The 922,746-nt window shown below is 46.0% G+C and carries 891 protein-coding genes, 7 tRNA genes, 7 pseudogenes, 4 riboswitches and 2 other annotated features (2 of these 911 cut by a window edge); of the genes and pseudogenes, 692 read left to right on the plus strand and 213 right to left on the minus strand.

Features of this window, described 5'->3' with window-relative positions:
• The 5 genes from dptF to MKY95_RS05190 form a co-directional block, all read left to right on the plus strand.
• Positions 1–24, plus strand: partial view of a DNA phosphorothioation-dependent restriction protein DptF gene (gene dptF, locus MKY95_RS05170; RefSeq protein ID WP_339197350.1) — the end only. Its footprint begins 1,758 nt before the window's first position; the window shows 24 of its 1,782 coding nt (coding positions 1,759–1,782); its start codon lies beyond the left edge, outside the window; it ends in the stop codon at positions 22–24.
• A 4-nt stretch (positions 25–28) separates the two neighbouring features.
• Complete coding sequence (dptG, locus tag MKY95_RS05175; protein WP_339197354.1) at positions 29–1,417, plus strand: DNA phosphorothioation-dependent restriction protein DptG; 1,389 nt, start codon at positions 29–31, stop codon at positions 1,415–1,417.
• A complete protein-coding gene (dptH, locus tag MKY95_RS05180; RefSeq protein ID WP_339197357.1) occupies positions 1,398–6,626 on the plus strand; it encodes a DNA phosphorothioation-dependent restriction protein DptH in 5,229 nt (1,742 codons plus the stop codon). Before dptG ends, dptH begins: the two co-directional genes overlap by 20 nt.
• 62 nt (positions 6,627–6,688) lie before the next feature.
• Positions 6,689–8,008, plus strand: coding sequence for an ATP-binding protein (locus tag MKY95_RS05185; RefSeq protein WP_339197360.1), 1,320 nt, complete (start codon positions 6,689–6,691; stop codon positions 8,006–8,008).
• Positions 8,008–8,952 (plus strand): O-methyltransferase, encoded by a 945-nt coding sequence (locus tag MKY95_RS05190; protein WP_339197363.1) that lies wholly within the window; start codon positions 8,008–8,010, stop codon positions 8,950–8,952. Before MKY95_RS05185 ends, MKY95_RS05190 begins: the two co-directional genes overlap by 1 nt.
• 60 nt (positions 8,953–9,012) lie before the next feature.
• Here the strand turns inward: MKY95_RS05190 and MKY95_RS05195 are convergent, their stop codons facing one another.
• The 6 genes from MKY95_RS05195 to MKY95_RS05220 form a co-directional block, all read right to left on the minus strand.
• The gene (locus tag MKY95_RS05195) at positions 9,013–10,146 is read right to left on the minus strand and encodes a cysteine desulfurase family protein (RefSeq protein WP_339197365.1); all 1,134 of its coding nucleotides are present in this window, start codon (positions 10,144–10,146) and stop codon (positions 9,013–9,015) included.
• Between the two features lie 17 nt (positions 10,147–10,163).
• On the minus strand, positions 10,164–10,532 hold the full coding sequence (gene dndE / locus MKY95_RS05200) for a DNA sulfur modification protein DndE (RefSeq protein ID WP_339197368.1): 369 nt from the start codon (positions 10,530–10,532) through the stop codon (positions 10,164–10,166).
• 2 nt (positions 10,533–10,534) lie between these two features.
• Positions 10,535–12,535 carry a DNA sulfur modification protein DndD gene (gene dndD, locus MKY95_RS05205; protein ID WP_339197371.1) on the minus strand — a complete coding sequence of 667 codons (2,001 nt, stop codon included), beginning with the start codon at positions 12,533–12,535 and terminating at the stop codon, positions 10,535–10,537.
• Between the two features lie 17 nt (positions 12,536–12,552).
• Entirely contained in the window at positions 12,553–14,055 is a 1,503-nt protein-coding gene (dndC, locus tag MKY95_RS05210; protein WP_339197374.1) for a DNA phosphorothioation system sulfurtransferase DndC, read from the minus strand.
• Positions 14,048–15,142, minus strand: a complete 1,095-nt coding sequence (gene dndB / locus MKY95_RS05215; RefSeq protein WP_339197376.1) for a DNA sulfur modification protein DndB — start codon at positions 15,140–15,142, stop codon at positions 14,048–14,050. Before dndB ends, dndC begins: the two co-directional genes overlap by 8 nt.
• Before the next feature lie 194 nt (positions 15,143–15,336).
• Complete coding sequence (locus MKY95_RS05220) at positions 15,337–15,684, minus strand: helix-turn-helix transcriptional regulator (RefSeq protein WP_339197378.1); 348 nt, start codon at positions 15,682–15,684, stop codon at positions 15,337–15,339.
• A gap of 193 nt (positions 15,685–15,877) precedes the next feature.
• On the opposite strand from MKY95_RS05220, the gene MKY95_RS05225 reads away from it, so the two are divergent.
• From MKY95_RS05225 to MKY95_RS05240, 4 genes are all read left to right on the plus strand, one after another.
• Positions 15,878–16,345, plus strand: a complete 468-nt coding sequence (locus tag MKY95_RS05225; RefSeq protein WP_339197381.1) for a hypothetical protein — start codon at positions 15,878–15,880, stop codon at positions 16,343–16,345.
• A 133-nt stretch (positions 16,346–16,478) separates the two neighbouring features.
• Positions 16,479–16,697 (plus strand): hypothetical protein, encoded by a 219-nt coding sequence (locus MKY95_RS05230; protein ID WP_339197383.1) that lies wholly within the window; start codon positions 16,479–16,481, stop codon positions 16,695–16,697.
• A 61-nt stretch (positions 16,698–16,758) separates the two neighbouring features.
• Entirely contained in the window at positions 16,759–16,908 is a 150-nt protein-coding gene (locus MKY95_RS05235) for a hypothetical protein (protein ID WP_339197386.1), read from the plus strand.
• A gap of 463 nt (positions 16,909–17,371) precedes the next feature.
• The gene (locus MKY95_RS05240) at positions 17,372–17,971 is read left to right on the plus strand and encodes a hypothetical protein (protein ID WP_339197389.1); all 600 of its coding nucleotides are present in this window, start codon (positions 17,372–17,374) and stop codon (positions 17,969–17,971) included.
• Positions 17,972–18,096: 125 nt separating this feature from the next.
• Here MKY95_RS05240 and MKY95_RS05245 read toward each other — a convergent pair whose 3' ends face one another.
• The 3 genes from MKY95_RS05245 to MKY95_RS05255 are packed head-to-tail and all read right to left on the minus strand — an operon-like array spanning position 18,097 to position 21,102.
• Positions 18,097–18,885: a MerR family transcriptional regulator gene (locus MKY95_RS05245; protein ID WP_339197391.1), complete on the minus strand. Its 789-nt coding sequence runs from the start codon at positions 18,883–18,885 to the stop codon at positions 18,097–18,099.
• Positions 18,860–19,786, minus strand: a complete 927-nt coding sequence (locus MKY95_RS05250; RefSeq protein ID WP_339197394.1) for a DUF2268 domain-containing protein — start codon at positions 19,784–19,786, stop codon at positions 18,860–18,862. Before MKY95_RS05250 ends, MKY95_RS05245 begins: the two co-directional genes overlap by 26 nt.
• A 59-nt stretch (positions 19,787–19,845) precedes the next feature.
• Positions 19,846–21,102 carry an MFS transporter gene (locus MKY95_RS05255; protein ID WP_339197397.1) on the minus strand — a complete coding sequence of 419 codons (1,257 nt, stop codon included), beginning with the start codon at positions 21,100–21,102 and terminating at the stop codon, positions 19,846–19,848.
• A 275-nt stretch (positions 21,103–21,377) separates the two neighbouring features.
• Between MKY95_RS05255 and MKY95_RS05260 the strand changes: the two genes are divergently transcribed.
• Both MKY95_RS05260 and MKY95_RS05265 read left to right on the plus strand, forming a co-directional pair.
• Positions 21,378–22,676 carry a galactokinase family protein gene (locus MKY95_RS05260; protein WP_339197399.1) on the plus strand — a complete coding sequence of 433 codons (1,299 nt, stop codon included), beginning with the start codon at positions 21,378–21,380 and terminating at the stop codon, positions 22,674–22,676.
• A 229-nt stretch (positions 22,677–22,905) separates the two neighbouring features.
• Entirely contained in the window at positions 22,906–23,187 is a 282-nt protein-coding gene (locus MKY95_RS05265; RefSeq protein WP_339197401.1) for a hypothetical protein, read from the plus strand.
• Positions 23,188–23,290: 103 nt separating this feature from the next.
• Here MKY95_RS05265 and MKY95_RS05270 read toward each other — a convergent pair whose 3' ends face one another.
• On the minus strand, positions 23,291–23,827 hold the full coding sequence (locus tag MKY95_RS05270) for a hypothetical protein (RefSeq protein ID WP_339197403.1): 537 nt from the start codon (positions 23,825–23,827) through the stop codon (positions 23,291–23,293).
• Positions 23,828–24,017: 190 nt separating this feature from the next.
• Here MKY95_RS05270 and MKY95_RS05275 point away from each other — a divergent pair, with 190 nt between their 5' ends.
• The 3 genes from MKY95_RS05275 to MKY95_RS05285 all read left to right on the plus strand — a co-directional run bounded on the left by MKY95_RS05275 (position 24,018) and on the right by MKY95_RS05285 (position 25,425).
• Positions 24,018–24,380 carry a hypothetical protein gene (locus tag MKY95_RS05275; RefSeq protein ID WP_047841793.1) on the plus strand — a complete coding sequence of 121 codons (363 nt, stop codon included), beginning with the start codon at positions 24,018–24,020 and terminating at the stop codon, positions 24,378–24,380.
• A gap of 121 nt (positions 24,381–24,501) precedes the next feature.
• The gene (locus MKY95_RS05280; RefSeq protein WP_339197408.1) at positions 24,502–24,807 is read left to right on the plus strand and encodes a hypothetical protein; all 306 of its coding nucleotides are present in this window, start codon (positions 24,502–24,504) and stop codon (positions 24,805–24,807) included.
• Positions 24,808–24,849: 42 nt separating this feature from the next.
• Positions 24,850–25,425 carry a hypothetical protein gene (locus MKY95_RS05285; RefSeq protein WP_339197411.1) on the plus strand — a complete coding sequence of 192 codons (576 nt, stop codon included), beginning with the start codon at positions 24,850–24,852 and terminating at the stop codon, positions 25,423–25,425.
• A gap of 135 nt (positions 25,426–25,560) precedes the next feature.
• Here the strand turns inward: MKY95_RS05285 and MKY95_RS05290 are convergent, their stop codons facing one another.
• The 3 genes from MKY95_RS05290 to MKY95_RS05300 are packed head-to-tail and all read right to left on the minus strand — an operon-like array spanning position 25,561 to position 29,316.
• On the minus strand, positions 25,561–26,724 hold the full coding sequence (locus MKY95_RS05290; protein ID WP_339197414.1) for a Ger(x)C family spore germination protein: 1,164 nt from the start codon (positions 26,722–26,724) through the stop codon (positions 25,561–25,563).
• Positions 26,721–28,223, minus strand: a complete 1,503-nt coding sequence (locus MKY95_RS05295; protein ID WP_091034427.1) for a spore germination protein — start codon at positions 28,221–28,223, stop codon at positions 26,721–26,723. The genes MKY95_RS05290 and MKY95_RS05295 overlap by 4 nt, the downstream gene beginning before the upstream one ends.
• Positions 28,195–29,316 (minus strand): endospore germination permease, encoded by a 1,122-nt coding sequence (locus MKY95_RS05300; protein ID WP_339197420.1) that lies wholly within the window; start codon positions 29,314–29,316, stop codon positions 28,195–28,197. Before MKY95_RS05300 ends, MKY95_RS05295 begins: the two co-directional genes overlap by 29 nt.
• 196 nt (positions 29,317–29,512) lie before the next feature.
• Between MKY95_RS05300 and MKY95_RS05305 the strand changes: the two genes are divergently transcribed.
• The 21 genes from MKY95_RS05305 (at position 29,513) to MKY95_RS05405 (ending at position 52,010) form a co-directional block, all read left to right on the plus strand.
• A complete protein-coding gene (locus tag MKY95_RS05305; protein ID WP_100526557.1) occupies positions 29,513–30,406 on the plus strand; it encodes an NAD(P)-dependent oxidoreductase in 894 nt (297 codons plus the stop codon).
• A gap of 278 nt (positions 30,407–30,684) precedes the next feature.
• Positions 30,685–31,416 (plus strand): nuclease-related domain-containing protein, encoded by a 732-nt coding sequence (locus MKY95_RS05310; RefSeq protein WP_017690394.1) that lies wholly within the window; start codon positions 30,685–30,687, stop codon positions 31,414–31,416.
• A gap of 263 nt (positions 31,417–31,679) precedes the next feature.
• Complete coding sequence (locus MKY95_RS05315; protein ID WP_339197423.1) at positions 31,680–32,570, plus strand: hypothetical protein; 891 nt, start codon at positions 31,680–31,682, stop codon at positions 32,568–32,570.
• A gap of 227 nt (positions 32,571–32,797) precedes the next feature.
• Positions 32,798–34,573: a histidine kinase gene (locus MKY95_RS05320; RefSeq protein ID WP_162158948.1), complete on the plus strand. Its 1,776-nt coding sequence runs from the start codon at positions 32,798–32,800 to the stop codon at positions 34,571–34,573.
• Complete coding sequence (locus tag MKY95_RS05325; RefSeq protein WP_339197427.1) at positions 34,570–35,634, plus strand: response regulator; 1,065 nt, start codon at positions 34,570–34,572, stop codon at positions 35,632–35,634. Before MKY95_RS05320 ends, MKY95_RS05325 begins: the two co-directional genes overlap by 4 nt.
• Before the next feature lie 271 nt (positions 35,635–35,905).
• Entirely contained in the window at positions 35,906–36,823 is a 918-nt protein-coding gene (locus MKY95_RS05330) for an ABC transporter permease subunit (protein WP_076319454.1), read from the plus strand.
• 14 nt (positions 36,824–36,837) lie between these two features.
• The gene (locus MKY95_RS05335; protein ID WP_036606256.1) at positions 36,838–37,707 is read left to right on the plus strand and encodes a carbohydrate ABC transporter permease; all 870 of its coding nucleotides are present in this window, start codon (positions 36,838–36,840) and stop codon (positions 37,705–37,707) included.
• Positions 37,708–37,767: 60 nt separating this feature from the next.
• On the plus strand, positions 37,768–39,423 hold the full coding sequence (locus MKY95_RS05340; protein ID WP_083669860.1) for an extracellular solute-binding protein: 1,656 nt from the start codon (positions 37,768–37,770) through the stop codon (positions 39,421–39,423).
• 343 nt (positions 39,424–39,766) lie between these two features.
• Entirely contained in the window at positions 39,767–40,213 is a 447-nt protein-coding gene (locus MKY95_RS05345; RefSeq protein ID WP_036606259.1) for a tellurite resistance TerB family protein, read from the plus strand.
• A gap of 35 nt (positions 40,214–40,248) precedes the next feature.
• Entirely contained in the window at positions 40,249–40,842 is a 594-nt protein-coding gene (locus MKY95_RS05350; protein ID WP_036672556.1) for a TerD family protein, read from the plus strand.
• 90 nt (positions 40,843–40,932) lie between these two features.
• Positions 40,933–41,508, plus strand: a complete 576-nt coding sequence (locus MKY95_RS05355; RefSeq protein WP_036606264.1) for a TerD family protein — start codon at positions 40,933–40,935, stop codon at positions 41,506–41,508.
• A 92-nt stretch (positions 41,509–41,600) separates the two neighbouring features.
• Positions 41,601–42,182: a TerD family protein gene (locus MKY95_RS05360; RefSeq protein WP_036606267.1), complete on the plus strand. Its 582-nt coding sequence runs from the start codon at positions 41,601–41,603 to the stop codon at positions 42,180–42,182.
• A gap of 30 nt (positions 42,183–42,212) precedes the next feature.
• On the plus strand, positions 42,213–43,469 hold the full coding sequence (locus MKY95_RS05365; RefSeq protein WP_036606270.1) for a TerD family protein: 1,257 nt from the start codon (positions 42,213–42,215) through the stop codon (positions 43,467–43,469).
• A 209-nt stretch (positions 43,470–43,678) separates the two neighbouring features.
• A complete protein-coding gene (locus MKY95_RS05370) occupies positions 43,679–44,881 on the plus strand; it encodes an HpcH/HpaI aldolase/citrate lyase family protein (protein WP_051446978.1) in 1,203 nt (400 codons plus the stop codon).
• The gene (locus MKY95_RS05375; protein ID WP_081745830.1) at positions 44,811–46,244 is read left to right on the plus strand and encodes a phosphoribosyltransferase family protein; all 1,434 of its coding nucleotides are present in this window, start codon (positions 44,811–44,813) and stop codon (positions 46,242–46,244) included. The genes MKY95_RS05370 and MKY95_RS05375 overlap by 71 nt, the downstream gene beginning before the upstream one ends.
• A complete protein-coding gene (locus MKY95_RS05380) occupies positions 46,241–47,392 on the plus strand; it encodes a cysteine protease StiP family protein (protein ID WP_339197434.1) in 1,152 nt (383 codons plus the stop codon). Before MKY95_RS05375 ends, MKY95_RS05380 begins: the two co-directional genes overlap by 4 nt.
• Positions 47,392–48,240 carry a hydrolase gene (locus MKY95_RS05385; protein WP_339199910.1) on the plus strand — a complete coding sequence of 283 codons (849 nt, stop codon included), beginning with the start codon at positions 47,392–47,394 and terminating at the stop codon, positions 48,238–48,240. Before MKY95_RS05380 ends, MKY95_RS05385 begins: the two co-directional genes overlap by 1 nt.
• Positions 48,241–49,290 carry an ATP-grasp domain-containing protein gene (locus MKY95_RS05390; RefSeq protein WP_339197437.1) on the plus strand — a complete coding sequence of 350 codons (1,050 nt, stop codon included), beginning with the start codon at positions 48,241–48,243 and terminating at the stop codon, positions 49,288–49,290.
• A gap of 147 nt (positions 49,291–49,437) precedes the next feature.
• Positions 49,438–50,190, plus strand: coding sequence for a hypothetical protein (locus tag MKY95_RS05395; RefSeq protein ID WP_339197439.1), 753 nt, complete (start codon positions 49,438–49,440; stop codon positions 50,188–50,190).
• 11 nt (positions 50,191–50,201) lie between these two features.
• The gene (locus MKY95_RS05400) at positions 50,202–51,305 is read left to right on the plus strand and encodes a toxic anion resistance protein (RefSeq protein WP_036606281.1); all 1,104 of its coding nucleotides are present in this window, start codon (positions 50,202–50,204) and stop codon (positions 51,303–51,305) included.
• Between the two features lie 138 nt (positions 51,306–51,443).
• Positions 51,444–52,010 (plus strand): hypothetical protein, encoded by a 567-nt coding sequence (locus MKY95_RS05405; RefSeq protein WP_036606283.1) that lies wholly within the window; start codon positions 51,444–51,446, stop codon positions 52,008–52,010.
• Between the two features lie 64 nt (positions 52,011–52,074).
• Here MKY95_RS05405 and MKY95_RS05410 read toward each other — a convergent pair whose 3' ends face one another.
• Genes MKY95_RS05410 through MKY95_RS05425 form a run of 4 tightly spaced genes read right to left on the minus strand, consistent with a single transcriptional unit; the run spans position 52,075 to position 55,032 of the window.
• Positions 52,075–52,737, minus strand: coding sequence for a hypothetical protein (locus MKY95_RS05410; protein ID WP_036606285.1), 663 nt, complete (start codon positions 52,735–52,737; stop codon positions 52,075–52,077).
• A gap of 13 nt (positions 52,738–52,750) precedes the next feature.
• Entirely contained in the window at positions 52,751–54,097 is a 1,347-nt protein-coding gene (locus MKY95_RS05415) for an arsenic transporter (RefSeq protein WP_036606287.1), read from the minus strand.
• Complete coding sequence (locus tag MKY95_RS05420) at positions 54,098–54,235, minus strand: hypothetical protein (RefSeq protein WP_155985018.1); 138 nt, start codon at positions 54,233–54,235, stop codon at positions 54,098–54,100. It lies immediately after the preceding gene.
• Between the two features lie 53 nt (positions 54,236–54,288).
• Positions 54,289–55,032, minus strand: a complete 744-nt coding sequence (locus MKY95_RS05425; protein WP_051446979.1) for a hypothetical protein — start codon at positions 55,030–55,032, stop codon at positions 54,289–54,291.
• A gap of 338 nt (positions 55,033–55,370) precedes the next feature.
• Between MKY95_RS05425 and MKY95_RS05430 the strand changes: the two genes are divergently transcribed.
• The 4 genes from MKY95_RS05430 (at position 55,371) to MKY95_RS05445 (ending at position 60,912) form a co-directional block, all read left to right on the plus strand.
• The gene (locus MKY95_RS05430; RefSeq protein ID WP_036672549.1) at positions 55,371–56,429 is read left to right on the plus strand and encodes a CotH kinase family protein; all 1,059 of its coding nucleotides are present in this window, start codon (positions 55,371–55,373) and stop codon (positions 56,427–56,429) included.
• A gap of 245 nt (positions 56,430–56,674) precedes the next feature.
• Positions 56,675–58,483 carry an ABC transporter ATP-binding protein gene (locus tag MKY95_RS05435; RefSeq protein WP_076329414.1) on the plus strand — a complete coding sequence of 603 codons (1,809 nt, stop codon included), beginning with the start codon at positions 56,675–56,677 and terminating at the stop codon, positions 58,481–58,483.
• Positions 58,464–60,302 carry an ABC transporter ATP-binding protein gene (locus MKY95_RS05440; RefSeq protein ID WP_036606294.1) on the plus strand — a complete coding sequence of 613 codons (1,839 nt, stop codon included), beginning with the start codon at positions 58,464–58,466 and terminating at the stop codon, positions 60,300–60,302. The genes MKY95_RS05435 and MKY95_RS05440 overlap by 20 nt, the downstream gene beginning before the upstream one ends.
• A 274-nt stretch (positions 60,303–60,576) precedes the next feature.
• Positions 60,577–60,912, plus strand: a complete 336-nt coding sequence (locus MKY95_RS05445; RefSeq protein WP_036606296.1) for a hypothetical protein — start codon at positions 60,577–60,579, stop codon at positions 60,910–60,912.
• 97 nt (positions 60,913–61,009) lie between these two features.
• On the opposite strand, the gene MKY95_RS05450 is transcribed toward MKY95_RS05445, so the two are convergent.
• Positions 61,010–62,614 carry a bifunctional UDP-sugar hydrolase/5'-nucleotidase gene (locus MKY95_RS05450; protein WP_036606298.1) on the minus strand — a complete coding sequence of 535 codons (1,605 nt, stop codon included), beginning with the start codon at positions 62,612–62,614 and terminating at the stop codon, positions 61,010–61,012.
• A 273-nt stretch (positions 62,615–62,887) separates the two neighbouring features.
• Here MKY95_RS05450 and MKY95_RS05455 point away from each other — a divergent pair, with 273 nt between their 5' ends.
• The 7 genes from MKY95_RS05455 to MKY95_RS05485 all read left to right on the plus strand — a co-directional run bounded on the left by MKY95_RS05455 (position 62,888) and on the right by MKY95_RS05485 (position 68,054).
• The gene (locus MKY95_RS05455; RefSeq protein WP_036606301.1) at positions 62,888–63,871 is read left to right on the plus strand and encodes a phosphate/phosphite/phosphonate ABC transporter substrate-binding protein; all 984 of its coding nucleotides are present in this window, start codon (positions 62,888–62,890) and stop codon (positions 63,869–63,871) included.
• 177 nt (positions 63,872–64,048) lie between these two features.
• Positions 64,049–64,846 (plus strand): phosphonate ABC transporter ATP-binding protein, encoded by a 798-nt coding sequence (gene phnC, locus MKY95_RS05460; protein ID WP_036606306.1) that lies wholly within the window; start codon positions 64,049–64,051, stop codon positions 64,844–64,846.
• On the plus strand, positions 64,843–65,694 hold the full coding sequence (phnE, locus tag MKY95_RS05465; protein ID WP_036672541.1) for a phosphonate ABC transporter, permease protein PhnE: 852 nt from the start codon (positions 64,843–64,845) through the stop codon (positions 65,692–65,694). Before phnC ends, phnE (MKY95_RS05465) begins: the two co-directional genes overlap by 4 nt.
• On the plus strand, positions 65,691–66,497 hold the full coding sequence (gene phnE / locus MKY95_RS05470; RefSeq protein ID WP_100526573.1) for a phosphonate ABC transporter, permease protein PhnE: 807 nt from the start codon (positions 65,691–65,693) through the stop codon (positions 66,495–66,497). The genes phnE (MKY95_RS05465) and phnE (MKY95_RS05470) overlap by 4 nt, the downstream gene beginning before the upstream one ends.
• Before the next feature lie 319 nt (positions 66,498–66,816).
• Positions 66,817–67,077, plus strand: a complete 261-nt coding sequence (locus MKY95_RS05475; protein WP_076253377.1) for a hypothetical protein — start codon at positions 66,817–66,819, stop codon at positions 67,075–67,077.
• 439 nt (positions 67,078–67,516) lie between these two features.
• A complete protein-coding gene (locus MKY95_RS05480; RefSeq protein ID WP_076319398.1) occupies positions 67,517–67,846 on the plus strand; it encodes a hypothetical protein in 330 nt (109 codons plus the stop codon).
• Entirely contained in the window at positions 67,815–68,054 is a 240-nt protein-coding gene (locus MKY95_RS05485) for a hypothetical protein (RefSeq protein ID WP_076319399.1), read from the plus strand. The genes MKY95_RS05480 and MKY95_RS05485 overlap by 32 nt, the downstream gene beginning before the upstream one ends.
• A 77-nt stretch (positions 68,055–68,131) precedes the next feature.
• Here MKY95_RS05485 and MKY95_RS05490 read toward each other — a convergent pair whose 3' ends face one another.
• Both MKY95_RS05490 and MKY95_RS05495 read right to left on the minus strand, forming a co-directional pair.
• A complete protein-coding gene (locus MKY95_RS05490; RefSeq protein WP_339199912.1) occupies positions 68,132–70,879 on the minus strand; it encodes a DUF5689 domain-containing protein in 2,748 nt (915 codons plus the stop codon).
• 261 nt (positions 70,880–71,140) lie between these two features.
• Positions 71,141–71,617 (minus strand): RNA polymerase sigma factor, encoded by a 477-nt coding sequence (locus MKY95_RS05495; RefSeq protein ID WP_036606312.1) that lies wholly within the window; start codon positions 71,615–71,617, stop codon positions 71,141–71,143.
• A 216-nt stretch (positions 71,618–71,833) separates the two neighbouring features.
• Between MKY95_RS05495 and MKY95_RS05500 the strand changes: the two genes are divergently transcribed.
• The 8 genes from MKY95_RS05500 to MKY95_RS05535 all read left to right on the plus strand — a co-directional run bounded on the left by MKY95_RS05500 (position 71,834) and on the right by MKY95_RS05535 (position 84,932).
• Positions 71,834–72,547 (plus strand): response regulator transcription factor, encoded by a 714-nt coding sequence (locus MKY95_RS05500; protein WP_036606313.1) that lies wholly within the window; start codon positions 71,834–71,836, stop codon positions 72,545–72,547.
• On the plus strand, positions 72,544–74,010 hold the full coding sequence (locus tag MKY95_RS05505; protein WP_339197449.1) for a HAMP domain-containing sensor histidine kinase: 1,467 nt from the start codon (positions 72,544–72,546) through the stop codon (positions 74,008–74,010). The genes MKY95_RS05500 and MKY95_RS05505 overlap by 4 nt, the downstream gene beginning before the upstream one ends.
• Entirely contained in the window at positions 74,007–75,170 is a 1,164-nt protein-coding gene (locus MKY95_RS05510) for a hypothetical protein (RefSeq protein WP_339197451.1), read from the plus strand. Before MKY95_RS05505 ends, MKY95_RS05510 begins: the two co-directional genes overlap by 4 nt.
• 385 nt (positions 75,171–75,555) lie before the next feature.
• Positions 75,556–76,239 carry an ABC transporter ATP-binding protein gene (locus MKY95_RS05515; protein ID WP_076319402.1) on the plus strand — a complete coding sequence of 228 codons (684 nt, stop codon included), beginning with the start codon at positions 75,556–75,558 and terminating at the stop codon, positions 76,237–76,239.
• 18 nt (positions 76,240–76,257) lie between these two features.
• Positions 76,258–77,628, plus strand: a complete 1,371-nt coding sequence (locus MKY95_RS05520; protein WP_143781110.1) for an ABC transporter permease — start codon at positions 76,258–76,260, stop codon at positions 77,626–77,628.
• A gap of 28 nt (positions 77,629–77,656) precedes the next feature.
• Complete coding sequence (locus tag MKY95_RS05525) at positions 77,657–78,733, plus strand: efflux RND transporter periplasmic adaptor subunit (RefSeq protein ID WP_076319403.1); 1,077 nt, start codon at positions 77,657–77,659, stop codon at positions 78,731–78,733.
• 570 nt (positions 78,734–79,303) lie between these two features.
• Positions 79,304–81,748, plus strand: coding sequence for a glycoside hydrolase family 6 protein (locus MKY95_RS05530; RefSeq protein WP_179088686.1), 2,445 nt, complete (start codon positions 79,304–79,306; stop codon positions 81,746–81,748).
• 847 nt (positions 81,749–82,595) lie between these two features.
• A complete protein-coding gene (locus tag MKY95_RS05535; protein ID WP_339199914.1) occupies positions 82,596–84,932 on the plus strand; it encodes a rhamnogalacturonan lyase in 2,337 nt (778 codons plus the stop codon).
• 210 nt (positions 84,933–85,142) lie between these two features.
• On the opposite strand, the gene MKY95_RS05540 is transcribed toward MKY95_RS05535, so the two are convergent.
• Complete coding sequence (locus MKY95_RS05540) at positions 85,143–85,769, minus strand: histidine phosphatase family protein (RefSeq protein WP_339197455.1); 627 nt, start codon at positions 85,767–85,769, stop codon at positions 85,143–85,145.
• Between the two features lie 180 nt (positions 85,770–85,949).
• Between MKY95_RS05540 and MKY95_RS05545 the strand changes: the two genes are divergently transcribed.
• The 9 genes from MKY95_RS05545 (at position 85,950) to MKY95_RS05585 (ending at position 93,902) form a co-directional block, all read left to right on the plus strand.
• Positions 85,950–86,963 (plus strand): AraC family transcriptional regulator, encoded by a 1,014-nt coding sequence (locus MKY95_RS05545; RefSeq protein WP_339197457.1) that lies wholly within the window; start codon positions 85,950–85,952, stop codon positions 86,961–86,963.
• Positions 86,964–87,151: 188 nt separating this feature from the next.
• Positions 87,152–88,657 carry an alpha-glucosidase/alpha-galactosidase gene (locus tag MKY95_RS05550; protein ID WP_339197460.1) on the plus strand — a complete coding sequence of 502 codons (1,506 nt, stop codon included), beginning with the start codon at positions 87,152–87,154 and terminating at the stop codon, positions 88,655–88,657.
• 297 nt (positions 88,658–88,954) lie between these two features.
• On the plus strand, positions 88,955–89,314 hold the full coding sequence (locus tag MKY95_RS05555; protein WP_076253369.1) for a PadR family transcriptional regulator: 360 nt from the start codon (positions 88,955–88,957) through the stop codon (positions 89,312–89,314).
• Positions 89,311–90,006: a permease prefix domain 1-containing protein gene (locus MKY95_RS05560; RefSeq protein WP_339197463.1), complete on the plus strand. Its 696-nt coding sequence runs from the start codon at positions 89,311–89,313 to the stop codon at positions 90,004–90,006. The genes MKY95_RS05555 and MKY95_RS05560 overlap by 4 nt, the downstream gene beginning before the upstream one ends.
• The gene (locus MKY95_RS05565) at positions 90,003–90,560 is read left to right on the plus strand and encodes a DUF4825 domain-containing protein (protein WP_339197466.1); all 558 of its coding nucleotides are present in this window, start codon (positions 90,003–90,005) and stop codon (positions 90,558–90,560) included. The genes MKY95_RS05560 and MKY95_RS05565 overlap by 4 nt, the downstream gene beginning before the upstream one ends.
• A gap of 132 nt (positions 90,561–90,692) precedes the next feature.
• A complete protein-coding gene (locus MKY95_RS05570) occupies positions 90,693–91,463 on the plus strand; it encodes an amino acid ABC transporter substrate-binding protein (RefSeq protein WP_036606344.1) in 771 nt (256 codons plus the stop codon).
• 112 nt (positions 91,464–91,575) lie between these two features.
• The gene (locus tag MKY95_RS05575) at positions 91,576–92,235 is read left to right on the plus strand and encodes an amino acid ABC transporter permease (RefSeq protein ID WP_076319409.1); all 660 of its coding nucleotides are present in this window, start codon (positions 91,576–91,578) and stop codon (positions 92,233–92,235) included.
• 33 nt (positions 92,236–92,268) lie between these two features.
• Complete coding sequence (locus MKY95_RS05580; RefSeq protein WP_076319410.1) at positions 92,269–93,024, plus strand: amino acid ABC transporter ATP-binding protein; 756 nt, start codon at positions 92,269–92,271, stop codon at positions 93,022–93,024.
• A gap of 536 nt (positions 93,025–93,560) precedes the next feature.
• Positions 93,561–93,902, plus strand: coding sequence for a DUF4190 domain-containing protein (locus MKY95_RS05585; RefSeq protein WP_083669865.1), 342 nt, complete (start codon positions 93,561–93,563; stop codon positions 93,900–93,902).
• Positions 93,903–94,030: 128 nt separating this feature from the next.
• Here the strand turns inward: MKY95_RS05585 and MKY95_RS05590 are convergent, their stop codons facing one another.
• From MKY95_RS05590 to MKY95_RS05600, 3 genes are all read right to left on the minus strand, one after another.
• Positions 94,031–96,217, minus strand: a complete 2,187-nt coding sequence (locus MKY95_RS05590) for a YhgE/Pip domain-containing protein (RefSeq protein ID WP_076319413.1) — start codon at positions 96,215–96,217, stop codon at positions 94,031–94,033.
• A gap of 77 nt (positions 96,218–96,294) precedes the next feature.
• Entirely contained in the window at positions 96,295–96,873 is a 579-nt protein-coding gene (locus tag MKY95_RS05595) for a TetR/AcrR family transcriptional regulator (protein ID WP_076319414.1), read from the minus strand.
• A gap of 314 nt (positions 96,874–97,187) precedes the next feature.
• Positions 97,188–97,676, minus strand: coding sequence for a hypothetical protein (locus tag MKY95_RS05600; protein WP_076319415.1), 489 nt, complete (start codon positions 97,674–97,676; stop codon positions 97,188–97,190).
• 185 nt (positions 97,677–97,861) lie between these two features.
• Between MKY95_RS05600 and MKY95_RS05605 the strand changes: the two genes are divergently transcribed.
• Positions 97,862–98,374 carry a hypothetical protein gene (locus MKY95_RS05605; protein WP_076253360.1) on the plus strand — a complete coding sequence of 171 codons (513 nt, stop codon included), beginning with the start codon at positions 97,862–97,864 and terminating at the stop codon, positions 98,372–98,374.
• Positions 98,375–98,505: 131 nt separating this feature from the next.
• On the opposite strand, the gene MKY95_RS05610 is transcribed toward MKY95_RS05605, so the two are convergent.
• On the minus strand, positions 98,506–100,242 hold the full coding sequence (locus tag MKY95_RS05610) for a HAMP domain-containing methyl-accepting chemotaxis protein (protein WP_076319461.1): 1,737 nt from the start codon (positions 100,240–100,242) through the stop codon (positions 98,506–98,508).
• Between the two features lie 458 nt (positions 100,243–100,700).
• Here MKY95_RS05610 and MKY95_RS05615 point away from each other — a divergent pair, with 458 nt between their 5' ends.
• On the plus strand, positions 100,701–102,656 hold the full coding sequence (locus MKY95_RS05615) for a CotH kinase family protein (RefSeq protein WP_076319416.1): 1,956 nt from the start codon (positions 100,701–100,703) through the stop codon (positions 102,654–102,656).
• Between the two features lie 93 nt (positions 102,657–102,749).
• Here MKY95_RS05615 and MKY95_RS05620 read toward each other — a convergent pair whose 3' ends face one another.
• Positions 102,750–103,691 (minus strand): NADP-dependent oxidoreductase, encoded by a 942-nt coding sequence (locus tag MKY95_RS05620; protein WP_083669866.1) that lies wholly within the window; start codon positions 103,689–103,691, stop codon positions 102,750–102,752.
• Between the two features lie 29 nt (positions 103,692–103,720).
• The gene (locus MKY95_RS05625; protein ID WP_235431522.1) at positions 103,721–104,221 is read right to left on the minus strand and encodes a MarR family winged helix-turn-helix transcriptional regulator; all 501 of its coding nucleotides are present in this window, start codon (positions 104,219–104,221) and stop codon (positions 103,721–103,723) included.
• Positions 104,222–104,739: 518 nt separating this feature from the next.
• On the opposite strand from MKY95_RS05625, the gene MKY95_RS05630 reads away from it, so the two are divergent.
• Positions 104,740–106,419, plus strand: coding sequence for a methyl-accepting chemotaxis protein (locus tag MKY95_RS05630; protein WP_339197479.1), 1,680 nt, complete (start codon positions 104,740–104,742; stop codon positions 106,417–106,419).
• 35 nt (positions 106,420–106,454) lie between these two features.
• A complete protein-coding gene (locus MKY95_RS05635) occupies positions 106,455–107,099 on the plus strand; it encodes a Vat family streptogramin A O-acetyltransferase (protein ID WP_076319418.1) in 645 nt (214 codons plus the stop codon).
• A gap of 329 nt (positions 107,100–107,428) precedes the next feature.
• Here the strand turns inward: MKY95_RS05635 and MKY95_RS05640 are convergent, their stop codons facing one another.
• Positions 107,429–107,701 carry an HU family DNA-binding protein gene (locus tag MKY95_RS05640; RefSeq protein ID WP_036606368.1) on the minus strand — a complete coding sequence of 91 codons (273 nt, stop codon included), beginning with the start codon at positions 107,699–107,701 and terminating at the stop codon, positions 107,429–107,431.
• A gap of 104 nt (positions 107,702–107,805) precedes the next feature.
• On the minus strand, positions 107,806–108,006 hold the full coding sequence (locus MKY95_RS05645) for a cold-shock protein (RefSeq protein WP_017690333.1): 201 nt from the start codon (positions 108,004–108,006) through the stop codon (positions 107,806–107,808).
• Positions 108,007–108,174: 168 nt separating this feature from the next.
• Here MKY95_RS05645 and MKY95_RS05650 point away from each other — a divergent pair, with 168 nt between their 5' ends.
• The 7 genes from MKY95_RS05650 (at position 108,175) to mglC (ending at position 117,978) form a co-directional block, all read left to right on the plus strand.
• Positions 108,175–109,077, plus strand: a complete 903-nt coding sequence (locus MKY95_RS05650) for a tyrosine-type recombinase/integrase (protein WP_036606375.1) — start codon at positions 108,175–108,177, stop codon at positions 109,075–109,077.
• A gap of 334 nt (positions 109,078–109,411) precedes the next feature.
• Positions 109,412–111,145 carry a response regulator gene (locus tag MKY95_RS05655; protein WP_036606377.1) on the plus strand — a complete coding sequence of 578 codons (1,734 nt, stop codon included), beginning with the start codon at positions 109,412–109,414 and terminating at the stop codon, positions 111,143–111,145.
• Between the two features lie 26 nt (positions 111,146–111,171).
• Entirely contained in the window at positions 111,172–112,968 is a 1,797-nt protein-coding gene (locus tag MKY95_RS05660; protein ID WP_051446996.1) for a sensor histidine kinase, read from the plus strand.
• A complete protein-coding gene (locus tag MKY95_RS05665) occupies positions 112,946–114,118 on the plus strand; it encodes a substrate-binding domain-containing protein (RefSeq protein WP_051446983.1) in 1,173 nt (390 codons plus the stop codon). The genes MKY95_RS05660 and MKY95_RS05665 overlap by 23 nt, the downstream gene beginning before the upstream one ends.
• 183 nt (positions 114,119–114,301) lie before the next feature.
• The gene (locus MKY95_RS05670; RefSeq protein ID WP_036606548.1) at positions 114,302–115,363 is read left to right on the plus strand and encodes a galactose ABC transporter substrate-binding protein; all 1,062 of its coding nucleotides are present in this window, start codon (positions 114,302–114,304) and stop codon (positions 115,361–115,363) included.
• A 74-nt stretch (positions 115,364–115,437) separates the two neighbouring features.
• Positions 115,438–116,943, plus strand: a complete 1,506-nt coding sequence (locus MKY95_RS05675; RefSeq protein ID WP_051446984.1) for a sugar ABC transporter ATP-binding protein — start codon at positions 115,438–115,440, stop codon at positions 116,941–116,943.
• Between the two features lie 15 nt (positions 116,944–116,958).
• On the plus strand, positions 116,959–117,978 hold the full coding sequence (gene mglC, locus MKY95_RS05680) for a galactose/methyl galactoside ABC transporter permease MglC (RefSeq protein WP_036606383.1): 1,020 nt from the start codon (positions 116,959–116,961) through the stop codon (positions 117,976–117,978).
• A 276-nt stretch (positions 117,979–118,254) separates the two neighbouring features.
• Here the strand turns inward: mglC and MKY95_RS05685 are convergent, their stop codons facing one another.
• Positions 118,255–118,590: a hypothetical protein gene (locus MKY95_RS05685; RefSeq protein WP_036606384.1), complete on the minus strand. Its 336-nt coding sequence runs from the start codon at positions 118,588–118,590 to the stop codon at positions 118,255–118,257.
• 274 nt (positions 118,591–118,864) lie between these two features.
• Here MKY95_RS05685 and MKY95_RS05690 point away from each other — a divergent pair, with 274 nt between their 5' ends.
• Entirely contained in the window at positions 118,865–120,421 is a 1,557-nt protein-coding gene (locus MKY95_RS05690; protein WP_339197492.1) for an ATP-binding protein, read from the plus strand.
• Between the two features lie 679 nt (positions 120,422–121,100).
• Here MKY95_RS05690 and MKY95_RS05695 read toward each other — a convergent pair.
• From MKY95_RS05695 to MKY95_RS05725, 7 genes are all read right to left on the minus strand, one after another.
• The gene (locus MKY95_RS05695) at positions 121,101–122,933 is read right to left on the minus strand and encodes an ABC transporter ATP-binding protein (RefSeq protein WP_155985020.1); all 1,833 of its coding nucleotides are present in this window, start codon (positions 122,931–122,933) and stop codon (positions 121,101–121,103) included.
• On the minus strand, positions 122,926–124,710 hold the full coding sequence (locus MKY95_RS05700) for an ABC transporter ATP-binding protein (RefSeq protein ID WP_036606385.1): 1,785 nt from the start codon (positions 124,708–124,710) through the stop codon (positions 122,926–122,928). Before MKY95_RS05700 ends, MKY95_RS05695 begins: the two co-directional genes overlap by 8 nt.
• A gap of 83 nt (positions 124,711–124,793) precedes the next feature.
• Positions 124,794–125,228, minus strand: a complete 435-nt coding sequence (locus MKY95_RS05705; RefSeq protein ID WP_036606386.1) for a MarR family transcriptional regulator — start codon at positions 125,226–125,228, stop codon at positions 124,794–124,796.
• Between the two features lie 314 nt (positions 125,229–125,542).
• Positions 125,543–126,490 carry an iron-hydroxamate ABC transporter substrate-binding protein gene (locus tag MKY95_RS05710; RefSeq protein ID WP_036606387.1) on the minus strand — a complete coding sequence of 316 codons (948 nt, stop codon included), beginning with the start codon at positions 126,488–126,490 and terminating at the stop codon, positions 125,543–125,545.
• A gap of 61 nt (positions 126,491–126,551) precedes the next feature.
• The gene (locus tag MKY95_RS05715; protein ID WP_036606388.1) at positions 126,552–127,568 is read right to left on the minus strand and encodes an iron ABC transporter permease; all 1,017 of its coding nucleotides are present in this window, start codon (positions 127,566–127,568) and stop codon (positions 126,552–126,554) included.
• 2 nt (positions 127,569–127,570) lie between these two features.
• Entirely contained in the window at positions 127,571–128,644 is a 1,074-nt protein-coding gene (locus MKY95_RS05720) for an iron ABC transporter permease (RefSeq protein ID WP_081745833.1), read from the minus strand.
• A 99-nt stretch (positions 128,645–128,743) separates the two neighbouring features.
• A complete protein-coding gene (locus MKY95_RS05725) occupies positions 128,744–130,474 on the minus strand; it encodes an AraC family transcriptional regulator (RefSeq protein ID WP_036606389.1) in 1,731 nt (576 codons plus the stop codon).
• A gap of 475 nt (positions 130,475–130,949) precedes the next feature.
• Here MKY95_RS05725 and MKY95_RS05730 point away from each other — a divergent pair, with 475 nt between their 5' ends.
• Both MKY95_RS05730 and MKY95_RS05735 read left to right on the plus strand, forming a co-directional pair.
• Entirely contained in the window at positions 130,950–131,951 is a 1,002-nt protein-coding gene (locus tag MKY95_RS05730) for a Gfo/Idh/MocA family oxidoreductase (protein ID WP_036606390.1), read from the plus strand.
• A 21-nt stretch (positions 131,952–131,972) separates the two neighbouring features.
• On the plus strand, positions 131,973–132,596 hold the full coding sequence (locus tag MKY95_RS05735; protein WP_036606392.1) for a pyroglutamyl-peptidase I: 624 nt from the start codon (positions 131,973–131,975) through the stop codon (positions 132,594–132,596).
• 1,224 nt (positions 132,597–133,820) lie between these two features.
• Here the strand turns inward: MKY95_RS05735 and MKY95_RS05740 are convergent.
• Together MKY95_RS05740 and MKY95_RS05745 are read right to left on the minus strand one after the other, a co-directional pair.
• On the minus strand, positions 133,821–134,663 hold the full coding sequence (locus MKY95_RS05740; protein ID WP_036606394.1) for a 1,4-dihydroxy-6-naphthoate synthase: 843 nt from the start codon (positions 134,661–134,663) through the stop codon (positions 133,821–133,823).
• Positions 134,660–135,424, minus strand: a complete 765-nt coding sequence (locus MKY95_RS05745) for a futalosine hydrolase (RefSeq protein ID WP_051446997.1) — start codon at positions 135,422–135,424, stop codon at positions 134,660–134,662. Before MKY95_RS05745 ends, MKY95_RS05740 begins: the two co-directional genes overlap by 4 nt.
• A 1,357-nt stretch (positions 135,425–136,781) precedes the next feature.
• Between MKY95_RS05745 and MKY95_RS05750 the strand changes: the two genes are divergently transcribed.
• From MKY95_RS05750 to MKY95_RS05800, 11 genes are all read left to right on the plus strand, one after another.
• Positions 136,782–137,171, plus strand: coding sequence for a GntR family transcriptional regulator (locus MKY95_RS05750; RefSeq protein ID WP_036606399.1), 390 nt, complete (start codon positions 136,782–136,784; stop codon positions 137,169–137,171).
• On the plus strand, positions 137,164–138,066 hold the full coding sequence (locus MKY95_RS05755) for an ABC transporter ATP-binding protein (protein WP_076319422.1): 903 nt from the start codon (positions 137,164–137,166) through the stop codon (positions 138,064–138,066). Before MKY95_RS05750 ends, MKY95_RS05755 begins: the two co-directional genes overlap by 8 nt.
• Positions 138,041–140,068, plus strand: a complete 2,028-nt coding sequence (locus tag MKY95_RS05760) for a hypothetical protein (RefSeq protein ID WP_076319423.1) — start codon at positions 138,041–138,043, stop codon at positions 140,066–140,068. The genes MKY95_RS05755 and MKY95_RS05760 overlap by 26 nt, the downstream gene beginning before the upstream one ends.
• A 352-nt stretch (positions 140,069–140,420) precedes the next feature.
• A complete protein-coding gene (locus MKY95_RS05765; RefSeq protein ID WP_339197500.1) occupies positions 140,421–141,461 on the plus strand; it encodes a hypothetical protein in 1,041 nt (346 codons plus the stop codon).
• A 92-nt stretch (positions 141,462–141,553) separates the two neighbouring features.
• On the plus strand, positions 141,554–142,567 hold the full coding sequence (locus MKY95_RS05770; RefSeq protein ID WP_338707908.1) for an alpha/beta hydrolase: 1,014 nt from the start codon (positions 141,554–141,556) through the stop codon (positions 142,565–142,567).
• A gap of 52 nt (positions 142,568–142,619) precedes the next feature.
• Complete coding sequence (gene nikR, locus MKY95_RS05775; protein WP_338707909.1) at positions 142,620–143,156, plus strand: nickel-responsive transcriptional regulator NikR; 537 nt, start codon at positions 142,620–142,622, stop codon at positions 143,154–143,156.
• Positions 143,157–143,442: 286 nt separating this feature from the next.
• Positions 143,443–145,101 carry an ABC transporter substrate-binding protein gene (locus MKY95_RS05780; protein ID WP_339197503.1) on the plus strand — a complete coding sequence of 553 codons (1,659 nt, stop codon included), beginning with the start codon at positions 143,443–143,445 and terminating at the stop codon, positions 145,099–145,101.
• Between the two features lie 42 nt (positions 145,102–145,143).
• The gene (locus tag MKY95_RS05785; protein WP_047841855.1) at positions 145,144–146,139 is read left to right on the plus strand and encodes an ABC transporter permease; all 996 of its coding nucleotides are present in this window, start codon (positions 145,144–145,146) and stop codon (positions 146,137–146,139) included.
• Entirely contained in the window at positions 146,136–147,137 is a 1,002-nt protein-coding gene (locus tag MKY95_RS05790) for an ABC transporter permease (RefSeq protein WP_143781115.1), read from the plus strand. Before MKY95_RS05785 ends, MKY95_RS05790 begins: the two co-directional genes overlap by 4 nt.
• Positions 147,138–147,139: 2 nt before the next feature.
• Positions 147,140–148,096: an ABC transporter ATP-binding protein gene (locus MKY95_RS05795; protein ID WP_339197508.1), complete on the plus strand. Its 957-nt coding sequence runs from the start codon at positions 147,140–147,142 to the stop codon at positions 148,094–148,096.
• Positions 148,086–148,697 (plus strand): ATP-binding cassette domain-containing protein, encoded by a 612-nt coding sequence (locus tag MKY95_RS05800; protein WP_339197510.1) that lies wholly within the window; start codon positions 148,086–148,088, stop codon positions 148,695–148,697. Before MKY95_RS05795 ends, MKY95_RS05800 begins: the two co-directional genes overlap by 11 nt.
• Before the next feature lie 185 nt (positions 148,698–148,882).
• Here MKY95_RS05800 and MKY95_RS05805 read toward each other — a convergent pair whose 3' ends face one another.
• Positions 148,883–150,076: a MalY/PatB family protein gene (locus tag MKY95_RS05805; RefSeq protein ID WP_339197513.1), complete on the minus strand. Its 1,194-nt coding sequence runs from the start codon at positions 150,074–150,076 to the stop codon at positions 148,883–148,885.
• Between the two features lie 410 nt (positions 150,077–150,486).
• Here MKY95_RS05805 and MKY95_RS05810 point away from each other — a divergent pair, with 410 nt between their 5' ends.
• The gene (locus MKY95_RS05810; RefSeq protein WP_339197515.1) at positions 150,487–151,176 is read left to right on the plus strand and encodes a stalk domain-containing protein; all 690 of its coding nucleotides are present in this window, start codon (positions 150,487–150,489) and stop codon (positions 151,174–151,176) included.
• A 130-nt stretch (positions 151,177–151,306) separates the two neighbouring features.
• On the opposite strand, the gene MKY95_RS05815 is transcribed toward MKY95_RS05810, so the two are convergent.
• Entirely contained in the window at positions 151,307–153,316 is a 2,010-nt protein-coding gene (locus MKY95_RS05815) for a S9 family peptidase (protein WP_339197518.1), read from the minus strand.
• A 505-nt stretch (positions 153,317–153,821) separates the two neighbouring features.
• Between MKY95_RS05815 and MKY95_RS05820 the strand changes: the two genes are divergently transcribed.
• The 6 genes from MKY95_RS05820 (at position 153,822) to MKY95_RS05845 (ending at position 158,010) form a co-directional block, all read left to right on the plus strand.
• Positions 153,822–154,379 (plus strand): STM3941 family protein, encoded by a 558-nt coding sequence (locus MKY95_RS05820; protein ID WP_076251260.1) that lies wholly within the window; start codon positions 153,822–153,824, stop codon positions 154,377–154,379.
• Between the two features lie 44 nt (positions 154,380–154,423).
• The gene (locus tag MKY95_RS05825; RefSeq protein WP_101314174.1) at positions 154,424–155,290 is read left to right on the plus strand and encodes an aldo/keto reductase; all 867 of its coding nucleotides are present in this window, start codon (positions 154,424–154,426) and stop codon (positions 155,288–155,290) included.
• A gap of 225 nt (positions 155,291–155,515) precedes the next feature.
• Positions 155,516–155,902, plus strand: coding sequence for a GntR family transcriptional regulator (locus tag MKY95_RS05830; protein ID WP_036606428.1), 387 nt, complete (start codon positions 155,516–155,518; stop codon positions 155,900–155,902).
• Positions 155,895–156,593, plus strand: a complete 699-nt coding sequence (locus tag MKY95_RS05835; protein ID WP_017690291.1) for an ABC transporter ATP-binding protein — start codon at positions 155,895–155,897, stop codon at positions 156,591–156,593. The genes MKY95_RS05830 and MKY95_RS05835 overlap by 8 nt, the downstream gene beginning before the upstream one ends.
• On the plus strand, positions 156,590–157,330 hold the full coding sequence (locus MKY95_RS05840) for a hypothetical protein (RefSeq protein WP_339197522.1): 741 nt from the start codon (positions 156,590–156,592) through the stop codon (positions 157,328–157,330). Before MKY95_RS05835 ends, MKY95_RS05840 begins: the two co-directional genes overlap by 4 nt.
• A gap of 179 nt (positions 157,331–157,509) precedes the next feature.
• A complete protein-coding gene (locus tag MKY95_RS05845; RefSeq protein ID WP_076251264.1) occupies positions 157,510–158,010 on the plus strand; it encodes a hypothetical protein in 501 nt (166 codons plus the stop codon).
• A gap of 243 nt (positions 158,011–158,253) precedes the next feature.
• Here MKY95_RS05845 and MKY95_RS05850 read toward each other — a convergent pair whose 3' ends face one another.
• The gene (locus tag MKY95_RS05850) at positions 158,254–159,138 is read right to left on the minus strand and encodes a WYL domain-containing protein (protein WP_101314173.1); all 885 of its coding nucleotides are present in this window, start codon (positions 159,136–159,138) and stop codon (positions 158,254–158,256) included.
• A complete protein-coding gene (locus tag MKY95_RS05855) occupies positions 159,086–160,441 on the minus strand; it encodes a WYL domain-containing protein (protein WP_101314172.1) in 1,356 nt (451 codons plus the stop codon). The genes MKY95_RS05850 and MKY95_RS05855 overlap by 53 nt, the downstream gene beginning before the upstream one ends.
• Before the next feature lie 345 nt (positions 160,442–160,786).
• Between MKY95_RS05855 and MKY95_RS05860 the strand changes: the two genes are divergently transcribed.
• The 3 genes from MKY95_RS05860 to MKY95_RS05870 all read left to right on the plus strand — a co-directional run bounded on the left by MKY95_RS05860 (position 160,787) and on the right by MKY95_RS05870 (position 163,901).
• A complete protein-coding gene (locus MKY95_RS05860) occupies positions 160,787–162,280 on the plus strand; it encodes a TROVE domain-containing protein (protein WP_339197526.1) in 1,494 nt (497 codons plus the stop codon).
• Between the two features lie 26 nt (positions 162,281–162,306).
• On the plus strand, positions 162,307–163,110 hold the full coding sequence (locus MKY95_RS05865; protein ID WP_339197528.1) for a nucleotidyltransferase domain-containing protein: 804 nt from the start codon (positions 162,307–162,309) through the stop codon (positions 163,108–163,110).
• Between the two features lie 161 nt (positions 163,111–163,271).
• Entirely contained in the window at positions 163,272–163,901 is a 630-nt protein-coding gene (locus MKY95_RS05870; RefSeq protein WP_339197531.1) for a copper amine oxidase N-terminal domain-containing protein, read from the plus strand.
• Positions 163,902–164,041: 140 nt separating this feature from the next.
• Here MKY95_RS05870 and MKY95_RS05875 read toward each other — a convergent pair whose 3' ends face one another.
• Entirely contained in the window at positions 164,042–164,434 is a 393-nt protein-coding gene (locus tag MKY95_RS05875) for a RidA family protein (RefSeq protein ID WP_101314168.1), read from the minus strand.
• A 276-nt stretch (positions 164,435–164,710) separates the two neighbouring features.
• On the opposite strand from MKY95_RS05875, the gene MKY95_RS05880 reads away from it, so the two are divergent.
• Positions 164,711–164,962, plus strand: coding sequence for a hypothetical protein (locus MKY95_RS05880; protein WP_036606446.1), 252 nt, complete (start codon positions 164,711–164,713; stop codon positions 164,960–164,962).
• Between the two features lie 61 nt (positions 164,963–165,023).
• Here MKY95_RS05880 and MKY95_RS05885 read toward each other — a convergent pair whose 3' ends face one another.
• Positions 165,024–165,944, minus strand: a complete 921-nt coding sequence (locus tag MKY95_RS05885) for an AEC family transporter (RefSeq protein ID WP_339199918.1) — start codon at positions 165,942–165,944, stop codon at positions 165,024–165,026.
• 121 nt (positions 165,945–166,065) lie between these two features.
• Here MKY95_RS05885 and MKY95_RS05890 point away from each other — a divergent pair, with 121 nt between their 5' ends.
• From MKY95_RS05890 to MKY95_RS05910, 5 genes are all read left to right on the plus strand, one after another.
• Positions 166,066–166,572, plus strand: a complete 507-nt coding sequence (locus MKY95_RS05890) for a mismatch-specific DNA-glycosylase (RefSeq protein WP_339197536.1) — start codon at positions 166,066–166,068, stop codon at positions 166,570–166,572.
• A gap of 115 nt (positions 166,573–166,687) precedes the next feature.
• Positions 166,688–169,300, plus strand: coding sequence for a diadenylate cyclase (locus MKY95_RS05895; protein WP_339197538.1), 2,613 nt, complete (start codon positions 166,688–166,690; stop codon positions 169,298–169,300).
• A complete protein-coding gene (locus tag MKY95_RS05900; RefSeq protein ID WP_339197541.1) occupies positions 169,297–170,790 on the plus strand; it encodes an alpha/beta fold hydrolase in 1,494 nt (497 codons plus the stop codon). Before MKY95_RS05895 ends, MKY95_RS05900 begins: the two co-directional genes overlap by 4 nt.
• 150 nt (positions 170,791–170,940) lie before the next feature.
• Complete coding sequence (locus tag MKY95_RS05905; protein ID WP_036606450.1) at positions 170,941–171,516, plus strand: sigma-70 family RNA polymerase sigma factor; 576 nt, start codon at positions 170,941–170,943, stop codon at positions 171,514–171,516.
• A complete protein-coding gene (locus MKY95_RS05910) occupies positions 171,494–173,116 on the plus strand; it encodes a DUF4179 domain-containing protein (RefSeq protein WP_036606452.1) in 1,623 nt (540 codons plus the stop codon). The genes MKY95_RS05905 and MKY95_RS05910 overlap by 23 nt, the downstream gene beginning before the upstream one ends.
• A gap of 234 nt (positions 173,117–173,350) precedes the next feature.
• Here the strand turns inward: MKY95_RS05910 and MKY95_RS05915 are convergent, their stop codons facing one another.
• A complete protein-coding gene (locus MKY95_RS05915) occupies positions 173,351–174,412 on the minus strand; it encodes a LacI family DNA-binding transcriptional regulator (protein ID WP_339197544.1) in 1,062 nt (353 codons plus the stop codon).
• 329 nt (positions 174,413–174,741) lie between these two features.
• Here MKY95_RS05915 and MKY95_RS05920 point away from each other — a divergent pair, with 329 nt between their 5' ends.
• Complete coding sequence (locus MKY95_RS05920; protein ID WP_339197547.1) at positions 174,742–176,061, plus strand: glycoside hydrolase family 125 protein; 1,320 nt, start codon at positions 174,742–174,744, stop codon at positions 176,059–176,061.
• Between the two features lie 353 nt (positions 176,062–176,414).
• Here the strand turns inward: MKY95_RS05920 and MKY95_RS05925 are convergent, their stop codons facing one another.
• A complete protein-coding gene (locus tag MKY95_RS05925) occupies positions 176,415–177,470 on the minus strand; it encodes a Gfo/Idh/MocA family oxidoreductase (RefSeq protein WP_339197550.1) in 1,056 nt (351 codons plus the stop codon).
• Between the two features lie 48 nt (positions 177,471–177,518).
• The gene (locus MKY95_RS05930; RefSeq protein ID WP_339197553.1) at positions 177,519–178,406 is read right to left on the minus strand and encodes a sugar phosphate isomerase/epimerase; all 888 of its coding nucleotides are present in this window, start codon (positions 178,404–178,406) and stop codon (positions 177,519–177,521) included.
• Positions 178,407–178,535: 129 nt separating this feature from the next.
• Between MKY95_RS05930 and MKY95_RS05935 the strand changes: the two genes are divergently transcribed.
• From MKY95_RS05935 to sigJ, 3 genes are read left to right on the plus strand one after another with little or no spacing between them, the layout of a single operon-like run.
• Positions 178,536–179,432 (plus strand): AraC family transcriptional regulator, encoded by an 897-nt coding sequence (locus MKY95_RS05935; RefSeq protein WP_076251289.1) that lies wholly within the window; start codon positions 178,536–178,538, stop codon positions 179,430–179,432.
• 58 nt (positions 179,433–179,490) lie between these two features.
• Positions 179,491–180,810, plus strand: a complete 1,320-nt coding sequence (locus MKY95_RS05940; RefSeq protein WP_339197557.1) for an FAD-dependent oxidoreductase — start codon at positions 179,491–179,493, stop codon at positions 180,808–180,810.
• Positions 180,800–181,711 (plus strand): RNA polymerase sigma factor SigJ, encoded by a 912-nt coding sequence (sigJ, locus tag MKY95_RS05945; protein ID WP_076329466.1) that lies wholly within the window; start codon positions 180,800–180,802, stop codon positions 181,709–181,711. The genes MKY95_RS05940 and sigJ overlap by 11 nt, the downstream gene beginning before the upstream one ends.
• A 20-nt stretch (positions 181,712–181,731) precedes the next feature.
• Here sigJ and MKY95_RS05950 read toward each other — a convergent pair whose 3' ends face one another.
• Positions 181,732–182,415 carry a serine/threonine protein kinase gene (locus tag MKY95_RS05950; RefSeq protein ID WP_339197560.1) on the minus strand — a complete coding sequence of 228 codons (684 nt, stop codon included), beginning with the start codon at positions 182,413–182,415 and terminating at the stop codon, positions 181,732–181,734.
• A 513-nt stretch (positions 182,416–182,928) separates the two neighbouring features.
• Between MKY95_RS05950 and MKY95_RS05955 the strand changes: the two genes are divergently transcribed.
• Complete coding sequence (locus MKY95_RS05955) at positions 182,929–183,846, plus strand: PD-(D/E)XK nuclease family protein (protein ID WP_091034120.1); 918 nt, start codon at positions 182,929–182,931, stop codon at positions 183,844–183,846.
• A 167-nt stretch (positions 183,847–184,013) separates the two neighbouring features.
• Here the strand turns inward: MKY95_RS05955 and ald are convergent, their stop codons facing one another.
• Positions 184,014–185,147 carry an alanine dehydrogenase gene (gene ald / locus MKY95_RS05960; protein ID WP_339197565.1) on the minus strand — a complete coding sequence of 378 codons (1,134 nt, stop codon included), beginning with the start codon at positions 185,145–185,147 and terminating at the stop codon, positions 184,014–184,016.
• 204 nt (positions 185,148–185,351) lie between these two features.
• Here ald and MKY95_RS05965 point away from each other — a divergent pair, with 204 nt between their 5' ends.
• Positions 185,352–187,007, plus strand: a complete 1,656-nt coding sequence (locus MKY95_RS05965) for a PucR family transcriptional regulator ligand-binding domain-containing protein (protein ID WP_339197567.1) — start codon at positions 185,352–185,354, stop codon at positions 187,005–187,007.
• Between the two features lie 59 nt (positions 187,008–187,066).
• Here the strand turns inward: MKY95_RS05965 and MKY95_RS05970 are convergent, their stop codons facing one another.
• On the minus strand, positions 187,067–187,357 hold the full coding sequence (locus MKY95_RS05970) for a hypothetical protein (RefSeq protein WP_133120414.1): 291 nt from the start codon (positions 187,355–187,357) through the stop codon (positions 187,067–187,069).
• Positions 187,358–187,675: 318 nt separating this feature from the next.
• Here MKY95_RS05970 and MKY95_RS05975 point away from each other — a divergent pair, with 318 nt between their 5' ends.
• Positions 187,676–189,745, plus strand: a complete 2,070-nt coding sequence (locus MKY95_RS05975) for a hypothetical protein (RefSeq protein ID WP_339197570.1) — start codon at positions 187,676–187,678, stop codon at positions 189,743–189,745.
• Between the two features lie 46 nt (positions 189,746–189,791).
• Here the strand turns inward: MKY95_RS05975 and MKY95_RS05980 are convergent, their stop codons facing one another.
• Positions 189,792–191,477, minus strand: coding sequence for a sigma 54-interacting transcriptional regulator (locus MKY95_RS05980; protein WP_339197574.1), 1,686 nt, complete (start codon positions 191,475–191,477; stop codon positions 189,792–189,794).
• A 419-nt stretch (positions 191,478–191,896) separates the two neighbouring features.
• On the opposite strand from MKY95_RS05980, the gene MKY95_RS05985 reads away from it, so the two are divergent.
• A complete protein-coding gene (locus tag MKY95_RS05985) occupies positions 191,897–193,297 on the plus strand; it encodes a collagen-like protein (RefSeq protein ID WP_339197577.1) in 1,401 nt (466 codons plus the stop codon).
• Between the two features lie 368 nt (positions 193,298–193,665).
• On the opposite strand, the gene MKY95_RS05990 is transcribed toward MKY95_RS05985, so the two are convergent.
• From MKY95_RS05990 to MKY95_RS06005, 4 genes are all read right to left on the minus strand, one after another.
• Positions 193,666–194,541: an SDR family oxidoreductase gene (locus MKY95_RS05990; RefSeq protein ID WP_339197579.1), complete on the minus strand. Its 876-nt coding sequence runs from the start codon at positions 194,539–194,541 to the stop codon at positions 193,666–193,668.
• Positions 194,542–194,570: 29 nt separating this feature from the next.
• Positions 194,571–195,050, minus strand: coding sequence for a hypothetical protein (locus MKY95_RS05995; protein WP_339197583.1), 480 nt, complete (start codon positions 195,048–195,050; stop codon positions 194,571–194,573).
• A 127-nt stretch (positions 195,051–195,177) separates the two neighbouring features.
• The gene (locus MKY95_RS06000; RefSeq protein ID WP_047841886.1) at positions 195,178–195,735 is read right to left on the minus strand and encodes a MarR family transcriptional regulator; all 558 of its coding nucleotides are present in this window, start codon (positions 195,733–195,735) and stop codon (positions 195,178–195,180) included.
• 171 nt (positions 195,736–195,906) lie between these two features.
• Positions 195,907–196,830: a proline dehydrogenase family protein gene (locus MKY95_RS06005; protein ID WP_076251307.1), complete on the minus strand. Its 924-nt coding sequence runs from the start codon at positions 196,828–196,830 to the stop codon at positions 195,907–195,909.
• A gap of 318 nt (positions 196,831–197,148) precedes the next feature.
• Between MKY95_RS06005 and pruA the strand changes: the two genes are divergently transcribed.
• Both pruA and rpoN read left to right on the plus strand, forming a co-directional pair.
• Entirely contained in the window at positions 197,149–198,696 is a 1,548-nt protein-coding gene (gene pruA / locus MKY95_RS06010) for an L-glutamate gamma-semialdehyde dehydrogenase (RefSeq protein ID WP_339197586.1), read from the plus strand.
• Between the two features lie 128 nt (positions 198,697–198,824).
• Positions 198,825–200,129, plus strand: a complete 1,305-nt coding sequence (rpoN, locus tag MKY95_RS06015; protein WP_339197588.1) for an RNA polymerase factor sigma-54 — start codon at positions 198,825–198,827, stop codon at positions 200,127–200,129.
• A 120-nt stretch (positions 200,130–200,249) separates the two neighbouring features.
• Here rpoN and MKY95_RS06020 read toward each other — a convergent pair whose 3' ends face one another.
• On the minus strand, positions 200,250–201,683 hold the full coding sequence (locus MKY95_RS06020) for an aspartate ammonia-lyase (RefSeq protein ID WP_315939785.1): 1,434 nt from the start codon (positions 201,681–201,683) through the stop codon (positions 200,250–200,252).
• Positions 201,684–202,018: 335 nt separating this feature from the next.
• On the opposite strand from MKY95_RS06020, the gene MKY95_RS06025 reads away from it, so the two are divergent.
• The 3 genes from MKY95_RS06025 (at position 202,019) to MKY95_RS06035 (ending at position 205,315) form a co-directional block, all read left to right on the plus strand.
• On the plus strand, positions 202,019–203,296 hold the full coding sequence (locus MKY95_RS06025) for a methyl-accepting chemotaxis protein (RefSeq protein WP_036672371.1): 1,278 nt from the start codon (positions 202,019–202,021) through the stop codon (positions 203,294–203,296).
• Between the two features lie 198 nt (positions 203,297–203,494).
• Entirely contained in the window at positions 203,495–204,340 is an 846-nt protein-coding gene (locus tag MKY95_RS06030) for a hypothetical protein (protein ID WP_339197592.1), read from the plus strand.
• 267 nt (positions 204,341–204,607) lie between these two features.
• Positions 204,608–205,315 (plus strand): stalk domain-containing protein, encoded by a 708-nt coding sequence (locus MKY95_RS06035; RefSeq protein ID WP_036612085.1) that lies wholly within the window; start codon positions 204,608–204,610, stop codon positions 205,313–205,315.
• A gap of 149 nt (positions 205,316–205,464) precedes the next feature.
• Here MKY95_RS06035 and MKY95_RS06040 read toward each other — a convergent pair whose 3' ends face one another.
• Positions 205,465–206,439 (minus strand): ring-cleaving dioxygenase, encoded by a 975-nt coding sequence (locus MKY95_RS06040; RefSeq protein ID WP_339197597.1) that lies wholly within the window; start codon positions 206,437–206,439, stop codon positions 205,465–205,467.
• Positions 206,440–206,701: 262 nt separating this feature from the next.
• Here MKY95_RS06040 and MKY95_RS06045 point away from each other — a divergent pair, with 262 nt between their 5' ends.
• A complete protein-coding gene (locus MKY95_RS06045) occupies positions 206,702–207,463 on the plus strand; it encodes a TIGR02206 family membrane protein (RefSeq protein ID WP_076251317.1) in 762 nt (253 codons plus the stop codon).
• Positions 207,464–207,598: 135 nt separating this feature from the next.
• Here the strand turns inward: MKY95_RS06045 and MKY95_RS06050 are convergent, their stop codons facing one another.
• The 3 genes from MKY95_RS06050 to MKY95_RS06060 all read right to left on the minus strand — a co-directional run bounded on the left by MKY95_RS06050 (position 207,599) and on the right by MKY95_RS06060 (position 210,009).
• Positions 207,599–208,393, minus strand: a complete 795-nt coding sequence (locus tag MKY95_RS06050; protein ID WP_036612094.1) for an SDR family NAD(P)-dependent oxidoreductase — start codon at positions 208,391–208,393, stop codon at positions 207,599–207,601.
• Between the two features lie 208 nt (positions 208,394–208,601).
• Positions 208,602–208,865 (minus strand): YqkE family protein, encoded by a 264-nt coding sequence (locus tag MKY95_RS06055; protein ID WP_036612099.1) that lies wholly within the window; start codon positions 208,863–208,865, stop codon positions 208,602–208,604.
• Between the two features lie 493 nt (positions 208,866–209,358).
• Complete coding sequence (locus tag MKY95_RS06060; RefSeq protein ID WP_339197601.1) at positions 209,359–210,009, minus strand: peptidylprolyl isomerase; 651 nt, start codon at positions 210,007–210,009, stop codon at positions 209,359–209,361.
• Positions 210,010–210,265: 256 nt separating this feature from the next.
• Here MKY95_RS06060 and MKY95_RS06065 point away from each other — a divergent pair, with 256 nt between their 5' ends.
• Together MKY95_RS06065 and MKY95_RS06070 are read left to right on the plus strand one after the other, a co-directional pair.
• Positions 210,266–211,480: an MFS transporter gene (locus MKY95_RS06065; RefSeq protein WP_047841895.1), complete on the plus strand. Its 1,215-nt coding sequence runs from the start codon at positions 210,266–210,268 to the stop codon at positions 211,478–211,480.
• A gap of 174 nt (positions 211,481–211,654) precedes the next feature.
• On the plus strand, positions 211,655–213,115 hold the full coding sequence (locus MKY95_RS06070) for an IS1182 family transposase (protein ID WP_339194416.1): 1,461 nt from the start codon (positions 211,655–211,657) through the stop codon (positions 213,113–213,115).
• A 156-nt stretch (positions 213,116–213,271) separates the two neighbouring features.
• Here MKY95_RS06070 and MKY95_RS06075 read toward each other — a convergent pair whose 3' ends face one another.
• The 3 genes from MKY95_RS06075 to MKY95_RS06085 all read right to left on the minus strand — a co-directional run bounded on the left by MKY95_RS06075 (position 213,272) and on the right by MKY95_RS06085 (position 214,157).
• Complete coding sequence (locus MKY95_RS06075; RefSeq protein WP_036611535.1) at positions 213,272–213,463, minus strand: hypothetical protein; 192 nt, start codon at positions 213,461–213,463, stop codon at positions 213,272–213,274.
• Between the two features lie 39 nt (positions 213,464–213,502).
• Complete coding sequence (locus MKY95_RS06080) at positions 213,503–213,874, minus strand: hypothetical protein (RefSeq protein ID WP_036611534.1); 372 nt, start codon at positions 213,872–213,874, stop codon at positions 213,503–213,505.
• 121 nt (positions 213,875–213,995) lie between these two features.
• Complete coding sequence (locus MKY95_RS06085) at positions 213,996–214,157, minus strand: hypothetical protein (protein WP_017690239.1); 162 nt, start codon at positions 214,155–214,157, stop codon at positions 213,996–213,998.
• A gap of 144 nt (positions 214,158–214,301) precedes the next feature.
• On the opposite strand from MKY95_RS06085, the gene MKY95_RS06090 reads away from it, so the two are divergent.
• Both MKY95_RS06090 and MKY95_RS06095 read left to right on the plus strand, forming a co-directional pair.
• The gene (locus MKY95_RS06090) at positions 214,302–214,583 is read left to right on the plus strand and encodes a hypothetical protein (RefSeq protein WP_036611533.1); all 282 of its coding nucleotides are present in this window, start codon (positions 214,302–214,304) and stop codon (positions 214,581–214,583) included.
• Positions 214,584–214,736: 153 nt separating this feature from the next.
• Positions 214,737–216,635, plus strand: a complete 1,899-nt coding sequence (locus tag MKY95_RS06095) for a HAMP domain-containing sensor histidine kinase (RefSeq protein WP_339197604.1) — start codon at positions 214,737–214,739, stop codon at positions 216,633–216,635.
• Positions 216,636–216,712: 77 nt separating this feature from the next.
• Here the strand turns inward: MKY95_RS06095 and MKY95_RS06100 are convergent, their stop codons facing one another.
• The gene (locus MKY95_RS06100) at positions 216,713–216,973 is read right to left on the minus strand and encodes an NHLP leader peptide family RiPP precursor (protein WP_339197607.1); all 261 of its coding nucleotides are present in this window, start codon (positions 216,971–216,973) and stop codon (positions 216,713–216,715) included.
• A 36-nt stretch (positions 216,974–217,009) separates the two neighbouring features.
• Complete coding sequence (locus MKY95_RS06105) at positions 217,010–217,957, minus strand: hypothetical protein (protein ID WP_339197609.1); 948 nt, start codon at positions 217,955–217,957, stop codon at positions 217,010–217,012.
• 407 nt (positions 217,958–218,364) lie between these two features.
• Between MKY95_RS06105 and MKY95_RS06110 the strand changes: the two genes are divergently transcribed.
• Positions 218,365–219,102: a hypothetical protein gene (locus MKY95_RS06110; RefSeq protein WP_339197612.1), complete on the plus strand. Its 738-nt coding sequence runs from the start codon at positions 218,365–218,367 to the stop codon at positions 219,100–219,102.
• Positions 219,103–219,139: 37 nt separating this feature from the next.
• Here MKY95_RS06110 and MKY95_RS06115 read toward each other — a convergent pair whose 3' ends face one another.
• On the minus strand, positions 219,140–220,393 hold the full coding sequence (locus MKY95_RS06115; RefSeq protein ID WP_339197615.1) for an acyltransferase: 1,254 nt from the start codon (positions 220,391–220,393) through the stop codon (positions 219,140–219,142).
• A 139-nt stretch (positions 220,394–220,532) separates the two neighbouring features.
• Complete coding sequence (locus tag MKY95_RS06120) at positions 220,533–221,528, minus strand: LCP family protein (protein ID WP_339197619.1); 996 nt, start codon at positions 221,526–221,528, stop codon at positions 220,533–220,535.
• 184 nt (positions 221,529–221,712) lie between these two features.
• On the opposite strand from MKY95_RS06120, the gene MKY95_RS06125 reads away from it, so the two are divergent.
• The 5 genes from MKY95_RS06125 to MKY95_RS06145 all read left to right on the plus strand — a co-directional run bounded on the left by MKY95_RS06125 (position 221,713) and on the right by MKY95_RS06145 (position 232,228).
• A complete protein-coding gene (locus tag MKY95_RS06125; RefSeq protein ID WP_076327350.1) occupies positions 221,713–222,264 on the plus strand; it encodes an undecaprenyl-diphosphatase in 552 nt (183 codons plus the stop codon).
• Between the two features lie 207 nt (positions 222,265–222,471).
• Positions 222,472–224,208 (plus strand): methyl-accepting chemotaxis protein, encoded by a 1,737-nt coding sequence (locus MKY95_RS06130; RefSeq protein WP_083677324.1) that lies wholly within the window; start codon positions 222,472–222,474, stop codon positions 224,206–224,208.
• Between the two features lie 341 nt (positions 224,209–224,549).
• Positions 224,550–227,543: a glycoside hydrolase family 9 protein gene (locus MKY95_RS06135; RefSeq protein ID WP_083677336.1), complete on the plus strand. Its 2,994-nt coding sequence runs from the start codon at positions 224,550–224,552 to the stop codon at positions 227,541–227,543.
• A gap of 88 nt (positions 227,544–227,631) precedes the next feature.
• Entirely contained in the window at positions 227,632–230,907 is a 3,276-nt protein-coding gene (locus MKY95_RS06140) for a glycoside hydrolase family 48 protein (RefSeq protein ID WP_076327348.1), read from the plus strand.
• A 526-nt stretch (positions 230,908–231,433) separates the two neighbouring features.
• A complete protein-coding gene (locus tag MKY95_RS06145; protein WP_047841902.1) occupies positions 231,434–232,228 on the plus strand; it encodes an SH3 domain-containing C40 family peptidase in 795 nt (264 codons plus the stop codon).
• Positions 232,229–232,348: 120 nt separating this feature from the next.
• Here the strand turns inward: MKY95_RS06145 and MKY95_RS06150 are convergent, their stop codons facing one another.
• Entirely contained in the window at positions 232,349–233,257 is a 909-nt protein-coding gene (locus MKY95_RS06150; protein WP_082218994.1) for an ArsR family transcriptional regulator, read from the minus strand.
• 179 nt (positions 233,258–233,436) lie between these two features.
• Between MKY95_RS06150 and MKY95_RS06155 the strand changes: the two genes are divergently transcribed.
• Positions 233,437–234,942 carry an alpha-N-arabinofuranosidase gene (locus MKY95_RS06155; protein WP_076319027.1) on the plus strand — a complete coding sequence of 502 codons (1,506 nt, stop codon included), beginning with the start codon at positions 233,437–233,439 and terminating at the stop codon, positions 234,940–234,942.
• Positions 234,943–235,472: 530 nt separating this feature from the next.
• Here MKY95_RS06155 and MKY95_RS06160 read toward each other — a convergent pair.
• On the minus strand, positions 235,473–236,225 hold the full coding sequence (locus MKY95_RS06160; RefSeq protein ID WP_076327347.1) for an MBL fold metallo-hydrolase: 753 nt from the start codon (positions 236,223–236,225) through the stop codon (positions 235,473–235,475).
• 131 nt (positions 236,226–236,356) lie between these two features.
• Here MKY95_RS06160 and MKY95_RS06165 point away from each other — a divergent pair, with 131 nt between their 5' ends.
• The gene (locus tag MKY95_RS06165) at positions 236,357–236,788 is read left to right on the plus strand and encodes an Lrp/AsnC family transcriptional regulator (protein ID WP_076319029.1); all 432 of its coding nucleotides are present in this window, start codon (positions 236,357–236,359) and stop codon (positions 236,786–236,788) included.
• A 34-nt stretch (positions 236,789–236,822) separates the two neighbouring features.
• Here the strand turns inward: MKY95_RS06165 and MKY95_RS06170 are convergent, their stop codons facing one another.
• From MKY95_RS06170 to MKY95_RS06180, 3 genes are all read right to left on the minus strand, one after another.
• Positions 236,823–237,323, minus strand: coding sequence for a hypothetical protein (locus MKY95_RS06170; RefSeq protein WP_076319030.1), 501 nt, complete (start codon positions 237,321–237,323; stop codon positions 236,823–236,825).
• Positions 237,324–237,427: 104 nt separating this feature from the next.
• Complete coding sequence (locus tag MKY95_RS06175; RefSeq protein ID WP_076319031.1) at positions 237,428–239,245, minus strand: ABC transporter ATP-binding protein; 1,818 nt, start codon at positions 239,243–239,245, stop codon at positions 237,428–237,430.
• Positions 239,238–240,980, minus strand: coding sequence for an ABC transporter ATP-binding protein (locus tag MKY95_RS06180; RefSeq protein ID WP_076319032.1), 1,743 nt, complete (start codon positions 240,978–240,980; stop codon positions 239,238–239,240). Before MKY95_RS06180 ends, MKY95_RS06175 begins: the two co-directional genes overlap by 8 nt.
• A gap of 360 nt (positions 240,981–241,340) precedes the next feature.
• On the opposite strand from MKY95_RS06180, the gene MKY95_RS06185 reads away from it, so the two are divergent.
• Positions 241,341–242,264, plus strand: a complete 924-nt coding sequence (locus MKY95_RS06185; protein ID WP_076319033.1) for an S-layer homology domain-containing protein — start codon at positions 241,341–241,343, stop codon at positions 242,262–242,264.
• Between the two features lie 451 nt (positions 242,265–242,715).
• Here the strand turns inward: MKY95_RS06185 and MKY95_RS06190 are convergent, their stop codons facing one another.
• Positions 242,716–244,230, minus strand: coding sequence for a glycoside hydrolase family 43 protein (locus MKY95_RS06190; protein WP_076327346.1), 1,515 nt, complete (start codon positions 244,228–244,230; stop codon positions 242,716–242,718).
• A gap of 171 nt (positions 244,231–244,401) precedes the next feature.
• On the opposite strand from MKY95_RS06190, the gene MKY95_RS06195 reads away from it, so the two are divergent.
• Positions 244,402–245,268 (plus strand): helix-turn-helix domain-containing protein, encoded by an 867-nt coding sequence (locus MKY95_RS06195; RefSeq protein ID WP_076327345.1) that lies wholly within the window; start codon positions 244,402–244,404, stop codon positions 245,266–245,268.
• A gap of 79 nt (positions 245,269–245,347) precedes the next feature.
• Here MKY95_RS06195 and MKY95_RS06200 read toward each other — a convergent pair whose 3' ends face one another.
• The 4 genes from MKY95_RS06200 to MKY95_RS06215 all read right to left on the minus strand — a co-directional run bounded on the left by MKY95_RS06200 (position 245,348) and on the right by MKY95_RS06215 (position 248,629).
• Positions 245,348–245,917: a YdeI/OmpD-associated family protein gene (locus MKY95_RS06200; protein ID WP_076327344.1), complete on the minus strand. Its 570-nt coding sequence runs from the start codon at positions 245,915–245,917 to the stop codon at positions 245,348–245,350.
• Between the two features lie 11 nt (positions 245,918–245,928).
• Entirely contained in the window at positions 245,929–246,438 is a 510-nt protein-coding gene (locus MKY95_RS06205) for a DinB family protein (protein WP_076319037.1), read from the minus strand.
• Between the two features lie 83 nt (positions 246,439–246,521).
• Positions 246,522–247,439: a YafY family protein gene (locus MKY95_RS06210; RefSeq protein ID WP_076319038.1), complete on the minus strand. Its 918-nt coding sequence runs from the start codon at positions 247,437–247,439 to the stop codon at positions 246,522–246,524.
• Positions 247,440–247,711: 272 nt separating this feature from the next.
• Positions 247,712–248,629 carry a winged helix-turn-helix transcriptional regulator gene (locus MKY95_RS06215; protein WP_036611489.1) on the minus strand — a complete coding sequence of 306 codons (918 nt, stop codon included), beginning with the start codon at positions 248,627–248,629 and terminating at the stop codon, positions 247,712–247,714.
• Between the two features lie 396 nt (positions 248,630–249,025).
• On the opposite strand from MKY95_RS06215, the gene MKY95_RS06220 reads away from it, so the two are divergent.
• The 8 genes from MKY95_RS06220 (at position 249,026) to MKY95_RS06255 (ending at position 258,229) form a co-directional block, all read left to right on the plus strand.
• Positions 249,026–249,937, plus strand: coding sequence for a glycoside hydrolase family 43 protein (locus MKY95_RS06220; RefSeq protein ID WP_051154000.1), 912 nt, complete (start codon positions 249,026–249,028; stop codon positions 249,935–249,937).
• A 132-nt stretch (positions 249,938–250,069) separates the two neighbouring features.
• On the plus strand, positions 250,070–251,410 hold the full coding sequence (locus tag MKY95_RS06225; RefSeq protein ID WP_076319039.1) for a sugar ABC transporter substrate-binding protein: 1,341 nt from the start codon (positions 250,070–250,072) through the stop codon (positions 251,408–251,410).
• Between the two features lie 157 nt (positions 251,411–251,567).
• Complete coding sequence (locus MKY95_RS06230) at positions 251,568–252,458, plus strand: sugar ABC transporter permease (RefSeq protein ID WP_036611613.1); 891 nt, start codon at positions 251,568–251,570, stop codon at positions 252,456–252,458.
• Between the two features lie 26 nt (positions 252,459–252,484).
• Positions 252,485–253,327 (plus strand): carbohydrate ABC transporter permease, encoded by an 843-nt coding sequence (locus tag MKY95_RS06235; RefSeq protein WP_036611483.1) that lies wholly within the window; start codon positions 252,485–252,487, stop codon positions 253,325–253,327.
• A gap of 56 nt (positions 253,328–253,383) precedes the next feature.
• Positions 253,384–254,805: an arabinan endo-1,5-alpha-L-arabinosidase gene (locus MKY95_RS06240; RefSeq protein WP_076319155.1), complete on the plus strand. Its 1,422-nt coding sequence runs from the start codon at positions 253,384–253,386 to the stop codon at positions 254,803–254,805.
• A gap of 856 nt (positions 254,806–255,661) precedes the next feature.
• Positions 255,662–256,642 (plus strand): family 43 glycosylhydrolase, encoded by a 981-nt coding sequence (locus MKY95_RS06245; RefSeq protein ID WP_047841921.1) that lies wholly within the window; start codon positions 255,662–255,664, stop codon positions 256,640–256,642.
• 194 nt (positions 256,643–256,836) lie between these two features.
• Complete coding sequence (locus MKY95_RS06250; protein WP_083669829.1) at positions 256,837–257,682, plus strand: EcsC family protein; 846 nt, start codon at positions 256,837–256,839, stop codon at positions 257,680–257,682.
• Positions 257,683–257,740: 58 nt separating this feature from the next.
• Positions 257,741–258,229, plus strand: a complete 489-nt coding sequence (locus MKY95_RS06255) for a prolyl-tRNA synthetase associated domain-containing protein (RefSeq protein ID WP_076319041.1) — start codon at positions 257,741–257,743, stop codon at positions 258,227–258,229.
• Positions 258,230–258,651: 422 nt separating this feature from the next.
• On the opposite strand, the gene MKY95_RS06260 is transcribed toward MKY95_RS06255, so the two are convergent.
• Positions 258,652–259,926: an MFS transporter gene (locus MKY95_RS06260; protein WP_076319042.1), complete on the minus strand. Its 1,275-nt coding sequence runs from the start codon at positions 259,924–259,926 to the stop codon at positions 258,652–258,654.
• Positions 259,927–260,179: 253 nt separating this feature from the next.
• On the opposite strand from MKY95_RS06260, the gene MKY95_RS06265 reads away from it, so the two are divergent.
• The gene (locus tag MKY95_RS06265) at positions 260,180–260,392 is read left to right on the plus strand and encodes a hypothetical protein (protein ID WP_076319043.1); all 213 of its coding nucleotides are present in this window, start codon (positions 260,180–260,182) and stop codon (positions 260,390–260,392) included.
• A 330-nt stretch (positions 260,393–260,722) separates the two neighbouring features.
• Here the strand turns inward: MKY95_RS06265 and queF are convergent, their stop codons facing one another.
• The 6 genes from queF to MKY95_RS06295 all read right to left on the minus strand — a co-directional run bounded on the left by queF (position 260,723) and on the right by MKY95_RS06295 (position 264,862).
• Positions 260,723–261,214, minus strand: a complete 492-nt coding sequence (gene queF, locus MKY95_RS06270) for a preQ(1) synthase (protein WP_076319044.1) — start codon at positions 261,212–261,214, stop codon at positions 260,723–260,725.
• A gap of 147 nt (positions 261,215–261,361) precedes the next feature.
• Positions 261,362–262,135, minus strand: coding sequence for a 7-carboxy-7-deazaguanine synthase QueE (gene queE, locus MKY95_RS06275; RefSeq protein ID WP_076319045.1), 774 nt, complete (start codon positions 262,133–262,135; stop codon positions 261,362–261,364).
• On the minus strand, positions 262,128–262,619 hold the full coding sequence (gene queD, locus MKY95_RS06280) for a 6-carboxytetrahydropterin synthase QueD (protein ID WP_036611465.1): 492 nt from the start codon (positions 262,617–262,619) through the stop codon (positions 262,128–262,130). Before queD ends, queE begins: the two co-directional genes overlap by 8 nt.
• Entirely contained in the window at positions 262,616–263,296 is a 681-nt protein-coding gene (gene queC, locus MKY95_RS06285) for a 7-cyano-7-deazaguanine synthase QueC (protein WP_076319156.1), read from the minus strand. The genes queD and queC overlap by 4 nt, the downstream gene beginning before the upstream one ends.
• Before the next feature lie 387 nt (positions 263,297–263,683).
• Positions 263,684–264,388 carry an AIM24 family protein gene (locus MKY95_RS06290; protein ID WP_036611462.1) on the minus strand — a complete coding sequence of 235 codons (705 nt, stop codon included), beginning with the start codon at positions 264,386–264,388 and terminating at the stop codon, positions 263,684–263,686.
• Positions 264,389–264,406: 18 nt separating this feature from the next.
• Positions 264,407–264,862: a hypothetical protein gene (locus MKY95_RS06295; RefSeq protein ID WP_036611459.1), complete on the minus strand. Its 456-nt coding sequence runs from the start codon at positions 264,860–264,862 to the stop codon at positions 264,407–264,409.
• Positions 264,863–265,192: 330 nt separating this feature from the next.
• On the opposite strand from MKY95_RS06295, the gene MKY95_RS06300 reads away from it, so the two are divergent.
• From MKY95_RS06300 to MKY95_RS06310, 3 genes are all read left to right on the plus strand, one after another.
• Positions 265,193–265,360, plus strand: a complete 168-nt coding sequence (locus MKY95_RS06300; protein WP_179086441.1) for a hypothetical protein — start codon at positions 265,193–265,195, stop codon at positions 265,358–265,360.
• Between the two features lie 207 nt (positions 265,361–265,567).
• Positions 265,568–266,272, plus strand: a complete 705-nt coding sequence (locus MKY95_RS06305) for a hypothetical protein (RefSeq protein WP_017690195.1) — start codon at positions 265,568–265,570, stop codon at positions 266,270–266,272.
• A gap of 151 nt (positions 266,273–266,423) precedes the next feature.
• The gene (locus MKY95_RS06310; protein ID WP_076319157.1) at positions 266,424–267,395 is read left to right on the plus strand and encodes a WYL domain-containing protein; all 972 of its coding nucleotides are present in this window, start codon (positions 266,424–266,426) and stop codon (positions 267,393–267,395) included.
• A 57-nt stretch (positions 267,396–267,452) separates the two neighbouring features.
• On the opposite strand, the gene MKY95_RS06315 is transcribed toward MKY95_RS06310, so the two are convergent.
• Entirely contained in the window at positions 267,453–268,124 is a 672-nt protein-coding gene (locus MKY95_RS06315; RefSeq protein WP_076319046.1) for a 3'-5' exonuclease, read from the minus strand.
• A gap of 435 nt (positions 268,125–268,559) precedes the next feature.
• Here MKY95_RS06315 and MKY95_RS06320 point away from each other — a divergent pair, with 435 nt between their 5' ends.
• Positions 268,560–270,506, plus strand: a complete 1,947-nt coding sequence (locus MKY95_RS06320) for an FAD-dependent oxidoreductase (protein WP_256721309.1) — start codon at positions 268,560–268,562, stop codon at positions 270,504–270,506.
• 369 nt (positions 270,507–270,875) lie between these two features.
• Positions 270,876–272,660, plus strand: coding sequence for a proline--tRNA ligase (locus MKY95_RS06325; RefSeq protein ID WP_076319047.1), 1,785 nt, complete (start codon positions 270,876–270,878; stop codon positions 272,658–272,660).
• 596 nt (positions 272,661–273,256) lie between these two features.
• On the opposite strand, the gene MKY95_RS06330 is transcribed toward MKY95_RS06325, so the two are convergent.
• From MKY95_RS06330 to MKY95_RS06340, 3 genes are all read right to left on the minus strand, one after another.
• Complete coding sequence (locus MKY95_RS06330) at positions 273,257–275,056, minus strand: 5'-nucleotidase C-terminal domain-containing protein (protein WP_076319048.1); 1,800 nt, start codon at positions 275,054–275,056, stop codon at positions 273,257–273,259.
• A gap of 172 nt (positions 275,057–275,228) precedes the next feature.
• The gene (locus MKY95_RS06335) at positions 275,229–275,645 is read right to left on the minus strand and encodes an ImmA/IrrE family metallo-endopeptidase (protein WP_017690190.1); all 417 of its coding nucleotides are present in this window, start codon (positions 275,643–275,645) and stop codon (positions 275,229–275,231) included.
• A gap of 42 nt (positions 275,646–275,687) precedes the next feature.
• Positions 275,688–276,131 (minus strand): helix-turn-helix domain-containing protein, encoded by a 444-nt coding sequence (locus MKY95_RS06340; protein WP_082219000.1) that lies wholly within the window; start codon positions 276,129–276,131, stop codon positions 275,688–275,690.
• A gap of 742 nt (positions 276,132–276,873) precedes the next feature.
• Here MKY95_RS06340 and MKY95_RS06345 point away from each other — a divergent pair.
• The 7 genes from MKY95_RS06345 to MKY95_RS06375 all read left to right on the plus strand — a co-directional run bounded on the left by MKY95_RS06345 (position 276,874) and on the right by MKY95_RS06375 (position 282,917).
• Positions 276,874–277,356 carry an ArpU family phage packaging/lysis transcriptional regulator gene (locus MKY95_RS06345; RefSeq protein ID WP_017690187.1) on the plus strand — a complete coding sequence of 161 codons (483 nt, stop codon included), beginning with the start codon at positions 276,874–276,876 and terminating at the stop codon, positions 277,354–277,356.
• A gap of 99 nt (positions 277,357–277,455) precedes the next feature.
• On the plus strand, positions 277,456–279,123 hold the full coding sequence (locus tag MKY95_RS06350; protein WP_076251374.1) for a GAF domain-containing sensor histidine kinase: 1,668 nt from the start codon (positions 277,456–277,458) through the stop codon (positions 279,121–279,123).
• 18 nt (positions 279,124–279,141) lie between these two features.
• A complete protein-coding gene (locus MKY95_RS06355; protein WP_036611442.1) occupies positions 279,142–279,876 on the plus strand; it encodes a response regulator transcription factor in 735 nt (244 codons plus the stop codon).
• Positions 279,877–280,063: 187 nt separating this feature from the next.
• Positions 280,064–280,639 (plus strand): NAD(P)H-dependent oxidoreductase, encoded by a 576-nt coding sequence (locus tag MKY95_RS06360; RefSeq protein WP_036611439.1) that lies wholly within the window; start codon positions 280,064–280,066, stop codon positions 280,637–280,639.
• A gap of 47 nt (positions 280,640–280,686) precedes the next feature.
• Positions 280,687–281,145, plus strand: a complete 459-nt coding sequence (locus MKY95_RS06365) for a VOC family protein (RefSeq protein WP_036611437.1) — start codon at positions 280,687–280,689, stop codon at positions 281,143–281,145.
• Entirely contained in the window at positions 281,142–281,855 is a 714-nt protein-coding gene (locus MKY95_RS06370; protein WP_076251378.1) for a VOC family protein, read from the plus strand. Before MKY95_RS06365 ends, MKY95_RS06370 begins: the two co-directional genes overlap by 4 nt.
• Before the next feature lie 102 nt (positions 281,856–281,957).
• Positions 281,958–282,917, plus strand: coding sequence for a hypothetical protein (locus MKY95_RS06375; RefSeq protein ID WP_076251380.1), 960 nt, complete (start codon positions 281,958–281,960; stop codon positions 282,915–282,917).
• A 100-nt stretch (positions 282,918–283,017) separates the two neighbouring features.
• Here MKY95_RS06375 and MKY95_RS06380 read toward each other — a convergent pair whose 3' ends face one another.
• A complete protein-coding gene (locus tag MKY95_RS06380; protein WP_076251382.1) occupies positions 283,018–283,500 on the minus strand; it encodes a hypothetical protein in 483 nt (160 codons plus the stop codon).
• A 344-nt stretch (positions 283,501–283,844) separates the two neighbouring features.
• Between MKY95_RS06380 and MKY95_RS06385 the strand changes: the two genes are divergently transcribed.
• Entirely contained in the window at positions 283,845–285,695 is a 1,851-nt protein-coding gene (locus MKY95_RS06385; protein ID WP_036611433.1) for a DUF4127 family protein, read from the plus strand.
• A gap of 4 nt (positions 285,696–285,699) precedes the next feature.
• On the opposite strand, the gene MKY95_RS06390 is transcribed toward MKY95_RS06385, so the two are convergent.
• Positions 285,700–286,044, minus strand: coding sequence for a DUF3139 domain-containing protein (locus tag MKY95_RS06390; protein WP_036611431.1), 345 nt, complete (start codon positions 286,042–286,044; stop codon positions 285,700–285,702).
• Positions 286,045–286,508: 464 nt separating this feature from the next.
• Here MKY95_RS06390 and MKY95_RS06395 point away from each other — a divergent pair, with 464 nt between their 5' ends.
• From MKY95_RS06395 to MKY95_RS06620, 46 genes are all read left to right on the plus strand, one after another.
• Positions 286,509–287,402, plus strand: coding sequence for a hypothetical protein (locus MKY95_RS06395; RefSeq protein ID WP_143781077.1), 894 nt, complete (start codon positions 286,509–286,511; stop codon positions 287,400–287,402).
• Positions 287,403–287,806: 404 nt separating this feature from the next.
• Positions 287,807–287,995 (plus strand): hypothetical protein, encoded by a 189-nt coding sequence (locus MKY95_RS06400; protein ID WP_249911568.1) that lies wholly within the window; start codon positions 287,807–287,809, stop codon positions 287,993–287,995.
• A complete protein-coding gene (locus tag MKY95_RS06405; RefSeq protein ID WP_036611427.1) occupies positions 287,995–289,458 on the plus strand; it encodes a phage tail sheath subtilisin-like domain-containing protein in 1,464 nt (487 codons plus the stop codon). Before MKY95_RS06400 ends, MKY95_RS06405 begins: the two co-directional genes overlap by 1 nt.
• Before the next feature lie 49 nt (positions 289,459–289,507).
• Positions 289,508–289,915: a phage tail tube protein gene (locus MKY95_RS06410; protein WP_036611426.1), complete on the plus strand. Its 408-nt coding sequence runs from the start codon at positions 289,508–289,510 to the stop codon at positions 289,913–289,915.
• A 174-nt stretch (positions 289,916–290,089) separates the two neighbouring features.
• Positions 290,090–290,524 (plus strand): hypothetical protein, encoded by a 435-nt coding sequence (locus tag MKY95_RS06415; protein WP_017690174.1) that lies wholly within the window; start codon positions 290,090–290,092, stop codon positions 290,522–290,524.
• 14 nt (positions 290,525–290,538) lie between these two features.
• Complete coding sequence (locus MKY95_RS06420; RefSeq protein ID WP_181151033.1) at positions 290,539–290,682, plus strand: hypothetical protein; 144 nt, start codon at positions 290,539–290,541, stop codon at positions 290,680–290,682.
• 24 nt (positions 290,683–290,706) lie between these two features.
• Positions 290,707–292,446 carry a hypothetical protein gene (locus MKY95_RS06425; protein WP_036611425.1) on the plus strand — a complete coding sequence of 580 codons (1,740 nt, stop codon included), beginning with the start codon at positions 290,707–290,709 and terminating at the stop codon, positions 292,444–292,446.
• Positions 292,447–292,502: 56 nt separating this feature from the next.
• Entirely contained in the window at positions 292,503–293,135 is a 633-nt protein-coding gene (locus tag MKY95_RS06430; RefSeq protein ID WP_036611596.1) for a LysM peptidoglycan-binding domain-containing protein, read from the plus strand.
• A complete protein-coding gene (locus tag MKY95_RS06435) occupies positions 293,132–294,118 on the plus strand; it encodes a hypothetical protein (protein ID WP_036611423.1) in 987 nt (328 codons plus the stop codon). Before MKY95_RS06430 ends, MKY95_RS06435 begins: the two co-directional genes overlap by 4 nt.
• Entirely contained in the window at positions 294,111–294,521 is a 411-nt protein-coding gene (locus MKY95_RS06440; protein ID WP_036611420.1) for a hypothetical protein, read from the plus strand. The genes MKY95_RS06435 and MKY95_RS06440 overlap by 8 nt, the downstream gene beginning before the upstream one ends.
• Positions 294,514–294,969 (plus strand): DUF2634 domain-containing protein, encoded by a 456-nt coding sequence (locus MKY95_RS06445; RefSeq protein WP_036611417.1) that lies wholly within the window; start codon positions 294,514–294,516, stop codon positions 294,967–294,969. The genes MKY95_RS06440 and MKY95_RS06445 overlap by 8 nt, the downstream gene beginning before the upstream one ends.
• Before the next feature lie 4 nt (positions 294,970–294,973).
• On the plus strand, positions 294,974–296,113 hold the full coding sequence (locus MKY95_RS06450; protein WP_036611414.1) for a baseplate J/gp47 family protein: 1,140 nt from the start codon (positions 294,974–294,976) through the stop codon (positions 296,111–296,113).
• A 137-nt stretch (positions 296,114–296,250) separates the two neighbouring features.
• On the plus strand, positions 296,251–296,841 hold the full coding sequence (locus tag MKY95_RS06455) for a YmfQ family protein (protein ID WP_036611410.1): 591 nt from the start codon (positions 296,251–296,253) through the stop codon (positions 296,839–296,841).
• The gene (locus tag MKY95_RS06460; protein ID WP_036611408.1) at positions 296,841–297,794 is read left to right on the plus strand and encodes a pyocin knob domain-containing protein; all 954 of its coding nucleotides are present in this window, start codon (positions 296,841–296,843) and stop codon (positions 297,792–297,794) included. Before MKY95_RS06455 ends, MKY95_RS06460 begins: the two co-directional genes overlap by 1 nt.
• Before the next feature lie 165 nt (positions 297,795–297,959).
• A complete protein-coding gene (locus MKY95_RS06465) occupies positions 297,960–298,403 on the plus strand; it encodes a hypothetical protein (RefSeq protein WP_143781078.1) in 444 nt (147 codons plus the stop codon).
• Between the two features lie 15 nt (positions 298,404–298,418).
• Complete coding sequence (locus MKY95_RS06470) at positions 298,419–298,745, plus strand: hypothetical protein (RefSeq protein WP_036611401.1); 327 nt, start codon at positions 298,419–298,421, stop codon at positions 298,743–298,745.
• A gap of 3 nt (positions 298,746–298,748) precedes the next feature.
• Complete coding sequence (locus MKY95_RS06475) at positions 298,749–298,886, plus strand: hypothetical protein (RefSeq protein ID WP_179088673.1); 138 nt, start codon at positions 298,749–298,751, stop codon at positions 298,884–298,886.
• Positions 298,887–298,908: 22 nt separating this feature from the next.
• Positions 298,909–299,133 (plus strand): phage holin family protein, encoded by a 225-nt coding sequence (locus MKY95_RS06480; RefSeq protein WP_076319058.1) that lies wholly within the window; start codon positions 298,909–298,911, stop codon positions 299,131–299,133.
• Positions 299,134–299,214: 81 nt separating this feature from the next.
• Positions 299,215–299,646: a DUF6838 family protein gene (locus tag MKY95_RS06485; protein WP_036611398.1), complete on the plus strand. Its 432-nt coding sequence runs from the start codon at positions 299,215–299,217 to the stop codon at positions 299,644–299,646.
• A 239-nt stretch (positions 299,647–299,885) separates the two neighbouring features.
• On the plus strand, positions 299,886–300,095 hold the full coding sequence (locus MKY95_RS06490; RefSeq protein ID WP_036611395.1) for a hypothetical protein: 210 nt from the start codon (positions 299,886–299,888) through the stop codon (positions 300,093–300,095).
• A complete protein-coding gene (locus MKY95_RS06495) occupies positions 300,095–301,411 on the plus strand; it encodes a phage tail sheath family protein (RefSeq protein ID WP_036611392.1) in 1,317 nt (438 codons plus the stop codon). The genes MKY95_RS06490 and MKY95_RS06495 overlap by 1 nt, the downstream gene beginning before the upstream one ends.
• Position 301,412: 1 nt before the next feature.
• On the plus strand, positions 301,413–301,871 hold the full coding sequence (locus tag MKY95_RS06500; RefSeq protein WP_017690162.1) for a phage tail tube protein: 459 nt from the start codon (positions 301,413–301,415) through the stop codon (positions 301,869–301,871).
• Between the two features lie 171 nt (positions 301,872–302,042).
• Positions 302,043–302,465 carry a phage portal protein gene (locus MKY95_RS06505; protein WP_036611390.1) on the plus strand — a complete coding sequence of 141 codons (423 nt, stop codon included), beginning with the start codon at positions 302,043–302,045 and terminating at the stop codon, positions 302,463–302,465.
• A 201-nt stretch (positions 302,466–302,666) separates the two neighbouring features.
• Entirely contained in the window at positions 302,667–304,640 is a 1,974-nt protein-coding gene (locus MKY95_RS06510) for a hypothetical protein (RefSeq protein ID WP_036611387.1), read from the plus strand.
• Complete coding sequence (locus MKY95_RS06515; RefSeq protein WP_036611385.1) at positions 304,641–305,336, plus strand: LysM peptidoglycan-binding domain-containing protein; 696 nt, start codon at positions 304,641–304,643, stop codon at positions 305,334–305,336.
• Positions 305,337–305,349: 13 nt separating this feature from the next.
• Positions 305,350–306,360, plus strand: coding sequence for a hypothetical protein (locus MKY95_RS06520; protein WP_051447219.1), 1,011 nt, complete (start codon positions 305,350–305,352; stop codon positions 306,358–306,360).
• A gap of 6 nt (positions 306,361–306,366) precedes the next feature.
• Positions 306,367–306,624, plus strand: a complete 258-nt coding sequence (locus MKY95_RS06525) for a DUF2577 family protein (RefSeq protein ID WP_051447218.1) — start codon at positions 306,367–306,369, stop codon at positions 306,622–306,624.
• Positions 306,621–307,034 (plus strand): DUF2634 domain-containing protein, encoded by a 414-nt coding sequence (locus MKY95_RS06530; protein WP_036611382.1) that lies wholly within the window; start codon positions 306,621–306,623, stop codon positions 307,032–307,034. The genes MKY95_RS06525 and MKY95_RS06530 overlap by 4 nt, the downstream gene beginning before the upstream one ends.
• On the plus strand, positions 307,027–308,085 hold the full coding sequence (locus tag MKY95_RS06535; RefSeq protein ID WP_036611379.1) for a baseplate J/gp47 family protein: 1,059 nt from the start codon (positions 307,027–307,029) through the stop codon (positions 308,083–308,085). The genes MKY95_RS06530 and MKY95_RS06535 overlap by 8 nt, the downstream gene beginning before the upstream one ends.
• A complete protein-coding gene (locus MKY95_RS06540) occupies positions 308,082–308,627 on the plus strand; it encodes a putative phage tail protein (RefSeq protein ID WP_036611377.1) in 546 nt (181 codons plus the stop codon). Before MKY95_RS06535 ends, MKY95_RS06540 begins: the two co-directional genes overlap by 4 nt.
• Positions 308,628–310,934, plus strand: a complete 2,307-nt coding sequence (locus MKY95_RS06545; protein WP_051447217.1) for a hypothetical protein — start codon at positions 308,628–308,630, stop codon at positions 310,932–310,934.
• Complete coding sequence (locus MKY95_RS06550) at positions 310,934–311,536, plus strand: hypothetical protein (RefSeq protein ID WP_036611375.1); 603 nt, start codon at positions 310,934–310,936, stop codon at positions 311,534–311,536. The genes MKY95_RS06545 and MKY95_RS06550 overlap by 1 nt, the downstream gene beginning before the upstream one ends.
• Entirely contained in the window at positions 311,537–312,061 is a 525-nt protein-coding gene (locus tag MKY95_RS06555; protein ID WP_036611373.1) for a hypothetical protein, read from the plus strand.
• A 151-nt stretch (positions 312,062–312,212) separates the two neighbouring features.
• Positions 312,213–312,440 carry a hypothetical protein gene (locus MKY95_RS06560; protein ID WP_051447216.1) on the plus strand — a complete coding sequence of 76 codons (228 nt, stop codon included), beginning with the start codon at positions 312,213–312,215 and terminating at the stop codon, positions 312,438–312,440.
• The gene (locus tag MKY95_RS06565) at positions 312,437–312,598 is read left to right on the plus strand and encodes a hypothetical protein (protein WP_162158977.1); all 162 of its coding nucleotides are present in this window, start codon (positions 312,437–312,439) and stop codon (positions 312,596–312,598) included. The genes MKY95_RS06560 and MKY95_RS06565 overlap by 4 nt, the downstream gene beginning before the upstream one ends.
• Positions 312,599–312,918: 320 nt before the next feature.
• Positions 312,919–313,416 carry a phage holin family protein gene (locus MKY95_RS06570; RefSeq protein ID WP_036611369.1) on the plus strand — a complete coding sequence of 166 codons (498 nt, stop codon included), beginning with the start codon at positions 312,919–312,921 and terminating at the stop codon, positions 313,414–313,416.
• Between the two features lie 251 nt (positions 313,417–313,667).
• The gene (locus MKY95_RS06575; protein ID WP_036611366.1) at positions 313,668–314,615 is read left to right on the plus strand and encodes a glycoside hydrolase family 25 protein; all 948 of its coding nucleotides are present in this window, start codon (positions 313,668–313,670) and stop codon (positions 314,613–314,615) included.
• A gap of 939 nt (positions 314,616–315,554) precedes the next feature.
• Complete coding sequence (locus MKY95_RS06580) at positions 315,555–317,201, plus strand: ABC transporter substrate-binding protein (RefSeq protein ID WP_036611585.1); 1,647 nt, start codon at positions 315,555–315,557, stop codon at positions 317,199–317,201.
• A 208-nt stretch (positions 317,202–317,409) separates the two neighbouring features.
• Positions 317,410–318,414 carry an ABC transporter permease gene (locus MKY95_RS06585; RefSeq protein WP_017690144.1) on the plus strand — a complete coding sequence of 335 codons (1,005 nt, stop codon included), beginning with the start codon at positions 317,410–317,412 and terminating at the stop codon, positions 318,412–318,414.
• Positions 318,415–318,643: 229 nt separating this feature from the next.
• The gene (gene nikC, locus MKY95_RS06590) at positions 318,644–319,543 is read left to right on the plus strand and encodes a nickel transporter permease (RefSeq protein WP_036611363.1); all 900 of its coding nucleotides are present in this window, start codon (positions 318,644–318,646) and stop codon (positions 319,541–319,543) included.
• 1,318 nt (positions 319,544–320,861) lie between these two features.
• The gene (gene htpG, locus MKY95_RS06595) at positions 320,862–322,742 is read left to right on the plus strand and encodes a molecular chaperone HtpG (protein ID WP_076319059.1); all 1,881 of its coding nucleotides are present in this window, start codon (positions 320,862–320,864) and stop codon (positions 322,740–322,742) included.
• 300 nt (positions 322,743–323,042) lie between these two features.
• Positions 323,043–324,221, plus strand: coding sequence for an IS110 family transposase (locus tag MKY95_RS06600; protein ID WP_339194353.1), 1,179 nt, complete (start codon positions 323,043–323,045; stop codon positions 324,219–324,221).
• 635 nt (positions 324,222–324,856) lie between these two features.
• Positions 324,857–326,272 carry a dGTP triphosphohydrolase gene (gene dgt, locus MKY95_RS06605; RefSeq protein WP_076209597.1) on the plus strand — a complete coding sequence of 472 codons (1,416 nt, stop codon included), beginning with the start codon at positions 324,857–324,859 and terminating at the stop codon, positions 326,270–326,272.
• Positions 326,273–326,302: 30 nt separating this feature from the next.
• Complete coding sequence (locus MKY95_RS06610; protein WP_143781079.1) at positions 326,303–327,319, plus strand: MsnO8 family LLM class oxidoreductase; 1,017 nt, start codon at positions 326,303–326,305, stop codon at positions 327,317–327,319.
• 284 nt (positions 327,320–327,603) lie between these two features.
• The gene (locus MKY95_RS06615) at positions 327,604–329,316 is read left to right on the plus strand and encodes a methyl-accepting chemotaxis protein (RefSeq protein ID WP_076251419.1); all 1,713 of its coding nucleotides are present in this window, start codon (positions 327,604–327,606) and stop codon (positions 329,314–329,316) included.
• A 340-nt stretch (positions 329,317–329,656) separates the two neighbouring features.
• The gene (locus MKY95_RS06620; RefSeq protein ID WP_076319060.1) at positions 329,657–330,634 is read left to right on the plus strand and encodes a methyltransferase domain-containing protein; all 978 of its coding nucleotides are present in this window, start codon (positions 329,657–329,659) and stop codon (positions 330,632–330,634) included.
• A 130-nt stretch (positions 330,635–330,764) separates the two neighbouring features.
• Here MKY95_RS06620 and MKY95_RS06625 read toward each other — a convergent pair whose 3' ends face one another.
• A complete protein-coding gene (locus tag MKY95_RS06625) occupies positions 330,765–331,721 on the minus strand; it encodes a D-2-hydroxyacid dehydrogenase (protein ID WP_076319061.1) in 957 nt (318 codons plus the stop codon).
• A 207-nt stretch (positions 331,722–331,928) separates the two neighbouring features.
• On the opposite strand from MKY95_RS06625, the gene thpR reads away from it, so the two are divergent.
• Both thpR and MKY95_RS06635 read left to right on the plus strand, forming a co-directional pair.
• Positions 331,929–332,531 (plus strand): RNA 2',3'-cyclic phosphodiesterase, encoded by a 603-nt coding sequence (gene thpR / locus MKY95_RS06630; protein ID WP_047841961.1) that lies wholly within the window; start codon positions 331,929–331,931, stop codon positions 332,529–332,531.
• Positions 332,532–332,661: 130 nt separating this feature from the next.
• A complete protein-coding gene (locus MKY95_RS06635) occupies positions 332,662–333,519 on the plus strand; it encodes a cell wall hydrolase (protein ID WP_339197654.1) in 858 nt (285 codons plus the stop codon).
• 275 nt (positions 333,520–333,794) lie between these two features.
• On the opposite strand, the gene MKY95_RS06640 is transcribed toward MKY95_RS06635, so the two are convergent.
• Positions 333,795–335,009 (minus strand): UDP-N-acetylglucosamine--LPS N-acetylglucosamine transferase, encoded by a 1,215-nt coding sequence (locus MKY95_RS06640; RefSeq protein WP_036611351.1) that lies wholly within the window; start codon positions 335,007–335,009, stop codon positions 333,795–333,797.
• A gap of 382 nt (positions 335,010–335,391) precedes the next feature.
• Between MKY95_RS06640 and MKY95_RS06645 the strand changes: the two genes are divergently transcribed.
• The 4 genes from MKY95_RS06645 to MKY95_RS06660 all read left to right on the plus strand — a co-directional run bounded on the left by MKY95_RS06645 (position 335,392) and on the right by MKY95_RS06660 (position 344,118).
• Positions 335,392–335,973, plus strand: a complete 582-nt coding sequence (locus tag MKY95_RS06645; RefSeq protein WP_036611349.1) for a TetR/AcrR family transcriptional regulator — start codon at positions 335,392–335,394, stop codon at positions 335,971–335,973.
• 206 nt (positions 335,974–336,179) lie between these two features.
• On the plus strand, positions 336,180–338,462 hold the full coding sequence (locus MKY95_RS06650) for a YhgE/Pip domain-containing protein (protein ID WP_076319160.1): 2,283 nt from the start codon (positions 336,180–336,182) through the stop codon (positions 338,460–338,462).
• Between the two features lie 671 nt (positions 338,463–339,133).
• Entirely contained in the window at positions 339,134–343,732 is a 4,599-nt protein-coding gene (gene gltB / locus MKY95_RS06655) for a glutamate synthase large subunit (protein ID WP_076319062.1), read from the plus strand.
• Between the two features lie 230 nt (positions 343,733–343,962).
• A complete protein-coding gene (locus MKY95_RS06660; RefSeq protein ID WP_017690128.1) occupies positions 343,963–344,118 on the plus strand; it encodes a hypothetical protein in 156 nt (51 codons plus the stop codon).
• A 97-nt stretch (positions 344,119–344,215) separates the two neighbouring features.
• On the opposite strand, the gene MKY95_RS06665 is transcribed toward MKY95_RS06660, so the two are convergent.
• A complete protein-coding gene (locus MKY95_RS06665; RefSeq protein ID WP_036668894.1) occupies positions 344,216–344,584 on the minus strand; it encodes a helix-turn-helix transcriptional regulator in 369 nt (122 codons plus the stop codon).
• A gap of 378 nt (positions 344,585–344,962) precedes the next feature.
• On the opposite strand from MKY95_RS06665, the gene MKY95_RS06670 reads away from it, so the two are divergent.
• From MKY95_RS06670 to MKY95_RS06805, 28 genes are all read left to right on the plus strand, one after another.
• Positions 344,963–345,367: a hypothetical protein gene (locus MKY95_RS06670; RefSeq protein WP_143781080.1), complete on the plus strand. Its 405-nt coding sequence runs from the start codon at positions 344,963–344,965 to the stop codon at positions 345,365–345,367.
• Between the two features lie 155 nt (positions 345,368–345,522).
• The gene (locus tag MKY95_RS06675; RefSeq protein ID WP_036611338.1) at positions 345,523–346,281 is read left to right on the plus strand and encodes a CpsB/CapC family capsule biosynthesis tyrosine phosphatase; all 759 of its coding nucleotides are present in this window, start codon (positions 345,523–345,525) and stop codon (positions 346,279–346,281) included.
• Positions 346,282–346,313: 32 nt separating this feature from the next.
• Positions 346,314–347,069: a Wzz/FepE/Etk N-terminal domain-containing protein gene (locus MKY95_RS06680; protein ID WP_235193748.1), complete on the plus strand. Its 756-nt coding sequence runs from the start codon at positions 346,314–346,316 to the stop codon at positions 347,067–347,069.
• Positions 347,050–347,727: a CpsD/CapB family tyrosine-protein kinase gene (locus tag MKY95_RS06685; RefSeq protein ID WP_339197658.1), complete on the plus strand. Its 678-nt coding sequence runs from the start codon at positions 347,050–347,052 to the stop codon at positions 347,725–347,727. The genes MKY95_RS06680 and MKY95_RS06685 overlap by 20 nt, the downstream gene beginning before the upstream one ends.
• 187 nt (positions 347,728–347,914) lie before the next feature.
• Positions 347,915–348,817 (plus strand): UTP--glucose-1-phosphate uridylyltransferase GalU, encoded by a 903-nt coding sequence (gene galU / locus MKY95_RS06690; protein ID WP_036611572.1) that lies wholly within the window; start codon positions 347,915–347,917, stop codon positions 348,815–348,817.
• A gap of 35 nt (positions 348,818–348,852) precedes the next feature.
• Positions 348,853–349,512: a sugar transferase gene (locus MKY95_RS06695; RefSeq protein WP_243391516.1), complete on the plus strand. Its 660-nt coding sequence runs from the start codon at positions 348,853–348,855 to the stop codon at positions 349,510–349,512.
• A 34-nt stretch (positions 349,513–349,546) separates the two neighbouring features.
• Positions 349,547–350,923 (plus strand): O-antigen ligase family protein, encoded by a 1,377-nt coding sequence (locus MKY95_RS06700; RefSeq protein WP_076319065.1) that lies wholly within the window; start codon positions 349,547–349,549, stop codon positions 350,921–350,923.
• Positions 350,920–351,378 (plus strand): PssD/Cps14F family polysaccharide biosynthesis glycosyltransferase, encoded by a 459-nt coding sequence (pssD, locus tag MKY95_RS06705; protein WP_036611329.1) that lies wholly within the window; start codon positions 350,920–350,922, stop codon positions 351,376–351,378. The genes MKY95_RS06700 and pssD overlap by 4 nt, the downstream gene beginning before the upstream one ends.
• Positions 351,375–351,854 (plus strand): PssE/Cps14G family polysaccharide biosynthesis glycosyltransferase, encoded by a 480-nt coding sequence (gene pssE, locus MKY95_RS06710; protein ID WP_036611327.1) that lies wholly within the window; start codon positions 351,375–351,377, stop codon positions 351,852–351,854. Before pssD ends, pssE begins: the two co-directional genes overlap by 4 nt.
• Before the next feature lie 38 nt (positions 351,855–351,892).
• Positions 351,893–352,960: a glycosyltransferase family 4 protein gene (locus tag MKY95_RS06715; protein ID WP_076319066.1), complete on the plus strand. Its 1,068-nt coding sequence runs from the start codon at positions 351,893–351,895 to the stop codon at positions 352,958–352,960.
• 21 nt (positions 352,961–352,981) lie between these two features.
• Complete coding sequence (locus MKY95_RS06720) at positions 352,982–353,926, plus strand: glycosyltransferase family 2 protein (protein WP_076319067.1); 945 nt, start codon at positions 352,982–352,984, stop codon at positions 353,924–353,926.
• Positions 353,927–353,937: 11 nt separating this feature from the next.
• The gene (locus MKY95_RS06725; protein ID WP_076209611.1) at positions 353,938–354,960 is read left to right on the plus strand and encodes a glycosyltransferase; all 1,023 of its coding nucleotides are present in this window, start codon (positions 353,938–353,940) and stop codon (positions 354,958–354,960) included.
• A 43-nt stretch (positions 354,961–355,003) separates the two neighbouring features.
• Complete coding sequence (locus MKY95_RS06730; RefSeq protein ID WP_256721310.1) at positions 355,004–355,909, plus strand: glycosyltransferase; 906 nt, start codon at positions 355,004–355,006, stop codon at positions 355,907–355,909.
• An 8-nt stretch (positions 355,910–355,917) separates the two neighbouring features.
• Positions 355,918–357,294 carry an oligosaccharide flippase family protein gene (locus MKY95_RS06735; RefSeq protein WP_076319069.1) on the plus strand — a complete coding sequence of 459 codons (1,377 nt, stop codon included), beginning with the start codon at positions 355,918–355,920 and terminating at the stop codon, positions 357,292–357,294.
• Positions 357,281–358,309 (plus strand): polysaccharide pyruvyl transferase family protein, encoded by a 1,029-nt coding sequence (locus tag MKY95_RS06740; protein ID WP_047841970.1) that lies wholly within the window; start codon positions 357,281–357,283, stop codon positions 358,307–358,309. Before MKY95_RS06735 ends, MKY95_RS06740 begins: the two co-directional genes overlap by 14 nt.
• Positions 358,306–359,688, plus strand: coding sequence for a sugar phosphate nucleotidyltransferase (locus MKY95_RS06745; RefSeq protein ID WP_076319070.1), 1,383 nt, complete (start codon positions 358,306–358,308; stop codon positions 359,686–359,688). The genes MKY95_RS06740 and MKY95_RS06745 overlap by 4 nt, the downstream gene beginning before the upstream one ends.
• 32 nt (positions 359,689–359,720) lie before the next feature.
• On the plus strand, positions 359,721–361,052 hold the full coding sequence (locus tag MKY95_RS06750; RefSeq protein ID WP_076319071.1) for a UDP-glucose/GDP-mannose dehydrogenase family protein: 1,332 nt from the start codon (positions 359,721–359,723) through the stop codon (positions 361,050–361,052).
• A 13-nt stretch (positions 361,053–361,065) separates the two neighbouring features.
• Positions 361,066–361,986: an LCP family protein gene (locus MKY95_RS06755; RefSeq protein WP_036668922.1), complete on the plus strand. Its 921-nt coding sequence runs from the start codon at positions 361,066–361,068 to the stop codon at positions 361,984–361,986.
• Positions 361,987–362,025: 39 nt separating this feature from the next.
• Positions 362,026–364,167: a hypothetical protein gene (locus MKY95_RS06760; protein ID WP_143781081.1), complete on the plus strand. Its 2,142-nt coding sequence runs from the start codon at positions 362,026–362,028 to the stop codon at positions 364,165–364,167.
• Positions 364,168–364,177: 10 nt separating this feature from the next.
• Entirely contained in the window at positions 364,178–364,762 is a 585-nt protein-coding gene (locus MKY95_RS06765) for a VanZ family protein (protein WP_047841975.1), read from the plus strand.
• A gap of 84 nt (positions 364,763–364,846) precedes the next feature.
• Positions 364,847–365,368, plus strand: a complete 522-nt coding sequence (locus MKY95_RS06770; RefSeq protein ID WP_017690106.1) for a hypothetical protein — start codon at positions 364,847–364,849, stop codon at positions 365,366–365,368.
• Positions 365,369–365,664: 296 nt separating this feature from the next.
• On the plus strand, positions 365,665–365,871 hold the full coding sequence (locus MKY95_RS06775; protein ID WP_152683015.1) for a hypothetical protein: 207 nt from the start codon (positions 365,665–365,667) through the stop codon (positions 365,869–365,871).
• 32 nt (positions 365,872–365,903) lie between these two features.
• Positions 365,904–366,812, plus strand: coding sequence for an ABC transporter ATP-binding protein (locus MKY95_RS06780; protein WP_047841976.1), 909 nt, complete (start codon positions 365,904–365,906; stop codon positions 366,810–366,812).
• The gene (locus MKY95_RS06785; protein ID WP_076319075.1) at positions 366,805–367,596 is read left to right on the plus strand and encodes a DUF2705 family protein; all 792 of its coding nucleotides are present in this window, start codon (positions 366,805–366,807) and stop codon (positions 367,594–367,596) included. The genes MKY95_RS06780 and MKY95_RS06785 overlap by 8 nt, the downstream gene beginning before the upstream one ends.
• A gap of 177 nt (positions 367,597–367,773) precedes the next feature.
• A complete protein-coding gene (locus tag MKY95_RS06790; RefSeq protein WP_081745953.1) occupies positions 367,774–368,847 on the plus strand; it encodes an AI-2E family transporter in 1,074 nt (357 codons plus the stop codon).
• Positions 368,848–369,063: 216 nt separating this feature from the next.
• Positions 369,064–369,459, plus strand: a complete 396-nt coding sequence (locus MKY95_RS06795) for a GntR family transcriptional regulator (RefSeq protein ID WP_076319076.1) — start codon at positions 369,064–369,066, stop codon at positions 369,457–369,459.
• A 23-nt stretch (positions 369,460–369,482) separates the two neighbouring features.
• The gene (locus tag MKY95_RS06800; RefSeq protein WP_076319077.1) at positions 369,483–370,583 is read left to right on the plus strand and encodes a DUF5808 domain-containing protein; all 1,101 of its coding nucleotides are present in this window, start codon (positions 369,483–369,485) and stop codon (positions 370,581–370,583) included.
• A 58-nt stretch (positions 370,584–370,641) separates the two neighbouring features.
• Complete coding sequence (locus MKY95_RS06805; protein WP_339197670.1) at positions 370,642–372,231, plus strand: stalk domain-containing protein; 1,590 nt, start codon at positions 370,642–370,644, stop codon at positions 372,229–372,231.
• Between the two features lie 125 nt (positions 372,232–372,356).
• Here MKY95_RS06805 and MKY95_RS06810 read toward each other — a convergent pair whose 3' ends face one another.
• A complete protein-coding gene (locus MKY95_RS06810) occupies positions 372,357–373,715 on the minus strand; it encodes a hemolysin family protein (RefSeq protein WP_036668939.1) in 1,359 nt (452 codons plus the stop codon).
• 376 nt (positions 373,716–374,091) lie between these two features.
• On the opposite strand from MKY95_RS06810, the gene cls reads away from it, so the two are divergent.
• Both cls and MKY95_RS06820 read left to right on the plus strand, forming a co-directional pair.
• Positions 374,092–375,531 carry a cardiolipin synthase gene (cls, locus tag MKY95_RS06815; RefSeq protein WP_047841979.1) on the plus strand — a complete coding sequence of 480 codons (1,440 nt, stop codon included), beginning with the start codon at positions 374,092–374,094 and terminating at the stop codon, positions 375,529–375,531.
• A 347-nt stretch (positions 375,532–375,878) separates the two neighbouring features.
• Positions 375,879–376,790 carry a YitT family protein gene (locus MKY95_RS06820; protein WP_036668942.1) on the plus strand — a complete coding sequence of 304 codons (912 nt, stop codon included), beginning with the start codon at positions 375,879–375,881 and terminating at the stop codon, positions 376,788–376,790.
• Between the two features lie 55 nt (positions 376,791–376,845).
• On the opposite strand, the gene ligD is transcribed toward MKY95_RS06820, so the two are convergent.
• From ligD to MKY95_RS06845, 5 genes are all read right to left on the minus strand, one after another.
• Positions 376,846–377,736: a non-homologous end-joining DNA ligase gene (gene ligD / locus MKY95_RS06825; RefSeq protein WP_076251456.1), complete on the minus strand. Its 891-nt coding sequence runs from the start codon at positions 377,734–377,736 to the stop codon at positions 376,846–376,848.
• Between the two features lie 71 nt (positions 377,737–377,807).
• Positions 377,808–378,758: an RNA ligase family protein gene (locus MKY95_RS06830; protein WP_076319079.1), complete on the minus strand. Its 951-nt coding sequence runs from the start codon at positions 378,756–378,758 to the stop codon at positions 377,808–377,810.
• 35 nt (positions 378,759–378,793) lie between these two features.
• Positions 378,794–379,906: an endospore germination permease gene (locus MKY95_RS06835; protein WP_076319080.1), complete on the minus strand. Its 1,113-nt coding sequence runs from the start codon at positions 379,904–379,906 to the stop codon at positions 378,794–378,796.
• 177 nt (positions 379,907–380,083) lie between these two features.
• The gene (locus tag MKY95_RS06840; RefSeq protein ID WP_076319081.1) at positions 380,084–380,953 is read right to left on the minus strand and encodes a VOC family protein; all 870 of its coding nucleotides are present in this window, start codon (positions 380,951–380,953) and stop codon (positions 380,084–380,086) included.
• A gap of 316 nt (positions 380,954–381,269) precedes the next feature.
• Positions 381,270–382,184, minus strand: a complete 915-nt coding sequence (locus tag MKY95_RS06845) for a Ku protein (RefSeq protein WP_076251464.1) — start codon at positions 382,182–382,184, stop codon at positions 381,270–381,272.
• Between the two features lie 256 nt (positions 382,185–382,440).
• Here MKY95_RS06845 and MKY95_RS06850 point away from each other — a divergent pair, with 256 nt between their 5' ends.
• The 7 genes from MKY95_RS06850 to MKY95_RS06880 all read left to right on the plus strand — a co-directional run bounded on the left by MKY95_RS06850 (position 382,441) and on the right by MKY95_RS06880 (position 389,052).
• Positions 382,441–382,737, plus strand: coding sequence for a hypothetical protein (locus tag MKY95_RS06850; RefSeq protein WP_076209630.1), 297 nt, complete (start codon positions 382,441–382,443; stop codon positions 382,735–382,737).
• Positions 382,738–382,741: 4 nt separating this feature from the next.
• Entirely contained in the window at positions 382,742–382,918 is a 177-nt protein-coding gene (locus MKY95_RS06855) for an H-type small acid-soluble spore protein (protein WP_026081228.1), read from the plus strand.
• Positions 382,919–383,185: 267 nt separating this feature from the next.
• The gene (tsaE, locus tag MKY95_RS06860; protein ID WP_339197677.1) at positions 383,186–383,668 is read left to right on the plus strand and encodes a tRNA (adenosine(37)-N6)-threonylcarbamoyltransferase complex ATPase subunit type 1 TsaE; all 483 of its coding nucleotides are present in this window, start codon (positions 383,186–383,188) and stop codon (positions 383,666–383,668) included.
• A complete protein-coding gene (gene tsaB / locus MKY95_RS06865; RefSeq protein WP_339197680.1) occupies positions 383,665–384,519 on the plus strand; it encodes a tRNA (adenosine(37)-N6)-threonylcarbamoyltransferase complex dimerization subunit type 1 TsaB in 855 nt (284 codons plus the stop codon). Before tsaE ends, tsaB begins: the two co-directional genes overlap by 4 nt.
• 17 nt (positions 384,520–384,536) lie before the next feature.
• Positions 384,537–385,058: a ribosomal protein S18-alanine N-acetyltransferase gene (gene rimI / locus MKY95_RS06870; RefSeq protein WP_036668955.1), complete on the plus strand. Its 522-nt coding sequence runs from the start codon at positions 384,537–384,539 to the stop codon at positions 385,056–385,058.
• Positions 385,055–386,110 carry a tRNA (adenosine(37)-N6)-threonylcarbamoyltransferase complex transferase subunit TsaD gene (gene tsaD / locus MKY95_RS06875; protein WP_036611272.1) on the plus strand — a complete coding sequence of 352 codons (1,056 nt, stop codon included), beginning with the start codon at positions 385,055–385,057 and terminating at the stop codon, positions 386,108–386,110. The genes rimI and tsaD overlap by 4 nt, the downstream gene beginning before the upstream one ends.
• A gap of 284 nt (positions 386,111–386,394) precedes the next feature.
• Positions 386,395–386,753, plus strand: a binding site (T-box leader).
• Positions 386,754–386,819: 66 nt separating this feature from the next.
• Positions 386,820–387,158 (plus strand) — a binding site (T-box leader).
• A 334-nt stretch (positions 387,159–387,492) separates the two neighbouring features.
• A complete protein-coding gene (locus MKY95_RS06880) occupies positions 387,493–389,052 on the plus strand; it encodes a 2-isopropylmalate synthase (protein ID WP_076251471.1) in 1,560 nt (519 codons plus the stop codon).
• Positions 389,053–389,704: 652 nt separating this feature from the next.
• On the opposite strand, the gene abc-f (MKY95_RS06885) is transcribed toward MKY95_RS06880, so the two are convergent.
• Positions 389,705–391,663 (minus strand): ABC-F type ribosomal protection protein, encoded by a 1,959-nt coding sequence (abc-f, locus tag MKY95_RS06885; RefSeq protein ID WP_076251473.1) that lies wholly within the window; start codon positions 391,661–391,663, stop codon positions 389,705–389,707.
• A 279-nt stretch (positions 391,664–391,942) separates the two neighbouring features.
• On the opposite strand from abc-f (MKY95_RS06885), the gene MKY95_RS06890 reads away from it, so the two are divergent.
• The 11 genes from MKY95_RS06890 to MKY95_RS06940 all read left to right on the plus strand — a co-directional run bounded on the left by MKY95_RS06890 (position 391,943) and on the right by MKY95_RS06940 (position 400,642).
• On the plus strand, positions 391,943–392,581 hold the full coding sequence (locus MKY95_RS06890; protein WP_076251475.1) for a 5-formyltetrahydrofolate cyclo-ligase: 639 nt from the start codon (positions 391,943–391,945) through the stop codon (positions 392,579–392,581).
• A gap of 15 nt (positions 392,582–392,596) precedes the next feature.
• On the plus strand, positions 392,597–393,100 hold the full coding sequence (gene moaC, locus MKY95_RS06895) for a cyclic pyranopterin monophosphate synthase MoaC (RefSeq protein WP_223869015.1): 504 nt from the start codon (positions 392,597–392,599) through the stop codon (positions 393,098–393,100).
• Between the two features lie 37 nt (positions 393,101–393,137).
• On the plus strand, positions 393,138–393,623 hold the full coding sequence (locus MKY95_RS06900; protein ID WP_017690080.1) for a MogA/MoaB family molybdenum cofactor biosynthesis protein: 486 nt from the start codon (positions 393,138–393,140) through the stop codon (positions 393,621–393,623).
• Between the two features lie 208 nt (positions 393,624–393,831).
• The gene (tatA, locus tag MKY95_RS06905) at positions 393,832–394,080 is read left to right on the plus strand and encodes a twin-arginine translocase TatA/TatE family subunit (RefSeq protein WP_036611264.1); all 249 of its coding nucleotides are present in this window, start codon (positions 393,832–393,834) and stop codon (positions 394,078–394,080) included.
• Positions 394,081–394,158: 78 nt separating this feature from the next.
• Positions 394,159–394,941: a twin-arginine translocase subunit TatC gene (tatC, locus tag MKY95_RS06910; protein WP_017690078.1), complete on the plus strand. Its 783-nt coding sequence runs from the start codon at positions 394,159–394,161 to the stop codon at positions 394,939–394,941.
• A gap of 399 nt (positions 394,942–395,340) precedes the next feature.
• Positions 395,341–395,622 (plus strand): co-chaperone GroES, encoded by a 282-nt coding sequence (gene groES, locus MKY95_RS06915; protein WP_017690077.1) that lies wholly within the window; start codon positions 395,341–395,343, stop codon positions 395,620–395,622.
• Between the two features lie 73 nt (positions 395,623–395,695).
• On the plus strand, positions 395,696–397,330 hold the full coding sequence (gene groL, locus MKY95_RS06920) for a chaperonin GroEL (RefSeq protein ID WP_017690076.1): 1,635 nt from the start codon (positions 395,696–395,698) through the stop codon (positions 397,328–397,330).
• Between the two features lie 310 nt (positions 397,331–397,640).
• Positions 397,641–398,360 carry a hypothetical protein gene (locus MKY95_RS06925; protein WP_076251477.1) on the plus strand — a complete coding sequence of 240 codons (720 nt, stop codon included), beginning with the start codon at positions 397,641–397,643 and terminating at the stop codon, positions 398,358–398,360.
• 153 nt (positions 398,361–398,513) lie between these two features.
• Complete coding sequence (locus tag MKY95_RS06930) at positions 398,514–398,750, plus strand: hypothetical protein (RefSeq protein ID WP_017690072.1); 237 nt, start codon at positions 398,514–398,516, stop codon at positions 398,748–398,750.
• A gap of 219 nt (positions 398,751–398,969) precedes the next feature.
• Positions 398,970–400,028 carry an NAD(P)/FAD-dependent oxidoreductase gene (locus MKY95_RS06935; protein WP_076251479.1) on the plus strand — a complete coding sequence of 353 codons (1,059 nt, stop codon included), beginning with the start codon at positions 398,970–398,972 and terminating at the stop codon, positions 400,026–400,028.
• Positions 400,029–400,294: 266 nt separating this feature from the next.
• The gene (locus MKY95_RS06940; protein ID WP_076251481.1) at positions 400,295–400,642 is read left to right on the plus strand and encodes a hypothetical protein; all 348 of its coding nucleotides are present in this window, start codon (positions 400,295–400,297) and stop codon (positions 400,640–400,642) included.
• Positions 400,643–400,924: 282 nt separating this feature from the next.
• On the opposite strand, the gene MKY95_RS06945 is transcribed toward MKY95_RS06940, so the two are convergent.
• Together MKY95_RS06945 and MKY95_RS06950 are read right to left on the minus strand one after the other, a co-directional pair.
• The gene (locus MKY95_RS06945) at positions 400,925–401,515 is read right to left on the minus strand and encodes a hypothetical protein (protein ID WP_143781083.1); all 591 of its coding nucleotides are present in this window, start codon (positions 401,513–401,515) and stop codon (positions 400,925–400,927) included.
• Between the two features lie 247 nt (positions 401,516–401,762).
• Complete coding sequence (locus MKY95_RS06950) at positions 401,763–404,882, minus strand: glycoside hydrolase family 2 TIM barrel-domain containing protein (RefSeq protein ID WP_339197687.1); 3,120 nt, start codon at positions 404,880–404,882, stop codon at positions 401,763–401,765.
• A 93-nt stretch (positions 404,883–404,975) separates the two neighbouring features.
• On the opposite strand from MKY95_RS06950, the gene MKY95_RS06955 reads away from it, so the two are divergent.
• On the plus strand, positions 404,976–405,842 hold the full coding sequence (locus tag MKY95_RS06955) for an AraC family transcriptional regulator (RefSeq protein WP_240768260.1): 867 nt from the start codon (positions 404,976–404,978) through the stop codon (positions 405,840–405,842).
• Positions 405,843–405,847: 5 nt separating this feature from the next.
• On the opposite strand, the gene MKY95_RS06960 is transcribed toward MKY95_RS06955, so the two are convergent.
• Positions 405,848–407,902 carry a helix-turn-helix domain-containing protein gene (locus MKY95_RS06960; RefSeq protein WP_076251489.1) on the minus strand — a complete coding sequence of 685 codons (2,055 nt, stop codon included), beginning with the start codon at positions 407,900–407,902 and terminating at the stop codon, positions 405,848–405,850.
• A 459-nt stretch (positions 407,903–408,361) separates the two neighbouring features.
• Here MKY95_RS06960 and MKY95_RS06965 point away from each other — a divergent pair, with 459 nt between their 5' ends.
• From MKY95_RS06965 to MKY95_RS06995, 7 genes are all read left to right on the plus strand, one after another.
• Positions 408,362–409,582, plus strand: coding sequence for an amidohydrolase family protein (locus MKY95_RS06965; RefSeq protein ID WP_076319088.1), 1,221 nt, complete (start codon positions 408,362–408,364; stop codon positions 409,580–409,582).
• Positions 409,583–409,643: 61 nt separating this feature from the next.
• A complete protein-coding gene (locus tag MKY95_RS06970; RefSeq protein WP_036668987.1) occupies positions 409,644–410,810 on the plus strand; it encodes a hypothetical protein in 1,167 nt (388 codons plus the stop codon).
• A 256-nt stretch (positions 410,811–411,066) separates the two neighbouring features.
• Positions 411,067–412,002, plus strand: a complete 936-nt coding sequence (locus MKY95_RS06975) for a helix-turn-helix domain-containing protein (RefSeq protein WP_076319089.1) — start codon at positions 411,067–411,069, stop codon at positions 412,000–412,002.
• Positions 412,003–412,029: 27 nt separating this feature from the next.
• Positions 412,030–412,518 (plus strand): DinB family protein, encoded by a 489-nt coding sequence (locus MKY95_RS06980; protein WP_036668991.1) that lies wholly within the window; start codon positions 412,030–412,032, stop codon positions 412,516–412,518.
• Positions 412,519–412,698: 180 nt separating this feature from the next.
• Positions 412,699–412,986: a hypothetical protein gene (locus MKY95_RS06985; protein ID WP_036668993.1), complete on the plus strand. Its 288-nt coding sequence runs from the start codon at positions 412,699–412,701 to the stop codon at positions 412,984–412,986.
• Positions 412,987–413,160: 174 nt separating this feature from the next.
• Positions 413,161–413,853, plus strand: a complete 693-nt coding sequence (locus tag MKY95_RS06990) for a hypothetical protein (protein ID WP_036668996.1) — start codon at positions 413,161–413,163, stop codon at positions 413,851–413,853.
• Between the two features lie 121 nt (positions 413,854–413,974).
• Positions 413,975–414,496, plus strand: coding sequence for a GNAT family N-acetyltransferase (locus MKY95_RS06995; protein WP_081745950.1), 522 nt, complete (start codon positions 413,975–413,977; stop codon positions 414,494–414,496).
• A gap of 35 nt (positions 414,497–414,531) precedes the next feature.
• On the opposite strand, the gene MKY95_RS07000 is transcribed toward MKY95_RS06995, so the two are convergent.
• Both MKY95_RS07000 and MKY95_RS07005 read right to left on the minus strand, forming a co-directional pair.
• On the minus strand, positions 414,532–415,776 hold the full coding sequence (locus MKY95_RS07000; protein ID WP_076319090.1) for a hypothetical protein: 1,245 nt from the start codon (positions 415,774–415,776) through the stop codon (positions 414,532–414,534).
• Between the two features lie 19 nt (positions 415,777–415,795).
• Positions 415,796–416,146, minus strand: a complete 351-nt coding sequence (locus tag MKY95_RS07005) for a hypothetical protein (protein ID WP_036668998.1) — start codon at positions 416,144–416,146, stop codon at positions 415,796–415,798.
• Positions 416,147–416,585: 439 nt separating this feature from the next.
• Here MKY95_RS07005 and rhaD point away from each other — a divergent pair, with 439 nt between their 5' ends.
• From rhaD to MKY95_RS07045, 8 genes are all read left to right on the plus strand, one after another.
• Positions 416,586–417,431, plus strand: coding sequence for a rhamnulose-1-phosphate aldolase (rhaD, locus tag MKY95_RS07010; RefSeq protein ID WP_339197694.1), 846 nt, complete (start codon positions 416,586–416,588; stop codon positions 417,429–417,431).
• Positions 417,432–417,709: 278 nt separating this feature from the next.
• Positions 417,710–419,527, plus strand: coding sequence for an APC family permease (locus MKY95_RS07015; RefSeq protein ID WP_339197697.1), 1,818 nt, complete (start codon positions 417,710–417,712; stop codon positions 419,525–419,527).
• Positions 419,528–419,871: 344 nt separating this feature from the next.
• Entirely contained in the window at positions 419,872–420,834 is a 963-nt protein-coding gene (locus tag MKY95_RS07020; protein WP_076327280.1) for a sugar ABC transporter permease, read from the plus strand.
• Positions 420,831–421,652, plus strand: a complete 822-nt coding sequence (locus MKY95_RS07025; protein ID WP_036669010.1) for a carbohydrate ABC transporter permease — start codon at positions 420,831–420,833, stop codon at positions 421,650–421,652. Before MKY95_RS07020 ends, MKY95_RS07025 begins: the two co-directional genes overlap by 4 nt.
• 375 nt (positions 421,653–422,027) lie before the next feature.
• The gene (locus tag MKY95_RS07030; protein ID WP_339197700.1) at positions 422,028–423,386 is read left to right on the plus strand and encodes an ABC transporter substrate-binding protein; all 1,359 of its coding nucleotides are present in this window, start codon (positions 422,028–422,030) and stop codon (positions 423,384–423,386) included.
• A 187-nt stretch (positions 423,387–423,573) separates the two neighbouring features.
• Positions 423,574–424,728, plus strand: coding sequence for a copper amine oxidase N-terminal domain-containing protein (locus MKY95_RS07035; RefSeq protein WP_339197702.1), 1,155 nt, complete (start codon positions 423,574–423,576; stop codon positions 424,726–424,728).
• A 572-nt stretch (positions 424,729–425,300) separates the two neighbouring features.
• Complete coding sequence (locus MKY95_RS07040) at positions 425,301–430,463, plus strand: S-layer homology domain-containing protein (protein ID WP_339197705.1); 5,163 nt, start codon at positions 425,301–425,303, stop codon at positions 430,461–430,463.
• 296 nt (positions 430,464–430,759) lie between these two features.
• On the plus strand, positions 430,760–430,978 hold the full coding sequence (locus tag MKY95_RS07045; protein WP_036669013.1) for an immunity 17 family protein: 219 nt from the start codon (positions 430,760–430,762) through the stop codon (positions 430,976–430,978).
• Between the two features lie 608 nt (positions 430,979–431,586).
• On the opposite strand, the gene MKY95_RS07050 is transcribed toward MKY95_RS07045, so the two are convergent.
• Positions 431,587–434,175 carry a glycine betaine ABC transporter substrate-binding protein gene (locus MKY95_RS07050; RefSeq protein WP_036669017.1) on the minus strand — a complete coding sequence of 863 codons (2,589 nt, stop codon included), beginning with the start codon at positions 434,173–434,175 and terminating at the stop codon, positions 431,587–431,589.
• On the minus strand, positions 434,141–435,370 hold the full coding sequence (locus MKY95_RS07055; protein ID WP_036611218.1) for a glycine betaine/L-proline ABC transporter ATP-binding protein: 1,230 nt from the start codon (positions 435,368–435,370) through the stop codon (positions 434,141–434,143). Before MKY95_RS07055 ends, MKY95_RS07050 begins: the two co-directional genes overlap by 35 nt.
• A gap of 501 nt (positions 435,371–435,871) precedes the next feature.
• Between MKY95_RS07055 and MKY95_RS07060 the strand changes: the two genes are divergently transcribed.
• Complete coding sequence (locus MKY95_RS07060; RefSeq protein ID WP_036611216.1) at positions 435,872–436,447, plus strand: transcriptional regulator; 576 nt, start codon at positions 435,872–435,874, stop codon at positions 436,445–436,447.
• Between the two features lie 128 nt (positions 436,448–436,575).
• Here the strand turns inward: MKY95_RS07060 and MKY95_RS07065 are convergent, their stop codons facing one another.
• Together MKY95_RS07065 and MKY95_RS07070 are read right to left on the minus strand one after the other, a co-directional pair.
• Positions 436,576–438,207: a helix-turn-helix domain-containing protein gene (locus tag MKY95_RS07065; protein ID WP_076319094.1), complete on the minus strand. Its 1,632-nt coding sequence runs from the start codon at positions 438,205–438,207 to the stop codon at positions 436,576–436,578.
• Positions 438,208–438,394: 187 nt separating this feature from the next.
• Positions 438,395–439,681 (minus strand): hypothetical protein, encoded by a 1,287-nt coding sequence (locus tag MKY95_RS07070; RefSeq protein ID WP_036669021.1) that lies wholly within the window; start codon positions 439,679–439,681, stop codon positions 438,395–438,397.
• Positions 439,682–439,924: 243 nt separating this feature from the next.
• Here MKY95_RS07070 and MKY95_RS07075 point away from each other — a divergent pair, with 243 nt between their 5' ends.
• Both MKY95_RS07075 and MKY95_RS07080 read left to right on the plus strand, forming a co-directional pair.
• A complete protein-coding gene (locus tag MKY95_RS07075; protein WP_036611210.1) occupies positions 439,925–440,938 on the plus strand; it encodes a Gfo/Idh/MocA family oxidoreductase in 1,014 nt (337 codons plus the stop codon).
• A gap of 32 nt (positions 440,939–440,970) precedes the next feature.
• Entirely contained in the window at positions 440,971–441,957 is a 987-nt protein-coding gene (locus tag MKY95_RS07080; RefSeq protein ID WP_036611539.1) for a Gfo/Idh/MocA family oxidoreductase, read from the plus strand.
• A gap of 3 nt (positions 441,958–441,960) precedes the next feature.
• On the opposite strand, the gene MKY95_RS07085 is transcribed toward MKY95_RS07080, so the two are convergent.
• The 3 genes from MKY95_RS07085 to MKY95_RS07095 all read right to left on the minus strand — a co-directional run bounded on the left by MKY95_RS07085 (position 441,961) and on the right by MKY95_RS07095 (position 444,623).
• Positions 441,961–442,755 carry a MurR/RpiR family transcriptional regulator gene (locus MKY95_RS07085; protein ID WP_036611537.1) on the minus strand — a complete coding sequence of 265 codons (795 nt, stop codon included), beginning with the start codon at positions 442,753–442,755 and terminating at the stop codon, positions 441,961–441,963.
• Between the two features lie 136 nt (positions 442,756–442,891).
• Positions 442,892–443,725, minus strand: a complete 834-nt coding sequence (locus MKY95_RS07090; RefSeq protein WP_036611208.1) for an ABC transporter permease — start codon at positions 443,723–443,725, stop codon at positions 442,892–442,894.
• On the minus strand, positions 443,718–444,623 hold the full coding sequence (locus MKY95_RS07095; protein ID WP_036611206.1) for an ABC transporter ATP-binding protein: 906 nt from the start codon (positions 444,621–444,623) through the stop codon (positions 443,718–443,720). Before MKY95_RS07095 ends, MKY95_RS07090 begins: the two co-directional genes overlap by 8 nt.
• A gap of 446 nt (positions 444,624–445,069) precedes the next feature.
• Here MKY95_RS07095 and MKY95_RS07100 point away from each other — a divergent pair, with 446 nt between their 5' ends.
• Together MKY95_RS07100 and MKY95_RS07105 are read left to right on the plus strand one after the other, a co-directional pair.
• Positions 445,070–446,905 (plus strand): HSP90 family protein, encoded by a 1,836-nt coding sequence (locus MKY95_RS07100; RefSeq protein WP_036611204.1) that lies wholly within the window; start codon positions 445,070–445,072, stop codon positions 446,903–446,905.
• The gene (locus MKY95_RS07105) at positions 446,905–447,954 is read left to right on the plus strand and encodes a hypothetical protein (protein WP_036611202.1); all 1,050 of its coding nucleotides are present in this window, start codon (positions 446,905–446,907) and stop codon (positions 447,952–447,954) included. Before MKY95_RS07100 ends, MKY95_RS07105 begins: the two co-directional genes overlap by 1 nt.
• 153 nt (positions 447,955–448,107) lie before the next feature.
• On the opposite strand, the gene MKY95_RS07110 is transcribed toward MKY95_RS07105, so the two are convergent.
• The 4 genes from MKY95_RS07110 to MKY95_RS07125 all read right to left on the minus strand — a co-directional run bounded on the left by MKY95_RS07110 (position 448,108) and on the right by MKY95_RS07125 (position 452,802).
• Positions 448,108–450,315 carry a serine hydrolase gene (locus MKY95_RS07110; RefSeq protein ID WP_036611200.1) on the minus strand — a complete coding sequence of 736 codons (2,208 nt, stop codon included), beginning with the start codon at positions 450,313–450,315 and terminating at the stop codon, positions 448,108–448,110.
• A gap of 50 nt (positions 450,316–450,365) precedes the next feature.
• Positions 450,366–451,136, minus strand: coding sequence for a DUF3169 family protein (locus MKY95_RS07115; RefSeq protein ID WP_047842012.1), 771 nt, complete (start codon positions 451,134–451,136; stop codon positions 450,366–450,368).
• A 1-nt stretch (position 451,137) separates the two neighbouring features.
• The gene (locus MKY95_RS07120) at positions 451,138–451,347 is read right to left on the minus strand and encodes a helix-turn-helix transcriptional regulator (protein WP_017690042.1); all 210 of its coding nucleotides are present in this window, start codon (positions 451,345–451,347) and stop codon (positions 451,138–451,140) included.
• A 174-nt stretch (positions 451,348–451,521) separates the two neighbouring features.
• Complete coding sequence (locus MKY95_RS07125) at positions 451,522–452,802, minus strand: MFS transporter (RefSeq protein WP_339189115.1); 1,281 nt, start codon at positions 452,800–452,802, stop codon at positions 451,522–451,524.
• 93 nt (positions 452,803–452,895) lie between these two features.
• On the opposite strand from MKY95_RS07125, the gene MKY95_RS07130 reads away from it, so the two are divergent.
• Positions 452,896–454,779, plus strand: a complete 1,884-nt coding sequence (locus MKY95_RS07130) for an ABC transporter substrate-binding protein (RefSeq protein ID WP_339197717.1) — start codon at positions 452,896–452,898, stop codon at positions 454,777–454,779.
• Between the two features lie 243 nt (positions 454,780–455,022).
• Here the strand turns inward: MKY95_RS07130 and MKY95_RS07135 are convergent, their stop codons facing one another.
• Positions 455,023–456,516, minus strand: coding sequence for a serine hydrolase (locus MKY95_RS07135; RefSeq protein ID WP_339197720.1), 1,494 nt, complete (start codon positions 456,514–456,516; stop codon positions 455,023–455,025).
• A gap of 248 nt (positions 456,517–456,764) precedes the next feature.
• On the opposite strand from MKY95_RS07135, the gene MKY95_RS07140 reads away from it, so the two are divergent.
• The 6 genes from MKY95_RS07140 to MKY95_RS07165 all read left to right on the plus strand — a co-directional run bounded on the left by MKY95_RS07140 (position 456,765) and on the right by MKY95_RS07165 (position 465,550).
• Complete coding sequence (locus MKY95_RS07140) at positions 456,765–457,961, plus strand: outer membrane lipoprotein-sorting protein (RefSeq protein WP_076319104.1); 1,197 nt, start codon at positions 456,765–456,767, stop codon at positions 457,959–457,961.
• Between the two features lie 394 nt (positions 457,962–458,355).
• On the plus strand, positions 458,356–459,543 hold the full coding sequence (alr, locus tag MKY95_RS07145; protein WP_339197723.1) for an alanine racemase: 1,188 nt from the start codon (positions 458,356–458,358) through the stop codon (positions 459,541–459,543).
• Between the two features lie 260 nt (positions 459,544–459,803).
• A complete protein-coding gene (locus tag MKY95_RS07150) occupies positions 459,804–460,085 on the plus strand; it encodes a ribbon-helix-helix protein, CopG family (RefSeq protein ID WP_017690037.1) in 282 nt (93 codons plus the stop codon).
• Between the two features lie 3 nt (positions 460,086–460,088).
• Complete coding sequence (locus MKY95_RS07155) at positions 460,089–460,439, plus strand: type II toxin-antitoxin system PemK/MazF family toxin (RefSeq protein ID WP_024630714.1); 351 nt, start codon at positions 460,089–460,091, stop codon at positions 460,437–460,439.
• A 235-nt stretch (positions 460,440–460,674) separates the two neighbouring features.
• Positions 460,675–462,864, plus strand: coding sequence for an alpha-galactosidase (locus MKY95_RS07160; protein ID WP_339197727.1), 2,190 nt, complete (start codon positions 460,675–460,677; stop codon positions 462,862–462,864).
• 463 nt (positions 462,865–463,327) lie between these two features.
• Positions 463,328–465,550, plus strand: a complete 2,223-nt coding sequence (locus MKY95_RS07165) for a Tex family protein (protein WP_339197729.1) — start codon at positions 463,328–463,330, stop codon at positions 465,548–465,550.
• Between the two features lie 180 nt (positions 465,551–465,730).
• On the opposite strand, the gene cmpA is transcribed toward MKY95_RS07165, so the two are convergent.
• Together cmpA and MKY95_RS07175 are read right to left on the minus strand one after the other, a co-directional pair.
• Positions 465,731–465,874, minus strand: coding sequence for a cortex morphogenetic protein CmpA (cmpA, locus tag MKY95_RS07170; protein ID WP_017690033.1), 144 nt, complete (start codon positions 465,872–465,874; stop codon positions 465,731–465,733).
• Between the two features lie 182 nt (positions 465,875–466,056).
• Positions 466,057–466,413, minus strand: a complete 357-nt coding sequence (locus tag MKY95_RS07175) for a hypothetical protein (RefSeq protein WP_047842018.1) — start codon at positions 466,411–466,413, stop codon at positions 466,057–466,059.
• 119 nt (positions 466,414–466,532) lie between these two features.
• On the opposite strand from MKY95_RS07175, the gene MKY95_RS07180 reads away from it, so the two are divergent.
• The 3 genes from MKY95_RS07180 (at position 466,533) to MKY95_RS07190 (ending at position 467,258) form a co-directional block, all read left to right on the plus strand.
• Entirely contained in the window at positions 466,533–466,994 is a 462-nt protein-coding gene (locus tag MKY95_RS07180; RefSeq protein ID WP_036669054.1) for a SprT family protein, read from the plus strand.
• 93 nt (positions 466,995–467,087) lie between these two features.
• A tRNA-Asn gene (locus MKY95_RS07185) sits at positions 467,088–467,163 on the plus strand.
• Between the two features lie 6 nt (positions 467,164–467,169).
• A tRNA-Ser gene (locus MKY95_RS07190) sits at positions 467,170–467,258 on the plus strand.
• A 221-nt stretch (positions 467,259–467,479) separates the two neighbouring features.
• On the opposite strand, the gene MKY95_RS07195 is transcribed toward MKY95_RS07190, so the two are convergent.
• Positions 467,480–468,178 (minus strand): helix-turn-helix domain-containing protein, encoded by a 699-nt coding sequence (locus MKY95_RS07195; RefSeq protein WP_036610871.1) that lies wholly within the window; start codon positions 468,176–468,178, stop codon positions 467,480–467,482.
• A 107-nt stretch (positions 468,179–468,285) separates the two neighbouring features.
• Here MKY95_RS07195 and MKY95_RS07200 point away from each other — a divergent pair, with 107 nt between their 5' ends.
• Both MKY95_RS07200 and MKY95_RS07205 read left to right on the plus strand, forming a co-directional pair.
• Positions 468,286–468,945, plus strand: coding sequence for a flavin reductase family protein (locus MKY95_RS07200; RefSeq protein WP_051447187.1), 660 nt, complete (start codon positions 468,286–468,288; stop codon positions 468,943–468,945).
• A 322-nt stretch (positions 468,946–469,267) separates the two neighbouring features.
• Positions 469,268–469,939: an MgtC/SapB family protein gene (locus tag MKY95_RS07205; protein WP_017690026.1), complete on the plus strand. Its 672-nt coding sequence runs from the start codon at positions 469,268–469,270 to the stop codon at positions 469,937–469,939.
• Positions 469,940–470,003: 64 nt separating this feature from the next.
• Here MKY95_RS07205 and MKY95_RS07210 read toward each other — a convergent pair whose 3' ends face one another.
• Positions 470,004–470,900, minus strand: coding sequence for a Cof-type HAD-IIB family hydrolase (locus tag MKY95_RS07210; RefSeq protein WP_036610865.1), 897 nt, complete (start codon positions 470,898–470,900; stop codon positions 470,004–470,006).
• Positions 470,901–470,904: 4 nt separating this feature from the next.
• Complete coding sequence (locus MKY95_RS07215; RefSeq protein ID WP_047842021.1) at positions 470,905–471,681, minus strand: DeoR/GlpR family DNA-binding transcription regulator; 777 nt, start codon at positions 471,679–471,681, stop codon at positions 470,905–470,907.
• A gap of 306 nt (positions 471,682–471,987) precedes the next feature.
• On the opposite strand from MKY95_RS07215, the gene MKY95_RS07220 reads away from it, so the two are divergent.
• From MKY95_RS07220 to MKY95_RS07235, 4 genes are all read left to right on the plus strand, one after another.
• Positions 471,988–472,059, plus strand: a tRNA-Glu gene (locus tag MKY95_RS07220).
• A 106-nt stretch (positions 472,060–472,165) separates the two neighbouring features.
• Positions 472,166–472,241, plus strand: a tRNA-Lys gene (locus tag MKY95_RS07225).
• 17 nt (positions 472,242–472,258) lie between these two features.
• A tRNA-Leu gene (locus MKY95_RS07230) sits at positions 472,259–472,341 on the plus strand.
• Between the two features lie 169 nt (positions 472,342–472,510).
• Positions 472,511–472,936, plus strand: a complete 426-nt coding sequence (locus MKY95_RS07235; RefSeq protein WP_036610863.1) for a helix-turn-helix transcriptional regulator — start codon at positions 472,511–472,513, stop codon at positions 472,934–472,936.
• Between the two features lie 108 nt (positions 472,937–473,044).
• On the opposite strand, the gene MKY95_RS07240 is transcribed toward MKY95_RS07235, so the two are convergent.
• Genes MKY95_RS07240 through MKY95_RS07265 form a run of 6 tightly spaced genes read right to left on the minus strand, consistent with a single transcriptional unit; the run spans position 473,045 to position 477,828 of the window.
• Positions 473,045–474,004, minus strand: a complete 960-nt coding sequence (locus MKY95_RS07240; RefSeq protein ID WP_339197733.1) for an urease accessory protein UreD — start codon at positions 474,002–474,004, stop codon at positions 473,045–473,047.
• On the minus strand, positions 473,922–474,641 hold the full coding sequence (ureG, locus tag MKY95_RS07245) for an urease accessory protein UreG (RefSeq protein ID WP_017690021.1): 720 nt from the start codon (positions 474,639–474,641) through the stop codon (positions 473,922–473,924). Before ureG ends, MKY95_RS07240 begins: the two co-directional genes overlap by 83 nt.
• Before the next feature lie 33 nt (positions 474,642–474,674).
• Entirely contained in the window at positions 474,675–475,370 is a 696-nt protein-coding gene (locus MKY95_RS07250) for an urease accessory UreF family protein (RefSeq protein WP_339197736.1), read from the minus strand.
• A gap of 33 nt (positions 475,371–475,403) precedes the next feature.
• Positions 475,404–477,122, minus strand: coding sequence for an urease subunit alpha (gene ureC / locus MKY95_RS07255; RefSeq protein WP_076319110.1), 1,719 nt, complete (start codon positions 477,120–477,122; stop codon positions 475,404–475,406).
• A complete protein-coding gene (locus MKY95_RS07260) occupies positions 477,119–477,508 on the minus strand; it encodes an urease subunit beta (RefSeq protein WP_339197740.1) in 390 nt (129 codons plus the stop codon). Before MKY95_RS07260 ends, ureC begins: the two co-directional genes overlap by 4 nt.
• Before the next feature lie 17 nt (positions 477,509–477,525).
• Positions 477,526–477,828: an urease subunit gamma gene (locus MKY95_RS07265; RefSeq protein ID WP_036669066.1), complete on the minus strand. Its 303-nt coding sequence runs from the start codon at positions 477,826–477,828 to the stop codon at positions 477,526–477,528.
• 261 nt (positions 477,829–478,089) lie between these two features.
• Between MKY95_RS07265 and urtA the strand changes: the two genes are divergently transcribed.
• From urtA to urtE, 5 genes are all read left to right on the plus strand, one after another.
• Positions 478,090–479,340 carry an urea ABC transporter substrate-binding protein gene (gene urtA, locus MKY95_RS07270; RefSeq protein WP_339197743.1) on the plus strand — a complete coding sequence of 417 codons (1,251 nt, stop codon included), beginning with the start codon at positions 478,090–478,092 and terminating at the stop codon, positions 479,338–479,340.
• Between the two features lie 184 nt (positions 479,341–479,524).
• A complete protein-coding gene (gene urtB, locus MKY95_RS07275) occupies positions 479,525–480,430 on the plus strand; it encodes an urea ABC transporter permease subunit UrtB (protein WP_036610830.1) in 906 nt (301 codons plus the stop codon).
• Positions 480,431–480,451: 21 nt separating this feature from the next.
• Positions 480,452–481,543: an urea ABC transporter permease subunit UrtC gene (urtC, locus tag MKY95_RS07280; protein ID WP_127544208.1), complete on the plus strand. Its 1,092-nt coding sequence runs from the start codon at positions 480,452–480,454 to the stop codon at positions 481,541–481,543.
• Positions 481,506–482,315 carry an urea ABC transporter ATP-binding protein UrtD gene (gene urtD / locus MKY95_RS07285; protein ID WP_338708038.1) on the plus strand — a complete coding sequence of 270 codons (810 nt, stop codon included), beginning with the start codon at positions 481,506–481,508 and terminating at the stop codon, positions 482,313–482,315. Before urtC ends, urtD begins: the two co-directional genes overlap by 38 nt.
• The gene (urtE, locus tag MKY95_RS07290; protein ID WP_338708039.1) at positions 482,293–482,988 is read left to right on the plus strand and encodes an urea ABC transporter ATP-binding subunit UrtE; all 696 of its coding nucleotides are present in this window, start codon (positions 482,293–482,295) and stop codon (positions 482,986–482,988) included. The genes urtD and urtE overlap by 23 nt, the downstream gene beginning before the upstream one ends.
• 30 nt (positions 482,989–483,018) lie before the next feature.
• Here urtE and MKY95_RS07295 read toward each other — a convergent pair whose 3' ends face one another.
• The 3 genes from MKY95_RS07295 to MKY95_RS07305 all read right to left on the minus strand — a co-directional run bounded on the left by MKY95_RS07295 (position 483,019) and on the right by MKY95_RS07305 (position 484,853).
• Positions 483,019–483,654, minus strand: coding sequence for a hypothetical protein (locus MKY95_RS07295; RefSeq protein ID WP_053061478.1), 636 nt, complete (start codon positions 483,652–483,654; stop codon positions 483,019–483,021).
• A gap of 27 nt (positions 483,655–483,681) precedes the next feature.
• Positions 483,682–483,885: a hypothetical protein gene (locus MKY95_RS07300; RefSeq protein WP_017690011.1), complete on the minus strand. Its 204-nt coding sequence runs from the start codon at positions 483,883–483,885 to the stop codon at positions 483,682–483,684.
• 266 nt (positions 483,886–484,151) lie between these two features.
• Complete coding sequence (locus tag MKY95_RS07305) at positions 484,152–484,853, minus strand: urease accessory UreF family protein (RefSeq protein ID WP_161799427.1); 702 nt, start codon at positions 484,851–484,853, stop codon at positions 484,152–484,154.
• 444 nt (positions 484,854–485,297) lie between these two features.
• On the opposite strand from MKY95_RS07305, the gene MKY95_RS07310 reads away from it, so the two are divergent.
• Positions 485,298–485,380 (plus strand) — tRNA-Leu (locus MKY95_RS07310).
• Positions 485,381–485,526: 146 nt separating this feature from the next.
• Here the strand turns inward: MKY95_RS07310 and MKY95_RS07315 are convergent.
• Entirely contained in the window at positions 485,527–486,006 is a 480-nt protein-coding gene (locus tag MKY95_RS07315; RefSeq protein ID WP_338708041.1) for a glutathione peroxidase, read from the minus strand.
• A 371-nt stretch (positions 486,007–486,377) separates the two neighbouring features.
• Positions 486,378–486,553, plus strand: a riboswitch (cyclic di-AMP (ydaO/yuaA leader).
• A 115-nt stretch (positions 486,554–486,668) separates the two neighbouring features.
• Between MKY95_RS07315 and MKY95_RS07320 the strand changes: the two genes are divergently transcribed.
• Together MKY95_RS07320 and MKY95_RS07325 are read left to right on the plus strand one after the other, a co-directional pair.
• Positions 486,669–487,067 (plus strand): hypothetical protein, encoded by a 399-nt coding sequence (locus MKY95_RS07320; RefSeq protein WP_235193755.1) that lies wholly within the window; start codon positions 486,669–486,671, stop codon positions 487,065–487,067.
• Positions 487,068–487,241: 174 nt separating this feature from the next.
• Positions 487,242–487,925 carry an HAD family hydrolase gene (locus tag MKY95_RS07325; RefSeq protein ID WP_076319115.1) on the plus strand — a complete coding sequence of 228 codons (684 nt, stop codon included), beginning with the start codon at positions 487,242–487,244 and terminating at the stop codon, positions 487,923–487,925.
• A gap of 141 nt (positions 487,926–488,066) precedes the next feature.
• On the opposite strand, the gene MKY95_RS07330 is transcribed toward MKY95_RS07325, so the two are convergent.
• Entirely contained in the window at positions 488,067–489,362 is a 1,296-nt protein-coding gene (locus tag MKY95_RS07330) for an Nramp family divalent metal transporter (RefSeq protein ID WP_036669231.1), read from the minus strand.
• A gap of 400 nt (positions 489,363–489,762) precedes the next feature.
• Here MKY95_RS07330 and MKY95_RS07335 point away from each other — a divergent pair, with 400 nt between their 5' ends.
• The 8 genes and pseudogenes from MKY95_RS07335 to MKY95_RS07370 all read left to right on the plus strand — a co-directional run.
• Complete coding sequence (locus tag MKY95_RS07335; protein WP_036610819.1) at positions 489,763–490,182, plus strand: organic hydroperoxide resistance protein; 420 nt, start codon at positions 489,763–489,765, stop codon at positions 490,180–490,182.
• A gap of 210 nt (positions 490,183–490,392) precedes the next feature.
• Positions 490,393–490,638: a zinc ribbon domain-containing protein gene (locus MKY95_RS07340; RefSeq protein WP_036610816.1), complete on the plus strand. Its 246-nt coding sequence runs from the start codon at positions 490,393–490,395 to the stop codon at positions 490,636–490,638.
• A gap of 99 nt (positions 490,639–490,737) precedes the next feature.
• A complete protein-coding gene (locus MKY95_RS07345; RefSeq protein WP_036610814.1) occupies positions 490,738–491,016 on the plus strand; it encodes a hypothetical protein in 279 nt (92 codons plus the stop codon).
• Positions 491,017–491,204: 188 nt separating this feature from the next.
• Complete coding sequence (locus MKY95_RS07350) at positions 491,205–491,627, plus strand: thiol-disulfide oxidoreductase DCC family protein (protein WP_036610812.1); 423 nt, start codon at positions 491,205–491,207, stop codon at positions 491,625–491,627.
• 99 nt (positions 491,628–491,726) lie between these two features.
• The gene (locus MKY95_RS07355; RefSeq protein ID WP_036669080.1) at positions 491,727–492,590 is read left to right on the plus strand and encodes a DUF6612 family protein; all 864 of its coding nucleotides are present in this window, start codon (positions 491,727–491,729) and stop codon (positions 492,588–492,590) included.
• Between the two features lie 211 nt (positions 492,591–492,801).
• The gene (locus MKY95_RS07360) at positions 492,802–493,185 is read left to right on the plus strand and encodes a VOC family protein (protein ID WP_036610809.1); all 384 of its coding nucleotides are present in this window, start codon (positions 492,802–492,804) and stop codon (positions 493,183–493,185) included.
• Positions 493,186–493,345: 160 nt separating this feature from the next.
• Positions 493,346–494,563, plus strand: coding sequence for a ParA family protein (locus MKY95_RS07365; protein ID WP_339197753.1), 1,218 nt, complete (start codon positions 493,346–493,348; stop codon positions 494,561–494,563).
• Positions 494,560–495,468: pseudogene (locus MKY95_RS07370) on the plus strand (ATPase, T2SS/T4P/T4SS family); the annotation flags it as partial. The gene MKY95_RS07365 and the pseudogene MKY95_RS07370, both read left to right, overlap by 4 nt.
• A 21-nt stretch (positions 495,469–495,489) precedes the next feature.
• Here the strand turns inward: MKY95_RS07370 and MKY95_RS07375 are convergent.
• The 4 genes from MKY95_RS07375 to MKY95_RS07390 all read right to left on the minus strand — a co-directional run bounded on the left by MKY95_RS07375 (position 495,490) and on the right by MKY95_RS07390 (position 498,691).
• Positions 495,490–496,971: a recombinase family protein gene (locus MKY95_RS07375; protein WP_339197756.1), complete on the minus strand. Its 1,482-nt coding sequence runs from the start codon at positions 496,969–496,971 to the stop codon at positions 495,490–495,492.
• Positions 496,972–497,176: 205 nt separating this feature from the next.
• Positions 497,177–497,674: a hypothetical protein gene (locus MKY95_RS07380; protein WP_339197759.1), complete on the minus strand. Its 498-nt coding sequence runs from the start codon at positions 497,672–497,674 to the stop codon at positions 497,177–497,179.
• A gap of 185 nt (positions 497,675–497,859) precedes the next feature.
• Complete coding sequence (locus MKY95_RS07385; protein WP_211081013.1) at positions 497,860–498,075, minus strand: helix-turn-helix transcriptional regulator; 216 nt, start codon at positions 498,073–498,075, stop codon at positions 497,860–497,862.
• A 235-nt stretch (positions 498,076–498,310) separates the two neighbouring features.
• The gene (locus tag MKY95_RS07390) at positions 498,311–498,691 is read right to left on the minus strand and encodes a helix-turn-helix transcriptional regulator (protein ID WP_211081012.1); all 381 of its coding nucleotides are present in this window, start codon (positions 498,689–498,691) and stop codon (positions 498,311–498,313) included.
• A 166-nt stretch (positions 498,692–498,857) separates the two neighbouring features.
• Between MKY95_RS07390 and MKY95_RS07395 the strand changes: the two genes are divergently transcribed.
• The 55 genes from MKY95_RS07395 (at position 498,858) to MKY95_RS07665 (ending at position 528,878) form a co-directional block, all read left to right on the plus strand.
• Positions 498,858–499,085, plus strand: coding sequence for a helix-turn-helix transcriptional regulator (locus tag MKY95_RS07395; protein ID WP_211081011.1), 228 nt, complete (start codon positions 498,858–498,860; stop codon positions 499,083–499,085).
• A 15-nt stretch (positions 499,086–499,100) separates the two neighbouring features.
• On the plus strand, positions 499,101–499,808 hold the full coding sequence (locus tag MKY95_RS07400; protein WP_339197763.1) for an ORF6N domain-containing protein: 708 nt from the start codon (positions 499,101–499,103) through the stop codon (positions 499,806–499,808).
• A 1-nt stretch (position 499,809) separates the two neighbouring features.
• The gene (locus MKY95_RS07405) at positions 499,810–499,998 is read left to right on the plus strand and encodes a hypothetical protein (protein WP_339197766.1); all 189 of its coding nucleotides are present in this window, start codon (positions 499,810–499,812) and stop codon (positions 499,996–499,998) included.
• Between the two features lie 73 nt (positions 499,999–500,071).
• Entirely contained in the window at positions 500,072–500,203 is a 132-nt protein-coding gene (locus MKY95_RS07410; protein WP_339197769.1) for a hypothetical protein, read from the plus strand.
• A complete protein-coding gene (locus MKY95_RS07415; RefSeq protein WP_339197772.1) occupies positions 500,196–500,408 on the plus strand; it encodes a hypothetical protein in 213 nt (70 codons plus the stop codon). Before MKY95_RS07410 ends, MKY95_RS07415 begins: the two co-directional genes overlap by 8 nt.
• Positions 500,398–500,652, plus strand: a complete 255-nt coding sequence (locus MKY95_RS07420; protein WP_339197775.1) for a hypothetical protein — start codon at positions 500,398–500,400, stop codon at positions 500,650–500,652. Before MKY95_RS07415 ends, MKY95_RS07420 begins: the two co-directional genes overlap by 11 nt.
• A gap of 141 nt (positions 500,653–500,793) precedes the next feature.
• Positions 500,794–500,970 carry a hypothetical protein gene (locus MKY95_RS07425; protein ID WP_339197778.1) on the plus strand — a complete coding sequence of 59 codons (177 nt, stop codon included), beginning with the start codon at positions 500,794–500,796 and terminating at the stop codon, positions 500,968–500,970.
• Positions 500,971–501,007: 37 nt separating this feature from the next.
• Complete coding sequence (locus MKY95_RS07430) at positions 501,008–501,289, plus strand: hypothetical protein (protein ID WP_339197780.1); 282 nt, start codon at positions 501,008–501,010, stop codon at positions 501,287–501,289.
• Positions 501,231–501,983, plus strand: a complete 753-nt coding sequence (locus MKY95_RS07435) for a Rad52/Rad22 family DNA repair protein (protein WP_339197783.1) — start codon at positions 501,231–501,233, stop codon at positions 501,981–501,983. Before MKY95_RS07430 ends, MKY95_RS07435 begins: the two co-directional genes overlap by 59 nt.
• Positions 501,984–501,987: 4 nt before the next feature.
• Positions 501,988–502,263, plus strand: coding sequence for a hypothetical protein (locus tag MKY95_RS07440; RefSeq protein WP_339197785.1), 276 nt, complete (start codon positions 501,988–501,990; stop codon positions 502,261–502,263).
• Positions 502,211–502,582: a hypothetical protein gene (locus tag MKY95_RS07445; RefSeq protein WP_339197788.1), complete on the plus strand. Its 372-nt coding sequence runs from the start codon at positions 502,211–502,213 to the stop codon at positions 502,580–502,582. Before MKY95_RS07440 ends, MKY95_RS07445 begins: the two co-directional genes overlap by 53 nt.
• Positions 502,583–502,596: 14 nt before the next feature.
• Positions 502,597–502,827 carry a hypothetical protein gene (locus MKY95_RS07450; protein ID WP_211081000.1) on the plus strand — a complete coding sequence of 77 codons (231 nt, stop codon included), beginning with the start codon at positions 502,597–502,599 and terminating at the stop codon, positions 502,825–502,827.
• Positions 502,828–502,859: 32 nt separating this feature from the next.
• Complete coding sequence (locus tag MKY95_RS07455; protein ID WP_339197792.1) at positions 502,860–503,126, plus strand: hypothetical protein; 267 nt, start codon at positions 502,860–502,862, stop codon at positions 503,124–503,126.
• Between the two features lie 54 nt (positions 503,127–503,180).
• Positions 503,181–504,365 carry a phosphoadenosine phosphosulfate reductase family protein gene (locus MKY95_RS07460; RefSeq protein ID WP_339197795.1) on the plus strand — a complete coding sequence of 395 codons (1,185 nt, stop codon included), beginning with the start codon at positions 503,181–503,183 and terminating at the stop codon, positions 504,363–504,365.
• Positions 504,362–504,517: a hypothetical protein gene (locus MKY95_RS07465; RefSeq protein WP_339197798.1), complete on the plus strand. Its 156-nt coding sequence runs from the start codon at positions 504,362–504,364 to the stop codon at positions 504,515–504,517. Before MKY95_RS07460 ends, MKY95_RS07465 begins: the two co-directional genes overlap by 4 nt.
• 54 nt (positions 504,518–504,571) lie before the next feature.
• Positions 504,572–504,868 (plus strand): helix-turn-helix transcriptional regulator, encoded by a 297-nt coding sequence (locus MKY95_RS07470; protein WP_339197800.1) that lies wholly within the window; start codon positions 504,572–504,574, stop codon positions 504,866–504,868.
• Between the two features lie 42 nt (positions 504,869–504,910).
• Complete coding sequence (locus MKY95_RS07475; RefSeq protein WP_339197803.1) at positions 504,911–505,042, plus strand: hypothetical protein; 132 nt, start codon at positions 504,911–504,913, stop codon at positions 505,040–505,042.
• Between the two features lie 177 nt (positions 505,043–505,219).
• Positions 505,220–505,672, plus strand: a complete 453-nt coding sequence (locus MKY95_RS07480; RefSeq protein ID WP_339197806.1) for a hypothetical protein — start codon at positions 505,220–505,222, stop codon at positions 505,670–505,672.
• The gene (locus tag MKY95_RS07485; RefSeq protein ID WP_339197809.1) at positions 505,669–506,118 is read left to right on the plus strand and encodes an ASCH domain-containing protein; all 450 of its coding nucleotides are present in this window, start codon (positions 505,669–505,671) and stop codon (positions 506,116–506,118) included. Before MKY95_RS07480 ends, MKY95_RS07485 begins: the two co-directional genes overlap by 4 nt.
• A gap of 44 nt (positions 506,119–506,162) precedes the next feature.
• Positions 506,163–506,408, plus strand: coding sequence for a hypothetical protein (locus MKY95_RS07490; RefSeq protein WP_339197812.1), 246 nt, complete (start codon positions 506,163–506,165; stop codon positions 506,406–506,408).
• Positions 506,409–506,834: a hypothetical protein gene (locus MKY95_RS07495; protein WP_339197816.1), complete on the plus strand. Its 426-nt coding sequence runs from the start codon at positions 506,409–506,411 to the stop codon at positions 506,832–506,834. It abuts the gene before it with no gap.
• A 23-nt stretch (positions 506,835–506,857) separates the two neighbouring features.
• Positions 506,858–507,136, plus strand: a complete 279-nt coding sequence (locus MKY95_RS07500) for a DUF3850 domain-containing protein (RefSeq protein ID WP_339197818.1) — start codon at positions 506,858–506,860, stop codon at positions 507,134–507,136.
• A gap of 87 nt (positions 507,137–507,223) precedes the next feature.
• Positions 507,224–507,643 (plus strand): YopX family protein, encoded by a 420-nt coding sequence (locus MKY95_RS07505; RefSeq protein WP_339197821.1) that lies wholly within the window; start codon positions 507,224–507,226, stop codon positions 507,641–507,643.
• Positions 507,640–507,867 carry a hypothetical protein gene (locus MKY95_RS07510; protein WP_339197824.1) on the plus strand — a complete coding sequence of 76 codons (228 nt, stop codon included), beginning with the start codon at positions 507,640–507,642 and terminating at the stop codon, positions 507,865–507,867. Before MKY95_RS07505 ends, MKY95_RS07510 begins: the two co-directional genes overlap by 4 nt.
• A complete protein-coding gene (locus tag MKY95_RS07515; protein ID WP_339197826.1) occupies positions 507,864–508,331 on the plus strand; it encodes a YopX family protein in 468 nt (155 codons plus the stop codon). Before MKY95_RS07510 ends, MKY95_RS07515 begins: the two co-directional genes overlap by 4 nt.
• Positions 508,321–508,518, plus strand: coding sequence for a hypothetical protein (locus MKY95_RS07520; protein ID WP_339197828.1), 198 nt, complete (start codon positions 508,321–508,323; stop codon positions 508,516–508,518). The genes MKY95_RS07515 and MKY95_RS07520 overlap by 11 nt, the downstream gene beginning before the upstream one ends.
• Positions 508,519–508,522: 4 nt before the next feature.
• The gene (locus tag MKY95_RS07525) at positions 508,523–509,365 is read left to right on the plus strand and encodes a replication protein (protein ID WP_339197831.1); all 843 of its coding nucleotides are present in this window, start codon (positions 508,523–508,525) and stop codon (positions 509,363–509,365) included.
• Entirely contained in the window at positions 509,280–510,098 is an 819-nt protein-coding gene (locus MKY95_RS07530; protein WP_339197834.1) for an ATP-binding protein, read from the plus strand. Before MKY95_RS07525 ends, MKY95_RS07530 begins: the two co-directional genes overlap by 86 nt.
• Positions 510,099–510,206: 108 nt before the next feature.
• Positions 510,207–510,506 carry a hypothetical protein gene (locus MKY95_RS07535; RefSeq protein ID WP_076318630.1) on the plus strand — a complete coding sequence of 100 codons (300 nt, stop codon included), beginning with the start codon at positions 510,207–510,209 and terminating at the stop codon, positions 510,504–510,506.
• Positions 510,503–510,910 carry a RusA family crossover junction endodeoxyribonuclease gene (locus MKY95_RS07540; protein WP_339197836.1) on the plus strand — a complete coding sequence of 136 codons (408 nt, stop codon included), beginning with the start codon at positions 510,503–510,505 and terminating at the stop codon, positions 510,908–510,910. Before MKY95_RS07535 ends, MKY95_RS07540 begins: the two co-directional genes overlap by 4 nt.
• A 328-nt stretch (positions 510,911–511,238) precedes the next feature.
• Positions 511,239–512,303, plus strand: a complete 1,065-nt coding sequence (locus MKY95_RS07545; RefSeq protein ID WP_339197839.1) for a hypothetical protein — start codon at positions 511,239–511,241, stop codon at positions 512,301–512,303.
• Positions 512,303–512,539 (plus strand): hypothetical protein, encoded by a 237-nt coding sequence (locus tag MKY95_RS07550; RefSeq protein ID WP_339197842.1) that lies wholly within the window; start codon positions 512,303–512,305, stop codon positions 512,537–512,539. Before MKY95_RS07545 ends, MKY95_RS07550 begins: the two co-directional genes overlap by 1 nt.
• Positions 512,536–512,844 carry a hypothetical protein gene (locus MKY95_RS07555; protein WP_339197845.1) on the plus strand — a complete coding sequence of 103 codons (309 nt, stop codon included), beginning with the start codon at positions 512,536–512,538 and terminating at the stop codon, positions 512,842–512,844. The genes MKY95_RS07550 and MKY95_RS07555 overlap by 4 nt, the downstream gene beginning before the upstream one ends.
• The gene (locus tag MKY95_RS07560) at positions 512,804–513,262 is read left to right on the plus strand and encodes a sigma factor-like helix-turn-helix DNA-binding protein (RefSeq protein WP_339197847.1); all 459 of its coding nucleotides are present in this window, start codon (positions 512,804–512,806) and stop codon (positions 513,260–513,262) included. Before MKY95_RS07555 ends, MKY95_RS07560 begins: the two co-directional genes overlap by 41 nt.
• Positions 513,263–513,657: 395 nt before the next feature.
• Complete coding sequence (locus MKY95_RS07565; RefSeq protein ID WP_339197850.1) at positions 513,658–514,191, plus strand: 3'-5' exoribonuclease; 534 nt, start codon at positions 513,658–513,660, stop codon at positions 514,189–514,191.
• An 89-nt stretch (positions 514,192–514,280) separates the two neighbouring features.
• Positions 514,281–514,445, plus strand: coding sequence for a hypothetical protein (locus tag MKY95_RS07570; RefSeq protein ID WP_179088651.1), 165 nt, complete (start codon positions 514,281–514,283; stop codon positions 514,443–514,445).
• Between the two features lie 6 nt (positions 514,446–514,451).
• Entirely contained in the window at positions 514,452–514,619 is a 168-nt protein-coding gene (locus MKY95_RS07575; protein WP_076318638.1) for a DUF3797 domain-containing protein, read from the plus strand.
• Complete coding sequence (locus tag MKY95_RS07580; protein WP_339197853.1) at positions 514,616–514,978, plus strand: hypothetical protein; 363 nt, start codon at positions 514,616–514,618, stop codon at positions 514,976–514,978. Before MKY95_RS07575 ends, MKY95_RS07580 begins: the two co-directional genes overlap by 4 nt.
• Before the next feature lie 193 nt (positions 514,979–515,171).
• Positions 515,172–515,636: a terminase small subunit gene (locus MKY95_RS07585; RefSeq protein ID WP_339197856.1), complete on the plus strand. Its 465-nt coding sequence runs from the start codon at positions 515,172–515,174 to the stop codon at positions 515,634–515,636.
• Positions 515,637–515,676: 40 nt separating this feature from the next.
• A complete protein-coding gene (terL, locus tag MKY95_RS07590; protein WP_339197859.1) occupies positions 515,677–517,140 on the plus strand; it encodes a phage terminase large subunit in 1,464 nt (487 codons plus the stop codon).
• Between the two features lie 43 nt (positions 517,141–517,183).
• On the plus strand, positions 517,184–517,411 hold the full coding sequence (locus MKY95_RS07595) for a hypothetical protein (protein ID WP_339197862.1): 228 nt from the start codon (positions 517,184–517,186) through the stop codon (positions 517,409–517,411).
• On the plus strand, positions 517,408–519,573 hold the full coding sequence (locus MKY95_RS07600; RefSeq protein WP_339197865.1) for a hypothetical protein: 2,166 nt from the start codon (positions 517,408–517,410) through the stop codon (positions 519,571–519,573). The genes MKY95_RS07595 and MKY95_RS07600 overlap by 4 nt, the downstream gene beginning before the upstream one ends.
• Positions 519,574–519,631: 58 nt before the next feature.
• A complete protein-coding gene (locus MKY95_RS07605; RefSeq protein ID WP_339197868.1) occupies positions 519,632–520,600 on the plus strand; it encodes a hypothetical protein in 969 nt (322 codons plus the stop codon).
• 17 nt (positions 520,601–520,617) lie between these two features.
• On the plus strand, positions 520,618–521,037 hold the full coding sequence (locus MKY95_RS07610) for a hypothetical protein (RefSeq protein ID WP_339197871.1): 420 nt from the start codon (positions 520,618–520,620) through the stop codon (positions 521,035–521,037).
• Positions 521,038–521,057: 20 nt separating this feature from the next.
• Positions 521,058–522,020 (plus strand): Mu-like prophage major head subunit gpT family protein, encoded by a 963-nt coding sequence (locus MKY95_RS07615; protein ID WP_339197873.1) that lies wholly within the window; start codon positions 521,058–521,060, stop codon positions 522,018–522,020.
• 42 nt (positions 522,021–522,062) lie between these two features.
• Positions 522,063–522,245, plus strand: a complete 183-nt coding sequence (locus MKY95_RS07620) for a hypothetical protein (protein ID WP_339197877.1) — start codon at positions 522,063–522,065, stop codon at positions 522,243–522,245.
• Positions 522,157–522,573, plus strand: a complete 417-nt coding sequence (locus MKY95_RS07625; RefSeq protein ID WP_339197882.1) for a hypothetical protein — start codon at positions 522,157–522,159, stop codon at positions 522,571–522,573. The genes MKY95_RS07620 and MKY95_RS07625 overlap by 89 nt, the downstream gene beginning before the upstream one ends.
• A gap of 25 nt (positions 522,574–522,598) precedes the next feature.
• Complete coding sequence (locus tag MKY95_RS07630) at positions 522,599–523,201, plus strand: hypothetical protein (protein WP_339197885.1); 603 nt, start codon at positions 522,599–522,601, stop codon at positions 523,199–523,201.
• Positions 523,202–523,203: 2 nt separating this feature from the next.
• Positions 523,204–525,063: a phage tail protein gene (locus MKY95_RS07635; protein WP_339197887.1), complete on the plus strand. Its 1,860-nt coding sequence runs from the start codon at positions 523,204–523,206 to the stop codon at positions 525,061–525,063.
• An 18-nt stretch (positions 525,064–525,081) separates the two neighbouring features.
• Positions 525,082–525,462, plus strand: a complete 381-nt coding sequence (locus MKY95_RS07640) for a hypothetical protein (RefSeq protein WP_339197889.1) — start codon at positions 525,082–525,084, stop codon at positions 525,460–525,462.
• A 1-nt stretch (position 525,463) separates the two neighbouring features.
• Positions 525,464–525,604: a hypothetical protein gene (locus MKY95_RS07645; RefSeq protein WP_339197892.1), complete on the plus strand. Its 141-nt coding sequence runs from the start codon at positions 525,464–525,466 to the stop codon at positions 525,602–525,604.
• An 11-nt stretch (positions 525,605–525,615) separates the two neighbouring features.
• Positions 525,616–526,173: a hypothetical protein gene (locus MKY95_RS07650; RefSeq protein ID WP_339197895.1), complete on the plus strand. Its 558-nt coding sequence runs from the start codon at positions 525,616–525,618 to the stop codon at positions 526,171–526,173.
• Complete coding sequence (locus MKY95_RS07655) at positions 526,170–527,567, plus strand: hypothetical protein (protein ID WP_339197898.1); 1,398 nt, start codon at positions 526,170–526,172, stop codon at positions 527,565–527,567. The genes MKY95_RS07650 and MKY95_RS07655 overlap by 4 nt, the downstream gene beginning before the upstream one ends.
• 9 nt (positions 527,568–527,576) lie before the next feature.
• Positions 527,577–528,269: a hypothetical protein gene (locus tag MKY95_RS07660; protein WP_339197901.1), complete on the plus strand. Its 693-nt coding sequence runs from the start codon at positions 527,577–527,579 to the stop codon at positions 528,267–528,269.
• A 96-nt stretch (positions 528,270–528,365) separates the two neighbouring features.
• Positions 528,366–528,878: a hypothetical protein gene (locus MKY95_RS07665; RefSeq protein ID WP_339197904.1), complete on the plus strand. Its 513-nt coding sequence runs from the start codon at positions 528,366–528,368 to the stop codon at positions 528,876–528,878.
• Between the two features lie 444 nt (positions 528,879–529,322).
• Here MKY95_RS07665 and MKY95_RS07670 read toward each other — a convergent pair whose 3' ends face one another.
• Positions 529,323–529,853, minus strand: a complete 531-nt coding sequence (locus MKY95_RS07670) for a helix-turn-helix transcriptional regulator (RefSeq protein WP_339197907.1) — start codon at positions 529,851–529,853, stop codon at positions 529,323–529,325.
• 77 nt (positions 529,854–529,930) lie between these two features.
• Here MKY95_RS07670 and MKY95_RS07675 point away from each other — a divergent pair, with 77 nt between their 5' ends.
• From MKY95_RS07675 to MKY95_RS07765, 19 genes and pseudogenes are all read left to right on the plus strand, one after another.
• Complete coding sequence (locus MKY95_RS07675) at positions 529,931–530,137, plus strand: helix-turn-helix transcriptional regulator (RefSeq protein WP_339197910.1); 207 nt, start codon at positions 529,931–529,933, stop codon at positions 530,135–530,137.
• Between the two features lie 45 nt (positions 530,138–530,182).
• Positions 530,183–530,830, plus strand: coding sequence for a BRO family protein (locus tag MKY95_RS07680; RefSeq protein ID WP_339197913.1), 648 nt, complete (start codon positions 530,183–530,185; stop codon positions 530,828–530,830).
• Positions 530,831–531,272: 442 nt separating this feature from the next.
• On the plus strand, positions 531,273–531,431 hold the full coding sequence (locus MKY95_RS07685; protein WP_339197915.1) for a hypothetical protein: 159 nt from the start codon (positions 531,273–531,275) through the stop codon (positions 531,429–531,431).
• 52 nt (positions 531,432–531,483) lie between these two features.
• Complete coding sequence (locus MKY95_RS07690) at positions 531,484–533,313, plus strand: hypothetical protein (RefSeq protein ID WP_339197917.1); 1,830 nt, start codon at positions 531,484–531,486, stop codon at positions 533,311–533,313.
• Between the two features lie 35 nt (positions 533,314–533,348).
• On the plus strand, positions 533,349–533,729 hold the full coding sequence (locus tag MKY95_RS07695) for a glucosaminidase domain-containing protein (RefSeq protein ID WP_339197920.1): 381 nt from the start codon (positions 533,349–533,351) through the stop codon (positions 533,727–533,729).
• Between the two features lie 4 nt (positions 533,730–533,733).
• The gene (locus MKY95_RS07700) at positions 533,734–538,182 is read left to right on the plus strand and encodes an LPD38 domain-containing protein (RefSeq protein ID WP_339197923.1); all 4,449 of its coding nucleotides are present in this window, start codon (positions 533,734–533,736) and stop codon (positions 538,180–538,182) included.
• A 113-nt stretch (positions 538,183–538,295) separates the two neighbouring features.
• A complete protein-coding gene (locus tag MKY95_RS07705; RefSeq protein WP_339197926.1) occupies positions 538,296–538,565 on the plus strand; it encodes a hypothetical protein in 270 nt (89 codons plus the stop codon).
• Entirely contained in the window at positions 538,552–539,655 is a 1,104-nt protein-coding gene (locus MKY95_RS07710) for an N-acetylmuramoyl-L-alanine amidase (protein WP_339197929.1), read from the plus strand. The genes MKY95_RS07705 and MKY95_RS07710 overlap by 14 nt, the downstream gene beginning before the upstream one ends.
• Positions 539,656–539,669: 14 nt before the next feature.
• Positions 539,670–540,044, plus strand: a complete 375-nt coding sequence (locus tag MKY95_RS07715; RefSeq protein WP_339197932.1) for a phage holin — start codon at positions 539,670–539,672, stop codon at positions 540,042–540,044.
• Between the two features lie 61 nt (positions 540,045–540,105).
• A complete protein-coding gene (locus tag MKY95_RS07720) occupies positions 540,106–540,282 on the plus strand; it encodes a hypothetical protein (protein ID WP_339197935.1) in 177 nt (58 codons plus the stop codon).
• A gap of 59 nt (positions 540,283–540,341) precedes the next feature.
• A pseudogene (locus tag MKY95_RS07725) lies at positions 540,342–540,746 on the plus strand (CpaF family protein); the annotation flags it as partial.
• Between the two features lie 40 nt (positions 540,747–540,786).
• Entirely contained in the window at positions 540,787–541,530 is a 744-nt protein-coding gene (locus MKY95_RS07730; protein WP_339199925.1) for a type II secretion system F family protein, read from the plus strand.
• Positions 541,531–541,542: 12 nt separating this feature from the next.
• A complete protein-coding gene (locus MKY95_RS07735) occupies positions 541,543–542,412 on the plus strand; it encodes a type II secretion system F family protein (RefSeq protein ID WP_339197937.1) in 870 nt (289 codons plus the stop codon).
• Positions 542,413–542,423: 11 nt separating this feature from the next.
• Positions 542,424–542,612 carry a Flp1 family type IVb pilin gene (locus MKY95_RS07740; RefSeq protein WP_074093999.1) on the plus strand — a complete coding sequence of 63 codons (189 nt, stop codon included), beginning with the start codon at positions 542,424–542,426 and terminating at the stop codon, positions 542,610–542,612.
• Positions 542,596–543,270, plus strand: coding sequence for a TadE/TadG family type IV pilus assembly protein (locus MKY95_RS07745; RefSeq protein ID WP_339197939.1), 675 nt, complete (start codon positions 542,596–542,598; stop codon positions 543,268–543,270). Before MKY95_RS07740 ends, MKY95_RS07745 begins: the two co-directional genes overlap by 17 nt.
• Entirely contained in the window at positions 543,251–545,479 is a 2,229-nt protein-coding gene (locus tag MKY95_RS07750; RefSeq protein ID WP_339197941.1) for a hypothetical protein, read from the plus strand. The genes MKY95_RS07745 and MKY95_RS07750 overlap by 20 nt, the downstream gene beginning before the upstream one ends.
• Complete coding sequence (locus tag MKY95_RS07755; RefSeq protein WP_305955683.1) at positions 545,476–546,540, plus strand: pilus assembly protein; 1,065 nt, start codon at positions 545,476–545,478, stop codon at positions 546,538–546,540. The genes MKY95_RS07750 and MKY95_RS07755 overlap by 4 nt, the downstream gene beginning before the upstream one ends.
• Before the next feature lie 12 nt (positions 546,541–546,552).
• Complete coding sequence (locus MKY95_RS07760) at positions 546,553–547,068, plus strand: A24 family peptidase (RefSeq protein WP_047842036.1); 516 nt, start codon at positions 546,553–546,555, stop codon at positions 547,066–547,068.
• A 49-nt stretch (positions 547,069–547,117) separates the two neighbouring features.
• Complete coding sequence (locus tag MKY95_RS07765; RefSeq protein WP_339197947.1) at positions 547,118–548,890, plus strand: DUF6382 domain-containing protein; 1,773 nt, start codon at positions 547,118–547,120, stop codon at positions 548,888–548,890.
• Positions 548,891–548,902: 12 nt separating this feature from the next.
• Here MKY95_RS07765 and MKY95_RS07770 read toward each other — a convergent pair whose 3' ends face one another.
• Positions 548,903–549,814, minus strand: a complete 912-nt coding sequence (locus MKY95_RS07770) for a TIGR01777 family oxidoreductase (RefSeq protein WP_036610794.1) — start codon at positions 549,812–549,814, stop codon at positions 548,903–548,905.
• A gap of 159 nt (positions 549,815–549,973) precedes the next feature.
• Positions 549,974–550,441: a DUF2621 domain-containing protein gene (locus MKY95_RS07775; protein WP_036669093.1), complete on the minus strand. Its 468-nt coding sequence runs from the start codon at positions 550,439–550,441 to the stop codon at positions 549,974–549,976.
• Positions 550,442–550,611: 170 nt separating this feature from the next.
• Here MKY95_RS07775 and MKY95_RS07780 point away from each other — a divergent pair, with 170 nt between their 5' ends.
• Both MKY95_RS07780 and purU read left to right on the plus strand, forming a co-directional pair.
• Positions 550,612–551,718 carry a deoxyribonuclease IV gene (locus tag MKY95_RS07780; protein ID WP_036669096.1) on the plus strand — a complete coding sequence of 369 codons (1,107 nt, stop codon included), beginning with the start codon at positions 550,612–550,614 and terminating at the stop codon, positions 551,716–551,718.
• A gap of 42 nt (positions 551,719–551,760) precedes the next feature.
• Positions 551,761–552,654 (plus strand): formyltetrahydrofolate deformylase, encoded by an 894-nt coding sequence (purU, locus tag MKY95_RS07785; protein ID WP_017689986.1) that lies wholly within the window; start codon positions 551,761–551,763, stop codon positions 552,652–552,654.
• A 74-nt stretch (positions 552,655–552,728) separates the two neighbouring features.
• Here the strand turns inward: purU and MKY95_RS07790 are convergent, their stop codons facing one another.
• Positions 552,729–553,208 (minus strand): hypothetical protein, encoded by a 480-nt coding sequence (locus MKY95_RS07790; RefSeq protein WP_339197951.1) that lies wholly within the window; start codon positions 553,206–553,208, stop codon positions 552,729–552,731.
• Positions 553,209–553,645: 437 nt separating this feature from the next.
• Between MKY95_RS07790 and tkt the strand changes: the two genes are divergently transcribed.
• The 5 genes from tkt to MKY95_RS07815 all read left to right on the plus strand — a co-directional run bounded on the left by tkt (position 553,646) and on the right by MKY95_RS07815 (position 559,164).
• A complete protein-coding gene (gene tkt, locus MKY95_RS07795; RefSeq protein WP_036610788.1) occupies positions 553,646–555,688 on the plus strand; it encodes a transketolase in 2,043 nt (680 codons plus the stop codon).
• Positions 555,689–555,837: 149 nt separating this feature from the next.
• On the plus strand, positions 555,838–556,155 hold the full coding sequence (locus MKY95_RS07800) for a pyrimidine/purine nucleoside phosphorylase (protein ID WP_017689983.1): 318 nt from the start codon (positions 555,838–555,840) through the stop codon (positions 556,153–556,155).
• 236 nt (positions 556,156–556,391) lie between these two features.
• Positions 556,392–557,747, plus strand: a complete 1,356-nt coding sequence (locus tag MKY95_RS07805) for a glucose-6-phosphate isomerase (RefSeq protein ID WP_017689982.1) — start codon at positions 556,392–556,394, stop codon at positions 557,745–557,747.
• Positions 557,748–557,923: 176 nt separating this feature from the next.
• A complete protein-coding gene (locus tag MKY95_RS07810; protein ID WP_036669098.1) occupies positions 557,924–558,556 on the plus strand; it encodes a YigZ family protein in 633 nt (210 codons plus the stop codon).
• Between the two features lie 5 nt (positions 558,557–558,561).
• Entirely contained in the window at positions 558,562–559,164 is a 603-nt protein-coding gene (locus tag MKY95_RS07815) for a TetR/AcrR family transcriptional regulator (RefSeq protein WP_036669101.1), read from the plus strand.
• 190 nt (positions 559,165–559,354) lie between these two features.
• On the opposite strand, the gene MKY95_RS07820 is transcribed toward MKY95_RS07815, so the two are convergent.
• Positions 559,355–559,756 (minus strand): secondary thiamine-phosphate synthase enzyme YjbQ, encoded by a 402-nt coding sequence (locus MKY95_RS07820; RefSeq protein WP_036669103.1) that lies wholly within the window; start codon positions 559,754–559,756, stop codon positions 559,355–559,357.
• A gap of 494 nt (positions 559,757–560,250) precedes the next feature.
• Between MKY95_RS07820 and cysT the strand changes: the two genes are divergently transcribed.
• The 11 genes from cysT (at position 560,251) to MKY95_RS07875 (ending at position 569,395) form a co-directional block, all read left to right on the plus strand.
• Positions 560,251–561,066, plus strand: coding sequence for a sulfate ABC transporter permease subunit CysT (cysT, locus tag MKY95_RS07825; protein ID WP_017689978.1), 816 nt, complete (start codon positions 560,251–560,253; stop codon positions 561,064–561,066).
• Complete coding sequence (locus tag MKY95_RS07830; protein ID WP_036669105.1) at positions 561,063–561,860, plus strand: sulfate ABC transporter permease subunit; 798 nt, start codon at positions 561,063–561,065, stop codon at positions 561,858–561,860. Before cysT ends, MKY95_RS07830 begins: the two co-directional genes overlap by 4 nt.
• Before the next feature lies 1 nt (position 561,861).
• On the plus strand, positions 561,862–562,926 hold the full coding sequence (cysA, locus tag MKY95_RS07835) for a sulfate ABC transporter ATP-binding protein (RefSeq protein ID WP_036610770.1): 1,065 nt from the start codon (positions 561,862–561,864) through the stop codon (positions 562,924–562,926).
• A gap of 26 nt (positions 562,927–562,952) precedes the next feature.
• Positions 562,953–564,017 carry a sulfate ABC transporter substrate-binding protein gene (locus MKY95_RS07840; RefSeq protein WP_338708049.1) on the plus strand — a complete coding sequence of 355 codons (1,065 nt, stop codon included), beginning with the start codon at positions 562,953–562,955 and terminating at the stop codon, positions 564,015–564,017.
• A gap of 157 nt (positions 564,018–564,174) precedes the next feature.
• Complete coding sequence (locus MKY95_RS07845) at positions 564,175–564,621, plus strand: hypothetical protein (RefSeq protein WP_338708050.1); 447 nt, start codon at positions 564,175–564,177, stop codon at positions 564,619–564,621.
• A gap of 283 nt (positions 564,622–564,904) precedes the next feature.
• On the plus strand, positions 564,905–565,711 hold the full coding sequence (locus MKY95_RS07850; protein WP_339197960.1) for an MBL fold metallo-hydrolase: 807 nt from the start codon (positions 564,905–564,907) through the stop codon (positions 565,709–565,711).
• Positions 565,712–565,829: 118 nt separating this feature from the next.
• Entirely contained in the window at positions 565,830–566,702 is an 873-nt protein-coding gene (locus MKY95_RS07855) for an RNA polymerase sigma factor (RefSeq protein ID WP_083677312.1), read from the plus strand.
• Positions 566,703–566,720: 18 nt separating this feature from the next.
• A complete protein-coding gene (gene clpP / locus MKY95_RS07860; RefSeq protein WP_036610761.1) occupies positions 566,721–567,302 on the plus strand; it encodes an ATP-dependent Clp endopeptidase proteolytic subunit ClpP in 582 nt (193 codons plus the stop codon).
• A gap of 227 nt (positions 567,303–567,529) precedes the next feature.
• Positions 567,530–567,904 carry a GntR family transcriptional regulator gene (locus MKY95_RS07865; RefSeq protein ID WP_036610760.1) on the plus strand — a complete coding sequence of 125 codons (375 nt, stop codon included), beginning with the start codon at positions 567,530–567,532 and terminating at the stop codon, positions 567,902–567,904.
• Positions 567,905–567,909: 5 nt separating this feature from the next.
• A complete protein-coding gene (locus MKY95_RS07870) occupies positions 567,910–568,776 on the plus strand; it encodes an ABC transporter ATP-binding protein (protein ID WP_036610757.1) in 867 nt (288 codons plus the stop codon).
• Positions 568,769–569,395 (plus strand): ABC-2 transporter permease, encoded by a 627-nt coding sequence (locus MKY95_RS07875; protein ID WP_338708053.1) that lies wholly within the window; start codon positions 568,769–568,771, stop codon positions 569,393–569,395. The genes MKY95_RS07870 and MKY95_RS07875 overlap by 8 nt, the downstream gene beginning before the upstream one ends.
• A 141-nt stretch (positions 569,396–569,536) precedes the next feature.
• Here MKY95_RS07875 and MKY95_RS07880 read toward each other — a convergent pair whose 3' ends face one another.
• On the minus strand, positions 569,537–570,958 hold the full coding sequence (locus MKY95_RS07880) for a PLP-dependent aminotransferase family protein (protein WP_339197966.1): 1,422 nt from the start codon (positions 570,956–570,958) through the stop codon (positions 569,537–569,539).
• Between the two features lie 120 nt (positions 570,959–571,078).
• Here MKY95_RS07880 and MKY95_RS07885 point away from each other — a divergent pair, with 120 nt between their 5' ends.
• The gene (locus tag MKY95_RS07885; protein WP_036669117.1) at positions 571,079–572,017 is read left to right on the plus strand and encodes an EamA family transporter; all 939 of its coding nucleotides are present in this window, start codon (positions 571,079–571,081) and stop codon (positions 572,015–572,017) included.
• 64 nt (positions 572,018–572,081) lie between these two features.
• Here the strand turns inward: MKY95_RS07885 and MKY95_RS07890 are convergent, their stop codons facing one another.
• Together MKY95_RS07890 and MKY95_RS07895 are read right to left on the minus strand one after the other, a co-directional pair.
• Positions 572,082–572,258, minus strand: a complete 177-nt coding sequence (locus MKY95_RS07890) for a hypothetical protein (protein WP_339197969.1) — start codon at positions 572,256–572,258, stop codon at positions 572,082–572,084.
• A gap of 52 nt (positions 572,259–572,310) precedes the next feature.
• Positions 572,311–572,652, minus strand: coding sequence for a TetR/AcrR family transcriptional regulator (locus tag MKY95_RS07895; protein WP_339197972.1), 342 nt, complete (start codon positions 572,650–572,652; stop codon positions 572,311–572,313).
• A 156-nt stretch (positions 572,653–572,808) separates the two neighbouring features.
• Here MKY95_RS07895 and MKY95_RS07900 point away from each other — a divergent pair, with 156 nt between their 5' ends.
• Positions 572,809–574,335 (plus strand): FAD-dependent monooxygenase, encoded by a 1,527-nt coding sequence (locus MKY95_RS07900; RefSeq protein WP_339197975.1) that lies wholly within the window; start codon positions 572,809–572,811, stop codon positions 574,333–574,335.
• A gap of 172 nt (positions 574,336–574,507) precedes the next feature.
• Here the strand turns inward: MKY95_RS07900 and MKY95_RS07905 are convergent, their stop codons facing one another.
• The gene (locus MKY95_RS07905; RefSeq protein WP_062833159.1) at positions 574,508–575,311 is read right to left on the minus strand and encodes a Cof-type HAD-IIB family hydrolase; all 804 of its coding nucleotides are present in this window, start codon (positions 575,309–575,311) and stop codon (positions 574,508–574,510) included.
• Positions 575,312–575,590: 279 nt separating this feature from the next.
• On the minus strand, positions 575,591–576,595 hold the full coding sequence (locus tag MKY95_RS07910) for a lipoate--protein ligase (protein WP_036610740.1): 1,005 nt from the start codon (positions 576,593–576,595) through the stop codon (positions 575,591–575,593).
• 189 nt (positions 576,596–576,784) lie between these two features.
• On the opposite strand from MKY95_RS07910, the gene cobD reads away from it, so the two are divergent.
• The 11 genes from cobD (at position 576,785) to MKY95_RS07965 (ending at position 588,311) form a co-directional block, all read left to right on the plus strand.
• Positions 576,785–577,936, plus strand: a complete 1,152-nt coding sequence (gene cobD / locus MKY95_RS07915; RefSeq protein WP_339197979.1) for a threonine-phosphate decarboxylase CobD — start codon at positions 576,785–576,787, stop codon at positions 577,934–577,936.
• Entirely contained in the window at positions 577,933–578,775 is an 843-nt protein-coding gene (locus MKY95_RS07920) for an adenosylcobinamide amidohydrolase (protein WP_036610736.1), read from the plus strand. Before cobD ends, MKY95_RS07920 begins: the two co-directional genes overlap by 4 nt.
• Positions 578,776–578,812: 37 nt before the next feature.
• Positions 578,813–579,793, plus strand: a complete 981-nt coding sequence (gene cbiB, locus MKY95_RS07925) for an adenosylcobinamide-phosphate synthase CbiB (RefSeq protein ID WP_036611103.1) — start codon at positions 578,813–578,815, stop codon at positions 579,791–579,793.
• On the plus strand, positions 579,784–580,470 hold the full coding sequence (locus tag MKY95_RS07930) for a histidine phosphatase family protein (RefSeq protein WP_051447177.1): 687 nt from the start codon (positions 579,784–579,786) through the stop codon (positions 580,468–580,470). The genes cbiB and MKY95_RS07930 overlap by 10 nt, the downstream gene beginning before the upstream one ends.
• A gap of 178 nt (positions 580,471–580,648) precedes the next feature.
• A riboswitch (cobalamin riboswitch) is annotated at positions 580,649–580,767 on the plus strand.
• Between the two features lie 411 nt (positions 580,768–581,178).
• Positions 581,179–582,177 (plus strand): ABC transporter substrate-binding protein, encoded by a 999-nt coding sequence (locus tag MKY95_RS07935; RefSeq protein ID WP_036610734.1) that lies wholly within the window; start codon positions 581,179–581,181, stop codon positions 582,175–582,177.
• Positions 582,174–583,220, plus strand: a complete 1,047-nt coding sequence (locus MKY95_RS07940; protein ID WP_036610733.1) for an iron chelate uptake ABC transporter family permease subunit — start codon at positions 582,174–582,176, stop codon at positions 583,218–583,220. The genes MKY95_RS07935 and MKY95_RS07940 overlap by 4 nt, the downstream gene beginning before the upstream one ends.
• A complete protein-coding gene (locus MKY95_RS07945) occupies positions 583,217–584,029 on the plus strand; it encodes an ABC transporter ATP-binding protein (RefSeq protein WP_036610732.1) in 813 nt (270 codons plus the stop codon). The genes MKY95_RS07940 and MKY95_RS07945 overlap by 4 nt, the downstream gene beginning before the upstream one ends.
• A 45-nt stretch (positions 584,030–584,074) precedes the next feature.
• The gene (gene cobT / locus MKY95_RS07950; RefSeq protein WP_051447204.1) at positions 584,075–585,196 is read left to right on the plus strand and encodes a nicotinate-nucleotide--dimethylbenzimidazole phosphoribosyltransferase; all 1,122 of its coding nucleotides are present in this window, start codon (positions 584,075–584,077) and stop codon (positions 585,194–585,196) included.
• A complete protein-coding gene (gene cobU, locus MKY95_RS07955; RefSeq protein WP_036610730.1) occupies positions 585,193–585,753 on the plus strand; it encodes a bifunctional adenosylcobinamide kinase/adenosylcobinamide-phosphate guanylyltransferase in 561 nt (186 codons plus the stop codon). The genes cobT and cobU overlap by 4 nt, the downstream gene beginning before the upstream one ends.
• Positions 585,750–586,640, plus strand: a complete 891-nt coding sequence (cobS, locus tag MKY95_RS07960) for an adenosylcobinamide-GDP ribazoletransferase (protein ID WP_339197988.1) — start codon at positions 585,750–585,752, stop codon at positions 586,638–586,640. Before cobU ends, cobS begins: the two co-directional genes overlap by 4 nt.
• 69 nt (positions 586,641–586,709) lie before the next feature.
• A complete protein-coding gene (locus MKY95_RS07965) occupies positions 586,710–588,311 on the plus strand; it encodes a cobyric acid synthase (RefSeq protein ID WP_051449630.1) in 1,602 nt (533 codons plus the stop codon).
• 126 nt (positions 588,312–588,437) lie between these two features.
• Here the strand turns inward: MKY95_RS07965 and MKY95_RS07970 are convergent, their stop codons facing one another.
• The gene (locus MKY95_RS07970; protein ID WP_036669134.1) at positions 588,438–590,138 is read right to left on the minus strand and encodes a methyl-accepting chemotaxis protein; all 1,701 of its coding nucleotides are present in this window, start codon (positions 590,136–590,138) and stop codon (positions 588,438–588,440) included.
• Between the two features lie 352 nt (positions 590,139–590,490).
• Between MKY95_RS07970 and MKY95_RS07975 the strand changes: the two genes are divergently transcribed.
• From MKY95_RS07975 to MKY95_RS07985, 3 genes are all read left to right on the plus strand, one after another.
• Positions 590,491–591,888 (plus strand): L-cystine transporter, encoded by a 1,398-nt coding sequence (locus MKY95_RS07975; protein ID WP_036669135.1) that lies wholly within the window; start codon positions 590,491–590,493, stop codon positions 591,886–591,888.
• A 374-nt stretch (positions 591,889–592,262) separates the two neighbouring features.
• Positions 592,263–592,946, plus strand: coding sequence for a queuosine precursor transporter (locus tag MKY95_RS07980; RefSeq protein ID WP_036669137.1), 684 nt, complete (start codon positions 592,263–592,265; stop codon positions 592,944–592,946).
• Positions 592,947–593,148: 202 nt separating this feature from the next.
• Positions 593,149–593,502, plus strand: a complete 354-nt coding sequence (locus tag MKY95_RS07985) for a hypothetical protein (protein ID WP_036669139.1) — start codon at positions 593,149–593,151, stop codon at positions 593,500–593,502.
• Positions 593,503–593,792: 290 nt separating this feature from the next.
• Here the strand turns inward: MKY95_RS07985 and MKY95_RS07990 are convergent, their stop codons facing one another.
• Positions 593,793–594,881 carry a Xaa-Pro peptidase family protein gene (locus MKY95_RS07990; RefSeq protein ID WP_036669140.1) on the minus strand — a complete coding sequence of 363 codons (1,089 nt, stop codon included), beginning with the start codon at positions 594,879–594,881 and terminating at the stop codon, positions 593,793–593,795.
• 262 nt (positions 594,882–595,143) lie between these two features.
• On the opposite strand from MKY95_RS07990, the gene MKY95_RS07995 reads away from it, so the two are divergent.
• A complete protein-coding gene (locus tag MKY95_RS07995; protein ID WP_076319139.1) occupies positions 595,144–596,355 on the plus strand; it encodes a PQQ-dependent sugar dehydrogenase in 1,212 nt (403 codons plus the stop codon).
• Between the two features lie 571 nt (positions 596,356–596,926).
• Here the strand turns inward: MKY95_RS07995 and MKY95_RS08000 are convergent.
• Together MKY95_RS08000 and MKY95_RS08005 are read right to left on the minus strand one after the other, a co-directional pair.
• The gene (locus MKY95_RS08000) at positions 596,927–597,658 is read right to left on the minus strand and encodes an MBL fold metallo-hydrolase (protein ID WP_076319140.1); all 732 of its coding nucleotides are present in this window, start codon (positions 597,656–597,658) and stop codon (positions 596,927–596,929) included.
• 56 nt (positions 597,659–597,714) lie between these two features.
• Positions 597,715–598,257 (minus strand): hypothetical protein, encoded by a 543-nt coding sequence (locus MKY95_RS08005; protein ID WP_076319141.1) that lies wholly within the window; start codon positions 598,255–598,257, stop codon positions 597,715–597,717.
• Positions 598,258–598,361: 104 nt separating this feature from the next.
• On the opposite strand from MKY95_RS08005, the gene MKY95_RS08010 reads away from it, so the two are divergent.
• Complete coding sequence (locus MKY95_RS08010; protein ID WP_076319142.1) at positions 598,362–599,225, plus strand: SDR family oxidoreductase; 864 nt, start codon at positions 598,362–598,364, stop codon at positions 599,223–599,225.
• 12 nt (positions 599,226–599,237) lie between these two features.
• Here the strand turns inward: MKY95_RS08010 and thrS (MKY95_RS08015) are convergent, their stop codons facing one another.
• The 3 genes from thrS (MKY95_RS08015) to MKY95_RS08025 all read right to left on the minus strand — a co-directional run bounded on the left by thrS (MKY95_RS08015) (position 599,238) and on the right by MKY95_RS08025 (position 604,229).
• Complete coding sequence (gene thrS, locus MKY95_RS08015) at positions 599,238–601,238, minus strand: threonine--tRNA ligase (RefSeq protein ID WP_235200766.1); 2,001 nt, start codon at positions 601,236–601,238, stop codon at positions 599,238–599,240.
• A 472-nt stretch (positions 601,239–601,710) separates the two neighbouring features.
• The gene (locus MKY95_RS08020) at positions 601,711–603,471 is read right to left on the minus strand and encodes a HAMP domain-containing sensor histidine kinase (protein ID WP_036610706.1); all 1,761 of its coding nucleotides are present in this window, start codon (positions 603,469–603,471) and stop codon (positions 601,711–601,713) included.
• On the minus strand, positions 603,468–604,229 hold the full coding sequence (locus MKY95_RS08025; RefSeq protein WP_036610705.1) for a response regulator transcription factor: 762 nt from the start codon (positions 604,227–604,229) through the stop codon (positions 603,468–603,470). Before MKY95_RS08025 ends, MKY95_RS08020 begins: the two co-directional genes overlap by 4 nt.
• Positions 604,230–604,449: 220 nt before the next feature.
• Between MKY95_RS08025 and MKY95_RS08030 the strand changes: the two genes are divergently transcribed.
• Both MKY95_RS08030 and MKY95_RS08035 read left to right on the plus strand, forming a co-directional pair.
• Positions 604,450–605,550, plus strand: coding sequence for a peptidoglycan DD-metalloendopeptidase family protein (locus MKY95_RS08030; RefSeq protein ID WP_051447175.1), 1,101 nt, complete (start codon positions 604,450–604,452; stop codon positions 605,548–605,550).
• A 337-nt stretch (positions 605,551–605,887) separates the two neighbouring features.
• Entirely contained in the window at positions 605,888–606,391 is a 504-nt protein-coding gene (locus MKY95_RS08035) for a GNAT family N-acetyltransferase (protein ID WP_036610704.1), read from the plus strand.
• A gap of 116 nt (positions 606,392–606,507) precedes the next feature.
• Here MKY95_RS08035 and MKY95_RS08040 read toward each other — a convergent pair whose 3' ends face one another.
• Positions 606,508–606,999: a DinB family protein gene (locus MKY95_RS08040; protein ID WP_036610702.1), complete on the minus strand. Its 492-nt coding sequence runs from the start codon at positions 606,997–606,999 to the stop codon at positions 606,508–606,510.
• 286 nt (positions 607,000–607,285) lie between these two features.
• Between MKY95_RS08040 and MKY95_RS08045 the strand changes: the two genes are divergently transcribed.
• From MKY95_RS08045 to MKY95_RS08090, 10 genes are all read left to right on the plus strand, one after another.
• On the plus strand, positions 607,286–607,705 hold the full coding sequence (locus MKY95_RS08045) for a hypothetical protein (RefSeq protein ID WP_036610699.1): 420 nt from the start codon (positions 607,286–607,288) through the stop codon (positions 607,703–607,705).
• Positions 607,702–608,991: an ammonium transporter gene (locus tag MKY95_RS08050; protein ID WP_036610695.1), complete on the plus strand. Its 1,290-nt coding sequence runs from the start codon at positions 607,702–607,704 to the stop codon at positions 608,989–608,991. The genes MKY95_RS08045 and MKY95_RS08050 overlap by 4 nt, the downstream gene beginning before the upstream one ends.
• Before the next feature lie 149 nt (positions 608,992–609,140).
• On the plus strand, positions 609,141–610,082 hold the full coding sequence (locus MKY95_RS08055) for a YwqG family protein (RefSeq protein ID WP_036610690.1): 942 nt from the start codon (positions 609,141–609,143) through the stop codon (positions 610,080–610,082).
• A gap of 277 nt (positions 610,083–610,359) precedes the next feature.
• A complete protein-coding gene (locus MKY95_RS08060; RefSeq protein ID WP_051447174.1) occupies positions 610,360–610,818 on the plus strand; it encodes a DinB family protein in 459 nt (152 codons plus the stop codon).
• A gap of 107 nt (positions 610,819–610,925) precedes the next feature.
• Positions 610,926–611,879 (plus strand): aminoglycoside phosphotransferase family protein, encoded by a 954-nt coding sequence (locus MKY95_RS08065; RefSeq protein ID WP_339198011.1) that lies wholly within the window; start codon positions 610,926–610,928, stop codon positions 611,877–611,879.
• 29 nt (positions 611,880–611,908) lie between these two features.
• The gene (locus MKY95_RS08070) at positions 611,909–612,613 is read left to right on the plus strand and encodes a response regulator transcription factor (protein ID WP_026081203.1); all 705 of its coding nucleotides are present in this window, start codon (positions 611,909–611,911) and stop codon (positions 612,611–612,613) included.
• 55 nt (positions 612,614–612,668) lie between these two features.
• Positions 612,669–613,802, plus strand: a complete 1,134-nt coding sequence (locus tag MKY95_RS08075) for a HAMP domain-containing sensor histidine kinase (RefSeq protein ID WP_036610685.1) — start codon at positions 612,669–612,671, stop codon at positions 613,800–613,802.
• 99 nt (positions 613,803–613,901) lie between these two features.
• Positions 613,902–614,642: a hypothetical protein gene (locus tag MKY95_RS08080; protein WP_036610683.1), complete on the plus strand. Its 741-nt coding sequence runs from the start codon at positions 613,902–613,904 to the stop codon at positions 614,640–614,642.
• Complete coding sequence (locus tag MKY95_RS08085) at positions 614,636–616,504, plus strand: PBP1A family penicillin-binding protein (RefSeq protein WP_339198017.1); 1,869 nt, start codon at positions 614,636–614,638, stop codon at positions 616,502–616,504. The genes MKY95_RS08080 and MKY95_RS08085 overlap by 7 nt, the downstream gene beginning before the upstream one ends.
• 110 nt (positions 616,505–616,614) lie before the next feature.
• Entirely contained in the window at positions 616,615–617,160 is a 546-nt protein-coding gene (locus MKY95_RS08090; RefSeq protein WP_051449641.1) for a DUF2569 domain-containing protein, read from the plus strand.
• A 140-nt stretch (positions 617,161–617,300) separates the two neighbouring features.
• Here MKY95_RS08090 and MKY95_RS08095 read toward each other — a convergent pair whose 3' ends face one another.
• From MKY95_RS08095 to MKY95_RS08160, 14 genes and pseudogenes are all read right to left on the minus strand, one after another.
• On the minus strand, positions 617,301–617,759 hold the full coding sequence (locus tag MKY95_RS08095) for a threonine/serine exporter family protein (protein WP_047842069.1): 459 nt from the start codon (positions 617,757–617,759) through the stop codon (positions 617,301–617,303).
• Positions 617,760–617,777: 18 nt separating this feature from the next.
• Positions 617,778–618,539 (minus strand): threonine/serine exporter family protein, encoded by a 762-nt coding sequence (locus tag MKY95_RS08100; protein WP_036669533.1) that lies wholly within the window; start codon positions 618,537–618,539, stop codon positions 617,778–617,780.
• A 235-nt stretch (positions 618,540–618,774) separates the two neighbouring features.
• On the minus strand, positions 618,775–619,080 hold the full coding sequence (locus tag MKY95_RS08105) for a hypothetical protein (protein WP_076327230.1): 306 nt from the start codon (positions 619,078–619,080) through the stop codon (positions 618,775–618,777).
• 64 nt (positions 619,081–619,144) lie between these two features.
• Entirely contained in the window at positions 619,145–620,188 is a 1,044-nt protein-coding gene (locus tag MKY95_RS08110; protein WP_339198022.1) for a S66 peptidase family protein, read from the minus strand.
• Between the two features lie 97 nt (positions 620,189–620,285).
• Positions 620,286–621,620 (minus strand): DUF4179 domain-containing protein, encoded by a 1,335-nt coding sequence (locus tag MKY95_RS08115; RefSeq protein ID WP_339198024.1) that lies wholly within the window; start codon positions 621,618–621,620, stop codon positions 620,286–620,288.
• Positions 621,617–622,132 (minus strand): sigma-70 family RNA polymerase sigma factor, encoded by a 516-nt coding sequence (locus tag MKY95_RS08120; protein ID WP_339198027.1) that lies wholly within the window; start codon positions 622,130–622,132, stop codon positions 621,617–621,619. Before MKY95_RS08120 ends, MKY95_RS08115 begins: the two co-directional genes overlap by 4 nt.
• 173 nt (positions 622,133–622,305) lie before the next feature.
• Positions 622,306–622,833, minus strand: a complete 528-nt coding sequence (locus MKY95_RS08125; RefSeq protein ID WP_339198030.1) for an ankyrin repeat domain-containing protein — start codon at positions 622,831–622,833, stop codon at positions 622,306–622,308.
• A 68-nt stretch (positions 622,834–622,901) separates the two neighbouring features.
• The gene (locus MKY95_RS08130) at positions 622,902–623,765 is read right to left on the minus strand and encodes an AraC family transcriptional regulator (protein ID WP_339198033.1); all 864 of its coding nucleotides are present in this window, start codon (positions 623,763–623,765) and stop codon (positions 622,902–622,904) included.
• 18 nt (positions 623,766–623,783) lie between these two features.
• On the minus strand, positions 623,784–624,236 hold the full coding sequence (locus MKY95_RS08135) for an NUDIX domain-containing protein (protein WP_244988445.1): 453 nt from the start codon (positions 624,234–624,236) through the stop codon (positions 623,784–623,786).
• Between the two features lie 159 nt (positions 624,237–624,395).
• A pseudogene (locus MKY95_RS08140) lies at positions 624,396–624,884 on the minus strand (GNAT family protein); the annotation flags it as partial.
• A 148-nt stretch (positions 624,885–625,032) separates the two neighbouring features.
• Positions 625,033–625,443, minus strand: coding sequence for a flagellar basal body rod protein FlgB (gene flgB / locus MKY95_RS08145; protein ID WP_036610664.1), 411 nt, complete (start codon positions 625,441–625,443; stop codon positions 625,033–625,035).
• A gap of 182 nt (positions 625,444–625,625) precedes the next feature.
• Positions 625,626–626,441 (minus strand): adenosylmethionine decarboxylase, encoded by an 816-nt coding sequence (gene speD / locus MKY95_RS08150; RefSeq protein ID WP_036610662.1) that lies wholly within the window; start codon positions 626,439–626,441, stop codon positions 625,626–625,628.
• A gap of 157 nt (positions 626,442–626,598) precedes the next feature.
• Entirely contained in the window at positions 626,599–627,177 is a 579-nt protein-coding gene (locus MKY95_RS08155; protein WP_026081201.1) for a DUF1273 domain-containing protein, read from the minus strand.
• A 72-nt stretch (positions 627,178–627,249) separates the two neighbouring features.
• Entirely contained in the window at positions 627,250–628,398 is a 1,149-nt protein-coding gene (locus tag MKY95_RS08160) for an RluA family pseudouridine synthase (protein WP_339198036.1), read from the minus strand.
• 190 nt (positions 628,399–628,588) lie between these two features.
• On the opposite strand from MKY95_RS08160, the gene MKY95_RS08165 reads away from it, so the two are divergent.
• Entirely contained in the window at positions 628,589–628,996 is a 408-nt protein-coding gene (locus MKY95_RS08165) for a hypothetical protein (protein ID WP_036610660.1), read from the plus strand.
• 217 nt (positions 628,997–629,213) lie between these two features.
• Here MKY95_RS08165 and MKY95_RS08170 read toward each other — a convergent pair whose 3' ends face one another.
• Complete coding sequence (locus tag MKY95_RS08170; RefSeq protein WP_339198038.1) at positions 629,214–629,924, minus strand: GT-D fold domain-containing glycosyltransferase; 711 nt, start codon at positions 629,922–629,924, stop codon at positions 629,214–629,216.
• Between the two features lie 311 nt (positions 629,925–630,235).
• Here MKY95_RS08170 and MKY95_RS08175 point away from each other — a divergent pair, with 311 nt between their 5' ends.
• The 7 genes and pseudogenes from MKY95_RS08175 (at position 630,236) to MKY95_RS08205 (ending at position 636,895) form a co-directional block, all read left to right on the plus strand.
• Entirely contained in the window at positions 630,236–630,925 is a 690-nt protein-coding gene (locus MKY95_RS08175) for a glycosyltransferase (protein WP_339198041.1), read from the plus strand.
• A gap of 18 nt (positions 630,926–630,943) precedes the next feature.
• Positions 630,944–631,933 (plus strand): polysaccharide biosynthesis protein, encoded by a 990-nt coding sequence (locus MKY95_RS08180; RefSeq protein ID WP_339198043.1) that lies wholly within the window; start codon positions 630,944–630,946, stop codon positions 631,931–631,933.
• Between the two features lie 75 nt (positions 631,934–632,008).
• On the plus strand, positions 632,009–633,412 hold the full coding sequence (locus tag MKY95_RS08185; protein ID WP_339198045.1) for a nucleotide sugar dehydrogenase: 1,404 nt from the start codon (positions 632,009–632,011) through the stop codon (positions 633,410–633,412).
• Positions 633,399–634,145, plus strand: coding sequence for a methyltransferase domain-containing protein (locus MKY95_RS08190; RefSeq protein WP_339198047.1), 747 nt, complete (start codon positions 633,399–633,401; stop codon positions 634,143–634,145). Before MKY95_RS08185 ends, MKY95_RS08190 begins: the two co-directional genes overlap by 14 nt.
• Before the next feature lie 1,100 nt (positions 634,146–635,245).
• Positions 635,246–635,434 (plus strand): annotated as a pseudogene (locus MKY95_RS08195) (glycosyltransferase); the annotation flags it as partial.
• A gap of 324 nt (positions 635,435–635,758) precedes the next feature.
• Entirely contained in the window at positions 635,759–636,355 is a 597-nt protein-coding gene (locus MKY95_RS08200) for a hypothetical protein (RefSeq protein ID WP_339200079.1), read from the plus strand.
• Positions 636,356–636,502: 147 nt separating this feature from the next.
• Positions 636,503–636,895, plus strand: a complete 393-nt coding sequence (locus tag MKY95_RS08205; protein ID WP_339198050.1) for a hypothetical protein — start codon at positions 636,503–636,505, stop codon at positions 636,893–636,895.
• Positions 636,896–637,245: 350 nt separating this feature from the next.
• Here the strand turns inward: MKY95_RS08205 and MKY95_RS08210 are convergent, their stop codons facing one another.
• Both MKY95_RS08210 and MKY95_RS08215 read right to left on the minus strand, forming a co-directional pair.
• Positions 637,246–637,770, minus strand: a complete 525-nt coding sequence (locus MKY95_RS08210) for a DUF5412 family protein (protein ID WP_339198052.1) — start codon at positions 637,768–637,770, stop codon at positions 637,246–637,248.
• 23 nt (positions 637,771–637,793) lie between these two features.
• Complete coding sequence (locus MKY95_RS08215; RefSeq protein WP_339198055.1) at positions 637,794–638,687, minus strand: helix-turn-helix domain-containing protein; 894 nt, start codon at positions 638,685–638,687, stop codon at positions 637,794–637,796.
• Between the two features lie 114 nt (positions 638,688–638,801).
• Between MKY95_RS08215 and MKY95_RS08220 the strand changes: the two genes are divergently transcribed.
• From MKY95_RS08220 to MKY95_RS08250, 7 genes are all read left to right on the plus strand, one after another.
• Entirely contained in the window at positions 638,802–640,622 is a 1,821-nt protein-coding gene (locus MKY95_RS08220; protein WP_339198057.1) for an ABC transporter ATP-binding protein, read from the plus strand.
• Positions 640,615–642,561 (plus strand): ABC transporter ATP-binding protein, encoded by a 1,947-nt coding sequence (locus MKY95_RS08225; RefSeq protein WP_339198060.1) that lies wholly within the window; start codon positions 640,615–640,617, stop codon positions 642,559–642,561. Before MKY95_RS08220 ends, MKY95_RS08225 begins: the two co-directional genes overlap by 8 nt.
• The gene (locus tag MKY95_RS08230; protein ID WP_339198063.1) at positions 642,558–642,707 is read left to right on the plus strand and encodes a hypothetical protein; all 150 of its coding nucleotides are present in this window, start codon (positions 642,558–642,560) and stop codon (positions 642,705–642,707) included. The genes MKY95_RS08225 and MKY95_RS08230 overlap by 4 nt, the downstream gene beginning before the upstream one ends.
• Before the next feature lie 500 nt (positions 642,708–643,207).
• Positions 643,208–645,088 (plus strand): DNA helicase RecQ, encoded by a 1,881-nt coding sequence (gene recQ, locus MKY95_RS08235; protein WP_339198066.1) that lies wholly within the window; start codon positions 643,208–643,210, stop codon positions 645,086–645,088.
• A 410-nt stretch (positions 645,089–645,498) separates the two neighbouring features.
• The gene (locus MKY95_RS08240; protein WP_339198069.1) at positions 645,499–647,541 is read left to right on the plus strand and encodes a B12-binding domain-containing radical SAM protein; all 2,043 of its coding nucleotides are present in this window, start codon (positions 645,499–645,501) and stop codon (positions 647,539–647,541) included.
• 150 nt (positions 647,542–647,691) lie between these two features.
• Positions 647,692–648,336 (plus strand): DUF3885 domain-containing protein, encoded by a 645-nt coding sequence (locus MKY95_RS08245; protein ID WP_339198072.1) that lies wholly within the window; start codon positions 647,692–647,694, stop codon positions 648,334–648,336.
• Positions 648,337–648,489: 153 nt separating this feature from the next.
• Positions 648,490–648,969 carry a hypothetical protein gene (locus MKY95_RS08250; protein ID WP_339198075.1) on the plus strand — a complete coding sequence of 160 codons (480 nt, stop codon included), beginning with the start codon at positions 648,490–648,492 and terminating at the stop codon, positions 648,967–648,969.
• Between the two features lie 69 nt (positions 648,970–649,038).
• On the opposite strand, the gene MKY95_RS08255 is transcribed toward MKY95_RS08250, so the two are convergent.
• Positions 649,039–649,641 (minus strand): hypothetical protein, encoded by a 603-nt coding sequence (locus MKY95_RS08255; RefSeq protein WP_339198078.1) that lies wholly within the window; start codon positions 649,639–649,641, stop codon positions 649,039–649,041.
• A 230-nt stretch (positions 649,642–649,871) separates the two neighbouring features.
• On the opposite strand from MKY95_RS08255, the gene MKY95_RS08260 reads away from it, so the two are divergent.
• The 3 genes from MKY95_RS08260 (at position 649,872) to MKY95_RS08270 (ending at position 651,510) form a co-directional block, all read left to right on the plus strand.
• The gene (locus tag MKY95_RS08260; RefSeq protein ID WP_339198081.1) at positions 649,872–650,438 is read left to right on the plus strand and encodes a histidine phosphatase family protein; all 567 of its coding nucleotides are present in this window, start codon (positions 649,872–649,874) and stop codon (positions 650,436–650,438) included.
• 188 nt (positions 650,439–650,626) lie between these two features.
• Positions 650,627–650,878 carry a hypothetical protein gene (locus tag MKY95_RS08265; protein WP_339198084.1) on the plus strand — a complete coding sequence of 84 codons (252 nt, stop codon included), beginning with the start codon at positions 650,627–650,629 and terminating at the stop codon, positions 650,876–650,878.
• Positions 650,879–650,925: 47 nt separating this feature from the next.
• Positions 650,926–651,510 (plus strand): AAA family ATPase, encoded by a 585-nt coding sequence (locus MKY95_RS08270; protein WP_339198087.1) that lies wholly within the window; start codon positions 650,926–650,928, stop codon positions 651,508–651,510.
• Between the two features lie 43 nt (positions 651,511–651,553).
• Here MKY95_RS08270 and MKY95_RS08275 read toward each other — a convergent pair whose 3' ends face one another.
• Positions 651,554–651,925, minus strand: a complete 372-nt coding sequence (locus MKY95_RS08275) for a hypothetical protein (protein ID WP_339198089.1) — start codon at positions 651,923–651,925, stop codon at positions 651,554–651,556.
• A gap of 160 nt (positions 651,926–652,085) precedes the next feature.
• On the opposite strand from MKY95_RS08275, the gene MKY95_RS08280 reads away from it, so the two are divergent.
• From MKY95_RS08280 to MKY95_RS08295, 4 genes are all read left to right on the plus strand, one after another.
• Positions 652,086–652,382, plus strand: coding sequence for a hypothetical protein (locus tag MKY95_RS08280; protein ID WP_339198092.1), 297 nt, complete (start codon positions 652,086–652,088; stop codon positions 652,380–652,382).
• 136 nt (positions 652,383–652,518) lie between these two features.
• Positions 652,519–653,559, plus strand: a complete 1,041-nt coding sequence (locus MKY95_RS08285; protein ID WP_339198095.1) for an iron-siderophore ABC transporter substrate-binding protein — start codon at positions 652,519–652,521, stop codon at positions 653,557–653,559.
• A gap of 1 nt (position 653,560) precedes the next feature.
• The gene (locus MKY95_RS08290; RefSeq protein ID WP_339198098.1) at positions 653,561–654,337 is read left to right on the plus strand and encodes an IucA/IucC family C-terminal-domain containing protein; all 777 of its coding nucleotides are present in this window, start codon (positions 653,561–653,563) and stop codon (positions 654,335–654,337) included.
• Positions 654,338–654,382: 45 nt separating this feature from the next.
• Positions 654,383–656,104: a helix-turn-helix domain-containing protein gene (locus MKY95_RS08295; RefSeq protein WP_339198100.1), complete on the plus strand. Its 1,722-nt coding sequence runs from the start codon at positions 654,383–654,385 to the stop codon at positions 656,102–656,104.
• Between the two features lie 428 nt (positions 656,105–656,532).
• Here MKY95_RS08295 and MKY95_RS08300 read toward each other — a convergent pair whose 3' ends face one another.
• Positions 656,533–656,976, minus strand: a complete 444-nt coding sequence (locus MKY95_RS08300) for a hypothetical protein (RefSeq protein ID WP_339198102.1) — start codon at positions 656,974–656,976, stop codon at positions 656,533–656,535.
• 85 nt (positions 656,977–657,061) lie between these two features.
• Positions 657,062–657,895: a hypothetical protein gene (locus tag MKY95_RS08305; RefSeq protein ID WP_100527956.1), complete on the minus strand. Its 834-nt coding sequence runs from the start codon at positions 657,893–657,895 to the stop codon at positions 657,062–657,064.
• Positions 657,896–658,181: 286 nt separating this feature from the next.
• On the opposite strand from MKY95_RS08305, the gene MKY95_RS08310 reads away from it, so the two are divergent.
• From MKY95_RS08310 to MKY95_RS08370, 13 genes are all read left to right on the plus strand, one after another.
• Entirely contained in the window at positions 658,182–658,403 is a 222-nt protein-coding gene (locus MKY95_RS08310) for a hypothetical protein (RefSeq protein WP_339198106.1), read from the plus strand.
• Positions 658,404–658,414: 11 nt separating this feature from the next.
• Positions 658,415–658,807 (plus strand): hypothetical protein, encoded by a 393-nt coding sequence (locus MKY95_RS08315; RefSeq protein ID WP_339198109.1) that lies wholly within the window; start codon positions 658,415–658,417, stop codon positions 658,805–658,807.
• A 107-nt stretch (positions 658,808–658,914) separates the two neighbouring features.
• Positions 658,915–659,223 (plus strand): hypothetical protein, encoded by a 309-nt coding sequence (locus tag MKY95_RS08320; RefSeq protein ID WP_100527959.1) that lies wholly within the window; start codon positions 658,915–658,917, stop codon positions 659,221–659,223.
• 87 nt (positions 659,224–659,310) lie between these two features.
• On the plus strand, positions 659,311–659,640 hold the full coding sequence (locus tag MKY95_RS08325; RefSeq protein WP_165789919.1) for a hypothetical protein: 330 nt from the start codon (positions 659,311–659,313) through the stop codon (positions 659,638–659,640).
• Between the two features lie 358 nt (positions 659,641–659,998).
• Positions 659,999–660,511 carry a hypothetical protein gene (locus MKY95_RS08330; protein ID WP_339198112.1) on the plus strand — a complete coding sequence of 171 codons (513 nt, stop codon included), beginning with the start codon at positions 659,999–660,001 and terminating at the stop codon, positions 660,509–660,511.
• 423 nt (positions 660,512–660,934) lie between these two features.
• Complete coding sequence (locus tag MKY95_RS08335) at positions 660,935–661,327, plus strand: hypothetical protein (protein WP_339198114.1); 393 nt, start codon at positions 660,935–660,937, stop codon at positions 661,325–661,327.
• 211 nt (positions 661,328–661,538) lie between these two features.
• Positions 661,539–661,970: a DUF4279 domain-containing protein gene (locus MKY95_RS08340; RefSeq protein ID WP_339198117.1), complete on the plus strand. Its 432-nt coding sequence runs from the start codon at positions 661,539–661,541 to the stop codon at positions 661,968–661,970.
• A gap of 170 nt (positions 661,971–662,140) precedes the next feature.
• On the plus strand, positions 662,141–662,371 hold the full coding sequence (locus tag MKY95_RS08345; RefSeq protein ID WP_339198120.1) for a hypothetical protein: 231 nt from the start codon (positions 662,141–662,143) through the stop codon (positions 662,369–662,371).
• Positions 662,372–662,453: 82 nt separating this feature from the next.
• A complete protein-coding gene (locus MKY95_RS08350; protein WP_339198122.1) occupies positions 662,454–663,089 on the plus strand; it encodes an AAA family ATPase in 636 nt (211 codons plus the stop codon).
• A 104-nt stretch (positions 663,090–663,193) separates the two neighbouring features.
• Positions 663,194–663,568, plus strand: coding sequence for a hypothetical protein (locus tag MKY95_RS08355; RefSeq protein ID WP_339198125.1), 375 nt, complete (start codon positions 663,194–663,196; stop codon positions 663,566–663,568).
• 111 nt (positions 663,569–663,679) lie between these two features.
• Complete coding sequence (locus MKY95_RS08360) at positions 663,680–665,485, plus strand: serine hydrolase domain-containing protein (RefSeq protein WP_339198128.1); 1,806 nt, start codon at positions 663,680–663,682, stop codon at positions 665,483–665,485.
• A 1,316-nt stretch (positions 665,486–666,801) separates the two neighbouring features.
• Positions 666,802–669,108 carry an SIR2 family protein gene (locus MKY95_RS08365; RefSeq protein WP_339198130.1) on the plus strand — a complete coding sequence of 769 codons (2,307 nt, stop codon included), beginning with the start codon at positions 666,802–666,804 and terminating at the stop codon, positions 669,106–669,108.
• Positions 669,109–669,215: 107 nt separating this feature from the next.
• Complete coding sequence (locus MKY95_RS08370; protein WP_339198132.1) at positions 669,216–669,818, plus strand: hypothetical protein; 603 nt, start codon at positions 669,216–669,218, stop codon at positions 669,816–669,818.
• Positions 669,819–670,502: 684 nt separating this feature from the next.
• Here the strand turns inward: MKY95_RS08370 and MKY95_RS08375 are convergent.
• A complete protein-coding gene (locus tag MKY95_RS08375; protein WP_339198135.1) occupies positions 670,503–670,754 on the minus strand; it encodes a helix-turn-helix transcriptional regulator in 252 nt (83 codons plus the stop codon).
• Between the two features lie 163 nt (positions 670,755–670,917).
• Between MKY95_RS08375 and MKY95_RS08380 the strand changes: the two genes are divergently transcribed.
• The 3 genes from MKY95_RS08380 to MKY95_RS08390 all read left to right on the plus strand — a co-directional run bounded on the left by MKY95_RS08380 (position 670,918) and on the right by MKY95_RS08390 (position 672,234).
• The gene (locus MKY95_RS08380; protein WP_339198137.1) at positions 670,918–671,103 is read left to right on the plus strand and encodes an aspartyl-phosphate phosphatase Spo0E family protein; all 186 of its coding nucleotides are present in this window, start codon (positions 670,918–670,920) and stop codon (positions 671,101–671,103) included.
• A gap of 36 nt (positions 671,104–671,139) precedes the next feature.
• On the plus strand, positions 671,140–671,442 hold the full coding sequence (locus tag MKY95_RS08385) for a hypothetical protein (protein WP_339198139.1): 303 nt from the start codon (positions 671,140–671,142) through the stop codon (positions 671,440–671,442).
• Positions 671,443–671,634: 192 nt separating this feature from the next.
• Positions 671,635–672,234 carry a hypothetical protein gene (locus MKY95_RS08390; protein ID WP_339198142.1) on the plus strand — a complete coding sequence of 200 codons (600 nt, stop codon included), beginning with the start codon at positions 671,635–671,637 and terminating at the stop codon, positions 672,232–672,234.
• A 106-nt stretch (positions 672,235–672,340) separates the two neighbouring features.
• Here the strand turns inward: MKY95_RS08390 and MKY95_RS08395 are convergent, their stop codons facing one another.
• The 3 genes from MKY95_RS08395 to MKY95_RS08405 form a co-directional block, all read right to left on the minus strand.
• A complete protein-coding gene (locus MKY95_RS08395) occupies positions 672,341–674,020 on the minus strand; it encodes an ABC transporter substrate-binding protein (RefSeq protein ID WP_339198144.1) in 1,680 nt (559 codons plus the stop codon).
• A gap of 134 nt (positions 674,021–674,154) precedes the next feature.
• Positions 674,155–675,765, minus strand: coding sequence for a response regulator (locus MKY95_RS08400; RefSeq protein WP_339198147.1), 1,611 nt, complete (start codon positions 675,763–675,765; stop codon positions 674,155–674,157).
• A gap of 228 nt (positions 675,766–675,993) precedes the next feature.
• Positions 675,994–677,805, minus strand: coding sequence for a histidine kinase (locus MKY95_RS08405; RefSeq protein WP_051447170.1), 1,812 nt, complete (start codon positions 677,803–677,805; stop codon positions 675,994–675,996).
• A gap of 276 nt (positions 677,806–678,081) precedes the next feature.
• On the opposite strand from MKY95_RS08405, the gene MKY95_RS08410 reads away from it, so the two are divergent.
• The 6 genes from MKY95_RS08410 to MKY95_RS08435 all read left to right on the plus strand — a co-directional run bounded on the left by MKY95_RS08410 (position 678,082) and on the right by MKY95_RS08435 (position 683,853).
• Positions 678,082–678,939: an ABC transporter permease subunit gene (locus MKY95_RS08410; RefSeq protein ID WP_179086446.1), complete on the plus strand. Its 858-nt coding sequence runs from the start codon at positions 678,082–678,084 to the stop codon at positions 678,937–678,939.
• 16 nt (positions 678,940–678,955) lie between these two features.
• Positions 678,956–679,828 carry a carbohydrate ABC transporter permease gene (locus MKY95_RS08415; protein WP_036610522.1) on the plus strand — a complete coding sequence of 291 codons (873 nt, stop codon included), beginning with the start codon at positions 678,956–678,958 and terminating at the stop codon, positions 679,826–679,828.
• 192 nt (positions 679,829–680,020) lie between these two features.
• Positions 680,021–680,677: a hypothetical protein gene (locus tag MKY95_RS08420; protein WP_036610519.1), complete on the plus strand. Its 657-nt coding sequence runs from the start codon at positions 680,021–680,023 to the stop codon at positions 680,675–680,677.
• 42 nt (positions 680,678–680,719) lie between these two features.
• A complete protein-coding gene (locus tag MKY95_RS08425) occupies positions 680,720–681,187 on the plus strand; it encodes a GNAT family N-acetyltransferase (RefSeq protein ID WP_036610514.1) in 468 nt (155 codons plus the stop codon).
• A gap of 120 nt (positions 681,188–681,307) precedes the next feature.
• Positions 681,308–682,915: an FGGY-family carbohydrate kinase gene (locus tag MKY95_RS08430; protein ID WP_339199929.1), complete on the plus strand. Its 1,608-nt coding sequence runs from the start codon at positions 681,308–681,310 to the stop codon at positions 682,913–682,915.
• A gap of 296 nt (positions 682,916–683,211) precedes the next feature.
• Entirely contained in the window at positions 683,212–683,853 is a 642-nt protein-coding gene (locus tag MKY95_RS08435; RefSeq protein ID WP_036610511.1) for an elongation factor G-binding protein, read from the plus strand.
• Positions 683,854–683,982: 129 nt separating this feature from the next.
• Here MKY95_RS08435 and MKY95_RS08440 read toward each other — a convergent pair whose 3' ends face one another.
• Positions 683,983–684,570, minus strand: coding sequence for an NAD(P)H oxidoreductase (locus MKY95_RS08440; RefSeq protein WP_339199931.1), 588 nt, complete (start codon positions 684,568–684,570; stop codon positions 683,983–683,985).
• A 244-nt stretch (positions 684,571–684,814) separates the two neighbouring features.
• Here MKY95_RS08440 and MKY95_RS08445 point away from each other — a divergent pair, with 244 nt between their 5' ends.
• The 13 genes from MKY95_RS08445 (at position 684,815) to MKY95_RS08505 (ending at position 692,651) form a co-directional block, all read left to right on the plus strand.
• Positions 684,815–685,213: a helix-turn-helix domain-containing protein gene (locus tag MKY95_RS08445; protein ID WP_036610505.1), complete on the plus strand. Its 399-nt coding sequence runs from the start codon at positions 684,815–684,817 to the stop codon at positions 685,211–685,213.
• Positions 685,210–685,695 (plus strand): NUDIX domain-containing protein, encoded by a 486-nt coding sequence (locus tag MKY95_RS08450; RefSeq protein WP_051447169.1) that lies wholly within the window; start codon positions 685,210–685,212, stop codon positions 685,693–685,695. Before MKY95_RS08445 ends, MKY95_RS08450 begins: the two co-directional genes overlap by 4 nt.
• Positions 685,696–685,707: 12 nt before the next feature.
• A complete protein-coding gene (locus MKY95_RS08455) occupies positions 685,708–686,154 on the plus strand; it encodes a hypothetical protein (RefSeq protein WP_143781018.1) in 447 nt (148 codons plus the stop codon).
• Between the two features lie 229 nt (positions 686,155–686,383).
• Positions 686,384–687,247 (plus strand): DUF4085 family protein, encoded by an 864-nt coding sequence (locus MKY95_RS08460; RefSeq protein ID WP_036610499.1) that lies wholly within the window; start codon positions 686,384–686,386, stop codon positions 687,245–687,247.
• A gap of 14 nt (positions 687,248–687,261) precedes the next feature.
• Positions 687,262–687,555, plus strand: a complete 294-nt coding sequence (locus MKY95_RS08465) for a hypothetical protein (protein WP_143781019.1) — start codon at positions 687,262–687,264, stop codon at positions 687,553–687,555.
• Between the two features lie 10 nt (positions 687,556–687,565).
• Entirely contained in the window at positions 687,566–687,793 is a 228-nt protein-coding gene (locus MKY95_RS08470) for a hypothetical protein (RefSeq protein ID WP_155985067.1), read from the plus strand.
• Between the two features lie 46 nt (positions 687,794–687,839).
• Positions 687,840–688,385 (plus strand): HAD-IIIA family hydrolase, encoded by a 546-nt coding sequence (locus MKY95_RS08475; protein ID WP_036610494.1) that lies wholly within the window; start codon positions 687,840–687,842, stop codon positions 688,383–688,385.
• 20 nt (positions 688,386–688,405) lie between these two features.
• Positions 688,406–688,879 (plus strand): NUDIX domain-containing protein, encoded by a 474-nt coding sequence (locus MKY95_RS08480; RefSeq protein ID WP_036610491.1) that lies wholly within the window; start codon positions 688,406–688,408, stop codon positions 688,877–688,879.
• Positions 688,880–688,963: 84 nt separating this feature from the next.
• Entirely contained in the window at positions 688,964–689,827 is an 864-nt protein-coding gene (locus MKY95_RS08485; RefSeq protein WP_036610487.1) for a phosphotransferase, read from the plus strand.
• 70 nt (positions 689,828–689,897) lie between these two features.
• Positions 689,898–690,452, plus strand: a complete 555-nt coding sequence (locus MKY95_RS08490) for a MepB family protein (protein ID WP_036610484.1) — start codon at positions 689,898–689,900, stop codon at positions 690,450–690,452.
• Positions 690,453–690,778: 326 nt separating this feature from the next.
• Positions 690,779–691,819, plus strand: a complete 1,041-nt coding sequence (locus MKY95_RS08495) for a hypothetical protein (protein ID WP_036610479.1) — start codon at positions 690,779–690,781, stop codon at positions 691,817–691,819.
• Positions 691,820–691,856: 37 nt separating this feature from the next.
• On the plus strand, positions 691,857–692,291 hold the full coding sequence (locus tag MKY95_RS08500) for a hypothetical protein (RefSeq protein WP_338708115.1): 435 nt from the start codon (positions 691,857–691,859) through the stop codon (positions 692,289–692,291).
• A gap of 63 nt (positions 692,292–692,354) precedes the next feature.
• On the plus strand, positions 692,355–692,651 hold the full coding sequence (locus MKY95_RS08505) for an SHOCT domain-containing protein (protein WP_338708116.1): 297 nt from the start codon (positions 692,355–692,357) through the stop codon (positions 692,649–692,651).
• 142 nt (positions 692,652–692,793) lie between these two features.
• On the opposite strand, the gene MKY95_RS08510 is transcribed toward MKY95_RS08505, so the two are convergent.
• Positions 692,794–693,777 (minus strand): cation diffusion facilitator family transporter, encoded by a 984-nt coding sequence (locus MKY95_RS08510; RefSeq protein WP_076252671.1) that lies wholly within the window; start codon positions 693,775–693,777, stop codon positions 692,794–692,796.
• 292 nt (positions 693,778–694,069) lie between these two features.
• Here MKY95_RS08510 and MKY95_RS08515 point away from each other — a divergent pair, with 292 nt between their 5' ends.
• The 9 genes from MKY95_RS08515 (at position 694,070) to MKY95_RS08555 (ending at position 701,269) form a co-directional block, all read left to right on the plus strand.
• A complete protein-coding gene (locus tag MKY95_RS08515; protein WP_282322204.1) occupies positions 694,070–694,747 on the plus strand; it encodes a response regulator transcription factor in 678 nt (225 codons plus the stop codon).
• Positions 694,744–696,120 (plus strand): HAMP domain-containing sensor histidine kinase, encoded by a 1,377-nt coding sequence (locus tag MKY95_RS08520; protein WP_339198161.1) that lies wholly within the window; start codon positions 694,744–694,746, stop codon positions 696,118–696,120. Before MKY95_RS08515 ends, MKY95_RS08520 begins: the two co-directional genes overlap by 4 nt.
• A gap of 67 nt (positions 696,121–696,187) precedes the next feature.
• On the plus strand, positions 696,188–697,318 hold the full coding sequence (locus MKY95_RS08525; RefSeq protein ID WP_338708118.1) for an ABC transporter permease: 1,131 nt from the start codon (positions 696,188–696,190) through the stop codon (positions 697,316–697,318).
• Positions 697,315–697,992, plus strand: coding sequence for an ABC transporter ATP-binding protein (locus MKY95_RS08530; protein ID WP_338708119.1), 678 nt, complete (start codon positions 697,315–697,317; stop codon positions 697,990–697,992). The genes MKY95_RS08525 and MKY95_RS08530 overlap by 4 nt, the downstream gene beginning before the upstream one ends.
• A 164-nt stretch (positions 697,993–698,156) precedes the next feature.
• Positions 698,157–698,696 carry an NUDIX domain-containing protein gene (locus MKY95_RS08535; protein WP_339198165.1) on the plus strand — a complete coding sequence of 180 codons (540 nt, stop codon included), beginning with the start codon at positions 698,157–698,159 and terminating at the stop codon, positions 698,694–698,696.
• A gap of 45 nt (positions 698,697–698,741) precedes the next feature.
• On the plus strand, positions 698,742–699,254 hold the full coding sequence (locus MKY95_RS08540; protein ID WP_235200764.1) for a DUF4275 family protein: 513 nt from the start codon (positions 698,742–698,744) through the stop codon (positions 699,252–699,254).
• A 58-nt stretch (positions 699,255–699,312) separates the two neighbouring features.
• Complete coding sequence (locus MKY95_RS08545; protein WP_338708121.1) at positions 699,313–699,906, plus strand: DUF4304 domain-containing protein; 594 nt, start codon at positions 699,313–699,315, stop codon at positions 699,904–699,906.
• Between the two features lie 42 nt (positions 699,907–699,948).
• Complete coding sequence (locus tag MKY95_RS08550; RefSeq protein WP_339198169.1) at positions 699,949–700,956, plus strand: phosphotransferase; 1,008 nt, start codon at positions 699,949–699,951, stop codon at positions 700,954–700,956.
• Between the two features lie 19 nt (positions 700,957–700,975).
• Entirely contained in the window at positions 700,976–701,269 is a 294-nt protein-coding gene (locus tag MKY95_RS08555) for an RNA polymerase alpha subunit C-terminal domain-containing protein (protein ID WP_338708123.1), read from the plus strand.
• 19 nt (positions 701,270–701,288) lie between these two features.
• On the opposite strand, the gene MKY95_RS08560 is transcribed toward MKY95_RS08555, so the two are convergent.
• The gene (locus MKY95_RS08560; RefSeq protein ID WP_338708124.1) at positions 701,289–702,227 is read right to left on the minus strand and encodes a hypothetical protein; all 939 of its coding nucleotides are present in this window, start codon (positions 702,225–702,227) and stop codon (positions 701,289–701,291) included.
• A 365-nt stretch (positions 702,228–702,592) separates the two neighbouring features.
• On the opposite strand from MKY95_RS08560, the gene MKY95_RS08565 reads away from it, so the two are divergent.
• The 50 genes and pseudogenes from MKY95_RS08565 (at position 702,593) to MKY95_RS08810 (ending at position 738,018) form a co-directional block, all read left to right on the plus strand.
• Entirely contained in the window at positions 702,593–703,099 is a 507-nt protein-coding gene (locus MKY95_RS08565; RefSeq protein ID WP_036610454.1) for a DUF2569 domain-containing protein, read from the plus strand.
• 128 nt (positions 703,100–703,227) lie between these two features.
• Positions 703,228–703,842 carry a histidine phosphatase family protein gene (locus MKY95_RS08570; protein ID WP_036669442.1) on the plus strand — a complete coding sequence of 205 codons (615 nt, stop codon included), beginning with the start codon at positions 703,228–703,230 and terminating at the stop codon, positions 703,840–703,842.
• Positions 703,843–703,883: 41 nt separating this feature from the next.
• Positions 703,884–704,540, plus strand: a complete 657-nt coding sequence (locus MKY95_RS08575) for a pyridoxal 5'-phosphate synthase (protein ID WP_339198173.1) — start codon at positions 703,884–703,886, stop codon at positions 704,538–704,540.
• Positions 704,541–704,620: 80 nt separating this feature from the next.
• Positions 704,621–705,196 (plus strand): GNAT family protein, encoded by a 576-nt coding sequence (locus tag MKY95_RS08580; RefSeq protein WP_339198176.1) that lies wholly within the window; start codon positions 704,621–704,623, stop codon positions 705,194–705,196.
• Between the two features lie 334 nt (positions 705,197–705,530).
• The gene (locus MKY95_RS08585; RefSeq protein WP_339198180.1) at positions 705,531–706,487 is read left to right on the plus strand and encodes a radical SAM protein; all 957 of its coding nucleotides are present in this window, start codon (positions 705,531–705,533) and stop codon (positions 706,485–706,487) included.
• A 294-nt stretch (positions 706,488–706,781) separates the two neighbouring features.
• Complete coding sequence (locus MKY95_RS08590) at positions 706,782–707,795, plus strand: phosphodiester glycosidase family protein (protein WP_339198183.1); 1,014 nt, start codon at positions 706,782–706,784, stop codon at positions 707,793–707,795.
• On the plus strand, positions 707,792–708,688 hold the full coding sequence (locus tag MKY95_RS08595) for a glycosyltransferase (RefSeq protein WP_339198186.1): 897 nt from the start codon (positions 707,792–707,794) through the stop codon (positions 708,686–708,688). The genes MKY95_RS08590 and MKY95_RS08595 overlap by 4 nt, the downstream gene beginning before the upstream one ends.
• 244 nt (positions 708,689–708,932) lie before the next feature.
• Complete coding sequence (locus tag MKY95_RS08600; protein WP_339198189.1) at positions 708,933–709,193, plus strand: DUF962 domain-containing protein; 261 nt, start codon at positions 708,933–708,935, stop codon at positions 709,191–709,193.
• A gap of 21 nt (positions 709,194–709,214) precedes the next feature.
• Positions 709,215–709,925, plus strand: coding sequence for an AAA family ATPase (locus MKY95_RS08605; RefSeq protein WP_339198192.1), 711 nt, complete (start codon positions 709,215–709,217; stop codon positions 709,923–709,925).
• 66 nt (positions 709,926–709,991) lie between these two features.
• Entirely contained in the window at positions 709,992–710,486 is a 495-nt protein-coding gene (locus MKY95_RS08610) for an isochorismatase family cysteine hydrolase (RefSeq protein WP_339198195.1), read from the plus strand.
• 481 nt (positions 710,487–710,967) lie between these two features.
• Positions 710,968–711,489, plus strand: a complete 522-nt coding sequence (locus MKY95_RS08615; protein ID WP_339198198.1) for a GNAT family N-acetyltransferase — start codon at positions 710,968–710,970, stop codon at positions 711,487–711,489.
• Between the two features lie 24 nt (positions 711,490–711,513).
• Entirely contained in the window at positions 711,514–711,924 is a 411-nt protein-coding gene (locus tag MKY95_RS08620; RefSeq protein WP_339198201.1) for a hypothetical protein, read from the plus strand.
• A 305-nt stretch (positions 711,925–712,229) separates the two neighbouring features.
• On the plus strand, positions 712,230–714,944 hold the full coding sequence (locus MKY95_RS08625) for a YDG domain-containing protein (protein ID WP_339198204.1): 2,715 nt from the start codon (positions 712,230–712,232) through the stop codon (positions 714,942–714,944).
• A gap of 199 nt (positions 714,945–715,143) precedes the next feature.
• Positions 715,144–715,626: a hypothetical protein gene (locus MKY95_RS08630; protein WP_076318226.1), complete on the plus strand. Its 483-nt coding sequence runs from the start codon at positions 715,144–715,146 to the stop codon at positions 715,624–715,626.
• 47 nt (positions 715,627–715,673) lie between these two features.
• Entirely contained in the window at positions 715,674–716,330 is a 657-nt protein-coding gene (locus MKY95_RS08635; protein WP_076318227.1) for a hypothetical protein, read from the plus strand.
• A gap of 126 nt (positions 716,331–716,456) precedes the next feature.
• Positions 716,457–716,909, plus strand: coding sequence for a hypothetical protein (locus MKY95_RS08640; RefSeq protein ID WP_076327141.1), 453 nt, complete (start codon positions 716,457–716,459; stop codon positions 716,907–716,909).
• Positions 716,910–716,940: 31 nt separating this feature from the next.
• A complete protein-coding gene (locus tag MKY95_RS08645) occupies positions 716,941–717,444 on the plus strand; it encodes a DUF4188 domain-containing protein (protein ID WP_076327140.1) in 504 nt (167 codons plus the stop codon).
• Positions 717,445–717,469: 25 nt separating this feature from the next.
• On the plus strand, positions 717,470–717,970 hold the full coding sequence (locus MKY95_RS08650) for a hypothetical protein (RefSeq protein ID WP_076318230.1): 501 nt from the start codon (positions 717,470–717,472) through the stop codon (positions 717,968–717,970).
• 169 nt (positions 717,971–718,139) lie between these two features.
• Positions 718,140–718,586, plus strand: a complete 447-nt coding sequence (locus MKY95_RS08655; protein ID WP_047842163.1) for a LytTR family DNA-binding domain-containing protein — start codon at positions 718,140–718,142, stop codon at positions 718,584–718,586.
• Positions 718,583–718,993, plus strand: coding sequence for a hypothetical protein (locus MKY95_RS08660; RefSeq protein WP_076318231.1), 411 nt, complete (start codon positions 718,583–718,585; stop codon positions 718,991–718,993). Before MKY95_RS08655 ends, MKY95_RS08660 begins: the two co-directional genes overlap by 4 nt.
• Before the next feature lie 15 nt (positions 718,994–719,008).
• Positions 719,009–719,407, plus strand: coding sequence for a hypothetical protein (locus tag MKY95_RS08665; protein WP_076318232.1), 399 nt, complete (start codon positions 719,009–719,011; stop codon positions 719,405–719,407).
• Between the two features lie 33 nt (positions 719,408–719,440).
• Positions 719,441–719,833: a hypothetical protein gene (locus MKY95_RS08670; protein ID WP_036610400.1), complete on the plus strand. Its 393-nt coding sequence runs from the start codon at positions 719,441–719,443 to the stop codon at positions 719,831–719,833.
• Positions 719,834–719,838: 5 nt separating this feature from the next.
• Positions 719,839–720,186 carry a hypothetical protein gene (locus MKY95_RS08675; RefSeq protein ID WP_339198216.1) on the plus strand — a complete coding sequence of 116 codons (348 nt, stop codon included), beginning with the start codon at positions 719,839–719,841 and terminating at the stop codon, positions 720,184–720,186.
• Between the two features lie 276 nt (positions 720,187–720,462).
• Complete coding sequence (locus tag MKY95_RS08680) at positions 720,463–720,972, plus strand: hypothetical protein (protein WP_036610394.1); 510 nt, start codon at positions 720,463–720,465, stop codon at positions 720,970–720,972.
• Positions 720,973–721,143: 171 nt separating this feature from the next.
• Positions 721,144–721,878, plus strand: a pseudogene (locus MKY95_RS08685) (hypothetical protein); the annotation flags it as partial.
• Positions 721,879–722,098: 220 nt separating this feature from the next.
• The gene (locus tag MKY95_RS08690; RefSeq protein ID WP_076318233.1) at positions 722,099–722,590 is read left to right on the plus strand and encodes an NUDIX hydrolase; all 492 of its coding nucleotides are present in this window, start codon (positions 722,099–722,101) and stop codon (positions 722,588–722,590) included.
• Between the two features lie 14 nt (positions 722,591–722,604).
• Entirely contained in the window at positions 722,605–723,174 is a 570-nt protein-coding gene (locus tag MKY95_RS08695; RefSeq protein ID WP_076318234.1) for a phosphoglycerate mutase family protein, read from the plus strand.
• A gap of 95 nt (positions 723,175–723,269) precedes the next feature.
• On the plus strand, positions 723,270–723,785 hold the full coding sequence (locus tag MKY95_RS08700) for a nucleoside deaminase (protein WP_339198218.1): 516 nt from the start codon (positions 723,270–723,272) through the stop codon (positions 723,783–723,785).
• Between the two features lie 27 nt (positions 723,786–723,812).
• On the plus strand, positions 723,813–724,355 hold the full coding sequence (locus tag MKY95_RS08705; RefSeq protein WP_339198221.1) for a GNAT family N-acetyltransferase: 543 nt from the start codon (positions 723,813–723,815) through the stop codon (positions 724,353–724,355).
• 20 nt (positions 724,356–724,375) lie between these two features.
• The gene (locus tag MKY95_RS08710) at positions 724,376–725,041 is read left to right on the plus strand and encodes a Type 1 glutamine amidotransferase-like domain-containing protein (protein ID WP_076318237.1); all 666 of its coding nucleotides are present in this window, start codon (positions 724,376–724,378) and stop codon (positions 725,039–725,041) included.
• Complete coding sequence (locus tag MKY95_RS08715; protein WP_076318238.1) at positions 725,034–725,927, plus strand: PhzF family phenazine biosynthesis protein; 894 nt, start codon at positions 725,034–725,036, stop codon at positions 725,925–725,927. Before MKY95_RS08710 ends, MKY95_RS08715 begins: the two co-directional genes overlap by 8 nt.
• Positions 725,928–725,967: 40 nt before the next feature.
• Entirely contained in the window at positions 725,968–726,420 is a 453-nt protein-coding gene (locus MKY95_RS08720; RefSeq protein WP_339198225.1) for a GNAT family N-acetyltransferase, read from the plus strand.
• A 54-nt stretch (positions 726,421–726,474) separates the two neighbouring features.
• A pseudogene (locus MKY95_RS08725) lies at positions 726,475–727,314 on the plus strand (GNAT family N-acetyltransferase).
• 30 nt (positions 727,315–727,344) lie between these two features.
• Positions 727,345–727,935 (plus strand): HD domain-containing protein, encoded by a 591-nt coding sequence (locus MKY95_RS08730; protein WP_076318240.1) that lies wholly within the window; start codon positions 727,345–727,347, stop codon positions 727,933–727,935.
• A 45-nt stretch (positions 727,936–727,980) separates the two neighbouring features.
• On the plus strand, positions 727,981–728,436 hold the full coding sequence (locus tag MKY95_RS08735; RefSeq protein WP_076318241.1) for an NUDIX hydrolase: 456 nt from the start codon (positions 727,981–727,983) through the stop codon (positions 728,434–728,436).
• A 17-nt stretch (positions 728,437–728,453) separates the two neighbouring features.
• A complete protein-coding gene (locus tag MKY95_RS08740) occupies positions 728,454–728,783 on the plus strand; it encodes an HIT domain-containing protein (protein ID WP_076318242.1) in 330 nt (109 codons plus the stop codon).
• A 175-nt stretch (positions 728,784–728,958) separates the two neighbouring features.
• Positions 728,959–729,117, plus strand: coding sequence for a hypothetical protein (locus MKY95_RS08745; protein ID WP_162158967.1), 159 nt, complete (start codon positions 728,959–728,961; stop codon positions 729,115–729,117).
• 107 nt (positions 729,118–729,224) lie between these two features.
• On the plus strand, positions 729,225–730,004 hold the full coding sequence (locus tag MKY95_RS08750) for a hypothetical protein (protein WP_076318243.1): 780 nt from the start codon (positions 729,225–729,227) through the stop codon (positions 730,002–730,004).
• 137 nt (positions 730,005–730,141) lie between these two features.
• Positions 730,142–730,816 (plus strand): zinc dependent phospholipase C family protein, encoded by a 675-nt coding sequence (locus MKY95_RS08755; RefSeq protein WP_036669509.1) that lies wholly within the window; start codon positions 730,142–730,144, stop codon positions 730,814–730,816.
• A gap of 104 nt (positions 730,817–730,920) precedes the next feature.
• Positions 730,921–731,343 carry a hypothetical protein gene (locus MKY95_RS08760; RefSeq protein ID WP_036669510.1) on the plus strand — a complete coding sequence of 141 codons (423 nt, stop codon included), beginning with the start codon at positions 730,921–730,923 and terminating at the stop codon, positions 731,341–731,343.
• A 27-nt stretch (positions 731,344–731,370) separates the two neighbouring features.
• Positions 731,371–731,949, plus strand: coding sequence for a GNAT family N-acetyltransferase (locus MKY95_RS08765; RefSeq protein WP_076318244.1), 579 nt, complete (start codon positions 731,371–731,373; stop codon positions 731,947–731,949).
• Between the two features lie 336 nt (positions 731,950–732,285).
• Complete coding sequence (locus tag MKY95_RS08770) at positions 732,286–732,783, plus strand: PH domain-containing protein (protein WP_076318245.1); 498 nt, start codon at positions 732,286–732,288, stop codon at positions 732,781–732,783.
• Positions 732,780–734,342, plus strand: a complete 1,563-nt coding sequence (locus tag MKY95_RS08775) for a PH domain-containing protein (protein WP_076318246.1) — start codon at positions 732,780–732,782, stop codon at positions 734,340–734,342. The genes MKY95_RS08770 and MKY95_RS08775 overlap by 4 nt, the downstream gene beginning before the upstream one ends.
• A gap of 115 nt (positions 734,343–734,457) precedes the next feature.
• On the plus strand, positions 734,458–734,790 hold the full coding sequence (locus MKY95_RS08780) for a DUF3139 domain-containing protein (RefSeq protein ID WP_339199933.1): 333 nt from the start codon (positions 734,458–734,460) through the stop codon (positions 734,788–734,790).
• A gap of 15 nt (positions 734,791–734,805) precedes the next feature.
• A pseudogene (locus MKY95_RS08785) lies at positions 734,806–735,051 on the plus strand (HAD-IIB family hydrolase); the annotation flags it as partial.
• A gap of 152 nt (positions 735,052–735,203) precedes the next feature.
• Entirely contained in the window at positions 735,204–735,374 is a 171-nt protein-coding gene (locus MKY95_RS08790) for a YHYH domain-containing protein (RefSeq protein ID WP_094030640.1), read from the plus strand.
• Between the two features lie 94 nt (positions 735,375–735,468).
• Positions 735,469–735,930 carry a GNAT family N-acetyltransferase gene (locus MKY95_RS08795; RefSeq protein WP_076318249.1) on the plus strand — a complete coding sequence of 154 codons (462 nt, stop codon included), beginning with the start codon at positions 735,469–735,471 and terminating at the stop codon, positions 735,928–735,930.
• Positions 735,917–736,579 (plus strand): HAD family hydrolase, encoded by a 663-nt coding sequence (locus MKY95_RS08800; RefSeq protein ID WP_339198235.1) that lies wholly within the window; start codon positions 735,917–735,919, stop codon positions 736,577–736,579. The genes MKY95_RS08795 and MKY95_RS08800 overlap by 14 nt, the downstream gene beginning before the upstream one ends.
• A gap of 255 nt (positions 736,580–736,834) precedes the next feature.
• The gene (locus MKY95_RS08805) at positions 736,835–737,347 is read left to right on the plus strand and encodes an NUDIX domain-containing protein (protein ID WP_051447164.1); all 513 of its coding nucleotides are present in this window, start codon (positions 736,835–736,837) and stop codon (positions 737,345–737,347) included.
• A complete protein-coding gene (locus MKY95_RS08810; RefSeq protein WP_076318251.1) occupies positions 737,347–738,018 on the plus strand; it encodes a DUF3298 and DUF4163 domain-containing protein in 672 nt (223 codons plus the stop codon). The genes MKY95_RS08805 and MKY95_RS08810 overlap by 1 nt, the downstream gene beginning before the upstream one ends.
• Positions 738,019–738,317: 299 nt before the next feature.
• Here the strand turns inward: MKY95_RS08810 and MKY95_RS08815 are convergent, their stop codons facing one another.
• Positions 738,318–739,478 carry a glycosyltransferase family 1 protein gene (locus MKY95_RS08815; protein ID WP_256721244.1) on the minus strand — a complete coding sequence of 387 codons (1,161 nt, stop codon included), beginning with the start codon at positions 739,476–739,478 and terminating at the stop codon, positions 738,318–738,320.
• Positions 739,479–739,687: 209 nt separating this feature from the next.
• Between MKY95_RS08815 and MKY95_RS08820 the strand changes: the two genes are divergently transcribed.
• The 7 genes from MKY95_RS08820 (at position 739,688) to MKY95_RS08850 (ending at position 747,498) form a co-directional block, all read left to right on the plus strand.
• Positions 739,688–740,257, plus strand: a complete 570-nt coding sequence (locus MKY95_RS08820; RefSeq protein ID WP_339198240.1) for a hypothetical protein — start codon at positions 739,688–739,690, stop codon at positions 740,255–740,257.
• Positions 740,258–740,284: 27 nt separating this feature from the next.
• Positions 740,285–740,569: a hypothetical protein gene (locus MKY95_RS08825; protein WP_155985062.1), complete on the plus strand. Its 285-nt coding sequence runs from the start codon at positions 740,285–740,287 to the stop codon at positions 740,567–740,569.
• A gap of 235 nt (positions 740,570–740,804) precedes the next feature.
• Positions 740,805–741,260: a PTS sugar transporter subunit IIA gene (locus tag MKY95_RS08830; protein WP_076318252.1), complete on the plus strand. Its 456-nt coding sequence runs from the start codon at positions 740,805–740,807 to the stop codon at positions 741,258–741,260.
• Complete coding sequence (locus MKY95_RS08835; RefSeq protein ID WP_076318253.1) at positions 741,260–741,577, plus strand: fructose PTS transporter subunit IIB; 318 nt, start codon at positions 741,260–741,262, stop codon at positions 741,575–741,577. The genes MKY95_RS08830 and MKY95_RS08835 overlap by 1 nt, the downstream gene beginning before the upstream one ends.
• Before the next feature lie 29 nt (positions 741,578–741,606).
• Complete coding sequence (locus MKY95_RS08840) at positions 741,607–742,725, plus strand: PTS fructose transporter subunit IIC (RefSeq protein WP_036610325.1); 1,119 nt, start codon at positions 741,607–741,609, stop codon at positions 742,723–742,725.
• A 74-nt stretch (positions 742,726–742,799) separates the two neighbouring features.
• On the plus strand, positions 742,800–745,478 hold the full coding sequence (gene mngB, locus MKY95_RS08845; RefSeq protein WP_339198245.1) for a mannosylglycerate hydrolase: 2,679 nt from the start codon (positions 742,800–742,802) through the stop codon (positions 745,476–745,478).
• A 46-nt stretch (positions 745,479–745,524) separates the two neighbouring features.
• Entirely contained in the window at positions 745,525–747,498 is a 1,974-nt protein-coding gene (locus MKY95_RS08850; protein WP_339198248.1) for a BglG family transcription antiterminator, read from the plus strand.
• Between the two features lie 169 nt (positions 747,499–747,667).
• Here MKY95_RS08850 and MKY95_RS08855 read toward each other — a convergent pair whose 3' ends face one another.
• Positions 747,668–748,441, minus strand: coding sequence for a sporulation protein (locus MKY95_RS08855; RefSeq protein WP_017689745.1), 774 nt, complete (start codon positions 748,439–748,441; stop codon positions 747,668–747,670).
• Positions 748,442–748,622: 181 nt separating this feature from the next.
• Between MKY95_RS08855 and MKY95_RS08860 the strand changes: the two genes are divergently transcribed.
• The 23 genes from MKY95_RS08860 (at position 748,623) to MKY95_RS08970 (ending at position 765,368) form a co-directional block, all read left to right on the plus strand.
• Positions 748,623–749,300 (plus strand): class I SAM-dependent methyltransferase, encoded by a 678-nt coding sequence (locus tag MKY95_RS08860; RefSeq protein WP_339198253.1) that lies wholly within the window; start codon positions 748,623–748,625, stop codon positions 749,298–749,300.
• Between the two features lie 6 nt (positions 749,301–749,306).
• Positions 749,307–749,468: a hypothetical protein gene (locus tag MKY95_RS08865; RefSeq protein WP_339198256.1), complete on the plus strand. Its 162-nt coding sequence runs from the start codon at positions 749,307–749,309 to the stop codon at positions 749,466–749,468.
• Positions 749,469–749,565: 97 nt separating this feature from the next.
• Positions 749,566–750,105 carry a hypothetical protein gene (locus MKY95_RS08870; protein WP_339198259.1) on the plus strand — a complete coding sequence of 180 codons (540 nt, stop codon included), beginning with the start codon at positions 749,566–749,568 and terminating at the stop codon, positions 750,103–750,105.
• A gap of 8 nt (positions 750,106–750,113) precedes the next feature.
• Complete coding sequence (locus MKY95_RS08875; protein ID WP_339199934.1) at positions 750,114–750,653, plus strand: GNAT family N-acetyltransferase; 540 nt, start codon at positions 750,114–750,116, stop codon at positions 750,651–750,653.
• Positions 750,654–750,701: 48 nt separating this feature from the next.
• Positions 750,702–751,226, plus strand: a complete 525-nt coding sequence (locus MKY95_RS08880) for a YfiT family bacillithiol transferase (RefSeq protein WP_339198262.1) — start codon at positions 750,702–750,704, stop codon at positions 751,224–751,226.
• Positions 751,227–751,260: 34 nt separating this feature from the next.
• Positions 751,261–751,776, plus strand: coding sequence for a GNAT family N-acetyltransferase (locus MKY95_RS08885; RefSeq protein ID WP_339198265.1), 516 nt, complete (start codon positions 751,261–751,263; stop codon positions 751,774–751,776).
• A gap of 51 nt (positions 751,777–751,827) precedes the next feature.
• Positions 751,828–751,909: riboswitch (ZMP/ZTP riboswitch) on the plus strand.
• A 60-nt stretch (positions 751,910–751,969) separates the two neighbouring features.
• Positions 751,970–752,572, plus strand: coding sequence for a DJ-1/PfpI family protein (locus MKY95_RS08890; RefSeq protein WP_339198268.1), 603 nt, complete (start codon positions 751,970–751,972; stop codon positions 752,570–752,572).
• Positions 752,573–752,583: 11 nt separating this feature from the next.
• Positions 752,584–753,057 carry a GNAT family N-acetyltransferase gene (locus MKY95_RS08895; RefSeq protein WP_339198271.1) on the plus strand — a complete coding sequence of 158 codons (474 nt, stop codon included), beginning with the start codon at positions 752,584–752,586 and terminating at the stop codon, positions 753,055–753,057.
• A 175-nt stretch (positions 753,058–753,232) separates the two neighbouring features.
• The gene (locus MKY95_RS08900) at positions 753,233–753,616 is read left to right on the plus strand and encodes a VOC family protein (protein ID WP_339198274.1); all 384 of its coding nucleotides are present in this window, start codon (positions 753,233–753,235) and stop codon (positions 753,614–753,616) included.
• 193 nt (positions 753,617–753,809) lie between these two features.
• The gene (locus MKY95_RS08905; protein WP_339199936.1) at positions 753,810–754,556 is read left to right on the plus strand and encodes a class I SAM-dependent methyltransferase; all 747 of its coding nucleotides are present in this window, start codon (positions 753,810–753,812) and stop codon (positions 754,554–754,556) included.
• A gap of 48 nt (positions 754,557–754,604) precedes the next feature.
• Positions 754,605–755,369 carry an SDR family NAD(P)-dependent oxidoreductase gene (locus MKY95_RS08910; RefSeq protein ID WP_339198277.1) on the plus strand — a complete coding sequence of 255 codons (765 nt, stop codon included), beginning with the start codon at positions 754,605–754,607 and terminating at the stop codon, positions 755,367–755,369.
• Between the two features lie 184 nt (positions 755,370–755,553).
• Positions 755,554–756,243 (plus strand): response regulator transcription factor, encoded by a 690-nt coding sequence (locus MKY95_RS08915; RefSeq protein ID WP_339198280.1) that lies wholly within the window; start codon positions 755,554–755,556, stop codon positions 756,241–756,243.
• Positions 756,240–757,244, plus strand: coding sequence for a sensor histidine kinase (locus MKY95_RS08920; protein WP_339198282.1), 1,005 nt, complete (start codon positions 756,240–756,242; stop codon positions 757,242–757,244). Before MKY95_RS08915 ends, MKY95_RS08920 begins: the two co-directional genes overlap by 4 nt.
• A 116-nt stretch (positions 757,245–757,360) precedes the next feature.
• On the plus strand, positions 757,361–758,116 hold the full coding sequence (locus MKY95_RS08925) for an ABC transporter ATP-binding protein (protein ID WP_076327097.1): 756 nt from the start codon (positions 757,361–757,363) through the stop codon (positions 758,114–758,116).
• Positions 758,113–760,038 (plus strand): ABC transporter permease, encoded by a 1,926-nt coding sequence (locus MKY95_RS08930; protein ID WP_339198284.1) that lies wholly within the window; start codon positions 758,113–758,115, stop codon positions 760,036–760,038. The genes MKY95_RS08925 and MKY95_RS08930 overlap by 4 nt, the downstream gene beginning before the upstream one ends.
• A 200-nt stretch (positions 760,039–760,238) precedes the next feature.
• Entirely contained in the window at positions 760,239–760,784 is a 546-nt protein-coding gene (locus MKY95_RS08935) for a ClbS/DfsB family four-helix bundle protein (protein ID WP_339198286.1), read from the plus strand.
• Positions 760,784–761,314, plus strand: coding sequence for a CDP-diacylglycerol--glycerol-3-phosphate 3-phosphatidyltransferase (gene pgsA / locus MKY95_RS08940; RefSeq protein ID WP_036610288.1), 531 nt, complete (start codon positions 760,784–760,786; stop codon positions 761,312–761,314). Before MKY95_RS08935 ends, pgsA begins: the two co-directional genes overlap by 1 nt.
• 16 nt (positions 761,315–761,330) lie before the next feature.
• Positions 761,331–761,756, plus strand: a complete 426-nt coding sequence (locus MKY95_RS08945) for a GNAT family N-acetyltransferase (RefSeq protein ID WP_339198289.1) — start codon at positions 761,331–761,333, stop codon at positions 761,754–761,756.
• Between the two features lie 40 nt (positions 761,757–761,796).
• A complete protein-coding gene (locus MKY95_RS08950) occupies positions 761,797–762,234 on the plus strand; it encodes a GNAT family N-acetyltransferase (RefSeq protein ID WP_339198291.1) in 438 nt (145 codons plus the stop codon).
• A gap of 109 nt (positions 762,235–762,343) precedes the next feature.
• Positions 762,344–762,766 carry a hypothetical protein gene (locus MKY95_RS08955; protein ID WP_076318269.1) on the plus strand — a complete coding sequence of 141 codons (423 nt, stop codon included), beginning with the start codon at positions 762,344–762,346 and terminating at the stop codon, positions 762,764–762,766.
• 178 nt (positions 762,767–762,944) lie between these two features.
• A complete protein-coding gene (locus MKY95_RS08960) occupies positions 762,945–764,165 on the plus strand; it encodes an RtcB family protein (RefSeq protein ID WP_339198294.1) in 1,221 nt (406 codons plus the stop codon).
• Between the two features lie 14 nt (positions 764,166–764,179).
• Positions 764,180–764,866 carry a DUF4272 domain-containing protein gene (locus MKY95_RS08965; protein WP_339198297.1) on the plus strand — a complete coding sequence of 229 codons (687 nt, stop codon included), beginning with the start codon at positions 764,180–764,182 and terminating at the stop codon, positions 764,864–764,866.
• Positions 764,841–765,368: a DUF4272 domain-containing protein gene (locus MKY95_RS08970; RefSeq protein WP_339198300.1), complete on the plus strand. Its 528-nt coding sequence runs from the start codon at positions 764,841–764,843 to the stop codon at positions 765,366–765,368. Before MKY95_RS08965 ends, MKY95_RS08970 begins: the two co-directional genes overlap by 26 nt.
• A 185-nt stretch (positions 765,369–765,553) precedes the next feature.
• On the opposite strand, the gene MKY95_RS08975 is transcribed toward MKY95_RS08970, so the two are convergent.
• Positions 765,554–766,594: a LacI family DNA-binding transcriptional regulator gene (locus MKY95_RS08975; protein ID WP_235193769.1), complete on the minus strand. Its 1,041-nt coding sequence runs from the start codon at positions 766,592–766,594 to the stop codon at positions 765,554–765,556.
• Positions 766,595–767,121: 527 nt separating this feature from the next.
• Between MKY95_RS08975 and MKY95_RS08980 the strand changes: the two genes are divergently transcribed.
• The 10 genes from MKY95_RS08980 (at position 767,122) to MKY95_RS09025 (ending at position 781,012) form a co-directional block, all read left to right on the plus strand.
• A complete protein-coding gene (locus MKY95_RS08980) occupies positions 767,122–768,501 on the plus strand; it encodes an extracellular solute-binding protein (protein WP_339199938.1) in 1,380 nt (459 codons plus the stop codon).
• A 124-nt stretch (positions 768,502–768,625) separates the two neighbouring features.
• Positions 768,626–771,553, plus strand: a complete 2,928-nt coding sequence (locus MKY95_RS08985; RefSeq protein WP_339198304.1) for an extracellular solute-binding protein — start codon at positions 768,626–768,628, stop codon at positions 771,551–771,553.
• Positions 771,554–771,628: 75 nt separating this feature from the next.
• A complete protein-coding gene (locus tag MKY95_RS08990; RefSeq protein ID WP_091032984.1) occupies positions 771,629–772,540 on the plus strand; it encodes a sugar ABC transporter permease in 912 nt (303 codons plus the stop codon).
• 2 nt (positions 772,541–772,542) lie between these two features.
• Entirely contained in the window at positions 772,543–773,406 is an 864-nt protein-coding gene (locus tag MKY95_RS08995) for a carbohydrate ABC transporter permease (RefSeq protein WP_017689719.1), read from the plus strand.
• An 11-nt stretch (positions 773,407–773,417) separates the two neighbouring features.
• Positions 773,418–774,884: an NHL repeat-containing protein gene (locus MKY95_RS09000; protein WP_339198307.1), complete on the plus strand. Its 1,467-nt coding sequence runs from the start codon at positions 773,418–773,420 to the stop codon at positions 774,882–774,884.
• A complete protein-coding gene (locus MKY95_RS09005; RefSeq protein ID WP_339198309.1) occupies positions 774,865–775,485 on the plus strand; it encodes a YIP1 family protein in 621 nt (206 codons plus the stop codon). Before MKY95_RS09000 ends, MKY95_RS09005 begins: the two co-directional genes overlap by 20 nt.
• Before the next feature lie 14 nt (positions 775,486–775,499).
• On the plus strand, positions 775,500–778,085 hold the full coding sequence (locus MKY95_RS09010) for a DUF5696 domain-containing protein (RefSeq protein WP_339198312.1): 2,586 nt from the start codon (positions 775,500–775,502) through the stop codon (positions 778,083–778,085).
• Positions 778,082–778,981 carry a sugar ABC transporter permease gene (locus tag MKY95_RS09015; protein ID WP_339198316.1) on the plus strand — a complete coding sequence of 300 codons (900 nt, stop codon included), beginning with the start codon at positions 778,082–778,084 and terminating at the stop codon, positions 778,979–778,981. The genes MKY95_RS09010 and MKY95_RS09015 overlap by 4 nt, the downstream gene beginning before the upstream one ends.
• A 28-nt stretch (positions 778,982–779,009) precedes the next feature.
• Positions 779,010–780,020, plus strand: coding sequence for a carbohydrate ABC transporter permease (locus MKY95_RS09020; protein ID WP_339198319.1), 1,011 nt, complete (start codon positions 779,010–779,012; stop codon positions 780,018–780,020).
• Between the two features lie 29 nt (positions 780,021–780,049).
• The gene (locus MKY95_RS09025; RefSeq protein WP_339198321.1) at positions 780,050–781,012 is read left to right on the plus strand and encodes a glycosyl hydrolase; all 963 of its coding nucleotides are present in this window, start codon (positions 780,050–780,052) and stop codon (positions 781,010–781,012) included.
• A 146-nt stretch (positions 781,013–781,158) separates the two neighbouring features.
• On the opposite strand, the gene MKY95_RS09030 is transcribed toward MKY95_RS09025, so the two are convergent.
• Positions 781,159–781,425 carry a hypothetical protein gene (locus MKY95_RS09030; protein WP_127544537.1) on the minus strand — a complete coding sequence of 89 codons (267 nt, stop codon included), beginning with the start codon at positions 781,423–781,425 and terminating at the stop codon, positions 781,159–781,161.
• A 229-nt stretch (positions 781,426–781,654) separates the two neighbouring features.
• On the opposite strand from MKY95_RS09030, the gene MKY95_RS09035 reads away from it, so the two are divergent.
• Positions 781,655–782,263: a DUF1349 domain-containing protein gene (locus MKY95_RS09035; protein ID WP_076327084.1), complete on the plus strand. Its 609-nt coding sequence runs from the start codon at positions 781,655–781,657 to the stop codon at positions 782,261–782,263.
• A 26-nt stretch (positions 782,264–782,289) separates the two neighbouring features.
• Here MKY95_RS09035 and MKY95_RS09040 read toward each other — a convergent pair whose 3' ends face one another.
• Together MKY95_RS09040 and MKY95_RS09045 are read right to left on the minus strand one after the other, a co-directional pair.
• The gene (locus tag MKY95_RS09040) at positions 782,290–783,396 is read right to left on the minus strand and encodes an MFS transporter (protein ID WP_339198325.1); all 1,107 of its coding nucleotides are present in this window, start codon (positions 783,394–783,396) and stop codon (positions 782,290–782,292) included.
• Between the two features lie 88 nt (positions 783,397–783,484).
• The gene (locus MKY95_RS09045) at positions 783,485–784,015 is read right to left on the minus strand and encodes a TetR/AcrR family transcriptional regulator (protein WP_076327082.1); all 531 of its coding nucleotides are present in this window, start codon (positions 784,013–784,015) and stop codon (positions 783,485–783,487) included.
• A gap of 235 nt (positions 784,016–784,250) precedes the next feature.
• Here MKY95_RS09045 and MKY95_RS09050 point away from each other — a divergent pair, with 235 nt between their 5' ends.
• The 3 genes from MKY95_RS09050 (at position 784,251) to MKY95_RS09060 (ending at position 786,224) form a co-directional block, all read left to right on the plus strand.
• Complete coding sequence (locus MKY95_RS09050) at positions 784,251–785,096, plus strand: AraC family transcriptional regulator (RefSeq protein ID WP_047842219.1); 846 nt, start codon at positions 784,251–784,253, stop codon at positions 785,094–785,096.
• A 214-nt stretch (positions 785,097–785,310) separates the two neighbouring features.
• The gene (locus MKY95_RS09055) at positions 785,311–785,439 is read left to right on the plus strand and encodes a nucleotidyltransferase family protein (RefSeq protein WP_143781264.1); all 129 of its coding nucleotides are present in this window, start codon (positions 785,311–785,313) and stop codon (positions 785,437–785,439) included.
• A 50-nt stretch (positions 785,440–785,489) separates the two neighbouring features.
• Positions 785,490–786,224 carry a YdcF family protein gene (locus MKY95_RS09060; RefSeq protein ID WP_339188715.1) on the plus strand — a complete coding sequence of 245 codons (735 nt, stop codon included), beginning with the start codon at positions 785,490–785,492 and terminating at the stop codon, positions 786,222–786,224.
• A 99-nt stretch (positions 786,225–786,323) separates the two neighbouring features.
• Here the strand turns inward: MKY95_RS09060 and MKY95_RS09065 are convergent, their stop codons facing one another.
• On the minus strand, positions 786,324–787,655 hold the full coding sequence (locus tag MKY95_RS09065) for a M56 family metallopeptidase (RefSeq protein ID WP_339198332.1): 1,332 nt from the start codon (positions 787,653–787,655) through the stop codon (positions 786,324–786,326).
• Between the two features lie 6 nt (positions 787,656–787,661).
• On the minus strand, positions 787,662–788,036 hold the full coding sequence (locus tag MKY95_RS09070; RefSeq protein ID WP_017689706.1) for a BlaI/MecI/CopY family transcriptional regulator: 375 nt from the start codon (positions 788,034–788,036) through the stop codon (positions 787,662–787,664).
• A gap of 167 nt (positions 788,037–788,203) precedes the next feature.
• Here MKY95_RS09070 and MKY95_RS09075 point away from each other — a divergent pair, with 167 nt between their 5' ends.
• The 17 genes from MKY95_RS09075 (at position 788,204) to MKY95_RS09155 (ending at position 802,029) form a co-directional block, all read left to right on the plus strand.
• Complete coding sequence (locus MKY95_RS09075) at positions 788,204–788,725, plus strand: hypothetical protein (protein ID WP_339198335.1); 522 nt, start codon at positions 788,204–788,206, stop codon at positions 788,723–788,725.
• A gap of 116 nt (positions 788,726–788,841) precedes the next feature.
• On the plus strand, positions 788,842–789,732 hold the full coding sequence (locus MKY95_RS09080; protein WP_339198338.1) for a TIGR01777 family oxidoreductase: 891 nt from the start codon (positions 788,842–788,844) through the stop codon (positions 789,730–789,732).
• 152 nt (positions 789,733–789,884) lie between these two features.
• Positions 789,885–790,886 carry a beta-ketoacyl-ACP synthase III gene (locus tag MKY95_RS09085; protein ID WP_339198340.1) on the plus strand — a complete coding sequence of 334 codons (1,002 nt, stop codon included), beginning with the start codon at positions 789,885–789,887 and terminating at the stop codon, positions 790,884–790,886.
• On the plus strand, positions 790,876–792,168 hold the full coding sequence (locus MKY95_RS09090; protein ID WP_339198342.1) for an ATP-grasp domain-containing protein: 1,293 nt from the start codon (positions 790,876–790,878) through the stop codon (positions 792,166–792,168). The genes MKY95_RS09085 and MKY95_RS09090 overlap by 11 nt, the downstream gene beginning before the upstream one ends.
• A complete protein-coding gene (locus MKY95_RS09095; protein WP_076318285.1) occupies positions 792,165–793,160 on the plus strand; it encodes an NAD-dependent epimerase/dehydratase family protein in 996 nt (331 codons plus the stop codon). The genes MKY95_RS09090 and MKY95_RS09095 overlap by 4 nt, the downstream gene beginning before the upstream one ends.
• A complete protein-coding gene (locus tag MKY95_RS09100; protein ID WP_076318286.1) occupies positions 793,154–794,014 on the plus strand; it encodes an MBL fold metallo-hydrolase in 861 nt (286 codons plus the stop codon). Before MKY95_RS09095 ends, MKY95_RS09100 begins: the two co-directional genes overlap by 7 nt.
• Positions 794,011–795,339: a F390 synthetase-related protein gene (locus MKY95_RS09105; protein WP_076318287.1), complete on the plus strand. Its 1,329-nt coding sequence runs from the start codon at positions 794,011–794,013 to the stop codon at positions 795,337–795,339. Before MKY95_RS09100 ends, MKY95_RS09105 begins: the two co-directional genes overlap by 4 nt.
• Positions 795,340–795,399: 60 nt before the next feature.
• A complete protein-coding gene (locus MKY95_RS09110) occupies positions 795,400–796,320 on the plus strand; it encodes an SDR family oxidoreductase (RefSeq protein WP_256721248.1) in 921 nt (306 codons plus the stop codon).
• Between the two features lie 214 nt (positions 796,321–796,534).
• Positions 796,535–797,116 (plus strand): DJ-1/PfpI family protein, encoded by a 582-nt coding sequence (locus MKY95_RS09115; RefSeq protein ID WP_076252496.1) that lies wholly within the window; start codon positions 796,535–796,537, stop codon positions 797,114–797,116.
• Positions 797,113–797,691 carry a GNAT family N-acetyltransferase gene (locus tag MKY95_RS09120; RefSeq protein ID WP_076318288.1) on the plus strand — a complete coding sequence of 193 codons (579 nt, stop codon included), beginning with the start codon at positions 797,113–797,115 and terminating at the stop codon, positions 797,689–797,691. The genes MKY95_RS09115 and MKY95_RS09120 overlap by 4 nt, the downstream gene beginning before the upstream one ends.
• Positions 797,688–798,572: a serine/threonine-protein kinase gene (locus MKY95_RS09125; protein WP_076318289.1), complete on the plus strand. Its 885-nt coding sequence runs from the start codon at positions 797,688–797,690 to the stop codon at positions 798,570–798,572. Before MKY95_RS09120 ends, MKY95_RS09125 begins: the two co-directional genes overlap by 4 nt.
• Positions 798,573–798,819: 247 nt before the next feature.
• Positions 798,820–799,032 carry a hypothetical protein gene (locus tag MKY95_RS09130; protein ID WP_339198347.1) on the plus strand — a complete coding sequence of 71 codons (213 nt, stop codon included), beginning with the start codon at positions 798,820–798,822 and terminating at the stop codon, positions 799,030–799,032.
• Between the two features lie 2 nt (positions 799,033–799,034).
• Complete coding sequence (locus MKY95_RS09135; protein ID WP_076318291.1) at positions 799,035–799,751, plus strand: GNAT family N-acetyltransferase; 717 nt, start codon at positions 799,035–799,037, stop codon at positions 799,749–799,751.
• The gene (locus MKY95_RS09140) at positions 799,751–799,969 is read left to right on the plus strand and encodes a hypothetical protein (protein ID WP_076318292.1); all 219 of its coding nucleotides are present in this window, start codon (positions 799,751–799,753) and stop codon (positions 799,967–799,969) included. Before MKY95_RS09135 ends, MKY95_RS09140 begins: the two co-directional genes overlap by 1 nt.
• 67 nt (positions 799,970–800,036) lie before the next feature.
• Complete coding sequence (locus MKY95_RS09145; RefSeq protein ID WP_036610226.1) at positions 800,037–800,423, plus strand: hypothetical protein; 387 nt, start codon at positions 800,037–800,039, stop codon at positions 800,421–800,423.
• A gap of 247 nt (positions 800,424–800,670) precedes the next feature.
• Positions 800,671–801,453 (plus strand): glutamate racemase, encoded by a 783-nt coding sequence (gene murI / locus MKY95_RS09150; RefSeq protein ID WP_339198352.1) that lies wholly within the window; start codon positions 800,671–800,673, stop codon positions 801,451–801,453.
• Positions 801,454–801,477: 24 nt separating this feature from the next.
• Positions 801,478–802,029, plus strand: coding sequence for a histidine phosphatase family protein (locus MKY95_RS09155; RefSeq protein ID WP_076318294.1), 552 nt, complete (start codon positions 801,478–801,480; stop codon positions 802,027–802,029).
• A 68-nt stretch (positions 802,030–802,097) separates the two neighbouring features.
• Here the strand turns inward: MKY95_RS09155 and MKY95_RS09160 are convergent, their stop codons facing one another.
• Positions 802,098–802,460: a DUF423 domain-containing protein gene (locus MKY95_RS09160; protein ID WP_036610220.1), complete on the minus strand. Its 363-nt coding sequence runs from the start codon at positions 802,458–802,460 to the stop codon at positions 802,098–802,100.
• A gap of 64 nt (positions 802,461–802,524) precedes the next feature.
• The gene (gene coaA, locus MKY95_RS09165) at positions 802,525–803,454 is read right to left on the minus strand and encodes a type I pantothenate kinase (RefSeq protein ID WP_076318295.1); all 930 of its coding nucleotides are present in this window, start codon (positions 803,452–803,454) and stop codon (positions 802,525–802,527) included.
• A 195-nt stretch (positions 803,455–803,649) separates the two neighbouring features.
• On the opposite strand from coaA, the gene MKY95_RS09170 reads away from it, so the two are divergent.
• From MKY95_RS09170 to odhB, 6 genes are all read left to right on the plus strand, one after another.
• The gene (locus MKY95_RS09170; protein WP_036610214.1) at positions 803,650–804,438 is read left to right on the plus strand and encodes a DUF3891 family protein; all 789 of its coding nucleotides are present in this window, start codon (positions 803,650–803,652) and stop codon (positions 804,436–804,438) included.
• 238 nt (positions 804,439–804,676) lie between these two features.
• On the plus strand, positions 804,677–805,186 hold the full coding sequence (locus MKY95_RS09175) for an 8-oxo-dGTP diphosphatase (protein WP_076318296.1): 510 nt from the start codon (positions 804,677–804,679) through the stop codon (positions 805,184–805,186).
• A gap of 359 nt (positions 805,187–805,545) precedes the next feature.
• Positions 805,546–806,043, plus strand: a complete 498-nt coding sequence (locus tag MKY95_RS09180; protein WP_036610208.1) for a GNAT family N-acetyltransferase — start codon at positions 805,546–805,548, stop codon at positions 806,041–806,043.
• Positions 806,044–806,478, plus strand: coding sequence for an NUDIX domain-containing protein (locus MKY95_RS09185; protein WP_076318297.1), 435 nt, complete (start codon positions 806,044–806,046; stop codon positions 806,476–806,478).
• A 634-nt stretch (positions 806,479–807,112) separates the two neighbouring features.
• Positions 807,113–809,986 (plus strand): 2-oxoglutarate dehydrogenase E1 component, encoded by a 2,874-nt coding sequence (locus tag MKY95_RS09190; RefSeq protein WP_047842236.1) that lies wholly within the window; start codon positions 807,113–807,115, stop codon positions 809,984–809,986.
• Between the two features lie 5 nt (positions 809,987–809,991).
• The gene (odhB, locus tag MKY95_RS09195) at positions 809,992–811,263 is read left to right on the plus strand and encodes a 2-oxoglutarate dehydrogenase complex dihydrolipoyllysine-residue succinyltransferase (protein WP_076318298.1); all 1,272 of its coding nucleotides are present in this window, start codon (positions 809,992–809,994) and stop codon (positions 811,261–811,263) included.
• 126 nt (positions 811,264–811,389) lie between these two features.
• Here odhB and MKY95_RS09200 read toward each other — a convergent pair whose 3' ends face one another.
• The 4 genes from MKY95_RS09200 to MKY95_RS09215 all read right to left on the minus strand — a co-directional run bounded on the left by MKY95_RS09200 (position 811,390) and on the right by MKY95_RS09215 (position 815,117).
• Positions 811,390–812,370 (minus strand): alpha/beta hydrolase, encoded by a 981-nt coding sequence (locus MKY95_RS09200; protein ID WP_076318299.1) that lies wholly within the window; start codon positions 812,368–812,370, stop codon positions 811,390–811,392.
• A gap of 41 nt (positions 812,371–812,411) precedes the next feature.
• Positions 812,412–813,389 (minus strand): type I phosphomannose isomerase catalytic subunit, encoded by a 978-nt coding sequence (locus MKY95_RS09205; RefSeq protein WP_036610197.1) that lies wholly within the window; start codon positions 813,387–813,389, stop codon positions 812,412–812,414.
• Between the two features lie 189 nt (positions 813,390–813,578).
• A complete protein-coding gene (locus tag MKY95_RS09210) occupies positions 813,579–814,163 on the minus strand; it encodes a class I SAM-dependent methyltransferase (protein ID WP_076318300.1) in 585 nt (194 codons plus the stop codon).
• Positions 814,164–815,117, minus strand: a complete 954-nt coding sequence (locus MKY95_RS09215; RefSeq protein WP_036669734.1) for a TIGR01212 family radical SAM protein — start codon at positions 815,115–815,117, stop codon at positions 814,164–814,166. It abuts the gene before it with no gap.
• Between the two features lie 439 nt (positions 815,118–815,556).
• Between MKY95_RS09215 and MKY95_RS09220 the strand changes: the two genes are divergently transcribed.
• Together MKY95_RS09220 and trmB are read left to right on the plus strand one after the other, a co-directional pair.
• The gene (locus MKY95_RS09220) at positions 815,557–815,757 is read left to right on the plus strand and encodes a hypothetical protein (RefSeq protein ID WP_036610190.1); all 201 of its coding nucleotides are present in this window, start codon (positions 815,557–815,559) and stop codon (positions 815,755–815,757) included.
• A gap of 152 nt (positions 815,758–815,909) precedes the next feature.
• Positions 815,910–816,665, plus strand: a complete 756-nt coding sequence (trmB, locus tag MKY95_RS09225; protein WP_076252463.1) for a tRNA (guanosine(46)-N7)-methyltransferase TrmB — start codon at positions 815,910–815,912, stop codon at positions 816,663–816,665.
• A gap of 129 nt (positions 816,666–816,794) precedes the next feature.
• On the opposite strand, the gene MKY95_RS09230 is transcribed toward trmB, so the two are convergent.
• Positions 816,795–819,047 (minus strand): helix-turn-helix domain-containing protein, encoded by a 2,253-nt coding sequence (locus tag MKY95_RS09230; RefSeq protein WP_076318301.1) that lies wholly within the window; start codon positions 819,045–819,047, stop codon positions 816,795–816,797.
• Between the two features lie 408 nt (positions 819,048–819,455).
• Between MKY95_RS09230 and MKY95_RS09235 the strand changes: the two genes are divergently transcribed.
• From MKY95_RS09235 to MKY95_RS09245, 3 genes are all read left to right on the plus strand, one after another.
• Complete coding sequence (locus MKY95_RS09235) at positions 819,456–820,361, plus strand: ABC transporter permease subunit (protein ID WP_017689672.1); 906 nt, start codon at positions 819,456–819,458, stop codon at positions 820,359–820,361.
• A 30-nt stretch (positions 820,362–820,391) separates the two neighbouring features.
• Positions 820,392–821,321: a carbohydrate ABC transporter permease gene (locus MKY95_RS09240; protein ID WP_081745926.1), complete on the plus strand. Its 930-nt coding sequence runs from the start codon at positions 820,392–820,394 to the stop codon at positions 821,319–821,321.
• A gap of 106 nt (positions 821,322–821,427) precedes the next feature.
• Complete coding sequence (locus MKY95_RS09245) at positions 821,428–822,975, plus strand: extracellular solute-binding protein (protein WP_143781022.1); 1,548 nt, start codon at positions 821,428–821,430, stop codon at positions 822,973–822,975.
• A 140-nt stretch (positions 822,976–823,115) separates the two neighbouring features.
• Here MKY95_RS09245 and MKY95_RS09250 read toward each other — a convergent pair whose 3' ends face one another.
• On the minus strand, positions 823,116–824,267 hold the full coding sequence (locus tag MKY95_RS09250; RefSeq protein ID WP_036669745.1) for a UDP-N-acetylglucosamine--LPS N-acetylglucosamine transferase: 1,152 nt from the start codon (positions 824,265–824,267) through the stop codon (positions 823,116–823,118).
• 50 nt (positions 824,268–824,317) lie between these two features.
• Positions 824,318–824,845, minus strand: coding sequence for a phosphatase PAP2 family protein (locus tag MKY95_RS09255; RefSeq protein ID WP_017689668.1), 528 nt, complete (start codon positions 824,843–824,845; stop codon positions 824,318–824,320).
• 711 nt (positions 824,846–825,556) lie between these two features.
• Between MKY95_RS09255 and MKY95_RS09260 the strand changes: the two genes are divergently transcribed.
• The 9 genes from MKY95_RS09260 to MKY95_RS09300 all read left to right on the plus strand — a co-directional run bounded on the left by MKY95_RS09260 (position 825,557) and on the right by MKY95_RS09300 (position 834,398).
• Positions 825,557–826,795, plus strand: a complete 1,239-nt coding sequence (locus MKY95_RS09260) for a glycosyltransferase family 2 protein (protein WP_036610177.1) — start codon at positions 825,557–825,559, stop codon at positions 826,793–826,795.
• Between the two features lie 335 nt (positions 826,796–827,130).
• Positions 827,131–827,625, plus strand: a complete 495-nt coding sequence (gene infC / locus MKY95_RS09265) for a translation initiation factor IF-3 (protein WP_017689666.1) — start codon at positions 827,131–827,133, stop codon at positions 827,623–827,625.
• A 24-nt stretch (positions 827,626–827,649) separates the two neighbouring features.
• The gene (gene rpmI / locus MKY95_RS09270; protein ID WP_017689665.1) at positions 827,650–827,853 is read left to right on the plus strand and encodes a 50S ribosomal protein L35; all 204 of its coding nucleotides are present in this window, start codon (positions 827,650–827,652) and stop codon (positions 827,851–827,853) included.
• A gap of 88 nt (positions 827,854–827,941) precedes the next feature.
• Positions 827,942–828,301, plus strand: coding sequence for a 50S ribosomal protein L20 (gene rplT, locus MKY95_RS09275; RefSeq protein ID WP_017689664.1), 360 nt, complete (start codon positions 827,942–827,944; stop codon positions 828,299–828,301).
• Between the two features lie 580 nt (positions 828,302–828,881).
• A complete protein-coding gene (locus MKY95_RS09280) occupies positions 828,882–829,922 on the plus strand; it encodes a BMP family ABC transporter substrate-binding protein (RefSeq protein ID WP_076252456.1) in 1,041 nt (346 codons plus the stop codon).
• Between the two features lie 298 nt (positions 829,923–830,220).
• On the plus strand, positions 830,221–831,759 hold the full coding sequence (locus MKY95_RS09285; protein WP_036610171.1) for an ABC transporter ATP-binding protein: 1,539 nt from the start codon (positions 830,221–830,223) through the stop codon (positions 831,757–831,759).
• Positions 831,752–832,831: an ABC transporter permease gene (locus MKY95_RS09290; protein ID WP_036669750.1), complete on the plus strand. Its 1,080-nt coding sequence runs from the start codon at positions 831,752–831,754 to the stop codon at positions 832,829–832,831. The genes MKY95_RS09285 and MKY95_RS09290 overlap by 8 nt, the downstream gene beginning before the upstream one ends.
• Complete coding sequence (locus MKY95_RS09295) at positions 832,832–833,794, plus strand: ABC transporter permease (RefSeq protein WP_036610165.1); 963 nt, start codon at positions 832,832–832,834, stop codon at positions 833,792–833,794.
• A gap of 214 nt (positions 833,795–834,008) precedes the next feature.
• Positions 834,009–834,398 (plus strand): hypothetical protein, encoded by a 390-nt coding sequence (locus MKY95_RS09300; protein WP_047842246.1) that lies wholly within the window; start codon positions 834,009–834,011, stop codon positions 834,396–834,398.
• A 6-nt stretch (positions 834,399–834,404) separates the two neighbouring features.
• Here MKY95_RS09300 and MKY95_RS09305 read toward each other — a convergent pair whose 3' ends face one another.
• Positions 834,405–834,851, minus strand: a complete 447-nt coding sequence (locus MKY95_RS09305) for a GNAT family N-acetyltransferase (RefSeq protein ID WP_100529523.1) — start codon at positions 834,849–834,851, stop codon at positions 834,405–834,407.
• A gap of 600 nt (positions 834,852–835,451) precedes the next feature.
• On the opposite strand from MKY95_RS09305, the gene ilvB reads away from it, so the two are divergent.
• The 4 genes from ilvB (at position 835,452) to MKY95_RS09325 (ending at position 840,622) form a co-directional block, all read left to right on the plus strand.
• Complete coding sequence (gene ilvB, locus MKY95_RS09310; RefSeq protein WP_036610160.1) at positions 835,452–837,203, plus strand: biosynthetic-type acetolactate synthase large subunit; 1,752 nt, start codon at positions 835,452–835,454, stop codon at positions 837,201–837,203.
• Positions 837,200–837,682 (plus strand): acetolactate synthase small subunit, encoded by a 483-nt coding sequence (gene ilvN / locus MKY95_RS09315; RefSeq protein ID WP_024628317.1) that lies wholly within the window; start codon positions 837,200–837,202, stop codon positions 837,680–837,682. Before ilvB ends, ilvN begins: the two co-directional genes overlap by 4 nt.
• Before the next feature lie 266 nt (positions 837,683–837,948).
• On the plus strand, positions 837,949–838,941 hold the full coding sequence (gene ilvC / locus MKY95_RS09320; protein ID WP_036669754.1) for a ketol-acid reductoisomerase: 993 nt from the start codon (positions 837,949–837,951) through the stop codon (positions 838,939–838,941).
• Positions 838,942–839,080: 139 nt separating this feature from the next.
• Positions 839,081–840,622 (plus strand): 2-isopropylmalate synthase, encoded by a 1,542-nt coding sequence (locus tag MKY95_RS09325; RefSeq protein WP_017689653.1) that lies wholly within the window; start codon positions 839,081–839,083, stop codon positions 840,620–840,622.
• A gap of 381 nt (positions 840,623–841,003) precedes the next feature.
• Here MKY95_RS09325 and MKY95_RS09330 read toward each other — a convergent pair whose 3' ends face one another.
• Positions 841,004–841,984, minus strand: coding sequence for an aldo/keto reductase (locus MKY95_RS09330; RefSeq protein WP_036669756.1), 981 nt, complete (start codon positions 841,982–841,984; stop codon positions 841,004–841,006).
• A 233-nt stretch (positions 841,985–842,217) separates the two neighbouring features.
• Between MKY95_RS09330 and leuB the strand changes: the two genes are divergently transcribed.
• From leuB to MKY95_RS09400, 14 genes are all read left to right on the plus strand, one after another.
• Positions 842,218–843,303: a 3-isopropylmalate dehydrogenase gene (gene leuB, locus MKY95_RS09335; RefSeq protein WP_036669759.1), complete on the plus strand. Its 1,086-nt coding sequence runs from the start codon at positions 842,218–842,220 to the stop codon at positions 843,301–843,303.
• Between the two features lie 277 nt (positions 843,304–843,580).
• Positions 843,581–844,120: a peroxiredoxin gene (locus tag MKY95_RS09340; RefSeq protein ID WP_036610146.1), complete on the plus strand. Its 540-nt coding sequence runs from the start codon at positions 843,581–843,583 to the stop codon at positions 844,118–844,120.
• A 357-nt stretch (positions 844,121–844,477) separates the two neighbouring features.
• On the plus strand, positions 844,478–844,894 hold the full coding sequence (locus MKY95_RS09345; protein WP_017689649.1) for a hypothetical protein: 417 nt from the start codon (positions 844,478–844,480) through the stop codon (positions 844,892–844,894).
• A gap of 447 nt (positions 844,895–845,341) precedes the next feature.
• On the plus strand, positions 845,342–846,448 hold the full coding sequence (locus tag MKY95_RS09350) for a PAS domain-containing sensor histidine kinase (protein WP_036610143.1): 1,107 nt from the start codon (positions 845,342–845,344) through the stop codon (positions 846,446–846,448).
• Positions 846,449–846,569: 121 nt separating this feature from the next.
• A complete protein-coding gene (locus MKY95_RS09355; protein WP_339198373.1) occupies positions 846,570–847,535 on the plus strand; it encodes a MoxR family ATPase in 966 nt (321 codons plus the stop codon).
• 4 nt (positions 847,536–847,539) lie between these two features.
• Positions 847,540–848,655, plus strand: coding sequence for a DUF58 domain-containing protein (locus MKY95_RS09360; protein ID WP_339198376.1), 1,116 nt, complete (start codon positions 847,540–847,542; stop codon positions 848,653–848,655).
• Positions 848,652–849,965 (plus strand): DUF4129 domain-containing protein, encoded by a 1,314-nt coding sequence (locus MKY95_RS09365; RefSeq protein WP_339198379.1) that lies wholly within the window; start codon positions 848,652–848,654, stop codon positions 849,963–849,965. The genes MKY95_RS09360 and MKY95_RS09365 overlap by 4 nt, the downstream gene beginning before the upstream one ends.
• A gap of 83 nt (positions 849,966–850,048) precedes the next feature.
• A complete protein-coding gene (locus tag MKY95_RS09370; protein WP_339198382.1) occupies positions 850,049–851,005 on the plus strand; it encodes an aldolase catalytic domain-containing protein in 957 nt (318 codons plus the stop codon).
• 289 nt (positions 851,006–851,294) lie between these two features.
• Positions 851,295–853,421, plus strand: coding sequence for an EAL domain-containing protein (locus MKY95_RS09375; protein WP_076318305.1), 2,127 nt, complete (start codon positions 851,295–851,297; stop codon positions 853,419–853,421).
• A 160-nt stretch (positions 853,422–853,581) separates the two neighbouring features.
• Positions 853,582–853,652 (plus strand) — tRNA-Gly (locus MKY95_RS09380).
• A gap of 520 nt (positions 853,653–854,172) precedes the next feature.
• Positions 854,173–856,065, plus strand: a complete 1,893-nt coding sequence (gene abc-f, locus MKY95_RS09385) for an ABC-F type ribosomal protection protein (protein ID WP_339198384.1) — start codon at positions 854,173–854,175, stop codon at positions 856,063–856,065.
• 410 nt (positions 856,066–856,475) lie between these two features.
• Positions 856,476–857,510, plus strand: coding sequence for a phenylalanine--tRNA ligase subunit alpha (gene pheS / locus MKY95_RS09390; protein WP_047842255.1), 1,035 nt, complete (start codon positions 856,476–856,478; stop codon positions 857,508–857,510).
• Between the two features lie 82 nt (positions 857,511–857,592).
• On the plus strand, positions 857,593–860,046 hold the full coding sequence (gene pheT, locus MKY95_RS09395; protein ID WP_339198387.1) for a phenylalanine--tRNA ligase subunit beta: 2,454 nt from the start codon (positions 857,593–857,595) through the stop codon (positions 860,044–860,046).
• 138 nt (positions 860,047–860,184) lie between these two features.
• Positions 860,185–862,893 (plus strand): hypothetical protein, encoded by a 2,709-nt coding sequence (locus tag MKY95_RS09400; RefSeq protein ID WP_339198391.1) that lies wholly within the window; start codon positions 860,185–860,187, stop codon positions 862,891–862,893.
• A gap of 104 nt (positions 862,894–862,997) precedes the next feature.
• Here the strand turns inward: MKY95_RS09400 and MKY95_RS09405 are convergent, their stop codons facing one another.
• Together MKY95_RS09405 and MKY95_RS09410 are read right to left on the minus strand one after the other, a co-directional pair.
• On the minus strand, positions 862,998–863,390 hold the full coding sequence (locus MKY95_RS09405) for a cytochrome c oxidase subunit II (protein ID WP_047842258.1): 393 nt from the start codon (positions 863,388–863,390) through the stop codon (positions 862,998–863,000).
• A 220-nt stretch (positions 863,391–863,610) separates the two neighbouring features.
• Positions 863,611–863,970: a phage holin family protein gene (locus MKY95_RS09410; RefSeq protein WP_036610114.1), complete on the minus strand. Its 360-nt coding sequence runs from the start codon at positions 863,968–863,970 to the stop codon at positions 863,611–863,613.
• A 187-nt stretch (positions 863,971–864,157) separates the two neighbouring features.
• Here MKY95_RS09410 and MKY95_RS09415 point away from each other — a divergent pair, with 187 nt between their 5' ends.
• The 4 genes from MKY95_RS09415 (at position 864,158) to MKY95_RS09430 (ending at position 869,044) form a co-directional block, all read left to right on the plus strand.
• Positions 864,158–866,524: an endonuclease MutS2 gene (locus tag MKY95_RS09415; RefSeq protein WP_339198394.1), complete on the plus strand. Its 2,367-nt coding sequence runs from the start codon at positions 864,158–864,160 to the stop codon at positions 866,522–866,524.
• Between the two features lie 37 nt (positions 866,525–866,561).
• Positions 866,562–867,014 (plus strand): DUF350 domain-containing protein, encoded by a 453-nt coding sequence (locus MKY95_RS09420; RefSeq protein WP_081745925.1) that lies wholly within the window; start codon positions 866,562–866,564, stop codon positions 867,012–867,014.
• A gap of 119 nt (positions 867,015–867,133) precedes the next feature.
• A complete protein-coding gene (locus MKY95_RS09425; protein WP_036669791.1) occupies positions 867,134–867,700 on the plus strand; it encodes a hypothetical protein in 567 nt (188 codons plus the stop codon).
• A 129-nt stretch (positions 867,701–867,829) separates the two neighbouring features.
• Complete coding sequence (locus MKY95_RS09430; RefSeq protein WP_339198396.1) at positions 867,830–869,044, plus strand: MFS transporter; 1,215 nt, start codon at positions 867,830–867,832, stop codon at positions 869,042–869,044.
• 94 nt (positions 869,045–869,138) lie between these two features.
• Here the strand turns inward: MKY95_RS09430 and MKY95_RS09435 are convergent, their stop codons facing one another.
• On the minus strand, positions 869,139–870,359 hold the full coding sequence (locus MKY95_RS09435; protein WP_339198400.1) for an FAD-dependent oxidoreductase: 1,221 nt from the start codon (positions 870,357–870,359) through the stop codon (positions 869,139–869,141).
• A gap of 97 nt (positions 870,360–870,456) precedes the next feature.
• Here MKY95_RS09435 and MKY95_RS09440 point away from each other — a divergent pair, with 97 nt between their 5' ends.
• From MKY95_RS09440 to MKY95_RS09470, 7 genes are all read left to right on the plus strand, one after another.
• On the plus strand, positions 870,457–870,693 hold the full coding sequence (locus tag MKY95_RS09440) for a hypothetical protein (protein WP_036610100.1): 237 nt from the start codon (positions 870,457–870,459) through the stop codon (positions 870,691–870,693).
• Between the two features lie 31 nt (positions 870,694–870,724).
• Entirely contained in the window at positions 870,725–871,120 is a 396-nt protein-coding gene (locus MKY95_RS09445) for a spore coat protein (protein WP_017689630.1), read from the plus strand.
• 160 nt (positions 871,121–871,280) lie between these two features.
• The gene (locus MKY95_RS09450; RefSeq protein ID WP_024628343.1) at positions 871,281–871,781 is read left to right on the plus strand and encodes an Lrp/AsnC family transcriptional regulator; all 501 of its coding nucleotides are present in this window, start codon (positions 871,281–871,283) and stop codon (positions 871,779–871,781) included.
• 13 nt (positions 871,782–871,794) lie between these two features.
• Positions 871,795–873,003 (plus strand): aminotransferase class I/II-fold pyridoxal phosphate-dependent enzyme, encoded by a 1,209-nt coding sequence (locus MKY95_RS09455; RefSeq protein WP_047842264.1) that lies wholly within the window; start codon positions 871,795–871,797, stop codon positions 873,001–873,003.
• A gap of 143 nt (positions 873,004–873,146) precedes the next feature.
• Positions 873,147–873,413, plus strand: a complete 267-nt coding sequence (locus tag MKY95_RS09460; RefSeq protein ID WP_017689627.1) for an aspartyl-phosphate phosphatase Spo0E family protein — start codon at positions 873,147–873,149, stop codon at positions 873,411–873,413.
• A 176-nt stretch (positions 873,414–873,589) separates the two neighbouring features.
• Positions 873,590–874,141: a hypothetical protein gene (locus MKY95_RS09465; RefSeq protein WP_339198404.1), complete on the plus strand. Its 552-nt coding sequence runs from the start codon at positions 873,590–873,592 to the stop codon at positions 874,139–874,141.
• Positions 874,142–874,178: 37 nt separating this feature from the next.
• Positions 874,179–874,721: a bifunctional adenosylcobinamide kinase/adenosylcobinamide-phosphate guanylyltransferase gene (locus tag MKY95_RS09470; RefSeq protein ID WP_017689625.1), complete on the plus strand. Its 543-nt coding sequence runs from the start codon at positions 874,179–874,181 to the stop codon at positions 874,719–874,721.
• 85 nt (positions 874,722–874,806) lie between these two features.
• Here the strand turns inward: MKY95_RS09470 and MKY95_RS09475 are convergent, their stop codons facing one another.
• Positions 874,807–875,418: a DedA family protein gene (locus MKY95_RS09475; RefSeq protein WP_036669798.1), complete on the minus strand. Its 612-nt coding sequence runs from the start codon at positions 875,416–875,418 to the stop codon at positions 874,807–874,809.
• A 148-nt stretch (positions 875,419–875,566) separates the two neighbouring features.
• Between MKY95_RS09475 and MKY95_RS09480 the strand changes: the two genes are divergently transcribed.
• From MKY95_RS09480 to MKY95_RS09515, 8 genes are all read left to right on the plus strand, one after another.
• The gene (locus MKY95_RS09480; protein WP_036610088.1) at positions 875,567–876,142 is read left to right on the plus strand and encodes a cob(I)yrinic acid a,c-diamide adenosyltransferase; all 576 of its coding nucleotides are present in this window, start codon (positions 875,567–875,569) and stop codon (positions 876,140–876,142) included.
• Positions 876,139–877,122 carry an RluA family pseudouridine synthase gene (locus tag MKY95_RS09485; protein ID WP_339198408.1) on the plus strand — a complete coding sequence of 328 codons (984 nt, stop codon included), beginning with the start codon at positions 876,139–876,141 and terminating at the stop codon, positions 877,120–877,122. Before MKY95_RS09480 ends, MKY95_RS09485 begins: the two co-directional genes overlap by 4 nt.
• Positions 877,123–877,528: 406 nt before the next feature.
• Complete coding sequence (locus MKY95_RS09490) at positions 877,529–877,894, plus strand: arsenate reductase family protein (protein ID WP_047842267.1); 366 nt, start codon at positions 877,529–877,531, stop codon at positions 877,892–877,894.
• 138 nt (positions 877,895–878,032) lie between these two features.
• A complete protein-coding gene (locus tag MKY95_RS09495) occupies positions 878,033–878,926 on the plus strand; it encodes a 5'-3' exonuclease H3TH domain-containing protein (RefSeq protein ID WP_017689620.1) in 894 nt (297 codons plus the stop codon).
• Between the two features lie 5 nt (positions 878,927–878,931).
• Positions 878,932–880,038 carry a phosphodiester glycosidase family protein gene (locus tag MKY95_RS09500; protein ID WP_339198412.1) on the plus strand — a complete coding sequence of 369 codons (1,107 nt, stop codon included), beginning with the start codon at positions 878,932–878,934 and terminating at the stop codon, positions 880,036–880,038.
• 30 nt (positions 880,039–880,068) lie between these two features.
• Positions 880,069–880,755, plus strand: a complete 687-nt coding sequence (locus tag MKY95_RS09505) for an MOSC domain-containing protein (RefSeq protein ID WP_339198414.1) — start codon at positions 880,069–880,071, stop codon at positions 880,753–880,755.
• A gap of 72 nt (positions 880,756–880,827) precedes the next feature.
• Positions 880,828–881,706 (plus strand): ROK family protein, encoded by an 879-nt coding sequence (locus MKY95_RS09510; protein ID WP_047842269.1) that lies wholly within the window; start codon positions 880,828–880,830, stop codon positions 881,704–881,706.
• 176 nt (positions 881,707–881,882) lie between these two features.
• Positions 881,883–882,884: an HRDC domain-containing protein gene (locus MKY95_RS09515; RefSeq protein WP_339198418.1), complete on the plus strand. Its 1,002-nt coding sequence runs from the start codon at positions 881,883–881,885 to the stop codon at positions 882,882–882,884.
• Between the two features lie 70 nt (positions 882,885–882,954).
• Here MKY95_RS09515 and corA read toward each other — a convergent pair whose 3' ends face one another.
• Complete coding sequence (gene corA, locus MKY95_RS09520; protein WP_036669804.1) at positions 882,955–883,890, minus strand: magnesium/cobalt transporter CorA; 936 nt, start codon at positions 883,888–883,890, stop codon at positions 882,955–882,957.
• 451 nt (positions 883,891–884,341) lie between these two features.
• Positions 884,342–884,465: riboswitch (SAM riboswitch) on the plus strand.
• Between the two features lie 236 nt (positions 884,466–884,701).
• Here corA and metA point away from each other — a divergent pair.
• From metA to MKY95_RS09550, 6 genes are all read left to right on the plus strand, one after another.
• On the plus strand, positions 884,702–885,619 hold the full coding sequence (metA, locus tag MKY95_RS09525) for a homoserine O-succinyltransferase (RefSeq protein WP_036610071.1): 918 nt from the start codon (positions 884,702–884,704) through the stop codon (positions 885,617–885,619).
• Positions 885,620–885,643: 24 nt separating this feature from the next.
• Positions 885,644–886,831 carry a PLP-dependent transferase gene (locus tag MKY95_RS09530; RefSeq protein ID WP_076327044.1) on the plus strand — a complete coding sequence of 396 codons (1,188 nt, stop codon included), beginning with the start codon at positions 885,644–885,646 and terminating at the stop codon, positions 886,829–886,831.
• Positions 886,828–888,000, plus strand: a complete 1,173-nt coding sequence (locus MKY95_RS09535) for an aminotransferase class I/II-fold pyridoxal phosphate-dependent enzyme (RefSeq protein WP_036669808.1) — start codon at positions 886,828–886,830, stop codon at positions 887,998–888,000. Before MKY95_RS09530 ends, MKY95_RS09535 begins: the two co-directional genes overlap by 4 nt.
• Positions 888,001–888,241: 241 nt before the next feature.
• The gene (gene mqnC / locus MKY95_RS09540) at positions 888,242–889,378 is read left to right on the plus strand and encodes a cyclic dehypoxanthinyl futalosine synthase (protein WP_047844209.1); all 1,137 of its coding nucleotides are present in this window, start codon (positions 888,242–888,244) and stop codon (positions 889,376–889,378) included.
• A 233-nt stretch (positions 889,379–889,611) separates the two neighbouring features.
• Entirely contained in the window at positions 889,612–890,589 is a 978-nt protein-coding gene (locus tag MKY95_RS09545) for an aldo/keto reductase (RefSeq protein ID WP_076318312.1), read from the plus strand.
• Positions 890,586–891,599, plus strand: coding sequence for a zinc-binding alcohol dehydrogenase family protein (locus tag MKY95_RS09550; protein ID WP_076252422.1), 1,014 nt, complete (start codon positions 890,586–890,588; stop codon positions 891,597–891,599). Before MKY95_RS09545 ends, MKY95_RS09550 begins: the two co-directional genes overlap by 4 nt.
• Before the next feature lie 85 nt (positions 891,600–891,684).
• Here the strand turns inward: MKY95_RS09550 and MKY95_RS09555 are convergent, their stop codons facing one another.
• The 4 genes from MKY95_RS09555 to MKY95_RS09570 all read right to left on the minus strand — a co-directional run bounded on the left by MKY95_RS09555 (position 891,685) and on the right by MKY95_RS09570 (position 895,140).
• Positions 891,685–892,590, minus strand: a complete 906-nt coding sequence (locus MKY95_RS09555; RefSeq protein ID WP_051447155.1) for a YitT family protein — start codon at positions 892,588–892,590, stop codon at positions 891,685–891,687.
• Between the two features lie 113 nt (positions 892,591–892,703).
• On the minus strand, positions 892,704–893,942 hold the full coding sequence (locus tag MKY95_RS09560) for a cation:proton antiporter (protein ID WP_036610060.1): 1,239 nt from the start codon (positions 893,940–893,942) through the stop codon (positions 892,704–892,706).
• A 4-nt stretch (positions 893,943–893,946) separates the two neighbouring features.
• Entirely contained in the window at positions 893,947–894,441 is a 495-nt protein-coding gene (locus MKY95_RS09565; protein ID WP_036610059.1) for a cation:proton antiporter regulatory subunit, read from the minus strand.
• Positions 894,442–894,735: 294 nt separating this feature from the next.
• The gene (locus tag MKY95_RS09570) at positions 894,736–895,140 is read right to left on the minus strand and encodes a hypothetical protein (RefSeq protein WP_051447154.1); all 405 of its coding nucleotides are present in this window, start codon (positions 895,138–895,140) and stop codon (positions 894,736–894,738) included.
• A 171-nt stretch (positions 895,141–895,311) separates the two neighbouring features.
• Here MKY95_RS09570 and MKY95_RS09575 point away from each other — a divergent pair, with 171 nt between their 5' ends.
• The 17 genes from MKY95_RS09575 to MKY95_RS09655 all read left to right on the plus strand — a co-directional run bounded on the left by MKY95_RS09575 (position 895,312) and on the right by MKY95_RS09655 (position 913,639).
• Entirely contained in the window at positions 895,312–896,265 is a 954-nt protein-coding gene (locus MKY95_RS09575) for a putative sporulation protein YtxC (protein ID WP_051447153.1), read from the plus strand.
• A gap of 115 nt (positions 896,266–896,380) precedes the next feature.
• A complete protein-coding gene (locus MKY95_RS09580; RefSeq protein WP_155985060.1) occupies positions 896,381–896,521 on the plus strand; it encodes a hypothetical protein in 141 nt (46 codons plus the stop codon).
• Between the two features lie 159 nt (positions 896,522–896,680).
• Positions 896,681–898,618, plus strand: coding sequence for a threonine--tRNA ligase (thrS, locus tag MKY95_RS09585; RefSeq protein WP_076318313.1), 1,938 nt, complete (start codon positions 896,681–896,683; stop codon positions 898,616–898,618).
• A gap of 177 nt (positions 898,619–898,795) precedes the next feature.
• Entirely contained in the window at positions 898,796–899,587 is a 792-nt protein-coding gene (locus tag MKY95_RS09590) for a 3D domain-containing protein (protein WP_256721250.1), read from the plus strand.
• A 112-nt stretch (positions 899,588–899,699) separates the two neighbouring features.
• A complete protein-coding gene (locus tag MKY95_RS09595) occupies positions 899,700–899,915 on the plus strand; it encodes a hypothetical protein (protein WP_036610057.1) in 216 nt (71 codons plus the stop codon).
• 197 nt (positions 899,916–900,112) lie between these two features.
• Positions 900,113–901,141, plus strand: a complete 1,029-nt coding sequence (gene liaF / locus MKY95_RS09600; protein WP_036610055.1) for a cell wall-active antibiotics response protein LiaF — start codon at positions 900,113–900,115, stop codon at positions 901,139–901,141.
• A 3-nt stretch (positions 901,142–901,144) separates the two neighbouring features.
• Positions 901,145–902,170, plus strand: coding sequence for a sensor histidine kinase (locus MKY95_RS09605; RefSeq protein WP_036669825.1), 1,026 nt, complete (start codon positions 901,145–901,147; stop codon positions 902,168–902,170).
• An 18-nt stretch (positions 902,171–902,188) separates the two neighbouring features.
• Complete coding sequence (locus tag MKY95_RS09610) at positions 902,189–902,851, plus strand: response regulator transcription factor (protein ID WP_017689597.1); 663 nt, start codon at positions 902,189–902,191, stop codon at positions 902,849–902,851.
• A 148-nt stretch (positions 902,852–902,999) separates the two neighbouring features.
• A complete protein-coding gene (locus MKY95_RS09615) occupies positions 903,000–904,664 on the plus strand; it encodes a trypsin-like peptidase domain-containing protein (protein ID WP_076318314.1) in 1,665 nt (554 codons plus the stop codon).
• Between the two features lie 175 nt (positions 904,665–904,839).
• Positions 904,840–905,529, plus strand: coding sequence for a response regulator transcription factor (locus MKY95_RS09620; protein ID WP_036610048.1), 690 nt, complete (start codon positions 904,840–904,842; stop codon positions 905,527–905,529).
• Position 905,530: 1 nt separating this feature from the next.
• Positions 905,531–906,991, plus strand: coding sequence for a HAMP domain-containing sensor histidine kinase (locus MKY95_RS09625; protein ID WP_076318315.1), 1,461 nt, complete (start codon positions 905,531–905,533; stop codon positions 906,989–906,991).
• Positions 906,992–907,058: 67 nt separating this feature from the next.
• Positions 907,059–908,012 (plus strand): 4-hydroxy-3-methylbut-2-enyl diphosphate reductase, encoded by a 954-nt coding sequence (locus MKY95_RS09630; protein WP_036669829.1) that lies wholly within the window; start codon positions 907,059–907,061, stop codon positions 908,010–908,012.
• A gap of 286 nt (positions 908,013–908,298) precedes the next feature.
• Positions 908,299–909,363, plus strand: coding sequence for a 3-deoxy-7-phosphoheptulonate synthase (gene aroF, locus MKY95_RS09635; protein ID WP_036610039.1), 1,065 nt, complete (start codon positions 908,299–908,301; stop codon positions 909,361–909,363).
• Between the two features lie 413 nt (positions 909,364–909,776).
• The gene (gene glnA / locus MKY95_RS09640; protein ID WP_036669830.1) at positions 909,777–911,201 is read left to right on the plus strand and encodes a type I glutamate--ammonia ligase; all 1,425 of its coding nucleotides are present in this window, start codon (positions 909,777–909,779) and stop codon (positions 911,199–911,201) included.
• A 362-nt stretch (positions 911,202–911,563) separates the two neighbouring features.
• Positions 911,564–912,652, plus strand: coding sequence for a 3-phosphoserine/phosphohydroxythreonine transaminase (serC, locus tag MKY95_RS09645; protein WP_076318316.1), 1,089 nt, complete (start codon positions 911,564–911,566; stop codon positions 912,650–912,652).
• A gap of 97 nt (positions 912,653–912,749) precedes the next feature.
• On the plus strand, positions 912,750–913,217 hold the full coding sequence (gene trmL / locus MKY95_RS09650) for a tRNA (uridine(34)/cytosine(34)/5-carboxymethylaminomethyluridine(34)-2'-O)-methyltransferase TrmL (protein WP_076318317.1): 468 nt from the start codon (positions 912,750–912,752) through the stop codon (positions 913,215–913,217).
• A gap of 167 nt (positions 913,218–913,384) precedes the next feature.
• The gene (locus MKY95_RS09655; protein ID WP_036610032.1) at positions 913,385–913,639 is read left to right on the plus strand and encodes an AbrB/MazE/SpoVT family DNA-binding domain-containing protein; all 255 of its coding nucleotides are present in this window, start codon (positions 913,385–913,387) and stop codon (positions 913,637–913,639) included.
• Positions 913,640–913,740: 101 nt separating this feature from the next.
• Here the strand turns inward: MKY95_RS09655 and MKY95_RS09660 are convergent, their stop codons facing one another.
• A complete protein-coding gene (locus MKY95_RS09660; RefSeq protein WP_339198426.1) occupies positions 913,741–914,658 on the minus strand; it encodes a serine hydrolase in 918 nt (305 codons plus the stop codon).
• Between the two features lie 473 nt (positions 914,659–915,131).
• On the opposite strand from MKY95_RS09660, the gene MKY95_RS09665 reads away from it, so the two are divergent.
• The 6 genes from MKY95_RS09665 to MKY95_RS09690 all read left to right on the plus strand — a co-directional run.
• Complete coding sequence (locus MKY95_RS09665) at positions 915,132–915,896, plus strand: alpha/beta hydrolase family protein (protein ID WP_076318319.1); 765 nt, start codon at positions 915,132–915,134, stop codon at positions 915,894–915,896.
• 11 nt (positions 915,897–915,907) lie between these two features.
• A complete protein-coding gene (locus MKY95_RS09670; RefSeq protein ID WP_017689585.1) occupies positions 915,908–916,867 on the plus strand; it encodes an ABC transporter permease subunit in 960 nt (319 codons plus the stop codon).
• Positions 916,868–916,885: 18 nt separating this feature from the next.
• The gene (locus MKY95_RS09675; RefSeq protein ID WP_036610027.1) at positions 916,886–917,788 is read left to right on the plus strand and encodes a carbohydrate ABC transporter permease; all 903 of its coding nucleotides are present in this window, start codon (positions 916,886–916,888) and stop codon (positions 917,786–917,788) included.
• 52 nt (positions 917,789–917,840) lie between these two features.
• Positions 917,841–919,436 carry an ABC transporter substrate-binding protein gene (locus MKY95_RS09680; protein WP_047842284.1) on the plus strand — a complete coding sequence of 532 codons (1,596 nt, stop codon included), beginning with the start codon at positions 917,841–917,843 and terminating at the stop codon, positions 919,434–919,436.
• A 98-nt stretch (positions 919,437–919,534) separates the two neighbouring features.
• Positions 919,535–921,700 carry a beta-glucosidase BglX gene (bglX, locus tag MKY95_RS09685; RefSeq protein ID WP_076318320.1) on the plus strand — a complete coding sequence of 722 codons (2,166 nt, stop codon included), beginning with the start codon at positions 919,535–919,537 and terminating at the stop codon, positions 921,698–921,700.
• Between the two features lie 77 nt (positions 921,701–921,777).
• Positions 921,778–922,746, plus strand: the 5' portion of a protein-coding gene (locus MKY95_RS09690) for a LacI family DNA-binding transcriptional regulator (protein WP_076318321.1). Its footprint extends 48 nt past the window's final position; the window shows 969 of its 1,017 coding nt (coding positions 1–969); the start codon lies at positions 921,778–921,780; its stop codon lies beyond the right edge, outside the window.

Raw genomic sequence — 922,746 nt, forward strand, 5'->3', positions numbered from 1 at the left:
CAATATTCATATGTGGAGATGTGAAAATATGGAGTATAAGTTGGATTTAGACACCATTAAAGACAAGTTCAATTTTGATTCTTCAATTAGGCATAATCCTAAGATACCAGTTGAAATTCTACCTTATAAAGCAACATTTAAAGATGAACAGTTTAATTTTAAGGAAGTAGTAGGAGAATTTTTGCGTTTGGTAGGACAAAAAAAAATATCATCAGAGGTTAACCCCGAACAACTAGTTGAAACCGTACTAAAGTCAATTGAGTTCAGAGATATAAATCAAAAAAATGAATTCAAACAAATGATTAAAACTTTATTTATTGACGAAAATAATCAACTTTTTTTATTTCACCCTCAAACTCTTTATTATATTAATACTGTAGAGAAAGAGAATAGGAGGTTGGGTGAATTTCTTTATTCGGTTTTGTGGAATGGAAGAGCTACATGGGAGATTAGTAAAGAAGAACATCAAACAGATGATTTAATGGGGTCGTTAATATTCAAAGCTTTACCAGAATTAAAAAGTGAAGAGATACAATCGCAAAAATTTGCCGTATTACTACCAGAAATCTCTGAACTATTTGCTATAGATTTTGCATGGCTTTCCACAAAAAAAGATTTATTTACTCAACAATTTGAAAAGCTTTTAGCTTACTATTATTTTTTTTATATTACTCAAATGTCACGTAAAATTGAAACTTTGTTTGCCAAACATGAGAAAAGCATATCGCCCATCTATTTTACATTTGAAGAAGAAGAAAGACTATCAAAAACCAGAGTTAGCTATGAATATGGATGGAAAAACATTGAGAGAACAATAAATCAAATGTTTACTCATGTGAATTTTTTAAAAATGCTAAATCTAACAGTTGAACAAAGTGGAGGAATATATTTTTACCAAGACATCTCTGAAATTATTCGTACAAGTTCGAATGAGGAAATCTATGAATTAGAGCGTTCTGTGGAAAAACTGATTTTACAGTATCAGGAAGCATTAACTGATGTTAAGTGGAATCAAATGAACTTAAACTCTGAACAATACGACTCTTCCATACTTAATAAACTATTATTATTGTTCAATATGATTGACTATCAATTTAATAATTCATCCCGAAGTAGTAGGTATAAGGATTTTAAAGCATGGTTTACACATTTTTGTCAGAGAACATTCCTCAAATCCAGGGGGAGATCTGGAAAGATGTTAATTCTGGATACAGATTATTTATTATTCCTTACTAAGGTTATCATCAAAGATGATCCTAAAATAAGGTTAAAGAAATTATTTGAGCAATTCGAAATAAGAGGGATTATTTATGACAGAGATACTCAAGTTGCCATCATTGAGTATTTTGAAAAGTTGAATTTGTTAGAGAAAAAAAGCGATAGTGGGGATGCTATTTATGTCAAAGCATTTTTATAGTTATCTTGCTCACCTTGTAGACCGTTTTTTGGGCGAGGTTAACATTCAAGCAGGAGAGAAGTATCATATTCAATTTGAACGTGAAGAACAAGTTGTAAATCTAGTAAATCAGATTAAGGACATAAATCGAGTTAATCCATTTTCAATGTCAACTGAGGATGGAGTTTATCAATCACACACTGTAGATTATGATCAAACCAAGGTGTTAATCGCATCTAATATTGAGGAGATTACTCCTGATTTTCTTACAACATTAAGGAATAAAGTTGGTACAAAGGAAGAAGCATTTGAGAACTTGGCTATGCTTTTAATTCATAATTCAAACTTAGATAGTTTGGTTCAAGGAATGACTTCGTTTGCAAAAGAAGGTATGCCTTATCATATTGACTCAATTGAAAGAGATTTACAAGAAATGATGAAGCAATCAAATTTATCTTCAGAAGAGAAGCAAATTCTCAACTTCTCAATTGAGTCCATGAAAGCTCAACAGGGACTTCATGAGAGAGTAAACTTATTCGACTATGAAAATATACTTACAGTGCTGAACAATGAAAAATTGGATAAGCGTGAATATAAAAACTTTGGGCTTTTTTATGATGCTGAGCTTTTTCATACTCCTAGAACACCTAAAGAGATTAAAGAAAGATTAAAGGGAAATAATTACTTGTTTAGTGCTGTTGAAATGGCTCATCAATATGGGAATATTGAGACTAATCTTGAACGACATTTTGATGATTCGGGAGTAAAGGCTCTTTCAAAGGTAGATGAGTGGCAGGAAATTGATTTTGGTACTGTGAGAAGATCAAATGAAAAAAAACTTAAGGATAAAGTTTTAGAGTACGTTGAAGTCAGTAAAAAAGTTACTATAGAAGGTCTTGAGTATTGGGAAAGACCAGATGGCGAAACTAAAAGTAAGCAACGTAAGAGAAATATTATTGTGTTTAATCCCGCACAAATAGAAGAAGTTACATTAGAATTTCAATTCAATGACTCGATAAAAAATGCATACATTGATGTCAAAAAAATAAATCATTCTATTAAAGCAGAACAATCAGGAAAAAAAATACGAGTGAGTCTTAAACACGAATCAGGACTGACTACTTTTTATGGAGTTAAATATCAAACAGAAGTTTCTCCCGCTTTCGATTTCAGGATTGCTGTGGTAGAAACTCATGAAAAACTTCTTGAAACAATTCAAACTTCATATGCAATTAACTTATCAAAGTCAAAATCTAAAATTCCTTGCCTCTTAATTAATTCAGATGCGGAACATTGGTTTTTCAATAAAGGTGCTTCAGAAATCACCAAAGTTAATTTAGCAGAATCCCATAGAACATTTCAAATTACTAAGGAACAGGAATTAGTTATTTCTCGCAATGATGAAAATAATAGTGATGAGGAAATGATTTACTTTAACATACAGCTTCCTTACACGAGTATTCCATTTGCTGTGCAAGATTTGGTTGAACGTCCAGTTCCTATTGGTGGCTTTAGCGTTTGGAAGCTAAAGCGTGAAAAGCAAGAGCACTTCACCTATCGCATAGAGAATGAAAAGATGAAGATTGTGCAAGGAACGAGAGAGACCTTTGCTCAAGGAGAATTCAAGCGTAATTTAGAGAGGGAACGAAAACTCTTAGAAACGAATCATTTGTTCTTTTACGAAGATAACTTAGGAGAGATTGTTCCTCAAGCTATCTCAGTTTCTGAACAGTTAAAAGAGGCATACTGTGATTTGTTACGATACTTTGTAAGTAACGATTTACTCCCAAGTTTAGCATATTTCGATGAAGATTATACTGTACTGGCCCGAAAATATATAGACATATATTTACAAGAACTGGAACAATTACAAAATGGACAGTCATTAAATCAGACCCAAAGAGATCTTGTTTTAATTGGAACGATTCAAAAGAATCATATAAATCCAGAATGGCTATTTACACCTTTGCATCCTCTTCATTTGGCGTACCAATTACAATTAAATCAATTGGTTAGTGATGAGTTAATAAATGATGAGCTGTTGCATTCCATGAGACCTACAAATCTATTGCCATACGTTAGTTTTAACTCCAAACTCTACAAGGTAATTGAAATGAATGATTCTTATGAGTGGGCTTCTTACATGGATCAGAGTCTGCCAAGATTTGAGTTAACCAAAACATTTGTAAGTAAATTGGTTCAAGAAAAAGTCGAAGAATTTACTGGCCATTTCGGATATCTTTTTGAATTAGATCGTCGAGCTCCGCTTAAAATTAATACGATTAATATGGGGGACTGTCAAGAGATTCTTCAAGGTCTGTTTGAATATTACAAAAAGCAACTTAAAGATAACTTGGAAAAAGCGAATCTACTCCCCATCGAAGTTCACATATATGCTGAAAAAGGAATCAACAATGTATTTGATGAGATGTCACAATATTCAGATGCAGAAGCGATTGCTAAACAGTTCAATCTTAGATTGGAAATGGAAGGATATCATCCGGAAGAATTATTAAATGTTTTCCGAGATAAGGTGAAGTTTTACTCTAAAAGTGTGGATACGGACCGTTACGAGTACAGTCATGTTACTTTTTATCAGATGAATAAAATCGAGCAAATTGCTACAAGCAATGCCTCTGAGCTTATTACGGGAGTTTCATTAAACGGTCTAGTTTCTGGTATTCCTTCTGTTTTCATCAACGAAGACTACAAAACGGGATTTGGATTAAGATATTATCCGATACAAGAAGCCCCACTTTTGAAAATGGTACCAAAATTAAACTCTTTACTGAGAGTTGCCCGAACTCTCGATAATTACCAAGAGGATATTAATATTGTTACAGCCATCTCCGCAGATCACAAACAACAGTTAGATCAGGTGTACGACTCTGCTCATTGGGTTACCTTTATAGAGCCTAAAGTGGATCTAAGTTTTTTCAAGAATAGTGACACTCAAAAAGATTTGCTGGTTATTCACTATAGTGACCAATTCACAACATCCAGTGGTTTTGATGCAATTACAGTTACCAGACGTTCGAAACAATACCAGCGTCTAATCAAAGAATTTTTGGGCCAGCAGAAAATCCATGTTGAGGAGCAGATGTTACCTCCAATCATTAATTTCTTTAATGCTATTAATGGAAATTGGTTACTTCGTCTGTTGGCACAGAATAATTATTTTCCGAAAGAAAAGATTAGTATTCTTTCTGCGGTAAAACTATCTCTTGCTATGTTTGCGCATCGCGAAATTATATGGATCCCAATCTCAATGGAAGAAATCCTTAGAATCTCAGGTGGAACGAGCCTTAGACAATCGGAAGGTTTGTTTTCAGCAAGAAAACTAGGAAGATTCGGTTCTTATAGTGATGACTTGTTATTAATCGGGATTGAACCGCATGCAGAAAAAGTATTTGTTCATTTTTATCCGATTGAGGTCAAAATAGGTCATAACGGTGCCAAAGTGCAAGAGAAAGCTATAGACCAAGTCAAAGAAACGAAACAATTATTAATGGAGTTCTTAACAGATGACGAAAAGAGTTTTCAATCGGTACTTTATCGGAATTTTTTCATGCAATTGGCGATTGCAAGTGCGGAAAAAATGAAACTCTATTCGGTTTGGCCTGAACAAAAGTGGAATGAGATTACGGAAGACAATGTTCGCGAGCGCCTTCTTAATGATAAATATACAATTGTAAATACGTTAGATCAGCACATCGGTCAAGGTGCCGTAATTTCCTTTAAAAAGGATATTCCATTTATAGATATTAGGATTAACGATGATGTTATGATCTTTGATTATCCGGAGCAGAGTGGATACGAATTTATACTCAAGAGTGTCGAAGAGATGAAGGAACATATACAGAGCAGTAAGGGGGATTTGTCTCCTGAGCAATTGCTAAGTAATTTATATGATTCTTCTAAACAGCCTGTAATGACTCAGGTTACCGACCAGGTGTTACTTGTTGCTGAAACTCGTGAGCATTATGAAACAGGACTCGGTGAAGTAGCAGCTACTACGAACTTAGCTGATGACCAAACAGTTGAATTAGAACCTGCTGGAGATCATTATAGTTCTGTGAATCATCAAGAACCGATGAAGGCACTTGAAGTTTTGTTTGGACATAATGCAAGTTCGAATGAAGAGGTTAAATGGTTTCCCACTTCAACGGATAAAGTCATGCACACCAATACAGGAATCATTGGAACGATGGGAACGGGGAAAACACAATTCACAAAATCATTGATTACGCAGTTGAGTCGTAATAGTTATGATAATGTGAATCAAACGCCAATAGGCATATTGATCTTCGATTATAAAGGTGATTATATCAAGCCTGATTTCACTGAAAAAACAAATGCTAAGGTATATAATCTATTCCATTTGCCGTTTAATCCCTTATCTTTGTATATGGCAGAACCGATTAAACCATTGTTGCCTCTTCATACAAGTAACTCTCTTACAGACACAATTGTAAGGTCTTACAATCTTGGGCAAGTTCAAGCAATTACTTTGAAGGATTTAATGATGGAGGCATACGCTAATAAAGGCATTCTAAAAGGGGATTCTACGACTTGGAATTTACCTGCTCCAACGATGAGTGATGTATATGAACTATACGCTGGAAAAGAGAATACTAAAATTGATTCTCTCTATGCGGCACTTAAAGAGTTATATGAAACCGAAGTGTTTGAAACAGACTCGTCCAACACAATCTCATTGTTCGATATGATTGATGGGATAACCGTAATTAACTTGTCCGGATACAGTGAGAGTATTCAGAATCTTGTGGTATCCATTACCCTTGATGTTTTCTACAATCAAATGCAAATGTTAGGGCACAGTGTAATTGATGGAGCCTATCGTGAAATTACACGAATGATCTTGGTTGATGAGGCGGATAACTTCCTTAGCAAAGACTTTACATCGATTAAAAAGATTTTGAAAGAAGGACGAGAATACGGTGTCGGTACGATTTTATCTACACAGTTTCTAAGCCATTTCTCTACATCGGATAATGACTATGCCAATTATATTCTAACTTGGATTGTGCATAATGTGTCCGAAATGTCTGCTAAGGAAATTCGAATGGTGTTTAGCACCCAGAGTAAGTTAGAAGAGGATAATATAATGAGCCGGATTAAATCGCTACAAAAACATTACAGTATTGTGAAGGCTGGTTCAGGGCAACCGATTTGGATGCGGGATAAGGCATTCTGGGAACTGCAATAATAAAACAAACATATTCAGTATCGATTATTAAATGTTTCTTGAAATTTAGGAGGTATTAACAGATGAATAGTAATGAAATTAATGCTGCTCCCACGAAATCTTTTTTTATTGATATGCTAATAAAGGACATACCTTTAATTGATGCTATAGCCGACTTGGTAGATAATAGTGTAGATGCTGCTATCAACATTCGTAAAGATCATGATAACTTTGAAGGATTAGAAGTGAATTTAAACTTTAACAAAGATTACTTTGAAATCAATGATAACTGTGGAGGGTTCGATACCGAAACTGCAAAAAACTATGCATTCCGATTCGGAAGGCCGGAGCATGCTCCTAGTATAGAAAAATCTATCGGAAGATTTGGAGTGGGTATGAAAAGAGCATTGTTTAAGATGGGTAATAATATAACAATTGATTCTAAGACAAAAAACACCTATTTTGAAATGAATATCGATGTACAAAAATGGAAGGAAGATTCAGAAAAGTGGGTTTGGGAATTTACGAAAGTGAATTCAGAAGAGCAAGAAGATACATTTGGAACTAAAATAAAGGTGGAATGTCTTTATCCTGAAGTTTCTAATGTACTTTCTAAATCGACTTTCACTGATGCTTTGATAAAAGAGATACGTTTGTCACATGAGAAAGTTATTGAAAAAGGTCTGAAGATTACCATTAACGAAATTGAAATAAATCATGAACCGTCCCAGCTATATGTGTCTGAGAACATTAAACCTGCATATTTCAAAACAGAAGTTGAAGGAGTGAATGTAGAGGTAATAGCAGGTATTTCAAAAACAGGGAATCCTCGAGAAGCAGGTTGGTATATTTATTGTAATGGTCGTCTTATTGTATTTGCAGATAGAACACAATTAACAGGATGGGGGGACGGGCACCCTATGTTTCATCCAACATTTGCAATGTTTAGAGGTTATGTTTTTTTTGATTCGGATGATTCTAATAATTTGCCATGGAATACCACTAAAAATGGCATTGATCAAGATTCAAATGTATACCAAGCTATAAGACCACATCTTCTTAATATGATGAAGCCTGTTACTAACTTTCTAAAAAAATTAAAATCAGAACCATTTGGAAATGATGAGCAATTTGAAAATGAAGAATATGAGACTGAAATGGGACTGAATGATTTTGTTAGCGAAGCTTCATTAAAAGATGTTTCAAAGATTGAAAAAATCGAATTAAGTAAGAAATTTATAGCTCCTGAGGTGAAATTAGTTCGTAAACAGTCTACGCAAAAAATACAGTATAATATGCCTGTGAGTCAGATTGATAAAGTTAAAGAAGTTCTCGAAGTGACGTCCTTAAAAGAAGTAGGAGAGAAAACATTCGAGTATTTCTATAGAATGGAGTGTAGATAGTGATAGACTCTCAAGAAAGATCAAGTTATGAAAAAATAAATTATAAAATAAGACCAGCAAAATCTATTGAGAGAAAAATGCTGTGTGAATCGTTTCATAAACTCACTTATTTTACACCTATATATAACTATAGATATATAGGATTTGGATCTCCATTTTTCGCAGATTTCACATTGTTTCATAAACAATTAGGAATAGATAAGATGATTAGTATAGAAAAAGATGTTGAAAATGAACCTAGATTTACATTCAATAAACCTTACAAGTGTATTGAAATGATGTTTGGAGATTCTCAAGAGCAACTGCCAGAGATCGATTGGAATGAGAGTAAAAATATTGTTTGGCTTGATTACGATGGACATATTACAAAAAACAACCTTGAAGATATTCAAACAGTGGTCTTTAACACAACATCAGGATCGATGTTTTTAATCTCTATAAATGTAAATTTAAGAAAAGGACAAGAAGTACCATTATTAAGTAAAATGCTAGAAGATAAGATGCCAGAAGGTTTAAAAAATTCTGATTTAGAGTTTTGGAAAGCAGCTGAAGTATGTAAGGGAATAATTCGTAACAAGATTGATGAAGTACTTGAGTCTAGGAATAGAACTGAGTCTGATAACTTTTATTTTGAACAATTATATTATTTAGGATATGCTGATGGGGCTAGAATGCTTACTTATGGAGGTATCATATTTCAAGAAAGTGATAGACATTTATATGATTCCTGCAATTTTGATGATCTTCTTTTAATAAATAAAAGCAATCTTATTAATATTATTGATGTTCCAAGCCTTACCTACAAAGAGATTAGGCATTTGGATACACAATTGCCCCATGAAGTGGTATCGGAAGTTTCAGCACCTGGTGTCAAAAGAGATGATATTGAGAAATATTCTAGATTATATAAGTTGTTCCCTTCATTTTCAGAAACAGAGATATAATCTAACGTGATTATATATAAAACTACAACCACGTTAGATTGTTGAAAATAATACTAATAGTTAATTAATTGCCCGAAATAAATCCAATTCTTTTTCACTCAAATCACTAGCTAAAGTAATTCTTATTGTCTGACGAACCTCTTCCAATGTTTTCCCAGCGGCACTTAGAACGTGGCTTGGTTTACTCGAACTGCAAGCAGAACCGGAAGAAAGTGCGATGAAGCTAGATAGTTTTTTTAGCAACAACTCATTGTTTACTCCGATAAATTGAAGGCTAATTAATCCTGGAATTTTGTCGTGATCGTCGCTATTAAAAGCAATCTTGTTACCTAGATTAGTCTTAAGTATATCAACAAGATAGTTTTCTAATTGAGTTAGACGCTTGACGTTTTCCTCTAGCTTCTGTGATGCTAGCTCAGCAGCTTTTCCCAATCCAACAATATTGTGTACAGCCAGAGTTCCACTCCGATAGTTGTTTTCTTGTCCTCCTCCGTGAAGTAGGGGCGTTAAGCGAGTGAAAATCTCTTTAGATTGTTTCCGAATGATGGCGGCTCCGATTCCTTTGGGGCCGCCTATTTTGTGTGCTGACATAGAGAGGAATCGAATTCCACTATGCTTCCGCAAATTAACTGGTATTTTACCTATAACCTGAGTTGCATCAGTGTGGAAGAATAAATTATTAGCTGTAAACAATTTAGAAAGTTCACCAATCGGATTCAATGACCCAATCTCATTATTTCCCCACATAAATGAAGTAAGAAGAGGCTGGAGTTGAGTAACTGTTTCTTTGACATTTTGAAGATCCACTCTTGCAAAAGTATCGACATCAAGTAACCTCGTTTTGTACCCGCGTTCACCCAAAAATTCTACTGTTTCCAGTACAGACGGATGCTCAGCAGAAGAAGTTAGCAAATAATTAGAAGAGCTGCCTTTATGACTGTAATAATCAGCTACACCTTTAATAATCATATTGTTACTTTCAGTAGCACCACTTGTAAAGACAACCTCGTCTGGGTCACATCCTAAGAGTTGTGCAACTTGTTCTCGAGCGGTAGCCACAGCTTTCTTAGCATTCTCTGCAAGGGAATAAAATTTGCTGGAAGGATTACCGTATTCCTCTTGGAGATAAGGGAGCATTGCTTCCAAAACGTCAGGGTGAATCTTTGTTGTAGCGCTATTATCCAGATATAACATTGAGATCACTACTTTCGTTAAGATAACAAGTTACGAATAAATTTCTCATAATTGCCTGCCGTTTTATACTCTGAAGCTAACAATCGTATTCCACGTTCCAAGTGAGCGTTAAAATATGCAGGAAAAAACTCCTCATCTGTTAATTCACGACCTGCGGCCTGTGTAATCATTGCACGAAAGGCATAGTCATACTCTCCGGTAACGGTGCTACGGTTCAACACTAATCCGTCTGTGAAATCTTTAGTAACAGGCACAATCTGGGTAGTGTTTCTTAAAGATAGAGCAACAGCATAACGGATTAGAATATTAGGCGTGATTCCGGTGGAAGCATGTAGTTGCGTGAGAATCTCTTTAGCATATTTTGATGTTTTTAAAGTAAAATTCATAACTACTGTACCGCCTCTCTAATGATATCAAAGTAGCGGTCTTTTACGATTACTGCACTTTCTTGAGACGCATCGTATTCTAAGGTGTAACAGCGTGTTGTAATTTCTTCAATAACAGGAAACTGTTCCGACGTTATTTCAGAATCAGTTGTAAACATAAGAACTTGTTCTCCACAACGCGGAATAAAATGTTGAATAAGTGACTTTTTGTGGTCTTGGTCCAATCTTCCCATGAGAGTATCGAATACAAAAGGTAGCTTCCAGCCGGATACTCTAAACATAGCCAATATTACAGTGAGCATGAGCATTTCTTTTTCGCCAGCAGATAAGCGTTCTTTTGAAATTTCTTGATTTACTAAGTTATATAGTTTTAATTCGAAAGAAGTGTGGTCTATATGAATTCGTTTTATGAAATCTTTCTTACGGAAGAGTACGTCAATCATACGCACAGTTTCATTAGCAACGTCATCAAGTTTTTTACGCCATTGCCGTTCTCTGAAACGTTGACTAACTGTAAGTAATTTCTCTGTCATTTCATATGACTTTTCTGATTTATGGTACTCTCTAATCTTTTCTTCTACTTTATCTTGTTGAGAGAGTTTAGCATGTAAGCTTTCTGAAAGATTTTGAATTTCAGATCCAAGTTGCTCAATTAACATTTTCTGCTGTTCAACATGTTTTGTTTTTTGCTCTATTCGTTCAAGAAGTTCTTTAAACTCACTGGCCTGATCATTTGTTTCTAATTGAGTCCTTAATTCTTGAGATTCTTTTAACAATATAGCATTTTCATCAAAACGGTTAACATAATCGGTGATATTAAGGTCTTCGAGTTGTTTATTTAAATTATGAATTTCGCTACGTTGTTCAAACGATGCACGATGTATTAATTCCGTTTGATTCGGTTTAATTAAATCCAGAATACCTTCAAAAATAGCCTTCACTTCAAAGCTCTCAATCTCTTTGTACTCTCCAAGAGTACTAGTAAGAAGCGAAGTTAATTTATCTTGTTCAAGCGTGTTCGCAGCATATTCATATGACTCATATTGTTTTTCAGCATTTAACTGATAATCAACTTGTTGGAGCTGTTTCCTCGCTATAAAGAAGGGAAGAAGAGATGAGACGAAATGCCGTACATGTTCTGAATTCGTTTTGCGTTTGTTCTCAATGACGTTTATTCTAGAAACGACTTCTTGTCTTTTTTCCTGAAGTAAGCCACCGTGAATTTCGAAATCCTTTTTATCTTGTTTAATAGCATCATTCAGATTGTTTATCTCTTCTTCATATAAAAATGAAAGTTGATGTTTTTCTTCAATCGTTGACTTGAGTTGATTAATCTCCATCTCGAGTTTTTCATACTGGGCAACTTCTTCTGCTGCACTGGCATTTTGCTGAGCATATTGTATTCGGTATGTGTTCAGATCCTTTTCCAAATTTACGAATAGATCTAGATTAAATAGAATCTTACCTGACTCTTTCAAGTACTCTGGAATTTTTTCTTCAGAAACAATTCGCGAAATATCCTCACCATCAAAAAGGCAAAGTTCAAATAATTTTGGAGGCATTTCTTCACGTAATCGACTCTGGAAATCAGAAGTTTGTTGAGCAGATAAGAATTGATTATCACGCTTAACTGCAAAACTCTCACGAATACGATCATTTTTTATTCGCCAGCTTCTTACTAATGAATATTCATGTAATTCGAAATCCTCAGTGGAACTGTAATCAAGAGTAATCTGAAATGCGTCAGTCACATTCTCATTAATTGCTTTACGATTCAGTAATGTTCTGATTTTACGATAATAGGGTTCATTCTCAGTAACAAAACCATATGCCATAGAGCCAAATAAAACGATTCTTAAAGATTCTAGTATTGTCGTTTTACCAGCACCATTTTTCCCACCAAGTAGTATTACGTTACGGTTAGCCGTTGTACGGAAATCAAATTTATTAAGCTCTCCATGGTAAGCACCTATGTTTCGGAGAGCCAGTTTTTGAATGTGCATTGATTATTAATCCACCTTTATAAATGTAAGAAATCTTGTCTGAGTGTTTTATCAAATGCCTGGAATAGTCCTCTTCTTACTTTTACACCGGAGTATTCTTTCTCAACAGATATTAATTCTTTAAGAAGATTAAGGTTGACTCCTTCTTCTTGACAAAGAGATTCTAGATCGGTAACTTGGTCCTCTTTGAATACAGGACGATCATTTTGATGCCAATCGTAAACTATACCTGTTTCTTCTTCGACGATCAGAGGAAGTCTATCTTCCCACTGTAGGTCGTCATGCCAATATTTCCGAATCGCCTTAAGCTCTTCAAATGTGATCAATTCAACGTTAGGGTCATGCATTTGGCGAATTTCTTCTTGAGTTTGTAATAATTTGCGAAGAATTTCTTCCCGAGCTTTCATTGTGAAAGGACCGACGCCAAAACGTTTAGGAAGAGCATCTGGATTCTCATCATCAACGATCAAAATATCCAATTCCTCCACAGATGCAAGGTTAATTTTATTTTCTTCAATATAATGCTTCATTTCAGATTTGTAGATTCTCGGTTGACTCAAATCATCAGGATCTATACCGCCTAAATTTGTTGTCAGATAGACTTCGCCATTCATACGATGTTTTTGTCTTTTCGTACGATCTTCACGTATTTGAACAAGGAAATTTCTAAAATCATATAATGGACGTAACCAATCCACACCGTTATTAATAAATCCGCTCAACGCCTTATCTTCATTAACAACTGTACATGTCCAACACCCAAAACGACTGTTTCCACAAGAACCTGCACTTTCTTTTACCTCTTTGTCTACTACGAGAGGGCATTCACTACTTGAATCTTGATAGAGTTGAAGCAGTTCATTATTATCATCGCCCCAGGGTGACTCATACTGCAATAAAAATTCCCATACATCATCAAGAGTGTATGAGCGGATCGGAGCAAAGACAAATGCGTTTCGAAGTGTAGAGTGACGCATTAAATTTGAACCTTCTATAGTATGAGATTGCATTACTCCTGCTCTTGTCGAACTTTCGGAATCTCGAACTCCTAGTAACATAACCACTTCACCAAACTGATCTACTTTATCAAGAATGAAACGGTTAGCAGGCTCGATTTTCAAACGATCCGTACACCATCTGAACTTTTGACGAGGAGTAGGATAACCTTTTCCAATAATAGAGGCCCAAAAGGTTTGCTCAACTTTTGGACGTACCTTGTGTGTTTCAATAGGCAAACCTACAGCGAGTGCTTTATTTTGTATGCGTCCAAGAGTTCGCGTGATTTTGTCTATAATTAAAGGAGTTTCTACTTGAGTATCTGATGAAATGACGTACACTTTTTTCTTCAGAAGAGAAGGTTCTAGCTCGGATAAGGCTTGAAAGACTAGCTGTACAACTGCCGTTGAGTCTTTTCCCCCACTGAAACCTACGACCCAAGGCTTCTCATCTGCTAAATAGACTTCTTTGACTAGTTCTTTGGCTTCAACGAACTTGCTTCCAGTATTAAATATGTTAAACATCAGTAGATGTACCTTCTTTTAATTTATTTTCAATTTTCTGCTCGGCTTCTGTTAAGGGAAGCCCTAGTTTAAATTTTATGAGATTTGCAGTCAATTGAATGGTCTCATTTGTCTTGTTAATACGTCCGGTTTGTCCATAAGCACGGCCTAACCAATCCGCTTTATTATCGCGACTCCAGTCGATTTTGGATAGTTCTTTTACATACAATTCCCATTGATCTGCATGATAACGATAAAGATAGTGGCCGACTATACCAATAGCTTCGAGAAATACACCATGCGCTACAACCGAACCAATACGAAGATCTCTTGGCGAGGTTCGCTTATTGAGTACATCTTGCCATTCTAGTATAGAAACACAAAGAAGAGCCCAGAACTCAGACACAAATTTTTTCTCGGGTTCTGAGATTAACTCACCTTTACGCTTGCCTAACAGTTTACAGATCGTATTGAAAATGTGATTCAGAGCAAACAATTTAGGAGAATTTTTGGACAATGAGACTTTCTCACGATCCGTATATCGCTCCAATAAAGGAATCTCATTGATTAAACTTTTAGTGATCAAAGATAGTTGATCACGGTGATCGTATAGAATTCCGATTGAAGATGTGGTATTCACTGCATGACGATTCAAATCCGAAAACATTTGCTGAGAGCGTAGAAGTCCAAGGTCATGAAAGAATACTACGGATATCGTTTCATCGCCAAGTTCAGGCGAAATTTTGAGAGCTTCTTCAATAGCTGCGCGTCTATGTTGACCGTCATTAATGAGAAATTGGGCGTCTAAAGAAATATTCAAATAACCAAGATCTTTAAACTCTTCCGATTGTGGCTGGAAAATTAACTCTCCGTTTACTGATGCAGTTAACGAAGAGAAAATATAATCTTTAGGATTCTCAAGAATATAGTTCGTAATATCCGGAATTCTTGATTTATTCATTAAACGTTGTGCACGGTGGTCGGCCGGAATTTCCTCCTCATCAAAAAGGAATATCCTAGGTATTAATTTTAATGGGCACATTACTGTATAAAAATCTCTTCCAGCTTGAACTCCGCGAATAGCTGGAAAACTATAACTAAAGTTCATAGGCATCCCCCTGTTTTACGTACGTAATAACGTAGAATGTATATTGATTTTATCGTAAGACGAACAAATGTTCAATGTCTAAATTACATAATAAAGTAAATATAGTACGTAATTACGTGAATAAAAGATGAAGGAATAATGAAAATAACGAGGTAACATTCCGATCGTGTACGATCGGCATGCTCCTCGTTATTTTAGTTTTTATCATAAGTATCGAAGATTTCAGTAATTATATTAAGCACCATTAAAATGTGCTTAGGTTCATGGGTTCTTAATAGAGAAATGATCTTAGTAATATTGGAATCATCCTGCGCGAGATCTTCACGTTCCTTAACGTATGTAAACAGTTCATATACACCGACATCTAAAGCGGCAGCAATCTTTTCAAGATTTTTTAAAGATATATTTCGTTCTGCTCGTTCAATAAAACCAATGTAACTTGGATTAAACCCCGCATTTTCAGCTAATGCTTCTTGAGACAGATCTCTAGATTTTCTTAGATCTCTTATTCTCGCGCCCACTAATTCTAAAAGTTCGGACATATGAACACCTCTCTTTAATTAGAAGTGTAGAGAAAGAATCATCGTTAATTAACCGATAGATAATAAGTAATTTGTATTTAAAACTACTATGTAGTAATATTTTGTTTGTATCTTGCCCAAAAGTTAAAAAAAATATGCAGAGTGTTCAAATTTAGTGTGGATTCTAAACTAATATATTGAGGAGTTGATTACCTTGAATCACGCTTACTCCTACAAGAATCGGCAGAATGATGAATTTGTAAATGGTCTAAATGATAAATTATCATACGGGAAAAAAGATGTATTTGAATATCAAAGACATTCCCAATATCACATCAAACTTGCTACAATTATGCGTGATCATAATCACTTCAAAGCTTGTTTGATTCTCTGTGACTGGGCTCTAGCCTCTATAATCAAAGCGCTTTATATCCATAAGTATCATCCGATGCATCCACCTAAGGAACTCAGTATGAACGAAACTCTGTCTCTAGTTCATACAGACGCTGAACCTGGATTGGATATAGCTTTGTTCATCGGCACAATGCAACATTTGTCATCCTTGGAGAATTGCCCAGATTACCAATCACTAGAACTTTGCAACATCGAAAAGCTTCTTAAACGAACGGAAGAAATAGTAGACGAGTTATCCGCACGATTGATGAATGATTCAACAGAGTAGATTCAATTTTTTGAAACTATTTTTATAAACCTTAGGGTTAAACGATCACGACAACGGGGAAGGACTGCTGATCGTTGGTTCGTCGAACTTCTCGTTTACTGCACTGAAGACGGGGTATAAATGGAATCTGGCGATGAATGCGGAGGCGGACCCGTATACGTTCCAGTCGGCTTTGTATAAGTTCATGCAGAGCTTCTACCACGAGACAACCTTGCCGGTGAACCCGGATTCGATTGCGCTGTATGAGGAAGAGTACCTCAAATATCACCAGAAGAACCCGGAGATGATCCAGCGGATGATGGAGATGGAAGAAGCGGAGTTTGGTACGGGTCTACCTGAGGACAAAGAGTAAGAAACCACCGAACTATGGCTTACGCCGATCTGCGCTCTGTGATGGGAATGTGGCGTACCAGATGCGTTTTATCGAAGCGATCCGGCGAGGGTGGCGGGCGCCATTTCAATATTACGGGGTATTCGACGATACGGATTATTCGCAGATTCGCTGGACACGGGAAATATGTCTGTATCGGCTGCATACGTATTTTGAGCGAGGAAGTTATTGATAAGTAGCGAGAAGAAGTTCTTATACAGTCAGTCAAATTCAAATTTTACTTGGCAAATAAAAATTTACCAAGAAGAGAAAGCAAAAAGCGTACCAATGGAGTAGTGGTACGCTTTTTGCTTACTTGAAATTAACTTTTTTAGTTTCACTTATATTATTCGAATAGGGGAACTGTCTAATAATTGCAGAGAGATCGAACAACAAATATATCAACTTAAAAAAGATTAGATATTATTAATTTTAAAAGAGGATTTTATTATAATTTATTGAATAATATATAATATATGGAAGTGGTATCGTCATAAGGAGGTGAACTATTTAGACCTATTTTTTATTAAAAAGTAGATTGTGCCAGAAACTAGTCCAGCTAAGATAAGAAGGCTAACAACGAGAATAAGAATATTATTCCACACAATGTGCATTGTCGAAACCCCTTTCATAATAATTTTTAGGAGGTATTTAAAGTGAAGAAGATCAGTATGTTATTGACATTATTCTTGGTTTCAATATCCATTTCCGTTCTTTTTACTAATTCAGCCCACGCAAGTACAGGTGAGGAAGATACAGCCTTAAAAATACAAAATATACTAGATAAGTATGAAATGAACGAACCATTTTCTGACGAAGATACACAATATTTAAAAGAAAACTCAGCTTTAAACAATAATATAACATATATTCAAAATAAAGGGGACGTATCAGTTTTTTCGGTATCAAAGAAATTTTTCACAGGTAACAATAAAACATTAGCTTTAACTGGTTATGTAGAATACGATAACGGATTCGGTAAAAATAGCTGGAATTTCTATATGGACGCATGGGACACAGCTGGCATAAAAAGAAACATCCGAGCAGAAGTTAAAATTGATTGTGTAGGTATTGTAAATTTTGAAACTGGAGCAATAGGTAAGATCTATAACAATACAGTAAGCCAGACATCGTCTGGCAAAGTGGATTTCCTTACCTTAAATAAGTCTGATTCATTCACAGGCCTACCTATGTTTGTTTATTATTATCCAAAGGCTACATTTGACGGAGTTGATCTAGCTGGTGAGTTCAGATAAAACATTTCTAGAAATTAAAATATCCATCATCAAACCCATGGCTAAGGTGCTCTAGCCATGGGTTTATTAGGCGTTTAATTGATATTACCATTGTGCCGTATTTTTTCAGTGCGTTCTTTCGGAGGTCACCTAACATCTTTCACAGCTGATATGACCCCACCCTCCACATAGACCATAATCGCTTGATACAAAAATCTCAAAAATTCCTCATCACCAAACTGATCGAAATAACCCGCATAGCGGCGATCGGTCGTATAGGCTTCTGCGATACATCTCAGAATCTCAGCATCACAGACCATGAACTGTTCCAAGCAACTCTTCCATTCACGCACTAACGCTTGGACCTCACGAGAAGCAGGGGACCGATCCTGATGCTTCGCCAATTCCCGAAATACCTGCTCCATGTTGACCGAGAACTGCTGGTAGGCTTTTTCTTGCTCTTCCGCTGACAGTTCGCTCACATTAGCTTCAAATTCCTGATATTTCTCGGTGTCTCCATAGACAAACTTTGCCTCAGATTCATATTGTTCTTGAATGGACAGGATGGAAGAGTCGTCAAACAGATCAAGATGAGAGATATCCTTCCCATCTACATACTCGTCCAATTGGTCGATGATGGTTTCGAGCTTTTGTTTGCGTTGAACGAGTGTGCTGCGGTGCTCTCTTAGGATATCTTTTTGTTCTTCTTTGGAAAGTTGCATCATGGCTGCAATATCTTTCAATGAGAAATTCATTTCTTTGAACAGAAGAATCATCTGCAGATTCCCCAGTGCCTCTTGATCGTAATACCGATAGCCATTGTCCTCGACTTTGCTCGGTTTCAATAGATCCGTTTTATCGTAATAATGTAATGCGCGTTTGGTGATGCCAGTAATCTGAATAATATCTTTAACGGTGAAATAGGGTGTCTTCATTCCAAAAGTCCTTTGTTTCAGCAAGGATGACACTTGCCGGAGTGATGGTTGCTTCGGTAATCGGTGTACCTGTTTTGTTCAGATAATATTGGATTAAGTGATAACCGCAGGCATAGCCAGCCGCATAGGGCATACCTACGGGCGTGAAGTTTTGCATGATGGCAAGTTCATCGCCGTATAGATACGGATTAATTTGGTCAAAACCGGTGACATGCAGCTGGTCTTTCATCTTCGGTTTGATTACTTTATTCAAAGTCTCCATATCCGTTTTAGCTACCCAGGGGCCTAGCAACTCTTCTCCATACAGGGATGTCGCAAAGCTCTCGGCCAACCCCTCACTAACAACCATTTCCCCAAGCGTAATCTGTGGATTCCACTGGATATATTGATACCTTACGTTATGATTGCATTCATGGGCTAACACGGATTGCATACGAGGTAGAGTATACCTATTGGGGATCAGGTTCGCAATAATATAACCCGGGATTCCACCATCTCCGCTGATGCCTTCGTTCATGGTGAGTGAAGGACTGTTCTTGTCGCCTAATAAAATCGTATATAGGTATTCGGAGACCGATAGCTCAATCTCGTGATCTGTAAAGGTCGATAGACTCGTACGAACAGCTTTATGACACTGTTGCCAAAATGCTTCAGACGAAATCGCTGCTAAAGATTCGTTAATCTCAGGTGTGATATCTGCGGGAGCAATATTCATAAAGTTATTCATCATGATCACATCGAAGCCGTGAGGCTCTTGAGAGCGAAACGGTATCTGTTGAATGTTCCATTTGTTCATGAATGGACTCATCATTCGCTCGCGGTATAACTCCAATTTCTCATCGGGTGCAGCCTGGATGATCTCCTCATAGATTTGATCTGAACGTAACGCGGTAATTTTCATCCTTAATTTCTCCTTCATGTAAGCTTGAGATCATTATCAAGTATGACCTAACGTTACAGTCAAGCGTTGATGTTATGCTGCTGGCTCTCTGAATGATTCTGCATCTTCATTGCGAATATCAGAGCAGACAGGATATAGATCAGGCTTAACAAGAGATAAGGGAGTTGCAGCGAGAATACGCGATCAAAAGTCGTTTCACTAACCCGCACCAATAATCCGCCGAGAAGCGTACCAATGGCACTGATGCCAAAGGACAAAAAGCGAAACACACTTCCGACCCGGCCAAGCATCTCATTAGGAACGGAACGTTGCAGGATGGAGGAACGGGTAACATTGTAGACAATAATGAAAAATGCAGCACAGAAGTACAGTCCGCCTACCATATATGCATTTGTAGTTAGACCCACCACACCGTAGATGATTCCCATGCACAAAATGGAGGAGATAATCAATTGTTTTGTACTCCATTTCTTACGCATATAAGCAACAGCCTGGCTCCCTACAATGCTGCCGATTGTTGCAATGGAGATGAGGATACCAAATGCAAAAGCATCCAACTGAAGCACATCTCGTACAAAGAAAATCTGAGTAGCCAGAATGATCGAATACATCAGCGTAACGGTGACGGATAGAATGGCTAGTCCGCGGAGAAAACGATCATGATAGACATATTGAATACCGGACCACATCTCACGTTTCCAATTCTTCATCGGGCGAACTTCCTTCTTGGTTGTTTCCGTATCTCTGGGGTAGAAGTTTCCTTTCAAACTGATCAAAAAGAGCAGAGCAATAACAGCCGTTACAGCGTCTATGGCAAAAGGAAAAACAATATGCAGGGTTATGATAAACCCTCCCAGAGCAACGCCCAGAATATCACTTGTGATTAACTGTCCGGCGGTGAACTGCCCATTGGCTTTTTCCAATTTACTTTCATCTACTAGTTGAGGGATGACCGTCTGCACTGTACTGTCGAATACAACTCGGCTCAGGCCAATCCCAAACATGAACAGTGCCAGAATCGGAATGCTCACCCATCCTCCCCAGATACATACCGTCAGGACAAGCAGAAGGATCATTCGCGTAAAGCCTGCCCCAATCAGCATATGTTTGCGTGAGTATCGGTCGATGAGAACACCCACGGGCAGACTGAATAGCAGCCAGGGTAAACGAAGTGCCGTCATGGTGACAGAGGCATAGAGCGTATCGCTCGTTAGTGTTGATATGAGCCAAGGAACCGCAGCAAGCGTAAGTCCATCACCCAAAAATGTAAGAGAAAATGCACCAAATAACTTGGTATAATTCGACTTGATTTTCATCGTTCCCTCCGCCAATAAGATGTATAGCATAGTAACATTGAGGTTGGAAAATAATGTGTTTTCACTTAAACCAAATTTAAGTTATTCTAAAATGGTTTTCAATCCTATTTTTACAACTAATAACTTCACAAAACGCTTACAAACTTTCAATTCTACCCTACCTTTTCCGCTACGAAGCTGAGATAATGGGAGAGGAAGAAGGTATGAAACAGACGCGACAACCATGTTCACCAACAGTCAAAAATAAAAGCTGCATATCCATAGGAGGATTATGAATGACGACACAACCATTGAATCTGATCCAATCCACGGAGGGCCAAGCGTTGCTTGCCCAAATGTATGGACAATCACAAGTAGAGGTACAGACTGCACGTTACACAAAGCTGAACGCAACGTTCGAAGAGTACTTTGGCGCGCAAGAAGGAAGCAAGTTGTTCAGCGCATCAGGACGCAGCGAGATTGGCGGCAACCACACGGATCATAACCATGGTAAAGTGCTGGCGGGCAGCATCACGCTGGATACGATTGCAGTGGCTGCACCAACTGCGGATTCCGTTATTACGTTTTACTCAGAAGGCTATGACAAGAAATATGTAATCGATCTCACGAATCTTAAACCAAATACGGAAGACGATGGCACAACAGCATTGATTCGCGGTATGGCTGCAGGATTTGGAGAATTCGGATATAAGGTAGGCGGCTTCCAGGCGTACCTCTCCAGTAACGTGTTCTCAGCATCTGGGGTGAGTTCCTCGGCGTCATTTGAGATGCTGATCTGTACGATTTTGAATCATTTCTATAACGATGGAGCACTGGATGTTGTGACCTTGGCCAAAATCGGTCAGTATGCGGAGAATCACTATTGGAACAAACCTTCGGGTCTGCTGGATCAGATGGCTTGTGCGTACGGCGGACTCATTGCTATTGATTTTGAAAATCCTGCACAGCCTGTTATCGAGCCTGTTCAGTGGGATTTCCAACAAAACGGCTACTCATTGGTCATTGTGAATACGGGCGGTAACCACGCCGATCTGACGGAAGATTACGCTGCTGTGCCATATGAGATGAGAGCGGTTGCTCAGGCGCTCGGCAGTGAGTATGTTCGGGAAATTACAGCTGACGCAATCTACGCCAACCTCAAGAAGGTTCGTGAAGCTGCTGGCGATCGTGCCGTGTTGCGTGCGCTTCATTTCCTGGAAGAAAACAATCGTGTCGATGGTCAAGTTCAGGCATTGCGTGATGGACGTTTTGCTGATTTCTTGAAACTGATCACGGCGTCCGGTAACTCGTCATGGAAGTGGTTGCAGAATGTATATCAGAGTGGTGCTGTGAAGGAACAGGAGATTGGCATCGCGCTGGCACTGACCGAGAATTATCTGCAAAACCTGGGTGATGGCGCTTGTCGTATTCATGGTGGTGGATTCGCAGGGGTTATTCTGACGATCCTTCCGAACGAAAAAGTAGAAGAGTATATGTCATGGATGCACGACATGCTGGAAACGCCGATTATCGTCGTTAATGTGCGTGCACAGGGTGCAGTGTGTCTGAATGCATTGATCGCTAACGCGGGCTAAACGCAGTCAGATCAATAGTTCTAGCATGATTCAACGAAGTCCGGGCTATGCCCGGGCTTTTTAGATTGTCCATTTTTTTAAAAAAATTCAAACTTTGAAGGTCCGTAATGTGTTATTTATATAGTGGTTTAGTTAGGTGGGTATTTACCTAGAATACAGGCGTACTGATGATGGTCTGAATAGGTGAGAGGCTATATCTCAATATTGTTCATATGGGAGGAAGGGTCAGATGATTACACCTACAGTGGCTGGTCAGGATGAGGCTCAATTATACGAGGAGTTGCGGCGTGCGATCGATGAATTCGACGAGGGCGAGCAGCGGCAAATAGTTCTGAGTCGGATGGTCAGACAGCTCAGGTTCGCCAAATGGCGTAAAGATCGGATGCGCAAAGTCGATGCATACTGCCAAAGGATCAAACCCGCGACACTTTGGATCATCTTAGCCACAGGCGCACTTGCACCAGTCTTGCTGTTTAGCATGTTCATCTGGGTATCGTTGTGGGTGGAATGAAGCTGTAGAGAAGAGGGATAACAATATGAAGTTAATAAAAAGAACCGTTAACCATCGGATTATCGTATTCCGACTGTAACGATTCTCTGAGCTATCTTTAGGGTTAGTGGGACATTTGCGTAGATTTACCGTCTAAGGATTGCACTTGTCCCTGAATGTACTGGTGGTAATCACGGAAGCTGCTGATGTGATGCAAGGAATCAGAATTCTCGGACTGAATCTTAATTTTGCCGTCCTGAGGCAAACTTTTCATCTCAGCAATGACGGATTTGGAACCTTGGATATCACCGGACATGTCCTGGATTCGCTGTAATAATGCCGGATGTCCCTCATGCTGGAGCATTTCGGCGAGCGGTCTCATTTCCTCCAACTTTTGACTCGACCGTTCAAGTGTGGTCATCACTTTGTCTCCATCTGTACTTGCGCTAAGCGAGACCATTCGGTGAATATGGTCTTTCTCCATACGTTCAAGCGCCTCAAGATGGGAAGCTTCCAGTCGTTTGGGATCGCTCCAACTCTCCGATCGAACGGTGTTATTCTTTTGCTGTGATGCATTATTCGCAGTGCCATTGCCACAGCCCCATAACAGAGATGAGCAGGTTAACACGGCTCCAACGGCGATGATACTTTTTAACCTCATGCTGTCACTCCTTCGATAATTTCCTGAAGGTAGTATGAGCAATAATATCCAAAATCATGCTTCTTCTTTTCATTTCATTCCCAGTATGTAGTTGAATAACCTTTTAAAATCGAGAGTACATATCTTCGCAAATTTTTGTAGCCTGTATTTTCACGTGAAATTGCAACGGTACGTAGCGAGGTGGAAAATAATGAATCTGTATACTAATAACATATGGCGCTGGACCATCAATCTTCTATATCCTGCCATTATCTTTGTCTTCCAGAGCTGGGGACCGATATTGGATTCTTGGACAGGTCCTATTTTGTTCGTCGCGGTGTTCTGCTTTCTGTGGAGCGATGTGAAAGACTTGTTCCTCTCGACAGGATTGACATGGATTATTGCCATCCCGTGTTGGTGGTATTGGATTGAACGTCCGAAACCATCGTTCGGTGCAGAACATTTTGCGGCACATCTATGGTTAATTGTACTTATGTATATTGTCTTTGTGCTCATTCCTCAGACCTTAATCCTGACTACTCGGTTGCGGGTGATGCATTATTATAAGAAGTGAAAGTTAGTAGAGAATAGGCGGCCGTTGGCCGTTTTTTTAAAATAAAATGAACGCATGGGAGAGAGTTCAATTGTTGAGCAAAGATATAACAAGAAGTAAAGAAAGAAGTTTTTTATATATCATGATTTTCACCTTAATATATGGTCTGACATTACTGATCTGGCCGTTGATCGCATTTTCCATGGGAATGTCGCTCGCTGCACCCACTCCTTCTGAGTATCAGGTGGCAAGTCGTTTGGAGGGCAATATACTGATGTCATACCCACTCTGTGTTATTGCGGCCTTGGTTTCGGGATGGGTTTCTTACCATGAGAAAAGATACATCTTTCCTTACTGGATCATGCAGTTGCCATTGTTATGGATCGCTGCATGGATGCTGGTAAATTACTTCGGGGCAGCACTATCTGCCATACCATTTCTACGATAATTAATTGTTTATAGAGATTCAATTTTAAGGAGAGGTTAATCTATGCCCAAGACAAGCAACCGTAAACGCGTAGCGTACGTGTTGTTCTTTGTATTGGTCGCTCTGTTTTTGATACGCTCTTGTGGTCCGCAGGACATCGACACAATCTTAAGCGAAAAAGGTATTTCCCCAGAACAGGTAAAGCTAGTTACAACTTTTGAACCGCGAACACAATTGGTTTTATATCAGGATCTCACTACGAATAACCTGACTCCTGCTTTGATCCAGCAAAAGATGTGGTTCTCCGAACTGGCCAGAATAGGCGGTGGTCTGCAGGATAATCCGGTCGAGCCGCTTTCTTCTCATATATCAGGATACGAGGAGTCTAAAGGCAAAATGATCTATATTGTATACGGGTATCTCCACGATGCTGACATTACCCAGGTGCATATTCGCTACAAACCAAATCTGGCATCTTCACGGTTGGAAGCGGAAATCGTGAAATCGTCTTCCAATCAATCCAACGGCAGGTTGTGGTATGCGGTAATCCAGCAGCCGATTCACGAGATGATATGGGACATAAAAGGATTGAACGACGAAGGGCACGTCATCTACTCATCTCTCGATAGTGAGGATTAGGAAGCAGGCTGGCTTATGGAATGGAAAATTCACAGTCATAGTTCCGCATGATTCGAATTGCAAACGAACTACCTCCATCTACACAAACACCCCTTATCCGGCTCTAAACCGGACAAGGGGTGTTTCACATTCTTGCTACACTTTCCGTTTATATTTCCCAGTATACGGGATCGTGAGGTGGATTTTCAGATCCTTAATCGAGTCTTCCGTAAGCATCATCTTGCTCCCGTTGTTGGATAACTTACGCCAGAGCTTTGGATTTTTGCGATACAGCTTCTCCTGAAGACCGTAAATATCCACACCACGCTCAAGGCCGTGACGATAGGTCTGCATGATCTGCTCCCGCAACTTCACTTCACTAATCTGGATCATCTCTTCATACGAGGTGGGCACCAGGTATTCGTACAGGGCAGTGAGGTAGTGGGCATCAATGTTGAACGTAACGTCTTCACCCTGAATGACAGGTTTAATTTTGATCTTTGGTAATCCTACACTGAGCGCCCCGTAGATCGTTCCATCCTTCTGGACAAGTAGAGGGGCCCGCCGCATGTCTTTAATTAGCCAGTGATAACCGGGAAGCTGACTGCGTGGAAAGTATTCAAAGTCATAGCCAGTCTTCTCGAAAAAGGCCCCTTCCACCAGAAACAAATCATGTTTCTTCTCATTCTCAGCCCACTGGGTATCATTCAATGCAAGACTCGGCAGATACGTCGTGGTAGCGGGATCATTATGTGTTGCAATGAGTTTAAAGCTGAGCACAGGCGGGTACAACGATTCTTCCATGTATGTGGGGAGCGGATTGTGAAGAATGCTGTCCAGTGGCGACATATTATAGATGGACGTTGCACTCAGGATTTTCTCCAGAGGCTCTCGTGTTCCATACACCCAGGTTGTATAACGGGATTCTGGAAATCGTCCCAGCATGTCGAACACTTCTTTGATGTGTTTGCTAGTCAGCACACCTTCGGCCATAACGATGGCTGTCACATGCCCCCAAGCCATGTGTAATTGAGCTGTACGGAACAGTTCGTTCAGCGCCAGACTCATGGTTTTCCCTTCGGCATGTCCGACCCATACAGGCGGTGTATCTGCACTTTTGGTTGAACTCTCACTCTTCGCGACACTCGCAAAATCTAGTGTTTGTACATACAGGTGATACATGCCGTCCTTATAATCAATGCCAAAGGCTTTGGCGTAGTCCACCTGTTGAATCTCAAAGGCACTCCAGCATCCACTTGTCATCACGCACATCGATAGGCTTAACAGACCCAGCAAACATCGCTGTAACAAGTGTTTCATCGTCCGTTTCCTTTCTTACGCGGTTCTTGAGTCTCAAGATAGACGGGTCTTCGTTTACCTAACCCCTTAGGCAGTTTGAATAATGAAGCTATCGCTTGTTTGAAATGAAGCGGTGTTAACGGCGTGAGATACGGAATGCCAAATGATTTGAGATCGGTCAGGTAGATGAGGAACAGAATCAACGACAGGATGAACCCATAGATGCCGAGGGATGCCCCCAGGACAAAACAAAGGAACCGCAGGATCAGCACAGAACTGGTCATGACCTGATTCACAATGGTTGCACCAGCTACGACGGTAACTGCAATGATGACAATCATGAGGGGAGAGACCATGCCGGCTCGAATGGCGGAATCCCCGATGATCAAACCGCCAACGACCGTTAATGTCTGGCCGATGGCACTTGGTAAACGTACCCCCGCCTCTCGGAACAGCTCCATTAGCAGCATAATGAGAAACATCTCCACTCCCGATTCCATTGGAAGTCCCATGCGTCCAACCGATATCGTCGCGACTAGAGGAAAGGGGATCTGATCCATATGAAAGGATGTCAGCGCAATATAAAAGCCAGGCAGGAATACGGTGATCATCAGGCCAAGAAAGCGCAGCATCCGTCCTACGTTCACAGGCAAGAAGGGAAAGCTTGCATCCTCCGGTGATTTGAGCAAAAGAAACAGATTGACTGGCCCAATAATGGCGCTGGGATTACCGTCTACAATGAGGATAAAACGTCCATTCAGGAGACATTCTGCAGCAAAGTCAGGCCTGCCCGTATAATGGGTGACGGGAAACAAAGTAATCTTCGAAGGCGACAGCAATTCTTCCAGTTCATTGGCGGTCAAGATGCGTTCCGTCTCAATCTTACGCAACCGATCCTGGACGTCTTCGATCAGCTCCGGATTGGCGATATTCTTGATATACATCAATGCCACCTTGGTTGCAGAACGTGTACCGATCAGTTCGATATTACAGGCCAGTTGGTTCGTACGCAGACGGGTGCGTATCAAGGCAACATTTACGGCGAGTGGTTCAATGAATCCATCTCTTGCCCCGCGGATCGAAACTTCGGTGGTCGATTCCTCCGGTGTTCGAGTAGGGATGTTAGATATATCAATACTCCACATGGTTTGCAGGGAAGGAATACAGATCAACATATGGCCTTCAAAAACACGGAGAGACATCAGTTCAGTTCCAAATGCCGGATCTTGCAGATCCATTCGGGTCCAATCCAGGCTGATGCACTTTTCAATGTCGGATGTACGGATAAAGTGTGTATTTTCATATGTTCGTTTGAGTTCCGGGAGAATAATATCGTAGATCGCTTCACTATCTACCATACCGCTGCAATAGGTCATAAGAAGTTGCATCGGAGGTTCTCCGATCATATGACTATTGATGATGACATCATCAGATCCGGCAAAAAAGGTATTCAGGTTATGCTCGTTCATTCGGAACGGTTCAACGTCAGGATTATTCTTGGGCTGGGTTGAGATCGGCATGATCGGGAGCCTCCTTGTCCTTTTTATGGATTAATGCAGCAATGGTTAATATCACGGTAACGATTGAGACATAGGCCAGCATGACCGGGAACTGAATATGATCCACGTAATAGTCGACGTAATCAATGCGCCACCATTGCATCGCCATGAAGCTCATGATGACGGTAATGGTGAGAATCGCGATATATCGTTTCTTCGGTCTGCGGAAATTTAGCAGATCCACGATGAGATACATGGATATGGCGACCCTTGCAAAGGAACCACTGAGCCACTGATAGATGGACAGAAAATCAACGTGTTGCAGCAGCTTGCCGATATTCACAAGTTTCCATTGTTCATAGGGACTGTTTCGTTGTTTGGCTGCTTCTTCAGGACCGAATTCCACGATGGCCCCGATGGTTGGTCCGATCGCCATACTGAGCATAAACACGCCGAGGATTAGAACATACCACCAACGAATTTTGCCTTTGACTTCATGTTGGAACAACATAAGAATCCAGATTTCCATAAGTCCGGCAAGAGAGTAGATCATGCCCCGCCACACGGGACCCATACCGTTCTCCATAATCGGGAACAATAGACTGTAGTCTTTATATTTCATATTGGCGGACATTACAAAATAACCTAGCAAAATGACAAAGGGCAGCAGCAGACTGGAAGTCATCGCGATGGAGCGTATGCCTTTAGCCGCTGCCCACGCAGCAACCAGTGCTCCGCCACCTGCCAGAACATAGGGAGGTGTGAATTGAAGATACGTGGATACGGTCCAGTTGGTTGTCTCATACAACGTATGCGTGCCAAGCGTGAATAGCAGAATAGAAGCGGAGATCCGGAAGATCCAGGAAGGGACCGCCCCGAATTCTCGCGTAATCCAATCTGTTAATCGCTGTCCACGTACTCGCCGAATGATGATATACATCATACATAGAAACAACATGAAAAAAGGGGCAGCCGCCACGACAGACAACCATCCGTCTCTGCCGCCAGCTTCGAGAATTGCTGGAATGGACAAGACATGGCAGACTAGTCCGGCACTTAATAAAATGATGGAAAAGGATAACCAGATGGTAATTTGACCTTTTTCACGACTCATGCGAATCCTCCTTTCCAATGAAGGAAGTTTCCGTTAGGTTGTACAGCATACAGGAAGTTGATTCCTTTTTCAGATTTTTTCACAGAAAGCGGCAAACGAGATGGACGAGCCAGACAGAAAGCTTTAACATACAGATATAGCAATGTCCGAAGACAAGCACTGAGCGAAGTATAGAGAAATAGGGAGGAAACCGGCGATGACAAATACGACGAAGACACCTGGAGAGACAAAAGTTGGCTTTATTGGTACAGGCGTGATGGGTAAAAGCATGGCTGGGCACATCCAGCAAGCGGGATATCCGCTGCATGTGTACACACGAACTGCTGCCAAAGCGGAAGCGTTGGTGAAAGAAGGTGCCGTATGGCATGACACACCAGGCAAACTGGCAGCTGCGTGTGATGTCATCATCACAATGGTGGGGTATCCGAAAGATGTAGAGGAGATCTATCTCGGTAAGGATGGTCTCGTAGCCAATGCCAAACCGGGTTCATATCTGATTGATATGACAACATCCAGTCCGCTACTGGCTGCACGAATCTTTGAAGCTGCGGAAGCCAAAGGACTGCATGCACTGGACGCGCCTGTGTCGGGCGGTGATATCGGAGCGCAGAACGCGAAGCTGTCCATTATGGTTGGTGGTAGTTCGGAGGCCTTTGAAGCCGTGCGTCCGCTGTTTGAGCAGATGGGCACCAACATTGTGCTGCAAGGCAAGGCGGGAGCCGGGCAGCATACCAAAATGTGCAACCAGATTGCCATTGCCTCTGGCATGATGGGTGTATGCGAAGCACTTGCCTATGCCAAGACGTCTGGTCTGGACGCGGAGACCGTGCTGAAGAGCATTGCTACCGGTGCAGCCGGAAGCTGGTCGCTCAGCAATCTCGGTCCGCGCATGATCGCAGGCGATTATGAGCCTGGATTCTATGTGAAACATTTTATCAAAGACATGGGAATTGCACTGGAGTCTGCAAAAGCGATGGGCATGAAAACGCCTGGGTTGGCCCTGGCCGAGTCCCTGTATCAGGAAATAGCGAATAATGGGCTGGAAGAGAAGGGTACTCAGGTGCTCTACACCTATTATCTTCAGGCTTAACAACCAAGAGAACAGCAGCGTATTCTTTTTCTATTCAGGAAAGGGTTGCGCTGTTTTTTTTCAATTTTGCGGCTTGTTTATGCGTCTAAAGTCACGAAATTGGTTAAATGTTCATATGTACTTTGCGTATTGGAGAGATTTTGATCGTTTTCCCTTTATTTTTACCCCGCTTTATCCGACATAAGTAATAGAAGTTTACATAATGAATGTGTCAAAGGATGTTATTCCTCCTGTAATGGTCACCCGTAACCCACACTATAATAGAACGGAGCTTGCCCATGTTCAAGAAAATCCTGTCTCTGTTCAAGACACAACCAGAGCTTGCGAACCAGATTACAGCCTCCGCTTCAGCGTTGCCATCAACGACAACCATTCCCCCGCGTATGGTCCGTAGTAAGCGCAAGAAAAAGGCGGAAGGGGATTGGACACGCCAGCCGGAGGAGCCTAGTACAGCAGATCAGCTGATAGGTCTTCCAAGTCAATATAAAGTGCTGAACGACCTGCTCGTTACCAATCCGAAGTCACGCTCCGGTTATTCGCAGATTGATCATGTCGTAATCGGTCCTCGGGCAATCTTCGTGATCGAAACCCGAAATCTGACAACAGGTGAGATTCGCGGCGGAAGAAGAGAGGCCAATTGGTCAGTCAGCAGCAGTCGGGTCAAAATGTACAATCCACTCATGCAGCATCGTGCACATGTGGAAGCCATCCATGCACACCTCGGAGACTACAAAAGAGTACGTCTCGTCTCCATGGTGACCTTCACGAACCGTTGCCGCATCAGTGTTGATCCTGCTGTGAGATATGTGAATTCGGATGAACTAATCATCTATGATCATGAATTGGTGGAAACGATTCAACGCAAGACAGAACGACTTGAGACAGAGGTTCCCGAAACCGTATTTCAAGAGAAGGATATCCAGGCGATCTACGCTCTGTTATCTTCGGTCAATTCCACCGATCCTCAGATTCGGTCAGAGCATATGGAGAAGGCTAAAGGGATCAAATAATTACGCTTTACGAACACTGTTGTCCATACGGGCGGCAGTGTTTTGTGTTGCGGTGGTAGTTAATGTGCGAGTAGTAAAAGGCTTTAGACACAGGTATATCGTCGTATACAACCGATTTTTAACTTATGATAGAATGTAGACCATGTCCAATTGTGTGAATCAAGCATGTTATATGAAAGGATATTTTTGTAAGCAGGTGTTCAAGTCTTGGAGCAGAGGTTAATGGTTCTCAGGAATATACATACGATAGGGGAAGATATACGATGAAATGGAATTATACGATAAAGACGTTCACAGTTATGCTTGGTTTGACAGCGATTCTGACAGCTTGTGGTGGCGGAGCGAAAGAGACGTCATCGCCGGAGTCTGCTTCCGGTACAGAAGTTGCTTCATCAGAAACAAGCAGCTCGAATGCTGCTGTAACAGAAACCGCAGCAACCGGTTCGAATGAGAGTGAGGAGACAGGTTCAACTACAGACGAATCTTCTTCAACGGACGACGGTAAGATTGGAAAGGACTCCACATTGGAAGAGTTGAAGCAGCAGTATGCGGATAAACTCGGTTATATCCGTATTCCCCTGAATGATCATCCGGTGCGTCGGGTTAGTGAGGAAGGTTCCAAAAATATTAATGTGGCCAACTATAGTGATGCCGTTGTGGACATGAATGCAGAGGTTCCAATTCATTCCGATTCGCAGCGGTTAATTGATGATGCCTTTCCATTTTTCACAACCGTACAAGCACCTGATGAATCTTATATAACTTGGGAAGAAGCAACCAATCTGGAGCGTGCCATGGTGAAAACACTGTTTATCGCCCGTGAAGGTCTGCTAATTACTGAGGATGCGATGAAAAATAAGGATTATAGCAGTACATCATTCCAGGATTCGATGGATTTCTTCAGGGTCACAGCGAAATTTGAATCCATGGCACCTGTTGCACAGCATCCGCGTGACATTACGTTGAGTACGCTATACGACAAAGCACGCACGTCATGGGGCAAGCTTGCTGCGATGGACCCGGAGCAGGATGAAGCGGCGTTTGCCGAGATGTACAAGACGACGAGGACTGATGCCAATAATGCCATAGGGTTGCTTAATGTTCTGTTGTCTACCAATGAGGAAGAACGGATCAAAGAGATTTACGGGGAATAAAAATGCCGTGATCCAGAGTTAATCTGGATCATCCCGGTAACATGTCTGGTTCACATGCCTTCAAACTCTGACTACCGCTTGAAGCGGGGTCAGGGTTTTTCTGGTTTTTTCCAATAGGTGTATGATATGTTTTTAGGAGTAAGACATGTCCGGAATATAGGTGAGGTGTGTGAAAGATGTGGTGGATGAATTTTTGTAAACGCTTTAAATTTAAAACGAAGCTAATCTTGTTTTTATCTACCGCAACGGTCTTAATCTCCGGAATCACAGGGTTGATCACCTATCGCATCCATATCGACCTGTTCAATGAAGAGGTCAGTCGCCAGTATAGTCTTACCGCAGAGCAGATTCTTGCACGTCTGGATTCGAGGGTACACGACATGTATAAAGTCACCGATTATATCACACTGAATCCCTCCGTAAAAAATGCCATCAAAGCACAGACCTCTGGCATCTCGTCCTACGATCAGATGAAGCTGGAAGATGAACTGGATGATCAGTTGTATCAGGTAAGGCTGGATGCACCGGAGATCATGGGGCTCCGCATATATGACCTGAAGGATAACATATTTAATCTCGGCGCCTTTGCCGGCTCATTTCAACAGATGGATCCTTCCTATCTGGCAGAGATGGTTCATAGACTGGAAGGAACGGGCGGCGAATATGGTTGGAATCGTTTGGGGCCGGATGCTTTCTTGCAGGAGGAACAATCCAATTGGATTCTGGCGGGACGATTAATGCGGTCTGTTGATCTGGAGACCTATGGCGTAATGCTAATTCTGTTTAACACCTCGTTGTTCGAATCGTATCTCAAAGATCTGCGACTGAACGAGGAAGTTGCTGTCTACTTGTTTGACGCAGATGGTGGGCTTCTATATGCCTTTCATAATCAGGATGCGGATCCACCACCACTTACCGAGCTAAGCCTAGGGGCGACGGAGATCAGGGACGAGCAGGGAACAACCCAATTGTATACGAAGCAAACGTCAGACAAAGCGGGCTTCACCCTGGTCAGCAAGGTCTCACTGGCTCAGATTCAGAACAAGGGAAAGATTATTGTAAAAGTTGCTGTGTTCTCTGCGGTAGCCAGCATATTATGCTCCTGGTTCATCATTACCGTAATTAGCGGCAGACTGTTGCGTCCACTTGCGAGTCTAGTCAACGCGATGAAAAGAGTGCGTGATGGACAGTTCGATACACGGGTACGGATCGAGACACGGGATGAGCTCGGTTTCATCGGTGAACGATTCAATGCAATGGCTTCCCGGATTGATACGCTTATACATGAAGTGTACGAGCGCGAACTCAGTGAAAAAGAGGCTGAACTCAAAGCTATTCAGGCCCAGCTGAATCCCCATTTTCTGTATAACACGCTGAGCATGTTTTTCTGGAAGTTCTATATGCTTGGTGATGAGAAATCGGCTCGCCTGGTCACTGCCTTGTCCGAGATGCTGCAGTATACGCTGGAACCCGTGCAGCAACTGACGACCGTTCAGGATGAGATGAAGCAAATAGATCACTACCTGCAGATTCAGCAGGCCCGGTATCAGGAAGCCTTGTCGATTGAAATTGCCGTTCCTGCTGAATTGCTTCGCTGTCAGGTGATCCGGCTGTTGCTTCAGCCCATCGTGGAGAATGTTTTTGTTCATGCCTTCTCGGACAAAAGGAACAACCGCCATCTGGAGATTCGTGGCTCGCGGCAAAACGGGCATGAAGGAGAGCCGGATCTGCTCATCATCGAAATTTCAGATAACGGCTGCGGCATGCACGCATCGGTCATTGAACGCATTATGAAGCCAGTGGCACATGCCGATGAGGAACGTCAGCACATTGGCATGCGGAGTGTACTTCGAAGAATTGAGTTGATTCACGGTGAACCCTACGGTGTACAGATCGAGTCGACTGTGGGAGAGGGTACGCTAGTACGTCTTTGTTTGCCTTATCAGATCGGTGAGGACTTATGCCGGGAAATTCAGGTGACTGAGAGGAGTAGGTTCTGTTGAATGGACGTATGCTTGTAGTGGATGATGAAGCATTATTTCGTCAGGGTCTGATTCATCTGGTTCGCAATAACCCCCTCGGTTGGGAGGTTGTTGGGGAAGCGGCCGATGGAGAAGAAGCGATACAGGCTGTACACAGCTGCACACCTGATCTAATCATTACGGACATCAACATGCCTGTGATGGATGGTCTAGATTTGGCTGAACGCATACACGAGAGTGGACTGGACATTATGATTATCATTTTGACAGGTTATCGAGAGTTCGAATATGCACAGCGTGCCATCCGATATGGAGCAATTGAATTTTTGTTAAAGCCGTTCTCGCTCGATGAAGCATGCCAGGTGTTACAAAAGGCACATGAACGATATCGCCGAAAACAGTCCGACATTCGGATCAGGGAACAATACAGCCAGGTGGACCGTACCGAGAGACTGCGAGAGGAACTGACTTTGTTGCTGCTCCACCATCAATTCGGATCGATAATGAATCGGATCGAGATGTTGCTGGAAGAAGCGTCCGTGATGAGCTTGTCACAAGGCAAAGCGGAGATTCATATGCTTATGAAGGTCATGACGGACTTACTGGTACAACAGCTTCAGCCTCAGGAATCCAGTGGTATGGACTCAACTGCCCCAGATCCACTGCTCTGGATTCATACCATACCTGAAGTCATCGCTTGGGCCAGATGCAAGAGCGAAGAGTGGGTGGATATGCTGATGCGGCTAACTCAGGAACAGCAGGATCATGTCGTTACACGTGTTATACAGTATATTGAAATGAACTATTCCAGCACATGCACGTTGCAGGCCGTGGCTGCCCATGTTCATGTGACACCCAACTACTTGAGCCATTTGTTCAAAAAAGAAACAGGACAAGGCTTCAGCCAATATGTCAGCAAGCGCCGAATTGATAAGGCGAAGCTACTGCTGCACAGCACTCGGCAGAGCATGGCAGATATAGCGGAACTGACCGGGTTCGATAACTCCAGTTATTTTACAACCGTATTCAAACAGATGACGGGGATATCGCCCCGCGAATTTCGCAAGCAAGTAGCCAAGTGAAGTGCCGGGTAGAAATCCCCCTCGAACTGCTGCAGGGTCACAATTAAAGAGAAGCCTCCTCTTAATATCTGTTTGTTTCCAAGGGCAACCCCACCATGTGGGGTTATTTTTGCGTAGAAAATTATAAAAGGATCGTTAAATAACAAATGTTTACGCTTACATTTTTATCTAAAATACAACTATAGTACATCAACAGCAGAGAGGAGTGATGGATGTGAAGGGGGAACTGACCGCAGGTCCGCCGTCTGGATTACAACCGCCGGACAGTGAAATGAAGCAGCGGATTCGGCAGCAGCGGCTTCGACGATTCAAGATGAATATACCGTTAATCTTGATGTTTGTTCCGGTGATTATGTTCTACCTGACCTTTCGTTATGCACCCATCGGAGGGCTAGTCATGGCCTTTAAGGATTACAACTTCTATGATGGGCTGTGGAACAGTCCATGGGTGGGCTTTCAGCATTTTCAGACGCTGTTCAGTGATCCGCGCACGGTGGAGATTATTCGCAACACCTTGTTCCTCAGTCTGTTAAGCATCATTATCGGGTTTCCCATTCCGATCATTCTGGCCATTATGCTGAATGAAGTGCGAAACATGGCCTTTAAGCGAACGGTGCAGACGGTGATCTATATGCCACACTTCTTTTCCTGGGTCATCATTGCGATGATGATCATGACGGTTTTCTCTTTGGAAAATGGGATCGTCAACCGCTGGGTCGAGGCCTGGACGGGAGCACCTTATCCGTTCATGTACAACAAGGGTTCGTGGGTAGCGGTGTTTGTTGGCTCGGGGATCTGGAAGGACATGGGCTTTAATGCCATCATTTTTCTCGCGGCACTAACGACCATTGATCCGAGTCAATACGAGGCTGCACAGATGGATGGGGCCAGCAAAATGCGCCAGATCTGGCATGTTACCCTTCCGGGTATACGCTCCACCATTATTCTCCTGCTGATTCTGTCGATGGGGCGGGTGATGGAGGTGGGATTCGACCAGGTATATATGCTTCAGAATTCCAATGTCAATGAGATAGCGGATGTAATTAGTACCTATATCTACCGCACCGGTCTTCAGGGAGCACAGTTCAGCCTGACAACAGCGATGGGATTGTTCGAATCACTGGTTGCATTTATCCTCATTTTTAGTGCCAATTATATCGCGCGTCGATTTAACGAAGGTTTGTGGTAGGGAGGGAGAACAGCATGAGAAAAACCAAAGGAGAAAAAGTCTTTTATCTAATCAATTATGTATTGTTGTCATTGGTTGCCGTCAGCTGTATCCTGCCCTTACTCAACATTGTTGCTTTGTCATTTAGTGATGCGAGAGCGGTTGTTTCAGGTCAAGTGGGGTTATGGCCCGTCGATTTCACCTGGTTCTCCTATCACAGCCTAATTACGGGAACGCCGATTCTGAATGCATTCTGGAACAGTGTGGAGATCACATTGATCGGTACAGGGCTCAGCATGGCGGTGACGATTATGGCGGCATATCCGCTGTCACGTAGACATTTTTATCACCGGCGCTTCTTTACAATGGCGATGGTGTTCACGATGATTTTTAACGGTGGACTCATCCCGACTTATTTGGTCGTGCAAAATCTCGGTCTTGTGAACAGTTACGGCGCGCTCTGGCTACCGGGCCTGGTGAGCACGTACAACATGCTGATTATGCGATCTTATTTTGAAAATCTGCCGGGGGAAGTGGACGAGGCTGCGCGCATCGATGGTTGTGGTGAACTGGGGCTTTTGTTCCGAATCGTGTTGCCATTATCCAAACCTTTGCTGGCGACCATTGCTCTCTTTTACGGCGTGGGTTACTGGAATTCGTTCATGAGTGTGATGATTTATATCAATGATACGTCCAAATACAACATGACCGTGCTCGTCCAAAATATGATTATGTCCAATCTGAATGTACAGGATTTTACTGATCCAACGATGATATCGAATCTGACCCCGGAAGGCATCCGGGCAGCAGCTGTCATTGTGATGGTCATACCCATTTTGGCAGTGTATCCGTTCTTGCAGAAGTACTTCGTTAAAGGGGTCATGCTTGGATCAATTAAAGGTTAAAGCAGGCTGTGGGTTAACCCGCATGGGTTCATATTACAGGAGAGAAAGAGGGTCTTATCTATGGCGTTAACGATGAAGGCATGGATGAAGTCGGGTCTCGTTCTGGGCTTGATCGGTGGTTTGCTGGCGGGATGTACAGGAGGTAAAGGTAGCGAACAGGCGGAAGGCGAAGGCAACAGGGGGAACATTACGTCAACGATCTATGATCGGGGCGCGGTCCCAAGCGGCATGGGTACGATCGAAGATAATATGTGGTCCAAGTGGATTAACGAGAATGGCCCGGCTAATGTAAAATATACAGCAGTTCCCCGCTGGGAATCTCAGTCGAAACTTAACGTATTATTCGCTTCTGGCAGTGCACCGGATATCATTTTTGAATTCGGTACGCCCATCCGTAACACTCTGTTTAATCAAAAACAGCTGATGCCACTGGATGAGTTGATCGAGAACTCGAGTGTGGAATACAAAGCCTTGATGGAGAAATATCCCCAGCTCAAGAAGGCTGGCATCAAAAGCGATGGTAAGCTCTATGAAGTGGGACGTATGAACGAGGTGTTTCCACTAACGAGCTTTTTTATTCGGGAAGACTGGTTGGAAAAGTTGAATCTGGAGGTACCGACCAATGAGGAAGAGATGCTGGCGGTAGCCAAGGCATTCACGGAGAATGATCCCGATGGAAACGGAGCTAAGGATACATACGGCATCGGTGGATTTCAGTTCGGCGATACAGCGGGTCTGTTCCGCTATATGTACAACGCCAACTGGGTGAATGTGGAGGACGGGGAGATGGTGGTTGGTCCCAACAACATGAAAGAAGCCACGGCATTCAAACGTGCATTATATGAAGCAGGAGTGGTGGATAAGGACTTATTGACCGACAAGGACGGGGCCAAGGCAAAGCAGGATTTCCTGAATGGCAAAATCGGTATGTACGCGGCCATGACTTCGGATTATACCGGGTTTGCAGCGAAGGAACTGGATACACTGATGCAGAATGTTCCTGAAGCCAAATTAAAGGTTATCGCTCTGCCAACCACGTCCGTAGGACAGCACACGATGGTGTGGAATAACCCGGTTCAGATGACTGCAGCTGTGAATTCACGAGCCAAAAATCCGGAAGCAGTTATGCAATATATCGATTTTCTGACCAAAACAGAGTCAGGTCGAACCTTCAAAAATGGATTTGAAAACACGCATTATACGCTGAACGATCAAGGCTGTCCGCGCATCTCGGATCAGGAGAAATATAAGCAGGAGATCAGCTGGGCAGGCGATTACGCCATGTTGTACAGCCGTCTGGAGGAAGGCAAATGCGGGTACACAGAAATGCTGTTCAGCGAAGAGATCCCATCGCAGAAGGAAGGACTTCGACTATTCAAGGAAGCGCGTGAGGTATACATGACGGATCTTCCTGTAGGAGAGGGTGTTACCCATTCAGAACATATGCCGCAGCTACCCAAGGAGCTTCAGGTGAAGTTGACCAATGTGACAACAGCGATCAACGATATCTTTACCCGCTCCATCATTGGCGGAAGCAAATATACAGTCGAACAGGCTGCAACGGAAGCACAGCAGAAGTGGGAGCAAGGCGGGGGCCCGGAGATTGAAGCATGGTACAAAGACTGGTGGAGCAAGGAAAAGGATAATGTACTAGTCTGGGACGACTTCTATGAAATCTATGAACAACAACAGGCTGATTTTGAAAAATCGGAATAAATTCACGGATTCAAATCATTCATGAAATTTATAATTTTGGTGTTGATAGAAATAAGCGCTCTGATCCCCTGATCAGAGCCTTTTTATGTTTGGGCTTCAAATAGGGGAATATTTGACTGAAAAATGAAGTGAAGAGAAAGTTCTCGCATCTCGCTTGAAACTATATCCAGAACGATGCGTATCATAAGGTATTAATTGTTTTTTAATGTAGAAAATTGCCGTATTTCAGAGTATAGTTAAGGAATAATTTAACTTATATTCAACATGATGTAGACATGAAAGTTACTGAAAAATCTTGAAAAGAATGTACGGAACACCAGGTTGAAACTATTGGAGGTTGAGTATGAGTTCATTTAAAAGCTGGTTAAATTCAACAAAACAAGGACTTGAAGAGCAAGTCAAAAAGTTTAAAAATAAAGATTTTATGGATGCCGTGGTTGCAGGTTGTGCACTGGTTGCTTTTGCAGATGGTTCCATTGACGAAGCGGAAAAGAACAAGATGGCCGGTTATATCAACCTGAGTCAGGAATTGAAAGTATTTGATATGGCTGAAGTGATTACACGCTTTAATCATTATGTCGCGAACTTTGAGTTCTCTCCAGAGATCGGGAAGCAGGAAGCGCTGAAAGCCATTGGGAAATTCAAAGCCAAGCCGGATGTAGGACGCGTTATTGTGGGTGTATGCAGTGCGATTGGTTCAGCTGACGGCAACTTTGATGATCAGGAGAAAAGAGTCGTTGCCGAGATATGCATCGTACTTGGACTGAACCCGAGTGAATTCAATCTCTAAGTAGCTATTTTACATATGAAGGGAGGTGAAAATCAGTGGCAAGCATTAATTTGGTCAAAGGACAAAAGATTGATTTAACCAAAGGCAATGCAGGACTTACTGAGGTGATTGCTGGTCTCGGTTGGGACCCGGTAACTGCCAAAGGTTTCTTTGGAAGAAAAAAACAAGCGGATATCGATTGTGATGCATCGGCGATCATGTTGAATGAGGAAGGCAAGTTGGTCAAGGACTCCAACCTGGTTTGCTTCCACAACAAGCAAAGTGCATGTCGTTCGGTTATCCATTCAGGTGACAATCTAACAGGACAGGGAGACGGTGACGACGAACAGATCAAAATGGATCTGTCCCGTATTCCTGCTGATGTTCATAAAGTATTAATCGTTGTTAATATCTACGATTGTGTCAATCGCAAGCAAGATTTTGGCATGATTGAGAAGGCTTATATTCGTATTCTGGATGGTAAAAATTCCAGTGAGCTCGTGAAGTTCAATCTATCCGAAAACTACACAGGTTCAACAGCGTTGATCTGTGGTGAATTGTATCGTCATGGAGGCGAATGGAAATTCTCGGCAATTGGAGAGGGTTCCCATGCGGTACATATCAATGAACTCGCTCGCAGGTACTCCTAAGTACAAGATTTAACCTAAATCGACAATAACCCTGATATTCATATGTCACGATAACTACAATACACTTAAATAAGCGAGGATGATCATACGATGGCAATTAATCTCTCTAAAGGTCAAAAAATCGATCTGACTAAAACGAACCCAGGTTTGACAAAAATCACAGTAGGCTTGGGCTGGGATACCAATAAGTATGATGGCGGAAAAGACTTTGACCTGGATGTATCGGTATTCTGTGCCAATGCAAACGGTAAAGTAGAAGGCGAGAAAAACTTCATCTTCTTCAACAATCCACAAAATGAAAATGGTTCTGTTGTTCACACCGGTGACAACCGTACAGGAGATGGCGATGGTGATGATGAGCAGATCAATATCGACCTGCCTAACGTACCCGCGAATGTAGAGAAAATTGCATTCTCCATTACAATCTACGAAGCTACAGAACGTAGCCAGAACTTCGGACAAGTCTCCCGTGCTTATGTGCGAATCGTCAACGAAGCAAACAGCGAAGAACTGATTCGTTTCGACCTGGGAGAAGACTTCTCCATCGAAACAGGTGTAGTTGTTGGTGAATTGTATCGTCATAGCGGCGAGTGGAAGTTCAGTGCCATCGGTAGTGGTTACCAAGATGGATTGGTTGGATTGACACGCGACTACGGTTTGCAATAGGACGTACAGTACGACTTACAGGATGGGAAGAACCGTCTCCTGGACGGTTCTCCTTTTCATTTAATCACATATTTGGAAAGGTGGAAAAACAAATGACGATCAGTCTTGCCAAAGGACAACGTATTGACCTGACTAAGACGAATCCGGGCCTTACCCGTGTGGTGGTTGGTTTGGGTTGGGATACAAACAAATATAGTGGTGGAGTCGACTTTGACCTGGACGCTTCGGCTTTTTTGTTGTACGAAGATGGAAAAGCCAAAGGTACGGATGACTTTGTTTTTTACAACAATCCAAGCGGCGGTGCGGGTTCAGTGACACATACCGGTGACAATCGTACGGGTGAGGGTGACGGCGATGATGAACAAGTTGTTGTTGACTTCAGCAAAATCCCTGCGCACATTCACCGGATCGGTATTACGGTAACCATCTATGATGGAGATGGACGAGGGCAGAATTTTGGACAAGTCTCCAATGCTTTTGTTCGTGTTGTAGATGCTGCAAGTGATCGGGAAGTGCTTCGTTTCGACCTCGGAGAGGACTATTCCACAGAAACAGCTGTGGTGTTCTGTGAGTTCTACCGTGCAGGTGCGGACTGGAAATTCCAGGCGGTAGGCAGCGGCTTCACCGGTGGACTATCTGCTTTATGCAAAAATTACGGGCTGGATGCACAATAACATAACTTGGCATAGAAAGGTGATTCTGCTATGGCGATTTCTGTCGTGAAAGGCCAGAAGAGTGATCTGACCAAAACCAATCCGGGCTTGTCCCGTCTAACGGTAGGCATTGGTTGGGAGGCAGCCTCGGGTGTAGAGCTGGACACATCAGCATTCCTTCTGGGTTCAGACAATAAAGTGGCTGGAGATGAGGATTTTATCTTTTATAATCAACCCTCTACCTCGTTCATCACGTACATGGATGGTGGACAGGTTGGTGGCGAGAAGAAACAATTCGCCATTGATCTTGGCAAAATCCCTGCCCGAATTGAGAAAATCGCCTTCAGCCTGACGATTCATGACGGTGAAGCACGACGCCATCATTTTGGACAGGTTCAGCATGGTTTTCTACGGTTTGCCAATGCAGCTACAGGTCAGGAAGTAATGAGATATGATCTGGGAAGCGGTTTTACAGTGGAGACCGCGATTGTCATCGGTGAATTGTATCGTCATAACGGAGAATGGAAGTTCAATGCAATAGGATCGGGTTTTGCAGGCGGATTGAATGCACTCTGTGCTAACTTTGGTGTGGATGTGGATGGTGGAGCGGACCCTGCACCAACGACTTCAACCGTTCCTCCGACAGCTGTACCGACTCCACCACCCCCGGTGCCCGCACCAGAACCGACGCCTTCTCCTGTGAATTCGATCAATTTCAGCAAAATTGAATTGAAGAAGAAGGGCGACACCATTAACCTCAAGAAAAATGCGGGTGGACTTGGTGAAATCCTGATTAATCTGAACTGGAATCAACAGGGTAGCAAAGGGTTGTTTGGTCGCAGCAAGAGTGTGGATCTGGACTTGGGCTGTCTGTTCGAGATGAAGGATGGTACACGAGATGTGATTCAGGCATTGGGACAAACGTTTGGTTCACTGAATCGTTTCCCTTATATTGCACTAGATGGGGATGACCGGACGGGATCGGTTAAGACGGGAGAGAATCTGCGGATTAATGGTGCCCGTATCTCGGAAATTGAGCGCATCTTGGTATTTACCTATATTTATGGTGGTGTGGCCAACTGGTCTCAAGTAGACGGTGTGGTAACTATCCAGCAGAAGGATGGCCCGGATATCATTGTCCGAATGAATGAATACGGGAGCCCGCTTGGCATGTGTGGCATCGCGATGTTACGCAATGTGAACAATGAGACATTCAGTATTGAACGAATCGTGCAGTTCTATAATGGCCATCAGGCGTTGGACGAGGCTCATGATTGGGGAATGCAGTGGGTTGCGGGAAGAAAGTAATCATTTGAATTTAATCAATATATAAACGCTGTATCGGTCAGCGCCATTGCAAGGATACTGTTGACCAACGTTATCCTCGATAATAGACCATCAATCCCTCCAGACTAAGGAGGGATTGGTTTTTATGCCCCGACAGCTGGAATCAACTATTGCAGATTGGCTATTGCCAAAGGTGCGAGGAGGAGACAACCCTGAAATATTTTAACTTTTTGAGTCTGGAAGAAGAAGATACTTTATTTTTCTCTTCACCCGTCTCGTTCAATCACCGGACTTCCAAAGATCTACTGGCATATGCTGTTGGGGCTGCTTTATATATGCCCGCGACGCGCACACATATCGCGGACGACATTATGAATGGTAAACATGAAGGTCTGACGACCATTATTATTGATCTGGAGGACGCTGTGGGTGACGACCAAGTAGAGTTTGCCGAGCAGTGTCTGGTACAGCATCTAACTCAACTGATGACTTATATGGAGACAGGCATGCTGAGTCAGGATCAAATGCCTCTTCTGTTTGCTCGTGTACGTTCACCACAACAGTTGGAACGTCTCATTGATACGTTGGGAGAATTGGTGTCCATGCTGACAGGCGTGGCATTGCCCAAGTTTTGTGTGGGCAATGGAAGAGCCTATTTCGACCAGATCCGCAGTTATAATCAACGGAAACCGGATCATTATCCCGTTCTCTATGGAATGCCTATATTGGAAACGGCTTCAATTATATATCGGGAGACACGTTGGGAGACCTTACTGGGCCTTCGAAACATCCTCGATGAAAATGTTGAATATGTGCTCAATGTACGCATAGGTGCGACCGATTTCTCCAGCCTGTTTGGACTACGCCGAAGCCCGGAATTGACCATATACGATATCGCCACGATCCGTGACTGCATCTCGGATATTATCAATCTGTTTGGACGAATGGACAAGCCGTATGTGATCTCAGGTCCTGTCTGGGAATATTTCAGTCAGCGGGAGCGCGTGTTCAAACCTCAATTACGACAGACTCCATTCGAAGAAACCCTGGGCAAATCAGGGCTGCATCTGAGAATGAAATATATTACGAACACAATGGATGGATTGATGCGTGAAGTCATGATGGACAAGGAAAATGGAATTGTAGGCAAAACGATCATTCATCCTTCTCATATTAAGCCCGTACAAGCGATGTACGTTGTTACACATGAGGAATATTCCGATGCCCAAGACATCATTGCCCGTAATGACGGTAGCCTGGGTGTGTTCAAAAGTAATTACTATAACAAAATGAATGAGATTAAACCACACTTGAGCTGGGCGAATCGAATTCTAATCCGATCACAAATATATGGGGTGTTACATGAACAGCAGCATTTTGTCGGGCTCTTGCCCAAGCACGAACAACAACACAACTACGTTCCCAATTCTTGATCAATTCAGCCTGAACGTTCAGGTTACACATAACCCGCTGCAACTTCCACTAGAATCTCTATTTTCCATGGCTGCACGCATCAATAAGAAACGTTCATTTCTGTTTGTAAGCAGACTGCTGGGCAAGCACATCCCAGTTAATCCGTATACCTCGCTTCTGAGTGGCGCGGCATTGGCTGTTCTGTTATATGAGCACCTGACTGAAAAGACGGAAGAGACGAAAGTTCAGATCACCGAGTGGAAACGGGCAATGGTCGAGGGGCTGATTGATCCCCAACAAGCCCGGCAAGTGTATAACATGCTGTTGCAAGAAAGCTTGAGTTTGCCGGAAACGATTCGTTTTGTTGGTTTTGCGGAGACCGCTACAGCGCTGGGCCATAGCATGTACGAGATGTTTGCTGATCATGCTTCTTACATTCACACCACTCGCGAATATGTTCCAGCGATGCATCCGGATATTCAATTTGAAGAAGAACACTCCCACGCGATGGCTCATCGTTGTTATGCGTTGGATCATGAAGCCTTTGCAGGAGAGGGTCCGATTGTTCTGGTGGACGACGAGATTACGACGGGCAAAACGACGTTGAATATCATTCGGGATATTCAGGCCAGATATCCTAGGAAGCAATATGTGATTGCTTCGCTGTTGGACTGGCGTACGGAAGCGGATGAGAATCGATTTGCCGAGCTGGAAGCTGAACTTGGAATTACTATTACACCGTTAAGCCTGTTGAAGGGCCGTATTGAAGTAGTGGGTACTCCACAGATGGAAGCAACACAGCAAGATGAGCAGCTATCCCGTCCTGCCGTAACGCTTCAAACCTCTACCGTTGCTGATGCCTTCGATCAGCTGCACGCTACTTCGGAGGATGGTGAAGGTAAACGTAGCACAGCGAGCTACGTCCAACATACGGGCAGGTTTGGTATGCAATCCCGTCATAATGGCGAATTGCGCCAGGAGATTAGCCGGATTGCAGAACGGCTTCGGACGCAGCGTACGGGAGAACGGACTTTGGTGATGGGAACAGGGGAGTTCATGTACATTCCGATGCGTATTGCTGCCGAGATGGGAGAAGGCGTGTTGTATCAATCCACTACCCGCAGTCCAATCCATACACATCCGGCTCCAGGATATGCTGTTCGTAGTGGTGCCGGATATGCCTCACCGGAAGACGCATCCGTTCGTAACTTTATCTATAACATCGCCCCGGGTCAGTATGACGAGATTTTTGTTCTGCTGGAGAGACAGATGTCCGAAGAACGAATGGAACCGATGTTGAAGGTACTGGGGCAGTTGGGGTGCGGACACATTCATATCGTATATTGCGGCTTGCCAGAGAAGACAGGGGACAACGAGCAATGAACTTAACTACACTGGAGCTAATCAGACAACGTGAGATTCCGTCTCCCGAACCGATGGGCAGTTATGCTGCATCGGACGTTGTTTTCCTACTGAAGGATATCAGCCATGTGGATCTGGAAAAGGGAACGGGTGAACGGGAGCAGGCGATCCAATCCGGGGTTCATTATTCGGAGATGTTACCCGTGGAATACCAGCCCACAGCAGAATACATCGAGCTGTTCCATCAGACACTGGAACAATCCGCTGCAAGAATCGCGCGTCATACCGCCATTGTGGCTGAGAAGATTGTAGAGCGCAGGGGACTGAATCTTGTACTGGTATCTCTGGCTCGAGCCGGAACACCTGTGGGCATCCTGATCAAACGTTATATTGAATTGAAATACAAGGTGACGATTCCGCATTATAGCATTTCAATTATTCGTGGCAAGGGTATGGACGAGAACGCAATTTTATATATTTTACAGCAGCATGGTCTGGAAACAGCCATTCAGTTTGTAGATGGTTGGACAGGAAAAGGGGCTATTCGCAAAGTGCTGAAAGAATCCTGTGACCAAATGGAACGGACTTATGGCATAAGTCTCGATGATGATCTTGCCGTGTTGGCCGATCCGGGGCAATGCTCAGGCACCTTTGGGACAAGGGAAGATTATCTTATTCCTAGTGCTTGTCTGAATTCCACGGTATCGGGACTGGTGAGCCGTACAGTACTTCGCGATGATCTGATTGGACCGGCAGATTTTCACGGGGCCAAATGGTATCGTGAATGGTCCTCTGCGGATGTGTCGATCCAGTATGTGGATACCATCGCTCAGCATTTTCCGCAGATGATGGAACAAGTGGAGATTCGCTCGGACGACAATGCTACCAGTACTTCGGAAATCACCTGGAAAGGCTGGCAGGATATCGAGTCCATCCAGCAATCCTTTGGTATTGCGAACATCAATCTGATCAAACCTGGAATCGGAGAAACAACCCGGGTGTTACTGCGCCGTGTCCCTTGGAAGATTCTTGTGGACCGTCTGGATAATCCGGATTTGCAACATATCATGATGCTCGCCAGAGACAGAAATGTGCCGGTTGAGGTATATCCGGGATTAACCTATTCCTGTTGCGGCATTATTCAATCCCTGGGAGGTGGCGGAGAATGATGATCTACGCAAGTGATCTGGACCAGACGCTGGTGTACTCCCGTCGTGCGCTCCGTATTCCCGAAGATACACCGGGACTTGTTCCCGCAGAGTGGATTAACGGCAAGTTGTCCGCTTTTATGTCAGCATATGCACTGGAGCGGTTGCAGTCTTTGCCACAAGACATTGTATTTATGCCGGTGACGACACGTACCGTGGAGCAGTACCGGCGCATTCATATTTTTCAGAGCGAATGTATTCCGAAATATGCGGTGACGAGTAATGGTGGCAACATCATTGTTGACGGTCAGGTAGACGATGAATGGAATCTGCATATTCGTTCTTTGCTTCGTCAGCAGGCAGCTACTCCCGAAGAGATCCTGAATTTATTTGACGATGTGCTGAGCCCGGAGTGGGTAATTAATCAGCGATTGTGTGATGAGCTGTTCTTTGCATTGCTGATCGAACGTGACAAGCTTCCAATGGAGCATATTGCGGACAAGATTCGGGTGTTAGAGACGCTGGGATGGGAGAGTTCGATTCAGGGGCGGAAGCTCTATCTGGTGCCTTCGGCCGTGAACAAACGAGCTGCAGTGGAGCACATTAGGCAACGCATTGGCGATGTGCCTGTGATTGCTTCGGGCGATTCCTTGCTGGATCGCTGTTTGCTGGACTTTGCGCAGCATGCCATTGCTCCGTCCCACGGAGAATTACATGTGGAGAGACAGCGTACACCTGAGCTGGTGCCGTATCAATTTACGGAACATTTCGGTGCTTTTGCAGCAGATGAGATTCTCGATTACGTTCACCGTATTCATAACGATCAACAGACCCAGATAGACCATGCCGAGATAAAGGAGACCGTATAAATGAAAAAAATGAAGATTTACTTCAACCGTTGGTTCTCTGTAACGTATCATTATATGAATGCGATTCGGGACAATGAGGACGGTATGGAATTTGAGATCTACGGTACTCATCCTGATCCTGGACATATGGCATTACAGGGCTGTGATGTTGCAGAAGTTGAACCGCGTCTAACGGGCCGGGAGTATGTTGATTTTTGCCTCGACTTTTGCCGTCGTCATCAGATTGATGTGTTTATTCCACGCTGGAACATGCTGGACATCAGCAGACATATCTCCCTGTTCGAAGAGATCGGTACACGGGTTATCGTATGCTCGGACACGGAATTGCTGGAACAATTGATGGAGAAAGACCGGTTCTATGAATCGGTGCGTGAGAAGGGCATTATGGAGATTCCGGATTATTTCACGGTCAGTAATGCTGCACAATTCCAGCAAGCCTATGAGGCGCTACGTGCACGTGGACATGATGTATGCTTCAAACCATGTAATGGTGAGGGTGGTATGGGATTCCGAGTGATTAATAATGAACGTGATCCGTTGCAGGAGTTGTTCGGATACGCGCTTAACTCCATTTCGTATGAAGATGCCCTGCGTGCGTTCTCTTCTGCTCCGTCCTTTCAAAATGTCATGGTGATGGAGGTACTGGAAGGATATGAATACAGCATTGATTGTCTTTCGGATCGCAATGGGAAACTATTAACGGCTATTCCGCGTAGAAAAGAAAGAGGACGTTTACGCTTGCTCGAAGAAAACGAGGAATTGCTGGCGATTGCCCGCAATGTGGCAGAGGTATATCAGATTCCTTATAATTTTAATATACAGATGAAATATCGCAAGGATACACCGAAGCTACTGGAGATTAATCCGCGTATGTCTGGTGGGTTGCACATGTCTTGTCTGTCGGGCGTGAACTTCCCGTATCTGGCTGTCAAGTCTGCACTTGGCCATGATATTGGACCACTACATCCGAAGTTTGGCATATTGGGTAGTCATATCGAACAACCATTTATAATCGACGTTCAGAAGGTAAGCGGAGTACACCACGTCTAGCTGAGAATTTCCCTCAACATTGACACCTTCTGGATGGTTTTTTTACAATACGGATGAGAGGTTATTCAAAAAGTCCATCTTCTCGGTACTGAAAATCAGACTTTTTGAATATGCACTGTATGTGTTGTTAAGGCAGGAGGACAAGTAATGTTACGGAAAACGAAGATAGGTATAGGCGCATTGGTCGGTTATGGTCTCGCGGCGATCACGAGTCCCTTTCTACCGGATGTCATCACGTGGGCAATTCCGGCACTGGCAACTGTGGTCGGAGGATTGATTCCTTCACGTTCCACGCCACGTACACAGGTCCAGGGTTCGTCATCAGCCCCTGTACCCATTACAGATATCGGAAATGAACCATCCCACTTGAATGGTGGACAAGCACCGAGCACAGTGCCAACAGGGGCGCGAGAAGCTTCTCTGGCAGAGCCCCAACCGAGTTCCACTCCCGCACAGCATGCAAGCACAGAACAAGCGAAGCCTTCCCGGACTGAACCAGATCCTGTATTTGATCCGGTGATTGAATACCTGGAAGTTCTGGAGGATATGATCATCTCCGAAGGTCAGAAGAACGAGCTGGATAATGAGATCGTGGAGAAATCATTGGCGTTGTTTGCCCGTTTGCAGCGTGTGATTCCTTCCCTTCAGGAACTAAATAACGGAGATATCAACCATACGGTGCGCAGACTTATTTTGAAAGACCTGAACGGTTTTATTAATCCATTTTTACGTTTAAGTGGAGAAGCCAAACGCAACAATCGGCGTATGCTGCTGAATGGTCTTCGAGACGTGGATTCCAAGATATCGGATATTGTATCAACGATTGAACATAAAGACTTAATGGAGCTCCAGAACAAAGCGGAACTAATACATCAACGGTATAACAGCTCTGAATTATAGGAGGGATTGGCATGGCAACGGAATGGGCTCAGTTGAAGCAGGAAGATGAGCAACGGATTAACCAGGAAGCAACACAGCTTATTCAGAAAGTGTCCCAAAGTGATCCGGCTCATCTGGATACCTTAATGGATGATATCGGCAAGTTGGGCGTGAAAACACAAGAGAGAGCAGGACAGACTCTCAAGTTGCTTGATCGCCCAGTCAATGAATTGATGTCCGGGAACCGGGCAGAGGTATCAAACATGATCCTGAAGCTCCGTGATGAATGTGAGAGTTTGCAGCAGAGTAAAAATGTGAGTTTTGTCGGGAAGTTGTTACGTAAAAGCCCGCTGAAAAACTATGTATACCGTTATCAATCTGTTCGCACGAACATTGATGCGATCATTAACGGGTTGCGGGACGGCAAGGACAACCTGGAAGAAAGCATCGTAAATATGCGCCAATTGAAACGTTCCTCCATTCAGGAGATCTACAATTTGCAGACCAAAATCTCTTTTGGTAATCAATTGAAAGCATTGTTCGAAACCGAGATTGCCAAGCCTGAGAACGAGAATCGTAAAGCACATCTGGAGCGTGGGTTGCGCAAAGTGGTAACACGTACCCAATCCATGACAGAGATGATCATGCTGTACAATCAGGCAATCGCAGCTACCGACATCATTAATGATAACAATGACAAGCTGATTGATTCCGTTAATAATGCCATTGATAAAACAGCGAATCTGATCACCGTTTCGGCCATGATTGCGATGGCTCTTAATGATCAGGAGAAGGTCATTTCTGCTGTGGAAGCTACGAATAAGACGATTGAAGATCAATTCAAGGAGAACGCCAGATTGTTGAAGACAACAACAGAGAAAACAAATGAACTGTTGTCCAAACCTGCGATGTCCCTTGAAGCGGTCAATCAAGCGATGGGTGATCTGATGTCTGCACTGGATCTGTCCGAGCAGTCCAATCGCCGGATCATCGAGAGCTGTAATGACTATACCAACAAGATGACAACCCTTAACGCCAAAATGAGCGATCGACTTGGTCTGGAAGGACCGAAGGCTGCTGCCATTCCGGAGAAAAACAAACCGGATTCCAGTGCATTAGGATCTTTCCTGGATTAGGGTAGGACTCGCTGCATATCGTATCGAGATTGCTACATGGTTTTATTTTCTACGAGGGACGCCGAGTGCGTCTCTTTGTTTCATTTATTTGATAGAATGATGGTAAAATCTGGGGTTGTGCGAAGGAGCTTGCTGAACATGCTGGACTTTTCATTCGAGATTATTGATGAGACCAAGATTAATATTCAATACAAATATGGCAGTGAGTTCTTTAACTTTAACCTGTATTATGCAAACGGGGAGTGGACGCTGCATCCATTTGACGGCATACTGATCCAAAACCGTGAAATGTGCAGTCTGATTGTATCGGAGCTACTCCGTAACAAAGATTTTCATGTCATGTTGGCTAAAGAGAAAATCATCTTATCCCAATTACGCACCAGTGTTAACCTCCAGTCCAATGAGCCGGATGAATGGGTAGCAGATCGGAGAAACGCAGATTATTCCAGTCCTGATGATGAGTTGATGGATTACATAGGGAACCACAGTTTCGAAGACATATTACAGCTTGAGCAAGAACAGATTGAGGCCAGAGTGCAATTCTTCCAACAGATCATTCAGAGAATGTTTATGGAGGGGCTTGGACCGGAAGATGCTGATTTCATCAAAGTTCAGGCCGTGATTCGGATATATAAGGAGACATACGATCGTCTTGGTGAGTTGAATGATCATAATAGGGGTGATCGTGGACGCAGAAGATGGTAGGATGTAAAGGTGAAAAAAAGGTTCATCAGCCATAGGCAGATGAACCTTTTTGTTCTTCTGATATTCAAGGGAGATGAATGGTTTGGATATGATCGGTATGCATAATTAAAGAAGTCCCATCCGCTTCTACCAACGCAAGCAAGTGGTTGTCTGCATTCTTCAATAACCCTGCTCGGTAAGGCTTGCAACCGAGGTTGAGTACAACAAGTTCACCTATCATTTTATGAAGTTGCTGATCGAGTGTACGGGAGAGTGACATGGACGAAGGTTGCATAGGGAAATGTTGCTTACTAAGAGAATAGGGTGTGCTGTTAGTAGGGGAAGGAATAATATATTTCAGATGATTAATGGAAACATAGATAGAATGATATAACGGAGAGTAGAACATAAAGTAGTCATTCATAATATTTGTAATATAACCATGCAATGTTTTCCCTCCGATGGAAATTTCACTGAAACGTCCACGGGCGTTCATCAGCATTTTGCGGTAAGAGATGTTGGTGTGATCCATCTCGGGGTCGGGTGTTGGCAAAACTATACTTGAATCATCTGCCGTATTGACATGCATGGATTGAACATGATGAAGTGGAATATAAACAAATCGCTGGTTTCCGTAGACTACAATCAGATCCTGGCCTACATCAATGATCTCACCCTGGATCGGTAGTTTACAGCCAGACAGCTCCAATTCGACGGATTTACCCAGCCAATGAGTAAGAAGTTCCACAGTATTCCTCCTCTCAATAGAGAATAGATGTCCAAATATATAGTGAAATTAGGCTAACAATTAGACTTATTGGTATCACAATAAAGGTAACTTTCATATACTGTTTCCAGGAGATTCGAATATGATGGGTCTTTAATATATACATCCAAATTAACGTTGCCAAGGTGCCAATAGGCGTCAGCAAGGCTCCGATATCACTTCCCAGAATGTTGGCAAGATACGCAAGATGCAGTTGAGATTCACTTAGTGGAAGATCTGTAACAGCAAAGGTCCCAATCATGACGGAGGGCAAATTGTTGAATAGATTGGAAAGCAGAGTGAGCATTAACCCCGACACAGCAATGATGCTGGCATTTCCTCCTTCTATTATAGGTTTCATCCACTGAATGATCGATGCGGTCATGCCTGCTCGGTGAAGACTATCCACAATAACATAGATGCTGAAGGCAAAGAGTAGAATGTGCCAGGGCGTTTGTGTTATCACATCTTTGAGTCCAGTCCGGGTGCGATACCAACGCACAGCGAGCATGAGAATAACACCAGTGATTGCAACTACCTCCATACGTATACCGACTTGCTCAGCTAGAAAATATCCTGCACGGATAAATACAACGATACCAATACAGACACGGAACAGCCACCAGTCTACTTTATTCTCGGATTCAGTTGTCTGAAGCGGATGATATCCTGAACCTGATGAAGACTGCAGGGATACAGGGAAATGATGAATAACTTTGGGAATACTTCTACGAAAATAATAGAACAGTAGTACAGTCATCACCATGATCGCAAGCATGGATGGCACAAACATCATCTGAGTATAAGTATTCAGATTTAAGCCAACCATTTGCAAAGCAATCAGATTAGCCAGATTACTAAGTCCAATTGGCGCACTGGAAGCCGTGGCGATTAGCGCACCGGAGATCAGGTAGGGTAACTGTTGATGCATTTTCAGACGAAGTATAGAACAGATTCGAATAATGATCGGAGTTGTGATCAGAATACTGCCATCATTGTTGAAGAAGATGGTCATGAGAAAACAAAGTAATAGAATTAGCCAGAACAATCGAAAGCCGGAACCTCTTGCTTTCTCAATCATATTCAAAGCGATCCAGCGAAAAAAACCGATGCTATCTAAAATAATCGACATGACAATGGTAGAGAGGATTGTTACGGCTGCACCAGATACGATCCCGAAGATTCCAACTATGTGAGCATAGCTGCTCACTCCAGTTAAAATAAGAAGAAGGGCGCCAAGCGAGGTGGGTATAGATTCATTCAATCCGCCAGGACGCCACATCAGGAAAATGACAGTGATGATAAAGACCCCGAAGGTTAACCACAACTGGTAGTCAGGCATTTACTGTGATTCACCTCCCAGGGGGAGAAGTCCTGACGAAGCCTGAAGCAGATGTTCATGGGATGGAGTGGGCCTTCCGGGTGTAACGATCCAGTAAAAAGGCACACCAATCAAGACTAATGCGACGAAGATCAACATGATAATTCCCCCCTTTAAGCTGGTAGATAACTTAAGTTGTCAGTTTATTTTATTTACTTCTTTTTATTGCCGGATTTGTTACCACGGGATTGACTGCCTTGGTTGCCTTGATTGCCACGCGACTTGTTGCCACCTGATTTATTGCCTTGAGATTGGTTGCCTTGAACTCGTTGCCCCTGAGAACGATTGCCTTGATTGCTTCGAGATTTATTGCCGCCGGACTTATTCCCCTGAGCTTGGTTGCCTTGAGCTGCTTGGTTCCCTTGAGAACGATTGCCACGCGACTGGTTGCCTTGAGCCGCCTGATTACCTTGGGCTGCTTGGTTCCCTTGACTTTTATTATTACTGCTATTGTTGTTGTTGTTGTTGTTGTTCCCACCACCACGTACGAGGGATACAGATTTCACATGTTGCATCGGAATACGAACAATCTCCTGATTTTTCAAAGTCATGATCAATTGGTTCTGGTTGGCATCGGCCAGGATGCCTTCCACTTTTTCAGGTCCTCCCCGGTTAATCTGAACATGGCGGAAGCGGAGTGCTTGCATAACGCCCAAAAACGTGTTGGAAGGAATAGGGTTCCCCATGGTTGCATTTCGGTTACCACCGGAACGGCCTGTATCTGTTATGCTTTTGACATGTGATTCATTAACGTAGACAATCCCTTCTTTGCAGTTCATTGCCATGTAGTCCCAGCGTACGTCCGTAAGTGTACCTTGTATTGAATCAGGTCCTCCCCGGTTAATCTTAATCTCTCTTCCCAACAAACCTCTTATTCCTTGACCATTCATAGACATTGTGTTTGACCCCTTCCATGATATAAGTTCAGATGGACAGAAATGGTGGATGTAAATGTGATCCCTTCCATTCGTCATTCGTGTCTGTCTGTAGTTTAAGCATATGTGACATGCTTCTTGGAGGGACTAGCCAGTTAACTATATTTATACCATTTCAGCTATAATCTATGAAAATGATGTAAATTTATAGATTAATAACTCGGTTATTCCGCATTATGACAAGTGAATTGGGATGTGATAAGTATCAGGACTGTGCATTCGCCCGTACGACTTTCTGTGCATCTGCATAGGATGATGTAAGAGCCTACGGGCGAATCTTACAGGTACTCGAAAGGCGGATGGAAATGGCTCTACCTGTCTACCATATCAGCTTGTCTCCAACCGAATATCAACAGTTAACGTCCAATATATGGTCAGAGACGTTTGTGAACAGCACGATGCAGATGGACGGTAAGCCGTTTCCGATCCGGCTTCGATACCGTGGAGGACATACACGCGGTTATCCCAAAAAATCATTTGAGATTCGTACATCCAGCCGAACGTATCATTTTAATGCGGAGTATGATGATCCTTCGTTGTTGCGCAATGCACTTTCTTTTCGTTTTTTTGAGTCGATTCGTGTACCCGCACCGTCTACACAACACTGCGTACTCTATCTGAACGGGCAGCTTCTGGGTGTATACCTGAGGATCGAAGGAGTGAAATCCTTCTTTTTTCGCCAACGGAAAATCCCTGTGCGCAGTATCTTCTATGCGGTGAATGATCATGCTGGTTTTATGATAAATTCGAATTCCTCTTCAACAAGTACCGATCTATTGTCAGGGTACAGCTTAATTCGTGGTAAAGATGTGGATCGCACAAGGCTACGTAACTTTATTCAGCAGTTGAACATAAAGTCCAGGCTGGAATTGTTTCGTTTTTTACAGTCGAGGGTGGATACAGACAATTATTTACGCTGGTTAAGTGGAGCTGTGCTTACAGGGAACTTCGACGGATTTCATCAGAATTACACATGGTATGAGAAAATCAAAAGCGGTAAATATGGCATCCTGCCTTGGGATTATGAGGGTACTTGGGGGAGGAACTGTTATGGAACACGAGTTGATCCCAATCTTGTTCGTATTCAGGGGTATAACAGACTTACCGGACGATTGCTGGCATTCCGCAGTTTCCGTCAACAATATAAAAAGCTGATGCGGCAGCATCTGATGAATGCTTTTACAGAGAAGCGAATTATGCCTCTAGTCCATCGATTGCACAATGGGATTCGTGAAGATGTCAACAAAGATCCTTACATGAAATGGCCCATGGATGTATTTGCAGGTGAACCGGAAAGAATTCGCGAATATGTGCTGAAACGTCGGGAGTATCTAAGTGAAAAACTACGTCAGCTGTAAGCACTTAACTAGTGTGAGGAAGGGAGACCTTCCTTTTTTTACTGCCAAAATGAAGAGAAGTTTATTGTATTGGGAAAAGTAGGGTAATAAGAATAGAAGCGGCATTGTAAAATACGCTATAATAACCATATGTGTACATAGAAATGATTACATATTGGACGCTGTGGAGAAAACAACATGTCTAATGGAGGCTCTGAGCTGGAACGTGTTATCGGTTTAGGGTGCTCCGAGCCGGAGGAATGCTTATGATCAAGCTGTTGTACTACTTGAAGAAGTACCGAGTTGCCGCGATTGCAGCCCTGGTCATGATGTTAATTGAGCTTGCGGTGGAGCTGGCTCAGCCTTATCTGATCTCCAAGATCATTGATAATGGGATTCAGCAGGGAGACCTTTCTGTCGTCTGGTTGTGGGGCGGTGTGCTGGTTGGCAGTGCTGTTGTGGCTTTTGCTGCCGGAATTGCGAGTTCGTTCTTTGCATCCCATGCAAGTCTGGGGTTTGGATACGATCTGCGGGAGAAGCTGTATGAGAAAGTGCAAACGTTCTCTTATGCCGTCTTTAACCGGTTCGCGACGTCGTCCCTGATTACCCGATTAACGGGGGACGTGACCCAGGTTCAGGACACCGTCTTCATGAGTCTGCGATTCATGACACGTGTGCCCCTGGTGGTGATTGGTAGCATGATTATGGCAGTGATCGTGAACCCGAGGTTGGGTCTGCTGCTGGTTGTCATGGTGCCTGTACTGCTCATTGTTGTAGTGTGGATGATCAAAAAGGCAGCGCTGCTGTTCCGCAATGTGCAGCGCAGACTGGATGCCGTCAATGGAGTCATCCAGGAGAATCTGACAGGCATTCGGCTGATCCGTGTTTTCGTACGGATGGGCCATGAGATTGAACGCTTTGCCGGATTCAGCGGCAAGCTGATGAAAGGCACCATTTCCGCGCTGCGCCTGACGGAGACCACGATGCCGTTCATGCTGCTGATGATGAATGTTTGTATCATCGCCGTGTTATGGTTTGGACGAGTCGACATTGCCTCCGGTAATGCAACCGTGGGTGAAGTGGTCGCCGTCATTAACTACCTGCTTCGCACAATTGGTGCCATGTCTGCGTTGTCATGGATTCTGGTAACCTTCTCCAGAGCAAGCGCTTCGGCGCAACGGCTGAATGAAGTGTTTAATACGGAGGACACGTCGGAGACTGAACAGAATAAGGCAGAATCAACGTCTGCACCATCTGCTGGATCTATGAAATTTTCACATTTTCCGCAATCTGTATACCCAGCGAAGAAACAGCGCGCTGTGCAGGGAGCGGTTGAATTCCGCAGTGTAGGCTTCAGTTATCCGAATAGTGAAATTACAGTACTGGATAACATCACATTTACGGCAAAAGCGGGGGAGCGCATTGCCATTATGGGAGCAACAGGCTCAGGCAAATCTTCGCTCGTACAGCTTATTCCGCGGTTATACACAGAGGATCAAGGAAAGGTACGGATTGATGGTGCCGATGCATCAGAGCTGGATCTGTCCATGCTGCGTGGTGCGATTGGTTATGTGCCTCAGGAGGTTGTCCTGTTTACCGGTTCCATCCGGGAGAATATTGCCTGGGGTCAGGAAGATGCTACCTTGGATGAGATCGTGGAAGCCGCGAAACGCGCGCAGATCCATGAAACAATTGAGAATTTACCAAACGGTTATGATACATTGCTGGGTCAACGGGGAGTGAATCTCTCCGGCGGACAGAAGCAGCGACTTTCCATTGCACGAGCACTGGTACGTAGACCAAGAATTCTGATTCTGGACGATAGCACAAGTGCGCTGGATGTGGCTACAGAAGGCAGACTGCTCGATGCGCTGGAGGAATTGTCGTGTACCACGTTTATCATCACCCAGAAGATCAGTTCAACGACTTCGGCGGACCTGATTCTGCTGCTTGATGATGGACAACTCATTGGACAGGGAAAACATGAAGACCTGATGGAGTCGTCAGAGCTGTATCGTCGAATCCATGAATCACAATACGGGGAGGGTGCACAGCATGTTCAAAGCATTCATTGAGCCTTTCCGTCAGCCACCGCCTCCGATTGATCCGGAGACGTTACGGTCAGGCGGTGGTCGCAAACCCAAGGCACGGGCGAAGAACTGGTCAGGTACGCTAGGTCGTATCTGGACCTATCTGGCACGTCGCAAGGTTAAGCTGTCCATGGTACTGTTGATGGTGTTTGCCAGCTCCGCACTCGCTTTGCTTGGCCCTTACATGGTAGGGGTGGCCGTGGATGATTTCATCGCGGGGGAAGCCGGGGCAAGCTGGACTCGGTTTCTGATTGGATTAACCGCAGTGTATGTCTTGTTCTCTCTTACATCTTGGTTACAAAATATATGGATGATCGAAATTGCACAGGAAACCGTGTTCCGCATGCGGTATGATCTGTTCTCCCATCTGCACAAATTACCGATTCCATTCTTCGGTAAACGCCAGCAGGGGGAGATTATGAGCCGGGTGACCAATGATATCGAGAATGTCAGCGGTACGTTGAACAGCTCGGCGATCCAGATTTTTTCGAGTGTATTAACACTGCTCGGAACGTTTGGGGTTATGCTCTGGCTCAGTCCGCTACTGACCCTGCTTACCTTTATCGTTGTGCCTCTGATGGCCATCGGCATGCGTTGGATTACGCGCAGAACGGGACCGCTCTTCAAGGAGCGGCAGCGCAATCTCGGTGAACTTAACGGTTACATCGAAGAGACTTTATCCGGGCAGCGGATCATTAAGGCATTCTCCCAAGAGGAGCGAGTGATTCGCGGTTTTGAGGAACGGAATACCCGCATCCGGATTTCCGGTTTCTGGGCACAGACGATCTCTGGTTTTATCCCGAAACTGATGAATGGATTGAATAACCTGAGCTTTGCGATTGTTGCGGGCATCGGTGGTATTCTGGCGATTCAGGGTTCGGTTACGGTCGGGGTGATTATAATCTTTGTGGAATATGCTCGCCAATTCACTCGTCCGCTGAATGATCTGGCAAACCAGTGGAATACGTTATTGTCCGCAATTGCGGGGGCTGAGCGCGTATTTGAGGTGCTGGACGAAGATGAGGAAGCGAAGGATGAAGGGGCAGCGATATCTCTGGACAAGGTAGAGGGAGCCGTTCGCTTTGAGAAAGTATCCTTTGGATACGATGAAGGGCGTAACATTTTGCATGACATCAGCTTTGAAGCCAAACCGGGGGAGATGATTGCTCTTGTCGGTCCGACCGGAGCGGGGAAAACGACACTTATCCAGTTGTTATCCCGTTTCTATGATCCGACGGGTGGCACATTAACCGTAGATGGACGCGATATGACCACCATTCGGCGTGAGAATCTGCGGTCACATATGGCATTTGTGCTTCAGGATTCATTTCTTTTTCAGGGCACGATTCGGGAAAATATTCGTTTTGGCCGTCTGGACGCGACGGATGAAGAAGTGGAAGCAGCCTCCCGGCTGGCAAATGCCCATTCCTTCATCGTGCGTATGAAGGACGGGTACGACAAAGTGCTCCAGGCTGATGGGAGCGGCATTAGTCAGGGGCAGAAGCAATTACTCGCCATTGCCCGGGCAATCTTGGCAGATCCATCCATACTTGTACTGGACGAAGCGACGAGCAGTATTGATACTGTTACGGAGATTAAAATCCAGGAAGGGTTGCAACGCCTGATGCAAGGCCGTACCAGCTTTGTCATTGCCCACAGGCTGAACACGATCCGTCAGGCAGACCGAATTCTGGTGCTGAAGGATGGGCAGCTACTGGAGCAAGGCTCGCATGATGCATTGCTGGAACAAGGCGGTTTCTACAGCGAGCTGTATTACAGTCAGCTGCGTAAAAAGGCGCAATAGTCATTTTGGATAATATGGGACATGTATTAGAGAACTTGTAGGTATGTCAAAAGAGCAGGGATGAGGGCACGATGCTCCTCAATTCTGCTCTTTTTGCATATTCCCTTGAAGGAAAATGGAAAACGGAACTGTGATTGTATGTTAAAATAAGGATATATTGGAATAGGTCCGTTTTTGGACGGTTGCCAGCGGTTTTGAAGCATGAGAATGAATTTTTACACGTATGCCTGTAGTCAGTCATGTGATGCATTAAAAGAGAGGAGGGCAATGCGGAATGGAATTTAAATTTGGGAATGCTGCTCTTCTTTTTCCCCCTTTACACATTACGATTATCGCAATCATTATTATTTTCATTCTAGTAAGGTGGAGCAAGCAATTAGAAACAAGACGTTTTACGGTTTTCTTTTACTTTTTGATTAGTACGTTCATTACTCCAATTTATTCTCAAAGTACAACAAATGGTGTCTTTGAACTATGGATCCCGGCAGGGTTTATTTTGGTTTTCTTTTATTTGATTCGTAGCGAAAGATATCATCCATCTAAAATGAAAGCGAGTATCTTAGGATTTTCAATAGCATTATATCAGTTAATCCTTCAATATATCGGATAACGGGACGTGACAGGACGGCATAATTCAACAAGAACAAGTAAGCAATAGGTTGAAAACAAAAGAGCAGATCCTGATCACAGGACCTGCTCTTTCTCATTTAACTTCCGATAACTTTCCAGTTATTAGCCTGCTCCACCGTTAACGGCTGGTGTCTGCGGATGTAATCTTCCACCAGTGCGGCCATGTCCGTGGCACCTTCGTGCAGTACCTTTTTGCCCGGATACATTGCATAATCCCCGCCGCCAGCAGCGCGGTAGCTGTTCATCACCACAGAGTACATGCCATTCATGTCCATTGGCTGGCCTTCATGTTCCAACTTCACAACTCGACTGCCAACAGGTTGGGAGATATCTAGCTCGTATTCCATGCCAGCCCACATATCGTAATTATAATGTTGAGGTTTGGGTTCCATATAAGCCGGATTAACTGCCACCTCACCAGAAGCATTCACTTCAAAGTAACGTGCCGTTTGTTCCAGTGCCTCCCGGATATCCTGACCACTCAACTCCAGCACCGTCAGAGTATTAGGATAGATGAAGTTGGATAACACGTCCCGAACGGTGATGTGACTCCCGAAACCGCGAGCTTCTTCACTCAGCATGGCGGTATTGGAGAGCTGCGCTCCAGTCGCTTCCATCTGCACTTGATGTACAAAAGCAATGAATGGATGTGCCTTGAGTCGCAGAGCCGTAGCATTGGTGATGGATAAATCCCCAGCCACCTCGCCAATGGGTTGATCAAGCCATGCTTGTGCCTCAGTTTCCAGCTCTTCCGTCAGTTTCATGACGGTTGCATCAGGTTCAACCTCATGATGTTCATCCAGAAGTAACAACCGAGCCTGCTTATCTGTAATCTGCCATTTCCCACCTGATGATTGTTCCAACTGAATGGATACATGCCCCGCACCATTTCCACTGAAGCCCGGCTGAATGACGGTAACACCATGAATATTAGCGGTAAGCTGACGATGCTGGTGTCCGGTAAGCAACACATCGATACCTTCGATGTCCCGGCAGATGGCATAGCCTTGATTTTCTCCAGTTAACCGTTCTGCGGGCTCGCCTGTCTCCAGATCACTCTCAAATCCGCCGTGATAACTGACAACCATTACATCTGGTTGTTCATGCTGATGGATGTAGCTAACCCATTCACGAATCGTCTCCAAGGCATCAAGGAACTGTAAACCCTCAATATTTTTCGGGTGCTCCCAGTTCGGTATGTAGTGCGTAGTTGCGCCCAACAGGGCAATTTTGACACCCGTAGACAAGGTTTTGATTAGATACGGTGGACCGAAGGCAGGTACGTCTGGTTGCTCATCCTTTACAATATTGGTAGACAGCCAAGGGAAATTGGAAGCTTCAACTGCTCCGTGTAATAATGCCTGACCATAGTTAAACTCGTGATTGCCCATCACCGCAGCATCATAACCCAGTTCATTCAGTACCGTTATGAATGGATGAACTTCGTTTTTGGAAACCTGTGAAGCTGCATAGGAGGCCAAGGGTGATCCTTGCAGCAGATCCCCGTTATCCACCAGCATCAATTCAGGTGCACGTTCACGTTCCTTACGAATCAGGGAAGCCAGCAGGGCAAGCCCAGCCGGGCGGTAGGCATTGGTATTGTAATGAATGGGACGGATCGCCCCGTGCAGATCACTGGTATACAGAATATCGAAGCTTGCCGTATGGTTTGTGGATGTCATTTTACAATCTCCTCTAATATATAAGTTCAGATATATGGAATTACTATAAAACGGAGAAGAATGAATAACCTGAAGAACCGAAGTATACGCCGTTATCTCCGATGTTCTTCTTATATCTTCAACCATAATGAGCCTATTCTAACAGATACAAGTCGCGCTGACAGCCTGACAGGAAACTTTACAAAACTCCAAATTTCGTTTCACATCGCGCTAATATTTGGCAACTATAGTAGATAAGTACTGAAAAATAGAAACTCTTTGGAGGGTGTTCGTTTGAAGAAGTCTGCTTTATTTTTACCATTGTTGATTTTGGTTCTGTTTCTGAGTGCTTGTGGGTCTAGTAGTAGTACAACAGGTTCGGCTAACGGGGATAATGCGAGTTCTAATGCATCCGGTACGTCTACGGCAGAGACAGAGAAAGTTGTCGAAGGTTATGTGCCAACTGAATTGACGGTTCAATTTGTTCCTTCCCAGAACGCAGATACGCTTGAAGCCAAAGCGAAACCGCTGGAGAAGTTGCTTGGTGACAAACTGGGCATTCCGGTAAAAGTTAGCGTATCCACCGACTACAACACAATTATTGAAGCAATGGCTTCCAACAAAGTAGACGTAGGTTTCTTGCCTCCGACAGCTTATGTACTGGCTAAAGAAAAAGGCGCTGCGCAGGTTATTTTGCAAGCACAACGTTTCGGTGTAAATGATGAGACAGGTGCTCCAACCGAAGAGTTGGCGGATTCCTATAAATCCATGTTCATTGTGAAAAAAGATTCGCCGATTCAATCCATCGAGGACCTTAAAGGTAAAAAAGTCGCTTACCAAAACGTAACGTCTTCCGCAGGTTATGTATGGCCAGCAGGTCTGTTGCTGGACAGAGGCATTGATCCATTAAAAGATGTAACACCTGTAACGTTGAAAGGTCATGACCAAGGTGTTATCGCTGTATTAAACGGTGACGTTGATGCAGCAGCTATTTTCCAAGATGCCCGCAACACGGTAGCTAAAGACTATCCGACTGTATTTGAAGATACACGAGTACTGGCGTTCACTGAGCCTATTCCTAACGATACCATTGCCGTTCGTACAGACATGAATGCAGATTGGACTGCGAAGATCAAACAAGCCTTCATCGATATCGGTAAAGATACTGAAGGTCACCAGATCATCAAAGAAATCTATACGCATGAAGGTTATGTAGAGTCCGATGATAGCAAGTTTGAGATCGTTCGTCAGTATGGCGAAAAAGTGAAAGGTGAATAATTCTGATCCAAAAGTAATTCGGGATTTGTTCACTTTGTAGTAGCTTTCTTGGATGGGAACAGCTTAATCGTAGCAATGGACAGGCCAGTTCAGCGTGATCTACGCTGCGCTGGCTTGTGCCATTATAGCAAGGACTCATGTATGGTTGATCATTATGAATGAAAGAAGGATATTGTCATGATTGAGCTTCATAACGTTACCAAAACTTACGCTAACGGCACCAAGGGCCTGGATAATATTAATCTGAAATTTGAGCAGGGTGAATTCATTGCTGTTGTGGGTCTGTCCGGTGCGGGTAAATCAACGCTCTTACGCTCCATTAACCGACTGCACGACATTAGTGAGGGCGAGATTCTGATTAACGGAAGTTCCATCACGAAGGCACAAGGCAAACGGCTACGCATGATCAGACGTGACATCGGCATGATTTTCCAGAGTTTCAATCTGGTAAAACGGTCCAGTGTACTACGTAACGTACTCGCTGGACGCGTTGGATATCATTCCACCATGCGTACCATTATGGGTCGTTTTCCAAAAGAGGATATTGAACTGGCATTCACTGCGCTGGATCGTGTGAATATCTCGGAGAAAGCTTATTCCCGTGCAGATCAGTTGTCTGGTGGACAACAACAGCGTGTCGCTATTGCCCGTGTACTGGCACAGGAAGCAAAAATCATTCTGGCCGACGAACCGGTTGCTTCACTTGACCCGCTTACAACAAAACAGGTCATGGATGACCTGAAACGCATCAATCAAGACCTTGGGATTACGACCATCGTCAACCTTCACTTTATTGATCTGGCGAGAGAGTATGCGACCCGTATTGTCGGATTGCGAGCAGGCGAGGTGGTCTTCGACGGCCCGGTAGAAGAGGCAACGGATGAGCGCTTTGCAGAAATTTACGGCAGACCAATTCTGGCTGACGAATTGTTGGACAAGCAGGCTGTGCATGAGCAGGGAGAAGTTGTGGTATGAAGGGGCAGTCCAACGTTCCACTTCAGAATTCAGGCGGAGTGGGGAAGGAACCTGGTTCCAGCCCGGCTCAGGTTGTGAATCGCCCAAAACCGCCTGGGCGTACGAAACATTTGCTCACCTTAGTGATCATTCTGCTCCTTCTGTGGGCCAGTGCCAAGCAGACGGATGCCAGCTTCACGGAGTTGTTTGAAGGTTTTCCCAACATGCTGGATCTGCTGAAGGAGATGTTCCCGCCCCGGTGGAGTTACTTTGATAATATCGTGCAGGGCATGCTTGAAACGATTCGAATGGCCCTGATTGGGACAACCATTGGTGCGATTATTGCGATTCCAGTCTCGATTATCTGTGCCGGTAACCTGATGCCAAGTCGCTGGATCTACTATCCAGCGCGCTTTCTGTTGAACCTGATTCGGACCGTGCCAGATCTGTTGCTTGCTGCTTTGTTCGTTGCTGTGTTTGGTTTGGGGCCAATCCCCGGAATCTTGGCACTGGCTGTGTTCTCGATAGGTCTGATCGCGAAGCTGACGTATGAGACGCTGGAAACCATTGATCAGGGGCCGCTGGAAGCGATGACGGCTGTTGGTATGAACCGGATTCAGCTCATTGTATATGGCGTGGTGCCGCAACTGGCTGCCCAGTTCACATCCTATGTGCTGTATGCCTTCGAAATAAATATACGTGCGGCTGCCATTCTGGGACTGGTGGGAGCCGGAGGAATTGGACTTTACTATGAGGCCACACTTGGGTTCCTGGAGTATGACAAGACCAGCGTAATCATTCTGTTTACCCTCGTCATCGTTCTGGTCATTGATTATGTAAGTACTAAGCTGCGGGAGAAATTGCTATGATGAAAAATGAAACAAGCCGCATCCGGCCTAAACCACGGAAGAACCCGCTACGCTGGGTCATTGTGTTACTGTTAATCCTTGTGTATGTCTGGGCGCTTGCCGGTGTACCGTTTACTGGTTTCAAGGAAACTGCCGCTCAGATTATGAAAGCCATTGTAGCCGGAATTTTCTCACCGGACTGGGAGTTTGTATATTTGCCTGAGGGAGAAGACCTGCTGCGGGGATTGTTGGATACGCTGGCAATCTCTGTGTTGGGTACTGTAATCTCGGCCGTGCTCTGTATTCCATTTGCCTTCTGGTCTGCCCGTAACATGAGTGGGCATCGTTCCATCTCGGGTGCAGGCAAAATGGTACTCAGCTTTATTCGCACGTTCCCTGAGATTATCATGGCCTTGTTGTTCATCAAGGCAGTAGGCCCCGGATCGTTCGCAGGGGTACTCGCCCTTGGGTTGCACTCCATCGGCATGTTAGGCAAGTTGTACGCAGATGAAGTTGAAAATATCGACTACGGCCCATCCGAGGCGCTGCTTGCCTCCGGAGCCAATCGTATGCAGCAGTTGTGGTTTGCCATCCTGCCACAGGTTATGCCTGGCTTCCTGAACTATACATTGTATCGTTTTGAGATCAATGTACGTTCCGCGACTATACTGGGTGTAATTGGAGCAGGGGGTATCGGTACACCGCTGATCTTTGCGTTAAGTACTCGGAACTGGCCGCGAGTAGGTATAATCCTGCTGGGTATTATCGTGATGATCACGATTATTGACTTGATCTCAGGGTATATTCGTAAGAAGCTGGTGTAAGGGTTAATGTGGCGCTACGAATATACTAGATGATAAATTAAGATAAGTTGATAGCGTAAGAAGAGAGGGCTATTCGGTGCCGGAATATTGGCAGGGATAGTCTTTTTTTGTGTCTGTAAATAAACATCGGTGCGTTCTTGTTGCTCAGCTAACCGTCGAGGAATAAGAGGATTCCAAGAATATGCATCACAATGATTGAGTTATTTTCCAAATCCATGTAATATTAATAGGTTTCTATATAAAGGGAATTAAGGATATTAATCAATACTCCTCTTAGATACCCATACAAGAAATGAGTTTTTCGAAAGGAAGGTGACCTATGGAAATATTTTATTTTATATGGATTGTATTTATGGTATTGATATTGCTGTACAGAATGATCTTTCAGAAGTTTAAAAAACATAACAGAGAAAATATTGGGCTCAGTGCAATCCTGATCATTTTCACGGGAAGCAGTTATACGTTTACACAGATGAACTTGATTTTTGTCATTAGTGTCATCGCCGTGGCCGTTTATTGTGCTGTATGGAACAGCATTCTATTTGTTAGAAATGGCTATGAGCCAGAACGTTTGAAATGAACCCGTTCTGCATCGGCGATAAAGAATTTAAACAATGTAGCATAGCCTTGCGGGAACTGGGCTAAGGAACCTGAGAGTCCCTATTTAGCCTTATAAGGCATCACTGGAATTCTAACGAATCGTAGTGGCGCTATTTGTTGCGTTTTGCCCGATTTAACCCTTTGGCAACTGAAATGTAGTTAAATAGCGATGCTGAGGTTCGTTAGATTTTAAAATTCGGCCCAAATGGCCGAATAAGATCTGTCGGGTTCTTTAGCAGTGGCAGCTTTTTTAGATACTTTCCAGCCAAGGAATTCCTATGTAACTAGAATTGATCTGACGGGAGTGGAGAATAAAACGGTTAAAACGATTTCTCCTCTAGCTCCAATGTTTCCTTCTCAAGTAAGATAAGTGATGTGCTGATTAACTTATTGACCATTGGTGTGAACTGGAGGTTCTAATGACATATAAATCATCTATTCTGGTTATGTTGATCGTACTGCTGGTTGGCGGTGGTCTATTCGCTTATTTTTACAAGTTTCCTAAAGAAGTCAATGTTACACGTGAAGCTGTAACCTATGCACAGGTTGATCCGGAAACTACCGAATCGACTGCAATTAAGGTAGAAGGAACGATGTACCGTCCACTATTTCGTCAGTCTACGTTCGAAGGCAGAATTACAATCGAAGGTAAAGATTTTACAAACAACTGGAGATATGATGACTATCTACGTAGCGGAAAGCCAAGGAGGCATTCATATGGGAAACCTTCATTATCTAAAATCAGGTGAACCCTTGGAAACGTTATGGCATGGACTAATTTGGTTTGATTCAGCATGGGAGAATATTAATCTGAATCTTGGCAGAGCAGGACAGACGTCAGACCAGAATTTTTATGTGGTCGCTACAGCTCGCAATCAGCAAGAAGCTTACAGAGTTCAAGCGCGTATGAGTGAGCAATTTGGAGACGGATTTGCTCCTCGAAACAACATAGAATAAATAGAAAGAGGGCCTTTCTCCGTTAAACGGAGAAAGGCCCTCTTTGCGGATTATACAAGTTTAAATAATCGAAACTCTTAGCTAGCCAAAGGCAATGCTTTAGTCACTTGAACCGTAATTGTCTCGGTGCTGGTTACGCCTGCAGCGTTGATCAGCTCAGCACGGTACGTGTACGTTCCGTTAGCGCGACCCGACAATTCAGTTGTAGCACTTTGGGAAGCTGGTGTTGCCGCGTTCAACGCTTGTGTATCAATTAATACATCATTCTCATAGAGACGGTATTCGGTTGCGTTTGTACCCCACCAGAGGTTCATGGATACGTTGTAATTTCCGTCACCATCCCAGTTGTTTTGGGACAACGTAGCTTTGCCTGGAGCGGCATTGGTTACTTGTACCGTCAGCACGTCACTGCGTGTTGTGCCTTTGTCATTGGTCAGCTCAGCTACATAAGTATACGTGCCGTTGGCTTTGCCTGTAATGGCGGTTTTGGAGGACTGAGCCGATGGTGAAGCCGCAGTCAACTTCTGCGTATCGATCAGAACGCCGTTCTCATACAGTTTGTACTCAGAACCGTTTTCACCCCACCAGAGGTTCATGCTTACGTTGTACGAACCTTCGAACAGGCCAGTGGTATATCCATTATCAGAAGAAAGCACCGGTTTACCCGGTGCTCCTGCAGCTGGAGTGGAAGGCACTTCGCCGCCACCTTGCTCTTCAGCAGGTACAAAATCATTCAAGCTTCTAGGTTTCAATTGATATACATCTTTGAAAATAGCGGAAACGCCTGTGATATCGATTTTGTCACCAGCAGCATAAGGGAAGGCAGTCTCCGTCACACCTGTACGGGTGTCTACACGGATGTGTGTGCTCGTTCCATCTGCTGCTACCGCGTCGAATTCAAAAGATCCAACTGGTGTAGCACTGATGATATTCTCAATCGTTACATTTTTCAATTGAACCAGTTGACCTTGGTTCGCATCTGTAATTGCAGTAACCTCGATTGGAGCAGGTACGGAAGCCGTACCTGTTTTCTCAATCGCAACGATATCGGTAAGCTCGAACTCGCTGTTATAGATGGTTGTTGCTGCTGTTACTTTCACCTTGTCACCAGCATGGAAGCCGCTAGTGTGCTGGAATACGTAGATTCCGGCAGTTTCATCTTGAAGATAGAAGGCTTGTCCACCAAATGCACCTGGCTCTGTCGTCACAACACCTTCGATGGTTACGGTAGTGCCAGCAGCTTTGGTACGTGCTTCAGCAACGGTGATAGCCGCTGGAATCGGTCCTTCTTCTTCCGGAAGCTGTTCTGCTGGCACATTGCCAACAGTCACGGCATTGGTGATCAGGTTGCTGCCATTCAGACGCAGACGCAAGCTGGCAGCGCCAGTTGTACCTGGTTTGATCCGGACGTTCAGATCTTTGATCCCGCGACCTTGGCTGTCCGAGGTTACACTGAATGTGGAGCTATACCCGTACGAAGTTGGCCAAGTACCACTTTCATTCTGGATCATGGCGACCTGTGTTCCGCCAGTCAGATAGATACCGGCACTATAACCGGATACGGTTGTGTTTGGAGCCATATTCTCCACAACTACACGAATCTGGAAGTCTTCTGCATTTGGAAGTGTATCCTGCTTCACGAAGCTGTAAGCAGCGTTTGCACTGGATGCAGGGCCACCATAAGAACCAGCCTTGAACGTGGAACGATCGTACCACTTATATCCGGCAGCAGGTGCGGACCAAGGTTCAGCCTGTGGTTCTGTGGAAGCAGCCGGCTCTTCGAATGGCAACAGCGCTGTAGCTGTGTCCAGTTCAAGTCCGTTCACTTCAGTTAGGCTTGTGTAGTTCTCTTGTGTAGCAAGCCAGTTTACGGTGTTCACGAGCAACACGGCATCATCGGCTTCTTTAAAACCGTCATAAGTTGTTTTGCGTGTGCCTGTCTCTTCACGCAAGTATTTTGGTGATGCATCTTCTACTGGAGAGGAGTCACCGATGAAGGCAGCTTTACCTGCGCCCAGCTTGGATACAGCCACGTAAGGACCTTCTTCAATCCCGCCGCCGTTGTAGACACCTTGGTCTACCGCGTTATTCCATTTTGCGTTGGTTTTTGGCAGGTACACAATACCTTTTGCCTTTTCCGGATCGGTGATTGCAAGTGTTGAACCGGCGTGCATGGCTACAGCCGATACGCCTTCTGTGATGCCGAAGGCTTGATCTGCCGGTACAACGATATTGGCGTTGATATCGCCAAGTGCGTTATAGCGGAATCGTACGCCAAAGTTATCGGACAACCAGTCCGAGCCGGTTACATTTTGCATCGCTTCAGAATTACGCTCATCGGTGCTCATACCTTTGGCCGGATCTTCGAATGCTCCCCGACGATAGCCGTTGATGACTTCAGAGCCATCCCAGCGGTTTTTATTACGGTCTGCATTATAGTGATCTCCAACAAAGAAGATGCTGCCGCCCGTTTCAACATATTGTTTCAGTGCTGCTTGTTCGGATGTTTTGAAAGGAATTTGAGGCTCTGCAATAACGAATACGTTATACTCTTTCAGATCATCATAGGTAAATGGAGTTGTCTTGCGAAGTTCTTTGACATAGTAACCATCATTGGCGAGTGCATTCCCGAAGTCGGAGAAACCTCCATCAATGACCCAGTCTGCAGCTCCAGCCGTCTGGCCGTGAGAGTTGTCGAACAATACTTTTTTACCTGCATTTTGGTTCACAACCTTTGCCTGGATGAACGGTGCCGGGTCTGTCGGTCCTTCCGCATGAACCGATGCATCTCCGTTCCATAATCCGATCTGAAGCGGCAAAGCCATGGACAATGCCAGGAGTGATTTTAAAACTACTCCTCGCATACCTGTTAATTTACCCAACCAAATCCCTCCCAAATATTAGTTGATTCATGAGTTCGTCCATATTCTACCACATGAAAATCTCACATAGTCATAACAATTTGTAAAAATTAACTCGATATTTGTAAAATTGGGTCTTTTGACATATCCATAGGTATTTCGGTCCCGTCATAATCCATTCATTTCTGCGTGCATATTGATTTTACGCAAATAAAAAGCCATCTCTTATGAGATGACTTTGGCCCGAATTCGATTGACGGCATGGAAGACAGAGGATTTAATCATGCCTTCACTGCGATTCACCAGCTCTGCCGTTTCCTTAATGGAGTATCCATGGATGAGGCGAAGTTCTAATATTTTACGATGTTCGGTGTTGTTAATATGGGAAACAAGATCATGAACACCTTCGCTAATTTCAAGGTGGGATGTATCGACGTGATGGGTAGGTACCTCCAGACGACTGTCTCGTCTGAGTGTACGGGTTCGCCTGCGGAAGCTGTCCATCGCCAGGTTACGGGCAATGCGTTTGAGATAATAGAGAATGCGATCTTCAGGGATATCCACGGTAACGTTCATTAGTCGAATGAAACAATCCTGTGCCAAATCTTCTGCATCTTGCGGTTGTTTGACGATATGGGATAGATACCTTGTGATTTCTGATTTATAGTTGATATAAGCATCATTAATTTGTGTGCTGTTCATATGATGTGAATCCCCCTTGGATACAGATCAGGCTTGGGTCCGGTCTGGTATGAGTCTCTTTATGATCCAAGTATATCGGGTGGTTGTTTCCAAAAGGTTCAGAGTTGTATCGGAGTTGTAACATTTCGTGCTTCCCTCTATTCAAGCATACGGCTTGGGATACAAAATAAAGGCAGATGAAGGAAATTCATAGAGCAGGGAGATTACGAAAGTATCATGAGACAAAAAGAGATTTTAATCATTGAGGACGAGGAGTCCATTCGCGATATTTTGTCCTATTCGTTACGTAAGGAAGGATTTGAGATCAAGGAAGCAGCTACGGGAAAAGAGGGTCTGGATCTGCTTCGGGATTCGAAGCCGGATCTGATCCTGCTGGATCTGATGCTGCCGGATATGAGCGGTTTTGATGTGTGCAGGCAACTATCTGTGAACTCCAAGATACCTGTCATCATGATCACTGCGAAGTCGGACATGCTGGACAAGGTACTTGGCATGGAGCTTGGGGCGGATGATTATATCACGAAGCCTTTTGATATCCGTGAGGTGGTTGCGCGCATTCGGGCGATTTTTCGCCGGATTGATCTGATCAGCGAGACACTGGAGAATCAGTCCTATGAGGTGGTAAGGCTAGGCAAGCATATTGAGATCCGCAAGGATGAACGGGAAGTGTGGAAAGACGGGGAACGGGCAGGACTCACGAATAAAGAATATGATCTGTTGTTATTTCTCGTGACCCATCATCGTAAGGTGCATACACGTTCTGAACTACTGGACAAGGTATGGGGATTTGATTTTGCAGGGGACACTCGAACGGTGGATATTCACGTGCAACGGATTCGCAAGAAACTGGATAGTGGTGTGCAAGGCATTTCGATGATTGAAACGGTATTCGGTGTGGGGTACAAGCTGAATATTCAGGTACAGACATGAAGTGGACGATCCAGTTCAAAATGGTGGTGCTATTCTCGGTCATTGTCTTTATCGGATTCTCCGTCCTGCTGATTCTGTCCAATAAGGTAGCTCAGGAGAATATGTACCGGGAAGTGCATGAGGATATGGTGCAATCCAAAAGAAATCTGGACATCGCGCTGAATCAGTACTTTCTGATACATAACAAACGCATGAGCAGAGACTCGCTCGAAGCAGGGAGTCGCGAGCTCGCGGAGCAGATTGGATCAGCCGTTGGTGGGGAGATTATAGTATATCGCCCCGATGCTTCGCCATACGGATCTGTTGGCAGCGAGGTTAACGTCGCTAAGCGGTCTGACCATCCTGATGTGGAGGAAGCCATACATTCCCGAATTGCTTACACCACAGTTGTGGATAAGGGCCATGTCACAGCCAGTCTGTCCTTCCCGCTCCAGATGGATCAACAATTGATTGGAATTGTGCAGTTGGAGAAGGATTACACCGACTTGTACAAACGCAATCTCCGGTTCCAGAATACGATCAAGCTGTTTGCAGCGGTTATTTTCGTATTTGTATTTATCGCATCCATCTTTATTTCCCGGAAAATTACACAACCCATCCGTGTACTGACGAAACGTTCTGCGGAAGTGGCCCAGGGAAGTCTGAATGCGGATATTCAGATTACAACCAAGGATGAGATTGGTGAACTGGCTTCAAGCTTCACCGTCATGATTGATCGGGTTCGGGAGCAGATTGATGTGATTGAGCGAGAGCGAGACGAAGTGAAGCAAGTACAGGCGAGAAGCAAAGTCTTTTTTGACAATGTGACGCATGAATTGAAGACACCCTTAACGACGATTCTGGGATACGCCCAGATTTTACGGGATAACGGATTTACCGACCAGGACTTTTTTGACAAGGGCATGAATTATATCATCAAGGAAAGCCAGCGTCTCAACACGATGGTTGCGGATATTCTGGAGGTCTCGGTCTCCTCTGCGGTCATTCAGGCATACCGGTTCGAACGTATCGATATATCAGATATTATTCGTGAAGCTTGTGAGGACATGTCGATTAAGGCGAGCAAGTACAATATAGGCATTCACTATGAGTTGGAGGAACATCAGTATTTACAGGGAGATCGGGATAAGTTGAAGGAGGTTTTCCTCAACATCCTGGATAATTCGGTCAAGTACAGTGATGTGAACTCCATTATCGAAGTACAATCCTTCCGGTTAGGTGATTCCATTGCTATTGTGATCCGTGATCAGGGGGAAGGAATCGGTGCTGAAGCGCTCCAACATGTATTTGAACCCTTTTACCAGGATAAAGGAATCAACAGGGCCGAGAAAGGCAGTGCCGGGCTGGGTTTATCTATTGTGAAGAACATCGTTGAGCGTCATGGAGGAACAGTGGAGATGAAGAGCATCATGCGGGAAGGGACACAAGTGAATATCAGTCTTCCGGGGGAAATGAACGCATGAGACATCCTGGATTTTGGCGTAAAAACCGTGACAGATTGATGCTGTCAGGGTTGTTGATCGCATTTGTCAGCGGGATTTTTGGGATTGGGAGCCTGTTCAGTCTCGGAAATCTCAAACCAAGAACGGTGATTTTGCCAAGTGAGCAGTTCAACAACCGTCTGGCACCACCACCGAGCAGTACGATTCAGATCGAGTCGGCTACCAAGATTCCAAATGACTTTGCGATCTTTGATTTTGAAGTGTTAGACCGGAATACGATTATATTTAATCAGCCGGAATTTTCCTATTCAGGGCTCAAGTTGTCTCTCCTGCATCTGGATGATAAGGAAGTGAAGAACATTGCGGCTAATACGGATTACGGTGTAACGATCAGCCCGGATCACAAGAAAATCATTTACTCCCAGTATCGGGCAGGTCAGACGCAGAAGACAACGTATGAGTATATAATACAGAGCGGGGAACGTCGCAAGCTTCCGTACGACAACTCGTATTATCGAGTGTTTGTAGGGAACGACTCCTACATCGGTCAGGATGATCTGTTATTTAAACAAGTTGATCTGAGCCAGGGGACGAGTCATGTCATCTACACGTATGAAGAGCTGATGAGCATGTTCACAGGACCAAAACAAGGGAAAGGTTCGAGTGATACGTTTATCGTTATGGATGTGTTGCAGGTCAGTGAGGATCACCAACAGTTTTATATACTGGTGATGCTGAAAGACAAGTATGCTATCTATCGTGTATCGCTTGAGGATGAGCATGAAGTGAAGGCGTATGCTGCAATGGAAGACATCCAACAGTACAAGTTGCTGAAAAATGGTGACATGCTCATCCAGGGAACGATGAATAAGGTACAGGGGCTGTATCGGTATCACGCAGCAGAGGAGCAGTATGATCTGTTATTACAAGGTTCGATCTGGAGCTTCGATCTGGATGCAGATGAATCCCGAATAGCTTACTTTTTCCCGATGGACAGTCAGAATCAGAAGAATGAGTTGCATGTTGCCTACCTGAATGACAGCAAAATTTCGTCGGATACGGTGATCTATCGCAATATTGATAACTTCATCAGTCTGAAATGGAATGACGATGAATTATTTGCTGTAAGCAGCTCAGTGGATAAAAGTGAAATGTACCGCTTTAGTTTCAGAGCCTGGTAAGCTGCGGAAGGTATACGAATATAAGACCTTGGTCTGATGGAGCGATAGCTGCTCTGTGGACAAGGTCTTTTTTTGTTATGACATGTTACAAGTTGGATACAACTCGGGCCAGCCCGGATACATCTCCACCCTATAATGATAAGGGAATGTGCTACACGAATCTATACATACAAGTTCAAAAAAACTGGTTTTCAGTACCGAGAAGATGGGATGAAGCTAGAAATGGAGTAGCAGAGCGTAGGGAAAACTACGTGAGCAACGGACATTTCGGCTGAATTCTATATTCGATGTTGATGATGTCATTAGACATCCTTCGTAATCAAAAGCGGGCTTTTTTGAACAACCTCTGTACATATTTAGCAAGTAGAAAGGAAGACATGTAGTAATGCTTCAAGTTGAACAATTATCTCACTCGTTCCGCAATGGCCAGGGAACCGTGCCGGTGCTTCAGGATATCAACCTGACGATTGGAGAAGGCAAGATGGTAGCCCTGCTGGGCAGTTCTGGTTCGGGTAAATCCACACTGCTGAATCTGATGGCGGGGCTGATGAAACCGGATCAGGGCAAGATTCTAATTGCGGGACAAGATATTGTACGTTTCAGTGAAAATCGCCTGGCTGAGTTCAGGCGCAGTCATATCGGGTTTATTTTTCAATCCTATGAACTGCTGTCCAATCTTACGATCCGGGAAAATGTAGAGTTACCCTTGGTATTTATGGGGATAAGCCCTTCGAAACGCAAAGCAAAAGCATTGAAGCTGCTGGAACAGGTTGGACTGGGTGAAAAAGCAAAATTGTTCCCGTCCCAGTTGTCAGGCGGTCAACAACAACGTGTCAGTATTGCACGTTCGCTCATTACCGAACCCTCGGTGATCTTTGCAGATGAGCCAACGGGAAATTTGGATACCGAGACGGAGGAAGAGATTATTGCGATTTTGCAGCAGCTTAACCGGGATATGAATACAACCTTTGTCATTGTGACACATGAAGCAGAGGTCGCGGAGCAGATGCAAGTTGTGCTTACACTGCAACATGGAATATTGGTTGAAGAGGCTGTAAGGGAAGTTTGAGGCAAAAGGAGAGGAAATGTGAGAATACGGGATGTAGCACGTATGGCCTGGGGACAGATCATTCGCAGAAAAATGGTCACACTGCTGTGCATGATGGGGTTGTCCATCGGCTCTGCCGCCATGATCATTGCACTTAGCGTGGGGCAGTCCGTACAGACCTATAGCGAGAAAACATTGAACGACAATTACAAGATGGATGAAATTACGATTACGCCCAATGAAGGCATACGTACTGGGAACGGCAAGGGGAATGGTCAGACATCGAAGTTTGAACGGGGAGCATTGACGTTGGAAAAGATTCAGATTATCCAAAGACTTCCTCATGTTGTTGCCGTGGCTCCCATGTTAAAGCTGGATTCGCTGGAAATGGTGCTTCCGGATGGTCGCAGCACGTATGTTGAGGTCATTGGTACCCAGCTGGAGACCCTGGGCGGGTTTGGATACAACTATGCTGAGGGACGTGGGGCAGAGGATGGTCGTATGGCGGTAACCAGTTATGGGGCTGCATTTGGACTCGTGGACCCCAAAGTAACTCAGAAGTTATTTGAGCAGTTGAATGCTGATCCATATAACAACGAGCTTTTGGAACAGTTTACGGAAATGTCCGCCAAGCAGGATCAGCTGGTTCAGCAGCGTATTCAGTTTCGATATGAAGATTATGCGAATGCGAGCAAAACCAAAATGAGTGGTTCTATACGCGTGTCTGGAGAACTGATGAAGCCTTCCAACATGGATGAGATGAGCGCTCAAAACGATAAAAAAGTATATCTGCCGCTCGATACAGCTCGTGCATTGCAGGATGAGCTTGGATTACAGCAGGCCGACAGCAGTGCGGCCAAGCATCTTAACTCAGCTCTGGTCAAGGTTGAGGACAAACGTTATGTATCCCAGGTGGAAGAACAGATTAAAAAGCTGACGTTAAACACACAGAGTAATCTGTTCCAAGAGGAAGCGATGGCAGGTCAATTGGCGATGTACCAAAAAGCGGCATTGGGGATCGGTGGTTTTATCATGCTGCTGGCCTCATTATCCATTATTGTAGCGATGATTATGTCTACGCATCAGCGTCGTAAACAGATTGGTGTGATGAAGGTGCTGGGCGCAAATCTGTGGCAGATCCGTCAGATGTTTATTACGGAAGCAGCGATGCTTGGATTAATGGGCGGCGTGGCTGGTGTGGGGATCGCCTTTGCTGCCCTCGGCGGGGTGAACAGTCTGCTGGCGAGTCAGATGGCAGATCAGATGAATGGTCCGATGACCGTCGTTATTCAGCAGTCGGCTCTGCCACTTGGCATCGTTTTTGCTATTCTGGTTGGCATTGTATCAGGTATATATCCGGCAATCAGCGCATCTCGGACCAATGCATTAACTGTGATCAAATCAATGTAATTTTATCAGCGAAAGGGAAATTGGGCACATGAAGAAATGGATTAAAATTATCATCACCGTTGTACTTTTGGCAGGTGCAGGGTACTGGCTGTATGAAAAGTACAAGCCAAAACCGGAGGCGCCTATAGAGATTCCACCCCCGATTACCTTTGATGTGACACAGGAAACGATGACGCAAACGATACAGGTGAAAGGGAAATCCGTATACACCGATCAGACGGATATCTTCGCTCCGTATGCTTCCAACATCAAGCAGTGGCACGTGAAAAGTGGTGAGCAGGTGAGCAAAGGCGATATCCTGTTTACCCTCGATACTTCCACGTTACAAACGGAAGTAGAACAGTTGCAGAGTGATCTGGAGAAAGCTCAGCTGGAAAACAAGATGAATCAGGTTACCCTGGATCAGGCGAATATGAGTGAGACCCTTGGCGTGACGGAAGAGGAGCGCAAGAAGGCATTTGCAGATCGGGAAGGTAAACGCCTGACGAATGAATTGAATCAAAAAGCGTTGGCCCTCAAGGAGAAGGAGATACAGAAAAAGCAGGCAGTAATAAGTAAGTCTGTTGTGTATGCTTCCGCATCCGGTATATTTCAGATGAATGAAGAGGATAGCAAGACACGTGCGGTGACGGAAGGACAGCTGATCGGGTCGATTACAAACATCAGCAAACTGAAATTTATGACGATTGTTGGTGAGGAAGAAATGTTCAGGCTCAAGGTGGGCATGCCAGTTAAGGTGCGAATGACAGCGCAGAAAGACCTGCAATTCACCGGGAAGGTGAGTAAGGTGTCCAAATTCGCCCGCAAGAGTACCGATACGGACCTCAAGCAAGCTTCACAGTTTGACGTGGTCATTGATCTGAAGCCGGACGCCAGGATGTATGGAGGCGTGAGTCTGGAAGGCGATATCGAGACAATGCGGAAGGATAAAGTGACGGTAGTGTCAAGCCTCGCGATCATGCGGGATCAGACCGAGCCTTACGTACTGTTAGACAAAGGCAATGGACAGACCGAGCCGCTGACGATCCAGGCTGGAATGGAATCGGGGGACAAGACGGAAGTGGTTAGTGGCTTGAAACCGGGAGACATTGTCGTTTTGCCTTAGATGTAGGAATATAAGAACAAGACATTATATGTAGTGACTAGCTAGACGAGCGGGTTAATTCGGCATTGAAAAACACGAGGTTCATTGTGGCAGATTGCCACGATGGACCTCGTGTGTCTTTTGGAGCAAGGGATGTCCAGATTCCTGCCTGAATTATGGAAAAAAATATAATTAAATTTATATAATTCAATTTACAGTAAAATTTACATGTCGTATAATCAGAACATAAGGAGGTGACACCGAACATCATGTTTGTAGATGGATAGGCGAAGACCTTTTTTTAACCGTTTGAAGAAAGCGCTTACCCAATTTAGGATTCAGACATCCCATAAGTCATTGTTCACACTTCTTCATGTCTAACACACGTTCAACCACACCCACCATATTATACTCATTCACATGATTCGCCCTCACACACCATTTGTTTGCTCAAGATTCCAGTTATACAACCATTTCTTTTGGAGGTGATACAACCAACTCATCCGAACGTTCTCTTCGTGCTAAGCATCATAATGACACAGAGGATCAGACATGAGTACAACCCAATCTAACTAAAGGAAAGGTGGAACTATGAAGACTAAATTGAAAACCAAATCAAGAGGTAAGAAGATCCTGCGCAAAGGTGTAAAGCAAATGTTGGCAGCAACGCTGCTCGCGGCGGGGATTTTCCCTGGACTGTCTCCCGGCTTGGCTCAGGCGGCTGAAGCACATGTGGATAATCCATTTGTAGGGGCAACGGCCTATCTGAATCAGGACTATTCAGCTCTCGTGGATACATCCATTGCACTGACCAACGATGCGTCGTTGAAGGCCAAGATGGAGACCATCAAATCGTATCCAACCGCAGTATGGGTTGACCGGATTGCTGCAATCTATGGCGGTACGGACAACGCTGGTCGCAAAAGTGTAGAGCAACATCTTGATGCCGTTCTCGCTCAAAAGAAACCGGGTACACCAATAACGGCTTCATTTGTTATTTACAATCTGCCCGGACGGGATTGTCATGCACTTGCATCGAATGGTGAGCTTCCACTAACACAGGCGGCACTGCAGATCTATAAAACGGATTATATTGATGTGCTCGCAGATATCTTCGCAGATCCGAAGTATCAGGATATTCGTATTATTGCTGTCATTGAACCGGACAGTCTGCCTAACCTTGTGACCAACCTGAGTACACCAGCTTGTGGTCAAGCCAGCTCAACAGGTATCTATGAGGCGGGTGTGAAGTATGCATTGGACAAGCTGCACGCCATTCCAAATGTGTACAACTATCTGGATATCGGCCACTCCGGCTGGCTTGGATGGGATAACAACCGTTCTGCAGCAGTCGCGCTGTATACAAGTGTTGTGCAAGGAACAGCCGCAGGTCTGAGCAGTGCAGATGGCTTCATTACAAACACAGCGAACACCACACCGCTGGGGGAGCCAAACCTGTCTAACCCTGATCTCAATATCGGTGGACAACCGATTAAATCTGCCAAGTTTTATGAGTGGAATCCTTATTTTGACGAAACCGATTTCACTGCTGCGCTGTATGCCGATTTCGTACAAGCTGGCTGGCCAAGCAGCACAGGTTTCCTGATTGATACTAGCCGGAATGGGTGGGGCGGGGTAGACCGTCCAGCATCTGCTACGGGCAGCAACATCAACGATTATGTGAATTCTGGACGTGTAGATCGCCGGGAGCATCGGGGGAACTGGTGTAATGCCAGTGGTGCAGGTATTGGTGAAGCACCTAAGGCTGCACCAGGACCAGCGCATCTGGATGCTTATGTATGGGTGAAACCTCCGGGTGAATCCGATGGCTCCAGCTCCGAAATTCCGAATAACGAAGGCAAAGGTTTTGACCGGATGTGTGATCCAACCTTCACAACTCGGGATGGTGTATTAACAGGTGCATTGCCTAATGCTCCGGTATCGGGTCACTGGTTCCATGATCAATTCGTGGCACTGGTGAAAAACGCATTCCCTGTACTTCCTGCAAGTAACGGTGGAGGTAATCCTCCGGGCGGAACAACAGCTCCGGCAGCACCAGCAGCATTGACAGCTTCTGCCGGTAACGCTCAGGTCTCCTTGACGTGGACAGCTTCTACAGGGGCTACAAGTTATAGTGTGAAGCGGGCACTGAGTGCATCAGGTCCATTCACAACAGTTGCAGCTAATGTAAGTGGAACATCTTACAGCAACACCGGTCTGATCAATGGTACAACCTATTATTATGTGGTAACGGCAACAAATGCAGTAGGTGAAAGTGTTAACTCTGCAACAGCAACAGCTACACCTGTTGCAGGTGTAACGGCGCCAGCTGCACCGACTGCTCTCACAGCAACTGCAGGCAATGCGCAGGTGAGCCTGACGTGGACAGCTTCTACAGCTGCAACAAGTTATGATGTGAAACGCGCACTGAGTGCAACAGGTCCGTTCACAACGATCGCGGCGAATGTGAGTGGTACGTCCTACACCAACACTGCCCTGACGAACGGCACAACGTATCATTATGTGGTAAGTGCAGTGAATGCAGCAGGGCAAAGTGCCAATTCCGCTGTAGCTTCCGCGACACCTCAAAGTGTCGTTGTACCAACGAGTGATCTTGTCGTGCAATATCGTGCTGGAGATACCAATGCTCAAGATAGCCAGATCAAACCGTATTTCAACATCAAAAATCTGGGTAGTACTGCTGTGAATCTGAGTGATCTGAAGATCCGGTATTACTTCTCCAAAGAAGGCTCGGCTGCGATGGATTCTGCCATCGATTACGCTCAAGTTGGCGGAGCCAATATCCAGCGGACCTTCACAGACTCGTACGTTGAGCTGAGCTTCACATCTGGCGCTGGCAGCATTCAGGCTGGTGGACAGACTGGAGACATCCAGCTTCGCATGTACAAAACAGACTGGTCTAACTTTGACGAGACTAATGACTACTCTTTCGATCCAACGAAAACATCCTACCAGGATTGGAACAAGGTAACACTCCACCAAGGTGGAAACCTGGTATGGGGTATGGAGCCTTAAACTTTATTTGTAACTGTCTTAACCGCGATCCTCTGTGTGTTAGAGGATTGCGGTTTTTTGTTATGCATTACAATTGTCATTCTAGATTGAAGTTCTCACATGAAAATGTATTTAGAATCGCTTGAAGATCCGTAATTAGGATGTGAGAGCGGATATATTAAGCTGGGCTGTCCTCAGGTCATGAAAATGATCAAGAGGAAGCCCTATTTCTGTTCTAACGAACAGAGGGCACGCTATTTAGTTGAATTGATGCAGTTGAAAATTCTAACGAATTGTAGACACGCTATTCAGTAATTTGGGTGGGTTTTGCCCCGTTTAGACCCGATTTGGTCCAAATAAGGTTGCTGAGATTCGTTAGGATTCGTTGTTGGAGTTTAACGCCCCAATAGGGTGTTTGAGATTCGTTAGAAAAACTTGGCGGTGAGCTTAAATCATCCTTACGACTGAAGCGTCATCGGGTTGATATTCCAAATGACTCCTAAAAACACTGATTATTAATCGTTTTGGACGGATATTTGCCTAGGGTCTGGCAGACAGGATGTCTATAATAGAACCCGATGGGCGGGATCACCTCGCTCGGATTGGAAAGAGAATGGAAGGGGGACCGCACTCTGGTAGTCGGGCAAGCTGATTTCTCTTTTTTAATTTTGTAAGCGTAATCATTTCGGGTTGAAACCTTCTTTCGAAGAAGGTCTGTGTGGATTATCGAACGTCTAATCATCATCGATGTGTACAAGCGTTACCCATTCTGTCTCAAGGAGCGTGAAGGTGGATGAACTCAGAAACAACAGCGCCGGTACATAAGGGATCGGTGTCAGGTCGGCAATCCGGTCGCAGGAAGGCTCGTATGCCACTTGCAGCCAAGGTGCTCTCTTCGGCACTCAGCGTAGCTTTGCTCATTGGAGGAACCGCTGGGATTACCGGAGCAGAAGCTTCGAACGGTAATGGGGCGACGGAGGCTGGCCTGCAATCACATAAGGGGGACAGTCACGTGAAAGAGATTCAACTGGAATATCTGGATCGGGGTTTGGTGGCTGCATCGACATCTGAAGGTGTTTTTCTCAGTTGGAGATTGCTTGGTGACGAGGCCACAGGGTATAGCGACAAAGGGCTGACAGGTACGGACTTTAACGTCTATCGTGATGGCAAAAAGATCGCTACCGTCACCGACAGCACCAACTATGTAGATGCCGCGGGCAAATCTTCTTCCCGTTATGAAGTGGCAGCGGTGAACAAGAAGGGGAAGGAGAGCAAACGCAGTGCATCCGTCAAACCTTGGGCGAACGGGTATGTGGACATTCCACTGCAAAAACCCGCCGATGGTGTGACGCCTGCGGGAGAAGCTTATACGTATTCCGCCAATGACATGAGTGTGGGTGATGTGGATGGGGATGGTCAATATGAGTTTTTCGTCAAATGGGACCCTTCCAACGCCAAGGACGTATCGCAAAAAGGATACACAGGTAAAACCTACATTGATGCTTACACCTTGGACGGTCAGTTGTTGTACCGGATCGATCTTGGGGTCAATATCCGTGCAGGTGCTCATTATACACAGATGCTAGTTTACGATTTTGACGGAGATGGCAAGGCCGAGATGATGTTCAAGACCGCTCCGGGCACGAAGATTATCAAATATAACAAAAAAGGAAAAGTGACATCCGAGAAGTACATCACACTTCCGAAGCAGGATCGCAAGGCAGGGTACTCAAACGAAGATGATTATCGCTTGAGTGCTGATGGGTACTACGATCATATGGTGGATATGTTCAGAAACTGGCATAAGCACGACGAGGTTGTGAAGGGGAACTGGCCTGCGACATTAGAAGAAGCTTTTGGAATCGAGAAAAAATATAATTACCCATTATCTCAGCAGGATGCCGAAAGTCTGGCCGACTACTTCATTGATGTGTACGCGGTAGAACGCAGTAACCGCAATGAGCTGCGCAAGTTTGAAGGTTTTATCGTGGATGGACCCGAGTACGTTACGGTATTTGAAGGTAAATCGGGCAAAGAGCTGGAGACCATCCCATATGAACCCGAGCGTCATGATGATGGCCTGATGTGGGGCGATTATGCCATGGCACGGATCGAACCGGGCAATCGAGTGGACCGTTTCCTAGCCGGAGTGGCTTATCTGGACGGCAAGAAGCCGTCTGCAATCTTTGCACGCGGATACTACACACGTTCGACGATGGTTGCCTACAATTGGGACGGCAAGAAACTGAAAAAGGAATGGAAAGTGGACAGCGGTTGGACGCCGATGAAGAACCCATTCAATGACGGACCGCACGGCGTAGATGGTACAGATCCGCAGTACGGCTCCATTACAACTCAGGGAGCGCACTATTTCAGTGTGGCGGATGTGGATGGTGACGGCAAACAGGAGATTATCTATGGCTCCGCCACGATTGATCATGACGGCAGCGTGCTATACAGCTCAACAGACCTGATGCCTGCCGAAAGTGCTGCACCGGGAACCATTGCCCGTCTGGGTCATGGGGACGCACTTCATGTGGCAGATATCGACCCGGATCGTCCGGGACTTGAAATTTTCATGGTTCACGAGGGTGGTCCGTGGGCGCCATACGGCTACTCCCTGCGTGATGCGAAGACCGGAGAAGTAATCTATGGTGGGTACACGGGGAAAGATACCGGTCGCGGCATGGTGGGTGATGTTGATCCGACTCGCCGTGGGCTGGAGACATGGGCTGTAGGTTTGTGGACAGCTAAGGGTGAGAAAATCAGTGATCAGGCGCCGGGCACAAATATGAATATCCGCTGGGCTGGTGATATGACGACACAGATCGTTGATGGTGCGATTGATGTTACACCAACCATCAAAGACTGGAATCGTGGCACGTTGCTGACGGCAACAGGCACATTGACCAACAATCACACCAAAGGTACACCTTCTCTTGTAGCTGATATCTTCGGGGATTGGCGGGAAGAGATGCTGGTGAGAACCACCGACAGTTCAGCGATTCGTATCTATCTGAGTACCGAGAAGACAGACCGCAAGCTGTACACGCTGATGCATGATGCGATGTATCGTGTGGGCATTGCCGGACAGAACAGTGGATACAATCAGCCGTCCTATCCGTCCTTCTACATGGCATCGGATATGGACTGGTCGAAAGTAACGCTACCTAAGTTCTACACACCAGGTAAGGGCGGAAAGTAAGCAGGCCGGAGTAATAATAGCTAACAATAGCAACATAACATGTGTTCATGATCAGGATATAACGTAACGCAGCGTCGTTAGTTTTAAGCGTTGGCATCGAAGCTTGGAAGCTCTGGAATTCCCATGTGTCTCGCACATGGGGTTTCAGAGCTTTTTTCACATAAGGATCTGCGGATAAAGCTTGGCGTTTGCTCAGCCATCCATGTTACGTCATTTTTTTACATCGTTGGAGTCTAGATGCTCGGTAGAAGCGAACGCTTTAATTGTGCAGTTTCCTTGATCATGGATCAATGTGGTGATGGAGCACTCGGGGATCAATTGGTTCTGCATAGCTATAAAATCGGAATGCCAGACGTTAAGCTCACGCTCGGTAAAGGTTTGCACCAGAAAATCAGTAATAAGTCCACCATGTGTAACCACAATAATGTTACTGTTCTCTGGCTCTTCATTAGCTAATTCGGTTAGGAGGGAGGCCAGACGTTCACCAGCCTGTTTGGCCGAGTCTCCCACGGGTGGAATGTAATCTGGCTCAGACGTACATCGATCCCACATCGCAATGAATTCTTCGAATGTCTGATCCGGGTAATCGCCCCAATTGGCACGTTCGCGCAGGCGAGGATCTTCGGTTATATGAAAACGGGTGTGGCGGGCAATCATACTTGCAGTTTCTCGGGCCCGTTGAAGTGGGCTGGTAAGGATTTTAGTAACGGGAAAGATAGCTCTGGCAAAATGAAGTGCTGTGGCTTCGGCTTGTAAAGCCCCTTCGGCAGTGAGGGAGACATCCCCGATTCGTCGTTCTTTGAAACCATGTCTCACTAGATGAAAGGTGGTACTCATGAGTGGAAACCTCCTTAAGTATAGACAGTTTACACAAAGGATTAGATAGTATACTAATTATATATTTATCTAATTAAGTAATGCAATGATGGTTTTAACGAAGACAGTTTATATTCAACCTACAGAATTGCTACAATGGAGAAAAGTGAGGATTGATCGTGTAGAAATGGGGGTATGGACATGAGCATCACAAAGCGCTGGACAGGAAGCCTGTATCAGGAGGCATTGCGAACAGAGGATTGCGGGCCGCGTTTCTACGCGTACTATTACAAGCAGTGGTACAACTATCGTATGTCCTATCACCATCATGATTCCACAGAGATCATGTATATTATTTCGGGAATGTGCCGGGTGGATGTGCAGATGCCGGATGGGAGTTCAGAGCAGGCCGTTTTGAAAAAAGGGCAGTTCATTATGCTCGACGCAGGTGTCCCGCACCGTTTGCTGGTGGAAGATGGTGTCCCTTGCCGGATGCTCAATGTGGAGTTTGGTTTCTCCACCTCGTCTCCCGGACAGCTATCCATCCGCCAGCTTGCGCTGGAAGAGGAAGAAGTCCACACTCTACTCACTAATGCTTCTCCATATCTGGTACTGCCTGACCCGGAAGAAGTGTATCATATTATGAAAAGTCTGGTGCTGGAACTCGATCAGCGTGGTCTACTGGAGCAAGGAAGAGCGCCCACGTCAATGAGGATTATTCCACCTGAGGAAAGGTTGCATCACCGCGAAGCCCGGAATCTCTCGTCCCCGGAACAGGGTATGCTGGTGCGTACACTGTTTATTCAGTTGCTGGTCCGTGTTGCACGTCTGCGCGGAGAAATGAGCCGGAGTGCGCCAGATCAGGCGGAGCTGTATGTCAAACGAACCATTGAATTCATGCATCACAATATGGATCGCAACATTCAGATGAAGGATATCGCGGCAGCAGTCAATCTGCATCCTAGCTATTTACATCGTATTTTTCGTCAGCACACGCAGCGCACACCTACCGACTACCTGACGATGCTTCGCATGGAAAAGGCCAAGATGCTGCTTCAGCAGACGAATATCCCGATTTCGGAAATCTCTGACTATGTTGGAGTAGGCAGTCGTCAGTATTTTCATATGTTGTTCAAAAAATATACAGGTCGTACGCCGGTTGAATTTCGCTCCTCTATGGAACGACATGTCAGTCAGTACCCGTCCGATGAATGAGCCGATTGCAGTTATTTCGAATACAACTGGATTATTGGAGCTAGCGCGTAAAAGTTAGGATTTTTGACAACAAGATCTTGAACAGGTCATGATTTTGATAACGCTTCCCTATATGCGGTTGGTACAATGATTTCATGAAGAGAGTCATTAACCGAAGCGAAAGATTCGGATTAAGGGAGGACATAGGGATGTCTTTTAAAGTGGCGTTTATCGGGGCAGGAAGTATCGGATTTACACGGGGATTGTTAAGGGATTTGCTCACGGTACCCGAGTTTAACAACATCGAGATTGCGTTCTGCGATATTAGCCAGCACAATCTGGACATGGTGACTGAGCTGTGTCAGCGGGATATCCGTGAGAATGGATTGAATATTCAGATTCAGCCAACAACAGATCGTAAAGAAGCGTTGAAAGATGCAAAGTATGTACTGTGTACGATTCGTGTTGGGGGACTGGAAGCATTTGCAACCGATGTGGACATTCCACTGAAATATGGGGTAGACCAATGTGTCGGCGATACGCTGTGTGCAGGCGGGATTATGTATGGACAACGCGGAATTGCTGAGATGCTGGACATCTGTAAAGATATTCGTGAACAGAGCGCACCGGACGTGCTGCTCTTGAACTATTCCAATCCGATGGCGATGCTCACATGGGCATGCAACAAGTACGGTGGTGTACGGACGATCGGACTGTGTCATGGCGTACAGCATGGCCATCATCAGATTGCGGAAGCTTTTGGATTGAAAAAGAGTGAAGTGGATATTGTCTGTGCCGGCATCAACCATCAGACCTGGTATATCCAGGCATCTCATGAAGGTAAGGACCTTACAGGAGATCTGCTCGAAGCTTTCGAGAAACATCCGGAGTACAGCCGCACCGAGAAAGTACGGATTGATATGCTGCGGCGCTTCGGGTACTACAGTACGGAATCAAATGGTCATCTGAGTGAATATGTGCCGTGGTACCGCAAACATCCGGAAGAGATCAACGAATGGATCGACCTGGGCAACTGGATCAATGGAGAGACAGGTGGGTATCTGCGCGTATGTACCGAGGGGCGCAACTGGTTTGAGACTGATTTTCCTAACTGGATGAAGGATGAACCGATGCAATTCATTCCGGAAAAACGGGGCGAGGAGCACGGTTCATACATTATTGAAGGGCTGGAGACGGGACGTGTCTATCGTGGACATTTCAATACCGTTAATAATGGAGTCATCTCCAACCTGCCGGATGATGCGATTATTGAGGCACCGGGATATGTGGATCGCAACGGGATCTCTATGCCGCATGTAGGGGATCTGCCCCTTGGCCCGGCGGCGGTATGTAATGTGAGTATTTCCGTGCAACGGCTCGCGGTTGAAGCCGCGGTGAACGGAGACGACAAATTACTTCGTCAGGCATTTATGATGGACCCGCTCGTGGGTGCCGTATGTAATCCAAAAGAAATCTGGCAGATGGTCGACGAGATGCTGGTTGCACAGGCCCAGTGGTTGCCACAGTATGGTGACGCTATCGCTGCCGCAGAAGCGAGACTCGCTGCTGGCGACCTTATTCCAACAAAGGAATATGAAGGTGCAGCACGTCTTAAGGTGAAAACGGTGGAAGAGATGCAGCAGGATCGCGATGCCGCGAACAAAAACGCGGGTGAATCCGATAAAGGGAAAGATCGCGAGAAAGTGCAGCAATAGGGTTGAGAGTGAGTAGGAGCTTACAAGAGTATAGAAAAGATAGAAACACAGAAAAAGGCCAGATTCTCCAGATGGAGAGTTGGCCTTTTTCTACATAGACCGCATCAATTCGTTTCCTTGATCTGTACTAGTTAGCGATTTCATTCTATCACCTCCCAATATCTTTCAGATGGAGATAAGGGGATAAAGGTTGCTTTGCTTGTTAAGGATATACTACACGATGCATATTACCTTTACAGACATAGTAATATGTCTTATAGTATACACAGGACGGAAGAAAGTCGGTGAAACTCGTAGATGGATGTGCAAGTGATTAACAGTGATCTGATTCGGGGCAATATTGACCCCATCATTCTGAGTGTACTTATACCCGCAGATAACTATGGCTACAGCATTATTAAGGAGATCTATCGTAAGAGCGGAGAGCAGTTTGAATTGAAGGAACCTACGCTTTATTCCAGTTTGAAGAGGCTGGAGAAGAGTGGATATGTGGAGTCCTACTGGGGGGAAGAGACGCAGGGAGGACGACGCAAATATTACCGAATTACAACGCAAGGCCTTAAAGCCTATAGAGAGCAGGTTCATGCTTGGCAAGCAGCCAAGGCACTGATTGATTGCATGATTGTCACTGGAGAAAAAGGAGATGAAGACCTATGAGATTGGAAGCTCGCATCACTCGTCATGTGAATCGTTTGTTCGCTCACGCACAAGATACATTAGACAATCGAGAATTAAAAGAAGAGATTCACAGCAATCTCGCTGCGCGGATTGACGATTATATCTCGCAGGGGATGAGTGAAGAGAAGGCGTTCCAGACCGCCATTCAGCATATCGCTGGTATGGATGAAGTGATGAGTGACCATCGAAGGGTACAACGTGTTCCTTACTGGACAGCGTTGTTGCAGTCTGCTCTGATTTATAGCCTCGTAGCCTGGATCATTACCATTCCAATGAGAGTGCTGATGCAAGGCTCCGCCATAAACAATCTGCTTATGATCGTGAGTCTCATTGTTGGTGGCATGTATGTATTGTATCTGTTGATCAACAAGACGAACGATTCTGCAACCTCCGTGAAAACCACGGTTATTCGAATCCCTGCCTTAGTGCAGTGGAATCGCAGGATATGGTGGTTGTGGGCAGCATTAATACTCGTACTATGGGGAACGCAGGCAGCGTTACGATTCGGAAGCAACATCTGGTTTAATCGACCCATTCAGGTGGATGGACCCTATCAGTTTGCTGTGATCGTCATTGCCTTTGCCATCCCATTACTGAGTGTTATTATTCCTTTGGTTGTGCATCGGGCGTATCGGATTGTTAGTAAGTATGAAGTGAGTGATGCGTTATGAGAATTAGAAACATATGGATTATAACACTTGTTGTGTTGGGCATCAGTGGCTTAGTGATTGTTGAAGGCTTGGTTAATCCGAAGATCGAGGCGAAACAGACTCGGTACGAGGAAGAGCAGCAGAATCCGCTGACACATAATTTTGCCGCTTTAGCCAAATATCGCAGTCCCTACATGGGTGATAATTCAAACCTTAGTCATCTGAATCAGGCTTTACCTTTACGTGAAAGATTGAATGGTTACCAACTGTACCCGGAGACGTTCACAGCTCAAGTGAATTATAGCTTGGATACGCGTGAGATGGATGCAGAGGAACTTGAGCGGATACTCGTATATAATGCGGTTGCGAACTTTGTTATGATCGATAATCTGGAGCAGATCGTCTACCAGTTTGACAATACCAGCCATACCTTACGTCGTGAATCTGCCCAACAATGGACAGGTACGGAATTAAAGGAGCTTCAGAATCCGGAGTTATGGAATTCGACTGTACGCGAGAAGCTGGTGGAACCGGGACAAGTGAAAGAGGCTTTTTCACAGATTGTTGCCAATTAAGCTGCATGAAATAGAAGGAAATAAGCAAGAGACTCGACTCTTCTCCCATGCTATGTTATTATAAATCTCTGATAACGTGGTAACGAACTAAAGCGTTTGGGTTTTGGTTATAGACATGGAGGGGTTCGAGAGATGAGAAAAAAAGCGATTTTACTATTATTCATTAGTATATGTGTATTGATTGTGGCTGGTTGTTCCAGTTCCGCAAGCAAAGACGATAACACGATTGTTGTAGGAATTGATGACAAGTTTGCTCCAATGGGCTTCCGGGACGAGCAAAATGAAATTGTTGGTTTTGATATTGATTACGCAAGAGCTGCAGCGGAGAAAATGGGTAAAGAAATCACATTCCAGCCAATCGACTGGTCTTCCAAAGAATCAGAGCTGAACAGTGGCCGGATCGATATGATCTGGAACGGGTACACCATTACGGATGAGCGTAAAGAGAAAGTGCTCTTTACGAAGCCGTATCTGGAAAACAGTCAGGTAGCTATTACCTTGGCAGACTCGCCAATCACAAAGCTGGATGAACTCGATGGTAAAAATGTGGGATTGCAGGCACTATCCTCCGCGGCAGATGCACTAGCAGCAAGTCCGCTGAAGGATAAAGTGAAAGCTTCCGAATTTAAGGATAACGTGCTTGCACTGACGGATCTGAAGACAAAACGTCTGGATGCGGTCATCATTGATGAAGTGGTAGCGAGATACTACATGTCCAAAGAAGAGGGAACATTCAAACTGATGGATGAATCTCTTGCACCGGAACAATATGGCATTGGTATTAAAAAAGGCAATGAAGAGCTTCTGAATCAGCTGCAAAAAGCGTTGGATGAGCTGAATGCAGACGGAACAGCTGCTAAAATCTCCACCCAATGGTTGGGTGAAGATAAGGTTTTGAAATAGGCAGGTTACACACCTGATATATAGTTAGAAACAAAACGGACCCCGTATTCCATGCTGGAGCGATTCATGCCCCAGAGGAATGCGGGGTTAACAGATTAGAGGAGACAAAACAATGAGTTGGGATTATTTATCGACCATTTTAAAACCTATGCTAGAGGGTGCGCAGACCACCGTTTTCATGTTCTTGCTAGCGATCGTGTTATCTGTACCGCTTGGATTTGCGGTCACGCTTGCGATGAGAAGCCAAATTAAACCACTGGCATGGATTGCCCATACGTATGTATATGTGATGCGAGGAACACCGCTGCTGCTCCAAATTCTATTCTTCTGCTTTGGATTACCGTTGCTTCCGGTGATTGGAGAGTATCTGGTGTTTGATCGTTTTGTTGCAGCGGGGATTGCGTTCATCTTGAACTATGCGGCGTACTTCGCTGAAATCTTCAGGGGCGGACTGCTTTCCATTGATAAAGGTCAACATGAGGCAGCTAAGGTACTGGGGTTAACAAAGTGGCAGACGATGACCAAAGTCATTATTCCTCAGATGATTCGTGTAGTATTGCCCGCAACGGCCAATGAGTCCATTACGCTCATCAAGGATACGGCACTGCTCTATGCCGTGGCTGTGCCTGAGCTGTTGTATTACGCCCAAGCGGCGGTAAATCGCGACATAAAGCTGTTACCTTTCTTCGTGGCGGCGGTTATGTATCTGCTCATGACACTCGTACTCACCGTGCTGTTCAAGGCACTTGAGAAGCGGTTTTCATTTGAATAAATTAAATCTGATCAATCAAAGGACTGTCTGCATATGACACATATAATAGAAGTAAATCAATTGAGAAAATCATTCGGCACACTTGATGTGCTGAAACAGGTATCCTTCAACGTGGAACCAGGCGAAGTAATTGCGGTGATCGGGCCTTCGGGTTCGGGGAAAAGTACGATGCTGCGCAGCCTGATTCATCTGGAGGATATTTCGGGCGGAACGATTCGCATTCAGGATCAGACGTTGGTTGATAATGGCCGTTACGCGGGTGCCGCAGATATTCGCAAGATGACGGATCGTATGGGTATGGTATTCCAGCATTTCAACTTGTTCCCGCATCTGACCGTACAAGATAATCTGGAACTTGCACCGAAAACTTTGAAAAAAGAAAGCTCAAGCGTCATTCGGTACCGCAGTCTGGAATTACTCGGCAAAGTAGGGCTTTCGGACAAGGCCGATGTCTACCCTGGTAATCTGTCCGGTGGACAGAAACAGCGTGTAGCCATCGCTCGTGCACTGATGATGCAACCGGATATCCTCCTGTTTGATGAGCCGACATCGGCACTCGATCCAGAGCTGACCGGGGAGGTACTACGCGTAATCAAACAACTTGCACAGGAAAATATGACCATGATGATTGTCACGCATGAGATGGGCTTCGCCCGTGACGTTGCGGATCGTGTATTTTTCATGGATAACGGGGAGATTGCAGAGGCAGGTCCACCAGAGCAGATTTTCGGCAATCCGAGGCTCGCACGTACCCGGACGTTTTTACAGCGGGTGAAAGTGGAAGGATAGAAGGCATTCCAAATCTAAGAAATGTCAAAAGAACGCAATCCTATGAGTAATAAGGGAGTGCGTTCTTTTTTTTTGAAAGTAATAGCTTATGTCCACAGGTATATGTTCCAGATAATCAGTACAAGGGTCAACAAGATATAAGTTGCTACATTCCAATGGGTTCGAATTCTAAATGTCGTATAACTCATGATTCCAAACAAAATAATACTAAAACATAGTACAGCTACATTATTTCGATAAACAGCGATGATCACAAGCATCAAAATCATAAGTATATTCATGACTTTATCGATTCTCATCGTAGTGATCCCCCAAAGATATTCAGAAAAGTATTACGACTATAATAATATCTATATGTTAGAAGTATTCTTGATTTATATCATCACAAGGATAAACGGTTCTTAAATTCATATCCTTGAAGTACAATCTATAAGATTATGGATTTATATAGTAATTTATAATTAACACAATATGGATATTGTTTTTCCTAATAATCGATTATAATGAACATACTTAAAGAACAGGGAGGATTTACCTTGGAACATCGCGAAAATGATGTAGATCGTTATTATAACGATACATTGCCACCACCGCCTTATGTAGTACCAAAGACCAATAGTAAGTCGATTGTATCACTAGTTTTGGGGATTCTGTCCGTCACGATTCCTTATGTGGGAATTTTAATTGGAATCGTCGCGATTATATTTGCATCTTTAGCCTTCAAAGAGATCAGAGTTCGCATGGAGCAAGGCAGAGGATTGGCCATTGCTGGACTTGTTTGTGGAATCATCGGTACAGCGATGTATGTATTACTTATTTTGCTCGTGCTATTGTTTAGTTTCGCTATCTCAAGTTCTGACATTTACTCTACATACTAGAAATATGAAGTTAGCAAACTTAGATTTTATCTCAAACTAAAAAAGCAAAGGCGTACTTTAACTCACACCTCTTGTTGTCCAGAAGAGGGTGCGGCTTAGGTACATGCCTTTGCTTTTTATTTTACTTTTTACAGGTGAAGTGAGACTTCACTGCTGACGTTTGCGTTCTCCGTGGTATGAGGCATCAGGAAATACGTTAAGGTTCCTCCCAGGCCAATCACGGCGAAGATGCACAGAATACCAATCTGATCCCAAGCCACACCGAACTGTCCACTTGAGATAACTGCTTTATAACCTGTTACCGAATAGGTCATAGGCAGCCATGGATTAAACACTTTCAGCCAATTTGGAATCAGTTCGAGCGGGAAGGTGCCTGCGCTGGTGGTGAGCTGGAAGATCAGCATCAGAATCGCGAGGAATCGTCCCGGATTCTCTAGCCACGTCACTAGCGCCTGAATGATGTACATGAAGCTTAGGCTGGTAACAAAGCTGAATAAGAGGAACAATGGAACGCTCTGAACATCCAGACCCAAGCCGTATAAGACCAGCCATGAAGCAAGCAGGGACTGCGCTGCACTCATGAGTGTGAAAGCCAGCGTTTTACTCACAAAACGATTCCAGCCACTTGCTTGGCTAACTGTGCTGCCACGTGTGGGTACAACCAGTGTGGCAATCAATGCGCCGACAAATAGCCCGAGTGACAGGAAGTATGGCGAGAATCCTGTACCGTAGTTAGGTACCTCATTATATTTATGTTCATCGACCTGAACAGGCTCTGCATACATGGTTACCAGCTCATCCGTCTTTTTCACACTGCCCGTCTGCTCAGCCGCTTCATTCAACTTGGTGGCAAGTTCACCAGAGCCATCTGTTAACTTAAGCGTACCTTCTTTTAATTGACCAGCACCGTTATCGAGCTTATGTGAGCCATCTGCAAGGGTTGAGATGCCGTCTGAGAACTGGCTTACACCCGCAACCAACTTGCTTGTACCAGCATTCAATTGACCTGAACCATCCGCAAGTTTGGCTCCGCCAGCGGCTGCTTCGGATAATTTGGAATTGAACTGTTTCAGCCCCGTTGCAAGCTTTTCTTGTCCGGCGGATAACTGCGTAGCTCCTTGTACCAGTTGTTGTTCACCCTGTACCAACTGGCTGCTGCCTTGATGCAGTTGTTGCTGTGCAGCATGCAGGTTTTGACTGCCAGCGACCAATTGCTGCCCGCCCTGATACACTTGTTCGCTGCCAGCGGCAACTGCCTGACTTGCTGCCAGGAGTTGCTGCACAGCTGGACTTGCGGTAAGCTCGGGACTCGCTTCGGCCAATTGAGCAAGACCTTGCGCAACGGCCTTAGCACCTTCGCTTACTTTGCCACTGCCCTCAACAGAACTTTGCAGCCCAGCAGTCAGCTTTGCACTTCCTTCCTCAGAAGCTACCAGTCCTGCATCCAGCTTAGCTGCACCTTCTTGAGCGGATTGAATCCCTGCCTGTAACTGTTTGCCACCCACTGCAGCCTGCAATGCACCGTTACCAAGCTTCGTGCCTGCTGCCGCCAATTGGGACAATCCATCGGACAGGGCACTCGCGCCAGTATGAAGATCATCTGTGCCTTGGGCAAGAGTGGACGTACCTTCTTTTAATGTAACTACGCCCGCTTCGAGCTTGTCGGTGCCAGCGGCCAGTTTGGACAGGTTCTCTTTTAATGTAGCAGTACCCTCATCCAGCGTGATCGCACCATCATGAATCTGACCTGCGCCATCCCCGGCATCCGCCAAACCGCCAGAGATTTTTTCGACCTGATCCAATAACGTTTCGGTATACGATTCTGTGACTTTGGCAGCGACTTTGGAGCGAATTTGTTTGACCGCCGTGCCGCCAATCTGACCCGCGAGGAAGTTGTATCCTTCATTGGGTTCATAGATCAGGTCTGCCGGCTCAGGGTGCTCATCCATCAGGGTTGTTGCTTTGGTGGAAAAGTCCTCCGGAATCACAATCGTCATATAATACGTGTTGTCTTGCATACCTTGTTCTGCTTGTTCACGAGTCACGAATTGCCATTTGAAATCATCACTTTTTTTCAATTCATCGACCAGATTCTGACCGACCTCGAGTGATTTGTCATTGTAGACTGCACCCTGATCCGTGTTGACCACGGCTACAGGTAATTCATTCATTTTGCCATAGGGGTCCCAGAATGCGTTCAGGAACAGGCCACTATACAGCACCGGAATGAACAGTACAACGAGAATCGGAATAAATACTTTTGGTTTTTTAAAGGCGGACTTCAGATCCTGCCCAAACACGTGGAATGATTTCATCATGTTCTCTCCCTATCCATACGCTAATCCGTTTGTTCTATCTCTATTATGTGTTGAAACTAGGGGCATACCTTTCTCTAGATGGGGGATAAGCCACTCTTGAGAAAGAGGGCCACAAAATCCTTGATCTGATCCTTATGCAGCGTAGGATGCGTTTTGTTCCAATCCGAGGTTAATGTGACATACAGCTTCAACAGGACAAAAGAAACCAGCTTGGGATCGTCTCTGCGAATCTGCTCTAATTCCATGGCACGGCTCACCTGACGCTCCAGATATTCAAGAATGGCTGTCTCCACTTTCTGCAAACCTTCCTTGGCCTGTGGCGTACCGAACTCGTTGACCTCCTGAAAGAGTTTGATCAACAGCTCATGTTCCTCCCTATACTCCAGCAAAGAATCCATACTCATATGCACGTTATCCAGAAAGGAGTTCTCTTCCTTCACCGTCTGCTCTGTAATCTGTCTCATATCCGCAATGATTGAGCGCAGAATCTCGCTAAACAGTTCTTCTTTATTATTGAAAAAAGTATAGATCGTTCCCTTGCCCACATTGGCAAGTCTCGCAACCTGCTCCATCGTAGTGGCTTTGTAGCCAAACAAGGCAAAGGATTTCTCGGCAGAATCCATCACCTGTTGCCTTCGATCTATCGTTTTCATCGCATATACACCTCCTTGTAGGTTGAAAGGATAATGGTAAGGTAAGTCCTGTATTGACTATTTTACTATTATGGTCAGTTGGTCGTTAACAACTGTAGCACTTGAACAGGGGAGATGGATGTGATCATTGTCATGGTATGAATGGGGGATGGTAAGCGGGTCAAGAGGGCAAGGGATTATTTCTCAAAATAAATTGTTAAAAATAAAAGGCATGTGTGATAACCATATTATTGGTCATCACACATGCCTTGGTGGACATACAGATATGTTAGATGTCTTGTGATCTTTAATGTTCACGGCTCAAATAGGATGGATTAATCGTGTATTCCTCCACCTGTGTTAGTGGCCCAGACAGGATACCATCCTTTAGCTATATTCTTTGTATTATAGAGAACTAGATTTCCATCATTTTGCATGATTAGCAGGTCGCCCACAAGATTTTCAGGTACATTTCCCGGGCCATACCACGCATTGGCCCATGCCTGATTGTCGGATGTCCAGTAGGGAGTATTGCTATAGTCCGTCAATTTCAGTCTTCCGTTATATTGATCTATAACAAGCATAACAACTCTGCGTTCCTTGAGATTGGTGCTCCAAATCAAAGTTTTTTTCTTAACATTTCTCAACTCAACGTCACCTTGCACATTGAAATTGAATAAATATCTAGAATTGTCTGATAATAACCTTGTTGTAAAGGTCATGTTCTCAGAAACCGTAAGTCTTTCTTGGAACGCAAATGTTGTTGAGGAAAAAGGGAGAAGTAGTAGGAACATAGCTAAACTGAGCAAAAATGTCTTTTTCATGATATCCTCTTTTCTGGTTTTATTTGCTAAATGTAGAGTAACTATATCATAGTAAAGTTTTAAAATATATCATTATTTCCATAAATAAAAATAAATTGAATTTATAGAAATTGAAACTTTCAACTCTTACCCTGCGTCCAAAATCTAAGAGCCAAATTATATATTAGAATGAGAGGAGGTCTACCTTGAAATATTTCTCCTACATCCTGATGATGTGTCTTGTCCTACTCGGTTGTTCCGATTCATCATTGGAAAGCAACGATACAGCAGACCGGATTCAAAGAGAGGGACAGACGATGACGGCAACCAGACAATTGGGTGATTATGAACTCCGATTAAGTGTCCAACAATCTGGTGATCACGACTTCACTTTTCAACCGGGAATAAGGTATAGAGGACAAGATGTCAACCACGAGATTTTCCATTCGAAACAGCTTTTTGATATCGATCTGCAAATGGATGGCAAGACGCTTCTCCCGCCGAGGTCGAGTACCAGTGAAGAATTGGTAACGAAATTAACGAAAGATAGCTGGTATTCAGAAAAAGTTGAAATAACCCTTACACCGGAGCAGGTTCAATATATATCGAATAGTGAGGCCGATCTTATTCTTAATGCTGGATTTCGATCCGAACAATCCGGCTACAATGATGAGAAAAAGATGATGATAAGAGCAGAAGAAATACTGTCTGTTAAATGATACCGGGAAGTATAGAACTAGAACCTACCCACCTACCCTGGTAACAACAAAAAACCAAGGCTTTGAGTGTAGTCACTCATGAGCCTTGGTTTTTACTGTGTCGTATTCTTGTTATCTATATCCTATTAATTCTATTCTGCACGTACTTTAAAGAATGAGATCAGTTCTTGCAGTTGCTCGGATACAACCGAGAGCTCATCGGAGGCACTCACAATGGCTGCCATGGAGGCTTCCTGCTCATCAATTGACTGCTCAATTTGTTTACTGCTGCTTGCTGCTTTGCTGACATTGGCAGACAGTTCATCGGCTGTGGCAGACATTTCTTGTGTGCTTGCTGAGATCTCTTCAGTAGAACTGGAGATATCCTGAATCTGGTTTGCAACTTTATTCGTAGCAGTCAGAATATTCTCGAAAAATACGCCAGTCTCTTGGGTAACTTCCAAGCCTTTGGTAACTTCCTTGGAACCCAACTGCATCGCCTCGGAAGACTGAATGATATCCCGTTGAATTTCTTCAATTAACTGTCGAATTTGCTTCGCTGATTCCTGCGATTGCTCTGCAAGGTTACGTACCTCACCTGCAACCACCGCAAAACCTCTTCCTTCTTCACCTGCGCGGGCTGCCTCGATTGAAGCGTTAAGTGCAAGCAAGTTGGTTTGTCCAGCAATCTCCGTAATCACGTTAACAATGTTGCTAATCTGGTTCGAGTTATTTTCCAAAGACTGAATCGAATTTGACGTATTTTGCACCGCACCGGAGATCAGACGCATCTGCTCAATGACTTGTTGCATCACCACATTACCTGTGCTGGAGCGCTGCTCCATGCTGAGTGCTTCATCTGCCACATCGGCTGAGCTGCTGGCGATCGTCTGAACTACCGTTGACATCTCTGTCATGGCGCGTGCGTTCTCCACAGTGGCTTTGTCTTGTGACACCAGTCCAGTAGATATTTCTCGAATATTGGTGCTGATGGATTGAATGTTCACATTATTTTTCTCGGAAATGCCCAGTAGTTGTTTGGAAGATTCCGAGAGGTGATGTGAAGCATTCTGTACTTTATAGATGGTTGTATTGAAGCGATGGATCATCGCATTAAACTTCTCGTTGATGATACCCAGATCATCTCGCCCGGTATCGATGGTTACGTCCAGATTACCCGTGCTGACTTCTTCGATACCTTTCATCAGATTGCGGATCGGAAGCAACGTTCTTTTCAGCAAAATGAATTGCAATACCATGAACAGGATCAGGAAACCGATCAGGAACATCAAACCGTACGTAAGCAGTTTGTTCAGGCCTTTTGGAACGGCACTTGCATCTACATCGAAGTAAAGAGCAGCGTACATGGAGCCATCTGCGTTATTAATCGGATAGATCAGAGTGGTCCAGGTTCCGTACTCATCCGTGTAGAAATCACTGAAGGCAGGCTTTCCGTCCTTTTTCATCTGTTCCAGCACTACGACGTTATTCTGAGGAAGCGGGTACATGGCACCTGCGGGCAGATTACCTTCCTCGAATGGTTCCAACAGGTTGGTTGGAATCGCGATGATGGACGTTCCGTTTCCTTCCTCAAGTTCTGAACCAAAAATGTACGCTTGCGCGATGTTTGGATAGAATTCATGGATGGAATCGAGATAAGTTTTCATTTCCAGCTGTACAGGACCGGAGTAGCTTTTTTCCTTAGCCGCTTCTGCTACTTTGGCAGTGTCGAGATCGTCATACCATTTCTGGGTGATGACGGTAGCCTGGTCGTGCAACTGTTCAACCAAGATATTTTTTTGCAATTGATACGCGGCAGTAATCAGGATTACACCGATCAACATGATGCTGCCGAATGAAATCACCAAATTTTTGATAAAGAAAGGCATGGTACTCCAGCGAAGCTTATTAAACAAGATGGTTCACTCCTTCTACGATTGTGACGAAGGACTTACCCTGGGTGTTGTACACGCTATGTAATTGTTGACTTAAAAACTGTGAAATCGTCCCTAAATATCCTGTCTGATCAAATTCTCTTTTGTTTCTAAAAGTTTTTCGTAATGGGTTTTGCTATTCACGTATATGAACTCCAGGTAAGTTCTACTCTTCAGATATATCGTTATATAGGCATATTAATATTAGATATTCGCATCAAAATAGGACTTATGAACCGGTTCCAAGGTTATAATTGCGCTTTTTTTCATTATATTTCTTGTATATCCATGAAAATTTCATAGTGATACATATCATTTTTGATCGCGTTTAAGATTCACTAAAGGTTTGTCCCCTACCATGGTTACATAAGCCTCAGTTGCTTAACAGAAACCCAAGAAGGAGGATTCATCATTTGAATATTTTATTACGCAAAGCTGCAGTAACGGCATTATCCGTGACGATGGTAACGACATCTTTTGGCCTGATCGGAAGTCCGAATGCGGCATTTGCCGCAGAAAGTACAGCGACAACCACGAGTGTAGGCGTGACGCAAGCTTATGAATCGTTGTTTCAGACGGATAACGTCATTGATGTGAATGTAACGATTGATGATGCAGACTGGAAGAGCATGCTCGAAAGTCCGCTGGATAAGGATTATAAGAATGTTAGTGTGGAAGTGGATGGCAACAAGCTGGACAATGTCGGTTTCTCCACCAAGGGCAATCTGACCCTGAAAGCTGTAGCCTCAATGGAAGATTCGGACCGTTACAGCTTCAGACTGAAGTTTGATAAATATGACAAAACACAAACCTTGCTTGGACTGGACAAAATGGTACTAAACAATAACTACGCCGATCCGTCGTATATGCGTGAAGTTCTTCACTATGAAGCACTGCGCAGCATTGGCATGGATGTACCAATGACGAACTATGTTAATCTGTACGTTAACGGCGAGCTTATTGGTTTCTATACTGGCGTTGAAGCGGTGGATGATAGCTATCTGGAGCGCAACTATGGTGAGGATTACGAAGAAGGCGTCCTCTATGATACGGATGAGAAGAGTTATCTTCAATATGAAGAGGGCAGTGACTACAGTACAATCACCAAAGATTTGGGTACGGATAAAGACAAAGCCAAACTCAAATCCTTCATCCAAACGCTGAACGAGATGCCAGAAGGTGAAAAAGGTGATATTGAAAGTGTACTGGACGTGGATTCAGCGCTTCAATATATTGCAGGCAACATGGTTTTTGGCAACTATGACAGCTATAACGGCGACAAAGGGCACAACTACATGCTCTACAGTGATGCCGCTGGCAAGTTCACCGTTGTTCCTTGGGACTTCAACATGTCCTTCAATGGGTATTCGGCTGGAGGCGGACGTGGCACAACGACCGGATCAACCACGACCAACACCAACGCAACAAACGTATCTGTGGACGAGCCGGTACTGGGCATTAACATGGAAAATGTACCGATGATCAACAACCTGCTTGCTGTGCCGGAGTATAAGGAAAAATATTTGAGCTACGTCAATGAACTGACGGACTATATGGAAGGCATTCAGGATCGTATTACTGACCTTGCCGATGAGATTCGTCCTTATGTGGAAGCAGACCCAACGAAGTTTTATACGACAGAACAGTTTGAATCCAACATCGCTTATTCTGCAAATGCAGACGCGGCAGGTGGTATGGGCGGTACACCACCTGCAGGATTTGAAGGCATGACCCCACCTGAAGGTTTCGAAGGAATGACACCTCCAACTCAGCCGGGTGCCGCAACTGGAAACGGTACAACAGATGCAACAGCGGGTACAGATAATACGCAGACACGCCCTAGTGGTAACTTTGGCGGTGGGGGCGGAGGCATGGGCTCCATGGCAGCCGGGTCACTGACGACATTTGCACTGAACCGTCTTACGAATCTGCAAGAGCAACTTGGACGTGAAGTAACGCCTTTGCCTGAGACTCCAGAAGAGACAGGTTCGAACACTTCATCCGGAACAACCGACAAAACCATTACCGTAACACTCGATGGTAAATTGATCACATTCCCGGATCAGGACCCGCTGCAGCAAAGTGGCCGAGTGATGGTACCTGTGAACGCAATTCTCGAAGCACTAGGTGCAGAAGTGACTTGGGACAAAACGGCGAAGTCGGTAACAGCTGTTCTGAATAACCAGACCCTTGTGCTCAAGATCGGAAGCAGCACCGCAACCGTAAATGGAGAGACACTTGAAATTGATGCACCAGCGATCATTCAAAACAGTCGCACACTCGTGCCTGTACGCTTCATCTCAGAAGGACTGGGACTTACCGTGGACTGGGATCAAACCGCTGCACAAGTAAGCCTTACATCCAAATAAGAGATATCTTCTCAAGAGCAACGTTGTTGTATGGAGAATAAGAAAAGGGATTCGATGGTCAGATCGAATCCCTTTTTGCTCTGCTTTGTCAGGTTAGACGGAGCGAACATCCAGCAAAATCCGGCCTCGTCCATGTCTGGCCTCACTTTTGGCATGCGCTTGATTCGCTTCACTTAAAGGGAAGATAGAATCAATCTCTGAGCGGAGGGAACCGTTAGCGATTAGCTGAGCGATTGTGTACAGATCCTCTGATGTCGGAAATTCGGAATTAAACTTGGCTGTAACGCCATACTGCGCTGCTTTTTCGGCAGAAGGCAGTTGAGTTAACGATACCAGTCGGCCCCCAGGTTTCAGAACACCCCATGAGCGATCTTCGATCTCTCCACCGACCGATTCAACAACCAGATCTACATTACTTACCAGCTCTTCAAACAAGGCTGTCTTGTAATCAATCACTTGATCGGCACCCAATGAAGTAACAAAATCAACATTGGCACCAGACGCGGTAGCAATAACATGAGCGCCTTTCCATTTTGCAAGCTGCACTGCGAATTGTCCGACACCGCCCGCAGCAGCGTGGATTAGAACGGTTTGCCCAGCTTCCAACTCACCTTCGGTGAACAGTGCTTTCCATGCCGCTTCAGCTCCGCCTTTAATGGTCGCAGCATCCTCAAAACTCAGGTCGTCTGGCATATGCACCAAATCCGTAGCAGGAGCCATACCATACTCGGCATAACTTCCGTTCACATTACCAAAAACACGATCTCCCGGCTGAAAGGTATCGACACCCTCTCCCACGGTTTCAACGATGCCTGACATGGCCGTTCCGGGTGTATAAGGCAGCTCTTTGACAAACACGTTTTGCAACCAGCCGTTACGAATCTTCCAGTCCAGTGGAATGGCTCCAGCATACTGAATGCGTACCAGAACTTCGCCGGCAGCTGGCTGGGGCTTATGGACTTCCTGTTCGAACTGTAATGTATCGGGTCCTCCGTATTGATGAATCTGAATAGCTTTCATTTTAGATGTATGCATTGTACACACGCTCCATTCGTTAAGCAAATTTAGGATAGGGATGAATCAATCTGTGCAGCAATTTTCTGTGAAAGAGATAACAGTAAGTTCTTTTCTTCCTCGGAGAGGCCAGCTGTGGTGATCTGCTCCACTTGGCGCCAGGCGTTATTCACTTGATCCTCCAGTGCGCGTCCGGCTTCTGTTAGGGATACAATGGTCACCCGTCCATCTGTTTTGGAACGACTCCGAGTAACGAGACCGGCATCTTCCAGACGGCGAACAGACTTGGCTACGGTTGAGTGATCCAGGCGAAGTGTGCGACCCAATGAGTTTTGGGATTGATGGTCTTGTGCATATAACTGCATCAGCATAATCTCTTGACCGGGAAAAAGCCCGGTATCCCGAATCAACTGCGCAGCAAGACCCTTGTGAGAGCGTGCCAGAGCAAAAATGCTAAAGCTGATGGGATACTGCGCTACTGCACTGAATTCCTCATTATTTAATTCCTGGAGATTATCAGGCTTTTTGAAATCATCTTTGGCTGTCATCATGTACCTCAACTTTCTTAATTGTGTTGTCGGCAACATAAATATAACACTTAAATATGTGGTTGGCAACATAAATCGAACTAAACACTTCTACATGAAACGTAGAGGACAGAAAGAACCTGAAGAAGCGGAACGTTCGCCTAAAAGCTTTCTGAGCAAGCTGCATCGGAAGCATATGTTATCCCCGGATCTACCCCTTTATAAAAGGAATCGAAAAATCTGGGGATAACAGCGATCGGAAGGTTGTTCTGTCATCGGAGTATCCAGGTATATATTCTTTAGTTCAACTTATACAGCTCCTCTACATTTCCAGACAGCAGAACATTCTTACATGATTACGGATAATGCGTAAAATATTAGATTTTTAATTTTGATTGCTGTGATAAAAGTCACTGAAATATTATAAATATTGTGATCACTCCTACCGATAAGACTATAGTGATATTCGAAACGGAATCGAAATTGGCTTGAATATCCCCACAATTACATAGGGAAAAGGGTGGCTCACACACATGCGAAGCATGAGCATCGGTACCAAAATCAGTTTGATCGTTATCAGTATATTTATCGTCTTCTCTTCAGCCGTGGCGGTAAGTGTAATCCTGGAGATGAGGCAGGGGATCACGACATTTGCTACAGAGAAGGCAAAGCGAGATTTGGAGATGGCGAATAGTATCATTACATATAAGCATCCAGGAGATTGGGCCATTAAGGACGGACAATTATTCAAGGGAGATACCGCGCTGGAAGGAAACTTTGAACTGGTGGATGAGATTGGAGAAGCTTCTGGTGACACGGTGACGATCTTCCGAGGTGACGAACGTGTTGCAACAAATGTCATGGTGGACGGAAAGCGTGCTGTTGGCACGAAGGTATCGGACGAGGTCGCCCAGACCGTTTTGCAGCAAGGGGAAAAATACTTCGGTGAAGCCGTGGTTGTGGGTCAGAAATATCAGACGGCCTATGAACCAATCAAGAACGCATCCGGAGAGATTATCGGAATTTTCTATGTTGGCGCTTCTCAATCGTTAATTGATGTGATTATCTCCTCGTTCCTCAAGACATTCCTGATCGTATTCCTGCTTGCAATGTTGGTCGCAATTACCCTGATCCTGCTGTACGTTCGCAGGGTGAGAGTAAGAATCGAACGGGTATCCGTAGCGATTAAACGTGCGGGTACGGGCGATTTCACACAGCCAGTTGTGGACAACGTCCAAGACGAGATTGGCATGCTGGGCATGGGATACAATGAGATGAGAAGTAATCTCCAGGTCATCATTCAAGGAGGACTTCAAGCTGCGGAGAAAGCAGAGCAATCGACTGGGCTGCTACTGAAGATTGCGGACCAAACGTCCAAAGAATCGGCGCAGATTGCATCCTCCGTTGAACAAGTCGCACAAGGAGCCGAGAGTCAGACAATTAGTACAGAAGAAAATCTGCAGGCCATGGAAGAAGTGGCGATAGCCGTACAACGCATGGCGGACAAGGCCTCCAGCATCTCGGATTCTGCTTTGTATTCACGCAAACAGGCTGAAACCGGAGGTGAAGCGGTGCAACTTACCGTTCAGCAGATGTCTACCATTGAATCTTCCGTTACCACAACGGATGAAGTCATTCGTATGCTGGAAGGGAAGTCGGCACAGATTAGCCAGATGGTTTCCGCCATACATGAGATTGCAAATCAAACGAATCTGCTTGCTCTCAATGCATCCATTGAAGCAGCAAGAGCAGGGGAGCATGGCAGAGGATTTGCCGTCGTATCTACCGAGGTTCGTAAACTGGCTGAACAAGCCGGAGACTCTTCAGATCGTATTGAAGAACTGGTCGAAGCCATGGAACAAGATATGCAGCAATCGCTATCGGCCATGTCGAGAGTGAAGGACGAAGTACAGGAAGGACTGCGCTTGACCCGGGAAACGGAGCAAAACTTCAGCCTGATCCGGGATACAAACCTGCGTATGGCTACAGAGATTGAGGACATGGCTGCGACAAGTGAAGAGATGTCCGCAGGCGTGGAGCAGATTGTAGCTTCTGTGCATGAGATCGCTCGCCATGCGCAAACGGCTAGTACCAATTCACAACAGGCTGCCGATTCTGTCCATGAACAGCTCAAGTCGGTAGAGCAGATCAAGGCATCTGCGGCTATTTTGTCTGATGTGTCGACAGAGCTGCAGACCTCACTTAGTCCGTTTAAGATTTAATATCTGTTACAATAGGGAAAAGGAGGGACTACAATATGGCCCCTGATAAAACAAAACTTTTCCCGAATGAGAATATCCGTACGGTATGTTACATTCAAAACCTGCCGCCGCGTTCCAACGTGGACATCGGTGATTATACGTATTATAGTGATAACACAAATTCGCCAGAGCAATTCTATGACCGGATACAGCATCATTATGACTTTATTGGTGATCGCCTGGTCATCGGCAATTTCTGTGCAATTGCGGAAGGTGTGACATTCATTATGAATGGCGCGAATCATCGGATGGAGGGTATGACCACGTATCCGTTCAACATTTTTGGTGGAGGATGGGAGCGTGTGACGCCTACACTGGAACAACTTCCATATAAGGGTGACACGGTACTGGGGAACGATGTATGGCTTGGACAAAATGTAACGATCATGCCTGGTATCACGATTGGAGACGGGGCAATCGTTGCCTCCAATTCAACCGTTGTTAAGGACATTGAACCCTATACGATTGTTGGTGGTAATCCAGCCAAGACTGTTAAAAAGCGTTTTGACGAAGAGACGATTGCACTGTTACTGGAATTGAAGTGGTGGGATCAGGATGAGGAATGGCTGGATACGCATTTGGAACGTCTTGTCTCTACATATGATCTACAGATCTTGCGCGAACTTCTGAACAGCAAATAGGATGGTTGTGCATTGTGCTTAAAAGACAAATAAGCTGGTTCCTGACGGAGCCGGCTTCCAAGCAAATCAGGCCCTGGACCGTTTTGAGCGGATCAGGGCCTCTTGTTGTCCAAGATGAAATGTAATTTAACGGGTGGGTGGTCGTAGGGTACAATCAGACTTTGTTGATGGGGGCTTCAAATGAGTGTGATTTTCTGTATGATCCGAGTTTGTCTGTTTGCCTGAATAAAAGTTAATGATATCATCAACGGTAGTAAACACGACATTTAAATCCATATTATCATTGTGTGTTTGAATAAAAACCTCTTTTCAATAAGTTGTTGCGTTGTTTAATTTAAAGCTTCTTTCATGCTTAAGCCTGCTGTGAATACAGGAACTTTACCTGCAGGTAGTTGAATTTCTTTGCCTGTTTTCCGACTTCTTCCCGTTCTTGCCTCACGCTTCTGCACTTCAAATTTCCCGAATCCGACCAGTTGAACTTCTTTGCCTTCTTTGAGAGCTTCGAGAATCGAGTCCAATACAACGGTTACAGCTTTTTCAGCATTCTTCTTGGAGAAACCGCCAGCCTTAGCTACTTCTGTGATCAATTGTTCTTTATCCATGGGGAATACCTCGCTTTCAATCTTGGGATGTGAAATCTTTTCTTTACTGTGCAACATATGTGTAAATAAAAAGCTGCCTTATTAATAAGGCAGCTTTCATATAATTAAAGTTTAGTAACGTTCTCAGCTTGTGGTCCACGGTTACCTTGAGTTACTTCAAATTGAACGCGTTGACCTTCGTCCAAAGATTTGTAACCTTCACCTTGAATTGCACTGAAATGAACGAATACATCTGTTCCTTCTTCAGTTTCGATAAAGCCGAATCCTTTATCCGCGTTGAACCATTTCACTGTACCTGTTTGCATGTGATTCCTCCAAAAAATAAGTTTTTAGCCGATCATTATGACGAGTATAATTTAAAATTGACACTCACCTGGTGCATTTAAACCACGAACTTGATGTCCGCTAATGTATCGATTAATATGATAATACCATGTCCGCTAATATAAGTCAAGATTTGGAGGTATTTTCTAATGAATCAGTCATCAGGGGTTTCGGTGCAGCGGGAACCGACAGTAGAGGAATTCATACATATGCTTGCTAAAGAGGGAGAATTACATCCCAAAACCGTGAAGGAATATGCAAGTGATCTGAAGCACTTTATCGAATGGTACAAGGAAAGCACCATGCTCAGCGAAGAGTTCTCACTGCGAATTGAAGATGTGGATACATCCACTTTAGTCAGTTATCGTGAAGATGCTCACCAAGTTATGTTATTGAAACCAGCCACCATTAACCGGAGATTGATTACGCTGAAGCGTTTTTTCAAATGGGCTGTCTTGGAATCCAGGCTCAGTCATGATCCTTCCAAACCATTAAAATTCATCCCGGAAGACAAAGTAAGTCCACGCCGAATGACATTGGAAGAAGAGCAGGCATTCCTCGCGGCAGTGGAGTATGGTAATTCCCTTCGTGATCAGACCATCCTCACCCTTATGTTTCACACAGGCTTGCGAACGATGGAGGTATGCAACCTCAAGCCTCATGATATCGAAATTGGTAGACGAAGCGGTCACCTGACAGTGAGCGCAGATAAACGCAACGTGCAACGTAAGATCCCTCTGAATATGCAGTGTGTTGTCATGTTGAATCAGTACTTATCTGATCTTGCTACCGATCGTGCGTACCTTTTTCCCTCAGAGAAGACAAATGATCGTTTAACGGAGAGAGCACTGCGCCACCTGATTAAAAAAGTAATGATAACAGCAGGGCTGGAAGGACTGAGTTCACACGACCTGCGTCATCGTTTTGGCTACGCCATGGCTGAGCATACGCCACTGCACCGTTTGGCCGAGATAATGGGACACACCAACCCAGATACAACAATGATTTATTTTAAAGCATTAAGTACGAATCATCGTAAAGAACAAGAATGAAGACTGAATTATAGTCAGAATCAAAACACCTCTTATTAGAAGTACTTCGAAATTTTCCGTGTTTGTATTACTTTAACCTACCTTTAGCATTCATATACGATCCTTCACATTTCACTTAGGCACTGCCCGACAGGGTTGCCTTACCTCTACTAAAGAAAGCGATTACATATCCCTGATAATATTGTATATTATGATGGCAACCTTGGAACAGATCAACATGAGCCTTTGCATTTGCTTCAATTCGGTGAGCAATAAGAAATCAAATGGATTCACAATGCTACATATATATTCGTTGATAGGGCTAAGGCCGTCATCAAAAGGGAGGAATCCAAACGTGTACCGGGTACTGCTGGTGGATGATGAAGAAGATGTGCGTGAAGGACTTGTTGTAGAGGTCGATTGGGAAGCGCTCGATCTGCGGATAGTCGGTTTGGCTGAGAATGGGCGGGAAGCATTGGAGATGGCGGAGAGGGTAGAGCCGGACATTGTGGTGACGGATATCAGCATGCCATTCATGAATGGTCTGGAACTCGCACAAAGATTGAGGAAACGTAATCCACTCGTAAAGGTGGTCATTTTGACTGGATATGATGAATTTGATTATGCGAGGCAAGCCATCTCGTTAAGTGTGGACGAATATCTACTGAAGCCGTTCTCGGCAGGACATCTCACCGAACTGCTCACAAGATTGCGCGCCCAGATGGCGTCTGAAGTGGCTGAGCGTGAAGATGTACAGCAGCTGCGTGAGCACTATCATACCAGTTTGCCTTTATTACAGGCAGATCTGATGGCGACCTTGCTCCATCGACAGAAATCCTCAACATATATTCATAGTAAAGCCAAACAATGCGGATTGGATCTGACAGGGGAACGCTATGGGGTGTCCGTATTGACACTGCATATGGATGGAGATGTACAGAAGGAGAAGTCTGAGGGAGTATTCAGCGAGCCCCCACAGCGACATAACAAAACAACATCCGAGGTAGCGGATCAGTCTGAGATATTCATTCCCGGAGGTTCCTTGCGTCAATCTGAGGATGCTGAACTGAAGCGCTTTGCTGCACTTAACATTGCGGCAGAAGTTTGGGCGGAGCATGGGGCTGGTCATGCTTTTATGCATCAGGAGACGATTGTCCTGCTCTATGTGGATCGCTCGGGCGGTACAGATGGAGCGAAGCGGCAACAGAAGGCTTTGGAAAATGTGATGCGCAGCATCAACCACTATTTACGTATCCCGGCTACGGTGGGCTCTGGTCAGATTGTGGATACACTCGCGGATGTGAATCATGCCTATGAAGATGCCCTGCTGGCATTGGATTATCGGCTTGTGCCCGGGACAGATTCAATCATATACATTGCGGACGTAGAGCGACAGACGGCGGGCAAGCTGCGTTTCGACGAGTTGAAGCAGCAGACGCTGACACGATGCCTGAAGGCAGGTACACAAGCAGAGCTGGAGGAAGCACTGGCGATCATTTTCCGGGAAATTACAGTGGAACACGGGCGAAGTGATATTCAACTCTATTTAATTGAAGTATTAACAACAGTATGGAAGGCAGCACAGGCATCAGGAGAAGCGATGGAAGATATCTTTGGTGCAGGGTTCCAGTTGTATGCGGATTTGTTCCGACTGCCGGGACTTACTGAGGCACAGAAGAAGGTACGGGAAGTCTGTCTACTCGTACAACATCGCATTGCCAGCGGACGCCAGCATGTATACAAAGATATTGTCGAGCAGGCATTAGTTTTCACGAAAGAGCATTATGCTGACCCGGACCTGTCCATTCAGAAGGTGTGCGGACATTTGCATATCAGCTCCGGTTATTTTTGTGGCATTTTCAAAAAAGAAGTACAACTTACCTTCCTGCAGTACCTGATGCAGATCCGAATGGAGGCAGCGCGTGAACTGCTTCGCTCGACCGAGCTGAAGTCGTTTGAGATTGCGGAGCAGGTTGGCTTTGCCGAACCCAATTATTTCAGTTTTTGTTTCAAAAAACATATTGGCGTCTCGCCCAAAGAATATCGTAAACAGGCTTCCCAGGCGGCAAGTGAAGGTTCAATCCGATGAAGTTGTTGTCCAGATGGGTAAAGTCCATGGGACCTCAATTACGCTCTCGTCTGCGTTCGTCCAGAGTCAGCAGTATCCGGTTTATTATTACATGGTCCTTTTCCGTCTTCATCGTCTTGGTGCTAACCATCATGGCGATGCTTCTGCATGACAAGTTCACGCAGGCTGCCGAGCGAAGTGCGGAACTCACGACGAGACAAATTGTGGATCAGGTCAGTTATAACCTGGAGGATTACGTCCGCAGTATGTCGCATCTGTACCGTGCCATTGAGGAACACATGTTGCGTGACGGGACATGGGAAGGGGAACTGGTGGACAAACAGCTTGACACACTGCTCAGCAGTCGTGAAGATATCATCTCGATTACTTTGCTTGATTCCACGGGGAAATTGCTCAAGAACCGACCTACAGCCGAATTAAAAACCAGCGCCCATGTGACACAGCAAGGGTGGTTTCAGTCTGCGCTTCGTGTGCCGGATCACCTGAGTTTCTCGTTACCTCATATTCAGAACATGTACACAGGCCCATATAAATGGGTCGTTTCCATGAGCAAAGGCATAACGATACGGCAAAATGGTCAGAATCGGCAGGTTATCCTGCTGGTCGATATCAATTTCAAGCAGATGGATGAACTGAGCCGTCGGGTCAGTCTGGGGCAACGAGGATACGTGTATATCATCGATGAGAGTGCGGGCAATATCGTGTACCATCCGCAGCAACAATTGATGTATATGGGACTCAAAAGCGAGAATATCGAACAGGCTTTGGTGGCTTCCGGCAGTTACGAAGATGAAGCAGATGGGCAGAAAAGGCTGAATACCGTAAAGTCCGTTGCCAATATCGGGTGGAAAATCGTCGGTGTTGCTTATTTGGATGAGATTATGACAACGCGTCAGGAAGTGAACGGATATCTCATTCGTGTATTGGTCGTTGTACTGGTACTGGTCATTCTTGTCTCGCTGTTCTTATCCTCCAGTCTGACTCGTCCGATTCGGCGAATGGAACGTAAAATGAAGGCCGTAGAGCGCGGGGATTTCAACGTGGAGTTGCCTATTGAAGGGCCGCTGGAGGTGGAACGACTATCCCGTCGCTTCAACCTGATGGTCAATAAAATCCGAACCTTGATGGATGAGATCATCCATGAACAGGAACAGAAGCGGCGTCTGGAGCTGGAAGCCTTGCAGGCCCAGATCAATCCACACTTCCTATACAATACGCTGAATTCCGTGGTGCGCATGGTAGGCATGAGCCGCAATGAGGAAGTGATTACGATGATTACATCACTCTCGCGACTGTTCCGCATCAGTCTTAGTCAAGGTAAAACGATTATCACGATCAGGGAAGAGCTGGAGCATGCGCAGCACTATCTGACGATTCAACAGATGAGGTTCAAACGCAAATTCAACTATACCATCAATGCCGATGAGACGCTCCTGGATTGCCTGACATTAAAGCTGGTGCTTCAACCCCTGATTGAGAACGCCATTGTTCATGGCATCGAGTACCACATGGACGAAGGAAGTATTGAGATCGATGTTTATCGTGAGGACAACAAACTGGTGTTTCGCATTACAGATAATGGGGTCGGCATGACGGAAGAACAGATGTCGGGATTACTAAGTGGTCGTCCGGTTGTCAAAAGCGGTGCAGGATCAGGCGTAGCTGTACGCAACGTACATGACCGAATTCGGCTCTATTATGGGGAGGCATATGGCCTTGAATTTGCAAGTGAGTTGGAAGAAGGCACCACGGTCTGGGTTCGGATCCCCATTCAATCGCAGCAGAAGGAGGGCGAGCCTAATGACAGACAACCAAGTGAATAGGAACGATGACCATAGAGTTAAAGGATTGAATATTCGTACGTTTTGGAAAAAGGTTGCTGCGAGTTTCCCTGGAATTCGGAAACGTCGGTTAGTAACCCTGACAGTTGCAAACTGCTGTCTGCTCATATGTAGCGCCTGTGGCTTATCGAGTCCCGATACTACGGCAGTACCGCCACGTATTGCGCTCATTACGCCAGCTGGGACAGGGGAACTTGCGGAAGCTATCCGGCTTGGCGCCGAAGCGGCTGCCAAAGAGAACGGAGCCGAACTGATTACTGTGGAAGCATACCCTTCCGATGGTGATGTGTACACGCCTGCCATTCTGGACTCCGCGGGTAGTCAGATGCAGGTCAAACAGGCAAATATCAACAGCCAAACGTTGTCTCGCAGTGCGCGAGAGCAGGCTCAAGTGGAGGCCGCCGCATCGGCTCTGAAGCAGGGGGCATCAGCTCTATTGGTTGATCCCCTAAGTGAAAAGGCACTTAGTGACATCATTCAGGAGGCACAGACAACAAATTCCGATGGAACCATTGTTCCTGTCATTGTGCTTAACGATGAATTTCCCGTGAAAGGCATCACCAGTTTCATCTCAATGGATAATGTTGAGGCGGGAAGACAGGCCGGGCAGGCTATGGCGGAGCTTTTGGAAGGGAAAGGGCATGTGGCTTTATTGGGCCCCGATCCTCTTAATTCTGGTCTTATTCAGAGAGAGCAGGGAGTCATGGAAGCCTTGGTACAGTATCCTAATGTTCAAGTGGAACCCAAATCGATATGTAATACACGGGATGGATGTTGGCAGACTGCGAAGCAATTGCTGGACCAGCAGGAGGTGGATGGTTTCATTACTCTTCAGGAACCTGCTTCTCTGGGGGCGGCTGATGAACTGAATCGACGCAACTCTGCGGACAAGGTAAGGATTGTTGGATTCGGCAGTGAACAACAGCAACTGGAGCAATTGCAAGAAGGGGTCTTTGATCATCTCATCGTCCAGAATGGATACAGTGCAGGTTATCTGGGATTGAATCAAGCCGTTGCGCGGCTGAACAATCAACAGGTGCAAGCGAGAGTGTTACTTGAGACCAAGCTGGTTAGTACAGACAATATGTTCTGGATGGATAACCAGAAGCTGTTGTTTCCTTTTGTACAATGAACCAATGCTGGAACGAGTGCCGGAACGAATGCTGAATGAAGAAATGAAGGTGTGTGTTAACTTGAGGAAGATTTCGATAGAACAGGTGAAGATATTGTATTCGAATTTAATGTAAACCCTTTCATAATAAAGACATCGGTGAAGCCGAATGAACTTGGGGGAGGTCATTAGGATATGAAGAATATGAAGAAAACGTGGATGACACTTTTGATTACGGCATGTATGGTTGTGGCGGCGGGGTGTAGCAGCGGCGGAGACAGCGCAGGTGGAAGTACGGGAACAGATACAGGAGGCCAGACAGCAGCCGGTACGGAAACGCCAAAGATTGGTGTTGCCATCTACAAATTTGATGATACATTCATGACTGGTGTACGTAATGCCATGACCGCAGCAGCGGAAGGTGTTGCGACTCTGGATATCGTGGATAGCCAGAATGCACAGCCGACCCAGAATGAGAAAGTGGACCTGTTTGTGTCTAAGAAATATAACGCAATGGCCGTGAACCCGGTGGACCGGACGGCGGCGGGTGTCATCATTGACAAGGCCAAGGCAGCGAACATTCCAGTGGTATTCCTCAACCGTGAGCCGGTGGCGGAAGATATGAACAAGTGGGATAAGGTGTATTACGTAGGAGCCAAAGCGGAGGAGTCCGGTACGATCTCCGGTCAGCTGATTGTGGATTACTGGAAAGCACATCCGGAAGCGGACAAAAACGGCGATGGCAAACTGCAATACGTCATGCTGAAAGGGGAACCGGGTCACCAGGATGCAGAGCTTCGGACCAAATATTCGGTTCAGGCGATCCAGGATGCCGGAATCGAAGTGGAAGCACTGGCGGAAGACACGGCGATGTGGGACCGGGTGAAAGGTCAGGAGAAAATGCAGGCGTTCCTGGCTTCCCATGGTGACAAGATTGAAGCCGTTCTCGCAAACAATGATGACATGGCCTTGGGAGCCATTGAGGCATTGAAAGCAGCCGGATACTTCAAAGATGGCAAATCCATGCCGGTGGTAGGTGTGGATGCAACAGCTCCAGCCATTCAGGCTCTCCAGGATGGCACAATGCTGGGCACGGTGCTTAATGATGCCAAGAATCAGGGTGCAGCCACGGTGGCACTGGCTTCCGTACTTGCCAAAGGTGAGACACCAACAAAGGAAAATACCAAATACGATATTACAGATGGTAAATATGTCTGGATTGCATACAAAAAGATTACAAAAGACAACATCGCCGACGCCCAATAACAGCACGAGACAGGGACGTCCGACATTCGGGTAGCGTCCCTTTTTTGCCGGTCATATGGAAGGGAGGAACCAAGATGGAGTCACCTTACCTGCTGGAGATGAATGGAGTTTCCAAAGCATTTCCGGGTGTGCAGGCACTAAGTCAGGTCACATTGAAAGTGAAACCGGGGACGGTTCACGCCTTGATGGGAGAGAATGGAGCGGGGAAATCCACACTTATGAAATGTCTGTTCGGCATGTATCACCCGGATGAAGGAACGATACGTATCGAAGGAAAGGATGTGGATATTCCGAATTCCAAAGCGGCACTTCAGCAAGGCATATCCATGATTCATCAGGAGCTGAATCCGGTCCCGCATCGTCCGGTGATGGAGAATATATGGCTGGGTCGTTTTCCGATGAGGGGAATACTGGTGGACGAGAAACGGATGTATACCGATACGCTGGCGCTGTTCAAGGACTTGAACCTGGATATTGATCCGAAGGCTCAGGCGGGAACACTGTCTGTCTCCAAGATTCAATCCATGGAAATTGCCAAGGCGGTCTCTTTTCAATCCAAAGTCATCGTCATGGATGAGCCAACTTCTTCCCTGACAGGCAAGGAAGTGGATCAGCTCTTTACCATTATTAATGAACTGCGCAGTCGCGGTGTATCCATTATCTATATTTCACACAAGATGGAGGAGATCCTGACGATCTCGGATGAAGTGACGATCATGCGTGATGGCTTTGTTGTCGGGACATGGGATGCTGCTGATCTAACGACAGATCTGATCATTACGCGTATGGTTGGCCGTGATCTGGACGAACGTTTCCCGGAACGGACGAACGTACCCGGTGAAGTGATATTAAAAGCCGAGGGTCTGACATCAAACCAGTCCAAATCGTTTTGTGATGTATCCTTTGAGCTGCGAAAAGGTGAAGTGCTTGGCATTGGCGGCCTGGTTGGAGCACAGCGGACAGAACTGATTGAGTCCTTGTTTGGACTGCGCGGACTCGCTTCAGGTACGATTTCGATTCATGGGCGCAAGGTGAAGATTAACTCCCCCGCAGCAGCAAAGCGTCATAACATCGCGTTGCTCACGGAAGAAAGAAGGGTCACAGGAATCTTCCCGGTGTTGTCGGTGTATGAGAACACGATCATTGCCAGTCTGGGGCGCTACCGAAATCGTGTGGGCTTGCTGGACGAGAAAAAGGGCCGCGAAGAGGCACGTGAGCAGACGCAGAAGTTCAGAACCAAAACGCCTTCAGTTAACACGCTGATTCGAAACCTGTCTGGCGGCAATCAACAGAAAGTTCTGTTAGCGCGCTGGTTGCTGACCGACCCGGAGATTCTGCTACTGGATGAACCGACACGTGGAATCGATGTAGGGGCCAAGTTTGAGATTTACACCATTATTACGGAACTGGCTCGTCAGGGCAAAAGCATTATCATGATTAGCTCAGAGATGCCTGAGCTTTTGGGTATGTCGGATCGCATTATGGTGATGAGCGAAGGGCGTCTCACCGGAATCGTGGACGGAGCCGAGGCAACCGAGCAGGATATTATGAGGCTGGCCGCGCAGCAGCGGATGGCTTAGTCAGGAGGGAAACAGATGAACACACAGATGATCAATCAAGTGAAACAATATGTAACACAGCGCGCCATCTTTATCGTATTGATTCTGCTCATCATTGGTATTGCGATTGCCGATCCGAATTTTCTTGCCTTCTCCACACTGCGGGACATCTTACAGCAGTCCTCCACAAGGGCCATTATTGCGCTCGGTGCAGCCTTTATCCTTGTCACGGGCGGGGTTGATCTGTCCGCTGGACGTGTGGTTGGACTGACGGCTGTTGTATCGGCATCGATGTTGCAAATTGACGAGTATGCAAACCGCTTCTTCCCTGATCTGCCCCAATTGTGGGTGGGTCTACCGATTCTTGTTGGGATTACCGCAGGTCTATTCGTGGGATTGGTGAATGGACTCATTGTCGCCAAATTACATGTGCCTCCTTTTATCGCAACGTTGGGTACGATGGTTGCCGTGTACGGACTGAACTCCATTTATTTTGATACGGAACCCAATCAGTCACAGCCGATCGGAGGATTGCGACCGGACTTCACTGTGATTGGCTCTGGATACATTGATCTGGGCGGGGGTTATTCCATCCCGTATATTGTCCTGATCGCGATTGCGGTGGCATTAATCTGTTGGGTGATCTTTAACAAAACACGTCTAGGCAAAAACATGTACGCGATCGGTGGCAACATTCAGGCAGCGCATGTATCCGGGATTCATGTGGCACGCAACCTGGTTGCCCTGTATGCCATTGCCGGTGCGTTGTATGGCCTGGGTGGTGTGCTTGAGGCAGCACGCACAGGTGGAGCAACAAACAATTACGGTAACATGTATGAACTGGATGCGATTGCCGCATGTGTGGTAGGCGGCGTATCAACGGCAGGAGGTATTGGAACGGTACCCGGGGTTATGGCGGGTGTGCTGATCTTCGGGGTCATTAACTATGGTCTAACGTTTATCGGTGTAAGTCCATACTGGCAGTTAATTATCAAAGGATTGATCATTGTTGCTGCGGTGGCTTTTGATATCCGTAAGTATATGGCGAAGAAATAAGATGAGCCTCAAGAGGTTACACCAGTCACTCCGATGACAGAACAACCTTCTGATCGCTGTTATCCCCAGATTTTTTGATTCCCTTCTAAAGAAGTGAAAATCCGGGGATAGCATACGCTTCCGATGCAGCTTTCTTTCAGAAAGCTTTTAGGCGAACGCTCCGCTTCTTCAGGTTATTTCTGTCCTCTACGTTATCGTGTAAACAATTTGTTCATCTTATATGGAAAAGCAGCAAAGAAGCCAGCCCTCGGGATATAGAGAGCTGGCTTTAATTGTTTAACCATTGACCATCCAATCGATAACGGGGATAACTGGTCCAATGATGCATAAGAGCAACATAAATCCGGCGACGTTATAAGATACACTTGTGCCATAATGTGAACGATTTTTTTTGGCGATCAAGAAGGCTGGAATCCAGAAGAGGGCTGCTACTACAAAAGGAATGTGAAGTCCTTGAGTTCCGTTGCTATAAATAGGTATGTTTATTAAGTTGAAAAGATAATGACTGATCATAAAATTTGTTGTGCCCCATTGGAAATTAAAGGCGAGACCCATCAATAGTACGAGTAGAGAGAGCGTTCCGAGGCCCAGTGGTTTTCGTTGTGTTGTCATGTGATATCCTCCATAAGAAAGTATTTATCCTAAATTAATCCATTAATGTATTGTACCACAATATTGATCTATGCGAAGAGGAATTGTTTCACTTTTGTTGATTACAATTACATCATATGTCCTATTGCCTTCATAATTTATACATTCGTGCGAATTTGGCGAGCCTCCACTAATCGACAACATCAGCTAATCATAATCGATATAATACATGTACATAAGTTATTTGATGTGAGTTTTATGTCAAAGGGGGCGAGGCTGTTTGCTTAGTTACACGATGAAAATGGTGATATTCCCGCTAGGTTGTCTGCTTGTCATTCTGTCCTCTTATGTTCTCAGGCTTACCCCTAATATGGCAATAATGTCACTTTCGGCGACATTATTGGTAGCAAGTATTTATGGGGAGAGACGATATCCTGTGCTGCGAAAATTTCAGTGGATTTTTCTAGGGATATTCCACTATTTCAGTGAACTGAACTGGTGCAACATGCTGTATTATATGCTCATTATTTCAATGATCCAGGACAAACCAAGGTTGACGCAGACCTTGCCGATTTCGTTGCTGCTTATGCTGCAATATACGTTGATTCGGCTTTCGTATGTGCCTGTAGATACATATGCTTTGCTGGTTTCGTTATTTGACCTGTTAACCTCGGTTGTTATCATTTTTTTGTATCATACCTTAATCAACAGTGAGGTCGAGAAGCGCAGGCTTCGGGAAAAAAATCGGTTCCTGACCCTGCATGATCCGCTTACCGGACTGTTGAATTACGAAGGTTACATGGAGGTGTTACATAAGACAGTAGAAGAGCAACGGTCTTTTTTTCTTGTCCTTTTGAACGTCAATAACTTTAGCGGCTTTAAAAAAGAGTCAGAAGATCCTTGGTGTACGGTAATCACAGGTACAGGTCAGATGATCAGCAATCATTTCACCGAGGCCTATGGCATATCCCGGTATGCAGGAGACCGATTTGCAGTCGTTTTGCCAGAGATACAGGATGTGGAAGAACGAATGTCGTCACTGTTATCCGTGCAGCTTCAAGGACTCCAGGTAAGCTACAGCATCTCCCTGTACCCGGAAATGTCGGATTCGTTGCAGCACTTTATGACGGTTGCCGAAGATAGGCTTCTTCAACAACAGCGTAGCAAATGGCTGAAAAATGAAGAAGAAGTATTTCGTTCCGAAAGACTAAGGGCTGTGGGTGAACTGGCCGCAGGTATGGCTCACGAAATTCGAAATCCGCTTACCGCAATTCGGGGATTCCTGCAGTTGTCACGTGGACAAGCGTTTAATATCGCGCCATGGTATGAAGTGATTATGGGTGAGGTGACGAGAGTAACCGATCTGACAGCTGAATTTTTGCAGTTTTCCAAACCACATGCCAATCACATGAAGCCTGAACATTTGGGTCACTGCCTTGAACGAGTGATGTCTTTGACCGAGTCAGATGCGGCATCCCGAGGGCATCAAATTACGCTTGAAATGACTAATGAGCCAGTTGTGATCATCATGGATCGAGATAAAATTGTGCAGGTATTGATCAATCTGATTCGTAACGCTTTTGAAGCAATGACAGACCCTGGTGAGGTCCATATGGATTTGTTGCAGGACGGAGACGCAGTGCTCATTTCAATTACAGATACAGGAAGCGGCATTCCGGAAAATTCGCTATCCACCATCTTTAATCCATTTTATACAACCAAAGAAGAAGGTACGGGACTGGGACTTGCGCTCTGCCAGAAAATCGTTCAGGATCACAATGGTAAGATTACCGTCCATAGTGAAATGGGGGTTGGTTCCACCTTCACGCTTCATCTGCCAATGGAGACGTAAATCATATAACTTACCAGAGATAGCAATTAAGTAGTCATTAGACAAAAACATAAAAACGCCGCATGGGTCCAGAAGAACCCCGTGCGGCGTTTAATATTTCGATTAATAAAGTTAATGTGTGGAGACCACATCGGTTCCGATCATTTTAGATATATAAGAGTGTGACTTTAAATTCAAGTAAGCGATATGATGATGGAGGTCAGCGTATAAAAGTCTGAAGTTCAAGCCGGTTGATCCTGGCGAATGGGTAGTCGATTTTCTAAGGAACATAGGACGTCTTATTTGGCCTTCAAGTCCTTACTTTAATTTGTAAGAAACTTCAGACACGTTATTTCCCAACATCCCATGAAAAAACGCTGAAAATGGCTGTTTATTTGGATATAACGTGTCTCAGGTTCTTTAGATTTCTGAGGGAGCTTCAAAAGCTTGAATAAGGCGCCTCAGATTCGTTAGTTTACGCTCTTGCTCTGTTCCAACCGCGAGCTGGACGATGTCCTCAAGCCCGCCCCGGCACGGAGTGGAGCTTTTCATTTGGAATAGATTAAATCCACTTTTGTGGCATATTGATCGCTTGTTCGCACGCGAAGGACATGTTCTCCCACATTCAGGATACAGCACATTCGCTTGCTCCGTACGCGCTAAGGTCCACTTCGGCATGGATTAACTTTGCAGAGTCGCTTTAGTTCGACTTATTGAGCTGTCCCTGATGTAACTGATAGTAGAATCCTTGTTGCTTCATCAACTCATCATGGTTGCCCCGTTCAGCGATCTGTCCATCATCAATGACGAGAATCTGATCGGCTTCACGAATCGTGCTCAGTCTGTGGGCGATGACAAAGCTGGTACGGTCTTTCATTAAAGTGCGCATCGCTTCCTGAATGTGCATCTCCGTGCGCGTATCAATGCTACTCGTTGCTTCATCCAGAATAAGAATGGCCGGATCAGCCAGAATTGCCCGGGCAATGGTCAGCAGTTGTCGTTGTCCCTGACTCAGGTTGCTTCCCCCGGAAATGATGGGGGTGTCGTAACCTTGTGACAGTTTTCGGATGAACGAATGTGCATTCGCCAGCTCAGCCGCTTGCCTGATCTGTTCATCGGTTGCGTCGGGCTTGCCGTAGGCGAGATTGTCGCGAATGGTACCCGAGAACAGGTAGGCATCCTGAAGTACAATGCCGAGTTGCCGACGGAGTTGATCCTTCTCCAGTTCCGAGATGTTACATCCATCGATGGTAATCCGTCCGCCTGTAATCTCGTAGAAACGGGGTAACAGGTTGATAATGGTCGTTTTGCCTGCGCCGGTGGGTCCAACAAGTGCAATCATCTCCCCAGGTTTTGCAGTAAAACTGACCTTCTTCAAAATGTCTCGCTCCGCACTGTATCCGAAAGAGACGTCTTCAAATACCACTTTACCTTGAATCTGGTCCAGTTGTTTCTTCTGTTCCTCTACGTATTCGCTAGGCGTATCCATAATGTGAAACACACGTTCAGCACCTGCAATTGCAGCCTGAATCAGATTGTACTGATTGGCCAGATCGTTGAGCGGCCGCTCAATCTGGCGGGAGTAAGCGAGAAAGCTGACGATCAGTCCGATGGACGTCATTTCATGATAAGCCATCCATCCACCTACAGAAGCCAGTATGGCAAACCCGATATTATTCATCACGTTCATCGTAGGTCCAACCAAACCCGAAACGGTCTGGGCCTGTGTGCTGGAAGTGCGCAGTTTCTCGTTCAAATTCTCAAAATGTTGATGTGCCTGATCCTGACGGTTATAAGCCGCTACGACTTTTTGTCCAGCAATGGTTTCCTGAGCATACCCATTAAGCTCACCAAGCAATTTCTGCTGGGCTGTGAAGTGTTTACGTGTTCTTGACGCGATCAGGCGAGTGGCGATGGTAATCAACGGTACAGTCACCAGACTGAGCAGGGTAAGCCGTACATCAAGTGCAAACATGATCGACAAGGAACCAACGAGCAGGATGGCACTGGACATCAATTGGGTTACGCTTTGATTCAGCGTTGTAGATACGTTATCGATATCATTGGTCGCCCGGCTCATGAGATCCCCGCTTTGATTTTTATCAAAAAAATGGACAGGCAGCTCTTGTAGTCGGGAGAACAATGCATGTCGCAGATCCTTAACGGTCAGTTGGGACACACCAATCATGACATAGGATTGAGCCCACATCAGGAGTGAGCCAAGGACATACACACTCAGCAAAAGAAGACATTCCTTCAGCAAACCCGCTGTTACTTTGGGCACAATATGTTCGTTTACGGCGCGGCCGAGAAGGTAAGGTCCTGCCAGATTGAGCAGTGTTCCAAGAGCCGTCAGCACTAATGCAGCGATAACTCCTTTGCGATGACGTCCCATGTACGACCATACCCGAATCAGGGCGTGGCGAGCATTTTTGGCTCTGACTTTGGGAACAGGTCCTCTGCCCGCTGGTCCGGGTCTTCCGATGGGAGGCACGACCGTTTGTTGTATGGAGGAAGATGCAGGTTTAGCCAAATTGAACATCCTCCTTCCGTTGCTGCGAATAATAGATGGCTTGATAGTGTGATGAATGAGCCATAAGGTCATCATGTGTGCCTCTGGCAACGATCTGTCCTTCATCAATGACATATATACAGTCTGCATCCTTCACGGAGGAGATCCGCTGTGCAATCAAAAAGGTCGTGCTGTCTTTCATCAAGGACTGCAAAGCCTTCTGAATGCTCGCTTCCGTACGCAGATCAACAGCACTGGTGCTATCATCCAGAATCAGTACTTCCGGTCGCATGAGCAGGGCGCGTGCAATGGATATCCGCTGTTTCTGTCCACCGGACAGATTGACCCCGCGTTGACCCAGCTCCGTGTCATACCCATCTTTCAGTTTCATAATAAAATCATCCGCTGCCGCAGCTTGTGCCGCAGCACGCAATTCAGCATCCGTTGCACCGGGCCGGCCGAAGCAAATGTTATCCCGGATGCTGCCGCTGAACAGGATGGATTCCTGTAGCACAATGGACACACGGCTGCGAAGATCCTGAAGATCCCAGTGGCGAACGTTCACTCCATTCACGAGCACTTCACCCTGCGAAGCATCGTATAGACGGGGAATCAGCTGCACCAGCGAGGTTTTGCCTGAACCTGTTGAACCGATCAGGGCCACTTTCTCACCCGGGCGAGCCTTCAGGTTAATGTCAGTGAGTGCATGGTCTCCGTCATAACGGAAAGATACGTCTCTGAACTCCACTTGACCGCCTGTGTGGGAGGGAAGAGAAGACGTTTGGTTTCGGGACTGATCACGAGTAGACGGGGATGACTGTACATTCCCGGAGTTATCGGTTCCCGATTGAATATCCGGCTGTGTATGTAACACCTCGTTGATCCGTGCAGCAGATACCTTGGCACGGGAGAAACTCATCATCATCATGCCGATCGACGTGAGGGACGAGAGTACAACCGTGACATAGTTGATAAAAGCAATCAGATCTCCGGCAGCAATATCGCCTCCGACTACCTGGAAACCTCCAAACCACAGCACCGCTACAATGGTAGCGTTCAGCATCAGGCTGAGTACGGGTGCATTCAGTGTGACAATACGCCAGGCTTTGACGGCAGTTGAGGTGTAATCTTCATTGGATTGTTTGAACCGCTTTTTCTCCAGACGCGCACGTGCAAACGCCTTGACGACACGAATGCCGGCAAGATTCTCCTGAAGCACAGCGTTGACCTGATCAAGCTTGCTCTGCACACTGGCGAACAGCGGATAGGAAGCTTTTATCAGAATAAATAAAATAATAAACAGCACCGGTACAGTTGCAATAAGAATCAAAGCTAGCTTTACACTGATCGTAAACGCCATGATGATACTACCGATGATTAGCATTGGTGAACGGATAAACATCCGTAGCAGCATCTGTACAAAGGTCTGCATCTGGGTAATGTCACTGGTCAGACGAGTGATCAGAGATCCTTCCTGAAACGTATCCAGATTGCGGAAGGAGAAGGTTTGAATATGGTCAAACAGTTCTTGGCGCAGATCTGTGCCGTATCCAACGGCAGCTTTACTTGAATAGAGTGTACAGCCTGCGCCGCCAACCCAGCCGATTAACGCAACAAGTAGCATGATCAGACCTGTAGTCACGATATGGGGCAGATTCCCTGCAAGTACACCATCATCCACGATGCTGGACATCAGCTTGGGCTGGAGCAGGTCCATGGTAACCTCAAGTACCATGAGCAGCGGGGCGACGATTGCCGCCGACTTATACGGGGTCAAGAATCGTTTTAACGTCCACAATAGGGAATCACCTCAATCTTCATAGCATAAGTGAATCAATTTCATAATACCTTTAGCTGCTTCAATCGCGAATCTGCATCACCTCAAGATTCACGCAGGTTTTGGAGCATACGATGTGCAAGTGCAGACATGATCTCGGATTCTTCCGGTGTAAAATCTTTCTGGGCTTGCTGTTCCAATTTCTGAATCACTTCTCTCAATTCTTGTAGCGCGGAGCGCCCCTGATCCGTCAGGTATACCCGCAGACTGCGCATATCTTTTGGGTCTGCTTCACGTCTCACATAACCGGATGATTCCATGCGCTTGAGCATCACGGTTACCGTTGCGGGACTGCGCTGAAGTTGTTTGGCCAGGTTTTTCTGGGATTGGCCATCTTCCCGTTCAAGCTGGAACAGCAAAGGGGGCTGCCCCGGGTATAACTCGGGGTGGTTCACAAGTTTCTCATGAACCTTGTAGCGTTTCAGTTTCACGAGTTCGGATAGCTGTCCCATTAACCGATCATTTTGGACTGGGTTCATATCATCTACTCCATTTCTACCTTCATTCCATCTTCTCGGTACTGAAAACCAGACTTTTTGAACATGCACATTTAGTTAGTCGACTAAATAAATCTTAAGTTTGATTTGAAATATCGTCAAGTGAATACAAGTCGTTAATTTTGGATTTAAGGTATTTCCAGGTCGATTGGCTGGAAAGTAAACAAGTAAAATAGATAAGAAAAAAACAAAAACCTCTGCTTTGAGCGGAAGAGAGTATGATAACTAACTCTGTTCCGGTCTCTAAGAGAGGTTTTTTGGTATTGTGACACGTTAAGTGTGGAGTGTAAGGAAAATCATTTTTTGGAGAACATTTCTTTGGCTTCATCCATGGCCATTTTATTACCGATCGATGAATAATCCAGCCAAGGTTGTGCGCCAATCGTGTAGACATGGCCGGCTTTGACTGCTTTCAGACCTTGCCAGATCGGATTGTTTTGCAGCTCCTTGAACATGGTCTGGGCTTCATCATCCGAATTCACAACTACAAAGATCACATCTGCATCATAGTCCGGCAATATTTCACGAGAGACGACTTGATACGGTTTAGTCGAATCGATATCTGTGATCCCTTTGGCAGGAGTCAGACCGAGATCCTCATACAAAATGGGACCCATGGGACGGCGTGTACTGAATACACGTAATTCTTTAGCAGTAACACGGATTGCCATCACAGTCCCATCACCAATCGTGTCATGAATCAGAGATTTCACTTCTTCCGTTTCGGTTGCGTAGTCCTGAATGTATTGCTCGGCTTCCTTCTCGCGATTTACGAGTTTGCCAATGTCTTTCAGATGGTCGCGCCATGTACCGTCATCCAGATTGAAGACATGCACCGGAGCAATTTTTTCGAATTTGGCAATATCACCACCGGAGAATTCTTCGTCCAGATAGATCACATCGGGTTTCAGGGCAAGCAAAGCTTCCATATCCGGGTCTTTAACCGGACCAAGTGGCGTTGTATTTTGAAGTTGATCAGCAACATGGGACAGGAAACCTTTGGCTTCGCCACCGATAACGGAACCAACCGGAGTAATGCCGAGAGACAGCAGATCATTGGTCAGATGGATCGACATGGAGGCAATACGTTGCTCTCCCGAACTTGCACTGTTGTCTTGATTCTTGGTTGAAGTATCCGTGGACGAACCACCAGAAGCAGATGATGAATTATTGGTCGTTCCACAGGCTGCAAGCACAAGCACCAGACAGATACTCATGACAAGCATAAGATTTTTCTTTAACATGGGTAATCACATTCTCCTTGAACATCTCTTGGATGTCTTAATTGTTTTTTTGAAAAAAAGATCACTTGCTTCGTACTAACAGGTACAAAAAGTAAGGTGCACCAATCGCAGCAACCACCACGCCTGCCGGAATGGCATTAGGCTGAAAGATCGTTCGCCCGATTGTATCGGCGGTCACCAGAATAACCATACCGATGAGTCCGGCAGCAGGGATCAGATGCCTATGCATCGGACCGACAAGCCTACGCGCCAGATGCGGCGCTGCCAGACCGATAAAGCCGATTCCACCAGCCATGGATACACTGACGGCAGACAAGGCCACGGCACAGAGCAGCAAAATAACACGCTGGGATCGAACAGGCGTCCCAATACTGGTTGCGGCAGCATCACCAAGGTTGAAGGCATCAAGCGTTTTGGATCGACTCCAGATGTACGAGATACATAACACCACCCAAGGAAGCAAAGCTTGTACATGAATCCAATCCCGGCCCCAGACGCTTCCTGCCAACCAGCGAGCGGCAAAGGAATAGGTGTCTTCATCCAGACGCAGGGAAAGGTAGAGTGTCAACGCATGGAACCCGGCCGCTACCGCGATTCCCACCAGAATCAGCTTAATGGGTGATACGCCGTTGTGCCGATCATAAGATAACAGCATGATGATCAGGGCGGCAGCAACACTGCCTGCAAAAGCAAACAACGGGATCAGCAAGGCCACAGAACCATCCATCGTAAAGGAGAGACTAACAAACACCATTAGTCCAAATGCAGCCCCTGCATGTAATCCCAGAATGCCCGGGTCCGCCAATGGATTGCGGGTGATCCCTTGCAAGGCTGCTCCGGCAATACCAAGTCCTGCTCCGGCCAGTACAGTTACCAGGATGCGAGGCAGTCGGTAATCAAACAGTACAATCTGATCATCCGAACTGCCATTACCAAACAAAGTCTGTAACACAGCCGCTGGGGAGAGACGAATGGTTCCCGTGTTCAGGCTGATCACAATAACGGCAATGGCGATACAGAGCAGCGTGATACTGACGACTATCGAACGTTTACCTCGTGAAGGTGTATTAAAATTCATCGCTACAAGGCCCTCCTTTCTTTACGGGCCAGATAGAGGAAGAAAGGTACACCGACAAAAGCGACCATAATGCCTACCGCGAGCTCCTCGGGCGGGTTCACGATGCGTGAGCCCAGATCAGCGAGCACCAGTAATATCGCTCCAAGCAGAGAAGACATCGGAATGATGAGTCGATAATCCACACCCACCAGTTTGCGTGAGATATGAGGGATGACAAGTCCGACAAATCCAATCGAGCCTACTGCCGACACGGACACACCAGCCAGCACAACAACCGCTGCGAGGGCGAGAAACCTCGTCCAGCGCAAGTTAATCCCGAGATTAATCGCTACTTCTTCACCGAGTGACATAAGGGATACACGCCGGGCGAGTGGCATGATCAGTACCAGCGTCACGAGCAGCACGGGAAGGATTAACTTCAGATGCCGCCATTCTATTCCGCCAAAACCTCCCGCATACCAGAAGGCCAGATCCTGACTCAGGTCAAAATAAATGGCAACACCTGTGCTGAGCGAGGTTAACATGGCTGCAATAACCGCTCCGGCAACGGTCAGTCTGATGGAATTCAGACCACCAGGTGCTGCCATTCCAAGCAGGAAGATAAGCAGTGTGCCCAGAACAGCTCCCACGAATGATAAAAACATAATCCAGCCGTATGGCAGTCCGGGCCAAAAGGCAAAGCTCAGTGCTACGACAAAAGTGGCTCCAGCATTAATGCCCAGAATGCCCGTGTCTGCCAGCGGATTACGCGTAATGCCTTGCATTAAAGCTCCTGCAACGGCAAAGGCAGCGCCGATAATAACCGCGGCAAGGACACGAGGCAGCCGCAGCTCATGAATAATCTGATGTGGTGTCAAAGCTGGGTTGTACTGAAATATGGCAGCCCATACGGTTTCCAGCGTTAGCCCTTTGGCACCTAAAGAGATTGCGACAAACATACTTAGCAGCAGTATGGCTATGGCAGACAAAAACGTCAGCCCAACGGTCACTGCAGATTTTCTTGAATTAGACGGACGATGTGGCAGTCCCGGATGTTGAATACGGGTCACTCCTTTGGTACCAACAACGTATTTCATTGTTATTGATTATCATTATCAATTAGTGATCATTATAGAATCTTAATTCAGGCCCGTACATGGCATAAATTAAGATTCTGGAGATGGACATTTTTTAGATTACAAAAGTGAAGGTTTGTTCGTCAACATAGAGAGCGCTTCATCGAGCTGGATGTTGATGGAATATGGAGCATATACGACCCATGAATTCCAGTCGATGAGATGTACACGTCCGTTTTTTACCGCAGGATGGCTGTTCCACAGTGGATTCGAAGCCATCTCTTTCAACAGTGTTGCCTTTTCATGCATAGAATTAATCGCCAGTACCAGCACATCTGCCTCCAGTCCGTCCCATTCTCCTGGTGTGAAGGGCAGCCAGTTGAATCCAACGCCGGGAGATTTGCCAGCCAGTTCGGTTTGAATGCGCTGAGGAGCGGCCAATTGCAAGGTTCGATAAAAGACATGTCCAAAGTTCCGATGGCTGTACATCCGTGGACCTTTAGGTGTTAACGTGCCAACGGCAACGGTGATGTCCCCGACGAATTCCTTGATTTTTTTGCGTGCACGCTCTGCCTTGCGTTCATGTCGATCCAGCCAATCTGTGGCTGCCTGGGTACGATCCACAATGGATGCAATCTGATGCAGATGACCAAAGACGTCTGTCTGGTTCCAGGCAATCGTAATGATGGGCGCGACATCGCCAATATGCTCCATCGCTTTGGCAGCTGCATTGTCCTTGGTCAGAATCAATTCAGGATTCACATCCAGGAAAGCCTGACGTCCCTGTTCCCAAGGTTCATAGGCGTGGAAGGGCAGCGTCAGCGATTTGGGCATATGAGGAAGATGGCCTTGGATCTGAGCTGCGCATGGCGTGATGCCAAGTGTCATCAGGTGGTCCGTGTATGGATAGGAGAGCGACACGATATTTCGGTGGACCTGCTTCGAATAGGAAGTTGGCGCATAACCGGCATGGTTTCGGAAACGTCGGCTGAAATAAAATTCGTCACGGTAACCCACTTTACGAGCCACATCACGGATACGCAGATCGGAAGTGAGCAGCAATTCCTTGGCCCGGTTCATACGCAGATGAGTGATGTACTCAATCGGATTTTTCTGCATGCGGCTCTTGAATAGCTGCGAGTAATAGGACGGGTGCATGTCAGCCAGTTCAGCCAGCTTCTCCAGCTTGATCTCGTGCATATAGTTTTCGCGCATGTATTGCAGGGTGGACCTGAGCCACTGTTCGGGTTCATCCTGCCCAGCCCCCACGTCAGTCTGGTCTTCTTGAGGCCAGAGCATATGTAACAGTTCCGTCAGGAAGAGCTGTGCTTTCAAGCCCCTTTCCAAACCTTCATTGCTTAATTGTGTAAGCTGTGCGGCAATGCGCTGTATACCGTAAAATGGGCCCTGAATCCAGCCTGTAACAGGTGAACTGAGCTCACGTTCGTAGATTCGTCTGGCTTTTGTTTTCTCCGTAGCCCGATACATATCAAAGTGAATGATATACAGTTCAATATCATGGTCTTCATCACTAAACAGTTCAATTGCAGTTCCTGGTAGGGACAGAAAAGCTGATTTGCGAACCACGTGAGATTTGATTCCATTCATGATCAGTTGGCCTGTGAATTTGTGCATGTATATGAAGGTATGATGAGCTAACTCAGTTGTGGACCAGCGCCATTTCTCACGGGTTATAATATGTTCTGCCTGACGAAGTTCGATCAGGGTATCATTCAAGAATGTATCCAGGTCTGCTCGGATTGAGGATTCCTTTTCTGAATTGGGACTCGTCTGCTGGTGCAACGTGTGTGGATTCATGCCGCTGTGGGCGGTAGCGGGGATGGTAGTCATGTTGCTATGCGACCTCCTCTCTTTGGAACAGTTTAGGTAATAATTGAATCTGGAACGTACCATATTTTCTCGGACCTGAACGTCTATTGATACGTTTGGCATGATGTAGTGAATACTGGCTGCCTTGTCAAAAGCACGTTTGCAGTATAGCCAGATGTTTTATGAATAGCACAGGGTATATGATCCCGTTATCAGATGTGATCGATAGTTTAACCAGATTGTCGCTTTTACAAGTATGTTTACGGACAAGACTTCTTGGCCCTAGTCTGCTGATAATCTTAGCAAATCTACTGGAGAATTGAAATGTACACAGATATGTTCGAGGCCCTGATGAGCTTGAAGTCTATTGAAAGCACATAATCGAAATCGTTTTCTGACGTAAGCGTTTCTTTTTGGTAAAATAAAGGGGATAACATGTTGGCCTGATCTGAATCATGAACCTTTTCAACTCAAATTGCAGTAGGGAGGCTTTAATATGACAGAAGTAGTGGGACGGGACAAAGTACGCTGGGGCATTATGGGCACGGGATGGATTGCATCCCAGTTTGCAAGGGATCTGGAGCATGCGGGAAACGCTGTGAAAGCAGCGGTAGGTTCACGGACAGCGGGAAGTGCGGAGAAGTTTGCAGCTGAATATGGTTTTGCACGCGCTTACGGTTCTTATGAAGAGATGCTGCAAGATCCTGAGGTAGATATTATCTATGTGGCAACACCTCACCCTGTGCATAAGGAGAATGTAGTGGCTTGTCTGGAGGCAGGTAAAGCGGTGCTCTGTGAAAAGCCATTTACGATGAATGCACGTCAGTTGGAGCAACTGGTGGAGACGGCACGGGAGCGTAACCTTTTCCTGATGGAAGGGATGTGGACACGCTTTTTGCCACCGATCGCTCAAGCCAGAGCATGGATTGCAGAAGGACGAATTGGTGAAGTACGTTTGCTCCAGGCAGACTTTGGATTCCGTGTCGGCTGGGAGCCGGAAGGAAGGTTGCTTAATCCGGATCTGGGTGGAGGCGCATTGTTGGATGCAGGGGTGTACCCGATCTCCTTTGCATCGATGATCTTTGGCGAACAGCCCCAGCATGTATGGAGTACAGCCAATATCGGTGAGACGGGTGTGGACGAGCAATTTTCCGTGTTGTTGTCCTATTCCGAGGGACGTTCTGCATCACTGAGTGCTGCCATTCGTCTGAACCTTAGCAATGAAGCGGTCATATACGGTACGGAAGGCAAGATTCGTCTTCCTTTATTCTTGGCGGGTAAAGAAGCCTATCTGCATGTGAATGGTCAGGACGAGCCGGAGAAGTTCACGGATGATCGAACATGTATTGGTTATGCTTTTGAGGCAGAAGAAGCGGGACGTTGTATCCTCGAAGGTCGGATGGAGAGCAACACCATTAAACTGGACGAATCCTTGGAAATCATGAAGCTGATGGACACGATTCGGGGCCAGTGGGGATTACGTTACAAATCGGAGTAAACAGACAGGAGCTGACGTGTGATGGTGAAGATTCTGATATCCGGGTTTGAACCTTTTGGCGGGGATGCGGTGAATCCGACGGGGGTATTAATGGATGCTCTTGCAAACGAAGTGATCGAGGGTGCTGAGCTAAAAACAGTACTGTTGCCCGTGCACTTCGATGAATGTGCAGACCTGCTGATCGCAGAGATGGAAGCCTATCGGCCAGATGTCGTTATCGCCTGTGGGCTGGCCAAGGGCAGAACATCCATCACACCGGAGCGGATCGCCGTGAATGTCAAAGATATTCCGCCAGGCTCCTACGCGGATAACCAAGGACAGCGTCCTATGGACGAGCCAATTGTAGATGGCAGCCCGGACGGTTTGTTCTCCACGTTGCCCATACGTGCCATGGTGAATGACATGTCCGCAGCGGGTATTCCAGCTACCGTGTCCAATACAGCAGGTACATATATCTGCAACAACACAATGTATCGAATACTGGATTATATTCGAGTAGGGCAACTTCCAATCCGTGCCGGATTTGTACACTTTCCCGCCTCCACAGAGATGGCGGTGTTGCAACCTTCCGTCCCTTCGCTGCCTATTCCCATGATGCTGGATGCGCTGCGGATCATGATCCGTACGGTTGTGGCTGATTCGTAGGGGATGGTTGCGATCGTTCGGCTGCGGTTGCAGCAGATCGTAGGCGATGGTTGGTTGGATTCGTAGACCGCAGTTGTGAGAGGGAGAGTAGTGAGTTGGGGTGATGGAGGTACAGTAGGGTTCAAGATGACGTGGAGAGCGTGTAGTTGCATGGTTTTTGTCTGCTTCGATCTTGGGTTGAGCAGAGTGTTAGATATGAGTATAAATATGAAGTTGAATATAAAGTGAAAAAAAGAGCTGTCCCATCGTCATAAGTCTGACGTTAGGGGACAGCTCTTTCTATTTCGTGTGTCATGTGTCATGTGTAGTGTAGTCCAACATGGTTAGTGAGGTCACTAGTTTGCAGCAAGTATCTTGATGAAAGTTTTTTGCCTAGGTAAAAAATAGACTCTAAAACCGCAAACCGCAAACCGCAAACCGCAAACCCGAAACCCGGTAAGGCTTATATAACTTTTGCTGGAAAGTAGGGAATCAGCTAAATAGGTACAGGGGAGTTTAAAAGACGGACTCCGATTCGTGCCCTCCTGAATACGACCTTTACTACCCCTAAGTAACTAAGCTCTTAAGAAACAAGACGCAAGGACACCAGCATCACCCTGGCTAGCTAAGTGGTTTGTATCCACGAAAACCCCGAATAGACTTCTACGAAGCTTACTCCTCAGAACACCTTGGAACGGACTCAAACGAACCGAGCACACGCTATTCGCCGAGAATCCGCACACACCAATTTCTAACGAATCGTAGGATCGTTATTGGGTGGAATGAAGCGAATTTGTTGGTGATATGACCGATTTCTAACTGAATAGAGTGTCTGGGATTCGTTAGAATTTTCGTAGCATGATATTTGGCTAAATAAGGTGCACTGGGTTCGTAAGAGAAAAAAACTGCGAATTTGTAGCACCCTAAGTCTACTTTTACAAACCATTTAAAGTTCGAATACCTAGGATAGGCTTCTACGAAGCTTGCTCCTCAGAACGCTTTGGGACGGACTCAACGAATCGAGCACACGCTATTCGCCGAAAATCCGCACATACCAATTTCTGACGAATCGTAGGATCGTTATTGTGTGAAATTAAGCGAGTTGGTCGACGATATGAACGAATTCTAGCCGAATACGGTGTCTGAGATTCTTTAGAATTCTCATACCACGTTATTCGGCTAAATAAGTTGTGCTGTGTTCTTTAGATATAGAGCGAAGTGAAACTAACTCAAATTAAATCAAAGTTAGATTCGCAACAGATCAAGGTCGAACTCGGGAACGAGTCCTTCTTTTATGGCGCGGCCAAGCAGTGCAGTGATTGCACCGTAACCATCATCACCCAGGTTGGCGCTGAATTCATTAACATACAGGCCGATATGCTGTGCAGCTACATCAGGGTCCATTTCTTGCGCATGTTCCATAACGTATGCTCTCGACTCATCCGGGTGCGCCCATGCATATTCAACGGAGGCGCGTGCCCATCCGGCGAGGGCGTGAGCATCCATGTCGCGACGTGCGATGATCGCCCCAAGTGGAATTGGTAGGCCTGTGTCGCTTTCCCACCAGTTCCCGAGATCTGTCATTAGTTTGAGATCATAATTCTGGTACGTGAAGCGTGCTTCATGGATGACAAGTCCGGCATCGATCTTGCCGTCACGAACAGCAGGCATGATCTGGTCGAATGGCATGACAACAATCTCGCCTACACCGCCAGGAACATTTTGCGCTGCCCACAGACGGAATAATAGATATGCTGTCGAGCGTTCACTTGGCACAGCAACCCGTCGTCCAGACAGATATGCTGGATCGGTCGTGCCATTTGCGGTCAGAACCAAAGGACCACAGCCTCTGCCAAGTGCGCCTCCAGCAGGAAGCAGAGCATAGTCAGATAACACGTATGGCAGTGCTGCATAAGATATTTTCATCACTTCAGGTGTATTGGGTCCATCCGGATTTGCTGCCAGACCATTGGTAATATCAATATCAGCATAACGGACATCCAGCTTAGGTGCGCCCGGGATTAACCCGTGCACCCACGCGTGAAAGATAAATGTATCGTTTGGACAAGGGGAAAATGCAATTTTCATGATGTAATAACCTCCCGTAAAATGGAACTTGCAGCCTGAAGCGCATCAAGGGCATCCTTGATGCGCCAAGCGTCGCGGTCGCGTGGACCGACCGCGTTGGATATGGCCCGCAGTTCGAGTGCTGGCACGCCGAACTGCTGGGCAGCTGTTGCCACGCCGAAGCCTTCCATGCCTTCGGCGGCGGCATCGGGCACGCGGCGCAATAGCTCCGCGGCCGTCTCCGCTGTTCCGGTCGCCGTAGACACGGTGACCGCAGTGCCTCCGCTGACAGCGAGCCCAGCCCGCTTCAGCTCATGGCGCAGGCGAGCGGCAAGCTCTGCGTCCGCCGCCACAATGGACGAGCCGAATCCGAGCTCGTCCACACTAAGGAAGCCGTCTGGCGTCTGCGAGCCCAGATCGGCAGCAACCATGGCGTCGGCTACCACGAGGGAGCCGACGCCTGCCCGGCCGGGGAACCCGCCGCCGATGCCGGCACTGATCACCAGCATGTAGGCTGGTGATCCGGCTCCGGCAAGGGGCCCCGGCCCATCCGATGTGGCAGATGCCTGTGCCACATCGGATGGGCTTGGCGCAGTGGAACCCTGCGCCAACGCCCTAGTGCTCGCAGCCGCTACGGCATATGCCAATGTAGCGGCTGTTCCTGCTGCGGCCGAGGCTGGGCCAACGCCAGCAGCGATGACGTCAAATCGTTCCGCGGCCGTATTTCCCAAACCACGGAGGACCGCATCTTTCTCCGCATCAACCGCGGTTACAATTAACACACGTTGTGATGAATTTGCTTTTACCGGACTAGTATCTGAAGTCGTTGTTGCCCCGCTTAATTCTCCCTGTTGGTCACTAGTCTCGAATGAGGCGTTCGCTTTATTATTCTGATCTTTATCCTGTCTATGTTCATTCATCTCGGATTCTCCTTATGAGGTATTAGAAGTGTAACATATGCCTCCATAGTATCTTTCTTACAGCAAGCTTCTAGTTACACTTCTTAGGGTTACTACTTACTTCTATATTTTCGTGTAGATGTATAGTTCTGCTTATATAAATGGAATTCGGGCATATATTTGTCCACTACCAAGGGACATTTATCTTAATTTTGTCTTTCAAAGAGTGGACACTTTTTCTAAAAAGATACTATATCCATCCAGGAATATGAAACACTACATATAGATGTTTTCGGATATAAAATTAAAAATGATCTATATGTAGAATATCAATTCCGAAGTGCTTTCTCATGTCCGTGTCCACCCTTTGAAAGACATATCTACAATATGTATGCTCAGTGCGGACAGCTCGAGTTGGCCCTCCAAACGAACAGATAAACGATTGAAAAGGCTGGAGTCTGCCCGACCCATCCAACGCGAATCATATATAGCCTTAGGATTTTAGACCAACAAGCCAAATGAATAACGGGCCCAGTCTACACTCGACCACTGCATAGTAGCTTATTTGTGCAAACCCGAATTTAAAGCAAATACACAGTTTTGCTAGCTCTGATATAGCTGACCACTTTCCGACCTACCGTTTGTGCAGACAATAGATCTATAACGCGAGACAACACAACACAACTAACGCAAAACAGACCTAACAATCAATCAGGTTAAACGCGCACAAAAAGTAACAAAGATAAAGTGATTATTGAACAATATTTCATCTCCATCATAACGGAAGGGGAAAGACCTGAACAACCTTTGCATGTAATTCTGTCAAAAGCGGTCAAGCAAAGGTTGCGGGTAGCCGTCTCACTTCGAGTAGCCACATCTAGCCACATCGCTTCAGATAGCCGTTTTGCCTCACTTTATGTGAACGCCACCCTGATCGAGCCCCGTCGTAAGCCAGAATGAACCTGCTTCCAAAAATTATATATGTCATTTAAACCATATAATCTTTCTTTATTAACGTACTCCCAATAAAACAAGAAGTCAAAGTCAACAGTTGACAATCTGATTTAACTGTATTAATAATAGTAGTACAGTTAATACACCTAAGAGTTGAATATGTACGGCACTACAGCTGTACAGCTTAGGTAACGCCTTTTTCACCTAGATAACTACACATACACCTCAGATACAATCATTTATAACCCATGGGTTATTTCACACATTTACAGAAAGGAGGTGCGGGATGTTCGAATTAGATGTACGCAGCCGTAAGGCGATCTACGAGCAACTAGTGGACAAAGTCAAAGAAATGATCGTATACGGTATTCTAAAGCCCGACGAGCAGCTTCCTTCCGTTCGTGCATTATCCACGCAGCTGACCGTGAATCCAAATACGATTCAGAAAGCGTATCGTGAGCTTGAACGTGAAGGTTACATTTATTCTTTGCAGGGAAAAGGGAGCTTCGTATCATCGTCAGTGGAACATCCGAATGAAGCCATGAGAGATGAGATCAGAGAGTCTCTGGTGAAGTTGATTGCAGAAGCTTCGTATTCCGGTTTGACCAAAGCGGATATGACGCTTTTGTTTGAGGAAGCGATGGCCCGTATAGAGAAGGAGGAGCCTCATGATTGAGCTGAATCAAGTCGTCAAAGCATTTGAACAGGAAAAGGCAGTGGATGGCGTAACGATGCACATACATAAGGGGTCGATCTATGGTTTGCTCGGTTCCAACGGGGCAGGAAAGACATCGCTGCTCAAAATGATGGCTGGTATTTACCGTCAGGACAGCGGGACTGTTCGTATCGAAGATAATGAGATTTATGAAAATATGGATCTCAAAGGCCGCACAATTTTTATGGCAGATTCACCCTACTTTTTCCCGCAATCTTCAATAACTCAGATGGCTACATTTTATCGTTCGGTATATCCGCGCTGGAATGAGGAACGGTTCAAGCAACTGGCTACCGTGTTCAAACTGGATGTAAAACGCAAGCTGCATCGCATGTCCAAAGGCATGCGCCGTCAGGCAGCCGTATGGCTGGGACTTAGCTGTATGCCTGAAGTGCTACTGATGGATGAGCCTATTGACGGCCTTGACCCGGTCATGCGCCAGCAGATCAAAAACTTGCTGTTCCAGGAAGCGGCTGAGCGTCAAGTAACCATTGTCATCTCATCGCACAACTTGCGTGAGATTGAAGATCTGTGTGACCATGTGGCGATTATGCACAAAGGCCGAATTATTGTAGAGAAAGATCTCGATGATCTGAAGGCGGATACGCATAAAATCCAGGTCGCTTTCCGCCACCCGGACCATGCCAAAGCCATGGATGAGCAGATTGATATTTTGCATGAAGAGAAACGGGGAAGTGTATCCCTGTACATTGTCAAAGGTAACCGACAACAGGTAACGGATCAATTCCGTATACATGATCCATATCTGCTGGATGTACTGCCTTTGACGCTCGAAGAAATCTTTATATATGAAATGGAGGACGCAGGGTATGATATTCAACCGATTGTTCTGTAACCGGGGCATCCTGATCCAAAATTTCAGACAGCATGGATGGATAGGCATTTTATATCTCATCACATTGTTGTTCTCACTTCCGTTATATATCGCTACCGAGTACAGGGATGTGCCACAGCAGATTATAAGTTTGTTTCAGGCCAATGGTGAAGTGCAGATTCTGTTCGCTATCACACTGCCCGTAGCGGCTGGAATCTTTCTTTTTCGGTACATTCAATCTGGTGCACCTTCGGATCTGTTCCATAGTTTGCCGTTACGTCGTAAACATCTATTAACGGTGAATCTGTTGACCGGATTTGTCATGATCCTGATTCCAATCTGGATTACAACTGCGATTACCGGCTGGGTATGGGCGGTACTGGATCAACCTGCGTTTCTGTTTGATGGCAGTACAATCTGGATGTGGGGCTTGAGCATGAGTATCTACTCGCTGTTTATGTTCATGCTAACTGTGGCAGTGGGCATGTGTATTGGTCAATCTGTATTGCAGGGACTCACCGTGTACGCACTCGTCTTGTTACCTGTTGTCGTATGGTTCATTATGTCACTTCATCTCCAGCATTATTTGCTCGGATATGTTTTTGAAGAAGTGGGCTTTAATGCGGAGAAACTCTCACTTGTCCTGCGTGTGGGTTCGATCAGTAACCTCCCTGTAATCCGTCAGGAGTTAATTATCTATGCGATATTTGCAATCCTGTTTATTCCTCTAACCTATGTACTTTATGCGAAGAGACAGGTTGAATCTGCTACCCAAGCAGTTACGTTTAAGCTTATAAAACCTATATTTCGCTTTGGATTGATGTTTACATTGGTTCTGATTGGCGGAGGTTACTTTACAATGATTGCTCCAAGAGGATCAGCTGGATGGGGAATCTTCGGATATATCCTCGGCGGAATTGTAGGTTATATCGTTGCCGAGATGATTATTCGCAAAACATGGCTGATCTGGAGCAGCAGGCTGCTACCCAAGCTGATTCTATATGGTATCATCGCTGGTCTGATACTGTACGTACCTATTGCCGACTGGAATGGATACGCCGCTCGAGTGCCTGAAATGAGCAAGGTGAATAGCATCAAGCTTGGTGGGGAGAGTTATACCTACAGTAACGGTGTCAGTCAGAAAAAGGACGATGCTCACCTCTATTCTAATGATCCGGAATACATGGGGGCAGTTATCGCTCTTCATCAAAAAATTGTTGATTCCGATCTTCCTTTACTGGATGATCCAATTAATACAGGTATGCGTAATGACGAGTCTATATTAATTAACTACAAGCTGGATAACGGCAAAGTGATGAAACGTAAATACTACATTCCAGAAGCGGAATTCCATCAGGAATTAAAGGCTCTGAAACAGTCCCAGGATTACAAAAGAGTCGCCTTTGAAACGTATAAGCTGGATGAAGATGCGTTAAGTTTCGGTATTCGTTCTGCCATAAGTTCATACCGGAAGGTTTATATTAGCAATCCGGAGCAAGTCCGTGAGTTCAAAGCATTGTTGAAACAGGACATTTTTGATCAGACCTATGAAGAACAGCGCTCCCCGTGGCAGTCGTTTGCTTACGCGGAGATGAATCAGGACTCTACTTCGAAAGATCCATTTCAACCGAGGGAGATGTGGAATTTTGAGATCAAACCTAGCTATGATCGGGTATTGGCTTGGCTGAAGGAGAACAAGTTATACGACCAGTTACTTGTCCAGGCAGATGAGATTGTCTCCGCTCAGTTTGCGAAGCAGGAGATTAACAGTCCGGGTTCGCTTCAGTGGACTACTCCGCAGCCTGAATATATCGATGGAAATCTAAGTGGTAACAAACAGATAGCGACTAAAAACAAAGAAATCATTAGGGATTTGCTCAAACGTCAACGGTCTGGTTATCTAACAGAGAAAGATACCGTTTATCAGATCAAGTTGAATGTAATTCGTGGCGAGAACATCTATATGATGCTGAAAGAAGAGGATCTGACCGAGGAAATGAAAGCTATTTTGGTCAATCAATAAGCTGGGCTGTATCAGTTGTTAACTATAAGCGGGAAGGGTTCTCCCGTTGATCGAAAGTTTTATTCAACCAGTGAAACCAGATTTACTTGACCAGACACAGTGAATGGAATATATTAGAAAAAGGAAAGGTTCGAGCGACTCGTTCAATCGAATCTCATATGGAACGGCTTATGAGGGAAGCACCCGTAAGAGCAGGCAAATGCCTGACTTGCGGGTGCTTTTTTGTCGTTCGCTGATTTCGTTGGCTATTCTGCTAAATATTTTAGAAGAAAGGGTGTAGAGACGCATGCAAACAGAAGCATGGAAGGAAACTATAAATGAACAGGAGGAAATGGAGTGTTGTTCTTCCCTATTGGAACGATCAAGCTCTCATAACTTCATAGAACATCACGGTTTAGTAGAAGAGAAGAAGGGGCGACAGCATATCGAAGATACAACTACAGAAGATATAGCTTTAATGGAGACGAGTGACATTCTATTCCCTTCTCCAATAGCAGGTAGCCATAGTCACATGATGGAACAAAGTAACGTCCGGCGTCGTCAATTGCCATCGATGACTCATCTTATTTTTGGATCACGCCTGCTTATAGGGCTTGTGATTCTGTTCAGCGCAGGCACGATCTATTTTGCTTCTTCAGTGGAGGCTGCGGGCATAGATCTTGGCGTAACCGCGCAGAAAGCCTGGGATTCCGTTTTGAACAAAGCCGATGCACAAACCAAGTTAAGTTTGAAGCAAGCGTACGAGAAAGTGGGGAACTGGAAGGCTCAAGAGCAGGTTTGGGAACAAAAAATAAAGACACTTCATGCCGCCAATACCGCGGAATTGGAGCGATTACGTGTAGAAATAAGACAAATCGATGATGCGAAGGTCGCAGCTCTAGCTGAAAAGGTGAAGCAAACACAAGCCCGATATGAACCACTATTCGCCCTCTATAGTTCAGTCAATAGACAGTTGGATGCAGCCAAAGCCATCAAAAATAAGGAATGGAGTGCAGCGATCCGCACACAGGCAGATACGTTGAGACCCGTTGTGAAGCTTGCCAGAGAAGACATCCGGATCAAGAAAAAGGAACTTGCTGAAGCACGTAAACGGAAGAGCGCTGAAATAAAACGTTTACGAGCTATGCTAGCAGGGGCCGACTCCGCGAAGAAACAGATTCAAACGGCTAAAAAACAGGCGAGTCTGGCAAAAGAACGATATTCCAAAGCTCTACAACAGTTCAAACAGAGTACAAAACAAAGCCAAACGTCACGTGTACTCAGCTCATTGAACACCTTGGCGTCTGTAGCAGAGAAGTGGGCAGGAACAAAACAAAGTATTCATACACTGGAGCAAAACGTATCCACTACGTATGTGAAAGTCAGACAGGAAATCGCCAAGAGACCCAAATAAGAGGAAACCCGGTCCTCTCTGCAACGTACACAACTTTAGATGTAAAGACGCTTCGATGATGATGGAACGAGGTGGAGCTATTGCAGTCCAAGTTGGAAACGAAACGTACGGGGGCAAAAGGTTTTAAACGTAAACGTTACTGGATTCCCAGCGTTGTACTAATTTTGATCATAGGTTTTATTGGGATTGGTACACAATGGACACCCAAAATAACGGTATTTTTATTAAAATCATTAATTGAAACTGCTAATACAGACACAAATAGCAAGGACACTATGCTCTCGGGTGGGATAACTCGTGTTGTGGATGTACCCTATGCAGACGAAGGGCGTAATGACAGTACACTGGATATCTATTATCCTTCCGTAACATCGGAACCTTTGCCTGTTGTGTTGTGGGTTCATGGTGGTGGATGGGTCTTGGGTGACAAAAAGGATATCGCAGATTATGCCGTACAATTAGCCAAACAGGGTTACGTTGTGGTCAGTATGAATTATGCGCTCGCACCGGATACGAAATATCCCATTCCCGTGATCCAGACGAATCAGGCTTTGACTTACGTGAAGAACCATGTCAGTGAGTATCACGGTGACCCGGAAAACATATTTCTCGCAGGCAATTCGGCAGGTGCCCAGATTGCAAGTCAGACTGCGGCAGTGGTGACCAATCCATCTCTCGCCAAGCTGATGAACATAACACCAGCCGCCCAGCCGGAAGAGTTGCGTGGGGTTCTGCTATTCTGTGGTCCATACAATCTAAGCACGGTAGCCAATACAGGCTTTCCACTCATACGGACATTTCTCTGGTCATATACGGGAGTCAAAACATTCGAAGACTATCCACGTCTGCATGAAATGTCGACCGTGCTTCAGGCCACAGCAGAGTACCCGCCTGCATTCATTACCTCAGGCAATGATGACCCGTTGACCAGTCAATCGATTGAGCTGGCACAAGTATTGAAGCGCCTTGATGTTGAGGTGGAAACCTTGTTTTTCTCAAACTCATCAGAGAAGCTGGGACATGATTATCAATTTGATCTGGAGAGTGACGCTGGACAACAGGCGATACATTCGGCAGTACGATTCATGCAACAGTATAGTCGATGAGCAGACAAGTCTGTGGTACACTCGAAGCAAATGAGGGCGCAGGAGGAGAAGTATGGCAGATAAAGAAGATTTGACCCGGTTCGGGGTGGCGTTTCCTACACCTCTAATTGAGCAGTTTGACCAGTATATTGAGGAACAGGGATACAAAAACCGATCTGAGGCTTTCCGTGATCTTGTTCGCAAAACATTACTTCAACCTTCTGCATTACAATCCGACCAGGATGTGGCAGGCACCATTGTGATGGTCTACGATCACCATATCAGTGATCTTCCCATTCGTTTGATGGAGCTGCAGCACGAGGCGCATCATGACATCATTTCCAATATGCACGTGCACCTGAACCATGACCAATGCCTGGAGGTTATTGCCGTACGAGGGAATCTGGGACGATTGCATCATTTGCATCAACAGATCCAGGTACAAAAAGGTGTTTTGTATGCGGAGCTGTCTGTGACTTATGTAGATGAACTCAACAAACTGGCTCATGCTCAGAGTCATCAGGATGGCAATCCGGATCAAAGTCTGGATCATCACAATCAAGGTGCGGGTCAGCATGGTCACAGTCATCATCATCGCTCTGCGGAGTAAGACAAATACAGGTGTAATTTCTATGAAAATATAGCAAATCTAAAAAAACAGACTATTGGTTAGATGCCAACCGTCTGTTTTTTTTGTTTGTTATAATACCTGACTTTATAGAGCGCTACAAATGCTCAGTTATACAATTTTTTATTTATTAATTCTGAAATATGAAAAAATATGGATTACGGAGTTAACTTTGTTGACATATGATTTGTATTTTGTGCTACAATTTCTCTAAAAAGTAACACGAAAAAAGGGGGTGCAGCACATATTTAGAGGGGGAACGACCAGAATGGGCAGATTTTCATGGAGATGGGGAAAACGAAAAGGTAGAACAGGATTAGGTATTTTGCTTGTATGTTCCATTGGTTTATCTGGTTGTGCACAGAGCACAGCGCCAATAGCTTCATCAGCAGAGAATGGACAGTCAGTTCCAACGTCAACCAAAGACGAATTGGTGCTGGCGGTTGGCACCGAGCCGGAAGGTGGGTTTGATCCAACAACCGGATGGGGGCAATATGGGTCACCACTTTTCCAAAGTACCCTGCTGAAGCGGGATGCCAAGTTACAGCTGGTTAACGATCTGGCTACCACATACTCAGTTAGTGAAGATGGGCTGACCTGGACGGTTACACTTCGGAACGATGTGAAATTCTCTGATGGGGAAGCCCTGACGGCTGAGGATGTAAAATTTACGTTTGAAACAGCTGCTCAGAGTGGGTCTGTCATTGATTTGACGAATATGGCTGATGTGAAGGCACCTGATGATAGCACGGTCTTATTTACACTGAAGTCGCCGCAGTCTACATTCATCAGTCTGCTGACGACACTTGGCATTGTGCCTGAACACGCCTATGGTGCCGATTATGCAGAACATCCGGTCGGATCAGGGCCGTACAAGCTGGTTCAGTGGGACAAAGGACAACAGGCTATCGTTGAGGCCAATGAAGAATATTACGGTAACAAGTCTGCATTCCACAAACTCACCTTCCTCTATCTGGATGAAGATGCGGCCTACGCCGCTGCGCAGGCAGGTACGGTGGATATCGCTGCTATCCCGGCAGCGTTTAGCAAACAACAGGTGAATGGTATGACTTTGGAGGCCGTGAAAACCGTAGATAACCGTGGCATCATGTTCCCCATGCAACCTGCTGGTGCCAAGTCGGGCGAGGGTCTTCCCGCAGGAAATGATGTGACATCCGATCTGGCGATTCGCCAAGCGGTGAACGTTGTGATTGATCGTAAGGCTTTGGTTGAGGGCGTACTGGAAGGGTACGGTCGTCCGGCTTATTCCGTCAGTGATGATCTGCCTTGGAGCAATGCAGAAGCTGTATTTACAGATGCCAATCTCGAAGAAGCGAAGCGCATTCTGGCGTCTGGTGGCTGGGTGGATGCGGATGGTGATGGTATCGTCGAGAAAAACGGCGTTAAGGCCGAGTTCAATCTGCTTTATTTTGCAGGTGATTTAACAAGACAATCTCTGGCACTGGCTGCTGCGGATATGGTAGCCCAGGCGGGAATCAAAATCAATGTTGAAGGCAAAAGCCGTGAAGAGACGAAAAAGATGGCTTACTCCAACGCTGTATTGTTTGGGTGGGGCAGTCATGATCCTTTGGAAACCTATAACCTCTATAGCAGTACTCATAAAGGAGAAGGGTATTACAATGTGGGGCTGTATAGCAATCCTGTCGTGGATTCTTGGATGGAGAAAGCCCTTCAGGCAACAAGTGAAGAAGAGGCATTGCCGTTCTGGCAGAAAGCGGAATGGGATGGAACAACAGGTTTCAGTTATCAGGGTGATGCGCCATGGGCGTGGCTTGTGAACATAGATCACCTGTATCTGGTTACGAATGGCCTGAACATTGGTGAGCAGCAGATCCACCCCCATGGTCACGGCTGGCCGGTGACAACCAATCTGGAGGAATGGTCCTGGGATAACAGTACAAAGTAGGAAACGTACCGGTAGCTTTAGCCTGAATTGGGGAGAGATTGGATGACAGGCAGGAATGGATGGGCCAGATTTGTTGGTTTTAAAATGTTGCGACTTGTATCTCTATTGGTTGGAGTCAGTGTGTTGTCTTTTATATTAATGCAATTCTCTCCTGTTGATCCGATCGAAGCTTACATTGGTGGAGACATGATCAGGGTAAGCGCCGAACAGCGCAGTTTAATCGAAGAACGTTGGGGATTGAATGAATCTCCCGTGGAACGATTACTAACCTGGGGACAAACGCTGATTCAGGGAGATCTGGGGACATCAATGATCTACAGACAACCTGTAGCGGATATTATCCAGGAACGATTCATGAATTCTGTCGCACTTATGGCTGTAGCTTGGATATTATCTGGCATCATTGGTTTCACTCTTGGTGTAGTTGCCGCCATGAGACGGGATTCGAAGCTGGATCGCCTGATCTGTTGGTATTGTTATACGCTGGCTTCCACGCCAGTATTCTGGATTGCGCTGTTGTTGCTGATGGTATTTGGTGTGTGGCTTGGATGGCTTCCGGTTGGGCTTGGAGTACCCGCCGGGATGTCAGCTGATCAGGTTACATGGGGAGATCGGGTTATTCATATGATTTTGCCAGCGTTGACTCTCAGCCTGACCGGGGTAGCCTCTATTGCTTTGCATACCCGGCAGAAGCTCACAGATGTGCTCGAGTCAGATTATATTCTGTTTGCGAGAGCGCGAGGTGAGCGTGGATTTCAGCTGTTCCGTCGACATGGGTTCAGACATGTTGTTTTGCCAGCCATCACGCTGCAGTTTGCTTCGTTCAGTGAACTGTTTGGCGGGGCTGTGCTTGCAGAGCAGGTATTTTCATACCCTGGCCTTGGTCAGGCGACGGTTCAGGCGGGGTTGCGTGGAGATGTTCCACTGCTGCTTGGACTTGTGATGTGCAGTGCGATTTTTGTTTTCACAGGTAATATGGTTGCCGACATTCTGTATCGCTTGATTGATCCACGGATGAAGGAGGAGCTGATGTCATGAAGCAGACGGTAGAACGCTCCTCCGAGCAGACGACAGAAACAGCCAAAATACAGAAAGTGAAAACTGCGAATCAAGAGGTACGGTACAACATTAATACCGGGTCTCTACAAGCTGGGAATGGAACAGGAACATCACGCCCATCGAGAAAAGATTATACGGCTGCCAGAGACCAAAATTTCCGCAACCCTCGCCAAAGAGCGGTGATCTGGGGAAGCCTCGCGGTGATCTGGATTGCCGTTGTGTGGTTGACGGGCAGACTGCTTCCCACTGGTTCTACGCTGACTTCACTAATGGATCGGAATTTGGCTCCAACCTGGGCGCATCCATTTGGCACAGATTGGCTCGGAAGAGATATGTTCATGCGTACGTTAAAAGGATTGGCAACCAGCATTCAAGTGGGATTGCTTGCTGCATGTGGTGGCGGATTGATCGCACTGCTGTTGGGTTTGACTGCCGCTTCAAGCAAGGCTGCTGACCGGGTAATCTCATGGATTATCGACCTGTTCCTGAGTGTACCTCATCTGGTATCGCTAGTTATGCTGGCCTTTGTATTCGGTGGAGGTTTGGCAGGAGTTGCGGCAGCGATTGCACTCACTCACTGGCCGAATCTGGCTCGGATTGTAAGAGCGGAGATGATTCAACTGAAATCCGCAGAATATATTCAGATTTCACACAAGTTAGGCCAATCGCGGTTACGAATTGCAGTGCAGCATATGCTGCCACACCTGGTTCCACAGCTGTTCGTGGGCGTACTGCTAATCTTTCCCCATGCAATTCTGCATGAGGCAGCTATTACGTTTCTGGGGCTGGGGTTGTCCCCGCAACAACCGGCAATCGGAATTATTTTGTCCGAGTCGATGAGATATTTATCTGCTGGCATGTGGTGGCTCGCCTTTTTCCCGGGACTGGCATTGTTGTTGGTTGTTCGTGCGTTTGATGTATTGGGCAATAGTCTGAAGACGTTGACGGGTACAGGTAGTTCGAGGGAGGTGAGGTAAATATGGCTCTTCTTGATATTGAGGGAGTGTCGGTGTCATTTCGGCGCGCTCACGGCTGGTTTGGGTACGAACAGACTTATGTCATTCAGAATCTGGATCTTTCCATAAACGAGGGCGAGATCGTGGCTGTTGTAGGCGCAAGCGGATCGGGTAAAAGTGTGCTGGCGCAGGCCATCATGGGCATTCTGCCTGCCAATGCCAGGTTGGAGGGGCGTATTAGCTATGGTGGCGAGCCTTTGACCCCAGACCGACAGCTTCATCTGCGTGGTGATGAACTGATGTTGATTCCACAATCCGTCAGTTATTTGGACCCGTTGATGAAGGTGGGGAGGCAAGTTGAACCGGTAACCCGAAATTCGGGACGAAAACGCGGGTTTGTAACTCGATCCCATATGAAAAAGACGGAGCAGGAGCTGACCGAGCGGTATCATCTTCCTCAAGGAACAGCCGGGAAATACCCGTTTGAGTTGTCCGGAGGAATGGCAAGGCGGGTGTTAATGGCTACAGCGACCTCAGGTCAGCCCAAGCTGATCATTGCGGATGAGCCAACACCAGGAATCCATCCCGAAGTGTTGGCCGAGACGATGAAGCAATTTCGCAAGCTTGCAAATGAAGGCGTAGGTATCCTATGGATTACGCATGATGTTACGACAGCGCTGACGGCTGCCGATCGCATCGCTGTATTTCACGCGGGGACCAATGTAGAGGCGGCGCAGGTGGATGATTTTAAAGGGAATGGAGAACGTCTGCGTCATCCATATACAAAAGCGCTCTGGAATGCGTTGCCGCAGAACGGATTTCAGCCACTCCCAGGCTCCCAGCCGTTGGCAGGTCAAGAGATCACCACAGGCTGTTCATTTGCTCCCCGATGTAATGCAGCAAGCGCTGTATGTACCCGCGAACGTCCAGAGCTTCGTAAGGTACGGGGCGGAGAAGTGAGGTGTTTCCATGTCACTTGAAGCACGGGACGTGAGTTACCGTTATGATCCGAAATCGTGGGTGTTCCAGCAGATGAATATGCAGGTGAAACAAGGCGAAGTCGTTGGCTTGTGGGGACCAAGTGGCTGTGGAAAAACAAGCCTTGGACGCATCCTTGCAGGATATGCCGAACCTGTGGCAGGCCAAGTGCTTCTGGATGGGAACCCACTCCCACGTACAGGAGTATGTCAGGTTCAGCTGGTATTCCAGCACCCGGAGAAGGCTGTGAATCCACGCTGGAGAATGCGCCGCGTGCTGCAAGAGGCGTCTGTGCAGGATGAACAGTTGCTCGAAGCTTTGGGTATTCAGCAGACCTGGCTGGACCGCAGACCGGGTGAATTATCCGGTGGAGAACTGCAACGTTTCTGTGTGGCACGGGCGCTTGGTACAGCGACACGTTACGTGATCGCAGATGAGATGACAACGATGCTGGATGCGATCACTCAGGCACAGATCTGGCATACCGTGATGGAAGTGGCTCGCCAGCGTGATCTGGGATTACTGATCATAAGCCATGATCGGGATTTGCTGAACAGGTTGTGCGACAGAATTACACCGATGCCGATATCGATGTCACTGTAATTTTAATTATGTTCGAATAAAAAAAATGATCGAATACAAAAGGGGTGCCCCTTGTGCAGTCATTGACCATGAATATGAGTCATGGACTTGACTACGGGGCACCCTTTTTTCTATTTTGACAAATATTCACCATTTAACAAACAGTACACGTTTTGTTCGCAACGTACATACATGTAACTGACAACTTATTTGCCCGACACATTGCTTAACAACACAGATAATCTGCGCATCGCCTCTTCAACCGTGGAACGTGGACAGGCTACATTAATGCGCATGAACCCTGTGCCCTCTGTTCCAAAGAAGCTCCCGTCATTGAAAGCAAGCCCTGCTTCATGAAGCAGCATATTGCATAGTTGTGCATGTGGGATATTCAGCTCCCGGAAATCCATCCATAACAGATAGGTCGCTTCGGGCAGATGCATTTTAATCTGAGGCATATGTTCCGCGACATATTGCTGTACATACTCCATGTTTCCGCGGATATAGGCAAGGCACTCATCCAGCCATTCCTCGGCATCATTGTATGCAGCTTCGGTTGCAACAGCCCCCAATGTGCTGATATTGGCAAGTCCCATCGTTTTTACACCCTGCGCGAACGATTCCCGCAACTTGGCATTGGGGATGATGATGTTGGATGTGCAGAGGCCAGGAATGTTGAACGTTTTGCTTGGAGCCGTACAGATGATACTTAGATCAGAGACGGCGTCCGAGATCAGGGTCAGTGGTGTATGAGTTCCGCGCTGATGAACAAGATCGGCATGGATTTCATCTGAAACCATCAGTACGTTGTATTGCAGACACAGTGACGTAAGCCCTTCAAGCTCTTCACGAGTCCATACCCGTCCAACCGGGTTATGAGGACTGCACAGAATTAGCATTTTGACCCGACCGGTCTGCAAGCTGGATTCCAGTTGTTCCAGATCCATCGTGTAATGACCGTTATTCTCTATCAAAGGATTGGTGATCAGTTCACGACCTTGGCCACGTACTACTTCATAGAAGGGAGCATACACCGGAGTTTGGATGACCACTGCATCTCCCGGTTGAGTGAATCGTTGTACAGCAATGCTGAGTGCGGGCACAATACCTGGAGTGAATACGATCCAGTCATCGTTAATTTTCCAGTTGTGACGCCGTTCCATCCACCCTGCAACAGCTGCATGATACGCCTCAGTCCGTACTGTATAACCAAAAATCCCGTGTTCCATCCGTGTTTGCAGGGCCTGAATGACGGATGGTGGAGCAGCAAAATCCATATCGGCCACCCACATCGGAAGCGCATCAGCAGCACCGAAGATATCCTCAAGCGCATCCCATTTTTCTGATCCGGTAGAGATCCGGTTAATAGGCTGGTCAAATGTACTGTTATTGTTATTCATCGTATTTAATCCCCCTTGATTTCCGTTCCTTCGACCACAAATCGACAAATAATTATCTAATACATTGGTTAATTTCGCAACTATTGTGCATGTATGATTAGCTTCATATGTATGGTCCGGATTTCAGGACTTTATTCATATAAAAACAACTTAACGAGCCAGAGAACAGCGGGCATACGACAAAGACTATTTTTGTACGTCCTTGGTCCTGTTTTGTACATTTATCGTTTACAACCTCTTGTCAGATGCTATTATATTGCTAACATTCGGTGGAACAACGGGCTGTTATCCGAATAAGCTCGTACCCATACATGATGAGCATAACTACATGAGTCTTTCGCGTACATCGAGCGATCGCTTGAATCGTATTATGCATAAGGCTGACATTTGAACTCAGGAGGCGTTTAGGGATGAAAAGCAAAAAGTGGTTGATTGCTGCAGGTGTGTTTGGCATGGTGTTAACCGGATCGGCAGGTGTATATGCAGGTACACAACTGGAGACAATCAAAGCTTATCTAAACCATGGGCTCGCCATCGAAGTGAACGGACAGAAATTTACACCGACAGGTGACCAGGGCAAAAAGCTTGCGCCAATTACATATCGAGGCAGTACATATCTCCCGGTTCGTTCGATTGCCGATGCGTTAAAGACCGAAGTGAAGTATGATTCCCAAAACAATAAAGTAAGCATTGGCTCTTCAAGCTCCTCCGGTGGGTCAACATCCAGCGGCAACAGCGGATCGACATCACCATCTACAGGCACGAACTCACAGGCGGCAGGTGTGAAGTCGAAGTATCTGCCTGCAGATTTCCCATTACCTAAGGACGCAAAGGCGACAAGTCTCATTGAGAACATAATGGATGGTGACAAAAAAGTAGTGCTCACGTACACAACCAAAGAATCATTGCTAACCGTTGGAACATCCTACAAAGACTACTACCAGACCAAAAACTTGAGTCAGAACACTCAGGATATACAGGCAGACAGCTTCAACATCGTGGGTCGTGAAGATGGCAAATATGCCGTAACCATCACAGGTTCGGTGTCTGCAACCAACAAGGATCTGAATGAAATCACCGTAGTGTGGGGCGAAGAGTAATCCTTCCTTCTATAAAAGGTGAACAGCAAAAGCCGCCCGTTGAAATCATAACAGATTTCATTGGACGGCTTTTAGGGTTGAATCCATATCTGGTTCTATACTCTGAATTAATAGTCTAAATATTAGTCCGTTACAGGTACTCGTTGAACCATCCGGCAATATGCTCCAAACGGCGTACCCTCAAGTGAGGGTGACCTCCACGGGACAACTCGTGGTTTGCCCCTGGGAAACGAACAAGTCTTGTGGTCTGCTTGCGCCGTTTTAATGCAATGAACAACTGCTCGGCTTGTTCAATTGGACACCGCAGATCCTGTTCGCCATGCAAAATGAGCAGCGGAGTACTGACGTTTCCGACATAAGCGAGCGGGGAATGTTTCCATAGTTTTTCCGTGTCATCCCACGCGTTACCGCCAATCTGGTCTTCCGTGAAGAAATATCCAATGTCACTTACACCGTAGAAGGATAGCCAATTAGAGATGGAACGCTGGGTAACAGCCGCCTTAAAGCGGTCCGTGTGTCCAACAATCCAGTTGGTCATGAAGCCACCATAACTGCCCCCGGTTACGCCCAATCGTGATTCATCGATAAACTCATACTGGGACAGGGCATAATCCACACTCTCCATGAGATCGCGATAATCGCCACCGCCATAATCTCCGCGACAGGCGTCTACAAACTGCTGCCCGTATCCGAGGCCACCGCGTGGATTGATATACACAACAGCGTAGCCTTGTGCGGCGAGAATTTGGAACTCGTGCATAAACGAAAAACCATACATCATGTGCGGGCCGCCATGAATCTCCAGAATGGTCGGGATTTTGACCCCGTCGACCATGCCATGAGGTTTCATGATCCATCCTTGCAGTCGCAGGCCATCTGAGGAATTAAACCAGAAGGTCTCAGGTGTACTAAGGTGGATCTCATCCTCAAGCTGTGGATTGCTACGGGTGAGCTGAATCGGTTCTACCTCAGGATCTTCCGGTTGTTCATATATATATAGATCACCAGGATTTAGTGTATCGGCTACAGCGGCAACGATCTGCCCGTTTTCCAACTCGGCAAATTGATAAATCTCCCGTTCGTTAGGCCATATATAGTCAGCACTGCTGCCGTCTCGAGCGAATTTGGTAATGCGTACACTACCATGGATGGTCGCCAGACAGAAGATTGAAGAACCATCCCTGCTGAATACTGGCCCCGTGGTTGTCAGATGTGAACGCATGTCGCCAACAATGCTGTGATTCAACTGTACGTCCCAATCCGTGCTCAGACATACGAGTTCACCACCTGATATTGGAAGGGTGTACAACTTCACAAGCGTGGCATTTCCATAGGAACGGTCACTGGCGAGCAGTGCAAGAGATTGTCCATCCGGTGCAAAGGCCAGTCGGCTGAACGTATACCCTTCCGGGGTCAACTGCTTCACATCCGATCCGTCTGCCTTGGCGAGGTACACATGATTAGTCAGGGTGTAATCATTATGGTCCTCGCCTTCTTCAGGCATCTGCGCAATCCAAGCGATGGATGTTCCGTCCGGGGACCAGGCGTAGTCTCCAACGTCATAATGACCTGTAGTTACAGGAATTGCTTCCGCATCGATCGGTGCGAGAGCGAAAAGGTGGGAACGTCGACCGTTCCACAATCCACTGGCATCTGACTTCATGCGAATCCGGTCTACGACATGTTCTTGCAGCAGTGTGGGTTTGTCGTTTATAGGATCTGTATGTTCTGATTCTTCATCTCCGCTCATATCCGCGGATGATTTCACAAGCAAAGTATGACCATCCGGTGACCAGAGCAGAGAACTGACGCCATGTTTCAGGTGACTGATTTGCTGTGCTTCTCCGCCATCTGATGCGATAATCCAAACTTGGGATTTCCCATCAACCTCTCTTAAAAAGGCAAGCTGAGACCCATCGGGCGACCAGGCAGGGGAATGATCCTTCTCACCAGAGGTAAAGGGCCTGTCCTTCTGACTCCCCAGATGCAGCAGTCTCAGGTGAGAACAATAACCGTCACGTGCTTCATTCGTTTTCCGGCTTACATATACCAGTTGTCCGCCTTGAGGGGACGGAGTTGGATCATTAACCCATGTAATCTGATAAAGATCTTCCGATGTTATGCCGCGCTGACTCATCATTGTTTGTCCTCCCACCATGAATTAGAATTGGTTAATTTCCTAACCTTTCCATTTATATTAACGGAAAGCTAGGGACAGGACAATAAGGGTGACAACGGAGGGGACAGAAATAACCTGAAGAAGCGGAGCGTTCGCCTAAAAGCTTTCTGAAAGAAAGCTGCATCGGAAGCATAGGCTATCCCCGGATTTTCACTTTGAAAAAGTGGAATCGAAAAATCTGGGGATAACAGCGATCGGAAGGTTGTTCTGTCATCGGAGTGACCCATGCAAACATTCTTTAGTTCAATTCATATAGGTGTGTTAAAGGATTTGCTCGAAGGATGACGAATCCTAATGTTGAATAAGCGCAGAAATGACGAAAAATGGTCTTAATTCAATGTTTAACATTGGTTAATTTGGTTTAATGTACAATGCAATTCCTGTTCTACATTCAGGTATTTGGTTCATAACCATTCGTTTATATAGAACTTGTATGATTCAGTCGCAATGGAGGAGGAACGTCACGTTGAGCACATCCTATCAGCAGCATGTGGAATATCCAAACCGGAAACGAATGGCGTGGCTCACGGCAGGGGCAGCACTTTTTGTGGCAGCCGGATTTTTTTTGATTTTTGATCGTTCTTCAGTTACGAATGATTCCATCCTTTCGGATGTGATTGGACTTCTATCCATTTTGTTTTTCGGGCTATGTTTCTGTTACAGTCTGGTAAAGATGATCAAGAAGGAACCTTCTTTTGTAATCGATGAGGATGGGTTTGTGGATGCATCTTCTTATACCGCAGGAGGAGCCGTGGCCTGGAGAGACGTTGAGAATATTTTTATGTATGAATTAATGGGACAGAAAATGATCGGGGTCAAGTTGCGGGACGAGAAAGCCTTTCTGGATCGCCAGAACGGGATGAAACGCAAATTGATGACGGTCAACAGCAATATGGTCGATGCAACCATCAGCGTTGCCCAAAGTAGCCTCACAGTGCCACTGGATCAATTGTATATCATGATGATGAGCCACTGGAGACATGTGAGTGATAACATGATTTATGATTCGTATAATCGTCGTTAGAGAGGTCACAATGTCCATAGAGTCTTCAGAATGGAGGAATATAGATGATGCATGGTAATCAAACACGCACGATTCTACTTCCGGATGGAACTGCCCTGCCTGCGATAGGACAAGGCACATGGAACATGGGAGAGAAGCAATCCAGCCAGCAAGAAGAAGTACGCGCACTGCGTTCCGGTATTGAACTGGGAATGACCGTGATTGATACGGCGGAGATGTATGCAGAAGGTGGGGCAGAGGTTGTTACGGGAAAGGCCATCTCGGGCCATCGTGATGAAGTTTTTCTCGTATCCAAAGTGTATCCCCATCATGCGGATCGCAATCAGATGATTACGGCCTGTGAACGTAGTCTTAAGCGCTTAGGAACAGATCGCCTGGATCTGTATCTGCTCCACTGGCGAGGGGGAGTACCACTCGAAGAGACGGTTGAGGCTTTGGAACAATTAAAGCAATCCGGTAAAATCCTTCGCTGGGGTGTATCGAATCTGGATACAAGGGATATGCAGGAGTTATGGAGTCTGCCGGAGGGGTCTCAGTGCATGGTGAATCAGGTGCTCTACCATGCAGCTTCGCGTGGTATCGAACATGATCTGCTTCCCTGGATGCGGGAACGGAGCGTTCCTGTAATGGCGTATTGTCCACTGGCACAGGGTGGCAGACTTCGAAGTGAATTGTTGGAGCATCCAGTCATTCAGAAGATTGCGCAGGATCGAGGAGTTACGACTTCGCAGATCGCATTAGCCTGGGTGATCAGGGATGGAGATGTACTGGCGATTCCGAAGGCGGTACAGCTGAATCATGTGGCAGACAATGCAACAGCAGTGAATATCGTTTTGACACAAGAGGAACTCGCCCGTTTGGATGAGGCATTCCCTGCACCTAAAGGCAGTGTACCTCTAGATATCGTGTAGCTGGCTCTTTTTTATTGGATAAGCATATGAATAAGATAACAATACGATTAATAAAGTTATGCAGAGCAGATCTTCACGATCTGCTCTTTTTTTTGTCTGGATATCGATAGCAGAAGCTTGCCCATCAATTGAGCGAATATATATTTTAACAAATGGGCTTTACAACACTATTTCACTAGTGTACTATGTAACTAACACACCAGTACAGAGAGGAGCGAGAGCTTTGTGACTATAGAATTTGATAACAATTTACCAATCTATCTGCAGATCATGCAGTACATCAAAAGACAGATTGTAACCGGGACACTTCAGGCAGGTGACAAAATTCCTTCGGTTCGTGAACTGGCGGCTGAACTACAGATCAATCCAAATACAGTACAACGGACATTTCAGGAGCTTGAGCGGGAAGAAGTGGTCGAAACCAAACGGGGCTTAGGCAGATATGTGACCAGTGAGGAGCGGAAGATTATGACGATCAAAAAAGAGATGGCCGGTGAATTGCTGGAACGCTTTCTGACCGGAATGCAGGAACTGGGGATCGAAGAGCAGGATATCTTATCCATCGTAGCCGATGCCGTTGCGGAAGGAAAGGGAGGAACAACGCATGAGTAACATCCTTGAACTGAACCAGATCAATAAGACATATGGCAATAAGAAAGCGCTCAGTAATATTACATTGGATATTGCTCCAGGACGAATCGTAGGTCTGCTGGGTAGCAACGGTAGTGGAAAAAGTACGCTCATGAAGCTGGTTGCAGGTTTGTTGCATCCGAGTAGCGGAACGATTCAAGTCACAGGTAAGCCTGTTGGGCTGGAGACGAAGGCGTTGGTTTCATTTATGCCGGATCGCCCATTAACCGAGAAGTGGATGAGAGTGCGGGATGCGATTGCGTACTATCGCGATTTCTATGCTGATTTTGATGAAGAGAAGGCGCGGGAGATGCTGGACTTCATGAACCTTGTCGAGAGTGACCGGGTACGGCATCTGTCGAAAGGGATGAATGAACGACTACAACTAACACTGGCACTTTCTCGTAAGGCTCGTCTGTATTTGCTGGATGAACCGATTGGCGGAGTAGATCCGGTTGCGCGTGGCAAGATTCTGGATGCGATCGTCAAATTCTATGATGAAGACAGCAGTCTGATCATCTCCACGCATCTTGTGAATGATATCGAACGGATTTTTGATGAAGTTGTCTTTATTCGCGAGGGTGAGCTGGTGATGCGGGAAGAAGTGGAAACGCTCCGTCTGAAATATGGGAAAAGTGTGGATGAGATGTTCAAGGAGGTCTATGCGGAATGATGACATTATTGAAGTATGACTTTAGAAGGAACTGGAATACACTGCTGGCTGGGCTAGTTATTTTGATTATCGCTCAAGTGGGGCTTTCCCTTTTCGTGTCTGAGGTCACAGGGATTGTGCTTGGCATTATGGGTTATGTTGGAGTAGGTGTGGCTATTTATGTGAAAATGATCAAAACATACACGTCCAATATCCGATCATATAATCGCCGCCTTTTACCCGTAACGGGCCTGTCACATGTGTTGTCTCCCTTGATCTTTGGAGCCCTTTGCGGGTTGGGGTTAGTCATTATATTCGCGACTCATGCCTACATCTATATCTCAATGAAGCTACGAATGAACATGGCTACCAATATTGATCTTTCGGGTCTGCATGTTTCGGATTACATTAGTTTGTTGCTGTTTAGCGCATGGGTTATGGTATTCATGACCGTCATTATCTTCCTTTCGATCTCGATTGCAGGCAGCTTCCGTTGGAGAACGGGGCCATGGATTGGAATCGTTGCATTCTTTGTCCTCGTTAATCTGCTTGGCTGGTTGGAAAATATCATTACGACAGGACGTTTCAGTCCAAATGAGATGTTCCGGTATACGGAAGAAAGTACAGGTATTGCAATCACAGCCAATGGTGTACTATGGTCGGACGGCATGTGGGGAAGCATTGTATTTGAAGTCATTGTGGCGGTCATCTTGGTATGGGCTACCATTTACTTGAACAACAAAAAAGTCGAAGTTTGATGACAGGATAATTTGAACGTGATGCGAGCAACCAGAGTTGCTCGTTTTTTGCATCCAGTAATAATCCACTTTTTGAATCCATTACCATTAATTATACGTATATATAAATATATTGTGTGCTTGATGCGAGATTAGTTTAAAGAGAACAAAAGGATATGTAAGCGAAAGGAGGAAGCGTTATGGAACTATACTTCAGGGATAACTTTTTTAACGCGGGTTACACCGAGATTATGAATCCGAATCAGGAACAGGCCGGGCATCTGGATTTGAAAAGTGTCTTTGGTTCTTCGCTCGATGTATCGGATAACACGGGATTGGTCTGCAGCGGCAAATTTCGCATGTTAACGAATCGTTGGGATATCACTGCAGCAGATGGGAGACATCTGGGTGTGCTTCGGGCCAGGTTCAGTTTCTTTAACAAAAAGTATGAATATGATGCGGGATCACGCGGTACGTATGATGTGTCTGCCCCAGCATTTTCGCAGGAATATGATATAAGTGGCAGTGGTGGCCGCATCGTGGCCAGTTTCCGTCGCACCAGCGGCTGGTTTAGTTCAGGGGCATTTGTATTAGATAACCAGTCGGAACAACTGGACACGTATGAATTAATTGCAGTGGTCATGGGCGTGCACGCGATTAATAAAAGACGGAACTCGGCTGCCAGCAGTGGCGGAACGTAGTACAGGAGCGCATTAACCGTCATCTTAGCAAAGGCAGTCCCTTCAAGACTCGTTTAACCTTGTTCATAGCAATGTGTTGGACACTGGAAACGATTTTAAGTGAACGGAGTAAAGCTGGTTGCCACTTCACGATATTTTACGAGCAAGCATGTATACCAAAAAGGTTTGGATGAGATTATCCAGACCTTTTTTTATATGGGTTTGCTTTTGAGCAATAGTTATGGTTAACCCAATCTTACAAAATCATTGACCATCGGCTTTCGCAAGGGAGCCTTCCTCACGTTGACGGTGCTGAACTTCATTGGAGCATTCGGAATGCGTATCAGGATCTTTTTCCGCATAACGGGCTAATGCCTTCGCAGCTGTTTCGGACATCCGCTCCCGCAGCACTGTGTGGTCAGCGATTCGAACCCGTTTGCCGAGAAAACGCATTTTGGATAAGACGTAATCCATCTCATTGCGCGGAACGGTCAGCTCGATCCGATATGTCTGCTTGGCTTCCAGGTACTCGACCTGTTTTTCGAAGCAGGAGAATGCATAGAGGATTCGGGACAGTTCCTGATTGAACTCGGGCAGTACCTCGATGGTGATGGTCGTTTTGCGCTTCTCCGTTATCGCAGCAATCCGGGCAGTGTAACCCGAAGCGGTATCCAGTTCAACCGGTTGGGCTTCCACGGTAACGATGCTGTGCAGCTTGGTCGACATTAGTTTGTCGAAGCGAGGCGCATACCATAGCACGTACCATTCTTTTTTGACCATGGAATACTCCAGTTTGTACGGGAAGCCGAATTCATCATGGCTCGTGCGTCCATTGCGGACGCGACCCGTCATGCGAAATCCCTGATGATGCAGAATGATTAGCCGTAACTGTCGAAGTAGTGGGTGAGAGACACTGTTTTCTTCGCTTTTGGCTTTTTCAGTCAGGTAATCTTGAAGGTTCAGGTCCTGCTCACCATTCAGCATGTTGTACATTTTATCCAACGTTACAGCGCTCAGCGCTTCTCTCGCAGTAGGGTGGTTCAGCATCATGCGAAGCCAGGCCCGTTCCTGTGAGGTCCAGGTGAACAGTCCGGTTTCATTCAGTCGTGTCATCATCTGGTAATTGAACATCTTCTCGAACAGGTTCATAATATTCCGCAATCTCCTTCCATTCCTTAATCATCTCCTGGCGTAGTCTCTGAGGTGCGATTATTTCGCAGCTTGAGCCAAAACTCCGTAACCACGGTTTGATCTCGGTGGTACCGTTGACCTGGATTTCGTAGAGAAAGGTATGATCCGTTTCGGGTATAATTTTGCCCCATTGACCTTGCAGACGAACCCGATCCAGAATAAAGTTGCGCTGACCACGCTCCGGGTGGAAAAAGCGAGCTTGAACCGTCACGGTATTTCCCGTATCCACGAGCCAACTGTAGCGACTAATGTCGGTCCACTGCTGCTTCAGTTCGAGCATGTATTGCTCTTCTACTGAATCTTGTTCCTCCAACTGTGTTATGCCTTCCATGCGGAATTTCACAAAGCCGCGGCGGCCCTGATATCCAATTACATACCAACGACCATACTGATGGTCATAGATCACTTCAAGGGGCACGATCCGGTTGGATAGACCACCTGCTTCCCGTTCAAAGCGTGGATTCGTATTCTGTGAACTGTAGCTGGATGGTTTTTTCGGTGAATAGTATAGGAACTGCACACGTTTACACTGACGAATCGCACTAAGCAGCGTGTAGAGATGAGCCTCGTCCAGGATACGAGAATAATAGTGATACTTATAGATATAGGGCTCGGTAGCTTCTTCTTGCGGGAAACTTGCCGTAATGGCTTTTTTTAAACTGTCGCGCAATAAGTACCCCTGTACGGAAGGAACCTGGGTGTTCGCCATCATATCCACAAAATCATACAACTCCAGCTGTTCCTCGACTGTCAATTCGGTAAGGGCGTCCTGTTGTAAAGCATATCGATACGGTCTGCCACCCGGCTCTTTTCGGATAACCCCAACCTCTTCCAGATACTTCAGATCGGAACGAATGGTTTTCTCGTCAGGTAACGCCAGATCCTCCGGCAGATCAGCACAGCAGGCGTCCAGCAGTTCCATCGCGGTCAGGGTTTTATGTTGTAAGGTATGCAAAAGGACAGAAAGCCGCTGAACTTCAGTCTCTTTCATCGACTTGGCGCGGAAGAGGAAGAGCAACATAGGCTCTGCCGACTCCCCGTATTGGAAGCGGACGAGATCTGCCATTTCCCGGCCTGCTTCGGCACTTGAGCGTTGGTCGGCGACGGTCTGCATGATTTCTTTTAATCTGCGATTGGTTTTATCAAAGGTATGTACGGATATGCCAAGTCGCTCGGCATATTGTTTGCGGTTATATGCACCGCTTGTTAGGGATAACATGCGTAAGAACTGAATTTCTTTGTCAAAACTCTCTCTTGCCATGAACATTCACTCCTTGTTATCCCTTCATTGTAGCAGGATGAGTGGCAGGTTTCATTTTAAAGTTATGAAGGTCGTCATACTTTTACCATGTTCGCGTGTGGGTGCGTGAGGCATAATAAGGTTGTGAAGCGGGGCAGCAACAAGCGCTGTGAATCAAGGTTCCGAGGCGCCAGGGAGGGTTACTTCGACTGTTAATCGACCAGGTCGTTGGTTCGAATCCAATCGCCGCCGTTCATGGCGGTGTAGCTCAGCGGTAGAGCGGGTATTATACCTTCCCACCTTTTTCCTCGGAACATTTTATTATGAAAGAACAGCAAATAGACTCACACCGGGAGGTCATGAGTGATGAGCAGAGCGAAACAATTATTTAATCAACCTCAGCCAACGACACGTAATCATGGGGGCTACGGAGCCTATGAGCGATTGGTGGAGGAACAATATATACAGATGTTGATGACCAATACATTGAACAATACGTTTTATACAGATACACAGCAACTGATGGACGATGCGATGGTCAGTCATCAGGAGATGGCTGAGGTCGATGCAGGGTTTATGGCGCGGGCGCTGGTCTATGCTCGTAATGAAGGTTTGATGCGGTTACAGCCTCTATACGGGCTGGCACTCTTGTCCAAGGTGGACCCGGATCAGTTTGCAAAGGTATTCTCCAAGGTCGTACAGACACCGGCTGACTTGGCCGATTTTCTGACGATTCTGAGAGGATTGGGTCGGGGGCAGGGCGGCCGAGCGGTGAAACGTCAGGTAAGTCAATTTTTGAACGGCATTACTGAATATTGGGCGATCAAATACAACGGGCGTGGGCGTGGATACAGTCTGGGCGATATGATCGCTACAGCACATCCCAAGCCGATAGATCTGAAGCAGCAAGCCTTATTCCGTTATTTGCGCGGGCTTGAGGTGGATCTTACGGAACTACCGCAGTTGCAGGCGCTTGAAAAGCTGAAAGCTACTCCAAACCCGGCAAGCCGGATGCATCTGATCGAGAAAGGTAAACTGCCGTATTCGGTGGTCACCTCGATCATGCAACCGACACGTACGGTGTGGGAGGCGTTAATGTCACAGATGCCGACTTTTGCGTTGCTGCGCCATCTGAATGCAATGGATCGTGCGGGAGTCTTTGAAAAATCGAAAAATATCGATTACGTAACAGGTCGTCTAACGGATGCAGAAGCCCTGCGTAAGTCGCGCATCTTACCATTCCGATTCGCCAGTGCATATGAAATGATTGCGAGAGAAGAGTTGCGGGATGCTTTGCGGCAAGCGGTGGAGCTATCCATTGGCAACCTGCCAACACTGCCGGGAAGAACCGCTATTTTCCTGGATCGCTCCGGTTCCATGAAAGGGGATTATTTGCGGATTGGTTCGGTGCTGGCACTGGCGCTTTATAAACAAACAAGAGGTAACGCACTGTTCTGGTTATTCGACCATATGGTTGAGGATGCTCGTCCCAAGATGGATGAGAGCATCCTTTCCCAAGCTCACCGTATTCGCGCACAAGGTGGAACAGACACCGGTCGACCGGTGCGGGAACTTCGGGATATCGGAGAAAAAGTGGATCAGATCATTATGATCACCGATGAACAGCAGAATGAAGGAAGCCCATTATATGCCGAGCTCGAGCGATATCGCCGGATGATGAATCCGGAGCTGAAGGTATTTATTGTGGATATAGCACCTTATCGGCAGGCAATGGTACCGCCACGGGATGGCAAAACCTTTTACATCTACGGTTGGAGTGAAACGGTATTGACGTATATTGCTGAGACTGTAGCAGGATATGATACACTCGCGAACCGAGTGAGAGAGATAGAGATTTAAATTGGGGAATTTGGAGGCAACTGACGATGACCTATGTTGATGAAGAAATGAAAGATACGATCAAACAACAGCTCAAACAGATTGAACAGGAGGAGCAGGTACAGATCATCTATGCCTGTGAATCGGGCAGTCGGGCGTGGGGGTTTCCTTCACAGGATAGTGATTATGATGTTCGTTTCTTGTATGTAAGACCGCTGGAGTGGTACTTGTCGATTGAGGATAAAAGGGATGTTATCGAACGCCCCATCAGTGATCAGCTCGATATTAATGGTTGGGATCTGCGTAAGGCTTTGAAGCTGTTTCGCAAATCAAATCCACCGTTACTGGAGTGGCTGCAATCCCCCATTCAGTATGATGAACAGTATAACGTGGCACAGCATATCCGTGCACTGTCGCCTTTGACCTTCTCGCCCAAGTCCTGCATGTATCATTATCTGAATATGGCAAAGGGCAATTTCCGCGATTATTTACAAGGGGACCAGGTGAGGATTAAAAAGTATTTCTATGTGCTACGTCCCTTACTCGCTTGTGGCTGGATCGAACGTTATGATGCAATGCCACCGATGGCATTTGAAGAGCTTGTGCAAGAACTTGTACCTGCGACTACACCGCTATATACGGAGATTCATGAGTTACTACGCCGGAAAAAGGCGGGCGAGGAACTGGATCTGGAGCCGCAGTTGCCAGCAATACAAGCTTTTTTGGCTTTGAAGATCGAGCATTTTGAACGAATGGCCGGCAAGATGGATAATGAGCAAATTATTGAATTTGAAGAATTGGACCGGATTTTCCGTTTTGCATTACAAGAGGTGTGGGGCGAAGGGGAATAAGAGGAAGAAAGTTATGTACTGGCGACGCTTTCTCTGGAGTCAGGGTGAGTATATCCGCGTTTGTAACCTGTTATGTGAAAATAAATTTTGTTATTCACCTATATTGTATGGGTAATTATGGTATGATACTCTGGCTAAACTAATTGCTGGAGGTTATCCGTATGCGTATCAAAGTAATAAGCAGTTTGCTTGCCATTTTTATGATTTTTGCTACTGTTGCGTCTGCCCATCCGGGAAGAACAGATGCAAATGGGGGACATACCTGTCGAACCAACTGTGCAAAATGGGGGCTGAAACAAGGGGAATATCATTATCACAACGGAGGTTCTTCTTCGAGTTCCAAATCTTCCTCTTCAAGTTCATCCAGTTCAGGAAGTACCAAGAAAAGTAACAAGTCTTCAACGGCAACCCAAAAGAAAGCCACTCCTAAACCAGAATATATCAAGTCTGCTGTTCAGGTGAAGGTGAATGGTTCCAAGGTTATTTTCACCGAGTCTCCAATTATAATGAATAACACGAATCTCGTACCTCTGCGTGAGATGGCCAAAGCAATGAAAGCCAAAACGTCTTGGGACAGTAAGACTCAGACCATTACCGTTACCAAAGACAAGTACAAGCTAATCTTTACCTTGAGCAGTAAAAAGGTGAAGGTTAACGGAAAAGAAGTCACCCTACAGGCAGCACCCAAAGAAATTAAGGGAACAACGTACATTCCACTCAGAGTTTTGGTAGAAGGGCTTGGGGCATCCCTCACTTCATCTGGTAATACGCTGACGGTGAAAGTCAAATAATAAGAATAAGAATAAGAATTCATAAAGAAGCAGGTTCGGAGTTTATCCGACCTGCTTTTTTTGTGTGTGTATGAACTTCGTTATAGTGAGTAATTTATCAGGCTGTTTTTCTTAGTGCGGAGCGTTAGGGATTTTCCGAATCAGTTGGTATGAGCAACGGCGCGAATCTCAATCAGTTGATGAGGGAAGGCCAGACCCGATGTCCCAACCATCGTAACAGCCGGACGATGAGTACCAATGTACTCTTTATACACGGCAACACATGGCTCAAGATGCTCCTGCGGGTGAACCAAAAAAATCTCCAGTTCAGCAATGTTCGACTTGGTCACGTTAAATCCTGCGAGCACGCGATCCAAGTTATCCAATGTCTGGCGAACCTGTGCTTCAATATCTTCGACACCAATAAACGTTCCCTGCATATCATGTGAAAATTGTCCTGCAATGTAGATCGTACCGTTAACACTGTATCCCTGAGCAACGCTAAATGCTTCTTCCCACGGGACACCGTGGCTATATATTTGAGCTGTAGACATATATTTCTCTCCTTTGGGAATTCAAGATAAGGTTAGTATAAACGGAGAAAAACGACTTGGGCAGTACGCACTTTCATGACAGTGACTATCCATTGGGATAGTGTAAACACGGTGTTTGTGAGCCTAACGACTCATTTCAGAGAATCTTTATATCAGGATATTTAATTTAGGTATAACTAACTTAAGTCCTATATCCTTCCACTAGAATCTGGGTAATAATTATAGTAGGCAAGTGATTAATGGAATCTCATAACGTAACGATAGGGGGTAACCTGTATGGCATCTGTGATTCTGCTGGTGAAACAGACGGAGGACGATGAGAAGGTTATTTATCGCTTCGGACCGAATGAGCGGAAGATGGGACTTATTGAGATGAATAAGATCAAGGAAAGTGTGAAGGAACTTGAACCTGTCCAGGTGGATGGGGTAAGTCCGAGTTTTTTCTTTAACCGAGCTGCGCAGCGACTGGTACGATGTTTATTCAGGGAAGGCGGCAAGTTCCCGGAACGGACGACGTTTGAAACATAGTTTCAGCACCGCAAAAATAAGTCCACAACCCTTCTCATGGGTCATGGACTTATTTTTCGTTTCAGAACGTTTTGGCATAAGAGATCAGTGCCGTAATTGTGATGATATTAAGCAACGTTGAGATCAGCACCGTCTGGGCTGCAAAATCGGGTTCGTTATCGTATTCTTCTGCGAGAATGGATGAGTTGACACCCGTCGGCATACCGGAAGCGATAATAAGTGCCTGTGCAGCGATACCTTCCAACCCAAGCAGAAGCACAATCGAAATCCCGATAGCCGGGCCAATCAGAAGACGCAAAAATGTGCTAATATACACATCAAGACGGTACAGTTGAATTGGATATTTTACAATCTGTGCTCCGAGTGTCAGCAGCGCCACGGCAACCATACTTTGCTGCGCATAGGTCAGCGGCATGGACAGGAACGTAGGCAAGGGAACCTTCCACATGTGTAACAGAATCCCCAGCAAGAGTGCATACGGAACGGGCATTTTAAGAAATCCAATAATCACGGCACGGTAATTACCTTTGAGCTTCGCGCCCTGAATGGACAACACGCCATAGGTAAATGTCAGTAATGCCTGCAAAGACATGACCAGCGCCTGAATGGAAGAGGCGAGTGGATCGCCGCGGAATACCAGTGCATTGATGGGCAGTCCATAGTTGCCTGCGTTATCCAGCATAATGCTGTTATTGAAGGCAGCTTTCATGCCTTTATTCATCTTAAGTGAGCGCGCAAATACAGAACCTACAATATAGAGAATTAATACATATATTGCGTAAAAGAGTGTCACAGTCCCGACCAGTTCGCCGGACATATCCGAGTGATACATGCTCATAAAGACGGCTGCGGGGGTAATACAATAGAAATTGATTTTGGCGAGGGTGTACAAGTCCAGCTTGAACACCTTTTGCATCCAGGACCCGACGGCGATCAGAAGAAAGACGGGCAGGACGACTTCAAGCATGATGTCTGCAATCATCAGTTCAGCTTCCTTTTTCATGAAAATTTCAATCCGATTTCGAAAATACTTTGCTTATTATATCATTTTATACACACATGAAAGCGTGAATTGACTAAAAAAGATAAGGGGGATTCCCATTATGATTCCAGATCATCTGGATGTTGGTTTATCGATTCTGTTTATTGGCTTCAATCCGAGCATTACGTCTGGAGAGACGGGTCATCATTATGCTTACAAAGGAAACCGGTTCTGGCGCATTCTTGAACGTTCGGGATTAACCCCGCGTTTATATGATGCACAGGAGGATGGAGAGTTGCTGAAGCTGGGATATGGATTCACAAATATTGTGGCCCGTCCCACCAGAGGTATGGAGGACATTACGAAGGAAGAGTACGCAGAAGGACGACAGATTTTACGGCAAAAGTTGGAGAAATACCGACCGGACATCGCCTGTTTTGTCGGAAAAGGAGTGTACACCCAGTACAGCAAGCGTACCAAAGTGCAATGGGGATTTCAGGACGACCCGGTCGTCAAGGAAATTCAGGAGTTCGTCGCTCCGTCGTCCAGTGGACTCGTGCGCATGTCGATGGATGAGATTGTGGCGATCTATTCACAGCTTGCTGATTTTGTTACGGAGAAGAAGTAACTTTAAGAGGAGTATTGCCCTTTGAAACTGACATAGATAAATAGACTTAAATTATGATAGTATTACAGGTAAATATTACTATTTTATTTCAATTGGAAGGGGCGGTAGATTTACAGTGGTGGAGATTGAACGATTCAATAAGACTGTTTATAAAAATTTGGAGCAAATCTTTCTCAAGCTCGATAACAGGCTTGATTTGAAATTACACGCTGTTGTTTTAGATAAACATAAGAAATTTAATAAAACGATGCGAGTTAAAAGTGTACTGAGTGACGAGGAAGGTCAAGCACCCGAAGTTATTGAGGAGATTTTGACAGGGTTAAAGGAATTAGCAGAGAAGGTTGGATTTTCAAATGATGAATGGGCGAACACAGATGATGGTATCTTACAATTTTTATGTAATACGAATACAACTGATATAAATGAAATATATTCGGAACTCAATATCGTGAATACTGATATTACTGAAGATCAGGAGCTTGAAGGTGGGACTGCTGTCACAATAAAACAGTATAAAAAGTATATGAGTGAATGGAATTTGTTGTACACAAATTATTTTGATGTGAAAGTTGACGATGAAAAATTTACAATACAGTACATACTGTCCATTGAGTGTATGGATTCGAGTATCAGAAATATATTTTTGGAGAAATCCCAACTTTCTTTTCTTAGAATGGTTCTCGATTATTACTATATAGATTATTTCCAATTAAATGAATATAAGGAATTGAATTTAAATAATAATACAGAATTAGAGAATCAGTATAAGGAAAATCATGTGCAGTTCCTGCAACGTATGGCGCGAATATTCTTTGGAAAGGTTCAAGATTTCATTAGTAAGGGAAGCAACTTGAATGATGTGGAAAATGAGGATGAAGACCTTAGTAAGATAGTAACTAACCAGTACTATATTAATAATTTACTAGAAAAAATTGATGGTATTTCTACAAGGACTTATGAGGGTGAAAATCCATTTGGATGTATGTTAATTTTGAAACCAAATTTGTTGAATGATGGAAACTTAATTAATTATTCAATCAGGTTTGAGAACGATCAATCGATAAATTTTGAAGATGCAAGGAGAATCAGAAAATTACTGGAGCTTACCAATAATGAGAACGATCTTTATCTTATCGCTGATGATGAGGTAATTTACGGAATTGGCGAGATCAATTGGAATCAGATTAAAGATAATCTGGTTTTTAAAATCGAGTTTAAAGGAATATCTAAATATGACTTACTTCTTGTAACGGTTAAAGAGCAGCAAAATTCCGGTACCCGTGTTGTTGTTGAAAAAGAAGCAAAAGTCTTTAAAATGACTGCTAGTCTTGAAATTGTATCTAGTAAATTATGCAGTATTGTATTTAAACAGCCGGGAATCGGTTCGGGAGAATTCACTTCGGAACTTTTTGAACGAACTATGAAAACAGAATTTAAAGGGGAAAATCCTGAGGTTACGGAAGAGCAGATAGAAAAGCTTAGGATTGTGATTAAAAAAGCTACAGAACAGCAGAGTGGGACGATGGTAGTTATAACTAGCGTTAAAACCGCAGAAGATGAACTGAAGAAATTGAAAAAACAATCCACAGCGATTATCCCAACAGAAATCAGACCAGAATTCATCAAACATCTGACGTCAATTGATGGAGCAATATATTTCGATACTATGGGAAAATGCCATGCGATTGGAGTCATATTGGATGGACTTGCACATGAGAATTTAGGAGATGCAAGCCGAGGTGCAAGGTTTCATTCTGCTTATCGTTATTTAGAAAAGTTGAAAAAACATGAGAAAGGTAAAAAGGCTTGTGTTATAGCAATCATCTCAGAGGACGGAATGGTTAATCTCATACCAGAACAAGCTAATGAATTAATAGTAAGGCAACTGGTTAGAGAAATGATAGAACTCATTAAGAAAAAAGGGGAAAACGAAAAAACGTCAATAGAACAAGAAATTTTGGAATATGAGGGACGTTTAGAAGTAATTGCGGATGAGAAAGATATCGATCATCATCATTATTTCAAAATTGCAGAAGCGTATAATATCAATTTATTATATTCAGAAGCATCAAAATACTATAAAAAAGGTTTAACTGAAAGTGGTCATTTGATTGTTGAATATGATCGTGCTTTGGGTTTATGTCTTTTAAATTATGCATTTACAATGAAAGAAGATAATGAGCATAGACTACAAATTTTTGAGGAAGCATTCGAACAGTTCAACCAGTTAATAGAAAATGTTTCTGTTTCGGATTTGTCTCATAATGATTACAATTGTCGGGCAGTTACGTTGAATCACTTGGGAATAGGAAAAAACAAAAAAGAACTGTTGGATGAGTCATTGGCAGATTATGATAAAGCTTTAGAAATTAAAAAGGAAGGTAAGAAAAATATCCTCTATAACAATCGTGGAATTCTCCATATGAGTAGGAATAATTTACAATTGGCTCTTGAGGACTTTATATCTGCTGAAATGGAATATTCAGTTCAGAAACAAATAACGAATATTGAAAAAATAATTAAAACGGATACGGTGCTGTTGGTTCAAGCTATAGGCAAATATATAGAAATGAAAGAATTGAAGAAAAATATTGATAACCTCGAAAAAGTTTTAAAAAAGGTAGGATCTGAGTTTTTAGATGATTATCCTGAAGTTGCTGCTGCACTAGAAAAGAGTGAGTTGATAACCAGTACAGATATTGTAGAGACGCAAGGTGGAGAAATATGAGTGTCAACAAAGCAGGATTGATAAAAATATCTTCTTCAACAGAATATAGCTCATTTGCAGTGGTTTTTATTCACGGAATAGGTGGTGATCCTCATGATACATGGAGAAAAGACCCACAGACAAAAACGATGATTGAGTTGCTAGGACAAGAGGCAACTATGAGTGGTGTTACATTTTATAGTTATGGCTATAGGACGGGAACTATACCCCTACAATATGATTTTAAGACAGTGGCCAAATTATTGCATTCAGACATACAGGCAAATTTAGCAGGGAAAAATCTTGTTTTTATTGCCCATAGTATGGGAGGGCTGATAGTTCAGAAGTACATCGTGGATCGTTATGATTCGTATGAGAGTGCTGAACTGAAATATGTAAAAGGTGTAGTCTATCTATCAGTCCCTTTTCATGGATCTGGATGGGCGGAGTTGTTACCTAAAAAAATGGTAAATAGGCAAATTCGATCGTTAAGAAGGAAAAACAAGGATCTAGTTCAGCTAGAAGATAATTGGAACAAGTATGTATACAGGGGTGGAATAGAGAAGCTTGTTGAATCGTTAAAACATGAAATTTCACAAATTTCTTTTTACGGGGTACGCGACAAAGTGGTGATAGAATCATCTTCCACACCATTATATCTTGGTTCAGAAGTTAACTATGTTGATGAGACTCACAAAAGTATTTGTAAAATAGATGACAACAGTACGGTGTATAAAATGATTCGTAGTTTTTTGATAAAACTAATAGTGCCCCAAAGTATCAAGAGAGATCACATGATTTTACATGTTCATGGATTTGATAAGCAGCAACTTCCAGAGAATGCTCATTTTGAACTGGATTGGACAGAATACTTTGATGCTAACACATCCCCTCGAAGGCTTCCAACTTCTGAAGAATGGGGGGTTATAAGTAGAGAATTAAATGAGGCTGCCAAATATTGGGCTGAGAAGAAAGTAACTGTTGAAAGCTCCATTAGAGTATATGCGAAGCTTAATCTTCCAGGGGGAGTATTAATCGGGAGTCGTTTTTCACGGATAAAAGGAGTACATATTGAAGTAGCTCAATATGAGCAGATATGGTCTTCTAGGGAATTAAGCTCACTCTTCAAAGTTGCTAAAAAAACGCAATTAGGAAACGATATAACTAATAAGAGAGCAGTAATGGTATTGAGTGTAACTAGAGATATTGAAAATGATGTAGGAGCACATATGAAAGAAAGTAGTATAAATTACAGTCAGCTTATTAACTTATATCCCGAATCAGGAGCCGACAGAGACAGCATAGTTGATGCTGGACAAGCAGTTACTTTTGCTACCGAGGTTAAGGTCGCTGCTGATGAATTAAAGCAAAGTGGTATTGAGACTATTGATCTATACCTAAACTGTCCAATTGGAGTTGCTATATTGGTTGGTCATTATTTGACAGCGGTTAGTCCTATAAGAATTTATGATTACGCTAATCCTGGATATGTAGTGGCCTGCAGTATTTAATTGGTTCACACAGTTTTAAATGGAGTTCACCTATTCGGCTATTGCCGGAAAGGATGGATTCTTTTTTTTGATAAAGTGAGAGGTTTCGGGAACGGCTTCCGTCTATATAGTACAGAACCATGCATGGAAGCTGTAGAGAAGGGGGATTACATGAATCAACAGATACCGGAGGAGGAGCTTATTCAGCGTATTGTTGCAGGGGATAAGCAGTTGTTCTCCGTGCTTGTGGATCGATATAAAAATAAAGTCTACGGCATCATGCGCGGAATGGGCGCGAGTCATCCGGATGCACAGGATCTCGCTCAGGATACGTTCATTCGTATCTATCGTTATCTCCCGTCGCGGCGGGAGGGAAGCAGTTTCTCGTCGTGGGTGTACACCATTGCGGTGAATCGGATGCGGGATTTTATACGGGAAAAGAAACCCGTCATGTCTCCGGTCGATCAAGGGATTGAACCTGTCAGTAATGAAACACCGGAAAAACGTGTGCTGCATAAAGAGATGCAGCGTGAAATATACCGCCAGCTCGAACAATTACCTGAATCGTATCGTCTGGTGTTATTACTAAAGTACACAAACGAGTTGAGCTATGAAGAGATTGCAGACATTACAGGCATGAGTTCAACCAAAGTACGAAACGCCCTTTATCGCGGGAAAAAAACGCTGAGGAAGCAAATGGAACGCAAAGGAGGTTTAGCTACGTATGAAGCCTATTTCAAGGGATGAAGATCGGTTGTGGGAGGAGCACCTGTACCGTGAGGAGCCGGACGCAGATTTTACGCTTAAGGTCATGCAGAAGCTGGATGGGGTGTCCATGGAGCGTGACGAAGCTGAAAGTCCATGGTCGAGAAAGGTACCCAAGACAAGATGGATATACCGTACGGGGATTGTGGCTGCGGCTGTGCTCCTGTTTGGAGGAGGTGCATGGCTGGCTTGGGATCGGACAGGTGCACCGGAGCAGCCGGTAGTGAGCGCTGTAGATCTTGTTCCACTGCCTAATATTTCCGTGCCGGAAGCGCTACGCTATTCCAGTTTGGCTGATGATTACAAACGTCTTAAACCCCATGGACTAGTGGTGAATCCGAATTTACTTATTGAAGATCAAGGATACAAGCTCAAGATTGAAGATGTGCTGGTGGATCGTTCTCAGATTGTAATGAGGCTGCAACAAACAGCACCTGATGGAACCAGAATGTCAATTTTATATCCTGAAATGGGAAGAATTCATGTCACTGATGAAACAGGAAGAGAGGTTGCGACCCTTGCAAGGGATACCAGAATAAGCAGTGGCTCTCTTGACAAATTTGTATTTCAGTTTCACAAAGATATCCCTGATCAGGTGTTCGTGCGTGGAGAATTAGGACATTTAAAAGTAGGATTGTTCTATAATTTTGTGACAGAGTCATATGAGGAAAGAGACGTTACAGTGGATTGGAGCTTCAAATTCAGCGTTGATATGACCAAAGCCAAATTAATGGCTGTTGAGGCTCCCATGAACAACACCTACACTACTCCTGAGGGCTTGAAACTAGATATGACACAGCTTGTACGCACGCCAAACGGGACCCGCCTTGACATGAACATCAGTCTGGATGATCAACTTCGTGCCAAGGTCGGAGAGAATTGGGCGGATGATATGGATTTAATGTATCATATCGAAATTCCAGAAACGAATGAGTATCGAATTTTTAACGAGAACAGACCCAATGCCCGTCAAGCCAAATTTCGGTTCCGAGATATGAGTAGATTGAGTGAGAATAATGATGGTCAGATGAGGCTTTCTGAGACATGGGATCCTGCTTATGTTACGGTGGATGCGAAGAAGATTCGCTTTGTCCTCGATGGCTACACCATCCCGGTGTGGGAGGAGAAATCCATGGAAGTGGATCTGGATAAGATGCGTAAGGATGCTGAATTCTACACCTACGTACTACAGTTTGAACAATTTGGAGATGAAATTTTATTTTCCAGATACAATTATTGGCCAGTGCAGCAATCATTAAAGCTACCTGAAAGAAACTTTGAAGGGACCTCTTCTCTTGTTTTGGAGGGATCAGGGACTTTCCAAAATGATATTAATGGAGATCAATGGGTGGCTATAGATCATGAAGGAAGGGAGTATCCCGTTGAAGTGATGGGAACTACGGATCAGCCTAATAAAAACGAAGAATACATCGTAGGTGATCTCAGGTTGATTATCCATGGTTTTAAAAAAGAAAATGGAACGAAATTCACTTTGAAACGAACCGCAGTTAACCGAGAGTTCCGTGATGTAAATTGGGAAGTGGACCTTCCATCGTACAGTAGCCTGCCTTGGCTGAAGTAACTATTAATATCATTTTATACTCAGCCATGCAGTAAATGAAGCTTCGAAGGGATGACGTAAGTATGGATCACCAGATTTAAGTGTGGATGTATAGAGACATATAAGCGTATAAGCCTAATATACGAAAAGGCCCTGCATAATGGTATGCGGGGCCTCTTTCGTATGCACCAGATTTATGGGAAAGGCAAGTACCTAAAGAATTCATCTTCAGAAGAGAGCAGTACCCTTTCCGAATTATGCCGATTCCCTTGGAATCAACGTGGTCGATAACATAACGGTTTCTTTTGGTGTCCCCGGGCGTTCGATTCGGCGTTGCAAAGCCTCGACGGCTCGCTGTCCAAGTTCCTCTTTGCACAGGTTAACCGTGGTCAGGGGCGGGGAGGACGTAACGGCAGAATGTACATTGTCGATACCGATGACAAGGCAATCTTTAGGCGTGGAGATGCCCATCTCCTGTAATTTATGCATCCATTGCAAAGCAATATCATCATTAACACCAATCCAGGCATCGGGACGTTTGTCATCTGGCATGTTTTGAATGGCGGTAGCCAATTGGTTAACCCATTCCCCGTTCTCATACGGAATATTCCATTCTCTAAAGCTGGTCGTATGACTGGTGTCCACATGGAAATGGTTCAGAGCCAACTCAATCCCGATTTTCCGCTGGGCGAAACTCGCAGCACGACCATCATCTGTGATGAGGCAGATCCGTCGGCAATTCATAGACATTAGATATCTAGCCACGGTGATGCCAGCTTCCAGATTATCATGGCTGATCGTATCACAATTCAGCAGGGGTTCCTGATGATCTACCAGAATAATAGGACGGCCTGTCTGAGAGAGTCTTTGCAGAACCGTATGAGGGAAAGCCCCCATGACAATAATCCCGGCACAACGTTCCCAGTCCAAGTGAGGAGCAATGGCTTTTTCGGGAGAGGTGTTCTCCTCCGTCACTCCGAGTGAGGGAGATACAATGGCATGATGCCAACCACGATCATTACAGGCGGAGATCATGCCTGACAGAACACGTTGCCAGTAGTGGGGTTCACCGCGGTTGAGCTGATTCATGCATATGAGAGCAAACGGTGGATCGGACGGATCTGCATGGTTTGCAGTAGCAGGACTATTGTTAGCACCCGGAGTACTTTGGCGATATCCTAAAGCCCGAGCGAGTTCGAGTACCCGTGCGCGTGTCGCTTCACTGACACCCGTCTTGCCACTGAGTGCGCGGGAGACGGCATATTTGGATAATCCGAGCTGGTCAGCCAGCGTCTGAATGGATACTTTGCGTGACATATCATTACTCCTTCATTTGACGATCATCTTCTGACACAGTACACTTACAAATAATAATGTTATTATAATTTATCATAACAAAAATAACAATATAATTAGAGTGTTAGCTCCAATCTATATATGTTCAACTAAATATTTACACGATAACGGAGAGGGCAGAAATAACCTGAAGAAGCGAAGCGTGCGCCTTTATCACCGGATTTTCCCTTGAGAAAGGGGAGCGAAAAAATCTGGGGATAACAGCGATCGGAAGGTTATTCTGCAATCGGAGTGCTGGTGTAAAAAATATTAGCTGAACTTAAATAAACCAATTCAAAGGAGACAACATCATGGAACAGTTCAGATTACCGAAAATCCCTATGCCGCATCTGGAATTGCCGCAAGCTGTGCAGGATATTCTGACTGAGGCGGACGAGCGCTTGCAACATCGACCGAGATTGCTGGCTCAGTTTCGCAATTGTTTTCCCAATACGCTGGAAACGACCACGAAGCTACTGGAGGATGGGACAACCTTTGTGATTACAGGGGATATTCCCGCGATGTGGTTAAGGGATTCGGTAGAGCAGGTCATGCATTATGTTCCGCTTGCGAAGGATGACGAGAAGTTGCAACGTATTATAGGAGGCCTGATCAAACGCCATACGTTCTACGCTGATATGGATATCTATGCCAATGCGTTCAATGAAACGGCGAATGGGTGGCATTGGGATGCCAATGATGAGACGGAGATGTCACCTTGGGTGTGGGAACGGAAGTTTGAACTGGATTCCCTCTGTTTCTCCATGAAGCTGGCTTATACATATTGGCGGGAGACTGAACTTACGGATATATTTGACGAGCGCTTCAAGAAAGTGATGGAGAATATCGTACACCTGTGGGAGACAGAACAGCATCACGCAGAGCGTTCACCTTACCGGTTCATGCGGCGCAATTGTCCCGCCCATGATACGCTGCGTAATGAAGGATTGGGTATGCCGGTGAATTATACGGGGATGATTTGGTCCGGATTTCGTCCGAGTGATGATGCCTGTGATTTTCATTATAATATTCCGGCGAACATGTTCGCTGTGGTAACCTTGCGCCAGATGGGGGAGATCGCGAAGTGGGTGTTCCGGGATGAGCAGCTGGTGAGTCAAATGGCTCGTTTGGAAGAAGAGATACGACACGGTATTTCTCTGTACGGTACATACCGTCATCCAGAGTATGGGCAGATCTATGCTTATGAGACGGACGGTTACGGCAACTTTTGTCTGATGGATGATGCGGGCACACCTGGACTGATGTCTATACCGTATATGGAGTATGCTTCGATTGAAGACAGGGTGTATCAGAACACACGGCGATTCATTTTAAGTAAGGAAAATCCGTTTTATTATGAAGGGCGGGTAGCCAAAGGTATTGGTAGCCCTCATACCCCTCCGGGATATATCTGGCACATGGCGCTATCCATGCAGGGTCTGACTGCAGACAATGACGAGGAAATACTGGCGATGATTGAACTACTGGAGAACACAGATGCAGGTACTGGATATATGCATGAGGGTTTCCACGCCGATGATCCAAACACGTTCACCAGACCATGGTTTGCCTGGTCCAACAGCCTGTTCTCGCAGTTGGTGTATAAGGCAATGAAAAAAGGAATTCTATAAAATGATGAAAGTTCCAAAAAAATTGCTCACTGCTCGTGAAGCAGCCGTTCCGGTTACGAATCGTTCTTTTGATCGCTGTTATCCCCGGATTTCCTGATCGACTTTTGTAAAGTCGATCAGGAAATCCGGTGATAAGCGTATGCTTCCGATGCAGCTTTCTTTCAGAAAGCTTTTAGGCGAACGCTTTGCTTCTTCAGAATCGATTTCGTCCCCTACACTACTTTCACTATCGAGCGCGACTGTTTTTGAACGATATCATTTTTAGAATAGGAGAGTAGGTAAAAAACAAGAAAGCCCAAACTGCTGAACTTTGCAGTTGGGCTTTGTTTAATATGAAAAACACAGGCGCTTTGCTATGTGTTTTTCAGTAGATCGGCGATGAACACTTTCTGGCCTGTGCGGGCGCTTTCCAGGGAAGCGAGGACCATGGCCATGCTGAACTGGTTATCGCTGCAATCGGTCTCAGGCAGTCGGCCGGATTCCAGTGCGGCGAACATGTCTTCGAGACAGCCGTGATGACCTGTTTTGTCCATGACAGGCAGTTCCGCTTCAATCCGCTCACTTGGCTGGAAAAAGGATGGTTTGCCGTCAGCATCCAGGCTTTGCGCAGCAACTACTTCAGCATAGATGTCATCATGATCATCCCAGATGGCGGTTCCTTTTTCACCGATTACGCGCCAGCTTGCTTCCCATGATGTGGGTACACCTTCTGCGCACCAAGATCCGCGATAGTTGAATACGGACCCGTCAGACATCTCAAATATACATAACGCCATCGCATTGCCCTGATACCAGGAACCTGGAGGGTTGAACTCATGGCAGTACACCGATACTGGGTTGGCTCCGAGAATATACCGTGCCTGATCAAACGTATGTATCGCCATATCGAGCAGCAGCGGACTATCCATCAGATCACGGAATCCACCGAAGTGTGGCCCGAGGAAAAAGTCGGCTCCTGCGTAACCTACCTGCCCTATAGCTCCGCCGGAAATGAGGTGCTGGTAGGCGCGGATACGCGGATCAAAACGGCGATTCTGCATGACGGCTTGAATGTGTCCTGTGCTGCGAGCGGTTTGCACAATATCTGTGCAGTCGGAGAAGGACTCTGCCAGTGGTTTCTCGCCAAACACGTGACATCCTTCCTTCAAGGCTGTCATGGCAATGCCGTAATGACTCGCCGGGATCGTGACATCGAATACGATATTTGCACCAGTCGTTTGAATGGCTTCACGGATATCGGTGAACGTAGGGCAGGTAAGGCCATGTCTTGTAGCAAAAGCAAGGGCTGTCTGTTCATACAGATCGACCAGTCCGACAATTTCTGTATCTGGCCTTTGCAAGGCATAATCCGCCCACGTGTTTGCCATAGCACCGCAGCCAGCAATAATTACCCGATAAGGATGAGTCATGTTCTCATCTCCTTCGCATGGATTGTGTTATACAGCTCGCATGGTTTCCTATACCGGATTGGGCACAAAATCGCCGCCGCGGCATTGTTTCAAATATCGCAATGCATGCACCTGTCCGGTCATTTCGAGTTCGTCTTTGTAGACGGGATCATGCCAGCCTTCAATATCAATCGTGCCCTGATAACCGTTCTGGCGCAGAATGGTGATAATGTCTGCCCAGTTGTTATCCCCGAAGCCGGGTGTGCGGTGCCAGACAAATTCACGTGGGCCATGCACACCGTATTCCTTGACAATATCCCAGGCAATCGTGGCATCTTTGCCATGTACGTGGAAGACTTTGTGAGCCCATTTGCGTAGCTGTGGAATAGGATCAATCAGGCTGGACATTTGATGGCAAGGCTCCCACTCCAAGCCTACATTTTCATCCTGAACAGCATCGAACATCATCTCCCAGGCCGTCGGGTTATGGGCAATGTTCCAGTCTCCCGTCTGCCAGGTTCCACCCATATCACAGTTTTCAAAAGCAATCCGTACACCCCGGTCTGCTGCCCGGCGTGCCAGTTCACCAAATACTTCCTTGAACCGGGGGATGGACTCGTTAATGGGTTGATCGGTCAGACGTCCGGTGAACCCGGAGACGATATCTGCACCGAAGAGCTGTGCATTATCGATAACCCGCTCCCAGCTTGCCAGTGTATCGGCGTTGTCTCCGGCTCCAGTTAGCGGATTACCAAATACACTCACCGCGGAGATGACAATGCCTTGTTCGTCCACGATTTCACGGACACGTTTGGCTGTCTCAGCCAGGTCCAGGTCACCAGTTGTTTGCCAGAAGGTCAGGTTAAATGATTCGAAGCCATGTTGCATGATCTGCGGGATAACGCGGACGGCGTCCTGCCCGCCTACAAGGGTACCGATGCGTAATGATTTATTCATGGTTGTATTTCACTCCAATATTGGCTTATAGTACTTCGTGACACACTCATTATAGCCGTGGATTAACGGGATGGCTCTAAACAATCTTGTGTAATAATAGTCGGATCTTGTGAAGAGGGGGAAGAAGTCGTGCTGGATCTGAAAGCGCTTCACGAAAATACTCGAATTGACCATAAATCACATCCATTTCAGCTGTTCCAAAATCGGTGTTCAGATATGAAAGCTGAAGAATGCATTTTGTATTTGCATTGGCATGAACATTTTGAGCTGATTATTATGCGCAAGGGCAGTGCGCTGTTTCATATTGATAGCAAACCTTATGTGGTTCGAGCAGGTGAGGTCATCATCATTCCTGGAGGTACATTGCATGTCGGATATGCTCTGGATGAGGGGGATGTGCATTATGATTCTGTTGTGGTCAACCGTGCACTGTTCCATGATTTCACTCATGATCCTGTGCATGAGCAATATGTCGCGCCGTACTTGGAAGGAAGAGTGAGATTTCCGGTCAAACCGGCAGAGGAAAACACAGCCTGCACAGGCTATTATTCTTTGTTAAATGAAGCTGTGGAGGAAATGGCGTTACAGCCCCCGGCTTATCAGCTCGTGGTGAAATCCAAGCTGCATGCCTTGTTCACCCTGCTTGCGCGAACCTTTATGCCGCAGCAACTACCGGATAAAACGGTCGGATCGTATTTTCCAAACCGTGAACGTTTCAAACAGTTGATTGCACAGGTTGAAGCGGACCCCACAGGCAAGATGTCTGTTACGGAAGCGGCAAGTCATGTGGGATTAAATGCGTATCACTTCTGCAAAATGTTCAAAAAGCTGACCGGACGTACCTTTGTGGAATACGTGAACGGGTGCAGGATGAGTGAGGCAGAGCAGCTGCTGCAAGGCAGTAGTCTGACCATTACAGAGATCGCCGCCAGAGTCGGCTGCGACAATGCCAACTATTTTACGAAGTTATACAAACAGTACAAGGGAGTAACTCCTTCCGGGGGGCGAATGAAGAAACAAGTCTGAGTCACAAAAGTCCGCTGCTCATCGTCATGTATGCATTAAGCGGAGGGGATTGATGTACATGACAGAGCATCATAATGAGCCAGTATGGGATGTTATCATCATTGGAGCAGGCATTGCCGGTTTAACCGCCTCGATTTATCTGGCCCGTGCAGGAAAGACTGTACTGTTGCTCGACAAAGGGGTACAGCTCGGAGGACGCGCTATCTCAAATGAGATTGCGGGAGCACGCGTAAACTTGGGGGCTCATGCTCTCAGTAAAGCAGCGTTACCCATTCTCCATGAGGTAGGCGTCACACCTATCGGATCAGTACCGAAACCGCCAGATACCTTGGTGTTTGAAGGAACAAACGGCGGGAATAAGACAATTTCCCTAGCACAGCTCTTGCTCGGATCGTTTTTGAAATGGAGAGAGAAGTGCCAGCTTCTTCGGTTCTACAGTTCTCTCCGAAAGGTAGATACATCCGTTTTGCATAACGTTAGTTTGCAGACTTACCTGGAAACCCTGGTATCCAGTCCACGTGTACGTAGTGTCGTATTTGCGCTTGTTCGTTTGAGCACCTATTGCGATGCTCCTGATCAGGTAAGTGCTGGCGCCGTCATTGAACAACTCAAACAGGACCAAGTATTGTATATAGATGGAGGCTGGCAATTCCTCGTTGGTCGGCTCACAGAACAAGCTCAGCAGGCGGGTGTATCCATCCGCACAAGCTCGGTCGTACGAGAAATTGCCGGAAGTTATCCTCAGATGATGGTTTCCTTAAAAGATGGTTCACAGTTGACGACTCGCCACGTCTTATCAACGGCTGGCCCATTGGATACTTTAGCTCTGCTTAATCCTGCTCTTTCACCCATTGAAGCCAAACTGTATCACAAGTTAACTCCTGTTCGAGCCGCATGTCTGGATCTCGTCGTGTCCGGGATGCCTCAACCGAAAACAAAATTTGTTTTAGGCGTAAATCATCCTTGGTACTACTCCAACCATTCCGCCGCGGCCTCCTTATCAGAGAACCCTGTATATGAAGTTGTGCATGTGATGAAGTATTTGTCGGAATCATCAAAATCGGATCCAAGGCAGGATGAAGACGAACTAAAGGGCTTTCTCGATTTGATTCAGCCGGGGTGGCGCGAGCATATCATTAAGCAGCGGTTTCTTCCACGAATGCTTGTCTCACATGGCAGTGTCACAGCTGAGAACGGAGGTCTCTCGGGTAGACCTGGATCTGAGATCACAGGAAGACCGGGGCTCTATGTTGCTGGCGATTGGGTAGGGGATGAAGGGATGCTGATTAATGCCTCTCTGGCGAGCGCAAAACGGGCTGCTCAAATGATAATAGAAGGTAGAGGAATAGATAAGGAAGGAATACATTATGGAGATTGAATTGGTATACAGGACATATAGACCCCTTCTTCTTTCTATCGCATATCGTATGCTGGGATCTGTCATTCATGCTGAGGATGTGGTTCAGGACGCATTTGTAACAGTACAGCAGCAGGGTATTCATAAAGAGGGTAGCTCTGTTCGGAACCTGAAAGCATACTTATGCAAAATGGTAACTAACCGTTGTCTCGATTACCTGAAATCAACACGTAAAAAAAGGGAACTATACGTCGGGACATGGCTGCCGGAACCTCTGGTGCAAAATTATAAGGCTTCTCGAGAATCCGTTTCAGCGGTGGAACATGATCCACTTCAAACGATTGAACTGGAAGATACGATTTCGTACGCCTTCCTGGTCATGCTTGATCGGCTAACCCCAATTGAGCGCGCGGTATTTATTCTGCGAGAAGCTTTTGAATTTGATTATGGCGATATAGCAGACTTCTTGAACAAGACGGAGGTCGGCTGCCGGAAAATATACAGTCGTCTTAAACGTAAAATCCAGGACGAGCCGGAAGTCGAGTTGACTCCCAGCGTTCAGTCCGAGCAGCTTGCGCTTCGTTTCCTCCAAGCCACGTCGAGTGGAGACATGGGAGGACTATTAAAAATGCTTTCCCACGATGTCGCCTTGTACAGTGATGGTGGTGGTAAAGTTGTGGCAGCAATTAAACCCGTTACATCAAGCCAGCGGGTGCTGGCGTTCATTCAAGGGCTCTTATCCAAAGGGGACAGCGCTGGTATTGTACGTCTGGTCAAGGTCAATGGACAACTAGGATTTGTATTAAGCAGCCCCTCTGAGGCATTCCCGACTGTGGTCAGCCTAGCTTTTAGAAACGATTGTGTTGAGCGGATCTATATCTTGCGTAACCCGGATAAGCTGCAACATCTGAATTTAGGTTAAAGTGAAGTGAATTTGGATACTCATTTCATAAATCTGGAGAACAGACGATTGGCTTTCTTGGCGAGGTCGTCCATTTTGACGTTGGCATGATCGAACTGATTGTATCCCCATTTGATCGTTTGCAGCATGCGTGGAGATATGGGCGTTCCTTTGATCCGCGGATAGATGTTGTGATAAGCCCAGACGAGATGCTCCCAGCGATTGTCATTGCCGTCCTGGATATACTCGGATACGTCAATCACTTTCCCGCGTCCATCCTGAAGTATTACATTTTTCAGATGAATGTCGCGAGGGTTCAACCCGCGGCTGCGAACGGCTTCTCGCGCTGCGTCCACATCGAGCATCACCTGCTCGGGGACGGAGATTCCCTTTTCCAAACATTCCAGCAGTGTATCCCCGGGTTCAAAACTGATCACGAGTACATTCCGGCCGCTGCCGTAATAGGTAGGGAAGTATGGCAGACCTTTGAGCTGCTCGTATACCTGTTTTTCATTTTCGAGTTTGTCCAAGGCATGATCCGAGTACATCTTGAAGGCATACTGCGGCAAGCCGTCATACGAAAATACAGCCGCATCCGTACCTGTGCCAATGCAATTCAATCCTTCTACATCGCCGATGATGTTCACGAGCTCATTCCGGTCGCTTCCGATGACTTGGATCTGTTGTAATGCTTCTTCCGCCTGGAACCAATCCGGTCGATTCATGGGTGGTGCCTCCTTTTAGGATATGCCTGTACAATTTTTTTTCATATAATCATTTTCTAACGAACCGAGTAAGTCTTATTTCACGTAAATCGGCAGATCTGAAAATGTAACGAATCAGAGACACGCTATTGACTCATTTGCTTGCAATAAACACGTTCTACAACCGAAATAAGACTAATTAGCTTGTCTGGGGTTCGTTAGATTCCGTAAAACCTCGTGATCCACGTGATAAGGTGTGTGAGATTCGTTAGCGTCAGGCCCGCACTGACCCCCGGCTAGACCCGTACTAGCATCCAGGTCCCGAATTCGTGCCCTCTATAGAGTATATTATGCGTTCTGCTCCGCAATTTCATCTTTTGGTGATGTTACTATATAAACGATACGGATCGAATCGGAAACGGTTGCGTCAGAAGAAAATAACGGAAGCACGCTTGCGGCAAGATTGCCCGGGCTTTATACTGTGAGCATCAAGGGATCTTATGCAGATCCGGCATACAGAAAGGCAGATTACTTATGGCACAATACCCGCAGTGGTCTTATTCGCAGTCGCGGGCGAGTATGTTCGATGAGTGCCTGCGCAAATATTATTATCATTATTACGGTGCCCATAACGGCTGGAAGGCAGACTCTGCTGATGAGATGCAGGTTCGTCTGTACCGTTTGAAGCAGCTCAGCAATCTGTACCTTGTCTTCGGGGACCTCGCGCATCGGATGTGTGAGTCGGCGGTACGCAGCAGGGAAGAGGGCAAAGATAAACCGCGTGAACACTTTCTGGAACAGACGATACGCAAGCTGCTGAATCAGGCGTATGTGGAATCCATGGACGCGGATCAGTGGCGGCTGAACCCCAAGAATCGCACGATGCTGTCAGAGATCTATTATGGGGATGACACGTTAAATGACCGGATCGCCACGATTAAGGAACGGGCTTCGGCCTGTGTAGGTAACCTGTACCAGACGCTTACGTGGGAGGACTTGTCCCGAGCAAGTACGGACATTCTGGAGATTGAGAAATGGGATACCATGATGCTGCACGATACGCGTGTGTATGTGAAGATGGATTTATTGTATCGGCGCAGTAATGGCAATATTGTCATTGTGGACTGGAAGACGGGCAAGGAAGATGACTTCTCCGATCAGCTAATGCTGTACGCATCCTATGTGAGAGAACACTACCGAATCCCTTTGGAGCAGATTGAGCTGCGAGTGGAGTACCTGTTAACCGGAAAACACAGGGAGTTTACAGCGACAGAAGAGGATATCCGGAAGGTGGAGGAGAACGTAGGTCGTTACATTGAGGAGATGCGATCCTGCGTGGAGGATGAGTATTACAACCGTCCCAAGGACGTCACCTACTTCACAGCGATGCCATCGCACCGGTCCTGCCGGGATTGCAACTTCCGCGAAGTGTGCAGTGAGCGAGCAGTCTGAAGCGCCAAAACCGTAGGAAACTAAAGGCCTTATACCAACCAACAAGCTATCCTATATGTGAAAAAAATCAAGAAGCGCAAGCCGGGAACATCATCTGCCCGACTTGCGCTTCTATTGCGTTCCACAGGCCTGGCGACAAGGCGCCGGGTGGAACGATCATATCAAGATTACTGGACAGCGGCGGTATTCTCCAGCGCCTGACCCGCAGGAACATAGGCATGCCCGAGATCCCGGGCAACCGCCTCATACGTGATGTGTCCATTCAGCACGTTAACCGCGCTTCGAATGGACGAACTGCCGCGAATCGCGGCGGCTGCACCGTGGCTGGCCAGCTGCAGCGCATAAGGCATGGTGGCGTTGGTCAGCGCCACCGTGGAAGTACGCGGCACGGCCCCTGGCATGTTTGCCACCGCGTAATGCACGACGCCATGTTTCACATAGGTAGGTTCATCGTGGGTTGTGATATGATCAATGGTCTCAACGATCCCACCTTGATCAATCGCCACATCCACAATGACCGAACCCGGTGCCATCGTCTTCACCACTTGCTCGCTGACAAGTGTTGGCGCCTTGGCGCCCGGAATCAGCACCGCACAGATCAACAGATCTGCCGCCGCAACAGCTGTTGCGATGTTGGACGGGCTGGATACTAGCGTGTGGATCTGATTGCCAAAGATATCATCCAACTGCCGCAGACGATTCAGATTCAGGTCAAGGATGGTCACATCGGCGCCAAGACCAATAGCAATTTTGGCTGCATTTGTTCCCACCGTTCCGCCACCAATAATGACCACTTTCCCCCGACTGACGCCGGGTACACCGGACAACAGAATGCCCTTGCCACCTTCTGTTTTCTCCAGTAGCTGTGCTCCGATCTGGGAGGCCATGCGGCCTGCAACTTCACTCATAGGGGTGAGCAGGGGTAGGGTACTGTTGACCTCCAACGTCTCATACGCAATAGCCGTTACCCGACTTTTAATAAGGGCTTTGGCAAGCTCCGGTTCCGCTGCGAGGTGCAGGTATGTGAACAGAATCAGTCCCGGACGAAAATATCCATATTCACTGGCAAGCGGTTCTTTCACCTTGATGATCATATCGGCTTCGGTCCACACGGACTTGGCATCCATCCGAATCTCGGCGCCCGCAGTTTGATATTCATGATCCGTGAATCCACTGCCGTTCCCCGCGCCTTGTTCAATCAGTACCTGATGACCGGCTCTGATGAAATCAGCAGCCCCGGCCGGAGTCATTGCTACACGATTCTCATTGTTCTTGATTTCTTTGGGAATTCCGATTCTCATCACCATGCACCTCGTCCATTTATTGGTTGTTAGCTTATACTACAAGTTTATGACTTGGATAATCGTTTTGCACCTTACTTGATGTCTAATCTTTAGAAATTGAACTCAACATATTGTCGAAAAAGACTGTTCAGGACATTTGTCCATGGATTATAATGTAAGAAAAAATAACACGAAGAGGGATCGCCATTGCGAAATGAGCGTGTGTTTACGATCAAAGATATCCTTGCACGTCCGGTATTTGGCCGAGCACGACTAGCGGCAGGGAAGGATGGAGTGAACCGTCAGGTTGGCTGGGTTCATGTATTGGAGATTACCAATGTATCTCCATTCGTAAGCCCCCATGATCTTATTTTATCCACTGGACTTTGGCTTCAATCGGAAGAAGGGCGCGAAGAGTATCTGCTTCAGCTCATTGGCAGTGAGGCAGCCGGGCTGTGTGTGGAGTTTGGTACCAGCATATTCGGAATCCCGGAAGAACTGATTGAACTGGCGGACAGACACCAGTTTCCGCTGATCGTATTTGAGCAACCGGTCCGTTTTGTCGAGATTACACAGGATATTCACTCTCTGCTCATTAATCATCAGCACCAACTGTTGAAAAGTCTGGAAGCCTACTCCCGCCAGCTTCAGCAGCGTACATTACAGAGTACGGACATGTCTGCTGTGCTGAACCTGTTGCATGAATACGCTGCAAAACCGGTGGTGTACATCTCGTCTATGGAGCCGGGTAGCTTTGTGCCCGAACTTGCTCCGGAGATGGAGCAAGCAATCTATACCTGGTATGAACAGGAGGTAGAACATCTGGATCTGAATGATTCGGATACTGAATTATGGTTCCACATAGACGAAGAGAAGGCTCTGTTGTGTCATCCGGTCGTCTGTTTTGGCCAGGTATTTTCGGCTGTAGGCATGATTGTGAATCCCGCAGCTCCAGTCGAATATCTCAAGCTGTTGCTCGACTATTCAGCGAAGGCAGCGGCAGCGCTCACGCTTCGCTCCCAGTTTCTTGAAGAGAAGATGGTCCGCAATCAGAACGAGCTGATCCAGGATCTGATGAATGGCAACATCCATCAGGAGGAGCAGGCCCAGACCCGAATGGGACTTCGTTTGCTGGTGAAGGGACAGTACTGGTTTGCGGGAGGGGTCATCGAGATTGAGCATCGATTGAAGGGTACGGGCCGGGAGAGGATGGAAGCGAATCATCAGGATGTTCTTGTCCTGCTTCGTTCCCTGCTCAAGAAGAACAATCTGCCTAGCCTGATTATGCTGAAGAACAACCAGGTATATCTGTGCTGTGCGAAGGAAGCGGTAACGGCCGCTGCACGTCATCAACTGCTGCGATTGCTGGAAGGAATCGCCCTGGATGTGAAGCGGTTTGCCAGCCGCAACTTGAACCAGGTCATGATTCATACCGGATTTGGCAAGTTTCGCAGCCGTTTGACCAGTCTGCCGGAGAGCCTTCAGGAGGCCTATCAGGTGATCGAAGTTTCGAGATCGGTAGATTCGATGGAACATGTTCACTTTTACGAACGTATGGGTATATATCAAATGTTAAAGGCATTACCCCAATCCTTCCTGCAACCCTTTGTCCAGGATCACCTGGGTATGTTGATTGAACATGACCAAACGCATCACCTGCGATTGGTAGAGACGTTGGATGCCTACTTGCAGAACTTTGGTTCCAAACGGGATGCGGCCGCCCAGTTATTTATTCATCGGCAAACGTTGTACAACAGACTGGAGAAGCTGGAAGAACTGATGGGTCCAGGTTACATGGATCAAGGGAGAAGAATCTGTCTGGAGATGGCGCTGCTCGCGCACGTGATGATTGAGAATGGACAGTGGCAATCCTCTTGATGAGGTGAAAGGGATGCAACACAGACTGTGCATCGACCTTACACTACCTTGAGCACAGTCTAGCAGTTTTTACTAATCCGCCGGGTGTGTCGTAATGAAGTAGGCAGGCGTTGCAGAGTGGAAGTGGAGCGTCGGCCACGATAAAGCTTCGTTTGACCGGAGGAAGGTGCCAGTGATAATGAAGAAGGAGCAGCCAGCCGATACGGGGGTGACGACCGGTCGGGACGTCCTTCCTGTCCTGCTTCATTGTCCTCCATTGAAATGCCACTTTGGTGCAGCCATTCATTAAGTCGTTTAGGATTGATTCCAAGTTGTCCGCTCAGATTACAGATATCGAGGTTTATTCTCACACAAATCCGCCTTTCCTGGAATATCGGGCTGGTAGTAGGGTATGAAAGGGAAGCATGAATTCGAGATCGGTAAATGCTCATGTACATGTTGGCTGTGCTTGATTGGCGGAATGATCCATTATGTTAAGAAGTAGCGCGGAGGGGTCTATGTATACCTTGTAAGAACGTTTCCATGTCCGCTGTTTTGAATATTTACTATAAATTGGCTTTTAACAAGATTCTATCACTTCACATGCAATTGCGCGTCTCAATATAGTCTCAATTTTGTGAGAGAAAAAAGTATATTAAAAGTACCAGTATCTAGTACGGAGGACATATATGGGAAACAGTAGTGAGGCTCAATACGACAAATATGTTGAGGATGGCAAACGTTTCATTGGTCGAACCAAGGAACTGACGACACTGGAGCGGTGGTTCAATCATCCGGAAGCGCCACTGACCATATTTTCAATTACGGGTATGGGAGGCATCGGTAAATCTTCTTTGCTTTCAGAGATGTTATCCGTATCTCGTGATCAAGGTGCGACGGCAATATGGATGGATGGCCGATCATGCGGCGCAACGCCTTCCGTTTTTATGGAATATTTGTCCTCTACTTTGGAGTTGGAAACACTGGATAATGACGGATATCCGCGACCACTGAGCTTGCTGAAAGACACTTCGGTCGAGAAGCGATTGGTCCTGGCAGTGGATAATTATGAAGAACTCGCACTGCTGGAAAGTTGGTTCATGGAAGTCTTCATATCCAAACTTCCGTTAAGAGGGATACTTGTCATTCTGGCATCACGCCCAGAACTTGCATCCGCCTGGCGGACACATCCCCGATTGCATCAGCGGTTTGTACAGATGCAGCTTCAACATTTTACCGTCGAAGAGATTTCGGAGTATATCTCGGTTGCGGGCTCTCTGAATCAGGGGATGGCAGGTACTATTACGAGAATGACCGATGGACATCCGCTGGGTTTGGCGCTTGCTGTGGAAGCTGCGGATCAGAGACGGAATCTTCCCCATGCCGAATGGGCTGAACTGTCGCATATGATTAGTGCCCGATTGCTGTTGGAACTGACGATTCCTCGTCTGCATCCCATGGTGGAGGTGTTAACCCTGCTTGGAACAGCAAATCAGGAATTGTTATCATCTGTACTGGATATGACTGTGACCCAAGAAGAGTACCACATGCTGAGACAGATGTCGTTTATTCGTTCCGGCCCGGATGGTCTTGCCCTGCATGACATGGGCAGGGTGCATCTGCTACGGGATTTGCGCCAACGTGAGCCGCATCGGTTGCAGACGATGCGTATCCAAATCGCGAAGTTGCTTAAACCGCTACATGAACAGGCAGGTTCGCATGAGCGCCGCCAGATTGCCCGGAAGATGTTGTTGCTCTGTCAGGAGTCCATGCTTCAATTCCGCAAGTACGCGGATGTGTCCCGTGATTCCTTGTTCTCCCCTCTTGAAACGATGAAACAAGAGGATCTGCCTTCGCTGCACAGGCTGTTACAACAATGGTGTGAGTACAGCGTGGCACCAGATCAGGCCGTGTTCTATGGCCCGTTCCTGGATGAGCTGGCGCACCGTTATCCCGAAGGGATCGTATTGATGCGTGACCAGCTTGGAGAGCCGATCGCCATGTTCATTACAGTGCTAGTACATAGGGAAAGTAGCGGTCTGCTACTGAAGCATTTTCCAAATGAGATGAATGAATGCTTCACACCACAGGAGCTTGGCAATGATCCGGATCAAAGTGATACTCACTTTGCTTTGCTGGCTGCGGCAAGAGATGACGTGCCTGGTTACACACGAGAAGAACTGGTGGGGTATATGGCACTGGACCGACTGTCTCTGTTGGGTGATGGTGCGAGAGTGATATTGATTGCAACGAATCCTCATCTGAAGTTGTTCCTGCTGAGTATTGGCTTTCAGATGCGGAGAACCCGAACCCGTGCTTGTGACAGATATGAGGACCCGGCAGATGTGCTTGATTTGGATTTGCGTAGTGGGCAATTCGGAGCGTGGGTTATGTCCCTGCTTGATCCGAAATCAACAGAAGATCGTATACAGCCGGAAACAACAGAAGTGGATGGTGTCATCTGGTCGGAACAGGAGGTTCGCAAGATGCTGGGGCACCTTCGTTCTCCAGGAGAATTGCATGAATATGCTGGCAGGGTTGCAGGAGCAAGGGATGGGATCCAGTTACAGCTGTATGTCATGGATCTGTTGGAGGGCAGAGTGCATGGCCTATCTCCGCAGGATCAGATGCTGTTATACGCAGCCTACTGGACGCATGCTGGCAATCCAACTGCCGCAGCCCAGACGTGTTCCATGAGTCGGGCGACATTCTATCGCCATCTCAGAACAGCGCTGACTCGCTTGGCGCGGATTTTGTAGGGTTCTATTCATTCATATACCGAGAATAACGACAAGAAGAGGCTGGTCATAGACCAAGCCTCTTCATGCGATTATAGAGCGTTGCCCTGGAGATGCCAAGTTGCTTGGCGAGGGTTCGTTTGTTGCCATCTGCTGCTTTCAGATATTGAATTAGAAGCTGCGCCTCATAGGTGTCCAATTTTTGCTGGTAGGTAACACCTGAGACAAGTTCGGAATCATTCGAGGTATCTAATTCGTCCACATTTGCAACGGATCGAGGTTCTTGTTCTGCTCCCGCCGAATCCTGACGTTGCTGATTTTCGTTGTTGGCGTGTGAATGGATTCCGGATGTCAGTTGAATTTCGGACTGTTCTTGCATGGTGAGGGAAGTGAGGGTATCGGGCAGATATTCCTGCTTCACCTCACCATCTGTCGTCAGAATGGTCAGGCGTTCGATCACATTTCGTAATTCACGTACGTTGCCTGGCCAATCATATTGGAACAGCAACTTGAATACTTCAGGTGGAACCAACTCAATATGACGGTTATAGAGCAATGAGAATTCTTGAAGGAACGTCTGGGTTAATTCATATATATCTTCCTTGCGAATACGCAGAGGAGGGATGACAAGGTTAATGACATTCAGCCGATAGTAGAGATCTTCTCGGAATTGATTACGGGAAATCATACTCATTAGATTCTGGTTGGTTGCTGCGATAATCCGGCAGTCGGCCTGTTTCATACGCGTTCCCCCCACAGGAAAGTAACTCTTCTCCTGCAACACCCGAAGCAGTTTCACTTGCAATTCCAATGGCATCTCACCGATCTCATCCAGAAAAAGAGTACCCCCTTCGGCAAGCTCAATCTTGCCCTTTTTGCCTTTGGGATCTGCTCCGGAGAAGGCACCTTTTTCGTAGCCGAATAACTCACTTTCGAACAAGGAAGCAGGGATTGCTCCACAGTTAATAGCGATGAACGGTGCAGTCTGCAATTCACGAAGATCATGAATGGCTTTGGCGAATAACTCCTTGCCTGTGCCGCTCTCCCCGAGAATAAGTACGGTTGCTGAGGTGGTACTGATCTTGCGAATGGTCTCCATGCACTGCTTGATGACCGGGCTGCTGCCTTTGATTCTGGCAAATGGATCTAATTCGGGACGTAGCCGAGCAACGGCTTTCTCCAGGTGCTGGACTTTGGAGGTCATATGTAATAGTTCCTGATGTAATCGGATTTCGGTTGTTATATCCACTTCGGCAGCAACTGCACCCACAATATGTCCATCCAGTTGGACAGGACGAGCATTAATCAGGGCGAAGAGGTCGGGCCGTGGCTGATGCTGTTTGCGATAGACCGTTTCGCCGGTATACAACGTCTTGAGAGACTGTAACCGATCTGGAGGGAAAAAGTCCGCTGCGGGTTGTCCGATGATGTCTTTTTTGCTGATCGAAAAAACATGCTCCGCGCCAGTTGTCCAGTAGGCCACCTTGGCATCTTCATTAATTAATGTCAGAGCTGAACCCGCTGTCTCCAGTGTGGTCTCAAAATAAGCTTCTATTAGGCGATGCGCATGCATCATGGCATGCAAAACATCGGATACGGCGATATATCCCAATAGAGGGCCATCATCCTGAATGAATAAATAAGAAGATGTGTCGAATAAGCAGAAGGCATCTACCAACGATGTTGATGACGGAATGGTAAGTGTGGGGAGGTCTGTATCCAGAACATCCATATCCGTACGCAATAAAGACATTAATTCTGGAAGTAAATGTTTCATCGATATCACCTCAGTTAGGGCATAACTTTCAGAACTGTACCTGTTACAAGGAACTTTTATGATCGGAGTAAATGGAAATATTTGAGTGAGATAGTTATCCATATTATAGCTTTCAAAGTGAAGTGTGTATAGATTTTTTGACATGAATCATACATAAGACAATCGGAAATAGTGGTTAATTTTGTTTTGTACAACTAGAATACGCTCTCAAACTGAAGCGAAAGTGAAGCATTCATGAACATGACAGTATCAGTTCGTTAATCTCAACACATTCACTGGGCAGGTTAAGTGATTCTATATGTTGACTCTCAATTTGTCCACACCATTAAGTATCGTCTGAATAATACTATACCAAGGACTGAAATGAATGAATTCAATCGAAGGAGGGTGATGAAATGGCGATTCTATCAACTGGGCCCATTGAGAATAATATTTCAGGAATAACGGGGATCCGACTAACTCAATCCGTTACGGTCAAAATCGATAACCGGAATGCGACAGATGTGTTCACAGTGCTTCTTCGGGGCTATTACCTTAATGGAGTCAGAACATTATATGTAGAAGAACTGCTCAATGTATCACCTAATCAGGTCATAACCAAAGTTTATAATGGGAATTTTGATGCTTTTGAGTTTGTATTTTCAACCTCAGACACGGCTGCTCCAGAAGCACAAATATCCGTATGGGGTAAAAATGCCGCAGGCGAATTAGTCGCGGCTCACCGATTGGTATCCCAGGAGTTATTGGGAGAAACGCTGAGCACAACGGGTGTAACTGGAGCCACTGGAGCCACGGGTATTACGGGAGTAACAGGAGGCACCGGAGCTACTGGAGTGACAGGAGCTACGGGAGTAACGGGAGGCACTGGGACCACCGGAGTAACAGGAGCCACGGGCGTTACGGGAGTAACGGGAAGCACCGGGGTCACCGGAGTAACAGGAGCGACGGGCGTTACGGGAGCAACGGGAAGCACCGGGGCCACCGGAGTGACAGGAACCACGGGCGTTACGGGAGTAACAGGAGGCACAGGGGCCACCGGAATAACAGGAGCCACTGGCGTTACGGGAGTAACGGGAAGCACCGGGGCCACCGGAGTGACAGGAGCCACGGGTGTTACGGGAGTAACGGGAAGCACTGGAGCTACTGGAGTGACAGGAGCAACGGGCGTTACAGGGGCCACCGGAATAACAGGAGCCACGGGTATTACGGGAGTAACGGGAAGCACTGGAGCTACTGGAGTGACAGGAGCGACTGGTGTTACAGGAGCAACGGGAAGTACCGGGGCTACCGGAGTAACAGGAGCCACGGGTATTACGGGAGTAACAGGAAGCACTGGGGTTACCGGAACAACAGGTGTCACTGGAGCAACCGGTACAGCAGGGCAAGGGTTGTCCTCTTATGCCTATATTTTTAATACTTCAGCTCAAACTGTAGCTATTGAAGCGGATGTAATCTTCGACAGCAACCAAAATCTTACTAATATTACTCATGCGCCCAATACCGCTGCGATTATTATTGGTAATGCCGGGGACTATGCGGTGTTTTTCAACGTTGCAGGTGTGCAGGCAAACCAATTCACCCTTTATCAAAACGGAGCCCCTGTAGGTGGCAGTGTCTATGGTTCAGGAGCTGGGACTCAACCGAATCCAGGCATGGTCATTATTACGGCTGCTCCCGGTGATGTGCTGACATTACGGAATCATTCCAGCGCATCAGCTGTTGGTCTGCAAACACTAGCAGGTGGAACACAGACCAATGCTAATGCTTCTATTCTTATTCAACAGTTAAGTGGTTAACTTTTAAATAATAAATGGGTGTGTCCAGAAAAATAGACATTTAAAATTGTGGTCCTATCTCATAATTAGTGGTTGACAGTCTTCGGTCGCAAATCATGGGAAGTTCTCACTTTAATAATTTTCGCATTAAAAGAGTCATAATATAAAGTCTAGCCGCTCTTTTTGAGTGGCTAGACTTTAGCTTAATTAATAGTTAAGTTCTCTCATTAAAAACATTATTACCGGCTAGGATTCCTGTAGAGCTCATAACCATCCTCTAGAACGCTGAAGTTCGTTAAACTTAGCATTTTTGTTTATCGCTTTAATATGCGGTGGGGTCGTTAGCGCTTGGAGCGAGAGAGCCCCTTTTCGTTATTGTATAACTTGGTTTACAGCCTTGGTTTAAATGCATCTCGATGTTCTCTCAGGAATGCATCAAGTGAACGCGGCGCTCTGCCAAGCAAGCGTTGGACCGTATCCGCCGGCTTCTCTGGCACAACGGAAGACATCGTCTGAATTTCCACAACGTGGTCTGCAAGCCAAGGAGGCATCTGTCCATGTTCGATCAGATCCGTTCGAAGCTCCTCGGGTTTGAGGTTGAAGAATACGATCGGACGATTGAACAGGGTGGACATTTTATCTGCAATCTGTGCATAAGTGAATGCTTCGGAACCGGTAAGCGTATAGATGCGGTTCACTGGTTTGTCTCTAGTCAGCACTTCTGTGGCAATATCTGCGATGTCTCGGCAATCGATGAAGTTGCACGGGGAATCTCCAATGCAGCCGAAGAATACATCTTGAGTTGTAATGGTTGGTGCGAGTCGGAGCAGATTTTGCATAAAAGCATAGGGCCGCAGCATCGTATATGTCATCCCGGATTTCACTAGAGCTTGCTCGATTTGTTCATGCCAGCCTGCTACAGTTACTGGTGAACGTTCGTCATATGCTGGGCTGGATATTTTGACGACATGCTTGACTCCCTCTTGCGCAGCCATCTGAATAATGGATGTCTCTAGTTCCACTTGTTTAGGGTTGTTGGATAACGCTAGAAATAGTTGACTGGTACCCGCCAAAGCTCTGCGCATGGATTCGGAATCATTTGCATCGGCAGCACAGATTTCAATCCCGGACAACGCCAAGTCCGCCATTTGTTGACGAAGCTTATCCGGCTTTCTACTTACTGCCCGAACGGGAATACCTCTTTCCATCAAACGTCTCAAAAGTACATTTCCAATCATGCCTGTTGCTCCAATAATAGTAATCATGTTTCAATCTCTCCTTATAATGAACTTGTTTATTTGATAATGTAAGCTCGCCAGCGCCATGTCATGATCGTACAAGCTATTGCACCGGACAATGGAAAATCGAACCCAATATGATCCAACCAAGCCCATGAAGAACTCGGGTTTACGATCTGCAATACATTAGAAATCCCCCACGCCGCCACCAAGCCAAACCCTGCGCCTGCAAGTGCCAAGCAGCCCACGACAATGATTCGGGGGGCTTTTGCCACCCACCGTGTGCGGTTCTTACGGTTACGAAGCCAGAGTCCGGCCCATAGAGCCATAAGCAGAGACGCCCCTCCAATCGTTGTTAAAGCTCGTAACTGAAGGACTTCATCAGCGGTAACGATTCCCCCGATGCTTGCCATGATGGCAGGAGACAAGTAGGCCGGGATTAATTCACGCCACAGCACAAAAGGTTTTGGGGGAGGATTAGCAGCTCGGTTTGGATAAGCTTCCTCGGAAGGAATGGGGTCATTAAGGTTAACCATATCACTACTCCTTTTTTGTTTAGAAATCACTGATTTGCTTTCATCTATAAGTAATTAGGAGCCTAACTATATGGCGATGGAAATGGGCTAGTTGAACTAGCCCGGTTCACCTTTCTTCGTTATGCTCCTAGGATTTTGGTTCGGAGAAGTCGTGTGACTCATCTGTAAGTGCAGCAATACCTTGTGTTACACGCCCCAGCAGGTTGAGAAACACACTCCTTTCCTCGATCGTAAGTAATCCAACCATCGCTTCCAGTCTGGCAAAATGTTCCGCAGCCATATCCGTTAGTTTCTTCGCACCTTTGGCGGTCAAAATGACTGACTTCTGACGACCATCAACGGAACTCGTCCGACGAGCAACCAGTCCGTCGCGTTCTAAAATCTCGATTAGACCAGTTACGGTAGCACGGGTTACACCCAGATTTTCCGCCAGTTGGGAGGGCAGTTCTTCTCCTTCGTGATCTTCAAGATCTGCCAACAGACGATATCGTCCTGTCGATAAACCAAATCTGGAGAAATGGATTTCTGCAGCATGCCCAAGTTTGGCTCCTGCTACCATCAGTCTGGATGCGACAAGCACGGCTTGTGCATCCACGTCTAATTGATAGCGATCAACCTGACGCTTCGTTTGTACTAACGAAGGGATGAGGTACATATCAGTTGTTGATTTGTTTTGATTGTCCATACATATAGTATGGTGCCTAACTATATAGTTGTCAACTTTTGTTTAGACCATTCGTCAAGTTGGATGCTCTCGTAAAGTGTTCGTACACAAAAAACCATGTGCCCAGAAAGAAAGAGGCGACATGGTTTTCTTTTGTCTTTTTTCATAAATATTGATCCAGATGGAAAATAACTATCGGAACATATTCTTAACGACCATCCAGAGATTAGCCGGTTTTTCGGCCAAACGGCGGGTATAGTACGGATACCACATGGTGCCATAAGGTACGTAACAGCGAATGCGATAGCCTTCTTTGGCGAGACGTTCCTGTTCGCTCATCCGCAGACCATATAACATCTGGAATTCAAAGGCATCCGGCGAGATTCCCCGATCCTTGGCGTATTGTTTCGTCCAGTTAATGATGTGATCATCATGCGAGGCAACCGCAGTGTACACACCCTGATCGAGGTGATTACGAATCATCGTTTTGAATTGATGAATGACTTCAGAAGTATTCTGATAGGCGACTGATCCGGGTTCTTTGTAAGCACCTTTAACCAGTCGAAGCCGGATGCCTTCCCGAATCATATCACGCGTATCTTCTTCGGTGCGATGCAGGTAGGCTTGCAATACTGTGCCTGTATTATGCAGTCCTTCCGAGTGCAGTCTTCGGACAATATCCAGCGTCGCTTGAGTAAATGGACTATCCTCCATATCAATTCGGACAAAAAGATCATGTAATTTGGCTTGTGTGGCAACGGTACGGATATTTCGATAACCCTCTTCCGGGTCAAGTGCGAGGCCCATCTGGGTTGGTTTTAGCGAGACGTTGGAGTCTACGCCTTCACGTGCAATGCCTTCTACCAGGCGTACATACTCATCCCTGTACAATGCCGCTTCGCTCAGGCGAGTGATGCCTTCGCCCAGATGATCGAGTGTAGCCATAATGCCTTTATTATTGAGTATGTGGATCTCTTCGAGAGCTTCTTCCAAGGTGTTTCCTGCAATAAACTTGCCTGCCAGCTTCTTACCATATCTAATGGACAGGTTCTCTACAGCTTTGTTGCCTGCCACGGTTAATAAGGTTTTGCGATATATTTCCGTTCCCACACTCATTTTCGTTTCCTCCTTCGGCATTGTGCATCATTAATTCAAGCAAGGAACGTGCCAGATTTGGCGATGGTCTACTATTTTTCATGGAGATTTTAACTTTATAAAAAGGAATCAAAAAATCTGGGGATAACAGCGATCGGAATTTATTCTGTCATCGGAGTGGCCCGTGTGAATTTTCTTTAGTTAAATTTAACGAGAAAAATATTTCAGTCTCAACCGGAGTTGGCACGGATTTTGCTACATATATTTGGTGATGAGTAACATGCAAAATAATTCAGGCGAGCAGCCAGCGAATCCCACATCCTGAAGGAGGAATCATTGATGAATATCCCTTTTGTTAACGAACCATTCACACCCTTTGCAGTCCAGGCGAACCAGGAAGCATTTGAAGACGCACTTCGTCAGGTAGAAGCTGAACTTGGGCAGGAGTACCCGATTATTATTGGTGGGCAAAAAATAACAAGCAGCCGCACGTTAACTTCAGTGAACCCCGCAGCCAAGAATCAAGTCGTCGGAACGATCCATCAGGCAGATCAGGAATTGGCCGAAAAGGCCATTCAGACAGCAGCGGAGACATTCCACACATGGAAACATACTGACCCGAATGAACGGGCTCGTTATCTATACAAAGCAGCTGCCATTATGCGCCGTCGCAAGCATGAGTTCTCTGCATGGATGGTTTATGAAGCCGGCAAGACTTGGCCTGAAGCCGATGCGGATACAGCAGAAGCCATTGATTTTATGGAATTCTATGCACGGGATATGCAGCGACTGAGTGAACCGCAGCCCCTCGTGCGGATTGCAGGGGAAGATAATGAGCTGAGCTATATTCCGCTGGGTGTTGGTGTTGTTATTCCACCTTGGAACTTCCCGCTGGCGATTATGGCAGGCATGACTTCGGCTGCACTGGTATCTGGCAACACAGTGGTCTTGAAGCCTGCCAGCACAACTCCGGTGATTGCCGCCAAGTTTATGGAGCTGCTCGCAGAAGTTGGTCTGCCGGATGGCGTTGTGAACTTTTTACCAGGACCAGGCAGTGAAGTGGGTGATTATCTCGTGGATCATGCGCTCACCCGGTTTATCAGCTTCACCGGTTCCCGAGATGTGGGACTGCGAATTAATGAACGTGCAGCACGAACAGCTCCAGGTCAGAAGTGGGTCAAACGGGTTATTGCAGAGATGGGCGGCAAGGATTCTATCGTAGTAGACAGTGACAGTGATCTGGAACTCGCGGCAGAGTCCATTACCGCTTCGGCATTTGGTTTCTCAGGCCAGAAATGTTCGGCGTGTTCCCGTGCCATTATTCATAAGGATGTATATGATGAAGTATTGCAAAAAGTGATTGAACGGACACAGAAACTGACGATGGGTAGTCCTCTTGAAGTTGGCAGTCAAGTTGGGCCGGTTATCGATGACAAGGCATATGCAAAGATCACGGAATATATTGAAATCGGCAAGGGTGAGGGGCGTCTTGTGCACGGTGGCGGTACAGGGAACGTTGAAGGTTATTTCATTGAACCAACCATAATTGCCGATGTGGACCCAAAAGCCCGGATTGCTCAGGATGAAATTTTTGGACCTGTGCTTGCGTTCATCAAAGCAGAATCTTTCCAGGATGCATTGGATATCGCCAATAATACAGACTATGGTCTGACCGGCGCGGTGATCTCACGTAATCGTGAACATCTGGAACAGGCAAGACGCGAATACTTTGCGGGTAATCTGTATTTCAACCGGAAATGTACCGGAGCACTGGTAGGCACACATCCATTTGGCGGATTTAACATGTCAGGCACGGATTCCAAGGCAGGTGGAAGAGACTATCTGCTGTTGTTTACCCAGGCGAAGCTGGTGTCGGAGAAATACTAGACAGAAACTCATAATCCAACTAAAAACTTCTTACATTCGCTTGAATAGTATGCTATTATCCCTGCAAATCCTTTTGTTCGTATAAGAAACACAGATGCTTATTGCCGAAGGCATAAGGAGGGTAACGGATGTTAGGTGTTCAGTTGGTACAGGAACAACGTATTCGGCTGTCCATCACGCCGGAGATGAAACAATCCTTTCATTTGCTAACCATGTCTGGCCAGGATCTGACTCGTTACTTGCTGGACGCAGCGGAGGAAAATCCTGTACTTGAACTGGAAGAACAAGCTGCGCCCCTCGCCCGGATTCCGCGGCGAATGGATCAGCGCAGGTATGATTCTTATGATCCGTTGCTTAAGGCCAAAGGTGCCGAACCTACTCTGGAACAATTGCTGATTGCGCAAATTCGAGTGATGACAATTCCAGACGAATTGGAAAATATGGCCGTATATTTGGCAGGGTGCGTTAATGATGATGGTTATCTGACGGTTGAACTGGCAGAGGTGCAAGCAACACTTGGGCTTCCGATGAGCAAAATTGCAGCGGGACTGGAGCTTCTCCAATCGCTGGAACCTGCTGGTGTAGGGGCGCGGAATCTGCAAGAATGTCTGTTGCTCCAGATTAGACGTGATCCATCAGCCGCGCTGAATGCGGAATGGATGGTGGAAGCGGGATTGGAAGCACTGGTTCCTTTTCACCCAGGTAGAACAGGGAGACGATTAGGCATGACTTCGCAGGAAGCTCAGACCGCCTATGACTATATTACACGTCTGGACCCCAAGCCCTGTCGATCGATCGGATGTACGGAACGGCCACATTACATTATTCCGGATGCCATTGTTGGGTTGCGTAACGGTGAGGTCCATTATAGTTTGCATGCAGCAGGTAACCCTCGGGTATCGATGAATGAAGCGTGCTTCCGCTGGATCAGGGAAGAGGCTCCGGACGCAATCTGGTCTACCCGGGTGGCAGAAGCGAGGGCTATCATTCGGAGTGTACACTTGCGGCGCAGAACTTTAGTGCGTGTGCTGGCAGCAGTGATGGAAGAGCAGAAGCACTTTTTGGTCAAAGGCCCATCCGGGCTAAAACCACTTAATCTGGCTGTTATTGCAGAGAAGATTGGCATGCATGAATCAACGGTAAGTCGTGCGGTGAACGGTAAATACATTGAGACCCCACATGGTGTATATGAACTCAGGGCTTTTTTTGACTCGGGAATCAGTACAACGTCAGGGGATAAAACATCAGCATCAGCGGTGAAACGTAGATTAAAAGAAATCATTCGCATGGAACAGACTCAGCGTCCATACTCGGATAGTCATTTGTCCACATTGCTCGCCGAGGAGGGGATTGTCATCTCCCGCAGAACGGTTGCCAAGTACAGGGAGGAACTTCAGATTCTGCCTTCCCTTGAGCGTAAACGGTGGGCTTAATCGAATAGCTGGCGTCTTATCTTCTCTGAATACAAGAACCCTCGTAAACCGGATGAACGGTTTGCGAGGGTTCTTGTTAATTATTTGTGTTTGGGTTGCTGCATCAGTTTTCCTGATTACCTACAAACGTTCCATATTACGCAGGAAGTGTTCTCCGGCAATCCCTGGTGTAGTCATCTGTTCCGGATGAAGAATCTCTTCCAGTTCTTCCGGTGTCAGCAATCCACGTTCGAGAATAATCTCTTGCAAGGAAAGTCCAGTCTTGAGCGCTTCCTTCACGATGGAAGCTGCCACATTATAACCTAAGTGTGGGTTCAACGCCGTAACCACACTGAAACTTTGCTTCATGATTAATTCGCAGCGCTCACGGTTAGCTTCCATCTCTTCAACTGCATAACGCGTGAAAACATCGATGCCGTTATTCATAATTTTCAGCGATTGCAGCAAGTTGAACGCAATAACTGGGCCCATGACATTCAGCTCGAATTGACCGGCTTCACACGCCATACAGATCGTATGGTCGTTCCCCATCACCTGGAAGGATACCTGGTTAATGACTTCTGCCATAACGGGGTTGACTTTGCCCGGCATAATGGACGAACCTGGCTGACGCGGTGGCAGGCGCAATTCATTGAATCCTGCACGTGGACCTGAAGCCATCATGCGAATATCATTACAGATTTTGGAAAGGCTAACCGCACATACCTTCAGCGCCGCTGAAAGTTCCAGATAGGCATCTGTGTTCTGCGTTGCATCCACGAGATGCTCAGCTGTTTGTAGTGGTAGTCCGGTAACATCAGACAGGTGCTCTGTAACCTTAACGATATATTCGGGTTTGGCATTGAGTCCTGTACCTACCGCAGTTGCACCCATGTTAATGGTAAGCAGGCGGCGATTGGCGAATTCAAGACGCTCAATATCCCGTCCGATTACACGGGCATAAGCTCCGAATTCTTGTCCAAGGCGAATAGGTACGGCATCCTGAAGATGGGTACGGCCAACCTTGACCACATCGTTAAATTCCACTTCTTTTTTACGGAACGCATCCTGTAGTCTTTTCATGGTAGCGAGTAACGTCTCCGACAGTTGGTACGCCGCAATGCGCAGTGCTGTAGGTACCACGTCATTGGTAGACTGGGACATGTTCACATGATTATTGGGATTGCAATGGAAGTAGTCTCCCTTGCTTTTGGTTAACAGCTCCAGCCCGCGGTTGGCCAAAATTTCGTTCATATTCATATTCATGGAGGTGCCTGCACCGCCCTGAATGGAGTCTACAATAAAATGATCCAGATGATGTCCTTTCATCATTTCTTCAGCTGCCATGACGATCACATCGCCAATCTTGCTCGGCAGCATCTTCAACTCCATGTTGGTAATCGCTGCTGCCTTCTTCACCGCAGCCAGAGCAGTGATCAGCTCCCGGTGTACCGGAACGCCGGTAATCGGGAAGTTTTCCACGGCCCGTACCGTCTGAATTCCGTAATAAGCATAAGCCGGGATTTCTTTTTCACCGATAAAATCTTTCTCCGTCCGTGTGGACATAGTAGACATCTCGTTCGCCTCCAGTGGCATCAATAAAAATAGTTCGGCTCCAGCGTTGCTGAAGCGCACTCAGTATATCATTTAAGCAAAATGGATGCCAATCTAAATCATTTGGCCTCTTGTGCCGATAATAAATAAAATTAGGGATATTAAATGGAATATTATTCAATTTTTAAGAAAGGGAGGGGTGGCTAAGCTTGTCTTATACATTATGCGCTATATGGTAGAGAAGTCATGCATGAACGGCAAGTATAAGGGGGAACAGAACGTTTTCAGTGATGTATATCACATAAAATTTGGTACTTGATTGGTAAAATAGGAAAAAAGGACTACGGGGTGTGCACATGAAATGGACTTTAGGAGCAAAGACTGTCGCAGGTCTGGTACTGATTTCGATTATTACCTACGGAACTAGCGGCTTTTTTATATTTTTTGTCAAAGATTGGGTTACGTTAGATATTCCGAATTGGGTATACATATCGATTATCCTGATCATGGGAGTATGCTGGAACGGAATTCTGGGATGGTTTGCCTCACGCTGGCTGACTCGTCCAATCGTTCACCTGTCCCGGGCTGCACAGCAGGTGTCAGCGGGGGATCTGACAACCGAAATTCCACAGCGACGCACGCAGGATGAACTTACTGTATTATATGATGCTTTTCGCGCAATGGTTTCTAACCTTCGAAGCATTGTAAATGATATTGCAGACAGTACAAGAACGACCTCACAGAACGCACAGTCTCTGAGTGAAGCAATTACCCAGGCCGCTGAACAGATCGAGATGATGTCGGATGCGGTGGATCATATTGCGGTAGGCGTAGAAGAGCAGAAGGTCACTTCCCATCAATCTCTGATCACTGCGGATGAGATGCTGAACGATTTCCAGCGTATGCATAGCCAGTCCATGGATATGACAGAGATGTCCGGTCAGATGGAACGATCGGTGGATCATACCAAACAGACTTTCTCATCGTTGATGAAAGGAATGGACGAGCTGGCCGAGTCGCACAATCGTTCCCGCGATATTATGTTGTTGCTGGAGAAGGAAGCCTCCGATATCGAGGTAATTACCCAGTCTGTCAAAAACATCGCAGAGGAAACAGGGTTACTTGCCCTGAATGCTTCCATTGAGGCTGCACGAGCTGGCGAAGAGGGTTCTGGTTTTGCAGTTGTGGCGCAGCAGATCCGCAAGCTGGCAGACGAAAGTAAGGAATCGGTACACCGTATTAATGAGCTGATTAGTCGTGTGCAAGAGCGGATCAGGGAGACAGCCCAACTGTCTCATGAGCAGCATGGTCTCGTGGTTAATGAATCGGAGCGGACCGTCTCTGTGGATCAGACGTTGCATGAACTGACAGGCACAGTGGAAGTATTTATGAAGGGTGCGCATGATATCGGCTCCAAGATTGCAGAACAGACCGGTCGCGTGGAGCAAACGCACGGTCATGTGAAGAAAATCCAGGGCAAAGCCGGATCGTTCTCAGATGAGGCGAGACGAATTATGGATGCCGCACACGAAGAGACAGCCATCATGGAGGAGATTTCATCCTCGGCTGAAGAACTGAGACAATTAACCGATCGGTTATTGGACAAAACCAAAGCATTCCGGATGCAGCCTTAAGCTGTATTCGGAATTTTTTTTGTTTTTGGAGAACAGTTTTGGCATGATAATTTGCTTATTCTGGTTAAAGCCGAACGTTCTTTCGTGAAAACGAAAATTTGTAAAGATTATTTTATGAAAGATTAACAAATTCGCAACTTGCAGGCGATAAATGAAGATATAATAGGATTATCACAACAGATAAAGGAGCCCAGTATATTGAAAACTTGGACAGGTATCCTGCTGATGATTATTTTGGCGGTAGCTACGATTAGTACAACTTCGGCTGCCAGAACCATGAATGAATCGCAAAAACAGCTTAACATAGATGATCAATCCAGCCAGACCGCAGTGGGCGAGGCTTCCAATATAGATAAACTGCATGACACAGCGAAGACAACACAGGAATCGATTCCCGTGAAAGAGGAATACGTTTCGGTAGCTCCAGAGAATGAGAAGGTCAGATTATACCCTATGAAAGTTGAGGGTTCAGGATATATATATAACGGAATGATTTTGGAAGTGGACGGCAAAGTGCAAGAATTTAGTGATTGGCAGGGAGAAGGCGGGTCTTACAAACCCGAAGTGCACGAGTTGGATCTGAATGGAGACGGCCAGAAAGAAATTATCGTTTTGTACACGGAAGGTCATGGAACAGGTATTTATTTGGGACAAGCACGTATCATTAATCCGGTAACGCTGGAAGAGATGAAGATGCAATCTCTGGATGAGATTGCGAAACAACATGTGAAGTCAAAAGTTACGGTTAGATCAGACCGTGTGGATGTTGATGTCGCCGTTGATGGCGTTCAAGCAGAACCTTTACGGATCGAGGAAGATACGAGTGGCGGCGTATATAACGAAGAGTTGGGGTTCGGTGGAGTTACCTATTACAGTGTAGAGGATGGCCAGCTTGTCGTATCAGCAGCAGGATCTTACGGTGCGGCTTTGTATGCGGGTGATCTGACATTTGCTTATGAGTATCAAGATGGCGAGTGGAAGGCCGTAGATTTGAAGTACAGCATGGAAGTGTATGAAGAAGAATATTATGAATCTTTTGATTGATATCATCCTGTTGATATCATAGTGCAGTGGGAATTAAAAGTTCTCGATTGTGGAGTTAAGTGAACAACTGACAAGAATATTTCCTTTCTGCGTATACGGACAGTGGGAAACTGGGCGAGGCTGAAAAAAATGGGGACATACAGCCTCGTTTTGTGCTGCCCGGAAATAGGCAATGTGTACTAAAAATGCAGTAAACAATTGACATTATCACTTTAGTCGTTTAAATGTATAAAGGACAAATCATTTTAACATTCAGGAGGGATTTTGATGAAGAAAAAAGTTGTACTGGGTTTGATGGTAGGCACATTAACAATTGGGATCGGAACAGGTGCACTCGCAGCAACAGGACTGGAACAGATTAAAGCCTATCTGAACAGCAAGATTACGCTAAAAATGAATGGTGCCACGGTGACAGCCAAAGATGCCAATGGTAAAACAGTGTTGCCTATCACTTACAACGGAACGACTTATTTGCCTGTGCGTGCTGTGGGATCTTTGCTTGGGACAGAGATCACTTATGACAGTGCAACTTCATCCGTCCTGATTGGCGGAACGAATGGATCTGCGCCCGTAACCAACGGAAAAGTAACGCTGAGTGCACTTGGAACATCCGTACTGGGATCTACCGCTTGGCACACCAAAGATCCTAAGGATACCACATATAAAGGCAAGGATTACAAGGATGTTTATCTGCATAATGATCCTACGAAACAGGGGGATGATATCCAGATTAATACGGGTAAAAAGTATTCTTCTCTGCACTTGGAACTTGCCGCGCTGAAAGGAAATCAGGAGATTCATATCTATGATCAGGATCTCGCGACACTCAAAAAGTTCAATATCACTCCAGAAAGCGGTATGATGAGTCTAGATGTGGATGTTAAAGGTACAGACGCTGTCTATGTAGAGATTGTATCTGAAGATCCGGGTTCGGCTCTGTTTGTACCGCTCACAACATCGTATCTGACGAAGTAAAACACAATCTGCAAGTTTGCGACCTTACAGAAGGGGCAAGACAAGCATAAACATAAAAAAACGATGATTCACTAGGCGATTCCTGAACCGTATCCGGTATTCAGAGTTGCCTGGTGAACATCGTTTTTATTTTCTTTTTGTTACGAATATTAGCGGATCATGGTATCCAGTGGTTTCAGGTTAGCTTCAATCTCGGCGCGGCGACCTTCAAGGAATGGAGGCAAAGCAAGCGATTCACCCAGATGCTCCAATTCTTCGTCTGTATCAAATCCCGGACCATCGGTTGCAAGTTCGAACAGAATACCGTTTGCTTCACGGAAATATAGGGAGCGGAAGTAGAAGCGATCTACAAAACCGGAGTTAGGGAATTGGAAGTTACGAACCCGTTCCACCCATTGTTTGAGTTCTTCTTCGTTATCCACACGGAACGCAACGTGGTGTACGCTACCACGTCCAGGACGCTCTTGGGCAAGGTCATTCCGTTCCTCAACATGCACCTCGGAGCCGCTGCCACCTTCACCGGATTCAAAAACGAGTACATCAGGTTGACCTGGAGTAAAGGCAGGATAACTTCCTTTAGCTCTGAAACCGAGCAGTTCGGTAAGAACCGGAGCGGTAAGGGAAGCATCTTTTACCGTAAGATGGATAGGGCCAAGACCTACAATGCCATACTCGGCAGGCACAGGGCTCTGATCCCATGGTTTACCACCAGCGACACCTGTATTGTTTTCATCCGAGACCAGAATCAGACGTTGACCTTCAAAGTCTGTGAACGAGAGCGTGGCACGACCACCCCGTTCAACAATCTCTCCATGTGGGACTTCGAATTCGTCAAAACGCTGCTGCCAGTAAGTCAGTGCTGCATCACTTGGAACGCGCAGTGACGTGCCAGATATACTGTTCACGCCTTCACGAGTCTGTCCGGCCATCGGAATCTCGAAGAAGGTAAGTTCGGTACCCGGATTGCCTTTCTCATCGCCATAGAAGAGATGGTAGACGGACACGTCATCCTGGTTGACTGTTTTTTTAATGAGGCGCAGACCCATGATGTTGGTGTAGAAACGATAGTTCTGATCGGCATGTGCTGTTAGAGCGGATACGTGGTGAAGTCCTTTGATTTGCATAATAATTCCTCCTAGATGAAATGGGATAGTGTAAATGTTCAGTTGAACGTTTGTTAAGTGCGGTATATTGTATTTCGATTAAGAAAGTTACTAACTTTTCGTTTGTTTTGGTTCTGAATTTATCTTAACATAAAGATATTTAAATTACAATGCTTATTTAGAATTCCAACTGGACAGCACTTTCATTCAATGGCAAAATGAAAAAGTTAACATTAAAGAGAGATACTGTTGGTGAAATCCTTGTAAAGGAGAGAAGAGATGCATGGCGTATCCACCATGGCTGGACCCTTATGATGCAGAGCCGTTTATCCTGTTCTCCACTTCACATATCGTTTCAATTAGCGTAATTACAGCATTGATTGTACTGATGTTTTTGCTTCGACACCATCTTCGATCATGGTCAGAGAGGGCACGCCGCATACTGCGGATTGTTCTGGCTTGTATCATGTTTGCCTCCGAAATCGTGCTGCAGCTCTGGTATGTGTATGGAGGGATATGGAGCCTGCAGACGTCACTGCCACTCGAACTATGCAGTCTGTCTCTGCTATTATCGGCGTTGTTACTACTGACACGCAGTCGACTGTTGCATACTGCACTGCTGTTTGCAGGCATTGCCGGAGCCCTTATGGCGATCCTGACTCCTAATCTGGGTTATGGTTATGCACATTTTCGATTTATTCAATTTTTCGTTGCTCATGCCTGCATTATTCTGGCTTTACTCTACATGACCTGGGTAGAACAGCTGCGACCTAGCTGGAGATCTGTAGCAGGTTCGATGATATTTGTGAATGTGGCAGCACTAATTGTATACATTGTAGATGTCATGCTTGACGCGAATTATATGTTTTTGAGACACAAGCCGAGTACACCCTCGGTGCTGGATATGCTAGGTCCGTATCCCATGTACATCCTTGGGGAAGAGATACTTGCGCTAGTTTTGTTCTCGCTAATGTACATTTTGCTCTTTGCCATTCCAGATCGGTTGAAGCATCGTGTGAAAAAAGGTAAAAGCTCCGCGGTATAGGGATAATCCTTGTAGTTGCGTCTGCGCCGTATTATAAACTCTTTATAAATAAAATATCCCGCAGTAACCTGACTGGATCAGGTCGCTTGCGGGATGTTTGGGCGTTGTCCCTGAATGGGGCCAGCTTTTATATGTTTATCCACGGAGCAGAGATTCCGCACCATCCACGTAGATTCGTGTACCTGTAACATGAGAGGCTTCATCGGAAGCGAGGAACAGAACGAGGTTCGCCACTTGCTTCGACGTTCCAGGTTCGCCCTTGAGCGGATGTTCGTGACCCTCAGGGAATTCAACAGGAATCTGTACTTCTTTCAGATCATCCGACGGGTAGGTGTTATCATCAATGTTGGTATCGATGGCTCCCGGGCAAACGGCATTTACACGGATCTTATAACGAGCCAGCTCCAGTGCAGCCATCTTGGTAAATGCAGTTTGTCCCGCTTTGCTGGAAGCGTATGCAGAGAAACCAATCCCTGAGAAGACCCGGTTACCGTTGATGGAACTAGTGATAATGATGCTGCCGCCATGTTCTTTCAGATGAGGAATAGCATATTTGACGGTTGCGAAGGTTCCGCGCATATTGATCTCCATCGTCTGGTCCCAGTCCTCAATTTCCATCGTTTCAATCGGGGCCATCGTTCCGTTAATGCCGGCATTCGCAAATATGATATCCAGTTTACCCGCTTCAGCCGCAGCCTGATTGATTGCCTTCTGCACATTATCCGGTTTGGAGATATCACATTCGATCACATACGCTTCTCCGCCAGCCTTTTCAATCGTCTGCTTGGTTTCCTCCGCATTTTCGGGTGTGCGATCCAGCATGTACACTTTGGCCCCATGTTCGGCGAATCGAATAGCAGTAGCCTGACCAATACCCGATCCACCTCCGGTTACAATCGCCACTTTGCCTTCCAAACGTTGTTCTGTCATCTCTGATCCCTCCATGAGTTAGATTATCGTTGTACGCTCTACTTCTAACATACCCGGCTCAAGATGCGTGAATCATATGTGTATATATCAAAAAGAACAGGACCGCAATGCGGCCCTGTTCTGTGAGCAGATCATCTTCATGATCTGTCTGCTGTAATATTATTTTGGCATGTGAATGGTAGGAAACACCCTCAGGTCATGCCCTGGTTTACTTATGTTTCTTCCAGTCCATTGCACTGTTATTGAGCAAATACTCGAAATCGTTATCCCGGCGCTTCTGCTCCGCTTGGCGAGCTTCTTCTGCCTGCTGACGTTCCTGCTCTTTAAGAGCCGCCTCGGCAGCCTTGGCTTCATCCGCCTGAGCTTTCAGCTTCTCCAGCACATCACTGCTAAGCAGATCCTTCAGTGTTGTGGGTTTATCCTGTGCTACTGCTGCTTTGGGAGCAGGAGTGCGTTTTTTGGATTTTGCCATAGGAAAATCTCCTTTCCAAACATGAATCAGGTTCCATTTATCGTACAGTAGTCATAGTATATCAGGTTCCCGTAAAGCATTCCATGAATCTGCGGAACAAAAGCAGGAAAACGAGGGTTGCGTGACGAATGAAAACGGGTATAAAATCATATACTATTACCGATACTGCGACTATTCCCTGGAGAAAGGAGTCGTTGTTCGTGGAAGTAAACCGTGGTTTACTGAAAGGGCTTGCATGGGGCGTTGCCTTTAGCTGCCCGTTATGGATTGCGATTATCGGCTGGTTACGTTTGATGGGATGGATGTATTGAGGATGATGCCGGAAGAGGTCATTTTTTATAAAGTCATATATGTAACCGTTATCATTAAAATCAATAAATAAAGCTCTGCCTTGCGAGATACGCACAGGACAGAGCTTTTGTTTGTTTTGCAGTTCATTAACTCATTAACGAGATATAAAAATGAGGTTTCATCTGTTTGGCTAAGCTGCTGATTAAGGCACTTTTACCGGCTCTGGATACTCCAGACCATGGGTGTCTACCGTAACTTTTTTCATGACCTGATCGGTATCGGGTTTGTCCTTGATTTTGCTTATTTTCTGAGCTGCAATACCATCAACGACTTCTAAACCTTCGGTTACTTTACCAAAGGAAGCATAGGCATTATCAAGATGATCCGCGTCAGCTAACATGATGAAGAACTGAGAACCAGCCGAATCCAAATTATCTCCGCGTGCCATGGAAATGACTCCGCGGGTATGATTCAGGTGATTTTTGTGACCGTTGGATGTAAATTCACCCTTAATGGCATACCCTGGGCCACCTCGACCATTACCGTCTGGATCTCCGCCCTGAATCATGAAACCTGGAATAACACGGTGAAAGATTGTGCCATCATAGAAACCCTGATTCGCTAGTGAAATAAAGTTGTTCACCGTATTGGGCGCAATTTCCGGATATAGCTCAATGACGATCTTCTGTCCATCTGCCATTTCAATAGTAGCTACCGGATTGGGACCCGTTGGTTCAACTGGAGCTGGTGTTTCTGTAGCGCCACTCGAAGGGCGTCCGCAACCACTAATGACGATAAGCAGCATCGCAAGAACGAGCGATACTGCGGTTGTTTTTTTCCACCGTAAAGACATAAAAACGTTCCTCCTTGCATCTCTGCATTATATATTTTCTCCAAATCATATTTGGATATTTACCCAACTATCATACCGTTTTTGTGGACAGGATGGCAATGTAATACATGTGTTTGTGGTGAACAAGGGATGGCCTTCATGGAATGATGGGTGTAAAATAAGGAAAATGCTTCCGCATCGGGGACGTACGGGTCTGTTCCGTCCGCTCCAATACACGGCAGTCCCGGCGTCAGTAACGGAAAGGGCGTGCGGGTATATGAACTTCTCGTGGAAGCGCAATCTGGTCATATTGTGGATTGGTGTATTTTTTTGCAGCACCGCCTATTCGATCTCGATTCCATTTCTGCCTCTGTTTCTAAGTGCTGACTTGGGGGTTCGTGATCACCTGGAGTTATGGTCAGGACTGGCATTTGGCATTACGTTTCTTGCGAGTGCACTCGTGTCTCCGTTCTGGGGATCACTGGCTGACAAATACGGACGCAAGCCCATGCTGATCCGGTCGGGATACAGCCTTGCCGTCTTGTATTTAATCAATTATTTCGTGCAGGACCCGTATTCGCTGATTGTTGTTCGATTGTTCCAGGGTCTGCTTGCAGGGTTTGTTCCAGCAGCGATTGCCCTGGTAGGCACAAATACACCTGAAGAGAAGACTGGTTATGCACTTGGTATTATGTCCACTGCAGGAGCCACTGGTGGTATTATTGGACCGTTAATTGGTGGCGTGGTGAGTCATTATTATGGCAACCGGAATGCATTTTTGTTTTCGGCTATTGTTGTGTTAGTCTCCGCGATCATCGCAACCTTCTGGGTAAAAGAAGAGAACTTCAACCGGAACAAAGCGCGTTCCCACGTCATGGATGACATTCGTGAAGCAAGAGCGAATCGTTTGTTTATGACGGTGCTTGGCATGATGGGCATATGTACGTTCTCCGTCATGATTCTGGAGCCATTATTGACGGTCTATGTGATGGAGATGGGCGTTCAGCCGGATCGTGCCTCACTCAGCTCGGGTATTATTTTCTCAGCGGTGGGGGTAGCAACAGTTATTATGGCACCGCGTTGGGGCAAGATTGGTTCAAGGATTGGATACGGTAAAGTGTTGATCATTGGACTGGTTGGTGGGGCTGTAGGGAATCTTCTGCAGTTCTTTACAACAGGTTATATCGCATTCGGCATTTTACGATTTGTGTATGGTTTATTCTTTGCCGCTGTATTTCCGGCAATTAACGCCATGATTGTGCAGGCTACCGCATCGAGTTTCCGGGGCAGGGCTTTTAGTCTGAATCAATCCGCTGCCCAGATCGGGACGATGGCGGGACCGATTATTGGTGGTGTACTTGGGGGCTGGCTGCCGATACGCTGGATATTTATTATTAATGGAGTGGCATTGATCATCACTGCGATTGTAGCGAAGTGGTCAGGATTGGATCACAAACTGCCAGTGGCAAGTAAGGTTTCCGCTAAGCGATGATGCTAAATCACCAAGAGTAAGTGAACTTACAGGTAACAAAAAAGATGACGCTGTGAAATTACGAGGCCACTGAAAAAGTCCAACATCTATAAACAGATATCCCTCCTCATTTTTTTGAGGAGGGATATTTGTTTTCCTGTATAATTAAATGATTAATTTCAGGTGGTGTCTCGGATGATTTCAAACCAACAATCTCTTAACCTTAGTGCATTTATGGACATATACGATATCGTCGTACCTAAAGATAATATGCTTCGTCAAATCAATGATCTCGTAGATTTTTCATTTGTTCAGGTAGAATTGCAGCATAGATACTGCCTCGACAATGGTCGCAATGCAGTGCCTCCCATTCGAATGTTCAAATACCTATTGTTGAAATCCATTTTCGATGTATCCGATGCGGATGTTGTGGAACGTTCTAAATATGACATGTCCTTTAAGTACTTTTTAGATATGGCGCCTGAAGATGAAGTCATTAATTCTAGTTCACTAACGAAGTTTCGCAAGCTTCGCTTGAAAGATGTGAACCTCCTCGACATACTAATTCAAAAGACCATGAAGATCGCGTTGGAGAAAGAAATTATCAAAAGCAGCGCAATTATTGTGGATGCCACCCATACGAAAGCGCGATTTAATCAGCTATCACCCAAAGAAATATTAATGCAAAAGTCTAAGTTGTTGAGAAAATCCGTTTACAAGATCGATGAAAAAATGAAGGATAAATTCCCACCGAAAACAACGACGAACGAATTATCTGATGAACTGGACTATTGCCAAAAAGTTGTAGATGCAGTAGAAAAAGAAGAATCTCTCCGTGAATACCCAAAGGTGAAAGAAAAGCTGAACTACTTAAAAGAAATCATAGCTGATCACCATGAGCACTTTCAACTCAGCAATGATCCAGATGCACGAATAGGTCACAAAACGGCAGACTCCTCGTTCTTCGGTTACAAAACACATTTTGCTATGAATGGAGAACGAATTATTACAGCTGCGGTAATTACGACTGGTGAGAAAAGTGATGGAAAACAACTCCAAACTCTCATTGAAAAAAGTCGTGACACAGGTATGAAGATCGATACCGTCATTGGAGATACTGCCTATTCTGAAAAAGATAATATTCAATATGCCAATCACAACGAACTACAATTAATATCAAAATTAAACCCTAATATCACACAAGGAACTCGTAAAAAAGAAGATGAATTTGAGTTTAATAAAGATGCATGTATGTACGTTTGTAAAGCTGGACATATGGCGATTCAAAGAGCGCGCACAGGTAAGAAAGGTATGAATAATAACCAAAAGAATACCTACATGTTTGACATTGAAAAATGCAAAGTATGCCCAATGAAAGACGGGTGCTATAAAGAAGGTGCGAAAAGTAAAACCTATTCTGTAACCATCAAATCGACCGAACATAAGGAACATGAGGCATTTCAAAGTAGCGATAGTTTCAAAGAAAAATCGAAAGAACGTTATAAAATTGAAGCGAAAAATAGCGAACTCAAGCACAGACACGGGTATGATGTTGCATCGTCCTCGGGTCTTGTTGGCATGCAAATGCAAGGTGCCATGGCCATATTTACTGTTAATCTCAAGCGAATCATTACACTCATGGAAGACTCAAAGTAAAAGGATAGAGAAAAAGGCTATATTCCGTTCCAATGTGAACGAAATATAGCCTTTTTGATTTAAAATGAATCTTAACAAATTAAAATCGTAAGTTTTTCAGTGGCCTCTGAAATTACAGACGTCATCTTTTTTAAGTCTACTACGGATCTATATAAGTTAGTCATCCGAAGAGGGCTTACGAGAAGCCTTCTCTTTGGGAATGGCATGCTCGACCGCATCACGTTGATCCTCATCCTCAAGTGCTTCGGGAAAGGAGTCCTCAGTGAACAGTCCGAAGTCCGGGTCAATATCCCGTTCGGTCACGAGATTATCCGGTTCATGCACATGCTTTTGGCGATCTTCCTTCATCGTGTATGCACCTCCTCATTCAGGATGTCATAACAGCTGTTAATGTCGCGGTGGAATGTCGTTCTCTGGTTTGGCATCTGCACCAGCACCATTAAGCAAGTCGGTACCATGCAGCGCATCCGGATCGGGTGCAGCAGGATCAACCGGACTGTTTGGTTGCAGAAGATCTGCATCCGGTACAGATTCCAGCGGTGTCTCTGCCAAACGTGAATCCAATTCCGGCTCATCCACAGCGGTTGCGGCTACGGGTGCCAGATCCGAATCTTCCGTTACAATCCGTCTGCCGGAAACTTCATCAAAGGTATCCATATCGCCTTCCGGGACTTCCGTCTCTGGCGGAATATCGCGGGACCTCTGATAACGGTCATAATAGCGGTCGCTCTCTTCGTTACTAATTGGTTTGTCAGACATGAGTAACACTTCCTTTCATTGTCGGTTGTCCAAATGCTTCTTACCCGTAGTTACCCAAAGCGCTAGTGTTGTAATCTTGCACAGGTTATTATCTCCGGGTGTTCACTACGATATGAATGCCTTAGAATTTGGGGAATACATATTTAACCAAGAAGTATAAAAATCCGAAAAAGATAATGATATATGCGGCATATTTAATAAATGTGGAAGCGACCATACTTGAATCCGATTTATGCTGAACATCCTTATGTTCTACCTCAACCGTACGATGGGGCTCATTCATTGTAATCATCTCCTTAGCGTGTTTGTTTGCTTTGAGAAACCATTACACCCGGAGCAAAGGATTGAATCGCAGCCACCGTTTTTACAGCTTTTCCTGTTTTGCCTATGTTATGATGAAGCTTGAATATGTAAGGGAGGGATTCATGTGGACTGGTATACACTGGGTAATATGATCACACGCATCCGTATCGGGCAAAAGGCGTCCACACCCGGGTTCTCCCGTACCGTCATCCGTCGTCCGGATGGTTTGTTTTGGGTAGGCGGTATATGGTCCGGGCAAGTTGTCCAGTTACGGGATTTCCTTTTTTCCGACATATGGACCATCTATGATGATGAGGAGACAGAGCAGTGGCTTGAATTTCGCAGTCAAGTTGAACAGAAAGAACGGGAAATGATAGTGAACCAGTTCGAAGACCTGCGTGATTAATTGAATAACTTTAACAATAAAATGGAAATAAGACTATAAATCGACTTAAATGTGAAATTTCATTTTATCTCAAGAAGGTGACGTGACAAACGGTGGCGAATGATAAATGAGAGAATCTAAGATAGGGAAAATTAGAACTTTGAGGTGCTGTGAATGAAAAATGTGCCCAAAGCTATCGTCATCTTATGGATGAGTGTATTGATTATTCTAGGCATGCCACATGGGATAGTCTTTGCAACTACAGGAGCGGTTCAGCAACCTGTATCCATTACAGGATGGGAAGTAAAATGGGGGAACGTTGACGATCAAGGGTTCATCAGTGAGGTTAAGGGAGCAGACGAGATATGGGAAAAGCAGGGCAGCGATAAATTAGAGTATAGCAATACGGATCGATCGAATTCTCTATGGACTCGCCTGACCATTCCTGAGTTGAGTGAGGAAAGTTCAGCCATTCGATTTGAGAACGTTAAAGGCAATCATATTGTTGTTTATCTGGAAGACCGCAAGGTCTACGAGAATTATCATTACAATTATGATAATAATGCTGTGTTGCTGCCCTTATCCAGCGAAAATTCAGGTGACACGCTCTATGTATGGTCGCAAAATGAAAAAGGCCGTCTGGGGATACAAGGTACTGTTCAGGTTGGACCTTATGCCGCGTTACAGGAGAAATATATTCATAACGGACTTATTGATGTAATTTTGGGCGCGACCTTTGTGTTCACAGCGATTACGATGCTGAGTTGTACGTTCTTCCTTGGCAAATTCCATAAGGGATTATGGATCTCGCTATGCATTGTGATGGGTTCCATCGGCACGATGATCATCACGTACTCGCAATTTTTGTATACGTTCTATCAGGTATATGGTGACCTGTATTCCGTAGTCTTTGATCTGGCGATGCTGCTGGGTATGCCAGCGCTATGTTATTTTTTTGAACAGATAATCGGGCCAGGACTGCATGGAATCTTCACCAAACTGCGAAAAATACTATTCATATATTCAGTTATCGCTGTGTTCTCTCTATTTATCTATGTGACTTCAGGTGGGCAATGGGAGATCCTCTACAATCTGCTCGTACAGCGTGTGGTTGGCATTGTGCTGGTCATTCTGCTGACAATCCTGTTGGTTGGTACCATCGCCAAAGCGCTGCAACGAAATCGGGAAGCTATGCTGCTTGCAACGGGATTCGGTACATTTGCCTTGATCAGTGTGGCTGAACTGTTGTGGTATTATCAGCGGAGTGGGACGTATCATCTGTTATGGTGGAAATGGTCCATGGTTGCATTTGTGATCTCGTTGATTGCCATTCTCGGAAGTCGCTTTGCCGAAAAACATACTAAAGTTCTAGAGTATTCCAAGGAACTGGAGCTGTTCAACAATGAGTTGCAGCGATCAGAAAAGATGGAGATTATTAGTGAATTGGCCGCTTCCGTTGCCCATGAAGTACGTAATCCACTTCAGGTGACAAGAGGGTTCTTGCAACTTATGACGGAACAGGAAGACAACAAAAACAAGGGGTACGTGCGAATTGCACTGGAAGAACTTGATCGGGCTTCGGGCATCATAACGGATTTTCTTACCTTTGCCAAACCTGAGTTTGACCATATTATCTCGCTCAATATCTCGGATGAGTTCAATCATATTGAAGGCATTCTTGTACCGATGGCTAATCTGGAAGGTGGTAAAATCACCACCGACATTCCGCCAGATCTATATATTCGAGGCAATTCCTCGAAGTTCAAGCAGGCTTTTATCAATATTATCAAGAACAGTATTGAAGCTCTGCATGGACAAGGCCAGATTGATATCTGGGCGTACAAGCAGGATGGAATGATTAAGGTGCATGTCAGGGATAACGGAGAAGGAATGGACGAGGAAGCACTCTCCCGGTTGGGCGAGCCTTATTTCTCCAATAAAATCAAAGGCACGGGCCTCGGCATGATGGTGACATTCCGAATTGTTGAAGCGATGCAAGGACAGATCAGCTTTACAAGCACCAAAGGGGTAGGAACAGAAGCGGTTGTATCTTTTGTCGAGTTCGTCGATTGACGAACTCACAGAAGGATACAGCGGCTTTTTTTGTTCCTACCCCTAATTTCTTACACTACAAGATTAGCTCACCCGAATTAACTTCTCCAAGGCCCACAATTCACATCATAATTTACTTTGGAAGGGTTGGGAGGTATGACAAGCACATAGTCATTCTGCTGCTCCTCAACAGTGCGTACCTGAATGTTCTCCGGAATTACGATGCCGAACGCTTCACGAAGCGCCTGCTTCGGATTGGAGTGCAATTGTTGTCTGAAGTGCTCGTCAGTCCAAGCCTTTTCAATAATATCCTCATGCAACGTTTTCTCTGATACCATCATCGTCAACATTCCCTTCATATTTAAAATTAAACTGAATCAGCTTAGTCTTTATGCTCAGAATCCCAATTGTTGCTCGCTAATCCAGTGATGAAACCCACCTTGGAGGAGCTGTTTCTTCCGTTGTGTAATGTCCTGAACAGCTTGTACTAAAGTGCTGCATAAATAAGAATTAAACGCCTCAAGATGCGATTTTCCTAAGTTAGACGATGTTAGTGTACGATTATAGTGATAAGCAATGTCTACGTAAGAGTTCATGAGTTGTGTATTGTATACATTGTCATGTATACGTTCGCTTAGAGGATGAACTGGATAGTTGTGATTCAGTGCTGCGGATATGTGGGAGAGGTAGCTGTTGTAGTTTCCATGCACAGCATCTTGTTGCGTGTCTGTGAAGTCATCGGTCATCTGGAGTGTCATGAGTGTGATGTTGATGGTAGAACACACCGGGATGATCCGGTCGGACTGATTCAGCAGAAGCAGTGCACCAGTAGCTCCAATGAGGAGAGGGGCAGCCTTTTGCGCAATCAACAAGGGATTCTGTTGGAAATAATCAATGGAATGCTCACCCGTAACACTCACGGCCCAATCCACTACATATTGTCTGAAATAGACCCAGAACGTGGAGGAAGGATTGAATAATACCGCGTAAGATTGAAGTGCATCCATGTAATAAAGATTACCCAGGGATAACTTCAATGTGGCATTCTCCGGTTGTTCATCCATCACGTCGTCCTGATTCAAAAAATATAACATGTGAATGAGACAGGCTGTACTTAATTGGTGTGCTTTCTCTGGGGGTAGTTTATCTGAGTGTTGCATCCAAAGTGGAGTGATGTACCCGATGTAGCTGTGTCCCGAATCTCGTAACAGCGGATTAACCGAACGAAGCTGCTCTAATGCATGTCCTGACAAGGGTTCGGGATATTCCCGTACGAGTTGCTCCGCTGAAGCAAACACGACCTCCAGATCGGATCTAAACGGATCTAACCAATCTTTCCGCATTGTTACATATCGTCCTTCCTACGATAAGGTAATCCAGGACTGTTCAACTATATTAGTTGAAATAATCATTTACACGATAACGGAGAGGACAGAAAAAACCTGAAAAAGCGAAGCGTTCGCCTTTATCACCGGATTTTCCCTAAAGGGAAATAATCAAAAAATCTGGGGATAACAGCGATTGGAAGGTTGTTCTGTCAGCGTAGTGTCAGTGTAAATAATATGTAGTTCAACTGATATAGATCATGAAGTTACACTTAGTATAGCGGAAATAAACTGAAAAAAATAGGATTTTTTGTGATCAATTGTGAGAAAAATGATGACTTTTTGTATTTTATGGCATAAAAAAGTGGATTTTAGGCTCAAACTAGGAAGGCACAGGATTTCGACATCGGAAAGGCGGCAGAAAAATGAATTTGAAATGGAAAACATGGATGGCAGCCGGATTGGTAGCCGTAGTTATAACAGCAGCAACAGGACATGTAGCATTCGCTGATTCAACGGTTCGGGCTGAGGAACATGTCGATGCGTCAAAAGCTTCTTCCTCCGGCAAACCAGCGAAGCCATGCATGCAGGCAGGACACGGTCTGTTTATGATTGGTGAGACGGCAGACTTGCTAGGGATTGGACTCCGGGATCTGAAAGAACAGATGGAACTTGGCAAGACGTTGTCCCAGATTGCGAAAGAGCGTAAGGGACTTAGTGAGGAGCAGTTATTGCAGAAGTTGAAGCCTACACTGGCACAGCGTTTGGATCAAGCTGTAGAAGAAGGTTGTCTCACCAAGGAACAAGCTGCAGCCACGAAGGCAGACATGGATACAAAGTTGAAAAAGGTCATCAATACCCCGCTGCGTGATTTGCGGCGTGAATTTGCCCACCATGGCAAACGTTCCATGGTAGATAAAGGTGAAATTGCCCGGTTTATTGGAGTCACCCCTGCTCAACTGCACGAGCAGCTTCAGGGAGGGAAATCCCTGGCTGAGATTGCTCAGGCAAAAGGCATTAGCGAAACGCAGCTGGTGGACAAGCTGAAGGAACAATTAACGGGTGATCTGAAGAGATTTGTGAATCAGAAGGGCAACGTGCATCCAGCCCCGGGTCCCCAGGAACCTGTTCCTGGACGATCAACTTCGAGCGAAGTGAAATAAAGAAGAGCGTCTCCATGAGGGGACGCTCTTCTTTATTTCAAAATGGCTCACTCGTTCCCGTACTGCGAGTTGGGCCGGGTGACGGAGTTCGCTCAAGTGAATTTCTTTTATCCACAGCAGCTGATGAATTAGGTATAGAACGTGGTTTACGCATTAACCCTACGGTGAAACGTGAGCCAGGAAGCTTGGATAGCGTCCAACTGATTGCAAGAGCAATCCCAACTGTTACAAGGAACGATAGCAACGTTACAGGCAGATGCCATCCACTGAGATGAAGCGGTCTGGTTACATAAGCGATCGCGTAGATCACCAGTGCATGAACCAGATATCCACCAAATGAATAACGGCCAATCCAGGCTAAGAGGCGCTGAAACCGTGTATCTTTGCCCCGCATTAGTACAAGGAAACCATACATCATAAACATCTGAGCCATAATGATCAGGAATGTGGTTGGTTTCAGATAGGTAGAGATATTCAGATTCACAACATCCCCTGACCCACGCAGCACATCGTAACCAAGCCATATATACATCCCTATAAACAGACAGATCGTCCATGGCAGGATCTTCGTGGTCCAACTCCTCCAGCTATCCACTGACCAGGCACATACGGCACCCAGTAAAAAGTAAAACCAGTACATCACCCATGAATAGGAGCGATATTGCAGCAACGTTGACCAAGGCTCAGACATGGATTCTGTCCAGCCCCCCATATTATAGTAGGACCATTGCATAAGCAGGGCATATAGTGCTGCCGCAAAGAGAATTAGTCCGATAATGACTTGCATGGGCGTGAAACGTGAGGTGTTCTGGATACGTCTCTGAATGGTTTTTGCTCCTGTCCAGAACAGGGGGAACAGAATATAGAACTGAAACACCATAATGACAAACCAGAGATGATATCCCGTCTGTGGTATAAACAGTTCACGAATCAGACTGCGAAAATCCGGTATGCCTGCACGCCAGAACGCGGGGGTGAAGATACGGACAGAAAGCCAGTAGATCAGTGTCCATACGACAAACGGCATATAGATATCGCCAAATCGCTTTCGAATGAAGCGAGGGTAATCCGGTTTGGTGTTACGATGATGGTAAAACAACATTACACCCGATAGAAATACAAACGTTGGCGTACCAAATCGGGTCAGATGATAAATCATGGTCAGCATAATGGAATCCGGTTGTTCAATATCAGCGCGATAGATATACTCAGCGATACTATGCTGCATGACGATTGCCAGAAAGGCAATGCCCCGCAGTTCGGTCCATTCCGTTATTCGCGGTTTTTTCACATTGTAATCCTCCCTCCAGGAACCGGAGTTCATCATATAAGGGTACCTGTTAAACATTAAGGCTGCATTAAATGGAGAAAATAGGTACTAAAAAAGACGGCTTTGGCCGTCTTTTCTATTGATATATCTCATGCTTGTTTTAGTTCTGTTCCTCTGATGATAGAGTCTCTGAGGACGCGGCATCTTCTTCAAACAGTTTCTGAATGTAGGACTGGAGTTTGGTCACATCAACACCCAGTACCTGAGCTGAGCCGACCAGTTCATTGGTGAGTAGTTTGTTCGGTGGAATCTGCTGCTGATCAATATCGTTCACGTGGATATCGAAGCCAAGTGATGCGAGTTTTAACATCTGAGTTGGACTGAGGTCTGTCTCAATATAGGGAGCGATCGCTTCCAGGATATCCGGGATTTTGAAAAGCGACGTGGTGCTCTGCATTTTCTTGGCCAGCTCGGTCATGAAGATCCGCTGCCGTTCGGTGCGCGTGAAATCCGAGGTGGCATCATGCCGGAACCGAACATATTGCAGAGCGGTTTTGCCGTCCATATGCTGCAATCCTTTTTTCAAGTCAATGTCGTACATATGTTTATCTGCTTTACTGGTGTAATACATGTCTTTCTCCACATCGATCTCAATGCCGCCTACCGCATCAACAAGTGCCATGAAACCTGTAAAGTCTGTGTAGACATAATGCTGAATGGGAATACCGAGCAGATCACTGACGGTTTGTTTAGTCAGCTCCGCACCCCCGTAGGAAAAGGCTGCATTAAGTCTGCTTTTGCCATGCCCGGGAATGGCTACATAGGTATCACGCAGTACGGAGAATAGATGGGCTTTCTTGGTGACCGGATCAATGGAAGCGACCATGACCGAGTCCGAGCGTCCTGCATCGTCGCCTCTTGAGTCTCCACCAAGGAGCAGAATGTTCACCCGTTCCTGGCCCTCCCATCTGGGAATCGTTGTCGTTGGTGTGTCTGAATCGTTGTCTGTGCCGGAAGAGGACGAGTTGGATGAAGTCCCGGAAGCCGTGGAGATGCTATTGGCAAAATGAACAATCGAATATCCGTAATAGACAACGACACCTGTAACTGCAAGTGCCAAGGTCAGGGCTGTACCCCATAACCATTTTTTAAGCATAATCTTCACCTTTCTATGATTGAACTGATATGTAACCCAAACTAGTTTAACAAAAAGAAAGCAAAATGTCCTCTTTGATTTCGTAACTTCGGTCAATGTGAGTAATGTTTGACAAATAGTTAGTGTATATTTATTATGTAAAAAATAATCTTGTTTTGTGTAATGGGGGTATTAAAAGCCAGTTATGAATCAATCACTATTTAATTGGATTAATCAGTTTGCAGACCAAATACCGTTTCTGGACTGGTTTATGATCACATCATCCGAGTATGCGGTTTGGATCATGATCGCACTGCTCGTTGTTGTATGGTTTCTCGGCGATCCATCGAAACAACGAATTGTTTTCTATGCCTGTGTGGCTTCCATTGTAGCGCTGGTTCTGGCCAAATGGGGGATTTCACCAGCGGTCGGTCACCCAAGACCTTTTGTAGAAGGGACTGTGCATCAGCTGGTTGCCCATGTACCTGATCCTTCTTTTCCAAGTAAACATGCTTCCTTTGTATTTGCTCTGGCGGCTGCTTCATTCTTTATTGGACGTCGCTTCGGGTTATGGATGTTGTTACTCGCTGTGTTGACAGGGGTGTCGCGTGTATATGTTGGTGTGCATTATCCAGGAGATATTCTGGGAGGATTCATTCTCGGAAGTCTGCTTAGTGTGGTTCTGATTACAACCCGCAATTATACCAAGTCGATTCCCGACTTTTTCATTAATATACACCGACGTGTTTTTCGTTAGCTTTTGAAAGCAATGTCTAGTGAAGTTTTGGTAGTTTAGTTTATTGAAAGAAGTCTCTTATCTCTGGTTCTGCCAAAGATGGGAGACTTTTTTTGTGTTATGTTCGAAGTTACATGAAATTTACAGAAATTGAATTCTAACATCTACAATTCACGACGATAGGTGACGATATATTATAAATATGTATTATTTTGAGGAGTGGGACACATGGAAGACACGCGGGGGAATAAGTTGGGGATATTGAAGTTAACGATTCGAGGCAAGTTACTGACTGGTTTTCTCATAGTCGTGGCTCTGTTGATTGTTGTAAGCGTTTATGCGTTAATACAGATCCATAATATGTCTGGTAAAGCCAATGATGTGGACCAGACCTGGATGCCGAGTGTAAGCCTGTTGGGTATGATGAATGGTGATGTTTCGGATGTAGAGCGGTTAGCGCTGGCCATTATCGTTGAACAAGACGAAGAAGAAAACGTCAAGGTGAATGAAGCGTTAAAGTTGCTCCTCACGAAGATTGAAGATGAGCGTAAACAGCTGCTAACGTTCATTGAGAGCAATGATGAAGCAATGAAGCTCTACAATGATTTCAGTACGAATTATGATGCTTATGTGGAGAAAATGCCTGCATTCATAGAATTCGGTATTGCAAATAACTATGAAGAAGCAAGTAGACTGCACACTGAAGCCTATCCATTGTGGTATACAGCTAACGACACGATTGCCAAGCTGATCGAATCTGGGAATAAAGGATCGGATGCAGCAACGAATGATTCTGTCGAGTTGGCTGAGAATACATTTAATGTGATTTTGGCCGTGACGATTTTTGCATTCCTGATCGCCGTGTTCATTGCATTCTTCATTGCAAGCATCATCTCACGTCCAATCAAAAAGATGAATGAAGCGGCCATGGCAATTGCCAATGGTGATCTGACGGGTGAGACGATTGTGCTCAAGAACAAAGACGAATTGGGAACGCTCGCGGCTTCCTTCAATACCATGAGTGGCAATTTGCGCTCCATGATTGAATCGGTATCGATGACTTCCGAACAGGTAGCAGCTTCATCGGAAGAGCTTCTTGCAAGTGCAGAGCAGAATACTCAAGCATCGGAACAGATTTCCGAAACGGTTGAGGAACTGGCCGTGGGCACGTCAGATCAAGTTGATATTGTGAAGCGCTCTTCACAGGCGATGAATGAGATGGCTCTCGGATCAGAGCAGATTGCCGAGCTTGCTCAGAGTGTATCCGTATCTGCTGTGGATGCGGCGAATCAATCTTCCGAAGGAAATATGATTATTCAGCAAGCGGTTGAACAGATGGGTTCTGTTCGGAATTCCATTGCTTCGCTGACTGAATTGGTTACAGGGCTGGGGGAACGTTCAGCAGAGATTGGAACCATTACCGAGGTAATCAACAACATTGCTCGGCAGACCAATCTGCTTGCACTGAATGCAGCCATTGAAGCCGCACGAGCAGGAGAGCACGGACGTGGTTTCGCCGTAGTTGCGGGAGAAGTGCGTAAGTTGGCTGAGGAATCTTCTACATCTGCGCAAAGAATTACGGATCTCGTTCAATTGATCCAGAAAGATACGGATCATGCTGTTCAGGCAGTGAAAGTGAACAGCAGTGAGACAGAAGCAGGAATCGAGATGGTTACTGCGGCAGGACAAGCGTTCGAGCAGATCTCGGATGCGGTCAACAAAGTAGCGGGTGAAATCCAGGAAGTATCTGCAGGTTCAGAGGAAATGTCGGCGAGTACAACTGAGGTTGTAGGATATGTAAGTCAAATCTCCAACATTGCTGGAGAGGCAGCGGGCGGGGTTCATAATGTATCTGCCGCAACTCAGCAGCAGTTGGCTTCGATGGAAGAGATTGCATCATCCGCGGGTTCATTATCCAAAATGGCCGAAGAACTGCAGGAGCAGATTAACAAGTTCAAAGTGTAACCAATGAGATGTTCTGATACCTAAGGTGTAGAGAAACATACTGACAGGATGGTCAGAATGCCATTCGATTTGTACTGTTTATGATAACAAGGGCGAGAAGCTGTTTCTCTAACGCGCATATGCGTTAGAGAAACAGCTTTTTTTGTCACATGACGCAGAGCAGGTCACAACAATGTTATTTCAGAAGTCACCAACGCTTATATAGCTGGTGAAACAAACGGTTATAATGGTAATTAATGGTGGAACTTACACTGAAATACACCATGGGGAGGAGCGATATAAACTTGCAGTCCAGAGTAATGCATACGGAATATTGATGAAGAGGAGATGAATAGTTGAACATGAAGGGGAGCTGGTGGAGACGAGTCGCTATGATCGCGTTATCGGCAGGACTACTGGCAGGGAGTTTATCGATGGGCACAGGAATTCGTAAGGCGGATGCGGCCGCCGGAAATCAAAACTATGCTGAAGCACTGCAAAAGGCCATTTACTTCTATGAGGCACAGCGTTCGGGTCCGTTGCCAGCGAGTAATCGGGTCGAATGGCGTGGTGATTCGGGCATGCAGGATGGAGCTGATGTAGGCGTTGATCTGACCGGAGGATGGTATGATGCCGGAGATCACGTAAAGTTTGGTTTTCCGATGGCTGCTTCCGCAACGATGCTCGCCTGGTCTGTCGTGGAATACAGCGACGGATATGAACAGGCCGGACAACTGGAGGAGATCAAGGATAATATCCGATGGGCGACCGACTACTTTATGAAAGCGCATACGAAACCAAATGAATTATGGGGACAAGTGGGGGCAGGCAATACCGACCATGCTTGGTGGGGTCCTGCAGAAGTCATGCAGATGAACCGTCCTTCGTTCAAGATAGATGCTTCATGCCCGGGCAGTGATCTGGCGGCAGAAACGGCTGCAGCGCTGGCAGCGTCATCGATTGTATTTGCAGATGATGATCCGGCATATTCGGCAAGACTGCTCCAACATGCGAAAGAGCTGTACAACTTCGCAGATACATATCGGGGGGAATACACCGATTGTATCACTGATGCTGCAGCGTTTTATAATTCGTGGACAGGATACGAAGACGAGCTGGCATGGGGTGGCGCATGGCTTTATTTAGCCACTAATGATAGCGCTTACTTGTCCAAAGCCATTGCAGCTACGGACCGGTGGTCTTCTAGCGGAGGCTCAGCCAATTGGCCCTATACCTGGACACAAGGTTGGGACAGTAAACATTATGGTGCCCAGATTCTGCTTGCCCGTATTACGTCCAGTTTGAACATGCTGGAGGCGACAAGATTTATTCAGTCGACTGAGCGCAATCTGGATTATTGGACGGTTGGAGTCAATGGGACACGAGTCAAGTATACGCCAGGAGGTCTGGCGTGGCTGGATCAGTGGGGATCGCTCCGATATGCAGCGAATGCATCCTTTATTTCTTTTGTATACTCCGACTGGGTCAGTGATCCTGTGAAAAAGTCAAGATATCAGGATTTTGCTGTCTCACAGATGAATTATATTCTGGGCGATAATCCGCGTCAGAGCAGTTATGTGGTCGGATATGGGCAAAATGCACCTCAACATCCGCATCATCGGACCGCTCACAGTTCATGGCTGAATAACGAAGATTTCCCGGCTAACCATCGCCACATTCTGTATGGTGCCATGGTCGGTGGCCCGGATGCATCGGATGGATATACCGATGATATCGGGGATTACGTGAGTAATGAGGTCGCAACCGATTACAATGCTGGTTTTACCGGCGCACTGGCAAAGATGAATTTGCTGTTTGGTCAGAATCATCAGCCCCTGGCGAACTTCCCTGCACCTGAGGTGAAGGGAGATGAGTTCTTTGTGGAGGCTGCGATCAAATCATCAGGTGCCAATTATACGGAAATCAGAGCACAGCTTAATAATCGTTCCGCTTGGCCTGCCCGAATGGGAGATCAACTTTCTTTTAAGTATTTCCTGGATTTGAGTGAAGTGTATGCTGCCGGACGTACGGTATCGGACGTGCAAGTGACAACTTCCTATACGGAGGGGGCGACGGTATCCCAACCAGTTGTGGTGAATGCAGCCCAGCATATCTATGCCATTACGGCGAACTTCGGTAATACCAAGATCTATCCAGGTGGGGAAGGAAATTATCGTAAAGAAGTACAGTTCCGCATTACAGGCCCACAGGGTGCATGGAATGCCAGCAATGATCATTCGTTCCAGACGCTGACCACAGGCACTCCTGTGAAGAGCATATACCTTCCAGTCTATGATGCAGGGGTGAAGGTGTATGGACAGGAGCCTGGTGTTACACCAGTCACGGTTCCAGGCGCACCTGCTGGCGTGCAGGCTGTAGCGGGAAGCAGTCAGGTTAACCTGACCTGGGCCGCTGTATCCGGGGCCGAATCGTATACGGTGAAGCGTTCCGAGGTGAGTGGAGGACCATATACAACTGTTGCGACAGGGGTTAATGGATTGACCTACACAAACACGGGACTGACCAACGGGACGGCTTATTATTATGTAGTGTCTGCTGTGAATTCAGCAGGGGAATCATCGGGTTCTGTGCAGGTGTCGGCTACCCCGCAAGCAGCTTCGACGGTGCCGGGAGCACTGACTTTAAGTGGGACAGCTGGCAATGCGCAGTCGGTCCTGACTTGGACAGCAGCCTCGGGCGCTACTAGCTATAAGGTACAACGTTCGGTGGCAGGCGGGACATATGCAGATGTGGCAACTGGATTGTCTGTGCTGACTTACACCGATACAACAGCACTGAATGGTACCACGTACAATTACCGGATTGCAGCCGTGAATGCGAACGGACAGACACTGTCCAATGTCCTGGCATTGACGCCTTCTGCACCTCCGGTGACCACCGGTACACTCGAAGTGCAGTACCGCAGCGGAGGGTCCGGGAATTCAAGTAATGCGGTGACTCCGCAGTTCAACGTGAAGAATACCGGAACACAGGCGATTGATCTCAGTACCGTGAAGATCCGATATTATTTCACCAAGGATGGTGCCGATCAAATGACCTTCTGGTGTGATTATGCCGAGATGGGCACGGCCAATGTTGAAGGTACATTTGTCGCAGTGAATCCGGCGAAGGGTACCGCAGATACGTATCTGGAGATTAGCTTCAAGCCTGGAGCAGGCAGTTTGGCCGCTGGAGCAGAGACCGGCGTGATTCAAGCACGCTTTTCCAAAAATAACTGGAGCAATTTCGATCTAAGTAATGATTATTCCTATGATGCTTCCAAGACGGCTTTTGCCGCATGGAACAAGGTAACCGGGTATCAGGGAAACACCAAAGTATGGGGCTTGGAACCGTAACTAGCTCAAGATCATTGGCCGAATAGCAGCATGGGCAGACCAACAGCACTTATATTCAATTTCCACTATTCCAGGGAGGTATATATTAATGTTGAAATCAGCTGCGAAAAAAAGTTTAACAGCCATGCTGGCGGGAACCGTCATGTTGACCGGATACACCGGACTCTGGGCAGGGCCGCAAACAGCGCATGCCGCAGATCAGGCCATCGAGATTCAGGCAGACAGCATTAATGAAGTTCGGTTTTTGCAATTATATGATCAGTTGAAAGATCCGGCGAACGGATATTTTTCGCCAGAGGGTCTGCCGTATCATTCCATTGAGACCCTGCTGAGTGAGGCACCGGATTATGGTCATATGACGACGTCAGAGGCATACAGTTACTGGCTGTGGTTGGAAACCATGTATGGTCACTACACGGGAGACTGGTCCCAACTGGAAGCAGCTTGGGACAGTATGGAGAAATACATTATCCCGGTCAACGAAGGTGACGGCAAGGAAGAGCAGCCTACGATGAGCTCATACAACCCGAACAGCCCTGCTACGTATGCAGCGGAAAAACCTTTTCCTGATCAATATCCATCGCCACTTAATGGTCAATATGCAGCGGGTAAAGACCCGATTGATGCTGAACTTAAGGCGACTTATGGTGACAACCAGACCTATCTCATGCACTGGCTGGTCGATGTGGATGACTGGTATGGATATGGAAACCTGTTGAATCCATCACATACGGCTACCTATGTGAACACGTTCCAGCGTGGGGAGCAGGAGTCTGTGTGGGAAGCCATTCCGCATCCATCTCAGGATGATAAATCTTTTGGTAAGGCAAACGAAGGCTTCATGAGCTTGTTCACAAAGGAAAATCAAGTACCGTCAGCGCAATGGCGTTACACTAACGCAACGGATGCCGATGCGCGTGCTGTACAGGTGCTGTATTGGGCGAAGGAGATGGGATACAACAATCCGGAATATCTGGATAAAGCGAAGAAGATGGGGGACTATCTGCGCTATGGCATGTATGATAAATACTTCCAGAAAATTGGAAGTGCAAAGAGCGGTACACCAACTCCGGGTACAGGCAAGGATTCCAACATGTATCTCATGGCTTGGTATACGTCTTGGGGAGGTGGCTTGGGTCAAGGTGGGGATTGGGCTTGGCGCATTGGAGCGAGCCATACCCATCAGGCTTATCAAAACCCGGTTGCAGCGTATGCCTTGTCTGACCCGGCTGGCGGCTTGATTCCGGAATCAGCTACAGCGAAGGCAGATTGGAATGCGACGTTGAAACGTCAGTTGGAATTCTACACTTGGCTACAATCCCATGAAGGAGCCATCGGCGGGGGAGCAACGAACAGTTTGGATGGTTCATATAAAGCCTATCCGGCAGGCGTAAGTACATTCTATGACATGGCTTATCAGGAGGCACCTGTATATCGTGATCCGGATTCCAACACCTGGTTTGGATTCCAGGCATGGCCGCTGGAGCGTGTAGCCGAGATGTACTATATTCTTGCGGAGAGCGGGGATTTGACCTCTGAGAACTTCCAGATGGCCAAGAAGGTAATCACGAAGTGGATCGACTGGAGTAAGGATTATGTATTTGTAGGTGAGCGTCCGGTGACGGATGCGCAAGGCTATTATCTGAATGCGACTGGACAGCGCATTTTGGGTGGAACTAATGTTCAGGTAGCAACAACGCCGGCTCCGGGAGAGTTCTGGATTCCGGGTGGTCAGGAATGGCAGGGTCAACCGGACAAATGGAATGGATTCAGTTCGTTTACGGAAAATCCGAACTTCCGTGTAACGACCAAAGATCCAGTGCAGGATACAGGGGTTCTGGGAAGTTACGTTAAAGCTCTGACCTTTTTCGCAGCGGGAACTCAGGCAGAGAACGGTACACTTAGTGCGGAAGGCCAAGAAGCCAAGGATCTGGCTGAGGCTCTGTTGGATACAGCTTGGGATTACAATGATGGTGTGGGGATTGTTACGGAAGAAGAACGTAAAGACTACTTCCGCTTCTTTGCCAAAGAGATCTACATCCCGGCGAACTGGTCTGGAACCTTTGGTCAAGGCAATACGATTCCAGGTACAGCAGGTGTACCTTCAGATCCGGCAAAAGGTGGCAATGGCGTATACATTGGATACTCCGACTTGCGTCCGGCCATCAAGCAAGATCCGGCATGGGCATACCTGGATAATCTGTACAAAACGTCATATAACACAACCACGAAACAGTGGGAAAATGGTGCACCTACCTTTACGTATCACCGGTTCTGGTCACAGGTGGATATGGCTACAGCGTACGGCGAGTATGATCGTCTCCTCGGAGATTCGGATAGTCCGGAAGTGGAAGTACCCGCTGCTCCTGCTGGCGTAACAGCAACTGGAGGAAGTGAGCAAGTGGTTCTGAATTGGAACGCAGCCGCTGGTGCAGCCTCGTATAACGTGAAACGTGCAGAAGTGAATGGTGGTCCTTATACGTCTGTAGCGACAGGGGTCACAGGATCGACATTCACGGATATAGGCTTGACCAACGGCACAACGTATTATTATGTCATCACTGCGGTGAATGCCGTAGGTGAGTCTGCACCGTCGACACAGGCATCTGCAACACCACTCGCAGGTACCGTTGTGCCAGGCGTATTCAACCTTACTGGAACGGCTGGCAATGCCCAGGCGGTACTGACATGGACTGCATCAACTGGAGCAGCGAGTTATAAGGTACAACGTTCGGTAGGCAGCGGGGCGTATGCTGATCTGGCAACAGGTTTGACCGCACTGACGTATACCGACGCTACAGCGGTGAATGGTACGGCTTATAATTATAGAGTCGTAGCCATTAATACGAGTGGTCAGACGAATTCAAATGTATTGGTGTTGACCCCATTGGTACCTCCAGTTACAACGGGAACGCTTGAAGTACAATACCGTAATGGTAGTTCAGGGGCTTCGGTCAATGCGATTACTCCGCAATTTAATGTGAAGAATACTGGTACAACTGCTGTGGACTTGAGCAAAGTGAAGGTCCGGTATTATTTCACCAAGGATAGTGCCGCTGATCTGAGCTTCTGGTGTGATTATGCGCAGATTGGCAGTGGTAACGTGGAAGGGCATTTTGTTTCAATAGATCCGGCCAAGGGCACAGCAGATACGTATCTGGAGATTGAATTCAAAGCGGGTGCCGGCAGTTTGGCCGCGGGTGCCGAAACCGGAATCATCCAGGGACGTTTCTCGAAAAACAACTGGACGAATTTTGATCAAACGAATGATTATTCCTTTGATTCTACCCAATCGGCCTTCAGTGCCTGGACAAAAGTGACGGCTTATCAGGATGGCGCCAAGGTATGGGGAATTGAACCTTAAATGAGTTGATCGACCGATTGTAGAGTGATGTTACTCATCATACAGGTTAAGCCGGGGAGGAATCCCTGGCTTTTCTTTTTTTTATGGAGTGCAAAAATGAAATTCGAAATAATCACCGGACACTGCTGATAAATCGATCCATATTGAGTCTGGAGGCAAAAATGTGAATTCGGTGAACGGTAATCGGCAAATGAATCATAGTAATGTTTACCATATTTGCGATTTTAAACATTAAAATCTAGGCCATTTGGCATATGCCCTGAATGAGAAACGACCTAACTCTTTTATCGCGGTAAAATGAAGTATATCAAATAGTTACAATAATTTAACCTTTCAAAAAGAAGGGATCAGCAGTGAATTTTTCCAGTAGATTATGGACACACCCTGATACTTAGTGCTCAAGTTCGCCTATATCAATACAGGACTTTCGACTGATGAACGTTATGGATAGCCCGTTTACAATGGGGCAAGCCCGGGAGAACCAAGCCAGGTTAAAATTCTGTAACATCAGGGGGAACTCGACATCATGAACTGGAAAAAAACGATTATTACGGCAAGTGTCACAGCAACGATGCTGATGGGAAGTCTGACGACAGGAGCACTAACGGCACAGGTATCGGCAGCTGCTGTTAACAATTCACAAGTAAAAGTAATTTGGGGCGTAAACTTACGCACAACACCTTCTTCTTCTGCGAAGATTGTTCGCTTGGTCGCTAAAGGGGAAACGGTAACGGTGCTTCAGCAATCCGGTTCGGATTGGTATAAGATTAAGGATTCTGCTAACCGGACAGGCTACATATCTTCTTCATCCAAATACACACAAGCGATTAGTGGCGGCACAAGCGGATCGGGTTCGAATAGTGGTACATCGGTGACCGGCAATGCATCTGTAGAAAAAGTGATTGCAGCGGGAATGAAATATTTGGGAACACCTTATGAGTTCGGAGCCAGTCGTAACAGCACAGCTACTTTTGACTGTTCCAGCTTTGTACGCCAGGCCTTCATTGATGCACTGGGCATCAAGCTTCCAGCGGATTCCCGCAAACAGGGAGACTATGTAAAAGCCAAGGGTACAGTTCAGACGAACTGGAAAAACCTGAAACGCGGCGATCTGATGTATTTCATGTCGTATAAAGGCAGCTCTGCATCATCGTATTCGGGCGTGAATAAATCTAGCGCAACCATTACGCACACAGGGATTTACCTGGGCAACGGCAAGGTATTACATACGTATTCCAACGCTGGCGGTGGTGTAACAACTAGTGATATCTCCGGCAAACACTGGGAGTATCGCTTCCTGTTTGGTGGCAGTGCGCTGTAAGTTAGAACAAGAACTTTCTTAAATAATCTACGCATGTTCATATGCATGCAAAACACCTCCCATTCTGCCTTTGACAGGGAACTGGGAGGTGTTTTGGTGTTATTGATTATTTTGAAGAACTCAATCGTGATAGTACAGCCGGAACAGGATATCCTGATTGTAGTTGCCGAATCCCTCGCCATATAAGGTAAGCCCGCCCACATGCTGAGCATCTTCCTCCACCGAAAGACGAAGAGTCCATTGGTTGCGTTCGACCGGGATATCTGCGAGTGTAATGTCGGATAGATGTTGTCCATCAATAAACGTACCCTCATTGGTAATTCGCAGTACCTTGAGCATGCCGTACTGATTGACACTGTCACTCCACCATTCAGGGGTGAACATGCCACGTCCGTTGCCTGAATCTCCAGGACTTGTCCATTCCCCCAATCGGATGCCATTCAGCATGAATGTAATATCCGAGGGCCAATTCGGATTAACCGAAGGTGCTTCTGATCCGATCTCAAGGGACAATTCAATCGCATTGATCTGTTGTCCGGATAAAATATAGTTTGGAATTTTGTACTCCACAAATCCACGGCCAAACCACAGAATATGCGCATGCATCCGCTCGGGGTCGAGAAAATAACGAGGGTCATCATACTGTCCGATAACATGATTGGATGTAGCCAGACCACATGTCGGATAGACGTCAAAGTGGGTGTAGTGTCCCACAGGGACGGAAACCTCGTGAAGCTTGCGGGCTGTCCCACTTTCCTGCGGCATGGAGATGCCAATCCAGTCTACAGCAAGGCTGTTCATTTTATGTGTGCCGCCGTCTTTGCGTATCATTTTGGACTGAATAATGCCAACATCCTGAAGTTTGCGGACATGCATGGTCACGATGGCACTACTCAGACCCAGTGAAGCAGCAAGGTCTTTCACATTCATCGGGGTCTCTGCAACAAGGCGGATGATCTGTAGACGGACTTCACTGGCAAGTGCTTCATATAGGGGTAGCCATTCGGCATCGGTATTTGCTCTGATCACAGTTGTTCCTCCATTTTATCTGTATAGAATTAAGTTAAACATAAATTCAGTAAAAAGAATAACATTTTGCAAAATTCATGTTGAAATTAAGGCTATAATCGATTTTAATATAAATATGAACGTTGATCCATAGAATATCAATTAATTTTTATATTAATCTTAGGGAGTTGAAATTCATTATGGAAAAAGCAAAAATGACGGTAGATAAAGATTTTACTATTGGTGTAGTGGATAAGCGCTTGTACGGATCATTTATTGAGCATCTGGGACGTGCCGTCTATGGCGGGATTTACGAGCCGGGGCATCCATCAGCGAATGAACAGGGTTTCCGCACGGATGTGCTGGAGATGGTCAAAGAGTTGAATGTACCGATTGTACGTTATCCTGGAGGTAATTTTGTATCCGGTTACAATTGGGAAGATTCGGTTGGACCTGTGTCAGAACGCAAACGCAGACTGGAACTGGCCTGGAGAACGATTGAGACCAATGAATTTGGCTTCAACGAATTCGTGGACTGGGCAAAACAGGCTAATTCTGAAGTCATGATGGCCGTTAATCTGGGAACACGGGGTACGGATGCAGCTCGCAACATTGTGGAATACAGCAACCATCCGGAAGGTTCGTATTATAGTGATCTTCGCATCAAGCATGGATACAAGCAACCACATGCGATCAAAACATGGTGTCTGGGCAACGAGATGGATGGTCCTTGGCAGATTGGTCACAAAACGGCAGATGAGTATGGACGGTTAGCCGTTGAAGCGGCAAAAGTCATGAAGTGGACGGACCCGACGATTGAGCTGGTAGCCTGCGGAAGTTCGAATCTGAATATGCCATCGTTCCCGGAATGGGAAGCAACGGTGCTGGATCATACGTATGATCACGTGGAGTATCTGTCCTTGCATCAATACTACGGCAATCAAGAGCAAGATACACCAACGTTCCTGGCACGCTCGCTTGAAATGGATCGTTTTATCGATACCGTGAAGGCGACTTGTGATTATATCAAAGCGAAGAAACGCAGCAAAAAGACGATGTATCTGTCCTTTGATGAGTGGAATGTATGGTATCACTCCAATGAAAATGATTCGAAGATGGACCCTTGGCAGATTGCTCCGCCACAGCTTGAGGATATCTACAATCATGAGGATGCACTGCTTGTTGGCTGTATGTTGATCAGTATGCTCAAACATGCGGATCGGGTTAAAATGGCTTGTCTGGCACAACTGGTTAACGTGATTGCGCCGATCATGACAGATACGAGCGGTGGTTCATGGAGACAGACAATCTTCTATCCATTCATGCATACATCTCTCTTCGGACGTGGAACAGCATTGGTGCCATTGATCCAGTCTCCAAAATACGATACAAAACAAATCACAGATGTTCCTTATCTGGAAGCTATTGCGGTTCATAATGAAGAGCAGGGTGAAGTGACTGTATTTGCAGTCAACCGTCATCTGGAAGAATCCCTTCCGCTCGAAGTGGACCTGCGCAGCTTCGGGAAGTGTACCGTGATCGAGCATATCGTGCTCGAGAGTGATGATCTCAAAGCATCTAATACGGCAGCACAACCAAACCGCGTTGCTCCTCATAATCGCGGGGGTGCAGTTGTATCTGATACTCTGATTACGGCGAGCTTGGCAAAAGCATCATGGAACGTAATCCGTTTGAAAGTGCAGTAATGGATAGCATAAAGGGATGGGACATGTGAGAGCGCAGTGGCAGGCATGATGCCCGAGAGGGAAGCCAGCGAACAGCGGATTAGCGTGTTCTTTCAATCAAAAAGGCTGGGTGCGAGTTCATCGCATCCAGCTTTTTTTCGTTGTATTTTATAGGGAAAAGGAATGCATGGGAGGCATGAGTAATGAAGTGGCAGACAAGGTAGCATATAAGTTAGGTAATGGCGTGTGTTGAAATGAATTACATGGTCCTGCCATACGCATACGCGCCAACGAACCTGGGACACCTAATTGTGCCGACTATCATTATAGTAAAAATTTAACGAATCGGAGACACGTTATCTTAGCAAAAAGACAGATAAATCTCGGGAAAAGCATGCCCAGAGCGGAAATAATGTGTCTAGGATTCGTTAGAATATCAGATTAGCTGAAAACAGACTAATAGCGTGTGCTGAGTTCGTTACAATCCACCCACCTGTGTGAAAAGGTTATTTCTCTTCCGCTTTGATTCAGCGTAGCTTCCGCTTCAAAATTTAAAACTCAAAACTTTCACCGTCACGTGGGATGAGCACCTGACCATCCAACTGCTCGGATGCCAGATAAGTCGCAAGATCCGTACGAGACATCACACAATGGTTAATCGCATCCATGTGCACAGCGATGACATGAGCAGATGGCGCATGGTGCTTCACGGCGACAACGTCAGGCCCATCCATTGTAATGGGATCACCCTCCACGAAGCGTGCACCTCCGGCATTCACGACAATAACTTCAGGCGTATATTGGCGGATGGCCTCAGCAGGTTCTTCACACCAGATGGTATCTCCAGCGATATAGGTGACAGGTTCACCGTCTGCTTCAAGTACGAAGCCGGACACCTTGCCCATACGTTCACCGATTTCACCTGTGCCATGATGCCCGGATGTACGGGCGAATCGGACAGAGTGATGCTCATGTTTTTCATCTACAGCTGTTACATTCGTGAATCCGGCACCTAGAAATACATTCTCATCCCCAGGCTGGCAGATCAGGGGAATGTCTTTGCCAAGTTGTTTCGCCGCGGCTTCATCCCAGTGGTCCACATGGGTGTGTGTCACAATCAACAGATCCGGATTCAGATAATCCGTTTCGGTTTCGGGCAAACTCACTCTTGGATTACGTAACTCATTGGGTGTGTTCGGGAATGCAGGCATGATTTCAGCGTCCATCAACATCGGATCAACGAGAATGTTCAGCCCTCCGTATTCCAGCCACAGTGTAGCATTGCGAATCAATTGAATTTTCATTATATTTGCACTCCTTCGAGTTGTTTAATAGTATTACCCTATATGGTATACAACCCGTTTAATGGCGTACATAACATGATGAATGGAATTAGGCCACGCTAATTTCACCGTGAAAGGATTGCTGAAGCAAGATGAATGAAATGATAGATGACACGGATATACGTATTTTGCAGATTCTGATTCAGGATGCCAAACGTTCTCACAAAGAGATCGGTGAAGAGGTTCATCTCACAGGACAGGCCGTTGGTGCAAGAGTGCGCAAGCTGCAAGATCTGGGTGTAATCGAAGGGTACACGGTAAAATGGAACCCGGAACGCCTTGGCCTCGGCCTACAGGCCTTTGTCACAGTTTTCTTGAACTCCGGCGACAGACATGCCGCCTTTCGTACATTCAATGCTGATCGTAAGGACATCGTTGAAGTCCATCGTGTCAGCGGAGAAGGCTGTTATTTGATGAGAGTGCAGACTGGCACCACAGAGCAGCTTGGCCAACTGCTTGAAGCGTTGTTACCTTACGGCAATTACAAAGTCAGCCTGTCTATAGGTATAGAGAAATCACAGTGATATGTGGGGAACTTGCCCTCATCCATCCCGGTACTCAACGATCCTGCTGCTGTTCCTGCAAAGTCTCCTGAAGCAAAGTCACAGCCTGGTTCAGCTCTTTTTTGCTCAGCAGATGATCTGTCTGAATATGAGACCGTGTGCCGTCCTTTAAGTACAGGACAAACATGGGAGAAGCAGACAGGAGCCGCTTGCTGCGGGCAGGTGAGGCGAGTTCGACTTTGCGAATCTGGCTCCATGGAATCTTCCGTTTGCCCGTGCTCAACGCATCATCATCCCAGGATAACAACACGGGAGGGGTTCTGGTTAGTCGTGACACAAACATGAAGAATAGCGGTCCGATCAACCACATACCCAGCACGGCTGCGATGGAATAGTATATCGTCTCCAGTCTTTCGGCTTGTCCGTCCACGATGATCCATAATAAGCTCACGCATAAGAGAAGGAACAGGAAGCATAAACTTCCTTTCCATAGAGCTGTGCTGCGTTGGTAACGAATCTGCTGATGGTCACGCTTGGGTGTTTCGGGTTGTTGCATAGATGTTCCTCCTAATTAACAATGCTGATCGATATGCCAAACGTGCCGCCTGCATAAGCAGAGCGGCATGTTCAACGTTCTGTATTTACTATAACTCAGGTTCATTACCCTGATATAGCTGAATTTTTACCTGCATCACGCGCGTGGGTGTACAAGTCTGCATATACACCTTTGGCTGTGATTAGTTCCTGGTGCGGTCCTTCCTCCACAATCTCACCATTTTCCATCACCAAAATTCGATCGGCATGCATCACCGTAGACAGGCGATGAGCAATGACAATGGTGGTGCGTCCCTGGGATACCGATTCCAACGCCTGCTGCACAAGCTGTTCCGTGTGTGAGTCCAGATTGGCGGTTGCCTCATCCAGGATGAGTACTCGGGGCTGGAACACCACGATCCGGGCAAATGAAATCAACTGCCGCTCCCCGGCGGATAGTCCGCTTCCGCGTTCAGATAGATGTGTATCATATCCGTGAGGCAAACGTGAAATCATCGCATGTGCTCCGACAAACCGGCAGGCCTCAATCGCCTGCTCTCGCGTAATATCCTCACGAAACATCCTCACATTATCAATAATGGAACCGGAGAACAGGAAAGGTTCCTGTTGAATCAGACCCACGATCCGATGAAGCTTAGCCTGCGGCAGATGCCGGATATCAGTACCATCAATCTCGATACTGCCCTTGTCTACATCATAGAAGCGATTGAGCAGGGAGATCAGTGTGCTTTTGCCAGCGCCTGTTGTGCCTACAATACCTACCATTTCACCCGGATAGAGGTGCAGGTTCATCTGTTGGATCAAGGGCCGGTCAGCCCGATAACCAAACGACACATCATTAAAATCAATCTGGCCCATCACATTTTGTGGTTCAAGCGAGGAGGCCATCCCGGGTTTGGGATCGGCAACTTCGGGCCGTGTATTCAGAATGTTCCAGATGCGATCCATCGAAACGGTAGTAGACTGGAATGTATTCCATTGCATCGTAATCTGGTTAATCGGTTGAAAGAACTGACGAATATAGCTGATAAACGCATACAATACCCCGACTTGCAGGGACTCACCCAGTACGGCGCGACCTCCAAGCCAGACCATCATAACCAGTGCCGCATTGCCAAGGATATCAAACGTCCGGTTGAAGATAACATTGGAGCGGGCTTGAGCAATGTTGGCTTTCAGGTGAAGTGCGTTCTGTTCCGAGAAACGTTTCTTCTGTTCTTCCTCTTGGTGAAAAGCCTGAATCAGAAACATACCGGACAGGTTCTCCGCCGTAAATGCGATCAGACGGGAAAGACGCGTACGGGCATTTTGATAAGCTTTTCGCAGTCGACTACGGAATAATACCGCAACCACCGCAATGACAGGCAGAACGATCAGTGAGTAACTCGCCAGCACAGGATCAAGTTGGAACATAAAGACGATAATGAGCACCAGCATCATACCATCCCGAATCAGACTGAGCAGTACTTGAGTGAAAAAGCTGCTGATGGTCTCCGTATCACTGGATACGTTTGTGACCAGACTGCCGATATGAAAACGGTCAAAGAAGGACATGGACATCTTGGAGATATGCTTGAACAGGTCCTTTCTGATCCGGGATACAATGTTCTGACCCACATGCTGCAACAGATTATTCTGGATATAGGTAAAAATAAAACTGATGACAGCCAGCCCAAGAAAGATGGCTGCGAGCTGAACGAGAAAGCCCACACTGGTCTGGCCCACGGCCAGATGATCATCGATGGCGATCTTCACCAGATAGGGTTGCAGCAGATCTGCCGATATGCCCAGCAGTGAGCAGAAGAAGATACCAGAAAAAGCCCATTTATGCGGTTTGGCGTATGCCATCATCGCCTTAAACGAAGTTCGTTTACTCTGATCGTCTTCTGCATCTGGGTGAAGTTCAGCGTTAGCGTTAGACATGATGTAATCCCTCCTCCTGCAAACGGTAGGTGGCTGCATATAACCCCTTGGCAGCCATCAACTGCGCATGTGTTCCCTGTTCAGCGACTCGCCCTTCATCCAGAACGATAATATCGTCGGCATGACGGACCGCGCTGATGCGATGAGAGATGATTAATGTAGTCTTGCCCTTGCCGATCTCACGCAGGCTACGCAGAATACCACTCTCGGTGACAGCATCAACCGCGCTCATACTGTCATCCAGAATAAGTAACTGTGCTTGTTTGATCAGTCCTCTTGCAAGGCTGGTTCGCTGACGTTGTCCACCAGACAGGGTGAGTCCACGTTCGCCAAGCAGTGTATCGAAGCGATCAGGAAAACGGACAATATTATCATAGATCATGGCTTGCCGTGCACTATGTTCCACTGTATCCAGCGATACTTCCCTGTCGCTAAATGCGATGTTATCCCGGATGGTGGTACTAAACAGGAATCCATCCTGAGGGACATAGGCGATGCGCGATCTTAGACTTTCCAGCGACAACTGCCGAATATCGGTACCATTGATGCGAATTGTTCCTTCAGGTGGTTCATATGTACGCAGCAATAGCTTAACGAGGGTACTTTTACCCGAGCCGGTCTTGCCTACAATACCGACCGTTCGACCGGCACGGATATGGAGTTGAATGTTTTGGAGAGCAGGAGATGAACTGCCAGGATAGGAGAAGGTTAGATTCTCCATGGTAATATCTTGTACGGTTTGGAGCGATGTGGCTTCAGGAAGTTCACGCACATCCGCTACTTCGCTGAGCAGGTCATTCACCCGCTCGAGTGATGCGCCTGAGCGCTGAACGGTATTAATAACATTGCCGATCTGTTGAAGCGGTCCCATAATAATGCGCAGATATAAGGTTAAGGCGACAAAACTCCCGAGTGTAATGGAATTCTGCATGGTCATAATACCTCCGACAAGCAGAGAAACGACCAATGAGATGGCTCCCAGTAGCGGGAGCAAGGCTTGAAACAAGGAAGACAGACGAACGAGTCGAAGCTGTTTGCTCTTGATCTCATCGACGGTAGTTCCAAAGCGCGCACGAGCACTATCTTCAATAGCAAACGTCTTGGTTACGCGAATGCCGCCCAACTGTTCTTCTGCAGATTCCGTCATGGTTGCAAGAGCTTCCTGCACGTCGCGAGAGCGCTTGCGAATCCGTGGACCAAAAAACACGACCAGAAATGGAATCGCCAGCAAAGGAACAACACTGATTAGAATGAGGGTCAACGGAATCCCGCTAAGCAGCATCATGACAATGCAGGACAACAACAGGAAGGTGGCATTGGTCATGAGCGTCACGCCATTGGATATCGCTTCACGTACGGAAGTCACGTCATTCATGACATAACTGAGCAACTTTCCGTTTCCCTGTTTGGAGAAATAATGTTCGCTAAGTTCGGAAAACTTACTGAATATACGCTCACGCGTCATGAATTCGAAGCGTCGACCCAGCTTCATAATCATGAATTGCCCAGTACCGAACAGCAGATTATACCCGATGGCAATAGCCAAAAGGGACAGGCTGTACCTTACGACCGTCTGCATCTGAAGAGAGTTCTGCATCAACTGATCCGTGAAGCTGCCGAGTATGCGGGGCAGGGATGCTTGCCCGACATTGGAGGCAATAATCAGAAGAACAGCAACCAGATAAACAGGCCAGTTCGACACTACATAACCACGAAGTAATCCTTTCTTGGACATAAGCGTTGTTCTCCTTTTGTTATAGGTGAAGTCAGTTCAGCAGGTGGAGTCAAGAAAAGGGCCGACACCTGTTATTAGCGCGTCGTGCCCTCTTACTGTATGCGATCCAGTTCGTTGTTTATCCGTCATCCGATAGATTTCTCTATTCTTATTTTTGCGCTAATCCGAATCAATGTCAACGAAGCCAGTTAGCAAAAAGCAGGTGATCGGATTATCGGCGTTGGAGAAGGGTTCTATGCCGTGTTCTCCTGTTGTATTCACCAGATGTCGAAATTACTGAAACATTTTCTAGGGATGCCCCGTCTGTAGGAATGAAGAGGTAAAAAATAGGTTTTACTAATCATATGGAGGTGCCAGGAAATGAAACATAAAAAAGGATTGGCTGCAACGCTTGCGCTCTGCGTTTCTTTGACAGCAGGAGGTGCATCGGTATTTGCTTTCACAGATGTGAAGGATGAAGGTCAGAAGTCGATTGTGGATTCATTGAAATCAAAAGGCATTGTTAGCGGAGTAACAGCGGATCTGTTCCGTCCAGATCTCGCATTGTCCGAGCCACAGGGTGTTCAACTGATTGTGAACGCATTTGGTCTGAAAAATGAATTTGCGGAAGCATCCGCTCAGAATAAAATCAGTCCGGATACGTGGTATGCCGATGCGGTGCAGGCCGCTACTCAGAATGGACTGTCCATTCCGGTAGAATTGAATCCCCAAGGCAAGATGACACGCGAGCAATTTGTTATTTTGCTGCATGAAGGCATTAACACAACCGGGAATTATCCGGTCATCATGAAGTATAATCTTGTTAAGGACGAAAATAAAATCGGTAAGGACGCCATATCTGCAGTCCAGAACTTGCTGAACATGAACATCATTGAACTGGATAAGGACGGGAACTTCCGTCCAGATCAGTCGCTTACCCGTATGGAGGCTGCAAGCATGATCTTCAATGCACTTGAATTTGTGGATAAACACGGCAATGGCGGCTCGACAGAGCCAGCTCCAACTACTCCAGGTGAAGGCCAACAAGCGATTGTACCTGAAGTAACAACGACAAAGGTTGATGACAAAACAACCAAAGTTAAACTCAGTGCTGAAATGCCGCACCCTGGTTATGGATTGAAGATTGATGATGTGAAATTGGAGAAGGATGGACGCGCCATCGTGCTCTATTCCATTATTCAACCTGATCCGGACATGATGTATCCAATGGTTATCACCAATGTGACTGCAGAAACGGATATCCCAACGGGGTATACAGCAGAAGCTCAACCTTCTGGCAAGTAAATTATTCTTTGAGATATCAAACTTGCGCTAAGCACAACGTCAATGAACAGAATATAGCTTAACTTAAAAACTCACCCTTCATGCGTGCATGGAGGGTGGGTTTTAAGTTGCTGGAGAGGCGACACCAATTACCAGCATTCAACTAATGCAAGGTGAGATACGCTAACGAACTCAGCGCACCTTATTTGGACGTTTATAGTGGTTATGCAATTCTAACGAACTTAAGACGCGTTATTCCCGCAAATAAGACTGGAAACAACATATAAAGCATCTAACAGGCAGGAATAACGCGTCTACGATTCGTTAAAAATCCCAATCATTAAAATATCATCGAATAACGTGTGCTGGGTTCGTTAGACTTTCCAGATTCACGACGCTTCTGCGAAAGGTAAATTAGTGAGAGGTTACATAGCACGAACCTGATCGAAAGGTATTGGATCTTGCGGTTTGATTATTCTTTCAGAGGTTCATAGTCAAACCAATCGAAACTTGCGGGTGTAAACTCCCCCGATGGAGCATAAGCGTACATGGCGATCATCACACCTGTGAAACCACTTGCTACTTCGGTAGATAACAGATGTGTTTCCCCTGAACCCACTTCGATGGCATCGGATGAACCTTGCTGGTAGAGGAACGTGAAGTGATTACGGTCAGCCTTGATTTGTAATACAACCGGCCCCTTGTCACAGTTAAGCGCCTGTTCGGTTCGCAGAGAGCCGACGGTTCGCCGCAATACGATTTTCTTCTGACCGTCGATCTGTGTTACAGCCAAATCGTAATGATATTTATCATTCATAAATAAGGTTAATCCGGCTTCCTCACCGCTCGCATTTGGCTCATAACGTAGCTCGGTTGCCATATTGCATAAGAAATGGCTCAATCGACGCCCGACAAAGGCCGGATTTTGTCCGTCATCGAGTGAAACCGAATGACCACGGAGGATGAGCTGCCCGGGATTTTCAGTGAGCGTCCAACTACCCGGAGCCGGGTTACGTAAGAAGATCCAGTTCATGTCCAAAGTTGGTTCGTCAAAATGATCCCGTATAGCCCGAGGTGACCAAGGATGCTCAGGCAATGAAGGTCCGGTCATCTCTGGTTCAATATGTCCGACCACACCGATCATCGGCCAACCGTCATCCGTCCAAGTGACAGGTGCCAGGAAGGTCTCGCGTCCCAGATGGTGTCGCATGGGGTAACCTGCTGGACGAAGGCCCAGACATACGGCCCACCAGCTTCCATCCTGGATCTGGACAAGGTCTGCATGACCGGTTGCGTGAATGCTGGATTTCATGCTCCGATTGGACAGAATCGGATTATGAGGACACGGATCAAATGGTCCGTATGGCTCTGTGCTCCGAGCGATGGTCTCCATATGGCCATACTCGGTTCCACCTTCGGCGATCATCAGATAATAGAGGCCGTTTATTTTATACATGTGGGGAGCTTCAGGGGCTGCTCCTCCGGTTCCAGTCCAGATCAATCGACTATCGGTTAGTCTGGCTCCGGTCGTGATGTCTATCTCGCACTGATAGATGCCTTCGCCTTCATCGCCGTTACAGGCCGTTTGAAAATACACACGTCCATCTTCATCAAAGAGAAAAGAGGGATCAATGCCGCCCTGATCAATAAAAATCGGAGCAGACCATGGTCCCTCGGGCAGGGCACTACGCACATAAAAATTTCCGCCGCCGCTGACATTGGTTGTTGTCATGTAGAACCAGCCATCATGGTGCCGGAGTGTTGGGGCGAAAATGCCGCCAGAACTGCCCGCGTTCGCTAAAGGGAGTTGCTCAGTTGTTGTGAGGACATGGCCGATCTGTCGCCAGTTCACAAGGTCTTTGCTGTGGAAGATGGGCACACCAGGGAAATATTCAAAGGTACTGGTTACCAGATAATAGTCTTCATCTACACGGCAGATACTTGGATCTGGGTAAAACCCCGGAATGACCGGATTGGTATATTTCATCATGATATACTCCTATTCATTGTGAGAGTTTAGTATGAATCTGGACACATTGAAAATCCCTGCTACAAGGCGAATTATAACGCTTATAAGTATATGGAACCTTGATTTTTCGGTCTTGGAATAGCATGATATAGACATTCAACCCAACTATGTTCGCGGAGGGGAATGCTTTTGAGTAATGCATATTTGAGATGGTTTACCTCGGACCATCAACAATTTCCGTTTTTTATTCAGTACGGTGGACATGTTGAGGACATGGAGCTTCATAATCATATGGATTTTACGGAACTTGTGATTGTTCTGAGTGGTCATGCAACCCATGTGGTGAACACCGAGGAATTTTTTATTAAAAAAGGGAACGCATTTGTGATTAATGGCGACACCCATCATGCGTATAAAGACCCTCATGATTTTAGGATCTGTAACATTATGTTCAGTCCCGAGATGCTTGCTTCGGCGGGGCCCGATCTGAGAAAATCTAACGGCTTCCAGGCGCTGTTTGTTTTGGAACCGTTTTATCGTAATATTCACTCCTTTCCGAGTAAATTGGCGTTATCCATTTCCAGTCTGGAGTATGTAGAATCGCTGATATCGTTCATGATTGAGGAGTATCAGAGTAAACAGCAAGGGTATCAGACGATGTTGATCTCACGTCTTACGGAGATGGTTGTTTATTTGTCGAGGCAATATGATACGCAGGAGAAAGGGATCGAAGGTAATAATCTGATGCATCTGGCAAATGCCATTTCATTTATTGAAGATCATTATCTGGAGCCACTGTCGCTAGAGGATATTGCGGGGAAGTCGAATATCTCCATAAGGCATCTGAACCGGATTTTTCGATCCTATTATCAGATGACCCCGATCTCTTATCTGCAAAAGTTGCGTCTGGAGAAGGCATGTCATTTGTTGAAAAACGGGAATATGTCCATCACGGAAATTTCGTATGAATGTGGATTTAACGACAGTAATTATTTCACCCGCCAGTTTAAGAAAGCCTTTGGCAAGTCTCCCAAAACATACAGGCAGGCTCATTAATACATGACTGAATAAAAAAACCAAAACAGGGCCTCCTCATAGGGAGGTCCTGTCTGCTGTCTCAGGGAAAAGGGGGGATTTAATAGTCCAAAAGCCGTCCGTTGTCATGCCACTGACCGTACATTTTATTTTCCTTTGTGTGGGTTATGAACTTATCCAATCTGCTCTGGAATAATGCTGGCTGATACTTAACACTTTGGATCGTATCGATCCGAACGTTTTGATACAGGGTAGGAAAGGACATGAAATTTGCATAAACCTGATGATCTTCTTTCAGCCTTTGTTCGATCACACCATCAATTATGAAAGCATTTGGCTCCATAACAGGAAGAACCTTTCTACCCCCGTCATGCATGAAGCCCAACTTTTCAAGACGACGGACACGTTCCTTGTTCAATTCAGTCCATGAGCTACGTTTACTTCTAGGAGATAATCTCTGTGCTAATTGAGTCTCGGATATTTTCTTTTTGACTCCATCGATCCATCCAAAGCACAGCGACTCCTCAACCACGTCCAAATACAGAAGGGTATTTGGCACGGGTTTTATGCTTATCATTACCCAGCAAGATTTCTCGACTTTTCCATGCGTCTGCAACCAATTTCTCAATTCATCCCTCGACGTCACGGGGATACAATGTACATTTTCCATCCGATTGTCAACTATACTTGAGCCGGTTCCTGATACCAAAAGAGTGAATAATCATTCATGATGGAGGCATGCCCCAATTGACGAAGCATGGTAGAAATATTGCCTCGATGATAGGTTCCGTGGTTAACCACATGGATTACTATATCCGATAAGCTGGTTTCGCGAACTCCTGCAAATGGATTATCGAGTAGAATGGTTTGCTCCAGATCAGCTTGGCCTCGTAACCACTCACTGTATTGTGCCGACAGGTCGGTAAAACATTGGATGTACTCATCCACAGAACCGTGAATTTCACTATTGAGTGGTATGCATGTTTGCAGTGCCTCGGGCATACCGGTGCCAGTTAACACCAGGTACCACATCTTATCCACTGTATAGATATGGCTGAGTGCATGAGCAATGGTTGGATATGAACTGTTCACTTCCTGACTCAGGACAGAGGAGGGCAGTTCCTTGATTCTGCCCAGGATGGTTTGGTTGGCCCATGTGTGGTAGTTATACATTTGTTCCGGATGATTCATTGATGATCGTCTCCTTTAATTTGGATATAGATTGGGTTAACTTACTGAGATGATTATAAAAAAAGAAGTATGACAACAGCGTGTCATACTTCTTCATAGAGCTTAAGTGCGTTACGAAGTTGTTCTTTCAGAATGTCTCTTAATTCAATCGGTTCAAGTACCTCGGCGCCACTGCCTAAACTAAGTAGAAACGACCATAACCACTTGGCTTGTAACGGTTGATGAACCGAGATACGCATTGTCATACTTCCATCCTCGTGAAATTGCTTATCTGCCTGTTGAAAATGATCCATGGCTTCCGCGAGCGCTTCCGGGTTCACCCGAAATACCACATCACTTACCTGATCTTGCCATGACGGATCTGACCCAACCGTCTCTTGGGGAAGCTCAAGGTGGGGTTGGAAGTGTTCCGATGTCAGTTGCACGTTCATCATCCGGGACAGTCGGAACTCGCGATAATCCTGCCGTGTCTGGCAAAATCCATATACATACCAATTACGATATTTAAAATGAAGTCTTACCGGTTCCAGATGGCGGGGTGTATGTTCATTTTTTGTATTGATGTAGTCAAAACGGACAACCTGATGATCCGTAATACCTTTACGCAGATGAGGAAGGGCATCAGGTTCTGTTCGGCGTGTCTCCAGATCCACCGAGAGACTTGAGGTTTGATGCTCCGGTCCAATCGTTTGCAGACGTTCAATCGTGCCTTGTGCACGTGCATCTTCGAATACTGTGGATAGACTGCTCAGAACCGTGATCAGGGAATCCACATCATAAGAACCGAGCAAGCTTTTATCCATCTTGTATCCGTCCATCATGCCGTAGCCGCCTTTGAGTCCCTGATGGGAGACGACCGGGAAGCCGGCGGCACAGATTACATCAATATCCCGATAGATCGTTCTTGGGGACACCTGAAACTCTTCCGCCAAGGTGGAAGCAGACAATACTTCGTGGTTCAGCAGTTTGTATATGATTGAGATTAATCGCTCCAATTTCAAAAGGTATCCCCGCCCGTTATTCCATTTTGCCATTACAGGCCATTATTATATCACGCCAGGGTAAACAAGATGGAGGATTACAGAGGGTCTATAGAAGTCATAACATCCAGTATGTTTTGTTCCAACATAATTGGACAAGTTCTTCAGTGAGAGGAAACAAAAAAAAGAGTGCTGGATAGCACCCTTTCGAAGACACATGATTGTTGTTGTGTTGAACAGTTACGTTAGCAGATCGATCGAACTTCATATCGAGTGAATAGACAGAGCCAGCTCTACTCTTCTTGCACGTTATAGAGAACCCGAGCGAGCAGATTCTGTCCATAGTTTCCGAAGTTTTTACCAAAGATCGTTAAGCCCCGTTTGTTCAAAGGTGCGTCCGTAACCGCAATGCGGAAGTGAATATCGCTTTTGTAATCCAGCCCAATCTGGTCCAACGTCACATCCGAGATGCGGCATCCGTCGATATAGCTGCCTTCCTGTGTAATCCGGATCAGCTTCAGCATGCCGTACTGGTTCAAGTGGGGAGGCCACCATTCCGGATTAAAGGTACCGCGTGTATTGCCAAAATCCCCCGGACTTGTCCAGCAGCCAATCTCAATCCCATTGACATAGAAGTAAATATCCGAAGGGTAATTGTCACAAAAGCCAGGGGCCTCCGATCCCAGTTCCATCGACAACTGAATTTCGCTAAAGGACTGATTAGGTTTGAGATAGTTTGGAATCCGATACTCGAGATAACCCTCGGCCAGCCAGATCATCTCCGCATCAATTCGCAGTGGATCAGCAAAGTACCGCGGATCATCGAACTCTCCAACAATGCTGTCCCGGGTAGCGAGACCACATGTAGGTGCAGCCTGATAATCGCTGTAATGACCGACCTGAATTTCCACCTCATAACGATTGTTAATCTCTTGTGAACGCAGATCAACCATCAATTTTTCCTCATTGAGATAACATATCTTCTGAATTCCATGTTTGCCAACGGCGGTGTTGATCTCGATCAATCCGCTCTCTTCAAGCTTCTTGATATGCATTGTGATAGCGCCATTGCTCAGTCCAAGCTTGGTTGCAAGATCATTGAGATTAAGACTTTGGTTCTTGGCCAGCAGCTCGATGATCTGAATCCGGATTTCCGAACTGAGCGCTTTGAAGATATTCACACCCGACATCAGATCTTTAATATAAATCATAGGTGGATTTCCTTTCCCCGTTCTGAACAAAGTCTTCGACACAGACATTTGCACATTTATATGTTTTATTTCAGATAATTATAAATCATTCCCTCATGGAAGGGAAGGGTGGAGAAATAGAAGCCAAAACCCTTGTATATAGCGCAAATACGAGAATATAACCTATATTTTGTCCACTATTCCGGTTAAAATAAGTGTTAATCAGTTCACATATATTTGAAATATACCATTGAAATGTCATGTAACCGCTTTTATAATCCTATTATACCTAAATTGATTCAATACTTCATGAACCTAATTAACCATTTGAACAGGAAAGGTGGAGTTGGTTTGGAAAAGTTAAGCAATGTGAAGAGGTTTAAGTGGAAACGGTTGGCGTTACCGGCATTACTTGTGATGGTATTACTGCTGGCAGGTCAGTCAAAAGCTTTGGCGGCATTCTGGAATCTGACCGGAGATACCGCTGTTCATGATCCGTCGATTATCAAAGAGGGCAGTTCCTGGTACACCTTTTCAACCGGCCCGGGCATTCAAGTATTGAAATCCGATAATGGTTCGTCCTGGTATCGTGTTCCACAAATCTTCTTAAGTAAGCCATCCTGGTGGGCTTCTGCCGTTCCGGGACAAAGTGGATTGGATGTATGGGCACCGGATGTAGAGCAGTATAACGGAAAAGTATGGCTCTATTATTCGATCTCCACCTTTGGCTCCAATCGGTCTGCGATTGGTCTTGCGTCTGCGAACAGCATTGGAGCAGGGCAGTGGAAGGATGAAGGATTGGTGCTTCAAACCACGACCGCCAATAATTATAATGCCATTGATCCAAATCTGGTCATTGATGCTTCAGGCAATCCATGGCTGGCCTTTGGTTCTTTCTGGAGTGGTCTGAAGATTGTCAAGCTGGACAAAAACACGATGAAACCGACGGGAAGTATAACTTCCATTGCTGCGCGCCCGAATAACGGAGGTGCTATTGAAGGACCAAGTATTGTATATCGTGGCGGTTATTATTACCTGTTTGCTTCCATTGATTCTTGCTGCCAAGGGGTGAACAGTACCTACAAAATGGTCTATGGACGTTCGACCAGTATAACAGGCCCTTATGTGGACAAAAACGGAGTTAATATGCTGAATGGTGGCGGAACGATATTGGATACAGGCAATGTAAAATGGAAAGGTCCAGGTGGTCAGGACGTGTACAACGGCAATGTCATCGCAAGACATGCCTATGATGCAGAGGATAATGGCAATCCGAAATTGCTGATTAATGACTTGCTTTGGGACTCGAGTGGCTGGCCGAAATACTGATTTATTTTATATAAATATAAAATGTTTTATAAAAGTGTTGACTAAAGTGATCTGGATTTGATAAATTTAACAACAGAAATCTTATTTCATCCAATTGAATACGGTTACAAGTCCAGATCAGGAGGGGTTCAGATGGTAAAGAAAAAGAGTTGGGTCACATTTATGCTTCTTATGCTGGTAAGTGCGCTGGTACTCGCAGGTTGCGGAGGAAGCAGCGGTGCAAGTGGGGACAAGGAGTTAACATTTATGTTCCGCGGCGGTACTGATGAGCAGAAAGCATACCAAGCGGTGGTCAAGAAATTCGAAGAAGATCATCCGGGTGTGAAAGTCAAAATTATAGTAACGGCTGCGGATCAATATGCAACCAAGCTAAGAGCGGCAATTACAGGCAACAGCTTGCCTGACGTATTTTATATCAATCCGGGTGACGTGAAAGCGTATGTGAACAGCAATGTGCTGATGAACCTCACTTCGTATATTGAAAACAATCCGGATGTTGATCTCGATAATATCTGGAAATACGGCGTGGACCTGTATCGTTATGACGGCCAAATGGCAGGTCAAGGTGATATCTACGGTATGCCGAAGGATCTGGGGCCATTTGCACTGGGCTACAACAAAACGTTGTTTGAAAAAGAGGGCATCCCACTCCCTGACAAGGATAAACCATACACATGGGAAGAGTTCATCAAGGTGAACCAGCAAGCGACCAAGGATACCAATGGAGATGGTAAACCGGATGTATACGGTACTGGATTCAACGTACAGTGGGCACTGCAATCCTTTGTATGGAGCAACGGTGGGGATTGGTTGGATGAGACCAAAACAAAAGTAACGATTGATGATCCAAAATTCGCTGAAGCACTGCAATTCTTCGCGGATATGCAGAACGTATACAAAATTACACCTTCCATTGAGGAAGCGCAAACATTGGATACGTATCAACGCTGGATGAAAGGTGAAATGGCTTTCTTCCCTGTAGGCCCATGGGATATGAGTACATTTGAGAAATTGCCTTTCGATTATGATTTGCTGCCATTCCCTGCGGGATCAACTGGCAAATCGGCAACGTGGATCGGATCTCTGGGAATCGGAGTATCCGCGAAAACGAAACATCCAGAAGAAGCAGCAGCATTGGTGAACTACCTTACGGCTTCAAAGGAAGGCATGCAGCAACTGGTAGATGCCAAGGTACAAATTCCGAACTTGCTTGATATGGCAGACGAGTGGGCCAAAGATACATCCACGAAACCAGCCAACAAACAGGAATTCATTGATATTGTTGAAGATTACGGCCGGGCTCTGCCAGGTAACTACACGTACAATGCGGAATGGTATGACCTGTTCTTCACGGACATCCAGCCGGTATTGGATGGCAAGATTACAGCCGCAGACTATGTGAAGCAGCAACAACCGAAAATGCAAAAACTGCTCGACAAAGCGGTAGAACAAGAAAAGAAATCTCAGAAATAGTAGATAGGAAAGGGTGATGCCGGCAGCCTGCAATCATGCTGCTGGCATCATTCGTATTGGAACTTATTGGATTCCATACGGGCATGTGGCATTCGTTGATCGACAAGGTTCAATCGAAGAATGCCACATGCTGATACTAGAAACAGGGGTGAACGCCGTGATTACGAAATCGAGTTTGTATCGCAAAGAGATGCTGTACGGATATCTGTTTATTTTACCTCCGATTCTTGGATTGCTGATCTTTGTCATGTTCCCGTTCCTCTACTCCCTTTATGGTTCCTTTACGGATTGGGACGGACTGGGACAGATGAACTTTATCGGTTTGGCCAACTTCAAGGATTTGCTCACGGATGACCTCTTCTACAAAGCGATGTTTAATACATTTTTCCTGATGCTCGGTATTCCGATTGGTTTGTTGCTCGCATTATTGCTGGCGATGGGTCTGAATCGTAAAATTCCCGGCACCACGACATTCCGAGTAATCTATTACATCCCGGTCATTTCTTCCCTCGCTGCGGTGTCCATCATGTGGAACTGGGCGTACAACGGGGATTACGGTCTGGTGAACCAGTTCCTTGACCTGTTTGGGATTAAAGGTCCTAACTGGCTAGCGAACAAAGACACGGTTAAACCGGCTTTGATTATTATGACGGTGTGGAAAGGCTTGGGATACACGATGTTGTTGTACCTGGCAGCACTGCAAAGTGTATCACGTACATACTACGAGGCGGCTGAGCTGGATGGAGCGAACGGGTTCCAAATCTTCCGCAATATCACCTGGCCTATGGTGAAGCCAGTTACCTTTTTCCTCATTGTTACAAATATCATTGGCGGTTCCCAGATCTTCACCGAGATGAACATTATGACACCTACGGGTGGTCCAGAATATTCTTCGGCATCAATCGTTTTCTACATCTGGCAGAAAGCCTTCAGTAACTTGCAGATGGGTTATGCCTCAGCGATGGCCATGATTCTTGGTATTTTCATTTTTGTCATTACCCTGGTGCAATTCAAAATGAACGAAAAATCAGCCTATGATGGGGATTGATTGTCAAGGAAAGGAGTGAACCGGAGATGTCTTACAGTCAAAAGAGGAAATTAACAAACTCGATCATCTTTATCGTACTCGCGATTGGGGCGATTGCGATGATTGCACCACTGATCTGGATGTTGTCCACGTCATTGAAGGAGAAGCAGGATGTGTTCGCGCTTCCGCCTGTATGGATACCTGAAGTGTTCCAATTTGGAAAGTATAAAGAAATCTGGGAAGCAGGACCGCTGCTCAGCGGGATCAAAAACAGCCTCATCGTTGCGGTGAGTGTAACGGTGGTGGGTACGTTTACGTCCAGTATCGCAGCCTTTGCTTTTGCCAAGTTAAGATTCCCGCACAAAAACAAACTGTTTCTCGCGTTGCTGGCATCCATGATGATTCCTTATCCAACAGTCATGATCCCGCAATTCATCATGTTTGCAAAGCTGGGCTGGGTGGATACGCTGTTGCCACTGATTGTTCCAGGCCTGTTCGGTAACGTAATCATGATCTTTTTCCTGCGCCAATACCTGCTTAGTGTACCTGATGCGATTATTGAGGCGGCCAAGATTGATGGTAGTTCCTACTTCCGGTTGTACTCCAGTATTACGTTCCCGCTTATCAAACCAGCGATTGCTGCACAGCTGATTCTCTGGTTCATGGGCATCTGGAACGACTATCTGGCACCGATTATTTATCTGAATTCACCGGAGAAGCAGACGTTACAGCTCGTTATAGCAAACTTTAATGCCACGTATGCGATTCAAACCGATTACCCGCTTATTATGGCGGCGTCGATTGTAGCCCTGTTACCTGTATTAATCATCTTCCTGATCTTCCAGAAACAGATTATTGAGTCGGTTGCGATTTCGGGAGTGAAGGGATGAACCAGCGGAAGAAATTCCGACGGTGGTCGAATTCAGGAAAAGGAGTGGTTGCTTCCATGTTGTTATTGTTGGTTGTTGGAGCTGCGGGTTGTTCTGGAGAAGGAGCAGGAGAAACGGTGTCCCGTCCCGTCTTTCCTGAAGCTCCTCAAGATGCTCAGTTGTATGACACTTCCATTTTGGACGATGAATCACGCTGGACGGTGAACAATGCGCATGATCCGGCCATTATCAAAACAGACCAGGGATACTACGTCTATTCCACAGACGTTCGTGTAGCAGGAGAAGCGAAACCCGGCGTCATGGTACGTAAATCAGATGATCTGATCCACTGGAAGTGGGTAGGTCAAGCTCTCCCGGGTATTCCGCAAGAAGCGCTGGACTGGACAGGTGCGGTCAATCTGTGGGCACCGGATGTGGTCCAGGCTGGTGATACCTATCGGATGTATTATTCGGCTTCTTCTTTTGGCAGTACCCAGTCGGCTATTGGTCTTCAGACATCCTCATCTCCCGAAGGTCCATGGACAGATGAAGGGCTGGTTGTGCAAACTTCTGCGAATGAACAGGACAAATTAAATGCCATTGATGCTAATCCCATCGTAGATGCCGAGGGTAATTCGTGGATGGCATATGGTTCATTCTTTGACGGCATCTACATTGCGCCACTTGATCCCGACACCGGGAAATTCAAGGGCGACGGTTATGGTACTCGCATTGCTGCTAGGGATCGTGCAACTGAAGAGGGCGCAGTGGAAGGTCCATACATTGTGTTTAACCCGGAGTTCAAAAAGTATTATCTGTTCGTCTCCTATGATTCCTTATTCGAAGATTATAACGTGCGGGTTGCGCGTGCTGATTCAATCACAGGACCATACACGGACATGAATGGCATGAACATGCTGGATACGGATCATCTGCCGCAATATGAGATCGGCACCAAAATTCTCGGCGGTTATCGCTTCACAGAAGGTGAGGGCTGGGTTGCGCCCGGACATAACTCCATTTTGAAGGACGGAGACGATTATTATATCGTGCATCATGCACGGGGCGAGACGGATAAAAACTGGCCCTATCTGCATGTACGCAAAATGTTATGGACCAAGGACGGCTGGCCTGTCGTTTCACCTGAACGTTATGCAGGTGAGGCAGCACAGGACATTCCGAAATCCATGATTGCCGGGGAGTGGGAAGGCATGGCGCTTGATCCGTCCGTAGACGGGCAGATTCAAGCCGTGCCTTATACCTTAACAAGCAACGGCAAAATTAAAAGTGAAAAAGGTTCAGGAACCTGGACATTTGATGACAAACAAACACTGACGTTGAAGTGGAAAGAAAGCCCATGGGGCGGAGCCTCCATAGAAGAGCTGAAACTGCTGCCGTCCTGGGACTGGGAGCGAAGCCAGCCCGCGCTGGTGGTGACAGGCCTCGATGACCACGGTGTGGCGGTCTGGGGCAAGCAGATCAGCGCAGCTGAGGAGTAAGGGGTCGAGCAGCGAGCGCTGTAAGAGCGGGCTGCTGCGCCAAGGTGCACAAGCAGTGAGGGGGAGGAAGGAGCCGCAGGAGCGAGTTTGGCATCCGATTTCAACCGCTAAGAGCGGTGGAAAGAGAAATCGGAGGACAAGAGAGCACCAAGGCTCTGCCACCCCCGAGCATCCGCTGTGCACCACAAAGCTGGCCTATGTCTGAGGCCAATCATGCACTAAATATGGGGAGAGTTGACCCTGCGAAGTGGTCAACCCCATAAGACCGAGCCACCAAAAAGGCTCGAAGTGAGGTTGTGACCCAGCGAGCGCGGAAAGAGCGAGCTACTGCTCTGATGGTGCACAAGCAGTGAGGGGGAGGAAGGAGCCGCAGGAGTGAGTTTGGCATCCGATTTCAACCGTCAAGAGCGGTGGAAAGAGAAATCGGAGGACAAGAGAGCACCAAGGCCCTGCCACCCCCGAACGTCCGCTGTGCACCAAAAAGCTAGCCTGTAGCTCTGCGGCCAGCCCAGCATTACATGGGGAGAGTTGACCCTGCGAAGCGGTCGACCCCATAAGATCGAGCCAACAAAAAAGGCTCGAAGTGAGGTTGTAACCCGGCGAGCGCGGTAAAAGCGAGCTACTGCGCCAAGGTGCACAAGCAGTGAGGGGGAGGAAGGAGCCGCAGGAGCGAGTTTGGCATCCGATTTCAACCGCAGAGAGCGGTAGTAAAAGAAATCGGAGGACAAGAGAGCACCAAGGCCCTGCCACCCCCGAACGTCCGCTGTGCACCACCCCAAAAGGGTTTTCGCTTTTTCGCAATTGGGTTACATCCCCAAACTTCGAGCCAAACAACATTTGAAAGGGGAGCATTCCCATGACTGATTCTATTACATTTACTAATCCCATCTTGGAGCAGCGTGCTGATCCGTGGGTGTACCGTCATACAGACGGTTACTATTATTTCTCCGCTTCCGTGCCAGCCTTTGACCGGATTGAAATCCGAAGAGCAGAGACGTTGGAAGAGTTAAGAGATGCTGAGCCGGTAACGGCTTGGACGAAGCGTGACACAGGGCCAATGAGTGCCAACATTTGGGCACCGGAGATTCATTTTATCGATGGCAAATGGTACATACACTACGCTGCCGCTCACACCAGTGAGACTAACGAAGGTCTGTTCGATCATCGGATGTATGTCCTGGAGAACGATTCCGCGAATCCACTCGAAGGAGAGTGGGTAGAGAAAGGGCAGATTCACACCCGGTGGGAATCATTTGCGCTGGATGCAACGACCTTTGAACATAAGGGAATCCGCTATCTGGTCTGGGCACAGAAAGATCCCGATATTGTGGGCAACTCCAACCTGTACATTGCCGAAATGGAGAACCCATGGACGCTACGCGGCGAACAGGTTATGATCTCTACGCCAGAGTATGATTGGGAGATCATCGGCTTTAAGGTCAATGAAGGAGCAGCCGTGATGCATCGGAATGGGCGTTTGTTCATCGGCTACTCGGCCAGCGCGACTGATTACAATTATTGTATGGGTCTGCTCACTGCAGATGAAAATGCCGACTTGCTTGATCCGGCCAGCTGGGTGAAATCACCCGAGCCGGTATTCCAGACTTGTGAAGCGAACGGCCAATACGGTCCGGGCCATAACAGCTTTACGGTGTCACCGGATGGCAAGACCGATATTCTGATTTATCATGCGCGTAATTACAAAGACATCGAGGGTGATCCCTTGTATGATCCGAACCGCCATGCCCGTGCTCAAGTGATTCATTGGCGTGAAGATGGCACACCTGATTTCGGTGTTCCGGTCCCAGATGGCAGCGCAGTAGCAGAAGCAAAATAAGAGGTAGTGAAACCTTAATATGAGAGCCCTTAGTTAGCGAGTGATGCTGATTAAGGGCTCTTCTGTGTGTGAACGATAAGATAGAGTGGCCTGAACATAAGTGTCCTGGACACAAAACAAAGCAACCACAACGATGATTTCTGCGTATGAGAGAGATACAGATTACGATGCAGAACCTATTAGGAGGATCACATATGGATTCACGCGAGACGTTGGACAAGGAACTTGAACAGATTTTGAAATGGGAGAAACAACAGAAAGACTTGTTTATTTGGGATAAAATCGGGCGTTTGCCCTTTGCGATGTTGGATAAAGTGATGCCTAAAGCGCTGAAACAGAAGATCGGAGATTCCCTGAACGACGTGGGTCAGTATGTGCAGAATGGGGGCAAGTTTCTCGTACAGAAGAAAAAAGTAGCCAAGCTGTTGCAAGAGGAAGCCGGGAGGTCCGGTTATTCCATGATGGATACGACCTATCGTCTGGAGCAGGAATCTGAAGCGGAGGGGACAGCAAAGATTCATAGTGTAGAGAATCTGCCACTTCAGGTGCTGGACCAGGTGGCTGATAACATTACCGAGAGTCGAACGAAGTTTGCCGCGGCTCAGGGAGCAGCTACAGGGTTTGGTGGCATTGTAACCATTGCTGCAGATATTCCGATGGTGATGGGGCTTTCCTTGAAGGTACTGCAAGAGATGGCTCTATGTTATGGTTATGATCCAGATGAACCGCTGGAGCGTATCTTCATTGTCAAATGTCTGCAATTCTCTTCCGCTGATATTGTAGGCAAGAAAGCGATCATTGAAGAACTGGCCGCTTATGATGATCCCGACAAACCCATTGAAGTAGTATCGCAGATGCAGGGATGGCGGGAAGTGTTTAACTCCTACAGTGAATCTTTTGGCTGGAAGAAGCTGTTCCAACTTGTGCCGATTGCAGGCATGGTGTTTGGTTCGGTGAGCAACAAAAATACAATTCGAGATGTCGCCGAAGCAGGCAAAATGTTGTACAAAAAACGGCTGATCCTTCAGCGTTTGAAGTAATATTACAGAAGAAGTTATATTATAGAAGAATATTTATATTGAAAGAGTTGAATTTGATATGTTAAACAAACAGGGTTTCTATGATCTTTTAGATCGAAATAATATCGTTTACAAAAGTATTGAACATCCCGCAGTATACACGATGGAGGAAATATTCTCTTATCAGATTCCACATACAGAACGTATCGCTAAAAATCTGTTTCTGCGTGATGACAAGAAGCGCAACTATTATCTGGTGACGATTGCTGGGACGAAGTCCGTTGATTTGAGAAGTTTAAGCGAAAAGATACCTAGCCGCAAATTAAGTTTTGCCAGTGAAAAGGATTTGTTGGAGTTCCTCGGATTGGAAAAAGGGCACGTCAACCCTATGGGGGTTCTCAATAATATTCAGAAAAACGTGACCGTAGTTTTTGACAAGGATTTAGTTGGTCAGAAAATTGGAATTCATCCCATGGAAAATACGGCAACGGTATTTCTTGAATTTGAAGATGTGAAGGAACTGATTACAGCTCAAGGTAGCAGCGTTGTCATGTGTGACGTGGAATAAACGGTTGAAGCTAAATACGAGAAAAACATATATAACAAAAGGGTTCCTACCGCTCTGTGATTACAGAGTTGGTGGGAACCCTTTTTGTTATGGCTAAACTTTTTATTTAGACTGCTAATGTAGGTGACTAAAGTGAAATCTAACGAACTCAGCAGACGCTATTGGGCGATATTTCACTAATCCCGATTTCTAACGAATCTCAGACACGTTATTTCTGCATCTCACACGCACATTCCAAGGTTTACGGCCTTTTTCTCGGGAATAGCGTTGCTCAGATTCTTTAGATTGCGAAACCGGCAGTATTCGTTCAAATAAGAGCTATCTGGTTCGTAAGCGCAAGATAACGTCTTATAAGGGCGATGCTGCCACGTAAGGATTGGATATAATATAGAATAAAAAGTGGACACCTGTTGATGTATTTTTTACTCTTCACTACCGTTTTCTTTCGCCCAGATATTGAGTAATTTATCGGATGGAAGCAAGAACGTGAAGATCCCGAGCAGTGGCAGGAAGCTGCACATCTGCATTACCGGTGATACGCCGAAGACATCAATCCAGTTCCCCAGCACGAGTGCGCCCAGGCCTCCCATACCAAATGCCAGACCAGTAATTAGACCGGAAACCGTTCCGATTTTGCCTGGAATCAGCATTTGTGCGTATACAACCGTAACCGAGAAGCTGGATAACATAATAAAACCAATAATGGTTAGTAGTACGCCTGTCCAGAACAGATTCGCATAAGGCAACAACAGCGCCAGCGGAGCAGCTCCGGCCATGGACAGGAAGATCAGGTTACGTTTGCCGAATCGGTCCGCAAGAGGTCCTCCGAAGAATGTACCAAGTGCTCCAGCAGCCAGGAACAAGAAGATATAGATCTGCGCGTCCTCTGTGGACAATCCAAAAGTATCTTTCAGATTAAACGCATAAAAGCTGCCGATGGAAGCGATATACCAGGAACGAACAAAGACGAGCAAAATCAATAGCGTAATTGCGGCAGTAATCTTTTTGCGCAAAGCAGGATTGGGTGCACGACGGGCAGCAGCCTGTCTACGCAGATATCCTCCCGATTGCAGCATACGTCCATACCAACGGGCTATGTAGATCTGAACTGCAATCCCCATGGCAGCAATGCCTGTAAATCCAATGGCACCGAACAGTCCAAACGGGATAAAGATCCAGCGTGTAAGCAATGGGGCAAGGGACTGCCCGGCGTTACCACCAACTTGGAAGATGGACTGTGCCAGTCCACGGCGTTGACCAGCAGCCATATGGGATACCCGTGAACCTTCCGGATGGAAAGCGGCGGAACCTAGACCGACAAAGATAACGGAGATCAGGACAGCCATATAACTGTCAGCGAAGGCCAACAGCAACATGCCGGTAAATGTAAAACCCATGCCTATAGGTAGAATGGATGGCGTCGGTTTTTTATCAGCAAACCAGCCTACGACAGGCTGCATAATGGATGCGGTAAAGTTGATAGCAAATGAGATCCATCCGATTTGAGTATACGTGAGATGCATAGAGTCTTTCAAAATCGGAAAAATGGCGGGAATAACCGACTGGATCGAATCATTGAACAGATGAACCAGACTTATTGCAATGAGTATCCGGTATACGGTGCTTTGGGCATCCAATCCGGGTGGGTTTTTCGAACGCGCTGTGGCGTCCTTGGTTAATGAGGTTTGTGTAGACATGTACAATTCTCCTTTGGTCGCGGTCACGAGGGATCAGCGCCTGATGTTGTATTCTATGCGTGTAAGCATATTGTTACATAATAGGATAGATTGATTGGACCGACAAGGGGAACATGAGAAAACGTTGATGAATTGAACTCTATTTCTGAGGTGTCTATTAATAGCATTACATTTACAAAATAAACGTATTACTTTAGCATCTACTGTAAGAAGACCCATATTTATGTGTAAGAAGGATAGAGGAGGGATGGATATGAAATCCTTATCACCTTATGAATCCGCCAAACGTGAGTTGGTGATGACTATTTTGTATATGGCTGTAATAACGTTTCAGGCTGTCTATGTTGCACCGAAATCTCTATCCGCTGCCATCGTCATATTTATCATTTTTCAATCGATTGGTGCGCTGATGTTGAGACATTACATTAAAAAAGTCAAAGAACTAAAGAAAGATCAGTCTACTTGAATGCGCTGCGATCCCATTGTATTGAGAGACTGAGTTTCTAAAGGTTTATACTAAAAAGCCGAACTTCTTAAGCTATATAAGCTGAATTAATCATTTACACGATAACGGAGAGGACAGAAAAAACCTGAAAAAGCGAAGCGTTCGCCTTTATCCCCGGATTTTCCCTTTTAGAAAAGGGAATGTAAAAAAATCTGGGGATAACAGCGATTGGAAGGTTGTTCTGTCATCGTAGTGTTCAGTGTAAATAATCTTTAGTTCAACTTATATAGCAGAGTTCGGCTTTTGGCACTCTATGATTCTATCTTATACAGAATAGATGAACCTAACGATTTAACGATTATCAATCGTCTCCGGGTACATATCATGGTTCATCATGCGGTGGTCGGCCATCTGCTCGTATTTCGTTCCAGGCTTACCATAGTTCGTATACGGGTCAATGGAGATGCCGCCGCGCGGTGTGAATTTGCCCCATACTTCGATGTAGCGGGGGTCCATCAGCTTGATCAGGTCGTTCATGATGATATTCACACAATCCTCGTGGAAATCACCATGGTTACGGAAGCTGAACAGGTACAGCTTGAGTGATTTACTCTCGACCATTTTCACATCCGGAATGTAGCTGATATAGATCGTTGCAAAGTCCGGCTGACCCGTAATCGGGCACAGGCTGGTGAACTCCGGGCAGTTGAATTTCACAAAATAATCGCGGTACGGATGTTTGTTATCAAAGCTCTCCAGGATGCCCGGATCATATTCAAACGTATATTTAACGTTCTGGTTGCCCAGCAACGTCACATCTTGCATTTCATCAGGTTGTCTCATCAGTTATTAAACGCTCCTTGTTTCCGTCAAAGCCGAAGCCTCGCGGTATATATGAATAGGCCATTTGCCTGTATAATTCTCTTTTTTGTCTGAGGACATTTCGTCCTCATCTTTGCATTATGCCGCCCATTCCACCCATACTGCCCATCAAACGCCGCGTTTGTTGCCCCATACCAGCGTATGAAGCTGTGGAAGCACACGAACATCATTCAGGTCATCGGAGGCACTGACTTGGTCAATCAGCCACTCATACCGAGCAAGCAGTGAGGATGCCAAATCTGGCGTATCGGCGGAAGTCACATCCGGGTTCCCGGTTTGTAAAAATAAATCCGTGCCCGGATACCGTGCATGCACACGGCGGGCATAGTCCAGGTCTGTCTCATCGAAGATCACGATCTTCAGACTGTGACTTCGTTCTACCGGGCCAGCGGCCAGCCGTTCGATCAGATCATCCAGCACGGCCCAATCGGTGTCCATGCCGGAGCTGGGTGGCTTAGGCGAGACGGTGACTTCGTCAATGTCCGCCAGCCAAGGCTGCCAGCGGGAGCCCTGCGTCTCCACCGCGGTGCGGATGCCGTTCTCCCGCAGCAGAGCAACCAATCCGCCCAGCGAAGCGAGCAGGGCGGGATTACCGCCAGAGATGGTGACATGGGAGAAACGGGTGCCGCCAACGCGGCGCAATTCTTCCCATGCATCCTCCGGCGTAATCATTCGAATCTGGTCCTTGCCACTACCGTCCCAGGTAAAGGCCGAGTCGCACCAGGAGCAGCGATAATCGCAGCCGGCGGTACGAACAAACATCGTTTTTTGTCCGATGACCATGCCTTCGCCTTGAACCGTCGGACCAAAAATCTCCATCACGGGAATACGAGCCTCTTTGCGAGAGCCCGTCTCATTCACCTGCTGTGTCACACTACTCATCGATCATCCACTCCCGTCTCGCTTCCGCGTAACTGGTGGGTGTCTCGAAGAGTCGGACAAACTCCGTCCGCCCACCATCGGTCAGCCCGGCATAGGGCTCCGTCTGGAGCGCATGTTCCATCTGTTCGAACAGCCAAACGACCATATTTTCAGCCGTAGTATTCATTAAAGGAAGTGTCTCGTTAAGGTACTGATGATCCAGATATCCTTCAATTTGAGTTTTCCATATATCTTTGATATGTCCAAAATCAACTGTCAGCCCGGTTTCACCCGGATAACCGCTGATGCCAAAAATAACTTTATACGTATGACCGTGCAAGTTCTTGCATTTGCCTTCATAACAATGCAGGTGATGTGCTGCGTCAAAGGTGAATTCTTTGCTTACAAGCACACGTTTGCGGTGATAGCGCAGCTGGGTGGGGAGAATATCTTCTCCGATGCGTTGCAGATGCTCTACAATACGGAATGTTCCAGGTTCTCTCATCGTACATCCACTCCCGCCGATTCAGCAGCAGAGCGTTGCTGTACATAACGATCCAATCCGGCTTTGCGAAGTTTGCAAGCGGGGCAATCTCCGCATCCATCGCCGATCACGCCGTTATAACAGGTCAGAGTACGCTCACGGACATAATCAAAGGCACCTAGATCATCGGCCATCTTCCACGTTTGGGCTTTGTCCAGCCACATGAGCGGGGTGTGAATGACAAATGGATAGTCCATGGACAGGTTAAGCGTCACATTCATCGACTTCACAAATGAATCCCGGCAATCCGGGTATCCGCTGAAATCCGTCTCGCATACACCTGTAACCAGGTGACGTGCTCCTTTTTGCTTGGCCATAATGGCTGCAAAACTGAGGAACAGTAGATTCCGTCCATCCACAAATGTACTTGGCAGTTCGCCTTCTTCATGCGTAATCTCGACATCCGTGCGAGTGAGCGCATTGGGGGCAAGCTGATTTAACAGACTCATATCCAGTACCGTTTGCTGTACGCCCAGATCACGTGCGATCTCTGTTGCACATTCAATCTCTAACTTGTGGCGCTGACCATAATCAAACGTAACGACCTCTACTTCGGCAAACTGTTGTTTGGCCCAGAACAGACACGTGGTACTATCCTGACCGCCGCTGAATACAACGACTGCTTTTTCTTCGTTCAACATAAAAAAACCTCTCTATCTTCTTGAGATCAAACCATGCACATAGGCATAGAGTGTCGGAAGAACAGAGAAGTTCATGAACTGGCATCCATCAAAAAACACACCTTCTCGATAACCGCTTCAAAAAAAGCAGGCAAGAGTAAGTGTCCTTAGTTTTTTACGTACATGATTGCATGGTGACCGCAACGTGTACGCAAGACTTATACTGACCATCACATGGTCAAGTCTTATAGAGGGAGTTCGCGAACCTCTCCCATGCCACAGGCATGGATTTTCTTCTTCAATTGTCTGAACCATTATAACATGAAACGGTGTGGTGACCACCCCACTGGAGCATAGTGGCAGCTAATTGGTCGGCTCCATCAACTAACAGCTTATTTGATCAGTTTATTTGATCAATACATTGCCGAAAGGGATCACTTCTTTCAGAATTCGTTTGAACAGTCCCTCATCGTTAAGATCCTGTTCCAAGCGGTGATTCTCACGTCCCGCCTGAAAGAGTACAGATCCATGTCCTGTCATCTTCCAATGATAATTCATATGCTGACTGGCAAGGTTGTTACCATATACGGTGAGTTCCAGATGTGCATTTTCGGGATAGGCAATAATGCTACCAGCATCCACATAGAGTGGCGCTGTTGGATGAAGTTCCTGTTGGCAGACCTGACCTTGAGTGAGCAATCCGATTTTGCCTTTGCCGGAAAATTTCATTTTCACTGCATCACGGGTGATCAGCATGTTTTTGATTTTCTGAATTTTGGTATGCATGGTTACACCATCAGAGTAGAAGAACAGGTGGCGGAAGTCATAGAGCAGATCACTGTCCTCCGTGAGCTCCACTTCCTTCATCGTGAATCCGGGAGGCAGGGCAGCCACAAATTGGCAAGGTCCGGTGATTTCGGATTTAATCAGCTTTTTTTTGCGATATATGCCCGTGATATTCATGAATTTATCATTGCGACTCCCACTTGGACCGCGGAAGGCCACAATCTGCTGCGGATGCAAAATATGAAGGCGGTCATCTTTAATCAGTGAAAATGTGACGACTTGTCCTGCTCCGCTTGCTTCAGCATTGTTCAGGTGTATGTTCATGCAGTTGCTCCTGTTCTTTTATACTCGGCCGGAACGGCGACGCATTCCCCAGCGCATCACACGAATCAGAACAAAGTAACCCAATATGAGAGAAACGACAGTGATGATCGTCGTCTGAATTCGTTTGGTGGTAGCTGCTTTGGCATTCTGGTCGTCCTGTAATTTACTTACCATTTCAGTGAGTTTCTGGTTCTGAGCCAGCAGTTGTTCGTTCTGGGTCTTAAATGCTTCGACATTGGCCTGGGCTTGTCCCAACTGAGCAGACGTTTGATTTAATTGCTCCATCGTTTGCTTATAACTTTCCTGCAGAGCGTTCACTTCTCCGGGCAGTTCGGAGACTCGCTCCCATCCGCTGTATATATCCGTAAAAATATTGGCACTGGCTGCACTTACTGTCGAAGCGATCGAAACGGTAAATAGAATGCATGTGGTGAATAACACCCGAATGAAATAACCCTGAATGGATTTTGGCATCGTTAACACCTCTTTCTTCGGTTAGATAGATCAATCGCCGAATTGGTCGTCTATTGTTGAAATACGGCTCTTACATTATACGTCAAAACCGGGACGATGGGTTCAAGATGATATCGTTTTATTACCCGAAATATATAAAATTATTTAGGAACAGGGCTGTTTAGCTTACAAATCTGCGGGGTAATAGAACGATAGGCAAGCATACCGGACCGTTTTACAGATCTTTTACTTCAGTTCCGGGTGCATGCTATTCACAAATACGCAATTTAATGAACGATACCAATATATCCGATTGAATATAAGATCGTGAACATGAAGGAGTAGAAACATATGTACACAGCAGATCAGAACACATCAACCAAAACGATTATGATCACTGTTAATGGAGAGCCAGTAGGGCGTAAGCTGGTCATTGACAGTGTCACCTATGCACCGGTAAACGAAGCAGATGGCGTACAATATTTACACAAAATGGGAGTCGATCATCCTACTGTTTAATTTGGGACTTGTCATAGATAAGTGATTGATAAGCTTGGCCTAGTGCCAGGCTTTTTCGTCGTTTATTGTCGTATTGAGACGGATTTAGGGATATAAAACTAATATATTGGAAAAATTTAATGAGAACATGTGTTCCGTGACAATATAGTGTCCATTCACCCTGATAACTTAGAAGATAATACACATAAATCGGGGGAGAGACTACCAGTGAACTCAGTCTTTGAAGTATCTTATTCGTGGAATAAAGAGGCCATACCGACAGGGGGAGCCGACCCCGTATATATGATGGTAGAGTGGCGTAACGGTGCCCCTGCCAAAAGACTTAGGAAAATAGCACCCAAAATTGTATCAAGAGATTTGGAACTTTTGCTCAAACCGGAATATGGAGTACAGCTAAAAGGCATTTATGGATGTCGTTCCAAGGAAACGGATATTGGCTGGTTATTGAGGCTTGGGGATATGTACAAGGGAGAAAGTAAACAAATTTTGCTTGAATTCGTCATGGGACCCCGTGTATCAGGAAAAGCTGCCGTATGTTCAGCCTACTGGAGCACAAGGAAGTTGAAACAAAGTCAACGTGTATTGTTACGAAGAGAACAGTTGTATATTCAGTACACCAGTCATCTGGGCATGCTGCGACAGCCGGAAGATCCCAAGGTGGAGAAGACGATCAAATTAAGTGAAACCGTGCCCCTGATCAAACAAGCCCTGCGCGCCTACGAAAGAGGCCGGGTTCAAGAGGGAAGTAATATGTTACGTCGTCATGCTGATGCCTTGTTAATTGAAGCTGCACGGAAGCAAGATCTGGACTATTACGCGGAAGCCGAGATCGTTGAAAAGTTGCGTTATCACTATGAGATCACGTTTACAACAGGATATCATGATCGTGAAAAAAAGATATTAGGGGAATAGGGTTGATTTCAGGTGGTAACGGTATAGAGAGAGTCTACATATTTGAAGGTGAAGTTTAGGAGAAGGTCGAATGTATGTATCAATATCATATTAAACAATGGATGGAGTTGTATCAAATTTATTGAAACAACATCGTGGAGGGTCCGGCAAAATGACAGACCGACTAATCCGATTAATGCGCATTATAACGCTGGTGCAGGCGAAGCCAGGCATACTGGCACGTGAGCTCGCCCAGCGATGCGAGACGACGGAAAGGACGATATACCGCGACATGGAGGCCCTCAGTGCAATGCATATCCCGATCGCCAATATGGGACACGGGCAAGGGTACATGTTTATCAGCCAATTTGCCATGTATCCGCTAAATTGGTCTGATGAAGAAGCCCAAGCTTTCATGCATCTTGCTGAAGTTATGGATAATATTCGTCCTTTGCTGAAACCTGCTTTTGAGAGCGCTTATGAGAAAGTGGTTGCTGCGAGTCAGAAAAACAAAACAGAACGAGTGGAATGGTCGGAGCAAATTAGTGGATTGTTCAAAGCGGGATTGCCCGCATGGCAAAATGAAAACAACGATTCGCAGAATCAATCCATGATTACCCTGCTTCAGGCTGGCATTTCACAGAACACCATTGAAGGGGAGTATCTGTCTCAAGGTAAAAAAGGGATCGTACGTATAGATCCTTACTGTCTTATCCCTCGTGAATACAGATTTGAGCTGTTAGGGTATTGTCACCTGTCGGAGAAACTTCGAATATTTCAGGTGAGCCGGCTGCAAAAGATACGAATATTGCCACGCACGTTTCGCAAAGAGGATTATCTGATGCAATCGCACTTCCGCATTCCTTGGGCATACGAGGGAAGTACGGAGTGGACTGCGTTCAAAATTCGATTTGCACCCCATGCTGTGGAGCGTGTGATGCAGGAGCAATTTTTTTTACGACCCATCCTAACCATTGAACCGGAAGGTAGCCTGTTATTTGAAGCCATATTAAGTGATGTTGACGAATTTCTTGTATGGATATCTAAATATGGACCTGATGCGGAAATTCTCGAACCGGAGATCTGCCGCATCAAGATGAAAGAACGTCTAAACTATTGGCAACAAATGTACAATAAAAGTTGAGATTAGAATGCCACCTATCCTAAGCCAAAACACGATTAAGTACTGTGCTGTGGACGGTTACTCTTTGGTTTTGAAAAGGCTTGCCAGATTGCCAAATGGAGATTCTTTCTCTTCATCTTCTGTGGAGCTGGAATAAACAACCTTGGATGTAATGCCCTCATCATCGGCTGCACAGTTGTTTTCCAGAGTGAATCGGTCAAATTGATGCATAAACACCTTGGCTGTATTGATGGCATCATCCAAGGCGCGGTGCTGGGTACCATCAAATTCAATTCCGCAGATTTCAAGAGCCTGAGCGAGTCCGAGTTGACGGAACTTTCCCTCTTTACGAACGGTGCGGGACCATTGTTGCTGGAGATCGTTATGATTAGTGATCCAGGCCACATCAAGTTGATGGGTACGACAATGAGAGATCAGTTTGCTGCGGTCATCGGGTCCCCAGGAACACATGTAATAGGGGTCACTTCCCATCCAGGCAATGAATTGGTTCAGTGCTGCCGGGAAAAGAGGGGCTGCATCAATATCTTTCTGCGTGATACCTGTAAACTGAATCGTGTCAGTGGACAGCACGGACTTGTTGGAAGGACGAACATACGTATGGAACGTATCCGTTACGACCAATCCATCGGAACTTTCCGTAACTTTGACGGCACCGATATCAATAATTTCAGAAGAATAGCGAGTATTGCGGCTTACCGTAAATTCAAGATCATATATGATATATGGCATAGGACAAGCTCCTTTATCGATTAGTACCTGTGATAGATTTCTATTTCTCTATATTACAGGGAACGTGCTGCCATGTCAGCCATCGCCAGAGAATTCATTGTAGTCAGGATGAACGAACAGTCTGAGTGTTTAATGATCTTTCTAATGCATTTCCGGTTTTGGTAAGTCTTTACTTCGCAAAAAGTGGTCGTTATAATGAGGAAAGTTAGGGACTTTCCTATGTTTTGTTTGTATTTATGGCAACATAAAAGTAGAATTTTCCGTCTTATTATCAGAACTTCCTAACACCGTTTGAAGTGTTGGGAAGTTTTTTATTATTTATAGCATGCTCATGCAGGAAAGGAGAAAAAGTTAGTCGGTTGTTGGTATAACATAGGAAAACTACTTCATGAGTTAGTATTATTGAATTTAAAGTACATATGGAGGTTTGTTTCTTTGATTAGTAGAAAATTGAAAATAACAGCAATTATAGCCAGTGTGTTTATTGTTTTAATGAGCGCTGCATATGGTGCATTTTATATCTGGAACAAGAATTATAAATTTAATAATAATTATGTATGGCAGCCTTTGGAGGACGTGCAATCTACACTAAACCTGAAAGATTCCTATAACGTTATTGTAGCCGGAACGGATCCGGAAGGTATTACTGCTGCCTTATCAGCTGCTCGTAATGGGATGCGTGTATTGCTGGTGGAAGCAAGAGATCGCAACATGTTGGGAGGATTGTTGACCGAGGGAGGTCTTAATACGCTGGATCTAAATTATTCCCCTGAACAACCGCAGTTATTGAGTAGTTTGCGGCAGCCTGACTTTTTGAACAAAGGCATTTTCCAGGAATGGTTTGACCAGATCGAGGGTAGTTCATTTGATACCAACACAGCGGCTAACATTTTCTATCGGATGGTTCGTTCTGAACCTAATATTGACCTGTTGATGAATGTTAAGGAATTAGTCCCTCTTACTGAACAATCTACGGGAGATTACACGACAATAACGGGTATGAGCATAACTAAAGAAGATGGAACAACTGTTCAGATTTCAACCCGCTCCATCATTGATGCAACGCAAGATGCGGATATTGCAGCCGCTGCAGGAGTTCCATACTCCATAGGCAGACAAGATATTGGAGATGGTAAATCCAAAATGGTCTCTACGCTTGTATTCAAGTTAAGCGGTGTTACTGATGAGGTATGGCAAAAGTTTAGGGAAAGAGAGGGAACCGGGGTTGATAAGATGAGTGCTTGGGGGTACGGTGATGCTAGAAAATATGAATCCTCCAATCCACAACATATTAAGATTCGAAGTCTGAATATCGGAAGACAAAATGATGATACAATCTTGATTAATACGATGCAAATCTTTGGGGTAGATCCGTTAGATCCGATATCTGTGAAAAAAGGTCTGGAAATCGGGCGTAAAGAAGCCCCATTAATTGTTGATTTTCTGAAGAAAAATTATGATGAATTTGCAGGGCTAAAATATGCTGGAACAGCAGACGAGCTTTACGTGAGAGAATCACGTCATATCTATGGCGAGTACCGATTAACATTAGCTGATGTCATGGAAAATCGTGATCATTGGGATGCTATTGGGTACGGCTCATACGATATTGATATTCAGAGCACGAGTGTTGGAAATCCCGGCACGATTATGTTGAGTCCGATTCAATATGGTGTACCTTTTCGCTCGCTTGTACCGCTAAAGGTTGATGGTTTGCTCGTCGTTGGACGTGCAGCAAGTTTTGATACAATCCCACACGGTAGTGCAAGAGTTGTCCCACTGGGAATGGCAGAGGGAGAAGCAGCAGGAGCGGCGGTCAAGCTGGCATATATCCATAAGGAGTCCTTCCGCGAACTCTCAACTTCCGAAGAGCGAGCATCTGAACTACGTAAGATGCTGGAGAATCAGGGGATGGATCTGAAAGTACATCGTTTCGAACAGCCTGATTATATGGAGCATAAGGATTACAAGGGATTGCTGGCTGCAGCGAGTATGTATATGACTTCAGGCAATTATAATAACGATGGTTGGGAACTGGATAAAGGAATGAATCCAGAACGATTTTTAAGTAAATTGAAAAGAATGCAAGCGATGTTTCCAGAAGCCTACACAGGTAGTGCCGACCAAGCTCTAGCAAATATGGAGAATGCCGTAACCCTACCTTTAACGTTGGATCAGGCTGCGTATATGTTATGTCTGGCAATGGGATCTTCAGAAACGGAAACTTCACTTGAACAGGCACTTGCTCATTTGCAAACACAAAACTTTATAAGTGCCGACACGCTTGTTGGCATTGCTGACAAGAACAATCTTACAAATGGGGATGCGTTTATGCTCATTCGTGATGTAGTGGAGTATTATTCTGGAGTTGTATTCGACTAATTGGTTGACAATTACTTGTAAATGAACTAATGTGGTCAAAAATGATAACAGCGTTATAACGAGGACATGATTGTGCAAGCCAGCTTCAACAGAGAGGGAACAGTGTGGTGCAAGGTTCCTGTAGCTGCTTCATAAATTCCTACCTCGCGAGCTGCGGAAGAGAATGCCCATACAGGGTTGCAACCTCCGCCGGCAGGGCCCGTTATGCCCCGTAGGACTGCATGTCACAGATCGCATAGGTTGCGAACGGATTAATTTGCAGTTAAATAAGGGTGGTACCACGACACATTCGTCCCTTGACGGATGTGTCTTTTTGCTGTTTATGCGCCGTATTTTGATAACAAAAAGGAAGATTAGGAGTGTGTTATGATGCGTCAAAGTGAAATGCTTGTCCCAACATTACGTGAAGCGCCAGCGGAGGCAGATGCAGCGGGACATCGCTGGTTACTGCGTTCCGGTATGATTCGCCAACTGGCAGCAGGGATATACAGTTACCTGCCCCTTGGACGGCGTATATTGTTAAATGTTGAACGGATCGTTCGTGAAGAGATGGATCGTGCTGGATGTCAGGAAGTGTTACTGCCGATTATGCAGCCTGCGGAGTTATGGGAAGAATCCGGAAGATACACACAGTATGGTCCCGAATTGATGCGTCTGAAGGATCGTCATGCACGGGAATTTGCTCTTGGACCAACACATGAGGAAGTCGTAACCGCTTTAGCGCGGGACGAGGTGAGTTCGTATCGTAAGCTGCCATTCACCCTGTACCAGATCGGAACCAAGTTCCGGGATGAGCGCCGTCCTCGATTTGGATTGCTGCGTGGACGTGAGTTCATCATGAAGGATGCGTACTCTTTTGCTTCGGACTGGGAAGAGCTTGATCGGACTTATCAGGCTATGAACACGGCGTATAGTCGCATTCTGGAGCGTTGTGGTCTGGACTATATCCGTGTTGAGGCGGACGCAGGAACGATTGGCGGTCAAGGGGAAACACATGAGTTCATGGCTCTTGCTGATGTGGGTGAGGACACAATTGTAACCTGCAAACATTGTGGATATGCTGCAAATCTGGAGAAAGCGGATTATCAGACTTCTGGAGATATGGAGAAAAAAGAAGGAAGCTTGGAAGTTCCAGCTGATTCTGCGAGTGCAGACTCCGCGCTTCAAACGGATCAACATTCAGGAGTGGAAAACGTAGTACGTATCTCGACACCTGGCGTTCGTACGATCGCAGAGTTAACCACTTTTGTGGGCAAAGGTGCTGAACATATGATCAAAACGCTGCTTTATGTGGCGGATGGTCAGCTCGTCGCTGCGCTTGTGCGTGGAGATCATGAACTGAATGACATCGCATTGAAGCAGGTGTTGGGGGCAGAGGAACTGATCCTTGCAGACGATGCAGCCATTGCGGCTCATCCAAATCTGAAGGTAGGATTCCTGGGTCCGATTGGACTAAATCTGCCGATGGTGGTGGACGCTGACGTGGCAGTGATGAAGAGTGCAATTACAGGAGCCAATGAAGTGGATGTGCATGTTTCCGGTGTACGCCCAAGGGTTGATTTTGCATTGGAGCGAGTAGAACGAATCCGCTTTGCTGCGGAGGGGGATGCTTGTCCAACATGTGGATCACCACTTGTGTTTACCAAAGGTATTGAGGTTGGACACATATTCAAATTGGGAACGAAATATAGTGATGCCATGGGTGCTTCATTCCTGGATCGTAATGGTCGCCAGTGTGCGCCAGTCATGGGATGTTACGGCATTGGCGTATCCCGCCTGATGGCTGCGATAGCTGAGCAGTATGCAGGAGATGAAGGCATAAGATGGCCTGCCGCTGTTGCGCCTTATGATGTGCATCTGGTTACAGTAAGTTGGAAGGATGAGCAGCAGCGTCAGCTCACCCTCGAACTGGAACAACAATTGATCGATGGCGGTTACACGGTATTGGTTGATGACCGGGATGAACGTCCAGGTGTGAAATTCAAGGATGCGGAGCTGATCGGATTGCCTGTGCAGATCGTTATTGGCAGAGGGGCAGCAGAAGGACAGGTCGAACTGGGATCACACGCACTTGCAGCAACAGGTGAATCGAAAAGAATCGGGTTGACGGCACAGGAAGCTGTACGTTATGTGAAGGAACAGCTCACTTCCTAAATTCAGGGATTCGTTAATTATATGAGTTCATATAATAGTACCGAATATGATGCGGTAGCTGATTTTGATTGCTGAAATTCCAATGAGAGCATGAAAAAGAGGGCTATAGGCATATAAATTGATAGGGTTTTATGAGTAATATCATACGAAATAACTAAATTTGGATAGTTGTATTCAGTATACAAATGATTTTATGATTAAGGATTTGAAGATGATCATACGCAGGCAGATTTATGTGCAAGTATGCAATTTTGAGAAGATAGAGATGTCGAAGTAAAAGTACAATAACCGCATGAATACGGTCATTCCGGAGAGTTTTTATATAGTTCGGTGTCGAAGGCACATGATAAAGTTGGTCGGTAAAGGCCTGGCTGGGATTTATTTTTGCCTCAGATGATTGTCAGGATCAGCAGGATATGTCCACAGGAAATGTTCAAGTATCTGATGTGGATTGATGTCAAAGAATGGAGATACAAAAGGGTGTCCCCTTAACCAGTAATCTGGCTTTGGGGACACCCTTTTAGTTATGACAAGATAGATCGGTATGCTGATGCACTATAAGCGGTCATGCCTATATGCACTTTGCTTTGCTGAGCTTAAGAAGCTGCAGGCAATTTCAATTGTTGACCTGGATAAATCCAGTGTGGATTTTTGATATTGTTCAGCTTTTGCAATGCCTGCCAAGTTGTGCCGTATTGTTTGGAGATAGAGTACAGGGAATCTCCGGATTTCACAACATGCAGTTTGGCTGGAGCTGGTTTGCTTGGTGTTGGTTTGGACGGTTTTTCCGGTTTTGGTGTTTCTGGTTTTGGCTTGGTTGGAGCTGGTGTTTCTGTTGCCGGAGTTTCCGGCTCTACTGCAGGTTTTACCGCTTCACTGATCCGACCATCTGTTTTGATGTCTACAGCGCCAAGCTTCTGCATGTAATTAATCAATGCTTCGTCCAGCGCGCCATACATACCCGTAGTTGGATATTTGGCAAACATGGTGTATTCGTCACCACCAACAGCTGTGAAATCATTCGTTGCCAGTGTATACGTTGCTTCCGGATCAAGGGCTTTATCGCCCACGGTTACGGAATGTACACGGCTACCTTCTGCAGCGGAAGTATCGATTTTGAACTTGATACCAGATACTTGCGGGAATCCACCGCTTGGTTCAGGGTAGGAAGCTACACCGACTTCAAGGGCTGCCAGAATATCGGACCCTTTCACTTCAAGGGTTACTACTTGATTACCAAAAGGAAGCACTGTGATGATATCACCTTTGGTTACGATCCCTTTTTCGATGGAAGCACGGATACCACCACCGTTAGTCAGTGCAATATCGGCTTTGCTGACATCACGAATGGCATCTGCAAGCAGGTCACCCAGGTTAGTTTCACCTGCACGTACTTGTTCACGTTCACCATCCAGCAGAATAGCTGTATTGGCTACTTCTTCTTTCAAAATAGGTTCTTGTTCTTTTTGAATGGAGTTCACGAGAGTCGCGACTTTCTCATTTGGTTTGATGTCTTTTGCTTCCGTTTCATCAATTAATGTTGCTTGTTTCTTTGTTACTTTACCACCGTCTACCCATAGATCGATGACACCTACATAGTTGGTGTATTCTCCTGCACTTGCAATCAATGTTCCGTTATCGGATACAAGGCCATCTTGCAGTACAGTGTGACTGTGACCATCGATGAATACGTCGATGCCAGGGACTTCTTTAACAACTTTAAAGCTAGTATCCGTGCTGGACGCGTCTTGTCCAAGGTGTCCCAGTACAACAACAACATCTACTTTGCTGCGGATTTCGTTTACCAGAACTTTAGCTTCCGCAGATGGATCTGTAATATCAAGACCTTCTACGTTTTTTGGATTCGTTTTGTATAACGTTTCCGGTGTAGTCAAAGCGATGATACCGATCTTCACGCCATCTACTTCTTTAATGAGATAAGGATCGAAGAGACGTGTTCCGTCTTTTTTCTTCACATTGGCACTCAGCATGGGGAAGTTCATCATGTCTGCCAGTTCGATCAGACGATCTGAACCATAGTTGAATTCGTGGTTACCCGGTACGATGGCTTGGTATCCCATTTCATTCATGACTTTCACGATGCTCTCACCATTCACAAGAGTGGCAAATGTTGTACCATGCACAGCATCTCCAGCATCGAGCAAGAGTGTGTTCGGATTTTCGCTACGATATTTGTCAGCGATTCCAGCTACTTTGGCAAAACCCATAGCAGGTGAAGATTCAACTGCACGGGCATGCGTATCATTCGTATGTAGAATGGTAATGTGTTTACCTGTGCCCGGAGTGGTATCCGTTGCAGCTGCGGCAATACCTACACTGCCAAACAGCAAACAGACCGTTAGCAGAAGTGAAACGTAATTCTTCCAGATTTTCATATGATTCCGAAACCTCCCAAAATAATAATCTACTTGAGCATTTACACAGCTCAAATAGTATTTTAACAGACTATTATTAGGAAATCTCGCGAATTACGTAAAAATAAGTAACCTGAAAGTGACATGTAAATCTGCTGTTGGAAAATATAATCTTCGGAAAGAACATATGTTCTTAAAGAGTGTAAAAAAAATGCTGCGCTTCACGCGGCAGTCCGGTACGCAAACAAAATTTCTCCAAAGATTCATCCGGTTCAGGCATCACTCCGGAGGTCAGCAATTGAATGGCAAAACGGTTAGCCTGTCTTTCCAGCTTGCCTGGAGCAAAATAGGAATGTTCCTCCAGAAAGAATCGATTAATCCCTTTATGAAGTCGGTCGTGTCCAAGCTCATGGGCGCACACGAACCGTTGCCACTCCGGCGGCAAATCATTGTGTATGACGATAAACCTGCGCCGGAGCTTACGAAAGTACAGTCCCTTGGTGGACTTCCCCAAATTGGTGAAACGAATCTGTATTCCAACCGCGCGGGCAATGCTGAACGGGCAGTTGGTCCGGTGTTTTCGAATCAGCTTTGTTACGATGTCATCCATATGATCTCACCTGCTGCCTTATTAAATTCAGTGGGTCATGCCTCATGGGCGATTGTCCGATTCGTCTGTCTTTTTGCGTTTGTTCATCTGTTTGGCTTCCCAGAACAGACCTGTCAGCACATCCTTGATTCGTTTTTTGTCCTCTTCATCGAGTGGAATGCCGTCAAACATCAGATCATCATCGTCCTCCAGCATCTTTTTAAAATCACGACGGTCTTTGTATGTAGCCCATTCCGGTACGTCCTGAAGTTCAGCAGCACTCCCTGGTTCAATATAACCGGCCTGCTTCATCATCTCTGTGTAGGGCACCGAGAGTGCATCTGAAATCTTGCGGATGGTCGCTGGTTTTGGCACACCCCGGACCCCATTCTCAATACGTGAAATCTGTGAGTTGCTTATTCCAGCTGCTTCGGCGAGCTGATTGATGCTGTATCCCTGTTGCTCGCGCAGTTGTTTCATATAAGGACCAAAAGCGTGCTCCACAATTATGCCAACTCCTTCGATTCGTACAAGTGCTTGAGTTATAAAGAAGGCAGTTGGATGGGGGAGGTAGGTGTGCGTTCAATGCCCGTTTCGGATTCGGATCGTTCTTTTGATCGCTGTTATCCCCAGATTTCCTATTTCCCTCTCTAAAGGGAGAAATCCGGGGATAAAGGCGAACGCTTCGCTTCTTCAGAATCGATTCCGTCTCCTTCACTGCGTATGCGCGTGATACACACCTAAGTCCCTTCCCTAAAAATCTCAGTGGCTTCTTTATAAAAATCAAATGACTTGTACGGAAGTTCATTAATTAAACAGTACTATAACGTATATATACCATTAGGTAAAGAGATATGAAACAATTATGCCAAAAGGCATAGGAAATGAGAGCGAAGGTTTTATTTTATCGTCAAAACGAACCAAAATGAAGGTTTACTCCGATCTCCAGAAAGTGGTATCCTCAAATAGAAATACGAACACTATACGAACAAAATGTAACAGTGACACAGGTTGGATGTTAGAAATGACTCTTTGAAGAAGGTAATTCCCCGAATTATACCGATTTGGAGTGATTCCAAAAGGCAACAGCGGGAAATTGAAGACATGTCGTTATTTATTTAGGAAACTGGACAACTCTATGAATAAGAGCGTTTTTCCATCGTGCAAAGAATGATGGCAAAACAACATGACGTGAACGATAGAGTGAGAGATATGAATGGAGTAAAAATACTAAAGGAGGAAGATAAATATGGAATTGATGCTGCCTGAATTGGACCGACGCAAAACGCAAACAGCTGTTGAAGCTGCGCTGGAAAAATACCGAATCTATAAAACGATTGCATTTGAAGAACGAGAGGTTATGGTGACGGCAAGTTATGCCGAGCGTTTCCACGGTGCAACCAATGTGACGGGGGATTCCACGGCGAGAACGGCGATCTACAATGTGGACGTGCAGCGCGCGCGTCAGGCATATTGCGATACGATTGATTTTGTTGTGTCCCGGCTGAGTGAAAAGGAACGTGTACTCGTCTGTGAACGATATCTGAAAGACGATGATGTGTTTGACTATAAAGTGTATAACCATGTGTTTGATCCGCCTGTAAGCAAGGATACGTATACGAAGATTCGTACACGTGCTTTCTACAAAATGGCGCTGGCTCTGTCAGATCGAGGTCTGATTAATATGGAGCCTTTGTCTGTGTCCCGCAAAGAGCGACAGAAGCTGGGCTGAGTGAGCGATTGAAGAAGTTGATCCTTTAATATCCAAGGTGGATTGGTTACAATAGTTGAACAAACCACAGTTGGTACAGCCAAAGGAGAGAATTCTGCGATGTCGGAAGAAGTCGGAATGCAGGAAATGGTCACGTTGAAGATAATCGCGGAAACGCTCAATACGTCCAATGATCTGAACTTAATGCTGGATACCGTGGTCGGCAAATTACTGGAGTTGACCGGATTAACGGCAGGCTGGATGTTTCTGATTAATGAACGTGGAGACTATACCTGTGTTTCGGATTATAATCTGCCCCCGGCATTACTGCGTGAAGATAAAGAGCCCATGCGAACGGGTACCTGCTGGTGTGTGAACCGCTTTAAGGACGGTCAACTCAATCATGCGGTTAACATCATTAACTGTAAACGGCTGGAGGATGCGGTGGAATTCCAATGGGGAGATACCCATGATATTACCCACCATGCAACCGTCCCGTTAAGGTCAGGTGAGAAGATGCTCGGCCTGCTCAACGTGGCTGCGCCAGCCAAGGAACATTTCAGCGACAGTGAACTGGCGCTGTTACAGGGCGTGGCGTACCAGATTGGTAGTGCGGTAGAGCGGATGAGATTGTATCGCACGGAGCAGCGACGAGCTGATCTGTATGCCAAGCTGGGGGAGTTCAGCACGGCCTTGGGTCTTGCAGTGAACGAATGCACCAATTCTGAGGCTTTTTGTTTAAAAGTTGTACAGCTGCTTGGGCAGCATTATGATTGGCCTTTTGCTATAATCATTCAGCAGAAAAGCGGAATGTTCGTTGTGCAGGCAGCCCATGCAGATGATAAGGTTCGAGCGTTATCAAGTACTCCGTTATCTTCAGAAGTGACGAGCCACATTAACCATATAATCAATAGTCATCGTGTAACATCTTTGTCTGGGACAGAGATCGCTGAGATATTTACCCTGTGCAAGCCTGACCAGACTGCGAATTCCATTGCCTCGGGAATTGCTGCTCCACTTCCGTACCATACGCCGGGAGAAACGGGAATTCTGGTGATCGGAATAGGAACATCAGGTCCTGCACAGGCGGACCGTGAAGTGCTGGAGGCATTGGCCGAACATATTGCGGCCTCATGGGAGAGTCTGAAGCTGGCGGAGAATCGCCGCGAACTTGCACGAATGGAAGAGAGAAACCGGTTGGCTCGCGATCTGCATGATTCGGTTAATCAGATTTTATTTTCACTATCGTTAACGGCTAAAGGCGCGGAAAGTATGTTATCCGACTCCGAGCAGTTGCACCCGGCAGCGGAAGCGATGAAGGATATTCGGGCTTTGTCTCAGGAGGCTCTCAAGGAAATGCGCGCATTGATTATGCAGCTCCGTCCCGCGGGACTGGAAGCAGGGCTGCTCCATGCGCTACAGGAATACGGTACCAGCCAGGGGCTTCAAGTGGTGATGAACCGGACGGGAATGCGGTCTTTACCGCGTAATATAGAAGAAGCATTGTGGCGAATCGGACAGGAAGCGCTGAATAATGTAAGAAAACACGCGGATGTTCCTTCTGCTGAGGTCACCCTCAAGTTAAGTGATCATGAAGTGGTGTTCACCGTCACAGATCAGGGAAAAGGTGGTGCGAACAGGCCAAAAGCGTCGTCTGGAAGCTCCCTTGGCCTGTCCATTATGAAGGAACGGGCTCAATCGCTCGGTGGCAGCTTAGAAATAGTGAGTTATTCCCGCAAGGGAACGACAATAACGGCAGTCATTCCACTTCCGTTCGAATCTGTATAAAGTCAGGGGGAAGAAGAGATGCCGATTACGATTTTGCTCGCAGATGATCATGCGATGGTGAGACGGGGGCTGCACGTTTTTTTGACGACACAGCAGGACATGAAGGTTGTGGGCGAAGCATCGAACGGACAGGAAGCACTGGCTCAGGCGGAAGCGTTAAAACCTGACGTGGTATTAATGGATCTGCATATGCCGATCATGGACGGAATTGAAACAGCCAGAAGGCTGCGCACGTTATTGCCAGCAACGCGAATCATTGTGCTCACCTCGTTTTCGGATCAGGATCATGTCGTTCCTGCTGTTCGCGCAGGGGTGAAAGGATATCTGCTCAAGGATATTGAACCGGAGGATCTGGCCGTAGCCATTCGTAATGTGCATGCAGGTCAGGTGGAATTGCATCCCGCCGCAGCAGGTCAATTGATGCATGTGATGGCTTCATCCGATTGGTCTATAAATGAACAGCAACCACAGGATATACCGACAGATCAGTCAGCAGACAGTCAACATCAGGAGCCAAAGCAGAAGGGTAAATCAACTGAAGCGTCTCTTGGCGGACTGGATATGCTCACTCGCCGTGAACAAGAAGTCTTGGGGCTGATTGCTCAAGGATTGAGCAACAAGGAAATTGCAGTTCAATTGGTCATCACCGAAAAAACGGTCAAAACACATGTCAGTCATCTGCTCGACAAACTGGGACTGGCGGATCGGACGCAAGCGGCTCTTCATGCCGTAAGAAATGGCTGGGTCGTGTGACCAATTCCGACATATGTTCATACTTAAGTCGTATAAACTCAACCTAAAGGTTGAGTTTTTTGGCATTTCAAGTTAAGTCTATCTGCTGACGATTTGGATGCAAAAGAAAGGTAAGATAAGAGTAGAAATAACAGATCGGTTGAAACATGAGAGTTTGAATTATTAAAAAACCAAGGAGAGTGACTTTATGAATATCGTTATTTTGGCAGGCAGTAATCGGAACAATGCAACCAGTACACGTCTGGGAGAGTATGCTGTGGAGATTATTCGAGGTCAGGGACATCAGGCCAGCCTGTTTGATCTGTATCAGACACCACTCCCATTCTATGCACCAGATGAAAAACAAGCGGATCATGAACATCTGGCAGATCTGAATACACGTATGCTCGCGGCTGATGCGATCATCTTGTCTACACCAGAGTATCACGGCAGTATTAGCGGTGTGCTCAAAAATGCATTGGATCACCTGAGTCAGGCTCATTTCAGCGGCAAGCCCGTCCTGTCCATCAGCTCCTCTGGTGGAGCGGTGGGGGTAAGTTCACTTTTACAACTGCAAGCGATTGTTCGCAATCTGCATGGCATTAATGCCCAGGAGTGGATATCCATTGGTGGTGCGCAACGCAGACGATTTGAAGCGACATTTGACGGATACGAGGAGTATGAAGGCAGTCAGGATATAGAGGACCGGGTGCAGCGGGTCATTGGATCGTTTTTAAATCTGGCCCAGACGTTAACGAATGCGCGGAATTCTACCATGAGTTGAGAACCAAGGAAGATGAAAAATCGGAAAAGGAAAAGAGGTTGAGCATTATGATTACAGGCATATTTGAAACACATTTAAACGTGACGGATCTGGAGAGATCCCATCATTTCTATGAAACGGTCCTGGGTTTACCTCATGCCTACGGGCAGAAAGAACGTGGGAACTCCTTCTACTGGATTGGTGGAAAAGGCAATGCCATGCTGGGATTGTGGCAAAAGGAACCTTCCGAGGTGAAACGTCAGCACTTTGCTTTTCATGTATCTCTGGAGGATATGAAACATGCGGTGGCTCACTTGGAGAACAAAGGGATCAAGACACAGAACTTCCTGAATGATGATATCGGTGAACTGTACGTCTTTGGCTGGATGCCTGCGGTATCTGTATATTTTAACGATCCGGATGGTCATATGCTTGAATTCATCGCCATGCTCCCGGATGAAGCGAAGCCTGAACTTGGCATGGTGCCGTGGAGTCAGTGGGAGGAGATGCAGGAGAAGACCGTATGATGATTGAAGAATTACAGTTATATACAACACGGCTGGAGGACCTCAAGCATTTTTATCGTGATACGTTGGGAATGGAGGTCTCCAATGCCACGGATCAGGCCTTCAACCTGCAGGTTGGAGGGACAAAGATGATTTTCAAACCGTGTGAAACAGATCGTGAGCCCTTTTATCATGTGGCCTGGTCGATTCCGACGAATCGGTTCAAGCAAGCGAAGAAGTGGGCTGCATCACGTGTTGTTTTAAGCAGAGAAGGAGATCGGGATGAGACGTACTCTACTAACTGGAACTCTCATTCTCTCTATTTCGAAGATCCGGCAGGCAATATTATTGAGCTGATTGCTCATCATCGTATTCAGAACGAGAGTGACCATGACTTCTCGACTCAAGATATATTACAGGTGTGTGAGATTGGCCTGGTGACGGAGGATGTTCTGTCTGTGGTGAATGAGCTTCAGCAGATTGGACTCACGCGATGGGGTGAGGTTAGTGATACCTTTGCTCCTGTAGGAGATGTACATGGTTTATTTATTGTGGTGAAGAAGGATCGGACGTGGTTTTTCTCCAAGCAAAAAGCACAGATCTATCCGCTGGAAGTATCCATCCGTGGGGGGGGGCAAGCTTCGAATTGGCTAAACTTTGCATTCCGGGGCAAAACGGGCATATGTGGAGCATTTCCATCATGTTATAGAAGTAAACGCTTTATTTATTAATTAGGATATATAAGTTGAACTAAATTTACACGATAACGGAGAGGACAGATCTTAGTTCAACTTATATAGTTTCTCTGATGGGTTTACATATGATGAAGGGTGGTGGCAAGCTTGGATCGACGTTTGTTGGAAGAAGGACTAGCGATTATCGTTTCCAGTCGGGAACGTACAGGAGATCTGTGGCACGCCCATTATGGGGCGGGTGCGATTGCGGCATATTTTTGGTTACGGGAAAATCGTCTCACTGCCCTTGCCGCCGGCAGTGTTACGGCCGAAGCAAAAGCCATGCTTCGCCAGCATGGAATCAGCCCTGGTCAGACCTCTCCGATTGTTGAAATGATGCCCAGGGAAGATGCCGAAGCGCGTATTACGGACGCATTGGATCGAACGATTGGAGAACTGCACTGGGTTGGACACCAGGCCATCTACGGGGCAATCAGTCTGAAAGCCATTCGTGAACTGGATGGATGGGGCACTACGGAGGATATTAGTCGGCTGGTTGAACTGATCGATTCATTCGATCGAACCATCCCAGGAAGATCCTGGATGAACACAACGATGAAAGAAATTCGAAGTCTGAAGCCGGAGAAAAGCGATGGTTTCCCCGAGATTGAAGATCCAATTCAGTTGTCACGTTTGATTTTGGATGAACTTGGGGCGTTCCAGACCATCTATCACGCGGAAGCGCATCATGATCTAATCGGTCATATGCTCACCTACGGACATGCGCTTAACATATTATATGAATTGGGTTATGCGGCATTATTCCACAAAGGCATTCCGCCTTTCCTTACCATGGTGAAGGCACTACGCTTAAGCCGAGATGTGGATATTGAACAGGAGATGCCGACATTGCAATCACCCGTAGACCTGCTGCCACTAGAACGGGCGGAACGATCAGTGGCGCTCCCTCATGAACTGGAATATTGGCTCACCGACAGACGTTCCCGTGACTGGAACGGAGGTCATGTATTTAAATTCCCGTTCAGTTTCTATCATCATGCCAAGAACGGGGAACCTATACCGGAAACATGGGAGAATTTTCGTTATATCATCGCGTGAGATAAAACATACATTTCAGAAGGGGTGTCCGACATGACGGACACCCCTTCTAGGCATTATTCTGGTCTACCGAATTGTAGGGTAGGCATCCTGTACCTTTTTAACGGGGCCAAATTTCAAGGATAAAAAGGATCAGCATGACTCTGGACACCAGCATGTATGGTGATTTTCGTATGGGCTGACGCGCTGCCCATATTCCCCAGGAACTCATAAGTGCAATACTCCCCCAGAACATCCATAAGGAGATGCCTTCGGGTGTAAATAGAAAGGACAGCTTGGGCAGTCCCCTGTTGCCAGCCCCAAGAAGAACAGTGGTCATATAGACGAGGATAAGGAAAAACAACTCGAAGAGCAGGGTTTGCAGCCAGAAATAATAGATGTTGAACACTCGTAGCATGATGACTGTGATCAGGATAAACAGGATACCAACGGATAAGAATGTTGCCGCGGTCCATCCAATGAGAGATGTTGTTACAACATCTGTTTCCTGATATAAGATGTACATCGCCAACGCATACATAGCGGGACCCGCCATATAACTGGTGACAGCAATCCAAAGATAGAATAAATACCTCTTTTTCATGGTTATATCCATTCTTTATTGTTCGTAGGATTTGAAAGCTACTTATGTCATATAAACATCATCAGGATGGGTTTGGTTGGACTATCAATAGGAGTTTTCTCCAAGAAATCGGCATTTAACCGCCATAGAGACAACTACATTCATGCGTATTTCATCCCGATTACCATCAGCGCGAGTGGGAAAAGGCAGTAAAATGGTATTATCGGATCAGCAGCAAGGAAGACATACCGACAGCTCATACGCTAACGTACAGCCGGCCATGGGGCCGGTTTTTTAATTCGGTGATTGCATCCTTGCCCTGATCGGGTATTAAAGACTAAACAGATAACAGGAGGCTACGTGATATGAAAACAGTATTGTATGTTCCACTCGATGATCGTCCAGCGAATCTGGATGATGTGATTGTGCAAGGGAAAGCATCCGGTATCCATATCGTTACACCGAACCTGAGTGATATTAAGAATCGTCTCGACTCGGAGAAAACCGTAGATGGCACAACGCTGCTCGGCACCTCCACGCCGGTTTATGGCAAACCGTCCAAGATTCACGACTTTATTCTGAAACATGCTGCCAAGGTCGACGGATTCATAATCTCATCCGATATGCTCGCTTATGGCGGTCTGATTGGCAGTCGTCAGCTCCGTGAAGATGGAGGAGGCGCCTATCCAGAATACGATGATGAAACGACGCGTTTGCTGGATGTGATTCGTGTGATCAAGCAGAAATATCCACGCAAACCCGTATTTGTAATGGATACCATCATGCGTTTGGCTACAACCTCGTTTGCAGATGGCTTGGCGCTTGATGCATATAATGAGTCCCGTGCGTTGATGCAGCAGCCACGTCAGACAAACACTGAGTTTGAGGATATTATCGAAGGTTATAACCTGTCCCCGGATGGAGTGGAATATGGGACAACGACCTATTTTGATAAAGAACAGTATTACAATACAAGACAGCATAAATTCAAAACCAATCTGTACATTCTGGATCAGCTGGCTCGCACAGGTTATATCGATTTCCTCGCGGTTGGAGTCGACGATGCCAACACGCAGGGTGTTCAGATCAATGAAATCAAATATGTAGAAGCGCGGATCAATGAATGGCTGGGTGGAACCAATGGGCAAAATCCGGATCGTGCTATCATCTTGCCGGATGCAGATGGTTTGGGGCACGCTTTGGTCGCTCGCATGGCTAACCAGTTGTTCCGAGGCGGGGCGAGGACACGTTACGCAGTGAAATATTTTGGTCCTCACGGAAACTCCATCATTAACACGTATGAATACATGGATGTACACGAGAATGTGGTTCGTCATGTGGATATTGTAGGTGGTGTGCTTGTAGCGGATTCGGCATATCCTGAACCGGAGGTGGTGACGGATGTGGGTGCTGGCTTGGAAAATGAACAGCTAGTGGCTGTAGCAGCCGATCAAGTTGTCCCGTTTGACATGACCTCCGAACTGGATCGTATGACCAAGGGTCATCCGGGAAATTCCGGAGAGAACACAGGCATCGACATTGAGATTATCGCCATTACGGCTCTGGATCAGGTGCAGGCTGCGTTGGAGCAATTGACGCTGAATGGGGAGCAAGGTCTGCCTTCGGTGTTGATTGATTTTGTGGGTAAAGGACCAGCCAATGTTGATGTTGCCGAAGCATTGCTCAACAGTCCATATACCGGACGGGTTCTGGGTTATAGTGCATGGAATACACCAGGTAACAAGATCGGTATTGCTGTAGGTATGGGGCAGTCGAGGTACGCATTGATCACAACAGAGAAGCATGAGCATAAGTTGCGAGATGCTATGAATGCGCATGGCTCGCTGTTGTTTAAGCGTTTTCTGAAGGATTATTACTACAAAGCGGTAGCGATTGCGGACATCCGCACATATTCCCGAGCTCATGCGCTTTATACCAACGTGGCTACCCTTTCGGATCAAAATATGTTGCTGTTCAACTCGGAGGAAGACTATGCCCATTTGCAAACATTGCTCCGTGACTTGATGCAAACTTACACAACGGCACTTGCGAATAAAACAGCCTTCCAGACAGGTAATGTGGCGATTAAGCAGATCTGTAATGACGAATTGTCCTATGCGACGTATGGCAGTGCGCTGCTGGAATATGGAAATCCCGATTTCATCTGGGGCCGTGCATTTGAGATTACGTTGAACCCGCAAGTTACGCTGAACTAAACTGTTATCTTACCATGGGCTCCTCATGTTTGGGATCATCACTGGTATGACTGTACTGCTTAATCTCGCCGTTGTTGAAAATGACATATTGGTACTTCGCTTCGAGTTCATCCGCGAATGTTACTGAGGCACCGTAAGGTGCTTCAGAACTTTTTGAGGAGTAATTACCTTGTACTTCGATAAGCTGTTCGGGTGAGTAACCTTTCTGTTCAATCAGGTAAGTGGTTACCTGTTGTTCAGCATCATTTTTCTTGAGCGGATTACCAAGCAGTCCGAAGTAAGCCCAGCAGGATATCCCGAGTATAAATGCTAAGATGACAAGTGAAGTGATCTTGAATGTTTTACTCATAGGTATTTCTCCTTCTTTTACGTAAGCCACAATGAATTAGATAATAAAATATTAATATATTTGGATAAATTTATCAATTAATTGATCTTAAAGCTTACTTAGGTATTCTTTAAAATGATGATTCCATAATCGTCTTTTTTCCACCCGAACGTCTCCCTTAATCGCACCGAAGTCGTACGGAACACCATCCGCGCTAGGGATGAAAGGGTGTAAGATTGTATTATCGGATCAATAACAAGGGACGCACCGAAAGCACATACGCTAATGTACAGACCGGCCAGGTGGCCGGTCTTTTTGATGCGGTGAATGTAGTCCCGGTACTGGTTCGATAGCAATACAGACTCTGAGTTAAAAGGGGGAGTCTACTGCTGCTGCACTGTCGCTGCATCGTGTGGGCAGATCTCAAACTTGCAGCCAAAGGGGGCGAAATGAATGTGTCTATGAGAAATGAGATTAACACTGACATGAGCACCAGTAAAATGAGTACGCTCATTAAAAAAACGCTGAAACAGAAGCTCGCGGTACTTGTTCCAGATTGGGGCGGTCGTGTGCTGGATGTACCTGGGCCAGGCGAAGTGTTGGCTGGGCCTTGTGCCGTGGCTGCGTTTGCCGAAGAGGTGCCGAAGTCTGCTTGGACGGGATATCGAAGGATTATTAAAATCTCACCATACGCTCGTCCGGAAGATGGTGGCGCTGAAAAGGTAGAAGCTTGGTCAGCTGATCTAATCGAAGGGTTGCATCAAGTAAGGCTGGTGGATGAAGCAGGTGAGGCCTTCACTTGCATCTATTTGGGTTCTTCAGATAGTGACCGGGTGGATGCAGGGTCTGGCATGGTTACGCGGAGTCTGCGGTTCGGAGTGTATGTTCCCGAAGACTCGGGAGTCGTCCTCGCTGAAACAGGGGACGCGTGGTTAGCTGCGCTTCAAGACTGGACACAGTCGGAACTTGGTTCGGGCTTCTCGGTATATGGGGATGTCTGGCCCGGTGGATACGATATGCCGTCTGTGTTATGGCGATTGGCCGGATGCAGCACTTCTGTCGCGGGGACTTCTACATTGGAGGTTCGACAACAGTGGATTGGGCATGTGCTCACCGATCATTCGGTGCTAACACGCCAGACTGTTACTCGGTTGGTAGAGCAACTTGCAGTGCAATCTCGTCTTGCCGTCACTGAAACGGGTGGCGAAGAGCACGAAGGTAACACGCGATATATCACAGTGGATGAAGTCACAGCAGATCTGCAGACCGATGCGTATCTGAATGGACAGATTCGTCTGACACTACAGCAGCGGATTCGCCGTCCGGGTACGAATGTACCTTTGATTCGTGAGATTCACCATAGCAAAGGTATGGAGTAAACGTTAGTCGAGAGGAACCTTCTATTAGAGGTTGTTCAAAAAGCCCGCTTTTGATTACAAAGGATGCCTAACGGCATCATCAGCATCGAATATGGAATTCAGCCGAAAAAGCATATGCTTACGATGATTGTTTCCTTCTGAAACATGTAGTTGCTCACGTAGTTTTCCATACGCTCTGCTACTCCATTTCTAACTTCATCCCATCTTCTCGGTACTGAAAACCGATCTTTTTGAACATGCACTTTTAAGAGTGGTTCCAGATTATAGCTTTGAAATGATAGATGTGGCTTCAATATTATAGCTTCATATTCATAGGATCAAAAATTCATAGATCAAGCTTAAAGATCATCGTTTCACGAAATTAGTAGTCCAACAAATGAGGTGAGATGGCAATGGCAAGCTCAGTGAAAAAAAGCAAACAGACAGCCCCGCGGTATACACGGGCAGAATTGATGAATCATGCAGAAGCCCTCTTTGCCGTTAAGGCAGAGGTGCTGTACGGTGCGCTGTACGAAGCGGCGCAAGAGACGTTTTCCATTGAAGAAACGCAAGAACGAATTAACCAATTTATGAAAGCGAAGGTGAAGGGATAATGGCAGGTGGAAATTGGGAGCAAACGAATCGTCCGGTCCTTCCGGGCTTATATATGAATTTTCAGGCGGCAGCCTCCTCGGCCATTCAGGCAGGTACGCGGGGAACGGTCGTGGTACCAATCAAGGCCAACTGGGGTCCTGTGGGGACTTTTGTTGAAGTAGGGAGCGAAGCGGCGATTGAACGTATCTATGCGGCGAATGTGCTGGATAACGGTACGGCTTATACTTCCTTGAAGCTCGCCCTGTTGGGTGGGCCGAAGAAGTTGCTCGCTTATCGGGTAGCAAGTGCTGCGGCCAAAGCAGCCACGCTTACTTTGAAGGACAGCAGTGATGCCAATGTTCTGCAACTGGATGCGAAGTATCCGGGAGATCGTGCAAATAGATTCTACGTCACCATCCAGCCAGGTGTGATTGATAATACGAAGCATGAAGTGCGCCTTTTTGAAGGCAACCGGATGTTGTATGCGCTCCTGACAGCGGATATTACAGCAGCTTCTCTGGCAAAAGAGATCAACGCGGATGAACAAAATGTCTGGTTAACGGCTCAGGCGATTGGCGATGATGCAGGTGTAGTTGCAACAATTGCGGGTGCGGCATTCAAAGGCGGCGTAAGTGGCAACGATGACCTGACCAATGCAGAGTACATTGCTGTACAGGGCGCGCTGGAAGGGGAGCAATTCGACGTCTTGGCTTTGGATCAGGCGGCTGATGCACCTCTGCTTGCGAGTTTTGCGGCATGGGTGAAACGTGTGCGTAGTGAAGGTAAACCGGTGGTGGCTGTATTTGGCGGTTCCTCAGCGGATGACACTTCTGCTACAGCAGCACAAAAAGCGGCAGCACGTTCGCTTGCGCTCAACCATGAAGGTGTGATTAATGTCGGTACAGGCGTACGCCTTGGAGATGCATTCTACAGCTCGGCGGAAACATCCGCCTATGTTGCAGGTCTGATCGCCGGACAACGTCTGAACCAATCCACAACCTATGCAGCTACTCCGTTCGATGATGTGACACGTCGCTGGACGCGTGCAGAACAGGAGCAGGCGGTACAGAATGGCGTATTTATTTTCTTCCATGATGGACGCCAGGTGAAAGCACTTCGTGGTGTAAACACACTGGTAACGCCAGCCGCTGGACAGAATAATGCGTGGAAAAAAATCCGTTCCATTCGTGTTTTGGATGCGATCAACACGGATTTGCAGCGCTCCGCGGAAGATACGTATATCGGTAAAGTGAACAATACTGAAGAGGGTCGTCAAGCACTGATTAGTGCCATGAAGGCCTATTTGGCGTTGCTCGCACAGAGTAATGTGATTGAAGCTGACGGTTACGATGTCATTCTTGATCCGGCGTATTATGGCACTGCTCCAGTTCTCAAACCGGAAGCGGATCAGGTATTCCTGCAATGGAACGTGAAGCTGACGGATGTGATGGAGCAGTTGTTTGGCACATTTTACGTGCAATAAGGTTGTGTGAAAGGAAAACGCGATTTTTTAATTTTAAGGAGGAAAATATATGTTGGATGCGTCAAGAGTAATTCTCGGTACCCATGGTCAGTTGCATATCGATGGTGTGTGGCAGACAAACATTAACAAGTTGGAAGCGAGTGTGGAGATTGAAAAGCGTGAGCTGAACCTGGTCGGTAACGACTGGAAGGTGCACAAAAACGGCGCGAAAAAAGGAACAGGCACGATGACGGGCTACAAAGTCACTTCCGATATGATCCAGCGCGGCTTCACCAAATTCGAGATTATTTCCAAGCTGAACGACCCAGAATCGTATGGACATGAGAGTGTATTGCTGAGAGGTTGCATGGTGGACAAAATCCAGCTTGCCAACTGGACAGCTGGCGAAGAAGTACCGGAAGAAACAGGCTTTACGTTTGAAGGATTTGAATTGCTGAATCCGATTGTGGCGAACTAAACTTTGAAATAGGCAAGTGATTGAGTTAGTTGCTTAAGCTTGGTTGCATAGTTACTTCATATTAATATGGACACCAATGCGGGCCGAGATGATCTCGGTCTCTTTGTTGTCTCTACAGGCTTGGAAGCTGGCATAGATGAACCCATTTGTGAAATAAGAAGGAGATAACGCCCGATGAGTATGAATGAAAATATGTCCGAAGAACAGATCTTGGATCAGTTGTTTGAAGCAGCAGAACGTCTGCCAGAGGAGAATGTGCGCATTCAGCGTCTGGATCTGCTGTTGACTTTGCGTGGACTGACGTCTTCCAAAGTGGATCACATTCGCGAACGCTGTACGATTCGAAAAACGACCAAAGGCCGCACCGAGGAAAAGGTGGATACCGAAACGTTTAACGCGCTGCTCATTTCTGAAGCAACGGTGAAATTAAAAGTCCGCAGCCTGGAATTGTCCGGCTGGGGGGATACCCGTATTACTGGCCGTATGAAGCTATCTGGTGGCGAACAGGCGGTACGTCGTATGTTGCTGGCTGGTGAATTGGATGCCGTAGGTGATAAAGTGCTGGAGCTGTCCGGCTTCGGTGTGGAGATTGAAGACCTAAAAAACTGATTCACTCCGGCGGGATGACCACGTTCCTGTATCACATGTGGGTACGTCATCATCTCCGGCCCGGAGAGTTCTGGTCTTTGCCACGTGGGGAGCGCTCGCTGTTAATTGCGTTCTCGGAAGAGGAAATGTCAGCGATAACTTCGCAAATGAATCGATAACGAAATAGGCTAGGAGGTGAAAAAATGGCAGAAATGATTGTAGGTTTATCCAAATCTAATGCGGAAATGCGGACAACCCTTCGATACCTAGATCAGATCCAACGCTCAACCGAACGTCTGGGCAGAGTTCGTTATCAGAGTCTGATTAAGGTGAACAATGAACTGAGAACGACAGGACGCAGGTTGGAGCATATTTATAGTATGGCTGTGCGAATCAGCAGGCTGCGAATTACACCGACGATTGGGTTGATTGATAAGCTCAGTCCAGCGTTGGATCGCGCATGGGCGAAACTGAACAGTTTCAGGGACCAGATGGTTACGGCTTCGGGCACAGTATCGCTTGAGGTTCGGCAGAAGATCGAAGTGGCGATGGGCAAAGGTGGGCCAACTGGCCCAACTATGGCTGTCATGATCCAGAACAACAAAAACATTACTAACAATACGAAGGAAGAAGAACCTAAAAAGTGGTGGGAAAACGTACTTGCAGCGGTCCAAGCATTCAATGATTTGAAGGATGCAGCCTTTAATGTAGGAGATATTTTTAAATTGTTCAAAAAGAAAAAAGAAGAAAGTCCTGCATCAGATCCAACCAGAAGTCCAGCATCCAAATGCTGCTGTTGTACAGGTGGAAAGATGGGCAAGAACCGTAGAGTTCGTTCACCGAATGCGGATGGTGGTGGATCAGATCGTGGAAGACGAAATTACCGAAGTGGTAGAAGGTCTAGTAATCGTTCGAACCGGGGCCCATCACCAGTACCCAATCCTGTACCTGATACTCCGACTCCTCCGGCCGATCGCAACCGTAATAGGGGAGGCGGTAGAAGAATACGAGGAAGCGGTAGATTAGGATTTGCGGATGGTGGATTGGGATCTTTAACTGACATGCTGGCTGGTAATGGATTGATGGATAATTTAAGTAGTGGCTTTGCCAAAGGAGCAAAAAGGTTGCTTGGACCTATCAGCATGCTTGCTGATGTAGCGAATGTAGCGACAGCACCTCCGGAAGAGCGTGGCCGAGCGGTGGGTTCGATGATTGGCGGCACAGCAGGTACTGCGATTGGTAGCGCCATCGGTAGCGTTCTTTTGCCTGGCATCGGGACATGGGTTGGTGGTGCAGTAGGTGGTTGGGCCGGAAGTACAGCAGGTGGCTGGATTGGAGACAAAGCGAAGGATATTGGAAACTTTATGTCTAGTGCTACCGAAGGTGTAGGTGATGCATTGTCAGGTGCAGCCGATTACGTCTCTGAGAAAACAAAAAAAATCACCGATGGCATATCCAACTTCTTTGGTTTTGGTTCCAAAAAAGAAGAGAAGACGATCTCGGCAGCAACGGTGGCCGCACCGTCTCCAGTTGCAACAGGCCCCCAGATGGCCCCTGCCTATATGCCACCGGCACTGACTATGACAGGCCCAGCCGCATATATGAACAGCAAGGTAGGCCAGCCTACCTCTGCTGGATTCATGGGTACAAGCATAATGCAGAACCAAGCGATGGCGGCTGGTAACGGCGCGCAGACGACTGGAAAAACGTCCACGATGACGGTACGGATATCCGAAGACCAGATGAGCAGTCTGTCCGGTTACTTGAAGGATTTCAAAACCGAAACTACCAATCAGATTGCGATCAATATTCCACCAGGTGCGGTGCAGGTGACCGTGCGCGAAAATGCGATTGATTATGACGCAGTTTCTCACCAGGTGGGGCAACGGATATCTAACGAGTTCCGCCGTGCGATGCAAAATCGCAAAACAATTATGGCCTAAGCAGAAAGGAGGCCGCAGATATGTCTGTACTTGAAGATAAAGTTGGTCCTAACAAAATGTCATTTACGTTGAAGGATGGCAATACTCCATTTCAATTTCCGGTAAACCCTGAAGAAGTTAATATTTCCAGATCTAAGGGATATGAAACGGTCAATATGTTGGAGCATGGCGAGTTTGATTTTGCACAAGGGGAGAAGGTGAAGGAGATCACCTTCTCTTCTTTTTTTCCGAAACGATATGATCCGTCCTATTGCATGGATGAAAAATATTTTCTGGATCCACGCGTGGCGATGAATGTGTTGAACACTTTTCTCATCTCCAAAAAGCCGCTGCGTTTCATCATTTCAGAGACGGGCGTGAACGTGCCTGTTTTTATTGTTTCGCTTAATTCGAGCTTTCGTGGGGGGGAGACAGGGGATATTTATTTCGACCTGACCCTACGCACATGGCGGGATTCCAAGGTGGAGAAGGTGGGCTCTGCGGCATCCGCGAGCAAGTCAGGTTCGCGTACCGATTTGAAAAAGAACAGCAAGACCTACACCGTCAAATCTGGCGACTCCCTGTCCAAAATAGCAAAGCTTGAGCTGGGTAGCAGTTCCAAATGGAACGAGATCTACAAGCTCAACGCAAAGATCATCGGGAGTGATCCGAACCGGATCAAGCCCGGACAAAAGCTGGTGATGCCATGACCTACAAGGTCATTGTCGACGACAAATACGACATCACCAAGTTGGTGGAGACGATTACGCTGAAGGACTCGCTTGACCAGATTGCCTATCAGGCTAACATCCGGCTGGCGGTGTCTGCATCTTCCGGTCTGCCTTCGATCTCACCGGGTATGGCGGTGCGGATTAGCGGGGTTCCTTTTGGCGAAAAATCCATGGTTCATCTGCTGCATCCTGCGGTCATCTGGGAGGTGGAAAGCTCGAACAGCGGCACTAAGCGGCTATCTCTCACGGTGTACGACCGAATGATATATCTGGAAAAATCGGAGGATGAGTTCCTGTTGCCGAAGGATCAGACTGCTACGCAGCGACTCAAAACCTACGCCAAAGAGTGGAAGATTCCATACGCTACATTGCCGGAAACCAAGACAAAGCTGGGAAAAGCCGTGTATCGGTCACAGACGATCTTCTCGATGATGTTTGCCGATCTGAAGGAAACGGCGAAGTCCGGCGGGGAGATGTATCATCCACGGATGACCCCCGGCGGGTTGCAGCTCTTTCAGGTCGGAAGTAATGCAAAGGTATATGAGCTGGATCGACTAATTGATCTGACCCAGATGCGTACGCTCGAAGGAGCGGTTACCAAAGTTAAAGTCATGGCAGCTTCGGAGTCCACGAGTGGCAAAGAGGTCCCTTCCAAAGTGCTCGCGATTGAGCAGAATGGTGTGGAAGAACTGGGCACATTGCAAAAGCTGATTGAAGACGATCAGGTCAAAACAGCAACCGCCGCTAAGAAACTGGCGAAAAGTCATCTGACGGGGATTCAGGAGACCTTTACGATATCCGCACCGGATGTGAATACGATTCGCGCCGGGGACGCAGTGTTGTTGAAAGGATTGAAGCTAATCGTGATGTCGGTCAGCCGTGATCTGTCTGCCGGACCTGGAACGATGACGTTGGAGCTGGGGACTGCTGAGCTGGTGAAAAGGAGGTATTACCTTGAATAAAGATGATCCGTATGGGCATTTTGCCGACGTCATGCGGGGCGCGATGAGTACCCATTCTCGTCAGGCCTTGAGCGGTCTGGGAGCAGTACTGGGTACGATGACCTCATCCGGCGTGAAGCTGGATGATTTCAAGCACGAAGTGCAGGATTATCTCGTGGCCGAGTTACCGGGCACGCTTGGACTGCCGGAGCGCGAGGCTGCTGGCGCGATTTCCGGTATACCTGACGTGGCAAATGGCGGAACGACGGGCACGGGACGGTTTCTTTTGCAAGAAGAGGAAGTGGAAGAAGCGGTGTGGTCTCTTGGTAAAGGATTAAAAGCGGGAGATCGCGTGCTGGCGATGCGGGTGAATGGCGGTAACGACATTGTGGTGCTGTGTAAGGTGGTGAGTGCGCATGCCTAGTTTGTTCCCGGAAACGGGTGTGGTCTGGGGAGATGAGGAGGATCTGTCGGGGACGGCTTCGGATGAGGTACGCTTTGGACGGAGCTGGCGATTCGATTATGATGCAGGGGATTTTGTATTGACCCCGAGTGGCAAAGTAGCTGCGGCGGGTGCGCATGAAGCCTGGGTGCAGTGGTGTATTAAGGCAGTGAAAACGCCACGGTACAGACATGTGATTTACTCCCGGAACTATGGTTCGGAGCTGGAGGATCTGGTAGGGCAGGGTGATAGCCGGGGTGTGATGGAAAGTGAGATTACACGGATGGTGACGGAGACGTTGCTGGCTGATCCACGCACGGATTCGGTAGACCAGTTCACGTTCGATTGGAATCGGGAGCAGTGCATGTTCTCTTGTCGGGTGGCGAGTGTGCAGGAAGAGATGTTTATTCTGGAAAGTGAGGTGATCTGACGGGATGGCTGAGATTCCGCGTTATTTGGAGGACCAGACGGAGGAACAGATTATGCAGCGTATGCTGGATCGTCTGCCCGCGGATCTGGATAAGTCGGAGGGTTCGTTCCTGTGGGATGCGGAAGCTCCAGTAGCGTTTATGCTGTCTGAGGCGGCGTTGTGGGCGCAGGAATTACTGCGGCGGGGGTTTGCAAGTACGGCTGCGAGCAGTGATCCGAATTTTCGTTCGGAAGAGCTGGATCTGCGGGCGGGAGAGCACGGTATTACGCGGCGAGCTGCTGTGGCAGCTCAGGGTGCTGTGAGATTCGCGGGTACGCCGGTGAAAGTGGTGCCTGCTGGAACGGTCGTAGCTACGCTCGCGGATGAAGTATCTGCTGAAGCTTCGCTCGAATATGAGACGGTAGGACGTGTGGAACTGGATGCTGAGGGCTCCGGTGTGGTAGGCGTGCGAGCGCTTGTTGCCGGAAAAGAGAGCAATGTGCCTGCGGGCACGGTAACTGTGTTGTCTACACCTGTAAGTGGCGTGACCTCTGTCACGAACGTTGATGTGATCAAAGGCGGTGCGGATATTGAGGCCGATACGGCATTGTTGGAACGCTTTTATGCCAAAGTCCGCAACCAAGGGACAAGCGGCAACAAAGCACAATATGTGCAATGGGCCAGTGAAGTGCCAGGTGTTGGTGCAACGCGTGTGATTCCGTTATGGCAGGGGCCAGGCACGGTGGGATTGTATCTGCTTGACACGGACAAACGTGCTGCAGGTACTGATCTGGTGGCGGCTGTGCAGAAGTACGTCGATCCTACGCAGGATGGACAGGGTGAAGGTGTTGCCCCGGCGGGGCCAGTGGTGTCCGTGATGCCCGCCGAGGAAGTGCCAATGAACATTCAGGTGAAGTTGACGTTGGCAAGTGATGCGACATTGGCCGATGTACGGTCATTGATCGAACGCGGGGTGACCGCGTATTTGAAACAGTTGGCTTTTGCCGATCCGCTCGTTCGTTACACCCGTATTGCCGCGATTCTATTGGACATTCCGCCCATTATCGACTATTCGGAGCTGACCGTGAACGGTGTGAGTGACCAGAATATCGAGATGACCGCGAGTCAGGTCGCCGTGCTGGGGGCGGTGGATGTGCATGAGTAGTGTTGGGCAGATGGTGGATGAGGAAGTAGTTAGGGAATGTAGAGACCGAGGAAGATTGGGAGAAATACGCCGATCTGGGTTGGATCTGGTGAGCGAGACGCTCCATATTGATGTGCAAGGAAGGGAGGGGACAGGGCATGAGTGCTCCTTCTATTGTAGATGTTGGACTAACGAGTGAGAAAGGGCGGGAATTGTTCTCGTATTTGCCAAGGTACTATGAGACTTCTCGTGTAATGCAGGCCGATATGCAGGCCAAAGGCACCGAGATGGATCTGTTGTACCAGGCGTTGGATGAGACGCTGGAGCAGTTTTTTGTCCGCACGGCGACGTGGGGGCTGGACTTCTGGGAACAGGAGCTTGGCATTGAGACAGATCGTCTCAAACCTCTGGAGCAGCGGCGTGCGGTGGTGGAGTCGAAGTTGCGCGGGGCAGGAAAGTTTTCGTGCAGGCAGGTTGCGAATGTGGCTGAGGCGTATGCCGGGGGCAAGGTGGATGTAACTTTTCAGTCGGAAGCGTGGAGTTTTACAGTAAGCTTTGTGGATACGCTGGGCATTCCGCCTAATATCGATGACCTCAAACGGGCGATTGAAGAATTGAAACCGGCCCATATGGCCGTGGAATATGAGTATCGTTATCTGGTCTGGGATGATCTGGACAAGCGACAAAAAACGTGGGATGAACTGGATGCCGCGTCCTTGACGTGGAATGAACTGGAGGTGTGGGCGTAATGCCACAAGAAACGGATCGATTGAAGTTACCTCTACCTTTGGGGAACGAGAATGTGACCCGGGAGAGTATTAATGGAATTTTTGAAAAGATTGATGCTGGTGTTGCGACGCAGGCGGATTTGGATACGCTTCGTGAAGCGGTGAGTCAGATGGATATTCCTGATGCGTCTTTGACGCAGAAAGGGAAGGTGCAATTGTCGAATAAGACGGATGGCTCGTCTGAGACGGTGGCGGCGACGGAGAAGGCGGTAAGGGATGCGTTGACAGCAGCTAAAGCAGCAAGCTTGTTGCGTACAGGCGGAGCTATGACAGGACGATTGATTATGAATCAGTGGGGAACGTTTTCTGGCTCTTCAAATGGTTCGGTGTTGTACGGTAGTAACTGTTTTCTTGATGGGAATACATTCAAGTACGAAAACAATCATTCTAACTTAGGCGCTCGTGGTATTTACATGCGGTATTCAGGCGCTGTTGCGACGGAAGTTTACATGTTTGATACAGGCCCGGTCGCAACCACAGCAGGAGCGGTTTTCACGCCAAATTTGGCTCGAATTGTTCACATGGGGGACTTGTTCCAAAAGCACAAATTAACGGCTGATGATGGAAAAAACCAATCATTAGCGGCAGGAACTGACCTTAACTCTGTGGTGGTTAATGGACAGTATAATGGCTATAACTTAGTAAATTCGCCCTTACCGACAAATGCCGACGGATGGTGGTGGTACGTTGAAGTTCAATGCCACACAAATGGAAACGGGTATGTACTCCAAAGGGCTAGTCGGCTCAACGGTGGGGTACAAACTTTGTATCAAAGAACCAGAGAAAATAACACTTGGTCGCCTTGGAGTCCCGATCTTTTTCAGGCTGTGGCTGATGCTAAAAACAGGCATATTATCTCGTCTGTAGCGCCTTCTGGCGGCAATGACGGTGACATCTGGTATCAATACTCATGATAGAGGGGAGGAGCATAATGCATGGCTTTAGGCATTAAGGTTGGCGGGACTTGGAAAACGCCTAATAAGTTATCAGTCAAGGTCTCAGGGAATTGGCGGGCTGTCCAACAAATTTATGCGAAAGCCGGGGGAGTATGGCGACCCATTTGGTCAATCGCACCGACTATGCGTAAGGGTTACGTATGGGGTAGCAATTCATATGTGGTCAAACAATCGGACCATGTCGAATGCTACGCATATAACTCAAGCACGGGCGGCGGCGAGGCAGCTGTGGTGACAAACATACCAGTGGATTTAACTGGCGTTTCTTATGTGGTGTTCGATTACGCTCTAGAAGGTTCATCTGACATCCAATCGGACGGAATCTTTATTGCTTCCTCTTCGCAGATGGGTGGAGCTGGAACATTTGACGCTCGAACGTATCGTGGTTCACTGACGACAAGGACTACAGTCAGCTTAAGCGTGTCCAGTCTGTCCGGGCCCTACTATTTGCGGGCGCACGCTTCAAACAACGGCGGCGTAGCCGTATGGAAACGTGTGCGTCTTTACCGCATCTTGCTGGACAGCAAAGAGATTTGGAACGCCAGTGCGGGCGGATCTTACGTCTAATAAGGAGGCGCGATCATGTCCGATTACAATTATGTGCAATACTACGAGGAAACCGGTAACGTTGTGACCATCTCGACGACAGAACCACCAGCGTCGGATGTGTACGCGGTGGCCAAAACGGAGAAGGACAAGCCGGGCGACGAGTTCACATACACCATAACGGTATTGAATGTAGATATTGAAAAGAGGATTATTGATTCAGACTATTCAGTCCTGAACAACCCGAAGGCGGCGCGGCTTCTTGCTGACAATGCCGCATTGAAAGAGGAAAAACGCCGAGCTGAAAACTGCAGTAGCAGAACTGACTATGATGATCGCTGCAGGTCAGGCATGAGGGGATAAGCGATGACATTTACATCTAACAGCGGACTGGTCAAAGTTTGGGTCAGTTTGGTCATGACCGGCACGTATAAACTGGAACAGGTACCTAATCTATATAACCTTAAAGCAGTCGTGTCGGATGTTATTAACGCAACAGCATAAGCGCCGCAAGGCGTTTTTTATTATGTCCTCTGGAGCGGTCAGGAGGCTTTTCCTATTACAAAGAAGGGTTTGCGGCGGCAGACATGACAGGCACACCAAGAGTAATACTGGATTATTCGGGATCACACGTAAGATGCGCTCGCCTTTTTATATCGCAAATGAGTTGTTGTCCATTATTGAAAATGGAGGCAAACTGGGTGCGCCGATTAAGTCTCTCACAGGATCAGCTCTGAACGTATATTTATAACACGTAAGATCGGATGCTAGTCCTTGTTAAATAGGAGACCTGACTTAATTTCAGTTCTCACCAATAAAAAGGAGGTGAACCATGAGTACAAACCAACTAACCACTGCCATCGCAGACGCTCTGACGCGGCATTTCCCCAACATCCCGATCCAACCTGCAACAGGCGATACAAGCTCCACCTCAGACTCCAAAGGCATCACCTACCGCCTGCTATCCGCCCAACTTACCCGTGAACGAAGCGATCGCTTCGTGCAATCTTACGGCTTTGAAATCCGATGGCTCGATCCAAACGATATCCCGGCAACTCTACCGGACGAACTATTCGAAGCATTGGAAACCATCGACGTGGAGGGAACGTCCTATCGCGCAACGGAATTGCGTTGGGAGACTGAGAACGATACGCCTCGAATGCTGGTGTATTACACCATGCGAACCACCAAAGTGTCGGAGTCCGCCGCTACCATGCAACAACTGGAACAGCGTTCTACTGCACTTAAAGCTGCTAAAGAATAACTATATAAATTGAACTAACATTTACACGAAAACGGAGAGGACAGAAATAACCTGAAGAAGCGGAGCGTGCGCCTTTATCCCTGGATTTTCCCCTTTAAAAAGGGAGTCAAAAAAATCTGGGGATAACAGCGATCGGAAGGTTGTTCTGTCATCGGAGTGGCAAATGTAATTATTCTTTGGTTGAACTTAAATAATCAAATGAGGGGATTAACATGAAAGGAATAGGAGGCGCATTGGCGATGTTTACGAAAAAAGAATCGGACCCTAAAAAAACGGAAGCTCAACAGAAAAACAATCAAAAATACAGCAAAGCACAGTTCGCCGAATCCCGGCAACTTAGCCGGATCGAGAAAGATATTTTGGCAGCAGTTCTGCTGGAAAAACAAACATACACCATAGAAGAAGCGCAAGAACACATCCAACAATTCATGAATGGGGAGGCACAATAATGGCTGGAGGAACATGGACGACACAAAACAAGGTACGCCCTGGCGTATATATGAATTTTGCATCAGAGGGCTCATTGCCGGGAACGGTAGGAGAGCGGGGAACGGTGGCTTTGGCACTTCCATTGTCATGGGGGCAAACAGGCTCAATCCTGACGGTACAAGCAGGTGAAGATGTACAAGCCAAATTGGGCTATGACTGGACAGCACCGCAATTGCTGCTGATTCGCGAGGCATTGAAACGGGCGCAGACCTTGCTTCTTTACCGACTCAATGCAGGTACCCAAGCCAAGGCAACCTTGGATAAACTGACAGTAACAGCCCAACACGGCGGCGTACGCGGTAATGATCTGGCTGTTGTAATCTCTGCAAATATCAATGAACCGGAACAACTGGATGTCTCTACTTTGCTTGCGGGTAAAGAAGTGGACAAACAAACTTCGTCCAGCATCGAAGCTCTGGTATCCAACGCATACGTTACATTTACTGGTGAAGGTGCACTCACAGCTACAGCGTCACTTCCACTAACAGGTGGTTTGGATGGTACAGCATCTAACCAAGAGCATGCTGATTTTCTGACCAAGCTGGAAGTACTGGATTTTAACACGGTTGGTCTGATCTCAGACGATGCTACACTCAAGTCAGTCTACACAGCCTACATCAAGCGTTTGCGTGATACCGAGGGCAAGAAGGTACAACTGGTTCTGTCGGATTATCCGGCTGCAGATCATGAAGGCATTATCAGTGTCAAAAATGGTGTTGTGCTCGCAGACGGTACCGTTCTTACGCCAAAACAAACCGTAGCATGGACTGCCGGTGCAACAGCGGGAGCTAACCTGAATGAATCTCTGACGTTCCGTGCATATGACGATGCCGTGGATGTGAATGGCAGATTGACACATACTGAGACAGAAGCAGCATTGCGCAACGGCGAGTTTGTGTTTACAGCGAGCAGCAACCGCGCGGTGGTGGAGCAGGATGTAAATACGTTCCGTTCGGTGACACCGGATAAGGCACGTCATTTTGCCAAAAACCGTGTTGTCCGTGTTCTCGATGGCATCGCTAACGATATGAAACGGATTTTCGAGTCCTATTATATCGGCAAAGTGAACAATAACGAAGATGGGCGCAGCCTGTTCCGTTCCCAATGTGTCACTTATCTGAAGCAGCTTCAGGATATTGGGGCGATTCAAAATTTCGATTCCAAAACAGATATCACTGTTGCTCCGGGCAATGAAACTGACAGTATTCTGATCGAGATTCAGGTCCAACCTGTGGATTCCGTTGAAAAAGTATATATGAAAGTGAAGGTGGTTTAAGATGGCATTTTTGAAAGCAAGTGACACGATCTCCGGTCAGGAAGGCCGCGCATACGCAACGATTAACGGACAGACGGAAGAAATGTTCTATGTGAAGACGCTGGAAGCAACAGTGGAGAAACAAAAAGCAGAGGTCAAAACCTTGGGTCGCCGCGGCGTACAGCACAAAGCAACCGGTTGGTCTGGCTCAGGTTCCATGACGATCTTTTATACCACTTCCCGTTTCCGCGAGCTGATGCTCCAGTACATGCAGAATGGTGTAGATACGTACTTCGACATTGAAGTGACCAACGAAGATCCTTCCTCTACGATTGGCAAACAGACCGTTACACTCAAAGGCGTCAACCTCGACAGTGTGATTATGGCATCCCTGGATACCGAGGCCGAGGCGTTGGAGGAAGAAGTGAGCTTTACCTTTGAAGATGTCGATATGCCTGTATCGTTCAATCTGCCGAAGTAATGTAGCGTAGAAAGCATAATACCTTAAGATTTATAAAGAGTATAAATTAGCAGCGGGTTTGTAAAAGAAACCTGTTCCACTTGCCTGTGTTACGGGCTATTTGGCGTGTCAAAATACTGTTCTTCGCCGCTTCGTGCGGCGGGGGACCTAACTTTAGAGGAGGAACAATACATGAGTGGATTGAGTATGTTTTTTGCCCAAAATGCAGCAACAGATACAACGGAGGAGTTTATCGTATCCCCCCGATTCAAAGATGAGAAAGGCGAGCCGGTTGCATGGAAACTGCGCAGCATGACCGAGGACGAAAACCAGGAATGCCGCAAAGCGGCTACCCGCAAAATCAAGGGCAAGAACGGTGTCTACACACCCGACATCGATGCGAATGATTACATGGCTCGCCTGATGAGCGCAAGTGTCGTTTATCCCGATTTGAAAAACGCAGAACTCCAGCGTTCATATGGCGTGATGGGGGCGGAATCGCTTTTGCGGAAAATGCTGTTGCCTGGGGAATTTGCTTCGCTCGGTGAACAGGTCCAGAAGCTGAACGGCTTCAATCAGGATATGAACGAACTGGTGGATGACGTAAAAAACTAATTAAAGAGGGCGATTCCGAAGCCAATCTGGCTTATTACGCTCTCCATGAATTAAACATTTTGCCGCATGAGCTAATGGCCTTCTCTATGCGAGAACGAGCGGCAATCTATGCGATGATCTCCATCCGGGTGGAGGAAGAGAAGAAAGAACGGTCCAAGAATCGCGCCCGAAAGAAATAAAAAGGAAAGGAGGGAGAAATGAATGTATGCCATGTTTGCAAGACTGTACCTTACTTCAACACGTATAGTAACGCAATTTCAACAATTACCTGCTGCTATAAGTACCATGTTTAATTCTGCTCGACTGAACAGTATTGCAATGGCATCCAAATTGCTGCAGGGCGTATCCGAGGAACAAGCCAAAGTGAACGCGGCTTTTGCAGAAGGAGCCGGGCGTGTAAGAGCCTGGATCAGCATGATCAAGTCAGCAGGACAAGCGGTTCTTGTTCCAGCAGCACAAGAAGAGGATCTGAAGCATCGCTATATGGCTGCTACGGGTGATGATGCTCAGGGGGAGACGATCTTTAATCGCTACCGTGCGGAAGCTTTCAAGAGCGGACAGAATGTTACGGATGCTTTGAAAGGTACACTATCTCTCATTCCGTATGCACAGAATACGGATCAGGTTGACCAACTGAGAGATATGACTAAACGGTTGAGTATGCTTTCTCCAGATGGGAAAAGTATGTCAGATGCATCCAGTGCCTTGGTTGCTGCCATGAACGGAGACAATGGTGAACTTGCTAATTCTTTTAACATTCCTGCTGAAGCTCTAAGTGGAGCGGGTCTGCAACAAACTATCGATTCATCCAATCTGGATGGATTTATCACCAAGCTTGATGTCATTTTGCAAAAACAAGGCTATACCCAACAGGCTTTTGACACTATGCTGGATTCACCACTACAGAAGTGGAACATGCTTGTGAATCAGTTTAATGGGGTTCTGGGCCAGATTGGACAGGTAGCTCTTGTTGCCTTGACGCCTCTACTAGATCGATTAAATGAGGCATTTGCCAATGGTGAATTCACTGGCATTATTGAATGGCTTAGCAATGCATTTACGGTTGCGGCAAACGCGCTGACGATGCTGGTAAATGGCATTCTGTATATAGCAAGTGTGATCCAACAAAACTGGGATATTATTCAGCCGATCCTTATGGCGCTTGCGCTTGTGGCTCTGGCTTTGGTCATTATCCAAGTTTACAGTTTGGTTGCAGCCTGGTTATTACTGAATTGGCCTATTCTGCTCGTCATCGCTGCCATTGCAGCTGTTATCGGTATTTTAAGCATGATGGGAATATCGGGAACTGAGATTTTGGGAGCAATTATCGGTACATTTATGCTGCTTGGAGAGATGGTAAGGGTTGTGATTGCCACGATGTGGAATCGATTTGCTATATTCGCAGAGTTCATAGCCAATGTCTTCAAAGACCCATTCTATGCATTCCAAAAATTGCTTTACGATTTGGGAATGTTCGGGATGCAGATATTTTACAATCTTATTGTAGGAATTGAGGACTTTCTGGGCAAAGCGATGGGGGCAATTGGGAAGGTAGCTTCCTTTATTAATGATATCTTTGGTACAAATTTTGCTGTCATGTCCGAAGCCGATATCAACATTGCTAGCAAAAGCGTCAAGGGTTGGATGGATACACTGAAATCAATTGAGCCACAAAGTGACAAAGATGTATTCCACATGAAACGGATGGATGGAGAATTCGATCCAAAGGTTTCTGACAAGGGACAAGATATAGCAAAAAATCTATTATCAAAAATACCTTCTCTGCCTGTTCCAAGTTCCAAAGAAACAAAATTACCCGGAAACTTTGGCGGCTCAACTCCCAAAACGCCTTCCATGCCATCGATGCCAACTGCACCTGCTCCCAATATTGTTCCCAACAGCAACATGAGTAACATCAACAAAATCAACAATATCGGACAGGTGGACAAGATCGGTGACGTGGACGGCACAGTGGATGTGACGAGCGAGGATCTGAAACTGATGCGTGAGCTTGCAGAGATGCAGGCGATTCAGCGATTTGTCAGTCTGACGCCAACCGTTCAGGTCACCACAGGGGATATCAACAGCGGACATGATGTGGACAGCATCATCAGCAAAATCACCGATGGACTGAACAGTCAGATCGTCTCCAGTGCCCAGGGGGTGTATGGATAAGTGGAATATTATATTCAACTAAGCTTCAATAACCGCTCCGAATACATGTTTTTCCCGGTGACACCCGAGAGCATTGAGTTTTCGGATTCGGGAGATGGCAGTACATTTAACGTTAGCGCTTTGGGTGAAATTAACGTGATCAAGTCGCCGAAGCTGCGTGAAGTCAGTTTCAGCGGGATTTTTCCGGCAGACTACAGCCCGTATCATCTGAACTACGATGCAAGACATCCGGCAATTCAGAAGCAGTTTTACCGTGATCCCTATGAATATGTGAAAAAGATCATCCGCTGGATGCAGACGGGCAGACCCGTCAGACTGTTCTTTTCCAGTGCAAGGTACACTATTAATATGGCGGTTTCCATTGAGAGCTTCGACTGGAAGGAGACAGCGGGTACGGTGGGGGATATTCAGTATGATATCAAGCTGAAGCAGTTCATTTTCTATGCCGCCAAAAAAGTAGTGCCACTCAAGGACAGCAAGGATACGGCTGCTTCAAAAACAAAAACCAAATCCTCCCGGCCCAATGAAAAAATCCAGCCCAAGACTGTCACACTCAAAGCCGGAGACTCCTTGTGGTCTGTAGCCAAAACCCATTTGGGAGATGGATCTCGCTGGAAAGAACTGCAGAAGCTGAATGGCATCAAAGATGCACAACTGAAGAAGCTGCCGATTGGACTTGTGATCAAGCTTCCGTGAAAGGAGAGGGAATATGCAAGAGCAGATCAGGCTGGATGATAAGCTGGCAAACATGAAGGAACGGTTATTGCTGGATGACAAACAGGGCAACATCTGGGACATTAGCGAAATTGCCGGCGACATTACGTACAAAACCTCCCGTATCGGCAAGCCCTCCTCTCTGGAATTCACGTTGATCAAGGGCAGCCTGTACCAGAATAAGCAATTCACCTATGAGAATGGATTTGTCGTGAAATATATCAGCAACGAGGTAGGCATATTTTACGGATATATCTTCTCGGTGGATAGTGGCAAGGACGAAAGTGTCAAAATCAAAGCCTACGACCAGACTCGTTATCTAACCGCGAATCAGACTTACAAGTTCGTTAACGCAACGGCTACGGATGTGATCAAACGAATTGCCAAAGACTTTCTGTTGAAAACAGGTGATCTGATTCAGCCAAAGTATGTTATTCCGCGCATGTTATTTGATAACAAAAAGCTGATCGACATGATCTGTGAGGCGCTCGACCGAACGCTCATCTATGGTGGTAAAAACTACATCTTTTACGATGATTTCGGCAAACTTGTGCTTCGGGATGTGGAAGAGATGCCTTACGGCTTTGTTATTGGGGATAACAGTCTGCTCACGGATTACAGTTATACGCGGTCAATTGACGACCAGACGTATAACAAGATTAAGCTGTATCGGGATAACAAGGATACGGGAAAAAGAGAAACGTTTGTTCATCAGGATTCAGGCAGCATCCGTCAATGGGGGCTGCTTTTTTTGTACCAAAAAGCGGATGATGGCCTGAACGAAGGTCAGATTGATGAAATGCTCAAGACCCTGATGACCCTCCGCAATCGCGAGACGCAGACGTTGAAGGTGGATGCGCTTGGTGATTTCAAGGTGAGGGCAGGCAGTTTTGTCAACATCCAGATCGATGAACTGAAGATTAATCAATATTTTCTGGTAGACGAATGTACGCATAAGATACAGGGGGGCGTGCATACGATGTCACTGGATTTGAAGGTGGTGTAACGATAAATGATGCTGGACGTGATTAAAAAGGCGGCGGTGGCTGCCGTAGATGCCAAGTCTCCCGTTCAGATAATGTACGGAAGCGTGACAAACACGCAGCCTCTGGAGATTACCGTTGAACAACGGCTGGCATTGGCTGAGCCTTTTCTGGTACTGCCAGAGTCCGTAGTGAACAAAGCTTGGACCGTGGGTGATCATGTCTTGTTGTTACGTGTTCAAGGCGGAGACAGCTTTGTCGTGCTGGATCGGCTGGTGAATCCATGATTCCACAGGGTGCGCAGATAAGTGCAGAAGATCAGGAAGAAGCTGTTGTGCTTCCAAGTCTAACGTATGTATTTCAAGCTTCAGGACAACGAATTGGAAGATTGCAACTGGATGGAAAAGATGCGGTAAAACAGGCGGTGTATAAAGCGTTGTCTACACGCCGCTACGAGCATCTAATCTATTCCTCGGATTACGGCATGGAATGGTCCTGGGAAGGAATGGCCGGGAGATCCATGGTTGAATCGGAACTGGAGCGCTGGATTCGCGAAGCGTTGCTTCCGGATGATCGTATATCGGATGTAACGGAGTTCGATTTTGTCCACGAGGCCGATGGAGTAAGGGTTTCGTTTACCGTGGAAACAGATTTTGGCAGCTTCAGGGAAGAGACGGAGGTGAACATGAATGTATGAAGAGCAGACGTTTGAAGTTATTTTAAACCGAATGCTGGATAGGGTACCAGATGGTGTGGATAAACGTGAAGGCAGCATTATCTATGATGCGCTTGCGCCAGCGGCTGTGGAAATGGCTCAGATGTATATCGAGCTGGATGTGAACGCCAATCTGAAGTTTGCAGATACAGCCTCTGGAGAGTATCTGGATCGCGCGGTGGCTTGGTCGGGCATTAGTCGGAAGCCGGCCACGAAGGCGCGTTGGGTTGGTAGTTTTCGGGATAACGAAGGGAAGCCTGTTGAAGTTCCTTTGGAGAGTCGTTTTTCCACTGGGGATCGGGTGTATGTTGTTGTGGAACGCATCGCGGCAGGGCAATATGTGTTGGAATGTGAGGTCGCGGGAGCGGAAGGTAATGAATATACGGGGGCACTGCTGCCCATCGATTATATTGCTGGTCTTACCACAGCCGAATTGACACAGTTGCTGGTTCCTGGAGAAGACGAGGAAACGGATCAGGCTTTGTATGACCGATATCAGGACAAAGTTTCCCGTCCGGTCACGAGTGCGAACAAATATCAGTATGAGTTATGGGCACGGGAAAACTCCGGTGTGGGCAAAGCAAAAGCTTTTCCACTGTGGGACGGTCCCGGTACAGTCAAAGTGGCATTGCTGAATAACGAAATGCAAACACCTGCTGAGGCGGTCATTGAGGCAGTTCAGAAATATATCGATCCAACCCAGGATGGAATGGGCGAAGGTGCTGCTCCAATTGGACCTGTGGTTACGGTGGTGGGGGCGGAAGAAGTACCCATTGATGTGGAGGTGCAGGTCACACTTGCTTCTGGTTCAACGTACGAGGGCGTGAAGACACTAATTGAAACGGGAGTTATGGCGTATCTGAAAGAACTGGCTTTTGCCGATCCGTTGGTGCGTTGGACACGTATTGCCAATGTCATTCTGGATATCCCACCCGTGATCGACTATAGCGATCTGCTGGTGAATGGTGGTATGTCCAATCTGGAGATCGCCCCCGGCGCCGTAGCCGTTCTTGGGACGGTGAAGGTGACATGAGTAAATCAGAGATGTTAATGACTCTTTTGCCCCCGTTGTATGAAAATGTGCTTGAGATGCAGCTTCTCACGGAGACCGAAGGTGTAGAGCTGGACAAGCTTACGGTGGGTTTGGAAAGTGTGCTGGATCAATTCTACCCGGAGTCTGCGACCTGGACATTGGAACGTTATGAGCGGGATTTGCAGATTCCGACGAATCAAGCCAAGCCAGACGACCAGCGGAGATCCGTAATCATTTCCAAAATGCGCGGCAGCGGCAAAGTCTCTGGCTCGATGCTCAAGAACGTGGCGCAGGCCTACGAAAGCGGTGGGATTGATGTATCTGTGTCGCCCGAGGAATACTTGATCCGAATTCGCTTTATCGACACATGGGGCTTGCCGCCCAATCTGGACGATCTTAAGGCAGCAATTGAGGATATTAAACCGGCACATATGACCGTGGACTATCGTCTGCGGTATTTGACGATTGCGGAAGTGGAAAGCATGACGCTGGCTGAGATCGAACAGACCCGTCAGGATAAATTTTTAGGAGGTGGAGCTTAAATGAATGAACCAAAAACACCGAATCTTGGGTTGAATAAAATTGACCGTTCCTCGCCATCGACAACCTATTTTGATCTGGATAAGTATTTGGATCAGAACTGGGAGAAGGTTGATGACGGTGTAGGGCAAGTGGAAGAAAAGGCTGAGGAAACCGCAGCACAGGTGAGTAGTATTCAGGAGCGGTTGGATACCGAGAAGCGTAGATCGGTGACGTTGGAGCCTGGATTGCAAGTTGTTCATGCTAGACGTTCCTCGGCATTTAAATTGGAAGGATTGAAGGGTCGAACGCTTGTGAACTTGTTGGGGCGGGATGGAGGCTTTGAGGGATATAGTAACTGGGGTATAGGCGCTGCGTCAGCAACTTTAGACACTTCTACGTATGCCCAGGGAAGTCTGAGTTCATTAAAAGTAACCCTTGCCTCGACTAACAGCAACATAAGCAAGGAAGTGTCTACGTCAGTCGGTAAGACATATGTTCTAGTAGCTGATATCAAAAACGTATCAACTAGTAGCGCATTCGTTTCAATATCCACTGTAGTTAACGGAAATAAAGTAACGGGATCGACCTTTGGGACTTCATTCGCTAGCTTCACGGCGACAGCCTCAACCCATGCGATTGCAGTTGTTGGTAGCGGGGTAGCGGGGCAAGTATTCAATGCGGACAATGTCCGCCTTTACGAAGTCAGTGCAGCAGAATACGCAGCATTGAACAGCATGACTCCGGAACAGGTAGCAGATAAATATCCATACGTTGATAGTGTTCAACCTGTGCGGAATCCATACGTAATTCGTTATGGAGAGAATTTGTTGCCTTCATTTTATGAAGCTGCGTTAATTACCAAAAATTCCAAGATAATCAGCCCATATGTGTATGAACAAACATCAGAATCTACAGATCCATGGACACGGATCCTTGTCACTATCTGTCCACAAAAAGATTATCATTTATCTTTCTCAACTTTAAAAGGTAAGGGTATGTTAGCTGTTTTTTCTGTAGACGAGCAGACGGTACTACTTAATTACAGTAACAATGGCGGAACGTTCAATAGCGGTAATCTTACGCAAATTTCTGTTTATGTCAACGGCACGGGAAACCGTGCTGACACAATTATTAACCCAATGCTGACGCTCGGCAACATGCCAAAACCATTCAAACCACGCGAAGACACTATGCTCGCATTGCAAACGGATCTATACGCTGATCCATTGACCGAGACTAATGCTGATGAAGTTTTCGAGAAGGACGGTCAATATTTCAAATTAAAGAAGTGGCAAAATGTTGTCTTGGATGGAAGCAAGCTTACATCTTCAATAGTTGGCAATAAAGCAGGATATAAAACACTCTATCCTAAATTACCAGGAATCGATTATAACTATGATTCTGTAGGGGAAGCAGTTGCTGTTAAATACAATGGGAAAATCTTAACTTGGGGACAACACGAAGCAAGTGCAGATGGATGGGCAGTTGATAGGATGAATAGTAATTTTGCTATAAGCGTTTCTAACTCAGACAGTGGATGGGGAGACTCATACACGCCAACAGTCGAAGAGCGGTATGCATATTTCATGGGATGGACAATGCGTAACATGAGTGCCAGCGCTTACAATGATCCGACAAACGCGGCTCAAAAAACATGGACGCCGATAGGATATTCACCTCCAGCTAACTGGAATAGCACATGGGCACATTTAAGAACATCAGTACCAGTAAACGAGAGTTCTCCCTCTATTAAAGATGGGACAATTTCGTCATACCAGCTTGTATATCAACTTGCAACGCCAACTGTCGAAGCAATCACGTCAGAAGGAAAATTGACGTTAGTTGAAGGTAATAACCAAGTTGAAGTCGACACGGGCATCATGCTGCGTGAATATACGCCGGCCTCAGAAAATACGGTAAATATTGTCGGTAGACGTGAGATTAACTATACATCTGTTCCGCACTCATTGCTTAAAACTAAAGCAAGGAATATTCTCGCGATTTATAAAAATGGTGCTAAAGATGATCGATGGGCTATTGGTAGAAACGTGATGGATGCTTACGGAACAGCAAGAGCGAATCTGGTGAAAGATGCGTTTGATCCGTCAGCCACGTACACGGTAACTTACTTTATGCTGGACACGTCTCCGGTTGCTCAATTCGTCGGATCAATAGCCGAAAATGAAAAGGCATTGCTTACGGATATGAACGATCTCATGCGTCAAAACGCGGGGGCGGTGTCAGTGGTCGAGACCGCGGTTAACGAGGCTGTTCGTACTTTGCTGCAACAACAAAATAAACGAAACGTTTGGGGGCCGATTGAATAATGGCAGATACAATCAAAAATTTATTCGAAGGTAACGTACCTACCACGTCTTCGAAGGTATATACCGTCCCAACGAATAAGTATGCTGTGGTTAAGTCAGCTATTATTTGCAACTACAGTGCGTCTGACGCGTTATTTACTTTGACTATCGGCGGATCTCGTATCGCTCAAAACCATGTGATAAAGCCTGGCGCTACTTTAGTTCTTTCCGAATTAGATATTCCAATAATTCAAGGAGAAGAAATTTATATATCATCTAACATTTCTGGATTGTCCATATTTTTAACTGGATTCGAACGAAATTATGAACCGGCAGGATATCCTTTCGTAAAGGTAACAGCGACCAGTGCAGACTCTATTCCTTCAAATGACTTTGATTCTATCATTCGCTCTATTATCATTTGTAATGGACACGGAAGCGTATCCTCGGAGGTGTCTATGAATACTGGTTGGTATTTGATAAGTAAGAAAGTCATTAAAGCAAGAGACACGCTTATTGTTCCGTTGCCTAAGGTATTCTTACCTAAGGGAAGGCCGACCAACTTTATTTCAACTGGAACAAATAGTTGGGTGACGTTGATTTTAGAAAAGGCGGTGCAGTAAATGCCGTTAATTGATAATTACTTGCTGGACAATTACTTGATTGACGGGCCGAAGGTATTTCCCGCTACGATCAATGAGCGAACAATTTCTGTTCCGTATACCATAATATCTCCAAACTCAAAAAGAGATGTCTTCTTATTCGATATTCCTTTAGGGATTCGCATGTTTAACGCATTTTCGAAATTGGGTCCTATCATGAGTTTTGATAGTGTATATGCTACGCCTCAATTAGTATTAAGAAATACAACAGGTTCCGTGAATAGCGGAGTTGTGTTGAACGTACATCCTTACCCTAATCGCTTGTCTATGCTCATGGTCGATTTTGTGAAAGGGAAGATGAATGGAATCACCATCAATTCACAAAGTGATGGGTATGTTTTTTCTAACTTATCTACGATAGATTTTGCGGCCAGTGGCTTGAACTTGAACATGCCCTTTGGATTGTACATGAGAGGTACATCCACCACGGCTACTGGTGGCGGTATGTGGATTGATAGTGCCTTGTTAGAAACCTACTTCACTTAAGAGGGATTGGTTTTTTCCTCTGTAGTTTGGGAAGCTTTTGGGTGATCATAGAGAGATAAACAAGGGGGAAAGGGTGTGACGTTGTGAGCCGTGAAAGCTCATACCGCATACTCATTTTTGCCATATCAAAAACACGAAAGGTAGTGGAAAAATGAACGAACAAGAGCCGAAAAATAAAATCGGTATGAAGGTCTACTGCGACTTGCAATTCGGGAACGTATTCGTGATTACGCCAGAGAGCGCCGGGATCGTCGTCGAAACGACACGGGAGCAGGATTTCAAGTTGTATAAAGCGTTGGACGATAAAGTTCCCGATAGCATGGGTATGATTCAGCTTGAACATGGCGAATCATGTTTGACCGTGCCGAGGGCGGTATGATTACACGCGTTGATTTGGAAACATTGGAACCACTCTTTGACTACCCGCTAAAACCCGATGAAGAACCACAACCGCCTGCCATTTCATTAACGTCTCAAATTGCCGAATTGGCGGCAGAAAATCAGCGATTGCGGGAAGAAAACAACACGAATAAATAGGCGCTCATGGGATTACACATGTTGCTGCTTAGTTAGATGCCTAATGCGGAATAAACTTGCTTGGCTGCTGGATTTGATGGGCTGTAGCATTCATGATGGGAGGTGAGACTATGTTAGCTATATAGGTAATGATGGTTCATTAAGGAATGATCAAGTTGGAGTCTGTACCAGTTCAAAGCCGTGATAAAGTGGCGGAAGCTCTGCGAGTTGGAGATATGGACCAAAACGGAAAAATCACTTAACAAGCGTTCCGAATACGGAGCGCTATTTTTATGCCTTCTGGAGCATTTAGTATTTCAATATTAAAAGGAGGTGAAACCATGGAAAGATGGGACACCCTATGGAAATGGGGAATTGCACTAATGAGCAGCTCAGTAACCTACTTCTTCGGTGGTTGGTCAGGCGTACTCGGCGTACTACTTGTGTTCGTCATCCTCGATTACCTAACGGGCATTGCGGCAGCAGGCATGAGTGGCAAGCTAGAAAGTAACGTTGGGATGTTCGGCATCGCCAGAAAGGTGTTTATATTTGCAATGGTATCGGTGGCTCATCTGGTGGACGGTGTTCTGGGAGACGGACATTTGTTCAGGGATGCGGTCGCCTTTTTTTATATCGCAAATGAGTTGTTGTCCATTATCGAAAACGGGGGCAAGTTGGGCGCACCTATTCCGCCAGTGATTCGGCAGGCCATTGAAGTGCTCAAGGGCAAGGGGGGAACCGGGGAACTCCCCGGTAACTTCTCCCCAAGTGCCAAAGACACTTTTTCACAGGCAGATCCGGACGACATAAATTCACAGGCTGGAGATAGTAAGAAGTAATGTGACTATAGCAAGCTAGCACGTGAAAATACACATAACTCAACACATCAGGGACACGCACACAAGCAACCCCTGATCCAACCGCATTAACTATAGGAGCATTTTGCATCAATCCAGAGAGTGACATCCAATCAGCAATGTATAGATCAGAATGCTCTAATCTGTCTATACTTGTACCCGGGAACGCTTGAATCGAATGATGTAAAATGCTGATACAAACGGCAATTTGCCGCATAAAGGGTGTGAGAAACATGCAAACGAGAAGTTCGGGCAACACACAGGGCATTGACGTCTCCCGATACCAGGGCAATATTGACTGGGCGAAAGTGAAGGCAAGTGGCATGACATTTGTATTCATCAAGGCAACCGAGGGACAGACATATACCGATCCCAATTATCAGAAAAATGTAACCGGTGCACTTGCTGCGGGCATGCTGGTCGGAACATATCACTTCTTCCGTGCGACATCCACCGATGGTGCCAAGGCAGAAGCGGCACATTACGCCAATACACTTAACAAAGTGGGAGGCGCCAAAGCGTTACAACTTCCACCCGTCATGGACTACGAGAACAATCCCGGCAACCTGAGCAAAGCGCAGATGAATACAGTTGCCAAAGCTTTTTTAACCGAATTACAACGTCTGACAGGTGTGAAACCGATCATATACACGGGCAATTCATTTGCCAGGAATTTTGACACATCACTCAGCTCATATGATCTGTGGATCGCGCGTTACAGCAACACCCGTGTACCGGACGACCAGCCGGCATGGAAGCGTTGGACGTTCTGGCAGTATACGGATTCAGGCAAGGTGAATGGCATTAGTGGCAACGTGGATATGAATGAATTCGAGGGAACAGCGGCAGAGCTCAGAGCAAGATACGCAGCAGCCACTCCAAAACCACCGGAGCCATCCAATCCGACGAATCCAAGTCATCCGAATCCACCAACCGAACCACCGAAAGGGGGCGAACCGATGACAGCCGAAGAGAAAGCAGCGTTTGATGCGCTCAAATCCCAGGTCGACAAACTGCAGGCGCGTCAGCAAATGGAAGTTCCAGTATGGGCAAAGGCAGCTGTGGATGCAGCACTAGCATATGACACTAAAAACCCATTGTTCAGCATCGATAATGGGGCGAGTTATGATTTTTACCGTTTTATTACCGTGATGCATCGCAGAGGTTTGTTTAAAAAGTGAGCTGATTCTTAGCAAATTAGAATGTTGATTTTATATAAATGTGGATGGAGTGGAGAAGGAACACGAGACGCTTTTTGTCGAACCGTGTTCCTTTTTTGTGTTTTGTGTAAGTGATATTAACGCATATAATAAAGTTGAAGACTTATGTCTGTAAATCTCTTGTCTAATTGATTAATGTGATGTAAAGTAAGCTACACGAAATTGTTTTTCACCACAGTTTATTTACACAATCCTCCTCATCATGACAAAACCATAACACATGAAGTTATTGTAATGTCTCCCTGTTGTACAATCCAACATCTCAAGATGACTCGTTCATACATTTTACACATCCAATTACACATCCAATCTGCAAGAGAAAGCCACCGATTTAACAACATCACGATTCATCAAACAACCTAGCCTATGTTGAGTTTCTTTCATCCGTATTGCTAACGAAGGATAACGATACCTAATCCGGTCTCCACACTCCATGCTCAACACGACACGCTCAAGGAACAGACTATAGCCAGCAGCGTAGTATCTATATGCCCATCAGTATTTTTAATCTACCAACTTAAACCTGCTCTTACCAGTTCATACCCACTCACTGTTGCTTATTGACCTAAGTTCAAATAAAACGCAACAATTTCATTCAATTTCATAGATTCATCTCACAAGATCCGTTGTAGAACCTTTTTCTTTTTCTATAAAAGTAATCAACCGACGTCCTTAATCCTCTGCACGTTTGTCTGACATTTACCTGTATTCCATATGTATCCCATGCTGTTTTTACATTTCATAGACTGCCTTACTTTTCCCCAAACTTTAATTCAGGTATCGCAGGCATCTAAAGCCTTTTATATGATACATAGCACCAAACCGATTGCCAACATTGGAGATCTTTCATGCCAGCATCACACACATTATGAGACAGGGAAGGGTGTTGTACGTATGCGAATGAGAAAAAAATGGATGACCGGTGTTCTAACGATGGCCTTAAGTACCGTATTGGTGTTGTCCGGTTGCTCCAGTAATGAGAGTGGAGAGACTACGCCTGCTCCGGCGGAAGGAACCGACCCTCCAACCGAAACGGTAGCGCAGGATACGATGATTATGGGGCGTGGTGGGGATTCCGTAGCACTCGATCCGGCGATTGTGACCGATGGGGAGTCGCTGAAGATTGGGCATCAGGTGTTTGATTCATTGCTGGACTACAAGGAAGGCGGAACAGAAGTCATTCCTGGACTAGCGGAGAGCTGGGAGATTTCGGCGGATGGGCTCAAGTATGTGTTTAGGCTGAAGTCCGGTGTGAAATTCCATGATGGAACTGACTTCAACGCAGAGGCTGTTGTGTTCAATTTCAACCGCTGGGGTGATCCGGCGAGTGAATATAAATTCGAGGGAGATTCCTTCGATTATTACGATTCCATGTTTGGTCCAGAGGACGGTCGTGTGATTAAGGAAGTGAAGGCGACGGACGAAACTACGGTGGAGTTCACATTGAACCAGCCACAAGCGCCTTTCCTGCAAAATATTGCGATGACGCCATTTGGCATTGCCAGCCCAACCGCGATTCAGGAGAAAAAAGAGAACTTTAAAAGCGAGCCTGTGGGCACCGGCCCATTTGTATTCAAAGAGTGGAAGCGTAACGACTCCATTACCCTGGAGAAAAACGCCAATTACTGGAAAGAAGGACTACCGAAGCTGAACAAAGTAATCGTGCGTTCCATTCCGGATAATACCGCTCGCTTCAATGCCCTGCAAAACGGCGAGATTGATGTCATGGAAGACCTGAACCCGGACGATCTGTCCATTCTTGAAGGCAACAGCGAGTTACAGAAGATCGAGCGTCCACCGTTCAACGTGGCGTATATCGGCTTTAACTTTAAGAAGAAGCCATTTGATAATGTGAAAGTCAGACAAGCCCTCAACCATGCGGTGAACAAGCAGGCCCTTATTGATGCGTTTTTTGCTGGACAAGCTGAGCCTGCTGTGAACCCGATGCCGCCAACGCTGTGGGGGTACAACGATACCATTGAGGATTACCCATATGATCTGGAAAAAGCAAAAGCTCTACTGGCCGAAGCTGGCTTCCCTGACGGATTGCCTGATCCGGTAACCTTCTATGCAATGCCGGTATCCCGTCCGTATATGCCAGATGGCAAGAAGGTAGCGGAAGCAATCCAGGCTGATTTTGAGAAAATTGGAGTGACCGTCACCATCGAATCACCGGAGTGGGCAACGTATCTCGAAGATACAAAGGCCGGGGAGAAGGACGACATTTACATGCTCGGCTGGACAGGTGACAATGGTGACCCAGATAACTTCCTGTATACACTGCTGGATAAAGATGCCATTCCAAGCAACAACCGCAGTTATTATGTAAACGAAGAGTTGCATGTGTTGCTGACGGATGCGCAGAAAGAAACAGATCAGGAGAAACGTGCGGAGCTTTACAAACAAGCGCAGGCAATTATCAAGGAAGATGCACCGTGGATTCCTCTGGTACACACGACGCCAATTATGGCAGGTAAAGCCAACCTGAAAGGTTTCGTCCCTTCTCCACTGGGCACCGAATCCTATGCCGGTGCTTATTTCGAGTAAGCTGTAAGCTGAACTTATCAATTTCAGGATAACTGCGATCTGAAGATGGCACTACAGTTCGGAGTGATTACGTTTTAATTCTTTCTCTCAAAGCGCTGGTGAGACGCAATGCTTGGCAGAACCCACATCCGGACGTAACTATCCAAAGCATGCGTTTCTGCCGGCGTTTTTTATTTTTGCACGATATGTCGAAGGCAGGTGAACAGGATTGAACAGCTATATTGTCAAACGTGTGCTTGTGTTGCTGCCCGTACTGCTGGGCATGACCCTGATTGTCTTTTCCATCATCCACGCCATTCCGGGTGACCCGGCCGAGACCATACTTGGGCAAAAGGCAACCGAACAATCCAAGCAGGCCCTTCGTGACCAGCTCGGTCTGGATAAACCCTGGTTCCAGCAATATTTCGCCTACTTGGGCGATTTGCTCAAAGGTGACCTTGGAACATCCATCCGCACCAAGGTGCCTATTGCCCAGGAAATTGTCCCTTATCTGACAGCAACCCTTGAATTAACGATGGCAAGTATGTTGTTTGCTGTCATTATTGGGGTGAATGCCGGGATTGTCAGTGCATGGAAGCACAACTCCTGGTTTGATTATTGCTGTATGGTCATTGCTTTGGTGGGTGTATCGATGCCAATCTTCTGGCTAGGTCTGATGGAACAATGGTTGTTTGCGAACAAGTTACAGTGGTTGCCATCCATTGGACGCATGAATGCGCGTGATCCGGTGGAAGCCATTACGGGCTTGTACGTGCTGGATACGATGATTGCTGGACAATGGAATCAGTTGTGGACCGTAACGAAACATTTGATTCTGCCAAGTGTTGCACTGGGAACGATTCCAATGGCTGTTATTGCCCGGATGACCCGTTCCAGCATGCTGGAAGTGATGAGTTCCGATTACATTCGTACAGCAAAGGCGAAGGGACTGGGTCCGTTTTTTGTCGTATATGGACATGCGCTCAAAAATGCGTTTATACCCGTGCTTACGGTTATCGGCATCCAGACCGGATCGTTGCTCGGGGGTGCGGTGTTGACCGAAACGATCTTTGCTTGGCCGGGTGTGGGACGGTATATATATGAAGCGATTAGTTCGCGGGACTATCCGGTGATCCAGAGTGGCATTCTGATCGTGGCGTTCTTTTTTGTGGTGATCAATCTGATTGTAGATTTGCTCTATGCCGTGTTTGATCCTCGTATTAGTTATAAATAGTTACTCCATAAAGAACCAATCTGCAGAAGCGAAGCTAAAAGCTTTCTAAAAGAAAGCTACATCGGAAGCATAGGCTGCGCATGTATCACTGGATTTTCACCTTTAAATAGGTGGATCAATAAAATCTGGGATAACAGCGATCAGAAGATGGTACTGCAATCGTAGTGCTTGAGTGTAATAGAATTTGTTGATCTTTTGTTATATTCATATCCAGGAAAGGAGACGCCGTATGGCCAAATTATCGACCAATACCGGACCATCCATTGACGCTGCGTCGGCGAGCACATCCGGTCCATGGCGGGAAGCGTGGAGAACGTTTCGGAAAAATCGGCTTGCGCTTGCAGGTCTGATTATTATCGTATTTTTTATCCTGTTGGCCTTCCTCGCGCCATATATCGCACCTTACGATTACAAGGAACAGGTGCTGGTGGATCGGCTTCAGGCCCCTTCGGCAGAGCATTGGTTTGGTACTGATGATCTGGGGCGTGACGTGTTTTCCAGAGTGCTGCATGGGGCGCGTATTTCCTTGTGGGTGGGCTTTTTCTCCGTCATTGGTTCCATTATTGCGGGTACGCTGCTGGGGCTGATTGCCGGATTTTATGGGAAATGGGCGGACATGCTCATCTCGCGTCTATTTGATATTTTGCTCGCATTTCCGGGGATTTTGCTGGCCATCGCCATTGTGGCGATATTGGGCCCGTCTTTGCAAAATGCACTACTCGCTATCGCCATCGTGAATATCCCGACCTATGGAAGGTTGGTGCGTTCACGGGTACTCAGCTTGAGGCAGGAGGAATTCATTACGTCGGCACGGACACTCGGAGCGGGCAACGGGCGAATCTTGTTTCGCCACATCTTGCCCAACAGCCTTACTCCACTGATCGTGCAAGGTACACTCGGAATTGGGACGGCGATCATCGAAGCTGCTGCACTCGGATTTCTAGGCATGGGTGCACAACCACCCGACCCGGAATGGGGTAAAATGCTGTCAGACTCCCGTCAGTTTATACAAAAAGCACCGTGGACACTGATCTTCCCCGGCGTTTCCATTATGTTGACCGTTCTCGGCTTCAACCTAATGGGCGATGGCCTGCGTGATACCCTTGATCCGAAAATGGTCAAAAAGTAGAATTATCTAACTCTAACTCTAACTCTAACTCTAACCGTGACCGTGACCTAACCGTAACCTAACCGTAACTTGTAACCCAAGCTCGAACTCAAACTGCAATTTTGATTGGAACCCTAACTCTGCAAGCCTAACTTTTTCTGTAACGCAGCATGCGTGCCAAAGGCAACGTTAACACTAACCGTAAGCACTAATTTTTATCGCAAGCCTAGTTGTAGCTGTAACGCCAACATTTGCTTCAACTCTAAAGAACCCGGGAGCCCTTATTTTACGATTTCCAGCCAATTTCCCAGTCTAACGAACCTCACACGCGCTATTTTGTGAAAAACCTGCCAAAAGTCTCAAAAGGTTGGCTAAAGTCGAGAAATAGCGCGATTACGATTCGTTAGATTATGAAGCTATCCCAAAAAGGCCAATTAACGCCTCTGAGATTCGTTAGCGCGTGACTGTCATGCTGCTCAAGACATTCAAGCAACCACAATACCAAGATACCAACATACCTACCAAAGTACCCATACAACATACATCAGTCTCAACACAGTAAGCTCGAAGATACTCCAAGGTACATTAGATGAAATATGTTTTAACGCTATCTACTATATCAACAGACACATTACAATCTTTCATTACGCCGGTTCGAACTTTGGTTCGAGGCGGCTTTTGTTTTACCTGAGGGATTACGGTAAAATGATTGGTGATGTGCAAAAGTTAAAGAGTTATTCGATCTTTTAGTTAAAATAACCGCCTACGTATTGACACCCAATTTTCCCATATGTTATATAAAAGGAAGGGTTTAGCACTCCGATCATCAGAGTGCTAACAAATGATGTTTTTAATACACGATTACATATGGAATGATTCTGTTTTGGGAAATAGATATTGAACCTGAGTAGAACATGCGAAGCCAAGGTATGCAACAGACTTGAAGCAAGATTCCACGTTTAAGAGATATCACTTCATTGATGTCCTTTATCCTAAAAAATCAGTCGCTGATCAGATGCAAAAGGAGTGCAGGGGACGAAATCGATTTGGAGGAAGCAGAGCGTTCGCCTTTATCACCGGATTTCTCCCATTTAAAAAAGGGAATCAAAGAAATACGGGGATAACAGCGATCCGAAAAACGATTCGTAACCGGAACGGCTGCATTGCAGAACGTCGTGCACTTATTTTTTATAATGAGCCATTAGAGTGAATCACAATATCTGTGGACTAGAGCGATCAAAGGTTTTTGAGTCTACTAATGGCCGCAGGATTATCTCAGTTACTTTCTATTTTCAATCAAATCATTCGATATCCCAATTTGAAAGGAGTCCAACCACTCATGGCTAAAAAAGAATTCCAGGCAGAATCCAAACGTTTGCTGGATATGATGATCAACTCCATTTACACCCAAAGAGAAATCTTTTTGAGAGAATTGATCTCCAACTCCAGTGACGCCATTGATAAAATTTATTACAGAGCACTTACGGACGATTCGCTCGTTTTCAACAAAGAGGACTACTTCATCAAGCTTACGATTGACAAAGAAAACCGCACGCTCACACTGACAGATACCGGTATTGGTATGACGCAGGAAGAGCTAGAGAATAATCTGGGGGTTATCGCGAAGAGTGGTTCCCTGGCGTTCAAGAAGGAAAATGAGGCTAAAGACGGCCACAACATCATTGGACAATTCGGGGTAGGTTTCTACTCGGCATTTATGGTGGCGGACAAGCTGACCGTAACAAGTAAAACGCTGGGCAGCGACGAGGCTTGGAAATGGGAGTCCGAAGGCGCGGATGGTTACACGATCACACCAGCTGAGAAAGATTCAGTAGGTACAGAGATCGTTCTGACGATCAAAGAAAATACCGAAGAAGATTCGTATGACGAATTTTTGGAAGAGTATCGCCTGAGATCCATCATCAAGAAATACTCCGACTTCATTCGCTACCCGATCAAGATGGATGTAACGGGTCAACGTCCAAAAGAGGGCACGGAGAACGAGTTCGAGGAATACCAAGAAGAACAAACCGTGAACAGCATGGTGCCGATCTGGCGTAAAAATAAAAGCGAATTGACCGAAGAAGACTACAATAACTTCTATATGGAAAAACGCTACGGTTTTGACAAACCGCTTAAACACCTGCACATCAGCGCAGATGGCGCTGTGGTATACAATGCAATCCTATTTATCCCGGAGAACACGCCGTTTGACTACTACACGAAAGAGTATGAAAAAGGCCTTGAACTCTACTCCAACGGTGTATTGATCATGGATAAATGCGGGGGTCTGTTGCCAGATTACTTTGGATTTGTTAAAGGTATGGTGGATTCGGAAGACCTGTCCCTGAACATTTCGCGTGAGATGTTGCAACATGACCGTCAGCTTAGCCTGATCGCGAAGAACATTAAGAACAAAATCAAGAGCCAACTGCAAAGTCTATTGAAGGACGAGCGTGAGAACTACGAGAAGTTCTACCAAGCGTTTGGTCGTCAATTGAAATATGGTGTATACAGCGACTATGGTGTGAACAAGGATACTTTGCAGGATCTGCTGTTGTTCACGTCTTCCAAAGAGAGCAAACTCGTGAGCCTGGACGAATACGTCTCCAGAATGCCGGAAGATCAGAAGTACATCTACTATGCATCTGGTGAGTCCATTAGCCGTATTGAGAAGCTGCCACAGATCGAGGGTGTTCTTGAGAAAGGGTACGAAGTATTGTACTTTACTGATGACATCGACGAGTTTGCAATCAAGATGATCACGAACTACAAGGAGAAAGAATTCAAATCCATCTCCAGTGGTGACCTGGGCATCGAAGATAGCGCAGACAAAGAAGAAACGGACGCACAGGACAACGACAACAAAGAGTTGTTTGAAGCGATGCAAGCTCAATTAGCGGGTAAAGTCAAAGCAGTTAAAGCTTCCAAACGCCTCAGAAGCCACCCGGTATGTTTGTCCACCGAAGGTGAGCTGACGATTGAAATGGAGAAAATCTTGAAAGCTATGCCGAACAGCGAAAACGTACAGGCCGACAAAGTGCTCGAAATCAACGTGAATCACGATGTCTTCAAATCGTTGAAAGACGCTTTTGCGCAGGATCAGGAAAAACTGAACCTCTACACAAGTCTGCTGTACCATCAGGCATTGCTGATTGAGGGATTGCCAATTCAAGATCCAGTAGAGTTCACCAACGATATCTGTAAGGTTATGGTGTAATACCGTTGCACCCACCATCTCCACCCCGACAGGGCGTTTCAGTCCTGTCGGTTTTTCGTATTATCAGGTTAGCCAGTAATTACTGGTTGGCCTTTTTTTGTGGTCGTTTTACGATGGGGGAAGCCGGGAGAACGTGGCGGTTTTAGGGGCTAGGACCTCGTAACAAAAACAGTTCTCCCACGACCTCCAAAAGACCATGTTTGGGCTGGTAGGGGCAGCTGACCCCGTATAACAAGCGAAGCTATGGGTTTGGAACCATCGTGGAAAGGACCGGCGAAACGAAAGATAAGGAGTGAGGACATGGAACCTGTTGTTGGTGTAGATGTCGCTAAAGGTTCAAGTGTGATACAGGCGTTTCAAAAACGAAATGAGCCCGTTGGTAAAGCTATCGTCATTGAGCATGTTGCGAATGGATTCGAACAATTTACGGAGGTGTTAGGGGCCCTTCAAGCCGAAACGGGTGTTGCTCCAGTGGTTGTTTTGGAGGCGACTGGGCATTACCATCGTGCCTTGGTGTCCTGTCTGAATCGGAGTGGCTATACCTACTACATTGTGAATCCCTTGCAATCCAAGCGAGCGAAGGGAACGCAGTTACGCAAAGTTAAAACAGATGCTGCAGATGCTTGGCATCTGGCAGAGATGTACTATCGCGGCGACGTGAAGCCGCATCGAAATTGGGATGAGACGTTTACAGAGCTACAGCATTTGACTAGGCAGCATGAGTTTGTCACGGGAATCTTTGTGCAGGCGAAGCTGAACAGCAGAGCCTTGCTGGAGCAAGTTTTTCCGACGTATGAGCAGATATTTTACAATGTGTTTTCAACAACATCATTGACGGTGCTGTCTCATTGTTTGGAGGGAAGTGTGACGAATTGGAATGAAGTCATTCAGGGTAATTCGGGACGATCCCATTCCAAGCGATGGACCAATGAAAAAGCGAGAAAACTGGAGGAAGTACTGGATGAATGGAGAGAAATTCGGCGTAGCCCCGCTCAAAGCAAGGCACTGCTCGGAATGGTCTCTTTATTGTTGACGATGATTCGGCAACTGGAGGAACTCGAAAAACAAATGGAGGAACTTGCAGAAAATCTGCCTGAAGTCGGACTGGTGAGAAGTATCCCGGGAATTGGAACGAAACTGGCCGCAGCCATTGTAGCTGAACTAGGTGATGTGAAACAGTTTAGTGATGCGAAGCAACTTGTAGCGTTTGCGGGCCTTGACCCAGGGATTTTCAGTTCAGGAAAGTTCACAGCGACAAGTACACGAATTACGAAACGAGGCTCTAAAAGGCTCAGACGTTCACTATATTTAGCGGTGCAATGTGGAATGCGAAAGAATGCGAATGCAAGAATCCGTTCGTACTACGAGAAAAAAAGAAACGAGGGCAAGCCCTACAAGGTGGCCGTGATCGCCTGCGCAAACAAGCTGTTACATCACATTTTCGCCATCTTGCAGAAAGGCCAGCCCTACCAAGTGTAATCCATATTTAACCAAAACCTCCATACCCGTGGAGGTTATTCGTGTTGGTCGGAAAAAGTATACCACGAAAAGAGAACTCATCCAACCAGAAATGCTTGACAAAGATTAGCTGGTTTTTGTTTTTACCCACAACGGGGAGGGCACGGGGGAGGCAGACTATCATTGAAGCAAATGATGATATTAATATAAGTTGAACTTGATTTTCACTCGATTTTAGCGAGCTGAATGGTGAATACCATTATTGAATTTAAAGGACAGCAAAAGTAGTGAAGGGGACGGAATCGATTCTGAAGAAGCGAAGCGTTCGCCTTTATTCCCGGATTTCTCCCTTTTAAAAGGGAATCAAAGAAATTTGGGAATAACAGCGATCATAAGAACGATCCGTCACCGGAACGGCCACGCAAACTGTATAAGTCACTTTTTTTGTCATAAGTCACGATAGTGTGAGTTCAATATGAATCATTGTCATTTAGATGCACGGATGATAGTCTGGCAGGGTATAATAAGAGAAGATGACTGTTCATTACAAGTTGATGTAAGAAGAGATGACAATCGCAGACAGGTTTTACTTTTCGAAACCACAGATGTTGTGTATAATCACTCAAAATAGAGACAGTCGGCTAGGAGTGATCCCCATGCAATGGAACGATCTGAGAGAACATAGACAATATCCTGAATTAACCAAATTGGATGGATCTCGTGCAGCGTATGAACGGGACTATTCGAGACTCATTCATTCACCGACCTTCCGTCGGCTACAGGGCAAATCGCAGGTGTTTGGCGCAGGAACGGGTGATTATTATCGTACTCGCTTGACCCATTCCCTGGAGGTGGCACAGATTGCCCGAGAGGCTGCCCGAAGTTTGATTCGCCGTTTTCCCGAGGTAGACTGGGACCGCGCGGACAACCCCGGCCTTATTATTGATTCAGAAGTGGTGGAGTGCGCTGCAATCGCACATGACTTCGGTCACCCGCCTTTTGGACATAAAGGTGAAGAGGTATTAGATGGTATTCTGGATGATCTCATTAACACCGAGGCTAAGAAAATCATGAAGAAAAGCCGCAGCGCCAAAGTTCCCAAGGTCGAGTCTGAAGTCCGTGCCGAGTTAAAACGGAAATACGAGCATTTTGAAGGCAATGCGCACAACTTCCGTCTCATTATGCACTTGGAGAAACGTGAAGATATCGACGGACTGAATCTGTCTGATGCGGTATTACTAGGGATAAACAAGTATCCGTACCCTGGGACAGAGAGCAAAAAAGGCATGTATCATCATGAGTGGCAATATATTCGGGAGATCCGTGATCGCTGGAACGTACCGGCAGGCAAGAAGACGCTGGAAGCACAGCTGATGGACCTCTGCGACGATATTGCGTACTCCTCGCATGACCTGGAGGATGGCATCAAAGCAGGTAAAATTGAAGTACATGAGCATTTCCTGCAAGATCCGCATGTGAATCGACTGATTGTGGATAAAATTACAACGCTGGAGGATCTGTTCTGGAACGGATGGACCCGAGAAGCGATTGGGCAAAAGGTAGAAGAGGTTCTCGCTTCGTTCCTGCGCATCTGGAATGAGAAGATGCCGTTCTGCGAGCACGATTACTCGCGTACCCGTCGTGAGGTGAAGGCCTATTGGGTGAGCTTTTTTGTAGGCAGCCTGGGCGTTATTGACGACGGTGACTGGAAGAAGGTAACTTTTGTCCGTGAAGGGGCTGAAGACCTTGATATGCTGCGTACGGTGAGTGTGCTCAAGAGTTTTGCCTGGGTGACCATGATTCGTGATCTACGTGTACAGCGGCTACAAAAGCGCAGTGAGTGGATGATTAAGCGATTATGGGATGCATTCCTCGATCCGGAAACGTCCAAATCCATTATTCCATCCGACTGGCTGCAGCGGTATGAGAAGGATCAAGCCAAAGCCCAGCCGATCTGGACTTGGGAACACATGGTGATCGATTATATCGCAGGAATGACGGATGCATTTGCCGAGAAAATATATAATGAACTCTACGGTCTGAAGGTGGGTTCGATCTACGATTTGGATTAAAATTAACCGATATAAAGGGAGATGAGACGCATGGCTAAGCGAATGAGTGAGACGTTCAGTCTGGGCGTACTTGACCTTGTTCCAAGGTTAGACGATGTCACAGCGGAACAGGCGCTTCAACAATCGGTGACACTTGCGCAACATGCCGAGGCTTGGGGATACGCCCGATACTGGACGTCAGAGCATCATGATATGGCTGAACTGGCATCTGCCTCTCCCGAAGTACTGTTATCGCACATCGGAGCAAGGACAACAACGATCAAACTTGGCTCTGGTGCGGTCTTGTTGCCGCATTATAGCCCGCTCAAGGTTGCGGAGTCGTTCCGCCTGCTGGCTGCGCTCTATCCGGGGCGCATTGAGCTTGGGCTCGGACGTGCTCCTGGCGGTGGACCTCATGCCACGATGGCACTCAGTGGCAATTATTTGCAACATGTGTCCAAGCTGCCTGAATCGCTCGCAGCACTCACAGAACTGCTCGAAGACCGCTACATGTATGAGGATCATCCCGTGACAGCTCGTCCGATTCCCAAGCTTCCGTTATCACTCTGGATGTTGGGAACTAACGTGAAGAGTGCAGAATTTGCGGCACGGTTTGGCATGGGATATGTCTTTGGTCAATTCATGAGTGATGCCGATGGTACAGAGGCTGTAAGGCGATACCGAGAAGGATTTATGCCTAGTGCAACGATGAAGGAGCCTGAGGTTATGGTGGCAGTAAGCGTATTGTGTGCCGAGTCAGAGACGGATGCTTTGGACTGGAGTCGTGACATGGCGGAGAGGCGCAAGCTGGATGGGAAAGAACATTCAACTGAGCCGAATTCAAGTGGTACCGCGGTCTCTAATACGAATGATGAAGCCGTTAGTGATCAAAATGAATCGGTACGGCACTATGCAGGTACACCTGAGCAGGTATGGGCTCGATTAAAAGAGGTGAGTCGAAGGCTGGAAACGGAAAGTTTGCTTTTGGTTACGGCAGGACCAGATTATGAGCGCAGGTTGGATTCATATCGATTGCTGGCTGAGCATAAGACGGCAATACTGAACTAGGCTGATCATTTTATGATGTTAGCCGTTGAAATCCGAACAAACCGAAGAGCTGCAGATCGGGACTTTACCGTATGCTGCAGCTCTTCGGTTTGGACTTTGTCAAGATTCAACAATCTTTTACAAAACCAAGCATCTTAATGACAAAATAATGTTATAATACTTTACGTCTATTTTCCTATCGATATAATATAGAGAAGTTCTTTTGACAAGAGGTCAAAAGAAGGGAAAACAATGACATAAGCACCTGAATTCGGGATGACCGAAGAGGTCAAGGGGGAAATCATATGTTCAGCAGATTCAAGATCAAGAGTATCGGTCTGCGTATCAGCATCGCGTTCTACTTGTTAATCCTCTGTTTAATTATTTTGAGTGTCACGATTGTCACCCGGATGAATTCAATTGAAACCAACACGAATGAAATTACGAACAATTGGATGCCATCAATCCAGCAAATTAACCGGTTAAATTATACCACAGAACATGTTCTGTCACTAAGTTATCGTCACTTTGACGCGGATGAAACAGACAAGGCATTTTTGTCAGAAGAGCGTACCAAGTATATTCGTGAAACGACGCAGGCGATTAAAATCTATGATCAGCAGGAGAAGTCTGCGGAAGAGCTCGAACACTGGAATGCGTTCAAGAACAAATGGGAAGCGTATCTCAAGATTAATACGCAATCGATCAAGCTGAGTGATGAGGGTCAGACACAGCTGGCGAAGGAAGTAGCTGATAAAGGTGCTGATTCCTTTGACACCATGCAAGTCGATCTTGATTATCTTGTGGAATACAATCAGGAACAATCCAATCTTGCGGCAGCCCAAACGATCAGATCAGTGCAAGATGGTAGATTAATCATCATAATTGGTGTTCTTGTCATGATTGCCATTACAGCGATCAGCATTCCGATTATTCGTTCACAGGTCGTGAAACCACTGCTACGTGTCATTAGTGCGGTGAAACTGATTGCAGAAGGCCAATTGAATGTTCAGGACATACATACCAAACATGAGGATGAAGTTGGTGTTCTGGCCAAAGCAGTGAATGACATGAAAGGTAACCTGACTTCCATGGTTCTGAGCGTCAGAAGAATTGCGGAAGCTGTTAATCTACAAAGTGGGGAACTGGCAATATCCTCAGAAGAGGTTAAGATTGGTAGTCGCCAGATTGCTGTGACCATGGAAGAGTCAGCCAAGGCCGCTGAGAGCCAGGCAGAGACAGCCGTGGAATCAGCCCGTACGGTTGAAGTGTTGAATGATCACATTCAGAATCATACGGAACAAGGTAGCCAGCTACGCGTCATGTCGGATCTTGTACTGGAGCAAGGCTTGAATGGTCGCAAGGTGATGGAACAATCCGTGCAGCAGATGCAACAGATTTCCGGTTCGGTCTCTGCTTCCATGAACAAGATGGAACGGTTGAATCGTAAAAATGAAGATATTTCCAAGCTGGTTCAAGTCATTCATGACATTGCACGCCAAACCAATCTGCTGGCATTAAATGCCTCCATTGAGGCAGCACGCGCGGGAGAGAGTGGACGCGGGTTCGCTGTAGTGGCATCAGAAGTGCGGAAGTTATCTGAGGCTGTGCAGACTTCGGTTGAAGAGATCACGGCGATTACCGAGGATATTCAGCAGGAGTCACAAGGGGTGGTTGCGGAATTACGTACGAACGTTCAGGAGACCGAACTGGGTCAGGAACATGTGCTTACTTCAGGTCAACTCTTCCGTACAATTAACGAATCGGTGGAAGGCATGGTTGGTGTCATCGGCACTATGACAGATGGTCTCGCAGGCATGCAGGAAGCAAGCGGACGAATGAATGATTTTAGTCAGCAGATTTCCGCTGTTTCGGAACAATCGGCAGCGAGTGTGGAAGAAGTTTCTGCATCGGCGGAAGAGCAAGTAAGTTCCATGGAGACGATTAGCGGCAACATTCAAAGTCTGAAAGAATTATCGGAAGATTTGCTTACATCCATTGAAAAATTAAAAATATAACCTTCTTCTTATAATAGAAGAAGCTGGAATCATGCAGGCGGCTAATGGTGAGAAATCAGTATGATATATGAGCTGTTGGCCTATAACGTTTACTGGCAAGGACGATTAGATTTCCAATGTTATAATCTCAAAATAAAGTAAGGCGTTCCTCAACAATGGGAACACCTTATTTTTTTCTGTCCAAATAGATACGTGCAAGGAAATGGATAGTTGTCTAGGAGCCTAACATTGTATACAATGACTACCTGAAGCAAACGTATGAGTCGTATTTGATATGTCTTCAATGAGCTTACTATTTATATAGAAGAAACATGATTAATGAAGGAAGGAGAGGGGGATTTTGCCTGATGAAACACTTGGTATTTACGCTACTTCTGGGAAACACCTCTACACCTTTGCTTGCCACGAGAACGAGCAAGAATTATGCATGCTGGAGCTGAATACGCTGCTAGAACCGAGTTCGGAGATCCGTATGGATATGGGGTCGTATGTGTGGTCCGAACGATGTATTTCACCTGGACGCAGTCCTTTTATCCATGGCAGACTGGACGTGATCGGCGAAGGGGGCAGCGTGACTGATCTGCTTCCTCTTGCCAAAGAGATCCAGCTGTTTCCAGAAGAGACATTTAAGGTGATTTGTCTGAAAGAAGGGGTTCATACCCCTGATTATGCACAGTCTCGTCAACTGGAAAAAGAAATCGGCATGTGCATTAAGGGCAAGGCACAGATGAAACAACCTAAGGTGACTTTCGGCCTAATCCGAACAGGAGAAAAATGGATCTTGGGCCAGTGGACAGAAGCGGATCGATCATGGCAGATTCACCGGCAGAAGCCGCAAAATTACTCAACTGGATTTGGCATCACGCTTGCCAGAGCGCTGGTTAATATTGCCGTTCCGAGAGTAGAAAACCATCGCTTGCTTGATCCATGCTGCGGTATGGGAACGGTTGTGATTGAGGCTTTATCCATGGGAATTGATGCAAAAGGTAACGATCTCAATCCTCTGGCTGTCCGAGGTGCACGTATCAATCTGCCGCATTATGGATATGATTCGGATCGAATCACACTGGGGGATATGAATGAACTGCAAGATTTGTATGATGCAGCAATTCTGGACATGCCCTATAATCTCTGCTCTGTACTTCCGGATGCTGAGCAACGAGCCATGCTGGAGAGTTTGCGCAGATTGGCAAAACGGGCAGTGATTGTTTCCACAGAGTGCGTAGAAGAGCACTTGTTGGAAGCGGGATGGACGGTAAAAGAGTACCGAACAGTACACAAAGGCACGTTTATACGTCATATTTGGCTGTGCATGTAAGCGTGAAAAAACAAAACCGCTACCTCTAAGGGAATTTAGATTTCCCAGAGGTAGCGGTTTTTATTGCGTACATATCAATTGATATCGTTGATATGATTTGCACAATATTGCATGGGAACGGGTGTTTGTGTTAATATTTATGACTATAATCCACAAGGTTCACCGGCAGGGTATCGCCAGCGACGTAAGCTTCCAGATTTTTGACGAAAATATCGACTGCTCGATCCGCGTATTGCTCTGTACTTCCTGCGATATGAGGCGTAATTAACACGTTATCCATGCCCCATAGCGGGTGGTCTGCAGGAAGAGGTTCTTCTTCGAACACGTCCAGTGCGGCGAAGGCAACTTGGCCGTTTTGGAGTGCATTCAGCAAGGCTTCCGTTTTCACACTGGGGCCACGGCCTACATTGACAAAGCAGGCACCGGATCGGAACTGCTCAAATGCAGTTTGATCATATATATGTTTGGTTTCATCAGTTAGCGGTAAAATGTTAATTACATAATCGCCCTGGCTCAAGGCTTCATGTAAACCGGTCATGTCGTACATTTGGTCCACATTGGGGACATCCTTACCTGAGCGGCGAACTCCGATCGTGCGCATGCCGAGTGCTTTAAGAATACGGGCTGTTTCCGTACCGATCTCACCTACACCAACGATGACCGCTGTTTTGCCATGCAGTTCCGGCAGTGGTTTGGCAGGAGCTTTCCATTCGGCCTGCTGTTGATGCAGCATAGCTTGTCTCAGCCAGCGACTGTGGGATAACATCATGCCCAGAATAATTTCGGTGATTGGAATCGCGTGAACTCCATTTGCACTGGTGACCTGAACGTTCTTTTGTTGCAAATCTGCGAAGGGGAGATTGTCCACACCAGCAGACCAGACCTGAACCCACTTCAACAGGCTATCCTGTTTCAATGCATGTTCTGTGACGAGTGGGGACCAGCCGAGAATAATCTCAGCTTCTTTCAACTCAGCGGGGTCCAATTCCTTGGCTTTTCCGAATTTCAGGGTGTATCCTGGTGCAGTATTCTGAATTCGTTGTTGCTGTTCTTCGGATAGAGATGGAAAACATACAATTTTACCCATAATGTGTGGTCCTCCTGAGATAAATAGTTTGATGAGTTTGATGATTAAAGTGTATCAGATTTGGTGTTGGATGTGCATTAAGGTGGGAAATGCAGGAATCTAGCCTTATTTGCAAATGGTTATATTTGTGTCACTCTATACTTACCCAACTTGAAACGATATGTATAGTTATGAAATAATAGAGCGAACTTTAGAGAGGTGTATGCAATGAATAACCAATCACATCAGGATCATTCATCCCGACGGGAAAGATTGTTTGTAGCAATTCGTCTTCCTGTTGCTGTTCAGCAGTCTCTTCAGATGGATGCGAGGCTTGTACAGAACAAGCTAGATTTTCGTAAATGGACAGATCATAGAGATTATCATATAACCTTGCAATTTCTGGGGGATACGTTAGTTAGTGACATTGGGCACCTGCGAAAAGCATTGCGCTCAGCAGCAAGCGGATTTCAGCCGTTTGAACTTCAGCTTTCCGACTGGGGCACATTTGGACTTGAAGAAGCACCTAAGGTGCTTTGGAAAGGTGTTAGCGGAGAGATAGAGCACTTGTTTTCATTGCAAAAACAAATCGTGCAGGCAACTTCGCCCCTGGGGTATGAAGCTGAATTAAGACCTTATGCTCCCCACATTACCATTGCCAGAAAATATCTGGGACAGCTTCCAGGTAATGAAAATAAAGGGATATCTGGAGTGCTTCCGGAACATTCCACAGGTGTTAATTCATGGATGGTGGAGGACATTGTACTTTATGTGACAAGGCTGGGACAATCGCCAATGTATGAGGCCGTGGATACGTTCACTTTTTCCTGATAATCATTTTTATGCCATAAAATCACATTGACATAACGTTTATCCCTATGTAATATTAGCCATCGTTATTCAAATTCTTTTTTTTGGGTTACTTAGTTAAGGGAATTGTTTCGACAGGAGGAATCTTCGAATGAACATTATAAGCAAAAATCGTTGGGTAGCACCGATGTTATCAGTGCTGCTTGTATGTATAGTGGGGGTAAATGTCGTTCAGGCGACGGGGAAGTGGAATGAAGCTAGTGATAGTAAACAGATGACCGAACTTGCGGCTTCTGGGCAAAATAACCAAACATCTACGCAAGAAGAGAGGCGCATGATGGAAGATGGGACAAGTCTGTCCTCTAATCTGTCTGCCCAAACCGTAGCGTGGACTGAATCTCTGCCAGCGAAGAACTGGCTTACGACTGCTCAAGAAGAGCAGGAATTGCAAGAAGCCAAGGCCAAGAACAAAGCTAGAGCGATAGCTGCGGCCAAAGCCAAAAAAGAAGCTGCACTGAAATTGGCCAAAGTGAAACGTGCCAAAGAAGTCGCTGCTGTAACAACTCCCCCCCAAAAACTATACTTTACACGGACCAAACTTCTGAACCAGGAAGACTCGAAACTTGCAACCTGGTCATACAGTGTGTCCGATAAAGAACTGCATCTGCTGCAAAAAATCGTCATGGCAGAAGCGGAAGGTGAACCGTACGAAGGCAAAGTGGCAGTTGCCAATGTTGTCTTAAACCGGCTGCGGTCAGCCAATTTTCCCGATACCATTTACAAGGTCATCCATCAGAAATCCCAGTTTAGTCCTGTAGCGAACGGACGTATGAAACGTGTGGTTCCCAACGAGGACAGCATCAAAGCAGTGAATGCTGCGTTGAATGGGAAGAAGGAAGTTGCCGATGATACGTATTATTTCTTATCATTGACGCTTGCTGACGATCTGACAGTTGCCCGCTCGCAGAAAAAAGTAAAAACGATCGGTCATCATACTTTTTACAAGTAATCGACCCGTAAATTCTGCAAACAGGCAGGGTAGTTAACTGTGTGTGCTTCACACGGCCCTTGAAAAAGCCTGAATCGTAGTTTTATTTCGTTATTTAAAAATATCGTTATACTCTAAATTACCCTTTTTTCTGCCAAATCATACGGTGGAATTAGTGAAAATAAAAGAAGGTTCCCTTCCAAAAATTCGGAAGGGAACCTTCTTTGTATATCGTGAGCAATTGTCTTGCCCCCAATAACACCTCGTGAGAGCTGTTCTATAGGTCCGTAGAGGCATCAGAATGGTATTCTGGTACCAGACAAGGACGTGGCAGTAATTCCGGCTGTGAAGCGCTCCAAGGAGGTTGTTGTGACTTCGGCTGTAGTCGGAAACAATAAGTCATGAACAGCTTGAGCACAGCACTTCGGATCATAGACCGAATGGTTACCTGAATGATGCGCTACGTTCAGCGGGCTTTCAGTTTGAGTAGATGCCTGCTCCACTAGTTGTCTGAAACGATTGGTGATCACGTCGGCAGAGTGAATGACCTGGCCGTATCCGGCTTGTACAAAGTATTCACAGTTCTCTTCCTCTTGACCTGCAATCGGAGGGATAAACAACATCGGTAGACCCTTGGCCAGCGCTTCAGTGCATGTCATGCCGCCTGGCTTCGTAATCAGCACATCGGATACATCCATCAGTTTACTTACTTCCCGTGTATATCCCAGAATACGAATATTCGGATGCTGGAAGCAAGGCATTTCCTTCATTTTTGCGATCATTTTTTCATTGCTTCCTAGACAGAAGACCAATTGAACACGATCTGCCCAAGACGTGAGAGCTTTCATATGATCCTCATCAAACGAAAGTCCCCATCCACCACCCATAAGTAGCGCTGTAGGCATGTTCTGAAGCCCCATCTCTTCCCGTAGCTTCACCTTATCTCCTGCTTCCCAGAAGTCTGGATGCACAGGGATTCCCGTGATCTGAATATGGGAGGGATCAACACCCCGGATCTCAAGCAATGCTTTGACCTGAGGGGTAGAGACCAGATATTTGTTCACTTCCGGATTAATCCATGTTCCGTGCACGTCATAATCCGTCACAACCGTATAGAGCGGGATATTCAGACCCTGGCGTTTAAGCCGGGAGATGACAGCATTCGGAAAAGGATGGGTACAGATCACCGCATCGGGTTTCAGTTGGGATACGACCTGTGCCGTCTGTGTATAGAAAATTCGGTGCAACGCCAGCTTGGTAAAACCATTTAATGATTTATTGTACTGTGTGCGGTACAACAGGCTGACCAGTTTGGGTTGAACCGATAGTGTCTTTCGATATGCAGAGAAAATTAGTGGAGCTACCGTTGGGTTCAAAAATTTGCCTAGTTCAATGACACGACTGTGAACATGTGGACTGACTTTTTTGATGCCATGTGCCAGCGCATGAGCGGCCTGAGTGTGACCGGTACCGAAACCTTCCGATAATAAGAGCACTCTTGGTTTTCGCATGAGTTCACCTTTATTCATAAGTTTTAATTCAAAATGAAGATATTCATTGTTTATTCTAGCTATGGAATGCGTTACTACATGAATATACATTGAAGCGCAAAATCATGTTTCTTCTATGAATATTTACACCATATATCTTACAATGAGACAACCTAAACTTCATTATATACACGTATTATCTGAGTCATCTTACACTATAGACGACGAAAGAAGGAGTTTCCACTGCATTTAGGTTAAAAAATATTAACACAATTTTTAAAATGTTAGGGTTGCAATCTGTTTTCGAAGGTGGTATTGTAGTTTTTGACCGAATGACTGAATTGTATTTTTGGTCATTTATGTAGAGCGATTGAACAATGAATGTGATTAAAGGAGGGATTAGATGGCTCCGATTGACAGGAGACAGCAGGTTATTCATGCAGCAGCCCAGTCGTTTGCCATGTTTGGATACAAAGCAACGACGATGGATCAGGTCGCCAAGATTGCGAACGTTGGCAAAGGAACGATCTATACGTTTTTCACCAATAAGGAACAATTGTTTGATCAGATCCTGGTAGAAGTGATTCAGGAAATGAAAAACATCGCACATCGTGAAGTACATCAGGAAAGTGCATTTTTCGATAATCTGTTTCGGGTACTGGATGCCTTGTTGGAGTTTCGTCGTGATCACGATCTGCTCGTTAAGTTATCTCAGGAGCTGAAGGACTTTGGAACGCTGCAGGCCAAGGAAGGTTTGGACAAGGTGGAGAAAGTAATCTCCGACTTTCTGGCTAAGGAGCTTGAGAAAGCAAAAGACAATGGAGAGATTCGAGATTGTGATCCGCAAGTCGTCGCATTTATGATGATTCGCCTGTATATTGCACTCACCTCAGACTGGAGCAAACAACATCAACCGCTGAGCAAAGAGGAAATCAAGACTTACTTTCGCCTTTTCTTAATGGAAGGAATTGCTGCTGTAACGTAATCCGAATTTAATCTACTATAATATAAGGATTTTCACGTGTATCAAGCAGGGAGGCTTGTCGGAAGACAGGTTGTTTTTTTGTCCTGAAGTGACCGTTTGAGGAAAGTGGTCACTTCGTGTTTCAGTATGTTTTCTGGAATGCGACATTGTATTTCATTATGGTTATTCCTGCTCATGGAGCAGAGAGATTAAGGGGAGAAAATGACATGAAATCTTTATCCGTGTTTTTCAAGGATGTGGGATCGGCCGTGAGAAACCCGAAGGTGTTGATCCCTGTTATCGCAATTATGTTTATACCGATCCTGTATAGTGGCATCTATCTGGCGGCCTATTGGGACCCGTATGGTCATGTGGATGAGATGCCGGTTGCCGTTGTTAATCTGGACAAAGGCGCTGAGTTGGAGGGCAAATCCCTCCATGTAGGTAGTGATCTGGTGGATGAGTTGAAGAAAAATGCCGATTTTAAATGGGATTTTGTCAGTGCCAGTCAAGCCAAAGAAGGCATGAATAATGACAAATATTATATGCAAATTACGATTCCGGAGAACTTCTCATCCCAAGCAACAACATTGCTCGATGACAAGCCGGAGCCGGCTGATCTGATCTATGAACCGAATGGCAATTATAGCTTTGTTGGTGCACAGATCGGTAAGACCGCTATTAAGGACCTGAAAGCAAAAGTCTCAGCCAAAGTAACGGAATCCTATGCAGAGACATTGCTCGACAAGTTCTCCGAAGTATCGGATGGCTTGGCTGAAGCAGGCGATGGGGCGGGTGAACTGAATACTGGCGCAGGCAAACTGGATGATGGTGCTGTTAAGCTCAAGGATAACCTGGCGAAGCTTGCATCCGGAACGCTTGAACTTCAGGAAGGACTTTCTCCATTAAGTGATGGTGTTAACGCGCTGCACACAGGGGCAACCAAACTTGAAAGTGGAACATCAAATCTTGTATCCGGTCTGCAACAGCTTCAGGCAGCTGCTTCGAGCCAGCTTCAGAGCGGAGCAGATCAGTTGAAGGATGGTAGCGCCAAGTTGGAAACTGGACTCCAGTCTTCACTGGATGGCACAAGTAAGTTGCAGGCTGGTCTGAAATCATCAGAACAGGGCAGTGCGAAGCTGTCGGATGGTCTGCAAAGTGCTGTTCAGGGCAGTGGCACTCTGGCAACAGGCCTGCAATCGGCTGTAGATGGCAGCTCCAAGGTTGCTGATGGTGCACAGGGTGTAGCCGCCGGATTGAAACAGCTTGCTGCATCGAACCCCGAACTGGCTGAAAATGCGGATGTACAGAAGCTGCTTGCAGCAAGTGAAGCTGTTGCTGATGGCAGTGCACAACTGCATGAGAGCGAGCAGAAGCTGGCACAAGGTGCAGATCAGCTGCATCAGGGCAACCAGCAACTGGCTGCGGGTGCAACCGAGCTTCATGGAGGTCAGGAGCAACTTCTTGCTGGTGCGAACCAGCTGGTGGATGGTCAGAAACAATTGCTGGCTGGTGCAGGGCAGCTTAGTCAAGGAGGAGCGAAACTCTCCGATGGTCTGAAGCAGTTCAGCGGCAAATTGGGTGATGCTGCAAGTGGCGGTACATTGCTTGCAGATGGTGCCAAGCAGCTGGGCTCAGGAACAACAGCTTTGCAAACGGGTGTAGGTAAACTCAGTGGTGGCGTTAGTTCACTAACCGATGGTTCCAAGCAATTGGGTGATGGCGCGGGCAAACTGGCTGACGGCCTTACTGAGCTAAAAGATGGCTCGAGTGAATTGGAAACCAAGCTGAATGATGCCGCACAGAAAACATCCGAAGTTAAGAAAACGGATGATGTAGTGAACATGTTCGCTGAACCGGTAAACTCCTCGGAGAATACAGCAGAGAACGTGAGTAATTATGGTACAGGATTGACACCGTTCTTCCTGTCGATCGGTCTGTTTGTGGGATCGTTGATTTCCACGATTGTATTGAAAATGCGGGAAACGTCCGTACCTGGTGCAACAGGCTGGAATCGTTTTGTCAGCCGGACACTGGTATTTGGGTCCGTGAGTATTTTCCAATCGGTTATCGTGGCAAGTTTCATGTTATATGGTCTTGGACTGGAGACGCACAGCGTAGGGCTGTTCTACCTGTTTACCATTATTACGGGGCTGACCTTCATGTTGATTGTTCAGGCACTTGTAACCTGGCTGGATCTGCCTGGACGTTATGTTGTCATTCTGCTTCTGGTCTTCCAGCTTGCGGCTAGTGCAGGGACCTTCCCTGTAGAACTGATTCCATCATGGCTTCAGGCATTTAGCCCTTGGTTGCCAATGACACACAGCATTATGGGCTTCAAAGCCGTGGTATCGAGTGGTAATCTGGATGTGATGTGGCATCAGGCAGGTATTCTTAGCATCTATGCAGGTGTATCCATTCTGCTGACGCTTGCTTACTTCCTCTGGAATGGCAGACGTCCGAAAAAAGAAGTCGAACAGGCTGATTCTGGTCAAGTTGTGACGGCATAAGTCGAACCTGATCTTCAGCAGGGTCATATTTTTGAAAAAAACTTTATTTTCTTGTAGTGAAATTATGCAATATAGTAGTCAAATAGTGCAAATAGCCTGTGACCCCAAAAAGGGGTTGCAGGCTATTTTGTATACAAATGCATAGAGAAGTAAAGTTTCGCTGGCTTAAGCAGTGAAAATTTGGTGGAATTATGGATAAACCTAGGCTGCACATGGAACGATTTTCTTCTGTCAGCAATTTAATTCAGTTGTACTCTGGCTTAAAAAGTGTATAATTATTCGAAAAAGAGATGAATTTAAACGTCACTACTGTAATGCTGTACTGCAAAACATTTCTTATCAGAGGTATTAAAAAGTTTAAATTGCGCTGATGTTAGGTCGGTGTTAAAATAATAGAACTATATCAAAAAAACGTCGCTCCATTTCAGTAGCCGTGCCAGCGGCTGCGTGTTGATTTATACAGGCTGTTTGCCGGATCGTCCGGATCAGCTCATCTCATTTAATGGCTTCTGCCCAATAGCAGGCATTATTTTTGACAGTCTCATGCTGTCACCTCTTCTATCTAGCAGGCTCTATCGCAAGCGAAAGGCCAGCTCCTCCCGTTTCATTGTTGCCTGTTGCCTATGTTCTTGATCTTTCCGAAATACTTCATTATAGAAAGGTTGCGTTCCATGAGACACATCGGATTACCTCCAAAACAGGGTCTGTATGACCCGCAGTTCGAAAAAGACGCATGCGGAATGGGTTTTGTTGCCAACATCAAAGGAGTACCTTCACACGATATCGTTAGTCAGGCACTGACCATGCTTAGTAACATGGAACACCGTGGAGGACAGGGAAGTGAGCCGAATTCCGGTGACGGAGCAGGTATCCTGATTCAGATTCCACATCGCTTTTTTGCAGAGGAAGCGAAACGCCTTGGTTTTGCATTGCCTGAACAGGGATTCTATGGCGTAGGGATGTTGTTCCTTTCCCAGGACCCTGCCATTCGCAGTGCGCATGAAGAGAGCCTTAAGAAGATTATTGAAGAAGAAGGTCAGACGTTCCTGGGTTTCCGGGATGTTCCTACTTTTGATGAAATGCTTGGCCGTTCTGCGCTTGCAGCAAAACCTTATGTACGTCAGGTGTTTATTGGAAGATCCGCAGATGTGAAGGATGAGCTTGGATTCGAGCGTAAGCTGTATGTTATTCGCAGACGCGCTGAGCTGGCTATTCGTTATTCGGCAGATGAAGCAGAAGGTGGTTCGTTCTACCTTCCGAGCATGTCTTGTCGCAAAATTGTATATAAAGGCATGCTGACAACTGAACAAGTTGGCGGGTTCTATCTGGATCTGCAGGAAGAACTCGTGGAATCGGCCATTGGACTTGTGCATTCCCGTTTCAGTACCAACACCTTCCCAAGCTGGGAACGTGCCCACCCGTATCGTTTCATGATCCACAACGGTGAGATCAATACGATGCGTGGTAACGTGAACTGGATGCATGCACGGCAATCCTTGTTCGAGAGCGAGTTGTTTGGTAACGACATCGCGAAAGTAAAACCGGTTATCAATCCGGACGGTTCGGATACAGCCATGTTTGATAACACGCTGGAGTTCCTGTATCTGAGTGGTCGTTCCCTGCCACACGTGGCCATGATGATGGTTCCTGAACCTTGGAGCACGGATGAGGGAATGGACCCTGCCAAAAAGGCATTTTATGAGTATCACAGTACGATGATGGAGCCTTGGGATGGACCAGCAGCAATGGCCTTTACAGATGGTTTGCAGATTGGTGCAACACTCGACCGTAATGGATTGCGTCCAGCTCGTTATTATGTAACCAAAGATGACCGTATTATCCTGTCCTCCGAAGTTGGAGTACTTGATATTGCGCCGGAAGAGATCCTGTACAAAGATCGTCTGCGTCCAGGTCGGATGTTGCTTGTGGATACACAAGAAGGCCGCATCATCGCGGATGAGGAAGTAAAAGCAATCATTGCAGCCGAGAATCCGTATCAGGATTGGCTTGATGAGCATTTGATGGATCTGAGCGAGTTGCCGGACGCACCGGAACTTCCTGATCCAAAACATGATAACGTGACCCAGCTTCAGCTCGCTTATGGTTATACATTTGAAGAACTACGTAAAATCCTGGAGCCGATGGCAACAACAGGTATGGAAGCTACGGGTTCGATGGGTTATGATGCACCGCTGGCTGTGCTGTCCGATCGTCCACAGCGTCTGTACAACTACTTTAAACAGATGTTCGCCCAGGTAACCAACCCGCCAATCGATGCAATCCGTGAAGAGATTGTAACGTCTACGGCAACAACCATTGGTCCTGAGCGCAACTTGCTGAACCCTGAACCGGAGAGTTGTCGCCAGATCCGTCTGGATACACCGGTATTGTCTAATGAAGACTTTGCGAAGATTCGCCATGTGCGTCGCCCAGGCTTCCGCTCCATGACGATTCCAATCTTCTTCACCGCTGCGGAAGGGGCAGAAGGACTTCGCAAAGCGATGGATTTGCTCTTCGAAGCTGCAGATCGTGTCATCGACAAAGGTCATAACATTCTGATCCTGTCTGACCGCGGTGTGGACGCAGAGAATGCTGCCATTCCTGCATTGCTTGCTGTAGCAGGTCTGCATCACCATCTGATTCGCCAGGGAACCAGAACCAAAGTCAGCATTATGCTTGAATCGGCAGAACCGCGTGATATTCACCACTACGCGTTGCTGCTGGGTTATGGTGTAAGTGCGGTGAACCCTTATCTGGCCTTTGAAACGCTGGATGACATGATTCAGCAAGGATTGCTGCGTGGTATCTCGCATGAGAAAGCAGTGAAAAACTACATTAAAGCAGCTACCAAAGGCGTTACTAAAGTGTTGTCCAAAATGGGGATTTCTACGATTCAATCGTATCGTGGAGCTCAAATCTTCGAAGCGGTAGGTCTGAAATCAGACTTCGTTGACCGTTACTTTACCTGGACACCTTCCCGTATCGGTGGAATTGGGTTGGAAGAAGTGGCAGCCGAAGCGTTGACACATCATAACCGTGCCTTTACGGAAAAAGACGGTAACGATAAAGTATTGGATTCTGGTGGGGATTATCAATGGCGTAACGACGGAGAAGAGCATCTGTTCAATCCGCAAACCATTCATACCCTGCAACACGCGGTACGCACTGGGGATTACAAGCTGTATAAAAAATATTCCAAACTTGTGCAAGGTGAGAATGATCAATTGTTGACCATTCGTTCCATGCTGAAGCTGAAACCGGTGGGAGCTTCCATTCCACTCGAAGAAGTTGAATCCGTAGAAGATATCATGCGTCGTTTCAAAACAGGTGCAATGTCCTTCGGTTCGATCAGTAAAGAAGCGCATGAAGATCTTGCCATCGCAATGAACCGTGTTGGAGGTAAATCCAATACCGGTGAAGGTGGAGAAGATCCGGCTCGCTTCATTAAAGATAGCAACGGGGATTCCCGTCGCAGTGCGATTAAACAGGTAGCATCCGGACGTTTTGGTGTTACATCCAACTATTTGGTTAATGCCGATGAGATTCAGATTAAAATGGCTCAGGGAGCTAAACCAGGTGAAGGCGGACAGCTGCCAGGACGTAAAGTGTATCCTTGGGTTGCTGAAGTCCGTGGTTCAACACCAGGTGTAGGTCTGATCTCGCCACCACCGCATCACGATATCTACTCGATCGAGGATCTGGCAGAGCTGATCTATGACTTGAAAAATGCCAATCCGCGTGCTGAGATTAACGTGAAGCTGGTATCGGAAGTGGGCGTGGGTACCATCGCAGCTGGTGTAGCCAAAGGCCGTGCTGATATTATCCTCGTCAGCGGTTATGACGGTGGTACAGGTGCATCACCGCAAGGTTCGATTCGCCACGCAGGTATGCCTTGGGAACTAGGTCTTGCAGAGACACATCAAACGTTGATGCTGAACAATCTGCGTGACCGTGTCGTCCTCGAAACAGACGGCAAAATGCTTAACGGCCGTGACCTAGCGATTGCAGCCTTGCTTGGAGCAGAAGAGTATGGTTTCTCTACAGCACCGCTCGTTGCACTTGGCTGTATCATGATGCGTGTCTGTCAGATGGATACCTGTCCGGTTGGTGTAGCGACACAGAATCCGGAATTGCGTAAAAATTATATGGGTGATCCAGCTCATGTGGTTAACTTCATGCGATTTGTTGCTGAAGATGTGCGTGAGATCATGGCTGATCTTGGTTTCCGTACTATTCAGGAGATGGTCGGGCGTACAGATTGCCTCGAAACGGTAGAAGCCGTAGATCACTGGAAGAAAAAAGGTGTGGATCTGTCTGTATTGTTGCACGTGCCTGAAATGCCGGAAGGCTCTGCACGTTACCGTACACAGCATCAGAATCACCAATTGGAAGAAACGCTGGATATGCAACAATTGTTGCCACTGGCACAGTCTGCTATTGAATCCGGTCAACCGGTTGAAGCGGTGCTTCCAATTACAAACGTTAACCGTGCAGTAGGTACCATTTTGGGTAGTGAGATCACACGCAAATATGGACTCGCAGGATTGCCTGAAGATACGGTTAAATTCAAATTTGTCGGCTCTGCCGGACAAAGCTTTGGGGCCTTTGTACCTAAAGGTATGACCTTGACCGTTGAAGGGGATTCCAATGACTACGTAGGTAAAGGACTGTCCGGAGGTAAACTGATCGTGATGCCTTCTCCGAAAGCAACGTTTGAGGCGGAAGATAACATCATTATCGGTAACACGGCTCTCTACGGAGCAACAAGCGGCGAAGCGTATATCCGTGGTATTGCGGGTGAGCGATTTGCTGTACGTAACTCGGGCGCCAAAGTAGTTGTTGAAGGTGTAGGCGACCATGGTTGTGAGTATATGACAGGTGGACGTGTCGTTGTACTGGGGGATACAGGTCGTAACTTTGCAGCAGGGATGTCCGGAGGTATTGCCTATGTGTATGATCCGGAAGGCACATTCCTGAAACGTTGTAATCTGGAAATGGTTCTTTTGGAGCGTATCGAAGATGTGGCCGAAGGTGCAGATCTGCGAGGCATGATTCAACGTCATGTTGCCAACACAGGAAGTGCTGTCGGTCAGCGCGTTCTGGATAACTGGCAAGATGCGCTGAATCAGTTCGTTCGGGTTATTCCGAAGGACTTCAAACGTATGACAGAACAGATCGAACGGATTCAGGCAACAGGTTTGACTGGAGAAGCAGCGCTGCTTGCAGCGTTTGAAGCGAATATGCGTGAACTTGCACGTGCTGGAGGTTAATAACTTCCTTGTTCCAAGGTGTAAGTGCATGAACAGGTTGTATTAAGAATAATAGGAGCAATATGGTTGCCATTCCGGCACCATATTGCTCCTATTTTGCTTTCGACAAAATTAGAACCCCATCAAAAAACGTTATCGCCATGAGACGACAACATCGAGGAACTTTCTCAAGTATAATAAGGCTAGTTTTGGAGGGCAGGGAAAGTATAAAGATAAGAGAGGTTAGCGGAATGAATATGAAGCATCCAAACAGGGACGATCGTAGGCCGACAGGTAAACAAGTCGAAGCAACCCAGATGGACATCATGAAGGTGTTACTGCAATGCGGAATCGACCCGGAGCGTTGGAACCATTTCGTATCCTCCGTCAACAACAAGCGTCCTTGACACAATAGACAAGCATGGAATGAAAAAGAATTAAGACACAAAAAAAGCCCAGAAGCCAGAGAGGTTATCTCTCGGGAACTGGGTCCTCTTTTCGGGTTTAGTCCATGCTGCGTTCCATTCGGACAAATGCAATAAAACGACGTGCCTCTTCTTCGGTTAAAGACTTCCCATCAATCATCAGATCGAAGCGTTCTAACACTTCTTTGTCCGATAACTCCAAGGTATCCACGAAATCACGTACGTCTTCATCCATCACGACATCACTTTGCTTTGTACGTCCTATAAGATAATCAATAGACACATCAAAGATGTCAGCAAGTCTCGTTAACACTTCGAAATCCGGTTTACGTCGATTCTTCTCGTAGTGGGAGAGAGCAGCTCTTGTAATATGAATGGAGCTCGCAAGTTCTTCTTGAGTAAGTCCCCGCTGTTCCCGTAATTCCGCAATGCGATTTCCGTAGCTCATAAGCTATTTCCCCCTGAACGACATCAAATATATATTGAAACAATCCTGAGCCAAGTGTTTGATCAGGGCAGCTTTCCTGCAAAAGAGTAACTCCTCATGTGTTTCCTTTAACCCATTTCCATTTGTAAATAGGTCTGTCTAAGGACATCTCAAATTGTCGTAAATCAAAAGAACCATGTCCAAATACCGCTTGACATGATACGTATTGTATCGTAAATTGGACGTATGGAGTTACAAAATGTATCATTTGGGATATTTTAAGTATCTCCTGGTTGCCTGGACCATATACCTGTGAGAAGGAAGTAGAGGCAGTCCATGTAGGCTAATCCATTCTAAAGGAATGAAACCATGTATTCAATAATTCAGGAATGGGCTGATATGAAATTAAATGTCCATATGTACATTCAGGAGTTTCACGGGAAAATGGTAGACCGCAAAAGACGCCCTGTTCTGTTACTTGGAATGGACACTCAAGCAATCACCTTCCTGAGCGACCTGAACTTGCCGGTATCATCAGAAATGATCATTGGTTTGGATGTTGAAGATCAACATGTATGTGTACGACTTCACGCAAGGTTGCAATGGAAACAGCCCTTCGGAGAGCTCACAATGTATCATTCAAACTTGCATATTCAGCACGAACAGAAACTATATATAACTGGACAGTTAAACACAATGCTTACTGAAGTTCAGTTTCCCGCGGTTTCCCGTTTTCAGTATGAAAAGGCAACAGAACAAAAGGCTCTGCAAGAACCCTATCATTACATTGATTTCACCATATAATTCCAAGTCGATTCTTAACATTTTCTGAACAAAACATGTACTTAACGCCATTTTACTATATTTCATAGCGTTATGCATTAGTTCTTTAACACCAAAAGCATTTGCGCAATGAATAAAGGGGCGAGGGGGCTCATACTATTTCAGGAAGTTTGGATATGGTTGAAATGCACTGCCACATATTATCCGGCCTAGATGATGGTCCTGTTCGAATGGAGCAGTCCGTTGCGATGGCTGAGAAGGCGGCAGCCTCAGGAATTACCTCCATTATTGCTACTCCGCATCACCTGAACGGGCAATACAACAATGAACCGATGGTGGTCAATCAGGCCGTGAACCTGCTCCATGCAGAACTTCGCAAACGTAACATTCGCCTGGAGATCCGTCCCGGACAGGAGATCAGGGTGCATGACAACCTGATTGGAGACTTATATGCAGGAAAGTGCTGCACACTCGCCGGAAGTCGTTACATGTTGCTGGAACTGCCCTTTGGTCATATTCCCTCACAGTTCCCCAGGATACTGCATGAATTACGAATAGCGGGAATTACCCCTATTATTGCTCATCCGGAACGTAATCGTGTCATTTTGAAGAAGCCAAAGTTGTTGGCTGATTACTTGAGTCAAGGCGGACTATGTCAGCTCACAGCTCAATCTTTCACTGGGCTTTTCGGACGGAAAGTTCGGCAGTGGTGTTTTCATTTTTGCAAAGAAAACGGGTTTCATTTCATTTCATCAGATGCACATGATACGTGCAAAAGGACATTTGCCATAAGTGAAGGAGAGCGGGCCATCGAGCGTCGATTTGGAGCTGAAGCCGTTAAGCGGCTGGCAGAGAATGCGTCGCACATTCTATCAAATTCGTGTCTGGTCACAGAACGCTGGAAACCTCGCAAATGGCTACTGTCCATCTGGTAGTTACATAGGATAGATCACAACGTATAGGAGGAATGAAAGTGGAACTGAAAGGATATTTTCGACTCTTACAAAAGAAACTGTGGTTGATTGTTGCAATTGCTTTGATAGCCGGTGTGGGTGCAGGGGTTAAAAGCATTTTCTTCACCCAGCCCATCTATGAGGCAAGTTCCAAACTGATCGTGAACCAGACCTCTAACGTTCAAGGCCAGGCGATGATGGACTTCAGCATGATTCAAACCAATATCAAACTCATTAACTCATACAGAGAAATTATTAAATCTTCCGCCATTATGGATAAAGTCGCTACCACGTATCCGGACCTAGGCTTAACCTCTGCTCAGCTCATGAATAGCACTTCCGTCTCTACAGCCAGCGAATCCCAAGTGATGAGCATAACTGTACAAGGGACTACCTACGAAAAAGCCGCAAAAACGGTCAATGCCATCTCCAACGTGTTCCAATCTCAAATCCCCCTAATCATGAAAATCGATAATGTGGCTATCCTCAGTGAAGCAAAAGTGGATAGTAACGCATCTCCAATCAATATGAAAACCACATTAAGCATCATTGTCAGTCTGTTCGCAGGTCTTGTGCTCGCCATTGCACTTGTATTCCTGATGGATTATCTGGATGACACATTCAAATCCGAAACTGAGCTTGAAAAAGAGCTGGGCCTACCTGTGCTTACAGTGATATCCAAAATGAAAAAAGACGATCTGAAAAATACGAAAAATTACGTATCTCAACAGAAAGTGGGGGATGGCAAATATGTCGCGGCTAACCAATGAAAATAACAGTCTGGTGACCTATTTTAACTCCAGATCTCAGATCTCGGAGGGATACCGTAAATTACGGACGAACATCCAGTTCTCCTCAATCGACAGTCATATCAAAAAAATCATGGTGGCTTCCGCTGAATCCGGCGAAGGCAAGACCACAACGATTAGCAACCTGGCGGTAACCTATGCCCAGGAAGGCAAAAAAGTTCTGCTGATCGATGCGGATCTGCGTAATCCTTCTTTGCACCAGGTGTTTTCTGTACCGAATCATATCGGTCTGAGTAGTGTGCTGTCTAATCAGTACAGTGTGGAAGACGTGCTTAGAGAGAGTTATATCGACAATCTCCAATTGTTCACTTCTGGCCCAATTCCGCCGAACCCTTCCGAGATGATCGGTTCCAACCGGATGAAAAGGCTGATTGAGAAGTTAGAGGATCATTATGATGTCATCATGTTTGATACACCGCCGGTGCTTGCAGTAACGGATGCACTCATTGTGAGTTCGCTGTGTGATGGTGTGCTGCTGGTCGTGAACTCGGGCAAGGTCAAGAAGGAACTGGTGAAGAAGACCAAGGCTGCTCTGGAGCATGTGAATGCACGAATCCTGGGCGCAATCCTGAACAATATCAAAAACGCTGCAGTTCCGGTGGGCTACGGAGAGAAGTAAACCTTCCATCCAATGCTCCCAAGTAAACAGGTAATGTCTACTGCACCTTTATCACTGTAGGCACTCGGTCATGCTGTGGGTTCAATGAACCTTAGACGTTAATCGTCGAAGGTATGACGTGAGGACGGGTTAGATGCCCTGGTTCAACTTTTATCAAACTAAAAAAAAAGAGGATAGGGTGGTATTTATGAAAAAAGTGAGAAAAGCAATCATTCCTGCAGCTGGACTAGGTACACGATTTTTGCCAGCCACAAAAGCGATGCCCAAAGAAATGCTCCCTATTGTGGACAAACCAACTATACAGTATATCGTTGAGGAAGCCATTGCCTCTGGAATCGAAGACATCATCATCGTAACGGGTAAAGGGAAGCGGGCAATTGAAGATCATTTCGACAACGCTTTTGAACTGGAGCACAACTTGCTGGAAAAAGGGAAACTGGGCTTGCTTGAAGAGGTCCGCAAATCCTCTAACGTGGATATCCACTACATAAGACAAAAAGAGGCCAAAGGACTTGGTCATGCTGTCTGGTGTGCACGTAACTTTATCGGTGACGAACCTTTTGCCGTGTTGCTCGGAGATGACATCGTCGTATCGGAAGTTCCGTGCACCAAACAATTGATCGATCAATATGATCAGGTTCAACATTCCATTGTTGGCGTACAAACCGTACTGGCTGAACAAACAGACAGATACGGCATTGTGGACCCGCTTCAATCGGATGGCCGTTTGACAGAGGTTCTCAGATTCGTAGAGAAACCTGCCCAAGGCACAGCGCCATCCAACCTGGCGATTATGGGGAGATACGTACTGAGTCCAGAGATTTTCGAACATCTGGAGCAACAAGAGATTGGTCAAGGGGGAGAGATTCAATTAACAGATGCGATTCAGCGCTTAAATGAGACACAAGGAGTGTATGCTTACGATTTCGAGGGAGTACGTTATGACGTGGGCGAGAAACTGGGATTCATTTTGACAACTATCGACTTCGCTCTGCAAAAACAGGAACTTAGAATTCCAATGCTGCAAGCTCTGCAACAGATTCTGGAAAAAGAGTCGGTAGAACATGTAGCCGGGGGGGAGTTTGAATGAGTCCATCTCCCCAAACGAAGGAAGCGGAGATTGTTATGGACCCAAGTCTGGGGTACAATGCATCAACGATGTCAGGACAAAATGCGGATAAAGTGTATCTATTTATGAAAAGAATGCTCGATTTGCTGGGTTCTTTCATAGGTTTGATCATTTTGTGCCCCTTGTTTGCGGTCATCGGATTACTGATCAAAATCGAGGCCCCGCAGGGGTCTGTTTTTTTTCGTCAGGTACGGGTCGGACAGAATGGAAAAGAGTTTCATATGTACAAATTCAGGTCGATGGTTGCGAATGCAGAAGATCTGCTGGAACAGCTGATTGATCAGAATGAAGTGAACGGGAATATGTTCAAAATGAAAAATGATCCCCGCATTACCCGGATTGGCAAGTTCATTCGGAAAACCAGTCTGGATGAGCTGCCACAGTTGTGGAACGTGTTCAGAGGAGAGATGAGTCTCGTTGGACCCAGACCGGCTCTGCCCAGAGAAGTGCAGAACTACACTTCCTATGACAGACAACGTCTTCAGATGATCCCGGGATGTACGGGATTATGGCAAGTCAGCGGTCGAAATAGTGTTGGTTTTGAGGAAATGGTGGAGCTGGATCTGACGTATGCCCGTGAGCGCAGCATGATGGTGGATATCAAAATTATCTTCAGAACGTTCAAGGTGCTGGTAGGTTCGAAGGATGCGTTTTGAAACACGATTCTGGCTTTGAGGTGGCATAGCAGATATGCAAAAGACCGGTATACTTGCTGCATTAAATATGAAGTCGTTTAATATCATTCTTTTTTCGCTGGTAATTGTCTTCGCAGCAATCTATCTTCCGCTAGTCTCGGTTGTTGCACTCATAGCTGTGATTCTGCTGGGCGTTTATATTAAACAGCCCAGCTGGATTTTTATGATTCTCATCGTAAGTTTTTCATTATCCATTGATAAAATATTTAGCATTCATCTGGCAGGACTGGATTCGCTGTCCTTCTACAAGCTGGCGATTCTGGGTTTTGTCGTCTCTCTTTTTCTACGCTTTGGTATTCGCAAAGAGTTGATATATCCTGCACTGGCGATTGGTTTTTTATTTGTGGAGAGTTATTTTCTATCTGATCTGCCCAGTAAGGTTAGTCCGCTCGATCCATTCAAGGCCTTTCTGGGAGTCATTGTTCCTTTTTTGTTGCTGATGCCCCATTTTTCAAGAGAGATCAGTCAACGAATTATACGTGTACTCGCATGGTTGCCGCTGTTCAGTCTTGCTGGTGGTTATATTCTGCAACTCGCCGGCATATTGTCCATTACTAACCTGGAGATGTCGGGAGTAACCCGGTTACAGGGTGCCAACATCGCCGCGCATCTGGCCATGCTGTGTTTTATCTCCATCTGCGTCTGTCTGATTCAGATCAAGCAAGGCCATCAGGTAGTTCTGTATTACATGCTTACCTTGACACATCTGGTCATTCTGGTCCAGACGGGAACAAGGGGGCCACTTATTGCGCTTATACCGATTATTCTGGTCTACCTCTTTGATCAACTAAAAGCCTTCATCAAAGGCAGAGTCAGTGCGATTATTCCTCTCATTCTGTTTGTTGTCGCTGTGGCCTATATGGTGATTGCACAGTGGGACAATTATGAGATGAGGTCAGAGAGCAAAGGCTTGTCGGGAAGGGATGTAGCCTGGAATTATTTTATTGGCAAAGCAAATGAGTATCCGATATTTGGACGTGGACTCGGCTCAACTCTCGTAGCGAATGATGGAAGTATTTTTTCTGGCTTCGTTGTTCCGCATAATGAATACATTCGTTTTTATTACGATGGCGGGTTAGTTGGAGCCATCCTGTTGTTTCTATCGCTGCTACTGGTGTTTCGGGCTGTTTACTTCCGATTGGGCGGCATGATCCGGTTGTATTTTGCCGGTATGATTATAGGTTTCCTGACCTATTCCTTTTTTGACAATACCCTGTCCACGGTTCATCTGATTGCTCCATTCTGTATCTTCCTGAACGCGTTATATGCTACGGGAAATGGAGTCCATTCCAAGTCAGGGGCTGAAGCAGAAGTGGATATACAGATACAGCGAGCCAAGGACGTATCCTTTTCAAAGGAGATTAGAACATGAAGGTCTGTTTGATCAGTTCTACAGGCGGCCATTTTGATGAATTAACAAAAATTATTCCTGCGGTTGAAGAACATGATTATTTCCTGATTACCGAGAAGAACAAAAGCAGAAAAGTCGATTCGGCACAGGGCAAAGTATACTTCTTAATGCAGCAAGAGCGTAAAAATGCGATGTTCTTGCTAATCTTTGTGGCTAATATTATCAAATCGTTCTTTCTATATCTGCGTGAGCGTCCAAAGGTGATCATTACAACAGGGGCGGGAGCCACATACCCTTTTTGCCTCATCGGTAAAATCTTTGGTGCCAAGCTGATTTATATCGAAAGTTATGCCAAAATCTATTCCTCCAGCGCAACCGGTAGATTGATGTACAAAATCTCGGATGAGTTCTTCATTCAATGGGAAACGTTGCAGGATAGCTATCCCAATGCGAAGTACAGGGGGGCTTTATTTTGATATTTGCTATCGTTGGAACCCAGCGTTTTCCCTTCAATCGGATGTTTGAGCTTATTGATGAGGCGATTGAGGCAGGAATTATTGAAGAAGAGGTTGTTGCCCAATCCGGATATACCGAGTATCAGCCGCGGAATTTCACTGTGATTCCTTTCCTCACGCAGGAAGAGATGAATGAATATGTGGAGCGCAGCAGATGCATTATTTCTCATGCGGGTGTTGGCTCCATTACAAATTGTCTTGAACGCGGCAAGCCGGTTATTGTCATTCCACGCCGGAAAGAATGGGGCGAACATGTGGATGACCATCAGCTTGAAATCTCCAAGGTTTTTCAGGATAACGGCTATGTGGCCGTCGCGGAGAGTCAGGCTGAATTACAAAAACTGGTTCCTTGCATAGAAGAGCTGACGTTCCAGCCTTATGTGAGAAAACAGTCTGATCTGATTTCATCCATCAAAAATTACGTGAATAGTCTGTAAGAGGTATGAAGATTAACCATGAAAAAAAGGAGTCTATCATGAAACCAAAAGTATTGGTTGTTGGATCATCCTTGAAGGATATGGGCGGAATTGTGAGTGTCATCAAAAACATTGAGGATTCCTCCATCTCGGAAATGTATGCCATGCAGCGGGTCGAAACGTATATCACGGGCAGCGTGTTCTCACGGCTGCTTATTTTTATACGGGGATTCATGCAATTCTGGATGAAACTGTACACGTTCAAGCCGGATATCGTTCATATTCATATGGCAAACAACGGGAGCTTTTATCGGAAGTCTCTATTTCTGCTATCCGCACGAAAGTTGTTTCGAAAGTCAGTTATTCTGCATATTCATGCGGCCAGCTTTGATGATTTCTACAATCATTTTGCTCTGCAGCGCAAGTATTGTCACTACATTCTGAATCAGGCAGACAAGTTGATTGTCTTGTCCCAGACGTGGAAAGAATACTTTGCTACGATTGTGCCGGAGACAGCGATTGAGGTTCTTTATAACGGGGTCTTTGTCAAAGAACCGTTTGTAAGAGAACAACAAACAGCCGTTAATGCTCTCTTCATGGGCAGACTCGGTGAGCGTAAAGGAGTCTACGATCTGCTTCAGTCCATTCAGCAATTGAAGGCGCTAGGCGTTACAGCTACCTTTAATCTGGCAGGGGATGGTGAAGTCGAAGAAGTCAAAGCAATCGTGCAGCAGTATGGAATAGAGGATCGTGTCAATGTACTCGGCTGGATTAACGGAGAGCAAAAGGAAAAACTGATGCGGGAAGCGGATCTACTGGTCCTGCCTTCTTATCATGAGGGATTACCTATGGCCATACTTGAAGCAATGAATTGTGGCTTGCCCATTATATCGACCACCGTCGGAGGCATCCCCGAAGTGATTACATCCGGTCATAATGGGCTGTTAATCGAGCCGGGAGATGTGCACGGGCTGACATCAGCGCTGGAATATCTCATCACGGATGAAGAGGTTAGAGCAAGAATGGGTTCACATAACAGAGAGATTATATCGGATAAGTTCGATATGAATCTTCTCGTGGGCAGATTATCAGGAATATATGATGCACTTCAAGTGAAGGTATCCTAGTGAACAGGAAAAGGTGATGAAATGAACCCCTTGGTATCTTGCATCATTACGACCCATAACCGGGCCGAGTTATTGAAAAATGCGTTGAGAAGTGTACGGGAGCAAACACATCCGTATCTGGAGATTTTCATTGTGGATGATGGCTCAGAAGATCAGACGCCAGAGATCTGTCAGGCTTGGACCCGGGAAGATTCACGGATTCGGTACATCCGAGTTCCATATCCCAAAGGAGCCAACCATGCACGGAATGTAGGGATATCCCAAGCCAATGGCAAGTACATTGCCTTCCTGGATGATGATGATGAATGGATGCCTGACAAAATAAAAACCCAGGCGGAAGTGCTGGAGCGTACACAGGAATCATTCACCTTTTGCAGCAAGTATCTCGCATACACGAATGAGCAGCATCAGGTGGTCAAACGGAAATTGTCGGTGGAACCTCGCGATGTTATTCGGTATGAGGATCTGCTTACATTCAACTGGATTGGGGAAACGTCCAAAATCATGGTACTTACCTCACTGGCTCGTGAAGTTCGATTTGATGAAAATCTGACATCCGCTCAGGATTATGATTTTTATCTGCGTATATTGAAACGAGGCTACATCGCCGTGAATGTGAAAGAACCGCTGGTGGATATCAACATCCACAGTGGTCCACGAATTTCAACCTCTACAACGGCCAAGTACAAGGGCCAACGCAAGATTATTTTGAAATACTACAATGACATGTCCAAGGAACAGAAGCGCCGTCAGTTACACCATTATCGAATGCTCGAATGGTCGAGAAATACAGTTCGCAATAACGTTTATTTGAAAAAAGCACTGTCGCTCTACCCTTGGTGGAAAGATTGGGTGCTGCTCAAGCGTAATACCAAAATTATGATGCAAGGATTTCTAATGAGATTTCATGCAAGGCGCGCAGTTGGAACGTATACAGAGGAACCTGTGCGAATGAAACTAAAGTAAGAGGTGCCTGGATGGAAAATCCGACGGTGTATATGCTGCCCAAGATGATTGAGAACAATAAATTCAATGAGCTGTTATCCGATTCCATTGAGAACAAGGGATGGGAAGTGAAACAGTTTACCAAAAGAGATCTAATCAAACTGAAAAAAAATGATGTGTTGCATTTTCATTGGCCCAGCTTCTATTACAGAGGTTCATCCGTGCTGACAACAGTGATCAAGTCCATTCTGTATGTATTGATGATTTGTTTTGCACGCTTGCGCGGGGCCAAATTGTTCTGGACGGTGCATAACATCTGGCCTCACAACAGCGGCAAGACGCGGTTTGATTATTGGATGAGAAAAATACTGGTCCAAAATTGCTCCAAGCTGATTGTCATGGGCAAACCCTTGATCTCGGAGATCTGTTCGACGTTTGGGATTGATTCCAGCCGGATCGAGGTTATTCCGCATGGACATTACAAGGGAGTGTATCAGGGTAAAGGCGTGAATATCCGCTCCCGGTTTGGCATCCCGGAGGATAGTTATGTGTATGCGTTCTTCGGTCAGGTGTCGCCGTACAAGGGCGTGGATGATTTGCTGGAGGCATTCAAGGATCTGGATTCCGAACAAGCCCATCTGTTGATTGCCGGCAAAAAGGTAAAGGATTATGACCTTGGAGATGAATTTCTCAAGAGTGGACATATTCATACTCATTTTCATTTCATCGAAGATGATGAATATTCGGATTATTTTGATGCAGTTGATTCGATCATTCTTCCATACAAGCAAATTGCAACTTCAGGCAGTGCGATTCTGGCATTGACCTTCTGTAAACCTGTGGTGGCACCACGGATTGGCTTGTTGGAGGAATATCTGCCCGAAGATTGTGCGGTACTCTACGAACCTTCGGATCCGGATGGATTGCTCAAGGCAATGAATATGATCCGGTTAAAACAATCGGAGTTTCAGGAAGGCAGTGGTTTTGTCAAAGCGTTGGAGCGGCTGGATTGGCCAGTGATTGCCCAAAGGACACTTACTCTGTACTCCAGTTAGTGCAGATGAACGGGTGGACCTAATTGAAAAATATGGGGATGAAATGATGAAAGTAACCGTCGCGATCTGTACGTATAACCGTGCACAGGATGCGGTAGAGGCCATACGAAGTGCAATACAACAGAATTACGCAAGCAGCGACTATGAGATCATACTCATTGATAACAATTCAAAAGACAACACACGGGAAGTCGTGCTTCAAACCATCTTGCAGCATGAGAACCATTCGATCCGTTATGTGTTGGAAGAAAAGCAAGGCTTGTCTGTCGCCCGTAACCGGGCCATTCACGAGGCACGTGGCGAGTATATCCTGTTCCTTGACGATGATGCCTTTGCTTGCAGGGACTGGATTCGCCAGATCGTTAGTGTGTTTGAGATGAATGAAAATATCGGCTGTGTCGGTGGCAAGATTGATCCGATCTGGGAAGTGCCTGAGCCAATGTGGATTCCACCGGAGAACAGGTCGCTGTTCACCATTCTGGATTTTGCAGATGAAGTCACTGAAATGAAAAGTCCCTATATTCCATTTGGTGCCAATGTGGCTTTTCGTTTATCTGTCTTTGATCAACTGGCTCCCTTCCGTGAAGATCTTGGAAGAGTGGGTAACAATCTCCTCTCCAGTGAAGAGAGTGAGTTGATTGCAAGAATACGGACAAAGTTCAAGGTATATTACACGCCGTATGGCGCGGTACAACATAAAGTAGCCAAAGAGCGAACGACAAAGAACTGGTTTCTGCGCCGAATCTATTGGCAAGGTGTGAGTGATGCCATTCGGGATCAGGATCGTGGTGTTGTGCGTACGGCCAAACATGGCATCAAGCTTGCACAGGGGATCACAACCTCACTGATCTACATTTATAATGCAGATCGGTTCACACGTCAGCTTGCCAAAGTATGTTACCGAAACGGCATGATTGTTGGGTCGCTTCGTCAAAACAGTAAGGGATGAGGATCGCTATGGCGCAAGTTGCACTTCGCAAAGTATTCAGAGGAAACGGCTTAATGAGTGCCATATTTCAGACAAGTGGAACCAATCTGCTGGTCATGACACTGACGATGTTGTCTTCCATTTTGACGTCACGTATGTTCGGCGTAGAGGGAAAGGGCGCATTCTCGGCCATCCTGTTCTGGCCAGCGCTCTTAACCGGATTGGTCGGATTTGGACTACCAACTTCTATCATTTATAACATCAAACAGAGCGTAACCGAGAAGAGTGCGCAGTATGTTCGGTTAAGCTTTCTTTTTCAAGTTCCGGTGTGCATCATCATTGGTATTGTGGCCTGGTTTGGATTACCATTCTGGCTCTCCAGCTTTCCGCCGGAGGTCGTGCAGATATCCAGATGGTATACGATTGCTACCGTTCCGGTACTTATTGTCATCAATCTCATATCAGCGCTCTCACAGAGTCGGGAGAAATTCGCTGTATATAATGGTATCCGGTTAATGATCCCCCTGTTTAATGTAGGCGGGCTTTTTGTGTTATGGGGCCTGGGCATGCTGAGCATTCAGCTCGCAGCTGCGATCTATTTTGTAACCAGCTTCTCCGTGGTGGCGTGGGCTATCTATGCCAACCGTAATGAATTGAGACTGAGATGGTTCAAGGATCGGGTGGACCAGAGTTCGGCGAAGAAGCTTTTTGGTTATGGCAGCAAGGTGTATGGTGTTGAATTGTTAGGAACGCTGTATACCCAGTTTGATAAAATCATTATTTTGGCTTTGCTCACCCCGCGTGATTTTGGACTGTATTCCGTCGTATTTGCGTTATCCCGAATCTATAACGCAGTTCAGACGGCGATTAGCAATGTTGTTTTCCCAAAAGTGACTGGATTGCCCCAAGAGCAGATTATTCGAACAGTTGGCAGAGCCTTCCGCATCTCGCTCATGGTCATGATGATCATTGTAATACCCACCATGTTTGTGGGGAACTACCTGATGGGTCTTCTGTTTGGCTCCGAATTTTTGGAGGCGAGCGTAGCATTTTATATTTTGGCTGTGGAATGCATCATTGGTGGTGGCTCCTGGATTCTGGCATCCGCATTTAATGCACTTGGTCGGCCAGGGCTTGTGATGATCAGACAGCTCATTGCACTCTCGGTAACGGTGGCTTTGTTCTTTGTATTCACCCCGTTGTGGGGGCTCAACGGAATTGCGATTGCCTTATTGATCGGGTCCATTGTACGAATGGTGGTTACTGTGGCTGCGATGAAGATTGTATTTAAGGTGAAGTTTGCCGCCATGTTCTATGACAAGGAAGATCTGACGTTTCTCTATGAACGGTTAAACAAAAAAAGAAGAAGAGTCACCCAAGGAGGAGATGGAGATGCTGGGCACTAACAATATTCATCCAATGGAAGAGTTGAAGGGACATTTACGTCAGATTTTGAAGGTCATTCCACCGCGCACCGAAATCTATTATTTGGATTACCCGGTGCATAGCAATGGTGGCGACTTGTTGATTATGAAAGGTACTGAGGCTTTCTTCCGGGACAATGATATTCATGTACGTGCCAGATACAGCATTCTGGATTGCCCTTTGTCCCTCAAGGTACCGGAAGGTATCACGATTGTGTTGCACGGGGGAGGTAACTTTGGTGATCTGTACCCTGCCCATCAGAAATTGAGAGAGCGCATGATTGCCCAGCATCCGAATCACCGGATTGTCATTCTGCCACAGACGATGTTTTACAAGAGTGATATTGAATTGAAGAAGACAGCCCAAGTATTCAATCGTCATAAGGATGTGCACTTTTTTGTCCGGGACACCTTATCTTATGAGATAGCCAGTAAAGAATTTCAACAAACCAATGTGTATCTATCTCCGGATATGGCGCATCAGTTATGGCCTCTTAAGTCCAAGAGCAAGCCTACTGCAGAGATGTTGTATTTCTTCCGGAAAGACATTGAGAAAACTCAGAATCAGGTGCATTACGAATCCGTCAGTGGATCTAAGGCCACGTTTAAAGACTGGGAGACATTGTACAACCGGGTAGACCGGAAGATCATTCGGATGATTACATCCCGGTTAAAGTCAGGGAAAGGCAGCTCTTTCGCCCGCTGGTTGTGGTACAAATACTCTGATCGGATGGTACATACGGCCATTAAGGAATTCAATCAATACCAAACCATCACGACATCCCGTCTGCATGGACATATTCTGGCCTGTCTCCTGGATCAACCGAACATCCTGCTGGATAATTCATACGGCAAGAACTCGAATTATTATGCAGCTTGGACCAAGAGCAATCCGGCAGGCAGACTGGAATCCAATCAGACCAGCACATATAACAAACCAACCGAGACCGGCAAGGGAGCAAGTACGGTTGTGTTATCGGATGGTGCAGCCCTATGAGAAGTATTCTGTTATCCGGTGGTTCTGGCAAGCGTCTCTGGCCGTTATCCAACGATTCCAGATCCAAGCAATTTCTTAAAGTTCTTCATGGGCCAGAGGGAAATCCGGAATCCATGGTACAGCGGGTATGGCGACAGCTGAATCATGCCGGACTTGCATCAGAGGCACTTATTGCGACCAGTTTGCCACAGGTGGAGATTCTGACTTCTCAGCTGGGAGACGATGTGAGACTGGTTGTGGAGCCTGAGCGCAGAGATACGTTTCCTGCGATTGCGCTGGCAGCCTCCTATCTGTATTCCGTAGAGAGTGTGAGTCTGAATGAGACGATTGCGGTGTTGCCTGTAGATCCCTTTGTTGAAAAAGAATTCTTCGAAGTGCTGGCAACCTTACCGGAGATGCTTGATAAGTCTGGTGCTGATCTGGCCTTGATGGGAGTTGTGCCGACGCACCCGTCAGAGAAGTACGGATACATCATTCCGCAATCCCAATCTTCCAGTGAAAATAACAATGAATACGTGAATGTAGCGAAGTTCCAGGAGAAACCCTGCGAATCCGATGCGGTCCTCATGATTGAGCAGGCCGCATTATGGAATTGCGGGGTTTTTGCTTTTAAACTTGGTTATTTGATTAATCTGCTCATTGAGATGGAACTGCCGATCCAGTATGACGAGATGCTGAAGCAATACGGAAGATTGAACAAGATTAGTTTTGATTACCAGGTTGTCGAGAAGGCAAATCAGATTATTGCTATTCCGTATAACGGCTTCTGGAAAGATCTAGGCACGTGGAACACACTCACGGAAGAGATGGGAAGCTCGGTTGTAGGAAAAGGGTGGATTACGGGAGATTCCCTGAATACCCACCTGGTCAATGAATTGAACATTCCGGTTGCCATATTGGGCTTGTCGGATGTGGTGGTCGCCGTGAGTCCGGATGGCATTCTGGTCAGCGACAAAGAAGCCAGCCCACGGATCAAGGAAATCTTGAAGAACGAGGATCAACGCCCCATGTATGAGGAGCGCAGGTGGGGTTGCTACCGGGTTCTGGATTACACAAGAAACGAAGCTGGCGGCGAGGTTCTCACCAAACGAATCTGCATCAGTGCCGGGAAAAACCTGAGTTATCAATACCATTTGCTTCGCAATGAGGTATGGACGGTTGTATCAGGAACTGGGGAATTGATTCTGAATGGGCAGAGCCGAATGATTGGGCAAGGAGATACGGTGATCATTGACCGGAGTATGCTTCATTCCGTCAGAGCCGTTACGGAACTGGAGATCATTGAAGTACAGATCGGCAGTCAGCTGATTGAGGAAGATATCGTTAGAGTGTCTACCGAATGGCAGGACATTGTTCAGACATATGTGAAGCACGCGTAACCAACACATTAGAACATGGGGGAGATTATGGAATGAATATTACGGTGATTGGCACAGGGTATGTGGGTTTGGTATCGGGCGTATGTTTTTCGGAACTGGGAAATAACGTGATCTGTGTCGACAACAATGTGGAAAAAGTGAATATGTTAATGGACGGTCATGTTCCGATCTATGAACCGGGTCTGAAGGATATCATGAATGCCAATATGAAAGCAGGAAGGCTGTCCTTCACCACCAATATTCAGGATGCTATCAGTCGTTCGAATATCATCATTATCGCGGTGGGTACGCCATCCCTGCCTAATGGCGAAGCAAATCTGAGCTTTATTGAGCTTGTCGCTCGAGAAATAGGTTCTTATATGGATAATTATAAAATAATAATGACTAAAAGCACTGTTCCTGTCGGAACTAACGATCGTATTCAGGAATGGATCAGCAGTTTGACGAATCATCCATTCGACATGGCATCGGTACCGGAGTTCCTGCGAGAAGGTACCGCTGTCCAGGATACGCTCTATCCTGACCGGATAGTCATTGGGACACATAGTGAGCGGGCAGTCGCCACGTTGAAAGAGCTGCATCAGCCATTAACCGATCAGATTATTGTTACGGATATTCGCTCGGCCGAAATGATTAAATATGCATCCAACGCTTTCCTCGCAACCAAGATCTCATTTATCAACGAAATCTCTAACATCTGTGAAAAAGTAGGAGCAGATGTCAGCCGTGTTGCCGAAGGCATGGGCTATGACAGACGAATCGGTGCTTCCTTTCTCAAGGCTGGCATTGGTTACGGAGGTTCCTGTTTCCCTAAGGATACACAAGCTCTGATTCAAATTGCAGGTAATGTGGATTATGACTTCAAATTGCTGAAGTCCGTGGTGGAAGTGAACAAAGATCAACGCTTTAACGTCATTCGTAAACTGGAAGACGCACTAGGCTCACTCGAAGGGAAGGAGATAGCCATCTGGGGGCTCGCTTTCAAACCGGATACCGATGACGTTCGTGATGCTCCGGCGATTGAGATCATTCAGCGTTTGCTTGAGCAGGGAGCAGTGATTCGGGCATATGACCCCATCGCTACCGAGAACTTCCGCAAAGAGGTGGATTCCCCATCCATTACGTGGGAAGAGCGTGCCATGAAAGCGGCGGAAGGTGCTGATGCACTCTGTGTTCTGACGGAATGGAAAGAGTTTATGGAGGTTAATCTGACTGATTTGGCAGCGCATATGAATCAACCCATCCTGATTGATGGAAGAAACATCTACGGAGAAGATCAGATTAAAGATACGTCCTTCCAATACTACTCCGTTGGTCGTCCAGGTCTAACCAATATCGATGGTAGAAAAACGGCAGTCATCTAACGGAGGCCATAACATGAGACGCGGGATCAAAATAACATTAGGTGCCATTTCCCTTGTTGCAGTTGTCATGATTGGATATTCTGTGTATCTGTATTCGCATGTTAAATCAGCGGCGGATCAAATGTATGAACCCCGGGAACCCATCAAGCAGGTATCCATTGTAGACCAGCGGGGTGGGGGAGATTTCCCTGTGGATATGGAGAATGAAGAACCTTTTAATGCTTTGATTCTGGGTGTGGATGAACGTTCCAATGATCGGGGGCGCTCCGACACCATGATTGTATTAAGTGTTAATCCTGCGAAAAAATCCGCACTTATGTTTAACATTCCTCGAGATACCAGAACGAATATTGTTGGTCACGGCACGGAGGATAAGATCAACCATGCCTATGCTTTTGGGGGCGTTAACATGTCTGTGCAGACCGTGGAACAATTGCTCAACGTTCCCATACATTACTACATGAAAGTGAATATGGAGGGCTTTGCACAAGTCATCGACATGGTGGGTGGAGTGGATGTGAATAACCCGTTTGCATTTGACTATGAGGGTTACCGGTTCGAGCAAGGGAATATTCATCTGGATGGTGAAGCTGCTTTGGGATTTTCGCGGATGCGTTATGATGATCCGAAGGGAGATCTCGGGCGGAATGACCGCCAGCGGGAGATCATCAAACAAGTGCTGAAGAATACGGTCCAGGTATCCAACGTATTGCAACTGGAGACGTTGCTGGACGAAGTCAGTGCTCACGTCAGAACCGACGTTACCTTTGATGAGATGAAGCAGATGTTCTCCAATTATCGTTCGGTACTGGATCATATTGAATCCGTTGAGATTAAAGGCACGGGCAAGAAAATAGACGGAGTGTATTACTATATCGTGGAACAATCGGAACGAGATAGGATACATCAGATGATTGAAGAACATTCAAAATGATCGGATAGGGCGGTGAACCAGATGCGTATCTCCAGGCTAATGAAATTGTCCCTGATTGTGCTACTAATGTATATGCTCATGATACCGGCAAGTACAAATTATGTTCAATCAGCTCAAAACTATCAATGGAATAATATACCTATTGGTGGTGGGGGGTACGTTACAGGGGTGGTAATTCATCCGACTGAGCCTGATCTGGTTTACGCTCGAACTGACGTTGGAGGAGTATATCGGTTGGATACAGCTTCAGGAGATTGGGTTCCACTACTGGATCATTTTGGAGATGAGGACAGCAATCTGTACGGCGTGGATGGAATTGCGCTGGATCAGCAAAACCCTAATGTCGTGTATATCGCTGCTGGGAAGTACGGGAACGTGGGGCCGAGTGATATTCTGAAATCCACAGATCGGGGAGAGACCTGGACTCGAACCGGACTTAATCTTCGGAATGAATCAAATGGAAATATCCATCGAGCCATGGGAGAGAGCATCGCGGTTAATCCCACGAACTCCAATTACCTGCATGTGGGTACACGATATGATGGATTGTACACTTCCAGTGATGGTGCAGCCACATGGAGCAAGGTATGGGATGTACCTAGCGGACTGTCCGGTGAGGGAATTCGGAGTGTAGCTTATGGATTGAATCCCGTGACGAAGCAAGGTCAAGTTGTGTATGCGGGGGTTCGCGGCATTGGTGTGTACAGCAAAGCACCAAGAAGCAATGGGCAGACCACTTGGCAACTTACCGGGAGAAGTCCCGAATATCCTGCACGTATGACTGTGGCGAAGAACGGGACGTTGTATGTGACCACGGATAATCAGGGCGTCTACAAGTTCAATGGTGTGCAGTGGACAAATATAACACCCAGCTCCAGTTACTCATCTTATTATGGAATCACGATTGATCCCAATAATGATAATCACATCCTGGCAGCCGTTCGAACAGGCGGAGATAATCTGCCACTGTATCGTTCCGTTAATGGCGGACAGAGTTGGACAACAGTGAGCAAAACGCTGGTATCCAAACCGTCCTGGTGGACACCCAACATGTTTTTCTCAGCCACATCCAGTATCAAGTTTGATCCGCATAATCCGGGCACCGTATACGCTACAGACTGGTTTGGCGTGTACAAGACGGAAAATATCAATGGTACCAATGGATTGACTGGCAATACAGCGAGTACTTGGGAAGCCATTACCGATGGTCATGAAGAAGTCGTCGCACTCACGGCATCCACACCACCTCAGGGTGTTTCATTTTTTAGTGGTTTAACGGATCAAGTCGGATTTAGACATGAAAATGTAACCGATGTTCCTCTTAATAAAATCCCGCTCTCAGGTATGCGAGAAATTGTGAGTATTGACTATCACGAGGCAAATCCGAATTACATGATATTTCTGGGAAGCAGTGACTGGTATGGTACCACCACACGTTTATTTGTCTCTTCCAATAACGGAGTTACAGTAACTCCAATGAATGTTCCGGCTGGCTCCAAACTGGGGAGGGTCGCCTATTCAGCTATTAATCCAAATGTAATTGTTTATTACCCCCAGACCGGTAATCCGGTCAGAAGCACGAATCGTGGTGCAACATGGCAAAATATGAATGGTGCCCCTTTTCAGGCCATCGGGGGGAATATGGTCTTTGCCTATAATCATCCACTGGCTGCGGATCGCATCAATGGATATAAATTTTATATGTATGCTGCTGGTTATCTGTATCGGTCTACGGATGCAGGTGCCAACTGGTCCAAAGCGAATACGGTTCGCCTTCCGATTAATACGGATATCAATACAAGCTTCATTAAAGTCGAGGCTGCACCTGGCGTGGCGAATAATGTATGGGTGAGTCTGGGAACCGATGGATTATATGCATCAACGAATTCGGGAAATACATTTTCCAAGATCCAGGGTGTACAGAATTCCAAATTATTTGCCTTTGGTAAAGCTCAGCCCGGCAGATTGGTTCCGGCTGTCTATGTATATGGCACCGTAAATAACGTGCATGGATTCTTCCGTTCCGATGATATGGGGATAACCTGGAACAATATAGGTCCTTTAGGTAATGGAATCGGGCTGGGCAATGAACCGCAAATTATGGCGGCAGACCGTCAAATCTATGGTCAGGTATATGTAGGTACAAATGGCAGAGGCATGTATGTTGGATCAATAGAATAACGATAGAGATATGAAAGTGGTGAAGATCAAAATGATGGAGGAGGGCTCCGGGCGCACGAGACAAAAGCATGTACGAAGAACATACGGATTTCTCATTGCTCTGCTGTTGATTGTGATCTGGATTCTGGTCATCTGGTCCATGTCCACGCAATCCTCTCAACAGCAAGACATTCAGCCTTGGCTTCATAAATGGTCTCAAAAATTGCACATCGGTTTTACACTTCCTGATGTGCAATTCACTTACGGGGAGTATGAGTATTCGCTGAAGCAGCGGCCGTATGATTTTGCAGAGTTCATCTTTCGCAAGAGTGCGCACTTATTTGTATACGCTGTGCTCGCCGTGCTTGTGTACGGCGGGATGCGGTACAGAAGAACCTCCCTTGTGACCAGTATCGTTTCTGCTCTGGCTGTGGTGTTTGTTATAGCCTCCATTGATGAGTATATTCAGCAGTTCAGCCCGGATCGGACAAGCTCGATACGTGATGTTGGAGTAGACTTGCTCGGCGGCTGCTGTGGGATTGCCATATATGCAGCACTTCAGTCCATGATCCGAAGGATCAGAAAAGGAAAGCGTACTTCCATTCACAGCGAGTGATTTCCCAGGAAATTAGATGTATCGTTCAACTTCTACTTGTCTGCCATCCATCATAAGTATGGAGTAGGACAAGGAGGACTGGACATGCTGCGAAGAAGGAACCGGAATGCTTTGCTCAAAAAGATCGGGTTCATCACGATCATTGTATTATTGCTGTGGTTGATTGCCAGAACCATTCCGTATTTGTTTCAGGCAGATACATCGGATGAAGCTGCTGCTGTTGCCGAAGAGTTCTACAAATATGAGCAGACGGGTGACTTCGGCAGTTCGTGGGAACTCTTTCATCCCCTGATGAAAGAGCGGTTTCCCAAGAGCGCTTACGTACAGAACAGAGCACATATATTTATGCAGCATTTTGGCGTGGAAACGTTTGAGCTGGAGATGGAAAAGCCGGAGCGCGAGTTCGATGTAACCGTGATTGATGGCGTTAAGCCATTTTCTGAAGCCTACAGAATCCGGGTCACGCAGAAGTACTCAGGTACCTTTGGCCAATTCGATATTGTGCAGACCTGTTATCTGGTAGAGGATGGCGATGAGTGGACCTTACTCTGGTATTATCCAAATCAGAAAAATGAGGATACCTCGCAGGTCGACAAAAGTGACTGATCAGGAAATAGTATTAACCCATACATTGAACCGAATTGTATCATTTACCTAACATGAGGCTCCATAAATGCGAGACTTTTGTCGCATTTTTGGAGCTTTTTTTGTGTTTTGCTTGTTTTTATAGCTTTAAAGCCTTGACATTAGTCCCGGTGTCAAGTAAATTACGAGATAGATACAAAATGTATCAATTTTCAGCGTCTAACGACAAATAACAAGGACTTCTAAGCTCCTTGTGAGGGGAAGGAATATCATTGATCGAAACGGGCCGCTTTTACTGTGTCAGTTGTGGGATGATTGTGTCGGTCACTAGAAGCTCTGTCGAAATGAAGGAAGAGGGCAATGGAGGCAATCACGTATTTCGCACCGGATTCTACCGGAGTGAAATGCCGCTTGGATGCTGTGAAGCGTGTGTAGTTGAAGCGAAACGTCAGGGGAAATCCCAGTTTGCGGGACAATATACTAAAGATTATGATACACTATGTGCATATGAGAAACGGGCATGAATGATGTGCTCGTCCATGAAGGAGGGGATTGAATGCAGCAGGAGCCGGTCGTCCGGATTCAGGGCGTCAGCAAGATCATATCCTCCCGATCATTGGTCAGCGACCTGACTCTGGATATTTCTCCGGGGCAGGTTTTTGGTTTTTTAGGACCCAATGGCGCGGGAAAAACAACGACGATTCGAATGATGGTTGGACTGATGTCCATCAGTAAAGGTGATATTTTCATTTCCGGACACAGTGTAAAGAATGAATTTGAGAAGGCGGTAGCCCAGGTAGGAGCTATTGTGGAAAATCCGGAAATGTACAAGTTTCTGACCGGGTACCAAAATCTCGTTCACTTTGCCCGCATGTCGCCGGGAGTTACGAAGGAACGTATTGCGGAAACAATTGAGCGTGTGGGGCTCACAGCCCGTATTCACGATAAGGTCAAAACCTATTCACTTGGCATGCGCCAGCGTCTGGGGGTCGCGCAAGCGATATTACATAAACCGAAGCTGCTTGTACTGGATGAGCCGACCAATGGTTTGGACCCACAGGGTATACGGGAACTGAGAGATTATTTGCGTCAGCTCACCCAAGAGGAAGGCATTACGGTCTTTGTATCCAGTCATTTATTGTCGGAGATGGAGCTGATGTGTGATACGGTGGCCATCATCCAGAATGGCAAGTTGATTGATGTAAGAAACCTTCGGGCTGAAGCCGGTTCGGATGCATTAATCGAAGTTGCTTTTGAGCTGAATGATGCAGACCGTGCTGCGGATCTGATTCAGGGTGCTGTCGTACAGGGCAATGTCCTGGTGATGCGGGTGTCTCGTGAGCAGATTCCGGATATCAATGCCAAGCTGGTTAGCGAAGGGTTTCAGGTGTACGGTATTCGTAACGTGACTCACACCCTGGAAGAACAATTCTTGCAAGTCACTGGGGGTGGAGGCATTGGGTAGTTTTGGTAATCTGATATTGAACGAGAATATGAAAATTTTCCGTCGTCCCCGTACCTGGATCATGTTATCAATTCTGGCGCTGATCTCGCTATTAATGCCAGTGTTACTGCGAGAAGGCATGGGGTCCAATGAAGTTTTGTACTGGGAAGCGGCTGTAACGACCATCCAGGTTACATTTTTCCTGAACACGATCTTTTGTGTCGTGATTGCAGCGGAATCGGTCGCAGGCGAATTTACTTGGGGAACCATTAAGCTATTGCTGATCCGTCCATGGTCACGAAGCAAAGTTCTTGCTTCCAAATATCTGACCGTCGTTGGCTTCAGTATTGTCAGTACATTGTTGGTCATCGCGATGGCCATGCTGATGTCTTATATCCTTTTCTCCCATGATGCTCCGGGAGGAAGCGGTAGTCCGGCTACGAATGCTCTGACGTTATGGGGATATTTGTACGTTGATCTGTTCATTACGCTTGCGATTGCCTTTATGGTGTCCTCCGTATTTCGTTCAGGTGCACTTGCGATTGGATTATCCCTGTTCATTATGTTCTCACAGAGTATCTTCTCACTCATATTCAATCCGGTCCGTTATGAGTGGGCCAAGTATGTTCTATTCAACAACATGGATCTTAGCAAATACATGACCTCCGGGGCGGATTTTGCGCTAATGGGTGGCCCGAGTGCAGGAATGACACTGGGTTTCTCCATTGCAGTTCTGGCGGTGTATTACGTTATTTTCATGGTGATTTCCTGGGTTGTATTCAGCAAAAGAGATGTGGCAGGCTAACGCCTGCTTCTTTTTTTTGCTCCAATGTTTGTTTTGGAAAGAAAATAAGTGTATATTCAGCATCGCCTGTGGCATGACTGTCATTTAAGGGTACTTAGTATCATAAGTAAATGACTAGATATACATATGAACGCCGCAGTCACTTTGGCAGAGCAGCGCATGGAGGGATCACGTTTCTTGATAAATAACAAGTTCTACCGCATATGTACAGCGATTATTCTGCTGCTGCTCATCGTGTATCTGGGGGAAAAAGTGAACTTTATTTTCAGCCCCCTGACCTCACTGATTCACATCATCATCATTCCGCTGCTGATTGCTGGTTTCTTCTATTATCTGCTGCGCCCGCTTGTCGATTATATGGAAAGGCATAAGATCAAACGTGCATTGTCAGTTCTGATTATTTATGTCGTAATTGCACTAATACTTGCAGGTTTTAGTGTGCTTGTATGGCCTTCCCTGCGTGAACAATTGATGAATTTTGTAGAGAATGCTCCAGCGTTGGTTACTTCACTCAGCGATCAGTTGAATGCACTTGAAAAGAGCAATGTTGTATCCAGATACCTGCCTGATGATTCCAATCTATTCTCACGATTATCCGATGTTCTGAGCCAAGGGATCACTCAGGTAACCAATTATGTCTCCGGGTTATTCTCCGTGGTATCCAATCTGGTTATTATTCTGGCAACGTTCCCGATTATGTTGTACTACATGCTCAAGGAAGGTAGCAAGTTTGGAACGAATCTGACCTTATTGTTGCCAAGACATTATCGGAAGGATGGGGAAGAAACCGTCCATGAGATCGATGAAGCATTAAGCAACTATATTGTTGGCCGGGTTATTGTTAATGTAGCCTTGGGGATTCTGATGTACATCGGTTTTCTCATCTTAGGTTTGCCTTACGCATTGCTGCTGACGGTTGTATCGATTATTCTGAACTTCATCCCTTATGTGGGTGCTTTGCTGGCAGCTATTCCGGTTGTCATTGTTGCGTTTATCGAATCACCTTCGATGGCGATCTGGTCACTGGTCATCATTGTAATCGCACAGCAAATTCAGGATAACCTGATCTCACCTTATGTCTATGGCAAACAGCTCGATATTCATCCACTGACTACCGTTATCCTTTTGCTCGTGGGTGCTGACCTGGGAAATATCTTGGGTATGATCATCGTGATTCCCCTATATATGATTCTGAAAATTATAGTTCGCAAAATCCATTATCGGATTGTCGAAGATAAGACTGAAACTTAAATGGAATTTGAAATACAACGCTATCATGTGTGCCACTACTAATGTTTGTTATTGAATCACATCGATAAGCTCATCAGGATAAGCCGCATATCAATGGCGAAGGGGCAAGCAAGTTTGCCCTCGCCATTGGTAGGCGGCTTTTTTTCATACATATTGTTCACTCATGTTATATCTGTTATACTTGATATATAACAGATAACAAAAGAAGGTGAACCCTTGATTATTCAACTGGATATGCAATCCGAACTTCCCATCTATTCGCAACTTGTTTATCAAATTATTGAAGGCATTGCTGGTGGTGAGTTACAGCTAGGTGAGGCGTTACCTTCGGTTCGGAATTTGGCCGCAGATATCGGTGTTAACCTTCACACCGTCAATAAGGCTTATACACTACTCAAGCAAGATGGATACATTCTAGTTCATAGACAAAAGGGAGTTGTAGTGAACCCTGATGGAATGCCTGGTTTAACGGATGATTTTTTGAAAAAGCAGCAAAGAGAATTAAGACCGATTATTGCGGAAGCGATCTGTCGAGGAATGACCAAAGAAGAATTATCTGCGGTGTTAGACCAAATGTATGATGATGTGAAGATGGGTCACAACAAAGAGTAAAGAATCAAGGGAGTGTGTTATGTATGCAGCTATTTAGTATATTACCTATCATTTTAATCTTTGCTCCATTAGCCTTACTTCTATCTTTTACACCATATCTGACAAGGGAAACCATTAGCTTTGGGGTTACGGTAAGTCAATATAATTACTACACACCCATCTTACGTAAGCTAAGAAGTACGTTTGCTACAGTAAGTCTGATCGGAAACGGGATGGTTATACTTGTCTGTCTGTATTTTCTCCGATCTGCTAATGAAGATGCTACCGCAATGATTACCGGTGTTAGCACAATGATATTTATTGTGTACTGGACAGCGCTACACATCTTATTTCATTTCAAGATGAAAAAGATAAAAGGAACACTTACAACTGTAGAAGCACCTCAAAGAGTTAAAATCGATACCACCTTTCGCCAAAATAAACTCACCTATTCCAACTATTGGTTTCTCATTCACATTGCTATTATTGTTGCCATTGCGATCATTTCGATCCTGAATTATAAGGCACTACCTAACGTCATTCCAATAAAATATGATCTTCAAGGCCATGTTACTTCCAGTGTGCCTAAAACTTACCTCTCGGTACTGGCTATTAATCTTGTACAGCTAGGAATCATTGCACTTATGATGTTGGTTAACTGGAGTATTAAATCAAGCAAACAACAGCTTACTACGTCTAATCCGGGCCAATTTGCTGCTGAAAATATTCAATTCCGCCGTAAATGGTCCCTATTTACGCTTGTAACAGGCTTACTTCTTACCATTTTATTTGCCTTTATTCAGATCAATATGTTCGTCCCTAATCTGGTCTTGTTAACAGCTATTAGCTTCATCACTCCTGTGGTGATCGTGTTAGGTGTTGTATGGCTGTCTCTCACAGGCAGACAAGGCGGTGGCAAAATTCGTAATCAACAAGAGGATCACGAACGATCTAAGGAGCAGCCTGTGAATGACGATGATCATTGGAAGCTTGGGTTTATTTACTTCAATGCCAATGATCCTTCTTTAACCATAGAAAAGCGTTATGGAATAGGCTGGACAATTAACTTCGCTCGTCCACTATCTTGGGTCCTATTGTTATTCATCATTGCTATTGTTGTTATAAGCATAGTCCTGAGCCAATAAATGCTCATAATGCTATGCATATAATAGATGAAATTAATTATTAGGAGGAGTTATTACAATGAACAATTGGAAAAAGCTATTACTTTCTCTTACTTTCGTAGGTCTCATCCTTCCGGTAACATCCATCTCAGAAGCTGCTGAAAAATCCGCTGGTAGTGAAAATCTTGTTCCTATTCGTGAGATTGCAGAAAAGAATGGGGCAGAGGTATCTTGGCAACAAAAGACAGGAGAAATCACAATACGAAAAAGTGAGCTTACGATTGTAGTTAAGGTAGGAGAGAAACAGGCGATGGTGAATGGGCAAGCCATATCCTTAGACAATCCTGTTCAGTTAACGAAAGGAACTACCTATATGGATGGGGCATTTCTTTCCGAGACGCTGAAGGCAGCACCTGAGGATATATTCATTTCCCTTATTAGTGAGGGCGATGGCAAGGAGGCTGCCAAGTATGTTCATACCTCTGTGAGTGGAGTGTTGTCACCCACGTTGTTGAGTCAGCTATGGGGAGCTTTAGAAGGACAAAATGGCAAAATTACAAGTGAAGCTATAGCTAAGCATGTAGAAAATAATACAGTGCATCGCAATGTTACCTATACGTTCAAAACAGAGCTAACTCGTTTAAATATTACGGTCAGAATGAATGATAACGGACTTGTGGATGATTTGCATATTGCCGCCGCTACTCCCGATGTGTATCAAAAACCAAGCTACGACGACCCATCTGCCTATACAGAACAAGACATTACGGTTGGTCAGGGTGATTTAGCTTTGCCAGGGACATTAACTTTGCCCAAGGGAGAGGGACCTTTCCCGGTTGTCATTCTGGTACACGGATCTGGGCCTAGCAATCAAGATGCTGCCATTGGTGGTGCAAAGCCGTTTCGCGATCTTGCGGTAGGTTTGGCTTCACAAGGAGTTGCTGTATTAAGATACGATAAGGTCACGTATGAGCATACCTATAAGGTGGCTTCACAGCCTAAATTCACATTAAAACAAGAAAGCGTAGATCAGGTAAACGATGCAGTGGAATTGCTTAAAAAGAATGCACATATTGATTCTACAGCGATTTTTGTAGCTGGACATAGTCAAGGCGGGTTTGCAATGCCATTAATCATTGCTGAGGATAAACAACATGATATTGCAGGAAGTATTCTACTTGCTGCACCAAGTAGTAGCTTTGCGGATGTGCTTACCGAGCAGCAGGACGAATTGGTAGAGCGGATGAAGCAGCTTGGTTTAGACACGGATGTCATTCAAGGGCAAGCTGATTTTTATAAAAATGTGGCTGCGATGGTTAAAGATCCAAAATATTCTGTAGATCATCTTCCTGAGGCGTTTCCACTTCAACCTGCTTATTGGTGGTTTGAGCAGAGAGATTATGTGCCTGCGGAACTGGCTAAAACACAAAATACACCTATGCTTGTTATACAAGGCGAAAACGATGTGCAAGTGTCTATGAATCAATTCCAAACCTGGAAATCGTCTCTCCAAGGTCATTCCAATGTAACGTACAATAGCTATCCAAAGGTAAATCATCTTTTATCCAGCTATGATGGACTTTCGATCGGTCAAGAGTACGCTGAGCCATCTAATGTCTCCAAAGCCATTATCGATGATATTGCGAAGTGGGTATTAAAATCAAACTAAAAATGGGAGTTCCATTCTTGGGTTGAATGATAACTTGGAGAAGTGACGGATAGGGCGAGATATAATAAGAAGAGGAGCACTTACCAACATAGGCAAGTGCTCCTCTTCTTATTTATAAATTTGCTTTATTTAGACCAATTGGACTCTTTCTCGTCTTCATCGGTATAATCAGACATGGTCAGTGGTTCCTTGGGAACAACGGCCACTTTGTAGAACCGATTCTTGTCTTTTTCCAGCAAAACAAAGATTAGATTCTCGAACTCATATTCTTCCTGTTCGTTCATCTCGGGACGATGGCTGTAGAGCCATCCACCAATGGTGTCCCACTCATCTGCATCCAGGCTGGACATAAACATGTCGTTCACCTTCGATAAGGAAACCTTGCCATCCATAATGACATAGTTCTCATTGATGACTTGAATATCTTCCACTTCGTCTGCGTCGAACTCGTCGCGAATCTCACCAACAATCTGCTCAAGCACATCCTCGATGGTTACAATTCCGGAAGTTCCTCCATATTCGTCGACAAGTACGGCGATATGTACGCCATCCTTCTGCATTTTCTTGAGCAAGTCCTTCACAGGAGTTGTTTCGTGAACAGCCGATACAGGCTGAATCAGGGAGGATAGATCAACAGGTTCATCGTTTCCGTAAAGTTCCAGGAAGAATTGTTTCGTATTAATGATACCGATGATATCGTCTTTACTCTCATTCACTACTGGAAAACGTGTATATTGTTCTTCACGGATGATCTCCAGGTTTTCCTCGTTTGTTCTATTCACATAAAGGCAGACCATATCGGTCCGGGGTACCATGATTTCTTTGGCTAACATCTCATCAAAAGCAAAGATCCGGCTTACGTAACCGAACTCGGCTTGGTTGATTTTACCACTTTCAAAGCTTTCATTAATGATGATCTGCAACTCTTCTTCGGAGTGTGCATCTTCATGTTCAGAAGCAGGTTTGATTCCGAACAGTTTCACCAGTTGGTTCGCTGAGCCGTTTAACAGCCAGATAAAAGGATACATAATTCGGTTAAACCAGATGATAGGTGTAGACGTCAGCAGTGCAACAGTCTCGGCTTTCCGGATTGCAATCGTTTTTGGAGCGAGTTCACCAACCACAACATGCAGATACGTGATGGAAGCAAACGCGATTACAAACGATAAGAATGAAGAAACCGCCTCAGGAATTTGCAAGCTTTCGAACACAGGGTGGAGAATCTTCTCTACCGTTGGTTCACCCAGCCAGCCCAGTCCCAGAGATGTGATCGTGATTCCAAGCTGGCAGGCAGACAAATATCCGTCCAGATTGGCAACGGCTTGTTTAACAGCCAGCGCACGCTTGTTTCCTTCTGCAATCATTTGATCGATCCGGCTCGGACGAACCCGTACCAGAGCGAATTCCACTGCGACAAAAAACGCCGAAAGTCCTATCAAAAAAGCAACCAATACTAAATTTAACGCATACCTCTCACTTTCCATTCACTGCTCTTCTCCTTTAGGTAATAAGTTTTTAACGATTATTATATCTAATTTTACGTAAGAAGACCACCTCCAGACAAAGAAATGAGGAAGAGTCTGGAAGGTGAAATGAGCAGATTGGCGTCACAATGCGAATCTGCTCCATCATTAAACTGATATGTAGAAGGTAACACAGTCAGAATATACAATGAACGAAGTAGAAATTTGAATTTCCAGAATCAAGTATTCCGTCTGCTTATGTAAAGTTTTATCTAAGCAAACGTTACGAATAGGGGGTACATTGGGTATCTATGATTAGCTGTATACATAATCGTCAAAGATGTGTAGGTGAGAGAAAGGCAAGGCCATGAAGCTTGCCACTTGAGGAGGAAGCCGAATGTTCTGGCTGGTCATTATATTACTCGTATTTATTTTCCAGGCAGCCACAATTCTTTTGCTGGAATTTCGTAATCCGGCTAAAGCTGTGGCTTGGCTGTTTATTTTGTTCTGCGTGCCTTTGATCGGTTTTGTGGTGTACTATTTCGTGGCGCAGGATTATAACAAACGAAAAAAACTCCGCAAGGGTGGATCGCGCATCTTCCGTGAAATGAAGGAAACGATCTGGGAACAAGCCCACATCATTGGAGATGTCGAACAGATGCCTGGCGATCGTTTCAGCCACCAGCATCGATTGTTTAACCTATTATCCCATCTGTCGGAGAGCCCGATTACAGGTTGTAACCACAGTACGGTACTCACAAATGGTGAAGAGGCGTTTGCCGCAATGCTGAGGGAAATGGAAAAAGCAAAGCACCATCTGCATGTGGAATTTTACATTTTCCGTGATGATGTGATCAGTACGAAGTTTCAGGATGTCATGATTCGCAAGGCACAGGAGGGCGTGAAGGTTCGGTTTATTTGTGACGGTCTCGGCAGTCACAAGATGAGCTGGAGTTTTATTCGCAAACTGCAGGATGCAGGTGTGGAATTTCATTATTTTCTACCGCCACTGATTGCAACGATTGACCGAAGAGTCAACTACCGGAATCACCGTAAAATTGTTGTTGTGGATGGACAGGTTGGCTTCGTGGGTGGCATTAATGTAGGCGATGATTACCTTGGACAATATCCAGAGGTGGGTTTCTGGCGGGATACACATGTGCAGATCGAGGGAGATGCCGTGTACTTCCTGCAAAGTACGTTCCTGAACGACTGGAAATTGGCTTCCGGTGAGCGAATTACCGAACCCCAGCTTGCGGAATTGTTTCCACCCCATATCTGTAGCGGGGAAGAACGAATTCAGATTCTGGCCAGTGGGCCGGATCAGGACTGGGATGCCATTCAGGAAATGTGTTTTGGGGCGATTTCGGTAGCCTGTGACCGAATTTACATTACCACACCTTATTTTATTCCTGATCCTGCCCTGTATGAGGCACTCAAAACAGCTGCTGTCAGTGGCGTTGATGTGAAAATTATCATTCCGTATCAATCCGATTCAAAGCTTGTTCATTTGGCATCCCTTTCATATGTAGAGGAACTTCTGCGAGCAGGTGTTGAGTTCTTCCAATATCGCAAAGGTTTTGTACATGCCAAAGTGATGATTGTGGATGAGTTGCTTGCAACGGTAGGCACGGCCAATATGGATATGCGCAGTTTTTTTTGCAATTTTGAGTTAACGGCTGTCCTGTTCGAGTCCTCTCCGATTCGTCGTTTGATCACTGATTTTGAACGTGATCTCGGGGAATGCAGTCAGATCGATGGGGAGGTATTTCAGAAGCGTTCACGACGGCAAAAAGGCGCAGAAATGCTTTCTCGGATGCTTTCACCGCTTCTTTAGCCGATTTAGGGCAGATTTCTGAAGATAAGTTCACTTTTTGTGAATTTATCTTCTTTTTGCTAAGTATTTTGCGCAAATTTGATCTTTTATGATATAATAGATATATAAATCATGTCTTGGCGAAGGAGGGGAGTCTGCGGGAAAACAGGCTCCCTTTTGCTCTCTTTTGAAAGTGCAAACCGGGATGAATAACATTTTGAATCCATTTTATATCGCCTTTAGATGCTTGCGCTGTATAGCCAGGGTACATATAGAACGCAGTTTGCTGTTCTCCATATGTAGATTCACCCTGAGTATTTAAATGATTTATAAAATGGATTCACACACTGATTTAACGGGGGGATACCATGTCCAATGTAACGGTGAAAGAACTAACAGCCAAGCAAGCTGACCGCGGGGTCAAAAGCTCGGTGTTTACATTAAAGCTGCTGCAACGTATTGTGATGATTCTGATCGGTGCTGCACTAATGGCTGTATCGCTTGAAGTGTTTCTCGTACCGAATGGTGTTATTGATGGTGGGATTACGGGGATTTCAATTATGGTGTCAGAACTTACACATCTGCCACTCGGAGTGTTCCTGACCTTGCTTAACTTGCCTTTCCTGATTCTGGGTTACAAGCAGATTGGTAAAACATTTGCGTTATCCACGCTGCTGGGGATCGTGGTCATGTCCATCGGGACATCATTATTGCACCATGTGCCTGCATTAACACCAGGGGAGCCTTTGCTCGGAGCTGTATTTGGCGGATTGATCCTGGGTGTGGGTGTTGGACTTGTCATTCGGTCTGGCGGTTCACTGGATGGTACGGAGATTGTGGCGATCTTGCTTAGTGAGAAGTCACCTTTGTCTGTAGGACAGATCGTATTGTTCATTAACGTGTTTATTTTCGCAGGTGCAGGATTTGTATTCGGCTGGCCGAATGCCCTGTATTCCATGATTGCATATTATATTGCGATGAAGATGATTGATATTGTGAATGAAGGACTTGACCAGTCCAAATCGGTATGGATCATTAGTGAGAAATATCGTGATATCGGTTCAGCCCTGACAGACCGTCTTGGTCGTGGTGTAACTTTCCTGGATGGAGAGGGCGGATTCAGCGGGGACGAGAAAAAGATCATTTTTGTCGTGATTACCCGTTTAGAAGAAGCGAAGCTGAAGACCATCGTTGAAGATTGGGACCCGCAAGCCTTTGTGGCTATCGGTAACATTCATGACGTGAAGGGCGGACGTTTCAAGAAAAAAGGTATCCATTAGCGATTGATATATACATGAATGATAATAGCCGACACCCTTGTGATGAGGGAGTCGGCTATTTTTTCTTCAAATGTTTGAGAATGAGCTCTACCGGTTGGGGTTCAACAGCTGCGATTAAATCACCGGTTTGGTTCAAGCGTTCAATAATGTTCATCAGATGGTAATCCTGGATGGAGACGTTGCTTCTAACCTCATCCCAAGTAAGGGGTGTAGAGACAGTGGCGCCGGATTTGGCACGTGGTGTATAGGGAGCGGCAAGGGTCTTGCCTCCATAATGCTGGAGATAGTCAAAATAAATGCGGTCTCCACGGTCCTTTTTGAGTCGTTCCAGTGTGAACAGATCCGGGTGCTTCTGAGTGACATATTTGCCTACAAAATAACCAACCTCTCTCAATTCATCAAAGGTTACTCCCTGCACAATGGGAACGATGATTTGAACTCCTGTTGCGCCCGAAGTTTTGGGAATGGACCTCAGACCAAGGGAAGTCAGGGTTTCGCCAACGATGAGTGCAGCTTGCATGATCCGGGGTTCATGTTCCTGAGAGGGGTCCAGATCAATCATCCATTCACTGGGCAGATGGCTTCCCACAGTATGCAGAGAAGGATGAAATTCAAGTGCAGCCAGATTACCAAGCCATAACAATTCGGGAAGTCCATTCATGACCACATAGCGGATGCCGTCGTGAACTTCGGTGCGCACATAATCTGGTACAGGCTCAGGGGCATTCTTTTGATAGAAAAATGTTCCTCCAGCCCCGTGGGGATACCTTATCGTGGTGAGAAGTCGATTGCTCGTATACGTGAGCAGATAAGGAGCCAGAGCGGCCAGCTTTTGCAGATAGATGGCTTTGGTAACACCCGCTTCCGGCCATAAGAGCTTGTCCGGGTTGGTGACCGTCAGCTCTGTGCCTTCTATTATGATGGTTCCCTGGATCTTGGGGGCCATATGGAATACCTCCTATATGCTTAATGAATTATTGAAACATGGGCCGAAACACGAGTGCAGCGAACTCTTCATCATGGAAGAAGCTGGTTCGCCAGGCAATCCTCGCGGGTTACATCCGCGAAGGTTTGAATACTGGGATGGCGTAGAGTGTTATGATGAGTCAGCTCCATATATTGCACTTTGACTCCTATTCGCGGTTCCACCCAGGTGGTCTCTGCACTGCGCTCGGGTACATTATGGAACGGTCTGTCCTGCCTGATCAGAGGCTCGACTTGATGTGTGAGTTCCCGCCACGTATTGGAGTTCAATTTGCCAGTCCCGACATGACCAATATAGACAAAATCAGGCCCATCATATACACCGACCGCGACGGCATTCACAATACCGCTCCGGTACGTGACTCCCCCGATCATGGCATATACGTCATGCATGATTTTGACCTTCTGCCAGCGCTGGTCCTTGCCCTGTATGCCATAACTGCTGGTGAGATCTTTGCAGACAATGCCTTCCATCTGATGTTGTCTCATGACCGTAAGCAGGGAAGCGGCATCAAGTGTATTGGTGACCTCCTGAACATGGGGAGCGGTGTTAAGGACCTCGTGCAACAGGCGCTGTCGATCTGACAAAGGCTGATCCGTCACCCATTTCCCCTCATAGAACAGAATATCAAATACCATATATGTGACCGGAATCTGATGTATGGCTTGGGCGATACCTTCGGGTCTGCTCATCCGATCCCGCCGCAGAACATGATAAAACGAAGGTTTTCCGGTGTCTGGGTCCAGCGCAATAACTTCTCCATCCAAGATATAGGAGGAGCCTGAGCATAGATTGCGTGGTGTTACCAGCTCGGGATACTGTGCGGTTCGATCATGTAATCTGCGATTCACCAGACGCAGCTCCTGCCCGTCCTCATAGGCAAGCATACGGACTCCATCCCACTTGATCTGGGCAATCCATTGCGGCCCTGTGGGCAAAGTATCTCTGGATATGGGTTCGAACGGAATCAGCGGTTTGAACATGGGGAACTCCTCTCTCGTACACCAATTAGCTCAGGTTAATTCGGAATTTTACTATATTTTTTGAAGCGGGACTTCATATGATGCACCAGAATGAGCAGTAACGGAAGTGCTATACCACAGGTCAGATCCCAATCAATCCAATAGGGAATAACGACCTTGAGATAAAAGTTCTCGTTTGGAGAGATTAGAATAGACATGGCGAGAATAAGCATGGCACCCGGCAGGATCAGCGAACGGTTACTGGACAAGCGAAACAGGTGAGCGACGCCCAGGACAAAACCGTAAAAGAACAGAGCGGCTTTGAAGAAAACAGCGATAATCCAGACCGATGCTATGAAAGCTTCGATGCGTTGCATAAAGTTTCCGATATTGATCTTCTGTGAAAGGTTGAATGAAGCGAACCAGTGATGCTGGGTCATCCATGGTCCCATAACGAGCAGACACATACTTAGCGTCAGTGTGAGTAACAATCCGCCAATCATCCCTGCTAACAGAATGTCCTTCTCCAGATGGGGCTCATTTTTAGTGTAGGGAAAAAGCATCATGAAGATGCATAGCTCACAGTAGGGATAGGTGAGTACAGCAACAAAACCTTTGAATGGATCAAGAAACCCTTGTGCCAGCACAGGTTGGATGTTGGCCAAACGTACATGGGGGATTAGACACACCGTCAGAATAAGCAGAAACAACACGATCAGAGGAAGAAAGACCTCAGCAGTTTTACCAATGCTCTCCAGACCCGACAGAAGCCCCCAGACAAGCGCACACATAAAAACCAAATGCAGAATCAGTAATGGAGATTCCGGCAAGATCTGGGTAGACATAAAATCGCCAATCTCCCTAATGAACGTTGAGGTACTGATCAGGAAATAAAAGAGATAAAAAGAACCAAACAAGGTCCCGATCCAGGGTCCCAGTGTTCGAAGAGCATTTTGAATCAGATTCAACCGGGGATGCAGTTTGTAGGCAACTAGCATAATGAAGAGTATTCCCAAGCCCCCTGCGACTCCCAATAAGGCTGATAACCAGGCATCCTGATGAGCGTAGGATGTGATCATGGAAGGGAAGACCAGAATCTGCTCCCCAATGGTGCACAGGAACATGAGTGAAGCGAGCTGTCTAACAGTCAAACGTCCCTTTTCGATCATGAGGTATCTCCTTAACATATCTTGTCTATGTATTGGTTAGAATGCACCAATTGTGCCAGTTTTATAAAAGCCAACTCAAAAAGCCCGGGTAACTGATCTCTCTGTGATGTAGAGAAATCAGTTACCCGGGCTTAATAAAATGAGGTTAAGCAAGCATATTGTAACGCCTAAACAAAATCAGTTCGCAGTTGTCTGACGTATACGAATATTTTGTGGGTCTACCGTAAACCAGGTACCCTCCACTTGGGTAACGACTGCACCGGATTGACGCAATTGTTCAAGTGCCTGATCCAATTGTTCCTGTGTGGCGTACACAATGGTGAAGTAGTCAATTCCTGTAGCGTTATCTGGATTAACAGGTGCGTTCACTCCCGCCCAGATATTAAGTCCCAGATGATGATGATAGCCACCTGCGGATACAAAGAGTGCTGACATGTTGGCGAAGTTACCCACGATATCAAAACCGAGTATGCCGGTGTAATAGTTGCGTGCTTCTTCCAGGCTTCGGACGTGGAAATGTACATGACCAATAACGGTGCCAGCAGGCAGGCCCTGCCAAGGTTCATTCTCCGAGATGGCAAACAGGCTTTCCACATCAACAGGATCACTTGCCATCACGTAGTTATTGTCGCTATCCCGTTTCCAGGTATCACGTGCACGGTCGGCATAGATCTCAATCCCGTTCTGATCGGGATCGGAGATATAGAAGGCTTCGCTGACCAAGTGATCGCCTTGGCCGATATCGATACCGGATGCAGCCAGATTACGAAGAGCAAGACCCAGGGACTTGCGGTCAGGCAGCAGGATGGCGAAATGATACAAGCCAGCGTGTGAGCGTTCCGGCAGGGTAATTCCATCCGTGAGCTCTTCCAATCGCAGCAGGGACTGTTTTCCGTCGGCTGTCAACGTGGCCACTTTGCCACTACGCTCCAGTAATTTTAATCCAACCACTTCGGTATAGAACTTAATTGAACGGTCTAGGTTCATAATTCGCAGACTCACTTCACCCAGATGGGTTGTGGCAGGGATTTGATATGTTGTATTCATGATTGTTTCCTCCTGATCATAGATAATATGGGTTCTCGTTTGATTGTGTATATGCGTTGAAAACGGATTATTTAATTGCATACTGTTAAAGCAGAATTACAGCGTGACTGTATATTCATAAATAAGTTACTTTTCATAAGTTAATATAAAATATAAATCAGCTTTCGTCAATTGTATTTTGCAATTATAACTGGAGTTTTAGTGGAATGAATTGTTCCAATAGTTCTGTAAAACAAAAAAATCCGACTGTAAAGCCGGACTTGAGTTGAACGCATTACACACGCATATAACGGAATCGGTCTTGCCTTAGCGACATTCAAACTTTTGGTTTGGTTGTCGCCTTTTTTCTTTTGGCTGGTGCAGCAGGTGTATCGGATTCTCCTCCGGCAACCGCTTGAGCAGGCGTTTTTCGCGGTGCACGTTTCTTAGGCTTGGCCGTTGTTGTCCCAGGGTCAGCCGGAATAGGCTTCACGGCCTCGATACTTGCCTGCAAGGCAGCCATTAAATCCATCACATTGGCTTCAGGTTTGGCTGGAGCAATCTTGATTTCTTCACCTGCCACTTTGTGCTGGATAAGATCCAGCAGTTTGCTGCGATAGTCATCGGTGTATTTACCGGGTTCAAAAGGTGTGGACAATTGATCAATCAGCAACTTTGCCATCGTGAGTTCCTTTTCATTCACGTTCTGCACTTCCGGCAAGTTGGGCACCTGGGAGACAGGACGAATCTCGTCCGGATAGAAAATCGTCTCCATGGAGAGGCAATCTTCCAGCACGCGTATGGCAGCCAGGCTGCTCTTCGAGCGAATGGAGATTTTGGCGATGCCAATTTTGCCGGTATCCCGCATTGCGTTCATCAACAGCTGGTAAGCATTTCCACCAGCCTGATCGGGCGATAGGTAATATGTTTTCTGGAAATAGATCGGATCAATCTCAGTCAAGTCGACAAAATCCAGTATGGTAATGGTTTTGCTGGTGGAATCATTTAACGCTTCCAATTCATCTTTCTCGAAGAGTACAAACTTTCCTTTTTCATATTCATAACCTTTGGTGATCTCTTCCCACTTCACGTCCACTTCACAGGATGGACATTGACGAACATAAGCGAGCGGGCTGCCGCAGACTTTATGGATATAGCGCATGGAGATGTCTTTGTCTTCGGTAGCCGAGAACATTTTGACAGGGACATGCACAAGGCCAAAACTGATTGCGCCTTTCCAGACGGTATGCATAGGTCGGCTCCTTTCAAAAGGTTGTTCAAAAATTTCCGCTTTTGATTACGAATCACCGGACTTTTTGAACACGGATTTATATTTAATAGTATGGGCATCTGGCGCGAGGGATAATCGTCTTGTAGACGAACGAATTCGTATGGTTCGGCGAGACTCGGGGATGATAACAGAAACATGCTTCGGATTCCAACAGGAAGATGAGCATGGGATAAGTAAAGTAGTTATTCTCGCAGCACATATGCCGGGAGGTGCAATATTGAAGAACAGACGTGATGAGGAAGAAGCTCACAAGCATGCATTTTCTCCGTATCCTCTTGCCAAAGCCGAAAGTGCTGAAGAATTCTATACACCTGCTACAGCTGTAAACTGGGAAGCGGTCACTTCAGAAGAATTGCCCCTTGATCGGGAGTCGTTCATGCTCGACATTGACCGGATGGTGAATGAAGGGTTAGGCGGGGGACAGGTTACGGAAGATAACGGTTATATTGGTGAAAGTACAACAGATAGCATGGTTCGAGAATCACATGATGATCCGGAAGGGGAGTATGAATAAGATGATGGATGCAAAGCGCGCCAAAGCGATCTATGATTCGAAGGATACCATTGCCGTTACGCTGGAGGGAGATCCAGTCTGGATCGAGAATGTGGATGAAGCCAATGGTATGGCAACCGTTCAGGTTGGCAGCAGACCGGGAAATACCCAGACGGTTCGTGTGGATCGTTTGGAGGAGTAGATACAAGTAGCATTTAGTTATTGAGGCATTTTAGAATGAATAAAAGCTGAAATATATGTATAACACGGCCGGTACCGAGAGGTGCCGGTTTTTTGGTTTTTCCTAATAGGTGTCTGAAACTTCGAAGGAAGCGAGTTTTGAGACATGTCTAATAATGCATGTTATATTTCCGCTTGCCTCCTTGGATGTTGCGGGGGAAGAAAGGGACCGATATAATAAGGTTCAAAGTGAACTCAGGCGGCTGGACCGCCAAAGGTGGGGCGAATATTGAATCAGACGCACGAGCAGTGGGTGTATCAATCCCATGGCATTGCAGATACAGAAGCACTCGCTTCCGCACTCGCCAGTCAGGCAAACGCCGGCATGGTGATTGCTTTGGATGGTGATCTGGGCGCGGGAAAAACGGCATTTTCACAGAAATTTGCCTGGCATTTGGGTGTACGTGATGTGGTAAGCAGTCCCACATTCACGCTAATTAAGGAGTACGAAGGGCGTTTGCCTTTATATCACATGGATGTATATCGCATATCGCTGGAAGAAGCGGATGAGCTTGGACTTGATGAATATTTCTATGGAGCCGGAGTCAGTCTGGTGGAGTGGTCGAGTATCATTCCCGAATTGCTACCGCAAGAGCACTTGCATGTGCAGATTGAAACAACGGGCCTGGATGATCGAACGATTACACTGGATGGGTACGGCGAGACTTATGCAGCTATGTGCCGACAGTTCAGACAGAATGGGGTCAAATGATGATGGAAGATTTACAAAAAGAGCCGCGTCAGCGGTTTTTGGCGTTGGATACATCGACCGCAGTGATGGCAGCTGCGATGATGGAAGATCATGCGCTTCTGGAAGAACGCAATGAACGGGCTGAGCGTAACCATTCGGTACACGTCGTACCGGTGATGGAGCAGCTGCTGGCCGCCAGCAACACACAGCCTGGGCAACTTGACGGCCTTGCCGTTGGCGTTGGCCCAGGCTCGTACACGGGCATCCGCATTGCGGTGACCGCGGCGAAGACACTGGCCTGGGCGTGGGACATCCCCGTAGCCGGGGTGTCCAGCCTTCAGGCCATCGCCTGGGGCGGCTGGCACAGCGGCCTTGCCGCCAAGGCGGAAGCTGCGGCAGAAGATGCCGCAGCAGGGGCTGGCGGAACGCCATCCGCGGACCAGGGCAGCACAGGTGCTGCCCCTGTCCACTGGATCGTTCCGCTTGTGGATGCACGGCGCGGTCAAGCGTGCACCGCGCTGTTTGCCTCCGCTGGGAGCGATGCGCCCCGGCGTCTGGCGCCTGATGCCATCCGTAAGATGGACGGATGGCTGGAAGCCCTCGCCGCCCGCATGGCGGAGGCGGCGCCGGAAGAGCGGCCCGTAGCCGTCTGGATCGTCGGCGAGACGGGCCCTCATGCTGCGGCAGCGGCGGAGCTTCGCTGCCCCGCAGGAACAGAGCTCCAGCTCGTACCTTATGAGCTGGAAGGCCGCTGGGTTGGGCGCCTTGGCGCCGCCGCGCTGCTTGCAGGTCAGCGTGATGACGTGCATGCGTTGGTGCCGAACTACACCCAGCTGTCTGAAGCGGAAGCCAATCTGCTGCGCAAAGGCTGAAGGGGGAGGGGAAGCAGATGGACAATGTGGCGAATAATAAGCAGGAAGCAACGCTTCAGTTCAGGTTCATGACACTCGCGGATATTCCCGATGTGATGGAGATTGAACATGAGGCCTTTACCCTGCCCTGGACGGAAGAAGCATTTCAAAATGAATTGACACACAATCATTTTGCTAAATATATGGTGATGGAATTAGAAGGAAAAGCCATCGGCTATGCAGGTATGTGGACAATCATGGATGAAGCCCATATTACCAATATTGCAGTCAGAGGCGCGTACCGTGGACGCAAGCTTGGCGAAAAGTTACTGGATGAATTAATGAGCACAGCGGCTTATCTCGGGATGGAACGAATGACGTTGGAGGTCAGAGTCTCGAACAGCATTGCTCAGCGTTTATATCAGAAAAAAGGGTTTGAATCGGCGGGTCTTCGTAAAGGGTATTACTCCGATAATGGGGAAGATGCGATGATTATGTGGGCGAACTTGCCGTCTGCAGGCCGGAGCGGCGAAGAGGAAGGAAGCGTACTGGATTCATGAACGAACTCAATGAAAAAATAAATTCTGCACCATCCTATATTTTGGCGGTGGAGACAAGCTGTGATGAAACATCGGTAGCAGTAGTCAAAGATGGACGGGAAGTGCTGTCCAATCTGATCTCAAGTCAGATCGAGACGCATAAGGCATTTGGTGGTGTTGTACCTGAAGTGGCTTCACGGAAACACGTTGAAGTCATTACGTTGATGCTGGAACAAGCGATCGAACAGTCCGGCATTCGTCCGCGTGATCTAAGTGCAATTGCCGTAACACAGGGGCCTGGGCTGGTCGGTGCACTCTTGGTAGGAATCGTTGCGGCCAAAACGATGGCGATGGCACTGGGCAAACCGCTCATTGGTACACATCATATTGCCGGGCATATCTATGCCAACCGACTTACTCATGAACTGCAATATCCAGCGATGGCACTGGTCGTATCTGGTGGACATACAGAACTTGTGCATATGGAATCCGAGGGCAAATTCAAACTAATTGGTCGTACACGTGATGATGCTGTAGGTGAGGCGTATGACAAAGTAGCACGTGCACTGGGTTGTCCTTATCCGGGTGGCCCGCATGTGGACCGGATGGCATCTGAAGCGGAGGATGTAGTGCCATTACCACGGGTATGGCTGGAAGCAGGTTCGTACGATTTCAGTCTCAGTGGTCTGAAGTCTGCTGTACTGAATGTGCTCAACCAGGCCAAAATGCGCGGAGAAACCTTGGAGCCGTCTGCGGTTGCACGTGGTTTCCAGGAAGCTGTTGTTGAAGTACTGGTGGAGAAAGCCGTTAGAGCAGTTCGTGAATATGGTTCACGTCAACTGTTATTATGTGGTGGTGTTGCAGCTAACCGTGGGTTACGCTCGGCATTACAGGAGCGATGCACGAAGGAAGGGCTTGAACTGTTAATCCCGCCAATGGAATATTGTACGGATAATGCGGCCATGATAGGAGCAGCTGCGTATCTTAAATGGCAGCGGGGAGAAATTGCTGAATTTGATGCGAAGGCAGATCCGGGACTTTCTCTGGAGGAATGGTCCGTTCAGTCCTTATAGAGGTTGTTCAAAAAGCCCGCTTTTGATTACGAATGATGCCTAGCGGCATCATCAGCATCGAAGATGGGATTCAGCCGAAATGTCCGTTGCTCACGTAGTTTTGACTACGCTCCGCTACTCCATTTCTAGCTTCATCCCATCTTCTCGGTACTGAAAACCGATCTTTTTGAACACGCACTTATAGTTTATATAAACAGGCAGTTTGAGATTAAGAGTTGACAACAGGGATGTAAAGAATGTATATTTAGTTACAAATTTAAACAGGAATTCAGATTCCTGAACTGATAAACGCGATGAACAGGAATAGTAAGGTCATTCCCGGTCTTAGAGAGCTGCGGTATGGTGCAACGCAGTCGAAGGAAACCTGAAACTCACCTGGAAGCGGAACGATGGAACACGGTGACTCCCTGGGAGAATCCGAAGGCCGATCAATGGCCCAAAGTACATGGTTACGGGTTGCCTCCGTGAATGGGCCGTTGTCGGTAGGACGTTATTACAAGGATCAACTGACGATAACTGAGGGGGCTTTCAGGCTGCTTTAAGTGATCCGGATATGCGAAAGCATTTAGGGGTTGTCTTGAATGAACAGGAAGGAAGTCAACAAGAGTGGTACCGCGAAGGTGAACAGCCTGTCGTCTCTTGCATTATTGCATGAGGTGGCAGGTTTTTTTGATTTTCAAAATAAGGCTGAATGAAGTTAGGTCATATTATAAATGTGATGAACGGGAGCAGTAGAATGATAAAGCGCTCAGAGAGCTGCGGGGTGGTGCGACGCAGTGGCTGGAATCCTTCGAATCTCGCCCGGGAACGGAGCTGTGGAAGCGTGGGGACGATATCAATCGCCCAGTTGTCCTGATGGACAACAACATGTGTTACACAGCAACGGTTAACCCCCGTTATAGGGTGTTTCTCCGAATGCGAGTAGTGTCGTGCGTGCACGCACATCCAGCGGATTTCGGAGACGACGAGGTGGATGGAGTCCGGCGCAAGCCTGGCCCATCAAGCGAGAGTGGTACCGCGGAGGGGATAATAACCCGCCGTCTCTTATATGAGATGGCGGGTTATTTGTGTTTGCTGCCGGCAGCAGGGTGGGCATGGGAAGAACCATATGGGGATTGAAAAGTCAGAGGATCAGGGTGTAAGTCGACGTACACTCTGTCATGAGGGTAAGCGGATATACAACGAACGAGTAACGAACATTGAACAACAAGTATAGGCACGAAACATTAAACAGGTATTACTGATCACCAAGGACTAAGCTACAAACAACATACGCGTTTACAAACAAAACATATAACAACAGGGACGGCGATTAGCGGGTGTTCTGTGGCACGTGGATCGTAACGAAAATATTTATAAAAATTTGATGGAGGTTGATGGATATGACAACAACTAATAACAAACGCATGATTGAGATTTTTGATACAACGCTGCGCGATGGAGAACAGGCACCCGGAGCAAGTCTGCAACCCGAGCAAAAGATTGAACTGGCACACCAACTGGCTTCTCTGGGTATCGACGTCATTGAGCCTGGATTCCCGATCTCCAGTCCAGGTGAGTTCGCGGCGGTTCAGGCGATTTCGAGACAGTTGCAGAACGTGGAAATCTGCGGATTCGCGCGTGCGGTCAAAGGTGATATCGATGCAGCTGTTCAAGCAACAGCGGATGCAGCACGGCGCCGAATTCACCTGTTTATCTCTTCTTCGGATATTCATATTGAGCATCAACTACGCCGTCCGCGCAGTGAAGTGGTGGCTACCGCTCGTGAGATGGTATCTTATGCACGCCAGTTCACGGACATCGTAGAGTTCACAGCGATGGACGCTGCCCGTACCAAGATGGACGATCTGATTGAAATGGTTGAAGTCGCCATTGAAGCTGGAGCGACCATTATTAATCTGCCGGATACGGTCGGATATGCCCTGCCACATGAGTATGGCGAGATGTTCCGCCGGGTGCGTGAGGGTGCAAGAGGTGGCGATCAGGTTCGTTATAGTGCTCACTGTCACAATGATCTGGGCCTGGCCGTAGCCAATAGCTTGGCTGCGATTGCCAATGGTGCTTCTCAGATTGAAGTGACCATTAATGGTATCGGAGAACGGACAGGGAACTGTGCACTGGAAGAGCTGATTATGGCGCTGGAGACTCGGGGAGACGCAATTGGTGCAACGACGAACATTAAGCTGAATCAGCTGTATGAGACTTCACGTCAGATTAGCCGTGCGATGCACTTCCCGATTGCGTACAACAAACCAGTGGTGGGACGTAATGCATTCCAGCATGAATCCGGCATCCATCAGGATGGTCTGCTGAAGAATCGGAGCACCTATGAGATTATGGACCCGGAAGCGCTGGGTATCCCACGCAGCATGATTATTTTGGGGAAACACTCCGGTCGTCACGCCCTGAAGGATCGGGTTCGCAAATACGGTTTTGAGCCGGATGAGCAACAGATGGAGCAATTGTATGAGGTGTTCAAAGAAACCGCAGACCAGCAAAAAGTGGTCAGTGACGACCAGTTATTACAGATGGTTAGCCAGACCATGAATATTCCTGCACAGGACTATGAACTGGTTGAATTGCAGGTGACGGCGGGCAGTATGACGGATCGAATGGCCGCCGTTCGCATTCGCACAAGCGCTGGAGAACAATCTTACTCCGCTGTTGGCGGTGGACCCGTGGATGCAACCATCCGTGCGATTGGTCAGAGCATTTCCGATGATATTGCATTTGTAGATATGGAGATGCATGCCTTGAGTGGTGGAGAGGGTGCAAGTGCAGAAGCTGTAATTACCGTGGAGCGTGCAGGACGTGAGTTCCGGGGAACAGCAACACATAATGATATCGTCATGGCTGCCGGTTTGGCGTATGTAGCGGCTTGTAATGCTGCTGGGCTGAAGGCCGAGTCTTCCGAACATCATGAACAAGAAGCACATGCGTAAAACATCTTTTGCCAGATCGCATCTACAGCGGCAATAGTAGCAATTGCAATTCGATGTAAATATGCATGGCATATAGTAAATAAATGACGGGCAGGCCTTGAACGACAAAGGTCTGCTTTTGTCTTATTATGGAGGTGCATTGAGGAGTGGAAGGATGCATTTGTCAAGGTGTGACTATAGTTATCCACATATCCAGTGTAATTTGTGGGTAACTATCCCAAAGCCAAACCAGCATAGTTTTCGAAACGAAAAGGGTTTAGGGGATAGAATGACTCCTTACTATCCACAAAGTTGTGGATAAAGTGGATAACTTGGTGGATAAATATGGTTTTTGTGTGAAAAAGGCTATTCTACCGCTGTATAATTAAGCTTATTAATGTGCTTGCTATCTTGCTTTCTTGTGGATAAGTGTGAGGGACAGGGGGATGAAAATATTTCTCTCCATTCGAGTAAATTTGACAAAAGTCAAAACAGCTCCCCTAACCTCCGTATGTTAGAGTTCAATCTCAAGGAACATAAAGAAGATAAGGTGCATAGCTTCTATACGCATCCTCAACAAACAAAAAGCTGATCCCAATAAGGAATCAGCCGGTGGTATAACTATACTTGCATGGAGCCGATCAAGCCATGTTCTGAGTCTGTACTATTCGTACTATTCCATAGCTAGTTCTTCCCAGTCCTCGTATGCCTTGGTGAGTTCTGCTTTGTGTTCCTCCGATTGTTGCTGGAGTTCTTGCAGCTTCATATAATCCTGATAGATTTCAGGCAGAGCCATCTGTGCCTCAAGTTCGGTAATCTTTGTTTCCAACTCTGCAATCTGTTGTTCCAGAGCTTCCTGCTTGCGTTGTCGGTTGCGCTCTTCACGCTTCGCCTGTTTTTCCGCTTCGAATGAAGCCGCTCCGGATTTTTCGGTTGTGGCTGTGTTCAAATCGGATCTGGACGAGTTCTTGGACGAAGCCTGACGTGCCTCAGCAGCTTCACGTGCGATGTCCTCAAGCTCCTGTTTTTTCTCCACATAATCATCGTAATTACCGAGATATTGCTCTGTGCCGCCTGGATGAAGTTCAACAATGCGTTCAGCCATTTTGTTGAGGAAGTACCGGTCATGGGAGATGAACAGCAGGGTGCCTTCATAATCCATTAATGCCGCTTCCAGCACTTCTTTGGCAAACAGGTCGAGATGGTTCGTAGGCTCATCCAGAATGAGCATGTTGGCTTCCTTCAGCATCAGCTTGGAGAGAGACACACGTGCCTTCTCACCGCCGCTGAGGGAGGAGATTTTCTTGAGCACATCGTCACCGCTGAACAAAAAGTTCCCCAGTACGGTCCGAATGCGTGCTTCTTCCATCCCGGGATAGGCACTCCACAGTTCTTCCAGAACCGTGTTGGACGGATTGAGTCCAGTCTGTTCCTGATCATAATAGCCAATCTGCACTTTTGTTCCCCATTGGATCTCCCCGCTTACCGGACGTAAACTTCCCGTAAGACACTTCAGCATGGTGGATTTACCAATACCGTTTGGTCCAATCAGAGCAACCGTTTCCCCGCGTCGCAGATCGAAGGATACGTTGCGGAACAATGGAGAAGCCTCGTCATAAGCGACAGACAGCTGATCCACTCGAAGCACTTCCTTGCCTGACATAACGGCGGTTTCGAAGGAAAAATGGGCTTTTTTCAAATCTCCCATCGGTTTATCAAGCCGCTCCATTTTGTCGAGGGCTTTGCGCCGGCTTTGCGCCCGTTTGGTCGTCGAAGCACGTACAATGTTTTTCTGAACAAAATCTTCCATCTTGGAGATTTCGCCTTGCTGTTTCTCATATTGCTTCATCTGAGTTTCATATTCGGCAGCTTTGAGCTCCATATAACGGCTGTAATTGCCCGTATATTTTTTGGAGCGGTGACGTTCGATCTCAACGATGGTTGTTACAAGTCGATCAAGGAAGTACCGGTCATGGGATACCACGAGCAGTGCGCCTGAATAACCTCTCAGATAATCTTCCAACCAAGTAAGGGTGGCGATATCGAGATAGTTGGTAGGCTCGTCCAGCATGAGCAGATCAGGTGCCTGAAGCAAAATACGAGCAAGCGCAAGGCGTGTCTTCTGCCCGCCGCTTAGAGTAGCAATGGGAGTGTCTGGCGAAAATTCGCCGAATCCCATCCCGTGCAGTACGCTGCGAATGCGGGTTTCCATCTCATAACCGCCATGGTCCTTGAACCAGTCGGAGCGTTTCGCATAACGTTCCAGCAGGTCAGCATACTTTTTCTCGTCTTCCATCTGGGCAGGGTCGGCAATATCACGTTCCATCTGACGCAAATCAGCTTCAGCCTGTGTCAGGTGAGCGAAGACGTTCATCATTTCTTCCCAGATGTTACGGTCGGATTGCAGCCCGCTGTTCTGAGCGAGGTAACCGAGCGTCGTTTCTTTGGACTTGAAAATCTGTCCTCCGTCATAGGACATTTCACCGGCTACAATTTTGAGCAAAGTGGATTTCCCGGCACCGTTTACACCAACGAGGCCGATGCGCTCGCGTTCTAATATTTGTAAGTTCACGCCGTCCAGGATTGGATCGACACCAAAACGTTTGATAATTCCGGATACTTGCAGCAGCATAAAATTAAGTTCCTCCATAGGTCCAGTTCTTGATATGACAACTATATCCCAGTTTACATGAAATACAGAGCAATTGCACCGATTGGGAACGCATGGGGCATGTAGTCTTTTTGATCAATCAATGATAAACTGAAAGAAGGCATGTTATTACATGAGGATTTTGCAGAAAATGAATCATTTTAACCATTTCAACAAGATGACAACTGGTCATAACATATAAATTGTTTTTAATGAGAGCTTTTTTCTACCTTCCCTATCAACAGGAGGTTATTCAAGGATATGCAGGATCATGCGGAACTGAAAAGTCAGCTTCGATCCAGACTAAGACAGAGTCGTGATCTGATGGATGCAAGCATGCATCAGCAGGCGATGACTAAGATTAATGCTGGAGTGAAGCGGGAGCTGGAGCGCCTTAGACAGGCCAAGAGCAAGGTTGTGAACAAACCACTCGTCATATTCAGTTATCTGTCCTATGGAAGCGAAGCGTCCACAGCTTTTCTGTTTCAAGAGGGCTGGAATCATGGAGATGTGATGTTTGCACCAAAAGTGTTGGCGAATCCACCTCGAATGGAGCTACGGCGAGTGACCGGAGAACAAGATCTGGAGCCAGGCATATGGGGGATACCCGAACCTAAGGATTCCTGTGAAGTCCTGACGCCTGATGATTGGCCGGATATCGATCTCGTATTGGTACCGGGGCTTGGTTATGATCTCCACGGCGGGCGTATTGGTTATGGTGGCGGTTATTATGATCGTTTTGCCGAGATGCTTGCAGCAACATGTGTGATGACGGGCAAGAAACCGTTGATGGCTGCGATGGTATTGCCGGGTCAGTTACAAGAGGAGATCCCGATGGACCTGCTCGATCTGCGGATTGATCTGTTGATAACAACCGAAGGTATATTACATATCGAATAAAGGGTTGTGATGTGATTGAGTTCAGAAGTGAACAACGGCCAGGCTTCGGGTGGCAAACTGACCCATTTTAATGAACAGGGGCGGGCCCGGATGGTTGATATTTCAGGTAAGGAAATTACCGTACGTACGGCTGTGGCCGTAACCAAAGTGACGATGAATCCAGATACACTGGAAGCGATTCGGGAGGGCCGAATCGGCAAAGGTGATGTTCTGGCTGTGGCTCAGATTGCCGGGATTCAAGGCGCGAAGAAAACGTCGGACTGGATTCCGATGTGCCATCCACTGGCACTGACGGGTGTGGATATTCGTTTTCATGATAACGGAGTGGATGAATTACACATCGAAGTTACTGTCAAAACCGAAGGCAAAACGGGTGTTGAGATGGAGGCGCTCACGGCTGCCTCAGCTGCAGCACTGACGGTCTATGACATGTGCAAGGCCATGCAAAAAGATATGATTATCGGTCCAACCATGCTGAATTCCAAGAGTGGTGGCAAAAACGGTGATTACAGCCGATAGGCAATATTTATTTTCATAGAGGAGAAGGGTGATCTTTATGGTGTGGAGAACAGCAATCCTGACAGCCAGTGACAAAGGAGCCCGCGGGGAACGTGAGGATACGAGTGCACAAGTCATTCGGGAGCTGGTGGAAGAAGAGCTGGGTGGTCAAATCGTGGAGTACCGTATCGTTCCGGATGAACCCGATGAGATTATTGCGGCTTTGATTGAGATGACGGATTATTTTCACGCCGATCTGGTGCTGACTACCGGTGGCACGGAGCTGGCCATTCGTGATATTACTCCGGAAGCGACCCGGCGCGTAATTGAGCGGGAAGTTCCCGGGATGGCAGAGGCCATGCGGTACAGTGTAATGAGCAAAAACCGTTCTGCAATGCTGTTCCGCGGGGTATGTGGCATTCGTGGACGCACGCTGATTGTGAATCTGCCAGGTACACCAAAGGGTGTGCATGAACATCTGGCTGCCATTATGGATCAGCTTCCGGAAGCGCTGCTGATGGTTACGGGTCAGTTCAAGCAATAATTGAGCACGGACTTTGGGGCAAGATATCCGATTAGCCATGACCGTTGTTAGACTGTTCTAGTGACATCTCTTATTTGTGAATTTTGCGGGTTATGTAAGTGGTTACATCTATGGTATGATGGGCTTAAATTAAGAACGCAGCAGAGACATCTATGAACATCTGGCCGAGTATGCGCATCTTCGAAGCTTGAGACGAGGAGGAATATCAATGTTAAGTTCCATTGGACCTACGGGTTTTATTTTGCTGGCCGTGATTGCATTGTTGTTGTTTGGACCCAACAAACTTCCGGAACTGGGACGTGCAGTTGGGCGTACCTTCCGTGAATTCAAAGAGGGCGCTCGCGAGATTATCTCTGAGGATGACTCGTCCAATCGCAAAGAGCAGGAGAAGGCGAAACCGCTGGCGGCTGAGAGCACACCTGCAGACAAGCCTGCTGATAAACGCCTGCCGGAATAATCTTGACGGCAATGAAAGAGAAATCCCTTCCTGCCGGAAGGGTTTTGTATTTTAAGCTGGCAATAATGGGGGGCAGGCATGACGCAGCAAATGGAAGAAATGTCGATTACGGAACATCTGAGTGAGCTGCGCAAGCGGCTGATCTATGTACTAAGCATTTTTGTGCTGGGACTGATTGCAGGATTTTTTGTGGCGGACCCGGTATACCAATATTTGACCAAGGCAGAGTCGGCAAAAGGTTTTGTATTACATGCCTTCTCGTTCTGGGACGGGATTGGCATCTATATGAAGATTGCAGGGTTGTTCTCACTTATTATTACACTGCCGTTTACGGTGTATCAGATCTGGAAGTTTGTTAGTCCAGGGCTAAAGCCGCGCGAGCGAAAAGCAACGCTGAAGTATGTGCCCTATGTGTTTCTTTTATTTCTGACAGGTATGGCTTTCTCGTATTATGTTATTTTTCCCATGGCACTCGCCTTCACAACAGCGATTACGGAGAAGATGGGGCTTGTGGAGACCTACGGGATGAAACAGTATTTCAGCTTCCTGTTTGGCATTGTGTTGCCTGTGTCCCTGTTATTTGAACTTCCTTTACTTATTATGTTTCTGACAGGACTGCGGATTCTGAATCCAATTCGTCTTCGCAAGATGCGCAGAGTCTCTTATTTTGTTCTGATCTTCATTGCAGTGGTCATTACACCTCCAGACTTTATTTCCGACCTTCTGGTGATGATTCCCTTGCTCTTGTTATATGAGATCAGTGTGTTATTATCCGCAATCGTATATCGCAAGCAGCTTGCAGCCGATGAAGAGATCGAATCCCGCTACGTTCGTGCCGAGGATAAGAAACATGCGGGCTGAATGAGGATAAGCTGTAATGTGCCCGGAAAAGACGGTATGTTCTTATCCGGGCTATTTCTGTAGACTGCCGACAACACGACAGGACAAGCAGGCATATTATGTCCAACAATGGATACAATGGGGAAGGGACTGTCTGTTAACGTTGCAGAAGGGTTAAACAATTTCGTAGAATAAGATTAGTGAATTGCAACATAGAACCAGGCACAGCGGGTGTAATTTGGCTATGTTTGTGTAAATTCAACGTAAATTCTCGCAGGAATTCGTCAAAAGGACTTGAAATCATGCTTCAAGTTGAGTATCATAAAGTTGGTTGTTAGCACTGAACACTGTCGAGTGCTAATACATATGGCTACAACCTACAATGTAACGTTATATAATTTCAAAAGGAGGCTATTTTTCATGATCAGACCTTTAGGTGAACGCGTATTGGTAGAACCACTGGAGCAAGAACAAACAACTTCTTTCGGGATCGTACTCCCGGACTCCGCCAAAGAAAAACCGCAAGAGGGTAGAATCATTGCAGTTGGTGCTGGAGTATTGAAAGACGGCGTACGTGTAGCTCTGGAAGTGAAAGAAGGAGATCGCGTTATTTTCTCCAAATATGCCGGTACAGAAATCAAATTCGAAGGTAAAGAATATTTGATTATGAAAGAAAGCGATATTCACGCGATTCTCGACTAATTCAAATTTAATCGGATAACCGAACCATATAGCACTATCATTTTCCAACAAAAACTAGGGAGGTTTTCTTAACATGGCTAAAGACATTAAATTCAGTGAAGACGCTCGTCGCTCCATGCTTCGTGGTGTGGACGCATTGGCTAATGCAGTAAAAGTAACACTCGGTCCTAAAGGCCGCAACGTGGTTCTGGAGAAAAAATTCGGAAGCCCGCTCATCACTAACGATGGTGTAACCATTGCTAAAGAAATCGAACTGGAAGATGCATTCGAGAACATGGGTGCACAACTGGTTAAAGAAGTAGCAACAAAAACCAACGATGTTGCCGGTGACGGTACTACAACAGCAACTGTATTGGCGCAAGCGCTGATCACAGAAGGTCTGAAAAACGTAACTGCAGGCGCTAGCCCAATCGGTATCCGTAAAGGGATCGACAAAGCGGTTAAAGCTGCGGTTGCTGAATTGCAATCCATCTCCAAACCAATTGATTCCAAACAATCCATCGCACAAGTTGCAGCAATCTCTGCAGCTGACGAAGAAGTAGGCGAACTGATCGCTGAAGCTATGGAAAAAGTGGGTAAAGATGGCGTTATCACTGTAGAAGAATCCAAAGGATTCGCTACAGAGCTTGAAGTGGTTGAAGGTATGCAATTCGACCGTGGATACATCTCTCCTTACATGATCACTGATACGGACAAAATGGAAGCTGTTTTGGACAATCCGTACATCTTGATCACAGACAAAAAAATCTCCAGCACGCAAGACATCTTGCCATTGCTTGAGAAAATCGTTCAACAAGGCAAACCGCTGGTATTGATCGCTGAAGATATCGAAGGCGAAGCACTGGCTATGCTGGTTGTGAACAAATTGCGTGGTACATTCAATGCTGTAGCTGTTAAAGCTCCGGGATTCGGTGACCGTCGTAAAGCCATGCTGCAAGACATCGCTGCCCTCACTGGTGGCCAATTGATCACGGAAGAACTGGGTCTGGACCTGAAATCCGCTGTTGTGGAACAACTGGGTACAGCTCGTCAAATCCGCGTAACTAAAGAAAACACAATCATCGTTGACGGTGCTGGTAACAAATCCGATATCGATGCACGTGTTAGCCAAATCCGTACACAATTGGAAGAAACAACTTCCGAGTTCGACAAAGAGAAACTGCAAGAGCGTCTGGCTAAATTGTCCGGCGGTGTAGCAGTAATCAAAGTTGGTGCGGCTACTGAAACAGAATTGAAAGAACGCAAACTTCGCATCGAAGATGCCCTGAACGCAACTCGCGCTGCGGTTGAAGAAGGTATCGTATCCGGTGGTGGTACAGCGCTCATGAACGTATATAGCGCGGTTGCGGCTGTAGCTCTGTCCGGTGACGAGCAAACAGGCGTAAACATCGTCCTGCGTGCTCTGGAAGCACCAATCCGTACAATCGCAGCTAACGCTGGCGAAGAAGGTTCCGTAATCGTGGAACGTCTGAAAAAAGAACAAACTGGCGTAGGCTTCAACGCTGCAACTGGCGAGTGGGTTAACATGATCGAAGCTGGTATCGTTGACCCTGCGAAAGTAACTCGTTATGCATTGCAAAACGCTGCTTCCGTAGCAGCAATGTTCTTGACTACTGAAGCAGTTATCGCTGACAAACCAGAACCAGCAGGTGCTGGTGGCGGAATGCCTGATATGGGCGGTATGGGTGGAATGGGCGGCATGATGTAATAAAGGTGTAAAAACCTTTATTACATCATGTGCCTGGCAGAGTGAATTCTCGTTACGATGTGACAAGAATTTGTGAAGCAGTCACTGTTACAAATTATAAAGAATATAAAGAATATAAAGAATATAACCACCATGTCTTAATGAACTCATTAAGGCATGGTGGTTTATTGTAATAATGCAATAATATTCTTATAGAATGATATAGTTTTACATAAGTGTCTCAATAACCTGAAAATCTTTTTTAGTGCTTTACTTTTAAGTTTGTCCTATATAAGGAATACAAAATATGCTAAATTGACGTGGAGATTATATGATTATCAAAAATTTAATAAGCTATTACGAAGAGAATGTTTCAGATTATGGATTGGTTTACAAGTACATACCGTATCTTCGTCGTTTGATTTCTTTAATTGGGCTTGCTTATGTGATTACAGCAGTTTTAATGATTATTGGTCTAATTCACAAAATGATAAGTAGTAATATCCATTATTGGTTATTTATACCTTTTATAGTTGTTTTTGTGGCTATTATATGTGTAACAAAATTCCAAGAATCTAAAATTACCAAAATTTTAAATAATAATTATCAAATATTTCTCGATCCAATGGAAGGCTGGAAAAATCAAGAATACAAAGAGAAGCAACATGGACTCTTAGTGGGCTACTTGAAACGAAATAAATTATATGAAAAACAAAAAATTGAATACCTTATAGATCGGATCAATGAACTTAGTTTAAGAAAATATCCACCACTACTAGCACCTAGTATAGTAGTAGCATTCATTTTGCCGCTCTGGAACCATTTAATTCCTATAATATATAAGTATATTTTTTTAGGATCAACTTTATGGAAAGTGGTTTTTATGCTTTTATTAGTATTATCAGTCTTTATATCTATATTTTTCACAGGGATAATTAATCTTTTGTTACATAAGTTTAAAGATACAGTGTGGTCCAAAATATTTAGGAACGAAAATACAAAGAGGAAGGAGATCAATGAGATTCTACATGATATTTATTTAAGTTTATAAAATACTGGAGATCATTTATTAAAATTTTTGAATATTTAAATTAGATATAGTGCTTTGAATAGGAAGCTCTAAGACTAAAACTTTGCTTCGATGATTTCGTATGTACTGTGATACATAGAGAGCTTATCAGTAACGACTTGAGGAGGAAATGATTTGAGAAAGGGTACAAAGTGGACATTATGGATTCTGGGCTTGATGCTCGCTGCAATTTTTATCAACTTCTTTATGAATCTATATAGCTTTGCTTATGCACTGATTACTGTGCTTATACTTGCCTTTATGGGGTGGGGATTCTTAGCAAAGTTAAAGAATGACGTTCGGCAGCATGAAGATTACCATAGAAGAGAGCATCAGTCTGCGAACGATGACATCGATAGATACACCAGGTAGAATTCAACCAACCTATCGTACTTAGCACGTAGCATACATGAGAAGTTATAAGAAACTTGCACTGAAATGATTAAAAGGCTCCCGTGAGGGAGTCTTTTTAATGGCTGATCTTGTAAAAGGAAGTAGTGATGTTTTCTTCTATTGCTAAACAAATAGTTGTTAAGTAAAATAAACACATGAACAAGTGCTCATATATTAATTCATAAAACGATATTGGGGATGATACATATGTACGATGTATTGGTTATCGGTGCTGGGCAAGCAGGCTTGGCAACAGGTTACTATCTTCAGCAGTCAGGGTTAACCTTTTTAATCGTTGACGCTGCCTCACTTGTCGGGGAATCTTGGCGTAAACGGTACGATTCCTTACATCTTTTTACCCCACGAATGTATGATGGGTTACCGGGAATGCCTCTTAGTGGAAATGAAAATAGCCTGCCAAGCAAAGATGAAATTGCAGATTATTTTGAAAACTATGCTAAACAAATGGAGCTTCCAATAAAGTTAAACTGTGAAATCTCCCGTCTCTCGAAGCAAGATGAGGTGTACTATGCTGAAACCAATGATGGAACGATTGAAGCGCGCAATATTATCGTTGCCACGGGGCCTTTCCAGACCAAAAATGTTCCTCATTTTGCGAAAGCATTATCCGAGCATGTGATTCAGCTTCACTCATCAGAATATAAAAATATCTCTCAATTGCTTCCTGGAACAACAGTAGTTGTAGGCGGAGGGAATTCAGGTGCCCAAATCGCCGTAGAGTTGACATCAGATGAACAACAAACCGTATACATATCCATAGCTCGAAATATTACCTTTAGGCCTTTGCATATTAATAAACGAAGTATATTCTGGTATTTTGAAAAGCTCGGAATATTACGTGCAAGTGCAGATCGTATGGTTGGAAAATGGTTGAGAAATCAGCCTGAGTACGTATATGGCTATGAGTTAAAAGAATTGATGACCCAGGGAAAAGTTAACCTGCGCCCACGTGCCATTAATGCAATAGATGACCGCATCCTATATGAGGATGGTAGTGAGACACGAATAGACAATATTATCTGGGCGACTGGGTTTAAGCGAAACGATAGTTGGATCGATATCAATACTGCTATTGATGCCCAAGGTGTAATTATACACAAGAGAGGCGTATCACCGGTTGCTGGACTGTACTTTTTAGGGCTACCTTGGCAAACATCTCGGGGTTCAGCACTGTTGGGATGGGTTAAATACGATGCTCAGAAAATCGTTAATCATATCAAAGGTAAGACACATTAAACTATATAAATTGAACTAATCATTTACACGATAACGGAGAGGACAGAAAAAACCTGAAAAAGCAAAGCGTTCGCCTTTATCCACGGATTTTCCCCTTCGGAAAAGGAATCAAAAAAATATGGGGATAACAGCGATTGGAAGGTTATTCTGTCATCGTAGTGTCTGTGTAAATAACTTTAGTTCAACTTATATAGATTAGATATCAGGGATGATTAGCAAATATCATAACTCACATTTTTGGGTATATTCCTAAAAGGAGGGATTTTATGAAATTATTTAAATTGCCATTGATTCTTTGTACTATATTACTTTTAGCTATTTTGTCAGCTTGTGATGCCGATGATAGGTTACACGGAAAGAGCGATAACTGGGATGTTTCTCTACAGAGATCAACAGGGAGCTATAGTATTACTTATATAGGTGATGAAAAGCGTATAAAGGATTTTGTGTTTGACCTTACCGGCAATAATATAGAACAACAGGGGAAAGCGCTTGAAGAACAAGGGGTACCATTCAGTATGTCGGGAACGGCTACTGAGACGGAGAAAACGAAAGATCCAATTACCTTTAAAATGAGTTGGAACAATCAAAGCGAGATTGTAACTTTTGAGTAACTCTCGCATGCGGGAGGTGTTCATCATTGGACTTATGGCAACTATTAATCACCTGGATAGGCATTGTTTGTTGGATTGTCACTTACAAAGATAAGATCAGTAAATGGATACTGTACCCAGTATCACTTTTTTGTATAGTGATCACTTTAATTTTTTGACTTACTAATCAATAAAATAGGAAAATGTTAGATCAGAGACTGTGACTACTGAATTATCCAAAAAAAGTACATATCACACGATAGGCCGTTCCTTCATGGAGCGGCCTTTTTGCACAATCGCATCTTATCTCGCAACAGTTATTTCAAAAGTAGAGTGCTCAGAATCCTGTACGCTGAAGCGATATTCCAATCCATTTCGAACTGTCGCTCCATTAAAATCAGACTGATTCACATCACGACCCAATAGACCGATATCCTGGATGACATCTTGTGCATCGTTATACGTGTACTCACTATTAGTTGTGAGAATGAGTGTAGCGATAGCAGTTAGAAAAATTCCACCTGTTGGTTCGCTCGTATCACCAGTTGCGTACAACCTGACTTCCTGTATGCTCTCATCTGCATTCACTGCACCAACCAAACGCAACTCGTCATTGAATACATACTCGAAAGTGTCAGTGCCCTGCTCGGAAGAGTCTTGTATATTCAAGCGGGTAATACTCAACCCATTCAGTCGGTATTTGCCTACGGCGCCATTAAACTTGTTTTTAAATTCTTCGGTAGTCATGTGGAGGCCAGAAAGTTTAATCTGGGATGAAGGGGTCTGATCTATTTCAGACTGAGTAGAGTTCGAAGATAAAGTCAGCATCCCATACAAGCCTATTGAAGCAATCGCAAAACAGGCCGTTGTCAGAAAAATAAATCTGATCGGCAACCTATTACCTTTGCGAATAGACAAGATCATCCCAACAACAAATCCCAAAAAAGCGATAAAGCCAAAAATGAAGAGAGTGGTAAACAGATATTGCAAATTCTCACCTCGTAATAGAGTAATAGCTGGTACAAATCTTTCTTGCACCTCATTCATTATAATGTTCCCATGACAAAGTTCAAACTCCCACTACTCACTGCCCCAACAAAAAAAGCACTGCCGGCATGCTGCCAGCAGTGCTTGCTTGATGTTATACAGGTCTTACTGTAAAGGTGAAGTGATACGCGCGGTTGGCTGGCAAGGTGTATTCGACATGGGTACGTGCGCTCCAGCTGTCATCTCCGCCAACACCCATTTGTTTGTAATTGATGCGGGCGACAGTCTGTGTGCTCTGAGGTAATTTGTACACATGGTCGTTTGCTTCCAGTTCTTCCGGTGTCCACGGCAACGCATTAATTTCAAAGGGTATAGTGGCTTCAACATGAAGGCCAAGCTGACCATCTGCTGACGTAATTTCTGCAAAGCGTACATCCGTTTTGTTACCACACTCTTGTGGCTTCAGATATGGAACAAATTGATCTCGAACCGCACCTGTGTAATAACCGAGACGTGCACTGGTCAGACGGTCTGCATAATTATCATGCGGGCCTCTGCCGTACCAAGAGATTGTATCCAAGCGGTTATTCAGTTGTAGCAGCATACCAAATTCCGGTAGATCAGGTAAGCCTACGCCTGGAATAAGGGTTTGACTGATTTCCAATACACCATCCGCATCAATTCGGTATGTGATGGACAGCGTACATCCCGGATGTTGATCCCACGTATAATCGGTCGTTACAAGAATACCTTGTTCGTCTGCATGGTGCTCAAAGCGAATTAATCTGCTGGTAGCGTGAGCATCTCTCCAGAAGGCAGAACGCTCATTCAGGCGGTTCCCCATATCATTGTCTGTCATGGCTCTCCAAAAATTCGGCCGGACAGGTGCGAGCAATTGCTCCTGATTGTTAATCTGATAGGATGTTAACGCGCCAGTGGCTGGATTGAAGCTCAACGTGACTTGGCCTGTAGTCACTTTCAATTCATCTTGCAGATCCTGCACCTGCGGCGCATTGTCTTGTCCTTGACGTATCGGTTGGATTGGACGCAATCTCGGAGATACCACGAACTGATCCCAGGCAATCTCATGACCTACTCCTGCCCATTTGGTTGCCACTTTGGTAACCAGAGATACAGTCAGCACCGCTTCCTGGAACAGATCGGAAGATGGCGTATAAGGGATTCGGACTTCAACCGATTCGCCAGGAGGTACCGCGATATCCAATGTACCGTTCTCTACAGATTTGCCATCGTGAGTTACTGTCCATACGAGCGAATATTCGCTCAGATCCGTGAACAGGAACTGGTTTTTGATGCGCAGCAGGCCGTCTTTTACATCAACGGTTTCCATACGAACGTTCTGATAACATTTCTTCACTTCTTCCAGCTTCGGTGTAACCGTCTTATCCGCCAGAATCAATCCGTTCCCGCAGAAATTGCCATCATGAGGAGATTCACCGAAATCGCCACCATAAGCAAAATATTCTACACCGTCTGCCGTAGTGGTACGAATGGACTGATCAACCCAGTCCCAGATGAATGCACCCTGCAACACATCATATTTATCGAACAAATCCCAATACAGATGCAGACCTCCACAAGAATTACCCATGGCATGGCTGTATTCGCAGATAATATAAGGTTTCTTCGGTCCCTTCATGCGCGCGTATTGCTCCACATCTTGTGGGCTGATATACATCGTTGATTCAATATCACTTGCCGAATCGGAAGGGCGATAATGGTAGGTACCTTCATAATGAACGAGTCGTGTTGGATCGACCTGCTTCAGATAATCGTACATGGCAATGAAGTTATCGCCGCCGAAGGATTCATTGCCAAGGGACCAGATGATAACGGACGCATGGTTTTTGTCCCGCTGGAACATCGAGTTACAGCGATCTATTACGTTATTACGCCATTCCGGTTTGCTCGCGGGAATATTGTTTTCATTCATTTCCTTTTGCCCATATTCCCAGGTGCCGTGAGTCTCCAGATTCGTTTCGTCAATGACATAGAGGCCATATTCATCACACAGTTCGTACCAGAGTGACTGATTCGGATAATGGGATGTACGCACCGCGTTAACGTTATAGGACTTCATCAACTCGATGTCACGGATCATGTCTTCCCGTCCAATGGCTCGACCCTTATCCGGGGAAAATTCATGACGATTGACGCCTTTAAATACAATGCGTTTGCCATTGATTTGCATCAGGCCGTCCTTCAGTTCAAACTTACGGAATCCGATCCGGCTACGGACTGCTTCCAGTGTTTCGCCTGATTCGTCCTGAATGGACAGCACAAGTGTATACAGGTTAGGGGACTCAGCGCTCCATAGTAGCGGCTTCATAACCTCTGCTGACAACTGGAATGAAAGTTCATCCTCGCCCTGGAAAGTAACGGCTGCAGTAAGTGGTTGCTTCAGCACTGTCTGCTGTTGTGCATCATAGAGCTGCGCCTGAACGGACAATTCGGCAGGGGTCTGCGCGGCATTATGATTAATTAATTTCAAATCCAGCAGTAGCTCCGCATCCTGATACGCGTCATCCAGTTCAGTACGAACAAAGAAATCGGCGATCTGAACCGGTGAAGGTGAATGCAGGTATACACCACGGAAGATGCCGCTTAACCGCCAGAAATCCTGATTCTCCAGCCAGCTCGCATCACACCAACGGTATACCTCCACAGCCAGCTTGTTCTCACCTTCGGTCAGATATGGAGTGATATCAAATTCTGCGGGCGTGAACGTATCTTCGCTATAACCGACCAGCTCCCCGTTCACCCATACATAAAAGGCAGATTCAACGCCCTCGAAGTGCAGCAGGACAGGCCGGTCTTTCCAGTCAGTAGGAACCGTAAACGTGCGGATGTACGAACCCACCGGATTATAGGTTGTTGGTGCAAATGGTGGCTTCAATTCAGGCTCACGCTCGACCCACGGGTACGTCATATTTGTATAGTGGGGATAATCGTAACCTTGCAGCTGCCAGTTGGAAGGAACGGCGATCTCGTCCCAGTCACTGGCATCATAGTTGTTCTCATAAAAGGATGTAATCCGTTGCTCCGGTGTCTCCGCAAAGGCAAACTTCCACTGACCATTCAGTGATTCGTACCATGGCGATGCGCTGGAATCATTGGACAATGCTTCTGTTATAGATGGAAACGCTACCATAGAAGCATGTGCGGGTAGACGGTTTACTTGAAAAGTCTCGGGATTATTGTTCCATTCCGGGTATCCATTTGCCGGAGGGGTGTGTACCAGTTTCTTTCGCATAACAGCAACTCCTTCTGAAATGTTATAATATTGTCATTATAGAATTGAATTGATACTTAGAGAATAAAGAATATTGCCCATATATATCACAATATGAAACTAACGATGAAGAAAGTGGTGTACTGGATGGATACCCGGATTTTTTTTGGTAAAACAGAAGAAGCTGCTCGCCTGCCGATCTATATGACCACGGTTGGTTACTGGGAACACCAATATGAAACTGAGCGTCCAGAGGGATTCCCGGATTATCAGATCCACCAGATTATTCATGGTCAGGGGAGACTGATTATACAAGAGGACGAGTATATCGTCGGACCGGGTGACGTTTTCTTTCTGTATCCCGATGTTCCGCATCGATATATGCCCATCAGTGACCGTTGGGAACTGGCTTGGGTCTCGTTTCAGGGGAGAGAGGCTAGCCAGTTATTATCTTATGCGGGGATAACCGGTTCACGCGTATGCAGACTCAGGACAGCAACGCTGCTACGTGGCCTGGAGCAACTTCTGGTTAGAGGAGAGAATGGCGGTGATACGGATTACGCAGATTACGACGTGGAATGCTCCAAACAATTATATGCCCTGCTGCTGGATCTGAAGCCACTGCTCATCGCATCCGCCAATTATAATGATGAACTGGAGCGCTTGAAGCCTGTGCTGCGTTATATCGCAGAGCATCTGGATCGTTCACTGTCGCTGAAGGAACTGGCCGATGTGGCTGTGGTATCTCCCCAATATTTGTGCAGGCTGTTTCAGAGGGCACTCCACACCAGACCTGTATTTTACGTGAACCAAGAACGGATCAATCGGAGCAAACAACTCATGTTCAGTGAGAGAGAGCTTCGAATATATGAAGTGGCTGATCGGGTGGGTTACGAGAATGCCAGTTATTTCTGTGCGATGTTCAAAAGGCATACAGGCATGAGTCCAGAGCGTTTTCGCAAACTGCACGGACTGAATTGATGGAGTTACAATTTTAGTGCTCCACTTGCGGTAGGAGCAACAGAGTACACTTCACTTAAATGACATGCCAGATACACCTTCATCCAACCCTCGGAATCGTTCAGATCAACACCTAGAATCTCCTCTATTTTGCGCAGGCGCAGGTACAACGTATTGGTATGAATATGCAGACGTTCGGCTGTGGCTTGCACAGATCGATTCGCGGCAATGTAGGTTTTGAGTGTGAGTTCAAGCTCTCCTGATTTTTGCTGTTGAAGAGGGGACAGAATTTCGTGAATGTAGTTCTCGATATCGGAAGGTTCCTGGTTCAGAAACAAGCGATTGATCCCGATTTCTTCGTAGAGCATCAGGCCCGCTTTGTTTTGTTTCAGCAGAAAGGACAACGAGCGTGTAGCCTCGTCATTGCTTTTGGACACATACTCAAGCCCTTGATACAGTCCACCGATGCCGATAGATAGGGCAGGAGTCTTAGAGGTGGTCCATTTCTCCACAGCCGTTTCCAGCCTGCTGATGATCCAGTGTCTGACCTTGGGCTCGGATGCCGCAGCCAGAATCGTAATTTTGTGATGTGCACTGAACAATAGATGTTCGCGGGTGCCCAGCTCCTTTTCGATAAATCCGATCAACTTGCGCACCCAATTTTCAGTTGTTTTCATGTCGGGATGTTCCCCATAGAGCTGCAATTGAGCGACGAACAAGGACTGATGGGCTGGCAACTGAAAGCTGGAAAGTCGTGCCTCCAACTGCTGTGGTTCTCTATATTGCACGAGATCGCTGAAGAAATCATGGTTTTTCCGATAGGACATCTCGGTGAGTGAGTAGGTATTCACCATCTCCAGCATCACAATAGCTCCGCCTTGTTCCAAAATCACATGATCCAACTGACCTAACGGATGATCTAATTGGATGGCAAAACAGCCAAGCACCAGAGATCCGTTCACAATGGGATAGAGGTAATAATCGCTATGATCCGTTCCACCGGACAAGGTGATGGGGTTAAACTGACTGTCCAGAGCGGTATAGATATCGAGCTCACTTAGCAAGACACTTTCCGGGATGAGCGGGTACCAGTCATTTCTCGCCATGTCCACATAATAGGTGGGAAGTTTCAGCATCGACCCAACCGTCTCAATGATATGTCCGAGGCTCACATGTTCAATGGAAAGTGCCGTGAATTGATTATGAATTTCATTGCGGCTAACGAGATATCGGTTCGTCTCCAGCAGTTCTGAATACATGGTGGCGTTGGAGATGGCAATGGCTGCCTGATCCGCAAATCCCTGCATTACATTCAGATCATGTGGGGCAAATCGTCTGTTTTGTTCAAATTGGTATACCAGCATTACACCGATTTTGTGAGTATTCATTGTCACGGGAACGGCGATAAGTCCTTTTGCCATAATACCGTCAGGCAGTGAACTTACAATGATATCCGCATTCTCCTGACTAACATTGCCCATATCTTTAAAGGCATCATCCGGTGTGCTATACATTCGGCCAATGCCTTCCTCGTATACTTTTCCCGTAATGCCCTCATCCAGCTCGCCCTGATATTGATACACGCTATCCTGAAAACCGACTTTGGCTCTAGGAATCATCTTGCCAGAGTCCGGATCAACCATCATGAACAGTCCGCAGGAAAGGGAGGGGATGACATGGAGCGCATTCTCCATGATTTTGAGTAACAAATCGTTCAGCTCCAGGGAACAGGTCAGCTCCCGCAGTCCGGTCAACCATCGATCATTGTGTGCACGTTCCTTCTCAATCTGTTGCTTCAGCAGTCCTTCCCGAATCAAAGACTCCAGACGTTCACTCTGTAGCAGGGTAAGTTGTTTCTGGGTATCGATAACCACACGAATGTTGATGTTAGACAAAAAAACAAACGTGTACCTGAGAATCTTCCAGGATGACTCAATCTGTTCTTGATCTGTATATTCAGGTAACTCTCCTTCACGTAGCCAGTTATTCCACTGGAAATCATATTCATCCTTGATCCAAATTCCGTACGGAACAGACCCAAAGACTTGAACCATAAATGAGCGAACCGCTTCATGAATCATAGCAAACGTACTCCTTTTGTGTTCACATGGCAGAATGCTTACATATATAACATGATCTTCACTATGCTGTGTGATTTATATTTTGTATTGTGTATATCACCATAATTAATATTAGAATGCTGTTGCTATCAACAATGACATTATACATTTGCAACTTATATAATGTCATTAACTTTAACACGATACAATTTCATCGTAGTACAACAGTAGAGCTGTAAATCGAACAGATATACGTAATATTTAAGTTCAACTTAACTTTTTACACGAGAACGGAGAGGACAGAAATAACGTGAAGAAGCAAAGCGTTCGCCTTTATCCCCGGATTTTCCCTTTGGAGAAGGGAATTAAAAAAAATCTGGGGATAACAGCGATCGGAAGGTTATTCTGTCATCGGAGTGGTCAGTGTAAATATTCTTTAGTTGAACTTACAACCAAGTCTGAAAATGAGGTGGAGTACAGATGAGTCAAATTACTGCTTTTGTAGGTGCATTGTTGATTGATGGACAAGGTGGAGAGCCTGTTTCCGATAGTGTGGTCCTGGTTGAGAACGGGAAATTCATAGCTGCGGGTGCAAAAGCAACCGTTCCAATTCCGGAACATGCCGAGCTTGTTGATGTAACAGGCAAAACGGTGATGCCCGGATTAATCGATGCCCATGTCCATGTACACGGGGCCAAAAATCTAAATATGGCTGCGGTGGCGCTGGAGGCCAATGAACTCCAGATGGGGAGAGCACTTCAGGATCTGCCGAAGCTGATCAACGCAGGATTCACAACCGTCAGGGATGTCGGTAGCCATGTTGCTGTATACATTCGCGATCTGATCAAGGAAGGTGTGGTGAAGGGGCCGCGGATTAAAACTTCCCGTCATATGCTCTCTCAGACGGGTGGACATGCAGATATCCATATGATTCCAACGGAACTGAATATCTTCACCGTGTGTGACGGGGTTCCGGAAGTCATTAAGGCAACACGCACGCAGTTCCGTGAAGGGGCGGATTTCATTAAAGTGTGCTCCACAGGCGGGGTACTTTCGGAGAAAGATGACCCTCGCTGGTCGCAATTCCGCATGGATGAGCTGAAGGCGATCGTGTATGAAGCGGAAGCGGTACAGTCTTATGTGGCTGCACATGCGCAAGGTGTACAGGGGATCAAAAATGCGTTGGAAGCGGGCGTACGCACCATTGAACACGGGATCTACATTGATGAAGAAGGCATTGGCATGATGCTGGATCAAAAGGCGGTTCTGGTTCCAACGCTGGCCATTGTACATCGGATCATCAAAGAAGGGCATAAATACGGTGTTCCCGAATTTGGCATCCGCAAAGCCAAAAGTGTATATCAGGAGCATATTGAGAACATGATTATCGCGCGTAAGGCAGGCGTAACCATTGCAGTAGGGACAGACTTCTGCACATGTGCACCTGTTGAGCATGGCGGGAATGCACTAGAACTTCGATTGCTTGTTGAAGATGTTGGATTTACGCCGATGGAAGCGATTGTAGCCGCAACAAGAGATGCGGCGAGAGCGATGCAGATGGAAGCGGAGATCGGTACGATTGAACCTGGCAAAGCTGCTGATCTGCTGGTACTGAATGTGAATCCGTTGACGGATATTGGACTGCTCGAAAACACAGAGAATATCGAACAGGTCTATTTATCAGGTGAACGCTTGAAATAAGAACGATGGTTCTACGTGTACTGAACTGCACTGACAACATAGAGAATGGGGAGAAGTCACCATGTTTAGTCAACCGATATATATCGCCACAGTATTGCTTGTTATTTTAGCTATAGGGGAACTGGTTTCGATCTGGTCCAAAGCGCGAATTCCTTCCTTGCTTGTTATTCTGATCGGATATTTGCTGCTGAACTGGGCGGGGTTATTTCCTAAAGGAGTGGTATCCAGCTCTGCTCTGACGGCGTTCGGGGCTCTCATGGTGGCTCCGCTGATTGTACACATGGGGACATTAATACCGCTGAAATTAATACGTTCCCAATATAAAGCTATACTGATCTCATTGTTCGCATCACTCACGGCGACAGGTCTTATCCTGTTAATCGTATCACCGTTCTATGGTTATCCTACGGCTGTTGCGGGATCAAGTCCGGTTGTCGGTGGCATTATCTCATATCTGATCACAACCACGAAGTTGCAGGAGATGAATCTGGGTCATCTGATTACAATTCCGGCTGTTATTCTGGGTATTCATTCCCTCGTGGGGATGCCGATTGCAACCAATATGTTGCGCAGATATGCGCTGAAACTGCAGAAGCAGGGCGCTTTTGAGAACAAGGTTGCAGGGGAAGGCCATGTGAACATTAAAGAAGCGAATGCCAAAACATTCCTTCCACAGCGATTCCAGACCGCACCTATTCTGCTGTTGCTCTTGTTCATTATGGGTAGTCTCTCCATTTATCTAGGTAATGTAACCGGACTTAGCTACAGTATCTGGGCTCTGTTGCTGGGGGTCCTCGGACATCTGATCGGACTGTTCCCATCTCGTATTCTGGATAAAGCAAGTACATCGGGAATTGCCATGATAGGTCTGATCGTAGTCGTTATGACAAGTATGGAGTCGATCACTTTCGATGCGGTGGTTAGTTCCATTATTCCAGTGTTGTTCATTATCGCAATCGGTGTGATTGGGGTGCTGATCGGTGGATTTGTTGGCTCCAAGCTGTTCAAATGGGACCCGCTCAAAGGTCTGCCTGTGGCACTGACTGCACTATTCGGTTTTCCGGGGGACTACATTATCTGTGAGGAAGTAAGCCGTTCAGTTGGACGTGATGAAAATGAACGCAAAGCCATCCTCGATGAGATTTTAACGCCAATGCTGGTAGGTGGATTCACAACGGTCACAACAGCATCCGTGTTAATTGCGTCCATACTGATCAAGACACTTTAAGAGGTTGTCAAAAACGGTCTTTTTGAACACGCACTATAAGAAAAATTGATGTTCTTTTCATCCCAATTTCAGTTTCCATTAAGGTTGGGAAGGTAAGATAAGTCTTGTAAACCCCTTCTCGTGTTAAATAGATGTGTGACTGGCCCTATCGGATTGTCCTCCGGTAGGGCACTTTTTTTTCTTCATTTCTGCGGTTGATGGTATGATAGATGAATACATAATGTGTAACCAACTCTAGTGACCGGAGGATGGAATTGTGGATCACAGTTTGCACCCGTTGTTTAAGCCTATTCAGATGAATGGAACGTACCCTAACAGTTATTATGTTGAGAAAGTACCTGCTGCTGGTCTGATGGCTTATGTGGCCTGTTATTGGGAATCAGGATCTCTTCCGAACAGACATGCGGATGTTGCTAAGAGAGAAGGTCCAGAGCGATCGATGATGACGGTACCTGCCCGGGTATTACCGGATGGTTGCACGGACATGCTAATTACATACGACCCGGTCTGTTCAAAGCACTCCTATGCTTACTGTGGCAATTATACACATCCGTTCGCTGTACCTGAGCCAGCCGATGATGGCTCCCCTGCTGGAGACTACACCTTTGGTGTCCGGTTCTTCCCGGGTGGAGCGCATGTCTTCCATGGCATGCCTCTGGAGTGGTTTACGGATAAGCGAATTGCACTTCAGGAATGTTGGCCGGAGAAGCTGAACGGGCTTCAGGAACGGATGGCCGAAACGAATCATTTTGCAGAGCGAGTAGAGGTTATGAATGCGTACTTGAGTCCGTTTACCGTGCAGGCAAGCACATCGGAGAACAATGTGATGAAAAACGTGCTGCACCGCATCTTTATGGATGGGGGACGTATGAGTGTCCAAGAGCTGGCGATGCGTGAAGTGATCAGTGAGCGGCAGCTGCATCGCAAGTTCTCGGAGTGGGTCGGAATCAGTCCCAAACGATTCAGTGAGGTGGTTCGTTTTCATCGTGTGTTGAGTGATATTCATCAAGGGGACACGGCAGACTGGGCAATGCTTGCCCAGAATCATGGATTTTTTGACCAAGCCCATCTAATTCGGCAATTTCGCAAGTTTTATGGAGAGACTCCGTTGACGGCAGCCAGGGAGCATGGCAGAATGTTGTCCGATTTGTACAATAGATCTGCAGCACCTTCGGTTATACTGAAGTCGTGAGAATAAAAGATAAGGGAGACATCATATATGAATGGAACATTGCAGATTCGGGATCACTTGTTAAATGAATTGGAAACAGGCGTACGGACGGGGGCTTCGTTAATTCGCTTGATCCGTTCGGAGGATTGGTCGTATCGTCCACAGGAGAATATGCGTTCATTGGTGGAGCTAGTGCATCACTTTATCCAAATCACGGCATCGGATCTTGCCATTATGCAGGAAAAAGGTGAAGCTGAGGTTGGGCTGGTGGAGAATAGCCTGTCGGGGATTGAGGATATCGAGAAGCTTGAAGCAACATTATGGAGCAATTTCGAATCCTACAAAGCTTATATCAAAGGATTGAGCGAAGACGACTTTTTGAATCGTTCAACAAAAGCTTTTTATATGGAACATGGTCACTTGCAGGTTCAATGGCAGATTGAAACCGTAACGCATGTATTCCATCACCGTTCGCAGCTGTATAACTATCTCAAGCAGCAGGGCCATGAACTGAACTTTTTCATGCTGTATGCGTAATTAAACTAAAGTAAGCTTAATTGGCTCCACCGGATGGTCCGGTGGGGCTTTTTTGCGTACATTCGTCTATCAATCTATGAAGTCTATCAAAATTGGACATTATGACCCTGGTAATTCACCGTTGCTTTAATAGATTTCAAGCATAGAATACCGTATCAAAGCAAAAAGGAGGTGATTTCAATGGCCATCCTTTTACCGATACAAAATTACAACCTTCCTGCCGGAGTAGGCAAGTCCTACTACGAAAATTTGGCTGGAGGCACAAATGCCAGCGCTACAGTGAACAACTTTGGACCTTTTCCGGTATCTCTCGTGATCACACGTGTTAATGCACCAGTAGTCACTTACGTTGTTCCTGTAAACAGCAGCCTTACCATTTCTTCAGGTGGAGTTCTGGTGTTTGCCTTGTTAGCTAACCTTGGAGGCGCAGCTTCCGGAACAATTCAATTCGCCGTAGCAGATTTGTAATTGGTGTGAACTGAATTGGAACGGCCTCTGTCGGACATCTTGTCGGCAGGGGTTTTTCTTTTTTTTATGTGGAACCTTCTGGATTGAAAGTGATATTATACTAGAGTCTTATTATTTGATTAATAGGTTGTTATAAGAATGAATTTCTTATACAGCGAGAGAAAGGGAGATTTGATGTTTAGAAAGATGTTCATCTGTATTTTGGGGATAACCTTAGGATTGTCTGCAATCCTGTCACCACATGTTGCTCAGGCGGCGAATGAAAAGACTACTCTGGAGTATGGCAATGGGGCTACATATTATGGAGAGACCAAAAATGGAAAACCTCACGGGAATGGAACCATGACCTGGGGGAAAACCAAAACCTACAAAGGAAGCTGGGCACAGGGAAAACGTTCGGGACACGGCGTATATAAAGTTATAACACGCGGAGAGGACAGTATTACAGAGTCCAAGTATGATGGGAACTGGAAGAATGACAAGAAAGATGGTAAAGGTAAACTTCATGTTAACGAAATAGCTTTGACTGGATATATGCTGGAATCGCGAATCCAAACAGGGACATTTGCAAAAGATCAGTGGATTGCAGGCTATGATGTACGAAATGGGGAATATGATCCGCCATATTCGTTTCTTTACAAAGATTCGAAATTGAGATTTGAAATCTTAGGGTATGCCGGAGACATTTGGAATGATTTGAAGAGTGGTTATATATTCTCATTTACATATAAAAAGGGAAAAGTATATAAACATATTGGTGTTGGAGAAGAGTATATTTCCAAGCAATTCAGCTCTTTTATAAAAAGTGTAGAGAAAGAGATCAAGCCTCACATCAATCAATTTGAGAAATTGGCTAAGCAATTATAAGTGTTATTACAAGGGATGAACATGTACACAGATTATAAATGTTGTTTATCCTGACGGTCATTCGATTAATTTAAGGTATAAGCTGCACGCAGATTGGTGTTGGCATACAGGAGGTTAGTGGATGATGAATAGAACAATCTTATTTGAAACGGAACGGTTGGAATGTGCGACTTGGAACGAAGGAGATCGTGCGCTGGCGTTTGCATTGTGGGGCGATCATGAGGTTGCCAAATGGATTAGCAGCAAGGGATTTCTGAGCGAGGATGAAGTAGAAGCGAGATTAACACAGGAGATTCAAAGGCAGAAGGAAGCGGGTGTGCAATATTGGCCCCTTTTTGAGAAAGAGTCCGAGGTGTTTGTGGGCTGTTGTGGCCTGCGTCCGTATTCTTCAGAAGAGGATATGTATGAACTGGGATTCCATCTAACCCGGGATCACTGGGGCAAAGGGTATGCCCAGGAAGCGGCGCGGGCGGTAATTGGTTATGCCTTTGACAAAATGAATGTGAAGGCACTGTTTGCCGGGCATCATCCGGATAATGAAGTGTCACGTCACATCTTGATCAAGCTGGGATTTGAGTATACAGGTGATGAACGTTATGAACCAACAGGAAAGATGCATCCATCATATGTGCTGCGAAAATAAGAAACCCCCGACCAATGAAGGACAGGGATTGCGTGTTAGGCGATACTGAATAATACGGTTTTGGTTCCCACAAGTATAGATCCGCTGTTAACAAAATAATAGTTGGAGGCGGCATCCAGCGTTAAAGGTCCTGTCCAGGTGATCGTAGCAAACTGACTACTAAATATGCCTGTTGGAGGGACATCACTTAAGGCGAGTGTGACGGTCACATTGCCACTGATCGTGGAATTGGTAATGTGTGAGTATCCTCTTACATTAATGGTGCTGTCTGAAGTACTATCTACCATCCTTTGAATATTCAAACCGTTATGAACCATGGTGTTGATGCGACTGTGATACAGGTATGCATTCAGATTACCCATATGACCCGATTGTACAATATTTCCTACGACTCTGGCATTGAGCAGTTGAAATTCAATGGTCGTGAACGGGTCACCCACAGCCACGTTCTGAAAAGTGACGTCACCGCTTATAATGGCGCCGTCCGTGTAGTTGGTATGCGTACTGACGGACGTGCCGTCATTAAACGTTCCTATAACCGTAACAGGACGAGCATCAAATGCAGGTCCTTGAACCAGATAGACATCTTCTGCAGCCTGACTTGTCTGGATCGTGACATTCCGGGGAATGGAAGAAGCGAAGTTGGCCAGATCCGAATTTCCGAGTTGCCAAGGGCCAATTCCCAGAATTTGCACATGTCTTGCAGGAGGAATAACAATGTCTTCATTGAAGGATGAATTGCCGGCAATAAGAATAATCAACCGGGCTCTCATGCCAAAAGTAACCGCAAGAGGGCTGTTCGTGGCTGCGTCGATAGCAGCCTGTAGGGAGTTGAATGGATCAAAGGGTGATCCGGTACCTGGTCCTGGAGCGCTGGAGTCAGCCCAGTAGATCGTCTGTCCCCACTCGAAGTCGGGAGTGCCACCTTCGGCACCCAGCAATTCAGAAGTTACCAGTCGATGGGCAGCGACCAATTGTCCTGTGGCATTTTTGCCCCACATGGAAACGTCGGTTAAGCTCTCCGCCAAGCCACTGGTAGTGAAAATAAATTCGAAGCCATCCAAGTCTGCATAATAACTCTTGGTGAAGACTTCATTGGGCGCAAGCGAGATGGATTCCAGTACATACAAGGTCCGCGTTCCGTTTAGCACATATCCTTCGATAAGAACAGTTGAGGCGTTGACTGGATCTTCGTTATCAATCTTGACAGTAACCGATTGGGTGAGTCTTGATCCGGATACCAGATTGTTCTCAATGGGCCCGGATGAGATTGTGGCCATCTGATTTCCTCCCCTTTTTTTATAGAGTTAGTTCATTCGAAACAATACGATGTGCGGTGACGATTTGCCCAGTGCTGTCTTTTCCCCACACTGAAATTTCAGTTGATGCAGCTGCGCCTCCACCTGTTGTGAATACATATTCGTATCCATCTAGGTTGGCATAGTAGGTTTGAGAGAAGACTTGCCCGGGGGTCAGATTAACGGATTGCAGCACATATAAGGTCCTCGTTCCATTCAGGAAATAACCTTCAATGAGTACATTGGACGTATTGATGGAATCGGTGTTGACCATTTTGATAGTGACTTGTTGTGTAGGTCTGCTGCCACCGGAGAGGTTGTTCTCGATCGGGCCTGTAGAAAGGACTGCCATAGGTTCATCTCCTTTTTTTTATGAATGTCTTTTCCTGAGAAAAGCTAGAATAGCATATGTTAGAATTGACGAAAGCGTTTGGACAGAGAGATATATGTACTGAATGAAAAGGAGGAACTGAATCTTCTGTCCGAAGGGAATATATGTTTTCATGCTTTTTTTATTTCGCTTTCAGCTTCTATTAAGGTAGCAGAGGTAAGATAAGTCTTGTAAACCCCTTCTCGTGTTAAATAGATGTGTGACTGACCCCGCCGGGCGCCGGCGGGGTATTTTTTTGTTTTATTTTCAAATAAACAAAACTAAACAAAAACAATCAAAAGTATATTTCTGTGTTTGTTATTGACTATCAAAGATAAACAAAGGTATAATGAATGTGAAATAAGGAACTTACTATGTACGTGGCAAGCCATTTGATTTTCAATATAAGGAGAGATTGATCATGAACGTGACCCTTAGCAATGAAACAACGCAGGCTGCAGGTTTCCATATCCCATTTGTCCGTGAGATGGCTGAGATTACACAACATATGTGGAAAAATGGCTGGGATGAGCGTAATGGCGGTAATGTCAGCTATCTGCTGGAGGAAGAGGAAGTTGCCCAATATATCGATATCCATCATGTGATTCGCAAGATCAAACCGGCATTTTCGGTGCATGAGCTGGCAGGCAAGTATTTTATCGTGACCGCATCGGGCAAATATTTCAAAAATGTACTCGCTGATCCGGAGAGTAATCTAGGGTTGCTGCGTGTATCGCAGGATGGACAGGAGCTGGAAGTACTCTGGGGATTGAAGTCCGGGGCGAATCCAACAAGTGAGTTGCCTACACATTTCATGAGCCATATCGAACGTTTGAAATTGGACCCGAACCACCGGGTTGTCATGCACAACCATGCCACTCATGTATTGGCTATGACGTTTATCCACGAATTGGATGAAGCAAAATTCACGAAAACGCTGTGGCAGATGTGCACGGAGTGTGTGGTTGTATTCCCGGATGGGATCGGCATTATTCCATGGATGATTCCTGGATCGAACGAGATTGGTCGCGAAACGGCTGAGAAAATGAAAGAATACCACGCGGTCATCTGGCCGCAACATGGCATCTTTGGAACAGGAACAACGATTGACGAGGCATTTGGTCTGATTGAGACGATTGAGAAGGCAGCCCAGGTGTTTATGCTGGTTGCCGGTCACGAGATCCGGCAGAGAATTACGGATGAGCAGCTGACCACACTGGCACAAGCGTTTGGTGTTACTCCTCGTCCCGGAATTCTGGGCAGTTAAGGAAAGCTGTATTGTTTTATAGTCAACGCATAGATCAAGGAAGTGGTCTTGGGTTCATTGAACCAAAGGCCATTTCCTTTTTTTTGACGAACAATCGTCATTTTGGTTCAAAAAAGTTCAAATTGCTGAACAAGAATGGCTTTGTTATCGATTATTGAATCGTAGAATGCATTATCACGCGCTGGCGAAATTCGGGTGAAATGACGTATTGTCAACGGCTCTGCGATTTTGCATAATAACAATGCTTCACAGATGAGAGACGGAAGGAAGTTATGATCATGCTTGGCAAAATGAAGAGAATCTTAATAGGCAAGCCCATGAAATCGGCTGAACTGGATGGAGAAAAATTGGGGAAATGGAAGGCACTCGCCATCCTGTCCTCGGATGCCCTATCGTCCGTTGCCTACGGTACGGAACAGATTTTGCTGGTGCTCGTTGCGGCCGGATTCGCCGCCCTGTGGTACTCTGTTCCGATTTCCATCGCCGTGCTGGGATTACTCGTCATTTTAATTTTTTCCTATCGCCAGACGATATTTGCTTATCCAACAGGGGGCGGCGCTTATATCGTAGCCAAGGATAACCTGGGTACAACATCCAGTCTGATTGCCGGAGGATCTCTGCTGGTCGATTATATTCTGACCGTTGCGGTAAGTTCGTCGGCAGGGACGGATGCGATTACGTCGGCTTTTCCTATGCTGCATGACTACAGTGTTGTGATTGCTCTGATTATGATTGTTTTTCTAACCATTATGAATTTGCGGGGAGTGACGGAGTCAGCGTCTGTGCTGGCGATCCCCATCTATCTATTTATCTTTTCGATTGCGGTTCTGATTATCTCGGGTGGAATCAAATTTCTTGCCGGGGGGATGGAAGCAGCTGCACCAGAATTCGGAACTAGTCTATCCCATGTGAGTATGTTTCTGTTATTAAAAGCATTTAGCTCCGGTTGTTCGGCCTTGACTGGCGTGGAAGCGGTAAGTAACGCAATCCCGAACTTCAAGCAGCCTGCCGAGAAAAATGCCGCGGGTACATTACTGCTCATGGGTTGTATATTGGGAGCCATGTTCATCGGCATCACCTTACTGGCTTATGGGTACGGAGTGAAGCCTGATCCCAAAGCAACGGTCATTTCCCAGATTGCTGAAGCGACGTTTGGCAGGGGCACGATGTATTTTATCATCCAGGGTGTAACGGCACTGATCCTGTTCCTTGCAGCCAACACAGCGTATTCGGCTTTTCCGCTGTTATCCTTCATGATGGCGAAGGATAAATACATGCCGCATGCATTTATGGTCAGAGGAGACCGCCTTGGTTTCTCAAACGGGATCATTTTTCTCAGTGTGATGTCTGCGCTGCTGGTGGTAGGGTTCAAAGGAAATACGGAAAGCCTGATTCCGCTCTATGCGGTAGGGGTGTTCATTCCATTTACCCTGTCACAGCTTGGTATGATGATTCGCTGGATCAAAGTCAAGCCGTCTGGCTGGCAGATGAAGTTGCTGGTCAATACCGTCGGAATGCTGACTACACTATCGATTACCCTGATTTTTATTTTCACCAAGTTCACGCAGACATGGGTCATCTTTATCTTTTTGCCGTTCGTTGTGTATGTGTTCATGCGTATTCACCGTCACTATTGCAACATTGCTGATGAGCTTCGGATTGATATTCGGGTTGATAAGCCAGCCCAAAAAGGCAATACGATAGTCATTCCTGTTGCGGGCATTACCCGGGTCGTTATGAATACGATCAGTTACGCCCAGACGATGTCGGATCACGTGGTCGCGCTGTACATTGGATTCGATGATGAGGCCATACGCAAGATGGAGCAGAAGTGGGAAGAGTGGAATCCAGGCGTTCGTCTGGTCGTGATCAAATCGAGATACCGTAGCATTATGGGGCCGCTCAAGAAATTCATTGATACAGTAGAGTGGAAAACGGCTGAGACCGATCACATCACTATATTGATTCCGCAATTCATCACCAAGCACTGGTGGCAAAATGTACTGCACAACCAGACCAGCTTTATGATTCGTGCTTATCTGATTAATTACAAAGACGTGATTGTCACAACGGTGCCATATCATCTTAATCGTTAACTCGAACGGTTAATCGCTTTACCTCGGTTGGAAGATTTACAGATTATTGTAAAATGAGTCACTTTCATTAATAGACAAACGTTCATATTCCATTTACACATCAAACCGCAGGGATATCTCCAAACAGGGGAGTTCTTGCGGTTTTTTGTCATGAAATCCGGTTCTGGATACCGCTTTCGAATGGATGCACATTTCCGTAAAGTCCCTTGTCCATGATTAACGTTACGTTGATTCAGAATGAATTTTGCTGTGACATTCGACTCTTACACTAGATATCGTGGTGATGAAGTTGATCTAACATTTCACACACACTGAATGCGTGAAACAAGGGGGAAGAAAATCCGATGAGTGAGCTTGATAACCGGATCAGCTTGCCCGCCGCCAAACGGCGCGTATCCGGTACGAGTGAGCGCCGGACAGCCTCGCTGCGTGTGCAGCGAATGCGGGAGAATCTGCTGGCCTATGGTTTCCTGGCACCATCGCTGCTTTTGTTTGCAGTGTTTCTGTTTTACCCGATGTTTAAGTCCGTGTACCTGAGTCTGCATTCCACAGATCCGACGGGGCAGATTGCGGCTTATGTAGGACTGGATAACTTCAAGGCCGTGTTCCAATCAGGACTGTTTATGCAAGGGATGAAAGTGACATTACTATTTGTCCTGTTTACAGTGCCTACGGGCATGCTGGCTGCTCTGATTCTGGCTGCACTGACCCACAACCGGTTCAAGGGAATGCGTGTGTTCCAATTTGTATTCTCTCTGCCCGTGGTGTTATCCGTCGGTTCGTCAGCGGTGATCTGGAAGTTTCTATTCCACCCGACCCTGGGCATGCTGAATTATCTGCTTGGCAAAGTAGGTATGGATCCAATTCCCTGGCTCACCAGCCCGGATTGGGCATTGATCTCAATTTCCATCATGACAATTTGGATGAACCTTGGATTCAACTACATTATTCTATCCAGTGGTTTGGCGGGCATCCCGGATGAGATCTACGAGAGCGCCAAGATTGACGGTGCAGGACCATTGCTGACGTTTCGCAAAATTTCGATGCCGCTACTGTCACCAACGTTGTTCTTTGTCACGGTTGTATCAATCATTGGTGCTTTTCAATCGTTCGGTCAGATCAACATTCTAACCCGGGGTGGCCCGATGGACAGTACAAATGTTTTTGTATATTCCATCTATCAGGAAGCCTTTGTTAATTTCCGCTTTGGTACAGGTAGTGCACAGGCACTGATCCTGTTCGTGGTGATTATGCTGCTGACCCTGATCCAGTTCAAATGGGTAGAAAGGAAAGTGCATTACCAATGAGTGCGACATGGACCAAAACGCTGTTGTATGTATTACTGACGATCTGTGCAGCGCTTGTGCTGTATCCGGTGATGTACACCTTTTTCATGGCCGTGATGACGCCGGAAGATGCGAGTGCTTATCCGCCGCATATCATTCCAAATTCAATCGATCTGTCCAACTTTAGCGAAGTATTTGATATTGTTCCGATCGGTCGATTTATCGGCAATACCTTTCTTGTCGCAGGACTGACGACGCTTGGTCAATTGATTACAGCGAGTATGGCAGCCTATGCTTTTGCGAAAATGCAGTTCAAAGGCAAAAACGTCATCTTCAGCATGTTTGTCGCAACGATGATGATTCCATGGGAAGTGACGATGATCCCCAACTACCTGACGGTTCGCAGTTGGGGCTGGCTAGATAGTTACCAGGGGCTTACCGTGCCGTTTCTGGCAACGGCGTTTGGTACATTCCTGCTAAGACAGTTCTTCATGCAGCTACCCAAGGAATTGTTCGAGGCGGCGAGGATCGACGGTTGTGGTCATATTCGCTATTTCATATCGCATGTCTTGCCTTTGTCCCGTCCGGCACTTGGAACACTGGCAATCTATTCATTCCTTAGCATGTACAATTCGTATCTCTGGCCGCTGCTGGTGACAAACACACCGGAAATGAGAACCGCTCAGATCGGAATCTCAATGCTGGAGTTCCAGGAATCCACCGCGTGGAATCTGGTATTTGCCGGAACAGCCATGGTCATACTACCATCCTTACTGTTATTGATCTTCGGGTTGAAACAGCTTGTCCGCGGAATGGCCGCAGGCGCGCTGAAGGGGTAAGTAGAGAAGGTTTTACAACTATTAAATTGAAATTGAAGTGGAAGCTCTGAAGGTTTTGATCTAAAGATTTTAATTTAGAGGTTTGAATTAAACCATGTATCAGGTCTTGAGTTTTGGATACCAGGAGCGAATAAAATGAGGCTCGTGCTTCAAATAAAATGTTGAAATGAACGACGGTAGTAGTGGAGGGGACGAACTCGATTCTGAAGAAGCAAAGCGTTCGCCTTTATCCCCGGATTTCCCCCTTTGAAAGGGAATGAAAAGAAATCCGGGGATAACAGCGATCAAAAGAACGATTCGTAACCGTAACGGTCACACCGCGTCATCCCCAAGATTTTATTGTACGCGAGCCATATAAAAGGAGAGCGATTTCGTTTGAAAAAAAGAGGAACATTCGCATTAATGCTGGCTGCATTCATGTTGGTCATCTCCGCTTGCGGAACAAAAGCTGAAACAAGCAGCCCGGCAAGTGGAGCTCAAGCAGAAGCTGCCGCAGCTGAAACAACACAATTGACGTGGTGGCATTCCATGTCTGGCGCTGGGGAGAAAGCTATTAACCAACTCGCTTCCGACTTTAACGCTAGCCATCCGGACATTCAGGTGAAGCCCATCTATCAAGGGAAGTACGATGAAAGTCTGAACAAACTCAAAGCATCCATGGGCTCAGACAGCGGTCCAGACATTATCCAAGTCTACGAGATTGGTAGCAAGTTCATGATCGATTCGGGCATGATTACGCCAGTACAACAGTTCATCGACAAGGATCAGTTCGACCTGTCCCAACTGGAGCCAAACATCATCCGATACTACACCATCGATGGCAAATTGAACGCCATGCCGTTTAACACATCCAACCCGATCTTGTACTACAACAAGGATATGTTCAAAGCGGCAGGTTTGGACCCGGAAAACCCGCCGAAGACGTATGAAGAGTTTGAACAAGCCGCAAAAGCACTGGCGAAAGATGGTAAGCCAGGTGCATCCATGGCGATCTACGGGTGGTTTATGGAACAGTTCTTTGCAAACCAGAATGCAGATTATGTAAACAATGGAAACGGAAGAAATGAAGCAGCTACAGAGTCTCTGCTGAACTCCGAAGCTGGAGTGAAGACTTTAACTTGGTGGAAAAAGATGATTGATGAGAAGACCCTCTCCAATCTGGGACGTAGCACAGACGATACAACAGCAGCATTTACCGCTCAGCAAATCGGTATGACCCTAGATTCCACGGCTGGCCTGCGTAAAATCGTAGAAGGTTCCGGTGGCAAGTTTGAACTGGGGACAGGCTTCCTGCCTCGTCCAGCGGATGCCAAAGAAGGCGGCGTTGTAGTGGGTGGAGCAAGCCTGTACATCATGAACAACAAATCGGAAGCACAACAGCAAGCGGCATGGGAATTCATCAAGTACTTGGCTACACCAGAGGTACAAGCGAACTGGAGTGTTGCGACAGGATACTTCCCTATTACGACAGCAGCCTACAATGAGCAAGTATTAAAGGATAATATGGCGAAGTACCCGCAATTCCAGACAGCAGTCGATCAATTGCACGCTTCCGCAGATTCGACAGCAACATCCGGGGCATTAATGGGTGTATTCCCGGAAGCCAGACAACTTGTCGAAGGAGCGATTGAAACGGTCCTGAATGGACAAGGTACACCACAGGAAGCACTGAATGCAGCAGCTAAACAAATTACAGACAAGATTGCGCAATATAACAGCACGGTGAAGAAATAATTTAATTCATATCAGTGTTGAATGCAGTGATTAAGCTGCATTCAATTTTTTTGTTTTACTAAAAAGAAAGACTAACATTTTTTGTTAATGATTCCGAAAATAGAATAGGAAGCTGAAAGGGGTATCCCAATACATGGATTCATGAAAAGCAATGGACAATATTAAAAATAAGAAGGAGTACAAGTGAATGAAAAGAGTAACGGTTCTAATGATGGCATTTATGTTGTTGTTTGTTTCAAGTGTTTATGCAGAGGAACTTAAAGTTAAAAATATTGAACTCATCCCTAATACTACAGTTTCGGTCGGTTCTAAGATTAATCTTAATATAGTTGTTGTGTATGATGACGAAAATTCAATACATAGCGATAACGATCCATACTACAGAAGAAATACAGGTCTTACAAAAACAGATTATACGATCAGTGAACCTCATATACTTCAAGTGCTGAGCACTGGGATGGTAAAGGTAATAGGTGTAGGTTCTTCAACAATTACTGTTAAAGTCGAAAATGTTGAAAGATCAGTTACTATTTCAGGTAGTTTGGATGAAGCAATTGATGGAGGATACATAAAAAATGGTGTGACTCTTGTTCCGATGAAAGAGGTATTCAAGGCACTGGGAGGGAGTGTTAGTTACATTGCTCAACAGGACGCCTTCGAGATTAAATTTGGTTCTACCAAACTAACTCTCCCGAAAACGGGAACAAAAGCAACGTTAAATGGAGAGCCATTAACTCTCAAGTCCCCGCTGCTTGTTCAAAATGGCGTAACATTGTTTCCTGCTTCAGTTCTCTCAGATGCTCTGGATGGAACTGTGACTTATAACTCTAAAGCTAAGCAGATGCAAGTATCCATTGGTAAAGGTAAAATGACTATTAATATTGAACAACCTCAAAAACAAAACAGTGTAACAGGAACAACTCCAACAAAAGGGAAACTTTATGCTGTGCCAGCTACTGGAGATATGAAAGGGTGGAGCATTCTCAAGGGTCATCCTTACGAAAAAAGCATCCGTGTGTACTTCAAAATCAATGGGTCAAATGTACAAATATATACTAAGGATATAAGGAAGGTAGATCTGAATAAAAAAGTAACATGGACCGATTTAGAGGGGAAAAAACACACAAATACGGTAAAACAGTTGTATACTGTTTTTGGGGAATTAAGTAATGAATATACTAGTGACATACTATATAAAATCTTTGGAAAAACATATTCAGACTGGATCGGGTCAACTTCACTGAATGCAGATCGATACGTTGACCAGTACTTGGAGCAACAAGGATTAATTGAACCCTATGGAAGTAATATTACTTTGACACCAGACACAGAAGTGTATTGAAAACCGTTTGTAACAATTCGAAAAAGTGAAATTAGTATCATTTTTCATATTTTATGTTATCCCACAAGAAAGTCTCTGAGAGTAATTGGAGATGTTCTTGTGGTTTTTTTTTAACATTCTATTAACTCATACTGATTTTGCGCTTAATAGTTCTCTTTTATACTCAGTTAATGTGGTGATCTAAAGTGATCCGTACATATCGTTTTATCATGTGAAAATGTATGTCTCAAGACTCAGGTTTTAGTGGGTTTAAAGAAATGAGTACTGTCACTAAATGTCGAATTCGTATATATATTCAGTATAAATGTCAATTTAATTGACGTTAATTAACCGTATATCTAACATTTATATAACTTTAATAGGCTTAATAACGTGTTTTTAGTTAAAAGTTAGTACTATTTATTCATTATTATAGAGGTTAGTTTAGAAAATGTGATATAAGTGTTCTATTTTCTTTCATAACGAAGAAATATTGTTTACACAAGTCTGTTATTCAGTTATCTTATATTTGAACTAATGTACAAACTGGCTGAACAAATGATTGCCAAGTTGAAAACATGGGGGTAGTACGAATGAACAACAAGCAAGTGAAACGTTGGGCACAAGGGTTTCTGGTTTTCGTTCTTGTCGTTACAGGTGCGGCACCAATAGGTGGATTAAGTAGCACCGCATATGCTGATGAGGAAAGTGTAGTAACGGAAGAGCCGCACACAAGTGTTCAGGAGACTTCCATACCGAATACTGTCCCAACTGAAGAATCGTCAGACCTCGAGGGGACAGAGTCACCAACTAACGAAGATGGTGATTTTGATGGAACTGAAAGTGAAGAACCAGTTGAGACGGATAACTCAGAAGTACAGGAAGCAGACGAGACTGGAATCATATCCATTGCTGATGCGAGAGTCCTTGCACCAAATACAAATGTAGCCGTTTCAGGTGTCGTAACGTACAGTGAACTCTCCGGAGAATTCACGAATTATTATATCCAAGACGAAGAGGCTGGCATTGTAGTCCGAGCGAAGAATCAGGTTGATGTGGGGGATCGCATTGAAGTATATGGTCCAATTACCCACTACAGCGGACTCGTCCAGATCGAGAAGGATAAGTCAGGTTTTACCGAAGGATACATGAAGGTCACTGAGCAAAATGTGACACTCCCCGGACCCAAAAATATGGTGTCCACAGACTTTGTCAGACCAGCAGACCAAAGTAACAAAGGTCCGGGCGAAAAGTACGAGGGAATGTTTGTCGAAGTAAGAGATATTCAGGTAACACGGGGCAGTAGTTCGACGTTTTACGCTACGGATAGTCATGGTGCTGAGATGACGATTTATGCCAAAAACTCTCCTACCGCGCTAACTGTTGGCAAAACCTACGAATATGTGCAGGGTGTTCTGACATTCAACAGTAATTACGGATTAGAGATTTTGCCTAGAACAGCCGCAGATGTTGTAGAAAATAGCCTGTCTGTGATGGCAAGTGTTCCATCTGGCGGGATTCCCCGGAACAATGAAGTCACATTAACCTCTCCAGCCAAGAGTGCAGTTGTACATTACACGACGGATAATACAGAGCCTACTTCTTCTTCCGCCGTGTATAGTAGTCCGATATTGATTGATCAAGACATCGTAATCAAGGCTGTTGCCATTCTTAATGGACAATCCAGTGCAGTGTACACCTTTACGTATCAAGTACTTCCTGATAAAGAAAACGTGCGTATCCATGATATTCAGGGCGCAGGACATACCTCTGTTTTTAACGGATACGATGTTAAGGATATTGAAGGTATTGTTACCTCTGTCAGTACAAGCAGTTTTTACATGCAAGAGCTTCCGGGCGAGATGGACGATGATAACCGGACATCCGAAGCCATTCAGGTTTATAAACCAAGTCATGGAGTTATCGTTGGCAATCAGGTGAAGGTATCTGGGAAAGTTACGGAATATGGGGCGGTTAACGAATTAACCACCACGCAGATTACGGCGAGTGCCATTGTAAAAGTAATAGATAAGGTAGATCTACCTGCACCTGTGAAGTTGGGTGTCAATGGACGTGTAATTCCAACCGTCATTGACTCAGACTCTTTTGCAGAATTTAATCCCGAGACGGATGCTATAGACTTTTTTGAAAGTTTGGAAGGCATGCGTGTTGAACTGGAAAAGCCTGAAATTATAGGTCCTTACTCCAGTCAACCGGGTCTGGCCGTTGTTGTGGATAATGGTGAGAATAATCCACTTCGCACACCTAACGGTGGTGTTATTCTGACCGATAACAAGAAAGATATGAATGAGAGTGATCTCAATCCGCAGCGTCTATTTATCGGCAAGAAACCTTCCAAAGCAGTAAAAACAGGCGATAAGTTGGATGGTAATGTAGTCGGAGTAATGACCTACTCTAGTGGAAATTTCAAGGTGAGTCCTGAAGGGAATTTACCAGCAGTTATCCCGGGAGAAACGAAACAAGCGACTACTTCCATTGAACAAGCGGCAGATAAACTGACCATTGCTACGTTTAATGTGGAGAACTTCAGCAAAAAAGATTCAACACGAGCCAGTAAAATCGGTAAAATCATCGTGGATAATCTGAACACGCCAGACATCATTGGCATCATGGAAGTTCAGGATAACGATGGCGATGCCGACACGGGTACAACAGCGTCCAATGAGAGTTTTCAGACGCTAATTGATGCAATCAAAACGAACAACGGACCAACATATCGATATAGTGAGATTTCTCCGGAAAATAACAAGGATGGCGGGGCACCTGGTGCCAATATTCGTGTAGGGTTCCTTTATCAGCCGAACCGTGTATCGTTCGCTAACGGTATCGGAAAAGGAAATGCTACGACAGCGATCACAGTCAAAGCTGACGGCAGTCTCTCCAATAATCCGGGTCGTATTGCACCAGGGGACGAGGCGTTCGCCAGCTCCCGCAAACCGCTCGCTGCTGAATTCGAATTCAATGGTGAACGTGTAGTGGTGATTGCCAATCACTTCAATTCCAAAGGTGGAGACCTGAAACCTTTTGGAAGTATACAACCTGCCACTCGAAGCAGTGAAGTTCAACGTGCGAAGCAAGCTGCATTGGTGAATGGGTTTGTGAAAGAGTTACTGAACAAAGACCATGAGGTAAATGTCGCTGTTCTTGGTGATTTTAATGATTTCCAATTCTCGAATACTTTGAACATTGTTGAAGGTAATGAACTGGACAATCTGGTAAACGAACTGCCAGAAAATCAGCGGTATTCCTACATCTATGATGGAAACTCCCAGACACTGGATCACATTTTGGTGAGTAAAAATCTGACTGAGACGGCAGCCATCGAAGTGGTACATGTGAATGCCGATTTTGAGACAGCAGATGGACGAGTGAGCGACCATGATCCATTGCTTGCACAATTGAGTATTGGAGATCCAGTGGAAGAAGGGGACTTCAACCTGCGCGTACTGCACACAAACGACACGCATGCGCATCTGGATAACATCCCACGCCGAGTAACGGCAATTAAGGAAGCGCGCAATGATAATACCCTGGTGCTGGATGCAGGGGACGTATTCTCTGGTACATTGTACTTCAATCTGTTTAATGGTCTGGCTGATCTGGAGTTCATGAACATGATCGGATATGATGCCATGACCTTTGGTAACCATGAGTTTGATAAAGGTCCAAGCGTACTGAAAGCATTTATTGAAAAAGCAGAGTTCCCGTTTGTAAGTGCTAATATTGATTATTCAAAGGATGCGAGCTTGAGTGGTTTGTACAACAATAGCATCGGTGATCCGGGTGAGAAAGCTGAAATCTATCCGGCGATTATTACGGAAGTGAATGGTGAGCGAGTCGGTATTTTCGGACTGACAACACCTGATACGGTATCTCTTTCTTCACCAGGAGATGACTTGAAGTTTGCGGATTACAAGGCAAATGCACAAGAAACTGTACAAATGCTGCAAAATGAAGGTATTAATAAAATCATTGCTTTGACTCACCTTGGCTACTCTGAGGATCTGAAATTAGCTGAAGCCGTAGAAGGAATCGACATTGTGGTAGGTGGTCATTCACACACCATTCTGAACGCACCAGTTTTGGTGGATACCCATGCGGACCCAACTTTGGTTGTGCAGACTGGGGAATATGACGTTTCTCTTGGTCAATTGGATGTTACGTTTGATGAAGCAGGCGTATTGAAGAAGTGGAACGGCAAATTATTGAGTCTGGATGCCAAAGATGCTAACGGCCAATTCGTCTATGCCGATGATGTGGAAGCCGCAAACAAGCTGAAAGAATATGCGCCTCAGCTGGAACAGTTCAAGAAAACGGTTATCGGTAAAACAAATGTCTTCCTGGATGGAGAACGGGGCAATGTGCGGAAACAGGAAACCAATCTAGGAAACCTGATGACAGACGGTATGCTGGAGAAAGTGAAATCCATTGTGCAGGAGAATGATGTCAAAGGATACGTCGCGATCCAGAACGGCGGTGGCATTCGTGCTTCATTCCAGACAGGTGATATTACGCTGGGCAATCTCCTGACTGTGATGCCGTTCGGTAATAATCTGTCTGCGTTGAAAATGACAGGCAAGGAAATCACAGCCGCGTTGGAAAATGGCGTTAGTGGTGTGGAAACGGGAGAAGGGCGTTTTCCGCAAGTAGCGGGTATGCGTTTCTACTACGATTCCACGAAACCAGGCGAGAAAATTGATGCAACGACCAATACCGTGACCCAAGTCGGTCAACGTGTGATCAAAGTTCAGATTAAGAATACAGATGGTACCTACTCGGATATCGATCCGAACGGGTATTATATCGTCGCTACCAATTCATTCATGGCTAACGGTGGAGACTTCTATCGTGCTATGAGAACGGCAAAAGATGATAATCGATTCTACGAATTAAATCTGGTCGATTATGAAATCTTCCATGAACATCTAGACCGTGTAGGTAATGTGAATCAAGTGACGGAAGGACGCAGCACGGATCTGAAAGGTACGCCACTTCCGGGGGACGGAAATGGAAGCAATCCTGGTAATGGTGGCGGCAATAATGGAAGTAATCCGGGCAGTGGTAACAGTGGTGGAGGGTCTACAACACCTACTCCGCCTGTAACTCCAATCACACCGACTACACCAACCAATCCTACAAAACCAACTACGCCAACCGTTCCTGGTAATGGAGGTACTAATCCAACCACAACGGGTATAGACCTGAAGGACATCGGAAATCACTGGGCAGCTGCTGCCATTGAGCAGGCCATTTCCCGGGGAATTGTGAACGGGTATCAGGACGGTAATTTCCGTCCGAATGCACCAGCGACACGCGCCGAATTCATTGTTATGTTGGGCAGAGCATTTGAACTTCCAGCCAGCAACAAAGCATTGACGTTTAAGGATGCTGCCGGGATACCTGCATGGGCGCAATCCTTTATTGCTCAGGCAGTGGATCAAGGCATCATTAGTGGATATACGGATGATACGTTCCGTTCATCGGGTAAAGTATCGCGGGTAGAGATGACGGTTATGCTCGTCAGAGCACTCGGTCTTCCGGTACAATCCAATCCGGCATTGAGTTTCGCGGATGCAGATAAAGTACCGGCGTGGGCTGTTCCATATATCGCTGCTGCATATGAGGCAGGACTGGTGAAGGGAACAGGGAAAAATATGTTTAACCCCCTCGCTGAAGCAACACGTGCTGAAGTGGTAACCTTGTTATTGTCAGCAAGCGAGTTGCAAAAACAATAAAACGCATGATATAGACGGTTTAGAACAGCTTGCAGACTTCCATCTGCAAGCTGTTTTTTTTACTAGGGCGTGTCTGAAAACTCCGAAGGAAGTAGATTTTGCCGAATTTTCGTTTCAAGCAAGGAAGTTTTCTGCAGGCGTGCCGGGGCACGTCAAGGGAAAGTGACGCAGCAGGGGGCGAAAAGGCGGTGAAAGATGCACTTCAGCGAGTTTTGAGATACGCCCAATTAATGCCTGTTAATTTTCACCAAGTGAAGGTATAGTAGACAGGATTATATTGAAGGAGTGTTGACGTAATGCAAGATCAACCCGTTTTAATCGCACTATTTGCCATAGCGGCAGGGATTTTTAGTTTACTCGGTGGTATCAACAATTGGGATTGGTTTATGAAGAGCTTTAGAGCAGGAATTTTTGTGAAGACCATTGGACGGCAGGGCGCAAGAGTGGTGTATGGTATTCTCGGTGTTGTCATGATTACCATTGGGGTACTATTGTTGCTGATTGGTAAAGTGTAGGAAAAGAGAAAAAAATTGCAGGGTGTGAGTACATAATTCAGTTTTACAGCTTTTAATGTAGAAGGTAACGATTAGTACGTTTAGCTTTATGCTTGAGATTTTCGAGGTTAGTTCGGGTGTGGAGATTAGCATTTTAAAATGTCTTGAAGCTCAAGCCTTTATACCCTGGGGAAAGGGAGAAATTTTCCAAGGAACTCAGGACGCCTTATTTCGCCTTCAGCTCTTCTTTTTACAAAGTAAGGAACATCAGACACGTTATTTACTGGAATCTCTAACAAAAACACTGCAAACGACTGTTTTAATCTGATATAACGTGTCTCAGGTTCTTTAGATTTCTGGAATCACTTTATATCCTTGAATAAGACGTCTCCGATTCGTTAGCGCTTGTACTTGCTCTGCTCCAATCGTGGGTGAGTAGCTGACTCCTGATCCTATCCAGAGCGAAGCTTTTCATTAAAAGGGAGATAATCCACTTTAACGGCACTTCAGGTACATTCAGGCTTTGATTATGTTTGAAGACATTCCCAAGTAAAAGTTACACTCAAAAAGACCACCGAAAAATTTCGGTGGTCTTTTACCAAATTCAGGTTTATCCATCTCAATCTGGTTTAATTATCTTTTAAGTCTTCAACAGAGTTGATATCCATGTACGTTGGAACAACCAGACCTTGTTTAACTCCTGTCATGCTGACAGCGATATCTTCAATCTGGTCTCCATATGTCTTCCAGTAGTCCCCATGTGTAAGCGGGAGCCAAACGGCTGGAGAAGCATCGATATCACCTGCTGCCAAGCCTGCCCACATGGGACCAGCTTCGACTTGCAGTGCTTTGACTGTGTAACCCAGATCCGTCTCAAGCACATACTTCATCAGGTTGGTACTCGCAATTTCAGAGTCCCATGCAACATAACCGAGACGTAAATTGTCACCTTTAACCGGGGTTAACCCCTTGGTCCATTCTTCAATTTGGTCCGGATGTTTTTCCGCATAAGTCTTGGCAGCTTCTTCAGGCGAAACGCCCTTTTGAATGTCTACCATGATTTCACTCATTTGATCTGCAGTCCAATTAAAACGAGAGAAGAACTCATAGGCAACGGGATGATCTTCCTTGATTCCCTTACGTCCAACCGTGTGAACTTCCTCTGCATCGCCGAAAATTAAGTCGGGATCATCCAAATACTTCAGATCATACTGATTGAACATCCAGTGTGGAGTCCAACCCGTAACGATGATGGGTTCTTCATTTTTATAAGCTTTGTCCAACGATGCAGTCATTGCTGCTCCGGAGCCTTCAATCAGATTCCAGTTAGACAATTCATAATGTTTAATGGCGTTTGCTGTGGCCTTCATCAGACCTGCACCCGGGTCAATACCAACAATCTGGTGATTAACCTCTTCGCCCACATTAGCACTTGCCGATGGAGTGGAAGAAGCGGCACCTGTCTCCAGATCTGCAATCGAGTTTACTTCAGTCATGTACTTAGGAACCACGAGGCCTGTACGTACACCTGTCATATTAGCCCCCAGATCGTCCACCTGGTCTTTGTAACGTTCCCAGTAGTCTGCGTGTGTCAATGGCAGCCAAGCTGCTGGAGAGGCATCTACGTCGCCTGAGGCAACACCCGTCCACATTGGTCCGGCTTCGACTTGCAGAGCGTTAACTTTATAACCCAATTCGTTTTCCATCACATATTTCAGCAAGTTCGTACTTGCGATTTCGGAATCCCAAGCCACATAGCTGAGTTTGAATGCATCACCGTTCACTGGAGTCAGACCTTTGGTCCACTCTGCAATCTGATCGGCATGTTTCTCAGCATAAGCTTTAGCTGCTTCTTCTGCGGATGTGCCATCCTGGATAGCAGTCATCATTTCACCCATTTCATCCGATGTCCATTGGAAACGGGACAGGAATTCAAACGCAACAGGGTGATCTTCTTTCAGACCTTTGCGGGCGATGGTATGAATTTCTTCAGCATCACCGAAAGATTTTTCTGGATCTTCCAGATATTTAAGATCATATTTGTTGAACATCCAGTGCGGAGTCCAACCTGTAATAATGATTGGGTCTTCATTTTTGATCGCTTTGTCCAGCGTGGCTGTCATGGCTGCACCAGAGCCTTCAATCAGAGTCCAGTCAGTCAATTTATAGTCTTCGATCGCTTTTGCAGCGGACTTCATGATACCAGCCCCTGGATCGATACCAATAATCTGATAGTTCACTTCTTGACCTACAGCATTGGCAGCTGAGTTGTTGCCGCCAGCCGAAGTTGTGCCACCAACGAAGTATTGTGAGAAACCAGCTACAAGCACAAGGAATGTTGCCGCAGCAGTGATCCATGCTTTTTGCTTGGCTGTAATGCGTGAGGTCTTTTTGCGACCTGGCATAAATACATTTTGTGTAAAACGGTCCAGTACAATCGCGAGTACAACAACGGCCAGACCGGCTTCGAAACCTTTACCGATTTGAAGCTGTGTTACAGCACGATAGACTTCCGCACCAATACCTTGTGCACCAATCATGGATGCAATAACAACCATGGACAGTGACAGCATGATGGTCTGGTTAATACCGGACATCACGGTAGGCAAAGCGAGTGGAAGCTGTACTTTGAACAACTTTTGCATGGAAGTTGAGCCGAATGCATCAGCTGCTTCAACCAATTCACTAGATACCTGTCTGATCCCCAAGTGAGTCAGACGAATCGTTGGCGGAATCGCAAATATAACGGACGCGATAACACCTGGAACGACACCTAGACTAAAGAATGTAACCGCAGGCAGCAAGTAGACAAATGCAGGCATCGTCTGCATGAAGTCAAGCAGCGGTGTAATGATACGCGCCGCAGTTTTACTGTATGCAAGCCAGATTCCGACAGGTACACCAAGCAGGATCGAAACCAATCCTGAAGTGATAACCAGGCCGAGTGTGTCCATCGATTGGGACCAGTATCCCAAGTTATCTACGAGCAAGAACCCGATAACCGTAAATAGTGTCAGTGGGAGTCGTCCTACGAGGAACGCAAGAACACCCAATATGGCAATGAACAGGAGTGGATGGGGCAGCATGAACAGCCCGGAGAAGAATCCAACTACTGCCTGAATAACAATAGAGATTACATTAAACAATCCGGAGAGCGAGGAGCTCATCCAGTCAACGATGGATTCAATCCACGATGCTAGTGGTATTTTGGGAATCATTCTCAAGTTCCTCCTTTACTGCAACTTCACCGCTAAGTGCACCCAGCAGGGCACCGCGGACGATAACACCTTGCAGACGGCCATTCTCACCAACAACAGCGAGCGGCACATGGGCTGAACTTACAATCTCGAACAATTCATGAATCAGGGTTTCAGGCGACACCGTCGGCCCGTCCGTGATCAGAATGTCATTTAATACTTTATTTTCGCGCATTGCACGGGTTGCATCTTCTGCAGTAATGACACCAAGCAGCTTCTTCGAACGGTCAATGACAAACAGATTAGAGACACCATTTTCGCGCATGAGTTCGAGGGCTACCCGAGGACCTCGGTCAAGTGTGATTGTCTCAGGGCGACGCATGACGTGAGCGGCAGTGAGGACCTTGGACAGATCCACGTCTTCGACGAAGCGGGCCACATATGAGTTGGCCGGTTGAATCATGATTTCTTCCGGTGTACCGATCTGCACAACTGCGCCGTCTTTCATGAGGGCAATACGATCGCCGATGCGCAGCGCTTCGTCCAAGTCATGGGTAATGAAAATAATGGTCTTTTTCATTTTATCCTGAAGCTCGATCAACTCATCTTGCATATCACGGCGAATCAATGGATCAAGTGCACTGAAGGCTTCATCCATCAGTAGTACTTCCGGGTCATTGGCAAGTGCACGCGCCAAGCCGACACGTTGCTGCATCCCGCCACTAAGTTCATCTGGCATTTTGTCTTCCCAGCCTTTAAGGCCAACCAGCTCAAGTGAGGTTTTTGCCTTCTCCCGGCGTACTTCCTTATCTACTTTTTGTATTTCCAATCCATACTCCACATTATCAAGAACGGTACGGTGCGGGAACAACGCAAACTTTTGGAAGACCATGCTAATTGTTTTCCGGCGCACTTCGCGCAATTGTTCTTTGTTCATCTTGCGTAGATCCTTACCATGGACCAGAATTTCTCCGGATGTTGGTTCAATCAGACGATTGAACATCCGAACCAGTGTGGATTTACCACTCCCGGACAGTCCCATAATAACGAAAATCTCGCCTTCCTTAATGTCCATGTTGACCCGGTTGACACCAACCGTTATCTGTTTTTCTTTGGCCAACTTTTCTTTACCCCAACCTTGCTCCAGTAATTGCAGACCTTGCTCGGTTTGGGGTCCAAACAATTTACTTACGTTTTTCACTTCAAGTATGGTCATGTTTTCACCCCTTCTGATGTGTTGTGCACTTCGAACGGCTTTCAGCATCCATAAGCCCATACACTTATGCGCCCAGCCACGAAATCCGGTAATTGTTGCTTCGCTTCCCGTCTTTCTGGGTAACGTTTTTAAGTCTAACAATACTTAACCAGTATATCAACCGAATAAACAGTACATAATGTTTGTACAGTAAAAACTGTACAAAGTTTTTCGTCCAAATACTCCGTCATTCTCCTTATTCTGGCTAATAAGGCAGCTTTACATTTGACATTGCTTTTCCTACAATAGAAAATGAGCTGAATTGAAGCTGAATTTTTTGGTTAAAAGATAGTCATAGGCAATTGTAGCCTGGTAAAGTTCCCATTTTCATACATTGGGTGAATGAAAGCCCTCTGGCATATATGATGTCCGGCCGAGTGCTTTCCCATGTAAGCAGGACTTTTAAAGTGTTGCAATTATTTCGCCAAAGACTGTGGAATGTTCAGAATGGAGGTTGCAAGCATGGGCTTGGACCATTTACAAGAGGAACAGCAGGCAACCGTGCTGAAGATTCGTAAGCGCGTCATTGAAGCCATTGGACGTAATATGGATCTTTACGGCGTTACGCTGTCGACGGGACACTTATATGGATTGCTATTTTTTGCAGACAAACCAATGACCCTTGACGATATGGGACGGGAAATGGAAATGAGCAAAACGAGTATGAGTACAGGTGTACGAACACTGCTGGATTTGAAAATGGTAAATAAAGTGTGGAGCAAGGGCTCCAGAAAAGACCTATATGAAGTGGAATACGACTGGCATCAGACGTTTACGGATTATTTTGCGATTAAATGGAGAAAAGCCGTGGAGAGTAACCTTCAGATTCTACGCAAATCAATTGAAGAACTGAATCGGTTAGTCGAAGGTCTGGATGAGCAGGCAGACGCTGAACTTATCCACATTCTGATGGAAGACAAACACAAAGTTTTGCAAGCGGAAGCATATTACAAATGGTTGGATCGGTTGATTGATACCATGGAAAATGAAGAGATATACAAGCTTGTTCCGAAGGAAGAGATCAAGGAACATTCATAATTACATGCAAAGGGCCCTTTCCGTTATAGGAGAGGGCCCTTTGGCCTGTGCAATATCTTACTGAATTATTAATGAAGGAACATGATGTAAAAGATAATCTTGCCCATCGTATCGACCTATGTTCACATCTAATGTCCGATCAGACCTGCCTGAGGAAAGACTACAGACTGCTGAGTAATCTGTTCCAGTTCGTTCAGAATCTGCAACCGGCCACCCGGGGTCCAGCATAACCGTTGCCAGTTCGAAATATCGTGAACGTTACCATACAATACAGCAGGGGATCGATTCCACGATGCCGTTTGTTTCATGCGTCGGAACACCTTTTCACTGGCAGGTTGAAGCGAAGCACGATGGATTAACAGGTAATCCGTGTCCAGCACGGGAATACTATCCGCTACATACTCATTTCTGGAACTTTCGGGAGATACAAGCTGAGCATGCTGAAGTCCCAATTCAGCATACAACAAGTTATTTAATGGATGCTCGCCAGTCCCTTGTAAGCGAATGAACTGGTTCGTAATCTCCATCAGAGCCAACCGTTTTTGTCCGAAATAGGGTTGCAGGTTCAGGCTTGCTTCAAGCTTGCGAAACTCAAGTTCTTTGAAATTCAGCAACGCTTGTTTCTCACGTCCGACCAGTTCGGCTATGCGAATATGGTTCTCTTTCCAGTCATCGGTAGACTCCAAGATGATGGTGGGTGCAATACTTTTCAGGCGATCGTAATAGGGCTTGTGGTAAAAGTCACCGATGATCAAGTCTGGCTTCGCCTGCCGAAGTTGATCGAATTGTCTGGTTAATCGGCGTTCTTGTTCATATTCATCCGATTCTCGGTCAAACACACCTTCACCTTCCAGCACAGCTACCGGGCGCAGTCCAAGCGAGGCCAAGTTCTCATGAAATCCCATAATGGATGCCGTAGCTACGCGAAGTTGATCTCTTTTCATATATACGCTGGGAGCAATCCCCAAGGTTTGTTTGAATTTGCGGCTAAAATAATACTCATTGCCATACCCGACAGATACCGCGACGTCTTTTAGGACACAGGATTCCTCTGTCAGCTGTTTTTTGGCTTCGTTTATACGTAAACGATTCAGGTAATCGGTCGGTGACATGCCTTTGGCCTTCTTGAAACTGCGTGAATAAGAGCTGGGCGTGAGTCCAGCAATCTTGGCAAGCTGATCCATGCTGATTCCTTCACTCATGTAACGTCGCATATACATAATACTGCGTTCCAAGGCAGGGTCCACTTTCTCATGATTGGCTTCCAGCCGGTTCTCTGAGAGAAACTGCAGCAGCTCATGCAGCTGGCTATGTATGCTGATAAAATGATCCGGTTGAAGACCGCGATAGGTTTCATACAGTTGTTCCAAACGTAATACAGCCTGCTGCTCATGACGAACCAGCAACCTGCCTGTCTCCCAATCCAGCGGGAAGGCAGGTGAAGAGGTCATTTTCCATTCACCGCGCACTTGCTGCAAACAAACCGTATCCATGCTTAGCAATATACATTCGGTAACGTTCGAGCGTGCAGCGGCCTCGATGGTTGTTCCTGGCTTCAGTACAAACAAGCTGCCCGCTTGCGCCGTATAGACTGTATCATTCAGGACCAGAACACCGTCTCCTTGCAAAATAAGACAGAGCATGGGCCGTGACACCGTCTTGCCTTGCACACGGAAATTCTCCCCACGACGCACACGGCACATGGAGGAGAGGAGCGGTAGAGATGAGGTTTCAGCAATGAAGGGAAACTGTTCAGTCATACGGACCATCCTTTTGTCTTATTTTTCTTAATGATAACAATTATCATTCTCATATGGAAGATATTTTTGAAAAATAGTTTTCGACAACCAAAAAAGGACTACCAAGAGCCGTTATGGCTGCATGGTAATCCTTTTTGTTATGGACATGTCCGTTGAATGGGCTATACGCCTGAATCAACATGATATGTTAGTACGGTGTCACCAATAGAATATTGTCGAGGAAAACGTCACTCATTACTTTTTTCCCTGTTCCACCCGTTTGCACGTGATACAAGCGATATTGATCTTTGGCATTGATGTAGAAGAGGCCCGCAACATCATCTCTGATATGGAATGCATCCCATTCGTCCCCGGTAAGTTTCGTTACCTTGAGGGCTGTATTAACCGAATAGAGTCCGTTGTTGCCCGAGATGTATGCAGCCGTAGATGTACCATTGGTCAATTGATTCGCAACATACGTTACATTGTTCAGGTTCAGATTGGCAGACTTGGTCACTTTGTTGCCCGAGACCGTTTTGGCATAAGCCTTTTTGTCTGCATCAATAAGGACAACCTTGTCTGTACCTAAGGCACTTACTTCACGAACGCTTTTGTTATGAAGTTGAAGTGTTTTGGCTGAAGTGGTTAACGCAAACGCTTTGCCTTTGGCATAATTGTAATCCTTATTGCTGTCGAGAACGATTCCCTTGTTATACACGTAAAGATTGTTTCCCCAACCACCGGAATATACAGCATTCACATCCAGTTTGGCTTTGGGATTTACCGCAGTTGCTTTGCCAGTGTTGTATTTCACCTTATACATGACAACAGCATTGGTGGAATAGAAATCCTCGTAGGGGTCTGTATTTACCATCAGTTGCAGTTCGTTTTTGGCTTGATTCGTAAAATAACGTCCTTCCACTGCGCCTGCGGCAATCCGCTGCACTGCTCCAGCACCGTTGGACGTTTTGGACACGATCCACGTGTTTCCATTAACTAACGCATTATAGTAGGCGCGCCCTTTGGTTACCAGGAGGAATGGGAAGTCGGTATCAGCCTTGTCAGCAATCTTGGTGACAGATGAAGCGTCACTATTGCCATTCGCGCGATAAATGGTACCTGTAGCATCCAGATAATAGATAAATCCGTTATCCGTGTAATAGCTGAGTACATCTGCAGCAAATGTCTCTGCCGCATCGCTGGACCCGTCATTCGGAACCCGAAGCAAGGTTGTGGAAGAAGCAGTCTGCGTGTAGTAGAGATAAGAGCCTGCCGCGAGCAAGTCCACACCTTGGAAATCAATTAATACTTCTGTTGTATTGCTGCCATCCGCGGATACTTTGTACAAAACTCCGTCGGACTCATAATACACTGTGGATTGGTTAAGTGAAGCTGCCTCGGCTGCGGTTCCACCTCCCAATGTCACTGCTGCAATGAGTGTAAATAACAGCAATGTACAGATGGTGCGTTGTACGTATGTATACCTTGTTTTCATTCGTTCATCGTCCCCTTCGTTCTTCTATATGTATGTCGTTAATTCCTTATGTTATATCGGTAAACTATGGAAGATATGTTAGCTCTCAAACATGAAAAAAAGAAGAGGATGAAATTGAATTTCATAGTCATTCAAACCTGAAATCGAATTGCGCATGATGCTGCCAATCCCGTCCCAAAGCATTCTCCGCCTGACTTGATCGTGATAACATTACACTCAACCAGAGCAGAGGAGTGAGCGATCATGTTAATGAATGTGGCGATCATCGGATTTGGGAACGCAGTGGTGAATTATCATTTTCCTTATCTGGACAAAAAAGAAAACATCAGGGTGAAGATGATATATCGTCGAGAGGAAGATCGGGTTGGTGATACAGAGCGTGAATCACTCTATCCCGAGATTACTTTTTCGACGAATATTGAAGACATATTGCAAGATGATGAGATTGAATTGATTGTTATCGCCACCCATGTGGATAGCCATGTAGAGTACGCTAAGCTGGCATTGGAACGCGGGAAACATGTACTGGTGGAGAAACCATTTGCCTCCACTTCTGCGGCAGCCAAAGATATTTTTGAACTAGCCAATCGTAAAAATCTCATCGCCATGGCAAATCAAAATCGCAGATTTGATGGTGACTTTCTGACATTGAAAAAAGTGATTGAGAGCGGCAAACTGGGGAATATTGTTGAAATCCAGTCCCACTATGATTATTTTCACCCGCAGTATGCGAGAAGTGGATTTGGATTGCTGCATGGTTTGGCCGTACATACCATCGATCAGTTAATCTCTATATATGGCGTAGCTGACCGAATTGAATATGATGTTCGGAGTTTGATCGCGCCGGGTGAATCCGATGATTATATCGATATTGATTTTCGTTATGGACGAATGAAGGCCACGATTAAGTGCAGTCTGCTTGTGAAGATCGAACATCCAAAATTCATTGTACACGGGGATCGAGGGAGCTTTGTTAAATATAGCAGTGGGCATCAAACGAAAAATGGAGATGGACGAACCAGGGTATCCATTGAAGCTGAACCGGAGAATAACTGGGGTACGATTAGTTATGTGGACGATGAGGGAACATCACATACGGAGAAAGTTCCTTCGGAAGCGACAGACTATGGCGTTTTATATGATCAACTGTTTCAAGCCATTCGACATAACGGTGATAAACCGGTCAAGGATGAAGAGGTTTTATATGTATTGGATATTTTACATGACGGAATCGAAGCGGCGAAGAGAGCCAACTGACAAACAACCAACGACAGGAGAGAGACGATATGATGAATATAGCAACGATTGGTACAGGGTCCATTGTGGATGCCATTTTAGCTGCGATTAATGAACTGGATGATGTTACGTGTACAGCGATGTACTCCCGGAAGAGAGAGACAGCACAGGAGCTTGCGGGTAAGTATGGGGTCGATACCATCTATACGGACCTGGAATCCCTATTTTCAGATACAAATGTAGATCTCGTATATATTGCTTCGCCAAACAGCATGCATTACGAACAGGCCTATCAGGCACTTCAACATGGCAAACATGTCGTCTGCGAAAAACCGTTCACGTCCACGCTTCAGGAAGCAGAAACGCTGATTGCACTTGCAAAAGAAAAGAATCTGTTGTTGTTTGAAGCGATCTCCAACATTCATCTGCCCAATATTAAAGTCATACAGGAGCAACTGCCAAAGCTTGGTCCGATCAAACTCATCCAGTGTAACTACAGTCAATACTCGCGCAAATACAATGATCTGCTTGCGGGGGAAACGCCGAACGTATTTAATCCACAATTCTCTGGTGGCGCGCTGATGGATATCAATATTTATAATCTTCATCTGGTCATGAATCTGTTTGGCAGTCCGAATACCGTATCGTATACCGCAAACCAGCATGCAAACGGCATTGATACGTCAGGAGTTGTGGTTCTACAATATCCGGAGTTTATTGCGGAATGTGTAGGTGCCAAAGACACAAACAGCATGAACTTTGTGCTTATTCAGGGCGAGAAAGGTTATCTTCAGGTTGTGGGAGGAGCAAACGGTTGCCGGGAGATCAAGCTTCAGATCGGGAATGAGCCTGCTGAGGCGTATAATGCGCAGACCAAATCCAATTGGCTGTACTATGAGTGGGAAGCGTTCAGGGACATCCATGCAAGTGGGGATCACAAACGGTGTTACGAACTGCTGGAACACAGCCAGTCTGTGATGAGTGTACTCATGAGTGCGCGCAAGGATGCCGGAATTGTATTTGCAGTGGATCAGCGTTAATCGTTAATACGTGTCGCTAATGCTCCCCATGTATAACATGTCGAAAATGTAGAGTACCGAGACCATCGAAGACATTTTGGATAGTCTTAATTGTTCATTGTATCCGTAAGCGAGTAACGTTTCATCACAGTGTTTGGAAAGGGTTGAATGGTTGTTGCCCGTGACCGCGATGACTTTCATCTGTTTGCTATTGAGCACTTTGGCGGCTTCAATCATGGATTGGTTCTCACCTGTGTGCGATATAACAAAAGACAGCGTCAGGCTGTTGGGATTCATCGTGTTCAAGTAATGCATGTTCGGACTATTATGAGCAATCGCAGATATGCCGAGTTCATTCCACTTGGCACAAGCCTGTTGCGCCAGATAATAATTCATATCACTGCCATAGACATCAATGCGTACGGATTCTTTGACCCAGTTCGCGATTCGTAGCAAAACAGGAGCATTTAACATCCGGCGGGTATCCTCCAGCGCCTGCTGGTACAGGTAAGGAACCGAGTCGATGGCAGCCAGCACGTTGCCTTGTTCTGGGAATGTAGGATCCTGCGTCTGCAACGCGGAAGGCATCTGTTGATATTCAAGAGCAAGCTTGAGCTGAAAGTCTGGGTACCCCTTGGTACCCAGCTTTTTGCATAAGCGAACAATGGTGGAAGAGCTTGTATAGGTCTGCTGAGCCAGTTCATGGGCTGTAGAATCAAATACAACTTCGGGGTTACTCAGGATATAGTCCACAATATGTTTCTCCTGTGCCGTTAATTGTGAAGCATATTTTAATTTTTGAAGTAGTTTGGATTCCATACCGTTGTTCCATTCCTCTCTAAAATCATCCCATAGCATATATCTCCACATCATAACCTGCGTATATTTATTTCTCAATCTGCATAGCGGAGCGACAGTGTAGATTGTTGAATTTCGTCGCTACACTCCACATCATTCAAATCTGACTTTCCGCCAGTTGCTGACGACTATTCCACGACGCGACCAGACGAAGAAGAACCAAACTTATGAGCAGGAGCACTGCTCCAATCATGAGTAACATCCAAGGACCAATCAGCAGCATGCCACTGGCTTGACCAGCGACTAAGGCGATGAGGGGAAGGACAATTAATCCGCCGAGCTGATAGGCTTCCTGGAACCCACGGACCTTGGCCGAGATCAGGACGTTTAATAAAATGACCATAAGACTGCAAGCGGGAACAACCCACACGACAAGTATGATCCAGTTCAGATTGGGAAACATCAAGGTTCCAAACATGGGGTACATCAGAATATTGGCAATGATTCCATAGATCAGGAAAGTAACCCAGGATAATAGAATGGAAGGGATCAGGGCAACTAGCACTTTGCCTTTAAAAAGAGTGTCCATGCTGATCGGTGTGAATAACAACCCTACCAACGTCTTGCGTTCTTTCTCACCAGCGAAACTATTGGCCGTCAGAATGCTGGAGGCCATCACCGGAATGATGAGAAACAAGGGAGCGAACATATACATGGCCAAGTAATAGACAATACGATGATTATCTGTAGGCATGGAAGCAAGCTGAGGAATCTGTCCACCATGGGTTAACGCATCCAATGATTCGAGCAGAAAGCTGATGTTGCCCAGAGAACGAAGTTCCATTCTGGAGGCCGCCCACAGGAGGGCAGAGGGCATGATGATTCCAATAATCAGTGGAACGATCAACATGGGCAACCAGAGCTGAACGCTGGCTGTGACGGACCGGATATCTTTACGTACCAGTGCACGTATGGCTTGGCGGTTATTCATGGTGGTGTGCCTCCCTTATGGCAAAATAGATACTTTCCAGATCACTGCCCGTGATGCGGGCCTGATAGACTTGACCATGCTCCGTTAATTGCCTTAGCAGTAATGGAATATCTTCACGCGATGTAAGCTGAAATACTGCTTGATGTGTGGAGATTATTTCAGGTGTGTAGTCGGTTGCTGTGTGCCATCCTTCGGGCATGTCGGCTTCTACTTCGAGCTTCGGAGTGGACAGGTACCGGCTAACAATCTCCTGTTCCGTGCCTTCCTCAACGATGCGCCCCTTTTCCATGAAAATATAATGATCACAGACGGCTGACAACTGGGACAGCACATGGGATGAGACCAGGATTGTCATCTTTTCTTCCTTATTTAACTGACGGATAAAGCGCAGCACCATCTGAATTCCATCCGGATCCAGGCCATTGGTGGGCTCATCCAGAAACAGGATGGAAGGACGGTGCAAGAGTACTCGTGCAAGGCCCAAGCGTTTCTTCATGCCTGTGCTATAGGTGCCGACTTTTCGATGCTGATAATCCTGCAACTCGAACAGATTTACAAGCTCGTCGATTCGTTTCTTGGCATGCTTCAGGCCAAAAACATCTGCGAAGAAAGTCAGATTGTCACGCCCGCTCATATTTTCATATAATCCACTTTGCTCGGTAAGAGTGCCACACATGGCCAGTACTTTCTCCGCCTCACGAGCGGCGTCCAATCCGTTAATGGTTACCTGTCCACCGGAAGCGCCTAAGACACCATTCATGATACGGATCAGTGTGGTTTTGCCTGAACCGTTGGGTCCAATCAACCCGGTGACACTGCCTTGTTTAACTGTGAAACTGACATCATGCAGTGCTTGATGCACCTTGAATTGCTTGGATATGTTGCGTACTTCGATCATGTATATTCACCGTCCGATCTGAGTTTGGAGATTATACGTGTGGTAGGCTGATATCGTTCAAATGGACGACAAAAAAGATCTATTCCTCCTTCAATAGTCCCGAATGTAAGATGCACATTTACCCTGAAGTCTGTCTGAAATCGGGTCTCAGGTTTGTTTTCACTCTGCCTTGTAACATGTATCCTTATTTTAGGGTAGAACATCCGTTTCATTGCTATTCATAACGTGGTAATGAAAGATAAGGCCTTACGTCTCATGAATGCCTGAAATATGCATATAACGCCGGTCTTGGTTATCCAGGGCCGGCTTGACGTGATGTTTTGGCGTGCCTGTCACGGGGAACGTCTGTTTCTAACGATTACATAATGAATTCGTCTAACACATCCATATGAATACATCGTATGGGTACATATTGTGTATTGGACGTAGAGGAAGGTGAGTGAGTCATGACAGCATCCAATGAATATCGTTTTCAAGTGAACCTGAGCGGGATGATCCAGATTTTATCCAACCATCTATATAGCAGTCCTAAAGTGTTCTTGCGCGAACTGATGCAGAATGCGACGGATGCGATTACCGCACGAACGGAGGCGGAGCCAGGGTATCAGGGTGAAGTTCGTGTTGAACTGACGGGAACAGGTGAGCAATTGACCATGATGGTGGAGGATAACGGCATCGGCTTGACTGAAGCTGACATCCATGAATTCCTGGCGATGATTGGACAATCCTCGAAGAGGGGGCAGCAAGCGCTGCTGGATGGAGAGACGTCCTTTATCGGGCGTTTCGGGATTGGGTTGTTATCCTGTTTCATGGTGAGTCACGAAATTGTCATGCTGACGCAATCCGCGAAGGGCGGCCCTTCGATGGAGTGGCGGGGCAAGCCGGATGGCACCTATACGATTCGACAGTTGGACACACAGCTGTCCCCGGGGACCAAAGTATATCTGCGTTGCACACCGGACGCGGCGCACTACTTTGAACCAGAGTATGTGAAAGAAGCTCTGTTCTATTACGGAGCATTATTGCCGTATCCGGTCACGTTGTATCATGACGGCGCGCAACATGTGGTGAATAGCGAGACACCGATCTGGCTGATGGACCCTGCACTCGCACGTTCACGCAGAGCGGAGGTATTGGCTTTTGGTGAACGTCTGCTTGGCGAGCAGTTCCAGGACTTCATTCCGTTGACGACAGCTTCAGGCCGTACCGGGGGTATTGCTTTTGTACTGCCACACGCGGTTAATCTGAATGCCAAGCGTTCTCACCGGGTTTACCTGAAGCGAATGCTGATTTCGGAGAAGGCTGAGAACATTTTGCCAGAGTGGGCTTTCTTCGTGAAATGTCTGATCTGGACAGATGAGCTTCAACCGACGGCATCACGGGAACATTTTTATGAAAATGAAAAGCTGGAGGAAGTTCGCTCCGAACTCGGAGACGCACTTCGCAAGGGACTGGCCGACATGGCTGAGAGCCAGACAGAACGGCTACAGAAGCTGATTCGCCTGCATGCTCTGTCCATGAAGGCACTGGCTGTGCAGGATCAAGCATTCTACGCGATGATTCACCGCTGGCTGCCATTTGAGAGCACGAGGGGTCACCGTGAACTTGGTGAGCTGATCGATGAAGGAGAGACGTTGTATTTCACGTCCTCTGTTGATGAGTACCGTCAGATTCATCATGTGGCATCCGCACAATCGATGCTGGTGATTAATGGTGGTTACATCTATGACAGCGAGTTGATGGCGACACTGCCAATGACCGTGCACAACGTACACACGGAGCGGCTACAGCCGGATCAGGTCTCGATGAGTTTCACCGATGTGCCACCCGCTGAGCGTAATCAGTATTATGATGCATTGCGACTGGCCGATTCTGCCTTACAGCGCTTCCGCTGTCGGGCTGAGGTGAAAGGTTTTAAGCCATCGGATCTGCCAGTGTTGTTCACACTGTCTCAGGAATCCTCAACCCTGCGTGCGCTTGAAAAAGCAAGCGAGGAGAGCACGGAATTGTTCTCGTCTGTTCTGGGTTCATTGTCTTCTGGCATGAGTTCAGCAGGGTACTCAACCTTGTATTTGAACGTGAGTAATCCGATCATTCAGCGGGTACTGACATCACCGGATGACCAGATGACGCCGATTGCCATCGAAATGTTATACGTCAATGCACTGATGATGGGGCATTATGCCATGAGCAAGCAGGAGCTTGAAGTGTTAAATCAGGGCATTGTTCGTTTTATAGATTGGGGTTTGCGTGCAAATACAGATCGTAAGGGGGATGCCTGATGAAGACAGAGATGGATTTTGAAGAACTGATGGACGAGGCCTATGGTTTGCCCAATGGTCCGGCGAAACTTGGTATGCTGGAGGAAGCAGCAAGAGTTGCCGATGTGAACGGCATGGAGGAAGAGGCATATGAAGCAAGATCGGAGATTGTGGAGACAGCAACATTCTGTGGTTATCCGATGAAAGCGCTGATTGCTTTTTCCTGGCAGCTGGGCAAGTTCGACCAACAACCCGAAGAATATGATGAAGAAACGTTAATGTGGTCGTACAAATGGATATTGGGCAAGATGCCCGACTTCCCGGAAATATCACGCGAGAAGATCCTAGAGCTGTTGGAGGATTTCGGACGGCGCTTCAAGTCCTACGGTTACAGCGAACGCTCCTACTGGTATTATCGGTTCCGGATCTTTATGGATTTTGGGGAGCTGGAGGAAGCGGGACGCAGTTATGATCGATTCAGAACGATGGATCGTGACTTTATGAGTGACTGCGAAGCCTGTGAGCAGGATGAGATTATGCGATATTTCTTGTTAAAAGGAGACGATGAGAAGGTGTTGGAGGCGGCACAGCCTATCCTGAAAGGGCGTATGAGCTGTGCAGAGATTCCGCATCTGACTTTGTCTGAAATTTTGATGCCGCTATATCGGTTGGGACGGACTGCGGAAGCAGATAAACATCAGACCAAGGGATATCGCCTGATCAAAGGCCAGAACGATTTTGTGCAGAGTTTTGCGGAGCAGATGGATTATCTCACACGTACGAATCCGGCAAAAGGCATTGATGTGCTGGAGGAAACACTGGTGTTCGCTGCTGATCATGAAGATCCTTACGCCAAAATGTTGTTTTATGCCAGAGCAGCATCGTTGCTTCGCCGCTGGGTGGAAGAATCTCCAGAATACCGATTGCGTCTGCCAGCATCCTTCCCGTATGAAGGCGATCCGGGCGACCTGCTCAAGCTGGCCGATTACTTTGCGGAGCATGCTCAGACCGCTGCAGCTAAGTTTGATCAGCGCAACGGGAACCACCATGTATCTTCGTTGATCGAATAGAGACGGATATAACTCAGTAACAGATCGCTATAATAAGTTATGAAAAGTAACGAAACAGGCTTGTTCGAGAAGGATTGTATCCTTCTGAACAAGCCTGTTTTTTTCTTGCATCATAAGCATGATCAATCTAATCGGTATGAAGATGTTTTATTTTTATTGTGCTGAAGTCACAGAAGGGACCGGCGCTGGTACAGGAACCGGAGCAGTTTCAGATGTCTCATCTGCAGGCTCAGCTCCTTCAGCAGGTTCTGCTTGTGGCTGCTGAGCAGCCATCAGTTCAGCGACGATTTGATCTGTTGGTTGGGTAAGCAGCGCATACATGATCGCAGCCTCTTCCTGACGAATCAGAGGTTTGCGGGAAAGGAAATCAACAGAACCATCCTCCATTACCTTCACCTCGGGTCCATGGATACCAAGCTTCGCCATCATCTGAATGGCTGGTACAGCCCATGCATCTGTGTGCCCCGCAAGTTTCACATCATTGAACAGTTCGCTAGGATATTGTAGTTGCATAATTCTCCACATCATGACCATTGCTTCCTGTCGGATAATCACTTGATCCGGCTTAAATTGCTGTTCGTCCGTGCCAGTAATCATACCCAACTCATATCCGAGTTGAATATATCCGGCTGCTGCATGATCTGCCCAGTCGGTGCCAGCAGGAGGCGTAGTTTTGCTGGGCTTCAATCCACTCAGTTTAAGGGTGTTCTCAATAAATTCAGCTCGTGTCACACCTGTTTTTGGTTGGAAAGACTTGTTGCCATCATTCTCATAATATCCAAGAGATTGTATGGCATAGATGGCTTCGGCATAAGGACTGTTCTCACGAACATCCCGGAAGCCCATAGGCTTTTGACCTTTTTTCTCATAACCCATAGGGTTGAGGTAAGGTTCTTTCATGTATGTGGTTCCATCTGCATATTCTTTGAATGCTGTGAATTGACCAGTCAATTCATCTTTGAAGAGATTATCTTCCACCTGAATCAGGTTGCGTTGACCCAGGAATACATCGTTAATGCTCAGTTGTCCTGGCTTATCCCCGCCACCTTTCAAGGAACTTACAATCGTGCTAAGTCGAAGATCTGCGTACAATCCGGTGAAGCGTTGCAGCTCAGCTGCGGATTGCGGCGTGTATTCCTTGAACTGTACAGGCTCTGCATATTCCGGGAAGAAGCTCTGGATGAATGCAGGGTAGAACAGGTTACGAAGTGCTCCATTTTGATTATACGTCAGGAAAACGCCTGTATTTTGCTCGGGAATAAGGAAGAGATAAGAGCTGAATCCGGTCAGGTCGCCTCCTTTTGTAATAACTTTTGGACTACTTCCTGCTCCGGGAAGCTGAAATGCAGCTTCGAATCCATACGTCGTGTTTGGTAACAGTGGATGAATGGAAGAACGGTACTGTTCCATACTTTTTACCGTGGATTCCTTGAAAATTCGCTTGTTGTCCTTCACGCCATCATTCAGGAACGCAATCATGAACTTCCCGATGTCCTCAGCGGTAGACAACATGCCACCTTGAGGCATTGGTGTTGGAGAGATGGTGTAAAGATCAAGCGGATTGTGTGCCGCATCATAGCCCGTGGCCAGCTGCTTTTGGAACTTTTTGTCCAGCATGAAACTGCTGTTATCCATTCCTAGCGGTTTGAAGATATGTTGTTGCATGTAGGATTCAAAGGGTTCGCCGCTTACATTTTCAACAATCATACCAAGCAGCAAAAACGAGAAATTATCGTACATATAGGCGCTACCAGGCTCGCGAACGACAGGAGGCATGTGTTGCTTAGCGTAATCCTCCATCGCTATGTACTTGTCGAAATCAGTATGGATGTCTTCCTGCTGCGGATCACGGATCTCGAATCCGGTCGTGTGTGTGAGCAGGTTCTCCACAGTTACAGGTTTGTCAAAAGGATTATCAAATTCGAGCCCTTTCACATAGGTCTGAAAGTCAGCTTGCAGATCAACCTTGCCTTGCTCTACCAGCTGCATTACAGCTGCTGACGTGAACGTTTTGGAGACAGAGGCTACGCGGAAAGCGGTATTTTTGGGATCGATCGCTGTTTTACTCTCCACATCGGAGAAGCCATATCCTTTTTCCGCCAGAACTTTGCCATCCTTCACAACAACAACGGAGGCTCCCACATAATGGGCTTTTGCCTCAGGTGAATCGAAGAATGAATCCAGAAATGCTGTAGCTGATTCGGTTGTCAGCGCTTTCGTCTTTCCTTGTTCAGCAGCTACTGGAGTTGCGGTCTCCGCCTGAACTGCGGGTACCCACAGACTGAGAGACAGAACCACAGCCATAAAAGCTCCTGTTAGGGAGGTGAACCTGAAACGGGTCTTTCGTTTGGATAAATGCATGCAAACACTCCTTTATGAAAATATTTACAAAATAGTTACCTAACCATGTATTACTGATTACTCGCACGATAGGTTTCACGATAATAGATTCCGATGTTGGCAATCCAGATCACAGAGAGCATTACAATCGGGAATGGAGCAAAGGTAAAGAGCATCGAATATAGAACCATAGAGACCATTCCAACACCAAGAAGTACATTCATCATCTGAAAAGAACGATAGGCTGCGCGATAGACAATCCATTTCTCGCCTTCATCCAGCTTCTCAAAATGATCTTTCTTCATATTGCGCGAGTTCAGATCCAGAGTGCGTTCAGGATAATAACGGTTGTATCGCTTCACAGTCAGAGTTTGCACGACCACGACGATGATAATAGAGATACACGAAGCAACAAAATTCAAGAGGTTGAACAGTTCTGGAGAATTCGGCATGGTTCGGTTGGATGCATACAAGGACAAGGCAAGTGCTGCCCAGGTAAACGTAAGAATAACGCTGAATCCGCTGAGGATCATCGCTTTTCCGAGGGAGCGCTCTGCGGGAGAGATGAGTGAATCGGAATCTCCATAAGCATCATTTTCCATGGGAGGGACAGATGGCGTGCGGGAGAGACTGAAGATGTTCCACACCGTCATAACTACCACAAGAGCCGCCAGGATTGCGAATAAAAGATCATAGTCATAATACACGGACAGCGTCCAGTTCAAGTCAGAAGGGAGTTTACTGACTCCGCTAGCGCCGAGAAAACCAACTACAGCGCCACCGGCTGCATACAAGGGAAGACGCAACCGCTTTTTAATGGACGAGGATGATGAATTTTTCATTTTAATCTCCACCTTTCAGTTCAAAGATTTTTTCGACAGGTTCACGAAATACATGTGCTATTTTTAGTGCCAGAACGACCGACGGAGAGTAATCTCCACGCTCAATCAGGGCAATGGTTTGACGGGATGCACCAATGAGTTTGGCCAGTTCTGCTTGGGATAGCCGGTCTCTGGCTCGTAACTCCCGAACGTGATTGTGTAATTCTTCCACTTGCTCACCTCCATGAACCTAATGTACATGATATTTGACTAAATGTAAACTATAATATACAAAATGTTAAAGATAATTTACTTCTGAACGTTGATCATGGACATGAAAAAGAGAGCCAGTTGGGCTCCCTAGGATGATTATTTTGTTGTCCGAAAAGTTGCCAGAAAAGTGAAATCAAGATGCATCTGCACACGGCAGATGTTGATTCTGTTCCTCTGCCTTCCGAAGTAACATTCGGAAAAAGATGAGCGCTCCAAGCCCCATCAGGATATACAGACCAGCCATCGCATAGGAGGGCAGAAAGGCTCCAATGGTTAACCCGAGACTGCCGAGAAGGGCAGCAGCGTTGTAACTCAACCCGTCAGCAGCCATATAGGCAGCACGGTCCGAATCTGGAATCATACCCGCGAGCATGACCTGACGAACAGGGGCATACATCAACTCTCCAATTGTTAGCAATATAGCGGATGAGATGAGTAACCAGGCCCAGTTGCTGAAAGCAAGTACGGTGAAACCTGCGGTGTAGAGGAGCATACCAACAGTCATAATAGATCGGGACTGGAAGCGACCTATCCATCTGGTGAATGGAATGGCAACCAAGGCAACCATTACGGTGTTGATGACCATGATCAGGCTGAACATATGCAGACCTGAGATATCTGAGCCGAGCAGTTGGGCGGTGAATTCATTTTTTAGACGAACAGCGATGTATTTATCCAATTGAAATTCCAGGGAGACTGCAAGTACAGTAGCCGTGAAAAATATCATGAAACGTTTGTCCTGAAAGACCGCCCAGTAGGTTTTCAATATGTTCCTCTGGATGGGAGCATCGCCATAACCTGATTCACGTTTATCCATTGTTTCACGAATCATAAAGATCAAAATAAACAGGGTAGCTAGGCTTTCAAGGCATACCAGACTGAACAATAGGAAACGAAATGATTCGAAAAACAGCCCGCCCATCAGTGCACCAAAAGTTACAGCAACATTTGTTGTCCAATATTGCAACCCATATACATAATGACGTTCATGTTCACTGCTCACGTCGACAATCATGGCATTAGCAATCGGCACGGTGATCCCTGAACTGAGACTGCTGAGCAGAAACATGAGGCAAGTGACGATGATCGAATCCATCCACGGAGAATTGGCGATGGCCAAGCCGAGTAGAGCCATGACTTGGAGACTTTGTGCGATCACCATTAATTTTTTTCGTCCAATTCGGTCAGACCAATATCCTGCCCACAATCCCACAATCATGGAAGCCACAATATTGACCGTCAGCAATAACCCCGCCAAACCTGCGCCAATCTGAATACTCAGATAGATCGCCATGAATGGAATGATGGACTTTTGGGTCAGATCGGTGAAAAAATCAGTAATGATACGTATCCTGATGTTCGGGTGCAGATCGGCGTATTTCATAAATCGTTGTTCTTCCTTCCCACTGGTCATGTTGATGTTACTGAGTATAATGGAGGAAAACCTGAAGAAAAACTGTAGAAGCATCCGGATGGATTTCGTATTTTAGCAGAAGGTAGGGTATATATGGACGTATCAGAACATTACATTCAACTGCGATTAAACTTTCCACATGTACATGATGAACAAGAAGTACTTACAACGGTAGGTGAACTTGCCGATCTTTTATGTTGTACCATGCGCAATATGAACCTCATTATGAACAAATTTAAGGAGAACGGATGGGTCAGGTGGAACCCGCAGCGCGGAAGAGGCAAAAAATCGATGCTGGTATTTTGTGTCCCGTTGCTTGAAGTGGCGCGTGAACGATTTGACCATCTCCTGGATGGGAACAGGATGGAGGACGCCTATGAACTGGCCGCCACCTTACCAATTACGATGAGAGAACATCTTATGCAGCAAATGCAGCATCAATTTGGTCTGCGTTCGAATGGAGGGGACAGAGGACGAGTGGATACATTGCGGATTCCACGGAATATCCCTTTTAAGACATTGGATCCCACGCAGACGGCCATGTGGGGAGAAGTTTTTATTGTTGCAGAGGTTTTTGATCGTTTGGTTCGTTATAATGCTGAACACCAGGTCTGTGAACCGAGTCTGGCTGTGGCATGGGAGAGTCATTCAGAGGGGAGCGAATGGACCTTTTATCTGCACAAAGGTATACCCTTTCATCATGGCAGAATATTGGATTCAGAGGACGTGAAGTTTACCTTTGATCGTATTATCTCTGACAATAGTAACCCGTGCAGGCCTCTGTTTGGATCTATTGAGCGCATAGAGACGTTGGACGAATTGACTGTACGTTTTGTGTTAAACAAGCCTAACTTCATGTTCCCGGATCTGATGAGCAGTATGTCTGCATCGATCTTGCCGAGAGATGTGGAGATGAATCCGCTCCATCCGATTGGAACAGGACCTTATCGGTTGACGCGTCATGATTCCAAGCTGCTTGTGTTGGAAGTATTCCCTTCCTACTTCCGAGGCCGAGCCTATATTGACCGCGTTGAAATATGGCAACTTCCCCATTCTGGGAGGGTGGAGTCCGTCATCAAGCATAATATATTTCCGGATGCGGAGCCTCGTGCCGTGCAGCATGAGATGCAGGGTGGCATGTATATGACGTTTAATATGCAGAAGGAAGGGCCGCAGCATGAGGTGAATTTTCGCCGGGCTGTTCAACAGCTATTGAATGCGCAGGAGTTGTCGCAAGCGCTCGGAAGCACGAACACGCAGGCTGCTTATAGTCTGATTCGAGGACGAGTACAGCAACCTTTAAAGGTGGGTTCAGATCAAGGGGAGCCAGGGAAACAGCAATCGGAACAACCGGATGGTTCGGTCACACCTGTACCTGAACTTTCCGTGGAGACCTCACTGGCGCGGGCCTCAGCATTATTGCGTCATAGCTCTTATCAAGGGCAGAGTTTAAGTCTGTGGGTGGAAGAAGGCGAGAAGATGGAGACGGATATGGTCTGGTTTGCAGAGAGATGTAAACAGATTGGCCTATATATCAACATTATGCCGGGAGATCCGGTCCACGCAGTCTATCAAGATGGGTTTGGGGATTGTGATCTGATCTATACAGGAGAAATTTTCAATGATAATGTCGTGCTGAGTCTCGTGACGATGTACACCTTCCAGAACACGTTATTCCTGATTGCGATGAATGATTACTGGAGACATGAACTGGAACAGGAATGTGGACGAGTGGTCATGATCCAGGAAGCTGCGGAGCGGTTGAATAGATTGATTCGGCTAGAAGATCGACTGATTCAGGAGGCATTGCTTCTGCCCACATACAGCTTCAAGGAAGAACACGCCCATCATGATTCGCTGAGAGATTATCGTCTTGCGGGGTATGGTCTGCCTGATCTGCGCAGATTGTGGGTGAAGAGAAGCCCTGGGGCTGCTGAAGAGGATACGAGTTATCCGGTGTATATTCCGTTGTGGTAGGATTAGCTGCCACAACGGAAATGAATCAGGCGTTTTCTATATAAATTGAACTAAACATTTATACAAAACGGAGAGGACAGAAATAACCTGAGGAAGCAGAGCGTTCGCCTTTATCCCCGGATTTTCACTTTATGAAAAGAAATCAAAAAAATCTGGGGATAACAGCGATCAGAAGGTTGTTCTGTCATCGGAGTGACCAGTGTAAATATATTCATTAGTTCAATTTATATAGGTTCAGATCATTTACGAAACCCTGATGAATTCAATAGGCTTTGTACCCGGTTCAAGCAACAAAGGAATGGAGATGGATTGAGCAACTTCTGAAGATTCATTGAGGGTAAACGTATACGTGATCTTCAGACCGAATAACACAAATTCGACGGAAAACGTATCTTTCCCGGTGTATTCCATGGGCATTTCAATGGCGTTAAAGGTTGCTTGCAACCCGTCCGTTGTCTCTTGAATCGACATCTCGCCATAACCAGGATGCGTGTAAATACCCGCATAAGCGGTGTAAGGGCGATCACAAGGTATGATGTGAGGTTCTTCAATATTTTCCTCAACGGCAGTGTCTGCTTGAATAGGCACTTCCAGAGGATTCTCCGGATTAGCCTCCGTTTCTGTTGATTCTTTCCCCATTAATTTTCTCAATTTGAAACTCCAATTGACGGGCTCTAATCCAAGCAGTCGGTCCATGATATGAAAAGCAACCGTATAGGGAATTATACTTCCGTTGGTATTACTCAGAACCACGATTCCAATCTGCTCCTCTGGCAAAAAGGCAACTTGTGATGCAAAGCCATCAATAGCCCCACCATGATGAATCATGGCATGTCCACGATAAGGCTCAATCATCCAACCCAGACCATATGTACTCATAGGCAGTTCTTGGCTTATAAACGGCGAATCACTGGGCATCTGAGGACTATGCATAATCTTCATCTGTTCCTTAGATATCAATGACGTTCCTTCCCATTGACCTTGATGCAACTGGAATTGAAGCCATGCAATCATATCGATTAGATTGCTGTTAATGGAACCAGCAGGTCCTATGGCATCAATGGCTCGAAAAGGTATTCTCGTATTCTGACCATCCTTCTCCATATAAGGGTAAGCATAGTCAGGCTGAAGTTGCATTTTTTCAACAGAGAACAGACTTGAGTTCATACCCAGCGGATTAAATAGAGTCTTCTGAACCATCTGCTCCCACGAAGTTTCATCGAGCTGTCCAACCAGATAACCTGCCGTCATGTACATCAGGTTCTGATACTGCCATTTGTTTCGGAAATCCTGATTTGGCTCCAGATACTGTAATGTTCGAACAAGTTCTTCTCTTGTACGCGGGGAGTTGTACCATACCAACTCATGCCTTGGAAGACCCGAACGATGACACAGCATGTCGCGAATAGTTATACGTTCTGTTGCGACCGGATCAAACATCTGGAAGTCTTTCATATACGACTTCACAGGGGTATCCCAGTCCAGTATCCCCTGATCCACAAGCAGAGCAGCAGTTGCTGCGGTAAAGGCTTTGGTACTTGAACCGATGGCAAACAACGTATTAGGGGTAACTTCAAGTTTGGACTCCAGGTCACGATAACCGTAGCCTTTTTGCCAGACGACTTCATCCTTATGGACCACCGCCACCGCTGTGCCGACACCATTCCATAATTGAAGCTGCTCGTCGATGAATTCATCCAGTCCTTCCAGTGATGTGCTAAGCTTTGTTGTCGTCATACCTTTTCCTCCTAATATTCAATAAAAAGAATAATCTCCTACAATTCACTATGCCTTTTCTGGATAAAGTTAACATCCTCCCTGAGACTGATTTTGCGTAGCAATGCCGTATTAACGGACTTCACCGATTGCTTGTCAAACTAGTCCGCATATATCGAACAAGTCCCTCATAACATGTACTAATCAAGTAGGGGTTCTGCTGCAAGCACAATCCTGAAGTGAAAACATGTGCTAAAGGGGATGATGTCATGCGCCGAATATCATGGATGCTTGCCATGGTATTGGTCTTATCGGCCTTACTTGCCGCCTGCGGGAAGAAGGATGCGGCAGCTGTGGTCAAAGATCTGAACGAAGTCGTAGGAGAGATGGAAAGTTACCAGGGGGCAGGCGTGATGACGCTGCATACCGGAGATACGCCGCAGCAGTACAAGGTCGAGGTATGGCATCAGAAGCCTTCCTATTATCGTATTGCGTTAACGAATGCAAAAAAGGATGTAACACAGATTGTACTGCGTAACGATGAAGGCGTGTTTGTTTTGACACCGAGCCAGAACAAAAGCTTCCGTTTTCAGAGCAACTGGCCAGATAACCAAGGACAGGTATATCTCTATGAAACATTGATTCGGAGCATTACGGGGGATACAACCCGTCAGTTTGCGGATGAGAAGGAGAGCTATGTTTTTGATGTAGCTGCCAATTATAATACACATGCACTCGTCAGACAGAAGATCTGGCTGAACAAAAGTGATTACGCACCGAAACAGGTTGAGGTATCCGACTCCAATGCCAATGTGGTCGTGGATGTGAAGTTTGATTCCTTCAAATTTGGTGCTGCATTTGAGAAAGACGCCTTTGACATGCAACGTAACATGACAGCAGCTACAAAAGAGGGCGGCCAAACAGGAACGGATTCTGGTGTAACTCCTGCGGAGCAAACAGGTGAGGGCGGTAAAGAACCTGCCAATCCTCAGACTGCGCCTGAACCTGATGGAGCCGTTACTGATGGACAGTCGGGTGTAGGTGGTGACACAGAGCAGCAAGGTACAGAAGGTGCTGCGACAGGTCAGGAAGGCGAAGAGCCGACACTTGCAGAACCGGAAGGGGCAGACAGCTTCGGCGTGATTCAGCCGACCTATGCGCCGGAAGGCGTGCAGCTCAAGGACGATCAGATTCTGGAAGAAGCGGGAGACTATTCGGTTATGCTTCGTTATGAAGGAACGTATAATTACACGATATTCGAAGCCAGACCACAGGATCGAGCTGTATCACTTGCTCCATCCAGTGTAGTAGATCTTGGATTCACACTGGGGATGATCAGCGGAGATGCATTGAAGACTCTGACATGGATGACAGATGGCATAGAATATCGGATCACCAGTGCCGACCTGCCTCAGAACGAAATGGTACGCATTGCAACATCGATGCAGGAAGAGTCAGGCAAATGATTTTTGAACAAATGAACGAATAGTAGCATAAACATAAGGAATGCTAAGAAGCATCGGAGACCTGTTCTCCGGTGCTTTGCTTTGATGTAAGAAAGGTATTCATTTAGCGCTGTTTTTCTTACCCGATACACTCAATAAAGCAAAATGCGCTTCTACGCAGAGGGAACCGGGTAAATAATCGATATAAGCAGATTTTGCTTGGGTGAAAAGTGGGATTTTGCCCTGCTAATCTCGCTTATCGGTCTTCTTCTGTGTTCGCATTTGTTCTTCAAAAGGCGCACCTTACATCTGTTTTTGGATGCGAAACTTCGGTTCATTTGACAGTCACATGCTGGAGCATTACGATGGAGTCTGACGTGAGCCGGATTAAGATGATTAGAGAAGGTGACTTAACGTGCAAGGACAATATCGGCCGACCCAAGCGGAGATCAATTTGGATCATTTGTGTACTAACGTAGAAGCTTTCCGCGAGGCATTGCCTCAGGGCATGAAATTCCTCGCCTGTGTGAAGGCCAATGCCTATGGACATGGAGCGGTGGAGACGGCTAGGGAACTGGAACGAGTGGGTGTGGATTACTTAAGTGTGGCTTTTCTTGACGAAGCTCTAGAACTGCGACAACATGGGATTACGATTCCAATCCTGGTACTGGGATATACGCCGCCTGAAGGAATCGCTGTTGCATGGCAACATGATGTGACCGTCACATTGTTCAGCAGGGAAGTGCTTGACGCCATTCGACATCTGGATGCGAGCACATTCGCTAACCAACTGAAGGTTCATATTAAAATCGACAGCGGCATGGGCCGATTAGGTCTGTTGCCTGGCGATGAGGCATTGGCTTTCATTCAGGAAGTAGCTTCGCTCAATCAGGTGATGCTGGAAGGTATGTTTACCCATTTTGCCAGAGCAGATGAAGAAGACAAAACCTATACACTGGAGCAGTATAGACGGTTCCAAAGCGTGGTTCATGCGCTCAGGGATCAGGGATGTTCCATCCCGATTATACATACGGCGAACAGCGCTGCTGCCATTGATACACCGGAATTGTCCTATGACATGGTACGTGTGGGAATAAGCCTGTACGGACTGTATCCTTCGGCTGAAGTGAATCATCAGGTGGTGAAGCTGTCCCCGGTATTGACGCTGAAGACAAAAGCGGTTCTGGTCAAAACACTGCCACCCCATTGGGGGATCAGTTACGGAACCCGTTATTTTACGCAAGGGTACGAACGAATAGCGACACTGCCGCTCGGATATGCAGACGGATTCTCCAGAATGCTAACAGGTAAAGCACAAGTGCTTGTACGCGGCCGCCGCGTCCCTGTCGTCGGTACAATCTGCATGGATCAGTGTATGGTGTCGTTACAATCTTTCGCGGAAGAGGCGGAAGAAATTCAAGTCGGCGAAGAGGTTGTCCTCATCGGTCATCAGTCTGGTGGCGTAATAACCGCAGACGAGGTGGCATCCCAGCTCGGTACGATTGCTTATGAAGTGATCTGCATGATGGCACACCGCATTCCGCGGGTATATACCCGCGGGGGAGCAGCAGTCGCCAGAATCAATCCACTTTTGACATCCTGACAGGTAAACTGGACGTCATTCCCAATAAACTTTTTTTCAGAACAGAAGGAAAACTGTCGGAGCATCTCGAATTATGTATGACGGTAAGGATTTAATTCCTGAATTGAGATGTTTGGTCTGTACGAATATTGTTCCCCGTGTTTATAATGGAGTACAGCATACTTGATATACTCGGGGCATATATATTCCTTTGTATAAAAGTTCTGGAAAAACGTAATACTGGTTCACAATGGCGAAAGGTTTGTGGGGGTGGAAGAAAGGTGGCCAACTTGCAGAACACCAAGCGGATCATGATCAGTTTACCTGATTATCTTTTGCAGGAAGTGGATGGCATCGTAGCGCTGGAGAATTCCAACCGCAGCGAATTGATTAGGCAGGCTATGAAGCTGTATTTAACGGAGCGTAAGAAACGTTACATCCGTGAAACGATGCAGCGAGGGTACATGGAGATGGCAAAAATTAATCTGACCATGGCATCCGAAGCCTTTCATGCGGAGGAAGATGCGGACAGCACTCTGGACCGCTTAGTTAGCGGGGTGTAGACATTGATCGTAAAACGTGGTGACGTTTTTTTTGCGGATCTTTCTCCCGTTGTCGGTTCCGAGCAAGGTGGAGTCAGGCCGGTTCTGGTGATCCAGAATGATATCGGCAACCGGTTCAGTCCAACTTGTATTGTGGCGGCTATCACCGCCCAAATCCAGAAGGCAAAGCTGCCAACGCATGTTGAAATTGATGCGGCGGCACACGGCTTTGACCGGGACTCGGTTATTTTGCTCGAACAAATACGGACGATTGATAAACAGAGGCTGACTGACAAGATTACCCATCTGGACGAGGAGACCATGAAATTGGTCAACGAAGCCTTACAGATCAGCCTTGGTTTAATCGATTTTTAAGGCAGCAACCAGCGTCTTGTACGCTGCCCTGCCGTCCGTTGGCAATGGATGTTCCCGTAAGGGAACACACTGAATTCAGACTGTAACCAAAAGAGCGTATGACAACCTTCGGGCTGTTATGCGCTCTTTTGATTAAAGCTTGATGAAAGCGTAGAACATTGGCGATCTTTTCGCTATAATGAAACCTGAGAAACCGTTTACCCGAAAGACCTATATATAGAGGTGGAGGAGACATATGAGCATTTACATCAATCAAGAGAAACTTCAATTTCATTTACAGACCCGTGAGGCCAGTTACGTATTTCAGGTACTGCCTTCAGGATATTTGGTGCATTTGTATTATGGCAAAAAATTACGCGACACCGATCTGAGCTGGTTGCATGTTCGTACAGAACGAGCATCTTTCAGTCCGAACCCGGTACCAGAGGACCGTACGATTTCATTTGATACATTGGCAGTGGAACTACCCGTGTATGGCACAAGTGATTTCCGTAATCCGGCTATCCAACTGGAACTTGAGAATGGCTCGACGGTTTCGGAGTTTACGTATACAGGTCATCGATTGATCAAAGGAAAGACAGCGCTTACCGGACTGCCAGCAACGTATGTTGAATCCGATGAAGAAGCAGAGACGCTGGTTATTGAGTTGGAAGACCGCGTTGCAGGCATCAAAATCGAGCTTTCTTATACAGCCTTTACGGCATTTAATGCAATTACACGCTCGATGCGTATCGTTAATGAGAGCGCTACCTCAGTGAATGTGGTGCGTGCGCTCAGTTCTTCTGTTGATTTCCCGCACGCGGATTATGAATTGTTGCAATTGTCAGGTGCATGGACACGGGAACGTGATATCGTTCGCAGACCGCTTGCGTCAGGCCTGCAAGGGATTGAGAGCCGTCGCGGTTCAAGCAGTCACCAGCAGAATCCATTTATTGCGCTGATGACACCAGGCACGGATGAAGACCAAGGTGAAGTTTACGGATTCAGTCTCGTCTATAGTGGCAGCTTCACCGCACAGGCTGAAGTGGATCAGTTCCACACCACACGTGTATCGCTCGGGATCAACCCGTTCGAGTTCAGCTGGAAGCTGGAGCCACAAGAAGCGTTCCAGACACCTGAGACGGTTATGGTATATTCGGCTGCAGGTTTGGACGGCATGTCACAGTCCTACCACGAATTGTATCGGGAGCGTCTTGCGCGTGGTAAGTTCCGTAATGCGGAACGTCCGGTTCTGGTCAATAACTGGGAAGCAACCTACTTTGGATTTAATGCAGACAAGATTGAGCAGATCGCTCGCGCCGGACAGAAGCTGGGTATTGAGTTGTTTGTCTTGGATGATGGCTGGTTTGGACATCGGGACAGCGACAATTCCTCATTGGGCGACTGGATTGTAGATAAGAACAAATTGCCACAGGGTCTGGATGATCTGGCTAACCGTGTAACAGGTCTGGACATGCAGTTCGGTTTGTGGTTTGAACCAGAGATGATCTCACCAGACAGTGAGATGTACCGTGCGCACCCAGACTGGTGTCTGCATGTGCCTGATCGTCGCCGGACAGAAGGACGTCAACAACTGGTACTCGACTTCTCTCGTCAGGATGTACGTGATGAGATTGTGCGCATGTTAACAGACGTACTTGGTTCTGCACCAATCACTTATGTGAAATGGGACATGAACCGCAATATGACGGAAGTGGGTTCTGCATTGCTTCCGGCAGATAGACAGCGTGAGACAGCGCATCGTTACATGCTCGGACTGTATGATGTTATGGAACGAATCACTTCGGCGTTCCCGAACATTCTGTTCGAAAGCTGTTCAGGTGGTGGTGGCCGCTTCGATCCAGGTATGCTGTATTACATGCCACAGACGTGGACAAGTGATAACACGGATGCCATATCCCGCTTGCGGATTCAATACGGTACGAGTCTTGTGTACCCGGTAAGTTCGATGGGATCGCATATCTCAGCGGTACCGAATCATCAGGTCAACCGGATAACTTCTCTTGAGATTCGGGGACATGTTGCGATGTCGGGCAACTTCGGGTACGAGCTGGACCTGACAAAATTCACGGAGGAAGAGAACGACATCGTGAAAGCCCAGGTTGAGCTGTACAAGGAGATTCGTGGAACGGTTCAATATGGAACATTCCGCCGTTTGCTCAGTCCGTTTGAAGGCAATGAGACGGCGTGGATGTTTATTGCACCGGACGGAAGCGAAGCTGTTGTATTCTACTTCCGTGTGCTCTCTGAGCCCAATGCGCCACTTCAGCGCCTGAAGCTGAAAGGATTGGACCCTAATGCGGATTACCGTCTGAAAGGCGGATCGGAGACCTTTACTGGCGATGCCCTCATGTATGGCGGTATTCCGGTAGGCAGCACATCAGGAGACTATCTGAGCGAGATGTTCCGGTTCGAGCGCGTCTAGATAAGTGAACTGCATTTTATTTACATGCATACTCCGATGACAGAACAACCTTCCAATCGCTGTTATCCCCAGATTTTTTGATTCCCTTTTCTCAAAGGGAAAATCCGGAGATAAAGGCGAACGCTTCGCTTTTTCAGGTTTTTTCTGTCCTCTCCGTTATCGTGTAAATGAGCAGTTTCACTTATTAGATTGCTATTGTATTTAAAGTTTTAAGTAAGGAAAGACCGAGGAGCGTCGTGATGACGATTTTCGGTCTTTTTTTGACGTAATGGGGAAGGCTGGAAGATGACATCATTCTGTCAGAACTTGTATGCTTGCGGATTGATGGAAATCTGGACGTGATTCTGTGATAATATAGGGTAGAGTGGAAGAAACAAATGGTTCAACTATACTGTAATTACAGCAGCAAAGCTGCCCTGAAATGATTGTAACGAACGATTCAGGAAGGAAAGAGGGATTTATTTTGTCTGAACAGGAAACGGTTCTGGAACCCAATGAAGAAACAATAAAGGCAGAACGCCATGAACGAATCATCAAACAGGTAGCCAAGGAACTGTCACTGTCCTTGAAGCAGGTCCGCACAACATCGGAGCTTCTGGACGAAGGCAATACGATTCCATTTATCGCCCGCTACCGTAAAGAAATGACTGGAGAGCTGGATGAGAACCAGCTGCGATCGATTGAAGAACGCATTGTTTATCTGCGCAATCTTGAGGATCGCAAATTGGAAGTCATCCGTATTATAGAGGAACAGGGCAAACTGACCGGAGAACTGAAGCAATCCATTACGCAAGCTGTGAAGCTGCAGGAAGTGGAAGACTTGTATCGACCTTACCGTCAGAAGCGGAAAACGCGTGCCAGTGTGGCCAAGGAAAAAGGTCTTGAACCCCTTGCGGTATGGATCTGGGGTCAACCGAAACAAGGAGATGCACTTCAGGAAGCTGCGAAATATATCAATGCTGAACTGGGTGTAGAAGATGCGGAGTCGGCGCTTCAGGGAGCCAAAGACATTCTCGCGGAGAACATCGCAGACGATGCTGCCATTCGTGCCTGGATTCGTCGGTACACCTTGGATCACGGGATGCTGACTTCTGAAGCGAAGGATGCTCAAGAGGAGTCCGTGTACGAGAATTATTATGATTACCGCGAACTAGCCAAAAAGATGCCTCCACACCGTATTCTTGCAATTAATCGCGGTGAACGTGAGAGTATTCTGAAAGTCGGCCTGGACGTACAGGCAGAACCGGCCCATCGCCATATGGAAGGACAGATCATTCGTGGTGCTTCTGCCGTGCAGGATATCCTGCGTGATGTGATTGAAGATGCATACAAGCGGCTGATTGCGCCTTCCATCGAGCGTGAAGTTCGTGGAGAACTTACGGAAAAAGGTGAAAATCAGGCCATATCGGTATTCTCGGCCAATCTGCGTAACCTGCTGCTTCAACCGCCGATTCATGGCAAACGTGTGCTGGGTGTCGATCCGGCCTATCGTACCGGTTGTAAACTGGCTGTAGTAGATGATACGGGCAAACTGCTGGAAGTGGCTGTGACCTACCCAACGCCACCTCACAACAAGAAACGTGAAGCTGCCGAAGTATTCCATCGCATGATCAAGCAATATGATATCGGACTGATCGTCATTGGTAATGGTACCGGATCACGTGAGACGGAGCAGTTTGTTGCCGAGATCATTCAGGAGAACGGTGATGAAAGTCTTGTGTATCTGATTGTTAACGAAGCAGGCGCGAGTGTATATTCTGCATCCAAGCTGGCCCAGGAAGAATTCCCTGATCTGGATGTTGCGGAGCGCAGTGCAGCTTCCATTGCTCGCCGGGTACAAGACCCGCTGGCGGAGTTGGTTAAGATTGATCCAAAAGCCATTGGCGTGGGTCAATATCAGCATGACGTATCCCAGAAGATTCTCGAAGAAAGCCTGAAGGCTGTCGTGGAATCCGCAGTTAACCATGTGGGTGTGGATGTGAATACAGCATCACCTTCGTTGCTGTCATATGTTGCCGGAGTTAACGCTACGATTGCCAAAAACATTGTGAAGTACCGTGAAGAAAATGGCCGGTTTACGAACCGCCGTCAGCTACAGAAGGTGCCACGTCTGGGTGCCAAAACCTATGAGCAGTGCGTAGGATTTATGCGTATTGGTGAGGGAGAGAACCCGCTGGACCGTACACCTATTCACCCTGAGTCTTACCAGGTAGTGGATCAGCTGTTCAAGGAGCTTCAGGTTGCACTGGACAAGCTGGGCAGCAAGGAACTGTCGGTATTACTGTCAGAGCAACAGCCAGAACAATTGGCTGTGAAACTGGACGTAGGTGTGCCTACATTGCGTGACATTCTGGACAGCTTGCAGCGTCCGGGGCGTGACCCGCGTGAAGAAATGCCGTTGCCAATCTTCCGTACAGATGTATTGAAAATTGAGGATCTGGTGGAAGGCATGGAGCTGCAAGGTACGGTTCGGAACGTTATTGATTTTGGTGCCTTTGTTGATATTGGGATCAAGAGTGATGGGCTTGTCCATATTTCACAGCTCAGCAACGGGTATGTTAAACATCCGATGGACGTTGTGTCTGTCGGGGATAATGTAACGGTCTGGGTTATGAGTGTGGATACCAAAAAAGGCCGTGTCGGCCTGACGATGAAGAAGCCTGCTTCTGCGCAACAGTCTTCTTAAATAGTAGGATTGGAGAACAGCCTTCCCTAACCAGGAAGGCTGTTTGTTGTCGACAGTAATAGTCCCGTTATCCGTTCTAATTCCTCTAGTAAGTACGGTGGGCAATATGTGCATTTTCTTAAAGTGCGTGTTCAAAGGGCCATCCTTCGTAATCCAATGCAGACTTTCATGAACAACCTCTTAAAGTTCGTTCTCCGCGCTGCGTGGTGTGCCATTTGCTGGTTTGTTACGATAAAAGAACCAGCATTCGTTCAGCAACTTGATTTGCCGGCTGTCCTTTTTGTGAAATGCACGCATCAGTTGATTGCAAAGCCATTGAGGCAAGGGTATCTCCTCCTCTTGCATAATTCATCTGTACGTTAGCATATGTGGCAATAGCCTGGACTGTGCGGGATAAGTGGAGGCCTCCGGCAAATCAATCTGGTTCACTCAAAAAAAAGCACAAATCCCAATTCAGGGAAATGTGCTTTTCGTTCTCATCATTATAAAATGATAACTGTGGTGAATTAGAGAGCTTCCATCTCTTCTTCATACCATTGTTCCAATTGGGCCTGAAGAGCTCGGATTTCGGTAAGCAGAGAAATCAAGGGATAATGGCTTTCACGTAATACTGCAAAAGATTCTTCAAGCGCATTGATATAATCAAGGCCACCGATGATAGTAAGATTTTCGTTTAGGAGATCGAGGCTGTCACATTCGGCGATCGCCCAAGGCAGGACAGGGACATCTGCTGCAGTGAGTTTATCAATTTCCTTGTGCAGGCGCAGGTTGAGCGCACTGAGTTGATAGGCGTAATCTGCGGGCATTTCCACGAACTGCAAGTGTTGTTCCTGCTGCAGGATGACATAGCGCATTGTAGGCATAACGAGTAATAATCTCCCCTCATACATTCTACTTGACAGTGTAGCCTACGAAACGGTTAAAATTCAAGTATTATACCGGAAAAACAAATGCTCCGAGGGGGTGCAAGGAGAGGATATCGATGGAAAATGAGGAATTGCAACAATGGATTGAACAGGTATCACTGGATCATTTCGGAGTGCCGTTCACCCATGAAGCGTTGTTTAACAGTCGCCTGACCACGACGGGGGGGCGTTATATGCTGAAAAGTCACCGGATTGAGATCAATCCGCATCAACTCGAAGCCTATGGGCGAGATGAGGTTGAGAAAATCATCAAGCATGAGCTGTGTCACTATCATCTGCATATTCGTGGGCGCGGCTATCAGCATCGTGACCCGGAATTCAAGGCTTTATTGCAGAAGGTAGGCGGTTCGCGTTACTGCCAATCACTTCCTGACGGTAAAGGCAGAAAGCCGTTGCCATATCGTTATAAGTTGGTGTGCAAGAGCTGTGGTACGGAATATTTGCGCAAGCGGAAAATAGATCCGAAGCGTTATCGTTGTGGCCGTTGCGCGGGAAAACTGGGGCTTCAGAATATCTGATGTGCGTTTCGTTCAATGTATTAAAGAAAGTGATGGAAGGGATGTTGACTTGGATTATTAATCATGGTAGATTAATCTTATTCAAGTTAATTTTCCCTGATAGCTCAGTTGGTAGAGCACTCGACTGTTAATCGAGTTGTCACAGGTTCGAGCCCTGTTCGGGGAGCCATTTCTTGGAGAGATACCCAAGTGGCTATAAGGGGACCCTCTGCTAAGGGGTTAGACTGCGTAAGCGGTGCGAGGGTTCGAATCCCTCTCTCTCCGTTCTGAATTAAACTTCTCTGCAAAGGGATGAGAACCCTAAAGGTTCGTCGGAGCATAAGCTTCGTTAGCAATACTTCGCAGTCTCGAACGAAGTGAGAGTACACCTCTTTCTCCGTCCAGATAGACAAAAAATCCTCTTCACATTAGACCGGTTAACGGTCAGTGTGAAGGGGATTTTTTGCGTTTACTGATCTTTGCTTATCCCTGGTGTACGCTTCAGCCTAAAGTGAAATGCTCAACATCTCGTATAAACCTTTCTTGCCTGCTTCCGTTACTTCGACAGAGCGACTTCCTGTTTTTTGACGAATCCAGTCCAGTTCCGCTAACCGATGTCTGAGTTGTTCCCCAAGCATACCTGAGAGATGATGACGGCGTTCGCTCCAATCCAGACATTTGCGAGCGATGGCCCGGCGTGATCCTGGCTTCATCTGAAGTTTAATTCCAAACGTAGTGAACCACTGTATTCCTTTCTCTGTAACTTGATAATCCTTGCTGTGTGCCTCTTCGGGCTCTGCAAGATACCCCTTCTGTACTAAGGCTTCGCAGAGTGAGATTCCCAATTTCCCGGCCAGATGACCATAACAGGTCCGTGCATGACTCAGTTGTTGAAGCTGATCGGATTGTTTGAGAGAGCGGATCTGTACAGGCGGAGCAATACTGGCCATGCTTTCAATCAGATTAGCAATTTCTTTGTTTGCAAGACGGTAGTATCGGTGGCGCCCTTGTTGTTCAACTTCGAGTAATCCTCCCTCTACGAGTTTAGCTAGATGGCTGCTTGCCGTCTGGGGAGTGACACTTGCCATATGAGCAAGCTCTCCTGCGGGCAACGCACGGCCATCCAGTAAGGATGACAGAAAAATAGCGCGGCTTGGATCAGCGATTAACGACGCAATAACAGTAATATTCGGATATACATTCATACTTCGATCATACCTGAACTATTACTGTATTACAATCGAGTTGTATCGTCCCATAGGGGTCAGATTGAGCTTATAAAGCATTGGAATGGGAACAGGAGAGGTACAGGATGAAAAAGATAACGAAACAGGACTTCGCTACAGAGCAGTTGTCCGCGAGTCAAGAAGTGATTCAACATGAGACGATTAATCCCAGTATTTTATATTATGGTACGCCTGTAGTGCTGCTGAGCACATTAAATGAGGATGGATCAACCAACCTGTCACCATTATCCTCGTCTTGGGCACTGGGGGATTGTCTGGTTCTCGGTCTAGGTACACAGGGCAAAGCCTATGAAAATCTGAGTCGACACCCGGAGTGTGTAATTAATCTGCCGGACGCGACCATGTGGAAAAAGGTTGAGGCATTGGGTCGTTATACGGGAGTTACCCCGGTTCCTGAGGAGAAAAGGAAGATGGGCTATGAATATTGTCCTGATAAATTCACTGTAGCTGGACTGACATCTGAATGCTCGGTTCAGGTGGCTCCAGATAAAATAGTTGAATGTCCGCTCCAGATTGAAGCGGCTGTACAACACATACGTATTCCCGAACATACACCGTTCATGGCGATTGTTGAAGTGAAAACGTTGAAGGTACACGCGCACACAAGACTAATATCTGGACCGAACAAAATTAATCCAGAGGAATGGCATCCGCTGATATATAATTTCAGACATTATTTCGGATTGGGCAAGAGACAAGGGGAAAATTTCCGGGCAGAGAATTGACCTGAGTGGAGGCTTTTTATTATATAAGATGAATTAATCATTTACACGATAACGGAGAGGACAGAAAAAAAACCTGAAAAAGCGAAGCGCTCGCCCAAAAGCTTTCTGAAAGAAAGCTACATCGGAAGCATACGCTATCACCGGATTTTCCCTTGAGAAAAGGGAATCGAAAAAATCTGGGGATAACAGCGATTGGAAGGTTGTTCTGTCATCGTAGTGCAGTGTAAATAATCTTTAGTTCAACTTATATAGTCAGTGAAAGATTGGGTAATAGTAAAGATAGACTCATGTAAGCATATACATAATGAAAGAGGTGATGTGCATGGAAGTGGAATATTTGATGCGTGTACTCATAGCTGGAATATGTGGTGTGCTAATCGGATATGAGCGCAAGAATCGAATGAAAGAAGCGGGAATCCGTACTCATTTTGTGGTCGCCGTTGGTGCTGCCCTGATGATGATTGTATCGAAATACGGATTCCAGGATCAGGCTGGCTGGGACAATCTGTCCCTTGACCCTTCAAGGATCGCTGCACAAGTTGTTAGTGGTGTGGGGTTCATTGGAGCGGGCATGATCTTCACACAGCGTCACACGGTCAGGGGATTGACCACAGCGGCTGGCATATGGGCTACGGCAGGCATGGGACTTGCTGTCGGTTCAGGTCTGTATTGGACGGGTGCAGGCGTGACACTGCTTATTGTCGTGGCACAGATGTTACTGCATAGACCTACACGCTGGCTGGTATCCGCTCGAACAGAGACGTTAACCATCCATCTGCAAAATGAGGGAGAGGCCCTGAAGACTGTTTTGGCACTGCTGGGACAGGAGAAGATCTCGGTCATCGGATTTAAGACTGAACAGCAAACAAGCACAGACTCCGTGGAAGAGACTGTGCTTGAGTTCACATTGCAACTACCGGGTTCATACCGGGGCGAGCAACTGATTATTTTGTTACAGGACGTGCCTCACGTTCGATCTGCGGAGTTAAAATGAAGAGAACCTGCATGGATCAACAGGTGATCATGCAGGTTCAGTACTTAATTCAGTATGGGTCCAATTACTGACCTTCCCCGACAATCGTTTCTGGGCGGGATACCGGTTTACCTTCAAGCAGGCACTCGATGGCATGGGCTACACCGTGCTCCACATTGGTCAGCGTTATGGCTTTGGCTAATGCCTGGATCTCGGGTTCGCCATTACCCATGGCGATGCCGAGTCCAGCCATTTTTAACATGGAGACATCATTGAAGTTATCGCCAATAGCTACTGTATCCTCCATGGAGATGTTCAAGTGAGCCGCCAGTTTGGTGAGGGCATTACCTTTGGAGACGTCCGGGTGCTGCATTTCGAAGTTATGCTCAAAGGATACAACCATAGCGACATCAGATCGGGAAGCGAAGTATTCTCGTCCTGTCTTTACTTTGTCCGGATTCATGGAGAAGGCCATAATATTATAGATGTAGGCTTCTGCCGGAATTTCGAGATGGCTGTTTACGCGGTGGTAGTCTTTTTTGTCATAGTGTTTCTTGATGGAGCGAATCATGCGTGCAATGTCCTCACCAGGGTTCGAACCAAGAACACGTTCCATTTCGGCGAGCAAGGTCTCATGACTGCTACGCGGGGCATAGATGCCTTGTTGCGTTGAAGCTTCATAATAGACATCATGATCTTCCAGCCACTGCATGACGGAAGCTGCTGTGTCACGCTCGAGCGGAAGATGGAATAAACGTTCACCGTCTGCATCATGAATTGTCGCTCCGTTGGAGCCGATAATCGGGGTTTTGATTCCGCCTTCGCGGCTGATGGTCACAACATCGGAATAGACACGTCCTGTTGCAATGGTAACTTTCATACCGGATTGCTGGGCCTTTTGGATGGCTGCGGCATTCTCCGGGCTAATCTGGCTATCTATGTTCAACAAAGTTCCATCTAAATCTGTGGCAAATAATTTCATATATTTACAACTCCTTATCATCTGTAGGTTCAGGAATGAGAATCTCAACCTGTTGTTCGGCTAGAAAAACAAGCCATTCTTTGGTTGGCCATTGATCCGTAATCAATACATCCACCAATGACCAGTCGGCAAAACGATAACCATAACGTCTATCAAACTTGGATTGATCTGCAAGAACAACAACTTTCTTGGCAGCTTTCATCATTTGGTGTTTAATTTTTCCTTCCTCTTCGGAAGCACTGAAGCCATCCATGGTGATACCGCCAATTCCGATAAAGGCTTTATCTACATAATAGTGGGAGAGGGTCTCGATAACAGAGGTACCGTAGACATAACGTTGTTCCTTATCTACTTTGCCTCCGAGCAAACGAATCTGGACAGCAGTGTGATTGGAGAGAAGATCAGCGGAATGAATCGAATTTGTAATGACGGTACAGGATTTGCCGTTTAAGTTCTCGGCACAGGCCTGCACAGTCGTGGAAGAGTCCAAAATAATGATCTCGCCTTCCCTTACAATGGCTGCAGCGAGTTTGCCGATGGCCCTCTTTTCCTCAGATACATCGAGTAAACGGTCTTTGTAGGATCTGAATTCTTGCGGAGGAGGGGGGAGAATCGCGCCGCCACGTGTTCGGATAATGGCATCCTGTTCCTCAAGCTTAATCAGATCCCTGCGTGCAGTATCCCGTGATACATCAAACAAGGCGACAATATCATCGGCTGAGATGCGATTGTGTTTGCGTAGATGTTCAACAATGAGCTGCATTCGTTCTTCTTGAAACAAACATGTCACCTCCGAGTGTATGGATGACCGTACTTATACTGATACTTTAATTATAAGTATTCTTAATGTAATTTGCAATATTATAAGTGAACGTAAGTTTTTATAAGTGTTTTGATGGATGGTTTACATTATTCCTGCACGGGGATGACATTGGCATGAACGGGAGGTGGCTAATAACGGGGCTCTGAAGAAGAGTATGCAATGGGCAAAAAGGCTTGAAAAATAAATTTTAAAAAAAGTATTGCAAGTTCAAATTGTCCTGTGGTATACTCATTCTTGTCGCCAAGAAAGACAACTTGATATTAAGGCCCGTTGGTCAAGGGGTTAAGACACCTCCCTTTCACGGAGGTAACAGGGGTTCGAATCCCCTACGGGTCATATCTTCACCACCTCATGAGATCTACATTTTCGATGAGTAATCCTCAAAGTCATTGCTCTTATAGACAAGAATGAAGCATGGCACATCCGGTGAAGTTTACAGCAAGAGCCATTAGCTCAGTTGGTAGAGCACCTGACTTTTAATCAGGGTGTCGAAGGTTCGAGCCCTTCATGGCTCACCATTTTTACAATTGAATATGCGGTCGTGGTGGAATGGCAGACACGCTATCTTGAGGGGGTAGTGGGTGTATACCCGTGGAGGTTCGAGTCCTCTCGACCGCATCACAGCAACAACATAAGATAGACTTCTATGATCATTCATGGGAGTCTATCTTTGTGTTATACGATATATCTCATCCTGTTCCAGGCATATAAAGGCTGAGCATTCAGGAATAATGTGGTATAATTCAAGCAGATGAGTTGATTATTACGGTTGGAAGGCGGTTCTTGTATGCAGTCGATCTATGAGCGAATTGAACACCTGATTGCCGAACGAGGAATGACCAAGAAGGCTTTCTGCCAACAGCTGAAGATTAGCACAGGCAATCTGGGTGATTGGAAACGTGGCAAGTCTATTCCGAGTACGAATAAATTAATTGAGATTGCTTCGTTTTTTGATGTGAGCCTTGACTGGCTCATGATTGGACGTCCATCGAAGGAAGCGATGGTTCGGGAAAAACGGGAGGATTATTTTTTTGACGTTTTGCGGCAATTGAATTGCCAAGAAAGTGAATTATCGACTGTGGAACAGTCTTTTATCAGCGAATATATTGAGTTCACCCGTTACCGTAAATCCAAGGAAAGTAAGGATGCTGGCGACTATCGCTACAAACCTGAGAACAAATCAGAGAACGATTCTGAGGAAAACGAAGCGTAAGTGATATGAGCAGCATCCATAGACTGAATGTACAAAAACCTCTGGACTAATCCGAACACACTCGGAGACAGTTCAGAGGTTTTTTGGTGTTAACTATGCTTGATGTCCTTATTTACGAAAGACAAGAGTTTCTTTGCCCAGCAGATGTGGGCGGAGTGTGTTCCAGATCTGAAGACATTGCTCCTGAAGTTCCCAGGCTGCCATGCCGAGGAGTCGAACACCGATTCCACCTGATGCCAGCAAACTTGCGCCTGCGAGCATTCGTCCATCTGGTGGTAGCACAGATCTGACTTGCTCCAACTCCGCAGTACCAAGCCCTGGGGCAATCATCCATAACGCAGCGGTATGTGTGTAGTGAAGGAGAGACGCTGAGTGTTTGGGATCATCGGTATCCGGTTCGAGTCCGAATCGATCCCAGACAGCCAGTTGCTCACCTTGCCATATCTCCGTCAAGCTGCGGTAACGCTCGAATTGGAACGCTTCTCCCCGATGAATCCGTCCGGCAGACCAGATATCTGCATAGGCCAGGATTGCCTGTTCTTCCAGCTCAAAGGTTACAGCGAGCGCAGAAGAACTTCCCTTGAAAGGGATGACGCATTCAGGGAAGTATTCCAGCGTGGCCCCTTTTCCCAACCGAAAGTGATGATTAACGGATGAGGGAATGGAAGGTGTAGGATGAAGTCTGGTAGCAGATGTGCTGCTCAGCATGACATGGGTGCCTTCACCTAATTCCCACTCGGAATGATAATGATCCCCGTTAAGGACTCCGGGCGAGACGTCTGACGTGTACACACATAATTCGGTTCCGCCTCCGGGAGGTCGAAAGGATCGGCTAAACCGGAGTGGTGCGCTGTAATAACGATCAGTCATGACAGTCCGGTCGCCTTGAAAGGCAAAGGTGGCCCGAAGCTCGCTGCGGCGTGTGACGGGTGCACCTGCACTTTCATTCCTATTTATCTCTGTTCCCGTGGGGACAGAAGATGAATTAATGCGAGTGAGTGCCATGTTCATGGCTGTGTGAATGCAGATGTGCAGCGGAAGCATCGTCATCCATGTATTGATGTTCAAGCCAGTGGACAATCTCGGATACACCTTCACCGCTCATTAGATTAGACATGACATAAGGGCGGCCTTCGCGTACCCGTTCGGTATCATTTTTCATAACTTCCAGGCTTGCACCAACGTAAGGGGCGAGGTCGGTTTTGTTGATTAACAGCAGATCTGAACGCGTGATGCCGGGACCGCCTTTGCGGGGGAGTTTCTCTCCTTGAGCAACGTCGATAATGTAGATGAATACATCAGCCAGTTCCGGACTGAATGCAGCGGAGAGATTGTCGCCGCCGCTCTCGATGAAGATTAGTTGCAGATCCGGGAAACGTTCAATTAACTCATCAACCGCTTCGAAATTCATGGAGGCGTCCTCGCGAATAGCGGTGTGCGGACATCCGCCTGTCTCTACGCCGATAATACGCTCTGGTGCCAGTGCATTCTGACGCAGCAAGATTTCGGCATCTTCCTTGGTGTATATGTCATTGGTGATGACAGCAAGGCTATAACGTGTACGCAGTGCCTTGGACAGCTTCTCCACCAGGGCTGTTTTACCTGAACCTACCGGTCCGCCAATTCCAATTCGCATCGGACGACTCCGATCAAATGCCTTGCGTTCCCACTCCGGATGATGCGTATGATTAGCTCCTCCACACATAACAATTCCTCCTAAGTTAGATAAAAGTTGTAGTTAAGACATGAACAGCCGCGCGGGTAAAGTCTCATGCCGCATGGCGTAGATTTCCTGGGCGATTCCGAAGCTGTGCATATCTTCCGGGTCATTGTCCCGCATGAGAGCCCATTCCGCTTCGATATCATCAAGCAGTTTCTGAATCAACATCTGCGCTTCGGTTTGTCCGATGGGCAGCAGGCGAAGTGCGCTGTTCACATAAGCGTTCACCGAGGTATACAGATGCCCGGTAACGGCTTCATCCAATTCAATCTCCAATTGATAGTTGATATAACCGTGAATGGTCGTGATGCCACAATACGCGCCGTATTCCCTTATAGCCTCATCGATCAGGTAAAAGTCCATCCATGGATAGAGTGAACGCGCGAGCTTGAGCAATCGCTTGCCCATCTTGTGGCCGCTTTCCCTGAGTTCCCGAGGGGAGCGCTGGGCGTGGACACGTTTGTCATACAGGGCAAGTAGAGCGGCATCTTGTTGTTTTATCGCCTGATAGATGCCTTTGATGGCAAGACCATCTAGTCGTACAAGACTGGAGTGAAGCTGGCTGCGAATAAACTGTTCAAGCTGCGCGGTATTTTGCACGGTACCATCATGCGTGTAAGCTTCCAGACCGAAGGAATGGGAGAAACCACCGATGGGCAGGGCCGAATCCAGCAGCTGAACATAACGGAGTAGCTTCGTGCCACTGTTCATCATGAGTGCCCCCTTATCAGCTAATCCGTATTCCTATCAAAACATAAAGTACCGCTGTGCCATAGGCAGCTCGTCTGCGGGTTCACAGGTGAGAAGCTCGCCGTCGGCGCGCACCTCATAGGTTTCGGCATCGACTTCAATGACAGGGGTGACGTCGTTATGAATCATGTCTTTTTTGCTGACCGAGCGACAGCCCTTGACGGGTTCAACCCGTTTCTTCAGGCCCAATGACTCTTTGATCCCTGCTTCTGCTGCGGCTTGGGAGACAAAGGTGATTGATCCGCTGGCAATGGCGCTACCATAGGCTCCGAACATCGGTCTGCCAAATACGGGCTGAGGTGTCGGGATGGACGCATTGGGATCACCCATCTGGGCAAATGTAATCATGCCACCCTTGATGACAATCTCGGGTTTAACGCCGAAGTAGGCTGGTTTCCATATGATTAGATCTGCCAGCTTGCCAACTTCCACCGAACCGACGAGATGACCGATTCCGTGTGCGATAGCTGGATTGATGGTGTACTTGGCGACATATCGCTTGATCCGATCGTTATCGGAGGGGGAATTCGGGTTGAGTTCAAGTTTGCCGCGCTGTTTTTTCATTTTGTCGGCTGTCTGCCAGGTGCGGATAATGACTTCGCCCACTCGGCCCATGGCCTGTGAATCGGAACTGATGATGCTGAACACGCCAAGATCATGCAAAATGTCTTCGGCTGCGATTGTCTCTGGACGAATCCGTGAATCCGCAAAAGCGACATCTTCCGGGATGGAAGGGTCCAGGTGATGACACACCATCAACATATCGAGATGCTCTTCTACAGTGTTGCGTGTGTACGGTCGTGTTGGGTTGGTTGATGAGGGGATAACGTAGGACTCCCCAGCGGCCCGGATAATATCCGGTGCGTGTCCGCCACCAGCGCCTTCCGTATGGTACGTGTGGATCGTCCGGCCGTTGATTGCAGCCAGGGTGTTTTCGAGAAATCCGGTTTCGTTCAGTGTATCGGTGTGGATAGCCACTTGAACATCATGTTCCCCGGCGGCAGTCAGACAAGCGTCGATAGCGCTCGGGGTAGTGCCCCAATCTTCATGCAGCTTCAGGCCGATTACCCCAGCTTCAATCTGTTCAATTAAAGGTGCGGTACTGGAACTGTTGCCTTTGCCAAGGTAACCGATGTTCATGGGAAAAGCCTCTGCCGATTCTAACATCCGATGGATGTGCCAGGCTCCTGGTGTGCAGGTGGTGGCTTTGGTTCCTGTTGCTGGTCCTGTTCCGCCGCCGATCATGGTCGTGACCCCGGAGGATAACGCAGTCTGAATCTGCTGTGGGCAGATGAAATGAATATGGGTATCAATGCCGCCAGCGGTTACAATCATGCCTTCACCAGCAATGATTTCGGTGGAAGCACCGATGACCAGTGCGGGATGAACACCGTCCATTGTATCCGGGTTACCGGATTTGCCAATGGCGCAGATGTGACCATCCCGAATGCCGATATCCGCTTTTACAATGCCCCAATGATCGATAATGATAGCGTTGGTGATAACAGTATCAGGAGTGCCGTCACTTCGCAGAGCAGTGGTGGACTGGCCCATTCCGTCGCGGATAACCTTACCACCTCCGAACTTGCTCTCATCTCCGTATACGGCATAATCATGTTCAATCTCTGCCCATAGTTCGGTATCCGCAAGTCTTACGGCATCGCCGGTTGTTGGTCCAAACATGGACGCGTATTGTTCACGGCTCATTCGTTTCATGAGGGTTCACCTCCATCTTGTATGGGAGGGGAGAACGTCTTCAGGAATGCCTCCAGTTTCACTGGATCGGGGGCTTGATCCGCAGAGCCTTCGGTTAATCCGTTGAACCCGTGAATCTGGCGTTTGCCGCCAAAGGTCGTGAGTTCAACAGGTTTCTCTTCACCGGGTTCGAAGCGAACTGCGGTGCCTGCCGGAATGTGCAGGCGATGTCCAAAAGCTGACGTGCGATCAAAGTCCAGTGCTGCATTAACTTCATAGAAGTGAACGTGAGAGCCGACCTGGACGGGGCGGTCGCCGCGATTAAGGACAATGAGTCGTAGGGTTAAACGATCCGGATGACAGATGATGTCGTCATCTGGCTTCAAACGGTATTCACCAGGAATCATGGTTTCTCCTGCCTTTCTCAGCGGATGGGTTCATGTACGGTAACCAGTTTCGTACCGTCAGGAAATGTGGCTTCTACCTGTACTTCAGGAATCATATCGGGAACACCATCCATACAGTCTTCACGTGTCAGGATGGTGCCTCCGTATCTCATTAATTCGGCAACACTCATTCCATCCCGTGCTCGTTCCATCAGTTCGGAGGTCAACAAGGCGATGGCTTCGGGAACATTCAACTTGAGTCCGCGTGCTCTTCGTTCACGGGAGAGGTTAGCGGCCACGGTAATCAGGAGTTTTTCCTTTTCCTGCTCAGTCCAGTGCAAGGCAATCCGACCTTTCGCTTATAATGTCTGATATGTTCATGGATCATATTGTATGTTAAATATACTCACACAGGGTGATTTCTTTGTCAATAAGCTTCAAGGCTTATTAGCAGTATGCATGAAACAGGTAGGCATGAAATAAAATTATGTAAGCTATATTGACATGAAGAGAGTAACCCTCCATAATTTGGATCAACGAACATTTCGGACGCAAATGACCTTAATGTTCGTCAATAGACTAAAAAAAGGGAGTGTAGGCTATTGAAGAAGAGGTCGGTCAAGTTATGGAGTATTTTGCTGGGTGCGGTCATTGTGATGACAGGATGTGTGGAGGGCACTGCGCCGCCTGAAGCTTCGGGTTCAGGTGGTACAGGAGAGCCGGCTGCATCCGGTGATACGATTAAAGTTGGCATTCTTCACTCTCTCAGCGGAACGATGGCGATCAGTGAAGTATCTGTTAAAGATGCGGAGATGCTTGCCATTGAAGAGATTAACGCCGCGGGCGGAGTTTTGGGTAAACAGATCGAGCCTGTAATTGAGGATGGCGCTTCGGATTGGCCTACTTTTGCGGAGAAGGCTGGGAAGTTACTGCAACAGGATAAGGTCGCTGCTGTATTTGGTGGATGGACCTCTGCGAGCCGGAAGGCTATGCTTCCAGTGTTCGAACAGAATAAAGGTTTATTGTTTTACCCGGTGCAATATGAGGGGTTGGAATCGTCGCCAAATATTTTTTATACAGGAGCAACAACCAATCAACAGATCGTTCCATCCGTAACCTGGTTACTGGAGAACAGGGGCAAGACGTTTTATCTGCTCGGTTCAGATTATGTATTCCCAAAAACGGCCAATCAGGTCATTAAGGCACAACTCGCAGCAGAGGGCGGCGAAGTGGTGGGTGAGGAATACACACCGCTGGGTCATACCGATTACAGTACCATCATTAGCAAAATCAAAGCTGCGAAGCCGGATATTGTATACAATACGCTGAACGGAGATAGCAATGTGGCCTTCTTCAAACAATTGAAGGATGCCGGAATCTCCTCGGATCAGATGACAACCCTGTCGGTGAGTGTGGCGGAGGAAGAAATCCGTGGCATCGGCGCAGACGTATTGAAGGGGCATCTGGCTTCGTGGAATTATTATCAGACAACCGATACAACTGAAAATGCTACATTTGTTGCCAAGTATAAAGAAAAATACGGTGCTGATCGAGTGACAGCTGATCCGATTGAAGCGGGATATGTGGCGGTTTATCTCTGGAAGGCGGCGGTAGAAAAAGCAGGATCAACCGATGTGGAGAAGGTGAAGGCAGCTGCCAAGGGTCTGGAGTTTGATGCCCCGGAAGGTAAGGTAACCGTGGATGGAGAGAATCAGCATATCTACAAAACCGTACGGATCGGTGAGGTGCAGGAGGATGGGCAGTTCAAGGAATTGTGGAATTCTGGTGAGCCTGTCAAGCCGGACCCTTATCTGAAAACGTATGAATGGGGAGCAACCCTCAGCGCTAAATAACATAGAAACCTCGCAATAAAACAGGCAACTCGCTTCAAAGCAGCCGAAACATAAACGAGGGTGTGACAACACATCCTCTTACCGTATCGCGGTAAAGCGTTACTGTGATGTTAAAAAAATGTTACTGCCGCTAATTGAATTCATGTGAAATATAGAGAGTCACGGTATGGAGGAGGGGATAGCGATGGATATGTTTATCCTGCAGATGTTCAATGGTCTGAGTATCAGTTCAATTCTGTTGTTGATTGCATTGGGGCTTGCGGTAACGTTTGGGCTGATGAATGTCATCAATATGGCTCACGGTGAACTGATCATGATCGGTGCATATGCAACATATGTAACACAAAATCTGTTCATGTCCTATGCTCCAGCGGCGTGGTTTGGTGCCTACTTTGTTGTGGCTCTACCGATTGCGTTCATTGTAGCGGCTCTGATTGGCTGGTTGCTTGAAGTGGTGCTGATCCGGCATCTATATGGCAGGCCGCTGGACAGTCTGCTGGCGACATGGGGTGTAGGCATGATGCTGCAACAACTGGCCCGTACGATATTCGGAGCGCCGAACGTGGGAGTATCCAGTCCGGCTTGGCTCAATGGGGGATTGGCGATCTCGGATGGTATTGTATTTCCGTATAAACGAATCTTCATTATCGCACTGGTTGCGGTGGTGCTGCTGTGCATGTATCTCTATATCTATCGAACATCTTCCGGAAGACGAATGAGGGCTGTAATGCAAAATCGGAGCATGGCGGGGTGTCTTGGGATTTCGACCCGGCGGGTGGATGGCATGACCTTTGCGATTGGTTCGGGCATTGCCGGAATTGCTGGCTGTGCATTAACGCTCATTGGTCCGATTGGTCCTTCGCTTGGTACGTATTATATTGTGGATGCGTTCATGGTCGTTGTTCTGGGTGGCGTTGGGAAATTGGTTGGAACCGTGTGTGGTGCATTGGGGATTGGTATGTTCAACACGCTGTTCGAAACCTATACCTCGGCCTCCATTGGCAAGGTGCTTGTGTTTGTATGTATCGTTGCTTTCCTGCAATGGAAACCACGCGGATTGGTCGCGATGCGCACACGGAGTCTCGATTAACGTGAAAAAGGGGGTTAGTTCATGTCCGCTTTACTCAAGACTGGCAGTCTGAAAATGAGGATTATCTGGGCGGTTGTACTGATCATGATGTGTCTTGCTCCACTAATCTCCACGGAGTTTCGTCTGAGTCTGTTAGCCAAGTTTTTGGCGCTGGCAATCCTGGCCATCGGTCTCGATCTGATCTGGGGATATGGGGGTGTGTTGAGTCTTGGGCATGGGGTGTTCTTTGGTCTGGGTGGGTACGCGATGGCGATGTATCTGAAGCTTCAGGCCAGTGGAGCAACACTTCCTGATTTCATGGGATGGAGTGGTCTCAGTGGTCTGCCGTGGTTCTGGGAACCGTTTCGCTCTTTCCCGGTGGCGCTGTTATTGGGGATAGCCCTTCCGGCATTGCTTGCCTTTGCCCTGGGGTGGTTTACGTTCCGTAACCGGATCACCGGTGTTTATTTTACCATCCTGACTCAAGCCTTGGTTCTCATTACGGTAACACTCTTTGTTGGTAAACAGGAATGGACGGGTGGGACAAATGGCATCACCGGATATAATTCGATCTTTGGTTTTACACTTCATTCCGCTGGAACGACGATTGCTCTCTACTATATAACGCTTGCTGTTCTGGTGATCGCTTATATGCTCTGTCGTCGAATGGTGAACAGTCGGTTCGGCCAAGTGCTCGAAGCTGCGCGTGATGGAGAGAATCGGGTGCGATTCCTCGGATATGATCCGGCAGGATATAAAACGCTGGCTTTTGCTTTTTCCGGTGCGCTTGCAGGTATCGCGGGCATGTTGTTTGTTCTTCAGGTGGGTATTATCTCGCCATCGATGATGGGGATTGTACCCTCCATTGAGATGGTCCTGTGGGTTGCATTGGGTGGTCGCGGTACGCTTATTGGAGCGGTTATCGGAGCGGTGGTGCTGAATGCAGCCAAAACAGGCATAAGTGAGGCTTACCCCGAGGGGTGGCTGTTCGTCATTGGTGGACTCTTTGTAACAGTAGTTTTGTTCATGCCAAACGGTATTGTAGGTGTATATCGTCATGTCGTTCGCTTGCTGAAGCGGAGAGGAGAGAGTGCGCATGTCCAAGTCACTCGGGAAAAACCTAAAGTCTACTGAGGAATCAGCGGTGTTGGTAGCCGAGGATATTACGGTAGCCTTTGGTGGGTTCGTTGCTGTCAAAGGCATGAACCTGAAGTTGCATGAACATGACCTGCATTTTCTGATCGGACCCAATGGTGCTGGAAAAACAACGATGCTGGATGTGATATGTGGCAAAACAAAACCCATGTCCGGCTCGGTGAAGATGGCGGATGGCACGGAATTAACACGACTGAAGGAGCACCAGATTGTTCGCAAAGGTGTGGGACGCAAATTCCAGGCGCCATCGATCTTTGCGGGTCTGACGGTGCAGGAGAATCTGACGCTGGCGGCGGAGACTCGCCGTTCCCCTTTGCAAGCCATCGGTATTCGTCGATATGGGAAAATGAGTGCTGCCATGGAGCATGTTACCCTCCAGATTGGTCTGCGAGACCGCGTTGATGCTCGTGCAGGAGCGTTATCGCATGGGGAGAAGCAGTGGCTGGAGATCGGCATGCTGCTTCTGCAGGAGCCACGGGTGTTGTTGCTGGACGAACCAGCCGCAGGCATGACGGATGAAGAAACACACAAGACCGGGCGACTTCTGCAAGAGATTGCGCGTGAGCGCTCGGTTGTGGTGGTGGAGCATGATATGGAGTTTGTGCGAGAGTTCGCAGCCAAGGTAACGGTGATGCATGAAGGAAAACTGCTGAAGGAAGGTACGATGGCGGAGGTACAGGCAGACCCGAAAGTGGCGGAAGTGTATCTGGGCAAAAGGAGGGATGACCATGCTGTCGCTGCAACGAATTGAATCCGGCTACGGGGAAAGCAATGTGCTTCGTGGTGTGAACCTGGATGTACAGCCTGGACAGGTGGTGTGTCTGATGGGCCGTAACGGTGTGGGGAAAACAACGTTGATGAAAACATTAATGGGGCTGCTCAAATCACGCAAGGGCAGTATTCAGTGGCAAAATCAGGAGTTATCCACCTTGGACTCAGCCAAGCGGGCAAGGGCAGGGATTGGTTATGTACCGCAGGGGCGGGAGATTTTCCCGCAGCTTACGGTGAAAGAAAACTTATTGCTCGGTCTGGAGACAAGTGCACCGGGAGTAAAAACGTTCCCGGAGGATGTACTGGCGATGTTCCCGGTGCTTGCTACGATGTATGGACGGCAGGGCGGGGATCTGAGTGGTGGACAGCAGCAGCAGTTGGCATTCGCCCGGGCATTGGCTTCGCGTCCGGGGTTGTTGCTACTGGATGAGCCGACAGAAGGCATCCAGCCTTCTATCGTGGAGGACATTCGGCAGGTTATTTTGCAGCTCAAGGCAAAGGGGGACCTCTCGGTTCTGCTGGTAGAGCAGAGTATTGATTTTGTACGAAGTGCCGCAGATTACATCTATATCATGGACAAAGGAACCATAACCCTGCATGGGACACCGCAAGAACTGGATATGTCGCAGTTTGAACATCATCTCTCCGTATAGTTGTAGTTAGTCGGCCAGTGGAGAAAGGTTTTAGGAGCGCTTGTCCAGGATATTCGAGTATTTCGGATATAACCGCCGGATGCATTCCGGACAGATGTCATGCGTGAATTCGGCGTGGGTATGCTTCTCCAGATAACTCTCAACGGAGTTCCAGTGTTCCTCTTCGTCCTTGATTTGTTTGCAGACAGCGCAAATAGGCAGCAGTCCGCGCAATGTGCGCACTTCAGACAATGCTTTCTTCAATTGGTGTTCTGTCTTTCTTTGTTCGGTAATATCCATGTGTGCAATTAAAGCGAGATCGGTATCCAGAATTGAATTTGAATAAGATAGAGGGGTGAGTTCTACACGAAACCACCTCTTTTCGTTGTATACAGTATACACGCAGATGTCATATGTATGATTTCGATTAAAGGGTATTCCGCGTTCTTTCAAATTCTGTGCGACAAGTGCCATGTTAGCGTTCTTGCCTCGTTTTGCCCAGGCTTCCGTCAGGTGCAGGTAGTGTCTATGACTACTGTGTATATCCGGGTTTGGTGAGCATTGACCAAGTCCCTGTTGCCAGGCACGGTTACAACTTTGGATAATCCAATTGTCATCAACAATGATGAGCTGGTGACGTATGGACTGGAACGACAGCCTCTCCAGATCGGATGTAACATGTCTCATGGATGAGACCCTCCTTTGGCAGAAATCTTATCTCAGTTCATCTGGAATATCCAAAATATCAGCGACCAGGTGTCTGAATCGGGTTGCTTTGCGTGTGCCGTGAATAAGATTGGATAAACGATAGGGTGGGATGCCATGCTGTTCACAAAAGGTCTTCTGGTCCACTTGAAGTTCGGTTAGCCGTCGTTTGATGGCCCATCCGAACGGAGTAACTGGTTTTTTCTTGTTCAAAAGGGTTCACCCCTGGTTAGAATGTAGTATTCAGCCGCTCTTTCTTCATGTAGAATATATAGAAATGCGAGCTGTATGTTTCATTATATACGTAAATTCGTCATCTAACAATTAAAAAAGACGGAAAAAAGTGTATTTTGTGATTATAAATGGCGTAAATACGTAAATAAAACAAATAAAATGACAAAAAACACGTCGGCAAGGAGGTTGCCGCGTGTTTTTTAGTTTGTTTGAATGAAGGGGAGCAGGTATGAGGAGGAAGAGGATTAGGCCCTGTAGGCATGAAGTCCAGCTCCGAGCATATGGAAACTGGGGAAAAACGATTTCATGGACATCGAGGTTGGCTGTGCCAGTCCATCCGCAGCCGAGGCGCTGACGGTCTTCCATTCATTCTCCAGATCTGTGGCCAGGCGGACCATCAGATCCTTGGTTGTATCGTTGTTCAGGGGAATGACTTTGGAGGCTTCGGTTATGCAGGCATTCATGGCTGAATGCAGGTAACCAAGGACCGCCTCCTCGACCGGGATGTCGAGGTGGTGGTTAATCCAGGCGTGAACAGTGGAGAGGCAGCCAACCGAATCATATTTGGCAAAGATCTGTTCGAGCTGGCTGAATTCAATCCAGGGGTGCAGAGCGCGTGCGAGTCTGATCAATCGTTTACCCATGGCGGCAGCTTGTTCTCTGAGATCTCCAGGGGTTCGCTGAACATGGACAAGCTTGTCGATCAGAGCTATCCGCCATGTATCCTTGTGATCTGTTGCGGTATAGATGCCTTTGATAGCCATACCTTCAAGACGAACGATGCTCGGATGCAACTGACAACGCATGAATGATTCGAGATCTTCAGCATTACGAATGGTACCCTCCCTGATATGGATATCCATGCCGAAGGAATGGGTGAACCCTCCAACCTGAATAGAGGAATCAAGCAGTTTGACATAATCGAGCAGCTTATTCCCACGGTTCACAATCATTCGCCTCCTGCGTTCGTTTAATGTCACTTAAAGTGACATTTATGTTCCTTTTTGTTTGCTTTGTGTTTAGAAATCCGAATTATATGATAGTTATCATCCCATGAATGTCCGCTTTTTGTCAATAGTATCCGTGAAATTTAATGGATTAAATCTGGGATTTAATATTTGTGTTATTTTATATAACTTATTGTGTTATTTATTTTGCGAAGTGCAGGGAGGACTATATATAAGGAAGGACTATATATAAATGAACCAACAAGATCGGCTCTTACCTAAAGAGAGGGGATCAAATCTAATCATATGCAGTTCATGGGTAATGATGACGAGATTATGCGATTTTTGATGAAAATGCCTAGCTGAAAAAGAAGTATTAAAAAATACTTTACTTTTAGTTCTGAACCCGGTATAATCAATTCTGTTGCCGATTATTTACGACATGCGGTCGTGGTGGAATGGCAGACACGCTATCTTGAGGGGGTAGTGGGCGTATGCCCGTGGAGGTTCGAGTCCTCTCGACCGCATCATATGAACGATTAAAAAGCAGCTTTCCATTAATGGGAAGCTGCTTTTTTTGTCTTTTTCGAACAGTATGACATCTGGGTTGAAAAAAGGCCATCCATTACCGGAGGAATGTTGCTCTACCTACCGGCTACGGGTGGCCTGTGTATTATTTTTGCAGCAAATTCTTGATATCTTCTTCAATCTTGTCCGGTGTTGTTTTGGGAGCATAACGTTTAATGACCTGTCCGTTCTGATTCACCAGGAATTTGGTGAAATTCCATTTGATTGCTTTGGAGCCGAGCAGGCCAGGAGCTTCTGTGCTAAGGTGTTGGAAAAGAGGGTGAGCGCTTGAACCGTTCACATCAATTTTCTCAAACATGGGGAAGCTCACGCCATAATTCATCTGACAGAACTCGGCAATATCGTCGGAAGATCCTTTTTCCTGTGCAAACTGGTTGCTTGGGAAACCAAGAACTTCAAATGGAGCATCTTGAAATTTGTCTTGCAATTCTTGCAGACCTTTGAATTGAGGGGTAAGGCCGCATGAGCTTGCCGTATTCACAATCAGGAGCACTTTGTCACGGTAGTCGGACATTTCAACTTCTTGACCGCGAAGGGTATTCACTTTGTAATCGTAGACTGTCATCTAAATCGCCTCCATTTATTTACTCTTATATCTTCTATTATATTGGTTGCAATTAAATATTGCAAAACTAATATGGTGTTAAAAGAATCAAAACAGGCAAGTTGTGCAGAATACGTGAATGAATTGCGAAGTGATTTACGCCAGAGTGAGAATTAGATAGCCTTGAAGAGATAGATAGAGTATAACTTTGTTGTAAGCGTTATTATGGATAGGAATTGGCAAAAATCTGCCGATTTGGTGATCTGGGCGGACTTTACACCGACATGGCACGGGTGTATGATTCATAACGTAATTTCAATTTAAACTAAATTGTACTTGAAAAACGAAACAAACGATAATATCGCTCGATCTTACCTTAAGATATACGAACGATGTTTTAATCGCTGAGTTTCCATTCATTAATGAATGGGAAACGGGGGAACCAACGGAATGCGCTGTCCAGGACAGTGGGCATTCATGGGGTGAATTTTCCGGTGACAGCCGGAAATAGGGCGACTCTCGCGCCCGAATCCGTCAGCTAACCTCGTAAGCGTTAAAGGGAGAGGCAACAAGCCGTACGCTGGTTCATGGTGTTTTCGCCATGGGTTATTTAAGAAGCGTTCGGGAGGCCTTGGTCCCCCACGCTTCTTTTTTGTTGTCTTTTCACGCCAAGGGAGGAACGAATGATGGATACTGAGATGATCTTAGTGACTGCTCCAAATGAAGCAGGACGCAAATTTATCAAATTGCTGATGTACAAAAAAATGCCGTTTGCCGTTCTAACCAACAGTGCAGGGGAAGAGCGAAGACTCCGTAGAATCGGAGTAGAACATGTCATTCGCATGAATACGGCTGCAGCTCAAAAATGGTTTTTGCCGCAGGGCAGCGTAGGCAACGTGTTTATTTTCGAGAACAGCCTGAATCTGACCTGTCGTTATTTACAGATCTGCCGTTCATGGACATCGAAATCCCTGTGCGTCATTACGGAGCAGAGTCATCCTAAGGGCATCTATCGGGGCATGGGCGCAGACCGGATTGTATATTCGCTCAATGGGGAAGTTGGCTTTCTCCTCAATGGTTAATGCCATAGCTTGTGATTGCTCAGGTGTAAGGTGCCTGTTATAATTGAATGTATTAGAATCAATTTCAGAATTCACTCAAGGTATTATGAAATTGATTCATCGATAAACGGAAGTTTGAGGAGACTCATGCAGGATGGTGAGTCTTCTTTTTTATGCTTACAAGGAGGAATTGGCGTGCCGGATGTAGGTGGATTGAAATGGTTGTTTTTTGATGTTGGAGATACGCTGGTGGATGAATGGGAGCCGGTTGATGATATTATCGGACAGTTTGTCCGTGAAGCTTGTGCTTTGGGGTATCCGGTGACAATTGAGGCGGTACGCGAACTGTTCGCGAGTTGTTACCGAAAATATGAGCAATGGCCTATGAGAGTGGCGATTCGCACATTCGTTGAAGACGAGGGGCATCAGAAACAGATTCAGGACAAGCTGAAGTTTCAAAAAGATCTTGAACGTCCTTTTCCTTCAGCGGATTCCGTTCTTCAGCAGTTGTCACGGCATTATCGCATTGGCATTATTGCCAATCAGAGTCCTGGAACGGAAGAGAGACTGGAAAGCTATGGCTTGCGGAAGTATGTTGATGTTCTGGCATGTTCGGCTGAAGAAGGAGTGTCCAAGCCAGACCCTGAGTTATACGCTGTGGCCTTGAAGCAGGCCGGTTGTGAACCGGAGGAAGCCGTCATGATCGGCGATCGGATCGATAACGACATTATACCTGCTCGGAAGCTGGGCATGCGTACGATTCGAATTATGCAGGGTTACGGAAGATTCCAGCCAGAACTATCGGATGACAAACGTGCGGATTGGACCGTTGATTCATTGGATCAACTCTTGCCGTTATTGATACCAAATCAGGATTAGATGCAGATGGTTGTTTATTGGAGTTTGAGTTTTACTATAAAAGGAAACATGTTGCTGTATTGCAACAATAAAGGCTGATCAACTGGGTATAAAATACCGGAGTTGATCAGCCTTTTTAGTATTTAGCCAATTAAAATGAGATTAGAATAACCGAATCGTCTGAATGATCAGATATACATTCAGCACAACGATAATCGCGGCAATGACCCATGAGATGATTTTGAGCCACAATTTGTTGGCGAATGCACCCATGCTTTTTTTATCACTCGTGAACATCACCAGGGGAATTACAGCAAACGGCAATTGAAGCGACAGGACGACCTGGCTCAAAATGAGTAGTTCTTCTGTGCCATGTTCTCCTGCAATGGCTGTCACAATTACCGCGGGGATGATGGCGATCAGACGTGTGACCAGTCTGCGTAGCCAAGCCGGAATTCGAATGTTCAGGAAACCTTCCATAACGATCTGCCCAGCGAGTGTACCTGTAAGGGTAGAGTTCTGACCTGATGCTAACAGCGCCACACCGAACAGGATACTTGCGACCGTAGTACCCAATAGAGGTGTCAGCAGATGATAGGCATCAGCGATCTCAGCAACCTGCGTCATACCAGCACTGTGAAATACAGCGGCAGATACAATCAGGATGGCTGCATTGATGAACAGGGCCAGTGTCAGCGCAATCGTAGAATCCATGGTCGAGTACCGAATGGCTTCTTTTTTGCCCTGTGGTGTCTGTTCGATCTGACGGGTCTGCACAATGGAAGAATGCAGGTACAGATTATGCGGCATCACGGTTGCTCCGATAATACCAATGGCAATATAGAGCATAGCCGGGTTTTGCAGGATCTCAACATTTGGTACAAAACCATGGAGAACACCGCCCATATCCGGTTTTGCCAGAAACAGATCAATCCCGAAGCAGAGGGCAATTGTTGCCATCAGCACAATGACGAGAGTTTCCAAAGCGCGGAAGCCTTTGTTTTGCAGAACAAGAATCAGGAGTACATCAACTGCGGTGATGATAACGCCGTATAACATGGGGATGTTAAATAACAGTTTTAATGCGATGGCAGAACCAATGACTTCAGCCAGATCGGTAGCTGCAATGGCAAGCTCACACAGAATCCATAACATCATAACAACAGGCATGCTGAATCGTTCACGACAGGCTTGAGCCAGATCCCGTCCAGTGACGATACCGAGCTTGCCAGCCAGCGACTGAAGGACAACGGCCATCAGGTTCGATAACAGGATAACGGATAACAAGGTATACCCGAACTGCGAGCCGCCTGCGATATCTGTTGCCCAGTTCCCCGGGTCCATGTAACCTACGGCAACGAGGTATCCTGGGCCTACAAAGGCGAGGAATTTCTTCCACCATGCAGCATTCTGCGGAACTTTCATGGAACTATGTGCTTCTCCAAGGGAAGGGGCCATGCCCGCAGTAGATAATGATTCTCTTGAAGGAGCGTTGAACGGATTTTTTTTACTCATACGATAATCACCTGACTTTGAATTATTGATTTGGAGATATTGATGCGGTACAAACCGCTCATGATATATCTAAATTTTTATGTTTATTGTTACATTGTACTCCTTCAATTATTTTTGTCTAGTGCAACTTTTATGTATCAGCACAAAATTTCGGTTGTAGCTTGAATATGCCCCTTCGTATATTACCCAACCTTAGGGAAAATACAGCCATGGCATTGAAATGCATGAAAATAATAAAGTTGTAAAAGCTGATAAAGATACAAAATTGCGTTTCAAAATGAGCCAGAAGTTTAAATTGAAAGGAAGGCAGTAAAAAACTATATGGATAAGGGAGAGATTCTGAATGGAAGCTTTATATACAGCAGTAGCGACAGTTAAAGGTGGACGTACAGGTTCGGTGACTTCTTCGGATGGCGTGCTCAAGCATGATCTGAAAATGCCAAAAGAGCTTGGTGGCTCCGGTGGTGAAGGTACTAACCCTGAGCAACTTTTTGCCGCTGGATATGGAGCATGTTATGAAAGTGCCCTTGCCAATGTAGCACGCAAAGCAGGTGTGAAATTGGAGGATGTGGTCGTTACAAGTAACGTATCCATTGGTAAAGACCCTGCGGATGACGGTTTTCAGCTGTCTGTTCGTCTGGACGTTAGCATGCCTGGTGTAGATCACAGTCAAGCAGAAGAACTGGCCCGCAAGGCGCATGATTTCTGTCCATATTCCAAAGCAACACGCGGCAACATTGATGTTGTATTAAACGTAGTTTAAGATTTGACTCCTGGTAAGTAAAGGGAACATATAGAGCAGGTTATCCCAGATACCTGATGTTCGACTACAAAGCCCTGCTGGCAATCGGCAGGGTTTTGTGTTGATTATCATATAAGGACATGATGCAGGAGATTAGATGCCAGATCGCGTACTATTTTACATAATTGCACTCTCACTTCATGCTACACATTCCATAAAGGGGGAACGAAGATGAGTATTGAAGAGATGATCGAGCGGCGATTTGTGTGTACAAAATGCAGGGGCACGGATTGTAACATTAAGGAAGTTTCCATGTCAGGAGCAGGCCTGAGTAAGATGTTTGATATACAGCATAATCACTACCTGTTCGTGGCTTGTGCTTCCTGCGGGTATGTTGAAGTATTTGATCCGGATGTCTTGAAAGGGAAAAAACAGGGACAGGTAGGGACGATTCTGGATATTCTGTTTGGCGGGTAGACATGCGCGAGTTGACATTGATCTGAATTTTCTTTAATATAACTTAGTACTGAGTAGTGTCATTGCATGAACCAAATTTGAATTAAACAGGTGATATCCATGTCTTATAGACCGCGTATTGCAGATTTAGAATTAGCTTATGGTAACAAGGAAGACGGATTGTATGAATTCAAAATGAATTTGGTAGACGGTACAAAATGCCGTGTATTCTACACCCGTTCACCGGAATGGAAGATGACCAATATCAGCCGTCTGCAGAAAACCCCTTGTCCAGTATGTCGCAAAGATTTCATTTGCAAATGTATGGACCAGTGGGCAAGTGACCTGCATCAACAGATGATCGATGACCAATGGATGGAAAAGGCAGTTACGGAATAATTGTCGGACAGATACGAGCGTGGGCACAATGCCTGCGCTCTTTTTCTTTATATTTCCCATTTATGCGTGTTCAAAAAGAGCGGTGTTCAGTCTTTTTGAACTACCTCTAGAAATAAATTTAGAATTAGTGAACAAGAAGGCCCAGATTGGGTAAGTTACTCTAACCGCAACAATAGGAGGCAGCCAATATGACAGCAAATCAAACAGATGTGCATCAGGGACATCCCATCGTACTGGTGGATGGCGTCTGTCACTTCTGCCAGGGCTTAACCAAATGGATTATCAAGCGTGATCCGGAAGGGAAATATCATTTTGCATCGCTTCAATCGGATGTAGCCAAGGAACTGCTGGCGAAGGGCAATTTGTCGACAGACAGTATGGACACCTTTGTGCTGATTGAAAATGGAAAATACTATACACGTTCAACCGCCGCACTGAGATTGGCCAAAGGTCTAAAATTTCCTTATCCGTTGTTATATGTGTTCATCATCATACCGAAATTCATTCGTAATGCGGTCTATAACTGGGTTGCTCGCAACCGTTATCGCTGGTTTGGCAAGGATGAAGCGTGTATGTTGCCTACACCGGAGATCAAAGATCGATTTCTGTGAAAAAGTCTCGTGCGACACATTGTATCCAAATTTGATGATTAATAGCGGAAATAATTGGGTAATGACTACAGATCATATCTATTTTGGGAGGAAAACAACTTGAAGAAGTGGACTACATTAATTATCGGGGCATTATTAGCAGTAAGCTTGGCAGCATGCGGAAACGACACAGACAACACGGCAACGCCGCCAGCGACCAACAATGAAACATCTAACGAGGGTAATACACCTGCGGAGCAGGAAACAAAGATCCCTACCCTGGATGAGTTGATTACCAAAACGAATGCAGCAACCAAAGAAATGAAAAGCTTCACAACTGAAGCAAACATTGATCAGAATTTGAAACTGGATGCTGGTGAACAGTCACAGGATCAACAGGTTAAAACATCGCTCAAAATGGATATCATCAAAGATCCAATGATGATCTACCAAGAGATGAAAATGGAAATGTCTGGGCAGGAAGCGCAGAATGTAAAGCAATACATCACTTCAGATACGATCTATTCACAAGTGGGAGAACAATGGGTTAAAATTCCTGAAGCTCAAACCAAAGAATTGGTGGAGCAGATGAAAGCAAGCATGAATCCAGAAGGTGAATTGGATCAGTTCAAAAAGATTGAGGAAGACACCGAAGTTACAGAAGATGGCGACAATTATGTCATTAACGCTAATGTATCCGGTGATAACGTAAAGGAACTGGCCAAAGCCGTGATGGAGCAAAACGGATCGAATGCCCAGACCCAAGCGATGCTTGAACAAATGAATATTACAAGCATGAAGATGAAATATATGATTAACAAGGAAACCTATCTGCCTGCAGGTACGGATGTAAACATGGTCATGGAGATGGAACAGAATGGACAGAAAATGACGATGGACATGAAGATGAACAGTACATTTTCTAACCACGATCAAGTGGAAGAGATCAAGATTCCACAAGAAGCATTGGATAGCGCAAAATAATTTGGTTATGCCAAATGTGCTGAAGATGATTTAAAGCGGTAAGCGAGCATCCTTGTATGCCCGTTTGCAGGGCACCTCTGAACTAGATCTGTGTGAGCCGAGAGGTTTACCGGATTAGAATCAGGGGTGTTTTTCTGTTTAGCGGAGATTATGGTCAGGGTTCAAGGTGTTATAGTATAGTCATATTGAAGTAGAGAGGGGGATATAAAAGATGATTGAATATGCACACATCCACCATGTTAGTCTGGCTGTACGTGATCTGGAAATCGCGAAGAAGTTCTACTCGGGGTTACTGGGCATGCAGGAGATTGAACGTCCAGCCTTCCGCTCCACGGGTACATGGTACGCTATCGGCAGCCAGCAGCTTCATCTGCTTCAGCACCCAGAGGGTCACACGTTACGTGAGGCTGGGATTGATACTACAGACGGTCACTTTGCGATCTGGGTCACCAGTTATTCAGAGACTATAGCCTGGCTGGAGCAGCAGGGAATTGAGTATGAAGCGAGACCTGACAGTGTAGCTGGATTCGCGCAGATTTTTGTACTTGATCCGGACCGTAACATTATTGAGTTCGATTCACCGTACAACTCTTAAGGAAAAAGGGTTAGAATAAATCCCTTGCTCCCCCAGAAATTGTATGCTATATTATCCATACATTCATAGCACGTGACGGAAGCACCGTCCATATACTGCATATTCATGCGGTTATTGGACGGTGCTTTTTTGTGCTTTTTGACAAGGAGGGAAGGAAAAATTGATTGTACTGAAGGTTGCTCTGGTTTCAAAGGATAGAGATTACATTAGCGCTTGGCTTGATTATGTACAGGGAAATTCATCTGGTCTTCATGTGCGTTTCACGGCATTCTCCCAAGAGGATTCGTTCAGGGATCACATGAAAGAGCAAGAAGGTCGAGAATTACCGGATCTGGTTATTGCGGAACCGGAGTTTCTGAATGACTGGCTGAATAACGGGGGAGAAGTATCAGGTGTACCTTGGCTAATGCTTAGTGAAGGGATGGAGGAGGTGGATGAGGCCAAGCGGCTGATGAAATATCAACCCTTGCCTGCTTTGCTGGATGCTGTGATGCATGCTTGCCGGCAGCCGCGCCGTAAGAAGGTTCACCATCCAGGGCAAGAGACTCTCTCCATCGGTGTAGTATCCGCTTCGGGTGGAAGTGGCAAAACGGCAGTGGCCCTGCATATGGCGAAGCAATTGGGACTTGCAGGATATGCTGTTCTCTATCTTAATCTGGAGACGCTGGACAGTACGCTCCCGTTTCTGGAAAAGGGACTTACTAGAAGTGGGCAGCGTCACCCGGATACGGAGACGGGATTGTCACGCCTGTTATACGATCTGAAGGTGGGCAGAAAAGAATCCGGCAAGCAGTTACAGGTACAATCGAAGGGCGTAGACGGATATGTGGTCCGGCATGAAGCGCTGAAATCCGATGTGTTCTGGCCATTATCGAATCGGAAAGAACTGTTGCAAATGACTCGTGAGGATACGTCGAATCTGCTTCGTTATTTAACAGATTGTGGACAGTATGACGTGTTGATTCTGGATGGGGATTCCGGTTGGGATGGGCGCAGTGAAGGGGTGCTGGATGCAGCAGATGCATTTGTCTGGTTGGTTGAGGATGATATATCTGCCATGCATCGATGGGGACAATGGTTACAGCATGCTGAGCGTACGAAGCCAGATCTATACGAAAGTATGTTGGATCGTTCACGCTTTGTGGTTAACAAATATCGGGACAATGTCGTCAATGCACTTCCACGCCCTGATCTGCATCTGGATGCAGTGTTACCCTATATCCCTTCTTGGAAGCAACTCAGTCAGGAGGAAGTCATGCTTAGTTCTCCGATCTTCCAACGTGAAGTGAAGAGATTATGTGCCATGCTGGTACAAGATGGCGAAGAAGAATTGAAGCAGACGGGACGAATTCAGAAGCAGGATCGGTGGGTGTTATGACGGATTCATCCAATAGAATACTGGATCGTGAAGAACAGTTTCAGATGATGCGAAGGGAAGTCAGGGCTGGCCTCGATCTAACCTCTTCCGCAGGAGATGATGAACTGTGGCAGGGGATAGAACGCAAAGTTCTTACTGACCCGAAGCTGGATGATCTGACCTCAGGAGAGCGTCATACGCTGGTACAGCGATTATTTGACTCCTTTCGTGGATTGGATATTTTGCAGCCACTTGTGGATCATCCCGATATTACGGAGATTATGATCAATAGTCACAAGGAGATTTTTGTGGAGCAGGAAGGTGAAGTCAGCCAGATCACCCTTGAATTTGAGTCAAGGGAACGGCTCGAGGATATTATCCAGATGATTGTGTCCGGGGTAAACCGGATTGTAAATGAGTCTTCTCCAATCGTAGATGCCCGTTTAAAGGATGGTTCCCGGGTCAATATCGTGTTGCCGCCTATTGCCTTGAAAGGCCCCACGATGACGATTCGTAAATTCCCCAGTGAACCGATGAAGATGTCCGATCTGATTGAAAAGGGTGCCCTGCATGAAGAAGCGGCAGAATTATTGCAGCAGTTGGTACGGAGCAAATATAACATCTTCATTGGAGGAGGGACCGGATCGGGAAAAACGACCTTTCTGAACGCATTATCACAGTTCATCCCTGCCGATGAGCGGATTATTACCATTGAGGATTCGGCTGAGTTACAGATTGTTACGGTACCAAATCTGGTATCACTGGAAACGCGGAATGCCAATACCGAAGGCAAGGGGCAGATATCTATTCGGGATCTGATCAAGTCTTCCTTACGGATGCGTCCAAACCGGATTGTGATTGGGGAAGTCAGGGGCGCAGAAGCGCTGGATATGTTACAGGCCATGAACACAGGACATGATGGAAGTCCATATAGTACATAATGGTGGTCAATTAAACTTAATCTCCTCAATGTTGGCATTGAAAAATTTGTTCTTAACACCCTTAACATTTGTTTCTGGCGTATTCAAAACAATCTTCTCGAACACCTCATAGACCATCGTCTTCTTCTCTTCATCATCCATGTGCTTCCACAGCGTTTGCAGGTCTTCCAGGACAGCCGTATCCGGCATAACCGAAAGTGAATTCTTCACGCTTGCCAGCTTCTTACGAGCCGCTTCCTCAGCTGCATCTTCCTCGGCAATCTTTTTACGGATCGCATCTTTCCCAATTAACCCTTCAACGAACATGTACTGCCATTTCTCCCGGCGTTCAGTAATACGATTAATCTCTCTGCGCGCTTCTGCCGCTTCATCCTGCTTATCCGCAACCGCTTGTTCCATGCCTGCCGCGATCTCCCCAGCCGTTTTCATGTCCCATTTAATCTTGCTGATGTACTCCATAACCAAATGCTCTACGTGTACCTGGCGGAACATAGGCATGTCACAAGATTTATTCGAGTGCTTGTTGGAACAAATATAGTAAGGGGTGCGAACTTTACCATTAGTCGTTGAACGCGCTGTCGTCATACGCCCAAACATAGCAGCTCCACAGCGTCCGCATCGAAGTACACCGCTGAACCAATATGTTTGTACACGACTGAAACCGCCATGGGACTTGCGTTCCATGAATTCTTTAAGCTGCTCATACTCCACTCTAGTAAATATAGGCTCATGTGATCCATCACCATACAGACACTTCACCCGTCTGTCCCGATTGCCATTAACATAGTTGCCGTCTGATGTTTTTGAACCTAACCGCAGTATCCCTGCATAGTAAGGGTTCTCCAATGTATAGGCTGCTGTAGCTGATGTCCATTCTTGTCCACGGCGTAGCTTACCTTCACGGTTTAACTTCATAGCAATGCCTTTGTATCCCAAGCCACCCATGTAGAGGTCTCTCGCATACCGAATGAGCGCAGCTTCCTCCGGGATTAGTTCCTCGCTCTGGGTGTAACCGTATGGAATAACACCGCCTGGACGGCGACCTTCGATAATCATTTGCTCCACACCAAACCGGACACGCTCTGAGATCGTCTCACGTTCCCACTCAGCCATTGCACCAACAAGCGTGATAAAGAATCGACCCATCGCCGTTGTTGTCTCAAACACCTCTGTAGAGCTTTTAAACTTGACACCGAATTGATCAAAGCGTTTCAGTAGTCCGTGAAGATCCGCAACGGAGCGAGTGAGACGGTCGAGTTTGTACACTACGATGACTTCAAACTGCTTGGCCTCCATATCCTGAAGCATACGCTGCATCTCAGGACGATTGAGGTCTTTGGCGGATTTACCTTCATCTATATAGTAATCATGCACAGACCAGTCCTGAGACTGTATGAAGCTTTCCAAACGCGTACGTTGTCCTTCTATAGAGAATCCGTCCTCAGCCTGCATGTCAGTAGATACCCGGATGTATATAGCTGCTTTCATGTAAAGTCCTCCTGCGAACATTGATAGTAAAAGTGTAATCGAAGTGATAGAAAAAAGCACCCAGAAGGGTGCAGGTTACTGAGTCCAACTTTGGGCTGAGTGACGTGTGTAGTTAAAATCCACTCGTGCATAATTACAAAACTCAGATCTGAGCCCTGATCAAAACCCAAATTTGGGTTTTGACTATGACTGGAGAAACATCGAGTCATCTTTTTAAAGATTCTATTGCCTCGCTTGCTGTTCGTTTAATCTTAACTTTTTTCTTTCGTCTTCTCATAATCACACAAACGTAAATTATGGATATTGGTGTGCTTATTAAAAAGAGATGATCGTCTACATTGTTCTGATAAAACTGTTGTTGGTAAAATATTATGACTATCCCAAAAGCTATAATGGATATGACTATCCGTGTGGCTATATGATGGAAGAAAGAGACCACTTTACTATGAAGCTTAGCTTTTTGCAAATCCACCATTAAGTACATTAAAAACACTGGAATAACAGCTAAAGATCCTCTGATGACAGCATCCCATTCTCCTGAATATTGCGTAATAAAAATAAGATAAGCTATCGAGAGTCCAATAAAAGTAATCCATGATCTTAATGTGTTTCTATACTCAAAAAAACCAAGCAACCACCTTAGTAAGACTTTCGCTGGGTACAGGATAATACTCAACACAGCGATACCAACAATCGTCATCATTTTACAAATTTCCTCCTATAATATGTATTAAACTCATTGTAAATTATTTCCTTGGATTTCCCTAGTATATTTTATCGCCAAAATTCAACAATTCGTGCTATATTTAACTTGAGTTGATGGAGGTGCATACTAAAAGTTACGTTAATTCGGAACTTTTTCCCGAGAGCAGCGGAAATGCCACTCTGCTACCGTACTTCCCATTTCCACAGATCATCAACTTTGCATTCAAGATAATAGGCAATGAGTACAGCTCGTTTTATCGAGATATTGGTGCTTCGAAGGTTCACAATTTCTGACAAACGTGATTTACTCATTCCTACCTTGTCTGCAAGCCATTGCTGTTTCTTTCCAATCCTCTCAAGATGTTCGGGAATACGACAGCGGACGGGGATAGGTTCCATCGCACTGCCACCTTAATATATTTTTTTATCTTGTAACAGAACATACGTTCCCTTAGAATAGGTATTACCAAAAGGCAACTACGAGAACGGGAGATGGTAAACATGGATAAAAGGATCGTTTTTGATGTGACAAGAGAGACGCTGTTAGAAGTCGGCGTAAGCCCGGATCTCATAGTTGAAAAGATATCTGAGATGGACGCCAATGAAGTAAAACCTGTTTACATCAGAGCGTATTTTACTCTGATTGTTTCTTCCTCATAGATCTTTCAAGTCTTACAAGTCCAATGAATCGCTTGACATCATCTTCTTCAAGCTCGATGCCATCCACTTCAAATCGGATGTTCTTCATAATTTCCTCATCAGTCAGGTTCAGCGAGTCGATCAATGCTCTTGACGGCTCCGATAGAACCTGTTTTCTCTGTTCTGTTCTTCCTAATAAATAATCCACTGAAACTTCTAGAAAATCTGCGATCTTATTTAATGTTTCGTTATCTGGTTCCCGTGATCCATTTTCATAACCAGAGTAAGTTGTTCTTGCCATTTTCAATGATTTAGAGATTTCTTGTTGCGTTAATCTTCTTTCTTTTCTTAACTCCAACAGTCGTTCACTAAGCAAATACTCCACCTCACTTCTATCAGTATTATAACGACGCGAAATGAATCACAATACATCCTGACTCAAAACTCGTCAGTAATTTTAAAAAGATTGTTGACATGACGCAAAGTGCGTCATATAATCAAAACATAGCAACGACGCAAAGCGCGTCAAGGAGGTGAAACACATGCGCCACTGGTTAGTACAAATGCGTAAGGCTAAAGGATTAACGCAAAATGACGCAGCCAAGCAGTCTGGTATCTCCCGTAGTTATTACGCCGAGATTGAGCAAGGACGCAAAGATGCGAGTGGACGGGCAGCAAAGTTAATTTCAGCGACATTAGGATTTGATATGAACCTTTTTTTTGCAGATGTTGGACGCGAAACGAGTCAAAAACCCAAAAAAACAGCTTAAAAGGAGCGAATAAACATGAACCAATTAAAAGCAATTGAAAAAAATGATCAGAGAGTACTAACAAGCAGCCAATTAGCAGAGGCATATGGCACAGATGCCAAATCCGTAAGTAAGAACTTCACAAGAAACAAAAAGAGATATGTTGAAGGAAAGCATTTCTTTGTTCTTAGCGGAACTGAATTGAGAGAATTTAAGACTAGTCACCAAATTGACGATCAGTTAAAACATTCTCCGGTTCTCTACCTCTGGACTGCTAAAGGAGCATTGTTCCACGCTAAATCACTTGGTACAGATGAAGCTTGGGAAGCATACGAAACTTTAGTAGATGATTACTTCAATAAAGTAGAACGGCTTCAAAACATGAACGTCCCGACTACAGTGCCTACCACGATTGAAGGTATCTTGGAACTGGCTGTGCTGAACATGAAAGATCTTCGACAAGAACTCAACCAAGTACAAAAAGATAATCGCCGCCTACAACTGGTAGTAGACAACGAAATCTGGCTGACTGAGAACCAGAAGGCTGACATTCAGGAGTCCGTAAATGCACGAGTGGGATTCTTGATGAAAAAAGGATATGAAGCGCACTTCCAATCCATATACCGTGCCTTGAAATCACATTTCTCAGTACCGAAATACGACAAGATTAAGCGTTCAGACTTTGAATTAGCTATCGACTTCATCCATGGCTGGTACCCAAAAAAGAAAGAAGAGGCGAACTAATATGATCTACATCAAAAAGGAAATAGACGGCCAGCAACAAGAAATTGAAATCTTCGGTGACGAAATTTACACCCGCTGCTTCAAATGCGGGAATGAATTCCAACTGGATGAAGAATTACTCTTAGATATTTTGGCGGAATCAGGTTCATTCAGTGGTACAAGGATCAGCTGTGGATGTAAGTCTAAGTAAACACAACATGCAGATATGTATGTAAAGACAAGCCCTATATATTGTACACAAAATATCGGAAGGTGGCGACAGTATGGACGGATACAATCCTGGCATGTCAGACAAAGCGTGGCGGAAGGTGCATGAGATGGCCATCCTGCTGAACCGGAAGTACTGGAAAGAGATCCAAGCAGAACGCGAAAAGGAGCTGAAAAAGAATGCGTAACTTAAAACTGGTTGGTACGAAGAAAGACAACATGATCCCGTTCATCAGCCCAGCAGCTAACTGCGGATGCGGAAGTCCCGCTGAGTACGAAGTGTACGAGGGAAAGGATCGGCAACCGCACTGCAAAGGATGCATGCTTGAAGCGGTAGATAACAGCGTGTTTATCACAGTACGGAAGATTGGAGGATACGACGATGCCAGCTGAGGGACTTCGAAGTAACGTAGATCCAATGACAACCTATATCGTGTCTACGCAAGGCGGCAGAGTGTTGGAACGTCAGGCCTTCGACTACAATGACCTGATCCGTGACCTGTACAACAACCAGCATGTACCTGTGAAGATCTGGACGCAATCCGAATACGATGCCGAGGTTATGGCACGAGAGGAACAAGAGCGTCTGCACTATGAGCTTGATCGAGCAATTGAGGAGGAACTGAAGACAGCGTGAGTGATGAAGAAACTTTTAAAAGCGTGGATGACATCTTAGAACACTACAAGAAACGGAAAGAGATGGTGTTCAAACGAACGGAGGACATCATTGAATACTTCGGGTGGGGAAGACCAATCAACTTAGTGGAGGTGAGAAAGGATGAAAGTTCCGCCAACAGACCGAAAACACTTCGAACAGCTGGAGCAGATCGCAAGCCAGAGAGGGACGCTGACTGAGACGTTGAAACGGGTGTACCAGATGAACAGTGCCATTGCCCTTAGACGAGAAAAGGCCGCCGTAGCATCGGCAGCCTTAGAAAGACGATTTGCAAATTGAATTACATCCAATATACCACAACGAAAGGAAGAATGGAATGCCCACACAATACAGATACATCCCACAGCATAAGAAAGGTCACTTCTTGGACAGAGTAGCGCAACCGACAGACGACTTTATGAAAGCTTTGAGATTGCCCCGTAAAGATGATATGGAGCATTGGTTAACAACACGGCACTGCCCGGACGTACCACAGAACTTCGTTATACGCACATTGCGTGGAGAATGGGAACTATTGGAGCTGGAGGAGGTAGAGGACGATGGAAGCACAGGAGATCATGAAGCGACTTCAGGACCCATTCCCGCCGGAGGAAATTGAGTGGCGTGTAGGTTCAACGAATGGCGACAAGACAAAAGGGATTGCACTTGCCTACGTTACCAACCGTGCCATACAGAACAGGCTTGATGAAGTGTTCGGTGTATTCGGATGGCGCAATGAATACCGTGAGTGGAAAGAGAAAAGCCAGTTGTGCGGTATCAGCGTGAAGGTTGAAGGTGAGTGGATTACCAAGTGGGACGGCGCGGACGACAGCAACATGGAAGCTGTTAAAGGTGGACTGTCGGATGCTATGAAGCGTGCGGCATATCAATGGGGAATCGGCAGGTACTTGTACAAGCTGGAAAACATGTGGGTTCCAATTAAGGCAGCGGGTCGATCCCACGTACTTGTATCCGAACCTCAATTGCCTTCATGGGCATTGCCAGAGGGATTCCAATACAACGGTAAGCGACAAACAGTTGATACTCCACCGACACAAGAAGAACGGAAAACAGAAGCGCCGAAAACAAACACTACAAATAACAACGAAGATAACACAACTGCAAGCATGCTTATAAGTGCTGCACAGGTCAAATACAGCCACCGTTTGAAGAATGACAAACGCATATCAGACGCTGACTTCAAACTGCTGGTCAGTCAGGTCGGCAACGGAAAAGACAGCATCAAGGATCTGACCAAGAAGGAAGCCAGCGTACTGATCAATCAACTGAACGAATATCCAGCAGGAGCGTGACCTGATGAGATACCAAGACACCCTATTCTACGACGACGGCAGCCCAATCATCCCAGTAACAGACGGACCATTCGGAGAGGAGATACACACTCATGAATCAACTTGCTTTTGGAATAGTGATGCTGATGTTAGGAACTTCAATGGGGATAGCAATCGGATGTCTGATCCACACATTACCACGGAGGAGGTAGACCATGTCACTGGCACGCAAGAAGGAAAAGAACATCATGCCCTGGCGGATGAACCTGTTCAACCACCACAACCGGAAAGAGCAGCCTAAGGCGAAGAGAGAGCGCAACACGGACCCGGAATACATGACGAAGGAAAAGGTGCGGCAGGCGGTAATCGAGCGTGAGGGAGGTAACTGGTGCGTCCTGAGTGGCGTGCCGGGACCCGGCCTGGAGTTACACCGCATCGTGTACGGATCACAAGGCGGAAAGTATGAGACGGACAACTGCATCCTGCTCAGCACGGAAATGCATCAGCTGGTACACAGCAGCAAGAAAACGTGGATGCCCATCCTACAGGATCACGTAATTGCTATGAAGCTGGGCTCACCGGAGTTATCACCAATACAACGCATAACCCACCAAAACTAAGGGAGAGATAGAACATGAAATTATACGAGACTTTTATATTCGATGACGCAACACCATTGATCTGTATCGGAATTGACGAGCAGGAAGGCATGGCAGTGTTAGCGCCGTTCTACGCAGATGATGAGGACTGCTTACCAGAGTTGCATGTTGAAGACGGAGTGATGGTTTTCAATTTGTTGGCAACATACAAAACTTTAAAGCCGCTGAACATGAAATCAAACGTCACCAGAATTGTAGTGGAGTAAATTTTAAACCATCTAAGGGAGGATACACTCACATGAAAATTCAGATAGAAGAAAACTTGTACATCGAATCGGACAGCATGCAATTCATCATCAAAGAGTACTCAGGCAAACAAACGGTAGGCGAAGGCGGCAAGGTAACTGAGAACTACAAAACACACGGATACTATCCGGACGTACAAAGCTGCTTGAATAAGATCGTGAAGATGAAGGTTATGGAAAGTACTGCTACGACTCTCTCAGAGCTTCTGGAAGAGGTTAAGGGAATCAAGCAGTACATTGAGTCCAAGGTAACGATATAACGCCAGCAAAGGCACCCCACCGGGGATAACAGAGGAAGGGAGACAAGACACACAGTGGATGATTACAAAATGAAATCAACAGCAGCTATAGCGGCGATCCTGTCGGCATACACGGATGAGAGCGAACCGGGCGCATGGGTTGCAGCATACAGCGGCGGCAAGGATAGCACCGTGGCGTTTGATTTACTAGTCAAAGCTATGTTGATGCTCAAGCGCAACAACCCGGCATTGCTGACGCGGACGGTGTACCTGACTACAGCAAATACTGGACTGGACTTCGTGACGGATCCTCTCAAGCAATCGGAGCTGGCGAAGATAAAAACATTGGTAGAGCGCGAAGGGTTACCAATTGAGATTGTGGAGGTACAGTCCACTAACGAAAACAGTTTCATGTTCTTAACCATTGGGAAGGGGTATCCGTTACCAAAAAGTCGCATGAGCAGATGGTGTACTGGAAGACTTAAAATCGAGCCAAGCCAGAAGGCGCATAAGGATATTGCTCCAGTGCTTACATTGACCGGAGTGCGGTTGTCGGAGTCAGCAGAACGGCGGCGCAATATTGAGGCACGCCAGGAATCGGAGTACCGAAGTAATACAGAACTGATGCCGATTGTTAACTTCACTTTGGACGATGTTTGGTCATATCTGGTTCGCGAAGGAATGGCATGGGGTGACGCTGAGGAACTGGGACAGCTCTACAAGGATGCAACAGGCGAATGTGGCTTGCGGCAGCGGAAGGCCGGAGCTGACGAGAAGACAGACGATCCATGCGGCGCACGTACAGGCTGCATTATCTGCCCGGTGGTCAAGATTGACAAGAGTTCGCAAGAGTTCGCAAAGTCTCATCCATGGCTACAACCGTACGTTGATCTGCGTAACCTAATGATCGAGATGTACAAAGATCCGCGCAACAAGGCGGGGCGGATGCGCTCAGGAAAGGTTCTTGAGTACGGACAAGGCACATTTACCATCAAGGCTCGAATGGCGCTGTATGAGGCCGTCAGACAGGCTGAATTCGATAACGAAGAGTTAGCCATAAGATACGGAGCAAAGCCACAGAAACTCATATACAGCAACGAGTTGGACGAATTGATTCAGCAGCAATGGCAGACAGACTTGGACGAATACCCTTGGTTAGAGGATGCGGACGAAATCGGACTGTTCTATGAAACAAAAATCAAGGGATTGGCAAATGGATATCAGCTCGTCTGGAACATTTACCACGACATGACGACATGACAATGACTCGTAGAGAGATTAGGCAGCAGTATGTCATTGCTGATGTGAATAATCGGCTGAAACAGATCGTCAAGGAATACGAGGAAACAGGCGATGCCGAAGCGATGCACCAAGGTATCAAGGGCATCTTGTATGGACCGAAAAAAGGTTAACAGAGGAAGGGAATACCCTCCCTTCCCACCACACATAAAGGAGCGGAGACACAAATGGAATTGGAAGAGATTGTTTTGCGCAGAAGAACGGAAAAATCCATGTCACAACGACAGTTGGCTAAGTTAGTATCTGTAGATTTTACCATGATCAGCAAGATCGAAAACGGAGAATATGTGCCGTCTGAGAATGTGATTGTTAAATTGGCACTAGCATTAGACGTTAATAGACATGATCTGATCCTATCTGCAAACAGGATACCTAGTGATTTTGCGATAGAAATAAAATCAAATCCAGACCTGCAAGACACACTGAAAAAATTAGTTGCGAGTTACCCAATTCCAAATATTTGAGAACATATCTGGGCTAGGCCCACCAAAGGAGAGATAACACACATGAGCAAGACTAATGAATTCGATGATCGGAAATTGTTGCGTGAGATTGGATACGAGGAAAGCCTGCTTGAAACGATGTCCGACGAAGATTGTGCTGCAGAAGTGAACGAGCTGAAAAACACTGCTGAGTAACGATGGAGGCTCCGGCCTCTAACCAAGGAGGGATATACCAATGAAAGTTGCTGACGGTCAGCAAAGGGCAAGGAGACGTTAACACAAAGGCTGTGACGGTGTTTGTAGCAGAGATGGAACGAAGAGGTTATCAAGTGCTCGCGTATCGCCAAATGGATTAGGGGAGGAAGAACAGTCATGAGTATCAGACTGGTGTTTAAGATGCTAGATCAAAACGTTCAACTGCTCAGTGTTCTTAAAATCAAGGACAGCACCATTGAGACGTTAACCAAACAGATAACGGATGAGGTCGCTATATCAGCAGCGGCAATTGTTGAACGGGATCGGCTCAAAAAAGAACTAGAAGAGTTCAAGCGAGTCATGGACGAACCTCGACGCAATCTTCTCTTTAAATATCACAACGAACGGAATCGGTTTGAGGAAGCCCATCGAGAGTCCCGACAACTCCACAAGAAGCTTGAAGAGATACGGAAATCCATATCAGGCTTACACCATCACGCTGAACAACTTTATCAATTAATTCTTCTAGGAGACCTGAGTTCGAGCGATCTAGATCTTGCTGATCAAGAGTTTGATGCATTCCGCAAGATCATAGGTTTGGTGGGTCAGGAAGGAGAGGGGAACCAATGAAGGCAATAACAATCATTCAGCCGTGGGCTACATTGATCGCTGTGGGAGAAAAGAAATTCGAAACACGTTCTTGGGCTACCAAACACCGGGGCGATATCGCGATTCATGCGGGGAAGAAAATTGATAAGAAAGCGTGTGCTGAACCTGAAATCAAAGCCGCTTTGGAGCGTCACGGCTATACAGCAGACAATCTCCCGACAGGAGCGGTTGTTGCTACAGCGAATCTCTCAGACTGCCACGAAGTATACATTGAACATTTGGGTGATGCGGTATTACTTAAATCCGGAGCGCCGCATACATGGATCGGACAAGGGAACAAGGAATTTGCTTTTGGTTGGTACGAAACTGGTCGCTACGCTTGGCGCATGGATGAGGTCGAAAAGCTTTCTGAACCTCTTCCAGCTAAAGGGCAGCAAGGATTATGGAATTTAGCAAACCAATTTTAGGGTCGGGGCCTTTGGGCCTCTCCCTACTAAGGAGGATATAACACATGGATGAACTGACAATAGATTTTCTTGAAGGCAAAGTATTACGCGGTGAACAGGAACTTATGACGCTGGAAGAACTGTTGTTTCTCCTGCATTCAGCAAAGAAGTACAACGATATGTTTCCAATCGAGGAAAGCGAAAGCTTCATAGGCGAGTTGAGAGAGCGGATTGAACTCGGATTCACTCGGGAGCAAATGGAAGAGCACAAGGCAGAAATTCGAAAATTCATGCAGGGGGAGGACATATAGATGACACAAACAGCGTTGACCCGGGAGCAAGTGGAGAATGCTGAACCTGGAATCGATCTGAACGTGATGGTGGCTGAACACATATTCGGATGGCGGCGCATAACAGGCCCTACGCATGACTATGACGGACCTGTAGAGCATGGGGAGGTGTTGGTGCCGCCAGACATGAGTGAAGCCCACGCTTACGCTATGATGCCGCCGAGAGGCAGTGTGGAATTATCCTATTTTATTAATCGGAACTGGTCTACGGACATATACAGAGCCTGGATGGTCATTAAACAGGTTGAAAAGGAATGGGCATGGGAAATGAAGATGCACAACACAGCCTGTGAAGTAGATGTGCGGATCGGACGTAAAGATTATTCCAGTGAGAACGTATCAGAAGCAATATGCAAGGCAGCTCTATTGGCTGTACTGGACTTATAACATTCATAGGAGGGATAGACGGAATGGAGCGTACAACCAAGAAACATGAGTTGAAAGTATTGCCTGAGTATTTCAAGGCTCTGTGGGATGGCATTAAGACGTTTGAGGTTCGCTTGAATGACCGTGATTACCAGGTGGGCGATATGTTGTTTCTACTTGAAATTGACCCTGAAACAAAGATCAGAACCGGAAGTGGATTATGTAAACGTGTGACTTACATTCTGGACGCGCCGGAGTATGTGAAAGAAGGATACGTAATTATGGGTTTGAGTAACTGGTCTCGAAAGGCAGACAGTGAATAATAGTCCGAAGGGCTCCGAGGCGACCAAAATACTAAGCGAAGCGAGGCCGGATCAGGTCTGGTCTCCCCAAATAGGAGGATATACAAGATGAATAACAAATATCGCGGCAAACATATTGAAACAGGCGAGTGGGTATACGGTTACTTGATCGGTGATGATGCAATCGTCGGAGAGATAGTTGAGTGGGATGATCAATATTTCGCCACTGAGACATGGCAGCTAGTAGATCCGGGAACTGTAGGTCAAATAACTGGCGTTAAGGACGGAGAAAACAGGGACATTTATGACGGAGATATCATCCGAGTAAACAAGTTAACTTTTGACAGCAGTGGCTCATTGCCTGAAAACCTCAATGTTAAATTTCACTACGGCATGTTCCAACTATTCAGAGGCAACGTTCCTTTGATGGGACTGCATCTAGCATATATAGCTGATGGAGAAGTTATTGGGAACATTCATGACAACAGTGAGTTGTTGGCTCCCAAGGAAGGAGCGGATACAGAATGATAGAGTGGCGCAAATACCAAAAGAATGATCGGAGCATCCAAAGTCATGTTCCGCACCTTATCACAAATGGAATCGGTGTAGTGATGGCGTTCCATGCAAGCAACCCGAAACACGGATACACATGGTACAAGTGTACGAGTGATACAGGGTATGACCAATTGGTTGACATGCCAGTTGTCACCCACTATGCGGTTATCAACCTACCTGGGGAGGAAGAAGCATGAGAGAGATACAATTTCGCGGCATGAGTATAAATGGTGAGTGGCATTTCGGACTTCTGGCGGTACTTAAGCACAATTACATGAAGATTGAAAAGGGTCATTACATTTCAAACAGTATGGGCTTACCATTCGCCTATCAAGTGCGACCGGAAACGGTTTGCCTTTACTCGGGACTAGAGGACAAAAACGGAAAACGCATATTCGCGGGTGATATCTTGAGGCACTACTCTGATGCAAGAATGTACCTTCCGGACGGTTCCGGTGGATGGTCGCTCCAGGGAGACCCCAGAGTAGAAGAACGGGCAGCGGTTGAGTGGAGTGAAGAATATGGCAGACTCGAAGTATGGGGTCAAGAACTTTGGATTTATGCAGAGCGATCAGAGATTATCGGCAACATTTGGGACAACCAAAACCTGTTAGAGGGTAGGGAGTCTATACCCAAGGAGGATACAAAGGATGACATCTAACAACGATCTGAAGATACTTGAATTAGCGTTGTGGGAAGCGACGATGGAACAGGCGGCAATAAATTTTGAGCACGCAAAGAAGTTTGATGACTATGGCGCGATGGAGTTTAACGAAGAACTGATCAGGTGGGCACGGATCAAGATAGCGGAGATCGAGGATTACTTGGATATACAAAAAGGAGCGTGAGCACATGGCAGTTTACAGACAGATACAAGTCTCCTTCTGGCAGGACCCGTTTGTTATCAGCCTGACACCAGAGGAAAAATACTTCTACCTGTACCTCATGACCAACTCAAAAACGACCCAATGCGGCATATATGAGCTACCGAAAAGGATCGTTGAGTTTGAGACAGGTTACCACCGCGAGACAGTGGACAAGCTTCTGGAACGTTTCGTGCAGTACGGCAAGGTACTCTATAACGATCATACACAAGAAATCATGTTGGTCAACTGGTTGAAGTACAACTCTATCAAAAGTCCGAAGGTTCGGATGTGTGTCGAGAAAGAGTTGCAATCCATTAAAAATACCGAATATTTATACCGTTTCGGAAGACTATGCAAGGACTATGGATACCCTATCCCTACCCTATCCATAGACTTGGGGGAAGAAGAAGAAAAAGAAGAAGAAAAAGAAGAAGAAAAAGAAGAAGAAAAAGAAGAAGAAGAAACAGGGCGATTTTCGGCCACCACGACTGACGAATCTATCATGGGAACTTATACAAAAGTATTCGGTGGATTGAACATGAACGGACTCATATCTGAATTTGTCATAAACCTGAAAAAGAAGGACTACGACGAGTCCTTTATAACGGAATTGATGTTGGAAACAGGCGAAAGCAGTTCGCAACCCAACTTGAAACTTATGCAAGCTATCGCTGAGCGTTGGATCAAAGAAGGTATATACAGTCGCCGGCAGTCGAAAGAACAAAAAGAACGGAGGGTAAGCCATGCAGAGTCTCAAAGACGCTTTGAAAAAGGAATTCAACCTGGAGGAAATTCGGCAGAGAGCGAGTTCGCTTTCCTCGATCGCTAAAACGGAGCAGGAACCTGAGAAATACCGTTGTGACAAATGCAAAGATATGGGCGGCCGCATCCAGCGCGTTGCCCTGAGCGACAAACCATTTGATTACATGGACAAATGGGAAGATTGCACCTGCGTCAGAGAGCGGATGATTGAACGGCTGATGGGATCAAGCAAAATCACTGAAGAATTCCAGCAGAAGACATTCCATAACTTCGAAGAAGAAGGGCGGCCGGAGCTCATTAAGCTTGCGTATCAGAAAGCCGGAGCATACGCCAAGAATTTCTTCGACATTCGCAGCACGCGGAAGAACAGCCTAGCTCTATTGGGGCGGCCGGGCAGTGGGAAGACACATTTGGCCATGGCCGTGTGCAATTACCTGTTAAAAAAGGGAGTTGGCGTCCACTACTTTCCTTGGGTCGAAGGTTTCAACGAGATCAAGGACAATCTCGACACGCTGGACACACGCATCCGGCAACTACAGCAGGCCGAGGTGTTATTCATCGACGACATGTACAAGGGACGCCAGAAACCGACTGACTTCCAAGCAGAGCAGAGTTTCGCAATCGTAAATTATCGCTATCTGAACAATCTGCCCATGCTGATCAGCTCGGAACGGACTATATCAGGCATATGTGAGATCGACGAGGCGCTAGGTAGTCGGATTAACGAGATGTGCCGGGACTACAAAGTGGTGATAAAGGGTGGAATCGAGCTGAATTATAGATTGCGATCGGAGGATTAACACCGTGAAACAACCAATCGACGACTACGACCTGATGGACCAAGACTGGGAAGAATTTATGCGCAGGGGCCGAGAGGCCTTTGCAGACGATACTGAGGAGGAAGCAGCATGAGAAAGAAATGGTATAAAGCAGGCGGACAGATCAAGGAGCAGAAACAGACAAAGAAACCGATGGGTCGACAGATTGGTGAGGAATACAAGATGTACGTGCAAACGAGAAAAGAGCCGGAGGCAGACCGGTTGATGGAAAGCTTGGACGTACCACTTACACCAGAGCAGAGTAACCGGATCATCGAACTGGCAGACTACGGCTGGTTGCGGTCGGACATTGCCAAAGAGGTAGGCGTACCCAAGACACGGGTTAACCATGAGCTGATTGTAAAACGGAGAGGAGGTGGTGCAGCTTGATTGAGTTTACCGTGGACATCGCTCCAATGGGTGCGGTCCGCATGACACAGAACGGGAAATGGACAAGTGCCACGGCTCAACGTTATCTCAGCTACAAGAAGTTCATCGGCACACACGCAAGGAAGTATTGTTCTGAGCCCCTCAGACGGGCCGTACAGGCAGAGATACACTTTTACCACCCAATTCCTGCGAGTTGGAGCAAAAAGCGCCAGGAGGCTGCTAGAGTCGGCGAGACGATGCCTGTAGTAAAGCCCGACCTTGATAATTGCGTAAAAGGTGTTTTCGATGCTCTAAACAAGATTGCCTGGAACGATGACAACCAAGTCGTTTCGCTGGTCACACACAAACATTATTCGGACAAGCCAAGGATCGTCATCAAACTGAGAGAGGTAGTGGCAGCATGATCGGACGGTACGTGCACGTGGGAGACGGATGGGTACTACTCGACGAATCTGGGGCGTGTAGAGGGCGTTTAATAGAGTTGGACAGACAAATACTAGGATCAACACAAAAACGTCTCTATGAGCCAACAGGGTGGTTTAGATTGGATGGCTGGAAAGTGAGTAAACCAGAAGTGAGATCCGAAATTGCATAATCGAAAAAGTCAAATGTGACATGTTGCAGATAAACCACAAAATATTGTGTAAAACGGCGAAAAAAGTACTTTATAACCACAAAATGTGCTATAATAAGATATATCATTATTACTATCGGAAAACGGGGTGTATGTAGGTGGAAAAGCAAGAACGTATTGAACAATTACGGTATGAGTTGAACATTGAAAGACAGCGTGGTGCTATGGCGGATGCAGGTAAAATCGAGGATATTGAGCGTCAACTCGCTGAGTTGGAACAGGAAAGCGTCGAGGAAAGCCAGCAAGAAGTAGCCTACCTTATGGACAACATGGATCTGGACGGAATGTCAATGCGAGATATGTTCAAGAACGAAACGCCTGAAGCGGCAGAAGCAGCATATCAGTTCTTGAGAATCGCCGTACAGAACACCATGTTGCAACGTGATGAGGAATGGATGGCAAGAATCAAAACCTTGGAAGAGCGTCTTGCCATGGAGACAGCAGCCAAAGATGTTGCGGTAGCTAAGGCAGATGAAATGGGCGAGAAGAATACTGAATTGGTTATACAAATTCGTGATGCCAAAGGGTTGTTGGAGGATGCAGAGAGCAAACGTGATGCAGCAGCTGGGCAACTGGAAGAAGCCAAGGCAGAGATCGAACGCTTAACTAGCCATGTAGACGATCTTCGCAAGCAAATTGCAGTTGGTGCAGTGAATATGGCTAAAGTAATTGATCCTGCGGATGCATTGGCACATTACAAAGAGCAGAAACGAATTGCTGAAGAAGAGAAAAGACTTGCAGAAGCGGCAAGAGAAGCTGCAAAACCGGCTATCTATGATGTTGAATGGGGAGACGCTAAGAAGTCATTCTATACTGCTAAACTGGCTGCAACGGATGAAGAGATTAAAATCCCTTACCTGACAAAAGGTGCATACCGGGAGGTGAGCGCCGAAGAGGCGCCGCAATTTCGAATCAGCGAAGAACCCCAACGTGTTGATGAGGATCTGGCACGGACTAACGACCTGGAAGAAAGCGGCGAACTAACGCCTCCCTGGGGCTATCCCGAAGACGACACGGCGGAAGTCACAACCGACGGACTGGCTGAAGAGCAGTTGGCAGGAGGTAGTGCTGAGGAAACAGAGGGAACAGTTACGCGAGCAGAATTTGAGGAACTCAAAAGACGCGTGAGTGCACTGGAATTGCCACAAGCGGAGGTGGCGTAATGGCGAAATTCCGGAAGAAACCAGTCGAAGTCGAGGCGGTACTCTTTGATAACATTGGCAACGTCTATGACTTTGTTGGTGAAAACATGACTCAACCGCTCGGAGGGAAAGTTGGGATCATCACACTTGAAGGAACCATGTGGGCTTCTCCTGGTGACTGGATTATCAAGGGCGTGAATGGCGAGTTCTATCCGTGCAAGCCTGACATATTCGAAAAGACATACGATCCAGCATGATATATCACAGAAAAGCAGAAACCGTGAGGGCGATCCGTTTAACGGATTACTCTCCGGCTTTAATAGAGCAGATACAGGAGTTTACAGGCGGTCTGGTACAAATGGGCCGAGTGGTGCAAAAAGTGCAACAGCCGTATCTTAGCGTCGTCGTAGAGAAGAATTACTTCAAGGTGCTACAAGGTAGCTGGATCGTACACTCACCTGAAAAGGGATGGAGAGTATACCGGCATCATGAGTTTATCCAAGAGTATGAGGAGGGAGAACATGGACAACAATCAGGTGATCAAGTTGCTGACGGATTATAGATCCTACAAGTTTGCGTTAAACAACCTTGGTGGAACGATGATAGACAGCGAGATGCAGTGGATGTTCAAGATGGGCATATACGACGAACGAGTCAGATCCCGTCTGAGCAACCACGACAGGACCAGTGACCAGAGTCGGTATTCGCGTATCGTCACGTTGCTGGAGTCGGCTGTAGACTTTATATTGAGCGACGATCAGAAGACGATCATCCAGCTCAAGTACATGGACCGCAACAAGCTGAACCTGAGCGAGATTGCCGATAGACTGCATAAAGACCGCAAGACGGTATCGACCCAGCACAAGAAGGCGCTCAACAGTCTGAGCAAAGCAATGATGCCGCTCAAGCAGGATTACATGGAGATTACCAACCTTGATCACATGTTCGACCCAGAGTGGGTGTACAAGGAACCAGCGTGATTCCCCATTTTTTACCCACGAATTACGCATTATTTCCCACAAATTCCCCATCGGAAGTGCTAAACTAATATCATAAGGAACATCTGATAAGCGCCGATAGCTGTTTGCGCAGTCGTCGTTTACAACGTTCCTTCCTTGCATGCCAAAACTATCTATGGTGGAGCTCAGGTCGACCACCTAGATTATCAGGGATCTGGCGATGTGGTGGCGGAATAGGTAGACGCAAAAGGGAGTATAAGCTGGTTTGGATAGGATGTGACCCGCCTGTGACCCAATTGTCTTATACATGCAGGGTGCAAATCCTTGCCCACATCAAAACGAGAGAGTGACGGTCAAGCGCCGTTGCTCTTTTTGTTTTTATCATGTCGTTGGAACCAACGGAAAGATGGTGAGTAGTGAAAGTATTTATGGATGCTGAGTTCACAGGATTGCATCAGAGCACAACACTGATCAGCATTGGATTGGTCGCTGAGGACGGTGAAGAGTTCTATGCAGAGTTTACAGACTATGACCGCAACCAAGTGGATGATTGGTTACAACAGAATGTCATTAACAACTGCAGATTCCTGCCATACAGCAATTACAAGCTGACCACTGAATCTCAATTTGTGAGTGGTGACGGGTTTGCAGGCGGGACAGCGTTCATTCGCACATGCCTGGAAGAGTGGCTGAGCCAGTATGAAACTGTCGAGGTATGGAGCGATTGCCTATCATACGACTGGGTACTGTTCAATCAGATCTGGGGTCATGCGTTCAACATTCCGAAGAACGTCTATTACATCCCGTTTGATATCTGCACGTTGATGAAGGTTAAAGGCGTAGATCCTGACTCGAACAGAGAAGATATTGCGGACATTGAAGGTGCAAAGCATAACGCACTACATGATGCCAGGGTGATCAAGGCGTGCTATGACAAGCTGATGGGTTAAGGCCGAAGGCCATCGAGTCCGACCGAATCACCCAGCGAATGCGGGGGCCGTATAGGGTTGGGTCATTAAGAGGAGGGATAACAAGAGACATGGACAATGAAAAGGTTATAGCGATGTGTCAGAGTCAGATGCAAGATATTGCAACAAGGCTGGGAAAGAACATTTCATACGAAGCCAAGGCAGCGCTCATTCAAGCCAGATCAACAGCGTTACTGGCATTAGCTATTGCTACACAGGATAGGAAGGAGGGATAACACATAGTGAAGTTGACGAGAACGATAGCGTTGATGGAACAATATGAGAAATGTCCTAAATGCGGCAGCTCTTATGTAGCAAACGGTGAAGGCAAGCTGATTGTGGAAGACACGACATTCCATCGCAGTTGTAAGTGTGGCTGGGAGATAACAGTAGAGGAGGATGAGCAATGAAACTCCATAAAGACGGAACAGTAGAGGGTACACCACAGGAGATAGCGGAGTACAACCAAAAGACGATGGAACAACAAGTGTATGTCATTCCACTAGATGATGTAGATGACGCAGAACATGCGAGAAGCATTATTGAAGCGCACAAGTCAGGTAAGATTCCTAATATGCGAGCAGGAGTCATACCGCAACCAATATCAAATGCAGATACATGCACAACAAAGGATTTAGTGAGTGCGCTTAAAGGGCGGACAGGTGTAGAAGTACACGGTATGGGCAAGGAAGTAGAATTCTCGTTGATATCTGGGTCGCTCAGACATGATAGGAAGGGCAAGGCAACAGTTTTGATTATTCAGGAGTAGAGAGGAAGGTGATACCCATTGCTGTACAAAGTATTTGAGTACAACAACGGTGTATACGACATCAGATACTGTCACTCAGACACAATGGAGAGGACAGATGGAGAGCATGTCACTTCTTTTGATGAAGAGAGTGAAGCATACAGGGTTTGTAATGCATTGAATGTGGCCCTGATTAGGGGAGGGGGTTGACACCATGGCAGACTTGAGACCACAGATCATGCTGTTTGTGACTGAGTACATCAAGAATGGTGGCAATGGAACGGCTGCTGCTATTGCTGCTGGATATAGTGAGAAATCAGCGTACAGCCAAGCGAGTAGATTGCTAAAAAGTGTTGAAGTTCAACAATATCTTAACAATACTCAACAAAGTATTAACAAGGACTTGCGTATGATGTTCGCAGAGGACGCTGTTAAGGCGTATAAAGTGATGCTGGAGATCATGCAGAGCCCGAACGCGATGGACAAGGATAGACTGGTTGCGGCAAGGGATTTGCTGGATCGTGCAGGATACAAACCAATTGATCGAGTTCAGGCAGATGTACAAGGTGAGGTGAACCATCAACATGAGTACATTGTCGAGCAAACCATCTCAACAGACCCAGAGAGCGCCGAGCTTCTTAAACAACTCTGGAAGCGACAAACCAGTTCCGCTCAGTAGGCAGTTTGAAATCTTAGCCAAGCATGACTTCAGTTTCTTCATGGACTTTGACAGTGATGGACGTGATGCAGACGGAAAGCATTTGGACGTACTGGACAGAGCGCTGATGGATGTGTCAGAGGGCAAGATCAAGCGTCTGATCGTCACAATGCCACCACGACATGGGAAGTCAGAGCGGGTATCGAAGAAGTTTCCTGCATGGCACATAGGTAAATATCCAAACGATGAGATCATATTGGCATCCTATGCGTTGTCGCTGAGCCGGGATAATAACCGAATTGCGCGAGACACGTTCATGGACCGATCGGGTCTATTTGGCGTTTCTATATCTGGTGCAAGACAATCGGCTGAGTCATGGGGCATTGAAGGACACCGTGGAGGCGTGAATGCTGCTGGTGTGGGTGGTCCCATCACTGGTAAGGGTGCACGTATAGCAATCATTGATGACCCACTCAAGAACGCCGAGGAAGCCAACAGTGAGGTTGTACGTGAGAGTCTATGGAGTTGGTACACATCAACCCTGTACACGCGGTTAACGCCAGACGGACGCATTATCGTGGTTATGACGCGGTGGCATGAAGACGACTTGGTGGGCCGGCTATTGAAGAAGGAAGCAGATGAGGTTAAACAAGGAACACATAAGGGCGAGCGTTGGACGGTGATCAACTTCCCGGCAGTAGCTGAGGACGATGATTATCTGGGTCGTAAACCTGGGGAGGCGCTCTGGCCTGAGTTTGGCTTCAACGTGCAGCGTCTGGACCAGATCAAGTCCGACGTTGGCTCGTATGTATTCAGTGCCTTGTATCAGCAAAGGCCATCAGCTGCAGGCGGTACGATATTCCAGCGTAAACACTTCCGATACTTCAAGTTTGAGCAGATCCACAACGTGCAGTATGTGGTCCTGTCAGATGGTCGGAGGTTTACAGCAATGCAATGCTGGATGTTCCAAACCGTGGATACAGCGAACAGCGAGAAGACAATCAATGACTACTTTGCTGTTTCAACGTTCATGGTGACGCCTGACAATGACATCCTGATCCGTGACGTGTACCGCACTCACATTGAAGGACCGGAGCAAAAGACCCTCATGAAGCAGATGGAGCATCGGTACAAGCCGAAGTTTCAGGCGATAGAGGATAAAACGTTCGGCACCAACTTGATACAGGAGTGCAAGCGTGATGGGATGACCATCCTGCCTGTGAAGGTGGACAAGGACAAGGTTACTCGGGCATTGCCAATTGCTGCACGTTATGAGCTCGGCAAGGTGTACCACCGAGAGGATGGTGATTGGTTGGATGACTTCGAGGCAGAGCTAATGAGCTTCCCGAAAGGCAAGAACGACGACCAAGTCGATACGGTGTCCATGGCTGGTGAGATCGTACACACGGTTAGTGGACAACAAGAGGTAGCATGGGGCGCTAATCCTGAGTCTATTACAGGCAAGCGAGTGGACTTTGATACAGAGGAAGAATACGACGACGAGGTTAAGCCATCATTCTGGTGATGTCACGCTTAGGCGTGTGGATTGAAAATGGTGAGGTGAGGAAATGGAATACGTACTATTAGCGGTGGTTCTGGGGACCAACGTTTTTTTGTATTTGCAGCACCGTGACAAAGACAAGATCATCAAGGATCTGACCAACCGCCTGACGTCTCGTAACGCTGGTGAGTACGCGATGTACAACAACCAGCAGAAGCCAGCTGAACCGCTGGAGACACGAAGCCCGATGAGTTGGCATGACGATCCGAACGTGCTGGAGGTTGATGACAAATGAGCACGCTGAACAAGATCAAGAATGGATTCCAGGGTCTGTTCACTGAGAACGGAGCTGAGAAAGACTCGGTAAACCCGAATACACCGGAGGAACAACGGATCTACGACACGGTGTACCAGGATTACCAAGTGTTCAAGCAGGCAAGACAGCAGATGGACGACATTTGGCGTAAGGAGCAACGTTTCTACATGGGCGACCATTGGAAGGGATTGCGTTCTGATGCGGTGTCTAAGTTGCGTCCGGATGCGGTGGAGAACATCACCTTTTCACAGATCGAGTCTATCGTAGGCAAGCTAACGGGATGGATGCCTTACCCGAACTTCACGGCTCAGGAAGAGGGAGACGAGGGAAAAGCCCGGGACTTGAACGACTTCATGCCGTTTGAGCTGCGACAGATCAAGTTTAAGCAGAAACACACCCGAGCTGTCCGGCGCATGGTCATTCATGGCCCGTTAATATACAAAACTGTCTTTGACCCTACAGTCGAAGGTGGGCGTGGGATGAACCGGTACGAAGGGCGAAACGACATCATACCAGTTGATTTCGGTACATTCTTCCCGGACCCACGCATTAAAGACTTCATTTACCTCCAGAAGATGGGTGGCATCATTATCAACGTGCCCAAGCCGCTGGAGTACTTTAAAGAGCGCTGGCCCAAGCAAGGCACGAAGGTGCAGCCTGATATCGGCACGCTTGAGACGGATGTGTTCAACATTGACACAGACGATGGCAACCTGAGCACAGACGCCACACGGCAACAGATGTCCGGACTCATTGAGTACTGGTATCGTGGACTGCCAAAGCAGGTGAGTGCTGAGGATAAGAAACTGTTCCGCGAAATGGCTGAGGAGAAGCTGATGGAAGGTGTTGACCCATCTGAGTATCTGGCAAAGGCTGATGGCAAGATGGAGGGTGTACATTGCATCTACATCACCACATCAGGCGTGTTCTTGGAGCATAAAGCATATGTGTTCGATCATGGTCAGTATCCGTTTGTAGCCCGGACATTGTATCCATCAGAGAGTAATCCATGGGGCAAGGGATTCATGCGGGATATGATCAAGCCGCAGATCATGAAGAACAAGTACGCTGAGATTTCAGTCGAGACCATGGCGAAGCAGGGTAACGCAGCCATCATGTATGAGGAAGGGTCGATATCCAAGCCGCGTACGTGGGCTGAACAACGTTCTATGCCGGGTGCAATGCTTCCGGTGGCTACTGGGCGTATGTCTGGTGTGAAGGAACTGGAAGGCGTCAACGTGCCAAGTACAGTCTTTAACATGCTGAACTACTATGACGAGATGCTGCAGAAGATCCCAGGGCAGTTCGACAGTGCCAATGGGCAGGCAAACAGCAACGTCACCAGTGGTGCACAGGCCAAGGCGCTCATGGCAGCGGCTGGTACAAGGCTCAACACCGTCTCTGACTTGATACAGGACGCGCTAGAAGAGGTGTTCAGCCAGTATGTGGAGTTGATAGCCCAGTTCTATACCACTGAGCGTATCGCCCGTGTGACAGGCCGTACAGTGACTATGAGTAGAGACAACATGGTTTCCCGTGTGCCATCTGATTACACTCCACCTGACCCGATGGTTGAGGAGATGGGTGCAGGAGACATGCAGCTGCCTGATCCAATGCAAGGCATGGACATGATGGGTCAGATGGACCAAATGAGCATGATGCCTGAGCCTGTGGAGGTCCAAGAGGAGTTTGTGCCGGAGTTCGACATACTGGTGCAGATAGGAGTAGACAAGCCGCAGGACCGGGAGTACTGGTTGCAACTGGCTTTCAACCTACTTCAGACGATGGATCCGATTACTCAGCAGCCAATGATTGATGCAGAGGCTGTCCGGTACGTCATTACCACAGGGCGTATGGAGCCGATGGATGTCATCAAGCGCCGCATCGAGGAAGAGTCAGGCAAGCAACAGCAGTTCATGCAGGCCCAGCAACAAGCACAGGAAGCACAGGCTCAGGTACAGCAATTGAGCCAAGAGAACCAATCCATGCAGCAGGCACTACAGCAATTCGGTGGTGAGCAGATGGAGCGAGAACAGCGTGACCGTGAATTTGAGCAAGGTTTGAAACAACAGAAGATGAATCTGGAAGGCGCTAAAGTTGCCCAGCAACTAATGCAACCAGGAAGACCAGGCCAAGGGTGAGTAGTCCTTTGGCCTTTTATATCTGCCGCCACCCATAGCGGATTAGGAGGAACTAAGCATGGAAGAGATCGACAACATCGCCACCCATAGCGATACCGTCACAGAACCAGAAACAGCCCACCCACAGGCTGACGATCAGCAACAAGCAATGCGTGATGCGTATGAAGCCTTTAACTTACCGTATGGTGACGGCGATGACCCAGACCCGGACGAAGATCAACACGAGGACGACGCTCCACCCATAGAGCCAGCACTCGAAGCTGATGAACAACCGAAGGGCATCACAGTCAAATACAACGGTCAGGACGTATTCATTCCGGACGAAGAAGTGGCAGTACATGCCCGTAAGGGACTGAATTACGAGAAGGTGGAAGGTCGAGCGAAGCAATACGAAACGGCTCTGGATCGCCTCGCTAAACAGCAGGGGTATAGAGATCACGCCGATCTATTGGACAACATCGACCAGATTGAATCCGCAGCACAGCAGAGACAGAAGGACCAATTTGGTGAACTGGAACAAAGCATGCGGGAAGAAGCCATGAATGCCGGCATTGACCCGGATGTGCTTGATCAGTACCTCGATAACCACCCACTGTTACAACAAGCGCGTGAGGTCCTTCAAAGCAAGGAAACCGAGCAGACCACACGCCAACAGGAGCAGCAACAACAGCAACTGGTGCAAGGCTGGCAGGATCTGTTCAAGAAGTACCCTGAACTGGCACAGGAAGTCACGGATGATGGAGCCGCAGCGCCTTGGCTTACCCAAGAGATGCATGCACGCATTGAACGTGGGTATGACCCGATTGACGCTTATGAGCTGGTGCATCGCGATAAACTGAGCGCCACAGAGCGTAAACGTGCAGAACAAACGGTGCTGAAGAACCAACGCCTGAACAAACGGGCTCAGGTGGAGACGCAAGCAGCTGGAACACTGGAACCACAGGCACCAGCAGAGTTGACCGGTGCATTCGCTATGTTTGGGCTTGACCCGAAAAAAGCTAACAAATATGCAAAAAACTTTGAATAAACAGGAGGCGTTAAGCCATGGCACAAGGATTCAAATATGTATACAACGATTACGGTAATGACCCCACTCGAATCACCGAGTTTCTGATGACTAACGATGAAGCGGGTTTTGCTGGTGAAGCTGTGAAACTGGTGGCAGGTCGCTGGACAAAAGCTGGTGCGACTGACGCAATTGCCGGATTCTTGACTGCAAATGTAGAGGCAGGCACGGACAAGGAGACTGAGGTTATCTTGGCTCGGGAGGGTGACTGGTATGACGCACCGTACAGCGGAACAGCAGCAGGCGGATTCACTCCAGGCGCATCTGCAATTGCATTGGCAGCGGATGGATTGTCTGCAAACTCGGCCACCGTAACAGGCGGACCTTTGTCAGTAATGGCGATTAACACAAATAAAAAGACAGCACGGTTCAAAGTTAAGAACCGCCAGTTGTCATAATCGAGAGGGGAGCATAACACATGCAAACAAAACTACAATGGGACGCACGAGTCCTCGAACCGATTTTTAAGGAGCTGTACTCGCTCGAAACCAAGGATAAAAAAGACTATATTCCGCTGATGTATAACGTTAGTAACTCCGATAAAGACCGCGAATCGTATGAAGGTATTGGCGCTGAGGGCCTGATGGAAGAATGGGGTCACTCGAACAACCAAGTCTTCTATGAGGACGTTGAAGAGTTGTGGCAGAAGGTTATTCGTAACCGTAAATTCTCCGATGGCCGTATCATTGAACGCGACTTTATTGATGACTTGAAACTTACGGAGATCAAGACACGGATCATGGGTCTGGCTGATGCAGTGTATAAAACACAGCAATTACAGGCAGTTGAATTCCTGAACAACGCATTTGTTACACAAGGTCCGAACTTCCGTGGTCGTATTGAGCGCTATACATTGCCTGATGGTAAAGCTTTGTGTGCTGCAGATCACCCATATAGCCCGCAAAACAGCACAGACGTACAATCTAATCTTGGTGACAAGCCATTGAATTTGGATTCTTGGGATGAAACAGCAGTACTCATGCAAGAATGGAAAGACGATCGAGGAAATCCGTTGGCTGTAATTCCTGATACTGTGATTGTCGCACCGTACAATGCGCGTGCTGCGTTTAAGATTGCAGGTCTACCAGATGCGGATCTGCCGAAGTACGAGCCAGGCAGCAACCATTTTGACGCGAACATGTACATGGGTAACATCAAAGTCATCGTCAATCCGTATATCAACCCAGCACAACGTAAGAACTGGTTTGCCGTTGACTCAGCGCGGATGAAACGCTTCAACCACTGGCAGTGGAGACGTAAACCGGAGAACGGTTCTATCACTGACTTTGATACAGAAGTAGCTAAACACAAAGTTGTAGGACGTTGGGGTTATGGTCAAACCAACTATTCCTTCCTCTTTGGACATAACGTACAAGACTAAGAGGGCGCATATTGCCCCTCTTTTTCTTTTGGAGGTAATCACATGTTTCGTGATGAACTGGACGCACTCAATGCGATCTATAAAGAACAGCAGCGAACCAACGAACTGCTGGAAAAATTGATTGGAGGGAACACAGATGCCACTGAACCACAGCAGACAGCCGGACTTCTTACAGATCATCCCCGCAGCCGAAGCGCCAAGCCTGCCCGAAAAGCGGGAGCCTGACTATACAGTATTCGTTGACGCAAACGGTCAGCCGATCGACATTGGTGGAGGTGGTGGAGGTACCATCACATCGAACAGCATCACGGATGCCACAGCTACAGGTAAAAGCGTACTGACTGCCGCAAACCAAGCCGCAGCCCGTACAGCCCTTGGCGCGGGTACATCGAACTTGGCTATCGGCACCACAGCATCAACAGCGGCAGCAGGTAATCACGTACATCCTGCAACAACGATTACAGCCACAGCGATTGCGCCGGGCACGGCAACGAACGTGCAGGCTATCCTCGCTGAACTGGCGGCCCGTATCACAGCTTTAGAGAACGCGTAAGGTAAATATGAAGGAGTGGTGAGAAATGATCTTAAAAGACGTTGTGGAGGAGATTACGGAGAAGTCGCCTAATTTCCTCTCTCCCGCTTCCATTGTTCGCAAGGTGTCGCAAGTGCGTGACAGACTAGTCCGTAACTTCGGATCTGCTCAACAGCAATCTAACGTGGTGTGTACCGCGATTGACTTGGTGAAAGATAAGGCGTTGTATGTGCTCCCATGCCCACCAGGAAGTGTGGTAGACGTGGACGTGAAGATGGATTCATTCCACAACGATAACGATGGCTGGAGACGCATTCCGTTGCGGCAATTCAATGAGAGGCTAAAGGAGAAACCGTATTACTATTTTTCCGGTGATCGTATCGGTATCGTGCCCAACCCGGAGGTAGACACTCCAGAGGGTATAAAAATCTTCCATGCTGAAGTACTACGGGAACTGGCTTTAGCGGACATGGATGGCCCTACTGGATTTGATCCGGACTTCGACATGGTACTCGTGTACGGTGTGTTGAAAGAAATCACCAGCGGGAAAGAGTCGGAGGAATTCGACTACAAGTACCGCCAGGTGCTGAAAGAATACGAAACAGCAAACAACGGGTACGAACGGTATTCCGTTACAGAGAGGTGGTAAGCATGAGTAGATACCCATGGCGGAATACAAGTGAAGATATCGCGCAAGAAGCCCAGTCCCAATGGGAGACACCTGGTGGTGCACAGGAGAAGGCGGACGCAGCTGAGCAGGCAGCCAAAGATTACTCGGATGAGAAACTAGATGCTCATATTGGAACCGGTGGAGCAGCGCATGCCAATGTTGTAGCTGGTGGTGCTGCTGGATTTATTACTGGGCCGGATAAAACGAAACTGGACGGTATAGCATCTGGCGCCAACAACTACGTACACCCTGCAACACATCCACCTTCCATAATTGCGCAAGACGTGAACAATCGGTTCGTGACCGATACGGAAAAAGCGGAGTGGAATGCAAAGGCTCCATCAACACTTGCAACAGCAACGACAGATGGGTTAATGCCAGCCACGGATAAAGATAAATCGAACAAGGCGACTAATGTTCCGACAGCAAGCACATTGATGATGCGCGATGCTTCTGGTCGTGCTCAGGTGGCCGCTCCGAGTGCAACGACTGACATTGCACGTAAAGCTGAGACAGACGCCGTACAGGCTAATCTGGACAACCATGCAGGTGATGAAGAAATCCATGTAACTGCTGCTGATCATGCCAAACTGGACGGGGTTCAGGTAGGGGCTGAGGTGAATCAGAATGCATTCACTACAATAAATGATGTCTCTGCAACTGCTAAATCTGACACTCTACAATTGACTGGTGGTACAGGTGTTACAGTTACAACAGATCCGTCTACTAAAAAAGTCACTATTACCGCTACGGGTACAGCGACACCGGGTGCGCATGCGTCCTCTCACATTACAGGTGGAACTGATGTGATCCCAAATGCAGTAACCAATGGTTCATCAGGGCTAATGAGCGGAACGGATGCTCAGTTCGTAAGGATCGAAGGCGAAACGAAGGCAGGCGCTCAGAATAAAGCTGACGCAGCACTGGTGGCGGCTAACGAATACACAGATGGAATGATTGCAGCTATCCCTGAAGTGAATGATGCCTCTTTGATAGCTAAAGGAATTGTAATGTTAACGAACTCGACCAACAGCGATTCCGAAACGCTTGTACCTACTGCGAAAGCACTAAAAGCCACATACGATGAGGCTACAGCGGCAAAGCAACTTGGAGTTGAGCAAAAAGCTAATGTGGTTGCCGCCCTCAACTCCATTGGTGTAACGGCATCCACAACAGAGACATGGGAACAACTGATTGCAAAAATTGCTGCTGTCATCCGCGCAACAGGAACTGCCACAGTGGCACAAGTATTATCAGGATCTACTTTTTCAAATGTTACTGGTAATAACCGGACAGGAACGATGGCCAACAATGGCGCAGGTGGAACAGTAACACCCGGCACAACTAACCAGACGAAGGCTGCTGGCTACTACAGCAGTGCGATAACGATCTCAGGTAGCGCAAATTTACTAGCTGCCAACATCAAAAACGGCGTAAACATATTTGGCGTGGTTGGTACACTGTCTGAAGGAATTCGCTATGCAACAGGTGTATCAGGGATACCTAATTCAGCTGTACCATTCACAAAATTAGACGGGACAACGCAAAATAAATATTATTTGCAGATTAGTGGTATTGCATTTAAACCGCGCATTATTGTAATTACCGCAGAATCAACAGTGCCAATAAACAATACTACAGCTTATCCGCAGGCAGCATTTTACAGCGAAACACCAGTAAGGTCAGCAGGTTCGTTTGCGGGATTGTCAATGACTACAACCGGAGATGGCGATAGGTTCTATATTGATGGAACACAAGCATTTGTAACTACTACTGGGTTTAAGTTACCACTTGCCCTCATTAATACTGGTGGTAATTTCACATGGTATGCTTTCGAATAGATTGGAGGGATAGTTTATATGGAGATTGGAGCAAAGATTTACTATGACAAAGAGACAGGCAATGTCATATTGAACACCGGAGATCGTTCCGGATCAGTTGTAGAAACGACATGGGAGCAGGATTTTTCTGCGTATGCTGTCTTGAATGAACGAGTACCATCTACCGTGGGAATGATACAACTCGAATACGGTGCATATGCTGCAGATCGTGCTGAGGGAGGAATAATCACCAGTGTTAATCTTGAAACATTGGAACCGCTGTTCACTTACCCCGACCCAGAGCAACCGGAAGTTCCCACAGAACCGCAGAAGTCTTTGAGTGAGGAAGTTAAAGCAGTTAAAGAACGTCAGGATATTATGCAGGGTGCATTGGATGCTCTCTTAATGGGAGGTTTATAAAATGTTTCCATACTTGGCACAACGAATTATTGACGGGGCATTACAGTATGGCGCAGTACTGAATCGCTATCCAAACGGAAAAGAAGAGATTGATGAGTACCTCACTCTTAAAAACCGTGAGGATTTGATCCCGACAGAATAGGGGTAAAGCCCATGAATATAAATGAAATTATTAGCGAAGCAAATATGCTGGTGCCCAACGATGTCCCTGTAGCCGACAAAGTCATCTGGTTGAACGCGCTGAATCAAGACTTTTTCAATGTGGTCAAGATCCCGAAGGTTGCGCAATTCGATTGTGTGGCTGGGCAGACCGACTACCCACTTCAGGCAGACGTAAGGCAGAAGAATATTGACATGGTGCTGATCGGACCTTCGCAGTACCGCAGTATGGACCGTGAGGATGTAACGCCGTACCAGAACGCATTTGCATACGACGACACAACCAAAACCATATCGCTCTACCCAGCCCCTTATACTGATCTAAGAGGCTTTTTACGTTACCATCGAATCGCAACAACAACGTTCCTGTCTACCGCACTCAGTGTGTCACCGGATGCACCAGAGGAATACCACTGGACGTTTATCCCTGCACTGGCTGCAATGCTGGCAAACAGTCAGGACGACAGCGTAAAGGCATCAAACTACGAGAACCAGTACAAGGCAGCGTGGAACGTGGCATCACAGAACTATCAAGCGGGTGCAGTACAATGAGGCCCGTACAATATAAACCGTCCCAAAATCAGCCGCTGGAAGGCATGATGCAACCGATTCCGATCAGAGAGTTTCGTGGACTGAACACGTTTGATCCTTACTCTATTGAGGACACGTACTTCACTGAGATGCAGAACCTGACAACTGACGACTACCCGGCTATCTCCACTAGGCCGGGTTATACGTTGTTGGGTACGTTCGGTACCCGTGTGTTAGGCATGGGTGTATGGCGTGGCCGTGAGCTTCATGCGGTGTTCAGCGATGGCACTTGGCGGCGTTGGAGCGGATCAGCTTGGACTACATTGGTAAGTGGCCTAAACACATCAGCTGAATGGTCGTTCACAAACTTCGATGGTAATTTGAATGGCGTGAATCTGATTGGCTGTAATGGCGTAGATTCTATGCGTAAGTACAACGGCTCTACGGTGTCTTTATTGAGTGGTTCACCATCCAACGGTAAATACATCACCACGTACCAAAACAGGCTCTGGTGCGCCGTAGGGAACGAGCTATGGTCATCTGCATTGGATCAGCCAGAGAACTGGAATGCATTCGCAGGTAATCAGCAGGACAGTTACCGAAAAACGATTGAGTCATCGCACGGTGAGGACATCAACATGCTGTCTGGTAGCCTGTACCGCCTGACCATCGGCATGCCATCATCCATCCATCTGCTTATGGGTGGGCAACCGTCTGACTTCAACAGCCGTGTGGTTACTGACGATGAAGGTGTAGCAAACAACAACGCAGTCACAGCACGCGAAGGTGCACTGCGCTTCATGCATAAGTCAGGTATCTACGAGTACTCAGCTGCCGCATTGCCGGACAAAGGGTTCAGCGAGGCAATCAAAACATTCTATCCCAATGTCAGCACAGCAAGTGCGGCAGGATCAGACGGGATACGGTTATACTTCAGCACACAAAGCGGAGAAACGCTGGTGTATGATCCGCGCATTGGTACATGGACACGCTGGGTCACACCAGTACCGACATGTTACGCATCCATTGGACAAGACTTGTATATCGGTACAGCTACGGGTCAGGTGCTGAAACTGGGTGGCACGGTGGATATTGCAAGCCCAATCGCGTGGAAAGCAGTGACCAAGCCGTTCACCAATCAATCCATTGCACAGCGTCAGCGCTGGTTGAAGATGTGGATCATCGCGGAAATGTCCGTTGGTAGTGTGTTGAACATTAGCTTATCCAGCCAGGCATCGGGAGAAAGTTGGGATTTAGTCAGCACAATTACATCATCATCTGCAGCTGCTCAGCGGATTATTATTCCGGTAAGAAAGTTCGTGTTGGAAAATACAGTCCGGATCAAGCTAGAGGGAACAGGTTACATTCGACTGCATGAGATCACACGTCAGGTGCGGCAACTACCGCTCTATTAAGGAGGTACCATGGGAATTCAAGACGTAGCGCCAGCATTCCGAAACCCACCAACGTTTCAGGATCTGGAGGAAGTGAAGTCGTACCTGAAAGACAACATCAACAAAATTGCACGCAGCCTACAGGATATCGACTTTATGATCAATGGTACGCTGGACGTGAACAACATCCGGGCTGAGGGCATCGAGGCACGCAGTATCAAGGCTGAGGCGATCACGACAGACAAGCTTCAAGCGGGAGCAGTAACAGCGGATAAAATCACCGTGGGAGAACTGTCTGCCATCAGCGCTAATCTAGGGCATATCGTAGCTGGGTTGATTGAGTCAGTTGAGATATTCGGCGCGTACATCGCTACACGCCGTAACGCCTTCCCACGTTGTGAGATGAGCGCTACAGGGAATGTGTTTGGGGCGTACAATGATGCGAATAATCATATTGTTATTGAGCCTAACTATGGTGGTTCACCCGCGATTCGATTCACTGTTGCAAGTACACCACGAGGCCGGATTCATAACCTCATAGGATATCCGATCTTTGAAAGTGATTCGGCACTAGGTTTGCAAGCAGCTGGTGCAATTTATGTAAATGCTGCTCAAATGAACTTTACAAACTGGGATAAGCTTTATGCTGACAACCCAGGTCGTACGCTTGGTGATGAACTGAGAGAGATATTTGACCGGATTGAAGCGTTAGAGGGCGGGTAAACACTCGGTCCAACTTTGGACTCAGTAAGAATTAAACATTAACGGTCTGCGAAAGCTGTGGTATATTGGTGAAAAATGGTATAAGGGAGAAATGACATGAAAAAGTATGTTGCTGGATTCCTTGCTGGTGCCTTATTCACTCTTGCAGGCGCAGCTTTCGCGGATGATATTCAGTCTTTAATTGGTAAAAAGATTCAGGGAGAGGCAGTCGTGGAGCTGAATGGACAGGCTTTGGATACTGCAATCATCGTTGATGGCAAAAGCTACGCACCGGTTCGTGTTATCGGGGAAGCTGCTGGATATGACGTGAGCATGCAGAATAAGAAGATCATCCTGGATGAGAAAGTATCCAACACGCCGACTGCTACATCTCCAGGGGAGGAAACAAACTTGGAATTCTTAAAAACGAAATTGAATGAACGTATCGTAGACATAAAAAAACGGATTGCTGACACGAAAAAACTTATTGAAGTGAGCGAGTCGGTTATTAACGACCCAACAAAAGATAGTGCTGGTGAAGAAAACTTCCTTAAAATGCGTCAAGCTACTTTAGCAGAACAGGAAGCCACACTCGCCAATCTCGAAGCTGAACTGGCTGCGTTGAAATAAATTTTTTGAATCCACTGAACAAACGTGGAATATTGGGTTACAGTATGTTGAGTGGTACAGAATAAAAAAAGCGATTCCTTTGTGGATTTGAAGGTCTCGTGTGTATATTAGAAAAGGACCCCTCAAGTGGTGAGGCGTCCTTTTTTTAATGAAAAAAATTTTGATTAACGTATCAAAGGCAGAAAATGCGGAAATACATTCTAGTATAGAAACAGAATACTGGGGTGCCGATAGAGTCCTCTTTTACATCCGTCAGATGTCCGGTTATGCGCTGGGTCGGAAAGTTTGAGATAAATCTTCAAATCTTCCAATCCTTTTCCCTTGCGGATTCCTGGCTTACGGAGTTGCAAAATGGCGCTGTGGCCCACTTTACAAACACAATATGTTGGGTTAGTGTGATCTATGCAACGAGAAAAACCCAATATGTGGATAGTTAAAACGGAATCAATCAAGATTTTTATCTTTTCTATTTTCCAGGTATTCTTTGTACATTCGATCAAGATATTCCTGTTCGGCAAATTCGGTTATTGTTGATAACCCTGGAATGTGTATCATGTAGCTCGTTATTGAGTCATGCACACTTTTTAATTTCTCGTTCAAGCGATTCAAAGATGCTTTTTTCTCTACAATGAGGTCGATTTTTCGTTCCAGGGAAGACTCAAGGTTTGTTGATTCTAAAAGTTCTAATGAATCCTTAATTTTCCTTCTGGCCTCTTCAGTTCTATATCGTAGATCACAGTATTGTTCTAAAAGATATTTCCCATAACTATCTAGTAACTCGACGCCGCAAATGAAATCTAAGGATTCATGGAAAATTTTTGGGAGTTGGACGAGTGTCTCAAGATTGGGTTGACCGGTAGCCTTCTCAAACTTTCCGTAGTACGGTTGCGAAACCCCTAGTCTATCGGCTACGTCTTTTTGAGTTAAAGCGTGGCTTTCTCTAAGCCACTTCAAGCGTTGAGCAAAAATCTCCATGAAAAATAACCCCTATCTATTTACAATTACCTATGAGTAATATAATATTAACTCATGGTTATAAGGAGGTGAACGAAATGAGGAAACCAAAAAACAATTTAGCGTACCTTCGCATGATGAAATTCATGTCTCAAAAGGATGTAGCCGAGCAACTTGAAATCTCACAAGTCTATTACAGCAAGCTTGAAAAGAATCCTAGCAAGATAACTCTTGGTATGGCGAGCAGACTGAAAGTTATACTTCAAGCTGATACAATCGATGATCTCTTGAAACAGGTTGCCTAAGTAATATTACCATAAGTATTAAAAATATAACAAGGAGGTTTCAAAATGAAAATTCGTGTTGAGAATTGGATGGGGCATGACATTCGCTTTGTGGAGTTGACAACAGACGATTGGTGGGCAGTTGCTAAAGACGTAGCCACAGCGCTCGGTTATTCTATTGCGCCTCACATGGTAAGGTTGATTGATTCAGACGAGAAGGATGCTATCCACTTAACGGATAGCATAGGCAGAAATCAGAAAATGACTGTGATCTCGGAAACTGGAATATATGAAGCGATCTTTAACAGCGGAAGACAGGAGGCTAGAGAATTCAAGAAGTGGGTCAAATCATTGCTCAAACAATTGCGAAAGAATTCTGGATTGGAAGGATTCCAAATATTCCGCACACTTGATAAGGATCATCAAAAAGAGGCGATGAAAAGGTTGTGTGATAACCTTAGAGATCCCAAGGTTCCAAACTTTGCCAAAGCAAACACAATCACAAACAAAGCGGTATCTACAAAGTTCGGTCATCCAAAACTAATCAAAAAGGAACAGATGACTCCTGAAATGTTGATCGCAAGACAAGAAATTTTGGATGATACAGTAAACTTGATGACAATGGCAGATAAGTTCAGACTTGATTTCTCCATTTCACAGACCATTTACGGTAAATATTTGGGCGATGAACAGCGAAATCGTGAAGCCAATTGATTAATGGTAACAATTTGTGAAAAAGCATTATTTTTATTTTTTTTAGTTATCATTATTTTTATTGCCTGTAAACTTTGTAGCCAGAGCTTCCTGTGATACGATAGATTTGTTCGCTAGAGTAGGCGGAGTAATTATTCAAAAAAATTGCCACGAAAGTATTACCGCATATTATTGAACCTGTGCTACCATGTATATAACATGAGAGGAGGACCCACGTTGAAATGCACCTCAGAAAAATAAAAAGAGCCGCTAAAAAGCGACTCCAGCACTTGTCACCTATCTCCCGCCAAGTTGATTAGGTGACGCAAAAAATCCGGGGTGTTGCACAATACGTGTAAATACCCGTGTCAGTAACACGTGTAAATACCCGTGTTGACTATAGACAACGTTAGTATAACACACACTTTGTATATGTAACACCCTCCAAAAGTGAGGAGAAAGCATGAAAAAAATGGTTTTTACCATGAACGAAGAGAACATTTTCGAAGTTTTAGGAGTTGAAAACTCCGAAGGATTAAACAAGCTTCGTGAAAAATTATCTCCTCATGATGTATCTTTATCGGACTTTATTTCTACTCTTACCAATCTAATATCGGTTTAACCTAAGGGTGCCCACACGGGTACCCTTTTCTATTACCCAAAGGAGGTGCAACATGGCTTACGAGACAACAGGAACTGTGGTGAAGAAGAAAGACCCTTTTGCTGGCAATGGTGGTGTAACGTCAGCTATCCCAAGCGTTACAGGTACCGTTACAACAAGCAAGTCGCCCATGGCACAAGCAGCAGCAAACGTTAAATCAAGCCCTGCCCTTGGAAATGGTGGTATCAACTACGCCACAGCCAACACAGCAGGGCGGCAAGGGATCGCATCGAATCAGGCGCAAATTAAGAATAACGATACTTATCGGCAAAGTGAAATAGCCAGAACATTGGCGACGATCACGAACCGACAGCAGCAGGGTTTGGACACTGGCGCACAGACGAAATACCTCAACACGAACCTTGGTTACCAAAGCCCGATGGCTCAGGCGGCAGAGAATGTGCAGGCAAGTGGTGTGAAGCCACCTGAGAATCATGCGGTACCAGGGAGTCGCACAGAGGGCACGCTGAGTAAGATCGACAACTTCATTAATAACCAGTCACAGTTTCAGTTCAACAAGCCTGAGGCGTTCAGCTACGACCAGAACGTTGATCCTGCATACCAAGCACAGCTGGCTGAAGCGAAAAAGAATGTCATGAACCAGCAGGCGGACACCAACGCAGGGTTAAGAGCAACGGGCCAAGGAAAATCTTCCTGGAGTGAAACGGTAGCAAATAGTCTTGGCAACAGCGCCATGGAGAGCATCGCCAATAACCTCGTACCACAGCTGATGCAACAGGCATACCAGCGTTATAACGACGATGCGAATCGTGATCTACAGGTACAGCAAATGAATTATGGTGTGGGTCAGGATGCGATTGGCAATCTCACAAACCAATACGGCTTGCAGAACCAAGAGTACTTCCAGAATCCGTTGCAGGAAGCGCAGGTTACGGGAAACTACCTTCCTACTGAAGCACGTGATGCAATCAATAACCTTCTTAGTCTCAAGGAACAGGCAGAGACGAAAGGGATTACGGCAGAGGATCGATCGGCACTAAGTAAACAAGCTGACTTCATTCGTAACCAATTAACTGGTATGGGCATAGATGCAAGTCAATATGGCGCTAATGTAAGTCGTTCTACTGCTGCACAAGCTAATCCAGGTATCCGCACATTGGCGGGGCAACAAGTAGATCTGGGCAACAGACAGGCGAATCTAGCGGCTGCTGGCATGTATATGGATGCATCTGGACGTATAATTACACCGCAGAACGATTGGACTGGGCTGGCTAGACAGGCAGCTAATCCAAATGCACCACTTAGTCTGGCCGGACAGAACCAAGCATTCAACCAACAACAGGTAGGCGTTGACAATGCGTTCCGTGCAGAACAATTCGCTTACCAAAAAGCACGCGACATTGTGGCTGATAGCCAATGGGGAGCAACGTTCCAGCAGAACGCTACTCAATTTGGTATGAGCTATGCAATGGAAGAGTTGAAACGTCAGGATGAAGTTGCGTACCGGAATGTTATGACTGCAATCAGTCAGGACGAGAACTCCCGTGCTTGGCTGAGTCTCGGGAACACACAACCGGCTGAGTACAACGGCATGACAGCAAGCCAAGTGCTAAGCGCGGTACAGTCTCAATTTATGCCTGACGGTGCTCAGAACCCTCAATATTATGAGAAAGACAAAGATGGTAATCAGGTATTAAAAGATGCTGCAAAACACGACTTATACATGATGGTATCTGGTTTCGAACTTCCAGTCGGTCAAGATGACCAAGTCATGTTATCTATGGGTCTTACGAAAAAGGAAATTCAAGAATTTGATAAATATGTACAGGAAGAGAACGCGAAAAAGTCACCGCCTGTAGGGGTTGTCTCTCCGGGAAAGTAGCTGGCCTCACGGCTTCCTCAGCTGGTGGGGCTACTTTGAACAAAAAATTGGGAGGACTATTGTCCAATAAAGGAGCTGCTTTTGAGGCAGCTGGCAAAAAATACGGCATTGATCCTGCGTTACTGGCTGCTATTGCTATGCATGAAACTGGAAACGGGACAAGTCAGGCAATAAAGAACAAAAATAATGTTGGTGGAATGATGAGTAAAACGGGGTTGATGACATTCAGCAGTGTCGATGAAGGTATCGATAAAATGGCATCTAACCTGAAACGCCTTTATTTCGATCAAGGACTCACCACTATTCCTCAAATTCAGAAGAAATACGCACCAATTAAGGCAACGAATGACCCGACTGGACTTAATCAATATTGGGTTGGCGGAGTAACGAAGTACTATAACATGTTTGGAGGGTGAGCAAATGGCGACAAGGCTTGAACAATTTTCGGAAGAACAGCGGCAAAAAGCAATGCAGATTAGAGATTCCGCATTAAATGGAACGCTTAATCTAAATCAGCCCAAAACGTATGTGAACCCACGTTCAGAAGCAGTTAATACGTATCTTGCAAACCAGCGATCCATGAACGACCTGAAGACAGCCTTGCCGCCTGCGCTTACTCAACCCGGTTCAGACATTTACATGAATTCGACGTTGGGCAGATCGCTTGCAGGCAATCCGCAGGCGATTCAGACGTACCAACAGGCGACGGGCGTTAATCCAGCGCCTATCCCACCACAACCAACGCAGTATGAAATAAATAAACAAAAAATAGCGGATAGTGCTTCTAAAAGCTCATTCGCCAACTTCGTGTCACCATTCAGTAACTTAATGAATGATATTACTTACGGGAACGACGTTGGTAATTTTGTGACCCGCGCAGTCGGTACGGGTGGTGGCATGTTGCTTGGTGGTCCATCCATGGCTCCTGGATCAACAGGCAACGCTACAGCGGATAGAGTGGCAGACATCACGGGTATTGCTGGTGGTATCCTCAGCGCAGGATTTAACCCTGCTGGCGGCGGCAACCTGATCACTGCTCCTTGGAAAGCGGCCAACGGATTGATGGCAACGCGTGCCGGGAATAGCCTGACGAACATGGTCGGCGGCGGTATTGGCAAGGTGCTACCACGTATGAACCCAACCACAGCAAACAGAGTGGCAGAAACAGCCCTGCGTGGCGCTGCTACTGGTGCTATAAGCAACACAAGCATGGGGTTGATCCAAGGACAGAACAGCAATAGCGACGTGCTTAGAAACGCCGCTCTGGGTGCTGGCTTGGGTGCCGCAGGGGATCTGCTCGTAGCAGGAATTGGTGTTGGTTTGCGTAACGCCTTGACCAAGCTTAAAGGCAACAACGGCGTGCGTCAGGCAGAGGAAATCTTGGCGCTACCTCTTGGTCGTGGTGACGAGCGGTTGAGCGCCGCACAGAGACGAGGTCAGACAGCCGCAGGGAACGATCCAATCGTGAATCCATCCAACTGGACACCTGAACCGCTCGGACTTCCTGCAGGGCAACTGGCTGCGCCTACGACTGGACGATTGGCACAGGTAAGTAATGTGTACCGCCAGAAGTTTGAAAACCTGATGCGAGTTGCGAATGAAACCCAGTTTACGCCAGGGCGCGAAGCAGAAGAGTTAGAAGGGCTTTGGGCATCAATGGCTGATCGTAGCGACCCTGGACTGTCTGATCTGATTGACCGCGCTTATGCTACGACTAAACGTGAAATTACGCCAGATCTGATGCAACGAGCGCGTGCTAATCAAGCCCAAAGAGATGTGTACGGCGTACCTCTACCAGTCAAGAGTCTGGATGATCGGATGCCACGACCGACCGTTGCAGATGACGCTAAGGTCACGCAAGAGCGACTGACATTTGACCGCCCTGCAAGAAACGGTGAACCGGAGGTAATCAATCCAGGCGGAAATTCAGTCAATCCACGCACAGAAGCGGTTAAACGATACCAAGCAGAACAAGGTATTCCGACAGCAGAATCTGGACAGGGATCAGATAGCTTCTTAACCAGTCGCCCTGGACGTGTAGTAGAGCCATCTCCAGCACAACGAGTGGACGATGTGATTCCAGAAGCAACCCCGGATGCGCCGTTAAACTATGCTGATGATTACCAATCAGCAGCCAATGCTACAAAGCAGAACTGGTTTACAAATCTGTTTGGTAATGGCGGTGTGGGTATATCTCCATTTGGTAACAACCGTAGAGTGGGCCGTAACCCGATCAGTACTGAGGATCAGATTGTTGGTAGTAACATTAGACGGGATACTCAGGGGACTATAGCAGAAGTTAACGCTGCTGCACGATCGGCTTATCATAAGAATATTGACTATTTGGACCCAGTTAAAAAGATCAGTAGGAAAGCTTACGACCAGTCAATGGATGCCTCCCGAGCTAACAACATTGCTAATACGATTATCAGTGACAAGTTCGTTGACCCACAAGGGCGTATTATCGGGGAGAGTTTGCAGGAAATATTCGATAAGGTGCCGCGTGGTCAAACAAAGAGATTCCTTGATTATTTGGTTCAAAGAGATGCAAAAACTCGGTTACTGAACAATGAGATGGTCTATGCGAAGAATCTGAACATGACTCCTGAAAAGCTACAAAAACAGATGGATAATATGCTTTTAAGAAATCCGGAGTTCAAAAATATAGCAAAAGACTGGGATAGATTCACAGAGAATTTGTTAAAGGTTTATGGAGTTGATGAAGGACTTATCTCCGCTGCATCATTTAATGCAATGCGTAAGAAGAGGCCGTTTTACACTCCGATGCAACGCCAGTTCAACCTTTCGGAGAAATATTCTCAACCATTTACTATGAAACAAAGCAATGCTTTCTCTGGGCAAAAAGCTCCGATTAAAGAGGTGAGCCCAACTGGATCTGTACGTAATATCGTTGACCCACGCCGTTCAATCATTGAATCTACTGGAGCATGGGTAAATGCATCTTTGCGAAACCGTGCTATGCAGTCGTTGGTTGACGCAGTGCGTACCGATCCGAAATCATTCAAGGGTATTGCCGAGATTGTTCAGGCTCCGAAAGGGCAACCGAACTTGCGTCAAGTCCTGTCAGACGGTGATCAACTGGATTTCATGAACATGCTGAATGACGATTTTAATAAACTGTTCAACCGTACACGATTGGATGAAGATAACGTGATTCGAGCGATGTACAAAGGCGAACCAGTTTATCTGAAAATCCACGATCCAGAAGCTGTTAAAGCCTTATCCGGAATGGGCACAGAGGTTTCTAACGTGGTACTGGACACCATTGGAAAGCTGAGTACAGCTACTAAGTATTCAGCAACCGGTCCATTTGCGCCGATGTTCGCAGTCAAAGGGTTCTTCATGGATACGCCACAAGCGCTTATCCAATCCAAGAATCCGGCTATGCATATGGTTGATTTGGGACATGCCTTGATCAGTTCCATTGCAGACACACTGCCCAAAGGTACTCCAGGAGTAGAGCGTCTCCGGTCACTGGCTCAAGAGTATCGTCGTGTAGGTGGTGGATATTCCGCTATCTTACGTGGAGACAGAGGTCTGAGAAAAGGTGTATCACAGATGAACAGAGATCCGCTGTTGTCACCTCAGAACATTGCTAAGACAACCGGAAAGGCCGTAGCTGCACCGTTTAAAGCATTGGCTAAATTCGGTGATGTCGGTGAAAATGTTAACCGGATCGCGGCTTACAAGGGAGAACTCAGACGCAGAGGTAACGACAGAACGCCTGAAAACATTACAGCGGCACTGAATGAATCGCGTGAGATCACAACAAACTTTAGCCGTCGTGGCGACATATCCACTCAAGTAGAGAAGTTTGTACCGTATTCAAACGCTGCTATGCAAGGATTGCGCAGGTTCGTGTCTCAGTGGAAGAACCATCCAGTCAAGACAGCTGCATTGGTGTTTGGATCGATTATGATTCCGAAAGCTTTAGAACTGGCTAACCATTATGGCGATCCAGACTATGAGCAACTACCAGCCAGGGAGAAATACAGAAACCTGATCTTGAGCAAGAATGAAGATGGCAAGTTCAACAAAGTACCTATTCCGATGGAGTATGGCGCTCTGGGCGCTCTGTTTGCAGACATATTGGAATCAGTTTATTATGAAGATCCACAAGCCTTCAAGGGCTCAGCAGAAGCCCTGGTAAATGCGTTCACGCCACCACAATTGTCCGGTATAGCAGCGCCGCTCACAAGACGTGAAGGATTGGGTGAAATGATCGTCGGTGGACTCAACTCCACGGTAGCAGCTCCGTTTGTCGCTACTGCTGCCAATATCGACTATGCAGGCCGACCAATTGAGTCGGGCGCTCTGGAAGGTAACTCGCCAGTGAATCGTTATGACGAGCGTACATCAAAAGTGGCCATCGAATTAGCTCAGTATCTCAAAATGTCACCGAAGAAAATTGATTATCTGATCCGGTCATATGGTGGTGACCCCGCCAGATTGCTGCTGCCATTGACCTCAGATGCTGGACAGGGTGATGTGAAAGGGACGCTACTGAAAAGCTTTATTGTTGATCCGCAGTTTTCTAATACACTGTCCGCTGACTATTACGATTACAAAGAAAAGATGGCTCAAGCTGAAAAAGACTATAAAGACGGCAAGGCAGAATTACCATCCTGGTATGACCAGCGTATGACGGATATGATTACAACAACCCGTGCCGGATCGTACAACAAGCGTCTATCATTGCTGAGCAAACAAAAGCGTGATATTCAAGCAAATAAAGAGCTGACTGCTCAACAGAAGACGGATCAGTTACGAGATGTACAGTACAAAATCAATGACATTTACATGACAGTCAACCAAGCCATGGAAGAAGCCGGAATACCGCTAAAATGATAGGCAACCCCTTGTTATCTGTGGTAAAATGTAATTGTATCGCTTAACCGCATACACCCTAAAAAGGACTCTGGGAAAGCATCCCGGGTCCTTTTACTATTTGAGGTGATTATATGATTGAAATGGACGAAGACGAGTTTCAGGAATCAGTCGTATCAGACGACACCCTGCACCTCGTATCAATATTTTGTGGACCAGAAGTAAGAGATAAACTGCTCTATCGGAGAGTGGACGATGTACGACTTCATAGTGGATTTGATTCACACATTATTCAAGAACGGCCTGACCCTAAGCTCATTGGGTGCGGTCGTTTTTTTGATCCTAAAACAGCGAAAAATGAAGGCTCAGCTGCGGAAATTCCTGCCTTGGATGTTCCAGGATGACAACGAAATCAAGGCGTACATGGCGAACCAGATCGTCATCATGCGTAATCAGGAGATCATTATGAGAGGAATGGGATTGGAGCCATGGACTGCGACTATTTCAAGCGAAAAACCGCAAGCTACAGCGAGTCTATCAAGCAGATTTTACTTATCATCCTGGGCGATTACTACTTATGCCCTGCTTGCAAACAAATACACCATACGGAGGTACTCAAAGATGGCGAAAAAACGAATAGTCATTGACGCTGGACACGGCAATCAGGACCCGGGAGCGATCGGGCCAACAGGCAAGAAGGAGAAAGACTTCAACTTGACCATGGCAATTAAACTGGATGCTCTGTTGAAAGGTAATCCGAACCTGCAAGTGAGCCTGACACGCCGTACTGACGTGTTCTTGGAACTCAAGGAGCGGGTAGGTGTAGCCAACAAGATGCCAGCAGATCTGTTTATCTCCATTCATGCGAACGCTGCGTCATCTTCTGCCAACGGTACGGAGACATTCTATAACCGCACCACAAGCGCGCCACTGGCCGGAGTAATACAACGTCATATGCTTGCTGCTACAGGATTCAAGGATCGTGGCGCACGTTACGGCAACTTTGCAGTAATCCGCGATACCAAGATGGACGCGGTACTCCTGGAGGTTGGGTTCATTAGCAATCCAGAGGAAGAAAAGAAACTGTTCCAAGACGACTTCCAGAACCGTGTTGCACTGGCTGTTGCTCAAGGTATCTGCGAATATCTGGGCGTACCGTTCGATGTTCAGGCACCAACCTTGCCAGGACAGGAACCGGTTAAAGTCACACCATATCCAGAGATGAGTGTTACCGTTCACACGCCTGCCGGTTCGACGTACACCGGGTACAACGTTAAAGATACAACATGGATACCGTCCAGACCGATTGGAGAACTGATTGGCGGGCGCATCGGATACACCAAAGGCAAAGTGACGATCAACGGTGAAGCGGTAGAGACGATGAACATTGATGGTGTGGGATACGTGACAGCACGTGACCTGACCAAGATTCTGGGTGCGCGCATCTTCTGGGATAAAGAGTCTCGCAACAAAGTAGAAATATACCCTAAATAAAGGAGAGATCAGATATGATGAAAGAAATTATGGAGCAAGCACAGCCCTACATCATTACTATTGTAACGGCCCTCATTGGTGTTTTAGCTACTATTCTAACTGGCGCAATCAAGAAAGCTCAGGGTAAGGCAGAGGCGTATTATAATGCGCACACGAACGAGAAGGACCGGGAACTACTGCACAAGATTGGTATGGAAGCATTCTCGTGGGCGCAAACTGTTTACCGTGAATATGAAGGCGACCGTAAGTTACAAGAGGCTTATTCGTATGCCAGCGAAAAATTATCTGCATTAGGCGTTCAGATGTCTGGTGATGAGATTCGAGCAGCCATTGAAAAAGCTGTGGTGGATTACAACGCGAAGAAAGCTGGTGGAAAGATTGCCAGCTAAGAGGAGAGGCCCTGCTATGACGGCAGGGCCTTTTTGCTTTATAATGGACCCTGGAGGTGAGATGATGAGAAACATTGCAGCTCAATACATATATTTCGATGGACCTAAGAAGATTGAAAAGGCCATCTTAATGCAGACGGAATTAACAGACGATGCAGAGGTAGAAAAATTAATTCAACAGGAAGCGGAGAAAATTGCGAAGACAACAGTTAAGATTATGGAGATTCGCGAAGCGTAACCAGAATGCACCCACCAATTGGTTGGGTGTTTTTTTGTTATGACTACCATATTGTCAAAGATGGAAGCTTATCAACTGGGCACGCCAATACTATCTCCGACATGATCAGCAGACTCGAAACGATGGTGCTTAGCGGTGCGGATCTTCCTATTGCGGTTGTAAGGCAGCAGATTAGTTCAGCAATCGATATTTTTGTACATCTGTCCCGGCTACGAGATCGTTCACGGCGGGTGACAGAGATTAGTGAAGTGATTGGCATGCAGGACGGTGAGGTTATGCTGAATCCACTGTTTCGTTTCAAGGAACAAGAAGAGCGTGAAGGCAAAATTATTGGCGGGTTAGTGCAAGTTGGAAAGTTGAATCAGGTGGATAAAATTCAGATGGCTGGGCTCGGGGAATGGCTGGATGAATACATAGAACAATATAGTGTTGAGATAGATTCATCAGATAACAACGCGAATTAAAGTCATTGGAAGGTGATTACTGTTGGGTGAAGCCAGACAGATGTTGACGGATTACACCGTATATGCGTTTTCCCGGAGACAACGAATGGTCTGTATGCTGATTAGTGGTCTGCTGTTTTTTGGCATCGGAATTCTGTTCTACCATCACTGGTTGGCTGGAGTGATCCTGGCTGCGGGTTGCATATGGGTACCAAAACATTGGACTAAAGTGCTGTTGGAACGAAGAAGAATGACACTCAGTTTACATTTTAAGCAAGCGTTATATGCATTATCTTCGGCACTGGCCGCAGGAAAATCGGTGGAAAATGGATTCAAGGAATCCGTGGAGGATCTGCGGATGTTGAACCCGGAAGCGGATACCGATCTGATTCGTGAGTTCACGATATTGCGGACACGGATGGAGTATGGACAACCAATCGAAGAGGCACTACAGGATTTTTCGGATCGGGCGCAGATTGAAGATATTACGAATTTTGCAGATGTGTTCATTACGTGCAAACGAACTGGCGGGGATCTGGTTGAGGTTGTGCGTCGTACCTCTGCGGTGATTGGTGAGAAGCTGGACATTCAGCAGGATATTATGGTCGCGGTATCGCAGAAAAAGTTCGAATCAAAGGTGATGTTTGCCGCTCCATTTATTTTTCTGATATTCCTCAATCTGACCGCCAAGGACTTTATGGAGCCGTTATATAGCGGGATGGGGTACCTCATCTCTAGTGGAGCATTGGTAGTACTCGCCTGCTGTTATCTGTGGATTAATCGCATTATGGATATCAAAGTATAAGGAGCTGAAACGATGCTGCTTCCCGTTATAGTCGCAGGGATGCTCGGAGCGGGATGGCTGGTGCTGGATCGAACCCGGGGGCAGACCTACCGGCATCTGCGCAAGCTGGATATGGAAGGATTACGACTGAAAAAAATGCATGGCCCCTTCTTGTTTATATTGGACAAGTTTGAGATTGGACGCAGATTGCCTGTGCTCATGTTTCGAATGCAACATGCCATTCAGAAAATGTATGGAATACAGCACAGTGGAGAGAAAACGATGCTGTATTGCGCCGAGATGTTGACCTACACGTGGCTCATGCTGCTGGTGGGCTGCCTGTTATCACTCGTTGGAGATATGGGCATCGGAGGTATGGTGGGTGGGCTCGCGCTTGGTGCAGCGTTGCCTTTTGCGCTCTACAAAGACCTCAATACAAAGGTGCAGCGAAGAGACCAGGATATTCTTATGGAACTGCCTGAGCTACTGAACCGAATTGTACTGCTGGTTGGCGCAGGGGAAACCGTGCAACGTGCCATCGTTCACTGTGTGACAAGCCAGGGGGAACGGAATCATCCGCTGTACAACGAACTCAGAAAGACGGTGGGGGATTGGAATAATGGTTACTCTTTTCAACAATCATTTGAACAGTTCAGTCGTCGCTGCGGTGTACAGGAAGTGACGATTTTTACGACAACAGTGCTGCTGAATTTCCGACGTGGGGGAGGTGACTTTGTATTGGCGCTGCGGGATCTGTCACATGTGTTGTGGGAGAAACGCAAGGCTGTCAGTCGGGCGAAGGGAGAACAGGCTTCTTCCAAACTGGTGTTTCCGATGGTACTGATCTTTTTTACGATTGTGGTCATGATCGGGGCACCTGCTTTTATGATGATGAATATGTAGGAGGAATTGGGATGATGGAAGTATTGAAGAACAAGGTAAACGCATTTTGGAAGGAAGAGGACGGACTCGGCACGTTGGAGCTGATTCTGATTATCGGGGTTATTATCATTATTGCTTTGATTTTTAAAAACCAAATTAAGACGTTGGTAGAGAGACTGTTAACTAATGTGAGTAATAAAAGTAATGAATTTTTCGAATAACAAGTTCAAAAAGGAAGAAGGGAGCTTCACCGTTGAAGCTTCCCTCATCTTCCCTGTTGTGCTGTTTATTCTTGTGTTATTGCTCTTTTTCACCATGTACATGTATCAAAAGACATTCCTGAATCAACATGCCTATGCCGCTTCCGAACGTGCAGCCTATAGCTGGGACAACAGCCACAAACAGGCGATGACGGGTGAATTTGTCGCTGGAGAACATGACAATCTGTACTGGAGACTGACGGATGATCGTATGCTTGGAGCGCTGTTTGGCTGGGCGGGAGCGGATAATCAGGTTAGCGTCTCTATACCTGCTGGTGAAGGCGGCAATCTCTCGGAACAGAAATTAGCACAAGCGGTGCAACATATGCCCTCAGCTATGAAAGGAACGATTGAGTATCAGAATTCTCTGATTCAGCGGAAAGTAACAACCAAGCTGGAACAAGTAATATCTTTGCCTCTTCCTTCTTTTTTGTTCAATTCAGGTAACCGTGTCCTCACTCAAGGATCGTCCGCAGTTGTTGAACCGGTTGAATTCATTCGAACGGTAGATTTAATCCGGTATTATGCAGCGAAGTTTAAAGGGAAAGGCGGTGCGGCGACCAGTACAGCGGCAGAAGCCGGACAGGTTGTGCAGCATTTTGGCAAAAGCAAAAAATGAGAAAAGGAGGAGGGCGGAGCTGTTTAGAAAAAAAGACGGTGAGTTGGGAGCCGTAACCCTTTTTTTAATATTAATATTGGCCGGAGTTTATATGTTTGTCGCTATATTTATTGATTACGCTCGTATAGCGGCATTCAAGGTGCAGACCGAACGCATGACTCATGCTGCGATGAGATCCGTCATGTCAGCCTATGACACATCACTCCGGGAGTATGGTCTATTCGGGTATGGCGACAGCAGTGGGGATGCAATTATGGCTAAAGTGTTGAATGATAGCGTGAAGCCTTCAGCTGTAAAAGATGGATTCCCCATTCTGGATATCCAGTGGGATACAACTTCGCTGAGCATGGAGCGTGAACTGGGCAGATACGATATATTTAATCGCCAGATTCAGGAGGATATGAAGTATCGGGCTCCGGTTGATTTTACCCTTGAAGTGATCAATCGGTTCAAACCGATATCAGACGAGATGAAGGAAGCCGCGCACACGGTAGACTTGCTGAAAAAATTACAGAAGTTATATGACAAACGTGAAGAATTACTGGATGAAGCCATTGCCAATCAGACAGAATCCGCGGAGAAACTGAAGAATCTTCCAAAGTTGATCATGGACCCGCCTTCACAGGCCATCTATGAAGAGATGCTGGAAGATACACCAGAGACAGCTGCCGAGGCAGCGGCACGTTATGCAGATTATCTGAACAAGAAACAGGCGGATGAGGGACTGCCGTTCAGAGAGCAACAATACATATTGGAACTGGCTCGTTATCGGACTGGTGTTGGTAATGTGGTGACAGGCATCAGCATGATCATACAGCCCGCGTTACAGGCCCATCAAACAAAGCTGGAGGAAGCACAGTCCAAAATCGAAGAAGCGCGCAAAGTTAATGAGGAAATGAAACGTGTGATCGCGGAGGGGGAGAACCGTTCGCAGAATGCGAGCTATGACAACGTGGGCAACTCGAGTTTGCCTGGAACGAGTCCTACATCTACTGGATCAGGCAGTGAAGCTAAAAGCACACGTTCTCTTGCTTCTGAGCTTGTGAGGGCAGATAGCCTATTTGATCAATTGAAGGCACGGGTTGTTTCCCAAAATTCGGACTTCTCTAACGTCAGAAGAGACAACATGGAATTGAATACACAGCTTCGCAGTGTCACGGCCATGAGCGGTGTTCCGATTAAACCGGCGGTCAGACAGGCAAGTCAGGTTACGGAACGATATATGGACACCTATGTAAGTAGCGGTCCTGCCAATCTCATCCAACAGAGTAAACAGCAGCTGGAGAGTGGTCGTGGGTCGGATGCCCAGCGCAAAGCAAATGACAAAGAATCCAAAGGGAAATTGAAGGAAGTCAAACGAATCTTGTCGCAGATTCAGAATGGAAGCTCGGGTTCCATGGACGCTTTCAAACAGTTGGAGGAATATTACAACGCTAATATTGCTTTTAACGAGGCTAGTCGTGAGGAAGCCAAAAAGGCAGAGATTGCTGGAGATCCCTATGACTCTGGTGGCGATGCCATGAAGGGAATGGACAGTTTGTTTGGCGGGATGTCCGGTCTGCTGGACAGTCTTGGCGACGAATTGTTTCAGAATGAATATGCTTTAGCCTATTTCAACTCCATGGATTTTGGTCAGTTATTTACCTGGACTGAAGGTAGTGGAGATGCTGGTGATGTTTTCAAACTGGAGAATCAGGAACTGGAGTATATCGTTTACGGGTTTCATAATCCTTCGGGTAACATCGCTGCGGCATATGCGGAGATATTTGGTATGCGGCTGGCTATTCGGACGGCAGAAGGGTTAATTGAGCACAGCAAGCTTGGGAATCCACTTCTGGTTTTATCGGCGGCAATCTTATATGGGATTACAAACGCCATCGCGGATATGGCGAAACTAGCAAAAGAGGGCAGTGTTGAATTGTCCAAGTATATCAAAGTCAAACTGACGTACAGGGACCATCTCCGATTGTTCCTATTGATGCATAGCAACAATGAACGCAAAATGTCCAGAATGCTGGCGCTAATTCGATTGAATACCGGTGTGAATCCAGATGAGAAACAGACGTATGCTTCGGGTAACATGCGTAGTAGCATCAAGCTGTGGTTTTTACCAGGGGTGGTTAGAAGCATAGGTGCAGTTATGGGTAGTACGGACCAAGTTGAAGATGGACGATTTTTCATTGAGCGGAAGGCGGATTATTCCTATTGAATGATCAGGATCGTTTCGGTGGAGGGATTATGGATAAGCAGCAACATTATGAAAAAGAAAGCGCACAAAAGCAGATTCGTTTAACACGAATAATCAGATTGCAGCGTTTGAAGTCTCTCAAAAAGCAGATATGTTCTCCAAAAAAGGAACAGGGTAGCATGGTTCTGGAAGCTTCACTGGTGTTACCTGTCTTTCTATTCTTTATCATGTTTCTCATCTTCATAGTGCAAATGACTCTAATCTCCACAGCGCTACAGAGCACGGCAGGGGAAGCGGTGAAGCAATTGTCAACGAAAATATATCCCGTTTCCCTTGCATTCACATCTTCTGATTCTGCCGGCGGAGAAGGTTCAGGAGGGGGCTGGAAGATACCAGAGTTATCACTGACGGAATGGGCAGAAGGTTATGCTTCTTCTCTACCCGAGCCTTTAAGTGATTGGGTACGTTCAGCGGCGGCCAGAGGTGAACAGCCACTACAGGAGATCAAAACATCCGTCTTGGAAACCGTACTTGATCCCACGGTAAAACCGCTGCTTCAACCTTTTATCGAGCCAACGCTGCTTAATATGGAACGTGTTCATGTGAATGGTATTTCAATACCTGATCTCAAAAACAAAACAAATCCATATTTCCGACTTGAGCTGAGTTATGAATTGCCTATAAAAGTCCCCTTTCTCAGTAAACCGCTTCGGATTCAGGCTGCTGCGGCAGAACGGGTATGGATTGGAGATACCGGAGAAGGATCAGATGGCAGCGCAGGAGACGAGGATACTGCGGGTTCAGCAACGGTACTATCGAAGCCTGACCCGGCATACATAGGCAACAATGCAACGATCAAGGTGAAGGTAGCACCAGGAGCGACAGCCAACTTAACGATATTTTACAAGTCAGGTGAAAGTTCTGCGAAGCACATCGGCTGGGCCACCGCAGATGAGAATGGAATTATTGAATGGAACTGGTTTGTTGGTACTCGGACAACAGAAGGAACATGGAGTTTTGTTGTCGAGACAGGGGACGGTGCCAAGACGGAGACTACGTTTAAGGTAGCCACCAGAAAATAAGGAAGGGGGATGATGGAGGTGGAGTGGTTTTACATTGCCTGTGGCATATACATCATTGCAGCTTTTATTACAGATATTCGTTCAATGAAAATTCCAAATCGATTGACTTTACCCGTGACTGTTGCTGGCGTCTTGGCCCATATCATATGGGAAGGTTGGGATGGTTTCTTGTTTTCAGCCGCTGGATTTGTAGCAGGTTTTGGCATTTTGTTTCTGATGTATGCGATTGGAGCCGTAGGGGCAGGAGATGTGAAATTGTTTGGTGGGATTGGCGCATGGACGGGACTTGCTTTTGGCATTCATGTCATTATTTACTCCGTTTTGTACGCGGGCGCAATTGGTCTAGTGATACTTCTATTCCGTAAAGATTCAGCGAAGAGAATTCGAGGCATGGCAGGTAGTCTTGCAGGTTTTTTTATGCTCGGTTCGCTCAAGCTGGTAAACAAAGAGAAGACATTGAAGTTTCCGTTTATGCTGGCGGTGTTACCTGGATTTATCACGGTCCTTGTCTCAGGACTTTTCCCTTAAAAAAAGGAATCGAGAAATTTGAGAATAACAATGGAAAGAGAGGATTGGCATGTATGGACTAACGAGAGATTTTATTCGTAACGGCGGAGCGTTCATGGTTTTGGAGAAAGCAGACGGGTTACGAATGGAGGAATTGAGCCGTGTACAGATGGGGATGTTGTCCTCCAATCAGATTCCGCGACTTCTTCCTGTTCATATTCGGGAAGTTGATCGAAATGTAACTTTGCAGTACGACATATCAGGGTACAAGATGTTGTCCCAGATGTTAAAGTCAAGAAAAATCAAATTGCGTGTTCTGTATGGTTTGTTGTTCCAACTAGCCGATGCCTTCACGGAATGCCGACAGTATATGTTGGAGCCCCGTAAATTATTGATCCAGGAAGAGTACTTGTTCATTAACGGTTCATTTGAACAGGGTGAGCTTGGGATGGTATATGTACCAATCATGGATACGGTTGAAGTTGATCCAACGCCTCAGCAATTTCGTGAGCTGGTGATCAGGCTGATGGCACATGTACAGGAACTGCAGGGAGAAGGTATTCAGCGTGTTCTGCAGTTATGTGACAACGAACGCTGGGATATCAGACAGTTGCGAGAGCTTCTGTTGGAATTATACGCTGACGAGCAAGAGAATGGAGGAGGCGCAGCATTTCTCTCGTCCAGAACTTCGGAAACACTCAATGATCCAAGAGGTGATTTTCATTCGTCGATTTCTGAGCGAGATAGCAGGCTAGCCACTGGTACTTCTCGGCCATATCAACTTGGTGCTCCCGTTCAAAATGCTCCTGTGGGGCCGCAACTAAATTTCCGTCAGCCGCAGAAAACAAGTGAATTCGAGGTTGAAGACATTCCGGTGAGATCTCGAACCTTTCCAGGCAGGCGCTCACCTGAGCAAGTTCCATTAGAGAGTTCAAACGATATGGATAAGAAAGGAAGTAACTCGTATGATTCGCTAGAGCGTGTTGATATGGAAGTGGAGGAAAAGCCCGGATCTTCCAAAGTAACTTATATCATATTGGGCTGTATGGTTGCCATGGCATTGGTATGGAGATTTATTTACATGGAGCAACCGGGACAGACGCAGATGATCCTGTGTATGGTACTCAGCCTTGGCTTGCTTGGTGCAGCAGGATGGACGTGGAAGCGTAAGGGAAGCCCTCATAATGCCTCAGAGAATAAGCGGTCTTTTTCATTCAATTTAGGTAAGAACAAAGGTAAGCAGACGGATGATGAAGAGGAGCAATTTCAGGAGAGTTGGCGCTGGAATGCAGCTGAAAGGCCAGTGGAAAGCATAAACCAAACGGTTGCATCTGCCTCAGAAGGTGGTAGCGAGCATTCCCGTTTTCAAAATTTGCATATGGCATCTGAACACTCCGAACCACCGTTCGTTCAACGCCATGTGGAAACGGTAGCTTCAACTTCAGAGCTAATTCGACAGGATGCAGTTGCAGAGGCAACCGTGAATTTGCAGAATCTGAGTGGAAGTAATGTTACAGGGGCAGGCCCGGTGATGGCGTCTTATTATCTTGAACGAAGATCGGGAAGCAGTGACCAACATGAACGGATGGATGTGCAAGGAGCATCTTTTGTCATCGGAAGATCAGCAGACATGGTTCAGTGGGTGGACACAGCGACCGGGGTGTCCCGTGCTCATGTGGAATTGAGCCGGAACAAATCGGGCTATGTGATTAAGGATCTGGGTTCCGTCAATGGAACCATTCTTCAGGGCAATATTCTTGCTCCGTATAAGGAGTATCCATTGGCGGATGGAGATACATTTACACTTGCGGAGTCAGTCTACACTTATCGGTCGGTTGGATAAGACATAGTTCAATCAGTCAGATAAGCCGCGGTGCTTCAGATCTTCCAGTGCCTGGGTTAAGGTTGGGAAGGTGAACTGGAATCCGTGGTCGAGAGCTTTTTGCGGAATGACTCTCTGCCCTTGAAGCACGACAACGGATAGTTCTCCAACCAAGGTTTTAATCAGGAAGCTGGGTACGGGGAACCAGTGAGGGCGATGATACACTTTACCGACCGTACGACCGAATTCATCATTGGTAACAGGATTTGGTGAGGAAGCATTGACCGGACCTGACACTTGTTTATTTTGAATGCTAAAATCAATGAGTCTTACGATATCCATAATGTGAATCCAGCTGGTCCATTGCTTGCCACTGCCGATCTTGCCACCAACACCCAGCATATAAGGAAGTTTCATCAATGGAAAAGCACCTCTTTTATGTCCAAGCACCAGACTTACCCGGATTTTAACGAGTCTTACATTTTTGATTGCATCTGCAGCAACTTCCCATTGTTCCGAGACCCGGGACGGGAAATTCATTGATTTTTGCGGACTGCTCTCGTCAAAGGTTTCGTTAGGAGAGGTTCCATAGATGGCCATGGCAGAAGCCTGAACGACGACTTCCGGCTTTTGTTCCAGGGATTCTACCAATCGGGCTACCCGCGCTACGGTCGTGACTCTGGATTCAACAATCTCCAGCTTCGCCTTGGTTGTCCATCGTTGATTCAGCGTTTCTCCGGCAAGGTTAACGAGAGCGTCCATACCTTCCAACAAGTGAGGTTGTTCTTCGACTTGTTCCCACGATATATATGTAAGATTTTTACTTGGATTATGCAAGTCAGGCAGTTTTCGTGTAATAACTTTCACATGGTGCCCGGCTTGCAACCAGTAATCTACAAGTGCTCCTCCTACAAATCCGGTACCTCCACAAATGGCAATTTTCATATCAAACATCCTCTCTGTATTTTCACTGCGCTGATACATACCGTTGGATCGACAAACAGCCCCGTACGGTAAGCAATGCCTGTTGGGAAAAACTTACCTGACGGAGCATATCTGTATCTAATTAACCAAATCTATATGCCACTTAACTCATCTTTTATTTTATTTAATCAAATGTTGATAAGGGGAATAATCGATTTTGTTTTTCTCCAAAAATTTGACCAAAAACTTATTATCCCGCTTCGGTGTGGCAATAATGTATCCTTTGATGCAATGATCTCTCGATACTTCCGTGGCATTGTCTTCGACTGCAATCTTACCGATCTCTGCAGCAATGGAATGTTTGGCGATGTCACGAAATGGCCCGGGCACAGGCTCCACTAGTTGATCCAAAAAAGCTTTGGCTTCATCTGTCCATAAGTGACGGCTGGCTTCAACCCAATAATTCTGCCAATCCAGTTTGGACTTTCCGTCTGCTTTTGGTAGCACTTTCAAAAACTTGCGCATCATGAAAAATCCACCGATACACATGCTGCCTAGCAATAAAAAAGTCCAGAATGCGATCGTATTCATAAACCAATTGCTGGGGGAATAGCTGTTCAGTATTATCACGTAGGAGTCGAAAATCATTGCGGAGTCACCTCGGTTCATTGATTTTCACGGAAAGACGGATTCCGTCTACCCATGTTCCACATATTAGCTGTCAAAAATAGGCTCTATCCCGAATTATAGCGCATTTCTAGATTTATTTCGATAATCGCGTTAGAATAAGGGATAATTCAGAATAAGGGGGATCAATAATGCTGAAAATCGGCTCCCACGTGTCCTTTTCGGACAAGGGATTATTGAGTGCAACGAAGGAAGCGTCCTCGTACGGTTCCAGTTCGTTTATGATATATACGGGTGCACCACAGAATACACGTCGCAAGCCAATTGAGTCCATGTATATTGAAGAAGGCAAGGTTGCCATGCAAGAGGGTGGAATGGAAGATATCGTTGTCCATGCACCGTACATTGTTAATCTTGGCTCATACAAAGATAATACGTTTAGACTGGCTGTAGATTTCCTTCAGGAAGAGATTCGTCGGACACATGCTATTGGTGTGAAGAACATCGTATTACATCCCGGCGCATTTACAGACAAAGATGCCCACTATGGGATCGGACGGATCGCAGAAGGATTGAATGAAGTGCTGGAGGGTGTGAAAGACACGGATGTGAACATCGCTCTGGAGACCATGGCTGGCAAAGGTACGGAGATGGGTCGCAGTTTCGAAGAGATCGCTCAGATTATCGAGAAAGTAACATATAACGAGCGCCTGACTGTGTGTATGGATACATGTCACATTCATGATGCCGGATATGATATCGTTAATGATTTTGACGGTGTACTGGAACAATTCGATCGTACGGTAGGACTTGACCGCATTGCCGTAATGCATATTAATGATAGTAAGAATGCTGTGGGTGCGCACAAGGACCGTCATACACCAATTGGCTCTGGCTGGATCGGGTTTGAAGCGATTAACAGCATCGTCAACCATGAGAAGCTTCAAGGACGTCCATTTATTCTGGAGACACCTTGGATTGGTAAAGAGTCCAAGACACAGCGTCCAATGTATGAGGTTGAGATTGCGCTGCTTCGTGGGGATGTTGCCGGTCGATTTGGCCAGGAATTCCTGACTGAAGTAGAACAGTTGCAACACTTTTTCAAAGGTAAAGAGATTGAGTCTCGTTCGTATATTCTGGATGTGTGGACGTTGCTCAAAAATGATGCTAAAGCCAAAAAGGCAGATCCGCGCGAACCACTGGAACGCCTCTATGACATGGTGACTGAAGCTGCACTATTCCCGCATTTGAATGAAGAACAACTGAATCATCGCTTGATTGCATGGCTTGCGGGTTAATCCCGCAGGTCATGGCTTAATTGAAGGAGGAAGAATAACCCGATGGAGATCCACGCTAAACAAGTACGCCCTGATTCTAAAAACCGCGCCGATCGTGCGCGCATGCTTATTTCCTGTCCTGATGGTCCAGGAATTGTAGCTGCCGTATCTCATTTCCTACACCAGCATGGTGCAAACATTGTTCAGTCGGACCAGTATACAATGGACCCTGCTGGCGGCATGTTCTTTATGCGAATTGAGTTTGATCTTCCGCAATTGTTGGTCAATTTGCCGAAACTGGAAGCCGATTTTGCAGAAGTGGCAAGCCGTTTCCAAATGGAATGGACGTTATCTGCGGTTAGCCGCAAGAAGAAACTGGCTATCTTTGTATCCAAAGAAGATCACTGTCTGGTTGAATTGTTGTGGCAATGGCAGGCAGGCGACCTGGATGCAGATATTGCGCTTGTGGTCAGCAACCATCTGGACATGAAGGACTATGTAGAATCATTTGGCATTCCATATCATCATATCCCAGTTACAGCAGATACGAAAAAAGAAGCGGAACAGCGCCAACTGGACGTCATCGGCAACGATGTGGATGTGATTATTCTGGCTCGTTACATGCAGATTATCTCTCCGATGTTCATTGAGCATTACCGCAATCGAATCATTAATATTCACCATTCGTTCCTGCCAGCCTTCGTGGGTGGTAAACCGTATGCGCAGGCGTACAACCGCGGTGTCAAAATAATCGGTGCGACAGCGCACTATGTTACGGAAGAACTGGATGGCGGCCCGATTATTGAACAGGATGTGCAGCGTGTAAGCCACGGGGACGACGTAACCGAGCTGAAGCGTATTGGACGTACCATTGAGCGTGTTGTGCTCGCACGTGCCGTGAAATGGCATGTCGAAGACCGCGTGCTTGTTCACGAAAATAAAACCGTTGTATTTTAAGCTCACGCTTTAATACTGTGCAAGGTTGATTCGGAACCACGTAATAGACTAACAATAAAGCGACCCCAATTCGTTTACGAAACGGGAGTCGCTTTTTTTGTTGTGTTGATATACTTTCCGCACAAGCCAAGCATAATACCAAACAGCAGATGTCCTACAATCCAGTAGAGGATGGCGGACACATCGTACAGGTCTGGCACACGTGATGACAATTGAGAGAGTGGGATATAGAGCAAGGACGAGACTGCACCAAGTAAAATTCCTTTGATCATAGGGCGGCCTGAATGCCTTACCCACCACAGATAGAAGATACCGATGGCAACGGACACGATGAGATGCAAAGCAAATTCAATGAATTCGGGTAAGGTTGGCGGAAGACCAGGCACAAAATCAATATTCAGCAGCAGAGTATATACTTGTTCACCTGTGATGGCCTGAATCATTTTGAGGAAAAATCCCAGGACAACTCCCGAGAGAATTCCCGTTAAAATACCGGATATCCAGGGTAATGAGTGTTTTGCCGATGTTGATGGGTGAGCAGCAGGATCTGACATGATCGCGACCTCCTATGATTGACGCGTGTACATCTGAAAAAAGTAAACCACAGCCCGAATTTCGTAATCCATATTAAGGAACATTATATGTGAATTGAGGATGAATATCTAAAAAATGCATGGTTTTCAGGTAAAAGGTTATACTTCATGCGATGGATTTACGAGGCTCCTTAAGTCTGCTTTTGGAATTTAGTACCTTGTACAGTACGATTTTTGCTTGATAGGCCAAGGATTATTCATCACAAACCACCAATTTTTCACGAACTTCTAAAAGAAGGTTATGGAAAAGCTTCACGCCAAGTGATACAATACAAAAGTGAATAAGTCAAAATGAAACACTCAAGCGGATTCACTTATTGTGAAATTCGGTTTGCTTGTATGATGAGAGGGATTCGCTTGCGCACCCGACTTATCTAAAGACATGAGGAGGACAAACCATGACTGACAAGAACGAAGCGATTCAAAAGGACGAGAACACTACAATCGACAACCTGTCGATTACTACCGTACGTACTTTGGCGATTGATGCAATTGAGAAGGCAAATTCCGGACATCCGGGTATGCCGATGGGCTCCGCTCCAATGGGGTACCAACTTTTTGCAAAAACGATGACTCATAACCCGGACCACCCAACTTGGGTTAACCGGGACCGTTTTGTCCTGTCTGCAGGACATGGCTCCATGTTGCTGTACAGCTTGCTGCACCTGAGCGGATATGATCTTCCAATGGAAGAACTGAAACAGTTCCGTCAATGGGGAAGCAAAACTCCGGGTCACCCGGAATTCGGACATACTGCAGGTGTTGATGCAACAACCGGCCCACTGGGTCAAGGTATTGCAATGGCTGTAGGTATGGCGATGGCTGAAGCTCAACTGGGCGCAACATACAATAAAGACAAATTCAACGTAGTTGACCACTACACTTACGCAATCTGTGGTGATGGCGACTTGATGGAAGGCGTATCTCATGAATCAGCTTCCCTGGCTGGACGTTTGCACCTGGGCAAACTGATCATGTTGTTCGACTCCAATGACATCACGTTGGATGGTAAATTGGATCTGTCTTCTTCCGAAAGCATCGCGAAGCGTTTTGAAGCTTATGGCTGGCAAGTGCTGCGCGTTGAAGATGGTAACGATCTGCCTGCAATCGAAAAAGCAATTCAGGAAGGTCAAGCAGATACACTGCGTCCTACACTGATCGAAGTTAAAACGGTTATTGGTTATGGTAGCCCGAACAAACAAGGTAAAGGCGGCCACGGCGGTACTCACGGATCTCCACTGGGTGCAGACGAAGCCAAATTGACTAAAGAGTATTACAAATGGGTTTACGAAGAAAACTTCCACGTACCAGCTGAAGTTCGCGATCACTTTGCACAAGTGAAAGATCGTGGTATCTCTGCTAACAAAGCTTGGGATGAGAAATTTGCCGAGTACAAAAAAGCTTTCCCTGAGCTGGCAGCTCAATTCGAAACAGCGATTAACGGCGACCTTCCAGAAGGTTGGGACCGTGATCTTCCTAAATATGCAGCAACAGACAAAGCTCTTTCCACTCGTGTAGCATCCGGTAACGCTCTGAACGGTCTGGCGCACAACGTGCCACAACTGACAGGTGGATCTGCTGACTTGGAAAGCTCCACAATGACTCACTTGAACAACCTGGAGAACTTCACACCTGAAGATTACTCCGGCCGTAACATCTACTTCGGTATCCGTGAATTCGGTATGGCTGGAGCAATGAACGGTATGGCACTGCACAGCGGTGTGAAAGTATTCGGAGGTACGTTCTTCGTATTTACCGATTACCTGCGTCCAGCTGTTCGTCTGGCTGCCCTGATGGGATTGCCTGTAACGTATGTTCTGACTCACGACAGTATCGCTGTTGGTGAAGACGGTCCTACGCACGAACCGATCGAGCAATTGGCATCCCTGCGTATCATTCCTAACCTGACGGTTATTCGTCCGGCTGATGGTAATGAAACTTCGGCTGCTTGGGCTTACGCGCTTGAGAACAAGAGCAACCCGGTTGCACTCGTACTCACTCGTCAAAACCTACCGATTCTGGAAGGAACAGTAGAAGGCTCCCGTGAGAACGTGAAACGTGGTGCTTATGTTGTCTCTGATGCAAAAGATGGCAAAGCGGTAGCACAAATTATCGCTACAGGTTCTGAAGTGCAATTGGCTGTTAAAGCTCAAGCAGCACTTGCAGAACAAGGCATCCAAGTTCGCGTAATCAGCATGCCAAGCTGGGATCTGTTCGAGAAACAAGACAAAGCTTATAAAGAGTCCGTTCTTCTTCCGGATGTTAAAGCTCGTCTTGCAATCGAAATGGCTTATCCAATGGGCTGGGAGAAATATGTTGGCGATCAAGGTGACATTCTCGGAATCAGCACATTTGGTGCTTCCGCGCCTGGCGACCGTGTTATCCAAGAATACGGCTTTACAGTGGATAACGTGGTTAGCCGCGTAAAAGCATTGCTGTAATAGCTTCATAAGCGCTGTTATGGTTGGGAGAGCATCATGCTGTCCTGATCCATGGCAGTAAGTTATTTCCGCAGAGATGGGCGGTGATTCGTTATCGCCCTGATCTGTTTTGCCTTTTGTTTTCATTAACTTCAGGGGAGCGGGTACGCATGTCACAATTCGATCAAGTCAGTGTAGTGAAAGAGGCCAACATTTATTATGATGGTCAGGTAACCAGCAGAACGGTTATTTTGGGGGATGGCAGCAAAGTGACTCTGGGCATCATGCTTCCAGGCAGTTATGAGTTCGGTACGGATTCCCGTGAAATTATGGAGATTCTGTCTGGAGATCTGAAAGTATTGCTTCCCGGAGAAGAAGAGTGGCAAGAGATTCAAGGTCAAGCTACGTTCCACGTGCCTGCCGAATCCAAATTTAAACTGGAGATACGCAGCGTTACTGACTACGTCTGCTCGTACCCGGCGGAATAACATAAGAAGGGTAAGCAGAACCGCAACCCGCGGATTCGGTTTACCCTTTTTGCTTCTTGAATTCTAACGACAAAGTTCGAGCTGCAAGCTTGTCAGCCCCGTGGATTTGAAGTATCCTTAAGGCAAGTTGTTTAGAATGGAATACGGACATAATATAAGAGGTTGTTCAAAAAGTCCGCTTTTGATTACAAAGTTTGAACACGCACTATAATCGAAATCAGGAGGTTTTTGAGATCATGGCAAAAAAAGTGACATTTGACTATAGCACGGCATTGCAATTTGTAAATCAGCACGAAGTGGATTATTTCGCAGAACCGATTCGTCTGGCTCACGAGCAGCTTCACAACGGAACAGGAACAGGCTCCGATTATCTGGGCTGGATTGATCTGCCAACGGCTTATGACAAAGAAGAGTTTGCTCGCATTCAAAAAGCGGCTGCCAAAATCCAAAGCGACTCCGAAGTACTCATCGTTATCGGTATCGGTGGATCATACCTGGGTGCACGTGCAGCGATCGAAATGCTGACTCACTCTTTCTATAACAATTTGCCAAAAGACAAACGCAAAACGCCTGAAATCTATTTTGCAGGAAACAATATCAGTTCCACATATGTAACTCATTTGCTGGATCTGGTTGAAGGTAAAGATTTCTCCGTTAACGTCATCTCCAAATCCGGTACAACAACAGAGCCAGCAATTGCTTTCCGTATCTTCCGTGCAGCACTGGAAGAGAAATATGGTAAAGAAGAAGCTCGCAAACGCATCTATGCTACAACAGACAAAGCGCGCGGTGCATTGAAAGAACTGGCAAATGCAGAAGGATACGAATCTTTCATTATCCCGGATGATGTAGGTGGACGTTACTCCGTTCTGACAGCTGTAGGTTTGCTGCCAATCGCAGCAGCTGGTATCAGCATCGAAGAAATGATGCAAGGTGCGGCTGACGCATCCAAAGAATACAGCAACCCGAACGTAGCTGAGAATGAAGCATATCAATATGCTGCTGTTCGTAACGCATTGTATCGCAAAGGCAAAGGCACTGAGATCCTTGTAAACTATGAGCCATCTCTGCACTTCGTATCCGAGTGGTGGAAACAACTGTTTGGAGAGAGTGAAGGTAAAGACTACAAAGGGATCTATCCTGCATCCGTTGATTTCTCTACAGACTTGCACTCCATGGGTCAATTCATCCAGGAAGGTAGCCGGAATATCTTCGAAACTGTTATCCAGGTTACTGAAGTTGCTGAGCATATCTCAATCAAATCCGATCCGGACGATCTGGATGGTTTGAACTTCCTTGAAGGAAAAACTATGGACTTTGTTAACAAAAAAGCGTTCCAAGGAACACTGCTTGCACATACGGATGGTCAAGTACCAAACCTGATTGTGAACATTCCAGATATGACTCCATATTCTTTCGGATATCTGGTATACTTCTTTGAAAAAGCATGCGGTATCAGTGGCTACCTGCTGGGCGTCAATCCATTTGACCAACCAGGCGTGGAAGCTTACAAGAAAAATATGTTCGCATTGCTGGGCAAACCAGGCTTTGAAGAAGAGAAAGCAGCGCTCGAAGCGAGACTTTCAGAATAATTCATCGGCCTGCTCATATAGTTGAATAAGGTAATGTAAATCTAACCGGGAATCACTGTTCGTGTAAGAGGCAGGGTTCTCGGATGTAGATAACCAGGGCAGTTCGTCCGCGTTCGCGCGGTGAACTGCTTTCTTGTAAAATGGACTCAGGAAAAGATCAGAAAGTTGGATTTAGGATGATTGAACGTTATCGCACGGTTCGAGGACCGGGCAATCTGGAAATTGTAATCAAGAAGTCGCGATTTATCGGTCATATTATGCCGGTCACGACAGAAGAAGAGGCTGTTGCCTTCATCGATGAGATCAAGAAAAAACATTGGAATGCAACTCATAACTGCTCTGCATACATGATTGGGGAGCGGGACGAGATCCAGAAGCAATCCGATGACGGTGAACCCAGCGGAACAGCAGGGAAACCCATTCTTGAAGTGATCAAAAATCAGAAATTAAAAAATGTGGCAATTGTGGTTACGCGATACTTCGGGGGAATTATGCTTGGAGCTGGCGGGTTAATTCGTGCTTATACGGATGGAGCTGTAGCAGCCATTGAAGCCGGAGAAGCCATTACCAACGTGCTACATCGTGAAGTGTTTGTTGAACTGGATTATACGTGGCTGGGTAAAGTGGAAAATGAGTTAAGAAGCCGGGAAGTCCGTACAGGTGAAACTGGATTCACCGATAAGGTTACGTTGACTTGTCTTCCGCCGGATAGTGAAACAGAGGCTTTTATAGCCTGGATCACGGATTTGACGCAAGGGCAATCCCGGATCACGGAGGGACAGCGGCTTTATTTTATTGAAGGGGAATAAAATATATGGCTAGAAGAGCAGTCGAACAGGAGTTGTCGAGGGAGCGGATACTGGAGGCGGCGAGGCACCTTTTTATTACCAAAGGATACCGCGCCATTTCGATGCGAAGCATCGGCCAGCATCTGGGCTATAGTCATGGGTCGCTGTATTATCACTTTAAGGAAAAGGCAGAGCTGTTCTATGCCATCGTGGTTGAAGATTTTAATCATCTAGGGCATTTGCTGCTGCAAGCCATGGTCAGGCCGGTTCGTGATGATGTGAGCAAGGTAGAGCACATTATGATGGAGTTTATTCGCTTTGGTCTGGAGAATCCATACCAATACGAAATTATGTTTATGATCAGGGACGAAGAACTGTTGTCTTATTGTCGTACCGAACAGGGACGTTGCTTCGAATTGTTTGCATCGATTATAAGACAGTATATGAATGAAGCGAACTGTACGGAAGAGGATATTCAAAGGGTACCGCGTACGCTATTTTTGGCTATGCACGGATTCATTTCTTATTACATTCAGGACCGTTTAACGTTTGTGGAGATTGAATCGTCTGCGCTGTCTCATGTCAAAGTGCTGTGCCGCAATCTGGGTCAGCAGCCTGGCGACCAATAATGGCGCTGTTGTTGCACCCCTACACTTCAGGGCGGTGATTTGTCATAACTTTAATTCTTTATAACGTTGTCTCGCGAAAGTTAGTAAACGCAGCAGACCAAGTCAGGCGGCTCCGACCCGGAATGAGGGTGGACCGCCTGTTTGTGTTTGCAAAAAATGAACGAGTTGGTGGCAGGCCTATTGGACCCAACTAACCTTCCATGATTTTGAGAAAATACTCCCGCTCACGTGGTCCATCGAATTCGCAAAAGTAAATGCCTTGCCAGCGGCCAAGCAGCAGCCTGCCTTCGTGAATAATTACCGTCTGTGACGGCCCTGTTGTGATCGATTTGAGGTGAGAGGCTGTATTACCTTCGGCATGTCGATACTCGGGATGCTCCCAAGGGTACACTTCGTCAAGGCGTAACAATACATCGTGTTTCACATCCGGGTCAGCATTTTCGTTGATGGCAATACCTGCCGTCGTATGTGGACAGTAGATGAGCACCGTCCCATTCTGCACCCCGCTACTCTGGACAACCTGCTTTACGTCCCATGTGATATCCTTCATTTCATCTCGTGTGGAAGTGGATATATTCTTCTTGTATAACATGTTAAATCACTCCTTAGGATCTCATTTCTTACCCTCGATTGTACCTTAACCACTACATACCAAACAAACCACATATGAAGACGGATATGTGAATCGCACAATAACGGAGAGGTCAGAAATAACCTGAAGAAGCGGAAGCTAAAAGCTTTCTGTAGGAAAGCTGCTTCGGAAGCATAAGCTTCGCCTTTATCACCGGATTTCCCCTTAAAAAAGGGGATGAAAGAAATCTCGGGATAACAGTGATCGGAAGGTTGTTCTGGCCGCGCAGTGTACAGTACGATTTTTATTAATCGTTCTCATATGAGGCCCAATTATATTCAATAAAAGCATTGACGATTAGCACTGCAAACTGGTAAAGTATCAGAAAAGCAAAACCAAGTAGACTAATGGGAATAATATTAAAGTAATATCATCCAACTTAGGAAAAATGTCGTATTAAAGCCAGGAAGACTGCCGACCGGAGCTAAAGCCGGAGGCTGGGAGGGAACGCAGCAATGAATACCGTTCTTCGTCATAAGGGATGGACTTGGGGATTCCGCAGTACCGTATTGTTATATTTTATCGTACTTATTGTACTTCCAATCATCGGTGTGTACGTCAATTCCTTCTCTGAAGGATGGAGCAACTTTGTTCAGAGCATTATGGACCCCATCGCGTGGAAAGCCGTACTGCTGACCATTCGGCTGGCCGTCATTGCCACGCTGATTAATGTGGTTTTGGGCACGATGATCGCCTGGGTGTTGACAAGGTATCGCTTTGTGGGCCGATCGTTTCTCAATAGTCTGGTTGATCTCCCGTTTGCACTGCCAACAGCGGTGGGCGGCTTGATGATTATGCTACTTTTGGGTCCGGTCAGTGCCATCGGGAAACTGGCAGAATCCATGGGATTTGAGATTGTATTTCACCAGCCCGCCATTGTTATCGCGATGACCTTTGTCACGTTTCCGTTTGTTATCCGTGCAGTGCAGCCTTTGCTGGAAGAAATCGATCCTTCCGAGGAAGAGGCCTCGTACACGATGGGGGCATCCAAGGCTCGCACGTTCATGCAGGTTATTTTGCCTTCCATGGCACCTGGCATGATCAGTGGGGGGATGTTGGCTTTCTCTAGAGGACTGGCTGAATTCGGGGCTGTTGTGCTGGTGGCTGGTAACATTCCGGGCAGAACACTGACTGCTTCCGTATTTATCTACGGGGAGATTGAAAGTGATAATCCAACGGGAGCCGCTGCGGTATCCGTGTTGCTCCTGACGCTCTCCTTCCTGATCCTCTGGCTGATCAATCTGGTGCAGATGCGGGGGAGAAGACGATGAGACGACTGTTAATCGGACTGACGTTTGTGGTATTTATTGTACTGCTGATCATCCCGCTTGGACGCATTTTTATTGGCGCATTTGAAGACGGGGCAGGTGGATTCCTGAAAGGGTTAATGCGTCCTGAGGCGTTACATGCCTTGATGATGACCGGACTGGTGGTTCTGGTGGTCACCCTGTTAAATACATTGTTTGGCATCATGATGGCTCTTTATCTGGTTCGTGCCGGATGGCTGAGTGAACGGATAAAAGGGCTGCTAAACAGCATTGTAGACCTGCCTTATGCCGTATCTCCTGTCATTGGCGGTTTGATGATTGTGTTGATGTTGGGACCTAACAGCATTATGGGTGCTTTTTTTGAAGGGATTGGATTCAATGTGGTCTATGCCTTCCCGGGTATGGTGATCGCAACGTTATTTGTTACCTTTCCACTGATGGTCAGAGAGGTTATGCCTGTCCTGCAGGAACTCGGTTCCCAGCAAGAGGAGGCCGCATCTACACTTGGCGCTTACGGCTGGAGAACGTTCTGGAGTGTGACATGGCCTTCGATCCGCTGGGCGGTAGTGTATGGTCTAGTCTTGACGGTTGCGCGCTCGCTTGGGGAATTCGGTGCAGTGCTGGTGGTATCCGGTAATATTATGAACAAAACGCAGACCGCAACAACCCTGGTGTACCAGGATGTTGAGAATTTTAATGTGGCTGCCGCAAATGGTGTGGCATTGGTGCTGGTCACCTTCTCCGTCGGGCTGCTGCTTATGATGGAATGGGCCAAGAAGCGAAAGGAAGTGCATTGATATGCATGTAGAAGTCCGTGATCTGAACAAACATTTCGGTGATTTTCATGCGGTAAAAGATGTCTCATTCGATATTGCCAAAGGCCATCTGATCGGTCTGCTTGGACCCAGCGGAGGCGGGAAAACGTCCATTCTACGGATGCTTGCGGGTCTGGAGAATCCGGGTTCTGGAGAGATTCGCTTTCATGGAAAAGTGGTGAACCATCTGCCTCCACAGGAGCGGGGCATCGGATTTGTATTCCAGAACTATGCCTTGTTCAAACATATGACGGTATTTGAGAATATCGCCTTTGGACTCAAGGTTAAGAAGACACCAAAAGCCCAGATTCGTGATCGGGTTATGGAACTTGTTGAACTGACCGGGTTAAAAGGTTTCGAACAGCGCTATCCACATCAGTTGTCTGGTGGGCAGCGTCAGCGTGTTGCTTTTGCCAGAGCACTCGCCCCGGAGCCCCAGCTATTATTGCTGGACGAACCGTTCGCGGCCATTGATGCTAAGATCCGTCAGGAACTGCGTTCATGGTTGCGTGAGTTGATTGAACGGGTAGGGATTACTTCGATATTTGTAACGCATGACCAGGATGAAGCGATTGAAGTGGCGGACGAAATCATGATTATCAGCCAAGGTCGTCTCGAACAGAAGGGTACACCTTGGGATATCTACAAAAACCCGCAGACACCGTTTGTGGCTACATTTATCGGGGAGTCTACGGTTGTGGAGGATGCCTCCCAGTTGAAAGGATTCGAACATGCCGTCGAGGGGGAACATACCAAAGCGCTGATTCGACCGGAGTATATTGAAATCGGCTTGAAAAACGAATTTACCATGTTGTCTGCAACGGAAAAAGGTACAGTCAAACATCTTCATTTCCGCGGCAGTGAATGGATGGTAGAGGTGGATGTACAGGGTCATAAGTTAATCACATATCGTTCCCTGGAGAAAACGACATTGGAGATCGGTCAACAAATTCGCGTCCTTGTACACCGTGCATACCTGTTCAATGACTCCAACAGTTGGGTGGTTGAGAACCGACTGAAGGAAGATCCGATGCCGGTGATGATTTAGTATCAAGTGGAAGAAAGGGGCTGCCCATGCAGACGAGGAAGAAGAAAGCCATACTCTTATATGTTGCCCTCATGCTTCTGCTCGTCTGCATGACCGCTGGATGCAGCAAGCAGGAGGAGTCAAGCGAACAGAACGAGCCCTCTGGTAACGATTCATCCAATACGCTGGTGATTGGTGCTTATAGTGTAGCGAAAGATGCTGTAGGCGAATTGCTACCCAAGTTCCAAGAGGAGTGGAAGGCAAAAACCGGACAGACGATTAACTTTCAAGAATCCTATGAAGCTTCGGGCACACAGGCAAGAGCCATCGTTGGTGGATTCGAGGCTGATGTAGCCTTGCTCGCGATGGAGAGTGATATCGAGAAGTTGGTCAAAGCCGATCTGGTTAGCTCTGATTGGAAACAGACCCCTAATGAGGGCATGATCACCCGTTCAATTGTTGTTCTGGGCACAAGAGCGGGCAACCCGCTCGGTATTCGTGATTTTCAGGACTTAACCAAGCCAGGAGTGAAGGTACTGTACCCCAATCCAAAGACATCCGGAGGCGCACAATGGGACATTAATGCCATTTATGGTGCCGGATTGAAACTGTCGGAGGAGCAAAAGGGGAAGAAAGATCCTGCCGCAGCCAAGACTTTTCTCGAACAGGTACATCGTAACGTTGAATCATTGGACAAGAGTGGGCGTTCTTCGATGGCGGCATTCGAATATGGTGTGGGTGATGTCATCGTCACGTATGAAAATGAATTGCTTGCCCGGATCGCCAAAGGTGTAGATTATGACATCGTCATTCCAAAAAATACGATCCTGATTGAGAACCCGGCAGTTGTGGTGAATAAGTATGCCGATAAACATGGAAATCGCGAACTGGCAGAAGCCTTTGTCGCATATCTGCGTACACCAGAAGCGCAGCGCATTTTTGCCAAGCATGGTTTTCGTTCAGTAGATCCGGATGTATTTGCACAGACGGAGTCGACATTCCCAACGCCAGAAGGACTATTTGATATCAACTATCTGGGTGGATGGGACGAGGTACGCAGTACGTTGTACTCCAAACGCGGCGTGTGGTATCAAGTGCTCGCTGGATTATGAGTATTGCTGATGTAATCGAATAGGTAAGCGAGCATGTAGATACTAAACCTTCATTTCAATGGAAGTAGAGATGGAGGTTTTTTACTGCCAAAAGGTTATAATAGAGGTATACTGAATCATGATTGTTACATAGTACTAGCAGGAAGGTGTGAGTTGGATGAGTGCAGAGATCAAATTATCCCAAAGTACAGCAATTCGACTGGAGCAGGCCCGCGGTAAGGGGATGACTGAGGAAGAAATTTTAAAAGCTATTCAAGCGAAAGACGTTTCCGCTTTTGACGCCGTGTCTGAAGAGGAATACCGATATAACGAATTTTTCTCGTATGCGGATGAGCATGGTGAAAATCTGGAGGCAGCAGTAAAAGATGGCTACCGGATTACCTTTAACACGCGTGGTGGACTTGGAATCTGGTTGGAGAAAGCCTTCAAGGTACAGCCCGAGAAAGACTTCACAGTGGGTGAAGGAATCATCACCGGATTACAGTTGAAACCGGAGCAGGCAGAGGTACTGGCGAAGCGGCTTGCATCGAACTGGGTCATTACGGATTCGAAGGATGTACCTGCGGGTCAGGAACTGACGTTGAAGCTGCGGGCACTGGTATAGTTCCAGCGCGGAGTGGATGTGACTCGAATTAATCGGTCGTGGCCTGTTTAAAAGGTAAGGCGTGATCTTCATGCGGATGCCCCGCTTATAAGGTTGCATCACATGCTGACGAAGCGTACGCAACCGAATGGAGCGAAGCATGGAATTAAAGTCTGACGGTGAAGTGTCAGACCACAGACTGTCCCGAATTGCAGTGGATAACTGCAGCGGGATGGTCTTTTTTTTGCAAAAACGGAGGTGGAAGATTACAATCTACATATCATTAATTCAGGGGGAATGCGGATTGAATCAGCTAACATTTCTGGGCACTGGCGATGCGATGGGCGTTCCACGTGTGTATTGTGATTGCGAAGTATGTACAGAGGCAAGGCTTACGGGGGAGAATAAACGGAAACGCTCTTCTGTTCTGATTGACGGTGGTGGGCACGGTGCGGGTGAACAGTTCATGATTGACTGCGGACCAGACTGGAGATCACAGATGGAGGATCAGGGATTGCGCATGGTGCATACGCTGCTCATCACTCATGCCCATTTTGACCATATTGGAGGATTGCCGGAATGGGCGGATGCATGCCGGTGGTTGGGTGTGAAGGGGCGTTTGTATGCACCACGCGAAGTGATTGCCACCATTCAGGGACAGTTTCCTTGGTTGGGTCGTCATATGGACTTTCTGGAAACGGATGATGATATTGAACTAGGCGGCTGGAAGGTACATTCCTGGAAAGTATGCCATGGACATAACGGGTATTCGTACGCCTATCGACTGGATCGAGACGGGTATAGCTGGGCGTATTGTTCAGACGCTATTGACCTGAAGGATGCCGAGAAAGAGCCTTTGCACGGACTGGATCTGTTGGTGCTTGGAACAAGCTTTGTGCATGAGCTTGCGGAATTCTCAACACGTTCCGTGTACGATATGCGTGAGGCGCAGGAGCTGCTGCGGGAACTGAAGCCAGGTCATACATATTTTACACATATGTCTCATGACGTCGATGTACGGCAGAATTATAATCTGGATCAAGGTATTACGATTGCCCTTACCGGGATGAAGGTGCCGCTTGGAACATTAAAGCTGGAAACGAATGCGTAACTCAACTTAACTAGCGTAACAAAAATAAATTCAGAAGAGCGTATCCTTTACAAGGGGTTCTTCGTTTACATAGTGTAAGTCAAAATCAATCAGGAACCAGCAAAGGGGGGCCCCCAAGATGGCCTTTGTGAAGTCCGTGGATTGCAGAATCAACAGACCACATGATGATGGTAAACAAGATAAATTCGATATTGAATTAAATGGAAACGACAGAAAAAATCAATTGAACCCAAGCATCCATACCGTACTACCCGATCTGATGGGTTCGTTGTATGCGTATTGTCTATCTCTGACGAAATCAGTTCCAGACACGGAGGATCTGGTTCAAGAGACCTGTCTCAAAGTGTTGTCGTCGAGAGTGGTTGGAACTTCCGGGATGAATAAAGATATAAACTGGGAAGCTTATCTGATTCGTATTGCACGCAACAGCTGGATTGATATCTTACGTCAGCGAGAGAGATTGGCTTATAAACTGGATAGCTTGAAGCCGCTCCTGCACGAGATGGAGGAGGAAAGGCGATCCGAGGAATTGGAGTCTGCCGTTCAACTTCTTGTAGATAAGCTACCACCGTGGCAGCGAGTGATATATGTATTACGTGAATTAATGGGTTATAAGGCGGCAGAGACTGCGGAAATGCTCGATACGACAGAAGGTGCTGTGAAAGCAGCGTTAAGTCGAGCCCGCTCTGCCATAGCTGAAGTGAGGCACAGGTTGGAACAATCGGACACAGAATTTCAGTATGAGGAAGGCGCAGTCGAGGACAATCGGGAGGAACTGCGCAGCTATCTGCTGGCATTTCGTAATGGAGATACAGCTCGAATTATTGATCTGTGCCTGAATCAGACTGATGATCCGATGGCTGTGGCGGGCACGATTTTGCAGCAGGCTTTGCCGTCTCCATCCATGCAGCCAATGATGTACGGGTACTCCACTTCTAGTATGAACTCGATGTCGTATGGAGGTGGGTACACGGTCAACATGGTTGCCTAAACCGAGGAGGCGACACACATGAATGTAGTACCCTATGTAGTGGAACAGACAGCTCGCGGAGAGCGGAGTTATGATATTTATTCACGTTTGCTCAAAGATCGGATCATTATGGTGTCTGGAGAAATTGAGGATCAGATGGCAAATGCCATTGTGGCTCAGTTGTTGTTTTTGACTGCAGAGGACCCGGAGAAGGACATCCAGATGTACATCAACAGTCCTGGTGGGTCGGTGACCGCAGGATTTTCGATCTATGACACGATGCAATTTGTGAAGCCGGATATCTCCACAATCTGTACAGGTATGGCGGCAAGCTTTGGCACGATATTGCTGGTAGGTGGAACAAAAGGCAAGCGTATGGCATTGCCAAACAGTGAGATCATGATCCATCAGCCACATGGCGGTACGCGAGGGCAGGCGTCGGATATGCTGATTCATGCTAACCGTATCATTCAGCATCGTCAGCGTCTTAACAAGCTGTTAGCCGACCATACAGGGCAGTCGATTGAGCGGATTGAGAAGGACTCGGATCGAGACTATTTCCTGACCGCTGCGGAAGCAGTCGAATATGGATTGGTGGATAAGGTCATATCCAGCACATAACATTAGCCTGGGAGGTCATATGACCTTTCGGGCTTGATTAATCAAGAGGACGAACAGGAAACTGACGTCCTCTTTTTGTCGTCCAGATTAGCTAGCCCGTGTCTATGGATCGAATCAGAATGAGAATAATGTGAAATAAAGATTGACCATCGGTAGGCATAGTGTATATATTATATATACACACTATACCTACTGAAAACTACGTAACATCAATGAGGTGAGGAAAGATTAACATTTTAATATCGAATGCTTCGAGCGATCCGATCTACATGCAGATTCTAACTCAGATCAGACAGAGCATCTTGAGCGGAGAATTGGTTGCTGGAGATAGTCTTCCCTCCATTCGGCAGCTCGCCAAGGATCTGCAAGTCAGTGTTATTACAACTAAACGTGTCTATGAAGAGCTGGAGAAGGAGAAACTGATCGATTCAGTTGTAGGCAAAGGGAGCTTTGTATCCGGAGCCAATCAGGACTTTATTCGAGAGCGGCGGATGAAACAATTGGAAGAAAAGATGCTCGAAGTGATTCGTGAGAGCAGAGAACTGGGCATGAGTTCACAGGATGTAATCCATCATCTTACATTGTTGGTTGAGGAGGAATAAGCATAATGAACGCGATCGAATTACGTAATGTAACCAAAACGTATCCCTTATTTAAAGTAGATAATGTATCTCTGGATGTGAAAAAAGGGTATATCACGGGACTTATTGGTCCGAATGGGGCGGGAAAGAGTACTTTGATCAAAATGATCACGGGTCTGATCCAGCCCGATAAGGGGAGCCTCAAGACATTGGGCAGTGAGATGCCAAATCAGGAAGTTGATATCAAGCAACGCCTTGGCATTGTGTCAGATGAATGCTTTTATTATGAGCATCTAACGATCCGGGAGATGACACAAATGATCGCTCCTTTTTACACCAAATGGGATAATAAAGCGTTCAATGACTACTTGGATCAGTTCGAACTGTCTCCCAAAAAGAAAATCCAGGATCTGTCCAAAGGCATGAAGATTAAGTATTCTCTCGCCGTAGCTTTGTCACATGAAGCGGATCTGCTGATTATGGATGAACCGACATCCGGGCTTGATCCTGTGTTTAGGCGGGAACTGCTTGATCTGCTTGCAGATATGATACAGGACGAAACAAGGTCTATTATTTTCTCAACGCATATTACGACGGATCTGGAACGTATTGCAGACTACATTACGTTTATTAATCAAGGGAAACTGGTGTTTAACGAGGCAAAAGATGATGTGCTGGAAAGGTATACGATTGTAAAAGGGGATATGGGTCTGCTTGATTCCGACATTCGGAAACATTTCATCGGAATACGCGAGACAGCCGTTGGTTTTGAAGCATTGTCGGATCATAAGGCAGAGGCCGAACAGTTATTTGGCAGGTTAGCTCTTTTACAAAGACCTACGTTAGAAGACCTCATTTATTTTACGGCGAAGGGAGGACGCAAATATGCTTAACTTGCTTCGTAAAGATTTCATTGTACTAAAAAGTTCACTGTGGACGATTGGGTTATACCTGGTGGTATTTAGTCTCGCCTTTATACCTAAGAGTGAAATGTCAATGTATTTTGTAGGCATCTACACAGCCTTTGGTTCGGTCATGCTGGCAACCATGATTGATATCAAAAACCATAATCACAATTTCCTGGTCACACTCCCCGTTAGCCGCAAACAGATTGTAAAAGCCAAGTACCTTTCTGCTATAATCTATACGTTATTCGGGGTACTCGCGTCGTTTGGGATTCACCAGCTTGTGAACCTGAATTATCCTGAACTGAACAAGCCGAATTATTCACTTAGGGATATTGTCATTGCCGTAGGCATGGTGCTTGTATTAGTTTCCATATACATGCCTCTTTTCTACGGACTTAGCAAAAAAGGTGCTGGTATCATCAATGCGATATTCATGGTCTGCATGATTATACTGGCGCAACCCGTTGCGTACCTCATGAGTATGGCCAAGGAGAACGGTATGATTACCACAACGACAATGGCATTGGTTTCCGTAGGCATTATAGGTTTGTTTTTGGTGTCCTATCTCATTACCATTCGCTTGTTTGCAAGAAAAGACCTTTAAGCACAGAGCGGGTGCCAGGTAAAGAGTATAGAACATCAAAAGTAAAGTCGCCACAAGGCGACTTTTTTTGATGCAGCGATGCGAGTGGCGAATTGCACTTGATATTCTTCGGAGTGACGTCAGCTCCAAGGAATCCAAGCCTTACATTTCTTTCGCAAGCGTAATGAGCCTGCTCATCCCTTCCCGAATCTGCTGTTCATGTGCATAAGAGAAGGACAGGCGCAGCTTGCGACTGGCTGAATTATCCGAAGAATCAAATACGGTTCCGGGTACAAAGGCAACGGATTGTTCCATGCATCGGTGAAGCAGTCTCCCTGTATCCACACCCTCAGGAAGCTCTACCCAAAAGTTGAGTCCGCCCTCCGGCCGGGTCCACGTCCAGTCCGTTTCCAGCAGAGATTGTTCCATCACTTCCATCCGTAGCTGGATGGCGGTCCGCAGCTTGGAGAGATGCTGATGCATACGTTCTGACTGAAAATAACGGAGAAAAAGCTTCTGGTTCAGAAGGGGCGATCCGTTATCTGTCAGTGATTTTACAGCCTGTAGTCCTGGCATGAAACGCTGACGGCATATGATGGCTGCAATCCGTAGCCCGGGTGCAACATACTTGCTGTAACTGCGGATGTACAGAGTGTGTCCAGTAGTATCGTAGGTGAAAATGGGTGCAGGAGGTTTCTCCTTAAAATAGATATCATAGGTACTGTCGTCTTCGAGCAGAAAACAACCATACTGTTCTGCAAGTTCAGGTAACTGCTTACGTTGTTCTACTGGAACATTAAGGCCGGTTGGATTCTGAAAGGTCGGTGTCATATAAAAGAGGCGCGGCTTCTCACTCTTCATCAGATGTTCGATCTGCTCCAGATCATACCCATCCGAGTGAATATCCGTAAAGATCAGACGAGCACCTTGTTTGCGGAAAATCTCCATTGCCGGTCCATACGTAGGCCGTTCCATCAACACCCGATCCCCGGGTTTGACCAGCGTCCGCGAGATGACATCAATCGCTTGCTGCGCCCCCGAAGTAATGAGCACTTCGTCTGCAGAGAGGTAGAAGCGTTCTTTTTTCGTTAGATGGCTTGCCAGCGCACTTCGCAATTCCAGATCTCCCTGAATCGTGGAATACGTTCCGAGCAAACGGGGATATTGATCCAGCAGATCACGCATTAGTTCACCCCAATACCGGTTGGGCAGCAGAGAGGGATCGATTAACGATTTGGAAAATTGGTATTCTGCTTCAAGGGACTGTACCCGTGCAAGTGAATCCCAATGCAGCCAGGCAGACACAGCGGGATCATCCGCCTGATCCGTTACTGAGAATGGAGTCGCTGGGCTGACATAATAGCCAGACTTGTCCTTCACATAAACACTCCCACGTTCCTTTAACTCCTGATAGGCTTTGAATACGGTCAGACGATGTACGCCGAGTAGCTCGGACAGGCTTCGTACAGATGGCAGTTTTTCATGTTCGGCCCACTCTCCCGCTTCTATACGTACAACGAGATAATGGATTACTTGCTCATATAATTTCAGGCTGTTATCTGTCATCATCATGGTTCTGCCCACCCGGCTCACACTCCTTTTGAACTCTATTGTAACAGCTAATGGGAGAAAACTGTTCTGTTTTGTTCATTCTGTTCTGTAGACCATGAGATATGATGGAGAACAGATAAAGGAGTGGTTATCATGGTGGGGATTGCATTTACGGTTATGTGTCTTATTTTCGGTACAACATTTCTGGCTATTAAAATTGGAGTAGAGGCAGGCATGCCGCCTTTTCTGTCAGCCGGATTGCGATTTTTAATCGCGGGAGCGCTGATGTTTGCATGGATGAGGATGAAGGGAAAAGTGAGCTGGTCGCTCCTGTTCCGCAAGGAGATGTTGTTAACGGGAGCGGGGCTGACCTTCGGCACTTTTGCCACATTATATTGGGCTGAACAGCATGTGAGCTCGGGTGTGGGTGCCATTCTGTCAGCGACAGGGCCGCTGATGATTATGTTGATGCAGACGGCGCTGTTACGGCAAAAAACATCTGCCCGTATGATTGTGGGCTGCCTGATCGGGTTCACCGGTGTGGTACTGGTTGTGTTGCCAGGTGTATCGCTTGGTGCAGGTTCCCTGTTCATGTGGGGTTGTATCGCGGTACTAGTGGGAGAGGTCTGTTATTCAGCAGGTGCATTGTACTCCAAAAAGGTTATTCATCAGTTCAAAGAGGCTAGTCCTGTAGCAATCAATGCGGTGCAGATGATGTATGGGGGACTGTTGTTATCCCTGCTCTCGGTCGGAACGGAATCGTGGAATATGTCTGCTCTGGACTGGGTGCCTGCCGTCTCGTCGGTGATCTATTTGACTGTCATCGGCTCCATGGTGGGGCATAGTCTGTTCTATTGGATTATGTCGCGTACCAACCCGTTGTTTCCAGCAACATGGTTATACATTTCACCACCCATTGCCGTAGGGCTTGGTGCTGTTGTCTACGGTGAGCATGTCAGCTGGGTGACATGGATCGGAGTGGTGCTGGTCGTTTCAGGTCTGCTGGCGATGAATGAGAAGGTGAGCGGCTGGTTGAAGAAAGGAAAGCGTGCGAGGATGACAGTGCAGGCTTCCGAATCTGTTTTAAAATAGGTAAAGTTTGAAGGTATGTAGCTCAATCTCAAAATCAGCCATTGATTTTAGGTTGAGCTGTTTGTTATTCCAACATGATGTTCTCGTTAACCAGCAGGTAGTAATATTCATCCATCTGTTCTGCCGTAACATTTTCTTCGAAATGTTGTATCCACCACATCACAAGTAAACGAATCACCCCCGAGTGAAACTCAGCTACAAGTTCTATGGGAAGTGAAAATTGTTTACCTCTTCTCTTCAATTCCAGAAAATCCCGTCTGAATATCTCTCCGATATAATGTATGAAAAAGTTGTTAAACCCCCTCATCATTCTGTTGGTTCTGCACAATGGTCTCCAGTACATCTCCAAACAGCATTTTAGATACGCTTTGCAAAGGCTGCTGTAATCGATCTTCTACATTCATGTGTAAATAATCCCGAAGGACCCAAGATAGGGTGGAGGACAGCAGAGCAAATTTATCCTTGAAATGTTTGTAAAACGTTGTTCGGTGAACCATAGCTTTGTCACATATTTCATTAATTGTGATGTTGCTGAATAGCTGGTCTTTCTCACATAACAGATCGAGTAGCGCCATCGTTAACAATTTATGAGTTCGGGTAATTCTCAAATCCACCTTTTTATCAATCATTTTCATCTACATCAGTTCCTTATTGTAGTTTAGCTATATAGTATCAACACATTGATTCTTACATGATACGAGATTTCAAGTGTATATTGGTATTATAAGTAATTTTTTGATAGGGCTACAAGTGTAGATAAAATATGATGGATTAGAGAGGATGAAGTGGCGATGTCCGACATGAAAAAAGCTGTGGTGATCGGGGCAGGTATTGCAGGGTTAATCACTGCAAGGATGTTATCTGATTATTATGATGAGGTATGTATCATTGAGCGAGATGAATTGCCTTCTGAGCCGGCAAATCGGCAGGGTGTGCCTCAATCCTTTCATCCACATCGTGTATTACCGCGCGGCGGACTCATTCTGGAACATTACTTTCCCGGATACAATGACGAATTGGTCGCGCTGGGTGCCATTCCTTCACATGAAGAGAAGTTTATGATTGCCAATCGCTACGGTACATTAGTTAATATGGCGAATGCTGCTTCCTCATTCAAAATTGCATCGAGCAGCAGAGCCCTGCTGGAATGGGTACTGCGTCAGCGAGTCCAGAACATAGATCATATAAGTTTCTTAACGAGTACGGAAGTTACCGGGTTAATGGCATCAGAAGATCAGCGTTTGATTACAGGCGTGTATACCAAAGAAAGAGGCCGGGATAACCGGGAAGCAATGCTTGCAGCAGATATGGTTATTGATGCCGCGGGACGTTCTTCCAAATTGATCAGATGGCTTGATCAGATAGGGTTGTCCGTGCCTGAGCCGGAAGTGCTGAAGGTGTCGCTTGGTTACAGCACCCGCTATTATAAGATACCATCCTCTATTCAAAATGACTGGGGAACGGTGATAACAGAGTCTGATCCTGTGCAAGGAATTCGTGCAGGCATGTTGTGGCGCATTGAGAATGATATCGCTGGACTATTACTGTTCAACGCAGGGGGAGACGAATATCCTTCAACTCATCCGGATGAGTTCCAAGAGCAAATCAAACATCAGTTTGCTTCGGATGAAATCGTAGCATTGGCAGACCAGCTGGAGCCTTTTCAAGGGCCTCGGGGATACCGTATTTCCGAGTCTGTCCGTCAACATTTTGAACTGATGGAGAATTGGCCCTCCGGATTACTCGTCCTTGGCGATGCATTTTGCAGCTTCGATCCGATCCATGGCCAAGGCATGACGGTTGCTGCAATTGAAGCCGAGACCATAGGGAAATGCTTGGATGAGCAGCGAATGCATCCTGAGCCGCAGTTTGAGCGCCAAGTGTTGCTCCGTATGCAGCAGGCCATTGAACCGGCCTGGTGGCTTAGTTCTGTGGCCGATCTGCGTTGGAAAGGGGTCGAACATGTTGGGCCTTCCCGAATGAAAGGAGTTACTTTTGCTCAGAAGTATATAAACTTGTTTACTAAGCAGGCGATGAAAAAGGCGAGTCAGGAAAATAATAAACATCTCTTTTTTACCCAGTTCCTGATGAATGCTCTAATCCTTCCTCCAAGTGAATACTTTAAAGGTGAAATCCTGAACATGATCCTGAACGACAACGGTTCCGAAGAAGAAATGGAGTTAAGAGCAGAGCTTGGTGTCCAAGATCCGGAGTTATTCCAGCAAAGAATAGATGAGATCATTCCGTCATTTCAACTGGAATTTGATGGGCAAATAAAAAAACTGCTTGAGTCTTTCCAGCATGCCATGAGCAAGTAAAACAATAAATCGTGGTGCGTGAAAGTTACCGCATTGTTGCTCTCAAAACATAAAAAATAACAGAAAAATATACCTAATATAATCGCTAAATAGGCTAATAAACATATTTTAAAAATCAAAAAAACAGCCCTGTACGGCGAAATTCGCCGACTGGGCTGTTCGTTGATCTTATTTACTCTGCGTTCAGCACAAACTTCTCAATAACCTCTTTTACACCGTCTTCATTATTACTTGCCGTAATGTAGTCCGCCAGCTCTTTCAGCGCAGGGATGGCATTTCCCATCGCTACACCAAGACCAGCAACTTCGAGCATCTCATGGTCGTTCCAGGAGTCGCCGATGGCAATACACTCGCTGAGCTGGTGACCGAAATGGTCAGCCAGGAAGGTCAGGGCGTGACCTTTAGTTCCTTCATTGTGCATGATTTCCAGGAAGTAAGGTTTGGACTTTGTGATGTGCACTTGAGGTCCGAGCAATTCACGTAAGTCAACGGCAACCTTATCCAAGTAGTCTGGCTCATCGATAATAAGTAGCTTTGGTGTTTTTTGTTCGATGACTTTGATGAAATCAGATTCGATGTAATATTGGGTGCCGTTTAATTTGGCATAATCACGCAGCTTGTCGTTTTCCTCACGGGCATATAACTTGTCGTCAATGTATGTTTGAAGGTGGAGATTGTTCTCCAGGCAGTAATCATACAATTTGCGGGAAGCTTCCTGTGGAACGTAACGCTCATAGAGGACTTTTTCGTCCAGCAGGTTTTTCACCAATGCGCCTTGATACGTAATAATCGGAACGTTAAGTCCGGTTTGACGAGCAAGCGCTTGTGCGGAAGCATAAGCACGTCCAGTCGCCAGCGTTACAGTTACACCATGGGCAACTGCTTGTTCCAGTGCTGTCTGTGTAGCAGGGGTTACTTCTTTGTTGTCGTTGATCAGTGTGTCATCAATATCGATTGCAATCAATTTGTAGGTCATCTGTATTTCTCTCCTTTTTTATCTGTATCTATATTAACGAACGAAAAAATAAGTTTTACACGAGGCCACTCCGAATACAGATTCATCTTTCGATCGCTGTTATCCCCGGATTTTTGATTCCATCTCCCCAAGGGGAAATCCGTTGATAAGCGTATGCTTCCGATGTAGCTTTTTTCCAAAAAGCTTTAAGCGAACGCTTCGCTTCTCCCGATGAATTCTGTCTTCTCCGTTAACGTGTAATCTTAGACTTCGTTCTAAAACTATACTTACATCTAAATTTTACTCTTCCAGGAAAACAAGGCCGATAAAGTCTTCCAGCTCAAGGTTGCCGAAGTAATGTTTTACATCCAGGCCCTCAAGTGCAGTACGCACCTCGGTTTCCTCATACCTCTTGCCGCGTAGCATATTTTCGATATCCGCCACATCGCCTACACCGAAGAAGTCGCCAAAGATTTTGATATCTTCGATGCGTCCATCCTTGATGTTCATGCGCAGATCGATGATGCCAACAGGGAATTTGCGAGTGTGCTTCACATTACTTTCCGGAGACAAGCCATAGTTCCAGTCCCAGTTGTTATAACGCTCAGCGGAAATTTCCTTAATTTTGTCCCAGTCCTTGTCAGTCAGCTTGTATTGCGGGACGTCTTGTGGCTCCATTCTGAAAATGTGACGTAACAGCTCATCGCGGAACTGCTCAATCGTCAGGTTGGTGTCAATCAGATCCCGTATGTTGGCGACCCGGCTGCGCACGGATTTGGTGCTCTTAGATTTGAATTTTTCGGGATTGACGTTCAGGGAAGCCTGAACATGCTCCAGATTCAGATCAAACATCAATGTGCCATGACTGAACATGCGCCCACGTGTGGAGAACTGGGCATTGCCCGAAATTTTCTTTTCGCCCACTTGCAGATCATTACGCCCGGTCAACTCGGCATTTACACCAAGCTCGTGCAAAGCTTCAACCACAGGCTGGGTGAACTTGCGGAAATTGTGGAAGGATTGACCGTCATCCGCTGTAATAAAGCTGAAATTCAGGTTGCCCAGATCGTGATATACCGCTCCGCCTCCCGAAAGACGACGAACGACCTGCACACCGTTATCCTGAACGTACTCGATATTAATTTCTTCAATCGTATTTTGATGTTTTCCGATGATGATCGACGGACGGTTGATGTAGAACAGCAGATAGCTGTCATCCTCCATCGGCAGATGCTTCAGAATGTACTCCTCAATGGCAAGGTTTACAGAAGGATCTGTAATGCCCTGGTTGTCTACAAACAGCATGGTCATTCCTCCATTAATGTATGTGAGGGATTGCTAGTCCCTTATGTAGTGAACCTTGTATATCAAAAGGAACCGAAATTCCTCTTCTATTGTAAACGAATTATGGTTGGGACACAAAGAAAACAGGATTGACCCACACCTCCCGTGCCATCCATAATAAAAAGGACATACAGAAAGGATGACGGAAGAATGACCGGTTATATCGAAGTGTTCGGACATGGCGGGGACGTGGAGACGGCTGCGTCACGATTTGGGAGGGAAGCCGCTGATTTTCTGGATTTCAGTGCCAACATTAATCCGCTCGGTCCGCCCGGAGGGGTGCTGGAGGCTATACAGCAAGGATTGCAGTCGGTGATTCGGTATCCCGATCCGGCGCATCGGGGATTCAAAGCACTGCTGAGCGAGCGTCTTGGTGTGATGCAGGAGCAGATTTCCGTGGGCAACGGCGCAGCCGAAAGCATGGCGCTCATTCTGCTGGGGCTTGCCCCGCGCAAGGTGGGTACGGTGGAACCGGGATTTTCGGAGTACCGGTCGTTGGCACGACAATTCGGTGCCGAGGTTGTGCATACGGAGGGAAGAGAAGAACTGGCGTGGCGAGCGGAACCCGAGGACATCGAGCAACTCATGGAAAAGGTAGACCTGCTCTTCCTCGGCCAGCCCAACAATCCAAACGGTGTACAATATCCACTTGAGGTATTACAAAGGCTTGCACGCAAAGCGGAAGAAACGGGAACCGTACTTGTCATTGACGAGGCCTTTATGGATTTTATTCCGGTAGACCGGCGTCAGTCCCTGGCAGCACAACTGAATGACTATCCTAATGTGATCATCATTCGCTCGATGACGAAGTTTTATGCCATTCCGGGTTTGCGTCTCGGATATGCTTTGGGCCGTGCCGAATACATTCAGGCGATGACAAAGAAACAGGTGACCTGGAGTGTCAACGGTCTGGCGCTCATGGCAGGGGAAGCCTGTCTGCGCAGCGGAGAACGGTACGAACAGGAGACCATGTCACAGATCACGCGGGAACGGGGGCGTCTCATCGAAGGTCTGAAGGCGTACGGATGTGCGGTGACACCGGGAGAGGCGAACTTTATTTTGGCACGTGTGCCGGCCCCTTGGACAGCGGCATCAATGCAGGAGGCGCTGGGGCGAAGAGGGATTCTGATTCGCAGCTGTGCCATGTATCCGGGGCTTGACAAAGGGCATGTACGTTTCGCGGTCAAGGATGAAGATGCCAATGCTACATTCCTCGAAGTGCTGGGCAGCGTGCTGGAAACCAAGGGATATCCGAATGTCGATCAGACGAAAGATGAGGAACAGGGAGGGAAGCGGCAATGACACTCCCGTTTTATAACTACTTTACGAATGGAGAAACAGACGAGAATGAATATGCTTCCTCTTCCTGGCCGGGACTGAACATATCCGCACATGAACGACATATCAAAGCACAGAGCCCAATGGCTGTCCAAGCGCTATCAAGTGCGGTATATGGCGGTGGGATGTTTGAACTGGATCGCATTTTTAACATCTATGTGGACAGGCATTACCGCTGTGATGATCCGCCGCGTGATATCGAACAAGCGCTGAACGAATGGCAAGAGCCGCGTGATCAATGTGCCGGATTATTGACGGCCGTAAGGCTGGAGCATACCTCCATTCAGGAATATACAAGTGATGAATTTGGCCTTCTGTGCTGCACCACTGCGGGTGTATCAAATGCCGCACGAGCGGGGTCGGAGAGAACGGTATTTGACGCGGCGGGAAATAAGACGATGTCTTCCGGCAGGGAGCGCTCTGCTCCTTCAGCACGGAATCTGACGATGCCATCCTATGTCCCGGGTACAATTAACATCATGCTCTGGTTGAATGGACGCATGACCAGCGGGGCGATGGTGAATGCAGTACAGACGGCGGTGGAAGCCAAAGCGGCCGCGCTGGCGGATGCGGGTGTTCTAGATTCGGAGAACGGGTTGCCCGCTACCGGCACCACAACCGACGCCATTGTGATTGCAGTAGGTCAGGCAGTGGAAGTGGAGGAACCTCCGCCGATGATTACTTATTCCGGGACAGCGACTACGGCAGGGGCGGCGATTGGCAGATTGGTATACGACACGGTAACGGAAAGCCTTCGGGCCGGACTGTTATGGAAGAGAGGGTCAGGAACAAATGACTTTTGAGGTGGAGCATCTATGGACCTGGCCGTTCTGGACAGGCATGGCGGGAGCCTGGATTATTATACTGGCGTACCTGTTGGACCGATGTATCGGAGATCCGCGCTGGATTCCCCACCCCGTGATTGGCATGGGAAAAGGCATCTCGGCTTTGGAGCGTGTCATTCGCTCGTGTGTGCGCACAGATTTGGGGCTGAAGAGATCCGGGCTGTTGTTCCCAATTGTGATTGCGGGGGGGTCTTTTGCGATCACGTGGGGACTCTTATATCTGCTTGGGCTAATTCATCCTGTCATTGCAGCGGCAGCTGAAGTGATGCTCATTGCAACGACCATTGCTTCAAAAGGGCTGAAGGATGCAGGTATGGAAGTGTATCGTTATCTGAAGCAGCAGGATTGGCCGGCGGCTAGACGTTCACTGGGCATGATTGTTGGACGTGATACGGCGCATCTGGATGAACCCGAGGTTGTGCGGGGAACGGTAGAGACGGTTGCCGAAAATATCGTGGATGCCATTGTATCGCCGTTATTCTATGCGCTCATTGGAGGCGCTCCGCTTGCCATGGCTTATCGCGCCGTCAACACGCTGGATTCCATGGTCGGATATAAAAATGACAAGTATCTGCATCTTGGCTGGGCCTCGGCCCGTCTAGATGATGTGGCGAACTGGATACCTGCCCGGCTGACCGCGATTCTGTTAATCGTGGGTGCCTGGGTCATGAAGCTGGACGCCAAAGGAGCAGCACGCATAGTTGCACGGGATGCAAGACTACATCCAAGTCCGAATAGTGGTTTTCCCGAATCAGCGGTGGCTGGAGCACTGGGCATCCGCCTTGGCGGATATAACGTGTATCACGGCGTTGCTTCATTTCGTGCCTACATGGGCGAGGCCACACGGCCGATGGAAGCCGAGGATATTGTGCAAACATCACGTCTGATGTTCTGGTCAGCAGGGGCTTTTGTGGTACTATGCGTGTTCATAACGCTGGGTGTGTGGCTGGCAGGAGGGACGCTGTTATGGCCTTAAATGAAGAGAATGCAGGCAATGAAGTACATAGGGATCAACCCGGGCCGCTGAAACGAAACATTCTGTGGGTCCGTCATGGGACAACGCTGTGGAATGTGGAAAAAAGATACCTGGGGCATACCGACATCGGTCTGCTGCCAAATGCCAAAGAAGAACTGGCTCCGCTTCATGAACAATTGAGCGGTGTTTCGTGGCACGAGGTGTATTGCAGTGATTTGCTTCGCTGCCGACAGACGCTGGAACAGATTCTTCCTGATGCCAGCGCACAGGTGAAGTTTGACTCGCGTCTGCGTGAGAATGATTTTGGAGAGTGGGAAGGGCTGACGTATGATCAGCTTAAGGATAACCCTGTGTACCGAAGCTGGATTGATGCGCCGCAGGAGGTCACTCCGCCCGGAGGGGAATCGTGGCAGGAGTTTACCGGACGGTTGGATTCCTTTCTCCAAGAGATGTTGTTGGAGGGCCGTTCTTCGATGCACGTTGATGAGGGGCAAGTGCCAACCATAGTTGTGGTTACGCATGGTGGCGTCATCCGGTATGCCTTGTCCCGTCTAATTGCCGGGCTTGGGTTCTGGGATACACATGTCGTCCCGGGACAGGTGATTCAGGTTCAGCTTGAACAACAGGGGAATCAGTGGTTTGGCAGCAGAGTGACTTTTCCAGCGATCGGGTTGTAAGGATGTACAATATACCCTATAATCACAACAGAAGTGTGACTTCAGCATGGATACAGATACGCTGCAGGTGTGAAGCCTGAACGAGTATGTAGTATGCAGAAATTACACGGCAATGGTTTACCATATCAGCGACCAAGGGTCCCGCGTGTGAAGGCTGTTTTCATGGCAAATTAGTACGAGTCATGAAACACACAAGGGTGAAATGGGGAAGCCGGTGCAAATCCGGCACGGTCCCGCCACTGTAAAACAGGATGATTCCTGTAAGTCAGGTTACCTGCCCTGGACGTACAAACCGGTGTTCCTTCGAGGAAAGGACAGCGTTTCGGGCTATTCTATGCGCATGGACAACCCTTGGTTGAACATGTACAGATCGCCATATGCGAGACGTCATCCCTGATCCTAGACGTAAGGATTAGGGATTTTTTATTGTTCATGTAAGATGAACCGAGACCAATTTTACACGAGGTCACTCCGATTGCAGTACCATCTTCCGATCGCTGTTATCCCCAGATTTTTTGATTCCCTTTTTTGAAAGGGAAAATCCGGTGATAAAGGCGAACACTTCGTTTCTTCAGATTGGTTCTGCACTCTCCGTTAGCGTGTAAATATTGCAGTTCAAACCTTACACAGGAACACCAAGGCATGGGGAGTAAGAGTTTGAGCACGATGCAAGAAAATAGTACAAATAGAGAAGGGGAGAATAACAGAATGAATTTCAAGAATTGGAAAAACGTAGCGTCCCTGCTAAGTGCAGCGGCACTCGCACTGGCTTTGGCCGGATGTGGCAATGCAACAACGAACGAGGGTACAGGTACTTCACAGCAACCGGCACAGGAGCAGTCCCAAGACCAGGCGCAGACGGACCTCAAAACACAATATCCACTTACCGTTACGGATGCAACGGGTGAATCGTTCACCTTTGAAAAGGCACCGGCCAAAATTGTATCTGTGTCTCCGGCTGAGACGGAATCCCTGTTTGCCCTTGGATTGGACGATCAAATCGTTGGTGTATCCGACTATGACGATTATCCGGAAGCGGCAACAACCAAAGCTAAAATGGGCGGTATCACTAAGCCCAATGAAGAGTCCATCATTGCAGCTGAAGCCGACATTGTCTTCACAGGTATCTCGATGAGTGAGGATGCGGTGAAAAAGCTGCGCGAACTGGGCATTACCATTTTCAAAACGGATCCTAAATCCATTGACGATGTGATGAATAATATCGAAACCTTCGGTAAAATTACCGATCATCAGGAAAAAGCTCAGGAGATCATCACACAGATGAAACAGGACGTGACGGATGTAACCGAAGCGGTGAAGGCAGTTAAACCGGAAGAGAAGAAAAAAGTATACGTTGAATTCTCCCCGGGCTGGACTGTGGGTAAAGGCGAATTCATGGATGAACTCATCACTGTAGCTGGTGGTAGCAATATTGCTTCGGACAAAGAGGGTTGGTATGAAATTAACGAAGAGAACGTGATTGCCTCCAACCCGGATGTGATCCTGTATGCCAACGATGTAATTGACGAAAACTCCAAAACACTGGATCAGATCATCAAGGCGCGCAGCGGCTGGGATCAAATTACGGCTGTGAAAAATGACGCGGTTATTGGCCTGGATGCCAACCTGCTGAGTCGTCCGGGTCCACGTGTAACTCAAGGGTTGAAAGAAGTAGCCAAAGCGATCTACCCTGACTTGTTCCAATGAGTAAAAAGCTGATCCTGTTCGGAACGACGGGCATGGTGCTGCTGGTGCTCACTGTGCTCATCTGCACGGGCATTGGTTCAGTAGCGTTGCCGATCCGGGATATTGCAGGCATCCTGATTCACAAAATTCCCTGGGTGGGCGATTGGATTACACCGGATTGGAATAAGGCAGCCGAACAGATTATCTGGAAAGTCAGATTCCCACGTGTACTGCTTGCCGTGCTCGTGGGCGCATCGTTGGCGATTGCAGGTACGGGATTCCAGGGGGTTCTTCGGAACCCACTGGCAGACCCGTTCACCCTGGGCGTATCATCCGGTGCTTCGGTGGGTGCAGCCTTTCTGATTTTCTTCGGATTGCAGTATGCACTGATCGGAATCTGGACGTTGCCACTGGTGGCGTTTTTGACGGGTGTAATCACGTTATGGTTTGTTATGGCACTGGCTCGTGAAGGGCGTAAAATACCTACACACAGCCTCATTCTGGCTGGTGTGGTCATGCAAAGTTTCCTGGGCGCAGTTGTTTCCTTCCTGTCGACCATGTCGAAACAGACGATTAATGAAATTATATACTGGACGATGGGAAGTCTGGCTCTGCGTGGGTGGTCGTATACGGCCATCCTTTTCCCGTATTTTCTGTTAGGGCTGGTCTTTCTCTGGAGCCGCGCACGCTCGTTGAATGTGCTTGCACTGGGTGAACGTCAAGCGGCACATATCGGGATCGGAGTGGACCGGCTTAAGCTGTCCGTGCTGGCAGTTGGCACACTGCTGACCGCAGGTGCTGTCTCGGTATCGGGTGTCATCGGATTCGTTGGATTGGTGATCCCGCATATGTTAAGACTGCTGGTGGGACCGGATTACCGACTGCTGGTACCTTTGTCTGCCATTGGTGGAGCGATCTTCATGGTGTGGGCAGATACCATCGCAAGGTCGTTGCTGGCGCCAACTGAAATTCCGCTCGGTGTTGTCACCGCCTTTGTTGGTGCGCCGTTCTTTGCTTACCTGCTGAACCGGAACAAAAAGTTGCAGAAGGGGATGATGCCATGAATTCCAGTACCAGTTCCAACTCGACTTCACTTATCTCCATTAAGGGAGCAGGGAAGTCATATGGCAATCATCAGGCACTGCACAATGTAGACTGGCATGTTGGCGAAGGTGACTGGTGGGGAGTTGTCGGACCAAACGGCAGTGGCAAGTCCACCCTGATCCAGCTTATTGCCGGAACGGAACAGTTAAACGAAGGTCAGATTCGTATCGATGGTCGAGACATCGGCTCTTACAGCCGTAAGGACCTATCGCGCATGATCGCTGTATTGCAGCAGGATGGCTTACCAGCCATCTCCTATCCCGTGCGAGACGTGGTGGAGATGGGGCGATATCCATACCAGAACTGGCTGGGGCGGGAAGTGGGCGATGGGGCACTTGTGGTGGACAGGGTGCTTGAAGACCTGGGATTGACAGAACTGGCGGACAGACCGCTGGATGCACTCAGCGGCGGGCAACGGCAGCGGGTCGCACTAGCCAAAGTTATGGCTCAGGAGCCGAGGTTACTGCTGCTGGACGAGCCGACCACGTTTCTGGATATTAAATATCAATTGCAATTCATGGAATTGTTATCGGCATGGCGACAGAGAAATAACATTACGATTGTGGCTGTGCTGCATGATCTGAATCTGGCCGCGTTATTTTGCGATCACATTCTGGCGCTGCGTGAGGGCATGGCGGTTGGAAAGGGTACACCTCATACGTTGATCAACGATGAGAATATCCAGGATATATTTCGCGTCAAACCCGCGATTGTCTCTCATCCCGACCATGCCATACCTCAACTGCTGCTGCGGCGGGACATCGATTAAATGAAACGGGGCAACCCATATTTTGATGAAGGAAGTGCTGGTTGTATGAATAATGAACAGGTGTTGGAGCATTTAACAAGTAAGATTACTGCTCCTGATCAGGAAGTGGCGGCAGAAACCTCTGCGCACGTGGATTCGTTGACGAAGCCGCCGGGGAGTCTGGGCAAATTGGAAGAGCTGGTGATCCGCCTAGCAGGCATGACTGGCAATGCACGTCCGCGTTTTGATCACAGGGCGGTCATTGTCATGGCCGCGGATCACGGTGTAGTGGAAGAGGGCATCAGTGCTTTTCCTGCCGAAGTGACCCCGCAGATGGTCCTGAATTTCCTCGCTGGAGGTGCGGCAGTGAATGTGCTTGCCCGTCACGCCGGAGCTGGTGTGATCTGTGTGGATATCGGTGTGAATGCCGATCTTGAACATCCTGACCTGCTTTCCCGTAAAATTCGCAAAGGCACGGCCAACATGGCCCGAGGGGCAGCGATGACCCGGGATGAGGCAGTTCGGGCTATCCTTGCAGGAGCCGAAGTTGTAGCGGCAGAGGTGGCGAAGGGAACACAGCTGTTTGTCACCGGGGAGATGGGAATTGGCAACACTACTGCAAGTGCTGCGGTAATGAGCGCGTTAACCGGAGTTGCACCTGCTGCCGCCGTGGGGCGAGGAACCGGCATTGATGATGCAGGCTTGCATCGCAAGGCTGCTGTAGTCAGCCGGGCGCTTAGCGTAAACGCACCAAACCCGGAAGATGCACTGGATGTTCTGTGCAAGGTGGGTGGACTGGAGATTGCCGGACTCACAGGGGTTATTCTCGCAGCAGCTGCTCATCGTTGCCCTGTCGTTGTAGACGGGTTCATCTCTACCGCGGCAGCGCTGGTGGCGAGACAACTTGCACCTCTGAGCACAGCCTATATGATCGCTTCTCATACGTCCCACGAAAATGGACATGGAGCGCTGCTGCGTGAACTGGACCTGAAAGCGATGCTGGATCTGGACATGCGTCTGGGTGAAGGCACAGGCGGCGTGCTCAGTCTTCATCTGATTGACGCAGCCTGTCTCATTCTAAATGAGATGGCAACCTTTGCAAGCGCGGGTGTCTCGGATGGAACAAGCCCTGCTCCAGATTCCGCTGCGTCGGTTGATTCATCCCTGCAAGGAGAGAGTTCACGATGAGTGTACTGGTGACAGGCGGCGCACGCAGTGGCAAAAGCTCCTTTGCCGAGCGTCTCTGCATGCAGCGTTCCTCGGAGGCGTGGTATGTGGCGACAGCTCAGGCGTACGATGATGAAATGCGTGAGCGTATCGCGATGCATCAGCATCAGCGCGAGGCATCGGGGTATCTGTGGCATACAACAGAAGAGCCGATACATCTACCTGCTTTGATAAGCCGCATGGGTGAAGGGCATACAGGGACTTCTGCACCCACCATTCTGGTGGATTGCCTGACGCTGTGGCTGACAAATGTTTTGTTAGCGCATGAGCATGACGAGAAGCAGGTGTTACAGGGACATTTGGACGCGTTGGTTGAAGCGATTCGAACCTATCCCGGTTTGCTTGTTTTGGTTACAAATGAAGTGGGAGATGGGATCGTACCGGAATATGCCCTTGGCAGGAAATATCGGGATTTGGCCGGTGTACTGAATCAGCGTATTGCGGCGATATGCGGTGAAGTGTTTCTGGTGACCGTAGGCATTGCGATTGAACTAAAAAGCAAGGAGTACCGCTTATGAAGGATGGCACGCCTGCTCCTCAGCGCAAACATGCGGCGGCAGCCGCTTTTCAATTTTTGTCCCGTTTCCCTGTCAAAATGCAAATCGATTTTGTCCCGCCGTTGCTGCGGGAAAGTGTTGTCTTTTATCCGCTGGTCGGTGCTGCAATCGGTCTGTGTGTCTGGCTCGCGGGAGCCTTAAGCGGTGCAGTGCTTCCGGCCTTTCCGGCTGCCGTCCTGACCTTGACGTTATGGGTATGGCTTACCGGAGGGCTCCATCTTGACGGATGGATGGATACGGCGGATGGCTTGCTCAGTTATCGTACCCGTGAACGGATGCTGGAGATTATGAAGGACAGCCGTGTCGGGGCAATGGGCGTGATCGCCTGCGTGTTGCTTCTGATGATGAAGGCTGCGCTGATCGCTGATTTTATTGCACGGGGCCACTGGGTTTACGGTGCGTTGCTGATCCTGCCCATGATCTGGAGCCGCTGGTTCATGGTGTATGCGATGTCGGCCTGGCCGAATGCACGCGAAGATGATGGACTTGCCGTATTGTTTAAAGGTCTGGGTGATCGGAAGGAGGTCCAGCGTGCACGCAGCTCAGCCGTTGGCCTGACCTTGATCGCAGGGGCAGTTACGTTTGCCGCGGTGTGGCTTTTCAAGCCGGATCTGGGGATTGCGGATGTGATGGTGAGTGGGCTGGGAACACTGCCATGGTGGCTATACCCGGTGACGGCAGTTATTATACTGCCTGTGGCGTGTTATTATATCGGCCGATTCGTGGCTGCCCGGATCAGTGAACGGCTCGGCGGTTTAACCGGGGATACGTATGGTGCCATGAATGAGCTGCTGGAGGCGGCTTTGTTGACTGTGCTGAGTGTGCTTCAAGGACTGTTCTGGCTGTAACTTTTGAAATATGAAGCAGTATGGAAAGTGTTACGCATGAGGTTGGGAGTAAGGTGATCTGGATATAACATGGAGACAGGGGGAGAGAGCGTGGAAGATAGGCCATCACAACCAGCGGCGGTACTGATGCTGCAAGGAACGGCTTCCGATGTGGGCAAAAGTGTCATCACAACGGCATTGTGCCGGATTTTTAAGCAGGATGGCTTCAAGCCTGCTCCGTTCAAGTCACAGAATATGGCACTGAATTCCTATGTGACGGAAGATGGCAAGGAGATTGGTCGGGCTCAGGGGGCACAAGCTGAAGCCTGTGGTATTGAGGCGACAACCGACATGAACCCGATCCTGATTAAGCCCGTACGGGACATGCATTCGCAGATCGTGGTACATGGTGTACCTTTTGCCCAGATGAGTGCATCGGACTACCGTCAGCATTTCCTGCCTGAAGCAAAGCAGACGGTGATGGATGCGCTGAATCGGTTGCGGGATACCTATGATGTGGTGCTGATGGAAGGAGCGGGCAGTCCGGCCGAGATCAATCTGAAGGACCGAGATATCGTCAACATGAATCTGGCAGGCTGGGCCGATGCGCCGGTGATTCTGATCTCCGATATTGATCGGGGCGGAGTGTTTGCTTCCATTGTAGGTACGCTGGAGTTGCTGGAACCCCATGAAGTGGTGCGAGTCAAAGGGTTCATTATCAACAAGTTCCGCGGTGATCTGTCCCTGTTGCAGCCGGGACTCGACTGGCTCGAAGAACGGACAGGCATTCCAGTATTAGGTGTATTGCCTTACATAAGAGATATTCAGATTGAAGCAGAGGATTCGGTGGTACTGGACTCCATGCGTCATGGGAAATCCGGCAAAACCGAGCTGGATCTGGTGGTGATCCGATATCCGCGAATTTCCAACTTTACAGACTTTGACGCACTTTCCCGTGAACCGGATGTGAATGTACGGTACGTGACCTCGCCAGAGGAATTGGGCAGTCCGGATGCCATTCTTCTACCGGGTACAAAGGATACCATAGGTGACCTGGCATTTCTGCGTGAGTCTGGGCTGGAGCAGGCGATTGCCAGTCAGACCGAGCGTGAGCATGTTCAGCTGGTAGGAATATGTGGCGGATACCAGATGCTGGGACGTCATCTGAAGGACCCGTTTGCTGTGGAGGCGAATCAGATCCAGGAAGCAAAAGGACTTGGCTGGCTCCCGCTATCGACAACATTTCTTCAGGAAAAGCAGACCGTCAGAGCTTCCGGACGGGTGCAGCCTGATCACCCGCTTCGTCTGTATGGTGAGCGAGATGTAGCAGATGCTTCATTACCCATTAACGGATATGAGATTCATATGGGCGTTACGGAGTGCCACGAGCCTGAACGTGTAACCGCGTTGTTTGAAATCTCACATCCAGGAGATCAACCTTTCCAAGAAGGCTGGGGCTCAGTAGATGGCAGGGTGTGGGGAACCTACCTGCATGGTTTGTTTGAAAGTGATCAATTCCGACGTTCTTGGCTGAATGCCTTGCGTGCAGGAAAGGGACTGGCTCCACTTCAGGAGACGTATAGTGCGCATGAGCGTAAGGAGATGGAGTTTGATCGGGTAGCTGAATCGTTGCGTTCGGCATTGGATATGAAGCGTGTGTACGAGATTATGGGTGTTCAGGCACCTGAGTGAAACAACAATACCCCCATGTCCGACAAACCGTTCTCTAGAAACGGAATGTTAGCGACATGGGGGTATTGTATATCCTATGATTAAATGAGGTTTAAAACAGGTGATGATAGGTTAATGGTTAACCTGTTAGTTTATTTTGAAATTTTTCATAGCGGATTGCAGCTCTACAGCTTGTTCATGCAGGTGACGAACTGTATTCGAATGTGAATCCATCTCGCTGAGCTGCAGATCTGCTGTTGAAGCAATCTGTAACATGCTCTCACGGGATTTGGTCGTAATCTGTGCCGTTTCTTCAACGGATGCACTCACTTCTTCAGCACCAGCAGATACTTGTTGTGTAGAAGCCGAGACTGTCTGAATGGTCAGATTCACGTTCTGAATCAATTCATTCAGTTGCTGGAAGGCTGAGCCTGCTTGTTGAACGACCGTTGTGCCTGAACCAATCTCCTGGGTTACACGGTTCATGGCATCAACCGAACGTTCAGCATCTTCACGAATGGTACCCAGATAATCCGATATTTCTTCCGTGGCTGTCTTGGATTGCTCGGCAAGTTTGCGAACTTCTCCAGCAACAACAGCGAATCCGCGGCCATGCTCTCCGGCACGTGCTGCTTCGATGGAGGCATTGAGTGACAGCATGTTAATCTGTTTGGTGATCTCAAAAATGGAAGCAACAATGGTGCCGATGGCTACCGAACGTTCATTCATAGTTTCCACATAACGCAACGATTCGCTTGCTGTCTGGCCTACACGCTCCATCTGCTCAATGGCATTCTGAGCCAGTCGGTTACCGTTAACTGCCTCGTTGGCTGCTTCACCAATCTGGTCAGACACTTCAGCGGAAGAAGAAGCAATATGCATGATACCTTGCGTAATTTCTTCCATAGCTCTGGCGTTCTCGGATGCGCTTGACGCAATGCTGATGCTGCCTTTTTCTGCATCTTCTGCAGAGCGGCTGGAGTTTCGAACCATACCGGACATCGATTCAACCCGCTGAAGCAGGTCATTGGAGCCTGATACAACTTCATTGGACGTGGACAAGGCACGGCTAATCATTTCTTTCAGGTTATGCGTCATCGTCTGGAAGCTTGCGGCAAGTTGGGCAATTTCATCTTTACCTTTGATCTCTAGTTCAGCGGTTAGATCACCCTGGGATATTTGTTTACTATGTTGGACGAGCTTGATGATTGGTTTGGTAACTCTTTTGATCATACTAGTGGAGATAAGCCAGCCGAGCACAAACACTAATGCTGTAATCCCAAGACACAACCAGAAAATCTGAGTAATCTTGTCTTGAATGAACTGGGCATCCATGCTCACAGCCATAATCATGTTACTTCCTGCAATGGGGATAAAGGCTGCTTTATGTACACCAAAGGAATCGGAGTAGACCTCACTGATTACCATTTCTTTGTTCTCAATAGCTGCATTCATTGCAGGTTCTACACTAATCTCATCCTGGGCTTTCATGTTTGAGGAAGAGTTTGCCACAACCACTTTGGCTGAGCCATCTTGAATAGCAACAACGTAAGCTGCATCCAGATTATGTTCTTTTGCTTTATCTGCCAGGTACGATTCCACGGTCATGGCAGCACCTTCAGAACCGGCTCCGCCACTCTGTACCTGCAGGATTTTGGATGCTGAAGTATTCTTGTATATATCCTGAATGGACGTGTTTAGGACTTTGTCAAACTGCGGTAGCACGTAGCTTTGAATAATATTCATCGATACGGCGTAAAAACTAATACTGAACAACAGGGAAGCAACCAGCAGAACGAGGAACAAAGTGCCTCTGATTTTACCGGCAACGGTGCGATTACGAAACATATGATCATCCTTTCACGTCATGTTCATTAACATTATCGCTTTTCCGTAATCATAAGACCTATCTACCAATGAAGAAAGACCTAAGTTATACGTTGAGAAAACTTGGGAATAAGCGGATATACCTATATTACAAAATTAACCGGAGGTTGAATAGAACAATTTTCACGATTTAGTGTATTTTTTTCAGAAATAGATGAATCTGTTACATGCATATTACATAATATCAATTAATACCTACCAGAATAGTTTGTTATATGTTATATTGTAAAATGTCTTTGTCGGAAGTACAAAAGATAGAAGAGAAAACTGGATATGTTCCGGTTACACACATGCCTGAGGAGGATTTAAAGAAATGGATACTTTTCTAGTCATATTGAATGTAGTGGTTATACTTGCCTTACTTGGCGTCCTCTACTGGATGCAGAAAAAGCATATCTCCTTTACGAAACGCGTATTTGCGGGTCTGGGACTGGGGGTTGTTTACGGGGTTATTCTCCAATTGGTGTACACATCAGGTTCTGATGTAGTTACGAAATCAGTCGATTGGTTCAATCTGGTCGGTTCAGGATATGTTCGTTTGTTACAAATGGTCGTGATCCCATTGATCATGGTGTCGATCATTTCTGCCATTATGAATCTGAAGGGCAAACAAAATCTCGGCAAGATGAGTGTTTCCATTATTGCCATTCTGTTGATCACCACAGCGATTGCCGCAGGTGTCAGCATTGTAACGAGCCTTGGCTTTAACCTGACTTCCATTGAGATTCAAGGAGGAGACCGGGAGAATGCGCAGATTCAGAAGGTGGAGGAACGGCTTGTTGATGTGAAGGATCAGACCATCCCGCAGCAAGTGCTGGAATTCATTCCTTCGAATCCATTTGCAGATATGACAGGAGAACGTCGTACATCCACACTGGCGGTGGTTATCTTCTCCGCGTTTATCGGTGTAGCCGTTCTTGGACTGGATCGCAAAAAACCTCAGCAGGCGGAGACGTTCCGCGGTATGGTTAATGCGGTATATGCGGTGGTTATGCGAATTGTTACACTGGTGCTGAGGCTTACGCCTTACGGGATTTTAGCACTGATTACAAAGGTAACGGCGACAACCAATGCGGAAGAGATATTAAAGCTCATCAAATTCGTCATTGCGTCCTACGTGGCCCTCATCGTGATGTTTATTATTCATCTGATCATTATCTCGCTGTCCGGCTTCAACCCGGTTACGTATTTAAAGAAGGTGCTACCAACACTGGTATTTGCCTTTACATCCCGTTCAAGTGCAGCGGCGATCCCGCTGAATGTGGAGACACAGACGAAGAAACTCGGCGTATCGGACGGCATTGCGAACCTGTCTGCAAGCTTTGGGGCTACGATTGGGCAAAACGGCTGCGCCGGGATCTATCCGGCCATGCTGGCGGTGATGATTGCTCCGACGGTCGGCATCGACCCGCTGAGCTGGGACTTCATTGTGACTCTGATCCTCGTAGTCATGATCAGTTCGTTTGGTGTGGCTGGCGTTGGCGGCGGGGCAACCTTCGCTTCCCTAATCGTATTGTCCACCATGAATCTGCCTGTGGCTCTGGTTGGACTGCTCATTTCCGTGGAGCCGCTGATCGACATGGGTCGTACAGCGCTTAACGTGAACGGGTCGATGACATCAGGACTCGTGACGAGCAGAATTTTGAAGGAAAACGATCGGGACACGTTTAACGATCAGAGCCGTGAGCTGGATTCTGCGGCTCAGGCTTAATACAAAATGGATTAGATAGAAGCTCACATTAAGATAACTAGAGCCGTCTACAAATCAAGTAAGAAAAGCCGTCCTTCGGTGGAATCCGGAGGGCGGTTTTTTTGCGGCAATCAAACTATGCTGTGCACAGTGGTGAAGGGGTCTTCTTTTTCTATACATGGTGCAAGGGGAATAGAGGTAGGAAAAACTAGTATGGTCGAGAGGGAAGCGGGAGGAATATAGAAGGGGTCGTAGTCACTCAGGCACGCTTGGAGTTATTTAGTTCTGTTCATGGGACGAGAAATGTGATAGAGTATTCATGTTTTGGCCCTGAGCCAAACCGCGGTTCGTAACCATCCCGCGTAATCAAAACTAGGAAGGCAGTGTATGTATTTATGTTTAACTTAGGGTGGGGAGCAGTTTTTGTTCTCGTAACTTATGGATTTTTCCTGTTGTGTTACCGCTTGTTCGGTAAAAAAGGTCTCTATGCCTGGATTGGTGTGGCTACGGTTATAGCCAACATTCAGGTGACCAAAACGATAGATATCATGGGAATTGTGCTGACGCTTGGTAACACGATGTATGTCAGCATGTACCTGACCAGTGACCTTCTTAATGAGAAATATGGACCAGGTGAGGCACGCAAAGCCGTATGGTTCGGGTTTTTCACGCTCATCATGACAACGGTTCTGATGCAGATGGTGTTGTTCTTTGAACCGGCACCAACGGACTTTGCACAGGAATCTATGGCGAAGCTGTTTGGACTGCTGCCACGTTTGGCACTCGGAAGTCTGACGGCATACTTCATAAGCCAGTTCCTGGATGTTCGATTGTACTCTTGGCTGCGCAAGGTGGCCCCAGGGCGCAATCAGTTGTGGATACGCACCAACGGTAGTTCGATCATCAGTTCATTTGTGGATACACTGGTGTTCTGCACGATCGCGTTTGCGTTCATCTACCCTTGGGATGTTTGGCTGGAAATCTTCCTGACTACGTATGTTATCAAATTTGTATTAACTGCGGTCGGAACGCCATTTCTGTATGCTGCACGTAGCTTTAAGTTTAAGGATGAAGCTTAGACAATATTCAAAGAGTATCACTTAAAAAAAACCTCTGCGCGGTCAATTGTAATTCGGACTCTGCAAGGGTTTTTTTCATAGAAAAGACCCGAAACAAGAAAAATCCTTTTTACATTTTTATGAAAAAGTTATAATATAAACGACCTGTCGTTATGAGCGTGTATCAATAGGAATGATCATTTCATACAAAGGGGAATCGCACATGTACTCTACACTGCGTTATACACTGGAAAGCAATGGCACAACCTACGAGAATGATAACATTAATGCTTCGTTATTGGTGGAGTTGATCTCCAATCTGGAATTGCAGGAATTCGTAGTACTTCAACCTTCGGAGCTGGTGGAGGGAAGTATGTATATGCAGGCTGCTGCGCTTGAGGAACCAGGGCAGATGGTGGCGGAGATTCGTTTGCAGGAAGGCGAGGACGGTTTCCGACATTACAGCTGCAGAACAACAGATACGACTGGGATTATTCAATGGTTTCTGGATTACTGGGGGAAGCAACAGCTGCCACAGCTGGAGTCTTGGCAGGATATTACGCATGAGTTTGACTAATGGTAAATGAGTGAGCAGGAATAAAATTACGTAGAATGCAGACGGAGTAATTTAGGATATGCTTTGTATTAATTAAAATCCCGCAACCCATGATATTCATGGATTTGCGGGATTTTTGTGTTCGCGTGTGTACTTGCTACTTTTTCTGTATACAGGCCTGAGGCGTACGCGAAAAGAGTATATTATTTTGAAGATACAGTTCAGCACAGTTTCGTGCAGTTTAGTTCATGATGCATAATATCGGCTGAGCATTGATGTATATGGGCTGTTTTGACATAGATCCAATTGGATTAGTCGCTAAGGATTTGCAGTTCTTTTGGATATGTCGTCAGAACTTCGATACCCGTCTCGGTCACAATTACATCATCTTCGATACGGACGCCGCCTGCTGCGGTATAGATGCCCGGTTCAATCGTGAATACGGTACCTTCATTCAGGATGTCCATATTCTCTCCATGGAGAGAAGGATACTCATGTACGTCGATACCCAATCCATGGCCTACTCTATGCATAAAGCGCTCGCCGTATCCCGCTTCTTCCGTGACCTGGCGTGCTGCACGATCCACTTCGGCGCAGGTGATGCCTGGTTTCACGATTTGGATAGCAGCTTCGTTCGCTGCGAGTACAGTGTTATAGATGGTTTTGAGTTCAGGTGAGATGTCACCAAAGGCGAATGTACGTGTGATATCCGAGGCATATCCTCCAGCATACACACCCATATCAAACATCAACAGGTCACCATGTTGCAGTTTCCGTTCACCGGGTGTACCGTGTGGCAGACCTGTTTTGGGTCCCGTGAGCACCATGGTATCAAAGGAAGGGCCGTCGGCACCCAGCTTTTTCATCTGATACTCCATCTCGGCGACAAGTTCGATCTCGGTTACACCTGTGCGAACATGAGAGAGTCCTTGACGCAATGTTTCTTCAATCAGATAAATGGCGTGGCGAATGCGGGCTACCTCATCCGGTGTTTTTTTCACACGTAATGTGCGAAGCAGGGGGCCAACATCTTCAAAGCTGGCAGCACCTAGCGCGGCGGTCAGCTGCTCATAACGTGCGACCGTCACGTATTCTTTCTCGAGACCAACTCGGCCCAAGCGCCCCTGATAACGATCAAACAAAGCGTATGGATTATCCGTATCCGTGTGAGTGGCAATGTTGGATACCGAAGAAGCGGCTGCGGCAGCTTCAGCATCGAGCGCAGGTACAATCAACAGGGGCTCTTCGCCGCGTGCGAGAACCAGACCTAGGAAGCGTTCATGCGGATTGCTCGCAAATCCAGTTAAATAGTAGATATGTTTTGGATCTGTGATCAGCATGGCGTCCAATCCTTGCCCGGACAGATTGGCTTCAAGACGAGATAAAGGGTTTTGATTCATAAGTGTAGTTGTCCACCTTTCCATTCATACTATCCTTCTATTATAAAAGATTATGATGGAATTCCAAACCGCAGTGATTTCATGTCCTCGAAATCCCTTGAATTCTCGGTTTAAGTGGTTGGTATGAAGGGTAATACAGGGCGAAACCGCTTTACAGATGAATAATAACACCACAACTATAGCGAACAATAAGTTAACAATACGTTGAAGCTTGGCTTATTTATTTTATACAGAAGAACGAAATACGAAGGGAGATGTAATCATGAATAATCGAGTAACCGTTCCGCTGTATGCTTCATTATTAAGTGTGGCACTGTTAACCGCGTCATGTTCTTCAGGCGAACCTTCTACGGGAGGAACAGAGCAGACGTCTCAGGGACAGGGAACAGGTCAGGGACAGACGGCCAACGGAGGCAATACCGGTGCAAGTGGAAATGAGAGTGGAGCGCAGGGAGAGACGGTTATTCCGTATCAGGCTTCCGTACTGGTTGAAGGATTGAATGCACCATGGGAGATTGTGAGTGTGCCTGATGGTCGGATGTTTGTAACGGAACGCCCTGGTGCGATTCGGGCCATTGAGGATGGAAAACTAGCCCCTGAACCACTGATTGAATTCTCAGCCCCATTTAATGAAGAAGGTGAGGGAGGTCTGTTGGGTCTTGCAGCTGATCCGGACTTCGAGGATAACGGTTATTTGTATGCATACCACTCCTACCTGGAAGGCGACGACATTGCGAATCGAGTGTTACGTCTCAAGGTGAATGATGGCAAAGCGGTCATAGATCAAGAGTTGCTTGGTAACATTCCAGGCGGAACAAATCATAACGGTGGGCGGATCAAAATTGGCCCGGACAAGTTGCTCTATATCACGACAGGTGAACGTTATGAACCGGAATTGTCACAGAACGAAGATAGCCTTGGAGGTAAAATATTGCGGATAGGTCTCGATGGATCGATCCCGGCAGACAACCCATGGCCGAATTCACCTGTATACAGTATGGGACACCGTAACGCACAGGGACTGGCATGGAATCCGGACAACGGTTACCTCTATTCTACCGAGCATGGTCAGCGGAATCATGATGAGATTAACCGGATTGTAGCTGGTGAGAATTATGGCTGGCCCGAGGTGGAGGGAGACGACGATGACAATGGCGCATATCAGGCTCCGCTTGCACATAGTGGGAACGATACATGGGCGCCGTCTGGTGTAGCTTTTGTAGAAGAAGGACCTTGGGCTGGATCTCTGATTGCTGCGAATCTGCGTGGAGAGCAATTGCTGAAGGTTACTCTTTCGGAAGATGGCACACAGGTGAAGAAGATGGAACCCATCTTCGAAGATGAATGGGGTCGAATTCGCAATGTGAGTGCTGGCGAGGACGGCAAGTTGTACGTGCTTACGAACAATCGGGATGGACGAGGATCGCCACGTGATGGAGATGACAAGCTGATTGTACTTACTCCGGAGAGTTGAGTCGGGGTCAAGGGAGATAAAATCAGGGTGGCAGGACAGCGTCGAACCGGATTGGTATCCCCGTAAGGTTGAGGATGGAGTAAGTTTAAAACGAACGGCTACCGCTCAACTTGAGTCAAAGCCCTGAAGTACCCTGAATCTGAATCGCTCTAAATAAAATTTTTCTAACGAACCTGACGCACCTTAAATAGAGGTTTGGTGGCGATCGTAGAATGTAACGAACCTCAGCCACGCTATATCGCCAAAATTCACTCGAAACCTGCGGAAAAACCAATGAAATGAGTAACTAAGGTGTCTGGAGTTCGTTAGAAAATCTTGATACTCAAAATACTGCGTATAGGGTGTCTGAGATTGTTACAAAACAACCCCAGTGCAGTAATATATGCACATGGTTAATTAATTAAAGGAGCTGTCCCCGTCAAATTCATGACATTTGGGACAGCTCCTTGATTGTAATGTATGTGTCATCCTAATCTTGAATGAGCTACAACGCACAATGCCGCACGAAGAGAAACAGATTTAATAGGATGCTTGTGTCATTCCAAAAATACTCACAGCTCCGCGTTCTTTACTACTCTGCGCTCTCCGCAAGTGTGGCAATACGCTGAGTCGGATCATTTGTGTACTCTCCACCGTGATAACAGAGAACCTTATTGAGCTTAAGGTTGGTCAGTTTCTTCAGGCTTCGCAGCGCTTCAGGCATGTCCGGTGTCGCTTGTGGTGCAGGGCCAACCAGTTCATCATCAACCACACGAAGTTCATCGGCAGCGAGCAGGAACTGTTGCTCCCCGAAATACAGGCAGATATGACCTGGCGTATGTCCCGGTGTATGAATGACCTGTGTACCACCTTGAAGGGGTAACAAGTCTCCGTCCGCCAGAGTTCTACTAATGTTCACTTCAGGCAGCTGCAAGAGCAGTTGGTCTGCCAGTGCCAAAACGGGCGCGGGCAGCAGAGCACGACGTTCAGGCGTGAATTTGATCAAAGGTTTCTCACCTGTTAGATATGGAATCTCATCGGCATGTGCCCAGATTTCCAGATCAGGGATGGCATCCAGAAGAGCGCCCAAGTTACCGATATGATCGATGTCCTGATGAGTAATAATCACACGTTTGACGTCCGAGAGCTGTACGCCCTCTTGTTCCAATGCGGATTGAAGTTCGGCAAATTGTCCAATCATGCCCGTATCCACCAAGGTAACGCCATCTTTGTCACGAAGCATGACGGGGAATATGGGGCTGTTACCGGAAGGTGTGGGAATCTGGAGATTTAGCACAGTAATCGAAGTTGTTGGATGGCTCATGGTGATCCGGACCGTAGTCCGGTACACCTCCTTTTCTTTTTTAGCAATGATTGTTGTTATTCAGGGCGATTGTATTTTAAGTGTTTTCTATATTTTTTAACGGTATGGAGCAGTGCTTCGAACGTTTCTTCTTCATTACTGCCATCTTTAACGATGGAGACAAACGAGAAGTTATCATGAACAAGTTTGTTCCTCGTCTGAAACACCAGACTAAGGGCTTCAGCGAAGTGTTCCTTTTCGGATTCCAGAGCAATGAACTCTTTACTCAGTTCGGCCTGAATAATCTCCATGTTGGAGCGTGCACGGTAGGCAGGAGTTTTCATCAGCTGGGTCGAATTAAATTTTTTCTGATATACGTCTCTATACAGTTGATGTAACATTTGTTCAGTAATGGCGCATAGTTCGATGACCAGTGAAGCATATCTTCGGTTTTTGCGTTTTCGGGTGAGCTCACGTGTTTCTTCTTTGTCCAAAATACCGTATTTTTCATACAGCGTAGTGTCAACGTTCTGCAAGATTTCCTGATATTCCTGTTCGAGTAGTGCGATTTCAAGTTTGGCTTGTTTTTTAACTTTTTTAAAATCTTCTTTGGTCAGCATACTTGTCCTCCCATGGAAACCGAGATGTGATCCTATCATTATCTCATATTGTCCGTCGTCGCGCCTCTAATTTCGGAACCTCAGGTTCAGAAGGGAAGTACCTCATGTCCAATCAGACAGCCATTGTAACAGGAGCTAACTCAGGTATGGGGTTGGCAGCCACCATTGAACTTGCAAGACAAGGATATCGCGTAATCATGGCATGCCGCAGTGAGAAGCGCGGACAGGAGGCTCTTCAGGAAGCTGTGCGTCAGTCCGGCTCTTCTGCGATTGAATTGATGTTGTGTGACCTGGGTTCACTCGAAAGTATACGCCAGTTTGCCCGCACATTCCGCGAACGTCATGATCGCCTTGACGTTCTGGTTAATAATGCGGGGGTAGTGATGGTTAAGCGGAAGGAAACCTCAGATGGGTTCGAACAAAGTATCGGTATTAACCATCTGGGGCATTTCCTGCTGACCTTACTTTTGATAGAACCTCTGAAAGCCGCGAAGCAGGGACGGGTTGTGAACGTTTCGTCAGGTGCGTACAAGGCCGGCAAAATCCACTTCGAAGATCCACATCTGCACAAAGGTTATAATCCGATCAAAAGCTATGCTCAATCCAAATTGGCTAACGTGCTGTTCACTCGTGCACTGGCTCGCAAACTGTCGGGTACGTCTGTCACAGTGAACTGTTTGCACCCTGGTGCGGTGGGAACGAGTATTGGCGTAGATCGCAATACCGGATTTGGCACACGCATTATGGCGTTTGCAGGTAAACTTCCATTCTTTCTGTCCCCTGAAGAAGGGGCGCGAACGGCTGTTTATCTGGCCACAAGCCCTGAAGTCGTCGGCATCACCGGGCGTTACTTCTATCAACAGAAAGAGCAGCAGCTGAAGAAACATGCCGTTGATGATGCTTCAGCTGAGCGTTTCTGGACATGGAGCGAAGAACAGGTGGGGCTAAAGCCTGACGAGAAGTTGTGATGCGGATGTGATTCAGACTTTTGCCTTCACAGCTTGTTGGATCATTTCAATAACAGCTTCAATACGTTGGATGCCTTGATCTCCCTGACCGTATGCACGGACAGAGGCGGATGAGGCATTTTTCTCATTCTCACCAAGTACGAGCGAATAAGGCACTTTTTCCATCTGGGCTTCACGGATTTTGTACCCGAGCTTCTCGCTACGCAGATCTGTTTCTACCCGAATGCCCGCAGCCCGGAGTTGGCTCTGTACTTGGAGCGCATAGTCTGCGTAATGATCTGACACAGGTAGCAGCTTCACTTGCACGGGGGCGAGCCAGAGTGGGAACGCTCCTGCATAGTGTTCAGTCAGGATGCCGATGAAACGATCAATGGAGCCGTAGATGGCACGGTGGATCACGACCGGACGGTGTTTCAGGCTATCCTCGCCAATGTAAGTGAGGTCGAACTTCTCCGGCATTTGAAAATCAAGCTGGATTGTTCCGCACTGCCAGCTGCGCTTCAACGCATCGAGGATATGAAAGTCAATTTTCGGTCCATAAAAGGCACCGTCTCCTTCGTTAATGCGATACTCCACGCCCCGGCGATCTAGTACATTTTGCAATGCACGTTCCGCCTGATCCCACAGTTCTTCCGATCCCATGGAGTCTTCTGGACGAGTGGACAATTCAATCTTATATTCGAATCCAAAGATATCGTACATACGCCCGATCAGTGAGATTGCCTGATTGATCTCGTCCTCGATCTGCTCTGGCATGACGTAGAGATGGGCATCATCCTGGCAGAATGTCCGCACACGCATCATGCCGTTCAGGGCACCTGAGAATTCATGACGGTGAACCTGACCAAATTCCATCATGCGAATCGGTAATTCGCGATAGGAATGAAGTGTATTTTTGAAGATCAGCATGTGTCCAGGACAGTTCATCGGTTTCAGTGCAAAAGTGGCATCGTCCACTTCCGAGAAATACATGTTGTCCTTGTAATGCTCCCAGTGACCGGATTGCTCCCACAGCCGATTGTTCATCATGAGAGGAGTCCGAACTTCCTGATACCCTTCCTGTAATTGCAACTCACGGGAGAACTGCTCCAGTTCAGTGCGAACAGTCATGCCTTTAGGCAGATAAAAGGGCATGCCGGGCGCTTCTTCGGAGAACATGAACAGTTCAAGCTCTTTGCCAAGTTTACGGTGATCCCGTTTCTTCGCTTCTTCGAGCATGTGCAGGTGTTCATCCAGTTGGGCTTTGTTCGGGAAAGCAGTGCCGTAGATGCGTTGCAGCATCTTATTATCCGAGTTACCCCGCCAGTACGCACCAGCCACATTCAACAGCTTGAACGCTTTGATCCGACCAGTGGATGGAAGATGGGGACCGCGACACAGATCGAAGAACTCTCCTTGATCATAGATTGAAAGTTCGGCATCCTCTGGCAAATCCTGAATGAGTTCAAGCTTGTAGGGGTCCTGGATCTCTCCGAAGATACGGAGGGCTTCCTCCCGGTTAACGACCCGGCGACTAATCTTATGATTTTCCTGAATGATTTTGTTCATTTCCCGCTCGATGGCAGCCAGATCACTGATGGACAAGGCATGCTCCAGATCAACATCGTAATAGAATCCATCTTCAATGACTGGGCCGATACCCAGTTTCACTTGTTCTGCACCGTAGATGCGTTTGAGTGCCTGTGCGAGCACATGTGCTGCGCTGTGACGATAACGATACAGACCTTCCGCACTTTCTAAAGTAACGATAACAAGTTCGCAATCTTGCTTGAGCACCCAGTCGAGATCGACATTTTGACCATCTACAATACCGCCAATGGCTTGTTTTCCAAGACTTGTGCTGATGGATGAGGCAACCGCACCTACAGTGATGCCTGCTTCGTAAGAACGTACCGCACCACCTTGCAGACGGACCTCAATGGAATGACTTAATTGTTGCAGATCATTGGCTTGGCTGTTTAATTCGTTACCTGATTTGTTGCTTGCTGAGTTACTGTTTTCTTGTTTGCTCATGTGAACCACTCTCCATTTCTTAAAATGAAAGCGCAAAAAACACCCGTCCCGGAAAAGGGACGAGTGCGCTTGGCTCGTGGTTCCACCCTAATTTTGGTTATGGTGCACCCTGCTCTCGGCCAGCCGCCGGAACAGAAAACATCATAACCCTCATTGGAATCCGTTATCGGGGATCAGGCGGTGAACTCTACTGGCAGCATGCCAAACATCCGAGGGGAGTTCGAAATGCTGAGGTTCGAGGTCACGGCTGCAGAGGGGTAATTCCGGTCCGTTCGCTGAAGAAGGTTTCACCAATCCCCTCTCTCTCTGGGCAGCACGCAAACGAAATCATGTCTCTGGTCATCGCCAAATATGTTAGATCAACTCATTCAAATTATTCTGAAATGTGTTGCATTCAATATTAATATATTGGAACAGGTGTTATTGAGTGTCGATTATATAGACTGAAAATGGAAAGGTCAAGCGGAACATTTTAATTGGTTTCGGACGGCCCATCCCATATTAAGCGAATGATCGTTCCTTCACCAGGGGTGGACTGTACCTCAATACGACCATTCATGGCTTCGATCAAACCTTTGGTTACCGCCATGCCCAGCCCTGATCCAACGTCAGATGTACCTGTATCTGTACCGCGATAGTATCGTTCAAATAACTTCCATACCATCTCGGAGTCCATGCCTCTTCCGTTATCGGCAAACTGAATGCTGAATTCATCTGATTGCTTACCAGAATGCACACTGACAACCAGGATGGACTCGGGCGGATTATGAAGAAGGGCATTGGCGGTCAGATTATCCACAATTCGTTCAAACGACGGAATATGGACAAGTCCATACACAGGCACTTCGGAAGGTTGAAATTGGATGCGACCTTCCCCATATGCCGGATTCCGTTCTGCGCGCTGGATCAGATCACGGAGTAATGTATTTACGTCAGTCTCTTCCACTACAGGTTGATATCCACCACTGCGTAATCGATAGGTCATGGCAAGGTCGTTGACAAGCCTGTCCATATACATGGACTTATCGAGCATTATGCCTGCGAATTCCCTGACTTCCTCCGCGGTCCAGCTATACTTATCCGCCTCAAGCATATGAGCATATCCCTGAATGGAGGAGAGGGGTGTCTTCAGGTCATGTGTTATGCCAGCAATCCACTCCTCCCGCAGAGAATCGGTCTGTTTCCGAAGTTCTTCATCTTGCTTCAAAGTGTGAGACAGGGCCTGCATGGAGCGAAGCACTTCAGCATACACGTTGTATTTTCGCTTCCACTTTCCGTTACGACGCTGACTGCGAGGCACTCCAAAGGCTCCGGTAGGTTCCTCGTAATGTCCTCGTTCCAGACGCTGTAACCATTGGAGCATATGCAGCATGGGTGAACCGAATCGGTTGGCATACCAGAAGGCAAGCAAAATGAGCAGAATGATGATGGATACAATCAATACGACCAATGCCGGTTCCAGAATAAAATTGTAGGGGTTCTGATCACTGTTCACCGCCGGATCAACAGGGATGCTAATCAGCCAAGTGGTTTCACTCTGTTCGTCGTACCACGTTGCAACAGACAGGCCGGATCGACTCGGATAGCGAACTTGCAGAACGAGTTCCTGAATGGTGTATTCGGTCGGTACGCCCATGGCTGGTTTGTTGAAGGAAGAAATTTCACGTCCTGACGGGTCCAATATTTGAAGATAAGCATTGGCAGTACGAAGGGCTTCCTGTTGGTTGGGCTGAAGATTAAGCTTCCCGTTGGTAAAAGCAAGATTTGAACGAATGTTATTCATTAAGGACTTGGCCGGGTTACGCTCACCATATAACAAGGTAAAATCCTTTCCGTTCTTCTCCCGGATCAGCATGGCGATCTGATAAGGGAACGGCTTCTGGCTTTCCCAGTATGCAATCAATTCCCCCGGTTTATAGTGAGTAGGAACATCGGCAGGTGTGTGATATTCATCAATGGCGTAACCTTGTTCATCCAGAACCTGGAGCCAGCCTTGATTTTTGTCCACTTGCTTCAGCAATTCGGGGTCATATCGGATGGTGTCATCCGGCATGATCTCTGCTGTACTAATCAATTGGTCCAGACCGTTAAGAGCAAAATCATCGATCAGATTCACTTCATTTACCTTTTGCACGACCCAGTAAGTGGCTACAGAACCAAGCAGGATGATAAGAACGACTGCACCGGCAAGCATCCCGATAAACCGGGTCATTAACCTGCGACGAATACTCATGGGCGTGACACATGTTCCGGCTGAATCAGTTTGTACCCCAGACCCCGGACGTTAACAAGAAACACCGGATTGGAAGGATCGGCTTCAATGCGCTCCCGAATGCGGTGAATATGAACCATCACGGTATTGTCATCACTAATGGCTTCCGAGCCCCAGACCCGCTCATATAGATCTGATTTGGTGAAAATTCGATTGGGATGTTTGCAGAAAAAGAGTAACAGTTGGAACACAAGTGCCGGACAAGATACGGACTCACCTTCAATACGAAGTTCACCAGCCCACTCCAGCACTTGAAACCGTCCAAAGTCGTACACGCCTTCCGATGTGCTGGGAGATGACGTATTTACGTTAGATGGGACATGATCCGAGATCGCTGCGCTTTTAGATGGTAAATAACGCTTCAGTAATGATTTAATTCGAGCAACGACTTCCAGCGGATTAAAGGGTTTGGCGACATAATCGTCACCACCAACGGCGAATCCGGTTAATTTGTCATAATCGGTTGTTTTGGCCGTTAGAAACAGGATGGGCGCATCGGTGACCTGCCGTAGAAAAGGACAGATTTCCAGTCCACTTTTGCCAGGAAGCATGATGTCGAGCACGATGCAATGATACGTCTTGTTGTTACATGCCTCGATGGCAGCTTCGCCTGTTGTAACGGTATCAATATCGAGAAACTGCTCTTTGAGCAGAACGGTTTTGAGCATATGCAGAATAGCCTGTTCATCATCCACAAGCAGTAATGAGACGTTATCCATAGTTTAAAAATGACCTCCTGATCCTTCCGTTGTGTGTATTGCTAATCATACCATCCAAGAAGGCTGTATAGCGTACGAGCTATCTTAACGGAATCTTAATTATACAACCTCAAAAGGCGTTGCAAGTTTAACTACATGTAAGATGGGGTTAGACGAAGGATAAGACTCATTCTGTACACTTAACTGGAAAGTATAACGATTAACAGAAGGGATGTTGAGAATGAACAGAGAAGGTCATCTGAAATCAGAACAAAATACACATTCAAAATTACAGAATAAAAAGGGCTGGAAGGTGCTTGCGATTACCCTTGGAGCTTGCGTGATATTGTCTGCTTGCGGCAACAGTAACTCCATTACTTCCGACCAGGCGGAGCAGCAGTCAGCCGAACAGGCGTCCAATAATGAAGCGAGCGAGAACTCCAATCAGGAGCAGAACTCAAGTTCAGAGGTGAGCGCGGTGGTTACACCGGACAATTTCATAGATACGCTGATGAACGGTTCAAAGGATGCAATCTATAATCAATTCTCTCCCGAATTGAAGGGGACGTTAACGCTTGAACAGTTCAAAACGACGGCCGATCCTTTTTTGGTGGGTGTTGAATCATGGGAGCAAGTGGTAGACGCCAAAATGAATCAAATATCTGAGGTGGCCTGGAAGGATCAGACTGGGACGAAAGGAATTCGAGCCTATTTTTCCGAAGAAAATCAAATTGAAGGTCTCTCGATCCAACCGCTGCAAGCTCATGAGGACACGGATGCCAAATTCACCAAAACGGAATTTCAATTGCCGATGAAGGGGGAATGGTACGTATTCTGGGGAGGCAATGATGCCTTGTCGAACTATCATTATGAGCATGAAACCCAGCGGTATGCGCTGGATATCGTTCGGACCAAAGAACAATCCAGTTATCAAGGTGATGCAACGGCAAACGAAAACTACTATGCTTTTGGTGAACCACTTTATGCAGCTGCCGATGGTATTGTCGTCGAGATCAAGAACGATATACCGGACAATGTGCCGGGTGTCATGAATCCGGAAGAACCGGCTGGTAACTATGTGGTAATCGACCATGGCAACAGTGAATACAGCATCACCGGGCACATCAAGAAAGGCAGTGTTTCGGTCAAAAAAGGAGATAAGCTCAAGCAGGGGGACCCTATCGGTGAGCTTGGTAATTCGGGAAATTCCAGTGAAGCTCATCTGCATTTCCAGGTATCGGATGGCCCGGATCTGTTCACATCTCGCTCAATTAACATTCGTTGGGCAGACCAGAGTCAGCAGTTCACTCGTGGTAACACAATACAGGGAATGCCAGAGTAATGCTATATATAAGTTAAAGCATTGAATTTACACTGGACTACTACGCGGTCAGAACCATCTTCCGATCGCTGTTATCCCCAGATTTTATTGATTCCCTTATATAAAGGGGCAAATCCGGGGATAAAGGCGCAGTGTATGCTTCCGAAGTAGCTTTCTTGCAGAAAGCTTTTAGCTTCGCTTCTTCTGATTGGTTCTGTCCTCTCCGTTGTCGTGTAAATGTTTACTTAAACATTTACAGATTTCTCTGTCAGAATGTTAGGGATGACGAAGACTTCTCTTCTCCGTTATAATATCTTCTATAATTAGAGGTTTGATCTGGAATGATGGAGGAATAGCGATGAAACTGGAAGATGTGCAGATTGAATATGCGCGCCTGGAGGACTTGCCGAGGATTGTGGAGATTTATAATTCTACTATTGAGGGCCGTATGGCAACAGCGGATTTGGAGCCAGTGACGGTGGAGCAACGGTTGCCTTGGTTCGAAGAACATACACCGGAACATCGTCCACTTTGGGTGATGAAGCAGGCAGGACAGGTGGTAGCTTGGGCAAGTCTCAGCTCGTTCTATGGACGCCCTGCGTATAATGGAACGGTGGAAGTCAGTGTATACGTGGATCAGCAATGCCGCGGAATTGGGGCTGGTGGACGTTTGCTCGAAACGGTATTTGCAGCATGTCCTGCACTTGGAATTAAGACCATTCTTGGATTTGTCTTCGGGCATAACGAACCGAGTCTGGGGTTATTGCGCAAGCATGGTTTTGAACAATGGGGTTATTATCCCGAAGTGGCCGTGTTGGATGGTGTGAATAGAGATCTGGCGATTTTGGGCAAAAAAATATAAGTGTCGTTCTTATTCGTAACATAAGAACACTGAAAACCTCCAACCTAAATTAATAGGATTGGAGGTTTTTTTGTCGTACATGTATATTCTTTGCTATGTGAAAGTATAGGTTGGGCTTACACGCCAAGCTGCTGTTTAATCTCTTGGATCTGTTCCAGATGACGTTCCTCATGATAACTTGTAAAGTCAATCCATTGGGTAAGATCCATCTCACCAAATACGGGATGAGGAAAGGACTTGCTGCGCAGCAGGTCAGGATCATGATCCAATGCAAAGTTGTTTAACGCTTGGTGAGATTCGTCCAGATCACTGCGTACGTCTGCGAGTGCTTCAGGCGCTGCTGGAGGCTGAAGATGGGGTGGTGCCTCGACGGAGCGGCTGCGGTCCAATGATAGTTCATATGGTTTTTTGTCCACAGACACCGTCTGTTCCTTCTCGAGGGCCAGGCGGGCTTGTTTTCCAATTACATTTTCCATCAGATTCAGATGTCGTAGTACTTGCATAATACTCCATTGTTGGGGTGAAGGTTTTCGGTTCAATTGTTCTTCTTCGAGTCCAGAGACTGCTTCCCAGATTTGGTTGCGTATATCGTCATTACGAGTAAACATCGTACAATCCTCTCCTTATATATAGGTTCTATGATGCGGGTAGTCTGTGTATGTTCATTACCCCAAATGTGGATGCTTATTCTATAAGCATTGAGATTGGAAAGAGTGAATGCGAACCTAGGCAACATTATCCTTTGTTAGATGTAATTTGTGCCAAATAAAAAAAGCCGTTCTCCATGAACGGTTCATTTAAATCCATTCCAAGTCCAAAAAAAGATTGACGGGCAGACCCCGGCAAACTATAATCGGTACAAGTAACTTGATATGTAAGGAGTCCTGACATGATATGTTAGTGATCGACGAGGTGTATCACCATACAGCATTGCAAATATCATCGTCCGATTTATTGTACCTTATCGAACGGCTGAAGGTCAAAAAAGAAAATGAGATCCAAACGCTCAAGCAGAAGATCGAACAGTTCGAACAAAAGCGTCGAGCGGAAGAGGTTGCTTATCAATCGTTGTCGCCCGTACGCAAATGGTTCGCGGGCCGCCCCGCATCCCATCATCAGGCGGTGGAGTATATGGTGCAGGTGAAGGAACGTTTTCGCAAGATGGAACAGATTCGCAGACGCATACGTGAATTAGATCAGATCGCAGAACGAATTAAGCATCCGGACAGCATTGAGCGGGACGAGATTGAGCTTGCGCCCGATACAATCCGTGAGCTCAGACAGCTTAGTGAAACGGAGGATGTACAAGCATGACTTTGGAAACGTTAAGCACCGGGATTGATACGGTCTGGGTCGTACTGAGTGCAGCGATGATTTTATTGATGGAGGGTGGATTCGCCCTGCTCGAGGCTGGCTTTGTGCGTTATAAAAATAGTGTGAACATTATTATGAAGGTATTTGCTGACATTACGATTGGGACGTTACTGTTCTATGCGATCGGTTTTGGACTGATGTATGGTTCGGACGTTGGTGGTTTTGCGGGAGTAACGGGATTTTTCCTGAATGGGGATTTGTCTCACCTGGACGTACCGGTATCTCTGGAGACATTCTGGTTGTTCCAGGCGGCCTTTACCATTGCCGTTATTTCCATCGTTTCAGGAGCGGTAGCCGAGCGCATCAACTTCCGTGCCTACCTGTTGTATATCATATTGATGACGGCGATCATTTATCCGATTGGTGGACACTGGGCATGGGGCGGCGGCTGGCTTAGTCAGCTGGGGATGCAGGACTTTGCCGGTTCGGCTGTCATCCATGCGCTCGGCGGATTCTCAGCACTGGCTGCTGCGATTATCATTGGCCCACGTAAAGGGAAGTACACGCCACTTGGCGTAAGTGCCATTGCACTCCCAAGCAATCTGCCACTGGCATCTGTAGGTGCATTTCTGTTATGGTTCGGTTGGTTTGGCTTTAATGCTGGTAGTACACTCAGCGCGACGGATGTAAGAATTGGTCACATTGCGATTGTCACGATGTTATCTGCGGCTTCGGGTGGTGCGGTTACGTTGCTGTATACGTTATTCCGCTTCAATCGTTCAGATGCACCCTCGGTCATTAACGGTTCGCTTGCGGGACTGGTCGGTATTACGGCAGGCTGTGCTTTTGTTGGTGATGTAGCAGCGATATTCATTGGGGCAGTATCTGGCTTGTTGATGATGGCTGCCACTAACTGGCTGGACCGTCGGCAGATTGATGATCCGGTTGGTGCTTTCCCGGTGCATGCCGCATCAGGAATGTGGGGCACGATTGCTGTAGGTCTGTTTGCCACGGATGGTGGATTATTTATGGGCGGCGGCTGGAGGTTGCTGGGTGTTCAGGCACTTGGCCTTACAGCCTTGGTCATCTGGGGATTCGCCATGACCTGGATCGGGTTAAAGTTGATTGGCAAAATTGTGCCTGTACGTTCGACAGAAGAAGAGGAAGATCTCGGTCTCGATATCAGCTATCATGGTGTGATGGCAGCCCATCAGGCCCATGAATTCCTGGACGGTGAGGAGCATATGCGTGCTTACCAAGAAAAGTCTTCTGATCCAAATCGTTAAATGGAATATAGGATAAAGAAGTAGACTGACAGGGGATGTCAGTCTCTTTTTTTGCTAGAAGCAGGGAAAGACGTCCGGGCGGAAGAATATACAGGTGTGAACCTGAATATGTCTCAGCATAGGTGTATTGTCAAAAGGGGAGGATCTATATGATTAAGCCAGAACAATGTGAACGTCTGACCAGAAAAGCCCGTAAAACACTTGAGGAATATGGTTTGGGAGTTGCTGCCGATCTGCTGTTGTCCTCAAGCCGCTGGGGAATTCGCCTCGATGTATCCACACTGGACGAATATCGCAGAACAGGAAACTCACGTGTGGGTGGACATCCGGATTTGCCAAGTCGCATGGAATGGCCCGTAACACAAGAAGGAGTTCCAATGACTTTCCTGGCCCAACTGAACCTGGTGGATTTGTCGCCGTATACGCCGAATGATGGGCGCGGGACTTTGCCTGAACGTGGAATGTTATACTTTTTCATTGGCACGGATGAATCTGCTTGTCCCATTGAACATCGTGTGATTTTTGAGCCGAGTTCTCATAACCTGATAAGGCGAGAGCCTGAAGGTGATACCGCGCTGGATGGAGCCCCGTTTGTTGCACATTCGGTGACCGTGCTGCCTAATCTTGAGTTTCCTACATATGCATACATTGACGCCAATGCGCTGAATGAGCTCTCGCCGCTTCGGCTTGAGACCGATGAGACCGAATCGGAAGTAAGTCTGTATGACCGCTACCTTGAATTCGAGTCGAGCTGGAATCATCCAAGTACGCTGAATTGGGGTGGGATGTTTGGATACCCTGACGGGCAGCATCCGGATGCCGAGCATCGTGCCTTGTTACAGATCGCACTGGGAGAAAAGTACGATTATAATGAGCAGGAGTGTGAGAAGAAGCTGACCAAACATTACGGCGGTGATGAGGATCGGACACGGCAGGAACTATCCGATACGCTGCTACTGTTGAAGATAGATACGCATGATGCTATTGGTTTCCAATGGTGGGATTGCGGGGAGCTGCAATTTTTCATTCGCAAGTCTGACTTGGAGGCTGGACGATTCGAGCAAACGTATTGTTCGTTATACTCAAGTTGAGCAAAGATTTGAAAACAAATAGGCAACAAAATGTCCTGAATCCCGTCTATATGAAGGAGGAAGGACTTTTTTTGTTCGTAGATTGTTATATAAATTGAACTAAAGCTTTCTTGCAGAAAGCTTTTAGCTCCGCTTCTTCAGGTCCTTTCTGTCTTCTCCGTTTTGTGTAAATGTTTTGTTCAATTTATATAGATTTGGGGTATATATTAAGGAGGGGTATCTTGGTTGAAAACCGATCATATGTTCTGTATAATGGGATAAAAAGGAAGTGTAACTGTTGATTCAATCTGCGTTTAAACATATTGACGTGGCTGTAACATCTTTAATCGATATATGTGATCAGCTGTCGGAAGAAGACTTGGCTTTGACTCCAATTGAAGGTAAACGACCTGTTGGAGAATTACTAGCCCATCTGTCTGTGATCTGCCGAGCGGATGTTTATATTTCCGAAGGTGCATCGGAGGAAGAGATGGCTCAATTCTATGCAGAGAATCAGGTGCTTTCGCTCGGTGAGATCAAGCAGGCTCTGATTGATAACCAGATGTATCTATACCAACGGTACAGGCAGTTTAACACGGAAGAGTTATTACATGTGACGGATTCGTACTGGGGAGCTTCCTATAGTCGGCTGGAGTGGCTGCTTGAGATTATGGGACATGTGTATCATCACAGGGGACAATTGTATACGATGCTGACCCTGACGGGCAAAGAACCCGAATCAGTACTTTTTAAATAGAAACGGATAGAATACATATAAGCATGTTATAGGAAACATCATGGGTTAAAGTGGGAATAGACCGACGATACTACACGCCATACGTGAAATAACGGAGGATTCGGGACGTGGAACAACACGATACATGGAATGCATCGATGGACAATACGTTGATTGACAGGTTAAAAGAGATTCCTGAACTTAGTCAGGCCACGCGGATTGAACCTGTTATGAAGGGTTATTCAGCAGATACTAAATTCAAAATGTTTATCCCTGGTCAAGGCCATGTGCTGGTGAGGGTGTATGATATTGCTGAGGAATGGATGAAGCAAAGGGAATATCAATATTTGCAGAGCATGCAACAATTAGGTGTACTGTGTCCAGCAACGTTGGGCACAGGTAGATTGGATGAGAAGAACGGATATATGATTCTTAGCTACATTGAAGGCGAAGATGCTTCCGAGAGACTGCCTCAGCTGAATGAACAGCAGCAGTGGGCGGTTGGTTTGGAAGCAGGAGCGCAGCTACAGCTGATTCACCAGTTGCCGATGGAGGGACAGATCGAATCATGGTACATACGCAAGAGCACCAAGCATCAACGTTACGTGGAGCGCTATAAACAGTGCCCTATCGTGATGAAAGAGGATCATGTTATTCTAACGTTTATTGCAGACCATCTCGGTTGGATGAAAAATCGTCCAGATGGATTTCAGCATGATGACTTTCACCCGAGCAATCTTGTCGTTAAGCAGGATAAACTCGTAGGAGTGATTGATTTTAATCGTTATGATCAAGGTGATCCCATTCATGAATTTTTGAAGCTGGGTTTGTTTGCTTCGGAGATCAGTATTCCATATTCCATAGGTCAAATTCAGGGCTATTTCGATGGCAATGAACCGGATAAGTTATTCTGGAGATTGTATTCACTGTATACGGCTATGGCGCTGGTGTCTTCTGTAGTGTGGATTCAGCAGGTGAAGCCTGAAGAGACGCTTGAGATGATGGCCAAGATCGAGCGTGTCCGTGAAGATCACGATGATTTTCGCAGTTTCATCCCTCGGTGGTATACTTTGAACAGGTAAGGAATTATGGAAGGGAAAGGAATAATGCCGTGGCACAGCCAGCAACCATTCTGCTTGTGGATGATGAGCAGGAGATTATTAAACTGATGGAAATTTATTTTGGCAACGAGGGTTATCGGATTCTCACCGCGAATGATGGGCTTGAAGCACTGGAACAATTGAAAAAAGAGTCGATCGATCTCATTATTCTGGATGTCATGATGCCAAATATGGACGGAATCGAAGCTTGTATGAAAATTCGGGAAGAGCAGAAAATGCCGATTATTATGCTGTCCGCCAAAAGTATGGATATGGATAAAATCACAGGGCTAAGCATCGGTGCCGATGATTATGTGACCAAGCCGTTTAACCCGCTTGAACTTGTCGCACGGGCGAAATCCCAGCTGCGCAGGTATCATACCTTCAATGAAGGTCGGGAGAACAAAGAGCACGAGTGGGTTATTGATGATCTGGTCATAAATACCGATACACATGAAGTTTGGGTGGATGAGCAGCCGGTTCGTCTGACTCCGCGTGAATTTGCTGTTCTTGAATTACTGGCTCGTCACCAAGGTTCAGTACTTAGTATGGAACAGATCTATCGTCAAGTCTGGAAAGAAGAATTCATGGAGTCGAATAATACAGTCATGGTACATATTCGCAAGATTCGTGAGAAGATTGAACTCGACAGCAAACACCCCAAGTTTATTCAGACCGTATGGGGTGTTGGTTATAAGATGATCAAACCGCAATAAACATGTACATTCACAGGATGTCGTGTAACATGAACACATTCAGGGAGTTCCTACTATGAATTCAAAGTTGATTAATACAGTCCGATGGAAATTTATCTATGCATTTCTGCTGAGCGGTATATTAACTGCAGTTATTTTGTACGGGGGTAGTAAGGTGGGGCAGACCATCCTGGAAGCTCAGACGTATCCGGATTATTCCATTCCAGCCCAAGGGATCAGGTGGTTGGTGAATAATATCGGTTCGGTGCCTTTGATGATTGTGGTAGGCGTGCTTGGTTTTGTGCTGTTTTTTTTCCTGCTCTCACGCAAGGTGATGCGGGTCCTGGATGAAATTACGGCGGGGATTCAGGAGGTTGCCAAAGGAGAGTTATCCCATCGCATCGAAGTGAAGACCTCTGATGAATTCGGAGTGGTCGCTGCAAGCATTAATCAGATGGCTGAACAATTGCAGTTATCGCTTCAGGAAGAGCGTAATGCAGTTGCTGCCAAAAACGATCTGATTACGGGGATATCACATGATCTGAGAACACCACTCACTTCTATTCTGGGATTTCTGGAGTACATCGAGAAGGATCGCTACCAAGATGAGATTGAGATGCGCTATTACGTTAGCATTGCCTATGAGAAATCCTTGACCCTTCGCAAGTTAATTGATGACTTGTTCGAATATACGCGCGTGAGTGGCGGGAGCCTTCCGTTATCTCTGCAAGCGTTGAACCTGAATTCGTTTCTGATGCAGCTGGCTGAAGAGTTTGCTCCCATGCTGGAGGATGCTGGCATGACCTACAAGATCATCGGCGGGCAAGACCCACTATGGATACAAGCTGCTCCGGGGGAGCTTGTAAGAGCATATGAGAATCTGTTCAGCAATGCCATTCGGTATGGTTCGCAAGGTAAACGAATGGAGATTGGGCTGGCCCTTGAAGGTAAAGAGGCTGTAGTCCGCATCAGTAATTATGGTGATCCGATTCCGGCACAAGATCTGCCACATCTATTTGATCGATTCTATCGGGTAGATAAATCCCGTTCCCGCGATACGGGAGGTACCGGTCTCGGCCTGGCGATTGCCAAATCGATGATTGAATTACATCGAGGAAGTATCGTTGCTTACAGTGAAAATGGCAGAACGGATTTTGTTACCCGTTTCCCTGTAACCGCTGCTTCACCAAGTAATTACTCAGAGGAATAAAAATTAAGAATTTGGTAAGAAGTTAGCCACTATCTCATTAAGAAATATTCGGTATTCTACCTCTATTACCATATTATTGTATAGAGGAGGATACCGAATATGAAGTCTCAATTTAGTACAGTAAGACTAAGATACATATACATTGGAGGAGCAAGCGCGTTACTGAGCGCAGCGCTCCTTTTTGTCGTTTATCACGTGCTACGGTTTGCCCACAATCACATCCTTCCAGATGCAGCATGGATAACGCGTATGATGAACTGGGGAATCAATCATATCGGAACAAAGCCGCTCTTTATCTTCATTGGAGGAGCCATGTTTGCGATCTTTTTCTGGATTCGATCCCAGAAGATTGCGGAAGATCTCAGTCAACTTGCACGCGGAACAGCCGAACTTGCATTGGGCCACAATCCTGGAAGAATTGATGTTCTAAGTGGTGGTGAACTACGACAAATTGCTGCCAATCTGAATGTAATTACGTTTCTCCTGCATGAGGAAGGGCTGAGCAGATCAGAACCGAAACATGAGAGAAGAGAGGTAGAGGGAGCGTTTATTCAGCATGAGCAACCCGGCCTTCAGCAACATAATGAAGAAGACAAGGAGAACACTCAAACTATTTCTACACAGGTTGACCTACCGATAAAACTTACTCTCTACGGTATTCAATCTTCTCTGGATGAGATTATCCAAGGGCGGTGTCAGGACGAGATGGAAGTTCAGCATTGGGTCAAGTTGGCGTATGAACAGACATTGCTGCTTCATCATGCTCTGGAGATTACACAACGAGATAGACAGGAACACGAAGTTTCAATTGAACGGGTACACAAGGAGCCTGAATGTTGAAACACGTGAGCAAGCGATGGATGTATTACGTTTTTGATGCCGCAGTGGTTGTAGTTTTGATATTGACCCTTTTCTATCTCTATCTGATTACTTATGGCGAAGGAATGCTTCGCAATCGTCCAGAGGCCATGCAGGTGGCCTCTTCAACCATGATTACGAATGCAGAGGGGACCGAAATTTCGAGGTTGCATACGCAGACCAAAGGGTATTCCGAATATGCTGAACTGAACGCTATGCCAGATTTATTAAAGATGGCTTTTTTGGCTACAGAAGATCGACGTTTCTACAACCATGATGGACTAGATTTCATCGGACTTGGCAGAGCCATTATGCAAGACATCTTACATATGAATCTGAGTCAGGGAGGAAGCTCCATTACGCAACAACTGGCAAGAAATCTGTATTTGAATGGGGATAAAACGTTGAGTCGAAAGGTGAATGAGATATCGATTGCGATGGCCCTGGAGAAGAAGTATAGCAAGGATGAAATTCTGGAAATGTATCTGAATCAGATCTACATGGGACGCCAGCAGTATGGTGTAAAAGCGGCAGCCTGGCGGTATTTCGGAATTAAGGATATGCACCAATTGAAACTATGGCAGATTGCTACATTAGCTGGAATGCCCAAAGGTCCATCCATATACAATCCAGTAGATCATCCTGAACTTTCCAAACAAAGACGTGCCGTTATCCTTGGACTAATGCATGAACAGGGACTCATTACACGAAAGCAGATGCTCCAAGCCCGTGACGTCGATTTCACGCCGCCTGAAACCGTATTGAATGCAACAACTTCACCGGGCTTGAGCGAGCCCGCATATGTGTCTGCCGTGGATGCTGTGATTCAGGAGGCTTCTCGGCTCACAGGTAAAAGTGAAGCAGAGATTCAATCGGCAGGTTGGGTTATTCAAACTGGGCTAGACGAACAGGCACAACTGGCGATGGAAGAAACATTTGCAGACGCTACCCGATTCCCCGATGATCGCCAAGACGAGCAGGTCCAGGCAAGTATGGTTATTATCGACCAGCACAACGGTGAAGTGAAAGCGATGATGGGTGGACGTAATCCTTTAAAAGGGGGCATCAACCGGGCGATTATGGATGCAAGGCAGCCAGGTTCATCTTTTAAACCGATTATTGCATATGGCCCTGCGTTGGAGTCGGGGAAGTTCAAGCCAGAGAGCATACTACCGGATAAACGCATGCAATATGGCAGCTATCAACCTTCCAATCTCGGTGGGCGTTACAGTGGTTCAATAGCCATGTCCCAAGCCTTGCAAAAGTCTATCAATGCCCCAGCCGTATGGCTGCTTCATGAGACAGGACTGAACGATGCACATCAATTTGCGGCACGACTCGGTATTGAACTGGGGAAAGAAGATCTAAACCTCTCAATTGCCTTGGGAGGTGTGCATCAGGGAGTGTCGCCAATGAAGATGGCGCAGGCCTATACGGTGTTTGCGAATCATGGCAAATTGAATACAGCCCATCTGATACGCGAGATTACAGATTCACAAGGACGGACAATATTTGCTCATAAGTCGGAAAATAAGCAGGTAATGTCCTCCAGTACGGCGAATGCCATGACCAGAATGCTGCAAAATGTAGTCAGTCAGGGAACAGGAAGCCAGGCACAACTCGGTCAGCACAAGGTAGCAGGGAAAACGGGAACAACACAGGCTGCATTACCTGGTGTGGGAAGAGAGGCCAATCGGGATTTGTGGTTTGTGGGCTATACGAGCAGCTGGACTGCGGCGGTCTGGATGGGATTTGATCATACGGATGAAGAACATTATATGAGGTCAGGAAGTGGTGTTGCAGCGGAGTTGTTCGCAACAGTGATGAGACGTGCTACCCAATAGAATGCAAGAGAGAGACCTTAGTCCAGATGGTTCTTTCCTTCTCTTGGATAACACAGAAAATAGCTTCTAATGTATAATATGTGTCTTATCTATCGTAAACGGAGGCTGAAATGAACTATAAATATAGGGACTCGGAACTGGATACAAGCTCGCTGCAGCCTAAAAGTGGTATCAGACCGGAACGGCCTGGCATCTCCGGATTAGGCGGATGGCTTATATTAATTCAGATTGGCCTGTGGGTCACACTGGTGCTTCTTATTGCGGATATGTCGCAGGTAAATGTCATTATGGATCCGGTGAGATGGGAGGGTGTCCGTGGTGTTGATTCGGAACTTTATACTGAAGGGATACGCCCGCTCCTTTGGTTCGGAGTCATAAGCAGCGTCATGTTACTATTGCTCGTTATCGTGAATCTCGTACTGCTGCATAAGAAAAAAAGGCAATTTCCGTGCATGATGATTATTCTGTACATTGCAAATGTATTCATTGGAGTCGTGACATGGATCTTGATCGCACGAATTGAGATTCCGAGAGAGCAACATGTGCTCGATCCAACATCAGCATTTAATTTAACAATCCGATCGCTTCTGACATGTTGTATCTTTATCCCGTATTTCCTACGGTCGGTACGTGTGAAAAATACGTTTGTGAAGTAAATAGACTTCTTTGATTGTCTCACTGCACTATGCACTATAGTGCTCTATAGGATAGTGACACGTAAGGCCCGTAGGTATACAAGATTTCATCCTGTATGCCTAACGGGCCTTCCGCGTGTTGAATATTTTGAAAAGAATAATCATTTCGATGATGATTTTGTCCGCAGTGAGGCGGGAATTCGGCGTATCATCTGGTTTAATACCTCGGATAACACCAGGCCTACGGCAATAGCGCCAGATAACATGAGTGCCTTGGCAGCCATCTCCATAGCGGCACTGTAGTCATTTTGCACAAAACTTCGCATCGCATTATACGCCAGTCCACCAGGAACCAGAGGGATGATGCCTGCGACGCTAAAGATGATAACGGGTGCGCGAAACATGCGAGAGAATACCTGGCTGATGACACCTACGGCTATGGTCGCTGCAAGTGTAGCAGGAACCGCATCCGCTGCATATTCAAGCACAATATAGATAATCCAGCCGATCATGCCGACAAATCCACCGTGGAGCAGCATGCGCCGTGGTGCGTTGAAGATGATCCCAAACGCGGCTGAGGCGACAAAACTGGTCAAGGCTTGTTCAATAAAATGGAGCATATCCTGCATTCCTCCGTCTTACATAAAAAGTGAAAATACAACTGCAATGCCTGTACCTATAGCAAAAGCAGTCAGAAATGCCTCGGCTCCCTTGGATAATCCGGAGACGAGATGTCCGGCCATCAGGTCGCGTACAGCATTGGTAATCAGCAGCCCCGGAACCAGCGGCATAACCGAACCAATAATGATTTTGTCCCGTTCATGACCCACTCCCATATAGATCAGGAGAAAAGCGAGTAAGCCAATGACAAAGGATGCCGTAAGCTCGGCAAAGAATTTGACCCGCACCAACCTGTGAAAGGCAATAACGGCTGCATAACCTATGCCCCCGCATATTAACGCCGGAAGAAAGTCGCTCCAGCCCCCGCCAAACATAATGGTAAAACAACCACTGGATAACGCTGCGGCCGTAAGCTGCACAGCCGTTGAATAGGAGGAGGGCTTTCCTTCGATCTGTATCAACAGATCATGGGCTTCCTGAGCGGATAGCTCACCTTGTCCGATGCGGCGGGAGACCGCATTCACCTCGGACACCTTGTCCAGATCTGTCGTACGCTCGGAGATGCGAATCAGCTTGGCAGGTTCGGTTGCATCAACAGAGAAGAAGATGCCTGTCGGAACAACGTAACTGTGCGAATGGGGTAAGCCCAGCGCAGCTGCCATACGTTTCATCGTATCTTCCACACGGTAGGTTTCACCACCGCTTTGCAGCATGATTTTGCCTGCGAGCAGACAGATTGCAATCACGCGTGATTGTTCAGTAGGATTGCTGCCAATCATACCCGTCTCGGCTTGTGATACGGGTGATGAATCATGACGTATGTATTCCAACCGGATCAAGCTCCGTTTCATATGAGATATGGGGTGGTGCGACACCATTGTATCATATTTCACACGCTCGCAAGGAATCATACGGCACCATCGCCAAGACGATAAAAAAGCCTCGTTCCCAAGACTTGAAGATCTCAGGAGCGAAGCTTCTTGGAACAGGTTCGGATATAAAGGCACAATGCCACTACATCAACAGTGTGATAACCAACAATTCATACAGCACCAGCGGCAAAATGGTTGGTCCAAACAAGGCGCGCGGTTCAGGATATCCATGCATCGGGGTAACCTGGAGATACAAAATTCCCCGGTCTGCACTGATGATGACACCTTCCCATACTTGCCCATCGATATTCTGGACTTGTACCTTCTTGCCTACATGCTGCCGGGCTGTATGATGAAGCATATTCCGCACATTTTGCACGGATTGAAGCATCGGTTGATTGGCTTGATACACGACACGTGTGGATGGCGTGGATGTGGATTCAGACATGATGCACAACCCTTCCTCAAAATAAGTTCTTACTTCAAGGTATGCATCTGCCTATAAAAGGTGATTACACAAACGCCATCTCAAGGCTCCCGCGTCCATTTTCATAAGCGACTTTGCCTAATGCTCCATTCACAAAGGTGAGCTGGGGTGGAACATGGCCGAGATCCACATCGTACAGTACAGGGACATCCAGACCCCCAAGTGCAGAGGATAGGGCATCGGTGAAATTAAAATCCGCTGTATCGGAATAACCCGCAGGTCGGCCAAACATGAAACCTTTCACACCAGCAAACCAGCCGGCCTGTCTCATCTGCCACAGATGACGGTAGATATCCCCCGCATTCATTTCACAGCTTTCCAGATACCAGATCGTTCCTTCATCTGCACAGTACTGATCCAGATACGATTGGACGGGTGCATACGGCGTACCAATCAGACTAGTGATCGTATCCATACAGCCACCGATCAGCCGACCGGAGAACGACACAGCGGTATCTGCATCTACCGAGTGGCCGAGCTGTTTCCAGCGTGAAGGTGTATCCAGGTTAAATCCAGGAGATTCCGGTTTCCATGCCGATTGATAATGTGTAGAAGACGATTGTGTGATCTGCCCGCCGTATTTGGTCTGTAACACATCAATCCAGCGCGCAGTCACGGGATCGAGGGCGTTTGATCTTAGATCAACATAGTTGGTGCCATGTGCTGATGCTGTTCCGGTGATCAGGGTATAGGCGAACAGGAACGTACTGATATCCGAATATCCCATGACCCATTTGGGCGGTAATGTTTTCAAAGCTTCCCAATCCAGCAGGGGGAGGATATCCATCAGAAATTCCCCGCCCCATGGAGGGATAATGGCTTGAATATTTGGATTGCGGAAAAACTCATTCATCTCTTCGGCGCGTTCCTCTTTGGAGGCACTCACACATTTGGTGTTGTGGCGGAGCGATGGGCTTTCCAGCACGCCAAAACCAAGGCGCTCCATATTACGTTTGCTCTCCTCAAGATAATGGTATAGGGATTCGCCTACACCGCTGGAGGGTGCTGCTACACCGATGGTATTTCCCGGAGCGAGTGGCTGCGGATAACGGATGGAACGTTGATTCATATCTAAACACACCTTCCCTATGAACATCATTGCTCGTAATAATGAATGTTTCCATTATATAGAATATTTGCGATAATCACAGCCTACTGGTAGAAAATTAAGGATTAACAGGGATGTCCAATGAGAAGGGAGACTTTACTTTCATCGGATAGGTGGAGATGTTCATTTTCACTTCCCCTTTTAATTTGGCTCCATTTTTGATAGTAGAAGAAACAATCGTATGACTGTCATCCGTTCCCTCTCCACTACTCCAACTGGAGCCAGGGACTTCATATGACTTCCCTGTACTGTCTGTAACTTTCCTGAAAGTTAGAACGAACCCACCGTCCATCCTGCCAGCAACGGAGAAGTCAATAATTAGATCTTTGCCTTCGACCTTGCTGCCTACCATCTTCAATCCAGGTGGTCCACCTGTAATCCGGTGTGACTTCAGATCAAGGGTAAGATCCAACTCATCTTTATCCAATCCGGAGAAGCCAGATCCCTGTAACGTCAGCTTTTTCGGTATGGAGAAGTACATGCTTTCGAAGTAAATGGAACGTTCATCCTCACCGGTTGAGGTATCTGTTCTCCACGCGCGGCCTTGCTCATCAACCAGTTGAAGATCGCTGAGGCCAAATACCTTCTTGGTATTTTTAGGATCAAAATTCACATCAAGCACAAGACGTGTTGGATACATAGTAGCCTGTTTCACATCAATACGCTGTCCATCCACTGTTAACGTCTGATTCACAGGAATGACCTTTTTCATGCCTTTGGTAAGATTCTTGTCTACCGGGAACGTTATTTTCCACTTTTCTGCACGCGTTGTATCTCTGGCCTTAAACACGACGCTCAGCTCTTCAGGAGGAGAGGTTCCATCCGTGAAGATCACGTCTATCATATTCTCATTCACATTCTCGTCTGGTGAAGGTGTTGGATAAGCGTGAGTAAACGCAACTGGAAGATAATTACCGTTCTCATCGAGCAGATCAATATCATAGTTGAATTTCTCGGGATCTTTCATGCCTTTCATCGTGTAAAAAATAACCATACGTGACTCGTCTGTGATAATGCCATCAACGGTCAAGGAAGTACCATCATGCTCGTCGGTGACACCGATCTTCTGCAAGAGAGACTGATCGATCGCCATCATTAATCCTTTGTCCTGGCGAATCATGCTCACAATGCCTTCCATGCCAGGCAATTGCTCCACAAAGGACGCAAAGGCGGGAGAGACGCGGATACAACCGGTAAACAACAGGATGAGGGCAGCTGCCGAGATTGAGCTCATATACCAGCGCAGCCGGGACTTTCGCTTATGGGCAGCCTGGCGGATTCCGGACTGCACAGCCTGATAGGCAGCATTCGGTACAGGCATGGTTTCATATTCCGTCTTGCGAGCATTCAGCCGTTCTTCCAATGTGTCAAATGGGTTTTGTTCATCCGTCATGAGGATATATCTCCTTTCGTTTCAAGTTGATCACGGAGCTGTCCGAGTGCCCGATGTAATCGGGATTTTACGGTTCCGGTCGGGATTTCGAGAATATCGGCAACTTCAGTTAAGGAGAAACCTTCGAAATAACTCAGAATAATAATCTGTTTGCAATCCCGGTCAAGAGTGGATACGGCAGCAGCAAGATCGGGGTCCGCAGGACGATCCCAACTGCTGGATTCATGAATCTCGGTGACGGGACTGAACCGACTTTTTCGTTTGCGTTCGTCCGCACAGTAGTTGAGCAGAATGCGGATGAGCCAAGTGCCAAAGTAGGAGGGCACTTTTAATTTTTTGAGTTTATGGAAGGCCCTAAACGTTGATTCCTGAATCGCTTCGAGCGCATCACCTTCGTTATGCAGGTAGGCATAGGCGATACGGTACAGTTGGCTCTGATGTAATTCCATTAAGGCTGCAAAAGCCTCGGCATCCCCTTTTTGTGCGGCGATGGTGAGCTGAGAAGGGGTCACATGGCTCCTCCTTTCATGGATATGTTGAGTATTAGACCGCGTAAGGCTCCAAACGGTTCTTATTTTCTGAAAAAAGGTATGTAATCGGACAACAAATAACCGTCAGACCTTCTCTTTGTACTCCAAAAAGAGTCCTGACGGTTATTTGCGGTATTGCTTACGCTATCCAATCATTATTGCTGATGCGCTGTAATGGCTGTTCGTAGATATGAAGCTGTAGACGTGTTACCACGTTCAAGTGAAATATCCAGTGCGGTCTGGCCCGCTGAGTTCAGCACGTTTGGATCAGCTCCATGCTGAAGTAACATCTCGATAAGTTCGATCTGATCCGTATGAAATGCTGCGGAGTGCAACGCATATTGTCCATCGCTGTCCAGAATACCCGTGGATGCCCCATTTTCGAGTAAAAGTTGGATAACTTCTGGTGAACGTTCTCCAGCAAGTGCGGCATGCAGTGCAGTATTGGACGGAATAAAGGAAATCTTGGAATGAGAAAGGGCGTTAACATCCGCTCCATGCTCCAGAAGAAGACGAACTACTCCTGCTTGTCCATAATGAGAGGCATATCCCAGCGGAGTTAACCCATCCTGATTTTCAGTATTGGTGAGTTCCGGGTGAGAAGCGAGCAATAATTGCAGGTTGGCCACATCTCCAGACTGTGCAGCCTGAAATAGTTGATTAATCTGTTCTGCATGATTCATAAGGAATACCTCCATCTGATGAGATAATGTAATTATAGATGTTCCTCTTCAGAGGTTCTTCTTCATAATCACCTTTTTGCCCGCAGCTGGGAAGGAGAGCTATGGAAGCGTCTAGTGAATAATGAACTGAACGAACCGAGGCTTTCGAAGCCCACATCATAACAGATATTGGTGACAGACCTGTCCGAATCTAGCAAAAGCCGCTTCGCAGCCAATAGTCTACATTCAGTCAGATAACGATGGGGTGAAGTACCAAACAACTTTTTATAACTGCGTAGAAAATGATTCACGGATAGTTGTGCAGCCGTTGCAGTCTGTTCTAGCGTTAACGTCTGATCATAGTAGGCGGAGATATACTCATGCCCGATATACACTCTTCGGTACAACTCTTCTCTGGTTGAACGTCTGATCATATCCAGTTCGTTGATCTCTTGCTGAACGTTACGGTGTAGATCCAGCATGTGAACAGCAAGCTGATGAAGCTGTTCCGCTATTGCCCAGGAATCTAGCGTGTCTTGACTGTACAAATTCCGCAAATGATTCAGGGCTGCACCAAGCCGATTATCCATCGCGTATGTACGTTCTACCCACTCCATCTTGCTTGAGGGTGAATAACTACACGGCTCATCAAGTAGCCGAAGATCACTGGTAATTAGATTCCGACCGATCTCTTCCACATAACCGGGAGGGAAGAAGATACAGAAGGATTCAACTGGAGTAGATGAATCAATGTGAAGACTATATTCCTGAGCCTCATTCAGAAGCAGATAGTTCTCATTATTGACTGCGAAGTGACCGCGACCCGCTTCATAGAGCGTTTTTCCGTTACGGAATGTTTTCAGTGATAGCGAGCCGCTGCCTTTCCAATCGAATTGAGAACTCAATTCATGCAGAATGAAGGGTACAGGTCGAGGAAGAGGAATCTCCAACACTTGCAAGCACCTCCAAGCTTAATTCTGGTTATACATCTTCTTCACAGCTTCCAGCCCAGGTACCGCAAAGCAGGCGAGTGGAGAGGGCAAATCATTCAAAGGGAACCAGCCGATCTCACCGATGGCTCCGCCTTCTTCCAGATTACGAGCATGACCGCCAATCACCTTGGTGGAATAGAGCACGGATATCCAATGTTCCTTCTGTTGTGGCTGGATCGTCTCCGCCGTGCAGAGCAGACTGTCAATGGCGATATCCAGATTCACTTCCTCCTTGATTTCACGGATGACGGCAGTTTCGAGTGATTCATAGGGATCGACTTTCCCGCCGGGAATACTCCAGGTGTGCTGCTCGGGCTGGCGATTCCGCCAGGCGAGAAGCACTTCGCCCCGTTCATTGAGGATGACCGCACCTACGCCGATGCGAGGTGAAATTTCAGATTCACCTTTTGGAACAGAACTTAATTCCGACATTGACAGCGCAGCTTGTTCGTTCCCATTACGTTGTGAAAAACCACCCGCGTCCATTTCCCCAGATTGAGGAGTGTGAGTAGACTGGAATGACAAGGGAAGCCCAGCCTGTGCGGACCATTCTTCAGCAAGGATACTCATCGAGATCAGGTCATAATGCATGCCATCCCGCAAAACTGCTGAACGCTGGCGACCCTCTTCCCGGAATCCGGATTTTAGGTACGCACGTCTAGCGGCTTCATTGTATTCAATGACTTCCAGCGCAATCCGGTTTAGGTTCAATTCGTGGAAGCCATATCGAAGAATCAGAGCCAGAGCGTCGCTTCCGTAACCTTTACCCCGATCATTTTCTTCGCCGATACCAATGGCAAGACGAGCGGAGCGATTGTTCCATTCAATTCGGTATAGGGCTGTGAATCCAATGAATCGGTTACCCTCCAGTGTACGTAATGCAAATTCAAATCCGTTGTCGCGGCGGACAGACGAAGAACCCGTTTCATCCGGCGTTAACGGGATCGCGATATCGGTATCCATGTTGCGCAAATATTCATAATCATCTGTGAAGCGGGAGAGACGCATGCAATCTTCCGGGCATGGGGCCGCTAATCTGACTTTGGAACCTTGAAAACCATTTAAATGACGTGGAGACATGTTGCACCTCTTTTGTTCGATATGAAATCAATCGTTTCTCCCCATTATACTACGAACAGGAGAGGATACCGAAAAATGGCACCAAACGAGCTACACTCAGGGAAAAACAACAAAAAAAAGCAGCCGTTTCGGGCTGCTTGTACATTCATTATTTCAGATCATTCAATAAATTCTTCATTTTTTTGTAATGTCCACTGACCCGATCAACCATGTAGTTATACATGAGCTGATTCTCCGAAAGATTCGCCATTTCCTTGTCAATGTCAACGTTATTGTTGTTATTGTTCATGGCTGTTTCGTTGTTCTCGACAATTCGGTACTGTACGATGGAAGAATTGGGATCACTGATAGGAAAGTGTTTGTCATGAGTCCGCTTCATGGCGAGCTGATCTGTTTTGCCATTTTCAACGATACGTCTCAACTCTTCCTGAAACTCTACCGTTTTCTTTTTGTAGTTAGGCGTGTCTGCATTGGCTATGTTGTTGGTAATGGCATTATGCTGTGCAGTAAGCGCTTGTAACAGTGATTCGTTACGTCTTGTCGTATTCGTTTCGATCACGGGCTCAGTCTCCTTCACTGTAGATTGTACAGTTACTTCTATAATAAGAAATTAAGTTGCACACTGTCAACATAACAAAGAAAAAGACAAGCACATGCCGGAGGTCCCCCGATAAGAAGAACCCTGCCTTCATGAAATCTTGTCTTAGATTTTGCCCTCATGGATCAGCGTTGAACAACCTCTTAAGAGGGACGATTAATATTTTTGCCGTAATAGATCTCGTCCATCTCCAGCTTCAGCCATTCTGTAATCTCCTGTTGTTCCTTCTTGCTGAGCTTATCCTTGGTGTACCCAAACAGATAATTGTCGAGGTCAAATTCCCTCAGTTTACACTTGGTGTGAAAAATATTCTCCTGATAGACGTTCACGTCAATCATGTCAAAGCTGCTCTTGATCTCATCCGGAATATAATTCTGAATCGAGCCGATCTCATGGTCAATGAACAGCTTGCGTCCGCTCGTATCCCGCGTAAAACCACGCACCCTGTAATCCATCGTCATAATGTCCGTATCAAATGAGTGGATCAGATAATTCAGTGCCTTAAGCGGTGAGATCTCACCACAGGTGGAGACATCAATGTCCGCACGGAAGGTACTAATACCTTCACTAGGATGAAATTCAGGATAGGTGTGCACAGTGATATGGCTTTTATCCAGCTGCATGACAACGTTATCGGGCAGAGGGCCGGGAGATTCATCAAGTGATTCTTCGGGGATCTCCACGATTGGACCTTCCGAGACAAGCATCGTAACACTCGCACCTTGAGGCACGTAATCCTGCTGAGCGACATTCAGCACGTGGGCTCCGATGATATCGGAGACGTTGTTCAGAATTTTGCTCAGCCGTGCGGCGTTATACTGTTCATCAATATATTCAATGTAAGCTTCGCGTTCGTCTTTGGTTTTGGTATAACAAATATCGTACATATTGAAACTCAACGACTTGGTAAGGTTGTTAAATCCATGCAGTTGAATGCGCTGCTCTGGCGTAATTGTCATGGTTGCAGTTCCCCTTATCCCATACGACATATCATCGCAGTTATAATACTACTTATACCCAACCTGCCTCGAAAAAAAACATATGTACGTCATTCAAAATACGATTCCCCTCTGATCACAGCTATGCATGAAAGGACTTCAGATGATCTACATTTTTTCAGAATGAAGAATCGTCGAAGTCCGCAATATCGTTCATGCGCTCATCCTCAGCTACAGATTGAATATCCTCTGAAGTGACACTGATGATTGTATAGTCCTCGTTCTGCTGTTTCTTCACGGCTTTTTCCTTCACAAAACGGGGACTGCCTTCTCCGGCATCTTCGTCATAGACGAGTAGAAGACCGTCGCTTTTACGCAGCAACAGGTCATCCCGTGCAGTGAACTGCCACGGCCCGATATAAGGTTGATTGCTAATCGCACCGTAATAGTCCACACCCGAGAGGATGGAACGGTAATACTCCTGCTTGTCTTCTTTCCATTGCTCCTCCGGGTTCTGAAAGGCAGTGATGATCGACAGTTTCAGATGTGGATACGTCTTCTTCAGATCAATGACCACTTCGCAGGCCCACAGGTCCACACCGTATTGTCCCGGCGTCAGCACCCATTCCAGACCATCTTCGACAAGAGGTGTGAGACGGGAGGAGATGGCTTTTTTGATAAAAGGAATACCTTCATGTTTCTGTCCAAAAATCTGCAATTCATGTGCCCGGTAACCGGTGATTAACAGGTTTTTCAGTGTCCGTTCCTCCTTTCAGGCATGTTCAATCGATTAGTGAATTTTCTATATATGCACACATTAGAGGTGCAGTTATTTCGCAGGTGGAGTTTCTGCACGGAACGGATACAGGAATGGCTTTGGAATATCCGTTTCGAATGACATTAACTCATCCGTTGTGGGATGAATAAACGAGAGTATACGTGCATGAAGTCCGAGACGGCCAAGGTCTCTTGTGCGTGCGCCGTATTTTCTGTCACCGGCGATCGGATGTCCGAGATCTTCCATATGCACACGAATCTGATTTTTACGCCCTGTCTCCAGACGCACTTCCAGCAAGGAGAATTCGCGGTTCGACTTCAGACGTTTGTAATGTGTAATGGCATGTTGTCCATCATTCGGACGAGAGCTGGAATACATTTTCAGCGTTTTGGTTTCCTTCAACCAGGAAGAGATGGTGCCTTCTTCTTTGGCTACTGAACCTTCAACAAGGGCAACGTATACGCGGTCCTGCACATTTTCCTTCCAGTTGTTTTGCAGCTTCTGCTGCACCTCTTCACTTTTGGCAAACATCATCACACCCGACGTATCCCGATCCAGACGATGTACAACAAAGATCCGGTTGAGCGGATTCGTGCGGCGTACATGCTCTGTCAGTTGGCGATAAGCCGTCAGGTCATCCGTCTTGTCAGCGGCAATGGACAACAGTCCAGCTTCCTTGCGGATCACAATGATATCATCGTCTTCATGCAAAATGTTAATACCCGTCAAGGATGGAGCAGCAACTGCACCTTCTTTTCGAATGTAGACAATCTGACCTGGCGTCAGCGCTTCATTAAACTTGGTTACAACCTTCTGATCCACGGATACCTGTCCACGGCCCAGAATGGACTTCACTGCGTTCCGTCCTGATTTCAAATGCTGCAACAGGAAGTTCAACAGTTCATCCGGTTCGGTCACTTTGTACTGGCGTGGTGGTTCCTGCTTGCGATAGTAGGAATTGCCTGGTCGTTTGGATGCGCTGGCATTTTTGGGTTTGTTGCCTCCAGCTTTCTTGGGAGCACCCGATGATTTCGCGGCTAATGGCTTCTTATTCTCCTCCGTATTGCGTGATGCGGGAGCACCTGATGTTTTGGCAGATGAGAAGTTGGACTTGCCGGAACGTGCTGAAGATGAACCTGTATAAGATTTCCCCTTGGCCGAGGCCGATGTCTTGCTGGTTGGACGTTTGGGTTTATTCATGAATAGTAATCTCCTTCTGAACAGCCTGTACCGCTTGTGTGCATACGATCCGTTCATTTTCGTTATGCAGTTCAATATACCATTAACAGTCGACAAATAAAAATAGGTTCATACAATCTGCTATACATCCAATCATAAGAGTAGTGAGATTCATAGGATAGGGTATCCCATAGCATTGGAGGTGTTACTCATGGGCGTGTTTCTCGATATGAGAACTTCGATGAACTCGGCAACCGTAGGACAGCCCGGTTTGTCACTGTCAGAATCCCCGACAGCTTTTGGCACCATTGGTCTACAGACGCAGGGTGTGGTGAATCCCATTATTACGTTGAACGGAACAGTAGGTGTTACGGGAGAACTGGGAGATACCTTTGTTGTGGAGCTTGTGCGGGGTTTTTTATATGATCCTTTCTATATCATCTACCGTGCTGAAGGTACGATTGGACAGAACGGAGGTGCCGAATTCCACTCGTTCACAGCTCAGGATCTGTCTGCACCACCAGCATTGGAAAGTGTGTATACTTCGTTCATCTCGGGGGTGTCCACAGCAGTAAGAACCGGGCCGGAGATGTTATACGGTATTGCAGCCACCGGTTAGTAGTGAAAGGCGAAATATTACAGGCAGAGTGCTTCGTCATCACTTCTGTTGACGGCAGAGTTCGCTTCATACCCCAGAGACGCAAGACAATGCAGCGATAGGTTTCGACTAGCGCTCAGCAAGAAACCCCCGGCTTAAGCAGTCGGGGGTTTTTGCCGTACAAGCATCTGCACGTTTCAATACAAATCACGAATCTAAAGTTTGAAACTGTCCAGGATCAGTTGGCACGGCCTTTCAGAATGATGTTGTTGGCTTTGCCAAAGTCGATGGCAACTTTGCCTGCGAGTGCAGCTGTTCGCTCCGCAAGGATAACCGCATTGACGCCACAGGAGAAGAGAGCGACATCGAAGGTATGTTGATTATTCTGAATCCAGTGCAGCGTTTCATCCATTTGATCATAGCTGTCGAAGGGCAGGGCAGTCACAATGTTCAGATTATACGGCTCACGTTCGAGCATGACACGCAGTTCCTCAATCTCACGGGTAACGAGTAACACACGCTTGCCTGCAAGCATCTGCCAGAAACGCGGGTTCTGCGCCAGTTCCCGATTAACACAGGCGTGACAAGTCATCGGAGGAGAGATGCCAAAGTGTGCAAATACCATATCGGTCAGGGGTCTTTTGAGATAATCGGGAGCATTAATGGTGCTGTCACCACGAGGAAGAATGCCCACGATATCGGCACGTTGCAAGGAAGCGGCGACTTCATCCCGTAGTTTCGGGTTGGGAAGACGAAGTCCCTTTTGCCCTAAGTTGGCTTTCTTGGCCCAACGCTCCTGAAGGACCTGTTCCGTGGGCCATACGGTTTCTTGAGACATGACGATATTCTCGCCATCACCGACTCTTACAAGAGACAGCGGTCGGTGTTCCAGAAGTGCCGCTTCGAGCTGATCAAGCACACCTTCCATTTCAAGATAGATCGAATTCATGTGATGGGTTGCCTCCTTTGAAAATTGAACTGTTCTATTCTATGTTGCGAATACCGTAACGATATGTACGTTCGACCCAAAGGGCGCCATCTTCGGTTGTATATCAATCTATTTATATAAAGTTAGTACATCTGTCGGTACCGCTTCTATCAACGTTTCATACGATATAGAGTGCTGGATTCACAAGCGAGATGTGGCTTGAAAGCGATCAGATAGATAGAAGATGGTCTTCGTAGGAAGACGGCATCAAAACTATGAAAACAGTCTGTATCCGGTAAACGGAACTTGCAGCGTTCATGAGGAGGAATGTTATGTCCAGGAAAGTTGTGATTGAGATTAACTTTAACAATTACGGGATGGACCCACAGCGATTAACGCGGGAATGGCTGGAGCGTCGGATGGGCATCTTCCGCACGTTCACATTGCATTGCCTGAAGGCGCAGACGAATCAGGATTTCCTCACAGTGGTGAAGTTGTCCAAGGAATCCGGGGAATTAATGCAGGAGATTCTGGCGGGTCAGGAGCCGCTTCCCTCCAATATTCGTTTTGGAACCAATATGGAGAGTGTGCGTGCCATTTTGGAGTTTGCCAAAGGTGCGGAGCAACTCTATATTGCTCGTCTGGATTCGGATGATTTATACCATAAAACCTTTGTTCAACAACTCTACGATATTCAACCACAGCTGCAGACGATGGCACTGATTAACCAGAACGGATATCTGTGGGACAGTGTGAATAACGAGATGGCCCCAGCGTTTCACCGTTCTCCACAGTTCTATGTCTACTTATATAAGACAGCCGAATACGCAGCAGGATACCGGGTCAAGCTCCCGGGCAGAGGTACACATGGCAATGTCATTGAACTGCCGCACGAGCTGCTTGCTCCGCGCAATTATGTCAACATCGTGCATTCGAACAATACTTCAACCAAAAAGGTACCGCCCAAAGACCGGTTAAGCCGGGATGAGATGGCACAGGTACTACGCGAATTCATGATCTGATCAGGGAGGGATTCATCCATGATTCAAGGACAAACGATTCTGATCACCGGAGGAACGGGCTCCTGGGGTCAAAAGCTGACCGAGGTGCTGCTGGAGCAGGACCCGGCTGAGATTCGCCTTCTGTCACGTAATGAATACGCCCAGATTGCGATGCAGCGAGACTTCAACCATGATCCGCGTCTGCGATTCATCATTGGGGATATCCGCGATTATCGGGCAGTGGAAGATGCATGCAGAGGTGTGGGTGTGCTCTTCCATTTGGCTGCGCTGAAGCATGTTCCGGTCTGCGAGGACCAGCCTGATGAAGCGTTCAAGACCAATGTGATCGGTACCCAGAATATTATTCGGGCTGCGATACGTATGCAGGTTGCCAAAGTCATCGATGTGTCCACCGATAAGGCGGTAGATCCGATTAACGTATATGGCATGACAAAGGCTTTGGGTGAAAAAATGATGATCCGTGCCAACTGGCTAAGTGAAGGTACCCAGTTTGTCTGCATCCGCGGGGGCAATGTGCTTGGAACCAGCGGCAGTGTTGTGCCTTTGTTCCGGCGTCAGATCGATGAAGGCAAAAGCCCGACCATTACAGACAAAGGCATGACCCGTTTTTTCCTGACGCGTACCGAAGCTATACATTTACTTCTTAAGGCGGCTGAGGCGGCCGTGGGCGGAGAGACTTTTGTGATGAAAATGAAAGCTTGCAAGATGACGGAACTCGCATCCGTCATGTTGGAACAGGCAGGTCGTCCATCCTTCGATTATAAGGTGACGGGAATACGTCCAGGCGAGAAATTGCATGAAGTCCTGATCTCGCCCTATGAAGCGCCGCGTACGTATCAATATGATGCGCAGTATTATGTCATCCTGCCGGAGCACAAGGACAAGAGCCTGACGGATCAGTACAGCAGTCTGCCACGTGTGAACTTCTCCGAGTATCGCTCGGACAGTGCCATGATGAACAAACCAGCGATTGCCCGGTTTTTGCGTGAAGGTGGCTATATCGATTAGGGTGTATCTCAAAACTCGTTCGGAGTTTTCAGACACGCCCACCGAGGGGAGGCGGAGCGTTTGGAGGTGGTAGGAATGGAAGAAAATCATCAGCACAACCAGCACGAAGGAAATGAAGAGTTACAGCAACGTGCCCTCATACAACATATTAATGACCGCTCCCTAAAAGCTGTTGTCATCGGTCTCGGTTATGTTGGTTTACCCATGGCTGTAGAGATAGCACAGGCCGGTTATCAAGTCCACGGGATTGACATCGATACTTCCAAGGTAGCCAAGCTGAACGCCGGGAATTCGTATGTCATAGGTATAGAAGATGATGTTGTGCAGTCGCTTATGCAGGCTGGATTATTCACGGCAAGCACCGATTATGCAGCGGTGGCACAGGCCAATGTCATTGTGATCTGTGTGCCCACCCCACTGACCGCCGAGCATCAACCGGATGTCTCGTATATCTCGGCGGCGGTGGATGGCATGACTCCGTATTTGCAGGAAGGCAGCCTGGTTATATTGGAAAGCACGACCTATCCGGGCACAACGGAGGAACGCGTCAAACAACCGATTGAAGCGGCAAACGGCTGGCGAGCTGGAGAACAGTTCTACGTCTGTTATTCTCCAGAGCGGGTAGATCCGGGCAGTGTGCATTATGGTGTGAAAAATACCCCGAAGATTATTGGCGGTTCGACACCCGCTTGTCTGAATTATGGTAAACAGTTCTACGGCTCGTTCCTCAACGAAGTTGTTCCGGTAAGTTCAACAACGGTAGCGGAGACAGCAAAGCTGTTCGAAAATACATTTCGCAGTGTCAATATTGCACTCGTGAATGAGCTGACCCCGGCCTGTGAACAGATGGGGGTAAACATCTGGGAAGTACTGAATGCGGCGGCAACCAAGCCGTTTGGTTATATGCCATTCTATCCCGGTCCCGGCATCGGAGGGCACTGTATTCCAATCGATCCGATCTATCTGTCCTGGGCTGCAAACCGTCAGGGATCGGAGCTGCAATTCATTCAGCTGGCGGATGCAACCAATCGGCAAATGCCAGAGAGAGTGGTGAAGCGTGCCTCGGAGCTGCTGGAGCAGAATGGTGTAACTGTGCGAGGAGCACGTGTTGTACTGGCGGGTATGGCTTATAAAAAAGACATTGACGACTTGCGCGAATCGCCAGCATTGGACGTTTTTCGGCTGCTGAGTGCAGCCGGCGCAGATGTGGTTTTCACCGATCCAATGGTGCCTGTCTTCCGCAAGGATGACGGTACAGTGCTTCAATCCCGGCCGGCTACGCCGGAATTGTGGACAGGAGCTGATCTGGTGATCATTACCACGGATCATTCGGCATTCGATTATCAGGAGATGGCAGATCATGCAAAGCTGATTTTTGATACACGCAATGCAACGGCTGGATGTTTCGGGGGAAATATTGTGGTGCTGGGTCAGCCGGTTCACCGAGTGAAAACGGGAGAAACCTATGGCGAATCATGATCGAGTGAGTGAACGCTACTACGGCGAGATTAATTCGGAAGATTCTCATGAAGCGACGAGAACGCGTATCCACTGGATGTGCCGTGAGGCAACAGGCAAACGCATCCTGGATGTCGGGTGCAGTCAGGGCATTACGTCCATTCTGCTGGCACGTGAAGGATTTCGTGTGACAGGGATCGATCTGGAAGAAGAAAGTGTTCGATATGCGCAAGCTGAGCTTGCCAAAGAGTCTAGGCCAGTTAGGAACAATGTGGATTTTCGAATGCTGGATATTACGCAATGGAAAGTAAGGACTACCTTTGATACTGTGCTGCTTGGAGAAGTGCTGGAGCATTTTGCTCATCCGGAGACGTTGTTGATCCAGATACATCGGCTGTTGCAAGAAGATGGGACGTTGGTTGTGACTGTGCCGTATGGGTATCACCCGTTCTATGACCACAAGCAGACCTTCTATGCGGGAAGTCTGGCGATGACCCTGATGCCGTATTTTGAAGTCTTGAAACTCGAAGTTCATCATAAATATCTATGTTGCGTGGCCCGCAAACGGCGGAGTTCACAACTGCATAAGTCGCCAACTTTGGATCAACTGATGGAGTGGATGGAACTGGATCATGTCCATTTTGCCGAGGTGGAACATCAGCATCTTCGCGTAATGAAACAGCGCAAGAAGGCACTGGACAGTGCGGTGGAGCAGGTGAAACGACTTCGTCGTCAGGAGAGTGGGGAAGGGTAGCAGTGAAGGTAGGGACAGAGACAGGGACAGAGACAGCGGCAAGGGTAAGAGAGGGTTGGAGCCAAATCTAAGGACACTGCAAGTGTAAGGGCAGAGCCAAAGGCAAACCCAAACCCAAACCCAAACCCAAACCCAAACCCAAACCCAAACCCAAACCCAAACCCAAGGATAAGGACGCTGAAACTGTGCTGCAAGTAACTGTAAGGTAAAGGTAAGGATACTGCAACTGTGTTGCGAGTAACTGTAGAAGCAGAGGCAAACGCAAACGCAAACGTAAATCTAAACTTTAATTTTAAGACTAGGGGAAAACTCCTGCCTGCGTAAATGTGAATAGGAGAGTGCTCTGGAGCATCATTGCGGTTCTTGTTTTGAAGGAGACTAGGGCGCTCCCGCTTAGATTAAAGGGATGGTTTCGAAAGTAGCTTCTGCAAGCTTCCCAGAGCATTTGTCAGGGCACTTGTCAGATCACCTAGCTGGATCATCTCTATTCCACACTGCTGTTTAGTATGACGACAGAGCTATTCTATGTTCTAACGAATCTCACACGTCTTATTTTGATGAATTAGACGAGATGAGAAATGTAACGAATCTCAGCGGCGCTATTTCATCTGGAAGCTGCGATAAACGACGAATGGATGCCTATAATGCGAGAATAGCAGGTCTCAGATTCGTTACATTTACCAGGTGACTGAAATACACCAAATAGCGTCACCTCAGTTCGTTAGCCAAGGTGAAGATGAAATGAATTCCGTGATCAATACCAATACCAAATAAATTGGATTAAACATTTACAGGAAACGGAGAAGACAAAAAGAATATCAAGAAGTGGAGCTAAAAGCGTTCTGAATGAAAGTTGCATCGGAAGCATATGTTTCGTCTTTATCCCCGGATTTATCCTTTATAAAAGGAATTAAAAAAAGTTGGGGATAACAACGATCAGAAAGTTTCTGTCATCGGAGTGTCCAGTGTAAATCTCTTTTAGTCAACTTACGATAGTACGCTGTTCGAAGTATTTAACCAACAAAAGCAAATTGTTATGACATTTCGCAATACGCGTACGACAGGAAGGGGCTCAAAACGTGATCACCATCAGTCTGTGCATGATTGTGAAGAACGAGGAACGCACGCTGACGCGCTGTCTGGACTCGGTTGCCGGCATCGCGGACGAGATCGTCATTGTGGATACCGGTTCATCGGATCGCACGATGGACATCGCTGCGCAGTATACCGACCAGGTCTACACATATGAATGGAAGGAAGACTTTGCCGCAGCGCGGAATGAGTCATTCGCCAAGGCCACGCAGGAGTATATCCTGTGGCTGGATGCGGATGATGTGCTGCTGCCCGCGGAACGGGCGAAGCTGGAGGTGTTGAAGCAGCAGCTTCCGTCCGGGGGGAAGACGGAAGCTGTGATCTTGAACTACACGCTGGCCGAGGGAGCGGAGGGGAGTCCACTTGTGACGGACCGACGCCTTCGCCTGGTCAAGCGGGATGCCGGGTGCCGCTGGCATGGCCGGCTGCACGAGCAACTTAGCTTCCCGCGGGGCGAGGTCATTACGGCAGACATTGCCGTCACGCATCGCCGCAAAGCGGGACATCATTCGGCGCGAAACGTGCGCATTCTGCGCAAATGGATCGCCGAAGAGGGCGTAGCCCAAGGTCGCCTGCTATTTTATTATGCAGGCGAATGTTATGACCGCCAGCGTTATGCGGCGGCGGCACGCGGGTATGTGAAGCTGCTGGAGCAGCCAAGTGGTTACCGCGAGGATCGCCTGATTGCCTGCGCGCGGCTGGCGGAATGTTATGAACGACTGGGTGAGCCGGGCCGTAAGCTCGGAGCATTGCTGCAGTCATTCCAGTATGATCTGCCACATGCCGATTTCTGCTGTGCCATTGCGGCCTGTTTCCATGAGCGGCAGGAACCCGTTTCGGCGATCTACTGGTATATGCAGGCGGTGGACGTGAGCAGCCGCGATTCGGGCCTGCGCCCGGTGCCTATGGCTTGCCGTACCTGGCTGCCACATGCCCGTTTATCCCTTTGTTATGCTCATCTGGGCAACTGGGAGCAGGCACTCATGCATAACACCAAAGCCCGAGAGTACTTGCCCAACGATCCCGGATTACTTGCCAATCGGCAGAAGCTCGAAGTTGTGGTACGCAAAGAGATGAAGGAGCGGGAAGAACGTGGTGAAGTGTCACCGCGTAAGTAGGGAGACGAACTGGGATAGATGAGGACAGAAGGGTTTGAAGCGGGAGTAGAGATAGAGAAAATAGATTGAAGTAGAAGTGAAATAACACAAAAACTAATCCGTTGCTGGTAGGATGCGATAGGGCGGATCAGTGAAAATAAGGGTTGAGTGGAAATAGAGTGTGAGGCACAATTGCCAACAGAAGCAGAAGCAGAAGCAGAAGCAGAAGCAGAAGCAGAAGCAGAAGCAGAAGCAGAAGCAGAAGCAGAAGCAGAAGCAGAAGCAGAAGCAGAAGCAGAAGCAGAAGCAGAAGCAGAAGCAGAAGCAGAAGCAGAAGCAGAAGCAGAAGCAGAAGCAGAAGCAGAAGCAGAAGCAGAAGCAGAAGCAGAAGCAGAAGCAGAAGCAGAAGCAGAAGCAGAAGCAGAAGCAGAAGCAGAAGCAGAAGCAGAAGCAGAAGCAGAAGCAGAAGCAGAAGCAGAAGCAGCAGCAGAAGCAGAAGCAGAAGAAGAAGCAGAAGCAGAAGCAGAAGCAGAAGCAGAAGCAGAAGCAGAACAAGATTAAGAGGTAGAATAGATATGATAGATAAATTATGATGCTGCCATATGTTTAAAGTCCGATAGCTACGAAGTTGGCAGTAAACAAGGATATCAGACCACAATGAAGTATAAGTAAATAAACGATAAAATGCAGAACAAGAGCAGCCCCGCTCAACCGAAAGAGTCGGTGAGAGGGGCTTTTAACGCTTCTGGTGCCGCGTGTATCTCTTGCCATGGTGTAATGATAGTAGCATTTGGTGGGATTTTCACAAGGCATACAGAGCGTTGGAACTTCTGACATGCGGTGCAGTGAGGATTACTCATCAAGATGAGCCGTCGAGTGTTCAGGGCGGTCATATTAGCGGCTAAGTTATTTTACTTTTCGGGTGCTAGGCATCGCACAGACTGGTCCTTCATTCGTAAGCTTTTGCAAGCCCAGCCCCATCCATCATATATTTCGTCATCGATATTGAGGGTAATGGTTTCATCCGTATATTCATTCCAGTTTTCAATCCGGAGCGTGTTTTCACTGTCCCATTCAAGATGGTTATTCCCGTGGTGCTGGGCACGATAGATCGTTTTTACCGTGGCGTCCTCAGGGGCATTTGTCTTCTTTACATCGACCCAGATTGTAACGCCGCCTGCCGCGCCACCATAGGGCACACCATAAATCTCGGCAGTATACTCACCATTCCTTGAAGGCATGGAATAACTCAATTCCCCCAGCTCGGAACGGTCAAATGCTGAGACGTAAGGACGGAGCCAGAAATACAGGAATACAGCGGCAAACAGTACAAGAATCAACAATGTAAATGTAGTGAGGATCGGGTGTCTACGTATCCAAGGTTTGCGAGAATTTGTATGGGATGAACTTGAATTAGCTTGAGTATTTGAGTCCATAAGGTTGAACCTCCATTTGCAGCTTACAGTGAAATTTGCTTTGCAGGAATATAAATGTCCATCTCTCCGTAGTGGTCCTGAGCCAGACTGCCATCAATTCTTTCAAAATAGTAGGGATCACTCTTCTCGTACCCCGAATGGCTCTGCCAATATTCATCGATAAATGTCCAGACACTGTCCAAATGATCAATATTGATGAGACTTGGATGGAAATCACACACAAATTTGAATACGGCATACTGGTTGGCCGGGACCTCAATTCCGTCCAGTTCTTCAGGGATATGATCCAGACTGGTGACCTCTACAGACGGCTGATATGTACTGTAATCCTCGTTAATTTCATTGGTAAATCCGATATATACGTTGGGTTGCAGCACGTTAGGAATCGAATGAAAGTGTTTTTCAAAAAAGTCGTTGCCTGCTGAATTGGCTTCATAGTGTTCTTCATTATCTGCATACCGAATGTGGGATCGTTGCCCAATGAGTTTCATAGCCGGTTTTCGTACATACGTTGGTTTGAAAATATATCCATATGGAAGCGTTGTGATCATGGACGAAGTCATGCGGGCTGTGAATTCAAGGTTTCCAGCTCCCTGTTTGCGATACTGCAGGGGTGTAATGCCGAAGGCTTGTTTGAAAGCACGTATGTAGGATTGTTCATGTTCAAAAGCGTAATGTCCGCTGATATCGATAATCTTCCAGTTCAGATTCACCAATTGCTCCAGGCTGCGTGCCAATTTGCGTGAACGAATGTATTCTCCAGGCAGTTGTCCGCTGACATGTTTGAACATGCGATGCAGGTGGAATTTGGATATATGAGTCACAGATGCCAGATGATCCAGCGTTAATTTGTCTTGAATATGGTCTTCTATGTAGTCGAATAGCTTATCCAGTGTGTCTAGCAGATCGTGTTGCATATCAATCTCCCTACTTCTAATAGTACTTACAGCAATAAATGTTCATTTTTTCCTTATCACCGATGATATCATAACCAAGTACATAATTTAATGACAAGATTGGAGAAAGCATCCATGTTTGCTGACAAAAAAAATTATACAACGTTAGGCATGTTAACTCGATTATGGACACTAACGGGCAAGTACCGTATGTTCATCATTCTGTTACTTTTCGCCGCATGTATGGTCTCCCTGATTGAGGTCGGTTATTTGGAATCGATCCGAAGACTGGTCAAAGGCGCGACTGAAGCACAGTTTTCGTTACTCTACTCAGGTTTGATCATAGGCGTTAGCATTGTAGTATTACGATTGATTGTAACCGCATTCATGACGAGGGTCGAGACGTTATTCCAGCAAAAGACATTATTGTCTGTGCAGTCTCTACTGCTCTCATCCTTTAGCAACACAGAGACACGTGATCTGGCACATTATCATACAGGTGACCTAACCTCTAGGATCTGGACTTCAGCCAAGGAAGCACAGAAAGGGATCAATCAACATGGCATTGAACTCGCGAAAAATATCATTCAGCTGATTCTTGCCTTTGCTTACTTCAGCTGGGTGAACTTGCCGCTGTCGTTGGCTATCATTGCATTCACTTTGATCTATCCTCTTGTAACAGTAGGACTGGGTAAACGTCTACAAAGACAGCATGATCAGTTGAATGCCAGCGCAGCATCAAGAGATGAGATACTGACTGAAATCATCCAAGCCCCGGTTGAGATCCGAAGTTACGGACTCACGGGTTATGTGCACCATCAATTTAAAGGTCGAATGGATCAAGTGTTCAGACATACGATGTCTGTATCTGTGTTACAACGACTTTCGGAAGCAGCCGGACGGGTCTCCACGTATGGTGGCATGATTCTGATTCTCTATCTAGGCGGCATGCAGGTCCTGAATGGACATATGGATGTAGGAGGACTGGCGGCTTTTCTGGTAGCAAGCAGTCAGTTAACTCGTCCGATTGAATCGTTATCTGGGCTGTGGAATGATTTTATTGGTTCGGCTTCTCATGCGTCCAGAATCTTTGAAGTGCTGGATTTGGAGAGAGAGAACACGGTTGCTAATACCAGTACAAATACACATGTACAGTCCGATACGCATTTAGGGCAGCTTGAAAAGCAATCTAAACCAGCTGGCATCAACGTGCAGCATGTGTCTTATAGGTATGCGGAGCAAGAAGAAGTGTTAACAGATATTTCTTTTGAAGCCAAGAAAGGAAAGCTTACTGTAATCACGGGGCCAAGTGGATGCGGGAAAACCACGATATTGAAATTAATAGCAGGATTAGATACACCTGTTACTGGTTCGATCCAGGTCATGAATCAGAAGAATTCACTGAAGGATATGCACGAAGTTCAGACAGGGAATGTCAATCAGGTGTATGTTCCGCAACAAGCCTTTATTTTCACAGGTACAGTGGAAGAGAATATTGTTTTTGGACAAGAGGGGGTATCTGTCGATCAAGTAAAGGTTGCGGCCCACATGACACATGCACATGACGCGATTATGCGTCAATCGCTCGGCTATGGGACAGAGCTTCAGCCACAAGGCGGGACGATGTCGGGTGGTGAGCTTCAGCGTATTAGTCTAGCCAGAGCGATGCTGAGGAATCCGGATATTCTTCTGTTGGATGAACCGACGTCATCTCAAGACCCGTGGCATGAGCAACGTTTGAATGATCTTTTTGCCCGAATCACTGCTGACAAAGGCACAACGGTTATTGCCGTTACTCATCGATTATCGCTGATAGAACGGGCAGATCAGGTCATCTATATTCAGAAAGGACGCGTCAAAGATACGGGGACTCATCGTGAATTGCTGGATCGTCCAAACGGATATCGAAGTTATATTGCGGAGCAGGATACGGAAGTGGAGGAACAGCATGAGTAACAAGATTGAAGATGCAGCATATGCCGATGACGTTGAAATGAAAAGCAGTCATGAGAAAAGCGGAGCATATGAGATAAATGAAAATATCGAAAATGAAGCTCATCATCAGATGAACGAAAGTGATGTTCCAGATGACCCAAAACAAGCTGTATCATTGGCAACGGTATGGCCCGTTATTTTTCGCTGGATGAAACCTTATGGATTAGCTGTAGCGATCTTGTTCATTTTTATCGCAGCAGATGCGGTCTTTGATTGGGGACTAGCCTTTGTACAGGGATTCTTCGTGGATGCTATTCATGATGGGGGACAGGAACAGCTTAATGCCACCGCAATGATTTTCATCGCCATTCTGGCAGGATTTATTGTATTGCTCGCGATGCATCGTTACGTGCTGGTATGGCTCAAAGAATCGATGCAACGGGATATGTCCATGGATCTGTTGAAACTGTTAAACCGGATGCCTTATTCCTGGGTGCGCAGACAGAAGTCCGGGGATGTGATGCTTCGCATCAAGGAAGACACCAAGCATGGTGCAGAAGTTGTGGAGGCTATTGCAGAGGGTGTTACGGTTGTATTCATCATTGCTCTATCGCTGGGATACTTGTACAGAGCAGACGCATGGGTTGCGGTTATTGCCTTGGTAAGCGCAGGGGCAATCTGGTTTACGGCGAGGTTGTATGATCAGCGAATTGTACATCTGTCCGATGAGGTCGAATCCAGGGAAGGCGAGTCCCAAGAACAGATCCAACAGTATGTTGAAGGGATACCGGTGATTCAGATGTATAATGCTTCACCGTGGTTTCTCGCTCGATTTCGGACACAACAGCAATCACTGAATCGTGTTCATGCCAAGTTGCAGATGACCCTGAGCATGTCGGATAATGTGGCGATGGCGGTTTTTGGTCTGGCTCAATTGGCAGCGTTGTTCCTTATTGCTTTGTCAGCGGCTAGGGGAACTTTGTCTCCGGGCATGGTTGTTGCAAGTAGTCTGCTGTTTGAACTGGTGGTGTGGCCAGTACTCGGCTTGTCCAGCCAGTGGAGTCAGATGCAAGCCAGCGTGGGTGCATTTGGACGTATCTCTGCATGGTTGAAATTGGCGGAGAACAAGAAGGCAGACACATCCAATACTAAGCACGAGGAGCTTGCACAGGGAATTTGTACCCAAGATCAAGGGAGTACACAAAAAGGGGCACATAAAGAGAACGAAATTGCTATGCTACGTCTTCAACAGGTTACGGTAATAGATGAAAACAGTGGTCGGACGATTTTGGATCAGATTACGTTTAATCTGGTTCCTGGTGAACTGGTTGCTGTAGTTGGCGCCAGCGGTGCTGGCAAATCTACACTGTGCCAAGTGTGTGCGGGGTTGATCGAGCCAACAAACGGAAGCGTATTGCTGGGTGATAAACATGTTGCAGAGTATGTAGAGATAGATGACCAGTCCAGACTGACGTATATGCCGCAGACACCAACTTTTTTCACAGGAACGATCGAAGATAATATTCGTCTGAGTTCAGACGTTACATTGGACAGAGTGAAGTTTGCGGCAGAGCAGGCAGGTTTGGATGAATATATTGAGGCACAGGAAGGACAATACGCAGCAATGTTGCATGAGAAAGGGGCCAATCTATCTGGAGGCCAACAACAGCGACTGTCGCTTGCCAGACTCTTCTTGAGGTCATCTGATCTGTATATTCTGGACGAACCAACGTCATCACTGGATATTCAGACAGAACAGAACGTGATGAATCACTTGCTGAACTTTATGAAAGGCAGCATAGGATTGCTTGTCACACATCGTATGGAGGTTGCTCGTCAGTGCTCTCGCATCCTTGTGATGGAACATGGCCGAATTGCCGAGGATGGAACGCATGAACAACTGATGCAGAGGAAAGGATTGTATTATCGCATGAATGCAAGAGACGGTGGTACAACATGAATGAATCTGGGGTTAAGAAAGTAACGGATACGCTGGAGTTCTTGAGTCAGGATCGGGAAGCACGTCGTTTGTATGAAGAGCGCCAGAAATATTTACATGACGAAGCTACTATGATTGAGTGGGCTACGGAAAAGGGAATAGCTTAAGGAATAGAAAAGGGATTAGTAGAAGGGGAACAAAGAAAGACGATTGAAATTGTGAAGAACATGCTCTCACTAGGACTCGAAGTTGCTGTTATTGCAAAGGCCAGTGGCTTGCCGGAGTCTGAGGTAGAGTCGTTAAAAGATTAAAGTGAAGTTGTAAGGTTGTAAGGTATAGTAGCTTCACCAGATGAATGGGTACGGGTACACTAGCGTGATATGAGTGTGTCGGTTGTGAATAAAAGTTTACAGCAATCGTTTTGTCCAACTAGGGCAGGACGGTTGTTTTTATTTTAATGAAGAAGCTTCAAACGTTTTACAGTAAAACGCGGTTGCTCATTCCGGGCTGGGCCGTTAAACTAAAGGGAGCGGCGTTTGCTTGACGGACAAGTCATGAGAACGCCATTTTGTTGTCAAGGATGCGGGATATGAGCCGCTTTCGGATGTCAGAATCGGATCGGACCAAGCTGGTGGAAAAACACCGGTGATAAGTAAGGAGTCTTTACATGAGTGTGCAAACACCTACATTAGAAGAAGCGCAGGGTCTCCTGCAAAAATATTATGGCTACCCCGACTTCCGTGAGGGACAGAAAAAGATTGTAGCCAGTCTGCTGGAACGTGAAGATACGTTGGGTATTATGCCAACCGGGGGCGGTAAGTCGATCTGTTATCAGATCCCCGCTCTGTTATATTCGGGTCTGACACTTGTTGTTTCCCCGTTGATCTCATTGATGAAGGACCAGGTCGATGCGTTGACGACCGCCGGAATTGCTGCCGCGTATATTAATAGTACACTTAGCGGCAAAGAAGTGAATGATCGCATCCGCGCGGCGCAGCGCGGTGAGCTGAAGTTGCTCTATGTCGCGCCTGAGCGACTGGAGCTGGATTGGTTCCGCGAGGAGATGGGCTATTTGCCGATCTCTTGCGTTGCCGTGGATGAGGCCCACTGTGTATCGCAGTGGGGACATGATTTTCGGACAAGCTACCTGGCAGTAGCGCCGTTTGTGGATAGTTTGCCGGAGCGGCCGGTGGTTGCGGCCTTTACGGCTACAGCGACGCCCGAGGTCATGGGCGATATTCTGCGGTTGCTGCGTTTGCAGGACCCGCAGACATATGTGACTGGACTTGGGCGGGATAATCTGGCGTTTAGCGTGCTGCGCGGCGAGAGCAAGAAGGACTTTGTCCTGAATTATGCGCGCGAGCATGCCAGCGAGCCGGGGATTATATACGCCGCGACTCGTAAGGACGTGGACGATCTGCATCAGCGTTTGTTGCAGGCGGGATTGCCCGCAGGACGTTACCATGCCGGGATGACGGACGATGAACGGTCCCAGAGCCAAGAAGCTTTTTTGTACGATGATATTCGAGTGATGGTGGCGACCAATGCGTTCGGGATGGGAATTGATAAGTCGAACGTGCGTTACGTTATTCATAACAGCATGCCGAAAAATATGGAGGCATACGTGCAGGAAGCCGGACGTGCAGGCCGGGATGGAGAGCCAAGCCAGTGTATTCTGTTATTCGGGGCACAGGACATTATCACCCAGAAGTTCCTGATTGAGCAGAATCCGATGGACGGAGACCGCAAACAGAACGATTACCGGAAGCTGCAACAGATGGTGGATTACTGTTACACGACGCGTTGTCTGCGCAGTGCGCAACTGGATTATTTCGGTGAGGTGCATGACGATACACCTTGCGGTACTTGCAGTTCCTGTACGGACGACCGCGAGTTGGTAGATATGACGATTGATGCACAGAAAATATTCAGTTGCATTCACCGCATGCGTGAACGGTATGGTGTATCGCTGGTCGCTTCGGTGCTCAAAGGCTCCCGTGCCAAAAAAGTGCTCGATTACGGCTTCAACTCTCTGCCAACTTACGGCGTGATGGGTAATCGGACAGAGCGCGAGATATCGGAGATCATCAACGTGATGGTATCCGAAGGATATCTGATGCTGTCTGAGGGACAGTATCCGGTTGTGCGTTTGCAGCCACTGGCGGTGGAAGTGCTCAAAGGCCAGCGTGAAGTGATGCAACGTGTCGTCCGCAAGACAGCGGCGACGGCTTCGGGTACGAACTATGGTGGACGCCGCGGACGCGATGCGATGCCATCTGCGGTTAATGAGACGGTATTTGAACAGCTTCGTCTGATCCGGCGTGATCTGGCGGCGAAAGAGCATGTACCATCGTACATTATCTTCAATGATGCGACCCTGCGTGAGATGAGTGTGGTATGTCCACAGACAGAACGTGACATGCTGGATATCAAAGGGGTCGGTGAGGTCAAGTACCGCAAGTATGGACTGCCGTTCCTGGAGTTTTTCCAGAAGCAATCGGGCGAAGAAGTGGATGCGGATGATGATGCGTTTTACGAGTATGAGTGAGTATGAAATGAGTAAGAGTAAGAGTGAGAGTGAATTGAGTATGAATTGTTAATTTTCACTTTCTAAACTTTGAAGTTGGTTGTCGCGTCTCTGTAGAGTGGACGAATGGTGGCGTATTGTCTTTCAAAGGGTGGACATTGGCGTTAGGAATGGCTGACGTATCGTATACAGCATGTAGTTTTATTATATGTGTTTCATACTGTATGTTGTGGTTTGAGTTTGGCGGGGTGTATATGTCTTTTTGAAAAGAGTGTCCACTCTTTGAAAGACAAAAGTTGGATATGTCCATGAGACATGGAATGGCTAGTTCAAAAGAGGTTTAGATGAAAAGCATCCGGGGCAGGATGGCTGTGCAGCTTTCTTTTTACCAAAAAAATATGGTCTGGGTGTCCAGGCAAAGGTTGTGAATCATGAAGGTTATTCTTTCTACATTAAATGCAAAGTACATCCATACCTCCTTGGCCTTGCGGTGTCTGAAGGCATACAGTGAGAAGGATTTTGATATTGACCTGGCGGAGTATACGATCAAGGACCCGGTGATGAATATTGTGTCTGATCTGTACCAGCGCGGCGCGGACGTGATTGGTTTCTCGTGTTACATCTGGAACATTGAAGAGACAATCAAGGTCATTGATAACCTGAAAAAGGTTATGCCGAACGTGAAAATTCTGCTGGGCGGACCGGAAGTGTCCTACGACACGGAATATTGGATGAACCGGATTCCCAATGTTGATTTCATCGTGATGGGTGAAGGGGAAGAGACGCTTCATCAGCTTTTGATGGAGCTTGAAGGAAGCAAGAAGTTCCACTTTGTCTATGGACTGGCGTATCGCAAAGGGGAAGAGGTCATTCTCATGCCAGGACGGCCGAAGGCGGATCTGAACGATTTGCCGTCACCACATCGATTTGATGAGGATATCCCGGAGCTTGGGAAACGGGTTGTTTATTTTGAAACCAGTCGGGGCTGTCCGTTCAGTTGTCAGTTCTGTCTGTCCAGTATTGAGGTCGGCGTGCGATATTACGATATTGAGCGGACGAAGTCGGACATTTTGTACCTTATCGAGAAGGGTGCAAAGCTGATCAAGTTTGTGGACCGGACGTTTAACATCAAGCGGGATTATGCGCTCGAAATGTTCAAATTCCTGATTGAGAATCATCAGGGGACGGTGTTCCAGTTTGAAATTACGGCGGATATCATGCGTCCCGAAGTACTGGACTATCTGGCAGAGAATGCGCCTCCGGGCACATTCCGGTTCGAGATCGGGGTTCAGTCTACGAATGATCCGACAAATGAACTGGTGAAACGTCGCCAGAACTTTACCAAGCTTAGCCGGACCGTGAACAAGGTGAAAGCCAGTGGCAAAATCGACCAGCATTTGGATCTCATCGCCGGATTGCCTGAGGAAGATTACAATACGTTCCGCAAAACGTTTAACGATGTGTTTGCACTGGGGCCGGAAGAGCTTCAGCTGGGATTCCTCAAAATGCTGCGTGGTACAGGTCTGCGTCTGGATGCGGAGAAGTACAACTATACGTACATGGATCACGCGCCGTATGAGATTCTGGGCAGTGATGTGCTCCCGTTCAGCGACATCGTGCGCTTGAAACGGTTGGAGGATGTGCTGGAGAAATACTGGAACGCACACCGGATGGACCATACGCTGAAGTACCTGATGGAGCAGGAGTTCAACTCACCGTTTGATTTCTTCCAGGCGTTTGGTGATTACTGGGAAGGTCAGGGGTGGCAGAAGATTGGTCACCAACTGGAGGATCTGTTTACTCGTCTGCACAGCTTCCTGGAGTCGCGGAATACGCCGCATATGGATATCGTGCTCGGCTTGATGAAGCTCGACTATTTCCTCGGCCACAAATACAAACCACGCAAAATCTGGTGGGAAGATCCGCTTCAGAAAGACCAGTGGGCGGGTTATATGAAAACGTTGGCTGAACGTCCAGAAGACGTTCGACTGCCACGTGTTGCTGGTGCCGCAGGCACGGCATGGTTGGAAAGTAGCGGCACGGGTCCGAGTGCCGCTGCGGGAAGTTCGGCTGCTGCCGGAGAAGACTCTGCCGCAGATGCGGCGGGTGTGATCGGCAGCGAAGCCGGGGGTGCAGCGTCGCTCACTTTGGGCGACGCAACAGGGTCCGCCGCGGATGGAGCGGCGGACATGGTGGATGGCAACGCTTCGCGTGCGTTGCCGATGACCTCGGCCATGACCGCACAGACGGTCATGGGTGCCCGTGCTTTCGCCGACCTTGGTCTCGGCGAAAAGGAACTGCAGAAGCACACCGTATTGGATGTGCTTCCGTTCCGGCTTGAGCGTGTGCTAGCTGGCGCCAGCCCGCTTGCCGCGAAAGGCCGGACGCTGCTGGTCGTTGTATACCAGCAGCATGAAGGGCAGCAGGCGCAGTATTACACGCTGCCGCTGGGAGAAGAAGCCGCTGCTATGTAGGTGCAGCGGCCTGAGATAAACTACATGGCTAATTGGTGCCATGTAGCAAGAGGAAGCGCCACGACTATGAGGTCGGGGCGCTTTTTTTACAACAGCAAAGCTCTCATATTAAGGTACTGTAAAAACCATAGAAGACACGGAGGCCACAGAATGGATCTGAAGACGTACCTGGCAGAGCATTTTCCAAACCTGACCTTAGAACCGCCTCTTTTTTATAATTGGGATGTTGCAATACGATTCGAACTTGGCAATCCTCTGATGTTTGAAATGAATACGGAGCATTACATGGAACAAGTTTATCATCGATCACTTGAATTATTTAAGGCTCTTCATGATCAAGAAGATGAAGTCCTATTAATAACTCAAGCTTATTTTGCAGATAAGCCTAAACACAAAGTGAAGAAGTTGAACCTTTATAGTAAATATATCAAGAAGAAAGAGCCGATTAGAGCTTTGAGACTTGAGATACTTTCAGGTTTGGATTGTGAACTGGATGAATTCCCAGACCCGAGGAACAACATGTATAGGTACTGGACTAAATGTAGAGTTGAGGACTTGAAATACAATCAGTTAATCAAAGCTATATGTAATCATGATGTTGGAATTAAGCCAAAGATATATCATAGGGTGTATTTCATTAATATAAGTAAGAAAACGATATTTCATATCTATGATGATAGAGGTTGTGATGTTATTTCAGCAGTAAGGGAAGAGCTAATGGATATCTATAAAGAATATAACGATTGGATTTTAGATTATGATCGAGACAGAATTAACAATGTATGTCTAGGATAATGCGAGAAAACCTGAAATTAAATTGATCATAATCCCTAATGGAATGGATGATCCAAGAAAGTTTTCAGATGTGATCGCACAGGGGTAATATATTATTTGAAGTAAAGGTTTGGAAAAAACTTTAAGAGTGTTCCGATGTAAGGAGTAAGGATTATGGATAAAAAAGAGAAGAAGTTACTCATTGCTATAATTGTACTTGCTGTAGTTGTATTAGGAGTTATATGGTACCTAAAAGTAGGCTATCTATTAAGGAAACCAGAGATGCCCGAAGCAAATATTGCAATTCAGACCCAAATGGTGGATGGTGGTGCGATCAGTTTACGAAATGCTGATTACACGGAAAATCAAATCAAGGTTGGATATGAAGTGAAAGGGTTCAGTTTGGAGGAATATAATATTGCTTGTGAGCTTTATCGTGACGGACATTTGATTTCAACTTCTGGCTCAACAGGTGGAGGTTTGATAGAACTGGACGAAAAGCATTATTACTTCATCGGTTATGAGAATATAACTCAAATGAACTTGCCTGAATCTATACATCTAAACGTGGAGATTAAAGTGATACCCAATGATTTTAGACAAAAATCGATAACTTCATCCTTTGATGTAAGCCTAGATAAAGAAGTGCAATAGATAGAAGAGGGCTGCTATTACCGGTGATTAAGACAACTGTTAAAGGGATGAGTGTTGAATGATAAAACCTTAATTCAAATGGTACTTCTGCATAACGGAATCGCGGAAAGTTGAGTATTCTGATAACGCTTGTGCAGTGGAGGATTGAGGTACACTATATTGAGTTATCCCTTCAAGGCTGAATTTGCCTAAGTTATCATTGATCAATCCATAATCACCAAAGAAGTTTTTCATCAAAAAGAGCACACTTTTATCACCTTTCTGTAGTTCTACATAGTCATCGACTGTATATTTGACGTCTCCTTCGAGGCTAACGGGTTCAATGATTGTCAATTCGTTCTGATCCGAAGGGAAATCTTCGGGCTTCTTCAATATCTTTTCAATCTTGATGTTTGTATTGGTGTGAAAGGATTGCATCGTTCCATCATCAAATGCAGTAATAACATGCTCTCGATCTCTGAAATCTTCTGTTGCATAACCAATAACGATCAGTTCAGCGAATGCATCCAGCTTATCTATTTCATGAAATGTTAAAGAGTTGGCTGAAAGGTTGACGACTTTATGAATGGGCACGTCCGGTTTCGATTGACCATTTACGTAAGCGATTGCAACAGCAGAGATAGCCAATACGAATAAAGAGACTAGTACAACCTTCTTTTTGAAAAAAGACATGATCTCATCCTCTCCGTTAGATTTAACTTCTTTTGAAAGCATCTTGCTTCATTTCTACTATACACATAACTGAAAATTATTGTAAATTAAATGTCTAACAGAGTATCAATCCTGAATTCCTAAAATATGGTGGCACCATGTAATTGATTTTTGGAATGGAAAGACAAAATAAGTTGAAGGACCTAAAGCGTGACTATAAATTTTGATAGAAGAAATTCAAGGAGGATCCGATGAAGACCATAGTTTATATGGTAAGGCATGCGGAGTCACCGTATACGGAAGGAACGGAAAGAACGAGGGGGCTTACTCTGGAGGGCAAGATGAATGCAGAACGAATAACGGAAATATTAACGAATGAAGGGATACATTCCATTGTCTCAAGTCCTTATGCCAGGGCTATTCTAACCTTAGAAGGTGTGGCAGCAACGTTAGAATTAGATATTCAGATCATGGAGGGTCTGCGGGAAAGGCATTTTTCAGATGATATGATTGCGGATGAAGAGTTCGAGCCTGCTTCGAAGAAGATGTTTGATGACCCGGATTATGCATTGCCAGGAGGCGAGTCGAACACAGTTTGCCAGAATAGAGCAGTGGGCGAGTTGAAACAGATTTTAGAAGAATACAAGGGTAAAAAAGTGGCGATCGGCACACACGGACATGTAATGACGTTGATGATGAATTACTTTGATTCGAGTTACGGATTGGATTTTATGAATCAAACCAAGAAACCGGACATTTATCGATTACAATTTGACGAGATGGAATTAGAGAACGTGACAAGGCTATGGGGCGAATAAGGTGAAAGTGAATAGGCGTGAACGCTTGTTCATAATTTTGGTTGCCGGTAAAATATAGATATTGTTAAATGTGGAAGGGATTGATTCCAATGACGTTACAAAACTTGTTTCATGGAAAACCAACGAAACTATGGAATGAGAGAATGATTGAAGGCGGAGATGAGCTTTTCACAGAAGAGAGATTACTCATGTCTGATCAAGCCCTGGATACATATTTGCACCAATTAATAGCATTACAAGAAACGAAAGATTCCGAGCGCATGATGAAGGCTATAGAAGAAGTTGTGCTTAAGTTTAATGAAATGAATGAGGCCAATGGTTACTTTATTGAGACGATGGAACGTGAAGAATTGGCTGATTTTATAGACAAGTCGGCTAGGCTGGCTGGATTAGACATCCATGATGATGAAGATATTACGGAAGAATGGAGAGAGTGGTAATTCGGCAGAAATAGCGTTTTCCAATTTTAATGATAAGGGTGATCAATATGGAACGAGGACTCATTATATTTTTGAACGGAACGTCAAGTTCGGGGAAGACAAGCATTGCGATGGAAATGAAAAATCAGGGAGACATTCCGTTTCATCATCTATCTGTAGATCAATTTCTGCAAAATTATGATCAATTTATCGACAATACATATCCAGATATGAAACCAACAAGAGAAGTGGAGCACCATGTGATGACAGATATCCTGTTCGACCCGATCAATTCGATGTACTGTGCAACCATTAAACTGTTTTCGGAAATGGGTTTGAATGTCATCGTGGATACAGTCATCAGCAATGACAAGTGGTTTAATGATTTTTATGAGTTACTATCGGATTATCCGATATTGTTTGTAGGCGTGCATTGCTCGAAAGAAGAACTCACCAGAAGAGAGCAGAGCAGGGGAGATCGTGAGATTGGACTTGCCCATTCCCAGTTCGACTACATCTACTCCTATGATGAATATGATCTGGAAGTGAATACGGAAAAGCTTAGTTCAGCTGCGTGCGCGGAAAAGATATTAAGTTATATGAAGTCTGATCAGGAATACTTGGCATTTAAGAAGTTAAGCAGAAGAGACTGAAGCTGATTGCGTCAGATCATATGATATCTATTGCAAATGAAAGTTAGGGATTCGACCAAATCTTTTTCTTAGAGTTGCCAGGACCTAATAAGTAGATTTCATCAACACTCCCATAAGTATTAGAAAATGAAATTGTGATGTCTTTACTACCACCGATAGGAAGTTTACTGCCTTTAATCTGAATGAATATTGAATTGTTATGATGTGAGAGGTAGTAGCCGTGATATCTGCTAATACTGTCTGCAAATCCACCTTTAATAGTAATAAGCTCAGGAGAAACTTCAGTTCTCGTAACCATTGTCTCGTCAGGATCGACAACCTTATTCAACATATAAAATCCAATGATAATAGCAACAACGACAATAATAACTGCGCTAACAATAATGCCATACTTCATGTTTGGTCGCATACTCATGATTCACCTCATAATTAGATGATATGAATCGATGTCTCAATACTCATTGGGCATCGATTTATTGTATTTAATCAGAACAGAATTCTACGTTTAGAAATATTAGGCTCATTTAAATAATATACTAATTCATTTTTTTTGTAGAGATAGGGGGTGGTCATCGATGGAAATTATTAACGCCAAGAATCCAGAAGATCATATCCAACACATGTTAAAGGCAATCATTGAAAAGACACAATCCATCATCTACGATACTGGTAAACAATCCTTCGGCTCTTTGGAGTATTTCTTGGAGCACATTATAGCATACCGAGATAATCAGCAATACATGTCTAACGCGTGGCATATCCGCACACCGCGCTGGCTAGGGGAATATGGAAATACACCGGAGGAAGAAGAACTTCTTTCAGACATTTACCGACTGCAAGAGTATATCGCTGAGACATTAAAGGGTGGATAAGTCGCTCGCCATGTCGCATTAATCCCGCTCAAATGTCGCAAAAGTACATGGTAACGCAATGCAGAGATCGTTTATACTCTCTTTATGTTTCGATAATGAAAATCATTATCAGTATTATACATAAGGGGGATTCATCATGAATCAAGGAACAAAGGGGCAGGCTGCTGGAAGCAAGGCATATGCTGCTCACAAATCACGATTATTCATGGGCTTGATGTTGGCCCTTATTCTTGTCCTGACGGCTTGCGGTGCCGGAACAGGTACAGATAGCGGTAAACAATCTGCGGCAACGCCAGCGGAGACACCTGCGAATGCAGAAACACAGACAGATGGAGCTTTTCCCGTAACGATCACACACATGAAGGGTGAGCTGACGCTAAACGAAAAACCACAGAGAATTGCAGTCCTTGATGTTAAGTTTCTGGATCAAATGTTAGCTGTTGGCGAGAAACCGGCTGGTAGTGTTATCGCTGGAGGCAACACCGATTTTCCAGAGTACTTAGGCGATCAGCCGAGTGACGTACAGGTTCTGGGTACACGGGACGAGCCTAATCTGGAAGCGATTGTTGCATTGGATCCTGATCTGATTATTATGACGGATTTCCAGGAGAAGCAGTATGAGAGTGTAAGCAAAATTGCACCTACCCTCGTACTCGATTTCTACGAAGATTGGCGGGAGACGTTAGCTACAGTAGCTCAGATTACAGACAAGCAGGACGAGGCAGAGAAAGTACGTACAGCGTATGAAGACAAAATTGCCGGGCTGAAGACAAAATTGTCAGAGAAGCTGGGCGATGAAACGGTGGCGATTATTCGTCCACGAAAAGAAGGAATTCGTGTTCACGGAATTGAGCACCGCATTGGCGGTATTATGTATAATGACTTGGGACTGAAGATGCCTGCTTTGGTGCAGGAGATTAATGAAGATGGTTCCGTTGAAATCTCGATGGAAAAAGTGCCTGAGATCGGGGCAGATCGTTATTTTGTGCTGTCGGATGAGTTGTTTGCGGCAGAGGCAGAGGCTATGTTAAGTAATCCCGTGTGGAAGTCCCTTGATGCTGTGAAAAATAACCGCACGTATGACGTTAACTCAACATTGTGGATTGCATATTACGGACCTCTTGCGATTAATCTTATTGTAGATCAGGCATCGGAAGCCCTGCTCGGATCGAATTAATATGAACCCATATTTCTCGACAGACTTATGGAAAGAGACAGTGGAGGATTATTCGATCTTGCTCGGTGAGCCACCTGAACATAGTGTCCGTACCATTGCTCTAAGTGAGTTGCATGACGAAGTGGCATGCCGAGAGTATATCGGTTGGTTTCAGGAGTACATCGATGCCCCTGACATGAAGGTTGCCGCTTCGATGTTAGCCAAACGGATTGGTTATCTGTGGACGGCTCCGCTGGTGACCGCGATGACTTTTCATCATCAGCATGTTTCATTTCAGCTGGAGAACAGCTTTCTCTATCATCCGGCGCTCTCAGATCATGAGGGAGGCACACGATTTCCTTTTCTAGCGGTGAATGGACTTCAGGTTGAAGGACTAACGGGAGACAGGGCAGTGTGGCGGGAAAAGGTGGTCGAGGAGATGTTTGCGGTACAGCTTACACCCCTGTTAAAGACGCTTGCTGCAATTGCACCACTTTCGATGAGTATTCTCTGGGAGAATATCATGGTACGTATCGGCCGACTATTCGCTCCTGATGAAGCCGAGACTGAGCAGGAAAGTAAGATCATTCGTGAGGACTTTTCATATCTGACGCAGGTGGCATCCGGGGAAGTGTTTGGTGAGAGGAAGAATCCGTTAACCCGCTTCACCGATTGTAAGGACAATGTGCATGTTGCCAAAAGCGAGCGAATTACCTGCTGTTTCTATTACCAGATGTCAGGTGAATATTGTCTCAAATGTCCGAAAATTGACAATGAGAAAGAATCTCAACTAAAATGACAACAGCAAGAATTTTACCTTTGCTATTGTCAGGAGATGAGAGAAATGCCGCTGCAAGAACAGACAAGTCTATGGAGTGATACAACGATCAAGATGCTTGACGGGTATAGCGGTACTTTGCAGACAGGCAGTGTTCATAGCGAAACTGAATTAACTTCAAATGTATTGCTGTTGGCATATGGAGGGGAAGGGGAGCTTGCAATGGATGGCGAGGGTTGCCACATTGGAGCTTCTTTTGCCTATCATGTGGTGAAGGGATCTTCCTTTACGCTGACGGCCAGATCAGAGGAACTTTATTATATCGTAATCATGTACGAGGCTTCTTCCATGGAAGGAGCCTCCCATGCCATGCCCTCGTATCGCAAACATCCGCTGCAAAATTCATTTATTCAGAACCCTGTGACTCAGGCAGAATGGATTCAGAATGCGGAAAAAATCGTTGCCAAATGGCGTCGTGGCGAAGGACTGGAACGGTTTCATGCCCATGCGTTGCTCCAGGGGATGATCTATGAACTGATCATGGAGTATGAACGTGGTCAAGGCGGAGCAGAGTCCGACATGGTGGATGTGGTCGTGTCATATATATCATCGCATTATCGCCAGAATCTGGAGCTTAAGGAACTAGCAGCCCTCGCTGGATGCAGCGTAAGGCAGTTACAGCGAAGATTCAAACAAGAGAAGCAGCTTGGACCGATGGAGTACGTCATCCAGCTACGAATGGAAAATGCATCGCGGATGCTGCATCATACAGATGCGTCCATTGGGGAAATTGCTGACAAGATGGGCTACCGCGACATGTATTATTTCAGTAGGGCGTTTAAGAAATATTATGGCGTTCCTCCGCTGCGTTATCGGCTTGATGCCGCTAAGGAAACAGATGCAAATTATGCTCAATCCTTGCTGCGGAATCGCATGGCTTCTTCGTACGAGTCGGACCAAGGTCCAGTGATATGCCATATGCGAGGTGAATATCCTGTCACCCGTTCTCCACAGCGAATTGCCGTACTTGATGTGCAATATGCAGATCATTTGCTTGCGCTTGGATTATCTCCAGCAGGAAGTGTGGGATTGGGAAGTGGAACGTTCCATTTTCCGCAATATATCAGAGCAGGACTGCAGGGTACCGAATTACTCGGAACATATGAGTACCCTGATCTGCTTGCTGTCGAACGACTGTCCCCGGATCTGATTATTTGCACCGAGGTACATGATCAGTACTATGAACGGTTAAGCCGGGTCGCTCAAGTTCTTATGTTTAAGCGCAATGAGAGCTGGCAGACCATTCTTGGCCTGTTCGGTGAATTAACTGGTAAGCGAGCGGAGGCAAAACGAATACTTGCGGATTATCACCGACGAACCACATTGCTTTCTGAAGAACTTGCTCCAGTACTGGCAGGTAAGAGCGTGGCGCTGATTCGTCCACTAGATTCTCTCGTTCGCGTACATTCTGCCTCGCATCGTACAGGCGCTGTGCTGTACCGTGATCTGGGTCTGCCAGTTCCGTTATTTGTGGCAGATACCACCGACACGGCCTATCATATCTCCGTTGAGAGATTACCGGCTGTGCAGGCGAGCCACTACTTCCTGCTTAGCAATGAGATCATGCAGGAGGGCATATCCGCGACAGAGCAACGTGTTTGGGGGATGCTAGATTCTGGTGAGCGACAGCAAATACACTCGGTAGATGCCGCGACATGGATCGGTTGTTATGGGCCGATGGGGATTAATGGGATTGTGGATCAGGTGGAAAAGGCGTTGTTGGGGTGAGGGGGAGTTGCTAGTTTTACCCGTTTGCAGCGAAAGATAGTACGTTCTATTGAAAAGATGATTGGTTCCAATGGTATCGGAAGGCCGTCGGATTCCTCATGGGATGAAGAAGGGCCTTTTTGTTTTAAATGATGGTTCCTTACTTGCATTCTGTACAACACTATGCATATTCAGTATTCAGAACTCACAGGGATGTATGGACTTGGGAGATTAAGTTTCTTGATTTATTCGGAGGGACATCCCTTAACATCATATTCATGTTGCGCGGTCTTGTATTCGCACGTATGCATGGTATAAAGCTTAAGAATATGCAAGAAAAAAAGAATCGGCGAACCGATTCTTAAAAGTATTTTTCATCCTTACGGCGTAAAAAACAATTTCACATGATAGCAGAATCTACATCAATTAACCGAGTAGCTAAGCTTATCTCAATCTTGTACTTCATGATAATTACCAGTCCACGGATCAAAAGCGTATGAATTTACTTCTGAATTTTTTTCTACAGAAAACATATAACCTTTTTTAATTTCATTAGATTCATCTTCTATTAAAGTATTTTTCTCCTTATTAACCACATAAGGTTCTTCTAAATTCTGAGTGACCTTATCTACCGCACTTTCATACGTGTATTGAGGAAGTGTGGTTATTGCATAAATTGGAATAAATATCAAAAAGAGTGTTTGTAAAAAAAATGCTATTTCTCTACGCTTTTTACTTAGTTGAACTTTTAAAAAATAACTCAACACTATGAAAAAGACTAACACCCCAATAAAAGGAAACAGGTCTAAAATATTATTGTAACGATATTGTAAAAAGATTAAAAAAGACATTTCTATCAGAGAAGCAATAATTATTAGTTTTCTATACATCATATCTCCTTTGAATAAATAGTTGAAGCCAACATCAATGACATCAACTTATCTTAAATATATTTTGAGTGGACTGTTTCGACATAGCTTAGTTAAGAAGCCAAGCATTATAGGCTCCGATTATGCAAAGATCAGTATTACTTCTTCCTTCGCCTTCAACTCTAATTGGTACCCATTCAACTTTTCCGTTCTTTGTATTAATCACTTTAGCATCTACGATCGTTCGCTTACTGCGCAGGCCAATCTTCCCGTTAGATCTTACTTCCAAGTCTTGTGCAGCAAATCTTCCATAAACTTGACCAGTAATAGCTTTGGTGATCTTATCAGCAACAATAGCTGAGCCCAGCGCTGCGAGAATAGCTACAATTATACCACCTGTGCCGATTGTGATAAGGCCGACAATCACGCCTACTATGATTGAAACTTTAGTTCCTTTATCATAATTAAGATTATAAGTTTCTCCAAAAGTGATTTTTTCTTGTTTATATAAATAACCCCATTGCTTCACATTTGGATTAGAATTGTATGCTGAATCTACAAACGTCCAATTACTAGCAGCACTAGTAGCAAAAGATTCATTGTTGCTAATCATCGGATCTGGAGCAACTTTTTCAATATAGTCACTCTCATTAGAATATTCTACTTTCCCATCATTATCAATTGTCATCATATCTCTTGTTTCTTTGTTTTTAATTGTTTGAGATTCTCTTTCGCCATTTACATAAGAAGTTACAATATATTCTTTGTCTGTTTCTTCAATTGAAACTTCCAATGTACTGCCATCCTCAGTAGGGATAACGTATGTACCCGATTCATTAGTTGTACTAGTAGTGTTACTAAATCCACTAGCCCCTGCTACTTGAACACTTAAAATACCAACAATTAGAAGACAAGACAACAATGATGTGAATAATTTTTTCATACGAACACTCCTTTTATTAATATACTTTTAAAACGTTTTCTATCCAATCATTTCCTAATATAATACATAATATCATTTAAGGCAAATGATTATCTTTTCACTATGAGTTATTTTCAAAGAAAGTCCCGACTTCCTTCCAAGCGAATTTGGTGTATAAATTAAGTAAAGATGGATCCCCTCCATCTTTGTCTCGAAGGAAATGTTATGAGGAACGATATTTGAATTCAGGTGCATATGATAAAATGATAGAACGTTTTAATAATACGAATAACAGGAGGTATAACACATGAAATGGCAAGAAGTTAGAGAGCTTTTCCCTGACCAATTTGTTATGGTTTCTACCACTCATTATCATGAGGAAGATAACAAAAAAATCGTAGATGAAGTTGCTCCAATTCGCACCGTACCAGAACAAGATGCAAATAAAGAGTTTTTTCGAGTAGAACCTGGTAACGTTGTATATCATACGTCGAATCAAGACTTTGTGATTCATCTCCGTAAAGATTAGAAGGACAGACTTTGAACGAAAAAGTTATAGGGAAATTAAAAAAGCAATTGCTATTCATCGTTCTATATATTTTTATCATTGGAATTCAACTCATTACCAACAACTTAGTGAATCATCTCCCTGTATGGACAACTCCGCTGTCAACTTTTAGCTTTATTATATTTTTTATACTGGGCCTTTTAACTTGCCTTGATCTCAAGAAACAAGAGCAGTTCATAACGATCGGACAAAATGTAGATGTGAAGAAGAATAAAAATATCATAATAGTTAAAGGGTTGGGACGAGGTAATAGCAAAGTTTTAATCAAAGATAGTCCTATTCTGAATATGATGCAGCCAAATGACCTGATTGAAATCACGAGATTAAAATATACAAAAATGATAACGAGAAAAGTGAGTGTATAAGGACCAAGAGATACAACTATGAGTAAGTGGTGGAAGAGTTGTAGTACTATACATAAAAATAGAGGATGAATTTTGAGATACGTCTAAGGTAGAAGGAGAGAATGTAAATGAACAACATAAACTCTCATAATTGCAACCTAAATATAAGGTATGACCTGCCTGATGAAATGTGGGATAAAGTTTCTAGCGTATATGAGCGTATGCCAGGGTGGATTGGTTATAAAAGTGGAATTCCATATTGGTTTGGAACTGAAGAGGATGATGTTTTCATTGAAGCATCCGTTGAGCCTAGTGGATTATCATTTTATGCACAGATGGATAGCGATGTATGGATGTCTTGGATAGAAACATTTAAGTTGGAAGCGACAAAAGTGTTGGGTTTTGATGTTGGTGAACCTGAAGATGGATATGTGTGATGAAAGAAGGAGGATAAAAAGAAAAAATTGATAAACTCTATTAGCATTGATGAATGGAATGGGACCAAATTTAATGAAGAGATCATTATGAACCCTACATGGGCAGACAGTTTACGTTTTTTGAGAAAACTCGATGGAGATACATTTACATTAGTTTTTTTTGAGGTATCAGACACAGGTTCAGCATTAGTTGGAGGGGGACCGGAATATTTTGTAGTGTCTATTACAATGGATGAACAAATATATACGCTTATGAACGATAAGCAGGGAAATAGTGAAATTTCTCTAGTTATTGGTGGTCAGTTAGGAAATTATTGCGATAACATTTGTATAGAATTAATACCCATGCTTGAAGTACTACAGTATTTTCATGAAACTGGTAAACTACACGAATTACATCAATGGAAACAAGAATAATATTGACTTTTAAAGTAACTTGAAGAAAAAAATTAGCTTCATCTAACATTAAAATCAACATATTCGGTTGAAAATGCATTTCTAAGGAGCATATTCACTGGGGAGAGTAGCGGATGCAGAATAATTGCCAGAAAAGTTGGAGACAGCATACTGTATTTTTATGTAGATCATAAAGTAATTGAAAATTTTTCGAGTGAACAAATTGTAGCGCTTTGTTTATATGAAATGACTTGGCTTGGTTTTACTGAAGAACAAATCAAGAGCAAGACCGATAACTTGGAGAACGACAAATCATCTTAGCAAGTACTACTCAACACAGGAACATTATATGAATCCCAGAAAACTATACATCCATGAAATGAGTGATTTTATGAATATACAAGATTTAAGGGATTGGTCGGATAAGCATAATGCAAGAAATCGGGCAATAGAGGCTTTTTGGCATAACTTAGAAACCTATAGAGTTGAAGATCCTGAGGAGTTTACAGAGTTATTTTGGGATTACGACCAAAAGTATTTGAAAATTTGGATAGAGGATATATCACTCCATATCAAGAGTCTGGAATACCTGGACCCAAGTAATAAAGAGCTTGAATATATTGAAGTGAAGGTCAGAATTGAATATCGAGCAAATCATATAGGCTATTACAGAATAATTTTCGGTATAGACGGCCAGGTTGAAGATGATTATTTTATTTCGGATTGGACTGGATTAAGACTGTATCAAACAAGGAACTTGTTAGAAGATATGAGGGAAGAGATCGAAAACGACCTGATCAATGGGGAAATAAAAGAAAAAGAAGCTATGAAATTAATGAAAATCATAGAAGAGAAGAAAGAAAAAATTCGAAACAGCTATGCTGAGTCGTGAGCATAGGAAACGTTATTAATATCATAACGGGAGAGCTTAGCTCAGCCTAAGGCGCAAAAAAATATTAGATCTTTTTAACTTTAGCACCTTGAGCTCGGCAATAGAAAGATATTTTTCAATTATTTAGATTACTTTGGATATTTCCTTGAGGAAGGTACACTGATTCCCTGTGGGATGAAGAAGGGCCTCCCTTGTTTGTTTTGTCATCACAAAAGAAAGGTTCCTCTGATTCACTTCATATTCGCATCCCATACAACCCACCATATAATGAGCGTATTAAAAAACCATTGGACCATATGGACATGTGAGATTAAGTATTCTGATAATTATCCCATTTTAACCAAATTTTCCTTCGTGAATATCACCACATAGGTTATCATATACGTAGTTCAGATATTACGATGAATGTGTAGTTTTTTCGAAGTGAATGAATTAGATGTTGTAAGAAAAACTAGGAAAATATATAACCATGAAAATCAAAGGATGAAAGAAATGAATAAGAAGACATATCTTGTAAATATAGCTTATCTAATTGACTTGACTGACGAAGAATATAAAGAATTTGATGGGGAATTGACTCCTATACTAGAGAATGAAACTACAATAAGGAGAGATTTGAAATTACATTGGGAGAGCAGTTCCTCTGTATTGCTCGATCCAGAAGCAATGAATTGCGGAAGATGCGCAAAATGTAATTCATGGGTAACTGATAGAGACAAACCAAATCATATTGATGAACTAAATAACGGAGCAGTTGTTGAAGGACAATTACTTTGTGATGAGTGTTTGTCAGAAGAGCATAGGTGGGCTTTTTAGATAATGGATAATGTGAGTAATTTGCAGAAATCTACCCATCACATAACAAAAGTTTCGCGCTATGGGCATGCGCCCTTAACCGTAAGAAGAGATACATTAGAAGCATGATCACCAACACAGGTTTCATTCCTAAGATAAGAACTATCTAAGGATGAAGCCAGTCATGAATTTATGAACGTAAGGTGAACTCCATACATCCATTTTTAAAGAGGTGAAACTCCTGAAAGACAAAACCGAAGTGATGGCTTATTTTAGTTTGTTTGGAGATGAATTCGATCCGAATCATGTAACTTCAATACTTAGAACCGAACCTACCAATACGGCTTACAAAGGCGATATAATTAACAAAAAGTATCGAATAAAAGAAACATCATGGACATTAGGTACGGATTATGAAGAATCATTAGATGTGAATCACCAATTAATAAAAGTAGTCGATACATTAAGAAACAAAGTAGAAGAGATCAATTCGATTCGGATTGAACATCAATTAAGCACGAAATTTTTCATTGTAATAAGAATAGAAGAGGGGGAAACTCCTGCTCTTTATTTCGATTCTGATTTTATTGAATTTGTTAATATGATTCATGCTGAAATTGATGTTGATTTGTATGCAAATCCATATAATGAAAAATTGGAATAAGAAATATAGTTTTTAAAACACGCTTCGAAGGAATGGACATCAGATAACATTGTGTAGGAATAAACGAACCTTAAGGCTCATCAATATCGGATAACAAAGTGTTTATGATGTGGGACAGGCATCCTTTTTGCTGAAAATAGTGGTGTTTCCTTAAAGGAGGATCTTACATAATGAGAGAACGACATTCTATTGATAAAGCGGAGTGGTCAGAAACAAGAGTGAACCAGTATCACAAAGACTGCAAGGATATGGTATTTGCATTTGGCGATAGACTCATTGAAGTGGATGGCACGGTGTATTTGAAACGAAAAGAAGTCGAGATTAAGGTAGTAAAACCGCTTAAACGAAAAATATTTTGGTATGAAACATGGCTAAAGATCAAAGAAATTTACAATACATAGTCTAATATAAATTCAACATGATCGCTTAAGAGCCAGTGAAGGTTGATTAATCATTTGGTGAGAGATATCTGGAGGTAATTGAATGACGATAATTTGTATCGAAGGTGCCAGTTCTGTAGGTAAAAGTACCACTTGTCAGCAGTTCGCTACACAATATGATGCATTTATTGTTCCAGAAACAGGGCTTCTTTTTGAATCTCCTCAACTTGACGGTAAGGAACTTATGATGTGGTTGCTGGAGAGACAAATCGATAGATGGCATATAGCATATGAGAAGAATCAACAACATGAGTATGTGATTTTGGATGGCGATGTATTTAAGATTTGGTACAGCTGGATATATGGTTCTGAGCACCTATCATTAGATGAAACAGCAAACTTCTTTAGAAAGAAATTATTGGAGAATGAAATATCATTACAGGATGCTTATGTACTATTCTGGGCTGAAGAAGATGAGCTGCGCAAGCGAAAGGAGATGGATCAGACAAGATCCAGAAGAAATTTTGACAAACATCTGCGCATGATTGAACTTCAAATGAGATACTTCCAATATCTTAATGAACTGGTACCAGGATATGTAGGGATTCATAAAGCAGAGACTGTAGCAGATAATATACATCATATTGTAAAGCATTGCGAGACATTACCGGACATAAAAAAACGAGAGAGCGAGATCTTTGATAGAGTAATTGATTTCTATAAAACTACTACTACTTAATCTTAGTGTGATTTTAATAATATATCCCAAAGCTATTCTAGCTGTGTCTTAGATAACTGACCAAATACGGAGAACAAAGAAAAAAGGAATATGTGAGGTGGGTTATGGGCGTAAGAAAAAAATATAAACGTAAAATCGTTTGCTCCAATCGATTATTTTATTGGTATGTTGAACCGGATATAGACGATGAAGGGAAAATCAAATTACATATCGTTTCTGAGGATAAGAAGTTAATTGTCACTTATGAAGTGGGACAACATAGTATTAAGAACAAGACCCCATTTATAGTCATCATCGGAGAAGAATTCGAAGGCTGGACAACAGAATATATAGGATACAGAAGAGTATTAACACCGCAATGGAGCGATGAGATCATCACGCCAAAATGGATAGGTGAAATCATTGATTGGTGTCTCTTGAAAGATAAAGAAATAAACATTGTTAATTGGAAAGGTGAGATTCTTCGGCCTCTCTCCTAGATGGATTGTAATTGCATTTGAAAAAAAATTGGAGTCATATGGACTCTTTTGAAAACGCATACTCGAAAACAAGAGATGTAATTAACATTTAATATAAAAGGAGAGAAGCTAATGCAGATGAATCGTGGATATCACACGGTTAACAAAGTAATCGCTTGTGTTCTGTCATTCATATTTATCATTATGGCAATAGCGATACCTGCCCACGCTGAAGAGAAACAGGTTGAGACTACACCATCCAGGATTCCTTTATCCAAGTTAGAGGAAACGATTGATGCTTATGTTGCCTCGTATGAGAAGTACACTGCTGCCGTTTCGGTTGTGGCTATCAAAGACGGTGAAACCATTGTGAATAAGGCATATGGTTACGCGGATATTGAAAATCAGCGAAAGGCGGATACCTCTACTGTTTTTGAATGGGCTTCCATCTCGAAACTGTTGGTCTATACGAGTGTGATGCAGCTTGTCGAACAAGGAAAGCTTGATTTGGAGACGGATATCCAAGAATATCTGCCAGAGGGATTCTTCAAAAAGCTGAAATACGATGAACCGATTACCCTAATGAACCTGATGCATCACAATGTGGGTTGGGAAGATCAAACAGCGGCCGAGGTGTTTTATTACTCTGAGAATGAAACGTTAGAATTAGGAGAAACGTTGCGTAAATATGAGCCAAAACAGATCTATAAACCGAATAGCATAGTGGGTTATTCGAACTACGGCGTTGGTCTAGCTGGTTACATCGTGGAAGTGATAAGTGGCCAACCTTTTTATGAATATGTCGATCAACATATTTTCGAACCGCTTCATATGAATGACACTTCAATTCATCCAACGGGGCAAGATCATCCAGACCTAGTACATAGAAGAAATGAGATTGAAGGGTATACAAAAGATTTGAAACTGATCCCTGAGAACAGAGTATACTTAACATTTTATCCTGCTGGGGCAGCGATTGGGACAGCAGAAGATTTAGGCAAATTCCTTGCAGCGTTGATGCCTGTGGATGATAGCAATGTATTATTTAAGAACAGGGATACGTTAAACGAAATGTTGTCAACAAGTCTATATTATGACGGGACTTCTACTCCGCGATTTGCGCATGGGTTCGTTGAGATGGAATACTGGGTGCCTACACTGATGCACGAGGGGAATTTGAAAGGATTCTCCAGTAAACTTGTCTTTGATCCCGAATCTAAATTTGGGATGGTGGTCATGACAAACCAGTCTTTTGAGGAAATTTATTATTACGGACTTACTAAAGAGATTTTTGGTGCTAACGTCAATTCTAATAGAATTACTTCGGAGGGGGGAGGATATTTTCAGTCCGCACGACGGGCAGCATCTAAATTTACTAATTTATTTACTGCCCTTGATATAAAGAAATTCACAAAAGCTGAATTAAGTAGTTCTTATAACGTTGTCGAGCATAATGGTGTTGTTGAGAAAATTTCCTTTACTCCTTACATTGATTATTTGCCTGTATCGAATGTAAAGGTGAACTTGATTAAAATATCTTTTATTCCTGCTTTGTTTGCCGCCATTTTCACTTTAATTGCTTTGATCGGCTATGTAATCCAGATGCTTCTTAACAAACGAAATAAACGAGGAAAGCCTACCACCAATTTTAATAAATATCATCTTGCTATTAACTTTGCAGGTGTGGTGCTCCTTCTTAATCTTTTCATCATACAGACGAAGATTAGTTTTCCAAATTATCCTGGTTATTCTTCGTTACGGATCAATTTAATGTTTAATCTACTTTATGTGGTTCTAGCAGTGGTGTATCTTGGTTTGCTTATGTACAAACTGCGTAAGAATAGTCACAGCAAAAAGCAAAAGGTGATGTACATCATGTCTGGCATCTCGGCTGCTATATTGGCTGCTTTTGTTGTGGGGTGGAATTTGTATGTTTAGAAGATTAAACGCTGAATATAGATATTCAAAGCATTACAATGGCTCGCGGATGACTCATATATAATTGGTATTAAGTGGGATAAATTAGAAGGAGTAAAGGCAGCAGTTCCTTATCGAGGACTGCTGTCTTTGTGTTAGTACGTCCGTCTTTTGGCAACTTGTGCCTCGGCATATTGAAGGGGGATGAAGAGCATCCTATTTTTTGTCTATCAAAATAAATAATTTAATAGAACTGTAAATGACCACTAGAATATTCAATAATAATAGACCTATGTATCCGTCCGTTAACTTTGTTCGTTCAATCCACTTGTTCACTAACTCTCCAGAGAGAGCTTGTTTTCCTAAATATTTATCTATATCATTTTGATTTATTTCATCCCTATATATAAGTGGAAACTCCATGCTGTTGGATGAAGCAGCTAGCGGCGGATAGAACTCTACCCATTTCTGACCTGCCCATCGATCATACTTATAACTAATGTCTCCGCTGGAATCAAGGTTGTCCCATCTCAGAAAACCCAATATGACTAGAATACAAAGTGTGATGACGCTTCTTGTTATTCAAATAAATCCCATCCTTATGTTTGTACTACTAACAATACTGTTGTATGAAAATAACTGTATCATCCGTTTTATTTTAGCAGTATTTTCCGTTATCTGTAAGTAGATTGTTCCGTATGAAATGGTAGTAAATAAACAACCAATTGATCAAAGAACCGTTACAAAAGGCGTAAAAGTTACGAGGACACATCCTTAAAAGGATCAAAACGTATTGTAATCAGGTCGAATGCTTTCTGAGCTATTCTTCCGGCTTAGTGTAGGTGAATTTTTCGTCTGCGTTGCAAAATCTGAATATTGAAAGGAAAACACTCCTCGTGAGACAGGGAAAGGGATAAAAGGATCGGAGGACGCCACTTTAAACTCTCGCCTGGGCTATCGTGCAGAAATAAATGGCTGTTTCCAGGAAAATCCTCTGATCGACACTTATCGAGCGGAGCGTTCAGAAGGTTTTATAGAAGCAAGACGACGTACAGGAATTGTGAAAAAGGTAAGTATTCATGCTCTGAGACACTCCTTCGCCACTCATTTTCTGGAAACGGTACAGATCAGCAAGGATGAATGTTAGGAAAAATGTACCAGTGTATTCAAAGTCCGCTGGACCTTTTATATAAGAGATTGAGTTTTTTATTGAATCTTCCTTTTTCGTTAAATTTTCCTTCGCAATTGTAAAAATATGCGTTATCATATACGTGTGATATTATGGTTTACATGAATTGAATATAAACGTAACCCTAAATTAAAGGAGAATATAATAGATGCAAGAGTTGACAATAGAACATTTAGCATATTTATTGAAAGAAGCAAAAGAAAATGATAAACCTCAACCGATCTTCTTTTTAGGTGCTGGAGCATCGCGTTCTGGCAACATACCACTAACTCAAGAAATTATTAATGATATATTGAAGAAGCATCCTAATAGTCCTTTTGTTAAAGATTTAGACGAAAAACAAAGAACATATGCAAGCTTGATGAATTGTCTTACACCACACGAACGAAATGAACTATTAAAAGGGTACATTGATAAAGCAAAAATAAATGTTACACACATTTATTTGGCACAATTATTGCAAGAAGGCTTTGTAGATTATATATTAACTGTAAACTTCGATAATCTGATGTTGAGGGCTTTAGCAATGTTTAATATATTTCCTTCAACATATGATATGGCGATTTTGAAAGATTTAACAACGACAACCTTTAAAGAAAAATCAGTGGTTTATCTTCATGGGCAAAGTCATGGTTTATGGTTACTGAATACCCCTGAAGAGATGAGTAAAGTGAAAACTATAATTCCTCGTATCTTTGATAGTATTAAAAATGAAAGACCTTGGATTTTTATCGGTTATAGCGGTGAAGATCCAGTTTTTGAGCATATTAAAAAATTGGGTAGATTTGATAATAGCCTCTATTGGATTACATATAATGACGAGAGTCCAAAACCTCAGGTAGAAAAATTTATTTCCGATCCGCACACTAATGCTTTTTTAATAAAAGGTTACGACTCTGATTCATTTATGTTGAAACTCAACAGCGAATTAGGATTAGAGCAGCCACGTATTGTAGATAAACCGTTTACTGCTTTACTGGAAATGCTTCAAGAAATTGTTGATATTGATGAAAAAGAGCATTTTCAAGGGGTTAAAGAACGTTTAGAAATTGCCAAACGACAAGTGTCAGAAGCCAAACAACAGTATGAGATGGGGGACGTTATTACAGTTTCAGACATAGTAGAGTTTGATATAGATAAATTAAAAAAAGAAATAATTAATTTAATGATTGACAAAGATTATGACAAAGAAAAAATATCAATTATAGAAGAGAAAGTTAAAGAAACTAATGATAATACGCTTCGTGAGCTAATGTCAGGATTATATAATAACTGGGGAATTGCTTTAAAGAATTTAGCAAGAGGAAAAGAAGGGGAGGAGAGAGAAAAACTGTATCAGCAAGCTTTTGAGAAACACGAAAAGTCTATAGAAATCAAACCGGACAAGCATGAAGCGTATAATAGTTGGGGAATTGCTTTGAAAAATTTAGCAGAAAGCAGGGAAGGGGAGGAAAGAGAAAAACTGTATCAGCAAGCCTTTGAGAAATATGAGAAGTCTATAGAAATCAAACCGGAAAAACACGAAGCGTATAACAATTGGGGCATTGCATTGGAAAAATTAGCAGAAACCAGGGAAGGGGAGGAAAGAGAAAAACTGTATCAGCAAGCCTTCGAAAAATATGAGAAGTCCATTGAAATCAAACCAGACAAAGACGAAGCATATAATAATTGGGGAATTGCTTTGAAGAATTTAGCAGAAAGCAGGGAAGGAGAAGATAAAGAAAAACTGTATCAGCAAGCTTTTGAGAAACACGAAAAGTCTATAGAAATCAAACCGGACAAACATGAAGCGTATCATTGCTGGGGAGTTGCTTTACAGCTATTAGCAAAAAGTAGGAAAGGGAAAGAAAGAGAAAAACTGTTCCAGCGAGCCTTTGAGAAATATGAGAAGTCTATAGAAATCAAACCAGACAAACATGAATCGTATAACAATTGGGGAAATGCTTTACAGCTATTAGCAGAAAGTAGGGAAGGGAAAGAAAGAGAAAAACTGTATCAGCAAGCCTTTAAGAAATATGAGAAGTCTATAGAAATCAAACCAGACAAACACGAAACGTATAACAATTGGGGTATTGCATTGAAAAAGTTGGCAAAAGGTCGGGAAGGCGAGGAAAGAGAGAAATTGTATCAGGAAGCTTTTGAGAAATACGAAAAGTCCATTGAAATCAAACCGGACCTGTACGGAGTGTACTTCAGCTGGGGGAGTATGTTAGGGGATTTGGCGGAGAGTAAGGAAGGCAAGGAAGCGGAAGTCTTGTTTCAGCAAGCTTTTATGAAATATGAAAAGGCTGTTGAATTTAATCCAGATATGCATGAAGCGTATATAAATTGGGGTATTGATATGGAGAATTTAGCTAAAAGGAAGGAAGGTAAGGAAGCAGATCATTTGTATCAACAAGTATCACGTTTAAAAGCTAAATCAGAGGTAATACAGAATACGAAAAGTGTAATTTGAATTTAAGAAAAAATGGATTTTGAAGAGACATAGCAAGCATTGATATATACACTAATATAACAATAAAAAAAGTTTCTTTAGTATTATAAGTGAAAAGGAGTAATATTTTGAAGATCGAAGGATTAAAGGCTGGCTTAGTCTCTGGCATATTGGGGTCAATGATTTTCTTCATTGTTTTCCAACCGTTGTTAACAAAAGCAGGTTGGGTTATGAATGGGTTAATCTCTATATTTTTCAGAAATTATACTGATTCAATGTACTTAACTGCAGCAATGAAAAATACAAATGCTGTAACAGATGACGTTATATCAATGCTCACGGGGATGATCGTCGGTTTAATTTTCTCGGTTTCAATAGTGAGTTATTATGTTGTATTTATTGAAGATAAAAATAAATTAAATGATTACAATGTTGATACAAATAGAACCAAAAGGAAGAAAAGAACTATTAAATATTTATGGATAATTCAAACTATATTAGTTCTAATTATTGCCGTTATGATTACTACTAATTTGTATAAAAACTTAACTTCTGTTAAGTTAATATACAAATTTGAACAAGATATAGTTGTTTTGTCTGAAGTTTTATCTCAAAGTGAATTAAGTAAATTAAAATCGCAATGGGCATACATGGAAACAAAAAATGACTACAACTTCATTAAAATAAGAATCAATCAACTTGCAGAAATAAACAATATTGAATTACCTTGATAATTCAAATCAAGACTATAGATATTAAGTTCATATTTAATGTAATCTTGATAAGAAAAAGGGTGGATAGAAATCCACCCTTTTTCTTATCAATTTATTATTTACAAGATCATAGTAATAAAACACACTAGAGTACTTGGCTGCATGATAACATCCATAACTAGCTATAAGGTCAGGAAAGTCTTCATATGCCCGAATTACATGTCGGCCTTTACTTTTCTCCATCTTCCACAATATGAAGGTTATACTTCTATGTATCTTTATTTACTGCATTTCTCATTCTTCTCATTGGTACATATGTAGTGTTATTATACGTAATTGCATTAGTGGTTTTTTCTTATTGTCATTCGAATAAGAACGATCTTCTGAATTATTGTTTTGATTGGTGTTCCTGATGATGCGAGTGCTGCTATTCCAGTAAGTGTTAAATCAATTAAAATACCTATAACCTATAAACAGCTTTTAACCTCATCTTTCAAATAAATCTCTTCACAGTACTCAGTTTAATTGCGTAAATGTATTCCATCTTAAAGCGACATAGTTATTAAAGATCTCTTTTTTTGTTCATGTGCTGTTTGCAGGAAAGCTTCCTTCACATGTTTTGATGTTTGTGCAAAAGGAGGGGGAAGGTTACTGATTGGGGGGTTGATGAAAAATTAACGCGTTTTATTGAATGTACGTTCTTCAATCCTTAAATTCCCCAAGTAAATAACCCACAGAAACCTCCAAAGCCTTAGCAATCATCACCACCTCATAATCCTGAACAAGACGATATTGCCCCTCCAATCGTGAGAGACTCGTTTGACTGATATCTAAACCCAATGTTTGCAGTCTGGCGAGGAATTCTCGTTGTTTAATCCCTTTACTTTTCCGAATAGCTACGACTCGGGAGCCGATGATGTTTTTGTCGCCAGGTGGTTCTTGTCTATGCTTCATTATGTACACCCCTCATTTCAACCAAATTGTATGAGAAATAATGGTTGTTTTAATGCGGATATCGAATTAAAATAAAATAAACCGATAATCGCATTAAAATGACTGCTCACGTCTAGTCTTAACAAGACATGGCGCAGTTTAGACCCACTAGAGAGGTGCATGTATGAGCCGGTTGCTTGACTTATTGGAAGAGGAACGGCGCAAGCTTAATCAGCTTGGTGAGGCATCCTTGAAGCAAGCGATTCCGTTGTGGGAGAACCCTGAGGTTCAGGAACAGAGCCGGAGGGTGGATGAACTGGTGGCCCAAGTGAGTGAGATGAAGGCGAGACATAGCCGAGTGGTACGATGATGAGTACGGTACATAATGCGTAGGGGAGGAAAAGCAATGGATTTTCCAACGTGGATGCAACGAGCGATTCAAGCAAGGCTAGATGAGGTGACTGCCCGGATTGAACATGATCCTGAACTGAGTCGAGTACGTGGGGGAACAGACGAAGCATTTGAAGTTTTGTTTGCAGGTAAGGATGTCAAGCAGACACCTGAATATATCGAGTGGGAGAATCGTTATATTGTCAGCAAAGGCATAGAAAATGAGCGGTTGTATATGCAGGGACTACGAGATGGCATTCAGCTCACAGTATCCTTGCTGGGTCAGTCGATGCCAGAGGAGACCGAGACAGAGGCTTGATCCACTAAGGCAAACCCATAAGTCAGGGGAAGCTACCTCGATCTTAACTTAAAAACCGGAGCGGAAGCGTGAACTTAGCGCTTCCGCTCCGGCCTTAATGCTCTACTTTTCCAAATTCTAAATTTAGGAAAGGAGCACATTGAGTATGTGTTAAGCTTAAAGAAACAAGGGTAAAAGCGAGGTATGATTATTATGAAAAAAAGATCTAAATACTTAATCGTGCTTTTTATGTTTATTGCGATTGTGTTTATTCTTCTTTTTTTGAATACCAATAAAAATGAAGCAAATGAGCCAGTGGTTAATGGCAAGATCATTCACGTCAAAAACTTTGATCTGGATGCCAAATCAACGAATTTAAAGACTATGACAGAAGGGTCGATATTTGTTGAGGGTGAGAAGGAGCGAATTGATCATATCAAAATAGTAGCACATGTAGAGATTGACCCCGTTGACTGGGGTGGTGTTGCATTTTATATCCCTGATCGATGGAGTGTCTACAGCATCACCAGCAGTTATCCTGAACATCAATCGAAGTTAAAGCCCGCTGAGTATGTATCCACCTGGATGAATTATTCTGATGACTCTTCATGGCGCACGATGATTGAGATTGGGAGAGAACGAAATTACATAGCAAATGGCGGAGGTACTGGAACGATTGTGATCGATTTAAGTCCGGATCAAAAGGGAATGTTCCCCTCTGAGTCATTAAAGATTGGTATTGAGGTCGGATCAGAAGAGAAAGATGGAAAAAGAGTTATGGGCACAGATTCTGTTGAAGTTCACGTATTTTAAAGTGCTGGGTTAACTAGATATAGAAAAACAAGCCGAAGCGATGGCAATGCACGCTTCGGCTTGTTTTTTAATTCTTTTATTTTGCCCAGTGTTACTTCTTCAATTCTTATTTCGCACTTACCGATTTAAACCAATCATTTACTTCTTGCGTGATCTGATCTCCGCCATTGGATTTCCAGTTGGCGACGAATTGGTCAAAGGCATCGATTGGCAGATTGCCGTAGATGATTTTGTTGAAGGTTTCCATCTCGGACTGACGGAGCAGGTTCCATTTGGATACCATGGTTGGTGTTGCAGCGCCAGTGAAATAGTTTTGTTTACGGATGTCGATCTGGGACATCACGACTTTACCTGCATACCAGTTTTCCGGTTTACGGAATTCGGCCATTTGTTTCTCGTAAGGTGTTTCAGGCTTCTCGCCGTTGGCCAGCTTCACGAGTGTTTTCATGTACAGATCCGGGATACGTGCTGGGCCGGTCAGGAAAGGGAATTCGTTGGAGAAGTCTTTGATCTTCTCTTTGTCACTGGTCGGTTGTCCGTCAATGATATCCCAGTCGTAACCTTTGGCAAAGCCGTATTCATACTCACTGCCCGCAGCCGGGTTAGCCAGGTTATCGAGCAAGTAGTTGTAGTACAGGAAGATGGCTTCTGGATGCTTCGCATCCTTGTTGATCATGATACTTGCGTTGACACCAGAGTTCTGCCACTTCGTACCGATCTTGCCGTCTGGGCCAGCTGGAACAGGGTAAGCTTTATACTTTGAGCCAGGTACGTTCTTCAGCAGGTCAGGTGCAGGCCAGTCCGGTACCCAGTTTGCGCCAGGCAGAATGCCCGCTTTGCCAGCTGTCCAGCTTTCAGCGGATTTGCCTTCGTCCCACAGAGCGGAGTCAGCGTGGATATAACCTTTATCCATCCATTCAGCCAGCTTGGCAAGGGCTTGTTTGGCACCTGGGTTAACGGAGCCGTACTCGAGGTTGCCGTTTGCGTCTTTGTTCCATTGCTCCTCGATTGTGCCGTATGCACCGAACAACCAGTCGAGCTGACCCATCCAGGTGTTGGTGTTATTTTTCAGCGAGATCGCCAGAGGGAATACTTTGTCTGGAGACAGACCGTCTGGGTTTTCGTTTTTGAATTTGTCCATGATGTTCTCAAGATCTGCAATGGTTTTCGGCGCTTCCAGGTTCAGCTTCTCCATCCAGTCTTCGCGGAGCCAGAGCAGTGTATCGTCGTTATCGGTGTACTCCATGATCGGCATGTTGTATTTCTTGCCATCCTTGGTGAACGGATACCACAGTTCAGGATGTGCTGCTGCGTGATCTTTCAGGGTCTGGCTCGCGTACTTGTCGAACAACTCATCGATGGCGATGAATTGACCGGAGTCGATCAATTGATTAGTCAGTACCGCATTGGTGGGTACGGTGACGAAATCAGGCAGCTTTTCGCCAGAGGCGATAGCCAGTTGCAGCTTTTGTCTGTATTGATCGTCATTGGCCGGATACCAAGTATCTTTGTGCTTCATACCCAGCGTTTCGAGCATCCAGCGATCGTGCACGTTATTTTCTTTGGTATCTCCTTGCACGTATTTCTTCGGCATTAATACCGAACTGAACTCGATCGGTGGATCATATTTTCCTTTAGCAAAAGCAGCCTCTGCTTCAGCTGAGCCGACAGTTCCCGGCGTATTATTACCATTGTCACTGGCTGTCTCGCCACTGCCGCACGCAGTGATCGTGATGAGCGCGATAACCATGAGCAGTGACCACCATGTTTTTTTGATTTTGATCATTGTTCAATCCCCCTACGGTGTATGATCTTTACAGTGTAACTGTACCAATTTGTGCGGGAGTGCATCTATATGAGTTTTTTAGTTTTGATAGGACTCTATTAGTGAATGTGCAAAAAGATCGGTTTTCAGTCATGTTATTTATGCTGGTCTCGGTACTCTTGCGGTGTAACGCCAAACTGGCGTTTGAACACTTTGATAAAATAAGCTGGGTCCATATAGCCAATCTCCATGCTGATTTCGTACACTTTTTTGGTGGTCGTGACCAGCTTGTGACAGGCCCGATCCATGCGCAGGCGTGAGATATAATCACTGATGCCTTCGCCCGTTTCGATCTTATAGATTTTGGATAAATGGGTCGGGTGCAGATTGACATGGTCAGCGAGCACACGCAAAGACACATCCAGATGCAGGTTCTTATCTGTAAAATCCTGAATCTTCTTCACATACTCGGAACGGATGTCCTTGATCTCGTTGGACGTGCCTTCCTTGAGTTTGCCCAGCACACTGAGCGACCATTTTCGCAGTTTGCTGATGGTAGCGAAAACCTCCCCACTTTGCAAATCCTCGACATCATTGCCCATTAAGGTGGTCAGAGTCAGCTTGTTCCGATGGGCGATGTTAGTGAACGAAGCTGTAATGAGAAAACCAGCTTCCATGCAATGCTCCCAGGATTCCGACCATTTCTCATCCAGCTCTGCGCAGACCGCGCGTATTTTCTCTTCGGCGGTATCCCACTGTCCGCTTTCTAGCAAACTAATAAAGGTGGGCGGGGTGTACAGCACGTCCAAGGGACCTTGTGCCGCAGGTGTCTCGACATCGCTGACACGCATGACAAATTCGCGTTCATCGCCAACGATCTGCCGGAAATAGGCGGAAGCCTGACGGAAGCGATCGTAAAGCTGATCCGGAAAGGTGAACCACTCGGTGATAACGATGGAGAGGGAGCCTTTCAGAAACTGTTTTACTTTGGATTGAAGCTGAATTGATAGCTTCTCCAGAATGGTTTCTTTGCCAATATCGCCTTTCCGATCTTTCAACTGAAGCAAAAACACCAGATATCCGTGCTCCTCTTTCACGCCCCACACTTCCATAAACTCACCCATAATCTCTTCTGCCATATTGATGATCGCATATTCGATCAGGGTCTGATCATTGCTGTCATAGTGTCCGAATTCTTCTTCCAGCCGTACGAGCATTAATGCTGCATCCCCGGTATGAAAGGGCAGAGCGTAATTGGCGAGCTTCCGATCCCATTCCGCAGCGGCGATTCGTTGTCCTTGCAACGCCCCTAGGAGCAGTCGTCCCCGCAAATGGGGGAGATTCTCTCGCAACGTAAACTGCGTTCGTGTCAGTGAACTGACAATTTCCCATTCGTTGTTCAATTGATCAATGGCCTTCTGGACAGCGCCCATTAATTCATCGTCTGTTGGCGGCTTCAGCAGATAGTCTACGGCCTCAAACTGGATGGCTTTTTTGGCGTAATCAAATTCGGAATAACCGGATAACAGGATACATTTTATTTTTTTGTCCCGGATGCGGATGCGTTCAATTAGTTCAATACCTGTCATTTCGGGCATCTGGATGTCCGAGATCACGATATCGATGGGGTGGGTGTCGATCATTTGTAGTGCTTCGTGTGCCGAGTATGCTTTATGCACATGTTCGATCCCCAGCGTGTGCCATGGCTTGGTCATGGACAGGTTATCGACCCAGTGTGCTTCATCGTCTACGATCATCATTTGCATTATAATGTCTCCCTTGGTGGTTGAACTAAGGCATATTTACACTTGCCACTCCGATGACAGAATAACCTTCCGATCGCTGTTATCCCCAGATTTATTGAATGAATTTTATAAGGTTTAAATCTGGGGGTAAAGGCGAACACTTCGTTTCTTCAGGTTTTTTCTGTCCTCTGCGTTCACGTGTAAATGGTTTGTTCAAAATCAAATGTCAACTTATCGTTAGTATCGATATCAATTCATATCTGTACTACCTTTATCGGAATCTGTGTCCTCTTTTGGTATCTCCCAGATGATTTCGGTTCGGAATCCGCCAAGTGGGGATGGGCCGAATAGGAGGTAGGAATGACTGCCGAACAGGTGCGTGATTCGTTGGTGCGTATTCCAAAGGCCGCAGCCCATTTCTTCTTGTAAAGGTTCCTGCATCTTCAAGTTTAGCGCTTCGTACTGTTCCGGGCTTAGGCCTGGACCATCGTCGTCGATGTATATTCGGCCAAAACCATTCAAGCGCTCCCCGGTAATTCGGATTTCCCCGGATGAATAGGACTTCGCCACGCCGTGTATGACGGAATTCTCGACCATCGGTTGAAGCATTAATCGTGGCACCGACTGGGCAAGCATATCTTCAGGGATATCGATGTGATACTCAATGCGACCATTGCGCAGCTTCTGGATATCCAGATAGTTGATCAGCAGCTTGATCTCTTCTTGTAGCGACGACGTCTCCCGTTCCATACGGGTGGTGTAGCGATAATACGCACTTAGGTTATGCGCCATGGAGACGACGGCTTGCTCGTCCTTCATTTGGGCCATGTTGATGATATAACCAAGACAATTATATAGGAAATGCGGATTGATCTGCGCCTGTAATTGCTTCAGCGTAGCTTCCCTGGCTCTAATTTTCTCATGGAATACATTTTCGATCAGATCTTGAATCTGATGGGACATATCGTTGAATCGGCGGAACAGGAATGAGAACTCATTCTGGTTTTTGCTATACAGTCGGACAGAATAATCCCCTTGCTCTACACGGCGTAAACCTTTGATCAGCTTTTTGATCGGATATTGAACATTTCGGTACAGCAGGATTGACGCAGAGATACCCACCACCAGCAGCAAAATCATACAGGTGTAGAACAGATTCTGACTGAGCGAGATGGGTTTCAAAATCTGATACAGCGGGATGACGTCAACCAGATGCCAATCCAGATAGGTGGACTTCACGGAGCTAACCAGATATTTCTTTCCGTTCAGTTCGACCACGTCCTGTGTGGTATCCTCTGGCGAGTGCGTATCCAGATACTGAGTGAGTGCTGCGGATAACTGTTTGTCCGCGCTGCGATTCAGAATGGGTGCATTTCCTTTGTGATATAAGAAAGGATCACCTTGTCCGCCGGCTTTATACGTATCCAGCATATTCTGAATGTTCTCATAGCTGAAGCTGGCTTCAATCACCAGATTGCTTCCAGTGAGCATTCCTGGTTGGGCAAGGGAGTCCGTAAAGAACCAGTAGAAGGATTTCATCTCATCTTGTGATTCGGCACTTTGGTCCCCATAGGTCCATTGTCCGCTCATATTTTTTTTCAAATACGCCTCATCATATCCGGTAGTTCGATTGTAGTTGGCGATGACATCCTCATTCTGCTGTGAATACACCGCATATCGGGTAGGCCATATATCGGTAACGCTCGTCTGAAGCGTCATTTTCTCCTGAATCACATAACGGGTCTGCATCCGGTCATATCGATCATCCCACATGTTCAGGCCGTTGAAGGCTCTGACATTCGGATCTCGGGAGAGAATCAGGCTGAAATCCATCATCTGATTGATACGGGAGTCGATCTGACTGGACAGAAACGTGAGCTGTTTTGTGTTGGAGATCTGCAATTCTTTGCTGACGACATCATAGGTGACGTTATTCGAGTAGGTGTACATGATCAGAATGGGGATGAATAAGACCACAATTAACAAGTTTATTTTGGCGAATAGACTGAATCGGGATCTGGTTTTATTTTGAAAAGGCATTAAGCGCTTCCATATATACATGAAAAGTCTCCTTTAAATTCGTGTGTAAATTAACCTCTTCCTAGGATGGCCCTAACAAAACACTATCAAGCCTAACAATGTTATATAGCAGACCTCAGTATGGCTTGATACTATTTATATCAGAGAACCCCATCACACACAAAAACTTTTTTTGGGAACAGGAGCAGTGCTATGGAGGCTAAATTGGAGGGTAAGCGGGTTCCGCAGGCAAACGTTGGGAACAAGCTGGATAAAAAGAGAAAAAAACGCTATAAACAGCCATGGATTCTGCACTTCATGGTGTTGCCGGCGGCCATTATGGTCTTTATATTTTCATACATTCCGATGTCCGGGATTTTGATGGCATTTCAGGATTATAAACCTGCACTGGGATTTTTCAATTCCGAATGGGTAGGACTAAAGCACTTCAGGTACATGTGGGAAAATGATTACTTCCTGCAAATTACGTGGAACACGCTATTTTTTGCCTGCACGAAGATTGTCATGAATCTGATCATTCCGTTTGTCTTCGCCTTATTGCTAAACGAGGTACGGAAGATGGCGCTGAAAAGAACGATTCAAACGCTCGTGTATCTACCACACTTTCTGTCATGGGTAACGTTATCCGGTATCCTGATCGATATTCTGGCCCAGACGGGTATTGTCAATCAGTTCCTGGTATCCGTATTTGGTATCAAGCCGATCTTCTTCCTGGGGGATGGCAGCTGGTTCCGGTTCACGATTATTGCGAGTGATGTCTGGAAAGAGTTTGGTTTCAACACAATCATCTTCCTCGCGGCATTGTCCGGCATTAACCCGGCTCTGTATGAAGCGGCTGAGGTGGACGGTGCAGGACGCTGGAAGCAAACGATGTATATTACCATCCCGGCACTGATTCCCATTGGAATCGTAATCGCAACGCTGGCACTGGGTAATGTGCTTAACGCCAACTTTGACCAGATCTTTAACTTATATAGTCCGTTAATTTATCAACAAGGAGATATTATCGATACGTTTGTGTATAGAGAAGGTCTGCTTAGTGGGCAGTTCAGTTTCGCTACCGCTGTGAATCTGTTCAAATCGGTCATCAGCCTGATCCTGATTGTGATCTCGTACCGACTGGCTTACCGATTCGCCGGATATCGAATTTTCTAGAAAGGATGACAAACGAATGTATCATAAAACGATGCCTTACCGCATATTCAGCATATTCAACAATGTGTTCCTGACCATCCTTTCACTGCTCTGCTTGCTGCCTTTGTATCACTTGCTCATGGTATCACTTAGCGCATCCGCACCTGCAAATGCTGGTCTCGTAACGTTCTGGCCAATTGGATTTACACTGGAGGCGTATGCGAAGACATTTGCCAATACCAACTTCCTCTCCTCCTTATGGGTATCTGTGGAGCGGACGGTACTTGGTACTGGACTTGCGTTAATCGTTAATACGATTGCAGCCTATGCACTTTCCAAAGAGACGCGGGTGTTCCGCGCACGTAACATCTATCTCTGGTATTTTGTCATCACGATGCTGTTCAGCGGTGGCCTCATTCCGGGGTACATCCTGATTCTGAAGCTGGGACTGATGAACACATTGCTGGCCTTGATCCTGCCAGGATTGGTTGCGGTATTTAACATCATTCTGTTGCTGAATTTCTTCCGTACCGTTCCGAAGGATCTGGAAGAAGCGGCATTCATCGATGGAGCAGGACACTTTAAAACGTTTATCAAAATCTATCTGCCTGTCTCGGTACCCGTTATTGCAACGGTTTCGCTCTTCATGATGGTTGGGCATTGGAACGCATACTTTGACGGAATCATCTACATCCGTGATGCGGAAAAACTTCCACTGGCTACATTCATGCAGACGATCATCGTGCAAGCGGATATGTCGAAGCTTGATCCAGAAGCGGTGAAGAACCTGTCCCAACGGACGATTCGGGCTTCGCAGATCTTTATCAGCGCGCTGCCGATCTTGTTAGTGTATCCGTTCCTGCAACGTTATTTTGTTACTGGGATCGTGGTTGGGGCTGTTAAGGAGTAGTTAAATGTAGGGAATGAATAGGATTGTAAAATGGAGTCACTGAACTGGGGAAGGCCAGGGAGGTGGCTTCTTTTTGTGTATGGATAAAGAACGTTGCATATATGTAGTGTATTACCTTTATTTGAATAAAATGGTACGATGATAGCTGATTGAAACTTATCTTTATTATTCATATCAGAGGGTGTGTACGAAGTGAAAAAAATAATAATTGTTACTCTTGCTTTGTCGTTAGTAAGCGCTTCTCTTGCTTTTGCAGCGACAAGCGCACCACAGAAGATAAGTATATTTTTGAATGGAAAAGAACTAAAGACCAGGGCAGGGACAGAAGTCAAAATAATTGAAAATCGTGCTTATATCCCGGCCAGTGTTCTTCGTGATGCAAGATTTGCGGTAGAGTATAAGAATTCCAAGCTTAATCTAGTGAATAGTTATTCTCATTACACCAAAAATTTAATAGAGATGCATCTTTCCAATCATGAATTCACAAGCAAATTCATCAAGATCGAGCAAGAAGTGGTTGATGTTCTTAGTAAAGTAATATTAGAAGAGCAAGTTGACATCTCCAGATTACAACAGTTAATAAAGGAAGCCGAATTTAAGGGCTGGATCCGTCCAGAGGTGTTTACTCCAGTACAAGACTATAATTCCTTTGATTTTTCTGATGCGGGTTATAGTGTGGAATCATATAAAAAAGCGAGTACTGAGTTAATAGCCTATGTTCATACCGGGGACAAGGAAAGATTAAAGTCTTTCCACGAAGAGAGAAAAAAGGCGCTTGAGTATTACGATTCTTACACATATATGTATGATCGTATTTTTAAATTGAGCTATATTAGTGCAACAAAATAGGAAGAAAATAGTAATGATGATGAGTGCGGGAGGGAATTCAAAATGGAATTTAGAAGAATAACTTGGGATAATTTTATCGAATGTATTGAACTTAAAGTCACTCCAGATCAACAAAGATTCATATCCTCGAACCAACATGCACTTGCTGAAGCGTACGTGGCCTCAGATGAGGGGCAGATTATTATTACTTTTGCAGTCTATAAGGAAGACAATATGGTAGGTTTTATTTCGATGTACTATGATGACGGGGATGGCAATTTTGAATATAGCAGTTATGGCATCTTCAAGATGATGATTGACCAGCGATACCAAGGTAAGGGATATGGTAAAGAAATGGTAGTAAAAGCAATCGAGTATGCGAGAACTTTTCCACGTGGAAAAGCCAAAGTTGTAGAACTCACCTACAAACCTGAAAATGTAGTTGCGAAGAAAATTTATGACTCTCTTGGTTTTATTCAAACCGGTGAAATATTGGCATGTGGCGAAGTACAGGCGGTATTAACTTTGTAATTGTCCGTTACAGCTCCAATCCTGCTCTTTCTTCATGAAATTTACACCTTGATTTGGGCTATTCAAATCAACTATTTCCGAATCGGGCGAATTCCAAATTGAGAGAGGATGAATACGATGATGGATCAAAACTTGAAACAAGCAACAGTCAGGGGAGAAACTTCGCTAGGTATTGAATTTGGATCCACACGAATCAAAGCTGTACTCATGGATCACCATTTTAATACCATCTGTTCAAGCAGTTATGAGTGGGAAAATCAATTGATTGGCGGTTACTGGACTTACCCTATGGATGAAATGATTCATGGGTTGCAACAAACCTATCATCAATTAAAGCAAGAGGTTGAAAAAAATTATGGTGTAACGATACAAAAAATTGGCTCAATCGGATGTTCTGCTATGATGCAGGGTTACATTGCACTTGATCAAACAGGGGAGTTATTGGTTCCGTTTCGTACATGGCGTAATGCCACAACGGGTAAGGCTGCATCAGAGCTAACCGAGAAATTCCAGTTTAAAATTCCAGAGCGCTGGAGCATCGCACATTTGTATCAAGCGATTTTGAACGGAGAAGAGCATGTTACGAACATCAATTATATTACGACGTTATCGGGTTACATACATCGGCTGTTAACTGGCAGTAAAGCTATTGGTATAGGGGATGCCTCAGGTATGTTCCCAATTGATGAATCCACACTGGAATACCATGAAGATATGTTGAAGAAGTTTGACGATATAATTGCCGACAAAGGCTACACGTGGAATCTTAAAGATATTTTACCTAAAGTGTACACTGCCGGTGAACATGCCGGATATCTTAGTGAAGCTGGTGCCCGACTGTTAGATCCATCAGGTAATCTGGAATCCAATATTCCACTTTGCCCTCCGGAAGGCGATGCTGGAACAGGCATGGTTGCTACGAATAGCGTCCAAAAACGTACGGGTAACATTTCCGTAGGTACATCGATTTTTGCCATGATTGTATTAGATAAAAACCTATCTAGGGTATACCCTGAGATTGACATCGTGACTACACCTGATGGCAATCCTGTGGCTATGGTTCTTGCGAATAACTGCTCCAGCGATATTAATGCCTGGGTCGACTTGTTCCGTGAGTTTTATGAGGCGATGGGACAGAAGCCCGATATGAACCAGTTATTCAGTGTGTTGTTCAATGAAGCACTGAAAGCTGACGCTGATGGCGGTGGCTTACTGAGCTATGGCTACTATTCAGGCGAGAACATTACAGGAATTGCAAAAGGTCGTCCGTTGTTCGTACGTTCTCCAGAGAGCCGCTTCAACCTGGCAAACTTTATGAGAGTCCATCTGTTTGCTGCACTAAGGCTCGGGCTGGATATTCTCACACAGAAGGAGCACGTAACGATTGAGCACATTTGGGCGCATGGCGGATTGTTCAAAACCCCACTAGTCGCTCAAAAAATGTGCGCATCCGCACTGAATATTCCCGTGTCGGTCATGTCTACCGCTGGTGAAGGTGGCGCATGGGGAATGGCTATTTTGGCTTCCTACATGGTTAATAAGCAGCAGCACGAGGGTTTGGCGGAGTACCTTACTACCAAGGTGTTTATTGATGCAGAAGGACAAGAGGTTTCTCCAAATAGCACGGATGTGAATGGATTTGCCTTGTTCATGGAGCGTTACACGGAAGGACTGGCCATTGAGCAGTCAGCGGTAGATCATTTCGTGGAGAATGGGAAGAAAGCCTGAGATGTAATCATATTTCTTGAACAGAGGAAATTGGAACGAAGCCCGTTGCCTACACTATGCTGCCCTGCTATAATTCCTGTATATCTACTGCATTGGGGGTTATGACGTGGCAATATGGATAATGCCGGATTGCTCGTTCGCTAGAAAGCCTTACGCAAAGCCTGAATAGGGGCGGACTTTGTGTAGGGCGCGACAAAAATGAGATTGTTGCCCTGGAATCAACATCAACATAATGTTACATCCCGCAGGCTTTGCACCTTATTTGTTCTTCCAATAAAAATAAGGGGCTGAACGCCATGCAAACACCATTTATTCAGAATCATCAATTTAATTATATTCAAAAACAAGCTGATTTCCTGCTTAAAACGCTACGCTCGGTTGTGGATCCCAAAGTATTGGAAACCGTCCGTTATACGGTCGGCACAAATGCGGTGAGCATCTTCGATGAACTCACTTCGGAGCAGAAGCAACTGCTGGAGCAGTTATCCACGTATGAGACGACACATGAATTGCAGACGTATCTGAACCAGCTCGAATCATATCTGATTCCATATCCGCAAGTATCAGCGAAGCAGATTCAGAAGCTTTTTCCAAAGGCCAAGAAGCTCAAAGTGCCCGATCTCGAATCCATCGATTACGCACACACAACCTATCTGAGATGGACTGACATTGCGACGAGCCGTTTGTTCATCGTGTACCCGTACGAAGGCAGATTCCTCGGTATTGAGGGACGGATTACACCTACGAACAAAAAGGGGTACTGCATGTTCTGTCATCGTCATCAGGAGCTCGGATTCTTCAACGTGAAGACCAAGGCTCATTCGCCGGATAACTTTTCTTCCATTGCCCAGTACGTATGCATGGATAACACAGCTTGCAACCATAGTATTACCGATATCACTATGCTGGAGAAGTTTCTTCTCTCGACAGTAAAATAATGCAAGACACACAGGCAGGGTCGCTCTTCGGAGCGACCTTTTTGCCGTGTTCAAGTATAGTAATCCGCTATTGAACGTACCACTAAACTTCAGAATTCATATTAGGTTCACACCTTTTTTCTCATACGATCATGGAGTCGGAATATCGTTGACATAGTTCAGTCCCAAGTGATGTGCATGGTTCAGCAGTGCCTCATAATGCTCAGGCTTGGATTCCAACGTTTCATATAAAAACTCAACCCTCGATTGGGACACGCCGCAGTAATCGGCAATTCCCACATTGAGCAGGTTGGTGATCGATTGACCATAGTTGCGCTTATGCATCTGTTCTTCCGTCACACCCGAAAGAGAGATCCACAATATCTGCTTATGAGAGAGCTTGTTCGCGCCGTAGGCAAATCCGTTGTTCATGACACGATCCACATAACCTTTCAACATGGCTGGCAGATGCCACCACCAGAGAGGAAACACAAAAGCCACAGCATCGTGTTTCTTCAATCGCTTCATCTCGGTTTCAACCTCAGGCGAGAACACCTGAGTTTCTTGGGTATAGTCTGGTTCATCCATCTCTCGGAGAATTGGGTCGAAGCCAATTCCATGCAAATCCAATATCTCATAACCGTGACCGGCATCGGTAAGACCCTGTGCAAAACGTTGAGCTACCTGAAAGGTCAAGGAGTCTTTTCTTGGGTGGGATACTACAACGAGTACGTTCATCTTATCTTTCACTACCTTTCTGGATTGCAGTCTTGTAGCCATAAATCAGTGGCTGATGCTATTATAAACAGGTATGAAAACATCTGGAAGTACGCACTTTGATGTTCTATAGGAAGAATGAAGTGCCATAGGAACATCAAAGTACCCTAAATGAATGCCTTGAAATAGATTTGAATAATGGAAAAAATAGCAGAAAAAAAGATCATGCTTCACCTTGATAGCCTATTTATGGAGGGGTTCAAAAATGACAGAACATGGAGAAACGAGTGCTCCAAAAAAATATAAAGTAGGCGTGGAAGCGGCCTTGGAAGTAATGGGTGGGAAGTGGAAGCCTTTGATTATTTATCATTTGATGACCGGACGGAAACGCACGTCGGAGCTTCGGCGGTTAATACCGGACATTACGCAGAAGATGCTGACAACACAGCTCAGAGGACTTGAAAAGGATGAGATCATACAGCGCAAGGTATATTCAGAGGTACCTCCCAAAGTGGAATATGAGTTGACGGACTACGGCTGGGGACTCAAGCCTGCCCTGGACCATTTGTGTTATTGGGGAGAAGAGCATCTGGATAAAATCCACGGAGATAAGTTTAAAGTTTTGGAGGACTTCGATTCTGAAGAGAAGGGGGCGAGAAATTGAATGGTGCGGAGCACGTGAAACAGGTAGTCCCTATTCGTTGTGAAGGCGTGGCTGTAGTTCTGTTGAAGAAAAGCCTCGATCAATACCGTGTACTGATGCTAAAGCGGGCTGGTCGTATGTTGCATAACGAGTGGTGTTATGTTGGCGGCGGGATAGAAAAGGGCGAGAAGGCATGGGAAGCTGCACTCAGAGAAGTTCATGAGGAAACAGGTATTACGGAAGTCCGGTTGTATTCTGCCAATCAATTCGAACAATATTATTCACCCATGGGGGAGTATATCTATACCGCTCCCGTATTCGTAGGATATGTGGATGAACGCCAGCCTGTCCGGTTAAATCATGAACATACCGAGTACCAATGGATGACGTTTGACGAAGCTAAAGAAAATGCGGCATTGCCCGGAATTGAAGACATCTTGGATTTTGTTGAAAAGCATTTTGTCAGAAAAGCCCCTTCCGAGTGGCTTCGGATTAATGGTTAGAATAATTAGGAGGTGGAACTCATCACATACAAGACGATTTATCCAAGAGCATGGTTGAGCCTATTATGTATGTTGGTCATTGAAGCTATGTTTTTCAGAAATATTATTTATGATGAAAATGGTATTATGAAGTACTTCCTGATCGTTATATTGACTTTTATTCTCGGTTACATCGTTTTTCTGCTCTGGCGTTTGTTTTTCACTAAACCCAGTATTACGCTGGAAAGCGATCATGTGATTTCTATGAAACATCAGAGATATGATGCATCTCAGATTGAGTGTATTTATATGAATTACAGACGGATTGGCATCAAACTCTATGGTAAACGGTTAGTGCCGATGGATCTATGTTTTTATTTTCAACGAGGTCAGGAGTCCGCAGGCGTAGAATCAGTGTATGAATGGGCGGCGCGAAACGACAAAGAGATCAAACATAAATTTTTTCAAACCGTGGGGTAGACCAGTACGTCTGTTGAGTATAAGGAATCGTTGAGGCTGAAGATTTTGGAGGAGTAGCGATGAAAACAATGAGCAATTCCTAACGAGCGGTGAGCGCTTAAATGATGACCCAGTTGGGGAATTCCCAAGAAGGCGAGGAGCCTGATGCAGGAGATCATGTCCTCACTAATTAAAAAGCTCTAAGTTTCAATAGCAAAGTAGATTCTATAAATCAACAGGAGAGATGCATATGAGATATCGAACTAAAGAATGGTATGAGCTTTGTCAGCAGACAGGGCTTCATTTTGGGATGAGGGTACATAGAGGAACTTACGAATTGGACGAAGCACTTTTCCTGCGACGTTATAAGAGAAAAGAAAAAGAGTATGTAGAGTTTCAGCGTGAGATGTATAATACAGATCCTCGTTTTTTGCTGGAGCAAAATGGCCATGTTTTTGTACCTGCCGAAAAGTTTCTTAGTGGGAATGAAATATCGGAAGATGATAAAAAAGTATATCAGATGCCTGCTGAAGAAAGAGAGCGGATCGAGAAATTAATCGCGGATTATGATGTGAGGCCTCCTTTTGACGAGCTACAGCATAGAATTGCATTTAAAGAGATGCAGGAATGGGATTACAAACACCAGAAAGAACGATTACCAAAGGAAATATATGAGCAAATTGCGGATATCCGTGTATTTACGTTGGGTTATTGCACGAGAGAAGTTATGCTCCAGCTGAAGAAACAGAGTGCAGAAAATAGGAGAGAGATGGAGCGTGTATCGAATGAATACAGGGAAGCCATTCTAGCGCAGGATATTCCCGATGAAATCCGTAGTCGGGTTCAATTTCATGATTGTACAGTGATGGAACTACTGACGGGAGATGAAGTGGTCATTCGTTTTGACACCCGTGGGGGCTTCACCAATATAAATAAACTCACGCTCGTTGCGCCGGAAATCCTTAAGCAAGATGGTGAGATTGTAGGCAGTTACTGGCTGTATCAAGAGCTGTATCGGATCGATAACGGATATGAGCTTCATGTTCTATTTGATGGAGAGAATATGCCTGAGTTGATTGTTCGCTGTGCTGATATTCTCGTAGAGGAAGAATGAGAGAGGCCAAGAGGATGAATATGGAGGGAATAGAGATGGAATGGACCACCAGTACCTTTGGTTATTTATCTACTCCCGTATTTGTCGTGGGCATTGCATGTTACTTCTTTCCTGATTTTCTATACAAAATATTTGTTCTGATGAGATATCGAAAAATTAAACCGAATTACGAGTTTGAAGATAACCCACCTAATAGTGATATCCCTAAACATATCGAAATAATATTAAAAGTACTAGGCACCATAATGGTTATATTAGGGATGATATGGTTTTGGTTTTCAGAAGAGTTTTATAACATATTATTTTGACAGCAAGGAGTTGAACACCATTTTGGAGTTTTATGGAGCTTTAGTAGTATCACTTATATGTTTAATTGTCGTTCTTATCTTTGCTGCAATTGTACGTTATGCGATAGATTCATCCAAAACATCGAAAAAGCTGGATGTATTAATCAAAGAAGTACACTATCTGAAAACTGAAATTAAAAAATTGCAACACCATAAGCAGCAAGATGGTAGCAAGCATATTATTGATGAGAAAGTATAGATGAACGACAAGACTTGAAATTTTTTTAAGAAGGGAACAGACCATAATGAAACCACAGGGAAACGTACAAGCTGTTTTTATAGACAGAGATGGAACAATTGGTGGTACAGGTCATTTTATTCATCCGAGAGATTTCAGATTATACCCAAATGCTCAAGAAGCAATTATGCATTTAAAACGAGAAGGAATTATGGTACTGGCTTTTACGAATCAATATCGAATCTCACGTGGAGAAGCGAGTGTTGAGGATTTTGAAGAGCAATTTCGCGAGTACGGATTCGATCACTCCTATATATGTCCGCATGAGCAAGAATGCAGTTGCAGAAAGCCTAAACCCGGAATGTTATTACAGGCATCAGAGGAACACAGTTTGGATTTATCCAAATGTATCGTTATTGGAGATGTAGGAGATACAGATATGCTTGCTGCCCATGCCGTAGGAGCGACCAAGATCATGGTGCGAACAGGCTGGGGGGAATCTTCATTAACCAAATTCAGAGACAAATGGATGGAGACCGAACCTGATTATATCGCAGAAGATATTTGGGATGCCGTACAATGGATCATTCATGGAAGAGAATTCAGTAATTAAAAGACAGGAGGTAACTGTGTATGGGCATGTCAGACTATTACAAAAACCTGAGGGAAAAGATCGGCAACGAGCTTGTTTTTATGCCGGGTGTAGCTGGGATTATCCGAAATGAACAAGGGGAGATCCTGTTCGGTCGTAAACATAACGAATCAACCTGGGGGTTGATTGCTGGAGCAATTGAGCTTGGTGAGACACCGGCGCAAGCGATGGTAAGAGAGGCACTGGAAGAGACAGGTTTAGTTGTTGAACCCGAGAAGATTATCGGAATATACGGGGGTGAAGCAAGAAGGATTACATACAGCAATGGTCATCAGGTCGAATATTTGACTATCGTATTTGAATGCAGGATCAAATCCGGGCAACTCACGCCCGATAATGAAGAGATGAAGGATTTACAGTTTTTCCCCGAGGATCAGCTTCCACCCATGGCAAACCAGTATCCAGATTATATTTTTAGTTCCAATCAAGAAGAACGGGCCCATTTTGAAAGATAACCCAACCCACTGTGCAGCTGGAATTTATACTCACCTTATCTTCGACAAATGAATTCAGATCCTAGTTATTATGAGGAGAACCATATGTTAATTAATCCAACGATTAATGAGATCAATAACTTATTCAAGATGCATCATATCAACGAAGAAATATCTGGAATTCAAAGTTTGTCAGGTACCACAGCTGGACGTGTTTATCGGTTGAGTACAAGTCTGAATAAGCACTATATTTTGAAATCAGATGAACCCGAACAGATTCACATCGCCCAGCAGTTTTTGGATACGTATAAGAATTCTTTGTTATTGCCTGAAGTTTTGTACACTGACCCGGCTAACACTCATTTTATTTATACGTATATGGAAGGTACGACCCATTTCAACCGGGGCCTGAAGAGAGAATGGTTAACTCGTCTGGTGAAAGAGTTATTCAATACATATGTGCGTTCTACAGATACGAAATCATGGGGCAGAATAGAGTTCCCGCAGAGGACATGGAAAGAATTCAATCAGATTAGTATTCAAGAAGCAAAGATGAATATCGGCAGTATTTTAACAACAGATGATTATAATCTGGTTCAATTCAAAGTGGATCGTCTTTTTCATGAGGAAGAAGAGAAGTTTCTTTTACATGGCGATACGGGGGTTCATAATTTTGTATTTGCTCAAAATAAACTCATAGGCGTCATTGATCCATCTCCAATGGTTGGACCTATCCTCTATGATTTTTTGTATGCGTTTAGCTCCTCGCCAGATAATATCAACACCGAAACATTATTTGCTACATTCGAACTTCTGGAACAGGTGGAAATGGAAAAATCCAGATTAATAGAGGAAGCTCTGGTTCATCTATATTGCCGAATTGGGCTGAGTAACAAGCATCATCCGGATGATCTGCCTGAATACTTGAAGGCATGGCAGGAATGGAAGCGATTATGTCAGGAACTTTGAACTAACAAAGTTTTCACACTATCGTGAATGCTCCAGTTCAGACTAAACAAGATAGGAGAGGTATCACAAGTTGGATAACAAAAATAGTTTGCATAGTCCGAATGGATGGACCTCCGATATGCTTCATGGCGACTTACTTGCCAGTAAAGAACTTATCTATGACAAGTGTGGTTTTGTATGCTCACAACCACATGAAGAAGCACAAAATGCTGAATATGGGGCATATGTGTTTACCTTAAATTCTCTCTCCATTCGATTCCGCGTCGCCAAAACGACGCCAACCAAGATCGGACAATTTGTTACCCTATGGCAGCGGAGTGAGGATGGAACGACACAGCCATATGATGTATCAGATCCAGCAGATATGTATGTCATTAGTACGCGCACAGGCAGCCACTTTGGTCAATTTGTGTTTCCAAAGCATGTATTGTTACAGCGAGATATCGTATCGGATCAAGGCAAAGGTGGCAAACGGGCCATACGTGTATATCCGCCTTGGGATAAGCCAACAAGTAAGCAGGCTGTAAAAACGCAGCAATGGCAGCTGGAATACTTCTTGAAAGTGTCTTTTACCGAACCGTTGAACTGTGATCAAGCTCGGGTACTTTATGATAAACCATTATAATCACCTATGATTTAGGAGTGTGGTCATGATCGTATTAACGTCAGCAATAGCATTTACCTTCCTGATCCTAATCGTGATTCTCTTTCAAGTTGCTTTAGCGGTAGGTGTGCCTTGGGGGGAGTACGCCATGGGTGGAAAGTTTCCCGGGAAATACCCTATCTCCAATAATCATTGCCATTTCATAACAATGAGCAACAATGGAATATACTAAACTAGAGCCCTGGCATGTATGCCAAAGGGCTCTATTAATAACTGCCGTTCCTCATTTATACTAATGATAGTTTAACCCTACATAGAGAAGATCAACGGAGAGGAGCGGTTATATTATGCCGATCTACTACTACCTTGCAGCAGTTTTATTAGTTGTAACAGCCTATTTGGTTCGACGTAAGTTCAAGATTTTCCGTCCAGCAGCAGGAAGACGCAGAAAACAGATGAAAGTTACGTACAGACGAAAAAAAGCACCATTGAATCTTGGACTTCGAGAAGAAGTCTCCTATCAGCAAACCATTCTTCAATTGGAGAAGAGTTACAATAAGCATTTTGCCAACAAACTCAAGATCCGAATTCAAAAGGAATATCCTCACATGAAAACGCTGGAGTATCGGTGGAAATTGATAGAGCTTAAGCGATATTTCATTATGACTTCATTACTTAAGCAGGTGCCCATGTTCAGTGATGAAGTTGATGATTTGTGGCATGAGATGCTGATGTTCACGAAATCTTACGCTGATTTTTGTGCAGAATTCATGGGTTCCACGGTGCACCATGAGCCGGCAATCACCCGCCGCGAAACGCCAGGAGCACGTGCATGGTTTGATTGGGTGTACTGTCAATTATTTGAGTTCACTCCCTACAGTGCTGCAATCTGGGGTGATTTTTTCACTTACCCATTAACCAGTGATGTACAGAAGCTGATCGCACAGGGAGATCAATCTGAACTGGTGAATGAACTGTTTCATGCCAGACGCAAGCAGGAAGATCCTGAAGCTGCTCAGGTGATTGCCTACTTGATTGATCAACTACGTAGATCCGCAACGCTAAGTGAAGAAGAGCTATCTCCAGCATTTTCCGGAAGTAGCGATGTAGCTCTCGTCATGGCTAGCGCCATGGTGTATTACTCCATGCATAGCGAGGCGACATATGGGCTACACATGGGGCGGCTAGAACAGGAAATTCTTCCACAGGAAAAGGCAGCCTATGGTTCCTCGTCAAGCAGTGGCTGCACGAGCAGTTCCAGCTGTTATGCTGATCAATGTACTGACAGTAGTAGTTCCTCGGGAGGATCTGGATCATCCTCGGGGTCATCTTCCGACTCTTCTTGCAGCTCATCCAGCTGTTCATCTTGTGGTGGTGGCGGAGATTAATGAAGTTGAGTATTTGGGCTACAGTGACTCTGTAATCTTGAATGAAACAGTCACAAGACCAATGGAGATTGCCGGAAAGGAAGATCATATGCGAAGCGACAAATTTACACCGTATTTAAGTTTTATAGGTTTTGGTTTAGTCATTCTGACCCTGAGTGTGCATATAAGTTTCAAATTAGGAATTGAGAAAGGTTTGGAAGAAGGTTCCCTTATGCTGTTGTCAGTTGCTAATGCAGTGTTGCTGGTATATCCATTGGCATGGGGAGTATTTGCTATACTTGAGTTCTACATGTTCTGGAAAGAAAAACAAAATATGAAGTCCAAGCTGGAACACGGAAAAATGAACAAAGAAGACTACTTGGATCAGATCAAGAAAGTTAAGACCAGTTTGGGAATCAACATCAGTTATATTGTCATCCTGTTGTTTCAGCTTGGATACGTCATTATAAACTGGGACGAGGTTAATGTTTAGTCTTCTGACCGACCTTTCCTGAAGTTTGAATAGAACATACATAACATTTAGGAGGAATATTCATTGAAAGTATTATCAATCGTCAGCCTTATTGGGTTCGTACTCAATTTTTTATTAATCGTAGTTTTTATAGATGGTTCGCAAGAAAGTGCGGAGGTAGCGGCAGGTTTGGGGATTTTGGGTGTCCTGTATGGTCTGCTTTTCTCAATTCTAACCTTGATCATATCAAGCAAGAGAAAAAAGACCCCTGTGAATGTTCATGAACAACTGCTTCAGTTGGGTGAATTAAAAGAGAAAAATATCATATCAGAATATGAATTCGATCAGAAGAAAGAGAAGTTACTCGCCAGGTACAAGTAGTTCAGAGCCTGCTGAGATAAAGTAAAGGCTATTCCATTTTCTATTCATGCAAAAAGCTGAACTTCTGCAAACAAAAAGACAGGGCATTCCCTTTAACGGGAAACTGCCCTGTTTTTGTTTACAGCTATAATGTTATACCATCTCAATGGTGATGATGCGCATGGGCATCTGGTGCGTCGCCTTTGACAGTACATAGTACCGAGGTGTCATGCAGATGTTTTTCGGACTCCACTTGGAGCGTCACATGTTTGATTTCTTTATGTTCCAGCATATGTTCAATCTTCTGAACCAGGATCTCGGATGCATAAACATCCATCGTTCCATCCACCACGATATGAGCGGTCAGCGCGTTCAAGTTACTGGTAATGGACCAGACATGCACATCATGTACACCTTTGACACCATCGACTTGTTTGATGGTTTGCACCAGTTCATTCACATCCACATTGGCTGGAGTGCCTTCCATCAAGATATGCAGGGATGATTTGGTGACATAGAACCCACTACGCAATACCAGTGCCGCGACAATTACACTCGCAAGTGGATCGGCCCAACCCCAGCCAAAGAACATCATGAGCAGGGCTGCCGCGATGGCCCCAACCGATCCCAGCATGTCACTGATGACATGGAGATAAGCCCCGCGCATATTCAGGTTATTCTCTGTATCGCTACCACGCATCATGATCCAGGCCACCAGAATATTGATGAGCAATCCAATGACGCTGATGATTAACATGCCTACGGTTGCGACTTCTGGCGGGTTGATAAAACGCCCAATCGCTTCGTAGAAAATGTAGAGTGCAATGGCGATTAACGTAATTCCGTTTAACGTAGCGGCCAAAATTTCAAATCTTCTGTATCCGTACGTTTTGCCAGTATTCACCGCTTTTTCACCAAAGGTGAACGCCAGCAAAGCGATCCCGAGCGCAATGGAATCGGACAACATATGACCTGCATCCGAGATGAGCGCTAGACTGTTGGTGATGAATCCACCAATGGCTTCAACGATCATATAGATGGTAATAATAATGAAGGAAAACAACAGGACTTTCTTGTTATTGGTAGTATGAGCGTGGTTGTGTCCATGATCGTGCCCATGGTTCTGATCGTGATGATGTCCGGACATATAAATCCTCTCCTTTGGAGCCTTGCTCCGTTATGTAATATGGTTTCTAGTGTGGATATAATTGATCCTTAGCGATGGTTAACCACTAACAAATGAATATATGAGCGTTTGTTCATATGTTATGGTTTTATTATAGTTGCGCCTCATAATAGTGTCAACCAGATTCATGGAAATGTAAACATGGCCGCGGTGTTTCCGGGAATGTGTACTGGCGAATGAGATTGCTTTTATGCTACCATCTGTGCAGGATCAAAGTGAGATGTACTCGTTACATAGAAGGGCGGACAACCTTATGAAACATCTGCTGCTGGCAGACGATGATGCCAATATTCGAGCACTCCTGCGGCATGTCATGACCAAGGAAGGATACCGGGTCCATGAAGCGCAGGATGGATTGGCAGCGGTCAAACTGATGCAAGAAACGCCGATCGATCTGGCGATCCTCGATGTGATGATGCCCGGCATGGACGGACTGGAGTTATGTGATTACATTCGGCAGCACTACGATATTCCAATTATGTTGCTGACGGCACGAGATCAGCTATCTGACAAGAGAGATGGTTATTTGAAAGGAACAGATGAATATGTGACCAAGCCATTTGAACCGGAAGAATTAGTCTACCGGGTAAAGGCGTTATTTCGTCGGTACCATCGCACATCCAGCGATATTATCCGTATGAACCGGATCGTCATTGACCGAAACAATGTGGAGGTTACCGATGGGCAATCCATTCTCTTTTTACCGATGAAAGAATTTGAATTACTCTCACAGCTTGCCCAGTTTCCAGGGCGGTTGTTCTCGCGGGATGAGCTCATTCGGCTCGTTTGGGGAGCAGATTACGAAGGAGATGACCGTACCGTTGATGTGCACATCAAGCGGCTGCGTGATCGTTTTGCCGATTATACGGACGATTTCATCATCCAGACTGTGCGGGGCATCGGTTACAAGATGGAGGTGAAAGCACCTTGAGGACCTTGTACGTCCGGGTATTCCTCATTACAATTGCCGTGATTATGGTCAGCGGCATGCTTGGTTTTCTTTTGTCCAACATCTACTATCATACAAAGCTCAAGGATTTTAATGATGAGAAGCTGGTGGGCATCGCGACGCATATGAAGCAATTTGTGGAACAGCAACCCGGCACGATGGAGCAGTATTTGAACAATGCCGCCGCACTCGGGTACGAAATCTATGTAACGGATGGAAAAGGCAACAACCAATTCTATGGCCGCGAATTCCGTGAGAAAGATCTGAATAAGCAAGCTGTAGATCTGGTGCTGCGGGGTGAGGTATACCATGGCGTCGCCCAGTTTCCAAGCAAACCGTTCATTACCGGATTCTTCGATAATCAATTAAGCAATACCGTGGGTGTTCATCTACAGCTAGGCAATGCAAATTACGCTCTCTTTATGCGTCCGGATGTAATTCTGCAATTCGGTGAGCTGCGGATCTTTTTTGCGCTGATTGGAGCATTGACGATAGGTATTAGTATCCTGATCTTTCTGATCAGTACCCGCTATCTGGTCAATCCGATTGAACGTCTGTCCGAGGCAACCAAACGGATTGCGCAAGGAAAATATAATCTGAAATTGCCTACCGCACGGCGGGATGAGATTGGACAGCTGGCCCAGCATTTCATGACCATGAGTCGTGAATTGGAAAGGGTAGATCAGGCTCGGCAGCAGTTTGTATCCAACGTATCCCATGAGATCCAATCGCCGTTGACCTCGATTCAGGGTTTTGCCCAATTGGTGGCGGATCGGGATCTGCCTGAACAGGAAAGAGAGCACTATGCATCAATCATTGAGGAGGAGAGCCGTCATCTCTCTTTGCTCAGCAAACAACTGCTACTCCTGTCCTCCCTAGAACAAGGCAACGAAGATCTGAGCAAAGTAAAGTTCTCTCTGCGAGATCAATTCCGGCAAGCCGTTCAGGTGCTGCAATGGCAATTGGAAGAAAAAGAACTGCTGCTTCGGATTTCGGTGCCCGAATCCATCCAGCTAGTCGGTAATGAAGTGCTGCTCATGCAAGTTTGGATGAATCTACTGGGCAATGCGGTAAATCATCTACCGCAGGGAAGAAGCATCGAGATTCACGCCGAGCAGACGGATAACCAGTGTGTGATTCAGATTCGGGATACAGGAGACGGGATTGCTGCGGAGCATCTGCCTTTCCTGTTCGATCGATTCTATCGGGTGGATCGTGCGCGGGAACGTTCTTCTGGACGAACCGGGCTTGGACTTGCCATTGTGCAGAAAATTATCCGAATTCATGACGGTACGATCGAGGTTTCCAGTTCGCCTGAGGGTACGGTCTTTACGGTGACACTTCCGCAGATGTAATCTGTTATTCATTTGCCGTTCATTTTCGCCTCCTATACTTGGATTATCAAGAGGGAGGTCACAGAACATGTACTTGGCTATTCGGGAAATGAGGTATGCCAAAGGGCGCTATGCCTTAATTGCTACAATCATGGTGCTGGTTTCATTTCTGGTACTGTTTGTTACAGGTCTTGCACAGGGGCTGGCGTATGATAACGCAGCTTCGGTCAAAAATATGGCAGCAACCCACTTTGTGCTGGAGCAGGATTCGAATCATCGGTTCACCCGGTCACAAGTGGATCAGGATCAACTTAATCAAGCTCGCTCCGTGGTGGGGCAAGAGAACGCTGAGCCACTCGGTGTGAAAATGACAACCGTCAGTCCAACCGGCGACACAAAAAAGATCGATGTCACGCTGTTCATGGTTAATCCGGAGGGCTGGCTTGCTCCAACGGTGACTGAAGGGTCTCCGATTACGGATCAGACAAAAGGGCAGGTTGTGGTGGACCAAAAGTTGTCTGAATCTGGTGTCACAATTGGCACCGTCTTGGTCGATCAAGCTTCGGGAACGGAGTGGACCGTTGGTGGATTTGTACAAAATGAGTCTTTCAGTCACTCCCCAGTAGTGTTCTTGAATGCACAGGAATGGCTCGCACTTCAGGGAAGTTCACGAACTTCGCAAGGTTCAGCAGACACCAATGCTCATGCTCCGGTGTACAATGCCATTGCGATTAAGGGTGGGGGCGATCAGGTAGACCGCCTGAGTGCTGCAATGCCTAATACGGAAGTCATCACAAAGTCGGATGCCGTATCGGCCATTCCTGGTTATAAGGAAGAGCAGGGATCGTTGCTCATGATGATCGCTTTTCTATATGTCATCTCGGCGTTTGTGCTTGCGGTATTCTTCTATGTCATCACAATTCAGAAAACAAGTCAGTTCGGGATATTAAAAGCCATAGGAACGCGGAATGCTTATCTGGCGGGTAGTGTTTCGTTACAAGTCTTGGTTCTGTCGGTTGGCAGTCTGGTCATTAGCGTACTATTGGTTCGACTGTTCGAGTCCATTCTTCCTGCATCGATGCCGTTTCAATTAGGCTTGTCCACCCTTGCTCTGACCTGTGTGTTATTCATACTCATGTCTGTGGCGGGTTCGTTATTCTCGGTGTGGAAGGTTACCAAAATTGATGCACTTGATGCGATTGGGAGGACAGCAGCATGAGAAACCGATTGGTATTACAGGGAATTACACAGACCTTTGAAGATGGCGGCAGCAAACGCACGATTCTGGACAAACTGGACCTTGAGGTTGCCGAAGGGGAACTTGTGGCCGTAATGGGGCCTTCCGGCTCGGGCAAAAGTACATTCCTGTCCATTGCTGGCGCACTTCTTGAACCAACGGAAGGACAGGTTTTGCTGGACGGGGCTTCTATTATGGGCAAAAGCAAACAGGATATATCCGATGTGCGATTACAGCAGCTGGGTTTTATATTTCAAAGTGCCAACCTCATTCCATATCTGAAAGTAGAAGAACAACTCATGGTGGTCGCAAAGCTCGCCGGAACGGATAAAAATAAGGCGGAGAAGCGAGTGGATGAGCTGCTGGATACGGTGGGGTTGACCCATCGGAGGAAGGCATATGCGGAGAAGCTGTCTGGCGGGGAACGTCAGCGGGTCGCCATTGCAAGGGCGTTGATGAACGATCCGGCTGTCCTGCTCGCGGATGAACCAACAGCCAGTCTGGATGCGGAACGTGGACTGGATATTGTCGGCATGATTGCACGGCTCGTGAAAGAGCAGGGCAAGAGTGCAGTGATGGTTACGCATGATGAGCGGATTTTGCCGCTCTGTAGCCGGGTTCTTTTTTTGGAAAATGGGAAACTGGTGCAGCATTAGAAGGAGAATGGTCTGAGAGTCTGGAGAGAACACTGATTCAAGGCTTAAGGGCAGAGAGCGTAAGAAGAGGGTCACGTATTCCCCGGTGGGAAGGTGGCCTTCTTTCTGTGTTTTCGACTATAATTGGAAGAATAGTGGAATTAGATAGAGAGGATCGGGTGCGGATGAGTAGCTTGAGTGCGGAACTATTTCCGGCGCTGAGTACGTCGATTCATTGGGGAATTATTGAGGCGGAGTTCAGATTTAACGATATCGTGGATGAAAATCTGGTGAGCAATATTAGCATCATTCCATTTGTCGGGGATCAATGTGTTGTCTTTCAACTGGATAATGGAGCCTGGGAGCTGCCTGGGGGTACGCTTGAAGCAGGTGAGCATTACATGGATGGACTGAAGCGTGAACTGATGGAGGAACTTGGGGCAGAAATGCGGTCCTATCAGATCTTTGGTCAATTCTATTGCACATCCAGTGCTTTGGAACCGTATCGGCCGCATATTCCGCATCCCCATTTTGTACGAATCATCGGATATGGAGATGTTGAACTTGTCGGTGATCCACTGAATCCGGAAGATGGCGAGCAGGTGGTTGCGGTGGAAGTGGTTGAGATTGATGAAGCGATCCGAAGATTCCAGGAACAGAACAGGCAGGACATTGCGGAGATGTACAAACTGGCTTATGTACTGCGAGATGAAGCGAAACAGTGAGAGGCAATGGTTAGGTATTCTAATTCCAGATAACTTACGGAGGTAATGATGATTCGAGATAAAATTAACGAGCTGCTGGATGCATTACCCGAAATGGAACTGAACCGAGCATATTGGGGGATTGAGCGTATCCATCAGGAATATATATTCAAGAAGAACTTGCAGGATAAGGGAGTTATTGTGTCCGAACTGTACGACGAATCCGAAGAGATTGTACAGAAATGGGACAGCGTATTTTCCAATAATATCGATGATGTGGTCAAAGAGTCTATCCATTATAGCCAGTACAAGTGGCATATGTTCAGTTATGAACAACAGAAATGTCTGACACATGATGAAGCACGAGATGCTTTCGATGCCGAGCCGAAAGATGAAGTATATGTGATGTATGAAAGTGGTGGTTGGGTGCTTTTATACGAAAACGCGAATCGGGTCATTGCAGCGGATTTTGATTCGGAGCAGGATATCTATATCTTCGACCGAGCGTTTACATGGACGTACGTGTATACGCACGAATCCATGTGTGGCCCTTATTTTTATAAAATAGAACAAGCATGATTCTGAACAAAAAAGGGTAACAACGAATTAAATAAACTTTGCCTTGGGAGTGATATCAATGCAGGAACTTTTTAAGAAGATCATCAAAACAGACGTCAAACCCGTATTTGCCAAACACGGCTATTCGAAGAAAAATCTGAATTTCTACAAAGCGGATGGAAACCTCGCATATAAGTTCAACATTCAAAGAGCAAAGTATAACACCAGTAGACAAGTCCAGTTTTATGTTAATTGTGGTGTTCATTCCACCGAACTTGCGGAGTTGCATTCCGTTGGATTGAATGGAGACATATTGGAGTTCACATCTCATTTTACCTGCCGAATCAGAGAAATAGCCCCTTCCGCTCCGGCCCACTATACCTTAACGCCTGATATCGATCCAGACGCTTTATCGAAAGAACTGGTGTCACATTTGGAAGAGGGTATGTCATTCTTACACTCGCTAACAGGGGCCAAAGATATAGTCCATTATTATATGGACAAGACAGCGCTATATTTAAGCGAAGTAACCTTCCGCTTCCTGCTAAAAGCCGGCAATACGGAAGAAGCCAAGCATTATTTACAGCAACTGTACGCCAAATACGGAGCCGAAAAGCGCTGGACGATATTAGAAAAGAAATATGCAGCCGTTTTTGCCGAGTACGGATTATAAGCTTTGCTCCAGACAAATAGCCAAAATGAGAGGGGATAACATATGAACGATACTCAATATAATTTAAATTTTGAGAAACTGTGTAATGAATTACAGCTTGGTGAATTGATCAGTTCGCCCAAACCGATTTCAGGTGGACTTCTTCATCGAATGTACGCCATTCAAACGACGCAAGCTAATTATGCAGTTAAGGCATTGAATCCCCAGATCATGATACGACCTGCTGCTGTGCAAAATTATATTGATTCAGAAAAAATCGCAAGCGTGGCAGCTGAACATATCCATGCTCAACCTGCAAAAAGGTTAAAGGGTGCTTCTATACATAACATTGATAATCAATTCTATCTAATATTTGATTGGATTGAGGGTCAATGTTTGAAACAAGATGAAGTTACTATCAATAACAGTTCTCTGATGGGAACGATTCTTGCAGATATCCATAAAACGGATTTTAGACAACTAGAATTGGATAGTTCACAGGCGACTAATTCTAAAAAAATAGATTGGCTGTTTTATCTGAACAAAGGAAGAAATGAGAATTCGGAATGGATTAAGATTTTGGATTCCAATATGGATAAGCTGTATGAGTGGAGCATGAAAGCTAAGAATTCATCTTCAATGTTAGCATCCAATAATGTTATTAGTCACAGAGATCTGGAACCTAAGAATGTGATGTGGAGACAAGACATACCTATTATTATAGATTGGGAATCGGCAGGTTATATTAATCCGATGCATGATCTGGTAGAAACAGCTGTGTATTGGTCAGTAGATAGCGCTGGAAGTATAAACGAGGAAAAGTTCTTGGCTTTTATAAGTGGATATAAGAAGCGAGTGGGGAGTCTAACAGCCAATTGGGAAGTGGTTCTGGATATTGGTTTTGCTGGAAAGTTGGACTGGCTCGAGTATAGTCTTAAACGGTCACTGTGGATTGAATGTACGGACATAGAGGAACAGCTAGTAGGAACATCCCAAGTCATTAGGACTTTAGAGGCTTTGAAACAATACGAGTATATGATTTCAGATATAAAGAACTGGTTGAATACTTAATCCAGGAGGGGATGCCCATATGGCAAACGGTAAAGGAACACTCAGGACGTGCGAACAAGGACATTTGTATTATAAAAAAAGTGATTGCCCAACCTGTCCAACGTGCGAAGCTGAACGTAAACCGACAGAAGGATTTCTAGCTTTGCTGTCAGCTCCCGCCGGACGTGCCTTGGAGAATGAAGGCATAACAACACTACTGCAACTTGCCGAGTACACGGAGAAAGAAATCCTGAAGCTGCACGGAATCGGGCCATCTGCCATGCCTAAACTTCGAAATGCATTGGAAGAAGAGGGATTGTCTTTTAAGAAATAACCCTCTTCACCCCTTTCCTCTAATCCAAGACGGAAGTAATCTCCTCCATCGTTACCCGATACAAGAAGTTACCTTCACTGAGTAGCAGACGATGTTGGCGAAAATCCTGCCGTGCCTGCTTGAAGGGCTGATCTTCCTCATTTAACAAAACAATCTTCTGCCCCTTGTTCAATCTACTGGGTTTCTCCATTTTCTTAAGCACAAACGTACCATGTTTACCGTACCCGGCATCGAACAAGAAATGATAACCATCCGTACTGAGGCCAGAGGAACCGGAGATGTTTGGATTCATAAATGTTACGTTAGGTTCACTGGTTCCCCCTGAGATACAACCGAGTTCAAAATCGGTATAGAAGTAGAACCAGATCTGCTTCTCATTCACCACATTGAGTGCGTAACAATCTGCAATGTCAGCTGCGCTGTTTTCGTACACTTTATTACCGTGCTCATCCCAGGCCAACAGACCGTTTGATCCAATTGGATCGGCCCATCCGTAGTTACCAAATACCCCTTCATCAAAGTAACTGGTCCAGATTGTTCCCTGCTCTGTGACCTGTACACTTTGGATACCGTCTCCCAACAGAAACTCGCGAATTGTATTTCCGTCTAAATCACACACTTTGGCGTTCAAATCAAATTGTTCATTTCCGTAATTCGCACACCGTGCTCCGACGAGCAGCAGATGATCATGTAATGGTTGTACGTAATGATAATTGAACGTCTGCCCCCAGATGACAACTTCCTCAATAGTTTGATCTGTCACAATAAGCACTTTGTACGTATAGCTTTGCTTCAATTTACTTTGGACGAACATACCTCGCTCTCTCTCGGGGATCTGATTCATCAACAACACATAGACAAGGCCATCACCGCCCCACTGGGTGGAAACGATATCGAAGTCCTCGACATAATTTGAAATGTCGGCAAAAGGCAAAAGTTTTACTTTAGGATTGGGCATATCCATATCCTCCTTTGTAGTCAAATGCAGAGTCACCATCTGCATCTGTATAAGAGGATTATGACGTTCACGTACTAAACTGAACATGGCGGAAGTATAGCGAAGGTCTTCTATGGCTTTTGCAACGTATGAGTAAGATCTTTTGAAAATGCTGCTTCGTCCTTGACACTCGTAGTACAATAAGGAAGTTGTGTAAAATTCTATATGAGAGGAGGACGGAGAGATCGCTATAAGAAGAGTGTGAAAATACATACAACGCACGTGAAGTAAAGGGATAGAAGCACCCGTAGATTCGATTTGCATTATGACTATTACGAGGAAGACTCATCTCAGAAAAACAAAACTGCATAAGGAAGTGTTACGAGGTGGAACCACATATTGAAGAGCAAAAAACAGACTACCGTCCACTAGGTGTGTCGGGATTGGGTGGTTGGCTGATTCTCATCCAGATTGGATTATTTGTTACGGTAATTCTACTTGCAGTGCAATTATTTCAGCAGATAATACCCACATTCACAACTGAGACTTGGGAAATGCTAACTTCCAAACAATCAGACTATTATCACCCATTATGGGGTCCAGTACTTATTTTTGAGATGGTGTACAATACGCTGTTTTTATTATTCAGTGTATATACAATTTTTGTGTTTTATAGCAAGAAAGCAATATTACCCCGTCTGATGATCATCTTCTATGGTCTCAGTCTGATTGTAGGTATTATTGATTACCTATTATTGCTCCAGATTCCGTTAGCAAAAGAATTGGAAGATGGAAGCTCGATCAGAGAAATTGCTAAATCTGTCATCACTTGTGCCATTTGGATTCCTTATTTTATCAAATCCGAGCGAGTTCATAACACATTTGTAAGATAAATGGTAAGCAGGAAATGCCCGATCTTGGATAGAAGCTATCTGAGGTCGGGTTTATTGTATATATGCCGGGCTAGTCATACAGTGTAAAGGTACATTGTTCATTATAGAAGTGAAAAGGAGGAGAGATCTTGAAGATTTATCTGGTAAGGCATGGGATGGATGAGGAAGGGTATCGAGGCGGATGGAGCGATCGTGGACTTATGGAACAGGGTCATATTCAATCAAAGAAACTGGGAGAGCATTTGCATCGTTACGCTGAGGAGTACAACATACATACGATTATTAGCAGTGATCTTCCTCGTGCAGTGCAGACTACACGGGAAATTGAGAAACAATTAAACATGCAGGCTAGCTTAATGAAAGATTGGCGGGAGATGAATAACGGAGATTTGGCAGGCATGCTCCATAAGGATGCTGAAGAGCATTACCCAGGGATTTATTTCAACACCCTTGAGATGGATTCGCCTTTTCCAGGAGGAGAAAGTCCAGGGGATTTTTATAACCGGATAAGCATATCTTTCGAGAATCTTCTTAGAGATATAGAGGACCAAACAGTCAAGTCCAATGTTCTATTAATTACTCACGGCGGAGTGATTAACATCCTGTATTATCTGCTTGAGAAGAGGGAATGGAGCAATAAGTCCAGCTTTTATCCCATGGACAACACCAGTGTACATACCGTTGAAAAGGGAATGCATGGTTGGAAACTTAGCAGTGCAAATGTGTTAAGTCATCTACATTAGTTGTATTCATGATAGATTAAAGAGAAGATGGAGGCGATGACATGAGCGATAAACCAATTGAACTGTTGCAACGTTTAAAATCTTTATCCGGCCCATTTCCAACGTGGGATACGGGGCAGTTGCCGGAGCAGCCGGGGAAGTTATTTTTGGAGTGGTTGAGATTGGCGGTTGAGAACGAAGTGAAAGAACCTCATGCTATGACAATATCCACCGTGGATCAAGACGGTTATCCTGATGCGCGGGTGTTGATTTTGAAGAACGTAATCGACGAAACGTTTTATTTTGCCTCCAGTTCGGAGAGTCGAAAAGGCCAGCAGTTGAAGGAGAACTCTCATGTGGCCCTGACATTCTACTGGCCTTCACTTGGAAGACAGATTCGGATAAGGGGAATTGCGGAGGATCGGGGAGATGAAGCGGGCGCTGATGATTTCCGCAAACGTTCAGCTGGAGCAAGAGCAGTTGCTATGACAGGGCATCAGAGTGAGGTTTTGGATCGTGAGGAACTGCTGGATCGTTCCATCGAAGCTCAGAAAGAAAAGATAAGTCGTGACCCCGGTGTCGTTACACCTCAGTGGAGATTATATGCCGTGAATGCACAAGAGGTGGAGTTTTGGCAGGGAGATTCGGAGCGTAAGCATGTGCGAGTCCAATATGTGATGCAAGATGGGCAGTGGAAGACACTCAGATTATGGCCTTGATTGTACAACAGATGAGTTAGGCAATATGGACCGAATTGCTGAGTGTTTCTTTGTCCTACTAATCTCAGGAGGGTGAGTCAATGAAAACGATTGAAAGTTTCTTCGAACCATTTCCCGTGTTGGAAACCGAACGGACGTTACTCCGGCCTCTTACCTATGATGATCTGGATGATATGTATAGTTATTGCGTTGTACCTGCTGTATCGGAGTTCACCACCTGGGACGCGCATCAGAGCAAAGAAGACACCAAAGCTTTTTTAGATTTTGTCATGAGTCGCTATGAGACGGATCTAATAGGCCCATGGGGGATTGAAGATAAACACACCAAGAGGCTGATCGGTAGTTGTAACTATCTAGGGTGTGATAGCGATAACAGGAGAGTTGAGCTGGGATATGTGTTATCTGATCAATATTGGAATCAAGGCTACATGACTGAAGTAGTGAAACGAATCATCCGATTTGGATTTTACGAAATGGGGCTCGAGCGAATCCAGGCCAGATGTTTAGTGGAAAACACAGGTTCTGCCAAGGTCATGGAGAAAGCAGGCATGCAATTCGAAGGTGTGCTGAGGAAATACATGAAGGTGAAAAATGAGCTTCAGGATCTGAAGATGTATGCTATCGTAAAAGAAGACTTCTATACTCGTGTTAAATAAAGAACGTGTTATTTAAAAGTCGTGTGACATTTATCATGCTGACGAGCCTTGGATTCCCTATAATCCTGAATTTATCAGTGGTACACAATAAAAGCAGAAGTAAGAAACAGCTTGAATTGCTGCATCAAGAGTTCAAGGTATCGTATTGAATATTGTCTAATTCAATAATCATATGCCAAGCTTTGGCCCATTCCCGATCGTTGAGGAAATGGGTTTTATTTTTGTTTTCAGCAAGCAACGTACATAATATCATATCGTGAACTTGTTGTTATCCGCTATAATCTTCAAGTTATCCAAACGTGGATTGAATGAAGAAACCAGGAGGTACAACGAATTGACGACCAAAAACAGATATAAATCACTCGAACTGGAGACCCCCGGCGTATATGAGCTGGAAGGGCTTGAAGTGGGAGTGACATCGAACTGCAATTATAAATGCGACTACTGCTGTGCCTACAATCGGGATGATGGAGCATGCATCGATAGTCAGGAAGTTATCCGTATTATTAGTGAGCTTCCTCGTCTCAAGCGAGTGCGATTGTCAGGGGGAGAAGTTACTCTGAAATACCAGGATTGCCTGGAGATTGTGACGTACTGTACGGCACATGGCATCGATACACAATTGAACAGTAATGCTAGTTTGCTGACTGAAGAACGAATCATCGCGTTGCGTGATGCAGGCTTGTCTAACATTCATATCTCGTTCAATTATACGGATGCGGAGTCGTATGCTGCGTACTACCGTGTGCATCCTCGCATGTATGCAAGGTTGGAGCAGAATATCCGTTTGTGTACGGAAGCCGGTCTGGAGACGGTGCTGGAAACGTTACTGTTTGAAGGGAACCAAGCGAACATGCAGGCCATTAGCGATAAGGTGTATGACCTGGGGGTGCGCATCCATGAGATCCAGAACAGTATTAAGATGCCGCATACGGATTGGAGTCAGATTGTATCGAGAGAGTCCCTTGTTCGATCTGTTACGGAATTAATTAAAAATAAAAAGCCAGATACAACGCTCTATTTTACCTGTATGGATCGGTTTGCTGAACAGTTGAATTTGCACGAACAACCTGGTGTGTATTTCTCTAATTGTGTGGATGGCACGAAACAGCTGCACTTGCACGGTAACGGGGATATTCTCATCTGTGAGTTATGCCATCCTGTCGTGATTGGCAACATCTATACTGGAACGTCGTTGAAGGATATCTATGCGCAGCAGCACCCGGCGTTAACGGAATTTTTGGAAAAGCGACCTTGTCCCGCATACGATGCTCTTTTTGCAGACGCATAAGAGGAAGACCTGTTGAAGATATGTGATATGTATGTTGAACGAATATGTACACGATAACAGTGACATTTAGGGTTATATAGACTGAAATCAAGGTGATCTGGTTTCCTCAATGGGAAAACGGATCACCTATTTTTATTGAACTATTCAGTTACACAATAACAGCGATTGGAAGGTTGTTCTGTCATCGTAGTGTCAGTATGAATATTCTTTAGTTCAATTGATATGGTTTCAGATTCATTTAAGCTACCCGGCCTAATATGGCTTTAAGAACTTAGATGAAGAGGTGAGCTTCACATGATGAAGATTGATGAGAAACCAACCCGGAAAGAACCACATAAAAGGCCGATCTCTCCAAGAAAGCGCAGATGGCTTATCATCACACTTGTCATCGTGCTTGCGGTAGGTGGAACCCTATACAGCCTGGCTGACCGTTACCTGATAAGGCATGTGCAGGTAGTTGTAGCAGATGAGAACACAGGAACGCCAATAACAGGCAACACCAATGATTCCAACAATACTTCGACCACCACAACTGAAGTGAATGCAACGTCAGATGATTGGAATTATTCGAGTGATGATATGAAGGTCAGTATTGAAAAGGTACAGACGGGTTCAGGCTCGGATCAGATTACGTATTATGTCGCTGATGTTCAGCTGACGGATGCAAGCAGTCTGCGAACTGCACTGGCGGATAACAGCTTTGGAACGAATATTACCGAAAATACATCAGAGATTGCTGCAGTCAACAATGCGATCTTTGCCATTAACGGTGATTACTATGGATTCCGCGACGATGGTGTCATTATCCGAAATGGAACGTTGTACCGGGACAGTCCAACGCGGGATGCACTTGCCCTGTTCAACGACGGTACGATGAAAACATATAACGAAAATGAAATTTCTTCCTCGGAACTGCTGGCCGAAGGTGCAACCAATACACTATCCTTTGGGCCCATTCTGATTCAAAATGGCGAGATCGTCAGTGATTTTAGCAGTGTGAAAATCGATAACAACTTTGGCAACCGCTCCATCCAGGATGCGAATCCAAGAACTGCGATCGGCATGATTGCTCCGAATCATTATGTCTTCGTGGTGGTGGACGGACGGCAGAACAACAGCCGTGGCATGAGCTTGGCAGAACTCGCCGATGTCATGAAAGGCCTCGGAGCAACCGAAGCCTACAATCTGGACGGCGGCGGTTCATCCACAATGTATTTTATGGGCAGAGTTGTCAATAATCCGCTGGGGCGTAACCAGGAACGTGGCGTAAGTGACATTTTATATCTGACGGAGGGACAAGGATCATGACGATATTAATTCCATCATATGAACCCGATGTACGTTTACTGAATCTCGTTTTGCAACTGCAAACATTTAAACTTGGTCCCATTGTGATTTTGGATGATGGCAGTGGCCCAGGGTACCATGGGATTTTTGAAACGGCAGAAGCCTACGGCTGTACAGTCCTGACACATCCCGTCAATCTGGGTAAGGGCAGGGCCTTGAAGACGGGCTTTCAGTATATTAAGGAGTATGGACCTCAGGGCGGTATAGTGTGCGCAGATAGTGACGGACAGCATCTGCCACATGATATTAAGCGTATCTTCGAAGTGCTACTCGCACAGACGACACCAGGAATTGTACTCGGCAGCCGTCGCTTCAGTGGTAAAATTCCAGCACGTAGCCGGTTTGGCAATACAGTCACAAGGGCGGTCTTTTCCCTCACAACAGGTACCCAGGTATATGATACACAGACGGGTCTACGTGGTTTTCCTTACTCCATGCTGGATTGGCTGAACCAGATTCCTGGGGATCGGTTTGAATATGAGATGAACATGTTATTAACGGCACACAAGGAAGGGTATGAGATTACGGAGGAGTTTATTGATACGGTGTATCTGGATCACAATGAGTCCTCCCATTTCCGCCCGTTGGTTGATTCGTTCCGGATCTATATGCCAATCCTGATGTTCAGCACATCTTCGGTGCTATCGGCACTGATTGATTTTGGATTACTGTTCGTCATCCAGTATTTGACGCATAATCTGTTTCTATCGGTTGTCGCAGCAAGGCTGTGCAGCTCCATCTTCAACTATACGATTAATCGGAAGTACGTATTTCCCGCTGGACGAACCTCTAAGGTTCGGCAGTCATTGCCCAAATATTTCTCACTTGTCCTACTGGTGCTGTTATTAAACTAAGGTTTATTGTATTTTTATAATGAAAAATTAATTATCCCGCTGCTCGCAGCCAAGCTGCTGACCGAGGTATCCATCTTCCTGTTTAGCTATTGGGCACAGCGTAGATTTGTCTATTAACTCTGAAGAGAGAGTAAGCCTATGGCTTGCTCTTTTTGGGTTGAAACGGTTTCATATGTACCCCGAAATAGGTTACGATGGAGTGGGAAATAAGGAGCCTTATTTTATGTGAAATGGATGTGGGCTGATGTTGAATCGTGTGCGCAAGGACTCGCGTTATTACCTTCAGGAGCATCAGGATCGGAAAAACCGCATTTTGCATTACTTCGCGTTTTTGTCGGCGTTTGTGGCATGGATTTTTTTGTTTATTGATATCAAAGTCACGCTCCTACTCGCTGTCATCCATTACGCTTTATCCTGGATGGGGCACTTCTATTATGAAGGCAATAAACCCGCAGCTTTTCGTTATCCTCATAATTGTAAATATTCTTTAGTTGGACTTATATAAAATAAATATGGGAGGATGATTATGTATCTTCGAAGTGTGGAACTCCTGTCGGCCAAGATCGAGAATCGAGACCAATACCCTTTTGACATCCCCGCGATCCGGTCCTTGGAACGGTTGGAACTCAGGAATAACGTTACTTTTTTTGTAGGTGAAAATGGTTCTGGGAAATCTACGCTGCTCGAAGGCATCGCTCATCAATGTGGATTCAATACCGCAGGGGGCGGCAGGAATAATGCCTATGAGACATATGCATCGGAATCCTCGCTCGGGAATTATCTCAGACTGGCATGGTTGCCCAAAATAACGAATGGCTTTTTCATGCGCTCTGAATCTTTCTATCAGTTTGCATCACATGTGGATGCGATGCCGGAGTCGCTTCAATATTATGGCGGGCGTTCATTACATGAACAATCACATGGGGAGTCTTTTCTCAGTCTGTTCGTCAACCGCTTCAGTTCCAAAGGCATCTATCTGCTCGACGAGCCCGAAGCCGCTTTATCTCCAGCTAGGCAGCTCTCCTTATTGCGTATCCTTCATGATCTGTCGAGCACTTCGCAATTTATTATTGCGACGCATTCACCCATTTTGCTAGGATATCCGGGGGCAGAGATTTTAAGTTTTGACGATAGCCAGATTCAAGAGGTAGCCTATGAGGATACCGATCACTATCAGATTACCCGCAGCTTTCTGGAGAACCGCGACCGGATGCTGAATGAATTATTTAAAGATTAAGTTCTCAGTTTAACAAGGGAAGTTACTCAACCATGGGCGTGAAATTTATTTATGAGGAGAGATTGGATGAAAGTAGGTTTGCTTATTGTTGATATGCAGGAGAGTATTGTGCGGAAAAAGATGGATCAGACTTCGATAGACCATGCCTGCGAGTACATTAACCATGTGGCTAATGTGCTGCGCTCGAATGATCATACGGTCGTTCACGTGCAGGATGTGGAGGGCATGGAGGAGGCACCGTCAGATGAGTATCGCATCATTCCCGAGGTGGATGTGAATGAGAAGGATCTCACCGTTACCAAGGAAGCCTCCAATGCCTTCTGGCAAACTGACTTGGAGCAGGTGTTGAAGAGTCATGGAGTTGAATTGGTGATCATCGCCGGTTTTGCCGCAGAGGAATGTGTTCTATTCACCTACAACGGAGCGATGGAGCGAGGTTTCCGTCCGGTGATGTTGCAAAATGGAATTCTTAGCACCCATCCCGAAGCGGTGGCTTCAATGTACAGAGATCGCAATGTGATCTCATATCCTGTGGTTGATTATCTATATAAGTTCAACTAAAGAGGTTTACACTGAGCACTCCAATGACAGAACAACCTTCCGATCGCTGTTATCCCCAGATTTTTTTGATTCCCTTTTTAAAGGGGGAAATCCGGTGCTAGCGTATGCTTCCGATGCAGCTTTCTTTCAGAAAGCTTTCAGGCGAACGCTCCGCTTCTTCAGGTTATTTCTGTCCTCTCCGTTTTTATGTAAAAAGTTTAGTTGAACCTATATAATTCGATAATTATTAGCTAAGTGCTAATGGATATTTGGTGAAAAATAAAGACAAGACCAATAATCGGACTCTTTAGGGAGTCTTTTTTTGTCCAAATGTTCATGTCCACTGTGAAAGTAAGGTTACTCCATGGTTTAAACCAAACTTTGCCTATATCTGCTGTGGTTGAAAGAATATATTGAGAACAGGGCACAGCAAACTCGTTGTGGACATCGGTAATGTCATGTATGGACCACTAACCAACTCATTAACTAAGGGAGATATGCAATGAAGATGAATGTACAAATTACGAGTATTTTGGCAGAACAAAAGGAATTGTTCCTCAACCTGTACAACTTGTACTTATATGATCTGTCCGAATTTTCTGGCGAGGATCTACTTGAAGAGGGGAAATATGATCCAACGAACACCTATCTATATCTGGAACGCGATGAATTACATCCGTTTTTGATTCAGTATGAAGGGAAGGTTATTGGATTCGTACTGGTGTGCTCACCTCCATATGTGCCGGAAGAAGTGGATTATACCGTGCAGGAGCTGTTCTTGGTCAAAAAATATCGCGGACAGGGGCTGGCAGCCCAAGCGGCTGACTTGGTTTTTGCTCAATTTGAGGGTACATTTAAAGTGGAACAGCTTGCTAATAATGCGGCAGCAGTTTCGTTCTGGAAAAAGTATTATGAGCAACATCAGATTGAATATACTGAGTCTGCATATAATATTGAAATTGACAATATCGCTGGCAGTCACCGGATTTTGTCTCAGACTTTTGTGCGTGAAAGAGAGAAATAATATTTAAATTAGAAGGTGATTAGTTTGTTCATTATCGTAGCAACCAAGGGGAGTTTGAAGTGGATTTCAGGTGTATTTCAGGCAGAAGATGTAGCTAGACAGTACATGGATCTCATACCTGATGAGCTTAAGGCATACCATGAATTCATTCAGATAGAAAACCTCACATATCCATTTTATATTATAGAGCGTCAGGATTCTCCATTTAGGTATCTTGGTAAAGATGAAGTGATTTCACTTTTTGATAAAACAGATGTGTCAGAGGATGAAGATGAGGTGCACTTCAATATTTACACGATTGATTCAGATTATAGATCGAACAAACCTGGAACAGATTATATGGGAGCATTGAGGCATGATCATGTGACCAATGAATCTATAGAGATGTACCGAGAAGAAGGAACAGCGTTTCTGAGTAGACGAAGGATTTTATGAATGTGAGAATTGAGGAAACTAGTGATTCAGCATTTTAGTTTACTACCTAATTTAATAAACGAGGATACCTATGGATACGACAACGAGGTGTCCTTTTTTTTGTTATATTTCAGTTCTGATGTGATAGGGAGGAGTAGAAAAAATGTATACTGTATGCACCGAAAGTTGGGCTCTAAACTCTTTAACAGACTGGGTTTTGTAGCCATATTTCATGGTCAGTATTTTATGTATACTATTGCTGATCTTTGTGATAAGTTGAGCGAGTAAGATCCAGTAATCATACTATGAGTGAGAGGACTAATATCATGAATTGTGCTAAAAAGCTTGTGACCACTCTATTGATTACAGTTATGTTGTTTTCATCGTTTAATGTAGTATTGGGTGCCGCCGAATCTTCGGCATCAGACATCGAGGGAAACTGGGCAGAAAGCCAAATTACGAAATGGATCGACAAAGGTTTTATTCATGGTTATGAAGATGGCAGCTTTAAACCGAACAATACCATAACAAGAGCAGAGTTTTTCTCATTGGTTAATCGTTCATATGGATTTACTGAAACAGCATCTGTATCCTTCAAGGATGTTACTTCATCTAACTGGGCATATGCTGAGGTTTCCAAAGCTGTAAAAGCTGGATACATAAAGGGTTATAGGGACGGTACAATCGGTGCCAATAAACCCATTACTAGACAAGAAGTTGCAGTTATTATCAATGATCTTCTGGATCTATCGAATGAAGCTAGTACTGGAAATCACTTTACGGATTCCAATATGATAGCCTTATGGGCTAAAAATTCGGTAGATGCTATAGTGGCTAAAGGGATTTTACAGGGCTACGATAATAACTTCAATCCGAATAAACCGATCACTCGTGCTGAAGCAGTCGTTGCGCTGGATCGTTCAGTGAATGCAAGAGCAACGGATTACAGCTTAGCTGGAACATATGGCCCTGAGGCGGGGACGCAGACCATTGATGGGGATGTGCTCATTAGCACGGCTGGGGTTACATTGAAGAATATGATCATCAAAGGAAACCTATTATTTAGTGAAGGTATCCAAGAAGGAGATGTACACCTTACGAATGTTACGATTAAAGGTGTGACACGGGTAGAGGGTGGGGGCGTTAGTACCATCTATTTAAAAAATACCGTAACATCTACCCTTATTGTTGATAAGAAAAAAGGACCCGTTCTCATTATTGTAGAAGGTTCAACGACAGTTGGAGAAGTAACCATTCACTCCCCTGCTACGCTACAAGAAACGGATATTACGGGGAATGGCTTCGGCAAGATTACATTATCCGAGCGGTTACCTGCGGGTTCAAAAGTAGGTTTGAAAGGAACATTTGATTCCTTAATCATTAAAGGCAGTGGGGTTCAGGTGGATATTCCTGAAGGCCGTATTAAGGACGTTATCGTAGCAGTTACAGCAACGGGGACGACTCTTAACTTAGGCACGGATGCAACGATTGTAAACCTTTTCTTAGATGCAGTCGCTAAAATTCTAGGCACGGGTACTATTGAAAAGGTGACGCTGAGTTCCGTTGCTAAAGGTGGTACGACTTTTGAAACTACAATTCGACTGTTGGATAAAGTCATAAATACAGTGACTCCAGCTACTCCAACTGCTCCTGTGACTTCACCTTCCACTGGAGGAACGGATACAATCGCTCCTACTCTGTCCAATGTAACGAGTGGTCATATTGCAGGTGGAGATCCTGTGGTGGGTAGAAGCAATGAAAATGGGTATCTGTATTTGGTTCCTTCCGCAACACCAAAAACAATCACGAGTCTAAACCAATCTGTTGCAGGGTTGTTTGGCAAGAAGCAGTCGGTGACAGCAAACGTAGATACGACAATGAGTACAGCGGGTTTAGTGTCAGGCACGTATGTCTTATATGCCGTTGATCTCGCGAACAATATATCGATGGCTTCGGCAGAGATCGTTATTGGTACAAATCAGTTAACCGTTTCGGCTCCAGTACTCTCAACCGAGAAAATGTACGATGGAACGTCTTCGGCTACAGTAATAGCAGATTCACTAACCGGGGTTGCTGCTGGAGACCATGTAACCGTAAGTGCAGCAGCCACCTACAATGATGCAATAATAGGCACAGGTAAAACAATCACTGTAGTTTATACGTTGAGCGGACCAGAGGCGTCCAAGTATATTACGCCTGCAAACTATACAATCCAGACAGGAGTTATTACAGCCGCACAGTTGACGATCGGGGAGCCATTGTTGACTGTTATTGAGAATACAGATGGAGATTCATCGGTAGTCGTATCTGCAGGTTCCTTAGTTGGGGTTGTTCCAGGTGAGGATGTGACGGTGAGTGCTGAGGCGGTATATGATACAACTTCCCCGCCTAAAGCGGCGCTTGTATCTGTGGTTTACAGATTAGCTGGTATGGATAGTGGCAAATATATTGCTCCGGTTAATAATACGAACTACACTGCTTATGTACAATCTAGTGCAGATACGGGGACGATCATAGACCTAATCACCACTTTCAAAGTGTATGATGGAACCTTTGCAACAACTGCAATAGCAGGTTCTAGAGTAGGATCTTGTGGAGAAAATAAACAAGGTATTTGTCCTGGGGATGACGTAACGGTAAGTGCTTCAGGAGTCTATGATAATGAAAATGTAGGAACAAATAAAAAGATAACCGTATCGTATATTTTATCTGGTAATGATGGAACAAACTATACTGCACCAGATGAAATTGCAGTGAATGGTGTAATAACTAGAAAGCAATTGATGATCTCGTCTCCGACATTAATACTCTCCAAAGTGTATGACGGAACTCTTATTGCAAATGTAACACCAGGTGCATTATCTAACATTATCCCTGGGGATGACGTACAGGTAATCGCCGTAGCCACTTACAACAATGCAGCTGTAGGAACCAATAAAGTAATAACGATTAATTACACTCTTACAGGAAATGATGCAGGAAATTATGTTGCCCCAGCAATGCAGATAGTTGGTACAGGGGAGATTACTGCTACACCGTGATGTTTATGTTTGAAGACCATTTTCATTAGTGACTTTTCTGATGAAAGTGTAGAAGCAAATAGAGTCTCCACTGTCGAATAAGACTGTGGAGGCTTTTTGATTTTTAGATTCAAAACAACTTCGCATTTACCAATACATGGGTTATGATGAATTAAGAGGATTGAATGAAAGTGAGCGTGTAAAGGGGACAAATGTAGGCATGCCAAAGCATCATTTTGTTATTGAAAACAAATCGCAAGTAGACGGGAATATTCATACCTCCTACTCATGGGATTCACAAGGGAGAATACATGGAAGTGGATTAACCACAAAGAATCATGCGACCTTGGAAGACGAATTCATTGCGTACATCTATGATTCCCTTTGCTGGTTGGATACATGGAATCCATCTACGTGTATGAGATGTAGTGGACTGAACAACTATGGAATAACCGTGATTAAAGAGCAGGATGTTTTGTTGAAGTTTCATCAACTGCTTCAGGCCTGGATTGATCTATTCAGCCATGCGGCGGATCCGATTGTTCTGACAGGGAGTTACTGTTTTGATGGAGAAGAACGGAAGGGCTACTACGAGAAACTCGTGTACAACAAAGTTGAATTAATCAACGAATTACATAAGCTTGCGAACATGGCAAAGTATGCTGAGATAAATGGGAAAAGCATTGTGCATTTTGGGATATGAAATTTAACTCTTTTAAGACCAATTGACTAAAGAAAGGAGTTTTTACATTGCCTTGGCCGATGGTACATTTTGCAATTGCATCCGAATTGATATCCGAGCCATCCCCTGAATTGTTATTGGGAAGCCTTGCTCCTGATTCGATCCATGTAAGAACTAATCTTCGTACAGAAAAGGCAAGAACCCACCTCATGCCAGAGGCAGGAAGATTCGCAACAGACGAAGAACTTAAAGGATTTTTTGAATCCAACAAGAAGTTAGCTTATAGTGATCCCAAATTCCTGCAATATCTGTGCGGTTACATCGCCCATATCTATACGGATCGCGCGTGGACATTCGATATCTATCCTGCATATGAAGTCCATCCCAACGGAAGAAGTGTGTATACACAGGATGTCACAAAGCTGGAGTTTATGATTTTACGGAATTGGAATAGGGCCAACGATTGGTTAAATGAGCTGAATGTGGGAAGAGCATTTGATTTAGGCGGATTGCTGGAATCTGAGGTGTACCAGTATAGAGAAGAGAAACTTGAGTTTTTAGTTAACCCTGACAACGAACCTTTGGGTGATTTAAATATGTTATCCATGGAAGCTATGGAAGAGTTCATACATAAAACGGCGTTAGCGCTAAAAGAATTGTATACAAGTTGGAATGTGTATGAAGATTTACGCAGCAATGAAGGCACTGCACAAATGCGTTTGTGAGTTGCATCCCAAGATTAATGAGATTATTTTAGCTGTAAATGAAGGGAATATTGCGGCACAGCGGTTATATCTGAAAATGGGTTTCCAATTATTCTGCTTCACAGAATTGCATAAAGGAGGATGACTATGGACATCGTTATGACGCTTGAACCGCACGGATGGCTGGATATCCTGGTTCAACCTGATCAGGGAGAACAGATTGAGATTCCGGTTTCTTTTTTGTCGGATGCGGTGGATGAGATAACACGTCAATTCGTTGCATTGCACAAAGGAGCCACGGAGGTAACCATGACCATGCAGACCGAACCTGGAGAATATCGCTTCTGGATCAAGAAACGTTCGCAGGTAATCGTTCAATTCATGATGTATGAGATGAGTGATAACTTTAGCACGGAAGCCGTTACAGAGGGGCGATTGCTTATGTCTGAGGAGTTATCCTTGGTCAAGTTGACTAAGCTATTTTACAGAGAATTAAGCAAATTGAAGGAAATGGGACTGGAGGAATATCACAAACGGTGGAGTTTTGAGTTTCCCTTGAATGCCTATGAGCGGATAGGCAGGGTCGTCCAGATCCGATGAAATCGAATGTTTTGAGAGAAGGAGAGATTACGTGGCGAACATACATAAGGGAAGATACTCCGCTGAGATTGAGGGAGAATTTGTTGTTTTTATCATCGGAATGAGGATTAATCGTCTGTGGGCTATACACAAATGGTTGCCTGTCTTTAAGTCCATGGGCCCGATGATTAAAGAGCTGTATATGAATCCGGAGACCGGATTTCTGAGTACAGAGTATTTTATAAGCAGGCGTGGGGTGACGCTACTACAATACTGGCGCTCTTACGATGAATTGGAGAAATACGCACGAGGTGGACTACACTTGGAAGCTTGGAAAAAATTCAACCGATCCATTGGTACTGACGGAACAGTAGGGATATATCATGAAACATACAAGGCTCAGTCGGGTTCCTTCGAGACCATATACGCCAACATGCCCAAATTCGGATTAGCTAAAGCTTCTGACCATGTGCCTTCGACAGGGAAAATGGAGACATCCAGACGCAGAATGGGCGGAGAGAATGACCCGGCCGTGGAAGTACCAGAGAATCCTTAAATAGGTAAAAAGAAAGGAGCATGTTATGAAGGCTAAACTTCGACCAGAAGATATATATTCAAAGCAACTGAGCTGGCTGTGTATTGAACCAATGCTTGTATCAGTACGGGGCAGAGATATGGCAGCCAAATCAGAGATATACCGAATGTTACACGAAGGGCAACAAGCTTTATTTCTGTTCTATTCCTATCATAATCACACGAAAAGTCTGGCAGAATTTTATTGGTTTTCGGCATATAACATCATTGAGATCAAAAGCTGGAATGGAATAAAAAATGGGATGCACTTTTTTCATTTAGATGAGATGGTTAATGTACTTGAACAGATTGAAAGTCTCATTACGGACAAAAATAAAGTGGGTGAAGAGTGGCTTGAGGTGCTGGCAACAGATCTGGATAAGGACCCAATCTTGCTTCAGAGAACAGAGGTGTTATATGACACCTATCAGACCGTGGCGCAAGCAGCTATTAAACATATGAATGAGATGATCCTGCAAAATCGGGATATGTATCTGGAGATTGAGTAAGGTTAACGTAGCACCTCCTTATAAAAAGAACTGCTCCCATGGAGTGGTTCTTTTTAGTATCTATGCAGTACCGATGCAACAAACTTGCAAAATCATGCAACAAAACGCAATACAGTGGGATTGCCGTAACTATGCTTGTAATATGAGTTGTGAGAGGAGGGGCAAACACATGAAAGTCATTTTTGAAGAGGACACGACAGTTGAAAAAAGGTTAGCCAAGGTCATAACCCATCCTGCGGAGAAGTCGAAGTGGGACCGTATTCAGAAGGCAATCTGTGAATCGGAAACTCAATTAACGGTCATCCATGCCAAGAATAATCGCAATATACAGATCCAGTTGAGCTCAGTGGTTGCCTTTGAATCAGAGGATCGGATGTGCTGTGTCCGGGTGATCTCAGGTGAGAGGTACTTGCTTCATAAACGTCTGAAATTTGTAGAAGAGGATCTGGATGACCTTCATTTTGTAAAAATAAATAATCAAACGATCATCAATACGCGGTACATCACCGCATTCTCTGCAACAGACCAAGCTCGAATTAAGGTAGACCTGAGCGATAGCTCCAGTTACTTCGTCAGCCGATTTTATATTAAAAACTTTAGGGGGAAATTATCATGATTACTCAACTTAGAAATTCTTTTTTTCAAGTATTCACTATAATGACGCTATGGATCACGTTCTTGGCTACAATATTCTTTGGTGATCTGCCCATTCAGATGTCCTATTTATGGAACATAGCGGGTATTGCTTTTATTGCAGCTTTGTTGTTTGGAATGATGTATAACATACTGTGGAACTATTTTACGTTAAAACCGGTATGGAATATCGTCATTTCTTCCACATTCAATATTGCAGGAGGCATGGCGATGGTATGGTTATTCTCGGTAGACATGTTCCAATTCATCGCTCCCTGGTTCCCCGGCATGTGGTTATTATCTATCGTGCTACACGTCATCGCTTTTTATTTTTATGCTAGAATAGATAGCAGGAAAAAAGCGGAAGAGTTAAATAACATTCTCAAGTAGGTAGGGAGTACACGTATGAACGAGGAAGAACTGTTGCAGTTGTACGGATTGGAACCTGATGAGGTACACCGGGAGGCCATCCGACAGCTGCTTCAGCAAGAGATTGAGAACCGGAAGTCAGAGGATAACGAGGTTCTGAGACTATTGTGCATCATGTTATTCTGTATTGGAAATGTGGAGGACACCACGCTGATCTGGAAAGCCAAACGAAAGAATCAGGATACGGGCAGTTATATTGATGTGCAGTTATTATGTGGTGCGGGACATGAGCAGACTTTATTTTATCTGGAAAATATGGATGGGGAACAGGCGCACAAGGAGTTGCTTTACCTTAAACAGTGCGAGCCGTATGACTTTGTTGATTTCTCCAACGCGGAATGGGTCTCACACTATAAACAATATTATGGTGTTTGATTCGGATTTATAAGGTATGGAAGGAGGGGGACTATGCCAAGTTTGCATGACAACATCATATTAAGTTACGAAGTTGATTTAGAGAACAAAAGAATTAGGATGCGTACTCGTTCAAGTCATGATGTGCCGAAAAATATGGATGTTTTATTCTCTGGTGTAATGGCCCATGCGTTTGATACACCGCTGCATGGCAGCATTATTTTGGATCTGGATGAGTGGGAAATAGAGCATTTTATCCCTTATAATCGAGAGTTGTTAGAGTCAGGGAAGGGTCAAGCTTGGCCTGTCAGTTATGATTCCTATGACGAATTGCAAATCCGGCTGATCGAGGAGAAATACAAGTATATGGTGATCTCATCCTCGTATGGATTGAGTGGTTGGGTTTTGGCAAAGAACGTAGAGATTTCTGTTCAAGAAACGGGGTGAACGGGATGGAGCGTGAATACACACAGCATGGTGGCAAGAAGGGCGCAGGACTAAGAAAGGGCATTGTTGTTCTTGTTGTTCTGCTCGTTATTCTAGTAATGACCAATCCAAACGAAGAAGATTTTGTTGCGTGGCTCGCAAGTGAACATGACATCCATTCTTCGTATGATGTGAATGAAGGCAGGACGTTTACGCAGACGATCGACGGTGAGGAAAAGACGCTTCATTATAAAGGTGGACATATACTGCATATGGGAATCTTTTTAACATATAGTTACCTTTTCTTGGATAATGAAGAAAAAGAGATCCAGATTGAAGCGGTCGGCATAATGAATATGCTATTTAGTAGGTAGCTAGATTGATTGTGGACAGTTACAAAAGTTGAATGAAAGTTCTGCTGATAACCACGCGCTTTGCATGATATAACTCGTGCAGAGAAGCGTGGTTTTTTGCGCGAAATGCTATAGAAACAGAGATGGTTAACTTCGTTTATTCGCAAATTCCACATTATGGGTTATGATGTACCTTGAGAGAGAATTTTACATACATAGGAAGTCTCTATTTTAAATTAAAGGCATTTAAGGTCTTTACGAGGGGAGTATTATCCATGATTGAATGGAGGGCTGACTATGAAAAAGTTAAACGTAGTTTCATTATTATTACTACTTCTGGTGGCCTGTCAGAACCAGGAAAACACTGAAGATGCACAACAATCAATAGATTCCTTGGCTCAAAGTGTCACAGCAAAAGAGACACAACAGGATGAAGAAATATCGACATCCCATGAGAAGGAAGACATCCCACCAGAGTATCTCGATGAAACAAACTATACCGGTGACAAATTGGAAATCGTCAAACTTATGAATGCCCGTATACGTTATTTATACGAAAAGGATGAAATAGCATATATGAGTTTGATTGATCCTGAATCTCCTATATCAGGTATGGGAAGATACAAAGTTCTCAAGGTTACTTCCATGAGCGATATCACTATACAGGAGCAAAGGAAACTCTATCAGGCAGTGGTGATAGTTAATGAGTTAAATGAGAACGACGAAGAGTATAGCAATACGATGGTGTTTTGGAAAAAGAAAGAAGATGGCGATAACGCGCAATGGATTTTTGCAGACATTGATTAAGCACAGTAGAACACTGTCTTGATCATGGAGCTGAAAATTTTATACAACCTAAAGGATGATGTAATGATGGATAGGCGATTAATACTCATTGAAGGATTACCGGGTTCAGGCAAGTCAACGGTTGCCAAAATGGTATCCGAAATTTTGATAGGATAAGGCAAGGAGGTACAACTATTTCAAGAAGGGAACCTGGATCACCCGGCTGATTACGAGGGCGTATCTTTTTATTATGCTGGAGACTTCGAGGCTTTATTGAAAACACATGAAGAATACAGAGAGATTCTGGAAAGCAATGCGACTGCTCATGATCAAGGTTTCCTGATTCCATACCGTAAGATGAAAGAGCAATGGGGAATAGAGATTCCCGATCACATTGTACAGGATATTTTCAGCCGCGATATTTACGAAATTCCTTTTGAGCAAAATGTTAAGCTGATCACCGGGAAGTGGCAAGATTTCACCCAAAACGTGTTAAGCACGAATGATGACTGCATCACGATATTTGAATGTTGTTTTATCCAGAATCCACTAACCATGGGTCTCGTAAAATGCAATCAATCCAAAGAGCAGAATGTGCAGTATGTATTGGAACTGGGGCGTATCATTCATGCTCTGAATCCGCTTCTCATCTATATCGACCAGAAAGATATATCCTATACCTTTGATAAGGCAGTCAGTGAAAGACCAAAAGAATGGTCAGAGGGATTCATTAATTATTATACGAACCAGGGTTTGGGGCAGGCACAGGGTTATCAGGGTGTTGAGGGTACGGTACAGGTTTTGCAGGAAAGAAAGAAGCTGGAGTCCAAAATCTATGGGTTACTTCAAATGGATAAGGTATGGCTGGATAATTCGGATTATGACCGCGAGGCTTGTAGGCACAAGTTAGAAAAGATTCTGCAGTAACCTTAATGAAATACGAATACATACCGGAGGTCAGTTTTATGACATTTTATGGAGTAGCCTTAATTGCAATAACCGCAATCTTAATTATTATAGGTGTTCGAAGCAAACGGAAAGTAATTCTTAGATGGGGCATAGCCAGTTTAATTTTATTGCTCGTACTCATCATTCCCTCATTCATCATGGGATTCATGGACGGATTTGCTGATGGATGGTCAGCGAGATGACCACTGCAGATAACAATAATGTATCGTATGAACAAAATAACAACAAATTCAACTTCCGTGTGGCAGGTATTGTGATGGATGCGGGAAGAGTTCTTTTGCATACGACTGAACAGGATGATTTCTGGAATCTGCCCGGAGGTCGGGTGAAATTAAACGAGACAACAGAAGCGGCTATTATACGAGAAATGATGGAGGAACTGTGTGTTCATGTAGAAGCGCAAAGGCTCGCATATGTTAGTGAAGATTTCTTTGAATATGATGGTCTGAAGTATCATGAAGTTGGCTTTTATTATCTCATCACATTGCCGGAAGCCCATAAGCTATATAGTGAAACTGAATTCAAAGGTTTAGAAGATAACGGTAAGTTAACTTTCCAATGGTTTTCCTTGGACGAACTAGAGCAGATGGAAGTATATCCTGTGTTTTTGAAAAAGGAACTGAGTAACCTTCTTGATGCAAAAGGCATCAAACACTTCATTCAGAAATAGAGGAATAGGTGCCTATGGACATTACATTTATTCGTCATGGTCATGGCGAACACTTGGTAGATTACCCAAATCAATTAAATTGCCTGCACCCTGGCCTCACTGAATTGGGAAAAAGTCAGGTTATAGCGTTGCGTAAACAAGTGGTTTTTGCTCCTGAAGACGTCATTTTGGTTAGTCCAACGAAACGTACTATTGAAACAGCGCAACTCATAATCCCTATCAAAAATCTTGCGTTCTTCAGCCCACTGGTTGGCCCAAGAATGTTTCCTCAGAATCCAGAGTTTGTTCCTTTCGTCTGTGATCAGATCTATTCCAAGGAAGAGCTCAGCCATCAGTATAGTGACATAAGAATGCTTAATTTGGGGTTGGATTGTTGGGAAGAAAGTATTAATCAGATGGATGCAGATCGGTTCCAGATATTAGCTGAAAAGCTTCTTGAATGGTGCAGGCAACAGAGCGGCAATACGTTTATCATTTCACATGACGGTACGATATCGAACTACAGGATATTACTCGGAGAAAAAGAGTTAACCAAAAGTGATTTTCTGGGTGAAGCCGGGCAGTACACAATCCGAAACGTTTAACGATTAAAGGTGATTCCGTCAATCTCTTCTATTACACATTGCACAAGGAGTCTGTTTTGTAGGTGGTCTATAACTGTACTTAGGGGGACTTTCAAATGAAGTTATCGGATTATGAATATTTAACTTTGGCTCTGGAAGAAGCAGAACAATCACTTATTGAAGGAACGTATCCGATTGGTACGATAATCGTGGATGTGGATGGGATTGTCGTGAGTAAAGGCAGGAACCGAGTTTTCTCGGATTGCGACCCCACCGCACATGCTGAGGTGGATGCCATTCGTCGGGCAGGAAAACATTTGCTGGATGTAGAGAAGAAGAAATTCTCGAAGAAGAAAGACTTGACGCTTTATACTACCTGTGAACCTTGTCCTATGTGCTCTTGTACCATATTAATGTCGGGTATTAAAAAGATTGTATGGGCAGCGGATGATGAAGAATATGGCGGACTTCGACGTTTCAAGGAAGGGCCTCATTTTATCCATATGTTTGACACGTTATCCTGTGTGGCAGCACCCTATCTTAATCTGGAAAACAGACAGAGAGCTTTGCTCGCCAAATGGAATATTGGTAGAGGTGTGCTTAATACAGAGTGGGAGATTCCGAAGCAATGATCTTTTTTATAAAGGGGATGAATACACATGGAATTCGTGGGAGAGAAGGTAAGAATAACAACAGTCACAGAGCAGGACCTCGACTTCATATGTCAACTTGAATGTGACACAAATATATGGAGCTTTGAGGAAACTGTTGAAACGAATGAGGAAAAGGTCCGTGAGAAATATCGCAGTCATTTTGTTGTCGCAGATGCTAAACCATATGCCTATGATTTCGTTATACGCCGCATAAATGATCCGGCTGATACCCCCATTGGTATCGTTCAGATGTGGAGTTATGTGGATTACCGAAAAAGCTGGGAACTTGGATTCGCTGTACTTTCAGAATACGCAGGCAACGGATATGGGAGCGAGGCTACCCGTCTTTTGTTACGATTTGCGTTTCAAGAGTTACAAGCTCATAAGGTTGTCGGCATGTGTAATTCACAAAACGTTCGCTCAGCCGCACTGATGCAGCATGTGGGAATGACACGGGAGGCCGTCTTCCAAGAAGAACTATGGTGGAACAATCAGTGGACAGACCAGTATTTTTTCTCCATTTTGGATAGAGAGTTTAAGCAAGTCTAATAGGTACGGGAGGAAATAAGATGACTACGTTGGTTCTGTTAAGTGATTTGCTCTTCGAGTCTAATGATAAATTGGATCAGAGAATACGAAGCTTATTCGAAAGTGCACAGCCTTCCATCGGATATATCCCTTCGTGCTCCGACCCGGAGCGGAAGTATTTTGAACACACTAGACGTTACTATAATCAAATAGGAATAGATAACATTCAATATTATGATCTTGATCTGGAGTATGAGGAGAGCACATTTGGCGCTATTTTCGAATGTGATGCGATTCATCTATCCGGCGGAAATACGTTTTATTTTCTAAGTTTATTACAGAAGAGAAATGTGCTTGGTTTGCTGCGTTCCTATGTGAAGAGTGGTGGCATTCTGATTGGGGTCAGCGCAGGCAGTATTCTGACTACACCTACGATAAAGATAGCTGGGTATGGGGAAGATGCAGATGAGAACGAAGTGGGTTTGAATGATATGAAAGCACTGGAGCTTGTTGATTTTGAATTTGCACCGCACTGGGATGGTTCGGAAGAGACTCTGGATTCATTAAGAGAGTATAGCCGTGTTAATCGTACGGCGGTTTATGCGTGCCAAGATGGTGGCGGGCTTGTAATGGATGGTGCAAGCGTAGAGTTATATGGAAATGTGCGCCTCATAGATTACAGAGAGAGTGGGTCTGTTGATGAGTAATATTACGGTCTATCATTATGATGCTTTCTCTACCGTTCCCGGTCAAGGTAACCCGGCAGGAGTGGTTTTTGATGCTGATCATTTCAGTGAGACGGAGATGCAGCAGATCGCTTATAAGGTTGGTTTTAATGAGACGGTATTTGTGTTGAACTCTGAAGTAGCTGACGTCAGACTACGTTATTTTACACCGGGGCATGAGATTAATCTGTGTGGTCATGCCACAATGGCATCACTGTATGGTTTGAAGACGCGTGGGATGTTAAGTGACAAAGAGTTGATCACAATTGAAACCAATGTAGGTACATTACCCATACGATTTGAGCGCAATGCCGACACCATTTACATGGAAATGAAACAGGATCAGCCGCAGTTTATACCATTCCAGGGGGATATCGAGAAGCTGGTAAGCGCCATCAATCTCACTCTGGATGATGTTGACCTTTCTGCGCCAATCGTTTATGGAAGTACAGGAGCCTGGACGTTATTAATCCCGATTCGTGAACTGAACTCCTTTATGAAAATGAGACCGGATTCTTCCCTGTTCCCAGGAATTTTAATTGAGAATCCCAAAGCTTCCCTGCATCCCTTTTGTTTCGAAACCCGTGATTTCGATGCGATGATGCATGCCAGACATTTTTCATCACCATACTCTGGTACGACGGAAGATCCAGTGACTGGAACAGCCTCCGGGGTGATGGGTGCTTATTATTTAACCTATGTGAAACCGGAGATTGATGAGGTACAGTTTGTGGTAGAGCAAGGGCATGAGATTGGTAGAGAAGGAAAGGTTCAAGTGAGTGTGATTCGGGATGGTGAGGATATGGATGTCAGAATGAAGGGGACAGCTGCTTTTGTGCGTGAACTGAATGTTGAATTGGACATTTGATCATATACGAAAGCAAAAAGCGCGAAGGGAGATTAACATTTTGCAAATTATTGATATTCGGCAGAAGCCGGACGTGATGCAAGAAGCAGTACAGTATTTCTGGAAACAATGGGGCTCGGAATCAAGCTTCCATTTCTATCGGGATTGTATAGAGCGTTCTGTGGATACAGAGAGTGATGTGCCAAGATTTTATGTGATGTTGGACGGAGACCGAATTATCGGTGGGTGCGCTTTGTTGCGAAGTGATCTGAATAGCAGGCAGGATCTCTTTCCCTGGTTTGCATGTCTTCATGTTGATCCAGAATATCGGGGCCGAAATCTGGGTGGACAACTTCAGACCCATGCATTAAATGAGGTGAAAGCAAAAGGGTATGACAAGCTGTATTTATGTACTGATCTGACTGATTATTATGAAAAAAATAACTGGGCCTATATCGGCAAAGGATATCTGCTCGATGATGAAGAGACGAGAATCTATGAATATACGATTTGATAGAGGTTACACACGCTTTATGGCTTTCGTCTTGAATTCGGGAGGAATGAACCTATGATTACCGAGATTAATAAACATGATTTCCACAAAGTAAAACATCTCACGGACTCGTGTCAGAATATTGAAGTCAAGGCGGTGGCGTCTGGCTTGAACCCGGGACGGATCTATGTAGATGATGCAGAGAATATCACAGCAGCTCTAATTTGGGTACATGGACAATCTGGTTTTCAGTTGATCGGCGACTCTCGAAGTGAGCCCTTTCTGAATGAATTGAAAGAGTACATGCGGGAACGTATTGAACCTGAGTTATTGGACTTACATATGCATGCTGTTGAAATTGGTGTGGTGGACGAAGCCTGGGAAGATTTTCTTCGGCACATCTCCGGGAAAAGAGATATCTCCAGTGATATTCAGCATGTATTCAAGTTGAATCCAAATTCGATAAGTCAGCAAGCACCTCTCGACATATGTGCTTCACAGGACGAGAAAGTCAGAATTCTCAGGATAGATGAAGTACTATTAGGAGAGAAAAGATATAACAATTCTCCATTCCTGAAAGATAAAATATCTCACTTTTGAAAGAAAATAGATTATTTTTTACAACATGGCTTTGGCTATATTGCAGTGCATAACGATGATATCGCGAGTGTTTGCTTTTCGGCATTTATCGCAGATCAGACACATGCGGTTGATATTGAAACGGTTGGAGTCTACAGAAGAAGAAATTATGGTGCGATGGTGGCAAAAGCTTTTGTAGATGAATGCAGTCGTGCAGGCATACATCCGTATTGGGATTGTTCACCGGACAATGCGGGCTCAATTCGTCTGGCACAGGGTGTGGGAATGTCACTGGATTTTAACTATAGAGTTTACTGGTACGATCTATCCACGTAGATGGGTATCTGATATGAAGGAGGATGTGCTGTGAGCGAATCATTACAGGATCAGATTCACTTTCTCATTGAGATTGATAAACTCAAAACGATTGAACGAAAGACGAGAATTATGCACGGTGAGAGACTTGAAAATGATGCGGAGCATTCCTGGCATCTGGCGATGATGGCCTTGGTTTTGCAGAGTCATGCCAACAAGGATGTGGATATCCTCAAAGTCATTAAGATGCTTCTCGTTCATGATCTGGTCGAGATTGATGCCGGAGATACGTTCGCTTATAATACGGTGGGACACACGGATAAATATGATCGTGAACTCAAAGCAGCTCATCGGCTGTTTGGTATATTGCCTAAGGAACAGGCGGAAGAACTATTCCAATTATGGTTAGAGTTTGAAGCAAAGCAGACGCCTGAAGCACAATTTGCCTCATCTCTTGATCGGTTGCAGCCTCTGATCCACAATCATCAGAATGAGGGAGATACGTGGCAGAAATATAACATTACAAGTGATCAGGTATTAAACAGAAACCGTGAGATTGCGAACGGTTCCGAAACATTGTGGGAGTATGCGCAGCAGCTTATTCAGAAATCCGTAGATCAGGGAATCTTGACCAAATCATAAGGGTAGGTTTCACGTATGCACTTTGAAGATGGGGGAGAAGCATGGATGGGATATATCATGGAGCTAAGAAAACTGGTAGGCCCGCGTCCTCTAATTATGGCGGGCTCATGTGTACTCGTGTTCAACGAGGAAGGTCACCTGTTGCTACAAAAACGTACAGATAGCTTGGATTGGGGGACACTTGGGGGATCCATGGAACCCGGGGAGTCTTTGGAGGAAACAGCTGCGCGGGAATTGTATGAAGAGGCCGGACTGAGAGCGGAATCGTTCAAACTCATTAGCATTTTTTCAGGTGAGGACATGTACTATCAGTACCCACATGGTGATGAAGTTTACAACGTCATGGCTGTTTATGAAGCTTCAGGTATCAAGGGCAGCCCAACCATTATGGATGATGAAGGGCTGGAACTCCGATATTTTGATCTGAATCAGCCGATCCCTGAGATCAATCCGTTTACGGAATATGTGTTGAAGAAGGCAGGATATATTAGAACTAACTAGTAAGAGGAGGGTATGTTATGACGCAGGACTTCTATTGTGATGAGATGCTGAGTGGTAAAACGCAAGTCAAAGTTGTCATGGAAACAAATAACGTTATAGCTTATCACCATACCCGACCATACTACGAACACCATATCGTGGTGATTCCCAAGATTCATATTCAGTCCTTCATTTCAGAAGAGGAAGAGAATAATGATGAACTACTCTTAGAAATGATGCGTGTCATTAAAAAGATTGCTGCTGACTTGTTAGCTCAGACAGGCTCGTCGAAGATTATAACTAACTTGGGCAGTTATCAAGACTCGAAGCATCAGCATTGGCATATAGTCAGTGGTGAGCGAACTTAGGAAACTGTATACCGGATTACAAAACTTCCACCTTTCACATACGGATGTGGAAGTTTTTTCGTTTTGAACCACTAAACATACCAAACAACTCTTACATCTACCCAAAAATGAACTAAGGAAAAATATGCTAGAATAGGGAGTGAACATTTAAAAGGGTCAATTAGGAGGAATAATAATGATGGTTGGTTCTATAGTTACGATATTTGCAATGTTGATTAATGTGTTGTTATATGGATTGGGCGTGTATGCGCTGATCTTGTTTATTAAGCTGGCCCGGCGTGGGATTCAGGCACTGGATATCTACTTGTATGAGAAACGCGGAGAGCGGTTCTAACGTTCACCATCTCACACTCGAACAGAATTATCATTTTTCTCTCAGTGTTTTATCTTTCCTATTCTAGTATGATTAACGCATCATTCCAGTAAAGAGAGGTTCATGACATGGATGCTTTTCTAGAACAAATTAACAAGTTAAACGAGCTTCAGAAAGACTTGGTTAGTCTACATCCTTTGTTTGCAGAACATTATCCAGTGGTTGTAGCCTATGAAGCTTTATTATATATCTATGATTATTCGTCCAAAACGCAGCAATATGAGTGGGTGAAGACGGTACCGGACGATTTATATATTCCAGATGAATGCCTTGCTGCGATGCCGGTGCATCATATGAACGGACGAATGTGTGCGATTGTAACGGATACAGCGTTCAAAGATCTGGAGCAGAAAGTTTATCTGTTCCACGAATATGTTCATTGTTATGTATATGAGAAATATGATGAGCGGATCGTCAACCGTCTTCAAATTAAACATAAAATGGACCAGCTGAAGCGCGTAACATGGGAACTGGATTATGAATTTCCGTATGAAGATGAAATCGTTGTGGAGCGGATTAACTCATTGTTGTCTGCTTTGAAGAGTAAAGACCTGACACAAGTACAGACAGCTAGAAAGGCACTGTTCCGTTCATTAAATGAAGAACAAGCCGAGTACTGGAGCTGGTTGGAGTGGAACGAGGGTTACGCGCGTTATATTGAGAATCTGATTCGGGTAAAATTTGGGCAGGAAAGCAACCATTTTGGAGATACTGCTCCGTATAATCGTCTAGTATTCTATGAATGTGGATCTGAATACATTAGTCTACTTGTGAAGGAGCACCCGGAGTACCATACGGATCTGGAGCAGCTGTTTGACCGCATGCAAGTGGAGAGAATTCAGGGATAATCACGCATCTACGGTGAAAAAAAGGTGGAACCTAGCGAAGTCTCACTATTCTAGTGATCTGCGTTGCACCAGTAGGTTATATCGTTTCTTTTTACTAAGTATAGTAGAATACTTCCCGATAAAAGGAGATTAACTCTATGCCGTTACCTATGGTTCATCTCAATATTGCTAATCTGATTGCAGACTCGCTGCAAATTCAGGCTGATCGAGGTTCATTCTATCTGGGGAATATCGCCCCAGATTCCATACATATGCGCGAAGGTACAACTAGAGATGATAAGGAATACACCCATTTCAACCCAAAAGATGATGGAGATTACGTTGGTGAATTGAAGGATCTTTACTCATTCTATATGCAACAACTTACCGATGAAGGATGGAAGTGGTTTGTGCGAGGATACTTTATGCATGTGCTAACAGATTATTACTGGTTCCGTAGTGTGCATCCCGAATTCGTCGAACGGGTCAACAAGGTAGATCAACATACAGACAGTAGCAGATCGAAGGATGAACTGGCGCGTTTATATTACCAGGAGACGGACCAGATCGATTTTAATCTCTATCAAGGTTCAAGTTGGAGCGAAGAGGTATGGCAGGTGCTCAACAGTTCACCGGGTTATGACATGACGGATCGGTTAACTGCCGATGAGATTGTACGCTGGCGGGACCACACGTTTTCTTTTCTTAATGGGGAAGAACCAGGAATTACTCCTGAGTTCATCACGGGTGAGAGAGTTCAGGTATTTGTGGAAGAGACCGTAGAGCGACTGATCGCTTTGTTGTTTTCATGGGACCCGGAGTTACGTAACTGAATATGACTACAGAAAGTTTAGTGCAATTGAGTTATTAGATACTGTATCTATTACTTCTCTGTTCATTACTTGTCTAATTAACACGAAGTCGGGAGGAACACAGTATGGTGAGATATGTAGGCGTGTTGCTCATAGTCGTCATTGCCACGTTCATTGCAGGGTGTAGCAAACCGAATGAATCGAACGCGGAAGAAGGGCTTCCTGTACTGATCACTTTAACGTGTAATCCCAACCTTGCCTTGGAACCATGCCAAGATGTTGTGTTTGATCGATCTGACGAGATTCGAATCATGATGGAGGCCATACATAAGGCAGAGCGTATGCCAGGTATTATTGATTATGGTACGCAGTACAAGATGAGCATAACAAATGCGGACAGCTCCATAACAAGGTATGATTTTTCACTAGGAATGGATCCCAAGATGCAAGGCTTGTTAGTAAACGAGGAAGACACGCATACTGGATATAGCATTCCTCTTGAGGATGCGAATCAACTAAGAAGACTGATTCAGCGACGTATAGATTAAGAAGGTATATGGAACGGAGAAGAACCTGTGGATGACAAAATCACCATTGAACCTTTGAAACAATCGGATGCAGATGGAGTGTATCAGGTGTTCGAGACAACCATTCCCGCAGCATTTGATCAGGAGGGAATAGGCTCGCTTCTGGATGATATTCAGGATGAAATAACACAGAAAAAAGCGATGATTCACAAGGCATTGCAAGCAAAGGACAACATCAAAGCAAGTGTGTTTTTCCTCGTCGCCAAAATGGGAGATGTTATTGTAGGCACAATCTCGTATGGACCGTGTGGTAAGGAGATTCGAGAATGTACAGAGGGCCGGCTGAACGGTATCGGAGAACTGGGTAGCCTGTATGTGGTGCCCGAGGTTCAAGGACAGGGGGTTGGTTCGGCGCTCATTTTTGCACTGGTTACTGAACTGCAACGGCTGGGAATTCAGCAATTTTGTCTGGATAGCGGTTACCAGATCGCACAGAAGAAGTGGCAACGCAAATTCGGTGAACCCTATGTGGTGGCGAACAACTATTGGGGCGAAGGAACAGATCATATGGTTTGGCTGTGTGAAGTACAGGATTTTATAGAGGTTGTTCAAAAAGCCCGCTTTTGATTACGAAGGATGCCTAGTGGCATCATCAGCATCGAATATGGAATTCAGCCGAAATAAGCGGGAGGCTTACGAAGTATGTTTCCTGAGGAAACATTGTAGTTGCTCACGTAGTTTTCCCTACGCTCCGCTACTCCATTTCTAGCTTCATCCCATCTTCTCGGTACTGAAAACCAGTCTTTTTGAACATGCACTAAAGTAAAATGAAATGAACAAAAGAGATGACGACCTGTATTGTATAGGGGTCATCTCTTTATCTTTTTGCATCGATCGTGGACGATTGTTCGTACATTGTATCATGTGTGTTTTTATGTACCCGAGGAAAAAAGGAGTGAACATATGTCAATACAGTGGAATACACCCAAGCAACGGCTGTCCCCTCATGCGGTAAACTTGTGGAGAATTAGCGCCATCATATGGAATGTAATAGGTTTCCTGATCCTTGCCGTACTGTTAATACTGGACTCCATCTATGGATGGAAGACGTGGATTGGTTGGATTTTCTGGGGCGTTACGGCCATATCGGTGCTCTATGCGGTGTGGGATATTTTCATCCAGCCGTCATGGTTATACAAGCATTGGTACTATGATGTGAATGAGGAGTTCTTGCAACTGAAGCGTGGGGCGCTAACCAAGGTACATCAGATCATCCCCATGGCGAAAGTGCAATCGGTTACAACAAATCAGGGACCTTTAATGCGAAAATATGGACTCTATTCCGTATCGGTTGGCACGATGGGTTCATCGCATGAAATCCCCGCATTGCCAGAGGAAGTCGCGCTTGCACTCCGTCATCAGATTGCGTCCTATGCGCGGATTAATGAGGTGGATGAATGATCGATATGAAGCGACATCATCCATTAACCATGCTGTGGAGCTTGTGGAAACAGGTAAATAATTGGTTCGCCATCGTCCTTTTTTTGTTTGTTTTCCGTCAGGGCTCGGAGTCCCAATGGATATTCTATGGAAGAATCGCTTTTTATGTAGGTGTCTCCATTAGTATCCTGTCCATTATCCTGAAGTGGTTCACCTCGCGTTATGCAGCAGACGATACAGCCTTTCATATCTATAGTGGTGTGTTTAACCGTACTCGAAGAACGATACCTTATACGAAGGTCCAGAATGTGAATCGTCATACAACGTTGTTTCATCGGTTATTCAGGGTGACGTCGATTCGATTCGAGACCGGAATTAAGGGAGAAGATGCTACCTTTCAGTTACACGTTGTTTCACTTTCCGAAGCGGAACAGCTGGAGAAGATTGTAGCAGGTCATATGGCTGAAGAAGCAGAAACAGCAGGAGCAACAGAGGAACATGATACGTTGGATGCAGTTCAGGTTATGGAAGAGGGAGAGGCGCAATCTGAACCTTTTATAACTGATGAAGTAATGTCTCTGCCTGCAAAAGAAAAACAGGAACGGGTTGTTCATTATCATTCCACCCGCAAGGACATATTCAAAGCATCCTTTACCTCGCTTAGTTTTCTTGTACTGATTCCGGTCTTGGCTACGCTCTATTCCTGGGTGAAGGACTTCTTCCCTGATGAAGAAGTAACGGAAAGTTTGTTATTAACCTGGCTTGATTCCTGGTGGATTGCCGGTTTGATGATTTTAGTTTTATTGATCATATCTATTGCTCTGGGCATAGTCAGAACCTTCGTAAAGTATGGCAATTTCCAGATCACCTCGGATGCCAAGCGGATCTATATCTCGAAGGGCATGATGGAGCAAACGTCATTTTCAATCCTGAAAGAACGAGTCCAGGCTGTGAAAATTACACAGTCGCCAATGAAAAGGCTGCTTGGACTGGCGGAAGTAGAACTGACCACTGCAGGTAGTCTGGGAGAATCCGAGCAGGAAGTGAACTCGCTCTATCCCTTCTTGCCTGTGAAGCAAGCCTATACCCTGATTGAGGAGATCCTGCCATCCTATCGGGTTACGCAAGAGATGGAAAAACTTCCACGAATATCACTATGGCTGCGCCTGCTCAAACCAAGTTGGGGATGGATCATGATCACGGGTTTATTGTGGTATTTCAAACCATTGGTGTTTGGGCAGAAACATGCTTGGTGGATGATTTCCGCGATTCTGCTTGTGTGGATTGCAACATGCAGAGTGATGGACTTTTTCCATACCCGATACATTCTGCATCAGAATTTCATTCAACTTCGAACCGGTGCGCTCACGTCAACACTCTTTATCTCCAAACGTGAGAAAGTCATCGAAGTGCAGATCACCCGTAATGTGTTACAGCGTTGGTTCGGTGTGGCATCCATTCATACCGTAAACCGCGCCAAACCAGTACTGTATCATCGGGCACATGACATTTCCCTGGATACGGCCAAATCATTTCAATCATGGTATATGGGACGTACCCAAGATGTTCAGACCCGTTAATTGTAGAGCAAGTGCAGGAAGACCAAACAAGGTTATTCTGTACTTGCTCTTTTTACTTGAAGACTTTTTATTACTAAGGAAGGGGCAACGTGAGTAAAAGGAAAAAAACATATCTCTGACGATCTTGATCACTCTAGCGATCTTAGTTGTTACGCCCTTTGTATATGTAAAAGTGAATAAGATGATCTACGCTCATCAAGTGACCGAATATTTAATTGAGAAGAAGTATTCTCCCGAGGAAATTGAATCTGTAGAAGGCGTATGGTCAATCAAGCTGCCGCAATTCCTTGCCATAGTCAAATTCAAAGATGAGCCTGATGTAGAATACATCTATTTTGCTCATAATGATGTCATCCAATTTAGTCACCGCATTTCGGAAGAAGCTCAGAAGAAAGGCAAGACGAAGTCAGATCTGAAGCATTTTGTACCCATGAGTGACCAAGATTAGAGGAGGAAGAACTATTTGATGAAAGCTGTGTTTTTTGATGTGGACGGTACGTTGCTGAGCGAAATAGATCGGAGTTTATCACCGCGTACTGCTGAGTCGATCCGGGAATTGATTCGTAAAGGCGTTCAAGTCGTACTCGTCACAGGCAGGCCTTATAATTTATGCGAAGAATTCAGAAATCTCGGAATCGATACAATCATTTCGGCTAATGGGGCATTGATCAAAGCAGGTGATGAAGTGATACATAAGTCTGTACTTTCAGCACAGGGGTCTTCCATGCATTGAAGCAATTTAAGATTTATGAGAATGGATCGGCTAAAAAGATGAAGGATATCCAAATTGTGGATTTTCATGTAGAATGATATAGCACGTATTAAGCCCTAAAGCATAGGGTGTTGATCGAAGGGTGACTTATGAAAAAGGTTGTTATCGTAATCCTGTCTCTTGTCGTACTTGTTGGTGTATCCTCTTCCGCTTATGCTCATCCAGGCAGACTGGATAAGAACGGTGGACATAACTGTTCAGCCAAATCCAAACAAAAGGGTCTGTGCACAGGTTATCACTATCACAAAAAGAAAAAATGAGAATGAGCTGTACAAGATAAACCCGGCCATCGTTCAATGTATGGTTGGGTTTGCATGTGTACCATTGATTTAAAATGATGGAGGCGGTTACACCATGCAGATACAGCAGATATCGGTGTGGAATCATGACGATTTAGTGGCTATGCTGGTCGAAAGCTCCAGTGAGGGGCTCAGACATATCGAGCGATTAATCCATGAATATGAGACAGGAATCAATACATTCGAGCAAGAAGATGAAGCGCTTTTTGAATGCAGAGTGCACGATAAGGTGGTTGGGATCTGCGGTCTGAACAGAGATCCTTATTCTGAAGTGACTGATACCGGAAGAATTCGCAGGCTTTATGTGATGAGAGAATTTCGAAGACATGGGGTTGGGCGCAGGCTGATGGATGCGGTTATTCATAAAGCGGAAAAACATTACGCTCGATTGGTTCTGTACACGGATCAACCGGTTGCTGGATCTTTTTATCGCGACTTGGGATTTAGAGAAGTGACGAGTATGGAGAAGATAACGCATGTACTGGAATTGGGGGAGAAGGAAGATGGATCATATTAAAGCCGTTATTTTTGATTTGGACAATACAATTCTGAACAGAACGATGACCTTTGACGGCTTCGCTCGGAGTTTGATTAAAACCTATTTTGCCCATCTTGAGTCCACGGAGGATATCCTCCAAAGAATCATTGAGCTCGATGAAGATGGTTATAAGGACAAACCCTTTCTGTTCAACGAGTTGTTGCATGAACTGCCTTGGGCAGAGCATCCGCCACATGCAGAATTGATGGAGTTCTATGGCAGAGAGTATGTGCGAAGTTCAGTTCTGATGGAACAGGCGCGAGAAGTCGTTCAGCATCTTCGGGGGAAATACCAAACCGGGTTAATCACCAATGGGCAGACCGATATTCAGTATGGAAAAATCGATCAACTCGGTATCCGGGAGGATTACGACCATATTATTGTTTCAGAAGAGGCTGGAGTCAAAAAGCCCGATCCACGCATATTTCAGCTTGCGCTCGATCATTTCGGTCTAAGACCAGAGCAATGCATTTACATTGGCGATCATCCCGTGAACGATATTGAAGGAGCAGCAAGCGTAGGCATGAGCACCATTTGGATCAAGGTCAACCAGCCGTGGCAGGACAGCATTACGTCGGGTCCTTTACATACGATTGAGCATCTAAGTGAGCTGAAGAAACTGCTTTAGAAGACGGTTATATAAATTGAATATAACATTTACACAAAACGTAGAGGACAGAAATAACCTGAAGAAGCGGAGCGGTCGCCTTTATCCCCGGATTTACCCTTTAGGAAAGGAATCAAAAAATCTGGGGATAACAGCGATCGGAAGGTTGTTCTGTCATCGGAGTGGCTAGTGTAAATATTCTTTAGTTAAGTTTATATAGATAAAGATTACTATAAACAAAGTTTGGAAAGCGAGGAACATATGGAGATTAGACAGATGGCTACAGCGTTTTTGAGCAATGGCTCAGACATGCTGATGATGAAGAAGGCGGGTAGCAGATTGTTTGATTTTGAATTCTGGGGTGGCATTGGCGGACATCTGGAACAAGGGGAACTGAACGTACCCATGAGCGCCAGCTATCGGGAGATTGAAGAAGAGACCGGGTTCAAGCAAGAGGATGTCGAACACTTTCGGCTTCGATATATTCTGTTGGAAGTTAACGGTGGTGAGATTTGGCAGCAGTTTGTATATTTCGGAGAGACCACGCATCGACATTTTGTGCCCTCGGATGAAGGCGAGTTATTCTGGATACCACTGGATGAGGTGTTGGACTTACATTCGTCTATTCTGATCAAAGCAACGCTTAGGCACTATTTACAACACCCAGGAGCAGAGGACATCTGGATTGGCAACGTTCAGAGCGGAACAGACCTAAAGGGTACTCCACAGGTAATATGGAACAGAATGCAGGAAACGATATCATTTGAGCCAAAGGGGGTTAATCGATAATGTTGAAATATAGAATGGAAAGAAAAAAATTGAGATGGATAAATTACCTGTTGATCACTGTACTGATTGCTATAATTCTTCCGAGTAGTCATGTTGAGGCAGGCAGCACGATTACAGTGAAAACGAAGGTCCAATATTATAAAGGACAGCCATACATACATCTAACAGGTGGAAATAAATCTGTGACGGATAAACTGAACAAGACATTTAAACTCCACGCAGTGAAAGCAGCTCGCCTGGACAAAGAAGAAAAGAAATCAAACAAAAAATATTTCTACATCACCATGGCCAGTGTAAAATACAATGCAAAAGAAAAGTTATCTGTGGTATATGAAGATCATGTGTACACTGGCGGAGCACATGGAATGGATGCGACAAAATCATATAACTATGATTTAAGAACGGGGAAAGAACTGAAGCTAAGCGAGTATGTCAAAGACGATACTCAGATGGAGAAGGTGGAGAAATCAATCTCCAACAGTCTATTAGCCATGTATAATGCAGGAGTTTCTATTTTTGAAGAAAATATTTATGATTTTCAGCTTGATCAAACATCTGAATTCTTTTTATATGACAAAGGGATCGTCATCCGATTCTATCCTTATGAGGTTGCCCCTTACGCTAAAGGGTTTGTAGATATCAAAGTCCCGTTCAGTAAATTCAACCAATAGATTGTTTGCAATAAAAGGCATGATCCAGTTCAATGAGGTCATGTCTTTATCTATATATACAATCATTCAAAATACTCTAAATAATTTCAATAACTTCGGCTTCTATGTTTCTACATACCGAATAAATAGCTTAACCCATTCCAAGAAGGAGGTTTTGTTATGAAACGTATGGAAACATGTTTCAGGCTGACCGTAGCAACGTGCACCTGCTATGGCAGCCTGAACGAGCGAACCGGTTTAATTTAGCATAGGGCAGAGGCGATTGTTATGGGTTGTTGGAAGAAACTCAGTTCGTCAAATTATGCTGTAATAATTCGATCTTTCGTTTGTCTGTTCCGATGTTCTATCGCTTCCTCATAATCCCCGATCAGTGTATCAAAAATATGCTCCCACGACCGCTGCTCAGCCAGCTTTCTGCCTTCCAGTCCCATCATCCTCAATTGGTTCATGTGATTTCCCCAGAGACATATCTCCCGAATCAGTGCATCAGCCTGACCTGGCTCGAATAACACACCATTGCGATGGTGGGATACCAGATCCTTTACACCTCCAGCATTGGCCGCCACCACAGGGAGTCCTGAAGCCATCGCTTCCAGTACCACATTGCCAAATGTCTCCGTAGAGGAAGGAAACACAAACAGATCTGCCGAAGCATACATAACAGCAAGTTCTTCGCCATGCATATAACCTGTAAAGGTGACATTGGGTGGGGATTGCAGACGCATTTTCGGGAGAGATGGGCCGTCGCCAACGATGATCCAGTGTACACGGGACTGCATTTCCTGGGGCAACTGCTGCATGGTAGTCGTGAGTGTAGCGATATCTTTTTCCGGGGCAATGCGTCCAACGTAGAGTAGAATAAGGGGAGCGGTGATGTGGTATCGTTCACGGATATCCGAGCTGCGTTTATCAGGGGAGTACAGGTTGCAATCAATCCCGCGAGACCAAAGTTTCAGACGCTGAATGCCTTGGGTTTGCAGGGTGTTTAACGTTTCCTGCGATGGAGTTAGGGTTGCATCACAGGCACGGTGGAACCACTGGATATACTTCCAGTAGAGAGGAATCATACTTTTCAACCGGTAGTATTCGAGATAACGATCGAAGTGGGTATGGTAGGAGACAACATGCGGAAGATGGTGTTTGAGCGCATACCTCAGACCAAGCAGCCCCATATTAAAAGGCGTGGCGATATGCAACAGATCGGGTTGAAAGGTTTGTAGCTGCTTGTGTGTGTCTGCTCTGTTGGGTAGAGCAATGCGGCATTCGGGATACAGAAAAAAAGGGATGTTGGCAACCGATCGGACTTGAGTCTCATGGCTTCCTTCAATGACGGAGTTCGGAGTAAACAGCAGATGTTCAATTCTTCTGCGGTTCAGATGGTTACTCAAGCGGTGGAGCGTGCCAGCAACACCATTGGTTTCCGGAAGATAGGTGTCTGTGAACAAGGCCAGGCGCATCATTACCCCTCCCAAGACTCGTGATGCCAAGATCATAACAGCGGAACATTTTCCCGAGGTCAAGTGCACGTTAACTTGATGATATTCCCTGTAAAATGACTTCGCCACGAACATGTAAACTTCCATAACTTCAATTTGTATAGCGTATTCTGCTATGATGTAATAACGTGTCGGCGTATATATAGAAAGAGAGATACAGGAGGCAGAGAAAGATGAACAAGTTACAAGAAGAATTGCAGGAGTTGTTACCACTTGATCAGCTTGAAGAGATGTCAGGTGAAGAAGTGGTGGGGAGTGTTGCCATGGACCTTTATCGGGCTGAATTTGCGACGATTCGAGAAAGTGGGTCGGAACTTCCGCAAGTATTGAGAGATATCATTCTAATCATTGATCTGGATACCGAGCTGTCCATGAACGGGATGACCGGTTTCCTTGAGAATTCCAGCGGACAGTATCTGGGTGAGACGATAACAGCTATGGAGCGGATCGGCAATGATGCAGATGCCGTGATCCTGAAGAAGATAGAGCAGATGTTGTCCGAAAGCGGTGTAACGCACGGGCAATTACGAGATAATGTGAATGGCCTGTCCGAAGATGACATCACGACAAGCCTGCAAACGCATGGGGAACAGATTCATGAGGTATTACAGCAGATTGAACTGGAAGCCGCGAATTTGAGCATGCAATCGGATAACGAAGAAAGCTTTGATCTGCTGTATCAATATGTGGACGAAAATAAAGAACGTTTGAAACAGGAGATGCAACACGTTTTGTCTAATTGAGTGGGAAGAGGAGGCAAAATGAAAATCATGAACAAACGATTAGCGCTGGAATCCTTTTTGGTTACCTTGTTATTCATCATCGGTTTTGTAGCTTGGAATGTCGTTCAAGGCATGATCATGACCATGAATTATGTACCTGATCTGACGAACACCGCTTCTTCTGTTACCCCATTGCAATCCAAGATTGCTTTTGGAAGCCGTGTTCAATGGGATACAACATCCATGATTATGGCTGTTGCCGGATTTATTTTGCTCGCCGCCGCATATTACGGTCTTCGATCAGGAATGCAGCGTTGGACACAGCGTTCTTGATGTTTTATCCGCTTAGAGTCCATGTTCTGTACTTACTTACGCTGCCTTTGCAGCATATCAATTGAAACTCATTTACAACTGCCCTGAGTCTATTAGACTCAGGGTTTTTGCTATGGCTAATGTTTTTCCGCTTCGAAGGGGAAATTTTCTAGATCCAAGGTCAAGGAAGAATCCGTTACAATGATCTTGTAAGCGCTTATCGTTTTGGATAGAGAGAGGAGGAGAGACAGAGATCATGATTACAACCAATCAGATTTATCTCGATCAGACATTGCATAGCAAAGAGGACGTATTTGATTTTATATCTGCGGAGGCAGAGCGTTACAGCATCACTACAAACCGTGCACAACTTGCGGCTGATCTGTGGGAACGCGAACGTGTCTACTCCACCGGACTTCAGGATCACTTTGCGATTCCCCATACCCAGAGTGAAGTTGTAACACGTCCGGCAGTGATGGTCATTCGATTGCGGGAGCCCATTGATTGGGAATCTCATGACGGCAAGCCGGTAAAATTTATTTTTGCCATCCTTGTGCCTAAAGGTCATGTAGACGTATCCCATCTGCAAATCATCTCTTCACTTGCCACCTTACTGCTGGAAGATTCATTCAAAGAGGCCATCGCAGAAGCGGTGCAGCCGGAAGATGTATATGCGTTGCTTCATCAATATACGGAAGGACTGGTGTCATAATGAAAATCGTAGGTGTAACGTCATGTATCGCAGGTCTCGCCCATACCCCGATGGCCGCCAAAGCATTGGAGAAAGCAGCTCAGCAACTGGGATATGAGATCAAAGTGGAACAGCAGGGAGCCATGGGACAAGTCAATAAGCTGACGGAAGAAGATATTGCTGCAGCGAATTTTGTACTGATTGCAGCGGATCAAACGGTGAAGGACATGGATCGGTTTGGCGATAAAAAAATCGTACGTGTCAAAATCGGTCATGCCGTAAGTCAGGCAGAAGCGGTATTAACCAAAGCCGTCGAGGCTGTGAACGAACAAGCTTAACCCCACCTTCCACATGAGGAGAGAGTACGATGAGAAAATGGTTTGGTGAAGCAAAAACACATCTAATGACAGGTATCTCCTATCTGCTGCCCGTCATTATCGCGGGTTCCCTGGTCGTTGCCATCTGCAAAATTATCGCACTATCAATGGGTATTACTGATCTTGATCCGTACAAAGATGGAAGCGGATTCTTGCATATTTTATATCTCGTGCAAAATGTAGGATGGAGCGGCATCGGATTATTGACGATTGTCCTGTCCGGTTACATTGCCTACTCCATTGCTGACAAACCTGCGCTGGCCGCAGGTCTGATCGGCGGGGTGCTGGCACAGCAGACCAACGCTGGTTTCTTGGGCGCATTAATCTCCGGTTTTTTTGCCGGATACATCACCTTGTGGGTCAAAAACAAAGTTAAGATTACAGGTCCGGCCGCTGGCTCGGTACCGTTAATCATTTTACCGCTGATTACCGTAGGTTTAACCGGATTTCTGATGGCAGTCATTCTGGGTGGCCCGCTGGGTGCGCTGAATGAGTATCTCATTGCTTGGGTTCAAAACATGAGCCAGAGCGGAACCAATACCGTTGTGCTTGCCATTATTCTAGGGGCAATGATTGGATTCGATCTCGGCGGACCCGTCAACAAAGCGGCATGGATGGCAGGCAATGCCCTGTTCCTGTCCGGTGTGTATCTGCCGAATATTTTCATTAATATTGCCATCTGCATTCCGCCGCTTGGTTATGGTTTGGCAACATTGCTGATGAAGAAACGTTTTTCCAAAACCTATCAGGAAGCGGGAAAAGGTGCAGTGATTATGGGTGTGATCGGCATCACGGAGGGTGCAATTCCGTTCACACTGCGTAACCCTGCCAAAATGATTCTGGTCAACATGTTTGCCTGTGCAACGGGCGCTGCCTTGACTGCACTGCTGGGAGCACATATCATCATGCCACCAATTGGCGGCTTATATGGAGCCGTATCGGTAGGTACCCCAATCGCGTACCTCGCCGGAGGCATCGTCGGCGCACTGATTGTTGCGGGAGGCACCATGCTGGTGAACTTCCGTGATGAAGAAGAGAAACAGCCTGCCAAGACTCAGGAAGCTTCAGTGAAGAAAAACGGGGAAGAAATCGAACTCGTTTTTGACTAAAAGTACATGTTCAAAAAGATCGGTTTTCAGTATCTTGAACAACCTTTAAAAAGCATCTGGAGGGATATAGAGATATGAGTGAAAGAAATCGTACCAAAGTACATGTGATTCCACATACGCACTGGGACCGGGAATGGTATTTTACGACCTCCCGTTCCAAAGTGTATCTTGTCAAACACGTCAAGGAAGTATTGAACGCACTGGAGAATATCGATGGATTTCATTATTACCTGTTGGATGCACAAGGCTCTCTGCTGGATGATTACATCCGCTGGTGTCCCGAAGATGAGGAACGGATCCGCCAACTGGTTACAGCCAAACGACTGATGACTGGACCCTGGTATACACAGACGGATCAATTGGTTATTTCCAGTGAATCCATGGTCCGAAACCTGTATTATGGTATGAAAACAGCACAAAAGTACGGACATGCGATGAAGGTTGGTTATGTCCCGGATGCGTTTGGACAATCAGCACAGATGCCGCAGATCTATCGCGAGTTTGGCATTGAACGTTTCCTGTTCTGGAGAGGCGTATCAGATAATACGAATCCACATACCGAGTTTACGTGGGAAGGGTCGGATGGCAGTCGTGTATTTGCTGTACAGATGCCATTCGGGTATTACTACGGTGGTAACATTCCGGAAAATGAAGAAGATCTGATCCCTTATTTGGAGAAACAGATTGGTGCGCTTGAACGGAAAGCCTCGACCAAGCATATCTATTTCCCTAATGGGTTTGACCAGGCGCCTGTCCGGTTGAACCTGCCGGAGTTGATTGAACGCTTCAATGCGCTGGATACAGAACGCGAATATGTGATGAATGAACCGGAACGTTTTCTGGCGGAGATCGAAGCGGATAGTCAGGATCTGCCTATACTTCGGGGTGAATTAATGGAAGCCAAGCACATGCGGATTCACAAGTCCATTTTTTCCACCCGTGCAGATCTCAAGCAACAGAATAACCGAATTGAGAATCTGATTGCTAACACGCTCGAACCTGTACTTGCCATTAGCCATTCTCTCGGACATGACTACCCGCATCGCATTGTGGAGGACATCTGGAAGCTGTTGTTTGAGAATGCGGCACATGACAGCATCGGTGGTTGTAACAGTGATACAACCAATCAGGACGTTGCGTTTCGTTACAAGCAGGCCTATGATATCGCACTCAATCTGCTCGACCTGCATATGCGGATGATTGCTTCAACGATACAGCAGGAGGAGACATTTGCGTTCACCCTGTTCAACACGCTACCGTATGTGCGAGGCGGGGTTACGGAGATTGAAGCTTATATTCCGGAAGAATCCTTTGTGATTCGGGACACGAAGGGACGCGAGCTGGCCTATACCATTGTGGAAAAAGTAGACCAGACCGATTATGTGCTTGGACAGCACATCGATCTCAATCCAAGCCGCAAAGTGCATCTGCCAGAACGGGTATATCGCGCCAAATTGCTGGTGGAACTGCAAGAGGTCCCAGCATTGGGCTACACCCAGATTGTTTTTGATTTCAGTCAGGGCGCTGCCCCCGTCATTGAGCGGCGTAACGGGGACACGATTGAAAATGAACATTTCATCATTGCGCTGCAAGCAAACGGCACTTTGCAAATTACGGACAAAAGATCAGGCCGAGTGTATGCAGATCAAATGGTCTTTGAAGATAATGGGGATGACGGAGATTCCTACAATTATTCTCCTCCCGAGCGGGATCTGATTGTTTCTTCGGCAGGTAGCCAGATGAGTGCAACGACCACCCAAACGTCTGTATCTCAGACACTATCCCTGCGTTTCACGCTGGATGTCCCCTACGATCTGGAAGAGCGCGCCGCAGGCATCACGTCGGGAGCATTGCCAATGCAAGTGGAGATATCTCTTCGCATAGGAGAGAATCTGATCCGTTTCCAGGTTCAGGTGCAGAATGAGGTGTTCAGCCACCGTCTGCGTGTCCTTTTTGATACAGGAATTGCTTCCGCCCTATCCATTGCAGACCAGCCTTTCGGTGTGATTGCTCGTCCAACCTCATTGCCAGAAGTGGACGTATGGGAGCGCGAACAATGGCAGGAGAAACCGATCACCATTGAAGCGATGCAGAGTTATGCCGGGTTGAACAATGGTTCGCATGGTATGGCTGTGATGACGGAAGGTGTACGTGAGTACGAGATTATTGGTGAGCAGATGGATACCATTGCCCTGACCTTGTTCCGCACATTCGGTTTCATGGGTAAGGAAAACCTGTTGTATCGTCCTGGCCGGGCCTCCGGTGAGAAAATTGTGGCTACACCTGATGCGCAATTGCTTGGCGAGCTCTCCTTTACCTTTGGCCTGCATATCCAGACTTCTGGATTCGACGAAGCGAATGTGGCCCGTGCTGCGCGTGAATATTTGACACCGATCAGCAGTTATCAGCTATGCGACTTTTTGAATGGACGTCTGATCTTTGCTTTCCGCGATGAGGAACGTGTTCTTGATACAGACTACAGCCTGATGTCGTTCAGCGACGATTCCAACGTGGTGTTAAGCAGTTTCAAGAAAGCAGAGCAGAGTGAGGGTTACATTGTACGTGTCTTCAATCCATATTTGACGCAGTCTGCAAACGTGAACATACACTTTAATCAACCTGTACATGCAGAGCGTGTATCCCTTGCTGAACAACCACTGGAGCCTCAGCAGAAGTTAACCGATGGAGAAGAGGTCGTGCGTTTGCCGGAACTCGAACATTGCAAATTAATGACGGTACTTGTATCCATATAAGCTGAACTTTAGTTTGACATAATCCTGATCAGAAGGGAGGTCGGATATGGGTATGATTTTTCCAACTAAACGGTTGAAAAAGCTGTTCCACCTCATTCATGGTGAAGGACAGGAACAGGCTTGGACGAGCCAAGCACTTGCAGACAGGCTGGAAGTTACGGTACGTACTATTCGGGATGATCTGAAAAAGCTGGATCATATCCTTGCGGGGCATGGTGGGAGCCTGGAATCCAAGCGTGGGCGGGGTTATTCCATTCGTGTGCATGATGCGAAGCGGTATACTGAGCTGTTGGAGGAACGGAAGGATGATCGGCAAAAAGGTGCACCAGTACCTGGATCGCCTGATGAGCGTATCCGGTATGAATTGTTCAAGCTGCTTGGTGAACCGGGTCATATCAAGATGGAAGACCTCGCTGATCAGCTGTATATAAGCCGTGCAACGATGAACAATGATCTGAAAATCATTCGTCAGATTCTGGAGAACTACCAACTTCAGCTTCAGATCAAGCCAGGACATGGTGTGAAGGTCGTCGGAGACGAGCAAAGGTTTCGCTATTGCCTTGCCGAGTACGCCGATGCGCGAGATGAAGAACTGGGCCCCGAAGGAATGACCGTTGCACAGGAACGTTTGTTGTACCCAATCGAACCCGCACACATCCGCGAGATCGTCATTCGCCATGTAGGCAAACAGAATGTTCGTATTGCAGATGTGGCCCTGAAAGATCTGATTACGCATCTGGCTGTTATGGTATTACGTATTAAGCAGGGGCATGAACTGGAGCGATTCGAGAAAGTGGAGGCGAATGTTCAGGATCAGCAACTTGCACAGCAGATTATTCAGGATCTGGAGTTGTTATATTCCATTCACTGTCCAGTTGGAGAGCGAGATTATCTGCTGCTGCACATTGTTAGCAAAAAAATGACCGCTACCGATTGGAATGGACTACGAAGTGACCCATTATATGTTGCTGTACAGCAGATGCTGGGTCATATCTATGATCGGTACACCTATGATCTGCGGGATGATGAACGCTTGCCGAATGATCTGTATGCCCATCTGAAGCCCATGATTACTAGGTTGGAACATGGTATGAATATGCGGAATCCACTGCTCGGACATATACGTAAATATTATCCACTGGCCTATGAGATTACGATCAGTGCAGTGAAACAGCTACAGACATACGTACCTCATGAAATCAATGACAGCGAGATTGGTTATTTGGCTCTTCACATTGGTGCAGCTTTGGAACGTAAATACCAGATTCCTCATCGCAAACGGAAATCCGTATTGCTGGTCTGTGGGTCAGGATACGGCACAGCCCGTATTCTTGAATCCAGATTGCGTTCTTTATTTGCAGAGCTGGAGGTCTCACGTGTAGTTTCGCTACGGGAGTACGAGGAGATGGGGAGTGTGCCCGAAGATTTGGTCATTTCCACGATCCGGTTACGGGAGTTCAAAGGCAAGCCGTCAGCTGTCATTGCTGCGATTCCATCGGAACGAGACATGGCAACGATCACTCATCTGGTGCGAACTAGTGATGAGCAGGAGGAAATGACGCTACTACGTTACTTTGATCCAGCGTTGTTCATGTTTCGGTCCGATCAGCCTGACAAAATGACACTTATGGCTGAGATGAGCGGAGCGCTGTTGGAGAAGGGAATCGTGACGGAGCAGTTCTGGCCAGCTGTGCAGGAGCGGGAAAAGATGGCTTCAACTGCGCTTGGAAGAGGTATGGCGATTCCGCATCCCATGGAGCTGAGTTCAACTCGTACGACCGTATCGGTATGTCTGCTCGAGAAGCCGATTCCGTGGGATGAGGAGAATGAAGTACATGCTGTATTTATGTTATCTATCTGCAAAGAGGATTACGAACAGGCGATGGGGATCTATGATCTGTTTGTAGAGTTAATCCGGCAGGAGGAGAAGTTGGAAAGCCTGCGATCCTGTGGCAGCTTCGATGCCTTTGCCCAACTTGTATGTGAAACGTTGAGTCTGAAAAGTACCGAAGTGTATTAATATATATGTTCGCTAATGGATAATTACACGGACACTCCGAGTACAGAACAACCTTACGATCGCTGTTATCCTCCAACTTTTTTTTAATTCCCTTTTTGAAAGGGAAAAACCGTCCTTCATCAGATTTGCTGATAAAGGACGGTTTTTATTCGTTTACACAAACTATTGATTAAATATGTTTGGATATGACTTCTTCCAGTCCTTGAGCGACAGAATGCGCCCCTCGCGCCAGATGTCTTTCATACAGATGCAGGCGGACAAAGCTCTCATCCGTACCCATGGCTTCGGAGAATATTCCACTGAGTCCACGAGCGCGGCGATCGATCTGTAATAGCAGCTCCAGCGAATCGCCCATGGGATAGAACAGCACTTCCAACTCATCCAGATGCCCACGAAACTTGTTTGTTGGTACAAATTCGAATTCCTGCACAAATGGCAGATTACCGCCCAGCTTCGGCGCATAGTCATTGGTTACTTCACGAAGCTTGAAACCAAGGATATCAATTGCATCGAGCACGGTGTTCATGTCTTTGCTAGGAACAACATGCAGTCTGTCCCGGTCTGAGGGGTCTACAGCACTTGAAATATCGAGGCCCGTCTCCACCCATACCTCTGCACGATGCAGTGTAATTGGCAGATTTTCTGGGAGGTCAAATGAAAAGTCTTTCTCCAATTTGGCTCCAGGCTGTAAGGTGAAACCTTCGGTGAGCAGATATTTGGCTATGACGGCTGTTTCTTTTACTTTACGATCATCGTGCTCCCGTATGTAATGGGTTTTGATTGAAAGATAGATTCGATCTACGTTCTGTTCCACATCTCCACCTTCAATGTACACAACCCCCGAGATGATTCCTCCAGGCGTGACCTCTGGTGTATGCAATTCCGTATTTACTTTGGCTGCTCCAACACCTACACTGGCTAACATTTTCTTGAAAAATGACATGCGCTTTACCTCCAGATCAGATGGTTTATTATATGGGATACATACGGCTTCGACCTTAATACGGAAGCTAGAAGAGAAGCGTTTCATATTTTAGTAAAGATATATCGCATATCCAAACAGGAGAATCGACTTACCTATGTCGAATGTTTAAATAAAGGGATTTTTTGTCAGGAGGAACTCTATGAGCATGGAATGGTACGATATGATTGCACAACGTAATGGGGGATACAAGGGTAGAGCTTTGTATACGTTGGAAGGTAACTCTGCTGAAGATATTTTTGAAGAGCGGTTGATTAAGCTTCTGCCTCAGTATACATCCGTGCTCGATGCAGGCTGTGGACATGGGGAGTTTACGTTGAAAATGTCGGAATATACCGATCACATTATAGGGTTTGATAGTTCGGAAGAGATGATAAAGATAGCCCAAAACAGTCTTCATTCAAGCACGAAAACAAATGTGAAATTTGTCTGTGTAAGCACAAAAGAAAAGATGCCATTTGAAGATAAGCAATTTGGTCTGATCTATGATCGCAGAGGTCCAACTTCCATTATTGAGCATGGGAGATTGCTACAAAAGGGTGGAGTTATGATTGGTATTCATACGGATATAACAAAGGTACGTGAGCGTTTGGAAAGAAATGCTTTTAAGGAGATCAAGATTGAGGAATATAACGAGGCACTTATGATTTTCTCAGATGAAAAAGAGTTTGCCATCTTTCTCTCCGATATCCCCGGAAACCCGGATTATACACAGCCTGAGTACCGGGAACAGCTGGAAGTTAAGCTGAAGGAGAACCAGGTTGATGGTAGAATTGCTGTAAGAGAATGCAAGTATATTTGGCAGGCCATAAGGAGGTGAAGCCGATTGAACACAGAATTTTCAGAACAGAAATATGGTGAATCGGGTGTCAAAACCAGCTTCGAGCAGATGGCAAACGGGGAACAAAAATATAAAATGATAACAGAAGACGGAAGTTATTATTGTAGCGATACATACCATCAAGCATGGATTGAATACATCCAGTGATTGGACGGCATCACCTGAGTTGGATAGGTTAACTCAATCTTTAACAGAGAAGGAGCTACTCCAGAAGTATGATTAATTAGACGGGAGGATCAGACAGATGCGTAAAAATACAATATTTTGGATTACAGGAATAACGATAATCCTCTTGGTGACTCTGCTCATATACAGCTATGTTATTCCAAGTGTGAGTGCCCAGGATGTTGTGATGGCAGGCACAATCAGGCAGATTGATACGGATGTAGTTGAGGTAGAGTTAGAGATAACGCGAAAAAGAGAAGACAAGGATCAACATATGGTGTATCCCGTTGTCCCTGGATGGGAAGGGGTCACATTCACTGAGGAACAAGATGAAGCGTGGTACATGCCTTCGTCTGTTGGCAGCTCCTATCTTGATCAAGTCATTCTGGAAAAGTATCTGAAGGCACAGGGGAAAACCATGAAATCAGCTGATAATCTGATAGGATTTGCGATACCTGATGAGATAGGGAGCTACAAGTTACGGTTAACGCTCAGATCTTTGGATGGAACGACTCAGCCGCTTGAGAATCCCATGGTGTATTATGTTCACAACGAGCATTTGTTAGGGAAGGATCTGAGTTGGGTTACGGGTGAGAATCTGGAGATCAATAAGGAGTAATCAGAATGATGAATGTATATGAATTGAATGAAATCACCGTACGTTTCTTGGACACAGAAGATGAACAACATCTGGTGAAGTGGCTGTCAGACCCGGAAGTTCTTCAATACTATGAAGGGCGTGATCGGCCGAATGACCTGGAGCAGGTGAGAGAACATTTTTACAATCAGAAAGATGATGCTACCCGCTGTATCGTTGAGTACGGAGGACATCCGATTGGATACATTCAGTTCTATGAGCTTGAGGAAGAAGAGCGAACGGAGTATGGTTATGGAGACACGGATGAGATCATCTATGGAACGGATCAGTTTATTGGTGAGGTAGACTACTGGAATAAAGGCATTGGTACACAGTTGATGCAATCCATGCTTGCTTATTTGATTAATGAAAAACAAGCTCATAAAGTGGTTATGGACCCTCAATCCTGGAACTTGCGAGCGATATCCTGTTATGAGAAATGTGGTTTCCAGAAGATTAAGCTGTTGGAGAAACATGAGCAGCATGAAGGACAGATGCGAGACTGTTGGCTTATGGAATATACCCTGTAGATCCTGTTTAAAGTTATTTTAAATCATACAAACAAGGAGGAATAATGGATGGATGAAAGATTTCCGATAGGACCATTTGTATACACGGGCGAGGTTACGCCTGCACAGAGAGAACAGTGGATTCAGGACATTGCTGGGCTGCCTGAACGCGCGCGCGAAGCAGTAAAGGGACTGAGTGAAGATCAATTAAGTCTGCCGTACCGAGAAGGCGGATGGATGCTCAAACAGGTGATTCACCACATGGCAGACAGCCACATGAACAGTATGATTCGTTTCAAGTTGGCACTGACAGAGGATACACCAACGATTCGACCTTATTATGAAGAGCGCTGGGCTGAATTGAGTGATTCAAGGGACCTGGATATCGAATTCTCGCTGCAAATTCTGGATGCGCTCCATCGTCGCTGGGTGTTTCTGTTAAACGCGTTGACAGATGCAGATTATGCCAAACAATTTTATCATCCCTCATCGGAAGAAACGACAAGACTGGATTACAATCTGGGCATGTATGCTTGGCATGGCAAACACCATGTTGCTCACATCACATCGCTTCGGGATAGACTGGGAATATAGTTAGAAAAAATATCTTGTTGAGGAGAAATTATCAATGAGTATACATATCAGACTATTAAATGAGAGCGATCCTGTAATCATATCAAAGGCGTTTCAGGAGCAGGGTTGGGGGAGATTTGCTGAGCAGTATCTTCATTACTTGGCTGAACAACGGAATGGGGAACGCGTAACCTTGGTAGCCGAGTTGAATGGAGAATTTGCGGGATACGTGAATGTATTGTGGTATTCCGGCTACCCGTCTTTTAGGGAACAAGCCATTCCCGAAATTAACGATTTTAATGTGCTGATGAAGTTCCAGCGCCAAGGTATTGGTTCACGGTTGATGGACCGAGCAGAGGAAATTATTTCGGAACGAACGGATGTAGCAGGCATTGGTGTAGGTGTGTTTTCCGATTATGGCAAAGCGCAAGTTCTATATGCCCATCGCGGGTACATACCAGACGGTCACGGTGTACACAAACATGATCATTACATTCAGCCGGGTGAAGAAACGATTATGGACGACGATGTTGTACTTTATCTTACGAAGAAGTTAAAAGCCACGCAATAATTTCATAATATATACAATGATGGAAGATGTCATGTATACTAGTTGTAAATATCTGTTATGTGTGACTGGCGTAAACGTGGAGTGAACCACGAGGGAGCACATATATTATATGCCGTACGCCTGGGCAAAGTGTTTGATCTTTTGATCAAACACTTTATTTATTATTCACGGAACGAAAGGACTGGTGGCGGCAATGAAAATGGCGTTTGTTTTATTTGATGGAATGACAAGCATGGATTTAGCTGGATTTTATGAAGCAGTGACTTGGTTAGCGATTCTGAAAGTAAAGGAAAACGTATCATGGACATTCTGCGCAGATAAGGAGGAAATTTCAGATGACCGCGGGCTGAAAATGAAATCCGATGCAGTATTACCTCATTTAGGGGATTTTGATCTAGTATTTTTTCCTGGTGGATTATCAACTAGAACGCTTCGATTTGATGAGGATTTTATGCGATGGGTCCGAACGGCAGAAAATGTCACTTATAAAATATCTATTTGTACCGGGGCTTTACTGTTGGGGGCAGCAGGTTTCCTAAAAGGAAAAAGGGCTACTACCAACTCATCTGCTTATGATTTATTGAATCCTTATTGTGCAGAAGTAATTTCAGCGCGTGTAGTGCGTGATGGTAATACGGTAACGGGTGCGGGGGTTACGGCTTCTATTGACCTGGGACTATACTTGGTCGAAATGTTAACGTCTACGGAGATCGTCCTTCAAGTTCAACAAAAACTAGAGTATCCATATTATGAAGCTGGTAACTTAAAAGATGTCTACATGCACACTAAGGGGTAGGGGATAAAAAGATGACTATTCGCCTTTTTCAAGCGATTGATCAGCCAGCAGTGCTGAAAATGATGACGGATCATGATTTTCAATTCCCTTTGTTTATACGCGAGCAGTATCCTGCGCGCTGGGATTCATTTTTAAAAATGACGGATGAACGTATCAGTGCTTATTATGTCATGGTTGACGAAGCAGATGTTGTCATAGGTCATGCTGGTTATATCTTTCAGCCTACTGTTAACCGATATGAAATCGTTGGCGTTGTTACATGCAAATCACACCTTCGACAGGGAGTAGCACGTGGACTAATTACAAAAATATGTATAAAAATAGCTGAATTCGGCAGTGGTGATGTCATGCTTTACACACTTGATCATGAAGAAAATGAAGCAGCGCTCCTATTTTATGAACGAATGAATTTTCAAAAAGAAGGTGTTGATATGAATTATTATACCTCGGGGTTTCATAGACTTTCACTTGTTAAAACATTATAAGGGAACTTCAAAAAACTAATTGTAGTGGAAGCATAAAAGTGTACTTCAGTTTAAGTTGCATGTACTTGCAAAGAAAGATGATAAAAAAGCTGTCCCGCATGTTATACTCTATTGGAATTTGAGGAATGATAAGCAGGATGTTGAGAGATTAGATGATCAGAGGAGTGATTGATCCATGTTTAGCAAAGTCGGCCAGATTATGTTGTATGTCAACAATCAGGATGAATCACTGGCATTTTGGACGGAAGTTGCAGGATTCCACATTGTGGATGAAGTAAACCTTGACGAGGGTATGAGATGGATTGAGATTGCGCCTACCCCAAATTCGCAGACGAGCATTATTCTTCATGACAAAGAGTTTGTGGAGCGGATGTCGGCGGGTGTAAATCTGGGCACACCTTCGTTAATGTTCTTCACCGAAAATCTGGATCAGTTATATGCAGACTTGTCTGGTAAACATGTAACGGTTGGAGAGATTGTAGAGATGCCAACCGGGCGTGTCTTCAACTTTGCTGATAATGAAGGGAATTACTTTGCAGTCTTGGAACGGGCGAAGTAAGTTACAACTCAAAACCGCTACGCTTGTAAACGATCGACATTCATGTCGGTCGTTTTTTTGTTGGGAAAAAGCTTATATTTTTAAGTAGAAAAGCACAAGAAAAATAGAGAACTACTGGGTAAAAATGTTATAATAGAGTGTGGCTGATTTAATGAAAATGACGAGGAATGAATAGTCGGAAATGAAGGTTTGGATGGAGCAGTTAAGGAGGAATGTGGTTGTGGAAAAGACGATTAAAAGTGTACAGGACCTATATGATATGCTCGATGCGGACTTCAGATCTGCCAAGCAATTTTGGGAACCTTTCTATGAGGATCGGAACAGACCAATCCCCTTTTTTCCAAACAAACCGGATGAGAATCTGGTAGCGCATGTGAACGAAGGTGTGCTGAGCGGCGGCAAGGCACTGGAACTGGGGTGTGGCCCGGGCAGAAATGCGTTGTATTTAACCCGCCAAGGATATCAGGTAGATGCTTATGATCTTTCGGAGACAGCTATTGCCTGGGCAAAAGAGAGGGCGGCAGAAGAGAAGCTGGACGTGCATTTTGAATGTCGATCTGTGTTCGAATTGGCACCAGAGCAAGAATATGATCTTGTCTACGACTCGGGTTGTCTGCATCATCTGTTACCACATCAGCGGATTCCCTACATAGAGATGATCCACAGTGCACTCCGACCGGGAGGATACTTTGGAATGACTTGTTTTGCTCCTGGTTTTGGCGATATTGGTGGGCCAGAGATCGTTATGACTGATTGGCAGGTGTATCAAGAGAAGTCGATGCGCGGTGGTCTTGCGTTCACGGAGGAGAAGCTTCGCTACATGCTGGAAGATGGCTTTGAATGTGTGGAGTTCCGTGCAATGAAGGCGATGGAGCAGCATGAACCGTATTTTGGTGTACCTTTTCTCTGGGCCACGTTGTGGAGAAAGAAAAACTCGTAAGAATAGTGAAATAAACATGCATTGAAAATAGAGGAGGAGTGTATCGGAATGGGAACAGAAACAGGAAGAAGACACTTTATCATTACAGGCACATCCAAAGGGATCGGTTTACAACTTGCAGAGTTATTATTGGCTAAGGGGGATTACGTTTACGGTATTTCACGAGGGAGTTCGGATCTGTTGGAATCAGGCGAGGAATGGAGGGGGCGTTACCGCCATGTTCAGTACGATTTATCCGATCTGACGGGGCTTGATGATTTGGTTACACGCATATTGGACCAAATACCTTCTCAGGAAGCTGAATTCATTGGACTCATTAATAACGCAGCGATGCTAGAGCCTCTAAAACCTATAGATCAATGCAGTGCGGCAGAGATAGTTCAAAGTCTCAACATCAGCCTCGCAGCACCAATGATATTGAGTTCATCTTTTATTCAACAAACAAATCACCTGTCCGCCAGACGTAAAATTGTTAATCTCTCATCGGGTTCGGGAAGTTATCCCGCGCCTTCCATGACAGTGTACTGTACATCCAAGGCAGGCATGAACATGTTCACCCAATGCGTATCTTTGGAGCAAACGGGCCAACAGAACCCTGTTGAGATTATTGCTTTTGATCCGGGGATGGTTGATACGGAACTGCAAGCTGTTGCACGAGGCAAAAGTGCAGAGGAGTTCGCCCTTGCGGGTATATTCAATCAAGTATATGAAGCAGGACAATTAAGATCGCCACGAGACGTAGCGATGAAGTTGATCGAGCGGATGGACGCACAGAGTGATGCAAGCCATGTTATACACACTATTGAGAGCTAATATGATATACGTATTTCGGCTTGTTTTCTTTACGAAGTATGGATACCTTTTGATATAAGCCCAACTTCCCTGTACACTGGAATCAGCGATCGGAAATACGATTCGTAACGGTAAAGGTAATCCTGCAACAACGGAGTCTAATTACCTTATTCAACCTAGAAGATCAGAAACGTGGTGAAGTCTCTTGTTTAAAATTATGCTCATTGAAGACGACGAGTCGTTATTCAATGAAATCAAGGAACGTTTGTCCCAATGGTCGTATGACGTGTGTGGTGTGCAGGATTTTGGAAAGGTATTGCAGGAGTACAGCGTAATTCAGCCGCAACTGGTCATTATTGATATTCAGTTACCCCAATATGACGGGTTTCATTGGTGCCGGATAATTCGTTCGCACTCCAATGTGCCGATTATCTTTTTGTCCTCACGCGATCATCCTGCGGATATGGTTATGTCCATGCATTTGGGTGCAGACGATTTTATCCAGAAGCCTTTTCACTTCGATGTATTGATTGCCAAGATCCAAGCGACTTTGCGGAGGGTGTACAACTATAATACAGAGCATATTGAACTTCGAACCTGGCGCGGTGCCACTATTGAATATGTGAAAAATACACTGACCTGCGGGGATGAATCTGTCCTGTTGACCAAAAATGAGATGTTCATCCTTAAAGTGCTGGTCGAGCATAAAAATCAGATTGTTACCCGTGAGGACCTCATACGGAGCTTGTGGGATCATGAGCATTTCGTGAGTGACAACACGCTGACGGTTAACGTCAATCGGTTACGGAAGAAGCTTGAACCCATCGGATTGGAGCGTTACATTGAAACCAAAGTAGGTCAGGGGTACATGGCAACGGAAGAGGCAGAAGCATGATCGGAAAGTACATAAGAGAAAGGGCTAGTTGGTTATGGCTACTGATAAGCATGCAACTTATTATTTTATTGGTGGCCTATCTGGACTCGTCCATTCCATTCCAATCTGTGGTGTATATCGTAGGACTGAATGTGGTGGTATGCCTTGTTTTTATCTGGGCGAGATACCTGAAAGAGACCCGTTTCTATAAAAAGTTGAGCATCTGGGATCATACCTATGATCTGGGAGAACTTGATATCGCCGAAAGTCCATATGAGCAGATTGTACATGAGGCCGTCAGTTCCCAGACACAGCGGTATCGTAAGGAGTCTTCACATCATTTTATCGCTCTGGAACAGGAGAAGGACGAGATGTTGTCCTGGATTCATGAGGTGAAGACCCCACTGACTGCGTTGCAACTGATGATCGAGCGCTTGCCAGATGACAAGTTACAGAGCCAAATGACATATGAATGGTTACGAATTCATCAGTTGCTGGATCAGCAGCTTCATCAGAAGCGTATTCCGTTTATGCATAATGATCTGTTCATCGAAGAGACGGAACTTGAACCAGTATTGAATAGCGAGATACGAGCGTTGAAATCGTGGTGCATTTCCAAAGGCATTGGCTTTGATGTGTCTTTAATGGTATCGCGCGTGCTCACAGACAGCAAATGGTTAGGCTTCATCCTCCGGCAGTTGTTGAGTAATGCGGTCAAATATAGCGATTCATCGGACATCCTCATTGAAAGTTGGGAACAGGATGGACACATCATACTCATGATTCAGGATCACGGGCGAGGGATTGAGACTCAAGATCTGCCGCGTATATTTGATAAAGGATTTACGTCCACCCGAGGCAGAATGGATGGGGCGGCTACCGGGATGGGGCTGTATCTGGTTCGTCAGGTGGTCCAGACGCTTCATATGAACATTCATGTAGAATCTTCTCTTGGCGAGGGCACAATCGTCACACTTACTTTTCCGCGAAAAAACGACATGGTGCATTTTGCAGGCGTGTGACAACAATGTCACATGCTTTTTGGTTTTGTTCGGTGAATCACACGATAACACTGCACATTCCGCCTATGATATAGACACGAGCATTTTGCAGAAGATCTAAGAGGAGTGAGTGGGATATGTGGATACTGGAAGCCAAAAAAATTCATAAAGTCTATGGTAATAAATTAAATAAACAGGAAGTGCTGAAGGGGATTGATCTTGGGGTAAGCAAGGGAGAGTTTGTTGGTATTATGGGGCCTTCGGGTTCGGGTAAAACAACGCTGCTTAATGTACTTTCCTCCATTGATCGGGTGAGCCAGGGCACGATTGATATTGAGGGCAAGGAATTCACCGGAATGAAGGAGAAACAGCTGGCTGAGTTCCGCAAACATCATCTGGGCTTTATTTTTCAGGAATACAATCTTCTGGATACCCTTACGGTGAAGGAAAATGTATTATTACCGCTCTCGATTACGAGCATTCCAAAACAGGAGGCACACCACAAGTTTGAACAGATCGCACGTGAACTGGGAATCTACGAGTTGAAAGACAAGTATCCATCTGAGATTTCAGGGGGTCAGAAGCAGCGGACTTCGGCAGCACGAGCATTTGTCCACGAGCCGAGTATCATTTTTGCGGATGAGCCGACAGGAGCGCTGGATTCCAAGTCCGCTTCGGATCTGCTCGGCAAGTTAAGTGATATGAACAGCGCACGAAAAGCGACTATTATTATGGTTACCCATGATCCGGTTGCCGCAAGTTATTGCAGCAGAGTGATCTTTATTCGAGATGGTCAGATCTACACCCAGTTGAATAAAGGAGACGAGTCACGGCAATCGTTCTTCAACGATATTATCAAAACCCAGGGCGTATTGGGTGGTGTGCAGCAATGAGCTTGAATTATATTATCTTCCGCAATCTCAGAAAAAATCTGAAGAATTATTATCTCTATGTATTTGCGCTTGTGTTCAGTGTGGCCTTGTATTTTTCCTTTGTGACGTTACAGTATGATCCTTCCATGGATGAGGTAGCTGCTTCAACAAAAGGTGCGGCGGCTATAGGCGCATCTTCGGTACTGTTAATCGTCATTGTTGGTATCTTTTTGCTCTATGCCAATACGATCTTTATCAAGCGGCGTAGCAAAGAGATTGGATTATTTCAATTGATCGGACTGACGAAAGGCAGAATTTTTGGTATTTTGAGTGCGGAGAATAGTATTCTTTATTTTGGCTCCATGGCTATCGGTGTGTTAATTGGGTTTCTTGCGTCCAAGCTGGTATTGATGATATTGTTCAAAATTCTCGGTGTGGATGCGATTACGAAACTATATTTCTCTCCGATGGCACTGATGCAAACGGTGATTGTTTTTACGATCATGTATCTGCTCATCATGCTGATGAACTACACTTTTATCAAGAGACAGAGCATTCTCTCACTTTTTCGGGTGTCGGCCACTTCGGAGCAGCAGGTGCAGAAGATGTCTGTCGGACAGATGATTGTTGGCGTCTTGGGCATTGCTCTGATTGTGTATGGATACTTCATGTCTGCACGGCTGTTCAGCGGTGAGGCAATGGATATGCAGCAGTTGATGTATACGATGATCCTGATTCTCTTCTCGGTCATACTGGGGACATACCTGTTCTATAAGGGTTCGGTAAGTTTTATCTTTAATCTGATTCGCAAAAGTAAAAACGGATACCTATCCATTCATGAGGTGTTGTCTTTATCTTCAATCATGTTCCGCATGAAGTCCAATGCATTGCTGCTTACAATTATTACAACCGTATCGGCGCTTGCTATTGGCATGCTGTCACTCAGTTACATTTCGTATTATTCCGCAGAGGCTCAGGCGAAAGAAAGCTTGCCGGAGGATTTCTCTTTTGCTCAGGTTGATGTGAAAAATCGCTTTGTAACGGATTTGGAACACAAACAGATTCCATATGAAGAGAAGCATAGACAGCCCATTTATATTGAAATTGATGCTCATAAAGTGATGGATGAGTCCATGACGGAAAAGTACCTGTTCAGTAGTGTGTTGAGTGACAAGATGGTAGATAACATTGATCTGCAACCAGGCGAAGTGGTCTTCATGGGATACGGAAATGCCATTCAGCAGTTGATTTCCATTCAGGAGACAGGTCCAATTGTCTTGCATGGATTGAAGCGAACGCTAGACCAACAACTGATCGGAACCACCCAAAAGGGGGTTCTTCCTGGATACTATTCTGGGGGCACGCCTGTAGCGGTAGTAGATGAAACGGTATACCAGCAGTTGCGGCAGGATCTCGATCCCGAGCTGCAAAAATCCGAGTGGGCGGATTACTATGGTGTACGTATTCTGAACGAGGGGCAGGCTGAAGAGGCATATGCCGTATATAAGGAGTTGGAGCTAGAAGCTCCGAGCTTCTCCCAGGTTGAGTTCAGAAATAACCAACGTAACAATATGGGCTTAATTATGTTCATTGTTGGTTTCCTTGGTTTGACGTTCTTGATCACATCGGGATGTATCCTGTACTTTAAACAAATGAACGAGAGTGAAGAGGAGAAGGACAATTATACCATTCTGCGAAAACTCGGATTTACACAAGGCAATCTGTTGCGTGGAATTCAGATCAAGCAGTTGTTTAACTTTGGTATTCCGCTTATGGTGGGGCTGAGTCATAGTTACTTTGCCGTGAAATCAGGTTGGTTTTTCTTTGGTACGGAGCTGGCGACACCTACGGTCATTGTCATGATAGTCTATACATTGTTATATTCGATCTTTGGTCTGTTGTCTGTGTGGTACTATAAACGGGTGATTAAGGAAGCTTTGTAGAATTGGGATCACGAGTATGCTGATATAGCAAAATAGGTTGAGTAAAGGGCAGCTGTATTGTTTACAGACTGCCCTTTTTTCTTGCAGAAATAAATATAGCTTTATGAAAAAAAAGGATGATTATGGAATTGAGTCGAAATGATGATAGAGTCCATGCTTCTGATTCATGTATAACGGTGAAACGAGAGGAGTGGAGTAGCGTGCCTGGAGTTCTATATGCCTCGAAGAAAGAGTTAAGTGAGACGATTCGACGCACCTATGAATTGTTTGAGGGTGAGTTCAATGACATCCATAACAGCGACAAAGATAAGTGGGTTGAAGGTGTGGACAAGACGCCTGCCCAGATGATCGCCTACCAGTTAGGATGGATGAACCTGGTGATGGAGTGGGAGAGAAATGAACAGTTGGGACATGAATGTCATATGCCTGCACCAGGGTATAAATGGAACCAACTGGGGCAATTAAATGAATCATTTTACGAAAAGTATTCAGGCTATACGCTGGAGGAGTTACGCTCATTGTTTCGGGAGACAGAACAACAATGGCAGAACTGGATTGCCTCGCTGAGCGAAGAGGAATTATTTGTACAAGGGATAAGACAGTGGACGGGGACCAAGCCCGGATGGGCTATGGTGAAGTGGATCCAGATTAATTCGGTAGCCCCTTTTAAATCTTTTCGGACCCGAATTCGTAAATGGAAAAAAGGTCAGTTAGCCAACATGGATGAGGGGAGTGGAGATATCTAATGAATCTGGCAAATAAAATCACGTTGGCTAGAATCGCGTTGATTCCATTGTTTATGATCTGTTTTCTCAATCAGCAAAGCGTGATGATTGCACTAATTATATTTGCAGTAGCGGCAGGTACAGATAAATTGGATGGATATGTGGCGAGGAAATATAACCAAATCACGAATCTGGGAAAGTTGCTTGATCCGCTGGCGGATAAACTGTTGATTGCGGTAGCGCTGGTCATGATGGTTCAGGAGAATATGATCAGTTCATGGATTGCTGTAATCATTATAGGACGTGAAATCGTCATTACTGCATTGCGAATGGTAGCGACAGAACAGGGCATTGCTCTTGCAGCGGATCGATATGGTAAGATCAAAATGGTGCTTCAGGTGGCAGCGATCATTGCCATTTTGTTGAATAATGTTCCGTTTAGTTTGCTGACTGATATCAGAGTGGATGTGGCATTGCTATGGGTTGCAACAGGCGTTACTCTCTTATCCGGAATGAATTACATTATCGTAAATTATAAACTGTTGAGATAAAAGGAGTAATTAGGAGATGTCTAAAGGAAATATAACCCCAAGTACCGAGCAAGATTCAGAGTATGTTCGAGAGCAACTTATCGCATTTAATGCTGCACATGTGAGTGAGGAATTAAGGCATCGGTACGAAGAACTGAATTTCAATATCAAAAATGAGACTGGCGAGATTGTTGCAGGTGTGCTTAGTACACTTTGCTGGAACTGGCTGGAGGTTGATATTCTTTGGGTGGATTCTGAACAACGGCATCGGGGATATGGTTCACAGTTGTTGCTTGAAGTTGAGCGAATTGCGCGAGAGAAATCTTGTGATTTTGTCATGTTGAACACCTTCTCCTATCAAGCACCGGAATTTTACAAGAAACATGGCTACCAATTGATCACAACGATCGAGAATGCACCGACTGGACACAGTCATTATTATTTTAAAAAGGACCTCACTTAAGACAGACAAAGCATGCGAAATAGGAAAAATCAGGAGGGTTATGATGGTTACCATTAAAGGAATCGAACTTGAAGATTTACCGGCACTAAGCCAGCTATACAATGAGTTGATGGGAATGCCTACCAATGAACAGCAGATGAAAAAGATGTTTCATTACATACAGCAGAATGGCCATTATCATGTGCTTGGGGCATTTTACAATGGCAAACTGGTTGGGTCCGTTATGGGGGTTGAGTGTATGGATCTGGTAGGGCCATGCAAACCGTTCATGGTTGTGGAGAATGTGATTGTATCGGATCAGGTACGCAAGCAGGGCATTGGGCAGAGGTTAATGCTCCAGATTGAGCGGATTGCAAAAGATATGGGTTGTGGTTACATGATTCTGGTGTCTGGCGATCAGCGTAAGGAAGCACATATATTTTATGAGAAGTTAGGTTTCAAGGATGAGAAGGTTCAGGGTTACCGGAAGCATCTTTAACAGACAGGTTCAAGTGAAAATTTCTTACACGAGTGGAAGGATTACTTAAGGAACACGGCGAATAAGGCATAGTCTTAACAAAAGAAACGAATAAGAGGGAGGCACTCTCGTGTTCAAAAAATGGGCTAATGTTTTCATGGTTCTGAGCCTGGTATTCGCCGTATGTTCCCCAACCTCCTATGCTGCCGCCAAAACGGTCAAGGTAACCGTGACGTTGGTGAGCGCAGAGCTTGTCGAGAATAACTCTGTCGGTAATGAGTGGGCCATCGGAGCAAGTGTGAACGGCAAAGATCTGGAAGAGGGTTCATCGGTCACCTTAAATCTGAAATCCACAGGTACGTTGAAACTGGAGGCCATCGCCGAAGAACAGGACAAAATTCCCGATTACGGGGATAAAAGCACCAACGTCAAACTATCTTCGTTCTCCAAATCAACCAACAAGACACTTTCCGTGGTGGTGACCGAGAACAGAGGCCGATATTCTGGTAACACAGCGACTTGGGCGTTCAAGTTTAAGATTAGCAAGAAGTGAATAGGAACCAACCGTGAGAAAAGGGAGCTGAGCTCTCTTTTTTTATGCGTAAATAATTGGTGATCTAAAGTAAGGCGACGTTTCGAGCCACGCTAATCTTTGTTAAACTAATGAGAACAACAGTATAGAAATAAAAGATGTATTTTCAAAAAAAAGTACATAGGAGGTTAACACAATTATGCGGATCGTAGATAACATTAAAGTCTGGGGGGAGCCGCTGGAGAACGCCGTAAGTCAGGCGGTGACTTGCTCGCAATATGGAGATGTATTAGGTGTGGCTCTGATGGCCGACCATCACAAAGGTTACTCGCAACCCATCGGTGGCGTTGTCGCTTATCGGAATATGATCAGTCCGTCAGGTGTCGGATATGATATTGCCTGTGGCAACAAGGCTGTGCGCACAAATCTGATGTGGGAAGATATTCGGGATCAGATTGTAAAGATCATGGATGACATCAATTCGACCATATCTTTCGGCGTGGGCCGCAACAATCCAACACCCGTGGATCATGAACTGTTCGACGACGCGAGCTGGAAGCTGTTTGATAGCATTGAACCGGGATTACAACATAAGCTGAAAACACTTGCACGTAACCAACTCGGAACCGTAGGCAGTGGCAATCATTTCGTGGATATTTTTGTAGAAGAGGCAACGGGAAAGGTGTGGATCGCAAATCATTTTGGCAGCCGCGGGTTCGGTCACAAAGTGGCGAGTGGGTTCCTTAACCTTGCCGCAGGGCGTCAGTTCAGTGGCAAAGCGCCGGGCGAATCGATGGATCAACCGCCTACGTTGTTTGACCTGAACAGCGAAATGGGTGATATGTATTGGGACGCAATGACTTTGGCGGGCCGATACGCCTATGCAGGACGCGACTATGTCATTGAACAGGTGCTCGGAATTCTCGGGGCAAGTGCTGAATACGCCGTTCATAATCATCACAACTTTGCCTGGAAAGAAAAACACATGGGTGAAGAGGTAGTTGTGGTCCGCAAAGGCGCAACGCCATTGGCACCCGGGCAACTCGGTTTTGTCGGAGGCAGTATGGGGGATATCTCGGTAATTGTGGAAGGGATCCACAGCGAGGAGAATACCGAGTCATTCCGCAGCACCGTACATGGGGCAGGGCGCACGATGAGCCGGACCCAGGCGGCTGGCAAAATGAATTACAAGTTGCGCACACGCATGGGCGGTGAGATTAGCGAAGCACAGATGCATGAGGCGATTCGTGCCTATGGTGTCGAGCTGCGGGGAGCGGGCACAGACGAAAGTCCGTTTGTGTACAAGAAACTGCAAGACGTACTGAACGCACATGCGAATACGCTGAAGATCAACCATGTGCTGCGTCCCGTTGGTGTCGCCATGGCCGGAGGTAATGAATTCGATCCATACAAGGATTAGTCAGAGAGAAGAGGGTGAACTTCATTAGGAATTGTGCGATATATAGCTCTCAGTTTGACCTGGATCAGCTGTTTGAATTGATTCAATCCATTTATCCTGAGGGTACGATTGAACGCCGGGAAGACAAGACCCATATTCAAGTGACTCAGAAAAAATGGCTCAGTAAGAAAACCAAAGGCTTTAATATCATGACAAGCCAGACACATCCTGAGGAATTTACGACAATGATTCAGGGGATGCTTGGATTTTTGAGTCAGATTAAAGGGCGCAATGCTTCGCTCCAGGAAAAGGTATTGATCAAATGTTCCACATTGAACATGGTGGTTGGTATTGAGACGGAAGAGGATATATCGGAAGAATTCTTCGGCGAATTGTTACGGTTGGCGGATGCGCTGGATGCCGTCATCTTCTGGGGAGGTGGATCTCTGCTGAATGCACAAGGCCAGTTATTGCTGGATGTGAATGGAGAATCTGAAGTGGAGGATTACACGGTGACAGCGCACACCAGTTTCCTTGACGGTAACAGACCGCAGTCGGAGTCGGGCATTCAACGTAAAGCACGGTCAGAGCAACTGTTGACTGAACAAGGCATTCCGTATAATGCGCACTTGCCCGTAAGGGCCGGAGACGAGCACACCACGATTCGGAGTAAAGAGGAAGTCGCGCGTCGTGCGGTTGCCCTATGTCTTGCCCGCGCTTAAGGGTGAGTGTCTGGGAGCCGGCGAAAGTGCGGATGATACCGCAGCACTGGTTCAGGAAGTGATCGACAAGTATGAGGCTGAATCTTTTTTCTCACCCGCAGAGAAGAGGTTTATCGACCAGCACGGAGCAGAGCAGCAGGAGATCATCTCCTTCTCTTGGGGATATGAAGCCTACCACGTAATGTTATGGGCGCTTGGTTATGTGAAGGAACTGGGTGCACCAACGGAGTTGTGTAACGTAGGGAAGGATGTCGGTTATTTGCAACAGAAGGATAGTTTTACCGACTTTCTCTCCGATGCATCTCTGCGTAACAAAAGCGAGATTCTGGATGAAGCAGATCTGATCTACCGTTATAACTGGGTATGCGTGGATAGTCGTGTGAATGACAAAACACCTCCAGCTGGCCTGAATGGTGGAGTGGCTTATGAACGTCACCGTGCATTGAACTGGCTGATCTGTTATCTGGATCTGGCGTGGGATGATGTGCGTACAGATACGTAGAACGGGATGATGTGACGGCCTATTGTAAATAAACAATAAACATTACACAACATACAACAATACAAATACCCCTATAGCCGCACGAATACGGTTAAAGGGGTATTTGGTGTGCTGTTCTGTGTGGACATAAGCATTATTCCATATATGCTTATGTCCACACATATTCACCAACATGTATTATACTTTTACCCACTATGTCTGCCAAACTGTTCACGAATAATGACATCAGCAAGAATCAACTTTTTCTCGACGTTGCTCTCTGGATTCGCAATGCGCCATAACATCTGATCCACTGCACGCGCACCGAGCAACTCCTTGTTCACATTAACTGTAGCCAGTAATGGGATATTGTCGTATAGATTATCAAATCCCGTGACAACACACTGATCGGGTACACGAATACCCATACTCTCAAGGGCTTCTATGGTGTATAGCCCATAGAAATCATTCGCACATACAAACACTTCAGGTAAATTATCCTCACTGATCACCGAAGTGAACGTCTGGCGGAACTCATCCAATGCCTGATTACTCAGCTCGGGAATCTGATGTATTTCCATCCCATGGCCCATAAGCACAGAAGTGTATGCAATCCAGCGTTCATAGAAGCTATGAGCATCACCGATATTGCCAACAAACTGGAATGTTTTGAAACCCTTGCGGAGCAAATAGAGCATGATCTCACGCATGGATGCAAAGTTATCGGTGAATATGCTGTCACTGTGAAAAACAGGGTCCAGATGATCGACCATCACAACCGGAATACTGAGACGTTTGATTTCAAGCAGAATCGGGGTCGAGATAGAGCCAACGGTAATGATTCCACGAATGGCATCCGGGTTGAGCAGGGTAAATAGCTGGTCTGCTGAGGGTTCCGTTAAGGTCAGAATATTAATCCCTTTTTGGTTCAGCTTGGAAGAGATCCCGTTAAAGACGGGGCCCCAGTATACGGAGTCTTGATTTTGGTACCGAACATTGGGGAACAAAATCAAGATCGTTCCGCTTGAACGTGTGTTCTTTGGTTCCTGAAGTTCATGGCTGTTATACAGTTCACCAGACAACATGCTGTTATCTTTGAAATATCCAAGTTTGCCAGCGGCCTTGAGAATGACATCCCTCGTTTGATCGCTAACTCCCGATTTTCCAGACAAAGCTCGTGACACCGCGAATTTCGACAAACCCGTAAAATGTGCAATCTCCTGAATTGTTACCTTTGTCTTCATCATACCATCCTTACACTCGTAGTTCTGCCGTATTCCTTATTTGGAGCGATATCCAACGATTCTAGTATAGCATGATGTATTTCTCTTAATCTAATAACGGACAGAGAATTCAAAATGTTAGTAATACACAGTATTTTAGGATGAACGTTCAACGTGACGGTAAGCATATTTTCAGATAGAATGACGAATTTTGTCTGCTTAATTATTATTTTGTTATTTTATAAAAATAACAAAATAAACAAAGTTATAATCATAGCTTAATAAGCATGTACTTAGTGGACGTACTCATGAATAAGATAAAATACAGGATAATTTGAGCTTAATCAGCATTTTATCAGAGAAATTAGAAAATGTTAACAACAAAAATGTTGACGCTTACATTTTGCTGTGTTAAATTTTGTTTGTCAAAAGCAAACAAAGAAATAACAAATGGTGGTGATTTTTTATTTTCGATTGGTTGATGAATGGGGTTAATGATTTAGGGTAAACCATGATTGGTATACACATTCGGGGAGGTTGTTAAAATCATGATGAGAAGATGGAATGTTCTGCCTCTGATGTTATTGGCCGTGATGCTTTTTGTATCCGCTTGCAGTGGTGGGGGGACAGCGCAGACGGGGACCGAAGCAGAGGGAACAACGAACTCAGGTAACAGCACCGAAGTCGCTGAGACAGAGAAAGAGGGCGGAGCGGAAGAAGCTGTGGTTAATGTGCCTGATCTGGGTGGGCGTGTCATCAAGGTTGCGGCCTGGTGGGACTTGAAACCAGCGGGAGAGACGGCCTCCGATAAGGCCAGACTCGATAAAATTGCAGAGGTCGAGAAGAAATACAACGTGAAACTGGAGTTTGTTAACGTACCTTTTGAAGAATACATGAACAAATTCACAACGTCTGCACTGGCTGGCGAACCGTTCGCCGACATCGTTCAGATGGAGTACAAATCCGCACTACCCGCCATCCTCAAAGGGCAACTGTTGCCCATCTCCGAATTCACTACACCTGAGAACAACATCAACCAAGAGGCTAACCTGATTGCAAAATTTCCTGCCATTGCAGGCAACGAATACGCCTTCGAATCTCCAACCAGCATCGGTCTGGGACTTCACTATAACCGTGACTTGTTCAAAAAATTATCTTTGCCTGATCCGCAAGAATTGTATAACCAAGGCCAATGGGATTGGGACAAATTCATGGAACTCGCCAAACAGGCAACCAAAGATACCAATAACGACGGCAAAATTGACGTATATGGATTTTCTGGCTGGGCCCTTGATGTCGTTCGTCATTTTACCGCAGCCAATGGTGGAACGATCGTAGATGATACCAATAGCAAAGAAGGATTGTCCGATCCGAAAACGATTGAAGCTGCCGAATTCGTTAAACGCCTGTATAACGTGGAAAATGTCGTGAAGGTCAAAACCGGCGACAAAACCAATTGGGAGGAAAGCAATACGTTCAAAGATGGAGATGTAGCTCTGTTCACCGCTGCTGAATGGCAGTTGGGTGATCTCACCTTTGCGGTTGGTGTTGTGCCGATTCCGAACGGGCCTCAGGGTAGCAAAGAGGTAACGTATGCAAACAACGCGGCATCAGCGAAGTTCATTCCAAAAGGTGTGGAGGATCCAAAGATCGTCTACCAAATCTATGAAGAGACCTTCGACATCCCGCAGATTGAAGAGTATCCAGGTCAAGATTATCTGGAGAGTCGTTATACCGACGAGAAGGATATTGCGATCATTCGCGAGCACATCGCTGGAACCGGCCGCATCTTGCTGGATGATGCCTACACAGGATACCCTTTCGGGGATTATGTGAACGATATCATTAAAAACAATGCTTCCGTGACAGCAACAGCCGAGAAATACAAAGCACAGGCACAAGCGGCCATTGATAAACTCGGCAAACAATAATCACACTTATCACCAGCAAACGATTCAGGCAGGGGCTCGTGTCGGCAAAGTTGGACGGAGCCCCTTTTCCTGAACCACCAAATCGGCATTGCTGGCATCAGCCTTGATGAGGAGGACTCGTAGGATGGCTGGAATTCTACAACGTAAGACATGGATATTGTCCACAGTAATCATCGTGGCGGCAGCCTGCATCATTCTATATGTAACTTCCGGCGCTGATGTGAAGAGTGCAGACATTCCACCTGGCAGTCTGCCTGCCATTGAAGTGGATGCAGTCTTGCAGCAGACCCGGCAGAAAGAGGGATACGAACAGTATCGATCCGGAACGGATCAGGCTACACAGCCGAATGTGGACATCACCATTGAAGCAGCTGATTACATAAAAGCCGAAGGTGAAGACGTCCGCAAAATGACTAATTATGAGGGAATGGACGGTGTATCTCTCCATACCGGAGAGACCGGACAAGTCGATTGGACCATTAACGTGCCGGAGACCGGGCTGTATAACCTGTCCGCCATCTATTATCCCGTTGAAGGCAAGAGTTCGGCCATTGAGCGTGCATTATACATTGATGGTGAACTTCCTTTTGCGGAAGCCGCCTATTTGCAGTTTGACCGGGTATGGTCGAATGAGAAAGATGTCGTTGAACAGGATAACCAAGGCAATGACCTTCGCCCGAGACAAGTGGAGCAACCTCGCTGGATGGAAGAAACATTTCAGGACTCAGACGGGTACGAACAGGCTCCATTCAAGTTTTATTTGGAAAAAGGGGAACACACGCTAACGCTAAAATCATCGCGTGAGCCCATGGTGATCCGTTCCATTCGTCTTTTCAATGAGAAGACAGCCGTTCCTTACGCGGAGACTGCGGGGGCACAACAGTCGGATTCCTCCGGGCAGCCGAAGGATGTACTGATTCGAATTGAAGGAGAAGCCGCAATTGCCAAATCTTCACCTACGTTATACCCGACGAGCGAAAGGTCAAGTTCTGCTGTATCTCCGTATAGCGCTTCCCAGGTACGCATCAATACAATTGGCGGCTTTAACTGGCGTTTGCCAGGCCAATGGATCGAATGGGAAGTGGATGTGCCGGAGAGCGGACTTTATCATATCGGTTTTACCGGACAGCAGAATTTTGTCAAAGGCATCTACTCCACACGCAAGCTCACCATTGATGGTGAAGTTCCGTTTGCAGAGATGGCCAAAGCACCTTTCCGTTACCAAAGCGACTATCGCATTGACGTCATGGGAGGCAAGGATGCATACAAGTTTCACTTGGACAAAGGAAAACATGTGCTGCGGCTGGAGAACAGCCTCGGTGATTTTGCACCCCTTATCCGCAATGTGGAGGACAGTCTGTACAACTTGAACTCCATGTACCGACGCATTCTGATGATTACAGGCACGAAGCCTGATGAATTCCGGGATTATCGGGTCGAAAAGCAGATCCCGAACCTGCTGGAAGTATTCAGCGGGGAAAGTAAAAGACTCAAAGACGTGGCCGCACAGCTTCGTCTTCTATCAGGACAGTCCAGCGATCAGGAAGCCTTGATCAAGACGATGGCGCTGCAACTGGACGAGATGATTGACAAGCCAGATACCATTCCAAGACGGCTTGCGGCTTATAAAACCAACACAGGCGGTCTCGGCACATGGGTGCAGCAGGCACGAGAGCAGCCCCTTGAGATCGACGCACTGTACGTCACTTCGTTCGACCGTGATATTCCCGGCGCAGGCATGGGGCCGCTTGCCAAGCTCGGTCATGAAGCGAAGATATTCTATCATTCGTTCTTCATTGATTATAACCAGATTGGCAATGTAGCCACATCGGAAGATCAGCGTACGGTAACGGTCTGGATTGGTAGCGGACGAGACCAGGCGAATACGATGAAGGCGATGATTGACAAGACCTTCACACCAGACAGTGGCATTAACGTGAATCTGAAGCTGGTGAATATGGGAACCTTGCTGCCAGCGACTTTGTCCGGTGAAGGTCCGGATGTAGCGATGCAGATCGGCAATGATCTGCCGGTGAACTTTGCGATGCGGAACTCGGCTGTAGATCTGACGCAATTCAGTGATTATAGCACCGTGGAACAGGAGTTCAGGGAAAGTGCAATCGTGCCGTATGCCTATGATTCAGGCGTATATGCCCTGCCGGAAACGCAAACCTTTAACATGCTGTTTTATCGTAAAGACGTGCTCGAAGAACTCGGACTTGAAGTGCCTCAGAACTGGGAGGATGTCGAAGCTCTGCTCGCGATTCTGAGCAAAAACCATATGGAATTCGGCATGCCGATTGTGACTCAGGCGAATATGCAGGGTGTTAATATCCCGCCGAACTCGCAGTATGCAACGATGTTGCTTCAGAACGGCGGCGCCTTCTATCGGAATGATGACAAGGAGTCGGATCTGGATTCCCGAATCGGGATCGAGACGTTCAAGCAGTGGACGGAGTTCTATACCGATTACAAGCTGGAGCGGGAATATGATTTTGCCAACCGTTTCCGGACAGGACAGATGCCTATTGGACTAACGGATTACACCATGTACAACCAGTTGTCCGTATTTGCACCGGAGATTCGGGGACTATGGGGATTCGTTCCTGTTCCGGGAACCGTTCAGGCGGATGGAACCTTGAATCGGGACGTACCGGGTGGAGGTAGCGCAGTCATGATGCTGGAGGGTGCCAAGGATCAGGATGCGGCGTGGGAGTTCATGAAGTGGTGGACCAGTACACCGATTCAGGCGGAATTCGGACGGGAGATGGAAGGACTGATGGGTGCGGCTGCCCGTTATCCAACGGCAAACATCAGGGCACTGGATTCCCTGCCGTGGCCTGCGGAGGATTACGCCAATCTCAAGGCTCAATTCGAAACGGTGAAGGGCATTCCTGAAGTACCCGGTGGTTATTTTACAGGCCGCCATCTGTTCAATGCATTTTACAAAACCGTTGTTGGCCAAGTGGAAGCCAGGGAATCCATCATGGATTATACCCAATATATTCAGGACGAGATTCGAGTCAAACGTAATGAATTTGGTCTTCCGTAAGCAGAGGGAGGGTTAATCGTGCCACAAATATCACTCCGAGACGGACAAAACAGTCCTCCTGAGAAAGCGTCAAGGATGGGCATGAAATCGTGGTGGAGCTGGAAGCTCCAGGAAATGAAGGCCAGCAAACATTCCTATGTTCTGCTTGCACCTTATATGCTCCTGTTCGTCATGTTTACCGTGATTCCGGTTGTCATCTCGATCATACTCAGCTTCACCTACTTTAATATGCTGGAATTTCCACGTTTTATCGGCTGGCAGAACTATACTCGGCTGTTTCTGGAGGATGATGTATTCCTGATTGCAATCAAGAATACGCTGCTGTTTGCCATTATCACCGGACCGATCAGTTATATTGCCTGCTTTGTCTTCGCGTGGATCATTAATGAGTTAACACCGAAATGGAGAGCGTTCATGACGCTGATCTTCTACGCGCCCTCCATCTCGGGCAATGTGTATTTTATCTGGCTGATGATCTTCTCGGGAGATCGTTATGGCATTGCGAATGGGTTGTTGATCAAATGGGGCTTTCTGCTGGAGCCGATTCAATGGCTGAAGACAGAAGCCTACATTATGCCGATCCTCATTCTCGTGCAGCTATGGCTGAGTCTCGGAACCGGATTTCTGGCGTTTATCGCCGGTTTGCAGACGGTGGACCGGACGTTGTACGAAGCGGGAGCGGTGGATGGGATCAAAAATCGCTGGCAGGAACTATGGTACATTACCCTGCCTTCGATGCGTCCACAGCTCATGTTCGGCGCAGTCATTCAGCTGACAACCTCGTTTGCCGTGGCCGATGTGTCGATCGCACTGGCCGGGTTCCCAAGCGTGAACTATGCAGCAGAGACTGTGGTAACCCATTTGATCGACTTTGGTACTACGCGGTTTGAGATGGGATATGCATCAGCAATTGCCACCGTACTGTTCATGATTATGGTGGGCACCAACTTGCTGGTACAGAAACTGCTTCGAAGGGTGGGAGAATAGCTATGGCTGCAATTGCGACAGGCAAAAAGCGGGTGAATCGCTCGCTATCGGGAAGCCTCTCCTTGTTTGCCCTTCTGCTCGTATTTGGTGCCTTCATGGTGCTGCCGCTGATCTATGCAATCAACAATGCGTTCAAACCATTGGATGAGATTTTTACCTTTCCACCAACGCTATTTGTCAAAAATCCTACATTCAGCAACTTTACAGATCTGCTGAATCTGCTGAGTGACTCATGGGTGCCGTTCTCACGTTATATATTCAACACGGTATTTATTACAGGCATCGGTATCGTAGGCCATGTACTGCTAGCTTCGGCAGCTGCCTACCCGCTTGCCAAACACAAGTTTCCGGGCAAAGTATTCATGTTCCAAGTGGTCGTACTGTCACTGATGTTCACACCTGCGGTAACGGCCATTCCGAACTATATGATCATGTCATGGCTCGGATGGATCGACACGTACTGGGCCGTCATTATTCCGGCATTTGCCTATTCACTCGGGTTGTATCTAATGAAACAGTTCATGGAGCAGATCCCGGATGCACTGCTGGAAGCAGCCAAGATTGATGGTGCCAGTGAATACCGGATCTTCTGGTCCATTGTCATGCCCAATGTGAAACCAGCCTGGCTTACATTGATCATTCTGCTGTTCCAGATGTTATGGGGCAGTGATGGCAATGGGTACATCTACAGCGAGCAGCTCAAGACTCTGCATTATGCAGCAGGTCAGATTATTCAGGGCGGAATATCCCGGGCAGGAGCGGGTGCTGCGGTAGCACTGATTTTGATGAGTGTGCCGATCACGCTATTTATTTTCTCTCAGAGCCGAATCATTGAGACGATGGCGAGCTCGGGCATGAAGGATTAAGGGGGAACGATATGGCACGCACAGTGAAAAGATGGCTTGTTCTCCTGGCGGCAGTATCTCTGCTGCTGGTGAATGCCGTGCCTGCGGCGGCCTCCCCGGCGCCGTATGAGAGTTATAACTACAATTACTGGAAAGAGGCTGTACCTTCACCGGATGCCTATCTGCCCGAGCGTACCATATCAGGTCGTGACCTCGGCATTAGTGAGTTCAAAGACCCCGGTGATGTGAACGTTTCTCCCTCCGGGTTGATCTATATTTTGGATAGCGGCAACAGCCGAATTGTCGTATTGGACCCAGGCTTTAAGCTGCTGCGCGTAATCGATGGATTCATAATGGATGGCAGCAAGGAGACCTTTAACCTTCCAGGTGGATTGTTTGTAGATGAAGAAGAACGCATATATGTCGCCGATACGGGCAACGGTCGTGTGGTTGTCCTGGATGGAGAGGGGACGCTGATTCAAACCATCACGAAGCCCGAGTCAGATATCCTATCGACCGAATTCCAGTTTCAGCCCTTGAAGCTGACGGTGGACCATGTAGGCCGAGTGTATGTTGTGGCACAGGGGGTCTACGAAGGCATTATGCAGTTTGACGAGAGTGGGAAATTTATCGGATACGTCGGTACGAACAAAGTGGAGCGGGACTACGGCGAATATATCTGGCGTATGTTGTCCACCAAAGCTCAGCGCGCACAGATGGTCCTGTTTGTTCCAACGGAGTTCTCCAATGCGGATATCGACCGCAAAGGATTTGTGTATGCGACGAATATTGATCCCGGCTCGAATGAACCGATCAAACGCCTCAACCCGTCTGGCGAAGATGTATTGAAACGGTTTGGTTATTACGATGTCAAAGGCGATATCCGGTTCCGCAACAATCCGGGTCCCTCCAAACTGATTGATGTGAAAGTGCTGGGCAACGGCATGTACAGTGTACTGGATGCGACACAGAACCGGGTGTTCACGTACGACGATGAAGGTCATCTGCTCTACATATATGGTGGCAAAGGAAATCAGGTGGGCACACTCAAAACACCTGTCGCGATTGAACAATCGGGTGAGCATCACTTGGTTCTGGATCGGGGCAAGAACAACCTTGTCGTTTATGAGCCGACCCGTTTTGGTGCCCGTGTGAATGAAGCGGTGGCACTCCACTATCGGGGCGAGGACACAGAGGCCGTAAATATATGGAGAGAAGTGCTTAAGCTGAATGCCAACTATGACATCGCTTATATCGGTATCGGCAAGTCCTTATTAATGGAGAAGAAAAACGAGGAAGCGCTAGGTTACTTCGAACTTGGAATGGACCGCAAGAGTTATTCTGTCGCGTTTAAGAGGCATCGGCGGGAGATGATGAAGGAACATTTCGGTACATTCCTGACCGCTGCAATCGCGCTGATTGTCATTCTGATCCTGACCCGGGTAGCGGTTAAATGGAGACGGAGGAGGCAGGTTGATCGTGAAGCAGGATTTCATTAAGTTTCCGCTGCATCTCATTTTTCACCCCATTGATGCATTCTGGGACCTCAAGTCGGATAACCGGGGGCGGATGCTTGTTGCTTTTGCAGCATTGGCGCTTACCATTGTTATGATGATTTTGCAAAAGCAGTACGCAGGATTTCTCGTTAATTACATCGATCCTCGTACGATTAATAGCATCATCGAGATCGCCACGGTTGCAGTACCTTTCTTTCTATGGTGCATGGCCAACTGGGCAGTAACAACTTTGATGGAAGGGGAAGGCAAGTTCAGGGAAATCGTTCTGGCGACAGGTTACTCGCTCATTCCGGTTATTCTGATCTATGCCCCGATGATCGTGATCAGCCGGTTCATGGTACAGGAGGAGACTGCTTTTTATTATCTTTTTAATAGCATCGCGTTTTTCTGGTTTGTGTTGCTTCTGTTCATTGGCATGATGACGGTGCACCAGTACACGGTGATTAGAACGATCATTACGATGGTACTGACACTCATTGTGATGGGCATTATTGTATTCCTTGGCGCACTGGTCTTCAGCATGCTGCAACAGCTGTACGAATTCGGTTATAACATTTACCGCGAGTTGATTTTTCGGACCTAAAGGAGGCGGCATCCGTGAACAAAAGGCAACGATTATATACGGTGCTGGCTGGTGGTGCAGCTGTAATCATGATTGCAGCCGGGCTGCTGTATATAAACAACAGGGGGATTCCTGCCGTAGAAGCCGCGGCTTATCTGGATACGACAACCACAGCCATGCCCGTCACGGAGGACCCGTTGCAGTTCCTTAGCGACTCTTCGCAGGGTGTGCCTGGTATGCAACTGGTCGCTGAAGATCAGAGACTCGCCCTGTACTATAACGAGGAGACAACGGAAATAGCAGTACGTGACGGGAAAAGTGGAGAGATCTGGTACAGCAACCCGAAAGAACGGGCTGAGGATGGTCTTGCTTCCGCATATGAAAAAGAAGTGCTGTCCTCCCAGTTGAATGTGTCTTTCCGGGATGCGATGGGCACACTGGAGAACTTTCCGAATTTCAGTTCCAGTATCAGCAACAAACAATTCACTGTGGGGCAGATCGATCAAGGGATACGGGTCAACTATACACTTGGTGATACATCACTTGGCATTGATGCGCTGCCTAAACTGATTAGCAAACAGCGACTGGAGGAGAAAGTGCTTTCCAAGCTGGATGCTACTGTGGCAAGGTACACATCTGCCCGATATTATCCAACCAAGAACAATCCGGATATTCTGGAACGGCTGGATGGACAAATCTCGAAGCAACTTGTGCTGAACAAGATGCTGGGTGCCTTTGAGACGGCGGGGTACACGGCGGACGATCTGGCTTTTGACAATCAGGAGAATGGAGTCGAAGGCGGAGGAGTATCGGATAAGCCCAGCTTCGTCATTTCTGTGGAATATCGACTTGAGCAGGGGGCACTCGTTGTGACTGTACCTCTGAGCCAAATAGAAGAAAGTGGGCAATACCGCATTCGGAACATTGATTTGCTCGCTTACTTTGGCGCTGCGGATACAAAGGGTGAGGGGTATATGCTCGTACCTGACGGTTCCGGCAGCCTGATTCACCTGAACAACGGGAAAACCCAGGAAGAGCAGTATGTGCAGCGTGTCTATGGCGCAGACCCAAATGATAATTCGCTCAGTCGTCCTCAGGTTAGTGAATCCGCGTATATGCCTGTGTTTGGTCTGAAGAACGGGGAGAATGCCTGGTTTGCAGTCATTGAAAAAGGGGATGGCATTGCCAGTATCTCCGCAGATATTGGAGGCAGACAGAATAGCTACAACCATGTACACGCGACCTTCTCCCTGCGCGGAGAGGATGAGCTGGAGATGTATACCTCGCAGAAAATGCAGGAGATTCAGCTGCTTAGCGAGGAGCCTTTCCGTGGAGATATTCAGGTCCGCTATCATTTCCTTCATGGAGAAGATGCCAGTTACTCGGGCATGGCCCGCCTGTATCAGCAGCAGTTGATCGAGCAGGATGTACTGAAGCCGCTCGCAGAACAGACGGAGTTGCCGTTCTATGTGGATGTGCTTGGTGCAGTGGACAAAAAGGCTTCGTTCCTGAGTGTGCCTTATCGGACCACCTTAGCCATGACGACGTACGAACAGGCTACAGAAATGGCAGCAAAGCTACAGCAGGATGGTGTGAACCGCGTACAAATGCGGTATCAGGGATGGTTTGGAGGTGGCATCAGTCATCATACGCCAACCCAGGTGAAGTTGGACAGTGAAGTGGGCAGTCGTTCCGAATTGCAGGCGTTGTCCACCAAGCTGGAGCAGTCGGGTGGAGCTTTGTTCCCGGATGTGGCTTTCCAGCACATGTATCACGATGATATGCGCTTTGCTCCTTCCTCGGATGCAGCGCGGTTTGTCACAAAGGAGACAGCAGAACTGTATCCGTACAATCCTGCACTTAATCGCATGGATCAGAGTAGGGACAGTTATTATTTACTCTCAGCGGCCAAGCTTCCTTATGTGGTGAGTGAGTTTGCTGACAAATTCAATAAACTGGGCCTTGGTGGATTATCCCTTCGTGATCTCGGGCAGGTCCTGACTTCAGATTATCGGGATAGTCGGGTGATTCATCGGGAGACGGCGAAGAACATTGTGAAGGAGCAACTGGGCAAGCTGGAACAGTCCTATCCGAACCTGATGGTATCCGCAGCAAATAGCTACGCTTGGGGAAGTGCACAACATGTTGTGAATGCACCCGCAGGGTCGAGTCGGTTCAATATTACCGATGAAGAAGTTCCTTTTTATGCGATGGTCATTCATGGATACATGAACTATGCGGCATCTCCAATGAACACGTCGGGGGATCAGGATCTCCGCAAACAGTTGCTGCGCAGTCTGGAATTTGGGGCCGCTCCGTATTTTCAATGGACCTATGAACCATCTTCCAGGCTGAAGCTGACGAATTATGATTCGGCTTACGCAACGGAGTATGCATATTGGATGGATGACGCCGTTGCCTTGTATAAGCAGGCTAATGAAGTGTTGGGAGATCTGGCGAATGAGCAGATTCTCAAGCATGAACGCATTCAGGATGGTGTGGTCCGGATCATCTATACTGGCGGTACATCCATCCTTGTGAATTACAATGCGGATGCAGTAACCGTGGATGGAACAACGGTTGGCGGGACGGATTATGTGGTGGGAGGAGTGAACCGATGAGAACCATTCGATTATCGCTGAAGTCACGGAGAGCGCTGCTTGGACTTGCATTTATTTCCCCGTGGCTGGTCGGCTTCATCTTCCTCTTTGCCACGCCGCTCCTGCAATCGATTCGGTTCAGTTTGAGTAATCTGTCCGTTGCTCCGGGCGGGTACGTTCTGGACTTCGTTGGATTTAAAAACTTCAAGGATGCACTTCTGGTTGATGCGACGTTCAACCGGATTCTGGTCGACTCCGTTGGAGCGATGCTGCTGAATGTGCCGATGATTTTGTTCTTCAGTCTGTTCACGGCGACACTGCTTAACCAGAAGTTCAGAGGTAGAACGATGGCACGTGCAATCTTCTTTTTACCGGTTATTCTGGCTTCCAGTGCAGTTGCAGCAGCTGAGTCTGCGGGATTAATCAATCTGATGGGAGATGCAAGTGCGGTCGATGCGTCTGCTGATGGCGGGGCTTCGTTCAATGTGGTATCCATTGTAAGGATGCTGGCGGATGTGGGATTGCCGATGGCCTATGTGGATTACATTGTAGAAGCCATCATGCGAATCTATGAGATTATTAGCAGCTCGGGTGTACAGATTCTGATCTTCCTTGCCGCGTTGCAATCGGTACCGGGATCGATGTATGAGGTTGCAAAGATCGAAGGGGCGACAGCCTATGAATCATTCTGGAAAATTACATTTCCCATGGTCAGTCCGTTGATTCTGACAAATGTCATCTATACGATCATTGATTCATTTACCGGGAGTCCAGTCACACAGGCCATCTACCAAACTGCATTCAAAACCCAGAACTTTGGCTTAAGCTCGGCGATGTCTTGGCTGTATACACTGGTGATTGGCCTTGTACTGATCGTAGTGGGCTGGGTATTGTCACGGCGGGTTCACTACAACTGACGGTTAACATTAAGGGAGGCTTCAGATTATGGCTGCATCAGGGACAGATCGCATGGTAGTAGTTCCCAAGCAGAATTACCACATGCAGCGGGTGCGAAACAAGACATCGGACCTTCTCTATTCCATATTCAGATATGCTTTGGTCATTGGTATTTCATTTATTATTTTGTACCCGTTATTTCTCAAAGTGTCAGTTGCGTTCAAGGATAAACAGGATATCTACAATCCAACGATTTATATGATTCCTCAGCATTTTACGCTGGATAATATCCGGCTAGCGGCGCAAGTGATGGATTATCTGCCTCTGCTGGCGAACACGTTATTGTTCGTTACCATCACAACGCTTCTGACAGCCATGTCCTGTGCACTTGCCGGATACGGCTTCGCCCGATTTTCGTTTCCGGGTAGCAATGTGCTCTTTGTGCTGGTAATTCTCACGATTCTGGTACCGACAAGTACGCTCATGGTGCCGATGTATCTGCATTTCCGCAGCTTTGACTTTCTGGGCATCATCCAGTTGTTCACGGGAAAGAATGGCATCAATCTGCTGAATACGTATTGGCCTTCCATGATTACGGCGGCTACAGCGGGAGGGCTGAAGGCGGGGCTGTTCATCTATATCTTCCGTCAGTTTTTCAAGGGGATGCCAAAGGAAATCGAGGAGGCTGCATTGATTGACGGCGCAGGTGGATTCAAAACGTTTGCCCGTATCATGCTGCCCAATGCAATCTCGCCGCTGATTACGGTTATTCTGTTTGCGTTTGTATGGCAGTATAACGATACCTTCTATTCGGCATTGTTCATGAGTGAAAGTCCACTGATCTCGCTGAAGGTGGCTTCCTTACCTGCTCAGGCGAACCAGTTGATTCCGCAGCTGATGGGCTTTGGTTCGAACTCGGGCATCAAGGCTGATCCGAACTATGTGGCGATGATTGTGGATACAGGCATTTTGCTGGCGATTGCACCGCTGATTATTTTGTATCTGTTTGTACAGCGCTATTTCGTGGAGAGTATTGAACGTTCCGGTGTCGTGGGTTAACATGATAAACTCAATTGGAGGTGTTAGCGATGAAGGTACGTGAGATCAGCAGAGTTCCGGTGAATAAAGCAGCGACTCCCGAAGCAAAAGAACTGATGGCGTTCCTGGTCGAGCGTTATCAAAAAGGGATGTTGTCAGGCCAGCAGGATTACAGCAATCTTAACTGGATTAATGAAAATACAGGCCGGAAGCCAGCTGTGATTGGCTTTGATCTCATGGAATATTCGCCATCAAGAACAGAGCGCGGTGCGGTCTCCCAGGAGATTCGGGATGCGATAGACTGGCATAAACAAGGCGGGATCGTGACGCTATGCTGGCACTGGAACGCACCGACGGATCTGATCGATGAACCAACTAAAGAGTGGTGGCGGGGGTTCTATACTGACGCGACAACCTATGATCTTGCCTTCGCGCTAGCTGATACTGAATCGGAAGCATATCGGTTATTGATTCGGGATATCAATGCGATTGCATTTCACTTGCAAGAGTTGAAGGATGCTGGTGTGCCTGTATTATTCCGACCACTTCATGAAGCGGAGGGTGGCTGGTTTTGGTGGGGAGCGAAAGGCCCCGAACCTGCCAAACAGTTATATCGTTTGTTGTATGATCGATTGGTTCAAGAACATCAGCTGCACAACCTTATCTGGGTCTGGAACTCGGAAAAACCAAAATGGTACCCGGGTGATGATATCGTGGATATTGTCAGTGTGGATGTGTACCCTGAAGCAGGAGACCACAGCCCGCTGGCTGCACGTTACACCAACCTGCGAGAGCTTGTACAGAACGGCAAAATCATCGCACTGGCCGAGAACGGTTCCATCCCTGACCCTAAGCAGATGAAGGAACAGGATGTGCACTGGAGTTGGTTCTGTACCTGGACAGGTGGATTCCTGAGAGACGGGACGCATAATGATGTGGCGTTTTTGAAGGAATTGTACCATAGCAAAGAGGTCATTACGCTCGATCAGTTACCGAAGTGGAGTTGGCTATAAGACCCCACTTCCAACTTGAATTGGAATCAATGAAGCGTTAGTATTCGCTGTAAGAATTCATGCGAATACTAACGCTTCATTTGTTGGTAGCGCACATATGTAAGTGGAATCCATGACCCCTAAAACATTAGAAGTTGAGCAACACTCTAGTTTGACGGGTGTAACATAGCTTGGATATTGGTATGTAAAGTCACGCTGGAAGTGAATAAAATGTACGATTGATTCACTGTGCGGATCAGAATCCTCTCGCTTGTGCCATTGACTGGACCGATCCGAATGGCGGATGGTTCGCTGCCACCGTACGTATCGTCCAGGGTGACAGATGTGATATGTGCGATAGGAATTTCAATTTTGGAAAACTGCCAGCGGATGACCAGTTGATCTTCTACTTTTTTCACGTTAACACCAAACATAGGATGACCTCCTGTTGTGATTCAAATTATTGAAGTAATCTCGTATGTCCAGTTTATCATATTTTGGATAAAATTACCTTATTAATAATAAAGAGTGACGATTTCTATCAACTGATATCAGGGATGGGAACTTGATGTAAAACCTACAGGATTAACCATGACACATACCGAATACCAATAGAGAAGTTAGAAAACTTAAACTCCAACTCCAACACAAAGGGTGTGCCACATGACGAATCTATTCGAACATTGTTCAGGTCAAACATTATCTGCCAACCTGAGATGGCTGAACGAGCCAGCAGATTGGTCCATTGAAGACGGCAAAGTAACGATAACCGTTTCGCCAATCAGTGACTTTTTCATTGATCCGGGAGGTGAGCCGGTGAAAGCTTCAGCGCCATTTTTACATACAATAGTCAAGGGAGATTTCAGCATTACGACTCAAGTACAGGTGGATATGAAAGAACAGTATGACTCCGGCTGCCTGATGGTGAGGGTGGACGATACGAATTGGGCTAAAGTCTGCTTTGAGTATTTTGAGGAACAGCCGTCCATTCTTAGTGTTGTTACTCGTGGTAACTCGGATGATTGTGTATCCGCACCTGTAGACGTTAATAAGCCTTATTTACGTGTAGCCCGGGCAGGCAGCAGCTTTGCTTTCCATTATTCTCAGGATGGAGAGAAGTGGAAGCTGGTTCGTTATTTCGGACTCGACTGCGCGGAAGAGATCAAAGTTGGCATTGTGGCCCAATCCCCCATTGGGCAAGGGACCACGGTTACTTTTACAGACGTACAGCTTCAACATGGAGTGACCGGAAGTGTTCGCCGGGTAAAATAACAGGGATCAGAAGGTTGTTTTGTCATTTATTTCACCCGAATTAACATTCCGAACAGACCGAGTATAGCAAAGGCCAGAAATGCCGTTGTATTGGAAAACACTTCGATCGTATACCCTGCCATGGATGAGCCAAGAAATTGCCCAACACCCAGCGCGAGAAAGGCAAGGCTAATTCCGATGGACACATTTGGACTGAATAGTCTCGTCGCCCAAACGATAAATACACTGGTCAGGAAAATATACGTGCTGCCAAATATGATCGCAGAGATGAGACTGGCAGTCATTGAAGGCAGAAGGATAACCCCGAGCGAAATATCCAATAACAGTATGCCTATTCGGTAGGACCACCCAATCTCGAACCGTTCAATAATGCGACCAGCGCATCCACCGAGTATCCCCATAACCCCCATCACAATCCAGAACAACACGGCTTCCGAATCGGAGGCCCCTTTCTCGTCTGTGAGGAAGTTCCGGGCAAAGGTCCAGTAGATTGCAGAACTGAAACCTGTCAACAGACAAGCCATGAGCAGAGCAGACCCTGGTCTGGTAGGTTTCATACATGTCCAGAGAGACTTGGTACAAGGCAGTGTCTTGGTTGCCGGAATAACACGTCTGTTCCACAAAAGAACCACAACACCGATTACAGCAAACAGGATGTAGGTTAGACGCCAGTAATCCGTGAACAGCCAGTAGAGTGGACCTGATATTACAATTCCGAAGCTGGTCCCTGTGTTAATCCAGCTGTTGCCTCTTGCTTGTAGCTCGGGAGCAAGCTCGGCATTAACCGTGTTACCGAGGGCTGGAGAGGCCCAGCCTGTACTCAAACCTGCTAGAAATATACTAAATGTAAGAACCCATGCATTCTGAGCCAAGGCGATGCCGGTTAATCCGAGCACTGCGCTGATCCCTGCCAATTGAATGACATAATGATGTCCCTTGCGATTAATCAACAGTGGTGCAGTTAGAAGGGACAGACAGTAGGCAATATACGTTCCTGAGTTAATCGCGCCAGAGGCTGCATCATTTAATTGTAAGGCTTCCGAAATTTCCGGCATAAACAATCCATAACTGAATCGCCCGAATGCATAACATACAGCGATAAGTGCAATGCCTGGAAAGATAATTTTTTTCATTAAATCCACCGCCTTTTAGATAGAACGATCATTATATTTCTTATTAAATAAAAAAGTGAGTTGAAATATTAACTCACCCGGAATAGCTTTATTTGAAACTGGTCTGCGTCATATGGATCAGTTCAAGGCAGACGTCATTTACATTTTCTGTCTCAGCAAGTGCCGTGGAACCCTCCAGCAGCAGGGAGAATCGTAATAGATCTCGATCACTTGCAGCAGGCGCCAATGTTTGGATTAAAGTTCGCATATGTCTTTTGTGCGCATTTACTGTCTGGACGATGATATGGTCTGTATGACCTCCGAATTCTTCTTTGGCGCGTAAAAATAAGCAACCTCTTGATTCGTGTTCCTTCAACCAGGTTGCATGTCCTTCAGCCAGATTGAGGAACATGGGTTGTGCTTTATTGTCTGCATATTGCCTGAGCTGTTCTAAATAACGCTGTTCGCGTCGCAAGAGTACCTGGACAATGAGATCATCCTTGGACTCAAAGTGATTGTATAGCGTCATAATCGCAATCCCGGCATCCGTGATAATCCGCTTCAAGCCGATGGAATGGAAGCCGTGGAGGTAGAATAATTCTTCAGCCACGTTCAAAAGCATTTCTTTTTTGCTGCTCATATTCAATGATACTCTCCCTTCAAAATAAGATAGAACGATCATTATACTTGTAGGCTATAATAATTCGTTGACATTGTCAAATTTTGTGACTCCCCTTGTCTTTGGTTAGTTCAAAGCCTGGGCAGGGCGTTATATGAACAACGTCGTTGCACATTAACCGGACATATGAGAGCACAACATGACAGGTTTTTGGGTGGTTTATCCGTTATATTAGACATCAAGGAGTGATTATTACATGAACTGGATCAACGCATTACAGGTCGCTATTCAATATATGGAAGACCACTTGCTCGAAAATATGACGATGGAGCAGATTGCAGCGCAGGCCCATATCTCTCCTTTTCATTTTCAACGTACCTTTGCCTTATTAACTGATGTTACTGTAGCCGAGTACATAAAACGCAGACGATTGACACTGGCGGCACATGAGCTGCTTCAAAGTGATCACAAAATCATTGATCTGGCATTTAAATACGGTTACGACACACCGGAATCTTTCTCCAAAGCATTTCGTAGACAACATGGGATCGCACCCAGTGAGGCTCGAAAGAATAGTAACGCTGTCCAATCGTATAATCGTCTGGTGATTCAAGTGAGTCTAAAAGGAGCAGAGCCGATGAAATATAAAATTGTTGAACATCCCGAATTTACGTTGGTCGGAGTAGAGCAAACTTTCTCATATGCAGATGGAGAACATCTGCAAGGCATCGGGAAGATGTGGCAGGAAGCGTGGACGAGCGGTACAGAGGAGCGTTTATTTGAACTGAACAATGGGGATATTCCAGGTTTACTCGGTGTCGTTGTGGATCAGAGCGAAATCCAGGAGAAACAGATGCAATATTGGATTGCTACGACTTACGATGGTGAAGTACCGGAAGGATTATCAAGCTTCACCATGCCTGCTTCCAAATGGAGTGTATTTGAAGTAGAAGGCCCGATGCCGGAGAGTATGCAGCTTCTGTGGAAACGGATTATTTCGGAATGGTTTCCATCCAACCCGTATGAGCACGCATATATGCCGGAGCTGGAAGTATACCCGGGGCCCAATCAACCGCCACAAATCTGGATACCGATTAAATAAATTTTAACCGTTTCAAACTCGATCATTGTCGCCCATAAACATTCGGATAACCGAAGCTGTTTATGGGTTATTTGGTTGTGATTAATCAGAGATTCGAAGTTGTACAGAGGATGTTCAAGCGTTGTTCATTTTATTGCGGATAGGTAAACATGATATATTGGAACGAAGGTTAACAGCAATAAGAGGACAACGAGGTAAACCGCAGGAGGCAGATATGTTATATGAGAACCCATTCATTCAGACGATCATCCAACACGAGCAATTAATGCGTGACCTGCGGAGAGTTCGTAGTCTCCATTTGCCTCAAAGTTACATAGGTGCAGGATATATTCGTAATTATTGAATAATAAGTGATTTGCGGAATAGTGGGTACAAGAAGGAGTGTCTACGGATTTGATAAAAAAGTTCTTACAAAAAAATGGACTGATCATTGATCTTGTCCTGTTGGCATGTTTTGTGGCGTTCCTGGCCTTCTGGGGCCAAAGATTCCCAGTCATGTTTTTCGGAATGATCACGGTGGCTTTTATCGTTCTAAGACGGATTGACTATCAGAAGCATGTTATTCTGAAACGGATTATCCTTACCGGAATTAGCGTGGCTGCCGTCTCTTTTGTCATTATCGAAGCCCTTGTATTCACACAGCTCGGTGCGAATGATCCGGATGAGGCAGACTATGTCATTATTCTGGGTTCAGGCATCCGTGGAACGGAATTGTCATTGACCCTGAAACAAAGGTTGGATGCAAGTTTGGACTACATTCGCAGCCACCCTCAGACACCCGTCATTGTATCGGGTGGGCAGGGACCTGGAGAATCCATTCCTGAAGCGCTCGCCATGAAAAACTATCTAATTGAACAGGGGATTAACCCCGTCCAAGTCATTATGGAAGATCGCTCCACAAGTACACAGGAGAATTTGGCCTTTTCCAAAAGAATCATTCTTGAATCCGGGTTAGAGCACCCTGAGATCATGATTGTCACCAGTGACTATCATATGTTCCGTTCCAAATACATCGCTGCCAAGAACGGTTATGCAGCAGAATACGGCATATCGGCCCCGTCACCGGGTTATCTGAAACCCGTCAACATGATCCGTGAATATTTTGCTACGATCAAAACATTTATCTAATGCACATGACAGAAAAAAGCAAACAGGACGAAGCGGAGATCTATGATCTATGCTTCGTCCTGTTGCATATAAGGATGGCTATTGCTCCTTAACGATAGGTTATTTTTCTGAAGGAGCAGGTACAGTTACTGAAACCTTATCCCCAGGGAGAGCTACCATTTCAGGAGATTCACCAGTAAAAGGAACAGTGGCTGATTCTACAACTTTAGCCTCAGAAGGTTCAGTAGTAGATGGAACAGTAGTAGAAGGTACAGTAGCAGACGGAACTGGCACAGCTTCGGAAACTTCATCCTCAGGGAGAGCCACGATCTCAGGAGTTTCGGAAGTAGAAGGAGCAGTTACAGCTTCGGAAATTCCAACCTTGTTGGGAGAAGCTACGATTTCAGAAGATCCACCCGTAGAAGGAACAGTCACAGCTTCAGAAGCCTCAGCCTCCACTTTAACCGTGTGGTTTGATGCCCATACGGCGGTGGACGTACTTACACCTGTAATAAGCAGGAGGGCTCCCATACTTAACATCCAATGTTTCTTTTTCAGTTTCTTTACATTAAACATAATCATCAATCTCCTTTTTAATTGTTTGCCTTCACCCGATAGGGACGAACAAAATTGAGCAGGCATTTTCTTGGTTCCCGCCATCACATTTAAAATTGTCTCACCATATCGTCTGCGTTCTTCGTGGGACATCTCTTTCACCACATCTTCGTCACAGGCCAACTCGCTCCAGGTATGAATGTCCCTGCGAATCATATGAATCAGGGGATTGAACCAGTGCAGGGCACTAACCCCCAAGGTCAAAGCTTTGACCCACAGATCTTTATGTTTTAGATGTACCAACTCATGATGAATTACCATACTGATGTCCATTTTCACCGTATTTTCGGGTGGCAGATATATCGTGGGTTTAAACAAGCCAACCAGTATAGGGCTTCGTACTAGCGTGCTGTGAGCAAGCGTGATATTACGTTTGAGACCCAAAGCTTCTTTGATTAATGGTAGCTGTACAGCTGCTTCACTATGACAGAGGACTGGGGTACGTGTACGAGATAATTCATTCAGAAATCTTCGATAACAGTACACCTGCCATGCAGAAAAACCAATGACTCCAATGCCCCAGACGCATAACAAGAACCAGGCTGTGGTTACCGAGATGGTTTGTTCCGGGATAAACGTTCCTGCAAGTACACCCGAAGCTGCTGCATTCTCCGTGCCCGGTATAGTTGATGTCGTTTGGAATGCAATATCCAAAAGCCATGAAAGGCCAAGAGATACCGGGAACAGATAAAACAAGATAGCCAGTTTACCGAGTCTGTAGAGCCACTTGGTCGGAAAAACAGATATGGGTATAAGTCGTAGTGCCAAAATACAAACAGAAACGATACTTCCCGCCACGGTCAGGCTGCACAGAATCTCAAAAAAGATATTCATCATCTGCACCTACTTTTCCGAAAGCCATTTTTTCAATTCTGAAATGTCATCGTCTGAAAGCTTGTCACCGTCATACATGGCCGAAACCAAATTCTTGACTGAACCTTGGTAGAGTCCATCAAGAACATGCTGCGTTTCCTGTAGTTTGTAATCTTCGGGTTTCAGAAGAGGCTCATAATCATTGGTCCGTCCACGTCTCGTAACGGTAAGAGCGCCTTTATCCACCAACCGTGACAGAAAGGTAGACATGGTCTGCGCTTTCCACGCTTTCCCCTTCTCAGCAAATATGTCTAATAGTTCTGTGGAGGTGACCGGTGGGGCGCATGACCATATAACAACCATTAACTCCATTTCTGTTTCGGATAATTTTTGAATCTGGTTCACAGTGAACACTCCTTAACATCGTTATGCGTCCATAACGATCGTATTACTACACTACGTAGTACGTATAAACTACTACAACTTGTAGTGGATAGTCAAGTTATCCTGATAGATGATTGCCAAACCATGTTATAATATAGGTCATTAATAGAAGAACGATGTAGGAGTGAATGATCATTACAGCATATCAATTACCTGCTCTCTATGAGCAGAAGCGAGTTTCAATGCACGAGATGGAAGAGATTGTACGCCTGTTAGCTCAGGCACCGCTATTATACGATGATGGACAGAGCATTCAGGTTCAGGATTACATGGGAGGCTTGGAGGTCGAACTTGAGCATGAGGTACGCCGTGCAGTGACCGAGTTGTACGAACTGGCTGTTCAGGCCTGTCGGGTCTTCGCCGATCCATTGGCGTACGAGCAACTTCAGGATGCGCTTGGGTTACAGGCTGAGTTATGGCAGGAGGAAGTGCTTACTCTTGCAAATTGGATGGACTGGCTGAAGCAGATCAGTGAAGGAAAGAGAACACTGCCAGAGTACAACTTTACAGCGATGCTTGGGAACTTGCCGGACGGATTCATGATCCATGATTTTTATGATGAACTCCGATATCAGCTGGAACAAAACTCTGCAAACGCATGGGCTATTGAAGAACGGGATCGCTTGTACGCAGCTCTTGGTGCGAAATAAATCAAACCAACGGGTCACCGGCGGTGTTAATCTAATATCTGTATTTTGCATGCATAGAAACATTCCAATCTATATCTTGCGAATTCTTTACCCAGTATGGGAGATGAGGGGATACCGTGAAGAAGGTTGTATTAGCTGGTGGAACGGGATTTGTCGGACAGGATTTTGCCCAAAGATTCAAGAAGCTGGGGTATGAGGTGTTAATTATCTCGCGTCAGCCCGGTCATATTGCCTGGGAGGATCGTGCAGGAATTATAGGGGCACTGAAAGAAGCAGAAATGTTGATTAACCTGGCAGGTAAATCGGTGAACTGCCGTTATACGGATGAGAATCGCAAAGTCATTCTGGAATCCAGAACCCGGACAACGCGCATTCTCGGCGAAGCCGTCCTAGCTTGTAATCATCCTCCCGAACTATGGATTAATTCGAGTACGGCGACCATATACAGACATGCTGAAGATCGTCCCATGACGGAAAAAGAGGGCGAGATTGGCTCCGGGTTCTCGGTCGACGTTGCCAAGGCATGGGAACAGGCTTTCTTTGAATTCAGTCTGCCGTCTACGCGTCAGATTGCACTGCGGATCGCGATTGTGCTGGGTGAGGGTGGCGTGATGGTGCCCATGACGAACCTCGTCCGTTTTGGACTGGGAGGATCTCAAGGCGCAGGAACACAGCAGTTCAGCTGGATTCATATCGAGGATCTCTTCCGCATGGTAATTTATCTGCAAGAGCATCCACACTTGAATGGTGTGTTCAATGCGTCCTCTCCGCATCCGGTGACGAATCGGGAGCTAATGGCGCGTCTGAGAGAACAGATGGGGGTGCGGATTGGACTACCTTCTCCTCGCTGGATGCTTGAACTGGGCGCACGCTTCATTCAGACCGAGACGGAACTGGTTCTCAAAAGCCGTTGGGTGATTCCCGAGCGAATGGAGAGTGAAGGCTTCACGTTCACATACGGTGCACTAGATGCCGCTCTTGCCGAGATTTTGAATAAGAAGAAATAACACTTCATAACAAAAGAAAATACAATAAAAGGGCAGAGGCATCTGCCCTTTTATTGTATATTTCAAAGCTTCTACTTCATGGTGTTTCGCCATTTGAGGTGGAGTGTAAATTTCATATTAATCAGTCAGATGAACAGAAAGAGGTTGGGGAAATGCAACTTAGAAGAGTAAGGATCGCGGGAACAGGGAAGTACCTGCCTGAACAGGAAGTCACCGATGAGGAACTGGATCGCCGCTTGGACGTGCCTACGGGCTGGGTTAGCAAAGCTACAGGCGTAGGTGTACGTCATTATGCTTCGGGTGAAGAAACCTCCTCTTTCATGGGCGCACGGGCTGCGGAAGCTGCACTGGCGGATGCAGGATTACAATTTAGTGATATCGACTGTCTGGTGTGTACCAGTGGCACGAAGGAACAACCGTTGCCAAGTACTGCGGTATTTATCCAGCAGGCCATGGGGCAGCAAGATTCGGGCGTACCTGCCTTTGATATGGATGCAACCTGCCTAAGTTTCCTGAACGGACTGGATGTGATTTCCTATATGGTAGATGCTGGACGTTACCAGCGAGTACTGCTCGTAGCCACTGAGATTGCCTCAGCTGGACTGAATTGGTCGGATAAAGAAAGTGCGGCCCTGTTCGGAGATGGAGCGGCCGCTGTTATTATTGAGCGTTCGCCTGAAGGGTCATCCTCTCAGATTGTACATGCTTCCCTTCAAACCTACAGCCGAGGTGCTCGCTTCTCGGAGATTGCAGGTGGAGGTACACGGCTGCATGCTTCGAATTATAAGGCGGATCAGCCTGAACCCTACCTTTTTCATATGGATGGACAGGCAATCTTCCGCATGGCTTCCAGACTTTTGCCTGGATTCATTGGTGATATACTGCAGGCGACCGGGAATCGAATGGAGGATTTCCAATTGGTCATTCCCCATCAGGGAAGTGCCATGGCGATGAGACTGATTCGCAAGAAGCTTGGCATTGCTGAAGATCGGTTTATGGACATCACACGAAATCACGGCAATACGATTGCGGCATCGATCCCGATGGGTCTGCATGAAGCGATTAGACAACAGCGTATTCAGCGTGGTGATCGGGTGTTGATGATTGGCACGGCTGCCGGATTATCATTGGGAGGACTCATTTTTGACTACTAGATCTGGGGAAACCAGACATCGTACAGCTGCTTCTCTCCGTGTGTTGCTTACAGGAGGAAGGGCTCCCGTAACGCTCGATCTGGCACGCATGCTTCATCGGGCAGGCCATCGGGTCTATGTTGCGGAGAGTGCCTTACGGCATCTGACCAGATCATCCAGTGCAGTGGAACAGTGCGCTGTGGTCCCATCGCCGCGTCATAACACACGTGCTTATCTGGCAGAGCTGGAACGGTTGGTTCAGGCTTGGAAGATTGACCTGTTGATTCCGATGTGTGAAGAAGTCTTCTATGTTGCTCAAGGGGCAGACAGATTGCGTGCATATTGCCGTGTTCTGGTTACAACTCTGGAGCAGCTGCATGAGCTGCACCATAAATATGATTTTATCCAGCTTGCTGGGTCACTCGGTCTTTCGGTTCCGGATACACACCTGGTCCACAGTCGGCAGGAATGGATGGAAGCTCAGTCTGTTCTGGGAAAAGTAGGAGATTGGGTATGGAAACCGGTGTACTCCCGCTTCGCAGCCAAAGTTCGCATGCCAACACTCATGACCGATGACGCTGGGGCAGGGACGGATCAGCAAGGAAACGTAAGCGAAAAGAAACGTCGACATTTCCGTAACGACCCTCCGGACGAGGCAGCATTATCATCTATTTCACCTTGGGTTGCACAGGCCTACATTCCTGGTCAGATGTTATGTACATACAGCATAGCGCATGAAGGGCAACTGGTTGCACATGCCACTTACGACAGTCGCTATCGTACAGGAAGTGTGGGAGCCAGTGTTTTTTTTGAACAGGTGGAACATGAAGGTGCTCTTGCGTGGGTGAGACAATTTGTTGAGGCAACGGGTTTTAGTGGACAGATTGGGTTTGATTTTATAGAAGGTCCAGATGGGCAAGTATACGCGATTGAGTGTAATCCGAGAGCAACGAGTGGGATTCATCTGTTTCACCCCGGAGATGACTTGGTGCGTGCACTAACTGAACCGGAGACGTTGGTAAAAGAAAGAAAAATGATCACGCCCTCACGGGGCAGCAAAGCCATGCTCATGCTCCCCATGCTGGGAAGCGGAGTACAGCAGATCTTTGGCAAAGGGAAACTCCGTGCATGGATATCTGCGTGGCGTGGAACCAGGGATGTGGTCTATGTAGGGCAGGATATCCAGCCTGTATTTGAACAATTCGGAGTGGTGCTAGCTGCATGGCGCCTGGCAAGATCGCAGAAGTGCTCGCTGACTGAAGCTTTGACTCATGACATAGAATGGAACGGTGAACAACAATGAATAGAGCATTGGTTACAGGAGCTACGGGATGTCTGGGAAGGCACCTCGCGATGCGGCTTGCCAAAGAGGGATGGGAAGTCACTGGCATGGGCCGACAGCCAAAGGTTGGTGCAGAACTTGAGTTGGTAGGAATCCGATTCCTGAATGGAGATATACGGGATGAGGCTGCAGTGAACGAAGCGTGTACGGGACAGGATGTGGTGTTTCACTGTGCAGCTCTATCCTCGCCATGGGGCCGATATCGTGACTTTTATAGCAGCAATGTGGAAGGGACGCAGAATCTTGTAGATGTATGCCTGCATAATGAGGTGCATCGATTCATACATGTCTCAACTCCGAGTATATATTTTAACTACAACCCCCGATATAACGTACATGAGAATGATCCGTTGCCATCCAAACCAGCCAATCATTATGCAGCCACGAAGCTTCTCGCTGAGCAGGTTGTAATGGAGGGGCATGCGAAGGGACTTCCGTCGATCATGATTCGACCGCGGGCGATCTTTGGTCCGTATGATCAGACGTTGTTTCCCAGAATTGTCGCAGCAAACGCAAAATCGGGCGTGCCGATGATCGGTGGTGGACAAGCGTTAATCGATCTGACATGTGTGGATAATGTAGTGGATGCCTTGTTGTTGTGCCGCGATGTCGATGCAGAAGCACTTGGCAGAGCCTACAATATTTCAAATGGCGATCCGAGGGCGTTCAGTGAGTTGGTGAGCAGCCTGTTTGGCATGCTGGATATGCCGCTACGTCGTCGAAACATTCCTTATCGGATGGCATATGGTGTGGCAGCGTTGCTGGAGCGAGTTCATGGCTATATTCCTGCGTTGGGTGAACCTGCGTTAACACGGTATACAGTCGGCTCCTTATCCATCCCACAGACGTTGGATATTACGGATGCACGGGAGCGATTGGGATACATTCCTCGGGTGTCCATTGAAGAGGGATTGCAACAATTTGCAGACTGGTGGAGGGCTGAATCATGCTGACAACAACTCCGGTGGAACTATATTTGGGTGCGGCGGGTTACTGTACACATCCAGAGTTTCTGACGTTGCGCGGTGGTCGATTGAGTCCAGTACATTTCCCGGCCGGATTTGCCTGCATCATTCATCCCGTACATGGACCGATCCTGTTGGATACGGGATATAGTTCCCGCTTTTTTGAGGAAACGGCTCATTTGCCTAATGCAATGTATCGTCATATTACACCAGTGGTCTATCGTGAAGAGGATAGTGCCGTTCATTTTTTGGCTCGAATTGGACTGAAAGCTTCGGATATTCGGTATATCATCCTCTCTCATTTTCACGGCGATCATATCGCGGGTGTACGAGATTTCCCAGAGGCACAATTCATTTATCTGCCAAGGGCCTATGATGCTGTGCGCTCACTTGGTCCGATTGCGGCTGTAAAAGCAGGTTTTCTTGCGGGGCTGTTGCCCGAGGATTTTATAGTCAGATCATTGCCAGTTACGTGTGAGCCTGAGCGATGGATAAGAGTGGGGGAAGCTTTCCCTTTTGATGAGGTCTACGACATCTTTGGTGATGGCAGTCTGCTTGGGGTGGATGTATCCGGTCATGCGGAAGGCATGATGGGACTCCTGTTGCGTACAGAAGAACATGACTATTTTCTCTGTGCGGACGCGGTATGGTCGAGTCGGGCTTTTCGTGAACAGCGCAGACCGAATATTCTTGCTGGAATCATTATGTCGAATCGACAGGAATACCATCGTAACTTTGACAAGCTGGTTCAGCTGCATCAGCAGTTTCCCCACATTCGGATTGTGCCGAGTCATTGTCGAGATGTACTGGACGCTTGGGGTACAGGAGGGCCGAAACGATGAGTAATACCTTTCGTATTGTGGTTCATTATGCACTCGCACGTGGGCTGCGAACATGGAAAACACGAGAACAACTTGAGCGCTGGCAAGAGCGCCGGATTATTCGGCATGTTCATCAGATCCGTGCCCGATCTCCGTTTTACCGGAAGTGGTGGGGTGGCGTGGACGCAACCGACTGGAGAAGCTTTCCGTTGATTGACAAATCAACCATGATGGAACATTTTGATACACTGAACACGGTGGGTATTACCAAGGACAAAGCGCTGGCTCTTGCAGGTGAAAGTGAAGAAACACGTGATTTCAAACCTTCCATTCAAGGCGTGACGGTTGGACTGTCTTCGGGCACGTCAGGGAACCGGGGGATATTTCTGGTGAGTGATCGGGAGCAGGATGCGTGGACGGGTACGGTGCTGGCCAAGTTGCTGCCTGGTGTACTGTGGAAACCTGCGAAGATTGCGTTTTTCCTGCGGGCCAACAGTAATCTGTATGAATCGGTGCAACGTGGCAAATTGCAGTTTCAGTACTTTGATCTGCTGGAACGTGTGGAGACCTTGGTTAAGCGGCTGGAAACCTACCAACCTACCGTGTGGGTGGCTCCTCCATCCATGCTGCGTCTGTTGGCGGATGCGTATGTGGTAGGATATCTGACTGCTGTACCGGATAAAATCATCTCTGTTGCCGAGGTGCTGGACCCCCTGGATCGCAAGGTGTTGGAGCGGGTCTTCGGACAGACCGTTCATCAAGTCTATCAGTGCACAGAAGGGTTCCTGGGTGCAACCTGTCGTTATGGCACACTGCATTTGAATGAAGATATCGTGCATATTGAAAAAGAGTTCATTGATCCCGCCACCCGACGGTTCGTGCCCATTATTACGGACTTCTCCAGAACATCACAGCCGATCATCCGATATCGGTTGAATGATATTCTGACCGAGGCGGCGCTGCCATGTGCCTGTGGTTCCCCGTTTACTGCCATTGAGCGGATTGAAGGCCGCTGTGATGACACGCTTTATTTTTCAAACATGCATACGGGTGAGACGGTACCGGTCTTTCCGGATTTCGTTACCCGTTCGGTCATTGCGGCTTCGCCGGATATTGAACATTATCGTGTGGTGCAGCAAGGGGACGGAACAATGGAGGTATCCCTTCGACTTGGCGGGAACGCAGTGATGGCTCAGGTTGAGACCAATGTACTGCTGGAACTGATGAAGCTGGGAGAGCGGCTTGAATGCACTTTACCTGAGATCAGATTTGTACCGTATACGTTTGAACCGGGACTTACGAAGCTGCGCAGAGTTGAGAGACGGCATAACGGAGTGACGGATTAAGCAGGAGTCTTGCGGTCTAGGTGGGAAGTAAGCAATTTACCGAGGAAAGAAGGTCACACCGTGACAGTAGAGGAAAACTTAACAGAAGCCGGACAGGGACGGATTAATGCAGGTTCTGATGTAGTGAAAAAGACGAAGGAAGGAGCTAACGCTCCGGTGGCCTTAATTACGGGTACATCCAGTGGTTTTGGTATGCTCACCGCAATCACCCTTGCCAAGCAGGGATATCGCGTTGTTGCTACAATGCGTGACCTGAGTCGAAGAGAAGAATTGGTGAAACTGGCTGAACAGGCGGGGTTAGCTGAACGTTTACAATATGTGCAACTGGACGTGACCGATACTGAATCAGTGCAGAAAGCCGTGGGGTCCGTACTTCTTAATAATGGTCGAATCGACATGCTGGTGAACAATGCGGGATTTGCGGTGGGCGGGTTCATTGAGGAAGTGTCAATGGAGGATTGGCGGCGCCAGATGGAAACGAATCTGTTTGGATTAATCGCTGTGACACGTGCGGTCCTGCCTGTGATGCGTGAACAGAAGCAGGGGTTAATTATAAATTTGTCCAGCGTCAGTGGGTTGTCCGGTTTTCCAGGGTATGCGCCATATGCTGCCTCCAAATTCGCTGTGGAAGGATTCACGGAAAGTTTGCGGCATGAGATGTCTTCGTTCGGTGTTCGGGTGGTATTAGTTGAGCCTGGCTCTTATCGCACACCGATCTGGAATAAAGGTTTGGGTGAGATTCACCGGAGCGAGGACTCTCCGTATAAGCATAAGCTGGACGCGGTTCTTCGTTATTCCAAACATGCGAGCGAGACGGCACCTGATCCACAGGAGGTAGCCGATCTGATTGGCCGAATTGCACGGATGCGTGCACCAAGACTTCGATATGCGCTCGGAAAAGGTTCGCGTGTGCTCATCATAGGTAAAGCACTGCTACCGTGGAAGTGGCTGGAGTGGATCATCGCCCGTGGATTAAAATAGAGATAAGGTACGAGTCACGATTGCGTAATTTCCGAAAAGGAGAGATTAGCCATATTCGAATTTATCGTCATTATTTTACTTCTTGCGATTGTGGGTCTGCTCTTTCATATCAATAGCAAGCTGCCAGCGCGTGACCGGGTGAAGGAAGCAATGGAACGGGATCGGAATCAGAAACATAATCAGGATGCTCCAAATTAAAACGCGGAGGTTACCAATGAAAATGGCATTCGTTTTGTTTGATGGACTGACTTTCCTTGATTTTGCAGGATTTTATGATGTGATCAATCGGTTGAATTTCTTTGAACCTACCAAAGGAACGACGTGGGAAACCTGTGCAATGACAGACCAGGTCACGGATGAGTCTGGTCTAACATTGAAGGTGGATCGAGTGAAGCCTGACCTATCGGAATATGATCTCGTGTTTATCCCCGGAGGCATGGGAACGCGCAAGCTTCGATATGACGAGACCTTTGTAGGTTGGCTGAAACAGGCTGAGTCTGTGCCTTTGAAGGTTTCGGTGTGCACAGGCTCTCTGCTGCTGGGTGCAGCTGGTTTCTTATCCGGCAAAAAAGCAACAACACATCCCCGTGCATATAATTTGCTTGAGCCGTATGTCACCGAGGTGATCCAGAAGCGGATTGTAAAAGATGGAAATGTAATTACTGCCGGTGGTGTGGCCACGTCCATTGACCTTGGGATTTATGTTGTTGGGTTGCTTGCAGGACAGGAAGCGGCAGCGAATGTAAAACTTCAGATCGATTATCCTTATGAGATGCAGGGAGTGGTCGAAGAATGAACGAAGATCGAAAGCAAGAGTCCTATACCATTCGCAATATTCAGCGGGATGAAGCAGACATCTACTGGCCTTTGCGACTGGAAGCACTGAAAACACATCCTGAAGCCTTTGGGGCTTCGTTTGAGTTGTCCATTCAACTCCCCATGAGTGAAGTGCAGGAGCGCATACATAATGAACCGGATGATTATATTCTGGGAGCATACACAGAAGAAGGAACCTTGGCGGGAATGATGGGTTTCAAAAGGGAACACGGCCTGAAGCTCAGGCACAAAGGCATGATCTGGGGCGTCTATGTTGCTCCGCCGTATCGGGGAGGTGGGCTGGCTTCGCTCTTGCTCCGCGAGGTGCTGGATCGGGGAAGATATCTGGAAGGCATCAAGCAGATTAATCTGAGTGTAGTTACAACCAATGAATCAGCCAGACGTCTATACGAACGATATGGATTTGAAGTATACGGCATTGAGCGAAATGCATTGGTAGTCCATGGTCAGGGATATGATGAGGCGCTTATGAATTACTTTTATGCTGAGCACTCAACATTGGATGAAAATATCACCACAGGAGGAGTCCGATGACAGATCATGTTGAACTTGGTATCGACGGTGTTTCCTTTGTTTTAAAAGAGTCTCATTCTTTCGATTGGTTACAGCCATTGGGTACGGTCTTTCGCGTATTCGATCAGCAGGATTCAGGGAATATCTCCTTCGGTATTGTGCAAAAGGATGGAAAGCGATTGTTCGTTAAATATGCGGGAGCACATACAATTCATGCGAATCATACGGGAAGTCCCCCGGAAGCCATTCTTAATCTGAAATCATCTGTTTCCGTTTACGAAGATTTGGCGCATGACACGTTGATTCGACTAACGGATCATTTTGCAACGGATGAGGGGTATGCCTGTGTATTCGATTGGGTGGATGGGCAGTGTCTGCACTCCCATTGGTATTTTCCGCCTCCGGCCAAATATGAAGATCCGCGTTCGCCCTACTATCGGTTCAGACAGCTTCCTGTTGAGACACGCATTCGGGCAATGGAGCAGATTCTGAATTTTCATATCGATGTGGAACGGAGAGGTTATGTGGCTGTTGATTTGTATGATGGCAGTCTGATCTATGATTTTGACAAACATGCGATGAAAATTTGTGATATTGATCTGTATCGGAAGGGCTCTTTTACCAATACCATGGGGCGTATGTGGGGATCTTCCCGCTTTATGTCTCCTGAGGAATTTGAGTTGGGTGCACCCATAGATGCGGTTACCAATGTATTCAACATGGGGGCAATGGCGTTTGGGTTGCTTGGTGGGGAGAAAGATCGTTCCTATGACAGATGGGATGCCGGAGAAGCATTTTATCAGGTTGTGATACGTGCAGTGAGCGATGATCGGTCCGAGCGGTACGCATCGATTGCGGAACTTGGTGAGGCCTGGAAACAAGCTGTGATTAAAGGTCAATGAGTGAGTGGTGGAATTTTCGCAAATATGCAAAATCCATTCGTAAGTGTGTGTGAAATCCCGTATAATGGAAATTATTAAGGGGGTGCAGATGATGTGCAGATATGCCTTGTCAGGACCATATAAAGACATCTATGCATGTTTCATTTGTCGCAAATCATTTAAACAAGTTTCCAGACATGACCTGAGCCCTGAGGTGGTGGCACAACTTGAATATAAATGCCCGCAATGTGCCACATCTATGGTTAGCATGGGACACGATTTCCAGGCGCCCAAGCAAAATGATACCAAACAATGGACCAAAATAATGATGCTGTACCGTCATGGTTATACCTATCATAATTGCGGGTGCGGGGCTGGATATCGTCCTGCAGAATTACGTCAATTATCCGAATTTCTGGAGCAGCAGGAAGCTGGTAAAGGCAGTGTAGGCGAACGATTATTGCAAAGGTTAACTTCATAGTTATGGTTCCAAAATCCAACCTGTCGTCTATGGGAATGTTGAAAATACAGGTGAGTACTTTATATACGATCAACGAGCAGCAGCGTCTATTAAGCATCAACGAGCCGGGTGGTGGGCAGGCTCCAGCCATTTTTATAGGCATGACTTCTGCTGGTTCACTGATCTATTATCATGAGCAGTTACCGCCGAATCTAATCGATGAGTTGGGTAAGGATAGCGAGCTTCCATTGGATATTCCGAAACTGATTCGCAAGGTGGAAACCTTTGAGCCAGTTAACCGTGTGTGGATGGGACCCGCCTATGCTTTTCCTGAGATATCTCACGAGTGGAATCAGAAGGTTCAGTTGATTGGTCAGGAGCAGTATTATTTGCTGGCAGAGCATTTCCCTGAATTAACAGACTACTTGTATGAAAAAAGCCCTGTTGCCGCTTATGTTATTGGGGATTCTGCTGTGGCAGTGTGCTGCTCCGCAAGGTTTTCCGATCATGGGGCGGAAGCGAGTCTGTATACGGCACCCGGTTATAGAGGACATGGATATGCAGCGGAGACGGTAAAGTGCTGGCAGTATTATGTCAAGGAGCGTGGACGCATGCCAATCTACAGTACATCTTGGGATAATCTCGCTTCACAGCAAGTTGCCCGTAAACTCGGATTAATTCAGTTCGGTGCGGATTTCAGTATCACAACTGTGGATTTGAGGAAGGACTGTGATGTCTGATGATCCGCACTTTCGTACAAAAGGATCTGCAGTATGTCATTGAAGCACATATCCGAATCTATCGAAACGAGTATAATTATGATCATAGCTTTGCTGAATTTATCACCAATGGCGCGCGTAGATTATATCAATCTGTGGGCTTTGAAGTGAAGGAAGTCCGCAAGCAGATGTTGTCAGGTCAGGAGCTTACCGAAGAACAATGGGAACTTGTTCTGTAGTTGGCCGGGGGCTTGAGCATGAAAGCTGAATCTGTTGCGTTAACTCGTTGGTGAAAGGAGTGGTACAGTGAATCGGAGAAGACTGATTCTGGGTTTGTTATCCGTATGCACAGCATTGACGGTAGCAGCATGTTCGATTCGGACAGAAGACCAAGCATTAACAGCATCGATTGAAAGCAACCTGCAGCAGATGGTTAGCGACCCTGTCCTCCTGACCAGCAGCAATCCGAATGATTATATTGCTGGTAACCGGGAGGCTTACGACGACATCTTGAATACGGGGGAGGCAGGACTGCCTTTCCTGCTACAGCAGCTCGAATCCAGTCCGGATAATGGTCTCAAGGAATGGATCATGGCTCAGGCAAGTACTGAACTGCTTGGAGAGCTTAACCCTGTAAAGGCGTGGCATAGTGGCAAGGACTGGCTCAGACAGTATAAAATGAGCGTAGAATAATGGCTTATCTTCTCTATAGTACCTGACTTAGCGGAAGTAATGGAGGGGGCGGAATCGATTCTGAAGAAGCGATAGCGTTCGGCTTAGTCAGCGATCAGAAGAACGATCCGTAACCGGAATGGTTCCCGCAAGCCGTCAAGCACTGTAGTGTGTGATGAGCCGGAAGTACAAACCTCACCTCCAGTCAGCATGAGCAGCATTGAGAGGTTCTTGGAACCCGAAAGAATACATTATAGAGGTGAAATCCTTGACTAAAAAAATTGCTTTTTTTGATTCAGGCATCGGTGGTTTGACCGTTTTGCATCAGGCATTAAAACAGTTTCCGGAAGAAAAATTTCTGTATTATGCGGATACTTTACATGTCCCGTATGGAACCAAGTCTGCGGATGAGGTTAGAGGACATATTTTTGATTGTGTGGAAGCCATCGTTCAGGAGGATGTCCAGGCAATCGTGATTGCTTGTAATACAGCAACAAGTCTGGCTGTGAAGGATCTGCGCGCCAAGTATGATATCCCGATCATTGGCATGGAGCCTGCGGTGAAACCAGCCGTGGAGATGAATCGTGATAGTGGTAAGAGAGTGCTTGTATTTGCCACGGCCCTCACCTTGAGCCAAACCAAGTATAACGAACTGGTATCACGTGTTGATGATCACCACAGTGTGGATTCCATTGCGCTGCCGGAACTAGTGGAGTGGTGTGAACAGCTGGATTTTGATCCGGGCAAAATCGCTGATTATTTCCGGTTCAAGCTGGCAGATCTCGATCTTCATATGTATGGCACAGTGGTGCTTGGTTGCACGCATTATCCATACTATACGTCCATTCTGCGCACGGTTCTGCCAGATCATATACAGATTATTGATGGCAGTACAGGCACGGTAAACCATCTGAAGCAGCGGCTTGGACTGGTGGCTCAGCATGGAGACAGAACAGGGGAACAGGTCACTTTCCTCAGTTCATCAGGCCGACCGGAAGAGCAGGAGAAGATGTCCAGTGCACTCCAATATCTTGAGATGAACTCCAAGTAAGTTACACCATAGGAGGTGATAGCTATGCAGTCCATTTATCTTATCCGTCACGCCAAGGCCACAGGGCAGGAACCCCATGCAGAGCTTACAGATGAAGGGATCAGGCAGGCCGAAAAACTTGCAGATATCCTGGCTCATCATTCCATAACGTATATTGTCTCCAGTCCATGGAAAAGGGCCGTTCAGACCGCTATGCCCCTGGGCATAGCAACGCTGCAACATATACATACGGATGAACGTCTCCAGGAGAGGATACTTAGCTCTCTTGATCTGCCAAACTGGATGGATGTACTGAAACGTACATACGATGATGTGGATTGGGTGGAAGAAGGCGGGGAATCTTCGAGAAACGCGGCTGCAAGGGGGCTGGCACTACTGGAAGAGTTGTGGAGCAGACCGGAACAGCACGGGGCCGTGGTTACACATGGGAACTTGTTATCACTGCTTATTCGTGAGTATGAACCATCCTTTGGTTATGAAGAGTGGAGCAAACTGTCTAACCCGGATGTGTATGTGCTGGAGAGACAACGACCGGATGCAGGGCTGTCCACCATTCGAAGAATCTGGACAGATTAAACAGCAAAAGAGTGCTCCAGCGATATTATATCAGCCAGAACACTCTTTTCGTTTATCCACGGGGCATACTACAATGCAGCAATCATGATCATAACCCATCCAGCCAAAAATGCGACTCCGCCAAGTGGGGTAACGGCTCCCAATTTGCGAACACCCGTCACACTTAAAACGTACAGGCTGCCAGAGAACAGGATAATCCCGGCGAACATCAGCCATCCGGCAAGCATGACGAGTGAAGAGGATTCAAGACGGTCTGCCAGCAGTCCGATCAGGATGATGCCCAGTCCGTGGATGAGGTGATATTGAACACCGGTTTCATAGATTTTGATCATGTCAGCCGATAGTTTGCGCTTGAGCGCGTGTGCGCCAAAAGCACCCAATGCAACAGCCAGGAACATCATAATACTGCCGAGTATAATCAGGGTTTGCAATGTGTTTTTCTCTCCTTTTAAGGGTAATTAGATATAACATCAAAGTGTACTGCACGAGTGTTGTCTACAGTTTGCGCAATTGAATCTGCCCAATGGAGTGATCGGCTTCCTTTTTCAGAATCAGTCTGGCACGTCCTTTGGTTGGCAAAATGTTTTCATGCAGGTTTTTGGCATTGATATCTTGCCAGATCTGGTTGGCCGTACGCACGGTTTCTTCTTCATCGATATTGGCGAATCGTTGATGGAAAAAGGAATCCGTGTTCTGGAACGCTGTATTGCGGAGTAGCTTAAAACGCTCAACGTACCAGTGCCTTATATGTTCTTCTTCCGCATCAATGTAGATGGAAAAATCGAAGAAATCACTAACCAGCAAAGGCGTTTCCTTTTTGATCTGAAGTACATTGATACCTTCAATAATGAGAATATCCGGTTGACAGATCTGCTTCTCTTCTCCTTGAATGACATCGTAGGCGAGGTGAGAGTAGACGGGTGCTTTCACTTCGGGTTTGCCAGATTTCACATCACCCATGAACTGAATCAGGGATTTGATATCATAACTTTCCGGGAATCCCTTGCGGTTCATGATGCCCTTCTCTTGCAGCACCGCATTGGGATATAAGAAACCGTCGGTTGTGACAAGGTCAACCTTCGGGCTATTCTTACCTCTGGCGAGCAGTGCCTGTAGTAAGCGGGCCGCTGTACTTTTGCCCACGGCAACACTCCCCCCGATTCCAATGATGTAGGGAGTGGGGAGGGCTTCTTTTTTCATAAAGGAGGCCGTCAGTTGATTCAGCTCTCGTGAAACTCTTGCATATAGGTTAATAAAGTGGGTAAGAGGCAAATATATATCTTCGACTTCTTGAATCGATACCTCTTCATTCAATCCCTTTAACTGTTCTAATTCGGCTTCCGTCAGTGGAAGAGTGGTCTGATGTTCTTTAAGTTCAGCCCATTCCTTGCGGTTAAACTCGATGTAAGGAGAGTATAAATTCATGAGATCCCGCTTTCTGTATGTAATATAATTGTGGACACAATCTTTAGTGTATCAAATTTCAGGAAACTGACAACACCTTTACATTGTGCCTTTCATAATGCCTTTCGTCAAAATGGAGCGAAAAACAACTTACTAGGAAAGTTTAACCCAATTTATGTTAAAGTCAACGTATACCATGCGGAAGGGTGACAGCACATGATCGTATATGAGAGAGAGCATGATTTTGTTTTGACCGCACAGCATGAGCATGGATTAGTAGCCGGAGAGATGGCTTCCCACTGGAAAAATGAATTATTATCCGATGCTGCGCATCGGGATGAATTGATTCTAGCGGCCAAGGAACATGACCGTGGCTGGATTGAACTGGATTCGTCTCCGTTCTGGAATGATTACAGTCAATCGCCGTATTCGTTTCGTGACTTTCCATTGCGTCCGCGTTTTGTATTCTACCATAAAGGGATTGAAGAAGTTCGTCAGAAAAACCTCTACGCCGGATTATTGTGTAGCTTGATGTACACGGAGCTATTTCAGAAAAATCTGGGGGCCAATGCTCAGGATGATGATGACATCCGAGATTATCTGCAACAAGAACACGAACGTCAGCTGGATTGGGAGAAACAGCTTGGTGGTGATGCTGAAGCACTGAAACAGAGGCTGCAAAGTGATGTGGAGATCATGCTTTTCTGTGATCAGCTCAGTCTGTTTCTCTGTATGGAGGAACCTGGAACACCTGCTGCGCGTTATGATTTTTTTGCAGAAGGACTCAGTTGTACATTTGATGCCTGTTCCAGACAACCGATTCAGGCAGAGTGGTTATCCAATGAAAAAGTAGGCCTGTCTTTTTTCCCGTTTGATGAGGACTTTACGATCGTTTTACCATATAAATCGGTACCAAAGGCAAGTATCCGCAAATTTGGTATGCAACAGGCTTATCGCCGGGCTGAATGGAAGGAACGCCGGGTGTTGATTACGGAATTGAACTGAGAACTGGAAACTCCAGGCTTGAGGAAATAGCAGCATAGAATATAACAAAACAGGCGGGCTTCTGATGTACAGGTGTACAGGGCGTCCGCCTTTCGTATGCATATATATCATCATAGACTATAGTGTGAGACCGGTGAAAATACGAATGAATCAGAGTGGGAATAAAGAAGGAAAACACATGTTATTCCCAGAAATGTTAGTGTACAGCAGAGAAGCGCGCGTTAGCAGGAGGACGAATATGGATACTAGAATAGAAATATTAACGATGTGTATGGTATGGGACAAAATGAATGATCAGGTGTTGTTAATGAATCGGCCGGACCGCAAAGGATTTCCGGGATACATCGCTCCTGGGGGAAAGGTAGATTTTCCGGAGAGTATCGTGGATGGTGCCGTGCGGGAGGTTCTGGAGGAGACGGGGCTAGTAGTTAATGAGATTACGTATAAAGGTCTTGATGAGTTTTGTGATCCCGAACAAGGATTGCGGTACATGGTATTTAACTATTTGGCGACTTCATTCGAGGGTCAGTTATTGCAAGATCCGCCCGAAGGCGAACTGTTATGGGTGCCTATGAAGCGGGTTTTTGAGCTGCCTATGCAGGATTGGTTCGCTGAACGTTTCCCACGTTTTTTCCAAAAAGGCACTTTTGAGCGGAGTGTGATCTGGGAGAAGTCATCCGGCCGTACGTTGCAAGAGACATTTATGGTGTATAGCGATTCCGTACTTGAACAGAGTGTGACCCGATAAGTTAAACCGTCAGAAGGAGGAAAAATCATGGGATACCAGCATGCCCTGCAAGGATACAGTGCGGCGACGCTTGATGGGGAATGGAAATTAATTCATGAGCATTTAAGCTTGGGTTAGGATAAAAATAATGCCTCAAAATGTATCATCCATATCTATATATTTATATCCAAATATTATGATATAATGAAGTTTACTATTTTTATAGGAGATGACTAGTCTGTGGGTAATAGTGTGTGATTAATAGATTGAGTAAACTAGTTTGTTGAAATGAAGAATGATATATTTGTAGATTTGCCATACATAGGCTTCTGCAAACAGAACGTAAATGAATATTGTACGATGAAAAGGTGGAGATTGGCATGAAATTGTCGTTCCGGATTTTGGACTGGGAAGAAGAGAGACCCTACGAACTTTTGTTGATGGCTGATCCTTCAAAAGCAATTGTGGATGAATACCTGAGTCGGGGTGTTTGTTTTATTGCCGAGTATGAAGGAGAGATGGTTGGGGAGTTCGTATTGTTGAAGACTCGTCCAGAGACTGCGGAGATTGTTAATATTGCCGTACAGGAAGAACTGCAGGGACAAGGTGTAGGCAAACACATGATTAAGGAAGCGATGGAAGCTGCACGTAGATTGGGATGCCGAATTCTCGAGATTGGGACGGGCAACTCCAGCTTTCATCAATTGAAGTTATACCAACGTTGCGGTTTCCGCATTATCGGGGTTGATCGTGACTTCTTTGTGAGGCATTATGAGGAAGAGATTATTGAGGATGGTATCCGCTGTGTGGATATGATCCGTATGGCCATAGATCTGGATGCTGTTACAGAGGATGAAAACGAAAGGAAGAGTCCTTAAGTGAATCGGCATACACATATTGGGGTATATGGCTTGGTAGCTTGGGAGGGCCAATTCCTGTTGATTCATAAGGCTCGCGGAGCATATCAGGGGCAATGGGATTTACCAGGCGGAAGGCTGGAATTTGGCGAGCAGCCAGAGACTGCTCTTCATCGTGAGATTGAAGAGGAGACGGGCCTGACCCATCTACAAGTGATGATTCGTTCTGCGGAGTCTACGGTACTGGAATGGGTGTATCAAGGTGAGCCGGAAGAGTTGCACCATATCGGGATGTTGTATGATGTTGTTTTGACCGCAGCCAGTCAGCCGGATCATATCAAAAAAGAACCCGATGGTGAAGATTCGTTGGGCGGGGACTGGTTTACACTGGAGCAAGTTAGAGATCTTTCCCTAACGCCGTTTGCAGAGTATATGATTAGCAAAAGTACATCTTGATGTGCATCCTCAACTTTATTGTTAACTTAAATTTGATGAATCCAAAGAAGCTGCTCGGATAATTTATGTCTGGGCCAGCTTTTTGCTGTGGGTCTCCTGAAGAAAACCCCAATTATTTGTTGAATGTGACGTCAAATGGTTAATGTTTAACTTGACGGTTTGTTTTTGCACATAATGGACCACAATTCAATTAAGGAGGTAAAATGGGAGATCGTATGCCTATTTTGTTGTAATTAAGTGTTCGTTGTTCTACCCAAATTGATCGATTTATTCGATTCATCTAATTTATGCATCAATTGAACTAAAAATAGGAAATGCTCCTGAGCGTAAAAGTTTATAGAATAGATAGTAGAACATGGACTTCACTTGAAGAAGTGGAGAAAGTGTAACCTTCGAACGGATCAGGACAGTATTCGACATCTGTGCGACGGTATATACAATCATTGTTTTACTTTGATTTTGAAAACGCAGACAAACCTTGACGGGAGCGTCGGACTAACGTTACTACCACCAACAGCACGATTATTGGACTTCATGAAAAATTTCGCTTAAAATGTTGAACGAACGCAAATTACGGCTTAGTCAATGATTTCCGTCAAAAACTTATGACTAAATCAAGACGGAGGGAACGTCGATGACGATCGTGGAAGGCAACAAGAAGCCCTGGGAAAGTTACTATGGCCCCAATATGGGATACGTACAGGAACAATATGAATTATTCACTCAAGACCCTGGTTCGGTTACACCGGCTTATCGTGAACTATTTGAACAATGGGGTGCACCGCCGATGTCTGGCAGGGATGCACGCACAACCTTGAATTCCGGCAACGCCCAATCGGCTTCCGGAAGCGTAGACATTCAACTATTACAGAAAGCGGTTACAGCGGGTAAACTGGTATGGAACATCCGCACCTATGGTCATCTTGCTGCAGATATAGATCCGCTTGGAATCAGTGAAGATACAGACACATCTTTGCTGGAACCTCAGCATTTTGAATTAAACGAAGAAGATCTGAAAGCTTTGCCTGCTTCCCTGATCTGGGAAGGTGCAGATGGGCAGACAGCAACCGGATGGGATGCAATCCAACGTTTGCGTCAGATATACACTGGACCCATGGCCTACGAATTCAGTCATGTGCACGAAGTTCAAGAGCGTGAGTGGCTGAATCGTCGTGCGGAATCTCGGACATCACCGGCTCCACTTACGCCGAAAGAACGTAAGGCTTTGCTGGAACGTTTGGTTGAAGTCGAGCAATTTGAAGATTATCTTCACAAAACATTTGTTGGGCAGAAACGTTTCTCCATCGAAGGTAACGATGTGCTTGTGCCGATGCTGGATGAAGCTGTTCGCATCATGGCAGAAGCCGGATCAAGCCACATTCTGATGGGTATGGCCCACCGTGGACGGTTAAATGTACTGGCTCATGTTTTGGGCAAACCGTACAGCAAGATTTTCTCTGAATTTCATCATGCTCCGAACAAAGATTTGGTTCCATCGGAAGGTTCGACTGGGATCAACTACGGTTGGACGGGGGATGTCAAATATCATATGGGTGCCAACCGTTTTGTGAAAGACGGGGAAACTGTACAGGCACGCCTTACTCTGGCGAATAACCCGAGCCATCTGGAATACGTTAATCCGGTTGTACAAGGGTTTGCTCGTGCGGCTCAGGATGACCGTCGTGACCCTGGGTATCCGAAGCAGGACGTGACGAAGGCAGCTACCATTTTGATGCACGGTGATGCAGCATTCCCTGGAGAAGGGATCGTTGCAGAGACGCTTAACTTCAAAGCTCTGCCAGGTTATCAGAATGGCGGAACCATCCATATTATCGTCAACAATCGTCTGGGTTTCACTACAGATAGCAGTGATTCCCGTTCAACGTACTACGCAAGTGACCTTGCTAAAGGGTACGAAATTCCGATTGTACACGTGAATGCGGACAATCCGGATGCTTGTATTGCAGCCATTCGTATGGCAGCCGAGTATCGCAATCGCTTCAAAAAGGATTTCCTGATCGACTTGATCGGTTATCGTCGCTACGGCCATAACGAAACCGATGATCCCGAAACAACTCAACCTATCGTTTATGACAAGGTGAAAAACCATCCAACGGTAAGCCACTTGTATCAGGATCAGTTGAAAGAGGAATCGATTATCGATGATGCATCCATTACGAGCATTCGCGATGGAGTAACGAACAAATTAAAAGAAGCTTATGACCAGATGAAGAAAAATGAAGTGCATGAATATTATCAGCGGAAAATCAGTGAGCCGGAGGCTGTTACGATTACTCCGACTGCGGTACCGCTGGAGAATCTTCGCAGCATTAATGCCGATCTGCTGAAATGGCCTGAGAACTTCAATGTGTATCCGAAGTTACAGCGAATTTTGCAACGCCGGAGCACTTCCCTGAACGAAGGGGAAAAAGTGGATTGGAGCCTTGCGGAGACACTCGCATTTGCAACCATTCTGGCAGATGGCAAGCCAATTCGGATTAGTGGACAGGATGCCGAGCGTGCTACATTCGCTCATCGGAATCTGGTGTTGCATGATTCGGAGAATGGAGCAAAGTTCTGCCCATTACATCACTTGCCACAGGCAAGAGCATCCTTTGCAATCTATAACAGTCCGTTGTCTGAAGAATCCGTTGTTGGATTCGAATACGGATATAACGTATATTCACCCGATACACTGGTCATCTGGGAAGCTCAATTCGGTGACTTTGCCAACTGTGCACAGGTTATCTTTGATCAGTTTGTATCAGCGGGTCGTGCCAAGTGGTCTCAGAAATCCAGTCTGGTCATGTTGCTTCCACATGCGAATGAGGGTCAGGGACCTGAGCATACAAGTGCTCGTCTTGAACGCTTCCTGCAGCTTTGTGCAGAAGACAACATGACGGTTGCCAACTTGTCGAGTGCTTCTCAGTACTTCCACTTGTTGCGTCGTCAAGCTTCCTTGACTGAAACGGAAGATGCTCGTCCACTTGTGATGATGTCACCGAAAAGTCTCATTCGGAATCCGCGTGTTGCTTCACCGGCAGTCGAATTCAGTGAAGGCAAGTTTGAGCTTGTGCTGGAGCAAGCCGGACTGGGTACACAGCCGGATCGCGTAGAGCGCATTATTTTGTGCAGTGGCAAGATTGCCATTGACTTGGAAGATGCTTTTGAAAAAGATAAAGCTGATTGGTCATGGCTTCACATCATTCGAGTGGAACAGCTATATCCGTTCCCGGCAGAAGAGATTAAACGCATACTCGCACGTTTCAGCAATGTAAAAGAACTGGTATGGGTACAGGAAGAAAACAAAAACATGGGTGCCTGGACATACATGGAGCCTCGTCTTCGTGAAGTTGCCCCGGAAGGCACAACCGTTAGATACGAAGGTCGCCCGGAACACGCAAGTCCTTCCAGCGGTTATCAGCTTGTGCATAGTATGGAACAGCAACAGATTATTACATCTGCGTTGAAACAAACGACGAAGAATAATATTCCACTGGGGAGGTAACAGCTGTGAGTGAAATTAAAGTACCTGCAATGGGTGAGTCAATAACTGAGGGAACTGTATCCAGATGGATGGTTAAAGAAGGGGATACCGTTAATCAGGGTGATGTGCTTCTTGAACTGGAAACGGATAAAGTAAATATTGAGATCAGCGCAGAAGAAAGTGGCGTGCTGGAGAAGATCATTCGTCAGGAAGGAGAGACGGTCGAGATCGGTGAAACGATCGGTACACTCTCAGCTGGTTCTGGAGGAGGAAGCGGTGCACCCGCTTCCGAACCAGCAGCTGAAGAGAAAAAGACCGTTACTCCTGCACCTGAAGCTCCAACACCACCACCAGCACCTGTTGCGGCAGCACCGGAGTCATCCGATAGTGCCAAGACTGCTTCACCGTCTGCCCGTAAGCTTGCACGTGAACGTGGTATCGAACTGGATCAGGTTCAGAGCAAAGATCCGATTGGACGGGTATACCAGGATGATGTGAAGAGCCATAACAATCTGGCGCCTGCTCCTGCTGCTCCCCCTGCGAGTAAAGCTCCAGCAGCACCAAGTGCTCCGGCAGCTGGAAGTTCTACCTATACTAAACCAGTGGAGCGTCAGCGGATGTCTCGCCGTCGTGCAACCATTGCGAAACGTCTGGTAGAGGCTCAGCAGACAGCAGCCATGTTGACTACGTTTAATGAAGTTGATATGACTGCGATCATGGATGTACGTAAACGCCGTAAGGACAAGTTCAAAGAGAAACATGAGATTAACCTGGGCTTCATGTCCTTCTTCACTAAAGCGGTTGTGGGGGCTCTGAAAAAATTCCCTACAATTAACGCAGAGATTGATGGCGAAGATGTTGTACTCAAAAAGTATTATGATATCGGCATCGCCGTATCTGCGAAGGAAGGACTGGTTGTACCGGTTGTGCGTGATGCAGATCGTCTGGGCTTTGCCGAGATCGAGAAGAGCATTGCGGACCTGGCATCCAAAGCTCGTTCCAACACGCTGGCGTTATCTGATCTGCAAGGTGGAACGTTCACCATCACCAATGGTGGAACATTTGGTTCCTTGTTGTCTACGCCAATTCTGAATACACCTCAAGTGGGTATTCTGGGGATGCATAAGATCCAGCTTCGTCCAGTGGCGATTGATGCAGAACGGATGGAGAACCGTCCAATGATGTACATCGCGTTGTCCTACGATCACCGGATTATCGACGGTAGTGAGGCTGTTCGCTTCCTCGTAACCGTGAAAGAACTGCTTGAAGACCCGGAATCCCTGTTAATTGAAGGTTAATCCATAACGTTTGATTATAGCTATTATTCATATCGCTTAACAAGAAAACCCCTGAACTGGTGCGCAGCGTGAGCTGTACATCCGATTCAGGGGTTTCTTTTTGCTCTTGATATGTCTCCGACTCTATTATATAGAGTCAGCCATCTCAGTACGGTTCAACGGACTAGAGTGTGTATTCGGGCCAGGGGTATTCCGCTCTAACCAGTTCACAACATGCTGAGCCACTTCTGTTCGGTTGATCTCATGCAGCATTTCATGGCGTCCATCGGGATACAGGCGATACTCAATATTCTCCAGCTGAAGTTTCTTATACTGCGAGACCAGATTAAGAACGCCTTTGCCATGAAGTCCGACAGGGTCCTTCTCACCTGAGAACAGGTATACGGGTTTGTGTTTGGGTATGCGCTCCATATTGTGTGGAAGATGGACTTCAAGCAACAATTTGAAGAAGTCGCGGAAAAAGCCTGCTGTACAGACTGCTCCGCACAGGGGGTCATCAATGAATCGCTGAACCTCTTGTGAGTCCCGGGACAACCAATCAAACGGTGTCGTTGCAGGGCGGAAAGAGCGATTAAATCCACCAAATACAATCGCGTTGAGTAGCATGCTGGGGTGGGTAGCCCCCTGAATGCCGCACTGCAAGAAGGCCAGCTTCTCTCCAAACCGGAGCAGACCACGTCTGCCGTTTGTCCCGGATAAAATAAAGGCATGGTACTGCTCATGACCAGCGTACATGAGATGTTGTACCAAGAATGAGCCCATGCTATGTCCCATTAGAAACAGGGGCACCCCAGGATTCTCTTTGGCGGCTACTTCGCCCAGATTGATCATATCACTCGCCATCCAGCGGAAGGCATCGATACCAGCATTACCAAGCAACTTGGCATTCTCCACAGTTTTGCCATGACCCCGATGGTCATTGGCATAAATCGCATAGCCATTTTGGGTAAGGATGTCGGCAAATTCGGCGTATCGGGCTGCCGTTTCGCCCATGCCATGTGCAATTTGCACTACACCTTTAACGTTGCATTCCGGATCGGGAAGCCAGCGGTACACATGAATACGGGTACCTTCACTAGCGACCAAGGCAAAGGTAGATTCCTGCATCTCGTGTAATTCCTCCTTCACAGGTTACATATAAGCTTGATTTAGGGCAGATAAGAGCGAAGAACAGTGGTATTCCCGTTCAATGTATAAGAACCCAGATTGGCTGGCAAGAGATAACATTGTCCAGCTTTCAATTCAATGCTGTCTGATTCAGCATGTGCCCACTCCAAAGTTCCTTCTCCTTCACAGACAACGAGAATCGTGAAGCTGTCAGGATTGGTGGAGAGTTCCCAACGTTTGTTCACAATACCTTTTTCAACTACAAAATAAGGGCATTCCGCAAGCTTGAGCCATTCACCAGGAGTAGCGTTATTTGTTTTCATCGTTGAGGCACCTGCGCCCTCATAGGCGGTGACATTTAATGAGTCTTCAACATGCAACTCACGTGGTTTGCCATCCAGCCCTGGACGATTATAATCGTATATGCGGTACGTCGTATCCGAGTTTTGCTGAATCTCAGCGACAACGACACCTGCACAGAGCGCATGCACTGTTCCCGCAGGGATAAAGAACGTATCGCCGGCCTCTACAGGTACCTGACGAAGGGTATCCATCACCGTGCCGTTTTCCAATGCTTCTTTTAATGTTGCCCGATCAACGCCGTCGTTCAAGCCATAGATGATGTGTGCGCCCGGTTTTGCGTCGAGTACATACCACATTTCTGTTTTGCCAAGCTCGCCTGGAGGAAGTGCCTCATAATCGTCTGTTGGATGAACCTGAACGGACAGGTCATCGTTGCAGTCAAGCAGCTTAATCAGAAGGGGGAAACGGCCGCCTTTTTCAGAGACGCCTTTGGTTCCAAGCCATTCGGTGCCCAGTTGTTCACGAACTTCATCCAGACCTTTGCCAGCCAGTGCTCCATTTAATACCTTGGTTGTACCGTTGGGATGATCCGCAATCATCCATCCTTCTCCGATATGTCCTTCAGGGGGCGTAAGGCCGAATTGCTCCAGCGCACGACCGCCCCACACACGTTCTTTGAACTCAGGTTGGAATTGTAATGGGTATGGCGTAGACATCAGTAATCTCTCCTCTAGTATATGAAATGGTGGATCGCTTTAATCAGTCATGGGCATGTAGTCGCCATGAGCAAACAAGTGAATACGTTTGCATATGTAGATGTAGAACACAGATCGCAGTAAGAAAAAGCCGTTAATAGCTCGCCTTGCGATTGTGTCTAGTTTATTGTATTTGGTGAACAAAGGAAATTATTTTTTCTCGATTCCGATCAGAAAAGGAGAAGTTTCTCGCTGCAATTGGCGATAGATCACAACCTGTGCCTGTTCCACCGGAAGGGCAGAGGACCAGTCCAATACAGCTTCTGCTTCCTGTGCCCCTCCGTCATGACCGGGGTAGAGCACAACCGTAATAATTCCGCGAGGACGTAATAAAGCGAGTGCAGCCTCGAGTGCAGCGATTGTGCTGTCAGTCTCGGTGATGATGGAGGAATCTGCACTTTCTGAAGGCAGGTACCCCAGATTGAACATAACTGCACCAACCGTACCAAGCCATGACTCAGGAACTGCTTCTGCCATTCGATCATGGCTTAGTTGAAGCATGGAGATGGAGCCAAGCTTGGCTTCATCATTTTGTTTTCGAATCCGGGCCTGTGCCAGCGTGAGGGCTTCATTTTGAATATCGAATCCAATGACTTGACCACGCCGGCCAACTTGTTGTGCCAAAAATAGTGTGTCTGCTCCTGTACCCACCGTTGCATCTATCGCCAGATCACCTTGCTGCAGACGGGAAGCAATCCACTGATGCGCACAGCTGAGAACCGAAAGAAAGCCCATCTATGCTCGCCTCCAATACTTACCTTGCCATGAATCCCGCTCTCGCAACTCACGATCAATGGAGTTCAACACTTCCCATTTGTTCATGGACCACATCGGTCCAATCAACAGATCACGCGGTGCGTCGCCTGTAAGACGGTGTACGATCATTTCCGGTGGAAGCATCTCCAGTGTATCTACGATCAGCTTGATATACTCGTCCTGATCCAGAAAACGTAAAAGACCGGCTTCGTATTGCTTCACCATTGGTGTTTTGCGCATCAGATGCAGCAGGTGAATCTTGATTCCCTGTACATCCATATTGGCAACTGCCCGTCCAGTGTCCAGCATCATCTCATGTGTCTCTTGAGGCAGACCATATATGATATGTGTGCACACACGTATATTCCGTTTACGCAGTTTCTCAACCGCCTCTTCGTAACACTTCGTGTCGTGCGCGCGATTAATCAATGTTGATGTGGAATCATGGATGGTTTGAAGCCCCATCTCAACCCACAGATAGGTGCGTTCGTTCAGTTCAGCCAAATAATCAACAACGTCATCTGGCAAACAATCCGGGCGAGTGGCGATGGACAAACCAACAACACCGGGTTGCTCAAGAATTTCTTCAAAATATTCGCGCAGCTCCTCAACCGGAGCATACGTATTCGTATAGGCTTGGAAGTAGCCAATATAATGGGCTTTAGGCCACTTGAGGTGCTGTTTATCTCGAATTGTATTGAATTGGGTGACCAGATCTTCACGTCTGCTGCCAGCAAAATCGCCTGATCCACGCGCACTGCAGAAGGTGCAACCACCTTTGGCAATGGAACCGTCGCGGTTGGGACAGGTGAATCCAGCATCCAGCATTACTTTGAAAACCTTATTGTTAAATTGATCTCGCATCTCATAATTCCAGGTATGGAATCGTTTATCTCCCCACAGGAGAGGGGACTGTAATGCAGGTGCATTCATCTTCAGGGTACTCCTTTGGTTGTCGAATTACCGTAATCATACGTGAACAAAAGAAGAAGCGCTATGCGATTTCCGTCATAGACGATGGATAGCGATTATAGGTGTCTTCATGAACTTTAGCATTTTGCATTATTCGATTTCAATCGCTCACGGGTACAAGATATGGACAGGAAAAAGCATCCTGATCCATATCTTGCTGATTGGAAGACGCTTATGGGATTTATGCAAAATGCTCACTTTATCATTGTATCAAAAAACTAAAAAAAAAGGGAATCGAAACGCAAAAATAGGCCGTAAAATCAAGGTTTTTTCCTTGCTATAGTTTACACCTTATGTTATATTTAAATCAGCGTCAGACACCATCTAATGGGTATTATTCATCATAGCATTTGAATCAACGTTGACGTCATGGACCATACTATACCGTGAGGTGATATGAATGAATTCCCAAGTTAAAAACAATGAATTGAATCATGTGTCTGTTGAATTGACGGCAGAAGAAGCACTGGCTTTAACAGGTGTTCGTTTTAATGGAAATCCGAAAGTGAAAGCGGCTGCAAGACAAAAAGTTCGCGATGCTTTCGAAAAGACATTTGATTTTTCACACCAAGATAAGGTAGACTATGAACTACTAAAGTAGTTGGACCCCAATTCCAAATAAATCGAAGAGGGAATCTTTGAGATTTGCCCAAAGTGGCAGATCCGAAGATTCCCTTTTCATTGCTCTTTACAATTTGCCAGTTCTTCGGCAAAATAAGTCTGAGACAAGTATGGGACAAACGGAGGAATAAAATGCGTTTACGTGGCAGAAAAGGGATAAGAGAAAATCTGGAGCAGCAAGTTGATCTTGTTGTACTGGACCCCAAGCAACATAAAGGAAAATGGTCTGAATTGTTTGGCAATGATCACCCGATCTTCGTGGAATTTGGTATGGGTAAAGGTCAATTTATCAGCCAAATGAGTTATAAATATCCGGAATTTAATTTCATCGGTATTGATATGTATGATGAACTGGTGCGTCGTGCCAGTGAGAAAGCTCGTAATGCGTGGAGTCAGGCTGATGTGGAGACACCCCCTAACCTGAAGCTTGCGCTGGCAAATATCGAACAGATCGAAGAAGTTTTTGAACCGGAAGAACTGGAGCGCATTTATTTGAACTTCAGTGATCCTTGGCCAAAAGCAAAGCATGCACGTCGTCGGTTGACGCATCCACGCTTCCTGAAGAAATACACGGAATTGCTTAATCCCAAAGGTCAGATTCATTTCAAAACCGATTCGGAGACGCTGTTTGATTTCTCACTCAACGCCATTGCCGACTTCGGCCTACAAATGACCAATATTTCTTTGAATCTGCATCGTGATGGTTTGAATGAAGAACATGTGATGACGGAGTACGAGCAGAAATTCATGGGTAAAGGTATGAACATTCACCGGGTTGAAGTGATTGTGGGTGAAGAGGCCCTGCGTGAGTATCAGCAGACACGTCTGGACAAGTATAAAGTTCGTGAAGCTTCTGATGAGTCTGGTGAAGATCAGGAACAGGAATAAATCGAAATCTAACTTAAACTCATTAAATAAGAGCGACACATGAGGTGAATGATTCATTCTCATAGGTCGCTCTTTTTCTGCATTAACAATCGATGTGCATTACTCCATAAACTCAAGTCTGGGATGATTTCAAAAGTTTTCTGAATGAAATTCTTTGCGGCGATAATCGTTTGGTGTAACCCCGTTAAACTTTTTGAACATGCGATAGAAGTATGAACTGTTGGTGAATCCGGTCCTCTCGGCAATGTCGGCAACGGAGTTTTCTGTCTCCACCAGCAGATGCTGGGCCTTGGCTATGCGGGTTTCGTTAATTACGTCCGTGAGCCCTTTCAGGGTGAGCTGTTTGTAGAGCCTGCTTACATAGATGGGCGACATGCCCAACTCATCTGCGATAGAAGTTAGACATAGATTGGGGTCTGAATAGTCCCGCTCAATAATGCCATTGATTTTACGAATTAACTCTTCGTGCTTCAGTGTACGTTTCTCCTCGACTTTGGAACCAAGCTCATCAAACATCCGATAGAAGTGTTCATGTACTTCACTAATGTCTTCCGCGTTTTTGACAGGCAGCATTAGACCATCCGAGACTGAATCAAGCGTGAGTTGATTATTCTTCTTGAGGGTATTTCGTACATGGTTCAGTGTCATCGTCAGATGGGATAAAGCTAGCTGGAAGACGGTAAATGGATATGCGGCTGTCTCGCCGACAATATCTGCATAGACTTGTTTTGCTTCTCGCGTCTTACCTGTCATTAGATGATCGACAAGTTGTCTTTCCTTACCTGCTGGAAATGCGTACTCCTTGGCGTGATAAGCCATGATGTCAGAGGTATAGATCAGACAGCCCGGTCCCATGAACAAACGATGCAGTGAGGCTTCGGCTGATCTGGTGTAGGATGCAATACTGTCTTCCAATGAATCTTCTTCCGTGCCGATCGTACAGGAGATGGAGCATTTCAAATGGGTCATTACAGCTGCCTGCATCATACGTAGCAGCTCTTCGATCCGGTTATGAGCAGGTTGCTCAAGTTCATGGCTTTCCGCTTTTTCATTGAAGATGAGTGTGATCAGATCACCGCCCATGTCCACAGCTTCCGCATTGTAGTGGAGATCGGCTGTCTCGGTGCAGATGTTCATCATGGCGTATTTTACAAGTTGGGTCTCATCACGATACGTTTCGCTGAATTCGGTAAAATGGTCAATACGCAGTAATACCAGTCTGGATGCACGCTGAACATCAATGGAGGAGCAGTAGAACTTCATCCGTTCTTCCAGCATACCTCCAGTTACTGTTTCGCGGCCCTGTAGGGCCCCTCGTAGAAAATCCTGCCGTAACAAATGAAGACTACCACGTCGCTCTGCTTCCATCACACGTAAACGAACAAGCACCTTATCAATAGGGTGATATAGTTTTCGGGACACAAGGTAAGAGAGCAGCAAGCCTGCGAAGAGAAGTCCAACACAAAACAGAACGGTATGTGTGCGCATACTCCGTATATCTGAGGTAATCAGATCAGAAGGTGTTATTCTTACATAACGCCAACCCAGGTCATCGGGAGCGGTATAGGTGATGAGCGATTTTTCTCCGTCGACCTTCTCGGTAAAGTAAGCTGACTGCTCCGTATCCTGGATAATTGGCTTCATAAAAGCTTCGCTGGAGAGATTTTTCATCAATGCACGGTCGCCAAAGTCAGATAAAAGGTCTCCCTTCTCATTCACGATAAAGGTCTTACCTGGTTGATCCACAGCATTCATATTTGGACTGAGCCAATCATCCTTGATATTAACGATGACAGCGTAGTTTAGTTTGGCATTGTCATTGATCGTGTCATAACAGAGATAGGTGTAGCTGTTAACCTCTGTCGCTTCGGTAGAACCGACCTGATATGTACGCGGGATGGGAACAAAAGGTTTATAGTCATGGAAGTTCTGGAGGATACTTTTAATCCCCTGATCGTCGATCTCCGAGATGGACTGCTGCCCATTGCGCACGTCGGAACTGATATAGAATTCATTGCTTTTGGAGTTATATACATAGATGGATTCGATAAAGGGAAGGGACATACGGTAGTTGTCTAGCTGCTCCATTGCCGATGTGATCTCATAGATATTTGGTTTGGAATAAAGCAGTAATGAAGAGATGGTGTAGTCCTGATAGATCTGATATGACAATGATTTTGCAGTCTCGGTCATTTTCGCCACTTCACGGCTGGTTTGTGTAAGACTGTTCATATCTGTACGATACACTTGGCGAAGAGCAATCCGATTATAGTTGACGTACAAAATAGTAGAAGCCACAAGTAAGGTAGCGACGGTACTGATAATAATGCCGATCAGAATCCGTGTGAAGACCTTCTGACTGTCCTCTGAACGTTTACGCATTCTGTTTCCCCCTCAGACCTCCTATTTTGGGTGAACCACATAGAAATTCATATACATACGTGAGGCTTCATAGTTGGAAGAGCAGAAGAGCAAGAGTAACTTGAATTATATATTATGTATGCGTTTACATCAATGATAGACAGGCTGTTTTGCCTGTTTTCTCTACATAAAGTTCAACTTTCGCTGAATTGTTCACTAGGTGTAGCCTATGCACGATATCAACATTTGTGAACGGATGTGTGTGGATGTCTGTTCATTTCATGGTTCGTTCATTTTGTTCATAGTTCATTTCGCAGAATCGTTCATTTTCTGAAGGGAAGCTTCAGTATCCGTGAGTGAAGAGAGCATCTACAATAAAAAGAGAGCTCCACCACGCAGCACCGCAAGAAATTCGGGAGGGATCGAGCCATGCTCAAAGAATTGAACAAAAACAAAATCATGTTTCTGATGCTGTTGCCCACGCTGATCTTTTTTCTGATTAACTCGTATTTTCCGATGGTCGGCATCTATTATGCGTTCACCCGGTATGATTTTGAAGGCGGATTATTTGGTAGTCCATTTGTCGGTCTGGAGAACTTTAAGTTCCTATGGCAATCCGGAATGTTGCTGAAGCTCACAACCAATACCGTGGGTTACAATCTCGCCTTCATTATATTAGGAAACGGTCTGGCGATCTTCTGTGCGATCATGCTTAGCGAGATCCGGGGCAGGTTATTCAAAAAAATTACGCAATCCGTCATGTTTTTGCCGTATTTCATCTCATTTGTACTATTAAGTGTAATCGCTTACAACATGTTTAACTACGAGTCGGGTTTTGTGAACACGGTGCTCAAACGTTTTGAGGCCGGCCCGGTCGACATTTATAACACACCCTGGATCTGGGTATTCCTGATCATCATCTTTTACCTATGGAAAAATCTTGGATACAGCATGGTCATTTATCTGGCCGCCATAACGGGTATCAGTGATGAGTATTATGAGGCTGCCCGAATCGACGGGGCCAATATATTTCAGCGGATCTGGTACATTACAGTACCGATGCTGAAGCCAACCTTTGTCATCCTGCTGTTGTTCTCACTCGGCAGTATTATGAAGGGGCAGTTTGACCTGTTCTATCAACTGATCGGTAACAACGGGGTGCTGTACAACGCTACAGATATTATTGATACGTATGTGTATCGTTCACTGAAAGTCACGTTTGATATCGGGATGGCAACGGCTGCTGGTCTGTATCAGTCCTTGTTTGGATTCATTTTGATCATGACCGTCAACTATATTATCCGCAAAGTAAATGAGGACTACGCCTTGTTCTAGAACGCCCGCAGGGCAGGAGGGAGAACAATCATGAACACGCCAATGAATACTCACACTCGTACGAATACCCGTCTCAGAGATTCGGAATTCACTTTCATGTTTCAACTGATTTCCTACAGCTTCATCATCATTTTATCAATCATGTGCTTGCTACCGTTCCTGCTGATTTTATCCGGTTCATTCAGCAGCAACGAGTCCATTGTGAGGGATGGTTATCACCTCTTTCCAACGGACTTTTCCCTGGAAGGTTACAAAATGGTGTTCAAATTCCCGACTCAGGTACTCAAGGCTTATGGGGTAACGGTCTTTACAACGGTGGTGGGGACTACGCTAGGGCTGTTCCTCATCACGATGGCTGGATTTGTGCTCCAGCGTAAGGATTTTAAATATCGGAACACGTTCTCGTTTTTTATCTACTTCACAACCCTGTTTGGTGGGGGACTTGTGCCTTGGTACATTATGCTGGCGAACTACTTCAATCTCACAGATACGTACACCGTACTTATTTTCCCGGGGTTGATGACACCGTTCCTCATTATCCTGATGAAAAACTTCATTCGCTCGGCAGTGCCGGATGAATTGATTGAGTCCGCCAAAATTGATGGAGCGAATGATTTCCGCATCTATTTCAGCATTGTGTTGAAACTGGCGATGCCTGGTATCGCCACCGTAGGTCTGTTCTTGGCACTGGGTTACTGGAATGACTGGTTTACCTCATCCCTCTTCATTAACAACCCGGATATGTACCAACTTCAATTTTATCTCTACAACACGATGAACACGATAACATTCATTGACCAGATGGCGATTGGCACAGGGATCACACTCAGTCAGGATGTGCCTACCGAATCAACCAAGATGGCAATGGCCATCGTTGTAACGGGACCGATTTTGTTCCTGTATCCGTTTGTACAACGTTATTTTGTTAAAGGACTCACCATTGGTGCAGTGAAAGGTTAGAACGTGAACGCGCTGTGGGCGTCAGGCCACTGATATCATTTCAGGTCTGAAACATGGCGAGTCTGCGCTAACATATAAAGGTTCACCACAAAAAGGGAGGATGCATATGCGTAACAAAACAATTCGGCACCTGTCTCTGGTACTTGCCCTGATGTTGTTCGCCGGGGTACTTGCCGCATGTAATAACGGTTCGGGGGGATCGACGCAAGGAAGCGAGCAGGGAGGAACATCCGGGAACAAAGGAGAGAAAGTCACGCTCCAATTTTACATGCTTGGGGATGCTCCGAAAGATCTACCTGTTATTGAATCCGAGATCAATAAGCTGGCGGAGGCTGATCTGAACGTCAATGTGAAATTCAACTACACCTCATGGACTGACTGGGATCAAAAATATAAACTGCTGCTGTCTTCCGGACAGCCGATCGATCTGATCTTCACAGCAGATTGGACATTCTACCAGTCCTATGCCAAGAAGGGTGCGTTCCTGCCACTGGATGAAATGTTGCCTACAGCAGCGCCAGCGCTGAAAGCTCATGTACCTGATGACATGTGGAATGCTGTCAAAATCAATGACAAAATCTATACTGTTCCATCCACTTGGATTGAGTATGTAACCGAGGGAATTGCGTACCGTGAGGACTTGCGCGAGAAGTACAATCTTCCGAAACCGGAATCCTTGGAGACGCTCGAAGCGTATCTGGAGGGCATCAAAGCCAACGAACCCAATATGATTCCGATTGCGGATAGCAATGCCAACCATACCCATGGTATTCGTCAATTGACATCCAAGCTGGTTAATACAGCAGGTCAACTTCCATATGGACTGGATATTATGTATGACACACCAACAACCGTGACGTCCTACTGGGGATCGGCGCAACACCTGGAAGACCTGAAAACATACAAACGCTGGATGGATAAAGGCTTTTTTCCGAAAAACGTACTGAATGTAAAGGATACTTCCAACTCATTGCTGCAAAATGGAAAAGCGGCTGTTGTTCTTTCCGGGGAGAACCCGAACAAATTTAATGCAGATGTCATCAAGGTGCAGTCTACTCATCCAGATTGGAAACTGGCTTATTTCCCGTACCCGAATGCGAAAGGGTTTGCACAACCGGTTCACCCGATCCACAATGGTTTTGCGATTCCGCGTAGCAGTAAAAACCCGGAAAAAGCATTGGCATTTTATGAGAAACTGGTGACAGACAAACGATATAACTGGTTGACTGAATACGGCGTTGAAGGCAAAAACTTCGAGGTAGATAATGGATACTACAAAATGGTCGGAGATGCACAAACCAACGGCTTCCCACGTGAGGGTATGAATGGTTGGGCATGGCGTAATCCGGAATTCATGCTCTATGATAAAACCTTTGATGACGTGCTGACCATGTTTGAAGATCTCGACAAAATCAAAAAGCCGGATATTTATACCGGATTTGCTGAAGACTGGACACCGTACCAAGCCGAGAAGGCTGCATTGGAACAAGTGGAAAAACAATATCTGTATCCGCTTAATGTAGGTTTGGTGGCAGACGTAGAGGCTGGATTGAACACATTTATGGAGAAGGCTAAACAAGCAGGATTGGAAAAAATTCAGGCAGAATACACCAAGCAGTGGCAGGAGTATTTGAAGTCTACAGGCATACAATAGTTTGTACTTTCCTTCATAAAGAAAAGGTGCCTTCTGATTCGAAGGCACCTTTTCAATGTGGTTGCAGGCTTGTTTGAAGCCGTTGGTTAGAGGCATGATTGGACGAAGAATACGGGAAGCGACATCCTAATGGGATAAATTCATAAACGGGCCTCTTCTGCGGATGAAGGACGAACGTCCTCCAGCAGATCGATAATACTTTGAGCGCTCTGCATTGGATGAACCTTGGCGATTTCCGCCAGATGACGTTTGCGTTTACGTACAACATCCGGGTAGTGATGCAACAGCTTGTTCATCCATTTAACCACTACGTCGGGCGAAGTTATGGGTTCTCCCAACCCTCTTGCCGTAAAATAATGGACGTTTTCTTCTTCCTGACCAGGTATAGGATTGTGGAACAACATGGGAATTCCTTTGGCCAAGCCTTCACTGCATGTCATTCCCCCAGGTTTGGTAATCAGAAGGTCGGATACTTCCATTAATTTGTCCACTTCGTTGGTGTATCCCATAATGTGAATGTTTTCTTTGCGATACATGGGGTTCTGTTCCATGCTGATCCGTGTTTTATCGTTGCGACCGAGACAAAAAATGATCTGAATATCTTCATGCCAGCGTGTCAGCAACGGATGGACCAGCTTGTCGCTGAGCATTCCCCAACCGCCGCCCATCACCAGTACAGTAGGCATGTTCTTGAGGTTAAATCTGCTTCGGATCTCTTCTCGCCCGGGATGCTCCCAAAAATTTGGATGCACCGGAATGCCCGTGACTCGAATGTTGTCTGCAGGTACGCCTCGTAGCATTAGTTTGGACTTAACCTCATCTGAAGAAACCAGATAAAGGTCTACTTCACGGTTAATCCACGTCCCATGTGCATCATAGTCGGTGATGACTGTGCATAGGGGAACCTGTACACCCAGACGTTTCAGTCTGGATATGACAGCACTTGGAATCGGATGTGTACAGACAATCGCATCGGGACGTAACTGGCGCACAACGCTGCGTGTGTGTGTATAGAACAGTTTATGCAACGCCAGTGTGGTCAGCCTGTTCAATGATTTTTTATATTGGTGTCTGTATACGTATCCGAAAAGTTTGGGTTGGTTGGTAACCGTTTTTTTGTATGCTGTTATAATCAGAGGTGCAACCTTTGGATTTAAGAAACTTCCCAATTCAAGCACTTTTGTCTGCACGTCTGGCGAGAGCTTTCGCAAATTGCTGGACAGTGCATAGGCGGCTTGAGTATGACCCGTACCAAAGCCTTCAGATAATAGTAATACTCTTTTTTTCTCCACGCTTACTTCACCTGTTCCTGCTAGGTTTTTCTGAGTCTAACATATCGGCTTTAAGACCAGAATGCAACTGTTGCAAGTGCGACTAAAGTACCTATTGTGGCACCCGCCAGAACATCGGAAGGATAGTGTAACCCCAGATAAATTCGAGAGAATCCGACAATAAGGGCCACAGGCAACAAGATTAGCAATAAGATCGGATCAGTGGTCATAAAGGGAACTGTGACCGAAAAAATGGCAGTTGTGTGCCCTGAAGGAAACGAGTGATCCGTCAGTGGATTACGGAACGTAATTGTATCCGGCAAGGCCAGATAAGGTCGAATGCGGGGATACAATTTTTTCGCGATAGCTACAGGGATGTGGCTGACCGCAAGGGCGATACATGCCTGGAGTCCTGTTGTGCTCCATGGAGCTGGAGCAAGCAGCCAGATTAACAACGATATTGCAATAGATGAAGTTGCTCCACCCAGATGGGTGAAATAATACAGCCAAAAATTCATAAAACGATTATGAAGTCGGCCGTTGATCCACATAAAAACATTTCGATCATAATCTTGAAACTTTAAGAATAAACGGCTCATATTGGCCTCCTGCCAGTCAGGCCGCCCGTAATGGCGGCATTATTTCCGGTGATTTTCTGCATCCGGTTTCGTCCTGATTAGTATATAACCGTTTTTCATGAACTTGAGGTTATTTCAGGTATATGTTTATCATATTTTTAAATGTTGTCCTTTTCAAGAAGAACCCATGTAAAGAAAGTGAAATTCATGTTAAAGAGTGGATATATACCCATCTTAACTTTTTGACTTGGGTCAGCCAAAAAAGATACAATGATTCAACATGGCTGAAATGAGGTAAAAAAAATGTGAGTTCTGTTTCAAACTTTTTGAGGTCTGTTTGCGTTATTTGTTATAGGGCCTCTGACGAAGAATAACATGCTGATGAAAAAAGCAGGGACTTTAGAAATAAAAATCAAGTAAACGGCTGAAAATAAGATATAACAGGCATGAATGCGAGGTTGTGGTATCACGAAGTGTCTATTCAGCGTTTAAAGATCACATTTCTGCTTCAAAAAGTGGAATTGGGGTTTTGACAAATGACTGAAAAGGATACAGAATCGATAAAGCAGCCAACTGATAGCAACCAAGCTTTGAAACATTGCCTGATATATTCACGTAGTACACAAAAGAACAGGGTCATATTCTGCAGATCAAAAAAAAATAAATTGCAGAATCAGGAAGAGAAATGCTTGAGTAAACTGGGTTTTGAAAAAAAGGGGGTAACAGAGAACGATGTTGGACGCTATATTCGTCACGATGCAGGTCATTCTGGCACTGCTAGCCGTGTACCAATTCACGTTTTCGCTGTTCGGTCTGATTAAGAAAAAGAAAAAGAAACATTATCCGGCGACAAAATCATTCGCTGTACTCGTCGCAGCACACAATGAGGAACAAGTCATTGGTGCCTTGATGGAGAACTTGAAACAACTTGATTATCCGGAAGATCTGTACGATGTGTTTGTCATTTGTGACAACTGTACAGATGGAACGGCTCAAATTGTCAGAGAGCATGGATTAAACGCCTGTGTGCGTACCAATGCCGATTTAAGAGGTAAAGGGTACGCCATCGAATGGATGCTTAAGTACCTGTGGAAATTGCCACGTCAGTATGACGCAGTTGTTATGTTTGACGCGGATAACCTGGTTGACCGTAACTTCTTGCTTGAGATGAATGATGACTTGAACAATGGTTCGCGTGTTATCCAAGGATACATTGATACGAAAAATCCGGAGGATTCCTGGATTACTGCAGCTTACGGTGTATCTTACTGGTACATCAACCGTCTGTGGCAGTTGTCTCGTCATAACTTGAACATGGCGAATTTCCTCGGAGGAACCGGAATGTGCTTTGAGACCAACCTGTTGAAGGAAATTGGTTGGGGTGCAACAAGTCTGGTTGAGGATCTGGAGTTTACGATGCGCAGTGTGCAACGTAATGTGTATCCTGTTTTCAACTATGACGCCAAAGTATTTGATGAGAAGCCATTAACATTCAAAGCTTCAGCGCGACAACGTCTGCGCTGGATGCAAGGTCACTTTACAGTTGCGCGTAGATACTTCTTCCCGCTGCTATGGCAGTCCATTAAGGAAAGAAGCCTGGTGAAATTTGACCTTGCTATTTACGGAGCCAATGTCTATGTGGTGTTGCTTACGTTCCTAATGACGGCTGTGATGTGGGTAGACATGGCGATATTCAGTGGTCCGCACATTGCTAATATTTATGGATACTTCCCGTTATGGGTTGGCTTCGTGGCTATTGGTTTGAACATTCTGACGTTCCTGTTGTCCATGGCGCTGGAGAAGGTTACCTTTGCCAAAGTTTATCTATATCTGATTTTGTTCCCGATCTACCTGCTGTCTTGGTACCCGATTACGTTCTACGCTTTCTTTACGCAGAACAACAAACAGTGGAGCCACACTCAACATACACGTGTTGTACGGTTGGATGAGGTGCAAAGCAAACAAGGGTAAGGAACATGCATGTGATACTTTGTTGACATCTGATATCACAAATGTGTAATTCACGAAAAAAAGTTATGAAGAATGTTGACAATGTATTTCATGGGTGATATAGTATTCAAGTGCCTTAAAGCGAATAGCAATGGAATCACAAGCAGAAGTCCGACTTCTCACCTGATCAACAAACATGTTGGCTGGTCAACGATCCCAATAATTTATGAAGTGTATACTCATGAAGAATTGTGTTGATTACAGGGATGTCGGTAGCTTGACCGGCATCCCTTTTATTTTTGTTTAACTGGATATTCAAAATGACCTGGAGGTGGACGATTATTAGTAAAGATCACATGATTAATGATGAGATTCGGGCGAAGGAAGTACGCCTTGTCGGAGCTGAAGGAGAACAAATTGGGATTACGCCCATTCGCGAAGCACTGCAAATGGCGATTGACCTGAATTTGGATCTGGTCAATGTGGCACCACAGGCTAAACCGCCGGTGTGTCGTATTATGGACTATGGCAAATTCCGCTATGAGCAACAAAAGAAAGATAAAGAAGCCCGTAAGAACCAGAAAATTGTTGATATTAAAGAAGTATGGTTCCGTTCCAATATTGAGGAGCACGATTATCAAACGAAGCTTCGTAATGTAGTTAAGTTTTTGAACGAAGGCGACAAAGTGAAATGTTCTGTTCGTTATCGCGGACGTGAAATTGCACATGCCGCGATTGGTCAACGGATTTTGGAGCGCGTTAAGGTAGAAGTTGCAGAACTTTGTACTGTTGAACGTCAACCAAAATTGGAAGGCCGCAGTATGATCATGATCTTGGCTCCTAAAGCCTGATAACATTGGAGGAGGAAACACAAAATGCCTAAAATGAAAACACACAGCAGTTTGAAAGGACGCTTCAAAATTACCGGTTCCGGTAAGGTCCTTCGTTACAAAGCTCACAAAAACCACTTGCTTTCCCACAAATCCAAACGTGCTAAGCGCGTTCTGAACGGTAACCCAGTTATGGCTGCCGGGGATGTTAGACGTTTGAAACAAGGCTTGGCTAACTTGAAAGGCTAATTTTAATTAGTACATTCCGTATGGGGGATCGGCTACGGCCGTACACATACCACGGATACATTTATATTTATTTGGGAGGTTCTTTAATATGGCAAGAGTAAAAGGCGGTTTTGTAGTACGTCGTCGTCATAAAAAGGTTTTGAAACTGGCAAGAGGTTATTTCGGTTCCAAACACCGTATTTTTAAAACAGCTAACGAGCAAGTAATGAAATCCCTGGTATACGCATACCGTGACCGTCGCAACACGAAACGTAACTTCCGCAGACTGTGGATCGTTCGTATCAATGCTGCAGCACGTATGAATGGTTTGTCTTACAACAAACTGATCCATGGTTTGAAACTTGCTGGAGTAGACATGAACCGCAAAATGTTGGCTGATCTGGCCGTTAACGACATCAATGCGTTCAACTCTTTGGCTACTGTAGCTAAAGGCAAAATCAACGCTTAAATTGTATGATACAAGCCGCCGTACCTATATGGCGGCTTTTTTTACGGCTTGGGAAGAAATTCGAGGATGAATCTCTGAGTGAGTAGAGCGAATAGGCTGTAGTCTGGAAGGGAACAATGAAACCAAATAACTGGTGAATAACGGTCCATGGGAATACATAAAATACGAACGGTGAAATAATACAAATAAAAACAGGTAAATCCCTCTCATCACTAAAGTTCACGATATGTTTTTGTTATATAACATTACATCGTTGTAACGTTAGTGTGTTAAATCGCTAAATTATTAAGCGTTTTCAATAAAAAAAGAACAAAAATATGTGATATTTGGTGATGAAACATCTGGATTTTAACACTGGTTGATTGTATAATCACCTCTAGTAGGCTAGTCCTAGATTTTTCTCTCCATGTCATAATGTTCGGTTTTTCGACAGATGATAGGATGCTTCAAGGGTGAGAATGCGCTTTTAATGTCGAAGAAACCATACATTCTGCATAAAAGTCATTCCTGCTATCTGTTAACCGTTCAATTGTAGGCTGGATTGGAATGAGGGATATATCATTAAGGGGGAAAAAGAGAAATGAAAAAGATGCTCAGCTTGTCTTTGGTAATGTTGCTGGCGGTATCGGTTATGCTCGCAGGTTGCGGTAGCAAACCGAAAGAAGAAACAAATGCCGGAGGAGATACAGGTGGTACATCTACTGAAGCGAAATCCGATCTCAAAATCGGTATGGTTACTGACGTAGGTGGAGTTAATGACAAATCCTTTAACCAATCCGCTTGGGAAGCTCTGCAAGCGACTGAAACAGAAACAGGTACTGCTGTTAAATACCTGCAAAGTAAATCCGATGAAGAGTACATTCCTAACCTGAACGAATTCGTTAAAGGCGGATATGATCTGACTTGGGGTATCGGTTTCCAATTGGCTGATGCAATCAAAACTGTAGCTGAGCAAAACCCTGATGCTAAACTCGCGATCATCGACAGTGTTGTTGATGCTCCTAACGTTAAATCCGTAACATTTGCTGAAGAAGAAGGATCTTACCTGGTTGGTGTTGTGGCTGGTCTGACAACTAAATCCAACAAAATTGGTTTTGTAGGCGGTATGGAAAGCCCACTAATCAAAAAGTTTGAAGTAGGATTCAGAGAAGGCGTTAAAGCAGTTAACCCTGATGCTCAATTCATTTCTAACTACACAGGTGCATTTGATAAACCTGACTTGGGTAAAGCAGCAGCAGCAACACTTTACAATGAAGGCGTAGATATTATCTTCCACGCTTCTGGCGCAACAGGTAACGGTGTGTTTAACGAAGCAAGTGCTCGTAAGAAGCAAGGTCAAGATGTATGGGTTATCGGTGTAGACAAAGACCAATCTCTTGAGTTTGGTGATGAGATCACTTTGACTTCCATGATCAAAAAAGTTGACGAAGCAGTTAAGCGCGTTAACAAAGAAGTAGTTGATGGTACATTCGCTGGTGGTTCCGAGAACCTGACTTTGAAAGAAAACGGCGTAGGTATTGCTGATACCTCTACTGCCAATGTATCTGCTGATACACTTGCAAAAGTGGAAGAGTACAAAGAAAAAATCATCAGCGGCGAAATCAAAGTTCCTACAGAGTAATTTTGATCTTAGTCGCAAATGAATAATCATTGGGGCCGGTCTTGACCGGCCTTATGATTGCAAGAACAGGAACATTTGATCAAGTCATCATAACAATTGTACAAGGTCACTGTGCATCAACGCTCCGGTAGGAGCTTTTCTTAAGATAATGGAATTGAGTTGTTCTTAATGAGCTGAACCATTCGATTATCGCAAGAAAAACTTCAGCTAAGCGCGGTCTGTCTTCTTTGAAAGTACGTCGATAGACGTTTTTTTTACGTTTGCGGAACCACACTATATCAGGTATAAGGGTGATTACATGGGTGCAGCAACCCCCGTCGTTGAGTTAAAACAAATTACGAAGCGTTTCCCAGGCATTGTTGCCAACGACGCCATCAGCCTTCAGCTTCGTAAGGGCGAGATCCATGCGCTACTGGGCGAAAACGGCGCTGGTAAGTCAACGTTGATGAATATTGTATTTGGTCTCTATCAGCCAGATGAAGGTTCCATTGAAGTGAATGGCAAGCCTGTCATCATCGACAGCCCTAACCGAGCGATCGATCTTGGCATAGGCATGGTGCATCAGCATTTTAAACTTGTACAGCCGTTCACGGTAACAGAGAACATTATTTTGGGATCTGAACCAACGAAGGGTCTCAATATTAACTATAAAAAAGCAGCCGCTGAAGTTCAGCGTCTTTCCGAACAGTATGGACTTAAGGTGAATCCTCATGCCAAAATTCATGATATTTCTGTCGGAATGCAGCAACGTGTAGAGATTGTTAAAACGTTGTATCGCGGTGCAGACATTCTGATTTTTGACGAGCCTACAGCCGTATTGACTCCTCAAGAGATCAAAGAACTGATGATCATCATGAAGAAGCTTGTAGCTGAAGGAAAGTCCATTATTTTGATCACGCACAAACTGAAAGAAATCATGGAAATCTCCGATACGGTAACGATTATCCGTCGGGGTAAAGTGATTGATTCGGTCAAAACTTCGGAAACGAATCCGAATGAGCTGGCAGAGAAAATGGTGGGTCGGAATGTCACATTCAAAGTGGACAAAAAACCGGCTACACCTGGAGCCAATGTGCTCGAAGTCAGTAAATTAACAGCCAAGAATAAAGAAGGTATTTCGGTTCTAAACCAACTTAACCTGAACGTACGTGCAGGAGAGATTGTCGGAATCGCAGGCGTGGATGGTAACGGGCAAAGTGAACTGATTGAAGCTCTTACCGGACTTCGTAAAGTAGAGAGCGGTTCGATTCTTTTGGAGGGCAAGGAGCTGTCCAATCATTCTCCGCGCCATATCTCGGAGTCGGGTGTAGCCCACATTCCGGAAGATCGACATAAACACGGACTTGTACTTGATTTTTCAGTGAGTGAAAATATCGTTCTGGAATCGTATTATAAAGCACCATACACCCGTAAAGGGTTCCTTAACTTCGATGCCATCAAACAGCAGGCGAAGCGGCTTGTTGAGGCATTTGACGTGCGTACACCAAGCATCGAGACCAAAGCTCGGTCCTTGTCCGGAGGAAACCAGCAAAAGGCCATTATCGCCCGTGAGGTAGATAAAAACCCTGAACTGCTTATCGCTGCGCAACCAACACGTGGTTTGGATGTAGGGGCTATTGAGTTCGTTCAAAAGCAACTGATTGCACAGCGCGATCAAGGGAAGGCTGTTCTGCTGATTTCATTTGAGCTTGATGAGATTATCAATGTATCTGACCGAATTGCTGTTATTTATGAAGGCCAGATCGTTGGCGAGGTGCTGCCGGAAGAAACCAATGACAGGGAGCTCGGCTTGATGATGGCGGGCAGCACCCAAAAGAGAGGTACTGCGCATGAATAACGTATTGAAATGGTTTACGCGAGATTCATTTATTTTGCCTGTAGTAGCTATTATTATGGGTCTTATTCTCGGTGGAGTTGTCATGCTGATTGGTGGCTACAATCCAATTGAAGCCTATGGTGCATTGTTCACCAAGGTATTTGGCGACATGTACAACTTTGGTGAAGCAGTACGGGAAATGACGCCACTAATTATGACTGGACTAGCATTTGCATTTGCATCACGTGCAGGGTTGTTTAATATCGGGGGAGAAGGTCAATTTCTCGTTGGTATGACCGCTGCAACATTTGTTGGTGTTAAGTTTGCAGGTTTGCCGATCTACCTTCATGCGCCACTGGCTTTGATTGCCGGTGCATTGTTTGGTGGTCTGTGGGCCGCTATTGCTGGTTATCTGAAGGCGGCACGTGGGGTCAATGAAGTTATCAGTAGTATCATGTTGAACTGGATTGGTCTGTATCTGGCCAACCTTATCGTTCGCCAATTCTTGCTGTTGAAGGGCGAGAATCGTTCCGTGGATATCAGCGAATCGGCTTCGATTAGTTTGACATGGCTCTCTGAACTGATGGGCAATTCGCGTGTACACATGGGGACGTTGATTGCCATTGTGATGGCTGTGCTCTTTTATATCTATATGTGGAAAACAAAACAAGGTTATGAAATCCGCGCGGTAGGTTACAACCCTAATGCGGCTGAATATGCAGGTATGCATGTTAACCGGAATATCGTAAAAGCGATGTTTATCAGTGGTATGCTTGCCGGTCTTGGTGGTGCATTCCAGGTTCTTGGTGTGTTCCAATACCAAACCGTAATGTCGGGTTCACCGGGAACAGGCTTTGACGGAATTGCGGTTGCCCTGATTGGTTTGAATCATCCGTTTGGGGTGTTATTGGGGGCAGTGTTGTTTGGTACCCTCACGTACGGATCTGCAGGTATGAGTTTTGCTGCGGATGTTCCGCCTGAGATTATTCGGATTGTGATCGGTTCGATTATCTTCTTCATTGCGGCACAAGGCATCGTGCGCTGGATACTTAAACCGTTCTATTCGAAGCGTAAGAAAGAGAAGGTGTTGTAGATGGACTTGTTGACAATTGGGCAAATTATCAATACGACGCTTGTCTTTGCTACGGCATTGATTTTTGCATCACTCGGCGGAATTTTTTCGGAAAAATCAGGTGTAACCAACCTTGGACTTGAAGGTTTTATGGTCTTTGGTGCCTTTGCAGCTGGAATCGGGGCGCATTATGCTCAAGAAGCGGGCATGGGCGGAACGACATCGGCCTGGATGGGGGTTTTGCTCGCGATTGTATTGGGCGTAATGGTATCTCTGATTCATGCCGTTGCGTCTATCACATTTAAGGCAGACCAGATTATCAGTGGTATCGTCATTAACTTTTTGGCAGCAGGAAGTACGTTGTACTTGGTTAAACTGTTGTTTGAAGGTTCTGGTGATTCACCGTTGGTTCAAGGTTTCAGCAAGTTTGATGTGCCATTGTTGAAAGACATTCCTTTGCTTGGAGAAGCCTTCTTCAAGAACGTATATCCAACAACATATCTGGCCATTCTGTTCGTATTCCTGACGTATTACATCATGTTCAAAACGCCATTTGGTCTGCGTCTTCGTTCTGTAGGTGAACATCCAAGTGCGGCTGATACAGTTGGTGTTAAAGTGCTTCGTTATCGCTATATTGGCGTTATGATCAGTGGTGCACTTGCGGCCATTGGTGGAGCTGCGATTACGTTGACGACTACAGGTACATTCTCACACAATACGGTTTCCGGCCAAGGTTATATTGCCATTGCAGCTATGATCTTTGGTAAGTGGAATCCGATTGGTGCCTTTGGTGCGGCTGTCTTCTTTGGATTCTCACAAGCGATCCGAAATTATGTACAGTTGTTTGAATGGTCACAAAGTATTCCCCAGGAAATTATTTTCATGTTGCCTTACCTGCTTACCATCATCGTTCTCGTTGCAGCGGTTGGACGTTCTTCGGCTCCGTCTGCACTCGGTGAAGCATATGATCCGGGGAAAAGGTAACAACCTTTTCTATATCAGTTTAGCTATTCAGAGTTTTGATAAAGGGTCCGCCTTGTGCGGGCCTTTTTTTGTTTTCTTGAACGCCCATCGACTTTTACATGCTTAACTTGGTTCTCGTGCAGATACCCATATTTTCAGGTAGGGACAAAGAAACAGGCGAATTCAGTGATGGACGAATACACTGTTTTGAACGATCCGAGGAGGAGGGGAAAGTATGAAACAACAAGTTACGCGTGATGAAGCGATGAAACTAATAGGCAAAAATATTGTTGCAATCAAAAAAGACGGCACTCGGGTTACGGGAAAGCTGTTGAAAGTATCGGGCAACAAACTGGTACTCAAGCGTTTGAATGGCAAAAAAGTACGTACAAAAGCGATTCTGCCACTGGTATTGTTTGATCTGCTCGCTATTGCCACACTGCCTTATGCTTATGGAGGTGGTCCCGGCTTCGGTCCCGGATATGGACCTGGACCAAAACCAGGCCCTGGATATGGTCCAGGCTACGGACCGGGATATGGACCTGGAGGACCTGGTGGCGGATATGGACCTGGTCCTGGATTCGGCCCTTATGGTCCAGGTCCACGCCCACCAGGATTTTTCTAGGACATTCTATAATGTTTTTTCCAATTCGTAGCAGCGGCTTATCATGATGTATCGAATCGCACTGTATCCATTTTTTTGATAAAACTGAAGTCCTTTGGTATTGCCCTCATCCACCATCACTTTAGATCTTCGACAACCCCGAGATACCGCAAAGCTCTCTGCTTTGAGCAACAAAGTTTGCCCGTAACGTTTGCGTTGTTCTTTCGGACTAACGGCCATCATATCGACATAGAGCAATTCCCCATGCATGAGAAAATGGATGAATGCCACAGCAGCTTTATCTGGCTCCGGCGAGACAACAAAGGTCATGCCCCTGTTCATTCGCAGGGGTATTTCTTTGCGGATTTTATTAATTTCCTTTTCGCTCATATGGGATAAAGGAACAAGTTGAGTGTCAATCAGCTTCATGATGGCGCCATCATCCAGCTTGGATGTGCGTTGCCGAATCACCATGCGGAGCCTCCTTTCAGGACCAGTCGTGCTGCTCGTATATCCTATGCCCGAAGCAAGATAAAAGGTGACTGAATGAAGCGCTGGGATTAGGGCAACCTTATAGGCTGAAGAGGGAGGAAGGAAGGTTCTCTGAATTTTTATGCAAAACAGGTATTGACTTATCGGTTGGAGGAATCATATAATGTTCCTAACATTTAACGAGAATATTTCATCGGCTATGAAGAGGACGAAGTTTTAAGGGCTCTTTTGCTCAGAGAGTGGCTGGAATTGCTGAAACCACCACCATTATCCCTTATATACGAGCTCACCTCGGAGCTGTTTTCCTGAAAAGCACTGGATGTCACTCCTTTCGCGTATTAGGGAAAATCGTATGTCTGCGTTACAGACAACAGGTATGGGAAACGACTACGTTCGTTTGAGCTATTCGTTTTGTTGTACCTGGTAAGGTCCGTTATTGCGAAATTTCGGGCAAAGTTGGGTGGTACCACGGAAGCGATAACCTTTCGTCCCTCGCAAGCATGAACTGTTTGCAGGGGATGGAAGGTTTTTTTTGTAACTTTAAATGTCAGAATGGTGTAAATTCCGAGAGGAGGATGACTAATGGGAGCTCAAATTCCAGAAGTACGATCGACAGATGAATTACGTGAAAAATGGATGAAGCCGGAGGTCATTAGCGGTTCCGAGATTCTGCTGAGAAGTTTGTTGCTTGAAGGTGTGGATTGCGTATTTGGTTACCCGGGTGGCGCAGTGTTGTACATTTACGATGCAATGTATGGTTTCGAGGATTTCAAACACGTCTTAACCCGTCACGAACAAGGTGCAATTCATGCAGCTGACGGATATGCACGTGCAAGCGGCAAAGTTGGTGTTTGTATCGCTACCTCCGGGCCGGGAGCAACCAATCTGGTTACTGGAATAGCCACGGCATATATGGATTCTGTGCCGCTGGTTGTCATTACGGGAAATGTTAATTCCAGCCTGATCGGCTCGGATGCTTTCCAGGAAGCGGATATTACCGGGATTACAATGCCGATCACCAAACACAGCTATCTGGTAAAAGATGTTAAGGATTTGTCGAGTATCATTCATGAGGCATTCCATATTGCGAACACCGGCCGTAAAGGTCCTGTACTGATCGACATTCCGAAAGATGTCTCAGCCAACAAAACCTTGTTTGAACCAAGTACTGAACCTGTTACATTAAGAGGGTACAATCCACGGACAGTACCAAACAAACTGCAGGTTGACCGTTTGGCTCAGGCCATTCAGGAAGCAGAACGTCCAATGATTCTGGCCGGTGGCGGTGTGGTATACTCGGGAGGACATGAAGAACTGTTCGAGTTTGTTGAGAAGACAGGCATTCCGATTACGACAACCCTTCTGGGGCTTGGTGCATTCCCAAGTGGGCATGAATTATGGACAGGGATGCCAGGAATGCACGGAACATACACATCCAACCTGGCCATCCAACAGTCTGATCTGCTGATTAATATCGGCGCACGATTCGATGATCGGGTAACAGGTAAGCTGGACGGATTCGCTCCACATGCCAAAATCGTTCATATCGATATTGATCCGGCTGAGATTGGTAAAAACATTGCAACCGATATTCCAATCGTTGGTGATGTGAAGACCGTACTTGAAATAGCCAACAAAGAAGTTGGACGTGCAGAGCGTGCAGATGCATGGAGAGACCAGATCAAACAGTGGAAACAAGAGAAGCCATACAGCTATACGGATTCAGACGAAGTGCTGAAACCGCAGTGGGTTGTTGAAATGTTGAATGATACAACCAAAGGTGAAGCAATTGTGACTACGGATGTGGGACAACATCAGATGTGGGCGGCACAATATTACAAGTTTAATCAACCACGTTCATGGGTAACTTCGGGTGGTCTCGGAACGATGGGCTTTGGATTCCCTTCTGCAATTGGTGCTCAGATGGCCAATCCGGACAGACTCGTTATCTCCATTAACGGTGACGGCGGAATGCAGATGTGTTCCCAAGAACTCGCAATCTGTGCCATTAACAATATACCGGTAAAAATTGTGATCATTAACAATCAGGTACTTGGAATGGTTCGCCAATGGCAGGAACTCATCTATGAGAACCGTTACAGCCACATTGATCTGGCAGGAAGCCCCGATTTTGTAAAACTGGCTGAAGCATATGGCGTGAAAGGATTACGTGCAACGAATAAAGAAGAAGCAGCGCGTGCTTGGCAGGAAGCTTTGGATACACCAGGACCAGTCGTTGTAGAATTCGTAGTACGCAAGGATGAAAATGTGTATCCAATGGTTCCGCAGGGAGCAACAATTGATCAAATGCTGATGGGGGATGCTGACGAATGATTAGACATACGATTTCAATATTGGTAAACGATCAGCCAGGCGTCCTTCAGCGTGTATCAGGGTTGTTCGGTCGACGCGGATTTAACATTGAGAGTATTACCGTAGGTCAATCGGAAGAACCTGGACTCTCCCGGATGGTTATTGTCACCATTGGTGACGATAAAACGCTGGAGCAGATTGAGAAACAATTGTATAAAATCATCGATGTTATTAAAGTGGTTGATTTCAGCCTGAAACCGATGGTAGCCCGTGAACTCGCTTTGATTAAAGTGAAAGCAGAGCCTTCCGAGCGTCCTGAAATTCTGGGTGTGGTAGAAACATTCCGCGCATCCGTTGTAGATGTTGGTCCAGGCAGCTTGATTGTGCAAGTAGTCGGAGATACGGACAAAATTGATGCTATGATTGAATTGCTCAAGCCATATGGCATTCGCGAATTGTCCCGTACAGGCATAACTGCATTGGTACGCGGCAACGTATAAAGTTATAATGAATGAAGAGGGACGACGGTTAGCTAACATATACAGTTGATCTTATGTGAGTGTCAGTCCCTTAACAGTTATAATTTAACATTTTAGTGATGTAACGCTTGAAAATATAGCTACATTCCCGCATTAATGGGCGGGTGTCTGAACGGATCGGATCAGACCAGACCAGAGATGCTTTTGACACTCCAAGCGAGGCGGTCCCTTGAGACACCCGCTCATTAATGAAGGGTTCTTTACAATACAAAGGAGGACTTATAAACATGCCAGTAACTACTTATTATGAACAGGATGCAGAGCTTAACGTATTGAAAGGAAAAACGATCGCGGTAATCGGTTATGGTAGCCAGGGCCACGCCCAAGCTCAAAACCTTCGTGATAGTGGATTGAACGTAGTCATCGGACTTCGTGAAGGTAAATCCTTCGACACTGCAAAAAATGACGGATTTGAAGTTCTGTCCCCGGCTGAAGCAACAAGCCGCGCAGATGTAGTTCAAATCTTGCTGCCAGACGAAACTCAAGCTTCTGTATACAAAAACGAAATCGAACCAAACCTGAAAGAAGGCGCTGCATTGCTCTTCTCACACGGTTTCAACGTTCATTTCGGTCAAATCGTTGCTCCAAAAAACAGCGATGTATTGCTGGTAGCTCCTAAGTCCCCTGGTCACATGGTACGTCGTACTTATGTGGAAGGTTTTGGTGTACCGGGCCTGATCGCGATTGAGCAAGATGCAACGGGTAAAGCTAAAGAAATCGGTTTGGCTTATGCTAAAGGTATCGGTTGTACACGCGCAGGGGTTATCGAAACTTCCTTCCGTGAAGAAACAGAAACAGATCTGTTCGGTGAGCAAGCTGTTCTGTGTGGTGGTGTGAGTGCATTGGTAAAAGCTGGGTTCGAAACGTTGACAGAAGCGGGTTACGCTCCTGAAATGGCATACTTCGAATGTCTGCACGAACTGAAGCTGATCGTTGACATGATGTATGAAGGCGGACTTTCAAGCATGCGTGATTCCATCAGTAACACAGCTGAGTACGGTGACTATGTAACTGGACCTCGCGTTGTAACTGAAGATACGAAGAAAGCAATGAAAGAAGTCCTGACGGATATCCAACAAGGTAAATTCGCACGCGACTTCATTCTGGAAAACCAATCCGGACGTGCATTCTTGACAGCAACTCGTCGTAACGAAGCTGAACACCCAATCGAAGTGGTTGGCGGACAATTGCGTGAGATGATGCACTGGATCAAGAAGTAAGCATTAACTTCTAGAGCATGCACTTTAAGGTAATCAAGTAAACTTAGAGCTTTAACTGGGAATAGCGGCCGTGCTTATGCGTGAGCCGCTATTGCTGGTTCAGAGAAACATATAATAACAAGTACAGGAGGTGCGAAGCGTGCGTAAAATCTATGTATTTGACACAACGCTGCGTGATGGAGAGCAATCCCCGGGAGTCAATCTGAACACTCGTGAAAAGGTGGAAATTGCCCATCAGCTCGAGCGGCTTGGCATTGACCGGATGGAAGCGGGTTTCCCGGCGGCATCTCCAGGTGACCTGGCAGCTGTCAATGCAGTAGCAAATGCGGTCAAAAATGTGACTGTAATTGGCTTGTCCCGTTCCAGAGAGCAAGACATTGATGCAGTTAAGGAAGCACTTAAAGGTGCACAGGACCCGTGCATTCACGTTTTCCTGGCAACTTCACCTATTCACCGCCAACATAAATTGCGTATGGACAAAGCGCAGGTACTGGATACAGCTCGTTCCGCGATTCGTTATGCAAAGAAAACATTCTCGAAGATTGAATTCTCCCTTGAGGATGCAGGTCGTACCGAGTATGATTTCCTCGTGGAAATGGTGAATATGGCTGTTGAAGAAGGTGCAGCTGTCGTGAATATTCCGGATACGGTTGGTTACCTGAGCCCATATGAATACGGAAACATTTTCAAACATCTCAAGGAGAATGTACACGGTATTGAAAAGGTACAGCTGAGTGCCCACTGCCATAATGACTTGGGTATGGCGACGGCCAATACACTTGCAGCCATTCTCAACGGAGCCGATCAGATCGAAGGTACGATCAATGGCATTGGTGAACGTGCCGGAAACACGGCGATCGAGGAAATTGCTATGGCGCTGGAGACACGTCAGGAATTTTTCCAAGCGAAAACATCGCTGCAGTTGTCTGAGATTGCACGGACCAGTCGTTTGGTTAGCCGTTTGACAGGTATGGTTGTGCCTGGAAACAAAGCTATTGTTGGGGCAAATGCCTTTGCACATGAATCCGGCATTCACCAGGATGGCATGTTGAAGGAAAAAACAACGTACGAGATTATGACTCCAGAGTCCATCGGTCTGAAGGAAAGTAAACTTGTACTGGGTAAACATTCTGGTCGTCATGCCTTCCGTGAACGGTTGATTGATCTGGGATATGAGCTGGAAGAAGAAGCATTGAATCGGGCTTTCGCCCAGTTCAAAGATCTGGCTGATAAGAAAAAAGAAGTTACTGACGAAGATCTGCTTGCCGTAATTGAAGAGAAATTGCAGGATGCACCTGAGGTGTATAAACTGGAATCCATCTTCGTAACGTACGGAGACGAATCGGTACCAACGGCCAAAGTCCGCATTGCAACGCTTGACGGGGATACGCTTGAGAAGCAAGCAGAGGGTAACGGATCGGTAGATGCAATCTACAATGCGATTGACCAAGTGAGTGGGGAAGACGTAACGTTGTCTGACTATTCCATCAAATCGGTAACGCATGGTAAAGATGCATTGGGTGAAGTACATGTTGTGCTGACTCAGAATCAGGTTTCGGTACAAGGACGTGGCGTAAGCACAGATATATTGGGTGCAAGTGCACGCGCCTATGTAGACGGCCTGAATCAATTGATTGAGAAGCGCAAGACATATACGAACCGTGTAAACGTTAACCTGTAGGCTCCGATGTAAGAAGCACGCACCCTTCATTGAACTTAACTATAAGCCGAGATACATGTATGCTGCTAGAATGATCAATCTTTAATTTAATGGATATAGAAGATCGTTCGGCTTGCTTTGTTACGTTTAGTGAGGTACGTAAAGAGTCTGACTCTCCTGTGGAGGGTCAGACTCTTTTGCTTGTATTTGAGCATTTTGCATAAATCCTCTAAGCGTCTTCCAATCAGCAAGATATAGATCGAAATGATTCTGTTCGTCTATATCTTGTACCCGTGAGCGGTATGATTCGAATTATGCAGAATGCTGATTTATATAATTATGGCAGTGAAACACAATGCATATTATACGGTTATCATTACATTGACTTACGCTTTCAATCTATTACCATGCGTATGCATTAGGTGCATGTCCACCTGGGCCCGGAAAAATCTCATCCAGACGTTTGAGCACAGCTTCATCCAAAGTCACGTCCAGACATTTGAGTGCGGTCTCAAACTGCTCCAGCGTACGCGGTCCGATAATCGGGGCGGTCACCGCCGGATTGGCTGCAACCCATGCCAAAGCCACCGTATCCTGTGGTTCACCGAGATCACGACACAGTGCGGCAAAGTCTTCAAGCTGAGTTTGCTGCTGCTCGATCCGTCCAGCGATGCCCCCGCTGCGTGTTCCTTCCAGCTTTTGCAGAGCGTTACGTCCCAGTAACCCACCATCCAATGGACTCCATGGAATGACACCGAGGCCCAGTTCTTTGGCGGCAGGCAGCACTTCCAGTTCAGGTAAACGACAGTTGAGACTATATTTGTGTTGTTCGGAAACCAGGCCGAGGAAATGGCGATTCTTGGCTTCGCTTTGTGCAATTGCAATCTGCCATGCAGCAAAGTTGCTTGACCCTACATAACCGATTTTACCCTGATGAACGGCATTCTCGAACGAACCCCACAGCTCGTCCCACGATATGGCAGGGTCTACATGATGCATCTGGTATAGCTCGATATGATCGGTCTGTAAGCGGCGGAGGGAACCCTCCAGATGCCGTCTGATTTTGTAGGCGGAGAGGCCAGCTTCGTTGTTGGGGCCATCTGTATCATCATGCATGGAGCCATATACTTTGGTGGCCAGAACTACTTTTTCACGTCTGCCTCCGCCCTGGTTGAACCAGCGTCCGATAATTTCTTCGGTAAGGCCGGAATTTTCACCCCAACCGTAGATGTTAGCGGTATCAAAAAAGTTCACGCCTGCATCGAGTGCTGCGTCCATAATGCGGAAAGCTTCTTTTTCATCTGTAGCAGGCCCGAAATTCATGGTACCGAGACAGATTCGGCTGACCTTGAGGCCTGATTTACCCAAATACGAATATTGCATGTTGCTTATCCCTCCTACGTACCTGATTTGAATTCAGCTATATTTTAACCCAGCCGGGAGGTCAGAACAACTTGGAAAGGCCAATCTCTATTGGCTTATAGGTAAAATCTATTAAAGTCATAGATTGTATATCTTGGTCAAATGACCTTGGAATATGATACAAAAGAGAGAGTTAATATGAGACGTTACTTTATGAATAATTAATGAATGAAATATAAGGAGTGGACAACCCAATGGCAGACGTGAAAAAAATTGCAGTTATTGCTGGTGATGGAATCGGCCCTGAAGTGGTAGCTGAGGCTGAGAAAGTTCTTAAACGTACGGAGGAAGTATTCGGTTATCGTTTTGAGACAGAGCATGCGTTGTTTGGCGGAATCGCGATTGATGAGAAGGGTACGCCTCTTCCTGAAGAAACACTGACTGTATGTAAAAGTGCAGATGCAGTCCTGCTTGGTGCGGTTGGTGGTCCAAAATGGGATAACAACAGCAAGGAGCTTCGCCCGGAAACAGGCCTGCTGGGTATTCGCAAAGCACTTGGATTGTTCTCCAACCTGCGTCCGGCTGTTGTATTTGATTGCTTGAAGGATGCTTCAACTCTGAAGCCTGAAGTACTGGAAGGTACAGATCTGATGGTGGTACGTGAGTTGACAGGTGGGATCTACTTCGGTGAGAAATTCAGACGTGAAAGTGCACAGGGCGAAGAGGCAGTAGATACGTGTGCATATAATGTAACAGAAGTGGAGCGGATCGTTCGTCAGGCATTCGAAATTGCGCAAGGACGTCGCAAAAAGCTGGCTTCTGTAGACAAAGCCAACGTATTGGAAACTTCCCGTCTCTGGCGTGAAGTCGTGAACCGGGTAGCACCGGATTATCCGGATGTTGAACTGGAGCATGTACTGGTAGACAACTGCGCGATGCAATTGCTGCGTCGTCCGTCCAGCTTCGATGTCATCGTAACGGAAAACATGTTCGGAGATATCTTGAGTGATGAAGCAGCGATGTTGACAGGTTCCATCGGTATGCTCGCATCTGCATCACTGGGAGAGGGCAGCTTCGGACTCTATGAACCGGTACACGGTTCCGCACCGGATATCGCAGGTCAAGGCCTCGCTAATCCGATTGCAACCATTCTCTCTTTGGCGTTGATGTTCCGTACAACCTTTGGTTATACAGAAGGTGCGGATGCCATTGAAGCAGCTGTGTCGGATGTATTGAATGCAGGACACCGCACGAGTGATATTGCTGTAGACAAGAGCACAGCGATCAGCACGACCGAAATGGGCGATTTGATCGTGGCGGCTATTCAGAAACAGGCGTAATTATATTACCAACTACAGGCAGCCCTTTGTTTCCAGTTATGGAATGTACAGAGGGCTGTTCCTTTATCATTTTTGCCACGAAAAATCCTTATTTATAATGATTATAAAAAAATAATGTTTATAATCTTGACTTTGGGAAGTCCGGATGATAACATTTTACTTGTACTTGTTATCAAGTATCAAATCATTTTAATTACAGGAAAAGCGTACGCGTTTTTCTTGATGATGAGCAATCCGCAAGGATGCTTACATAATCCCAAAGGAGGAATTTTTAGTTATGGCAGAACGTTTGGTAGGTAGACCAGCACCGGATTTCGCAATGGAAACAGTATCGGGAGACGGACAAGACTTCGGTTCCGTTAAACTGTCCGATTATCGTGGCAAATGGCTTGTATTCTTCTTTTATCCTTTGGACTTCACATTTGTGTGCCCAACTGAAATTACAGCTTTGAGCGTTGCTTCCGAGCAATTTAAAGCTTTGGATACAGAAATTCTTGGCGTGAGCGTAGACTCCGTACACAGCCACAAAGCATGGATCAATACACCTGTAGACAGCAATGGTCTGGGTCAATTGAACTTCCCGCTGGCTTCCGATATCACGAAGCAAGTGGCTAAAGATTACGGCGTTCTGATCGAAGAAGAAGGCGTAGCATTGCGCGGTCTGTTCATCATCGATCCAGAAGGCGAACTGAAATATCAAGTGGTTAACCACAACGATGTAGGCCGTAGTGTTGAAGAAACACTTCGCGTACTGCAAGCACTGCAATCCGGCGGATTGTGTGCAATGAACTGGAAACCAGGCGACACTAACCTGTAAGCCAGATTAACTTGAACGGTTTTTGTTCAAGCCCTCATCCCGTTAGGGATTGAGGGCTTTTTGCACCCTTTTGCCGGAAGTTATCACGAAGTTAATCAAAAGTGTTTGAACAAGCAGCTAAGCGTGTTAATAATATATTAGAAGAAAGTCTTCTTTTTATCTGTTGAAAGAGGAATTGATGGCCTTCAAGGCGAATAGGGTATGGAAACCCGGTAAATATTCCGGTGCTCTGCATTTATAATCTGTACATGAATGTGATACACTGATGGAACTATTCCTTTTCGGAAGTGCTGTAAGTGTACGGGATGGCATTTTAACAAAAAAAGTCCCGGCACGTAATAAGGAGGGTGAACAAAAATGAGTTACTGTTGTGGGGCAAGTATGGTTGGAACGAAGGGCACGCTGAAGCATTACCGCACCCAGGTTCATAATGTTCCCCTGCTGTTTTGCCCGGTGTGTCACCGGGTTGAGGTGCATTATAAAGTGGAAAACGAATACGAAATCCTGGCTGAATATGCGCATGGAGACGGTGCATCCGAGATCGACTTTCAAGATTATGTTACAGAAGATGAGGATGCGATTTTTGAAAACTGTGTAAACCGTGAGAGCGAGGATGCCATGGTCATTGTGCAGCGCCAGATTGATATGGCTCTGGATTTGCTCAGGCTCGCCAAGGAAACCAAAGACGAGAAGTGGGAAAGCGAACTTAAACGTCGATTAGCTGTGATGAGTCAGCGCAGACTGAAAATTCAGCATAATAAGACCGGACTATAGATGCTCTCGGATATATCACCAATTAAAGATATTAAAAACGAAGCTGATTTGCCTACTGGGTGAAACGGCTTCGTTTTTGTGCTGTGTTCTGGAACTAATTCGAGGTTTTTTTTAAAATAATTTCCATTCGACACTTTCTCCGATTGACTCTCTTCTATAAACTTGTCTATGATAAAAACAGACTTGCAAAAGAGGCGGAGCAAAAAATGTTCGTGTTTGGGAATAGGAGAAGGTCAGAATGGGACAAACGTATATGATTTTCCGGATCGACTGTTGGTTACCGGGAATAGACCAGCTTGAGTTCCGGCCATGCCATCCATATTTTCGGCTCAGCCCCCCAACGAAAGGGCACCGGTAATGAAAAATAAAATCGGCCCTTCCTGTTTCTGTGATGATATGATGTCCGAATGGCAAGTTTATCATTTACGTGAAAAGGAGGAACCTGACATGATTAGTGAATTTCAGGATACAGTGCCTCAACCAACGGATGGTTTCCCGCCTGTGCATCTGGATAACAACAAGTACGAGAATGTACTGGAACATCTGGATAGCGGTATTATGTTGTTTGACAGTCACGGTGTATTGACGTTTATTAACGTTCAGATGGCAAAATTGTTGGAACTTCCAAGAAGTCTGTTGAGCGGCTGCACCCTGATGCAAATGCTGCATCATCCGCAGATGAGCCGATTCAAGAAAAAGAAAATTTTACGTATCTATCGGGAAACTATTTTTCACCGTAAGCGCTATCATGAATTGATTGATGAATACGGAAGGCATTGGCTGGTTACTGTGACGTACGGTGATCAGATGGATGGCGACTTCTTGTTCAGCGTCAAAGATGTATCTGATTATAAACAAATTGAACAGACCGCTTATCAAAATGACAAACTTGCGATGCTGGGGCGAATTTCAGCATCTATTGCTCATGAAATTCGTAATCCGTTGACTGCAATCCGTGGGTTCATTCAACTGCTCAGGCCCCATTTGCTGCAGCTCGGCAAAGACGAGTACGCTCGAATCATACTGACGGAGATTGATCGGGCGAATGACATCATCTACGAATTTTTGAATTCTTCCAAACCGTCAGCTCCACAGAAGACCGTGATATCCGTCGACTCTTTGCTCAAAGAGGTGGTCTTGCTGACCGAAAGCGAAGGGTTGATGAAGGGATGCGAGATCGTACTGGATGAAGGGGATGCCCCGCTGAATGTGTCCATTGATGTCAAACAGATTAAGCAGGTTATTTTGAATATGGTGAAAAACGCAATGGATGCCATTGAGGAAGTTGGCGAAGAACATACGGGTCTAATTCGAATATCTACCGCCACGGAAAACAAGTTCGTGCAGATCTCCATCGCGGATAACGGTCATGGGATGGACCATAACACGCTTGTACGTCTGTTTGATCCATTCTTCACGACCAAGGAGAGCGGAACGGGGCTTGGACTTTCGGTGAGTTACCGAATCATCAAGAACCATGGAGGCACCATCTCTGTGGATAGCAAAAAGGGCGAAGGCACGCGGTTTATAATTATGTTACCCTTGGTATATTGAGAAAAGCGGGGAGTCGAGGAGTTGGCCATTTGCCAACTCCTTTGTTTTATGTTGCCAATAACGGTTATAGTTAGTAATGAATGCGAATACATAAGCTCCATAACGGAAGGATGAGATGCAGATGGAAATCCAGGGAATGGAACGAATGAATCAACAATTGATGGATCATGTGGGAAAAGTGATTGTGGGAAAAGAGCATACGATAGAGCTGGTGATGACAGCGATCATAGCGTCAGGACATGTGCTGCTGGAGGATGTACCGGGTACCGGAAAAACGATGCTTGCCAAATCGGTAGCCTCTTCATTGGACTGCACATTCCAACGCATCCAGTTTACACCGGACTTGCTGCCCTCTGACTTAACAGGGATTCATTTTTTTAATCAAAAAGAAGGGGATTTTGAATTCCGACCCGGCCCCTTGTTTGCCAATCTTGTACTAGCCGATGAGATTAACCGTGCTACACCGCGTACACAATCAAGCTTGCTGGAGTGTATGGAAGAGCGCCAGATCAGTATCGATGGTTCAACGAGACAGCTGGAACGGCCATTCATCGTTATCGCCACCCAGAATCCTGTAGATAACCAGGGAACTTTTCCACTACCTGAAGCGCAGATGGATCGTTTTATGATGAAAATTCGCATGGGTTATCCAAGCAGTGAAGAGAGTGTAGAAATTTTGAGACGTACGGTAGCCAGTCGTTCTGTTGATGATCTCTCGGCAGTGATCAGTCGTGAAGAACTTTTGAAGGCGCAGGATACGTATAAAACAGTGCAAATCAACGAAGATTTGCTACGATATATCATTCAGTTAACCGAAGCAACAAGGCAACATCCCGAGCTCTCGCTTGGCGTAAGTCCACGAGGGGCTCAGGCATTACTCAAGGCAAGTCAGGCCTGGGCTGCACTGCATGGCAGAGACTTTGTTTTGCCTGATGATATTAAAGTACTGGCGGAACCTGTGCTGGCCCACCGACTGGTATTCCGTAACCGGATCAGACAACAAGAGGGCTTGGCGGAGCGTATCATCCAGGAACTTCTGAATCAGATAGAAGTGCCTACGGAGAATCTCGCTACAAGCGGGCGTTAATCTTATGGCATTATTATGGCTTGTCCTTGTTGGAGGCATTGTCGTTGTTATACATGGTGTGTGGTTTGGACGACCTGCACTGCGAAAGCTCAGGTACAGCAGACAATTCAGCAAGCTGCGTTGTTACGCTGGAGATGAACTTGAGATGGTGGAGACGATATCGAATGAGAAACGAGTCTCCGTACCGTGGCTCAGACTTGAATCGATGATGCCAGTGTCGTTTGTATTTCGTTCCGGCTCAGGTATGGATATTAGTCAAGGCGAAATCTATCAGAACCATAAGAGTATTTTTACGTTAAAACCGTTTACTCGTATTACGCGCAAGCATCCTTTTACATGTACTCAGCGTGGAGTTTATCCATTAAATACAGCAACGATGACAGGTGGGGATCTCTTTGGCGTGTGGCGTTCCACCAAACCGATTCCTTTGCAAATGTCTATGATTGTGTATCCCTCATTAGTGAATGCAGAGGATCTTCCTGCAATTTATCAGGTATGGCAGGGAGAAGTGGAAGTATCACGATGGATCGTTGAAGATCCTTTCTTGATTCTGGGTGTTCGGCCTTATGGTGCAGGCGACCCCATGAATCGTATTCACTGGAAAGCGAGTGCACGTACAGGTGAATTACAGGTCTACAAGCAGGGATGGACGGCTGATCCGCAATCCTGGATAGTAGTCAACATTCAGGAATCTGCAGATATGTGGAGTGTTGTTACTCGACCGGAAAAGATTGAGCGGGCACTTCGTTACGCTGCCACGGCTGCAGTGGATGCCATCGGTAGAGGGTTGCCAGCAGGTTTCGCCCATAATGGTTATCATGTGGGTGGAGGCCGCGATACACTTCGGATTGAACCGGATTATGGCACGCCCCATCTGGAACGGTTACTGGAAGCTATGGCTGAGACAGAGTTGAAATGCATGGTGCCCATGGAGCAATTCCTGAATGATGAAGTACGTCTGAATGAAGAAGCACAGCAAATCCGCAGCTATCTGCTGATTACATCCTATGTATCTACCGCTATGGAGCACGAGATTGCACGTCTGCACGAACAAGGACATCGTGTAACGATTCTCCCGGTAGAGGACGTGAAGGGTAATACGAAGGCGGTGAGTGCATGAGGAACAGACCGGTAGCGACGACCACAGGACTCATAACAATGCTTGCCGTCTTGATGGCTGGCATATACCTTTTTCCGATATTTACGCTTGCTTCATTCTACGCAATGGAACATTTGCCGTACACATTATTCATCCTGGTTGTTCTTGTAGGTTGGTTGGGACAGTTCATTCAGCATAAAATTCCAGGTTTTAGCGAGAAAAGTACACTCATTCGAGGACTAGCGGCACTCGTCATAGGACTTCTCTTCGCACTCGTTGTTGGGATGAGCCTTATTCTCCCGTTGCCGGATATCATCACATTGGTACTGTGTGGAGTCATATCGGCTTATACAGGTCTGACCTTCCAGCCAGTCTTTCATTCAGTGTTGTTATGGCGCTTGCAGATTATGGGTGTAATTAGTGCAATCGTGCTTATGATTGCTTCGAATTCGTTGGAATTCATGCAGCCGATACAAACCTATACCCTATGGATCTATATTGCGGGAGTGATCAGTTTTGCCTTTTGGCTGGTTGGACGATATATGCTACAACTGGATCAGGCAATACTCAATGACGGCAAGAGAAGATTGGTATTAAGAGATTTTGCACGTGCGAATCATCAGCGGTTCATGTGGATGTTTATTGTTATCGTAGCGATTGGTGCTTTCCCAAGTCTGGCTGCCTGGCTGGGACCGCTACGTGATCGCTTGCTCGCATGGATCAGGGGATGGTTTGGTCCGATTTCCGGCGAGGAGCCACGATTACCAATGGACAACCCCAATCAGCAGTTAAATATACCGAATGACTGGAGAGAGCCGCCATCCGAGCCCTCAGTCTTCTGGAACATCCTCGGATGGGTAGTGATGTGTGCTGTAGCAGGAGCAATTCTGTGGCTGCTTCTGAGGTTGGGACAAAAAACGATAAACAGACTTATGGACCGATTCAAGGGGATGTTACAACCAGGTGAAAAGAAGGCAGAACCACGGACGGAGTATATCGATGTCAGTGAGACGCTTGATGCGCCAGCAAAAGTCCGAAAGAATTGGTTTCGCAAGAAAGAGGCGCCCCCTGCACAGGATGCCGAACGTGTTCGGTATTACTATCGGACTTGGATTGAAAGAGCAGCTCATCGAGGCGTGGAAATACAGGGGACGCATACTCCGCTGGAGGCTGCACAGACCATTATTCAGAATGGTGTGAAGGTAGAAGAAGATGAGCTGTCTGCGAGACTGCCAGATACGTATAATGCCGTCCGTTATGGAGAGAAAGTTCCCGATCGTTCCGATATGGTTGAGATTGACCGAATCTGGAGATCTTATCGAAGTAAATAAGTCCGGAATCCCTTTACTTTTCTTGTCACGTTCAAGTATCATGAGAGGAATACACAAGTTGGTCAGAAAAGGAGCAGACATTAATGAAGACAAATCATTGCAAAATTGTAGATTGTACGATCCGTGATGGCGGATTGGTGAATAATTGGGACTTTAGCGTGGACTTTGTTCAACAGCTATATGCTGGATTGAATGAAGCCGGCGTTGATTATATGGAAATTGGATATAAGAACTCTCCGAAGTTGCTTAAAGGTGCCGAGGAAGCAGGACCATGGCGTTTCCTGAACGATGATTTCCTGCGTAAAGTTATTCCTCAAAAAGGCAATACCAAACTGTCTGCGCTGGTTGACGTAGGTCGTGTGGACGAAAATGATATCTTGCCTCGCAGTGAGAGCATGCTGGATCTGATCCGGGTTGCCTGCTACAGCAAAGATGTGGACAAGGCACTTGCACTGGTTCAAACATTCCATGATCGTGGATATGAAACTACACTTAATATTATGGCACTCTCCAATGTTATGGAGAATGAATTGCTGGAAGCTTTTGAATTGATTAAAGAAAGCACTGTGGATGTTGTTTACATTGTAGACTCCTACGGTAGCTTGGACCATAATGATGTGAAATATCTGGTAGAGAAGTTCAAGACTCACTTGCCTAACAAACGTCTTGGTGTTCACACACATAATAATATGCAACTTGCGTTTTCTAACACATTGGTTGCGGCAGAACTTGGCGTTGAACTGCTTGATGCTTCTGTGTATGGTATGGGACGTGCGGCAGGAAACTGTCCAACCGAATTGCTCGTAGCTCATCTGAAAGGAACAAAATACAATCTGCGTCCAGTACTTGGTGTGTTGGAACAGTTGATGGTTCCACTCAGAGAAAAAGAAGAATGGGGTTACATTCTGCCTTACATGATTACAGGCGCGTTGGACGAGCATCCACGTTCAGCAATGGCGATTCGCTCATCGGAAGACAAGGATAAGGTTGTTGATTTCTATGATAAATTAACAACACCAGAAGTGAATTTTGATAAGTAATATAGTCTGAAATACAGTTGTAAAATAGGAAAACATGGACTCTAACTGGAGATCCATGTTTTTTTAGTTCTTAATGCCTTGTTTTTCTCTATATTTGTGAATAAATATTCCTAGGAGTAACTATTTTTTAGTTCACGTATACAAAATTAAATGTTATTATGTACCAGATAGCATGTGTATGCATGTGAATTGAACGTTGGTTAATATGTTTTTTGTCGAATCGTGTAGTAAGTTTTTAAGTTTGGTTAATGTAATTCAGGATAGGTGATCCCGGGAAGGAAAACACGGCATGAAGGTTAATCTGCAAGATCAGAGAAAAATAATTTGGGTCGCTGTGGGCGGCTTATTATGTTTCCTCGCAAGTCAATGGTTTCGTTCTTCTTCAAGCTCTGATCTGATCATATCGGGTTACCCGGTTTTGACACTCTTGGGTGGATTTGCTGCGGTAGCGGCTTGTATCGGCATCTATAATCAAAGCTGGTTGTTTCGGACACAGAAGCTAACGCTTCGGAGGACATTATTGACAACACTCTTTTTATTGATTGGTCTGTTTGAACTGGTTCATATCGTTTCATTTGCAGAAGAGATTCCAAATGGAGCCATGATGGAATCGGAGTTCTCCTTAATGATGTCAACCATGGGATCTTTGGTATGTTCCGTAGGTTTACTGCTCGTGTATACCTTAAATGAGAAAGAATTTGCATTACCACGCAAATTCTTACTTTTAAGTGGGACATTGGGTACCTTTGTTATTTTGTATATACTGGCTATTCAGGAATGGAGCATGTTGCCGAGTATGCTTGATGGGGAAGTGCTTGGTGGTATCTTCACTCGAGTTCATCTTATGGTTGGATTGCTCTATGGCATTATTGCAGTTCTTTTGTTTGTACAATGGAAAAAAACCAAAGACGGTGATTTACCAACCATTCTATGTGGCATTCTGTGTTTCTTTTTTGGTGAATGTTATTTTGTTTCAGCAACTGGGGTGAACGATCTCAATCTGTTATTAGGATTGCTGAGTAATTGTATGGCATATTTTTTCATTCAAAAAGGGCTGTATACGTCCGTAGTGGACACACCTTTCCTGCAACAGCAGGTCGCGGAAGCCAAGATGAACTATATTGCTCATCATGATGATGTAACGGGACTTCCAAACCGTCGTCGGCTTTCACAGCAGTTGAAAAAGATGATGGATGATGCCGTGGTGCAGGAACAGCTTGTTGGTGTATTGGTCCTGAATATTAATCGGTTCAAGACCATTAATGATTCGCTCGGACAGCAAGCAGCTAACCGTGTTTTGCGTCAGGTAGGTCAACGACTGAAACAATTGTCACTTCCAGGAGAAGAAGTCTTTGGACTGGGAAGAGATGAGTTTGCATTAACGATGACAGATTTCAGTTCAACCGATACAGCATTGCGTCGGACAAGATCCATTTTGCAACTTTTTGAGAAGCCCGTCTTGGTTGATGGCAATGAGTATCATCTGACACTTGGAATTGGGATGGCCATTTTCCCACATGATGGGGAGTCACCACTGGAGATTATTCAGAATGCCGATACGGCTTTGCACAGTGCTAAGGAACAAGGAATGGAACTGAATCGTTTTGCCCATGCGATGCAGATGAAGGCACAGGAGCGTTTGCAGCTTGAGAATGATCTGCGCAAGGCGTTGGATCGAGGTCAGTTCTACCTGGTCTACCAGCCGCAGGTTAATCTGCAAAGTGGGCTAATCGTTGGCATGGAAGCCTTGGTGCGTTGGCAGCATCCGCAGCGAGGCTCGGTATCTCCGGCGGACTTTATTCCTCTGGCAGAAGAGAGTGGGCTCATTGTGCCACTTGGTGAATGGGTGCTTCGTGAAGCGTGTGCACAGAACAAACAGTGGCAGGAAGCCGGTTATCGTAAACTGTGTGTTTCGGTGAATCTGTCGATGAGACAATTCAGGCATTCCCATTTGTTGGACAATATCAATGGCATTCTCAAAGAGACGGGACTAGAGCCTGTATGGCTTGAACTGGAGATTACAGAGAGCATGACATTTGATAAAGACCGGTCATTCGAACAGTTGCGCAAAATCAAAGAAATTGGTGTGCATATCAGTATCGATGATTTTGGAACGGGATACAGCTCGTTGCACTATCTGAAGGATCTGCCAATTGATCGGCTCAAGATTGACCGTTCATTCGTGAATGAAGTCATGGAGGACAGCAATAACGCCGCGATTGTATCTACCATCACTTCAATGGCGCATCATTTACAACTGAAAGTCACAGCTGAGGGCGTGGAGAACGAAGATCAGATGGTCTTTCTTCGCAATCAACACTGTCACGAGGCTCAGGGTTATTTCTTTAGCAAACCGATTAAAGCCGCTGAATTTGAAAAGCAGTTTTTGAGAGATGTGGATAAGCCTACAGGATAGGGAACAGCGGGGGCGCGAGGGTGCTCCTGCTTTTTTTTGATGGATGCGTAATGAAAAAAATGGAAAATATGACTTGCATGCTATAGAGGATCATGGTATATTATTATTTGTAAAATCACTGTTGAATTCCTAAGGAACTTAACAATAAATCTTCAATCATGCGGGTGTAGTTCAATGGTAGAACTTTAGCCTTCCAAGCTAATAGCGTGGGTTCGATTCCCATCACCCGCTTAATGAAGCAGTACCGGAGCCCTTGCGATGCAGGGGCTTTTTTCTATTACCTTAAAAGAAATCTCGTGGTAACAGCGATCAGAAGATTGTTCTGTCTTCGGAGTGGCGAGTAAGTAAGTATTCTTTAGTTTAATGTATATACCCTTTGCTTTTTTACAATGATCTGGTACAATAACGGAGAAATTGATACTACACATGAATGAGAGGTAACCATACGTCCCATGAAGTAAAACACATGAATTGAACCCCAGTTAACTGCAGACGGTTTTATGACGCAGTCAGCCAGAGCGGCTGAGCAATGAGGGGATTCGTGTGTCCAAATTCAGCTATGGGAAAAGGTATGGAGCAAGTAAGCCATTGAGGTTTACGTGTACCCTGTATTTTGGGTTTCTTTGTTCATGCCGTAGCTTACCTTAGATCTGTCTTTGAATACTTGATCCAACCCTGAATTGCCAAACCGCCGGCTGATGCCAGCGGTTTTTTTTGTTCAGCAAAAAGGATGCAGGAAGGATGAGGCCTCATGATGACATTGGTACGCTTACATGAAGTATCAAAAGAGTGGAACGGTATTGAATTGTTTACAGGATTGAATTTGGAGATTAATGAGGGCGAACGACTCGCCATTTTGGGTCGCAATGGATGCGGCAAGACAACGTTGTTACGCATCATTTTGGGTGAGGAGCATGGTGGTGGACGGATTGAACGTCATATCCCTCAGCAGGAATGGGGGTTCATGCGCCAGCGCTCGGAGATTGAGACCGGGATGAATGTACTGGATGCGGTCCGCCGTGAGAGCGGTCAGATCTATGAAGTGAAACGGAACTTGGAAGAACTGGAACAACGGTTGAGCATGAGCACTGAAGCGGATGAAGAGCTGCTTGCAGCTTATACACAAGTGATGGAGCAATATGAACAGTTGAACGGTTATATGTGGGAGACTGAGGTAGAGAAAGTACTGACTCGCCTTGGATTATCCGCAGAGCATTGGAATAGACTCTATCATTCCTTGAGTGGTGGACAAAAAACAAAGGCTCGTTTGGCGGGGCTACTTGTCAGCAAACCCAAATTCCTGATCCTGGATGAACCGACAAATCATCTGGATGAGGGAAGCATGCGCTGGCTGGAAGAGTGGTTATCCTCATATGAAGGTACGCTGTTATTTGTATCACACGATCGTACGTTTATTGATCAGGTAGCAACAGGAGTCATTGAGTTCAGTCCAGATGCCCTGACCAAATACAAGGGAGGTTACTCCGACTACAAGATCCACAAAGAGCGTGAATTACGCGAACAGGAAACGATCTACCGCAGGCAGGAATTGGAACGTAAGGCGTTGGAAGAAACGATTCGAAATTATCAGGAATGGTTCCATAAAGCGCATAATTCGGCGACTGATGTGGAGGTGAAGATCACCCAGAGTTTCTACAAAGCCAAAGCCAACAAAAATATTTCACGTTACCATGCGAAACAAAAACAGCTGGAACGTTTAGAGCGGGAACGGGTGGATAAACCTCGTGAAGCTGCAAAGTTGAACATGGAATTACAGATGAATCCACTGGCTGCACGCCAGCTGCTTGCGCTGGAAGAGGTGAGTTTTTCATATACGGGCGACAAACCATTGCTGCGCGATCTTCGGATTGCTGTGGAACGTGGAGATCGGCTTGCTGTACGAGGTCCTAATGGAACGGGCAAGACAACACTGCTGAAGTTGATGATTGGTGAACTGGAACCTTCGCAAGGCAAGGTCACCCGGCATCCACAGCTGAAAATCGGTTACTTTTCACAGGAGCTGGAAGGGCTCCCCGAGAATCAGACGCTGCTGGACAGCTTGCTTACTCTTCCATCCATGACACAAAGTGCGGCACGTACCATTCTGGGATGTTTCCTATTTTCCAGAGATGATGTATTCAAGCGCATTGGGGATTTGAGCATGGGGGAAAAGTGCAGAGTGGCATTTCTGAGACTGTACTTTGGCGGAGCCAATCTGCTGGTGCTGGACGAACCAACGAACTATCTGGACATCGATACCCAGGAAGTCATGGAAAATGTATTAAAACAGGCTTCAGGTGCTTTGGTGCTTGTATCCCATGACCGGATGCTGACGAAGTCACTCGCGAATCGGTTATGCGATCTGGAGGCTGGCGGCACAGCAACTCTGTTTGAAGGAGGTGTGTCGGATTGGGAGCAGTCCACCAAACTTCGGGAGGTGGCGCTGGAGACCCGGGAATCCGATGACGAGCGGTTACGATTGGAGATGCGCCTATCGGAGTTGCTGTCTCCTGTGAGCACTGTTGGAAAAGACAGTCTGACACAGCCCGAGCATTCGAATGAGCGAGCAGTCGAGGCAGCTGAGATTCGCGAAATCCAGCAGCGCCTGAAACAATTGAAAGATAAGGGTGCAAGCATAAATTAGAATATGGACGGCTTGCTATTTCGATCTATTTTGCATATAATTATGAACGATCATCGATGATTACATCGATATGGGTAAACTAAGCAAACGTGATGATGGAGATAAGTAAGCAGTGCCTCTGGACAGGGAGGAAGCGCCGTAGATTGAGAGCGTTTCTGTAGAACAAGGCTGCCGAAATTCACTCCGAAGCGGTTCCCTGAACCTGTTTGTGTGCAGACACAGAGGCAACAGTAGGGGCAAACGGTTAACGGTCGTTATTCCGTACAAAGTGAGACAGAACCAGTTGCAGGCCAGAAGGGCCACGCAGCAATGGATGTCTAACAAGGGTGGTACCACGGTCTTTTCGTCCCTTCAGGGGAGAGAAGGCCTTTTTTTGTTGCAAAAACACCACAAAAAGGGGGCAATTACACATGAAAGAACGTTTAGAGGCATTGAAGATCGAAGCGCTGGAGCAGTTGTCTGGTGTGAATGATCCGCAGACGCTCAGTGATCTGCGTGTAAAGTATTTGGGGAAAAAGGGTGCATTGACTGAAATTTTGCGTGGTATGGGTGCACTTAGTGCGGAGGAACGTCCAGTTATTGGTCAAGTGGCCAATGATGTTCGGGCTGCCATTGAGGAAGTCATCGACAGCAAGCAGGATCAGTTCCAGAAGGAAGAGACGGCGAAGCGTCTGCAATCCGAGAAAATTGATGTGACTCTGCCAGGACGTCGTGGACGTCAAGGCGGACTGCATCCACTGACCAAAGTGGTACAGGAGATCGAAGATATTTTCATCGGTATGGGATACCGCGTTGCGGAAGGTCCTGAAGTCGAAATGGATTATTACAACTTTGAAGCATTGAATCTGCCGAAAAATCACCCGGCGCGCGATATGCAGGATTCCTTCTATGTTACCGAAGACTTGTTGATGCGTACCCATACATCTCCGGTTCAAGTACGTACCATGCAGAGCATGAAGGGCGAAGTGCCTGTCAAAGTCATCTGCCCAGGTAAAGTATACCGCCGTGATGACGACGATGCGACGCACTCTTTCCAATTCAATCAGGTTGAAGGTTTGGTCATCAGCGAAAACATTCGTATGAGCGATCTGAAAGGAACCCTGTTGCAATTCGTGCGCGAAATGTTCGGTTCCCACACAGAAATTCGTCTGCGTCCAAGCTTCTTCCCGTTCACAGAGCCAAGTGCAGAAGTGGATGTAACCTGTGTACAATGTGGCGGCAGCGGCTGTCGCGTATGTAAGCAAACAGGCTGGCTTGAAATTTTGGGCGGCGGTATGGTTCACCCGAAAGTACTGGAAATGGGTGGTTATGATCCGGAGAAATACAGTGGTTTCGCATTTGGTATGGGCGTAGAGCGTATCGCGATGCTGAAGTATGGTGTCGATGATATCCGTCACTTCTACAATAGCGATCTGACCTTCCTGAAGCAATTCGGACGGCTGTAACTTTAAGACAAGAAATATTGACCATATAGAGCAAGCGAATGAACCGGGAACACCAATTTATAGATGAAGGAAGTGAACGTCCATGAGAGTATCGACAGATTGGCTGTCTGATTATATTTCCCTTGAAGGTGTGACGCCACAGGAATTGGCGGAGAAAATCACCCGTGCGGGTGTCGAAATTGATGTAGTGGAGAACCGCAACAAGGGCGTGAATAAAGTTGTTGTAGGTTATGTGAAAAGCAAGGAGAAACACCCTGATGCAGACAAACTGAATGTATGTGTCATCGATGCCGGCCAGGAAGAAGATCTGCAGATCGTGTGTGGTGCGAAAAATGTGGATGCAGGCCAAAAAGTAGTCGTAGCCCTTGTTGGAGCGAAGCTCCCTGGTGGATTGGATATCAAAAAAGCCAAACTGCGCGGTGTTGTCTCCCTTGGCATGATCTGTTCCGCCAAAGAGCTGGGCATGAACGACAAATTGTTGCCGAAAGATCAGCAGGAAGGTATTCTCGTTCTGCCGGAACAAACGGAGGTTGGCACGCCAATCAGCCAGGTTCTTGGTCTCGACGATCATGTGCTTGAACTGGACCTGACACCAAACCGTTCCGACTGTCTCAGCATGCGTGGTGCAGCTTATGAAGTGGGTGCCATTCTGGGTCGTGAAGTGAAGCTGCCAAGTCCCAAAGACCAACTGGTTGAAATTGGTGATGCAGCCGCGAATCATATCTCTGTAGAGATCAAGGCACAGGAGCAATGCATTCACTATGCAGCTCGTTATGTAACTGGCATTAAGCTGGGTGCTTCCCCGCTGTGGATGCAAAACCGTCTCATGGCGGCAGGTGTTCGCCCAATCAATAACATCGTTGATATCACGAACTATGTCATGCTGGAATACGGTCAACCGCTACATGCATTTGATGCGGATAAACTGGAAAAGGGCCATATTGAAGTGCGGATGGCCAACGAAGGCGAAACGATTGTTACGCTGGATGGACAAGAGCGCAAGCTGGAGCCGCACATGTTGCTCATCACGGACGGCGTGAAACCTGTAGCCATCGCTGGGGTTATGGGTGGCGAGAATTCCGAGGTATCGGAAGGCACGGTGAATCTGTTGCTGGAATCCGCCAAGTTCGATGGCGGAACCGTTCGGAAAACGTCGCGCCAACTGGGGCTGCGTTCCGAAGCAAGCATGCGTTTTGAGAAGGAAGTAGACCCGGGTGCGGTGATTACGGCTTTGGATCGTGCGGCTGAACTGATTCAGCGTTATGCTGAAGGTGAAGTGCACCAGGGAATCGTGGAAGCTGGAGTAGAGGCTGCGGAGAAACGTGTAATTCAATTGTCGCTGGACCGACTGAATCGTTATCTGGGAACTGATCTGTCTTTGCTTGAGGTAAAAACGATCTTCGCTCGCTTGCACTTTGCATGTGGTGATGCTGATCAAGGATTACTGGATGTGGAAGTGCCAACACGCAGAGGGGATATTACGCTCGATGTAGACTTGTTTGAAGAGATTGCACGCCTGTACGGATACGACAACATTCCAACCACATGGATTGAAGGACCGACGACTCCAGGGGCATATACACGTTCTCAAGCGATGCGTCGCACCATTCGTGGATTGCTCTCAGGCAGTGGCTGGCAGGAAATGATCAGTTACTCCTTTGTGCACCCGGATAAAGCGACATTGTTCCCGGCATTGACACAAGGAAGTAAAGCCGTGAAACTCGCGATGCCTATGAGTGAGGACCGCAGTGTGCTTCGTACGAGTATTTTGCCGCAAATGTTGGATGCAGCGGTGTATAACATGAACCGTAAACAGGATTCACTGGCTGTATTTGAAGTGGGCAATGTGTTCTTCACTGAAGAAGATCAGTTGACCAAGCAACCACATGAGATTCCGGTACTGGGCTTGCTGCTCACCGGAAATCGTGCAAGCCAGCAATGGAATGTTGGAGCGGAGAAAGTAGACTTCTTCGATCTGAAAGGTGCTCTTGAGCATCTGTTCGCCTATGTGGGGCTTGAACAACGCATTCGCTTGGTAGCAAACAGCCCTGAAGGATTCCACCCGGGACGTTCTGCATCGGTTTATTTGGAAGGGAAGGATGGCGGAGAAGACACATTGATCGGTACATTGGGTCAATTGCATCCGGAACTGCAACAGCAGTATGATCTGAATGATGTGTACATCGCAGAGATTGCACTTGAATCGATCTATAATGAAGCAGACGCTGACATTCGTTATCGTGAACTTCCGCGTTTCCCAGCCATGGAACGTGATATCGCGGTTGTTGTGAATGAGGATATTGAAGCAGGAGATATGCTGCGCACCATTCGTGAATCGGCGGGTGAATTGTTACAAACTGTACAGGTGTTCGATGTGTTTACTAGTAGTAAACTGGGTGAAAACAAGAAAAGCGTGGCGATGGCACTGGTATACCGGAATCGTGAACGTACACTCACCGATGAGGAAGTTACTGAAGTTCATGCCCGTGTAGTGGCTCGTCTGGAAGAGCAATTCGGAGCGGAATTGCGTAAATAGGACAAAAGAAGATTTTTTGAACAAAGATTAGCAGGAATTGTTTGAAGTCACATCGAATCCTTAGCATTAGAGGATCGATGTGACTTTTTTGTGATTACAGCTTAGAATCAACATACAGACTTGAAGGAGGGCACAACTGTGACTACACCTGATCGTACACGCGTCACCGTAGAGATCTACGGGACTTCCTATAAACTGGTTGGCAGCAGTGCCGACTATATGAAACAAGTAGCTAACCTGGTAGATGAGCGTATGGGCGCGATCTCCAAGCAAAATTCCCGTCTGGATACTCCGCGTATTGCGGTACTGGCGGCTGTACATATGGCTGAACAGTCTCTTCAGACTCAGGAAATCCGTAATGAACTGAAGATGCTCACTGGAGAACGTACAGAACTGAGAAACGAATTGAATCGGTTAAACGCCATACAAAATGAACATCAACAAGAATTGGAACGGCGTGACCAGGCTCTTGCTGATTTGCAACAGCTGAAGATTGAAGCAGAGCAGGCGTTGCAAAAGTCCGAATCGGACAAAAATTCAGAAATAGCCAAGTTGAATAAGCTGCTGGAGCAAGAACGCGCTCAAGCAACGGAGCGAGTGCAGAAATTGCAGGCCCAAGCAACGGCACAACTGAAGGAAGCAGAAGCCAAGGGAACGAAACAGCTGAAGGAAATGGAAGAGAAAGCGGCTAACCAGATTAAAAATGCACAGGCACAGGCTGCTTCCCAGCTCAAAGAAGCTCAGAACCGTTCTGCAGCCGAATTGCAGCAGGCGCAGGCCAAAGCTGCGGCGCAATATAAAGAGTTGCAGGACAAGACTGCAGCTCAATTAAAAGAAGCCGAAAGCCGTGCCGTTGCAGAACGTCAACAGATTGAAGCCAAAGCTGCGCAGCAGGTTCAGACAGCCAAGGAAGAAGCCGAGTCGGCGATTTTGTCTGAGTTAGAGCAGGCAGAGAGCAATCTGAAGAAAGCTCAGGAAGAGGCAGCGCTGCAATATAACGAACTTCAGCAACAGATGGAACTTCGTCTTCAACAGGCTGAAGAAAAAGCGCTGCAACAGACACAAGAGCTCACGGATCAGGCGAATCAGGAACGGGCTGACTTGCAGGAACAAGCGGAGCAGAAGCGCCTGACTGAGATAAATCAGTTGAATGCGGAGTTCAAGGCGTTATCCGAGCAGTTGGAACTCGAATGGATGGAGAAAGAAGCAGCCCTCGAGGAACAATTGCAGCAAGCCAAGGAAGCAGCAGCGTCCCAGGCAAAAGAAGCCGAAGCGGCGGCAGAGGCCTTGTTGCAAGAAGAACAGGGCAAGCTCAAGCAGCAACTTGAGGACCAACGTAAACAGGCGGAGACTCGACTATTAGATGTCGAAGAGCAATTAGAAGAAGTGATGACCCAGCTCATCAGTGCACAGGACATGGTTGCAGAGCAAGAACAGCAGCTTCAGCACGAGCGTGGTCAATTGGAATCGTTACGTCATGAGCATGGGGTCCGTAAACAGGAGCAGGAAGTTCAGACTCGCCGAATTACGGAACTGGAGCAACAACTGGAGCAGTTGAAAGAGGACCGTTCCCAGTTGCAGGAGCTACTGCGTGAAACGGAACAGGCTGCCCAGCAATCCCGTGATTCACAGGAACAATGGAAGCAGAAGTATAATGAAACTGTGGGTAGAGAAACCTCTCTCACAGCACAGCTACGCAAACTTCAGGAGCAACATGCACAGCTTGAACAGGAAGCCCAAAAGCTTCGTGAGGCTGAAGTGAAGTCGGAAGAGGAACAGCGCAGACTGCAAAAAGTGCTTGAACAGGCTCATGCTGCGGTGCGTACATTGCAGAATGAGATCGGCACGCTTACGGAACGTGAGCAGTCCTTGAAGGATCTTGCTGAGCAGCGATTGGCTGAGATCGGAGACCTGGAGAATCAGATTCTTGAAGTTGCTGAACAAAATGAAACGTTGGAGTCTGGTGTGCAATCCCTTCATGATGAATTGTCCGTGGTGAAGGAAGAGTCTCGTTTCAACCATGAAGAGGCTGTACAATACCAGAAGGATGCAGAGCTTTTGGAAGAGAAACGTAATCAGCTTGAAGTTGAGCTAAATGTTGTTCGGGAAGAGCTGAACCGACTTCAGGATAACTATAAACAAATCCGTAACGATTACAGTGATGCATTACAACGGGAAGAGAATTACAGTTCCAAGCTGGATGAATTGAGCAAGGAGAAACAAGAGCTTGTGAGCGCACTTGAAGAAGCAAGACAGTCTTCAGCTAAACTTTCCGAGCGCTACTCGGAGCAAGAGAGCCGGCTAGCCCAGACTGAGGAAGAAGCGTTGGAATGGCAGATCAAATACGAAGAACTATCAGCCAAACAGACCGAGTTGGCATCCCGTCTGGAGCAGTTGACAAGACGTGAAGAAAAACTCCGCTCAAGCGTTGAACAAGCAGAGCAGAACGACCAGGTATGGCAACGCCGTGCAGATGAATGGGCGGCTCAGGAACAATCTTGGCAGGAACGCTGGGCTGCACTTGAGAATGAACTAACGGTTTGGAAGAGAGAAAGTGCTGCAAGTAGTGAGTTGCTGGAGGGACTGGAGCAAGAACGACAGCAGCTGGACAAGTTACGTGCAGAAGCGACCCAAGAGAAAGAGATCATGGAAACTGAACTGCTTGAGATGGGGGAGCGTTACGAACTAGCGGCCAATCAATTACGTTTGTTACAGGTTGAACGTGAAATGGAGCAGGAGAAGGCAGAGCAGCTGAACACGGAATATCGTCAGTTGCATGATGAATATACAAAATTGCAGACGGAATATAACGAATGGATTGAATTGATTGAACAGGACCAGACCTAGCGGAATGAATGTAGCAGAACTGGCTCGTGGGCAACGTACTCTGGTACAATTTGTTATACTAAAGAAGGAGCTCCCGTCGCTGCGGGGGCTCCTTGTCTTGAATACTATTCTTCAACGATAATTTTGGAGATCATGCTGCTGTGTCCTGAACCGCAGAAGACAGAACAGGACATTTCAAACTCACCAACTTTGTCCGGGGTTATGACTTTGGAGCTATTTCTGGTATCCAGTTGAAGATTCAGCTCAGGCACCAGGATACCGTGATTTCCGTTTTCATTTTTATAAACAATGTTAACGGGAACGCCTTTTTTAAGATGGTACTCAGGTTGATCGAATTCATAGTTACTCGCCTTGATGACCAATTCTTCACTGGCTGTAACTCCAGCATCCGCATCGGATCCATTGCTGCCAGATTCTGCGGACTGTTTCACTCCTCCACATGCAGTGAGGACCAGAATTAACATACAGGCAGCAAGCCATGTTATGCCTTTCTTCATCATGTGCCTCCTTAAAGCGTGATATGGATAAAATTTGAATGATTGCTCCAGTCATCATACCGCAATATGTGGATGCCTGTACACGCTGCGTATGTCGTTTTTTTGAAAATTGTACGTGTACGGCAGAGCGTGTGCACTGCCTGAATGAAATAAACCCCTTCCGGCCCAGGGCCTTCAGAGGTTTAGGAGAATACATGGGGACGTTAAGGTGAAGTGGAGACTAACTTTTGGAGCTTCGTCCGGCATCAAAAGGGGTGGATACCGGGATGAAGAGATCGATAATCCCGATAACCAGCGCAGCGAGAATGGCACCGAGCAGGCTGACTTCAACATGATCTACAACATATTGACCAAGCCAAATCACCAGTGCGCTAACGATAAATCCGACAATACCGCGACCAAACGGGTTGACTCTTTTGCCGAAGATACCTTCAACGATCCAGCCGAGCAGGGCAATGACAAGAGCAAGCAACAGAGCGCTCCAGAAGCCACCAACGGCGAATCCGGGAACGATCCAGCTGACCACCATTAATACAATTGCAGCGATGACAAATCGCACGACATGTCCCAGGAAATTCATGGTGTTTACCTCCTTTTATTCGGATTGAACTGAGCAGGGCAACTCCAAGGGGATGGAGAGGTTGCACAATCCTGACACCTGTAGTTTGTGGTGTTATTGTTGAAGTTATGTGTGGAAGGATTCGTTAAATAGCGTAAGAAAGTTTCTTTCGTTATAATACAGATATAGTTTGGAAGGAGTTGTACACTTGGACACGAAAATTTTACACACACTGGAATATCGCAAAATTTTAAATACATTGCTTAGCTTTGCCCAGACGACCATGGGAAAAAAGAAAGCGGAGCAACTTGAACCAAGCAGTGAACTTGAAGAAGTGAAGCGGTTGCTGCAGCAAACCGATGAAGCCTTCACATTTGATCGCTTGAAAGGCTCACCGTCGTTTGGGGGAATTGTAGATATTACGGCTTCCATCAAACGTGCTGAAATTGGAGGGACACTTAACCCTCACGAACTTTTGGGAATATCCAATACAACCTTTGCAGCGCGGCGATTGAAACGTCAGATTGGTACTTTGCATGAAGATGAGCCCATCGAATCTTTGTTCTATATCAGTGATCAACTGTCAGAGCAAAAAACGCTTGAGGATGCCATCAAAATCTGTATTGACGATAATGCAGAGGTTGCCGACAGTGCAAGCGTTACGTTGGCGCAGATTCGTCGTGAGCTGCGAGGCGGAGAAGCGCGGATTCGCGAAAAACTGGATTCCATGATTCGATCCTCTACCGTATCCAAGATGCTTCAGGATCAGCTCATCACCATCAGAGGAGACCGTTTTGTTATCCCGGTGAAAGCTGAATATCGTTCGTACTTTGGCGGGATTGTGCACGATCAATCCGGTTCGGGTGCGACATTGTTCATTGAGCCGGAATCGATTGTTGCAATGAACAACAAATTACGTGAAACCCGGATTCGGGAAGAACGCGAAATAGAAATTATTTTGCAGAAATTGACGGCACTTGTCAGTGAGCAGGGAGAGTGGCTGTTGTATGATGTCGACTTGCTGGGATCACTTGATTTTATCTTTGCCAAAGCACGTCTGGCTCGTGAACTGAAAGCAACATTGCCTCGCATAAATGACCGCGGGTTCCTGAAGCTCAAGAAAGGCCGTCATCCACTGATTCCGATTGAAAACGTGGTTCCAATTGACATAGAGTTGGGCAATGATTACACATCCATTATCGTGACAGGTCCCAATACGGGTGGTAAAACGGTAACGCTCAAAACGATTGGATTGCTGAGCCTGATGGCCATGTCCGGTTTATTTGTTCCGGCTGAGGATGGCAGTCAGTTATGTGTATTTGATGCGATCTATGCAGACATTGGGGACGAGCAGAGTATCGAGCAGAATCTGAGTACTTTCTCCAGTCATATGACCAACATCATTCGCATTCTGAAAAACATGACACCAAAAAGTTTGGTATTGCTTGATGAACTTGGCGCAGGGACAGATCCGGCTGAAGGTTCCGCACTGGCGATCTCCATGCTGGAGCATATGCACCGGACGGGATGTCGCATGGTTGCAACCACTCACTACAGTGAACTGAAAGCATACGCATATGAGCGTAAAGGTGTCATTAATGCCAGCATGGAATTTGACATCAACACACTGAGTCCAACCTATCGCCTTCTAGTGGGTGTACCTGGACGAAGTAATGCATTTGCCATTGCAGAGCGACTGGGACTGCCGGGTTACATTCTCGACTACGCCCGTGGCGAAGTGAAGGAAGAGGATCAACGGATTGAGCACATGATTGCTTCTCTTGAAGAGAACCGTCTTACGGCCGAACAAGAGCGTGAGAAGGCAGAGAGCTTGCGCCAGGATATGGAGAAATTACGCAGTCGTCATCAGACCGAACTGGAGAAGCTGGAACAACAGCGTGATCGCCGGATTGAAAAAGCAGAAGAAGATGCACGCAGCATTGTGGACAAGGCTCGCGCGGAAGCGGAGAAGATTATAGCAGATCTTCGCCTGTTGGCTATGGAAGAAGGTGCTTCTGTGAAGGAGCACAAACTCATTGCTGCCCGCAAACAGCTGGACGAGGCTGAACCGGAGAAACGCAGAAAAACGGTCAAGAAGACGGCAACAGCGCCGAAGACTCGTGCTATCGGTCCTGGTGATGAAGTGCTTGTCTACAGTTTGAATCAAAAAGGCCATGTTGTAGAGATGGCGGGTAGCAAAGACGCTATGGTACAACTGGGGATTATGAAAATGAAAGTATCCTTGGATGACCTGGAACTGCAGCAATCGGCTCCCGCAGCCAAACCAAAGCAAAAACCGGTAACAGGTATGAAACGTACACGTGATGACAATGTGAAAAGTGAATTGGATCTGCGTGGTACCAACCTGGAAGAAGCCCTGATGGAGACAGACCGGTTCATTGATGAAGCTTTCCTTGCCAACCTGGGCCAAGTTTATATTATTCACGGTAAAGGTACAGGAATTTTACGTTCCGGTATTCAGGATTACCTGCGTAAGCATAAACATATTAAAAGCTACCGGCTGGGCAATTACGGAGAAGGCGGGAACGGTGTGACCGTCGCAGAATTGGAATAGCCGGTCCATGAATCAATGATATTCTGCGACCTTATTCATGAAGGTCGCAGATGGGAGAGGGGAACGGTGCGTGATAGAAAGCATTGACCAATTGCTGTCTCATCCCTTGGGGATGGTACTCGGTTTTTTCTCGGTAGCGATTATGGAGCTGCTCGTATTTCTGGCTTGCTTCGAACTGGTGACCAAGTATAAATGCTGGACGGAGATCAAGAAGGGCAATGTGGCCGTTGCGATGGCTACAGGAGGTAAGATCTTCGGGATCTGCAACGTATTGCGGTTCTGCATACAAGCGAAATCTTCGGTATATGAAGCCATGACATGGTCATTCGTAGGGTTTATCCTTCTGCTCATTGCCTACTTTTTGTTCGAATTCCTGACACCCGTGTTCTCCATTGACAAGGAGATCGAATCGGATAACCGAGCTGTCGGATTGATATCCATGATTATTTCAGTCTCGCTGTCGTTTGTTATTGGCGCGAGCATTATCTAGGGGGACCAGTCATGAAGATATTGATACGGATTCTGTTTGCGGCATCGATCGTGTTTTTTGCCATCGGTGTCATCTATGTAATGAATACATGATTATATGAAAGAGAAAGGTTGATCAATATGGAAACAACAGTATGCCCTTGGTGTCAGACGGAGATTGTATGGGATGAGGAACTCGGTCCTGAAGAAGAGTGTCCTTATTGTCACAATGAGTTAAAAGGATACCGTACACTCAACATTAACATCGATGATGAAGAGAACGATGAAGCTGAGGACGACATCTATGATGTAGACGATGTAACGAACGAGAAACAGACTACGGATCTTTCGGATCTGTGGGGGGATGAAGTCGAACTCAAATTGCCGGAGTTGCGAACGTTAACCAAATACGCGGATGAAGGTAATGATCTCATTCAGTATGAACAAGGTGTACAGAAGCAACTTGATCATCAGGAAGAAGTACCAGAGTGCCCGAATTGCCGGGAATTCATGATTCTCGCAGGTACACAAGCTGCAACGCAGGATAACTTCACACCAGTTGCTAACGCAGCTTCAGGCGAAGGGTCACTATTGGCATCACCGTTTAAAGTATTGACCTATGTATGCTCGGGATGTTTCCAAGTTCAATACAGTCTGTCTGAGGAAGATCGTCTGCGTCTGATCAAGAACCTGAGTACGCAGGAATAAACATTTCGGAGACTCTAACCAATTTCATAGCAATCCTGAAGATTCATCATGTTTTCCTCTTGCTTGGGGCACGTTAACCCTAAGACCTACCTGTACATAGTTCACTTCAGGTGGATGAAGGAGGAGCAGATGAAGATTACTTTAGGCCGACAATCCATTCTGCTTTTGGGCGTGAATGGATTGTTTGCGTTAGCCGGAGCGTTGTCGGGAACCTTTTTGAATGTGTTTCTGTGGAAAAGCCGTCCGGATTATGCCATGTTGGGGTGGTTCACTCTCAGCCAGCAACTGGCCATTGGACTGACATTCTGGCTTGCTGGCAAATGGGTCAAGGAACACAATAAAATGAGTGCACTACGACTAGGTACTGCGCTGTCCGGCATATTTTATATGATAGTCCTCTGGGCTGGTTCCAAAGCTGTAGACTGGATATGGCCTCTGGGTATGCTACTGGGTTGTTCCTTGGGGCTATTCTGGATTGCATTTAATGTTGTGTATTTTGAAATAACGGATCGGGCAAACAGGGATTTATTCAATGGCTGGGTCGGGTTACTTGGTTCGATGACAGGAATTATAGGTCCATGGTTCTCCGGTCTGATTATTACTCGCATGACAGACAACACAGGATATCGGCTCATCTTCACGGTATCACTCGTTATTTATGTCATAGCAGTAGTTTTTAGTTTTTTTCTGAAAAAAAGAAAGGTGAGCGGTACTTACCGCTGGTCGGAACCTTGGATACAGCTATCCAAGCGGGATAGTCCCTGGAGGACCTTAGGCTTGGGTTTATTCGCTCAGGGTGCACGTGAAGGTGTCTTTGCCTTCCTGATTGCACTGCTTGTATATTTGGCTACCGCACAGGAGTACAAATTGGGGCAGTTCTCACTCATCACTTCTGCTGTGGCACTAGTAAGTTATTGGGCAGCCGGGAAATGGTTTAAACCACAGTATAGATCAAAAGGCATGTTCATTGGAGCCCTCATTCTGCTCGTTGTGCTTCTTCCTCTTCTCTGGAAAGTGACCTATGGTACGCTGTTAATCATGGGGATTGGGAGTGCTGTTGCGATGCCGTTATATGTATTACCGATGATATCAGCGGGATTCGACATGATGGGCACAAGTGGCGAAAATGTGGAGAAAAGGGTTGAACTTGTCGTTTTGAGAGAGTTATGCCTGATGCTTGGCAGACTATGTGGGTTGGCCATATTTATTGTGACGGTCTTAAATGCTCCGTCTCTACGCATGTTAACCTGGCTTATTATTGTCCTCGGCGCTTCTCCGCTATTTGGATGGATCTTTATGCGCAAGTTATTGAACCGAACGGAAGGGCAAGAGCCCTCGGCTTAGCAGGCTTCCCAATATATAAACAGGGTACAGCGGCGGGAAAGAGAACTTTCCGTGTGCTGTACCCTATTTGTAGTTGTATTGATTCAGTTGTTGGTTATACAGGAGATGGTTTACTTGTACGTGTGAGTGAGAACAGATCCATATCAGGGTTTGGTTTGCCAGTAATAGCATCCACAATTAAGGAAGCAGCAATCATGCTGTATACCGTCCCGTTACCTCCATACCCTTCTACAAAATATGAATGCGGATAATCCGGATGTGTGCCGATCAGGGGGAGGCCATCATTCGTATTACCAAACACAGCGCCCCAGGCATAATCGACTTCAAGATCATCTAAAGGGAAATAGGAACGGACCTCTTCCAATAGTGTATCTCCCCGGTGTTTTGAACGTATTTCACGTTGATCCTCTCGAGGAGTTTCTTCATCCAAACCGCCTGCGATGATTCTTCCGTCCGGTGTTGTTCGCATATACAAATATGGGCGAGCTGTCTCCCAAATCATGCTGTGTTCAAACCATTCACTAAGATCAGACAACGGTTTGGTAGCAATCGCGTAGGTCGTTTTCAGATAGGCTCCGCGATCCTTTTTGATGTCCTGTGTCTCGTAACCGGCAGCAAATATGACTTTCTTGGCACGGATTTTACCGTTGGCAGTGTGGCAGACTACACCATCTTCATCGTAATCACAGTGTATCATCTCCGTCTGACCATAGATTCGAGCGCCACGCTTATTGGCGGATTCAAACAAGGCATGAACAAAACGATAGGGGTTCACTTCCGCATCTCCCATGGTGTACAGTGCAGCGGGTTTGCTGAAGGGGAAATGCTGGCTTATTTTGTCGGCATCCCACAGTTCAGCTTCAAAACCATAACGCTTCAAGGTCTGATATTCTTCCTCCAATAGGGCCACATCATCTTCACTGCTCGCAAAACAAAGACTTGTTCGTGGGATAAACCAAGGGTCTGTATCCAGGCTGTCTGCAATTTGAGCAAGTTGTATCATGGCTTCACGACAAAGCTCATAAAAACGTACGCCTTTTGCTTCACCAAAAGTGTGGATACATGAGGTTAGTGTCTTGTCATTGGTGTATTGTAAAAGACCTGTATTGGCAGAACTGCTGCCGTTGGCAATGTCTCGCTTATCAATCACAACAGTGTTAACACCCTGTTCCGTGAGTAGTTTAGATGTCAATGCGCCCCCCATGCCCCCACCAATGATGAGGCAGTCACAAGAGATGTCTTCTTGCAGAGCAGAATAATTAAATGTTGAATTGAAAGTGGAGGGCCAGAAAGGTGTGCCATAGACCAGATCCATTAGAAACATCTCCTTTATAATTTAAATTTGTATACTTTTGTGTGACCGGGTTAACAATAATTGCGCATAAACTTTATGCCGAGGAGGCCATCGAAACATGCAGAATCATACTATGCAAGCGCTGAGTCCCAAGGAATTGAACTACATTGCGGACTCTATCACCAATGAAGAACTGCTGATTAAGCAGTGTGCAGCCACAGCTTCCATCACACATAATCCACAAATTCAACAAGCTCTGAATCACTATGTTCGCTCACATGAACAACATCTGAACACGCTTGTCAATGCACTGCAGCAACATCAGTCTCTTGCACCGGCGCAAGTCAGTAATTGAAGACAACTCTAACTGTATAGGAGGAAAACGCATGTATTCTCAATCTTTATCATCTAATGGCGCTTTTATGCAGGAGCAGGATCTGCTGAAGTCGATTCTTGCAGATTTAAGACGAACCTCGCGCGAATATACGACTGCGACAACGGAAGCTTCCTGCCCCATGACACGTCGAATGTTCACAGACCTGACGAACGATACCCTAAGATTACAAGGGGAACTGTTCAATCTGATGCAGCAAAACAACATGTATTCTGTCTCGTCCAAGGCACTTCGTCAGGACGTGGACAAGCAAATTCAGTCCGCCCACCAGACCCAACAAAAGTGTCAGCAATTCATTCAGGAAAAGAATACGCAGAACAGTTCATATAGCCAAGCTCCTAATGTGTCTCAGCATCAACCGAATTACGGTAACCCTTATTACATGTAACCTTTGCAAAAGAGGTTTGAAGCACCTAACGTTACAGGACCATACCACCGCTTGCCTGAATTCAGGGCAGGCGGTCTTTTGTCTATGCATCAACGTCAAATTCATGTAATATAAGTATTAATTCATTTTCAGGAACCTGGATGACGCTGGAGGGAAAACCATGAAAGATTTGAACGATCTGCAATTAAAAGTTCTGGATCTGCTGAAGGAAGACGCGAGAAGGACTCCCGCACTGCTGTCGACGCTGCTGGGGGAGTCGGAAGACAAGATCAAGAACGCCGTGGCACAGCTAGAACAAGACCACGTCATCGTGAAATACGCAACCGTCGTGAACTGGAGCAAAATAGATGATGAAAAAGTAACGGCCCTGATTGAAGTGCAGATCACGCCGGAGCGTGGTCGTGGTTTTGAAGGGATTGCCGAACGTATTTATCTCTATCCGCAAGTAAAGTCCGTATATCTCATGTCCGGTGCATACGATCTGCTCGTTGAAGTGGAAGGTGGCAACCTGCGTGAAGTCGCTAATTTTGTGTCGGAGAAACTGTCTCCGATAGACTCTGTACTTTCAACCAAAACGAATTTTATTCTTAAAAAATATAAGCAGGACGGGATTATCTTTGAAGACCATCAGGAAGACAACCGTCTCATGATCTCGCCGTAAAGGAAGATGTGTCATGATAGTGAATGAACAGACAACCGGGAACAACAAGAAAATGACATCTTATCTGGCACCCCTCGTGCAGCAGATACCTCCATCCGGAATTCGTAAATTTTTTGATCTGGTTGGAGACAACAAGGATATTATCACTTTGGGTGTGGGTGAACCTGATTTTGTTACCCCTTGGCATATGCGTGAAGCTTGTGTATACTCGCTGGAAAGAGGTATGACCAGTTACACATCCAACGCAGGTATGCCGAAGTTGAGAGAAGCCATTAGTGAATATCTGGATACTCAGTTTGATACCAAATACGATCCCAAGGATGAGATTATTGTTACGGTGGGTGGCAGTGAAGCGATTGACTTGGCTTTGCGCGCATTAATCGTACCTGGTGACGAGATTCTCATTCCTGAACCTTCGTACGTGGCGTATTCACCAATCGCTTCAATCGGTGGCGGTATACCAGTTGGTGTTGATACCTATGCGAAAGATCAGTTCAAGTTAACGGCCGAAGCACTTGAAGCTGGTATCACACCGAAGTCGAAAGTGGTTATTCTGTGTTATCCGAGTAATCCGACTGGAGCCATCATGACGTATGAAGAGTGGCTGCCTATTGCTGAAGTGATTAAAAAGCATGATCTGATTGTGATCGCGGATGAAATTTACGCTGAATTGACGTATACGCAAAAACATGTTAGTTTTGCAGCTATCCCTGACATGAAGGAGCGGACCATTCTCGTAAGCGGATTTTCGAAGGCTTTTGCAATGACAGGTTGGCGGATCGGTTACATGTGTGGTCATCCTGAGCTTATTGCAGCCATGCTCAAAATCCATCAGTATACGGTAATGTGTGCGCCGGCCATGGGTCAGGTTGCTGCACTTGAGGCGTTGACAAATGGTTTGGGTGAGAAAGATCGGATGGTAGAATCGTATAATCAGCGTAGACGTTTAATTGTGCAGGGCTTCAGAGATATTGGACTTGATTGTCATGAACCTCAGGGAGCATTCTATGCATTCCCGAGCATTCAAAAGACGGGTATGAGTTCAGACCTGTTTGCTGAGCGATTGTTAACGGAGAATAAAGTGGCTGCTGTTCCGGGCAATGTTTTTGGCCCTCAGGGTGAAGGCTTCTTGCGTTGTTCTTACGCTACTTCTGTAACCCAATTAAATGAAGCTTTGGAACGAATCGGAAACTTTGTTTACAAACTGCAAAAAGAGGGTTAATACTAAAGTAGAATCTTTTTACAAAAGTTACATTTTTATCATTGGGAAAAAATAACTTTCTTTTACAAAATAATGTGATATAATTTCAATTTGAAATAAGTTTTCATAAATTTGGAAACCATTTTTCCAAGGAGGGGTTAGCTTTGTTTTGTGTTGAATATGATTTACCGACGAATCGTGGGCACTATCTGGCAGAAGGCGATCATGGCGACCGATGGTCGGTGAAACCCGATAACGCATCTTTGCATGACATTTCCTTGGAAGATGAAATTCATATGCTTCGTCGCAAGATGGAACAGATCTTCCTCGAAGAGAAATCATTCACATCCGATATTGTAATTGAGATCAGCAGTTTGCTGGATTTAAAGATTAATGAATATATGAAGGCTAACCCGATTAAAGCAAAATAACGTTTATGCTGGATTGAAACGTTTCATTAATCGAATAGAAAGTAAAGAAAGGGAGACCTGAGAAGGTCTTCTTTTTTTGTGTGTAAAGGCAGGGTGATCCTCCAATAAGCCAGGTTATTTTTTTGCGTGGAACAATTGTGATATATTGGACATAGGAGACTAAAGGGGGAACTGGAATGAAGAGATTTTGGGGGCTTACTGCAATCATTTCTATCGTTTTTCTGCTTGCTGGTTGTGGAGGTAAAGATGGTTTTTCCATATTCATCATTGATAACCAAGGAAATCCATCTGTAATCTCAGAGCAGTTACAGTCCAATCTGCAACAGAAACTGGGCGAGGAACCCAAGGTAGAAGTGATCACCAGCGCGATGTATGATGTTCAGAAAATTATGGTAGAGTATGCGGCTGGAGGACATGATATCTTTATTTTGCCTGAGTCCGACATGAAACAATACGGAAGTAATGGCTCCAATGTTCCGCTGGATGATACTTTTGATCCCAAGAAGTTTGAACGGGGTGTATTTGAGGGTGGAGTATTGGTAGAGAAGGGTGAAGGAGATGAAGGTTCAGACATCAAGCAAGAATCACATCTTTACGGCATTCCGCTCGAAGATATGAAAATGTTTAAAGATGTAGAATATGCTGCGAGCAATTTGTTTGCCACGATTCCAGTGTCATCTTCCAATGTCGAAGAATCCAAAAAAGTGCTGAAGGCGCTGACAGAGTAAAGAAAATTCAGAATGGCTATGGAAGGAGGGAAGCGGATTGCTGATTACGGTCACAGGCGGCATAGGTAGTGGTAAAACCCGGTTTGCCCTCAAGTACGCAGCCGGGATTAGCCGGGAGGGTGTATATTTATCCACCGGTGATCATGATCCCGTTATTCCCGAATTGCCATCCGCTCATTATCGTGCCATTCATGCCGGGAACGGTCAGCATCTGACAGAGGTGATCACCCAGATTAATCGGGAATCCAATCTGTTTTTGGCGGATCAGCGAATTGTAATTGTAGACAGTCTGACCTCCTGGATGGCTGCCGGTTTCAGGGCAACAGAGGATCTGGATCATCAGCGTTCAGAGACACAGCTTTTGCTTGATGCATTATTGTCTTATCAGGGGAAGTTGCTTGTGATTACCAATGAAATGCATGGCACATTGCATCCTACCGAGGAAGAACGAATATTTACAGCGAGAATGGCTTCGGTTAATCGGATGCTGCAGATACATGCTGAAAAGATGTACTTGCTGGTATCTGGTCTGGCTATCGATCTTAAAAGTCAGGGCATGCGAAATGAAGATGAACGATAGCGAGATGACATAAACGGGTGACATAAAGAAGCCTCCTTAACCACGAATTGGTGGCGAGGAGGCTTTATTTAATAAACTATCCTTTTTATTTCTGCTTTTTGCTACGTCTGATCCACCAGATGATACATCCGATGACAATGATGGCCAGAATGACATACACTACAATGGAATAGACGTCCATAAAGTGCAAAATGCTCTCCCATGATGCGCCAAGCGCAGCACCAACGCAGACAAGAATGACATTCCAGATCAATGTACCAATGGTTGTAAAGAGAAGGAATAAACCAAATTTCATATTGGACATGCCTGCGGGAATGGAGATAAGACTACGAACGAGGGGAACCATTCGGCAGAATAATACGGTCCACATGCCATATTTGTCAAACCATGCGTCGACACGGTGAATATCCTCTTTTTTGATGCGCAGAACATGTCCCCAGCGTTCCACAATTTTCTCAAGCCGTTCGACGTCAATGAGTAGACCAATACCATACAGGATCACAGCACCAAAGACAGAACCAATAGTTGCGGCGATAATAACTCCTGGAAGAGTGAGACTGGTATAGGTGGTCATGAATCCGCCAAACGGCAAGATGATTTCGGATGGAATCGGGGGAAATACGTTCTCAAGAGCAATAATGAGTGCAATGCCTATGTAGCCGTATTGTTCCATGAAATCGGTTATCCAGTTTTGCATAATCGTCTCCTTTACTTTTGGTTTCCTTTGATTTGTCGTATACTCGGCAGAGCACACCAATTCTTATATACGTGTAAAGCGATAGACGGGTTTCTGAAAAAATGGCATTCCCGTATTCATTATTATATTACCAATTGGAGGGATAACGATGGGCATATATACACGAACAGGTGACGAAGGACAGACTTCGGTCATCGGTGGACGCGTCATCAAGGATGATGACCGAGTTGAGGCTTATGGTACGATTGATGAGTTGAACTGTTTTGTAGGCCAGGCGATCAGCCTTATTGACTCGGCTCAAGGGGAATTTGAAGATCTGCGTGAACACCTGTTGGAAGTTCAGCAGGAACTGTTTGATTGCGGGTCGGATCTGGCCTTTGTGAAGATTAGTGAGACCAAATATAAGGTGAGAGATGAAATGGTCACACGTCTGGAACAATGGATCGACCAGTATGATGCAGAGAACCCAAAAGTGGAACGATTCATTATTCCTGGTGGCAGTCAGCTGTCTTCTGCTCTTCATGTGTGCCGTACTGTATGTCGTCGCGCAGAGCGTCGCACGGTAACACTTGGACAACATACAGATATTAATCCGTCTGTACGACGGTATCTAAACCGACTGTCTGATTATTTCTTCGTGGTTGCACGGACGGCCAACGCGAGACAACAGGTGGCCGATATTGAATATGTGCGGAGCAAAAAAGTCTTCCGCCGCAAAGAATGAGCCAGTATTATTCGCCGATTGTCTACACGGTGACCGAACAAGAAGATGGCTGGCTGCTGAAGACCGTGCTTCAGCGGCGGCTGCTGGTGTCGCGTAAGCTTTTGTCCAAAATTAAGCTGACGGAGCAAGGTGTCATGCTTAATGGAGAGCGCGTGTACATTAGCGTCAAGGTAGCTGCGGGTGATGTCGTTGAAGTTCGGATGGAGCAAGAGGAATCGGATGATATTTTGCCTGAGCCTATTCCATTTACCGTTCTGTATGAAGATGAGCACTTGCTTATTGTCAACAAGGATGCGGGCATCATCGTTCATCCAACACATGGACATTACACGGGGACTTTGGCAAATGGCGTTGTTCATTACTGGAAAACCAAGGGCGAGCGTTTCCGGTTCAGACCGATTCATCGACTTGATCAGGAAACGTCAGGTGTGCTCGCAATAGCCAAGAACCCTTATGTGCATCAGCATGTCTCTGAACAGATGATCGCTGGAACAGTAGACAAGAAATATATTGCACTTGTGCACGGCAGCCCTGTCCCGGAACAAGGGGCAGTAGATGGCCCGATCGATCGCGATCCTGAAGAGCCACACCGCCGAATCGTAACACCTGATGGTTACGCTGCAAGAACGTTGTACACAACCTTAACACGTTGGTCAGGGGGCAGCGCCAGTGCGATAAGCCTCAAGCTGGAAAGTGGCAGAACCCATCAGATCAGGGTACATATGACGTCCATCGGCTGTCCATTAATCGGTGATCGAATGTACAAGACACTACCTGTGCATGAGATCGATGAGCAGACCATGGCTGTTCGAGAAGAACGGGATACCTGGATCGAACGCCAGGCATTACACGCTTGTGAATTGACGTTTGAACATCCAATTCTAAAGGAACGCATAACGTTTCAAGCTCCTTTTCCAGCAGATATGGCCGCGCTGGAGAAGCGTTTGAATGATGAGGCAGCTCCCAGAGAAGAGCTGTAGGAAGCTGCGACGAGTCCCTTAGATCTGCACCTCGTATCGCAGTTTCCTGCACGGCCTGTCCTGTTTGGAGTTCAACGCTGTTTGTCTTACCCTTGTGAGGAATGCTTAATGCACCCGAACAGCATGCCGTAGGCTAATCATTATGGTTTAATCTATTGATGTTTACCAATTTCATAATAAATCTGTTAACATGTCCAAACTTTAAAATGCTTTTAAAGTGATTAAAGCAAAGTAGTAAAGTCTTGACCCAAAAAAATATAGCGAATGTGTGTTTTTGATCTCATTCGCCAAAGTCAGTAAAATTGCATGGCGATGGTATCGATTTGGAGCGACTTTTGGATTTGCGAAGCAAACCAAGGGAAGCGAGAAGTCGAAACCGGAGCCACACACTAGGAGGAACACATACATGAGTAACTTGAAAATATATCAATATGCCAAATGCGGCACATGCCGCAAAGCTGTAAAATGGCTTGAAGCTCAAGGACATGAGCTGGAGTTAATCCCTATTTTTGACTCACCGCCTTCAGAATCTGAACTAACAGAACTCATCCAAAAGAGCGGGCTCGAAGTGAAAAAGTTCTTTAATACGAGTGGGGAAGTGTACAAAGAACAACAACTGAAGGACAAGCTTCCCGGCATGTCCGCTGATGAACAGATTCGTTTGTTGGCTTCCAATGGTCGTCTCATCAAACGTCCGATCGTTACGGATGGAGAAAAGGTGACGGTTGGATTCAAGGAAGAAACGTATGAGCAGGAATGGAATAACGCATAAACGCGCTGAATATCAGCCTTGAATTGTTCAAAATTCAGGGCTTTTTTGGCTGAACGATGGTTGGCGGAACTATGCTATAATGATAGAATTAGTTTCGTATTTTAAATGCTAGATTTAGATAGGAGAGAACAAATTCAAGTGAATCAACGTAATGAACCTACTTTGTTGCTGGTAGACGGTATGGCGGTGTTGTTCCGTGCTTTTTATGCGACATCTGCAAGCGGATATATCAGACGTACAAAAGCAGGATTGCCTACCAACGCAGTCTACGGATTTATCCGTTATTTCTGGGATGCGGTTCAGACTTTTGGGCCAAGTCATGTCGTATGTTGTTGGGATATGGGCGGTAAGACGTTCCGCGGTGAAGAATATGCAGCCTACAAAGGCAACCGGGCCGAAGCTCCGGATGACCTGATTCCCCAATTTGCTCTGATTCGTGAAGTCATGGATAGCCTGGGTATTCCGAATATAGGTGCACAAGGATTCGAAGCCGACGATTGCATCGGGACGCTTGCGAAGTATTATACCGAAGAGACCGATATGAATGTTATGGTACTGACGGGTGACCACGACATGTTGCAACTGATCAATGACCGCACAAGTATCATTATTATGAAAAAAGGCCATGGCAACTACATGGTGTACAACCCTGAAACGCTCATGGCTGAGAAACAACTGACACCTCGTCAAGTGATTGACATGAAGGGTCTGATGGGAGATGCCAGCGACAATTATCCCGGAGTACGGGGAATTGGTGAGAAAACAGCGTTGAAGCTTGTACAGGAATACGGCTCCATTGAAGGGATTCTGAGCAACATGGATAAACTGACCCCTTCGGTGCGTAACAAGATTGAGAATGATCTGGACATGCTTCATTTGTCCCGCAAACTGGCAGAGATTCATTGTGCTGTTCCGGTTGCCTGTGCGCTGGATATCTGTGAATTGCGTCTTGATCCGGATATGGTGATGGACAAGTTTGAACAACTTGAGATGAAGAGCCTTGGCTCTTGGATGGGAGTGGCAATAGGGTGAGCAACATGAATAACGTACGAACAGGCAAAAAGTGGTGGACAGGGGCTATGGCCCTCGTCCTGGCCTTGCCCGTAATTCTTTCGGGAGCAGTAAGTGCACCACAGACAGTGGATGCTAAAGCAGCAATTAGCACCAAAGTACAGAAAGTAAAAGCAGCAGGACGTAATTTTACCGTACAGACCGTTTCCATTCCAAAGGGAACACCGGTTACCGTGGGACTCGCGAAGAAGCAAGTTGGCCAGACGGCAACATTGCCATCGATTGTGAAAGCCTATGGTGCGCAAGCAGCCATTAACGGAGCATTTTTTGAAGCATATAACGGAGCACCAGATCCATACGGTATGTTAATAGCAAATGGTAAGGTCATACATATTGGAAGATACGGAACATCCATCGGATTTAAGGAAGACGGCTCGGCGATCATGGATTCACTTCAGGTGAGTTTGACAGGTAAAGTAACGGATACAAAAGGTAAATCACGCAGTTGGTATGCGACCTTTATTAATCGAACACCTTCAGCGAACGCAAGCATTACGATGCTGTATACGCCTGAACGAGGTGCCACAGTTGGGTTCAAAGGTGGCACTGCGGTTGTCATGGAGAAAGGTATCGTGACCAAAAAAGTGCCCAATACAAATGTAGCGATTCCTAAGAATGGCTCGGTACTGGTCTTCACAGGTAATCAGAAGTCTTCTTCGGACCGTTTCACCGTTGGTTCGACCGTAGAAATGAATTATAAGTATACGAACGCAGCAGGCAAAGAGATCCCTTGGCAAGATGTAGTGACTGTTGTTGGGGCAGGACCCCGTCTGGTAAAAGACGGCAAGGTAGCTGTCAATCCGACGAGCGAAGGTTTCAAGGATGCCAAGATTCTTAATGCTTCCGGAGCCAGAAGTGGTATTGCGATTATGGCGGACGGTTCTGTTATGCTGGCTACCGTTTCCGGAGCAACAATCAAGGAGTGGGCAGCGGTGATGCAGAAGCTTGGCGCCAAACAGGCCATGAATCTGGATGGCGGTGCTTCCTCGGGTATGTATGCCGGTGGCAAAATGCTGACTTCTCCAGGTCGGCTATTGAGTAATACACTCGTATTTGGCGGCTCTGTGCGTTAAAAGAAAGTGATTATGGGAGGTATGACGCAAATGACACTCACATCTGATCGAAAGCCAGGGGAGGGCAATACAGCTGTTCTGGCCATTAATGTAGGACTGCCGCAGCCGCTCCCTGGGCAGAAGCGTGAAGTGCTGAGCGGCATTGTGAAACATCCTGTATCCGACGCGGTTTTCCTGTCATTCACTGGAATGACAGGGGACGCGCAGGCGGATCTGGTGCATCATGGCGGCCCTGACAAAGCCGTTTGTGTATACGATTACAGTCGTTATCCGGCGCTGGAACAACTGATGGATCGCAGGCTGGATTGGGGAGCTTGTGGAGAAAATCTGACGGTTGAAGGTTGTGCCGAAGAAGACGTACGGATTGGTGATGTGTACGAGTTGGGCGAAGCCACAGTGCAGGTCAGTCAGCCCAGACAACCTTGCTTCAAGCTGGGTGCGAGGTATGACTATAAGGAGCTGCCTGTTTATTTTCAGGAGAGTGGATACACCGGCTTTTACTTTCGTGTACTGCAAGAAGGTGAGGTAAGGCCTTCATCGATATTTCGACGGATCAGCACCGATCCAGCCTCAATGACGGTTCTTGAAGCCAATCGAATCATGCATCAGGGGAAAGAAACTGTCGAAGGTATTCAGGCGTTGCTGGCTATTCCTGCGCTGTCAGACAGCTGGAGGCAAACGTTAATGAAACGATTGTCCAAGCTGGAGAACAAGTAGCAGGGTAATTATCGTGTCATCAAGTAAAGCAATTCGAATTCCTTTTTAAACTAACTTGGGAGTGTGACTAACATGACGATCTTAGGCGCAATTGAAGCAGGCGGAACCAAATTTGTATGTGGTATTGGCACAGAAAACGGCGAAGTTCTGGAACGCGTAAGTTTTCCAACAACAACACCGGAAGAGACCATGGCTCAAGTGATTTCATTTTTTGAAGGCAAAGGCATTGAAGCTCTGGGTGTAGGTTCATTCGGTCCGATTGATCCGATTGAAGGAAGCCCAACATATGGCTATATCACAACAACACCTAAACCACATTGGGGACAGTATAACGTGATTGGAAAGCTCAAGGAGCATTTTGATGTGCCGATGACATTTGATACGGATGTGAATGGTGCGGCACTTGGAGAAGCAACCTGGGGCGCTGCACAAGGTCTTGAGAGCTGTCTGTATATCACTGTGGGTACAGGTATTGGTGCAGGTGCTGTGGTTGGCGGTAAAATGGTCCATGGATTGTCACATCCAGAGATGGGACATATCATTGTACGCAGACATCCGGAGGATACATACGAGGGTTTCTGTCCGTATCATGGTGACTGCCTCGAAGGCCTTGCAGCAGGACCGGCCATTAACAAACGTTGGGAGCAACCGGCTTATGAACTGCCTGCAGATCATAAAGCTTGGGAGATCGAAGCGCATTACCTGGCACACGCCCTGATGAACTATGTTCTGATTCTCTCTCCGCAGAAAATTGTCATGGGTGGCGGAGTAATGAAGCAGGAGCACCTGTTCCCGATGGTTCGTAGCAAACTGCAGGAGTTGCTGGCTGGATACGTTCAGCATCCGGCACTTCAATCCGACATTGACCAGTATGTTGTTTCACCAGGACTTGGTGACAATGCGGGTCTGTGTGGTTCACTGGCGCTTGCCAAGTTGGCATTGAATAAGTAGGTCATTAAGGGATTGACGAATTTTACCATTGTGGTATGATATGGGCAACAGCATAGTACGGTTAATGAGGAAGCACCTCTCTTGCATGGATTTTGCAGGAGGGGTGTTTTTTTGTGCTGCCTATAGGTAGTATCTCTAACTCGTATAAGCTGAATATTCAAAGGGAGGGAACGAAAATGGAAGTCATTTTCATGAACAGATTGTCCAGAATGTCAGATCAGAATGCAGAGTATGCACAGTTATGGATTGGGGAAGAGGAAGATAGTTGGCAGCTGGGATGGAGTCGCTACGAGGAAGGAGAGCGTGAGGACAGCATCTGGTATGAAGGGACTTCTTGGGAGGAGCTGCTTCATATTTACCGTCATCAGCTTGCCATACAGATGAGTGAGGGGTACCGACCGCAGTTGCAGGGGTTATTTCATGAGAATGATGATCTGAAGTCACGCAGTTATGGTGGACAGCGGCTCCATTGTTACAGTGAGTTATACGGCAATGAGCAATTATATACGGATCTGTGCACATGGCGCAGGAAGAGAGCTGTGTCTGACCGGAAGGCACCGTATTTTATTGCAACGAATCGTCTGTTGCGTTTGATCAGTGCCTTTGTTCCGCAATCGCTTGATGAACTGATGCAACTTCCGGGAGTAGGAGAGAGCAAAGCAACTGAGTATGGTACGGAATGGATGGAGATTACAACCGGACTGGAGCGTTCAACGACATTCCCGCTGGACTGGGTATACACGGCGCTGAAGGAAGAAGAGTATGAGAGTTGGTTATACAAGCAGAGAGAGCAGAAGTATAAGCAGGAACTTGATAAGTTCACCACGCGTAAGCAGGTGCTTGAAGGCATGAAGGAAGGGTATACGTTAGAGGAGATTGTTCATCGATCCGGATTATCCCGACGCGAGTTGGTTGAGCTGTTAGAGGCACTGGATCACGAAGGTTATGACACCGATTGTCTTCTTGATGTGGAGCTGGCAGTGATGCCAGAGAACGAACAAGAGGCCGTATGGAGTGCGTATGAGGAGCTGGGAGATACGTTCCTGAAGCCAGTATTACATAAGGTGTATGGAGGAGAGAAACCCGATGGAGGAAGTCTGGAGCAGGTCTATGAAAGACTGCGCATGATTCGAATCCGCTTCCGTCGGCACGCAGAGACAGAGAAGAATGTTGGTTAATAATCAGAAATGAAAAAAGACGAGGCGTTTCTCCCGGAGGAGCGCTTCGTCTTTGTTATTTCATACGAGTTCATACCCAGTCTTTCTTGCGGAAAATGAAGAACATGCTCAGGCCCAGGGTAACCATTAGGCCAATCACAACAAAATAGCTGTATTTCCAGTTAAGCTCGGGCATATTCGTAAAGTTCATACCGTATATACCGGTAATGACCGTCAGCGGCATGAAGACCGTGGTAATGGCGGTAAATACACGCATGATTTCATTCGCCCGGTTCGCAATACTGGATTGGTAGGCTTCTCGCAAGTTGCCCATCAGGTCGCGATAAGTCTCAAAGGTTTCAGATATTTTTACAGCATTCTCATAGATGTCACTGAAATACTTTTGCAGTTGATCATCGATGAGACGCAGATCTTTTTTATTCAAGGTGTTAATTACCTCTTTCTGAGGTCCAAGGACTTTTTTCAGCCACAGAATCTCACTGCGTAGCCCGATGATTTCATTCAGATGTGACTTTTTGGTGTGCATCAGAATGTCTTCCTCAAGCTTCTCGATCCGTGCTTCAATTCGGTCACCTACGGTGAAATAATTATCAACAATCAAGTCAACCAGCAAATACAGCAGACGATCCGGTGTACTGATTTCCTGTTCCCACAGGATGGGTTTCAGTGTGCGCAATTCGCTGACCTTGTGCTTGGTAACACTAATAATGAAATGTCTGCCGAGGAATAAGTTGACCGCACGTAGAAATATCTCTTCATCATCAAAACGAATGCTATTAATCACAATAAAATAATGGTTCTCATAAATTTCAATCTTCGGACGTTGTTCTTCGTCACTAAGACAGTCTTCCACAGCCAGATCATGCATCAAGAACAGCGGCTGAAGTACCGCCAAATCGTCTATGTCTGCATCAATCCAGTAAAATCCTTCCGCTGGTGGAGTCAGCGCCTGCTGAATGTCGTCCACCGGAATAAATACACCGTTGTTTACCAACCGGATTTTCATCGTTAATCTACTCCTTCTGCACCCGCCAACTTGGCGGATATTATCATTATGGGCGCAAAAAGAACAAATCAGCCGGTCGGCAGCGGAGCCTGGAGATCAGGGCTGCGTTCACTATATAATCAAACGGAAGTCACGTCCCGCTGCCGGCATGCTGATGTTAATTCTTTATGCAGTTTGTCGGAATTCGGCTGCCAGTCAGGCCTCGGGTCGCCATCCATTTAATATGTCACCTCTCACATAAGGGTTTATAACACCTTGTTTAGTATACCGCTGGTACAAGGTGCTTTCAAGCGCAAAAATGTGTCTATTTCGCGCCCTGAGGCAGTCTATGACAACGGATGATGAACGGTTCCGATCTGGGAAGCAGACATCGAACTGCATCTTGACGTGAGGGCATTAATGTAATAAAGTAGACGGTGAACCATATTTAATTACAATCTAATACAGCGAAATCTTATCAAGAGTAGGTGGAGGGACTGGCCCGATGAAACCCGGCAACCGGCGGTATACCGCACGGTGCTAATTCTTGCAGCGACTAAGTGTCAGGTGGCACTGTTGTAACTGAGAGATGAGAGAGGCGCATATCTTTTTTACATATGACCTTTCTCGAAATCCGAGGAAGGTCTTTGTTATATGCCCCGACTTCTCAGCAGTGATTTTCGCTAAGGAACTTGAGGTTGTTTGTAACGTTGGATGAAAGAGCAATTCAATGTTTTTACAAGCTCAAGGCAGTCTATAACTGTATTGATGTGAAGATATCAAGCCAGGGGTGGCTGCATCTATCTATGCACAAGGAGGAGTTAGACTTACTATGCCAATCAAAATACCCGATACTCTGCCAGCAAAAGAAGTACTTGAAGGAGAGAATATCTTCGTCATGGATGAAACTTCTGCATATCAGCAGGATATTCGTCCACTCCGTATCGCTATATTAAACCTGATGCCCACAAAGGAAACGACCGAAACACAATTGCTTCGTCTGGTGGGAAACACGCCTATTCAGGTGGATGTCGTTCTCGTACATCCCAAATCCCATACGTCGAAGAATACGTCTCAGGAGTATTTGGATCTGTTCTATAAAACCTTTGATGAGATTGAGCACCGCCGTTTCGATGGAATGATCATTACGGGTGCCCCGGTGGAACAGATGGATTTCGAAGACGTGAACTATTGGAATGAAATCCAGGAGATCTTCGAATGGACCAAAACCAATGTGACTTCAACCCTCCACATATGTTGGGCTTCCCAGGCAGGTTTATACCATCATTTTGATGTACCCAAGGTTGCACTTGATGAAAAGTGTTTTGGCGTTTTCCCACATACCATTAATAAACCACATGTTCCATTGTTGCGTGGATTCGATGAAGTATTCAACGTTCCACATTCCCGTCATACGGAAGTGAGACGCGAAGATATTGAAAAGAATGAGAATTTAGAGATTTTGGCTGAATCCGAGGAAGCGGGGATCTTCCTGGTTGCTACCAAAGACGGCAAACAGATTTTTGCCACAGGACATGCCGAGTATGACCCGTTCTCATTAAAGTGGGAGTATGACCGGGATGCAGCCAAAGGTTTGGATATCGCATTGCCTAGACATTATTATCCGAATGACGACCCTTCCCGTGTGCCACCAGCTACTTGGCGCGCTCATGCCAACTTATTATTCTCTAACTGGCTCAATTACTATGTGTATCAAGAAACACCTTACGATATTGGCCCGCAAATCTAATCGAGATTACAGGAGGATGCAGCAATGGAAGACAACAACAAGTTGAAAATCGAAAGCCGCTTAGCACAAATTGGGTCCATTAATGAACCGGTAACAGGCGCCATTAACTTTCCGATCTATCAATCCACTGCGTTTCGCCACCCGAAGCTTGGACAAAGCACGGGGTTTGATTATATTCGTACGACTAATCCAACCCGAAAAGTATTGGAAGAAGCTGCCGCAGCGCTGGAGTCCGGTGATGCAGGTTTTGCCTGTAGCTCGGGAATGGCCGCGCTGCAAACGATCTTCGCCATGTTTGGTCAAGGGGATCATCTGATTGTATCGCTGGATCTGTATGGTGGAACCTATCGTCTGCTGGAACGTATTCTGTCCCGTTTCGGCGTAACTGCAAGTTATGTGGACACGAATGACCTGGCAGCACTGGAGAAGGTTCGTCAACCGAATACAAAAGCTGTATTTATTGAGACACCAACCAACCCACTGATGATGATCACCGATGTGGAAGCCGTTGCTTCCTGGGCGAAAAGTTACAACCTGTTGACCATTGTTGACAACACGTTGTTGACTCCATTTTTCCAACGTCCGATTGAACTGGGGGCCGATATCATCATTCATAGCGCTACCAAATATCTGGGCGGACATAATGATGTGCTCGCCGGACTAATTATTACCAAAGGTGAGGCGTTATCTGCAGAGATGGCGTTCCTGCATAATTCTATTGGAGCCGTATTATCTCCAAGTGACTCCTACCAGTTGATGAAAGGTATGAAAACGCTGGCTCTTCGCATGGAGCGTCATGAGCACAATGCACTTACTATTGCCAAATACTTGCTTGAGCACCCAGCGGTGGTTGAAGTGTATCATCCAGGACTATCCGATCATCCAGGGTATGAGATACAGAATAAACAATCCACGGGTAACACCGGTATCTTCTCTTTTAAAGTGAAGGATGCACGTTATGTTGAACCATTACTTCGTCATATCAAACTCATTGCTTTTGCCGAAAGTCTCGGCGGAGTTGAATCACTCATGACTTATCCGGCAGTACAAACGCATGCGGATATTCCGCTTGAAATTCGTGAAGCCGTAGGTGTGGATGACCGTCTGCTCCGGTTCTCTGTAGGCATTGAACATGCGGATGATCTGATTGCAGATCTCGGCAATGCTCTGACAGCTGCACAACAGGAAGTGGAAGGAGGCGTGCACTCATGAGTGAGTCCAACAACAAGCCCAATTCCGAGTTGAAATTTGATACCAAATTGCTCCATTTTGGTGATGAGATTGACAAAACGACTGGAGCCTCCAGTGTACCGATCTACCAAGCATCAACATTCCATCATTTTGATATCTTCAATCCGCCTCAACATGATTACAGTCGTTCGGGTAATCCGACACGTCAGGCTTTGGAAGATTACATCACATTGCTGGAGGGCGGCGCACGAGGCTTTGCCTATTCTTCGGGGATGGCTGCGATCTCAAGCGTGTTCATGATGTTCTCCGCAGGGGACCACATGATTGTAACGGAAGACGTATATGGAGGTACGTATCGTTTGCTTACTTCCATATTAAGCCGTATGCAGATCGAGACAACCTTTGTAGACATGACCAATATAGATGAAGTGAAAGCGGCACTCAAGCCAAACACCAAGGCAGTTTATATGGAAACACCGTCCAACCCTACACTGCGAATTACGGATATCGCTGCCGTAACTGACTGGTCGAAGGAACATGACCTGATCACGATTCTGGATAACACCTTTATGACACCTTACTATCAGCGTCCAATTGAGCTTGGTGTGGACATCGTCGTACATAGTGCTACGAAGTTTCTCGGAGGTCACAGTGATGTACTTGCAGGGTTAGCTGTTGCTCGCACGGAATCACTTGGCGTACAACTGAAACAGCTGCAAAATGGACTTGGAACTGTACTCGGGGCACAAGAATCCTGGCTTTTGATGCGCGGGATGAAAACCTTGGGGGCTCGCATGGCTCATAGTGAACGGAGCACAGCCAAACTGGCGGCATGGCTTAATGAGCGCAGTGATATTACCGCTGTCTTTTATCCTGGACTGGAGGATCATCCGGGCCGTGAGGCACATGAGCGCCAGTCCACAGGATATGGAGCTGTCGTTTCTTTTGACGTCGGTTCAGGTGATCGTGCAAAAGCAGTTCTTAACCGGGTGAAGCTACCTATTGTTGCTGTAAGCTTGGGAGCTGTGGAGAGTATTCTGTCCTACCCAGCGATGATGTCTCATGCGGCAATGCCGGCTGAGGTTCGCCGTGACCGTGGCATTACAGATGGATTGCTGCGCTTCTCCGTAGGTCTGGAAGATATCGAAGATCTGATTGTAGATTTGGAGCAAGCACTTCAGGAATCCTAACAAAAATGGATGCCCGAATACGCCGATGTGTATCACTTAAGTTCGAACTAATTCTTTTCCATATGTAAAAATTTTTACTTATTTTTAAAGCACCTGTACATAAGGTGCTTTTTTTCACATGTAACCTGTGTTACGATATGTGGAGTACAGAAATACGATGTTGCCACCAGAACTTGCTTCTCTTGAACAAGTTGGGACGGATCGTTATATAATTTCTCTTCATGAGGGAGGCTTTTTTACGATGAGTACGGTAGACCGTATCTTAGATAAAGCCCTTCGGGGCGAACGTTTGGACTTGGAAGACACGATTGAGCTATTTGAATCGAATGAAGTGGACAAAATCGGGGCAGCTGCTAATGTCATTATGAAACGCATGCACCCTGAACCATACAGAACATTTGTAATTGGGCGTAACGTCAACTACACAAACGTGTGTGATGTGTACTGCCGTTTTTGTGCTTTCTACCGCAGACCTGGTTCGGATGAAGGTTATGTGCTTCCGGACGAAGTTATTTTCCAGAAGATTCAGGAAACGGAAGATGTGAATGGTACCGAGATTTTGATGCAAGGTGGAACGAATCCAAACTTGCCTTTCAGCTATTATACAGACCTGTTGAAAGCCATCAAAGAGCGTTTCCCAAACATCACGATGCACTCTTTCTCCCCAGCGGAGATTATGAAAATGGTTGAAGTATCCGATGGCCTTACATTGGAAGAAGTTGTTCGTGCCATTCACGAAGCTGGACTGGATTCCTTGCCTGGCGGTGGCGCTGAAATTCTGGATGACCGCACACGTCGGAAAATTAGCCGCTTGAAAGGTTCATGGCGCGATTGGATGGACGTTATGCAAACTGCACACCGCATCGGTATGAACACCACGGCAACGATGGTTATCGGACTTGGTGAATCGATGGAAGAGCGTGCATTACACTTGCTCCGTGTACGTGAAGCTCAGGACGAATGTATTGCGAACAAGTATGACTCCGAAGGTTTTCTGGCGTTTATTCCTTGGACTTTCCAGCCGGATAATACAAACCTCAAGCTGGAGCGTCAGACTCCAGAAGAGTACTTGAAGACTGTAGCCATCAGCCGCCTGGTACTTGATAATATCAAGAACATTCAATCCTCTTGGGTAACGATGGGTCCTGAGATCGGTAAAAAGTCGCTTGAATTTGGCTGTAATGACTTCGGTAGCACGATGATTGAAGAGAACGTTGTATCTGCTGCTGGTGCAACTTACAAAGTTAACATTGAATCCATTCTGCGTTTGATTCGAGAGTCCGGTTATATTCCGGCACAACGTAACACCCGATACGAGATTGTGCGCATGTTCGACGAAGAGAATGCCGTACATGAAGATTTCGTAATGCAGAACTAATTCTAATTAATTCAATACTACTCTTTATAAACTTTGATCGTTAGATAAGTATTTATGAAGCCAAGCCCGCTGACTACTCCGTTTGGAGAGACGGCGGGTTTTTTGATTTCTTTCTGCGGTTCGAGGTCATCAAACAGTACATGTTACGCAATTGGCGATATTTTATATTGAAATTGAACTGTTACAATGAAAGGGAACTTGTGTAGTCAGACACGCTGGAAGGGGTTAAACCGATGAAGAGAAGAATACTTGGCAAGACGAAACTGGACGTACCTGTATTGAGTTTTGGAGCATCCTCACTCGGTTCTGTATTTCGTGACATTGACCGGGACGAAGGGATTCGCACTGTACATGCGGCCGTAGATGCGGGGATGAATTACATAGACGTTTCGCCTTACTACGGGCTGACAAAAGCGGAGTCCGTGTTGGGTGAAGCCATCCGCAGCTTGCCGCGAAATTCATATATGTTATCAACCAAAGCCGGAAGGTATGGGGAAAATGAGTTTGATTTTTCACGTCAGCGGATTCTGGATAGCGTGCAAGAGAGCCTGGATCGACTGCATACAGACTATATCGACATTCTGTTCCTGCATGATATAGAATTTGTGCCAGCAAAGATCATCGTAGAAGAAGCCTTTCCAACGTTGCTGCGTCTGAAAGAGCAGGGAGTTATACGACATGCGGGCATTTGTGGATTGCCCTTGCCGTTGTTCGAGAAGGTTCTGCCACAGATCGATGCGGATGCGATCATCTCGTATTGTCATTATTCATTGAATGATACCTCATTATTATCGTTATTGCCCCTGTTGGAAAAAAAAGAAATTGGCCTCGTCAATGCTTCGCCTCTTTCTATGGGCTTGTTGAGTACCCGAGGGGCTCCTGCCTGGCATCCGGCAGACGATCGGGTGAAAGAGCTCTGCCTGAAGGCTGCCCGCTTCTGTGCAGAACAAGGTAGTGACATTGCCAAGCTGGCCGTGCAATTCTCCACATCGAATGAACGAATTCCGACAACACTGGTGAGCAGTGCCAGCCATCGCAATATCCTCAATAATGCAGCCTGGATAGAGGAACCGTTGGATCAGAGCCTGCTGGATGAAGTGCTGCGCATTCTGGCTCCATTGCATAACGAGACATGGTCAAGCGGACGACCTGAATATAATACGAAGCCAAGCAACACGTCAGCAGAAGCATCCAAGGGGGAGCAACGATGAGAGCCATTGTATGTGAAGAAATAGATCAATTGAAGCTCCAGGACCTGCCTCAACCAGAACGAGCAGAAGGAGAGGCGTTGGTTGCCATTCGGCGGATTGGGATCTGTGGAACGGATCTGCATGCGTACAAAGGCAATCAGCCATTCTTTACCTATCCTCGTGTTCTGGGTCATGAACTGGCGGCTGTTATTGAAGAAATCGGTCCGAACGAGGCTGGGTTACAGCCTGGGGATCAGGTAAGTATTATTCCGTATCTGCACTGTGGTCACTGTATTGCATGTCGCAGTGGAAAAACCAATTGTTGTGCGTCCATGCAAGTCATGGGTGTGCACGTAGACGGAGGCATGAGAGAAAAAATCAACGTGCCTGTCTCACATCTGCTCTCAGCAGAGGGTTTGACACTGGATGAGACGGCAATGGTAGAACCATTAAGCATTGGAGCCCATGCCGTCAGAAGAGCAGGAATTAAACCTGGTGAGCATGTGGTTGTGATTGGAGCTGGACCCATTGGATTGGGTGTGATGGCATTTGCCAAACAGGCGGGGGCGCGTGTTATTGCCGTTGATCGTAATCTGGACAGGCTGGAGCTTAGCCGGACTTGGGCTGGAGCGGATGACCTGGTACAGGCCAATGAACATGCTGTACAACAAGTAGCTGAAATTACGGGAGGCGACTATGCTACAGCTGTCTTCGATGCAACAGGTAACGTGAATTCCATGAATGGGGCCATTCAATATGTGGCGCATAGTGGTCAACTCATTTTTGTAGGACTGGTGAAAGCGGATATTACCTTTCATGACCCCGAATTTCACAAGCGGGAGATGAGCATCCTGGGCAGTCGAAACGCAACCTGTGAAGATTTTGAACAAGTCCTGTCGACCTTGCGTCAAAAGAAATTAAGCATGGATGGGTATATCACACACCGAGTGGAATTTGATGAGTTACCTACTGCAATAGATCAATGGCTTTTGCCAGATTCACATGTAGTCAAAGCTATCGTTGAACTATAATATCAATTAATTATAATAACAGAAAAAAACGCTCTCTGACCTTGGTGGACAATACTGTCCATCCATAGGGGAAGAGAGCGTTTTTTTATTTTTCCGGATTCGTTACAATACCCGCATGTGGATCAATGTGACGCACAATGGACTTTAACCAGATCATCTCCAGCACATGTACCTCATAATAAAGTGCACCCGGGATTTGCCTGATCCATCCTTCCGCCATCGCGAGTTGTGTTGAGTCAGAAGTGGCTTCCAGAATTCCAGGTTCTCGGCGTAGCCGTTTGCGTACAGCTTTTTCAACTTGAGAGCTTTGTGTGGTCAATATGCATACTTTGCGTTTGGAAGAGAAGCCCCTGAATGCAATGTACACCATTTCATAAGCAATAAGGTAGGCGATTACGGAATACATCGCTTGGTCCCAGCCAAAGACAACACCAGCGGCTGTCAGTATCAACAAGTTAAGCAGCATGATTATTTTTTCGATAAGCATCCGTTTTCCGCTAAACACACGTTCAGGTGGGCGGGAAGACGGATCACCGATTTCCAGCGTATCCAGTGTCCCGCCATACCGCACGACGAGTCCAATTCCGAGTCCGAGGCATAATCCGCCAAACATGGCAGCAGCCAGCGGATGCTCTACAAGTGGCGGCATGGGATGAAGCACAATGGCACCGATCGAAAAGACAACCAGACCTAGAACAGTAACCAGTACAAATTTCTTCTGCACAATCTTGTAAGACAGAAATATAAACGGAACATTGAATAAAAATAGGAACAAACCAATCCTCATTTCGGTCCAGTGGGCGAAGAGTGAGGAAATACCTGTAATGCCTCCAATAATAATTTTATTGGGGTGTAAGAACAATTCAAGTCCCACGGAGGCCAGAATTCCGCCCGCAATAACAAGAAACAGGTTTAACCAGCGGCGGGTAGACGATATCCTGGTCTTGGCGGTGTTTGGCACCGGATTAGCCGATATCAGAGGTGCTTTCATAGGTCATCCTCCTTAGTGCGGCTTTCGAGCCATTCTCCCTGGGTTAGTCACAGAAAGATCGGCGTAAGAGCCGCGAAGTACGTTAGTATGTCTGTTCTGTACAGACATAGGTGTTATCCTTCTTTCTGCAGAACCTTTGGTTCTTCTTTCTTTTTCCGAGGATCTTTGAACTTGAATATTTTATCCAATAAACGGAATACATGTTTGGACTCTTTGGTTAATAAAGGACCCAGAATGGCCAGAATTAGGACATACAGCGCGGCAAACGGTTGAATCATTGGCAACAGTCCCCCGGCTTTACCCATGTTGGCCAAGATGATGGAAAACTCACCCCGTGACACAATGGTTAATCCAATATTCGCCGATGCTTTGGGTGATAGTCCTGCACTGCGCCCGGCCAGCATACCCGCCAGGAAGTTACCGAACAATGTAATAACAACTGCAATCAGAGCTAACCATACGGCATCGCCACCCAAGGACAACGGATCAATGGACAATCCAAAGCTGAAGAAGAAGATTGCTCCGAAGAAGTCACGGAACGGTAGAATCAAGTGCTCAATCCGTTTTGCGTGTTCTGTTTCAGCAAGCACCAGACCAACCAGTAATGCACCAATCGCTTCGGCAACATGAATGGTTTCAGAGAAACCAGCTACCAGGAACAAGGCTCCAAATACAACGAGAGAGAATAGCTCATTCGATCGAATTTTAAGCAATTTGTTTAGTAGCGGTGTTGCTTTGCGTCCAAGGATAATTACGATAAGCATGAATCCGAGTGCAATAAGTGCAGACATGATGACGCCTCCGATGGAGGATGAATCACTAAGCACAAGTCCGGACAAGATCGAGATATATACAGCGAGGAATACATCTTCGAACATAATAATACCCAATATCATCTCTGTTTCCGGGTTGGCCGTTCGTTTCAAATCCACGAGTACCTTGGCCACAATGGCACTGGAAGAGATGGTAGTTATACCTGCGATAATAAGTGCTTCTGCAACTGGGAAACCGGACACAAAACCGAATATTAATCCCAGCGTAAAGTTAATGCCGATGTAGATCGAGCCGCCAACTGCAATAGAGCGACCCGATTTAATTAAACGACCTACCGAGAATTCAAGTCCAAGGTAGAAGAGAAGGAACAGGATACCGATCCGACCCATAAATTCAATAAAAGGCTGACTTTCAATAAAACGGAAGTCCAGATGCCAGATTTTCATGGCATGTGGCCCAACGGCCATCCCGATCAGAATATAAAATGGAACGACCGAAAATCTTAGTTTTGCCGATAAAAGGCCGGCTGCTGCAATGAGCACAAGGGCCAGACCTACTTCGAATATCAAATGATCCATCTATTTACCCCCTTCCAGTCAGGAGGAGGGATTTAAACAGTTTCTGCTGATTGCGTTCGCCAACGGCTACCACCGTGGATTCTGCACTGATAACTACCTCCGGACCTGGGCTGATATGTTTTTTGTGATTTTTCTCTACAACGGCGATAACCGTTGCCCCAGAGTTTTGACGTACGTCCAATTCACCGATGGATTTACCGATACTTCCGAAGGATGGTTCGATTTTGTACCACTCGATAATCAGGTCGTCAAACGTTACTTCAATATTTTCAAGCTGTTTTGGTTTGTAAGTTAATCCGCCAACAATAGCAGCAATCTGTCGTGCTTCGTAATCGTCAAGTGTGATCATCGAGATGCTTTGATCGGGATCATCATACTCGAAGTGGTACATTTCCCGGCGACCGTCATCGTGAATAATAATGACAATTTTATCACCGCTACTTGTTTCAATCTGAAATTTTTTGCCGATTCCCGGCAAGTCTGTTTCGCGTACATCCATGGATTGTTGCCTCCTTATAATTAGGGGCTGGCCATAGAAGACAGGCTTATTTCCCGAAAATGATTAATCTGCTGCTCAAGGGAACATCAAAAGATGCGGGTAAACAGAGCCAGAAATTCCTGACACAGCCATATGATTTGAATTTGTCGGTGTGGGTACAACAAAAACAGGTACTGTCATAAACATAGGTTTATCTAACGTGTGCTAAAAGGGTTATAAGTTATGCACAAGCGCACCGTCTTTCATTACAGAGGTGTCTTCATGCAAAAGCAACCTGTAAATACGTCGTAACGGCTAGTGAAGAGCGTTTACGTATTTTGGTGCTATAGGGGTGAGGGATACATACATGCTGGTAAACTTAATAGGTAGCAGAAATAATCTGCGTTTAAACAAACAATACCACGGTTTAAAGGACAGACCCGTTGTAGGGATTCGCAGCATCAATAACAATGCGAGGACAAGAAAGACAGGCTTATTATGCGTAACCGCAATCAGCTTGGACATAACTTGTGGATATTTGCGAATGACAGGTTTCTGCTGGGATTCGGGTATTTGCAACAGCACTTCCTTGTTGGAAGTTGCTTCTACAGACACCCCAACGGCAGATTCGGACTGCATCGGAATAGGGAAGCACAAGGCTTGGAAAACGCACAAAATGATAATGATAGTGTAGTGGAGTATTCTAGGTTGTTGTCTCATTTTGGCTTCCCTCCTTTCCCGTGAAATATACTGTTATTAAAATAATAACACATTTTTGTCTTAACTCCAAACCTCTTTATAATATACTGAGAAATCATGACACGCTTTCCATCAATCCGCTTCGTATATCCCCATCGGCCTTGCCATATACTTTGAACAGGAAGGAAAGGAGTGATTCTTGTGGAACTGTTTGCTGTATGGACCGATGTATCGGGGCAAGAGGAAGCGGATCAATTTTATCGTTGTGTCAAGGAAAAAACCAAAGGTTTACATATAAGTAAAAGAGGATTTCGGCTCACCTTCAAACATAATGATGGAAGAGCAACCTGGGTGTGCAGAGGGAATGAGAATCACGAAGACTTCCAGCAATGGCTTCCCCGGATCAGTGATCTGCTCTCCCTTGGACTCGCCGACTTCATTATGGAGACACAAGAACGGAGCATGGTGGAGGATATGATCGCCAAGGCGTGTTCTGTCATGGATGAGCATGAGGTGGAAAAGGTCAATCGAATCTGCATGCCACTTCTATTAAATGGTGATCTGGATCAGCCCGGACTTCGAGAGCGCCGTCGTACTACGTTAGCCAGTGGACTACGGCAGGACCTGGAGGATGTTCACTTTTTTCACCTTGAAGGCATTATCAACTTCCGCATACGGCCATATAAGCAGGAGCTTCAGGAATTAGTGGAGTATGCGCTGGATGAGTTTTGGATGGATCGGCAGTATGAAGAGTTTATGGGGCTGTTAAAATATTTTGTGTTTTTTCAAGAAGCCAAAGTACCTCTGGTTCATCTTGTACACAAGGGAATGCATGAATTTCAGGTCCTGGATGCTGGACTTAATCTGTTACCCGTGCAAAAGGATGAACAGGTCGTTGTGGAAATGCCGGGTCTGGAACTGGAGATGGATATTGAAGATATGATTGTAAGTACACTCATCTCAATCTCTCCTGAGAAGGTCATGCTCCATACACGCACCCCGGATCTGCCAATCATCTCGACCATATGCCAGATCTTTGAAGACAAAGTGCAAATATGTCATCATTGCCCGGAATGCGAAGTGCTGCGCTCAGGATTGTTGACAGGTCTTGACGCAAGTGATCTCGGCAATTATAATAACTGTTGATCCATGAATTTTTCATGTGAACCATTGAACCAAAAGCGATGACAAAGACAACAACCACACGCAAGATCGGTGCAGAGAGAGGAACCAAGGCTGAAATTTCCTCCGGATATCACGTATGGTTTACCCCTTTGTAGCTGCGATTTTGAAAGTGGAGTTAGAATATCGCCTTTATTGGGGATTATCCGCGAGTAAGGATCTGCCGGGTCATGCCCGTTATCGTCATGCCAATGAGGGCTGTATTTCCGAATATGGATGAATCAGCTGAATTAGGGTGGAACCACGAGTATATATCACTCGTCCCTTTGCCGGGACGGGTGTTTTTTGCGTTCCTTTGCAAAATGACTGGAATAGCAATAGATAATCAGTCCATAAATATCTGGACACAAAGGTTACATTAACAGGAGGAATGAGACAAATGGCAGTGAACATTAAATTACCGGATGGTTCGGTACGTGAGTACGCGGATGGCAGCAGCATTGAGGACGTAGCCGCTTCAATTAGCAGCGGATTGCGCAAAAATGCCGTAGCCGGCAAGCTGGATGGTATCGTGGTGGACTTGTCCACAACACTTCATGAGGGAGCATTGGTGGAGATCGTAACTCTGGATTCACCAGAAGGACTTGAAGTGATGCGTCATAGTACAGCTCACTTGATGGCTCAAGCAGTGAAACGTTTATATGGTAACAAAGAGGTACGCCTCGGTATCGGCCCTGTCATTGAAGATGGTTTCTACTATGATATAGACCTCGAACATGCGCTCAATCCTGAAGATCTGCAAAAGATCGAGAAGGAAATGGAACGTATTGTGAATGAGAACTTGCCAATTGTACGTAAGGAAGTTAGCCGCGAGGACGCGATCAAAACGTTCGAAGAAGTGGGCGATCCTTACAAACTTGAGTTGATTCGTGATTTGCCAGCGGACAGCGTGATTACGATTTATGAGCAAGGTGAATTCTTCGACTTGTGTCGTGGCCCTCACGTACCATCAACTAGCAAAATCAAAGTGTTCAAACTGATGAATGTCGCGGGTGCTTACTGGCGTGGAGATAGCAAAAACAAAATGCTTCAACGTATCTATGGTACGGCTTTTGTGAAAAAAGCACAGCTGGACGAGCATTTGCACTTCCTCGAAGAAGCTAAAAAACGGGATCACCGTAAGTTGGGTAAAGAGCTGGAAATGTTCACATTCTCCCAACTGGTCGGTCAAGGCTTGCCAATCTGGTTGCCTAACGGTGCGAAGCTGCGCCGTACTCTGGAGCGTTATATTGTGGATCTGGAAGAAAGCCTGGGATACCAGCATGTATACACACCAGTTCTGGGTAACGTGGAATTGTATAAAACATCTGGACACTGGGAGCACTACCAGGAAGATATGTTCCCGAAAATGGTAATGGATAACGAGGAACTTGTTCTCCGTCCAATGAACTGTCCTCACCATATGATGGTGTACAAGTCCAGCATGCACAGCTACCGTGATCTGCCAATCCGTATTGCAGAGCTTGGTATGATGCACCGTTATGAAATGTCGGGGGCATTAACAGGTCTGCATCGTGTACGTGCAATGACACTGAACGACTCACACATTTTTGCACGGCCGGATCAGATCAAAGAAGAGTTCGCTCGTGTTATCGAGTTGATTCAAACAGTCTATAAGGATTTCGGTATTAACGAATACCGTTTCCGTCTGTCCTATCGTGATCCGCAGGATACCGAGAAATACTTCCAGAACGACGAGATGTGGGAGATGTCCCAACGCATGCTGCGTGAAGTTGTGGAAGAACTTGACCTTCCATTCTATGAAGCTGAAGGTGAAGCGGCGTTCTACGGTCCGAAGCTGGATGTACAGATCAAAACAGCTCTGGGCAAAGAAGAGACATTGTCTACGGTTCAACTGGACTTCCTGTTGCCTGAGCGCTTTGAACTTGAATATGTGGGCGATGACGGACAGAAACATCGTCCAGTCGTTATTCACCGCGGTGTAATTAGTACAATGGAACGTTTCACAGCATTCTTGCTGGAGAACTTTGCAGGAGCTTTCCCATTGTGGTTGTCTCCGGTACAGGCAAAAGTGATCCCGGTATCCGGAAACTTCGACGATTATGCGCGTGAAGTGGAAGCGAAACTGAAACGTGCGGGAATCTCTGCTGAAGCCGATCTGCGGAACGAGAAGCTTGGATATAAAATCCGTGAGGCGCAGCTTGAGAAAATGCCTTATATGTTTGTTGTTGGTGAGAATGAGCGTAATGCAGAAGCCGTATCCGTGCGTAAGCGTGGAGAAGGCGATCTGGGCATGAAACCGGTCGATGAAATTATCGCTCAATTGAAAGAAGAAATTGCAACACGTTTGGTATAAATGAACAAATGATCTATCAGATAACCAGTGCATAAGTTGCGCTGATCACTCTGAATAACGTCTGAATAACATGGGATTGACCTATGTTATTCAGGCGTTTTTTCGTAGTGTTTGCAGTAAAAAGTATAGATTAATTGCTTTTTGGAAAACCTTTGCAGTGAGGGGGGAGGTTATACAATGAAAAAGCAATTCTCAATTCAAAAGGAACATATACGGGGTTTATTGGTTGGCTGTGTAATATTCGCCGGGATGATGATCAACCTGAATCAGGCGGATGCCTATACATTTGAAGAGGAAAGTGCAGTACTGCATGTGGAGAGTCACAACAGTAGAAGTGAAGGTCTGATTATTAAGACTTCGAGCAAGCCTATTCAGGAATTTCCGGAACAGGTTAGCCATCAATACAGCGATGAGGCTCAGTTGACGACCATGGTGTATATGGCTTTATTGTGGTCACCACAACCAATGGTCATTCCAAGACCTGAGCTTCCAGAGAAACAAGTGGCAGATCCGTCTATGCCTGTGCTTGCTCCGCGTTCAGAACAAATCCTGGGTACACAAAAGGTTACAGCAACGGGATATACGGCAGGTGTGGAGTCTACAGGAAAAGGACCAAAACACCCGCAATACGGAATTACGTATTCTGGTGTAAAAGTACGTCGTGATAAAGAAACAGTTTCCACGATTGCAGCTGATCCAAAATTATTCCCGATGGGTTCCATTCTGTACATTCCAGGCTATGGTTACGGAATTGTTGCAGATACGGGTTCAGCGATCAAAGGCAATAAAATCGATCTGTATTTCCCGACAACCAAGCAAGTGTACAAAGAGTGGGGCAAAAAGGATGTGGAGGTACAGGTGATCAGGCAAGGCGCTGGGAAATGCACAGAAAAGATGCTCAGCGAGTTGGCCGATGCAATCGACGTGTACAAATCTGTACCGGATTCGTGGTTGGACAAGGCCATTTAATTTCACATGTTGAACATGAATAACTGAAGTGCTCTCTCCACATAATACTGACTGGGGACGAACCCCGCGGTGCAGCAATGTATCGTAAATATGAAGAGAGAGGTGATTCGTTGTGGCTAAAAAATCACAAGGGTACCAAACGCCAAACGAGAAGTATAATGCAGAGTTTGGAGAAGAGAATGCAGCAGCAAAAGTGAAGCAATCTGCTCAAAACAAAGTACAAGATAATTTCCAAACACCTGATGAAAAATACAATGCCGAGTTCGGTGTAGAAAACACAGGCCAAACTGGCCAAGGCCAAGGCAAAGCATCAAAATACAAAAAATAATTGAAGATTCATTAATCAAATGATGATTCAGCACCCTGGAGCAGCAGCTCCGGGGTGTTTTACATATACGAAGTTTTTACATTAATATCCTCTGATCTCAGTCTCGAGACCGAGATGAATTCCACCTGCCGCCGCTGTTCTCATTGTCTTGTCTGAGTTACACTGATTACATAATACAGACAAAGGAGACATGAGCGATGAAACGATCGACGCGTGACCGCTGGTGGGTTGGCATACCTCTTATTGCTATTGGTGCGATGATCTTGTTCAGACAATTGGGATATGACATTGATGTAGGATATATTTTCAGAACATATTGGCCGTTATTTCTAATCTGGTGGGGGGTCAAAGGAATCTCCGAGATTCGTCGCAACGGGGGTTACGCCTTTATAGGACCGGTAATTGTACTGGCAATTGGTGGTTACTTTCTTGCCCGTAACCTGGGATGGATTGATTACTCCATGGGGGAGTTCATTCGTTATCTGATCCCGGTTATGCTGATTGGCGGAGGATTGTTTGTACTGATCGGGCCACGACGTCGTGATCGGAAACATCATGACAAGATGCAGCCACCTCCAGCACCTGAGCAACCTTATAAACCGTTGGCTCCGGAGGATCTGGAGATGCCATCGTCGTTTGACGAACAGTTCGAGAAAACATTTGGCAAACCAAAACAGGAACAGAAGAACGATGCGCATGGCCCTCATTTCACAGGATCAACGGATTCATCATCACAAGGGCATCAATATAAGAAGAAACATCAATCGTATAACTCTAACGATACCGGATATGGAGAACATTATGATGATGGCTACGGAAATGGTTATGGGGATTATGGCAGTGGCAATACCATTAATAAATCGGCGTTCATCGGTGATCTGTACATGGGGCAGGAAGTGTTCTCGTTGAAACCAATGAACATCTCGGCTTTTATCGGAGATACTGTAATTGATTTGACGAAGGCACAGATTCCTTATGGGGAGACGAAGATTGTCATTTCTTCATTTATTGGGGATGTGAAAGTATTTGTTCCGGAAGATATGGATCTGGGTGTGACGGTGACGACAAATTCCTTCATTGGAGATATGTCACTGTTGAACCAGAAACGCGGCGGATTCCTGAGTAGTGCCCAGGCTGAAACTGCCCATTACCATGAAGCTAGCAAAAAGGTACGGATTATTGTAAGTGTGTTTATCGGAGACGTCAAAGTGAATAAGGTGGGTTAATGCATGATTCGAACAATTCTCAAGGCCAATAAATGGGAACTGATGATGTATTTTGCGCTAACTGGTCTGATTACACTGGGCGGATTCTATCTATTGTATGGAGAGGTGTTGATGGGGGCTGGTCGTCAGCGGGCATGGACCTATGTTGCCGTTGTTGTGCTGGCCACCGTTATCACCGGATATATCGCTGCATTACGACTCCAACGCAAGATCGACCTGCTAGATCTCAATATGTTGAAAGTATCCAAGGGTAATCTGGCGGTACGCATGCCTGAAGCGGATGACGCTTCGTTTGGTCGTGTCTATCAGGAGTTCAATGTCATGATGGATTCGATTGAGAAAAAGATGAGACTGCTTCAGCGCCTCGGTGAACAGGAAGTCATTGAGAAGGAGCAAGCCTCGGAGCGGGCTGTGCTTGAAGAGCGCAAACGAATGGCAAGGGACCTCCATGACACGGTTAGCCAGCAGTTGTTTGCCATGCATATGTCGGCTTCGTCTTTACCGCGACTGCTGGAGATGAATCCGGAACATGGTGGTAAAGTACTGGACCAGTTGATCCAGATGTCACATATTGCACAGCGTCAGATGCGAGGATTGATTGCCCAACTTCGACCGGTGGAGCTGGAAGGGCGTGACCTCACCGCAGCACTGGATAGTTGGTTTCCAGATTATTGCAGGCAGAATGGTCTTAAAGGTGTGAAAGAGCTGGAACTGGATGGCGGAATCTCGGATGCCATTGAGCACCAGCTGTTTCTTGTTATTCAGGAGGCAGTTGCCAATGTTGTGAAGCATGCAGAGGCGGGAGTGGTTAGTCTGTCCATACGGGAGAGTGAACATCAGATCAGCATGAGCATCAGCGATGATGGTCAGGGATTTTTGCAGCAAGCGGAGCGTCCGGGTTCATACGGGTTATCTACCATGCGTGAACGGGCGGAGAAGCTTGGGGGGCAAGTTCAGATTATATCGAAACCGGGAGCGGGAACGACGGTACGGGTATTGATCCCGAAATTCCCGAACGTTCCTGAGTGAACCAGAGGGGGAGACGCAATGAGTGGTAAAGTAAACGTGATGATTGTGGATGACCATGATATGGTGCGCATGGGGTTGAAAACATATCTGATGCTGGAACCTACTTTTCATGTGATGGGAGAAGCGGGCCACGGGCAGGATGCGCTTGATCAGTTACGTAAGTTAAATGATAGTGAAATGCCGGACCTGATTCTTATGGATCTGATGATGCCTGTAATGAATGGCGCTGAAGCAACAAAAGCCATCATGACTGAATTTCCAGGGATGAAAATTGTGATGCTCACCAGTTTCCTGGAGGATGATCTGGTTGTGCAAGCGATTGAAGCGGGTGCGGTAAGTTATGTACTGAAGACAGTCTCTGCTGAGGAACTGATCTATGCTCTGCAAGGGGCCTATAGAGGTATGCCTGTTATGACAGGTGATGTGTCGCAGGCGTTAACCCGTGGAATCAGACAACGTACAGCGAGAGAGAGTGAATCGGGACTGACTGAACGGGAGAAGGAAGTACTGCTGCTTATTGCAGAGGGAAAGACCAACAAAGATATCGGAGAAGAATTACATATCAGTATCAAAACCGTCAAAACACATGTAAGTAACCTGCTGATGAAATGTGAGATGGACGATCGTACACAGTTGGCCATCTATGCGCATCGTCAGGGATGGGTGAAAACGAAAGGGTAAAATGCTGTCGTGACGGGGAAAAGAGTCTATTCTTACGTGCTTTTATCTCCTTTTTAATTGTTTTTAAGGTACGGTTAAGGTTTAAAGTACAAAATAAGGACAGTTAAAGAATATCTCTTGGAAATAAGAGATTGGGAGGTAGAGAGGCATGGACGAACGCAACTATAGATCGAACCGTCAAGACGAGGAAAACGAAACCAAACAAACGGAGAACCGTAATTCTTCCGGAACGGACGAATCCTCCTATTATTATTCTTATGGACCTTTTCAGTCCGTGAATCAGGAAGATACAGCAAATCACATGGGAAGCAATAATCAGCGTGAAGAAGGAAATGTAGAGATTACAAAACCTGATCCGGTGAGACCCGTACCTACTTACTATAATAGTGAATCATCTGAACAAGCGAAAAGATCATCAGGAGGCGGCGGAAACGGCTCAGGTAACGGTGGAGATCAAGGGAATGGCGGCAAAGGCAACTGGAACTATAATAACCGCAAGCCACGTTCTTCCGTAAGATCACTTCTATTTTCCTTTATTGCCGGTATGCTGGTCATCACCGTTCTCATGTACACAGCTGACAGAACAAACATGTTCACACCGGAGACGGCACTTACGAACACGGACAATCAAAGTTCAGGACAGGAAGCATCCACAAACACAGGCGGAGGCAACAATGTCACGGCGTCGTTACTGCCAACAGGCAAAGAAGATGTGTCTTCCGTAGTAACAAGTACAAGTCCGGCTGTCGTCAAAATCGAAACACTCGCGAAGCAGTCCTCACGTACAGGATTGGTTCCGGGTGGATCAAATACAAGTGATCCGCTGTACCAATACTTCTTTGGTAATGGCGGCGGAACGGAAGGCAATCAAGGCCAAAGCCAGCAACCACAAAGCGGTAATCAGCTTGTACCTATGGGCATTGGTTCCGGGTTCATTTTTGACAAAGAAGGATATATCCTGACGAACCAACACGTTGTTCAGGGTGCAGATGTAATCCAGGTAACCCTGGAGAACAACAGCAAGCCTTATGAGGCTAAATTGCTGGGAAGCAGCTTTGATCTGGATTTGGCTGTATTGAAAATTGAGAAAAATAGTGGTGACGATGCGTTCCCTGTAGCTCCACTGGGTGATTCCAACAGTACTCAAGTCGGTGAATGGCTTGTAGCTATTGGTAACCCTGAAGGATTCGAACACACGGTTACAGCAGGTGTACTGAGTGCCAAAGAACGTACGATCAGCATTCCAGATGAAGAAACAGGAAAAACACGCGAGTACAGCCATTTGCTGCAAACCGATGCTTCGATTAATCCGGGTAACTCCGGTGGTCCGTTGCTTAACCTGAATGGGGAAGTTATCGGAATGAACGTTGCAGTAAGCGCAGATGCACAGGGGATTGGTTTTGCAATCCCGTCGAGCGTCATCTCTGAAGCTGTTAAATATCTTAAAGAGAACAAAGAAGTTCCCAAAGAGCCAGTACCCTTTATCGGTGCGTCTCTGATGGCTCTCACGCCTGAAGTTGCTAAACAAATGGGAACAGACGTTACCGAAGGTTCAGTTGTAGCCAGCACGATCTTCCAATCACCGGCTTACCAAGCAGATCTTCGTGCATATGACATCATCACAGGTGCCAATGGTACGCCGTACGCGACAAGTCAAGATCTGATTGATTTCATCAAGAAACAGGAAATCGGTAGTGAAGTTACACTGAACGTGGTGCGTGATGGTAAGAAGATGGATCTGAAAATCAAAATCGGCAACAAAAATGATTTTGATACTTCACAAACCACAGATACACAACAGCAGCAACCATAAATATAAGGTAAGGATTAACACAACGGAAGGGTTTGAAGGCCCTTCCGTTTTTTTGCCCTGATGAAGCAGGGTTACAATGGACCAGGACGGATTGGAGACGCCTACTTGAAGATGCAGATTGTGCTTCTGCCTGTTACAATGGGATAAAACGTTAGGATAAAGGAGAAAGACCACCATGCGCTCAACTATTTTGATTGTGGATGATGACGAAAAAATTGTATCCATGCTCCGCCGGGGGCTGGCTTTTGAAGGATATGAGGTACAGACGGCTTCCAATGGAGCCGAAGGCCTCAGCAAACTGATGGACAAGGAGCCGGACATCGTTGTGCTGGATGTGATGATGCCGCAGATTGACGGATTTGAGGTATGTCGCAGATTGAGAGAAGCAGGCAGCAAAGTGCCTGTGCTGATGCTTACGGCCAAGGATGAAGTACAGAGCCGGGTGACCGGACTGGACACAGGAGCCGATGACTACCTTGTAAAACCTTTTGCGCTGGAAGAATTATTGGCACGTGTCCGGGCATTGCTGCGCCGCAAGTCAGATAGTGCGGGTACACCAGACAATCGTCTGATGTATGAAGATATCATTCTGGACAATGACTCACGTGAAGTATTGCGAGATGGGCAGCGTCTGGAGCTGACTGCCAAAGAATTTGAACTGTTGAATCTGTTCATGCAAAATCCAAGACGGGTACTGTCCCGTGATCTGATTATGGATAAAATCTGGGGTTATGATTACAGCGGTGAGTCTAACGTGCTTGAAGTATACATTGCCATGCTCAGACAGAAGACTGAAGAATACGGTGGCAAACGTCTAATCCAGACCATCCGGGGAGCCGGTTATATTCTGAGAGGTGACTCCTGACATGTCCATTCGGTTAAGACTAACCGCATGGTATTCTGGTATTCTGGCCGCCGTGCTTATTTTTTGGGGCGTTGTCATCTATGCCTTTGTTTATTTTAATTCCTATCAGGAAGTCGAACAGCAATTAAAGGTGAAAAGTGCCCGGATTACGGATCAAATTGGTGTAAATCCTCTTTCGCAGTCGTTGGATCTGGACCCATTTACAGAGAGCCAGCTTCAGGAGGCACAAATTTACATTCAACTCTGGGATTATCAGAGTCGCTCAGGCATAATTTCCGGCAATATGAAAAAACTGGAGATTCAGTTTCCGGTATTAAAAGCCAATGAAATTCTTGAAAAGCGAGGCATATCCAAGATCTATGTGGATGGTACACCGTTTCTGGTGAATCAGCTTCCCCTTTCTCTTCAGGGAACCAATGAAGTACGTGGGATTCTTCAGGTTGGTGCGAATGTAAGTTCACAGGAGCGCTTGCTGGAAGCGTTGCTTAATATTTTGGTTTTTGGCTGGCTGGTAGCGATGGCCCTCGCTATTACCTCAGGTCTCGTCCTGGCTCGCAAGTCGATGCGTCCGCTCGTAACTGTCATTGATGCCGCCAATCAGATTCAATCTGGAGATGACTTAAGTGTACGTATTCAATATGCTGGGCCGAAGGATGAGATCGGGCGTCTGATTGAAACGGTGAATAATATGCTTGAACGTACAGAATTGTCATTCCGTGGTTTGGAGGAGACGAATGCTGCCCAGCGCCGCTTTGTATCCGATGCATCGCATGAACTGCGTACGCCGCTGACCACCATACGCGGGAACGTAGACTTCCTGAAGAAGCTGTGGGATCAGGAGGGGACCGACCGACCGAATCTGGATGAGGAGACCGTCAAACAAATGTCGCTGGAAGCCATTGAAGATATGGCGGACGAGGGAAAACGTATGAGCAGGCTGATCAGCGACATGTTATCGCTGGCGAGAGCGGATACGGGTCAGAAAATTGAACTGAATCCGACCCCGCTGCAAATTCTCGTACAGGAAGTGGCACGTAGAGCACAATTTCTGGATCGTCAGGCAGACTGGCTTCCAGGAGATTTTTCCATCCTTAATGGTATTTATGTGAACGGTAGCAAGGACTATCTGCAACAGATGTTGTTTATTTTCATCGAAAATGCGTTTAAATACACACCTGAAGGCTCTGTGACGCTGGATGCCGTATTATACAAAGGTCAGGTAGGACTACGCATCAGCGACACTGGTATTGGGATGGATCGGGACGAAGTGCCGTTCATCTTTGATCGCTTCTATCGGGCGGATGAATCCCGTGGGGCGACACCGGGGATCGGTCTGGGACTTTCGATTGCGAAGTGGATTATTGAAGAACACCACGGATCGGTTGAGGTTGTGACCAGACGTGGAGAAGGAACCACCTTTATTATCTGGTTGCCGGTTGTCTTTGCTCCGCCTATCGAATAAAGGTATAATAGACAGGACTGCAATTACATCGGCAACGTTGCCGAGAAAGAAAGCGGGTGGCAACCAAGTGGAAGTACTACGAATTTCGCCGCGGGGATATTGTTACGGCGTTGTGGATGCGATGGTGCTCGCGCGTCAAGCGGCACGCAATCTGGATTTACCACGACCTATTTATATATTGGGTATGATTGTGCATAACCAACATGTGACGGATTCCTTTGAAGATGAAGGTATTATTACATTGGATGGTCCGAACCGGATGGATATTTTGAGCCAAGTGGAGAGTGGCACGATTATTTTCACAGCTCATGGTGTATCTCCTGAAGTGCGCAAGTTGGCACGGGACAAAGGATTGACAACAGTGGATGCAACATGCCCTGATGTCACCAAGACACATGATCTCATTCGGGAGAAGACGGCAGAGGGTTATCAGATCATCTATATCGGCAAAAAGAATCACCCTGAACCAGAAGGTGCCGTTGGTGTTGCACCAGATCTCGTTCATCTGATCGAGAAGGAAGAAGAGATCGAAGAACTGAACGTATCTCCAGGCAAAATCCTTATTACGAATCAGACAACGATGAGCCAGTGGGATATTAAACACATTATGAGCCGTCTGCTGGAGAAGTTTCCGGGCGCAGAGATTCATAATGAGATTTGCCTTGCAACTCAGGTTCGTCAGGAAGCTGTAGCGGAACAGGCAGGTCAATCGGACCTGGTTATCGTGGTGGGTGATCCTCGCAGCAATAACTCTAACCGTCTGGCACAAGTGTCGGAGGAGATTGCGGGTGTTACGGCCTACCGTGTATCTGATGTTTCCGAGATTCAGCAAGAATGGCTGAAAGGTGTAAATAAGGTGGCGGTTACTTCGGGTGCATCAACACCAACACCGATCACGAAAGAAGTCATCCTTTACCTGGAACAGTATGAACATGACAAGCCGGAGACGTGGGAGATCAAACGTACCGTGAACATGAGCAAACTGTTGCCTCCAGTTAGAGAAAAAACACGTACACCTTAGGAAATGTAAAAGTAAGTCTAAGTGTATGTGAATTAAAAACGAGATGTGAATGAGAAGAATCCTGTTATGCAGATCCGAATGTCGGAGCCTGTGGAGCAGGATTCTTTTTTTGTATATGGATAAGGAATGTGTACCTTGACGCAATCAGATAACTATGGTATATTCACTTTAACGGATAAAAGCTTAAAAGCGAACAAGCGTTTAAGCACGACAGAGTTTTTATATTTAATCAGACGCACGTTAAGGAAATTATTGTGCTCTCATACAAGGAAGGATGGGAATTAATATGATCGTTATTGCAGGCAAAGCTACACCGGAGGAACAGATTCAGGATATCGTTGCAGTTATTGAAAAAGAAGGGCTTCAGGTGCATATCTCTCGCGGAGAGGATCGTACTATCATTGGTTTGATTGGTAAAGTTGAACCTAAAATGCAAGAGCATCTTCGCCAAATGAAAGGTGTCGAGAATGTCGTTAAAATCTCGAAGTCTTACAAATTGGCAAGTCGTGACTTCCATCCGGAAGATACGGTGATCTCCATCAAAGGTGTAGATATCGGCGGAAAAGAACTTGTTGTCATGGGCGGACCATGTGCGGTTGAATCCGCTGCACAGATTGATGAGATTGCCGGGCTTGTGAAAGCTGCTGGTGGGCAAGTGTTACGTGGGGGAGCATTTAAGCCTCGTACGGGTCCTTACAGCTTCCAGGGAACGGGCGTAGAGGGATTGATCATGATGGCGGAAGCAGGCAAGAAACATGATCTGCTGACCATTACAGAAGTCATGACACCTGAGTATGTGGATATTTGCGCCGAGTACGCAGATATTCTGCAAGTAGGTACACGTAACATGCAGAACTTTGACCTGCTCCGCAAATTGGGTGAGTGTGGCAAGCCGGTATTGTTGAAACGTGGTTTCAGTGCGACATACGATGAATTGTTGAATGCGGCTGAATACATTCTTGCGGGTGGTAACCCAAATGTTATGCTGTGTGAACGTGGTATTCGTACGTTTGAATCCTACACACGGAATACGTTGGATCTGTCAGCGATCCCTGTTCTGCAGTCTCTGAGCCATTTGCCGGTTATTTCCGATCCGAGCCATGGTACTGGACGACGTGAACTGGTGGAACCGATGACAAAAGCTTCTGTTGCTGCAGGTGCCAATGGCCTGATCATTGAAATGCATACCGATCCGGATAACTCCATGACAGGAGATGGTGTGCAGTCTTTGTTCCCTGACCAATTCGCCAACCTGCTGCAGGATCTGGAGAAATTGGCACCAATCGTGGGTAAATCATTCAGCACAGCCAAACAACCGGCAGAATTTTTCCCGGCACGTGTAGGCGTGTAATAAGAATTTCATAGTCAAGGTCTGGATCATCATCCGGGCATCTCCTCTGATCTCGTTCATTGCAACGGAATCAGATAGATGCTCGGTTTTTTGCATATTTTGCAGTTTTGAACGTATTTATTAATCAATAGTGATAAGAAACATTTATGATGTGAAGTTTTTCCCATGATTTAGGTTAAAATAGAGGGCGCTTTACCGCATTAAACCAGTTAAATGTATGTAAAACTAGTTGTTATATGAATTTATGTTATTTATAAAGTGTGAGTATATCTAACATCCCTTCAAAAAATACCTTACATAAGTATTGACGATGTCATGTTTTAAAATTTATAATGACGACAGAAAAAAATTCGAATTTAGACATTTTCTTAGTGGGGTTGTTTAATGTTCGGAATATTTGGGAGGACGAATACATGTCGGTTGAAAACGTATTGAAATCAATTCAAGAGAACAACATCGAGTGGGTAGATTTTCGTTTTGTAGATTTAGCTGGTCGTGCACATCACATCTCGTTGCCAGCTTCGGCTGTTGATGCAGACACGTTCGTAAATGGAGTAGCTTTTGACGGTTCTTCTATCCAAGGTTTCCGCGGAATTGAAGAGTCCGATATGGTTATGATGCCAGACCCTGAAGCGACTTATGTCGATCCGTTCACTGCACACCCTACATTGAATGTTATGTGTGATATCTTCACTCCGGATGGCGAGCGTTATGAGCGTGACCCACGCAGCATCGCTGTTAAAGCAGAAGCTTTCCTGCAAGAAAGCGGCGTAGGTACAACAGCATTCTTCGCACCTGAATCCGAGTTCTTCATCTTCGACGATGTTCGTTATGAGAGCGGCACGAACAGCTCTTCCTACTTCGTAGATTCAGAAGAAGCTTCATGGAACACTAACCGTCAGGAAGAAGGCGGAAACTTGGGCTTCAAAGTTCGTACTAAAGGCGGATATGTTCCAGTAGCACCAGTGGATACACAACAAGATATTCGTAGCGAAATGTGTCGCCTTTTGGAAGAAGCTGGCCTGTCAATCGAGCGTCATCACCATGAAGTGGCGACAGCGGGTCAAGCCGAAATCAACTTCCGTTTTGATACACTGAAGAAAACAGCAGATAACCTGCTTGCATACAAATACATCGTGCACAACACTGCACGTCAATATGGCAAAGTAGCAACATTCATGCCAAAACCATTGTTCGGTGATAATGGTAGCGGAATGCACGTTCACCAATCCATCTTTGATGGCGATTCCCCATTGTTCTATGACAAAGCGGGATATGCTAACCTGAGTGAAATGGCTCTGCACTACATCGGAGGTATCCTGTACCATGCTCCGGCACTGATCGCTTTGACTAACCCTAGTACGAACTCGTTCAAACGTCTCGTACCTGGTTACGAAGCACCAGTAAACCTGGTTTACTCCAAAGGTAACCGTTCCGCAGCAGTTCGGATTCCGGTTGCAGCTGTGACACCGAAGGGTTGTCGTATCGAGTTCCGTACACCAGACTCCACAGCTAACCCTTACCTGGCATTCTCCGCAATGCTGATGGCGGGTCTGGACGGAATCAAACGTAAAATCAATCCAACTGAGCTTGGATATGGTCCGCTCGACAAAAACATCTATGACCTGTCTGATGCAGACAAAGAAAACATCCGCAGTGTGCCAGCTTCCCTGGAAGAAGCACTTGATGCATTGGCAGCTGACAACGAGTTCTTGACTGAAGGCGGCGTATTCACGAAAGACTTCCTTGATAATTACATCAACCTCAAACGTGATGAAGCGAAAGCAGTAGCGATCCGCATTCATCCGCACGAGTACAGCCTCTACTTCGACTGCTAATCGGTCGGGGTCGGAACAGTTCTTGTTCCAACTTAAAGCCTCCGGGACACGCTCTCGGAGGCTTTTCCTTGAATTAAACAATGTAGTGCTTTAACTTTGCAGGGTGATAAAGGAATTTGATGACCTGAATTCAACACTTCAGTGCATATTACCCTTGAAGCAGATAGAGAATACTGATATCATAGCGATAATATTCACTTTGAGTGCATTTTGCACAAATCCATAGAGCGACTTTCAATAAGTAAGATATAGATCAAAATGTTTCAATTTGTCTATATCTTATACCCGTGAGCGATTCTAATCGAATTGTGCAAAATGCTGTTTGTATGTCAGAGTTACGGATGGAAAGGGCGGGGGATTTTGTGACAAAAAGAGCGTATAACTTTAATGCAGGACCTGCGGCGTTACCACTTGAGGTACTGGAGCGTGCACAGGCGGAATTTGTAGATTTTCGTAATACAGGCATGTCGATTATGGAGATGTCTCACCGTGGAGCGGTGTATGAGTCTGTACATAATGAAGCTCAGGAGCGGTTGTTGTCGCTTCTAGGCAATCCAAAAGGATACAAGGTTCTCTTTCTGCAGGGCGGTGCAAGCACTCAGTTCGCGATGTTGCCAATGAACCTGCTCGGTGCAGGGCAGACTGCAAGTTACGTGATGACTGGCAGCTGGGCGAAGAAGGCTCTGTCTGAGGCGAAGTTGATCGGCGAGACACATGTTGCTGCATCTTCAGAAGCAGAGAAATTTATGAAATTGCCGGATGTTTCGAATCTGAGTTTGCCAGAACGTACGGCTTATGTGCATCTGACTTCGAACGAAACGATTGAAGGTACGCAATTCAAGTCGTTCCCGGATACCGGTTCAGTACCTCTGATTGCGGACATGTCGAGTGATATTTTCTGTAAACCATTTGATCTTAATCAGTTCGGCATGATCTACGCGGGTGCACAGAAGAACCTGGGTCCATCCGGAATTACGGTTGTAATTGCTCGTGAGGAACTGGTGAGCGAATCGCCTAAAACGATTCCAACCATGCTTCGTTACAGCACACATGTAGATAACAATTCCCTGTACAATACGCCACCATCCTTCTCAGTATATATGGTGAATGAAGTATTGAAATGGATTGAAGAACAGGGCGGACTGGCTGGTATTGAGCAAAAAAATACGAAAAAAGCGGAATTGCTCTATAACACAATTGATGGTTCCGGTGATTTCTACCGTGGTTGTGTGGAACAAGAAGATCGTTCCCTCATGAATGTAACCTTCCGTCTTGCTTCTGAAGAATTGGAGAAAAAGTTCATCAAGGCTTCGGAGGAAGAAGGATTTGTAGGTTTGAAAGGACATCGCAGTGTGGGTGGTCTCCGTGCCTCCATTTATAATGCTGCTCCTTATGAAAGTGTTAAGGCACTGACAGACTTCATGAGCCACTTCCAGAAGACAAATGGATAATTAAGTATAGGGAGCCTTCCACATTGACGTGTGGAGGGCTTTTCTTTAAGATTAGAGGGTTGTCGTCAACATGAAATGAAAAGGAGATTGAACACATATGGCTTTACACATCGTTCTGGTTGAACCAGAAATTCCGGCGAACACAGGCAATATTTCGCGTACTTGTGCGGCAACCGGTACCCATCTGCATCTCGTACGTCCACTTGGATTTCGAACAGATGATGCTACATTGAAACGTGCAGGGCTGGATTACTGGCATGCTGTCCATATTGAATACCACGACTCATTTGCTGAGGTTCAGGAAAAATATCCGGAAGGTCGTTTCTTCTATGCAACTACGAAGGCCAGGAACCGATATAGTGATTTTAATTTTCAGGATGGGGATTTCCTCGTTTTTGGTAAAGAGACTAAAGGCCTGCCACCTGAATTAATTGCTGCGAATCCCGATACATGCATGAAAATGCCAATGACTGGTGACGTTAGATCATTAAATCTGTCCAATTCGGCAGCAATTATTGTATATGAAGCGTTACGTCAGCTCAATTTCCCGGGGTTAGAAGGATAAATTTTGGTTATAAATGACGGCTAGAATTCGGAAAAAAAACATTTTTCAAAAAAAAGGACAAAAAATGTTTATTTCCAGCAGGATTCGACAAAATCTTGGCGAATCTATAAACATAGTACAAATGTACCTAGAAATTTAGAGTAAGATAGGAGAGGTGTGCCGTAGCTATGAAGCCAGCTGGAGTAGTTCGCAAAGTTGACCAATTAGGTAGGATCGTATTGCCTAAATCTTTGCGTAAAAGGTATCAAATGAATGAGGGAGATCCTGTAGAAATCTTAGTACAAGGGGACCATATTATCTTGGAGAGATATCGTCCAAAATGTATTTTCTGCGGATCCATCGAGGAAGTCAACGAGTTCAAAGAGCGTTACATATGCGCACAATGTTTAGATGAAATGACTCAGCTTCCACAACACGGATAAGAAATAACGTCATGGGGTCCATTGACCCCGTGGCGTTTTTTTTGTTTTATTCTCAATTGAATGGCATAATTGCAATTTGAAAAAAAGATAAAATACGTATACTAACGCTGGGTGTAAAGGGGTAAAACCTCATTCCACACGGCATTCAGGATGCCTTGCATATTTTCTTCCTCACTATTAATACATATGACAGCTTCCTTTGAGGAAATTACGATACACAACTGACCATAGGCGCCATCGGCGCGGTAAGCATCATGGGAACACATCCAGAACTGATACCCGTAACCTTTTCCCCAATCACCGTCTCCAGTCGTTTCGATCTGCTGGGACGTGGCCTGTCGAATCCAATCCGCAGGTACAAGCTGTGTGCCTTCCCAATGGCCCTCCTGCAACAGTAACTGTCCAAATCGACTCAGTTCCTCATTACTTATCCAAAGACCTGCACAGCCAAGTGTTACCCCCAGTGGAGAGGTTTCCCACTCTACATCATGAATGCCAAGTGGATCAAATAATCGTGGAGTCAGGTAATCTTTCACGGTTTGGCCGGTAGCAGCCTGTAGCATGGCCGAGATCATAAACGTATCCCCGCTGCTATATGTAAATTGTTCTCCAGGTACCCGGTCCAGAGGAAGAGACATATAATATTTCGCCCAGTCCTTTTCGGTCAATGAAGCTCGTTCATCAGCCCAAAGAGGGGGAGAGTCATGACCCGAAGTCATTCGGAGAAGATCACGCAGTCTCAATTCTTGCGGCGATGGGAGATTGCGTTGTGCAACGGGTGCATGATCATAAGAGAAATAATCACCAAGTGTCGCATCCAGATGTATCAGACCTTCTTCAAGAGCAAGACCAACGGCCATACATGTGAAGGATTTACTGATGGAATGTTGTACCCTGCGCTGATCATTATCCCGGTCCCAATGGGCAAGCAGATGCCCTTTTTGTAATATGCGAATGGAAAAAACGTTCAATTGTTGCTCCGTAATCGTATGAATGAAACCTTTGAGTTGCTCAGACATATTAACCTCCCTAATATCAGGTGAAACCTGAGTAAAATCGGTTGGTGAAACGTTTCCGTAATTCGAATGCAAAATCAGAACCCATGTTAGTATAAACCTGGTTTGGTGTCAATTAAAGTTGTAATAGCACTTACTAAATTTTCATTTTTTCGTAATAATAGTGTCTTTGGACGCAGATTTAGACTTAAAAGAGCATTTTTTCGAGAAAAAAACGCGAAATTTGTAAAAAGGTTATTGACAGGATTTACTCATCGGGCTTATGATTTATTCGAAACGATTCGAAGAAATCGCTTCCACATTAAAAGTGTTGTAATGAAGTCCATGTGAATCAACGTTGGCTATGTTTTGAAACGATTCGAGAAAATCGTTTCGATAACCCATCGTAATACAAGGGAATCTACAACAGCCTGCAATCCAACGCCAGAGAAACGAATGAGTAAAGACAGCAGGCGATGATGAGAGGAGTTACATTTATGGCACATATAACGATCGAAACTGGATCGCCAACCTTATGCATGAATACCAGCATACATGTTGTGTCCAGTGACTCCGGAGAGACTTCAGGCGGTACACTATATCTGTTGCACGGGGCAGGCGATAATGCGAGTACCTGGCAACGGTTAACCACAATTGAGATGTATGCAGCGCAATATGGCTGTACGATCATTATGCCGGAAGCGAATCGAAGCTATTACACCGATATGGAATACGGCCTGAATTACTTCCACTACATCACTCAGGAGTTACCTGAAATATGCAAGCGTCTGCTCAATCTGAATCCTGATCCGGAGAAAACATACGTTGCAGGTTTATCCATGGGTGGATATGGTGCACTGAAATGTGGACTAACTTATCCAGAGCGATATCGCAAAGTAGTGTCTCTATCCGGCGTAACGGATATCCAGACACGGCTTCATGATCCCCATATGCCAGCGACAATGATCAAGGAAATGAAAGCGGTTTTTGGAGAACGTTTACAGGTAAAAGCCGATCAGGATATTTACGCACTGTCGGCCAAGTTGCTGGAACAGGGTGTTCCTTTACCGGATATCCTCAGTTGCTGTGGCGATAGTGACCCCTTTGTAGAGATGAATCGCGACTATGCGAAATACATGCAGGGGACTGCCTTTGATTTTCGGTATGTGGAGACGCCGGGGGCTCATGAATGGAGATTTTGGGAGCACCACCTGAGAACGATGTTTGATTTTCTGTACAACGACAAGACCATAGTAGAGTGAGGAGATGCAATGTGAAACCTGCAGCCGAAGGACCTAGCAAAAAGCTGAAGGGAAACGTGAAGGGCAATTCGCTCTGGACTGAAATCTGGAAGCACCGAATGACATACACCCTGCTTATTCCGGGGCTTGTCTGGCTAATTCTGTTTGCCTACATGCCGATGGGTGGCCTGTCTCTGGCATTCAAAGATTACAAGGCCAACCTGGGCATCTGGGGAAGTCCATGGAGCGGATTCGAGAACTTCAAATATGTTTTCCGTGATCCAACCTTTATCGACGCAGTATGGCGTACGCTGTACATCAATATTCTGAAACTGATTATTCAGTTCCCGTTCCCGATCATTCTGGCGCTGTTGCTGAATGAATTGCGGATGCGCAGAGGAAAAAAATTGTTCCAAACCGTTCTTACATTCCCGCACTTCCTTTCCTGGATCATCGTATCCGGGGTAGTCATCAATGTGCTGGCATATGACGGACTGGTAAATAGCGCGCTCGGATTACTCGGATTGCCAACGATTAACTTCCTGGGGTCCGAATCCAACTTTGTACCCATGTTGCTGTTGACTGATATTTGGAAATCAAGTGGATGGGGCGCGATTATATTCCTGGCTGCCATTTCCGGTATTGATCAGGATCAGTATGAATCAGCACAGATTGACGGGGCTTCCCGTATGCAACAGATGTTCAAAATTACTTTGCCGAACATCCTTCCAACCATCACAATCATGTTTATTCTCTCGGTTGGTGGATTGATGTCTTCCGGGTTTGACCAGATCTTCAACTTGGCAAATGCCGCTACCAAAAATGTATCGGAAGTACTCGATGTATATATCTATCGGATTACGTTCCAGTCATCTACCGATTTCTCATTCTCGACAGCGGTCAGCTTGTTCCGTTCCCTGGTGAATATGGCCTTGCTGCTTCTTGCTGACAGATTTGCCAAGTGGCTTGGCGGAGACGGTTTGTTCCGATAAGAGAGGAGGAAAAATGAGATGAGCAAGAAAGCTAACAAAAAACCGAGAATTGGTACAGAAAAAATGACACTTCTCGATTACATTATTTTCGCCGTATTACTAGTGCTTGCCCTGATGATCCTGATTCCGTTCTGGAATGTCATCATGATTTCGTTTGCAACACAAAAAGAATATGCTGACAATCCATTTTTGATGTTCCCTAAAGAATGGACATTGGATTCCTACAAGGCATTGTTCGCTGACGGAACGATTCTGACGGGGTACAAAAATACAATTATATTGCTAGTCATCGGCTTGCCACTCAGCTTGTTCCTGACAACAAGCATGGCATATGGCCTTAGTCGCAACAAATTTCCGTTTAAGAAATTTCTCTTTTTCCTGGTACTGTTCACCATGATCTTTAATGGTGGTATCGTACCGCTGTACCTGATCATGAAATCACTTCATCTTACAGGTACGCTGTGGTCCGTTATCCTGGCGGGAAGCTTCAGTGCGTTTAACATGATTCTGATGATGAACTACTTCTACACCTTGCCTGAATCGCTGATGGAATCGGCGAGACTGGATGGAGCAGGAGAGTGGAGAATTTTGTTCTCCGTTGTTCTTCCGCTGGCTACACCAATTATGGCTACAATCACGTTGTTCTACGGTGTAGCTTACTGGAACAGTTGGTATGATGCGATGATATTCCTTCGGAAAGCGGATCAGTTACCGCTCCAGAATGTACTCCGAAATATTATCGTGACATCTACGACGAATGCATCCAATGCATCCAGTGTGGATGCTGCCCAGGCAAGCAACTTCTCAATGGGTATGAAGATGGCGGCCGTATTTGTCACCATGGTACCAATTATGTGTTTCTTCCCAATGCTGCAAAAACACTTTGCCAAAGGGGTATTAACAGGGGCAATCAAGACCTGATATACGTATAGGATTTTGCAATAAAATTCTACTAAAAACATGGGGGTAAAACATGAAAACGAAAAAAAAGTTGTCAGTAAGAGCTCTCTTTGCCATCACGCTTAGTGTAGTTATGCTGATGGTGACCGCTTGTTCCAGTCAAGGAGCTTCAGGTGGTAACGAAAAAGATGCAGAGGGAAATTACAAAGACAACCTGACCATCTCTGTAGCTAACCTGACAGAAATCAAAAACGGGAACCTGGATAATGACTTCCACAAGTTCTGGACAGACAAATTTAATGTAACTTGGGACTACAACTATATCGATTGGGATTCATGGGGCGAGAAACTTCGTCTGTGGATCAACTCTGGCGACTTGCCGGATGTAGCGGTATGGAACTACGTACATGGCGATGCCATTAACAGCATTGAACAAGGTTTGTTCTACAAATTCCCGGATGACTGGAAAGAACGCTGGCCTAACGTGGCAGCAGCTTACAATTTGACGGGTCTTGGAGACAAGTTGGAAGAATTGACAGGTGGAACATATGTCCTGCCTAGACCAATCTATTTCGAGAACAAACCGGCTGACCCACTCACGAACCAAATTGGTGTCATTGCGCTTCGTAAAGACTGGGCTGAAGCGGTTGGTTTTGAACTGAAAGATGCTTATACAACAACCGAATTGAATGAATATGCTGCGCTAGTGAAAGAAAAAGATCCAGGCAAAGTGGGTAACAAACTTGTACCTCTGTCCTACAATGCGGCAGATGCTATGACAAACATGATTATGCCAAACAGTGTGCATGCCATGACTGACTCTCCGTTCTACAAAGGTGAAGATGGCCAATTCCACTGGGGACCAGCAGATCCTGAAACGCTGACAGGACTTAAATTGATGCAAAAAGCCTATAAAGACGGACTGCTCAATCCTGAGTTCTACACATGGAAAAACAATGAAGGTCAAAACAACTTCAAAGTAACAGGTACAGCTGCTGTAACAAGTCTGGGCGGACTGGCTTCCTACAGACAAGGTCTGGATTCCGATATGAAAAAAAATCTGGGTGTAGATAGTGATGAACTGGTACACACAGCAATCGTAGTAGGCGATGACGGGAAATACCGTAACATGGAACAAGCCAACTTCTGGTCTGCATTGATCTTCAATCCGGACATCAGTGACGAGAAATTCGAACGGATCATGGATCTGATCGATTACTCCGCAACAAAAGAAGGACAGTTGCTCATCAACATGGGCTTTGAAGGAAAAGATTGGAAATATGATGAAAACAACGAACTCGTTAGCTTGTTGCCAGAAGGAACGGTATTGGAAGATAAATACCCAGCACGTTTCGAAGGTCTGTACCTGCTCGGTGACGACTTCAGTGTTGTAAACCCTGCAATCAAAAAAGATTACCGTGATAGAGCCGTGAAATTGTTCGAAGAAAAAGCAAAACTTGGTACAGAAGGCAAATCCCTTGCACCATACGATTGGGATGTCAACCTGTACGATTCCAAAGCTAAGAGTCAGGCTTCATTCGACTACCAGAATGAATATGCCAACTTGATCCTCAAAAACGGAGATCTAGAGGCAAACTGGAAAGAATGGGTAAACAGTAAAATGTCCCTGGTTCAACCTTATCTGGATGAGCTAAACGATAAATTCTAGTAATCATTCAGTAATTAATTTTGAACCCGGTGCGCGGTCTCTCCCCGAACGCAGCCGGGTTCTTTATTTCAACAACTTGTAGTGGAGGATACGATCAGATGAATAACGAGCAGTTGTTAGACCTGGTGAAACAGATGACGTTGGAGGAAAAAACAGCTCAGCTTCTTCAGTTGACTGCCAACTTCTATGAAGGAACAAATGTTGAAGGTCAGATCACAGGGCCGATGGAAGAGATGGGAATTACGGAGCAGTCCGTAGATGCCAGTGGGTCCATTCTGGGGTTGTCCGGTGCGCAGGCCATCATTGATGTACAGCAAGCTTATATGCAAAAAAGTCGTTTGGGCATTCCGCTTTTGTTCATGGCTGACGTAGTTCATGGATTCAAAACCATTTTCCCGATTCCACTGGCGATCGGTTGTTCATGGGACACAGAACTGGCTGAGAAAAGTGCTGAAATTGCAGCACGTGAATCAGCTGTATCCGGTTTGCATGTTACCTTTGCACCTATGGTGGATCTGGTTCGTGACCCGCGCTGGGGCCGTGTGATGGAAACGACAGGAGAAGATCCTTATCTGAACAGTTTGTTCGCGGCTGCGTTTGTACGTGGATATCAGGGCGACAGCTTGAAGGATGAGCCAGATCGTCTTGCAGCCTGTGTTAAACACTTTGCGGCTTATGGAGCGGCTGAGGGTGGTCGGGATTACAATACGGTGGACATGTCTGAGCGTAACCTGCGTGAGTACTATTTGCCAGCGTACAAAGCAGCGTTGGATGCGGGCGTGGAAATGGTCATGACTTCGTTCAATACGGTTGACGGTATTCCGGCAAGTGGCAATGAGAAGTTAATGCGCGGTATTTTGCGTGACGAGTGGGGCTTTGATGGTGTATTAATCTCGGATTGGGCTTCCATTCGCGAAATGATTGCGCATGGCGCTGCGGAAGATGATCGTGAAGCGGCATATCGTGCCATTCGCGCAGGAGTAGATATGGAGATGATGACACCTTGTTATGTGCATCATTTGCCTGAACTGATTGAGAGTGGTGAAGTGGATGAGAAGCTCATTGATGAAGCCGTTCTGCGAATTCTGCAACTGAAAGAAAAGCTGGGATTGTTCGATAACCCACTTCGTGCAGCTGATCCTGAACGTGAACGTGAGATTGTATTCTCCAAAGAGCACCGTCAGGTATCGTATGAACTGGCAACGAAATCAGCTGTCCTGTTGAAGAATGATGACAGTGTGCTTCCACTTCAACCTGACGCTAATGTAGCCCTCATTGGTCCTTTTGCACAGAGTCCTGATATTCTGGGCTGGTGGTCCTGTGAAGGAGTTAAGGAAGATGCAGTTAAGTTGGGAACAGCTCTGCAAGAACGCCTGACGGGTGGGAAAGTTCAATTCGCTCAAGGCAGTAATGTTCATACGATTACAGCTGAGCAGATTGCCGAAGCCCTGGAAGTGGCAAGCAAAGCAGATCTGATTGTCCTTGCTCTTGGTGAAGACTCCGAGATGAGTGGAGAAGGTGGATCACGTACTGATATTCGTCTGCCGGCAGCCCAATTGGAATTGGTTAAACAGCTCAAAGCAGCGGGAAAACCGATTGCCAGCGTTATTTTCAACGGCCGTCCATTGGATCTGCATGGTGTAATCGATGAATCGGATGCCGTTCTGGAAGCCTGGTTTCCGGGTAGTGAAGGCGGAGCGGCGATCGCAGATGTTCTGACAGGTGTAGTGAATCCATCTGCACGTCTGACGATGTCTTTCCCGCAGTCCGTAGGTCAGATTCCGGTCTATTACAACCATTTCAATACAGGTCGTCCACTGAACCCGGAGAAGACGGAAGAACGTTATGTCTCCAAATACATTGACAGCCCGAATGAACCTTTGCTTCCGTTCGGTTATGGTCTCTCGTACACTTCGTTCTCTTATGGTGATCTTGAAGTGTCAAGTAACGAGATGACTGCCGAAGAGTCCCTGAGCATCCAAGTACGTGTAACAAACACGGGTGAGCGCGCAGGCGTAGAGACCGTTCAGTTGTACGTTCGTGATGTAACGGGTGAAGTCGTTCGTCCTATGCGTGAGCTGAAAGGATATGTGAAACTTGCACTGGCGCCAGGCGAGAGTGGTACAGCCACATTTACGTTAAATGAAGAACAGCTTTGTTATCACCATTCCGATTTAAGCCACCGCAGTGATCGAGGCGAGTTCCATATTCTTGTGGGTGCAAACAGTCGGGATACTCAGAAGAAATCATTCAGACTTGTTTAATCTTGTGAATGTAAAGAGTAATGTGTCAGGCCTTTTGTTATGGAAGGCCTGATGAACATAACAGGGGAGCGAAGAATGTGGTCAGTATCAAGGATATCGCCAAACAGGCGGGAGTTTCCATCTCTACTGTGTCATATGCGCTGAATGGCAGCAACAAAGTGACCGATGAGACGAGTTCCAAAATTTTGGCCATTGCCAAAGAACTGAACTATGTTCCAAATGCCGCAGCAAGAACACTGAAGAAGAGGGAATCCAAAATTCTAGGTGTTTTCTTGACCGATTTTAGCGGAGATGTATATGGAGACTTGCTGAGTGGCATGAAAGCCGTATGTAACGCTCAAGGCTATGACCTGATCGTGTGCAGTGGTAAACAATCCCATCGCATGCTTCCAGAGAGAATGATTGATGGTGCGATCATTCTGGATCATACGTTTGCAAGTGAGGAACTAATGCAGTATGCCGATCGTGGGCACAAAATCGTTGTATTGGACCGTGAGATGGATCATCCCAACATTAATCAGGTTCTGCTGGATAACAAAGCCGGGGCGACACTTGCGATGGAACATCTGATTGAACAGGGACATAAGAAAATCTACGTGGTGACAGGACCGGAAGGTTCGTTTGACTCTGTGCAGCGGTTAAAGGCTGTAAGACAGGTTGCGGAACGTGAAGCCGATGTGGAATGGATTGAGATCACGGGAGATTTTGAGAAGAGTGGTGGAGAACAAGCCGCAGATCAGATTGTGCAGGTGTATGATGGACCCGCAGCGGTATTCTGCCTCAATGATGAGATGGCTATTGGCTTGTGTGATCGTCTGGCAGACAGTGCACTTGGCGTTGGTCAGGAGATTGATGTCATCGGATTCGACAATATTGAATTGAGCAAATACGTCCAGCCGAGATTGGCAAGCATTGATTATTCCAAGCGCAAGTGGGGATCGCTCGCTGCTGAACAATTGATCAAGATTATTGCTGGAGAACCCGTTGATCATGAACGAATTTATGTGACATTAGTTGAGGGTGGGTCGGTGAGTGGGCCTATTCCG

This window comes from Paenibacillus sp. FSL P4-0176 (genome assembly GCF_037975265.1).
In the GTDB taxonomy this organism is placed as follows: domain Bacteria; phylum Bacillota; class Bacilli; order Paenibacillales; family Paenibacillaceae; genus Paenibacillus; species Paenibacillus amylolyticus.

Excerpts from the sequence above, each read along its gene's own strand:
- dptG (WP_339197354.1), top strand. The coding sequence starts at position 29 with ATGGAGTATAAGTTGGATTTAGACACCATTAAAGACAAGTTCAATTTT.
- dptH (WP_339197357.1), top strand. The coding sequence starts at position 1,398 with ATGTCAAAGCATTTTTATAGTTATCTTGCTCACCTTGTAGACCGTTTT.
- MKY95_RS05185 (WP_339197360.1), top strand. The coding sequence starts at position 6,689 with ATGAATAGTAATGAAATTAATGCTGCTCCCACGAAATCTTTTTTTATT.
- MKY95_RS05195 (WP_339197365.1), bottom strand. The coding sequence starts at position 10,146 with ATGTTATATCTGGATAATAGCGCTACAACAAAGATTCACCCTGACGTT.
- dndE (WP_339197368.1), bottom strand. The coding sequence starts at position 10,532 with ATGAATTTTACTTTAAAAACATCAAAATATGCTAAAGAGATTCTCACG.
- dndD (WP_339197371.1), bottom strand. The coding sequence starts at position 12,535 with ATGCACATTCAAAAACTGGCTCTCCGAAACATAGGTGCTTACCATGGA.
- dndC (WP_339197374.1), bottom strand. The coding sequence starts at position 14,055 with ATGTTTAACATATTTAATACTGGAAGCAAGTTCGTTGAAGCCAAAGAA.
- dndB (WP_339197376.1), bottom strand. The coding sequence starts at position 15,142 with ATGAACTTTAGTTATAGTTTTCCAGCTATTCGCGGAGTTCAAGCTGGA.
- MKY95_RS05220 (WP_339197378.1), bottom strand. The coding sequence starts at position 15,684 with ATGTCCGAACTTTTAGAATTAGTGGGCGCGAGAATAAGAGATCTAAGA.
- MKY95_RS05230 (WP_339197383.1), top strand. The coding sequence starts at position 16,479 with ATGAATGCGGAGGCGGACCCGTATACGTTCCAGTCGGCTTTGTATAAG.
- MKY95_RS05235 (WP_339197386.1), top strand. The coding sequence starts at position 16,759 with ATGCGTTTTATCGAAGCGATCCGGCGAGGGTGGCGGGCGCCATTTCAA.
- MKY95_RS05245 (WP_339197391.1), bottom strand. The coding sequence starts at position 18,885 with ATGAAGACACCCTATTTCACCGTTAAAGATATTATTCAGATTACTGGC.
- MKY95_RS05250 (WP_339197394.1), bottom strand. The coding sequence starts at position 19,786 with ATGAAAATTACCGCGTTACGTTCAGATCAAATCTATGAGGAGATCATC.
- MKY95_RS05255 (WP_339197397.1), bottom strand. The coding sequence starts at position 21,102 with ATGAAAATCAAGTCGAATTATACCAAGTTATTTGGTGCATTTTCTCTT.
- MKY95_RS05260 (WP_339197399.1), top strand. The coding sequence starts at position 21,378 with ATGACGACACAACCATTGAATCTGATCCAATCCACGGAGGGCCAAGCG.
- MKY95_RS05265 (WP_339197401.1), top strand. The coding sequence starts at position 22,906 with ATGATTACACCTACAGTGGCTGGTCAGGATGAGGCTCAATTATACGAG.
- MKY95_RS05270 (WP_339197403.1), bottom strand. The coding sequence starts at position 23,827 with ATGAGGTTAAAAAGTATCATCGCCGTTGGAGCCGTGTTAACCTGCTCA.
- MKY95_RS05275 (WP_047841793.1), top strand. The coding sequence starts at position 24,018 with ATGAATCTGTATACTAATAACATATGGCGCTGGACCATCAATCTTCTA.
- MKY95_RS05280 (WP_339197408.1), top strand. The coding sequence starts at position 24,502 with ATGATTTTCACCTTAATATATGGTCTGACATTACTGATCTGGCCGTTG.
- MKY95_RS05285 (WP_339197411.1), top strand. The coding sequence starts at position 24,850 with ATGCCCAAGACAAGCAACCGTAAACGCGTAGCGTACGTGTTGTTCTTT.
- MKY95_RS05290 (WP_339197414.1), bottom strand. The coding sequence starts at position 26,724 with ATGAAACACTTGTTACAGCGATGTTTGCTGGGTCTGTTAAGCCTATCG.
- MKY95_RS05295 (WP_091034427.1), bottom strand. The coding sequence starts at position 28,223 with ATGCCGATCTCAACCCAGCCCAAGAATAATCCTGACGTTGAACCGTTC.
- MKY95_RS05300 (WP_339197420.1), bottom strand. The coding sequence starts at position 29,316 with ATGAGTCGTGAAAAAGGTCAAATTACCATCTGGTTATCCTTTTCCATC.
- MKY95_RS05305 (WP_100526557.1), top strand. The coding sequence starts at position 29,513 with ATGACAAATACGACGAAGACACCTGGAGAGACAAAAGTTGGCTTTATT.
- MKY95_RS05310 (WP_017690394.1), top strand. The coding sequence starts at position 30,685 with ATGTTCAAGAAAATCCTGTCTCTGTTCAAGACACAACCAGAGCTTGCG.
- MKY95_RS05315 (WP_339197423.1), top strand. The coding sequence starts at position 31,680 with ATGAAATGGAATTATACGATAAAGACGTTCACAGTTATGCTTGGTTTG.
- MKY95_RS05330 (WP_076319454.1), top strand. The coding sequence starts at position 35,906 with ATGAAGCAGCGGATTCGGCAGCAGCGGCTTCGACGATTCAAGATGAAT.
- MKY95_RS05335 (WP_036606256.1), top strand. The coding sequence starts at position 36,838 with ATGAGAAAAACCAAAGGAGAAAAAGTCTTTTATCTAATCAATTATGTA.
- MKY95_RS05340 (WP_083669860.1), top strand. The coding sequence starts at position 37,768 with ATGGCGTTAACGATGAAGGCATGGATGAAGTCGGGTCTCGTTCTGGGC.
- MKY95_RS05345 (WP_036606259.1), top strand. The coding sequence starts at position 39,767 with ATGAGTTCATTTAAAAGCTGGTTAAATTCAACAAAACAAGGACTTGAA.
- MKY95_RS05355 (WP_036606264.1), top strand. The coding sequence starts at position 40,933 with ATGGCAATTAATCTCTCTAAAGGTCAAAAAATCGATCTGACTAAAACG.
- MKY95_RS05360 (WP_036606267.1), top strand. The coding sequence starts at position 41,601 with ATGACGATCAGTCTTGCCAAAGGACAACGTATTGACCTGACTAAGACG.
- MKY95_RS05365 (WP_036606270.1), top strand. The coding sequence starts at position 42,213 with ATGGCGATTTCTGTCGTGAAAGGCCAGAAGAGTGATCTGACCAAAACC.
- MKY95_RS05375 (WP_081745830.1), top strand. The coding sequence starts at position 44,811 with ATGAACAGCAGCATTTTGTCGGGCTCTTGCCCAAGCACGAACAACAAC.
- MKY95_RS05380 (WP_339197434.1), top strand. The coding sequence starts at position 46,241 with ATGAACTTAACTACACTGGAGCTAATCAGACAACGTGAGATTCCGTCT.
- MKY95_RS05385 (WP_339199910.1), top strand. The coding sequence starts at position 47,392 with ATGATCTACGCAAGTGATCTGGACCAGACGCTGGTGTACTCCCGTCGT.
- MKY95_RS05390 (WP_339197437.1), top strand. The coding sequence starts at position 48,241 with ATGAAAAAAATGAAGATTTACTTCAACCGTTGGTTCTCTGTAACGTAT.
- MKY95_RS05395 (WP_339197439.1), top strand. The coding sequence starts at position 49,438 with ATGTTACGGAAAACGAAGATAGGTATAGGCGCATTGGTCGGTTATGGT.
- MKY95_RS05400 (WP_036606281.1), top strand. The coding sequence starts at position 50,202 with ATGGCAACGGAATGGGCTCAGTTGAAGCAGGAAGATGAGCAACGGATT.
- MKY95_RS05405 (WP_036606283.1), top strand. The coding sequence starts at position 51,444 with ATGCTGGACTTTTCATTCGAGATTATTGATGAGACCAAGATTAATATT.
- MKY95_RS05415 (WP_036606287.1), bottom strand. The coding sequence starts at position 54,097 with ATGCCTGACTACCAGTTGTGGTTAACCTTCGGGGTCTTTATCATCACT.
- MKY95_RS05420 (WP_155985018.1), bottom strand. The coding sequence starts at position 54,235 with ATGTTGATCTTCGTCGCATTAGTCTTGATTGGTGTGCCTTTTTACTGG.
- MKY95_RS05425 (WP_051446979.1), bottom strand. The coding sequence starts at position 55,032 with ATGTCTATGAATGGTCAAGGAATAAGAGGTTTGTTGGGAAGAGAGATT.
- MKY95_RS05430 (WP_036672549.1), top strand. The coding sequence starts at position 55,371 with ATGGAAATGGCTCTACCTGTCTACCATATCAGCTTGTCTCCAACCGAA.
- MKY95_RS05435 (WP_076329414.1), top strand. The coding sequence starts at position 56,675 with ATGATCAAGCTGTTGTACTACTTGAAGAAGTACCGAGTTGCCGCGATT.
- MKY95_RS05440 (WP_036606294.1), top strand. The coding sequence starts at position 58,464 with ATGTTCAAAGCATTCATTGAGCCTTTCCGTCAGCCACCGCCTCCGATT.
- MKY95_RS05445 (WP_036606296.1), top strand. The coding sequence starts at position 60,577 with ATGGAATTTAAATTTGGGAATGCTGCTCTTCTTTTTCCCCCTTTACAC.
- MKY95_RS05450 (WP_036606298.1), bottom strand. The coding sequence starts at position 62,614 with ATGACATCCACAAACCATACGGCAAGCTTCGATATTCTGTATACCAGT.
- phnC (WP_036606306.1), top strand. The coding sequence starts at position 64,049 with ATGATTGAGCTTCATAACGTTACCAAAACTTACGCTAACGGCACCAAG.
- phnE (WP_036672541.1), top strand. The coding sequence starts at position 64,843 with ATGAAGGGGCAGTCCAACGTTCCACTTCAGAATTCAGGCGGAGTGGGG.
- phnE (WP_100526573.1), top strand. The coding sequence starts at position 65,691 with ATGATGAAAAATGAAACAAGCCGCATCCGGCCTAAACCACGGAAGAAC.
- MKY95_RS05475 (WP_076253377.1), top strand. The coding sequence starts at position 66,817 with ATGGAAATATTTTATTTTATATGGATTGTATTTATGGTATTGATATTG.
- MKY95_RS05480 (WP_076319398.1), top strand. The coding sequence starts at position 67,517 with ATGACATATAAATCATCTATTCTGGTTATGTTGATCGTACTGCTGGTT.
- MKY95_RS05485 (WP_076319399.1), top strand. The coding sequence starts at position 67,815 with ATGGGAAACCTTCATTATCTAAAATCAGGTGAACCCTTGGAAACGTTA.
- MKY95_RS05490 (WP_339199912.1), bottom strand. The coding sequence starts at position 70,879 with ATGGCTTTGCCGCTTCAGATCGGATTATGGAACGGAGATGCATCGGTT.
- MKY95_RS05495 (WP_036606312.1), bottom strand. The coding sequence starts at position 71,617 with ATGAACAGCACACAAATTAATGATGCTTATATCAACTATAAATCAGAA.
- MKY95_RS05500 (WP_036606313.1), top strand. The coding sequence starts at position 71,834 with ATGAGACAAAAAGAGATTTTAATCATTGAGGACGAGGAGTCCATTCGC.
- MKY95_RS05505 (WP_339197449.1), top strand. The coding sequence starts at position 72,544 with ATGAAGTGGACGATCCAGTTCAAAATGGTGGTGCTATTCTCGGTCATT.
- MKY95_RS05510 (WP_339197451.1), top strand. The coding sequence starts at position 74,007 with ATGAGACATCCTGGATTTTGGCGTAAAAACCGTGACAGATTGATGCTG.
- MKY95_RS05515 (WP_076319402.1), top strand. The coding sequence starts at position 75,556 with ATGCTTCAAGTTGAACAATTATCTCACTCGTTCCGCAATGGCCAGGGA.
- MKY95_RS05525 (WP_076319403.1), top strand. The coding sequence starts at position 77,657 with ATGAAGAAATGGATTAAAATTATCATCACCGTTGTACTTTTGGCAGGT.
- MKY95_RS05530 (WP_179088686.1), top strand. The coding sequence starts at position 79,304 with ATGAAGACTAAATTGAAAACCAAATCAAGAGGTAAGAAGATCCTGCGC.
- MKY95_RS05535 (WP_339199914.1), top strand. The coding sequence starts at position 82,596 with ATGCCACTTGCAGCCAAGGTGCTCTCTTCGGCACTCAGCGTAGCTTTG.
- MKY95_RS05540 (WP_339197455.1), bottom strand. The coding sequence starts at position 85,769 with ATGAGTACCACCTTTCATCTAGTGAGACATGGTTTCAAAGAACGACGA.
- MKY95_RS05545 (WP_339197457.1), top strand. The coding sequence starts at position 85,950 with ATGAGCATCACAAAGCGCTGGACAGGAAGCCTGTATCAGGAGGCATTG.
- MKY95_RS05550 (WP_339197460.1), top strand. The coding sequence starts at position 87,152 with ATGTCTTTTAAAGTGGCGTTTATCGGGGCAGGAAGTATCGGATTTACA.
- MKY95_RS05555 (WP_076253369.1), top strand. The coding sequence starts at position 88,955 with ATGGATGTGCAAGTGATTAACAGTGATCTGATTCGGGGCAATATTGAC.
- MKY95_RS05560 (WP_339197463.1), top strand. The coding sequence starts at position 89,311 with ATGAGATTGGAAGCTCGCATCACTCGTCATGTGAATCGTTTGTTCGCT.
- MKY95_RS05565 (WP_339197466.1), top strand. The coding sequence starts at position 90,003 with ATGAGAATTAGAAACATATGGATTATAACACTTGTTGTGTTGGGCATC.
- MKY95_RS05570 (WP_036606344.1), top strand. The coding sequence starts at position 90,693 with ATGAGAAAAAAAGCGATTTTACTATTATTCATTAGTATATGTGTATTG.
- MKY95_RS05575 (WP_076319409.1), top strand. The coding sequence starts at position 91,576 with ATGAGTTGGGATTATTTATCGACCATTTTAAAACCTATGCTAGAGGGT.
- MKY95_RS05580 (WP_076319410.1), top strand. The coding sequence starts at position 92,269 with ATGACACATATAATAGAAGTAAATCAATTGAGAAAATCATTCGGCACA.
- MKY95_RS05590 (WP_076319413.1), bottom strand. The coding sequence starts at position 96,217 with ATGAAATCATTCCACGTGTTTGGGCAGGATCTGAAGTCCGCCTTTAAA.
- MKY95_RS05595 (WP_076319414.1), bottom strand. The coding sequence starts at position 96,873 with ATGAAAACGATAGATCGAAGGCAACAGGTGATGGATTCTGCCGAGAAA.
- MKY95_RS05600 (WP_076319415.1), bottom strand. The coding sequence starts at position 97,676 with ATGAAAAAGACATTTTTGCTCAGTTTAGCTATGTTCCTACTACTTCTC.
- MKY95_RS05610 (WP_076319461.1), bottom strand. The coding sequence starts at position 100,242 with ATGCCTTTCTTTATCAAAAATTTGGTGATTTCATTCGGCAGCATCATG.
- MKY95_RS05620 (WP_083669866.1), bottom strand. The coding sequence starts at position 103,691 with ATGCATACATCTAAAATGAAAGCTATTCAGATTCATCAATACGGAGGA.
- MKY95_RS05625 (WP_235431522.1), bottom strand. The coding sequence starts at position 104,221 with ATGATGACAGCCAAAGATGATTTCAAAAAGCCTGATAATCTCCAGGAA.
- MKY95_RS05630 (WP_339197479.1), top strand. The coding sequence starts at position 104,740 with ATGAGCATCGGTACCAAAATCAGTTTGATCGTTATCAGTATATTTATC.
- MKY95_RS05635 (WP_076319418.1), top strand. The coding sequence starts at position 106,455 with ATGGCCCCTGATAAAACAAAACTTTTCCCGAATGAGAATATCCGTACG.
- MKY95_RS05640 (WP_036606368.1), bottom strand. The coding sequence starts at position 107,701 with ATGGATAAAGAACAATTGATCACAGAAGTAGCTAAGGCTGGCGGTTTC.
- MKY95_RS05645 (WP_017690333.1), bottom strand. The coding sequence starts at position 108,006 with ATGCAAACAGGTACAGTGAAATGGTTCAACGCGGATAAAGGATTCGGC.
- MKY95_RS05650 (WP_036606375.1), top strand. The coding sequence starts at position 108,175 with ATGAATCAGTCATCAGGGGTTTCGGTGCAGCGGGAACCGACAGTAGAG.
- MKY95_RS05660 (WP_051446996.1), top strand. The coding sequence starts at position 111,172 with ATGGGACCTCAATTACGCTCTCGTCTGCGTTCGTCCAGAGTCAGCAGT.
- MKY95_RS05665 (WP_051446983.1), top strand. The coding sequence starts at position 112,946 with ATGACAGACAACCAAGTGAATAGGAACGATGACCATAGAGTTAAAGGA.
- MKY95_RS05670 (WP_036606548.1), top strand. The coding sequence starts at position 114,302 with ATGAAGAAAACGTGGATGACACTTTTGATTACGGCATGTATGGTTGTG.
- MKY95_RS05675 (WP_051446984.1), top strand. The coding sequence starts at position 115,438 with ATGGAGTCACCTTACCTGCTGGAGATGAATGGAGTTTCCAAAGCATTT.
- mglC (WP_036606383.1), top strand. The coding sequence starts at position 116,959 with ATGAACACACAGATGATCAATCAAGTGAAACAATATGTAACACAGCGC.
- MKY95_RS05685 (WP_036606384.1), bottom strand. The coding sequence starts at position 118,590 with ATGACAACACAACGAAAACCACTGGGCCTCGGAACGCTCTCTCTACTC.
- MKY95_RS05690 (WP_339197492.1), top strand. The coding sequence starts at position 118,865 with ATGAAAATGGTGATATTCCCGCTAGGTTGTCTGCTTGTCATTCTGTCC.
- MKY95_RS05705 (WP_036606386.1), bottom strand. The coding sequence starts at position 125,228 with ATGAACCCAGTCCAAAATGATCGGTTAATGGGACAGCTATCCGAACTC.
- MKY95_RS05710 (WP_036606387.1), bottom strand. The coding sequence starts at position 126,490 with ATGTTAAAGAAAAATCTTATGCTTGTCATGAGTATCTGTCTGGTGCTT.
- MKY95_RS05715 (WP_036606388.1), bottom strand. The coding sequence starts at position 127,568 with ATGAATTTTAATACACCTTCACGAGGTAAACGTTCGATAGTCGTCAGT.
- MKY95_RS05720 (WP_081745833.1), bottom strand. The coding sequence starts at position 128,644 with ATGAAATACGTTGTTGGTACCAAAGGAGTGACCCGTATTCAACATCCG.
- MKY95_RS05725 (WP_036606389.1), bottom strand. The coding sequence starts at position 130,474 with ATGACTACCATCCCCGCTACCGCCCACAGCGGCATGAATCCACACACG.
- MKY95_RS05730 (WP_036606390.1), top strand. The coding sequence starts at position 130,950 with ATGACAGAAGTAGTGGGACGGGACAAAGTACGCTGGGGCATTATGGGC.
- MKY95_RS05735 (WP_036606392.1), top strand. The coding sequence starts at position 131,973 with ATGGTGAAGATTCTGATATCCGGGTTTGAACCTTTTGGCGGGGATGCG.
- MKY95_RS05740 (WP_036606394.1), bottom strand. The coding sequence starts at position 134,663 with ATGAAAATTGCATTTTCCCCTTGTCCAAACGATACATTTATCTTTCAC.
- MKY95_RS05750 (WP_036606399.1), top strand. The coding sequence starts at position 136,782 with ATGTTCGAATTAGATGTACGCAGCCGTAAGGCGATCTACGAGCAACTA.
- MKY95_RS05755 (WP_076319422.1), top strand. The coding sequence starts at position 137,164 with ATGATTGAGCTGAATCAAGTCGTCAAAGCATTTGAACAGGAAAAGGCA.
- MKY95_RS05760 (WP_076319423.1), top strand. The coding sequence starts at position 138,041 with ATGATATTCAACCGATTGTTCTGTAACCGGGGCATCCTGATCCAAAAT.
- nikR (WP_338707909.1), top strand. The coding sequence starts at position 142,620 with ATGGCAGATAAAGAAGATTTGACCCGGTTCGGGGTGGCGTTTCCTACA.
- MKY95_RS05780 (WP_339197503.1), top strand. The coding sequence starts at position 143,443 with ATGGGCAGATTTTCATGGAGATGGGGAAAACGAAAAGGTAGAACAGGA.
- MKY95_RS05785 (WP_047841855.1), top strand. The coding sequence starts at position 145,144 with ATGACAGGCAGGAATGGATGGGCCAGATTTGTTGGTTTTAAAATGTTG.
- MKY95_RS05790 (WP_143781115.1), top strand. The coding sequence starts at position 146,136 with ATGAAGCAGACGGTAGAACGCTCCTCCGAGCAGACGACAGAAACAGCC.
- MKY95_RS05795 (WP_339197508.1), top strand. The coding sequence starts at position 147,140 with ATGGCTCTTCTTGATATTGAGGGAGTGTCGGTGTCATTTCGGCGCGCT.
- MKY95_RS05800 (WP_339197510.1), top strand. The coding sequence starts at position 148,086 with ATGTCACTTGAAGCACGGGACGTGAGTTACCGTTATGATCCGAAATCG.
- MKY95_RS05805 (WP_339197513.1), bottom strand. The coding sequence starts at position 150,076 with ATGAATAACAATAACAGTACATTTGACCAGCCTATTAACCGGATCTCT.
- MKY95_RS05810 (WP_339197515.1), top strand. The coding sequence starts at position 150,487 with ATGAAAAGCAAAAAGTGGTTGATTGCTGCAGGTGTGTTTGGCATGGTG.
- MKY95_RS05815 (WP_339197518.1), bottom strand. The coding sequence starts at position 153,316 with ATGATGAGTCAGCGCGGCATAACATCGGAAGATCTTTATCAGATTACA.
- MKY95_RS05825 (WP_101314174.1), top strand. The coding sequence starts at position 154,424 with ATGATGCATGGTAATCAAACACGCACGATTCTACTTCCGGATGGAACT.
- MKY95_RS05835 (WP_017690291.1), top strand. The coding sequence starts at position 155,895 with ATGAGTAACATCCTTGAACTGAACCAGATCAATAAGACATATGGCAAT.
- MKY95_RS05840 (WP_339197522.1), top strand. The coding sequence starts at position 156,590 with ATGATGACATTATTGAAGTATGACTTTAGAAGGAACTGGAATACACTG.
- MKY95_RS05845 (WP_076251264.1), top strand. The coding sequence starts at position 157,510 with ATGGAACTATACTTCAGGGATAACTTTTTTAACGCGGGTTACACCGAG.
- MKY95_RS05850 (WP_101314173.1), bottom strand. The coding sequence starts at position 159,138 with ATGAACCTGTTCGAGAAGATGTTCAATTACCAGATGATGACACGACTG.
- MKY95_RS05855 (WP_101314172.1), bottom strand. The coding sequence starts at position 160,441 with ATGGCAAGAGAGAGTTTTGACAAAGAAATTCAGTTCTTACGCATGTTA.
- MKY95_RS05860 (WP_339197526.1), top strand. The coding sequence starts at position 160,787 with ATGAGCAGAGCGAAACAATTATTTAATCAACCTCAGCCAACGACACGT.
- MKY95_RS05865 (WP_339197528.1), top strand. The coding sequence starts at position 162,307 with ATGACCTATGTTGATGAAGAAATGAAAGATACGATCAAACAACAGCTC.
- MKY95_RS05870 (WP_339197531.1), top strand. The coding sequence starts at position 163,272 with ATGCGTATCAAAGTAATAAGCAGTTTGCTTGCCATTTTTATGATTTTT.
- MKY95_RS05875 (WP_101314168.1), bottom strand. The coding sequence starts at position 164,434 with ATGTCTACAGCTCAAATATATAGCCACGGTGTCCCGTGGGAAGAAGCA.
- MKY95_RS05880 (WP_036606446.1), top strand. The coding sequence starts at position 164,711 with ATGGCATCTGTGATTCTGCTGGTGAAACAGACGGAGGACGATGAGAAG.
- MKY95_RS05885 (WP_339199918.1), bottom strand. The coding sequence starts at position 165,944 with ATGATTGCAGACATCATGCTTGAAGTCGTCCTGCCCGTCTTTCTTCTG.
- MKY95_RS05890 (WP_339197536.1), top strand. The coding sequence starts at position 166,066 with ATGATTCCAGATCATCTGGATGTTGGTTTATCGATTCTGTTTATTGGC.
- MKY95_RS05900 (WP_339197541.1), top strand. The coding sequence starts at position 169,297 with ATGAGTGTCAACAAAGCAGGATTGATAAAAATATCTTCTTCAACAGAA.
- MKY95_RS05905 (WP_036606450.1), top strand. The coding sequence starts at position 170,941 with ATGAATCAACAGATACCGGAGGAGGAGCTTATTCAGCGTATTGTTGCA.
- MKY95_RS05910 (WP_036606452.1), top strand. The coding sequence starts at position 171,494 with ATGAAGCCTATTTCAAGGGATGAAGATCGGTTGTGGGAGGAGCACCTG.
- MKY95_RS05915 (WP_339197544.1), bottom strand. The coding sequence starts at position 174,412 with ATGTCACGCAAAGTATCCATTCAGACGCTGGCTGACCAGCTCGGATTA.
- MKY95_RS05920 (WP_339197547.1), top strand. The coding sequence starts at position 174,742 with ATGGAACAGTTCAGATTACCGAAAATCCCTATGCCGCATCTGGAATTG.
- MKY95_RS05925 (WP_339197550.1), bottom strand. The coding sequence starts at position 177,470 with ATGACTCATCCTTATCGGGTAATTATTGCTGGCTGCGGTGCTATGGCA.
- MKY95_RS05930 (WP_339197553.1), bottom strand. The coding sequence starts at position 178,406 with ATGAATAAATCATTACGCATCGGTACCCTTGTAGGCGGGCAGGACGCC.
- MKY95_RS05940 (WP_339197557.1), top strand. The coding sequence starts at position 179,491 with ATGACAGAGCATCATAATGAGCCAGTATGGGATGTTATCATCATTGGA.
- sigJ (WP_076329466.1), top strand. The coding sequence starts at position 180,800 with ATGGAGATTGAATTGGTATACAGGACATATAGACCCCTTCTTCTTTCT.
- MKY95_RS05950 (WP_339197560.1), bottom strand. The coding sequence starts at position 182,415 with ATGAATCGACCGGATTGGTTCCAGGCGGAAGAAGCATTACAACAGATC.
- MKY95_RS05955 (WP_091034120.1), top strand. The coding sequence starts at position 182,929 with ATGGCACAATACCCGCAGTGGTCTTATTCGCAGTCGCGGGCGAGTATG.
- ald (WP_339197565.1), bottom strand. The coding sequence starts at position 185,147 with ATGAGAATCGGAATTCCCAAAGAAATCAAGAACAATGAGAATCGTGTA.
- MKY95_RS05975 (WP_339197570.1), top strand. The coding sequence starts at position 187,676 with ATGGGAAACAGTAGTGAGGCTCAATACGACAAATATGTTGAGGATGGC.
- MKY95_RS05980 (WP_339197574.1), bottom strand. The coding sequence starts at position 191,477 with ATGTCTTTATTGCGTACGGATATGGATGTTCTGGATACAGACCTCCCC.
- MKY95_RS05985 (WP_339197577.1), top strand. The coding sequence starts at position 191,897 with ATGGCGATTCTATCAACTGGGCCCATTGAGAATAATATTTCAGGAATA.
- MKY95_RS05990 (WP_339197579.1), bottom strand. The coding sequence starts at position 194,541 with ATGATTACTATTATTGGAGCAACAGGCATGATTGGAAATGTACTTTTG.
- MKY95_RS05995 (WP_339197583.1), bottom strand. The coding sequence starts at position 195,050 with ATGGTTAACCTTAATGACCCCATTCCTTCCGAGGAAGCTTATCCAAAC.
- MKY95_RS06000 (WP_047841886.1), bottom strand. The coding sequence starts at position 195,735 with ATGGACAATCAAAACAAATCAACAACTGATATGTACCTCATCCCTTCG.
- MKY95_RS06005 (WP_076251307.1), bottom strand. The coding sequence starts at position 196,830 with ATGAGTGTGGGAACGGAAATATATCGCAAAACCTTATTAACCGTGGCA.
- pruA (WP_339197586.1), top strand. The coding sequence starts at position 197,149 with ATGAATATCCCTTTTGTTAACGAACCATTCACACCCTTTGCAGTCCAG.
- rpoN (WP_339197588.1), top strand. The coding sequence starts at position 198,825 with ATGTTAGGTGTTCAGTTGGTACAGGAACAACGTATTCGGCTGTCCATC.
- MKY95_RS06020 (WP_315939785.1), bottom strand. The coding sequence starts at position 201,683 with ATGTCTACTATGTCCACACGGACGGAGAAAGATTTTATCGGTGAAAAA.
- MKY95_RS06025 (WP_036672371.1), top strand. The coding sequence starts at position 202,019 with ATGAAATGGACTTTAGGAGCAAAGACTGTCGCAGGTCTGGTACTGATT.
- MKY95_RS06035 (WP_036612085.1), top strand. The coding sequence starts at position 204,608 with ATGAAGAAAAAAGTTGTACTGGGTTTGATGGTAGGCACATTAACAATT.
- MKY95_RS06040 (WP_339197597.1), bottom strand. The coding sequence starts at position 206,439 with ATGCAAATCAAAGGACTTCACCACGTATCCGCTCTAACAGCACATGCC.
- MKY95_RS06045 (WP_076251317.1), top strand. The coding sequence starts at position 206,702 with ATGGCGTATCCACCATGGCTGGACCCTTATGATGCAGAGCCGTTTATC.
- MKY95_RS06050 (WP_036612094.1), bottom strand. The coding sequence starts at position 208,393 with ATGACAGAACAACGTTTGGAAGGCAAAGTGGCGATTGTAACCGGAGGT.
- MKY95_RS06055 (WP_036612099.1), bottom strand. The coding sequence starts at position 208,865 with ATGGCAAAATCCAAAAAACGCACTCCTGCTCCCAAAGCAGCAGTAGCA.
- MKY95_RS06060 (WP_339197601.1), bottom strand. The coding sequence starts at position 210,009 with ATGTCTTTACGGTGGAAAAAAACAACCGCAGTATCGCTCGTTCTTGCG.
- MKY95_RS06065 (WP_047841895.1), top strand. The coding sequence starts at position 210,266 with ATGAACTTCTCGTGGAAGCGCAATCTGGTCATATTGTGGATTGGTGTA.
- MKY95_RS06070 (WP_339194416.1), top strand. The coding sequence starts at position 211,655 with ATGATTTCAAACCAACAATCTCTTAACCTTAGTGCATTTATGGACATA.
- MKY95_RS06075 (WP_036611535.1), bottom strand. The coding sequence starts at position 213,463 with ATGAAGGAAGATCGCCAAAAGCATGTGCATGAACCGGATAATCTCGTG.
- MKY95_RS06080 (WP_036611534.1), bottom strand. The coding sequence starts at position 213,874 with ATGTCTGACAAACCAATTAGTAACGAAGAGAGCGACCGCTATTATGAC.
- MKY95_RS06085 (WP_017690239.1), bottom strand. The coding sequence starts at position 214,157 with ATGAATGAGCCCCATCGTACGGTTGAGGTAGAACATAAGGATGTTCAG.
- MKY95_RS06095 (WP_339197604.1), top strand. The coding sequence starts at position 214,737 with ATGAAAAATGTGCCCAAAGCTATCGTCATCTTATGGATGAGTGTATTG.
- MKY95_RS06100 (WP_339197607.1), bottom strand. The coding sequence starts at position 216,973 with ATGAAGGGAATGTTGACGATGATGGTATCAGAGAAAACGTTGCATGAG.
- MKY95_RS06105 (WP_339197609.1), bottom strand. The coding sequence starts at position 217,957 with ATGCGGAAAGATTGGTTAGATCCGTTTAGATCCGATCTGGAGGTCGTG.
- MKY95_RS06110 (WP_339197612.1), top strand. The coding sequence starts at position 218,365 with ATGAATTTGAAATGGAAAACATGGATGGCAGCCGGATTGGTAGCCGTA.
- MKY95_RS06120 (WP_339197619.1), bottom strand. The coding sequence starts at position 221,528 with ATGCTTAAAAAATGGTTATGGGGTACAGCCCTGACCTTGGCACTTGCA.
- MKY95_RS06125 (WP_076327350.1), top strand. The coding sequence starts at position 221,713 with ATGAATCAATCACTATTTAATTGGATTAATCAGTTTGCAGACCAAATA.
- MKY95_RS06130 (WP_083677324.1), top strand. The coding sequence starts at position 222,472 with ATGGAAGACACGCGGGGGAATAAGTTGGGGATATTGAAGTTAACGATT.
- MKY95_RS06135 (WP_083677336.1), top strand. The coding sequence starts at position 224,550 with ATGAAGGGGAGCTGGTGGAGACGAGTCGCTATGATCGCGTTATCGGCA.
- MKY95_RS06140 (WP_076327348.1), top strand. The coding sequence starts at position 227,632 with ATGTTGAAATCAGCTGCGAAAAAAAGTTTAACAGCCATGCTGGCGGGA.
- MKY95_RS06145 (WP_047841902.1), top strand. The coding sequence starts at position 231,434 with ATGAACTGGAAAAAAACGATTATTACGGCAAGTGTCACAGCAACGATG.
- MKY95_RS06155 (WP_076319027.1), top strand. The coding sequence starts at position 233,437 with ATGGAAAAAGCAAAAATGACGGTAGATAAAGATTTTACTATTGGTGTA.
- MKY95_RS06160 (WP_076327347.1), bottom strand. The coding sequence starts at position 236,225 with ATGAAAATTCAATTGATTCGCAATGCTACACTGTGGCTGGAATACGGA.
- MKY95_RS06165 (WP_076319029.1), top strand. The coding sequence starts at position 236,357 with ATGAATGAAATGATAGATGACACGGATATACGTATTTTGCAGATTCTG.
- MKY95_RS06170 (WP_076319030.1), bottom strand. The coding sequence starts at position 237,323 with ATGCAACAACCCGAAACACCCAAGCGTGACCATCAGCAGATTCGTTAC.
- MKY95_RS06175 (WP_076319031.1), bottom strand. The coding sequence starts at position 239,245 with ATGTCTAACGCTAACGCTGAACTTCACCCAGATGCAGAAGACGATCAG.
- MKY95_RS06180 (WP_076319032.1), bottom strand. The coding sequence starts at position 240,980 with ATGTCCAAGAAAGGATTACTTCGTGGTTATGTAGTGTCGAACTGGCCT.
- MKY95_RS06185 (WP_076319033.1), top strand. The coding sequence starts at position 241,341 with ATGAAACATAAAAAAGGATTGGCTGCAACGCTTGCGCTCTGCGTTTCT.
- MKY95_RS06190 (WP_076327346.1), bottom strand. The coding sequence starts at position 244,230 with ATGAAATATACCAATCCGGTCATTCCGGGGTTTTACCCAGATCCAAGT.
- MKY95_RS06200 (WP_076327344.1), bottom strand. The coding sequence starts at position 245,917 with ATGGAAAATGTACATTGTATCCCCGTGACGTCGAGGGATGAATTGAGA.
- MKY95_RS06205 (WP_076319037.1), bottom strand. The coding sequence starts at position 246,438 with ATGAATCATCCGGAACAAATGTATAACTACCACACATGGGCCAACCAA.
- MKY95_RS06215 (WP_036611489.1), bottom strand. The coding sequence starts at position 248,629 with ATGATTTATATTAAAGATCTGATGTCGGGTGTGAATATCTTCAAAGCG.
- MKY95_RS06220 (WP_051154000.1), top strand. The coding sequence starts at position 249,026 with ATGGTATTACTGCTGGCAGGTCAGTCAAAAGCTTTGGCGGCATTCTGG.
- MKY95_RS06225 (WP_076319039.1), top strand. The coding sequence starts at position 250,070 with ATGGTAAAGAAAAAGAGTTGGGTCACATTTATGCTTCTTATGCTGGTA.
- MKY95_RS06235 (WP_036611483.1), top strand. The coding sequence starts at position 252,485 with ATGTCTTACAGTCAAAAGAGGAAATTAACAAACTCGATCATCTTTATC.
- MKY95_RS06240 (WP_076319155.1), top strand. The coding sequence starts at position 253,384 with ATGTTGTTATTGTTGGTTGTTGGAGCTGCGGGTTGTTCTGGAGAAGGA.
- MKY95_RS06245 (WP_047841921.1), top strand. The coding sequence starts at position 255,662 with ATGACTGATTCTATTACATTTACTAATCCCATCTTGGAGCAGCGTGCT.
- MKY95_RS06250 (WP_083669829.1), top strand. The coding sequence starts at position 256,837 with ATGGATTCACGCGAGACGTTGGACAAGGAACTTGAACAGATTTTGAAA.
- MKY95_RS06255 (WP_076319041.1), top strand. The coding sequence starts at position 257,741 with ATGTTAAACAAACAGGGTTTCTATGATCTTTTAGATCGAAATAATATC.
- MKY95_RS06260 (WP_076319042.1), bottom strand. The coding sequence starts at position 259,926 with ATGTCTACACAAACCTCATTAACCAAGGACGCCACAGCGCGTTCGAAA.
- MKY95_RS06265 (WP_076319043.1), top strand. The coding sequence starts at position 260,180 with ATGAAATCCTTATCACCTTATGAATCCGCCAAACGTGAGTTGGTGATG.
- queF (WP_076319044.1), bottom strand. The coding sequence starts at position 261,214 with ATGAGACAACCTGATGAAATGCAAGATGTGACGTTGCTGGGCAACCAG.
- queE (WP_076319045.1), bottom strand. The coding sequence starts at position 262,135 with ATGAGTAGTGTGACACAGCAGGTGAATGAGACGGGCTCTCGCAAAGAG.
- queD (WP_036611465.1), bottom strand. The coding sequence starts at position 262,619 with ATGAGAGAACCTGGAACATTCCGTATTGTAGAGCATCTGCAACGCATC.
- MKY95_RS06290 (WP_036611462.1), bottom strand. The coding sequence starts at position 264,388 with ATGAACATACACCTGAACAATGCTGAAGCAAGCGGAGCAGGACAAGTC.
- MKY95_RS06295 (WP_036611459.1), bottom strand. The coding sequence starts at position 264,862 with ATGCCAAAATCCATTCAGGGTTATTTCATTCGGGTGTTATTCACCACA.
- MKY95_RS06300 (WP_179086441.1), top strand. The coding sequence starts at position 265,193 with ATGTACACAGCAGATCAGAACACATCAACCAAAACGATTATGATCACT.
- MKY95_RS06310 (WP_076319157.1), top strand. The coding sequence starts at position 266,424 with ATGACAGACCGACTAATCCGATTAATGCGCATTATAACGCTGGTGCAG.
- MKY95_RS06315 (WP_076319046.1), bottom strand. The coding sequence starts at position 268,124 with ATGCCATATATCATATATGATCTTGAATTTACGGTAAGCCGCAATACT.
- MKY95_RS06325 (WP_076319047.1), top strand. The coding sequence starts at position 270,876 with ATGCGTCAAAGTGAAATGCTTGTCCCAACATTACGTGAAGCGCCAGCG.
- MKY95_RS06330 (WP_076319048.1), bottom strand. The coding sequence starts at position 275,056 with ATGAAAATCTGGAAGAATTACGTTTCACTTCTGCTAACGGTCTGTTTG.
- MKY95_RS06335 (WP_017690190.1), bottom strand. The coding sequence starts at position 275,645 with ATGGATGACATCGTAACAAAGCTGATTCGAAAACACCGGACCAACTGC.
- MKY95_RS06345 (WP_017690187.1), top strand. The coding sequence starts at position 276,874 with ATGGAATTGATGCTGCCTGAATTGGACCGACGCAAAACGCAAACAGCT.
- MKY95_RS06350 (WP_076251374.1), top strand. The coding sequence starts at position 277,456 with ATGTCGGAAGAAGTCGGAATGCAGGAAATGGTCACGTTGAAGATAATC.
- MKY95_RS06355 (WP_036611442.1), top strand. The coding sequence starts at position 279,142 with ATGCCGATTACGATTTTGCTCGCAGATGATCATGCGATGGTGAGACGG.
- MKY95_RS06360 (WP_036611439.1), top strand. The coding sequence starts at position 280,064 with ATGAATATCGTTATTTTGGCAGGCAGTAATCGGAACAATGCAACCAGT.
- MKY95_RS06365 (WP_036611437.1), top strand. The coding sequence starts at position 280,687 with ATGATTACAGGCATATTTGAAACACATTTAAACGTGACGGATCTGGAG.
- MKY95_RS06370 (WP_076251378.1), top strand. The coding sequence starts at position 281,142 with ATGATGATTGAAGAATTACAGTTATATACAACACGGCTGGAGGACCTC.
- MKY95_RS06380 (WP_076251382.1), bottom strand. The coding sequence starts at position 283,500 with ATGAAAAAGAGGTATTTATTCTATCTTTGGATTGCTGTCACCAGTTAT.
- MKY95_RS06385 (WP_036611433.1), top strand. The coding sequence starts at position 283,845 with ATGAAAACAGTATTGTATGTTCCACTCGATGATCGTCCAGCGAATCTG.
- MKY95_RS06390 (WP_036611431.1), bottom strand. The coding sequence starts at position 286,044 with ATGAGTAAAACATTCAAGATCACTTCACTTGTCATCTTAGCATTTATA.
- MKY95_RS06395 (WP_143781077.1), top strand. The coding sequence starts at position 286,509 with ATGAGCACCAGTAAAATGAGTACGCTCATTAAAAAAACGCTGAAACAG.
- MKY95_RS06405 (WP_036611427.1), top strand. The coding sequence starts at position 287,995 with ATGGCAGGTGGAAATTGGGAGCAAACGAATCGTCCGGTCCTTCCGGGC.
- MKY95_RS06410 (WP_036611426.1), top strand. The coding sequence starts at position 289,508 with ATGTTGGATGCGTCAAGAGTAATTCTCGGTACCCATGGTCAGTTGCAT.
- MKY95_RS06415 (WP_017690174.1), top strand. The coding sequence starts at position 290,090 with ATGAGTATGAATGAAAATATGTCCGAAGAACAGATCTTGGATCAGTTG.
- MKY95_RS06420 (WP_181151033.1), top strand. The coding sequence starts at position 290,539 with ATGACCACGTTCCTGTATCACATGTGGGTACGTCATCATCTCCGGCCC.
- MKY95_RS06425 (WP_036611425.1), top strand. The coding sequence starts at position 290,707 with ATGGCAGAAATGATTGTAGGTTTATCCAAATCTAATGCGGAAATGCGG.
- MKY95_RS06430 (WP_036611596.1), top strand. The coding sequence starts at position 292,503 with ATGTCATTTACGTTGAAGGATGGCAATACTCCATTTCAATTTCCGGTA.
- MKY95_RS06435 (WP_036611423.1), top strand. The coding sequence starts at position 293,132 with ATGACCTACAAGGTCATTGTCGACGACAAATACGACATCACCAAGTTG.
- MKY95_RS06445 (WP_036611417.1), top strand. The coding sequence starts at position 294,514 with ATGCCTAGTTTGTTCCCGGAAACGGGTGTGGTCTGGGGAGATGAGGAG.
- MKY95_RS06450 (WP_036611414.1), top strand. The coding sequence starts at position 294,974 with ATGGCTGAGATTCCGCGTTATTTGGAGGACCAGACGGAGGAACAGATT.
- MKY95_RS06455 (WP_036611410.1), top strand. The coding sequence starts at position 296,251 with ATGAGTGCTCCTTCTATTGTAGATGTTGGACTAACGAGTGAGAAAGGG.
- MKY95_RS06460 (WP_036611408.1), top strand. The coding sequence starts at position 296,841 with ATGCCACAAGAAACGGATCGATTGAAGTTACCTCTACCTTTGGGGAAC.
- MKY95_RS06465 (WP_143781078.1), top strand. The coding sequence starts at position 297,960 with ATGCGTAAGGGTTACGTATGGGGTAGCAATTCATATGTGGTCAAACAA.
- MKY95_RS06470 (WP_036611401.1), top strand. The coding sequence starts at position 298,419 with ATGTCCGATTACAATTATGTGCAATACTACGAGGAAACCGGTAACGTT.
- MKY95_RS06475 (WP_179088673.1), top strand. The coding sequence starts at position 298,749 with ATGACATTTACATCTAACAGCGGACTGGTCAAAGTTTGGGTCAGTTTG.
- MKY95_RS06480 (WP_076319058.1), top strand. The coding sequence starts at position 298,909 with ATGTCCTCTGGAGCGGTCAGGAGGCTTTTCCTATTACAAAGAAGGGTT.
- MKY95_RS06485 (WP_036611398.1), top strand. The coding sequence starts at position 299,215 with ATGAGTACAAACCAACTAACCACTGCCATCGCAGACGCTCTGACGCGG.
- MKY95_RS06490 (WP_036611395.1), top strand. The coding sequence starts at position 299,886 with ATGTTTACGAAAAAAGAATCGGACCCTAAAAAAACGGAAGCTCAACAG.
- MKY95_RS06495 (WP_036611392.1), top strand. The coding sequence starts at position 300,095 with ATGGCTGGAGGAACATGGACGACACAAAACAAGGTACGCCCTGGCGTA.
- MKY95_RS06500 (WP_017690162.1), top strand. The coding sequence starts at position 301,413 with ATGGCATTTTTGAAAGCAAGTGACACGATCTCCGGTCAGGAAGGCCGC.
- MKY95_RS06505 (WP_036611390.1), top strand. The coding sequence starts at position 302,043 with ATGAGTGGATTGAGTATGTTTTTTGCCCAAAATGCAGCAACAGATACA.
- MKY95_RS06510 (WP_036611387.1), top strand. The coding sequence starts at position 302,667 with ATGTATGCCATGTTTGCAAGACTGTACCTTACTTCAACACGTATAGTA.
- MKY95_RS06520 (WP_051447219.1), top strand. The coding sequence starts at position 305,350 with ATGCAAGAGCAGATCAGGCTGGATGATAAGCTGGCAAACATGAAGGAA.
- MKY95_RS06525 (WP_051447218.1), top strand. The coding sequence starts at position 306,367 with ATGATGCTGGACGTGATTAAAAAGGCGGCGGTGGCTGCCGTAGATGCC.
- MKY95_RS06530 (WP_036611382.1), top strand. The coding sequence starts at position 306,621 with ATGATTCCACAGGGTGCGCAGATAAGTGCAGAAGATCAGGAAGAAGCT.
- MKY95_RS06535 (WP_036611379.1), top strand. The coding sequence starts at position 307,027 with ATGTATGAAGAGCAGACGTTTGAAGTTATTTTAAACCGAATGCTGGAT.
- MKY95_RS06540 (WP_036611377.1), top strand. The coding sequence starts at position 308,082 with ATGAGTAAATCAGAGATGTTAATGACTCTTTTGCCCCCGTTGTATGAA.
- MKY95_RS06545 (WP_051447217.1), top strand. The coding sequence starts at position 308,628 with ATGAATGAACCAAAAACACCGAATCTTGGGTTGAATAAAATTGACCGT.
- MKY95_RS06550 (WP_036611375.1), top strand. The coding sequence starts at position 310,934 with ATGGCAGATACAATCAAAAATTTATTCGAAGGTAACGTACCTACCACG.
- MKY95_RS06555 (WP_036611373.1), top strand. The coding sequence starts at position 311,537 with ATGCCGTTAATTGATAATTACTTGCTGGACAATTACTTGATTGACGGG.
- MKY95_RS06560 (WP_051447216.1), top strand. The coding sequence starts at position 312,213 with ATGAACGAACAAGAGCCGAAAAATAAAATCGGTATGAAGGTCTACTGC.
- MKY95_RS06565 (WP_162158977.1), top strand. The coding sequence starts at position 312,437 with ATGATTACACGCGTTGATTTGGAAACATTGGAACCACTCTTTGACTAC.
- MKY95_RS06570 (WP_036611369.1), top strand. The coding sequence starts at position 312,919 with ATGGAAAGATGGGACACCCTATGGAAATGGGGAATTGCACTAATGAGC.
- MKY95_RS06575 (WP_036611366.1), top strand. The coding sequence starts at position 313,668 with ATGCAAACGAGAAGTTCGGGCAACACACAGGGCATTGACGTCTCCCGA.
- MKY95_RS06580 (WP_036611585.1), top strand. The coding sequence starts at position 315,555 with ATGAGAAAAAAATGGATGACCGGTGTTCTAACGATGGCCTTAAGTACC.
- nikC (WP_036611363.1), top strand. The coding sequence starts at position 318,644 with ATGGCCAAATTATCGACCAATACCGGACCATCCATTGACGCTGCGTCG.
- htpG (WP_076319059.1), top strand. The coding sequence starts at position 320,862 with ATGGCTAAAAAAGAATTCCAGGCAGAATCCAAACGTTTGCTGGATATG.
- MKY95_RS06600 (WP_339194353.1), top strand. The coding sequence starts at position 323,043 with ATGGAACCTGTTGTTGGTGTAGATGTCGCTAAAGGTTCAAGTGTGATA.
- dgt (WP_076209597.1), top strand. The coding sequence starts at position 324,857 with ATGCAATGGAACGATCTGAGAGAACATAGACAATATCCTGAATTAACC.
- MKY95_RS06610 (WP_143781079.1), top strand. The coding sequence starts at position 326,303 with ATGGCTAAGCGAATGAGTGAGACGTTCAGTCTGGGCGTACTTGACCTT.
- MKY95_RS06615 (WP_076251419.1), top strand. The coding sequence starts at position 327,604 with ATGTTCAGCAGATTCAAGATCAAGAGTATCGGTCTGCGTATCAGCATC.
- MKY95_RS06625 (WP_076319061.1), bottom strand. The coding sequence starts at position 331,721 with ATGGGTAAAATTGTATGTTTTCCATCTCTATCCGAAGAACAGCAACAA.
- thpR (WP_047841961.1), top strand. The coding sequence starts at position 331,929 with ATGAATAACCAATCACATCAGGATCATTCATCCCGACGGGAAAGATTG.
- MKY95_RS06635 (WP_339197654.1), top strand. The coding sequence starts at position 332,662 with ATGAACATTATAAGCAAAAATCGTTGGGTAGCACCGATGTTATCAGTG.
- MKY95_RS06640 (WP_036611351.1), bottom strand. The coding sequence starts at position 335,009 with ATGCGAAAACCAAGAGTGCTCTTATTATCGGAAGGTTTCGGTACCGGT.
- MKY95_RS06645 (WP_036611349.1), top strand. The coding sequence starts at position 335,392 with ATGGCTCCGATTGACAGGAGACAGCAGGTTATTCATGCAGCAGCCCAG.
- MKY95_RS06650 (WP_076319160.1), top strand. The coding sequence starts at position 336,180 with ATGAAATCTTTATCCGTGTTTTTCAAGGATGTGGGATCGGCCGTGAGA.
- gltB (WP_076319062.1), top strand. The coding sequence starts at position 339,134 with ATGAGACACATCGGATTACCTCCAAAACAGGGTCTGTATGACCCGCAG.
- MKY95_RS06660 (WP_017690128.1), top strand. The coding sequence starts at position 343,963 with ATGAATATGAAGCATCCAAACAGGGACGATCGTAGGCCGACAGGTAAA.
- MKY95_RS06665 (WP_036668894.1), bottom strand. The coding sequence starts at position 344,584 with ATGAGCTACGGAAATCGCATTGCGGAATTACGGGAACAGCGGGGACTT.
- MKY95_RS06670 (WP_143781080.1), top strand. The coding sequence starts at position 344,963 with ATGAAATTAAATGTCCATATGTACATTCAGGAGTTTCACGGGAAAATG.
- MKY95_RS06675 (WP_036611338.1), top strand. The coding sequence starts at position 345,523 with ATGGTTGAAATGCACTGCCACATATTATCCGGCCTAGATGATGGTCCT.
- MKY95_RS06680 (WP_235193748.1), top strand. The coding sequence starts at position 346,314 with ATGAAAGTGGAACTGAAAGGATATTTTCGACTCTTACAAAAGAAACTG.
- MKY95_RS06685 (WP_339197658.1), top strand. The coding sequence starts at position 347,050 with ATGTCGCGGCTAACCAATGAAAATAACAGTCTGGTGACCTATTTTAAC.
- galU (WP_036611572.1), top strand. The coding sequence starts at position 347,915 with ATGAAAAAAGTGAGAAAAGCAATCATTCCTGCAGCTGGACTAGGTACA.
- MKY95_RS06695 (WP_243391516.1), top strand. The coding sequence starts at position 348,853 with ATGGACCCAAGTCTGGGGTACAATGCATCAACGATGTCAGGACAAAAT.
- MKY95_RS06700 (WP_076319065.1), top strand. The coding sequence starts at position 349,547 with ATGCAAAAGACCGGTATACTTGCTGCATTAAATATGAAGTCGTTTAAT.
- pssD (WP_036611329.1), top strand. The coding sequence starts at position 350,920 with ATGAAGGTCTGTTTGATCAGTTCTACAGGCGGCCATTTTGATGAATTA.
- MKY95_RS06715 (WP_076319066.1), top strand. The coding sequence starts at position 351,893 with ATGAAACCAAAAGTATTGGTTGTTGGATCATCCTTGAAGGATATGGGC.
- MKY95_RS06720 (WP_076319067.1), top strand. The coding sequence starts at position 352,982 with ATGAACCCCTTGGTATCTTGCATCATTACGACCCATAACCGGGCCGAG.
- MKY95_RS06725 (WP_076209611.1), top strand. The coding sequence starts at position 353,938 with ATGGAAAATCCGACGGTGTATATGCTGCCCAAGATGATTGAGAACAAT.
- MKY95_RS06730 (WP_256721310.1), top strand. The coding sequence starts at position 355,004 with ATGATGAAAGTAACCGTCGCGATCTGTACGTATAACCGTGCACAGGAT.
- MKY95_RS06735 (WP_076319069.1), top strand. The coding sequence starts at position 355,918 with ATGGCGCAAGTTGCACTTCGCAAAGTATTCAGAGGAAACGGCTTAATG.
- MKY95_RS06740 (WP_047841970.1), top strand. The coding sequence starts at position 357,281 with ATGCTGGGCACTAACAATATTCATCCAATGGAAGAGTTGAAGGGACAT.
- MKY95_RS06745 (WP_076319070.1), top strand. The coding sequence starts at position 358,306 with ATGAGAAGTATTCTGTTATCCGGTGGTTCTGGCAAGCGTCTCTGGCCG.
- MKY95_RS06750 (WP_076319071.1), top strand. The coding sequence starts at position 359,721 with ATGAATATTACGGTGATTGGCACAGGGTATGTGGGTTTGGTATCGGGC.
- MKY95_RS06755 (WP_036668922.1), top strand. The coding sequence starts at position 361,066 with ATGAGACGCGGGATCAAAATAACATTAGGTGCCATTTCCCTTGTTGCA.
- MKY95_RS06760 (WP_143781081.1), top strand. The coding sequence starts at position 362,026 with ATGAAATTGTCCCTGATTGTGCTACTAATGTATATGCTCATGATACCG.
- MKY95_RS06765 (WP_047841975.1), top strand. The coding sequence starts at position 364,178 with ATGAAAGTGGTGAAGATCAAAATGATGGAGGAGGGCTCCGGGCGCACG.
- MKY95_RS06770 (WP_017690106.1), top strand. The coding sequence starts at position 364,847 with ATGCTGCGAAGAAGGAACCGGAATGCTTTGCTCAAAAAGATCGGGTTC.
- MKY95_RS06780 (WP_047841976.1), top strand. The coding sequence starts at position 365,904 with ATGCAGCAGGAGCCGGTCGTCCGGATTCAGGGCGTCAGCAAGATCATA.
- MKY95_RS06800 (WP_076319077.1), top strand. The coding sequence starts at position 369,483 with ATGCAGCTATTTAGTATATTACCTATCATTTTAATCTTTGCTCCATTA.
- MKY95_RS06805 (WP_339197670.1), top strand. The coding sequence starts at position 370,642 with ATGAACAATTGGAAAAAGCTATTACTTTCTCTTACTTTCGTAGGTCTC.
- MKY95_RS06810 (WP_036668939.1), bottom strand. The coding sequence starts at position 373,715 with ATGGAAAGTGAGAGGTATGCGTTAAATTTAGTATTGGTTGCTTTTTTG.
- cls (WP_047841979.1), top strand. The coding sequence starts at position 374,092 with ATGTTCTGGCTGGTCATTATATTACTCGTATTTATTTTCCAGGCAGCC.
- MKY95_RS06820 (WP_036668942.1), top strand. The coding sequence starts at position 375,879 with ATGTCCAATGTAACGGTGAAAGAACTAACAGCCAAGCAAGCTGACCGC.
- ligD (WP_076251456.1), bottom strand. The coding sequence starts at position 377,736 with ATGGCCCCCAAGATCCAGGGAACCATCATAATAGAAGGCACAGAGCTG.
- MKY95_RS06830 (WP_076319079.1), bottom strand. The coding sequence starts at position 378,758 with ATGTTCAAACCGCTGATTCCGTTCGAACCCATATCCAGAGATACTTTG.
- MKY95_RS06835 (WP_076319080.1), bottom strand. The coding sequence starts at position 379,906 with ATGATCGAAAAGGGACGTTTGACTGTTAGACAGCTCGCTTCACTCATG.
- MKY95_RS06840 (WP_076319081.1), bottom strand. The coding sequence starts at position 380,953 with ATGAATACAACATATCAAATCCCTGCCACAACCCATCTGGGTGAAGTG.
- MKY95_RS06845 (WP_076251464.1), bottom strand. The coding sequence starts at position 382,184 with ATGCATACCGTCTGGAAAGGCGCAATCAGTTTTGGCCTTGTGCATGTC.
- MKY95_RS06855 (WP_026081228.1), top strand. The coding sequence starts at position 382,742 with ATGGATGCAAAGCGCGCCAAAGCGATCTATGATTCGAAGGATACCATT.
- tsaB (WP_339197680.1), top strand. The coding sequence starts at position 383,665 with ATGATGATGGAAGATTTACAAAAAGAGCCGCGTCAGCGGTTTTTGGCG.
- rimI (WP_036668955.1), top strand. The coding sequence starts at position 384,537 with ATGGACAATGTGGCGAATAATAAGCAGGAAGCAACGCTTCAGTTCAGG.
- tsaD (WP_036611272.1), top strand. The coding sequence starts at position 385,055 with ATGAACGAACTCAATGAAAAAATAAATTCTGCACCATCCTATATTTTG.
- MKY95_RS06880 (WP_076251471.1), top strand. The coding sequence starts at position 387,493 with ATGACAACAACTAATAACAAACGCATGATTGAGATTTTTGATACAACG.
- abc-f (WP_076251473.1), bottom strand. The coding sequence starts at position 391,663 with ATGCTGCTGCAAGTATCCGGAATTATCAAACGTTTTGGTGTCGATCCA.
- MKY95_RS06890 (WP_076251475.1), top strand. The coding sequence starts at position 391,943 with ATGCAGGATCATGCGGAACTGAAAAGTCAGCTTCGATCCAGACTAAGA.
- MKY95_RS06900 (WP_017690080.1), top strand. The coding sequence starts at position 393,138 with ATGGTGTGGAGAACAGCAATCCTGACAGCCAGTGACAAAGGAGCCCGC.
- tatA (WP_036611264.1), top strand. The coding sequence starts at position 393,832 with ATGTTAAGTTCCATTGGACCTACGGGTTTTATTTTGCTGGCCGTGATT.
- tatC (WP_017690078.1), top strand. The coding sequence starts at position 394,159 with ATGACGCAGCAAATGGAAGAAATGTCGATTACGGAACATCTGAGTGAG.
- groES (WP_017690077.1), top strand. The coding sequence starts at position 395,341 with ATGATCAGACCTTTAGGTGAACGCGTATTGGTAGAACCACTGGAGCAA.
- groL (WP_017690076.1), top strand. The coding sequence starts at position 395,696 with ATGGCTAAAGACATTAAATTCAGTGAAGACGCTCGTCGCTCCATGCTT.
- MKY95_RS06925 (WP_076251477.1), top strand. The coding sequence starts at position 397,641 with ATGATTATCAAAAATTTAATAAGCTATTACGAAGAGAATGTTTCAGAT.
- MKY95_RS06935 (WP_076251479.1), top strand. The coding sequence starts at position 398,970 with ATGATACATATGTACGATGTATTGGTTATCGGTGCTGGGCAAGCAGGC.
- MKY95_RS06940 (WP_076251481.1), top strand. The coding sequence starts at position 400,295 with ATGAAATTATTTAAATTGCCATTGATTCTTTGTACTATATTACTTTTA.
- MKY95_RS06950 (WP_339197687.1), bottom strand. The coding sequence starts at position 404,882 with ATGCGAAAGAAACTGGTACACACCCCTCCGGCAAATGGATACCCGGAA.
- MKY95_RS06955 (WP_240768260.1), top strand. The coding sequence starts at position 404,976 with ATGAAACTAACGATGAAGAAAGTGGTGTACTGGATGGATACCCGGATT.
- MKY95_RS06960 (WP_076251489.1), bottom strand. The coding sequence starts at position 407,902 with ATGATTCATGAAGCGGTTCGCTCATTTATGGTTCAAGTCTTTGGGTCT.
- MKY95_RS06965 (WP_076319088.1), top strand. The coding sequence starts at position 408,362 with ATGAGTCAAATTACTGCTTTTGTAGGTGCATTGTTGATTGATGGACAA.
- MKY95_RS06970 (WP_036668987.1), top strand. The coding sequence starts at position 409,644 with ATGTTTAGTCAACCGATATATATCGCCACAGTATTGCTTGTTATTTTA.
- MKY95_RS06980 (WP_036668991.1), top strand. The coding sequence starts at position 412,030 with ATGAATGGAACATTGCAGATTCGGGATCACTTGTTAAATGAATTGGAA.
- MKY95_RS06985 (WP_036668993.1), top strand. The coding sequence starts at position 412,699 with ATGGCCATCCTTTTACCGATACAAAATTACAACCTTCCTGCCGGAGTA.
- MKY95_RS06990 (WP_036668996.1), top strand. The coding sequence starts at position 413,161 with ATGTTTAGAAAGATGTTCATCTGTATTTTGGGGATAACCTTAGGATTG.
- MKY95_RS06995 (WP_081745950.1), top strand. The coding sequence starts at position 413,975 with ATGATGAATAGAACAATCTTATTTGAAACGGAACGGTTGGAATGTGCG.
- MKY95_RS07000 (WP_076319090.1), bottom strand. The coding sequence starts at position 415,776 with ATGGCCACAATCTCATCCGGGCCCATTGAGAACAATCTGGTATCCGGA.
- MKY95_RS07005 (WP_036668998.1), bottom strand. The coding sequence starts at position 416,146 with ATGGCAGTCCTTTCTACAGGCCCGATCGAGAACAACCTCTCCGGTGGC.
- rhaD (WP_339197694.1), top strand. The coding sequence starts at position 416,586 with ATGAACGTGACCCTTAGCAATGAAACAACGCAGGCTGCAGGTTTCCAT.
- MKY95_RS07015 (WP_339197697.1), top strand. The coding sequence starts at position 417,710 with ATGCTTGGCAAAATGAAGAGAATCTTAATAGGCAAGCCCATGAAATCG.
- MKY95_RS07020 (WP_076327280.1), top strand. The coding sequence starts at position 419,872 with ATGAGTGAGCTTGATAACCGGATCAGCTTGCCCGCCGCCAAACGGCGC.
- MKY95_RS07025 (WP_036669010.1), top strand. The coding sequence starts at position 420,831 with ATGAGTGCGACATGGACCAAAACGCTGTTGTATGTATTACTGACGATC.
- MKY95_RS07035 (WP_339197702.1), top strand. The coding sequence starts at position 423,574 with ATGAAAAGAGTAACGGTTCTAATGATGGCATTTATGTTGTTGTTTGTT.
- MKY95_RS07040 (WP_339197705.1), top strand. The coding sequence starts at position 425,301 with ATGAACAACAAGCAAGTGAAACGTTGGGCACAAGGGTTTCTGGTTTTC.
- MKY95_RS07045 (WP_036669013.1), top strand. The coding sequence starts at position 430,760 with ATGCAAGATCAACCCGTTTTAATCGCACTATTTGCCATAGCGGCAGGG.
- MKY95_RS07050 (WP_036669017.1), bottom strand. The coding sequence starts at position 434,175 with ATGATTCCCAAAATACCACTAGCATCGTGGATTGAATCCATCGTTGAC.
- MKY95_RS07055 (WP_036611218.1), bottom strand. The coding sequence starts at position 435,370 with ATGACCATACTTGAAGTGAAAAACGTAAGTAAATTGTTTGGACCCCAA.
- MKY95_RS07060 (WP_036611216.1), top strand. The coding sequence starts at position 435,872 with ATGGGCTTGGACCATTTACAAGAGGAACAGCAGGCAACCGTGCTGAAG.
- MKY95_RS07065 (WP_076319094.1), bottom strand. The coding sequence starts at position 438,207 with ATGACTGAACAGTTTCCCTTCATTGCTGAAACCTCATCTCTACCGCTC.
- MKY95_RS07070 (WP_036669021.1), bottom strand. The coding sequence starts at position 439,681 with ATGAAAACAAGGTATACATACGTACAACGCACCATCTGTACATTGCTG.
- MKY95_RS07075 (WP_036611210.1), top strand. The coding sequence starts at position 439,925 with ATGTTAATGAATGTGGCGATCATCGGATTTGGGAACGCAGTGGTGAAT.
- MKY95_RS07080 (WP_036611539.1), top strand. The coding sequence starts at position 440,971 with ATGAATATAGCAACGATTGGTACAGGGTCCATTGTGGATGCCATTTTA.
- MKY95_RS07085 (WP_036611537.1), bottom strand. The coding sequence starts at position 442,755 with ATGGAATCCAAACTACTTCAAAAATTAAAATATGCTTCACAATTAACG.
- MKY95_RS07090 (WP_036611208.1), bottom strand. The coding sequence starts at position 443,725 with ATGAATAACCGCCAAGCCATACGTGCACTGGTACGTAAAGATATCCGG.
- MKY95_RS07095 (WP_036611206.1), bottom strand. The coding sequence starts at position 444,623 with ATGATCGAAGTACGCAACATATCCAAGCAATTCAAGGTGCATCAAGCA.
- MKY95_RS07100 (WP_036611204.1), top strand. The coding sequence starts at position 445,070 with ATGACAGCATCCAATGAATATCGTTTTCAAGTGAACCTGAGCGGGATG.
- MKY95_RS07105 (WP_036611202.1), top strand. The coding sequence starts at position 446,905 with ATGAAGACAGAGATGGATTTTGAAGAACTGATGGACGAGGCCTATGGT.
- MKY95_RS07110 (WP_036611200.1), bottom strand. The coding sequence starts at position 450,315 with ATGCATTTATCCAAACGAAAGACCCGTTTCAGGTTCACCTCCCTAACA.
- MKY95_RS07115 (WP_047842012.1), bottom strand. The coding sequence starts at position 451,136 with ATGAAAAATTCATCATCCTCGTCCATTAAAAAGCGGTTGCGTCTTCCC.
- MKY95_RS07125 (WP_339189115.1), bottom strand. The coding sequence starts at position 452,802 with ATGACCAGTGGGAAGGAAGAACAACGATTTATGAAATACGCCGATCTG.
- MKY95_RS07130 (WP_339197717.1), top strand. The coding sequence starts at position 452,896 with ATGGACGTATCAGAACATTACATTCAACTGCGATTAAACTTTCCACAT.
- MKY95_RS07135 (WP_339197720.1), bottom strand. The coding sequence starts at position 456,516 with ATGACGACAACAAAGCTTAGCACATCACTGGAAGGACTGGATGAATTC.
- MKY95_RS07140 (WP_076319104.1), top strand. The coding sequence starts at position 456,765 with ATGCGCCGAATATCATGGATGCTTGCCATGGTATTGGTCTTATCGGCC.
- MKY95_RS07160 (WP_339197727.1), top strand. The coding sequence starts at position 460,675 with ATGAGCATTTACATCAATCAAGAGAAACTTCAATTTCATTTACAGACC.
- MKY95_RS07175 (WP_047842018.1), bottom strand. The coding sequence starts at position 466,413 with ATGCCTACAATGCGCTATGTCATCCTGCAGCAGGAACAACACTTGCAG.
- MKY95_RS07180 (WP_036669054.1), top strand. The coding sequence starts at position 466,533 with ATGGAAAATGAGGAATTGCAACAATGGATTGAACAGGTATCACTGGAT.
- MKY95_RS07195 (WP_036610871.1), bottom strand. The coding sequence starts at position 468,178 with ATGAATGTATATCCGAATATTACTGTTATTGCGTCGTTAATCGCTGAT.
- MKY95_RS07200 (WP_051447187.1), top strand. The coding sequence starts at position 468,286 with ATGAAAAAGATAACGAAACAGGACTTCGCTACAGAGCAGTTGTCCGCG.
- MKY95_RS07205 (WP_017690026.1), top strand. The coding sequence starts at position 469,268 with ATGGAAGTGGAATATTTGATGCGTGTACTCATAGCTGGAATATGTGGT.
- MKY95_RS07210 (WP_036610865.1), bottom strand. The coding sequence starts at position 470,900 with ATGAAATTATTTGCCACAGATTTAGATGGAACTTTGTTGAACATAGAT.
- MKY95_RS07235 (WP_036610863.1), top strand. The coding sequence starts at position 472,511 with ATGCAGTCGATCTATGAGCGAATTGAACACCTGATTGCCGAACGAGGA.
- ureG (WP_017690021.1), bottom strand. The coding sequence starts at position 474,641 with ATGTGTGGAGGAGCTAATCATACGCATCATCCGGAGTGGGAACGCAAG.
- MKY95_RS07250 (WP_339197736.1), bottom strand. The coding sequence starts at position 475,370 with ATGATGAACAGTGGCACGAAGCTACTCCGTTATGTTCAGCTGCTGGAT.
- ureC (WP_076319110.1), bottom strand. The coding sequence starts at position 477,122 with ATGAAACGAATGAGCCGTGAACAATACGCGTCCATGTTTGGACCAACA.
- MKY95_RS07260 (WP_339197740.1), bottom strand. The coding sequence starts at position 477,508 with ATGATTCCTGGTGAATACCGTTTGAAGCCAGATGACGACATCATCTGT.
- urtB (WP_036610830.1), top strand. The coding sequence starts at position 479,525 with ATGGATATGTTTATCCTGCAGATGTTCAATGGTCTGAGTATCAGTTCA.
- urtC (WP_127544208.1), top strand. The coding sequence starts at position 480,452 with ATGTCCGCTTTACTCAAGACTGGCAGTCTGAAAATGAGGATTATCTGG.
- urtD (WP_338708038.1), top strand. The coding sequence starts at position 481,506 with ATGTCCAAGTCACTCGGGAAAAACCTAAAGTCTACTGAGGAATCAGCG.
- urtE (WP_338708039.1), top strand. The coding sequence starts at position 482,293 with ATGCTGTCGCTGCAACGAATTGAATCCGGCTACGGGGAAAGCAATGTG.
- MKY95_RS07295 (WP_053061478.1), bottom strand. The coding sequence starts at position 483,654 with ATGAGACATGTTACATCCGATCTGGAGAGGCTGTCGTTCCAGTCCATA.
- MKY95_RS07315 (WP_338708041.1), bottom strand. The coding sequence starts at position 486,006 with ATGACAGTCTACGATTACAAAGTGAATACCCTTCGCGGTCAAGAAGTT.
- MKY95_RS07320 (WP_235193755.1), top strand. The coding sequence starts at position 486,669 with ATGATGGATACTGAGATGATCTTAGTGACTGCTCCAAATGAAGCAGGA.
- MKY95_RS07330 (WP_036669231.1), bottom strand. The coding sequence starts at position 489,362 with ATGGCCCCTTCCCTTGGAGAAGCACATAGTTCCATGAAAGTTCCGCAG.
- MKY95_RS07335 (WP_036610819.1), top strand. The coding sequence starts at position 489,763 with ATGGAAGCTTTATATACAGCAGTAGCGACAGTTAAAGGTGGACGTACA.
- MKY95_RS07340 (WP_036610816.1), top strand. The coding sequence starts at position 490,393 with ATGAGTATTGAAGAGATGATCGAGCGGCGATTTGTGTGTACAAAATGC.
- MKY95_RS07345 (WP_036610814.1), top strand. The coding sequence starts at position 490,738 with ATGTCTTATAGACCGCGTATTGCAGATTTAGAATTAGCTTATGGTAAC.
- MKY95_RS07350 (WP_036610812.1), top strand. The coding sequence starts at position 491,205 with ATGACAGCAAATCAAACAGATGTGCATCAGGGACATCCCATCGTACTG.
- MKY95_RS07360 (WP_036610809.1), top strand. The coding sequence starts at position 492,802 with ATGATTGAATATGCACACATCCACCATGTTAGTCTGGCTGTACGTGAT.
- MKY95_RS07375 (WP_339197756.1), bottom strand. The coding sequence starts at position 496,971 with ATGAAAGCAGCTATATACATCCGGGTATCTACTGACATGCAGGCTGAG.
- MKY95_RS07380 (WP_339197759.1), bottom strand. The coding sequence starts at position 497,674 with ATGATGACGATTGTTGGTATCGCTGTGTTGAGTATTATCCTGTACCCA.
- MKY95_RS07385 (WP_211081013.1), bottom strand. The coding sequence starts at position 498,075 with ATGGAACCTATCCCCGTCCGCTGTCGTATTCCCGAACATCTTGAGAGG.
- MKY95_RS07395 (WP_211081011.1), top strand. The coding sequence starts at position 498,858 with ATGCGCCACTGGTTAGTACAAATGCGTAAGGCTAAAGGATTAACGCAA.
- MKY95_RS07400 (WP_339197763.1), top strand. The coding sequence starts at position 499,101 with ATGAACCAATTAAAAGCAATTGAAAAAAATGATCAGAGAGTACTAACA.
- MKY95_RS07405 (WP_339197766.1), top strand. The coding sequence starts at position 499,810 with ATGATCTACATCAAAAAGGAAATAGACGGCCAGCAACAAGAAATTGAA.
- MKY95_RS07410 (WP_339197769.1), top strand. The coding sequence starts at position 500,072 with ATGGACGGATACAATCCTGGCATGTCAGACAAAGCGTGGCGGAAGGTG.
- MKY95_RS07415 (WP_339197772.1), top strand. The coding sequence starts at position 500,196 with ATGCGTAACTTAAAACTGGTTGGTACGAAGAAAGACAACATGATCCCG.
- MKY95_RS07420 (WP_339197775.1), top strand. The coding sequence starts at position 500,398 with ATGCCAGCTGAGGGACTTCGAAGTAACGTAGATCCAATGACAACCTAT.
- MKY95_RS07425 (WP_339197778.1), top strand. The coding sequence starts at position 500,794 with ATGAAAGTTCCGCCAACAGACCGAAAACACTTCGAACAGCTGGAGCAG.
- MKY95_RS07430 (WP_339197780.1), top strand. The coding sequence starts at position 501,008 with ATGCCCACACAATACAGATACATCCCACAGCATAAGAAAGGTCACTTC.
- MKY95_RS07435 (WP_339197783.1), top strand. The coding sequence starts at position 501,231 with ATGGAAGCACAGGAGATCATGAAGCGACTTCAGGACCCATTCCCGCCG.
- MKY95_RS07440 (WP_339197785.1), top strand. The coding sequence starts at position 501,988 with ATGAGATACCAAGACACCCTATTCTACGACGACGGCAGCCCAATCATC.
- MKY95_RS07445 (WP_339197788.1), top strand. The coding sequence starts at position 502,211 with ATGCCCTGGCGGATGAACCTGTTCAACCACCACAACCGGAAAGAGCAG.
- MKY95_RS07450 (WP_211081000.1), top strand. The coding sequence starts at position 502,597 with ATGAAATTATACGAGACTTTTATATTCGATGACGCAACACCATTGATC.
- MKY95_RS07455 (WP_339197792.1), top strand. The coding sequence starts at position 502,860 with ATGAAAATTCAGATAGAAGAAAACTTGTACATCGAATCGGACAGCATG.
- MKY95_RS07465 (WP_339197798.1), top strand. The coding sequence starts at position 504,362 with ATGACAATGACTCGTAGAGAGATTAGGCAGCAGTATGTCATTGCTGAT.
- MKY95_RS07470 (WP_339197800.1), top strand. The coding sequence starts at position 504,572 with ATGGAATTGGAAGAGATTGTTTTGCGCAGAAGAACGGAAAAATCCATG.
- MKY95_RS07475 (WP_339197803.1), top strand. The coding sequence starts at position 504,911 with ATGAGCAAGACTAATGAATTCGATGATCGGAAATTGTTGCGTGAGATT.
- MKY95_RS07480 (WP_339197806.1), top strand. The coding sequence starts at position 505,220 with ATGAGTATCAGACTGGTGTTTAAGATGCTAGATCAAAACGTTCAACTG.
- MKY95_RS07485 (WP_339197809.1), top strand. The coding sequence starts at position 505,669 with ATGAAGGCAATAACAATCATTCAGCCGTGGGCTACATTGATCGCTGTG.
- MKY95_RS07490 (WP_339197812.1), top strand. The coding sequence starts at position 506,163 with ATGGATGAACTGACAATAGATTTTCTTGAAGGCAAAGTATTACGCGGT.
- MKY95_RS07495 (WP_339197816.1), top strand. The coding sequence starts at position 506,409 with ATGACACAAACAGCGTTGACCCGGGAGCAAGTGGAGAATGCTGAACCT.
- MKY95_RS07500 (WP_339197818.1), top strand. The coding sequence starts at position 506,858 with ATGGAGCGTACAACCAAGAAACATGAGTTGAAAGTATTGCCTGAGTAT.
- MKY95_RS07505 (WP_339197821.1), top strand. The coding sequence starts at position 507,224 with ATGAATAACAAATATCGCGGCAAACATATTGAAACAGGCGAGTGGGTA.
- MKY95_RS07510 (WP_339197824.1), top strand. The coding sequence starts at position 507,640 with ATGATAGAGTGGCGCAAATACCAAAAGAATGATCGGAGCATCCAAAGT.
- MKY95_RS07515 (WP_339197826.1), top strand. The coding sequence starts at position 507,864 with ATGAGAGAGATACAATTTCGCGGCATGAGTATAAATGGTGAGTGGCAT.
- MKY95_RS07520 (WP_339197828.1), top strand. The coding sequence starts at position 508,321 with ATGACATCTAACAACGATCTGAAGATACTTGAATTAGCGTTGTGGGAA.
- MKY95_RS07525 (WP_339197831.1), top strand. The coding sequence starts at position 508,523 with ATGGCAGTTTACAGACAGATACAAGTCTCCTTCTGGCAGGACCCGTTT.
- MKY95_RS07530 (WP_339197834.1), top strand. The coding sequence starts at position 509,280 with ATGCAGAGTCTCAAAGACGCTTTGAAAAAGGAATTCAACCTGGAGGAA.
- MKY95_RS07535 (WP_076318630.1), top strand. The coding sequence starts at position 510,207 with ATGAGAAAGAAATGGTATAAAGCAGGCGGACAGATCAAGGAGCAGAAA.
- MKY95_RS07550 (WP_339197842.1), top strand. The coding sequence starts at position 512,303 with ATGGCGAAATTCCGGAAGAAACCAGTCGAAGTCGAGGCGGTACTCTTT.
- MKY95_RS07555 (WP_339197845.1), top strand. The coding sequence starts at position 512,536 with ATGATATATCACAGAAAAGCAGAAACCGTGAGGGCGATCCGTTTAACG.
- MKY95_RS07560 (WP_339197847.1), top strand. The coding sequence starts at position 512,804 with ATGGACAACAATCAGGTGATCAAGTTGCTGACGGATTATAGATCCTAC.
- MKY95_RS07570 (WP_179088651.1), top strand. The coding sequence starts at position 514,281 with ATGGACAATGAAAAGGTTATAGCGATGTGTCAGAGTCAGATGCAAGAT.
- MKY95_RS07580 (WP_339197853.1), top strand. The coding sequence starts at position 514,616 with ATGAAACTCCATAAAGACGGAACAGTAGAGGGTACACCACAGGAGATA.
- MKY95_RS07585 (WP_339197856.1), top strand. The coding sequence starts at position 515,172 with ATGGCAGACTTGAGACCACAGATCATGCTGTTTGTGACTGAGTACATC.
- terL (WP_339197859.1), top strand. The coding sequence starts at position 515,677 with ATGGACTTTGACAGTGATGGACGTGATGCAGACGGAAAGCATTTGGAC.
- MKY95_RS07595 (WP_339197862.1), top strand. The coding sequence starts at position 517,184 with ATGGAATACGTACTATTAGCGGTGGTTCTGGGGACCAACGTTTTTTTG.
- MKY95_RS07600 (WP_339197865.1), top strand. The coding sequence starts at position 517,408 with ATGAGCACGCTGAACAAGATCAAGAATGGATTCCAGGGTCTGTTCACT.
- MKY95_RS07605 (WP_339197868.1), top strand. The coding sequence starts at position 519,632 with ATGGAAGAGATCGACAACATCGCCACCCATAGCGATACCGTCACAGAA.
- MKY95_RS07610 (WP_339197871.1), top strand. The coding sequence starts at position 520,618 with ATGGCACAAGGATTCAAATATGTATACAACGATTACGGTAATGACCCC.
- MKY95_RS07615 (WP_339197873.1), top strand. The coding sequence starts at position 521,058 with ATGCAAACAAAACTACAATGGGACGCACGAGTCCTCGAACCGATTTTT.
- MKY95_RS07620 (WP_339197877.1), top strand. The coding sequence starts at position 522,063 with ATGTTTCGTGATGAACTGGACGCACTCAATGCGATCTATAAAGAACAG.
- MKY95_RS07625 (WP_339197882.1), top strand. The coding sequence starts at position 522,157 with ATGCCACTGAACCACAGCAGACAGCCGGACTTCTTACAGATCATCCCC.
- MKY95_RS07630 (WP_339197885.1), top strand. The coding sequence starts at position 522,599 with ATGATCTTAAAAGACGTTGTGGAGGAGATTACGGAGAAGTCGCCTAAT.
- MKY95_RS07635 (WP_339197887.1), top strand. The coding sequence starts at position 523,204 with ATGAGTAGATACCCATGGCGGAATACAAGTGAAGATATCGCGCAAGAA.
- MKY95_RS07640 (WP_339197889.1), top strand. The coding sequence starts at position 525,082 with ATGGAGATTGGAGCAAAGATTTACTATGACAAAGAGACAGGCAATGTC.
- MKY95_RS07645 (WP_339197892.1), top strand. The coding sequence starts at position 525,464 with ATGTTTCCATACTTGGCACAACGAATTATTGACGGGGCATTACAGTAT.
- MKY95_RS07650 (WP_339197895.1), top strand. The coding sequence starts at position 525,616 with ATGAATATAAATGAAATTATTAGCGAAGCAAATATGCTGGTGCCCAAC.
- MKY95_RS07655 (WP_339197898.1), top strand. The coding sequence starts at position 526,170 with ATGAGGCCCGTACAATATAAACCGTCCCAAAATCAGCCGCTGGAAGGC.
- MKY95_RS07660 (WP_339197901.1), top strand. The coding sequence starts at position 527,577 with ATGGGAATTCAAGACGTAGCGCCAGCATTCCGAAACCCACCAACGTTT.
- MKY95_RS07665 (WP_339197904.1), top strand. The coding sequence starts at position 528,366 with ATGAAAAAGTATGTTGCTGGATTCCTTGCTGGTGCCTTATTCACTCTT.
- MKY95_RS07670 (WP_339197907.1), bottom strand. The coding sequence starts at position 529,853 with ATGGAGATTTTTGCTCAACGCTTGAAGTGGCTTAGAGAAAGCCACGCT.
- MKY95_RS07675 (WP_339197910.1), top strand. The coding sequence starts at position 529,931 with ATGAGGAAACCAAAAAACAATTTAGCGTACCTTCGCATGATGAAATTC.
- MKY95_RS07680 (WP_339197913.1), top strand. The coding sequence starts at position 530,183 with ATGAAAATTCGTGTTGAGAATTGGATGGGGCATGACATTCGCTTTGTG.
- MKY95_RS07685 (WP_339197915.1), top strand. The coding sequence starts at position 531,273 with ATGAAAAAAATGGTTTTTACCATGAACGAAGAGAACATTTTCGAAGTT.
- MKY95_RS07690 (WP_339197917.1), top strand. The coding sequence starts at position 531,484 with ATGGCTTACGAGACAACAGGAACTGTGGTGAAGAAGAAAGACCCTTTT.
- MKY95_RS07700 (WP_339197923.1), top strand. The coding sequence starts at position 533,734 with ATGGCGACAAGGCTTGAACAATTTTCGGAAGAACAGCGGCAAAAAGCA.
- MKY95_RS07705 (WP_339197926.1), top strand. The coding sequence starts at position 538,296 with ATGATTGAAATGGACGAAGACGAGTTTCAGGAATCAGTCGTATCAGAC.
- MKY95_RS07710 (WP_339197929.1), top strand. The coding sequence starts at position 538,552 with ATGTTCCAGGATGACAACGAAATCAAGGCGTACATGGCGAACCAGATC.
- MKY95_RS07715 (WP_339197932.1), top strand. The coding sequence starts at position 539,670 with ATGATGAAAGAAATTATGGAGCAAGCACAGCCCTACATCATTACTATT.
- MKY95_RS07720 (WP_339197935.1), top strand. The coding sequence starts at position 540,106 with ATGATGAGAAACATTGCAGCTCAATACATATATTTCGATGGACCTAAG.
- MKY95_RS07730 (WP_339199925.1), top strand. The coding sequence starts at position 540,787 with ATGTTGACGGATTACACCGTATATGCGTTTTCCCGGAGACAACGAATG.
- MKY95_RS07735 (WP_339197937.1), top strand. The coding sequence starts at position 541,543 with ATGCTGCTTCCCGTTATAGTCGCAGGGATGCTCGGAGCGGGATGGCTG.
- MKY95_RS07740 (WP_074093999.1), top strand. The coding sequence starts at position 542,424 with ATGATGGAAGTATTGAAGAACAAGGTAAACGCATTTTGGAAGGAAGAG.
- MKY95_RS07745 (WP_339197939.1), top strand. The coding sequence starts at position 542,596 with ATGAATTTTTCGAATAACAAGTTCAAAAAGGAAGAAGGGAGCTTCACC.
- MKY95_RS07760 (WP_047842036.1), top strand. The coding sequence starts at position 546,553 with ATGGAGGTGGAGTGGTTTTACATTGCCTGTGGCATATACATCATTGCA.
- MKY95_RS07765 (WP_339197947.1), top strand. The coding sequence starts at position 547,118 with ATGTATGGACTAACGAGAGATTTTATTCGTAACGGCGGAGCGTTCATG.
- MKY95_RS07770 (WP_036610794.1), bottom strand. The coding sequence starts at position 549,814 with ATGAAAATTGCCATTTGTGGAGGTACCGGATTTGTAGGAGGAGCACTT.
- MKY95_RS07775 (WP_036669093.1), bottom strand. The coding sequence starts at position 550,441 with ATGATTTTCGACTCCTACGTGATAATACTGAACAGCTATTCCCCCAGC.
- MKY95_RS07780 (WP_036669096.1), top strand. The coding sequence starts at position 550,612 with ATGCTGAAAATCGGCTCCCACGTGTCCTTTTCGGACAAGGGATTATTG.
- purU (WP_017689986.1), top strand. The coding sequence starts at position 551,761 with ATGGAGATCCACGCTAAACAAGTACGCCCTGATTCTAAAAACCGCGCC.
- MKY95_RS07790 (WP_339197951.1), bottom strand. The coding sequence starts at position 553,208 with ATGTCAGATCCTGCTGCTCACCCATCAACATCGGCAAAACACTCATTA.
- tkt (WP_036610788.1), top strand. The coding sequence starts at position 553,646 with ATGACTGACAAGAACGAAGCGATTCAAAAGGACGAGAACACTACAATC.
- MKY95_RS07800 (WP_017689983.1), top strand. The coding sequence starts at position 555,838 with ATGTCACAATTCGATCAAGTCAGTGTAGTGAAAGAGGCCAACATTTAT.
- MKY95_RS07805 (WP_017689982.1), top strand. The coding sequence starts at position 556,392 with ATGGCAAAAAAAGTGACATTTGACTATAGCACGGCATTGCAATTTGTA.
- MKY95_RS07810 (WP_036669098.1), top strand. The coding sequence starts at position 557,924 with ATGATTGAACGTTATCGCACGGTTCGAGGACCGGGCAATCTGGAAATT.
- MKY95_RS07815 (WP_036669101.1), top strand. The coding sequence starts at position 558,562 with ATGGCTAGAAGAGCAGTCGAACAGGAGTTGTCGAGGGAGCGGATACTG.
- MKY95_RS07820 (WP_036669103.1), bottom strand. The coding sequence starts at position 559,756 with ATGTTATACAAGAAGAATATATCCACTTCCACACGAGATGAAATGAAG.
- cysT (WP_017689978.1), top strand. The coding sequence starts at position 560,251 with ATGAATACCGTTCTTCGTCATAAGGGATGGACTTGGGGATTCCGCAGT.
- MKY95_RS07830 (WP_036669105.1), top strand. The coding sequence starts at position 561,063 with ATGAGACGACTGTTAATCGGACTGACGTTTGTGGTATTTATTGTACTG.
- cysA (WP_036610770.1), top strand. The coding sequence starts at position 561,862 with ATGCATGTAGAAGTCCGTGATCTGAACAAACATTTCGGTGATTTTCAT.
- MKY95_RS07840 (WP_338708049.1), top strand. The coding sequence starts at position 562,953 with ATGCAGACGAGGAAGAAGAAAGCCATACTCTTATATGTTGCCCTCATG.
- MKY95_RS07845 (WP_338708050.1), top strand. The coding sequence starts at position 564,175 with ATGAGTGCAGAGATCAAATTATCCCAAAGTACAGCAATTCGACTGGAG.
- MKY95_RS07855 (WP_083677312.1), top strand. The coding sequence starts at position 565,830 with ATGGCCTTTGTGAAGTCCGTGGATTGCAGAATCAACAGACCACATGAT.
- clpP (WP_036610761.1), top strand. The coding sequence starts at position 566,721 with ATGAATGTAGTACCCTATGTAGTGGAACAGACAGCTCGCGGAGAGCGG.
- MKY95_RS07870 (WP_036610757.1), top strand. The coding sequence starts at position 567,910 with ATGAACGCGATCGAATTACGTAATGTAACCAAAACGTATCCCTTATTT.
- MKY95_RS07875 (WP_338708053.1), top strand. The coding sequence starts at position 568,769 with ATGCTTAACTTGCTTCGTAAAGATTTCATTGTACTAAAAAGTTCACTG.
- MKY95_RS07885 (WP_036669117.1), top strand. The coding sequence starts at position 571,079 with ATGGTGGGGATTGCATTTACGGTTATGTGTCTTATTTTCGGTACAACA.
- MKY95_RS07895 (WP_339197972.1), bottom strand. The coding sequence starts at position 572,652 with ATGAAAATGATTGATAAAAAGGTGGATTTGAGAATTACCCGAACTCAT.
- MKY95_RS07900 (WP_339197975.1), top strand. The coding sequence starts at position 572,809 with ATGTCCGACATGAAAAAAGCTGTGGTGATCGGGGCAGGTATTGCAGGG.
- MKY95_RS07905 (WP_062833159.1), bottom strand. The coding sequence starts at position 575,311 with ATGACCTACAAATTGATTGCAATCGATATTGATGACACACTGATCAAC.
- MKY95_RS07910 (WP_036610740.1), bottom strand. The coding sequence starts at position 576,595 with ATGCTGTTTGTAGACAACCAGGGCATTACAGATCCTTCTGTAAACCTT.
- cobD (WP_339197979.1), top strand. The coding sequence starts at position 576,785 with ATGACCGGTTATATCGAAGTGTTCGGACATGGCGGGGACGTGGAGACG.
- MKY95_RS07920 (WP_036610736.1), top strand. The coding sequence starts at position 577,933 with ATGACACTCCCGTTTTATAACTACTTTACGAATGGAGAAACAGACGAG.
- cbiB (WP_036611103.1), top strand. The coding sequence starts at position 578,813 with ATGGCGGGAGCCTGGATTATTATACTGGCGTACCTGTTGGACCGATGT.
- MKY95_RS07930 (WP_051447177.1), top strand. The coding sequence starts at position 579,784 with ATGGCCTTAAATGAAGAGAATGCAGGCAATGAAGTACATAGGGATCAA.
- MKY95_RS07935 (WP_036610734.1), top strand. The coding sequence starts at position 581,179 with ATGAATTTCAAGAATTGGAAAAACGTAGCGTCCCTGCTAAGTGCAGCG.
- MKY95_RS07940 (WP_036610733.1), top strand. The coding sequence starts at position 582,174 with ATGAGTAAAAAGCTGATCCTGTTCGGAACGACGGGCATGGTGCTGCTG.
- MKY95_RS07945 (WP_036610732.1), top strand. The coding sequence starts at position 583,217 with ATGAATTCCAGTACCAGTTCCAACTCGACTTCACTTATCTCCATTAAG.
- cobT (WP_051447204.1), top strand. The coding sequence starts at position 584,075 with ATGAATAATGAACAGGTGTTGGAGCATTTAACAAGTAAGATTACTGCT.
- cobU (WP_036610730.1), top strand. The coding sequence starts at position 585,193 with ATGAGTGTACTGGTGACAGGCGGCGCACGCAGTGGCAAAAGCTCCTTT.
- cobS (WP_339197988.1), top strand. The coding sequence starts at position 585,750 with ATGAAGGATGGCACGCCTGCTCCTCAGCGCAAACATGCGGCGGCAGCC.
- MKY95_RS07965 (WP_051449630.1), top strand. The coding sequence starts at position 586,710 with ATGGAGACAGGGGGAGAGAGCGTGGAAGATAGGCCATCACAACCAGCG.
- MKY95_RS07970 (WP_036669134.1), bottom strand. The coding sequence starts at position 590,138 with ATGTTTCGTAATCGCACCGTTGCCGGTAAAATCAGAGGCACTTTGTTC.
- MKY95_RS07975 (WP_036669135.1), top strand. The coding sequence starts at position 590,491 with ATGGATACTTTTCTAGTCATATTGAATGTAGTGGTTATACTTGCCTTA.
- MKY95_RS07980 (WP_036669137.1), top strand. The coding sequence starts at position 592,263 with ATGTTTAACTTAGGGTGGGGAGCAGTTTTTGTTCTCGTAACTTATGGA.
- MKY95_RS07985 (WP_036669139.1), top strand. The coding sequence starts at position 593,149 with ATGTACTCTACACTGCGTTATACACTGGAAAGCAATGGCACAACCTAC.
- MKY95_RS07990 (WP_036669140.1), bottom strand. The coding sequence starts at position 594,881 with ATGAATCAAAACCCTTTATCTCGTCTTGAAGCCAATCTGTCCGGGCAA.
- MKY95_RS07995 (WP_076319139.1), top strand. The coding sequence starts at position 595,144 with ATGAATAATCGAGTAACCGTTCCGCTGTATGCTTCATTATTAAGTGTG.
- MKY95_RS08000 (WP_076319140.1), bottom strand. The coding sequence starts at position 597,658 with ATGAGCCATCCAACAACTTCGATTACTGTGCTAAATCTCCAGATTCCC.
- MKY95_RS08005 (WP_076319141.1), bottom strand. The coding sequence starts at position 598,257 with ATGCTGACCAAAGAAGATTTTAAAAAAGTTAAAAAACAAGCCAAACTT.
- MKY95_RS08010 (WP_076319142.1), top strand. The coding sequence starts at position 598,362 with ATGTCCAATCAGACAGCCATTGTAACAGGAGCTAACTCAGGTATGGGG.
- thrS (WP_235200766.1), bottom strand. The coding sequence starts at position 601,238 with ATGAGCAAACAAGAAAACAGTAACTCAGCAAGCAACAAATCAGGTAAC.
- MKY95_RS08020 (WP_036610706.1), bottom strand. The coding sequence starts at position 603,471 with ATGAGTATTCGTCGCAGGTTAATGACCCGGTTTATCGGGATGCTTGCC.
- MKY95_RS08025 (WP_036610705.1), bottom strand. The coding sequence starts at position 604,229 with ATGGATAACGTCTCATTACTGCTTGTGGATGATGAACAGGCTATTCTG.
- MKY95_RS08030 (WP_051447175.1), top strand. The coding sequence starts at position 604,450 with ATGAACAGAGAAGGTCATCTGAAATCAGAACAAAATACACATTCAAAA.
- MKY95_RS08035 (WP_036610704.1), top strand. The coding sequence starts at position 605,888 with ATGAAACTGGAAGATGTGCAGATTGAATATGCGCGCCTGGAGGACTTG.
- MKY95_RS08040 (WP_036610702.1), bottom strand. The coding sequence starts at position 606,999 with ATGTTTACTCGTAATGACGATATACGCAACCAAATCTGGGAAGCAGTC.
- MKY95_RS08045 (WP_036610699.1), top strand. The coding sequence starts at position 607,286 with ATGTTAGTGATCGACGAGGTGTATCACCATACAGCATTGCAAATATCA.
- MKY95_RS08050 (WP_036610695.1), top strand. The coding sequence starts at position 607,702 with ATGACTTTGGAAACGTTAAGCACCGGGATTGATACGGTCTGGGTCGTA.
- MKY95_RS08055 (WP_036610690.1), top strand. The coding sequence starts at position 609,141 with ATGATTAAGCCAGAACAATGTGAACGTCTGACCAGAAAAGCCCGTAAA.
- MKY95_RS08075 (WP_036610685.1), top strand. The coding sequence starts at position 612,669 with ATGAATTCAAAGTTGATTAATACAGTCCGATGGAAATTTATCTATGCA.
- MKY95_RS08080 (WP_036610683.1), top strand. The coding sequence starts at position 613,902 with ATGAAGTCTCAATTTAGTACAGTAAGACTAAGATACATATACATTGGA.
- MKY95_RS08085 (WP_339198017.1), top strand. The coding sequence starts at position 614,636 with ATGTTGAAACACGTGAGCAAGCGATGGATGTATTACGTTTTTGATGCC.
- MKY95_RS08090 (WP_051449641.1), top strand. The coding sequence starts at position 616,615 with ATGAACTATAAATATAGGGACTCGGAACTGGATACAAGCTCGCTGCAG.
- MKY95_RS08095 (WP_047842069.1), bottom strand. The coding sequence starts at position 617,759 with ATGCTCCATTTTATTGAACAAGCCTTGACCAGTTTTGTCGCCTCAGCC.
- MKY95_RS08100 (WP_036669533.1), bottom strand. The coding sequence starts at position 618,539 with ATGATTGGCAGCAATCCTACTGAACAATCACGCGTGATTGCAATCTGT.
- MKY95_RS08105 (WP_076327230.1), bottom strand. The coding sequence starts at position 619,080 with ATGTCTGAATCCACATCCACGCCATCCACACGTGTCGTGTATCAAGCC.
- MKY95_RS08110 (WP_339198022.1), bottom strand. The coding sequence starts at position 620,188 with ATGAATCAACGTTCCATCCGTTATCCGCAGCCACTCGCTCCGGGAAAT.
- MKY95_RS08115 (WP_339198024.1), bottom strand. The coding sequence starts at position 621,620 with ATGACGGATGAACAAAACCCATTTGACACATTGGAAGAACGGCTGAAT.
- MKY95_RS08125 (WP_339198030.1), bottom strand. The coding sequence starts at position 622,833 with ATGAATCATGCAGAACAGATTAATCAACTATTTCAGGCTGCACAGTCT.
- MKY95_RS08135 (WP_244988445.1), bottom strand. The coding sequence starts at position 624,236 with ATGTCGGAATTAAGTTCTGTTCCAAAAGGTGAATCTGAAATTTCACCT.
- speD (WP_036610662.1), bottom strand. The coding sequence starts at position 626,441 with ATGACAATTACGCCAGAGCAGCGCATTCAACTGCATGGATTTAACAAC.
- MKY95_RS08160 (WP_339198036.1), bottom strand. The coding sequence starts at position 628,398 with ATGAATAAACCCAAACGTCCAACCAGCAAGACATCGGCCTCGGCCAAG.
- MKY95_RS08165 (WP_036610660.1), top strand. The coding sequence starts at position 628,589 with ATGGGCGTGTTTCTCGATATGAGAACTTCGATGAACTCGGCAACCGTA.
- MKY95_RS08170 (WP_339198038.1), bottom strand. The coding sequence starts at position 629,924 with ATGAATTCGATCTATCTTGAAATGGAAGGTGTGCTTGATCAGCTCGAA.
- MKY95_RS08175 (WP_339198041.1), top strand. The coding sequence starts at position 630,236 with ATGTCCAGGAAAGTTGTGATTGAGATTAACTTTAACAATTACGGGATG.
- MKY95_RS08180 (WP_339198043.1), top strand. The coding sequence starts at position 630,944 with ATGATTCAAGGACAAACGATTCTGATCACCGGAGGAACGGGCTCCTGG.
- MKY95_RS08185 (WP_339198045.1), top strand. The coding sequence starts at position 632,009 with ATGGAAGAAAATCATCAGCACAACCAGCACGAAGGAAATGAAGAGTTA.
- MKY95_RS08190 (WP_339198047.1), top strand. The coding sequence starts at position 633,399 with ATGGCGAATCATGATCGAGTGAGTGAACGCTACTACGGCGAGATTAAT.
- MKY95_RS08210 (WP_339198052.1), bottom strand. The coding sequence starts at position 637,770 with ATGGACTCAAATACTCAAGCTAATTCAAGTTCATCCCATACAAATTCT.
- MKY95_RS08215 (WP_339198055.1), bottom strand. The coding sequence starts at position 638,687 with ATGCAACACGATCTGCTAGACACACTGGATAAGCTATTCGACTACATA.
- MKY95_RS08220 (WP_339198057.1), top strand. The coding sequence starts at position 638,802 with ATGTTTGCTGACAAAAAAAATTATACAACGTTAGGCATGTTAACTCGA.
- MKY95_RS08225 (WP_339198060.1), top strand. The coding sequence starts at position 640,615 with ATGAGTAACAAGATTGAAGATGCAGCATATGCCGATGACGTTGAAATG.
- MKY95_RS08230 (WP_339198063.1), top strand. The coding sequence starts at position 642,558 with ATGAATGAATCTGGGGTTAAGAAAGTAACGGATACGCTGGAGTTCTTG.
- recQ (WP_339198066.1), top strand. The coding sequence starts at position 643,208 with ATGAGTGTGCAAACACCTACATTAGAAGAAGCGCAGGGTCTCCTGCAA.
- MKY95_RS08240 (WP_339198069.1), top strand. The coding sequence starts at position 645,499 with ATGAAGGTTATTCTTTCTACATTAAATGCAAAGTACATCCATACCTCC.
- MKY95_RS08245 (WP_339198072.1), top strand. The coding sequence starts at position 647,692 with ATGGATCTGAAGACGTACCTGGCAGAGCATTTTCCAAACCTGACCTTA.
- MKY95_RS08250 (WP_339198075.1), top strand. The coding sequence starts at position 648,490 with ATGGATAAAAAAGAGAAGAAGTTACTCATTGCTATAATTGTACTTGCT.
- MKY95_RS08255 (WP_339198078.1), bottom strand. The coding sequence starts at position 649,641 with ATGTCTTTTTTCAAAAAGAAGGTTGTACTAGTCTCTTTATTCGTATTG.
- MKY95_RS08260 (WP_339198081.1), top strand. The coding sequence starts at position 649,872 with ATGAAGACCATAGTTTATATGGTAAGGCATGCGGAGTCACCGTATACG.
- MKY95_RS08265 (WP_339198084.1), top strand. The coding sequence starts at position 650,627 with ATGTCTGATCAAGCCCTGGATACATATTTGCACCAATTAATAGCATTA.
- MKY95_RS08270 (WP_339198087.1), top strand. The coding sequence starts at position 650,926 with ATGGAACGAGGACTCATTATATTTTTGAACGGAACGTCAAGTTCGGGG.
- MKY95_RS08275 (WP_339198089.1), bottom strand. The coding sequence starts at position 651,925 with ATGAGTATGCGACCAAACATGAAGTATGGCATTATTGTTAGCGCAGTT.
- MKY95_RS08280 (WP_339198092.1), top strand. The coding sequence starts at position 652,086 with ATGGAAATTATTAACGCCAAGAATCCAGAAGATCATATCCAACACATG.
- MKY95_RS08285 (WP_339198095.1), top strand. The coding sequence starts at position 652,519 with ATGAATCAAGGAACAAAGGGGCAGGCTGCTGGAAGCAAGGCATATGCT.
- MKY95_RS08290 (WP_339198098.1), top strand. The coding sequence starts at position 653,561 with ATGAACCCATATTTCTCGACAGACTTATGGAAAGAGACAGTGGAGGAT.
- MKY95_RS08295 (WP_339198100.1), top strand. The coding sequence starts at position 654,383 with ATGCCGCTGCAAGAACAGACAAGTCTATGGAGTGATACAACGATCAAG.
- MKY95_RS08300 (WP_339198102.1), bottom strand. The coding sequence starts at position 656,976 with ATGATGTATAGAAAACTAATAATTATTGCTTCTCTGATAGAAATGTCT.
- MKY95_RS08305 (WP_100527956.1), bottom strand. The coding sequence starts at position 657,895 with ATGAAAAAATTATTCACATCATTGTTGTCTTGTCTTCTAATTGTTGGT.
- MKY95_RS08310 (WP_339198106.1), top strand. The coding sequence starts at position 658,182 with ATGAAATGGCAAGAAGTTAGAGAGCTTTTCCCTGACCAATTTGTTATG.
- MKY95_RS08320 (WP_100527959.1), top strand. The coding sequence starts at position 658,915 with ATGAACAACATAAACTCTCATAATTGCAACCTAAATATAAGGTATGAC.
- MKY95_RS08325 (WP_165789919.1), top strand. The coding sequence starts at position 659,311 with ATGAACCCTACATGGGCAGACAGTTTACGTTTTTTGAGAAAACTCGAT.
- MKY95_RS08330 (WP_339198112.1), top strand. The coding sequence starts at position 659,999 with ATGAGTGATTTTATGAATATACAAGATTTAAGGGATTGGTCGGATAAG.
- MKY95_RS08345 (WP_339198120.1), top strand. The coding sequence starts at position 662,141 with ATGAGAGAACGACATTCTATTGATAAAGCGGAGTGGTCAGAAACAAGA.
- MKY95_RS08350 (WP_339198122.1), top strand. The coding sequence starts at position 662,454 with ATGACGATAATTTGTATCGAAGGTGCCAGTTCTGTAGGTAAAAGTACC.
- MKY95_RS08355 (WP_339198125.1), top strand. The coding sequence starts at position 663,194 with ATGGGCGTAAGAAAAAAATATAAACGTAAAATCGTTTGCTCCAATCGA.
- MKY95_RS08360 (WP_339198128.1), top strand. The coding sequence starts at position 663,680 with ATGCAGATGAATCGTGGATATCACACGGTTAACAAAGTAATCGCTTGT.
- MKY95_RS08365 (WP_339198130.1), top strand. The coding sequence starts at position 666,802 with ATGCAAGAGTTGACAATAGAACATTTAGCATATTTATTGAAAGAAGCA.
- MKY95_RS08375 (WP_339198135.1), bottom strand. The coding sequence starts at position 670,754 with ATGAAGCATAGACAAGAACCACCTGGCGACAAAAACATCATCGGCTCC.
- MKY95_RS08380 (WP_339198137.1), top strand. The coding sequence starts at position 670,918 with ATGAGCCGGTTGCTTGACTTATTGGAAGAGGAACGGCGCAAGCTTAAT.
- MKY95_RS08385 (WP_339198139.1), top strand. The coding sequence starts at position 671,140 with ATGGATTTTCCAACGTGGATGCAACGAGCGATTCAAGCAAGGCTAGAT.
- MKY95_RS08390 (WP_339198142.1), top strand. The coding sequence starts at position 671,635 with ATGAAAAAAAGATCTAAATACTTAATCGTGCTTTTTATGTTTATTGCG.
- MKY95_RS08395 (WP_339198144.1), bottom strand. The coding sequence starts at position 674,020 with ATGATCAAAATCAAAAAAACATGGTGGTCACTGCTCATGGTTATCGCG.
- MKY95_RS08400 (WP_339198147.1), bottom strand. The coding sequence starts at position 675,765 with ATGCAAATGATGATCGTAGACGATGAAGCACACTGGGTCGATAACCTG.
- MKY95_RS08405 (WP_051447170.1), bottom strand. The coding sequence starts at position 677,805 with ATGTATATATGGAAGCGCTTAATGCCTTTTCAAAATAAAACCAGATCC.
- MKY95_RS08410 (WP_179086446.1), top strand. The coding sequence starts at position 678,082 with ATGGTGTTGCCGGCGGCCATTATGGTCTTTATATTTTCATACATTCCG.
- MKY95_RS08415 (WP_036610522.1), top strand. The coding sequence starts at position 678,956 with ATGTATCATAAAACGATGCCTTACCGCATATTCAGCATATTCAACAAT.
- MKY95_RS08425 (WP_036610514.1), top strand. The coding sequence starts at position 680,720 with ATGGAATTTAGAAGAATAACTTGGGATAATTTTATCGAATGTATTGAA.
- MKY95_RS08430 (WP_339199929.1), top strand. The coding sequence starts at position 681,308 with ATGGATCAAAACTTGAAACAAGCAACAGTCAGGGGAGAAACTTCGCTA.
- MKY95_RS08435 (WP_036610511.1), top strand. The coding sequence starts at position 683,212 with ATGCAAACACCATTTATTCAGAATCATCAATTTAATTATATTCAAAAA.
- MKY95_RS08440 (WP_339199931.1), bottom strand. The coding sequence starts at position 684,570 with ATGAACGTACTCGTTGTAGTATCCCACCCAAGAAAAGACTCCTTGACC.
- MKY95_RS08445 (WP_036610505.1), top strand. The coding sequence starts at position 684,815 with ATGACAGAACATGGAGAAACGAGTGCTCCAAAAAAATATAAAGTAGGC.
- MKY95_RS08460 (WP_036610499.1), top strand. The coding sequence starts at position 686,384 with ATGAGATATCGAACTAAAGAATGGTATGAGCTTTGTCAGCAGACAGGG.
- MKY95_RS08465 (WP_143781019.1), top strand. The coding sequence starts at position 687,262 with ATGAATATGGAGGGAATAGAGATGGAATGGACCACCAGTACCTTTGGT.
- MKY95_RS08475 (WP_036610494.1), top strand. The coding sequence starts at position 687,840 with ATGAAACCACAGGGAAACGTACAAGCTGTTTTTATAGACAGAGATGGA.
- MKY95_RS08480 (WP_036610491.1), top strand. The coding sequence starts at position 688,406 with ATGGGCATGTCAGACTATTACAAAAACCTGAGGGAAAAGATCGGCAAC.
- MKY95_RS08485 (WP_036610487.1), top strand. The coding sequence starts at position 688,964 with ATGTTAATTAATCCAACGATTAATGAGATCAATAACTTATTCAAGATG.
- MKY95_RS08495 (WP_036610479.1), top strand. The coding sequence starts at position 690,779 with ATGCCGATCTACTACTACCTTGCAGCAGTTTTATTAGTTGTAACAGCC.
- MKY95_RS08510 (WP_076252671.1), bottom strand. The coding sequence starts at position 693,777 with ATGTCCGGACATCATCACGATCAGAACCATGGGCACGATCATGGACAC.
- MKY95_RS08515 (WP_282322204.1), top strand. The coding sequence starts at position 694,070 with ATGAAACATCTGCTGCTGGCAGACGATGATGCCAATATTCGAGCACTC.
- MKY95_RS08525 (WP_338708118.1), top strand. The coding sequence starts at position 696,188 with ATGTACTTGGCTATTCGGGAAATGAGGTATGCCAAAGGGCGCTATGCC.
- MKY95_RS08530 (WP_338708119.1), top strand. The coding sequence starts at position 697,315 with ATGAGAAACCGATTGGTATTACAGGGAATTACACAGACCTTTGAAGAT.
- MKY95_RS08535 (WP_339198165.1), top strand. The coding sequence starts at position 698,157 with ATGAGTAGCTTGAGTGCGGAACTATTTCCGGCGCTGAGTACGTCGATT.
- MKY95_RS08540 (WP_235200764.1), top strand. The coding sequence starts at position 698,742 with ATGATGATTCGAGATAAAATTAACGAGCTGCTGGATGCATTACCCGAA.
- MKY95_RS08545 (WP_338708121.1), top strand. The coding sequence starts at position 699,313 with ATGCAGGAACTTTTTAAGAAGATCATCAAAACAGACGTCAAACCCGTA.
- MKY95_RS08550 (WP_339198169.1), top strand. The coding sequence starts at position 699,949 with ATGAACGATACTCAATATAATTTAAATTTTGAGAAACTGTGTAATGAA.
- MKY95_RS08555 (WP_338708123.1), top strand. The coding sequence starts at position 700,976 with ATGGCAAACGGTAAAGGAACACTCAGGACGTGCGAACAAGGACATTTG.
- MKY95_RS08560 (WP_338708124.1), bottom strand. The coding sequence starts at position 702,227 with ATGCCCAATCCTAAAGTAAAACTTTTGCCTTTTGCCGACATTTCAAAT.
- MKY95_RS08575 (WP_339198173.1), top strand. The coding sequence starts at position 703,884 with ATGAGCGATAAACCAATTGAACTGTTGCAACGTTTAAAATCTTTATCC.
- MKY95_RS08580 (WP_339198176.1), top strand. The coding sequence starts at position 704,621 with ATGAAAACGATTGAAAGTTTCTTCGAACCATTTCCCGTGTTGGAAACC.
- MKY95_RS08590 (WP_339198183.1), top strand. The coding sequence starts at position 706,782 with ATGATGAAGATTGATGAGAAACCAACCCGGAAAGAACCACATAAAAGG.
- MKY95_RS08595 (WP_339198186.1), top strand. The coding sequence starts at position 707,792 with ATGACGATATTAATTCCATCATATGAACCCGATGTACGTTTACTGAAT.
- MKY95_RS08600 (WP_339198189.1), top strand. The coding sequence starts at position 708,933 with ATGTTGAATCGTGTGCGCAAGGACTCGCGTTATTACCTTCAGGAGCAT.
- MKY95_RS08605 (WP_339198192.1), top strand. The coding sequence starts at position 709,215 with ATGTATCTTCGAAGTGTGGAACTCCTGTCGGCCAAGATCGAGAATCGA.
- MKY95_RS08610 (WP_339198195.1), top strand. The coding sequence starts at position 709,992 with ATGAAAGTAGGTTTGCTTATTGTTGATATGCAGGAGAGTATTGTGCGG.
- MKY95_RS08615 (WP_339198198.1), top strand. The coding sequence starts at position 710,968 with ATGAAGATGAATGTACAAATTACGAGTATTTTGGCAGAACAAAAGGAA.
- MKY95_RS08625 (WP_339198204.1), top strand. The coding sequence starts at position 712,230 with ATGAATTGTGCTAAAAAGCTTGTGACCACTCTATTGATTACAGTTATG.
- MKY95_RS08630 (WP_076318226.1), top strand. The coding sequence starts at position 715,144 with ATGCCAAAGCATCATTTTGTTATTGAAAACAAATCGCAAGTAGACGGG.
- MKY95_RS08640 (WP_076327141.1), top strand. The coding sequence starts at position 716,457 with ATGGACATCGTTATGACGCTTGAACCGCACGGATGGCTGGATATCCTG.
- MKY95_RS08650 (WP_076318230.1), top strand. The coding sequence starts at position 717,470 with ATGAAGGCTAAACTTCGACCAGAAGATATATATTCAAAGCAACTGAGC.
- MKY95_RS08655 (WP_047842163.1), top strand. The coding sequence starts at position 718,140 with ATGAAAGTCATTTTTGAAGAGGACACGACAGTTGAAAAAAGGTTAGCC.
- MKY95_RS08660 (WP_076318231.1), top strand. The coding sequence starts at position 718,583 with ATGATTACTCAACTTAGAAATTCTTTTTTTCAAGTATTCACTATAATG.
- MKY95_RS08665 (WP_076318232.1), top strand. The coding sequence starts at position 719,009 with ATGAACGAGGAAGAACTGTTGCAGTTGTACGGATTGGAACCTGATGAG.
- MKY95_RS08670 (WP_036610400.1), top strand. The coding sequence starts at position 719,441 with ATGCCAAGTTTGCATGACAACATCATATTAAGTTACGAAGTTGATTTA.
- MKY95_RS08675 (WP_339198216.1), top strand. The coding sequence starts at position 719,839 with ATGGAGCGTGAATACACACAGCATGGTGGCAAGAAGGGCGCAGGACTA.
- MKY95_RS08680 (WP_036610394.1), top strand. The coding sequence starts at position 720,463 with ATGAAAAAGTTAAACGTAGTTTCATTATTATTACTACTTCTGGTGGCC.
- MKY95_RS08690 (WP_076318233.1), top strand. The coding sequence starts at position 722,099 with ATGACCACTGCAGATAACAATAATGTATCGTATGAACAAAATAACAAC.
- MKY95_RS08695 (WP_076318234.1), top strand. The coding sequence starts at position 722,605 with ATGGACATTACATTTATTCGTCATGGTCATGGCGAACACTTGGTAGAT.
- MKY95_RS08700 (WP_339198218.1), top strand. The coding sequence starts at position 723,270 with ATGAAGTTATCGGATTATGAATATTTAACTTTGGCTCTGGAAGAAGCA.
- MKY95_RS08705 (WP_339198221.1), top strand. The coding sequence starts at position 723,813 with ATGGAATTCGTGGGAGAGAAGGTAAGAATAACAACAGTCACAGAGCAG.
- MKY95_RS08710 (WP_076318237.1), top strand. The coding sequence starts at position 724,376 with ATGACTACGTTGGTTCTGTTAAGTGATTTGCTCTTCGAGTCTAATGAT.
- MKY95_RS08715 (WP_076318238.1), top strand. The coding sequence starts at position 725,034 with ATGAGTAATATTACGGTCTATCATTATGATGCTTTCTCTACCGTTCCC.
- MKY95_RS08735 (WP_076318241.1), top strand. The coding sequence starts at position 727,981 with ATGGGATATATCATGGAGCTAAGAAAACTGGTAGGCCCGCGTCCTCTA.
- MKY95_RS08740 (WP_076318242.1), top strand. The coding sequence starts at position 728,454 with ATGACGCAGGACTTCTATTGTGATGAGATGCTGAGTGGTAAAACGCAA.
- MKY95_RS08745 (WP_162158967.1), top strand. The coding sequence starts at position 728,959 with ATGATGGTTGGTTCTATAGTTACGATATTTGCAATGTTGATTAATGTG.
- MKY95_RS08750 (WP_076318243.1), top strand. The coding sequence starts at position 729,225 with ATGGATGCTTTTCTAGAACAAATTAACAAGTTAAACGAGCTTCAGAAA.
- MKY95_RS08755 (WP_036669509.1), top strand. The coding sequence starts at position 730,142 with ATGCCGTTACCTATGGTTCATCTCAATATTGCTAATCTGATTGCAGAC.
- MKY95_RS08760 (WP_036669510.1), top strand. The coding sequence starts at position 730,921 with ATGGTGAGATATGTAGGCGTGTTGCTCATAGTCGTCATTGCCACGTTC.
- MKY95_RS08770 (WP_076318245.1), top strand. The coding sequence starts at position 732,286 with ATGTCAATACAGTGGAATACACCCAAGCAACGGCTGTCCCCTCATGCG.
- MKY95_RS08775 (WP_076318246.1), top strand. The coding sequence starts at position 732,780 with ATGATCGATATGAAGCGACATCATCCATTAACCATGCTGTGGAGCTTG.
- MKY95_RS08790 (WP_094030640.1), top strand. The coding sequence starts at position 735,204 with ATGAAAAAGGTTGTTATCGTAATCCTGTCTCTTGTCGTACTTGTTGGT.
- MKY95_RS08795 (WP_076318249.1), top strand. The coding sequence starts at position 735,469 with ATGCAGATACAGCAGATATCGGTGTGGAATCATGACGATTTAGTGGCT.
- MKY95_RS08800 (WP_339198235.1), top strand. The coding sequence starts at position 735,917 with ATGGATCATATTAAAGCCGTTATTTTTGATTTGGACAATACAATTCTG.
- MKY95_RS08805 (WP_051447164.1), top strand. The coding sequence starts at position 736,835 with ATGGCTACAGCGTTTTTGAGCAATGGCTCAGACATGCTGATGATGAAG.
- MKY95_RS08810 (WP_076318251.1), top strand. The coding sequence starts at position 737,347 with ATGTTGAAATATAGAATGGAAAGAAAAAAATTGAGATGGATAAATTAC.
- MKY95_RS08815 (WP_256721244.1), bottom strand. The coding sequence starts at position 739,478 with ATGATGCGCCTGGCCTTGTTCACAGACACCTATCTTCCGGAAACCAAT.
- MKY95_RS08820 (WP_339198240.1), top strand. The coding sequence starts at position 739,688 with ATGAACAAGTTACAAGAAGAATTGCAGGAGTTGTTACCACTTGATCAG.
- MKY95_RS08825 (WP_155985062.1), top strand. The coding sequence starts at position 740,285 with ATGAACAAACGATTAGCGCTGGAATCCTTTTTGGTTACCTTGTTATTC.
- MKY95_RS08830 (WP_076318252.1), top strand. The coding sequence starts at position 740,805 with ATGATTACAACCAATCAGATTTATCTCGATCAGACATTGCATAGCAAA.
- MKY95_RS08835 (WP_076318253.1), top strand. The coding sequence starts at position 741,260 with ATGAAAATCGTAGGTGTAACGTCATGTATCGCAGGTCTCGCCCATACC.
- MKY95_RS08840 (WP_036610325.1), top strand. The coding sequence starts at position 741,607 with ATGAGAAAATGGTTTGGTGAAGCAAAAACACATCTAATGACAGGTATC.
- mngB (WP_339198245.1), top strand. The coding sequence starts at position 742,800 with ATGAGTGAAAGAAATCGTACCAAAGTACATGTGATTCCACATACGCAC.
- MKY95_RS08850 (WP_339198248.1), top strand. The coding sequence starts at position 745,525 with ATGGGTATGATTTTTCCAACTAAACGGTTGAAAAAGCTGTTCCACCTC.
- MKY95_RS08855 (WP_017689745.1), bottom strand. The coding sequence starts at position 748,441 with ATGTCATTTTTCAAGAAAATGTTAGCCAGTGTAGGTGTTGGAGCAGCC.
- MKY95_RS08860 (WP_339198253.1), top strand. The coding sequence starts at position 748,623 with ATGAGCATGGAATGGTACGATATGATTGCACAACGTAATGGGGGATAC.
- MKY95_RS08870 (WP_339198259.1), top strand. The coding sequence starts at position 749,566 with ATGCGTAAAAATACAATATTTTGGATTACAGGAATAACGATAATCCTC.
- MKY95_RS08875 (WP_339199934.1), top strand. The coding sequence starts at position 750,114 with ATGAATGTATATGAATTGAATGAAATCACCGTACGTTTCTTGGACACA.
- MKY95_RS08880 (WP_339198262.1), top strand. The coding sequence starts at position 750,702 with ATGGATGAAAGATTTCCGATAGGACCATTTGTATACACGGGCGAGGTT.
- MKY95_RS08885 (WP_339198265.1), top strand. The coding sequence starts at position 751,261 with ATGAGTATACATATCAGACTATTAAATGAGAGCGATCCTGTAATCATA.
- MKY95_RS08890 (WP_339198268.1), top strand. The coding sequence starts at position 751,970 with ATGAAAATGGCGTTTGTTTTATTTGATGGAATGACAAGCATGGATTTA.
- MKY95_RS08895 (WP_339198271.1), top strand. The coding sequence starts at position 752,584 with ATGACTATTCGCCTTTTTCAAGCGATTGATCAGCCAGCAGTGCTGAAA.
- MKY95_RS08900 (WP_339198274.1), top strand. The coding sequence starts at position 753,233 with ATGTTTAGCAAAGTCGGCCAGATTATGTTGTATGTCAACAATCAGGAT.
- MKY95_RS08905 (WP_339199936.1), top strand. The coding sequence starts at position 753,810 with ATGGAGCAGTTAAGGAGGAATGTGGTTGTGGAAAAGACGATTAAAAGT.
- MKY95_RS08910 (WP_339198277.1), top strand. The coding sequence starts at position 754,605 with ATGGGAACAGAAACAGGAAGAAGACACTTTATCATTACAGGCACATCC.
- MKY95_RS08920 (WP_339198282.1), top strand. The coding sequence starts at position 756,240 with ATGATCGGAAAGTACATAAGAGAAAGGGCTAGTTGGTTATGGCTACTG.
- MKY95_RS08925 (WP_076327097.1), top strand. The coding sequence starts at position 757,361 with ATGTGGATACTGGAAGCCAAAAAAATTCATAAAGTCTATGGTAATAAA.
- MKY95_RS08930 (WP_339198284.1), top strand. The coding sequence starts at position 758,113 with ATGAGCTTGAATTATATTATCTTCCGCAATCTCAGAAAAAATCTGAAG.
- pgsA (WP_036610288.1), top strand. The coding sequence starts at position 760,784 with ATGAATCTGGCAAATAAAATCACGTTGGCTAGAATCGCGTTGATTCCA.
- MKY95_RS08945 (WP_339198289.1), top strand. The coding sequence starts at position 761,331 with ATGTCTAAAGGAAATATAACCCCAAGTACCGAGCAAGATTCAGAGTAT.
- MKY95_RS08950 (WP_339198291.1), top strand. The coding sequence starts at position 761,797 with ATGATGGTTACCATTAAAGGAATCGAACTTGAAGATTTACCGGCACTA.
- MKY95_RS08960 (WP_339198294.1), top strand. The coding sequence starts at position 762,945 with ATGCGGATCGTAGATAACATTAAAGTCTGGGGGGAGCCGCTGGAGAAC.
- MKY95_RS08975 (WP_235193769.1), bottom strand. The coding sequence starts at position 766,594 with ATGATGAAGACAAAGGTAACAATTCAGGAGATTGCACATTTTACGGGT.
- MKY95_RS08980 (WP_339199938.1), top strand. The coding sequence starts at position 767,122 with ATGAGAAGATGGAATGTTCTGCCTCTGATGTTATTGGCCGTGATGCTT.
- MKY95_RS08985 (WP_339198304.1), top strand. The coding sequence starts at position 768,626 with ATGGCTGGAATTCTACAACGTAAGACATGGATATTGTCCACAGTAATC.
- MKY95_RS08990 (WP_091032984.1), top strand. The coding sequence starts at position 771,629 with ATGGGCATGAAATCGTGGTGGAGCTGGAAGCTCCAGGAAATGAAGGCC.
- MKY95_RS08995 (WP_017689719.1), top strand. The coding sequence starts at position 772,543 with ATGGCTGCAATTGCGACAGGCAAAAAGCGGGTGAATCGCTCGCTATCG.
- MKY95_RS09000 (WP_339198307.1), top strand. The coding sequence starts at position 773,418 with ATGGCACGCACAGTGAAAAGATGGCTTGTTCTCCTGGCGGCAGTATCT.
- MKY95_RS09015 (WP_339198316.1), top strand. The coding sequence starts at position 778,082 with ATGAGAACCATTCGATTATCGCTGAAGTCACGGAGAGCGCTGCTTGGA.
- MKY95_RS09020 (WP_339198319.1), top strand. The coding sequence starts at position 779,010 with ATGGCTGCATCAGGGACAGATCGCATGGTAGTAGTTCCCAAGCAGAAT.
- MKY95_RS09025 (WP_339198321.1), top strand. The coding sequence starts at position 780,050 with ATGAAGGTACGTGAGATCAGCAGAGTTCCGGTGAATAAAGCAGCGACT.
- MKY95_RS09030 (WP_127544537.1), bottom strand. The coding sequence starts at position 781,425 with ATGTTTGGTGTTAACGTGAAAAAAGTAGAAGATCAACTGGTCATCCGC.
- MKY95_RS09035 (WP_076327084.1), top strand. The coding sequence starts at position 781,655 with ATGACGAATCTATTCGAACATTGTTCAGGTCAAACATTATCTGCCAAC.
- MKY95_RS09040 (WP_339198325.1), bottom strand. The coding sequence starts at position 783,396 with ATGAAAAAAATTATCTTTCCAGGCATTGCACTTATCGCTGTATGTTAT.
- MKY95_RS09045 (WP_076327082.1), bottom strand. The coding sequence starts at position 784,015 with ATGAGCAGCAAAAAAGAAATGCTTTTGAACGTGGCTGAAGAATTATTC.
- MKY95_RS09050 (WP_047842219.1), top strand. The coding sequence starts at position 784,251 with ATGAACTGGATCAACGCATTACAGGTCGCTATTCAATATATGGAAGAC.
- MKY95_RS09055 (WP_143781264.1), top strand. The coding sequence starts at position 785,311 with ATGTTATATGAGAACCCATTCATTCAGACGATCATCCAACACGAGCAA.
- MKY95_RS09065 (WP_339198332.1), bottom strand. The coding sequence starts at position 787,655 with ATGATGAATATCTTTTTTGAGATTCTGTGCAGCCTGACCGTGGCGGGA.
- MKY95_RS09075 (WP_339198335.1), top strand. The coding sequence starts at position 788,204 with ATGATCATTACAGCATATCAATTACCTGCTCTCTATGAGCAGAAGCGA.
- MKY95_RS09085 (WP_339198340.1), top strand. The coding sequence starts at position 789,885 with ATGCAACTTAGAAGAGTAAGGATCGCGGGAACAGGGAAGTACCTGCCT.
- MKY95_RS09095 (WP_076318285.1), top strand. The coding sequence starts at position 792,165 with ATGAATAGAGCATTGGTTACAGGAGCTACGGGATGTCTGGGAAGGCAC.
- MKY95_RS09100 (WP_076318286.1), top strand. The coding sequence starts at position 793,154 with ATGCTGACAACAACTCCGGTGGAACTATATTTGGGTGCGGCGGGTTAC.
- MKY95_RS09105 (WP_076318287.1), top strand. The coding sequence starts at position 794,011 with ATGAGTAATACCTTTCGTATTGTGGTTCATTATGCACTCGCACGTGGG.
- MKY95_RS09115 (WP_076252496.1), top strand. The coding sequence starts at position 796,535 with ATGAAAATGGCATTCGTTTTGTTTGATGGACTGACTTTCCTTGATTTT.
- MKY95_RS09120 (WP_076318288.1), top strand. The coding sequence starts at position 797,113 with ATGAACGAAGATCGAAAGCAAGAGTCCTATACCATTCGCAATATTCAG.
- MKY95_RS09125 (WP_076318289.1), top strand. The coding sequence starts at position 797,688 with ATGACAGATCATGTTGAACTTGGTATCGACGGTGTTTCCTTTGTTTTA.
- MKY95_RS09130 (WP_339198347.1), top strand. The coding sequence starts at position 798,820 with ATGGGACACGATTTCCAGGCGCCCAAGCAAAATGATACCAAACAATGG.
- MKY95_RS09135 (WP_076318291.1), top strand. The coding sequence starts at position 799,035 with ATGGTTCCAAAATCCAACCTGTCGTCTATGGGAATGTTGAAAATACAG.
- MKY95_RS09140 (WP_076318292.1), top strand. The coding sequence starts at position 799,751 with ATGATCCGCACTTTCGTACAAAAGGATCTGCAGTATGTCATTGAAGCA.
- MKY95_RS09155 (WP_076318294.1), top strand. The coding sequence starts at position 801,478 with ATGCAGTCCATTTATCTTATCCGTCACGCCAAGGCCACAGGGCAGGAA.
- coaA (WP_076318295.1), bottom strand. The coding sequence starts at position 803,454 with ATGAATTTATACTCTCCTTACATCGAGTTTAACCGCAAGGAATGGGCT.
- MKY95_RS09170 (WP_036610214.1), top strand. The coding sequence starts at position 803,650 with ATGATCGTATATGAGAGAGAGCATGATTTTGTTTTGACCGCACAGCAT.
- MKY95_RS09175 (WP_076318296.1), top strand. The coding sequence starts at position 804,677 with ATGGATACTAGAATAGAAATATTAACGATGTGTATGGTATGGGACAAA.
- MKY95_RS09180 (WP_036610208.1), top strand. The coding sequence starts at position 805,546 with ATGAAATTGTCGTTCCGGATTTTGGACTGGGAAGAAGAGAGACCCTAC.
- MKY95_RS09190 (WP_047842236.1), top strand. The coding sequence starts at position 807,113 with ATGACGATCGTGGAAGGCAACAAGAAGCCCTGGGAAAGTTACTATGGC.
- MKY95_RS09200 (WP_076318299.1), bottom strand. The coding sequence starts at position 812,370 with ATGCAGGAATCTACCTTTGCCTTGGTCGCTAGTGAAGGTACCCGTATT.
- MKY95_RS09205 (WP_036610197.1), bottom strand. The coding sequence starts at position 813,389 with ATGTCTACGCCATACCCATTACAATTCCAACCTGAGTTCAAAGAACGT.
- MKY95_RS09210 (WP_076318300.1), bottom strand. The coding sequence starts at position 814,163 with ATGGGCTTTCTTTCGGTTCTCAGCTGTGCGCATCAGTGGATTGCTTCC.
- MKY95_RS09215 (WP_036669734.1), bottom strand. The coding sequence starts at position 815,117 with ATGAATGCACCTGCATTACAGTCCCCTCTCCTGTGGGGAGATAAACGA.
- MKY95_RS09220 (WP_036610190.1), top strand. The coding sequence starts at position 815,557 with ATGAATTCCCAAGTTAAAAACAATGAATTGAATCATGTGTCTGTTGAA.
- trmB (WP_076252463.1), top strand. The coding sequence starts at position 815,910 with ATGCGTTTACGTGGCAGAAAAGGGATAAGAGAAAATCTGGAGCAGCAA.
- MKY95_RS09230 (WP_076318301.1), bottom strand. The coding sequence starts at position 819,047 with ATGCGTAAACGTTCAGAGGACAGTCAGAAGGTCTTCACACGGATTCTG.
- MKY95_RS09235 (WP_017689672.1), top strand. The coding sequence starts at position 819,456 with ATGCTCAAAGAATTGAACAAAAACAAAATCATGTTTCTGATGCTGTTG.
- MKY95_RS09240 (WP_081745926.1), top strand. The coding sequence starts at position 820,392 with ATGAACACGCCAATGAATACTCACACTCGTACGAATACCCGTCTCAGA.
- MKY95_RS09245 (WP_143781022.1), top strand. The coding sequence starts at position 821,428 with ATGCGTAACAAAACAATTCGGCACCTGTCTCTGGTACTTGCCCTGATG.
- MKY95_RS09255 (WP_017689668.1), bottom strand. The coding sequence starts at position 824,845 with ATGAGCCGTTTATTCTTAAAGTTTCAAGATTATGATCGAAATGTTTTT.
- MKY95_RS09260 (WP_036610177.1), top strand. The coding sequence starts at position 825,557 with ATGTTGGACGCTATATTCGTCACGATGCAGGTCATTCTGGCACTGCTA.
- infC (WP_017689666.1), top strand. The coding sequence starts at position 827,131 with ATGATTAATGATGAGATTCGGGCGAAGGAAGTACGCCTTGTCGGAGCT.
- rpmI (WP_017689665.1), top strand. The coding sequence starts at position 827,650 with ATGCCTAAAATGAAAACACACAGCAGTTTGAAAGGACGCTTCAAAATT.
- rplT (WP_017689664.1), top strand. The coding sequence starts at position 827,942 with ATGGCAAGAGTAAAAGGCGGTTTTGTAGTACGTCGTCGTCATAAAAAG.
- MKY95_RS09280 (WP_076252456.1), top strand. The coding sequence starts at position 828,882 with ATGAAAAAGATGCTCAGCTTGTCTTTGGTAATGTTGCTGGCGGTATCG.
- MKY95_RS09285 (WP_036610171.1), top strand. The coding sequence starts at position 830,221 with ATGGGTGCAGCAACCCCCGTCGTTGAGTTAAAACAAATTACGAAGCGT.
- MKY95_RS09290 (WP_036669750.1), top strand. The coding sequence starts at position 831,752 with ATGAATAACGTATTGAAATGGTTTACGCGAGATTCATTTATTTTGCCT.
- MKY95_RS09295 (WP_036610165.1), top strand. The coding sequence starts at position 832,832 with ATGGACTTGTTGACAATTGGGCAAATTATCAATACGACGCTTGTCTTT.
- MKY95_RS09300 (WP_047842246.1), top strand. The coding sequence starts at position 834,009 with ATGAAACAACAAGTTACGCGTGATGAAGCGATGAAACTAATAGGCAAA.
- MKY95_RS09305 (WP_100529523.1), bottom strand. The coding sequence starts at position 834,851 with ATGGTGATTCGGCAACGCACATCCAAGCTGGATGATGGCGCCATCATG.
- ilvB (WP_036610160.1), top strand. The coding sequence starts at position 835,452 with ATGGGAGCTCAAATTCCAGAAGTACGATCGACAGATGAATTACGTGAA.
- ilvN (WP_024628317.1), top strand. The coding sequence starts at position 837,200 with ATGATTAGACATACGATTTCAATATTGGTAAACGATCAGCCAGGCGTC.
- ilvC (WP_036669754.1), top strand. The coding sequence starts at position 837,949 with ATGCCAGTAACTACTTATTATGAACAGGATGCAGAGCTTAACGTATTG.
- MKY95_RS09330 (WP_036669756.1), bottom strand. The coding sequence starts at position 841,984 with ATGCAATATTCGTATTTGGGTAAATCAGGCCTCAAGGTCAGCCGAATC.
- leuB (WP_036669759.1), top strand. The coding sequence starts at position 842,218 with ATGGCAGACGTGAAAAAAATTGCAGTTATTGCTGGTGATGGAATCGGC.
- MKY95_RS09340 (WP_036610146.1), top strand. The coding sequence starts at position 843,581 with ATGGCAGAACGTTTGGTAGGTAGACCAGCACCGGATTTCGCAATGGAA.
- MKY95_RS09345 (WP_017689649.1), top strand. The coding sequence starts at position 844,478 with ATGAGTTACTGTTGTGGGGCAAGTATGGTTGGAACGAAGGGCACGCTG.
- MKY95_RS09350 (WP_036610143.1), top strand. The coding sequence starts at position 845,342 with ATGATTAGTGAATTTCAGGATACAGTGCCTCAACCAACGGATGGTTTC.
- MKY95_RS09355 (WP_339198373.1), top strand. The coding sequence starts at position 846,570 with ATGGAAATCCAGGGAATGGAACGAATGAATCAACAATTGATGGATCAT.
- MKY95_RS09360 (WP_339198376.1), top strand. The coding sequence starts at position 847,540 with ATGGCATTATTATGGCTTGTCCTTGTTGGAGGCATTGTCGTTGTTATA.
- MKY95_RS09365 (WP_339198379.1), top strand. The coding sequence starts at position 848,652 with ATGAGGAACAGACCGGTAGCGACGACCACAGGACTCATAACAATGCTT.
- MKY95_RS09370 (WP_339198382.1), top strand. The coding sequence starts at position 850,049 with ATGAAGACAAATCATTGCAAAATTGTAGATTGTACGATCCGTGATGGC.
- MKY95_RS09375 (WP_076318305.1), top strand. The coding sequence starts at position 851,295 with ATGAAGGTTAATCTGCAAGATCAGAGAAAAATAATTTGGGTCGCTGTG.
- abc-f (WP_339198384.1), top strand. The coding sequence starts at position 854,173 with ATGATGACATTGGTACGCTTACATGAAGTATCAAAAGAGTGGAACGGT.
- pheS (WP_047842255.1), top strand. The coding sequence starts at position 856,476 with ATGAAAGAACGTTTAGAGGCATTGAAGATCGAAGCGCTGGAGCAGTTG.
- pheT (WP_339198387.1), top strand. The coding sequence starts at position 857,593 with ATGAGAGTATCGACAGATTGGCTGTCTGATTATATTTCCCTTGAAGGT.
- MKY95_RS09405 (WP_047842258.1), bottom strand. The coding sequence starts at position 863,390 with ATGAAGAAAGGCATAACATGGCTTGCTGCCTGTATGTTAATTCTGGTC.
- MKY95_RS09410 (WP_036610114.1), bottom strand. The coding sequence starts at position 863,970 with ATGAATTTCCTGGGACATGTCGTGCGATTTGTCATCGCTGCAATTGTA.
- MKY95_RS09420 (WP_081745925.1), top strand. The coding sequence starts at position 866,562 with ATGAAGGTCGCAGATGGGAGAGGGGAACGGTGCGTGATAGAAAGCATT.
- MKY95_RS09425 (WP_036669791.1), top strand. The coding sequence starts at position 867,134 with ATGGAAACAACAGTATGCCCTTGGTGTCAGACGGAGATTGTATGGGAT.
- MKY95_RS09430 (WP_339198396.1), top strand. The coding sequence starts at position 867,830 with ATGAAGATTACTTTAGGCCGACAATCCATTCTGCTTTTGGGCGTGAAT.
- MKY95_RS09435 (WP_339198400.1), bottom strand. The coding sequence starts at position 870,359 with ATGGATCTGGTCTATGGCACACCTTTCTGGCCCTCCACTTTCAATTCA.
- MKY95_RS09440 (WP_036610100.1), top strand. The coding sequence starts at position 870,457 with ATGCAGAATCATACTATGCAAGCGCTGAGTCCCAAGGAATTGAACTAC.
- MKY95_RS09445 (WP_017689630.1), top strand. The coding sequence starts at position 870,725 with ATGTATTCTCAATCTTTATCATCTAATGGCGCTTTTATGCAGGAGCAG.
- MKY95_RS09450 (WP_024628343.1), top strand. The coding sequence starts at position 871,281 with ATGAAAGATTTGAACGATCTGCAATTAAAAGTTCTGGATCTGCTGAAG.
- MKY95_RS09455 (WP_047842264.1), top strand. The coding sequence starts at position 871,795 with ATGATAGTGAATGAACAGACAACCGGGAACAACAAGAAAATGACATCT.
- MKY95_RS09465 (WP_339198404.1), top strand. The coding sequence starts at position 873,590 with ATGAAGAGATTTTGGGGGCTTACTGCAATCATTTCTATCGTTTTTCTG.
- MKY95_RS09475 (WP_036669798.1), bottom strand. The coding sequence starts at position 875,418 with ATGCAAAACTGGATAACCGATTTCATGGAACAATACGGCTACATAGGC.
- MKY95_RS09480 (WP_036610088.1), top strand. The coding sequence starts at position 875,567 with ATGGGCATATATACACGAACAGGTGACGAAGGACAGACTTCGGTCATC.
- MKY95_RS09485 (WP_339198408.1), top strand. The coding sequence starts at position 876,139 with ATGAGCCAGTATTATTCGCCGATTGTCTACACGGTGACCGAACAAGAA.
- MKY95_RS09490 (WP_047842267.1), top strand. The coding sequence starts at position 877,529 with ATGAGTAACTTGAAAATATATCAATATGCCAAATGCGGCACATGCCGC.
- MKY95_RS09500 (WP_339198412.1), top strand. The coding sequence starts at position 878,932 with ATGAATAACGTACGAACAGGCAAAAAGTGGTGGACAGGGGCTATGGCC.
- MKY95_RS09505 (WP_339198414.1), top strand. The coding sequence starts at position 880,069 with ATGACACTCACATCTGATCGAAAGCCAGGGGAGGGCAATACAGCTGTT.
- MKY95_RS09510 (WP_047842269.1), top strand. The coding sequence starts at position 880,828 with ATGACGATCTTAGGCGCAATTGAAGCAGGCGGAACCAAATTTGTATGT.
- MKY95_RS09515 (WP_339198418.1), top strand. The coding sequence starts at position 881,883 with ATGGAAGTCATTTTCATGAACAGATTGTCCAGAATGTCAGATCAGAAT.
- corA (WP_036669804.1), bottom strand. The coding sequence starts at position 883,890 with ATGAAAATCCGGTTGGTAAACAACGGTGTATTTATTCCGGTGGACGAC.
- metA (WP_036610071.1), top strand. The coding sequence starts at position 884,702 with ATGCCAATCAAAATACCCGATACTCTGCCAGCAAAAGAAGTACTTGAA.
- MKY95_RS09530 (WP_076327044.1), top strand. The coding sequence starts at position 885,644 with ATGGAAGACAACAACAAGTTGAAAATCGAAAGCCGCTTAGCACAAATT.
- MKY95_RS09535 (WP_036669808.1), top strand. The coding sequence starts at position 886,828 with ATGAGTGAGTCCAACAACAAGCCCAATTCCGAGTTGAAATTTGATACC.
- mqnC (WP_047844209.1), top strand. The coding sequence starts at position 888,242 with ATGAGTACGGTAGACCGTATCTTAGATAAAGCCCTTCGGGGCGAACGT.
- MKY95_RS09545 (WP_076318312.1), top strand. The coding sequence starts at position 889,612 with ATGAAGAGAAGAATACTTGGCAAGACGAAACTGGACGTACCTGTATTG.
- MKY95_RS09550 (WP_076252422.1), top strand. The coding sequence starts at position 890,586 with ATGAGAGCCATTGTATGTGAAGAAATAGATCAATTGAAGCTCCAGGAC.
- MKY95_RS09555 (WP_051447155.1), bottom strand. The coding sequence starts at position 892,590 with ATGAAAGCACCTCTGATATCGGCTAATCCGGTGCCAAACACCGCCAAG.
- MKY95_RS09560 (WP_036610060.1), bottom strand. The coding sequence starts at position 893,942 with ATGGATCATTTGATATTCGAAGTAGGTCTGGCCCTTGTGCTCATTGCA.
- MKY95_RS09565 (WP_036610059.1), bottom strand. The coding sequence starts at position 894,441 with ATGGATGTACGCGAAACAGACTTGCCGGGAATCGGCAAAAAATTTCAG.
- MKY95_RS09570 (WP_051447154.1), bottom strand. The coding sequence starts at position 895,140 with ATGAGACAACAACCTAGAATACTCCACTACACTATCATTATCATTTTG.
- MKY95_RS09580 (WP_155985060.1), top strand. The coding sequence starts at position 896,381 with ATGGTTTACCCCTTTGTAGCTGCGATTTTGAAAGTGGAGTTAGAATAT.
- thrS (WP_076318313.1), top strand. The coding sequence starts at position 896,681 with ATGGCAGTGAACATTAAATTACCGGATGGTTCGGTACGTGAGTACGCG.
- MKY95_RS09590 (WP_256721250.1), top strand. The coding sequence starts at position 898,796 with ATGAAAAAGCAATTCTCAATTCAAAAGGAACATATACGGGGTTTATTG.
- liaF (WP_036610055.1), top strand. The coding sequence starts at position 900,113 with ATGAAACGATCGACGCGTGACCGCTGGTGGGTTGGCATACCTCTTATT.
- MKY95_RS09605 (WP_036669825.1), top strand. The coding sequence starts at position 901,145 with ATGATTCGAACAATTCTCAAGGCCAATAAATGGGAACTGATGATGTAT.
- MKY95_RS09610 (WP_017689597.1), top strand. The coding sequence starts at position 902,189 with ATGAGTGGTAAAGTAAACGTGATGATTGTGGATGACCATGATATGGTG.
- MKY95_RS09615 (WP_076318314.1), top strand. The coding sequence starts at position 903,000 with ATGGACGAACGCAACTATAGATCGAACCGTCAAGACGAGGAAAACGAA.
- MKY95_RS09620 (WP_036610048.1), top strand. The coding sequence starts at position 904,840 with ATGCGCTCAACTATTTTGATTGTGGATGATGACGAAAAAATTGTATCC.
- MKY95_RS09625 (WP_076318315.1), top strand. The coding sequence starts at position 905,531 with ATGTCCATTCGGTTAAGACTAACCGCATGGTATTCTGGTATTCTGGCC.
- aroF (WP_036610039.1), top strand. The coding sequence starts at position 908,299 with ATGATCGTTATTGCAGGCAAAGCTACACCGGAGGAACAGATTCAGGAT.
- glnA (WP_036669830.1), top strand. The coding sequence starts at position 909,777 with ATGTCGGTTGAAAACGTATTGAAATCAATTCAAGAGAACAACATCGAG.
- trmL (WP_076318317.1), top strand. The coding sequence starts at position 912,750 with ATGGCTTTACACATCGTTCTGGTTGAACCAGAAATTCCGGCGAACACA.
- MKY95_RS09655 (WP_036610032.1), top strand. The coding sequence starts at position 913,385 with ATGAAGCCAGCTGGAGTAGTTCGCAAAGTTGACCAATTAGGTAGGATC.
- MKY95_RS09660 (WP_339198426.1), bottom strand. The coding sequence starts at position 914,658 with ATGTCTGAGCAACTCAAAGGTTTCATTCATACGATTACGGAGCAACAA.
- MKY95_RS09665 (WP_076318319.1), top strand. The coding sequence starts at position 915,132 with ATGGCACATATAACGATCGAAACTGGATCGCCAACCTTATGCATGAAT.
- MKY95_RS09675 (WP_036610027.1), top strand. The coding sequence starts at position 916,886 with ATGAGCAAGAAAGCTAACAAAAAACCGAGAATTGGTACAGAAAAAATG.
- MKY95_RS09680 (WP_047842284.1), top strand. The coding sequence starts at position 917,841 with ATGAAAACGAAAAAAAAGTTGTCAGTAAGAGCTCTCTTTGCCATCACG.
- bglX (WP_076318320.1), top strand. The coding sequence starts at position 919,535 with ATGAATAACGAGCAGTTGTTAGACCTGGTGAAACAGATGACGTTGGAG.